847 protein-coding genes, 13 tRNA genes, 1 other RNA gene, 4 pseudogenes and 2 riboswitches (2 of these 867 only partly in view) are annotated in these 906,082 nt (G+C 65.2%); of the genes and pseudogenes, 368 read left to right on the top strand and 497 right to left on the bottom strand.

The window, feature by feature from the left end; all coding sequences use genetic code 11:
• Positions 1 to 1,648: the 5' portion of an electron transfer flavoprotein-ubiquinone oxidoreductase gene (locus WBP06_RS08820; RefSeq protein WP_395333890.1), read on the bottom strand. 2 nt of this gene lie to the left of the window's left edge; only the first 1,648 of its 1,650 coding nucleotides appear in the window; the start codon lies at positions 1,646 to 1,648; its stop codon straddles the left edge of the window (only 1 of its three bases is visible, at position 1).
• A gap of 113 nt (positions 1,649 to 1,761) precedes the next feature.
• Here WBP06_RS08820 and WBP06_RS08825 point away from each other — a divergent pair, with 113 nt between their 5' ends.
• The 3 genes from WBP06_RS08825 (at position 1,762) to moaB (ending at position 4,901) form a co-directional block, all read left to right on the top strand.
• The gene (locus WBP06_RS08825; RefSeq protein WP_395333891.1) at positions 1,762 to 2,535 is read left to right on the top strand and encodes a uracil-DNA glycosylase family protein; all 774 of its coding nucleotides are present in this window, start codon (positions 1,762 to 1,764) and stop codon (positions 2,533 to 2,535) included.
• A gap of 76 nt (positions 2,536 to 2,611) precedes the next feature.
• A complete protein-coding gene (locus WBP06_RS08830; RefSeq protein ID WP_395334104.1) occupies positions 2,612 to 4,384 on the top strand; it encodes a lytic transglycosylase domain-containing protein in 1,773 nt (590 codons plus the stop codon).
• The gene (gene moaB, locus WBP06_RS08835; RefSeq protein ID WP_395333893.1) at positions 4,374 to 4,901 is read left to right on the top strand and encodes a molybdenum cofactor biosynthesis protein B; all 528 of its coding nucleotides are present in this window, start codon (positions 4,374 to 4,376) and stop codon (positions 4,899 to 4,901) included. Before WBP06_RS08830 ends, moaB begins: the two co-directional genes overlap by 11 nt.
• 104 nt (positions 4,902 to 5,005) lie before the next feature.
• Here moaB and WBP06_RS08840 read toward each other — a convergent pair whose 3' ends face one another.
• The 7 genes from WBP06_RS08840 to WBP06_RS08870 form a co-directional block, all read right to left on the bottom strand.
• Positions 5,006 to 5,848, bottom strand: coding sequence for an arylamine N-acetyltransferase (locus WBP06_RS08840; RefSeq protein WP_395333895.1), 843 nt, complete (start codon positions 5,846 to 5,848; stop codon positions 5,006 to 5,008).
• 376 nt (positions 5,849 to 6,224) lie between these two features.
• Positions 6,225 to 7,091, bottom strand: coding sequence for an alpha/beta fold hydrolase (locus tag WBP06_RS08845; protein ID WP_395333897.1), 867 nt, complete (start codon positions 7,089 to 7,091; stop codon positions 6,225 to 6,227).
• 196 nt (positions 7,092 to 7,287) lie between these two features.
• Positions 7,288 to 8,922: an alpha-D-glucose phosphate-specific phosphoglucomutase gene (locus tag WBP06_RS08850; RefSeq protein WP_395333899.1), complete on the bottom strand. Its 1,635-nt coding sequence runs from the start codon at positions 8,920 to 8,922 to the stop codon at positions 7,288 to 7,290.
• Positions 8,923 to 9,145: 223 nt separating this feature from the next.
• Positions 9,146 to 9,697: a JAB domain-containing protein gene (locus tag WBP06_RS08855; RefSeq protein ID WP_395333901.1), complete on the bottom strand. Its 552-nt coding sequence runs from the start codon at positions 9,695 to 9,697 to the stop codon at positions 9,146 to 9,148.
• On the bottom strand, positions 9,682 to 10,191 hold the full coding sequence (locus WBP06_RS08860) for a hypothetical protein (protein WP_395333903.1): 510 nt from the start codon (positions 10,189 to 10,191) through the stop codon (positions 9,682 to 9,684). Before WBP06_RS08860 ends, WBP06_RS08855 begins: the two co-directional genes overlap by 16 nt.
• A gap of 88 nt (positions 10,192 to 10,279) precedes the next feature.
• Positions 10,280 to 10,624, bottom strand: a complete 345-nt coding sequence (locus tag WBP06_RS08865) for a hypothetical protein (RefSeq protein ID WP_395333905.1) — start codon at positions 10,622 to 10,624, stop codon at positions 10,280 to 10,282.
• A gap of 66 nt (positions 10,625 to 10,690) precedes the next feature.
• Positions 10,691 to 11,245, bottom strand: a complete 555-nt coding sequence (locus WBP06_RS08870; protein WP_395333907.1) for a helix-turn-helix transcriptional regulator — start codon at positions 11,243 to 11,245, stop codon at positions 10,691 to 10,693.
• A gap of 339 nt (positions 11,246 to 11,584) precedes the next feature.
• Here WBP06_RS08870 and WBP06_RS08875 point away from each other — a divergent pair, with 339 nt between their 5' ends.
• Entirely contained in the window at positions 11,585 to 14,482 is a 2,898-nt protein-coding gene (locus WBP06_RS08875; protein WP_395333909.1) for a TonB-dependent receptor, read from the top strand.
• 252 nt (positions 14,483 to 14,734) lie between these two features.
• Here the strand turns inward: WBP06_RS08875 and lepA are convergent, their stop codons facing one another.
• Entirely contained in the window at positions 14,735 to 16,537 is a 1,803-nt protein-coding gene (gene lepA, locus WBP06_RS08880; protein ID WP_395333911.1) for a translation elongation factor 4, read from the bottom strand.
• A gap of 65 nt (positions 16,538 to 16,602) precedes the next feature.
• On the bottom strand, positions 16,603 to 19,383 hold the full coding sequence (locus WBP06_RS08885) for an EAL domain-containing protein (RefSeq protein WP_395333913.1): 2,781 nt from the start codon (positions 19,381 to 19,383) through the stop codon (positions 16,603 to 16,605).
• Between the two features lie 215 nt (positions 19,384 to 19,598).
• Between WBP06_RS08885 and WBP06_RS08890 the strand changes: the two genes are divergently transcribed.
• The 4 genes from WBP06_RS08890 to WBP06_RS08905 all read left to right on the top strand — a co-directional run bounded on the left by WBP06_RS08890 (position 19,599) and on the right by WBP06_RS08905 (position 24,825).
• Positions 19,599 to 20,921: an FAD-dependent oxidoreductase gene (locus WBP06_RS08890; protein ID WP_395333915.1), complete on the top strand. Its 1,323-nt coding sequence runs from the start codon at positions 19,599 to 19,601 to the stop codon at positions 20,919 to 20,921.
• A 172-nt stretch (positions 20,922 to 21,093) separates the two neighbouring features.
• Entirely contained in the window at positions 21,094 to 21,621 is a 528-nt protein-coding gene (locus tag WBP06_RS08895; protein ID WP_395333917.1) for a TlpA family protein disulfide reductase, read from the top strand.
• Positions 21,622 to 21,822: 201 nt separating this feature from the next.
• Entirely contained in the window at positions 21,823 to 23,892 is a 2,070-nt protein-coding gene (locus WBP06_RS08900) for a putative bifunctional diguanylate cyclase/phosphodiesterase (protein ID WP_395333919.1), read from the top strand.
• Positions 23,893 to 24,000: 108 nt separating this feature from the next.
• Positions 24,001 to 24,825 carry a hypothetical protein gene (locus tag WBP06_RS08905; protein WP_395333921.1) on the top strand — a complete coding sequence of 275 codons (825 nt, stop codon included), beginning with the start codon at positions 24,001 to 24,003 and terminating at the stop codon, positions 24,823 to 24,825.
• Between the two features lie 63 nt (positions 24,826 to 24,888).
• Here WBP06_RS08905 and dnaN read toward each other — a convergent pair whose 3' ends face one another.
• Complete coding sequence (dnaN, locus tag WBP06_RS08910) at positions 24,889 to 26,007, bottom strand: DNA polymerase III subunit beta (RefSeq protein WP_395333923.1); 1,119 nt, start codon at positions 26,005 to 26,007, stop codon at positions 24,889 to 24,891.
• Positions 26,008 to 26,306: 299 nt separating this feature from the next.
• Here dnaN and WBP06_RS08915 point away from each other — a divergent pair, with 299 nt between their 5' ends.
• The gene (locus tag WBP06_RS08915; protein ID WP_395333925.1) at positions 26,307 to 26,672 is read left to right on the top strand and encodes a hypothetical protein; all 366 of its coding nucleotides are present in this window, start codon (positions 26,307 to 26,309) and stop codon (positions 26,670 to 26,672) included.
• Here the strand turns inward: WBP06_RS08915 and WBP06_RS08920 are convergent.
• The 5 genes from WBP06_RS08920 to WBP06_RS08940 form a co-directional block, all read right to left on the bottom strand.
• Complete coding sequence (locus WBP06_RS08920; RefSeq protein ID WP_395333927.1) at positions 26,669 to 27,136, bottom strand: GNAT family N-acetyltransferase; 468 nt, start codon at positions 27,134 to 27,136, stop codon at positions 26,669 to 26,671. The genes WBP06_RS08915 and WBP06_RS08920 overlap by 4 nt on opposite strands.
• Before the next feature lies 1 nt (position 27,137).
• Positions 27,138 to 27,902 carry a 3-oxoacyl-[acyl-carrier-protein] reductase gene (gene fabG, locus WBP06_RS08925; RefSeq protein WP_395333929.1) on the bottom strand — a complete coding sequence of 255 codons (765 nt, stop codon included), beginning with the start codon at positions 27,900 to 27,902 and terminating at the stop codon, positions 27,138 to 27,140.
• Between the two features lie 50 nt (positions 27,903 to 27,952).
• Positions 27,953 to 28,345, bottom strand: a complete 393-nt coding sequence (locus tag WBP06_RS08930) for a GxxExxY protein (RefSeq protein WP_395333931.1) — start codon at positions 28,343 to 28,345, stop codon at positions 27,953 to 27,955.
• A gap of 40 nt (positions 28,346 to 28,385) precedes the next feature.
• The gene (fabD, locus tag WBP06_RS08935; protein WP_395333933.1) at positions 28,386 to 29,321 is read right to left on the bottom strand and encodes an ACP S-malonyltransferase; all 936 of its coding nucleotides are present in this window, start codon (positions 29,319 to 29,321) and stop codon (positions 28,386 to 28,388) included.
• Positions 29,322 to 29,408: 87 nt separating this feature from the next.
• Entirely contained in the window at positions 29,409 to 30,254 is an 846-nt protein-coding gene (locus WBP06_RS08940; RefSeq protein WP_395333935.1) for an LD-carboxypeptidase, read from the bottom strand.
• Between the two features lie 53 nt (positions 30,255 to 30,307).
• On the opposite strand from WBP06_RS08940, the gene WBP06_RS08945 reads away from it, so the two are divergent.
• On the top strand, positions 30,308 to 31,723 hold the full coding sequence (locus WBP06_RS08945) for a glutamate ligase domain-containing protein (RefSeq protein ID WP_395333937.1): 1,416 nt from the start codon (positions 30,308 to 30,310) through the stop codon (positions 31,721 to 31,723).
• Positions 31,724 to 31,744: 21 nt separating this feature from the next.
• On the opposite strand, the gene WBP06_RS08950 is transcribed toward WBP06_RS08945, so the two are convergent.
• Positions 31,745 to 32,701, bottom strand: coding sequence for a DUF808 domain-containing protein (locus WBP06_RS08950; RefSeq protein WP_395333939.1), 957 nt, complete (start codon positions 32,699 to 32,701; stop codon positions 31,745 to 31,747).
• Positions 32,702 to 32,951: 250 nt separating this feature from the next.
• Between WBP06_RS08950 and WBP06_RS08955 the strand changes: the two genes are divergently transcribed.
• Positions 32,952 to 33,776: a flagellin gene (locus tag WBP06_RS08955; protein WP_395333941.1), complete on the top strand. Its 825-nt coding sequence runs from the start codon at positions 32,952 to 32,954 to the stop codon at positions 33,774 to 33,776.
• 120 nt (positions 33,777 to 33,896) lie between these two features.
• Here WBP06_RS08955 and WBP06_RS08960 read toward each other — a convergent pair whose 3' ends face one another.
• Positions 33,897 to 34,574, bottom strand: a complete 678-nt coding sequence (locus WBP06_RS08960) for a glutathione S-transferase (RefSeq protein ID WP_395333943.1) — start codon at positions 34,572 to 34,574, stop codon at positions 33,897 to 33,899.
• A gap of 123 nt (positions 34,575 to 34,697) precedes the next feature.
• Here WBP06_RS08960 and WBP06_RS08965 point away from each other — a divergent pair, with 123 nt between their 5' ends.
• On the top strand, positions 34,698 to 35,933 hold the full coding sequence (locus tag WBP06_RS08965; RefSeq protein WP_395333945.1) for a polyhydroxyalkanoate depolymerase: 1,236 nt from the start codon (positions 34,698 to 34,700) through the stop codon (positions 35,931 to 35,933).
• Positions 35,934 to 35,938: 5 nt separating this feature from the next.
• Here the strand turns inward: WBP06_RS08965 and WBP06_RS08970 are convergent, their stop codons facing one another.
• Entirely contained in the window at positions 35,939 to 36,883 is a 945-nt protein-coding gene (locus WBP06_RS08970) for a cupin-like domain-containing protein (protein WP_395333947.1), read from the bottom strand.
• 120 nt (positions 36,884 to 37,003) lie between these two features.
• On the opposite strand from WBP06_RS08970, the gene WBP06_RS08975 reads away from it, so the two are divergent.
• The 8 genes and pseudogenes from WBP06_RS08975 to WBP06_RS09010 all read left to right on the top strand — a co-directional run bounded on the left by WBP06_RS08975 (position 37,004) and on the right by WBP06_RS09010 (position 47,182).
• A complete protein-coding gene (locus tag WBP06_RS08975) occupies positions 37,004 to 39,811 on the top strand; it encodes a tetratricopeptide repeat protein (RefSeq protein WP_395333949.1) in 2,808 nt (935 codons plus the stop codon).
• A gap of 202 nt (positions 39,812 to 40,013) precedes the next feature.
• Positions 40,014 to 40,376, top strand: a complete 363-nt coding sequence (rpsF, locus tag WBP06_RS08980; protein WP_395333951.1) for a 30S ribosomal protein S6 — start codon at positions 40,014 to 40,016, stop codon at positions 40,374 to 40,376.
• Between the two features lie 5 nt (positions 40,377 to 40,381).
• The gene (rpsR, locus tag WBP06_RS08985; protein ID WP_021232952.1) at positions 40,382 to 40,606 is read left to right on the top strand and encodes a 30S ribosomal protein S18; all 225 of its coding nucleotides are present in this window, start codon (positions 40,382 to 40,384) and stop codon (positions 40,604 to 40,606) included.
• Between the two features lie 14 nt (positions 40,607 to 40,620).
• Positions 40,621 to 41,217: a 50S ribosomal protein L9 gene (gene rplI, locus WBP06_RS08990; protein ID WP_395333954.1), complete on the top strand. Its 597-nt coding sequence runs from the start codon at positions 40,621 to 40,623 to the stop codon at positions 41,215 to 41,217.
• Between the two features lie 85 nt (positions 41,218 to 41,302).
• The gene (locus WBP06_RS08995) at positions 41,303 to 41,809 is read left to right on the top strand and encodes a GNAT family N-acetyltransferase (RefSeq protein WP_395333956.1); all 507 of its coding nucleotides are present in this window, start codon (positions 41,303 to 41,305) and stop codon (positions 41,807 to 41,809) included.
• A 37-nt stretch (positions 41,810 to 41,846) separates the two neighbouring features.
• Entirely contained in the window at positions 41,847 to 43,277 is a 1,431-nt protein-coding gene (locus WBP06_RS09000; RefSeq protein ID WP_395333958.1) for an AMP nucleosidase, read from the top strand.
• 542 nt (positions 43,278 to 43,819) lie between these two features.
• Positions 43,820 to 46,579, top strand: a pseudogene (locus WBP06_RS09005) (TonB-dependent receptor domain-containing protein).
• A gap of 201 nt (positions 46,580 to 46,780) precedes the next feature.
• Complete coding sequence (locus WBP06_RS09010; protein ID WP_395326851.1) at positions 46,781 to 47,182, top strand: hypothetical protein; 402 nt, start codon at positions 46,781 to 46,783, stop codon at positions 47,180 to 47,182.
• 63 nt (positions 47,183 to 47,245) lie between these two features.
• Here the strand turns inward: WBP06_RS09010 and WBP06_RS09015 are convergent, their stop codons facing one another.
• The 5 genes from WBP06_RS09015 to WBP06_RS09035 all read right to left on the bottom strand — a co-directional run bounded on the left by WBP06_RS09015 (position 47,246) and on the right by WBP06_RS09035 (position 51,775).
• Positions 47,246 to 49,084: a M2 family metallopeptidase gene (locus tag WBP06_RS09015; protein WP_395326852.1), complete on the bottom strand. Its 1,839-nt coding sequence runs from the start codon at positions 49,082 to 49,084 to the stop codon at positions 47,246 to 47,248.
• Positions 49,085 to 49,359: 275 nt separating this feature from the next.
• Entirely contained in the window at positions 49,360 to 50,058 is a 699-nt protein-coding gene (locus WBP06_RS09020; RefSeq protein ID WP_395334106.1) for an alpha/beta fold hydrolase, read from the bottom strand.
• Positions 50,059 to 50,152: 94 nt separating this feature from the next.
• Positions 50,153 to 50,599 (bottom strand): GFA family protein, encoded by a 447-nt coding sequence (locus WBP06_RS09025; protein WP_395326853.1) that lies wholly within the window; start codon positions 50,597 to 50,599, stop codon positions 50,153 to 50,155.
• Positions 50,596 to 51,132 carry a DUF1993 family protein gene (locus WBP06_RS09030; protein WP_395326854.1) on the bottom strand — a complete coding sequence of 179 codons (537 nt, stop codon included), beginning with the start codon at positions 51,130 to 51,132 and terminating at the stop codon, positions 50,596 to 50,598. Before WBP06_RS09030 ends, WBP06_RS09025 begins: the two co-directional genes overlap by 4 nt.
• Positions 51,133 to 51,193: 61 nt before the next feature.
• Entirely contained in the window at positions 51,194 to 51,775 is a 582-nt protein-coding gene (locus tag WBP06_RS09035; RefSeq protein WP_395326855.1) for a DedA family protein, read from the bottom strand.
• Positions 51,776 to 51,897: 122 nt separating this feature from the next.
• Between WBP06_RS09035 and WBP06_RS09040 the strand changes: the two genes are divergently transcribed.
• Positions 51,898 to 53,667: a hypothetical protein gene (locus WBP06_RS09040; RefSeq protein ID WP_395326856.1), complete on the top strand. Its 1,770-nt coding sequence runs from the start codon at positions 51,898 to 51,900 to the stop codon at positions 53,665 to 53,667.
• A gap of 275 nt (positions 53,668 to 53,942) precedes the next feature.
• Here the strand turns inward: WBP06_RS09040 and WBP06_RS09045 are convergent, their stop codons facing one another.
• From WBP06_RS09045 to hrpB, 8 genes are all read right to left on the bottom strand, one after another.
• The gene (locus WBP06_RS09045; RefSeq protein WP_395334108.1) at positions 53,943 to 54,968 is read right to left on the bottom strand and encodes an aspartate-semialdehyde dehydrogenase; all 1,026 of its coding nucleotides are present in this window, start codon (positions 54,966 to 54,968) and stop codon (positions 53,943 to 53,945) included.
• Positions 54,969 to 55,136: 168 nt separating this feature from the next.
• On the bottom strand, positions 55,137 to 56,552 hold the full coding sequence (locus tag WBP06_RS09050; RefSeq protein ID WP_395326857.1) for a DUF418 domain-containing protein: 1,416 nt from the start codon (positions 56,550 to 56,552) through the stop codon (positions 55,137 to 55,139).
• 182 nt (positions 56,553 to 56,734) lie between these two features.
• Positions 56,735 to 59,137: an endopeptidase La gene (gene lon / locus WBP06_RS09055; RefSeq protein ID WP_395326858.1), complete on the bottom strand. Its 2,403-nt coding sequence runs from the start codon at positions 59,135 to 59,137 to the stop codon at positions 56,735 to 56,737.
• A gap of 362 nt (positions 59,138 to 59,499) precedes the next feature.
• A complete protein-coding gene (locus WBP06_RS09060; RefSeq protein ID WP_395326859.1) occupies positions 59,500 to 59,835 on the bottom strand; it encodes a YbaB/EbfC family nucleoid-associated protein in 336 nt (111 codons plus the stop codon).
• 1 nt (position 59,836) lies between these two features.
• A complete protein-coding gene (locus tag WBP06_RS09065; RefSeq protein WP_395326860.1) occupies positions 59,837 to 61,741 on the bottom strand; it encodes a DNA polymerase III subunit gamma/tau in 1,905 nt (634 codons plus the stop codon).
• Between the two features lie 126 nt (positions 61,742 to 61,867).
• Positions 61,868 to 61,962, bottom strand: an RNA gene (ffs, locus tag WBP06_RS09070) — signal recognition particle sRNA small type.
• Positions 61,963 to 62,117: 155 nt separating this feature from the next.
• Positions 62,118 to 62,396, bottom strand: coding sequence for an ETC complex I subunit (locus WBP06_RS09075; RefSeq protein ID WP_395326861.1), 279 nt, complete (start codon positions 62,394 to 62,396; stop codon positions 62,118 to 62,120).
• Positions 62,397 to 62,441: 45 nt separating this feature from the next.
• Positions 62,442 to 64,895: an ATP-dependent helicase HrpB gene (gene hrpB, locus WBP06_RS09080; protein WP_395326862.1), complete on the bottom strand. Its 2,454-nt coding sequence runs from the start codon at positions 64,893 to 64,895 to the stop codon at positions 62,442 to 62,444.
• Between the two features lie 148 nt (positions 64,896 to 65,043).
• Here hrpB and WBP06_RS09085 point away from each other — a divergent pair, with 148 nt between their 5' ends.
• Positions 65,044 to 67,005 (top strand): putative bifunctional diguanylate cyclase/phosphodiesterase, encoded by a 1,962-nt coding sequence (locus tag WBP06_RS09085; protein WP_395326863.1) that lies wholly within the window; start codon positions 65,044 to 65,046, stop codon positions 67,003 to 67,005.
• A 7-nt stretch (positions 67,006 to 67,012) separates the two neighbouring features.
• Here WBP06_RS09085 and WBP06_RS09090 read toward each other — a convergent pair whose 3' ends face one another.
• The 4 genes from WBP06_RS09090 to WBP06_RS09105 form a co-directional block, all read right to left on the bottom strand.
• A complete protein-coding gene (locus WBP06_RS09090) occupies positions 67,013 to 67,774 on the bottom strand; it encodes a hypothetical protein (RefSeq protein ID WP_395326864.1) in 762 nt (253 codons plus the stop codon).
• 103 nt (positions 67,775 to 67,877) lie between these two features.
• Entirely contained in the window at positions 67,878 to 68,978 is a 1,101-nt protein-coding gene (locus WBP06_RS09095) for a linear amide C-N hydrolase (protein WP_395326865.1), read from the bottom strand.
• A 37-nt stretch (positions 68,979 to 69,015) separates the two neighbouring features.
• Complete coding sequence (locus tag WBP06_RS09100; RefSeq protein WP_395326866.1) at positions 69,016 to 69,945, bottom strand: hypothetical protein; 930 nt, start codon at positions 69,943 to 69,945, stop codon at positions 69,016 to 69,018.
• A 168-nt stretch (positions 69,946 to 70,113) separates the two neighbouring features.
• Positions 70,114 to 71,130, bottom strand: a complete 1,017-nt coding sequence (locus WBP06_RS09105; RefSeq protein ID WP_395326867.1) for a polyprenyl synthetase family protein — start codon at positions 71,128 to 71,130, stop codon at positions 70,114 to 70,116.
• Between the two features lie 133 nt (positions 71,131 to 71,263).
• Here WBP06_RS09105 and WBP06_RS09110 point away from each other — a divergent pair, with 133 nt between their 5' ends.
• Complete coding sequence (locus tag WBP06_RS09110) at positions 71,264 to 71,563, top strand: chorismate mutase (protein WP_395326868.1); 300 nt, start codon at positions 71,264 to 71,266, stop codon at positions 71,561 to 71,563.
• Positions 71,564 to 71,647: 84 nt separating this feature from the next.
• Here WBP06_RS09110 and WBP06_RS09115 read toward each other — a convergent pair whose 3' ends face one another.
• The 4 genes from WBP06_RS09115 to WBP06_RS09130 form a co-directional block, all read right to left on the bottom strand.
• A complete protein-coding gene (locus WBP06_RS09115; protein ID WP_395326869.1) occupies positions 71,648 to 71,851 on the bottom strand; it encodes a hypothetical protein in 204 nt (67 codons plus the stop codon).
• 128 nt (positions 71,852 to 71,979) lie between these two features.
• Entirely contained in the window at positions 71,980 to 73,296 is a 1,317-nt protein-coding gene (locus tag WBP06_RS09120) for a sensor histidine kinase (RefSeq protein ID WP_395334110.1), read from the bottom strand.
• Positions 73,297 to 73,402: 106 nt separating this feature from the next.
• The gene (locus tag WBP06_RS09125; protein ID WP_132385684.1) at positions 73,403 to 74,080 is read right to left on the bottom strand and encodes a response regulator transcription factor; all 678 of its coding nucleotides are present in this window, start codon (positions 74,078 to 74,080) and stop codon (positions 73,403 to 73,405) included.
• 137 nt (positions 74,081 to 74,217) lie between these two features.
• Complete coding sequence (locus WBP06_RS09130; protein ID WP_395326870.1) at positions 74,218 to 74,541, bottom strand: hypothetical protein; 324 nt, start codon at positions 74,539 to 74,541, stop codon at positions 74,218 to 74,220.
• A gap of 163 nt (positions 74,542 to 74,704) precedes the next feature.
• Here WBP06_RS09130 and WBP06_RS09135 point away from each other — a divergent pair, with 163 nt between their 5' ends.
• On the top strand, positions 74,705 to 76,486 hold the full coding sequence (locus tag WBP06_RS09135; protein ID WP_395326871.1) for an ABC-F family ATP-binding cassette domain-containing protein: 1,782 nt from the start codon (positions 74,705 to 74,707) through the stop codon (positions 76,484 to 76,486).
• 3 nt (positions 76,487 to 76,489) lie between these two features.
• On the opposite strand, the gene WBP06_RS09140 is transcribed toward WBP06_RS09135, so the two are convergent.
• Together WBP06_RS09140 and WBP06_RS09145 are read right to left on the bottom strand one after the other, a co-directional pair.
• Positions 76,490 to 77,731 carry a glycosyltransferase gene (locus WBP06_RS09140; protein ID WP_395326872.1) on the bottom strand — a complete coding sequence of 414 codons (1,242 nt, stop codon included), beginning with the start codon at positions 77,729 to 77,731 and terminating at the stop codon, positions 76,490 to 76,492.
• Between the two features lie 23 nt (positions 77,732 to 77,754).
• Complete coding sequence (locus WBP06_RS09145) at positions 77,755 to 78,327, bottom strand: helix-turn-helix domain-containing protein (RefSeq protein ID WP_395326873.1); 573 nt, start codon at positions 78,325 to 78,327, stop codon at positions 77,755 to 77,757.
• An 88-nt stretch (positions 78,328 to 78,415) separates the two neighbouring features.
• Here WBP06_RS09145 and WBP06_RS09150 point away from each other — a divergent pair, with 88 nt between their 5' ends.
• Entirely contained in the window at positions 78,416 to 78,934 is a 519-nt protein-coding gene (locus WBP06_RS09150; RefSeq protein WP_395326874.1) for a DUF6456 domain-containing protein, read from the top strand.
• Between the two features lie 92 nt (positions 78,935 to 79,026).
• Here WBP06_RS09150 and secF read toward each other — a convergent pair whose 3' ends face one another.
• The 3 genes from secF to yajC are packed head-to-tail and all read right to left on the bottom strand — an operon-like array spanning position 79,027 to position 82,022.
• A complete protein-coding gene (gene secF / locus WBP06_RS09155) occupies positions 79,027 to 80,013 on the bottom strand; it encodes a protein translocase subunit SecF (protein WP_395326875.1) in 987 nt (328 codons plus the stop codon).
• Positions 80,014 to 80,026: 13 nt separating this feature from the next.
• Complete coding sequence (gene secD / locus WBP06_RS09160; protein ID WP_395326876.1) at positions 80,027 to 81,643, bottom strand: protein translocase subunit SecD; 1,617 nt, start codon at positions 81,641 to 81,643, stop codon at positions 80,027 to 80,029.
• A 40-nt stretch (positions 81,644 to 81,683) separates the two neighbouring features.
• Positions 81,684 to 82,022, bottom strand: a complete 339-nt coding sequence (yajC, locus tag WBP06_RS09165) for a preprotein translocase subunit YajC (protein ID WP_395326877.1) — start codon at positions 82,020 to 82,022, stop codon at positions 81,684 to 81,686.
• A 174-nt stretch (positions 82,023 to 82,196) separates the two neighbouring features.
• On the opposite strand from yajC, the gene WBP06_RS09170 reads away from it, so the two are divergent.
• The 5 genes from WBP06_RS09170 (at position 82,197) to aroQ (ending at position 83,964) form a co-directional block, all read left to right on the top strand.
• Positions 82,197 to 82,355, top strand: coding sequence for a hypothetical protein (locus tag WBP06_RS09170; protein ID WP_395326878.1), 159 nt, complete (start codon positions 82,197 to 82,199; stop codon positions 82,353 to 82,355).
• Positions 82,346 to 82,422, top strand: a tRNA-Pro gene (locus tag WBP06_RS09175). The genes WBP06_RS09170 and WBP06_RS09175 overlap by 10 nt, the downstream gene beginning before the upstream one ends.
• A 128-nt stretch (positions 82,423 to 82,550) precedes the next feature.
• Positions 82,551 to 82,964, top strand: a complete 414-nt coding sequence (locus WBP06_RS09180; protein ID WP_395326879.1) for a holin family protein — start codon at positions 82,551 to 82,553, stop codon at positions 82,962 to 82,964.
• A gap of 72 nt (positions 82,965 to 83,036) precedes the next feature.
• The gene (locus tag WBP06_RS09185; protein WP_395326880.1) at positions 83,037 to 83,426 is read left to right on the top strand and encodes a hypothetical protein; all 390 of its coding nucleotides are present in this window, start codon (positions 83,037 to 83,039) and stop codon (positions 83,424 to 83,426) included.
• A 100-nt stretch (positions 83,427 to 83,526) separates the two neighbouring features.
• Positions 83,527 to 83,964: a type II 3-dehydroquinate dehydratase gene (aroQ, locus tag WBP06_RS09190; RefSeq protein WP_395326881.1), complete on the top strand. Its 438-nt coding sequence runs from the start codon at positions 83,527 to 83,529 to the stop codon at positions 83,962 to 83,964.
• Between the two features lie 43 nt (positions 83,965 to 84,007).
• Here aroQ and WBP06_RS09195 read toward each other — a convergent pair whose 3' ends face one another.
• Entirely contained in the window at positions 84,008 to 84,475 is a 468-nt protein-coding gene (locus WBP06_RS09195; protein WP_132385696.1) for an Lrp/AsnC family transcriptional regulator, read from the bottom strand.
• Positions 84,476 to 84,781: 306 nt separating this feature from the next.
• On the opposite strand from WBP06_RS09195, the gene WBP06_RS09200 reads away from it, so the two are divergent.
• The 3 genes from WBP06_RS09200 to WBP06_RS09210 all read left to right on the top strand — a co-directional run bounded on the left by WBP06_RS09200 (position 84,782) and on the right by WBP06_RS09210 (position 87,835).
• The gene (locus tag WBP06_RS09200; protein WP_395326882.1) at positions 84,782 to 86,644 is read left to right on the top strand and encodes a sensor histidine kinase; all 1,863 of its coding nucleotides are present in this window, start codon (positions 84,782 to 84,784) and stop codon (positions 86,642 to 86,644) included.
• Between the two features lie 47 nt (positions 86,645 to 86,691).
• Positions 86,692 to 87,696, top strand: coding sequence for a polysaccharide deacetylase family protein (locus tag WBP06_RS09205; RefSeq protein ID WP_395326883.1), 1,005 nt, complete (start codon positions 86,692 to 86,694; stop codon positions 87,694 to 87,696).
• 63 nt (positions 87,697 to 87,759) lie between these two features.
• Positions 87,760 to 87,835 (top strand) — tRNA-Ile (locus WBP06_RS09210).
• Here the strand turns inward: WBP06_RS09210 and WBP06_RS09215 are convergent.
• A complete protein-coding gene (locus WBP06_RS09215; protein WP_395326884.1) occupies positions 87,801 to 87,935 on the bottom strand; it encodes a hypothetical protein in 135 nt (44 codons plus the stop codon). The two genes, WBP06_RS09210 and WBP06_RS09215, sit on opposite strands and share 35 nt — an antisense overlap.
• Between WBP06_RS09215 and WBP06_RS09220 the strand changes: the two genes are divergently transcribed.
• Positions 87,890 to 87,990, top strand: a tRNA-Pro gene (locus WBP06_RS09220). The genes WBP06_RS09215 and WBP06_RS09220 overlap by 46 nt on opposite strands.
• A 76-nt stretch (positions 87,991 to 88,066) precedes the next feature.
• Here WBP06_RS09220 and WBP06_RS09225 read toward each other — a convergent pair.
• The 23 genes and pseudogenes from WBP06_RS09225 to WBP06_RS09335 form a co-directional block, all read right to left on the bottom strand.
• Positions 88,067 to 89,098 (bottom strand): annotated as a pseudogene (locus tag WBP06_RS09225) (tyrosine-type recombinase/integrase); the annotation flags it as partial.
• A complete protein-coding gene (locus WBP06_RS09230; protein WP_395326885.1) occupies positions 89,095 to 89,370 on the bottom strand; it encodes a helix-turn-helix domain-containing protein in 276 nt (91 codons plus the stop codon). The pseudogene WBP06_RS09225 and the gene WBP06_RS09230, both read right to left, overlap by 4 nt.
• Positions 89,367 to 89,672: a hypothetical protein gene (locus WBP06_RS09235; RefSeq protein ID WP_395326886.1), complete on the bottom strand. Its 306-nt coding sequence runs from the start codon at positions 89,670 to 89,672 to the stop codon at positions 89,367 to 89,369. The genes WBP06_RS09230 and WBP06_RS09235 overlap by 4 nt, the downstream gene beginning before the upstream one ends.
• A complete protein-coding gene (locus WBP06_RS09240; protein WP_395326887.1) occupies positions 89,669 to 90,289 on the bottom strand; it encodes a hypothetical protein in 621 nt (206 codons plus the stop codon). Before WBP06_RS09240 ends, WBP06_RS09235 begins: the two co-directional genes overlap by 4 nt.
• Positions 90,286 to 90,951, bottom strand: a complete 666-nt coding sequence (locus tag WBP06_RS09245) for an HNH endonuclease (RefSeq protein WP_395326888.1) — start codon at positions 90,949 to 90,951, stop codon at positions 90,286 to 90,288. The genes WBP06_RS09240 and WBP06_RS09245 overlap by 4 nt, the downstream gene beginning before the upstream one ends.
• Entirely contained in the window at positions 90,938 to 91,183 is a 246-nt protein-coding gene (locus tag WBP06_RS09250; protein WP_395326889.1) for a hypothetical protein, read from the bottom strand. The genes WBP06_RS09245 and WBP06_RS09250 overlap by 14 nt, the downstream gene beginning before the upstream one ends.
• Positions 91,180 to 91,551, bottom strand: coding sequence for a hypothetical protein (locus tag WBP06_RS09255; protein ID WP_395326890.1), 372 nt, complete (start codon positions 91,549 to 91,551; stop codon positions 91,180 to 91,182). Before WBP06_RS09255 ends, WBP06_RS09250 begins: the two co-directional genes overlap by 4 nt.
• Positions 91,548 to 91,823: a hypothetical protein gene (locus WBP06_RS09260; RefSeq protein WP_395326891.1), complete on the bottom strand. Its 276-nt coding sequence runs from the start codon at positions 91,821 to 91,823 to the stop codon at positions 91,548 to 91,550. The genes WBP06_RS09255 and WBP06_RS09260 overlap by 4 nt, the downstream gene beginning before the upstream one ends.
• Positions 91,820 to 92,116 (bottom strand): hypothetical protein, encoded by a 297-nt coding sequence (locus tag WBP06_RS09265; protein ID WP_395326892.1) that lies wholly within the window; start codon positions 92,114 to 92,116, stop codon positions 91,820 to 91,822. Before WBP06_RS09265 ends, WBP06_RS09260 begins: the two co-directional genes overlap by 4 nt.
• On the bottom strand, positions 92,113 to 93,129 hold the full coding sequence (locus WBP06_RS09270; RefSeq protein ID WP_395326893.1) for a phage Gp37/Gp68 family protein: 1,017 nt from the start codon (positions 93,127 to 93,129) through the stop codon (positions 92,113 to 92,115). Before WBP06_RS09270 ends, WBP06_RS09265 begins: the two co-directional genes overlap by 4 nt.
• Positions 93,129 to 93,467: a hypothetical protein gene (locus WBP06_RS09275; RefSeq protein WP_395326894.1), complete on the bottom strand. Its 339-nt coding sequence runs from the start codon at positions 93,465 to 93,467 to the stop codon at positions 93,129 to 93,131. The genes WBP06_RS09270 and WBP06_RS09275 overlap by 1 nt, the downstream gene beginning before the upstream one ends.
• Positions 93,464 to 93,865, bottom strand: a complete 402-nt coding sequence (locus WBP06_RS09280) for a recombination protein NinB (protein WP_395326895.1) — start codon at positions 93,863 to 93,865, stop codon at positions 93,464 to 93,466. The genes WBP06_RS09275 and WBP06_RS09280 overlap by 4 nt, the downstream gene beginning before the upstream one ends.
• Positions 93,858 to 94,244 carry a hypothetical protein gene (locus WBP06_RS09285; protein ID WP_395326896.1) on the bottom strand — a complete coding sequence of 129 codons (387 nt, stop codon included), beginning with the start codon at positions 94,242 to 94,244 and terminating at the stop codon, positions 93,858 to 93,860. Before WBP06_RS09285 ends, WBP06_RS09280 begins: the two co-directional genes overlap by 8 nt.
• 11 nt (positions 94,245 to 94,255) lie before the next feature.
• Positions 94,256 to 94,798 carry a single-stranded DNA-binding protein gene (ssb, locus tag WBP06_RS09290; RefSeq protein WP_395326897.1) on the bottom strand — a complete coding sequence of 181 codons (543 nt, stop codon included), beginning with the start codon at positions 94,796 to 94,798 and terminating at the stop codon, positions 94,256 to 94,258.
• A gap of 3 nt (positions 94,799 to 94,801) precedes the next feature.
• Positions 94,802 to 95,809 carry a hypothetical protein gene (locus WBP06_RS09295; protein WP_395326898.1) on the bottom strand — a complete coding sequence of 336 codons (1,008 nt, stop codon included), beginning with the start codon at positions 95,807 to 95,809 and terminating at the stop codon, positions 94,802 to 94,804.
• Positions 95,809 to 97,050 (bottom strand): hypothetical protein, encoded by a 1,242-nt coding sequence (locus WBP06_RS09300; RefSeq protein ID WP_395326899.1) that lies wholly within the window; start codon positions 97,048 to 97,050, stop codon positions 95,809 to 95,811. Before WBP06_RS09300 ends, WBP06_RS09295 begins: the two co-directional genes overlap by 1 nt.
• 11 nt (positions 97,051 to 97,061) lie before the next feature.
• Complete coding sequence (locus tag WBP06_RS09305) at positions 97,062 to 97,853, bottom strand: hypothetical protein (protein ID WP_395326900.1); 792 nt, start codon at positions 97,851 to 97,853, stop codon at positions 97,062 to 97,064.
• Between the two features lie 90 nt (positions 97,854 to 97,943).
• A complete protein-coding gene (locus WBP06_RS09310; RefSeq protein WP_395326901.1) occupies positions 97,944 to 98,237 on the bottom strand; it encodes a hypothetical protein in 294 nt (97 codons plus the stop codon).
• Positions 98,234 to 98,557, bottom strand: coding sequence for a hypothetical protein (locus WBP06_RS09315; RefSeq protein ID WP_395326902.1), 324 nt, complete (start codon positions 98,555 to 98,557; stop codon positions 98,234 to 98,236). Before WBP06_RS09315 ends, WBP06_RS09310 begins: the two co-directional genes overlap by 4 nt.
• On the bottom strand, positions 98,557 to 98,874 hold the full coding sequence (locus WBP06_RS09320) for a hypothetical protein (RefSeq protein WP_395326903.1): 318 nt from the start codon (positions 98,872 to 98,874) through the stop codon (positions 98,557 to 98,559). The genes WBP06_RS09315 and WBP06_RS09320 overlap by 1 nt, the downstream gene beginning before the upstream one ends.
• Entirely contained in the window at positions 98,871 to 99,284 is a 414-nt protein-coding gene (locus WBP06_RS09325) for a hypothetical protein (RefSeq protein ID WP_395326904.1), read from the bottom strand. The genes WBP06_RS09320 and WBP06_RS09325 overlap by 4 nt, the downstream gene beginning before the upstream one ends.
• Positions 99,285 to 99,551: 267 nt before the next feature.
• A complete protein-coding gene (locus tag WBP06_RS09330; RefSeq protein ID WP_395326905.1) occupies positions 99,552 to 100,106 on the bottom strand; it encodes a hypothetical protein in 555 nt (184 codons plus the stop codon).
• 94 nt (positions 100,107 to 100,200) lie between these two features.
• The gene (locus WBP06_RS09335) at positions 100,201 to 100,533 is read right to left on the bottom strand and encodes a helix-turn-helix domain-containing protein (RefSeq protein ID WP_395326906.1); all 333 of its coding nucleotides are present in this window, start codon (positions 100,531 to 100,533) and stop codon (positions 100,201 to 100,203) included.
• A 94-nt stretch (positions 100,534 to 100,627) separates the two neighbouring features.
• On the opposite strand from WBP06_RS09335, the gene WBP06_RS09340 reads away from it, so the two are divergent.
• Positions 100,628 to 100,855, top strand: coding sequence for a hypothetical protein (locus tag WBP06_RS09340; RefSeq protein WP_395326907.1), 228 nt, complete (start codon positions 100,628 to 100,630; stop codon positions 100,853 to 100,855).
• 62 nt (positions 100,856 to 100,917) lie between these two features.
• On the opposite strand, the gene WBP06_RS09345 is transcribed toward WBP06_RS09340, so the two are convergent.
• Positions 100,918 to 101,166, bottom strand: coding sequence for a hypothetical protein (locus WBP06_RS09345; RefSeq protein WP_395326908.1), 249 nt, complete (start codon positions 101,164 to 101,166; stop codon positions 100,918 to 100,920).
• A gap of 315 nt (positions 101,167 to 101,481) precedes the next feature.
• Here WBP06_RS09345 and WBP06_RS09350 point away from each other — a divergent pair, with 315 nt between their 5' ends.
• The 29 genes from WBP06_RS09350 (at position 101,482) to WBP06_RS09490 (ending at position 118,690) form a co-directional block, all read left to right on the top strand.
• Positions 101,482 to 101,949 (top strand): hypothetical protein, encoded by a 468-nt coding sequence (locus WBP06_RS09350; RefSeq protein WP_395326909.1) that lies wholly within the window; start codon positions 101,482 to 101,484, stop codon positions 101,947 to 101,949.
• Positions 101,942 to 102,187, top strand: coding sequence for a DUF2312 domain-containing protein (locus WBP06_RS09355; RefSeq protein ID WP_395326910.1), 246 nt, complete (start codon positions 101,942 to 101,944; stop codon positions 102,185 to 102,187). Before WBP06_RS09350 ends, WBP06_RS09355 begins: the two co-directional genes overlap by 8 nt.
• A 2-nt stretch (positions 102,188 to 102,189) precedes the next feature.
• The gene (locus tag WBP06_RS09360; RefSeq protein ID WP_395326911.1) at positions 102,190 to 102,381 is read left to right on the top strand and encodes a hypothetical protein; all 192 of its coding nucleotides are present in this window, start codon (positions 102,190 to 102,192) and stop codon (positions 102,379 to 102,381) included.
• The gene (locus WBP06_RS09365; protein ID WP_395326912.1) at positions 102,381 to 102,530 is read left to right on the top strand and encodes a hypothetical protein; all 150 of its coding nucleotides are present in this window, start codon (positions 102,381 to 102,383) and stop codon (positions 102,528 to 102,530) included. The genes WBP06_RS09360 and WBP06_RS09365 overlap by 1 nt, the downstream gene beginning before the upstream one ends.
• Positions 102,527 to 102,883, top strand: coding sequence for a hypothetical protein (locus WBP06_RS09370; protein ID WP_395326913.1), 357 nt, complete (start codon positions 102,527 to 102,529; stop codon positions 102,881 to 102,883). The genes WBP06_RS09365 and WBP06_RS09370 overlap by 4 nt, the downstream gene beginning before the upstream one ends.
• Before the next feature lie 357 nt (positions 102,884 to 103,240).
• On the top strand, positions 103,241 to 104,596 hold the full coding sequence (locus WBP06_RS09375) for a replicative DNA helicase (protein ID WP_395326914.1): 1,356 nt from the start codon (positions 103,241 to 103,243) through the stop codon (positions 104,594 to 104,596).
• A gap of 1 nt (position 104,597) precedes the next feature.
• Complete coding sequence (locus WBP06_RS09380; protein ID WP_395326915.1) at positions 104,598 to 105,107, top strand: HNH endonuclease; 510 nt, start codon at positions 104,598 to 104,600, stop codon at positions 105,105 to 105,107.
• Positions 105,098 to 105,934 carry a hypothetical protein gene (locus tag WBP06_RS09385; protein ID WP_395326916.1) on the top strand — a complete coding sequence of 279 codons (837 nt, stop codon included), beginning with the start codon at positions 105,098 to 105,100 and terminating at the stop codon, positions 105,932 to 105,934. Before WBP06_RS09380 ends, WBP06_RS09385 begins: the two co-directional genes overlap by 10 nt.
• Positions 105,931 to 106,188, top strand: a complete 258-nt coding sequence (locus tag WBP06_RS09390; RefSeq protein WP_395326917.1) for a hypothetical protein — start codon at positions 105,931 to 105,933, stop codon at positions 106,186 to 106,188. Before WBP06_RS09385 ends, WBP06_RS09390 begins: the two co-directional genes overlap by 4 nt.
• Positions 106,189 to 106,277: 89 nt before the next feature.
• Positions 106,278 to 106,400 (top strand): hypothetical protein, encoded by a 123-nt coding sequence (locus WBP06_RS09395; protein ID WP_395326918.1) that lies wholly within the window; start codon positions 106,278 to 106,280, stop codon positions 106,398 to 106,400.
• A complete protein-coding gene (locus WBP06_RS09400) occupies positions 106,397 to 106,846 on the top strand; it encodes a terminase small subunit (protein WP_395326919.1) in 450 nt (149 codons plus the stop codon). The genes WBP06_RS09395 and WBP06_RS09400 overlap by 4 nt, the downstream gene beginning before the upstream one ends.
• Positions 106,839 to 107,534, top strand: coding sequence for a Lar family restriction alleviation protein (locus tag WBP06_RS09405; RefSeq protein WP_395326920.1), 696 nt, complete (start codon positions 106,839 to 106,841; stop codon positions 107,532 to 107,534). The genes WBP06_RS09400 and WBP06_RS09405 overlap by 8 nt, the downstream gene beginning before the upstream one ends.
• Positions 107,534 to 107,704, top strand: coding sequence for a hypothetical protein (locus WBP06_RS09410; protein WP_395326921.1), 171 nt, complete (start codon positions 107,534 to 107,536; stop codon positions 107,702 to 107,704). The genes WBP06_RS09405 and WBP06_RS09410 overlap by 1 nt, the downstream gene beginning before the upstream one ends.
• Positions 107,701 to 108,153, top strand: coding sequence for an XF1762 family protein (locus tag WBP06_RS09415; RefSeq protein WP_395326922.1), 453 nt, complete (start codon positions 107,701 to 107,703; stop codon positions 108,151 to 108,153). Before WBP06_RS09410 ends, WBP06_RS09415 begins: the two co-directional genes overlap by 4 nt.
• Positions 108,150 to 108,518 (top strand): hypothetical protein, encoded by a 369-nt coding sequence (locus WBP06_RS09420; protein ID WP_395326923.1) that lies wholly within the window; start codon positions 108,150 to 108,152, stop codon positions 108,516 to 108,518. Before WBP06_RS09415 ends, WBP06_RS09420 begins: the two co-directional genes overlap by 4 nt.
• Before the next feature lie 3 nt (positions 108,519 to 108,521).
• A complete protein-coding gene (locus WBP06_RS09425) occupies positions 108,522 to 110,015 on the top strand; it encodes a PBSX family phage terminase large subunit (protein ID WP_395326924.1) in 1,494 nt (497 codons plus the stop codon).
• Between the two features lie 46 nt (positions 110,016 to 110,061).
• Entirely contained in the window at positions 110,062 to 111,453 is a 1,392-nt protein-coding gene (locus tag WBP06_RS09430; RefSeq protein WP_395326925.1) for a hypothetical protein, read from the top strand.
• Entirely contained in the window at positions 111,450 to 112,799 is a 1,350-nt protein-coding gene (locus tag WBP06_RS09435) for a hypothetical protein (protein WP_395326926.1), read from the top strand. Before WBP06_RS09430 ends, WBP06_RS09435 begins: the two co-directional genes overlap by 4 nt.
• 6 nt (positions 112,800 to 112,805) lie before the next feature.
• Positions 112,806 to 113,255, top strand: a complete 450-nt coding sequence (locus tag WBP06_RS09440) for a hypothetical protein (protein ID WP_008827543.1) — start codon at positions 112,806 to 112,808, stop codon at positions 113,253 to 113,255.
• Positions 113,256 to 113,267: 12 nt separating this feature from the next.
• Positions 113,268 to 114,335 carry a major capsid protein gene (locus tag WBP06_RS09445; RefSeq protein WP_395326927.1) on the top strand — a complete coding sequence of 356 codons (1,068 nt, stop codon included), beginning with the start codon at positions 113,268 to 113,270 and terminating at the stop codon, positions 114,333 to 114,335.
• Positions 114,336 to 114,358: 23 nt separating this feature from the next.
• Complete coding sequence (locus tag WBP06_RS09450) at positions 114,359 to 114,661, top strand: hypothetical protein (protein ID WP_395326928.1); 303 nt, start codon at positions 114,359 to 114,361, stop codon at positions 114,659 to 114,661.
• Between the two features lie 35 nt (positions 114,662 to 114,696).
• A complete protein-coding gene (locus WBP06_RS09455) occupies positions 114,697 to 114,885 on the top strand; it encodes a hypothetical protein (RefSeq protein WP_395326929.1) in 189 nt (62 codons plus the stop codon).
• Between the two features lie 73 nt (positions 114,886 to 114,958).
• On the top strand, positions 114,959 to 115,453 hold the full coding sequence (locus tag WBP06_RS09460; RefSeq protein WP_395326930.1) for a DnaT-like ssDNA-binding protein: 495 nt from the start codon (positions 114,959 to 114,961) through the stop codon (positions 115,451 to 115,453).
• Positions 115,453 to 115,848, top strand: a complete 396-nt coding sequence (locus WBP06_RS09465; protein ID WP_395326931.1) for a hypothetical protein — start codon at positions 115,453 to 115,455, stop codon at positions 115,846 to 115,848. Before WBP06_RS09460 ends, WBP06_RS09465 begins: the two co-directional genes overlap by 1 nt.
• Positions 115,848 to 117,065, top strand: a complete 1,218-nt coding sequence (locus WBP06_RS09470; RefSeq protein WP_395326932.1) for a hypothetical protein — start codon at positions 115,848 to 115,850, stop codon at positions 117,063 to 117,065. The genes WBP06_RS09465 and WBP06_RS09470 overlap by 1 nt, the downstream gene beginning before the upstream one ends.
• An 85-nt stretch (positions 117,066 to 117,150) precedes the next feature.
• Positions 117,151 to 117,378 (top strand): hypothetical protein, encoded by a 228-nt coding sequence (locus WBP06_RS09475; RefSeq protein WP_395326933.1) that lies wholly within the window; start codon positions 117,151 to 117,153, stop codon positions 117,376 to 117,378.
• Entirely contained in the window at positions 117,378 to 117,812 is a 435-nt protein-coding gene (locus tag WBP06_RS09480) for a hypothetical protein (RefSeq protein WP_395326934.1), read from the top strand. Before WBP06_RS09475 ends, WBP06_RS09480 begins: the two co-directional genes overlap by 1 nt.
• The gene (locus tag WBP06_RS09485; RefSeq protein WP_395326935.1) at positions 117,812 to 118,255 is read left to right on the top strand and encodes a phage tail terminator-like protein; all 444 of its coding nucleotides are present in this window, start codon (positions 117,812 to 117,814) and stop codon (positions 118,253 to 118,255) included. Before WBP06_RS09480 ends, WBP06_RS09485 begins: the two co-directional genes overlap by 1 nt.
• Before the next feature lie 39 nt (positions 118,256 to 118,294).
• Entirely contained in the window at positions 118,295 to 118,690 is a 396-nt protein-coding gene (locus tag WBP06_RS09490; RefSeq protein WP_395326936.1) for a hypothetical protein, read from the top strand.
• A gap of 6 nt (positions 118,691 to 118,696) precedes the next feature.
• Here the strand turns inward: WBP06_RS09490 and WBP06_RS09495 are convergent, their stop codons facing one another.
• The gene (locus WBP06_RS09495) at positions 118,697 to 118,984 is read right to left on the bottom strand and encodes a hypothetical protein (RefSeq protein WP_395326937.1); all 288 of its coding nucleotides are present in this window, start codon (positions 118,982 to 118,984) and stop codon (positions 118,697 to 118,699) included.
• Positions 118,985 to 119,161: 177 nt separating this feature from the next.
• On the opposite strand from WBP06_RS09495, the gene WBP06_RS09500 reads away from it, so the two are divergent.
• From WBP06_RS09500 to WBP06_RS09565, 14 genes are all read left to right on the top strand, one after another.
• Positions 119,162 to 119,887, top strand: a complete 726-nt coding sequence (locus WBP06_RS09500; protein WP_395326938.1) for a hypothetical protein — start codon at positions 119,162 to 119,164, stop codon at positions 119,885 to 119,887.
• Between the two features lie 70 nt (positions 119,888 to 119,957).
• Positions 119,958 to 120,371, top strand: a complete 414-nt coding sequence (locus WBP06_RS09505) for a hypothetical protein (RefSeq protein ID WP_395326939.1) — start codon at positions 119,958 to 119,960, stop codon at positions 120,369 to 120,371.
• A gap of 110 nt (positions 120,372 to 120,481) precedes the next feature.
• On the top strand, positions 120,482 to 120,745 hold the full coding sequence (locus tag WBP06_RS09510; RefSeq protein ID WP_395326940.1) for a hypothetical protein: 264 nt from the start codon (positions 120,482 to 120,484) through the stop codon (positions 120,743 to 120,745).
• Positions 120,746 to 120,748: 3 nt separating this feature from the next.
• Positions 120,749 to 123,652: a phage tail length tape measure family protein gene (locus WBP06_RS09515; protein WP_395326941.1), complete on the top strand. Its 2,904-nt coding sequence runs from the start codon at positions 120,749 to 120,751 to the stop codon at positions 123,650 to 123,652.
• Positions 123,649 to 124,308 (top strand): hypothetical protein, encoded by a 660-nt coding sequence (locus tag WBP06_RS09520; RefSeq protein ID WP_395326942.1) that lies wholly within the window; start codon positions 123,649 to 123,651, stop codon positions 124,306 to 124,308. The genes WBP06_RS09515 and WBP06_RS09520 overlap by 4 nt, the downstream gene beginning before the upstream one ends.
• Positions 124,305 to 124,964: a hypothetical protein gene (locus WBP06_RS09525; protein WP_395326943.1), complete on the top strand. Its 660-nt coding sequence runs from the start codon at positions 124,305 to 124,307 to the stop codon at positions 124,962 to 124,964. The genes WBP06_RS09520 and WBP06_RS09525 overlap by 4 nt, the downstream gene beginning before the upstream one ends.
• Positions 124,964 to 125,365 (top strand): DUF6950 family protein, encoded by a 402-nt coding sequence (locus WBP06_RS09530; RefSeq protein WP_395326944.1) that lies wholly within the window; start codon positions 124,964 to 124,966, stop codon positions 125,363 to 125,365. The genes WBP06_RS09525 and WBP06_RS09530 overlap by 1 nt, the downstream gene beginning before the upstream one ends.
• On the top strand, positions 125,352 to 127,244 hold the full coding sequence (locus WBP06_RS09535) for a hypothetical protein (RefSeq protein ID WP_395326945.1): 1,893 nt from the start codon (positions 125,352 to 125,354) through the stop codon (positions 127,242 to 127,244). Before WBP06_RS09530 ends, WBP06_RS09535 begins: the two co-directional genes overlap by 14 nt.
• A 2-nt stretch (positions 127,245 to 127,246) precedes the next feature.
• Positions 127,247 to 128,164 (top strand): hypothetical protein, encoded by a 918-nt coding sequence (locus tag WBP06_RS09540; protein ID WP_395326947.1) that lies wholly within the window; start codon positions 127,247 to 127,249, stop codon positions 128,162 to 128,164.
• Between the two features lie 213 nt (positions 128,165 to 128,377).
• A complete protein-coding gene (locus tag WBP06_RS09545) occupies positions 128,378 to 130,588 on the top strand; it encodes an SGNH/GDSL hydrolase family protein (RefSeq protein ID WP_395326948.1) in 2,211 nt (736 codons plus the stop codon).
• Positions 130,585 to 131,181: a lysozyme gene (locus tag WBP06_RS09550; protein WP_395326950.1), complete on the top strand. Its 597-nt coding sequence runs from the start codon at positions 130,585 to 130,587 to the stop codon at positions 131,179 to 131,181. Before WBP06_RS09545 ends, WBP06_RS09550 begins: the two co-directional genes overlap by 4 nt.
• A gap of 5 nt (positions 131,182 to 131,186) precedes the next feature.
• Positions 131,187 to 131,552: a phage holin family protein gene (locus WBP06_RS09555; protein WP_395326951.1), complete on the top strand. Its 366-nt coding sequence runs from the start codon at positions 131,187 to 131,189 to the stop codon at positions 131,550 to 131,552.
• Positions 131,549 to 131,941 (top strand): hypothetical protein, encoded by a 393-nt coding sequence (locus WBP06_RS09560; RefSeq protein ID WP_395326952.1) that lies wholly within the window; start codon positions 131,549 to 131,551, stop codon positions 131,939 to 131,941. The genes WBP06_RS09555 and WBP06_RS09560 overlap by 4 nt, the downstream gene beginning before the upstream one ends.
• Entirely contained in the window at positions 131,907 to 132,140 is a 234-nt protein-coding gene (locus WBP06_RS09565) for a hypothetical protein (RefSeq protein ID WP_395326954.1), read from the top strand. Before WBP06_RS09560 ends, WBP06_RS09565 begins: the two co-directional genes overlap by 35 nt.
• A gap of 375 nt (positions 132,141 to 132,515) precedes the next feature.
• On the opposite strand, the gene WBP06_RS09570 is transcribed toward WBP06_RS09565, so the two are convergent.
• From WBP06_RS09570 to WBP06_RS09590, 5 genes are all read right to left on the bottom strand, one after another.
• Positions 132,516 to 132,818, bottom strand: coding sequence for a hypothetical protein (locus WBP06_RS09570; RefSeq protein ID WP_395326955.1), 303 nt, complete (start codon positions 132,816 to 132,818; stop codon positions 132,516 to 132,518).
• A gap of 58 nt (positions 132,819 to 132,876) precedes the next feature.
• On the bottom strand, positions 132,877 to 133,041 hold the full coding sequence (locus WBP06_RS09575) for a hypothetical protein (protein WP_395326957.1): 165 nt from the start codon (positions 133,039 to 133,041) through the stop codon (positions 132,877 to 132,879).
• Between the two features lie 55 nt (positions 133,042 to 133,096).
• On the bottom strand, positions 133,097 to 133,390 hold the full coding sequence (locus WBP06_RS09580; protein ID WP_395326958.1) for a hypothetical protein: 294 nt from the start codon (positions 133,388 to 133,390) through the stop codon (positions 133,097 to 133,099).
• The gene (locus tag WBP06_RS09585; RefSeq protein WP_395326959.1) at positions 133,387 to 133,665 is read right to left on the bottom strand and encodes a hypothetical protein; all 279 of its coding nucleotides are present in this window, start codon (positions 133,663 to 133,665) and stop codon (positions 133,387 to 133,389) included. Before WBP06_RS09585 ends, WBP06_RS09580 begins: the two co-directional genes overlap by 4 nt.
• Positions 133,666 to 133,939: 274 nt before the next feature.
• Positions 133,940 to 134,089, bottom strand: a complete 150-nt coding sequence (locus WBP06_RS09590; RefSeq protein ID WP_395326961.1) for a hypothetical protein — start codon at positions 134,087 to 134,089, stop codon at positions 133,940 to 133,942.
• Between the two features lie 133 nt (positions 134,090 to 134,222).
• Between WBP06_RS09590 and WBP06_RS09595 the strand changes: the two genes are divergently transcribed.
• Positions 134,223 to 134,360, top strand: coding sequence for a YlcI/YnfO family protein (locus WBP06_RS09595; RefSeq protein ID WP_395326962.1), 138 nt, complete (start codon positions 134,223 to 134,225; stop codon positions 134,358 to 134,360).
• 10 nt (positions 134,361 to 134,370) lie between these two features.
• On the opposite strand, the gene WBP06_RS09600 is transcribed toward WBP06_RS09595, so the two are convergent.
• Positions 134,371 to 134,661, bottom strand: a complete 291-nt coding sequence (locus WBP06_RS09600) for an ASCH domain-containing protein (RefSeq protein ID WP_395326964.1) — start codon at positions 134,659 to 134,661, stop codon at positions 134,371 to 134,373.
• Between the two features lie 156 nt (positions 134,662 to 134,817).
• Here WBP06_RS09600 and WBP06_RS09605 point away from each other — a divergent pair.
• Positions 134,818 to 134,894, top strand: a tRNA-Pro gene (locus tag WBP06_RS09605).
• Positions 134,895 to 135,075: 181 nt separating this feature from the next.
• Here WBP06_RS09605 and WBP06_RS09610 read toward each other — a convergent pair.
• Entirely contained in the window at positions 135,076 to 135,594 is a 519-nt protein-coding gene (locus WBP06_RS09610) for a hypothetical protein (RefSeq protein ID WP_395326965.1), read from the bottom strand.
• Between the two features lie 351 nt (positions 135,595 to 135,945).
• Between WBP06_RS09610 and WBP06_RS09615 the strand changes: the two genes are divergently transcribed.
• Positions 135,946 to 136,410 (top strand): hypothetical protein, encoded by a 465-nt coding sequence (locus WBP06_RS09615; RefSeq protein WP_395326967.1) that lies wholly within the window; start codon positions 135,946 to 135,948, stop codon positions 136,408 to 136,410.
• 415 nt (positions 136,411 to 136,825) lie between these two features.
• Here WBP06_RS09615 and WBP06_RS09620 read toward each other — a convergent pair whose 3' ends face one another.
• Positions 136,826 to 137,131 carry a hypothetical protein gene (locus WBP06_RS09620; RefSeq protein ID WP_395326968.1) on the bottom strand — a complete coding sequence of 102 codons (306 nt, stop codon included), beginning with the start codon at positions 137,129 to 137,131 and terminating at the stop codon, positions 136,826 to 136,828.
• A gap of 272 nt (positions 137,132 to 137,403) precedes the next feature.
• Here WBP06_RS09620 and WBP06_RS09625 point away from each other — a divergent pair, with 272 nt between their 5' ends.
• Together WBP06_RS09625 and WBP06_RS09630 are read left to right on the top strand one after the other, a co-directional pair.
• Entirely contained in the window at positions 137,404 to 138,036 is a 633-nt protein-coding gene (locus WBP06_RS09625) for an autotransporter outer membrane beta-barrel domain-containing protein (protein WP_395326970.1), read from the top strand.
• A gap of 205 nt (positions 138,037 to 138,241) precedes the next feature.
• Positions 138,242 to 140,536, top strand: a complete 2,295-nt coding sequence (locus WBP06_RS09630) for a membrane-bound PQQ-dependent dehydrogenase, glucose/quinate/shikimate family (protein WP_395326972.1) — start codon at positions 138,242 to 138,244, stop codon at positions 140,534 to 140,536.
• A 63-nt stretch (positions 140,537 to 140,599) separates the two neighbouring features.
• Here the strand turns inward: WBP06_RS09630 and WBP06_RS09635 are convergent, their stop codons facing one another.
• From WBP06_RS09635 to WBP06_RS09680, 10 genes are all read right to left on the bottom strand, one after another.
• Positions 140,600 to 140,968: a DUF488 domain-containing protein gene (locus tag WBP06_RS09635; protein WP_395326974.1), complete on the bottom strand. Its 369-nt coding sequence runs from the start codon at positions 140,966 to 140,968 to the stop codon at positions 140,600 to 140,602.
• Between the two features lie 111 nt (positions 140,969 to 141,079).
• Positions 141,080 to 141,448, bottom strand: coding sequence for a hypothetical protein (locus tag WBP06_RS09640; RefSeq protein ID WP_395326976.1), 369 nt, complete (start codon positions 141,446 to 141,448; stop codon positions 141,080 to 141,082).
• 31 nt (positions 141,449 to 141,479) lie between these two features.
• Entirely contained in the window at positions 141,480 to 141,677 is a 198-nt protein-coding gene (locus tag WBP06_RS09645; RefSeq protein WP_395326977.1) for a hypothetical protein, read from the bottom strand.
• Between the two features lie 24 nt (positions 141,678 to 141,701).
• Positions 141,702 to 141,998 carry a hypothetical protein gene (locus WBP06_RS09650; protein WP_395326979.1) on the bottom strand — a complete coding sequence of 99 codons (297 nt, stop codon included), beginning with the start codon at positions 141,996 to 141,998 and terminating at the stop codon, positions 141,702 to 141,704.
• Positions 141,999 to 142,000: 2 nt separating this feature from the next.
• Entirely contained in the window at positions 142,001 to 142,906 is a 906-nt protein-coding gene (locus tag WBP06_RS09655; RefSeq protein ID WP_395326981.1) for a peptidylprolyl isomerase, read from the bottom strand.
• Positions 142,903 to 143,700: a respiratory nitrate reductase subunit gamma gene (gene narI, locus WBP06_RS09660; protein ID WP_395326983.1), complete on the bottom strand. Its 798-nt coding sequence runs from the start codon at positions 143,698 to 143,700 to the stop codon at positions 142,903 to 142,905. The genes WBP06_RS09655 and narI overlap by 4 nt, the downstream gene beginning before the upstream one ends.
• Positions 143,700 to 144,389 carry a nitrate reductase molybdenum cofactor assembly chaperone gene (narJ, locus tag WBP06_RS09665; RefSeq protein WP_395326984.1) on the bottom strand — a complete coding sequence of 230 codons (690 nt, stop codon included), beginning with the start codon at positions 144,387 to 144,389 and terminating at the stop codon, positions 143,700 to 143,702. The genes narI and narJ overlap by 1 nt, the downstream gene beginning before the upstream one ends.
• A gap of 23 nt (positions 144,390 to 144,412) precedes the next feature.
• Positions 144,413 to 145,939 carry a nitrate reductase subunit beta gene (narH, locus tag WBP06_RS09670; protein WP_395326986.1) on the bottom strand — a complete coding sequence of 509 codons (1,527 nt, stop codon included), beginning with the start codon at positions 145,937 to 145,939 and terminating at the stop codon, positions 144,413 to 144,415.
• Positions 145,936 to 149,712, bottom strand: coding sequence for a nitrate reductase subunit alpha (locus tag WBP06_RS09675; RefSeq protein WP_395326988.1), 3,777 nt, complete (start codon positions 149,710 to 149,712; stop codon positions 145,936 to 145,938). The genes narH and WBP06_RS09675 overlap by 4 nt, the downstream gene beginning before the upstream one ends.
• Positions 149,709 to 152,429: a nitrate/nitrite transporter gene (locus tag WBP06_RS09680; protein WP_395326989.1), complete on the bottom strand. Its 2,721-nt coding sequence runs from the start codon at positions 152,427 to 152,429 to the stop codon at positions 149,709 to 149,711. The genes WBP06_RS09675 and WBP06_RS09680 overlap by 4 nt, the downstream gene beginning before the upstream one ends.
• Positions 152,430 to 152,981: 552 nt before the next feature.
• Between WBP06_RS09680 and WBP06_RS09685 the strand changes: the two genes are divergently transcribed.
• Positions 152,982 to 153,923: a glycosyltransferase family 2 protein gene (locus tag WBP06_RS09685; protein WP_395326990.1), complete on the top strand. Its 942-nt coding sequence runs from the start codon at positions 152,982 to 152,984 to the stop codon at positions 153,921 to 153,923.
• A 100-nt stretch (positions 153,924 to 154,023) separates the two neighbouring features.
• The gene (locus WBP06_RS09690) at positions 154,024 to 155,178 is read left to right on the top strand and encodes an acyltransferase family protein (protein ID WP_395326992.1); all 1,155 of its coding nucleotides are present in this window, start codon (positions 154,024 to 154,026) and stop codon (positions 155,176 to 155,178) included.
• Here the strand turns inward: WBP06_RS09690 and WBP06_RS09695 are convergent.
• The 4 genes from WBP06_RS09695 to WBP06_RS09710 form a co-directional block, all read right to left on the bottom strand.
• Positions 155,175 to 156,656, bottom strand: a complete 1,482-nt coding sequence (locus WBP06_RS09695; protein WP_395326994.1) for a lipopolysaccharide biosynthesis protein — start codon at positions 156,654 to 156,656, stop codon at positions 155,175 to 155,177. The two genes, WBP06_RS09690 and WBP06_RS09695, sit on opposite strands and share 4 nt — an antisense overlap.
• Positions 156,657 to 156,932: 276 nt before the next feature.
• The gene (locus WBP06_RS09700; protein ID WP_395326996.1) at positions 156,933 to 157,877 is read right to left on the bottom strand and encodes a BON domain-containing protein; all 945 of its coding nucleotides are present in this window, start codon (positions 157,875 to 157,877) and stop codon (positions 156,933 to 156,935) included.
• A gap of 195 nt (positions 157,878 to 158,072) precedes the next feature.
• Positions 158,073 to 159,824 (bottom strand): ShlB/FhaC/HecB family hemolysin secretion/activation protein, encoded by a 1,752-nt coding sequence (locus WBP06_RS09705; protein ID WP_395326997.1) that lies wholly within the window; start codon positions 159,822 to 159,824, stop codon positions 158,073 to 158,075.
• Positions 159,824 to 170,950, bottom strand: coding sequence for a YDG domain-containing protein (locus WBP06_RS09710; protein ID WP_395326999.1), 11,127 nt, complete (start codon positions 170,948 to 170,950; stop codon positions 159,824 to 159,826). The genes WBP06_RS09705 and WBP06_RS09710 overlap by 1 nt, the downstream gene beginning before the upstream one ends.
• A gap of 599 nt (positions 170,951 to 171,549) precedes the next feature.
• Between WBP06_RS09710 and WBP06_RS09715 the strand changes: the two genes are divergently transcribed.
• From WBP06_RS09715 to WBP06_RS09730, 4 genes are all read left to right on the top strand, one after another.
• Positions 171,550 to 172,851, top strand: coding sequence for a phytanoyl-CoA dioxygenase family protein (locus WBP06_RS09715; protein WP_395327001.1), 1,302 nt, complete (start codon positions 171,550 to 171,552; stop codon positions 172,849 to 172,851).
• Between the two features lie 10 nt (positions 172,852 to 172,861).
• Entirely contained in the window at positions 172,862 to 173,530 is a 669-nt protein-coding gene (locus WBP06_RS09720; RefSeq protein ID WP_395327003.1) for a TetR/AcrR family transcriptional regulator, read from the top strand.
• A 317-nt stretch (positions 173,531 to 173,847) separates the two neighbouring features.
• The gene (locus WBP06_RS09725; RefSeq protein WP_395327005.1) at positions 173,848 to 174,651 is read left to right on the top strand and encodes a sterol desaturase family protein; all 804 of its coding nucleotides are present in this window, start codon (positions 173,848 to 173,850) and stop codon (positions 174,649 to 174,651) included.
• Between the two features lie 34 nt (positions 174,652 to 174,685).
• Positions 174,686 to 175,012 (top strand): hypothetical protein, encoded by a 327-nt coding sequence (locus WBP06_RS09730; RefSeq protein WP_395327006.1) that lies wholly within the window; start codon positions 174,686 to 174,688, stop codon positions 175,010 to 175,012.
• A 47-nt stretch (positions 175,013 to 175,059) separates the two neighbouring features.
• Here WBP06_RS09730 and WBP06_RS09735 read toward each other — a convergent pair whose 3' ends face one another.
• Positions 175,060 to 176,349 (bottom strand): cystathionine gamma-synthase family protein, encoded by a 1,290-nt coding sequence (locus tag WBP06_RS09735; RefSeq protein ID WP_395327008.1) that lies wholly within the window; start codon positions 176,347 to 176,349, stop codon positions 175,060 to 175,062.
• A 122-nt stretch (positions 176,350 to 176,471) separates the two neighbouring features.
• Here WBP06_RS09735 and WBP06_RS09740 point away from each other — a divergent pair, with 122 nt between their 5' ends.
• Positions 176,472 to 176,918, top strand: coding sequence for an Lrp/AsnC family transcriptional regulator (locus tag WBP06_RS09740; RefSeq protein WP_395327010.1), 447 nt, complete (start codon positions 176,472 to 176,474; stop codon positions 176,916 to 176,918).
• Between the two features lie 58 nt (positions 176,919 to 176,976).
• Here the strand turns inward: WBP06_RS09740 and WBP06_RS09745 are convergent.
• Together WBP06_RS09745 and WBP06_RS09750 are read right to left on the bottom strand one after the other, a co-directional pair.
• A tRNA-Met gene (locus tag WBP06_RS09745) sits at positions 176,977 to 177,053 on the bottom strand.
• Positions 177,054 to 177,162: 109 nt separating this feature from the next.
• Complete coding sequence (locus tag WBP06_RS09750; RefSeq protein WP_395327012.1) at positions 177,163 to 177,705, bottom strand: 2'-5' RNA ligase family protein; 543 nt, start codon at positions 177,703 to 177,705, stop codon at positions 177,163 to 177,165.
• Positions 177,706 to 177,822: 117 nt separating this feature from the next.
• On the opposite strand from WBP06_RS09750, the gene WBP06_RS09755 reads away from it, so the two are divergent.
• Positions 177,823 to 178,233 (top strand): sugar transporter, encoded by a 411-nt coding sequence (locus tag WBP06_RS09755; protein ID WP_395327013.1) that lies wholly within the window; start codon positions 177,823 to 177,825, stop codon positions 178,231 to 178,233.
• Between the two features lie 40 nt (positions 178,234 to 178,273).
• Here WBP06_RS09755 and mltG read toward each other — a convergent pair whose 3' ends face one another.
• The 4 genes from mltG to aspS all read right to left on the bottom strand — a co-directional run bounded on the left by mltG (position 178,274) and on the right by aspS (position 183,053).
• Positions 178,274 to 179,248, bottom strand: coding sequence for an endolytic transglycosylase MltG (gene mltG / locus WBP06_RS09760; protein WP_395327014.1), 975 nt, complete (start codon positions 179,246 to 179,248; stop codon positions 178,274 to 178,276).
• A 20-nt stretch (positions 179,249 to 179,268) separates the two neighbouring features.
• Positions 179,269 to 180,528 (bottom strand): beta-ketoacyl-ACP synthase II, encoded by a 1,260-nt coding sequence (gene fabF, locus WBP06_RS09765; protein WP_395327016.1) that lies wholly within the window; start codon positions 180,526 to 180,528, stop codon positions 179,269 to 179,271.
• 171 nt (positions 180,529 to 180,699) lie between these two features.
• Complete coding sequence (locus WBP06_RS09770) at positions 180,700 to 180,936, bottom strand: acyl carrier protein (protein ID WP_007013838.1); 237 nt, start codon at positions 180,934 to 180,936, stop codon at positions 180,700 to 180,702.
• 284 nt (positions 180,937 to 181,220) lie between these two features.
• Entirely contained in the window at positions 181,221 to 183,053 is a 1,833-nt protein-coding gene (aspS, locus tag WBP06_RS09775; protein ID WP_395327018.1) for an aspartate--tRNA ligase, read from the bottom strand.
• A 249-nt stretch (positions 183,054 to 183,302) separates the two neighbouring features.
• Between aspS and WBP06_RS09780 the strand changes: the two genes are divergently transcribed.
• The 3 genes from WBP06_RS09780 (at position 183,303) to WBP06_RS09790 (ending at position 187,023) form a co-directional block, all read left to right on the top strand.
• Positions 183,303 to 184,682 carry a hypothetical protein gene (locus tag WBP06_RS09780; RefSeq protein ID WP_395327020.1) on the top strand — a complete coding sequence of 460 codons (1,380 nt, stop codon included), beginning with the start codon at positions 183,303 to 183,305 and terminating at the stop codon, positions 184,680 to 184,682.
• Between the two features lie 93 nt (positions 184,683 to 184,775).
• Positions 184,776 to 185,969 (top strand): ribonuclease D, encoded by a 1,194-nt coding sequence (rnd, locus tag WBP06_RS09785; RefSeq protein WP_395327022.1) that lies wholly within the window; start codon positions 184,776 to 184,778, stop codon positions 185,967 to 185,969.
• A 157-nt stretch (positions 185,970 to 186,126) separates the two neighbouring features.
• Complete coding sequence (locus WBP06_RS09790) at positions 186,127 to 187,023, top strand: hydrogen peroxide-inducible genes activator (RefSeq protein ID WP_395327024.1); 897 nt, start codon at positions 186,127 to 186,129, stop codon at positions 187,021 to 187,023.
• A 162-nt stretch (positions 187,024 to 187,185) separates the two neighbouring features.
• Here WBP06_RS09790 and WBP06_RS09795 read toward each other — a convergent pair whose 3' ends face one another.
• Positions 187,186 to 188,415: an MFS transporter gene (locus WBP06_RS09795; protein WP_395327026.1), complete on the bottom strand. Its 1,230-nt coding sequence runs from the start codon at positions 188,413 to 188,415 to the stop codon at positions 187,186 to 187,188.
• Between the two features lie 142 nt (positions 188,416 to 188,557).
• A complete protein-coding gene (gene pgsA, locus WBP06_RS09800; protein WP_395327028.1) occupies positions 188,558 to 189,151 on the bottom strand; it encodes a CDP-diacylglycerol--glycerol-3-phosphate 3-phosphatidyltransferase in 594 nt (197 codons plus the stop codon).
• 182 nt (positions 189,152 to 189,333) lie between these two features.
• On the opposite strand from pgsA, the gene WBP06_RS09805 reads away from it, so the two are divergent.
• Entirely contained in the window at positions 189,334 to 190,647 is a 1,314-nt protein-coding gene (locus WBP06_RS09805) for an MFS transporter (RefSeq protein ID WP_395327030.1), read from the top strand.
• Between the two features lie 42 nt (positions 190,648 to 190,689).
• Here the strand turns inward: WBP06_RS09805 and WBP06_RS09810 are convergent, their stop codons facing one another.
• The 3 genes from WBP06_RS09810 to WBP06_RS09820 all read right to left on the bottom strand — a co-directional run bounded on the left by WBP06_RS09810 (position 190,690) and on the right by WBP06_RS09820 (position 191,839).
• Positions 190,690 to 190,908, bottom strand: a complete 219-nt coding sequence (locus WBP06_RS09810) for a hypothetical protein (protein ID WP_395327032.1) — start codon at positions 190,906 to 190,908, stop codon at positions 190,690 to 190,692.
• Positions 190,909 to 191,121: 213 nt separating this feature from the next.
• Complete coding sequence (locus WBP06_RS09815; protein ID WP_395334112.1) at positions 191,122 to 191,304, bottom strand: CsbD family protein; 183 nt, start codon at positions 191,302 to 191,304, stop codon at positions 191,122 to 191,124.
• A gap of 121 nt (positions 191,305 to 191,425) precedes the next feature.
• Positions 191,426 to 191,839 (bottom strand): EVE domain-containing protein, encoded by a 414-nt coding sequence (locus WBP06_RS09820; RefSeq protein ID WP_395327034.1) that lies wholly within the window; start codon positions 191,837 to 191,839, stop codon positions 191,426 to 191,428.
• Positions 191,840 to 191,999: 160 nt separating this feature from the next.
• On the opposite strand from WBP06_RS09820, the gene WBP06_RS09825 reads away from it, so the two are divergent.
• The 6 genes from WBP06_RS09825 (at position 192,000) to WBP06_RS09850 (ending at position 198,613) form a co-directional block, all read left to right on the top strand.
• Complete coding sequence (locus WBP06_RS09825; protein ID WP_395327036.1) at positions 192,000 to 192,935, top strand: isopenicillin N synthase family dioxygenase; 936 nt, start codon at positions 192,000 to 192,002, stop codon at positions 192,933 to 192,935.
• 149 nt (positions 192,936 to 193,084) lie between these two features.
• Positions 193,085 to 194,755, top strand: coding sequence for a putative bifunctional diguanylate cyclase/phosphodiesterase (locus WBP06_RS09830; protein WP_395327038.1), 1,671 nt, complete (start codon positions 193,085 to 193,087; stop codon positions 194,753 to 194,755).
• Positions 194,756 to 194,986: 231 nt separating this feature from the next.
• Positions 194,987 to 195,832 carry a diaminopimelate epimerase gene (dapF, locus tag WBP06_RS09835; RefSeq protein WP_395327040.1) on the top strand — a complete coding sequence of 282 codons (846 nt, stop codon included), beginning with the start codon at positions 194,987 to 194,989 and terminating at the stop codon, positions 195,830 to 195,832.
• The gene (locus WBP06_RS09840) at positions 195,829 to 197,007 is read left to right on the top strand and encodes a MiaB/RimO family radical SAM methylthiotransferase (RefSeq protein WP_395327042.1); all 1,179 of its coding nucleotides are present in this window, start codon (positions 195,829 to 195,831) and stop codon (positions 197,005 to 197,007) included. The genes dapF and WBP06_RS09840 overlap by 4 nt, the downstream gene beginning before the upstream one ends.
• A complete protein-coding gene (gene ftsY, locus WBP06_RS09845; RefSeq protein WP_395327044.1) occupies positions 197,004 to 197,960 on the top strand; it encodes a signal recognition particle-docking protein FtsY in 957 nt (318 codons plus the stop codon). Before WBP06_RS09840 ends, ftsY begins: the two co-directional genes overlap by 4 nt.
• Positions 197,960 to 198,613 carry an inner membrane-spanning protein YciB gene (locus WBP06_RS09850; protein ID WP_395327045.1) on the top strand — a complete coding sequence of 218 codons (654 nt, stop codon included), beginning with the start codon at positions 197,960 to 197,962 and terminating at the stop codon, positions 198,611 to 198,613. Before ftsY ends, WBP06_RS09850 begins: the two co-directional genes overlap by 1 nt.
• A 19-nt stretch (positions 198,614 to 198,632) precedes the next feature.
• Here WBP06_RS09850 and WBP06_RS09855 read toward each other — a convergent pair whose 3' ends face one another.
• From WBP06_RS09855 to WBP06_RS09900, 10 genes are all read right to left on the bottom strand, one after another.
• Positions 198,633 to 199,463 (bottom strand): hypothetical protein, encoded by an 831-nt coding sequence (locus WBP06_RS09855; protein ID WP_395327047.1) that lies wholly within the window; start codon positions 199,461 to 199,463, stop codon positions 198,633 to 198,635.
• Between the two features lie 115 nt (positions 199,464 to 199,578).
• Positions 199,579 to 201,534: a potassium transporter Kup gene (locus tag WBP06_RS09860; RefSeq protein ID WP_395327049.1), complete on the bottom strand. Its 1,956-nt coding sequence runs from the start codon at positions 201,532 to 201,534 to the stop codon at positions 199,579 to 199,581.
• Positions 201,535 to 201,688: 154 nt separating this feature from the next.
• On the bottom strand, positions 201,689 to 202,378 hold the full coding sequence (locus WBP06_RS09865) for a tetratricopeptide repeat protein (RefSeq protein WP_395327051.1): 690 nt from the start codon (positions 202,376 to 202,378) through the stop codon (positions 201,689 to 201,691).
• Positions 202,375 to 202,767, bottom strand: a complete 393-nt coding sequence (locus tag WBP06_RS09870) for a cytochrome c-type biogenesis protein CcmH (RefSeq protein WP_395334114.1) — start codon at positions 202,765 to 202,767, stop codon at positions 202,375 to 202,377. Before WBP06_RS09870 ends, WBP06_RS09865 begins: the two co-directional genes overlap by 4 nt.
• Positions 202,768 to 202,805: 38 nt before the next feature.
• Positions 202,806 to 203,372, bottom strand: coding sequence for a DsbE family thiol:disulfide interchange protein (locus tag WBP06_RS09875; protein WP_395327053.1), 567 nt, complete (start codon positions 203,370 to 203,372; stop codon positions 202,806 to 202,808).
• A complete protein-coding gene (locus tag WBP06_RS09880; RefSeq protein WP_395327055.1) occupies positions 203,369 to 205,333 on the bottom strand; it encodes a heme lyase CcmF/NrfE family subunit in 1,965 nt (654 codons plus the stop codon). The genes WBP06_RS09875 and WBP06_RS09880 overlap by 4 nt, the downstream gene beginning before the upstream one ends.
• On the bottom strand, positions 205,330 to 205,803 hold the full coding sequence (gene ccmE, locus WBP06_RS09885) for a cytochrome c maturation protein CcmE (RefSeq protein WP_395327056.1): 474 nt from the start codon (positions 205,801 to 205,803) through the stop codon (positions 205,330 to 205,332). Before ccmE ends, WBP06_RS09880 begins: the two co-directional genes overlap by 4 nt.
• Positions 205,804 to 205,805: 2 nt before the next feature.
• Positions 205,806 to 205,946 (bottom strand): hypothetical protein, encoded by a 141-nt coding sequence (locus WBP06_RS09890; RefSeq protein WP_395327058.1) that lies wholly within the window; start codon positions 205,944 to 205,946, stop codon positions 205,806 to 205,808.
• Positions 205,947 to 205,949: 3 nt separating this feature from the next.
• Positions 205,950 to 206,678 carry a heme ABC transporter permease CcmC gene (gene ccmC, locus WBP06_RS09895; protein ID WP_395327060.1) on the bottom strand — a complete coding sequence of 243 codons (729 nt, stop codon included), beginning with the start codon at positions 206,676 to 206,678 and terminating at the stop codon, positions 205,950 to 205,952.
• A gap of 128 nt (positions 206,679 to 206,806) precedes the next feature.
• Positions 206,807 to 206,883: transfer RNA gene (locus WBP06_RS09900), tRNA-His, on the bottom strand.
• 198 nt (positions 206,884 to 207,081) lie between these two features.
• Between WBP06_RS09900 and WBP06_RS09905 the strand changes: the two genes are divergently transcribed.
• Entirely contained in the window at positions 207,082 to 207,714 is a 633-nt protein-coding gene (locus WBP06_RS09905; RefSeq protein WP_395327061.1) for a prolyl hydroxylase family protein, read from the top strand.
• Between the two features lie 36 nt (positions 207,715 to 207,750).
• On the opposite strand, the gene WBP06_RS09910 is transcribed toward WBP06_RS09905, so the two are convergent.
• On the bottom strand, positions 207,751 to 208,326 hold the full coding sequence (locus tag WBP06_RS09910; protein ID WP_395327063.1) for a superoxide dismutase family protein: 576 nt from the start codon (positions 208,324 to 208,326) through the stop codon (positions 207,751 to 207,753).
• Positions 208,327 to 208,576: 250 nt separating this feature from the next.
• Here WBP06_RS09910 and WBP06_RS09915 point away from each other — a divergent pair, with 250 nt between their 5' ends.
• The gene (locus WBP06_RS09915; protein ID WP_395327065.1) at positions 208,577 to 208,930 is read left to right on the top strand and encodes a PilZ domain-containing protein; all 354 of its coding nucleotides are present in this window, start codon (positions 208,577 to 208,579) and stop codon (positions 208,928 to 208,930) included.
• Between the two features lie 108 nt (positions 208,931 to 209,038).
• On the opposite strand, the gene rpmE is transcribed toward WBP06_RS09915, so the two are convergent.
• From rpmE to WBP06_RS09975, 12 genes are all read right to left on the bottom strand, one after another.
• The gene (rpmE, locus tag WBP06_RS09920) at positions 209,039 to 209,266 is read right to left on the bottom strand and encodes a 50S ribosomal protein L31 (protein ID WP_021235635.1); all 228 of its coding nucleotides are present in this window, start codon (positions 209,264 to 209,266) and stop codon (positions 209,039 to 209,041) included.
• Between the two features lie 124 nt (positions 209,267 to 209,390).
• Positions 209,391 to 209,843, bottom strand: coding sequence for a 3-hydroxyacyl-ACP dehydratase FabZ (fabZ, locus tag WBP06_RS09925; RefSeq protein ID WP_395327068.1), 453 nt, complete (start codon positions 209,841 to 209,843; stop codon positions 209,391 to 209,393).
• 19 nt (positions 209,844 to 209,862) lie between these two features.
• Positions 209,863 to 210,471 (bottom strand): OmpH family outer membrane protein, encoded by a 609-nt coding sequence (locus WBP06_RS09930; protein WP_395327070.1) that lies wholly within the window; start codon positions 210,469 to 210,471, stop codon positions 209,863 to 209,865.
• Complete coding sequence (bamA, locus tag WBP06_RS09935; protein ID WP_395327071.1) at positions 210,471 to 213,143, bottom strand: outer membrane protein assembly factor BamA; 2,673 nt, start codon at positions 213,141 to 213,143, stop codon at positions 210,471 to 210,473. Before bamA ends, WBP06_RS09930 begins: the two co-directional genes overlap by 1 nt.
• Before the next feature lie 172 nt (positions 213,144 to 213,315).
• Positions 213,316 to 214,701, bottom strand: a complete 1,386-nt coding sequence (gene rseP / locus WBP06_RS09940; protein WP_395327073.1) for an RIP metalloprotease RseP — start codon at positions 214,699 to 214,701, stop codon at positions 213,316 to 213,318.
• Positions 214,702 to 214,750: 49 nt separating this feature from the next.
• Positions 214,751 to 215,911 (bottom strand): 1-deoxy-D-xylulose-5-phosphate reductoisomerase, encoded by a 1,161-nt coding sequence (locus tag WBP06_RS09945; protein WP_395327074.1) that lies wholly within the window; start codon positions 215,909 to 215,911, stop codon positions 214,751 to 214,753.
• Positions 215,912 to 215,918: 7 nt separating this feature from the next.
• Positions 215,919 to 216,704 carry a phosphatidate cytidylyltransferase gene (locus WBP06_RS09950; RefSeq protein ID WP_395327076.1) on the bottom strand — a complete coding sequence of 262 codons (786 nt, stop codon included), beginning with the start codon at positions 216,702 to 216,704 and terminating at the stop codon, positions 215,919 to 215,921.
• Positions 216,691 to 217,380, bottom strand: a complete 690-nt coding sequence (uppS, locus tag WBP06_RS09955) for a polyprenyl diphosphate synthase (RefSeq protein WP_395327078.1) — start codon at positions 217,378 to 217,380, stop codon at positions 216,691 to 216,693. Before uppS ends, WBP06_RS09950 begins: the two co-directional genes overlap by 14 nt.
• Positions 217,381 to 217,411: 31 nt before the next feature.
• The gene (gene frr / locus WBP06_RS09960; RefSeq protein ID WP_132384938.1) at positions 217,412 to 217,969 is read right to left on the bottom strand and encodes a ribosome recycling factor; all 558 of its coding nucleotides are present in this window, start codon (positions 217,967 to 217,969) and stop codon (positions 217,412 to 217,414) included.
• Positions 217,970 to 217,972: 3 nt separating this feature from the next.
• Positions 217,973 to 218,695 (bottom strand): UMP kinase, encoded by a 723-nt coding sequence (pyrH, locus tag WBP06_RS09965; RefSeq protein WP_395327081.1) that lies wholly within the window; start codon positions 218,693 to 218,695, stop codon positions 217,973 to 217,975.
• 118 nt (positions 218,696 to 218,813) lie between these two features.
• The gene (locus WBP06_RS09970; RefSeq protein WP_395327083.1) at positions 218,814 to 220,001 is read right to left on the bottom strand and encodes a DUF1624 domain-containing protein; all 1,188 of its coding nucleotides are present in this window, start codon (positions 219,999 to 220,001) and stop codon (positions 218,814 to 218,816) included.
• A 57-nt stretch (positions 220,002 to 220,058) separates the two neighbouring features.
• The gene (locus tag WBP06_RS09975) at positions 220,059 to 220,502 is read right to left on the bottom strand and encodes a winged helix-turn-helix transcriptional regulator (RefSeq protein ID WP_395334116.1); all 444 of its coding nucleotides are present in this window, start codon (positions 220,500 to 220,502) and stop codon (positions 220,059 to 220,061) included.
• A gap of 54 nt (positions 220,503 to 220,556) precedes the next feature.
• Between WBP06_RS09975 and WBP06_RS09980 the strand changes: the two genes are divergently transcribed.
• Positions 220,557 to 221,165 (top strand): NAD(P)-dependent oxidoreductase, encoded by a 609-nt coding sequence (locus WBP06_RS09980; RefSeq protein ID WP_395327085.1) that lies wholly within the window; start codon positions 220,557 to 220,559, stop codon positions 221,163 to 221,165.
• Between the two features lie 45 nt (positions 221,166 to 221,210).
• On the opposite strand, the gene WBP06_RS09985 is transcribed toward WBP06_RS09980, so the two are convergent.
• The 3 genes from WBP06_RS09985 to rpsB all read right to left on the bottom strand — a co-directional run bounded on the left by WBP06_RS09985 (position 221,211) and on the right by rpsB (position 223,864).
• Positions 221,211 to 221,900: an esterase/lipase family protein gene (locus WBP06_RS09985; protein ID WP_395327086.1), complete on the bottom strand. Its 690-nt coding sequence runs from the start codon at positions 221,898 to 221,900 to the stop codon at positions 221,211 to 221,213.
• A gap of 142 nt (positions 221,901 to 222,042) precedes the next feature.
• Positions 222,043 to 222,966: a translation elongation factor Ts gene (tsf, locus tag WBP06_RS09990; protein WP_395327088.1), complete on the bottom strand. Its 924-nt coding sequence runs from the start codon at positions 222,964 to 222,966 to the stop codon at positions 222,043 to 222,045.
• Positions 222,967 to 223,111: 145 nt separating this feature from the next.
• The gene (rpsB, locus tag WBP06_RS09995) at positions 223,112 to 223,864 is read right to left on the bottom strand and encodes a 30S ribosomal protein S2 (RefSeq protein WP_142632790.1); all 753 of its coding nucleotides are present in this window, start codon (positions 223,862 to 223,864) and stop codon (positions 223,112 to 223,114) included.
• Between the two features lie 749 nt (positions 223,865 to 224,613).
• Here rpsB and WBP06_RS10000 point away from each other — a divergent pair.
• A complete protein-coding gene (locus WBP06_RS10000; protein ID WP_395327090.1) occupies positions 224,614 to 224,886 on the top strand; it encodes a hypothetical protein in 273 nt (90 codons plus the stop codon).
• Here WBP06_RS10000 and WBP06_RS10005 read toward each other — a convergent pair.
• The 3 genes from WBP06_RS10005 to WBP06_RS10015 form a co-directional block, all read right to left on the bottom strand.
• Entirely contained in the window at positions 224,816 to 225,655 is an 840-nt protein-coding gene (locus WBP06_RS10005) for a CDP-alcohol phosphatidyltransferase family protein (RefSeq protein WP_395327091.1), read from the bottom strand. The two genes, WBP06_RS10000 and WBP06_RS10005, sit on opposite strands and share 71 nt — an antisense overlap.
• Positions 225,652 to 226,401 (bottom strand): phosphatidylserine decarboxylase, encoded by a 750-nt coding sequence (locus WBP06_RS10010; RefSeq protein ID WP_395327093.1) that lies wholly within the window; start codon positions 226,399 to 226,401, stop codon positions 225,652 to 225,654. The genes WBP06_RS10005 and WBP06_RS10010 overlap by 4 nt, the downstream gene beginning before the upstream one ends.
• 169 nt (positions 226,402 to 226,570) lie before the next feature.
• Positions 226,571 to 226,656, bottom strand: a tRNA-Tyr gene (locus WBP06_RS10015).
• Between the two features lie 173 nt (positions 226,657 to 226,829).
• Here WBP06_RS10015 and WBP06_RS10020 point away from each other — a divergent pair.
• Entirely contained in the window at positions 226,830 to 227,645 is an 816-nt protein-coding gene (locus WBP06_RS10020) for a TrmH family RNA methyltransferase (protein WP_395327094.1), read from the top strand.
• A gap of 47 nt (positions 227,646 to 227,692) precedes the next feature.
• Positions 227,693 to 228,529: a hypothetical protein gene (locus tag WBP06_RS10025; RefSeq protein WP_395327095.1), complete on the top strand. Its 837-nt coding sequence runs from the start codon at positions 227,693 to 227,695 to the stop codon at positions 228,527 to 228,529.
• Positions 228,530 to 228,658: 129 nt separating this feature from the next.
• On the opposite strand, the gene WBP06_RS10030 is transcribed toward WBP06_RS10025, so the two are convergent.
• The 4 genes from WBP06_RS10030 to WBP06_RS10045 all read right to left on the bottom strand — a co-directional run bounded on the left by WBP06_RS10030 (position 228,659) and on the right by WBP06_RS10045 (position 231,436).
• The gene (locus tag WBP06_RS10030) at positions 228,659 to 228,931 is read right to left on the bottom strand and encodes an HU family DNA-binding protein (protein ID WP_395327097.1); all 273 of its coding nucleotides are present in this window, start codon (positions 228,929 to 228,931) and stop codon (positions 228,659 to 228,661) included.
• 417 nt (positions 228,932 to 229,348) lie between these two features.
• A complete protein-coding gene (gene rplS / locus WBP06_RS10035; protein WP_395327099.1) occupies positions 229,349 to 229,717 on the bottom strand; it encodes a 50S ribosomal protein L19 in 369 nt (122 codons plus the stop codon).
• Positions 229,714 to 230,460 (bottom strand): tRNA (guanosine(37)-N1)-methyltransferase TrmD, encoded by a 747-nt coding sequence (gene trmD / locus WBP06_RS10040; protein ID WP_395327101.1) that lies wholly within the window; start codon positions 230,458 to 230,460, stop codon positions 229,714 to 229,716. The genes rplS and trmD overlap by 4 nt, the downstream gene beginning before the upstream one ends.
• 61 nt (positions 230,461 to 230,521) lie before the next feature.
• Entirely contained in the window at positions 230,522 to 231,436 is a 915-nt protein-coding gene (locus WBP06_RS10045) for a LysR substrate-binding domain-containing protein (protein WP_395327102.1), read from the bottom strand.
• 101 nt (positions 231,437 to 231,537) lie between these two features.
• On the opposite strand from WBP06_RS10045, the gene WBP06_RS10050 reads away from it, so the two are divergent.
• Positions 231,538 to 231,855, top strand: a complete 318-nt coding sequence (locus tag WBP06_RS10050; protein ID WP_395327104.1) for a hypothetical protein — start codon at positions 231,538 to 231,540, stop codon at positions 231,853 to 231,855.
• Positions 231,856 to 231,913: 58 nt separating this feature from the next.
• Here WBP06_RS10050 and rimM read toward each other — a convergent pair whose 3' ends face one another.
• From rimM to WBP06_RS10075, 5 genes are all read right to left on the bottom strand, one after another.
• Positions 231,914 to 232,423: a ribosome maturation factor RimM gene (rimM, locus tag WBP06_RS10055; protein WP_395327106.1), complete on the bottom strand. Its 510-nt coding sequence runs from the start codon at positions 232,421 to 232,423 to the stop codon at positions 231,914 to 231,916.
• 18 nt (positions 232,424 to 232,441) lie between these two features.
• On the bottom strand, positions 232,442 to 232,870 hold the full coding sequence (gene rpsP / locus WBP06_RS10060) for a 30S ribosomal protein S16 (RefSeq protein ID WP_086493416.1): 429 nt from the start codon (positions 232,868 to 232,870) through the stop codon (positions 232,442 to 232,444).
• A 30-nt stretch (positions 232,871 to 232,900) separates the two neighbouring features.
• Positions 232,901 to 234,340 carry a signal recognition particle protein gene (ffh, locus tag WBP06_RS10065; RefSeq protein WP_395327108.1) on the bottom strand — a complete coding sequence of 480 codons (1,440 nt, stop codon included), beginning with the start codon at positions 234,338 to 234,340 and terminating at the stop codon, positions 232,901 to 232,903.
• Positions 234,341 to 234,540: 200 nt separating this feature from the next.
• A tRNA-Ala gene (locus WBP06_RS10070) sits at positions 234,541 to 234,616 on the bottom strand.
• 376 nt (positions 234,617 to 234,992) lie between these two features.
• The gene (locus tag WBP06_RS10075; protein ID WP_395327110.1) at positions 234,993 to 235,313 is read right to left on the bottom strand and encodes a TIGR02300 family protein; all 321 of its coding nucleotides are present in this window, start codon (positions 235,311 to 235,313) and stop codon (positions 234,993 to 234,995) included.
• Between the two features lie 204 nt (positions 235,314 to 235,517).
• On the opposite strand from WBP06_RS10075, the gene aroA reads away from it, so the two are divergent.
• The 7 genes from aroA to WBP06_RS10110 all read left to right on the top strand — a co-directional run bounded on the left by aroA (position 235,518) and on the right by WBP06_RS10110 (position 241,896).
• Positions 235,518 to 236,840 (top strand): 3-phosphoshikimate 1-carboxyvinyltransferase, encoded by a 1,323-nt coding sequence (gene aroA / locus WBP06_RS10080; RefSeq protein WP_395334118.1) that lies wholly within the window; start codon positions 235,518 to 235,520, stop codon positions 236,838 to 236,840.
• Between the two features lie 61 nt (positions 236,841 to 236,901).
• Entirely contained in the window at positions 236,902 to 237,165 is a 264-nt protein-coding gene (locus tag WBP06_RS10085) for a permease (RefSeq protein ID WP_395327112.1), read from the top strand.
• Between the two features lie 78 nt (positions 237,166 to 237,243).
• Entirely contained in the window at positions 237,244 to 237,522 is a 279-nt protein-coding gene (locus tag WBP06_RS10090) for a hypothetical protein (RefSeq protein ID WP_395327113.1), read from the top strand.
• A gap of 55 nt (positions 237,523 to 237,577) precedes the next feature.
• On the top strand, positions 237,578 to 238,201 hold the full coding sequence (locus WBP06_RS10095; RefSeq protein ID WP_395327114.1) for a (d)CMP kinase: 624 nt from the start codon (positions 237,578 to 237,580) through the stop codon (positions 238,199 to 238,201).
• Positions 238,202 to 238,454: 253 nt separating this feature from the next.
• Positions 238,455 to 240,167 carry a 30S ribosomal protein S1 gene (gene rpsA / locus WBP06_RS10100; protein WP_395327116.1) on the top strand — a complete coding sequence of 571 codons (1,713 nt, stop codon included), beginning with the start codon at positions 238,455 to 238,457 and terminating at the stop codon, positions 240,165 to 240,167.
• A gap of 406 nt (positions 240,168 to 240,573) precedes the next feature.
• On the top strand, positions 240,574 to 241,332 hold the full coding sequence (gene gloB, locus WBP06_RS10105; protein ID WP_395327117.1) for a hydroxyacylglutathione hydrolase: 759 nt from the start codon (positions 240,574 to 240,576) through the stop codon (positions 241,330 to 241,332).
• A 15-nt stretch (positions 241,333 to 241,347) separates the two neighbouring features.
• On the top strand, positions 241,348 to 241,896 hold the full coding sequence (locus WBP06_RS10110) for a nucleoside 2-deoxyribosyltransferase domain-containing protein (RefSeq protein WP_395327119.1): 549 nt from the start codon (positions 241,348 to 241,350) through the stop codon (positions 241,894 to 241,896).
• Positions 241,897 to 242,104: 208 nt separating this feature from the next.
• On the opposite strand, the gene purT is transcribed toward WBP06_RS10110, so the two are convergent.
• From purT to WBP06_RS10165, 11 genes are all read right to left on the bottom strand, one after another.
• A complete protein-coding gene (gene purT / locus WBP06_RS10115; RefSeq protein ID WP_395327121.1) occupies positions 242,105 to 243,271 on the bottom strand; it encodes a formate-dependent phosphoribosylglycinamide formyltransferase in 1,167 nt (388 codons plus the stop codon).
• Between the two features lie 35 nt (positions 243,272 to 243,306).
• On the bottom strand, positions 243,307 to 244,665 hold the full coding sequence (mgtE, locus tag WBP06_RS10120) for a magnesium transporter (protein WP_395327122.1): 1,359 nt from the start codon (positions 244,663 to 244,665) through the stop codon (positions 243,307 to 243,309).
• Between the two features lie 289 nt (positions 244,666 to 244,954).
• Positions 244,955 to 245,785 carry a hypothetical protein gene (locus tag WBP06_RS10125; RefSeq protein WP_395327124.1) on the bottom strand — a complete coding sequence of 277 codons (831 nt, stop codon included), beginning with the start codon at positions 245,783 to 245,785 and terminating at the stop codon, positions 244,955 to 244,957.
• 195 nt (positions 245,786 to 245,980) lie between these two features.
• Positions 245,981 to 246,580 (bottom strand): hypothetical protein, encoded by a 600-nt coding sequence (locus tag WBP06_RS10130; protein WP_395327126.1) that lies wholly within the window; start codon positions 246,578 to 246,580, stop codon positions 245,981 to 245,983.
• The gene (locus WBP06_RS10135) at positions 246,573 to 247,067 is read right to left on the bottom strand and encodes an ATPase (RefSeq protein ID WP_395327128.1); all 495 of its coding nucleotides are present in this window, start codon (positions 247,065 to 247,067) and stop codon (positions 246,573 to 246,575) included. Before WBP06_RS10135 ends, WBP06_RS10130 begins: the two co-directional genes overlap by 8 nt.
• Positions 247,068 to 247,170: 103 nt before the next feature.
• Complete coding sequence (locus tag WBP06_RS10140; protein ID WP_142632765.1) at positions 247,171 to 247,395, bottom strand: F0F1 ATP synthase subunit C; 225 nt, start codon at positions 247,393 to 247,395, stop codon at positions 247,171 to 247,173.
• Between the two features lie 42 nt (positions 247,396 to 247,437).
• Complete coding sequence (locus WBP06_RS10145; protein ID WP_395327130.1) at positions 247,438 to 248,220, bottom strand: F0F1 ATP synthase subunit A; 783 nt, start codon at positions 248,218 to 248,220, stop codon at positions 247,438 to 247,440.
• 54 nt (positions 248,221 to 248,274) lie between these two features.
• Positions 248,275 to 248,595: an AtpZ/AtpI family protein gene (locus tag WBP06_RS10150; protein WP_395327132.1), complete on the bottom strand. Its 321-nt coding sequence runs from the start codon at positions 248,593 to 248,595 to the stop codon at positions 248,275 to 248,277.
• A gap of 429 nt (positions 248,596 to 249,024) precedes the next feature.
• Positions 249,025 to 249,417, bottom strand: a complete 393-nt coding sequence (locus tag WBP06_RS10155; RefSeq protein ID WP_395327134.1) for a YdbL family protein — start codon at positions 249,415 to 249,417, stop codon at positions 249,025 to 249,027.
• Positions 249,417 to 249,704 (bottom strand): YnbE family lipoprotein, encoded by a 288-nt coding sequence (locus WBP06_RS10160; RefSeq protein ID WP_395327135.1) that lies wholly within the window; start codon positions 249,702 to 249,704, stop codon positions 249,417 to 249,419. The genes WBP06_RS10155 and WBP06_RS10160 overlap by 1 nt, the downstream gene beginning before the upstream one ends.
• The gene (locus WBP06_RS10165) at positions 249,701 to 252,922 is read right to left on the bottom strand and encodes a YdbH domain-containing protein (RefSeq protein WP_395327136.1); all 3,222 of its coding nucleotides are present in this window, start codon (positions 252,920 to 252,922) and stop codon (positions 249,701 to 249,703) included. The genes WBP06_RS10160 and WBP06_RS10165 overlap by 4 nt, the downstream gene beginning before the upstream one ends.
• A gap of 54 nt (positions 252,923 to 252,976) precedes the next feature.
• Between WBP06_RS10165 and radC the strand changes: the two genes are divergently transcribed.
• The 9 genes from radC to WBP06_RS10210 all read left to right on the top strand — a co-directional run bounded on the left by radC (position 252,977) and on the right by WBP06_RS10210 (position 261,349).
• A complete protein-coding gene (gene radC / locus WBP06_RS10170) occupies positions 252,977 to 253,738 on the top strand; it encodes a DNA repair protein RadC (RefSeq protein WP_395334120.1) in 762 nt (253 codons plus the stop codon).
• Positions 253,738 to 254,481 carry an NRDE family protein gene (locus WBP06_RS10175; RefSeq protein ID WP_395327138.1) on the top strand — a complete coding sequence of 248 codons (744 nt, stop codon included), beginning with the start codon at positions 253,738 to 253,740 and terminating at the stop codon, positions 254,479 to 254,481. Before radC ends, WBP06_RS10175 begins: the two co-directional genes overlap by 1 nt.
• A 72-nt stretch (positions 254,482 to 254,553) precedes the next feature.
• Positions 254,554 to 255,960: a radical SAM protein gene (locus tag WBP06_RS10180; protein ID WP_395327140.1), complete on the top strand. Its 1,407-nt coding sequence runs from the start codon at positions 254,554 to 254,556 to the stop codon at positions 255,958 to 255,960.
• A 105-nt stretch (positions 255,961 to 256,065) separates the two neighbouring features.
• A complete protein-coding gene (locus WBP06_RS10185; protein ID WP_395327141.1) occupies positions 256,066 to 256,473 on the top strand; it encodes a hypothetical protein in 408 nt (135 codons plus the stop codon).
• A gap of 168 nt (positions 256,474 to 256,641) precedes the next feature.
• On the top strand, positions 256,642 to 257,781 hold the full coding sequence (locus tag WBP06_RS10190) for an endonuclease/exonuclease/phosphatase family protein (RefSeq protein WP_395327143.1): 1,140 nt from the start codon (positions 256,642 to 256,644) through the stop codon (positions 257,779 to 257,781).
• 239 nt (positions 257,782 to 258,020) lie between these two features.
• Entirely contained in the window at positions 258,021 to 259,334 is a 1,314-nt protein-coding gene (purB, locus tag WBP06_RS10195) for an adenylosuccinate lyase (protein ID WP_395327145.1), read from the top strand.
• Between the two features lie 102 nt (positions 259,335 to 259,436).
• Entirely contained in the window at positions 259,437 to 259,769 is a 333-nt protein-coding gene (locus WBP06_RS10200) for a LapA family protein (protein ID WP_395327146.1), read from the top strand.
• A gap of 4 nt (positions 259,770 to 259,773) precedes the next feature.
• Positions 259,774 to 260,451, top strand: coding sequence for an orotidine-5'-phosphate decarboxylase (pyrF, locus tag WBP06_RS10205; RefSeq protein ID WP_395327147.1), 678 nt, complete (start codon positions 259,774 to 259,776; stop codon positions 260,449 to 260,451).
• Positions 260,452 to 260,593: 142 nt separating this feature from the next.
• Positions 260,594 to 261,349 carry an SIMPL domain-containing protein gene (locus WBP06_RS10210; RefSeq protein WP_395327149.1) on the top strand — a complete coding sequence of 252 codons (756 nt, stop codon included), beginning with the start codon at positions 260,594 to 260,596 and terminating at the stop codon, positions 261,347 to 261,349.
• A gap of 134 nt (positions 261,350 to 261,483) precedes the next feature.
• On the opposite strand, the gene WBP06_RS10215 is transcribed toward WBP06_RS10210, so the two are convergent.
• Positions 261,484 to 261,843, bottom strand: a complete 360-nt coding sequence (locus tag WBP06_RS10215) for a DUF4019 domain-containing protein (protein WP_395327150.1) — start codon at positions 261,841 to 261,843, stop codon at positions 261,484 to 261,486.
• A 111-nt stretch (positions 261,844 to 261,954) separates the two neighbouring features.
• Here WBP06_RS10215 and WBP06_RS10220 point away from each other — a divergent pair, with 111 nt between their 5' ends.
• Positions 261,955 to 262,596: a phosphoribosylanthranilate isomerase gene (locus WBP06_RS10220; protein WP_395327151.1), complete on the top strand. Its 642-nt coding sequence runs from the start codon at positions 261,955 to 261,957 to the stop codon at positions 262,594 to 262,596.
• A gap of 142 nt (positions 262,597 to 262,738) precedes the next feature.
• On the opposite strand, the gene WBP06_RS10225 is transcribed toward WBP06_RS10220, so the two are convergent.
• On the bottom strand, positions 262,739 to 263,203 hold the full coding sequence (locus tag WBP06_RS10225; protein WP_395327153.1) for an outer membrane protein: 465 nt from the start codon (positions 263,201 to 263,203) through the stop codon (positions 262,739 to 262,741).
• 255 nt (positions 263,204 to 263,458) lie between these two features.
• Here WBP06_RS10225 and trpB point away from each other — a divergent pair, with 255 nt between their 5' ends.
• The 3 genes from trpB to WBP06_RS10240 all read left to right on the top strand — a co-directional run bounded on the left by trpB (position 263,459) and on the right by WBP06_RS10240 (position 267,111).
• Positions 263,459 to 264,700 (top strand): tryptophan synthase subunit beta, encoded by a 1,242-nt coding sequence (trpB, locus tag WBP06_RS10230; RefSeq protein WP_395327155.1) that lies wholly within the window; start codon positions 263,459 to 263,461, stop codon positions 264,698 to 264,700.
• 234 nt (positions 264,701 to 264,934) lie between these two features.
• Positions 264,935 to 265,711: a tryptophan synthase subunit alpha gene (gene trpA, locus WBP06_RS10235; protein WP_395327156.1), complete on the top strand. Its 777-nt coding sequence runs from the start codon at positions 264,935 to 264,937 to the stop codon at positions 265,709 to 265,711.
• Positions 265,712 to 265,815: 104 nt separating this feature from the next.
• Positions 265,816 to 267,111 carry a bifunctional folylpolyglutamate synthase/dihydrofolate synthase gene (locus WBP06_RS10240; RefSeq protein ID WP_395327158.1) on the top strand — a complete coding sequence of 432 codons (1,296 nt, stop codon included), beginning with the start codon at positions 265,816 to 265,818 and terminating at the stop codon, positions 267,109 to 267,111.
• Positions 267,112 to 267,183: 72 nt separating this feature from the next.
• Here WBP06_RS10240 and WBP06_RS10245 read toward each other — a convergent pair whose 3' ends face one another.
• Together WBP06_RS10245 and WBP06_RS10250 are read right to left on the bottom strand one after the other, a co-directional pair.
• Positions 267,184 to 267,906, bottom strand: coding sequence for a hypothetical protein (locus WBP06_RS10245; protein WP_395327160.1), 723 nt, complete (start codon positions 267,904 to 267,906; stop codon positions 267,184 to 267,186).
• A gap of 85 nt (positions 267,907 to 267,991) precedes the next feature.
• Positions 267,992 to 269,329 carry an MFS transporter gene (locus tag WBP06_RS10250; protein WP_395327162.1) on the bottom strand — a complete coding sequence of 446 codons (1,338 nt, stop codon included), beginning with the start codon at positions 269,327 to 269,329 and terminating at the stop codon, positions 267,992 to 267,994.
• Between the two features lie 111 nt (positions 269,330 to 269,440).
• Between WBP06_RS10250 and WBP06_RS10255 the strand changes: the two genes are divergently transcribed.
• Both WBP06_RS10255 and rsmD read left to right on the top strand, forming a co-directional pair.
• Complete coding sequence (locus WBP06_RS10255) at positions 269,441 to 271,036, top strand: pseudouridine synthase (RefSeq protein ID WP_395327163.1); 1,596 nt, start codon at positions 269,441 to 269,443, stop codon at positions 271,034 to 271,036.
• A complete protein-coding gene (gene rsmD, locus WBP06_RS10260; protein ID WP_395327165.1) occupies positions 271,033 to 271,608 on the top strand; it encodes a 16S rRNA (guanine(966)-N(2))-methyltransferase RsmD in 576 nt (191 codons plus the stop codon). The genes WBP06_RS10255 and rsmD overlap by 4 nt, the downstream gene beginning before the upstream one ends.
• Before the next feature lie 25 nt (positions 271,609 to 271,633).
• Here rsmD and WBP06_RS10265 read toward each other — a convergent pair whose 3' ends face one another.
• On the bottom strand, positions 271,634 to 271,894 hold the full coding sequence (locus tag WBP06_RS10265) for a hypothetical protein (RefSeq protein WP_395327167.1): 261 nt from the start codon (positions 271,892 to 271,894) through the stop codon (positions 271,634 to 271,636).
• 100 nt (positions 271,895 to 271,994) lie between these two features.
• Positions 271,995 to 272,603 (bottom strand): hypothetical protein, encoded by a 609-nt coding sequence (locus WBP06_RS10270; protein WP_395327169.1) that lies wholly within the window; start codon positions 272,601 to 272,603, stop codon positions 271,995 to 271,997.
• 116 nt (positions 272,604 to 272,719) lie between these two features.
• On the opposite strand from WBP06_RS10270, the gene WBP06_RS10275 reads away from it, so the two are divergent.
• Positions 272,720 to 275,026 carry an ATP-dependent helicase gene (locus WBP06_RS10275; protein WP_395327171.1) on the top strand — a complete coding sequence of 769 codons (2,307 nt, stop codon included), beginning with the start codon at positions 272,720 to 272,722 and terminating at the stop codon, positions 275,024 to 275,026.
• 20 nt (positions 275,027 to 275,046) lie between these two features.
• Here WBP06_RS10275 and WBP06_RS10280 read toward each other — a convergent pair whose 3' ends face one another.
• A complete protein-coding gene (locus tag WBP06_RS10280; protein WP_395327172.1) occupies positions 275,047 to 275,646 on the bottom strand; it encodes a methyltransferase family protein in 600 nt (199 codons plus the stop codon).
• Between the two features lie 169 nt (positions 275,647 to 275,815).
• Here WBP06_RS10280 and WBP06_RS10285 point away from each other — a divergent pair, with 169 nt between their 5' ends.
• The gene (locus WBP06_RS10285) at positions 275,816 to 276,616 is read left to right on the top strand and encodes a sterol desaturase family protein (RefSeq protein ID WP_395327174.1); all 801 of its coding nucleotides are present in this window, start codon (positions 275,816 to 275,818) and stop codon (positions 276,614 to 276,616) included.
• A gap of 24 nt (positions 276,617 to 276,640) precedes the next feature.
• Here WBP06_RS10285 and WBP06_RS10290 read toward each other — a convergent pair whose 3' ends face one another.
• The 3 genes from WBP06_RS10290 to WBP06_RS10300 form a co-directional block, all read right to left on the bottom strand.
• Positions 276,641 to 278,086 (bottom strand): carboxylesterase/lipase family protein, encoded by a 1,446-nt coding sequence (locus WBP06_RS10290; protein WP_395327176.1) that lies wholly within the window; start codon positions 278,084 to 278,086, stop codon positions 276,641 to 276,643.
• Between the two features lie 150 nt (positions 278,087 to 278,236).
• Positions 278,237 to 279,697: a DEAD/DEAH box helicase gene (locus WBP06_RS10295; protein ID WP_395327178.1), complete on the bottom strand. Its 1,461-nt coding sequence runs from the start codon at positions 279,695 to 279,697 to the stop codon at positions 278,237 to 278,239.
• Between the two features lie 186 nt (positions 279,698 to 279,883).
• Positions 279,884 to 280,504: a hypothetical protein gene (locus WBP06_RS10300; protein ID WP_395327179.1), complete on the bottom strand. Its 621-nt coding sequence runs from the start codon at positions 280,502 to 280,504 to the stop codon at positions 279,884 to 279,886.
• A 151-nt stretch (positions 280,505 to 280,655) separates the two neighbouring features.
• Here WBP06_RS10300 and WBP06_RS10305 point away from each other — a divergent pair, with 151 nt between their 5' ends.
• Together WBP06_RS10305 and WBP06_RS10310 are read left to right on the top strand one after the other, a co-directional pair.
• Positions 280,656 to 282,122 (top strand): FAD-binding oxidoreductase, encoded by a 1,467-nt coding sequence (locus tag WBP06_RS10305; protein ID WP_395327181.1) that lies wholly within the window; start codon positions 280,656 to 280,658, stop codon positions 282,120 to 282,122.
• A gap of 122 nt (positions 282,123 to 282,244) precedes the next feature.
• A complete protein-coding gene (locus WBP06_RS10310; RefSeq protein WP_395327183.1) occupies positions 282,245 to 283,015 on the top strand; it encodes a SapC family protein in 771 nt (256 codons plus the stop codon).
• 388 nt (positions 283,016 to 283,403) lie between these two features.
• Here the strand turns inward: WBP06_RS10310 and WBP06_RS10315 are convergent, their stop codons facing one another.
• Entirely contained in the window at positions 283,404 to 284,342 is a 939-nt protein-coding gene (locus WBP06_RS10315; protein ID WP_395334122.1) for an N-formylglutamate amidohydrolase, read from the bottom strand.
• 154 nt (positions 284,343 to 284,496) lie between these two features.
• Here WBP06_RS10315 and cpdR point away from each other — a divergent pair, with 154 nt between their 5' ends.
• The 4 genes from cpdR to WBP06_RS10335 all read left to right on the top strand — a co-directional run bounded on the left by cpdR (position 284,497) and on the right by WBP06_RS10335 (position 287,906).
• A complete protein-coding gene (cpdR, locus tag WBP06_RS10320) occupies positions 284,497 to 284,871 on the top strand; it encodes a cell cycle two-component system response regulator CpdR (RefSeq protein WP_395327185.1) in 375 nt (124 codons plus the stop codon).
• A gap of 147 nt (positions 284,872 to 285,018) precedes the next feature.
• Positions 285,019 to 285,093: transfer RNA gene (locus WBP06_RS10325), tRNA-Val, on the top strand.
• A gap of 163 nt (positions 285,094 to 285,256) precedes the next feature.
• Positions 285,257 to 286,531, top strand: coding sequence for a DUF3422 family protein (locus WBP06_RS10330; RefSeq protein ID WP_395327186.1), 1,275 nt, complete (start codon positions 285,257 to 285,259; stop codon positions 286,529 to 286,531).
• Positions 286,532 to 286,682: 151 nt separating this feature from the next.
• On the top strand, positions 286,683 to 287,906 hold the full coding sequence (locus WBP06_RS10335) for an NADP-dependent isocitrate dehydrogenase (protein WP_395327188.1): 1,224 nt from the start codon (positions 286,683 to 286,685) through the stop codon (positions 287,904 to 287,906).
• A 327-nt stretch (positions 287,907 to 288,233) separates the two neighbouring features.
• On the opposite strand, the gene WBP06_RS10340 is transcribed toward WBP06_RS10335, so the two are convergent.
• From WBP06_RS10340 to WBP06_RS10350, 3 genes are all read right to left on the bottom strand, one after another.
• The gene (locus tag WBP06_RS10340; protein ID WP_395327189.1) at positions 288,234 to 289,091 is read right to left on the bottom strand and encodes a TauD/TfdA dioxygenase family protein; all 858 of its coding nucleotides are present in this window, start codon (positions 289,089 to 289,091) and stop codon (positions 288,234 to 288,236) included.
• Positions 289,092 to 289,268: 177 nt separating this feature from the next.
• Positions 289,269 to 290,114 carry a TauD/TfdA dioxygenase family protein gene (locus tag WBP06_RS10345; protein ID WP_395327191.1) on the bottom strand — a complete coding sequence of 282 codons (846 nt, stop codon included), beginning with the start codon at positions 290,112 to 290,114 and terminating at the stop codon, positions 289,269 to 289,271.
• Between the two features lie 140 nt (positions 290,115 to 290,254).
• Complete coding sequence (locus tag WBP06_RS10350) at positions 290,255 to 290,842, bottom strand: TetR/AcrR family transcriptional regulator (RefSeq protein WP_395327193.1); 588 nt, start codon at positions 290,840 to 290,842, stop codon at positions 290,255 to 290,257.
• Between the two features lie 102 nt (positions 290,843 to 290,944).
• On the opposite strand from WBP06_RS10350, the gene WBP06_RS10355 reads away from it, so the two are divergent.
• From WBP06_RS10355 to WBP06_RS10365, 3 genes are all read left to right on the top strand, one after another.
• Positions 290,945 to 292,015 carry a PA0069 family radical SAM protein gene (locus tag WBP06_RS10355; protein WP_395327194.1) on the top strand — a complete coding sequence of 357 codons (1,071 nt, stop codon included), beginning with the start codon at positions 290,945 to 290,947 and terminating at the stop codon, positions 292,013 to 292,015.
• A gap of 79 nt (positions 292,016 to 292,094) precedes the next feature.
• The gene (locus tag WBP06_RS10360) at positions 292,095 to 292,892 is read left to right on the top strand and encodes an enoyl-CoA hydratase/isomerase family protein (RefSeq protein ID WP_395327195.1); all 798 of its coding nucleotides are present in this window, start codon (positions 292,095 to 292,097) and stop codon (positions 292,890 to 292,892) included.
• Between the two features lie 60 nt (positions 292,893 to 292,952).
• The gene (locus WBP06_RS10365; protein WP_395327197.1) at positions 292,953 to 293,231 is read left to right on the top strand and encodes a hypothetical protein; all 279 of its coding nucleotides are present in this window, start codon (positions 292,953 to 292,955) and stop codon (positions 293,229 to 293,231) included.
• A 10-nt stretch (positions 293,232 to 293,241) separates the two neighbouring features.
• Here the strand turns inward: WBP06_RS10365 and WBP06_RS10370 are convergent, their stop codons facing one another.
• Positions 293,242 to 294,840, bottom strand: coding sequence for a long-chain fatty acid--CoA ligase (locus WBP06_RS10370; protein WP_395327199.1), 1,599 nt, complete (start codon positions 294,838 to 294,840; stop codon positions 293,242 to 293,244).
• Between the two features lie 112 nt (positions 294,841 to 294,952).
• Entirely contained in the window at positions 294,953 to 298,555 is a 3,603-nt protein-coding gene (dnaE, locus tag WBP06_RS10375) for a DNA polymerase III subunit alpha (protein WP_395327201.1), read from the bottom strand.
• 836 nt (positions 298,556 to 299,391) lie between these two features.
• Between dnaE and WBP06_RS10380 the strand changes: the two genes are divergently transcribed.
• A complete protein-coding gene (locus WBP06_RS10380) occupies positions 299,392 to 299,652 on the top strand; it encodes an RcnB family protein (RefSeq protein WP_395327202.1) in 261 nt (86 codons plus the stop codon).
• A gap of 64 nt (positions 299,653 to 299,716) precedes the next feature.
• Here the strand turns inward: WBP06_RS10380 and WBP06_RS10385 are convergent, their stop codons facing one another.
• From WBP06_RS10385 to WBP06_RS10400, 4 genes are all read right to left on the bottom strand, one after another.
• Positions 299,717 to 300,208, bottom strand: coding sequence for a glutathione peroxidase (locus WBP06_RS10385; protein WP_395327204.1), 492 nt, complete (start codon positions 300,206 to 300,208; stop codon positions 299,717 to 299,719).
• Between the two features lie 10 nt (positions 300,209 to 300,218).
• Complete coding sequence (locus tag WBP06_RS10390; protein ID WP_395327206.1) at positions 300,219 to 300,503, bottom strand: hypothetical protein; 285 nt, start codon at positions 300,501 to 300,503, stop codon at positions 300,219 to 300,221.
• A 170-nt stretch (positions 300,504 to 300,673) separates the two neighbouring features.
• A complete protein-coding gene (locus tag WBP06_RS10395; RefSeq protein WP_395327208.1) occupies positions 300,674 to 301,348 on the bottom strand; it encodes an ABC transporter ATP-binding protein in 675 nt (224 codons plus the stop codon).
• On the bottom strand, positions 301,341 to 302,582 hold the full coding sequence (locus tag WBP06_RS10400; protein ID WP_395327210.1) for a lipoprotein-releasing ABC transporter permease subunit: 1,242 nt from the start codon (positions 302,580 to 302,582) through the stop codon (positions 301,341 to 301,343). The genes WBP06_RS10395 and WBP06_RS10400 overlap by 8 nt, the downstream gene beginning before the upstream one ends.
• A gap of 371 nt (positions 302,583 to 302,953) precedes the next feature.
• Here WBP06_RS10400 and purF point away from each other — a divergent pair, with 371 nt between their 5' ends.
• The 3 genes from purF to WBP06_RS10415 all read left to right on the top strand — a co-directional run bounded on the left by purF (position 302,954) and on the right by WBP06_RS10415 (position 305,554).
• Entirely contained in the window at positions 302,954 to 304,402 is a 1,449-nt protein-coding gene (gene purF / locus WBP06_RS10405; RefSeq protein WP_395327212.1) for an amidophosphoribosyltransferase, read from the top strand.
• Positions 304,399 to 305,130 carry an SDR family NAD(P)-dependent oxidoreductase gene (locus tag WBP06_RS10410; RefSeq protein WP_395327214.1) on the top strand — a complete coding sequence of 244 codons (732 nt, stop codon included), beginning with the start codon at positions 304,399 to 304,401 and terminating at the stop codon, positions 305,128 to 305,130. Before purF ends, WBP06_RS10410 begins: the two co-directional genes overlap by 4 nt.
• An 85-nt stretch (positions 305,131 to 305,215) precedes the next feature.
• Positions 305,216 to 305,554: a PilZ domain-containing protein gene (locus tag WBP06_RS10415; RefSeq protein ID WP_395327216.1), complete on the top strand. Its 339-nt coding sequence runs from the start codon at positions 305,216 to 305,218 to the stop codon at positions 305,552 to 305,554.
• A 200-nt stretch (positions 305,555 to 305,754) separates the two neighbouring features.
• Here WBP06_RS10415 and WBP06_RS10420 read toward each other — a convergent pair whose 3' ends face one another.
• From WBP06_RS10420 to WBP06_RS10430, 3 genes are all read right to left on the bottom strand, one after another.
• On the bottom strand, positions 305,755 to 306,027 hold the full coding sequence (locus WBP06_RS10420) for a hypothetical protein (RefSeq protein ID WP_395327218.1): 273 nt from the start codon (positions 306,025 to 306,027) through the stop codon (positions 305,755 to 305,757).
• Positions 306,028 to 306,493: 466 nt separating this feature from the next.
• Positions 306,494 to 307,798: a class I SAM-dependent methyltransferase gene (locus tag WBP06_RS10425; RefSeq protein WP_395327220.1), complete on the bottom strand. Its 1,305-nt coding sequence runs from the start codon at positions 307,796 to 307,798 to the stop codon at positions 306,494 to 306,496.
• A 49-nt stretch (positions 307,799 to 307,847) separates the two neighbouring features.
• Complete coding sequence (locus WBP06_RS10430) at positions 307,848 to 309,227, bottom strand: cryptochrome/photolyase family protein (protein ID WP_395334124.1); 1,380 nt, start codon at positions 309,225 to 309,227, stop codon at positions 307,848 to 307,850.
• A gap of 41 nt (positions 309,228 to 309,268) precedes the next feature.
• Between WBP06_RS10430 and WBP06_RS10435 the strand changes: the two genes are divergently transcribed.
• The gene (locus WBP06_RS10435; RefSeq protein WP_395327221.1) at positions 309,269 to 309,985 is read left to right on the top strand and encodes a phosphatase PAP2 family protein; all 717 of its coding nucleotides are present in this window, start codon (positions 309,269 to 309,271) and stop codon (positions 309,983 to 309,985) included.
• Here WBP06_RS10435 and WBP06_RS10440 read toward each other — a convergent pair.
• The 3 genes from WBP06_RS10440 to WBP06_RS10450 all read right to left on the bottom strand — a co-directional run bounded on the left by WBP06_RS10440 (position 309,954) and on the right by WBP06_RS10450 (position 314,284).
• Entirely contained in the window at positions 309,954 to 310,931 is a 978-nt protein-coding gene (locus WBP06_RS10440; protein WP_395327222.1) for a metal-dependent hydrolase, read from the bottom strand. The two genes, WBP06_RS10435 and WBP06_RS10440, sit on opposite strands and share 32 nt — an antisense overlap.
• Positions 310,932 to 311,213: 282 nt before the next feature.
• On the bottom strand, positions 311,214 to 312,242 hold the full coding sequence (locus tag WBP06_RS10445; protein ID WP_395327223.1) for a 2-oxoacid:ferredoxin oxidoreductase subunit beta: 1,029 nt from the start codon (positions 312,240 to 312,242) through the stop codon (positions 311,214 to 311,216).
• Between the two features lie 38 nt (positions 312,243 to 312,280).
• Positions 312,281 to 314,284 (bottom strand): 2-oxoacid:acceptor oxidoreductase subunit alpha, encoded by a 2,004-nt coding sequence (locus WBP06_RS10450; RefSeq protein WP_395327224.1) that lies wholly within the window; start codon positions 314,282 to 314,284, stop codon positions 312,281 to 312,283.
• Between the two features lie 283 nt (positions 314,285 to 314,567).
• On the opposite strand from WBP06_RS10450, the gene WBP06_RS10455 reads away from it, so the two are divergent.
• Positions 314,568 to 315,050, top strand: a complete 483-nt coding sequence (locus WBP06_RS10455) for an RNA pyrophosphohydrolase (protein WP_395327225.1) — start codon at positions 314,568 to 314,570, stop codon at positions 315,048 to 315,050.
• A gap of 53 nt (positions 315,051 to 315,103) precedes the next feature.
• Here WBP06_RS10455 and WBP06_RS10460 read toward each other — a convergent pair whose 3' ends face one another.
• The 4 genes from WBP06_RS10460 to WBP06_RS10475 form a co-directional block, all read right to left on the bottom strand.
• The gene (locus tag WBP06_RS10460; protein WP_395327227.1) at positions 315,104 to 315,646 is read right to left on the bottom strand and encodes a tetratricopeptide repeat protein; all 543 of its coding nucleotides are present in this window, start codon (positions 315,644 to 315,646) and stop codon (positions 315,104 to 315,106) included.
• Between the two features lie 13 nt (positions 315,647 to 315,659).
• Positions 315,660 to 316,832, bottom strand: coding sequence for an RsmB/NOP family class I SAM-dependent RNA methyltransferase (locus WBP06_RS10465; protein ID WP_395327229.1), 1,173 nt, complete (start codon positions 316,830 to 316,832; stop codon positions 315,660 to 315,662).
• 18 nt (positions 316,833 to 316,850) lie between these two features.
• Positions 316,851 to 318,308 carry an IMP dehydrogenase gene (gene guaB, locus WBP06_RS10470; RefSeq protein WP_395327231.1) on the bottom strand — a complete coding sequence of 486 codons (1,458 nt, stop codon included), beginning with the start codon at positions 318,306 to 318,308 and terminating at the stop codon, positions 316,851 to 316,853.
• A 93-nt stretch (positions 318,309 to 318,401) separates the two neighbouring features.
• Positions 318,402 to 319,997, bottom strand: a complete 1,596-nt coding sequence (locus tag WBP06_RS10475) for a M28 family peptidase (protein WP_395327232.1) — start codon at positions 319,995 to 319,997, stop codon at positions 318,402 to 318,404.
• A gap of 185 nt (positions 319,998 to 320,182) precedes the next feature.
• Between WBP06_RS10475 and WBP06_RS10480 the strand changes: the two genes are divergently transcribed.
• Both WBP06_RS10480 and WBP06_RS10485 read left to right on the top strand, forming a co-directional pair.
• Positions 320,183 to 321,049: a neutral zinc metallopeptidase gene (locus tag WBP06_RS10480; protein ID WP_395327234.1), complete on the top strand. Its 867-nt coding sequence runs from the start codon at positions 320,183 to 320,185 to the stop codon at positions 321,047 to 321,049.
• 117 nt (positions 321,050 to 321,166) lie between these two features.
• Positions 321,167 to 321,811, top strand: a complete 645-nt coding sequence (locus tag WBP06_RS10485; RefSeq protein WP_395327236.1) for a hypothetical protein — start codon at positions 321,167 to 321,169, stop codon at positions 321,809 to 321,811.
• A 52-nt stretch (positions 321,812 to 321,863) separates the two neighbouring features.
• On the opposite strand, the gene WBP06_RS10490 is transcribed toward WBP06_RS10485, so the two are convergent.
• The 7 genes from WBP06_RS10490 to sdhC form a co-directional block, all read right to left on the bottom strand.
• Positions 321,864 to 323,591: a M56 family metallopeptidase gene (locus tag WBP06_RS10490; protein ID WP_395327238.1), complete on the bottom strand. Its 1,728-nt coding sequence runs from the start codon at positions 323,589 to 323,591 to the stop codon at positions 321,864 to 321,866.
• Positions 323,588 to 323,986: a BlaI/MecI/CopY family transcriptional regulator gene (locus WBP06_RS10495; RefSeq protein WP_395327240.1), complete on the bottom strand. Its 399-nt coding sequence runs from the start codon at positions 323,984 to 323,986 to the stop codon at positions 323,588 to 323,590. Before WBP06_RS10495 ends, WBP06_RS10490 begins: the two co-directional genes overlap by 4 nt.
• A 54-nt stretch (positions 323,987 to 324,040) precedes the next feature.
• Positions 324,041 to 324,493, bottom strand: coding sequence for a YidH family protein (locus WBP06_RS10500; protein ID WP_395327242.1), 453 nt, complete (start codon positions 324,491 to 324,493; stop codon positions 324,041 to 324,043).
• 24 nt (positions 324,494 to 324,517) lie between these two features.
• Complete coding sequence (locus WBP06_RS10505) at positions 324,518 to 325,108, bottom strand: HdeD family acid-resistance protein (protein WP_395327244.1); 591 nt, start codon at positions 325,106 to 325,108, stop codon at positions 324,518 to 324,520.
• A gap of 181 nt (positions 325,109 to 325,289) precedes the next feature.
• Entirely contained in the window at positions 325,290 to 327,098 is a 1,809-nt protein-coding gene (gene sdhA / locus WBP06_RS10510; protein WP_395327245.1) for a succinate dehydrogenase flavoprotein subunit, read from the bottom strand.
• On the bottom strand, positions 327,098 to 327,484 hold the full coding sequence (sdhD, locus tag WBP06_RS10515; protein ID WP_395327247.1) for a succinate dehydrogenase, hydrophobic membrane anchor protein: 387 nt from the start codon (positions 327,482 to 327,484) through the stop codon (positions 327,098 to 327,100). Before sdhD ends, sdhA begins: the two co-directional genes overlap by 1 nt.
• A gap of 10 nt (positions 327,485 to 327,494) precedes the next feature.
• A complete protein-coding gene (gene sdhC, locus WBP06_RS10520) occupies positions 327,495 to 327,890 on the bottom strand; it encodes a succinate dehydrogenase, cytochrome b556 subunit (RefSeq protein ID WP_395327249.1) in 396 nt (131 codons plus the stop codon).
• 247 nt (positions 327,891 to 328,137) lie between these two features.
• Here sdhC and bla point away from each other — a divergent pair, with 247 nt between their 5' ends.
• Together bla and WBP06_RS10530 are read left to right on the top strand one after the other, a co-directional pair.
• On the top strand, positions 328,138 to 329,079 hold the full coding sequence (gene bla, locus WBP06_RS10525; protein ID WP_395327251.1) for a subclass B3 metallo-beta-lactamase: 942 nt from the start codon (positions 328,138 to 328,140) through the stop codon (positions 329,077 to 329,079).
• Positions 329,076 to 329,978, top strand: a complete 903-nt coding sequence (locus WBP06_RS10530) for a 50S ribosomal protein L11 methyltransferase (protein WP_395327253.1) — start codon at positions 329,076 to 329,078, stop codon at positions 329,976 to 329,978. The genes bla and WBP06_RS10530 overlap by 4 nt, the downstream gene beginning before the upstream one ends.
• Before the next feature lie 79 nt (positions 329,979 to 330,057).
• Here the strand turns inward: WBP06_RS10530 and WBP06_RS10535 are convergent, their stop codons facing one another.
• Entirely contained in the window at positions 330,058 to 330,330 is a 273-nt protein-coding gene (locus WBP06_RS10535; RefSeq protein WP_395327254.1) for a PilZ domain-containing protein, read from the bottom strand.
• 231 nt (positions 330,331 to 330,561) lie between these two features.
• On the opposite strand from WBP06_RS10535, the gene WBP06_RS10540 reads away from it, so the two are divergent.
• Positions 330,562 to 330,864, top strand: a complete 303-nt coding sequence (locus WBP06_RS10540; protein ID WP_395327256.1) for a DUF1153 domain-containing protein — start codon at positions 330,562 to 330,564, stop codon at positions 330,862 to 330,864.
• A gap of 102 nt (positions 330,865 to 330,966) precedes the next feature.
• Here WBP06_RS10540 and ligA (WBP06_RS10545) read toward each other — a convergent pair whose 3' ends face one another.
• Positions 330,967 to 333,135 (bottom strand): NAD-dependent DNA ligase LigA, encoded by a 2,169-nt coding sequence (gene ligA / locus WBP06_RS10545; RefSeq protein ID WP_395327258.1) that lies wholly within the window; start codon positions 333,133 to 333,135, stop codon positions 330,967 to 330,969.
• 316 nt (positions 333,136 to 333,451) lie between these two features.
• On the opposite strand from ligA (WBP06_RS10545), the gene WBP06_RS10550 reads away from it, so the two are divergent.
• Positions 333,452 to 333,748, top strand: a complete 297-nt coding sequence (locus WBP06_RS10550) for an autorepressor SdpR family transcription factor (protein ID WP_395327260.1) — start codon at positions 333,452 to 333,454, stop codon at positions 333,746 to 333,748.
• Positions 333,745 to 334,146: an ammonium transporter gene (locus WBP06_RS10555; protein WP_395327262.1), complete on the top strand. Its 402-nt coding sequence runs from the start codon at positions 333,745 to 333,747 to the stop codon at positions 334,144 to 334,146. The genes WBP06_RS10550 and WBP06_RS10555 overlap by 4 nt, the downstream gene beginning before the upstream one ends.
• A 172-nt stretch (positions 334,147 to 334,318) precedes the next feature.
• Here WBP06_RS10555 and WBP06_RS10560 read toward each other — a convergent pair whose 3' ends face one another.
• The 3 genes from WBP06_RS10560 to WBP06_RS10570 form a co-directional block, all read right to left on the bottom strand.
• Positions 334,319 to 335,410, bottom strand: a complete 1,092-nt coding sequence (locus WBP06_RS10560) for a DUF937 domain-containing protein (RefSeq protein ID WP_395327263.1) — start codon at positions 335,408 to 335,410, stop codon at positions 334,319 to 334,321.
• Positions 335,411 to 335,787: 377 nt separating this feature from the next.
• Positions 335,788 to 337,464, bottom strand: a complete 1,677-nt coding sequence (recN, locus tag WBP06_RS10565; protein ID WP_395327264.1) for a DNA repair protein RecN — start codon at positions 337,462 to 337,464, stop codon at positions 335,788 to 335,790.
• Between the two features lie 122 nt (positions 337,465 to 337,586).
• On the bottom strand, positions 337,587 to 338,384 hold the full coding sequence (locus WBP06_RS10570) for an outer membrane protein assembly factor BamD (RefSeq protein ID WP_395327266.1): 798 nt from the start codon (positions 338,382 to 338,384) through the stop codon (positions 337,587 to 337,589).
• A gap of 298 nt (positions 338,385 to 338,682) precedes the next feature.
• Here WBP06_RS10570 and WBP06_RS10575 point away from each other — a divergent pair, with 298 nt between their 5' ends.
• The 3 genes from WBP06_RS10575 to WBP06_RS10585 all read left to right on the top strand — a co-directional run bounded on the left by WBP06_RS10575 (position 338,683) and on the right by WBP06_RS10585 (position 341,121).
• Positions 338,683 to 340,464, top strand: coding sequence for a cation:proton antiporter (locus WBP06_RS10575; protein ID WP_395327268.1), 1,782 nt, complete (start codon positions 338,683 to 338,685; stop codon positions 340,462 to 340,464).
• Between the two features lie 70 nt (positions 340,465 to 340,534).
• The gene (locus WBP06_RS10580; RefSeq protein ID WP_395327270.1) at positions 340,535 to 340,882 is read left to right on the top strand and encodes a hypothetical protein; all 348 of its coding nucleotides are present in this window, start codon (positions 340,535 to 340,537) and stop codon (positions 340,880 to 340,882) included.
• Positions 340,882 to 341,121, top strand: a complete 240-nt coding sequence (locus tag WBP06_RS10585) for a hypothetical protein (RefSeq protein ID WP_395327271.1) — start codon at positions 340,882 to 340,884, stop codon at positions 341,119 to 341,121. Before WBP06_RS10580 ends, WBP06_RS10585 begins: the two co-directional genes overlap by 1 nt.
• Positions 341,122 to 341,125: 4 nt before the next feature.
• Here WBP06_RS10585 and WBP06_RS10590 read toward each other — a convergent pair whose 3' ends face one another.
• Together WBP06_RS10590 and WBP06_RS10595 are read right to left on the bottom strand one after the other, a co-directional pair.
• The gene (locus WBP06_RS10590; protein ID WP_395327273.1) at positions 341,126 to 341,644 is read right to left on the bottom strand and encodes a DNA-deoxyinosine glycosylase; all 519 of its coding nucleotides are present in this window, start codon (positions 341,642 to 341,644) and stop codon (positions 341,126 to 341,128) included.
• Between the two features lie 2 nt (positions 341,645 to 341,646).
• On the bottom strand, positions 341,647 to 342,585 hold the full coding sequence (locus tag WBP06_RS10595; RefSeq protein ID WP_395327275.1) for a glutaminase: 939 nt from the start codon (positions 342,583 to 342,585) through the stop codon (positions 341,647 to 341,649).
• 278 nt (positions 342,586 to 342,863) lie between these two features.
• Between WBP06_RS10595 and WBP06_RS10600 the strand changes: the two genes are divergently transcribed.
• The 6 genes from WBP06_RS10600 to WBP06_RS10625 all read left to right on the top strand — a co-directional run bounded on the left by WBP06_RS10600 (position 342,864) and on the right by WBP06_RS10625 (position 349,835).
• A complete protein-coding gene (locus WBP06_RS10600) occupies positions 342,864 to 344,261 on the top strand; it encodes an aspartate aminotransferase family protein (RefSeq protein WP_395327277.1) in 1,398 nt (465 codons plus the stop codon).
• Positions 344,261 to 345,883 (top strand): ArnT family glycosyltransferase, encoded by a 1,623-nt coding sequence (locus WBP06_RS10605; RefSeq protein WP_395327279.1) that lies wholly within the window; start codon positions 344,261 to 344,263, stop codon positions 345,881 to 345,883. Before WBP06_RS10600 ends, WBP06_RS10605 begins: the two co-directional genes overlap by 1 nt.
• Positions 345,884 to 345,948: 65 nt before the next feature.
• Positions 345,949 to 346,944 carry a UbiA family prenyltransferase gene (locus tag WBP06_RS10610; RefSeq protein WP_395327280.1) on the top strand — a complete coding sequence of 332 codons (996 nt, stop codon included), beginning with the start codon at positions 345,949 to 345,951 and terminating at the stop codon, positions 346,942 to 346,944.
• A 1-nt stretch (position 346,945) separates the two neighbouring features.
• Positions 346,946 to 347,362 carry a hypothetical protein gene (locus tag WBP06_RS10615; protein WP_395327282.1) on the top strand — a complete coding sequence of 139 codons (417 nt, stop codon included), beginning with the start codon at positions 346,946 to 346,948 and terminating at the stop codon, positions 347,360 to 347,362.
• Entirely contained in the window at positions 347,359 to 348,810 is a 1,452-nt protein-coding gene (locus WBP06_RS10620) for a GMC family oxidoreductase N-terminal domain-containing protein (protein ID WP_395327283.1), read from the top strand. The genes WBP06_RS10615 and WBP06_RS10620 overlap by 4 nt, the downstream gene beginning before the upstream one ends.
• A complete protein-coding gene (locus WBP06_RS10625; RefSeq protein WP_395327285.1) occupies positions 348,810 to 349,835 on the top strand; it encodes an NAD-dependent epimerase/dehydratase family protein in 1,026 nt (341 codons plus the stop codon). Before WBP06_RS10620 ends, WBP06_RS10625 begins: the two co-directional genes overlap by 1 nt.
• Positions 349,836 to 349,896: 61 nt before the next feature.
• Here WBP06_RS10625 and alaS read toward each other — a convergent pair whose 3' ends face one another.
• Entirely contained in the window at positions 349,897 to 352,557 is a 2,661-nt protein-coding gene (alaS, locus tag WBP06_RS10630) for an alanine--tRNA ligase (RefSeq protein WP_395327286.1), read from the bottom strand.
• Positions 352,558 to 352,756: 199 nt separating this feature from the next.
• Between alaS and WBP06_RS10635 the strand changes: the two genes are divergently transcribed.
• The gene (locus WBP06_RS10635) at positions 352,757 to 354,571 is read left to right on the top strand and encodes a DUF885 domain-containing protein (protein WP_395327288.1); all 1,815 of its coding nucleotides are present in this window, start codon (positions 352,757 to 352,759) and stop codon (positions 354,569 to 354,571) included.
• A 201-nt stretch (positions 354,572 to 354,772) separates the two neighbouring features.
• On the opposite strand, the gene recA is transcribed toward WBP06_RS10635, so the two are convergent.
• The 4 genes from recA to smpB all read right to left on the bottom strand — a co-directional run bounded on the left by recA (position 354,773) and on the right by smpB (position 359,503).
• Positions 354,773 to 355,849, bottom strand: coding sequence for a recombinase RecA (gene recA / locus WBP06_RS10640; RefSeq protein WP_395327290.1), 1,077 nt, complete (start codon positions 355,847 to 355,849; stop codon positions 354,773 to 354,775).
• A 110-nt stretch (positions 355,850 to 355,959) separates the two neighbouring features.
• Positions 355,960 to 358,395, bottom strand: coding sequence for an ATP-binding protein (locus tag WBP06_RS10645; RefSeq protein WP_395327292.1), 2,436 nt, complete (start codon positions 358,393 to 358,395; stop codon positions 355,960 to 355,962).
• A complete protein-coding gene (locus WBP06_RS10650; RefSeq protein WP_395327293.1) occupies positions 358,392 to 359,024 on the bottom strand; it encodes a DUF2062 domain-containing protein in 633 nt (210 codons plus the stop codon). Before WBP06_RS10650 ends, WBP06_RS10645 begins: the two co-directional genes overlap by 4 nt.
• Complete coding sequence (gene smpB, locus WBP06_RS10655; RefSeq protein ID WP_395327295.1) at positions 359,021 to 359,503, bottom strand: SsrA-binding protein SmpB; 483 nt, start codon at positions 359,501 to 359,503, stop codon at positions 359,021 to 359,023. Before smpB ends, WBP06_RS10650 begins: the two co-directional genes overlap by 4 nt.
• A 277-nt stretch (positions 359,504 to 359,780) precedes the next feature.
• On the opposite strand from smpB, the gene WBP06_RS10660 reads away from it, so the two are divergent.
• Positions 359,781 to 361,772, top strand: a complete 1,992-nt coding sequence (locus WBP06_RS10660; RefSeq protein WP_395327297.1) for an alpha/beta hydrolase family protein — start codon at positions 359,781 to 359,783, stop codon at positions 361,770 to 361,772.
• Between the two features lie 136 nt (positions 361,773 to 361,908).
• A complete protein-coding gene (locus WBP06_RS10665) occupies positions 361,909 to 362,805 on the top strand; it encodes a hypothetical protein (protein ID WP_395327299.1) in 897 nt (298 codons plus the stop codon).
• Positions 362,806 to 362,911: 106 nt separating this feature from the next.
• Here WBP06_RS10665 and dapA read toward each other — a convergent pair whose 3' ends face one another.
• Positions 362,912 to 363,793: a 4-hydroxy-tetrahydrodipicolinate synthase gene (gene dapA / locus WBP06_RS10670; RefSeq protein ID WP_395327300.1), complete on the bottom strand. Its 882-nt coding sequence runs from the start codon at positions 363,791 to 363,793 to the stop codon at positions 362,912 to 362,914.
• A gap of 79 nt (positions 363,794 to 363,872) precedes the next feature.
• On the opposite strand from dapA, the gene WBP06_RS10675 reads away from it, so the two are divergent.
• The gene (locus WBP06_RS10675) at positions 363,873 to 365,837 is read left to right on the top strand and encodes a lytic transglycosylase domain-containing protein (protein WP_395327302.1); all 1,965 of its coding nucleotides are present in this window, start codon (positions 363,873 to 363,875) and stop codon (positions 365,835 to 365,837) included.
• 179 nt (positions 365,838 to 366,016) lie between these two features.
• On the opposite strand, the gene WBP06_RS10680 is transcribed toward WBP06_RS10675, so the two are convergent.
• Entirely contained in the window at positions 366,017 to 367,381 is a 1,365-nt protein-coding gene (locus WBP06_RS10680; RefSeq protein ID WP_395327304.1) for a glycoside hydrolase family 27 protein, read from the bottom strand.
• Between the two features lie 130 nt (positions 367,382 to 367,511).
• On the opposite strand from WBP06_RS10680, the gene greB reads away from it, so the two are divergent.
• From greB to WBP06_RS10700, 4 genes are read left to right on the top strand one after another with little or no spacing between them, the layout of a single operon-like run.
• A complete protein-coding gene (greB, locus tag WBP06_RS10685; RefSeq protein ID WP_395327306.1) occupies positions 367,512 to 367,997 on the top strand; it encodes a transcription elongation factor GreB in 486 nt (161 codons plus the stop codon).
• A gap of 52 nt (positions 367,998 to 368,049) precedes the next feature.
• Positions 368,050 to 369,090 carry a TauD/TfdA dioxygenase family protein gene (locus WBP06_RS10690; protein ID WP_395327308.1) on the top strand — a complete coding sequence of 347 codons (1,041 nt, stop codon included), beginning with the start codon at positions 368,050 to 368,052 and terminating at the stop codon, positions 369,088 to 369,090.
• A gap of 42 nt (positions 369,091 to 369,132) precedes the next feature.
• Entirely contained in the window at positions 369,133 to 369,672 is a 540-nt protein-coding gene (locus WBP06_RS10695) for a TPM domain-containing protein (RefSeq protein WP_395327309.1), read from the top strand.
• 42 nt (positions 369,673 to 369,714) lie between these two features.
• Complete coding sequence (locus WBP06_RS10700) at positions 369,715 to 370,227, top strand: hypothetical protein (protein WP_395327311.1); 513 nt, start codon at positions 369,715 to 369,717, stop codon at positions 370,225 to 370,227.
• A gap of 76 nt (positions 370,228 to 370,303) precedes the next feature.
• Here the strand turns inward: WBP06_RS10700 and WBP06_RS10705 are convergent, their stop codons facing one another.
• Positions 370,304 to 370,984, bottom strand: coding sequence for an outer membrane protein (locus WBP06_RS10705; RefSeq protein WP_395327313.1), 681 nt, complete (start codon positions 370,982 to 370,984; stop codon positions 370,304 to 370,306).
• A 288-nt stretch (positions 370,985 to 371,272) separates the two neighbouring features.
• On the opposite strand from WBP06_RS10705, the gene rlmN reads away from it, so the two are divergent.
• Both rlmN and WBP06_RS10715 read left to right on the top strand, forming a co-directional pair.
• Positions 371,273 to 372,592 (top strand): 23S rRNA (adenine(2503)-C(2))-methyltransferase RlmN, encoded by a 1,320-nt coding sequence (gene rlmN / locus WBP06_RS10710; RefSeq protein WP_395327314.1) that lies wholly within the window; start codon positions 371,273 to 371,275, stop codon positions 372,590 to 372,592.
• Positions 372,593 to 372,708: 116 nt separating this feature from the next.
• On the top strand, positions 372,709 to 373,671 hold the full coding sequence (locus tag WBP06_RS10715; RefSeq protein WP_395327315.1) for a formylglycine-generating enzyme family protein: 963 nt from the start codon (positions 372,709 to 372,711) through the stop codon (positions 373,669 to 373,671).
• A gap of 111 nt (positions 373,672 to 373,782) precedes the next feature.
• Here the strand turns inward: WBP06_RS10715 and WBP06_RS10720 are convergent, their stop codons facing one another.
• From WBP06_RS10720 to WBP06_RS10735, 4 genes are all read right to left on the bottom strand, one after another.
• Complete coding sequence (locus WBP06_RS10720; RefSeq protein ID WP_395327317.1) at positions 373,783 to 374,523, bottom strand: LuxR C-terminal-related transcriptional regulator; 741 nt, start codon at positions 374,521 to 374,523, stop codon at positions 373,783 to 373,785.
• A gap of 1,011 nt (positions 374,524 to 375,534) precedes the next feature.
• Complete coding sequence (locus tag WBP06_RS10725) at positions 375,535 to 376,236, bottom strand: PIG-L deacetylase family protein (protein WP_395327318.1); 702 nt, start codon at positions 376,234 to 376,236, stop codon at positions 375,535 to 375,537.
• A gap of 2 nt (positions 376,237 to 376,238) precedes the next feature.
• Complete coding sequence (locus WBP06_RS10730) at positions 376,239 to 377,156, bottom strand: methionyl-tRNA formyltransferase (protein WP_395327319.1); 918 nt, start codon at positions 377,154 to 377,156, stop codon at positions 376,239 to 376,241.
• Between the two features lie 9 nt (positions 377,157 to 377,165).
• Positions 377,166 to 378,434 (bottom strand): glycosyltransferase family 4 protein, encoded by a 1,269-nt coding sequence (locus WBP06_RS10735; RefSeq protein ID WP_395327321.1) that lies wholly within the window; start codon positions 378,432 to 378,434, stop codon positions 377,166 to 377,168.
• Positions 378,435 to 378,841: 407 nt separating this feature from the next.
• On the opposite strand from WBP06_RS10735, the gene WBP06_RS10740 reads away from it, so the two are divergent.
• From WBP06_RS10740 to WBP06_RS10760, 5 genes are all read left to right on the top strand, one after another.
• On the top strand, positions 378,842 to 380,941 hold the full coding sequence (locus WBP06_RS10740) for a polysaccharide biosynthesis protein (RefSeq protein ID WP_395327323.1): 2,100 nt from the start codon (positions 378,842 to 378,844) through the stop codon (positions 380,939 to 380,941).
• 18 nt (positions 380,942 to 380,959) lie between these two features.
• On the top strand, positions 380,960 to 382,210 hold the full coding sequence (locus WBP06_RS10745; RefSeq protein ID WP_395327325.1) for a DegT/DnrJ/EryC1/StrS family aminotransferase: 1,251 nt from the start codon (positions 380,960 to 380,962) through the stop codon (positions 382,208 to 382,210).
• The gene (locus WBP06_RS10750) at positions 382,207 to 383,058 is read left to right on the top strand and encodes a sulfotransferase family protein (protein ID WP_395327327.1); all 852 of its coding nucleotides are present in this window, start codon (positions 382,207 to 382,209) and stop codon (positions 383,056 to 383,058) included. The genes WBP06_RS10745 and WBP06_RS10750 overlap by 4 nt, the downstream gene beginning before the upstream one ends.
• Positions 383,059 to 383,225: 167 nt before the next feature.
• The gene (locus WBP06_RS10755) at positions 383,226 to 383,831 is read left to right on the top strand and encodes a polysaccharide biosynthesis/export family protein (RefSeq protein WP_395327328.1); all 606 of its coding nucleotides are present in this window, start codon (positions 383,226 to 383,228) and stop codon (positions 383,829 to 383,831) included.
• A gap of 4 nt (positions 383,832 to 383,835) precedes the next feature.
• Entirely contained in the window at positions 383,836 to 385,071 is a 1,236-nt protein-coding gene (locus WBP06_RS10760; RefSeq protein WP_395327330.1) for an outer membrane beta-barrel protein, read from the top strand.
• 64 nt (positions 385,072 to 385,135) lie between these two features.
• Here WBP06_RS10760 and WBP06_RS10765 read toward each other — a convergent pair whose 3' ends face one another.
• Genes WBP06_RS10765 through WBP06_RS10775 form a run of 3 tightly spaced genes read right to left on the bottom strand, consistent with a single transcriptional unit; the run spans position 385,136 to position 388,862 of the window.
• On the bottom strand, positions 385,136 to 386,341 hold the full coding sequence (locus WBP06_RS10765) for a glycosyltransferase family 4 protein (RefSeq protein WP_395327332.1): 1,206 nt from the start codon (positions 386,339 to 386,341) through the stop codon (positions 385,136 to 385,138).
• A complete protein-coding gene (locus WBP06_RS10770) occupies positions 386,338 to 387,735 on the bottom strand; it encodes a polysaccharide lyase family 1 protein (protein WP_395327333.1) in 1,398 nt (465 codons plus the stop codon). Before WBP06_RS10770 ends, WBP06_RS10765 begins: the two co-directional genes overlap by 4 nt.
• Positions 387,732 to 388,862, bottom strand: a complete 1,131-nt coding sequence (locus WBP06_RS10775; RefSeq protein WP_395327335.1) for a sulfotransferase — start codon at positions 388,860 to 388,862, stop codon at positions 387,732 to 387,734. Before WBP06_RS10775 ends, WBP06_RS10770 begins: the two co-directional genes overlap by 4 nt.
• Positions 388,863 to 389,165: 303 nt before the next feature.
• Between WBP06_RS10775 and WBP06_RS10780 the strand changes: the two genes are divergently transcribed.
• The 5 genes from WBP06_RS10780 (at position 389,166) to WBP06_RS10800 (ending at position 396,240) form a co-directional block, all read left to right on the top strand.
• Complete coding sequence (locus tag WBP06_RS10780; protein ID WP_395327337.1) at positions 389,166 to 390,491, top strand: hypothetical protein; 1,326 nt, start codon at positions 389,166 to 389,168, stop codon at positions 390,489 to 390,491.
• Complete coding sequence (locus WBP06_RS10785) at positions 390,488 to 391,912, top strand: lipopolysaccharide biosynthesis protein (RefSeq protein ID WP_395327338.1); 1,425 nt, start codon at positions 390,488 to 390,490, stop codon at positions 391,910 to 391,912. Before WBP06_RS10780 ends, WBP06_RS10785 begins: the two co-directional genes overlap by 4 nt.
• A complete protein-coding gene (locus tag WBP06_RS10790) occupies positions 391,909 to 393,117 on the top strand; it encodes a glycosyltransferase (protein ID WP_395327339.1) in 1,209 nt (402 codons plus the stop codon). The genes WBP06_RS10785 and WBP06_RS10790 overlap by 4 nt, the downstream gene beginning before the upstream one ends.
• Positions 393,118 to 393,265: 148 nt before the next feature.
• Positions 393,266 to 395,593, top strand: coding sequence for a GumC family protein (locus tag WBP06_RS10795; RefSeq protein WP_395327341.1), 2,328 nt, complete (start codon positions 393,266 to 393,268; stop codon positions 395,591 to 395,593).
• Between the two features lie 59 nt (positions 395,594 to 395,652).
• Positions 395,653 to 396,240, top strand: a complete 588-nt coding sequence (locus WBP06_RS10800; protein WP_395327342.1) for a sugar transferase — start codon at positions 395,653 to 395,655, stop codon at positions 396,238 to 396,240.
• On the opposite strand, the gene WBP06_RS10805 is transcribed toward WBP06_RS10800, so the two are convergent.
• The 3 genes from WBP06_RS10805 to WBP06_RS10815 are packed head-to-tail and all read right to left on the bottom strand — an operon-like array spanning position 396,226 to position 399,051.
• Positions 396,226 to 396,957, bottom strand: coding sequence for an HAD family hydrolase (locus WBP06_RS10805; protein WP_395327344.1), 732 nt, complete (start codon positions 396,955 to 396,957; stop codon positions 396,226 to 396,228). The genes WBP06_RS10800 and WBP06_RS10805 overlap by 15 nt on opposite strands.
• Entirely contained in the window at positions 396,950 to 397,921 is a 972-nt protein-coding gene (locus WBP06_RS10810) for an ATP-grasp domain-containing protein (RefSeq protein ID WP_395327346.1), read from the bottom strand. The genes WBP06_RS10805 and WBP06_RS10810 overlap by 8 nt, the downstream gene beginning before the upstream one ends.
• Entirely contained in the window at positions 397,918 to 399,051 is a 1,134-nt protein-coding gene (locus WBP06_RS10815) for a glycosyltransferase family 4 protein (RefSeq protein WP_395327348.1), read from the bottom strand. Before WBP06_RS10815 ends, WBP06_RS10810 begins: the two co-directional genes overlap by 4 nt.
• A 244-nt stretch (positions 399,052 to 399,295) precedes the next feature.
• On the opposite strand from WBP06_RS10815, the gene WBP06_RS10820 reads away from it, so the two are divergent.
• The 7 genes from WBP06_RS10820 (at position 399,296) to WBP06_RS10850 (ending at position 407,659) form a co-directional block, all read left to right on the top strand.
• Positions 399,296 to 400,924: a hypothetical protein gene (locus WBP06_RS10820; RefSeq protein WP_395327350.1), complete on the top strand. Its 1,629-nt coding sequence runs from the start codon at positions 399,296 to 399,298 to the stop codon at positions 400,922 to 400,924.
• Between the two features lie 270 nt (positions 400,925 to 401,194).
• Positions 401,195 to 402,028, top strand: a complete 834-nt coding sequence (gene rfbF, locus WBP06_RS10825) for a glucose-1-phosphate cytidylyltransferase (protein ID WP_395327352.1) — start codon at positions 401,195 to 401,197, stop codon at positions 402,026 to 402,028.
• Entirely contained in the window at positions 402,021 to 403,184 is a 1,164-nt protein-coding gene (rfbG, locus tag WBP06_RS10830; protein ID WP_395327353.1) for a CDP-glucose 4,6-dehydratase, read from the top strand. Before rfbF ends, rfbG begins: the two co-directional genes overlap by 8 nt.
• The gene (locus WBP06_RS10835) at positions 403,175 to 404,398 is read left to right on the top strand and encodes a DegT/DnrJ/EryC1/StrS family aminotransferase (protein ID WP_395327355.1); all 1,224 of its coding nucleotides are present in this window, start codon (positions 403,175 to 403,177) and stop codon (positions 404,396 to 404,398) included. Before rfbG ends, WBP06_RS10835 begins: the two co-directional genes overlap by 10 nt.
• A complete protein-coding gene (locus tag WBP06_RS10840; RefSeq protein ID WP_395327357.1) occupies positions 404,391 to 405,650 on the top strand; it encodes a class I SAM-dependent methyltransferase in 1,260 nt (419 codons plus the stop codon). Before WBP06_RS10835 ends, WBP06_RS10840 begins: the two co-directional genes overlap by 8 nt.
• A 66-nt stretch (positions 405,651 to 405,716) precedes the next feature.
• Complete coding sequence (locus WBP06_RS10845) at positions 405,717 to 406,682, top strand: NAD-dependent epimerase/dehydratase family protein (protein WP_395327359.1); 966 nt, start codon at positions 405,717 to 405,719, stop codon at positions 406,680 to 406,682.
• Entirely contained in the window at positions 406,679 to 407,659 is a 981-nt protein-coding gene (locus WBP06_RS10850) for a glycosyltransferase family 2 protein (protein WP_395327361.1), read from the top strand. Before WBP06_RS10845 ends, WBP06_RS10850 begins: the two co-directional genes overlap by 4 nt.
• On the opposite strand, the gene WBP06_RS10855 is transcribed toward WBP06_RS10850, so the two are convergent.
• The gene (locus WBP06_RS10855; protein ID WP_395327363.1) at positions 407,631 to 408,080 is read right to left on the bottom strand and encodes a GtrA family protein; all 450 of its coding nucleotides are present in this window, start codon (positions 408,078 to 408,080) and stop codon (positions 407,631 to 407,633) included. The genes WBP06_RS10850 and WBP06_RS10855 overlap by 29 nt on opposite strands.
• The gene (locus tag WBP06_RS10860) at positions 408,077 to 409,141 is read right to left on the bottom strand and encodes an SDR family NAD(P)-dependent oxidoreductase (protein ID WP_395327364.1); all 1,065 of its coding nucleotides are present in this window, start codon (positions 409,139 to 409,141) and stop codon (positions 408,077 to 408,079) included. Before WBP06_RS10860 ends, WBP06_RS10855 begins: the two co-directional genes overlap by 4 nt.
• A 353-nt stretch (positions 409,142 to 409,494) precedes the next feature.
• Here WBP06_RS10860 and WBP06_RS10865 point away from each other — a divergent pair, with 353 nt between their 5' ends.
• Positions 409,495 to 410,529: a hypothetical protein gene (locus WBP06_RS10865; RefSeq protein ID WP_395327366.1), complete on the top strand. Its 1,035-nt coding sequence runs from the start codon at positions 409,495 to 409,497 to the stop codon at positions 410,527 to 410,529.
• A gap of 53 nt (positions 410,530 to 410,582) precedes the next feature.
• Here the strand turns inward: WBP06_RS10865 and WBP06_RS10870 are convergent, their stop codons facing one another.
• Both WBP06_RS10870 and WBP06_RS10875 read right to left on the bottom strand, forming a co-directional pair.
• Positions 410,583 to 410,936: a response regulator gene (locus WBP06_RS10870; protein WP_395334126.1), complete on the bottom strand. Its 354-nt coding sequence runs from the start codon at positions 410,934 to 410,936 to the stop codon at positions 410,583 to 410,585.
• Positions 410,937 to 411,142: 206 nt separating this feature from the next.
• The gene (locus WBP06_RS10875) at positions 411,143 to 411,460 is read right to left on the bottom strand and encodes a hypothetical protein (RefSeq protein ID WP_395327367.1); all 318 of its coding nucleotides are present in this window, start codon (positions 411,458 to 411,460) and stop codon (positions 411,143 to 411,145) included.
• 187 nt (positions 411,461 to 411,647) lie between these two features.
• Here WBP06_RS10875 and WBP06_RS10880 point away from each other — a divergent pair, with 187 nt between their 5' ends.
• The 7 genes from WBP06_RS10880 (at position 411,648) to WBP06_RS10910 (ending at position 420,961) form a co-directional block, all read left to right on the top strand.
• Entirely contained in the window at positions 411,648 to 413,984 is a 2,337-nt protein-coding gene (locus WBP06_RS10880) for a chemotaxis protein CheA (protein WP_395327369.1), read from the top strand.
• A gap of 2 nt (positions 413,985 to 413,986) precedes the next feature.
• Positions 413,987 to 414,442, top strand: a complete 456-nt coding sequence (locus WBP06_RS10885) for a chemotaxis protein CheW (protein ID WP_395327370.1) — start codon at positions 413,987 to 413,989, stop codon at positions 414,440 to 414,442.
• Between the two features lie 55 nt (positions 414,443 to 414,497).
• Positions 414,498 to 414,863 (top strand): response regulator, encoded by a 366-nt coding sequence (locus WBP06_RS10890; protein WP_395327372.1) that lies wholly within the window; start codon positions 414,498 to 414,500, stop codon positions 414,861 to 414,863.
• A gap of 17 nt (positions 414,864 to 414,880) precedes the next feature.
• A complete protein-coding gene (gene cheB, locus WBP06_RS10895; protein WP_395327374.1) occupies positions 414,881 to 415,990 on the top strand; it encodes a chemotaxis-specific protein-glutamate methyltransferase CheB in 1,110 nt (369 codons plus the stop codon).
• The gene (locus tag WBP06_RS10900) at positions 415,981 to 416,838 is read left to right on the top strand and encodes a CheR family methyltransferase (RefSeq protein ID WP_395327375.1); all 858 of its coding nucleotides are present in this window, start codon (positions 415,981 to 415,983) and stop codon (positions 416,836 to 416,838) included. Before cheB ends, WBP06_RS10900 begins: the two co-directional genes overlap by 10 nt.
• A gap of 71 nt (positions 416,839 to 416,909) precedes the next feature.
• Complete coding sequence (locus tag WBP06_RS10905) at positions 416,910 to 418,706, top strand: methyl-accepting chemotaxis protein (protein ID WP_395327377.1); 1,797 nt, start codon at positions 416,910 to 416,912, stop codon at positions 418,704 to 418,706.
• 74 nt (positions 418,707 to 418,780) lie between these two features.
• Positions 418,781 to 420,961 carry a penicillin acylase family protein gene (locus WBP06_RS10910; RefSeq protein ID WP_395327379.1) on the top strand — a complete coding sequence of 727 codons (2,181 nt, stop codon included), beginning with the start codon at positions 418,781 to 418,783 and terminating at the stop codon, positions 420,959 to 420,961.
• Between the two features lie 261 nt (positions 420,962 to 421,222).
• On the opposite strand, the gene WBP06_RS10915 is transcribed toward WBP06_RS10910, so the two are convergent.
• Both WBP06_RS10915 and WBP06_RS10920 read right to left on the bottom strand, forming a co-directional pair.
• Positions 421,223 to 423,370: a methyl-accepting chemotaxis protein gene (locus WBP06_RS10915; RefSeq protein ID WP_395327381.1), complete on the bottom strand. Its 2,148-nt coding sequence runs from the start codon at positions 423,368 to 423,370 to the stop codon at positions 421,223 to 421,225.
• Positions 423,371 to 423,391: 21 nt separating this feature from the next.
• A complete protein-coding gene (locus tag WBP06_RS10920) occupies positions 423,392 to 424,111 on the bottom strand; it encodes a TorF family putative porin (protein ID WP_395327383.1) in 720 nt (239 codons plus the stop codon).
• Positions 424,112 to 424,876: 765 nt separating this feature from the next.
• Here WBP06_RS10920 and WBP06_RS10925 point away from each other — a divergent pair.
• From WBP06_RS10925 to WBP06_RS10955, 7 genes are all read left to right on the top strand, one after another.
• On the top strand, positions 424,877 to 426,010 hold the full coding sequence (locus tag WBP06_RS10925) for a helix-turn-helix transcriptional regulator (protein WP_395327385.1): 1,134 nt from the start codon (positions 424,877 to 424,879) through the stop codon (positions 426,008 to 426,010).
• Between the two features lie 102 nt (positions 426,011 to 426,112).
• Complete coding sequence (locus tag WBP06_RS10930) at positions 426,113 to 427,135, top strand: hypothetical protein (protein WP_395327387.1); 1,023 nt, start codon at positions 426,113 to 426,115, stop codon at positions 427,133 to 427,135.
• 110 nt (positions 427,136 to 427,245) lie between these two features.
• The gene (locus tag WBP06_RS10935; protein ID WP_395327388.1) at positions 427,246 to 427,743 is read left to right on the top strand and encodes a hypothetical protein; all 498 of its coding nucleotides are present in this window, start codon (positions 427,246 to 427,248) and stop codon (positions 427,741 to 427,743) included.
• Between the two features lie 100 nt (positions 427,744 to 427,843).
• Positions 427,844 to 428,464, top strand: a complete 621-nt coding sequence (locus WBP06_RS10940; protein WP_395327390.1) for a C39 family peptidase — start codon at positions 427,844 to 427,846, stop codon at positions 428,462 to 428,464.
• A gap of 9 nt (positions 428,465 to 428,473) precedes the next feature.
• A complete protein-coding gene (locus WBP06_RS10945) occupies positions 428,474 to 429,223 on the top strand; it encodes a hypothetical protein (RefSeq protein WP_395327391.1) in 750 nt (249 codons plus the stop codon).
• Between the two features lie 25 nt (positions 429,224 to 429,248).
• A complete protein-coding gene (locus WBP06_RS10950) occupies positions 429,249 to 430,655 on the top strand; it encodes a transporter (protein ID WP_395327393.1) in 1,407 nt (468 codons plus the stop codon).
• 358 nt (positions 430,656 to 431,013) lie between these two features.
• Positions 431,014 to 431,319 carry a hypothetical protein gene (locus tag WBP06_RS10955; RefSeq protein WP_395327394.1) on the top strand — a complete coding sequence of 102 codons (306 nt, stop codon included), beginning with the start codon at positions 431,014 to 431,016 and terminating at the stop codon, positions 431,317 to 431,319.
• A gap of 134 nt (positions 431,320 to 431,453) precedes the next feature.
• On the opposite strand, the gene WBP06_RS10960 is transcribed toward WBP06_RS10955, so the two are convergent.
• The 4 genes from WBP06_RS10960 to WBP06_RS10975 form a co-directional block, all read right to left on the bottom strand.
• Positions 431,454 to 431,529: transfer RNA gene (locus tag WBP06_RS10960), tRNA-Lys, on the bottom strand.
• Positions 431,530 to 431,567: 38 nt separating this feature from the next.
• Positions 431,568 to 432,077, bottom strand: coding sequence for a 2-amino-4-hydroxy-6-hydroxymethyldihydropteridine diphosphokinase (gene folK / locus WBP06_RS10965; protein WP_395327396.1), 510 nt, complete (start codon positions 432,075 to 432,077; stop codon positions 431,568 to 431,570).
• A 28-nt stretch (positions 432,078 to 432,105) separates the two neighbouring features.
• Positions 432,106 to 432,969 (bottom strand): N-carbamoylputrescine amidase, encoded by an 864-nt coding sequence (aguB, locus tag WBP06_RS10970; protein WP_395327398.1) that lies wholly within the window; start codon positions 432,967 to 432,969, stop codon positions 432,106 to 432,108.
• 13 nt (positions 432,970 to 432,982) lie between these two features.
• Complete coding sequence (locus WBP06_RS10975; protein ID WP_395327400.1) at positions 432,983 to 433,843, bottom strand: class I SAM-dependent methyltransferase; 861 nt, start codon at positions 433,841 to 433,843, stop codon at positions 432,983 to 432,985.
• Positions 433,844 to 433,978: 135 nt separating this feature from the next.
• Here WBP06_RS10975 and msrA (WBP06_RS10980) point away from each other — a divergent pair, with 135 nt between their 5' ends.
• Together msrA (WBP06_RS10980) and WBP06_RS10985 are read left to right on the top strand one after the other, a co-directional pair.
• On the top strand, positions 433,979 to 434,524 hold the full coding sequence (msrA, locus tag WBP06_RS10980; protein ID WP_395327401.1) for a peptide-methionine (S)-S-oxide reductase MsrA: 546 nt from the start codon (positions 433,979 to 433,981) through the stop codon (positions 434,522 to 434,524).
• Positions 434,525 to 434,909: 385 nt separating this feature from the next.
• Positions 434,910 to 435,998 (top strand): choice-of-anchor A family protein, encoded by a 1,089-nt coding sequence (locus WBP06_RS10985; RefSeq protein ID WP_395327403.1) that lies wholly within the window; start codon positions 434,910 to 434,912, stop codon positions 435,996 to 435,998.
• Between the two features lie 7 nt (positions 435,999 to 436,005).
• On the opposite strand, the gene WBP06_RS10990 is transcribed toward WBP06_RS10985, so the two are convergent.
• Positions 436,006 to 436,176, bottom strand: a complete 171-nt coding sequence (locus WBP06_RS10990; protein WP_395327404.1) for a hypothetical protein — start codon at positions 436,174 to 436,176, stop codon at positions 436,006 to 436,008.
• A 183-nt stretch (positions 436,177 to 436,359) separates the two neighbouring features.
• The gene (locus WBP06_RS10995) at positions 436,360 to 437,592 is read right to left on the bottom strand and encodes an RsmB/NOP family class I SAM-dependent RNA methyltransferase (protein WP_395327406.1); all 1,233 of its coding nucleotides are present in this window, start codon (positions 437,590 to 437,592) and stop codon (positions 436,360 to 436,362) included.
• 54 nt (positions 437,593 to 437,646) lie between these two features.
• Here WBP06_RS10995 and WBP06_RS11000 point away from each other — a divergent pair, with 54 nt between their 5' ends.
• On the top strand, positions 437,647 to 437,838 hold the full coding sequence (locus tag WBP06_RS11000; protein WP_395327408.1) for a DUF1674 domain-containing protein: 192 nt from the start codon (positions 437,647 to 437,649) through the stop codon (positions 437,836 to 437,838).
• 47 nt (positions 437,839 to 437,885) lie between these two features.
• On the opposite strand, the gene WBP06_RS11005 is transcribed toward WBP06_RS11000, so the two are convergent.
• Positions 437,886 to 438,791, bottom strand: a complete 906-nt coding sequence (locus WBP06_RS11005; RefSeq protein WP_395327410.1) for a LysR family transcriptional regulator — start codon at positions 438,789 to 438,791, stop codon at positions 437,886 to 437,888.
• 93 nt (positions 438,792 to 438,884) lie between these two features.
• On the opposite strand from WBP06_RS11005, the gene WBP06_RS11010 reads away from it, so the two are divergent.
• Positions 438,885 to 439,304 (top strand): DoxX family protein, encoded by a 420-nt coding sequence (locus WBP06_RS11010; RefSeq protein ID WP_395327411.1) that lies wholly within the window; start codon positions 438,885 to 438,887, stop codon positions 439,302 to 439,304.
• A gap of 11 nt (positions 439,305 to 439,315) precedes the next feature.
• Entirely contained in the window at positions 439,316 to 440,104 is a 789-nt protein-coding gene (locus WBP06_RS11015; RefSeq protein ID WP_395327413.1) for a DODA-type extradiol aromatic ring-opening family dioxygenase, read from the top strand.
• Positions 440,105 to 440,142: 38 nt separating this feature from the next.
• On the opposite strand, the gene WBP06_RS11020 is transcribed toward WBP06_RS11015, so the two are convergent.
• From WBP06_RS11020 to WBP06_RS11030, 3 genes are all read right to left on the bottom strand, one after another.
• Entirely contained in the window at positions 440,143 to 441,123 is a 981-nt protein-coding gene (locus WBP06_RS11020; RefSeq protein WP_395334128.1) for a GGDEF domain-containing protein, read from the bottom strand.
• 147 nt (positions 441,124 to 441,270) lie between these two features.
• Complete coding sequence (locus tag WBP06_RS11025; RefSeq protein ID WP_395327415.1) at positions 441,271 to 441,771, bottom strand: murein L,D-transpeptidase family protein; 501 nt, start codon at positions 441,769 to 441,771, stop codon at positions 441,271 to 441,273.
• A gap of 4 nt (positions 441,772 to 441,775) precedes the next feature.
• Positions 441,776 to 443,065 (bottom strand): adenylosuccinate synthase, encoded by a 1,290-nt coding sequence (locus WBP06_RS11030; RefSeq protein ID WP_395327417.1) that lies wholly within the window; start codon positions 443,063 to 443,065, stop codon positions 441,776 to 441,778.
• A 274-nt stretch (positions 443,066 to 443,339) separates the two neighbouring features.
• On the opposite strand from WBP06_RS11030, the gene WBP06_RS11035 reads away from it, so the two are divergent.
• Positions 443,340 to 444,212: an alpha/beta hydrolase gene (locus tag WBP06_RS11035; RefSeq protein ID WP_395327419.1), complete on the top strand. Its 873-nt coding sequence runs from the start codon at positions 443,340 to 443,342 to the stop codon at positions 444,210 to 444,212.
• A gap of 16 nt (positions 444,213 to 444,228) precedes the next feature.
• On the opposite strand, the gene WBP06_RS11040 is transcribed toward WBP06_RS11035, so the two are convergent.
• On the bottom strand, positions 444,229 to 445,353 hold the full coding sequence (locus WBP06_RS11040) for an ATP phosphoribosyltransferase regulatory subunit (RefSeq protein WP_395327421.1): 1,125 nt from the start codon (positions 445,351 to 445,353) through the stop codon (positions 444,229 to 444,231).
• A gap of 279 nt (positions 445,354 to 445,632) precedes the next feature.
• Here WBP06_RS11040 and WBP06_RS11045 point away from each other — a divergent pair, with 279 nt between their 5' ends.
• On the top strand, positions 445,633 to 446,397 hold the full coding sequence (locus tag WBP06_RS11045; protein WP_395327422.1) for an EF-hand domain-containing protein: 765 nt from the start codon (positions 445,633 to 445,635) through the stop codon (positions 446,395 to 446,397).
• 29 nt (positions 446,398 to 446,426) lie between these two features.
• On the opposite strand, the gene WBP06_RS11050 is transcribed toward WBP06_RS11045, so the two are convergent.
• The 3 genes from WBP06_RS11050 to WBP06_RS11060 all read right to left on the bottom strand — a co-directional run bounded on the left by WBP06_RS11050 (position 446,427) and on the right by WBP06_RS11060 (position 449,737).
• The gene (locus WBP06_RS11050) at positions 446,427 to 446,765 is read right to left on the bottom strand and encodes a hypothetical protein (protein WP_395327423.1); all 339 of its coding nucleotides are present in this window, start codon (positions 446,763 to 446,765) and stop codon (positions 446,427 to 446,429) included.
• Positions 446,766 to 446,878: 113 nt separating this feature from the next.
• Complete coding sequence (serA, locus tag WBP06_RS11055; RefSeq protein ID WP_395327425.1) at positions 446,879 to 448,465, bottom strand: phosphoglycerate dehydrogenase; 1,587 nt, start codon at positions 448,463 to 448,465, stop codon at positions 446,879 to 446,881.
• Between the two features lie 138 nt (positions 448,466 to 448,603).
• Positions 448,604 to 449,737, bottom strand: a complete 1,134-nt coding sequence (locus WBP06_RS11060) for a phosphoserine transaminase (protein ID WP_132263928.1) — start codon at positions 449,735 to 449,737, stop codon at positions 448,604 to 448,606.
• A gap of 255 nt (positions 449,738 to 449,992) precedes the next feature.
• Between WBP06_RS11060 and WBP06_RS11065 the strand changes: the two genes are divergently transcribed.
• Positions 449,993 to 450,667, top strand: a complete 675-nt coding sequence (locus tag WBP06_RS11065; protein WP_395327427.1) for an extensin family protein — start codon at positions 449,993 to 449,995, stop codon at positions 450,665 to 450,667.
• Here the strand turns inward: WBP06_RS11065 and maiA are convergent, their stop codons facing one another.
• From maiA to phhA, 4 genes are all read right to left on the bottom strand, one after another.
• Positions 450,668 to 451,300, bottom strand: coding sequence for a maleylacetoacetate isomerase (gene maiA / locus WBP06_RS11070; RefSeq protein ID WP_395327429.1), 633 nt, complete (start codon positions 451,298 to 451,300; stop codon positions 450,668 to 450,670). It abuts the gene before it with no gap.
• A 4-nt stretch (positions 451,301 to 451,304) separates the two neighbouring features.
• Entirely contained in the window at positions 451,305 to 451,871 is a 567-nt protein-coding gene (locus WBP06_RS11075; protein WP_395327430.1) for a VOC family protein, read from the bottom strand.
• A 62-nt stretch (positions 451,872 to 451,933) separates the two neighbouring features.
• Positions 451,934 to 453,034 (bottom strand): 4-hydroxyphenylpyruvate dioxygenase, encoded by a 1,101-nt coding sequence (hppD, locus tag WBP06_RS11080; protein WP_395327432.1) that lies wholly within the window; start codon positions 453,032 to 453,034, stop codon positions 451,934 to 451,936.
• Positions 453,031 to 453,888, bottom strand: a complete 858-nt coding sequence (gene phhA, locus WBP06_RS11085; protein WP_395334130.1) for a phenylalanine 4-monooxygenase — start codon at positions 453,886 to 453,888, stop codon at positions 453,031 to 453,033. The genes hppD and phhA overlap by 4 nt, the downstream gene beginning before the upstream one ends.
• A gap of 109 nt (positions 453,889 to 453,997) precedes the next feature.
• On the opposite strand from phhA, the gene WBP06_RS11090 reads away from it, so the two are divergent.
• Together WBP06_RS11090 and WBP06_RS11095 are read left to right on the top strand one after the other, a co-directional pair.
• Positions 453,998 to 454,459 carry an Lrp/AsnC family transcriptional regulator gene (locus WBP06_RS11090; RefSeq protein ID WP_395327434.1) on the top strand — a complete coding sequence of 154 codons (462 nt, stop codon included), beginning with the start codon at positions 453,998 to 454,000 and terminating at the stop codon, positions 454,457 to 454,459.
• Between the two features lie 19 nt (positions 454,460 to 454,478).
• A complete protein-coding gene (locus WBP06_RS11095) occupies positions 454,479 to 455,552 on the top strand; it encodes an AbrB family transcriptional regulator (protein WP_395327436.1) in 1,074 nt (357 codons plus the stop codon).
• Between the two features lie 190 nt (positions 455,553 to 455,742).
• On the opposite strand, the gene WBP06_RS11100 is transcribed toward WBP06_RS11095, so the two are convergent.
• Both WBP06_RS11100 and WBP06_RS11105 read right to left on the bottom strand, forming a co-directional pair.
• Entirely contained in the window at positions 455,743 to 460,479 is a 4,737-nt protein-coding gene (locus tag WBP06_RS11100; protein ID WP_395327438.1) for an NAD-glutamate dehydrogenase domain-containing protein, read from the bottom strand.
• Between the two features lie 311 nt (positions 460,480 to 460,790).
• The gene (locus tag WBP06_RS11105) at positions 460,791 to 461,675 is read right to left on the bottom strand and encodes an ROK family protein (RefSeq protein WP_395327440.1); all 885 of its coding nucleotides are present in this window, start codon (positions 461,673 to 461,675) and stop codon (positions 460,791 to 460,793) included.
• A gap of 368 nt (positions 461,676 to 462,043) precedes the next feature.
• Here WBP06_RS11105 and WBP06_RS11110 point away from each other — a divergent pair, with 368 nt between their 5' ends.
• The 5 genes from WBP06_RS11110 (at position 462,044) to msrA (WBP06_RS11130) (ending at position 468,991) form a co-directional block, all read left to right on the top strand.
• A complete protein-coding gene (locus tag WBP06_RS11110; protein WP_395327442.1) occupies positions 462,044 to 463,315 on the top strand; it encodes an MFS transporter in 1,272 nt (423 codons plus the stop codon).
• Between the two features lie 77 nt (positions 463,316 to 463,392).
• Positions 463,393 to 464,451, top strand: coding sequence for a LacI family DNA-binding transcriptional regulator (locus tag WBP06_RS11115; RefSeq protein WP_395327444.1), 1,059 nt, complete (start codon positions 463,393 to 463,395; stop codon positions 464,449 to 464,451).
• A 255-nt stretch (positions 464,452 to 464,706) separates the two neighbouring features.
• Entirely contained in the window at positions 464,707 to 466,413 is a 1,707-nt protein-coding gene (locus WBP06_RS11120) for an Hsp70 family protein (protein ID WP_395327445.1), read from the top strand.
• Positions 466,410 to 468,236, top strand: coding sequence for a hypothetical protein (locus WBP06_RS11125; protein WP_395327447.1), 1,827 nt, complete (start codon positions 466,410 to 466,412; stop codon positions 468,234 to 468,236). Before WBP06_RS11120 ends, WBP06_RS11125 begins: the two co-directional genes overlap by 4 nt.
• Positions 468,237 to 468,316: 80 nt before the next feature.
• On the top strand, positions 468,317 to 468,991 hold the full coding sequence (msrA, locus tag WBP06_RS11130; RefSeq protein ID WP_395327448.1) for a peptide-methionine (S)-S-oxide reductase MsrA: 675 nt from the start codon (positions 468,317 to 468,319) through the stop codon (positions 468,989 to 468,991).
• 12 nt (positions 468,992 to 469,003) lie between these two features.
• On the opposite strand, the gene WBP06_RS11135 is transcribed toward msrA (WBP06_RS11130), so the two are convergent.
• The 6 genes from WBP06_RS11135 to WBP06_RS11160 all read right to left on the bottom strand — a co-directional run bounded on the left by WBP06_RS11135 (position 469,004) and on the right by WBP06_RS11160 (position 478,437).
• Positions 469,004 to 470,179, bottom strand: a complete 1,176-nt coding sequence (locus WBP06_RS11135; RefSeq protein WP_395327450.1) for an NAD(P)/FAD-dependent oxidoreductase — start codon at positions 470,177 to 470,179, stop codon at positions 469,004 to 469,006.
• Positions 470,176 to 471,804, bottom strand: a complete 1,629-nt coding sequence (locus WBP06_RS11140; RefSeq protein ID WP_395327451.1) for an NAD(P)/FAD-dependent oxidoreductase — start codon at positions 471,802 to 471,804, stop codon at positions 470,176 to 470,178. Before WBP06_RS11140 ends, WBP06_RS11135 begins: the two co-directional genes overlap by 4 nt.
• 49 nt (positions 471,805 to 471,853) lie before the next feature.
• The gene (locus WBP06_RS11145) at positions 471,854 to 472,795 is read right to left on the bottom strand and encodes an alpha/beta hydrolase (RefSeq protein WP_395327453.1); all 942 of its coding nucleotides are present in this window, start codon (positions 472,793 to 472,795) and stop codon (positions 471,854 to 471,856) included.
• Positions 472,796 to 472,847: 52 nt separating this feature from the next.
• Positions 472,848 to 475,034, bottom strand: a complete 2,187-nt coding sequence (locus WBP06_RS11150; RefSeq protein ID WP_395327454.1) for a TonB-dependent receptor — start codon at positions 475,032 to 475,034, stop codon at positions 472,848 to 472,850.
• 159 nt (positions 475,035 to 475,193) lie between these two features.
• On the bottom strand, positions 475,194 to 476,870 hold the full coding sequence (locus WBP06_RS11155) for an amidohydrolase (protein WP_395327456.1): 1,677 nt from the start codon (positions 476,868 to 476,870) through the stop codon (positions 475,194 to 475,196).
• Positions 476,871 to 476,976: 106 nt separating this feature from the next.
• Complete coding sequence (locus tag WBP06_RS11160) at positions 476,977 to 478,437, bottom strand: PLP-dependent aminotransferase family protein (protein WP_395327458.1); 1,461 nt, start codon at positions 478,435 to 478,437, stop codon at positions 476,977 to 476,979.
• 233 nt (positions 478,438 to 478,670) lie between these two features.
• Between WBP06_RS11160 and WBP06_RS11165 the strand changes: the two genes are divergently transcribed.
• A complete protein-coding gene (locus WBP06_RS11165) occupies positions 478,671 to 479,276 on the top strand; it encodes an FMN-binding negative transcriptional regulator (protein ID WP_395327460.1) in 606 nt (201 codons plus the stop codon).
• Positions 479,273 to 482,515 (top strand): amidohydrolase family protein, encoded by a 3,243-nt coding sequence (locus WBP06_RS11170; RefSeq protein ID WP_395327461.1) that lies wholly within the window; start codon positions 479,273 to 479,275, stop codon positions 482,513 to 482,515. The genes WBP06_RS11165 and WBP06_RS11170 overlap by 4 nt, the downstream gene beginning before the upstream one ends.
• A 33-nt stretch (positions 482,516 to 482,548) precedes the next feature.
• Here WBP06_RS11170 and WBP06_RS11175 read toward each other — a convergent pair whose 3' ends face one another.
• Positions 482,549 to 483,607 carry a carbohydrate porin gene (locus WBP06_RS11175; protein WP_395327463.1) on the bottom strand — a complete coding sequence of 353 codons (1,059 nt, stop codon included), beginning with the start codon at positions 483,605 to 483,607 and terminating at the stop codon, positions 482,549 to 482,551.
• Positions 483,608 to 483,859: 252 nt separating this feature from the next.
• Entirely contained in the window at positions 483,860 to 484,591 is a 732-nt protein-coding gene (locus tag WBP06_RS11180; protein WP_395327465.1) for a Crp/Fnr family transcriptional regulator, read from the bottom strand.
• Between the two features lie 405 nt (positions 484,592 to 484,996).
• Between WBP06_RS11180 and WBP06_RS11185 the strand changes: the two genes are divergently transcribed.
• The gene (locus WBP06_RS11185) at positions 484,997 to 487,582 is read left to right on the top strand and encodes an HWE histidine kinase domain-containing protein (protein ID WP_395327467.1); all 2,586 of its coding nucleotides are present in this window, start codon (positions 484,997 to 484,999) and stop codon (positions 487,580 to 487,582) included.
• Positions 487,583 to 487,594: 12 nt separating this feature from the next.
• Here the strand turns inward: WBP06_RS11185 and WBP06_RS11190 are convergent, their stop codons facing one another.
• On the bottom strand, positions 487,595 to 488,593 hold the full coding sequence (locus tag WBP06_RS11190) for a DNA topoisomerase IB (RefSeq protein ID WP_395327468.1): 999 nt from the start codon (positions 488,591 to 488,593) through the stop codon (positions 487,595 to 487,597).
• A 135-nt stretch (positions 488,594 to 488,728) separates the two neighbouring features.
• Here WBP06_RS11190 and WBP06_RS11195 point away from each other — a divergent pair, with 135 nt between their 5' ends.
• Entirely contained in the window at positions 488,729 to 489,211 is a 483-nt protein-coding gene (locus tag WBP06_RS11195; RefSeq protein WP_395327470.1) for a hemerythrin domain-containing protein, read from the top strand.
• 153 nt (positions 489,212 to 489,364) lie between these two features.
• On the top strand, positions 489,365 to 489,829 hold the full coding sequence (locus WBP06_RS11200; protein WP_395327471.1) for a pyridoxamine 5'-phosphate oxidase family protein: 465 nt from the start codon (positions 489,365 to 489,367) through the stop codon (positions 489,827 to 489,829).
• A gap of 172 nt (positions 489,830 to 490,001) precedes the next feature.
• Here the strand turns inward: WBP06_RS11200 and WBP06_RS11205 are convergent, their stop codons facing one another.
• The 3 genes from WBP06_RS11205 to WBP06_RS11215 all read right to left on the bottom strand — a co-directional run bounded on the left by WBP06_RS11205 (position 490,002) and on the right by WBP06_RS11215 (position 491,625).
• On the bottom strand, positions 490,002 to 490,394 hold the full coding sequence (locus WBP06_RS11205; RefSeq protein WP_395327472.1) for a DUF2501 domain-containing protein: 393 nt from the start codon (positions 490,392 to 490,394) through the stop codon (positions 490,002 to 490,004).
• 90 nt (positions 490,395 to 490,484) lie between these two features.
• On the bottom strand, positions 490,485 to 490,865 hold the full coding sequence (locus WBP06_RS11210) for a response regulator (protein ID WP_395327474.1): 381 nt from the start codon (positions 490,863 to 490,865) through the stop codon (positions 490,485 to 490,487).
• A 79-nt stretch (positions 490,866 to 490,944) separates the two neighbouring features.
• Positions 490,945 to 491,625, bottom strand: coding sequence for a sigma-70 family RNA polymerase sigma factor (locus tag WBP06_RS11215; RefSeq protein ID WP_395327476.1), 681 nt, complete (start codon positions 491,623 to 491,625; stop codon positions 490,945 to 490,947).
• A gap of 485 nt (positions 491,626 to 492,110) precedes the next feature.
• Between WBP06_RS11215 and WBP06_RS11220 the strand changes: the two genes are divergently transcribed.
• Positions 492,111 to 492,911 carry a response regulator gene (locus WBP06_RS11220; RefSeq protein WP_395327478.1) on the top strand — a complete coding sequence of 267 codons (801 nt, stop codon included), beginning with the start codon at positions 492,111 to 492,113 and terminating at the stop codon, positions 492,909 to 492,911.
• Between the two features lie 41 nt (positions 492,912 to 492,952).
• Here WBP06_RS11220 and WBP06_RS11225 read toward each other — a convergent pair whose 3' ends face one another.
• Positions 492,953 to 493,324 carry a PilZ domain-containing protein gene (locus tag WBP06_RS11225; RefSeq protein WP_395327480.1) on the bottom strand — a complete coding sequence of 124 codons (372 nt, stop codon included), beginning with the start codon at positions 493,322 to 493,324 and terminating at the stop codon, positions 492,953 to 492,955.
• Between the two features lie 137 nt (positions 493,325 to 493,461).
• On the bottom strand, positions 493,462 to 495,123 hold the full coding sequence (locus tag WBP06_RS11230; protein WP_395327481.1) for a CHASE domain-containing protein: 1,662 nt from the start codon (positions 495,121 to 495,123) through the stop codon (positions 493,462 to 493,464).
• 301 nt (positions 495,124 to 495,424) lie between these two features.
• Between WBP06_RS11230 and WBP06_RS11235 the strand changes: the two genes are divergently transcribed.
• Positions 495,425 to 495,793 carry a NepR family anti-sigma factor gene (locus tag WBP06_RS11235; RefSeq protein ID WP_395327483.1) on the top strand — a complete coding sequence of 123 codons (369 nt, stop codon included), beginning with the start codon at positions 495,425 to 495,427 and terminating at the stop codon, positions 495,791 to 495,793.
• Complete coding sequence (locus tag WBP06_RS11240; protein WP_395327484.1) at positions 495,786 to 496,331, top strand: sigma-70 family RNA polymerase sigma factor; 546 nt, start codon at positions 495,786 to 495,788, stop codon at positions 496,329 to 496,331. Before WBP06_RS11235 ends, WBP06_RS11240 begins: the two co-directional genes overlap by 8 nt.
• Before the next feature lie 148 nt (positions 496,332 to 496,479).
• Here WBP06_RS11240 and WBP06_RS11245 read toward each other — a convergent pair whose 3' ends face one another.
• The 4 genes from WBP06_RS11245 to WBP06_RS11260 form a co-directional block, all read right to left on the bottom strand.
• The gene (locus tag WBP06_RS11245; RefSeq protein WP_395327486.1) at positions 496,480 to 497,346 is read right to left on the bottom strand and encodes an NAD(P)-dependent oxidoreductase; all 867 of its coding nucleotides are present in this window, start codon (positions 497,344 to 497,346) and stop codon (positions 496,480 to 496,482) included.
• 91 nt (positions 497,347 to 497,437) lie between these two features.
• Positions 497,438 to 498,040 (bottom strand): superoxide dismutase, encoded by a 603-nt coding sequence (locus tag WBP06_RS11250; protein ID WP_395327489.1) that lies wholly within the window; start codon positions 498,038 to 498,040, stop codon positions 497,438 to 497,440.
• A 285-nt stretch (positions 498,041 to 498,325) separates the two neighbouring features.
• Positions 498,326 to 498,616, bottom strand: a complete 291-nt coding sequence (locus WBP06_RS11255; RefSeq protein WP_395327492.1) for a hypothetical protein — start codon at positions 498,614 to 498,616, stop codon at positions 498,326 to 498,328.
• Positions 498,617 to 498,713: 97 nt separating this feature from the next.
• Entirely contained in the window at positions 498,714 to 498,983 is a 270-nt protein-coding gene (locus tag WBP06_RS11260; protein WP_395327495.1) for a GlsB/YeaQ/YmgE family stress response membrane protein, read from the bottom strand.
• A 368-nt stretch (positions 498,984 to 499,351) separates the two neighbouring features.
• Between WBP06_RS11260 and WBP06_RS11265 the strand changes: the two genes are divergently transcribed.
• Both WBP06_RS11265 and fahA read left to right on the top strand, forming a co-directional pair.
• On the top strand, positions 499,352 to 499,876 hold the full coding sequence (locus WBP06_RS11265; protein WP_395327497.1) for an energy transducer TonB: 525 nt from the start codon (positions 499,352 to 499,354) through the stop codon (positions 499,874 to 499,876).
• Between the two features lie 79 nt (positions 499,877 to 499,955).
• Complete coding sequence (fahA, locus tag WBP06_RS11270; protein ID WP_395327499.1) at positions 499,956 to 501,257, top strand: fumarylacetoacetase; 1,302 nt, start codon at positions 499,956 to 499,958, stop codon at positions 501,255 to 501,257.
• A 75-nt stretch (positions 501,258 to 501,332) separates the two neighbouring features.
• On the opposite strand, the gene WBP06_RS11275 is transcribed toward fahA, so the two are convergent.
• The 3 genes from WBP06_RS11275 to WBP06_RS11285 form a co-directional block, all read right to left on the bottom strand.
• Positions 501,333 to 502,271: an NAD-dependent epimerase/dehydratase family protein gene (locus tag WBP06_RS11275; protein WP_395327501.1), complete on the bottom strand. Its 939-nt coding sequence runs from the start codon at positions 502,269 to 502,271 to the stop codon at positions 501,333 to 501,335.
• Positions 502,268 to 503,416 carry a glutamate 5-kinase gene (proB, locus tag WBP06_RS11280; protein ID WP_395327504.1) on the bottom strand — a complete coding sequence of 383 codons (1,149 nt, stop codon included), beginning with the start codon at positions 503,414 to 503,416 and terminating at the stop codon, positions 502,268 to 502,270. The genes WBP06_RS11275 and proB overlap by 4 nt, the downstream gene beginning before the upstream one ends.
• A 114-nt stretch (positions 503,417 to 503,530) precedes the next feature.
• Positions 503,531 to 504,475 carry a DMT family transporter gene (locus tag WBP06_RS11285; protein WP_395327507.1) on the bottom strand — a complete coding sequence of 315 codons (945 nt, stop codon included), beginning with the start codon at positions 504,473 to 504,475 and terminating at the stop codon, positions 503,531 to 503,533.
• A 155-nt stretch (positions 504,476 to 504,630) separates the two neighbouring features.
• On the opposite strand from WBP06_RS11285, the gene WBP06_RS11290 reads away from it, so the two are divergent.
• Complete coding sequence (locus WBP06_RS11290) at positions 504,631 to 505,626, top strand: phosphatase PAP2 family protein (RefSeq protein WP_395327509.1); 996 nt, start codon at positions 504,631 to 504,633, stop codon at positions 505,624 to 505,626.
• 12 nt (positions 505,627 to 505,638) lie between these two features.
• On the opposite strand, the gene obgE is transcribed toward WBP06_RS11290, so the two are convergent.
• The 28 genes from obgE to WBP06_RS11430 form a co-directional block, all read right to left on the bottom strand.
• The gene (obgE, locus tag WBP06_RS11295; protein WP_395327511.1) at positions 505,639 to 506,694 is read right to left on the bottom strand and encodes a GTPase ObgE; all 1,056 of its coding nucleotides are present in this window, start codon (positions 506,692 to 506,694) and stop codon (positions 505,639 to 505,641) included.
• 156 nt (positions 506,695 to 506,850) lie between these two features.
• A tRNA-Ala gene (locus WBP06_RS11300) sits at positions 506,851 to 506,926 on the bottom strand.
• Between the two features lie 173 nt (positions 506,927 to 507,099).
• Entirely contained in the window at positions 507,100 to 507,879 is a 780-nt protein-coding gene (locus tag WBP06_RS11305) for a hypothetical protein (protein WP_395327514.1), read from the bottom strand.
• Between the two features lie 109 nt (positions 507,880 to 507,988).
• A complete protein-coding gene (locus tag WBP06_RS11310; RefSeq protein ID WP_395327516.1) occupies positions 507,989 to 508,729 on the bottom strand; it encodes a Bax inhibitor-1/YccA family protein in 741 nt (246 codons plus the stop codon).
• A gap of 163 nt (positions 508,730 to 508,892) precedes the next feature.
• Entirely contained in the window at positions 508,893 to 509,702 is an 810-nt protein-coding gene (locus WBP06_RS11315; protein ID WP_395327519.1) for a pyrroline-5-carboxylate reductase family protein, read from the bottom strand.
• A gap of 171 nt (positions 509,703 to 509,873) precedes the next feature.
• Entirely contained in the window at positions 509,874 to 510,383 is a 510-nt protein-coding gene (locus WBP06_RS11320) for a YbjN domain-containing protein (RefSeq protein WP_395327522.1), read from the bottom strand.
• 165 nt (positions 510,384 to 510,548) lie between these two features.
• Complete coding sequence (locus WBP06_RS11325) at positions 510,549 to 512,624, bottom strand: SPOR domain-containing protein (RefSeq protein ID WP_395327525.1); 2,076 nt, start codon at positions 512,622 to 512,624, stop codon at positions 510,549 to 510,551.
• Between the two features lie 195 nt (positions 512,625 to 512,819).
• Entirely contained in the window at positions 512,820 to 514,382 is a 1,563-nt protein-coding gene (gene ftsZ / locus WBP06_RS11330) for a cell division protein FtsZ (protein ID WP_395327528.1), read from the bottom strand.
• A gap of 180 nt (positions 514,383 to 514,562) precedes the next feature.
• On the bottom strand, positions 514,563 to 515,843 hold the full coding sequence (gene ftsA, locus WBP06_RS11335; protein WP_395327531.1) for a cell division protein FtsA: 1,281 nt from the start codon (positions 515,841 to 515,843) through the stop codon (positions 514,563 to 514,565).
• The gene (locus WBP06_RS11340) at positions 515,843 to 516,829 is read right to left on the bottom strand and encodes a cell division protein FtsQ/DivIB (RefSeq protein WP_395327533.1); all 987 of its coding nucleotides are present in this window, start codon (positions 516,827 to 516,829) and stop codon (positions 515,843 to 515,845) included. The genes ftsA and WBP06_RS11340 overlap by 1 nt, the downstream gene beginning before the upstream one ends.
• On the bottom strand, positions 516,826 to 517,788 hold the full coding sequence (locus WBP06_RS11345) for a D-alanine--D-alanine ligase (RefSeq protein WP_395327536.1): 963 nt from the start codon (positions 517,786 to 517,788) through the stop codon (positions 516,826 to 516,828). The genes WBP06_RS11340 and WBP06_RS11345 overlap by 4 nt, the downstream gene beginning before the upstream one ends.
• A gap of 14 nt (positions 517,789 to 517,802) precedes the next feature.
• The gene (locus WBP06_RS11350) at positions 517,803 to 518,306 is read right to left on the bottom strand and encodes a DUF4262 domain-containing protein (RefSeq protein ID WP_395327539.1); all 504 of its coding nucleotides are present in this window, start codon (positions 518,304 to 518,306) and stop codon (positions 517,803 to 517,805) included.
• Positions 518,303 to 519,199 (bottom strand): UDP-N-acetylmuramate dehydrogenase, encoded by an 897-nt coding sequence (gene murB, locus WBP06_RS11355; RefSeq protein WP_395327541.1) that lies wholly within the window; start codon positions 519,197 to 519,199, stop codon positions 518,303 to 518,305. Before murB ends, WBP06_RS11350 begins: the two co-directional genes overlap by 4 nt.
• Positions 519,196 to 520,617: a UDP-N-acetylmuramate--L-alanine ligase gene (gene murC, locus WBP06_RS11360; RefSeq protein ID WP_395327543.1), complete on the bottom strand. Its 1,422-nt coding sequence runs from the start codon at positions 520,615 to 520,617 to the stop codon at positions 519,196 to 519,198. The genes murB and murC overlap by 4 nt, the downstream gene beginning before the upstream one ends.
• Entirely contained in the window at positions 520,614 to 521,798 is a 1,185-nt protein-coding gene (gene murG / locus WBP06_RS11365) for an undecaprenyldiphospho-muramoylpentapeptide beta-N-acetylglucosaminyltransferase (RefSeq protein WP_395327545.1), read from the bottom strand. Before murG ends, murC begins: the two co-directional genes overlap by 4 nt.
• Complete coding sequence (locus WBP06_RS11370) at positions 521,795 to 522,994, bottom strand: FtsW/RodA/SpoVE family cell cycle protein (RefSeq protein ID WP_395327548.1); 1,200 nt, start codon at positions 522,992 to 522,994, stop codon at positions 521,795 to 521,797. Before WBP06_RS11370 ends, murG begins: the two co-directional genes overlap by 4 nt.
• Position 522,995: 1 nt before the next feature.
• Positions 522,996 to 524,345, bottom strand: a complete 1,350-nt coding sequence (gene murD / locus WBP06_RS11375; RefSeq protein WP_395327551.1) for a UDP-N-acetylmuramoyl-L-alanine--D-glutamate ligase — start codon at positions 524,343 to 524,345, stop codon at positions 522,996 to 522,998.
• 4 nt (positions 524,346 to 524,349) lie between these two features.
• Positions 524,350 to 525,420: a phospho-N-acetylmuramoyl-pentapeptide-transferase gene (mraY, locus tag WBP06_RS11380; RefSeq protein WP_395327553.1), complete on the bottom strand. Its 1,071-nt coding sequence runs from the start codon at positions 525,418 to 525,420 to the stop codon at positions 524,350 to 524,352.
• Positions 525,421 to 525,437: 17 nt separating this feature from the next.
• Positions 525,438 to 526,946: a UDP-N-acetylmuramoyl-tripeptide--D-alanyl-D-alanine ligase gene (gene murF, locus WBP06_RS11385; RefSeq protein ID WP_395327556.1), complete on the bottom strand. Its 1,509-nt coding sequence runs from the start codon at positions 526,944 to 526,946 to the stop codon at positions 525,438 to 525,440.
• 7 nt (positions 526,947 to 526,953) lie between these two features.
• The gene (locus WBP06_RS11390; RefSeq protein WP_395327559.1) at positions 526,954 to 528,417 is read right to left on the bottom strand and encodes a UDP-N-acetylmuramoyl-L-alanyl-D-glutamate--2,6-diaminopimelate ligase; all 1,464 of its coding nucleotides are present in this window, start codon (positions 528,415 to 528,417) and stop codon (positions 526,954 to 526,956) included.
• Between the two features lie 10 nt (positions 528,418 to 528,427).
• On the bottom strand, positions 528,428 to 530,182 hold the full coding sequence (locus WBP06_RS11395; protein ID WP_395334132.1) for a peptidoglycan D,D-transpeptidase FtsI family protein: 1,755 nt from the start codon (positions 530,180 to 530,182) through the stop codon (positions 528,428 to 528,430).
• Between the two features lie 17 nt (positions 530,183 to 530,199).
• Positions 530,200 to 530,754, bottom strand: coding sequence for a hypothetical protein (locus tag WBP06_RS11400; protein WP_395327562.1), 555 nt, complete (start codon positions 530,752 to 530,754; stop codon positions 530,200 to 530,202).
• Positions 530,751 to 531,764, bottom strand: coding sequence for a 16S rRNA (cytosine(1402)-N(4))-methyltransferase RsmH (gene rsmH / locus WBP06_RS11405; protein WP_395327565.1), 1,014 nt, complete (start codon positions 531,762 to 531,764; stop codon positions 530,751 to 530,753). The genes WBP06_RS11400 and rsmH overlap by 4 nt, the downstream gene beginning before the upstream one ends.
• On the bottom strand, positions 531,761 to 532,258 hold the full coding sequence (locus tag WBP06_RS11410; RefSeq protein WP_395327568.1) for a division/cell wall cluster transcriptional repressor MraZ: 498 nt from the start codon (positions 532,256 to 532,258) through the stop codon (positions 531,761 to 531,763). The genes rsmH and WBP06_RS11410 overlap by 4 nt, the downstream gene beginning before the upstream one ends.
• A 373-nt stretch (positions 532,259 to 532,631) precedes the next feature.
• A complete protein-coding gene (locus tag WBP06_RS11415) occupies positions 532,632 to 533,372 on the bottom strand; it encodes a Gldg family protein (RefSeq protein ID WP_395327571.1) in 741 nt (246 codons plus the stop codon).
• A 103-nt stretch (positions 533,373 to 533,475) separates the two neighbouring features.
• Complete coding sequence (locus WBP06_RS11420) at positions 533,476 to 533,832, bottom strand: hypothetical protein (protein ID WP_395327573.1); 357 nt, start codon at positions 533,830 to 533,832, stop codon at positions 533,476 to 533,478.
• Between the two features lie 16 nt (positions 533,833 to 533,848).
• A complete protein-coding gene (locus tag WBP06_RS11425; protein WP_395327576.1) occupies positions 533,849 to 534,859 on the bottom strand; it encodes a cysteine synthase A in 1,011 nt (336 codons plus the stop codon).
• A gap of 176 nt (positions 534,860 to 535,035) precedes the next feature.
• Entirely contained in the window at positions 535,036 to 535,353 is a 318-nt protein-coding gene (locus tag WBP06_RS11430) for a 2Fe-2S iron-sulfur cluster-binding protein (protein WP_395327579.1), read from the bottom strand.
• A 106-nt stretch (positions 535,354 to 535,459) separates the two neighbouring features.
• Between WBP06_RS11430 and WBP06_RS11435 the strand changes: the two genes are divergently transcribed.
• Complete coding sequence (locus WBP06_RS11435; RefSeq protein WP_395327582.1) at positions 535,460 to 536,077, top strand: DNA-3-methyladenine glycosylase family protein; 618 nt, start codon at positions 535,460 to 535,462, stop codon at positions 536,075 to 536,077.
• Between the two features lie 34 nt (positions 536,078 to 536,111).
• Here WBP06_RS11435 and WBP06_RS11440 read toward each other — a convergent pair whose 3' ends face one another.
• Both WBP06_RS11440 and WBP06_RS11445 read right to left on the bottom strand, forming a co-directional pair.
• Positions 536,112 to 537,221 carry an acyltransferase family protein gene (locus WBP06_RS11440; protein ID WP_395327585.1) on the bottom strand — a complete coding sequence of 370 codons (1,110 nt, stop codon included), beginning with the start codon at positions 537,219 to 537,221 and terminating at the stop codon, positions 536,112 to 536,114.
• A gap of 2 nt (positions 537,222 to 537,223) precedes the next feature.
• Positions 537,224 to 537,577, bottom strand: coding sequence for a 4a-hydroxytetrahydrobiopterin dehydratase (locus tag WBP06_RS11445; protein WP_395327587.1), 354 nt, complete (start codon positions 537,575 to 537,577; stop codon positions 537,224 to 537,226).
• A 14-nt stretch (positions 537,578 to 537,591) separates the two neighbouring features.
• Between WBP06_RS11445 and ccmA the strand changes: the two genes are divergently transcribed.
• The 5 genes from ccmA to WBP06_RS11470 all read left to right on the top strand — a co-directional run bounded on the left by ccmA (position 537,592) and on the right by WBP06_RS11470 (position 541,600).
• Entirely contained in the window at positions 537,592 to 538,170 is a 579-nt protein-coding gene (ccmA, locus tag WBP06_RS11450) for a heme ABC exporter ATP-binding protein CcmA (RefSeq protein WP_395327590.1), read from the top strand.
• Complete coding sequence (locus tag WBP06_RS11455; protein ID WP_395327593.1) at positions 538,167 to 538,826, top strand: heme exporter protein CcmB; 660 nt, start codon at positions 538,167 to 538,169, stop codon at positions 538,824 to 538,826. Before ccmA ends, WBP06_RS11455 begins: the two co-directional genes overlap by 4 nt.
• Positions 538,827 to 538,922: 96 nt before the next feature.
• On the top strand, positions 538,923 to 540,065 hold the full coding sequence (locus WBP06_RS11460; protein ID WP_395327596.1) for a sulfotransferase family protein: 1,143 nt from the start codon (positions 538,923 to 538,925) through the stop codon (positions 540,063 to 540,065).
• Between the two features lie 29 nt (positions 540,066 to 540,094).
• Positions 540,095 to 540,718 carry a carboxymuconolactone decarboxylase family protein gene (locus WBP06_RS11465; RefSeq protein WP_395327599.1) on the top strand — a complete coding sequence of 208 codons (624 nt, stop codon included), beginning with the start codon at positions 540,095 to 540,097 and terminating at the stop codon, positions 540,716 to 540,718.
• Positions 540,719 to 541,147: 429 nt separating this feature from the next.
• Positions 541,148 to 541,600: a hypothetical protein gene (locus WBP06_RS11470; RefSeq protein ID WP_395327602.1), complete on the top strand. Its 453-nt coding sequence runs from the start codon at positions 541,148 to 541,150 to the stop codon at positions 541,598 to 541,600.
• Between the two features lie 25 nt (positions 541,601 to 541,625).
• Here WBP06_RS11470 and WBP06_RS11475 read toward each other — a convergent pair whose 3' ends face one another.
• From WBP06_RS11475 to WBP06_RS11490, 4 genes are all read right to left on the bottom strand, one after another.
• Complete coding sequence (locus tag WBP06_RS11475) at positions 541,626 to 541,916, bottom strand: DUF1294 domain-containing protein (protein WP_395327605.1); 291 nt, start codon at positions 541,914 to 541,916, stop codon at positions 541,626 to 541,628.
• 210 nt (positions 541,917 to 542,126) lie between these two features.
• A complete protein-coding gene (locus WBP06_RS11480; RefSeq protein ID WP_395327607.1) occupies positions 542,127 to 543,008 on the bottom strand; it encodes a transglutaminase domain-containing protein in 882 nt (293 codons plus the stop codon).
• Positions 543,008 to 545,587, bottom strand: a complete 2,580-nt coding sequence (locus WBP06_RS11485) for a circularly permuted type 2 ATP-grasp protein (protein ID WP_395327610.1) — start codon at positions 545,585 to 545,587, stop codon at positions 543,008 to 543,010. Before WBP06_RS11485 ends, WBP06_RS11480 begins: the two co-directional genes overlap by 1 nt.
• 4 nt (positions 545,588 to 545,591) lie before the next feature.
• Positions 545,592 to 548,969 carry a DUF2126 domain-containing protein gene (locus WBP06_RS11490; RefSeq protein ID WP_395327612.1) on the bottom strand — a complete coding sequence of 1,126 codons (3,378 nt, stop codon included), beginning with the start codon at positions 548,967 to 548,969 and terminating at the stop codon, positions 545,592 to 545,594.
• A gap of 205 nt (positions 548,970 to 549,174) precedes the next feature.
• On the opposite strand from WBP06_RS11490, the gene WBP06_RS11495 reads away from it, so the two are divergent.
• The gene (locus WBP06_RS11495) at positions 549,175 to 551,343 is read left to right on the top strand and encodes an RNA degradosome polyphosphate kinase (protein ID WP_395327614.1); all 2,169 of its coding nucleotides are present in this window, start codon (positions 549,175 to 549,177) and stop codon (positions 551,341 to 551,343) included.
• Between the two features lie 59 nt (positions 551,344 to 551,402).
• Positions 551,403 to 552,884 carry a Ppx/GppA family phosphatase gene (locus WBP06_RS11500; RefSeq protein ID WP_395327617.1) on the top strand — a complete coding sequence of 494 codons (1,482 nt, stop codon included), beginning with the start codon at positions 551,403 to 551,405 and terminating at the stop codon, positions 552,882 to 552,884.
• A 43-nt stretch (positions 552,885 to 552,927) separates the two neighbouring features.
• On the opposite strand, the gene virB11 is transcribed toward WBP06_RS11500, so the two are convergent.
• The 8 genes from virB11 to WBP06_RS11540 form a co-directional block, all read right to left on the bottom strand.
• Positions 552,928 to 553,983 carry a P-type DNA transfer ATPase VirB11 gene (gene virB11 / locus WBP06_RS11505; RefSeq protein ID WP_395327619.1) on the bottom strand — a complete coding sequence of 352 codons (1,056 nt, stop codon included), beginning with the start codon at positions 553,981 to 553,983 and terminating at the stop codon, positions 552,928 to 552,930.
• Positions 553,984 to 553,987: 4 nt separating this feature from the next.
• Positions 553,988 to 555,085, bottom strand: a complete 1,098-nt coding sequence (locus WBP06_RS11510; protein ID WP_395327622.1) for a TrbI/VirB10 family protein — start codon at positions 555,083 to 555,085, stop codon at positions 553,988 to 553,990.
• A gap of 3 nt (positions 555,086 to 555,088) precedes the next feature.
• Positions 555,089 to 555,949 carry a TrbG/VirB9 family P-type conjugative transfer protein gene (locus WBP06_RS11515; protein WP_395327625.1) on the bottom strand — a complete coding sequence of 287 codons (861 nt, stop codon included), beginning with the start codon at positions 555,947 to 555,949 and terminating at the stop codon, positions 555,089 to 555,091.
• Positions 555,949 to 557,256 carry a type IV secretion system protein gene (locus WBP06_RS11520; RefSeq protein WP_395327628.1) on the bottom strand — a complete coding sequence of 436 codons (1,308 nt, stop codon included), beginning with the start codon at positions 557,254 to 557,256 and terminating at the stop codon, positions 555,949 to 555,951. Before WBP06_RS11520 ends, WBP06_RS11515 begins: the two co-directional genes overlap by 1 nt.
• A 5-nt stretch (positions 557,257 to 557,261) precedes the next feature.
• Entirely contained in the window at positions 557,262 to 559,706 is a 2,445-nt protein-coding gene (locus tag WBP06_RS11525; protein WP_395327631.1) for a VirB4 family type IV secretion/conjugal transfer ATPase, read from the bottom strand.
• A gap of 26 nt (positions 559,707 to 559,732) precedes the next feature.
• Entirely contained in the window at positions 559,733 to 560,014 is a 282-nt protein-coding gene (locus tag WBP06_RS11530) for a type IV secretion system protein VirB3 (RefSeq protein WP_395327633.1), read from the bottom strand.
• Between the two features lie 13 nt (positions 560,015 to 560,027).
• Positions 560,028 to 560,336 (bottom strand): TrbC/VirB2 family protein, encoded by a 309-nt coding sequence (locus WBP06_RS11535; protein ID WP_395327636.1) that lies wholly within the window; start codon positions 560,334 to 560,336, stop codon positions 560,028 to 560,030.
• Positions 560,337 to 560,671: 335 nt separating this feature from the next.
• Entirely contained in the window at positions 560,672 to 561,046 is a 375-nt protein-coding gene (locus WBP06_RS11540) for a tetratricopeptide repeat protein (protein WP_395327638.1), read from the bottom strand.
• Between the two features lie 298 nt (positions 561,047 to 561,344).
• On the opposite strand from WBP06_RS11540, the gene WBP06_RS11545 reads away from it, so the two are divergent.
• From WBP06_RS11545 to WBP06_RS11565, 5 genes are all read left to right on the top strand, one after another.
• Positions 561,345 to 562,955 (top strand): hypothetical protein, encoded by a 1,611-nt coding sequence (locus tag WBP06_RS11545; protein WP_395327641.1) that lies wholly within the window; start codon positions 561,345 to 561,347, stop codon positions 562,953 to 562,955.
• 114 nt (positions 562,956 to 563,069) lie between these two features.
• Complete coding sequence (locus WBP06_RS11550) at positions 563,070 to 565,760, top strand: TonB-dependent receptor domain-containing protein (RefSeq protein ID WP_395327644.1); 2,691 nt, start codon at positions 563,070 to 563,072, stop codon at positions 565,758 to 565,760.
• A 111-nt stretch (positions 565,761 to 565,871) separates the two neighbouring features.
• A riboswitch (yybP-ykoY riboswitch) is annotated at positions 565,872 to 566,004 on the top strand.
• A 59-nt stretch (positions 566,005 to 566,063) separates the two neighbouring features.
• Entirely contained in the window at positions 566,064 to 566,639 is a 576-nt protein-coding gene (locus tag WBP06_RS11555; protein ID WP_395327647.1) for a TMEM165/GDT1 family protein, read from the top strand.
• A gap of 272 nt (positions 566,640 to 566,911) precedes the next feature.
• Complete coding sequence (locus tag WBP06_RS11560; protein WP_395327650.1) at positions 566,912 to 567,322, top strand: Rap1a/Tai family immunity protein; 411 nt, start codon at positions 566,912 to 566,914, stop codon at positions 567,320 to 567,322.
• A gap of 79 nt (positions 567,323 to 567,401) precedes the next feature.
• Positions 567,402 to 567,803 carry a hypothetical protein gene (locus WBP06_RS11565; RefSeq protein ID WP_395327653.1) on the top strand — a complete coding sequence of 134 codons (402 nt, stop codon included), beginning with the start codon at positions 567,402 to 567,404 and terminating at the stop codon, positions 567,801 to 567,803.
• A 3-nt stretch (positions 567,804 to 567,806) separates the two neighbouring features.
• Here WBP06_RS11565 and WBP06_RS11570 read toward each other — a convergent pair whose 3' ends face one another.
• Positions 567,807 to 568,205, bottom strand: a complete 399-nt coding sequence (locus WBP06_RS11570) for a nuclear transport factor 2 family protein (RefSeq protein ID WP_395327655.1) — start codon at positions 568,203 to 568,205, stop codon at positions 567,807 to 567,809.
• Between the two features lie 85 nt (positions 568,206 to 568,290).
• A complete protein-coding gene (locus tag WBP06_RS11575; protein ID WP_395327658.1) occupies positions 568,291 to 568,965 on the bottom strand; it encodes a response regulator transcription factor in 675 nt (224 codons plus the stop codon).
• A gap of 257 nt (positions 568,966 to 569,222) precedes the next feature.
• Between WBP06_RS11575 and WBP06_RS11580 the strand changes: the two genes are divergently transcribed.
• A complete protein-coding gene (locus WBP06_RS11580) occupies positions 569,223 to 570,110 on the top strand; it encodes a UDP-2,3-diacylglucosamine diphosphatase (protein ID WP_395327661.1) in 888 nt (295 codons plus the stop codon).
• Positions 570,107 to 571,174: a glycosyltransferase family 4 protein gene (locus WBP06_RS11585; protein WP_395327664.1), complete on the top strand. Its 1,068-nt coding sequence runs from the start codon at positions 570,107 to 570,109 to the stop codon at positions 571,172 to 571,174. Before WBP06_RS11580 ends, WBP06_RS11585 begins: the two co-directional genes overlap by 4 nt.
• Positions 571,175 to 571,209: 35 nt before the next feature.
• Here WBP06_RS11585 and WBP06_RS11590 read toward each other — a convergent pair whose 3' ends face one another.
• The 4 genes from WBP06_RS11590 to WBP06_RS11605 all read right to left on the bottom strand — a co-directional run bounded on the left by WBP06_RS11590 (position 571,210) and on the right by WBP06_RS11605 (position 576,591).
• Positions 571,210 to 572,016 carry an IclR family transcriptional regulator gene (locus tag WBP06_RS11590; protein ID WP_395327667.1) on the bottom strand — a complete coding sequence of 269 codons (807 nt, stop codon included), beginning with the start codon at positions 572,014 to 572,016 and terminating at the stop codon, positions 571,210 to 571,212.
• 18 nt (positions 572,017 to 572,034) lie between these two features.
• Positions 572,035 to 573,045 carry an LLM class flavin-dependent oxidoreductase gene (locus WBP06_RS11595; RefSeq protein WP_395327670.1) on the bottom strand — a complete coding sequence of 337 codons (1,011 nt, stop codon included), beginning with the start codon at positions 573,043 to 573,045 and terminating at the stop codon, positions 572,035 to 572,037.
• Between the two features lie 329 nt (positions 573,046 to 573,374).
• Positions 573,375 to 574,268, bottom strand: coding sequence for a tyrosine-protein phosphatase (locus WBP06_RS11600; RefSeq protein ID WP_395327673.1), 894 nt, complete (start codon positions 574,266 to 574,268; stop codon positions 573,375 to 573,377).
• Between the two features lie 28 nt (positions 574,269 to 574,296).
• Positions 574,297 to 576,591: a TonB-dependent receptor gene (locus WBP06_RS11605; protein ID WP_395327676.1), complete on the bottom strand. Its 2,295-nt coding sequence runs from the start codon at positions 576,589 to 576,591 to the stop codon at positions 574,297 to 574,299.
• 226 nt (positions 576,592 to 576,817) lie between these two features.
• Here WBP06_RS11605 and WBP06_RS11610 point away from each other — a divergent pair, with 226 nt between their 5' ends.
• Entirely contained in the window at positions 576,818 to 578,020 is a 1,203-nt protein-coding gene (locus WBP06_RS11610; RefSeq protein WP_395327678.1) for a TetR family transcriptional regulator, read from the top strand.
• A gap of 68 nt (positions 578,021 to 578,088) precedes the next feature.
• Here the strand turns inward: WBP06_RS11610 and ssb (WBP06_RS11615) are convergent, their stop codons facing one another.
• The 9 genes from ssb (WBP06_RS11615) to WBP06_RS11655 form a co-directional block, all read right to left on the bottom strand.
• Complete coding sequence (gene ssb, locus WBP06_RS11615) at positions 578,089 to 578,694, bottom strand: single-stranded DNA-binding protein (RefSeq protein WP_395327681.1); 606 nt, start codon at positions 578,692 to 578,694, stop codon at positions 578,089 to 578,091.
• Between the two features lie 262 nt (positions 578,695 to 578,956).
• Positions 578,957 to 580,801 (bottom strand): ferrous iron transporter B, encoded by a 1,845-nt coding sequence (locus WBP06_RS11620; RefSeq protein ID WP_395327683.1) that lies wholly within the window; start codon positions 580,799 to 580,801, stop codon positions 578,957 to 578,959.
• Positions 580,798 to 581,124: a ferrous iron transport protein A gene (locus WBP06_RS11625; RefSeq protein WP_395327685.1), complete on the bottom strand. Its 327-nt coding sequence runs from the start codon at positions 581,122 to 581,124 to the stop codon at positions 580,798 to 580,800. Before WBP06_RS11625 ends, WBP06_RS11620 begins: the two co-directional genes overlap by 4 nt.
• 229 nt (positions 581,125 to 581,353) lie before the next feature.
• On the bottom strand, positions 581,354 to 582,343 hold the full coding sequence (locus WBP06_RS11630; RefSeq protein ID WP_395327687.1) for an aldo/keto reductase: 990 nt from the start codon (positions 582,341 to 582,343) through the stop codon (positions 581,354 to 581,356).
• Between the two features lie 2 nt (positions 582,344 to 582,345).
• Positions 582,346 to 583,302, bottom strand: coding sequence for a Gfo/Idh/MocA family oxidoreductase (locus WBP06_RS11635; RefSeq protein WP_395327689.1), 957 nt, complete (start codon positions 583,300 to 583,302; stop codon positions 582,346 to 582,348).
• Between the two features lie 70 nt (positions 583,303 to 583,372).
• Positions 583,373 to 584,272: a class III extradiol dioxygenase subunit beta gene (locus tag WBP06_RS11640; RefSeq protein ID WP_395327691.1), complete on the bottom strand. Its 900-nt coding sequence runs from the start codon at positions 584,270 to 584,272 to the stop codon at positions 583,373 to 583,375.
• 1 nt (position 584,273) lies between these two features.
• Positions 584,274 to 584,711, bottom strand: coding sequence for a protocatechuate 4,5-dioxygenase subunit alpha (gene ligA, locus WBP06_RS11645; protein WP_395327693.1), 438 nt, complete (start codon positions 584,709 to 584,711; stop codon positions 584,274 to 584,276).
• Positions 584,708 to 585,733, bottom strand: a complete 1,026-nt coding sequence (locus tag WBP06_RS11650; RefSeq protein ID WP_395327695.1) for an amidohydrolase family protein — start codon at positions 585,731 to 585,733, stop codon at positions 584,708 to 584,710. Before WBP06_RS11650 ends, ligA (WBP06_RS11645) begins: the two co-directional genes overlap by 4 nt.
• Before the next feature lie 2 nt (positions 585,734 to 585,735).
• The gene (locus tag WBP06_RS11655; RefSeq protein WP_395327697.1) at positions 585,736 to 586,599 is read right to left on the bottom strand and encodes a DUF1932 domain-containing protein; all 864 of its coding nucleotides are present in this window, start codon (positions 586,597 to 586,599) and stop codon (positions 585,736 to 585,738) included.
• A 245-nt stretch (positions 586,600 to 586,844) separates the two neighbouring features.
• On the opposite strand from WBP06_RS11655, the gene WBP06_RS11660 reads away from it, so the two are divergent.
• Positions 586,845 to 587,144 (top strand): GIY-YIG nuclease family protein, encoded by a 300-nt coding sequence (locus tag WBP06_RS11660; RefSeq protein ID WP_395327699.1) that lies wholly within the window; start codon positions 586,845 to 586,847, stop codon positions 587,142 to 587,144.
• A 61-nt stretch (positions 587,145 to 587,205) separates the two neighbouring features.
• Here WBP06_RS11660 and WBP06_RS11665 read toward each other — a convergent pair whose 3' ends face one another.
• The gene (locus tag WBP06_RS11665) at positions 587,206 to 588,360 is read right to left on the bottom strand and encodes a LysR substrate-binding domain-containing protein (RefSeq protein WP_395327701.1); all 1,155 of its coding nucleotides are present in this window, start codon (positions 588,358 to 588,360) and stop codon (positions 587,206 to 587,208) included.
• A gap of 141 nt (positions 588,361 to 588,501) precedes the next feature.
• Between WBP06_RS11665 and ligK the strand changes: the two genes are divergently transcribed.
• Positions 588,502 to 589,176 carry a 4-carboxy-4-hydroxy-2-oxoadipate aldolase/oxaloacetate decarboxylase gene (gene ligK, locus WBP06_RS11670; RefSeq protein ID WP_395327702.1) on the top strand — a complete coding sequence of 225 codons (675 nt, stop codon included), beginning with the start codon at positions 588,502 to 588,504 and terminating at the stop codon, positions 589,174 to 589,176.
• Entirely contained in the window at positions 589,169 to 590,044 is an 876-nt protein-coding gene (locus tag WBP06_RS11675; protein WP_395327704.1) for an amidohydrolase family protein, read from the top strand. Before ligK ends, WBP06_RS11675 begins: the two co-directional genes overlap by 8 nt.
• Here the strand turns inward: WBP06_RS11675 and WBP06_RS11680 are convergent.
• Genes WBP06_RS11680 through WBP06_RS11695 form a run of 4 tightly spaced genes read right to left on the bottom strand, consistent with a single transcriptional unit; the run spans position 590,023 to position 594,723 of the window.
• Positions 590,023 to 591,150, bottom strand: coding sequence for an ABC transporter permease (locus tag WBP06_RS11680; RefSeq protein ID WP_395327706.1), 1,128 nt, complete (start codon positions 591,148 to 591,150; stop codon positions 590,023 to 590,025). The two genes, WBP06_RS11675 and WBP06_RS11680, sit on opposite strands and share 22 nt — an antisense overlap.
• Positions 591,147 to 592,283, bottom strand: a complete 1,137-nt coding sequence (locus WBP06_RS11685; protein ID WP_395327709.1) for an ABC transporter permease — start codon at positions 592,281 to 592,283, stop codon at positions 591,147 to 591,149. Before WBP06_RS11685 ends, WBP06_RS11680 begins: the two co-directional genes overlap by 4 nt.
• Complete coding sequence (locus tag WBP06_RS11690) at positions 592,283 to 593,311, bottom strand: HlyD family secretion protein (protein ID WP_395327711.1); 1,029 nt, start codon at positions 593,309 to 593,311, stop codon at positions 592,283 to 592,285. Before WBP06_RS11690 ends, WBP06_RS11685 begins: the two co-directional genes overlap by 1 nt.
• Positions 593,308 to 594,723: a TolC family protein gene (locus tag WBP06_RS11695; RefSeq protein ID WP_395327714.1), complete on the bottom strand. Its 1,416-nt coding sequence runs from the start codon at positions 594,721 to 594,723 to the stop codon at positions 593,308 to 593,310. The genes WBP06_RS11690 and WBP06_RS11695 overlap by 4 nt, the downstream gene beginning before the upstream one ends.
• Before the next feature lie 518 nt (positions 594,724 to 595,241).
• Here WBP06_RS11695 and WBP06_RS11700 point away from each other — a divergent pair.
• From WBP06_RS11700 to WBP06_RS11715, 4 genes are read left to right on the top strand one after another with little or no spacing between them, the layout of a single operon-like run.
• On the top strand, positions 595,242 to 597,542 hold the full coding sequence (locus WBP06_RS11700; protein WP_395327717.1) for an Orn/Lys/Arg decarboxylase N-terminal domain-containing protein: 2,301 nt from the start codon (positions 595,242 to 595,244) through the stop codon (positions 597,540 to 597,542).
• A 13-nt stretch (positions 597,543 to 597,555) separates the two neighbouring features.
• Entirely contained in the window at positions 597,556 to 599,079 is a 1,524-nt protein-coding gene (adiC, locus tag WBP06_RS11705) for an arginine/agmatine antiporter (protein ID WP_395327719.1), read from the top strand.
• A 15-nt stretch (positions 599,080 to 599,094) separates the two neighbouring features.
• Positions 599,095 to 599,583 carry a GNAT family N-acetyltransferase gene (locus WBP06_RS11710; protein ID WP_395327722.1) on the top strand — a complete coding sequence of 163 codons (489 nt, stop codon included), beginning with the start codon at positions 599,095 to 599,097 and terminating at the stop codon, positions 599,581 to 599,583.
• Between the two features lie 12 nt (positions 599,584 to 599,595).
• Positions 599,596 to 601,113 (top strand): DcaP family trimeric outer membrane transporter, encoded by a 1,518-nt coding sequence (locus WBP06_RS11715; RefSeq protein WP_395327724.1) that lies wholly within the window; start codon positions 599,596 to 599,598, stop codon positions 601,111 to 601,113.
• Positions 601,114 to 601,305: 192 nt separating this feature from the next.
• On the opposite strand, the gene WBP06_RS11720 is transcribed toward WBP06_RS11715, so the two are convergent.
• Genes WBP06_RS11720 through WBP06_RS11730 form a run of 3 tightly spaced genes read right to left on the bottom strand, consistent with a single transcriptional unit; the run spans position 601,306 to position 603,676 of the window.
• Positions 601,306 to 601,734, bottom strand: a complete 429-nt coding sequence (locus WBP06_RS11720; RefSeq protein WP_395327727.1) for a ketosteroid isomerase-related protein — start codon at positions 601,732 to 601,734, stop codon at positions 601,306 to 601,308.
• Positions 601,731 to 602,564: an S-formylglutathione hydrolase gene (gene fghA, locus WBP06_RS11725; protein ID WP_395327730.1), complete on the bottom strand. Its 834-nt coding sequence runs from the start codon at positions 602,562 to 602,564 to the stop codon at positions 601,731 to 601,733. Before fghA ends, WBP06_RS11720 begins: the two co-directional genes overlap by 4 nt.
• A complete protein-coding gene (locus WBP06_RS11730) occupies positions 602,564 to 603,676 on the bottom strand; it encodes an S-(hydroxymethyl)glutathione dehydrogenase/class III alcohol dehydrogenase (protein WP_395327732.1) in 1,113 nt (370 codons plus the stop codon). The genes fghA and WBP06_RS11730 overlap by 1 nt, the downstream gene beginning before the upstream one ends.
• A gap of 100 nt (positions 603,677 to 603,776) precedes the next feature.
• On the opposite strand from WBP06_RS11730, the gene WBP06_RS11735 reads away from it, so the two are divergent.
• Positions 603,777 to 604,661 carry a LysR family transcriptional regulator gene (locus tag WBP06_RS11735; RefSeq protein WP_395327735.1) on the top strand — a complete coding sequence of 295 codons (885 nt, stop codon included), beginning with the start codon at positions 603,777 to 603,779 and terminating at the stop codon, positions 604,659 to 604,661.
• Positions 604,662 to 604,838: 177 nt separating this feature from the next.
• Here WBP06_RS11735 and mdoH read toward each other — a convergent pair whose 3' ends face one another.
• The 4 genes from mdoH to WBP06_RS11755 form a co-directional block, all read right to left on the bottom strand.
• The gene (gene mdoH / locus WBP06_RS11740) at positions 604,839 to 606,659 is read right to left on the bottom strand and encodes a glucans biosynthesis glucosyltransferase MdoH (protein WP_395327736.1); all 1,821 of its coding nucleotides are present in this window, start codon (positions 606,657 to 606,659) and stop codon (positions 604,839 to 604,841) included.
• The gene (locus WBP06_RS11745) at positions 606,656 to 608,215 is read right to left on the bottom strand and encodes a glucan biosynthesis protein (protein ID WP_395327739.1); all 1,560 of its coding nucleotides are present in this window, start codon (positions 608,213 to 608,215) and stop codon (positions 606,656 to 606,658) included. Before WBP06_RS11745 ends, mdoH begins: the two co-directional genes overlap by 4 nt.
• Positions 608,216 to 608,400: 185 nt before the next feature.
• Positions 608,401 to 609,606 (bottom strand): efflux RND transporter periplasmic adaptor subunit, encoded by a 1,206-nt coding sequence (locus WBP06_RS11750; RefSeq protein ID WP_395327741.1) that lies wholly within the window; start codon positions 609,604 to 609,606, stop codon positions 608,401 to 608,403.
• Positions 609,599 to 610,858: a TolC family protein gene (locus tag WBP06_RS11755; RefSeq protein ID WP_395327744.1), complete on the bottom strand. Its 1,260-nt coding sequence runs from the start codon at positions 610,856 to 610,858 to the stop codon at positions 609,599 to 609,601. Before WBP06_RS11755 ends, WBP06_RS11750 begins: the two co-directional genes overlap by 8 nt.
• A 199-nt stretch (positions 610,859 to 611,057) precedes the next feature.
• Here WBP06_RS11755 and WBP06_RS11760 point away from each other — a divergent pair, with 199 nt between their 5' ends.
• Complete coding sequence (locus WBP06_RS11760; protein ID WP_395327747.1) at positions 611,058 to 612,245, top strand: cytochrome P450; 1,188 nt, start codon at positions 611,058 to 611,060, stop codon at positions 612,243 to 612,245.
• A gap of 14 nt (positions 612,246 to 612,259) precedes the next feature.
• Positions 612,260 to 612,571: a 2Fe-2S iron-sulfur cluster-binding protein gene (locus WBP06_RS11765; RefSeq protein ID WP_395327750.1), complete on the top strand. Its 312-nt coding sequence runs from the start codon at positions 612,260 to 612,262 to the stop codon at positions 612,569 to 612,571.
• 222 nt (positions 612,572 to 612,793) lie between these two features.
• Here the strand turns inward: WBP06_RS11765 and pobA are convergent, their stop codons facing one another.
• Positions 612,794 to 613,963 (bottom strand): 4-hydroxybenzoate 3-monooxygenase, encoded by a 1,170-nt coding sequence (pobA, locus tag WBP06_RS11770; protein ID WP_395327753.1) that lies wholly within the window; start codon positions 613,961 to 613,963, stop codon positions 612,794 to 612,796.
• 146 nt (positions 613,964 to 614,109) lie between these two features.
• Here pobA and WBP06_RS11775 point away from each other — a divergent pair, with 146 nt between their 5' ends.
• Both WBP06_RS11775 and WBP06_RS11780 read left to right on the top strand, forming a co-directional pair.
• A complete protein-coding gene (locus tag WBP06_RS11775) occupies positions 614,110 to 614,973 on the top strand; it encodes a helix-turn-helix domain-containing protein (RefSeq protein WP_395327756.1) in 864 nt (287 codons plus the stop codon).
• A gap of 66 nt (positions 614,974 to 615,039) precedes the next feature.
• Positions 615,040 to 616,647 (top strand): SulP family inorganic anion transporter, encoded by a 1,608-nt coding sequence (locus WBP06_RS11780; RefSeq protein ID WP_395327758.1) that lies wholly within the window; start codon positions 615,040 to 615,042, stop codon positions 616,645 to 616,647.
• Between the two features lie 334 nt (positions 616,648 to 616,981).
• Here the strand turns inward: WBP06_RS11780 and WBP06_RS11785 are convergent, their stop codons facing one another.
• From WBP06_RS11785 to WBP06_RS11795, 3 genes are all read right to left on the bottom strand, one after another.
• A complete protein-coding gene (locus tag WBP06_RS11785) occupies positions 616,982 to 620,398 on the bottom strand; it encodes a glycosyl hydrolase (protein ID WP_395327761.1) in 3,417 nt (1,138 codons plus the stop codon).
• Between the two features lie 149 nt (positions 620,399 to 620,547).
• The gene (rhaI, locus tag WBP06_RS11790; protein ID WP_395327763.1) at positions 620,548 to 621,840 is read right to left on the bottom strand and encodes an L-rhamnose catabolism isomerase; all 1,293 of its coding nucleotides are present in this window, start codon (positions 621,838 to 621,840) and stop codon (positions 620,548 to 620,550) included.
• A 171-nt stretch (positions 621,841 to 622,011) separates the two neighbouring features.
• Positions 622,012 to 624,135, bottom strand: a complete 2,124-nt coding sequence (locus tag WBP06_RS11795) for a bifunctional rhamnulose-1-phosphate aldolase/short-chain dehydrogenase (RefSeq protein ID WP_395327765.1) — start codon at positions 624,133 to 624,135, stop codon at positions 622,012 to 622,014.
• Positions 624,136 to 624,255: 120 nt separating this feature from the next.
• On the opposite strand from WBP06_RS11795, the gene WBP06_RS11800 reads away from it, so the two are divergent.
• The 4 genes from WBP06_RS11800 to WBP06_RS11815 all read left to right on the top strand — a co-directional run bounded on the left by WBP06_RS11800 (position 624,256) and on the right by WBP06_RS11815 (position 628,766).
• Entirely contained in the window at positions 624,256 to 625,671 is a 1,416-nt protein-coding gene (locus WBP06_RS11800) for an FGGY-family carbohydrate kinase (protein ID WP_395327767.1), read from the top strand.
• Positions 625,671 to 626,816, top strand: a complete 1,146-nt coding sequence (gene lldD, locus WBP06_RS11805; protein WP_395327770.1) for an FMN-dependent L-lactate dehydrogenase LldD — start codon at positions 625,671 to 625,673, stop codon at positions 626,814 to 626,816. Before WBP06_RS11800 ends, lldD begins: the two co-directional genes overlap by 1 nt.
• A 30-nt stretch (positions 626,817 to 626,846) precedes the next feature.
• Positions 626,847 to 627,923: an L-rhamnose/proton symporter RhaT gene (rhaT, locus tag WBP06_RS11810; RefSeq protein ID WP_395327772.1), complete on the top strand. Its 1,077-nt coding sequence runs from the start codon at positions 626,847 to 626,849 to the stop codon at positions 627,921 to 627,923.
• A gap of 69 nt (positions 627,924 to 627,992) precedes the next feature.
• The gene (locus WBP06_RS11815) at positions 627,993 to 628,766 is read left to right on the top strand and encodes a DeoR/GlpR family DNA-binding transcription regulator (protein WP_395327775.1); all 774 of its coding nucleotides are present in this window, start codon (positions 627,993 to 627,995) and stop codon (positions 628,764 to 628,766) included.
• A gap of 126 nt (positions 628,767 to 628,892) precedes the next feature.
• On the opposite strand, the gene WBP06_RS11820 is transcribed toward WBP06_RS11815, so the two are convergent.
• The 18 genes from WBP06_RS11820 to cyoA all read right to left on the bottom strand — a co-directional run bounded on the left by WBP06_RS11820 (position 628,893) and on the right by cyoA (position 648,026).
• Positions 628,893 to 630,233, bottom strand: a complete 1,341-nt coding sequence (locus WBP06_RS11820; RefSeq protein ID WP_395327778.1) for a family 1 glycosylhydrolase — start codon at positions 630,231 to 630,233, stop codon at positions 628,893 to 628,895.
• An 11-nt stretch (positions 630,234 to 630,244) separates the two neighbouring features.
• On the bottom strand, positions 630,245 to 631,120 hold the full coding sequence (locus WBP06_RS11825) for an alpha/beta hydrolase (protein WP_395327781.1): 876 nt from the start codon (positions 631,118 to 631,120) through the stop codon (positions 630,245 to 630,247).
• A complete protein-coding gene (locus WBP06_RS11830; protein ID WP_395327784.1) occupies positions 631,117 to 631,587 on the bottom strand; it encodes a hypothetical protein in 471 nt (156 codons plus the stop codon). The genes WBP06_RS11825 and WBP06_RS11830 overlap by 4 nt, the downstream gene beginning before the upstream one ends.
• A complete protein-coding gene (locus WBP06_RS11835) occupies positions 631,584 to 632,576 on the bottom strand; it encodes an MBL fold metallo-hydrolase (RefSeq protein ID WP_395327786.1) in 993 nt (330 codons plus the stop codon). Before WBP06_RS11835 ends, WBP06_RS11830 begins: the two co-directional genes overlap by 4 nt.
• A gap of 142 nt (positions 632,577 to 632,718) precedes the next feature.
• Positions 632,719 to 634,989 (bottom strand): TonB-dependent receptor, encoded by a 2,271-nt coding sequence (locus WBP06_RS11840; protein WP_395327788.1) that lies wholly within the window; start codon positions 634,987 to 634,989, stop codon positions 632,719 to 632,721.
• 39 nt (positions 634,990 to 635,028) lie between these two features.
• Positions 635,029 to 635,862, bottom strand: coding sequence for a fumarylacetoacetate hydrolase family protein (locus tag WBP06_RS11845; protein WP_395327791.1), 834 nt, complete (start codon positions 635,860 to 635,862; stop codon positions 635,029 to 635,031).
• Between the two features lie 48 nt (positions 635,863 to 635,910).
• Entirely contained in the window at positions 635,911 to 636,795 is an 885-nt protein-coding gene (locus WBP06_RS11850; RefSeq protein ID WP_395327794.1) for a VOC family protein, read from the bottom strand.
• The gene (locus tag WBP06_RS11855) at positions 636,792 to 637,223 is read right to left on the bottom strand and encodes a heme-binding protein (RefSeq protein WP_395327797.1); all 432 of its coding nucleotides are present in this window, start codon (positions 637,221 to 637,223) and stop codon (positions 636,792 to 636,794) included. The genes WBP06_RS11850 and WBP06_RS11855 overlap by 4 nt, the downstream gene beginning before the upstream one ends.
• A complete protein-coding gene (locus tag WBP06_RS11860) occupies positions 637,220 to 638,743 on the bottom strand; it encodes a bifunctional 3-(3-hydroxy-phenyl)propionate/3-hydroxycinnamic acid hydroxylase (protein ID WP_395327800.1) in 1,524 nt (507 codons plus the stop codon). The genes WBP06_RS11855 and WBP06_RS11860 overlap by 4 nt, the downstream gene beginning before the upstream one ends.
• Positions 638,744 to 638,770: 27 nt before the next feature.
• The gene (locus WBP06_RS11865; RefSeq protein ID WP_395327803.1) at positions 638,771 to 640,000 is read right to left on the bottom strand and encodes an amidohydrolase family protein; all 1,230 of its coding nucleotides are present in this window, start codon (positions 639,998 to 640,000) and stop codon (positions 638,771 to 638,773) included.
• Positions 640,001 to 640,098: 98 nt separating this feature from the next.
• Positions 640,099 to 641,028 (bottom strand): LysR family transcriptional regulator, encoded by a 930-nt coding sequence (locus WBP06_RS11870; protein ID WP_395327806.1) that lies wholly within the window; start codon positions 641,026 to 641,028, stop codon positions 640,099 to 640,101.
• Positions 641,029 to 641,052: 24 nt separating this feature from the next.
• On the bottom strand, positions 641,053 to 641,604 hold the full coding sequence (locus tag WBP06_RS11875; RefSeq protein WP_395327809.1) for a response regulator transcription factor: 552 nt from the start codon (positions 641,602 to 641,604) through the stop codon (positions 641,053 to 641,055).
• A 30-nt stretch (positions 641,605 to 641,634) separates the two neighbouring features.
• The gene (locus tag WBP06_RS11880; RefSeq protein ID WP_395327812.1) at positions 641,635 to 642,945 is read right to left on the bottom strand and encodes an ATP-binding protein; all 1,311 of its coding nucleotides are present in this window, start codon (positions 642,943 to 642,945) and stop codon (positions 641,635 to 641,637) included.
• Positions 642,933 to 643,664 carry an SURF1 family protein gene (locus WBP06_RS11885; protein ID WP_395327815.1) on the bottom strand — a complete coding sequence of 244 codons (732 nt, stop codon included), beginning with the start codon at positions 643,662 to 643,664 and terminating at the stop codon, positions 642,933 to 642,935. Before WBP06_RS11885 ends, WBP06_RS11880 begins: the two co-directional genes overlap by 13 nt.
• Positions 643,665 to 643,695: 31 nt before the next feature.
• Positions 643,696 to 644,076: a cytochrome o ubiquinol oxidase subunit IV gene (gene cyoD, locus WBP06_RS11890; protein WP_395327817.1), complete on the bottom strand. Its 381-nt coding sequence runs from the start codon at positions 644,074 to 644,076 to the stop codon at positions 643,696 to 643,698.
• Positions 644,076 to 644,711 (bottom strand): cytochrome o ubiquinol oxidase subunit III, encoded by a 636-nt coding sequence (gene cyoC, locus WBP06_RS11895; protein ID WP_395327820.1) that lies wholly within the window; start codon positions 644,709 to 644,711, stop codon positions 644,076 to 644,078. The genes cyoD and cyoC overlap by 1 nt, the downstream gene beginning before the upstream one ends.
• A gap of 3 nt (positions 644,712 to 644,714) precedes the next feature.
• On the bottom strand, positions 644,715 to 646,721 hold the full coding sequence (gene cyoB / locus WBP06_RS11900; protein WP_395327823.1) for a cytochrome o ubiquinol oxidase subunit I: 2,007 nt from the start codon (positions 646,719 to 646,721) through the stop codon (positions 644,715 to 644,717).
• A 6-nt stretch (positions 646,722 to 646,727) separates the two neighbouring features.
• Entirely contained in the window at positions 646,728 to 648,026 is a 1,299-nt protein-coding gene (gene cyoA / locus WBP06_RS11905) for a ubiquinol oxidase subunit II (protein ID WP_395327826.1), read from the bottom strand.
• A 196-nt stretch (positions 648,027 to 648,222) separates the two neighbouring features.
• Here cyoA and WBP06_RS11910 point away from each other — a divergent pair, with 196 nt between their 5' ends.
• Complete coding sequence (locus WBP06_RS11910) at positions 648,223 to 649,536, top strand: MFS transporter (protein WP_395327828.1); 1,314 nt, start codon at positions 648,223 to 648,225, stop codon at positions 649,534 to 649,536.
• Positions 649,537 to 649,790: 254 nt separating this feature from the next.
• Positions 649,791 to 652,226, top strand: a complete 2,436-nt coding sequence (locus tag WBP06_RS11915) for a TonB-dependent receptor (RefSeq protein WP_395327831.1) — start codon at positions 649,791 to 649,793, stop codon at positions 652,224 to 652,226.
• An 82-nt stretch (positions 652,227 to 652,308) separates the two neighbouring features.
• On the opposite strand, the gene WBP06_RS11920 is transcribed toward WBP06_RS11915, so the two are convergent.
• From WBP06_RS11920 to WBP06_RS11945, 6 genes are all read right to left on the bottom strand, one after another.
• Positions 652,309 to 653,733, bottom strand: a complete 1,425-nt coding sequence (locus tag WBP06_RS11920) for an efflux transporter outer membrane subunit (RefSeq protein WP_395327834.1) — start codon at positions 653,731 to 653,733, stop codon at positions 652,309 to 652,311.
• Between the two features lie 17 nt (positions 653,734 to 653,750).
• On the bottom strand, positions 653,751 to 656,936 hold the full coding sequence (locus WBP06_RS11925) for an efflux RND transporter permease subunit (protein ID WP_395327836.1): 3,186 nt from the start codon (positions 656,934 to 656,936) through the stop codon (positions 653,751 to 653,753).
• Positions 656,937 to 656,996: 60 nt separating this feature from the next.
• Complete coding sequence (locus WBP06_RS11930; protein ID WP_395327838.1) at positions 656,997 to 658,280, bottom strand: efflux RND transporter periplasmic adaptor subunit; 1,284 nt, start codon at positions 658,278 to 658,280, stop codon at positions 656,997 to 656,999.
• Positions 658,277 to 658,693, bottom strand: a complete 417-nt coding sequence (locus WBP06_RS11935; protein WP_395327841.1) for a hypothetical protein — start codon at positions 658,691 to 658,693, stop codon at positions 658,277 to 658,279. Before WBP06_RS11935 ends, WBP06_RS11930 begins: the two co-directional genes overlap by 4 nt.
• Before the next feature lie 447 nt (positions 658,694 to 659,140).
• Positions 659,141 to 659,761: a TetR/AcrR family transcriptional regulator gene (locus WBP06_RS11940; RefSeq protein ID WP_395327843.1), complete on the bottom strand. Its 621-nt coding sequence runs from the start codon at positions 659,759 to 659,761 to the stop codon at positions 659,141 to 659,143.
• Positions 659,762 to 659,878: 117 nt separating this feature from the next.
• Positions 659,879 to 660,352: an Lrp/AsnC family transcriptional regulator gene (locus WBP06_RS11945; protein ID WP_395327846.1), complete on the bottom strand. Its 474-nt coding sequence runs from the start codon at positions 660,350 to 660,352 to the stop codon at positions 659,879 to 659,881.
• A 132-nt stretch (positions 660,353 to 660,484) separates the two neighbouring features.
• Between WBP06_RS11945 and WBP06_RS11950 the strand changes: the two genes are divergently transcribed.
• Positions 660,485 to 661,534: a Glu/Leu/Phe/Val dehydrogenase gene (locus WBP06_RS11950; protein ID WP_395327849.1), complete on the top strand. Its 1,050-nt coding sequence runs from the start codon at positions 660,485 to 660,487 to the stop codon at positions 661,532 to 661,534.
• A 216-nt stretch (positions 661,535 to 661,750) separates the two neighbouring features.
• Here WBP06_RS11950 and WBP06_RS11955 read toward each other — a convergent pair whose 3' ends face one another.
• The 9 genes from WBP06_RS11955 to WBP06_RS11995 form a co-directional block, all read right to left on the bottom strand.
• Positions 661,751 to 662,470 (bottom strand): siderophore-interacting protein, encoded by a 720-nt coding sequence (locus WBP06_RS11955; RefSeq protein ID WP_395327852.1) that lies wholly within the window; start codon positions 662,468 to 662,470, stop codon positions 661,751 to 661,753.
• A gap of 56 nt (positions 662,471 to 662,526) precedes the next feature.
• A complete protein-coding gene (locus tag WBP06_RS11960; protein ID WP_395327855.1) occupies positions 662,527 to 663,420 on the bottom strand; it encodes a phosphate ABC transporter substrate-binding protein in 894 nt (297 codons plus the stop codon).
• Positions 663,421 to 663,437: 17 nt separating this feature from the next.
• A complete protein-coding gene (locus WBP06_RS11965; RefSeq protein WP_395327857.1) occupies positions 663,438 to 664,991 on the bottom strand; it encodes an acetolactate synthase large subunit in 1,554 nt (517 codons plus the stop codon).
• Between the two features lie 2 nt (positions 664,992 to 664,993).
• Entirely contained in the window at positions 664,994 to 665,851 is an 858-nt protein-coding gene (locus tag WBP06_RS11970; RefSeq protein ID WP_395327860.1) for an HpcH/HpaI aldolase/citrate lyase family protein, read from the bottom strand.
• Positions 665,852 to 666,202: 351 nt separating this feature from the next.
• Positions 666,203 to 667,201, bottom strand: a complete 999-nt coding sequence (locus WBP06_RS11975) for a protocatechuate 3,4-dioxygenase (RefSeq protein ID WP_395327863.1) — start codon at positions 667,199 to 667,201, stop codon at positions 666,203 to 666,205.
• A gap of 132 nt (positions 667,202 to 667,333) precedes the next feature.
• The gene (locus WBP06_RS11980) at positions 667,334 to 668,632 is read right to left on the bottom strand and encodes an MFS transporter (protein WP_395327866.1); all 1,299 of its coding nucleotides are present in this window, start codon (positions 668,630 to 668,632) and stop codon (positions 667,334 to 667,336) included.
• Positions 668,633 to 668,677: 45 nt separating this feature from the next.
• The gene (locus WBP06_RS11985; protein WP_395327869.1) at positions 668,678 to 669,532 is read right to left on the bottom strand and encodes an amidohydrolase family protein; all 855 of its coding nucleotides are present in this window, start codon (positions 669,530 to 669,532) and stop codon (positions 668,678 to 668,680) included.
• A 303-nt stretch (positions 669,533 to 669,835) separates the two neighbouring features.
• Positions 669,836 to 670,861, bottom strand: coding sequence for an amidohydrolase family protein (locus WBP06_RS11990; protein WP_395327871.1), 1,026 nt, complete (start codon positions 670,859 to 670,861; stop codon positions 669,836 to 669,838).
• A gap of 192 nt (positions 670,862 to 671,053) precedes the next feature.
• The gene (locus WBP06_RS11995) at positions 671,054 to 672,043 is read right to left on the bottom strand and encodes an ABC transporter substrate-binding protein (protein WP_395327874.1); all 990 of its coding nucleotides are present in this window, start codon (positions 672,041 to 672,043) and stop codon (positions 671,054 to 671,056) included.
• A gap of 452 nt (positions 672,044 to 672,495) precedes the next feature.
• On the opposite strand from WBP06_RS11995, the gene WBP06_RS12000 reads away from it, so the two are divergent.
• Positions 672,496 to 673,743 carry a LysR substrate-binding domain-containing protein gene (locus tag WBP06_RS12000; protein ID WP_395327876.1) on the top strand — a complete coding sequence of 416 codons (1,248 nt, stop codon included), beginning with the start codon at positions 672,496 to 672,498 and terminating at the stop codon, positions 673,741 to 673,743.
• Positions 673,744 to 674,001: 258 nt separating this feature from the next.
• Here WBP06_RS12000 and WBP06_RS12005 read toward each other — a convergent pair whose 3' ends face one another.
• Complete coding sequence (locus WBP06_RS12005; RefSeq protein WP_395327879.1) at positions 674,002 to 675,873, bottom strand: hypothetical protein; 1,872 nt, start codon at positions 675,871 to 675,873, stop codon at positions 674,002 to 674,004.
• Between the two features lie 317 nt (positions 675,874 to 676,190).
• Here WBP06_RS12005 and WBP06_RS12010 point away from each other — a divergent pair, with 317 nt between their 5' ends.
• Complete coding sequence (locus WBP06_RS12010; RefSeq protein WP_395327882.1) at positions 676,191 to 678,467, top strand: TonB-dependent receptor; 2,277 nt, start codon at positions 676,191 to 676,193, stop codon at positions 678,465 to 678,467.
• 69 nt (positions 678,468 to 678,536) lie between these two features.
• Here the strand turns inward: WBP06_RS12010 and WBP06_RS12015 are convergent, their stop codons facing one another.
• The 4 genes from WBP06_RS12015 to WBP06_RS12030 all read right to left on the bottom strand — a co-directional run bounded on the left by WBP06_RS12015 (position 678,537) and on the right by WBP06_RS12030 (position 685,726).
• A complete protein-coding gene (locus WBP06_RS12015) occupies positions 678,537 to 680,276 on the bottom strand; it encodes a tannase/feruloyl esterase family alpha/beta hydrolase (RefSeq protein ID WP_395327883.1) in 1,740 nt (579 codons plus the stop codon).
• A 146-nt stretch (positions 680,277 to 680,422) separates the two neighbouring features.
• The gene (locus tag WBP06_RS12020) at positions 680,423 to 682,213 is read right to left on the bottom strand and encodes an acyl-CoA dehydrogenase C-terminal domain-containing protein (protein WP_395327886.1); all 1,791 of its coding nucleotides are present in this window, start codon (positions 682,211 to 682,213) and stop codon (positions 680,423 to 680,425) included.
• Between the two features lie 55 nt (positions 682,214 to 682,268).
• The gene (locus tag WBP06_RS12025) at positions 682,269 to 684,593 is read right to left on the bottom strand and encodes a 3-hydroxyacyl-CoA dehydrogenase NAD-binding domain-containing protein (protein ID WP_395327889.1); all 2,325 of its coding nucleotides are present in this window, start codon (positions 684,591 to 684,593) and stop codon (positions 682,269 to 682,271) included.
• On the bottom strand, positions 684,590 to 685,726 hold the full coding sequence (locus WBP06_RS12030) for a thiolase family protein (RefSeq protein ID WP_395327891.1): 1,137 nt from the start codon (positions 685,724 to 685,726) through the stop codon (positions 684,590 to 684,592). The genes WBP06_RS12025 and WBP06_RS12030 overlap by 4 nt, the downstream gene beginning before the upstream one ends.
• 188 nt (positions 685,727 to 685,914) lie before the next feature.
• Between WBP06_RS12030 and WBP06_RS12035 the strand changes: the two genes are divergently transcribed.
• From WBP06_RS12035 to WBP06_RS12055, 5 genes are all read left to right on the top strand, one after another.
• A complete protein-coding gene (locus WBP06_RS12035) occupies positions 685,915 to 686,349 on the top strand; it encodes a DUF2147 domain-containing protein (protein ID WP_395327894.1) in 435 nt (144 codons plus the stop codon).
• 132 nt (positions 686,350 to 686,481) lie between these two features.
• The gene (locus WBP06_RS12040) at positions 686,482 to 687,780 is read left to right on the top strand and encodes an OmpP1/FadL family transporter (RefSeq protein WP_395327897.1); all 1,299 of its coding nucleotides are present in this window, start codon (positions 686,482 to 686,484) and stop codon (positions 687,778 to 687,780) included.
• Positions 687,780 to 689,522: a long-chain fatty acid--CoA ligase gene (locus WBP06_RS12045; RefSeq protein WP_395327900.1), complete on the top strand. Its 1,743-nt coding sequence runs from the start codon at positions 687,780 to 687,782 to the stop codon at positions 689,520 to 689,522. Before WBP06_RS12040 ends, WBP06_RS12045 begins: the two co-directional genes overlap by 1 nt.
• A 53-nt stretch (positions 689,523 to 689,575) precedes the next feature.
• On the top strand, positions 689,576 to 689,989 hold the full coding sequence (locus WBP06_RS12050) for a MerR family DNA-binding transcriptional regulator (protein WP_395327903.1): 414 nt from the start codon (positions 689,576 to 689,578) through the stop codon (positions 689,987 to 689,989).
• Positions 689,982 to 690,830: an acyl-CoA thioesterase gene (locus WBP06_RS12055; protein ID WP_395327906.1), complete on the top strand. Its 849-nt coding sequence runs from the start codon at positions 689,982 to 689,984 to the stop codon at positions 690,828 to 690,830. The genes WBP06_RS12050 and WBP06_RS12055 overlap by 8 nt, the downstream gene beginning before the upstream one ends.
• Positions 690,831 to 691,021: 191 nt before the next feature.
• Here the strand turns inward: WBP06_RS12055 and WBP06_RS12060 are convergent, their stop codons facing one another.
• Positions 691,022 to 692,182, bottom strand: coding sequence for an isovaleryl-CoA dehydrogenase (locus WBP06_RS12060; RefSeq protein WP_395327908.1), 1,161 nt, complete (start codon positions 692,180 to 692,182; stop codon positions 691,022 to 691,024).
• Between the two features lie 112 nt (positions 692,183 to 692,294).
• Here WBP06_RS12060 and WBP06_RS12065 point away from each other — a divergent pair, with 112 nt between their 5' ends.
• From WBP06_RS12065 to WBP06_RS12075, 3 genes are all read left to right on the top strand, one after another.
• Positions 692,295 to 693,182 carry a LysR family transcriptional regulator gene (locus WBP06_RS12065; protein ID WP_395327910.1) on the top strand — a complete coding sequence of 296 codons (888 nt, stop codon included), beginning with the start codon at positions 692,295 to 692,297 and terminating at the stop codon, positions 693,180 to 693,182.
• Between the two features lie 350 nt (positions 693,183 to 693,532).
• Complete coding sequence (locus WBP06_RS12070) at positions 693,533 to 694,462, top strand: LysR family transcriptional regulator (protein WP_395327913.1); 930 nt, start codon at positions 693,533 to 693,535, stop codon at positions 694,460 to 694,462.
• Positions 694,463 to 694,520: 58 nt separating this feature from the next.
• Positions 694,521 to 695,054: a phosphoribosyltransferase gene (locus WBP06_RS12075; protein WP_395327916.1), complete on the top strand. Its 534-nt coding sequence runs from the start codon at positions 694,521 to 694,523 to the stop codon at positions 695,052 to 695,054.
• Positions 695,055 to 695,237: 183 nt separating this feature from the next.
• On the opposite strand, the gene WBP06_RS12080 is transcribed toward WBP06_RS12075, so the two are convergent.
• The 12 genes from WBP06_RS12080 to WBP06_RS12135 form a co-directional block, all read right to left on the bottom strand.
• Positions 695,238 to 696,254 (bottom strand): adenosine deaminase, encoded by a 1,017-nt coding sequence (locus WBP06_RS12080; RefSeq protein WP_395327919.1) that lies wholly within the window; start codon positions 696,252 to 696,254, stop codon positions 695,238 to 695,240.
• Positions 696,251 to 697,537: a guanine deaminase gene (gene guaD / locus WBP06_RS12085; protein WP_395327922.1), complete on the bottom strand. Its 1,287-nt coding sequence runs from the start codon at positions 697,535 to 697,537 to the stop codon at positions 696,251 to 696,253. Before guaD ends, WBP06_RS12080 begins: the two co-directional genes overlap by 4 nt.
• Positions 697,534 to 698,871, bottom strand: coding sequence for an NCS2 family permease (locus WBP06_RS12090; protein ID WP_395334134.1), 1,338 nt, complete (start codon positions 698,869 to 698,871; stop codon positions 697,534 to 697,536). The genes guaD and WBP06_RS12090 overlap by 4 nt, the downstream gene beginning before the upstream one ends.
• A gap of 283 nt (positions 698,872 to 699,154) precedes the next feature.
• Positions 699,155 to 702,631, bottom strand: a complete 3,477-nt coding sequence (locus WBP06_RS12095) for a hypothetical protein (RefSeq protein WP_395327925.1) — start codon at positions 702,629 to 702,631, stop codon at positions 699,155 to 699,157.
• On the bottom strand, positions 702,628 to 703,569 hold the full coding sequence (locus WBP06_RS12100; protein WP_395327928.1) for a hypothetical protein: 942 nt from the start codon (positions 703,567 to 703,569) through the stop codon (positions 702,628 to 702,630). Before WBP06_RS12100 ends, WBP06_RS12095 begins: the two co-directional genes overlap by 4 nt.
• Before the next feature lie 145 nt (positions 703,570 to 703,714).
• Positions 703,715 to 704,248: a DUF4402 domain-containing protein gene (locus tag WBP06_RS12105; protein WP_395327930.1), complete on the bottom strand. Its 534-nt coding sequence runs from the start codon at positions 704,246 to 704,248 to the stop codon at positions 703,715 to 703,717.
• 128 nt (positions 704,249 to 704,376) lie between these two features.
• The gene (locus WBP06_RS12110) at positions 704,377 to 704,874 is read right to left on the bottom strand and encodes a DUF4402 domain-containing protein (protein WP_395327933.1); all 498 of its coding nucleotides are present in this window, start codon (positions 704,872 to 704,874) and stop codon (positions 704,377 to 704,379) included.
• Positions 704,875 to 705,062: 188 nt separating this feature from the next.
• Positions 705,063 to 705,656 (bottom strand): DUF4402 domain-containing protein, encoded by a 594-nt coding sequence (locus WBP06_RS12115; protein ID WP_395327935.1) that lies wholly within the window; start codon positions 705,654 to 705,656, stop codon positions 705,063 to 705,065.
• Between the two features lie 232 nt (positions 705,657 to 705,888).
• Entirely contained in the window at positions 705,889 to 706,410 is a 522-nt protein-coding gene (locus tag WBP06_RS12120; protein WP_395327936.1) for a DUF4402 domain-containing protein, read from the bottom strand.
• Between the two features lie 121 nt (positions 706,411 to 706,531).
• The gene (locus WBP06_RS12125; protein WP_395327939.1) at positions 706,532 to 707,818 is read right to left on the bottom strand and encodes a spinster family MFS transporter; all 1,287 of its coding nucleotides are present in this window, start codon (positions 707,816 to 707,818) and stop codon (positions 706,532 to 706,534) included.
• A 1-nt stretch (position 707,819) separates the two neighbouring features.
• Entirely contained in the window at positions 707,820 to 708,713 is an 894-nt protein-coding gene (locus WBP06_RS12130) for an alpha/beta fold hydrolase (protein ID WP_395327942.1), read from the bottom strand.
• Positions 708,714 to 708,898: 185 nt separating this feature from the next.
• Positions 708,899 to 711,211, bottom strand: coding sequence for a TonB-dependent receptor (locus WBP06_RS12135; protein WP_395334136.1), 2,313 nt, complete (start codon positions 711,209 to 711,211; stop codon positions 708,899 to 708,901).
• 190 nt (positions 711,212 to 711,401) lie between these two features.
• Here WBP06_RS12135 and WBP06_RS12140 point away from each other — a divergent pair, with 190 nt between their 5' ends.
• Both WBP06_RS12140 and WBP06_RS12145 read left to right on the top strand, forming a co-directional pair.
• Complete coding sequence (locus tag WBP06_RS12140) at positions 711,402 to 712,055, top strand: TetR/AcrR family transcriptional regulator (protein WP_395327944.1); 654 nt, start codon at positions 711,402 to 711,404, stop codon at positions 712,053 to 712,055.
• 143 nt (positions 712,056 to 712,198) lie between these two features.
• Positions 712,199 to 712,846: a L,D-transpeptidase family protein gene (locus WBP06_RS12145; RefSeq protein WP_395327947.1), complete on the top strand. Its 648-nt coding sequence runs from the start codon at positions 712,199 to 712,201 to the stop codon at positions 712,844 to 712,846.
• A 229-nt stretch (positions 712,847 to 713,075) separates the two neighbouring features.
• Here WBP06_RS12145 and tilS read toward each other — a convergent pair whose 3' ends face one another.
• The 5 genes from tilS to WBP06_RS12170 all read right to left on the bottom strand — a co-directional run bounded on the left by tilS (position 713,076) and on the right by WBP06_RS12170 (position 719,059).
• Complete coding sequence (gene tilS / locus WBP06_RS12150) at positions 713,076 to 714,077, bottom strand: tRNA lysidine(34) synthetase TilS (RefSeq protein ID WP_395327950.1); 1,002 nt, start codon at positions 714,075 to 714,077, stop codon at positions 713,076 to 713,078.
• Positions 714,058 to 715,056: a hypothetical protein gene (locus tag WBP06_RS12155; RefSeq protein ID WP_395327953.1), complete on the bottom strand. Its 999-nt coding sequence runs from the start codon at positions 715,054 to 715,056 to the stop codon at positions 714,058 to 714,060. The genes tilS and WBP06_RS12155 overlap by 20 nt, the downstream gene beginning before the upstream one ends.
• Before the next feature lie 172 nt (positions 715,057 to 715,228).
• Entirely contained in the window at positions 715,229 to 716,209 is a 981-nt protein-coding gene (locus WBP06_RS12160) for a helix-turn-helix domain-containing protein (protein WP_395327955.1), read from the bottom strand.
• 215 nt (positions 716,210 to 716,424) lie between these two features.
• Positions 716,425 to 718,701, bottom strand: coding sequence for a phosphoenolpyruvate--protein phosphotransferase (gene ptsP, locus WBP06_RS12165; RefSeq protein ID WP_395327958.1), 2,277 nt, complete (start codon positions 718,699 to 718,701; stop codon positions 716,425 to 716,427).
• 202 nt (positions 718,702 to 718,903) lie between these two features.
• Positions 718,904 to 719,059: a DUF465 domain-containing protein gene (locus tag WBP06_RS12170; RefSeq protein ID WP_395327961.1), complete on the bottom strand. Its 156-nt coding sequence runs from the start codon at positions 719,057 to 719,059 to the stop codon at positions 718,904 to 718,906.
• A 311-nt stretch (positions 719,060 to 719,370) separates the two neighbouring features.
• Here WBP06_RS12170 and WBP06_RS12175 point away from each other — a divergent pair, with 311 nt between their 5' ends.
• Together WBP06_RS12175 and WBP06_RS12180 are read left to right on the top strand one after the other, a co-directional pair.
• Positions 719,371 to 719,568, top strand: a complete 198-nt coding sequence (locus WBP06_RS12175; protein WP_395334138.1) for a YdcH family protein — start codon at positions 719,371 to 719,373, stop codon at positions 719,566 to 719,568.
• Between the two features lie 211 nt (positions 719,569 to 719,779).
• Positions 719,780 to 720,259 carry a DUF1465 family protein gene (locus WBP06_RS12180; protein WP_395327963.1) on the top strand — a complete coding sequence of 160 codons (480 nt, stop codon included), beginning with the start codon at positions 719,780 to 719,782 and terminating at the stop codon, positions 720,257 to 720,259.
• 24 nt (positions 720,260 to 720,283) lie between these two features.
• Here WBP06_RS12180 and glpK read toward each other — a convergent pair whose 3' ends face one another.
• On the bottom strand, positions 720,284 to 721,777 hold the full coding sequence (glpK, locus tag WBP06_RS12185; RefSeq protein WP_395327965.1) for a glycerol kinase GlpK: 1,494 nt from the start codon (positions 721,775 to 721,777) through the stop codon (positions 720,284 to 720,286).
• A gap of 55 nt (positions 721,778 to 721,832) precedes the next feature.
• Here glpK and WBP06_RS12190 point away from each other — a divergent pair, with 55 nt between their 5' ends.
• From WBP06_RS12190 to WBP06_RS12205, 4 genes are all read left to right on the top strand, one after another.
• A complete protein-coding gene (locus WBP06_RS12190) occupies positions 721,833 to 722,717 on the top strand; it encodes an MBL fold metallo-hydrolase (RefSeq protein WP_395327968.1) in 885 nt (294 codons plus the stop codon).
• Positions 722,718 to 722,818: 101 nt separating this feature from the next.
• Positions 722,819 to 723,544, top strand: a complete 726-nt coding sequence (locus WBP06_RS12195) for a hypothetical protein (protein ID WP_395327971.1) — start codon at positions 722,819 to 722,821, stop codon at positions 723,542 to 723,544.
• A gap of 86 nt (positions 723,545 to 723,630) precedes the next feature.
• Positions 723,631 to 724,617: a quinolinate synthase NadA gene (gene nadA, locus WBP06_RS12200; RefSeq protein WP_395327973.1), complete on the top strand. Its 987-nt coding sequence runs from the start codon at positions 723,631 to 723,633 to the stop codon at positions 724,615 to 724,617.
• Between the two features lie 490 nt (positions 724,618 to 725,107).
• Positions 725,108 to 725,194: transfer RNA gene (locus WBP06_RS12205), tRNA-Leu, on the top strand.
• Between the two features lie 101 nt (positions 725,195 to 725,295).
• On the opposite strand, the gene WBP06_RS12210 is transcribed toward WBP06_RS12205, so the two are convergent.
• Positions 725,296 to 726,180, bottom strand: coding sequence for an NTP transferase domain-containing protein (locus WBP06_RS12210; protein WP_395327976.1), 885 nt, complete (start codon positions 726,178 to 726,180; stop codon positions 725,296 to 725,298).
• Positions 726,181 to 726,310: 130 nt separating this feature from the next.
• Positions 726,311 to 726,871: a GNAT family N-acetyltransferase gene (locus tag WBP06_RS12215; protein WP_395327980.1), complete on the bottom strand. Its 561-nt coding sequence runs from the start codon at positions 726,869 to 726,871 to the stop codon at positions 726,311 to 726,313.
• A gap of 99 nt (positions 726,872 to 726,970) precedes the next feature.
• Between WBP06_RS12215 and crtY the strand changes: the two genes are divergently transcribed.
• From crtY to WBP06_RS12245, 6 genes are all read left to right on the top strand, one after another.
• Positions 726,971 to 728,188, top strand: a complete 1,218-nt coding sequence (gene crtY / locus WBP06_RS12220) for a lycopene beta-cyclase CrtY (RefSeq protein ID WP_395327983.1) — start codon at positions 726,971 to 726,973, stop codon at positions 728,186 to 728,188.
• Positions 728,185 to 729,678, top strand: coding sequence for a phytoene desaturase (locus WBP06_RS12225; protein WP_395327986.1), 1,494 nt, complete (start codon positions 728,185 to 728,187; stop codon positions 729,676 to 729,678). The genes crtY and WBP06_RS12225 overlap by 4 nt, the downstream gene beginning before the upstream one ends.
• Positions 729,675 to 730,112, top strand: a complete 438-nt coding sequence (locus WBP06_RS12230) for a hypothetical protein (protein ID WP_395327989.1) — start codon at positions 729,675 to 729,677, stop codon at positions 730,110 to 730,112. The genes WBP06_RS12225 and WBP06_RS12230 overlap by 4 nt, the downstream gene beginning before the upstream one ends.
• 1 nt (position 730,113) lies before the next feature.
• The gene (locus WBP06_RS12235; protein WP_395327992.1) at positions 730,114 to 730,710 is read left to right on the top strand and encodes a TIGR00730 family Rossman fold protein; all 597 of its coding nucleotides are present in this window, start codon (positions 730,114 to 730,116) and stop codon (positions 730,708 to 730,710) included.
• A gap of 9 nt (positions 730,711 to 730,719) precedes the next feature.
• Entirely contained in the window at positions 730,720 to 731,709 is a 990-nt protein-coding gene (locus WBP06_RS12240; RefSeq protein WP_395327995.1) for a phytoene/squalene synthase family protein, read from the top strand.
• A 451-nt stretch (positions 731,710 to 732,160) separates the two neighbouring features.
• Positions 732,161 to 732,307, top strand: a complete 147-nt coding sequence (locus WBP06_RS12245; protein WP_395327998.1) for a lmo0937 family membrane protein — start codon at positions 732,161 to 732,163, stop codon at positions 732,305 to 732,307.
• A 50-nt stretch (positions 732,308 to 732,357) separates the two neighbouring features.
• On the opposite strand, the gene WBP06_RS12250 is transcribed toward WBP06_RS12245, so the two are convergent.
• From WBP06_RS12250 to WBP06_RS12260, 3 genes are read right to left on the bottom strand one after another with little or no spacing between them, the layout of a single operon-like run.
• Entirely contained in the window at positions 732,358 to 733,647 is a 1,290-nt protein-coding gene (locus tag WBP06_RS12250; protein ID WP_395328001.1) for a multidrug effflux MFS transporter, read from the bottom strand.
• Positions 733,648 to 733,707: 60 nt separating this feature from the next.
• A complete protein-coding gene (locus tag WBP06_RS12255) occupies positions 733,708 to 734,322 on the bottom strand; it encodes a hypothetical protein (RefSeq protein WP_395328004.1) in 615 nt (204 codons plus the stop codon).
• Positions 734,323 to 734,368: 46 nt separating this feature from the next.
• Complete coding sequence (locus WBP06_RS12260; protein ID WP_395328006.1) at positions 734,369 to 735,133, bottom strand: DUF72 domain-containing protein; 765 nt, start codon at positions 735,131 to 735,133, stop codon at positions 734,369 to 734,371.
• A gap of 72 nt (positions 735,134 to 735,205) precedes the next feature.
• On the opposite strand from WBP06_RS12260, the gene WBP06_RS12265 reads away from it, so the two are divergent.
• A complete protein-coding gene (locus tag WBP06_RS12265; RefSeq protein ID WP_395328009.1) occupies positions 735,206 to 735,514 on the top strand; it encodes an alkylphosphonate utilization protein in 309 nt (102 codons plus the stop codon).
• A gap of 38 nt (positions 735,515 to 735,552) precedes the next feature.
• Here WBP06_RS12265 and WBP06_RS12270 read toward each other — a convergent pair whose 3' ends face one another.
• Positions 735,553 to 735,837 carry a hypothetical protein gene (locus WBP06_RS12270; RefSeq protein ID WP_395328011.1) on the bottom strand — a complete coding sequence of 95 codons (285 nt, stop codon included), beginning with the start codon at positions 735,835 to 735,837 and terminating at the stop codon, positions 735,553 to 735,555.
• 308 nt (positions 735,838 to 736,145) lie between these two features.
• On the bottom strand, positions 736,146 to 738,029 hold the full coding sequence (thiC, locus tag WBP06_RS12275; protein WP_395328014.1) for a phosphomethylpyrimidine synthase ThiC: 1,884 nt from the start codon (positions 738,027 to 738,029) through the stop codon (positions 736,146 to 736,148).
• A gap of 49 nt (positions 738,030 to 738,078) precedes the next feature.
• Positions 738,079 to 738,224, bottom strand: a riboswitch (TPP riboswitch).
• A 46-nt stretch (positions 738,225 to 738,270) separates the two neighbouring features.
• Here thiC and WBP06_RS12280 point away from each other — a divergent pair.
• The gene (locus WBP06_RS12280) at positions 738,271 to 738,921 is read left to right on the top strand and encodes an SOS response-associated peptidase family protein (protein ID WP_395328016.1); all 651 of its coding nucleotides are present in this window, start codon (positions 738,271 to 738,273) and stop codon (positions 738,919 to 738,921) included.
• Here WBP06_RS12280 and WBP06_RS12285 read toward each other — a convergent pair.
• Entirely contained in the window at positions 738,908 to 739,315 is a 408-nt protein-coding gene (locus tag WBP06_RS12285; protein WP_395328018.1) for a hypothetical protein, read from the bottom strand. The genes WBP06_RS12280 and WBP06_RS12285 overlap by 14 nt on opposite strands.
• 36 nt (positions 739,316 to 739,351) lie before the next feature.
• Between WBP06_RS12285 and WBP06_RS12290 the strand changes: the two genes are divergently transcribed.
• The 4 genes from WBP06_RS12290 to WBP06_RS12305 all read left to right on the top strand — a co-directional run bounded on the left by WBP06_RS12290 (position 739,352) and on the right by WBP06_RS12305 (position 742,175).
• Positions 739,352 to 740,014, top strand: coding sequence for a uracil-DNA glycosylase family protein (locus tag WBP06_RS12290; RefSeq protein ID WP_395328021.1), 663 nt, complete (start codon positions 739,352 to 739,354; stop codon positions 740,012 to 740,014).
• 284 nt (positions 740,015 to 740,298) lie between these two features.
• Entirely contained in the window at positions 740,299 to 741,771 is a 1,473-nt protein-coding gene (locus WBP06_RS12295; protein ID WP_395328023.1) for a helicase HerA domain-containing protein, read from the top strand.
• 9 nt (positions 741,772 to 741,780) lie between these two features.
• Entirely contained in the window at positions 741,781 to 741,972 is a 192-nt protein-coding gene (locus WBP06_RS12300) for a DUF4169 family protein (protein WP_395328026.1), read from the top strand.
• On the top strand, positions 741,972 to 742,175 hold the full coding sequence (locus WBP06_RS12305; RefSeq protein ID WP_395328029.1) for a hypothetical protein: 204 nt from the start codon (positions 741,972 to 741,974) through the stop codon (positions 742,173 to 742,175). Before WBP06_RS12300 ends, WBP06_RS12305 begins: the two co-directional genes overlap by 1 nt.
• 142 nt (positions 742,176 to 742,317) lie before the next feature.
• Here the strand turns inward: WBP06_RS12305 and WBP06_RS12310 are convergent, their stop codons facing one another.
• A complete protein-coding gene (locus WBP06_RS12310; RefSeq protein WP_395328031.1) occupies positions 742,318 to 742,809 on the bottom strand; it encodes a hypothetical protein in 492 nt (163 codons plus the stop codon).
• 200 nt (positions 742,810 to 743,009) lie between these two features.
• Between WBP06_RS12310 and WBP06_RS12315 the strand changes: the two genes are divergently transcribed.
• Entirely contained in the window at positions 743,010 to 744,053 is a 1,044-nt protein-coding gene (locus WBP06_RS12315; RefSeq protein WP_395328034.1) for a rhodanese-like domain-containing protein, read from the top strand.
• Between the two features lie 59 nt (positions 744,054 to 744,112).
• On the opposite strand, the gene WBP06_RS12320 is transcribed toward WBP06_RS12315, so the two are convergent.
• The 3 genes from WBP06_RS12320 to WBP06_RS12330 all read right to left on the bottom strand — a co-directional run bounded on the left by WBP06_RS12320 (position 744,113) and on the right by WBP06_RS12330 (position 747,151).
• A complete protein-coding gene (locus tag WBP06_RS12320; RefSeq protein ID WP_395328037.1) occupies positions 744,113 to 744,520 on the bottom strand; it encodes a hypothetical protein in 408 nt (135 codons plus the stop codon).
• 289 nt (positions 744,521 to 744,809) lie between these two features.
• On the bottom strand, positions 744,810 to 745,868 hold the full coding sequence (locus tag WBP06_RS12325; protein ID WP_395328040.1) for a L,D-transpeptidase family protein: 1,059 nt from the start codon (positions 745,866 to 745,868) through the stop codon (positions 744,810 to 744,812).
• A 323-nt stretch (positions 745,869 to 746,191) separates the two neighbouring features.
• On the bottom strand, positions 746,192 to 747,151 hold the full coding sequence (locus tag WBP06_RS12330) for a GAF domain-containing protein (RefSeq protein WP_395328043.1): 960 nt from the start codon (positions 747,149 to 747,151) through the stop codon (positions 746,192 to 746,194).
• A gap of 246 nt (positions 747,152 to 747,397) precedes the next feature.
• On the opposite strand from WBP06_RS12330, the gene bioF reads away from it, so the two are divergent.
• The 6 genes from bioF (at position 747,398) to WBP06_RS12360 (ending at position 752,677) form a co-directional block, all read left to right on the top strand.
• On the top strand, positions 747,398 to 748,561 hold the full coding sequence (bioF, locus tag WBP06_RS12335; protein ID WP_395328046.1) for an 8-amino-7-oxononanoate synthase: 1,164 nt from the start codon (positions 747,398 to 747,400) through the stop codon (positions 748,559 to 748,561).
• On the top strand, positions 748,558 to 749,193 hold the full coding sequence (locus WBP06_RS12340) for an alpha/beta fold hydrolase (protein ID WP_395328048.1): 636 nt from the start codon (positions 748,558 to 748,560) through the stop codon (positions 749,191 to 749,193). Before bioF ends, WBP06_RS12340 begins: the two co-directional genes overlap by 4 nt.
• On the top strand, positions 749,190 to 749,936 hold the full coding sequence (locus WBP06_RS12345) for a methyltransferase domain-containing protein (RefSeq protein ID WP_395328051.1): 747 nt from the start codon (positions 749,190 to 749,192) through the stop codon (positions 749,934 to 749,936). The genes WBP06_RS12340 and WBP06_RS12345 overlap by 4 nt, the downstream gene beginning before the upstream one ends.
• A 7-nt stretch (positions 749,937 to 749,943) precedes the next feature.
• Positions 749,944 to 750,588 (top strand): dethiobiotin synthase, encoded by a 645-nt coding sequence (gene bioD / locus WBP06_RS12350; protein ID WP_395328054.1) that lies wholly within the window; start codon positions 749,944 to 749,946, stop codon positions 750,586 to 750,588.
• Entirely contained in the window at positions 750,585 to 751,838 is a 1,254-nt protein-coding gene (locus WBP06_RS12355; RefSeq protein ID WP_395328057.1) for an adenosylmethionine--8-amino-7-oxononanoate transaminase, read from the top strand. Before bioD ends, WBP06_RS12355 begins: the two co-directional genes overlap by 4 nt.
• Before the next feature lie 179 nt (positions 751,839 to 752,017).
• On the top strand, positions 752,018 to 752,677 hold the full coding sequence (locus WBP06_RS12360) for a peroxiredoxin (protein ID WP_395328060.1): 660 nt from the start codon (positions 752,018 to 752,020) through the stop codon (positions 752,675 to 752,677).
• Between the two features lie 145 nt (positions 752,678 to 752,822).
• Here the strand turns inward: WBP06_RS12360 and WBP06_RS12365 are convergent, their stop codons facing one another.
• Positions 752,823 to 753,614 (bottom strand): class I SAM-dependent methyltransferase, encoded by a 792-nt coding sequence (locus tag WBP06_RS12365; protein ID WP_395328063.1) that lies wholly within the window; start codon positions 753,612 to 753,614, stop codon positions 752,823 to 752,825.
• A gap of 81 nt (positions 753,615 to 753,695) precedes the next feature.
• Here WBP06_RS12365 and WBP06_RS12370 point away from each other — a divergent pair, with 81 nt between their 5' ends.
• Complete coding sequence (locus WBP06_RS12370) at positions 753,696 to 754,475, top strand: helix-turn-helix domain-containing protein (RefSeq protein WP_395328066.1); 780 nt, start codon at positions 753,696 to 753,698, stop codon at positions 754,473 to 754,475.
• Between the two features lie 157 nt (positions 754,476 to 754,632).
• Here the strand turns inward: WBP06_RS12370 and WBP06_RS12375 are convergent, their stop codons facing one another.
• The 3 genes from WBP06_RS12375 to WBP06_RS12385 form a co-directional block, all read right to left on the bottom strand.
• Positions 754,633 to 755,682: a hypothetical protein gene (locus WBP06_RS12375; protein ID WP_395328069.1), complete on the bottom strand. Its 1,050-nt coding sequence runs from the start codon at positions 755,680 to 755,682 to the stop codon at positions 754,633 to 754,635.
• 109 nt (positions 755,683 to 755,791) lie between these two features.
• Entirely contained in the window at positions 755,792 to 756,622 is an 831-nt protein-coding gene (gene map / locus WBP06_RS12380; RefSeq protein ID WP_395328072.1) for a type I methionyl aminopeptidase, read from the bottom strand.
• A 74-nt stretch (positions 756,623 to 756,696) separates the two neighbouring features.
• Positions 756,697 to 757,524: a DUF4163 domain-containing protein gene (locus WBP06_RS12385; protein ID WP_395328074.1), complete on the bottom strand. Its 828-nt coding sequence runs from the start codon at positions 757,522 to 757,524 to the stop codon at positions 756,697 to 756,699.
• A 68-nt stretch (positions 757,525 to 757,592) separates the two neighbouring features.
• On the opposite strand from WBP06_RS12385, the gene WBP06_RS12390 reads away from it, so the two are divergent.
• The 8 genes from WBP06_RS12390 to WBP06_RS12425 all read left to right on the top strand — a co-directional run bounded on the left by WBP06_RS12390 (position 757,593) and on the right by WBP06_RS12425 (position 765,417).
• Positions 757,593 to 758,987: a leucyl aminopeptidase family protein gene (locus WBP06_RS12390; protein ID WP_395328077.1), complete on the top strand. Its 1,395-nt coding sequence runs from the start codon at positions 757,593 to 757,595 to the stop codon at positions 758,985 to 758,987.
• A 129-nt stretch (positions 758,988 to 759,116) separates the two neighbouring features.
• Positions 759,117 to 759,416: an SH3 domain-containing protein gene (locus WBP06_RS12395; protein WP_395334140.1), complete on the top strand. Its 300-nt coding sequence runs from the start codon at positions 759,117 to 759,119 to the stop codon at positions 759,414 to 759,416.
• Positions 759,416 to 760,339 (top strand): N-acetyl-gamma-glutamyl-phosphate reductase, encoded by a 924-nt coding sequence (gene argC, locus WBP06_RS12400; protein ID WP_395328080.1) that lies wholly within the window; start codon positions 759,416 to 759,418, stop codon positions 760,337 to 760,339. Before WBP06_RS12395 ends, argC begins: the two co-directional genes overlap by 1 nt.
• A 393-nt stretch (positions 760,340 to 760,732) precedes the next feature.
• Positions 760,733 to 761,071, top strand: coding sequence for a P-II family nitrogen regulator (locus WBP06_RS12405; RefSeq protein ID WP_021233466.1), 339 nt, complete (start codon positions 760,733 to 760,735; stop codon positions 761,069 to 761,071).
• Positions 761,072 to 761,277: 206 nt separating this feature from the next.
• On the top strand, positions 761,278 to 762,687 hold the full coding sequence (gene glnA / locus WBP06_RS12410) for a type I glutamate--ammonia ligase (RefSeq protein ID WP_395328084.1): 1,410 nt from the start codon (positions 761,278 to 761,280) through the stop codon (positions 762,685 to 762,687).
• A 220-nt stretch (positions 762,688 to 762,907) separates the two neighbouring features.
• Positions 762,908 to 764,122 carry a hypothetical protein gene (locus tag WBP06_RS12415; RefSeq protein ID WP_395328086.1) on the top strand — a complete coding sequence of 405 codons (1,215 nt, stop codon included), beginning with the start codon at positions 762,908 to 762,910 and terminating at the stop codon, positions 764,120 to 764,122.
• Between the two features lie 47 nt (positions 764,123 to 764,169).
• A complete protein-coding gene (locus WBP06_RS12420) occupies positions 764,170 to 764,733 on the top strand; it encodes a fasciclin domain-containing protein (protein ID WP_395328089.1) in 564 nt (187 codons plus the stop codon).
• Between the two features lie 96 nt (positions 764,734 to 764,829).
• Positions 764,830 to 765,417, top strand: coding sequence for a lysozyme (locus tag WBP06_RS12425; protein ID WP_395328091.1), 588 nt, complete (start codon positions 764,830 to 764,832; stop codon positions 765,415 to 765,417).
• Between the two features lie 35 nt (positions 765,418 to 765,452).
• On the opposite strand, the gene WBP06_RS12430 is transcribed toward WBP06_RS12425, so the two are convergent.
• Positions 765,453 to 765,962, bottom strand: a complete 510-nt coding sequence (locus WBP06_RS12430; protein ID WP_395328094.1) for an Lrp/AsnC family transcriptional regulator — start codon at positions 765,960 to 765,962, stop codon at positions 765,453 to 765,455.
• Positions 765,963 to 766,077: 115 nt separating this feature from the next.
• On the opposite strand from WBP06_RS12430, the gene WBP06_RS12435 reads away from it, so the two are divergent.
• Positions 766,078 to 767,055, top strand: a complete 978-nt coding sequence (locus WBP06_RS12435; RefSeq protein ID WP_395328097.1) for a DMT family transporter — start codon at positions 766,078 to 766,080, stop codon at positions 767,053 to 767,055.
• Positions 767,056 to 767,220: 165 nt separating this feature from the next.
• On the opposite strand, the gene WBP06_RS12440 is transcribed toward WBP06_RS12435, so the two are convergent.
• From WBP06_RS12440 to WBP06_RS12450, 3 genes are all read right to left on the bottom strand, one after another.
• Positions 767,221 to 767,577 (bottom strand): VOC family protein, encoded by a 357-nt coding sequence (locus tag WBP06_RS12440; protein ID WP_395328100.1) that lies wholly within the window; start codon positions 767,575 to 767,577, stop codon positions 767,221 to 767,223.
• Positions 767,578 to 767,650: 73 nt separating this feature from the next.
• Positions 767,651 to 768,487 carry an arginyltransferase gene (locus tag WBP06_RS12445; RefSeq protein WP_395328103.1) on the bottom strand — a complete coding sequence of 279 codons (837 nt, stop codon included), beginning with the start codon at positions 768,485 to 768,487 and terminating at the stop codon, positions 767,651 to 767,653.
• A gap of 267 nt (positions 768,488 to 768,754) precedes the next feature.
• Entirely contained in the window at positions 768,755 to 770,008 is a 1,254-nt protein-coding gene (locus WBP06_RS12450; protein WP_395328105.1) for a threonine ammonia-lyase, read from the bottom strand.
• A 48-nt stretch (positions 770,009 to 770,056) separates the two neighbouring features.
• On the opposite strand from WBP06_RS12450, the gene WBP06_RS12455 reads away from it, so the two are divergent.
• From WBP06_RS12455 to WBP06_RS12465, 3 genes are read left to right on the top strand one after another with little or no spacing between them, the layout of a single operon-like run.
• Complete coding sequence (locus WBP06_RS12455; protein WP_395328108.1) at positions 770,057 to 770,224, top strand: hypothetical protein; 168 nt, start codon at positions 770,057 to 770,059, stop codon at positions 770,222 to 770,224.
• The gene (locus WBP06_RS12460) at positions 770,221 to 771,117 is read left to right on the top strand and encodes an NAD(P)-dependent oxidoreductase (RefSeq protein ID WP_395328111.1); all 897 of its coding nucleotides are present in this window, start codon (positions 770,221 to 770,223) and stop codon (positions 771,115 to 771,117) included. The genes WBP06_RS12455 and WBP06_RS12460 overlap by 4 nt, the downstream gene beginning before the upstream one ends.
• Positions 771,114 to 772,826 carry an amidohydrolase gene (locus WBP06_RS12465; RefSeq protein ID WP_395328113.1) on the top strand — a complete coding sequence of 571 codons (1,713 nt, stop codon included), beginning with the start codon at positions 771,114 to 771,116 and terminating at the stop codon, positions 772,824 to 772,826. Before WBP06_RS12460 ends, WBP06_RS12465 begins: the two co-directional genes overlap by 4 nt.
• Before the next feature lie 200 nt (positions 772,827 to 773,026).
• Here WBP06_RS12465 and tatC read toward each other — a convergent pair whose 3' ends face one another.
• From tatC to WBP06_RS12510, 9 genes are all read right to left on the bottom strand, one after another.
• A complete protein-coding gene (tatC, locus tag WBP06_RS12470; protein WP_395328116.1) occupies positions 773,027 to 773,851 on the bottom strand; it encodes a twin-arginine translocase subunit TatC in 825 nt (274 codons plus the stop codon).
• A gap of 60 nt (positions 773,852 to 773,911) precedes the next feature.
• Complete coding sequence (gene tatB / locus WBP06_RS12475) at positions 773,912 to 774,328, bottom strand: Sec-independent protein translocase protein TatB (protein WP_395328119.1); 417 nt, start codon at positions 774,326 to 774,328, stop codon at positions 773,912 to 773,914.
• A 20-nt stretch (positions 774,329 to 774,348) separates the two neighbouring features.
• The gene (locus WBP06_RS12480; RefSeq protein WP_395328122.1) at positions 774,349 to 774,597 is read right to left on the bottom strand and encodes a twin-arginine translocase TatA/TatE family subunit; all 249 of its coding nucleotides are present in this window, start codon (positions 774,595 to 774,597) and stop codon (positions 774,349 to 774,351) included.
• A 135-nt stretch (positions 774,598 to 774,732) separates the two neighbouring features.
• Positions 774,733 to 775,341 (bottom strand): SMC-Scp complex subunit ScpB, encoded by a 609-nt coding sequence (gene scpB / locus WBP06_RS12485; protein WP_395328125.1) that lies wholly within the window; start codon positions 775,339 to 775,341, stop codon positions 774,733 to 774,735.
• The gene (locus WBP06_RS12490) at positions 775,338 to 776,156 is read right to left on the bottom strand and encodes a segregation and condensation protein A (RefSeq protein ID WP_395328127.1); all 819 of its coding nucleotides are present in this window, start codon (positions 776,154 to 776,156) and stop codon (positions 775,338 to 775,340) included. The genes scpB and WBP06_RS12490 overlap by 4 nt, the downstream gene beginning before the upstream one ends.
• A gap of 4 nt (positions 776,157 to 776,160) precedes the next feature.
• The gene (nagZ, locus tag WBP06_RS12495; protein WP_395328129.1) at positions 776,161 to 777,171 is read right to left on the bottom strand and encodes a beta-N-acetylhexosaminidase; all 1,011 of its coding nucleotides are present in this window, start codon (positions 777,169 to 777,171) and stop codon (positions 776,161 to 776,163) included.
• Positions 777,172 to 777,265: 94 nt separating this feature from the next.
• Positions 777,266 to 778,084 (bottom strand): SPOR domain-containing protein, encoded by an 819-nt coding sequence (locus tag WBP06_RS12500; RefSeq protein ID WP_395328132.1) that lies wholly within the window; start codon positions 778,082 to 778,084, stop codon positions 777,266 to 777,268.
• Positions 778,085 to 778,087: 3 nt separating this feature from the next.
• Entirely contained in the window at positions 778,088 to 779,833 is a 1,746-nt protein-coding gene (argS, locus tag WBP06_RS12505; protein ID WP_395328135.1) for an arginine--tRNA ligase, read from the bottom strand.
• A gap of 117 nt (positions 779,834 to 779,950) precedes the next feature.
• Complete coding sequence (locus WBP06_RS12510; RefSeq protein ID WP_395328138.1) at positions 779,951 to 780,190, bottom strand: helix-turn-helix domain-containing protein; 240 nt, start codon at positions 780,188 to 780,190, stop codon at positions 779,951 to 779,953.
• Positions 780,191 to 780,558: 368 nt separating this feature from the next.
• Between WBP06_RS12510 and WBP06_RS12515 the strand changes: the two genes are divergently transcribed.
• Positions 780,559 to 782,133: a DUF1570 domain-containing protein gene (locus tag WBP06_RS12515; protein ID WP_395328141.1), complete on the top strand. Its 1,575-nt coding sequence runs from the start codon at positions 780,559 to 780,561 to the stop codon at positions 782,131 to 782,133.
• A 6-nt stretch (positions 782,134 to 782,139) separates the two neighbouring features.
• Here the strand turns inward: WBP06_RS12515 and WBP06_RS12520 are convergent, their stop codons facing one another.
• Entirely contained in the window at positions 782,140 to 783,357 is a 1,218-nt protein-coding gene (locus tag WBP06_RS12520; protein WP_395328144.1) for an amidohydrolase family protein, read from the bottom strand.
• 119 nt (positions 783,358 to 783,476) lie between these two features.
• On the opposite strand from WBP06_RS12520, the gene miaB reads away from it, so the two are divergent.
• Positions 783,477 to 784,811: a tRNA (N6-isopentenyl adenosine(37)-C2)-methylthiotransferase MiaB gene (gene miaB / locus WBP06_RS12525; protein WP_395328147.1), complete on the top strand. Its 1,335-nt coding sequence runs from the start codon at positions 783,477 to 783,479 to the stop codon at positions 784,809 to 784,811.
• Entirely contained in the window at positions 784,808 to 785,515 is a 708-nt protein-coding gene (locus tag WBP06_RS12530; RefSeq protein WP_395328150.1) for an alpha/beta fold hydrolase, read from the top strand. The genes miaB and WBP06_RS12530 overlap by 4 nt, the downstream gene beginning before the upstream one ends.
• Positions 785,516 to 785,518: 3 nt before the next feature.
• Here WBP06_RS12530 and WBP06_RS12535 read toward each other — a convergent pair whose 3' ends face one another.
• Positions 785,519 to 786,112 carry a hypothetical protein gene (locus WBP06_RS12535; protein WP_395328153.1) on the bottom strand — a complete coding sequence of 198 codons (594 nt, stop codon included), beginning with the start codon at positions 786,110 to 786,112 and terminating at the stop codon, positions 785,519 to 785,521.
• 203 nt (positions 786,113 to 786,315) lie between these two features.
• Positions 786,316 to 786,765, bottom strand: a complete 450-nt coding sequence (locus tag WBP06_RS12540) for an RcnB family protein (protein WP_395328156.1) — start codon at positions 786,763 to 786,765, stop codon at positions 786,316 to 786,318.
• A gap of 280 nt (positions 786,766 to 787,045) precedes the next feature.
• Here WBP06_RS12540 and WBP06_RS12545 point away from each other — a divergent pair, with 280 nt between their 5' ends.
• Positions 787,046 to 788,074 (top strand): PhoH family protein, encoded by a 1,029-nt coding sequence (locus tag WBP06_RS12545; protein WP_395328158.1) that lies wholly within the window; start codon positions 787,046 to 787,048, stop codon positions 788,072 to 788,074.
• 26 nt (positions 788,075 to 788,100) lie between these two features.
• Here the strand turns inward: WBP06_RS12545 and WBP06_RS12550 are convergent, their stop codons facing one another.
• Entirely contained in the window at positions 788,101 to 788,622 is a 522-nt protein-coding gene (locus WBP06_RS12550) for an NMCC_0638 family (lipo)protein (RefSeq protein ID WP_395328161.1), read from the bottom strand.
• A gap of 208 nt (positions 788,623 to 788,830) precedes the next feature.
• On the opposite strand from WBP06_RS12550, the gene ybeY reads away from it, so the two are divergent.
• Genes ybeY through WBP06_RS12565 form a run of 3 tightly spaced genes read left to right on the top strand, consistent with a single transcriptional unit; the run spans position 788,831 to position 791,209 of the window.
• A complete protein-coding gene (ybeY, locus tag WBP06_RS12555; RefSeq protein WP_395328164.1) occupies positions 788,831 to 789,322 on the top strand; it encodes an rRNA maturation RNase YbeY in 492 nt (163 codons plus the stop codon).
• A gap of 22 nt (positions 789,323 to 789,344) precedes the next feature.
• Positions 789,345 to 790,268, top strand: a complete 924-nt coding sequence (locus tag WBP06_RS12560; RefSeq protein ID WP_395328167.1) for a hemolysin family protein — start codon at positions 789,345 to 789,347, stop codon at positions 790,266 to 790,268.
• Positions 790,269 to 790,324: 56 nt separating this feature from the next.
• Entirely contained in the window at positions 790,325 to 791,209 is an 885-nt protein-coding gene (locus WBP06_RS12565) for a LysR substrate-binding domain-containing protein (RefSeq protein WP_395328170.1), read from the top strand.
• On the opposite strand, the gene WBP06_RS12570 is transcribed toward WBP06_RS12565, so the two are convergent.
• A complete protein-coding gene (locus WBP06_RS12570) occupies positions 791,206 to 792,885 on the bottom strand; it encodes a SulP family inorganic anion transporter (protein WP_395328173.1) in 1,680 nt (559 codons plus the stop codon). The genes WBP06_RS12565 and WBP06_RS12570 overlap by 4 nt on opposite strands.
• Before the next feature lie 172 nt (positions 792,886 to 793,057).
• Between WBP06_RS12570 and WBP06_RS12575 the strand changes: the two genes are divergently transcribed.
• Positions 793,058 to 793,480 carry a hypothetical protein gene (locus WBP06_RS12575; RefSeq protein ID WP_395328176.1) on the top strand — a complete coding sequence of 141 codons (423 nt, stop codon included), beginning with the start codon at positions 793,058 to 793,060 and terminating at the stop codon, positions 793,478 to 793,480.
• A 55-nt stretch (positions 793,481 to 793,535) separates the two neighbouring features.
• Here WBP06_RS12575 and WBP06_RS12580 read toward each other — a convergent pair whose 3' ends face one another.
• Positions 793,536 to 794,006 (bottom strand): peptidylprolyl isomerase, encoded by a 471-nt coding sequence (locus WBP06_RS12580; protein WP_395328179.1) that lies wholly within the window; start codon positions 794,004 to 794,006, stop codon positions 793,536 to 793,538.
• 192 nt (positions 794,007 to 794,198) lie between these two features.
• Between WBP06_RS12580 and mgtE (WBP06_RS12585) the strand changes: the two genes are divergently transcribed.
• On the top strand, positions 794,199 to 795,677 hold the full coding sequence (gene mgtE, locus WBP06_RS12585; protein ID WP_395328182.1) for a magnesium transporter: 1,479 nt from the start codon (positions 794,199 to 794,201) through the stop codon (positions 795,675 to 795,677).
• A gap of 37 nt (positions 795,678 to 795,714) precedes the next feature.
• Positions 795,715 to 796,170, top strand: a complete 456-nt coding sequence (locus tag WBP06_RS12590) for a hypothetical protein (protein WP_395328185.1) — start codon at positions 795,715 to 795,717, stop codon at positions 796,168 to 796,170.
• Positions 796,171 to 796,200: 30 nt separating this feature from the next.
• On the opposite strand, the gene ribA is transcribed toward WBP06_RS12590, so the two are convergent.
• The 10 genes and pseudogenes from ribA to WBP06_RS12640 form a co-directional block, all read right to left on the bottom strand.
• Positions 796,201 to 797,235 carry a GTP cyclohydrolase II gene (gene ribA, locus WBP06_RS12595; RefSeq protein ID WP_395328188.1) on the bottom strand — a complete coding sequence of 345 codons (1,035 nt, stop codon included), beginning with the start codon at positions 797,233 to 797,235 and terminating at the stop codon, positions 796,201 to 796,203.
• Between the two features lie 23 nt (positions 797,236 to 797,258).
• Entirely contained in the window at positions 797,259 to 798,047 is a 789-nt protein-coding gene (gene xth, locus WBP06_RS12600) for an exodeoxyribonuclease III (protein WP_395328191.1), read from the bottom strand.
• A gap of 546 nt (positions 798,048 to 798,593) precedes the next feature.
• On the bottom strand, positions 798,594 to 799,265 hold the full coding sequence (locus WBP06_RS12605) for an outer membrane lipoprotein carrier protein LolA (protein ID WP_395328193.1): 672 nt from the start codon (positions 799,263 to 799,265) through the stop codon (positions 798,594 to 798,596).
• Positions 799,266 to 799,339: 74 nt separating this feature from the next.
• Positions 799,340 to 799,507, bottom strand: coding sequence for a 50S ribosomal protein L33 (rpmG, locus tag WBP06_RS12610; RefSeq protein ID WP_086490179.1), 168 nt, complete (start codon positions 799,505 to 799,507; stop codon positions 799,340 to 799,342).
• A 230-nt stretch (positions 799,508 to 799,737) separates the two neighbouring features.
• Positions 799,738 to 800,532 carry a polyphosphate kinase 2 gene (gene ppk2 / locus WBP06_RS12615; protein WP_395328197.1) on the bottom strand — a complete coding sequence of 265 codons (795 nt, stop codon included), beginning with the start codon at positions 800,530 to 800,532 and terminating at the stop codon, positions 799,738 to 799,740.
• A 16-nt stretch (positions 800,533 to 800,548) separates the two neighbouring features.
• Positions 800,549 to 801,361 (bottom strand): undecaprenyl-diphosphate phosphatase, encoded by an 813-nt coding sequence (locus WBP06_RS12620; protein ID WP_395328200.1) that lies wholly within the window; start codon positions 801,359 to 801,361, stop codon positions 800,549 to 800,551.
• A gap of 99 nt (positions 801,362 to 801,460) precedes the next feature.
• Positions 801,461 to 802,159, bottom strand: coding sequence for a glutathione S-transferase (locus tag WBP06_RS12625; protein ID WP_395328202.1), 699 nt, complete (start codon positions 802,157 to 802,159; stop codon positions 801,461 to 801,463).
• Positions 802,160 to 802,221: 62 nt separating this feature from the next.
• The gene (locus tag WBP06_RS12630; protein ID WP_395328205.1) at positions 802,222 to 803,196 is read right to left on the bottom strand and encodes an acyltransferase family protein; all 975 of its coding nucleotides are present in this window, start codon (positions 803,194 to 803,196) and stop codon (positions 802,222 to 802,224) included.
• A gap of 146 nt (positions 803,197 to 803,342) precedes the next feature.
• The gene (locus WBP06_RS12635) at positions 803,343 to 805,499 is read right to left on the bottom strand and encodes a M13 family metallopeptidase (protein WP_395328208.1); all 2,157 of its coding nucleotides are present in this window, start codon (positions 805,497 to 805,499) and stop codon (positions 803,343 to 803,345) included.
• Positions 805,500 to 805,666: 167 nt separating this feature from the next.
• Positions 805,667 to 807,500: pseudogene (locus tag WBP06_RS12640) on the bottom strand (ABC transporter transmembrane domain-containing protein).
• A 290-nt stretch (positions 807,501 to 807,790) separates the two neighbouring features.
• Between WBP06_RS12640 and WBP06_RS12645 the strand changes: the two are divergent.
• The 5 genes from WBP06_RS12645 to WBP06_RS12665 all read left to right on the top strand — a co-directional run bounded on the left by WBP06_RS12645 (position 807,791) and on the right by WBP06_RS12665 (position 812,325).
• Entirely contained in the window at positions 807,791 to 809,035 is a 1,245-nt protein-coding gene (locus WBP06_RS12645) for a polyhydroxyalkanoate depolymerase (RefSeq protein WP_395328211.1), read from the top strand.
• Positions 809,036 to 809,403: 368 nt separating this feature from the next.
• Entirely contained in the window at positions 809,404 to 810,057 is a 654-nt protein-coding gene (locus WBP06_RS12650; protein WP_395328214.1) for a murein L,D-transpeptidase catalytic domain-containing protein, read from the top strand.
• Positions 810,058 to 810,122: 65 nt separating this feature from the next.
• Positions 810,123 to 810,737 carry a TetR/AcrR family transcriptional regulator gene (locus WBP06_RS12655; protein ID WP_395328217.1) on the top strand — a complete coding sequence of 205 codons (615 nt, stop codon included), beginning with the start codon at positions 810,123 to 810,125 and terminating at the stop codon, positions 810,735 to 810,737.
• A gap of 17 nt (positions 810,738 to 810,754) precedes the next feature.
• A complete protein-coding gene (locus WBP06_RS12660; RefSeq protein ID WP_395328220.1) occupies positions 810,755 to 811,759 on the top strand; it encodes an XdhC family protein in 1,005 nt (334 codons plus the stop codon).
• Positions 811,756 to 812,325, top strand: a complete 570-nt coding sequence (locus tag WBP06_RS12665) for an NTP transferase domain-containing protein (protein WP_395328223.1) — start codon at positions 811,756 to 811,758, stop codon at positions 812,323 to 812,325. Before WBP06_RS12660 ends, WBP06_RS12665 begins: the two co-directional genes overlap by 4 nt.
• 203 nt (positions 812,326 to 812,528) lie before the next feature.
• Here WBP06_RS12665 and WBP06_RS12670 read toward each other — a convergent pair whose 3' ends face one another.
• The gene (locus WBP06_RS12670) at positions 812,529 to 813,038 is read right to left on the bottom strand and encodes a YqgE/AlgH family protein (protein WP_395334142.1); all 510 of its coding nucleotides are present in this window, start codon (positions 813,036 to 813,038) and stop codon (positions 812,529 to 812,531) included.
• Positions 813,039 to 813,192: 154 nt separating this feature from the next.
• Between WBP06_RS12670 and WBP06_RS12675 the strand changes: the two genes are divergently transcribed.
• The 6 genes from WBP06_RS12675 to WBP06_RS12700 all read left to right on the top strand — a co-directional run bounded on the left by WBP06_RS12675 (position 813,193) and on the right by WBP06_RS12700 (position 818,432).
• A complete protein-coding gene (locus WBP06_RS12675) occupies positions 813,193 to 813,897 on the top strand; it encodes a fumarylacetoacetate hydrolase family protein (protein WP_395328226.1) in 705 nt (234 codons plus the stop codon).
• 4 nt (positions 813,898 to 813,901) lie between these two features.
• The gene (locus WBP06_RS12680; RefSeq protein ID WP_395328229.1) at positions 813,902 to 815,899 is read left to right on the top strand and encodes a TonB-dependent receptor; all 1,998 of its coding nucleotides are present in this window, start codon (positions 813,902 to 813,904) and stop codon (positions 815,897 to 815,899) included.
• Complete coding sequence (locus WBP06_RS12685; RefSeq protein WP_395328232.1) at positions 815,899 to 816,633, top strand: metallophosphoesterase family protein; 735 nt, start codon at positions 815,899 to 815,901, stop codon at positions 816,631 to 816,633. The genes WBP06_RS12680 and WBP06_RS12685 overlap by 1 nt, the downstream gene beginning before the upstream one ends.
• 79 nt (positions 816,634 to 816,712) lie before the next feature.
• Positions 816,713 to 817,339 (top strand): (2Fe-2S)-binding protein, encoded by a 627-nt coding sequence (locus tag WBP06_RS12690; protein WP_395328235.1) that lies wholly within the window; start codon positions 816,713 to 816,715, stop codon positions 817,337 to 817,339.
• A 13-nt stretch (positions 817,340 to 817,352) separates the two neighbouring features.
• Positions 817,353 to 817,697 carry an arsenate reductase family protein gene (locus tag WBP06_RS12695; protein ID WP_395328237.1) on the top strand — a complete coding sequence of 115 codons (345 nt, stop codon included), beginning with the start codon at positions 817,353 to 817,355 and terminating at the stop codon, positions 817,695 to 817,697.
• Between the two features lie 102 nt (positions 817,698 to 817,799).
• Positions 817,800 to 818,432 (top strand): class I SAM-dependent methyltransferase, encoded by a 633-nt coding sequence (locus WBP06_RS12700; protein ID WP_395328240.1) that lies wholly within the window; start codon positions 817,800 to 817,802, stop codon positions 818,430 to 818,432.
• Between the two features lie 78 nt (positions 818,433 to 818,510).
• Here WBP06_RS12700 and WBP06_RS12705 read toward each other — a convergent pair whose 3' ends face one another.
• Positions 818,511 to 819,323 (bottom strand): hypothetical protein, encoded by an 813-nt coding sequence (locus tag WBP06_RS12705; RefSeq protein ID WP_395328242.1) that lies wholly within the window; start codon positions 819,321 to 819,323, stop codon positions 818,511 to 818,513.
• Positions 819,324 to 819,405: 82 nt separating this feature from the next.
• On the opposite strand from WBP06_RS12705, the gene lipB reads away from it, so the two are divergent.
• Both lipB and WBP06_RS12715 read left to right on the top strand, forming a co-directional pair.
• Positions 819,406 to 820,101 carry a lipoyl(octanoyl) transferase LipB gene (gene lipB / locus WBP06_RS12710; protein WP_395328245.1) on the top strand — a complete coding sequence of 232 codons (696 nt, stop codon included), beginning with the start codon at positions 819,406 to 819,408 and terminating at the stop codon, positions 820,099 to 820,101.
• The gene (locus WBP06_RS12715; RefSeq protein WP_395328247.1) at positions 820,098 to 820,433 is read left to right on the top strand and encodes a hypothetical protein; all 336 of its coding nucleotides are present in this window, start codon (positions 820,098 to 820,100) and stop codon (positions 820,431 to 820,433) included. Before lipB ends, WBP06_RS12715 begins: the two co-directional genes overlap by 4 nt.
• Here WBP06_RS12715 and WBP06_RS12720 read toward each other — a convergent pair.
• Together WBP06_RS12720 and WBP06_RS12725 are read right to left on the bottom strand one after the other, a co-directional pair.
• Entirely contained in the window at positions 820,414 to 821,433 is a 1,020-nt protein-coding gene (locus tag WBP06_RS12720) for an HpcH/HpaI aldolase/citrate lyase family protein (RefSeq protein ID WP_395328250.1), read from the bottom strand. The two genes, WBP06_RS12715 and WBP06_RS12720, sit on opposite strands and share 20 nt — an antisense overlap.
• A 299-nt stretch (positions 821,434 to 821,732) precedes the next feature.
• Positions 821,733 to 822,899, bottom strand: a complete 1,167-nt coding sequence (locus WBP06_RS12725; protein WP_395328253.1) for an N-acetyltransferase — start codon at positions 822,897 to 822,899, stop codon at positions 821,733 to 821,735.
• A 146-nt stretch (positions 822,900 to 823,045) separates the two neighbouring features.
• Between WBP06_RS12725 and WBP06_RS12730 the strand changes: the two genes are divergently transcribed.
• Positions 823,046 to 824,137: a fatty acid desaturase family protein gene (locus WBP06_RS12730; protein WP_395328256.1), complete on the top strand. Its 1,092-nt coding sequence runs from the start codon at positions 823,046 to 823,048 to the stop codon at positions 824,135 to 824,137.
• Positions 824,138 to 824,222: 85 nt separating this feature from the next.
• Here WBP06_RS12730 and lptG read toward each other — a convergent pair whose 3' ends face one another.
• Both lptG and lptF read right to left on the bottom strand, forming a co-directional pair.
• On the bottom strand, positions 824,223 to 825,320 hold the full coding sequence (gene lptG / locus WBP06_RS12735; RefSeq protein WP_395328258.1) for an LPS export ABC transporter permease LptG: 1,098 nt from the start codon (positions 825,318 to 825,320) through the stop codon (positions 824,223 to 824,225).
• A gap of 6 nt (positions 825,321 to 825,326) precedes the next feature.
• Entirely contained in the window at positions 825,327 to 826,559 is a 1,233-nt protein-coding gene (gene lptF, locus WBP06_RS12740) for an LPS export ABC transporter permease LptF (protein WP_395328261.1), read from the bottom strand.
• Positions 826,560 to 826,899: 340 nt separating this feature from the next.
• On the opposite strand from lptF, the gene WBP06_RS12745 reads away from it, so the two are divergent.
• Positions 826,900 to 827,394: a hypothetical protein gene (locus WBP06_RS12745; protein WP_395328263.1), complete on the top strand. Its 495-nt coding sequence runs from the start codon at positions 826,900 to 826,902 to the stop codon at positions 827,392 to 827,394.
• Between the two features lie 55 nt (positions 827,395 to 827,449).
• Here WBP06_RS12745 and clpS read toward each other — a convergent pair whose 3' ends face one another.
• Positions 827,450 to 827,791, bottom strand: a complete 342-nt coding sequence (clpS, locus tag WBP06_RS12750) for an ATP-dependent Clp protease adapter ClpS (RefSeq protein ID WP_395334144.1) — start codon at positions 827,789 to 827,791, stop codon at positions 827,450 to 827,452.
• A 288-nt stretch (positions 827,792 to 828,079) separates the two neighbouring features.
• Entirely contained in the window at positions 828,080 to 828,508 is a 429-nt protein-coding gene (locus WBP06_RS12755; RefSeq protein ID WP_395328265.1) for a phasin family protein, read from the bottom strand.
• On the opposite strand from WBP06_RS12755, the gene WBP06_RS12760 reads away from it, so the two are divergent.
• Positions 828,507 to 829,214 (top strand): hypothetical protein, encoded by a 708-nt coding sequence (locus tag WBP06_RS12760; protein WP_395328267.1) that lies wholly within the window; start codon positions 828,507 to 828,509, stop codon positions 829,212 to 829,214. The two genes, WBP06_RS12755 and WBP06_RS12760, sit on opposite strands and share 2 nt — an antisense overlap.
• Positions 829,215 to 829,812: 598 nt before the next feature.
• Here the strand turns inward: WBP06_RS12760 and WBP06_RS12765 are convergent.
• Positions 829,813 to 831,681 carry a PHA/PHB synthase family protein gene (locus tag WBP06_RS12765; RefSeq protein ID WP_395328269.1) on the bottom strand — a complete coding sequence of 623 codons (1,869 nt, stop codon included), beginning with the start codon at positions 831,679 to 831,681 and terminating at the stop codon, positions 829,813 to 829,815.
• A 264-nt stretch (positions 831,682 to 831,945) separates the two neighbouring features.
• Between WBP06_RS12765 and WBP06_RS12770 the strand changes: the two genes are divergently transcribed.
• Together WBP06_RS12770 and WBP06_RS12775 are read left to right on the top strand one after the other, a co-directional pair.
• Positions 831,946 to 833,145 (top strand): LL-diaminopimelate aminotransferase, encoded by a 1,200-nt coding sequence (locus WBP06_RS12770; RefSeq protein WP_395328271.1) that lies wholly within the window; start codon positions 831,946 to 831,948, stop codon positions 833,143 to 833,145.
• Positions 833,146 to 833,606: 461 nt separating this feature from the next.
• Positions 833,607 to 834,224: a winged helix-turn-helix domain-containing protein gene (locus WBP06_RS12775; RefSeq protein WP_395328273.1), complete on the top strand. Its 618-nt coding sequence runs from the start codon at positions 833,607 to 833,609 to the stop codon at positions 834,222 to 834,224.
• 60 nt (positions 834,225 to 834,284) lie between these two features.
• On the opposite strand, the gene WBP06_RS12780 is transcribed toward WBP06_RS12775, so the two are convergent.
• Positions 834,285 to 834,821, bottom strand: a complete 537-nt coding sequence (locus WBP06_RS12780) for a molybdenum cofactor guanylyltransferase (RefSeq protein WP_395328275.1) — start codon at positions 834,819 to 834,821, stop codon at positions 834,285 to 834,287.
• Between the two features lie 200 nt (positions 834,822 to 835,021).
• Here WBP06_RS12780 and WBP06_RS12785 point away from each other — a divergent pair.
• A tRNA-Cys gene (locus WBP06_RS12785) sits at positions 835,022 to 835,095 on the top strand.
• Between the two features lie 223 nt (positions 835,096 to 835,318).
• Here the strand turns inward: WBP06_RS12785 and WBP06_RS12790 are convergent.
• The 3 genes from WBP06_RS12790 to WBP06_RS12800 all read right to left on the bottom strand — a co-directional run bounded on the left by WBP06_RS12790 (position 835,319) and on the right by WBP06_RS12800 (position 839,616).
• Positions 835,319 to 836,692: a class I SAM-dependent methyltransferase gene (locus tag WBP06_RS12790; RefSeq protein WP_395328278.1), complete on the bottom strand. Its 1,374-nt coding sequence runs from the start codon at positions 836,690 to 836,692 to the stop codon at positions 835,319 to 835,321.
• Between the two features lie 145 nt (positions 836,693 to 836,837).
• Positions 836,838 to 837,833 carry an SIS domain-containing protein gene (locus WBP06_RS12795; protein WP_395328281.1) on the bottom strand — a complete coding sequence of 332 codons (996 nt, stop codon included), beginning with the start codon at positions 837,831 to 837,833 and terminating at the stop codon, positions 836,838 to 836,840.
• 34 nt (positions 837,834 to 837,867) lie between these two features.
• Positions 837,868 to 839,616, bottom strand: a complete 1,749-nt coding sequence (locus WBP06_RS12800) for a hypothetical protein (RefSeq protein WP_395328284.1) — start codon at positions 839,614 to 839,616, stop codon at positions 837,868 to 837,870.
• Between the two features lie 211 nt (positions 839,617 to 839,827).
• Here WBP06_RS12800 and WBP06_RS12805 point away from each other — a divergent pair, with 211 nt between their 5' ends.
• Both WBP06_RS12805 and WBP06_RS12810 read left to right on the top strand, forming a co-directional pair.
• On the top strand, positions 839,828 to 842,221 hold the full coding sequence (locus tag WBP06_RS12805) for an HAD family hydrolase (RefSeq protein WP_395328287.1): 2,394 nt from the start codon (positions 839,828 to 839,830) through the stop codon (positions 842,219 to 842,221).
• Positions 842,222 to 842,879: 658 nt separating this feature from the next.
• Positions 842,880 to 843,179, top strand: coding sequence for a hypothetical protein (locus tag WBP06_RS12810; protein ID WP_395328290.1), 300 nt, complete (start codon positions 842,880 to 842,882; stop codon positions 843,177 to 843,179).
• Between the two features lie 216 nt (positions 843,180 to 843,395).
• Here WBP06_RS12810 and WBP06_RS12815 read toward each other — a convergent pair whose 3' ends face one another.
• The 9 genes from WBP06_RS12815 to WBP06_RS12855 all read right to left on the bottom strand — a co-directional run bounded on the left by WBP06_RS12815 (position 843,396) and on the right by WBP06_RS12855 (position 852,798).
• On the bottom strand, positions 843,396 to 844,070 hold the full coding sequence (locus WBP06_RS12815; protein ID WP_395328293.1) for a flagellar hook assembly protein FlgD: 675 nt from the start codon (positions 844,068 to 844,070) through the stop codon (positions 843,396 to 843,398).
• A 14-nt stretch (positions 844,071 to 844,084) separates the two neighbouring features.
• Positions 844,085 to 845,698, bottom strand: a complete 1,614-nt coding sequence (locus WBP06_RS12820) for a flagellar hook-length control protein FliK (protein ID WP_395328296.1) — start codon at positions 845,696 to 845,698, stop codon at positions 844,085 to 844,087.
• A 115-nt stretch (positions 845,699 to 845,813) separates the two neighbouring features.
• Positions 845,814 to 847,922: a flagellar biosynthesis protein FlhA gene (gene flhA, locus WBP06_RS12825; RefSeq protein ID WP_395328299.1), complete on the bottom strand. Its 2,109-nt coding sequence runs from the start codon at positions 847,920 to 847,922 to the stop codon at positions 845,814 to 845,816.
• 69 nt (positions 847,923 to 847,991) lie between these two features.
• Entirely contained in the window at positions 847,992 to 848,513 is a 522-nt protein-coding gene (locus WBP06_RS12830) for a helix-turn-helix domain-containing protein (RefSeq protein WP_395328302.1), read from the bottom strand.
• The gene (gene fliN / locus WBP06_RS12835) at positions 848,510 to 848,866 is read right to left on the bottom strand and encodes a flagellar motor switch protein FliN (protein ID WP_395328305.1); all 357 of its coding nucleotides are present in this window, start codon (positions 848,864 to 848,866) and stop codon (positions 848,510 to 848,512) included. Before fliN ends, WBP06_RS12830 begins: the two co-directional genes overlap by 4 nt.
• Before the next feature lie 11 nt (positions 848,867 to 848,877).
• Positions 848,878 to 850,497, bottom strand: a complete 1,620-nt coding sequence (fliF, locus tag WBP06_RS12840) for a flagellar basal-body MS-ring/collar protein FliF (protein WP_395328314.1) — start codon at positions 850,495 to 850,497, stop codon at positions 848,878 to 848,880.
• Positions 850,498 to 850,591: 94 nt separating this feature from the next.
• Positions 850,592 to 851,377, bottom strand: coding sequence for a hypothetical protein (locus tag WBP06_RS12845; RefSeq protein ID WP_395328317.1), 786 nt, complete (start codon positions 851,375 to 851,377; stop codon positions 850,592 to 850,594).
• 57 nt (positions 851,378 to 851,434) lie between these two features.
• A complete protein-coding gene (locus WBP06_RS12850; protein ID WP_395334146.1) occupies positions 851,435 to 852,463 on the bottom strand; it encodes a flagellar motor switch protein FliG in 1,029 nt (342 codons plus the stop codon).
• Between the two features lie 167 nt (positions 852,464 to 852,630).
• Entirely contained in the window at positions 852,631 to 852,798 is a 168-nt protein-coding gene (locus WBP06_RS12855) for a hypothetical protein (protein WP_395328320.1), read from the bottom strand.
• Here WBP06_RS12855 and WBP06_RS12860 point away from each other — a divergent pair.
• From WBP06_RS12860 to WBP06_RS12880, 5 genes and pseudogenes are all read left to right on the top strand, one after another.
• Positions 852,785 to 855,295 (top strand): hypothetical protein, encoded by a 2,511-nt coding sequence (locus WBP06_RS12860; protein ID WP_395328323.1) that lies wholly within the window; start codon positions 852,785 to 852,787, stop codon positions 855,293 to 855,295. The two genes, WBP06_RS12855 and WBP06_RS12860, sit on opposite strands and share 14 nt — an antisense overlap.
• Positions 855,296 to 855,325: 30 nt before the next feature.
• A complete protein-coding gene (locus WBP06_RS12865; protein ID WP_395328326.1) occupies positions 855,326 to 855,751 on the top strand; it encodes a flagellar basal body protein in 426 nt (141 codons plus the stop codon).
• 820 nt (positions 855,752 to 856,571) lie between these two features.
• Positions 856,572 to 857,576 (top strand): XRE family transcriptional regulator, encoded by a 1,005-nt coding sequence (locus tag WBP06_RS12870; protein WP_395328329.1) that lies wholly within the window; start codon positions 856,572 to 856,574, stop codon positions 857,574 to 857,576.
• A gap of 78 nt (positions 857,577 to 857,654) precedes the next feature.
• A complete protein-coding gene (locus tag WBP06_RS12875) occupies positions 857,655 to 859,016 on the top strand; it encodes a putative bifunctional diguanylate cyclase/phosphodiesterase (RefSeq protein WP_395328331.1) in 1,362 nt (453 codons plus the stop codon).
• Positions 859,017 to 859,571: 555 nt separating this feature from the next.
• A pseudogene (locus tag WBP06_RS12880) lies at positions 859,572 to 859,710 on the top strand (antibiotic acetyltransferase); the annotation flags it as partial.
• Positions 859,711 to 860,107: 397 nt separating this feature from the next.
• On the opposite strand, the gene WBP06_RS12885 reads toward WBP06_RS12880, so the two are convergent.
• From WBP06_RS12885 to flgC, 8 genes are all read right to left on the bottom strand, one after another.
• Complete coding sequence (locus tag WBP06_RS12885) at positions 860,108 to 860,530, bottom strand: flagellar biosynthesis protein FlgN (protein WP_395328334.1); 423 nt, start codon at positions 860,528 to 860,530, stop codon at positions 860,108 to 860,110.
• Complete coding sequence (locus WBP06_RS12890; protein WP_395328337.1) at positions 860,520 to 861,020, bottom strand: rod-binding protein; 501 nt, start codon at positions 861,018 to 861,020, stop codon at positions 860,520 to 860,522. Before WBP06_RS12890 ends, WBP06_RS12885 begins: the two co-directional genes overlap by 11 nt.
• 12 nt (positions 861,021 to 861,032) lie before the next feature.
• Positions 861,033 to 862,103, bottom strand: a complete 1,071-nt coding sequence (locus tag WBP06_RS12895) for a flagellar basal body P-ring protein FlgI (RefSeq protein WP_395334148.1) — start codon at positions 862,101 to 862,103, stop codon at positions 861,033 to 861,035.
• Between the two features lie 113 nt (positions 862,104 to 862,216).
• Positions 862,217 to 863,287, bottom strand: coding sequence for a flagellar biosynthesis protein FlhB (gene flhB, locus WBP06_RS12900; protein WP_395328340.1), 1,071 nt, complete (start codon positions 863,285 to 863,287; stop codon positions 862,217 to 862,219).
• 4 nt (positions 863,288 to 863,291) lie between these two features.
• The gene (gene fliR / locus WBP06_RS12905) at positions 863,292 to 864,062 is read right to left on the bottom strand and encodes a flagellar biosynthetic protein FliR (protein WP_395328343.1); all 771 of its coding nucleotides are present in this window, start codon (positions 864,060 to 864,062) and stop codon (positions 863,292 to 863,294) included.
• 6 nt (positions 864,063 to 864,068) lie between these two features.
• Complete coding sequence (locus WBP06_RS12910; RefSeq protein ID WP_395328346.1) at positions 864,069 to 864,332, bottom strand: flagellar biosynthetic protein FliQ; 264 nt, start codon at positions 864,330 to 864,332, stop codon at positions 864,069 to 864,071.
• Positions 864,333 to 864,354: 22 nt separating this feature from the next.
• Positions 864,355 to 864,690: a flagellar hook-basal body complex protein FliE gene (locus WBP06_RS12915; protein ID WP_395328349.1), complete on the bottom strand. Its 336-nt coding sequence runs from the start codon at positions 864,688 to 864,690 to the stop codon at positions 864,355 to 864,357.
• Between the two features lie 12 nt (positions 864,691 to 864,702).
• Positions 864,703 to 865,110, bottom strand: a complete 408-nt coding sequence (flgC, locus tag WBP06_RS12920; protein ID WP_395328352.1) for a flagellar basal body rod protein FlgC — start codon at positions 865,108 to 865,110, stop codon at positions 864,703 to 864,705.
• A 128-nt stretch (positions 865,111 to 865,238) separates the two neighbouring features.
• Between flgC and WBP06_RS12925 the strand changes: the two genes are divergently transcribed.
• The 3 genes from WBP06_RS12925 to fliP are packed head-to-tail and all read left to right on the top strand — an operon-like array spanning position 865,239 to position 866,557.
• Positions 865,239 to 865,472, top strand: a complete 234-nt coding sequence (locus WBP06_RS12925; RefSeq protein ID WP_395328355.1) for a FliM/FliN family flagellar motor switch protein — start codon at positions 865,239 to 865,241, stop codon at positions 865,470 to 865,472.
• An 18-nt stretch (positions 865,473 to 865,490) separates the two neighbouring features.
• Entirely contained in the window at positions 865,491 to 865,787 is a 297-nt protein-coding gene (locus WBP06_RS12930; RefSeq protein WP_395328358.1) for a flagellar biosynthetic protein FliO, read from the top strand.
• Positions 865,784 to 866,557, top strand: a complete 774-nt coding sequence (gene fliP, locus WBP06_RS12935) for a flagellar type III secretion system pore protein FliP (RefSeq protein WP_395328361.1) — start codon at positions 865,784 to 865,786, stop codon at positions 866,555 to 866,557. The genes WBP06_RS12930 and fliP overlap by 4 nt, the downstream gene beginning before the upstream one ends.
• A gap of 18 nt (positions 866,558 to 866,575) precedes the next feature.
• Here the strand turns inward: fliP and WBP06_RS12940 are convergent, their stop codons facing one another.
• Genes WBP06_RS12940 through motA form a run of 13 tightly spaced genes read right to left on the bottom strand, consistent with a single transcriptional unit; the run spans position 866,576 to position 876,159 of the window.
• Positions 866,576 to 867,289 (bottom strand): PilZ domain-containing protein, encoded by a 714-nt coding sequence (locus tag WBP06_RS12940; protein WP_395328364.1) that lies wholly within the window; start codon positions 867,287 to 867,289, stop codon positions 866,576 to 866,578.
• A gap of 28 nt (positions 867,290 to 867,317) precedes the next feature.
• On the bottom strand, positions 867,318 to 867,755 hold the full coding sequence (locus tag WBP06_RS12945) for a hypothetical protein (protein WP_395328367.1): 438 nt from the start codon (positions 867,753 to 867,755) through the stop codon (positions 867,318 to 867,320).
• A 40-nt stretch (positions 867,756 to 867,795) separates the two neighbouring features.
• Positions 867,796 to 868,659, bottom strand: coding sequence for a flagellar motor protein MotB (locus WBP06_RS12950; RefSeq protein WP_395328370.1), 864 nt, complete (start codon positions 868,657 to 868,659; stop codon positions 867,796 to 867,798).
• Between the two features lie 10 nt (positions 868,660 to 868,669).
• Positions 868,670 to 868,951: a hypothetical protein gene (locus WBP06_RS12955; RefSeq protein ID WP_395334150.1), complete on the bottom strand. Its 282-nt coding sequence runs from the start codon at positions 868,949 to 868,951 to the stop codon at positions 868,670 to 868,672.
• Between the two features lie 46 nt (positions 868,952 to 868,997).
• On the bottom strand, positions 868,998 to 869,528 hold the full coding sequence (locus WBP06_RS12960) for a chemotaxis protein CheD (protein ID WP_395328373.1): 531 nt from the start codon (positions 869,526 to 869,528) through the stop codon (positions 868,998 to 869,000).
• A gap of 5 nt (positions 869,529 to 869,533) precedes the next feature.
• Positions 869,534 to 869,923, bottom strand: coding sequence for a response regulator (locus WBP06_RS12965; RefSeq protein ID WP_395328376.1), 390 nt, complete (start codon positions 869,921 to 869,923; stop codon positions 869,534 to 869,536).
• 15 nt (positions 869,924 to 869,938) lie between these two features.
• Positions 869,939 to 871,000 (bottom strand): chemotaxis response regulator protein-glutamate methylesterase, encoded by a 1,062-nt coding sequence (locus WBP06_RS12970; RefSeq protein ID WP_395328379.1) that lies wholly within the window; start codon positions 870,998 to 871,000, stop codon positions 869,939 to 869,941.
• Positions 870,997 to 871,875: a CheR family methyltransferase gene (locus tag WBP06_RS12975; RefSeq protein WP_395328382.1), complete on the bottom strand. Its 879-nt coding sequence runs from the start codon at positions 871,873 to 871,875 to the stop codon at positions 870,997 to 870,999. Before WBP06_RS12975 ends, WBP06_RS12970 begins: the two co-directional genes overlap by 4 nt.
• Positions 871,872 to 872,363: a chemotaxis protein CheW gene (locus WBP06_RS12980; protein WP_395328384.1), complete on the bottom strand. Its 492-nt coding sequence runs from the start codon at positions 872,361 to 872,363 to the stop codon at positions 871,872 to 871,874. Before WBP06_RS12980 ends, WBP06_RS12975 begins: the two co-directional genes overlap by 4 nt.
• Positions 872,360 to 874,639 carry a chemotaxis protein CheA gene (locus tag WBP06_RS12985; RefSeq protein ID WP_395328386.1) on the bottom strand — a complete coding sequence of 760 codons (2,280 nt, stop codon included), beginning with the start codon at positions 874,637 to 874,639 and terminating at the stop codon, positions 872,360 to 872,362. The genes WBP06_RS12980 and WBP06_RS12985 overlap by 4 nt, the downstream gene beginning before the upstream one ends.
• Positions 874,636 to 875,001 (bottom strand): response regulator, encoded by a 366-nt coding sequence (locus tag WBP06_RS12990; RefSeq protein ID WP_395328388.1) that lies wholly within the window; start codon positions 874,999 to 875,001, stop codon positions 874,636 to 874,638. Before WBP06_RS12990 ends, WBP06_RS12985 begins: the two co-directional genes overlap by 4 nt.
• Positions 874,998 to 875,291: a lipid asymmetry maintenance protein MlaB gene (locus tag WBP06_RS12995; RefSeq protein ID WP_395328391.1), complete on the bottom strand. Its 294-nt coding sequence runs from the start codon at positions 875,289 to 875,291 to the stop codon at positions 874,998 to 875,000. The genes WBP06_RS12990 and WBP06_RS12995 overlap by 4 nt, the downstream gene beginning before the upstream one ends.
• Positions 875,275 to 876,159 carry a flagellar motor stator protein MotA gene (gene motA, locus WBP06_RS13000; RefSeq protein WP_395328393.1) on the bottom strand — a complete coding sequence of 295 codons (885 nt, stop codon included), beginning with the start codon at positions 876,157 to 876,159 and terminating at the stop codon, positions 875,275 to 875,277. Before motA ends, WBP06_RS12995 begins: the two co-directional genes overlap by 17 nt.
• 247 nt (positions 876,160 to 876,406) lie before the next feature.
• On the opposite strand from motA, the gene flaF reads away from it, so the two are divergent.
• From flaF to WBP06_RS13015, 3 genes are all read left to right on the top strand, one after another.
• On the top strand, positions 876,407 to 876,787 hold the full coding sequence (gene flaF / locus WBP06_RS13005; RefSeq protein WP_395328395.1) for a flagellar biosynthesis regulator FlaF: 381 nt from the start codon (positions 876,407 to 876,409) through the stop codon (positions 876,785 to 876,787).
• A gap of 282 nt (positions 876,788 to 877,069) precedes the next feature.
• Positions 877,070 to 879,763: a PAS domain S-box protein gene (locus WBP06_RS13010; RefSeq protein ID WP_395328398.1), complete on the top strand. Its 2,694-nt coding sequence runs from the start codon at positions 877,070 to 877,072 to the stop codon at positions 879,761 to 879,763.
• On the top strand, positions 879,760 to 880,380 hold the full coding sequence (locus WBP06_RS13015; protein WP_395328401.1) for a response regulator transcription factor: 621 nt from the start codon (positions 879,760 to 879,762) through the stop codon (positions 880,378 to 880,380). Before WBP06_RS13010 ends, WBP06_RS13015 begins: the two co-directional genes overlap by 4 nt.
• 48 nt (positions 880,381 to 880,428) lie before the next feature.
• Here WBP06_RS13015 and WBP06_RS13020 read toward each other — a convergent pair whose 3' ends face one another.
• The 6 genes from WBP06_RS13020 to WBP06_RS13045 form a co-directional block, all read right to left on the bottom strand.
• Positions 880,429 to 881,895 carry an alginate export family protein gene (locus WBP06_RS13020; RefSeq protein WP_395328403.1) on the bottom strand — a complete coding sequence of 489 codons (1,467 nt, stop codon included), beginning with the start codon at positions 881,893 to 881,895 and terminating at the stop codon, positions 880,429 to 880,431.
• 278 nt (positions 881,896 to 882,173) lie between these two features.
• Positions 882,174 to 883,079 carry a sigma-70 family RNA polymerase sigma factor gene (locus WBP06_RS13025; protein WP_395328406.1) on the bottom strand — a complete coding sequence of 302 codons (906 nt, stop codon included), beginning with the start codon at positions 883,077 to 883,079 and terminating at the stop codon, positions 882,174 to 882,176.
• 179 nt (positions 883,080 to 883,258) lie between these two features.
• Positions 883,259 to 884,293 carry a peptidoglycan-binding protein gene (locus WBP06_RS13030; RefSeq protein ID WP_395328409.1) on the bottom strand — a complete coding sequence of 345 codons (1,035 nt, stop codon included), beginning with the start codon at positions 884,291 to 884,293 and terminating at the stop codon, positions 883,259 to 883,261.
• Positions 884,290 to 884,736, bottom strand: a complete 447-nt coding sequence (locus WBP06_RS13035; protein WP_395328412.1) for a hypothetical protein — start codon at positions 884,734 to 884,736, stop codon at positions 884,290 to 884,292. Before WBP06_RS13035 ends, WBP06_RS13030 begins: the two co-directional genes overlap by 4 nt.
• Positions 884,720 to 886,117, bottom strand: a complete 1,398-nt coding sequence (gene fliI / locus WBP06_RS13040; RefSeq protein WP_395328415.1) for a flagellar protein export ATPase FliI — start codon at positions 886,115 to 886,117, stop codon at positions 884,720 to 884,722. Before fliI ends, WBP06_RS13035 begins: the two co-directional genes overlap by 17 nt.
• Positions 886,118 to 886,126: 9 nt before the next feature.
• Positions 886,127 to 886,570, bottom strand: a complete 444-nt coding sequence (locus WBP06_RS13045; protein ID WP_395328418.1) for a flagellar biosynthesis repressor FlbT — start codon at positions 886,568 to 886,570, stop codon at positions 886,127 to 886,129.
• A 174-nt stretch (positions 886,571 to 886,744) separates the two neighbouring features.
• On the opposite strand from WBP06_RS13045, the gene flgE reads away from it, so the two are divergent.
• The 3 genes from flgE (at position 886,745) to WBP06_RS13060 (ending at position 891,264) form a co-directional block, all read left to right on the top strand.
• Complete coding sequence (gene flgE, locus WBP06_RS13050; RefSeq protein WP_395328421.1) at positions 886,745 to 888,058, top strand: flagellar hook protein FlgE; 1,314 nt, start codon at positions 886,745 to 886,747, stop codon at positions 888,056 to 888,058.
• Positions 888,059 to 888,243: 185 nt separating this feature from the next.
• Positions 888,244 to 890,343, top strand: a complete 2,100-nt coding sequence (flgK, locus tag WBP06_RS13055) for a flagellar hook-associated protein FlgK (protein WP_395328424.1) — start codon at positions 888,244 to 888,246, stop codon at positions 890,341 to 890,343.
• 12 nt (positions 890,344 to 890,355) lie between these two features.
• Positions 890,356 to 891,264: a flagellin gene (locus tag WBP06_RS13060; protein ID WP_395328427.1), complete on the top strand. Its 909-nt coding sequence runs from the start codon at positions 890,356 to 890,358 to the stop codon at positions 891,262 to 891,264.
• Between the two features lie 156 nt (positions 891,265 to 891,420).
• On the opposite strand, the gene WBP06_RS13065 is transcribed toward WBP06_RS13060, so the two are convergent.
• Both WBP06_RS13065 and WBP06_RS13070 read right to left on the bottom strand, forming a co-directional pair.
• A complete protein-coding gene (locus tag WBP06_RS13065) occupies positions 891,421 to 893,286 on the bottom strand; it encodes a hypothetical protein (RefSeq protein ID WP_395328430.1) in 1,866 nt (621 codons plus the stop codon).
• An 11-nt stretch (positions 893,287 to 893,297) separates the two neighbouring features.
• Positions 893,298 to 893,573, bottom strand: a complete 276-nt coding sequence (locus WBP06_RS13070) for a hypothetical protein (RefSeq protein WP_395328433.1) — start codon at positions 893,571 to 893,573, stop codon at positions 893,298 to 893,300.
• A gap of 139 nt (positions 893,574 to 893,712) precedes the next feature.
• On the opposite strand from WBP06_RS13070, the gene WBP06_RS13075 reads away from it, so the two are divergent.
• Positions 893,713 to 894,108, top strand: coding sequence for a hypothetical protein (locus tag WBP06_RS13075; RefSeq protein WP_395328436.1), 396 nt, complete (start codon positions 893,713 to 893,715; stop codon positions 894,106 to 894,108).
• Between the two features lie 211 nt (positions 894,109 to 894,319).
• Here the strand turns inward: WBP06_RS13075 and WBP06_RS13080 are convergent, their stop codons facing one another.
• The 4 genes from WBP06_RS13080 to WBP06_RS13095 are packed head-to-tail and all read right to left on the bottom strand — an operon-like array spanning position 894,320 to position 897,169.
• The gene (locus WBP06_RS13080) at positions 894,320 to 894,997 is read right to left on the bottom strand and encodes a MotE family protein (RefSeq protein ID WP_395328438.1); all 678 of its coding nucleotides are present in this window, start codon (positions 894,995 to 894,997) and stop codon (positions 894,320 to 894,322) included.
• The gene (locus WBP06_RS13085; protein WP_395328441.1) at positions 894,994 to 895,602 is read right to left on the bottom strand and encodes a DUF6468 domain-containing protein; all 609 of its coding nucleotides are present in this window, start codon (positions 895,600 to 895,602) and stop codon (positions 894,994 to 894,996) included. The genes WBP06_RS13080 and WBP06_RS13085 overlap by 4 nt, the downstream gene beginning before the upstream one ends.
• Positions 895,599 to 896,621, bottom strand: a complete 1,023-nt coding sequence (fliM, locus tag WBP06_RS13090; RefSeq protein WP_395328444.1) for a flagellar motor switch protein FliM — start codon at positions 896,619 to 896,621, stop codon at positions 895,599 to 895,601. The genes WBP06_RS13085 and fliM overlap by 4 nt, the downstream gene beginning before the upstream one ends.
• The gene (locus WBP06_RS13095) at positions 896,618 to 897,169 is read right to left on the bottom strand and encodes a flagellar basal body-associated FliL family protein (protein WP_395328446.1); all 552 of its coding nucleotides are present in this window, start codon (positions 897,167 to 897,169) and stop codon (positions 896,618 to 896,620) included. Before WBP06_RS13095 ends, fliM begins: the two co-directional genes overlap by 4 nt.
• 151 nt (positions 897,170 to 897,320) lie before the next feature.
• Between WBP06_RS13095 and WBP06_RS13100 the strand changes: the two genes are divergently transcribed.
• From WBP06_RS13100 to WBP06_RS13125, 6 genes are all read left to right on the top strand, one after another.
• Positions 897,321 to 898,064: a flagellar hook-basal body complex protein gene (locus WBP06_RS13100; protein ID WP_395328449.1), complete on the top strand. Its 744-nt coding sequence runs from the start codon at positions 897,321 to 897,323 to the stop codon at positions 898,062 to 898,064.
• 168 nt (positions 898,065 to 898,232) lie between these two features.
• Entirely contained in the window at positions 898,233 to 899,018 is a 786-nt protein-coding gene (flgG, locus tag WBP06_RS13105) for a flagellar basal-body rod protein FlgG (protein WP_395328452.1), read from the top strand.
• A 5-nt stretch (positions 899,019 to 899,023) separates the two neighbouring features.
• A complete protein-coding gene (flgA, locus tag WBP06_RS13110; RefSeq protein ID WP_395328455.1) occupies positions 899,024 to 899,476 on the top strand; it encodes a flagellar basal body P-ring formation chaperone FlgA in 453 nt (150 codons plus the stop codon).
• 30 nt (positions 899,477 to 899,506) lie between these two features.
• Positions 899,507 to 900,274 (top strand): flagellar basal body L-ring protein FlgH, encoded by a 768-nt coding sequence (gene flgH, locus WBP06_RS13115; RefSeq protein WP_395328458.1) that lies wholly within the window; start codon positions 899,507 to 899,509, stop codon positions 900,272 to 900,274.
• 379 nt (positions 900,275 to 900,653) lie between these two features.
• Complete coding sequence (locus WBP06_RS13120; protein WP_395328461.1) at positions 900,654 to 901,493, top strand: flagellin; 840 nt, start codon at positions 900,654 to 900,656, stop codon at positions 901,491 to 901,493.
• A 296-nt stretch (positions 901,494 to 901,789) separates the two neighbouring features.
• On the top strand, positions 901,790 to 903,679 hold the full coding sequence (locus tag WBP06_RS13125) for a methyl-accepting chemotaxis protein (RefSeq protein WP_395328464.1): 1,890 nt from the start codon (positions 901,790 to 901,792) through the stop codon (positions 903,677 to 903,679).
• A 100-nt stretch (positions 903,680 to 903,779) separates the two neighbouring features.
• On the opposite strand, the gene cobU is transcribed toward WBP06_RS13125, so the two are convergent.
• The 3 genes in view from cobU to cbiB are tightly spaced (each overlapping or abutting the next) and all read right to left on the bottom strand, a layout consistent with a single transcriptional unit that may run on beyond the window.
• A complete protein-coding gene (gene cobU / locus WBP06_RS13130) occupies positions 903,780 to 904,286 on the bottom strand; it encodes a bifunctional adenosylcobinamide kinase/adenosylcobinamide-phosphate guanylyltransferase (protein WP_395328467.1) in 507 nt (168 codons plus the stop codon).
• Positions 904,283 to 905,737, bottom strand: a complete 1,455-nt coding sequence (locus WBP06_RS13135) for a cobyric acid synthase (RefSeq protein WP_395328471.1) — start codon at positions 905,735 to 905,737, stop codon at positions 904,283 to 904,285. Before WBP06_RS13135 ends, cobU begins: the two co-directional genes overlap by 4 nt.
• Positions 905,725 to 906,082: the end of an adenosylcobinamide-phosphate synthase CbiB gene (cbiB, locus tag WBP06_RS13140; protein ID WP_395328474.1), read on the bottom strand. 596 nt of this gene lie beyond the right edge of the window; the window shows 358 of its 954 coding nt (coding positions 597-954); its start codon lies off the right edge, out of view; the stop codon is at positions 905,725 to 905,727. Before cbiB ends, WBP06_RS13135 begins: the two co-directional genes overlap by 13 nt.

The following is a 906,082-nucleotide window of genomic DNA, read 5'->3' on the forward strand; positions in this document are numbered from 1 at the left end:
ACATATTCGGGTAGTTCGGCCCGCCGCCGCCTTCGGGCGTCACCCACTCGATGTTCTGCGTCGGATCCTTGATGTCGCAGGTCTTGCAGTGGACGCAGTTCTGCGCGTTGATCTGGAGCTTCATGCCCGAACCGTCGGGATCGACGAATTCGTAGACGCCCGCCGGGCAATAGCGCGCCTCGGGCCCGGCATAGACCGGCAGGTTGATCTCGGTCGGAACCTTGGGGTCCTTCAGCCGCAGATGGCACGGCTGGTCTTCCTCGTGGTTGGTGAACGAGTAGGACACGCTGGTCAGGCGATCGAAGCTGATCACGCCGTCCGGCTTGGGATAGGCGATCGGCTGGTAGAGATCGGCCCGCTGCGTGCACGAGGCATCGGTGTGATGCTTCATCGGCTTGGCTAGACCAAAGCCGAACAGCGTGCGCAGCCACATGTCGGCACCGGCCAGGATCGTGCCCAGCTCACCGCCCCACTTCGCCACCATCGGCTCGGCATTCTGGACGAGCTTCAGTTCCTTGGCGATCCAGCTTTCGCGCACGGCGCTGTCGTATTCGGTCAGCGCATCCTGCTCGCGACCGGCCTTGATCGCGGCGGCAATCGCCTCTGCCGCCAGCATGCCGCTCTTCATCGCGGTATGCGTGCCCTTGATGCGCGGCACGTTGACGAAGCCCGCGGAGCAACCCGCCAGCACGCCGCCCGGGAAGGCCAGTTGCGGCACCGACTGCCAGCCACCCTCGTTGATCGCGCGGGCACCGTAGGCGACGCGCTTGCCGCCTTCCAGGATCGCGCGGATTTCCGGGTGCTGCTTCCAGCGCTGGAATTCCTCGAACGGGTAGACGTAGGGATTCTTGTAATCGAGCGCGGTCACGAAGCCGAGCGCGACCTGGTTATTCGCCTGATGATAAAGGAAGCCACCGCCCCAGGCGTTGTTCTCGCTCAGCGGCCAGCCCTGCGTGTGGATCACGCGGCCGGGAACGTGCTTGGTGGGATCGATGTCCCACAGTTCCTTGATGCCCAGGCCGTAGATCTGCGGCTGGCAATCGGCTTCCAGATTGTACTTCGCCTTCAGGCGCTTGGTCAGGTGACCACGCGCGCCTTCGCAGAATACGGTGTACTTGCCCAGCAGGTTCATGCCCGGCTGGAAGTCGCCCTTGGGATTGCCTTCGCGGTCGACGCCCATGTCACCGGTCTGCACGCCGATCACCGCGCCGGCATCGTCGTAGAGGATCTCGGCCGCCGGGAAGCCCGGGAAGATCTCGATCTCCAGCGCCTCGGCCTGTTCGGCCAGCCAGCGGCAGAGGTTGCCCAGCGAACCGGTGTAGTTGCCGTCGTTGGACATGAAAGGCGGCTGGATGAAGTGCGGCAGCGCGAACTTCTTCTTCTTGGTCAGGTGCCAGTGCAGATTGTCCGTCACCGGCGTTTCGGCCAGCGGGCAGCCGTCCTCGCGCCAGGTGGGCAGCAGTTCGTCGAGCGCCTTGGGATCGATGGTCGCGCCCGAAAGGATGTGCGCGCCGATTTCGGAGCCCTTTTCCAGCACGCAGACCGACAGTTCGGGATCGACCTGCTTGAGCCGGATCGCCGTGGACAGACCCGCAGGTCCACCGCCGACGATCACCACGTCGTAAGGCATCTCTTCACGTTCAATCATGGCAGTCCCGACTCCTGGCCCCGTCATCGACCCTATTGGGCCTTTTTGCCCCAAAAATTGCGATTCACACACTTAAGCGCGCGATTAATTCGTGTTGTGCCTTGATTGGTGGAATGCGACAGGTCAAGACCCACGCGATGGATCAGGCCCTAAATCGGCAATTTCTGGACGATATCACTGCCGCGCTCGACTGGTGGCGCGATGCGGGTGTCGATTGCGACTTTCTGGACGAGCCGCGCGAGTGGATCGTGCCGGAAGAGGAGCAGGACGAGAACGGCGATCGCCTGCCCCCGCGCCGCGTGCCGGTCGTGGTGGAAGCACCGGTGGTGCCGACATGCATCGACCCCGGGCTGCTGCCTGCCGACCTGGAAAGCTTCCACGCATGGTGGTTGACCGAAACGCTGCTGGACGATGGCGGACCAAGCGGGCGCCTCTCTCCCGAGGGCAAGGCGGGCGCCAAGCTGATGGTCGTTGTCGAAACACCCGAAGCGTGTGACCGTGACCGTCTGCTGAGCGGACCGCAAGGCAAACTGCTTGACGCGATGCTCAAGGCCTTCGGCACCGCGCGTGAGGATATCTACCTGGCCAGTGCCCTGCCCCGCCCCGATCCGGTGCCCGATTGGCGCTCCGCAGGCGAGCGCGGCGTGGGCGATGCGCTGGCCCGGCACGTGAAATTGGTGGCTCCGGAACGGCTGATCGTGCTCGGCGGCAACGTTCTGCCGCTGATCGGCCACGAATCACCGCAACGCACTGCCGTTTTAAGACAATTTGATCATGAAGGAGTGAGTATACCTCTGTTGGCCGGATGGGGGCTTGCCGCGCTGCTGCAGAATCCGCGCGCGAAGGCAGGCATCTGGAGGGCTTGGCTGGAGTGGACGAGGCCCTGAAGGGAGCATCCATCCGGCCACCACATGCGGGGTTAGGTCGCAGGATGCGGGGAATTTTGACGTGAAAAACTTTGCCATGGCAGCGCGCGCCGCGGGGGTGGCTGCGCTGGCTGTCGCCACGCTGGCCGCGACGCCGGCATTCGCCAACAGCGCGGCGGTGGAATACTTCCGCACCCGCGCCGACAGTACGGCGGTCCCCTCGCTGCTCAGCCAGGATGACCGGTCCTACTACAAGCAGGCCTTCGCCGCCATCGACGCGAAGGACTGGGCCACCGTCCAGAAGATGCTGTCCGACCGGCCGGACGGGCCGCTGCACCAGCAGCTGCGCGCCGAATACTACCTCGCCTCCGGCTCTCCGAAGATCGAGCTTACCGACCTTCAGACCTGGCTTTCGCAGGGAACGGAGCTTCCCGGTGCCGACCAGATCAGCCGCCTGGCGCTGAAGCGCGGCGCGCTTTCGGTGCCTTCGGTTCCCAGCGAGCAGGCTTTCGCCCGCCTGCCGACGATGGCCAAGCGGGTGCGCCCCGCCTCGATCGACGATGGCACGATGCCCGCCGCGATCGCCTCCGGCATCAACGACCGCATCAAGAACGACGATCCGATGGGCGCGCGCCTGCTGCTGGACGGCATCGACGCCAGCCTCAGCGCATCCTCGCAGGCGGAATGGCGCCAGAAGGTGGCCTGGGCGTTCTATATCGAGAACCAGGACGCCTCTGCCTACCAGATGGCCCAGTTGGGCGCGATGGGCGGTGGACCGTGGGTTGGCGAATCGTGGTGGACCGCCGGGCTTTCCGCATGGCGCCTGGGCGATTGCGACGGCGCCGCCGACGCTTTCGACAAGACCGCGAAGAATTCCGAGAACAGCGAACTGACCAGCGCCGCGCACTACTGGCGCAGCCGCGCGCTGGTGCGTTGCCGCAAGCCGGAAGCGGCCGCCGCCGAACTGCGCCTTGCCGCCGCGCGCGATGAGACGCTTTACGGGATGCTCGCCGCCGAGCAGCTGGGCATGAGGCTGCCAGAACAGCACTCGGCCGCCGACTTCACCCCGTCCGACTGGCAGACGCTGCGCGATACGCCGAACATCCGCGCCGCCGTTGAACTTTCCGAAATCGGCGAGGATGGCCTGGCCGACGAAGTGTTGCGCCATCAGGCGCGCATCGGCAGTGCCGCTCAATACGCATCGATCAGCCGCCTTGCCCGCGATCTGGGCCTGCCCTCCACCCAGCTGTGGATGGCCTACAACGCGCCTGCGGGCGGACGGCCGGAACCGGCCAGCCGCTTCCCCACGCCCAAGTGGACCCCGGCCGGCGGCTGGAAGGTGGACCCGGCGCTGGTCTATGCCCACACGCTGCAGGAATCGATCTTCCAGACCAGCGTCGTCAGCCCCGCCGGCGCGCGTGGCTTGATGCAGATCATGCCGGCCGCCGCGCGCGACCATGCCTCCCTGCTGGGCGTTTCGGGATCGGCCACCGATCTCAACAAGCCCGAAGTAAACCTGGCGTTCGGCCAGCAGCACCTGCAGACGCTGCGCGATTCATCGGGAACGCAGGGCCTGCTGCTGAAGGTGATGGCGGCCTACAACGCCGGGCTGGTGCCGATCTCGCGGTGGAACACCGAAGTGAACTGCGGCGGCGATCCGCTGTTGTGGATGGAATCGCTGCCCTACTGGGAAACGCGCGGCTACGTGAACATAGTGCTGCGCAACTACTGGATGTACGAGCGTCAGGCCGGCGGCCCTTCGGAAAGCCGCATGGCGCTTGCACAGGACATGTGGCCGACCTTCCCGGGCCTGTCCGGCTCGCAAGGCGTGCGCATGGCAGCGAATGGAGCAATAGTGCGTGGCCATTGATCGTGAGCGTCAATTCAAGCCCATCAACATTGCCCTGCTGACAGTTTCCGACACCCGCACGGCCGAGAACGATACCTCGGGCGATATTCTGGAAGGCCGCATCCGCAAGGCCGGACATCACCTTGTGATCCGCGCGATCGAGAAGGATGATGCCGGCCTGCTCGCCACCCGTTTCAACAACTGGATCGACGACCGCGAGATCGACGCCATCGTCGTCACCGGCGGCACCGGCCTGACCGGACGCGACGTCACCCCCGAAGCGATAGACCGGGTGAAGGACAAGGACATTCCGGGCTTCGGCGAACTGTTCCGCTGGATCTCGTACAAGACCATCGGCACCTCCACCGTCCAGTCGCGTGCCTGCGCGGCGGTGGCGCGGGGAACCTATATCTTCGCCCTGCCCGGCTCCAACGGCGCGGTGCAGGACGGGTGGGACGGTATCCTTGCCGAGCAACTCGACAGCCGGAACCGGCCCTGCAATTTCGTGGAACTGATGCCGCGGCTGCGCGAAGTCTGAGGGTCGGGCATCAGTTCGCGCCAGACCTCAGTGCGTCAAGGCTCCGATCCTGAGCCATCAGGAACAGGCGGGGCGCAGGCAGATCGGGCATCTTCTCGGCCCCGTCAGGTGAATAGCGGCAGGCGCGCGGCTTCCGCATCGGTGAGCGCGATGCCCATCACCTCGCGCAGCGTTCGCGCATAGTCGGCCGCATCGGTGACCTCGCGCATTTCGCTTACGCCGTTGCGGTAGATCGAAAGCTGGCGGTCGGTCATTGCCGCGAAGCCGTTTTCCAGCACGACGCTGGCGATGCAGAGCGTGGTAAAGCGCGTATCGGGCCGCGTCGATGTCCAGTGGTTGCCCATCTCCAGATCGTCCTGCGCCACTTCGCCCAGATCGAAGACATATTGCGGCTGCCACTCGCCATGCGGCGCGCTGCGACCATCGGTTGCGCTGGCGGGGCCGGCACGCTCAAGGCGCCATTCGCCGGCCAGCGATCCGCGCTCACCACTGCGCAGCAGGCGATGCCACGCCCCATCCGGAGTCTGCGCCTGCGCCCCGTCCTCCAGCGGCAGCGGCGGCACGAAGCTGCCACCGAAACCGGCATCGGCGATCCAGGCCGCGCCCTCCATGTTGACCAGCACCAGGGTATGCGTGCGCGGCGGCGCGGCGTGTTCGGGAAGGCCCAGCATCACGCGCGCAAGCAGCGGCCGGTTGACGAGCCCGAGCGCGGACAGGGCATCGGACAGCAACCGGTTCTGCTCGAAGCAATAGCCCCCTCGCCCCTGCACCACCAGCTTCTCGAACACGCTGGTGCTGTCGATGCGAATCCCGTCACCCAGCGGAATGGCCAGATTCTCGAAACCGATGGCCCGGCGATGCGCGCTTTGCAGCGTGGCAAGGCCTTCGCGATCCATGGCGGGTGCGGCCGTCAGGCCGATGCGGGCGAAATAGCGCGTGAGGTCCATTCCCGCTCTAGAGCACTCCGGCATGGCAACGGGCAAGCCTGTTGATAACCCCGTCGATAAGATGTGTGCTCTAGGTGGAATAGCTGGTGATCACTGGTGGGAAAGGCGGGATAACCTTCCCCATCTTTGTGGATATTCCCGGCATTTCGCGTGGATTGATTGTGGGAATTATGTGCGCAACCTGTGGATCGGATGGCCGCTATGGCTGTCCGACGGCGCCATGAGAAAGCGGGGTCCCTACCTGCGCGGGGACGACGGATCTTGAGGGTTTCCGGTCAGTGAAAGCTTCGATGACGGCCATTGCACCGCCCCGCGACATTCAGCCATTCCAGGTCTCGTTGCGAAAGCACCGTTAGGTAGCCAAGAGCGACGATCTTCAACCGCGCGCGAGATCGAGGATCAGCGGCACCAGCTTCGGCCATGAGCGGAACAGCGTATGCCCGTTCCCGCCCGAATGGGTTTCGATCGAGCGCTCGTTCCACTCATCGTTGCCCCATGGCGGATCGATGAAGCGCGAATGCGGGATCAGGCGGTGCACCCATTCGGAGGTGGCGCGGGTGTGCGACAGGTCGCTGGTGCCGGACCGGAATACCAGTGTCGGCATCGTCAGCCGCGCGAAGTCGCGCTGGGTCATGCCGGGTACCGGGCTGACCGGCGAAGGCACGTAGGCAGCGGCCCATTTCTGCATCACGGCGATAAAACGTTCCGGATCCTGCGCCAGGATATAGTCGCGCGCCTGCGGGCTCTTGGCCAGATTTTCGGCCCAGCTGGTCGCCTGCAGAACCGCCTCCATGCCACCCCGGCTGGCGAGCGTGCCCGCCTCTCCGCAGTAATAAGTGGCAAGTTGCATGAGGCCGATCGGATCGCCCGAAATCCACCAGAGCGCAAGGTGCGAGCAGATTTCCGGATCGCGCGCGGCCGCCAGCATGGAGACGCGGCTGCCGCCCGATCCGCCGGCGATCACCGTAGGCCCAAGATCCAGCTTGCGGATCAGGCCGGCCAGCGCCTCCGCCTGCATTTCGGATTCACTCTCACCCAGCAGGCAGGCATCCGAGGCACCGCAATTCGGCCGGTCGTAGATCAGCACGCGGCGACCCGCCTTCACGAAACCTTCCGCCATTTCGCGCAGGCCCGGCACGTCCATCGTGAAACGCCCGCCCGGCGTCAGCGCGACTGCCGGGTCGCCTTCCCGCCCGAGCAGTTCATAGGCAATGCCGATTCCACCCACGTCGATCCGAGGCATCCGCGTTCTCCCCAATGCGCCCTTCTGGGCGTCGTGGCGGCGATGCTCGACCGCAATCGGGGTTCGCGCAAGGCAGAGGCGGCGATACCGCCCCCGCGTTGCGCCGGCGTGCCTTGAGGATCAGCCTGTGGATATCCTGTGCAAATGATGCGCAGAACCTGTGCATTTGCAGGGATAACCTCAGACGGCGAACCGGTCAGGTAATGACGTCGGGCGAAGTCCGTCCGGTATGGCGCGCGATCCCTGCGATGGAATCGACGGCGGCGATCTGCGATTCCAGCATCGCATCGTTGTCCGCCAGGATGTGGCCCGAAGGCGGCTCGTATCGTTCGAGGTAGACACGCAGCGTCGCCCCTTGGGTGCCGGTTCCGGAAAGGCGGAAGACCACGCGACTGGCATCATCGAACAGCACGCGCACGCCCTGGTTCTCGCTGACCGAGTGGTCCACCGGGTCGGTATAGGCAAAGCTGTCCGCATGGGCGACGGTGAGCGGGCCGAACACCTTGCCGGCAAGCCCGGGCAGCGATGCCTTGAGTTCGGCCATCAGCGCGTTGGCAGCCCCCTTGTCGATCGCCTCGTAATCGTGCCGCGCGTAATAGTTGCGACCGAACCGGGCCCAGTGCGCCTTGACCAGATCGTCCACGCTGATCTCGCGCACGGCCAGGATGTTGAGCCAGAGCAACACGGCCCAGAGCCCGTCCTTCTCGCGCACATGGTCCGATCCGGTGCCGGCGCTTTCCTCTCCGCAGATCGTCACCTTGCCGGCATCGAGCAGATTGCCGAAGAACTTCCAGCCGGTGGGCGTTTCGTAGCAGGGAATGCCGAAAGCCTCCGCCACACGATCGGCCGCGGCGCTGGTCGGCATCGAACGAGCGATTCCGGCCAATCGGCCGCGATAGGCCGGTGCGATCTCGATATTGGCGGCCAGCATCGCCAGCGAATCCGACGGGGTGATATAGCGTCCCCGTCCGATGATCAGGTTGCGATCGCCATCCCCGTCCGACGCGGCGCCAAGGTCGGGCGCGTTCGGCCCCATCATCAACTCGTAGAGCGCGCGGGCATGGATCAGGTTGGGATCGGGGTGATGGCCGCCGAAATCCTCCAGCGGCACCCCGTTCACCACCGTTCCGGGCGCGAAGCCGAGGCGGCGCTCCAGAATCTCGTGCGCATAGGGGCCCGTCACCGCGCTCATGGCATCGAAGCGCATTGTGAAGCCAGAGGCGACGATCCGGCGAATCTCGTCGAAATCGAACAGCGCTTCCATCAGGTCCGCATAGTCGGCGACCGGATCGATCACCTGGACGGTCATGTCCTCCACGGTGGCCTCGCCCAAAGTGTCCAGATCGACGTCCGGCGTCTCCACGGTAAGCAGCCTGTCGATCTCGGTAGTGCGATGGTGGATCGCGGCGGTCACGCTCTCCGGCGCGGGGCCACCGTTGGCGATATTGTACTTGATGCCGAAATCCTCGTCCGGCCCGCCGGGGTTATGGCTGGCCGAAAGGATCAGTCCGCCGCTGGCACCGTACTTGCGGATCACGTTGCTGGCCGCCGGCGTGGACAGGATACCGCCCTGCCCCACCAGCACCCGCGCATATCCGTTTGCGGCGGCCATGCGGATCGCCAGCTGGATCACCTCCCGATTGTGGAAACGCCCGTCCCCGCCGATCACCAGCACCGCGCCGGGCGCGGGCTTTACGGCATCGAACACGGACTGGATGAAGTTCCCGGCATAATTCGGCTGCTGGAACACCCGGACTTTCTTGCGCAGCCCGGAGGTGCCGGGCGCCTGACCTTCGTAGGGAGTGGTGGGAACGGTCACGATCCGGGTCAAAGTACGTGTCTCCATGTGAGGGCGGGGAGGAAGGTGTGCAATCGTTGAGGCGCCAAGCTGTTCCAGCGGCTATGAAACCTCCAGAACGGCGCCCCCCCTTTAGCCAAGATGTCTGGAAGCGACACGCTGCAATCTGGTGACACCGCACCCAATGTCAAATGCGCGAACGGGTCATTTCGGTGCAACTGTGCAACCTGTGGGACCAGTAACCCGATTTTTCCCGTCAGATCAGCCCTCTATCGCGCATGCTGACCACTTCATGGGTGCCCACGACGATGTGATCATCCAGCGCGAATTCCAGCGCGGAGAGCACCTCGATACAGTGCCGCGTCGCGCGCAGGTCCGCTGCGCTGGGCTCCGGATTGCCGGAGGGGTGGTTGTGCGCGATCACCAGCCGCCGTGCATTGAGGTCGAAACCCCGGCGCACTGTGCTGCGCAGCGGCAGCGTAACCATGCTGCATTGCGCGCCGGGATAGAAATCCTCGGCAATGAACAGCCCTTCCGCCGTAAGGTACAGGATCAGCACGCATTCCTCGCGCAGGGTGCTCAGGCGGCGCACCAGATAGCGGCGCAGGCGTGGATTTCCCGGCTCGGTCGGCTCGCCGTAAAGCGCCTCTCGCATGGCCAGCATGCCGATGTCGCGCGCGACGGCGATCGCGGCGGCCAGCACATCCTGGGCATAGGGCTTGTTGCCGATCGCTTCGGCAAGCGCATCGGCCGGCGCGGAATAGATGCCACGCAGCGATCCGAAGGCGCGGATCAGGCGGAGGGCCATCTCCCGGGCATCCCCGCCGGCATAGGGCTGAAGGACGCGCGCCAGGATCGATAGCTGCCCGGTGTCTTCAGCCGCCGCGTGTGAGCGATCAGGCCACAGGCCATTGCGGTGGCCTGCACGTAAGACGGCATTATGCTCATCGCCAGATAGGCCGGCCCCCGCAGATCCTGGACCAGCATCGGATAGATATGGCTGGAAAAAGCGATCAACTGTGCCGCTCCTATCCACAGCGGATAGCTCCGGTTGGCGCAGAGCGCGACGGTGAGGAACACGGCAAGGCCGATGCAGTCGATCGCAAAGTGGCCAAGGTTCACTCCCATGAACATCACGGCATGCTGATTGGTGATCAGATGATAGATCCGATCGATGACCAGCATGCCAAGCAACGTGGTCGTCAAAATCCGTTCAGGCGCCGCACCGCGGCGCAGCGCCTGAACAAAAAGTACGATCAGCAGGGCATGTAGCAGGTAAGCCCGCGCAACAAGAATCAGCACGGCAAGGCCCGCGTAGCAGGATCAGCAGACCACCCCCCGGTGCCATGCTGTCCCTTCAGCGCATCTGCTACAGCGCCGGTGCCGTGGCTCAGGCGGAGAGCACCACGCCCGCGCCCATGTCCTCTACCAGCACGGCGGAGGCCGGGCAGGCTTCGGGCTCGTCGATAATGGCCTTCACGTCGCGGCCGGCATCCAGCAGCGCGCGGTGAACGCGGATCATGTCGTTCTGGCATTCCAGCAGCGAGCGCTGCGACTTGGCCAGGCGCAACAGCGCGCTCTGCCCGGTGAAGTTGGCAACGCCTTCCACCTGGCGTGCCAGCAGCATCGATTCCATGAGGCGGGCAGAGGCAAGCAGCGCCGAATCCAGCGAGACTTCGGCCTCTGGAAGCTGGCGGCTGATACGCGCGGTGGCTGCGGAAATCGTCATCGACATGTAGACCCTCCTGCGACATCCCCGGCACGAACGGGGAGCCCAAACATGACCAGGATCGAGGCTGGCTCACGAAAACGGGATCAGCGCCGTGGCCAGATCCAGGCCGAACACCGCCACGAGCAGCAACCCGCCGGCGATCAGGACCATGGCTGCCATGCGGTTGAGACCGGCATCGTTACCATCGAGCACCTCGGGGACGAGCCGGTCTACGGGTTCGGCATGCCAGGGCGCTTCGATCTTGAAGGTCACCCCGTCCGACAGCCTCAGCCGATCGGCCTGCTCGTCCTGATCCCACTCTTCGGTCGCATCGGCAGTGGGCGGAACCTGAGGATTCTTGTCTGGTAGAGGATTATAGGCTGTATCCGCCGGGCGCAGATAATGCCTGTAAGCGCGTGCCAGTTCGGCGCGCGGCGGGGCGCCGGTGCGGTTGCGGACACCTTCGATGCGCTGGTTCACGGCGCTTTCGGAAATGCCCAATTCCCAGGCGATTTCCTTGCTGGTGCGATTCTCCGCGACCAGGCGCAGCACTTCGTGCTGCTTTTCCGTCAACGATGGCAGCACTTCCAGAACACGCCGGAACTGTGCCGGTGACTGCTCATGTGCCCAACAATCGAATTCCATCGGACCCGTTTATCCCCGTTCCGACGGGGTATCCGCCACCCCGCCAGTCGTTGTTGCTACATATATGTCGGTAACCAATTCGTGATCAACCCGAGGCTTCGTCATAAACTATCGAGAGCGCGCTTTCCCCGCGCACGAATCGTTCGTTTGCGGCGGCCGCTCTGCCTTAAAGACGGCATTTCCTGCAATGGCTTTAACTATGCCTGAAAACCCAACACTTTAGCCTAGCTAAGGCGCAGGATCGGCAAGCGTGACGACAACTCTGTCACGACCATTACAATTTCTTACTATTCGAGGATTTCCGCCAACGCGCCCACGATCTAGCCGGGAATCATGAGGATGCCCGAACCTGTCGCCACCCGTTTGCCGCCCGGCCCGCTGAAGGGCCGCCACGGCGTGCTGTGCCTGATTCTCGCCTCCACGGCGATTACCGTTCCGATAGAGGTGCGCGCGCAGCAGGCAACGAAGGCGTCCGCAGCGCCGGCACAGCCGGCAACGACCAAGGGCAGCACGGCCACTTCCGGTGAGGACGCCGGCAGCACCGACGAGATCATCGTCACCGGACAGGCCCCGCCGGGCGCGGTGATCGGTGACATTCCGCCCGAAAACCAGATCAACCAGGGCGAGATCGCGTCCTATGGCGTCGATTCGATCAGCGACCTGCTGAACGAGATCGCCGACCAGACCGCCAGCATCTCCGGCCGCGATTCGTCCAGCGGGCCGGTCGTGCTGGTCAACGGCAAGCGCGTGTCCGGCGTCAACGAGGTGGGCGACCTGCCGGTGGAATCGGTGCTGCGCGTCGATATCCTGCCCGAAGAAGTGGCCATCAAATATGGCTACGACGCGCAGCAGAAGGTGGTGAACATCATCCTTAAGCGGCGCTTCCAGTCGCGCGTCGCCAATCTGGAAGGCGGCCTGTCCACCAAGGGCGGCGGCGGCCAGGGCAACGGCGCCTTCACTTACACCAAGATCCATGACAACGACCGGCTGAACCTGACCGGCAAGATCACGTCGCAGGCCGCGATCCTGGAAAGCGATCGCAACATCGTGCCCGATCCAGACAGCGGCGTCACCGCGACGAACGGCCTGGCCGATGACCGTGCCTATCGCACGCTTCAGGCCTCCACCCGCAATTACGCGCTGGCCGCCAGCCTTGCGCACGATCTGGGCGGCTCCGCCAACCTCTCGTTCAACGTCAAGGGCACCTACAAGACCAGCCGTTCGCTGGACGGCCTTGCCACCGGCGATCTGACCGTCCCGGCGGACAATCCCTATTCCACCACCGGGTCGGAGGCAGCCTTTACCCGCTACCTCTCCACCGACCCGCTGAACAAGGCGGTGAACAGCGGCGACGTTGCGGCGGGAACGACGCTGAATGTGGACCTGTCCACCCGCTGGAAGCTCTCCGTCGTCGCCAGCTACGATCACAGCGAATCGGATACCCGCACCGAAACGGGCTACGATACCGACGCGCTGCAGGCGGCGATCACCGGCAACGACCCCTCGGTCGATCCCTATGGCACCCTCTCGCCCAGCCTGCTGGGAAGCATGCTGACCAATCGCGCCAAGTCCAACAGCGATACCGGCAGCGCCAGCGCGCTGATCTTCGGAAAGCTGCTGAAATTGCCGGCGGGCGACATGGGCGTCAGCTTGAAACTGGGCGGCGACTTCACCTCTCAATCGTCCAGCACCACCCGCAACGGATCGGTGACGGACAGCGACGCCAACCGCACCAACGGCAATGCCAAGCTTTCCGTCGATATTCCGCTGACCAGCCGCAGCAAGCATGTGCTGGGCGCCATCGGATCGTTGAGCGTGAACCTCAACGGCGGGATCACCCAGGTCTCCGACTACGGCACGCTGGGCACCTTCGGCTATGGCCTGACCTGGACGCCGGTGGACGGGGTGACCCTGATCGCTGCGGTCAACGAGGATCGCAGCGCCCCCACCGTATCGCAGCTGAGCGGCCCGGTGATCACCACCACCAACCAGCGCGTCTACGACTATGTCACCGGCCAGTCGGTGCTGGTGACGACGGTTACGGGCGGAAATCCCGATCTGAAGGCGGATGACCGCCACAGCTTCAAGCTGGGCCTGACCGCCAAGATCCTGAACGAGCCGAAGCTCAATTTCAGCGCCAACTACGTGAACAGCCGCAATCGCAACGCGGTGATGAGCATCGGCGGCGTGACCGAGGACATGGAAGACGCCTTCCCCGATCGCTTCGTGCGCGACGATACGGGCACGCTGGTCGGCGTCGATGCGCGCCCGGTGAACGTCTATATGCAGCGTACCGAGCAAGTGCGCTGGGGCTTCAATTTCTCCACTCTGCTGCGCAAGCCCAAGCGCCCCGAGCGGCCGCCATGGGCGCGCCCGGGCGAGAACGGCCAGTGGCGCGGTCGCCGTGCCGGTGGCCAGAGCGGCGAACAAGGCGGACAACAGGGCGGCCAGCCGTCTGGCGCCGCCGCAGCACAGAACTCGCCCGGCCAGCCCGGCGCCGATAACGAGATCACCGTCAACGGCCAGCGGGAGCAGGAAGGCCCCGGCGGCTTCGGCCCGCCCCCCGGTGGATTCCCGCCCGATGGCCCTCCGCCAGAAGGTTTCCGCGATGGCCCCCCGCCCGATGGCTTCGGCCCGCCTCCCGGTGGTGGGCCCGGTGGTCCGGGCGGACCGGGTGGCCCCGGTGGAGGACCTGGTGGCGGCCCCGGCGGCTTTGGCGGTGGCCGTGGCGGGCGCGGGTTCTCCGGCGGCAGCGACAACGGCGCGCGCCTGCTGGCATCGGTCTACCACACCTGGGTGCTGCGTTCGGACGTGCAGCTTACCCAGGATGGCGAGACGATCGACCTGCTCCACGGCGGCACCGTCACCGGTAGCACGACACCGCAGCACAAGATCACCGCCAGTCTCGGCGTCGTGGACAACGGCGTGGGGATGCGACTGGAAGGCAACTGGCAGAGCGCGACGAAGGTCACCGGCGACACCATGTCGAGTTCGACCGGGGACCTGCACTTCTCCTCGCTGGCGACGCTGGACCTGCGGCTCTTCGCGAACCTGCAGAACCGATTCCGCGGCAAGGCATGGGCGCGCGGCACGCGCGTCAGCCTCTCGGTCGAAAACCTGTTCGATACGCGGCAGACCGTGACCGATGCCACCGGCGCCACGCCTTATGCCTATCAGAAGGACTATCTGGACCCGATGGGTCGGACGGTGCTGCTCTCGGTCCGGCGGATTTTCTGACGGGTTATGGCCGGGGCGTGGTTTGCGCGCTTCGGCCGTCGCGTCTGGTCAAAGGGAAGCGGGATCCCCGCCTTCGCGGGGATGACGGCATTGAAGGTTGTTGGAGGTAGTGGATCATCCCGCCTCCACCACATCGTCATCCCCGCGAAGGCGGGGATCCCGCTTCCCTTCCCCAACGCCACAGCAAAAAAAAGGGCAGGAGAGCCATGCTCCCCTGCCCTTTTCAATTCGCTGCAAGCGAGGCTGTCGGCCTCACTCCTCGCCCATGCGAAGGGCGGCGATGAAGGCTTCCTGCGGGATCTGCACGTTGCCGTACTCGCGCATGCGCTTCTTGCCTTCCTTCTGCTTTTCCAGAAGCTTCTTCTTACGCGTGATGTCGCCGCCATAGCACTTGGCGGTCACGTCCTTGCGCATGGCCGAAATCGTCTCGCGCGCGATCACCTTGGCGCCGATGGCGGCCTGGATCGGGATCTTGAACATGTGGCGGGGGATCAGTTCCTTCAGACGCTCCACCAGCGCACGCCCGCGCGGTTCGGCCTGACCGCGATGGACGATCATCGACAGCGCATCGACCGGCTCGTTGTTCACGAGGATGTTCATCATCACGAGGTCACCCTCCTGAAGCCCGATCTGCTCATAGTCGAAGCTGGCATAGCCGCGGCTGATCGACTTCAGGCGATCGTAGAAGTCGAACACCACTTCGTTCAGCGGCAGTTCGTAGGTCACCTGCGCGCGGCCGCCGACGTAAGTCAGGTCCTTCTGGATGCCGCGACGGTCCTGACAAAGCTTCAGGATCGAGCCGAGGTATTCGTCCGGCGTGTAGATCACGGCCTTGATCCACGGCTCTTCCATGAAGTCGATCTTCACCGGATCGGGCATGTCGGCCGGGTTGTGCAGTTCCTTCACGGTGCCGTCGGTCATCGTCAGGCGATAGACCACGGACGGCGCGGTGGTGATGAGGTCGAGGTCGTACTCGCGGCTCAGGCGCTCCTGGATGATTTCCAGATGCAGCAGGCCCAGGAAGCCGCAGCGGAAGCCGAAGCCCAGCGCCGCGCTCGATTCCATCTCGAAGCTGAAGGAGGCATCGTTCAGGCGCAGCTTACCGATCGATTCGCGCAGCTTCTCGAAGTCGTTGGCATCGACCGGGAAGAGGCCGCAGAACACCACCGGCTGCACTTCCTTGTAGCCCGGCAGCGCCTGCGTGGCGCCCTGCTTCACGGTGGTGATGGTGTCACCGACCTTGGCCTGTTCCACTTCCTTGATCTGCGCTGTGATGAAGCCGATTTCACCCGGGCCCAGTTCGGGCAGGTCGATGCGCTTGGGCGTGAAGCAGCCGACGCGGTCGATCAGGTGCTCGGTGCCGCCCTGCATGAACTTGACGTTCAGGCCCTTCTTGATGACGCCGTCGATTACGCGCACCAGAATGACGACGCCCAAGTACGGATCGTACCAGGAATCGACCAGCATCGCCTTCAGCGGCGCGGTGCGGTCACCCGAAGGCGCCGGAATTTTGGCGACGACGGCTTCCAGAATCTCGTCGATGCCGATGCCCGACTTGGCGGAGGCCAGCACCGCTTCGGACGCATCGATGCCGATCACTTCCTCGATCTCGTTGCGCACCTTTTCCGGTTCGGCGGCGGGCAGGTCGATCTTGTTGATCACCGGCACGATCTCGTGGTCGTGCTCAATCGACTGATAGACGTTAGCCAAGGTCTGCGCTTCCACACCCTGCGCGGCGTCCACCACCAGCAGCGCGCCTTCGCAGGCAGCCAGACTGCGCGACACTTCGTAGGCGAAGTCGACGTGGCCCGGCGTGTCCATCAGGTTCAGCTCATAGGTGAGCCCGTCGGACGCGGTGTAGTTCAGGCGCACGGTCTGCGCCTTGATGGTGATGCCGCGTTCCTTCTCGATATCCATGTTGTCGAGCACCTGCGCGCTCATCTCGCGGTCGGAGAGGCCCCCGGTGCGCTGGATCAGGCGGTCGGCAAGCGTCGACTTGCCGTGGTCGATATGGGCAATGATCGAGAAATTTCGGATCTGGGCGAGTTCGGTCATGGAAGCGCCGTTAGCAGCGCTTTGATCGTTTGGAAATGCGGCGCGCGCGCATTTTCAAAGCGGGTTCAGCCAACCTTGCGCAGCGGGCCGCTCTCGCTCGGCTCGAACAGGGTGCGCGAAGGGGTGAACAGCACCGCGCCGTGGGCGTCCAGCTCCAGCGGCGTGCCGAATTCCACGCCCATGTGATCGTCCCGACACCAGCGCGCGGTGGCCAGCACCACGTTGTCCTCCGCCAGATGGAGCGAGAAGCAGGTTTCCACCGGCACGTTCCACAGCCCCTCCACCAGCGCGCCGGTCTGCGACACGTTGCGGATCGTGGCATGGTAGATATGGCCGCCATGCTCCAGCATCACCTTGCGCAGCATCGTCTGGCGCGGGGCCCGCGCCGAACGCGGCCCCTGCGCCACCGCACCCAGCCCCAGCGTCAGCCTGGCGGCCGCGCCGACTGCGGTGAGCGGCTTTTCGTAGATATAGCCCTGGATATGGCTGCAGCCCAGCAGGCGCACGAGGTCCAGCTCGTCCAGCGTTTCCACGCCTTCGGCGGTGGTTTCCATGTTCAGCGCTTCGGCCAGGCTGACGATGGAGGAGATGATCGCCCCGTTGCGGCTGCCCTCGATAGTGGCGCCGCGCACGAAGCTCTGGTCGATCTTGATCTTGTCGAACGGCGCTTTCTTCAGATAGCCGAGCGAGGAATAGCCGGTGCCGAAATCGTCCAGCGCCAGACGCACGCCCACCGATTTCAGCGCCGAGAACATCGCCTCCGTCGACTTGTCCTCGCCCAGGAACACGCTTTCCGTGATCTCAAGCTCAAGCCGCGACGCGGAAATGCCCGCGTCGGCAATGGCGCGCGTGACGATCGCCGGCAGTGCCGGATTGGAGAACTGCAGCGGCGAGACGTTCACCGCCACGCGCACATCTTCCGGCCAGGCAGCCAGATCGCGGCATGCGGTGCGCAGGGCCCATTCGCCGATCTGGGCCACCAGCCCGGTTTCCTCGGCCACCGGCACGAACTTCGCGGGCGACAGGTAACCGTGGCGCGGATGGTTCCAGCGCAGCAGCGCCTCGAACCCGGTGATGCGCTCTGTCGTGGTGTGGATCTGCGGCTGGTAGTGCAGTTCCAGCGTCCCCAGCACGATCGCGTCGCGCAAGTCCTGCTCCAGTTGCTGGCGCTCCTTGGCGTCCGAATGCAGGTCATCGTCGTAGAAATAGTGCCGCCCGCGCCCGCTGCCCTTGGCGGCGTAAAGCGCCAGGTCGGCATTGCGGATGATCTCTTCCGCCGTGCTGCCATTCTCCGGGCAGAGCGAAATGCCGATGGAGGCGCCGATGGTGACGCGCACACCGTCGATCTCGTAAGGTTGCGACAGGTTCTCGATGATCCGGCGCGCGATATGGGCAAGGCCCTCGTGCTGGTGATGCCCCGGCAGCAGCACCTTGAACTCGTCCCCGCCCAGTCGGCCGACGCGGCCCATCGCCCCCACCGTGGTGGTCAGACGCTCGGCCACCTGCTTCAACAGGGCGTCCCCGGCGGGATGGCCCATCGTGTCGTTGACCTGCTTGAAACGGTCCAGATCGAGCAGGAACACCGCGCAGGCGCGGCTTTCCAGCCGGGGCGAGGTAAGGATCTTCTCCAGCCATTCCGCCATCTGGAAACGGTTGGCCAGCGCGGTCAGCGAATCGAAGCGCGCCAGCAGCGTTACATGCTGTTGCGACTTGCGGGTTTCGGTCAGATCCGTGCCCGAACCGCGGAAACCCAGGAAATTGTGAAACTGGTCCAGCACCGGCCGGCCGGAGATCGACCACCAGCGCTCATCCGCCTCGGCGGTGGCGGCGCGCACGGTCAGGTCCTGGAAAGAGGATCGCGTGGCCAGGTGGAAGGCCAGCGTGCGCTCGCTTTCCGGCTGCCCGCCTGCTTCGACATGGAACAGGCCGGTGAAGGGCCGGCCCACCAGTTCGTCCTGCGTGCAGCCCATCAACTGGGCGATGCGCGGCGATACATAGGTGATCATGCCGCGCCGGTCGCTTTCCCAGAACCAGCCCTGCCCGGTATCCTCGTACTCGCCCAGAAGCTCTTCCGCGCGGTGCTGGCGCATGTCCTGCTCGGCACGGTGCGCCGATTCGGCCGCCGCCTCGCGCACCTGCCGCATGGCGACCACCAGCCCCAGCCCGCACCCTGCAGCCAGCAGGCCGAACGAATAGACCGATGCAGACGGCAGCGATGCGCCGAACCACAGCGCCACGGTCGCCGCCACGATCGAGGTCATCCGCCCGTTGAGCAGCACCGTCGCCAGCAAGACCAGCAGGACATGGCCCTTGACCGTATAGCCCGCCTCCACCGCCGGCTCCCACAGCGAAGTGGCAAAGCCGAACAGCGCCATCGGCAAGGCGATCGCCAGCAGCATCAGCGGATAGCGCAACGGGCTGTCATGCCGCTGCCGATCCTCGATTCGCGCCAGCAAGGGCGCGGCCAGGCAGCCGGCCGTGGCCAACAGTGCCAGCAGAATGGTGGACTGCCCGGGATGCGTGCCGGACAGGAGACCGGTCATCACCAGCACGCACACCATTGCCGGGGCCATCAGTTCCCAGCGCCGGGCGACAAAGTAGAACAGCGGATCGCTGCTCGGCCCTTTCGGCCGCAAATGCGCGAAATTGCCGGCCATGCCGCGCGGTTCGACTTTCGTGGGAAGATCGACGACGGGACTCACACGGCCAGAATCGGAGCCGGAATCCGAATCGAGATCCGAATCCACCCGCCCCTCGGCTCGTTCCTGCAATAGCCCGGACACGCGCTCGCCCGGCACGCCCTTGCGCACGGTGTGCCGTCTCCTGCGGGAAGCTGTAATCGCCATGTCCCGCTCTTGCGGTCCGGCCCATTTCAAAAGGGTTAAATCCGCGAAGGCTCAAAAGCGTGAAAATCCGATTTTACAGGGTGTCACAGGGGCTAACACCTGGTTCACGACTGGTCGCAAACGGGCGTTTTCGCTTGCCCCGCCCCCTGCCCCATGCTTGCTTGTTTTTTGACGGGGCGCACGCCCGGTGCGCTCTTTCACGGGAGAGCAAGTCCATGCGACATATCGCGATCGTGGGTTCGGGTCCGGCCGGCTACTACACGGCCGAAGCAGCGCTCAGACAATGGGGCGAAGGCGTGCGGGTCGACATATTCGATGCCTTGCCGGTACCCTTCGGACTTATCCGCAGCGGCGTTGCCCCCGATCACCAGTCGATCAAGGGCGTTTCACGCCGCTACGAGGCGACCGCGCTGACCGACAATGTGCGCTTCATCGGCAATGTCTCCATCGGCCGCGACGTCACCGTGGGCGAATTGCGCGATCTCTACGACGCGGTGGTGCTGGCCACCGGCGCGCCCAACGATCGCAAGCTGGGCCTTCCCGGCGAGGATCTGGCCAATGTCTTCGGCTCCGCCGCCTTCGTCGGCTGGTACAACGGCCACCCGCACTTCTCCGGCCTCGATCCGCAGTTGTCGCACGATACGGCGGTGGTGATCGGCAACGGCAACGTCGCGCTGGATGTCGCGCGCATCCTGGCGAAGTCGCAGAAGGAGTTCGAAGGCTCCGACATCGTCACCCATGCCTTGAAGACGCTGACCGGATCGCACGTGCGCCGCATCGTCATCCTCGGCCGGCGCGGGCCGTTCCAGATCGCGATGACGCCCAAGGAACTGGGCGAACTGACCCTGCTCAGCCGCGCCCGCCCGCATGTGGACGCGGCGGACCTTCCGGCGGAAACCGGCGACGCGGCACTCGAACCCGGCCAGCGCAAGGCCGTGGGCCACTTGCGCAGCTTTGCCAAGGCCGCCCCGGCCGAGCCGCAAGTCGATGAAGTCTCCATCGAATTCGATTTCTACGCCGCCCCCCGCGCGATCCTTGGCGACACCCGCGTCGAAGCGGTGGAGGTCGAACGCACCCGGCTGCAGGATGGCAAGGCGGTCGGCACCGGAGAGACCTATCGCATCCCGGCCGGGCTGGTGGTGGCCTGCATCGGCTATCAGACCTCGCCAATTCCGGACGTGCCCTATGACGATCAGCACGGCCGCTTCGCCAACGAGGACGGGCGGATCGCGCCCGGGCTCTACTGCGTCGGCTGGGCCCGGCGCGGCCCCACCGGCACGATCGGCACCAACCGGCCCGACGGATTCGCCATCGTCGAACGCATTGCCGAGGATCTGGGTGGCTTCCGCGCGGACGGCGCCGGCAAGCCCGGCCGCCCCGGTTTCGACGCGCTCGCGGCCGAACGCGGGATCGACTACGTGAAGTTCACCGATTGGCAGAAGATCGACGAGGCGGAAATCGCCAATGCCCGCAACGGCGCACCCCGCGAAAAATTCGTGGCAGTGGAACGGATGATCGAGGCGACCGGCAAGCGGTAGGCTGCTGCCCCATCCCTGGTCATGGCGAGCGACGCGAAGCCGGCTTCGCGTCATCGCCTTGACGAATGGGGTGGGTCTTGCCCGTCCGCCGCGCAACCTTACGGCGATTTCATTGGTTCGCCCCCGACCTCCTGCTATGCCCGTTGGATTAGCGAACAGGGGGTTACGCGACATGAAGATCAAGCAGGTTGGCGCCGCATTGGCGGCGGCGCTGATGCTGGCCGCGCCATCGGGCATGGCGGATTCCAGGGCCGAGGCCAAGGGCAGTTCCACGCCGGTGGTCGGGCAGCCGGCGCCCGATTTCGAAATCACTCTGATGGATGGCAGCAAGGTAACGCTGGCGCAGCTTCGCGGGCAGGTGGTGGTGCTCAACTTCTGGGCAACCTGGTGCGTGCCCTGTCGGACCGAACTGCCCACGCTGGACAGGTATTATGCGATCCAGGCGAAGCACGGCCTGAAAGCCTTCGCCATTACCACGGAGGGTTCGCTGCCGGCGTATCAATTGAAGGCGCTGTTCAAGGCCATGGCGATTCCGGCCGGCCGCAGGATCAAAGGGCCTTACGGGCCGCTGACCGGCGTGCCGACGAATTTCGTGATCGATAGGGCGGGCGTGGTACGTTACGCCAAGGCCGGCGCCTTCGATCTTGACGATCTGAATGCCGTATTGGTGCCGTTGCTGGCCGAAAAGCCGCCAGCCTGATCTTTGCCGAACAAGCCCATTTCGGAAAACACAGACCGATCGGCTTTCATTATTACAATTTGATGACAGATATTCGAAATAAATTATTGTTATTCTTATGATTTCTTAGGCTTTCCCGTCTACTTCACCATCCGCAAATCAAGTCCGGGACCGGAGATCCGTTCCACTGTCTCCGGCCTGACAAGAATTTCGGGTGCGCTGATGTCATCATGGAAACCGGCCGTCGGCCGACTGTTCTCTTCGCTGGAAACGCGCCTGGTCGGCGCGCTGATCCTGATCGTGGCGGCAACCGGCCTGCTGCAGATCGTTACCCAGCGCGAAGCGTTTGGCCTGCGCCACGATGGCGAGGCGCTGGTCCATGCATCGGCCATTGCCGAAAATGCGGACCAGTTCGCCGAAGCGGTCGGCAAGCTGCGCATGGCCACGAACCGCGGCCTTGCCGCCAGCGACGAGGACGGCACCGGTAACGAGCTTACCGATGCCGCCATCGCCATCGGCGACAAGCTGGGCCGGCTGCGCAACAGTGGCATGGCGCTTTACGATCTGCCCGAAGCCTCCGATCCCTTTGCCGATCTTGACCGGCACGTCGCCGCGATCCTCAAGGTGCAGTCGGGCGACATCGCCCGGCGCGGCCTGATCGACCGGATCGAGACGCGCAACAACGCCATGGCCGTGCTGGCCACGCGGATCGTCGAGCGTGCCCACGCCGAACGCGAAGCCGCCCAGCGCCGCCTCGTCGCCTCCATCGCGCGCTGGCAGATGCTGGTGCTCGGCACGGGTCTGGTCACCATCCTGATCGTGTCGCTGGTGCTGTTCGATATTCTGAAGAACATCCTGCCCGCCGTACGCCGGATGCACCGATCGCTGCAGAGCCTGGCCAATGGCGACCTCGATATCGAGATCGGCTCTTTCCGCCTGAAGGAGCTTCAGGATCTGTCGGGCCCCCTGGAAACCTTCCGCCGCAATGCCAAGGCGGTGAAGAATCTGGCCTTCAGCGATGCCGCCACCGGCCTGCCCAATCGCCGCGCCTTCCAGGAAGACGTGACCTGGCTGTTCAGCGCCGCGCCCGAACGCCACTTCGCCTGCATGTTGATCGACATCGACCGCTTCAAGCACATCAACGACGACTACGGCCACGCGGCCGGTGACGATCTGGTGCGGCTGATCGGCGGGCGTCTGAAGACCAATCTGGGCGATGCCAGCATCGTCGCGCGCGTCGGCGGCGATGAATTCGCCGTCTGCATGGAACTTTCCGACAGCGAATCCGTAACCGGGCTGGCCTCGCGCCTCACCGATTCGATGCGCACCCCGTTCAGCCTGGGCGAATATTCGGTGGCCATCACCGTCTCGATCGGCGTTGCCGAGGTCGCCGCATCGCCCGATGTCGACATCGACGAGATCCTGCGCAACGCCGACATGGCGCTCTATGCCTCCAAGAAGAACGGCCGCAACTGCGCGACCGGCTTCGCCCCGCAAATGGCGGAGGAGCGCGCCGTCGACCGGGCACTGGAAAAGGATCTGGAAGCCGCGTTCGAAAAGGGCGAATTGCGCATGGTCTACCAGCCCATCCACCCGGTTTCCGAAACCGCGCGCGAAGTGGAGGCGCTGGTTCGCTGGAAGCACCCGGTGCTGGGCGAAGTGCCGCCCTCCACTTTCATCCCCGCCGCCGAACGCAGCGGGCTGATGGTGCGGTTGGGCGAATGGATCATCCGCCGCGCGCTGCAGGATTTCGCCCACTGGCAGAATGACATGCTGATGAGCATCAACCTTTCGCCGCTCCAGTTGCAGCACGACGGATTCAGCGCCTTCCTGCTGGATGCCTGCAGCCGCCATGGCATCGCGCCGCATCGTCTGTTCCTGGAAGTGACGGAATCGCTCTCCATCGAACGCAACACCCGCGCGCTGCTGACGCTGAACCTGCTGCGCAATCTGGGCTTCCGCATCGCGCTGGACGATTTCGGCACCGGCTATTCCTCGCTCTCGATGGTCAAGAGCTTCAAGTTCGATCGCATGAAGCTGGACCGCAGCCTGGTCATGGACCTGGGCCAGGACCCCGCCTCGGTCGCGGTGCTGGAAGCGGCGGTGACGATGGCCCGCCATGTCGGCGCCGAAGTCGTGGCCGAAGGGATCAGCGAGGAACACCTGATAGACGCCACCAAGGGCGCCGGCTGCACGCACCTGCAAGGCTATTTCTACAGCCGCCCGATCGAAGCGATCGAAGTGCCGCACTATTTCACCGCATCGATGATGCCCCAGGCCGAGGTGGCGTAACGCCGGACGGCACCCCTCCGGCCCAAGGCGCGTGGGCCGGAGCACTTTTCAGGCTTCTTGTCCGGGCCGGCTTCGCATAACTTCGCCCGACTTTTGGAGGGAGGCCTGATGCTCGCTGCCGCAATCGCCCTGATCGCCCAGGCTGCCGCGCCCACACCGGTGCCTCCGCCCCCTCCCCCTTTGCATTCGGGCACGATTGCCATGACATGCCCGGTCGGCGGCGAGAAATTCACTGCCGCCACCGTTCCGGTCTATGCCGTGTTCGGACGGCGCCCGGATGGAAAGCCTTATTCGGAAGTGCCTTTCCCGCATCCGATTCCCCAATGCCCGGGCAACGGCCTTGTCGTTTTCGACAAGTTCACCGCCGCTGAAACCGCCGAACTGGCCAAGTGGATCGAAACGCCGGTCTATCAGGCCATGCGGGGGACAGAATCGCCCTTCTATCGCGCCTATTGGCTGGCCCGGAAGATCGGGCGACCCGATGCCGACGCGCTGGGACTGTTGCTGCCCGCCATCTGGCAGGCCAAGGGCGATGATCGCAATGACAACCGGCGCCCCCGGACAAGGCGCTACCAGCAAGTGCTGATCGACGCGGTGGAGCAACTTCCCGCAAGCGTTCCACTTGAAGACCGGGTCTGGCTGCAGGCGCACGCGGCGAACGCGCTGCGCGAAATGGGTGACTATGCGAAAGCCGAAACGATGCGCCGGCGCGCCGAAACGGCCCTGCCCCAGTCGATCCGCCCCGACCTGGCGACTTACCTTCAGCAGCTGGGCAAAGTCATCGCCCGGCACGATCGCGCGGACGAGCCGCTGGACATGATCCCGGAAGTCCAGGCCGCCATCATCTGCAAGAACGATCCGCCCAGACAGGCGTTCGATCGCTCTTTCTGCGCACAGCCGTCCATCGCCGATATCTACAAGCAGACCGGGTAGGAACTGAACGAAAAAGGCCGGAGCTTTCGCCCCGGCCTTGTCATTTCGGCGATAGGATCGCGATCAGACGCGCATCGGCATCAGCACGTAGAGCGCGGGGCTCTTCTCGTCCTGACGGATCAGCGTCGGCGCGCCGGCGTCGGCAAGGTGCAGTTCCACCGTGTCGCCGTCGATCTGGCCAAGGATGTCCTTGAGATAGTTGGCATTGAAGCCGATCTCGAAACCGTCCGACGAATAGTCCGCCGGCACTTCTTCAGCCGCCGTGCCGTTGTCGGGCGAAGTGACCGACAGCGTCACGCGGTCCTGCTCCAACGCCATCTTCACGGCGCGGGTCTTTTCGGTGGCAATGGTCGCCACGCGGTCCACGCCTTCGAAGAAGCTCTTCGGGTCGACCTTCAGCAGCTTGTCGTTCCCGGTCGGGATGACGCGCGTGTAGTCGGGGAAGGTGCCGTCAATCAGCTTGCTGGTCAGCACCACGCCGTGCTCGCCGCCCAGCGTGAAGCGGATCTTGCTGGCCGAAAGGTCCACCAGGACGTTGGTGTCCAGCGCTTCTTCCAGCAGCTTGCGCAGCTCGCCCACGCATTTGCGCGGCACGATCACGTCCGGCATGCCCTGCGCGCCCTCGGGGCGGGCCAGCGTGAAGCGGGCCAGGCGGTGACCGTCGGTGGCGGCGGCCTTCAGCTCGTCATCGGTGACGTGCAGGAAGATGCCGTTGAGGTAGTAGCGCGTTTCCTCGGTGGAGATCGCGAAGCGCGTGCGGTCGATCAGCTGGCCCAGCGTCGCCGCCGAGATTTCGAAGCTGGTCGGCAGTTCGCCCTCTGCAATCACCGGGAAGTCGTCACGCGGCAGCGTCGGCAGCTGGAAGCGGCTGCGCCCGGCCTTGACCACCATGCGGTTGTCCGAGGCATCCAGGCTGACCTGGCTGCCATCGGGCAGCTTACGCGCGATGTCGAACAGCAGGTGCGCCGAAACGGTGATCGCCCCCGCCTGCTCTACCGAGACCGCGCCCACCGTCTCGACCACTTGCAGGTCAAGGTCGGTCGCCATGATGCGCAGGGAGCCGGTGCCCGAAGCCTCGATCAGCACGTTCGAGAGGATGGGAATGGTGTTGCGCCGCTCGACAACGGACTGCACGTGGCTGAGGCAGCGCAGGAGCGTGGAACGTTCGATGGTGGCCTTCATGTCAGCCTCAGGTCCCCCTTGGTCGGGCTTGGGACGCCCGGTTGACACGGACAATCCCGAATTTCAGGACGAATATCTCTAGCGAACGTAAGGCTTGCGGCAAGCGAGTAATGGCGTGGATCAGGCGAAACTGGGGATAAATCGGGGGTTTCCGATGCGATTTCCGTTCGCCGCGGCCATCCGCCGCAAAGCCGGCGCCCAATAGCGCCCACCGGGCACCTTCCGCTTGCCCTCGCGGACGCAGCGGCGCATGCTGCACTGCACCCCCAATCCCCCCGAAATCGTGGGAGGCTAACGACTTGTCTCTAGGTCTGCGTATCGAACGCAAGGACGAAAGCGGCGAAATCAAGCCCATCACCTTGCCCGAATGGAAGGAAGCCGTGGTGGGCATCGATGGCATCCGCCTGGCGGAAGGCGATGCCAATGCCCTCAACCCCGTCACGCGGGAATGGGTGGTGATGCCCAACCGCGGTGGCGATGTCGAAGTGTGGCGCGACGGCTATGACGGATGGCTGCGCGCGCTCTGGTGGTCACCGAACGGCACCGTCAGCTTCAGCGCCCCCGACCCGGAGCCGGACGGACACTCGATTCTCGCCGTTGCGCGTGACCTTGCCGGCAAGCTGGGCGCCCGGATCGTCAGCCCGGACGGCACCCTTCACGACTAGGGCTTCAGCGCTTTGCCGAGGCAGATCGACTGCGGCCGATCCGCATAGCGTCCATAAGGCGCGACTTCGGCATAGCCCTTGCGCTGGTAGAACGAGACCGCGCGCACGTTCACGCGGCGCGTGGAAAGCCGCGCATCACGATAGCCCTCAGCGGATGCGGCGGCCTCAAGATAGTCCAGGATGGCCGCGCCACAGCCCTGTTCGGCATACATGCGCTTGACCTCGGCCACGTCGCCCTCAAGCGGCCGATAGGCCCCGCAACCGACCACCGAGCCATCGGCGTCCCGCGCGAGCACGAAAAGCGCGCGGGGCACCAGAACGTCGGACGGATCGAAGGAAGACGTGCCGCCATCGCCCGTGATCGCGGCCAGCGCGCCGGAAAGACGCTCCATCACCGCGATCGCATCGGGATCGCGCGGATCGCAGGGCTCCACCCTCACCGTCCGCGCGACGCCCGTAGCCATGTCAGATCATCACCATGCCGCCGTTGACGTGGATCGTCTGGCCGGTGACGTAGCCCGCCTCCTTCGAGGCGAGGAACACGGCGGCGGCGGCGATGTCTTCGCCCTCGCCCATGCGGCCCATCGGGATGCGGCCGTTGAGCGCGTCCTTCTGGGCATCGGGCAGCACGTCGGTCATCGCCGTGCGGATGAAGCCCGGCGCGATGCAGTTCACGGTGACGTTGCGGCTGGCGAGTTCCTGCGCGAGGCTCTTCGACATGGCGGTGATGCCGCCCTTGGCCGCGCAGTAGTTCATCTGGCCGGGGTTGCCGGTAGTGCCGACCACCGAAGTGACGTTGATGATGCGGCCGAAGCGCGCCTTCATCATCGGCTTGGTGACGGCGCGCATCAGGCGGAAGGTCGATTCGAGGTTGATCCTGATGACCTGATCCCACTCCTCGTCCTTCATGCGCATGGCAAGGTTGTCACGCGTGATGCCGGCGTTGTTGATCAGGATATCGATCTTGCCGAGCGATTCGAGCGCGGCGGGAACCAGCTTCTCCACCTGTTCGGGATCGCCCAGATTGCAGGCGATGGCGACGTGATCGACATCCTGGACATGCTGCGGGGTATGCTCGTCCAGCTCGTCGCGGAAGGCGCGCAGCTTGTCGGCATTGGAGCCCGAAATCGCAAGCCGCGCCCCCTGCGCCGCCAATGCGCGGGCGATGGACGAACCGATCCCGCCCGAGGCGCCGGTCACGAGGGCGGTCATTCCGTTGAGGTTGAACATTAGAAACTCCGTAAATTTTGATGCACGCAGAGACGCAGAGACGCAGAGAGTCAATCCTGAGGGCGGTGGTCGTTCACCACCCGGCGGATACCTTCCTTCATCGTCGCGCCAGCAAAATTGAGAAGCAGCCCAACAGGCTGCCCCGTCAAACGCAAGTACGTCAGCAATTGCTTCCCGTGCGCCTTACCCAACTGTTCGACCGATTTGATTTCAACGACCAGCCGATCGTCTACCAAAATATCGATCCGGAATGCCGCCGGGAACTGCATCCCATCAAAATGAATATCGACCGGCTTCTGCCGATCGACCTTGTAGCCCATCCGCTGCAAGCTTCCGGCGAGAACAAGTTCGTAGACACTTTCCAGCAGTCCCGGCCCGAGTTCGCGATGGATGCGGATCGACGCATCGACGACATCAGCGCTGACATGATCGATCGGTTTCACGCCGACATCTCTGCGCCTCTGCGTCTCTGCGTGCAATCCTTCAGAGGCCCTTCGCCAGTTCCTCGATCTCAGCCATGGTTACGGCGGAGATCACCTCCACCTCGCCCGCCGAGCGCTTGATCATCGGGCCGAGCACCTTGCCGCCGAGTTCGACGAACGTCTCGACGCCCGCCTCGCGCATGGCGATCGCGCTTTCGCGCCAGCGGACGCGGCCGGTGACCTGCTCCACCAGCAAGCGCTGGACTTCGGCGGGATCGGTGACGACCGATGCGGTGACGTTGGCGAACAGCGGCACTTGCAGGCTGCCCGGAGGGGTCTTGCCCAGAGCCTCCGCCATGGCATCGGCGGCGGGCTGCATCAGCGGGCAGTGGAACGGCGCCGAAACCGGCAGCAACACGCCGCGCTTGATACCGAAGTCCTTCACCAGCGCAACGGCGCGTTCGATGGCTTCCTTGTGGCCCGAAATCACGACCTGCGTGGGATCGTTGTCGTTGGCGACGGTGCAGACCTGGCCTTCAGCCGCAGCGGCGGCGAGTTCGCTGGCCTTCTCGATATCGGCGCCGAGCAACGCGGCCATCGCGCCGAGGCCGACCGGAACGGCCGCCTGCATCGACTGGCCGCGCAGCTTCAGCAGGCGCGCGGTGTCGGCAAGGCTGAAAGCGCCGGCAGCGCAAAGCGCGGTATATTCGCCCAGCGAGTGACCGGCAACGAAGTCCGCCTTATCGGCCAGCGTTACGCCGCCTTCCTTCTCCAGCACGCGCAGGACGGCGATGGCATTGGCCATGATCGCCGGCTGGGCATTCTCGGTAAGGGTCAGTTCCTCTTCGGGGCCTTGCGTCATCACGCGGAAGAGATTTTGGCCGAGCGCCTCGTCCACTTCCTGGAAGACTTCGCGCGCAACGGCGCTGGCTTCGGCGAGTTCGGCGCCCATGCCGACCTTCTGGCTGCCCTGTCCCGGGAAAACGAATGCACGCATCTTGGCGGCTCCTTCTATCCGACGGGCTTTGCGATTGCGCCCTGCCGATGTGTGAATCTCTTGATGTGGCGCGGCGCGTTATTGACCTTATCGACGCTCCGCAAGCCCGGAGGGCGCACTTTCTTTGATGACTCCGAACGGAACGATCCGATTGGCCGCATCATGCCCGATATCGGCACTGCCGAGGTAAGCGATGGAATGATGCGCACACCAGTGACGGACGATTTCCTCTGCCTCAACGCCGAATGGGCGGTCGTTTTCTGGCACATCGCTGACCCGGCCGAGGCGCAGGCCTGCCACGCCGCCAAGGTGCGCGGTGAGGTGGAAGAACAGCCGATCCACGGCGTAGAGATATTCCGAAACTTCCTCCACCAGCACGACATGGTTGGCCAACCCCGGCATCAGCGGCGTGCCGCAAAGCATCGCCAGCGTCATCAGGTTGAAGGCGACGCGCGGGTGCTCGTCTCCGGTCGGCTCCACGCCTGAGCCATCGCCGGTCAGCCAGCGCAGCGTGCGGCGCACCGCCTCCGCACCACCTTCTCGCCGGATATCAGCCAGCATCGGGCCATGGACGGGCTTGCCGATCCGCGCGCGGTAAAGGCCGCCAAGCAGATAGCCCGCATCCGAATAGCCAAGGAAAGTCTTGCCCTGCGCATCGTGCGTGAACTTCGCGATGGCCGCTTCCGCGACGCGGCAAGCGCCATAGCCGCCGCGCGCGAACCACACCGCATCTACCGAGGGATCGTTGGCGCATTCCACCAGTGCCGCGATCCGACGTGCGTCACTTCCGGCAAAGTGGCCTTCCACTTCGAAGCACTGATCGTGGATCACAAGCTCCACATCGGGGAACTCGGCGGAAGCCAAGGCGACGACGGCCGCCGCATCCTCGCGGGCGATCGGGGTGGACGGTGCACAAACTGCGATACGGGTCATGGCTCCTTCCTATCGAGGTTGTCAGGACGAACAAGGCCGCATACCGAAGCGTCATGACTTCCGCGCATAACGATCTCACTTCACATCCCTGGTTCTTCTGCGGCATCGGCGGATCGGGCATGTTGCCGCTCGCGCTGATCCTGAAGGGCCACGGCGCACAAGTCGCCGGTTCGGACCGCAGCCGCGATCAAGGACGCACGCCGGAGAAGTTCGCATGGCTGGAAAGCCTGGGCTTTGAGCTTCACCCGCAGGACGGCAGCGGCGTGACCGGGCCGGAGCAGACGCTGGTCGCCTCCGCAGCCGTGGAAGACACGGTACCTGAAATGGTGCGCGCAAAGGAATTCGGCTGCCCGCGCATGAGCCGCGCCCAGCTTTTGGCGACGCTGTTCAATGCAGCGCCGTTCGGCGTGGCCATCGGCGGCACTTCGGGCAAGTCTACCGTCACCGGCATGACCGGCTGGATCATGACCCATGCGGGCCGCGATCCCACGATCATGAACGGCGCGGTGATGAAGAACTTCGCCACCCCCGATGCACCTTTCGCCAGCGCCCGCGTCGGTCAGGGCGACGCCTTCGTTTCGGAAGTGGACGAGAGCGATGGCTCCATTGCGCTTTACCGCCCCAAGGTAGCGGTGCTGGGCAACGTCAGCCTAGACCACAAGAGCCTTGAGGAACTGCGCCAGCTTTTCGGCGATTTCCTGGGCCGCGCGGACGTTTCGGCGATCAATCTTGACGATGCGGAAACCGCCGCCCTCGCCCCGCACGGCCAGGCGCTGGTGACCTTCGGCATTGCCTCTCCGGATGCACAGATCGGTGCGGCCGATGTGGTGGAAGGGCCGACTTCGCTGACCGCCAAGGTACTGGATCGCCGCGACGGATCTTCGCACGCGCTCGTGCTCAAGGTGCCGGGCCGTCACAACCTCTACAACGCGCTGGCAGCTATCGCCGCCGCCAATGCCGCCGGGGTTTCAGTGGCGGAGGCGGTCGCGGCGCTGGGCAGCTTCGTGGGCCTTGCACGACGGTTCGATATCGTCGGCACATCGCCCTCCGGCATCACCGTGATCGACGACTTCGGCCACAACCCGGATAAGGTCTCCGCCACGCTGGCGACGCTGAAGGCGCATCCGGGGCGCGTGATCGCGTTCTTCCAGCCGCACGGCTACGGCCCGCTCAAGCAGATGGGCCATGAACTGGCCGAAGTGCTCGCCACCAAGCTGGGGCCGGACGACGTGACGATCCTGTGCGATCCGGTCTATTTCGGCGGCACCGTGGACCGTTCCGAAGGCAGCGAGCGCATTGTGCGCCTGATCGAAGCGGACGGCGGAAAGGCCGAATACGTGCCGTCTCGCGAAGACTGCGCCAGCCATATCGTCGAACTCGCCAAGCCGGGCGACCGCGTGGTCGTGATGGGCGCGCGCGACGATACGCTGACGGTCTTCGCGAAGGATCTGCTTTCGCGCCTGCCCTGATGTGGAAAGTCCGGGGTGCGATCAGTGCGCCCCGGCTTCGTCCTTTCCGCGCATGTGGCCGATCAGATGCACCACAACGGCAATTACCGCGCCCAGCACCAGCCCGACCACCGCCGAAGCCAGCGCATAGCCGATCCAGCCCAGAACGCCGCCAAGCGGGCCGCCAAGCACCGCCAACCAATGTTCCACACCGTGCGCCAGATGCGCGGGCGCGGGAACGCCCAGTTCCTCCAGCCCGTGCAGGATGATCCCGCCACCGACCCAGAGCATCGCCAAGGTGCCGACCGAGGCCAGCACCGTCAGCACCTTGGGCATGCCGTTGACCAGCATCCGGCCGAAAGCCTGCGTGTTCTTGCCCTGCTTCTTGGCGAGGTGCAGGCCGATATCGTCCATCTTCACGATCAGCGCGACGGCGCCGTAGACGCCCGCCGTAATCAGGATGCCCACCAGCGCCAGCGCCACCGCGCGCGTCACCAGCGAACTGTCGGCAACTTCCGAAAGGGCGATCGCCATGATTTCGGCGGAGAGGATCAGGTCGGTACGGATCGCGCCGGAAACGCGCACCTGCTCGAACGTCACCGCGTCGTGCACCGGCTCCTCCAGCGTTTCACCGTGCTTGGCACCGCCGAACTTCTCGATGACCTTCTCCGCCCCCTCGAAAGCGAGGTAGCTGCCGCCCAGCATCAGGATCGGCGTGATCAGCCAGGGCATGAAGGCGCTGAGCAAAAGCGCGATCGGCAGCAGAATGAACAGCTTGTTGCGCAGCGATCCCTTGGTGATCTTCCAGATGATCGGCAGTTCGCGCTCGGGCGTGAAGTCGGTGACGTAGCCCGGCGTCACTGCCGCATCGTCGATCACCACGCCCGCCGCCTTGCTGCCGGCCTTGGCGACCCCCAGCCCCACATCGTCGAGCGAGGCGGCAGCGGCGCGGGCAATCACCGCAACGTCATCGAGCAGGGCAACGAGGCCGGAAGGCATCGGAAAAACAATCCTTGATCATGGAAACGAATTCGTGAGCCATGCGGGGGAATTTTTCAGCGATCAAGCAAATCCCGCAAAATCCTTGATTGCAAAGGGACTTGGGCGCGTTCTTTCGGCCATCACTGCATGACTTTCCGCCTTTCCCATCTCCCCTGCCCTTAACGGCTTCCCCCTGCGACCGTTCTGAGCCCTGTCCGGAGGGAGCCTCCGACGGCACCTTCCAACATCTTGAAACTGGGGAAAAATCATGTCGGTTATCAACACGAACATCAGCGCCATCCGCGCGGCCAACGCCTCGATCGCCGCCAACAAGACGCTGAGCACCGCGATGGAACGCCTCTCCACCGGCAAGCGCATCAATTCCGCCAAGGACGATGCCGCCGGCCTTGCCATCTCCACCTCGATGAGCTCGCAGATCCGCGGCATGGGCCAGGGCATCCGCAACGCCAACGACGGCATCAGTCTGGCGCAGACCGCAGACGGCGCGCTGGACGAAGTGGCCAACATGCTGCAGCGGGTCCGCGAACTGGCGATCCAGTCGGCATCGGGCACCTATCAGGATACCGATCGCGACGCGATGCAGCAGGAAGTGACCGCGCTGACCGACCAGATCGGCGACATCCTGACCACCACCACCTTCAACGGCAACACGCTGTTCTCCACCACTTCGGGATCGGACGTGACGTTCGACATTCAGACCGGATCGAACTCTGGCGAGAAGGTCACGCTCACCTCGGTCGCCATCGACGGCACCAATCTCGATGCGACTGCGCTGGACGTTTCTACCAGCACCGCCGCCTCCGCCACACTGGACCATGTGGACGCCGCGCTGAAGTCCGTGAACGCCAACCGCGCCTCGCTCGGCGCCGGGCAAAACCGGCTGGAATCGGCGATCAACAACCTGACCAGCAACGTGACCAACCTGTCCGACGCCCGATCGCGGATCGAGGATGCCGACTATTCGGTGGAAACCACGTCGCTGGCGAAGTCGCAGATCCTCAGCCAGGCCTCCACCGCGATGATCGCGCAGGCCAATCAGGCCCAGCAGGACGTGCTTTCGCTCTTGCGCTGATCGGTTCCCCAAGCGAAACCTTCGCGGTTTCGACAGCATCCGGCGGGCAGCGATGCCCGCCGGATGTTTTTGTTCGGGAAGGTCGCGTCCTTTCGTCTTTCGGAAAACCCGCGCTGCCGCTCAGAACTCGACGTCGAGTTCCTCGATATCCTCCGGCTCCGCCTTCGCGGCCACCAGCCATTCGGCCATCGGCGCCCAACCCGCCACGGTTTCGCAATAGGCGCGCAGGCGGTCGTCCATCGGCACCGCATAGCTCAGGAAACGGCGCGTTACGGGCGCGTACATCGCATCGGCCACGGTCGGCTTTTCGCCGAAGAGGAACGGGCCGCGATAGGTGTCCAGGCACTCGTTCCAGATCGCCTCCACCCGCTCGATATCCGGCCGCGCGCCGGAGAAGATGGGGAAGCTCTCGTGCTCCACCTTCAGGTTCATCGGCAGGGCCGAGCGCAAGTTGGTGAAGCCCGAGTGGATCTCGCCCGAGACGGATCGGCAATGCGCCCGCGCGATGGGATCAGCCGGCAGCATCCCGGCATCAGGAAACTTCTCGTTGAGGTATTCGGCTATCGCCAGCGTGTCCCACACGCTCGCCCCTTCGTGATCGAGGCGCGGCACCAGCACCGACGGGGTGAGCAGCAGCAGTTCGGCCCGATTGGCCGCATCGTTGATGACGGTCTTCTCCTCAACCTCCAGCCCGGCCAGACGGCACAGCAGCCAGCCGCGCAGCGACCAGGCCGAATAGGTCTTGCTGGAAATCGTCAGCCTCGCCCCGGCGGAACCTTTTACGCCCGACTCGCTCACTGCTGTCTCCGCCTAAGTGTGCTTTTGCTTGCATCAGCTTATGATGCAGCGCAGCATGAATCCAGCGCCGATTGCACGCCAGAGCGAATCGCGCCCCGTACTGCCGCAGGGAACAGACCGCGCATGCTCTATCAGGCCTATCAGACATATTCGGACCTGCTCGAACTGCCGCGCTGGGCCGCCCGCAATGCGGTTTCCGTACGTGACGATTACCTGGGCGGCGCCCATGAAATGCCGTGGTTGCGGCGATTTTTTGCCCTTGCCGAAACGTTCGAGAAGGCGACCATCACCCACCAGCGCCCGTCCTACGGCATAACCTCGGTGATGAGCGGCAATCGCGAAGTCGCGGTGCGTGAGGACGTCGTGGTGGACCTGCCGTTCGGCAACCTGCTGCACTTCGCCAAAGACGATGTTGCAGTGCCGCAACCCAAGATGCTGGTCGTGGCGCCGCTGTCTGGCCACTACTCCACGCTGCTGCGCGATACCGTATTCACGCTGCTGCGCGATCACGACGTCTACATCACCGACTGGAAGAACGCCCGCGACATCCCGGTGAGCAAGGGGGAGTTCGGGTTCGACGATTTCGTCGATTACGTGATCCGCTTCCTGCAGGAACTGGGCGACCCCGTCGAACGGCGCGGCGCGCATGTGCTGGCGGTGTGCCAGCCCTGTGTTCCGGTGCTGGCTGCCGTGGCGCTGATGGCGCAGGATGACGATCCCTGCCAGCCCCGTTCGATGACACTGATGGGCGGCCCGATCGACACGAGAGAGAGCCCCACCAGCGTCAACGAACTCGCCACCGAGCATCCTTTCAGCTGGTTCGAGGACCAGATGATCCACGAGGTGCCCTGGCGGCACAAGGGCGCCGGGCGCAAGGTCTATCCCGGTTTCATCCAGCTCACCGCCTTCATGTCGATGAACATGGGCCGCCACTTCGGCCAGTTCCGCAAGCTCTATCAGGCGCTGGCGGACGACCGGCCGGCCGACGTCGAGAAGATCGAGACGTTCTACGAGGAATATCTCGCCGTGCTGGACCTGACGGCCGAGTTCTATCTGGAAACCATCGACAAGGTGTTCCAGCGCGCGCTGCTGGCCAAGGGCGAACTCGAACATCGCGGTCGCAAGGTGGACTGCGGCGCGATCCGCAAGACCGCGCTGCTCACCGTGGAGGGTGAGCGAGACGATATCTGTGCGGTGGGCCAGACGGCCGCGGCGCACTTCCTGTGCTCCAGCCTGCGCCCGCACCTGAAGCGCCACCACCTGCAGCCCGGCGTCGGCCACTATGGCCTCTTCGCGGGATCGCGCTGGGAAACGCAGGTCTATCCGCAGGTGCGCAATCTGGTGCTGGCGGTCAGCTGACCCGCTTACCCCTCCGGAAACTCCTCATGGCCCAGATTGGGCCATAGGAAGTTGGTGCAGGTCATCATCACGCTGAAATCCAGCGAGCGGACCTGATGCCACCAGCCGATCGGGATATAGAGCATGTCCCCCGGCTCGAGCGTCACATCATAGCTTTCCACCTGCTTCGCCAGCGGGTGGGCGTCCAGACGCGCGGGATCGTCAAGGTCGTGCACCGCGCTGAAGACATGGCGATGGTTGTAGAGCAACCGCGTCTGCGAAGGCGGCACCAGACGCACCTGCTTGCGGCCGGTGATCTGGATCAGCAGGTTGTTGGTCAGATCGAAATGCAGCGGCGTGAAGGTGCCCGCCGGCCCCACCCAGAGCATTCCTGGATCCGGCGTCAGGTATTCGGAAACGGCCATCACATCCGCCATCAGCGGGGCGAAGGCCGCCGCGTTGGTCCCGCTGTTGTAGGCGGTGATATAGGCATCGTTGCCCTGCCCCTGCACAATCATCGCCACGAAGGCATCGAACGCCATGCGCCGCTTGTGGCGGTCCTTGGCGAGTTCGAAATCACCCGCGCCGTCGCGCCCGCCCTGATATTCGATCTCTGCCGATCCGACCGTTCCGGCCAGATAGTCCGGCGTCCACCTCGCCAGCGCGGGCCAGTGCGCGATGGCGCCTTCGATCACCACCGGGCGGCCGGGCGCGTAGAAATGATCGAGGAAAGCGTGCCCCGGCAAGTCGCGGCATCGCATCAGCGCGCTGGCGTTCACGGAAAGTCTCCTCTGCCGTTCCTGTACCTGCATGATCCAGTCCCGCCGCGCAGCCGCGACGGCATCGGGCACTTCGACCGCGGCGTTCACCATGCCGCCTCGCGGCCCGCCGGTGTAAGGCTGCATCGCATCGAGCCCGCCCAGGCCGATGGCCTTCAACGCCGCGTCGAGCCTGTCGTTTCCGCCTGCCATCCGAAGTCTCCTGCCGGTCCATACCGGCCCGATTAAAAGCGCTGTCAACTTGCAGGCCACTATTGCGCGCGAATGGCAATGGCCTACACATTCGCGCTGTCAGAATTGGGGGAAATTCAAGTGCATCTGGGCAAAGTCTCGCGGGCCGTGCTGGCCTGCGCCATCCTGTCTGCCGTTCCGGCGCCGGCTTTCGCGGGCGAGGCGATGCTCTATCAGCCCGCGCCGGCATGGGTGAAGATCGCGGCCCTGCCCGCCGCCACCGCCGATGCGCCGCCCTTCACCGTGTTCGATTCGCAGCAGAAAGTCGAAGGCGGCCAGCTCTGGCGCTATTCGGATACCGCCGTGCGCATCGGTTCGGCAGAGATGCTGGCGCAGTTCTCCACGGTGGGTGCGCAGTGGTCGCCCGACCAGGGCGACCTTATCATCCATGAAATCTCGATCATCCGCGATGGCGAGACGATCGACCTGATCAAGAACGGCATGAAACTGGACGTGCTGCGGCGCGAGGAAATGCTGGAGCAGCGGCAGCTCAACGGCGTGCTCAGCGCCACCGCCGCGATCCAGGGCCTGCGCGTGGGAGACATGTTCCGCCTGCGCTATTCGATCACCCAGCGCGACAAGGTGCTGGGCGACCGCGTGCAGAGCATGATCGGCCTGCCCACGCGCCCCCTGCGCATGGGCACGGGGCGCCTGCGCGCGATCTGGCCGGTGGCGGAAAATGCCAAGTGGCAGATCCTTGCAAAGGACTTCGCCGCAACGCCGGTGCGCCATGGCGACACCATGGAACTGGAAGTCGCGCTGCCGCTGGCCAAGCAGCCGGAGATGCCGAACGACGCGCCCGCCCGCTTCCGCCCCCTGCCGCTGTTCGAACTCACCACGTTCCGCGATTGGGCCGACGTTTCGCGCACGTTCGCACCGCTCTATGCCACCAAGGGCCTGATCGCAGACGGCAGCCCGCTCGCGATCGAGGCGGACAGGATCGCCGCCGGATCCACCGACCCGCTCACCCGCACGCAGACCGCACTGCAGCTGGTGCAGGATAAGGTCCGCTATCTGGCGGTGCAGATGAACGGCGGCAACTACACGCCGCAGACTCCCGGCGAGACCTGGCAGCTGCGCTACGGCGACTGCAAGGCCAAGACCCTGCTGCTGCTCGCCCTGCTGGACCGTCTGGGCATCGAGGCGGAGGCCGTGACCGCCAGCGCCACCGGCGGCGCCTTCGATCTGCCGCGCCGCCTGCCCAGCGCCGCCGTGTTCGACCATGTGCTGGTCCGCGCCAAAGTGAACGGGCAGAGCCTGTGGCTGGACGGCACCGGCATCGGATCACGGATCGAGGACATTCATGACACGCCGGACTTCGGCTATGTCCTGCCCCTGCGCAGCGCCGGGGCCGAGCCCGAACTGATCGAGACCCACGCCAACGCCCGGCCGACCATGGAACTGGACGTCGACTATGACGAGAGCACCAGCCTGGACCTGCCCACCGCGGTTACCGCCAAGGTCACCCTGCGCGGGCCACAGGCGTTGAGCCTTGGCCTTGCGGCCAACGCGCTCGACCCCGAACAGCGGGATGAGATGGTGCGCAGCCAGCTGAGCGGTATTCTGGGCGCGGGGCAGTTCACCGATATCTCGCTGGAAGCCTCGCCCGAAACGGCCACCACCGTGCTCAAGGGGCGCGGCATCATGACCACCGAGTGGAAGCGCCGCGATCGCCAGATGAAGCGCGGCGTGGACGGGGTGTTGGGCAGCTTCACCTTCACGCCCGACCGGGCCCGCGCCGAATGGCGCGAGATTCCGGTGGCGACGCCCCAGCCCATGAGCATGGTCTATCACATGCGGGTCAAGCTGCCCGATGGCGGCACCGGATACACGATGGAGGGCGCGGGCGATATCGATGCCACGGCCGGCGGATCGCACTTCACCAGCCATGCCGCCATCGCCAACGGCGTCTTCACGTATGACGAACGGCAGGAGGGGACCGGGCGGGAGGTTCCGGCCGATCGCATCGGCGCCGACCGGGCCCAGCTTGCCAAGGCACAGGCCCAAGTGCCGCAACTGGTGGCCCCGGCCAATGCCACGCGGCGCTGGGACCTGGGCGCTGCCGAGAAGGGATCGACGCAGCTTGCCGCGATCGAAAGCGTGTTCGGCAAGTCCATGACGGCGAAGGAGCCGACCGCAGAGCCCTGGGTCGCCCGCGCCAGCCTGCGCCGGGGCACCGGCGACTTCAAGGGCGCGCGCGAGGATCTGACGCACGCCATCGGGCTTTCCGCCGAAGCCAGTTCCTACCTCGATCGCGCCTCCGTCAACCGCGCGTTGGGCGATCTTCCCGCCGCCATGGCCGATGCCCGCAAGGCGCAGGAACTCGATCCGTCGGACAATGGCGCGCCCGATCTGGTGGCAACACTGCTGGCGCAAGGCGGCAAGCCGGACGAAGCGCGCGAACTGCTGGACGAGAAGATCGCCCTTGGCGGCGAGCAGAAGCGCGGCTGGGAAATGTCGAAGGTGGAAAAGCTGGGGCTCTATGCCGATGCCACCGAAGCGCTGACGATGCTCGACACGATGATGACGCAGCGCCCGCAAAGCCCCGACCTGCTGAACCTGGCCTGCTGGATCAAGGGCATGCGCGGTATCGACGTGGACGGTGCCGTGCGCCAGTGTTCCAGCGCCGTGGAACTGGCCGCCAGCCCGGTGGGGCCGCTGGACAGCCGGGCGGTGGTCTGGTTCCGTCTTGGCCGGTACGACGATGCGCTGAAGGACCTCGACGCGGTGATCCTTGAGGCGCCGACGCAAGCCGAAAGCCGTTATATGCGCGGCATCGTTCTTGCCCACCTTGGCCGCGCGGCGGAAAGCAAGACGGAGATCGCCGTTGCCCGCAGGCTCGATCCCGGGGTGGACGTGCTGTACACGAAGCTGGGGATCAAGCCGTAAATGGGAGCAGCGCCGGGCGGTGCCGCACCCGTATCCGCACCCACGTCCTCTGGCCGAATCCTCTTGCATTCCCCGCCCGATCCGCATAAGGGCGCGCCTTCCGTCTTCACCCGAGTGGAGGCGGAAAGGACGAAAGCCGGAGGGGCCCCGCAATCCCGCGGACAAGCCAGCGATCGGTTAGATTAGAGAAAAGGAAGCTGCCGTGGCTCTTTATGAGCACGTGTTCCTGGCGCGCCAGGACCTCAGCCAGGCGCAAGTCGATGCGCTTGCCGCCACCGCTACCGAGATCGTCGAGTCGAACCAGGGCAAGGTCACCAAGACCGAAACCTGGGGCCTCAAGAATCTCGCCTACAAGATCAAGCGCAACCGCAAGGCGCACTTCGTGATGCTGAACATCGAAGCTTCGGGCGACGTCGTCGCCGAGCTCGAGCGTCAGACCTCGATCAACGAAGACATCATCCGCTGGATGACCGTCCGCGTTGACGAACACGAAGGTGGCCCTTCGGTCATGATGCGCAAGACCGACCGCGAGCGTACTCGCCGTCGCGAACGTGAAGGGAACTGATTTCCATGGCACGTGCATTCTTCCGTCGCCGCAAGTCGTGCCCCTTCTCGGGCAAGAACGCTCCGGCAATCGACTACAAGGACGTTCGTCTGCTCCAGGGCTTCATGTCCGAGCGTGGCAAGATCGTCCCCAGCCGCATCACCGCGGTTTCCGCAAAGAAGCAGCGTGAGCTGAGCCAGGCGATCAAGCGCGCCCGGCACATCGGCCTCCTGCCCTACATCGTCAAGTAAGGGGGACGAACCTCATGGATATCATCCTCCTCGAGCGCATCGAAAAGCTGGGCGCAATCGGCGACGTCGTTTCCGTCAAGGACGGTTACGCACGTAACTACCTGCTGCCCAACAAGAAGGCGCTGCGCGCCAACGAGAAGAACAAGAAGGTCTTCGAAGCCAACCGCGCGAAGATCGAATCGGACAACGCTGAGCGTCGTTCGGCTGCCGAAGCCCACTCGGGCAACGTCGAAGGCAAGCAGGTCGTCCTGATCCGCGCCTCGTCGAACTCGGGCCAGCTGTACGGTTCGGTTTCGGTGCGCGACATCGTCGACGCCCTGAACGCCGAAGGCGCCGAAGTGACGAAGCAGATGATCGTTCTCGAACGCCCGATCAAGACCATCGGCGTGTTCGACGTTCGCGTCAGCCTGCACCCCGAAGTCGCCGTCACCGTCAAGGTGAACGTGGCTCGCTCGCCCGACGAAGCCGACCTGCAGTCGCAGGGCGTCGACGTCATGGCCGCGATGTTCGAACAGGACGTCTCGGGCTTCACCGAAGCTTACGACCCGAACGCCGAACCCGGCGAAATCGCGGTTGAAGAAGCTGCGGTGGAAGGCGAAGAGGAAGCCTGAGCTTCCCTCTCGCTGGCTTGACCACGGTTTCGAAAGGCCCTCGCTCCCTCGCGGAGCGGGGGCCTTTCTCCTTTCGGCGGACCTGATGATGACCGATACTCCGATCGACCTGCGGGTCGACTACGCGGCCGACGCCAATCTGCGCGCGGCGCTGCTGGCGCTCAACAATGCCCACGCGGTCGAACTCTCGCTGGCGGACGGGGCACGGATGGCCATGCTGGTGGAGCGCGCCTTCCTGGCCGCGCGGATCGGCAAACTGGACGCCGCCCTGATCGCCTTCGACCAGGATGCCGACTATGACAGCGCCAACTTCCACTGGTTCCGCGAACGTTACCCGCGCTTCGTCTATGTCGACCGCATTGTCACTGCGCCGGAAGCACGTGGACGCGGGCTTGCCCGCAAGCTCTATGCCCACCTGTTCGAACAGGCGCGCGCCGCCGGCCACGAACGGGTGGTCTGCGAAGTCAATTCCGACCCGCCCAATCCCGCCAGCGAGGTATTCCACCAGGCGATCGGCTTCGAACCCGTGGGCGAAGCGCTGCTGGAGAACGGCAAGACCGTGACCTACCTCGCCCACACACTTCGCCGGTGACTATTGCACTGCAACACGAATCGCGTAAGTGTGGGAGATGGAAACGATAGAAAGCACAATCGCGGAACTGGTCCGCGTCTATGAAACCGCCGTCACCACCCTGAAGGCCGACATTGCCGCCTTCGTAGAGAACGGCACCCTCCCCCCATCCGATCGCCGCGAAACCCGCAGCTGGTGCTATCCGGAACTGCGCATCACCTATAACGGTGTCGAGCGCGGCTCGTTCTACAGCCGCTCGTTCGGCCGCCTGAATGACGCGGGCACCTACGTCACCACGATCACCCGCCCGCGCCTGTTTGCGGACTACCTCAACGAACAGCTCGGCCTTCTCCACGAAGACTACGAGATCGCGATCGAGGTCAGCCGCTCCACGCAGGAGATCCCCTTCCCTTACGTGCTGGACGGCATCGGCATGGGCAGCGTGACGCCGCAGGAACTCGCCGCGCACTTCCCGACCACCGAACTGGCGATGATCGGGGACGAGATTGCGGACGGCATCTTCATGCAGCCGCATGAAGAGCCGCTGCCGCTGGCGCTGTTCGACGGGCTGCGCACCGACTTCAGCCTTGCGCGCCTTCAGCACTACACCGGCACCAGCGTGGAGCACTGCCAGCGCTTCATCCTCTTCACCAACTACCACCGCTACGTGGACGAGTTCGTGGACTGGGCCGGCAAGCAGATCGGTACGGACGGCTACACCGCGCTTTCGGGCGCCGGCGGGCTCTATCTTGATGCGCCGGTGGACAACGCGCGCGAGCGTCTGTCGGATACCGCCTGGCGCCGCCACCAGATGCCGGCCTACCACCTGATCCGGCCGGACAAGTCCGGCATCACGCTGGTCAATATCGGCGTCGGCCCCTCCAACGCGAAAACCATTACCGATCACCTGGCGGTGATCCGTCCGGAAGTCTGGCTGATGATCGGCCACTGCGGCGGATTGCGGGAAGGCCAGCGCATCGGCGACTACGTGCTCGCCCACGCTTACCTGCGCGACGACCATGTGCTGGACCACGTGCTGCCGCCGGAAATCCCGCTGCCTGCCATTGCCGAAGTGCAGCAAGCCCTTGCCAGCGCGGCGGAAACGGTCAGCGGCGAAGGCGGTGCCAATCTCAAGAAGCGCATGCGCACCGGCACCATCGTCACGACCGACGACCGCAACTGGGAACTGCGCTACACCGAATCCGCGCACCGCTTCAGCCTCAGCCGCGCGATCGGTATCGACATGGAAAGCGCCACGATCAGCGCGCAGGGCTATCGCTTCCGCGTGCCCTACGGCACCCTGCTCTGCGTTTCGGACAAGCCGATCCATGGCGAACTGAAGCTGCCCGGCCAGGCGAACCGGTTCTACGAGGAAGCGATCGCCAGCCACCTGAAGATCGGCCTCCAGGCCTGCGACCTACTCCGCGCCGAGGGCGAGCGCCTGCACAGCCGCAAGCTGCGCGCCTTCAACGAACCGCCGTTCCGCTGATCGAAAGCAGATCGGCATCACCGTCGGCTTAAAGGAAAGCCGCCGCCTTCATCCAGAGGGCGGCGGCTTTTCTTATGATCTTGCCGCCCCCTTCGCGTAAACGACCGCACTTACGGCCATCAACGCCCTACCCCCAATACCCCGCCGCGCAATTAACGCCTCGACGCAAAGCTGCTTCGGGCCATCAAATTACAATGCAACCACCAAAGACGATATTTTCAAGCTTGTTTTCGCTGCGCGCAACGGCTATTTCCTAGAATAGAATTGTTTGAAAAATTCATGAAATCCCATTTCAATTGAATTTCATCACATTTCTTGAAATTTGCATATACTTTTCATCGCAAGAAATAGTTGTGGCGATTCTACAACTAGGTCAAATTCAATCGGACATTACTATTAATCCTGCATGACAACTGCAGAACTCCCCCGCACACCGGCGGCCTGATTTCGACGTGCACACCCTCTCCCACGTCGGAATCCGCAATAGGGAGTAATCAATGACATCCGAGATGAAGCGCCTTCTGCTGGCGTCCACGCTCCTCATGGGTCTGCCGGTCGCAGCACAGGCCCAGGACAACACCGCCGCCACTTCCGGCGCGGCGGCCGAACCCGAAGGCGGCGCGATCGTTGTCACCGGCTCGCGCCTGTCCAACCCCAACCTCGAACAGGCCGCGCCGATCATGGCCGTCTCCGCCCAGGAGATGAAGCTGACGGGTCAGGTCAACGTCGAGAACATCCTGAAGGATCTGCCGCAGATCCTGCCGGGCTCGACCGCCGCGTCGAACAACCCCGGCGGCGGCGTCGCCACGGCCGACCTGCGCGGCCTGGGCGCGGCACGCACCCTGGTGCTGGTGAACGGCCATCGCTACGTCTCGTACGACACCAACCAGATCGTCGACCTCAACACGATCCCCACCGCACTGATCGAGCGCGTGGACGTGATGACCGGCGGCAAGTCCGCCGTTTACGGATCGGACGCGGTTACCGGCGTCGTCAACTTCGTCACCAAGCAAAACTTCGATGGCGTACAGGCCAACGCCAACTATCGCCTGACCGGCGAAGGCGATGGCGCGACGTACAATGGCGGCCTGCTCGTGGGCAAAAATTTCGCCGATGGCCGCGGCAATATCACCGTCTATGGCGACTACACGCGCCGCAAGTCGATCCTGCAGTCGGGCCGCAGCTACACCTCGGTGGCGCAGACGGACGATGGCGCGGGCGGCCTGACCGCCGGCGGTTCCAGCTCGATCCCGGCCGGCCGCATCGCGCTGGGCGGCAACAACTACAAGTTCGGCGAAGACGGCAGCTATTCGCCCTACACTTCGGCCGATGCCTATAACTACGCCTCGGAAAACTACCTGCAGGTTCCGCAAAAGCGCGTCCTGCTCTCGGCCCAGGCCCATTTCGACGTCAGCGATCACCTAACGCTCTACGGCGAAGGCCAGTTCATCCATAACCGGGTAAAGAACCAGCTGGCACCGACGCCGCTGACCGGCACCTACTCGCTCGACACCGATTCCTCGTTCCTGTCGTCCGACACCCAGTCGCTGCTCTCCAGCTACGACACCGATGGTGACGGCTACACTTCGGCCTCGGTCTACCGCCGTCTGTCGGAAGTGGGCGACCGCATCTCGAACATGGACAGCAAGGCCTATCGCGGCCTGATCGGTGCGCGCGGCCAGATCACCGGCAGTTGGAACTACGACGCGTACTTCAGCTATGCCCGCACCAAGCAGGTGGAGCACCAGTACGGCAACGTCTCGGCCAGCCGCGTGCAGCAGGCCCTGATGACGACCTACGATTCCAGCGGCAATCTGGTCTGTTCGGACACCAGCAACGGCTGCGTTCCGCTGAACATCTTCGGCGCCGGCAACATCAGCCAGGAAGCGGCCGACTTCATCTCGATCGACACGGTGAACCGCTCCACCATCACCGAGAAGGTCGCCAGCGGCGCGATCACCAACGACAACCTGTTCGATCTGGGCGCCGGTGCCGCCAGCATCGCCTTCGGCGCGGAATACCGCAACGAACACGGCAGCTTCAATCCGGACGAAGCGCTCTCTTCGGGTGACGTGATCGGCTTCAACGCCTCCGAGCCGACCTCGGGCGGGTACAACGTGAAGGAACTCTTCGCGGAAACCTTCGTGCCGCTGCTGGCCGACAAGCCTTTCGTCGATCGTCTGGAATTCAACGGATCGTACCGCTTCTCGGACTATTCGACGGCGGCCGATCAGGTCAGCACGTTCTCGCTCGGCCTCGTCTGGGCGCCGGTCAAGGACATCAGCTTCCGCGGCCAGTTCTCGCGCGCGGTGCGCGCGCCAACCGTGAACGACCTCTACAGCGGCAGCGCGCAAAACTTCGAGACGGCGACCGACCCCTGCTCGACCGCGACCGCGCTGACCAACGCCAGCCTCAACGCAAGCTGCCTGTCCTCGGGCATCCCGTCGAACCTGATCGGCACCGAATACAACGGTGGCGACGCACAGATCGACAGCTACAACGGCGGCAACCGCAACCTGCGCGAAGAGACCGCCTACACCTGGACCGTCGGCACGATGATCCAGCCGCGCGCGATCCCGGGCCTGTCGCTCACCGTCGACTACTAGCACATCAAGATCGACAACTTCATCACCGCCGCCGGCACGTCCAACATCCTCTCGGCCTGCTACGGCACCGCATCGAACGGCTGGACGCCTTACGACACCAGCTACTGCTCGCTGCTGCCGCGTGACAGCAACAGCTACACGATCACCGGCGCGGTCGATAACCTGTCGAATTCCGGCGGCGTGAAGACCGACGGCATCGACTTCGACCTGCAGTACGCGATCCCGATGGCCTTCGGCGTGCACGATTCCAGCAAGCTGACGCTGCGCATGAGCGGCACCCGCCTGCTGAACTGGACGTTCAAGCCGATCGCCGCCCTGTCCGACCTGACCGTCGACTGCGCCGGCAAGTTCGGCCTGCTGTGCGGCAACGTCTATGCCAAGTGGCGCCTCAACGGCCGCGCGACCTGGTCGACCGACGGCAAGACCCTGTCGCTCGCCTGGCGTCACCTCTCGCCGGTCAAGGACGACAATTCCTCGACGGAATACAGCGTCGAGAAGATCAAGGCCTACGACTACTTCGACCTTTCCGCGAGCATCGACGTGGCCAAGCGCTTCACCTGGAACATCGGCATGAACAACATGTTCAACAAGAAGCCGCCGATTCTGGGCGACAACCAGGAACAGTCGAACACGTATCCGACGACCTATGACGTCTACGGCCGGACCTTCTTCACCGGCATCACCGTCGACTTCTGATTTCGGCCGATTTCTGATTTCGTCACGGGAAAGGGGAGCCGGTTTCATCCGGCTCCCCGATCTCTTTGCCGCCTCACCGCGGAACACCGCAAACGCGCGATTTTCCAAGGCCAGTTGCCAGACGGCAAAAGGCAAGTCATCCTCCCCGAAAAAGAAGGCCGCGAAAGTCGGCCGTAAGTTGGGAAGAGGACAAGACTGCTTATGAAAGCTGCCCGTGCCGGCGTTTCTCTTGCGAGCCTGCTTCTGCTGACAGCCACCGGCTGTTCGGAACTAAAGCCCGCCGCCGATCTTGGTTCCTGCTGGAACGTGAATTCGTCCATATCCGGCCCCGTCCAGGGCCAGGCCGTGCTGGTTTCCGGCGTGGACGGCCTATCGCTTCAGGCCCCCGGCTGCGACGACCACAGCGGCCGCAACCGCTTCGAACTCTCCCGCGATGCCACTGCCGCGCTTTCGGGCGTTCTGGCTGGCCATCCGCGCTTCGTGACGTTCCGCTTCTCCGGCCACATCCTGCCGCGTTCGGGCCACAAGTCTCTTTGGATCGGCAACCTCACCAATGCCGCCGCCAGCAACAGCGGACCGAAGTGGATGCCTGCCCTGCAGTAGAACCGAAAAGGGGCCCTCCACCCATCGGCGGAGAGCCCCCTTCCCGTTCAGGCGATCTGGCCGTTACCAGCCGGCCTTCTCACCCTTGTTCTGCTCGTCCAGCCACTTTTGCAGCGGCGCGAAATAGGCCAGCATCGGCTTCGCGCTCAGCTTGTCGCTGCCGGTGAAGGCCTTCAGCGCTTCCGGCCAGGGCTTGGACATGCCCATCTTCAACATGCGGTCGAGGTTCTCGCCCACCTTCTTGTTGCCGTAGAAGCTGCAACGGTGCAGCGGGCCCTTCCAGCCGGCCTGCTTGCACGCGGCTTCGTAGAACTGGAACTGGAAGATGCGCGCCAGGAAGTAGCGCGTGTAGGGCGTGTTGCCCGGCACGTGGAACTTGGCGCCGGCATCGAAGCCGTCATCCGGACGGGCCGAAGGCGGCACGATGCCCTGATAGTCCTCGCGCATCTTGGTCCAGGCCTTGTTGTAGTCGGCGGGCTGGATCGAACCGTCGAAGATACCCCAGCGATAGCGGTCGATCAGCAGGCCGAACGGCAGGAACGCCACCTTGTCCATCGCCTGACGCAGCAGCAGGCCGATGTCCTTGTCCGCGCTGGGCACCTTGTCCTTGTCGAGCAGGCCGATCTGGACGAGGTACTGCGGGGTGATCGACAGCGCGATGAAATCGCCGATCGCCTCATGGAAACCGTCGTTGGCGCCATTGAGGTAGAGGAACGGCTGCTGGTTGTAGGCGCGCTGGTAGTAGTTGTGGCCCAATTCGTGGTGAATGGTGACGAAGTCTTCCGAATTCACCTTGGTGCACATCTTGATGCGCACATCGTCCTTGTTGTCGATATCCCAGGCCGAGGCGTGGCAGATCACCTCGCGGTCGGCCGGCTTCACGAACATCGAGCGCTTCCAGAACGTCTCCGGCAGCGGTGCGAAGCCGAGCGAGGAATAGAAGCCCTCGCCATACTTCACCATGTCCAGCGGGGTCTTGCCCTTGGCCTTCAGCAGCGCGCCGATGTCATAGCCAAGATCGCCCGCGCCGGCCGGAGCCACCAGCGGGTAGATGTTGCCCCATTCCTGCGACCACATGTTGCCCAGCAGGTCGGCACGGATCGGGCCGGTCTTGGGCTGCACCGCATCGCCGTACTTCTCGTTCAGCTTGTGGCGGACGTAGGTATGCAGCGCCAGGTACAGCGGCTTCACTTCTTCCCAAAGGCGCTGCGTCTCGGCCGAGAACTGCTCGGGCGACATGTCGTAGCCCGAACGCCACATCGCGCCGACGTCGGCATAGCCCAGTTCCTTGGCGCCCTGATTGGCGATGCCGACCATTTTCACATAGTCGTTCTTCATCGGCGCGCCGACGTTGTTGTGCCAGCTGGTCCACATCTCCGCGAATTCGGCGGGCGTGTGCGAGAGGTTGCCCATCTCCGCCTCGATGTCCGAACCGTTGATTTCCTTGCCATCCAGCGTGCCGCGGCCCTTGCCGTAGGTGGAGGCAAGGCGGGTGGAGATCGTGCTCAGCTCATCGGCGGCGCCCGGCGTGGTCGGTGCCGGCAGGACGATGCCCTGGCGCAGGATGCCCAGCTTGCGGGCGACATCGGGATCGAGGTTCGGGATGTTCGCGAACTTCGCTGCTTCCACCGCGTAGGCCACCTGCTTTTCGGTGATCGCCGCGTTCGACTGCGCCGCCAGCGCATCGGTATCGTCGGTGATATAGGTGTAGTTCACCCAGTTGATGCGCGCATTGTCGACCGAGGCGGGGAACAGATCCTTTTCGGCATCGGCAATGAACTGCGCGGCGCCGGCGGCGGTGACGGGATAGTCCGCCTTGGCTTCTTTGGCGAAAGCCGGAACGGCAAGGCCGAAGCAAAGCCCGGCGGCCAGCGCCGCGCGCGCGGTGGATGCGAATTTCATGGGGGTGCCCTCTTGGTATGTTCTGATGGCGCCGGAGACTAGCCGGGCTTCCCGTGAGATCAACCGTGTAGGGTTACGGATGCCGGATAATTTCCCGGCCGGCATACAATCTTACGCGAAATGCTTTGTTGCGGCCGCCCCCTACAAATCGTCGTCGCCCCAGCGCAGGCGGGGGTCCCGCTTCCTTCGCGCTACGTCCGCAAGAACAAGCGGGATCCCCGCCTGCGCGGGGATGACGGGTTTTATGGAGGCAGGGGAGAGTTCCCCCCTCGCCCTCAATCCAGCAGGAACGCCGCCATGGCGCGGCCCATGTCCTTGAACGTCACCGAGGACATGTGATTGCCCGGCGTTTCCACATAGTGCCCATCGGGCAGCGCTGCCGCCAGTTCTGGCGCGGATCCATTGTCGTGATCATCCTTGCCGCAGATGCAGAGCGTGGGCATCGCGATCTGAGCGATGGCATCGGCGGGCGTGTCGTCCACCGATTGCAGCAGCAGGCGCGCGGCCACGCGGTCGATGTTCATGGACTTCATGAAGGCCTGCGCCACGAAAGCCTTGTCGCCCCGCTCGATCGTGCCGAAACGGTCGATGGCATCCACGAAATGCGCCGAGCGGCGCGCCCAGCCGGACAGGCCCGTCAGCCCCATGCCGCCCAGGATCAGCTTGCGCGGCGCCAGCCCCGCCAGCACGCCACGCACCGAAGTCCGCGCGCCCAGCGAAAAGCCGCCAAGGTCGAAGTCGGACAGGCCAAGCTGCTCCACCGTCGCCTTCAGATCGCGCACCAGTACGTCGCCCGGATAGTCCTCCGCATCATGCGGCGCGCCGCTCTGCCCGTGGGCGCGCAGGTCCGGCATGAACACCTCGAACCCGGCATCGGCCAGGATTTTGGCATTGCCATACTTGATCCAGTTCACGTCCGCGCTGGAGAACAGGCCATGCAGCAGCAGCAACGGCCGCGCGCCGTGATCGCCCATGACATGCACCGCCAGCCGCGTGCCGGCATAGCCTTCGAGATATTCGATCTTCGCTTCGCTCACTGAAAATTCGCCTGCTTTATGGGACGATCGATCATTCGGGCGGCGCCATGCCGGCCGCCTTCCAGCGATCGATCACATTGGGATTCTCCGCGCTCGTGTAGCCGGGCAGATGCCTTACGTCAGCCCATGCCGGCAGCAGGGATTCCGTGGCATAGTTGTGCTCAGCCCGGAACGGCGTGGGATCGTCGAAACTGCCCACGGTCAGGTCGATATTCGTCGCGCCCTCCAGGAATTCGAACCCCAGCGGCGTACCACAATGCGAACAGAACGGCCGGCGCGCGATGGGGGAGGATTGATACCAATCCGGCTCATGGTGCCACGTCACGTTCTGTCGCGGTGGATTGATGAAGGCGGTGGAGACGTTTCCGGTGGCGCGGCGGCACATCTTGCAGTGGCACAGATAGGCCTTTTCGGGATCGACCTCCGCCGTGTAGCGAATGCGGCCGCACTGGCAGCCGCCGCTCATGGAAACGGTCATACCGGCTGCGGCTGGATCGGCCGGATATCACCGATGACATGCGCCATGAAGTCCGCCTTGCCGAACTCCAGCCCCTGCATCCTCAGGATCGCGTACATGGTGATGAGGTGGAAATAGAGGTTGGGCAGGATCCAGTCGTCAAGATAGCGCTGCCCGGAAAGATCCAGGCACATGCCGATGGCCTCCAGCCGGATATGCCGCTTTTCCGGCATGACCAGCCCCGCCGTCACGCCCGCTTCCGCATCGGCAAGGCCCTTGGCAAGCATCGCCTTCGCCGCGCTCCAGCTGTCGGGCGCCGTTACCGAGTTCGATCGATCCTCACCCTGGCACCAGCCCAGGAACAGCTCCGCCTGCGTGACCGTGGCGGCAACCTGCCAACTGAGCGGATGCATGTCCGGCGCGACGCGCGCGGCGGCCAGCATGTCGAGATCGCGGCCCACCCAAAGCCCCTCGGCCTTGTCGAGCATGGCGGACAACGTCTTCAGGCGGCTGACGATCAGGGCCAGCGCCTGGCTGGCATCGGTATCGGACATCGTATCCTCCCTTGGTCTGGGTGGGCCCTAGATGGAACCGCGATGCCGCCGGGGCAAGCGCTCAGGCGTCGCCACGCCATTTGTGCAGGACGTGTCCGGCGATGCCGATCAGCACGGCCAGGGCAACCACGCCGCCGATCAACGGCGCCAGCGCATGGATGCGCCCGAACAGGGTCTCCACCGCCTGCCCGCAGAAGTATCCCAACGATACGAAGACCAACCCCCACACCGCCGCCGCAACCACATTGATGCCCAGGAACGTCGTCGTTCGCAAACGCGTGGTGCCAATGGCCATGGGGCTGACGGTGCGCAGTCCATAGAGAAAGCGGAAGGCAAAGGTGAAAATCACCGGGTGCCGCTCGAACGCCGCCAGCGCCTTGGCGAAGGCCGGCTTGGCCTGCGCCTTGCGCACCAGCCCGTGCCCGCGAAAGCGCCGCCCGATCAGGAAGAACAACTGGTCCGCCACGAACGATCCGGCCGACGCGGCGGCCACGGCGGGCCAATAGGCCAGCAGCCCGCGGTGCGCCATCAGCCCGCCGATCACGGTGACCGTCTCCCCTTCAAACCCGGCCCCCAGGAACAGGCCGGCAAGGCCGTACCGCGCGATCAGGTGCTCCACCATCAACGCGCGTACCTCTCGCAATCACTCCAATGGACGATGGGCAACATCACTTAATGGCCTTCCGCTGGGCGCTGCCTCGTATTGAGGCGGGGGATACGCCTTGGTAGAACCGCAAAACGAACCGCAATCCAGAGAGTTTCGCCATGAAACGATCTCTAAAGACAGCGGCCGTGACGAGCATGGGTCTCGCACTTGCGAGCTTCGCGCCAGACAGTGCGATCTCGCCTGCCTTGCTGGACCTGCTCGATCCCGGCCGGATTGCCGAAAATACTTGCGACGGTGGCCGGGACAGTGCGCCGTTGATGCAGCGCCTGCTGATCTCCACCGCCGTGGCGGCACCCGCCAGCACCGGCCGGACGATCCCGCTCTACGACGATCTCACGCGATCCGGCTTTCCGGTTTCCACCGGCGACCCGCAGGCGCAGCGCTATTTCAATCAGGGGCTGACGCTGGCCTACGGCTTCAATCATGCCGGCGCGGTGCGCTCGTTCCGGGAGGCGCAGCGGCTCGATCCCGGCTGCGCGATGTGCTGGTGGGGAGAGGCCGTCGCGCTGGGCCCCAATATCAACGTTCCAATGGACGAGCGCGACCGGCCCGCTGCGCTGGCCGCAATGGACCGGGCGATGGCGCTGCGCGGAACCGTCACCCCCGTCGAACGCGCGCTGATAGAAGCGGTGGCCAAGCGCTATTCGCGCGATCCCGCCGCAGATCGCGCCGCGCTCGACGCGACTTACGCCGATGCCATGATCGAGACAGCCAGACGCTTTCCCGCGCAGGACGACGTGGCCGTGCTGGCCGCCGAGGCCGCCATGGACACGACGCCGTGGAACTATTGGCAGGCGGACAAAAAAACCCCCATCGGCCGCAGTGGAGAAGCCGTGCGGCTGGTGGAAACCGTCATCGGCCGCAATCCTCAGCACGCGCAAGCCGCGCACCTCTACATCCACCTGCTCGAAGCGTCCGACCCCAAACGCGCCGAAGCGGCAGCGGACCGGCTTGACGCGCCACTGGTGCCCAGTGCCGGCCACCTCGTCCACATGCCAGGGCATATCTATCAGGTACTGGGCCGGCAGGCGGATTCGATCCGCACCAATGTCGCCGCCGCCCGCGCGGACGAAACCTATATCCGCGACGCCGGCGACAATGGCCTCGTCCGCTATGGGTACTACCCGCATAACGTCCATTTCATCGTCACTTCGGCGCAGATGGCGGGCGACATGGGCACCGCGATCCGCGAGGCGCAGCGGCTGCGAACGCTCCTCGATACCGAGACTTCGGCGCGGATCGCGTGGTTTCAGGCGGTCGACGCTGCGCCCTACTTCGCCATGGCGCAGTTCGCCGCGCCGGCCGATATCCTTGCCCTGCCCGCCCCCGACGCGCGGCTCGCCTATGCCACGGGAATGCACCACTACGCCCGCGCCGTGGCGCAGGCGCAGCGCAAGGACCGCGCGGGTTTCGACCGCGAACTTGCCGCCATGGCGGCAACCAAGGCATCCCCGGCGATGGCGGAGATGGTGGCGCAAGGAATGCCCGCGCCGGATCTGCTGACGCTGGCCGACCATGTCGCGCGCGGCCGCCTCGCCGTCGCATCCGGCCGCTACGGTGAAGCGGCAGAGCATTACCGTCAGGCCATCGCGATCGAGCAGCGCATTCCCTATCAGGAGCCACCCTACTGGTATTTCCCGGTAAGCCAGTCGCTGGGCGCCGCGCTCTACATGGACCGCCGCTATGCCGAGGCCGGCGCCGCCTTCCGCGCCGCGCTGGTGCAGACCCCGAACAATGCCTGGGCGCTCTACGGGCTGGCCCAGGCCGAGGAAGCGCAAGGGCACGCGGCTGAGGCGGCCGCGGCACGACAGGCGTTCAGCCGCGCATGGCTGGGCGATCCGCAATGGCTGCGGATGGAGCGGCTCTAGGCCCTAGTTACACAAACTCCTGCAAGCGCTTCGTCGCCCCCCCGCAGGTGGGGAGCCCCGCTTCCTTCCGGCGACACTGCAAGAACAAGCGGGATCCCCGCCTGCGCGGGGATGACGAGCTTTGGTTCGGACCGCCGGGCTTTTGATCGGTCCGTCGGCTTCGATCAGAGCATTGGGACTCAATTGTCCCTCTGGGGCCGCCCAAACGAAAAGGGCCCGCGAAGCCAGTGCCTCGCGGACCCTTTCGTGTTCGGTTCAGGCCGAAGCCCGCCGCATCAGCCCTTCTTCAAGTGACGGCGGCCCAGCAGTTCGGCGATCTGCACCGCGTTCAGGGCTGCGCCCTTGCGCAGGTTGTCCGAAACGCACCACAGCGCCAGGCCGTTCTCGACGGTCGGATCCTCACGCACGCGGCTGACGTAGGTCGCGCTGTCGCCCACGGCTTCGATCGGGGTCACGTAACCACCGTCCTCACGCTTGTCGACGAGCATGATGCCCGGCGATTCACGCAGGATGTCCTGTGCTTCCTCGGCCGAGATCTCGTTCTCGAACTCGATGTTCAGCGATTCCGAGTGGCCCACGAAGACCGGCACGCGCACGCAGGTGGCCTGCACCTTGATCTTCGGATCGAGGATCTTCTTGGTCTCGACGATCATCTTCCACTCTTCCTTGGTGGAACCGTCGTCGAGGAAGACGTCGATGTGCGGGATCACGTTGAAGGCGATCTGCTTGGTGAACTTGCGCTTTTCGACCTGGTCGCCCACGAAGATCGCGCGGCTCTGTTCGAACAGTTCATCCAGGCCCGCCTTGCCCGCGCCGGAAACCGACTGGTAGGTGGAAACCACGACGCGCTTGATCGTGGCCTTGTCGTGCAGCGGCTTCAGCGCCACGACCATCTGCGCAGTGGAGCAGTTGGGATTGGCGATGATATTGCGCGCCTTGTAGCCATCGATGGCGTCCGGGTTCACTTCCGGCACGATCAGCGGCACGTCCGGATCCATGCGGTAGAGCGACGAGTTGTCGATCACCACGCAGCCTGCGGCAGCGGCCTTCGGCGCGTAAATCTTGGTCGGCTCGGACCCTGCGGCGAACAGCGCAATATCCCAGCCGGTGAAATCGAAGTGCTCGATGTTCTTTACTTTGAGCATTTTGCCGGTTTCGCCGAATTCAATCTCGGTCCCGGTCGAACGCGACGAAGCCACCGCTGCGATCTCGTCGCAGGGGAACTCACGCTCGGCAAGGATGTTGAGCATTTCGCGGCCGACATTTCCGGTCGCGCCGACGACGGCAACCCGGTAACCCATTTCAAGATCCTTCATGCAAATCCCGCGCGGCAAGGACGCGGCACGGGAAGCGGCCCGTTACAGGCACAGCGCGGCCATGGCAAGAGACTGCGCAAACCGCTTGCGCAAAGAGATTGTATCGCGATCGAAAATTGCCGTTTCAGCGCCACTCAGGCAACGGAATGGCCGTCACGCGGGCAAGACCGCCTCACCGTCCCCTCCCGACGCCAATGGTGCCAGCGGTTGTCCCTTGCGACGCAGGAACGGCTGGCGTTTCCAATAGGACAGTGAGCGCCAGACCCACTCCAGCGGCCCGCTTACGAAGTAGCGCAGCCAAAGATTGGCCAGCACCAGCATCAGCAGATTGAACGCGGTGGCCAGTACCATGAGGTGGAACCAGCCGAACCGCTCCCACCATCCCAGCCCCCAGGGCGCGAAGACGAACCAGATCATCACCGTGCTGGTGGTGATATAGACCGTGAAGGCCATGCGCCCCACCGCCTTGAAGGGCGCAAGCAGCAACCGCCCCGGCCGCGTCAGCAGCAGCAGATTGAACAGCCCCACATGGCCCAGCGTCACGCAGAGCCGCGCGAACTCCTCCGTGATCCAGCCGATCTTCGGCTCCAGCGTGAAGCGGAAGATTTCGTGCAGGCCCAAGGCCCGCAAGCCGCAGCCCACCGCATAGGCGCAGATCGCCATCACCAGATAGAACCGCGCCGATCGCGCACCCTGGATCACGCCCCACTTGAACAGCGCCATGCCGATGAACATCGCGCAGACCGCTTCCAGCACGCCGAAGAAAGTGCCGCTACCCGCACCGAATACCTTGTTCCACACGCCCCAGTTGTACTGCGCCATGTCCAGCGGGGTGCCGTTGAAGGCCTTGCGCTCCGCCGCGATCTTCTCCTGACGCTCCTTCGGAATGGGTTTGGAAAGATCGATCGAGTCCCGCTTCTTGCGGAACTCCTTGATTGTCTCGCTTTCTTGCTCGGTCAGCGTCCCGCCGGCCTGCTCCCTCGCCTCGATCCGGGAGGCTTCCCGCAGCATGTCCACCCGCTCGCCATAGCCCACCATTCCGCCGCCACCGGGCCAGCCGATGGCGCTGGCCAGCGCGAACAGCAGTCCCATCGCCAGCAATGCCCGCGGCGGCAGTTTGCGGAACGGGAACAGGAACAACGCGGAAAGCCCGTAGACCAGCAGGATATCGCCGATCCACAGCACCACGAAAATGTCGACGAGGCCGAACAGGATCAGCCAGAGATTACGGCGATAGAACAAGTCCGCAACCGCCACCGGATCGTCCGGCTTCATCGCCTTGGCCGTGAAGACCAACACGCCCGCGCCGAACAGGAATTCGAACAGGCCGCGCTGGGTGCCGTCCCAGAATATGCGGATCGCGGCCCAAGTCGCCTGATCGGCCGGCTCCCACGACAGCCGTCGCGGGTCCGGCATCCATGCGGAAAGGTTCGTCCCCATGAAAGGGATGTTCATGTAGAAGATGCCGAGGATCGCGATGCCCCGCAGCACATCGAGGCTCTCGATCCGCTGCCGCCCGTGCACGGGTGCAAGTTCTACCGGAACATGCGCGTCCGCCGTCGTCGCCATGGGCCCCTCCGCCAATGTTCGGCGAAGAGTGCGCTCTTGGGGCAGTCGACGTCAATTCATCAGAAATGCGTAGGCTTCGCGGAAATGCCGGGCGGATAGCGACCGCTGCCCGGCTGAGTTCCGGCCAAAGGAAAAGGGCGCCGGATCGACCGGCGCCCTTCCCGTTTTACTTATCCGCCGGCTCAGTGCGCGGTGGCGGAAGGTGCCGGAGTCTGCGGCGGAGCGGCAGCCAGTTCGTCGGCCTCGGTCCACTCGATCGCGGTAAGCGGGTCGACCAGCGCCTTGGCCAGCACTTCGTCAACGTGGCTGACCGGGATGATGTCCAGCCCCTGCTTCACGTTCTCGGGGATCTCGGCCAGATCCTTGCGGTTCTCTTCCGGGATCAGCACGGTGGTGATGCCACCGCGCAGAGCAGCCAGCAGCTTTTCCTTCAGCCCGCCGATCGGCAGCACGCGGCCACGCAGGGTGACTTCGCCGGTCATGGCGACGTCCTTGCGCACCGGCACGCCGGTCAGCGTCGAGACGATCGAGGTGACCATGCCGATACCGGCCGAAGGGCCATCCTTCGGCACCGCACCTTCGGGCAGGTGGATGTGGATGTCCTTCTTGTTGAAGACCGAAGGCTTGATACCATAGGCGGGCGAACGAGCGCGCACGAAGCTGAACGCGGTCTGGATCGACTCGTTCATCACTTCGCCCAGCTTGCCGGTCGCCTTGATCGCGCCCTTGCCGGGCACGGTCACGCTTTCGATCGTCAGCAGTTCGCCGCCCACCTCGGTCCACGCAAGGCCGGTGACGGCACCCACCTGGTGCTCTTCCTCGCCCACGCCATGGCGGAACTTCCGCACGCCGGCGAAATCGGCCAGGTTCTCGGGCGTGATCACCACTTCCTTGGCCTTGCCCTCAAGGATCTGGCGCAGCGACTTGCGCGCCAGCTTGGCGATCTCGCGCTCCAGCGTACGCACGCCGGCTTCACGGGTGTAGTAACGGATCAGGTCGCGCAGACCGTCCTGCGTCAGGGTGAATTCACCCTTCTTCAGTCCGTGCGCCTCCACCTGCTTGCGAACCAGGTGACGCTCGGCAATTTCGACCTTCTCGTCTTCGGTATAACCTTCGAGGCGGATGATCTCCATGCGGTCGAGCAACGGCTGCGGCAGGTTCAGGCTGTTCGCGGTGCAGACGAACATTACGTCCGACAGGTCGATATCCAGTTCCAGATAGTGATCCTGGAACTTGGCGTTCTGTTCGGGGTCGAGCACTTCCAGCAGCGCCGAAGCCGGATCGCCGCGGAAGTCCTGACCCAGCTTGTCGATCTCGTCGAGCAGGAACAGCGGGTTGGACTTGCCCGACTTGCGCAGGTTCGTCACGATCTTGCCCGGCAGCGAGCCGATGTAGGTGCGGCGGTGGCCGCGAATTTCGGCCTCATCACGCACGCCGCCCAGCGACTGGCGGATGAACTCGCGCCCGGTCGCCTTGGCGATCGACTTGCCGAGCGAAGTCTTGCCGACACCCGGAGGGCCGACGAGGCACAGGATCGGCCCCTTCAGCTTGTTGGTGCGCGCCTGAACGGCCAGATACTCGACGATGCGGTCCTTGACCTTGTCGAGCGCGTAGTGATCGGCATCGAGGATCGTCTGCGCTTCGGAAATGTCACGCTTCAGCTTGCTCTTCTTGCCCCAGGGCAGGCCCAGCAGCACGTCGAGGTAATTGCGCACGACGGTCGCCTCGGCGCTCATCGGCTGCATCGACTTCAGCTTCTTCAGTTCTGCGGTCGCCTTTTCGCGCGCTTCCTTGGAGAGCTTGGTCTTCTCGATCTTTTCCTGAAGCTCGGCCAGCTCATTGGCTTCCTCGCCATCGCTGCCGCCCAGCTCCGACTGGATCGCCTTGAGCTGTTCGTTCAGGTAATATTCGCGCTGGGTCTTCTCCATCTGACGCTTCACGCGGCCACGGATCTTGCGCTCCACCTGAAGGACGCCAAGTTCGCCTTCCATGAAGGAGTAGACCATCTCAAGCCGCTTCAGCGGATCGGGTTCGGACAGGACGGCCTGCTTGTCGGCCACCTTGGCCGAAAGCTGCGCGGCAACGGTATCGGCCAGACGCGCGGCATCGTCGATATCGCCAAGCTGTTCGCCGGCATCCTGCGACAGCTTCTTGTTGAGCTTCGCATATTCGCCGAACTGCTCAACCACGGAGCGCATCATCGCCGCGACTTCGGTGCCCTCGGCCGTATCGGTCTCGATCCGCTCGACTTCGGCCACCAGCATCTCGCCCTCGGCGCTCTGTTCGGCCTGAAGGCTGTTCAGGCGCGCACGCTCCTGCCCTTCGACCAGCACTCGAACGGTGCCGTCGGGCAGCTTGAGCAGTTGCAGAACGCTGGCGATCACGCCGGTATCGTAAAGGTCGTCTCGCTCGGGATCGTCACAGCCGGGGTCTAGCTGGGCGAGCAGGAAGATATCCTTCTCCCCCGCCATCGCCGCTTCCAGCGCGGCCACCGATTTCTCGCGACCGACGAAAAGCGGGACGACCATGCCGGGAAACACGACGATATCGCGCAGGGGCAGCAACGGAAGCAGGTTCAAGAGCATATCCAATTCTATACGAGCCGAAGCCCATTCGGACTCCCAGCCATTTGCGATAGATATGGGGTCAATCGCGAAACACGCAATGGAATAGCCGCGAAAGACTGTGGAAGCGCTTGCCTTTCGCCTCCACGGTAATCCCTATTGTCAGGGTAGAAATTCCGCAACGAAGGCATTGTTTCCGACAGCGCGGATGTTCCGGAAATGGGACGTTATGCCACCCTGTATCGCTGCAGCACCATCGAAAGCCGCAAAAAACACCGCCCCGGGAACGGCCCCGCAATAATCGCGGTGCATTCCCGGGGCGGTGCAAATCGCATTCAGGCTGGGAACCGCGGCACGGAATACCGCAAATCTATGGCCTCGAATCAGAACGGCAGCTTGAAGCCCGGCGGCAGGCCCATGCCCTGCTGGGCCTTGGCCAGTTCCTCGTTCGCAACCGAGTCCGCCTTGACGCGCGCGTCGTTGTAGGCAGCGGCGACAAGGTCCTCCAGCATCTGCTTCTCGCCCGGAACCATCAGGCTGTCATCGATCGCAACGCCGATGACGCGGCCCTTGGCCGAGCAGCGGATCTTGACGAGACCACCGCCCGAAAGCCCTTCGACTTCCAGCGAATCCAGCTTGTTCTGGGTCTCGCTCATCTGCTTCTGGATGGTCTCGGCGGCCTGCTGCGCCGCCTGGATCATCTCTTCCATGGACTTCATCTCAACGTCTCCAATTGCGTGCACCGCCGCCAACGGCAAGCGGGCGTTCATCCTCGATCACTTCGGCCTGCGGGAACGCGGCCTTGGTCGCCACCACCAGCGGATGCTGGTTCACCGCATCGCTATCGGCGTTTTTCCGGGCTTCGGCCAGTTCGACGAGCGTGGGCGCGCCCTCTTCGCTGACCTTGAACACTTCCCAGCGTTCGCCCGTGGCCTTGGAAAGGCTGGCGCGCAAGACCGCCGCGATATCCTCGCTGAAGCCCGGCGGCTGCGAATAGCGCAGCAGGCTGCCCCCCAATTCGACGACGCGCACCTGCATCCGCATGGTATTCGCGGTCGACAGTTCACCCGCGTGCTCCACGTCCTCGACCAGTTCTTCCCAACGCTTCGCCGTCATCGCCGGGGACGCGACCGCAGCCGGTGCAGGACCGGCGGCAGCAGCGCCGCCGTCGCTGGCCGGCGCGGCCATTGGCGCACGGGCCGCCAGATCCTCCAGCTTCTTCACCAGCGAGCCGGGATCGGGCATGTCTGCCGCGTGCATGATCCGCAACAGTGCCATCTGCACCGCCACCAGCGGATCGGGCGCCGACTTCACCTCTTCATGCCCCTTCAGCAGAAGCTGCCAGATCCGGTGAACCTGGCCTGCCTTCAGCGCCTTGGCCCAGCCCTCGATCGCGGCGCGTTCCTCGGCGGAATGGACATCGTGCGCAGAGCCGGCAACTTGTGCCACGGCCACGCGGTGCATCAGGTCCATCAGCCCGCGCAGGATCGCGATCGGCTCCACGCCCAGCGCGAACTGATGCGCCACAAGCGCCAGCAGATCCGGCCCCTTGCCGTCGAGAATCGCGGCAATGACGTTGCGCTGCACGCTCTTGTCGGACAGCCCCAGCATGTCCCGCACCGTTTCGGCGCGGACCTTGCCCTCGCCGTCCAGGTCGGCATGTGCGATCGCCTGATCGAGAATCGAAAGCCCGTCACGAACGGACCCTTCGGCGGCGGCGGCAACCATCGCCAGCGCCTCGCCCTCGGCCTCAACGCCTTCCAGCCCGCAGACCTTGGCGAAGTGCTCGGCCAGCATCGGCGCAGGAATACGCCGCAAGTCGAAACGCTGGCAGCGCGACAGCACCGTGACCGGCAGCTTGTCCACCTCGGTCGTCGCGAAGAGAAACTTCACGTGTGCCGGCGGCTCCTCAAGTGTCTTCAGCAAGGCATTGAATGCATTGCGAGAAAGCATGTGGACTTCGTCGATGATGTAGATCTTGTAGCGTGCCGAAACGGCGGCATAGCGCACCGCTTCGATAATCTCGCGCACGTCGTCGACACCGGTGTGCGAGGCGGCGTCCATTTCGATCACGTCGATATGGCGGCCTTCGGCAATCGCCTGGCACGGCTCGCACTGGCCGCAGGGATCGATGGTCGGCCCGCCCTGCCCGTCCGGGCCGATGCAGTTGAGCGCCTTGGCGATCAGGCGCGCGGTCGACGTCTTGCCGACACCGCGCACGCCGGTCATCAGGAAGGCATGGGCCAGCCGGTCACGCTTGATCGCGTTGGCCAGGGTCTGGACCATCGCCTCCTGCCCGATCAGTTCGCCGAAGCTCTGCGGCCGGTACTTGCGCGCCAGCACACGATAAGGCTGCGCGGCGGTTGCTGCAGGCGCCTTGGGAGCGGCCGGAGCAGCGGGCGCGGCAGCAGGCGCCGCAGACTCCACGGCCTTGAGTTCAGGTTCAGGTTCGGGCTCGACTGCGACAGGCTCCGGCTCTGCCACGGGCTCAGGCGCCGGTTCGGGATCACCGAACATCGACACCTGACCGGCAGCCTCCATTTCCGCCGAAGTCGGTGCGGCCTCTTCCTCGTCCCCGTCGTTCCAGGGCGGGCTGTCGCCGAACATGTCGCGTGAATCGTCCATCGCCTGCCAAACTAGGGGCTGGGGGCGGAATTGTCAGGAGGAAAGCGATTTGCTCCACAGCCGCGCACAAAAAATGCCGCGTTCCGGCGGCATGGGCCCCACTGAGGGGGGTGTTTTGCAATGTTAGCTGAAGGAGCCGGGCGACCCGCCGCAATCCGTTGTGGCTGCTTCCTTCCGGACCTGACCAAGTTGGCGAACGCAAACGTCCACCCGACTCCCGGGCGGGCATATGGCGGTGCGTTTCAGGTTTGTCCAGCCCCGGGATGCAGGAAAATCGCGCGCGACCGCCTTCGCCCAAAACGGCATCGGCCCGCGTTTCCATGGGCGGAAACGCGGGCCGATTGCTGCGAAAACGAGCGCCCTCAGGCGCGTGCGATCAACGGAAGTTGTCGGCGTAGGCCTGGATCTTCAGGCGGCGCGGCGGCGTGGCGTGCACTTCCGCTTCGATACCGTAGCGCTCGGCATAGGCCTTGGCCTCTTCCACGGTCGGGAACTTAAGCGTCACCTGCTGCTGGGTGTCGCCGGAACCGGCCCAGCCCATCAGCGGGTCAGGCTTCTTCGCCTCTGCCGGGACGAATTCGAGGATCCACTGATCCAGCATTGCCTTGCCGGACTGCATGGCGTTCTTCGGGCGCTGATAGATGCGTGCACTCATGGGAATGCGCTTTGCCGTCGAATTGGGGAGAGAATCAAGCGCAAATCATTTGCCGCGCGATGCTTCGAATGCATTTCTGGTCTTCAGGCTGGGATCCTCGGTCCACGGCTCGTCCGGCCAGCGGTGTCGGGGGTAGCGGCCCTTCATGTCGCGCTGCACATCCCGCCACGATCCCCGCCAGAATCCCGGTAGATCGCGCGTGGTCTGGATCGGGCGACCAGCCGGCGAGGTCAGCTTCAGCAGAAGCGGCTGCGGCGGTTGGCCGAAGCTTGGGTGTCGATCCAGCCCGAATAACGCCTGCACGCGCACTTCCACGCTAGGGCCGCCCTCATCCTCATAATCGATGGCGTGGCTGCTCCCGGCAGGACTGCGGAATTCCGGCGGGGCCAGCTTTTCCAGCTTCTGCTGATCGTCCCAGGTCATACGGTTGCGCAGCGCATCACCCAGTGCAGCCTTGTCGATCGCATCGAGCCGGCGGCCCAGCAGCGGGCCCAGCCAGTCGTCGAGATCGGCCAGCAGTGATTCTTCGGACAGCGCCTCGATCCCGGCATAGCGTGCCCGCCGCAGCAGGGCCTGGGCGCCCTTGCCGAATGGTACGAGGTCCAGCCCCTTCTCACGCACGCGCTCCAATAGAAACGCCGCGATCGCCGCCGGATCGGGCGCAGGATCGGGGCCGGAAGCCAGCGTGATCGCACCGATCCGCCGTTCCAGGCGCGCTTCCACCCGCCCTTCCGATTCGTTCCACCGCAGGATCGAGCGCCGCTCGATCCGGTCGGACAGCCATTGCTCGACTTCGCTCGATTCGAGCATCGCGCCCGACAGGATGCGCGCGCCGCGCGCCTGCCCTTGCGCATCGCCGATCACCATCCATTCGCGCGTGGCCAGGGGCGATGCCGGATCGAGCACATAGCCCCTGCCCCCCGCAGACAGCCAGTTCTCGCCATTCGCGTCGCGTCGTCGCGCCAGCATGTCCGGGCGCCCCAGTGCCAGCAGCACGCCGGCGGGCACATCTTCGCCTTGGTCCGGCGCCTCTACCAATGCACGTGCGCGCTTCGCCCAGCCCGCCGCCAGCTTGCGCGACGATTCCGCGCGCGGCGCACGGTCGGCATTCCAGCGTGACAGACGTTGCGACAGGTCTTCGCTCCGCCCGCCCAGCCCGCGCTCCTGCAAAAGCAGCGCCAGCTTCGCCGCCGGGCCGGCCGCACCCAATTCCACCGCATGGAGAATCATCGCCGCTTGCGCCGGATCCATCGGCAGACTGGCAACCTTGCGGCCGAAATCGGTGATCCGCCCTTCGCCATCCAGCGCGCCCAGTGCTTCCAACTGACGTTGTGCCGCATCCAGTGCAGGCGCCGCCGGCGAATCGAGCCAGGCCATTGCCGCCGGATCGCCCGCCCCCCACTGCGCCAATGAGAGCGTCAGCGGCGCCAGATCGCTGGTCAGCATCTCCGGCGGATCGAATTCCGGCCGCCCCGGATGCGCGGCCTCTTCCCACAGGCGATAGGCAACGCCCGGCCCCTGACGCGCGGCGCGGCCCGCTCGCTGTGCCGCCGAAGCACGGCTGGCGCGATGGGTAACCAGCCGAGTAACGCCCGCGGCCTTGTCGAACTCCGCCCGGCGCGAAAGGCCGGCGTCGACGACCACCGACACTCCATCCAGCGTCAGCGAGGTTTCGGCAATCGCCGTGGCCAGCACGATGCGCCGGCGCCCCTCTCCGTCACGGCGAATCGCCGCGCGCTGGGCGGCGGGTTCGCACTGACCATGGAGCGGCAGGACAAGCGCCTGCGGAAGCCGTTCCGCCAGCCTTTCCGCCACGCGATCGATTTCGCGCACGCCGGGCAGGAAGGCCAGGATGTCCCCTTCCTGCTCTCGCCATGCGGTGAGCACGGCAGAGGCAACAGACTCTTCGATGCGCAGATCCGGCGATCCACCCAGCCAACGAAACGTGAGCGGCCAGGCCTTGCCCTCGCTCTCGATCACCGGAGTCGCCTCGCCCAAAAGGCGGGCAAAGCGGGTGCCGTCGATCGTTGCCGACATGACGACGATCCGCACATCCTCGCGCAGCACTTCCCCCGCCTCGACGGCAAGGGCCAGGCCCAGATCGCTGTCCAGATGGCGCTCGTGCGCTTCGTCGAACAGCACGGCCGAAACACCCGACAGCTCCGGATCGGCCAGGATCGTGGCGACGAAGATCGCCTCCGTCATCACCACCACCCGCGTGCGGGCAGACCGTTTGATGTCCAGACGGGTGACATAGCCGATGGTCTCGCCCGCCTGTTCGCCCAGTTGCGCGGCCATGCGCTCTGCAGCGGCACGCGCGGCGACGCGGCGGGGTGAAAGCAGGATGACGTTGCCCGTGCACCAGGGTTCCGCCAGCAGCGCCGGGGCCAAAGCGGTTGTCTTGCCCGCGCCGGGCGGCGCGATCAGCACCGCGCGTGGCCCGGCACGCAGTGCGGCCAGCAAGTCGGGAAGCACGGAATGGATCGGAAGCTCGCTCACCCGCGCTTCCTTAGGAGTCATTCGTTCGCTTCGCCACCCCACCGCTGCCCAAGGCAGGCCTCAGGCAGATATCGCCGTTCCGGAGGAAATTATTTCCGCCATCCACTCTTCCTCAACGATTGATAACTAACCGTGGCTGTCGGAGTTCATGACGTTGCAAGAAGCCGAACACGCCCCGACCAAGTCCTATCGCGCCGGCCATTTCCCATTGCCGGTGGCGCAATACTTGCGCCTGCGCGAACGTATTCCGCCGCTTTACGGCCTGCTTTCGGTTAATGCCGGAATCCTGGCCTATACGCATCGCGCCCTGGCGCCGGGATACCTGACGCTCACCATTCCAGCGATTCTGATCGCACTTTCGCTCGTCCGCATGATCGCATGGATACGGCCGACGACCGCCGCCGATTTCGATTGCGATACCGCCCAGTACCGGATGCGGCGCACGACATGGCTGGCCGTGATCATCTCGCTGGCCTTCGTGGCCTGGGCGCTGGCGCTGGACCAGTACGGCGGTCCCTACGAACATGGCCATGTCGCCACGTTCGTTGCGGTGACGGTGCTGGGCTGCGTGTTCTGCCTGACATTCCTGCCGACCGCCGCGCTGCTGATCTGCGTGACGGTACTGAGCATCTTTCTGGTCTACAGCGTCCTGATGGGGCCGCTCGTACGCGTGGCCATCGCGGTGAACATCACGCTGGTCACGCTGGTGATCCTGAAGATCCTGCGCGACACATACGATTCGTTCGTCGCTCTGGAGACCACGCAGCGGGCCCTTGCCAGCGAACGGCGGCAGGCGCAGGCGCTGGGGGCGGAAAATGCCCGTCTGGCCGAAACCGACGCGCTGACGGGCCTGCCCAACCGCCGCCATTTCTTCGGCTGCCTGGAATCGATGCTGACCCAGACACGGGGCGATGAGGTGTTCTACGTCGGCCTGATCGATCTGGACCGCTTCAAGCCGGTCAACGACACGTACGGCCACGCCCAGGGCGATCGCCTGCTGCAAGTGTTGGGCGAACGCATGTTGGCGCAATGCCCGGAAAACGCCGTGATCGCGCGTCTTGGCGGCGACGAGTTCGGCCTGATCGTCAAGGGCGGATGGGAAGAGGCGGAAGCCGCCGCCCAGGCGTTCTGCGCGGAAATCCGCAGGCCGGCACGCATCGGCGACATCGTCGTGGCCGTGGGCTGCTCTGCCGGTCTGGCCGACTATCCCGCCAGCGGCCGCAGCGCCCATGAACTGTTCGACCGGGCCGACTTCGCGCTCTATCACGCCAAGAACGAGAAGCGCGGCCAATGCGTGCGCTTCTCCAGCGAGCTGGAGCGGATGATCCGCACGGAACAGGCGCTGGACGCGGCGCTGCAGACGGCCGATCTCTCGCGCGAACTCTCGATGGTGTATCAGCCGATCGTCGCCACCGAAAACCGCATGCCGATGGGCGTGGAATGCCTTGCCCGCTGGACGTCGCCCACGCTGGGCGCGGTTGCCCCCGAAATGCTGATCGCATCCGCCGAACGCATCGGCCGTGCGCGCGAAGTGACCCTGGCCCTGTTCCTGCAGGCCTTGGCCGCGCTCACCAGCCTGCCCGATTCGATGCACGTCTGCTTCAATTTGTCCGGTCAGGACATTGCCGATGCCGAAACGGTGGCCGCCCTGATCGCCCTGATCGAGCGTTCGGGCGGATCGCCCACGCGCCTGATCTTCGAGATCACTGAAACTTCGCTGATCGCCAAGTTCGACAGCGCGCGTGACGCATTGGAAGGCCTGCGCGAAATCGGCGCCCGCATCGCGCTGGACGATTTCGGCACCGGCTATTCCAGCCTTTCCTCGCTGCACCAGCTTCCGCTGGACATGGTGAAGATCGATCGCAGCTTCGCCCCGCGCCTGGACGAAACGCGCGGACGCCGCCTGATCGCGGCAATCCGCAATCTTGCCCGTTCGCTGTCGCTGGATTGCGTGATCGAAGGGATCGAGACTGAAGAACAGATGCTAAGCGCGCGCATCGCCGGCTTCACGCTGGCGCAGGGCTATCACCTTGGCATGCCGATGCCGCTAGCCGATCTGCTCGACCGTCACGGTGCCCAGCAGCGCGGCAACACCTTCAGCGTCGCCTGAAGCCGGATCAGAGAGAGATGCCGCGCACGCCGTAAGTGATGCGGATCCGCACCCAGCTGCCGATCTGCGGCTTGCCGTTGATCCGCGGCGGCTGCACCTCGAACTGCCAGGCGGCATTGAAGACCGCGCGGCCAAACCCCGATCCGCGCGGCGATTCGCCCAGGATTTGGCAATTGTCCACCTTGTAGTGCGGCAGGGTCTGGCAGGCGATCTCTCCCCACCCGGTCTGCGGGCCATGGCTGGGCAGGTAGCCGGCAAGCTGCGCGTCGGTCGGCTCCTTGAACCATGCGGCATTGTAGAGCACGACGCCGCCCGGCCCTTCACCGGGACCATAGACGCCGCCCGAACCACCGGCCGCCTGATCACCCGAAGCGGAAGAATCGCCCTTCATCTTGCCGATATCGGTGGCGGCAAAATCGTTGCTGGACATGTGCAGGAACGTGAATGCCTGCTTTTGCGCAGCTGCCGGTTTCTCCACCGGCTTGTCCGGCGCGACGACCGGGACAGTGGCCTTGTGCTCGGTATGTTTGGCCTGCTGCTGCTTGGGCTGCTGTGGCGCATCGCCGCCCTGTTCCTTGTCGTGATCGACGACATCGAATGTCGTCAGCGCCGAAGTCTTCTTGATAATCGCCGGGACAAGCCCCGTCTGGGTGATCGCCAGCAATAGCGCGATCACCAGAATGGCTGCTGAAAGCAGCGACGAGATTAGGCGCTGGCGCGGCGACCCGGGCTGATAGCCGGTGGGCGCCAGCTCGGATTCGGTGGGCATCACGCGGTCTGGATAGACGCGGGGAAGGTGCGCGGCAATTGCAGGCTTGTTGCCGTTTTATTGCGCCGCCGATGTGTTGCCGGAATGGCGCAGGCGTGGCGATTCAGCCGCTCAGGCCCAGGAACTTGAAAGGCGCATGTTGCACGAATTCGCCGGACACCTCGCCAGAGAACGTGTGGTCCTGATTAGTGCCGAGATCCAGCGTCTTCACCTTCCCGGTTTCCTTGGAGAAATCGATCTTCTTCAGGTCCACCCAGAACGTGTTCGGGGTCAGCGCCGATTCGAAGAAATAGAGCTGGCGTTTGTGATCGAACACCGTGCGCCACCGGGTTGAGGAGATGTTCGGCTGATCCGGCGTGTTGATGCCATAGGGAACCGAGGCATTGCGGATGACCGAAAACACACTGGCCAGCGCCTTGTTCGGATCCTCATCCTTGGGAATCGCGTTGATGTAGAACAGCGCGCGAGCGAATCGGTCGGACGCGCGATTGGTACCGGGCAGCATCACCGTGCCGCCGATCTGCTGCCAATAGCTGGCCAAGGCCAGTTGATCGTCGAAATGCGGCGAGTTGGTCATGACCTGATATTGCCGGCCATGGTGGATCACCTGCTTGCCGGCGATGTATTCGACGATGGCGCTGTCCCCCGTGGCGTCGGACATCGACAGATGCAGCGTCGTCAGCCGATCCTCTCCGGGCACATTGTCGGTAACGATCGTGAACGGCTCTTTCTCAAGCGCGGCCACCGCCTCGTTCACCGTCGCGAAGTTGTCGAGCATGTATTGCGCCCAGGCGGCAATCGTCAGGCCCGGCTTTCCCTTCCCGTCGAAGTGCGGATATTCGGATTCCGCCAGCCAGAGCACATTGGCCTCCAGCCCTTTCTCGTTGACGCCGTCGGTTGTGGAAACATCGTAACCGCTGACGATCACGCTGCCGTATTTCGACGTCCACTTGATCGAATTGGGCCCCGCCTCTCCGCTGCGGGCAATTCCGCGCGGGAGGACCCAGAGATTGCTCAGGATATCACTCTTCCAGTCCATCGAGCGGGCGGTGATCACGTTGTCGTTCGGGCCGAGGTAGACGGCGCGCGTGCAGGCATCCGCCGTGGCGCCGGCCATGAGCAGCACCGGAAGCGCCAGCGCGCCCACCGCGCGAAGGGACCGTATCGGGTTCGAAAGCGTCTTCAGGCGGGTCTGCAAGAGCATGGGGGAAAGCTCCTTCTCATGAAAAGCGCGGGGAAATTCAGAAGAACATCGACAGCCCCAGCAAGGGACCACGCTGCTGCATGTGCCAGATGAAGCGGCCGCGGCCGGTGAAGTCTTCCTGGTCGTAGTCTTCGTAGATGAAGCGATAGCCGGCGCGCAGGATCGTGCGCTGTCCGAAGAGATGCGTGCGGTAGCCCAGCAGCGCCACTGCGTTCACGCTGATGTCAGCCCCCGCCCCGAACCCGCCGGCATCCCCTTGGACGAAGAGATTCCACCGCCCGGACAAGTCCGCATTGACGCGCAGGCCCACGAAGGGATCGACCCAGTTGGCGCCTTTCGACGTTTGCAAGGCCAGCGGATCCACATTCGCACTGGCTTTCAGGTCGGTCCAGCGCAGGCCGGCAGTGGGCTCGAACGAGACGGTACGCGGCACGCCGAATGCCGTCTGGCCCGAAAGCGGGATGCTCCACGCCTTGTAATAGAAGCCACCCGCCACGCGCGTGGTGTGGATGGATAGGTCGACCGGCAACGAAAGCACCTGCTCGGTCTGCGATGTCTGCACGTGCTGGGCGTCGATATAGCCGCCCCAACGGCCGCTGATGAATTCGACATTGCCCATCGCGGCCAGGTCGAGGTGCTTGAAGATGTCACCGAAGGGCAGATGCGCGTTGCCTTGAAGGCCCGCGAGGCCAAGATCGCCGCCTAGCGAAGCACCCCAGACATAGGGGCTGACGATGATCGTCCAGTGGGTGCCCTTGCGCCCGGGCAGGGACGCGGTCGTGGCCGGATCGGGAGTGACCGAACCGTCATCCTGCCCGATACTCTCGGCAGCAACGCCGACATCGACGGCGGGTAGCGCCGCATCGACAGGCGATGTCAGATCGTCATGGGCCTGTGCCGAAGGTGACAGCGAAACGGTCGCACCCGCGGCAACCGAGGGTAGCAGAACACAACGCAGCCAGCCCATCGACGTCTCCCTCACAGGAATACGTAATGGCGCGAAGGCTAACTATCTTTCCCCCAAGTATCAACCAAATAGACTGGCGAATTTCTTGAAGGAATTGGACAGAAGCGTCGTAAAAGCGTGTGAGAGACAGTCCGGCGCGAGGGCCGAAGCCCCCTGCCCGCTCCCGCCTCAGTAGCGGCGCGCCACCGCGAACTCGACCGCCTCGCACATGGCATCGCGCGCGGCGCCGGCGGGGAAGATCGACAGCGCATCGATGGCACGCTGCGCATAGAGCCGCGCCCGTTCGCGCGTCGCTTCCACGCAACCGTGGCGGTTGATCAGCTCCACCGCGTGAGCCAGATCTTCATCCTCGGTACGGAAACCGGCGATGGCCTCTTCCCAGAACTTGCGCTCTTCGGCGGTGCCACGTGCGTAGGCCAGGATGACAGGCAACGTCATCTTGCCTTCGCGGAAGTCGTCACCCTTGTCCTTGCCGGATTCGGACGCTTCCGAATCGTAGTCGATCGCATCGTCCACCAGCTGGAAGGCGATGCCCAGATTGCGACCGTAGGAATCGAGCGCCAGTTCCTCCGCCTCGGTCTTTTCGGCAACGATGGCCGAAATCCGCGTGGCGGCTGCGAACAGTGCGGCGGTCTTGGACCCGATGATCTGGAGGTAATGTTCCTCGCTCGTCTCGATCCGGCGCTGCGCGGTCAACTGGTCGACCTCACCCTCGGCAATGATCGAGCTGGCCTTGGAGAAGATCTTCAGGACCTTCAGGCTGCCATCCTCGACCATCAGTTCGAAGGCGCGGGTGAACAGGAAATCGCCCACCAACACGGTTGCCGGATTGCCGAACACGATGTTTGCTGCGGCCTTGCCACGGCGCATATCGGAACCATCCACCACATCATCATGCAGCAGCGTGGCCGTGTGCAGGAACTCCACCGCAGCCGCCAGCCGGTGATGGCGCGCGCCCTGATAGCCGCACAGCTCTGCCGCGGCGACCATCAGCATCGGGCGCATACGCTTGCCACCACCAGAAATCAGGTGGCCGGCCAGGGCCGGGATCAGCGGGATCTCGCTTTGCATGCGGTCCAGAATGACCGCATTGACGCTGTTCATGCCCGGCGCGGTCAGCGCCAGCATGGGGGCCAGGGAAGGCTGCGATCCGCGCGTGCGCAGGGGAATGACATCGGCACTCATCGTTCCGGCGCATTGCGCGTTTGCAGGCATTTAGGCAAGAGCGAATGCCACGATGTGGGCAAACGATCGGATTGCCCCCATATCGGCGGGCGGGCTGGAACCTGCCGCCAAGCCGTGCTAGCGGACCGATCCGATGACCGAGACCACGCCCGCAACCGATCCCGTACTGGCTTCCTTCCGCGCCAGCATCGACAATATCGATGCCGCGCTGATCCACATGCTTGCCGAACGATTTCGGATCACGCAGGCCGTCGGCGCCTACAAGGCCGAGAGGGACCTGCCCGCTTCGGACCCGGGGCGTGAGGAACGCCAGATCGTGCGCCTGCGCAAGCTGGCCGAAGAAGCACACCTCGACCCCGATTTCGGCGAGAAGTTCATCCGCTTCATCATCGATGAAGTGATCCGCCATCACGAGCGCGCGAAGGCGGGCTGATCGGTCCGGCGTTTCCGCCGTTCCTTCCATGCATTCTGGTATCGAGCGGGATGGCGCCTTACGCGTCCACCCCGCCCCGATCGCTCAGTCTTCGACGAGGTCCTGAAGGCGCGTCATCAGCGCCTGGATGCGCGTGGCCGCTTCGGCGAAAGTCTCAAGGTCTTCCTTGTTGCCGTCCTCGCGCGCTTCCTTGGCGGCTTCGACGTAGCCTTCCAGATCGGCTTCCAGAGCATCGACGATCATTTCGATCTCATCAGGCGACAGCGTGATCGTAACGGAATCGGTCATTAGGGGGGTCTCCTCGATAAATTACGCCCGGGCCATGGGGGCGAACGGCCGCTTCCGCAACAGCCACCGACGCCGGTTCCACCGGATTTTGCGCCCGGATTATGTCAGGCGAGAGATAGGCAGCCGCTTCAGGCGATGGCGCGGGGCAGGCACAGCCTGACCAGCAAACCGCCCAAGTCCTCGCTCTCGTGCAGTTCCACGGTTCCGCCGTAGATTTCCACAACGTCGCGCACGATGGCCAGGCCCAGCCCGGTGCCCGGCTTGCCGGTATCCAGTCGGGCACCGCGATCGAATATCCGGATGCGCTCCGCCTTGGGAATGCCCATGCCGTCATCCTCGATCCACACTTCGCACAGGCGCGAATCACGAACCGGATCGACCGTCACGAAGACGCTGCCGCCGCCGTACTTTGCCGCATTCTCGATCAGGTTGCCGAGAATTTCCTCAAGGTCCTGCTTTTCCAGCGCCACCACGACATCGTGATTGCCGTCCAGATCGAATCGCGTCTGGTCGTAAAGCCGCTCCACCGCGCGCAGCACGGCTTCAAGACTGGGCCATACATCGGCGCGCGACTGCCCGACGGCGCGGCGCCCCACCGCCCTCGCCCGTGCCAGGTGGTGATCGACCTGCCGACGCATCACCGCCGCCTCGCGAATGACGGTATCGGCAAGATCGGGCGCCTGAGCCGTCGCCGCATTCATCACCACGGTCAGCGGCGTCTTCAGCGCATGGGCCAGATTGCCCGCATGCGTGCGTGCTTCCTCGGCCTGCCGCTCGTTATGGGCCAGCAGCGCGTTCAGTTCTTCCACCAGCGGCTCCACCTCGCGCGGGAGGGGATCGTTGACCCGGGCCGATCCGGTGGTGCGCAGCTTCTGGATGGCGCGCCGCACGTGGCGCAGCGGGAACAGGCCGTACCAGGTCTGCATTCCCGCCATCAGCAGCAGGCCGAACCCCAGCGCCACGAAGCTGTAGACCAGGATGGCGCGGATCATTTTGATCTGCTCGTTCAGGTCGGCACGGCTGGCGGCGACGGTGAACATCCACTTGGTATTGCTGCCCGGCAGGATGATGGACCGCTCCATCACGCGCAGCGGTTCACCTGCGAACTGGTCCGAATCGTAGACATGCGGCTGCGCATCGAAGTGATCGGCTGGCACGTCCAGACTGCGATCCCACAGCGAGCGTGAGGGGAAATCCTCATGCCCCTTGCCGCGAATCTGCCAGTAGAGGCCCGAATTCGGCTCAAGGAAGCGCTGGTCGCCCAGCGGGCGGTTGAAGAACACCTCGCCATCAGGCCCGATCTCCGCCGAACCGATCATGCCGGTGAGCATATAGCCCAGTTGCTCGTCGTAATTGCGGGTGACGAGCCCGGCCAAGGTGTGGTCCAGCGCCAACCCGCCGACCAGCAGGAGGATCGAGATCCAGCCTGCCGCGATCAGCATCATGCGCCGGGCGAGCGAGCCCGTGGAACCATCCTGCGGGAAATGCCCGCGCGAACCTTCGGCCACGGGCTCGGCAGCGGCTTCCACCGCCGCGTCAGCCACGCGAACCTCAGCCGCGGCCGGGTTCTGCGGGATCGTCGAGGCTGTAGCCAAGGCCACGGATCGTCGTGATGACATCGGCACCCAGCTTCTTGCGGATGCGGGTGACGAAGACCTCGATCGTGTTCGAATCGCGGTCGAAATCCTGATCGTAGATGTGCTCGATCAGTTCGGTGCGGCTGACCACCTTGCCCTTGTGGTGCATCAGGTAGGACAGCAGCTTGTATTCCTGCGCGGTCATCTTCACCGGCTCGCCCGCCAGCGTGACGCGGCCCGATCGCGTGTCGAGACGCACATCGCCGGCAGTCAGTTCGCTGGAAGTATTGCCCGAGGCGCGGCGGATCAGCGCGCGCAGGCGGGCGATCAGTTCCTCGGTCTGGAACGGCTTGGCCAGATAGTCGTCGGCGCCGGCATCGAGCCCGGCCACCTTGTCCGACCAGGAATCGCGCGCGGTCAGCACCAGTACCGGGAAATCGCGCCCTTCGCGGCGCCACATGCCCAGCACGGTAAGGCCGTCGATCTCGGGCAGGCCAAGGTCCAGGATCACCGCGTCGTAATCTTCGGTGGAACCAAGGAAATGCCCGTCCTCGCCATCCGTCGAAAGGTCGACGGCGTAGCCGGTCTGTTCGAGCGTGGTCTTGAGCTGGTTGCCGAGCGTGGGTTCATCCTCGACGATCAGGATGCGCAAATCGGTCTCTCCCTCGATGAGGTAACTTAAAATGAACGAAGCAAATGGGATGAAAGCCCGAAAGCGTCAAGCGATCCCGCCGGCCGGCGAAATGTAAAGGGCGAAATGCCCATGCCGGACCGTGCAGGGCCGCTCGTTCAGCGGGATTGCCCGATCACCCGGCCGGTGCGGGCATCGACATCGACGAAATATACCTTTCCGTTCTGGATGAACTTCAGCCGATAGGCCATCGCGGCCGGATCGTAGTCCGGCCCCAGGTACTGCATCCCGCCCATGCGCGGCAGCACCAACTGCTCGATCTGGCGGATCGAGAGGATATTGCCGGCCTTGCGCTCGCGGCGCGCCTCACCCTGATCGCCGCCCGGATCGGCGGCGTGGGCGCAAAGCGTGGGCGCCACCAACGCAAACGCAGCAACGAGGACTGAGCCCGGTATCGCAAGGATGGAGACGAAGCGTTTCATAATGATCTGGGTGCCTAAGCACCGGGGCTTGAACAAGTCCTGAATGTGGCGGGAAGGCGGCACCGGCTGAAATGTGTTGCACGAATCCCACGCTTATCTTGCAACCTCCGGCCCCAGAGGCCGCTTGCCAGCCCCCCGCCCCTGCCTGTAGGGCGCCTGCATCATGGCAATTGCACCGATCCTAAGCTGGGAGGGCCTCGGCCTCATCCAGGGCTCCGGCTGGCTCTTCAAAGACCTCGACATCAACATCGCCCCGCGCGACCGGCTGGCCCTGATCGGCCGCAACGGCGCGGGCAAGACCACGCTGCTGAAGCTGATCGCCGGCACCGTGGATGCGGACAAGGGCACTCGATCCGTCCAGCCCGGCACCCGCGTGGTGACGCTGGAGCAGGATCCGTTCTTCACCGGCTTCGACACCCTGCTGGATTTCGCGATCCACGGCGACGATGCGCCACCGCGCCACGAAGTGGAGGCCATTGCCGACCAACTGGGCGTGGACCTTTCGCGTGAGGCCAAGAGCGCGTCGGGCGGTGAGCGTCGGCGCGCCGCGCTATGCCGCGCCCTCGCCTCGGAACCCGACCTGCTGCTGCTGGACGAGCCGACCAACCACTTGGATCTTGCTGCGATCGATTGGCTGGAATCCTGGCTGCAGCGCTACAACGGCGCCTTCGTGGTGATCAGCCACGACCGTACGTTCCTGACGCGCCTGACCAATGCCACGCTCTGGCTCGATCGTGGCGGCCTGCGCCGCCGCGATATCGGCTTCGGCGGGTACGAGGCCTGGGAAGACGAAGTCTACGCAGAGGAAGCGCGCGCTGCTGCCAAGCTGGACGCCAAGCTGAAGATCGAGGCGCACTGGCTGGAACGCGGCGTCACCGCGCGGCGCAAGCGCAACCAGGGCCGCCTTGCCAAGCTTTGGGAAATGCGCGCCCAGCGCGCCTCGATGATGGGCCCGCAAGGTGCGGCCAAGCTGGCCGTGGTTGCGGATGACAGCAAGACCAAGTCGGTGATCGTTGCCGAGCATGTCACGAAGAAATTCGGGGACCGGACGATCATCAAGGATTTCAACTTGCGCATCCAGCGCGGCGACCGCATCGGCGTGGTCGGCGCCAACGGTTCGGGCAAGACCACGCTCCTGAAGCTCCTGATGGGTGAAATCCAGCCCGATCAGGGCACGGTGACCCGCGCGGCGACGCTGGACGCCACCGTCATCGATCAGCAGCGCAGCCGGATGAACCCGGAAATGCGCATCCGCGACGTGCTGGCAGAGGGCGGCGACTGGATCGACGTGGTCGGCGTGCGCAAGCATATCCAAGGCTATCTCAAGGACTTCCTGTTCGATCCCGGCCTTGTCGAAGCGAAAGTCGGCACGCTTTCGGGCGGGGAACGCTCGCGCCTGCTGTTCGCTCGCGAGTTTGCCCGCACCTCCAACCTGCTGGTGCTGGACGAGCCGACCAACGACCTCGACCTCGAAACGCTGGACCTGCTGCAGGAAGTGATCGCGGACTACGACGGCACCGTGCTGATCGTCAGCCACGATCGTGACTTCCTGGATCGCACCGTCAACGTCACGCTGGGCCTCGACGGTTCGGGCCATATCGACGTGATCGCGGGTGGCTATGCCGACTGGGAAGCCAAGCGCCGTCAGCGCACCAGCGCGGGCAAGAAGGCCAAGGCCGAAGGAGCGGCTCCGCCCCCTCCCCCGCCGCCGAAGAAGGGCAAGCTGTCCTACAAGGACCAGCGCGACTACGAACTGCTGCCCAAGAAGATCGAGGAACTGGAAGCGGCCATCGTGCGCGACGAAGCGACGCTGGCGGATCCGGCGCTCTACACCCGCGATCCCGGCAAGTTCGCCAGCCTCACCGCCGCCATCGACAAGGCGCGGGGCGAGAAGGACGCGGCCGAGGAACGCTGGCTGGAACTGGCCGAACAGGTAGAGGGATAAGCGTCAGGACGCCTTCGCGGCGTCCTGAACATCCCCTTGCGGATCCCCGGTGACGGGATTGCCATCCAGCACCGCGCGCCAGAAACGCACCAGATTCTGTGCGTTCACGCCCCACGAGAAGCGGGAGACATTGGCCGAAACCTGCTCCTGATCGGGCGGCTCGGCCAGAATCTCGCGCACGGCATTGGCAATGGCGTCCGGCGTCCGCTCTGCCAGACGACCTGCACTGGGATTCTGCACCACTTCGCGCGCACCACCGATATCGGGGATGACGATCGGCGTGCCGCAGGCCAGCCCCTCGATCCAGACATTGGCAAGCCCCTCGCTGGCCGAGGGCAGCACCAGCACATCGGCGGCGCAAAGCAGGTGCGGCAACAGATCATGCCCGACCTGCCCCAGAAACTGCACCCGATCCGCTACACCTAGAGAGCGCGCCAAGGCGCGCAGGGCGCGCTCGTCTTCACCCACGCCGGCCAGGGCCAGCCGCACGCCGGGCAATTGGGCCAGCGCCTCGATCACCAGCCGCTGCCCTTTGCGGGGAATCAGCGAGCCGGGGGTTACGAGCAACGGCCCCTCGGACCAGACGCCCAGGTCGGGCAAGGCCGATACCAGCGCGCGCGCCGCCCCGCGTTCGATCGGGTGGAACCGCTCACGATCCAGGCCGGTGTAATGCACGGCAATGCGGTCCGCCGGCATGCCCAGCGCGATCATGTCCGTGCGCAGCGCCTCGCTCACCGCCAGCAATCCGGCCGCCTGATGCGCAGCGGCCAGCATCTGCTTCAACGCCGCAGGGCGCTGCCCCCAGTAGTGAATATCCGCACCGCGCGACTTGATGGTCAGTGGCAGGCCCAGTTCGCGCGCCACGATCCCAGCGGCGGGGCCATCAGGGAAAAAGAACTGCGCATCGACCAGATCGAACGGCTGTTCCGCATGAAGCTGGCGGGCCAGCGGCAGTACCGCCTTGGCAATCCGGTGCGGATTGCTGTCTCCGCCGATTTTCGGGATCAGCGTGAATTTGGGATAGAGCACTTCGATGCCCGATGCATCGCTCGCTTCCGGCAGCGCGCCCAGCGCGTCGTAGGGCTTGCGCCGGGACAACGGCCAGGGCGGAACGCCGACCGGGCTGACCATCACAAGGTCCACCGCGCAATTGGCGACAACCGCACGCATCTGGTTGCCCACGAAGATGCCGAAGGACGGCCTGGCGGGATTGGGAAATAGCGTGGCAATCGAGAGAACGCGCATGACGTGCCTTTACGCGGGAGAAGTTAGAGCTTTCTGACCAGCATCTCCGCAACCGCCAGCCATTGCGGATGTTCCACCGCAACTTGCGCGCGAGCGGCTGCCGGAGGCGACAGCACGACGCCCTCCCCGCCGCAATCGATCAGTCGGCCGAATGCGAAGCGACCGGCCGGGCGCGGCACCAGCACATCGCGATTGAGCAGTCGCGCCGCCTGCGCGGGGGGATATTGCCGCATCCATACCTGGTCCCCTGCGCGATACTCACCCGAAGATGCCTCCACATCCAGCACCAGCCATGGCGCATCGGCAGCAAGTTCGCTGGGCAGCACGGCCTCGCGCCGGGCGTGCGGCGCCTCCGCCCCGGCATCGGTCAGCACCGCCACGATCATCGCCGGCTCGCGCGTTTCGCTGCGCAGCAGAAGCTCCGGATCGACCTCCAGAGCGGCGGCGATCCGGTTCATCCAGCCCAGCGACAGCGTGCGCATTCCTGTCTCCAGCCGCCCGATGGTCTGCGCCGTCGTCGCAGGTCGGCAAGCGGCGGCCACATCGACCAGCGTCAGCCCCTTCTGCTGGCGAATGTCGCGGATGCGATTGATCAAGCGGGCCTCCGGAATAACCAATTAGGTTTCTTCTTTCCTACATGCGATCCGTTTTGGCAAGTTTCGCGCGTACATAAGGGAGGCATCGATGAAGCAACATCTGGTCCAACGCGAACTGACTTGCGAAGGCATCGCCCCCATCGGTGGCGGTACCGGCGCGGGTGGCGGGGCCGCCAATGGGGCCAGCGGCAAGGCGCGCCGTCGTCGCACGGTGACGGTCAACGCCGCCGAGTCCGCCCTCTCCTGGCTGCATGCGCGCGGTCACTTGAGCGATCGCCGCTTCGCCGCCGGCGAACTGCTGCGCGCCGACTGGGAACGCGCCCAACTCGCCCCGCGCGTGACGATGCGGTGGGAGCCGGTGCGAATCGGCGGCGGCTCCGGCGCGGATCTGACTCCGGGCGAACGTCAGATCGCCGCCAAGGCGCGGTTCGACGGTGCCGTCGCGACGGCGGGGCCCGGCCTTGAAGATGTGCTGTGGCGCGTGGTCTGCGCGGGCGAAACGCTTCCCCTCGCCGAAAAGGCGCTGGGCTGGCCGGTTCGCAGTGGAAAGCTGGTCTTGGGTCTCGCACTCGATCGGGTGGCGGACTTCTACCGGCTTGCGAAGTAACGCCCCGCATACAACGGAAAAGGGGCCACTCCCTGCCGGGAATGGCCCCTTTCCTGTTTTAAGCCGGAATCGAAGTCAGGCCGAAACGCGCATCAAGGACGCGCGCTGCGTTCCCGCGCAAGGCGTTCCTGACGGTCGATCTCGCTCTCCGCCTTCACGAAGGAGTCCGACTTCACGCCAAGCCAGATCAAGATCGGCGCGGACATGAAGATCGAGCTGTAGGTACCGATGAAGATGCCCAGCGTGATCGCCGCAGTGAAGCCGAAGATCACCTCCGGACCCAGGAACAGCAGCGAGACGAGCATGATCAGCACCGACAGCGACGTGGCGACCGTGCGCGACAGCGTCTCGTTCACCGAGAGGTCGAGCAGTTCGTTCATCGGCATGCGCCGGTACTTCTTCATGTTCTCACGGATGCGGTCGTAGACGACGATCTTGTCGTTCAGCGAGTAACCCAACAGCGTCAGCAGCGCGGCCACGATGTTGAGGTCAAACTCCATCTGCGTCAGCGAGAACATGCCCACGGTCAGCAGGATGTCCTGCACCAGCGCGAACAGTGCGCCGGCCGCGAACTGCCATTCGAAGCGAATCCAGATGTAGATCGAGATGCAGACCATCGCCAGGCCCAGCGCGAGCATGCCGGTGTGGAACAGTTCGCCCGAAACCTTGCCCGAGACCGAATCGACGCCGTCGACGCGGGCGTCGGCAAAGTCGTGGCGGACCTTCTCGGTGATCTTCCGCGCCATGCCGTCGGCCAGCTTCGGATTGTCCTCAGCCCCCTTCGGCAGCTTCATGCGGATCGAGACTTCGTTCGGCTTGCCGAAGGTCTGGATCGTGGGTTCGCCGAAGCCCAGCGAATCGACGCTCTTGCGCAAGGCGGAAACCGGCGCGGTGGCGCTCTGTTCGAACGTCACGCGGATCATCTGGCCGGCGACGAAGTCGACGCCCAGATTCAACCCATGCGTGAAGAGCAGCACGATCGACGCAGCCATCGCGAGCAGGTTGGTGATGAAGAACGGCCACTGCCAGCGCAGGAAGTGGATGTTCGTGTTATCGGGAATGAGCTTTAGGAGCTTCATGCGCCTGGTACCTTTATACGTTCAGGTCGCTGGGACGGGCGCGACGCAGCCAGCCCGCAACCCACATCCGGCTCATCGTCACGGCGGTGAACACCGAAGTGGCGATGCCGATCATGAGGACGACCGCGAAACCGCGAACCGGGCCCGATCCGAAGGCGAACATCAGCACGGCCGAAATGGCGTTGGTGATGTTGGCATCGAAGATGGCGCGGCTCGCTTCCTTGTAGCCCAGTTCCACCGACTGCACGACGCGACGGCCACGATGGCGTTCCTCGCGGATACGCTCGTTGATCAGCACGTTGGCGTCGACGGCGGCGCCGATGGTCAGCACGAAGCCGGCGATGCCCGGCAGCGTGAGCGTGGTGCCCAGCAATGCCATGATGCCCAGGATCATCAACACGTTGAAGATCAGCGCGAGGTTCGCATAGGCGCCGAAGCGGCCGTAGGTCAGGAAGATGAACAGCATCAGCAGAACGGTGCCGACGCCCATGGCGACGATGCCCTTCTGGATCGAATCGGCGCCAAGATCCGGACCGACAGTGCGCTCCTCGACCACGGTCAGGTCGACCGGCAGCGCGCCCGAACGCAACGCAATGGCAAGCTGGGTTGCCGACTGGACCGTGAAGCTGCCCGAAATCTGCGCGCCGCCGCCCAAGATGGGCTCGCGGATGCTGGGGGCCGAAAGCACCTTGCCGTCAAGGATGATGGCGAAGCGCTTGCCGACGTTCTGGGTGGTCAGCTTGGCGAACTTCTCGCCGCCCTGCTGGTTGAAGGTGATGGAGACGACCGGTGCATTGGTCTTCTGCTCGAAGCCCTGCTTGGCATCGGTCAGCTCATCGCCCTTGATGCCGCCCAGACGCTTCACCGCGATCACGGGAACGCCCTGCGATGCCGGATCCTTGGGATCGGCCCAGGGGACGACTTCCGAACCCGGCGGGACGATGCCCTTTGCCAGGTCGCTGGGGACGGCGGTTTCGTCCACCATCTTGAATTCGAGCTTGGCAGTCTGGCCCAGCAGGTTCTTCAGCGCCTGCGGGTCCTGAAGACCGGGCACCTGCACGTCGATGCGGGTACCACCCAGGCGGCGAATGTCGGGCTCCTTGGTGCCCAGCGCGTCGATACGCTTGCGCACCACCTCGACCGCGGTCTGCATCGCGTTGCTGATCGCAAGATCGATGCCGGCCTGGGTCGGCACGAGGATGAAGCGGTTGCTGTCCTGAACCGTGATGTCCCAGTCACGCTGGCCGGTCAGGCCCGCGCCGGAGGTCAGCGGCAGAATCGCTTCGCGCGCGGCATCCACTTGCGCAGGATCGCGCACGGTGAAGCTGAGCTTGCCGCCGGTGCTGGATACGTCGCCGATGGCGATGACCGGCTGGGCCTGGCCCAGGCGGGTGCGCACGGATTCTTCCATGCCTTCCAGGCGCTGCTGGGCAACCTGGTCGCGATTGGCTTCCAGCAGCAGGCGGCTGCCGCCGGCAAGGTCCAGGCCGAGGTTGATCTTGGGATGCGGCAGCGCGCTGGGCCAGGTCAGATTCGGCGACAGCGATACCAGCGAAGGCAGGGCGCAGGCGCAGAAGAACAGCGTCAGCGCCCAATACCAGGCCTTCTTCCAGGTGGGAAATTCGAGCATAGCCTCAGGCTTCTCTTTTTATGGTTTTAGGGCCGAAGCCTCAATCGTTGGCGGGCTTGGAGCCGGCGGGCGGGATCACGTCGACGATGGTCGACTTCACGGCCTTCACCTTCACACCCTGCGCCAGTTCGATGTCGACATAGTTGTCGTCCACGCGAAGCACCTTGCCGACGAAACCGCCGCCAGTCAGCACTTCGTCACCCTTCTTGAGCTCGGAAAGCTTGTTCCGGTGGTCCTTCTGCTGCTTCATCTGCGGACGCAGGATAAGGAACCAGAAGATCGCGGCCATCGGGATGAAGATCCCGAAGTTCGCGATAAACGAACCAACTCCACTTGGGGCGGCTGTGGCGGCAAGCAGGTTGATGATCGAGCTTTGCATTGAGATGGAAGGCCTTCTTGTCGTTTCGTCCCGGCGCGAATAGCGCGTTGCATCGGATCTGCCGCACGCCCCGCCCCGAAAACCCTCGCCGGATTCATCGGATGGGCGCGGTTAGCAATAAAGCGGAAGTCTGGCAACGCGGGCCCGAAAGCCCTCCCCCCGGATCACCGGCAGATGGCCATCATCCCCGACACTTCAAGACTGCGCCAAGAGTTCTCGGGCCCCGACAAATTCATCCACAGCCTTGGCGTGGCGACCGCAAAGAAAGTGGCGAAAGGACGCTTGCGCTATCTGATCGAGGTGCCTATAGGCCGCGCTCCGGTCGGGACGTAGCGCAGCCTGGTAGCGCATCACACTGGGGGTGTGGGGGTCGGAGGTTCGAATCCTCTCGTCCCGACCAAAATTTTCCGAACATCGTCGATTGAGAAAATTCCCCCTTCGGGGACCTGCCGACGCTCGGCAATTTTCCTACACGAACCGATTTGGTTATCTGGTTGCAGGCAACAATCCGAAACGGAGTGCCTGCTCATGCCCCTGCTCGATTCCCTGATCGCCCCGGTCGCCAAGATCATCGACAAGGTCATCCCCGACCCCGAAGCGCGCGACCGCGCCAAGCTGGAACTGCTGCAACTGCAGAACACGCAGGAACTGGACCTGCTGCAGACCAGCCTTTCAGCCATTGTCGCCGAAGCCAATGCCGCCGATCCCTGGACCAGCCGCGCGCGGCCCAGCTTCCTTTATGTGATATACATCCTGCTGCTGTGGTCGCTGCCGATGGGCCTGATCGGCGCCTGGAGCCCCGCCACCGCGACAGCCATCGCCAGCGCCATGACCGCCTATCTCAATGGCATTCCCGAACCGCTCTACGCCCTCTTCGGCACCGGCTATCTGGGCTATTCGGCGATGCGCCAGTGGGGCAAGACCAGGGGCTCCGATCGCTAACATTCCGCTAACGCTTGATTGATAGAACTCCTCGCAAGCGGCCGAGAAGGCTGTCTTGCGAGGAGCGTCTGCGTGTTTCGGAATGTCCTGCCATCGATACTGCTTGCGCCGGCATTGATGCTGGCCGGATGTGGTCAGAGCCGCGAGGCGGAACTCGAACAGCAACTTGCCGCAGCCAAGGCCGAAGCGCAGGCCGCCAATGAATCCGCCGCGCGTGCCAATTCTGCCGAGAAAAAAGCGCGAGCGTCCGCCGATCTTGCCAAGTTCTATGGTGGCGAGGAAATCACGCCCGACGATCCGCAGGAGAAGCAGAAGGCCGACGATACGCCCGTAGACAACGCAGCAGCGCCAGTCCCCGCTGCTGCGGGCACCGCGCCGGCCGCGGGCTCACCGGTCGTTCCGTTGACACCCATCCAGGAGGGGCCGTTCCGCGTCGGCCAACCGCCCGCCCCCGTCGGCTGAACGCGCCCCGGCCGCTTGGCAGGCCGCGCGCAACTGCGCTAGACGGGCGCCGCCGAGCGCGCCTCCTGCGCGCCGATGACATCTTAGGGATATTCGCGAAATGGCAGCCAGGCTGGTCTATGTACTGAACGGCCCCAACCTCAACCGGCTGGGCCTTCGCGAGCCCGGCATCTACGGTTCGCAGACGCTGGACGATATCGCCGCGATGCTGGTCGAGCGCGGCGAGGCGCTGGATTTCGAAGTCGACGTGCGCCAGTCGAATCACGAAGGGCATCTGGTCGACTGGCTGCACGAAGCGGAGGACAAGGGCGTCCATGCCGTGCTGCTGAACGCCGGCGCCTACACGCACACCTCGATCGCGCTGCATGACGCGATCCGCGCGATCAAGGTGCCGGTGATCGAAGTGCACCTCTCCAACCCGCACACGCGCGAGGAATTCCGGCACAAGTCCTGGGTTGGCATGGCCGCCAAGGGAACCGTGGCCGGATTCGGGGCGCAGAGCTACATCGTTGCGCTGGAAGCGGCGGCGGGGTTGTAAGAGAGGCTTTTGAGGCCGTCATGGAGAGGATGCGCGAATGCGCTTACCCCTCCAGCGGCACGCCCGGCACGTTCTTGGCGGTGCGGATCGTCAGCGAAGTCTTCACGCTGTCCACGTTCGGCGCGGGCGTCAGCTTGCTGGTGAGGAATTCCTGGAAGCTCTGCAGGTCGCGGCTGACGATCTTCAGGATGAAGTCGATCTCGCCATTGAGCATATGGCACTCACGCACTTCGGGCAGGCCCTTCATGTGGTCTTCGAACGCCCGTAGCGATTCTTCGGCCTGGCTCTTCAGGCTGACCAGCGCGAAGACCGTGATCGTGAAGCCCAGTTTAGAGGCATCAAGGTCGGCATGATAACCCTGGATGATCCCCGATTCCTCAAGGCTGCGCACGCGGCGAAGGCACGGCGGCGCCGTCAGGCCGACGCGCTGCGCCAGTTCGACGTTGGTAATTCGGCCTTCGCTTTGCAGCTCCGCCAGAAGGCGGCGGTCGATTTCATCGAGATTGATCATGCGAATCTTTCCTTGCGGGCGCACCGGCGTCGTCCGGCCTGTAACTTCCACTCGAAAACGCTTGCGCCCCTGTAATATTATTATCCCTTAACGTAATCGTCCGGCATTGCAACGCCTAGAATCCGTCGACTTCCCCTGTCTGCACAGTTTGCTAGATGTTATGCTGCCTCGCCGTCATGTGTCGGATGGCCGGTGACCTATCCTTAAGCGATTGGGCTTAGGAAGGAGCCGGAGGGGTAAAGCAGTGTGAGTCTTGAGGTCCGATGCCCATTGGCGGATGGGCGGCCGGACCGGTTTGGAGCATGAATGCATTTCGACGATCGTCTTGCCACGGTATTGCGACTGCCGACCACGGGCGAGGCTCTGGCGCGTATCCAGTATCGGCAACTGGTGGACATTCTCGGCCGGCTTCCGGCCAATGCCCGGTCGTGGGCGGTTGCCGCAGGTTTTGCGCAACTGCGCGAACTGGACAAGGTGATCCCCGCAGCGGACCGAGCGCGCCTGCTCGCGCAGCCGCTGCAACCGCTTGGCAATCCCCGCCTTCTCGCACGACTGGCCGAAGCCGAACCGCAAGTTGCCACGGCTGCGGTGCGTACGGCCAAGCTTCCCGAAGACACCTGGCTGACGCTGATCCCGGCGCTGCCCATCCGGGCGCGCGGCATCCTGCGTCACCGCCAGGATCTGGGCCCCAAGGTGGACGCGCTGCTGGAACGGCTGGGCGTTCAGGACCGCGCGCTGCCACCGGTCGACGCGCTGGAACTCGACAACCTGTTGGAAGTCGAGGGCGAGGTGACGGTCGAAGCACCGCTGCACGTCGCCCCCGAACCGGAGGCAGAACCGGAAGCAACCGTCGCCGCCGCTCCGCCGCCGCAACCCGCGCCGCCGATTCGCACCGCCGAAACCACGCCTTTCGCGGAATTCGAACAGGCAGCTGCCTCATTGGGCGTTGCCCCGCCGCCGACCAATACGGAAGCCGGTATCGGCGCGATCGTCCGCCGCATCGAGGAATTTCGCAAGGCCCGCGAAGCGCTGGGCAACGGACACCACGGCCATGACGGCCCGTTCGACACTCCGCGCCTGTCGCTGGGCGATGCCGCACCGATCCAGCCGCGTGCGCCGGCCGCGATCGATTTCAGCACCGACGCCCACGGCCGCGTCTCCTGGGTGGATGGCGTCCACGCACCGTCGCTGATCGGGCTGGACCTCTCAGGCATGGGAGAGCCCGCCGCTGCGTCGCCCGCCGCCGAACCCCCTGCCGGCATCGCTTCCGCCATGCGCCATCGCCTGCCCCTGCGGGCAGCGCAGATCGAGATCAGCGGCGCCTCCGCCGTGCGCGGCTTGTGGCAGGTGGACGCGGTGCCCCGCTTCGATCCCGCCAACGGCAGCTTCATCGGCTATGTCGGCCGCCTGCGCCGCCCCGCCGTGCTGGCCGCCGTCGGTGCCGCCGTGGAGGGCCATGGCGAGGCCGATCGCCTGCGCCAGATCCTGCATGAACTGCGCACCCCGGCCAATGCGATCCAGGTTGCAGCAGAGATCATCCAGCAGCAGCTCTATGGCCCCGCTCCTCACGAATATCGCGCGCTGGCCGCTGCGATTGCCGGCGATTGCGCGCATATCCTTGCCGGTTTCGAGGAACTGGACCGGCTCGTCCGCCTGGAAACCGGCGTGCTTGGGTTGGAATCGGGCGAATGCGATCTGGCCGCCGTGCTGGCGGAAACGATCAATCGCCTGAAAGCCTGGACGGAACCGCGCCATAGCGGCTTCGCCCTGCCCGCCGCCGGCACCCTGCCGATCCCGCTGGACCGCACGGAGACGGAGCGGCTGGTCTGGCGTCTGTTCGCGGTGCTGGCCGGCTCGACCGCGTTCGAGGAAGTGTTGGCGGTGGAATACCAGACCGATCGCGATGGCGTGGTCCTTGGCATCGCCCTGCCCGCTTCGCTGGCCGCGCGCATGGACGATCACTTCCATGAAACGCCAACCGGCGACCGCGGCAGCGCGCTTTCCACCGGCATGTTCGGGATCGGCTTCACGCTGCGCCTTGCCGCTGCCGAGGCTGCCGCCGCGGGTGGCAGCCTGAAGCGCGCCGGCTCGTTCCTGGAACTACGCCTGCCCGGGTTGACCGCGCGGGATGCGGACCATAGCCATTCATCGCAGAGCCGCGCGCTCTGAACCTTGTCGCCCTGCCGGATGCGACCCGATCGGGGGAATTATCAGTCTTGTCGGGGCCCAATCTCCTTCACCCGCCCGAACCGCAGGCCTTCGCCCGTTTCCGGGACGATTTCGGCCAGCGCTTCATCGTCACCGTCGATACCGAGGAGGAGTTCGACTGGGACGCGCCGCTCGATCGTGACCGGTACAGCACCGTCACGGTTTCCGCGCTGCGCCAGTTCCAGGAGTTCTGCGAGGGGTTCGGGGTAAAGCCCACCTATCTGGTGGACTATCCCGTTGCCGATTCGCCGCGCGCGCCGGAAGCGATCGGTGAGGCGGTCAGCGCCGGCCGCGCCGATATCGGCGTGCAACTGCACCCCTGGGTCAGCCCGCCGTTCGACGAAGACGTGAACGAGTTCAACTCCTACGCCGGCAACCTGCCTTTCGAACTGGAGCGCGAGAAGTTCGGCCGCCTCCACGCCCGCATCGTCGAGGCATTCGGCACGGCGCCGCGCATCTATCGCGCCGGCCGCTACGGACTGGGGCCGCGCACGCACGAGATTCTGGCCGAACACGGCATCGCCATCGACAGTTCGGTACGCGCGCGGTTCGATTACAGCAGCACCGGCGGCGCAAACTATCGTGACCATCCGCTGCGCCCGTACTGGGTCGATGCCGATCGACGGCTCCTCGAACTGCCGCTCACCACGGTCTACTGGGGCCCGCTGCGCCAGATGGGCAACGTGATCTACCCGCACCTGTGGCGCACGCCGCAGATGCGCGGCGTGCTTGCCCGCACCGGCCTGCTGGAACGCATCGCGTTGACGCCGGAGGGAATCAGCGTGGACGAAGCCCTGCGCGGCGTGGACATCGCGATCGACGATGGTTTGCCGGTGCTGGTATTTTCTTTCCACAGTCCTTCGCTGGCCCCCGGCCACACGCCCTATGTACAGAATGTCGGGGATCTTGAGGGTTTGTACGATTGGTGGCGCCAACTTTTCACGCATCTGGCCCGCCGCGGCGTGCGTCCGACCAGCGTTGGTGAAATCATGGACGCCGTAGCGCTTGCCTAGTGCCGCGCGCCAAGCTAACGGGCTTTTCACCCGGCGACGTCGATGGCGCCGGGAACGGTACGGGGGCCTGTAGCTCAGCGGTTAGAGCTGGCCGCTCATAACGGCTAGGTCGCGGGTTCGAATCCTGCCGGGCCCACCATTACCGAGGTTGGGCCGAACACCGGCTCTGCCGGAACATCGACGACCGAAGGGTCGGGGAGTAGCGCAGCCCGGTAGCGCGCCTGCTTTGGGAGCAGCATTACTTGACCCTCCTAAGGTTAGGTTTTCTGCGGGTTTGAGCGGCAATCTCCCCGACCGCTTCGGGACTATTCCGGGACTGCTCGACATCTGCCATCGCGGCGCGAATATCGTCGTCGCCGACGTGAGCGTAACGCGCCGTTGTTTCAATGCGCGTGTGCCCCAGCAGCTTCTGCGTCACCTTCAAATTTGATGCCCGGGTGATTCGGCTCGCTGCAGTGTGCCGTAGGTCATGGAACCTGAAGTCGGTGATTCCCGCTTCGCGCAGAGCCTTGTACCATTTGCGGTTCCAGCCCTCTTCGCTGAACGGATATCGCTCGCCCTTGATTCTGCGCGGCCGATCATCGCGCGGTGGCGCCGGACGTTCGCAAACATAGGTGAATACGAACGGACCGACCTTGGGGCGATTGGCGATGATTTGCTTCATCCGGTCTGACAGCGGGAACTCGTGCCAGACATCGCCCTTGGTGTGAACCGATGCCGTGCCGTTGCGGAGATCTACCTTCGACCACAGCAGCGTGACGACTGCCTTGCGACGCGCGCCGGATAACAACGCAAATTCGACCAGGTCGGCCATATCGGGATAATTCTCGACAAGCACTGCGAACAAACGAGCCTCTTCCTCAGGGCTCGCCTCGCGGACACGCTCCTTCGGCTCCTTCAGCTTGTGGCTGTTCCAGTCGATCGGCTCCTCGGCCACCTTGTACTTCTTCGCCAGGAAGCGGTACGCGCGCCGGAGCAGTTCGGTTTCGCGGTTCACAGTGGCCGCCGATACCGGTGGCCGTATCTCGCCCCTCTTTATGCGCCTGTTCGGGAATGAAGGTTCAATGCGACGGATGGCGACCATCTTCGCAACTTCGATATCGCCGATGTCTTGAAGCAAGGTGCCGCCACCTACCAGGCGAAGAATGTTGCCAAGCTGGAACCACGTGTCTTTTGAATTGCGGTCGAATTTTCCTTTGGCCTGCCAGTAGATGCCAATCCCCTCGTCGAGGCTGATCGACGGCTTCCCCTTCTTGCCGGTCGCGACTTCGGTGCGGTGATCTCGCTCGAACCGCTCAGCATCGCGCTTCGACTTGCAGTTCGTGGAGCCGTGATAGCGGACGCCGCGATATTGATAGTCGAAGTGGTAGTAAGGGCTGGCTTTGGGCTTGTAGACGGTCATGGCCTACTCAACTGGCTGAAGGGGATGATCTGGCCTCCGGCTGTCGGACCTTTGACGATGCGACGCCGACCCTTGGCATTCGGGTCAGTAGCAGGCCGTTCAGTCCGCAGCCGAGTGGCAACATACGCCGCACAGTCTTCCGGCCGATAGGCGATCTTGCGCGCGGTCAGGGCGACATATTGGATCGCGCCCTTCGCCCGAAGTTCCCGCAGCGTGCGGGGCGCGATACGGAGCATGTCCGCAGCCTCCTTCTCGGTCAGCAGTGCCGTCACGCCGATTTCTCCATTTTCTTGATGACCCGATGCTGCCGGGCATACCGAGGCGATACGATCTTCCCGTTCAGCGCCCGGTGGGTCAGACTTCCGTGCTCGATCCAGTCCATCGGCAGCTCAAAGAAGCCGCCATTGATCCAAGGCTCGATGTGCTCGGGATGATCAGCCAGGTACGATATGAGATGGCCGGCGGTTTCCATGGCTCCAACACCGGCTTGGTTCGCGAAGCCTGCAGAGCGCTTTGCCACTAATTCGATGAAGCGGGCCGGTCCCCAGTCCGCTAGGCGTTCTTCCATGCTCATAGGTAGTCCTCCGGCTTCTCCAGCCTCTTCCGGCAAGGTGCGATCCAGCGCAGTTTCGTGTCGGCCGCCCGATCAACCCAGACCAGCCACGCATAAGCGGTGGCGGTCGATCCATCGGGAGAGAGCTTGCCCTTGTGCATCACGACCCGTTCAGTGAACTGGAGCACGTGGCTGGGCGGCCTCTTAGCGAACAGTCGTTCGAAGCGCCCCTTCCCTTCCAGGAACGCGGCGCGGACGATCACCGCCACGCAGTCGCTCGATTCCAGGGCCCGCTCGATGAACTGTTCGGCTAGGCGGAACGGTGGGTTCGTGATCGTCCAATCTACTGGGGTAGGTAGAGGGCCAAAGAGGTAGTCCTCCACTGCGAAGCCAGCGCCATAATCATGAACATCGGCGGCATAAACGGTCGCGAAATACTCGGATAGCGGCTTGACCATGTGCCCGCGGTTGGCCGCAGGTTCACGGCAGCTGTCATAGCGGAGGTCTTCGCGAACGTTCGCCTTAATCCACTCGCACAGCGCGCGCGTCGCCCACGGCGGGGTGGGAAAGTCTTCGAGGCTGTCTCGTGCTTCCCGGCGCTGCTGCATGACCGCGCTGCTGGTGTTCTGGCCGCTCATGCTGCGCGAGCTTTCCGCCGTTCACGCGCGGCGTGCTCCAGCTTCGCCACAGCAAGCACTGCCGGCTTCAACTCATCGGGAGCGTCATCAAACGCCAGCTTACGGCGGTACTGGTTCCCACCCGCGAGGCGCGGCAGGAGGGCGCGTGGAACGGCCTCCCAGTTCGTTGGGTCAGTGTTGGCCTTGTCGCCTAGGCACTTGAGCGCGTAGCCCTCCGGAAGCGGGCCGTGCGCGGCCTCCCACTCGACCAGGTGGATAGCGCGCCAGCGCGACTTCAGTGGCATTCCGTCGTGAATCTTGCGCTCACGGTATCCATCTTTGCTGATGCGCTCCGTACCAACGGGCTTGTAGAGCTTAACGGCCACGCCTGAGCGTTGGCCTCGCTTGAACTGGGTACGCTGCGCGTTGGGGTGCCGCCCGCCAGTACCTGGGGCACATTTCTTGCCCCTGTTGTGCGGTACGGTTCCCTTCTCGAAGTGTCCCGTTCGGCCCGTGCTCCAGCCAAGGCGCTTGCGCCGAGAGTGGAGATTAACGGAGGTCACATCATCACGAGCGAAGGCAGCGACGAACCCAGCGTGATATTCCGAGATCGGCAATAGCCGGTTGGCCTCAAGCCATGCCTGCTCTTCGTGGCTGTAGCTGATCCACTTACCCTTCGGCATCGGTCTTTCCGATCATGGTGAGCATGGGCTTGAAGCGGTCGCCGTGATTGGCGAGGATCGTCACAGCCTTCAGCTGGAGATCCGCGTTACGAATGATCTGGTCGGCCACCTCGACGATTGCGTCGGCGCGCTTCGCCTCCAATTCGATCTTGTCCGCGTCGAGGCTCTCGTCGCCCAGGCGCTCCAGCTGCATGAAAAGGTGGTCGTTGAGGTCGGTAAGCTTGTTTTTCATGCCGCTTCTCCGAAAAGGTCCATCTGCTGCGGACCGTCGATAAGTTCTTGGCACCATTCCCGGATCTTCGGCGCGAGCTTGCAGTCGCTGCTCTCCATCGAGCGCAGCAGTTGCCGAGCCTCGTCTGCGATGCATGCCTGCCGGTCGGTATGGTCGCCGCCCTGGCGGGTGCGGTGACCCTTGGTGAGCGGCCCTGCGCCGCCGCGCTGGTCCGTACCTCCAAGCTGATAGCGCTTGGCTCCGAGCCAGACGCCATCTACTTCCAGCACGAATATCTCGGCGTAGACGTACTGCTTGGCACCCGGCCATGCGATGCACTCAGCGGCATCCTTGGGATAGACGCCATTCTCGTTCGGCTCGACGCTCACGCCATCGCCTCCCGCATGCGATCTCTCGCTTTGATGTTCCCTACGATGTGGTTGTACTTCTCGCGGGTGGTGCGCAGGATATCGCCAACGGACTGCCACCCCCGCGCCGTCTTGTCGCATACCCGGATGCCCAGCTCGTTCTCCAGATCGAGCGCGATCGCATCCCGCTCAACGTCGGTGAGGCGGAGTTCCTCGAAGGTGGATTCCTCGGTGACGGGGTGAAGCGTGTAAGCCTGCACTACCTGGGTCACCTCTACGGTGAAGGTTTTCATGCGACACCTCGGGCTTTGGCAACGAGTGCTATTGCTTCCGCAATCTCCTGCTTTTCATGGCCTTTCGCGAAGATCGGATTGTCCTTCGCGCGGCGTTCCACGAATGCCAGAAGTTCCGGCGCGGCGGCGATCAGGGCAGCGTTGGCCTCCCACTGGTCCTGCGTCGTCCCAACGTTACCGACTTCGCAGATAAGAGACCGATCAGCGCCACAAACGCGCGGCATCCGGTTGATTGGCAATCCACGCTCGGTGGTCCAAGGCCCCGGCGTATGCTCAGTGCGGGTGTCGGTCATGCCGAGGCTCCTTCCGGATATCCGTCGTGCTGGACGCCATCGAGCAGGCGACCGGCGCGCTTCTTGCCGATCTGGACCATCGCCTTGCCGCCGATGAACTGCTGGCGACCACGGATGCGATCAGGAAGGTCGTTCCAATCCATGCCGATGTGGTCGAAGTCCGAGAATTCACCCCACTGCTTGAACAGGAAGGGCACTCCTGTCTCCTCGCACTGGTCGCGCAGGCTGCGAGCCCAGTCCGGGTGCATCGGGCGCGCATGAGGCCCGCTTTCCCCGCCAGCGATGACCCAATCCAGCGTTCGCACGTCGCACGTGACGGATGCCGGTTCGCCGTCGTCGGAATAAGGGCCATGATCCGTCACGATCTGCACAGCGCGATTCCAGGGGCATTGCTCCCCGCGCGGGACGCGATCACTGGCGCAACGGTTGCCGTACCCTTCGCCGTCGTCGCATCCCTGACAGGTCAGGTCCGGGTTCAGCCATGGCTCGATGTTCACCTCGGCAAGCAGAGGTTCCATGGACAGGAACCGGAAACGCGGCCCGTTGGTCTGGAGCAGCTTCGGAATGTCGCGGTCAGCTTCGAGTTGATTGACGATCGTCGCGCCCAGCCAGACATTGCCCGGAAGTCCGCCAGCGACATCGGCCATCTTCGCGACGTTGCCGATGCGCTTCGTCACCAGCAGCCAGTCTAGGTGAGGCGTCTCGCGGATCAGCTGGAACAGCTCGGCGCGCCACTCGGCAGGAACCTCGTTATCGAACACGTCGGCCAGCGAGGCGCAGAACACGCGATACCGGATTCCGGCAGCAGCTGCCTTGCGGTTCCACGCGCGCGGCTGCTTCCACGTCGATGCAGCGGTGTGGCGGCGTTCCTCACCCGGTCCCCACTTCACGCCGAGGCGGACGGTAGCGAGGTCGGCAGCGTAGCAGTTGTCGCAGCCCGGCCCGACCTTCGTGCAGCCGATCCACGGGTTGAAGGTGTGGTGGGTCCACTCGATTGCGCTGTTCTCAGCCATCAGAGCTCGCCTCCGATAGGATCGCCAAGGCTGCCGGGCTGCCCGCTGAGTTCGAAGCGAGCCTTTTCCGCCAGAGCGGTGAGCCGCGCCTTATGGCTGGCAATGGTCGCTTCGATCACCGGGATAGCCAGCTGATACGGGACGTGCAGGATGCGGCGGCTGCTTTCGCCGCTCGGGATGCCCATCTCGAGGGTATGGCGCCGACGGCCGAAAACGTCGCGGATGTCGACGTTCTCGAAATTGTCGATCGCCTTCTTGACGTCGTCGAGCAGCTTTTCAGCGGCATCGATATCGCGATACATCACGGCGATGTCGGTGGCAGTTTCGGGCGAGATCACGCGGCTTTCCTTTCGGCAGGATCGGTCCACTCGATGCCGTGCTCGGCGCCGAAGGCGTACAGGCTCTCGATGAGATCGCTCATCTGGCGAACCGTGAGGTGGGAGGAGCGGAAGCCGGTGTTCACGACGCCATCGCCGGTAAGCGAGGGCTCCCACTTGGCCTGGTGGCCGAGCGCATCCATGAACAAGCTCTTCCAGATCTCAGGCTTGAGGACGCGGCCCATCGGCTTCGCGCGGCTGATGTCCGACAGCATTGCGTGCATCTTGGCGTTCTGGTCCAAGGTGCGGGTGGCCTCGCGGATATTGAGGACCGCCCGTTCGGGGGCGCGGTCGATCAGCTGATGCGCGAGGCGGCGCACGCCCTCGTTCGCCAGGATGAGGGTCTGCCCTTTAGCCATTGCGATGCTCCCGGATTTCCTTGCGGCGCGGCGAGGCGTCGCAGAGACTATCGATCAGCTTCTCGACAGACTGACCGCTGGCAGTCTGGTAGGCGCGCCAGAACGACTGTTCGCCGATCTCGTGCTGCTGGCGGTGGTGGCCGATAAAATCGAGGTCGGCCCCGCAGAGCGGCACCGCGCGGTAGTCGTCCGGCTTCTGACCCATGCCTGCCCCACTTCCGATGCGGACATGTGCCGCCTCGGTCGGAGCACGCTGGCAGCCAGGCCATGCGCAATGGAAGGACCGGACGAACGAAAGGTGCGCCTGCGATTTCCAGCGACCAGAGCGGCGCTCCTTCTTCGGAGCCGGCTCTTTGAACTTGCGGGGAGGAAGTGCCATTTCGCGCCTCCTCACCAAGGAATGTCGTCATCGAGGTCGGCGGAGGCTGCGCCATCCTGCCAGCCACCGCGCTCGGAGTTGTAAACCTCCTTGTCGCCCTGCTGACGGCCCCAGTTGCCGCCGGTGCGCTGGCCGCCGCGATCGTTGCCATCACGCTGGCCGTTGCCGCGCGCCTGGTTGCGCCCGCCCTGCCCGTCGCCGTCCGGCTTGCTGTCGAGCATGGTCAGGGTGCCGCCGAACGACGTCAGCACGATCTCGGTGGAGTACCGGTCGCTGCCATCCTGTGATTGCCATTTCCTAGTGCGCTGCTCGCCGCTGATGGCGATCCGGCTGCCTTTGCGGAGGAAGCGCTCAGCCACTCCGATCAGGCCATCGTTCTGGATGACGACTGATACCCATTCGGTACGCTCACGGCGCTCGCCGGATTCCCGGTCCTTCCACGAGGAACCGACGGCCATCCGCATGGTGCAGATGCGGCCACCTGACTGAAAGGATTTTACCTCAGGATCAGCGCCAAGGCGGCCGGTGAAGGTGCAGATGTTGATATCGCTCATGGCTTAGACCACCTTCTCTTCGCGAATGTTGAAGCCGGGGATGCCACGCACGCGCGTTGCCTCTACGCGGGCGTCACGAGTTGCCCAGCGCTGGATCAGACCGTGGAATTCAGCCATGAACTCGGGGTTGGTCTTGTAGTGGCCGTAGGCGAGTGCCCAGCTGTTCGGGGCATCGATCAGGTCGGCGTGATAGATCGTGCGCAGCGTCATCGCGCGCTGCCCCTCGCCTGCGTCGACGCGAACCTTCTCCTTCGCGACGCCTTCGGCCTGACGCAGCAGCGCCTTGGCATCGGCAAGTGAGTCCTCGGCGCGGTCCATGACGGCAAGGTCCGTGCTGACCTTCGCTTCTTCGCGGGCGACAATGGCCTCCTGCGCGGCTGCAAGAGCAGCATCGGCGGCAGCCTTCTCACGGGCGCGGCGATCATCCTCAAGCTTCTGCAACCAGGCGGCGGAAAGGCGGCCGGTCGCGGCGATGGCCTTCGTCAGCTTGCCGTCCGGCGTGCCCTTCAGGCCGCTGGCTACATAGCCGTTCTGCCATGCCTGGATTTCCGAGATCGCCTCGTTGTGGGGCTTCTTCTCAGTAGTGGCGTTGTCCTTCACCAGCGCGACGGCGGTCTGCAGGTTGCGATGAAGGGTGCCAACGGCTGCTGCCTGCCCATCGTTCTCGATAGCCACGCCATCGGCCCAGTTGCCCGCCTCGGTAAGAAGGTCGGCAACATGCGTGTCGATGGCGTCGCGCCCCGAGGGCTTCTCCGCAGAGACTTCCGGCGTCGGCTCGGGCGGGTGGTTGCCGCCGATCACAGCGCGCGGGTTGGCGTCATCGCCACCGGCCAGCGCCGCTGCGGTGGCTTCGGCCGAAAGGCGATCAACATGCTCCTGGAGCGCGTCGATCTCAGCGGTGCGGCCCGGCTCGGTGCGCTGCAACTTGCCCAAAGCATTGCGAGCATACGAGAGCTGCATGTCGGCGATCACCTTATCGCCGCTGCTCGACTTGTAGATGGTGGTAAGCATCAGGCAGCTTCCTTCTGGAAGAGCGACTTGAAGCGCTCGCCGTAGTGGCCAAAGGCGGAGGAAAGGACGGTCGCGAGCGGGAGTTCGTCGGCCTCGGGATCAAGCCCAGCCTCTGCCATGCCCTGCCGGGTGCCCTCTTCGCAGGCGCCCGTGATCAGGCGGAAGTCTTCGATGTAGACGGTGCCGCGCTCCTTGATCTCGGAGACCAGTTCTTCCTCGTCGAAATCGCGCTCCATCACCTTGAAGCGGAGGTCGCGCAGGGACCTTTCAACTGTCGAACCGTGCGCGAAGTGCTCGCCCTGGTGGGCGACATAGCAGGTCTTCAGATCGGCCAGTTCGCCGCCGCCGAAATAGGCAGCGCCATAGATAGTCACGTCGCCGACCATCCGCTCCGAGCGGATCAGCATGGTGAAGCCATCGACGTACTTCAGGCGGATGCGCTCACCGCGATAGGTCTGATATTCTTCCTTCAGGCCCCTGAGGTCGACGGAGCCGCCGTTCGAGAACGTGGTGCCCTCGGGAAGCGTGGTCAGGCCCCTGAGGTCGACGGAGCCGCCGTTCGAGAACGTGGTGCCCTCGGGAAGCGTGGTCAGGCCCCTGAGGTAGACGTAGCCGCCGTTCGAGAACGTGGTGCCCTCGGGAAGCGTGGTCAGGCCCCTGAGGTCGACGGAGCCGCCGTTCGAGAACGTGGTGCCCTCGGGAAGCGTGGTCAGGCTGCTGAGGTAGACGGAGCCGCCGTTCGAGAACGTGGTGCCCTCGGGAAGCGTGGTCAGGCTGCTGAGGTCGACGGAGCCGCCGTTCGAGAACGTGGTGCCCTCGGGAAGCGTGGTCAGGCTGCTGAGGTAGACGGAGCCGCCGTTCGAGAACGTGGTGCCCTCGGGAAGCGTGGTCAGGCTGCTGAGGTAGACGGAGCCGCCGTTCGAGAACGTGGTGCCCTCGGGAAGCGTGGTCAGGCTGCTGAGGTCGACGTAGCCGCCGTTCGAGAACGTGGTGCCCTCGGGAAGCGTGGTCAGGCCCCTGAGGTCGACGGAGCCGCCGTTCGAGAACGTGGTGCCCTCGGGAAGCGTGGTCAGGCCCCTGAGGTCGACGGAGCCGCCGTTCGAGAACGTGGTGCCCTCGGGAAGCGTGGTCAGGCTGCTGAGGTCGACGTTATGAAAGCTCTTCACTTCCACGCCGGTCTCGGTGGATTGGTAAACATAGCCCTTGCGATCCAGCAGGGCGCAGAATTCTTCGCGGTTCATCGCAAGTCCTCTCAGTAGGGGATTTCGCCGTCGGCAAGGTCGCCGGACTGGGTGCCAGTGCGGTTGCTCTGCTCACGGGCCATCTGGGCCATCGTCTCTTCGAGCTTGGCCACAGCGTCGTCGTACTGGCGCGGCGACAGGTGCTTGAGGTCCTTCACTCCGAAGTTCTTGAGCATCTTGGAGGTGTCCGTGTTGGTGGCCTCGATCAGTTGGATCAGCTTCGCCCACGCATCCGCAGGCATGCCATCATCCTGGGCCTTGAGCGCCTTCGGCTCTTGTTTGCTGGTGTTGGTCTGCGGCTTATCGTCATCGGCCGGTTCGCCGTCGTCACCGTGGAGGTCGCCCTTGTGCCAGAGGTCCAGCGCCGCGCCGAAGCGCATAGCCGCGTTACGGAGCGCGTCGCCGATGGCCTCCTTGATGGCGTTGCCGCCCTGCTTGCCGTCCGCGTCGCCGTAGCCGAGGCGGGTTACGCCCAACACGGTGAGACGGATCCAGAGGCCACCATTGCGGTCGAGCACCGGCAAGCCGTCCTGACCGAATGCCACGGGTTCCCAATACCACTCGGGATCAGTGTCGAGCAGGCGATGCGTCAGCGCGGCGTGGCCCACATAATCGAGGTGGACCGCATCCTTGTGGTGGTGGCCGCCGCATTCCTTGCAGTTCCACACCATCAACCGCTTGTCGGACTTGCGCGCGTCGATCTGGTTCCGCGTCTCCTTCGGCAGCTTCGAGATCTGTCCCGGAGCGAAGGGTTCGCGCAGTTTTGCCAGCGGCGACGGCTCAATCTGGGATACAGCGTTCATTGCTGGAATCCTTGCCCGAGACAGCGCCGATGCCTGGGGACTGTGGCTGCTTCCGGTGGGGGCACCGTCGACGCAGCGGTTGGGAGAGGATCAGCCGAAGACGGCAGAAGCGATCAGGGTCACGGCGGCGATGAACACGCAGCCCAGCGATGCGAACAGGACGCCGACCGGATACGGCGGCTGAGCATCAGCCCAGCCCGTGCGGTTCTCGGGATCGTCGATCAGGTCGACCGGCTCCCGCGCCTCGGCAGCGATTCCGCGCAGCTTCGCGATGACGCTGGTCGGATCCTTTTCGATCTGACTCATGCGAGTGCGGGGTTTGGCGGTGAAGTAGGCTGGAACGCGGTCGCCGTGGTACAGGCGGGTTGCGATGCGCTGGTTCATGCCGTCCGCTCCCGAACAACGATGTCGAAACCGGCCTTGTCGAGCGCGGCAATGACCTGTCGCGCCTTGCTCTCGCTAGAAAAGCTGCTGTAGCCGAAGTAACCCGTGATCGCGTCAACCGCGCCGCTCTCAGGGCCTTCCTCGGCCTCGTAGATTGCGCTGTCGATCTCCGCAGCCAGCTCCTTGAACGTGGCAGCGTGAACCATCCTGGCATCGCCTTCCCCGTCGTAATCGGGGTGAGTGGCTTCCCAGTCGAACCCGGCGTGCGGGATGGGCTTGGGGTCGAAGTAGACGTTCCAGTCGCGATAGGTGCTGGACATTAGAAGCCCTCCATCATCTGGTCGCGGCGGGACTGGGCGCGCAATTCGGCAGCGGCTTCCATCTCGTCAGCGAAGTCCTCGAAGCACTCGGGGTGCAGTTCCTCGTCGCGGCTGCCGTCGGTCCATTCGCCGGGCAGGGTCACGCTGGGATCGACCGGCGCGATCTCGACGATCTCGACCGAAGGGGGTTCAGCCGGATCAGTCATCGTCTGGCGCGAGCCTTTGCAATGCGTGTAGGTCACGGACACGCACGCATCCTGCTCTTCCTCGCCGTCCATCCATGCGATGAAAGTGGTGAAGGTGTAGCGCGCGCTCATGCCGCTTCTCCGATCCCGTGGCGCGCCTGCGCGGCCTTGATCTGAGCATCGCAGCGCATCATCTGCGTGGCGCGGTCGGGATGCTCGTTGCCGAACCGGCGCGGATCACCGAAGCGCTCGGCCAGCACGGCATCGACGCTCGGGTTCTCGTCTTCGAAGTCGAGATATGCATGGGCGCGACCGGAAGCGTTCGCCTCCCGGAAGGTGCAGCCGAACAGCGCATCGATCACCTCGCGGCGCATGTCGTGCAGCTGCTCTACCGGGTCGCCGGTGTAGATCAGCTCGTCCTTGCCCATCACGATCAGCGGACGGCGAAGGGCCAGATCGTCAACGGTGACCGTGGCGAGGTATGCAGCGACGGTAGGCGTTTCGTGCCAGGCCGCGCTCGTGATCTTGGTGATGGCGTTCAATGTTGCCTCCAACAAATTCCAGCATCTGGTCTCTCCGGTCTCGGAGGATCGTTGCCGTTCCTGTTGAAGACATAATTACACCCCGCGTAAGTTTGTCGTCAAGCCAAAATTACATGCGGCGTAAGTTTTCTTGCGCCGGGTGCGTGCACGAGCGAATCGCCCTCGGCATTATGGGGCGGCGGGTCTGTGTAGGAAAATGAAAACCTGATTGCCGAGGACGCAAAAAAGCCCCGCCGAAGCGAGGCATACGCCTGATACGTAAGCCGCTCACTTGGCTTCAGCTTTGGCCTTTTTCTTCTCGATCCTGGCAATGGCATGATCCCAGTCGTCTGCCCATCCGCCAGCCTTGGCCATTTCGCACAATTCTATGGCGCGATCGAAGTTGCCGCGCTTTTCTTCGATGATCCGCAGTTGTCGGAAACATGCATGTGCGGGGATCATTCCGAAGAACTCCTTCGCCGCCATCGCCGCCCGCTCGTGCATCTCTATACTCATCTCACATGCCGCTATTGCACCTTCTAGCGCTCCCGGCACGGAATCTCGCCATCGATAGAAGACCGAACAATGGTTCGCCAATGCAAAGTGCTTGTCGAGCACATCCATATCGTCGGCGTTGATGAACTCTTGGGACTTGTGCAGAAATGCTATTGCGCAATGCTCATGACCCGGCTTGCTGAACCAAGTTGCAAGCATCGAAAGATGCTTAAACGCGGCACTGTCTGGTGTTCGGGCTAAACCATCAACTAGTGACCCGTTGCGCGTATCGACGGCGGCAGCCGTGAGGGTCACAGTTATACCGAGCGGCGTAAACGCACCATCCATCCATTCCCGATCGGTCTGGGAGAATGTGCTGAACCACCACTCGACGAGTCCAGTGCCAGGCGCGCTATAGCTAGATTCAGGCTGAATTACGCCGCTAGGCGGCGCTACCTCCGGCTCGGAGCCCTTCGATATACGCGCGAACACGTTCCTGCTCGCGCTCATCAAGCCGCCGAACCATGTCAATGACCTGCCCCTCCTTTTTGGGATGGCGACCGATCAATTCCCAAGGCTCGCAGCCGTAAATGTCAGAGAGCGCGAGAAGGACGCGTTCACTATACGGTTGCTTCCCGTTTTCCAATCGAGACAGGCTTGCCTCGGTCGTCGGAAGGTTAGGATCTTCCATGCTTTCAAGAGCCGCAACCACTTGGGCCTGCGTCTTGTGGGCGAACTTGCGCCATTCCTTCAGGTAAATGCGCTTGTCGGTCATGCCGGGTATTATCCGGCATCCGGCGTAAGTTGATAATGCCATCAGGCGTAATTCAGGCTTGACCGGAAACTTACGTCCGGTGTAAGTTTCTTGCATGACGCTGGATGCCTATCTGAAAAGCGGCGCGATGACGCCCGCTGAACTCGCACGGAAGACCGGCCTGAGCGCTGTCTCCATCGGGCGCATTCTCTTCGGAGAACAGAACGCCTCGCACGCTGCCATCAAGGCGATCGTCAAAGCGACGAAGGGGAAAGTCACCGCGCACGACCTCGTGTTCGGCAATCCGCGCGACCAGAGCGAAAAGCGGAAGGCTGCAGCATGAAAGCCCCGCTCACAATATCGATAGAGACGCTTGGCAGCGACGCGGCTAGCGCATCGCTCTCGTCACTTCGGTGTGTACTTGAGCCACGGGGATTGCTCGGCGACGCGGCGCAGGCTCTCGTTGAGTTCTTGAGCGGCAGCATCAACGGCGCCGACGATCGCCGCGACCTGTTCAGGCTTGAGTCTCTCGCCAACGCCGCAGGCGGGGCAATTGAACTCGTAAGTATCAAGGTCCTTCCCAGTGAGAGATTCCTTGAACTGGTTTCCGCAGTCGCAGTTGAGCGTGAGGACGTGTCCCTCGGGTTCCTGCATGGCTGGCCTATTCTTTCGCTTGCTGGTGACACTGCGAGCATGACCGAAGCGGCCGAGGCGTCAAGCCTCGGCCGTGGAGGCCGCGCATGATCGGCGGCACTATCCTCATCATCATTGGCGGCCTTGGCGCTCTCTATGGGCTCGCCTGCCGTGCCTATGACCGCTTCCCCGGTCCCGGAGGGCGCTGAGCCATGCCGCGCCCGCTCCTCATTGCCGCGATCTACCGCACCGCAGCGCGCGCTCACTGGCGGCATCACTGCACCCGCGTCTCGGCTCCGGCCAACGATTCCAACCACTTCGAACATGAGTGACCGTATGACGCACCGCAGCAATCATGTCCGAGCAATTCGCCGCAATTCGAAATCGGATGTGCAAGGCAAACTTGCGGCCGGTTGGGCTCGCGTATCTGCCGGAAAAAAGGGCTCTTTCGTCGATGCGATCGACAGCAGCATGGCGACGGTCAACCGCGCGCTGACCGGCGATTCCCTGCCCGAACTTCATACCGCGCTGAACAGCCTCGCCTTCGATTCCACGGCGCTGGACGAGGTCTTTGCGCTCTATGGCCTAAGCGTGAAGCCTCTCCAGAGCGAGCCCGCCAACGACCTCGCCACCATTTCGCGACTGTCGAACCTTGCTGGCCAGTTCGCCGAAGCGCTGGCCGACGGTCACCGCGACCACCGCGAGACCTGCCAGCTCGCCGACACCATCCGCCCCATCATGACGGCCCTCACGGCCATCTGCCTTGAGGCCGACCAGATCAAGGGAACCGCCAACCATGGCTGACGATAGCACCACCGCAAAAATCCTCCGCCAGCACATCGAGGCCGTCGAACGGCTGCTCGAAGAACGCAAGGGGCTGAACGAGGACATCAAGGACCGTTTCAGCGCGGCGAAGGCCGAGGGCTTCGATCCTGTGATCATGAAGGAAATGATCAAGCGCCGCGCAATGGACCGCCAGAAGCTGGCCGAACGCGAGGCTCTGATCGAGACCTATTCGGTCCAGCTTGGTCTGGAGTTCTAGGCGTGCTGCGTCTGTTTCGCCGCGCCCCGGCGCCCGCAGTGGCCGCCGAGCCAGAGAACCCCGGCCGCGCTCTCGCCCAGATCAAGGCGGATAAGGCTCGGGAGCGTCACCGCGCCCTGCATGATCAGCTGCGCGCCGATCTGCTCGCCAAGGGCCACGCCCGCATGACCCCGTACAAATGGGGTGAAAGCTGATGCAGACACCCCGCCAGCGTTCCGCCTACAACCGCCGACGCTATCTGCCGGTCCAGCTCGACGCCACGCGCCGCAAGCTCGTGATGCTGGTAGCCGAGGCCAAACGCAACGGAATGCACGACATCCTCTTACCGGAGGAGCGTCAGTGATCTTACGCCTCCCCTATCCTGACAAGCTGCTCTGGCCCAACGGCCGCACCCGCAGCCCTCATGCCAAGGCCCGCAAGGTCAAGTCGCACAAAACGATGGCATGGGGGCTTGCACTCCACCAGCGCGCGTCATTCACGCCTGGCGAGAGCATAGGCCTGCACATCGTCGTCCACGCCAAGCCCAAAGGGCCGCTGCCCGATCGCGACAACGTCGTTGCTGCCGTGAAATCCTATCAGGACGGCATCGCCCATGCCCTCGGCATCGATGACAAGCACTTCGCGACGCCAACCGTGGAGTTCGCTCCGACGCGCACCGGTGAGTTCGTGATCCACATCGGAGGCGCGCCCCAGTGAGCGTCCCCGCCCCCTTTGAGGTTGTGCCGGTCCCCGGTGGCTTCTCGTGGCGCCTGATCGCCGCCTGTGGCCGTCCCCTGGTCTACCCTCAGGAAACTTATCCGAGCGACTTCGCTGCTGCAGACGCGGCCAAGGCGGCCCGTGCTGACCTGCATGCGCGCGCCCGAATCATAGATGGAGGGTCGCGCCTGTGATTCCCGCAACGCCCCGTGACGACCTTTCCGCCGCTTTCGACAAGCACGCTGCTCTGGCGCGTAAGGAAATGGCAGAGCCCGCCCTGGTCGAGTGCCCATCATTCCAGAAGCGCCGCCGTGCCGCTTACCGGAAGTTCTTCAAGCTGTTCACGCGCGGTGCTGCATGAGCGCGCTGATCAACATCGATGCCGAAGTTGAAGTGCTTGGCGGCATGATGCGGGAAAACGCCACGATCGATCGCGTCGCCGACATTCTGCAGCCCGAGGACTTCTCGGAGCCCCTGCACTCGCGTATTTTCTCCGCGATCCTCGACCAGGCCACCAAAGGTAAGGGTGCGAACCCGGTCACCATCAAGGGCTTTTTCGAGAACGACGAGGCGATTTCTCAGGTAGGCGGCCCCGCATACCTCGCCAAGCTGTTCACCAACGCCATCGGCCTGAACGTCGCCGACAACGCGAAGATGCTGGCCGAATTGGCCCAGCGCCGGCGCATGGCCGATGGGCTGAACATGGCCGCACTCGATTGCGCCGACCTCACAGTCACAACGCAGCACATTGTCGCCGAGGCGGACGCCGCCATTTCCCTGCGCGGTAGCGATGCGATCCACCAGCCAACCGGCGCCGATTGCTTCGATGAGCTGTTCATGACCTACGCGGACCAGAACCGCGGCGTCACCAGTGGCTGCATCGCTTCCCTGGACGAGTTGCTTGGCCCCATGAAGCCGAAGCAGTTGGTGATTGGCGCCGGCCGCCCCGGCATGGGCAAGACCGCGCTTGCGCTCTCGTATGCCCTCGGCGCTGCCAGCAAGGGCCATGGCGTCCTGTATGTCTCGCTGGAAATGTCGAGCCCTGAGCTTGCCGCGCGCATGGCGGCAGACATGTGCTTTGACGGCCCGGTGGATGCAGTGCCTTACCCGGCGATCCGCGACGGCGATCTGAACGCCCGCCAGAAGCAGGCGGTCTGCGCTGCCCGCGATCACATGGCCACCCTGCCGTTCAGCGTGATCGACGCGGGCAACCTGACCGTGGGCCGCCTGAACATGCTGATCCGCCGCCACGCGCGCCGCATGGCCGCCGCTGGCCACAAGCTGGAACTGGTGGTCGTGGACTACCTGCAGTTGCTCTCACCGGACACCAAGGGCCGGTTGAACTACGAGGCTGTCTCGGAAGTCTCTCGCGCCCTGAAGGCAATGGCCAAGGATAACGCGGTCGCCATCTTCGCGCTGGCCCAGCTGTCTCGCTCTGTTGAGCAGCGTCCCGACAAGCGGCCCCAGCTCTCCGATCTGCGCGACAGCGGCCAGATCGAGCAGGACGCCGACGCCGTGCTCTTCCTCCTCCGCATGGAATACTACCTGCGCAAGGAAGAGCCTGACGCCACGGACCCCAAGCGGTTCGATTGGGAACAGAGCCTGGAGCAGATCCAAGGCCAGATCGAATTCATCGTCGCCAAGCGCCGCAACGGCGTTGAGGGCCGCGCCGTGGGCCAGTTCCACGGCTTCTACCAAGCTGTGAGAGGCTAAGATGAGCGCACGCCCCTACCACAAGCGCTACCACAGCGACGCCCTCGCCGGCTGCATGGCGCTGACCCTCGAAGAGCGCGGGGCTTATCAGACCCTGCAAGACCTCATGTACGACCGCCAGGGCCCCATCCTCGACGCCGAGCGGCTGCTTGCCGGGTACATGGGCGTATCGATCCGCAAGTGGCGTTCGCTGCGCGAAACGCTTCTCGCGAAGGGCAAGATTTTCCTCACCGAAGACGGAAGGGTATCGTCCGAATCCTTCGATCCAGTGCTGTATGGCCGCGATGGTGATCGACAGCCGCTGCCCAAATGGCTGCGCGCCTTCATCCTCGAACGTGACGGCTACCGCTGCACCTACTGCGGCCAGGCCGAAGGTCCCTTCGAGGTCGACCACATTGTTCCGGTTTCGCGTGGTGGGGGAGATGACCCCGAAAACCTGACCTGCGCATGCGCGCCCTGCAATCGCAGCAAGTCGTCAACCCCCGTGGAGGAGTGGCTCGCATGCCGGTAAATCCCTGGATGAAGTTCTACCCGCAAGACTGGCGGGCTGACGAGAAGCTGCGCATGTGCAGCCTCGCTGCTCGCGGCCTGTGGGTCGAAATGCTCGCCCTTATGCATAGGTCAGAGCGATACGGCCAACTCCTGATCGGCGGACGCGTCCCGACAGACGCCCAACTCGCCGTGCAAGTAGGATCGTCTCCAAGCGAGGTCACAGCATTGCTGGCTGAACTCGACGGCGCAGGCGTTTTCTCACGCGCGGCCAGCGGGGCCATCTACTCGCGACGAATGACCCGCGATCACAAGAAGGCTGAAAGTGCCCGCAAAAACGGGAAGAAAGGGGGTAACCCAGCCCTCTCATCAAGCGACGGAAAACAAAAGGGAAATTCTGGCTGGGATAACCAACCGGATAACCCATCGGATAAGGGGGGTGATAAGCCCCAGAAGCCAGAAGCCAGAGACCAGAAAGAACCCCCTACCCCCTTGGACGATAAGTCGCAGGGAGGAGGTTCTGGCTACGCCTTTTCGGGGAAGATGATCCGCCTCAATCAGCGCGACTTCGACCAGTGGGCGAAAGCCTTCCATGCGATCCCGGACATCGCCGCCGAGCTGACCACCCTGGACACCTGGCTGCAAACCGCCGCCGAGGCGAAGCAGAAGAACTGGTTCTGCACCGTGTCCGCCCTGCTGAACCGGAAGCATCAGGAGATCCTGGCCAATGGCGGCCTGCCCCAGCGTCCGGGTCAGGCCCCGGCCGGAAGCACGAGCCTGCTGGATCACCTGATCGCCAAGCGCCGCCAGCAGGACGAATGGGCGAAGAACCAGGGAGCGGCGGCATGATCCACATCACCCACCACGCACTTACCCGCGCCATGGAGAGGGTGCCAGGCATCGACAGTGAGGCGAAGGCATTCACGCTCCTATCCGCCGAGGTGATCCAGAACGCAGCGGCGTGGGGCGCGAGATATGTCCGGCTCGGGACTGGCCAGCGCATCGTGATCGACATCGATCGCGCCGTGACCGTCCTTCCCAAGGACTACTGGATCGCAGCGATGGATCCTCGCCGGACTGCTCAATTCGAAACGAGGTACTGACCATGAACACCGCAACCGCAATCCCCGCCGCCCCTATCGCTTGGCGCCCTCTCGCAGCCATGCCTGCTGACCGTATGGACGGAAGGGATATGCTGGTCTGGTCCCGGGGCTTCCCCGCTATCGCCTCATGGCTGGATGGCTGGCGTGATGCCGTCGGCAACCTCGTCCCCGATGTGACGAGTTACGCCGATGTTGAGGGGCCGGGGGCATGACCAAGCCCCTCAAGAATGCCCGGCACGAACGGTTTGCGCAGGAGCTTGCCAAAGGTCAAAGCGCCGACACAGCCTATACCGCAGCGGGATACAGCCCGAGCCGCAAGAACGCCCAGCGCCTGAGGACAAAAGAGGACGTAACGGCGCGCGTGGCAGAATTACAGGCTGGGGCGGCGAAACGCACTGAGATCACGGTGGCAGGCATTACAGCGCGCCTCGTCCGGATTGCCGACAAGGGTGAGGATCTCCGTGACGCGCCAGGCCTTTCTGTCGCCCGTGCCTCCCTGATGGACGCCGCCAAGCTCAATGGCCTGATCGTGGACATCAAGGATCTGCGCTCCTCGGACGGCAGCATGTCCCCCAAGGAGCCGACGTACCGCCTCGTGAAGTCGGAGGCGCCGCTGGCCCTCCCCAGCCCCCTCCCCGGAGACCAAGACCATGACTGAGAAGCTGATGCCGTGTCCGTTCTGTGGATCGAGCGACATCGACGCCAATGGATGGATGAGCGAGACTTCGACTGGCCCTGCCTGCGACGATTGCGGCGCATCTGCTGGACAGGTGTCGAACGACCACGCGGCAAATGTCACCGCCTGGAACACCCGCCAGCCCACCCCCGCCGCCGATGTGGTGGAGACGGTTGCAAGGGCGGCGGACATTCTCGACCAGTACGCGGCTTTCATCCTCACGGTGAAAGCGGATGATCTGGAAGTGCATCCCTATCAGCCAGCGGTCGAGGAAGCTGCCAGCGATCTCCGCGCCGCCATCGCCGCAATGCAAGCCCGGAGCGCCGGACCTGCAAGCGATCCTTGCAAGTTGCCCGTGTCGCGCGAGATTGCCGAGTGGAACGCCGCGCGAGACGCGGGCCTATCCCAAGATGCCGCCATCGCTCGGGTGCGCGATCTCCCCGCCGAACGCGCCGAGGCGTTGGAGGAGAACCGAGCATGGTCCGAGGTTGTCACGACGATCATGGCCCGATGCGAGGCGCTGGAAGATGAGGCTTCTGACGGCTTGGGTCGCTCAGTTAACGAGCACGCCCAAGGGTATTGGCGCGGCCAGAAGACTACCGCAAAATCCCTGCGCCGCGAGTTGCATGACCTCACCCGCGCCCTCCGCAGCGATGAGAGGGAGGGGTGATGACCGATCTGCGCGAGAAGGTTTCACAAGCCATACGCATATCGATGCATTCAGCTACAGGGCGTGAGCGAGATGCGGCGAACCGTGCAGCCGACGCCGCGATCAAGGCCGTGCTGGATGCCCTGAAAGGGTGGAGGGCTGCGCTGGCGGCTATGGGAGAGGGGGAATGAGTGGGCGCCTTGCCGCCGCCCCCATCGATTTCAGCGATGCAGTCGCATTCGTTAGGGAGCACCATCGGCACCACACACCTCCGCAGGGACATAAATTCAGCATCGCGGCCTATGCTGGCACCGAACTGGTCGGCGTCGTCATCGTCGGTCGCCCTGTCTCGCGCCACCGTGACGACGGCAAGACGCTGGAAGTCACCCGCCTCTGCACCATCGGCCACCGCAACGCCTGCTCGTTCCTCTATGGTGCAGCGGCGCGCGCTGCCTTCGCGCTCGGCTATCAGAGGATTGGAACCTACATCCTCAAGCGCGAGCCTGGCACCACACTGGCGGCGGCGGGCTGGAAGATGATCTCCGAGACGCCGGGCCGCTCATGGTCTGTCCCTAGCCGACCGCGCGAGGACAAGCACCCCACCGAACCGAAACTCCTGTTTGAAAGGACGGCCCCATGACCGAGATCGACACGGACAAGCTGCGCGCGCTGGATGAGGCTGCTGTGTCTGAAACCATCGTAGTCCGGCAGCATAGCAAGGCTAACGCGGATGCCAAGAACAAGGCGCTCGACCGCGTGAAGCTGTCGAATCAGATCGGTCCCCTCGGTAGTTTCGAGCGGACTGACGGCGAGTTGCTGGCGCTCCTTTGGAATAACCGCGGCGCCATCCTCGCGATGGCAGAGGAGAATGCGCGGCTGCGGGAGGCATTGGAACGCTGCGCGCAGATAGTCGAGCGCAACAATCACCGGCAGAACGAGAAGGTTGACGACGTGGTGGTCATCGCCCGCCGCGCCCTCTCTCGCAGCGGGGGTGAGTGCGCCTAACCCATGAGCCCCGCCACCGGATTCCTCACCAAGCCTATCGAGCAGACCGCACCCGGCGTGGGCCACAATGGCGGGCCCATCTTCGAATGTCCGCTCCCGGCGATCTTCGAGCCGTTCCTCCAGCCTGCGCGCTTCAAGGTTTCCTACGGCGGGCGCGGCAGTTCCAAGACCCGCACCGTCATCACGATCCTGGTCAACAACGTGCTCTACAGCGGATGGCGCGTGGTGTGCTTCCGCGAGCTGATGGAGGCCATTGCTGAAAGCAGCTATCAGGAGATCGTCGAAGAGATTGATCGCCGCAACCTCGGCGCCTATTTCGACATCACCAAGACCGAGATCACATGCCCGTCGTCGGGAGGCGTGTTCAAGTTCTCGGGCATCCGCGCATCGTCCAAGCGCCTCCAGAACCAGAAGCTCAAGGGGTTCTCCAATTTCGATGCCGCCTTCATCGATGAGGGCGAGAGTATCACGAAGGACAGCTGGAACGCGCTGGTGCCGACGATGCGCAAGAGCGGATCCGAAATCTTCGTCTGCTTCAATCCGGCCAGCCCGCTCGATTTCATCTATCAGGCCTTCGTCACCGATCCAATCTATCCGACGCACCACAACGGCAAGCCCTACTGCGTCACCCTCAAGGTCAACTACACGGACAACCCGTTCTTTCCGCAGGAGCTGGCCGACGATGCCGCGCTAATGCAGAAGACGGACCCCGAACTGTACCGCCACGTCTACCTCGGTGAGCCGGTGGCAGACAGCGCCCTTGCGATCATCAAGCCCAAGTGGATTGAGGCCGCGATCGATGCGCACCTGCAGATCAAGGGCTTCCCCATGGGCGGAGGCAAGATCGGCGGCATGGATATCTCCGGCGGCGTCGAGGGTGATGTTGTGGCGCCGAAGTCGAACGACCCGAACGCGCTGGCGTGGCGCTATGGCTGCGTCCTGTCCGGCCTGGAGGAATGGCAGGACGAGAACCCGAACGCTGCCGCCGCCCATGCATATCCGACCGTCGTCCGCGAGGGGCTGGACACGCTCCACATCGATGACATCGGCGTCGGCGCATCTGTGCCCGGGGAGTTCAAACGCCTGCACGGCCCGAACCCGGCGCGCGAGATCTCGTTCGTGGGCTGGACCGCATCGGAAACCCCATCCGACGAGGACAAGGAATATCAGCCGGGCAAGACGCATGGCGACATGTTCGCCAACAAAAAGGCGCAAGGCTGGGGCCTGCTGGGCGACCGCTTCCGCAATACGTGGCAGGCGCGCAATGGGCTGCCCTACGATCCCGACATGCTGATCTCAATCCCTTCAGGCCTGCCGATGCGTTCGAAGCTGGAGGGCGAACTAGCCCAGCCCCGGCGCGAGAGCGTCAACGGCCGCATGAAGGTCGAGAGCAAGAAGTCGCTGAAGACGCGCGGAATCCCGTCGCACAACCTGGCCGATGCGGTCGTCATGGCTTATGCGCCTGTCGAAGTCGCGGTTGGAAGCTGGTTCCTCTGAAAGCAACATGATTGCGCATTATATCGCGTTAGCGTAACTATGTGCCATGTCAGCGCAACCTTCCATCATCGCCAATGCCGCGACGTTCATGCGGGACAGGCTGCAGCGCGTGTTTCCGTGGGCCTATGGCATGTCGGCCAAGCACGATTACGCCAAGGACTACGGGTGGAAGGATGAACTGACCTTCCACGATTTTCACCGCATGTACTGCCGGTCGGGGATTGCTGCCGCTGCCGTAGACAAGACGATCGCGAAGACGTGGGCCACCATGCCCTCCTTGTGGGAGAGTGAGAAGCCCGCCGCGACGCCCGCAGAGGCCGATATCGCCAAGCACTTCGCCCGCAAGGGCATCTGGCGCGGGCTGATGGACGCAGACCGCCGGTCTATGGTCGGGGCTTATGCTGGCGCGATCATCTACCTGCGCGACGGCCAGCGGCTCGACCAGCCTGTTACCTCTGTGCGCCGCGGCATCGAGAACATCGTCGGTATTGCTCCCGCGTGGGAGGGGCAGCTTACCGTCGTAGAGTGGGACCAGACCGAGGGCAGCGAAACCTACGGCGAGCCGCTCTATTTCCAGTTCGACGAGCAGGCTGTGGGCGAGCCCCAGGCGGTTCCGAAGTCACAAGTGCGCATTCACCGCGACCGCGTGCTGATCTGGTCGGACGACGGCTCAGTGAATGGAAGCTCGGCACTGGAGCCGGGCTACAACGACGTTTCCGACGCCGAGAAGATCAAGGGCGCTGGCGCCGAAGGCTTCTGGAAATCCGCGCGCGGCGCCCCGATCGTAGAGAATTCGCAGGGCGTATCCATGCAGGACATGATGCGCGGCATGGGGGCGGCCACGCCCGAGGAAGCCCGCGATATGCTGAACGACAAGGCCGACGACTTCCAGAACGGATTCGACAAGTTCCTGATGCTCGGCGGCTTCACGGCCAAGCCCCTGACGATAACCCTGCCCCAGCCTAAGGAGTTCTGGGAAACCTGCGTCCAGTCCTTCGCGGCATCGATGCAGATCCCATTCAAGGAACTAGTCGGCAATATTACCGGCGAGCGCGCCAGCACGGAGGACGCCAAGGGCTGGGCCGATACGAACATGTCGCGCCGCGAAAACCGCGTGCTGCCGATCCTGTACGAGTTCGTCGAGCGCCTGGTGAAGTGGGGCGTGCTGGACCGTAAGGATTGGACGGTGGGTTGGACTTCGCTCCTGGAAGCCACCCCAGACGACAAGCTCGACCGCGCCGTCAAGATGTCCAGCATCAACAGCCAGCAGGCCGCTGAGCCTGTGTTCCTGCCTGACGAGATCCGCGAAGAGGCTGGCTATGCCGCCGCCGAGGACGTCGAGGGCTGGGACGAGTTCATGCGCGAGCGCGAGGAGCGTCAACGCCAGCAGGCCGAGGACGGGCCGACCCAGAATATTCCACCTGGAGATAATCCATGAACGTAGCGAAAGCCATTGAGGCGCTGAAAAAGGCCATCGCGCTGCACAAGAAGCACATGGACGGATCTGCACCGACGACCGGCGCGGCTGGTGAGAAGAGCCAGATGCTCATGATGACGCAGATGGAGGATGCGCTTGGCTTCCTCGAATCGGATGCCGCCAAAAAGAAGCCGGCAATGAAAATGCCGGCAATGAACAGTGCGGTCGGAAAGACCGTCCGCATCAACGTCCGCAGCGCCATCAATAGCTCTGGTATCCGCCGCGAGCGCCGCGACGGCCGCGACTACATCATCGTGCCAAGCGCCACCATGCCCGATGGCATCGTGATGAACCGTACGCGCTACCCGGCGAACGAGATCGCAAAGGCGTTCGGCTCGCTGGAGAACACCCCTGCCCCGCTCGGCCATCCCACCATCGAGGGCGCGTTCGTGTCGGCGAAAGATCCCGAAGGCCTCGCGCGTGGCTGGATCGGCGCCTGGAACCGCAACGTGCGCCGTGAGAACGGCCGCGTATTCGTCGACAAGGTGATCGACGTCGCCACTGCCAGCCAGCTGGACGGCGGCAAGACGGTGCTGGAAGCGATCGAGAAGGGCGAGCCCATCCACTCATCCACCGGCCTCTATGCCATTCTCACCGCTGTCGAGAACGAAGAGGGCGTCGACTGGGAGGCGTCCGACATCGTGTTCGACCACGACGCGATCCTCATCGGCGAGGATGGCGCGGCCACCCCAAAGCAGGGCGTGGGACTGATGGTCAACGCCGCCGCTGCCCCCGATGGCGAGAAAGTCGACGTCATGAACTGCACGATCGACGACGATATCGACCGCGACCTCGCGTGGTCTGCTGAAAGTATGTTGCGCGCTGTTGAACGAAAAGAACGTTTGCCGTTGCTTCGGCGCATCATTCAGATTATCACTGGGGAAGTTCAGGGCGGCCCGACGCCCGACAACATCGAGGGCGATGCCCTGAACACGGAGCACGAAGCAATGGACAAGGCTCAGTTCGACGAGCTGACCGGCAAGGTAGCGGCGCTGGCCGATTGCATGACCGGCCTCGACGACAAGATCGCAACCGCCGTGGGCAATGCCCTCAAGCCCTTCACCGATGCGCAGGCCGCTGCTGCCAAGGATGCAGCCGACAAGGCCGAAGCCGATCGTCTGGTGCTGGTGAACAAGGTCGTTGAAGGTGGCCTGCTTGCCGAGGACATCGCCAAAGACGCGACCGCTCCGGTGCTGAACGCGCTGCTCGAAAAGAGCAACGAGAAGCCCGCCGCCTTCCGCGTGAACGGCGTTTACAAGCCGCAGTCTGGCGAAAAGCCTGCTTTCGCCATCCCGGCAGGGGAGTAACCGACCATGGCTCGCTACAACAAGATTTTCGCAGGCCCGACCTCCGAAACGCTTCCGCAGGTTCAGGAGCGCATTTGCGCTGCCGCAGTCACCCCCGGCATCGGCTTGGTGGAAAGCGGGACGAGCTTTGCCATCGCCGGCGCCGCCGCGGCAACCAAGGTGTACATTGCTCAGGACCACTACCTGACCGGTAAGGGTGTCGATACCGCATCTGTTGCCGGTAGCCGCGTCATCGGCATGGAGCCGCTCGACGAGCAGTTCTTCAACGTCCGCGTCCCGACCGGCGTCAATGTCGCGCGGGGGGCAAACCTGACGACCAACGCAACGGGTCGCTTCGTCCTCGCCACCACCGGCCAGCGCGTCATGATGATCGCCGAAGAAGCCTACAACAACCAGTCCGGTTCAGACCAGCTCGTGCGCGCCCGCAAGGCGCAGCCGGGCATCGTCGTGGCATAAGGGGGCCTCGAAATGCGCTACTTTTCCGCAGACCTCATCACCAACAACCCCCGCCAGCATGGCGCATGGTGGGGCGAGCTCAGCCTCGCACGCGAGCACTTCCACCAGACCGAGGACGCCCTCGTTGCTGTGGGTAATACCTCGGGACTGACCGCCAACGCTGCCGCTGTGCTGCCGCGTGATGCGTGGCTGGATCTCGACAACATCACCCGCCGTGTCATGCGCGCGGATGAAGGTCAGGTCTGGATGGCAGATCTCATGCCTTTGGCCAAGCCGGTCAACATCGGGAAACTGGTCCACCTGAACCGCGTGTCGTCGGATGCCGGCGTGGTCGTCCGTTCGATGAGTGGTCAGGTTCCGGTTCCGCTCGACAAGGTGGCCTACGACTACCGCGGCACTCCCGTTCCCATCTTCGCCACCGGATACGGTCGTGAATGGCGCGAATGGAACACGCTGCAGTCGGAGAACTTCGATGCCCTGTCAGACGACCAGGAAGCGCACGTTGCCAAGCTGCGCCGCGACAATGCACTCTACGTGCTCGACGGCGACGCTTCGATCGTTGTCGAAGGCTATACCGCCTATGGCATCCGCACCTCTCCCTACTCCAAGGCCATCAACCTTGGATCGGCTGCTGGCGGCGCAAACATCGACCTCACCACCGCCGGCGCGGACGACATCGACGCATTCCTTGCTGGCCCGTTCGGCGCGATGCTTGACGCCAACTACATCACGGGTGGCGTCAACCTGTACATCTCGCCCGAGATCGCTCGCAACTGGGACCGCCCCTATTCGGGTTCGGCGGGCTACAAGCCGGGCACCATCCTCGATTACGTGCTGGGCAATCGCCGCGTCAACAAGGTGGCGGTGTCTTTCGAGCTTTCGGGCAACTCGTTCTTCGGATTTGTCCCGAACGCCGATTACATTCGTCCGCTGGTGGCGATGGCGACCTCGACCGTCGCCATGCCCCGCCAGCACCCGCGCGCCAACTACCAGTTCGAAGTCTGGAACGCGATGGGTATCGAGATCCGCGCCGACATTAATGGTCGCAGCGGCGTGTTCTACTCGGTCGTCGTCAACTGACGGCGGCCGGAAGGGAGATCGATATGAAGATCCTCATCAAGGGAATCGGTGGCAGCGATACGCACTCGGGCATCTATGGCCTGAAGGGTGAGATCGCGCCCGGCACCGAACTGACGCTTCAGGACGAGCCGCCTGCGGCATGGGCTGGCAAGTACGAGGTGATCGAGAAGAACGCCTCGTCAGGCGCTGTTGCCCTGACCGGGAAGAACAAGGCCGAGTTGCTGGCGATCGCCAAGGCCGAGAACGTCACGGTCGAAGACAACGCGACGAACGCCGACATCGTTTCGGCGATCGAGCTTGCTCGCGAGGAAGCGGCCAAGGCCTGATTGGCAACCAACGCGTTTTACTCAGGAGAAGACCCATGGGACGCATCTTCAGTTTCATTGCACTGGCCGCCATCACCGCCGTCGTGTTCGCATCCAATGCGATTGCGGCAGCGATCAGCCGCACGTTCGACCTCATCCCGACTTTCGCTCGCGCGGATGACTTCCGCTTCGTTAGCGATCACCCGCGATCGATTTTCGAAACGCGCCGGGCTGGCCTCGCGTAATCCGAAGCCTGAGCTCGAATGCTTTGAGGCCGCTGCTCAACCAGGGCGGCGGCCTTTTTCGTAAGGAATGAATATGGCCGCCTACGGCACGGATGATGGGTTCACGACATGGCTTGCCGAGCAGGGTTACACTCTGCCTGACGATGTCCCCGCGCCTGCCGTCCTGCGGGCGCGGGGAAGCGCCTATGTCGATGGATATGAGCCGTACTGGACTGGCGTTCGCACCGATGGCGCGCTCCAGGAGCTTGCTTGGCCGCGTACCGGCGCACGGATGAACTGCACACTCGCCGTTCCCGATGACGTGATCCCGCCCTCGATCGTCACCGCAACGTATCGGGCGGCATGGCTGGAGGGCTCAACACCTGGCGTTCTCGCCGGGCCGGTCGTCACATCGGGAACGCGGGTAAAGCGGCAGCGCGTAGATGTCATTGAGAGGGAATTCTTTGATGACGGAAAAGCCGAAGTCGGATCCGGTCCATCATTTATAGATAGCATTATAGATGGACTGCTCTCTCAGTTCATCTGCGAGGACAAGAACGGTGCCTTCCTCTGGAGCCTCGGCTGCTGATGGGCGAGTTCTATGCAGACATGCGGCAGACCGCCATCGACCTCCTTGCACCGGCCAGTGAAGGCGGACTTGGGCAAGGATCGATCGCGCTTGTTCGTCTCGTCCCTGGGCCGCCGCCGGCCAACGAATGGAACCCACCTGCCGATCCGACGCGCGAAGTCACGCCACTGGATGGCGCCGCGCGCGGTGTTGGCAAGGAACTGATCGGCGCCCCCATCGAAACGGGTGGCCAGATCGTCGCGACAGACCTGATTGCAATCGTGGCTCCGTGGGATGGTGAGTACGATCCCGCTGATGCGGTCGAGCTTGATGGCAAGCCTGTCACGGTGCTCTCGGTCAAGAACATCCCCGCCGTCGGCACAGTCTGCGCCGTGCAATTCGTCCTGAGGCAGTGATGGACGAAACGATCGACAATCTCCTCGCTGCACTCGCTCCGGCCCTAGCCGCGGCGTTTCTGGCGGCCATCAGGAACCTGCGCGGCGGGATCGACTATGACGCGCTGATCGTTGCTCTGCGCGCCGGCGACGTTGACGCCGCGATAGCCGCGCTGAACATCGATCGAGGCGCATTCTCCAAGTACATGCTGGAGAGGCAATCGGCCTTTGAGCAGGCCGGCAGCGAGATCGCCGCCGAGCTGACCAAGCAACGCGCCGCGGCGCTGCCGAAGGTCGACCGGTCTGCACCGTCGATCCGATCTCCCATTCTTACCCCGCCGGAACCGGAGGCCGCGCCAATCGGTCCATCAGGCCCCATCGCGCCCGCTCCACCCTCACCTCCGACGCTTTCGGCGCCAGGCGGCGGGAACGTAGTTTTCCGTTTCGACATGACCAATCCACGAGCCGAAGCGAAGATCCGCACCGAAGCCGCGACACGTGTGGCCGGATACGTGGACGAACAGGTAGAGGCGGCGCGCAAGGTCATTGCCGATGGCTTCCAGCGCGGCGACGGTCCACAGAATATCGCGATCGATATCGCGGGGCGCGTAAATCCGATCAGCGGGCGACGCGAAGGCGGCATAGTCGGCCTGTCTGATCCCCAGGTGGGCTACGTGGACAACATGCGGCAACGCCTGCACTCCGGTGATCCGGACGAGATGATGAAGGTGCTGGGCTCCTTCCGTGACGGCGCTTGGGTCGAAGGCACTGGCCAGACCCTGCGCGATCGCCGCTATGATCGCTCGATCATGAAGGCCATCCGCGATGTAGCGGCCGGTAAGCCCAATCCGCTGACGGCCGATAAGGTCGACGAGATGGCAGCCAAGTATGCCGACCGCTTGCTCTCCCGGCGCGCCGAGGACATCGCTCGAACTGAGACAGCACAGGGCGTCATGGCCGCCCGGGCCGAGGCCACGCGCCAGTCGCTCGACAAGGTCGGGCTGTCCGATAGCGCGGTGACCAAGACGTGGCGGCACAACGGTGGCGTCCGCCATGCTCGCGATTGGCACCTCCACATGAACAACAAGAGCGTCGATGGCATCGATGTGCCGTTCCACCTCCCTGATGGCTCCGTGATGCAGCACAGCCACGACCCTGATGGCGGCGTGAAGAACAACGCAAACTGCCGGTGCTCGACAGATTTCGATATCGACTGGGCATTTGGGTTGCTTGGATGATTGGGCTGACCCGATCGGTTCACCTTAACCGGTGCCGTTGTTGGTCAGCCCATGAAATTGTTACAACGTGGACAGGAGAATAGCAATGGCCTGCGAGAAATGTGAAGAACGACGCCGCAAGCTTCGGGACGCCATCATTCGAGGAAAGCTTGCTGAAGCCGGCGGTCATGTGGTTGCGGGCATTAGCGAGATAGTCACGCCCAAGAGCAAGGCGATTGGGTCTGATGGCAGCAGTGGCGGTGGTATCTCGGAGATGGGTAAGGCTGGCCCCGAAGCGATTATGCCACTCAAGCGCGGCAAAGCGCTGTACTGATGGCCACTAGCTGGTCCGGCGTTGATCCGTCCACATGGGCGGAATCTAAGGACAAACTCCTCACGGCCCTGCTGCGCGGCGCCGTGCAGGATCTCGCCACCGTGGCCAGCACCACCATTCCCAATGGAGGCCGGGTTCCGGTCAAGACCGGCAACTTGGCTCGCTCTGTGGTCGTGGACAATAAGCCACCGCCGATCATCGAGGGCGAGGCGAAGGGCGGCGGGTTCTTGAACGGAATCGCCGGGATCAAACCAGGCGAGATGATCTATATCGGTTGGCAAGCGGCTTATTCGCGCCGGATGAACTACGGTTTCATCGGCGAAGACAGCCTTGGCCGAACCTACAACCAGACCGGATATGGGTTCGCCGAAGCGGCAGCGGCGCAATGGCCCGAGATCGTAAAACGCCAAGCCGCGAAACTGAGGGGCAGGTAATGCCAGCGATTGAAACGACGGACTGGCTTGCTCTCAAGGCGCGCATCGCCACGCTGGTTACCGCACCGGTTGTTCCGGTCTACGATCCAGACGCCATCGTTACGCCGCCAGCGGACGCGGTGGGTCCGGCGCCTTATATCCTCGTCTCAGATGTGACCAATGACCCCGTCCGTGTCGGCATCGCGCGCCGGGGCAACGCCGGTGTCGATCATGTTCGCAGCGGCACGCTCATGCTCTCGCTGCAATGGCCGATTGCGAGGCCTCTGTCGCATACCCAGCTCAAGGAACTAGCGGGCCAGATCGCAGAACATTTTCCCGCCGACGCATGCATGACCTACGGCCCGTCTCGGCTGCGGGTAACGCAGGACAGCGCGGCACTGCAACCTTATGTGGACGGCGCATATCGCGTCGCCGTGGTGCGGGTATTCTGGTCGAGCATGTGAGGCTGGCCAAGCGGGCGTGATGATGACAGGTTCCTCGCCATGAGAACACCCGCCCTTCTGCTCGCTGGATTCGCCGCACTTGCCACGCAAGCCTCAGCTCGCTCCGACACTGACTATCCCCACCGGGACTGGGGCAAGGTCGTCACGCTGGATATGAGTGTTACCGACGCCACGGCGTGCATCACGAGAGAGATGAACCGCAACGGTGACGCCACGGTCATTCCAGTGGACGGCGGCAGCGATATTGACGTTGCACCTCACCTGATGTGGGGGCCGAAGGCAGAGCCTTGGCAGACATTCAAGGTGCGGGACGAGGCGGGATCGACCACCATGCGCATCTTCTACCGACATCCCGTAAAGCAAGGCGCCAATGATAAGGCAGTGGCCAAGATGGCCAAGCAGTGCCTCAAGGTGCGAGAGATCAGTCCAGCATAAGGGCCATCACCGCACAAATTGATGCGTGTATCCGACCGCACCACCCTGCCCGTCCGACACGATAGCATAATGATATCCCGAGCGGCCTGACGTACCGATCCACTGGTATAGCTGGCCGCCATTGGTACTTGCGGAGATGGAGGTCGGCATTCCAACCTTTCGGATAATGTCCTTCATCTGCATGCCGCGAATGTCGCCGAGTTTCTGGAACTTCCTGACCTTGCTGCCTGTCCGCATGACGCCGAAAATGATCGGAACGATAATGAGCACGGCGAGCAAAATAACAAATGGCATGGTGCATTCCCCCTCAAGTCGCGTGCATGCCCCATAATCAGATCGGTGTCGAATCAGGCGCCGACTCGAACAATTGATGCGTCATCACGCACAAATGTTGCGCATTCAATCTCCCCGTTGTAATGTTCAGGCGATTTGAACCGCCCAGCTGTGTCCTGGGTAACGGGAGCGCCGGACATGGGATTGCAGGCTGTAGCAGGATCGAAGATTTTCATCGGTACGCGCGTCGCGCCAAAAGGCGAGGTCGTCCTGGCCGATTTCGCGGCGCAGGAAGCGGCGTGGGTCGAGATCGGCGGGTGGACGCAGAGCGGTTCGCTCGGCGACACCCAGGAGATCATCAGCCAGAACTTCATCAACGAAGGCCGCACCCGCAACATCAAGGGCACCAAGAACGGCGCCTCGATGGAAAACACCTTTGCGCCGCTCCCGAATGATCCGGGTCAGATCGCGTTCAAGGCGGCTATCGACAGCTGCAACCCCTATGCATTCAAGGTCGAATGGGGCGCTGGCTGCGCATCAGAGGGTGAAGTCGAAATCAGCGTCGGCACGCCTGGTGTCGTGACGTGGCCCGGCGGCCACGGCCTGGAGGCCGGCTCGCCTGTCATGTTCGATGCAGCAGGCGGGACCCTGCCCACCGGCCTTACCGCCGACACGGTCTATTACGTCTCCGCGACTGGCCTGACGCCGACGACCTTCTCCGTTTCGGCAACTCCGGGGGGGGCGGCCATCGCTACCACGGCAGCTGGCACGGCGACGTCGATTACCGCCACGGCTCAGCCGGTGGGCTCCACCGACCTCTTCTATGGCCTCGCGATGCCGGGTGCCCGCCAGGGCGGCGAAGCGAACACGGCGCTGCTGCGTACGTGGTCGATAATGCCAGACTCGAACATCTTGGAAGTCTGAACAAGCTAAGGGCGGCGGCGATCGGGTCTGTCGCCGTCCTTAGACCCGAACCGACCCGAGAGAAACGATCATGGACATTGGCAACATCAGCAAGAAGGCTGACCTCAGCGAAGGCGACTGGATCGGCGATATTCCGGACATGGACGGCATCCGCCTGAAGGTCCGCTCCACCAATTTCAAGCCGTTCCGCGTTGCGACCGCCGGTCTTGCCCGCCGCAGCGGCAAGAAGATGGGCACTGACGAAGGGCTCATGAGCTTCAACATCGCGACCGGCAAGCCGCTGGCCGAGCATATCTTGCTCGATTGGGACGGCCTGACCGAGAACGGGAAGCCGCTCAAGTTCGACGCCAAGAAGGCAGTCGCGATCCTGACCGCCGACGACGACCACGGCATCGGTGCAAAGTTCCGTCGCGCAGTGGAATGGGCTGGTGACCAGGTCGCCGAACGTATCGCCGCCAAGGCCGTCGAAGCGGCGGGAAACTGAAGAATGCGCTGCGCTGGTCACTCGATCACTACGACGAGTGGCGCGCAGCGAAAGAACAGGCCGAGGCCGCGGGTGGAGAGATACCCGAAATCCTGCAGCAACCCGAGATCATGGATGGGTTCGGTGGCTGGTACGAGGATTTCTGGAAGCTCTCCACCGAACGGCAGATCGGTTTCGGGGTAGGCCCGATCCCAGGCAGCGCAATTGACCGGCACATCGCCGGATGGAGTTACGAGGACGCCGAGGTGTTCGAGTTCTGCATGAGGGAAATGGACGGGGTCTATCTGATGAAGAACAACAAGTCAGAGCAAGCGCCGCCCACTGCCTCGCCTCGCGATGCCTTCCGTTCTGCCACCTCTGGGCGTCGGCGATAATCCATGGACGTCGCCGCGCTCCAGCTCTCTGTCGATTCAAGCGACGTCGTAAAGGCGGCGAACGATCTCGATAAGTTCACGGCCTCCGCGAAGCGAGCCGGTGCGGCGGCGAGCCTCCAGACAGGATCCATCGCCAAGCTGGTTGCGTCTGTCCAGTCGATGGATTCCAAGCTCAGCACGATAATTGGCAGTTTGGACAAGATTTCTACCGCCATGTCGGCGATGGGGCGTGCGTCTCAGGTCGCGGCGACTGGTCAGGACAATGTGGCTCAGGCGGCGCAGTCGGCGGCCAAGTCCTTCGCCAATGCTGATGCGCATGTGAATTCTTATCGTGACCACCTCCAAGGGCTGGTCGCGCAGCAGAACAACGTTTCAAGGGCGATGGCAGCAGCCGATGCGCATGTTACCGCATACGCGCAGCACCTCCGGCAAGCCTCTAACACACCGTCACTCCCCAGCCCCATCCAACCTTCTTCTGCATCGAGCGGCAGCTTTACGTCTTACGGGGCCGCGGCGATCAAGGAGACTGGGCAAGCTGCACAACTTGCCGCGCATCATGCCCAGAACCTGTTCTATCAGCTGAATGACGTGTTTGTCAGTGTGGCATCGGGACAAAAGCCCCTCACGGTCTTTATCCAGCAGGGTTCCCAGATTGCGCAGATCTATGCGCAAGCAGGCATGGGGCTCAAAGGATTCTCCCTCGGCCTGGCAAACATGCTGGGCCTGCTCTCCACCACAACGGCAGAGACGGAGGCGTTGGCGCTGGCGGAGGCGCAGCAGTCGGCAGCATCCGTGGCGGCAGCGAATGCTCAAGCGACGGCCAACGTGCGCGCCGCAGAGACCAACATCGCGATCGCGGAAGCTCAGGTTGCGCTCGCCGCCACCGCGACCGAGGCCGCCACCGCGCAGGCTCGCCTTACACTGGCAACGGAATCGCTCGCCGTAGCCCAGACCGAAGCCACGATCACCGCTGCGGCGCTGGATGCTGCCATGGTGGCGGAAGGAGAGGCCGCGACAGCCGCAGCGGCAGCGACGACGGTAGCCCTGACGCCTCTTGCCATTATCCTCGCCGGCGTCGTGGCCGTGCTCGCCCTTTTCACCGCAGGCGTCGCCGCGCTCAACAAGCAGGCAAACGACGACAGCGGATTAAAGAAATACACCACCGCAATGGGCTACACCAAGGCCGAGGTGGAAAAGCTCAATGCGGTGACCGTGACATGGGGCGACACCGCCAAGGCTGTGTTCCAGGTAGGCTGGCAGCGCATCGCTGAAGCCTTTGGGCTTACGACAGACGATCTGAGCAAAGCATGGTCCAGTTTCACGGACTGGATGGTGACTGCGACGCGAGCGGCTTTGGGCGGCGTCTATGCCGCGTTCACCGGCGCGCAGAACATCATCCCGCGCATCCTCGACAACATCAAGACGGGCAAGAAGGAAGGCCTGCTTGAGATCATTGGAGGCAGCTTCTCGGACCAGTACAAGGAGGCCCAGAAGTTCATGGATGATGTTGTCGGGCAGTCGCGCAAGAACGCGCGGGCGCGGCAGGATGCCATGGCGACGAAGTTCTACGACGCCCCGACCGAACGGAAGGGCCGACACGAATACGACTTCTCCGACCTGCTCAAGGATGCGGACAAGCAGCGCAACGATCTAACCAAGGCATCGGCGCAGATCGGTGTTTATGGCGAAGCGCTGGCGCAGGTAACCTACGAACAGGATCTGCTTAACAAGGCGTCGGAGCATGGGCTCAAACTGACGCCGCAGCAGACGGCGCAGATCAATGAAATCTCCAAGGCCCTGGCAGCTCTGTCCGAACAGAATCGCCACGACACGTTCATGGAGAATTTCAACGAGCAGACCAACCAGCAGATCGCCTCTCTGGAGCAAGCGCGTGGCGCTATCGGTCTGACGGGTGCCGCCTTGGCAAGCTACACCTACGAGCAGGAGCAGCTGAACAAGGCGCTGGCAGAGCATATAACGCTCACCGATGCCGATCGCCAAAAGATCAGCGATGACGCGGTGAAGGTCGGCGATGCGGCCTATCAGAACATCCGTGAAAAGTCGGCGAGCGATAATGCTCGGTCACATGCTGAGGCGATGCGGCAGCTTGAGGTCGAGCGTGATGCCATCGGCCTGACCGGCCAGGCGCTGATCGCCTACAACTACCAGCAGGACCTGATCAACAAGGCCCTTCAGGAAGGCGTATCCTTCAAGGACATCGACATCGAAAAGACGCGCCGGCAGGCCGAGGCCTACGCTGAAGTCCGTTATTCGATCGATCAGCAGAAACAGTCGATAGCTGACGCGCGGGAGGTCACGAAGGGCTTTTTCGAGGACTGGATCAACGGCGTCCGCGAGGGAGGAAATCTCTTCAAGTCGTTCGCCGATGCCGTGATCAACAGCCTCAACCGCATCATTGACAAGATGCTGGACCGGATGCTGAACACGTTGCTCGACAGTCTATTCACCGGTGGAACAGGGAGCTTGTTCGCTAACGGGGGCTCGTTCGGTTCCGCTCAAAAATACGCTTTGGGCGGCTCGTTTGGTACGCCCACGCGCTTCGCCAACGGCGGTGCCTTCACCAACACTGTGGTGAGCACGCCCACCCTGTTCCGCTTCGCCAACGGTGGCGCTCTGGGCGAGATGGGTGAGGCTGGGCCTGAGGCGATCATGCCCCTATCTCGCGACTCCAGCGGGAAACTAGGGGTACGGGCGTCTGGTGGGGGCTCTAGGAATGCCAGCGTCAAGATCAACACTCCCATCGTGATTCAGCAGTCTGGTTCATTCACGACGGAAGATGCGCGAGCCATGGCTGCACAGGCGGGCGCGGCTGCAGTGCAGGAGGTGCGCCGCAACCTAGATGCCTATCTGCGTGAATGGGAAATCGATGGAGCCGTGTCATCGTGAAGGTCTATCAGTTCCCCACGTTCCGTATTGCCAATCAGCTGTTTCACACGCCAGGAGCCGGCTACGAGGGCGGCCTTACATCTGGTGGTGCGCAATTCATAACTCCGGAGCCGGGCGGCTTTTCGGTCCTGGAAATCCAGCCAGCGATTATCGATACCGAGTGGGACTTTCCACTAGCATCATGGATCATGTCCAAGATCAGCGGACAGATTTTCCGAGTACGCCTCGCTCCCTCGCCGCAAATCGCCTACAGCAAAAGGCGCGGCATGATGGCGGTTCCTTGGAACAACGGGGAGACGTGGTCCAATCAAGAGAATTGGGACGGCGACTTCACCGCCACTTATGCTGCGGCAGGGCTGCAAGGGTCATTGAATATTACCATAGACCTGACAGGCGTCGGGCCGATCGTGTTGCCAGGTCATGTCATCGGCCATGATTTCGACGCGTACCTCGTGGATGAGATCTGCTATACCGGCAACATCGCAACGGTCATCCTGACGACCCCGCTGGTGCGTGATGTCGTGCCCGGCGACAACTGCTATTTGCGCCCATGGTTCACTGGCCGGATCAGCAATGGCGCTGATATTCGCGCGTCATACAACCATCTTGGCCACGTCACGCCGGGCAACATCATTCTGCAGCAGGCGGTCGTATGAGCGCCTTCTACGATCAGATAGACGAAATCCTAGGATCAGCAGACGACACCACCGACATCGTCGCGACGGTGCGGAAATGCTGGCTCTACGACTTCAAGGAAGAACCGGTTCGGCTCTGGGATGGCCAAGGCAACTTCGTCGACAGCGATGGCAATGAGTGGCTCGGTACCATCGATGCAAACGGCGGGAATCTGCACAAAACTCCATCACTTCAGGATGGCCGCGACGGCACCAGCGCCTCCTATTCGTTCTCGCTCGCGATTCCGACGCTCCCCGGCCAGGAAACTCTTGCGCTCTACGATGCGCTGAAGGCCGATCAATCGCAGGTCTTTGGAAGAAGGCTGGTCTGCTATCTCGTGCTCTTTGGTGTTGGAGAGGGGCTCCGGCCAGGCACCCCGCTCTCCTTTTACAAAGAGATGACGATGTTCTCTCCGAAGTTCTCGGAGACGATCGCACGAGGATCATCGGGGACCGTCACGAAGACCTACACCGCGACGATTACCGCCAAAGACAACAACCACGGCCGCAGCGAGACGCCCGACAGGACGTACGCCGACACAATGCAGAAGCGACGCGCAGCTCAGCTCGGCGTCTCGGTTGACCGCGGTTCTGAATATCTCGCCCTTCTCGCCAACCGAACTTACCAGGTTCCCTGATGGATATCGTCGATGAAACTCTCCGCGAGTGGAGGTCTGGCGTTTTCGTCTACGGGCAGAGCGACTGCATGCTCTCGATAGGACGATACCTTGCCCGCACTGGGCATGACGATGTAACCGGACAGTTCCTTGGGCGATATGACACCCACGAAGGCGCGGCGGCAGAAATAAAAGCTCATGGCGGCATTGCGGGGCTAATGGCTCTCGCCGGGGCCGTGGCCAAAGATGCGCACCCCGCGCGCGGGGATGTGGTCGAGGTCGTTTACAGTGGCGAACAGGAGACTTGTGGAATCGGCGGCCTGTGCACCGGCGATGGTGTTGCTCTGCGGCTCGATCGCGGGACGATCGAGGTGGCACTTCGGTTCATCACCTATCGGGGCGTTTGGCATGGCAGTCGTTAAGAAGATCGTCGGCCTTGTCGCGATGGTCGCCCTGATCGCGTATGCCGGACCGCTCGGCGCCGCGATTGCGGGAAACATCGGCGCCAGTGCTTTTGTTGGTACACTAATCGGAGCAGTGATTGTTGCCGGCGGTACGTACCTCATCCAGTCGATCTTGGTCGGCAGTTCTAGGGCGCCGGATATGGAATCCGGCAAGGTCAATGTCAGGATTTCGGACCCTCCGCGTTGGCTGAACGCCGGTCATTCGCGCTCAGGCGGTGGCGCTCTCTTCGGAGAATTCGATAGCAATGGTCGCTTCTGGTACATCATTGTCCACAGCGACGAGATCCTGCACGCCCCTTATTCCTACTTCCTGGATGATGAGGCCGTCACCCTAGATGGTTCCGGGTATGTCTATCAGGCCGATTTCCGGCTGAAGGCCAACAAGGACAAGGACCCTGCCGAGAACGATGGCGAGGGCAAGGGCTACATCCGCATATGGACCACGACCTATAGCGAGACCGACCCCACCCCTCCCCGCATCCCTGCTTTGGACGCTGCATTCCCTACGCTTTGGACATCGAACCACAAGCTTGTCGGCACGACCTTCAGCGTCATCTGCATGGACGCCCTGGAGATCGAGAACCGCTATAAAATCTACCGCTGGCGTGGGCCATTTGGGCTGGGCGAGCCGGCCGTCAGCGTCGTGGGCGACTGGGCGAACATGTACGATCCGCGCGATCCATCACAGGTGCTTGGAAACCGCACGACCTACAAGACGAGCCGCAACGCAGCCCTGATCTGGGCATGGTTCCGCACGCATCCCTTCGGCCGCAATAAGCCGGAAAGCTCGATCAACTGGGATCGCATCGCTGAGCAGGCGAACATCTGCGACCAGAACGTGGAGGGCATCGAAGGTGATCAGCCTCGCTACGAGGCGGCAGTCTCGATCGTGGACAGCAAGCGCCGGGTCGATGCGGAGAAAGAAATCCTGCTGTCGATGGATGGCCAGATCGTGTTCGACGAAGATGGCAAATCGTGGGTGCGCGTCGGATACTGGTACGATCCCATCCTGTCGTTCTCGCGCAACCGCGACATCATGGCGATGTCGAGCATGGAGGCGCAGGACGGCGAGAGCGAAACTCAGGGCGTCATCGTCAACTACATCGAGCCGGATGCGAACTACACCGTCCAGCCATCGGCCGCATGGATCAACCCGCTCTATTACGATCCCGACACGACGCCGAAGTTCCTGACCGTCGATATCCAGGCATGTCAGAACCACAATCAGGCCATGCGCTTGGCGAAAGGCATCGGCATGCGTTCGCAGCCCCGTCACAAGATCGGCCCCACCGTGAACCTTCGCGGCTTGCAAGCCAGGCAGGAACGCATCGTCGTCATCAATTACGACAATACCTTCGCCGGGGACTACGAGATCGCCACCCCGGTGGAGATTGACGGCGCCGGCATCTTCACCGGCTTCGGCGCAGTGCCGATCGATTCAAGCCGCTGGACATTGCTGCCCGGTGAGGAGCAACCCAAGCCGGTTGTCGACGGATCTGACGAGACGGTGTCATTCCCGGCGATCACCGGCGAAACCGTCTACGAAGCGGACGGGCGCATCAGGATCGACTTCCTGGATCCGCCGCGCTCCGACGCCACCTATGTCGCGGAGTACATCCTGACGTCGCAGATAACCGGAGCGACAAACGATCCTTGGATTTCGATGACAGTCAACGTCAACACGGCTGTCAGCGGATCGGTCCAAGGAGGGTCCGAATACACCGTCCGATATCGTTACACCGTCTCGTCGGGGCGCGGGTCGGCATGGGAGTACGCCACGATCACCCTTGATGGTGATGTGATCTATGACGGCGGCAACGCCTCTACGGGGGCGTAGATATGGCAGACGTAATCGACGTCCGTTTTCGACTTCGCCGCGACACTGCTGGCCAGTGGACAGCCATCAACCCGGTGTTGCTGGAAGGCGAGCCAGCGATGGAGACGGACACCCGCAAGATCAAGTATGGCGATGGCGTAACCGCTTGGAGTAGCTTGCCCTACTTCACCGGAGGCGGTGTCACCAGCGTTGGGTTTTCGACGGGAACGACCGGCCTTAGCATCAGCGGCAGCCCGATCACCGGCGCAGGTACGTTCACGCTAAGTGGCACTCTCAATGCAACGAACGGCGGCACCGGATTCTCGTCCTACACAATGGGTGATATCGTCTACGCCCTAAGCGGTACGGCGTTGACGAGGCTTTCGATCGGCGCCGCTGCTTCCGTGCTATCCAGTTCAGGCACTGCGCCGGTTTGGACGCCGACCACAGGCACGGGTGACGTGGTTCGCGCAGCCCGGCCCGGGTTCACGAACGCAATTGGAGTCGGCACGGCCGCCACGACTTCGGGTTCCGGGGTTACGTTCCCCGCGGCGCAATCACCCAGCACCGATCCCAACACGTTGGACGACTACGAGGAAGGCACCTGGACGCCCACTGTCACGTCAGGCTCCGGGACGATCACAACATACGTTGCAGCCGGCTATTATACGAAAATCGGCCGCCAAGTGCATGCTAGCATGGTTATAGACATCACGACGAATGGAACTGGTGCAGGGTCTATCAACATCACCCTCCCATTCACTTCGGCCGGCGGAGCCATGAAATGGGCCGGTTCAGGCCGCGAGAACGCCGTGACAGGGAGCATGCTTCAAGTGAAGATCGATGGGGGGTCTTCGTCCGCGACTGTGTTCACCTACAACAACGCCTATCCGGGCGCCTCGGGCGCGCAACTGGTGCTATCAATCTCATACTTCGTATAACCTTGTAACATCGGTCTCGTGGCGGAAGAGTTCGATCACCTCCGGTGCCTACGGCAGCGACACTTCCTGTCCAACCTGTTTCCAAATATTCCATTCGACTTGTCTAAAAAGTCGCCGGTTGATATGTATGCGCAACATACTTTCAAAAGGTGCGGCGTGAGCGCAATCGACATTCTCAGGGACGCACTATTCGGAAACCCTCCGAGGCCCACCATGCAGCCGTCGCGCGAGGGCGTTTTGGCCGCATTCACATCGCTTCAGTTCGACGTGAACGCAGCGGTGGCGGGCTTTAAGTCCTATGCCACTGTTGGCCTGATGAACGCCGATACCACCCAGAAAATCGGCACGGTTGGTTACGTTTTCGCCAACAACGGCAGCGCTTCCGACGCGGCCAATGGCTTCTACCAGTGGAACGGCTCGGCCTGGGTCGTCGCGGCTTGGCTTGCGTCCCTCATCACCAACGCAGCCGGCGCGGTATACGAAGATAAGTTCGGCATCCTATCCCGGCTCGGCCCGATCTATTCCTACAGCGCCCCGTATATTGATGGAACAGTGTTGCGCTGGCCCGCCTTCTATCAGCGCATGGCGAACAACACGTTCGCGGAGCGGGCGCCGGCCGATGGCCAAAAATGGTTTGAAGTTGGCGTTCCCCTCGGTGAGGAGCAGGGCCGGTTTCTTGTCTATTATGATGCAACCGACAACACTCTGAAGACGCAGACAATTTATGGAAGCATGACCGGACTAGGTAGTGATACCAAGCCGGTCTTGGCTCATGTCGGCGCGGGCGTCCTGACGAGCGGCATCAAGCCCGCTACCATTGTCTCCAACGATTTCGACGCGAACAGCAAGGGGCGCCCCACCGTGATGGGCGTCGACACTACGCTTGTCCGGACCAACACATATTCCGATTTAGCAGGGCTGGGCATCTTTGTCGGGTATGCGTCGACAGATCAGTTTGCCCGCGTCGGAGGCCTGTTCTCAAGCCCAGAGGCTCAGCGTGTGTTCACGCGGGTGTTCGTCTACGATGCCGACGGTACCCCTGGCACGCCGATCGTTCCGGATTTCGAGACGTTCAACGCTCAGTACCTCGTGAACCGGTCTCAAGGCCTCACGTCGCGTGGGGCTATCCTCGAAAAGATCTACTCAACTCGGCTGCGCAGCTACCTCGTTGATAACCGGGCGGCCACGACCGATATGGCGGGCATCCAGGCAGCATTGAACACCGGTGGACGCAACGTGATCTTGGCGGGCCTTCAGATCGCGGCCTCTAACGATCCCAACTTTGTTGTGCCCCTCATCAATCTTGCGGGAAGCCCCAAGGGCGATAAGTTCGGCTCGATGTATTTTCCCAACGAGATCGCGATGTTCTCGGACAGGAAGATCAATCTCTATCCGGCAAACTTCATCGACCGTCGCCCGATGGAGGCCGATCTCGTAACACTCAGCAGGGGAACCGAAGGCGGGGCTTTGGCTCCTGTCGCAGGGCACGGCCAGTCTATCGTCGCGGTTGATCCATCCACCATCGTCGATGGCGAAACGCTGACGATCGCGCATCACTTCAACCATCCGATTCCGGACCAGCGGCAGTTCAAGAACGTGGTTGCCCGCAAGGTTACGCCTGCTCAGATGGCTGGGAAGACTTTCAAGGTTGCCTTTATCGGCGACAGCAAGGTCGAGTTTTCGCAGACCGCAGATGCGGTTGTGGCCATCCTCGCGGGTTATGGCGCAACCGTCCAGCGGGTTGGGACACTCGGGTCCGGCGCCTCCGTTCATGAAGGGCGAGGCGGCAAAACGCTCGCAGAATATGTCGGCAAGGATCGTACAACTCTGCCTCCTGTAGCCACGCCGGCCGACTACATTAATTCCTCGCAGCGCAGCTTCCTGAACCCATTTGTGGTGCCAGGCAGCGGCACGGGAAGCTATGACGGCTACATCTTCGACTACGCGCAATATCGGACAGCGTATGCCTCGATCACCGGCGGTAACGCTGACCTAGCGATTGTCGATCTCGGATCCAACGATCTGGTCCAGTGGTCCAATCAGGACGATTTCACCGCTTTCGTCGACGAAGCGATGACGCGGATCATTACCTCGATCCGCGGCACCGGAACGAAGGTGCTGATCACGCCTCCTGCTGTTGCATGGGACTCCTACTGGTATGAGGTCTACACCCGTATGGGGTATCCACTGCTGCGGGGCCTCATGCGCGCGGTGAAGCGCGTCAATGATCCCCTCAACGTGAGGCTTTCCAGCGCCTTCACGCAGATGTCACCCTTCGCTTTCGGCGGGTACACGGCGAGCCAAGTCGATGCCGACATTGACTTGAGCTACGGCTTGATCACCGATCGCATCCACCTCTTCCAAGAGGTGCGAACCCAGGATGCCGTAGCGATGGCAGCCGATATCGCGGCGATGATGCGATGACTAATCCCCGCAAACCCATTTTCGACGCGCTGCGGATCGCCCTGGGCGGAAAGCTGGGCGCGGACGACGTGACCATCATGGACAACACGCTCGATCGGCTCGGCGTGCCCAAGGAGACGATCTTGCAACTCAGCGCCACCGGCGAAGCCCTCATCAAGAAGTGGGAGGGCTACAAGAAGGACCTGGGCGACGGCAGGGTGCAATCGTACCCGGACCCGGCCACCGGCGGAGCGCCATGGACGATCGGCAATGGCCTGACCGGGCCGGATATCGTGAAGGGCACGATATGGACGCATGCCAAGGCCGCCCAACGCTTCACCCAGCATATCGAGGATGAGGCCGCACCGGCGGTTCGCAAGGGTATCGGCACCGCGGCGACTACTCAGGCCCAGTTCGATGCGATGGTGTCGCTGGCCTACAACATCGGCGTTGGCGCTTTCCTCTCCTCAACGCTGCTGAAGAAGCACGTGGCAGGTGATTATGCCGCAGCGGCATCGCAATTCGCGGTCTGGAACAAAGCCGGCGGCAAGGTGAAGCAGGGGCTTATCGACCGCCGCGCCGATGAGGCGAAGCTCTACCGTGGGCAAGCCTGAGACACATGGAGCACTTCTCCCTCTCCGACTGGCTCACCTCGCTCGGGTACGCGCTGCTTTCGGCCTTCGCTGGCGGCCTTGGCTACGTCATGCGCGAGAACGACAAGGGCAACCCGCTGAATGGCTGGCGCGCCCTCACCGAGATCGCCTCGTCCGGCCTGGTCGGCTTCCTCGTCATGCTGCTTTGCCAGGCCATGAAGATCGACCCGCTCTGGACCGGCTTCATCGTCGGCATCTTCGGGTGGCTGGGGGCGAACGTCTCAATCCGGCTGCTGGAGCGCATCGTCTACGAGCGCCTTGGCATCAAGCTGCGCGCGAACACCGATAAGCGCGTGGAGGCCGCCAAGGCTCAAGAGGAGGAACGGCTGTGAAGTGGCTTCTCACCCTGCTCACCCCGTGGAAATCCGAACTGTTCGCGATGGTCGGCGTGCTGGCCGTCTGCGGCGTCGGCGCAACAATAGCCGGCTACCTGCACATCCAGCGCCAGAACGAGCAGATCGAGGCGAAGGACGCCCGGATCGGTGATCTGGTCACCGCGAACAAGGGATGGGCCGCGCACTCTGCCGAGCAAGATCGCCTGCGCGCCCTGGAGCAACAGAACGTCCTCCTCCTTCAGGACAAGCTTGCCCTGATCGAACAGCAGAACACCGCCGCCGCCGTGCAACTCAAGGAATTGGAAAACAGCAATGCGGAAGTTCGCGAACTCATGGCTCGCCGCCTGCCTGATGACCTGCGCCGCCTGCTCGAACAGCAGAAGTGAAATCGCCTCGGCACCGCCGCCGGCGTATCAGGGCATCCCGGCCGGGCTGATGGAGCCCTGCACCGTGCAGGACGTGCCGCAAGAGACGGTGGCCTCGATCATCGAAAGCCGCAGCATTTACATCAGCGCGTTCAAGAAGTGCGCCGCCAAGGTGGACGCGATTCGCGCCCATGATGCGCAGGCGCGGGCCGGGCAGTAAGTCGCCGGTCTGTTCCCGGCTGTCAGGCCTCCATTTTGGGTCGCAGATCCGTCAGCGCCTGCGGTTCCCTACTCGGAGTTTCGGCTGCCAACAGGCCCACCTGACGAGTGATCCTGAGCCGCCTGCGAGAATCTACCATTGGCCTCGGTCGCAGGACTGTACCTCTGGCGGCCCTTCATACATGGGTGGTGCCGATACCTAACTCTTGAGCCTTGCGATGCACTGGCGGCTCTGACCAGCTGGTACACCCGGTAGGACGGGAGACATCTACTGCGGTCGTTCCGTTATCGCGGGAACACGGTCGATAGGCTGTGTGCACCAGCGCCAACCGATGCTTAACCGGCTTTCGCGCCGCAGCCCGTGCAGAATCCCACATCACGAATCACCGGTCAACCGCTTCTCCATGCTCCATCTCAACGCTTGTTCCGGGGTAAACAGCGGCCGATAGACGCCGGAATGGTAGAAGAACCTATTCCACCCCGTGCAGCCGGGAGTTAGCCGGCAACGGCAGCGGCGATTGAGCAGGCTGTATTCCTCGCCGACCTTGTCGGCCAGGGCGCGGATTTCCTCAGGGGTGAAGCGATGAATGGCTCGGCACGTGTCACACTCGACCTGGATATTTCGGCCAACAGCCATGATCTGGCGCAGGGTCTTGGAGCCATCGCGAGGAAAGTTCATCCACTGTCAAAGCGCTCATTGCCCGAGTCGGGTCAAGTGATATGTTCACTTTCCGTTCTCATTCGTCCGTGCCGACACCCTCTCCAGCCAGCACGTCCAGCATGCGGTTGAAAAACTCCAGCGCCGCCGCCTTATCCGTGATCGGAAGCGAGACGTAAGCCTCCGCCAGCGCGCGCTCTACGTCGTCTTCGGTGGCTTGGCGGAGGGTGGATAGGTCGGTCATAGCAGCCTCGCGAATCGGTAGGTTTACATACTACCAGAGGCGAGCGCCCATTCGATCATTCCGAGGCCACCTTCTTCTCGATCGTGAAGCGCAGCGTCGTGATGTCGAAACCGCGATCCTCCAATTCATCAATAAGCGAAGGCTCGTACTCGTAGCCGGGTCCGGGAAACTTGGAGCGCAATCTCTTCTCGGTCAGAGCGTGCATCATGAGGCTGCCGGTGCACCTCATGTCTGTGCCATCGCCCCAAGCGACACACAGGTCAGGACGGTTATGCCTATCGACTCGGCCCCAGACGATCTTGATCTCGCCGGCCTTTGCGGTCGGGGTCCGCCAGCGCTTGCGGATCATGTGCCCTTCTCCTCGCGATAGGCTTTCAAAGGCGTGCGGACATTTTCAAGCGACCCATCGAGAATCCCATTGTCGCCGGGATAGATGGTCTGGCATGCGGCTGTGATCTGACGCTCTGCGACATCCAGCGCCTTGGCCATAGCCTCGCAGTGGGCGCGCAGGCGGGTGATCTCGGCAGCAGCCTCGTGCATCATGAAGCTCTGGGTCGCGAGTGACGCATGCGGCTTCGTCAGCCGCTCGACAAGATCGCACTGGGTGGTCTCAGGCATGGTCATGGCTAGAACTCCGGATCAATCTTGCAGCGATGAGGCTCGACCCGGATGCCGCAGGAGCAGATATACTCGTGCGTTTGGAAAGCGGCGTCTGGGGTAGTTTCTTGATATGGGAAAGACCCGAGTGCCCTGCGGCAGACTTCCCGCCAGCTCCGCATAAGCCGCTCATTGGCCGGCCATCGCGCTTCCAAGCTGGAGTGCGCCCCAAGGAGGGATGAGAGGTTGCGCTCCGTGATTATGAGCGCCTCCCTCATCCTGTCCTTTTCACTCCGGGCGCTCATGCCTTGGCCCGGAGCTGGTCATAGAGGTCGCTGATCATAGCCTCGACCTTATCGGCGCCACACACCGCCTTCATGGCTTCGATTACGTCCATGCCTTCTGCAACTTTGGTGAGGATCTGTGCGGAAATGATGGCGTCCTTCGGCATGTGCTTGTCTCCGTAATCAATATCGTTTATATAAACGGCATCGTTTATGGCGTCAACAATAAAAGGTACCGTTTTCTTGAAACCGGATCAGAGTCCCGCTACGCCTCGCCGCATGGGTAGACCGCCGCTCAACATGAAGATCGTTCCCGTTCGCCTGCCACCCGAGGTGGTGGACAAGGTTGATGCGCTGGTGGGCACGTATGGCCGGGCCGCGTTCATCCGCGAGGCCGTCGAGCGAGAACTTGAGCGCCGGGAGCAGGCTGAGAAATAAGCCTTCCCGCTCATACCGCCGCCTCCGAAACATCGATCGCGAACACGTCCACCGGATCGGGCCCGAAGTGCTCATGCTGGATGGTGCGCGGTTCGTAGCCGCGCCACACCCGGGTCAGGCGGGTCACGCCCTCCACGCCGCCACCCTTCGGATAGCCCCGCGTCATCACGACATGGCGATAGGTCCGGCGCTCCAGGCGCTTGGCCCAGTGCGGCGTCTGCAAGCGGAACTCGTGCGACTTCGTCCCAGCCTTGATCTGATCGAAGTAGATGCCCTTCACGGGGATGATGAGGTCAGACATGGGCGGCGCCCCGAACGAGAACAGGCCGGGAACAGCTCTCCGGGACTATTCCGGGACTTCTGTGCAGCGTTCCCGAGTCGTTCTCGCCACTATTTGCCAAACAGTGGAAAAGGGGCTTGCGCTTAAAAGCGGCGGAACCTAAGGGATGCCGGGCGTCGGGGAGTGGCGCAGCCCGGTAGCGCGCCTGCTTTGGGAGCAGGATGTCGCAGGTTCGAATCCTGTCTCCCCGACCAATTCGTTTTTCCAGAATATCCCATGCATCTCCGCCATACATCCGGGGGCCTTGCAGTCCGCCGTCGATGATACATGCCGGAAAGCCCCTCCTCAGGAGCGGCGATTGACCACAGCAGAGGGCCCGGCGCATCCATCTCGCAGGACGGATGCGCCAGGCCCTTCGTCACGCCGTCTCGGCGGTCATCGCCGTCCGTAAACGCTCACTGCGGCCGTGCCGTGCAGCCAACCTTTGGTATCGTACCAGAAGTCGATCTTTTTGACCTCGCGCTTCCCGTACTTCATCGGAATCGGCTTGCTCTCCCCATCCTTGGGAATCTTGTAGTTGACGGGAACGTCATCCATGAGGCCGTTGCCATAAGTGACGACCAGCCTTTGCACATGAAGGGATGCGCCCTTCACGCCGATCTTCAACTCCCGGAACACATTGTTCGGGCCGTTCACCACCAGCGTGTCATGGTCGTTGAAATGCTTGGCATGGGTCGTGCCCACGTAGGCCCAGCCATTGGCGGGTGCCGCATTCGTCGCCGCCGAATGCGCCAGCGTCAGACCGGCGACGGTCAGGAAGGCAAATTTTGCAGACATGGCACGCATCGCAATTCCTTTCACTTGATCGGCGTAGCCAAAAGAGCGGTGCCTCTTTTGCCCTGACCCATACAGTTTGCCCGATTTGCTTGATTTCTCGACATTGCCCGCCGCCAACGGGAAACGGGCAATGCCTGCCGCCTTGTGTACAGAAGCGCCACGGCTGACCGCATCGACAGAAGCACTGAAAACCGGAAGTGGTTTCCCTGAGAGCGTTCAGGACGCGGCACCTCAGCGACAGCCCCGGGCATTCGAGCAAGCTGTTCCCGGTTGCTTTGATCTTGCCGGAAAGCCGGACTTTCCGATCGGGAATTGCCCCGCTGAATGAGAGTGAGATTCCCGAGATCTTTCACCAGAACGACGTCGCTATCTTGCGGGCGTTCGCGCGCCATTGCGGCGCTTGCACTGGCCGGATCTGCGGTCTGGCGCGTCACCGATACGTGCCCGGGCAACGAGGAGGCCCACGATATGCGTACAACCCGTCTTGCACTGATCCTGGCACTGACGTTCGCCAGCCGGCCCGCGCTGGCCGACGAAGCCTATATCGAAGGCTCAGGCGGAGTCAGTTGGAACAAGGAATCCACCGATGCGCTCGCAGGCATTGCGATGGGCTACGATGTCGATCTCAATGAAAAGATCTTCGTTGGCGTGGAAGGCACGGCCGAAAAGCTCCTGACGCATGACACCCGCGTTGCCTGGGGCATTGGTGGGCGCCTGGGTGCGGAAGTGTTGCCCAGAAGCAAGATCTTTGCGGGCGTCAACTGGCAATCGAAAGATTGTGGCGAATGTGGCAACGCGATCGGTATCGGCACCGGCTGGGAGCAAAACCTCAGTGAAAAGATCTATGCCAAGCTCGAATTCAAGCACCTGTTCGTCGAAAATCACGAACCTGATGCCAATGTAATTTCCGCCGGCATCGGAATGATATTCTAGGAATATCTGCTGATACCCCCGAATACTTCTGAATCCCGCGAATCATCGCAAGACGATTCGATGAACGTTGCCCCCCTGCCCAACAGAGGCCGTGGCACGCCTCACGCGGCGGCAATTCAAATTCGATCGAACGCGTGGTCGGGTTGCCCTCGGCCCAACTTCCTGTCCGGCTGACGGGGGAATGCCGTCTGACCAAACCACACCAGAGGCACCAACGGGGGTGTTGCGGTGCCTCTCACGCTTCAACAGATTGGGACAGGTTCCCGATAATTTGAAGATGCCGCCACTTGAGTTTCGAATGAAAGCTGTTGATATGATTTAATAATATCCACGCCGAACGATCATTGGTCGCCCCGGATACGTAACCCGCATCAAGCAGCACTCAAGTAAACTTGGCAACGCGCCGGCCTGATCTTCAGGCCGGGACGGCCAGTGATCGGGGCATGGGATCCAGACTGCGCTCCGCCAGATATTCCTTCTGACGCTTCGCATCTCGCGTCGAAAACGTTCGAGCCTTGAAGCTACTCACGGACGAATAGGCTTTGCCCAGATGAAGATGATATTGCCGCAGGAAATCCTCATCAGACTCCGCGGCGATGACGAGCGACAGCTTTGCGTCCTTCCATGTCGCTTCACGCGCAATATCGTTTTCCAGCGAGATTTTTCCCGCGAACTGGTTGCCGGACCGATCCACCCATACTTCAAACAACATACGCGCCATGCAATGACTCCAGAAACATTTCTGAACCCACCCCGCTTTCATCACGGTAATTGATTTCCAACAAAGGTCAATCGCGGCAACTCTACAGTATATTCGGCCCATATTTTCATCGAAATTCGTTCTGACGACGCCCCAGACGTGCGCCCGCCACGCCTCCACCAGTATAGCCCGAGATCAATCCCCCGGCAGCCTGCCAGGGTTACTCCCGATATCCACCAACCTTCGGGGTTCAACCCCCGCACGCTCCATGAGTACGAAACAGGGAGCGGCCAATGGATGCGAAGGGAAACGATCGCTTCGTGGTAATGGGTAGTTACGCCGGCGACGGGGGCCGGCTCGCCATCCAGACGGTACGGGGAAATGATCGGTCACCGTCCGACCAGTTGGTCGTCAACGGCGGCGGAGCGTCAGCCAGCGCAGCCATTCTCGTGAACAACGTGAACGGACCGGGCGCGTTGACGACCGGAAGCGAAGAGAACTGGTTCCTGCGATCGGAGGCGCTAACGCCCACACCGACACCAACGCCGACACCCGTACCGATTCCCACGATCCGTCCGGAAGTGCCCGGCTATTCGATCCTGCCCACTTTGGCCCGGGAAACGGGGTCGATGGAAATCGCGTCTTTCCACGAACGACGGGGAGTCCAGATGCTGCTGCTCAACAACGGCGACCACCTCGCTGCGTGGGGGCGCATCTACGATGAACAACGCCGGCAGGCGGGTCATCAGACGGTAGCAGGCACCGATTTCCGCCTCGCCCCCAGTTTCGATGGCGACATTTGGGGTATCCAGGCGGGTGTCGATCTGGTTGCCAGTACCGGCAACGACGGCAGCCAGTTCCGGAAGCCGGCCGGCACAGCGCGCGTCGTGATCGGTCTCCAGAGGCCTGGATTTCTCGCCCCGTAGTGTTCCAGGCCTCATTCAGTAGTTGCCCCAGTGGACGGGGCGCCCGCCTCCCGTACGCTGACTTTCGAAGCCCGCATTCCCGTGCTGGATCTGCCGCGCGCCGAACGGTCGCGCATCGCGACAGCCGTATCGAGAGGACGAAGGCATGGAACCAGCTTCTCGAAATGAGCCGTCATGGAAGAAGGTCCTGATACGCGTCTTCGCAGTGCCTATCCTCCTGCTCGGCGCCTTGCTGGCTGCGGGTGGCCTCTGGCTCATCATCCTGGGTGGTTCGTCGTATTATCTGATTGCCGGCGTGGGCCTGATGATTGCCGGCTTCTGGACCTATCGGCTGCGGGTCGGCGGGTTGATCGGCTATATCGTGGTGTTTGCAGCCACCGTCATCTGGGCCTTCATCGATGCCGGTTTCCAGTTCTGGCCGCTGTTCGCCCGCACCTTTGCGCCCTTGGTCTTTGCCGTCGCGGCGCTATTCCTCATGCCCATCCTCCTGCCGGCCGATGCCAAGGCTGCCAGACGTGCGTCCGTCATGTCCGGGATCGTTCTGCTGGTCGCTGCCGGCCTGATCGGCTTTGCCGCGACCAAGCCGCACGGAACGATCCGCAACGCGGTGCCCCTGACACCCGGCGATGGCACCGCGGCCACCATTGCCGCCGGCGGCGAATGGCGCGCTTACGGTCGCACGAACCTCGCCACCCGCTATGCCCCGTTCGACCAGATCAATGCCGGCAACGTCAGCCAGTTGAAGGTCGCCTGGACGGCACGCCACGGAGACATCTCACGCCTCGGGAACGAGGACCAGAACACCCCGCTCTATGCCGATGGCCTGCTCTACCACTGTTCCCCAACGAACATCGTGACAGCCATCAACGGCTCGAACGGAAAGATCGTCTGGCGGTTCGACCCCAAGGCCAAGTCGCCCTTCTGGAATCGCTGCCGGACCCTGGCCTATTCCACCGGTACTGCCGACACATGCGGTCCGCGCATCATCCTTGCCACGATCGACGGCCGGTTGATGGCGCTGGGCGCGCGCGACGGAAAGCTGTGCCCGTCCTTCGGCAAGAACGGCACCGTCGACTTGCGCGAAGGCATGGGAGAGGTCGCCCCCGGCTTCTACATGGCGACAACTGGCCCGATCCTGGCCAACGGGAAGATCGTCATCGGCGGCTGGGTTGCCGACAATGTCAGCGTGGGGGAGCCATCCGGGGTAATCCGCGGCTTTGACGAACTCACCGGTGCCCTGTCCTGGGCATGGGATTCAGGCAATCCGGCGATCACCGCCCTTCCCCCACCGGGACAGACCTATACGCGCGGAACGCCCAACAGCTGGACCGCGATGTCCGCCGATGCCGGGTTGGGCCTTGTCTACGTGGCGATGGGCAACGCCACCCCGGATTACTGGGGTGGAGAGCGGCGCCCCTCCGACGATGCGGTCTCTTCGTCCGTCGTCGCTCTCGATCTGGGGAACGGCAAGGTTCGATGGAAATACCAGACGGTCCATCATGACCTGTGGGATTACGATCTTCCCTCGCAACCCGTTCTGGTGGACCTGCCCTCGGCACAAGGCGTCTTACCCGCGCTCGTCCAGTTGACCAAGCGCGGGCAGATATTCCTGCTCGACAGGCGCACAGGGCGCCCGCTCGCCGGGGTCGAGGAACGGCCGGTCCCCGCCGGAAATGCAACCGGCGAACGCTACGCACCATCCCAGCCCTATTCGGTCGGAATGCCGGCGATCGGCGCCGAACCGCTCAGCGAGGCGCGGACCTGGGGCATCACCCCGCTCGACCATCTCTATTGCCGGATCCAGTTCAAGCGGCACGTCTATCAGGGGGATTTCACCCCGCCGCAGGACCGCCTGTATCTCCAGTATCCGAACAATTACGGCGGGTTCAACTGGGGCAGCGCATCGTTCGATGAAGGACGCAATCTGCTGATCGTCAACGACTTGCGAATGGCAGCCTCGGCGCGACTGATGCCTCGCAAGGAGATCGACGCCATGCCCGGCATCGATCCGCACGGCACCTATTCCAAGATGGCGGGCACGCCTTTCGGCTTTTACATCACCAATTTCCTCTCTCCGCTTGGCATCCCCTGCACGCAGCCTCCCTTCGGCACGATCACGGCCATCGACATGGTCACGCGCAAGATCGTCTGGCAGCGCCCGCTCGGCACGCCCCGGGAATCCGGCCCTTTCGGCTTGAGGACAGGTATCCCGCTCAATGTCGGCATGCCCACCTTGGGAGGATCGGTTGCAACCAAGGGAGGGTTGGTCTTCATTTCCGGAACGCAGGATTATTTCCTGCGCGCGATCGACGCCCGCACCGGCAAGGTCGTCTGGAAAGGTGCGCTGCCGACCGGAGGGCAATCGACGCCGATGACGTACCTCGATCCCAACGGGCGGCAGTTCGTCGTGGTCAATGCTGGCGGGGCTCCCCACAATCCGCATGATCGGGGCGATTATATCGTCGCTTTCGCCTTGCCGCCCCACGATCAGCAGCGATAAGGCAATCGGCAGGCAGCCAATCGGGCCTTCAACGCGGCGTCGCACCGCGCCCGAAAGCTCGCGTCAAATGCCGAGCAGGACCATGCGAAGGACCACCGCCTCATTGTGCTCCTGATCCCTGGCGGCATAAAGCAGCGTGATGACGGACCCCGTCGCCATTGTGCGAATGCGATCCAGCGTCGCGTTTGCACCTGCCAGTTCGGCCCGATAGCGCGACTGAAACTCGTTCCACCGATCAGGATCATGACCGAACCACTTGCGCAGTTCCGTGCTCGGCGCGATTTCGCGGACCCACTCCGTGAGTGCCGCCCGCTCCTTGCTGATCCCGCGTGGCCAGAGCCGATCGACGAGAAATCGCAGACCGTCCGATGCTGCGGCTTGCTCGTAGATGCGCTTCAATCGGACATGGGCGGGAGAAACCGCATCGCTCATCCGGTTCACCATCCTGTTTCAAGGCCATGACGCCGGCATCATCGCTGGCGCGTGACAGGTTTGCCCGATCGCAGCGACCGTTACGGCAGCGATCCATCAGGCTGCGGCATATTACGTGGGGGCCAGCAGCTGTCCGGTACGATCGACGGCATCGTCCGCATTCTCGAACAGCAATGTCATGATCAGGTTTGCGCCGCGAACGCTGGCAATACCGTAGCGCGTGTGCGGCTCCAGATAGAGCCATTCGCCACCCTTGATACCGTGTTCCCCGCCGTCGAGGGCAATGGTTGCCTCCCCTTCCAGGCATTGGAAGCAGATCGTAGCTGCAAAACCGTGCTCGCCGATGCTGTCCCCGGCGCGCAGGATCAGCTGGATGGTCTCGAAGAGGGGCGTGCGGACGAGCGCGATCGACCGGGCGGAAGTGTCTGCCAGAGCCTGAAGGGCCATCACTTCGCCAGGCAGGGCGTGGTGCAGTGCCATATCGCTGGGATACCTCGCGTTTGCTGGATCATCAGACGAAGAAATAGATCGTCACGCCGACGCAGATGATCGCCACGACGAACCAGACGATCGGCCACCCCTCCCCCTGCCCTTCGCGCGCGGAAATGGAATCGATCGGCGCGGGCGTGGTTCCGGTGGTGTGCTTCTTTTCTTCCGTCTGCCTGAGCGCCGGGTTGAGCGGCTGTTCGGCCTTGTCGTGTGGGGACATTTCGCTTCCTCTCCCGAATACGCCTCAGACGTGGGCCCCACAATCCGGCGCGGAAAGGCGCCAATGGATCATGGCATGCAGGCAGGTCTGGCCCGGATCGGCACTGTTCCGAAGCGCGGACATCAGCGTGGCCCAATCTTCTTCGGACGCCGCACGGGTAAAATCGGCGACGGCCATGCGGACGAAGCCCGTGGCCGTCAGCCCGGCCGCCGCGGCGGTCGCGCGCACCCGCCCGTGCATTTCCGGGCTCGAGGATTCCAGCCACCTGACCATGCCCGGTGCGGACTGCCGCGCCATCGCCAGAACATCGCCCAGCATCATGGTCATCCCTCGATACCGGCCACGATGATCCCCTCGACCTGTCCTTGCGCCGCAAGGCTCGAAACATAGTGCGCGGCGGACATGGACCAGCTGCGGGCCTCCAGCATGTCCGCGATCTTTTCCCGCACCACGTCGAAGGGCAATATCTGGCCAGCGATCCGGCGGTTCAGGCGGACCACGTGCCAGCCGAACCGCGATCTGACCGGCTCCTGCCCGGTTTCGCCGTCCTTCAGCGCTTCGATCGCCTGCTGCACCTCGCGGACGAGTTCGCCCCGGCGGACTTGCCCCAGCGATCCGTCCTGCTGGGCGGAGGCGCAGGCGGAATCGCGACGGGCGGCCTGGGCGAAGGCCGCGTGATCGTTGCGGACTTCCGCAATCAGGGCCCGGGCGAAAGCCTCGGCCGCGGCCCATTGCGCGGGTTCGTCAGCTTCGGGTTCGATCAGGATGTGCGCGGCGTCGAACAGGTCGGGCGTGCGGAAGCGAGCCGGATTTGCATCGTAGTAACGGCGGCATTCGGGTTCGCCGGCACCTTCGGGCATGACTTCGCGCTCAAGGAGAATCCGTATCACCGCCTCGTCATCCGTTTCGCGGCGGCCGGTTTCATCGCTGTCTCCTGCCGCCGTGATGCCCAACCGCGCCGCTTCCTGCAAAAGCAGTTCGCGCACGGCCAGGGCTCGGGCGGCCTCGGTCCATGCCGTCTCCGCATCCGGCGCGGGATGGTGCTGGATTTCCTCGGCGATGGCTTCGGCGGTGATCTCCACGCCGTTCACGAACACCTCGCCGAACGAGGGCGGCGGCGGCATGGCAGGGTTGGAACATCCGCATCCGCCGCTCTGGCAGGCACTGGGCATCACCGCCAGCCGGGAAGGCGCTGCGGTTACGTCGATAACGTCGGGTGATCTGCTCATGCGCCTTCCTGTCCACTTTCCGCCATCTGGCGCAGCACCGTGGGCCCGCCGTAGCTCGGCGCGCCGCCAGCCTGGCCTTGCGTCTGCGAATAGTCCCGCGCCGCCCGGCGGCCCCGGGTGCGCACGATCTGGAAACCGGGCCGGAAGATATACCAGATCGGTGCGCTGAAGACGTGGACCAGCCGCGTGAACGGCGTGACCACGAACAGCGTCAGCCCCAGGATGATGTGCAGTTTGTAAACGAGCGGTACGTCCACCAGCAGCTTGGCGGCACCGGGGTTGAGCGTTTCCAGCCCCTGCGCCCAGCCCATGAACTTCAGCATCTCGTCCCCTTCCAGGTGCTGGACGGTCCAGAACGTGGTCGAGATGCCGAGCATGAACTGGCACCAGATCATCACCAGCACCAGAATGTCACCCCAGGACGAACTGCGGCGGATGCGCGGATCGAACAGGCGGCGATGCAGCAGCAGCGAACAGCCGATGAAACCCATGACGCCGGCGATGCCGCCGATCGACATCGCCGCGATCTGCTTCAGGCTGTGGCTGATGCCCAGCTTGTCGATCACCGTCACCGGGGTCAGCAGCCCCACGAAATGCCCGCCAAGCAGGATCAGCACGCCCATGTGGAACAGGTTGGAGCCCAGCACCATCTGCTTGCGCCGCAGGAACTGGCTAGATTGCGAGCGCCAGCTGAACTGGTCCGCATCGAAGCGCAGGATGCTGCCCAGGACAAGGACCGTCACGGCGAAGTAGGGATACCAGCCGAAGGCGAGTTGGTGGATGAGCTCTTCCATCACGCTTGCTCCTTGCCGACGGGGCGGTTGGCGGCTCTGATCTTCGCGGTAAACCCGGTCGGCCCGCCCATTTCGTGCGCGCCGCCGAACGTGACCGGCGCCTCTTCCCACTGTTCATCCAGACGGGCCGGGTCGTCGTCCGGCTCGTTGCGTTGGAGTTCTTCCAGCGCGTTCCTGTCCAGCCGCTCCCCGCCGAGTTCGACAAGCGCCGCGAAGATCGCGGCGTAAGGGGAATGGCGTTTCTGCAATCGTTCGGTCAGCGCGGCGAAGACATGACCGGGCTGCGCCAGCCATTCGCGCGCCTCGCGCGGGGGAAGGCAGGAGGCGAATTCCAGAAACACCGGAATGAAGTCCGGCAGTTCGCCACTGTCGAGATAGAACCCTTCGGCAAGGTACTGCCCGCCCAGGTCGATCATCGCCTGCCCGCGCTCGCGATTGTCGCCGTGGACATGTTCGAACAAGTGGAGGGAGAGAGAGCGGGACCGGTCGAAATGTTCGCTGTACTCGGCCTGGAGTTCCAGCAGGTCGCCCCTTGCCATGCGCAGCAGCAGGCGCTCCATGGCGGCGCGGCGCGGGCGGGAAAGTGCGGTCTCGTCCCGCAGCGCAAGGGCCAGGGCATGCGCTTCCTCCTGCAGTTCCTGCGTGGGATAGCCCAGCAGCATCGCCGCGATGCGAAGCGTGTTCTGCATCGTGGCGGTTCCCTTTGCCCCGATCATCTCCGCACATCCGTCAGCGGCCTGCCGGGGCTGCACTTCGCGCCGCCGAACAGGTTGAGCTTGGTGGCGCCATTGGTATCCTCTCGGAAGCCGAAGCCGGCCGATCCGCGCAGGACATAGGCGTCCTCCTCGAACTCGCGGTGCGCGGTGGGGATGACGTAGCGGTCTTCATAGGCGGCCAGCGCCATGATCCGGTACATCTCCTCGATCTGCGCGCGGGACAGGCCGACGCGTGCCGGGATTTCCTCGTCGATCCGCCGTTCAATGCTCTTGGCACGCATGAAGGCGCGCATGGCCAGCATCCGTTCCAGCGCGTTGGCGATCGGCGCCTCATCGCCGGCGGTGAGCAGGTTGGCCAGATAGCGCAAAGGGATGCGCAGCGAGCGCACGTCCGGCATCCCGTCCTTCGACGAAATCTTGCCGGCTTCCGCCGCCGACTGGATCGGCGAAAGCGGCGGCACGTACCAGACCATCGGCAGGGTGCGGTATTCGGGATGGAGCGGAAAGGCGACCTTCCACTCGACCGCCATCTTGTAGACGGGAGAGCGGATGGCGGCTTCCAGCCATTGCTCCGGCACGCCTTCTCGCCGGGCGGCTTCCTGCACCGCGACATCGTGCGGATCGAGGAAAATGCCAAGCTGCGCCGCGTAGAGATCCTGCGGATCTTCCACCGAGGCGGCCTCCTCGATCCGGTCGGCATCGTAAAGCACCACGCCCAGGTAGCGGATGCGCCCGACGCAGGTTTCCGAGCAGACCGTGGGCTGGCCGGTCTCGATCCGGGGATAGCAGAAGATGCACTTCTCCGATTTCCCGGTGGACCAGTTGTAGTAGATCTTCTTGTAGGGACAGCCCGATACGCACATCCGCCAGCCGCGGCACTTTTCCTGATCGATCAGGACGATACCGTCTTCCGCACGCTTGTAGATCGCGCCGGAGGGGCAGGATGCAAGGCACGCCGGGTTCAGGCAGTGCTCGCACAGGCGCGGCAGGTACATCATGAAGGTCTTTTCGAACTGGCCGTAGATTTCCTTCTCGACCCCTTCGAAGTTGTAATCGCGACTGCGCTTCTCGAACTCGCCGCCCAGCATGTCTTCCCAGTTGCCGCTGTTCTCGATCTTGTTCAGCTTCTCACCGGTCAGCAGAGAGCGCGGCCGGGCGGTGGGCTGCGCCTGCAATTCGGGCGCGGACTGCAGCCATTCGTATTCGAAGGTATAAGGCTCGTAGAAGTCGTCGATCTCGGGAAGGTGCGGGTTGGCGAATATCTTGGAGAGGATGCGCCATTTCCCGCCCTGTTTGGGCTGGATCGAGCCGTTCCTGCCGCGCACCCAGCCGCCTTTCCAGCGCTCCTGGTTCTCCCAGTCCTTGGGATAGCCCACGCCGGGCTTCGTCTCCACATTGTTGAACCAGGCGTATTCCACGCCTTCGCGGTTGGTCCAGACGTTCTTGCAGGTGATCGAGCAGGTGTGGCAGCCAATGCACTTGTCCAGATTGAGCACCATGGCGATCTGCGCGCGGACTTTCATCGTGCGGCCTCCTTCGTTTCCGAGCCCCACCCGGCAGCGCCGCCTCCGGGGCTGGCCGCATCGTCGGCGGCCTTGTCGAACCAGTTGACCTCGCTCATCTTGCGCACGATCACGAACTCGTCACGGTTGGCGCCCACGGTGCCGTAGTAGTTGAAGCCGTAGGAAAGCTGCGCATAGCCGCCGATCATGTGGGTCGGCTTCATGTTGATGCGCGTGATCGAATTGTGGACGCCGCCGCGCTGGCCGGTGATCTCCGAACCCACGGTGTTCACCAGCTTTTCCTGCGCATGGTACATCAGCGCCGAGCCCGGCATGATCCGCTGGGAGACGATCGCCCTCGCCGTCACCGCGCCGTTGAGGTTGAACAGTTCGATCCAGTCGTTGTCGACGATGCCGGCGGCCTTCGCGTCATCTTCGCTGATCCACACCGACGGCCCGCCGCGATTGAGGCTGAGCAGCAGCAGGTTCTCGGTATAGGTCGAATGGATGCCCCATTTCTGGTGCGGCGTCAGGATGTTGAGCATGATCTCCGTTTGCCCGTTGGGCAGCTTGCCGGAGACTTCGCGCACGGTGCGCGTATCGATGGGAGGGCGCCAGGTGACGAAGCCCTCGCCAAAGGCGCGCATCCAGTGATGGTCCTGATAGAGCGACTGGCGCCCCGTAAGCGTGCGCCAGGGGATCAGTTCGTGCACATTGGTATAGCCGGCGTTGTAGCAGACATGCTCGCTCTCCAGCCCAGACCAGATCGGTGACGAGATGATCTTGCGCGGCTGGGCCACCACGTCGCGGAAGCGGATCTTCTCCTCCTCCTTGCCCTCGGCCAGATGCGCATGTTCGCGCCCGGTGAAGGTGCTGAGCGATTGCCAGGCCTTGATTGCCACTTCGCCGTTGGTTTCAGGCGCGAGCATCAGGATCGTCTCACACGCGTCGATGTCGCTGTCGATCCGGGGCCGTCCGGCGGTGGGCCCTTCGGCCACGCGGCCGTTGAGATCGCCCAGCATGGAGACTTCGCGCTCGGCGTTCCAGATCATGCCCTTGGCGCCGTTGCCCAGCTTTTCGAGCAGCGGCCCCATCGAGGTGAAGCGGGCAAAGGTCTCCGGATAATTGCGCTCGACGATCGCGACCGAGGGCATGGTCTTGCCCGGGATCGGGTCGCATTCGCCCTTCAGCCAGTCCTTCGGCTCATAGGCCTGCGCCAGTTCGCCGGGCGTATCGTGCTGGATCGGCGTCAGCACCACGTCGTGCTCCACGCCCAGCACTTCGGGGCAGACGTCCGAGAACTTCTTCGCGATCTCGCGGAAGATATTCCAATCGCTCTTGGCTTCCCAGGCCGGGTCCACCGCAGCGGAGAGCGGATGGATGAAGGGATGCATGTCCGAGGTGTTGAGGTCGTGCTTCTCGTACCAGGTGGCGGTGGGCAGCACGATGTCGGAATAGATGCTGGTGGTAGACATGCGGAAGTCGATGTTCACCATCAGGTCCAGCTTGCCGACCGGCGCCTCGTCGCGCCAGACCACGTCCTTCGGGCGCTGGATGTCGGGGTTCTGATCGGTGCCGACCACGCCGTGCATGGAGCCCACCAGGTGCTTCAGGAAATACTCGTGCCCCTTGCCGCTGGCGCCCAGCACGTTGGAGCGCCAGAAGAACATGTTGCGCGGCCAGTTGCGCGGATGGTCCGGGTCCAGCCCGGCGGGGCGAATCTCGCCGCTGCGCATCCCGTCGGCGATCACGCTGCCGGGATCGGCGCCCGTCTCGTGAAGATGGCGGCCAAGTTCGAGGGGGTTCGCTTCGAACTGCGGTGCGGACGGCAGCCAGCCCATCCGTTCCGCCTTCGCGTTGAAATCGATCATCGCGCCCGACCAGTCGCCATCCGGCGCGACCGGGGAGAGCAGTTCGGAGACTTTCAGCGTCTCGTAACGCCACTGATCGGAATGGGCGTAGAAGTAGCTGGTGCCGTTCATCTGGCGCGGCGGGCGCGTCCAGTCCAGGCCGAAGGCCAGCGGCAGCCAGCCGGTCTGCGGGCGCAGTTTTTCCTGCCCGACATAGTGCGACCAGCCGCCGCCGGATTTGCCGATGCAGCCGCACATCACCAGCAGGGCGATGATGCCGCGATAGCTCATGTCCATGTGGTACCAATGGTTCAAACCGGCGCCGAGGATCACCATCGAACGGCCTTCGGTCTGTTCCGCATTGGCGGCGAACTCACGCGCCACCTGGATGATCGCCTGCTGCGGAACGCCGGTGACCTTCTCCGCCCAGGCGGGGGTGAAGGGCAGGTCGGCGTCATAGTCGCGGGCGACGTTCTCTCCGCCGAAGCCACGGTCCACGCCGTAATTCGCGCAGAACAAGTCGAAGACCATGGCCACGGGCCCGGTGGTGCCGTCCGCGAATTCCAGCATCTTCACCGGCACGTTGCGCAGGAGGACCTGCTCATGGTCGGTGGCGACGAAGCCGTTCGCCGCTTCGGAGCCGAAATAGGGGAACGCGACCGGGACCACGGCATCCTCTACCCCGGCCAGAGTGGTGCGCAGCCTGACCGGCTCGCCGGAGGCTTCCTTCTCCTCCAGGTTCCACTTGCCCTCTTCGCCCCAGCGGAAGCCGACCGAGCCGAGCGGTGCCACCAGCCGCCCGCTGACTTCGTCGATGGCCAGGGTCTTCCATTCGGGATTGTTGGTTTCGCCCAGCGCGCCGGTAAGGTCGGCGGCGCGCATCATGTGGCCGAGCACCAGCTTGCCGTCACGTTCCGCCAGCCGCACCAGCAGCGGAAAGTCCGAATACTTGCGCGTGTAATCCTCGAAATAGGGAACCTTGCGATCGACATGGAACTCGCGCAGCACGACATGGCCCAGCGCCAGGGCCAGCGCGGCATCGGTGCCCTGCTTGGGGTGCAGCCAGAGGTCGGAGAACTTCGCCGCCTCGTTATAGTCCGGCGCGATCACCACGCTCTTGGCGCCGCGATAGCGCACTTCGGAATAGAAATGCGCATCCGGCGCGCGAGTCATGGGAATGTTCGAGCCCCAGACCAGCAGGAACCCGGAATTGTACCAGTCCGCACTTTCGGGAACGTCGGTCTGCTCACCCCAGGTCTGCGGGCTGGAAGGCGGCAGGTCGCAGTACCAGTCGTAGAAGCTCAGGAGATTGGCGCCGATCAGCGAAAGATAGCGTGAGCCCGCCGCGTAGGAGATCATCGACATGGCCGGGATGGGCGAGAACCCGGCGATCCGGTCCGGCCCGTATTCCTTGATCGTATAGGCATTGGCGGCAGCGATGATCTCGCTCGCCTCATCCCAGCCGACGCGCACGAAGCCGCCGCGGCCGCGACGGGTTACCCAGTCGCTGCGCTTGGCATCATCCTCCACGATCGCGCGCCACGCCGCGACCGGCGGCAGGCTGCGACGCGCTTCGCGCCAGTGGCGGACCAGCCTTTCGCGCACCAGCGGGTATTTCACGCGGGTGCCGGAATAGAGATACCAGCTGTAGCTCGCCCCGCGCGGGCAGCCGCGCGGCTCATGATTGGGCAGATCGGGGCGCGTGCGCGGATAATCGGTCTGCTGGGTTTCCCAGGTGACGATGCCGCCCTTGACGTAGATCTTCCACGAACAGGAACCGGTGCAGTTCACGCCGTGGGTGGAACGCACGATCTTGTCCGCCGCCCAACGCTTGCGATAGGCGTTTTCCCAGGCCCGCGTCTCGTCGGTGGAGATGCCATAGCCATCCGCGAACTTGTCCTGCTGGCGCCGGAAATAGGTTAGACGGTCGAGGAGATGGCTCATGCGGTTCGCTCCTGCCTGGGGTTGGAGGATCGATCGCGCAGCGCGCGATCACCGAGGATGCCGTACGGGCCGGAATAGGCGTACCAGGTGACGGCGGCGCAACTGACGAAGAACACGAGGAAGGCGATCAGCGCCGGAACGGCGCCGCCGGTGGCGTCTATCGATGAGCCGTAGGCCTTGGGGATGTAGAACGCGCCAAAGGCGGCGATGGCGGAAATGAAGCCGGTGACGGCAGCGGATTCACGCTCGGACTGATGGAGGCGGGTTTCGTCGTCGGCCTGCGGCATCGCGCGGTCCACTTCCCAGCGCATGATCGCCGGCACCATCTGGAAAGTGGAGGAATTGCCCACGCCGCTGATCAGGAACAGCAGCAGCACGGTGGCGAAGAAGCCCCAGAAGTCATGCCCGTTCAGGAACCAGATCATCCCCCCGGTGGTCAGGGCCTGGCAGACGAAGACCCAGAAGGTGACCTTCGCGCCGCCGACCCGGTCCGCGATCCAGCCGCTGCCCGCGCGCGACAAGGCGCCCACCAGCGGGCCAAGGAAGGCCAGCTTCAGCGCGTCCACCTCGGGAAAGACCAGCTTCGCCAGCAGCGGAAAACCGGCGGACATGCCGATGAACGTGCCGAACGTGCCGGTATAGAGCCAACACATCACCCAGGTATGGCGGCGGCCGAAGATCGTGGCCTGATCGGCGAAGGAGGCCTTGGCGCTGGCAATGTCGTTCATGCCGAACCAGGCCGCAGCCATGCCGATCAGGATCGGAGGCACCCAGACGAAGCCAGCATTCTGCATCCAGATTGCCGTGCCGTCGGCGGCCACTTGCGGTCCGCCCCCCAGGACCCCGAACAGGCCCATGGTGACGACAAGCGGCACCAGCGCCTGCATGACGCTGACGCCCAGGTTGCCAAGGCCCGAATTGATCGCAAGCGCATTGCCCTTCTCCGCCTTCGGGAAAAAGTAGCTGATGTTCGCGACGGACGAGGCGAAGTTGCCGCCACCGAAGCCGCACAGCAGAGCCAGCGCCAGGAAGATGAGAAACGGTGTCTGCGGGTTCTGCACGGCATAGCCGATCCCGAAAGCCGGAATCAGCAAGGTTGCGGTGGACAGCGTCGTCCATAGCCGCCCCCCGAAGATCGGGACGAGGAAGGCATAGAAGATGCGAAAGATCGCGCCCGAAATGCCCGGTATCGCCGCCAGCCAGAACAGCTGCGAAGTGGTGAAGGCAAAACCGATCGTGGGCAGGCGGGAAACCACCACGCTCCACACCATCCATACCGCGAAGGACAGCAAGAGGCAGTAGGTCGAGACCCAAAGGTTCCGACGCGCGATGGGTCTGCCCGTGGCCTGCCAGAAGTCCGGATCCTCCGGCCTCCAATCGACAAGCGTGACGGTGCGGGCCGCAGCAGGCGTCAGGCCGGGCTCTCCGAAACCATGCAATTCCGGCAATTCGGGAGCGGTTGCGGCATCCACGCTGCCGCGTTCCATTGCGCGGATCGCGAAGTGCATCCAGACCAGCGCGGTGGTGACCAGCACGAAGAGCAGCGCGAAACAACTCGTCCAGATGCCGGTCAGATCGGCGAGTATGCCGAACGCGAAAGGCAGCACGAAACCGCCCAGCCCGCCGACCATGCCGACGACACCGCTGACCGCGCCGACGTGGTTGGGATAGTAGACGGGAATGTGCTTGAAGACCGCCGCCTTGCCCAGGCTCATCACGAAACCCAGCACGAACATGACCACGACGAACGGGATCAGCGCCATCTCGGTATGGAACCGGATTGCGCCCCGGGTGCCGGTGATCACGTAATCCGTGGGCGGATAGGACAGCAGGAACGTGCAAACGACCGATATCGCGAACGTCGCGTAAAGCACCGCCCGGGCACCGACGCGGTCCGACAGGTAGCCGCCGTAGATGCGAAACAGGCTGGCGGGGATCGAATAGCACGCGGCCAGTATCCCGGCCGTCACGATATCCAGCCCATAGACATCCACCAGATAGTGCGGAAGCCACAGGGTCAGCGCGACGAAGGCGCCGAAAACGAAGAAGTAATACAGCGAGAACCGCCACACTTGCGGGTTCTTCAGGATCGCGATGTCGGTGCCGCGCTCCTGCGATTTTCCCTTTTCGCGGCGTTCACGCGATTTCGGATCTTCGCTGGTCAGCAGCAGGAAAAGCAAGGCGGCAACCAGCAGGGCCGCGGCCCATATCTGCGCCACGCCCTTCCAGCCCAGCGCGATCATGACCATCGGCGCAAGCAGCTTGGTCACCGCCGCGCCCACATTGCCCGCGCCGAAGATACCCAGCGCGGTTCCCTGCCGCTCAGGCGGATAGAATGCCGAGACGAACGAAACCCCGACGGAGAATGCGCCACCGGCCAGCCCCACACCCAGGGCGCCAAGCAAAAGCAGCACATAGCTGTTCGCCAGCGACATCAGGAACGTGGCTAGTGCGGCACAGACCATGACGCCGGCGAAGATCTTCCGCCCGCCGTACCGATCGGCCCAGCTGCCCAGAAATACCCGCGAAATCGAGCCACTGAGGATCGGCGTGCCGGCCAGCAGGCCGAATTGCGCGTCACTCAGCTGTAGCTCTTGCTGAATTTGCAGGCCGATGATCGAGAAGATCGTCCACACCGCAAAGCATATGGTGAAAGCCCCGGTACTGGATGCCAGAGCCTTGTTTGCGTGGGGTTTGGAGATCGGGATGTCATTCACGCAGAATCAGCCCATCGCGCCGATAGTGCCGGCAACGAACTGAATCTGAAGACTCCTGAAAGAGAATCCATACGTCTTCGACCTCGCGAAGGAGCGTACAAAAAATGCTCTGACCGTATATCGATTTTATTGTGATTTTTCGCAGCGCTTTTAGTTTGCGCTGACGGTACGCAAATTTACAGTAAGACAATTATCCGTCAAGAGACACCTCGACCAAACATCTGTTTTGCCTTGCGAAGTGCCGCAGGAATTTATCGAAGCTCCCTGGCATGCACAAAACCCTGCAAGCCCGCTCGATCCCGCTCGAACCGCCGATGATCATGGGCCGGTGATCATGGGCCGATGATCAGGCGCGGCGATCACGAGACACAGCATCTTTCGCAGCCGCAGAGACTAAGAAGAGTAAGCTGATCGCGGCCAATAGCCATTTGGTCGAAGAAACGCGGCCATCCGGGCCACTCCCATTCGCTCGATCTGCACGCTGGGTTACCTTTCGCAGCGCGTCGAACCGACGCGATTCGGTGCGGACAATCTGCGGACAAGGAGCCCGGGATGACTCAGGAACAGGTCACGGTCGTCGTGCCCGCGTTTCGCGCGTCGCACACCATCGAGCGCGCCGTGCGTTCGGTGTTCGGGCAGCCGAAAGTGCAGATGCGCGTCATCGTCGTTGTCGACGATGACGAGGGAACGACCGAAACCGCGCTGGCCGACCTGGCCTCCCGCCCGCTCGACGTGATGACCAATCCCGGCAATCTGGGTGCGCAGAAGTCCCGCAATCGCGGGCTGGCCGCGGTCGAGAGCGAATATGTCATGTTCCTGGACAGCGACGATTTCGTCATGGGAGACCTGCTTCACGGCCTGGCCCTCGCGCTGGAAGAGAAGGACGGCGCGGACATCGCCTTCGGGCCGTGGCTTTTCTATGACGAGAGCCGCAACCAGGCCAGCCGCCGCAAGCCGGGCTATGCCGATGCCGGCGATCTGCTCGATCGCTGGCTGGTGCGCCGGCAATGGACGCCGCCTTGCGCCCTGCTCTGGCGCACCGATTTCCTGCGCGGCATCGGCGGCTGGAATGAGGACGTGCGCCGCAATCAGGACGGCGAAGTGGTCTGCCGCGGCGTGCTGTCCGGCGCGCGCATCGCGCATTCCTCGCTCGGCTGCGGGGTCTATGTGCAGCATGATTCACCGTTCCGCATCTCCGGCAACCGAACCACTTTCGGCGATCTGATGGCGGTGGCGGATTCGCTGCTGCGCCAGCCGACCGAGGCAGTGGGCGAAGAGGAACGCCGCAAGATCATGGGCGATTACTTCTACTGGCTGGCCGACAGCGCCTTTCGCCGGGGCGACCGCGAACAGGGGCGCGAGGCGTTGAGGCGCGGTGCCGAACTGGGCGGCGAACTGCGGCTGGATGCGCGGATACCCCGGCTTGGCGCGGCGGTGCTGGGGCTGGAGACCTATCGCGGCGTCACCTCCTGGGTGCGCGGCGCAAACGACTGACGGCAGGGGAACTGGCTAAAGGGCACCCACCCCTTTCGGATTATTGCGCAGCGCAGCAAAGCATGGTCGGTTCGGCCCTCCTCCGATGCAAGGGCTTGCGATGTCGACGCCTTCCTCTCGGGAACACCATTGGGATGCCGTCCGGGGCGGGTTGATGCTGCTGGGCATCCCCTATCACGTCGCCCTGGCCTACCGCCCCGGCCGGGCCTGGATGGTGCCGGTGATGGAGGGCGATCCGCTGATGACGGATCTGGCCCATGTGATCCACATCTTCCGGATGCCGGCGTTCTTCCTGATCGCGGGATACTTCAGCGCCCTGTTGCTGGCACGGCGCGACGCGCGCGAATGGCTGCGCGGGCGGCTGGTGCGGATCGGCGTGCCGCTGGCGGTTTCGCTGGTCACCATCGTTCCGGTGTTGAACGTGATCGCGGCATCCGTGCGCGCGGCGGATCCCTGGACCATTCACGCGCTTTACCCCTCCACCGGCACCGTGCTGCGGCACTTGTGGTTTCTGGCGGTGCTGCTCTACCTGCAATCGCTGACGGCGCTGGCCTGCATCGCCTGGCCCGGATTGCGCGGCGTTTCGCTGGCGGGGCCGTGGGACGACCTTGCCGCGCGGCGGTTCATGCCGCTGTTCATCGCGCTTGGCATCGCCGTTGCCGCCTATGGCGCGCTGGTGCTGGGCGTGGTGCGTTCGACCACGGACGAGACGGACGTGCTGCAGGGCCTGTTCCGGCTGGCGGACTTCGTGGCGGCGGTGCCGTTCTACGTCATCGGCATGGCGCTCCACCGCGCGCCTGCGGTTCGCGCCGCGTTCGACCGGCCGCGCTGGGGCGTGGCGGTGCTGACGCTGATCGCCACGGGCCTGGCCATCTACGCGGACCATCATCGCATCTGGGTGATGGAGCGCACTTTCGCCGGCTTCGCGGCACTGGGCTGGTCGCAGACGCTGATCGCGCTGGGCAGGACGTTCTTCCATCGCCAGAGTGCGGCGATCCGCACGCTCGTCAATTCCTCGCTGGTGGTCTACCTGTTCCACCTGCCGATCGCGATCGCGCTGACCATTGCCGGATACCGGGTGCAATGGGGCGTCTGGGTGGAATGGTCGTTGATCAGCGCCGCCACCTTCCTGGCCGCGTTCTCCATCTGGCTGGTGGTGCGGCGGGTTCCGCTGCTCAATTTCCTTTACGCCGGCCTGCGACCGCCGCCGCATGTTGCAGAGCCCGCGCGCAAGCCGGCAGAGGATCGCGCCTAACTGCTGCCCAATGGCCTCTGGCGAAACCGCTCGGGCAGCAGGTTCGCCGCTTGCCGCAGCATCTCCGCCATGGCGGCGCGCCCGCCCGGCGTGCAGGCCTGCGCCGCTGCCGCGCCGATGTAGCTGGCAGCCAGCGCTATCGCGATGACCGCCACCGTCGGCAGGTTCTGGCCCGCTGCCGACACCACGCCCCAGGCGAAAGCGCCGCCCGCCAGCGATGGCAGCTGCACCGCGTACATGAAGCGCTGCGGCACCGGCGTGCCCAGCGTGGCGTACCAGTAGAGGAACGGCGATGTGGCGACTTGCCCGATGAAGTAGGCACATGCCACGCCCACCGCCCCCCAGTGGACGCCGATGATGAAGCTGACGATGCTGACCGAACTGGAAAAGATGCCCCAGTACATCATGCGCCGGGTGTTGCCGGTGCTGATGTAGAGCCACGCCGCCGTGTTGGGCACGCATTGGACGATGGCGGTCAGGCTCAGCCAGAAGAAGATCGGGCTGGCCGCCGCCCAGCGCTCGCCCAGCAGGAACGGGATCAGCCGGTCGCTGCAGATCGCGGCGGCGAGGATGCCCGGCATCGATCCCAGCGCCAGTGCGCGCAGCGCCAGTTCGTAGACGCGGCGATACCGCTCCGGCTCATCGCGCACGCGGCTGAGCACCGGCAGCATGATCCGCGCCAGCGGCTGGTTGATGTTCTGGAGCGGGAACAGCATCAGTTTATAACTGCGATCGTAGAGGCCGACCGCATCCGCCCCCTGCACCTTGGCGATGATCACGTTGTCCAGGTTGCGCGCGAAGAAGTTGACCAGGTTGAAACCGGTCAGGTTGGCGCCGAACACCACCAGCTTGCGCACCCCCGTAAAGGACGCGCCCAGACGCGGGCGCCAGCGGCAGGCCCGCCACATCATCGCGGTGCTGACCACGGCGTTCAGGAAGATGCCCAGCCAGATCGCCCAGTAATTGCGCAGGATCAGCGCCGCCACGGTCGTCAGGATCAGCGTCATGATCGAGACGACGATGTCGTTGATGCTCAGCGCGTGGAAGCGCATCTCGCGATTGAGCAGGGCCTGATGCTGCAGCTTCAGGCCGGTGACCAGGATCGTGAGGCCAGTCGCCGCCGTGACGTAACCGGCGCGCACGTCGCCATAGAACGCCGCCGCCAGCGGGGCCACCGCCACCATCGCCAGCGCCGCGACGATGGAGACCACCACGTTCAGCCAGAATAGAGCGTTGGAATGTTCGAAATCCAGCTCCCGCGTCTGCACCACCGCCTGCGTGAACCCCAGGTTCTGGAATGTCAGCACCAGCCCGGTCAGCGGCGCGACCATGGCGGCGACGCCGTAGTCGGAGGGTGACAGGATGCGCGCGACCACGATGGTGGTCGCCATCGTCCCGAACACTTTCACGAATTGCGCGAAGGCGGTGGACGCCAACCCCCGCGTCGCGTGCCGGCCGATGCCGCTTGCCGGTGCCATCGGCCGTCTAGCCCGCAACCATGGCGGAACGGGGCCGGTGCGGAGCGATCGGCAAGAGTGCCTGGGCGTTCAAGATGGCGACTCTCCGAAAGCTGCATCCGCGTGGGCAGAGGCCTGCCCGTCCAACCGCATGATAATCATGCGCTAGTGCACGCGCCATCACTCCAAAGGCCCAGAGCGGGCGGATAGCCATACTTCATTCGAATGATGCGCCGCCCGTCCGCGCGAAAAAGGGGGAGCCGAATGGCTCCCCCCTCGTTCCGTTTCATCTGGAATTCAGATCGATCCGTTGCCGCTATTGCCGTCTTCGGACAGGACCGAACTGCTGGACCCGATGGCGCCCGGCCCCACGCGCAAATTGTTCTGCACGTGGCGCGCGCCGGATACGTCATCGGCCAGATCCTCGGCCCGGCGCTTCTCGGCGCGGCTGTCCACCGTGCCGTCCAACGTCACTTCGCCTTCGGACACCGTCACCCGGATGCGGCCGGCATCGACGCGCCAGTCGTTGGTCAGGCTGTCGTTCACATCCTCGCGAATGCGTTCGTCCGACCGGACATAGTCGCTGGGCCCGCGGCCGCGATGGTCCAGCTCGCGCCGGTGCGCGGCATCCTCGTCCCCGAACCAGCTGGCGATCTCGTCCCCCGCGCGCTTCAGGAAGCCGCGGCGCTCGCCATAGGAACGCCAGTCGCCGTAATCGTCGCGGCTGAAATAGTCGCTGCGCGAAAAGCCGAAGGTCGGCCGGTAGGTATCGCTGGGATGCATCCCGCCGCCGACGCCGCCGCTCTGCGGGGTGCGGTCGCGGCCGCCATAGTCCTCGCTGGTGAAGCTGGAGAACGTATCGCCATAGGCAGCGTCGTAGTTGGGGATGGGATATTCGCCCTCACGCTCCGCATGATCACGCCGAACCCAGCCGGCCCGCAGGCGCGGATCGTTGCGATAGTCCGACCCCTGGCCAGATCCCCGGCCAGATCCCCGGCCCAGTTCCCGGTCATGCCGCTCCGAAAGCGAACCGCCCTCACCGCGCAGATCGGACGCATAACGCCGTTCCCGTTCGGAGCGGCGTGCGCGGATCAGGGATTCTTCATTCGGATCGCGATAGCCGCCGGCCTGCCGCGCCGGGCCATCCTGCCATTGGCCGGCCTGTCGCGGCATATCCCAGCGGCCATCGTCCTGATAGCCGCCCGGCTGCTGGCTGCGGGGGTTCGAATCGCGTCGGTTCATCGCTGCTCTCCTGGATGGTATGTTCTGCAGGACGGCGGTGACCCGGCATCACCCAAGGCCGCACATCCTGCTTCCATCAAGGAAACGAAGCAGACGCCTCCCCTATCCACTGCCCATCGCGAACAGAGGCAATTCCATCGCAAGCTTGCGCGCGGCCCGTATCCATTTCGCCGGCCTCGAAACCGGCCCGCTCGCTCAGAAGCCGACCGTCGCCACCATGGCCAGCCGGGTGTCCTTGTCCTTGGCGAAGGGCGCCTTTTCCAGCTGGCGGCCCAGATCGACCTCCAGATCGAGGTAGCGGCCAAGGGTATAGTGCACTTTGCCGCCGACGCTGGCCAATTCGGCATTCTTCGGCGAATCCGGCAATCGCCGCCGCTGCCAGACCTTGCCGTAATCCACGAAGACGCCGAACTGGATCTGGTCGGCAAAGTCCCCGCTGGATGCGATCAGGTGGAATGCCGGAGAATTGAGTTCGGTCTTCAGCAGCACGCCCTCGCTGCCCAGCGCCGCATTCGGATCGTAGCCGCGCACACTGCCCAGGCCGCCGGCGGAAAGCTGTTCGCTGTACGGCAGGTTGCTGGTGGCGAACTGCGCCATGCCGCGCACCACCCAGTTGATGCCATGCGGGAAATAGGTGGTGCGGGTGATCGATATCCGGTCGTAGGCATAAGTCGCCTTGGCATAAGGCACCAGTTGCTGGAGATCGGCGTCGGTATTGTGGTTGGTCAGCCCGCCGGGGGAGATCACGGTCTGGTTCTCCAGCACGGTCTGCCCATGGCGATCGTCGATGGTGCCGGTGAAGATCACCGGGAACTGGAACACTTCCACGGCGGTATCCAGCAGGCGGAAGCCCAGGAATTCCAGGTTACTGTCAGCCCGCTTGTAATCCATGCCCAGTTGAATGCTGGTCCGCACCGTGCCGGGGCCGCGCATGTTGTGCACGAAGCGGCCGCTGACCTGGCTGGAATGGCCGGTGCTGCTGAACAGTTCGGAAAAATCGGGCTTCTGGGTGGAATAGGCGCCGAAGAAGATCAGCCGGTCATTCGGAGACAGCGGAATGACGTCACTGGCCGAATGGGAGGTATAGGCCCCTTCGAAACTGCGGGTATATTGGTAGGATAGGATCTGGCCGGTCCCCAGCACATTGCCCCAGTTGAAGCCTACGAACCATTCGTCACGCCCCAGCGTGGGCACGCCCTGGTTGTCGTAGCCGCCATAGATGCGCACCGGCAGCCGGTCCTTGGCCTGCAACACCAGGTCGGTGGTGCCGGTGTCCTGCCCCGGCCGCACGACGCCATCCACCGTCAGGAACGGGTTCTGGTTGTAATCGTCCAGCGCCGTCCGCAGGCGCGGCAGGGTCAATACGTCGCCGGTCTTCAGGTCGCTCATGCCCTTGATCAGCGGGGTGGAGAAATGCCGGTTGCCCGTCACCTCGATCGCGCCCACGCGGTATTCGGTGACGACGATCTGCACCACGCCGCTCTGCACGTTCTGCGGCGGCGCGCCGACATCCACGAACGGATGCTCACCCGTGCGATAGGTGTTCTGGACGATGCGGACGATGGCGTTGAGGTCGCCGCGCGTCAGCGGGCGCCCGATATAGGGGCGGACGGCCGCATCGAAGCCCGGATTGGACAGCAGCGGCAGGCCGCGCACTTCCACGCCGTTGCCCACCGCGTCCGCCGCGATCCCGGCGGGCTGCAACCCGCCGGTGCCGTCCACGAAAACCAGCCCCCGCAGCACCGGCAGAATCTGCGTGGCATCGTCGGCCCCGGTGGTTTCCGGCGGCGGCGCCGGCACTTCCGGCGGCGGCTGGTTCGGCGGCTGTTTGGGCAGGCGTCGTTCGAAATCCTGCGCATGGGCCTGTTCCGGGGCAAGCCCCGGCCCCATCGCAAGCACTCCCATCCCGGCCGCGACCAGCGCGGCCTTCAGTTTTTCTGCCGTCATCATTCTCCCCCGACCGGGCCGCCTGCCGGATTGCCTTCCGCCGCGGTCAACGCTCCCGTCACTGGCCCCGTCATTGGCCCCGTCATTGGCCCCGTCATTGGCCCCACCATCGGCCCGATCACCGGAAGCGGCGGGTCATACTGGATCTGGATCTGCATGCTGCCTCCGCCGCGGTTCAGGATCTGCTCGGCCGAATTGAGCACCGCGCTGCGCTTGCGGATCGTCCAGCCGTTTGCCGACTGGTCCACGCCGCCCGCTTCGAGAATGCTCGGCATCGCCGCCATGCCCTGCGTATACCCCTGATAACGGGGGAACACGCTGGGGTAGACTATGTAGAAACGCCCGAAAATTCCGGCAGCCAGCTTGCCCTGAAGGTCCGGCAGATCGGGCAGGCATTCCACGATCGACACGCAGGGATAGGCATACAGGATCGTGCCCGGCCCGGTGGCGACGCTGGCCAGGTTGTAATTGTCCAACAGGGTGCCCTGGTTGGCCTGATAATCGGCAGGCGAAAGCGCCACCGTCACTTCATGCTCGCCGGGATCGGCCGAGGCATACGTGCCGTGCGTCTGTGTGATGGTGGCCCCTTCGCCGGGGACGAAACCGGTGATCGTGTAATCGCCCGGCTTCAGCGTGGCGTCGGTATTGCCGTCCTTCTGCTTGGTGGGATTGCCGGTGATGGAAACGGTGAGATCGGCCTTGGTGATCGTGCCGTCGCCCATGGCGCTGGTGGGCAGGATGTAATTGCTCAGCAGCGTGCCGGCATTGGCCACGAAGTCCGCACTGTCCAGCGTGGCAACCTCGGTATGGGCGCCGGCATTGGGGCCGTCATAGATCGCCGACGTCTCGGTAACGGTGGCGCCTTGCCCGCCGACGAAGCCGGTCAGCGCATAGTTCGCGCTGGTCAGCGTGGCCCGCGTGTTGCCGTCGTAGGTCTTGGTCGGATTGCCGATGATGGTGGCCTGCAGCACCGCGCGGTCGATCGTGCCCGCGCCGCTGGCCGTGGTCGGCAGGATATAGTTGGACAGCAGCGTGCCCGAACCGGCGGTGAAATCGGCGGTACCAAGGCCGGCCGTCACCGTTCGCGATCCGGCATTGGCGCTGTCGTACAGGCCCGCCGTCTGCAGCACCGTGGCGCTTTCGCCCGGCGCGAAGCCGGTCAGCTGGTAATTGCCGCTTGTCAGCGTGGCGGTGGTGGTGGCGTCGTAGGTCTTGGTCGGGTTGCCGATGATGGCGGCGGTCAACACTGCGCGGGTGATGGTTCCCAGCCCCGCCGCGCCGGTCGGCAGGATATAGTTCGCCAGCAGCGTGCCGCTGTTCGCGGCAAAGTCGCCCGCGCCCAGCACGGCGGTGACGGTGCGCACCCCGGCATTGGGATCGCCATAGAGGCCGGACGTCTGGGTAACGGTCGCCCCCTCGCCGGAGACGAAGCCGGTCAGGACGTAGTTGGCGCCGGTCAGCGTGGCATTGGTGTTGCCGTCATAGGCCTTGGAAGGATTGCCGACGATCGCCGCTGTCAGCACGGCTTGCGTGATCGTGCCCAGCCCGGCCGCGCTGGTGGGCAGGACATAATTCGAGAGCACGGTGCTGCCGGTCGCGGTGAAGTCGCCCGCGCCAAGGTTGGCCGTCACGGTGCGGACGCCGGCATTGGGATCGCCATAAGTGCCGACAGTCTGCGTCACGGTGGCGCCGTCACTGCCGATGAAGCCCAGCAGCGTATAGTTGGCGCTGGTCAGCGTGGCGGCCGTGTTGCCGTCATAGACCTTGGTGGGATTGCCGACGATCGCGGCGGTCAGGATCGCCTGCATGATCGTGCCCAGCCCGCTGGCACTGGTGGGCAGGACGTAGTTGCTGAGCAACGTGCCGCTGTTCGCCACGAAGTCCCCGCTGGCAAGGCTGGCCGTCACGGTACGGATGCCGGCATTGGGATCGCCATAGAGGCCGGCGGTCTGCGTTACCGTGGCCCCCTCTCCCGGCGCGAAGCCGACAAGGCCGAAATTGGCGCCGGTCAGCGTGGCGGTGGTGGTGCCGTCATAGGTCTTGGTGGGATTGTTGATGATCGCCGCCGTCAGGACCGCCTGCGTGATCGTGCCGGTGCCTGCAGCGCTGGTGGGCAGGATATAGTTGCTCAGCAGGGTACCGCTGTTGGCGGTGAAGTCTCCGCTGCCCAGCGTCGCCGAAACGTTGCGCGGGCCGGCGTTGGGATTGTCGTAGAGGCCGGCGGTCTGCGTAACGATCGCCCCTTCGCTGCCGATGAAGCCGGTCAGGACGTAGTTGCCGCTGTTCAGCGTGGCCGTGGTGTTGCCGTCATAGACCTTGGTCGGGTTGTTGACGATCGCCGCCGTCAGGCTGGCCTGCGTGATCGTGCCCGCGCCGGTGGCGCTGGCGGGCAGCACGTAGTTGGTCAGCAGCGTGCCCGAATTGGCCACGAAATCGGCACTGCCCAGTTGCGCGGTGACGATGCGCGCGCCGGCGTTGGCGCTGTCGTAAGTGCCGGCCGTCTCGGTAATGGTGGCCCCTTCGCTGCCGACGAAGCCGGTCAGGCTGTAGCTGGCGCTGGTCAGCGTGGCATTGGTGTTGCCGTCATAGACCTTGGTGGGATTGTCGATGATGGTGGCGTTCAGCACCGCGCGCAGGATCAGCCCGAAGCCCTGCGCCTCGGTCGGCAGGATGTAGTTCGACAGCAGCGTGCCGCTGTTCGCCACGAAATCCCCGCTGCCCAGCGTGGAGGTGACCAGCCGGAAGCCGGCGTCGGCCGAGGTGGTGAAGCCGGTCGTCTTGGTGATGGTGGCCCCTTCGCCGGCCACGAACCCGGCGATCGCGTAATTCGCCGATGTCAGCGGCATCAGCAGCGTGCCGTCGTAGGTCTTGGTGGGAACCCCGGTGATCGTCGCAACCAGCGCGGCAGGGTTGATGGTGCCGGTGCCGCTGGCCGTGGTCGGCAGTACGTAGTTCGACAGCAGCGTGCCCGAATTGGCCGTGAAGTCGCCGCTGCCCAGCGTGGCCGAGACGTTGTGGGAACCGGCATTGGGGTCGTCGTACAGCCCTCTGGTCTGCGTAACCGTCGCGCCTTCGCTGCCGATGAAGCCGGAAAGGCTGAAGTTGCCGCTCGTCAGATAGGCGACGGTGGTGCCGTCGTAGGTCTTGGTCGGGTTGTTGACGATCGCCGCCGTCAGCACCGCTTGCGTGATCGTGCCCGCACCGCTGGCCGTGGTCGGCAGGATATAGTTCGACAGCACCGTGCCCGAACCGGCGGTGAAGTCCCCGCCGGCCAGCGCGGCGGTGACCGTGCGTGGCCCGGCGTTGGCACTGTCGTAAAGGCCGGCGGTCTGCGTCACCGTCGCGCTTTCGCTGCCGATGAAGCCGCTCAGCAGGTAATTGCCCGAGTTGAGCGTGGCCGCGGTGGTGCCATCGTACGTCTTGGTGGGATTGTTGATGATCACGGCCGTCAGCATTGCCTGATCGATCGTGCCTGCGCCGCTGGCCGTGGTGGGCAGCACGTAGTTCGACAGCAGCGTGCCCGAATTGGCGGTGAAGTCCCCACCGGCCAGGCTGGCGGTGACCGTGCGCGGCCCGGCGTTGGCACTGTCGTAGAGGCCGGCGGTCTGCGTCACCGTTGCGCCCTCACCCGCGATGAAGCCGGTGAGCTGGTAGTTGCCGGTGCCCAGCGTGGCATTGGCATTGCCGTCATAGGTCTTGGTGGGATTGTTGACGATCGCCGCCGCCAGCACCGCCTGGTCGATCGTGCCCGCGCCACTGGCCGTGGTGGGCAGGACGTAGTTCGACAGCAAGGTGCCCGAACCCGCCGTGAAATCGGTGTCGGCAAGGTTCGCGGTAACCGTGCGAGGGCCGGCGTTGGCACTGTCATAGAGGCCGGCCGTCTGCGTTACGGTGGCGCTTTCGCTGCCGATGAAGCCGGTAAGCTGGAAGTTGCCGCTGGTCAGCGTGGCATTGGCATTGCCATCGTAGGTCTTGGTGGGATCGTTGATGATCGCCGCCGCCAGCACCGCCTGGTCGATCGTGCCAGCGCCACTGGCCGCAGTCGGCAGGATGTAGTTCGACAGCAGCGTGCCCGAATTGGCGGTGAAGTCCCCGCCGCCCAGGCTGGCGGTGACCGTGCGCGGCCCGGCATTGGCGCTGTCATAGGCGCCGACCGTCTGCGTGACAGTGGCACCCTCACCGCCGACGAAGCCGGTCAGTTGGTAATTGCCACTGCCCAGCGCGGCCGCGGTGTTGCCGTCATAGACCTTGGTGGGATCGCCGATGATCACGGCATTCAACGTGGCGGGCGTGATCTCGCCGATGGGCTGGCCGATCACCGTCGCCGAAATGCTGTAGTTCCCGGCATCGGCCCCCGCGATCGCCAGCCCCGTCAGCGTCACATTGATGTTGGCCGCAACATTCTTGTCGGCATAGGATCCGTTGATCCCGGCAGTATTGACGCTGACGTCGTCGCCCGTGACCACGCCGCTCAGCGTATAGGCGGAGGACAGCGTCGGCAGCGAGGTATTGGCGTCGTAGACCTTGGTCACCTTGGCCAGTTGGATCAGCGCCTGCGTGATGTCCGCGGAGAGCCCGGTGGGCTGCTCCAGCACGTAGTTCCCCAAGGAATTGTTGGTCAGCGCATAGCCGTCCGCCGTCACCGGAATATTGGTGCCGACATTCTTCGTGGCGAAGGTGCCGAAGGCCCCGGAGGAATCGAGCGCCACGCCATCGCCGGGGACGACATTGTTCAGCTGCGCTAATATGCTGTTCAGCGTGGCCGCGGTGGTACCGTCATAGGTCTTGTTGTTCGCGGTCACCCCGGTAATCGTCAGCAGACGCGGATCGATGGTGCCCTGACCGCTCGCACTGGTAGGCAGCACGTAGTTCGACAGCAAAGTGCTGCCGGTCGCGGTGAAATCACTGCTGTTCAGACCCACGTCGACGGTAGTCGCGTCGACGTTCAGACTGTTGTAGACGCCAGAGGTCTCGGTAACCGTCGCCCCTTCGCCGGTGACAAAGCCGGTCAGCTGATAGTTCGCGCTGGTCAGGGTGGCCAGGTTGTTGCCGTCATAGGTCTTGGTCGGATTGCCGATGATCGCGGCGGTCAGGACCGCCTGCGTGATCGTGCCGATCGTGGCGCCGTTTACCGGCTGGACGAAGTAATTGCCCCCCTGCGCGCCGGACAGGCCAAGGCTGCTGACCGTCACCGGCTTGCCCGTGCCGACATTCGGATTGCCGCCGTCATATTGACCGACCGCCGCGCCGGCATTGGCCGTGACATCGTCGCCGGAGAGAATGCCGCTGAAGGTATATCCGCTGGAGGCCGTTGGCAGCGCCACGGTGCCATCATAGACCTTCGTCACCGAAGTCAGGGAAATGCCCAGTTGGTTGATCGTCGCCCGCAAGCCCTGCGGCTGGACCAGCGTGTAGTTCGATGCATCGGTGCCGCCGATCGAATAGCCGGTTGTCAGCACGTTCCAAAAGCCCGCGTTGGGCGTGGGATTGTTCGAAGCATCGACGAAGTTGCCGGTAGTGGCGTTGTTCAGCGTGACATTGTCGCCGGAGAATACCCCGCTCAGCGCCGTATTGGTGTTGTTGAGTTGGGCGATCGAGTTCTGATCGTACGTCTTGTCCTGCGCCACCGCACCGATCACGTTCAGCGTCGCCGGGGTGATCGTGCCGATCGCCGCGTTGGTGACGCTGGACGCGATCGTATAGTTGCCCGCGTCCGCCCCGGTGATCCCAAGTCCGGCCAATGTCACCAGTTTGCCGGTGCCGACATTCTTGTTGTCGTAATTGCCGGTAATGGCGGTGGGATCGACGCTGACCGTATCGCCCGCAACCACGCCGGATAGCGTATAGGCGCTGCCCAGCGTGGGCAGGCTGGTGGTGGAATCATAGACCTTGATGACCGAAGCCAGTTGGAGCGTCGCCTCGGTAATGTCCGCCGCAAGGTCGACCGGCTGCAGCACGAGGTAATTGGGCGCATCCGCGCCAGAAATCGTGTAGCCGCTGGCCGTAACCTGAATGTTGGTGCCCACGTTCTTGGTCGCGAACAGGCCGGTCGCGCCGCTGGACACCAACGATACGTCGTCGCCCGTGTAGACGCCGACCAGACCACCCTGGGAACTGTCCAAAGCCGCGTTGCGGTTGCCGTCGTACACCTTGTCCAGCGCGAAGATGTGGTCGACCTGTACTGTCGCCTGCGTGATCGTGCCGGCGCCCGTGGCGCTGGTGGGCAGGATGTAGTTGGCCAGGTTCGTACCCGCGCCCGCCGTGAAATCGCCCGAGCCGAGTGCGGCGGTTACCGTGCGGGATCCCACGTTCTTGCTGTCGTAGGTGCCCACCGTCTGCGTCACGTCCGCGCTTTCGCCGGACACGAAGCCGCTCAGCGAATAGTTGGCGCTGGTCAGCGTGGCGGCGGTGGTGGAATCATAGACCTTGGTGGGATTGCCGACGATGATCGCGCTCAGCAGCGCTTGCGTGATCGTGCCGGGGCCGGAGATCGCGGTGGGCAGCACATAGTTGGACAGCAGCGTGCCCGGGTTCGCCGTGAAGTCGGAAACCGCCAGCGTGGCGGTTACCGTGCGGGCCCCGGCATCGGGGCTGTCGTAAGCGGCGCCGGCCGACTGGGTGACGGCGCCGCCCTCACCCGCCACGAAGCCGGATATCTGATAGTTCGCCGCCGTCAGCGAAACTTGCGTGGTGCCGTCATAGGTCTTGGTGGGATTGCCGATGATGCTGCCGGTCAATTGCAGCGGGTTGATGTCCGCCGTCAGCCCGGAAGGCTGCGACAGCGTGTAATTGCCCGCCTGCGCGCCCGAAATGGCGTAACCACCCACATCGACGCGCAAGTTGGTGCCCACGTTCGACTGGCGGAACGCGGCGGACGATCCGGATCCGCTCAGCGTCACGTCATCGCCCGAAAGCACGCCCGTCAGCGTAGCGGAGCCGGACAGGGTGGCGGCAGTGGTGCCGTCATAGAACTTGTCCAGCGCGGTCAGGTTGGCGATGGTAAGCCCGCGCGGCGTGATGTTCGCGGTTAGCCCGGTCGGCTGGAACAGCTGATAATTGCCGATATCCGTGCCGGTCACGGTATAGCCCGAAACGGTAACCGCGATTCCGTTGCCGACATTGGGCGTCGCGAACGTGCCGGTGGAGGCGCTGGGATCGAGCGTGACGTCGTCGCCGCTGACCAGGCCGAACAGCGATGGCGTTCCGGCCAACTGCGCCAGCGTGGTCTGGTCGTAGACCTTGTTCTGCGCGGTCATGCCCAGGATCACCAGCGGCGCGGGCGTGATCGTGCCCGGGCCTGCCGCGTCCACAGGCAGGATGTAGTTGGTCAGCAGCGTATTGGCGTCGGCAGTGAATACCGACGAACCCGGCAGCGCCGCCGTGACCACGCGGCTGCCGGCGTTGCGGCTGTCGAATTCGCCCGTCCCCACGCCGGTCACGGTGATCGCCTCGCCAGCAACCAGGCCGGAAATCTCGAAATTGGCGGAACTCAGGCCGACACGCGTGGCCCCGTTGTAGACCCGCGTGGGAGTGCCGATGATCGCCGCCGTCAGCGGTGCGCGCAGGATCGTGCCGACGCCCGTCGCTTCGGTGGGCAAGGTGTAGTTGTCCAGATTGGTGCCCGGATCGGGATCGAAATCGGTGGGCGCCAGTTGCGCGGTAACGGTACGCAGGCCGGCGTCCTTGTTGCCGTATACGCCCACGGTCTGCGTGATCGTGGCGCCTTCGCCAGTGATGAAGCCGCTCAGCGTGTAGTCCGACGGGGTCAGCGTGGCGACGGTGTTGCCGTCGTAGACCTTGGTGGGATTGCCGGTGATGTCGACATTGATGACCCCCGGGCCAAGGTTGCGCCGGATGATCGTGCCCAGCCCGGTGACGGGCGACGGAATGATGTAGTTCGACATCAGCGTGTTCGAATTGGGATCGAAGTTGCTGACGGTCAGATTGGCGGAAACCGTCCAGATGCCCGCGTTGGAGGAAGCGTAGGTGCCCTGCGTCTGGTTGATCGTCGCGCCCTCTCCCGTGACGAAACCGTCGACGAGGAAGTTGGACGGCCCCAGCGACGCACTGGCGTTGCCATCGTAGACCTTGGTCGGGTTGCCGACGATCACGATGGTCAGCGGCGCGGGCGTGATCTCACCCTGGATCACACCGGCCGTGGGCAGGATATAGTTCGACAGCAGCGTATTCGGCCCCGCGACATAGTCCGAGGGGTTGAGGGCCACGTTGATGTCCCAGATGCCGACGTTCTTGGACGCGTAACTGATGCCGGACGCCTGGGTGACGCCGATGGATTCGCCCGCCACCAGGTTGCCGAACGCCACCTGGCCGCTGTTGACGATGGCATTGGTGGTGCCGTCATAGACCTTGGTCGGCATCCCGGTGCCGGTCAGCGTCAGCGGCCGGGGCGTGATCGCCGCGGTCAACGATGACGAGAAGCTCAGGTTGTAGTTGCCGGCGTCGGCGCCCGACAGCCCGATGCCGCTGACCGTCACCGGGATGTTCTGGCCGACATCCTTCTGGGCAAAGGCGATCTGGGCGCCGGTCTGGGCAACGGGCGTTACGTCGTCGCCCGCATAGAGACCGCTTACCTGCAGGCCCCCGGTGTTCACACCGGCGGTGTAGGTTCCGTCATAGACCTTGTCGTTCGCGGTGAGCCCGGTCACCACCAGTTGCGCAACGGTAATGTCGGCGGAAAGCCCGCTCGGCTGCGCGACCACGTAGTTTCCGGCAGCCGCCCCGCTCAGGGTGATGCCGGTGGCGGTAACGGGAATGGCGGTGCCGACGTTCTTGGTGGCGAAGACCCCGGTCGCGCCCGTCAGGTTCAGCGTAACGTCGTCACTGCCCACCACGCCGAAGATGGACGCGGTGGAGGTATCCAACTGGGCAACGGTGGTGCTGTCGTAAACCTTGTCTTGCGCGACGATGCCGCTGATCAGGATGGAGGCGGGATCGATGGTGCCCGCGCCGGTCGCGGCGGTGGGCAGGATATAGTTGGAAAGGCTGGTCCCCGACCCCGCGCTGAAGTTGGGCGTGGTGAAGGTCGCATTGACGGTGCGCGCGCCGGCGTTGGGCGAATCGTAGGCCGCCGTGGCCGCATTGCCCACGGTGATGGACTCACCGGCGGCTACGCCCGTCAGTTGGAAATTCGCCGATGTCAGCGAGACGGCGGTGGTGGCGTTGTAGGTCTTGGTGGGATTGCCGATGATCGCCGCCGTCAGCGCCATCCGGTTGATGGTACCGACCGTGTCGGTCACGCTAGGTGTCGTTACGGTATAGTTGTAGACCGGAAGGCCGTTGTGCGTGGCCGCGAAATTGGTGGCTGTCACCACAATGCCGGTGCCGGCGTTCTTGTCGGCATATGCGCCGTCCAGGGTCCAGTCGTCGTTGTTGATGATGCCCGTCATGGTGACGTTGCTGTCGTTCAACGTCGCCGTGGTGGTGCCGTCGTAATCCTTGACCACCGGCCCCAGCGTGAAGCTGACGCTGGGCGCCACCCGATAAAAGCGGCCGTTTCCGGGGGCGGGGAAAGCGCTCAGGCCATTGTAGGCATAGGAATAATAGTCGGGCGTCAGGCCGCCATCGGTATCGTTGGCGGGATCGTTCGAAGCGACGAACCAGTCGGCGGTGGCGGAAGAGAGCGCGCTGGCGCCCGCATTGTTCACGAAAGTGCCCGTCTCCAACGCGACATAGCCATTGCCGCTGATCGAGGCACCCGGCGCGATCGTAAGCGTGCCCGATACCAGAAACAGGGTTTGCGCGACGGAGATCGGCGCATTGACGGCAACGTCGCGCCCGGCGTCGATCTCCAGTTCGCCCGCGCCGGAGATCATCTGGCCGACGATGACGTCGCGATAGGCGTCCAGCGTCAGGGTGCCGCTGCCGGTCCAGACGATCGGCGCAGCGACGGTGATGTCGCCCACCCCGCCCGTGCCGCTGGCGGTGGTCTGCTGGGTCACGTTGGTGTTGGTGTTCAGCGTGGCGACGATCGTCGAGGCGGCCGAAGCGTCGATCAGCAGGTCGTCCGGATCGATCAGCCAGTTGCCGCCGGTGCCCGCCGAAATCGTCGCCACGCCGACATCGAACTTGTGGCCCGACGTCTCGATCAGGCCGCCCCCCTGCGGGCCGCCCGCGGTAATCCTGGCGCCATCGGCAATGACCGTGGACTGGGCGATGTCCGCACCACTGGCATAGCCCGAGGTGCCGACCAGCACCTCGCCGCCCCGGATTCCCGTGGCCGCGATGTTCGCGCTGCCGTCGATCCGGACTTGCGCCCCGTTGACGCCGACGGTGCCGCCGCTGCCATCCGCGCGGGTGGCGGAGAGCGTGCCGCCCACTTCCACCGTTCCGGATGGCGCGGTCAGCCAGAGCTGGCCGTCGACAGTCGCGGTGCCGGTGGCTTTCACCAGACCGTCGCGATTGCCCGCCAGCGCGAAGATGTTGCCGTTGGCGGCCTTCAGGGCCGCCGCTGCCGCCTCGATCCGGCCGGTCTGGGTAATATCGCCGCCACCCGCGCCGTAGGAGACGTAGATGCCGTCGGCCTTGCCGTCGGTGGTCGCCAGCAGCACGTCATCGGCCGCAGCCAGCGTCACGCCGCCGCGCGCGGCGCTGATCAGCCCGCTGTTGGTGACCGACCGCGCGATCATCACCACGCTGCCGTTTTCCGCAGTGATGCTGCCCTGGTTCAGGATATCGCCCGCCGAATGGCCGGTTGCGCGCATCGCCCCGCCGGCCATGAAGGCAGCGGGATCGATCTGGCGCGTCGAGGCGACGAAACTGCCGCCGGTCAGCACTTTCCCTCCCGGTCCCACGATCATCCCGTTGGGATTCATCAGGTAGACCGATCCGGTTGCCGAAAGCGTGCCGTCTATCCGGGAAAGCTGGCCACCCATCACACGGTTGAGCGTCGCCCCGGCGGCATTGTTGATCTGGACGGTGCGATCCGCCCCGATCGAGAAATCCGTCCAGTCGATCACCGCGCGCGACGATCCCTGCGCGATCGTCATCGTGGAGCCGGACGTGGTGATGGTGCCCGATCCGCCTGCGAAAACTCCGCCCGTGGGAAGCGCTGCCGTCTGCGCCAGGCAAGGTGTCGCCAGCGTCAACAGCAGGGGTGCGGCAAGCATCCCGATGGGCCAATGGCCACCTGACAGTTGCCGATACCCGCCGGCCCGATTGCGGGACGGAACATGGCTAAGCGTCGTCGTGCTCAGCATCGCAGGGCGAATACGTGCAGAACGCATAATTAAGACCTCGCTGCCCACCGCCGGACTCGCTGATCTGCGGTAGAAGACATAGAGGTTTCTGCTTATTGTCAATACTTAACACGAACTTCGACATCACTTCGTCGATTCAATCAGTGTGCAATATTCGACATAGCGACTTGCCACACCAACTTGGCAGTCAACTAATTTCCCTGATTTTCACACCTGCAGATGCAGTGCGCGAATCACGCGTTTCGAACAGAACGCGGCGAAAAATGGTGCGGGGGATCGCCTTGCGATCGCCCCTTGGCAGATCGCCCGTCAAAGCCGACTGCGCCGTCAAGCTTACCTGCCCGACTCCCCGTCCTCGCCGTCCCGCACATCGCCCTCGCGTGCATTTTCGCGCCACTGCCGCGGCCCGCTTGCGGGAGCTGCGAAGACCATTTAAGATACGCAATGTATATTTAATGGCGAACTCCTGAAAAACGAGTCGTCACCATCGGAAACGGGGAATGGATGCCATGACGTTCAAACTGGATCGGCGCACGCGGCGGGACGAAGATCGGCGGGAGGACGTGCAGCCGCACGCATTCTTCGCGCACGAACTGCCGGACCGCCTCGCCCAGAATGGCGCGCTCGCCGCCGCGGCGGCCGCCCACTTCAGGACGAGGCCGCTGACGATCGAGGCCTGCGGCGAAACGTGGTCGCTGGTGCCGTCCGGTCAGACGATCGCCGTGGTCGCCGGCGCGGCCGAGGAAGCGCTGGTGGTATCGCTCTCCGCCCGCCAGTTCAGCGACTGGGTGCAGAACCAGCTTACATTCAACGGCATGATGGTCGCCCGCGATCTTGCGTATCGCGGCGGTTCGCTGCGAGACATTTCGACCTGGGATTCGCTGTGGATCGCGATCCTGGAGGGCTGGCCGGTCGTCGACCCCGCGCTGACCTTTCGCGATGCGGCGGGCGAACCGCTGGCCATCGGCCGCACCTTCGGCCCGAGCGACGCGCCGGAGGACATTGCCCATTTCCTGCGCGAGGCGGGCTTCGTGCATTTGCGCGGCTGGATAGCACCCGATCTTGTCGCCGCGATCTCCCGGGAGATGGACGCGGCGCGCGACGGATATGTCGAAGGCGACGGCAAATCATGGTGGGCCGAAGTCGCCGACGGTTCCCGCCTGTGTGTGCGTCTTCAGGAATTCGTCGAGAGATCGCCCACCACCAAGGCCCTGCTGAAAAGCGAGAGCTGGGAACGTCTGACCCGCATTCTGGAAGGAAACGACGAACTGGCCCGCAAGCCGGTGGAAGGGCGGATCATAGAGGCCCTGTTCAAGCCGGTGGGCGTGGTTTCGGGGCCGTCCGACCTGCCGTTCCATCGCGACTGTCATCTGGGGCGCCACAGCTATGCCTGCGCGCGCATGACCATCGGCATCGCCATCACCCCCTCCAACGCGCAAAACGGACAATTGCGCGTGATCGCCGGTTCGCATCGCCTGGCCATGCCGGTGGAGGTCGCCAAGACGGAGCCGTACCTGCCGCTTGTGGCGCTTTCCACCGAACCGGGAGACGTGACGGTGCACCTGTCCTGCACCCTTCATGAAGCGACCGCCCCGATCTCGTGCGAGCGCCGGGTGATGTACACCGAGATCCCGCTTGCCGGCCACCTGATCGAACACGTCGGTGGGCGAGTTGCGCGAGCGCGTGAACGACCTGATCCGCGAATCCCGACCGTAACGACAAGGCGGCAAGCGATGGTCCTGCCCCTCCCATCCGGGGCACAACGACTTGCCGCCATCACTCGGCTCGCTAATCAGGAGCGCCAAGGATAGGAACAAGGGTGTGACACAAGCAGGATCGGGCGCAGACCCTACACGAACCAAGGGCCAGCGGCCGACCGGGCGGGGCCGCCCGTCGCGCGAGCAATCCGCCGCGATTACGGAGGCGATCATCCACATCGCCGCCGAAATGTTCCTGAACGAAGGCTTCGACGGAACCTCGATGGAGGCCATCGCTGCTGCCGTCCACATTCCCAAGACCACGCTCTACAAGCGCTATCCCGACAAGATGGCCCTTCTCAATGCCGTGCTGCACGATCGCGTGGCCTCGTGGTCGCGGGTGACGACACCCCAGAGCGAGGGGCTGGGCCCCGATCTGCGCCTGCGGCTGATACACTACACCGCAACGATGTTCGAATGGACCACCAAGCCGGAGGTCCGCGCCTATACCCGCCTGATGCTCAGCGCTGCCGGTCGCGGCCCTTCGGAAGTCAGCGCCGAGTTCTTCGGCTATACGGAAATGGTCACGTTGATCGCGCGCGAGATCGTCACCCACGGCCCTGCCGCCGGGATCGCCGCCAAGGATCCGGAACGGATCGCGCAGATGATCATGTCGATGATCTCGGGATGGATGGGCATCCGCCGCCTGATCACACCGCTTACCCGCGAAGAAGCCCAAGCCGAAGCAGAATACATCATCGACCTTCTCCTGCAGGGGTCGCAGGCCTGGTAAGGCACATTCGCCACGCGGCAAAGGCACACCGATTCACGCCGTCCACATGACGATCCACGATGCGCGAACTGGAAAACGCACGCTATTCCGGCGTTTTTCCCGCACGACCACAACCGTAACGTAAATCATCTTGCCGGCCATTCGCGCCCTGCCATGCCGCTCTCACCAAGCCGCACCACACGGCCTTTCACGCAGGAGACACGAGATGACCGCCGCCCAGATCCGCCCCGTCGCCCTGGCAAGCCTGCTTGCCGTCACAGCCCACATCGTTGCCTTCGCGGTCGCGCTGTCGTGATCTTCGGACGCAAGGATCGATAATGCTCCAGGCATTCATCAGCGGCGAACACGCCCTCAAGCTATGGCTCTGGTCCTTCGTGGCGGTTGGCATCGCCGCAGGCGTGATTTCCGGTTACTTCAAGGCTCGCAAGATCCAGCCGCGCGGCTTCAAGCTGAAAACCTTCCGCAACGAGGCGATCGTCGCCGTCATCACCTTGGCCGTTTCCGGCAAGATCATGGCGGCGGCAAGCGGCTGGCTTCGGGTCCACGGCTGGATCACGTTCCATCGCGGCCCCGCCGCCTGGTGGATCGTCGCACTGGAATTTGCGGCCTATTTCCTGCTGTTCGACACCTATTTCTACTGGCTCCACCGCGCCATGCACAAGGAGCCGTTCTACAGCTGGGTCCACAAGCTGCACCACAAGTCCACATCGCCCAACCTGCTGACGACGCTTTCGGTCAATCCACTGGAATCGATCATCAACGGCGGTTTCGTTCCGCTGTTCCTCGCCACCTTCACCGTCCACGAACCGACGATGGCGCTGATCCTGCCCACCAACATCATCATGGGCCTCTACGTTCATTCCGGATACGAGTTCCTGCCGCGCTGGTGGAACCGCAGCTGGGCGACGAAGTGGTTCATCACTGCCACTTTCCACGATCAACATCACCGCTACTTCAACGGCAACTACGGCGGCTACACCACGATCTGGGACTATCTGTGCGGCACGGTGCGCAAGAAATACGAAGGCGATTTCGAAGCGGTGAAGGATCGGGCAGCGGCCCGGCGCAACGCCGAAATGCCTGCCCCCGCCGAACGCCTTGCGACGGAAGCGGCGGAATGAGAACCTTTGACGATAACGATCTGGGAGAATTTCGATGCGCGCATCCGCACTGATTGCAGTCGCAATCCTTGCCTCCGGCTCCATGGCCTCCGCACAGGCACCCAGCCCCGCGCCCCAGCAGGCCACCGCTGCCAAGGGGCACTACACGACCGCTGATACCACCATCGGCGTACTGCTGGACGATCCCGCCTCGAAGGCGATCCTCACCAAGTACCTTCCCGATGTGGTCAAGAGCGACCAGATCGACATGGCTCGCGGCATGACGCTGCGGTCCATCCAGCAGTATTCGAGCGAGACGATCACGGACGAGAAGCTCGCCGCGATCGACGCAGAACTCGCCAGGCTGCCCCCGAAGAAGTGACGCCGGCCTGACCGGCCGCATGGGGCGGCCGGTCAGGCCCCTCGGGATCAGACTGCGGCCGCTTCCAGCGCCTGCGACAGATCGGCGACGATGTCGTCCGCATGTTCGATGCCGATGGACAGGCGGATGGTCGCCTCCAGCACGCCGATGCGATCGCGAACGTCCACGGGGACGCCCGAATGCGTCGTGGTGGCGGGATGGCTCGCCAGCGATTCCGTTCCGCCCAGGCTGACCGCCAGCTTGAATATCTGAAGCGCGTTCAGGAAACGGAACGCCGCCGGCTGCCCACCCTCGATATCGAACGAGAACGTGGATCCGGCGCCGCTGCATTGCGCCGCGAAAACCTCCGCCGCGCGGGAGCCTGCGGGGTAATAGGGCGGATAGGCCACCCGCTGCACCTTGGGATGCGATTGCAGGAAGGCCGCTGCCGCCGCCGCATTCGCATTGGCCCGATCCATCCTCAATCCCAGCGTTTCCAGTGAACGGCTGAGCATCCAGCAGCTATGCGGATCGAGCTGGGTGCCGATGGCACTGCGCAGCAGCCGCACTTCGCGCATGAGACTTGCCGAGCCCAGCGCAGCACCGGCAACCAGGTCCGAATGCCCGCCCACATACTTGGTCAGCGAATAGAGCGAAATGTCCGCCCCATGCCTCAGCGGATGCTGATAGACCGGCCCCAGCAGCGTGTTGTCGACCACCAGCAGCGGCCGATGCCCCTGCTCACCCGCCAGCGCATCGCAAGCCCGCTTCAGAAGGGCGATGTCCACCAGGCTGTTGGTCGGATTGGCCGGCGTCTCGATCAGCACCATCGAAACCCGGCCCAGCGTGGCGGCATGGTTCGCCGCAGCGGTTATCGCCGCCTCGTCCAGCCCGTCGGCAAAGCCCACGGCCTTGATACCCAGGTTCGCCAGCGTGCGGGCCAACAGCGTTTCGGTGCCGCCATAGAGCGGCTGGGAATGGAGGATCACATCACCCGGCCGCACGAAGGCCAGAATGGTCGTGGTGATCGCGGCCATGCCGGAGGAAAAGACCACGCCTGCCTCGGCGCCTTCATAGACCGAGAGGCGATCCTCCACGATCTCGCTGTTGGGGTGGTTGAAGCGCGAATAGACAAGGCCCCGGCCCTGCCCCGGCGGCGGATCCTTGCGGCCCGCAACATAGTCGAAGAAATCCCGTCCTTCTTCCGCCGTCGGGAAAACGAATGTCGATGTCAGGAAGACCGGCGGCTTCACGGCCCCTTCCGACAGGAACGGATCGTAACCGTAATTCAGCATCAGGGTTTCGGGATGCAACGTGTGCTGGCCGATCTTGGTCTTGCTTTCACGGGGGGCCGTCATTTCACTCTCCTGGCGGGACAGACTGGACCAGGGCAGGATAACAGCAGTCGCCGGATCGATGTTTGCGAAAATTCGCCCTCAATGCCATCGTTCCGGGCAGAATATAGCTGGAATGGGATATCATGCGGCAGAAACTTGCCGATGCGGCAGATCGCCGCATCCTTCAGGTGCTTCAACGCGAAGGACGCATCTCGAACGCGGAACTGGCTGAACGCGTAGGACTTTCCGCCTCCCCCTGCCTGCGGCGCGTGCGGCGGATGGAAGAGGCCGGGATCATCCAGGGCTATGCCGCCCGCGTCGATCCGGCGGTCGAAGGCTGGGCCATCCGCGCGCTGGTCATAATTCGCCTGTCGCGCCAGCATGAGGATGAGATTCTGATGTTCGAAGACGCCGTGCGAAGCTGGGACGAAGTGGCCGAATGCCACCTTGTCACCGGCACGCCGGACTATGTCCTGAAAGTGCTGGCACGCGGGCTGGAGGATTACGAGCAGTTCGTGAAGCACAAGATCGCCCGCCTCAAATGCGTGGCATCGATCGAGACGAGCTTCATCATGAGCACGGTCAAATGAAAGCACCCGCCAGCCGGGCAAAGAAAAACCCCCGGAAAACCGAGGGCTGGTAAAACAGTGGTAGCGGAGGAGGGACTCGAACCCCCGACACGCGGATTATGATTCCGCTGCTCTAACCAGCTGAGCTACTCCGCCATACCTGCTCCACCGCGTGGGTGGCTCTGGATGGTGCCTGGGGGAGCGCCCCGGGCAGGTGGCGTCCTCTAGGGGGTAGGTTGCCCTCGGTCAACACCGAAAAAGCACTTCAACCACGAAATTTTACCAACCGGATATCGCGCCACAATCCCTCTTCCCACGCATAGAGGCCGAAGCCCCGAAAACGGAAGTTCATGGGCGTGAGGCGCGGGCCCAGTTCCGCCTGTAGGGCCCGCGCTTTCGCAGGTGGAACCTTGTTCTGGATCGTCACATGAAGGCGCAGCGGGCGATTGTCCTGATCCGTCAGCAAGCCATGCATTCGATCGGCGATTCGTCCGCGCAGTTCGGCCATCGCCAGGCTCTCGACCGCCAGCGCAGTGCCATTGCCCAGTTTCATCAGGCCCGCGATTCGCGCAGGCGGCGGTGCCGCGCGGGCCAAATCGGCCAGAACCTCGGTCAATTCCACCTCCACCGATGGAGGTAGGGCATGGAACAAAGTGACATGGGCCCGCAGGCGATTGCGCTCAGGAGGATAGTGTGCACGCCGCAGGGCATCGGCCCAGCCAAGCACATCGGGCGGCAACTCCGCCGTCACCAGCAGCGGCGCGCCGGGCTTGCGCGGGCCCTTCAGCACTTCTCCTTCACGATTCACGGGTTCTCCTGCCTCGTTACGGGACATGCCGCCCATTCACCCTGACGCCCAATTGCGCCGACCACGGGCCTGCGACACCATAGCCCCATTATCGATGGTGCGCCGAGGGAGAAGATCATGCGCACGTTCTGGATCATCGCCACGCTCATCCTGCTGTGGAACCTCATGGGCGATGCCGCCTACCTGATGCAGGCAAGCGCCGACCTCGACGCACTGTCCAAGAGCGATCCGGTCAGCGCCCGCGCGTTCATGCAGATGCCCGCCTGGGCTTGGGGCGCCTATGCCGTGGCAGTGTGGAGCGGCACGTTCGGCGCCATCCTGCTGCTGCTTCGACGCGGCTGGGCATGGGCTTTCTTCGCACTGTCGCTGACGGCGGTGGTGATCCAGTTCGGCTGGACCTTCCTTGATTTCAGGCTGCTGGGCCGGAAGGGGCCCGCTTCCGCAATCTTCCCGCTGATTATCGTGGCCATCGCAATCGCATCACTGGCCTACGCCCGGCGCAAGAAGGCCGACGGCACGCTGCATTGAGGCGGAACAGAGGTTTACCCCCTGCCCCTACCCCAGAGGTTCAGATCTCGCCGCGCGAGCGACGGATCGCGAACCACTTCTTCACGTTCTCGTTATGCTCGGCCAGCGTCGAGGCGAAGGCATGGCCGCCGGTTCCGTCCGCCACCATGTAAAGCGCGCCGGTCTTGGCGGGATGCAGCACCGCCTCGATCGAGGCCTTGCCCGGATTGGTGATCGGATACTTCGGCAGGCCGGCCATCGAGTACGTATTGTAGTCGTTCACCGCGCGGATTTCCGACTGGAGGATACGGCGCCCCAGCGCCTTGCCACGGGTGATCGGGTAGATGATCGTGGGATCGGCCTGCAGCGGCATGCCGATGCGCAGGCGGTTCGAATAGAGCCCCGCCACCATGCGGCGCTCCGAAGGCTTTCCGGTTTCCTTCTCGACGATGGAGGCCAGGATGATCGCCTGTTCAGGCGTCTTCACCACCAGGCCATCGTCGCGCTTGTCCCACAACTCCGCCAGCGTGCGGCTCATGGCGGCCTGCATGCGGCGCAGGACATCCTGGCGGCTCTCACCGTTGCCGTAGGAATAGCTGTCGGGCAGCACGGAGCCTTCGTCCGGCACGGCGATATCGCCGGTAAGCTGCGGCTGCGCCATCAGCCGTTCCTGCACCATGATCGCGGGCATACCCTCCGGCACGGTGACGAAGCGGCGGATCACGTCGTCGCTGGAGATGATCGCCATCACGCGCGAGGCGCTGGCATGGGCGGGAATGGCGAATTCGCCCGCCTTGATCTCGCTGCCGGCGCCGAACACGCGAGCGCGCAGCGTAAAGCCGGTGGCAGAACGGATCATGCCCTGCTTTTCCAGCCGATCCGCCACGGTGGCGAGGCTGGCCCCGTTGGGGACGATGAAGTGAGTGTCCTTCGCGAGCGGGCCGGATCCATACCAGCCGCCCACGAAGGACCATAGGACGATCAGCGCCGTAAGGCCGATGGCCGCGACGAGAAACCAGTTGCGCCGCGACATCATCGCCCCTCAGCCCTTCGCGATCAGTCGATCTTGCGCATCACCAGGCTGGCGTTGGTGCCGCCGAAGCCGAACGAGTTGTTCAGCACCGCGCGCACCTCACGCTTCTTCGCGACATGCGGCACGAGGTCGACGCCTTCGCAACCCTCATCCGGGTTGTCGAGGTTGAGCGTGGGCGGAACGATCTGATCGCGCAGCGCCAGGATGCAGAAGATCGATTCGACCGCGCCCGCGCCGCCCAGAAGGTGGCCGATGGCCGACTTGGTCGAGCTCATCGAGACCGTGCCGATGGCATCGCCGAACAGGCGGCGCACGGCGCCGAGTTCGATGGTGTCGGCCATCGTCGAGGTACCGTGGGCGTTGATGTAGTCGATGTCGGCCGGGGTCATGCCCGCCTTCCTCAGCGCCATCTGCATCGAGCGGTAAGCACCGTCGCCAGTGGGTTCCGGGGCGGTGACGTGATAGGCATCGCCCGAAAGGCCATAGCCGATCACTTCGCAGTAGATCTTCGCACCGCGCGCCTTGGCGTGTTCGTACTCTTCCAGCACGAGAACGCCGGCACCTTCGCCCATGACGAAGCCGTCACGATCCTTGTCGTAAGGGCGGCTCGCCTGTTCGGGGCGGTCGTTGAAGCTGCTGTTGAGCGCGCGGGCCTGTGCGAAGCCGGCAATGCCGATCGGGCAGATGGTCGATTCGGCGCCGCCTGCCAGCATGATGTCGGCATCGCCGTCCTTGATCATGCGCGCGGCATCGCCGATCGAGTGCGCACCGGTCGAACAGGCAGTGACGACTGCGTGGTTCGGACCCTTGAGGCCGTACTTGATCGAGACCTGACCCGAGATCAGGTTGATCAGGCGACCGTGGACGAAGTGCGGCGAGACGCGGCCGGGGCCCTTTTCGGCCAGCACCAGCGATTCGCTTTCGATGCCCGGCAGACCGCCGATGCCCGAACCGATCGAGCAGCCGGCCATCAGCTTGTCTTCCTCGCTCATGTCGGTGAGGCCGGCATCTTCAAGCGCCTGCCCTGCGGCATCGATGCCGAAGACGATGAACGGATCGACCTGGCGCTGGATCTTGTGATCGACGCGCTTGTTGGCATCGAAGCCATATTCGTGATCGGCCGGCTTCACTTCGCAGGCGATCTGGCACTTCTGGTCCGAAGCATCGAACTTGGTGATCGGACCCGCACCGCTCTTGCTAGCAAGGATGTTGGCCCAGGTGGTCTCGACATCAGCCCCAAGCGGGGTGACCAGACCAAGACCGGTTACGACGACGCGACGCATTCACGCTCTCCAAAACTCAAACATGCCGAACTTCGTGCCATCAGGTAATACCATCGGCAGAAACGGCAACAGGCCCGCCCCCTTAGAGGTCGAGCCTGTCGATTTCAATCCGTGAGTGATCGTGCAGCGTTCCGGCCGAAACCGGAAACGCCTGAACGACCGAAGGGCGGATCAGCCCTTGTTCTCTTCGATGTACTTGATCGCATCGGAGACGGTGCTGATCTTTTCAGCTGCATCGTCCGGGATCTCGACGCCGAATTCTTCTTCGAACGCCATGACCAGCTCGACGATGTCGAGCGAGTCAGCACCCAGATCGTCGATGAAGCTTGCTTCTTCGGTGACCTTGTCGGCTTCCACGCCGAGGTGCTCGACGACGATCTTCTTAACCCGATCGGCGGTATCGCTCATGTGAATAGACCCCTTCAAAAATCGGTCAGCATTGTATCTCGCCAGCCGCCCTAAAGACTGGGCGGGGCGCTGGCAAGCCTCGCGCGCAAGTTGGTGCCGTCGCGCAAGGCATCGCAGGCGTCCTTATCGACCCATCGGGCGCAATTCCAGTCCCTATCGCAGGGACTGTGCCGTCAGGGCGGAATTCTCCACGGTCATGGAAACGCCACCTAACCGCAAAACCCGGAAACGAAAAAGGCTCCGGCGAACCGGAGCCCTTTCCTTATCGTGGCAGGGAAACTGCCTCAGCCTTGCGACGGTGCCGCAGCAGCCGACTGAGCGGCCGGCTGAGTGACCGGCTTCTGGGGCTCCACCACGCGCATGTGCAGTTCGCGAAGCTGCTTCGGCTCTGCCGGGGTCGGCGCGCCCATCAGCAGATCTTCGGCGCGCTGGTTCATCGGGAACAGCGCCACTTCGCGCAGGTTCTGCGCACCGCAAAGCAGCATGACGATGCGGTCGACGCCGGCCGCCATGCCGCCGTGCGGCGGGGCGCCGTACTGGAACGCGCGGTAGAGGCCGCCGAAGCGCTCCTCGACGTCGGCCTTGGTCAGGCCCACCATCTCGAACGCCTTGACCATCAGTTCCGGCGACTGGTTACGGATCGAACCCGAGGCGATTTCGAAGCCGTTGCAGACGAGGTCGTATTGGTACGCCTTGATCGTCAGCGGATCCTGGCCTTCCAGTGCTTCCATGCCGCCCTGCGGCATCGAGAACGGGTTGTGCGCGAAGTCGACCTTCTTGTTGTCCTCATCCCATTCGTAGAACGGGAAGTCGACGATCCAGCACAGCTCGAAGCGGTCCTTGTCGATCAGGTCCAGCTGCTCGCCAGTGCGGATGCGGGCAAGGCCGGCCAGCTTGGCGGCCTGCTCTTCCTTGCCGGCGGCGAAGAACACGCCGTCGTTCGGGCCAAGACCCAGCGCCGCGATCAGCGCGGCGGTCTTTTCCTCGCCATGGTTCTTGGCGATCGGGCCGCCGGGGACGCCGTCCTTGATGTTGATATAGCCAAGGCCCGAATAGCCTTCGCCGCGCGCCCAGACGTTCATGTCGTCGAAGAACTTGCGGCTGCCCGCGCCCGCACCCGGAGCCGGGATCGCACGGATCACGCCGCCATTGGCGACGATGCCGGCGAAGATGCCGAAGCCCGATTCGACGAAGTGCTCGGTCACGTCCTTGATGATCAGCGGGTTGCGCAGGTCAGGCTTGTCCGAACCGTAGTCCAGCATCGACTGGGCGTGCGGAATGCGGCGGAACTCACCGGCCGGGGTGACCGGCTTGCCTTCGGCGAAATCGGCGAACACGCTCTGGAGCACCGGCTCCATGGTTTCCCAGATCTCTTCCTGCGTCACGAAGCTCATTTCGAGGTCGAGCTGGTAGAATTCGCCCGGCAGACGGTCTGCGCGCGGATCTTCGTCACGGAAGCAAGGCGCGATCTGGAAGTAGCGGTCGAAACCGGCGACCATCAGCAGCTGCTTGTACTGCTGCGGCGCCTGCGGCAGCGCGTAGAACTTGCCGGCGTGGATGCGGCTGGGCACCAGGAAGTCGCGCGCGCCTTCGGGCGACGAAGCAGTGAGGATCGGCGTCGCGTATTCGGTGAAGCCGATGCCTTCCATCTTGCGGCGCATGTCCGAGATGATCTTGGTTCGCTTCACGATGTTGGCGTGCAGCGTCTCACGGCGCAGGTCCAGGAAGCGATAGCGCAGGCGGATATCCTCGGGATATTCCTGCTCGCCGGCGACCGGCATCGGCAGTTCTTCGGCCTTGGCCTGGACGGTGACGGCGCGGGCATAGACCTCGATCTCACCGGTCGGCAGGTTCGGGTTCACGGTGGATGCGCTGCGGGCCTTCACCTCGCCCTCGATGGTCACCACCGATTCGACGCGCAGCGAATCGAGCACGGCCAGCGCCGGGCTGTCGCTGTCCGTCACGATCTGGGTGATGCCGTAGTGATCGCGCAGATCGACGAAGAGCACGCCGCCGTGATCGCGCTTGCGATGCACCCAGCCCGAGAGGCGGACGGTCTGGCCGACCTCGGCAGCGGTCAGGGCGCCGCAGGTGTGGGAGCGATAGGGATGAGTCATGGCGGGCTCGCGCTTCTCTTCGTCTGAAACAGGTTGCAAGCCGTGCCCCCTAATCGAGTGGCCGGATTATTTCCAGACATGGAATTGCCGGAACAGGCCGCGCCCGCACATTCGCCTCGCTTTTGCGCCCCGGTCACCCGCCTGTCGTCCTTAGATGAGCGCATTAACGAAGGTGAAGGACTGTGTGGTAACCCGCCATCAACCATTGCCGCCTATGCCGGGCTCCAAAGGGTCATACGGAGAATGAGAATGCTGGCGGACGTCACGATCGACGGAAGGACGGAAAGCCAGTTCCGCCTCGCGATCGAGGCCATGTTGCGCGAAGGCGGCGCGGATGAAGCCGCGCGCCTCCTGAAAAGCGAACTGGCATGGCTGGCGGGCGACGAACACCCCCTGCCCGGCGCGTTCCGGACCATTGCCGCCGAACATCTTGAAGTCACCGGATGGGAAAGCCTGATCGCCCGGATCGGCGAACTGGACAGCCCGGGCGACCCCATCACCGCAATCGGCATCGACGTATGCGGGATGCAGGCCGGCCTTGGCGCCACACCCGTCCTAGCCTTCGAGACGACCTATTACACCGATCAGGCCTGGGGCTTTTCCCATGCCGATCGCGACGGCATCTGTTCCGGCTATCACGGCACCACCAATGCCTGGCAAGGCGCGTTCGAGGATATCGACGATGCCCTGCGCGTTGCCGGGCTGGACGATCTGAACGCGGTGATCGCCGCTCTGGAACACCATTGCCGCACCGGTGAGGCGACGATCGAGGAGCGCCGCGCCTTCGTGGTAGGCGCGTGCTACCTTGCCGTGCTGATCCATCAGGCGGTGCGAGACAAGGCGATCACGGAGGGCCTGCCCCGACCCATGGCCGTACTGGTCGGCAGCAATGAGGCCTATCCGTGGTTCGAGGCACCCGCCGTGACCGCGCGGGACGAACATGCCGCACCAGCGACCCACCGCGAGCGCACATCCCATCCCAGCACGATCGAGCAGGCCATGAACCGCACCGTCGCGCCGCCTATCGCATTCGGCCAGCAGCCGGCCCAGCAGCCAGTGCCGCAGCGCCGGCCGCTCGACCTTGGCACCCACCCTTCCGATATGCCCCAGCCGCTATTCGAAAGCGAACGCCCACCGTTCGCCCCGCCCGCAGCGGTCGAACCGGCGCCGCTTGATCCGGTGCCCGCCGCCACGGCATCGCCCTTCGCATCCGCCACCCTTGCCGGATATTCCGATTCGGAAGAGCCCGAGGAGGCCGAACCGGCGCCGACCTACATCCAGTTCCCCGATGGGCCCTACGCGGATTACGGCAAGGATTCCGGCGACTGGGGAGCGGAGCAGAGCCACTTCGACACCACCGGCTTCGACGACCCCGAACCCGAGGAAAGCGAAGAAGCGGAAACCCCGGGCGGGCAGGATTACGCCCCACTCGATGCGCTCCACCTCCACCCGCAAGCCGTGGCCGCCGGCGATGAACCGCCCGCGGACGAGGAAGCGCTTCACCTGCCGCCGCCGGGCATCCACGTTACCGGCACGCAATTGCGCCGCCGCTTCGTGGACCGCGAGACGATCGCCATCGAGGAAGAGCGCCGCCCCGGCTTGCTGGAACGCCTATTCCGCCGAAAATAATCACCCCTGTCGCAATTCTCCGACAAAACTTGAGGCCCGGGCGGGCCGGGGAGATTGATCCCCTGCCCCGTTCGGCGTAACGCCGCTGTCGCAATGATCATTCACCCGCTTATTACAAAGACGGACGAGCTCGCCGCTCTGTGCGAACGCCTCGCGAAATCGGATTTCGTGACGGTCGATACCGAGTTCATGCGTGAGAACACCTATTGGCCCGAACTGTGCCTGGTCCAGATCGCCAATACGGAAGAGGCCGCCGCCGTCGATCCCAAGGCTGAAGGCCTTGATTTGTCGCCGCTCCTGGACCTGCTGACCGACAATGAGGATGTCCTCAAGGTCTTCCACGCAGGCGGGCAGGATGTGGAGATCATCTACAACTTCACCGGCCGTACGCCGCATCCGATCTTCGACACGCAGATCGCGATGATGGCGATCAGCCAGTCCGAACAGATCGGCTATTCCAACCTCGTCGAATCGTGGCAGGGCCTGACGATCGACAAGGGCGCCCGCTTTACCGACTGGTCGCGCCGCCCATTGACCGAACGCCAGATCGAATATGCCATCGGCGACGTTACCCATCTGGCCAAGATCTTCCCGAAGGTCCTGAAGCGCCTGATGAAGACGGGGCGCGGCGCCTGGCTCGATCAGGAAATGGAAAAGCTGGCCGATCCGGCCAACTACCGCAACGATCCCACCGAAGCGTGGAAGCGCATCAAGGCCGCCGGCCGCAATGCCGCCATGCTCGGCCGCCTGAAGGGCATCGCCGAATGGCGCGAGATCGAAGCGCAGGGCAAGAACATCCCGCGCGGCCGCATCGCACGTGATGAAACGCTGGCCGATATTGCCAGCCACCCGCCCAAGCAGCAGGCGGACCTCGCCAAAGTGCGTGGCCTTTCGCAGGGCTGGAAGGACAATGACATCGGCAAGCGCCTGATGAACACCATCGCCAAGTCGCAGCCGCTGACCGAAGACGAAATGCCTCCGCGCGCGCCGCGTGGCGCACCGCTGGGCAAGGAAGGTTCGCTGGTGGCGGACCTCCTCAAGCTGCTGCTGAAGATTCGCGCGCGGGAGATTGACGTGGCCGCCCGCCTGCTGGCGCGCAGCGAGGATCTGGAACTCCTCGCCGCCGGGGTCCGCAAGAACCTGCCGATTCTGGAAGGCTGGCGCTACGAAGTCTTCGGGCACGACGCGCTGGATCTTGTGGAAGGCAAGCTGGCCTTCGCGGTAGAGAACGGCAAGCTGAAGATGACCCGGGTAGAGGATGTGGAAGACGCGCCGGTCGGCGAATAATTCCCCGCTTTGAACGGATTCACGTGAAGAGGCGGAAAGAGGCGGGACAAGCCTTTTTCCGCCTCTTCGCGTTTCTGCACGAATCCCGTTGGCGCCGACATCGCCCCGACAAAGCAAACGGTTGGCGAAACAGGCCTCTTCATGCGATAGCCCGCGCGTGACCGTTTATCAGCCCACGCTCAAGCAGCTCCAGTATCTCGTCGCGCTTCACGAGCATGGCCACTTCGGCCGTGCCGCCGATGCCTGCTTCGTCTCTCAGTCCACGCTTTCGGCGGGCCTGCGCGATCTGGAGGCATTGCTGGGCGTCACGCTGGTCGAACGCACCAAGCGCGCCGTGCGCTTCACCCCGCTGGGCAACGCGGTGGTGGAGAAAGCCCACCGCATCCTGCGCGAGACGGAGGAACTGTCCGACCTCGTGCAATCCAGCGGCAAGCCCCTCTCCGGCGAAGTGCGGATGAGCGTGATCCCGACGATCGCGCCGTTCCTGCTGCCCCGGATGCTGCCTCGCTTGCGCCGCGAACGGCCGAATCTGAAGCTTTTCCTGCGCGAAGAGCCGAGCCAGGCAGCCATCGAATCGCTCCACCACGGTCGCGCGGACTGCGTGCTGCTGGCCCTGCCCTACGCGACCGGCGAAGTGGAAAAGGAAACCATCGAGCTGGACGCGTTCTTCGTCGCCTTCCCCAACGACGATCCGCGCAACCCGCCCGAAGAAGTGGGCCCCGAAATCATCGACGAGCATCGCCTGTTGCTGCTGGAAGACGGTCACTGCCTGAAGGACCACGCGCTGGCGGCCTGCAACCGGCCGGAACTGCGCGCCTCCGCCACGATGATCGGCACCAGCCTGCACACGCTGGTGCAGATGGTCGACAACGGGCTGGGGCTGACGATGCTGCCGGAAATGGCGATCGATGCGGGCATTCTCAACGGCACCAATGTGGTGGCGCGGCCGCTGATCTCCCCCCACGCCAATCGCGAGATCGCGCTGGTCTGGCGCAAGAATTCACCCCGTTCGGAAGAATTCCGACTGCTGGCGGATGAACTGCGCGCGGGCTGACAATCGGGCCACTTCACGCAGTCACACAAAACACTTCGTCATCCCCGCGACGGCGGGGATCCCGCTTGTTCTTGAAAGGTAGCGCGGAGGAAGCGGGGCCCCCGCCTTCGCGGGGGCGACGAGTGTAATGGGCCGGGCCTAACTACAAACCCCATCAGTCACTCAACCTCTGCCCCGGCGACGCAGCCCCTGCAGGGCCATGCCGACCGACGCAATCGCAATCCCCAGCATCGTCACACCAGTCCATGCCCAGTGGTGCCACACCACCGTCGCCGCGCCCGAACTGGCCGCGCCGGCCAGGAACATCGACGACATGTAGACTGTGTTGATGCGCGAACGCGCCTCGGGCCGCAGGGCATAGATGATGCTCTGGTTGGAAATCTGGCTGGCCTGGATCGCGAAATCGAGCAGCAGCACGCCCACCACCAGGCCGACGATCGATGTCCAGAAGGCAAAGACCAGCCAGGACACCAGCGTCAGCGCGCTGGCCGCCACGATCACCATGTGCGGGCCGCGACGGTCGGCGATGCGTCCGGCGATCGGCGCCGCCAGCACACCCGCCGCGCCAAGCACGCCGAACAGCCCCGCCACTTCCGAACCGAGGCCGAAGCGCGGTTCCTGCAAGTGGAGCGCCAGAATCGTCCAGAACACGCTGAACACGCCGAACTGGGTGCACTGCGTCAGCGTCGCCAGCCGCAGCGCGGGAAATTCACGCCACAGCCCCCAGAGCGAGGCCAGCAGCCCGCCATAGCCCATACCCGCCGGCTTGGGGCGGCTACGCGGCAATTGCCAGGCCATCAGCCCCGCCGTGCCCAATGCCAAAGGCACCGCCAGCCAGAACATCGCCCGCCACCCGAACTGCGCGCCGACGAAGCCCGCCAGCGTACGGCTGAGCAGGATGCCGCAAAGCAGCCCCGCCATCACCGTGCCGACGACGGCCCCGCGCTTGTCCTCCGGTGCCAGATTGGCGGAAAGCGGCACGATCTGCTGCGCGACCGAGGCAAGCAGGCCCACCACCAGCGAGGCCATCAGCACCATCCCTCCGGTCGGCGCCAAGGCTACCAATGCCAGGCCCACGGCCAGCGCCAGACACTGAAGGACGATCAGGCGCTTGCGTTCCAGCAGGTCTCCCAGCGGCACCAGCAGCAGCAGGCCCACGGCGTAACCCAGCTGCGTCGCCGTCGGCACATAGGTAATCGCTGCGCCCGGGACCTCGCGCTCCATCAGGCCCAGCATCGGCTGACCGTAGTAGATGTTGGCAACGGTCAGCCCTGCCGACGCGGCCAGCGCGAAAACCAGCGCGCGCCCGAACGCTCGCGACCTTTTCTCGCGCGGCTTCGGATTGCGGAACTGGGCGGCAAGCAGGCAGAGGGAGGCGGTAATGGGATTCATCCTTACGATTGCATCCCCCCGGATTCACGACTGCCCCTGACGCGCAAGCACGCTTGAGCCAAACGCAACAATATCACGATCGATGGAGTATTTTGCAATGTCGCGCGATTTTCGCGGCTTGGCGCCCCGAAATCCCGGCCAATCAGTCCATGTGCTTCAGGCCGACGCGCAGATAGTCCCAGCCGGTAATCAAGGTCAGCACGGCCGCACCCCACAGCGTGGTAAGGCCCACGGTGTGCGGCACGTTGACCTCCAGCGCGCCCAGATCGACATTCCACCACGGCATCGCCGCGCCGAGAATCAGCGCGCCCAGCGAGATCAGCTGGAACGTCGTCTTCCACTTGGCCAGCCGGCTGACCGGCACGGAAACCTGCAATCCACCCAGAAATTCGCGCAGCCCGGACACTGCAATCTCGCGCACCAGAATGATCAGCCCGGCGATGACATGCATGTCGCCCACGTAGGGCCCGGTCAGGATTCCCTGTGCCGTCAGCACCAGAATCACCGCTGCGACCATGATCTTGTCGGCGATCGGATCGAGGAAAACGCCTAGTTTCGACACCGTTCCGCTCGACCGGGCGAGGTACCCGTCGAAATAGTCGGTGATGCCCATCAGGCAATAGAGCCCGAAGGCCAGCGCATAGCCAAATTCCCACTTCGGCCACCACAGCAGAAAGGCCAGCAGCGGCATGGCGAAGATGCGGGAAAGCGTGAGAATATTCGGCAGAGTCAGCATCGCGTTACAGGCCATAGCCGCGATAAGCGCGTTTGAGAATGCAGGAGTGAAACTTCTGGTCCCATTCCCCGATAAGACCCAACAAAACGCCGTTCAGTTTCCGATCAGGGGTTGTGCCTGCGCCTCACAACATTAAGTGTCCCCCGCAAGAGAGAGCCGAGGCCGCCGATTTTTCCTACGACATGACAACGACGTCCCAACTCATCCGCGCGAAGCGCTTCCTGCCGCTGTTCGTGACTCAGCTGTTAGGCGCGTTCAACGACAACCTGTTCAAGAACGCCATGGTTCTTTTCGTGGTCTACGGGGTCTACAACTCCGAAGCTGCGGAAGCCCGTTTCAGTGCGCTGGCCTCCGGTATCTTCGTGATTCCCTTCTTCCTGCTTTCAGCGCTGGCCGGCCAACTTGCCGACATGCGCGACAAGGCGAAGATCATCCGCGTCATCAAGTTCTGCGAAATCCTGATCATGCTTGTGGGCGGCACGGGATTGGCGCTGGCCTGGCAGCATGTCGCGCTGCACACGCTGGCGATCCCGCTGATGCTGGTGGCGCTGTTCGCGATGGGCATCCATTCGACGTTCTTCGGCCCGATCAAGTACGCGATCCTGCCGCAGCACTTGCGCGAAGGCGAAGTGCTGTCCGGCACCGGCCTTGTCGAGGCGGGCACTTATATCGCCGTCTTGGCCGGCACGATCGTGGCGGGCTGGATCAGCGTGGACCATGCCGCGGTGCTGGTGGTGATCGTGGCTGGGATCGGCTATCTCGCCGGCCGCAAGGTTCCGCCTGCGCCGCCGATGTGCACGCCCGAACCGCTCGATTTCCATGTGTTGCGCGCCTCGATCCGCCTCGTCCGCACGACGATGAGCGACCGGCGCGTGTTCCTTGCCGTTTGCTCGATCAGCTTCTTCTGGGCGATCGGCACCGTGCTGTTCATCCAGTTCCCGCCGCTGACCAAGAACATCCTGATGGCCAGCAAGGAAGTGGCCAGCCTGTTCCTGGTGATCTTCTCGGTGGGCGTGGCGATCGGCTCCATGGCGATCAATGCCCTGCTGAAAGGCACGGTTTCGGCGCGATGGTCGCCCTTGTCGGTAATCGGCATGGGCGGCTTCCTGATCGCCTTTCAGGAAGTCTGCTCGATCTGGCCGCGGCACGATGGGCCGGAAACGCTGATGAACGTCGGCACTTTCGTCGTCCAGCCGCTGGCTATCCCGTTGCTGGGCACGCTGCTGGGAATCGCGGTTTGCGGCGGCATGTTCGTGGTGCCGCTCTACGCCTTCCTCACCACTTTCGTCGAAAAGTCCCAGACGGCACGCACGATCGCGGCGAACAACATCGTCAATTCGGGGGCGATGGTGGTGGGCGCACTGTTCACCGGCGCCATGACGTTCCTGGGCCTGCCGGTCGTGCAGCAGATGATGGTGGTGGCACTGGCCTGCGGCGCATCGGCTTGGCTGGGCTACCTGCTGTTCCGCGCGGAACAGGCCGCGCAGGCGGCATAAGGCCGGATCGCACCGCCTCCTAAGGAGGCGGGAACTCCACAATCAGGTAATGAAGACCGCGATCGCCACCAGCGAGGCGCAGTAGGCCGAAAGGAAGCCGCGCCAGTCATTGCCGGTCAGCCGCCATGTTCGGCGTGCCTCGGCATTTTCGGCCGCTTCGACGTCGGCCGGAAACGGCGCCGCGAAGGCATGAGGTGGGAGCGAGCGCCGGAACGGATGTCCGGCGGCCTCGCTGGTGAGGACGAGCGCTCGACGTTTCATGTTCATCATGGACGTGAGATTAAGATTTTGTTTACTTTCGTTCCAGCGCTCGAATTGGCACATCCCAAAACGGGACGCCCAGCCCTTTCAAACCTTTAACAACACAGGAAAACCAATGAAAAGGGCCGCCCCAATGGACGGCCCTTCACGAGGTATCGCCAGCGCTGCGCGAATACCTCACCTCTCTTTAGAGGGATCTCTTCGGAGGAAGGATCAGATCCGGTCGCCCAGGGCGCCCTTGACCTTGCCGATTCCCTGCTGAAGCTCACCCTTCTTTTCCTGCGCCTTGCCTTCGGCCTGCTGCACGGGATCGTTGCGAACCTTGCCAGCGGCCTGCTTCGCATTGCCGGCGATTTCGTTGCCGAGACCCTTGGCGGTGTCCTTGAGCTGACCCATGTCGATTCTCCTTGGTGGTGCGCGGCGGGTTGCCGCTGCGTTCACACCGGAAGAACCGGACAGGATCGCCTTCAGTTGCCGCCCCTGCGCCAAGCCGTGCTGCTGCGGCGATACGACGAGATCAGCCTTCGGCCAGCGACAGGACGTATTTCCATTCGTCTGGCGTCACCTCGGAAACCGAAAGGCGCGAATACTTGACCAGCTCCATGTCGGTCAGTTTGGGATCGGCTTTCGCTTCGGCCAGCGTGAACGGGCGCGCCAGCTTGCGCACGGGCTTCAGCTTCACCGCCGCCCATTTGCCCTCGGGATCGCTGGGATCGGTCAGGCCCGACTGGCTGATCGTGGCGATGCCGACGATCTCCTTTCCGATGTTCGAATGGTAGAAGAACGCCTCGTCCCCCACCTGCATGGCGCGCAGGTTGTTGGCGGCGCGGTGATTGCGCACGCCGTCCCAGGTGCCCTCCCCCTCTTTCACCAGGTCGTTCCAGCCATAGGCATCGGGTTCGGACTTCATCAGCCAATAGCGTTTTGCCATGTCGAGCCTTTCGAATTTCGATTTGGAACGAAAACTTCTATGGGGGCGGCATAGCGATTCAATCGGCCCAGACAACACCGGTGATTCGGCACCCTGCCGGACACTGCCCGCTGGACATTGTCCAACCCGCGTTGCGCCGATTCCTATTTGGAAGATTACGATGAACCTTGCCCAGATTCCCGTCCTCAGCCTTGAATCCGACCGCGCCGAGTTCGCCGCGCGCATCGGGGAAAGCTTCCGCACTTTCGGGTTCGCCATGGTCCGCGACCACGGCATCGACCAGGCCCTGATCGATCGCGCCTGGGCGCTGACCGAGCAGTTCTTCGCCCTGCCCGACGATGTGAAGCGCCAGTATTTCATCCCCGGCCAAGGCGGCGCGCGCGGCTACACGCCGTTCCGTACCGAAGTGGCCAAGGGCGCGAAGGAGAAGGACCTGAAGGAATTCTGGCACGTGGGCCGCGACCTGCCCGCCGGCTCGCCGCTGGCCGGTTCGATGCCGCCCAACGTTTGGCCCACGGAGATCGAAGGCTTCCAGGAAACCTTCACCGAACTCTATGCCCAGTTCGACAAGGCCGGTGCGGAGATTCTCTCCGCGATCGCGGTCGACCTTGGCCTGGACCCGCGCTGGTTCGATCCGGCAATCGACGACGGCAACTCGGTCATGCGCCTGCTGCACTATCCGCCCGTGGGCGAGGGAGCCGGCGGCGCCATCCGTGCCGGCGCGCATGAGGACATCAACCTGATCACCCTGCTGCTCGGCGCGCAGGAAGCCGGCCTGGAACTGCTGGGCAAGAACGGTGAGTGGCTGACGGTCGCCCCGCCCGAAGGCGCCGTGGTCATCAACATCGGCGACATGCTGCAGCGCCTGACCAACCACGTGCTGCCCTCCACCACGCACCGCGTCCGCAACCCCGAAGGCGAGCGCGCGGCACACAGCCGCTATTCGATGCCGTTCTTCCTGCACCTGCGCAGCGATTTCCCGTTCAAGACGCTGGAACAGTGCATCACGGACGAAAATCCGGACCGCTATCCCGACAGCATCACGGCGGACGACTATCTTCAGGAGCGCCTGCGTGAAATCGGCCTTAAGGTCTGATTTTACTTATCTTTCTTGAAATAATCAGCCCGGCGCGGAAGTCCCTACGACTTTAGTCTGATCGCGCCGGGTTGAAAAACTTAACCAAAATTTCAGCCCCGCCCGCTATCTGCCGCCAGATGGGTAGCCGTTCTGGGGGGACATATCCCGTGAAGATTGCAATGGTCGCACAGCCGGAAAACGCCGGCGATGATTTCGATGGCGACCGCCAGATCGATATCATCGCGCTTGGCATCGTTACCGCTGCGATCCTGCTCTTCGTCGCTACCGGCAGCGAAGTCGGCCCAGACGTCGTGAAGTCGCTGCTGGGGCATGGCCCCGGGCCGGACAACTTCATCCTCAACGCCTTCTTGCTGAATGTTGCGATCATCATCTTCGGCTGGAGCCGCTATCGCCAGCTTTGCGAGGAAATCCAGCTGCGCAAGAAGGCCGAGCATCAGGCCCGCCGCCTGGCCGAAACCGATCCGCTGACCGGCTTCCTCAACCGCCGCAGCTTCAACGATGCGGTGAACATGATGGTCCACGATGCCGTCGCCAGCGGCGACCGGGCCGTGACGCTGATCATGATCGACCTCGACAACTTCAAGCAGGTCAACGATTTCAACGGCCACAACACCGGCGATCGGCTGCTGCAGGAATGCGCCAAGCGCATCACCGCCTGCCTGCCGGCGCAAGCCCTCGTCAGCCGCATCGGCGGTGACGAATTCGCCGTGGCCGTGGAATTCGACCGCAATCGCCCCGATCGGATCGACGGGATCGCCGCCTCGCTGGTGGAAGCCATTGCCCAGAGCGCGACGATCAACACCATCAGCATCGAGGTTACCGCCTCGATCGGCCTCGCCCGCAGCGACAGTCATGCCAAGAACGGCACGCCGCCGGATGCCCGCGCGCTGCTGGAGATGGCGGACATCGCCATGTACCATTCCAAGCGTCAGGGCCGGAACAGCTACTTCTGGTTCGAAGCGCCGATGGCGGACGAGATGCGCTTCCGCAACGAGCTGGAATACGGCATCCGCAAGGGCATCGCACGTGGTGAGTTCGTGCCGTTCTATGAACAGCAGATCGACCTCCAGACCGGCGAACTGACCGGCTTCGAAATGCTGGCCCGCTGGGATTCGCCCCAGTTCGGCATCGTCTCGCCCGACATCTTCATCCCCATTGCCGAGGAAATCGGCGTGATCGCCGAACTGTCGGAAAGCGTGATCGGGCAGGCACTCGAAGACGCCAAGGGCTGGGATTCGAAACTGACGCTGGCCGTCAACATCTCGCCCGTGCAGCTTCGCGATCCGTGGTTCGCGCAAAAGCTGCTCAAGCTGCTGCTGGAAGCCAGCTTCCCGCCGCATCGGCTGGAGATCGAGATCACCGAATCGTGCCTGCACCAGAACATGGCGCAAGTCCGATCGCTGATCACCAGCCTGAAGAACCAGGGCATCACCATCAGCCTCGACGATTTCGGCACCGGCTACAGCTCGCTGGCGCAGCTGCGCAGCCTGCCGTTCGACCGCATCAAGATCGACCGCTCGTTCGTTTCCAGCATTGCCGAGAACAAGGACAGCGCAGCCATCGTCCACGCCATCGCCATGCTGGGCAAGGGCATGGATCTGCCGATCACCGCCGAAGGCATCGAGACCGGCGACGTGCTGGAACAGTTGCTGAAGTACGACAAGATCAAGGGCCAGGGCTATCTCTACGGCCGCCCGCGCCCGGCCGGCGAACTGACCGAATGGCTGGGCAAAATCGGCATCGTCGCCAGTGGCGACGTGGCAGAGGAAGTGCTTTCCATCACGCAGCGCGGTGAACCCAAGGCCAGCCACGGCTGATCTGCCATCGTTGACGGCCTGACCTCTGCGGATCACACTAACCAACTTCGCCAAATTTCAACTCGTCGCCCCCGCGAAGGCGGGGGCCCCGCTTTCTTCTGCAAGGTTGGAAGAACACGCGGGATCCATTCGGGAGGATGACGGGACAAGAAGCCAATTACGTCCCGCCCCGAGCAAGCCGAGCCCGCCATCGCTCTGGACCTTGGCCTTGCGAACGCATACATCGCGCCCATGCGGATCGAATTCACCAAGATGCACGGGTTGGGCAACGATTTCGTCGTGCTCGACGGACGCACCGGCGCACTGCCGCCGATGGATGCGGCGCTCGCGGCCGCGCTGGCGGATCGTCACACCGGCATCGGCTGCGATCAGCTGATCGTGCTGGCCCCGTCCGATCTGGGCGATTTCCAGATGCTGATCTTCAATTCCGACGGCAGCCAGGTGGAAGCCTGCGGCAATGCCACGCGCGCCGTAGGCCTGCTGCATGGCCGCCCCGCCACGATCGAGACGCTGGGCGGGCTGCTTTCCACCACGCCGACCGACACCGGCATTTCGGTGGAAATGGGCAAGCCGCGCTTCGGCTGGCAGCAAATCCCGCTCGGCTACGCGATGGACACGCACGCCATGCCCGTCGCCTGGGAGGAACTGGTCAATCCCATCGCGGTCAACGTCGGCAATCCGCACGCCATCTTCTTCGTGGACGATCCTTACCAGATCGACATGGTTCGCCTTGGCCCGCTGGTGGAGAACGATCCGATTTTCCCCGAGCGCGTGAACGTGAACGTTGCCGCCGTTACCGCGCGCGATGCGATCACGCTGCGCGTTTGGGAACGCGGCGCCGGCCTCACCCGGGCCTGCGGCACCGGTGCCTGCGCCACCGCCATCGGCGCCATGAAGCGTGGGCTTGTCGACCGCAAGGTCACCGTCACCCTCCCCGGCGGCCCGCTGGTGATCGAATGGCGCGACGATGACGTGATCGTGATGACCGGCCCTGCCACCGAATCGTTCCGCGGTTCGTTCGACATGGCGGACTATCGCGATCCGGCCAGAGACATGCCTGACAAGGTCGACGCTTGACCGTAGACGTCCATTCGCTCGGCTGCCGCCTCAATATCTCCGAAAGCGAAACCCTGCGCGGCCTGCTGGGCGGCGCGGAAAACCTTGTGGTGGTCAATTCCTGCGCGGTGACGGCAGAGGCCGTGCGCCAGACCCGGCAGGCCATCCGCCGCGCCCGCAAGGAACGGCCCGACGCACGCCTGATCGTCACCGGCTGCGCCGCCGAAGTGGAGCGCGCGATGCTGGCCGCGATGCCTGAAGTGGACGGCATCGTGGCGAACACCGCCAAGCTGGATCCACGCGCCTGGAATGTGCCTGCCGCGCCGAAGCCACCCGAACATCGCGCCTATACGCGCGGTTTCGTGCAAGTGCAGAACGGCTGCGACCATGCCTGCACCTTCTGCGTGATCCCGCAAGGACGCGGCCCCAGTCGATCGCGCACGGTGCCCGAGGTGCTGGCGGACATCGCCATCCATGCGGACAAGGGCGTGCAGGAAGTGGTGCTTACCGGCGTGGACCTCACCTCTTGGGGCGGTGATCTTGATGCCGCCCCGCGACTTGGCACGCTCTGCGAGGCGATCCTCGCGCGCTTCCCGGCCCTGCCCCGCCTGCGCCTCTCCTCCATCGACGGCGCGGAAGTGGATGAGGCATTGTTCGACCTGTTGGCCCGCGAAGCGCGCCTGATGCCTCATGTCCACCTCTCACTCCAACATGGCGACGACCTGATCCTCAAGCGCATGAAGCGCCGCCACAGCCGCGCCGATGCGGTACGACTGGTGAGCGACCTGAAGGCGCGTCGGGCCGAAATCGCCGTGGGTGCAGACCTCATCGCCGGCTTTCCCACCGAAAGCGAAGAGGCCCACGCGGCCAACCTCTCCATCGTGCGCGAACTGGATGTGGTCCACGGCCACGTCTTCCCCTATTCGCCGCGCCTCGGCACGCCCGCCGCGCGGATGCCGGCAGTGGACGGCCCGACGATCCGGCGCCGCGCCGCTGAATTGCGGGATGCGATTGCCGAAACCCGCGCCCGCTGGCTTGCCGGCCTGGTCGGCCAGCCGCTATCGGTGCTTGCCGAAAGGGGCGGCACCGGCCATGCGCAGAACTACGCGAAAGTCCGCGTGCCCGAGTCTGTTCCGGCCGGCACGCTGGTCCGCGTCACGCCCGCAAGGGTAGTCGAAGGAATACTGGAAGCATGAGTACCGACGGCCAGAACCCTGAAACAGTGGGGGCTGAACGCGACTGGTCCGACCGCCTGTTCGGCGGCTTTCGCAAGACCACCGAACGCCTGAGCGAGAACCTGTCCGGCATCGTCGGCAAGTCCACGCTGGAAGAAGCGCAGCTCGACGATATCGAGGATGCGCTGATCATGTCGGACCTTGGCCCCCGTGCCGCTGCCCGCATCCGCGCACGCCTTGCCAACGAACGCTTCGATCGCGACGCCGATGAACGCGCGATCATGGAAGTGGTCGCCCGCGAGATCGCCGAAATCCTGCGCCCGGTGGCCAAGCCGCTCGACGTCGTGGCGTTCCCCCGTCCGCAGGTCATCCTCGTGATCGGCGTCAACGGTTCGGGCAAGACGACGACCATCGCCAAGCTGGCGCACCTGTTCCAGGAGCAGGACTATTCGGTGATGCTGGCAGCCGGTGACACCTTCCGCGCGGCCGCGATCGGCCAGCTCGGCGTCTGGGCGGATCGTCTGGGCATTCCGCTGATCAAGGGGCCCGAGGGCGGCGATCCGGCCTCGATCGTGTTCGATGCGGTCAAGGCCGCCACCGAACAGGGCATCGACGCGCTGATCGTGGACACCGCCGGCCGCCTGCAGAACAAGCGCGAACTGATGGACGAACTGTCCAAGATCCGCCGCGTACTCGGCCGCCTCAATCCCGAAGCGCCGCATGATGTCGTGCTGGTTCTGGACGCCACCAATGGCCAGAACGCGATCTCGCAGATCGAGATCTTCAAGGAAGTGGCAGGCGTCTCGGGCCTGATCATGACCAAGCTGGACGGCACCGCGCGCGGCGGGGTGCTGGTTGCCGCGGCAGAGCAGTACGGCCTGCCCATCCATGCCATCGGCGTGGGTGAGAAGATCGACGACTTGCGCCCCTTCAACCCGGACCTGCTGGCCCGCGTGATCGCGGGGATCGCCTGATGAACACCGAAACCACTTCCGCCGAGAAGCCCAAATCGAGCTGGGTCAACCTGGTCGTCGATTTCGGGCCGCTGCTGGTCTTCTTCCTTGCCTACAGGCACTTCTCGCCGGCGGGCGAAGGCAATCCGCTGGCGACGGTGGCCGCGGTGATCAAGGGCACGATCGCCTTCATGATCGCCACTGTCTTCGCCCTTGGCCTGTCCAAATGGCGGCTGGGCCATATCTCGCCGATGCTGTGGCTGACCACGGTGCTGATCGTCGGCTTCGGCGCGCTCACGGTGATCTTCCACGATGCCTTCTGGATCCAGATCAAGCCCACCGCCGTCTACCTGATGTTCGCGGGCGTGCTGTTCTTCGGACTGATGCGCGGCAAGCCGATGCTGAAATACCTGCTCCAGTCGGCCTTCGAAGGGCTGAGCGACGAAGGCTGGCTGAAGCTGTCGCGCAACTGGGCGTGGTTCTTCCTGTTCCTGGCCGCGCTGAACACGTTGCTGGTCTTCACCGTCAGCTTCGACGCATGGCTTCAGGCCAAGCTCTGGGGCTTCACCATCCTGTCCTTCGTCTTCACCTTCTCGCAGCTGCCCATGGTGCTGAAGCACGGCATGGGAGAGGCCTGGAAGGAAGAAGTGATCGAGAACCCGCCGCACGATTGAGCGGCGGGCCTCCCGATCTTCAGCCCACCGATCGGCAATCCTTCAGCAACAGGATGTGGTCGGTGGCGCTGAACTTGTCGAACTGTCCGCTCATCTTGATGCTCTTGCCGGGCTTCAGCTGAAGCGTGAAAGCAGCCTGCCCCTTGGCCATGACGCAGGCGATATCCGTCTTGAAGGCAGCCTGCCCTGGCAGGCGCAGCGCCTGCTCATAAGGCTGCGGGATCTTGTAGGTGACGATGTAGTCACCCCGATCCTTTGCAATCTCCCCCACCATGCCCTTGATAACGAAGGTCTTGCCCTCGTAGCGTAGCGGGATCGCGGCCGCGTTGCGCTCGGTATCCTTCGATATCTGCTGCGAGAGTGACAATGCATCCATCTCCAGCGGCGGCGCGGTGCTCACCGCCTTCATGCCGCTCGATGCCGCCGCAAGGCCCGCCTTGCCGCCCTTGAGGCTGCCCAGCATCTCGCACATTTCCGCCTTGGCGGCATCGGCCGGAACCGTCTGCCCACCGCGAAGCTTCGCATCCATCAGGACCGTGCCCTGCCCGCCGCTGTTCGTTGCGGTGATGGTAATCGGAAAGGCGCGCGCCTTGCCGGTCTGCGGCTGCTCGATAAGCATGGAGCCATCCTCCGGCTCCGCCACGATAATGTCGTACCCCTTGGCGGCAACGATGCCGCGCATCTGACCTATCGCGCTGGCGGGCGTCAGATCGGGAACGGTAACGCTTGCCGTGAAGCGCATCCCACTGAGGATCGAGCCGGTCTTCGCGAACGTCTCGTCGCAACTTGCCGCATGGGCCATCGACGGAAAAGCAAAGGCCGCACCGGCGACCAGTAAACCAAAGCGCATACACCCCCTCGCACCTGAGAAGTAAAGTTGCGCTTTATCAAACCTATATGCATTAAAAATATGACAATTCCCGTCAGCCGGCCGGTCGCGACCGCCATGCTGACAGGATGCCGAATCAGATTTCCAGCTGGCTGCCCAGTTCCACCACGCGATTGGTCGGCAGGCGGAAGAACTCCATCGCGCTGGCCGCATTGCGCATCATCCACGCGAACAGCTTTTCGCGCCAGATCGCCATGCCGGGCTTGGCCGAAGGAACCAGCGTCTGGCGCGAGAGGAAGAAGCTGGTCTTCATCATCTCGAACGGTCCACCGCAAACCTCGTAATGAGCCAAAGCCGCGGGAACATCGGTCTCTTCCATGAAGCCGTAGCGCAGCGTCATGCGGTAGAAGCCCTGCCCAAGGTCGGTCATCGAATAGCGCTCTGCCGGCTCCACATAGGGCACATCCTGCACTTCGACCGTCAACACCACCACACGCTCATGCAGCACCTTGTTGTGCTTGATGTTGTGCAGCAGCGCCGAAGGCACGCCGGCATTGGTAGAGGCCATGAAGATCGCCGTGCCCGGCACCCGCGCGGCGGACCCGTGTGCGCTCTTGGCGAAGACGTTCAGCGGCAGAGCAGCTTCCGTCATGCGTTCGCGCATGAGGCGGCGGCCCTTGTTCCATGTCGTCAACAAGGTGAAGGCAATGCCGCCGATCATCAGCGGGAACCAGCCGCCATCCTTGATCTTGGTGGCATTGGCCGCGAAGTAGGCGCCGTCCACCACGAAGAAGGTGACGATTACAGGGATCGCCTGCCACGGCTTCCACTTCCACAGCACGAACAGCAGCACCGTCATCAAGCAGGTGTCGATCAACATCGCCCCCGTCACCGCGATGCCGTAGGCCGAGGCGAGGTTGGACGAGTTCTGGAACACCAGAACCAGCACGATCACGCCGGTCATCAGCGCCCAGTTCACGAACGGGATGTAGATCTGGCCGACTTCGTGCTCGCTGGTGTGGCGGGTCGAAAGGCGGGGGATGAAGCCCAGCTGCATCGCCTGGTGGGTGATCGAGAATGCGCCGGAGATCACCGCCTGGCTGGCGATGAAGGTGGCGCAGGTCGCCAGGATCACCAGCGGCAGACGCAGGCTTTCGGGGGCGAGGTGGAAGAACGGGTTCTCCATCGCCTCTGCCGCCGCCGCATCGTCCAGGCCAAGGATCATCGCCGCCTGGCCGAAATAGTTGATCAGCAGGCACGGCATCACGAACCCGAACCACGAAAGGCGCAGCGGACCACGGCCGAAGTGGCCCATGTCCGAATAGAGCGCCTCCGCCCCGGTAACCGCCAGCACCACCGAGCCGAGCGCCAGGAAGCCCAGCATCTTGTCGGTCATGAAGAACTGGATCGCGTACCATGGGTTCAGCGCCACCAGCACGTGCGGCATCTGCACCAGATGATAGATGCCCAGCACCGCCAGCACGGTGAAATAGGTCACCATCACCGGCGCGAACACCGCGCCGACTTTGGCGGTGCCGCTCTTCTGGATCATGAACAGTGCCACCAGCAGCACCAGCGCGATCGGCAGGACCAGCGGCGACAGGCGCGATTCGACGACGGTCAGACCCTCCACCGCCGAAAGCACCGAAACGGCCGGCGTGATCATCGAATCGCCGTAGAACAGCGATGTGGCGAAGACGCCCAGCAGCACGACCAGCGGGCCATAACGCGACTTGCGGATTGCGCCCGAAATCAGCGCGACGAGGGCAAGGCTGCCGCCCTGCCCCTTGTTGTCCGCCCGCATCAGGATGCCGACGTACTGGACCGAGACGACCAGCGTCATCGACCAGAAGATCAGGCTGACCACGCCAAGCACATGCAACTCGTCGATCGCCAGCGGATGCGGGCCGACGAAGGTTTCGCGGAAAGCGTAAAGCGGGCTGGTGCCGATATCGCCGAAAACGACACCGACGGCGCCCAGCGCCAGCTTCGTGATATTACCGGACCCATGCCCCCCGACAGGCGTTTTCCGGCCTGTGGCCGGATCGATCACTGTCGGGACCTCAGCGGTATCCGAACTTGCATCACTCATTCCAGCGCCCCGTAATGGCCTTGTCGGATCATGTTTTCATGCCGCGACAAGCGCCCGCCGTTAGCAGCATGGCTTGGGGCAGGCAACGATACTTAGTGGGTGGATGATCGCGTTGACAGCGCTGTCCCCAAATCTGTCAGGGGCGGGAACAGGGTTATTGCCCCGGGGCGGCAGGTGCACCGCCTTGCGTGGCGATGAAGGCATCCAGCCGGCCGATCTGCTGTTCCAGCACGGGCCGCCAACGGGCGTCCTTCGGTGCTCGGGCCAACAGCTTCGCCCAGATTGCCCGCCCTTCGGAAAGCTGGCCCGACTGCGCCAGCGCCAGGCCCATGAAGAACGGCGGCCCGGCCGCGGTCGGATCGGAACGTTCCGCACGGCGATAGGCATATGCGGCTGCCGGCGTCAGTTGCCCCTCCGCATGGGCCACCAGCGCATTGCCCAGCGAAAGCCATGCGTCCGAGCGATAGGCGCGGATATCGGGATCGTTCGAGGGTTCGGCCGGCTCGTTCTCCACCGTTCCGCGCAGCACCTCAGCGGCATCGGCATATTCGCCGTGCCGGGCCAGCCCATCGGCGATCACCACCCAGCGATCGCTCGGCGGGATGCCGCTCTCGCTGAAAGTGGCGCGCGCCTGTGCGAAGAATTCGCCCATCTCGCCCGAACGGCCCTGCTCCGCATCCTTAGGCGCGCCGGGCTGCGCCGGGCTGCCTTGGGCCGCGTAACCGGCAATGCCCAACACCAGCGCGGCGGCAACCGCCTCTCGCCCGCCTTTCGGCGCCTTGAACACGAAGACCACCAGCGCGAAGGCGATGAGGGCCAGAACGATCACGAAAACCCAGGTCATACCTGCCCTCCCCGCCGGAAACGCTTGCGCAGCAGCAGGAACGCCAGCGCCAGCAGCGCCAGCGGCACCGCGAAGAGCGGCCATGTGAGCGAGGTCACCCGCGGGGCATAGCTGACGTAATCGCCATAGCGTTCGACCAGCCAACCGCGAATCGCCTCGGGCTCCTCTCCCGCGGCGATGCGTTCGCGCACCAGGCTGCGCATCGAACCGGCGATCGGCGCGTCCGAATCGGCGATCGACTGGCCCTGGCACTGCAGACAGCGCAGCGTTTCCATCAACGCCTGCGCCTTCTGCTCCTTGGCCGGATCGTCGAGTTGACGGTAGGCGTAGGGCGCGGTGGATTGCTCCTCCTGCGCCCCTGCAGGACCGATCGCCCACAGCCCGAGCATGGCGAGCAGCGCGACGAGACAGGCTCTCACCGACCCTTTCATTGGGCGGCCTCTGCCAGCTTTTCGAGGATCATCGGCACCTGATCGGCACGGATTTCGCCGATGTGCTGGTAGCGAATCACGCCCTTGCCATCGATCACATAGGTTTCCGGCACGCCCGAGGAGCCAAGCGCGAGCTGGACCTTGCCGTCATCGTCAGCCCCGATCCGGCGATAGGGATCGCCATTGATCTTCAGGAAAGCCTGAAGATCCTCCGTCTTGTCGCGCACCGAAATGCCTTCGATGGGCACGCCGGCCTTGGCCAGCACCCCAAGCTGCGGCGCTTCCACGCCGCAGGGGATGCACCAGGAGGCGAAGATATTCACCAGATGCGGTTTGCCGTCGGCAAAGGCCTTGCTCTCCAGACCGGGGCGGCCGGGCAAGGCCGGCGGCAGGTTGAACGCCGGCATCGGCTTGCCGATCAGGGTGCTGGCCACATTGGTATCGGCGGGGTTGCGAAGCTGCACCGTCACCAGCACCACGAAGGCGGCAAACAGCACCAGCGGCAGCCAGATTGCCCAGCGCGGCGCCCTGACGGCGCTTTCGGGAGACGTATCGGTGCTCACGCGTGCCTTCCTGACCTGCCCTGCCGTTCGCGGCGGTATTCGATCTTGTCCTTGGCGATGATGCGGCGCAGGTCCGTGGCAACGCGGCCGATCAGCGCCAGCAGACCACCCAGCGCAATCATCAGCCCGCCCAGCCAGATCAACGGAACGAAGGGCTTCCACCACAGCCGAAGTTGCCAACGCCCCCCCTCGGCCTCTCCACCCAGCACGGTGTAAAGCTGGCCGTTCCAACGCGTGAGCAGCGCCGATTCGCTGGTCTGTTGCGGCGGCGCCCAGAAGCTGCGCGATTGCGGGGATAGCTGAATGACGTGGCCAGTGTCGCCATAACGGACGAGCAGCCGTGCTTCCAATGCGGTCCAGTTCGGACCGGCGACCGGGACGACAGCGTCCAGCTTGATCTGCCAGGGGCCAACCTCGGTCGCCTCACCGGGGCGGATCGCCACCAGCTTCTCGACCGAAAAAGCGCTCTCACAGCTCATGCCCAGCAGTGAGACGGCAATGCCGCAATGCGCGATCACCATGCCCCAGATCGGCAGCGGCGTACGGCGCAAATTGCGGCCCTTGAGCGGCAGCACGCTCGCCCAGAGCAGACCAAGGCCCAGCGCGAGGCCGATCGTCGGCAGCAGCGCCGTGCCGCCCAGCATGATCATCAGTATCACGCCGACGACCGCCAGCATGGCCGGGATCACCAGTGCCTTGCCCACGCGGCCGAAGCTGTCACGCCTCCAGCGCAGCAACGGGCCAACGGCCAGAACCAGCAGCATCGGCACCGCGAACAGCGCGCTCATCGGGTTGAAGTAGGGCGGGCCCACGGAAACCTTGGCCCCCATCGCCTCCGCCAGCAACGGATAGAGGGTGCCGAACAGCACGATGCCCAGAATGGCGGAGAGCATGACATTGTTGAACACCAACGCGCCTTCGCGGCTGGTGACGGCAAAGCGCTTGCCCTCGCTCACGGTCGCCGCGCGCAGGCCGAACAGGGTGAGCGCGCCGCCGATGTTGATCGCCAGCAGCGCCAAGATGAATGTGCCGCGCTCCGGGTCCACCGCGAAGGCATGGACGCTGGTGAGAATGCCGGAGCGGACGAGGAAGGTGCCGATCATCGACATGGAGAATGCCACCACGCCCAACATCACCGTCCACGTCCGCAGCGCATCGCGCGACGCCAGCACGCTGACCGAATGGAGCAATGCCGTCGCCGCCAACCACGGCATCAGCGAGGCGTTCTCCACCGGATCCCAGAACCACCAACCGCCCCAGCCCAACTCGTAATAGGCCCAGTAGGAACCGGCGGTGATGCCGATCGTCAGGAATATCCAAGCGCCCAACACCCAGGGCCGCATCGCCTTGGCGAAAGCAGGGCCGACTTCACGCGTCACCAACGCGCCGATCGCGAAGCTGAAGGCCACCGACAGGCCGACATAGCCAAGGTAAAGCGTGGGCGGATGAAAGGCGAGGCCAAGGTCCTGCAGCAGCGGGTTGAGGCCATTGCCCTCCTGCGGGACGGGCGAGAGACGCTCGAACGGATTGGAGGCGATCAGCAGGAACGCATAGAAGCCAAGGCTGACGAAAGCCTGCCCCGCCAGCGTCGCCAGCATCGTCGGTTCCGGCAGGCGGCGCTCGATCCGCGCCACAAGCCCGCCGGCCAGCCCCATCACCGTGACCCACAGCAGCATGGAGCCTTCATGATTGCCCCAGGCCCCGGCGATCCGGAAGATCAGCGGCTTCATCGAATGCGAATTCATCGCCACCAGCTTCACCGAAAGATCGGTGACGGCAAAAAGGTAGATCAGCGTCAGGAACGCGAACAGCGCCAGCAGCCCCTGCACCACCGCCACCGGCCGCACGATGCCCGCCAGCGATGCACCGCGGGGCGTCAGCGCCAGTGCGCCCGCCACCAGTTGCAGTGCGGCCAGAGCGGCCGCCAGCCAAAGCGCGGCAAGTCCCAGTTCCGCGATCATTGCGTTTCGCGCATCACTTGCTGGGCCTGTTCCTTGCTCATGTCCTGCATCTCGCGCGGGACGTAATTCTCATCATGCTTGGCAAGCAGATTGTCGGCCACGAAAGTACCGTCGACCCCCATGTGCCCTTCGGCAACCACACCCGACCCCTCCACGAAAAGGGAGGGGACTATGCCCTTGAAGGTCACCGGCACGCGGGCCTTGCCGTCGCCCACGACGAAGGCGATGGTGACGCCATCCGCCTCGGTACGCAGCGATCCGCGCTCCACCATGCCACCAAGGCGCACGCCCCGGTCCGCTTCGGGCGGGTTCGCCACAATCTCGCTCGGCACGTAGAAATAGCTGGCCTGATTGCGCAGAGCCCAGGCCGCCAGCAGCGCGGCTGCGATCAGCACCGCCAGCGCGATGGCCAGCAGCACGAGTCGCTGGTGCTTGGCCTTGATCGCCGTTCCGCCCCCAATGCTCGCCATGATCAGCGCTTCCTCGCCTCATCCCGGCGCGTTTCGGCGCGTTTCATCGTCAGGAGCGACCAGGCGACCATCGCCAACGCTGCCCCCACGCCCACGACATAGGCAGCGACCACGAAGGTCCAGGGGTCCATCGCCTCACGCATGAATCAATATCCTTCCGAGAGCGCCTTGCGCCGCAGCCGCGCCTCGGCCTGATGGTTGGCCAGGATCGCGCGCATGCGGGCCAGCACCACGCCGGCGAACAGCAGCGTGAAGCCCAGCATCGAGAACAGCAGCGGATAGAGGAAGGCGCCGGCCATTGCCGACTTGCCGATCGTGATCGAGGGCGCCTGATGCTGGCTCTGCCACCAGATCACCGAATAGTGGATGATCGGAATGTTCACCGCGCCCACCAGCCCGAAGATCGCCGGCGCCTTATTCTGCCCGCCGTCGGCCGCCTCGCTCGCCTGCGACAGCGCCATCCAGCCGAAATAGAGAAACAACAGTACCAGCATGGAGGTCAGCCGACCGTCCCACACCCACCAGGTGCCCCAGGCCGGTCGGCCCCAGAGCGATCCGGTGATCAGGCACACGGCAGTGAACACGGCGCCCGGCACGGCCGCCGCGCGGGCGGCGATACCGGCCAGCGGATGGCGCCAGACCAGTTCGGTAAAGCTTGCCCCGGCAATCGCCATCCAGCCTGCCATGCCTAGCCAGGCGGCGGGAACGTGGAGATAGACGATGCGCACGGTTTCGCCCTGCAGTCGCTCCGCAGGCCCGAAGAACAGACCCCAGCCCAGCGCGGCCGCGGCGATCAGCGCCCCGGCACCCATGCAGAGCGGCATCAGCCAACGGGCGATACGCAGGAAGCGGGCAGGATTTGCAAAGCCATGCATGACAGTCGCGCTTCTATAGAGCGCGTGAAAAGGAACAAGGGGACTTGATCGTGGGCCAGGGCTTATCACCCACCGGATCATTCGCTCGACCGGACCATCGCCGGGAGGGATTTTCGATCTGGGAGAAATGGGGCGATTGATGGGGTTCGAACCCACGACCTCCGGTACCACAAACCGGCGCTCTAACCAACTGAGCTACAATCGCCACACTGGGAAGCCAGCTTTTCGGCTGCACTTCGAAGTTACCGACCGGAGCGCTGTGCAGCAACCGGTGCGGAGGCGCGCCATTTGCACAAGCTGCGCCTCCTTGCAAAGCAAAAATGCATGAAGGCCGGTAAAAAATCCGAGCACCGCGCAAGTCCTGCAATTTTCCGGAGCGATTGCCGCCGCTAGGGTCCGCCGCATGAAGGCTCCCGGCGAATCATCTCCCGACATCCTGCTGGCCGTCCCCGGCATCCAGCGGTTCCCGTCATCGCGGCTCGACCTGTTCGTGAAGCGCCAATTCCTCTCCGCCGCAGAGTGCGACGAACTGGTCGCCATGATCGAGGCGCAGCACCGCCCCTCGACGATCGCGAACTACAACGGCGACGACGTGTTTCGCACCAGTTCGACCTGCGACCTCGATTCGCAGGCGCCGGCAGTGGCCTCGCTGGCGAACAAGCTGTCCGGACTGTCCGGCATCGCCCTGCCCCATGCCGAACCGCTGCAGGGGCAGCGCTACGAAGTCGGCCAGGAATTCAAGGCGCATACCGACTACTTCGAGCCGAACAACAGCGACTATCAGAAGTACTGCGCGGTATCCGGGCAACGCACCTGGACCTTCATGGTCTACCTCAACGATGTGGAGGCAGGCGGCGCCACGCGCTTCAAGGTGATCGACAAGCTGATCCAGCCCGAACGCGGCAAGCTGGTCGCCTGGAACAACCGCCGCGCGGATGGCAGCCTCAACGCCGCGACGCTCCACCACGCTATGAAGGTGCGCAAGGGCCACAAGTACGTGATCACGCAGTGGTACCGCGAGCGGCCCTGGGGCTAGGAATGCGGGGGAGGTGCGCCCCTCCCCCATCCAGGATCACTTCGGTGCGCTGAGCACCGCGCAAGCGATTCGGCCGCCGGCATTGCCCGCCGGCTGGCTGGTGTAGTCATCGGGATCGGCGTGGATCACCAGCGCCGCGCCATCGGCATCGACGATCGACTTGGCACCGGGCGTGATGGTCACGCCGGTGTTCAACACTTGCGCCTTCAGCACGCCATCGGGTCCGACATGCTGGTTGGGCATGTCACCACCGTGCGGGCCGCCCATCGACATCAGGCCATGCACCGGATCGCCCGCGGTGAAATGACCGCCGGCGGTGGTGAATTTCGCGGCCGGATCGCACAGGCCCTTCTCATGAAAGTGGAAGCCGTGATCACCTTCGGGCAGGCCCTTCAGATCGGTGGTCACCAGAACGCCCGCCGGGGTCTGCTGGACCGTCACCGTGCCCAGCGCCTTGCCGTCAAGGCCAACCACTTGCGCCTGAATCGGGGCCTGAATCGGCGCCGGTGCATCGGCAGCCATCGCCGGGACAGCCATAGCCGGGCCTGCGGCAAGCGCGGCAACACCCAGCGCGATAGAAAGGCGGAGCGATCGATTGGGGGGTCGGTGCATGGCAATTCTCCGTTGCGGCCCGCAAGGGCCCTTCTCCCGGCCGGACGCCAACCACGGCCCGCGCCCCTGTGCCGTTGCCGCGCAGACTAACTCGCGATACGGGAAAGGCAATTGTTTGCGAGGCATTCGCAATTCGCGAAAATTCCAGAACCGTTGCCACACGAAACACACGGGGCAAGGCGGTGATCCGAAGTTAACGATCCTGTGCCACAGTCCAAGGCGATAAGACGGTCGCCAAGGACGAATTTGCATGAACGCTCCGCTCGCCAGACTCTATTCGAGCGCACAGATGCGGCAGGAGATCGCGCCGGACGAACGCCGCCGCGAGCAGCGGCACGCAACCCGCTACGCCGCGTGGATCGAATCCTCACGCGGTGAGCGGACCGATTCCGTGCTCACCGACGTTTCGCTCCACGGCTGCTGCGTTTCCGGTGCCGCCGCCTGGCTGCGCCAAGGCGCATTCGTCAGCATCGGGCTGGGTCAGGGCGCCGCTCTCAGGGCGGTCGTGCGCTGGGTTCGCGGAAACCTGGCCGGCATGGAATTCCTGCACGCGGTGCCACACGGCGCGCGCGAATGGCACGAATTGATGGATATCGTCGGCTGATTGCTACCGATATCCGCCGGGCGACAGAGCCCTCCCCCCTTCCGGACATACAAAAAAAGGCGGCCCTTGCAGGCCGCCTTCTTCGTGTTCGTGAAGCTTGCTTCGCGCTCAGTTCTTCTTGAGCGAGAGGCCGCCGAAACGCTTGTTGAACTGGGCCACGCGGCCGCCGTCCTGAAGCTGGGCCTTGCCACCGGTCCAGGCCGGGTGCGAGGTCGGATCGATGTCCAGAACCAGCGTGTCGCCTTCCGAACCCCAGGTCGAGCGGGTCTGGAAGGTGCTGCCGTCGGTCATCTGGACGGTGATCATGTGATAGTCGGGATGCGTATCGGCCTTCATGTCGTATCTCTCTTCGCATATGGCCGGTTCCGACCGGCCTGCTTGGGAAAGCGGCGCCCTTACACGGCAGACCCCGAAAAAGCAAGGGTCAAGAGGACGGCGCGAGCCCTCCTCCAGCCTGCCATCAGGCGTCGGCGATCATCGCGGTGAAGTTGACCTCGCAGGTCACCTTGTCGCCGATCGCGGCCTTGCCCCAGAACTTGCACACGCGCGAACGCTTCTGGACGAAGCCCGCACGCAGGTCGAGCAGGTTGCCCGGCGTCACCGGATTGCGGAACTTCGCTTCCTCGATCGCCATGAAATAGACGAGCTTGCCGCTACCGGCGAGCCCGAGCGATTCGATGGCCAGGATGCCCGCCGCCTGCGCCAGCGCCTCGATCTGGAGGACGCCGGGCATGATCGGACGGCCAGGGAAATGCCCCTGAAAGAAGTCCTCGTTGAAGCTCACGGCCTTGACCGCGTGGATCTCGTTCTCATCGAACGAGACCACACGGTCGACCAGCAGCATCGGGTAGCGATGCGGCAGTGCCGCCAGGATCTTCGCGGTGTCGTACACGGATTCAGTCGACTCGCTCATCGCCTGCCCAATCCTGCTCTTAGCGGCCCGAAGGAGCCGGTTGCTGCGGAGCCGCCTGCTGCGGCGCCGGAGCCGTGGTGTTGATCGTGGTCAGCGCGCCGTTCAGCGCGGTCAGCACGTCGTTGGTGATGTCCAGCGTCGGGTCATAGGCCAGGGTCTGGCCGACTTCGACGAGCACGTTGGCACCGCGCTTGGTCATGGCCGGCTTGTACAGGCCCTGCAGCTGCTGCTGGATCTGCTGGCCGACATAGGCCTGGTTGCGCTGGATCTGCACCTGCTGGCCCTGCAGTTCCTGACCGGCCTGCTGTTCCTTCTGCTGGTAGGCCTGGATGCGGGTCTGCAGCGCGGCGTCGGGCTGCTTGCCGTTCAGCGCCTTCACAGCGGTCTCAAGGCCCTGCGCTTCAGGCTGAAGCTGCGTGGAAAGCTGGTTGCGACGGGCTTCGAAAGCCTGGATCTGGCCCTGGAGCTGCTGGTTGGCCGTCTTGCAGGCGTTGCATTCCTTGGCGATGCGGTCGAGGTCGACAACGGCGACCTTCGATGCCGGAACGGCCTGCGCGAAAGCCGGCGTGGCAAGAGCGGCAAGAGCCAGGCCCGAGGCCAGTGCGGCGGACTTGAGAATCTTGGTCATCAGAATTGCGTTCCCACGTTGAAAGTGAAGGTCTTGGTATCGTCGCCAGGTTCCTTGACGAGAACCTTGGAAATATCGATGCGGAACGGCCCGAAGGGCGAGTTCCAGTTCACGCCGAAACCGACGGCGACGCGCGGGTGCCACGAGTTGCCGTAGTAGGTTTCGGTGAAATAGTATTGCGAGCCCTGCGCCGTGTTTGCCGCGCCGGTAGTCGGATCCACCGCGTTGGTCGTGTAGTTGCCGCTGGCATCCTTATAAATCTGGTTGCCGCTGGAATCGCGACTGCCCACGAAGCAGCCCGCCGTCGGCTGGCAGTTCGTGATGAGGTCGGGCGCCTTGCCGCCCCACACGGCGCCAGCATCCACGAAGATCGACGGACGCAGCCCCATTTCACGCGCACCCGAGCCCAGCGGAATCTCCAGCTCGGCGCGGGACATGTAATAATACTTGCCGCCAACCGCGTCGTCGTTCTTGCTCGTCTGTTCGGTCGTGCCATCGGCCGCCACCGAATAATAGCGGCGAATGACGCGCGGACCGACGCCGCGAATGCCGAAACCGCGGATTTGCGGCTCACCCAGGTAGAAGCGATCGGTCAGGCGCACGTCGTCACCACCCCAACCGCTGATCGCGCCGCCCTCACCCGAAAGCGAGAAGATGAAGCCCTTGCCCAGCGGCCAGTACTTGGCTGCCTTGGCCACGGCACGCGCATACTTCACATCGCCGCCAAGACCTGCGGCATCGACGCTGATCGACATCGTCGACCCGCGCGACGGACGCACGCGGTTATCGAGAGTGTCGTAGATCAGCGATCCACCGATGATCGAGCTCAAACGCTTTCCGATTGCCTCGCAAAGGTAGCGGCTGGCACGGATCGGGTCGCAAGCGTAGACGCCCTGCGAGTTCACCGAATAGAACTGGCTCTTATCGACCGACACGTCATCGTAATTGAGCGTGTAACGGGCGATTGCAGTCAGGTATTCGGTCAGCGGCACACCCGCACGGACCTGGAAACCGGTGGTCGACTGCGAATAGTTCGTATTGCGATCGTTATTATTGATGTAATTGAAGTTGTTATAGTCGCGGCGGTAGATGTCCACGCCCAGCGACACGTTCTTGTCGAACAGGTATGGCTCGACGAAGTTTGCCTCGACCGACTTGGAATAGGACGAATAGCTGCCCGACAGCCCGACCGTCTGGCCACGGCCGCGGAAGTTCCGCTGCTGGATCGAAGCCTGGAAGATGAAGCGTTCAAGGCTGGAGAAACCGGCCGAAAGCTGCAACTGCCCGGTGGGCTTCTCTTCGACGTTCGCTTCCAGGATGATGCGGTCGTCCGCGCTGCCCGGCTTCTGCTCGACCTCGAACTTCTCCTGGAAGTAGCCGAGCGACTTGATGCGGTTGGTGGAGCGCTTGACCTGCAGCGAGTTGAACGCATCGCCTTCGGCAATACGGAATTCGCGGCGGACCACCTTGTCCTGCGTCAGCGTGTTGCCGTTGATGTCGATCCGCTCGACATAGACGCGCGGCGCTTCCTGGATCACGAAGGTCAGCCCCATGGTGAGGTTGTCCTTGTCGCGATCGTACTGCGGACGCACGTCGGCAAAGGCGTAGCCGAAGGCGCCGGCGGTGTCGTTCAGGCCATCAATGGTGTCTTCGACCGCCTTCGCGTTGTACCAGTCGCCCTTGTGGATCGTCAGGTTGCGCGCCAGCTTGTCGCCATCGAAGTCGCGCAGCTGGCTCTCGACCTTCACGTCGCCGAACTTGTAGCGCTTACCCTCCTCCACCACGTACGTGATGATGAAGTCCTTCTTGTCCGGCGTCAGTTCGGCCACGGCGGAAACCACGCGGAAGTCAGCATAGCCCTGCGTCAGGTAGAACTGGCGCATCTTCTGCTGGTCGAACGCCATGCGATCGGGATCGTACGTGGTGTTCGAGCTGAACAGGCGGCTGAAACGCGCCTGCTTGGTCACCATCTGCGCGCGCAGTTCGCCGTCGGAGAACTTCTCGTTGCCCAGGATGTTGATCTGGCGAACCTTGGACTTGTCACCCTCGGTAATCTCGAAGACGATGTCGACGCGGTTCTGGTCCAGCATGACCATCTTCGGCTCGACCGTCGCGGCGTAGCGGCCCTGACGCTTGTAGAGTTCGATGATGCGGGCCACGTCGGCGCGGATCTTGGAACGCGTGAAGATCTGGCGCGGGGCAACCTTGATTTCCGGCAGGATCTTGTCGTCCTTGATGCGCTTGTTGCCTTCAAGGATGATACGGTTGACGACCGGGTTTTCCTTCACCGTGATGGTGACGACCCCATTGTCGTTGGCGATCTGCGCATCGGCAAAAAGCTCGGTCGCGTAGAGATCCTTCAGCGCGGCGTCGGCATTGGCCTTGGTATAGGACTGGCCGACGCGCAGCTGGATGTACGAAAGCACCGTCTGCGGCTCAAGACGTTCCGCGCCGACCACCTGGATCGTCTGGATCGGCTCCCCTACTTCGGGCGCTGCCGGAGCGGCCACGGGCGTAGCCGGAGCAGCAGCCGCCTTCGGAGCGCTGACCGCCTTGGGCGCGCTGGCGGGCTTCTGCGCCAAAGCGACCGTGGGCACGCCGGCCAGGATCGTGGTTCCCAGCAGCATGGCAGCAATCTGCGGCGCGCGGCGAGCGTCAATGCTGCGACCCATTTCCCATCCCATCATTCAAGCAAGTTCCCGTATGCGCTTACGCGAGGCTCTACAGAGTGATCCGCCAGGCACCTGCCTCCCCGGCAGGCAATCGCGCCCGTCTGCCCGATGGACGGCGTCCGATCAAGCAGTCAATCCCGGCAAAAATGTGATCTTGGAAGATTTCTCCAGGCTATCCCCCGAAAATCGGAAGCGAAGCCAGATCGTTGACCGTGACGAACAGCATCAAGGCCAGCACGAATGCCACCCCGGTGCGGATCGCCCATTCCTGACTGCGCACGTCCAGCGGCTTGCGACGCACCAATTCGGCTGCGTAGAAAGCCAGGTGCCCGCCGTCCAGGCCCGGGATTGGCAGGAGATTGATGAATGCCAAGTTAATCGAGATCATGGCCGCGAAGAACGTGAAAGCGCTCCATCCCAGGCTGAATTGCTCCCCGGAATACTTGGCCATCTTGATCGGTCCGCCCAGTTCCCGAACCGAACGATCGCCCGCGATAATCTGGCGGATTCCGGTGACCATGTTCCCCGCGAACATGATGGTGCGATCGACGCCCAGACCGAGCGCCTCCACCGCACCAACCTTCTCGATCCGCCCCGCGCCGGACTGGACGCCGATCAGGCCGATCGTGGTGCTGCGACCCTGCTTGTCCGCCACGGTGTGCCTTCCCACCACGAGCGGAAGAACATGGGCCTCACCCTGACGCATGACGGTGACCGTGGTCGCCTTGCCCGGAATGGCCGTGACGATGTCCTGCACCTGCCGGAAGCTGGTCACGCCGGTGTTGCCCACGGCGACGATGCGATCGCCCACTTCGGCGCCGGCCGCGCGCGCGGGCGAATCTTCGGAGAACCCACCAACGATGGGGGCCACGAAATCGATGCCAAGGTCGCCAAGCGTGGCCTTGTTGCCGAATTCGTCGCTCACCTCCTCCGAGGCGAGCTTGACCGGCACTGTCGACTGCCGGCCGTCGCGAAGGATCGTGACATTGACCGTCTTGCCGGGGAAGAAATCGGTGTGCTGCGCCACGTCGAACGGGCTGCTGATCCGCGCGCCGTCGATAGAGACGATGCGATCCCCCACTTCGATTCCCGCAGTCTGGGCGGCGGAGTGCGACGCGAAGCCGGCCACGTCGGGATCGGCAACGATCTTGCCGTTGATCCACGCGAATGCGGCCAGAATCAGTACGCAGACCAGAATGTTGGTCAGCGGCCCGGCGAAGACGATCAGCGCGCGCTGCCACAAGGGCTTCACGTGGAAGGTCTGCGCGCGCTCTTCAGGCGTGAGGCCGTCCTCTGCCGCGCTGGGGGCCGAGGCCGGGTTCATATCGCCCGCGAACTGCACATAGCCGCCCAGCGGAAGCGCCGAGAGTTTCCAGCGGGTGCCGCGCTTATCGGTCCATCCGGCAATTTCCTTGCCGAAACCGATCGAGAAGGCATTGGCCTTCACCCCGAACAGCCGGCCTACCAGGTAATGCCCCAGTTCATGGACAAGCACCAATGGGCCAAGGGCAAGCAGGAATGCGAAGATCGTCGTCAGCAGATTGGGCGATCCGGTCAAGTCAGGCAAACTCCATCGGACCCGAGCCAACTGGCCACCGATTACCGGCTCAGGCGGGTCCCGTTACCATGCTTGCCCTTGCGCGGGCCTCCGCGTCAACCGCCAGCACGTCATCCAGGCTGGCGGGCGCGGGCGGCGCATAGGCGCCCAGCACATCCTCGACCTGTGCGGCAATGCGCGTGAACGGGATCTGACCGGCCAGGAATGCGGCCACGGCCACTTCGTTTGCGGCATTCAGCACTGCCGGGATCGCACCGCCTGCTTCGGCCGCGGAACGGGCAAGACGCGTTGCCGGGAAACGATTTTCATCGGGCTGGCGGAACGTCAGTTCGCCGATCGCGGCAAGGTCCAGCGGTGCGCAAGGGGAGTCCATCCGCGCCGGCCAGGCCAGCGCAGAGGCAATTGGCACGCGCATGTCGGACGGCCCCAGTTGCGCCAGAGTCGACCCGTCGCGATATTCGACCATCGAATGCACGACCGATTGCGGATGGACGATAATCCGCAGGCGATCGAGCCCGACCGGGAAAAGATGGTACGCCTCGATCAGTTCGAGGCCCTTGTTGAACATGGTCGCCGAATCGACGCTGATCTTCGCACCCATGTCCCAATTGGGGTGCTTCACCGCCTGCGCGGGGGTCGCGGCCTGAAGCTGTTCCCAGCTCCATTCGCGGAACGGCCCGCCACTCGCGGTCAGCGTGATCGAGCGAACTTGCGCGATATCGTTGCCCTGCAGGCACTGGAAGATCGCGTTGTGTTCCGAATCGATCGGCAACAACGTCGCGCCGTGACGGGCGACGGCGGCCATCATCACTTCGCCGGCCGAGACCAGCGCTTCCTTGTTGGCGAGCGCGATCACCCTGCCCTGTTCGATCGCCGCCATGGTGGGCGCCAGGCCCGCGCAGCCGACAATGGCGGCCACGGTCATGTCGGCGCCGCGCGCGGCAGCCTCCACCAGTGCCTGCGCCCCGCCCGCAGTCTCGATGCCGGTGCCGGCCAGCGCCGCACGCAGCGCGGGCAAACGCGCCTCGTCCGCGACGACGGCCAGGTCGATGCCGAACTCGCGCGCCAGCTTCGCCAGTTCATCGACATTGGAATGCGCCGTGAGCACGCTGACCCGCCAATCGGCCGGGTTACGCCGCACGAGATCGAGCGTGGATGCCCCGACCGAGCCGGTGGCGCCAAGAATGCAGATGGTCCGCTGGATGCTCATCGTGCGCTTACCTTGGCTGCAACAGGATCATGAGCGCAAGCAAGAACAGGACAGCCAGCAATCCGTCCGCACGATCGAAGAAGCCGCCATGGCCGGGAATGAAATTACCCGAATCCTTCACGCCCGCACGGCGCTTCAGCCAGCTTTCGAAGAAGTCGCCCGCTTGCGCGCAGACGGCGACGAAAACCCCGGTCAATAGGCAGGAACCGAACAGCGGAAGCGGGTCGGCCGTCAGATACCAGCACGGATGCGATCCCAGGCACGCCGGGCCATCGGCCGCATTGCCCTGCACCAGGATCGAGATCATGCCCTCCTGCCAGAACCGCGCCGCGCCGAACAGCACCAGCGTCGCGCCCAGAATGCCGCCCAGCAGACCCGACCAGGTCTTCGACGGACTGATCGACGGCGCAATCTTCGGGCCACCCAGCGTGCGGCCGGTGAAATAGGCCCCGACATCGACGCCGATCACCATAGCCAGCACCGTCAGCACCGGGCCCAGGCTGAACGCCGGATTGCGCAGGAACAGCAGCATGGCCGCGCCAACGCCGATATAGAACATGCCCGCAAAGTTCATCAGGCCGCGATGCATCGGATCGCCCATCGCCGCGCGAGACAGGCGAACCCATTCCCAAAGGACGCCCAGCGCAACCGCGCAGACGAACGCGGTCCAGACCGCACCGCCCAGCCAGAGCGCCGCACCGGCCACGGCCAGCATGACCACGGCCGAAACGGTCCTGACGCCCAGGTCGGACTTCTTGCCAGACTTTTCCTTGGCAGGCTCAACGTCCGCCATAGCGACGCTCCCGCTGCGCGAACTCTTCCAGCGCATCGCGCAAGTGGTCGACGTTGAAGTCGGGCCAGAGCACGTCGGTGAACAGCATCTCGGCATAGGCCGCCTGCCACAGCAGGAAATTGGAAAGGCGCACCTCGCCCGATGTGCGGATCAGCAGGTCCAGCGGCGGAAGGTCCGCCGTGTCCAGCTCGACGGCAATGGTTTCCGGCGTGATCGGGCCTTTTTCGGCCGCCTTGGTGGCGGCGCGGGCGATCTCGTCCTGCGAACCGTAGTTCAGCGCCACAGCCAGGGTGGTGCCGGTATTGCCTGCGGTGCGCGCCACCGCGCCTTCGACCAGTTCGACGACGTCCGGCTTGAACGCCTTGTAATCGCCGATGATCTTCAACCGCACCCCCGCCGCCGCGAACTCATCGAGGTCGGAGAGGATGAAGCGCTTCATCAGGCTCATGAGGTCGGAAACCTCTTCCTCCGGCCGGCGCCAGTTCTCGGTGGAGAAGGCATAGAGCGTCAGCGCTTCCAGCCCCAGTTCGCGGGCACCGCGCACGACACGGCGCACCGCCTCCACGCCGCGCTGGTGACCCAGCGCGCGCGGCAGGTGACGCTTCTTCGCCCAGCGGCCGTTGCCATCCATGATGATGGCAACGTGGCGCACGACTGCTGGTTCACTCTTCGCCATCAGACATTCCCCCAAGCGCGGCCGAACAGCCTCACTTGCCGAGGATTTCCTTCTCCTTGCGGCCGAATTCCTCGTCAAGCTGCTTGATGATGTCGTCGGTCAGCTTCTGGACTTCGGTTTCGGAGCGCTTGCGCTCGTCTTCCGAGATTTCCTTCTTCTTCTCGTCCGCCTTCAGGTTCTCGATCCCGTCACGGCGCACGTTGCGCACGGCGACGCGGGCCTTTTCGGCATAGGAGCTGGCAAGCTTGGCCAGTTCCTTGCGGCGTTCCTCGGTCAGATCGGGGATCGGCAGACGCAGCGTGTTGCCGTCATTGATCGGGTTCAGACCCAGACCGGCCGAACGGATCGCCTTTTCGACGGGGCCGATGTTCGACTTGTCCCACACCTGCACCGAAAGCATGCGCGGTTCGGGCGCGGAAATCGTGGCGACCTGCGTGATCGGCGTGTTGGCGCCGTAGACGGTGACCATGATCGGCTCCAGCAGCGCGGTGTTGGCGCGGCCGGTGCGCAGGCCCGAAAGATCGTGCTTCAGCGCATCGATCGCGCCCTTCATGCGGCGTTCGAGGTCCGCCTTGTCGTACTTGGCCATGCTTCAGGCTCCTTTCTGCACGATCGTCTTGGTTCCGCCCCCGGCGAGAACCGTGGCAAGGTTGCCCTTCTCGCGGATCGAGAACACGACGATCGGAATATTGTTGTCGCGACACAGCGCAACGGCGGATGCATCCATAACCTGCAGATTGTCTGCAAGAACAGTGTCGTAATCGACGGTATCGTAACGCTTGGCGTCCGGATTCTTCTTCGGGTCACTGTCGTAGACGCCGTCGACGCTGGTGCCCTTCAGCAGCGCGTCGCACTGCATTTCGGCGGCACGCAGCGCGGCGCCCGAATCGGTGGTGAAGTAGGGCGCGCCCACGCCGGCGGCGAAGATCACCACGCGGCCCTTTTCCAGGTGGCGTTCGGCACGGCGGCGGATCACCGGCTCGCACACCTGGTCCATCTGCACGGCGGACTGCACGCGGGTGTGGACGCCAAGCTGTTCGAGCGCGTTCTGCATCGCCAGCGCGTTCATGACGGTGGCCAGCATGCCCATGTAGTCGGCCTGCGCACGGTCCATGCCGCGCGCCGCGCCGGCCATGCCGCGGAAAATGTTGCCGCCGCCGATGACGAGGCAGATCTCAAGGCCGGTTTCCTTCGCGGCCTTCACTTCCTTGGCGAGTTCGGCAACGAAATCGGAATCGATCCCGAATTGCTGGTTCCCCATCAAGACTTCGCCCGACAGTTTGAGGAGGACGCGCTTGTAGGGGGATGAACTCATGGCCGCACTTCTCCTCGGGGGCTGGATGGCCCCGGCTTTAGGAGCGCCCGGGCGGCTTGCCAAGGGGCCAGCTTGTGGATGAGCGCCACTAACCGAAGCGGCGGCGCGCTCTACCCCTTCATAGGTAGCGCATCCACCAGGCCGAACTGGCGCGCTTCGCCGCACCGAAACGGCGCGTGGCGAACCAGCACGGCACGGCGACGAGCGCGGCCAGTGTCCAGATCCAGCCCACCGAAGGCACGCTCAGCAAACCCGGTGCGCCCAGCGCCGCACCGGCGATGCGGTTCGCGGCATGCAGTACGTAGAGGTGGAGCAGATAGAAGAACAACGGCGCGCCGCCGAGCACCGCCAGCCAGCGGATCGGGCGGCTGCGCCCCTCCGCATCCGTCCGCTCGAACAGATGCAGCAGCAGCGCGCCGATCGCCAGCGTCAGCAGCAGGAAGCAGGCCGAGGCGGGATACTTCGTCAGGTTCACGAAGGCCATCGCATCGCGGGCAGCGTTGCCGGTGGCCTGCCAGCTCTGCGTATCGCCATAGCCGACCGCCGCTCGAAAGACTCCGAACAGCGCCAGACTTCCCGCGGCGGCCAGCAGCAGCGCTCTGCCGCGCGCATGCGGATCGGCATCCCGCCCGAACCACGGCCCGGCGGTATAGCCCAGCGCCATCGTGCCGATCCACGGCAGGACCGGATAGGACGTGCGCGCCGCCGCGCCCCACGGCAACACGATCAGGTCACGCTGGTGTACGATCGCCCAGAGCGCGTGGCCTGGCGCGCCCGGTGCCAGCGCGAAGGGGTCCAGCAGATTGTGCCCAAGTACCAGCGCCCCGCCGATGCCGGCTATCCAGCCACGCGGCAGGTGGATCAGCACCGCGAGTACCAGCATCGACAAACCGATCGCCCAGATCACCTGCAGGAAGTAGGTCTTCGGCGTCGGATCGAAGGTCCAGGCGAAATTCACCAGCGTCACTTCCAGCGCGATCAGGAACAGGCCGCGTTTGGCGAGAAACGCACTCGCCCGCCGCGCATCGCCGCGTGCGTGAAGCCAGGCGGAAACGCCTGTCAGCACCACGAAGACGGGGGCGCAAAGATGAGCGGCAAGCCGCGTCAGGAACAGCGCCGGATCGGTGGCGGTCAGGTCCATCGGATCGGACACCTGCCGGTCGAGATAGAAGAACTCACGCGTATGATCGACAAGCATCAGCAGCATGACGAGGCCGCGCAGGGCATCGATGGCGACGATTCGCGGGCGAGCGACGGCGCGGCTCAATTCCGGCGACGTCAGCGATTGGGCTTCGGGACGGTTCATCCCTTGCGCTTTACCGTAACGTTATATCATTTCAATGGCAGCACTGCGCTCCGGAGATCAGAAGGACATTAGCGCCAGTTCCCGTTCCCGTGCGTCGTATGCCAGCTGCGAGAGCGTGACTTGCGCCATCCGCGCCTCCGCCCAGTCGATCATCGCCTGAAGCGCTTCCAGCAGTTCGCTGCCCAGCGGGCTGATCGCATAGCTCACCGTCACCGGAACGGTGGGCACGACATGGCGCAACACCAGCCCATCCCGCTCCAGCGAGCGCAGCGTCTGGCTGAGCATCTTCTGCGAGATCCCGTCGATCCGTCGTTTCAGCGCGTTGAAGCGCATTTCGCCATTGCCCAGCGTGGTCAGGATCAGCACGCTCCACTTGTCCGCCACGCGATCGAGCAATTGCCGCGTCGGGCAATTGGCGGCGTAGACGTCCGGCGCATGTGTTCCGGATGTGGCGGCAGTTTCCTCGGGGTAACCCGGTGCGATCAAGGTGCCTTCTTGCATGGTCACTTGCGATAGCACACTTGGTCACCATTGGATACCTAGTGGAGAATCGACATGAAGATTGCAGTCCTTGGCGCCAGCGGCCGCGCCGGATCGGAAATCGTGAAGGAAGCCGCTGCGCGCGGCCATCAGGTGCTGGCCATTGCGCGCAATCCGGACAAGATCGCCGCCGCGCCGGGCGTTACCGCCAAGGCAGGCGATGCCGCCGATCCCGAAGCACTCGCCGGCCTGATCGCCGGCAATGACGCGGTGATCAGCGCCCTGCACTTCGACGTTCCCGCCGAAACCCTACTGGCCGCCGTGCGCAAGGCCGGCGTGTCGCGCCTGCTCGTCACCGGCGGCGCCGCCAGCCTGGAAGTGGCACCGGGCGTGCGCGTGATCGACGACCCCGAATTCCCCGAAGCGTGGAAGGCCGCAGCGATGGGCGGCATCGCATTCCTCGACGCCCTCAAGCAGACCACCGATGTGGATTGGACCTTCTTCTCGCCCGCTGCGCTGATCTTCGAAGGCCCGCGCACCGGCAGCTACCGCCCCGGCACCGACCAGCTCGTCACCGACAGCGCGGGCGAGAGCAAGATCAGCTTTGCCGACTACGCCATCGCCATGGTCGACGAACTGGAAGCCCACAAGCACAGCCGCGCGCGGTTCACGGCAGCCTATTGAGACATGGGATTCGGGCGGCAAGGCGCCGCCCGGCCTCGCCGCGAATCAGCGGCTGAACCGACCGGACCTGATGAACGCCACAACCTGGTCGCCAACCGCGCGATTGTTAACCATGAAAGTATGTGAGACAGGCAAGGTGATGTGATCGGCCATCCCGGCCAGCCTGGTCGATGCGACCGATACCTTGCCATCATTCGGCGCGGACACGATCCGGCGCGTCAGAACCGGGTCAAGCGAGCGATTGCCGGCAATGATCCCCAACTCGAAGTCGACGCTTGCCAGCACCGCCTCGTCGACTACGCTGCGGCCGGTCACCAGATGACGGCCCGCCGGGCCCAGCACAATCCGGTTCATCTTCAGACGAGACAGAAGATCGGCCCATTCGCTCCCTCCATGGGGCGGCGCCAGCATGACCACCCGCCCCAACCCGTCCGGTCTCGCCACCTTCACCAGAGCGCGAGCGACCAGACCGCCCAGCGAATGCGTCACGATATGAAGGGGGCCGTCGAATTCCGCGCGAAAGCGGTCGAGGCGTGATTTCAGCCGCTCCGCGATATCCGGCACCGATCTCGTCAGGCTGGAATAGGTCGGCGTGCAGGTCCGGTATCCCAGACGGTCGAATTGCCGGACGAGCGGACGCATCGACAGCCCCGTGCGACTATGCCCATGCAGAAACAGGATACCCGCTTGCCGCGCTTCACCGGCAGGGGTCCGAACGAGACTGGTTTGCTCCATACCCAGCAGGATTTGGCGGAAAGAGCCGGCCTGTCTACCAGTTCCACTGCGGCCGAGGGCTAGAAGACACGAAAAGGGCCGGGAAGCCTAGGCTCCCCGACCCTTTTACTGTTCGGTATCCCGTGAAGGATCAGCCCGAAGATCAGCCAGCGACAGCAGCGGCCACTTCGGCTGCGAAGTCGGTGACTTCCTTCTCGATGCCTTCGCCGAGCTGGAAGCGGACGTAGTCCTTCAGAACGATCTTGGCACCGGCTTCCTTGCCGGCCTGGTCGACGACCTGCTGGATCGGGGTCTTGTTGTCCATGACGAAGACCTGCGAGAGCAGCGCGTTTTCCTTGGCGTACTTGGCGATCGCGCCATCGACCATCTTGGCCTGCACGGCTTCCGGCTTGCCCGATTCGGCGGCCTTTTCCTCGGCGATCTTGCGCTCGCGAGCGATCAGGTCGGCGTCGAGGTCTTCGGCGTTGAGGGCCAGCGGGAAGGCAGCGGCGATGTGCATCGCGATCTGCTTGCCAAGCGCTTCGAGAACGTCAGCCGAAGCTTCCGATTCCAGAGCGACGAGCACGCCGATCTTGCCGAGGTTCGGCGCAGCGGCGTTGTGCATGTAGGGAACGACGAGGCCCTGAGCGACTTCGACGGTCTTCATGCGGCGAACCTGCTGGTTCTCGCCGATGGTCGCAACGTTGTTGGTCAGCGCGTCGCCAACGGTGCCGCCGCCCGGATAGGCAGCAGCCTTGAGGGCTTCCACGTCGTCGCCGGCAACGCCGAGAGCGACTTCGGTGGTCTTGCGGACGAAGTCCTGGAACTGGTCGTTCTTCGCAACGAAGTCCGTTTCCGAGTTCACTTCGACGGCAACGCCCTTGGTGCCGGTAACGGCAACGCCGACCAGACCTTCAGCAGCCGTACGGCTGGACTTCTTGGCGGCAGCGGCCAGGCCGCGAGCGCGCAGCGCGTCGACGGCGGCTTCGAGATCGCCACCGGTTTCGTCCAGGGCCTTCTTGCAGTCCATCATGCCGGCGCCAGTGCGCTCGCGCAGGTTCTTCACGTCAGCGGCGGTGTAAGCCATCGCTCAAATCCTCTTGTTTGGTGGGACCGTGCATCACGGCCTTTAAATTACCAGGGTCGCACAGCGGCCCAAAAATGAACGCGCGCCAGGCCCATTGGACCCGGCGCGCGACAATTCCATGACGAAAAAGTCGTCGCCGGACCTATCAGGCCTCGACTGCTTCCTCGACCGGCACGTCCATGGCGCCGATGTCGGCACCGCTCTGGACGAGCGCGTCACGACCGCCCTTGGTGGCAGCCTGGGCGATCGCGTCGCAGTACAGGCGCACGGCGCGGCTGGCGTCGTCGTTGCCCGGGATCGGGAACGCGATGCCGTTCGGGTCGACGTTGGTGTCGAGCACGGCGATGACGGGGATGCCAAGGACGTTGGCTTCCTTGATCGCCAGCGCTTCCTTGTTGGCGTCGATCACGAACATCACGTCCGGGATGCCGCCCATGTCGCGGATACCGCCGAGCGACAGCTCAAGCTTGTCACGCTCGCGGGTCAGCTGAAGGACTTCCTTCTTGGTGAGACCGGCGGTGTCACCCGAAAGCTGTTCTTCAAGAGCCTTGAAGCGCTTGATCGAACCCGAGATGGTCTTCCAGTTGGTGAGCATGCCGCCCAGCCAGCGGTGGTTGACGTAGTGCTGACCGCAAGCGCGGGCGGCCTGAGCGATCGGCTCCTGAGCCTGGCGCTTGGTGCCGACGAACAGCACCTTGCCACCGGCCTGCACAGTGGCCTGCACGAATTCGAGAGCGCGCGCGAAGAGCGGCACGGTCTGCGAAAGGTCGATGATGTGGATGCCGTTGCGCGCGCCGAAGATGTACGGCTTCATGCGCGGGTTCCAGCGGTGGGTCTGGTGGCCGAAGTGGGCGCCAGCTTCGATCAGCTGCTGCATGGTGACGACAGGTGCCGCCATAAGGTAATTCCTTCCGGTTTGAACCTCTGGGAAGCTGGAACCAGGCGGAGATCCCGCCAGAGCACCGGTATGTGCGCTTCCCATGTGGATTGCCCGAATCGCGAGAGACCGCGAATTCGATCCCTGCTCCGAGCGGGGCCGCCCTTAGTCCCGTTCGTCTGTGAAATCCAGCCCCAATCGCATCGCAGCCCGCACGCAGCGGGCGAACGCAGCCGGCAAACGGACTGCCGCACCGTGGTTATGCCCGCGAAACCACAGGCTGCTCACAGCTTTTCCACAGAGACACCCACATGGCCCCAGCGCGCCGTGAGAAACCCGAAAAGTCCAAAAAGGCGCCAGCCGCCAGAAGTGGCGCCCTGCCCGCGTGCCGCTTCACCGCGGCCACACGCGATTGCGAGGAGAGAACACATTCGAGGAAAGAACACAGGGGATCGGATCATCCAAAGGATGCGAGCGAACCCAGATCCATGTCGCGAAAACGAGGATGCCCCATGTTAGGGCGCCGTGGCGGAATACTGTCCCATTTGGAAACAGTATTGGTCAATTTTTGCCGCCCCTGCCGGATGACGCCCGCTGCCTCCTAAAAAGCAGCGTGCTTCCAGTCGCTTAGCGGCGCGGCATTTTCGTCTTGACATGGATCGAACAAAAAGAGAACAAATGCCCAGACGGAACATTGATAGAACAAGAGTCGGTTTTCCACAAGCCGGGACTCCCGCCACATCGGCGTCGACGGCTCGAAAGGATTGATCATGACTGCATTTGCTGCCTGCCTCTTCGCCCTCACCGCGCTGGCCTCGGCACTGGCGATCATGGCGACGCTTCGCCGCTATGGGCACAGCGCGCTCGCAATTCCGGCCCGGCTCGCCGCATGCCCGGAAACACTGACGATTCATTGGGCCATGGTGGAACGCGTGACGGTGCCGGCGCTCGGCACCCTGCGCCGCGATCGCGTTACGCGTCGCCGTGCGCAGACGGTGCAGCGTCCGGGGCTGGACTGGCCGTGCGGGGAACTCGCCGCCTGACCTTCAGATAGGCCGAGATGCCGATGGGGATCAGTGCCAGATAGACGATGGTGATCACGGCCAGCGTCCACCACGGTTCAAGCCACAGCGCCGCGACAGTCATGCCGATCAGGGCAATGACGACAAGGCGCAAGCTTGCCGGTGGCCGCATCCGCGACCAGCTGAGCGTGGGCAAGTTGGAAATCATCAGGAACGCCATCAGCACCATCCACACGCCAACCAGAACCGGGTTGGCAAAGATGGGCTCGCGACTGGCGATCCACAGATAGAGCGGCAGGAAACCAAGCCCCGCGCCAAGTGGAGCGGGAACGCCGGTCAGGAAGCCGGCCTGCTTGTGCGGCTGGTCCAGCATGTCCATCCGCGAATTAAAGCGGGCAAGCCGCAATACACAGCAGATCGCGAAAGCCAGCGCGGCGATCCAGCCAAGGCTGGGAAGCTGATGCAGCGACCAGAGATAGACGATCAGCGCCGGCGCAACGCCGAACGATATAGAATCGGCCAGACTGTCCAGTTCGGCACCGAACCGCGTCTGCGCCTTCAGCATGCGCGCCGCGCGGCCGTCGATCCCGTCGAGCACGCCCGCCAGGATAACAGCGTAGACCGCCCGCTCATAATCATTGCCGATCGCGAAGCGAATGCCGGTCAGGCCGGAACACAGCGCGGCGGCGGTAATCGCATTGGGTACGAATGCCCGCACCGAAAGCCCGGCGCCAAGGCGGCTGCGGCGTTGCAACCGGGCCATCCTGAGGTCGCCGGACTCGTCGATCACTGCGAAATGCCCTCGATCACCGGAGCCGCGCCGATTTCGGCGAGCACGGTTTCACCGGCGACGATACGCTGGCCCATCAGTACCTTGGGTTCGGTGCCAGCAGGCAGGTAGACATCGACACGGCTGCCGAAGCGGATCAGGCCGATGCGCTGGCCGGCGGCGATGATGTCGCCCGGCTTCACGAACGGCACGATGCGGCGCGCGACAAGGCCGGCAATCTGCGTGAAGCAGATGCGCTGGCCGTCGCCACGCTCGATCAGGATATGCTGGCGCTCGTTCTCTTCGCTCGCCTTGTCGAGGTCGGCGTTCATGAACTTGCCGGGGATGTAGATCACCCGGCGCACGGTGCCACCGATCGGCGCGCGATTGATGTGCACGTCGAACACGCTCATGAAGATCGAGATACGCGTCACCGGCTCGGTCGACATCGGCTGCGAGCCGCTGCCGTCTTCCACCGTCAGTTCGCGCGGCGGCGCCACCTTGCCGATCAGCGTGACAAGACCGTCAGCCGGGGCGACCACGAAACGGTCGTCCTGCGGGGTCACGCGCACGGGATCGCGGAAGAAGGCCAGCACGCAGAGCGTCAGTACCGCAAGCGGCCAACCGACCCACGGGCCGACCAGCAACCATGCGACAAGCGCGACTACGCCGGCGATGGCGCCGAACTTGCGACCCTCGGGATGAATCGAGGGCCAGTTCCAGGACGCTTCACCGCGCCCCTGATTATCAAGAATGTCTCCGGGCATCGCCTTCCTCTAATGACAGAGCACCGCTCCCGCAATGCCGGGAGCCCGCAATCCGTTCCCGGCCTGCGCACAACCCACATGTGGATGATGCCGCACTCTCAAGGAGTTCGACCCGATCATTATCGATTTTGGGGATCCCCGAAGGGAAAGCTCTCATCGAGGAGGCTGGTGGTGGACAGGGCTGGATTCGAACCAGCGTACGCTTGCACGGGCAGATTTACAGTCTGCTGCCTTTAACCACTCGGCCACCTGTCCACACCAGTTGCTGGCGGCGGAAAACCTGACCCGAAGGAGAGGAACCCGCAGTGTTTCGAAGCGCCGTTTCCAGTGCCTCGCTGCCGAGGAGGGCGCCTATGTAGAACCTGGCCTTGCCTGTCAATGGGGGTACTGGCAGGAGCGGCACAGTTTTTTCGAAAAGGATATTTTTCATGAGCAATCGTAGCGACCGGGACGGCGGAAAGCCCGGAAAGGCGCTGCGCGGGCGCGCCGGCCGTATGAAGAACGGGCGCGGCAGCGGTCGTGCAAGCACGGGAATGGTGCGCCTTTGGGGCCGCCACGCGGTGGAAGCAGCCCTGAAAAACCCCGATCGCAAACATAGAAAGCTGTGGGCAACTCGCGAGGGAGTCGAATCTCTCGACGGCGAACTTCCGTCGGATTTCCCGGTGGAATGGGCGCAGCCTGCGGATCTGGCCCAACTCGTTGCGCGGGATGCGCCGCATCAGGGCCTCGTTCTCGAATGCGAACCGCTCGACGATATTTTTATCGACGACGTTCTCGACGGCGATCCTACTCGCCCGGTCGTGGTGCTGGATCAGGTTACCGATCCGCACAATGTCGGCGCCATCATGCGGTCGGCCGTCGCCTTCAATGCCTGCGCCATCGTCACCCAGGACCGGCACGCCCCGCCCGAATCGGGCACGCTGGCAAAAAGCGCCTCGGGCGCGCTTGAAATCCTTCCCTGGATCCGCGTGGTGAACCTGGCCCGCGCGCTAGAGGAGATTGCCGAGGCGGGTTACTGGCGAATCGGCCTCGACGGCGCGGCGACCGCCACGCTGGGCGACGCCCTGCCCGCCGGCCCGGTTGCGCTGGTACTGGGCGCAGAGGGTGACGGCATGCGCCACAACATCGTCCAGCACTGCGACGCGATCGCGAAGCTGCCGATCAGCGAGGCCATGGAAAGCCTGAACGTCTCGAACGCCGCGGCCATCTCGCTCTACGCGGTGGCCACCCGCCCGGCCTCCTGATTGGGAGGCCGGCAACGGCAAGACATCATCTACAACAGGGGGATACCATGACTTCGACCGAACGGCGCCGCCCACAGCAGCGCCTGCTCGCAGGCCTGGCGGTGGCTGCGCTGGCGATGCTGGCGGCGGCCTGCATCTTCGTGCCCGGCAAGTTCACCTCGCGACTCGACCTCCGGAACGATCGCAGCTTCCGCTTCGCCTATACGGGCGAGATCGTGATGATCCCCCTGCAAAAGGCCAAGGAAGCCGCATTCGAGCCCGACGCCTGCCACGACGACAACTATGACGAGCGCCCCTGCACCAAGGACGAACTCGCCGATCAAAAGAAGTCGTGGGAGGCGTCGCGCGCGGAAAAGGCGAAAACCGATGCGGAGACGGCCAAGGCCCTGCTGGGCGGGATCGATCCCAGCGATCCCCGCGCGGGCGAGGAAGTGGCGGCCAAGCTGCGCCGTCAGGTCGGTTGGAACAAGGCGGTCTACAAGGGTGACGGCCGCTTCGACGTGGAATTCGCGCTCCAGGGCAAGCTGGACCACGATTTCGCGTTCCCCACCATCGAAGGCTTCCCAATGGCCAATGCCTTCGTACAGCTCTCCCTGCGGCAGGATGGCAGCGTACGGGTGGATGCCCCCGCATTCGGCCCGTCGAAGGGATCGGGCAACATGATGGGATCGCTGCTGTCCGGGATGGGGAGCGGCAGCGATACTGCCGATGCCGACAATACCGCAGAAGCGGACGGCACTTTCGCCGTCACCACCGATGGCGAGATCCTGGCCAACAATACCGACGAGGGCCCGCAGAACGGCCCCGGCGGCCGGGTGCTGAACTGGGCCGTCAATGCCCGCACTCCGGCAGCGCCGACGGCGCTGATCAGGCTGAAGCGCTGATCCCCGGCCGAGGGGACAGCCATCCAGCGCCCCTTCCTTTTCCAGATGCAAAAACGCCGCGCCAACCTTGTGGTTGGCGCGGCGTAATTACTTCAGCCTGCGAGGCGTGACAGGCTGCCGGAGCGCTGCTTAGTTGACAGCGTCCTTGAGGCCCTTGCCGGCCTTGAACTTCGGCTGAGCCGAAGCCTTGATTTCCATCGGTTCGCCGGTGCGCGGGTTGCGACCGGTCGAAGCCTTGCGCTTGGCAACCGAGAAGGTGCCGAAGCCGACCAGGCGAACTTCGTCGCCCTTCTTCAGCGCGCCCGAGATGGCGTCGAAAACGCTTTCCACTGCCTTGGTGGCGTCGCTGCGGGTCAGGCCGCTCGAGTCTGCGACCGCGCCGATGAGATCGTTCTTGTTCATTATGGGTACCCCCTAACCTTTCAGTGGAAACAGGATGTAATGGGATAAAATAGATTTCGCCTCTGAGCGGCACGGAATTGAGCGGTTTTTCCCGACGCTGTCAAAGCCTAAACAAGGCAGAAATGCGCAGTTTATCGTGTTTTTCCGCCACTCAGATGACGTTTTCGACAATTGCGATGCGAAGAAGGCTCCGGCAGGGCCGGTCCATGGCCCGAACTGCCGCGCCCGCGCGGCCTTCCGCCCGCGATTCCCTGGCACTCCGCCCCCTGCCTTCGCTGATTCGCCTCATGAAATCAGAGGGCTGAATTTTCCGGATGGGTACAGTCAAATTGCGCGCAGGCACAAAAAAGGCGGCTCGAAATATCGAACCGCCTTTCTGGCTGCTCCGCCTTTGCAGGCGGAGCGATCGGCCAAAGCTTACGCCTTGACGTCGTTGACGCGACGCTCGGCGATGCGGGCGCGCTTGCCGGTACGACCACGCAGGTAGTACAGCTTCGCACGACGCACGACGCCGCGGCGGACAACGGTGATCGAATCGATGTTGGGCGAATAGAGCGGGAATACGCGCTCCACGCCTTCACCGAAGCTCATCTTGCGGACGGTGAAGTTCGAACCCATGCCACGGTTCGAGCGCGCGATGCACACGCCCTCGTAAGCCTGGACGCGGGTACGGGTGCCTTCAACCACCTTCACGCCGACGCGGACGCTGTCGCCCGGACGGAAGGTCGGGATATCCTTGGCGGCCTTGGCAATTTCCTCGGCCTCGATCTGCTGAATCAGGTTCATGAACCTAAGTCCTCGTTTTTGCGCCGCGCACCAGAGGCAGACTGGCCCCGAACGTCACTGCGACGTTCCCAAAGGTCCGGCCTGCGTGACCGTGTATCTTCCTCCGCCTTTTGTTTCCGCCAGGCGGCGATCTTCGCATGATCCCCCGATCGCAGCACTTCAGGGATCGTGCGCCCTTCCCACTCGGTAGGTCGGGTAAATTGCGGGTATTCGAGAAGACCGTCCTCGAACGATTCCTCGGTCCCGCTGGAAGCCGCGCCCATTACGCCGGGAAGCAGCCGAATGCAAGCGTCTAACAGCAGGATTGCTGCGGGTTCGCCGCCCGAAAGCACCGCATCGCCGACCGACATCTCCTCCACGTCGCGCCCTTCGAAGATCCGTTCGTCGAAACCTTCGAAGCGGCCGCACAGCACGGTGACGCCCGGGCCGTCCGCCAGTTCGCGCACCCGCGCCTGGGAGATCGGCTTGCCACGGGGGGTCATCGCAATGATCGGCGCGTCGGGATTGATCGATCGCGCATGGTCGATCGCGGCAGCCAGCACGTCCACCTTCAGCACCATGCCGGCGCCGCCGCCGGCGGGCGTATCGTCCACGGTGCGGTGCTTGTCGGTCGTGAAGTCGCGGATGTGGACCGGGTTCATGACCCACTTCCCTTCCGCCAGTGCCCTGCCCGCCAGGCTGATGCCAAGCGTGCCGGGGAACATTTCCGGATAGAGGGTGAGGACGGTGGCGTTGAAAGTCATGCCCCCGCGCAAAGCCCAATTCGGCGGTGGCGGCAAGAGGAAAGCGCCGGATTCGCGCCGTTCAGAGCGGCTGCCATATCCCTGCGGGCAGGAAACCACGGTCGGCGACGATCTCCTCGCGCAGCCATTCGCGCAAGCGTTCGATCTTGCGCACCCCCACCCGGCTTTCCGAATGGATCAGCCATTGCGCCGGGCCGGGGTAGTAGAGCGTATCGAAAGGCTGGACGAGGCGCCCCGCTTCCAGATCGGCACGCCAGAACAATGGGGACATCAGCGCGATACCGAAGCCCTGGCGCATCGCGGTGCCCTCCTGAAGCTGGTTGTCGAACACGATGCCGGTGCGCGGCGGTGGCGGCGTGCCGATCCCGGCCGCGGCAAACCAGCCTGCCCACCAGGGATCGTTCGGCGCGAAGCGCTCCACCGACATCAGATCCTCCGGCTTTTCGATGCGATTGTTTTCGAGGAACGCCGGCGCGCAGATCGGGGAGAAGTGCTGGCGGAACAGGAATTCGGCGCGCAATCCCTCCCACTTGCCGTAGCCGACGCGGATCGCCGCATCGTAGGGCGAGGTCGCCAGATCGACGACTTCGTTGGTCAGCGACATGCGCACCGCCAGATCGGGATGGCGCAACTGGAAGCGGCCGATCCGCTCGCTCAGCCAAGTCGCCCCGATGGAGACCGAGGCATTGAGCGACAGCACGTCCTCGTCCTCGCTCCACACCGCCGCGAAGGCATCGGTCATCGCTGCGAAGGCGCCGGTCAGGGCCGGCAGCAGCCGGCGCCCGACATCGGAAAGGCGCACCCTGCCCTTCTCCCGCACGAACAGCGGCTTGCCCACGCGGTCTTCCAACTGGCGGATCTGGTAGGAAACCGCCGCCTGGGTCATCCCCAGCTCCTCCGCCGCGCGCGAGAAGTTTTCGTGGCGGCCGGCGGCCTCGAAGGCGCGAATGGCGGTCAGGGGTGGCAGGCGATCCATCCCGTGATGATAAGGCAGCCTTATGACCTGTGCCAGAGGCTTTGTTGGCGAAATGGCGTTCGATCAAGCACATTCCAGTCACCCGATAGAGGAACCGGATTATGCAGGATCAACACTTCATGCAGCAGTGGAATGCCGGACATGACCGGTTTTCCGAAGATTTCGACCACCTCGCCCGCAAGCTGCTCAAGGCCATCGGCAGTGGCCTGCGCGGCGGCCGCCACAGCGATCCGGGTGATAAGGACAACCAGGTGGGCCGGCAGGAATGCCCGCTGGCCCGCCGGGCGCGGCTGACGGGGATCGGCATCATCGCCGGCGTTCTGGCAGGATCGACGCTGGCCATGGTGGCGCCGCTCGTCACCGCGCTGGACTGCCCACAGCAAGCCAACGAAATCTGCGTCCGGGCGGCACTTGCCTGAAAACCGGATCAGGAGAACCCCAAAAGCAGAAAGGCCGCCCCGAAGGGCGGCCTTTCCTTTATTCTTCCGCGAAGGCGGCGTTCACGACAATGCGTTCGGCGCCCCACTCGGGAACGGCGGCAGGAGTCATCGGCACCATGAACCGGCGCCGTTTGCCATCCTCGCCCACCGGGCGCTCGATCTCGATCACGTCACCGGCGCCGAAATTCTCGACCCCGATGCAGGTGCCGAGTTCGTCGCCCGCGTCGGACACGACGCGCAGGCCCAGCAGATCGGCGTGATAATACTCGCCCTCCGCCAGTTCCGGCATCGCCGAGCGCGGAACGGTCAGCGCGGTGCCGCGCAGTTTCTCGGCAGCCGTACGATCCGGCACTTCCTCGAAACGCGCAATCGCACCGCCCTTGCCGTCATCGCGCAGCTTGGCGAGCGTCAGCGTGGAATCGTTGAAGGCGCGGTAGCGCTGGAGCGCCGCCACGCCTTCACCGAACAGCTTGAGGCGAACCTCGCCCGTCACGCCGTGCGCGCCGGTAACGGCAGCAAGCGTGACGGGGCGGTCTTGACCAGCCATCTGGATCGAACCTGAAGCTTAGGCTTCGGTCGATTCCTCAGCAGCTGCTTCAGCCGGAGCTTCTTCAGCGGCCGGAGCGGCAGCAGCAGCGGCGGCAGCTTCTTCAGCTTCACGCAGCTTCTCGGCCTTTTCCTCAGCGCGGTCCTTGGCCTTCTGGCCCGGCTCGCCCTTCTTGGCGTTCACGGTAGCGGCGCGCTCCTTGATGCCGGCCTTGTCGAGCAGGCGGGCAACGCGGTCGGTCGGCTGGGCGCCAACGCCGAGCCAGTAACGCACGCGGTCTTCGACCAGACGGACGCGGTTTTCGTCGTCCTTGGCGAGGATCGGGTTGTAGGTGCCGACCTGCTCAAGATACTTGCCGTCGCGCGGAGCGCGCGAGTTGGAGACGACGATCTTGTAGTAAGGACGCTTCTTCGCGCCACCGCGCGACAGACGGATCGAAACGGACATTGCTCTACCTTTCCTTCAAATCTTCAAAAATTACTTCTTCAGAAACTTGCTGAGATCGGGGCCGCCGAGGCCGGGCATACCGCCACCTCCAAGACCGCCGCCCAATCCGGGCATGGCGGCGTCGAGGCCACCCTTGCCGAACATCGAGGCGAGGCCCTTCAGGCCACCCATCTTCTTGATCTGCTTCATGGCCTTGGACATCTCCATGTGCATTTTCAGCAGCTTGTTGACGTCCTGGACATTGGTGCCCGAACCGTTGGCGACGCGGATCTTGCGCTTGGCGTTGAGCAGCGCGGGATTGGCGCGCTCCTTCGGCGTCATCGAACCGATGATCGCATCCATGCGCAGCAGCACGCGGTCATCCATGCCCGACTGCTGCATCGCCGCCTTGGCCTTCTTCATGCCCGGCATCATGCCGGCCAGAGCGCCAAGACCGCCCATCTTCTGCATCTGCTTCAGCTGGGTGCGCAGGTCGTTCATGTCGAACTTGCCCTGCTCCATGCGCTTGGCAAGTTCTTCGGCTTCCTCGACCTTGACCGCTTCGGCCGCCTTTTCGACGATCGAGACGATATCGCCCATGCCAAGGATGCGGTTGGCAACGCGGCTGGGGTGGAAGACCTCAAGGGCCTCCATCTTTTCGCCGGTGCCCGCGAACTTGATCGGCTTGCCGGTGACGGCCCGCATCGACAGAGCCGCACCGCCGCGCGCGTCACCGTCCATACGGGTGAGCACGACGCCGGTAAGATCGACTTCACCGGAGAACGACTGCGCGACGTTGACCGCGTCCTGACCCGTCAGCGAGTCGACCACCAGCAGCGTCTCACGCGGATTCGCGATGGCGGCAACCGCCTTCATCTCGTCCATGAGCTGCTGGTCGACGTGGAGACGCCCGGCGGTATCGAGCAGCAGCACGTCCACGGCCTGAAGGCGGGCGGATTGCATTGCGCGGGTGGCGATCTCGGTCGGCTGCTGGCCGGCGACGATCGGCAGGGTGGCAACGCCCACCTGCTCGCCCAGAACGCGAAGCTGTTCCTGCGCGGCCGGACGGTTGACGTCCAGCGAGGCCATCAGGACCTTCTTGCCCTGCTTCTCCTTCAGGAGGCGGGCAATCTTGGCGGTGCTGGTGGTCTTACCCGAACCCTGCAGACCGACCATCATGATGACGACGGGCGGAACCGCTTCCAGATCGAGTTCGGCGGTCTGTTCACCGCCCAGCATCTCGATCAGCGCGTCATTGACGATCTTGACGACCTGCTGGCCGGGCGTGACCGACTTCAGGACCGACTGGCCGACGGCCTTTTCGGTAACCTGATCGACGAAGCGGCGCACGACGGGGAGCGCGACATCGGCTTCGAGCAGCGCGATGCGCACTTCGCGCATGGCATCGCGGACGTCCTGCTCCTTGAGCGCGCCGCGGCCACGCAGCTTGTCGAATACGCCACCAAGACGATCCGAAAGGCTGTCGAACATGCCAAACTCCTCATCGACGGAATGAACCGCCAGAACGCCAAAAACGCCGGTGGGCGAAACCTCGCTGACCGGCGTGACGGAAACCTTATGCGAAAAACGCCGGCGGACGAAACCTCGTCGGCCAGCGTATCGCGTTTCCGCGAAACTGATATGTCGAAATAACCGTCTTCGAACGAACTTGGAAGGCTATTTCGGTGAAATGGTGGAGCCTAGCGGGATCGAACCGCTGACCTCCTGCATGCCATGCAGGCGCTCTCCCAGCTGAGCTAAGGCCCCAATCATTTCGCCAGATCGATCCTGGGTTCGATCCGCTTCCCGCGTTTCGGCCAGTCGTTGATGACTTGCCTCCGCTTGGGAGGCCGCCCTCTAGATTGGGTTCTCCGGGCTGGCAAGAGGAAATTTTCACGGACCTGTCATTTTTCGGATGGAGGCCGGAGAAGCAATCCAGCGCCCTCTTATATCCAATGGCGACACCCGCCCCACTCATCCTGAGCTTGTCGAAGGATGGAAGCCCGGCGCTACGGCGCAGGGGGGCTTCGACAAGCTCAGCCTGAGCGGGATCGGGAGTAATGCGGCCCTACGCGCCTGCCGCAAAAAGAAAGGGCGCGGTCGCCGAAGCGCCGCGCCCTTTCCAGATAACTCGATCCGAGACTTACTCGTCGCGGTCACCGTCGTCGTCGCCGCCGCCGATGCCGAGATCGTCGTCACCGCCGAGATCGACGTCGTTGTCCGGCGAATCGCCGTCCTCGTCGATATCCAGATCGTCTTCGGCCAGATCCGAATCCTCGGTCTCGACCACTTCCTTCTTCTGGATTTCCTCATAGGGAATCGGCTGCTTGGACTTCAGCACCGGTTCCGGGTGCCACGAATGGCCGCACTCGATGCAGGTGACCGGGTCATCCTTGCCCAGGTCGTAGAAGCGGGTGCCGCATTTCGGGCAGCCGTGCTTGGCGCCCCACTCAGGCTTTGCCATGAAATGTCCTCATATTGCCCGCCCGAAGGGTACGGGCGTGAATTCCGTGTCTTGATGGGAGGCCCAGCGCGCAAAATCAAGCGTACCGGTCGCATCAGGGCGCGCGCCTTGCCATAGGCCGCACCCGCTGTCAAAAGCCCCGCGATTTTGCGCCCCTCCAGTATCGAGAGAAGCACACCCGTGAGCCACGACACCACCACCCCCATGCGCCCCCGCCGTTTCCTGCCCGCCGGGCCGCTGAAGGGCAAGATCCGCGTGCCGGGCGACAAGTCGATCAGCCACCGCTCGATCATGCTGGGCGCGCTGGCAGTGGGCGAAACCCGCGTGACCGGCTTGCTGGAGGGTGAGGACGTGCTGGCCACCGCCGCCGCCATGCGCGCGATGGGTGCCACGGTGGAGCGTGTTGGCGACGGCGAATGGCGGGTGAGCGGCGTGGGCGTAGGCGCCCTGCTCCAGCCCGAAGGCCCGCTCGACATGGGTAATTCCGGCACTTCGACGCGCCTGCTGATGGGCCTCGTATCCAGCCATCCGATCAACGTCAGCTTCACCGGCGACGCCTCGCTCTCCAAGCGCCCGATGGGCCGCGTGATCGATCCGCTCTCGGAAATAGGCGCGACTTTTGAAGCAAGCGAAGGTGGCCGCCTGCCGCTGATCGTGCGCGGCGCTTCGCCCGCTGTGCCGATCACCTACCGCCTGCCCGTCGCCTCCGCCCAGGTGAAGAGCGCGATCCTGCTCGCCGGCCTCAACACCCCCGGCGAGACCACCGTGATCGAACCGGTGCCGACGCGCGACCACTCCGAACGCATGCTCAGGGGCTTCGGGGCCGACCTCAACGTCACCGTGGAGGCAGACGGCACCCGCGTGATCACCATCAAGGGTGAGGCCGAACTGAAGCCGCAAGTCATCGACGTGCCGGGCGACCCCTCCTCGGCCGCGTTCTTCATCGTTGCTGCCCTCGTCACGCCGGGCAGCGAAGTCGTGATCGAGAATGTCGGCCTCAACCCCACGCGCGCAGGCCTTGTCGAAGTGCTGCGCCAGATGGGCGGCCAGATCGAGTTCCTGAACGAGCGCGAAGTCGGCGGTGAGCCGGTGGCCGACCTGCTGGTCAGGCACTCCCAGCTCAAGGGCATCGAAGTCGATCCCGCGATCGCCCCGGCCATGATCGACGAATTCCCTGTACTCTTCGTCGCCGCCTCGCTGGCCGCAGGCGTCACCGTCACCAGCGGGCTGGACGAGTTGCGCGTGAAGGAATCGGACCGCCTCACCGCCATGGCCGTGGCCCTGACGCTGGCCGGCGCGCAGATCGAGGAGTGCGAGGACGGCCTGGTCATCACCGGCACCGGCGGCAAGCCCCTGCCCGGCACCGCCAGCGACGCACAGGTCACCACCCACCTCGATCACCGTATCGCGATGTCGATGGCGATTGCCGGCCTTGTCAGCAGCGGCGGCGTGGAAGTGGACGATACCCGCCCGATCGCCACCAGCTTCCCCAATTTCGAGGACTTGCTGGCCAGCCTCGCCGGATAAGGGCATTCTCCCGGAAGGCTGCGCCCATCCCCCTCGGCGCCGCCTTCTGACGGGAGTGCGCATGATTCTCGACCTGCCGCAATGGCTCAGCAACATCCTCGGCTTCACCGGCACGGCGTGCTGCATCATCGCCTACGCCTACATCACGTATGAAGATGAGCCCAACCGCTACCTGCAGCACGGGCTGAACTTCGTTGGCGCGGTGCTGCTGCTGATTTCGCTGATGGTGAACGTGAACCTGCCCTCGATCGCGATGGAGGGCCTGTGGGCCCTGGTGGCCGCCTGGGGACTGGCGAAGGCCTTCCTGTCGCGCAAACGCGCCTGAATTGGCCGTTTCCCGATTCGCCCGGTTACCATTCGACAAGATTCGCGGGGCTAGCCTCCCTCGGGAAAGGAGGCGGTCATGGAGTCGAATCGGGCGCGTTTCGCCGCGCCGCATGAAAACGGAACCAGCCTGCGCCGATGGCTGGGGGCACTGCCCCTGCCCTTGCTGGCCGCACTGACCCTGATCCTGCCTCTGATCGGCGCCAGCCTTGGCCTCGCGGTCGTCATGGTGGCGTGGCTTGCCCGTGATTCCGGGCGCTTCGAACGCGAACTGATCGATATCTACGGCGCCGACAGCCCCGAACTGGGGCCCGAACTGGCGACCCGCGAAAGCCCCACCTCCAGACCCGAAAGCTGACCACCCGAACCGCCCCGGCCTTGCCTCTCCGGCCCCAAGCGGCCATGAGCCGGGCATGATTATCGCCGTCGACGGACCTACCGCTTCGGGCAAGGGCACGATTGCCAAGGCCCTCGCCCACCATTTCGGACTGCCCCACCTCGATACCGGCCTGCTGTATCGCGCGGTCGGCCGCCAGTGCTTTCTCGACGGGGGCAACCCCGACGATCCCGTGGACGCGCTGGCCGCATGCGCCTTTCCCGAAGGCCTGCTGGAAGACCCCGAGCTGCGCTCCGAAGCGACTGGCGGACTGGCAAGCCGCGTCTCGATCCACCCCACCGTCCGTCAGGCGCTCTACGAACGCCAACACGCCTTCGCCACGCAGCCCGGCGGCGCGGTGCTGGACGGGCGCGACATCGGCACGGTGATCGCCCCGGAGGCAGAGGCAAAGCTGTTCGTCGTCGCCTCGGTGGAGGCACGCGCGCAGCGCCGCTTCCTCGAAATGCAGGCCCACGGCCGCGACGTTTCGCTGGAAGCGATCACCGCAGACCTTGCCGCGCGGGACGAGCGCGATCGCAACCGCAAGGACGCGCCCCTCGTCGCCGCTGCCGACGCGCTGCACATCGACACGTCCGACCTCAAGCGCGAAGAAGCGATCGCCGCCGCCATCGCCGCCGTGGACGCGCTGCGCACCGATTGACCGGTTCGGGAATGCGACGGAACGCCATCGCACCTGAGCCCATCCGGCGCCAAATTCCTTGCATTTCACCCCTCATGCGCGTAGGGGCCGCCGGTCTGGAGGACCGCAAGGTTTGAAGGACGCCGTGGACGGCATTCGGCCCCCACGGCGGTCGGCCCTTTTGGCCCGGGTTTCGCAATGGTGCGAAGCGCGGAGGAAAGACCGGCGGATCAAACCGCCAGGCCGGAAAAAACTAAACAGGAATCAACCTTTAATGGCTACTTCTGCCAATCCCACCCGCGACGATTTCGCGAAGATGCTTGACGACCAGCTCGGCGGCGTTGCCGACGACGGTTTCGAAGGCCGCGTCGTCAAGGGTACCGTCACCGCCATCGAAAACGACAAGGCCGTCATCGACGTGGGCCTGAAGAGCGAGGGCCGCGTTGCCCTGCGCGAATTCGCCCGTGGCGAAGGCGAGCACGGCCTCAAGGTCGGTGACGAAGTCGAAGTTTACGTCGACCGCGTCGAGAACGCCGACGGCGAAGCGATGCTGTCGCGCGACCGCGCACGCCGCGAAGCCGCCTGGGACAAGCTCGAAAACGAATTCGGTGAAGGCAAGCGCGTCGAAGGCGTGATCTTCGGCCGCGTCAAGGGCGGCTTCACCGTCGACCTCGACGGCGCCGTTGCGTTCCTCCCCGGCTCGCAGGTCGACATCCGCCCCGTGCGCGACGTCACCCCGCTGATGGACGTGCCGCAGCCCTTCCAGATCCTGAAGATGGACCGTCGCCGCGGCAACATCGTCGTGTCGCGTCGCGCCGTCCTCGAAGAAACGCGCGCCGAACAGCGCAGCGAGCTGATCGACAAGCTGAGCGAAGGCCAGGTCATCGAAGGCGTCGTCAAGAACATCACCGACTACGGTGCGTTCGTTGACCTCGGCGGCATCGACGGCCTGCTCCATGTCACCGACATGAGCTACAAGCGCGTCAACCACCCGAGCGAAGTGATCGCCATCGGCGACACCGTGAAGGTGCAGATCATCCGCATCAACCAGGACACCCAGCGCATCAGCCTCGGCATGAAGCAGCTGGAAAGCGATCCGTGGGAAGGCGCAGCCGTCAAGTACCCCGTGGGCGCCAAGCTCACCGGCACCGTCACCAACATCACCGAATACGGTGCGTTCGTGGAACTGGAAGCCGGCATCGAGGGCCTTGTCCACGTTTCGGAAATGTCCTGGACCAAGAAGAACGTCCACCCCGGCAAGATCGTCTCGACCTCGCAGGAAGTCGAAGTGGTCGTCCTCGAAGTCGATTCGGACAAGCGCCGCATCTCGCTCGGCCTCAAGCAGGCTCAGCAGAACCCCTGGGAAGCTTTCGCTGAAAAGCACCCCGTTGGTTCGACCGTCGAAGGCGAAGTCAAGAACGCGACCGAATTCGGTCTGTTCATCGGCCTGGACGGCGACGTGGACGGCATGGTTCACATGTCGGACATCGCCTGGGGCATCTCGGGCGAAGACGCGCTGGCTCTGCACCGCAAGGGCGAGCAGGTTTCGGCCGTTGTTCTTGACGTCGACGTCGAGAAGGAACGCATCAGCCTCGGCATGAAGCAGCTTGAGCGCGGCGCTCCGGCCGCTGGCGGCGTTGCCGCGACCGGTGGCAGCTCGCTCCGTCGCAACGAAGTCGTCACCGTCACCGTTCTCGAAGTTCGCGACGGCGGCCTGGAAGTCCAGGCTGGCGACGATGGCGCCACCGGCTTCATCAAGCGTTCGGACCTCGGCCGCGACCGCGACGAACAGCGCCCCGACCGCTTCCAGGTCGGCCAGAAGCTGGACGCCATGGTCACCGGTTTCGACCGTTCGAAGAAGCCGACCTTCTCGGTCAAGGCTCGCCAGCTTCACGAAGAAAAGGAAGCTGTCGAACAGTACGGTTCGTCGGACTCGGGCGCTTCGCTCGGCGACATCCTCGGCGAAGCTCTCAAGAACCGTTCGTAAGCCGAGCCCAGGAATGCAGGCGACATTTGCATCGCAAATGGCAGTCTGCATTCCGCTCGGGGCGAAGGCCGGCCAGCGGGCATAGCCCGTCTGACGTCACGGGATTTACTCCCGTGACGGCCCCGCCACCCGAACAGTCGAGCTTCACCGCGAGGTGAAACAGTAAAGGCCCGTCCGGCCCGCTTTCAGGAGCGATCCGGGCGGGCCTTTGCTTTTTGGGTTCACGCGGAGGCGCGGAGTTCGCGGAGAAGGGAAGAATTGAGGATTCGCGCAAAGGCGCGAAGAGATTATGCGCGAATCTCCCCTTTCTCCGCGAACTCCGCGCCTCCGCGTGAACCATATCGCCGCGCAGCCTTTCACACGGGACGATGAGCGACTACATCGCCACTCGCCAAGGAGAGTTCCGATGCTCGAAGTCCACCAGTTCCCCTGCCTCAGCGACAACTACGGCTATCTGCTGCACGATTCCGCCAGCGGCGAAACCGTGTGCATCGATACGCCCGATGCCGACGAGTACCTGAAGCAGGCCGCCGCCAAGGGCTGGCAGATCACGCAGATCTGGAACACCCACTGGCACCCGGACCACGCTGGCGGCAACGGCGCCATCAAGGCCGCCACCGGCTGCACGATCACCGCGCCCGAAGGCGATGCCGGCAAGATCGCGGGCGTGGACCGCCGCGTCGATCAGGGCGACGTAGTGAAGATCGGCGACTGGACCGCGCAAGTCATCGACGTGGGCGGCCACACCCTTGGTCACTGCGCCTATTACCTGCCCGAAGCGCAGATCGCCTTCGTCGGCGATTCCGTCTTCGCGCTCGGCTGCGGCCGCATGTTCGAAGGCACCGCGCCGCAGTTTTGGGAAAGCCTCCAGCGCATCAAGGCGCTGCCGCCCGAAACCATGCTCTACTGCGCGCACGAGTACACCGCCTCGAACGCCAAGTTCGCGGTTCATGCCGATCCGGACAATGCCGAACTGGCCGCCTATGCCGAAGACATCGCCCGCGCCCGCGCCGCCGGTATCCCCACCGTGCCGACCAAGCTGGGCCGCGAACTGCTGACCAACCCGTTCCTGCGCGCCGACGATCCGGGCCTGCAGGCGCGCTGGGGCGGGCACGATGCGGTAGAGACCTTCGCCGCCCTGCGTGAAGCCAAGAACACGTTCTGAGACGCCCGCCAACCCATGACCTTTCGCAAGTTCGCCCCTCTCCTGGCGCTCGCCACCATTTTGACCGGCGCTGGCCCGGCCATGGCTTCCAGCATGATCGTCACCTCTCCCCAGCCCCTGCCCGTCGCGCATGACGTGCCGCGCGTGTTCCTGGGCGGCAGCATCGACATGGGCAGCGCCACCGACTGGCAGGCCGATCTCATCAAGGCGCTGGCGAACGAGAAGGTGGTGATCCTCAACCCGCGCCGGCCGGACTGGAACCCGGCGTGGAAGCCGGAGGCGAGCGAGCCGGAATTCCGCCGTCAGGTCGAATGGGAACTGGCCGCGCTGGATAGCGCGGACGTGATCGTCATGTACCTCGCGCCCGGCACGCAAAGCCCGGTGAGCCTGCTGGAACTCGGCCTGCACGCCCGCGACGGCAAGCTGGTGGTACTCTGCCCCGACGGCTTCTGGCGCAAGGGCAACGTCGATATCACCGCCGCGCGCTACGGCGTGACGCAAGTGGCGACGATGGAGGAACTGCTGGCGACCGTGCGCCAGCGGATTCACGGTTGGAAGAATTAGCGATCGGGCTCAAACCAGCTCCGATCCGGCCCCCTATTCCCGCCCAAGAAAACCACCGTCATCCCCGCAAAGGCGGGGATCCCGCTTGTTCTTTCCGACGTAGCGCGAAGGAAGCGGGGCCCCCGCCTTCGCGGGGGCGACGAAGTGATATGGGGTTGGGTAGAGTGAGTACACACGGCCTGACGGCCAGGCAGTTTAACGCCCCACCTCACTCGTAAACGATGCTCACCTTGCCCGCAGCCTCAGCCGCAATCCGCCGGGCGGTATCGGTGTCTTCCGCCAGGGCCAGCGCAACGCCCATACGGCGGTAGGGACGCGTTACGGGCTTGGCGAAGACGCGCAGGTCCACTTGAGCCCCCGGCGTCGCCAAGGCATCCGCAAGGCCCTCGTAAGCGAAGGAATCGCTATCCCGATCGGCCAGGATCACCGCCGAGGCACTCGGGCCGTAGAGCGTCACCTCGGGAATCGGCAGACCCAGGATCGCCCGGGCATGAAGATCGAACTCGGACAGGTTCTGCGAGATCAGCGTGACCATGCCGGTATCGTGTGGCCGCGGCGAGAGTTCGGAGAAGATCACCTCTTCCCCCTTCACGAAGAACTCCACGCCGAACAGGCCATAGCCGCCAAGATCGTCGACCACCTTGCGCGCCATGTCCTGCGCGGCGGCGATGGCGGCAGGCGCCATCGGCGTCGGCTGCCACGATTCCTGATAATCGCCGCGCTCCTGCCGGTGGCCGATCGCCGGGCAGAACGAAACGCCCGCGCGGCTACGCACGGTCAGCAGCGTGATCTCGTAGTCGAAGGCGACGAACTCCTCGACGATCACGCGCTTGCGATCGCCGCGCATGTTGGCGACGGCATAGTCCCACGCCTTTTCCAGATCGGCGGCATCGCGCACCGTGCTCTGGCCCTTGCCCGATGAGGACATGACCGGCTTGATCACGCAGGGCAGGCCCGTGTGCTCCGCGCCTGCCAGCACTTCGTCCAGGCTTTCGGCATAGCGATAGCGCGACGTGCGCAGGCCCAGTTCGACGGCCGCAACCTCACGGATGGCGTCGCGGTTCATCGTCATCTGGGTGGCGCGGGCGGAGGGGACGACGCAGAAGCCTTCCGCCTCCACTTCGGCCAGCACTTCGGTGCGGATGGCTTCCACCTCCGGCACGATGAAGTCCGGTCGGTGCTTCTCGATGGCGGCGCGCAGGCGTTCGCCATCGAGCATCGAGAACACCTCGAACCCATCCGCCACCTGCATCGCCGGCGCGCCTTCATAGGCGTCGCAGGCGATGACTTCGCAGCCCAGGCGCTTGGCCGAAATGACGAATTCGCGCCCCAGCTCGCCCGAGCCGAGCAGCAGGATCTTCGCGGTATATGCCATGACGGCCGGTCCTTTCGATGGGGGTAGTGGGAACGCTAGAGCAAGGTTCCCGAGAGAATGGCAAGCGCAATGGTGAAATAGATCACCAGACCCGTAACATCGACCAAGGTCGCCACGAACGGCGCAGAAGCGCTTGCCGGGTCGAACCGCAGTTTTTGCAGCAGGAATGGCAACATCGATCCGGCCAGCGATCCGAACGTGACGATGCCGACCAATCCGGCCGAAACGGTGGCCCCGATCAGCACCCAGTGTGCACCGTAGTCGTAGAAGCCAAGGTATTGCCACAGCGCAATGCGCGCGAAACCGACCACGCCGAGAATGCCGCCCAGCACCATGCCCGCCGGCAGTTCGCGCAGCGCCACGCGCCACCAGTCGCCAAGGCGCACCTGCCCGACGGCCAGCGCGCGAATGATCAGCGAGGTCGCCTGGCTGCCGCTGTTGCCGCCCGAACTCATGATCAGCGGGATGAACAGCGTCAGCACGACGGCGCGCGCCAGTTCGTCCTCGAAGTGCTGCATGGCGCTCGCGGTCAGCATTTCGGACAGGAACAGCACACTCAGCCACCCTGCCCTCTTGCGGATCATCGCAAAGAAGCCGGTTTCGAGGTAGGGCTTGTCGAAAGCCTCGACGCCGCCGAACTTCTGCACGTCTTCGGTATGTTCCTCGACCAGCGCGTCCAGCACGTCGTCCACCGTGACGATGCCGATCGGGCGTCCCTCATCGTCCACCACCGGCAGCGCCAGAAGGTCATGACGGCGGATCAGGTTCGCCACTTCCTCACGATCGGTATCGGGCGCGACGACCACGGGCTCGCGGTCGCGTCCGAGATCGAGCGCGGGATCGTCGGGCTCGGCCGCGATGAGGCGACGCAGCGAGATCGTCGCCTCAAGCCGTCCGCCCTTGTCGACAAGGAACACCGAATAGACCGTCTCGCGGCTGCGCTCCACCGTGCGGATCAGGCGCAGCACATCGCCCACCGTGGCATCGGCAGGGGCGGCGACGAACTCCGTCGTCATCATGCCGCCGGCGCTGTCCTCCGGCCAGGCGAGCAGGCTGGAGAGCGAAGTACGCACATCCGGCGCCAGCGCGGCAAGGAAGCGCGCGGCCACGTCCTCGTCCATCTCCGCCAGCACGTCGGCCGCGCGGTCTTCCGCCATCTGCGAGACGAGCCGCACCGCGCGCGGGAACGGCAGCAGTTCCAGCACCTCGGGCGCGCATGAAAATTCAGGCCGATCGAGTGCCGCCACGGCGCGCACGTCCGCCATGCGGCCCAGCTTGGCCGCAGCTTCAGCGGGAGACAGCGCCTCCAGCATCTCGACGATATCGGCAATATAGAGCCCGCGCTTCACGGGCCGGGGGCCGGCCATCACGCCGGCGAGCAGGTCGTTCACCATCCTTCAAACCTTTCGTCCGCACGACCCGGGCGGACGATGGCCAGCGAGAACTAGCCAGCGCCCTTGGGGCGTGCGGTCCTACTGGAACTGTCGCTTGACATGTCCTCGCTTCCTGAAACTTGCGCGGCACGATAGGCCGTGCGGGCGTCCCTCTGATCCCAAACGGGGCGAAGGTCAACCTCGATTGCGCATGGTTGCGACTGACGCCCGCCCCCACACGAAAATGGCCCCCGCGCGGTTGCGCGGAGGCCCTGCGGATCCGACCCGAATCAACCGGGCCGATCCTTCGTCACTGCACGGTGAAGTCGAAAATGCGCGCCGTCATCGCGCCCGACGAACCACCACCGGCCAGCGAGTAGATGAAACCGTACTCTCCGGGCTCCAGCGGTTGGCTGAGTTCGACCTTGTAGACGCCCGGACGCACCAGTTCATGACGGAACTCGATGCGATCCTTGTCCATCACGCCGGACTTGGCACCGGCGATGTTCATGCTGCCGACGCGCGCTTCACGGCGTCCGTCCTTGCGGGTCAAGCGAACCAGCGTCAATTCCGCCGGCGATGCCACCACGGTGTTGGTGCCGCTGGCCCATGCCCCGGCATCGCTGCCGTTCGATTCGGCCGAGAAGAAGTAGAAGCGCGGCTGGCGCGACACCGGCACGGCCGAGGTTTCCTTCTGGATCGCCGCCTTCACGCTCATCGAAGCGATGCCGCCGGTAAATGCATAGCCCAGAATGCCGCCGGTCTTCGCCTGGTTGGTGACGGTCGGCTCCATCCGCTTCATGTGCGGACCGCCCACGTCCTGAAGGGCATAGAGCCCGGCCGGGTGCGGAATGCGCGGATCGGGCGAATCCAGCGAAAGCTCCGCCTTCGCCTCATAGCGGTTGGCGATCATCGCCGCGATCACGGCGGACGAGACGCCTTGCTTGCGCAGCGAAATCATGTCGTCGGTCGAAAGATCGAAGTCCACCTTGTCGGCATTGATCTTGGCGACGATGGCGTCATCGCCCAGGCCAAGCTGGGTCAGTTGCAACGCATCCTGCTTGGTCAGCGGATGCGTGGCGGCAAGCACCGGCGTTGCGACCAGCATCAAGCCGGCCGCGATAGTCGCAGCAATTTTCATGTTTCCCCCTTGTTGCAAGCCCTTCGGCTTCCCGCCGCTCAATAAGGAGGCACCGTAATTGTCAACTTAACGGGATCCTACGTCTGCCCAGATTTCATGAATTTCATCGGCCTGGCTTACCGGAACAGGCATGAAAAAAGCCCCCGTGCGAACACGGGGGCTTTTTCTTGTCCGGTGACCCGACAGGCGGCGGGATCAGATCCCGGCGATCGCCTTGTCGACCAAGGCCTTGTCGGCATCGGCCGAGTGGTTGGCCTTGATCAGTTCGCCGGCAGCCAGAGCCGCAGCGGCGGCGGCCTTGCGGCGCAGGTCGGTGATCGTGGCCAGTTCCAGTGCCGAGATCTTCTCTTCCACCATCTTGTGACGGCGGGCGATCAGTTCGGTGGTGTCGGCCTCGGCCTTGGCGACGATCGCTTCGGCTTCATGCTGAGCGTGCTCGAGCATGGCGGCCGCGTCCTTTTCGGCGTTCGCGATCTTGTCGGCATATTCCTTGCGCAGGGCTTCCGCCTCTGCGCGCAGGGTCTTTGCCTCTTCGAGGTGCGCCTTGATCTGCGAGATCCGCGAATCCAGGCCGCCCGAGATCAGCTTGGGCACGCCCTTCCAGATCATGATCAAGATAAGCACCAGCATCGAAGTGCTGACGACGGCGACCGGCGGAGCGACGCCCAGCAGCGCGGGTTCCGCGTGCTCGACAGCCGTGTGCGCCTGGTTGCCGGCGGCTTCGTGAGCGCCGGTTGCGGCGCCCTGGTCGACGCCGGTTTCAGCACCCGTTGCGGCGACAGTGTTCTCAGCCATGAGCCAGGCTCTCCTTCACGGCGCTGCGCACGGCGGTCTCGTCCAGCGAGAGGCCGGCAACGCGGCTGACGATATCACGCGTGGCGTCGGCGGCAACGCTCTCGATCTCGGCAGCGGCCGAGCGGCGCGCCTCGTCGATGCGCTTTTCGGCGGCGGCCAGATCGGCGTCGATGCCGACCTGCGCGGCGTTCAGACGCTCTGCGGTGGCGGCACCGGCCTTGGCACGGGCCGAGGCGATGAGGCCCTGGGCCTCGGCGCGGTTCGCGTTTTCACGCGTGCGCCAGGCTTCCTCTTCCGCGTCTGCGCTTTCACGCAGCTTTTCGGCGGTAGCGAGGTCCTCGGCAATCTGCTTGTCGCGCGATGCGACGGTGTCCATCACCTTGGGCACCATGCCGCGTCCAACGACGACGAAGGTGATGGCGAAGAAGATCAGCATCCAGAAGATCTGGCTGGCGTAGTATTCGCCAAGCTGTGCGATCTGAGGCATGGGTCACCCTGTCCCGAGGTAGCGGATAGAAATCTTGCATCCGGTGGCCCGGCCGCGGCACCAAAGGGTTCGCGCGGCCGGATCGGATCAGTGCGCTATGCGATCAGGCGAAGATCAGCAGCGCGGCAACGACGAACGAGAGCAGGCCGAGAAGTTCGGCGCCCGCGAAGCCGATGAACAGACGGCCCTGCTGGGCGTCGGCAGCACCGGGATTGCGCAGCGCGCCTTCGAGGAACTTCGCGAAAACGTTACCCACGCCGATCGAGGCGAGACCACAACCGATAGCGGCGAGACCGGCACCAAGCAGCTTTGCAGCATCTGCTTCCATTACAAAAACTCCCTTTGGAAAAGTCTGATAAGAGACTGAAAATCAGTGAAGGTTCTCGGCGTCGTTCAAATAGACGCAGGTGAGAAGAGCGAAAACGTAGGCCTGGATACCGGCAACCAGCAGCTCAAGCGCGCAGATGCCGATCATCAGGATGAAGCTGGGCAGACCGGCGATGGCGAACAGGCCGAGGCCCGCGTTGCCGGAGCTGATCACGAAGCTCGAAAGCACTTCAAGAAGCACGTGGCCGGCCATCATCGCCACGAAGAGACGAAGGCCAAGGCTGAACGGACGCACGAGGAAGGAGATCAGCTCGACCACGAAGATCAGCGGGATCATCACTACCGGTGTACCGTGCGGCACGAACAGCGAGAAGAAGTGCAGCTTGTGCTTGGCAAAGCCCACGATGAGGACGATCGCGAACGAAAGCACCGCCAGAACACCGGTGGCCGAGAAATGGCTGGTGAACGTGAAGGCGTGCAGGCCCAGGACGCCGAGCGGCAGCAGGCCCAGGAAGTTCGCGAAGAGAATGAACATGAACAGCGAGAAGATGTACGGAACGTACTTCTTGCCGCCGGGGCCGACGTTCGCGGCCAGCATGCCGTCGATGAAGCCGGTGAAGGTTTCCACCGCCATCTGCCAACGGCCGGGCACCAGCTGGCGCTTCATGCCGCCAGCGACGAACACGATCAGCACGGCAGTCGCGATCGCCATCCACAGCGCGCTGTTGGTGAAGGCGATGTTGTATCCGGCAATGTTCCAATTCGCACCGGCCAGCGTTTCCAGCTGGAACTGGTGCATCGGATCGAGCTTAGCTTCGGCAGCCACGCGAATATCCCTGTCGCCAATGAACGACAGCGCCCTTATCCACCCCCCTTTGGGTCAATGCGGGCGCTGGTTCGAATTCCGTATGATATTCCTGAAGGCGACGAAGATTCCAAGGAACAGCATCACCATCAGACCCCAGGGCGATGTCCCGGCGAAGTGATCGATCACCCAGCCGATGAACAGGCCGCCGATGACCCCGCCGAGCAATTCGGCCAGGACGCGGTTACCGGCACGATATGCATCGTCGGTTTCCACGCCTGCGGTCGGCTTGTTGCGCTGCTCTTCACGATCGCGAAGGGCTTTCAGCCTTTCGTCGAGCCGTTCCAGGCGCGCATCCTCGCCAACGGGGTCCCGTGCAGGTGGCTCGTCGTTCATGTCAGGTCCTCCTCCATCAAAGGACGATTGACGCGTTCAACGGCTCCCTGCCGAGGGCGCCGCCCCCTTAGGGTGGGGCTTATCCCGAGTCAACCTTGGCCGGGCGCTGGCGGCGCCTCTTGTTCACACGCATTCCCGCGCAATAAGCCCTTGGCCCAAGTGCCCGCGCCAACACAGCATTCGCCAGGAAAAGGAAAAGCGCAAGGGCGATGCGCAGGCGGGACTTTCCCGGCCGAATGCGAATCACTGCTGTCAGAGGCCGGTCACAACCCTGTCGAACAGGTGAAAGACTGTTTCATCGGCGAGACGGCCGGCGTGATTATCCGCCCACCTCTCCACGGCACCGGCACACTGAACGAAAAGGCCGGCACCGCCTTTCAGCGATACCGGCCCGAAACCTTGCTCAATGTTCAATCCAGTGCCGTTCCCTTACGGGCAGCGCGGATCACGCTGCGGCGGGGCGCCGGTGCGGGTCTGCCACGAACCGTCGGGGGCCTGATACTTCTCCCCCGGGCTGGTCTGCGAGATCAGGCGGCACGCGGTCGCGAAGGCATATTCCTCGATCGTGCCCTTGCCAGCGGCCTTTTCGGTGTAGATCGCGCGGCGCTTGTTGTTGAGGTCGCGCACCATCGCCTGCACCGCGGCGGACTGGCTGCCGACGACGCCCAGGTAACCGTCGCGCTGTTCACCCACCTGCCCGGCGGAACGCGCGGCGGCATAGGCCGGATCGCGGGCTTCCTGCGCGCTGGCGGCACCTGCCCCCAGAACCAGGGCAACCGCGCCGATGAAAGCAACGGAACTGCTGAAACGGATCTTGGTCATCAGAATACGCCTTCGTTGTCCTTGATCGTCTTTTCCGCGTCTGCGGAAAGCTGATAGATCACTTCCTGACGGATGTTGACGTTAAGTTCGATCACGATCGGCTTGTCGGGCGCCGTAACCTGAATGCAGCCCGCCAGCATCGGGACGAAAACCGCCGCCATCGCCACGGCGCGAACGGCGCGCCTGCCGGACCGGGGGGCGAATTGCTGCGAAAACGGTTGGACGATAGAGGTCATCGCCGGGCTTGTCGCAGCCGGAACGCTTCCGGTCAATTGCGGGCCGATCATGGTTTTTTCTCGCTGTCTGAAGGCTGAATGGTGTTTTGCGCGGGACCAGCCGTGGCTTTTGCCGCCGCGGCGGCCTTGGCCTGGGCCGCAGCTTCCGCGCTGATCATCCGTGGATCCTTGAGGTAGGTGGCGTCGTAGAGCGACCGCATGTTGCCGAACAGGCTCATGAACGGCGCCTTGATATTGACGATGAAGTGGATCGGCAGCTTCGCCACCTGCCTGGTAATGAAGTTCTGCGACGCGCCCTCCCCCTGGCTCAGCCCGTCGAAGCTGATCCGCGTGAGGATATCGCCGGAGAGCGAACCGTCGAGGCCGATCTCCATCTGCCGGTAATCGACCGACTTCAGCGCCCCGAACGCGAAGTTGCCCATCGCCGACAGGTCCTTGTAAGTCAGCGCGCCGATATAGCTGACATTCCCGCCCGGCGGGCGGGAGCGCAGGTAGCCTTTGTCGATCCGGCCGCCATTCTCGTCGAACACCAGCGGCAGTTCGCCATCGAACACGCCGGTGGCGTTGATATTGCCCACTTCCAGATGCTGCACGAAAGTAGCGGCGTTCAGGCCCTTCACGGTCAGCTTGTAATACCGCGTTTCGGACGCACCGATGGTCATGGTCGCCGGTTCCAGCGTCAGCACGCCATCCATGAACGGCCACTGCGCCCCGTTGACGCGCAGCAGGTAGTTCGGTTCCATCTGGAACGAGAGCACGCCGTCGGTCACTTCGATGCCCGGGTTCAGCGAAGCGATCTTCAGCTTCTGATCCGGCGCGGTGACCATGCCCAGAAGGTCGGTGAAGACGACATCGCCCGAAAGGCCCTTCACCGGCCCGAACGGCGCGGCAAAGGCCAGCCCATCGGTGGAGAAGCGGCCATGGCTGGTCACCCTGTCCGCATTCCAGTCGATCCGGCCGGTGCCGCGCACGGTGCCTTCCAGATTGGAAACGATGCCCGTGAGCATTTGCGACAGTTCGCTGATCTGCACCTTGTTGTCGAACTGGATACCATCCACGGCCAGGTCGGCATGGCCTTTCGTGGCGTTGAGATCGTGCACGATATCGGCGCGCACCACGGCGCGGTCGCTGGTCGGTTCGCGCAGCGTCGCCTGCGCGGTGATCGCGCCGTTCTGCAATCGCAAGCTGGCATCGCGCGCGATCATCGGCTGGAAGCGCGGCACCTGCTGGCGATCGACCAGCGTGAAGTGCGCATCGTCTATGCCGAACACGCCCCCGGCATAGCGCCAGCGTCCGGCAGTCTGGTGCAGGTCCAGCGGAACGGCGGCCAGCATCACGTCGCCTTCATCGAAGGCGCCGCCAATCTCCTTGCCGATCGTGGCATCCAGGTGGGCGATGCGAAAGCGGGACGGCGCATCGGCCGCGCCCAGTTCCACCGCCACTGCCTTGGCCGTCAGCGCGCCGGACTTTCCGGGGAACTGCGCATAGCCCAGCGGACCGCTGGACACGCGGATGCGCGTGCCGCCCATGCGGCCCGTCAGGTCCAGCGCCGGAAGGCCCGCCGTGATCGAAAGGCCGCGCGCGTCGTTCGCGACGATCGTCCGCCCCTTGGCCGGACAGATCGAGAGTTGCCGCTTGTCGATCGTGACATTGGCCAGCGCCAGCCGATCGAACGCGATCGTGGTGCAGCGCGGCCAGAGCAGAACCCCGCCGTCCGCCGCCCAGCGCCCTTCGATGGGCAGCACCAGTCCATCCGTCCGGCCGCCCGGCAGCGCGCCGGAAAGCCGCGCTTCGCCCGCGAAAGTCATCGCGCCATCGGCCGACTGCGCCAGCGACAGGTGCGGCAGCGCCAGCCGCGAATCGCCGGCGCGGTATTCCGGCATCGTCACGCTCAACGCCAGGCGACCGTTCGCTGCAGTCTCCATCCGGCCGGAGACTTGCGGCAGCCCCTGCCCACCGCTCGCGAAATTGCCGGTAATCACCGGGCGGCCCTTGCCGGCCTTTGGCCCGAACACCGCCTGCACCCGCGACAGCGCGAGCAGCGAAGCGCCGCTGGTGCCGCGCCAGTTGCCGCGCGGCACCACCAGGCTCCAGCGGCCGGCATCGCGGCGCAGGATCACATTGGCGTTCAGCTTCGATCCGCGCGCTTCGCGGGCAAGCGCGGAACGGATGCCGTCGGCCAGCGGAGCGATCAACGTGCCCTCCCCGCTTTTCGCCAGATCGGCCAGTGTGCGATCGGCCACGGCGCCGGGGACGAGGCCGCTGCCGGTGGCGTCGCCATCGATGTCGATATTCACGAAACCGGGATCGGTGCGCACCTGCCCGTCGAAACCCAGCGCCGCCGCTGCGGCCTGCGGCGTCGCGATCCCGCGCGCGGCCAGCTTGTAGGTGGCGGTCAGCGCCCGCTTGCGGAACGTGAAGCGCCCCGATGCGGTGAGCCCGTCCACGCGATTTTCGGCCATCCGCGCCGCGCCGCCCTGAAGGCCCAGCCGGCCCTCCAGTCCGTCCAGCGTGCGGTCAGCCGTCAGATCCAGTTGCATCGCCGACCGGCCCGCACGCAATGCCTGCGACGGACAATCAAGCCCGTCCATCCGCAGCGGGCCGGTGAACATCGGCTTTTCGCCCTGCACCCGCAGCTTGCCGTAGAGCGTGGTGCGTCCCGCCGCGCAGCCCTGATAGGCCAGTTTCGGCGACACGGCCGCCAGCACGCCATCGAACCCGCCGCGCAAGCCGCCAGCCCCGTCGATCTTGGCGGCGATGCGGCCATAATCGCTCTCGATCAGCGCACGACCGTCAACCAGCGCCACGTCATAGTCGGGCAGCGGATGTTCCTTGTCCCCCCCACCCGATTCGAGCACTTTGTCCAGCGCGCCAAGGCTCAGCTTGCCGCCGTGCAGGCTGCCGTAGAGACGCGGCCGCACCAGCGTGATCCGGCCGATGCCGGGAATGCCCCAGGCCAGCCGCGTCGCCACGCGCACTTCCTCGATCGTCAAATCCGGCCGCTTCGGATCGCCGACCACCACGTTGCGGATGATCTCTTCCGAGGGGGAAATCTTCACGATCCTGTAGCGCGCGGGCAGGCCCAGCTTGTTCAGCTGATCGGCGATCAGATTGTCGGCAATGCGCTCCCGCATGAACCATCCCGCCCCCAGCGAGACGGCGAACAGGCCCAGCACGCCCAGCGCACTCGTCGCCGCCACGCGCCGACGGGCGCGCGAGGGACGGTCCGGCTCCGCCGGGGCTTCGGAATGGTCTTGCACCTCAGGCATTCAGATCGTTCACTTGCGCGCCCACGCCGGGAAAGGCAATTGTCCGTGACGCTTATGCCCGATCAGGACAGTCTCTTCGATGAACCGCCCGCGCGCAGCGCCGGAATTTCCGCGCCGGAGGCCGGCGCCGCGCGGCCGGAAACGGGCAACGATCCCAGCGGCCATCGCGCGCGGCTGCGCAAGCGGCTGATCGAAGGCGGGACGGAAGCTCTGGCAGATCATGAAGTGATCGAACTCCTGCTGATGCAGGCCGTTCCCCGGCGAGACATGAAACCGCTGGCCCGCAGCCTGATCCAGCGATTCGGATCGCTGGCGGCGGTATTGCAAACCGACCCGCGCACGCTGGCCGCCCACCCCGGCATGGGCGAGGCCACAGCCGCCGCGTTGCGGATCGTCACCGTCGCCGCCACCCGCCTTGCCCGTCAGCGCCTGCGCGAGATGCCGGTGATCGGTTCTTGGCAGGTGCTGGTGGACTACCTGCGGATAGACATGGCGCACCTGACGCGCGAACGCGTGCGCGTGCTCTATCTCAATGCCAAGAACATGCTCCTGCTGGACGAGATGGTGGGCGAAGGCTCGATAGACGAGGCCGCGATCCACCCGCGCGAGGTGATCCGCCGCGCGCTGGACCTAGGCGCCACCGGGCTGATCCTGGTGCACAACCACCCCTCCGGCTCCCCCGAACCCAGCCGCGCGGATATCGACATGACGCACCGCATCGCCGCCGCCGGGCGCATTCTTGGCGTGGAAGTTCACGATCACGTGGTGATCGGCTGCGAAGGCCATGTCAGCATGCGCGCGCAAGGCCTGATCTGATGTGCGTCGCCGCCGTCGCATGGCGCGCCCATCCCGACTGGCCGCTGGTCGTCGCCGGTAATCGCGACGAATTCCACGCCCGCGCCTCCGCCCCGCTGGCGCGCTGGGATGACGGTTCGGGCGTGATCGCCGGGCGCGACCTGGTCGGCCACGGCACATGGATGGGGCTGACCGAGGCGGGCCGCTTCGTCCTCGTCACCAATTACCGCGTGCCGGAAGGTGCCCAGCCGGGCCGCCCCTCACGCGGGGTACTCGTCACCGATCTGCTGCAAGGCCGCCCGCCGCAACCGGTGGAGGCGATGAACCCGTTCAACCTTGTCGAGATCGCGCACGGCAGCGCGCGCTTCCTCACCAATTACCCGCAGACCGATTCGCGTGGGCTGACGCCCGGAATTCACGGCCTGTCCAACGGCGGCTTCGATCTGCCCTGGCCCAAGACCCGCGCGGTGGAGCGGGCCGTGGCCGATTGGCTGGCGGCGGGAAGCGAAGACCTTTCGCCACTGTTGGACGCCCTGCGCGTGGAAAGGCCGGACCGCCGCACCGCCCGTGTCGAGGACGGCCCCGAACCGCGCTTCGCCCCGGTATTCATCCGCGACTTCGTCTACGGCACCCGGTGCAGCACCGTACTCGCCCTCCACCGGTCCGGCCGGGGCCGCATCGTCGAGCGCAGTTTCGCATCGGACGGCAGCGTGACCGGGGACGTATCGATCGATTTCGAATGGCCGCAGACTGCACTGCCCTGAAGCCCGTCGCCACCGCCCAAACCTGCCGCTTCCCCCTATAATGAAGGCAAATACCTTCCAATGGGGATGACCTTGACCGTTCAGGACGAAACCATCACGGCTGACGCCGCTTCTCTGGTCGATGGCGCCGTCGCGGCCACGCAGGCCTGCGACCTTATGCTGAATATGCTGGACGGCGGGCTGGATCATCCCGAGCTTTGGCCGCTGATCCCCTCGCTGGTTTCCGAAAACCCGCTGATCGCCGACGAACTGCGCGGCAGAGAGGCCCGCGAAACCCACCATACGATCCGCATCCGGCTGCAAGTATTGCTGGCGCTGTGCCTTGAGGATGCGGAAGCCACGCTTGCCGTGCTGCGGCCCTTGACGATCCATCACAGCCAGAACGTGCAGGTGCAAGGCGCCGCATTCCATGCCGAGGCGCGGATCGACCCGGAAAATCCGAAGTTCGCCCTGAACGGCAAAGTCTGCCTCGTGCCGTTCACCCAGCTAGACGTTTTGGAAAATACCACCCACCTTTGCTGCGCCAGCTGGTTGCCGACTTCGGCGGGAAATCTCACCTATGCACCCAGCGAAACGGTGTGGAACGGGCAGAGGGCCCAGGCCATCCGCGAAAGCGTGCTCGACGGGTCATACCGCCACTGCAACAAGCGCGCCTGCCCCGTCATTCAGAGCAACGACCTGAAGAAGACCGAGGACCTGGTTGCGCAACCGAAATGGCACGACATCCTCACGTCGCGCCAGACGGCAATGCCGCGCGGCCCGGAAACGGTGAACCTGGCCTACGACCGCACCTGCAATCTTTCCTGCCCGTCGTGCCGCACCGCCCGCTACGCGGCGGATGACGCCACGCGCGCGCGCTACCAGGACATGCAGGACAACCGGATCCTGCCGCTGCTGAAAAATGCCCGCTATGTCCATATCACCGGATCGGGCGATCCCTTTGCCAGCAAGAATTTTCGCCGGCTGATGGAACAGCTGGATGCGGACGACTATCCCGACCTGAAGTTCATCGTGATGACCAACGGGATGCTTTTCACCCCCCAGCAATGGGCGGCATTCCCCAGCCTGCACGGACGCGTGGCGTCGTTGCGCATCAGTCTGGACGCAGCCACCGGGCCGACCCACGAACTGCTGCGGCGCGGCGCGAAATGGTCGGTCATGCAGGAAAACCTGAAGTTCGCGGGCGAATTGAGAGCGGCCGGCCTCGTCTCCCATTTCACCATCCCCTTCACCGTACAGGCCGAAAACTATCGCGAGATGGGCGATGCGGTAGACCTTGCGCATGAAATCGGGGCGGATCACGTCTTCTTCGCGCGCATGACCAACTGGGGCACGTTCAGCGCCGAGGAATACGCACGCAAGGCCGTGTTCGTGCCAGGCCATCCCGAGTACGACGATTTCGTCCAATCCTGCCGCGACCCGCGCCTTCGCGATCCCATCGTACAGCCCTGCGACCTCAGCGAATTCTTTCACGCCTAGACCGCCGCGAAAGCTGCAGGTTTCGCGAGAAAGCGATCGTTAGTGTTTGGCGAATAACCAGGAACGATGAAAAACGTTCCTGGTCTTGCAAGATTCCTTGCTTCGATGGTGCTGATTGCCGGAATTTCCGGCTGCACTCGATTTCAACAGGAGGCGGGCGTCGGGCAGGTCAGGCTGACGCCCGCCTGTCCGCTGAAACACGCGCCTGCTGTGGCCGATTACGGAAAGGCAGGCGTACCGGGCGCCTATCAATTTGTCACACAGGACGCATCCGACAGCGACATGGCGGCTTTCCTGAAGGCAAGCCGTTCCGCCGGCTTCGATGTCATGCTGATGACCGTGAACATGAACGGCAAGGACACGGTGTTCGCAACCGGCCGCAAAGCTCTGAAAACCCAAGCTGAGGTCGATCATGAATTCGCCGTCGCCTGCGCGCTCGGTCGGGGGAAGATCTACCTTACCAATGCCCGCTACAACGAACCGGACCCTTCCGGGGCCGTGCGTGCCCGCTAAGTCCTGACCCTGAAGTGGTTTGCGAGTCATGGGCCTTAAGCGGTCAACTGGAAAACGCGGTAACCACTCAGCCATTGCCGCGCGGAATTTGTAACGGCTTGGCACAAGGTGACACCTCACGCATAAGGTGACACGTCGCCCCCACCAGCAGGATTTCCTCCCGCCGGCATGATCGGTTTTCCTTCGCCCCGCCTTTTCGTCGGCCTTGCCTTGCTGCTTGCCACTGGCTGCTCCACGCTTCCCCCGCCACGCGCCTATGTGACGTGTGGGGAGACGCTGCCGCCCGCGATCCAGACGTCCGCCAACGGCGCCTTTGCCTCCACGCGGCTGAAAGTGCTTACCTACAATATCGAGGGGCTCGGCTGGCCGGCACGCAGCGGCCGGGCGCGTTATCTGGAACAGATCGGCGAACGGCTTGCCGCCATGCGCGCCGACGGCACCGGGCCGGACATCGTGCTGTTCCAGGAAATGTTCAGCGATGCCGCCAAGCGGGCGGTGAAAAGCACCGGCTATCCGGCGATCTATTCCGGTCCGCGCCGCACCACGCGCGCCAAGGGTGCCACGCGCGACTATCTGCCGGGGCGATCCAGCCTGATGCGGGGGGAACTGGGCATCCATGTCTTCGGCAGCGGCCTTGCCATCGCCTCCCGCTATTCGATCATCGACTATGCCCGCACGCCCTACGGCCGACGGTCCTGCGCGGGTTTCGACTGCCTTTCGAACAAGGGCATCGCGCTGGCCCGCATCGAAATTCCCGGCGTCCCCTCGCTGATCGACGTCTACGACACGCACATGAATTCGCGCGGCGCCTCGGGCGCGCCCGCCCCGCGCAACCTTTCCGCGCACGACCGGCAGGCGCAGGAGGCATCGCGCTTCATCGACGAGACGCATGACGACGAGAACCCGCTGATCTTCGGTGGCGATTTCAACATGCGCCGGTCCGAGCCGCGCTGGGAGAATTTCACCCGCTACCAGGCGCTCGATCTGGTTCACCGGATCTGCATGACGCCGGCTTCCGGCTGCGACGTGAAGATGTCGTGGGACGGGGACGAGCCGTGGATGGACACGCAGGACCTGCAGTTCCTCTGGACCGGCGAAGACGTTCGCGTCCGCCCGGTGCGGGTGGAGGCGATGTTCGATGGCAGCCCGGGCAGCCCGATGCTGTCCGATCACGACGGCTTCATGGTGACGTACGAACTGCGCTGGAAAGCAGGGCTGACCCGCACGCCGGCCTGCGCGAAGATGGCGGGACGCAACCGGAAGCCACGTTTTCCTACGCCGCACGCGCCTGTCATAAGTTCGAAATGAGCCCGGTTTTCGCTTCGCTTTCGCTACCTTTCAGGACGTATCCGGAGTGGGGCATGGGCCCGGGGAGATTTTCGTTTCAGGACCGTGTCAACTGTGTCAACCAGAGTGTCACCTTAGCTGTCACCTTGCACCCCGATGCGGCATTTCGAAGCGGCCACGCCCCCTCGCCCACTGCCTTCCCCCTTGCCATTGGGCCCCTGCCCGCCTAGCGGCACCCGCGTCAGCCATAGGAGTCGAACATGGTCCCCCGCTACGCCCGCCCCGCGATGACCGCGATCTGGGAGCCCGAAGCCCGTTACCGCATCTGGTTCGAGATCGAGGCCCACGCCGCCGTGAAGATGGGCGAGATGGGCACCGTGCCCGCCAGCGCCGGCCAGGCCCTTTGGGACTGGTGGGCCACCAACCCGACGATCGACGTTGCCGCGATCGACGCGATCGAAGCCGTGACCAAGCACGACGTCATCGCCTTCCTCGACTGGGTGGCCCAGCAGGTCGGCCCCGAAGCGCGCTTCATGCACCAGGGCATGACCAGCTCCGACGTGCTGGACACCACGCTGAACGTGCAGCTGGTGAAGGCGGCCGACATCCTGCTGGAAGACCTTGATGCCCTGCTGGCCGCAATCAAGCGCCGCGCCGAAGAGCACAAGTACACCCCCACCATCGGCCGCAGCCACGGCATCCATGCCGAGCCGGTGACCTTCGGCCTGAAGATGGCCGAAGCCTATGCCGAATTCTCGCGCTGCAAGAAGCGCCTGATCGCCGCGCGTGAGGAAGTCGCCACTTGCGCGATCTCCGGCGCCGTGGGCACTTTCGCCAACGTCGATCCGGCGGTGGAACAGTACGTCGCCGACAAGATGGGCCTTGAGGTCGAGCCGGTCTCCACCCAGGTGATCCCGCGCGATCGCCATGCGATGTTCTTCGCGGTGCTGGGCGTGATCGCCAGCTCGATCGAGCGTCTGGCCATCGAAGTACGCCACCTGCAGCGCACCGAAGTTCTGGAGGCCGAGGAATACTTCTCGCCCGGCCAGAAGGGCTCGTCGGCGATGCCGCACAAGCGCAACCCGGTGCTGACCGAGAACCTGACCGGCCTGGCCCGCGTCGTCCGCTCGTCGGTGACGCCGGCGATGGAGAACGTGGCGCTCTGGCATGAGCGTGACATCTCGCACTCCTCGGTCGAACGCTTCATCGGCCCGGACGCGACGATCACGCTCGACTTCGCGCTGGCCCGCCTCACCGGCGTGGTCGACAAGCTGCTCGTCTATCCTGAGCGCATGCAGAAGAACCTCGACCGCATGGGCGGCCTCGTCCACTCGCAGCGCGTGCTGCTGGCGCTGACGCAGGCCGGCCTGACGCGCGACCAGTCGTACCGTCTGGTGCAGCGCAACGCGATGAAGGTGTGGGAATCGGACGGCCAGCTTTCGCTGCTGGAACTTCTCAAGGCCGATCCCGAAGTCACCGCCGCATTGCCCGCCGAAGTGATCGAGGAGAAGTTCAACCTCGATTACCACTTCAAGCAGGTCGACACGATCTTCGCGCGCGTTTTCGGGAACTAAGCTCCCAACCGACACTTCCCATGGCCGCCAATCGCGCTTAGCATCGCGCGCGATTGGCGGGACCTACTTGCAGAGCCACCTGCAGGAATTGCCGGAGGAAGCATGAATATCATCCGCACCGTGCTGTGGATTGCGATCACCGCGATCCTCGTCGCTTTCATCGCCATGAACTGGTCCAAGGTACCGGTGAACTTCTGGCCGCTAGACGACGGCAATTACATTCACTTCGAATGGCCGGTCGGCGTCGTCGCCCTGCTGTTCTTCGGCCTCGGCATGTTGCCCGTGTGGCTCTACCTGCGTGCGGTGCGCTGGCGGCTGAACCGCCGCATCGCCACGCTGGAGAACTCGCTGCGCGCCAGTTCCATGCCGTCGATGGCGGCACCCGCCCACGAAGCCGCCCCCGCCCCTACCCTCGATCCCACGCCGGAAGTCTGATCCCATGAACAACAATCCCGTCTACCTCGCCCTCGACCTGCCCCGCCTCGACGCTGCCGAGGCGCTGGCCCGCAAGGTCGCCGGGCATATCGGCGGGATCAAGCTGGGGCTGGAATTCTTCTGCGCCCACGGCCACCACGGCGTGCACGAACTGCACAAGCTGGGCCTGCCGATCTTCCTCGACCTGAAACTGCATGACATTCCGAACACCGTGGCCGGTGCGATGCAGGCGATCCACGTGCTGCAGCCCTCCATCGTCACCATCCACGCCGCCGGCGGTCGCGCGATGATGGAAGATGCCAAGGCCGCCGCGGGTGAGAACACCAAGGTCGTGGCGGTCACCGTGCTCACCAGCCTGGACGGGGACGATCTTGCCGCGATCGGCGTCCACGACGAGCCCCATGCGCAGGCCATGCGCCTTGCCGATCTGGCGCACTCCGCCGGGCTGGATGGCATCGTCTGCTCGGGCCACGAAGTCGGCGCGATCCACAGCCAGTGGAAGGACGGTTTCTTCGTCGTCCCCGGTCTGCGCCCGGACACCGCTGGAAATGGCGACCAGAAGCGCATCGTCACCCCGCGCCAGGCCCGCGACGACGGCGCCAGCGTGCTGGTGATCGGCCGCCCGATCAGCCGCGCCGAAGACCCGCTTGCCGCTGCCCGCGCGATCGAGGCCACGCTCTGACGCAAAGATGCGTCCAGAGCCAAGGCTGACGCGCCCTGGCTCCGTCTCTCCGTTCATCCCCCGGAAATGCACGGTTCAGCGCCGCGCAACCTCCGGGGAGGCAGACCGTTGTTCGGTCCTGATGAATGGAGAGTGCGACTATATGAAATCCCCCCGACTGCTCGCTGCTGCCGCGTTCACCGCGCTGGCGCTGGCTTCCGCCCCTGCCGCGATGGCGCAGCAGACCGTTCCCGCGATCGAGGCCGGGCATACGCTGCTGACCGTCAGCGCCGAAGGCTCCACCACCCGCACGCCGGACATGGCAAGCTATTCGGCCGGCGTCACCACGCAGGGCAAGACCGCCAGCGAAGCGATGGGCGCCAACTCGCAGGCCATGGCCCGCGTGATCGCCGCGCTGAAGAAGGCCGGCGTGGCGGACAAGGACATCCAGACCACCAACCTCAGCCTCAACCCCGTCTACGCCGAACCGAAGCGCCAGCCCGACGGCAGCTTCTCCGGCGAGCCGCGCGAGATCGTCGGCTATCAGGCCACCAACACCGTCAACGTGCGCCAGCGTAAATTGGCGGACACCGGCAAGGTGATCGACGCGCTGGTGACCGCCGGCGCCAACCAGGTCAACGGTCCGGACTTCACGCTTTCCGAACCCGCCGCCGCGCAGGACGAAGCGCGCACCGATGCGATCAAGACCGCCCGCGCCCGCGCCGACCTCTACGCCCGTGCCGCCGGCCTGCGCGTCGTGCGCATCGTCTCGATCAGCGAGAGCGGCGGCTTTGCCCCGATGCCGGTGATGTACGCACGCAAGGCCTCGATGGACATGGCGGCTGCCGCCCCGCCGGTTGCTGCCGGTGAACTGCAGATGTCGGTGAACGTCACCGTCCAGTTCGAACTGGCTCAGTAAGAACGAAAAATCGAATCACGCGGAGGCGTGGACCAAGGCCAGGGCCGCAACGGGCTTCGCCGAAAGCACGCCTGCTTTGCGCCTCCGCGTCTCCGCGTGATTCTCTAAAATCCGAGGGCGTTCGCCCGCAGGGCTCAATCCAGCATCATGTCCTGAGACTGGATGTTGTAGCCCACCAGCGCCATGTGCCCGCCATCGGCCTTGCGATAGACGAACTGCTCCACGCCCGAACCGTGCTCGAAGACGGTCTGCATCGTCAAAGTGACGAAAGTGCCGCCAGTGGTGGCATTGGCGTTCCAGCCCACTTGCTGGCTTGAGCGCACTTTGCCCAGCTTGCGATGAACCGCGTCTATCAGTTTGGCGAACTGCGGTTGCTGCGTGGCGCTGCGGAACTGCGGATCGGCGTCGTTCCAGATCTCCTGCGTGCGCCCCGCGTCCAGCGCGCGATGGAACTTGGCCACTTCCACGCCCGCATCCGCGAACGACTCCTTCATGCCGCAGCCCGCCAGCATTGCAGCCGCGGCAAATGGCATTAGATAGCGCCCAAATCGCTTCATCATCGGTCCCCTAGGCTTCGGGGGCGCAATCTAGGCCAGAAACACGACATGCCAACAGCGGCGATCAAGATCTGCGGGATAAGCACTCCGGACGCGCTGGAAGCCGCCATTCGCGCGCGCGCCGATCACGCCGGCTTCGTGTTCTTCCCCAAGAGCCCGCGCAACGTCACTCCGGCAGAGGCCGCGCTGCTGGCTGCACGCGCCGAAGGCCGCATCGGCCGCGTCGGCCTGTTCGTCGATGCCGATGACGCGACGATTGCCGAGGCCATGTCCAGCGCCCGGCTGGACGCCTTCCAGCTTCACGGCAGCGAAAGCCCCGAGCGTGCCGCCCAATTGCGCGCGCGTTACGGCGTGGCCGTGTGGAAGGCACTGTCCGTCGCTACGGCGGAAGACGCCGCCAAGGCTGCCCTTTATGCCGGCGCGGTCGATCTGGTGTTGTTCGACGCCAAGACGCCCAAGGGCACGCTGCCGGGCGGCATGGGACTCAGCTTCGACTGGAAGCTGGTGGCCAACTGGAAAGGCCCCGTCGCCTGGGGCCTTGCGGGCGGCCTTACACCCGACAATGTGGCAGAAGCCGTGCGACGGACCGGCACCCCGCTGGTGGACACGTCCTCAGGCGTGGAAAGCGCCCCCGGGGTGAAGGATCTGGACCGGATCGACGCCTTCGTCCGCGCCGTCCGCAGCGCCTGAAAGCAATACCATCGACCCAAACGAGAAAGGGCGACCCCCTCATGGGCCGCCCTTCCCTGGCTTACGCTCGCAAAGGAGCGATTCCGTTCAGTTGCCTCCGGCCCGACGCCTCGGTGGCGAATTCGGGCCGGAAGCAGCCAAATCAGAACTTCACGCCAACGCCAACCAGGCCGACGTCCGCGTCGGGGGTGTTGTCGCCAACGAGAAGGTGCTTGTACTCAGCCTTGGCGTAGAAGCGGTCGTTGAGGCCCTGCTCAACGCCACCGCCGACAGCAACGGCGCTGTTGCCGTACTTGCTGAACTTCGACTGCCAGGTCGAGTTGGCATAGAGCTTGGTGGTCGGGGTGACCTTGTAGCCAACGCGGCCACCGGCGCCCCACGAAACGCGGGTGTCGCTGGTCAGCACCTTGTCGGCCGAACCTTCGACGCCTGCGAAGAACTTGTTGCCCAGGTCGTAGTCGTAACCGACCGCGACGCCTGCAATTGCTTCGCTGTCGCTGCCGTCCCAGATGATGCCGGTGCGGGCTTCGACGCGCGCTTCGTTGGCAAGGGCGGGGGTGGCGACGGCCGCAGCGACTGCGGCGAGCGAAACGAGTGCGATACGCATGTTTTTTCTCCAGTATTTTCCCCGGCCCTCACCGGGGACCCGCCCGCTGCGCCTCCTTTCCTTTCGCTCAGATGAACAAAATAATTCATTATTACCCCAAACCGTCATGAAACTGCCACTTACAGACACTATATTGCCATTAACGTTTGTATGATTGCGTAATTTGCAATTGAAAACCAACCGGTCGTCCCCATGCAGGCCTTTATCGGCAAAGGCGCTGGACTTGGCCGCCCCGCTCTGCCAATCGCCCCGATCATGACCACGCACGCGCCTGTGAACAGCTTCCGCGCCATGCCCGACGAGACCGGCCACTTTGGCCAGTTCGGCGGTCGCTACGTCGCCGAAACGCTGATGCCGCTGATCCTCGATCTGGAAAAGGAATACCGCAAGGCGCAGCAGGACCCCGCGTTCTGGGCGGAATTCGATGCGCTGATGAAGGACTTCGTCGGCCGCCCCAGCCCGCTCTACTACGCGCCGCGCATCACCGACTATTTCCGGGCACAGGCGCCTGCGGGCAAAGGCCCGAAGATCTACTTCAAGCGCGAAGAGCTGAACCACACCGGCGCGCACAAGATCAACAACTGCATCGGCCAGATCCTGCTGGCCATCCGCATGGGCAAGACCAAAATCATCGCCGAGACCGGTGCTGGCCAGCACGGCGTCGCCACCGCCACGGTCGCCGCCCGCTTCGGCCTGCCCTGCAAGATCTTCATGGGCGCCAAGGATATCGAACGGCAGAAGCCCAACGTGTTCCGCATGAAGCTGCTGGGCGCCGAAGTCGTCTCCTGCGACAGCGGATCGCAGTCCCTGAAGGACTCGATGAACGACGCGCTGCGCTATTGGGTCGCGAACGTCCACGATACCTTCTACATCATCGGCACCGCCGCCGGCCCGCACCCCTATCCGGAACTGGTGCGCGACTTCCAGTCGATCATCGGCAAAGAAACGCGCGAACAGATGCTGGAGAAGGAAGGCCGCCTGCCCGACATGCTGGTGGCGGCCGTGGGCGGCGGATCGAACGCGATCGGCCTGTTCCACCCCTTCCTCGACGATCCCGAAGTCCAGATGACCGGCATCGAGGCTGCGGGCCACGGCATCGATACCGACAAGCACGCCGCGTCGCTCACCGGCGGCAAGCCCGGCGTGCTCCACGGCAACAAGACCTACCTGCTGCAGGACGAGGACGGCCAGATTACCGAGGCACACTCGATCTCGGCCGGTCTCGACTACCCGGGCCTCGGGCCGGAGCACTCGTGGTTGCATGAGAGCGGCCGCGTGAACTACGTGCCGATCACCGATACGCAGGCCCTGGAAGCGTTCCAGCTGTGCTGTGAGCTTGAGGGCATCATCCCCGCGCTCGAAAGCTCGCATGCGCTGGCCGCGCTGCCGCAGCTGACGGCCGAGATGGACGAGGACAAGCTGCTCGTCGTCAACGTCTCCGGACGCGGCGACAAGGACATCTTCACCGTCGCCGAAGCACTGGGCGTGGAGCTTTGACGCAGGCCGCACAGGGGTAGTGAACGGACATATGTGGGCAGCAAAGCCAGCCGCGATTATCGCCTGCCTGACCTTGCTGCTGTACATTCCGGTGTGGCTTGCGGTCGGAGCATTGCTTTATCCCCGTACCCATCCCGACTATTGGGCCTGGGCCGTCCCAGGCCACATTCTTCCGATCTCGGCCATAATCGCATCATTGATCGTCGCTTTGACGCACTGGATTAAGAACCACCGATGACCCGCTTCGAAACTGCCTTTTCCAAAGGCCCCGCGCTCGTCTGCTTCATCACCGGGGGTGACGGCGACACTGCCGCCAATCTCGACGCGCTGGTTGCAGGCGGTGCCGACGTGATCGAACTCGGCATGCCCTTCACCGATCCGATGGCCGACGGCCCGGCGATCCAGGAAGCCAACATCCGCAGCCTCGACGCGGGCACCAGAACCGCTGACATCTTCCGGATCGCCAGCGAGTTCCGCGCCCGTCACGCGGACGTGCCGCTGGTGCTGATGGGCTACGCCAACCCGATGATCGCGCGCGGTGCCGACTGGTTCGCGGACGAATGCGCAAAGGCCGGCGTAGACGGCGTGATCTGCGTGGATATCCCGCCGGAGGAAGATGCCGAACTCGGCCCGGCCCTGCGCGAAAAGAGCGTTTCACTGATCCGCCTTGCCACGCCGACGACCGACGCCGCGCGGCTTCCCGCCGTGCTCGAAGGCTCTTCGGGCTTTCTCTATTACGTATCGGTGGCAGGCGTCACCGGCATGCAGCAGGCGGCGCAGGGTTCGATCGAGGATGCCGTGGCGAAGCTCAAGGCCGCCAGTTCGATCCCCGTTGCAGTGGGCTTCGGCGTGCGCACGCCCGAACAGGCCAGCGCGATCGCCAAGGTGGCGGACGGTGTGGTCGTCGGCTCGGCACTCGTCGATCTGGTCAAGCAGCACGGCATCGATGCGCCGGCCCATCTGCGCGAACTGACGGCCGCGCTGGCCGAAGCGGTTCACACCGCGCGCTGATCTCTCCCAAAATTCGTCATTGCGCAACGCGTGACGACGCAGCAATCCCATGCATCGCGGCAGCCGACACGGCTTGCCGCGATGTGCTTTTCCGGACGGATGCCATGAAAGACTTCGCCGTTTCCGAAGACCCGCGCGTCCAGGCGCAGCTTGACCGGCTGGCGGCGCTCTCTATCCCGCAGGGGCGACTTGGGCTGGAGACGATCCTTGCCCTGCTCGACCGTCTGGGCAACCCGCAAAAGCGCCTGCCGCCCACCTTCCACGTCGCCGGCACCAACGGCAAGGGATCGACCTGTACCTACTTGCGCTTCATGCTGGAGGCGCAAGGACTGAAGGTGCATTCGGCCACGAAACCGCATCTGGTGCGCTACAACGAACGCATCCGCCTGGGCGGCAAGCTGATCTCGGACCAGATGCTGGCAGACCTGCTGGGCGAAGTGCTGGACGCGGGCGAGGATCTTGGCCCCAGCTTCTTCGAAGTGACGACGGCAGCCATCTTCCTGGCCTTCGCGCGTGAGCCTGCGGATGCCTGCGTGATCGAAGTGGGCCTGGGCGGCCGCCTCGATGCCACCAACGTGCTCGAACACCCGGCCGCCTGCGGCATCGTCACGCTCGGCATCGATCACGAAGCATTCCTGCTGCGCCCGGAGGAAGGCGCGCCGGAAGAACCGCTGGCCCGCATCGCGTTCGAAAAGGCCGGCATCGTCCGCAGTCCGGCACCAGTCGTCACACTGGCCTATCCGCAAAGCGCCGAACTCGAAATCGAACGTGCTGCCATGGTTGCCGGTGCGTCGCTGCACATGCGCGGGCGCGATTGGGACGCAGCCGTGGGTGACGTGATCGAATATTCGGACCGCCATGGCGAACTGACGCTGCCGCTGCCCACGCTGCCGGGCACGCATCAGGCGGAGAACGCCGCGCTGGCCGTCGCCATCCTGCGCCATCAGGACCGGGTTGCTGTTTCGCCGGAGGCCATGGCCGAAGGCATCGCCGCCGCCCGCTGGCCCGCACGCCTACAGCACTTATCGCAGGGACCGCTGACGCAGCACGCCGGCACGCGCGAGGTGTGGCTGGACGGCGGCCACAATCCCGACGCCGGGCTGGCCATCGCCCGCCATTTCGAAGGACAGCGCCTGCACCTCGTCATCGGTATGCTGGCGAACAAGGATCCCCGCGCACTGACCGCTCCGCTGGCCCAGAGCATCGCCAGCATTCGCGCGGTGCCGGTTCCGGGCCATGACTGCCACGACCCGGAAAGCTTCGGCCCCACTGCCCTTGCAGCGGACAGCGTGGTGGACGCCCTTGCGGCCCTGCCCGACGATGGCCTGCCGGTGCTGATCGCCGGGTCGCTCTACCTTTCCGGCGTCGTGCTCAAGGCCAACGCGGAAATTCCCGACTAGAGCGGCGCATCCGGCCGCGCAAACGGCCGATGATCCTGTTTTACAGGCTTTTTCGAGTAGCGAGTCAGCGTTCTAGCTTGTCAGCCTGCCGAACGGCAGCAGCTTCAGCGCCAGCGCGGCAGCGGCCTTTCCGTCATTGGCGCGTAGCGCGGGCAGAATGGCCAGGGCCGCCCGCTTCAGGATGGCATCCAGCGGAGACGCCGCCTGCGCCGTCGCGGCCGCCTCTGCAAACTTACGGCTCTGCGCGATGGAACCGTGGTCGCTGCGAATTTGCAGCAAGGCCGCAAGACCGGGATAGAACGCCTGATTGCCGCCAAGGTCTACCGCACGCGTCATTGCCGCCAATCCCTGGTCCTTGCGCGCGCCCAGTGCCGTGCGGGCCAGAAAGCCGCCCAGTTCGTCCACCGCGCCAAGGTGCCAGGCCGCGATCGCCATCTGCACTTCGGGATCGCGGGGATTTTGGGCCTGAAGGCGCTGGAACACATCCAGCGAGGCTTTCACATCCGTCCGGCTATGCAGCAGCTTTCCGCGATAGCCGATGGCGACGCCGCGCTGGAGTGCGGCCTCGCGGTCTCCCGGCCGCGCGGCGAGAGCACGGTCCGCATTGGCGATGGCCTGCCCGATCAGTTGCAGGGCCTTGGCCTTGTCATCCGTCTTGAATGCCGCCGTCGTCAGCATGTCGCGCGGTGTTTCCGCAAGGGCAGATAACGGCGCCATGGCGACCAAGCCGCCAGCGGCAATGGCGGCGACGCTGCGGGTGTTCGCCATGGCAAGGAAGACGGTCTTCAACAGCATCGTTCCGGTATCTCCCCAAAGCAAAGTCCGCGTCCCAGCCAACGGCCGAATTCCCGGCAAGTTCCCCTGCCGGCGAACGCATCGATCAGTTCGCGGCCTCCGCCTCAAGCTCCGCAACGTCCTCCCCCGCCGTGCCCATGGCTTGATCGACCAACCCGGTGCGGCACATCCACCAGAACAGCACCATGCCCGGCAGCGAGGCAACGGTAGTGAGCAGGTAGAAGTTCACGTAGCCCATGGCCTCTATCAACGTGCCTGCCGTGGTGCCGGTAAGGGTGCGCCCGATCACACTCGCCGCCGCCGAAATCAGCGCGTACTGCGCGGCGGTGTAGCGAAGGTCGCAAAGCGCGGAGAAGTAGGCGACGATCACCACGCCACCGTAGCCCGAAGCGATGTTCTCGAAAGCGATCGCACCGGCCATCCCCCAGTTGCTGTGGCCCGCCGCTGCCAGCGCAGCAAAGCTCAGGTTGGAAACACCCATCAGGATCAGCGAAAGCATGACCGAGCGCTTGAGCCCCATCTTCGCAAAGGCCACGCCGCCGATGAACACGCCGATGAAATAAGCCCAGAAGCCAAGGCCGACGTCGTAGAAGGCGATCTCGTCATTGGAGAACTTCAGATCGTCGAACAGCAGGCGGAACGTCAGGTTCGCCAGCGTATCGCCGATCTTGTGGACGAAGATGAACGTCAGCACCAGCCACGCGCCGTTGCGACGGAAGAATTCCCCGAAAGGCCCGGCGATGGAGTTCCACACTTCCACCACGCCACGCTTTTCGACCACCACCTTGCGGCGTTCAGGCTCACCCAGGAGAGCCGCCGTCAACATGGCGGGCAGCGCGAAGAAGGCACAGGCCGCGTAACCCACGCTCCACCCGTGGCGGGCGGCAAGCACCAGTGCCAGCGCACCGGCGCCGGCCGAACCGATGCGCCAGCCGTACTGGCTCATGCCCGATCCGGTGCCCAACTGGTATGGCTTCAGCGTTTCGATACGATAAGCATCGATCACGATGTCGAAGCTGGCGCCCGCCGCGCCCACCAGCACGGCGGCAATCACGGTCGCGCCGATGTCGGCGGCGGGATTGACGAAGGCCAGGTTCAGCACCGCCGCGATCACCAACAGGCCGCAGACCATCATCCACGAAACGCGCTGCCCCATCTTGCCGATCACCGGCAGGCGCACGCCATCGATGATCCAGGCCCAGAAGATTTTGAGGTTGTAGACCAGAAAGGCCAGCGTGAAGGCGGTGACGGTCTTCTTGTCGATCCCGTCCTGCGCCAGGCGCGTGGTCAGCGTGGCACCGATCATCGCATAGGGAAATCCGGAGGATAGCCCCAGCGCGAAAGCGGCCAGCGATTCTTTCTCGAAATAGGGTTTTACCGCATCCCAGACGCCGCGACGTTGTTCGATGCTATGGGCGTCCACGCAGTGATCTCCAGTTTCGACACGCGAATAAGCTGATTTGCCGCACCCTAACGCGGCCTTGGCGCAAGGGAAGGCTGGATGAAGCGACGATCAACAGGTATGGGCGGGCAAATGTCCAAACCTCCTTTTAAATCCGGCGGCCCGAAGCGTGGCGGCGGCGGCTCGCGCGATGGCTCCTTCCGGGACGGGCCGCGCAGTGGTGGCTCCCGCGGTAACAACCAGCGCAGCGATGCCCCGCGCGGTCGTGGCGATGGCCGGCGCAGCGAAGATTCCGGCAACGCCCGTCGCGACGACAGGCCCACTTATTCAAGCGGTTCGCGAAAGCCCGATGGCGGCAAGTCCTTCGGCAGCCGGCCCTATGGCGAACGGAAATCCGACGCCTATCGCAACGACGAGCGCCCTCGTGGCGACCGCAATCGTGACGAGCGCAGCGGCGGTCACCGTGACGACCGGCGCGATGATCGGCGCGACGGGCAACGCGGTGACCGGCCCGCATACGGCCGAGGCCCGCGCAAGGCCGATGACGGCAAACCCTTCGGCGGCCGCCCTTATGGCGAGCGGAAATCCGGCGAATATCGCAGCGATGACCGCCCCCGGGGCGACCGCAATCGCGACGAACGCAGCGGCAGCCAACGTGATGGCCACCGTGATGGACAGCGCGACAATCGGCGCGATGATCGGCGCAGCGACGGGCCTACGTACAGCCGTGGCCCGCGCAACAAGGCCGAGGATGGCAGATCCTTCGGCAGCCGGCCCTATGCCGGCCGGTCGGAACGTGATGGCAGCGCCTTCCCCCGCAACGACCGCTTCCGTGACGAGCGCCCTTCCAGCGAACGTCGCCATGAAGAACGTCGCCCTCGGCCCGTCCGCACGGCGCCACGCGCTGCCGCGCCCACGGCCAAGACGGCGGGAATGCCGGTGCGCGAAGGCGAACGCATCGCCAAGCTGCTGGCCCGTGCCGGTGTCGCCAGTCGCCGCGAGGCGGAACGCCTGATCATCGAAGGCCGCGTGCGGCTGGGCGAAGATCTGATCGAAACGCCCTCCACCGTGTTGCCCAACCTGCGCGGTGTGACGGTCGACGGCAATCCGGTGCGGGAGGCGGAGGAAACCCGTCTCTTCATCTTCCACAAGCCGTCGGGCCTGATCACGGCCGAGCGTGACCCGATGGGCCGCCCGACGATCTACACCGCACTCGACAACGCCCTGCCCGATGGCGCCGGCCGGGTGATGCCGATCGGCCGCCTCGACCTCAATACCGAAGGCCTGCTGCTGCTGACCAACGACGGTGAGTTCAAGCGCCAGCTGGAACTGCCCGCCACCGGCGTGCCGCGCACCTACCGCGCGCGCACCTTCGGCGACATCACGCAGAGCCAGCTGGAAGACCTGATCGAGGGAATCGAGATCGATGGCGTGATCTATGGCAAGATCGACGCCAACATGGAGCGCCGCACCGGGCGCAACCAGTGGATCGAAATGACCCTGACCGAAGGCAAGAACCGCGAAGTGCGCCGCGTGCTTGAGCATCTGGGCCTGCAGGTCAGCCGTCTGATCCGCATTTCCTACGGCCCGTTCCGCCTGCTTGACCTGCCCAAGGGGCTGGTCGTCGAAGTCAGCGAGCGTGAGTTGGAGAACTTCCGCCGCACGCTGGCCCAGAACAGCGCGAAAGCCGCGCCGAAGGACGGGCCAAAGGATGGAGGCGAGGCATGAAGCCCGCCAATGTGCGGACCGGCCTGCGCATCGTCGCAGGCGAATGGCGCGGCCGCAAGCTGGCAACGCCGGAGGGCGACACCACGCGCCCAACGGCCGACCGCACGCGTGAGACGCTGTTCTCCATGCTGGCGAGCCGCCTTGGCACGTTCGAAGGGCTGAAAGTGGCCGATCTCTTCGCGGGATCGGGCGCGCTCGGGCTTGAGGCGCTGTCACGCGGCGCCGCGCACTGCCTGTTCGTAGATCAGGATCCCGGCGCGATCCGGGCGATCCGCACCAATATCGCCAACTTGCACGCGCAAGCGCAGAGCGACGTGCGTGCCGGGTCCGTCCTCTCGCTGGGCGCAGCGAAGGACACGCTGGACCTTGTCCTGCTGGATCCGCCTTACGACACCGGCGCGGGGGCGGTTGCGGTGGACAAGCTGAACCGGCTGGGCTGGATCGGTGACCAGACGTGGATCAGCCTCGAAACCGGGCGCGACGAGAATGTGTCGATCCGCGGCTTCGAGGTCGAATCCACGCGTGACGTCGGCAAGGCGCGGCTGCACATACTGCGCCGCACCCCCGACTGACCGCCGTTACTCTTGCGACAGAAGACTACTTCTTCTTGTGGCCGGATGACTTCTTGGTCGCAGCCTTGTGCGTCATCCCGATCTGGCTGGGATTGATGCAGCTGTCCTTCACCGTCGAAGAACAGACCTTGTAGGTCTGGCCATCGATGGAAACCTCGGTCGGTCGGCCACGGCTGTCACGCGCCGTTACGTCAGCCTTCTGCGGCGCGGCGTCCTGGGCGATGGCGATGGCTCCAAGCGGGGCCACGACGGCGGCGGCAGCAAGTATAAGCAAGTAGCGGGACATCCGGATTTCTCCATCTGATGAGACGAACCCCGCCCGGTGAAATACACCGGGCGGGGTTCGGTTCCAACTATACTTTTCCAACCATGCTTTTTGGGGCCAGTCAGACGCCGCCGCGATTGCGGCAATTGTCCGTCACCGTCTTGCTGCATTTCGGATAGGTCTTGTTCATGGCCGTTGCCGGCGGCGGCGTCAGCGCGCCCTTGTAGGGGCCGCCCTGATAGTTTTCGTCCGCGGGCATGGCCGGTGGCACCGACTGTGCCGCCATCTTGGGATCGGGCACGCCGGTGGTGGGCATCCCCTCACCCGGAGGGTTCGCCTGCGCCGCCGGTGTCGTGGGCTTCTGCCCATTAAGCTGCTGGGCCACTGCGTTCCACGCGACCTGCTGCTGTTCCGGGCTCATCTTGTAGATCTGGCCGCGCTGGTCCGGCGTCAGCGCCCAATAGCCGCGCTGCTGCTCTCCCGTAAGGTTCCAGAAGTAAGCCTTGTATTCCGGAGTCCACGAATCGTAGTCGGCCTTCATGTCGGCCGGCCAGGAATCGTAAGTGGCCTTCTGATCGGCCGTCATGGCCCCGGAATCGGACGGCGCGGCCGGCGACGGTGGCGCTTCCGGGGCGGGGTCGGTATCTCCCATAGTGCTCTGGGCAAGGATCGGGCCGGAAAGTGCCGCCAGCGAAAGCGCTGCGACGCCGGCCAGAAGTTTCGTAACCATGGCATCTCTCTCCATGTTTATCGCTATGCGAAATCGACGCCCGGCCCCGGGGATTGTTCCGGCGATGCGACGAAGCGACCTTGCGCCACGACGCCCCGTTCCCTAGATGTTCACGGGTGAACGATCTGCAATCCTCCCAGCCTGACGCCTCTTCCGACCCCTTGATCGAGGGGCTGAACCCGCCCCAGCGGGAGGCGGTGCTGACCACGGAAGGCCCGGTGCTGATGCTGGCAGGCGCAGGCACCGGAAAGACCGCGGCGTTGACGCGCAGGCTGGCGCACCTCGTCCGCAGCCGGCTTGCCTGGCCGAGCGAGATCCTCTGCGTCACCTTCACCAACAAGGCCGCGCGCGAAATGCGCGAACGTGTGGGGCACCTGATCGGCCCTGCCGTTGAAGGGATGCCTTGGCTTGGCACCTTCCATGCGATCGCCGCGAAGATGCTGCGCCGCCATGCCGAACTGGTGGGGCTGCAACCGAACTTCACGATCATCGATACCGACGATCAGCTTCGCGTCCTGAAGCAACTCATCCAGGCCGAGGGGCTGGACGAAAAGCGCTGGCCCGCCCGCCAACTGGCCGGCTGCATCGATCGCTGGAAGAATCGCGGCCTCAACCCCGCCGACCTCGATGCCGGGGAAAGCGAAGCCTATGCCAACGGGCGGGGGCAGAAGTTCTACCAGCTCTATCAGGATCGCCTGAAGACGCTGAACGCCTGCGATTTCGGCGATCTGCTGCTCCACATGCTCAACATCCTGCGCACCAATCGCGATGTGCTGCAGCAGTATCAGCAGCGCTTCAAATACGTGATGGTGGACGAATATCAGGACACCAACCAGGTTCAGTACCTCTGGCTGCGACTGATCGCGCAGGAGCGCAAGAACATCTGCGTGGTGGGCGACGATGACCAGTCGATCTACTCCTGGCGCGGCGCCGAAGTGGCCAATATCCTGAAGTTTGAAAAGGATTTCCCGGGCGCCAAGGTGATCCGGCTGGAGCAGAACTATCGCTCCACCCCGCAGATCCTGGCCGCCGCCTCGGGCCTGATCGGCGAGAATACGCAGCGCCTGGGCAAGACCCTGTGGACCGAGCGCCACCCCGGTGAGAAGGTGCGCGTGATCGGCGTGTGGGACGCGCCCGAGGAAGCACGCCGCGTGGGCGACGAGATCGAGCGACTGGAGCGCGAAGGCGCACCGCTCGACCAGATCGCCATCCTCGTGCGCGCGCAGTACCAGACGCGCGAGTTCGAAGACCGCTTCATCTCCATCGGCATGAAGTACCGCATCGTCGGCGGCTTCCGCTTCTATGAGCGCGCCGAAATCCGCGACGCCCTCGCCTATCTGCGCGTGATCGCACAACCTGCGGACGACCTTGCTTTCGAGCGGATCTACAACGCGCCCAAGCGCGGCCTTGGCGCCAAGGCGCTGGAAGCGCTGCACACGCTCGCGCGGCGCCGGGGCATTCCGCTCGCCATGGCCGCGATCGAGATTGCCGATACCGACGAACTGCCCGCCCGCGCACGCAACACCTTCCTCTCGCTGATGCGCGATTTCGCGCGCTGGCGCGACCTGTCGGGCACCGAAAATCCGGCCGATCTGATGCGCACCGTGCTGGATGAAAGCGGCTATACCGACGCGTTGCAGGCCGAAAAGACGCCCGAAGCTGCCGGTCGCCTCGAAAACCTGGTCGAACTCGCGCGCGCCATGGAGGAATATGAAAGCCTCGGCGATTTCCTCGAACACGTCAGTCTCGTCATGGACAACGATGCTGCTGCGGACGAGGAAAAGGTCACCATCATGACCATGCACGCGGCCAAGGGGCTGGAGTTCGACAACGTGTTCCTGCCGGGTTGGGAGGAAGGCGTGTTCCCCTCTCAGCGGGCGATGGACGAAGGCGGACTTGCCAGCCTGGAGGAAGAGCGCCGCCTCGCTTACGTCGCCATTACCCGCGCGCGGCGCAAGTGCACGATCCTTCATGCCGCCAACCGCCGCATCTATGGCCAATGGACCAGTTCGATACCTTCGCGCTTCATTGCGGAACTGCCGGAAGATCACGTGGATGCGGAAACCACGCTGTCGGGCGGCGCCTCGCTCTGGCGGGCGCAATGGACCGAAATGGCGGATCCCTTTGCCGAAGTCGCCCGCGCGCAGCCGGCGCGGACCTTGACGCGCGGCCCGGGGTGGCAGCGCGCAGCGGCGCAGGAATACGATCCCAAACCGCGCCGCATCGCCGAATCGACACGCAGCGCCGCCAGCTTCGCAGCGAAGCCGCGCACCGATATCGAGATCGGCGCCCGCGTCTTTCATGAAAAATTCGGCTACGGCAAAGTCACCGGGCAGGAAGGCAACAAGCTGGAGATCGAGTTCGAACAGGCCGGCGCCAAGCGCGTGCTGGACAGTTTCGTGAAGCCCGCCAGCGAAGTCTGAGCCGATTCTGGATCAGGCGTTCAGATCAAACCGGGCACCAGTCGCGAACGGACTTTCGCCGCATAGTCGCGATAGTCGGGATCTTTGTTGAGGATTTTCTCCTCCTCTTCCGTGCGCATCCACAGCAGGATCCAGGTCACGGCATAGATCGCGACATTCCAGGGCGAGAGATAGAGCAGCAGGTATCCAACCTGGTTGACGATATAGGCCATGTACATCGGATGGCGGACCACCCGGTAAAGACCGCCGCTCTTCACCCCACGATTGGCCGCGACCAGCCCGAAGCTGCGGCGCAACGAAAGCTTCGCAAAGATCGACAGGGTGACTCCGCCAACGATGAGCGTGGTGGAGACGAAATCCGGCGCAAGCTGCACACCATTCGGAACGATCAGCAGGCCCGCACACGTGCCGACAAAGCCGACGAGCACGGGCTTGACGCCTGTAGCCACATCTCCCGGACGCTGGATCAGGATCAGCGCCACGCCCAGCAGTTCGGCGATCAGGAAGACCACCAACTGGGGATGCTGCGGTACCGCCGGGAGCAGGCGATTGACCACCAGATAGGCCAGCAGAAGCAGAAACGCGCATTCGGCAAGATGGATCAGGCGAGCCAGTGTCATCAATGTCTCCCGCCCCGCCGCACCGGTCGAGGCATGCAATCCATTTAACCGGACACTGGTAAACAGCCATTTAAGCAGCTTCCGCGGTCATCCGAACGGATGTTTAGGTTCGCGAAACCATCACCGGCCTATGGCTGCCCGGTTCCTTCCTTGTCGCAGGGCCAGCCAGATGCATGAAATCGCCGTCATCCTGCGCCCGCTGGTGCTTGTGGCGCTGTTCCTGATCCCGCTGGAGCGGCTGTTGCCGGCAAGGGGCGGCACGCGCCGTACCCGCGCGGGACTGGTTGCCGATCTGCTCCACGCCACGATCGGCGCGCTGGTCATTCGATTCGGCGCCGTGATCCTGCTGACATGGTTTGCTCCGTCCGCGCCGGTAATCAGCCTGGTCGGCTACGCCCCGGTGTGGTTGCAGGTGATCGTGCTGCTGCTGGTGTGCGACCTGATCATCTGGTGCGTGCATCGCAGCTTCCACGCCGTGCCGTTCCTCTGGCGTTTCCATCGCATCCACCATTCCAGCCCGCATCTGGACTGGCTGGCCACGGCGCGCGTCCATCCGGTGGCACAGGTGATCTTCGCCACGGCCACGGCACTGCCGGTGTGTCTTGTGGCTTTCTCTCCGCTGGCGATGGCGATCTATCTCGGCGTGTATACCCTTCACGCCAACCTGTTGCATGCGGACACGCGCCTTTCATTCGGCCCGCTGGAAGCGATCTTCACCCCGCCCCGCATCCATCACTGGCATCACGCCGACGAGGTCGAAGCCTACGATACCAACTTCGGTTCGCAACTGGTGATCTGGGACAAGCTGTTCGGTACCGCCTATCGCCCCGAAACGGAGCGCCCTACCCGCTTCGGCGTGGATCCGGCTCCTGCGGAAGACTTTGCGGACCACCTGATCGCCCCATTCCGCAAGCAGCCAGCCGACGTGGCCGACAGTGGGCAGGCACTGAAAGGCTCACCCTCCGCCTAAGCGCGGCCAACCTTTCCTTCGCAGCTACTGTCCTGCGGAAACCGCCTCGATCTGCGACAGCAAGGGATCCGGCCCGTAGGTCGCGGTGCCGTCGGGGGCAAATTCCATGATTGCCTCACCCTGCCTTGATCGCGACTTCCACGCCGGAAGTCCCGACCCATTGGGATCGCCGGTCTTCGCGAAATTCACGATGTAGCCGCTGGCAATTCGGCCCATCTGGTTGTCGCGCTCGCTCGTCGCTTCGCCATACTTGATCGCCTGCGTGGCAAGGAAGAAGGGAATGTCGCTAGCATGCGCGGCACCCTTGCCGTCGGAAGCGATCGAACTGGCGACATAGCCGAAGCGGTATTCCCAGACCGGAACGCCCTGATCGGCGATCAGCCCGGAAATCTGCCGCGCACCGGTGATCATGCTGCCGCTCACCCCGCCCATATCGTCGCTGGTAGCACCGATGATCATCGGCACCTGACGGAACTCCGCCGAAGCATAAGCCTTGCGCTGATCCACCGCGATGCGTCCGTCCGGGAACGGACTGGCGAACGTGCGCGGCGCATCCGAAGGCGCGAAAAGCGCGACGAGGCTCAGGCCATCCACCACGTCGTCGGCCGATAGCGCCCGCAGCTTGGCCAGCGCGTCGGGATCGTCGGGCGCGATACCCTTCCCTCCGGCGAAGCGCAGACCGTCCGCCTCCACGGTGGCAAGGTCATGATCGAACAGCATCTTTCCATCGCCGCCGGACATGACCACCGCCTTGTCGAACAGCCCGTTGGCCATCGGCGAGGTGACGAGATTGTGCACCGACATGCCGCCCGCGCTCTCACCGATGATCGTCACATTGTCGGGATCGCCGCCGAAAGCCGCGATATTGCGCTGAAGCCATGTCAGCGCCGCGATCTGGTCCAGATAGCCGTAATTGCCCAGCAGGCCGACATCGGCATCCGCCGCCGTCAACGCAGGATGGGCGAAAGTGCCGAAACGGCCGACGCGGTAGTTGAAGCTGAAGAACAGCACACCCTGCTTCGCCAGCTCGGCACCCGAATAAGTGGGCGGCGAGGCACCGCCATTGACGAAGCCGCCGCCGTAGATCCACACCACCACCGGCAGCTTGCCGCCCGCCTTCTCCGGCCGCCAGACATTGGCATAGAGGCAATCCTCGGCGGGAGGGGTACCCAGCGGCGCTGCATCGCCGTCAAACGGCTTCTGCATGCAGTCGTGCCCATATTCGGTCGCCTTGCGGACGCCGTCCCAGTCCGCCGCCGATTGCGGTGCGCGCCAGCGCAAGTCTCCAACTGGCGGAGCGGCGAAGGGAATGCCCTTCCAACTCAGGACGCCATCCGTCTCGCTCCCTTCCAGGCTGCCGTTCTCAACCTGCACGACGGTTTCCGGGTCGGCATGCGCCGCACAGGCCGCACCAAGACAGAGCGATAGCGCCAGAGCCAGTTTCGCCCCCCTGCCTGCCGCCCATCGCATATGCCAACTCCCTGTCTTGAAAGACCTAGCTCTGACACAGGCCGGCGGCGGCCATCAAGCAAGATGCCGGAAAAAAGCGCACCAAAAAAGCAAACGGGGAGCCGTTGGGCTCCCCGAAAGACTTGATCAGGCTGACTTGCGATGCGGGTGTCAGGCCAGGGCCGAAACGCCGAGGAATTCCGGGATCGGGCCGTTCCAGCCCATATCGGCCGGCTCTTCCTCACGACGGCGGTTGCGGCGATTGTCGTTGCGCGGCGCCTTGGCAGGCACCTTAGCCTCGCGTTCCGGAGCGCTTTCGCGAATGGTCGGAACGCTTTCGCGAACGGCCGGAGCGCGTTCGCGGGCAGGACGACGTGCCGACCGCTCTTCGCGATCCTCGCGGGCGCGGGGCTCGGGCCGTTCATCGCGACGCTCGGTACGTTCGCGCTTTTCGCGGCGCGGCTTTTCCTCACGCTCCGCAGAACGCGTCGCCGAGCGCGCAGGCGCGGCATCCTCAAGCGCGACCTCGAACACGGGAATCTTGCCACCGGTCAGCTTCTCCACGCCTTCGATGGCCTCGGCATCTTCCGGGGCGACCAGCGTGAAGGCGCGGCCCGTGGCGCCGCCACGGCCGGTGCGGCCGATGCGGTGGACGTAGTCGTCCGGATGCCAGGGCGTGTCGAAATTGAAGACGTGGCTAACGCCCTTCACGTCGAGCCCGCGGGCGGCAACGTCGGAGGCGACCAGGATGTTGATCACCCCGTCCTTGAAGTTCTGCAGTTCGGCCAGACGCGCGGGCTGGTCCATGTCGCCGTGAATTTCGCCGGCGGCAAAGCCGTGGCTTTTCAGGCTCTTCGCCAGCTCGCGCACCGTGGTCTTGCGGTTGGCGAAGATGATCGCCGTGGTCACATTGTCCGTGCGCAGCAGGTGGCGCAGCACCTCCCGCTTCTTCCGCGACTGCACCGCCACCTTGTGCTGGACGATGTTGGTGTTGGTCGAGGCCGGACGCGCGACTTCGATGTATTTGGGGTTCGACAGGAAGCGGTCCGCCAGCTTCTTGATCGGCGGCGGCATCGTAGCCGAAAACAGCAGCGTCTGCCGGTTGGTCGGCAGCTTCGAACAGATGCTTTCGATGTCGGGGATGAAGCCCATGTCGAGCATGCGGTCCGCCTCGTCGATCACCAGCAGTTCGCAGCCCGTGAGCAGGATCTTGCCGCGTTCGAACAGGTCCATCAGGCGGCCGGGCGTGGCGATCAGCACGTCCACGCCTTCCTGCAGCGCCTTGACCTGATCGCCCATCTGCACGCCGCCGATCAGCAGCGCCATCTTCAGGTCGTGGTTCTTGCCGTACTTCTCGAAATTCTCGGCAACCTGCGCGGCCAGTTCGCGCGTCGGTTCCAGAATCAGAGAGCGCGGCATCAGCGCGCGGCGGCGGCCGTGGGCCAGGATGTCGATCATCGGCAGCACGAAGCTGGCAGTCTTGCCGGTACCCGTCTGCGCGATGCCGATAAGGTCCTTCATCATGAGGACCGGCGGAATGGCCTGCGCCTGAATTGGAGTCGGTTCGCTGTAACCCGCGGTTTCCACCGCGTGCAGCAATTCGTCAGACAGGCCGAGATCGGCAAAGCTCATAGGCAGACTGGTTTATCCGAAGTTCAGGGAAGCAAGGGTATTCGCCGATGTAGCCATCAAAGGCATCGCAACGCGTTCAGGCCGGGGCCTTTCGTGCGTACCGAACGTACACCTACGCGGCCCATTTGCGCGAACTGCCCCGAAAGTCAAGGAAATCCGCGCCGAGGACGATTCTGCCCGATTGTTTCAGTGCCCTGTGGCCACCAGTTGACGCAGTCGCGTGAGTTTGCAGTTCGATCCGCTGCGCGAAAGCAGCGTGTCCCGATCCACGCAAAGCTGCCCGTCTGCAGAGCGGGATAGCAGGAATCCCGAATAGAACGCACCGGCGCGGCAGGCCTTTTCCAGCTCGGCACTGATGATGCGGCGGTCGCGCATGAATAGCAGCAGATTGCGTTGCCCTTCCGGCTGAACCCCCGCGATTCCCGCTATGGGCAGGCATTTGCCGATCTTGCGCTCCGTATAGCGCGGCGAACCGGCGCTTTCGGCCAGCGATTCCGGGCCGTCAGGGTCCGGCAGCGGCGCGCGCGGGGAAATGCGGATGGTCATGCGCTGCTCGATTCGGATCTGCCACGCCTCGTCCGAATCGGGGCGCGGAAACGCGAAGACCGCGGCCGGGTGACCGCCGGCCGAGTCGGACCAGTCCGCCGGCCAGCCACCGGGCCCATCCCCTTCGGGCATGACATAGCCCGACGAATCGGGCTGCACCGCCTCTGCAGGATGCGCCGAATCGCCCTTGCCCCGATCGCTTCCGCCTGCCGCCGGGAACAGCAGCATGAGCGGGTAGAGCAGGACTGACGCAAGATTCATGAAAAGAGCTGATCCCCGAACGGCCCGGAGCGCGACAAGGCCGTGCCACACCCCTTAGCCCGGGAGCTTGAACCACCGCTTAACCCAAACGGCAAGTCGTCCCGGCAGCAAACCACGTGAAACCGATTAGCGGCTGTGCCATATCGCCCCTATGACTACGACCGACAGCCCCGCCGCCGATGCCCGTTCAGCCGATGCCCGCGCCGCCGACGCTTTCCTGAGCGAAGCCGGAGCGCTGCTCGGCCCGCGCGGCCTCACCACAGATGCCGACCTCCTGGCCCCCTGGCTGACCGACTGGCGCGGCCGATTCACCGGCAAGGCCCTCGCCATGGCCTCCCCCGCCACCACCGAAGAGCTTTCGGCGCTGGCCCGTCTCTGCACCCGCCACGGCATCGCCATCGTCCCACAGGGCGGCAACAGCGGCATGTCCGGCGGTGCAACGCCTGACGAAAGCGGGCACGCCCTGCTGCTTTCGTTGCGACGCATGAGCGCGGTTCGCCATTTCGACGTCGAAGCCCGCCAGATCACGTGCGAGGCCGGCGTGGTCCTTCAGAACCTGCATGAACTTGCCGAAGCGCAGGGCCTGCGCTTCCCGCTCTCGCTGGGCGGCAAGGGTTCGGCCACGGTCGGCGGCCTGATCTCCACCAACGCCGGCGGCACCCAGGTGCTGCGTCACGGCTCCATGCGCGCGCTGGTACTGGGGCTGGAAGCGGTGCTGGCGGATGGGCAGGTCTATTCGATGCTGACGCCGCTGAAGAAGGACAATCGCGGTTTCGACCTCAAGCAGCTTTTCATCGGCTCCGAAGGCACGATGGGCATGGTCACCGCCGCCACCCTGAAGCTTTCGCCCGCAGTGGCGGAGCGGGTGGTGATCTGGGCCGGCGTGCCCACGCTGGGCGCCGCGCGCAAGCTGCTGCTCCATTGCGAGGATGCGGCGGGTGACGCGTTGGAAGGGTTCGAGGTGATGCCGCAGGCCTGCCTCGACGCGGTGCTGGAACATCTTCCCGATGCCCGTGCGCCGCTGGAAGGCCGCCATGGCTGGCACGTCCTGATCGAAGTTGTGGCCGACCGCACGAGCGCCGACACGCTGCGCGACCGGTGCGAGACGATGATGGCCGACGCTTTCGAAGCGGAACTGCTGGAAGACGCCACGATGTCCGCCAGCGAGGCGCAGGCGGAAGCGATGTGGCTGCTTCGCGAATCGGTCGCCCCGGCGGAGCGCGCACGCGGTCCGGCCGTTCAGCATGACATTTCCGTGCCCGTTGAGAAGATGCCGGACTTCGTCGAGACCACCGCGCCGATGATCGAGGCGAAGTGGCCCGGCACCGAAGCGGTGGCCTTCGGGCATCTGGGCGACGGCAACGTGCACTATCACGTGATCGCCCCCAGCGTGACCGACGGAGCCGCCTGGCAGATCAAGGAAGGCAAGGAAATCAGCCGTTACGTGCACGATCTCGTCACCGAATGGGGCGGCTCGATCTCGGCAGAGCACGGCATCGGCCAATTGAAGCGTGACGAACTGGCGCGCCTTGGCGATCCCGTGGCGCTGTCCATCCTCCACGCGGTCAAGCAGGCGCTCGATCCGCAAGGGCTGCTGAACCCCGGCAAGCTGATCTAGGCAGCAGGTACACCGACTCGCCGGATATCCCCGTTTCGGCCCGGGAGCGTGCTTGCGTGCGCCCCCTTGGCCTTCTAAAGCCACGCTCTTGGAAATTTCCCAGACTTGCGGAGAGTATCGCAATGGCCACCGCGCCGCAGAATCCTGCCCTGCCCCTGTTCTACAAGGACCTAGTGCCGCTGAATTCCCAGCAGCACGCCAGCTGGAAGACCCGTTCGACCGACAAGGCCACCTGGCTGGTCGGCGTCAACTCGGTGCCGCTGACCGTTGAGGAATTTCCGCAGGCCCAGCGCCACTTCCCGATCATCTTCACCTCGGGCGAGAACCCGGTGCCGCTGATCCTGATGGGCATGAACGAAGGCGTGAACGTTTTCGTGAACGACGAAGGCCTGGTCACCGAGCAGGTCTATGTGCCTGCCTATGCGCGCCGCTATCCCTTCATGCTGGCCCGCCTGCGCCCGGACAGTGAAGAGCTGTCGCTCTGCGTCGACCCGTCGAGCGATCTCGTCGGCGAGATGGAAGAAGGCGAAGCCCTGTTCAACGAAGGCGAGCCGACCGACGCCACCAAGAACATGCTCAAGTTCTGCGAGAACTTCGAGATCGCCGGCACCAAGACCGCCAACTTCATGGCGGAACTGGCCAAGCACAACCTGCTGATGGAAGGCGAGCTGAACATCGACATCGGCACCGGCCAGCCCTTCACCTATCGCGGTTTCCAGATGGTGGACGAAACCAAGCTGCGCGAAGTGCGCGGCGACGTGCTGCGCCAGTGGAACCAGAACGGCATGCTGCCGCTGATCTACGCCCACCTCTTCTCGCTCGACCTGGTTCGCGACATCTTCGGTCGCCAGGTTTCGCAGGGCAAGGGCCCGCAGATCCCGGTCAACGCCTGATCCTTTCGGCCGGGATCCGGCCGAACGAAAGCCAAGTAAAACCGTAAGGGGTGGGAGTTTTTTTGACATTTTTGTCACACTCCCACCCCTTTCTGCATCAGGTTTTCGACGCGAGCTTGCAATCGGTATGCAGCTTGCTTCATTCTAAGGGTTGAATGTCGCCGAAGGCTTGCTATGTTGGCAATGCCTGATCGGCGCTACCCTCATGGCCCGGTCGGGTTGGTGCACATCGTGCACCTCCTCCCTGAACCTTGGCCACCTCGCGCATCGCGCGAGGTGGTTTTTTAATGTCTTCAGTAAATTAGCGGATTTGACGGGAAGTCCGGTTGAGGGATGCCCCCACGCATCGCGGCACCGCCCGACGCGAATCGCTTGCGCTACCGGCCGATCACTCGGCGGCCTGCGCCCACTCCTTGCCACCCAGCTCACCGACACCCGCAGCCAGTCGGCGTACGAGCCCGACCAGAAGCTCGATTGCCGCCGGCAAGCCGGAGCCCGGCTCGGACAAGTGCGAATCGAGATAGCAACTGCGGTCCACCTCCAGTTGCATGGCGTGAATGCCCTCACCCGGCGCGGCATGGCGCTCCAGCACGTAACCGCCAGCGTAGGGGCGATTGTGGGCGGCAACCTGCCCATTGGCGGCAAACCACGAGAAGGCGCCGGCGATCAGGCTGCCGTGGCAGGTGGCACCAAACCGGTCCCCCACCACGAAGCGCGGCGCCTCACCACCCAGCCTGGCCGGCAGCGGAGGCATCGAATGCAGGTCGAGCAGCAGCGCCGCACCCCACCGCTGGCGCAAATCGATCAGATGCTGCCCCAGCGCCTCATGATAGGGCTGGTGGATACCTTCGATGCGCGCCGCAAGGTCGGCACGTTCGTGCCGCCGCCGCCACAGTTCCCCAACGCCGGGCAAGCGACGGGGAATCAGACCCAGCCCGCTGCGCGCGCGTCGGCTTGGCAACCCCGGCGATGCGGGGCGAGCGGAACGACCGAACATCTCCCAATCGATATCGTCCGGCGCGCGGTTGAGATCGATCATCGCGCGCGGTGCCTGCGCCAGCAGCAGCCCGGCACCCGTCGCCCGGGCAACGGCCTGGGCGATCCTGTCGACATAGCGATCCTCCAGCCGCAACGCGACCGAATCGGGATGACGCAGATCGTCCAGCAGAGATCGTGGATAGGCGCGGCCCGCGTGGGGAACCGCGATCAGAACGGGCAGAACCGAGGGCTCCGCCCCCTCGAAAGTGAAGGCCGGAATGCCTGGAGCGCCGGGAATCCAGCCGCCCGCCAGTTTCTGCGAATCACTCTCACCCGAAGCCGATACCATGTTCGAAAGCTGGCGCTTTGGCCCGCGCAAGTCAAAGCGTCCCGTAACCGGTCACCCGCTTTTTCGGGACGAGAATTTTAACCGGTTAAGCGCTATGCCTATAGCCTTAACCAGTGCGACGCGCTGCGCGCGAACGATTCAGGACATAAAGCCGATGATCCGCATCCTGCTTGCCGAAGACGACCAGGCCATGCGCACCTACCTTGCCAGGGCACTGCAGAACGCCGGCTACGACATCACCGCCGTAGATCGCGGCACCGCCGCCCTGCCGCTGCTGGAGAGCCAGCATTTCGACCTCCTGCTTTCCGACATCGTCATGCCCGAGATGGACGGCATCGAACTGGCGCAACGCTGTGCCGACGTTTCGCCGACCACGAAAGTGATGTTCATCACCGGCTTCGCCGCCGTCACGCTGCGCGCCAGCCGCGAGGCGCCGCACGCCAAGGTGCTGTCGAAGCCCTTCCACTTGCGCGACATCGTGATGGAAGTGCAGCGCGTTTTCGGCCTTTCCGAGCACGCGCAGCTTTGATCCCTTTCATCCACAGGTCTTCCACAGGCCGAAAAATCGGGCGGCAAACTTTTTTGAAGAATCGGGTTGCCAACCCCCAAGGTCACCGTTAGAGGGCCACTCCACCGAGCGGCACTACGGCGCCGCAACGGACCAACCGAATGGTGTGGGCGTATAGCTCAGTGGTAGAGCACTATGTTGACATCGTAGGGGTCGCAAGTTCAATCCTTGCTACGCCCACCATTCGAGAAACCCCGGAAATCCTCGGATTTCGCGGGGTTTTTCTTTGCCCGTCGCCCAGCCACCCGGCGTAAGCCGCAACTGCACCGCCGCTTTTCGCGCTTGCTGACCGGCTGCCCAGACGGAACACCGACGGCAACGCCAATCGCACGAGGCAGCAGCAGCCATGTTCGACGAGATTCGGAGCGAGATGGCGCGGCGCAGCCGGCCTGAACGCGCCAGCCTGACGGCAGAGATGCACAGTCGCAAGCTGCCACCCTTCTCCGCCCCCGCCCGCCTGATGCAGTTCGTGCTGCTGGCCAGCGAGGCCGAAATGGAGGCCGCGGCCGTCCACTTCGATGCGGGACGCCTGAATGCGAACGGGGCCCGCCATGCCGTGATCGATCTGGGCGGGGCCACGCTCGTCTGGGAACGCCACAGCGAATTCGCCACCTACAACTTCATCATCGCCGGCGCTTTCGACGCACCGTTCGACGAGGAGGCCTTTGCCCGGTTCGTCGCGCCGTGGCTGGGCCGGATGCCTGGCGCGATCATCCGCGCCAGCTTCCTGGCGATCTGTCGCACCGGCGACCCCGGCCGACTGCCCCAGCAGTGGGCGCAATGGTTCGATGCCGACGATCTCGTCGTCTGCGACGTGCATGACGGCCATGCCCGCATCTGGTCGGATTTCCGCCTGCACGACGGCTTCGGCCGAATGTTCGTGGCGGTGCGCGACGACGATCCCCGCCGCATTCCCGCTCTGGCCCAGTCGCTGCTGGAACTGGGCAACTATCGCAAGCTGGCCCTGCTCGGCCTGCCCGCCGCCCAGGAGCACGGCCCGGAACTGCGCCGGATCGAGAACGACCTTGCCCAGTTGAGCGGCGATATCGATCGGGAGGCCCGCCCGCGCGAGGAACTGCTTCATGCGATCGGCGGGCTTGGCTCGCGGCTGGCCCAGATCACCGCCTCCACACGCTACCGCATGAGCGCCACCGCCGCCTATGCCGCGATCTGCGATGATCGCGTGCAATCGCTGGCCGTCAGTGCAGTGGGCGGCGGGCAGACGCTGGTAGGCTTCACCCAGCGCCGCCTGCACCCGGCCGTGCAGACTTGCGCCAGCTTCGTGCAGCGGCTCGACGATCTGGCCGGACGCGTCACCTGGACCGCCGAACTGCTGCGCACCCGCATCGACACGGAAATCGCCGCCCAGAATCGCGATCTCCTGGCCTCGCTCGATCGACGCAACGCGATGCAGTTGCGGCTTCAGCAGACGGTGGAGGGCCTCTCGGTCGCGGCGATCTCCTACTACACGGTCAGCCTTGTCGGCTATCTGGCGAAAGCATCGCACGCGGCATGGCATTGGCCGGATTACGAACTGGCCACCGGCGTCAGCGTGCCCTTCGTGGTCGCCTTCGTCGCCTGGACCACGCATCGGCTGCGCAAGGCGCACAGCGATCACTAGAGCCCCCAGGGGAGTCGATGCCGCGGGAGGGTGCCTTATGTGCAAGCGCACCGCCGCGCATTGCGCGTCGCCGGGCCGATACCTGCCTTGCTAAGCGCCGCGCCGCTGCCTAAGAGACCCCCAAATCTCATCCCCAGGGGAGTTTTCTGGAATGGCGAAAATCAAGGTCAAGAACCCCATCGTCGAGATGGACGGCGATGAAATGACGCGGATCATCTGGGAATGGATCCGTGAACGACTGATCCTCCCCTACCTCGACGTCGACCTCAAGTACTACGACCTCTCGGTCGAAAAGCGTGACGAGACGGGCGACCAGATCACCGTCGACGCCGCCAACGCCACCAAGGAATATGGCGTTGCCGTGAAGTGCGCGACCATCACGCCCGACGAAGCGCGCGTTACCGAATTCAACCTCAAGAAGATGTGGAAGTCGCCCAACGGCACGATCCGCAACATCCTGGGCGGCGTCGTGTTCCGCGAGCCGATCGTGATCTCGAACGTGCCCCGCCTGGTTCCGGGCTGGACCGACCCGATCGTCGTCGGCCGTCACGCCTTCGGCGACCAGTACAAGGCCACCGACACCCTGATCCCCGGCGCCGGCAAGCTGCGCCTGGTGTGGGACGGCGAGAACGGCGAGAAGATCGACCTCGACGTGTTCGACTTTCCGGCTCCGGGCGTCGCCATGGCGATGTACAACCTGGACGAATCGATCCGCGACTTCGCACGCGCCTCGTTCAACTACGGCCTCAACCTGGGCTGGCCGGTGTACCTGTCGACCAAGAACACCATCCTCAAGGCCTATGACGGCCGCTTCAAGGATCTGTTCCAGGAAGTGTTCGACAGCGAAGGCTTCGCCGAGAAGTTCAAGGCTGCCGGCATCCACTACGAACACCGCCTGATCGACGACATGGTCGCCTCGGCGCTCAAGTGGTCGGGCAAGTTCGTCTGGGCCTGCAAGAACTACGACGGCGACGTGCAGTCGGACACCGTTGCGCAGGGCTTCGGCTCGCTGGGCCTGATGACCTCGGTCCTGCTCTCGCCCGACGGCAAGACCGTTGAAGCGGAAGCCGCGCACGGCACCGTGACCCGTCACTACCGCCAGCACCAGCAGGGCAAGGCAACCTCGACCAACCCGATCGCCTCGATCTTCGCCTGGACGCGCGGCATCGCCTATCGCGGCAAGTTCGACGAGACGCCGGAAGTGGTGAAGTTCGCCGAGACGCTGGAGCAGGTCTGCATCGAAACCGTCGAAAGCGGCAAGATGACCAAGGACCTCGCGCTGCTGATCGGTCCGGACCAGAACTGGATGACCACCGAGCAGTTCTTCGAGGCCATCGTGCAGAACCTCGAAGCCAAGATGGCGGCTTGGGGCTAAGCCCTTCGCCTGACTGGACTTTGGTTCAAGAAAGACCCTCCGCCGAAAGGCGGGGGGTTTTTTCTTTGGCTTCGGGCCAATCCGGCCGGATTGAGAGACCCGGTGCCCAAACCCTCCAAACTCGTCGCCCCCGCGAAGGCGGGGGGCCTGCTTTTTGACTTACGCGCAGGCAGAGAGATCGTGACAATACGACGCCTCCGGCGTCTCCCCGTCATTGCGTGCCTGAATAAGAAGCGGGATCCCCGCCTTCGCGGGGATGACGGGGTTGCCTAGCCAACGGCAGCGGTGGCGCGATCTCTCCTGTCAGATCAGCAGAGCATCAGCCCATCACGCGAAGGCTTCCTCGCCCTCCAGCTTGGTGCGGTGCATCAGGCGGCCGCTATTGGCCGGATACCAGGTGGCGCGATGCATGGTGCCGGTGTTGTCCCAAATCACTGTCTCGCCCAGCGTCCACTTGTGGCGATAGACGAAGCGCGGCTGCGTCGCCCAGTCGCGCAGGCGCACCAGCAGTTCCTCGCTCTTGGCCCAGTCCATGCCCACCACCTGCTGCGCGGTATTGCCCAGCACCAGCGACTTGCGGCCCGACTCGTGGGTCCAGACCAGCGGCAGCGTGTTCTCCCCGCGCGACTTCCAGGCCATCAGCAGTTCGTAGCTGGGCTCTGGCTGGTGATAGAGTTGCGATCGCCAGAGCGAGTGAACCACTTGCAGCCCCTCGATCGCGGCCTTGTCCTCATCGGAAAGCGCATCGTAAGCGGCGTAAGTATTGCAGAACTCGGTATCGCCGCCCTCTTCCGAAAGCTTGCGGCTCGACAGGATCGAGGCACGGATCGGCACTTGCGACATGGTGCCGTCGATATGCCAGAAGAACGCGCCCTTCAGGTAATCGGCATTGGGATTGATCCGCGTGTCCAGCGTGATCGGATAGACGTTGTCACCGTCTTTGCCCGCCTGCTCATGCACTTCATGCGCGAAAGTACCCAGCGTCTTGGTGAAAGCGATCTGCTCTTCATCGGTAAAGTGCGCATCCTGAAAGACCAGCACGCCGCGCGCTTCCAGCAGGTCGCGGATTTCCGCCGCGCGGGTGCCGGACAGCAGCGTCTCCTTGTCGGCCCGGATCACCGCGCCGATCGCGGGCGCGGCATCGGAAACGCTCCAGTGGGTGGATGGAATCGAAGTCGTTGCCATCGAATACTCTCCCAGACGCTCTTCGGCGCTCATTGCTGAACATTCGTACAGCACGCGCGCAAGTAGCGTCAAGAACGACGGCACCCCCTCCCGAACGCAAAAAGAAGCCCGCCGGACCTGAGTCCGGCGGGCTGCAAAGGATGACTGGAGGCGCCCCCCAGCGCCTTGATCCCAGCCTTATTCGAAAGGCTCTTCGCCTTCGAGCTTGGTACGGTGCATCATGCGGCCGCAAGTCGGGTCATAGGCCTCGGCACGGTGCATGGTGCCGGTGTTGTCCCACATGACCAGATCGCCGACTTCCCATTCGTGGCTGTAGGTGAACTCTTCACCCGTCGCCCATTCGCGAAGGCCATGGATGATCATCGCGCTTTCCAGCGCCGACTTGCCGACCACCTGCGCGGACGTGCAACCGATCACCAGACTCTTGCGGCCGGACTTGTGCTTCCACACCAGCGGCAGTTCCTGCTCGCCGATCTGGGCATAGCCCTGCAGCTTGGCCAGGCTGGGTTCCGGTTCGTAGTAGAACAGGCTGGCCCAGGGGCCGTGCACCACGCGGTACTGTTCGTATTCGGCCTGCTTGTCGGCGGGCAGATCCTCGAACGCAGCATAGGTATTGGCGAAACCGGTGTTGCCGGTGCCGCGCGGGCTGGGCACGCGGCACGAAAGCAGCGAGGCTAGGATCGGCACGTCGTTACGGGTGCCGTCGATGTGCCAGTAGAGCGAACCCTTCAGGTACTCGGCGCTCATCGGGTTTTCCTTGGCGTCGAGCGTGATCTTCGAGATCACTTCCTCACCGCCCTTACGCTCCGGCGCGAAAGTGCCCAGCGTCTTGGTGAAGGCGATCTGCTCTTCATCGCTGAAGTTCACTTGCGGGAACACCAGCACGCCGCGCGCTTCCAGCAGATCGCGGATTTCCGCCGCGATCTCGCCCGAAAGCAGTTCTTCCCTGGTATTGAGGACGCGGCTGCCGATCTTCGGCTTGAGCGCCTCTGCCTTCAGCTGGGTCTTGGTGGCGACCGACATCGTGCAAACTCTCCAAACAACATTACGCCGCCGTGCAGCGTTCGGAGAGGGCGATATCATGGACTGAACGCCTGTTCAAACCAGCGCAGAGTGCCGCCGCAATCAATCGCCAGCGCGCATTTGGTCACATGGATCAGGCGTCAGGACTTTGCCCCAAGCCGGTCCAGCCACGATTCCACGATCGCCCGCGCCTGCGCGTGGCCGGCCGTGACGCCAAGACCTTCTTCCATCACGATGCAGCGGCCGATCCCGGCCAGCATCACCGCAAGGCCCGCCGGTTCGAAGCCTTCCACGCTCTTCAGGCGATCGCCGAACAGGTGTTCGATGATCGCCACCTGCCGCGCGCGCATCGCAACGCTATGCTCGGCCATCTTCTCGCGCACGGCGGGACGGTGGTTGGCCAGGGCCATGAACTCCAGCGACATCGCAGTTCGGCTGGTATCGACGAAAAAGCCCCAGAGCGCCCGCACCGGATCCTCGCTGGCCAGCGCCTGCTCGATCATGCCGTCGCTGTCCGCAGCGCCCTGGCGGCAGACTTCCAGCAGCAGATCGTCGGTCGTGGGGAAGTAGTAGTGCACCAGCGAAGGCTTCAGCCCCGCGCGCGCGGCCACCCGGCGCGTGCTGGCGGCGGCATAGCCTTCGTCCCGGATCAGATCGACCGCCGCTTCCACGATGCGTGCCCGCGTGGCTGACGTTTCTGCCCCGATCCTGCGTACTGCCCCTGCCATCTGAACTCCTCTGAAGATCGGCATGCCTAGGGCGAGCCGAACACAAGATCAACCGAGCGTGACTCGCTTGCCTTTTGTTCTTGTTATGTTCACAATGTTGGAATGCGAGTCCACAAGGGCAGAGGTGCCGTCTCCGGACAGGCCAGCACGCGCTTCAACCTTCCCCAGCGGGAGGCCGATGGTGACTGGCTGGACGCATCGGTCGATATCGATGGAGAGCCCCCACCGCTGCGCACGACGGTGGCCGAACTGACGCCGCGCACGATCCTGTCTTTCAACAAATCTCCCGACGTTCCGTTCGACCGCTCCATCAATGCCTACAACGGCTGCGAACATGGCTGCATCTACTGCTTCGCCCGCCCCACCCATGCCTATCACGACCTGTCTCCCGGCCTCGATTTCGAGACGAAGCTCTTCGTGAAGCCACAGGCGGTGAAGCTGCTTCGCGAGACGCTGGCAAAGCCCAGCTACCGCCCTGCCCCCATCGCCATGGGCACCAATACCGATCCCTATCAGCCGATCGAGGCGCGATACCAACTGACGCGCCAGATCCTCGAACTCTGCCTGGAAGTGCGCCATCCGGTGACGATCACCACCAAGTCGGACCGGGTGGTGCGCGATCTGGATATTCTGGCCGAACTGGCGCGCCACAACCTGACCCATGTTGCCGTCTCGGTCACCAGCATGGACCCTGCCCTCTCCCGCCTGCTGGAACCGCGCGCGGTCGCCCCGGCCAAGCGCCTTGCCGCGCTGGGCAAGCTCGCCGACGCCGGCGTGCCCACCCATGTATCGGTGGCACCCGTGATCCCGGCAATCACCGACACCTACATCGAAGACATCCTCCAAGCCGCGGCGGAGCGCGGAATCCGCAGCGCTTCGTGGATCATCGTGCGCCTGCCCCACGAAGTCGCCCCGCTGTTCCGCGAATGGCTGGATACCCATTTCCCGGACCGGGCCGGCAAGGTCATGGCGACGATCCAGTCGATGCGCGAAGGGCGCGACAACGATCCGCAATTCTTCTCTCGCATGCGGCCGGACGGGGTGTGGGCCCAGGTGTTTCGGCAGCGCTTTGCCATTGCGATGCGGCGCCTTGGCTTCGGCAAGCCGCAGGTCTCGCTCGACTGCTCGCAATTCCGGCCACCGAGCAGAGACGGACAACTCGCTCTGTTTTAGACAAAAGCGCTTTCCTCTGCGGTCCTGTCGATGCTTCGCGCGGCCGCCTAGGTCTTGCCGTCATGCAAGGGAGGGTGTGATGTCCGATAACCCGATAGTCATCGAAACCCGTGGCGCGGTGGAGGTGGTCACGCTGAACCGCGCCGACGCACTCAACACGTTCGACGAAGCGATGACTTACGCCCTGCGTGAATACTTCGCCGCCCTGCCCGATCGGCAGGACGTGCGCGTGGTGGTGCTGCGCGCCGATGGCCGCCATTTCAGCGCCGGGCTGGATCTGGCCAGCTGGGATAACGACCGTTCGCGCGGCGCGTTGCAGCATTGCTGGCACCTCCAGCGCTCGATCGCCGGGCTATTGGAACTGATGCGCGCCTGCCCGCAGCCGATCATCGGTCTGGGCCATGGCGCCGCCTGCGGAGCCGGTTTCTCCCTGCTGCTCGCCTGCGACATTCGCTACGGCACGCCGGACCTTCGGATGAACGCGGCCTATATCAAGGTGGGCCTTGGCGGTTGCGACCTGGGGTGCAGCTATTTCCTGCCGCGCATGGTCGGCGCCTCGGTGGCGGCCGAATACATGCTGACGGGCCGCTTCATGGAGGCGGAAACCGCGCTGCGGCACGGCCTGCTGGGGCTGATCACCCCGCGCGAAGACCTGCTGGACAGGGCACTGGCGGTCGCTGACGAGATGCTGGCCAATGCGCCGATGGGCCTTCGGCTGACCAAGGATGCGATCAATCGCAATCTCGACGCGCGCTCGCTGTCGGATGCGATGGCGCTGGAGGACCGCCAGCAGGTGATGATGCTGATGAGCGAGGATTTCGCCGAGGGGGTCTCGGCCTTCCACGCGCGTCGCGTGCCCGAATATCGGGATCGGTGAAACCGGATCCGGCCTTGCGTGTTCTCTCCTCCATCGAAAGGGACAGGATAGGAGCCCCGAATGGAGGAAAGGATCGTCGAGACCGATCGCGCTGCCGAAGCGCCGGTCCATAACACCACCATCATCCGCGAACGCTCGTCGGGCGGCGCCGGCATCGTGATGGCGCTGGTTCTACTGGTCGCCGTGCTGGGTGGCATCTATCTCTTCAGCCGCCAGACCGAGAGCCAGAACGCCCGCGACAACGCCGTGGCCAATGCCGCGCACGATGTCGGCGATGCCGCGAACAAGGTTGGCGATGCGGCGAAAGATGCTGCCGACAACCTTAACCACAAGGATTAAGGAAGCACCCTCAGGCCGGCAGCGAGTAATTGGCATAGAGGCGCCGCAACGCCTTCTTGTCCAGTTTACCGCTGCCGGTATGCGGCAATTCCTCCACGAATTCGATGGCATCGGGCAGCCACCAGCGCGCCACCTTGCCGGCGAGATATTCCTGAAGGTCTGAGGTGGCGAGCGTAACCCCCGGTTTGCGAACCACGGCCAGCAGCGGACGCTCGTCCCACTTCGGATGCGGAATGCCGATGGCGGCTGCTTCCACCACATCGGGATGGCCCACGGCGGCGTTTTCCAGTTCGACCGAACTGATCCATTCCCCGCCCGACTTGATCAGGTCCTTGGTTCGATCAGTCAGGTGCAGGGTTCCGTCAGGCGCAATCGTTGCGACATCACCGGTGCTGAACCACTGATCGTTGTCGACCGCATCGTCATCCGCGCGGAAATAGCGTTGCACGGTCCAGGGGCCACGCACTTGCAGGGCCCCTGACGAGGCGCCGTCATGCGGCAGTTCCCGGGCTGGATCGTCCAGCGCCGTCACGCGCACTTCGGCGCCATAGAGCGGCCGGCCCTGCCCGGATTTCACCGCGACTTGCTGTTCGAAGGTCAGCGCATCCCAGTCGGCCGGTTCGTAAGTGACTGTGGCGATGGGCGACGTCTCCGTCATGCCCCAGGCCTGCACCACCCGCACGCCGGCCCGCATCAGCCGCTCGACCACGCTGGCCGGAACCGCCGCGCCGCCGGACAGCGCCTGCCGGATCGGGGGAATTTCGCCGCCGGTCCGTTCCAGATGCTCGAACATGGAAAACCACACGGTGGGCACGCCCGCCACGTGGGTCACGCCTTCCTCTCGCATCAGCGAGCAAAGGGCATCGGGATCGTTCGTCTGGCTCCAGACCATCTTCGCCCCGCTGGCGGCAGAGGCCCAGGGCAGACCCCAGTTGTTGGCATGGAACATCGGGACGATCGGCAGCACTACCGATCGCGGCGACAGGTCCAGCGCGGACGGCGCGATCATCGCCAGCGTGTGCAGCACTTGCGAACGGTGGGTATAGACCACGCCCTTCGGCTGCCCGGTGGTGCCGCTGGTGTAGCACAACATGCAGGGCGAGCGTTCGCAGCCCGTGGTCCAGTGCGCCTCGCCATCCTCGCAACCGATCCAGCCTTCGAAATCGATGCCCCATTCCACCGAATCGAAGCAGATCGCGTGTTCCAGCTTCGGGCAAAGCGGCAGCAGTCTTTCGACCATGGGCCGAAACGCGGCGTCGTAAAACAGCACGCGATCTTCGGCATGCTCCACGATCCAGGCCAGCTGATCGTCGAACAGCCGCGGGTTGACGGTATGGAGCACGCAGCCCGCGCCCGTTATGCCGTACCACGCGGCCAGATGGCGGCCATGGTTCATCGCAAGGGTGGCCACCCGCTCTCCCGGGTAGATGTCGATCCGGCGCAGCGCCTGCACCAACTTCAGCGCATCACGGCGGATGCCGGCCCAGTTCGTGCGCGTCACGGCACCGTCCGCCCAGCGAGTCACGATTTCGCGATCGCCGTGCTCACGCGCGGCGTGATCGATCAGTCCTGATACGCGCAGGTCCCAGTCCTGCATGTCCCCCGGCATAGCCATCTCCCGCTATGCCGCCAATGTTATGAGGTCTCACGCCGCCTAGGCAAGACAGTCGTTTCACCATCCATCGCAAAGTCCCGACACCGTTGTTTCAATTCGGGATTCACTAGGCTGCCCGGCGCAATCCCTCCGGTCCACGACGCGCGATCAGCGAGATGTTGGACAGGCCCTCCACGCTGGCAAGCTGTTCGGCAAAGTCACCGTCCAGCGCGAAGTCGCGTCCGAGTCGCACTTTCTGCGTCTGACCACCGCCCAGATGCAGCGTCGCCATCACCTCGCCCGAACCGGCCGGACCGGGCCGCATCAGCAGCGCCAATTCCTGCACCGCCTCCACCCGATGGATATCGAGCGTCAGGAACATGCGCGCGTCCGCCTTCACTTCGGCCAGCGGGCGTGCGCCGCGTACGGTCACGCGCGGCGGTTCGTCGGCGTTGGGGCTGTCCAGTTCGACATTGAGCAGCACACAGGCGCCCTCCTTGCCCCATTTCACGAAGCTTTCGACCATGCTCTCTTCGAAACAGCAGGCCGAAAAGTTGCCCGAGGAATCCGAATAGTCGACCATCACGAAGTCCTTGCCGCGCTTGGTCTTTCGCTTCTGCACGTTCTCGACCATCGCCGCCATGACGGCGCCGGCACGCCCGCCGCCGCTGCCACCGGCCATCAGGCTGGAGAAGGTGCGCGCGCCGTTGGCCGAAGCCACCGCGCGGTACTGTTCCACCGGATGCGCGGCGAAGTAGAAGCCGAAATTCTCACGCTCCTTCGCCATCTGGTCGGTACGGCTCCATGGCTCCGCGTCGACAAGGCGCAGGCCCTGTTCGACGTGATCGTCGCCGCCGAACAGGCTGTTCTGGTCCGAATTGCGCTCGCGAGAGGAGCGGTCCGCCTCGGCCAGCAAAGTATCGGCGTTGGCCAGGACTTTGGCGCGGTTGGGCTCCAGCCCATCGAACCCGCCTGCTGCAGCAAGGCTTTCCAGCTGGCGGCGGTTCATCGATCCGGCCGGCGCGCGACGGAACACGTCGTCCAGGCTTTCGAACTTGCCGTTCGTCTCGCGCTCGGCGACCAGGGCTTCCATCGCCTTTTCGCCGACGTTGCGGATGCCCGCCAGCGCATAGCGCACGGCGTGGCTGTCCGGCGTTTCCTCCACGCAGAATTCGGCTTCGGACATGTTGATGTCGGGCGGGGCCAGTTCGATGCCGTTGCGGCGCGCGTCGTCCACGAAGATCGCCAGCTTTTCCGACTGGTGCATGTCGAAGCACATCGACGCGGCGTAGAATTCGTGCGGGTAATGCGCCTTGAACCATGCGGTATGGTAGGCGAGCAGCGCGTAGGCGGCGGCGTGCGACTTGTTGAAGCCATAGCCCGCGAACTTGTCGATCAAGTCGAACAGTTCGTTGGCCTTGGCGGCGTCGATGTTCGACACTTCCTTGCAGCCATCGACGAAGCGCTGGCGCTGCTTGTCCATTTCCGCCTGGACCTTCTTGCCCATCGCGCGGCGCAGAAGGTCAGCGTCGCCCAGCGAGTAGCCCGCCAGGATCTGCGCGGCCTGCATGACCTGTTCCTGGTAGACGAAGATCCCATAGGTCTCACTGAGGATGCCCGAGAGCTTCTCGTGCGGATACTCGATCGATTCCAGCCCGTTCTTGCGCCTGCCGAACAGCGGAATATTGTCCATCGGGCCCGGACGATAGAGTGAGACGAGCGCGATGATGTCGCCGAAATTGGTCGGCTTCACCGCCGCCAGCGTACGGCGCATGCCTTCCGATTCCAGCTGGAACACGCCGACCGTGTCGCCGCGCTTGAGCAGTTCGTAGACCGCCGCATCGTCCCAGGCGAGGGTCGAAAGGTTGATCGAAATCCCTCGCCGTTCCAGCAGGTCGCACGCCTTCTTCAGCACCGACAGCGTCTTCAGGCCGAGGAAGTCGAACTTCACGAGGCCGGTGTCTTCCACCGACTTCATGTCGAACTGCGTCACCGGCATGTCCGAACGCGGATCGCGGTAGAGCGGCACCAGTTGCGCCAGCGGACGGTCGCCGATGACCACACCCGCCGCGTGGGTGGACGAGTTGCGCGGCAGGCCTTCCAGCTGCACGGCAAGGTCGACGAGGCGCTTCACCTCGTGATCCACATCGTATTCGCGACGGAATTCGGCAACCGGCGGATCGGAGGTAACGCCGTGCTTCTTGCGGCCGTGCAGCGCCTCGGTCAGCGTCCAGGGGTCGGTCGGATGGTTGGGCACCATCTTGCAAAGCCCGTCGACGCGGCCGTAACCCATCTGCAGGATGCGCCCGCAATCGCGCAGCACGGCGCGGGCCTTCATCTTACCGAAGGTGATGATCTGGGCCACGTGATCGTGCCCGTACTTGCGCTGAACGTAGCGGATCACCTCACCGCGCCGGGTTTCGCAGAAGTCGATATCGAAGTCCGGCATCGAAACGCGTTCCGGGTTCAGGAAGCGTTCGAACAGCAGGCCCAGCTTCAGCGGGTCAAGGTCGGTGACGGTCAACGCCCAGGCGACCAGCGAACCTGCACCCGAACCACGGCCCGGCCCCACCGGAATGTCGTTGTCCTTCGCCCACTTGATGAAGTCGGCCACGATCAGGAAGTAGCCGGGGAAGCCCATGCCGACGATGATCTGCACTTCGAAATCGAGGCGCTTGGCATAGTCGAGGAAATCCTCGGTCACGCCGCGTTCGGCCAGTTCCTTGTAGGCTGCCTCACGCTCATCGCCCTGCAGGGCCATCGCGGCGTCGAGTTCGTCCTCGGTCACGTCCGGCCAATAGGGCGCCAGGCGGCTGGCAAGGCCGGCGCGCGAATTGTCCGCCAGCATCCGCGCCTCGCCCTCAAGGTCGCCAGCAAGGCTGGGCAGCAGCGGCTTGCGGCGCGGCGGCATATAGGCGCAGCGCTGCGCGACAACGAGCGTGTTGGCGAGCGCTTCGGGCAGGTCCGCGAACAGTTCCTGCATCATCTCGACCGGCTTCACCCAACGTTCGGATGAGGATCGCGGACGCTCCGGCGCATCGACTTGCGTGGAGTTGGCAATACAGAGCATCGCGTCATGCGCAGGGTGGAACTTCGCCTCGGCATATTGTGCAGGGTTGGTGCCGACCAGCGGGATATCGCGTTCGTAGGCGAGCGCGATCAGGTCTTCCTCGCTCTCGTCCTCCACATCCTCGCCGGTGCGGGTGATCTCGATGTAGAGTCGATCGCCGAACAGCGATTGCAGCGTGTCGCAATAGCTTTCCGCCGCTTCCGCTTTGCCCGCCGCGTAGAGCCGGGCGAGCGCGCCCTCCCCGCCGCCGGTCAGGCAGATCAGACCATCGGTGTGGCCGCGCAGGCTTTCCAGCTCGACATGGGCATCGAGTTCCAGCGGCCGATCGAGGTGCGCACGGCTGACAAGATCGCACAAGTTGAGCCAGCCCGCCTCGTTCTGCGCGAAGAGTGCCAGCCAGTCGATCGGGCGATCCTGCCCTTGCGCCACTGGGCCGGGGCGGCCGATGGCCAGGAACGTGCCGACGATAGGCTGCACCCCCGCGCCTTTGCACGCCTGCGCATAAGTGGGCGCGCCATAAAGGCCGTTGCGATCGCAGATCGCGGCGGCGGGGAACTTCCGCTCCTTCGCCAGCTTGGCCGCGGCCTTGGGATCGATCGCCCCGTCCAGCATCGTGAAACTCGAAAAGATGCGCAGGGGAACGAAAGGTGCATGGGCCATCGAAGGAATTTAGGCGTTGCGCCCCCGCGCAATCAAGGCCCCCGCGCGATCAATGCCGGTGCGAGGCCAGGGGCTGGGGATAAGCCGGGGGATACTGCTCTTCCCGGCGTCAATGCCTTCGCGCCAAGCCGCCGCCACGATCGGCCGGAGCGCCTTGAAAACGATGAGAAACAAGAGCATCGTCGGTATCGCAACTTCATCGAGTCCGGCTTGCCCGAATTGCCGCCCCCATCTTTCGGAACATCGGCAACAGTTCCCGCAAGTCCCGTTCATGTTCCGGGTGTGCACAGATCGTGCCACTCCCCTGGCCCATTCTCGCGGTCGTACTGGGAGACCTCTGAATGAAGTACGCCTATCTTGCCCTTGTTCCGCTGCTGCTTGCCCCGGATGGGCTGCTGCCCGACGAATTCGCCGCGTTGGCTCAGCAGAACCGCCCCGGACCATCGCAAGGCGCCCGGCCGCCGAGTGGTGGCGGAAACGCAACGCGACCGCCCAGCGGCGGCGGAGGCGGCCCACCCAACGGTGGTAGCAATGCCACCCGTCCTCCCAGTGGTGGCGGAAATGCGACCCGGCCGCCCAGCGGGGGCGGAAACGCAACGCGGCCGCCCGGCGGCGGCGGAAATGCGACACGCCCGCCAAGCGGGGGCGGAAACGCAACCCGACCGCCCAGCGGGGGCGGAAATGCCACGCGTCCTCCAAACGGCGGTGGTAACGCGACCCGTCCGCCAGGCGGTGGCAACAACCAGCGGCCACCGAACAATGGGCGTCCACCGAATAATGGACGACCGCCGAACAACGGCCGCCCACCCGTGGTAAACCAACCGCATCGCCCCGGGATGGGCCGTCCGCCGACGTTCCGCCCGATGCACGCGCCGCCCTTCCGCTATCCGCACGGCTATTCCTATCGCCGCTGGCGGACGCACATGATCCTTCCCGCAGTCTTCCTATCGGCGACCTACCTGTTCCAGGACTATGCGATGATCGGCGTCGGCCCGCCGCCGGTAGGCTACTACTGGGTGCGCTATGGCCCCGATCTGCTGCTTGTGGACCGCCGCACCCGCATGGTGGTCGATGTGATCTACGGCGCCTTCTACTGACGAAACGAAACGGGGCGCTGCCGGTATGGCAGCGCCCCGTTTTGATGTCCGGAAATCGGGCCGTTCAGAGCAGCGCGACGATGTCCTTTTCCAGCGCTTCGGGCTTGTCGGTAGGGGCGTAGCGACGCACCACCTTGCCGTCGCGGCCGATCAGGAACTTGGTGAAGTTCCACTTGATCGACTTGCTGCCCAGCACGCCCGGTGCCTCTGCCTTCAGCCATTGCCAAAGCGGCGGCGCGTTGTCGCCATTGACCTCCACCTTCCCCATCAACGGGAAGGAAAGGCCGAAGTTCACTTCGCAGAACTCGGCAATTTCCCCGGCGTCACCCGGTTCCTGGCCGCCGAACTGGTTGCAGGGAAAAGCCACAACCTCGAAACCCTGTGCGCCATGCTTGCGCCAGAGTTCCTCCAACCCCTTGTACTGCGGCGTGAACCCGCACTTGCTGGCAGTGTTGACCACCAGCAGCACTTTGCCCGCCCGGTCGGCCAGGCTGACATTCTTGCCATCAGGCAAAGTCGCCGTGAAATCGGCGATCGTGCGCGGATCCTTGCTCAACCGCCTGTACTCAGGCGTCTTTGCTGGGGAAGTCGGCCCGGCGGGACAAGGCGCGGATTTCGCCGATGCGGAACATGCGATCGCCGTCCTTCTGGATGGCATAATCGTCCTGTTCGTTTTCCGGCAGGCTCATAACGAAGTTGATCAGATCGACCACGGTGCCGCGGCGGATCACCTTCAGGTTATGGAACAGGCCGCCGCCGTCCGCGCACTTGTGCAGTTCCGCCGAGTCTTCCCAGTGGAACCGTTCCGGTCCGGAGCTTTCGGCCCGGATGGTGGACGGAATGTCGCTCATGTGCTGCGATCCTTCTGTGTGCTTGTATTCTAACGTATCTGGTATGCGAAATCACGGAATTCAACGAGAGTTCCGCTCGGCCATCCGGGATACCCACAAGGAGCAAGCCCGGCGCGTCTCGATACCATCAGGGCGATAGGTGCGGGGCAATAAGACTGGGGCAATGCCGATCAGGTCAGCACGCCTTCGTGCAGGCGCACGACGCGGTCCATCGCCGCAGCCAGCCGTTCGTTGTGCGTGGCCACCAGCGCGGCGCTGCCCTGCCCGCGCACCAGTTCCAGGAACTGGGCGAAGACCTTGTCCGCCGTCGCCTCGTCCAGATTGCCGGTGGGCTCGTCCGCCAGCACCAGCCGCGGGCGATTGGCGAGTGCGCGGGCGACTGCCACGCGCTGCTGTTCGCCGCCGGAAAGCTTGCTGGGCCGGTGTTCCAGGCGCTGGCCGAGGCCCAGCGCGCCCAGCAGTTCCTTCGCCCGATCCTCGCACTCGCCGCGCGGCTTGCCGGTGATCAGCTGCGGCAGCACCACGTTCTCGATCGCGTTGAAGTCCGGCAGCAGGTGGTGGAACTGGTAGACGAAACCGATGTGATCGCGGCGCACCGCCGCGCGGCGGTCCTTGCCCAGCTTCGATGCGTCGATCCCGGCAATCTCGATCAGACCGCCGAAGCCGCCTTCCAGCAGACCGATGGCCTGAAGCATCGTCGACTTGCCCGAGCCCGAGGGGCCGAGCAGCGCCACGATCTCGCCCGGCTGCACGTCCAGATTCACGCCGCGCAGAACGTCGATGGTGACGCCGCCCTGCTCGAAACTGCGGGTAAGGCCTTTGAGGCGAACGACAGGATCATTCATAGCGCAGCACCTGCACGGGATCGGTGCTCGCCGCCTTGTAGGCCGGGTAGAGCGTGGCAAGGAAACTGAAGACCAGTGACATCACGCAGATCACTGCGACCTCCACCGAATCAGGCTGAGAGGGCAATTCGGTCAGGAAGCGGATCGACGGATCCCACAGGTTCTGGCCGGTGACGATCTCCACCGCATGGACGATCGGCTGGCGAAAATAGAGGAAGATGAAGCCGACGATGACGCCGGCCACGGTGCCGAGCGCACCGATGCAGAAGCCGGTCGTCACGAAGACCTTCAGCAGCGAGCGGCGCGTGGCGCCCATCGTGCGCAGGATCGCGATGTCGCGCGTCTTGGCGCGGACCAGCATGATCAGCGAGGAGAGGATGTTGAACACCGCCACCAGCACGATGATGGACAGCACCACGAACATCGCCACGCGCTCCACCGCCAGCGCTTCGAACAACGAGGCATTGATGGTCTTCCAGTCGGTGACGACCGCCCGGCCCGCCAGCTTGCGCTGGATCGGGGCCAGGATGCGCTCGACATGGTCGGGATCGGTGGTGGTCACCTCGATCATGCCCACCGTGTCGCCAGTCAGCAGCAGGGTCTGCGCATCGCGCATCGGCATGACCACGAAGGCGTTGTCGTAGTCGTAGACGCCGATCTCGAAGATGGCGGCGACGCGATAGGATATCTGGCGCGGGACCGTGCCGAATGGCGTGGCGCGGCCCTGCGGGTTGATCACGGTGATCATGTCGCCCACTTGCGCGCCCAGGTTCTGCGCCAGTTGCGTGCCGATCGCGACATTGCTGCTGTCGGGCCGCAGGTCTGCCAGATTGCCCGACTTCACCTTGTCCTTCAGGCGGCCGATGTCGGTGTCGGTATTGCCGCGCACCAGGATCGCCTCCACCCGGCCGTTGAAGCTGGCCAGCAGCGGCTGCTCGATCAGCGGCGATGCCCGAACGACACCTGGCGTGCCCTGGACGTCCTTCAGAACGCCCTGCCAGTTGTCCAGCCGGCCACCATAGGCCTGGATGATCGCATGGCCGTTCAGCCCCACGATCTTGTCGAAGAGTTCGGCCCGGAAACCGTTCATGACGCTCATGACGATAACCAGCGCGGCGACGCCGAGCATGACGGCGACAAGGCTGATGCCGGCGACCAATGCGATAAAGCGCTCACCCTTTCCGGGCAGCATGTAGCGCTTTGCGATGGTCCATTCGAATGGGGACAGGATCAAGCGACGGGTCCGTCTGAGATCGTAGGATAGGGCGGCATTAAGGGCATGCGGGCGCAGTGGCAAGCAGGACCCTCGACGACCGCCGGGCGGATGGTGTCGGGTGGATTTGCGAGGCTGAACAATGCGTGAAGCGGAACGCGGTTCCCGAGGCGGTGCGATTCGCGCCGCGCCCCGGCCCGGCGGCCGCGTTGCCGTCATCAGGTGGTCATCTTCGGCGCGCAAGTCGCCAGCCTGCCGCCCTTTATGCCCGCACGCATCCGCGCGTTCCCGCGGGAGTCGGCGGTTCCTGCCCTTCTCCCCTTGCAATTGCGGGCGATCCGATCCAAATGCGCGCCAGATATTGACGCGCCAACGGGCCGGAAAAAACACCCATGAACCTGACTCACCCCTTCCTTGACGCCGACGGGGACAAGCTGCGCGAAGAGTGCGGCATCTTCGGCGTAATCGGCGCTCGTGAGGCGGCGAATATCGCCGCCGCCGGGCTTCACTCCCTGCAGCATCGCGGCCAGGAAGCGGTGGGCATCACCAGCTTCAGCGGATCGGAGTTCCACTCCTACCGCGGCCTCGGCCACGTGGCGCAAGTGTTCTCTCAGCGAGAGCTGGACACCCTGCCCGGCACCATGGCATCCGGCCATGTGCGCTATGCCACCACGGGCGGTTCGGGCCTGCGCAACGTGCAGCCGCTGTTCGCCGATCTTGCCGACGGCGGCTTCTCGATCGCCCACAACGGCAACATTTCCAACGCGATGACGCTGAAGCGCGATCTGGTTTCGAAGGGTTCGATCTTCCAGTCGACCTCCGATACCGAGGTGATCATCCACCTCGTCGCCACCAGCCGCTATCCCACCCTGCTCGACCGTTTCGTCGATGCGCTGCGCATGGTGGAAGGCGCGTACTCGCTGATCTGCATGACCGCAGAGGGCATGATCGCCTGCCGCGATCCGCTGGGCATCCGGCCGCTGGTGATGGGCCGCATCGGCGATGCCACCGTGTTCGCCTCCGAAACCGTGGCGTTCGACGTGATCGGCGCCGAATTCGTCCGCTCGATCGAGCCGGGCGAGATGGTTCAGGTGGACCACAAGGGCACGATCTCCAGCCATCGCCCCTTCGGCAACCCGGCACCGCGCCCCTGCATCTTCGAGCACGTCTACTTCAGCCGACCCGATTCGGTGATGGACGGTCGCTCGGTCTATCAGGTGCGCAAGCAGATCGGCATGGAACTGGCCAAGGAAGCGCCCGCCGCTGCCGACGTCGTCATCCCGGTTCCCGACAGCGGCGTGCCTGCCGCCATCGGTTATGCCCAGCAGTCCGGCATTCCCTTCGAACTGGGCATCATCCGTTCGCACTACGTCGGCCGCACCTTCATCCAGCCGGGTGACGCGGCCCGCCATGCGGACGTCAAGCGCAAGCACAACGCCAACCGCGCCGTGGTGGAAGGCAAGAAGATCATCCTGATCGACGATTCGATCGTGCGCGGCACCACCTCGCTCAAGATCGTCGAGATGATGCGCGATGCCGGCGCTGCCGAAGTGCACATGCGCATCGCCAGCCCGCCGACCGAGCATTCGTGCTTCTACGGCGTCGACACGCCGGAGCGTTCGAAGCTGCTGGCCGCCAACATGGACATTCAGGCCATGGCGGACTTCATCAAGGCGGACAGCCTGGCCTTCGTCTCGATCGACGGCCTCTACCGCGCGGTGGGTGAAGAAAAGCGCATCAAGAAGTGCCCGCAGTTCTGCGACGCATGCTTCTCGGGCGAATATCCGACCAAGCTGACCGACTTCACCGATCGCTTCGCCACCGAGCTGACCGCAGCGTGAGCGACCAGAACGGGGGCAAGCCCTTTGCGGGGCAGGTGGCGCTCGTCACCGGTTCGAGCCGCGGCATCGGCGCGGCAACGGCCGTGGCGCTGGCGGAAGCCGGCGCGCATGTGCTGCTGACCGGGCGCGATACCAAGGCGCTGGAAGCGATCGAAGAACGGATCTATCAGTCGGGCGGCGCGGCCACGATCGCGCCGGTCGACCTGGTGGAGCCGGACGGCATCGCCCGTCTGGCCACGGCCGTCTCGCAGCGCTGGGGCAAGCTGGACATCCTGGTGGTCAACGCGGCGATCCTGCCTGAACTGACCAGCGTGGCCGATATCGACCAGCGCGCCTTCAACAAGGCGCTGACCACCAACGTGCTCGCCACGCAGGCGCTGATCGCCAACTTCGATCCGCTGCTGCGCAAGAGCGAGGACGCGCGCGTGATCGGCATGACCAGCACCGTCGCGGAAAAGCCGCGCGCGTTCTGGGGCGCCTATGCCGCCAGCAAGGCCGCCGGCGACGTGCTACTGGAATGCTATGCGGAAGAGACGCGCAACACGTCGAAAGTGCGCGTAGCCATCGTCAATCCCGGCGCCACCCGCACCGCGATGCGCGCCCGCGCCTATCCGGGCGAAGCGCCTGCCTCGGTCAAGCCGCCCGAAGTCGTGGCGGAGCGGATCGTGGCACTGCTGGGTGAACCGTACGAGACCCGCCACCGCGAGACTGTTAACCAACCTTCGTAACGCCCTGGTAACTGCACGCGGCGATCCTTCGTCCGGACGGCGCCATGATCCCCGCGCCGTCCAAAACGGGACAGGTATCGGGCCGATGATCAACACTGAACCGCCGCAGCGCTACGAACTGGCCGCGCAGGAAGACCGCAGCGCGCCGCGCGTGCGCATTTCGATTCCCGCCAGCTTTCGCGCATCGGGCGCCAAGGGTTTCCAGACGGCGGTGCGCGACCTTTCGCTCTCCGGCTTCTCCACCACCGCGATCAGCCGCATCCACCCCGGCACCTATTGCTGGCTGACCCTGCCCGGCATGGAAGCCCTGCCCTCGCGCGTGATCTGGTGGCAGGACGGCCTTGTCGGCTGCGCTTTCGAACAGCTTCTCAGCCCGATCATCCTCGAATCCATCCTCGCCCGCTGGAGCGGCGCTGGCGGCTGACGCGAAGGCACCTCCGGCCGTCCGCCCGCATGTCATTCGTCCGACCGAGTGGCACGTTCGCAGATTAAGCGTCGATCTTTCAGCCTTTTGAAGAAGATACGCCTCCCAACCAAGCCGGAGCAATCCGCGCCGAATGGGAGACAACAGTGGAGCAGCGTGAGGCCGAGGAACTGGCCCGAACCCTCGAAATGTGGGCTTCGCTAGGTCATGACGCCGCAGCCGGCACAACCATGCTCCAGGCCGCCGCCGCCCTTCGCGAACAGGCCGCCCTCATCGCCTCCCTGCGCGCCGAGATAGACGACGAAACGCGTACCACCTGCTGCTGAGCCGCGGCGGTGAGACCTCCCCCGGAAATTGACTGACCGGCATTCCAACGCTCCATCCGAAACCGGGCCGCAAGCATCCGTTTGCAGATTGCCCGTTCCCGATTGCAGACATTCGGTGGCAGTGGCACGTTCCGCGATAATGCTCATCGCCCTTGTCCTCGCTGCCCAATCTGCAACGGCAGTCGCCGCACCTCAGCCTAAAGATTGGCCTGCGGAGTTGAGGGCCATTGCCGATCAGTGCGATGTACCGCGTGCACAGCTCCAATGGATAGACGGCGCAGTTCGCTGGATGCCTCCAGCAGGCAGTCCGTATCAAAAAGTGAAATGTGTATTGGACAATATAAAGGTCCATGAGGTTCCGACCAAGCAAGGCTTCGTCAACGTCCACTAAGGCGGCATACCGCCAGACGATCCGGGCTGACCTCCCGCTACTTTTGCCGTGGTGGAAATCGCAAAAGCCCACCCCCAGCCCCTCCCGCTTGCGGGAGGGGAGGTTCACCGCCGCGATGGAACGACAGCGCGGTTTAACCCTCCCGCCAGCGGGAGGGACGCGAGACTTGCGGAGCGTAGCGGAGTTAGTCGCAGCGGGGTGGGCAAGCGCGATGCCGGCCCACTAGGCCTTCACCAGCGTCACTTGCGCGACGTCGATGCCGCCGCCCAGGAAACCGCCTTCGCAGTACATCAGGTAGAAGCGCCATAGGCGGATGAAGCGCTCGTCGAAGCCCGGGGGCAACCGCCCCTCCTCCACCGCGGCGTCGAAATTCTCGCGCCAGGCGTGCAGTGTGCGGGCGTAGTCCTGCCCGAAGCCCTTGCGGTCTTCCCAGGCAAGCCCGCGTTCCTCGGCCAGTGCGCGAAACTCTGGCTCGTTGATCAACATGCCGCCGGGGAACACGAAAGTCTGGATGAAATCGGCGCTGCGGGCGTAGGATTCGAAGATCCCATCGTCGATGGAGATGTACTGGATCGCGGCGCGGGCACCGGGCTTCAGGTTCTGCGCCACGCAATCGAGGAAGTCTGGCCAGTATTGCCGGCCGACGGCCTCCACCATCTCTACCGACGCGATCCCGTCGTAGAGTGCCGCGCCGTTCCCGGTGGCAACGTCGCGATAGTCCTGCTTGCGGAAATCCACCGTGCCGGTCTGCGGCTTCCAGCGCTGGCGCGCATAGGCCAGCTGTTCGTCCGACAGACTGATCGCATCGACCGAGACTTGCTCGCAATCGGCCAGGAATGCCGCCAGCGTGCCCCAGCCGCAGCCGATTTCCAGCACGCGCCCGCCGGGCTTGAGCTTCAGCCGCCGCGCGATGGACACGATCTTGTTCGATTGCGCCGCATCCAGCGGCGTGACGAACTGCGCCAGCGCATTGGGCCCGCTGCCGGGCTTGGTGTACATCGCGCTGGAATAGAGCATGGTATCGCCCAGCCAGGCTTCGTAGAAATCGTTGCCCAGGTCGTAGTGTGCGTGAATGTTGCGCAGCGATCCGGATCGGCTGTTGCGGCGCAGCCAGTGCATCAGCCGGGTTGCCATTCGCCAGGGCCCATGTGCCCGTGCGGCGCCGCCAAGACTGCCCGCATTGTCCATGAACAGCGCGAACAGCGGCACCGGATCGGGGCTATCCCATTCGCCCACTTCCCACGCCTGATACCAGCCGACCGATCCCGAAGTCGCCAGCCGCAGCAGCGCGCGCCAGCTTTTGAGATGCACCACCGCATCGAAACCGGCCTGTCGCCCGCCCAGCAGCCGCCTCTCGCCCGAAGGCAGCGTCGCCTCGATCGATCCACGCACCAATCCCCGGTCGATACGGTCGAGAATCCTGGCCACGCCGCCCGACCACAGCCGCGCGAACCATTGCGGACCGACGCCGATCGCCCGTCCGCCATCGACCAGTTCCTCGCCTCTCCCGGGTGCATGCGCGTTCATGATTCCGGATATGGACCCGATGCGGTTCGCGGGCAATTGCCTATACTGCCTAGTTGTTTGTCTTAGTCTTCTGCCACGCAGCCAGAGCCCGCTCGCGCCCGTCGCGATGCTCCACGATCCTGGGCGGATAACCCTTGGGTCGGACCATCGGCGAAGGGTCGTGAATCTCCTCGTCGGACAGATCGGCCAGTTCGGGCACCCATTCGCGGATATAGGCGGCAGCGTCGAACTTTTCCGACTGGCTGAGCGGCGCCATGATCCGCACGAACATCTGCGCGTCGACGCCGGAACCGGCGCTCCACTGCCAGTTGACGCTGTTGGAGCCATAGTCCGCATCCACCAGCGTATCCCAGAACCACTGCTCCCCCTCGCGCCAGTCGATCAGCAGATGCTTGATCAGGAAACTGGCGGCGATCATCCGTACACGGTTGTGCATCCAGCCGGTGTGCCAGAGCTGTCGCATCCCGGCATCGACGATGGGATAGCCGGTCTTGCCGCGCTGCCATGCCTTCAGGTCCGCGTCGGCGCCCTTGCCGCTGCGCCAGTGCAGATGCGCGAAGTCTTCCTTGGCGGAATGGCTGCCATAATCGGGCAGCATCAGGATCACGTTCTGCGCATAGTCGCGCCAGCCCAGCTCGCCCAGGAAAGTGCCGACCGGGCCGCCGGCATCGGCCACCGCGTGCCAGACCTGTGCGGGCGAAATCTCCCCGAAATGGAGGTGGGGGGAAAGGAACGATGTGCCGTCGACCGAAGGCAGGTTGCGCTGCTCCTCATACCGCGCAGCTTCGTCGACGAAGGCGTGCAGGCGCTTCTTCGCCCCCTCTTCGCCCGGCTGCCACGTATCGCGCATCCCGCCGGCCCAGTCGGGCTGGGTCGGCAGAAGGTTCCAGCCCTCCAGCCGGTCCGACTTCGGCCAGTGATCCGGCGCGTCGATCTGCTGCGGCCGGCGCAAGGGATCGTGCGGCGGCATCCGCTCGTTCAGCGCGCGCCAGAACGGCGTGTAGATGCGATAGGGATTGCCCGATCCGTTCAGCACCGATCCCGCCGGCGCAAGGTAGTTGCCGTGGTGCAGATGCAGGTCCACCACTTTGCCCACTGCCCGTTCGGCATTGCGCCACCAGGGTTCGTAGTGATGCAGCGCGTGAACCTCCTGCGCGCCGGTTTCCCGGGCGAGATCGGCCAGCACATCCTCGCACTTGCCCCGGCGCAGGATCAGGCGGGATCCCTTCCCGCGCAGGCTCTCGTCCAGGGTGACAAGCGAATGGTGCAGCCACCAGCGGGAGGCCGCACCCATGCGGCGGTGCTTCGGGGTATCGTCGTCCAGTACGTAGACCGGGATAACCGGCCCTTTGCTTGCAGCCTCGACAATGGCAGGCTGGTCGGACAGGCGCAGGTCGCGCCGCAGCCAGACGATAACGGGAGTTTGCATGGTGCCGGAACGCTTCGTAGTCATCACGGTTTCCTAGCGCCATGAACCCTTTGCCCAAAGCCCCCATCCTGCCCCGCCACCGCATCGATCCGCGCAAGGCGGCGATTGCCGCCGCCGTCTGCTGGGCAGGCTTCGCCATGTTCGTATGGGCCGTTCCCACCGGCCGCACGCAGCACATCGATCAGCTGGGCCTGTTGTTCTGGCGCGCGGGGGACTTGCGGCCGCTGGGCCCGGTAAAGCTGCTGGAGTGGGTGCGCGATCTTACCGCGATGGGCGGATCGCTGCTGATCACGCTGTTCACGACCACGGCGGTGATCGCGCTGTACTGGCTGCGCTGCCGCAGGGAGGCAGTGCTGCTGGCGCTGACGGTGCTGACAGGCAGCGTGGTCAACACGCTGCTGAAGGCCCTGTTCGGCCGCCCTCGCCCCGAAATCGTGCCCCACCTGACCGAAGCGGGCGGCGCCAGCTTTCCCAGTGGGCACAGCTTCAATTCGGCATCGACCTATATCGCGCTGGCCCTTGCCTTCGCGGCGCTGAACGCGCGCGCGGGCGTGCGGCACACGCTGATCGCCGCCGCCGTGCTGCTCAGCCTGTGCATCGCGTGGAGCCGGGTCTGGCTGGGCGTCCATTGGCCCAGCGACGTGATGGCCGGCTGGCTGGGCGGCGCGGCCTGGGCCTTCACCGCCAGCGCCACGCTCTATCGCCCGGCGCTGGCGGTGGAACAGATCACCGAGCCGGACAACCCGGAGCGTCCGTAGGCACATCCACGCCCACATTGAAATTGCGCCGCACGGCAGGCCCGGTGAAGCGCGCATCGCCGAACGTCACGGTGGCGGTGCAGCCATGCCGTTCGATCCGCGCCATCGGCATTTGCGACCAGGCCAGGAATTTCTCCGCCGCGGGCGTGGCCCCGGCGGCTTTCTTCACCAGCGGATCGGCCATGTTGTCGGCAATCGGCGCGGTGCCATCAACCAGCATGGTCAGATTGCGAAAGGGATCATAGCGACCGAAAGCGATCCGGCCCTGCTGCTGCCAGATGACGTCACGACGCCAGAACGCCAGCGGCTCTGGCGAGGCGAAGATGCGATCGGGCGCGGCGTGCGGCTCTCCCACCGAAGGTGCGCGCCATGCGAGCATGGAAAGGCCGATGTTCAGCACGATGAAGACGGCCACGCCTGCCAATGCCGCCAGCGCGGGACGGCCTACCCCGGCACGCCCTTGCTTCGCGCGGCGACGGCTCAGCCAGATTCCCACCCCCAGCATCACCAGCAGCCAAGGCGACAGGATGAACAGGCCATCGGTATGGAACCAGTCCCCGCTCATCGGTGAAAGCAACTGGATGGCGTAGACGTTCTGCAAGTCGAGCAGCGGATGCGTGACCGCGCCCAGATAGCAGAGCGCCACCAACCAGCCGAAGTGCATCGGCAATCCGCTGCGAAACACCGCACCTCGACGCGCTTGCCAGCGGTCGAACAGCCACAGCAGCCCTGCCAGCAACGGCGGCATCAGCAGCACGCCGCCGACAAGGCCATGCGTAAACCCGCGATGCATCGCCAGCGGCGCCCATGGTGACCAGCCGAAGAACACATCGATATCGGGCATGTTGGCTGCCAGCACCAAGGCCGCCAGCCCCTTGCGCGTACGACGCTTCAGCCCGGTTTCGCCAAGCGCCCAACCGACCAGACTGTGGGTGAGATTATCCATGAAGGACAGTGTCTTGCATCGATGGCAGGATAGCGGAAGCGATTATCGGCCTGGAGAGTGAACTCCATCCCATGCCCTATGCTCAATGATACCCGATTGCTTGGGCAACAAGCACGACCCAGCACCCCAAACCCTCGTCATCCCCGCGAAGGCGGGCCCCGCTGCCTTTTGCCCCGCCCGCAATGAAAAGCGGGATTCCCGCCTTCGCGGGGATGACGGGCTTGGTGGCGTTGGGCTTGGATCGGCCACGTTTGGATAGGGGGCTGGACGAAGCGCCCCAGATCAGGCTGCCGGCTTGTCCTCCACCACCCAGGTCTGCCCCTTGCCCAGCAGCTTGCCGAGATCCGCCGTCTTGCCCGCGATCAGCTTGGCGCGCTCTTCGATCACGGCGCTTTCGAAGGTCGGCGCGGGATCGTCGTAGATCACGCCCAGCGCCATCGGGAACGGGCCGAACGGCATTTCCACCAGCATATGCGCAAGGCCCCGGTTGCGTACGTTATGAACCGCCACGCCTGCCGCCTGCCAGTCGCCATCCACAACATCGACCACCTTCAGCGACAGCGTGTCCAGATCGAGCACCAACCCCTTGGTATCCTTGGCGAACAGCAACGGCGCGCCGTCGCGAAGCATGATCTGGTTGTCCGCCGCCACCGCCTTCGCCGTGAAGTCGTCGAAGCGGTCCTTGTTGTAGACGATGCAGTTCTGGAAGATCTCGATGAACGCCGCGCCGCGATGTTCGTAAGCGGCCTTCAGCACGTCCGGCAGGTCTTTCGACACATCGTAGCCGCGCGCCACGAAGCGGGCACCCGCGCCCAGCGCGAAGGCACAGGGCAGCGCGGGACGGTCCACCGATCCGACCGGCGACGTGGGCGAAGGCGTGCCGACCCGGCTCGTGGGCGAGTACTGGCCCTTGGTCAGGCCATAGATCTCGTTGTTGAACAGCAGGATCTGGCAATCGAGGTTACGGCGCAGCACGTGCATCGTATGGTTGCCGCCGATCGACATGCCATCGCCGTCGCCGGTTACCAGCCAGACATCCAGATCGGGATTGGCCAGCTTGATGCCGGTGGCAAAGGCCGGCGCGCGGCCGTGGATCGTGTGGAAGCCATAGCTTTCGACGTAGTAGGGAAAGCGGCTGGAGCAGCCGATGCCCGATACGAACACGGTGTTCTTGGGATCGGCGCCGACCATCGGCAGGGTGCGCTGCACCGCCTTCAGGATCGCGTAGTCTCCGCAGCCGGGGCACCAGCGGACTTCCTGATCGGTCTCCCAGTCCTTCAATGTCGTCTGGATCGGGGTCATGTCGTTCATGAACTGCTTCTCCCGTTAAACCTTCATACTGGTTCCGTTCAGGGTTTTTCCACTTCCGGAGCGGGCAGCTGGGTCTCGTTCACCGAAACCTCGCCCCCCTCATTGTCGGCAATGCCGTCGAAGAATGTGCCGATCGCCGCTTCCAGTTCGGCGATGGCGAAAGGCTGGCCGCTGGTCTTGGCCAAGGGCACCGCGTCGATCAGGAACTGGTCGCGCAGCACGGTCTTGAACTGGCCGGTGTTCATTTCCGGCACCAGCACGTTGTCGAAGCCTGCCAGAAGTTCACCCAGGTTGGCCGGCAGCGGCCAGACGTGGCGGACGTGGACGTGGCTGACGTCCAGCCCCTTCTTGCGCGCACGCCGCACCGCCTGATGGATCGGCCCGAAAGTCGAACCCCAGCCGACCACGACCAGTTTTCCGCTCACGTTGCCAAGGCAGACGTCCTGCGGCGGGATGGTCTTTGCCACTCCGTCGATCTTGGCCTTGCGAGCGTCGGTCTGCTGCTGGTGAACATCGGGTGCATAGTCGATGTTGCCGGTATCCAGCGCTTTCTCGATCCCGCCGATGCGGTGCATCAGGCCCGGCGTCCCCGGCCTGATCCACGGGCGCACGCCGCGCTCATCGCGCTTGTAGGGCAGCACCTTGCCTTCGGGATCGTTGCTTTCCTGCAGGAACTGCGCGGGAAACGGCGCGAATGTCGCCGGGTCTGGCACTTTCCACGGCTCCGACGCATTGCCGATATAGCCGTCCGTCAGCAGGATCACCGGCGTCATGTACTGCGTGGCGATCCGGCACGCTTCGATCGCGCATTCGAAGGCATCGGCGGGGGACCGCGCCGCCACCACCGGCAGCGGCGCATCGCCATTGCGGCCATAGACGGCCTGATAGAGATCCGACTGCTCGGTCTTGGTGGGTAGCCCAGTGGATGGACCGCCGCGCTGCGAATTGACGATGACCAGCGGCAGCTCGGTCATGATCGCCAGCCCCATCGCCTCTCCCTTCAGGGCAAGGCCGGGGCCGGAGGAGGAGGTGACGCCCAACTGCCCGGCATAGCTGGCGCCGATGGCGGCACAGATCGCGGCAATCTCATCCTCCGCCTGGAAAGTGGTGACGCCGAACTCCTTCATCTTCACCAGATTGTGCAGCACGGCGGAGGCCGGCGTGATCGGATAGCCGCCGAAAAACATCGACAGCCCGGCCAGTTGCGCCCCCGCCACCAGCCCCAACGAAATCGCCTCCGCCCCGGTGATCGTGCGGTAGAGGCCGGGCTCTGTCGGCACCGGATCGATGTGCAGCTTGCGCAGCGGACCGGCCAGTTCCGCCGTCTCGCCATAGGCGTGCCCGGCATTCAGCGCGGCCACGTTGGCGTCTGCCAGCACCGGGTTCTTGGCGAACTTGGCGTTCAGCCAGTCCACCAGCGGCTGCCGGTCCCGATCGAACATCCAGAGCGCCAGCCCCAGCGTCCACATGTTCTTGCAGCGCAGCGATTCCTTGTTGCCAAGGCCGAAGGGCTTCACCGCCTCCAGCGTCAGCGCGGAGATGTCGAAGGCGAGCACGTCCCACTTGGCAAGGCTGCCATCCTCCACCGGATCGGTTTCGTACTTCGCCTTTTCAAGGTTGCGCTTGTTGAACTCCCCCGTGTCGATGATGACGAGGCCGCCGGGCTTCAGCGCGTGGATATTGGTCTTCAACGCGGCCGGGTTCATCGCCACCAGCACGTCGGGCGCGTCGCCCGCCGTGGTGATCTCGCTGGAGCCGAAGTTGATCTGGAAGGCGGAAACGCCGAACAGCGTGCCCTGCGGGGCGCGGATTTCGGCAGGAAAATCGGGAAACGTGGCAAGGTCGTTTCCCGCCAGCGCGGTGGACAGGGTGAACTGCCCGCCCGTCAGCTGCATGCCGTCGCCCGAATCGCCAGCGAAGCGGACGACGACGGCCTCCACCAGATCACTTGGCGGGTCGTTTGGCGGACCATTCTGCGGAGATGCGCCCTGATCCGACGCCTTCTGATTCGACGGGCCTTGATCCGACAACACTGTCGCCATCATCGTCCTCCTCCGGGAGTACCGTTCTGATGCCGGCCGAATTGTCTCCCGCGTCCCAGACTATGCCTGCTTACTACCGGTGCAAAACAGAAAAACTCTCAAGTGGGAAATCCCGAGCTTGCCCGTTTCGTTCCCGGAAGGGTTACCGGGGATGGAAGGATAAATCGCGCTGGCTTTGCGCGTGGGCTTGGGCCATTGTGCCGGTCATGCGCTTCGAACCAGCGATCCACAGGCAGATCCCGGCGACAGGCCACTCCCTCACAATCTGGATTTCTTTCCGACGATGAATGATTTCGCGTCCCTTCCCTACCGTCCCTGCGTCGGTGTCATGCTGGTCAATTCCGACGGCAAGGTTTTCGTTGGCAAGCGAATCGACACCAAGGAAGGCGACTGGTGGCAAATGCCCCAGGGCGGCGTCGACGATGGCGAAGACCTGAAGGACGCCGCACTGCGCGAGCTTTGGGAAGAAACCGGCGTGACCGAGCGGGACGTCACCGTCCTGTCCCGCACGCGCGAGGAACTGCTGTACGACCTGCCGGACGAGCTGATCGGCAAGCTGTGGAAGGGCAAGTATCGCGGCCAGCGCCAGACCTGGTTCCTGCTGCGCTTCGAAGGCAGCGACGACAACGTCAACCTGGAAGCCCACAAGCCGGCCGAATTCAACGACTGGAAGTGGGTGGAGGCCGAACTGCTGCCCGACCTGATCATCCCGTTCAAGAAGCGCGTCTACCGCGCCGTGCTGGAAGAGTTCCGCGCGCTGATCTGATGCGCGCCATTTGACGGGGGCGGCCTGATCGACAGGCGCTCCCGCACAAACCCTCAGTTTTCCGAAACCACCGGCTTGGGCGCCACCGCGTCGGCGCTGACCATGCGCGGCGCGCCGACCTTGGAGATTTCCGCCGCAAGCTGCTGCGTTTCGGCGCAATCCTTGCCGCAGAGCGTCTGCAGGCGGGCCAGGTTGCGGCCGGCCTTGTCGGTCGCGCCCTTTTCGGCCAGCGCTATGCCTTCGCCGGCGATCGCTTCCAGGTTGCGCGGATCGGAAACCAGCGCCACGCGGTAATAGTGCAGCGCCTTGCCCTGAAGACCCTGGCGGCGCGTGGCGTCTGCCAGCGCAAGAAGAACGGTCACATTGCCGGGCGATACCGTCAACGCCGCTTCATAGGCATCGATGGCGCCGTTGACATTGCCGGAAGCAATGGCGGCGCGGCCTTCGCCCAGCAGATTGGCGGCACGCGGGTCGATCGCGGCAGCGGACTGCGAGAAAATGGCGCTGGATGAAACGGCGACAACAAGAGAAAGGGCAATGGCAACAGGCGTGTAACGCATCAACAGGTCCTTGGCCGAGGGCTTCGTCCTCATCATGACGCCGACGCTATCACAGCCGATGGAAGCGCGCGACGAAAAAGCCGTCAGTCCCGTCGTGCCATGGCGAGAGGCGGAGCCCTTCCCCGCGCGGCGTGCCGGCGGGAAGCGTCGGCATTTCGGCGCGCCAGCCGGCATGGCGGCGCAGGAAGCCCGCCGCCTGATCGGCGCCCTCCTCATCCAGCAGCGAGCAGGTGACGAAGACCAGCCGCCCGCCCGGCCGCACCAGGCCCGCCGCCACGTCCAGCAGGCGCGACTGGATCGCCGCATAGCGGGCAAGCTGCGCCTCGGTCAGCCGCCAGCGCGCTTCCGGATTGCGGCGCCAGGTGCCGGTGCCAGAGCATGGCGCGTCGACCAGCACGGCGTCCGCCGCACCGGCGAAACGCTGCAGCGCCTCCGCCTCCTTGTTGGGATTGAGCAGCACGGTCTCGATGATCGTGGCGCCGGCGCGTTCGGCACGCGGCGCAAGGCGCGACAGACGCGTGCGGTCCGCGTCGGCAGCGATCAATGTGCCGGCGTTCTCCATCGCGGCGGCCAAGGCCAGGGTCTTGCCCCCTGCCCCGGCGCAAAGGTCGATCACCGTGTCGCCTGGCCGTGCAGCCACGACTTCGCAGGTCAGTTGCGATCCGGTGTCCTGCACCTCGATCGCGCCATGAACATAGGCGTCGGACTGTTCGATGCGCGTTTCGGGCGGATAGCGCCAGCCATGCGCAGCCACCGAACGCTCACCACCTTCGGGCAGGTCGAGCCGCCCGGCGCGCAAGGTGTTGACGCGGATATCCAGCGGCGCGCGGTCCAGCAGCGCCGTGGCATCGGTTTCGGAAACATCGCTGGCCACAAAGCGATCGACCAGCCAGCGCGGAGCAAGTCCCGCCTCGGCCACCGGCTCCCCGGCAACGATCGTAGCGGGCGAATGCCCGGCCCCGTCGAACAACGCGGCGATCTGCGGATCTTCGGCAGCGATGCGCAGCATGGCGGCGCGTCCCGTCTCCGGCACTTCGCCGCAGGCCCGGATCGCCCGATAGGTCAGTTCCCGAACCGCCCGCCGGTCCTTGCTGCCGGCAAAGCGACGGGTGCGGAACCAGTCCGCGATCAACCGGTCGGCAGGCGCACCGTTGGCGCGCGCCGCCGCGATCACCAGGTCCAGAACCTCGATCGCTGCCTGAACGCGCGCACCCGGCGTCATGCTCCTGCCCTTACGCGATCAGCGCGTGGGGTAGTTCGGCGCCTCACGCGTGATGGTCACGTCGTGGACGTGGCTCTCGCGCAGGCCGGCATTGGTGATGCGCACGAACTGGGCGTTCTTGCGCAGATCGTCGACCGTGGCCGAGCCGGTGTAGCCCATGGCCGCCTTGATGCCGCCGACGAGCTGGTGGATCACGTCCTTGGCCGGGCCCTTGTAGGCCACCTGGCCTTCGATGCCTTCCGGAACCAGCTTCATCTGGTCCTTGATGTCGCCCTGGAAGTAGCGGTCGGCCGAACCACGGCCCATCGCGCCCACCGAACCCATGCCGCGGTATGACTTGTAGGCACGGCCCTGGTACAGGAACGTCTCGCCCGGCGCTTCCTCGGTGCCGGCCAGCATCGAGCCGACCATGATGGTCGATGCACCGGCTGCCAGCGCCTTGGCAGCATCGCCCGAAGTGCGCAGACCGCCGTCGGCGATCACCGGAACGCCCGACTTGTCGGCCTCTTCGGCGGCGTCCATGATGGCGGTCAACTGCGGCACGCCGACACCGGCGACGATGCGCGTGGTGCAGATCGAGCCCGGCCCGATGCCCACCTTCACGCAGTCCGCACCCGCGTCGATCAGCGCGCGCGCCGCTTCGGCGGTGGCAATGTTGCCGGCGATCACCTGTGCGGAGTTCGACAGCTTCTTCACGCGCTCAACCGCCAGCGCCACGTCCTTGTTATGGCCGTGGGCGGTGTCGATCACGACGACGTCGCATTCGGCAGCCAGCAGTGCCTCGGTGCGGGCGAAGCCCTTGTCGCCCACCGTGGTGGCGGCGGCAACGCGCAGGCGGCCGGCGGCGTCCTTGGTGGCGTCCGGATAGGTGACGGCCTTTTCGATGTCCTTCACGGTGATCAGGCCCACGCAGCGGAAGTCGTTATCGACCACCAGCAGCTTTTCGATGCGGCGGGCGTGCAGCAGGCGGCGCGCCTCGTCCTGATCGACGCCCAGCTTTACCGTGGCAAGGTTCTCATGCGTCATCAGCTCGCGCACCGGCTGGGCCGGGTTGGCGGCGAAACGCACGTCGCGGTTGGTCAGAATGCCGACCAGCTTGCCCGAAGCTTCCACCACCGGAATGCCGCTGATGCGGTTGGCCAGCATGATCGCCTGCGCTTCGCCCAGCGTGGCGTCAGGGCTGATCGTGATCGGGTTGACCACCATGCCGCTCTCGAAACGCTTCACGGCGCGAACCGCCGCGCACTGTTCCTCGATCGTGAGGTTGCGGTGCAGAACGCCGATGCCGCCCAGCTGGGCCATGACGATCGCCATGTCGGCCTCGGTCACGGTGTCCATGGCCGAGGAGATGACCGGGATGTTCAGGGAAATGTCGCGCGTAAGGCGCGTGCGGGTATCGGCCTGGGTGGGGACGATATCGGACTTGGCGGGACGCAGCAGTACGTCGTCGAAAGTAAGTCCGAGGGGAATGTCCATGTGCGCCACCATTATCTTGTCGGGGGAGAATCGTGGCGGCCCATGTAATCAAAGGGGGGCGCCAGTGCTAGCCCCCATTTCGCCCGGCAGTCCTCATTTTTCCGTCGGCGGAACCGGGCTCGACGCCGGGGTCGGAACCGGGGCCGGGGTTCCCTTCGGCATGCTGCTGACGGCGCTGGCGGGAACCTTGCGAAGATCGGCGAACCACCGGCCAAGTGCCGAAAGAAGCTTAACATCATCCACCGCGCCGCCCAGTTCCAGCGGGTGTGCCATGTGCACCAGATCGTCGCTGGGTCGGTGATAGTCGCCATCGAAGAAGGCACGCATCCGCGTCATGTCGCCATAAGCGGTGGAGACGAGCACGGCCGGAATATCGTGTTGTGCCAAGGCCCAACCGTCCTGCCGGCGCACGTAATCGTTCGCCTCGTCGCTGTTGACGACCTTGAACCGTTCGGACTTCGCCACCTTCACGATGGTGGAATCGAGCCCGGTCATCCCGCGCCCAACGATGGCGAACGGCGTGCCGTGCGGGGCGATGGCGTTCGAATCGATGTTGAAGGCCGCCACGATCTGCCGCAGCGGCAGCGGCGGGTTCTCCGCAAAGGCATGGGCGCCAAGCAGGCCCAGTTCCTCGCCCGTGGTGGCCAGGAAATAGACGTCGCGATCCAGTTGCGGCCCGCGTGACAGGCGGCGCGCCACTTCGGTCAGCGAGGCGACGCCGCTGGCATTGTCGATCGCGCCGTTACAGATCACGTCCTCTGCCGGGGGAGCGCCGCATTCGCCGAAATGGTCCCAGTGCGCCAGAAACAGCACCGCGCCGGTATCGGGGCGGCGGCCGGGCAGCTTGCCGATCAGGTTGTGCGTGCGGATGGTGGTTTCGCGCGTGGTCGCCTCCATCGAGGCGGTCAGGTCCAGCGGAACCGGCGTGAAATCGGGCTTCTCGGCCAGCTTCTCCAGCCCCGTCAGCGTCTGCCCGGTGCCCTTCAGCAAGGCGGTCATCGCCTCTCGCGTGATGAAGGCTTCCAGATCACCACCCAGCGAATCGTTGGACAGCGCATAGCCCGAACGCTTCCGCCGCGCCGCCACCTGATCAAGGCTGCGATCGCCATCCAGCACCGTCAGCACGGCGGAGGCGCCGGTTTCCAGCAGGTCGTTCTGGCGCTGGCTGTCGTGCGTGTCGCCGTCCAGCACCACGGCGATGCGGCCGGCCAGTTCGGTGCGCGAATAGTCACGCCCCCTGCCCTTGCCCACGAACAGCAACGGCACGCTGCGCACCAGGCTGCGCTTGCCGGAGGTGAGCACCAGTATGTCCTTGGGCGTCACCAGACGGCCGCCCTTGCGCTGGAACTGGGCCGAAGAGGCCGCCGGCTCACGCGCAACCAGGGTTACCGGCGCGAACCATTCGTGGCCGGGATCGTTGGTGCCGGACGTAAGCCCGATGTCGAACCATTGCTTGCCAAGATAGCGCAGCGTCTTCGCCTCGCCATCGGTGCCGGGTTCGCGGCCGTCGAAATCGTCGCTGGCCAGCACCCCGATCTGGGCGCGCAGGCGGGCAGCGATTTCCTGGTCGGCGCGGGATGTCGATGCCGAATGGGCAATGCCGGCACCCAGCAGGGCGGCAGCCAAAGCCCCACCCAAAGCCAATGCCCCGGCCGTACGGACCATGCTCGCCTTGAAACCCCTGTTCATCGTTCCGCACCCTATACGCGGGAATTGCACCGGCGATTAACGAATCTCAACCAGCCATCGGAACCCATGCGATTTTTCCGGCCAGCGTGCCACAGGAACCACAGCCCGCGTTTTCGATTGAACAGGACCGGGGCGGGCGATTAGGCTCCCGTGCGAGGGATCAGACACGAAGGGACAGCGGACGGATGCGGCTCGACAGGTTCAACCCCGATAACATCCGCGTAACCCAGGGCGGCAGTCGCTTTCCCGGCGGCGGTGGCGGCAAGGTCGGCTGCGGCACGCTGGTCATCGTGCTGATCGGCATGTTCGTGTTCGGCGTGGATCCACAGCAGATGCTGGGCACCATCGAGAACGTGCAGCAGGTGCCGCAGCAAGGCGCCCCCGCCCAGCCCGGAGAATCGCAGGATCCGGCCAAGATCTGCGGCCAGAACGAATATGCGCTGGAGGCCTGCAACGCGCTCAGTTCGCTGAACCAGACGTGGGAGCCGCTGTTCAAGCAGGCCAATATCGCGTTCGACCAGCCCGAACTGCACTTCTACAACGGCACCGATCGTTCCGGCTGCGGCGCGGCGCAGGCGGCGATGGGACCGTTCTATTGCCCCGCCGACCAGGGCATCTACATCGACACCAGCTTCTATGACGAACTGGACCGCAAGCTGGGCGCCAAGGGCGATTTCGCGCGCTATTACGTGGTCGCGCATGAATACGGGCACCATGTCCAGCACTTGCTGGGTCTCGATTCCAAGATCCGGCAGGCGCAGCAGCGCAATCCCGCTCAAGCCAATGCCCTGCAAGTACGGATGGAGCTTCAGGCGGACTGCTATGCGGGCGTCTGGGCAGGCAAGCACAAGGACCGGATCGAGCCGGGCGACATGGAGGAAGGCATGACCGCCGCCAGCGCCATCGGCGACGATACGCTGATGAAGAATGCCGGCCAGCGCGTCAGCCCCGAAAGCTTCACCCATGGCTCCAGCGCCCAGCGCATGAAATGGCTGAAGCGTGGTCTGGACACAGGGAACGAGGACGCATGCGATACGTTCTCGGACGTGTAAGCATCAGAAATTCGGGCGGGTGCGACCGTTCGGGCGTCGGGCTTGCGATGGACTTCGCATGATCCCGTAACGCACGCCGTCACGCTCGCGCACTTCTCCCGCACTCAGGAGACGATCATGCGCCACGTATGGACTGCCGCTGTCTTGACCGCCCTGCTGGCCGCGCCGCTGGCCACTGCGCCCGCTTCAGCCAGGCAGCGTCCGATCACCGATTCGGAACCCGATGCGGTGGACATTGCCAAGACCCCGGCAACCGACCTCAATCTGGACAAGACCAAAATCCCGCCCCTGCTGCAGGCGGCGACGCAAGCCCCCTATACGCTGACGGGCATCAAGACCTGCAGCCAGATTTCCGCCGCCGTGCTGGCACTGGACGATGTGCTGGGGCCCGATGCCGATCTGCCGGCCGATCCCGGCGGTTCGATCAGCGCCGGGCGCGTGGCCAAATGGGCGGTCGGGTCGCTGGTCCCGTTCCGCGGCCTGATTCGCGAGATATCCGGCGCGAACGCGCAGGACCGCGCCGTGCTCGCCGCCATTCGCGCGGGTATCGCCCGCCGCTCTTTCCTGAAGGGCGTGGGCCATGCCAAGGGCTGCAAGTATCCCGCCTCCCCGGCAACGCCCGCGATCATCCAGGCGCATCTGCAAAGCCAGGAAAAGGACCGCAAGCGGGACGGCAAGCAGGAAGCGGATGATGCGAAGCGGGACGGCGGCACCGCCTCCGTCCCCACCACGTCTACCCCGGTCGTCCAGAAAGTGCCTTGAACCGGTTTGCCGCGGCAGGGTTATGCCGCACCGGCAAACCAGTTCATGGCCATCAATCGTTCCAGGCGTTATCCGCTTCGCTACGGGCGTGGTCGGCTTCGGCACGCGCTTCGGCACGGGCGCGATCAACCTCGGCGCGGGCCCTTGCCATCTCTGCATTGAGTTCGGCGGTGATCTCGTTCCGCATCTCCGCCGACATCTGGCGATTGGCGGCCACTTCGGCACGGGCATCGGCAATCGCTTTTGCGGCCTGCATGGATGCCTCGATCGCCTCTCTCGGCATGCCCGTGCAGATCACCTGGGATGAGGCTCCCCGGCTCGAACGCGCCTCGCTATGGGCCCTGTCCGCCGGGCAGCGGCTGTCGATCGTCATTTCCCGATAGACCCGCGATCCGTCCGCATTGCGCGTAACGAAGCGGATGGTCTGCACCTTGCCATCGGCCGAGACGCGCTGCTTTACCTCGGGCACGCCCCGCATGGCTTGCGCCACGCTTGCCTGCACGGAACGGGCAATGGCGCGATTGAGCGAGACCGATGCAGGCGGCTCAGGCGGCTGCGGCGGGGCCGGCGGCACCGGGGCGACAGCGACCTGCGGGCCAGCCGGAGCCTCGGGCGCTTCGGGAACGGGCGGCGCCATCGGCGCCTCGGTCACATCCGTGCCTTCCCCGTTTGTACCCGCCGCATCGGGATCCACCGCGCGGATTGCGGGAGCCAGAGGCGCGGCGGGCACCGCAGGTGCGGTGGGAGCCACCGGCACCTTCGGCACTTCAGGGGCTTCTTCCATCGCCGCATAAGTGACGGTGGCGGTGAACGGCACCGAAACCACGGCCAGCGCGAACAGGCTGCGTGCGGCAACCCGGCGAGCGGGTGAGACTTCGGCGCGGCCCAGCGCCTTCAAGCGCTGGATGATCGGCTTGTCGCCCGCCAGCGTGCCGGCCATGGGCGCGGCCAGCGTCAGCCGGGTGCCTGCCGCGAAACTGGCGATCAGCCGGCCGTAGCGGGCCCGCATCGCTCGCCCGCAACCCGCCATGACGCGCGCGTCACAGGCGGCCTCCTGATCGGCGCGCAGCGCGCGCCATGCCGCCCAGCCCAGCGGGTTGAACCAGTGGAGCGCGAACAGCGGCTGCAGCGCCATGATCGCCAGCAGGTCGTTGCCCCAATGGTGCTCCAGCTCATGGGCGATCGCGAAATCGGACGATTCGGAATCCACGGTCGCCAGAAAGCCCTCGGGCAACGCCACGTACTTCTCGAACACGCCGAAGGCCAGCGGCGCGGCGGCCGCCGGGCTTTCGTAGATACGCACTTCGCCTGAGCGGGCGACCAGGCGCGCATCGGTCAGGATCTCGCGCCGCATCAAGTGATAGTTCCAGGTGCGCCAGGCGAGGAAGACCACCGCGCCGCCCAGCCAAACGGCCAGCAGCAGCGCCATCCACGGGACATGCGCGAAGAGCCCGGGATCGGTGAATGCCGGCACGTTATCCGCAATCGGCGCCGCGATCGCATCATGCGCGGCGAGCGGAACTTCGCCAACCGTCTCCACCGGAACCGATGCCGCCAGCGGCACCGCAGCCGCCGTGATCGGCTCCACGTCGAAGGAAAACTCGGGCACGACCCCGCGCGGCAGCGCCAGCGGAGGAAGGATCAGCCGGATCATCGGCAGCGCCCAAAGCGCATAGGCCGCCGCCGGGCCGAACATGCGGGCCACCGGGCGGCGAACGAAGAGGATCAGCGTCATCAGCACGCCCGTCATCACAAGCGTATCGGCAAGCCACTCGATCATGACCTCAACTCCTTCAGGAGGGCCTCGATTTCGGCAATGTCATCTTCGGTCAACGCATCGGCCTCGGCAAGATGCGCGAAAAGCGGGGCGGCGCGGCCACCGAACAGGCGGTCGACCAGACGACGGCTTTCGGTGCCGACATAAGCTTCGCGGGCGATGCGCGGGGTATAGAGGAAGCGCTTGCCGTCCGGCTCGGTAGCGACCGCCTGCTTGGCGACCAGCCGCGAGAGCAGCGTCTTTACCGTGGCGAGGGTCCAGCCGCGCGGCTCGCAGACCTTTTCGCAGACTTCGGCGGCGGTGAGCGGGCTACGCTCCCACAAGGCCTCCATCACCGCATGTTCGGCTTCCGAGATACGCTCCGGCGTGTCGGGCTCTTCGGCCACGGCTTCCTCCATCGTTTACACACGTAATCGACTACGTTTGTAAACATGAACGCCAGATGAATGCGGCTACACGCCTTCGGTCAGGATACCCACCATCACCGCAGCGCCCAGCAGGACCAGAAAGGCATTGAACGTCACCAGCAATGCGGCGGGCAAACGCGGCGTATCGGTCTCGGGTGGCGGGGCGACCGGCCGCAGCTGCCGCCAGATACCGGCGATGAAGCAGAACTCCGCAAACAGCAGCAGCATCACCGTGGTGGTCATCACCAGCCACTCGCTGACCAGTCCCTGCAGAAGCGCACGCGCACCGATGCCCGACGCCAGCGCGCCAAGGCCGGTGCGCACCCAGGCCGCGTAAGTCCGCTCGGCCGCCAGGATGGTGCGGTCAGCCGCCAGTACCGTCCGCCGATCGGCCGTGTCCGCCTGCTTCTCGACATTCTCGGCAACGCGGTGCGCGTCCTTGGCGATCTCACCGGCAAGGACGCGCCTGGCATCCGGGTTTTCGGGATCTTCGCCCATCGTCGATCTCCCGCGCCGTGCGGATCAGCCGGCGGCCTTGCCCAACTTGCGCAGGCCGAATGCGACGGCAATCATGAAGACGCCGCGCATGAAGAAGCTGATCGCCACCATGATCGCCAGAAAGCCGATCGCGGTCGGCACGCTGGAGATCAGCAGCAGCACGCCCAGCACGACGTCAAGCACACCCAGGAACAGGCGCCAGGCCTTGTCGTGTCGGGCCTTGAGCGCGAAGGCGATCTCGAACCCGCCGGAGATCAGCAGCCATGCCCCGATCGCCCAGACCAGCGTGATCGCGCCAGCCACCGGGTTGAACAGCACGTAGAGGCCGGCAAGCAGGCCGATGGTGCCCAGCAGGATTTCCGTCCAGCGCGCACGCTTCGACATCGAATGGATACCGGCGGCGATTCCCGCAACGCCATAGACGCACAGCATGAATCCGATCAGGACCTCGGTCGCGAAGCTGGCCACCAGCGGATTGGCGATCACGATCACCGCAACCGCGATCAGCAGCAGGCCATAGGCAAGCACCCAGCCCCAGCCTAGCGGTGGCGAGCCGAGGTAGGGAGGCGCCAGAGGATCGGCAAAAGCATTCGGGTCGGTGTGTGAGGTCGTCATGCAATCGACTCCTGTTCCCACGCGATGTTGCCAAAGTAATGCGACGGAGTGGTTTCGGTTGCAATGCAGTTGGTTGGAACACCGATCTCAGGGTTTTCCCGCTGAAGCCCTTCAAAACGAAGAAGGGCGGCGCATCCGCGTGGATGCACCGCCCTTCCCTTTATTCATGCCGAAGCCGGTATCAATACACGCGGGCCTTGGGCTTGATGTACTGTGCGTCGTCGGTGAGCGTGTATTCATGGACCGGACGGTAATCGAGACGGATTTCGCCGCCCTTGCCGCCCCAGCCGTTGAACCAGCCCACGGTGTGCTTCATCCAGTTCGCGTCGTCGCGGTTCGGGAAGTCCTCGTGCGCGTGGGCGCCGCGGCTTTCCTTGCGCGCCTGGGCGCCGTGCAGCGTGACCGAAGCCTGCGAGATCAGGTTGTCCAGCTCCAGCGTTTCCACCAGGTCCGAGTTCCAGATCAGGCCACGGTCGGTAACCTTGATGTCGTTCATGCGCTCATAGGTCTTGGCGAGCTTTTCCTTGCCTTCGACCATGAGTTCATCGGTGCGGAACACGGCGGCGTGGGCCGACATGGTGCGCTGCATCTCGGTGCGGACTTCCGCCGTCGGCGAACCGCCGTTGGCGTTGCGGAAGTGGTCCAGGCGGGTAAGCGCCATGTCTGCCGAATTCGTCGGCAGTTCCTGCTGCGCAGCGCCCGGCTTGACGATTTCCTTGAGGCGATGGCCGGTTGCACGGCCGAACACCACGAGGTCGATCAGCGAGTTCGAACCCAGGCGGTTGGCGCCGTGGACCGAGACGCAGGCCGCCTCGCCCACCGCGAACAGGCCCGGCACCACGGTGTCCGGATTGCCGTCCGGGCCGATGGTGACGACTTCGCCGTGGTAGTTACAGGGAATGCCGCCCATGTTGTAGTGGACGGTCGGCACAACCGGCAGCGGCTGGCGGGTAAGGTCCACGCCTGCGAAGATCTTGCCGCTTTCGGTGATGCCCGGCAGACGCTCGCCCAGCACCTTGGGATCGATGTGATCGAGGTGCAGGTAGATGTGGTCCTTGTGCGGGCCGACGCCGCGGCCTTCGCGGATTTCCAGCGCCATCGAACGCGAAACCACGTCGCGGCTGGCCAGGTCCTTCGCAGAAGGCGCGTAACGCTCCATGAAGCGCTCACCTTCGGAGTTGGTGAGGTAGCCGCCTTCGCCGCGCGCGCCTTCGGTGATCAGCACGCCCGCGCCGTAGATACCGGTGGGGTGGAACTGCACGAATTCCATGTCCTGCAGGGGCAGGCCGGCGCGCAGGACCATGCCGCCGCCGTCGCCGGTGCAGGTGTGGGCCGAAGTGGCGGTGAAGTAGCTGCGGCCGTAACCGCCGGTCGCCAGCACGACGGCCTGCGCACGGAAGCGGTGGATCGAACCGTCGTCAAGGCACAGCGCGATCACGCCGACGCACTTGCCGCCGTCCATGATCAGGTCGATCGCGAAGTATTCGATGAAGAAGTCCGCATCGTACTTCAGCGACTGCTGGTACAGCGCGTGCAGCATGGCGTGGCCGGTACGGTCCGCGGCGGCGCAAGTGCGCTGCACCGGCGGGCCTTCGCCCATGTTCTGCATGTGGCCGCCGAACGGGCGCTGGTAGATCGTGCCGTCGGCGTTGCGGCTGAAGGGCACGCCGGCGTGTTCCAGCTCGTAGACCGCTGCCGGGGCTTCGCGCACCATGTATTCGATGGCGTCCTGGTCACCCAGCCAGTCCGACCCCTTGACGGTGTCGTACATGTGCCAGGTCCAATGGTCCGGCGTGTTGTTGCAGAGCGAGGCGGCGATGCCGCCCTGTGCCGCGACGGTGTGCGAACGGGTGGGGAAGACCTTGGTGATGCACGCGGTCTTCAGGCCGGCTTCGGCCGAACCCATCGTGGCGCGCAGACCCGAGCCACCGGCGCCGACGACGACGGTGTCATAGGTATGGTCGATGATCTTGTAGGCAGGGGCGGACATTATGCGTGAGCTCCCAGCGCGAGGCGGATGACGCAGAAGACGCCGAAGGCGATGCCACCGCAGGCGGCAAGGTTCAGCGCCGCGATGCAGGCGAACTTGTTGGCGTGCTCATGCACATAGTCCTCGACCAGCACCTGCAGGCCGATGCGCGCGTGCCAGAACGTGGTCACCACCAGCAGGACCATCGCCACGGCGGGAACCGGACGGGCCAGCCATTCGGCGACCGAGGCATAGCTCATGTCAGGCAGGAAGAGGATCGAGACGGCAAGGAAGATGCCGGTCAGCAGGTTGCCGATCGCGGTGAAGCGCTGCAGCAGCCAATGATGAACGCCGGTCTTTGCCGAGCCGAGGCCGCGAACGCGGCCGATGGAAGTTCCGTTACCCATGTTCCGTCCCTCAGCGAAGCAGCAGGATCGCCCAGAAGGCGACGGTGAGGACCACACCCATGATCGGTGCAAGGATCGAGAAGGTCTTGTTGGCCTTCAGTTCGAAACCGGCGCCGATATCGAGCACGAAGTGACGCAGGCCGCTCATCATGTGGCTGAAGAAAGCCCAGGAGATGCCCACGAGCACGACATAACCCGGAATCGAGGTCATGCACTTGGTGAGCTGTGCGTAAGCTGCGGGTCCGCTGGCCAGCGCCCCGAGCCACCACAGCAGCAGGCCCAGGCCGGCAAATGCCATGCCATCGCCCGTCACGCGGTGCAGAATCGAGACGAACATGTGAGGGCCCCAACGCCAGATCTGGAGATGGGGCGAAAGCGGACGGTTCCTGGTGCCGTCTTTGGCCATGGCTCTTTCGAATCCCTTTTGCCTTTGCAGCAGCGTCAAGCTGCCCCTGTCGAGAAGTCCCCTTAGACAAATCGCGGCTTGGCGCAAGTTCCGCGAAGCACATCGCGAATGCATCGCACACAAGCCACTTTTCGCTCGGCACATCGGTCAGGCAAGTCAGGCCGCCCCACCCGGCCCGGCCAACGAACGCGCTGCCACTGGTCTTGGCGGTCCCTCCGGCCTAAAGCCCAGCCCCATGAATCGCCGCATGAATCGCCTGCCGAACATCATCGCGCCCGCCCTGCTGCTGGCCGCCTGCACGCCCGCGCCCGACGCCGCCGCGCGATCGGAAGCTGCGGCCTCGGACGATACCGGCGCCACGCAGGCCCGACTCGCCGCCGCCTGCAAGGGGCGCGACGGCTGGGCCGATGCCGCACCGCCCGCGCATCTTTTCGGCAATACCTGGTACGTCGGCACCTGCGGCATCACCGCAATCCTGATCACCGGAAAACAGGGCCACGTGCTGATCGACGGCGGTGTGCCCGAAGCGGCGCCGCTGGTTCTCGCCAATATCAAGGCGGCAGGCTTCAAGCCGAAGGATGTGCGCTGGATCCTGTCCACCCACGAACATTTCGACCATGCCGGCGCCCTAGCCGCGCTGCAACGCGCGACCGGTGCCCGCGTCGCCGCTATGCCCGCCTCGGCCGAAGTCTTGGAAAGCGGCAAGGCCAATCCCGCCGATCCGCAGTTCGGCCAGTTGGATGCGTTCCCGGCAGTCCATGTCGACAAGCGGCTGACCGATGGCGAACGCGTGACATTGGGCACCATCGCACTCACCGCCCACGCCACCCCCTCCCACGCCGCCGGATCGACCAGCTGGACCTGGCGATCCTGCAACGATGCAGGCAAATGCCTGAACATGGCCTATGCCGACAGCGTCAGCGCGATCTCCGTCAAGAGCTACCGCTTTACCGACCATCCCGATCGCGTGGCCGCCGTCCGCCAGGGCTATGCGCGAATCGCGGCCCTTCCCTGCGACCTGCTGATCACCCCGCATCCCGGCGCCAGCGATCTTTTCGCGCGCCTGGCGGGCACATCGCCGCTGGTCGATCCCACCGCGTGCCGCACGTATGCGGCCGCCGCCACTGTCCGCTTCGACCAGCGCCTTTCCGACGAGGCGCATCCCGAAGCGAAGGAGACCCGTTCGTGAGCTGGAAAATTACTGCCTTCGCCCCCCGTTCCGTGATCGAGAGCGCCCTTGTCGCCCACGAGGACGCTTTCGACTGGGATCCGGAAATCGTCATTTCCGGCAGCGAGATTGCCGAGGACAAGCCCGACGACTGGCAACTGGAAGCCTGGATGGAGCAGAAGCCGGGCAAGGCGGAAACGGACGCCCTCACCGCGCTGTTCGCTGGCGACGTGCCCGAATTCGTCATCGAGGAACTGCCCGAAACCGACTGGCTCGTCACCAGCCAGGAGGGCCTGGAGCCGATCCGCGCCGGCCGTTTCTACGTCCACACGCCCGAGTATCCGCCGCTCAACGAGGCAGGCGTCACCGATTTCGTGATTCCCGCCAGCCAGGCTTTCGGCACCGGCCAGCACGCCACCACGGCGGGCTGCCTGGAAATGCTGACATACATGAAGTCGCGCGGGATGATCATCCGCAACCATGCCGACATCGGCACCGGCACCGGCCTGCTCGCCTTCGCGGCGATGACGCTCTGGCCCCGCGCCCGCGCCACGGCGAGCGATATCGACGCGGTCTGCGCCACCGTGGTGGCCGACAATGCCGATGCGAACGGCGTGCCGCTGGGAGGCCGGCCGGGCGAACTGGTCATGACCATCGCCGACGGCATGGATGCGCCCTTGCTCGACGTACGCGGCCCTTACGACCTGATCATGGCAAACATCCTGGCCGGTCCGCTGGTCAGCCTGGCGCCGGACTTTGCCAAGTCGCTGACGCCGGGCGGGCACTTGCTGCTGGCCGGTCTGCTGGAAACGCAGGAGGCATCGGTGCGTCGCGCCTGTCGCCGTGCCGGGTTGCGACTGGTCGCGCGACTGGTCAAGGGCGACTGGTCGATCCTCTGGATGCGCGCGCGCCGGTTCTGAACGCGTTCGACCTGCCGGGCCGCTGAAGGCTGGCCCGGCAGGACAACGGACCTGAAGTCGGAAACTCGATTATAGGTTGTCAGGCGCGGCGCAGTTCCAGCCCCGGGCCTTGCGGGCCAAGGCGCATGATGCCCATCAGGTCCGCCGCGATCGGCGCGTCGAACGCGAAGCCGGCGCGATCCTCCACCACCCAGCGCACCGTCCCGGTCACCTGCGGGCAACCGGCCAGCCACAACACCAGCCGCACGCCCTTTTCCAGCATGTTGCGCTCGACGACGAGCTGGCACCCCTCTGGCGAGACGTGCCTGGCAAGCGCTGGCGCATAAGGGGAAAGCCCGAGGGCCACGTTCACTTCTCCATGCCGAACGGTTCGAACCGCTTGATAGGGAAGTGTAATTAAGAGAGGTAAACGGCTCGTTAATATCTGTGCAACTTTTCTGACGTAAAAATACTCAATTCTTACAGTAACTTACCTAGAAACACCGAATTGAAAATTAACCATGTCCGGTAAGTCCGAATTAGGGATTACAAACAAGAATTAGACCTCAAGGGGGGCTGGTAACAACAGCTCATGAGGCCAAACATGCTTCGTACCGAACTCGACCGGCCTGCGGTCGTCGTGGGACCCCTGGGTGAAGCTCTCGACCGCAAGAGCCTGCCGCCGCGCGATACCCTACGCTGGGTTGCGCGCCGGAAGGCCGAGGTCGTGGCTGCCGTCAATGGGGGCCTGTTGACGATCGCCGAGGCCTGCGAACGCTACGATCTCACGCTCGAGGAACTTGCCTCGTGGCAACGCGCGATTGAGCGCGAAGGAATGGCAGGGCTGCGCGCCACCCGCGTGCAGCACTACCGACAGGTGCACGAACGCCAGTCCCGTTTCTCCTGAGCGGGCTGGTGCTGCGGCACCCTCGCCGGGAGGATAGGTGTGTCCCCTCCGGCGTTGACCAATGGGCCCGGTCCGAGAACTCCGGCTGATACTTGCGACCCGTCAGCCGGCCGCTTCGACGATCCGGGCCCATTCAGCTTCATCGATGACCTTGATCCCAAGGTCCGCCGCCTTCTTCAGTTTCGAACCCGCGCCCGGCCCGGCAACCAGAATGTCCGTCTTGGCCGAGATCGAGCCCGCCGCCTTGGCGCCCAGCCGTTCGGCCTGTGCCTTGGCCTCGTCGCGGCTCATCGTCTCCAGCTTGCCGGTGAAGACCACGGTCTTGCCCGCGACCTCGCTCTCCACCGTTTCCACCACGTAGGGCGGCGGAGCGACTTCAGAGAGGATATCGTCCCACACCGCGCGGTTGTGCTCTTCGTGGAAGAAGTCGCCCAACGCCTCCACCACGGCCGGGCCGATCCCGTCGATCGAAACGAGTTCGGAATAGGCATCGCTGGCGGCCTGCGCGGCTTCCTCGCCCACCTGCTCACCCACAGCTTCATGCGACTTCTCGGCAATCTCGCGCAGTGCAGGCAGCGTTTCGAAACGCTTGAGCAGATCGCGCGCCGTCACCGCACCGACATGGCGGATACCCAGGCCGAACAGCAGCCGCGCGGCATCGGGCTGGCGCTTGTTTTCCACCGCCGCCAACAGGTTGTCCACAGACTTGTCCTTCCACCCATCGAGCGCAAGGATCTCCTCCCGGCGCTTGCGCAGGCGGAAGATGTCGGCCGGGCTTTCCAGCCAGCCCTTGGCGAAGAACTCGTCGATCGTCTTCTCGCCCAACCCCTCGATATCGAGCGCGCCCCGGCTGACGAAGTGCTTCAGGCGCTCGGTCCGCTGCGCCGGGCAGATGAGGCCGCCGGTGCAGCGCACATCCACCTCGCCCTCCTCGGCCACCGCTTCGGAGTGGCATTCGGGGCAGTGATCCGGGAATGCGAAGGCCGACCGCTCCACCTCGCGCGTCAGGTTGTCGACGATCTGCGGGATCACGTCGCCGGCACGCTGGAGCACCACGGTATCGCCCGGGCGCACGCCCAGACGGCCGATCTCGTCACGGTTGTGCAGCGTGACATTGGTGACGGTGACACCGCCCACCAGCACCGGCTTCAGGCGTCCCACCGGCGTCAGCTTGCCGGTGCGGCCCACCTGGATGTCGATCGATTCCAGCGTCGTTTCCGCCCGCTCGGCCGGGAACTTGTGCGCCAGCCCCCAGCGCGGCGCCTTGGCGACGAAGCCGAGGCGCTGCTGCCAGTCGAGCCGGTCGATCTTGTAGACCACGCCGTCGATCTCGAACGGCAGGTCCGGCCGCCCGTCGCGGATCGCGCGGTAGGCGGCAAGCATTTCCTCGACCGAGTGGCACAGCCGGAACTGCGGCGAGACCGGCAGGCCCCAGCTTTCGATGCGGCGGATCACTTCATGCTGGCTTGCACCCGGCACGTGACTGGCCGCGCCCCAGCCATGCGCCCAGAAGCGCAGCGGACGCTTGGCCGTGACCGCGGCATCCTTCTGCCGCAGCGAGCCGGCAGCAGCATTGCGCGGGTTGGCGAACTGGCGAACCTTGCTCTCGTCAAACGGCCCATCTTCCCCTTGGCCCTTCTCTTCCGCCAGCGCGCGTGCCTCAGCCATCAGCGTCTCATTGAGCGAATGGAAGGCGGCCTTCTCCATATAGACTTCGCCGCGCACCTCGAAGACGTCCGGGATGTCTTCGCCCTTCAGTTCCTGCACGATGTCGGCGATGTGGGCGACGTTGGGCGTCACGTCCTCCCCCACCTGCCCGTCGCCGCGCGTGGCTGCGCGCACCAACTTGCCGTTTTCGTAGCGCAGCGAGCAGGAGAGGCCGTCGATCTTGTCCTCCGCCGTCACCATCACCGGCTCGTCTGCAGAGAGGGACAGGAAGCGGCGCACGCGGCCGACGAAGTCTTCCACTTCCTCGTCGCTGAACGCATTGTCCAGGCTCATCATCCGAACCTCGTGCCGCACTTTGCCCAGTGGCGAGGCGGCGACATCGTGGCCGACCTTGTTGGTGGGCGAATCGGGGCGGATCAGATGCGGGAAAGCCGCTTCCAGTTCGGCATTGCGACGGACCAGCGCATCGTATTCGGCATCCGCGATCTCCGGCGCATCTTCGGCATGGTAGAGCCGGTTGGCGCGGTTGATCTGCCGCGCCAGACGCATGAGTTCGTTGGCGGCTTCGGCTTCATTCGGAAACAGATCGGGAGTGTCGGTCATGGGTTCAGCCTATGCCGCATGCGCCCGCCGGACGGCAAGGCGGGGCGGTTGACACAGTTTACACGGTTCAGGGGAAAAACCTGTCACCTTGCGGACCAAAACCGTCACCTTACGGGCGAGAACCGTCACCTTGTGCGCGCAAGGTGACACTTTTCGCGCCGACCTGTCACCTTGTAAGGCGGCGCCAGCGCGCGGAGCAACGGGGAACGGAAACGGCATCATGCCCGAGACGCTACGCCCTCTCACCGGAGTAGGAAAATGCCCGGCTTGACTCATTTCGATGTTTAGCTAATCATCACATCATGAGTCAGGTGCGATGAATCAGATTTTCAGGGCCCTTTCCGATCCCACCCGCCGCCGCGTGCTGCAATTGCTGCGCAAGGGGCCGATGAGCGCGGGCGAGATCAGCGAACGCTTCGACGTGTCCAAGCCCACCATGTCCGCCCACTTCGCCGTGCTGAAGGAAGCCGATCTGGTCCATGCCGAGAAGTCCGGCAAATCGGTGATCTATCACCTCAAGCTCTCGGTGCTGGAAGAGGCGCTGCTGGGCTTCGTCCATTCGTTCGGCGGCAGCGCGGAAGCGCCCGAATCCCGAAAGGAAGCCACACGATGACACGCGACGGGAAAACGGACTTGTACGGCAACCTTGCCTGGGGCGGCCTGATCGTTGCGCTGGCCCTTGGCGCCAGCCTTGCCCGCAAGCTGGGCTATATCGATACGGACACCGTCACCCGGCTGGTGATCGGCGCCAATGGGCTGATGATCGCGTGGAACGGCAACCGCATGCCCAAGACTTTCGTGCCCCACGCCCAGGCGCGGCAGGCCCGGCGCGTGGCGGGCTGGTCTCTCACCCTGAGCGGGTTGATCTATGCCGGGCTGTTCGTGTTCGCACCGCTGCGGGTGGCGGCATGGGGCGGCGCCGCTGCCGTGGTGACCGGGATCATGGTGACGCTGGGCTATTGCCTGTCACTGCGCAGCAAGGCGAAGCCGGCCGACCGCACGCACGGTTAGAGTGGCTTCCAATCGGGTGGAATCATCTGATGGGAAAACGCTCTGGAGATCGCCTGCAAATCCCACCCACGGTCGCAGACACATCGCTGCCCCGTCGATCGCTTGCGGATCGAAGGGGCAGCGATGATCGCCTATCGCTCCACCCCATTGGCGAGCCAACGGGGTGAAACCGTCATTCGCTCACGGTCACATCCACGCGGCGGGCTTCCGCATTGGTATCGCCGTTGCCGGTGGTGTCGGCCGGCTTGATCATCTTGATGGACGCCGTCGGAATCCCGATCGCCACCAGCGCCTTGCTGACTTCTTCCGCGCGCCGCTTCGAAAGCGCGGCATTGGCGGCGGCATCGCCGGTCGGATCGTTGTACCCCGATACCGCCACGAAGGAGCCGGGGTGCGTGTCGACGTAATCCTTCACGCTGCCGGCGGCAGTGGAGAGATCCTTGGTCACGTCCGACTTGCCGACCGCGAAGAACACGCGCAGCACGGGCCGCCCGTTCGCCGTTTCACTGACCATGCCGGAACCGGTCGGGATTTCGGCAGTCGGCGTGGGCTCCACCAGCGGGGCCGTCTCGACCGCGGCGGTGGTCGGTTCGGTCACGGTGGTTGTGGTTTCCCTGTTCGCGCAAGAACGCAGCGCCCAGATCAGGGCCAGTATGGCAAGCAACAGCAGGAGCAACGGCCACCACTTGGCCATGCCGCCCGAAGCGGCGCGAACCGGCTCCTCATAGTGCGGCGCAGTCGTGGGTGGGGTCAGAAGTCCGGACAGGCCCGGCGGCAAGGCGGCATTGATCGATGACCGTTCGCCGTTGAGCAGCGTGGTGACTTCCGGCAGCGAAGGCGTCGAGCCCAGTTGCTTGCCGATGCCGCCGGCCGCGAACAGTCCGCCGACACCGAGGAGGGAGCGCACGCTTTGCGGCGCGATGCCGAAACGATCGGCCAGCGCGTTCACCACGCCGCCGAAGTTGGAACCGAACAGGTCCACGAAACCGCCGGCATGTTGGGCAAGCGAGGTATCCGCGCTCAGCCGGTCGGTCACGGCGGCCTGATTGTCCAGCGGGTTGCCGCCGACAAGCGCGGTCTTGATCATGCTGAGCACCCCGCCACCGCTGCCGGCAGCGATGCGGCCTGACATTGCCGCGAGGATCACGGGAACGATCCCGCCCAGAGCGCTGCTGGTGGCCTGCGGGCTTTCGCCCAGTTTCGCCGCAAGATTATCGACAGTACCGGGCGCAATGGCCCCGCGAATGGTGTCGAGTAGAGCCATTTCCTTCTCCTCTTTCGGCACCCCCCATTTCAATATCCGCAACCGCCATCGGGACAATACGGCCCGTGGCACTAAGTGGAATTATCTATCGACGCCAATTGAGCAATCGGTAGTTATACCGATCAGCCGTGTTTGTTATGTGCAAAATAGCACACTTTCAGGTCGTTGATTGACCGTCGTTTTGCAATTCACTTGGAAACACACCACGATCACTGATGATCTTGGGCATTTCTTCCGAAAGGAATGGCGTAAATCTTGTCGACTATTTTCGACTGGAGCGCTTTCCAATCAGGTCATCTGATGACTCGAAAAACGCGGCAAACCAAAATCCTGGAACAGTTGATCCGATAAACGGATCGGAAACGGCTCCAGGCGCGCTATGCCCGTTCCAGCAGTCTGCTGGCCTGTGCCCGCGCCTCGGCGGTCACTTCCGCGCCCGAGAGCATACGGGCGATCTCTTCCTGCCGTTCCGCATTGCTGAGCGGCGTCACCGAAGTGCGCGTGACCGTCCCCTGCGAGGATTTGGCGATCATGAAGTGCCGATCGCCGCGCGCCGCGACTTGCGGGCTGTGGGTGACGGCCAGCAACTGCCCGCCCGCGCCGCTGCCATTGGCCAGCCGGGCAAGGCGTTCGCCGATGGCGTCTGCCACCGCGCCGCCGACGCCGCGATCGATCTCGTCGAAAATTACCGTCGCCGCGCCGCCCTCTTCCGCCAGCGCCACCTTGAGCGCGAGGATGAAGCGCGACAATTCGCCGCCCGAGGCAATCTTGGCGAGCGGGGCGAAATCGGCGCCCGGATTGGTGCTGATCAGGAATTCCACCTGATCCATGCCCTGCGCGCCCCAGCGATCCTCCGGCAGTTTCAACACCGAGGTCTGGAACCGAGCGGCATCGAGCTTGAGCGGGGCCAGTTCGGCGGCAACCGCCTTGTCCAGCCGCTTGGCGGCGGCGCGGCGCAAGTCGTGCAGTGCCTCCGCCTGCTGGCGATAGGCCAATGCCGCCTTCTGCGCGGTAGCCTCCAGCGCGGCGACATGCCCTTCCCCACCCTCGATCGCGTCCAGCGCCTCCCGCATCCCGCGCATCTTTTCGGGAAGGTCGTCCACCGCGCACATGTGCTTGCGGGCGGCGGCGCGCAAATCGAACAGGCGGGTTTCGATACGGTCCAGTTCGTTGGGATCGAACGCCAGCGCCTCTGCCGCGCGCTCCAGCTTTTCCTCGGCCTCGCCCGCCTCGATCAGCGCGCGGTCCAGCGCACCGAGGGCGTCGGCCAGCAGCGGGTGCTCGCCTGCGATGCGGTCCAGCCGGCGCGCGGCGCCACGCAGGTTCGCCAGTGCCGAATCGGATCCGGTCCAAAGGTGCTGCAGGGCCGAAAGATCATCGGCCAGCTTCTCACCCTTCTGCATATCGGCGCGGGCGTGGGCGAGTTCCTCCTCCTCCCCCTCTACCGGCGAAAGCGCGTTGAGTTCGGTCAGGTGGGCCAGCAGCAGGTCCTGATCCTCGGCCGCCTTGGCCACTTGCGCACGGGCGGCATCGAGCGCGCCCTGCGCGGTGCGCCAGGTCTTCCACGCGGCCTCCACGCCGGCCACATCGCCGCCGGCGAAACGGTCGAGCAGCGCGCGGTGGCCCTTGGAATTGACCAGGCCGCGATCGTCGTGCTGGCCGTGGATTTCGACGAGGACCGGCGCAATCTCGCGCAGCAGGGAGACGCTGACCGGCTGGTCGTTCAGGAACGCACGGCTGCCGCCATCGGCGCGCAACTGGCGCTTCAGGATCAGCGGTTCGCCCGGCTCGATCTCCAGATCCGCTTCGTCAAGGACGCCACGCACCACGGCGGGCAGCGCGGCGAATTCGAAGCTGGCGGTGACGCTGGCGCGGTCTTCCCCCGCGCGGACGAGGCCGCTGTCGGCCCGGTTGCCGATGACCAGGCCCAGCGCGTCCAGCAGAATCGATTTGCCCGCGCCCGTCTCACCCGTGAGGACGCCCAGCCCCCGCGCGAAATCGAGATCGAGCGCTTCGATCAGCACGATGTTGCGAATGGCGAGGCGTGTCAGCATGTTCGCGTTGCGTTCTAGCGAAAAGATTTTCGCCCGTCACGCCCTATCGCGCTTTCCGATAACGAAAACGCCGGCCGGCCATGTGGCCGACCGGCGTTGAATTTCGTCGGAAGCCGTGCCTGTCAGGCGGCGACGTTCTTCGGCGCGTAGCGGTTCATCAGCTTGTAGGCGCGCTGATACCACTTCGAATTGGGATAGTTGGTTTCCAGCACGGCAGCGGCCTTCTGCGCTTCCAGTGGGATGCCGAGCGAGAGATAGCCTTCCACTAGGCGGAACAGCGCTTCGGGCGCGTGGCTGGTGGTCTGGAAATTGTCCACCACGTTGCGGAAACGCAGCGTGGCGGCCAGCCACTTGCCGCTGCGCTCGTACGAGCGGCCGATGGTCATTTCCTTGCCGGCCAGGTGATCGTTCACCAGGTCGATCTTCAGCTTGGCATCGGCCGCGTAGGGCGAATTGGGATAGCGGCGCATCACGTCGGTCAGCGCCTGCTTGGCCTGTTCGGTGGTCTTCTGGTCGCGCGTAACGTCGCTGATCTGCTCGTAGTACGAGATCGCGATCAGGTAGTAGGCGTAAGGCGCGTCCTTGTTGCCCGGGTGGATCGAGAGGAAGCGCTGCGCCGACTGGATCGCCTTGTTGTAATCGCGCGCGGCGTAATAGCTGAAGGCGCTCATCAACTGGGCGCGGCGGGCCCAGGGCGAATAGGGGTGCTGGCGCTCCACTTCGTCGAACAGCGCGGCGGCGGCCTTGGTCTGGCCCTTGTTCAGGCGATCCTGGGCAGCCGCGTAAAGCGTATCGACGTCACGCGCGACATAGGCGGTATCCTTGTTCTTGTTGCCCCGCCCGGCACAGCCGGCGGTGAGAACGAGGGCCCCGGTAGCGGCGGCAAGGAGAGCGATCTTGAAGCGCGAGCGTTCGAACATGGGGCCGGTCTATAGACAGCGCTTTGCTGAACGCCAAGTGAAGTTACACACGCTTACACAGCGAACTGCGATCGGTTCGGAAATCGAGCGTGTGGCCGGATTTTGCGGCCCCTCTCTCCTCCTCGCCCCGCCCCCGGCCAGAGCCGGCCCGAAGTTTGCCGCAATTGGGCCGTTTGGCGCAGGAATCGGCCGGCGCCGTCCTAGAATAGACCTATCATGCATGTTCAAACAAAGACTTGGCGGATCCAGGGGCAGTTCGTCATTGTCTGGCCCGCCCGCCCTGCCATAGTGGCCTGACATGGCCGGCACCAACGCACTTTCATCCCCCGTCATGTCCGATGCCCTCGTGATCCTGGGCGCTGCGGGCATCGTCATTCCGGTGTTCAACCGATACCGCATCACCCCGGTGATCGGTTTCATTCTGGTGGGCCTGCTGGTCGGCCCGTTCGGCCTGGGCAGGCTGGTGTTCGACCATCCGTGGCTGTCCTGGGTGACGATCACCGATCCGGACGGGCTGGAGATATTCGCCGAATTCGGCATCATCCTGCTGCTGTTCTCGATCGGGCTTGAACTGTCGTTCGCACGCCTATGGGCGATGCGGCGCTTCGTGTTCGGGTTGGGATCGCTGGAACTGCTGCTGATCGGCGGGTCGATGACGTTCATCTTCGCCACGCTGGGCCAGGGAATCTCCGGCGCGATGGCATTGGGGCTGGCGCTGGCGCTGTCCTCCACCGCGCTGGTGCTGAAGATCACCGATACCTCCAGCCCGGTCGGCCGCGCGGCGCTGGCGATGCTGCTGTTCGAGGATATCGCCCTGGTCCCCATCGTCTTCCTGCTGGGCGCGCTGGCCCCGCATGCCAAGGGCGCGGGGATGGACGGGCTGATCCACACGCTGGTCTGGGGCACCGGCGTCGTCATCCTGCTGCTGATCGCCGGGCGCTATCTGCTGCCGCCCCTTTTCGCGCAGGCGGCACGGACCAAGAGCCCGGAACTGTTCCTCAGCGCCAGCCTGCTGGTCGTCATCCTCGCCTCTCTGGCGACTGCCGCCACCGGGCTTTCGCCCATCGTCGGCGCGCTGGTGGCGGGCCTTCTCATCGCCGAGACGGAGTATCACACCGAGGTCGAACAGATGACGGAGCCGTTCAAGGGCCTGGCCCTCGGCGTGTTCCTGATCACCATCGGCATGCGGATCGACTTGCGCGTGGTGTGGGAGAACCTTGGCCCGATTCTGGTCGCCACGGTGGCGGTGATGGTGCTGAAGGCCATCGTCACCAGCCTGCTGCTGCGCCTGATGGGCGCGCGGCGCGGCACTGCCACGGAAACCGGCATCCTGATGGCCAGCCCTTCCGAAACGACATTGATCGTGCTGAGCGCGGCGGGCGCGGCGCAGTTGATCCAGCCGGGCACCGCGATGTTCTGGCAGATCGTCACCGCGCTGGGCCTGACCATCACGCCGGCGCTGGCCAAGATGGGCAAGATCATGGCCCGCCGCGTGGAAGGCGTGGAAGCGCCCCACCAACCCGCCGAAGCGAACGACAAACCGCCGACGCTGATCGTCGGCTTCGGCCGCGTCGGCCATCTGGTGGCGGACATGCTGACGCGCCACGGCCGCCCCTATCTGGCGGTGGACAGCAATTCGGACCTCGTCACCGAAGGCCGTCGGCTGGGCTACACCGTCGCCTTCGCCGATGCCGCGCGCGGCGATGCGCTGTTGCGACTGGGCGTTTCGAACGCGGCGGCGGTGATCCTGACGATGGACGAACCGGTCTCCGCCCAGCGCATCGTGCGCAAGCTGCGCGCGGACTTTCCCGACATGCCGATCATCGCCCGCGCGCGCGACACCGTGCACGCCGGCGTGCTCTACCGCGCCGGAGCGACCCATGCCGTGCCGGAAACGCTGGAAAGCTCGCTGCAACTGTCCGAAGCGGCGCTGGTGGAAATCGGCGTGGCCATGGGCCCGGTCATCGCCTCCATCCACGAAAAGCGCGACGAATTCCGCGAACAGATCATGGAACAGGGCGGCCTTTCGCAGAAACCGGCACTCAAATCCGGCCAGCTTCGTCAGGCGGAGAAGACCTGATCGGCGATCTACGCTGCGGGCATAGCGCCGTCGCTCGCCCATGCCGGACGGGAAATCCACGAGCGACGTCATGAAAATCAGCGATTACGAAATCTCGGAAACGCACCGCCTTCCTAACGGCAGATCACTGATTTTATTCGCATCTCACCCCAAGGACGGAGTGGTTTGCGAAGATATCCTGGGCAAGGAAATTTGCCTGTTTGACGACAACCGATGCCTGCTATGGAAAATAGATCCGGAACCGGGATCCACGGTCGGTCATGATCGAACTTTCGACCGGTCCAGCACCGTCGTTTTCGATTTTGTACACATCTCCCACGAAGGTGGATTGTATTTCGCCGAAAAATACAACGGCGACGTATTCGAGATGGACATCGACAACGGCTCTGCAAAATTTGCTTTTTGGAAAAAGACTTGATGGAAGACGACGATCAATCGGGCCAATCGCCCGAACAATCTTTGGGCAGAACCCAAAGACGCCTGCTGCGCCGGGTCTTCAACGGGCGAACCGTGCCCGTCGTGGTCGATGACAAGCCTTTCCTCACTTACAAGGAGGCCGCGCGCTATCTGCTGTCGCTGCCGGTGGAGGAACGCGATGCCGCCTACGATGCGATGAAGGTCTTCGCCGATCGGAAGGGCGAAAGTCAGGCGGATTGAACGCCTATTGCAGATAGGCCGCGATCTGCCGCCACCGTGCCAGCTTGTCGGCCCGTGCCATTGCGGCATGGGCGCCGCTGGAGGATGGCAGGTCGATCAGGGCCCAGCGCCCCTCCTGCCCTGCCAGTTGTCGGCGCCCGTCCCGCGCCGCCTTGCCGCCGTTGAAGGCGATGGCGCGCAAGTCTGGCAGCGTGCTGGCGAACGCGGCAAGGTCACGGTGGGTCGCTTCGCGAATCGCCGTGTCCAGGCTGCCCTGCCGCCGGGCACTCTCGATCACGTCCCACAATCCCAGGCGATGGCTCTGCAGGGTGTTCAGGCGCAGGTCGTAAGGCCTTGATCGCAGATCGCTTTCGCCCAGGACTTCGCCGATCAGCCACCAGAAGGCATTGCCGGGATTGGCGTAGTATTCGCCCGCCGCCAGCGACTTTTCACCCGGCAATGTGCCCAGCAGCAGAACCCGCGTGCGTGCGTCCACGATCGGCGCGAAGCTGGTCTTGAGGGGCGCGTCCGGTGGCCCGGCCATGGTCACAGATCGCCGTAGCGCGGCTCGAACACCGACCATCCGGTGCGCTGGACAAGCCGCTCCAGCGCGATCTGGCCCAACTGCGAATTGCCGCTGGGGTTGAGCCCGGGGGACCATACCGCGATGCTGGCGACGCCCGGCGCCACTGCCAGAATGCCGCCGCCCACGCCGGACTTGCCGGGCAGGCCGATGCGATAGGCGAAATCGCCCGAATTGTCGTAATGCCCGCAGGACATCATCACGGCATTGATGCGCCGCGCGCGCTTGGCAGTGATCACGCGGTGACCGCCGGATCGGCCGCCATCCATCAGGTAGCGCCCGGCCAGCGCCAACTGATGGCAGCTCATGCTGAGCGCGCAATAGTGGAAGTAGGTGCCCAGCACGAGGTCCACGTCGCCCTGGATATTGCCGAAGGCGCGCATGTAGTTGGCCAGCGCCTTGTTGCGAAAGCCCGTCTCCTGCTCCGCCCGCGCCACCTCCTCATCCACGCTGATGGTGTCGTCGCCCGTCAGTTCGCGCACGAAGCGCAGCATCTGGCCGATCGCCTCGCGCGGCTGGTGGTGGCCCAGCAGCATGTCCGCCACCACGATGGCCCCGGCGTTGATGAACGGATTGCGCGGGATGCCGTGTTCGTTTTCCAGCTGGACGATCGAATTGAAGGCGCTGCCCGAAGGTTCGCGCCCCACGCGATTCCACAGCTGGTCGCCCACCGTGCCCAGCGCCAGCGTCAGCGCGAAAACCTTGGAGATGGACTGGACCGAGAAGGCCTCTTCCGCATCGCCCGCCAGATGGACCGCGCCCTTCGCGGTGACCACGGCGATGCCGAACTTGTCGATCGGCACTTGCGCCAGGGGGCGAATATAGTCCGCCACTTTGCCGCGATGCGTCATTTCCCGCATCTCTTCGGCAATGTCAGCCAGGATGCGGTCAAGGCTGTCCATGATCGATTTTCCCCGCATCGAAAGGATGGCCGGCGGCGGCCATTCGGATCCCTCTGCCGCAAGCGGGTGCCGCGGGCAAGCGCCAGGGGGCAAAGGAGCTACCTCTAATTGCAGCCGAAATTGCCATGCCGATCCCGTTCGGGAATGCGCCCGGCCCGTTCGGGAATCCGCCCGGATCGCCGCCATGACCTTCGGGATTATAAGGTCCTGTAGATACTGCCGGCCCCCGAATAACCGTAGACTTGGCGCCTGAATGGGAATGTGGGGAGCCGTCCCGCGTGGCGACACAGTTTTCGACGACCGACAGGACGACATCGGATAGCGTATCTGCAGCGACCCGAAGGGACCGCAAGGCCCGGCGCGATCTGCTGACGCTGGCGCAAAGCCTGGCGCTGGACGAAGCCACCGCGCTGGACCTCCACGCCGCCCATCTCGACCGCTATGCCCAGCAATTGGGCGATGTATTGGGCCTGCGCATGATGGACATCGCCAGCGCCCAAGGCTGCGAGATCACGCTGCGCGACGGGCGGCGGGTGCTGGATTTTTCAGGCGGGTTCGGCGCGCTGGGGCTGGGCCACAACCATCCGCGCATCGTCGCGGCAGAACGGCGCTGCCACGACGATCTGGTGCTGGATTGCATCAAGATCGCCCCGCACAAGCTGCAGGGGGTGCTGGCCTACAACATCGCCCGCTTCCTGCCCGAACCGCTGGACGTCACGTTCCTGGCCGTCTCCGGCAACGAGGCGAACGAAGCCGCCATGAAGCTATGCGAACGGGTTCAGACGCCCAAGGGCAAGAGCAAGTTCGTGTTCTTGCAGGGCGATGCCGGACAGGACGGCCAGCCCGGCTTCCTGATGGGGGTGCCCGGCGAAAACGTGATCCATGCGCGCCACGGCGACATCGCCGCGCTGCACGAGGCGATCGAGCGGGAGGGCGGCGCGGAAAACGCGATCATCGCGGTGATCGTGGAGCCGCTGCGCAGCGCCACCTGCGAATCGCCGCCGCTGGGCTACCTGTCCGATCTGGTGGAGGCCTGCCGCGCGGCGGATATCCTGACGGTTTTCGATGAGACGCGGGTGGGCTTGGGCCGCACCGGCCTGTTCTGCGCGTTCCAGCACGAGGATGCGGTGCCCGATGTGGTAACGCTGGCCCGCACGCTGGCAGGCGGCAAGCGAGAGATGGGGGCGATGGTCACCTCTCAGGCGCTGTTCGACAAGGCCTATGGCAACACGCAGGACTGCAACCTGCACAGTTCCAGCTTTTCCGGCATGGGCGAAACCTGCGCCGTCGCCATAGAGGCGCTGAACGTGCTGGCCGAGGAACGGCTGATAGAGCGCGCCGGCGCCATGGGCGCCCACTTGCGCACCGGGCTGGAACGGCTTCGTGCGAAGTATCCCCGCTACATCGCCGCGCTGCGCGGCAAGGGCTGCTTCCAGGCGGTGGAGCTTGCGTTCGGCCAGCAATCCGCCGCCAGCAGCCCGCCGATCGCGGCAGTGGCCGGCGAGCTTTACGAACGCCACGGCATTCTGGCCCACTACCTGCCGGAAGCCCCCGGCGTACTGCATTTCATGCCGCCCCTGATCGTGACCGAGGCGCAGATCGACCGGCTTGTGGCCGCGCTCGACGCGGTGCTGGCGGGCATCGACGGCGCCACGGCGGAAAGGTTGCTGCACTGATGGACATGACGACTTCCGCCGCCACGATGGAGGGCGCGGCGCCGTTCCGCCGCGTTGGAGCGGCCGGCCGCTCCCCGCTTCCTGCCTGGCTCGCCTGCGCGGTGCTGCTGGCCGTGGCGCTGGTGACGTTCGCGTTCAACGTCCATCACGGCATCGGCGTCTATCCGGATTCCACCCGCTACATGGGGATCAGCCCGGTACCCTACGACGCGCCGGTCTATCACTGGATGCTGGTGGGCGGCCACGCGCTGGGCCCATCCCTGCTGGCGACCGCGATGGCGCTGGCGGTGGTGTTCCTGTGCACCAATGTCGTGCTGGTCTTCGCGCTGGTGCAGCGCGCCGGCGGCGACTGGCGCCTGTCCGCCGTCGCCACCGCGCTGCTGATCCTTTCGCCACAGTTCGTCACGCTCCATTCCGGCGCGATGTCCGAAGCGCCGTTCATGACCTTCATGATGGCAACGATGTGGTTCGCGCTGAACTACTTCGAACATGGCCGCCGGGGGGACCTGCTGCTGGCGTCCGTGCTGCTGGGCGTGGCGACGCTGACGCGCTTCACCGGCCCGCCGCTGGGCGCGGCCATCGCGCTGGTGATCCTGGCCCGGCCGGCCACTTCGTTCGGCCGCCGCATCGTCGACTGCGTGCTGCTGGCACTGCCGGGCGCGGCGCTGTTCTTCGGCTGGGTGGTCTGGAGCACCGAGACCGTGGGCCACTCCATCGGCCGCGATCTGGTGTTCTACGGCAACATGGGGCCCAAGCAGTGGCACAACAATCTGGAGACGCTGGCTGCCTGGCTGTTCCCCGACCAGGTGCCGCTGCCGCTGCGCGTGGCGGTGCTGCTGGGGGTGCTGGGTTTCGCGGCGTGGCAGACCGCGCGCCAATGGCGGCGCTGGCGTTCCGCACCTGCGGTGCCGAACCTCTCGCCCGCTGCCGACACGCCCTCGATCGACCTTCGCGCCGCATTCTCGCTGATGCTGGCGATCTTCGTGGTTGCCTACCTCGCCTTCGTCTGGCTTTCCACCTCGCTAGAGGCCAACCTTTCGCTGAACGGGCGCTATGCCCTGCCCGCCTATTTCGGCTTCGTGATGCTGCTGGGCGTGGAAGCCAGCGCCCTGGACCGCAACCGCAAGGGCGAACGCGCGGTGCTGGCCCTGCTGGCGGTAGTGGCACTGGCGGTGATCGGGTCGCACGCGATGCGCTCTGCCGTGCGTACGCACCAGGTCTATGCCAAGGGCTTTGGCTACAACGCACGGATCTGGCGCGAATCGCCCACCATCGCCGCCGTGCGCGCGCTGCCGGCCAATGCGGTGATCGTCTCGAACGGGCCGGAAGTGATCGCCCTGCTGGACGAGCGTCCTGCCCTGCTTTCGCCGCGGGAGCGTGAATTGCGCACCGACCGGCCGGATCCGGGCAACCCGGTGGATCGCCAGATCGCCGCCATCGGCGCGCGCGCCGCCGTGGGCGATGTGCCGGTCTACGTGGTGTTCTTCGACAATGTGGACTGGCGCTTCTACCTCGCGCCCGAAGCCACGCTGGTGCGCGACCTGTCCCTGCGCGCCACCACGCGCCTGACCGATGGGCGCATCTACATCGTGCCGCCCGCACGCCCGGTTCCGCACCCGTGACGCGCGGCCATGATCCCAGCCTTTCGCCATCCCCACCTAGGCCTACGCCCCAGGAGAACCCGCAGATGCCCGCTTCCGTGAGCATGGACAGCCGCACCGCCCGCCTGCGCGATTACCTCAGCCTTGCGCGGTTCGACCATATCTCCAAGCACGTGTTCATCATCCCGGGGCTGATCCTGGCCTATGCCCTGCGCGAACCGTCGCTGCTGGATGCGCCGCAGCGGGTGGTGGTGGGCTTTGCCGTCGCCATCGCCATCGCATCGGCCAACTACGTGATCAACGAGTGGCTGGACCGCGAATTCGACGCGCACCACCCGTCCAAGCACCACCGCAAGGCGGTATCCCTGCAACTCTCGCCCGCGCTGGTCTATCTGGAATATGCCGCCTTCGCCGCGCTGGGCCTGCTGCTGGCCTACTGGATCGGCGGCGCGTTCTTCATCTGCGCGCTGGTGTTCCTGCTTTCCGGCCTGATCTACAACGTGCGGCCGATCCGTTCGAAGGACCGCCCGTTCCTGGACGTGATCTCCGAATCGGTGAACAACCCGATCCGGCTGACGCTGGGCTGGCTGATGCTTGACCCCACCAGCATGCCCCCTGCCAGCCTGTTGCTGGCCTATTGGACCGGCGGCGCATTCCTGATGGGATCCAAGCGCCTGTCGGAATATCGCGACATTACCGCCAGCGTCGGGATCGAGACGCTGAAGCGCTATCGCAAGTCGTTCGGTGGCTACACCGCCGAAAGCCTGATCGTCAGTTGCCTGACGTACGCGATGCTATCCTCGTTCTTCCTGGGCGTGTTCCTGATCAAGTACCGCATCGAATACATGGTGGCCTTCCCGTTCATCACCGGGCTGTTCGGCTGCTACCTCTGGCTGTCGATGCTGCCCGATTCCATCGCCCAGCGGCCCGAACGCATGTTCCGTTCGCGCCGGCTGATGACGATGCTGGCGGTGAACATCTGCGTGCTGCTGCTGGTGACGTTCCTGGACATGCCCAGCCTGGCGTCGCTGACGGATCGCAGCTTCACCCCGGTGGACATGCTGCACGGATCGGGCAAGTGACATGAGCCAGCCCGCCGCCGCCTTCGCGCCCGCCCCCGCTTCACCCACGGCCTTCTCCCGCGTGATCGTGCCGCTGGTGGACAGGCTGGTGGATGACCAGTGCCCCGCCATGCACCCTGCGGAGCGCGCGCAAGTCCAGGACTATGTGCTGGCCACCGTCGCCGGGATGCCGGACTTTTTCCGGCTGGGCTTTCACATGCTGGCCTATCTGTTCGAATATACGCCGGTGCTGCGCGGGGAACGCCGCTTTTCCCGCCTCGCCACCCCGCGCCAGAACCGGCACGTGCTGCGCTGGCGCCGTTCCGCGATCGGTCCGCTGCGATCGATGATCGCGTTCTATGCCAGCTTTTCCGCCTATGGCCTCTACTCGGTGGCCTATCCCGGCGGTGAGGGCGAAAGGGGCAGGATCGCCGCATGACTGCACCGGGGGGTGAAACGATCGACGTTCTGGTAATCGGCTCCGGCCCGGGCGGCGCCGTCAGCGCCACCGAACTGGCCCGCGCCGGCCATGCGGTGCTGATGGTGGAGGAAGGCGGCCACGTGCCCCTTTCCCAAGTTCCGCATTTCTCGCGCGAAGAGATGCTGGCGAAGTACCGCAACGCCGGCGTCAGCGTGGCGATGGGCGGCAGCAAGCTGGCCTGGGTGGAAGGCCGCTGCGTGGGCGGCGGCAGCGAGGTCAATCGCGGGCTTTATCACCGCACGCCGGACTATATCCTGGACGACTGGCGCCGCCGCTTCGGCGTGGACGATCTGGACCTTGCCGGGATGACCCCGCATTTCGAGGCGTGCGAACAGGTCGCACTGGTCGAATACGTGGCCGGGCGGCCGTCCGAAATGTCGCAGATGCTGCACCGGGGGGCGACCGCGAATGGCTGGCATGCGATCGAGACGCCGCGCCTGATCCACTATCGCGGCGACGGCGGGGGGGAGCGTCAGTCGATGTCCGCCACTTTCGTGCCGCGCTTTCTGGCGGCGGGCGGCCAACTCTCGCCCGCAACGCGGATCGACCGGCTGCGGCGCGAAAACGGGATGTGGGTTGCGGAGGGAAGCCGCGTCGATGCCGCCGGCATCCGCCGTGCCGTCTCGTTCCGCGCGCCGGTGGTGATCGCCGCCTGCGGAGCGGTGCAGACCCCTGCCCTGCTGCGCCGATCCGGGCTGACGCGCAATATCGGCAATTCGCTGCGCTTTCACCCGATGGTGAAGGTCGTCGCCGAATTCGACCACGAAGTGAACCGGCCGGACGACTGCGATCCCGTTCACCAGATCAAGGAGTTCGAACCGCGCTTCGGCATGGGCTGTTCGATCAGCAATCCCGCCATGCTGGGCATGGCGCTGACCGGCACGCTTCCGGGCGGCGAGGATGCGTGGGATCTGATTGCAGAGCGGTGGCGCAACATGGGCATCTATTACGTGCAGAGCGGGGTCGGCACGGCATCGGTCCGCAACATGCCGGGCTTTCGCGACCCCTTCGTGCGGATCCGTTTCGCGCAGGAGGAACTGCGAACGCTGGCCGAAGGATTGGCACGACTGGCGCAGGCGCTGTTCGCGGCCGGCGCACAACGCGTGCATCCCTGCATCGCCGGCTATCCCACGCTGAACTCGCCGGCAGACATTGCCCTGCTGCCCGAGACGCTGGCCGCTGCGGATGGTGCCCTCACCTCGGTCCACGTCTTCTCCTCCTGCCCGATGGGGGAGGAGGAAAGCCGCTGCGCCGCCGATTCCCACGGCCGCGTGCATGGTGCCGAGGGGCTCTACATCAACGATGCCTCGCTGCTCTGCACGCCCACCATGGTCAATCCGCAAGGCACCGTCATGGCCGTGGCGCATCGCAATGTGCAGGCGATGATGGCGCGGCGGTTTCACTGATGCTGCATCTGATCACCGGCGGATCGGGCTTCATCGGCGCCCGCCTCGCCGCCCGCCTGCACGCGCGCGGGGAACGCGTGCGCGTGCTGGACATGGTGGACGATCCCGCGCGCGCGGCCGACGTCGAATTCGTGCCGGGCAGCGTCACCGACCCGGCTGTCGTGGCGGCAGCGATGCAGGGCGTGGACGTGGTGCACCACAATGCCGCCCTGGTCGCCCAGTCGGCCGCTGGGCGCGACTATTACCGCGTGAACGAAGGCGGATCGCGCCTCGTGGCCGAAGCGGCCGTGCAGGCCCGGGTGCGCATGGTCATGCATCTCAGCACCACGGCGGTGTATGGATTGCCGCCCCAGGGCCCGATCACCGCCGCCACCGAACCGCGCCCGATCGAGGACTATGGCCGGTCCAAGCTGGCGGGCGAGCGGGCGATGCAGCAGATTTGCGAGGCGGCAGGAATTCCCGTCGTCACCATCCGCCCACGCGTCACGCTGGGTGCGGGGCGGCTGGGCATCTTCGCCATCCTGTTCGACTGGATCCGCGCCGGTCGCCGGGTCTACGTGATCGGAAACGGCAACCAGCGGCAGCAGTTCGTCCATGTCGATGATCTGGTGGACTTTCACATCCACGTGCTCGATCGGGGGCAGCCCGGCACCTGGAACGTGGGTACCGATCGTTTCGGCACCCTGCGACAGGATCTGACCGCGCTGATCACCCACGCCAGTTCACGCTCCCGCGTGACCGGCCTGCCCGTGCGCCCGGCGATGGCCCTGCTCCACGCGCTGCACAGCGTCGGCCTGTCGCCACTGACCGCGTGGCACTACCGCACCTACCACCGCGACTGCCATTTCGATGTCGCCCCGCTGCTGGCGACCGGCTGGTGCCCGCGCTATTCGAACTTCGACATGTTGGAAGAGAGCTACGACTGGTTCCTTGCGCAAAGCGCGACGCAAGGCGACCGCTTCGCCGCCCCCCATCGCCGGATGCTGGAACAGCGCGCGTTGCGCGTGCTGAAGGCCTTTTCCTGAAACGGAAAAGGGCGCCGACACGGTGTGCCGACGCCCTTTCGAATAGCGTGTCCTGAACGGATCAGCCCGCCAGCACGGCCTTCACCGCGGCGATGGCATCGACCGCCTTGTCGCCGTCAGGGCCGCCGCCCTGCGCCATGTCGGCGCGGCCGCCGCCGCCCTTGCCGCCCAGCGTTTCCACGCCCTTGCGGACCAGATCGACAGCGCTGATCGTGCCGGTCAGGTCTTCGGTGACGGCAGCGGCGATGCTTGCCTTGCCCTCGTTCACCGCCACGATCGCGGCAACGCCCGAGCCCATGCGCTGCTTCGCCTGGTCAAGCAGGCCACGCAGTTCCTTGGGATCGAGGCCCTCAAGCACCTGGCCCGAGAACTTGACGCCATTGACCTCTTCGTCGGCCGCTTCGGCCTTGCCCGAACCGCCGCCCAGCGCCAGCGCCTTCTTGGCTTCGGCCAGTTCACGCTCCAGCTTCTTGCGTTCTTCGAGCAGAGCGGTCACGCGGGCCTCGACGTCTTCGGGCGTCGTGCGCAGCACACTGGCGGCACTCTTCAGGGCTTCCTCGCGGCCAACCAGCCACTGGCGCGCGCCTTCGCCGGTCAGCGCCTCGACACGGCGCACGCCGGACGAAACCGCGCTTTCCGAAACGATGCGGAACACGCCGATGTCACCAGTGGCGCGCACGTGGGTGCCGCCGCAGAGTTCGACCGAGTAGGTGTGCTCGCCCGAGGCATCCTTCGACGAGGTGCCCATCGACAGCACGCGCACTTCATCGCCGTACTTCTCGCCGAACAGCGCCATGGCGCCGGCCTCGATGGCGTCTTCCGGCGTCATCAGGCGGGTGAGGACGGGATCGTTGGCGCGGATCTCGGCGTTCACTTCGGCTTCGATCGCGGCAATGTCCTCGGCCGAAAGCGCGGTGGGGTGCGAGAAGTCGAAGCGCAGGCGCTCTGCGGCGACCAGCGAGCCCTTCTGGGTGACGTGGCCGCCCAGACGGTTGCGCAGCGCCGCGTGCAGCAGGTGCGTGGCAGAGTGGTTGGCGCGCACGGCATCGCGGCGCGCCACGTCCACGGTCAGGTTGACGGCATCGCCCACCTTGATCGTGCCCGCTTCCACCTTGCCGACCATCGCATGCAGGCGGCCAAGCGGCTTGGCGGTATCGAGCACGGCGATCTGCAGGCCCGCATTGGTCGCGATCGTGCCGGCATCGCCGACCTGACCGCCCGATTCGCCGTAGAACGGCGTCTGGTTGGTCAGCACGGTCACTTCCTCACCGGCGAAGGCGGACGTGACTTCCTTGCCATCGCGCACCAGCGCCACCACCTGGCCTTCGCCGACGGTGGAGGTGTAGCCGGTGAACTCGGTCGCGCCTTCGCGCTCGGCAATGTCGAACCAGACTTCGCTGTCGGCCGCGGCGCCCGAACCCTTCCACGCGGCGCGCGCGGCAGCCTTCTGCTGCGCCATCGCGGCCTGGAAGCCATCGTCGTTCACGGTGATGCCGCGCGGACGCAGAGCATCGACGGTGAGGTCGTAAGGGAAGCCATACGTGTCGTAGAGCTTGAACGCGGTCTCGCCCGGAAGTTCGCCGCCCTCGCCCATGTCGGCGGTGGCTTCGTCCAGCAGCTTGAGGCCGTTGGCCAGCGTGCGGCGGAACTGCACTTCCTCGCGCTGCAGCGTTTCCTCGATCAGCGGCTGCGCGCGGCCCAGTTCCGGGTAGGCCTGGCCCATTTCCGCCACCAGCGAGGGCACCAGACGGTGCATCAACGGCTCCTTGGCGCCCAGCAGATGCGCGTGGCGCATGGCGCGGCGCATGATGCGGCGCAGGACATAGCCGCGGCCCTCGTTCGACGGCAGCACGCCATCGGCCAACAGGAAGCTGGTCGAACGCAGATGGTCCGCGATCACGCGGTGGCTGGCGCGCTGCTCACCCTGGGCGGCAACGCCGGTCAGGCTTTCGGAGGCGGCGATCAGCGCCTTGAAGGTGTCGATATCGTAGTTGTCATGCACGCCCTGCATGACTGCCGAGATGCGCTCAAGGCCCATGCCGGTGTCGATCGAGGGCTTGGGCAGGTTGCCGACGATTTCGCCGGCCGACTGCTCGAACTGCATGAACACGAGGTTCCAGATCTCGATGAAGCGGTCGCCGTCTTCCTCCGGCGATCCCGGAGGGCCGCCCCAGATGTGGTCGCCATGGTCGAAGAAGATTTCCGAGCACGGGCCGCACGGGCCTTCGTCGCCCATCGCCCAGAAGTTGTCCTTCGTGGGGATGCGGATGATCTTCGATTCCGGCAGGCCGGCGATCTTCTTCCACAGGTCGAACGCTTCGTCGTCCGTGTGGTAGACGGTGACCAGCAGCTTTTCGACCGGAAGCCCCCATTCCTTGGTCAGCAGGGTCCAGGCGTGGGTGATCGCCTGTTCCTTGAAATAGTCGCCGAACGAGAAATTGCCCAGCATCTCGAAGAAAGTGTGGTGGCGCGCGGTGTAGCCGACGTTGTCGAGATCGTTGTGCTTGCCGCCGGCGCGGACGCACTTCTGCGACGAGGTGGCGCGCGGCGCGAAGGGCGTTTCAAGACCCGTGAACACGTTCTTGAACGGCACCATGCCGGCGTTCACGAACATCAGCGTCGGGTCGTTGTACGGCACGAGCGGCGCTGACGGAACGGCCTCATGGCCGTTCTTGGCGAAGTAGTCGAGGAAGGACCGGCGGATCTCGTTGGTCGTGTGCATGACGCGCCGATAATGCAGCCGCGCGGCGGCGGCAAGCGGGTTGCAACAGTCAGACTGTTCGGGAATTGCGATATCTCGTCCGGCGTGGCGGGAACGCCACCGCGCCGGCGCAGGATTGCCTTTCGCCCGGCACCGCGCCTAGGCTGGGCGCGACAAGGGTCGCACCACAGTCAAGACACGCCTTTAAAGGGGAAATTTCATGGATCGCCGCTCGTTCCTGGGTCAGGCCAGCGTGGCCGCGCTGGCCGCCGGGCTTCCGTCTGCCGCCTTCGCCGCTGCCACGGGCAAACCCGCCGACCAGAAGCTGCGCACGCTGCTGGACACGATCTTCACCGATCGCCTGGCCGAAAACCCCGAAGGGGCAACGCGTCTGGGGCTCGACACCGGCAAGAATGCCGCGCTGAAATCGCAGCTTTCCGGCCGCAGCGCCGCCGATGCAGCGAAGGACCTGGCCCGTTCGCGCCACGAACTGGCATCGATCAAGGCGATCGGGCGCGGCGCGTTGGGAGAGGATGCGGCGCTGGATTACGACGTCGTCACCTACCAGCTGGAACGCTCCATCGCCGGGCAGGAAGCCTTCACTTACGGATCCAGCGGCGGCCGTTTCACGCCCTACCTGATCAGCCAGCTGACCGGCGCCTATCAGGATGTTCCGGACTTCCTCGACACCCAGCACCGCGTGAATGACGCTGCGGACGCCGATGCCTACGTGGCGCGCCTTGGCGCTTTCGCCACCGTCGTGGATCAGGAAACCGAACGCCAGCGCGCCGATGCCGCGCGCGGGGTCTTCTCGCCGGACTATATCCTCGACACCACGCTCAAGCAGTTTGCCGCGCTGCGCGACAAGCCGGCGGACCAGACCGGCATGGTTACCGGCTTCGCCGCCAAGCTGGCCAAGGCCGGGCTGCCCGCCGATCGCGCGAATGCGGCAGCGAAGGTCGTGGCCGACAAGGTGTTCCCGGCGCTGGATCGCCAGCGCGCGCTCGTCACCGAACTGCGCGGCAAGGCCACGCATGAGGCTGGCGTGTGGCGCCTGCCCGATGGCGATGCCTACTATGCTTCCGCTGCCGAAGCGGCGACGACGGTACGGCTGAGCGGTGACGAGATCCACCGGATGGGCCTTGATCAAGTGGCGCAGATCAGCGGACGGATCGACGGTATCCTGAAGGCGCAAGGCATGAGCCAGGGCACCGTGGGCGAGCGCCTGGTCGCGCTGAACGAACGGCCGGACCAGCTCTTTCCCAATACCGACGAAGGACGTGCGGCGCTGCTGGCCGAACTCAACGCGCAGATCGTCAAGATGCAGGCACGGCTGCCCGAACAGTTCGCGACGCTGCCCAAGGCGCCGGTGGAAGTACGCCGCGTGCCACCGGCGATCCAGGCCGGCGCGCCGGGTGGGTATTACCAGAACGCCTCGCTCGATGGTTCTCGCCCGGCGATCTACTACATCAACCTGCGCGACACTTTCGATCGTCCGAAGTTCGGCCTGGCCACGCTGACGCATCATGAGGCGGTGCCGGGGCATCACCTTCAGGTCATGCTCGCACTCGAATCGCAGGACATTCCGATGATCCGCCGGCGCGGTGGTTTCAGCGGCTACAGCGAAGGCTGGGCGCTCTATTCGGAGCAGCTGGCCGACGAGATGGGCATGTACGAAGGCGATCCGCTGGGCCAGGTCGGCTACCTACAATCGCTGCTGTTCCGCGCGACGCGCCTCGTCGTCGATTCGGGGATGCACGCCAAGCGCTGGAGCCGCGAGAAGGCGACCGACTACCTGATCGCCACCACCGGCATCGCACGCGGCCGCAGCCAGGGCGAGATCGACCGCTACACCGTCTGGCCGGGGCAGGCCTGCAGCTACAAGATCGGCCACACCATGTGGGTGAAGCTGCGTGACGAAGCGAAAGCCAGGGCCGGCGCGAAATGGGATCCGAAGACGTTCCACTCGGTGCTGCTGAAAGGCGCCCTGCCCTTGGCGGTGCTGGAGACGCTGGTGCAGTCGCGTTACGTGTGAGGTCTGGCCCCGCTTTCTGGCGCGATCTTGCGCGAAGGAAGCGGGGCCCCCGCCTGCGCGGCGGCGGCGAGGGGTTTTACGCTCAGGCGGTTGGCGGTTGGCGGTTGGCGGCTGAATTTTGATCGGATGCGCTGGGTACAAAGAAAAACCCCGGGCCTTGCGGCACCGGGGTTTTCTCATGTCCGTCGAAGATCGCCGGGATTATTCGACGTCGTCGTCCTCCGAGGGGCCGACCATCATCTCTTCGGCCAGACCGTCGGTCTTGGCGCGAATGGCCTTTTCCAGACGGTCGCAGACTTCGGGGTTCTGCTTCAGATAGGTCTTCGCGTTCTCACGCCCCTGGCCGATGCGGATCGAGTCGTAGGAGAACCATGCACCCGATTTCTCGACGATGCCGGCCTTGACGCCAAGGTCGAGGATTTCGCCGATCTTCGAGACGCCTTCGCCATACATGATGTCGAATTCGACCTGCTTGAACGGCGGGGCGACCTTGTTCTTCACGATCTTGACGCGCGTGGCGTTGCCGACGACTTCGTCGCGGTCCTTGATCGCGCCGGTGCGGCGGATGTCGAGGCGAACCGAGGCGTAGAACTTCAGCGCGTTACCACCGGTGGTGGTTTCCGGGTTGCCGTACATCACGCCGATCTTCATGCGCAGCTGGTTGATGAAGATCACCATGCAACGCGAACGACTGATCGAACCGGTCAGCTTGCGCAGCGACTGGCTCATCAGACGAGCCTGAAGGCCAACGTGGCTGTCACCCATCTCGCCTTCGATTTCGGCCCGGGGAACGAGTGCGGCAACCGAGTCGACCACCAGCACGTCGATCGCGTTCGAACGGACCAGCGTATCGGTGATTTCCAGCGCCTGTTCGCCTGTATCGGGCTGCGAGACGATCAGTTCGTCGATATTGACGCCCAGCTTCTTCGCATAGACGGGATCGAGCGCGTGTTCGGCGTCGATGAACGCGGCGGTGCCGCCGGTCTTCTGCGCTTCGGCAATGCAGTGCAGCGCCAGCGTGGTCTTGCCCGAGCTTTCCGGCCCGTAGATCTCGATCACGCGGCCGCGCGGCAGACCGCCGACGCCCAGTGCAATATCGAGGCCGAGCGAACCGGTGGAGATCGCTTCGACCTGCATGGTCTCCTTGGAGCCCAGCTTCATCGCGCTGCCCTTGCCGAACGCGCGGTCGATCTGCGCGAGGGCGGCTTCCAGCGCCTTCTGACGGTCCATCGCTTCCTTTTCCTTGCCTTCCTGGATCAGCTTGAGCTGAGCAGCCATTTCACTTCCCCTTTGCTACCGGCCTGACCGGAAAGGTCAACGTCACGGGGAACGATGTATCCTCTTTGTTCTAGTAGAACAAGAGGGGAACTTTGGCTGTTTTCCGATTTTTAATGCGGCGCGGTCCGCGCCAGAACATCCCCGACTTTTTCGGAAAGCTGCTGCACCGAGAACGGCTTCGGCATGAACCATGCGTTGGCGATGCCGATTTCCTTGCGCAGTTGCTCTTCCGCGTAGCCCGACATGAACAGCACCGGCAGGCCGGGCGCGATGCGGCGAATCTCGCGCGCCATCGCCGGGCCATCCATCGTCGGCATCACCACGTCGGACACCACGAGGTCGAATCGGCCGCCCTGCTGCACCAGCTCAAGGCCTTCCTCGCCATCGCGCGCGCAGGTCACCTGATAGCCCTGCCGGGTAAGCGCGCGTTCGGCGACCACGCGCACCGGATCCTCATCCTCCACCAGCAGGATAGAGCCGCCGCCGGCCCATTGGCTGGGCGGCGCCTCATCCTTGATCGCTGGCACGGCAGTCTCACCCGGCGCCATGTGATGGACCGGCAGATAGACCACGAAACGGGTGCCGAGGCCCATTTCGCTTTCCGCGAAAATGAACCCGCCGGACTGCTTGACGATGCCGTAGACGGTCGAGAGGCCGAGGCCGGTGCCCTTGCCCTGTTCCTTGGTGGTGAAGAACGGCTCGAAGATCTTGCCCAGATGTTCCGGCGGAATGCCGCTGCCGGTGTCCTGCACGATCAGGGCGGTATAGTCGCCGGCCGGAATGATCTCGCTGCGCATGGCCCGCACGTCGGTGGTGGTGACGCGGTGGGTGGCGAGCGTCAGTGTGCCCGAACCGTCCGCCCCCTTCTTCATCTGCATGGCGTCGCGCGCATTGACCGCAAGGTTGACGATCACCTGCTCCAACTGCGTCGGGTCCGCACGTACCGGGCCAAGGTCGCGGTCATGCGTGACGACCAACTGGATCTTCTCACCGATCAGGCGGCGCAGCATCTGCGATACGTCCGCCACCACATCGGGCAGCTGGAGCACTTCGGGCCGCAGCGTCTGCTGGCGCGAGAAGGCCAGAAGCTGGCGCGTCAGCGAGGCCGCGCGGTTCGAGTTGGCGCGGATCTGCTGAATGTCGTCATAGTCGGAATCGCCCGGCGTGTGACGCATCAGCATCAGGTCGCACGTGCCCAGGATCGCGGTCAGCACGTTGTTGAAATCGTGCGCAACGCCGCCGGCAAGCTGGCCCACGGCCTGCATCTTGGTGGCCTGTGCCACCTGCCGTTTGAGGCGCGTCTCCTCCGAGGTGTCGGTCAAGCCCAGCAGCACCGCCGCCTCTCCCAGTCCGCGCACGCCGGCCAGGCTGAGCGAGACCGGATCGTCGGGCAATTCCGCCAGTCGCACGGCGATGTCGCCCGCCGCCGAAGGGCCTTGCGCGAAGCGACGGATCGCTTCGGACAGTGCGCGCTTGTCTTCGCGGGTGACGAGGTCGGTCGGATAAGTCGGCGGAAGATGCCCTTCCCGGCCGGCCGCGCGCATGAACGCGGGATTGGCGAAAAGCAGGCGGCCGTCGCGATCGGCCATGGCAAGGCCGAGCGGAAGCTGGCTGAGCAGTGCCTCCAGATGCGGTGCCGCGGTGCCGCCGCTACTGCCCGAACCGATGCCCTGCCCGGCCTCCACCGCCAGCATCAGCGACGGGGTGATATTGGGGTCCGGGTCGCCGGGAAGGTCAGGATCGGCCACCGGCACGTGATAGAGCACCAGCGGTCCGCCGCGCCCGCCCTCACGCGCCCAGCCAATCCGCTCCCCCTCTTCCTGGCTGAGCAGGGACACGAAATCGAGGCCGGTCATATCCGCCAGCGCATCGCCGGTCGCGCGCTGGGCAAAGCCGGCGCTGGCGGCGCGGATGGTGCCATCCGGATCGACCAGGGCAGCGGAAATGCCGGCGCGGGCCAGCCCCTTGCCCAGCTTGCCGTCCACCTGCTTCACCAGATCGCCCACCAGATCGACCGCGCTGACCGGCTGGATGCGCCAGACCAGAAAGTCCTCTCCCCGGCCGGACCGGCGCACTTCGATGCGCCAGTCGGTATCGACACCGCCGCCTATCGCACCGCGCACCTGTGCAACGCCCTGCCCGTCGCGCCAGACGGAGCGGACGAGTTCGGCGATCTGTTCGTGCGCGGCGTCGCCCAGGGGCAGACGCGCAGGGTCATGGCCGACCCCGAACCAATTCTCGTAACTGGCATTGGCGCAAGTGAGACGGCCCGCGCGATCGGTCAGCGCGATGGCCATATCGTCACGGTCGATCGCGGCGACCGTCACGGACCAGTCCGGCAGCGCGAACTCGGCTTCGGCAACGTCCACGCGCCGGTTGGAAATCATCCAGGCAAGGCCGGCAAAGACCAGCAATGCACCGGCCAGGATCGCTGCGAGCAACCCGTCGCCGCTTACCAGCCAGACCAGCGCGACACTTCCCGCCAGGGCCAGCCCGATCACTCCCGCTTCGGACAACCTGCCGGTGTGCTGCTGGCCTGCGTTCATGCGATCCCTTCCCTGTCGCCAGTCCTGTCAGCAGCCCTATCGGCGGCCGTTTCCTCAACCTCCGGGCTGACGGCCCGGAATGGCGCGCGGTTGCGGCGCGCGCGATGCTTGCGGCCGATCCAGTAGCGCCAGAACCACACCGTCAGGAAATAGCTGACGACGGCAGCGATCACCGACTGGATGAACAGCCCGATCAGCACGGCCGGCGCCGTGTCCGACAGCATCCAGCCGCGCCATTGCGCCAGGCTTGCGCCTTCCCGCACCATCGCCTCCACCGTCGCGATGTCGGCGTGGTATCCGAAGCTGTTGCCGATCGCCACGGCCACCGGCAGGATGATCAGCAGGGTCGTCACCGGATTGGAGATGAAGGTGATGGCGGCGGCCAGCGGGATATTGCCGCGCACCGGCACGCACATCAGCGCGGCGCCCACGATCTGGACGCCGGGGATCAGCGCGAAGATGCCGATGAACATGCCCACCGCCACGCCGCGCGGCACCGAGCGGCGGGTGAAGCGGAACAGTTCCGGCCGGCGCGTGAACGGCGCGGTGAAGCGGTTCGCCTCAAGCTGCGCGTGCGTGGGCATCTGGCCATGCAGCCACGCGCCCAGGCGGTGGAGCAGCGCGCTCATCCGTGTTCGCGCAGGATGCGGCCCTGTTCCCGCTTCCAGTCGCGCTCCTTGACCGTATTGCGCTTGTCCGCCGCGTTCTTGCCCTTGGCCAGCGCCAGTTCCACCTTGGCCCGGCCGCGCCCGTTGAAATAGACCGACAGCGGCACCAGCGTCATGCCCTTGCGCTCTACCGAGCCTTGCAGGCGCGAAATCTCACGCTCCTTCAGCAGCAGCTTGCGCGGGCGCTTGGGCGTATGATTGAAGCGGTTGCCGTGGCTGAATTCGGGCACGTTGGAATTGACCAGCCAGCATTCGCCGCCCCTGATCTCGGCATAAGCCTCGGCAATCGAGCCCTCGCCAAAGCGCAACGATTTCACTTCGGTGCCGGTCAGGACGATGCCGGCCTCGAAGGTCTCGTCGATGTGATATTCGAAGCGCGCCCTACGATTTTCGGCGACGGTCTTCTTCTTGTCGAATGTAGTGTGCTGCGGGCGTGCCATATCGAACCGGCATTTAGGGATTCGCGCGCGAAAAGGAAACGCCCGTTTAAGCGATTTGCGACCGTATGGCCGCGCCGCCCCACGGATCGCGAGGACAATCGGGCGGGAAACGCGCGACAATCGGCCGGAATCGGCGAAGAAAACCGCCATCGCCCCCGCGCAACTTGGCAAAAGACCGAGGATAACAAGTATTTAATCATGCCGGCACGGCAACGCCCCCTTGCCGTTTCATGGCGGCATGGAAATAGCGGAGATATCGAAGGGGGAATTTTCGAAAATGAAGTCACGGAGTGCATGGGCGCTGGCGGCGCTCACGTCGGCCGCATGGCCGGTTCTCGCAGCGTCGGGGCAAGCAGCGCTGGCGGCCACGGTGGAACAGCCTGCGGCCGCGCCGGCCGTGGCAGGCCCGCCGCCGCTCGATGCCTATGGCGAGTTGCCGCGCGTGGAAGACGCGGCGATTTCGCCCGATGGCCACAATATCGCCAGCATCTCCCGCGTGGATGGTGACCGCCGCCTTGTCGTCATCGACGAAGAGGGCAAATTCCTTCGCAATGCCTCGACCGGCGCAGGCAAGGTCCGCGCCATCGAATGGGCCGACAGCGACACCATGTTGCTGACCACCAGCGCCACCGTGTCGCTATTCGGATTCGCGGCATCCAAGTACGAGATGAGCGGCACCTTCATCATCCCGACCAAGGGCGGCACCGCCGAACTCGTCTTCAGCAAGACCAAGTCGGTGGCGGATACCACGCGCGGCCGATACGGCATCCGTTCGATCGACGGCAAGACGGTCGGCTTCTTCGGCGGCATCGCGCTCGACACGTCCGGGCCGGAGGCGCAGTTCATCCATGGCCGCACCACGCTCTACGCCGTGGACATCAAGACCAATCGCCCGCGCACCGTCGCCGCCGCCCCGGCGGAGGATCACTGGCGCGACTGGCTGATCGACGGCAACGGGCAGGTGACCGTGGTGCTGGACATCGATGAGAACAAGGGCACCTGGAAGATCACCGTGCCCAGAGGCGCCGAACTGGCGCGCGGCGTCGCCCCCACCGGCCAGGTCAGCCTGATCTGCTTCGGCAAGGACGGCACCACCGCGATCTACGCGATCGACGACAGCGAAGGCACCTCGCGCTGGTACGAAGTGCCGCTGACCGGTGGCGAAGCGCATGAACTCCTTCCTGACGACAAGATCCAGCGGATCTTCGTCGACCGTGCCTCCGGCAACCTGCTCGGCTACCGGATCGATGCCGAACAGCCGAAGACGGTGATGTTCGATCCCGCCAAGCAGACCGCGCTGGACAAGATCTTCAAGGCCTTCGCCGGTCGCGATCCGCATCTGGTCGACTGGACGCCGGACTTTTCGAAAGTGCTGCTGAGCACCAGCGGCAACAAGGACAGCGGCACCTGGTATCTCGTCGACGTGCGCGGGCGGCGGGCAGACCCCATCGGCGAGGAACGGCCCGACATCGCCCCGGAGCAAGTCGGCGCGATCTCGGTCGTCAACTACAAGGCGGCGGACGGGCTGGAGATGGATGGCGTGCTCACGTTGCCGCCGGGCCGGGAAGCGAAGAACCTGCCCATCGTCGTACTGCCCCACGGCGGCCCGGCTGCCGAGGACAAGCCCGAATTCGACTGGTGGGCGCAGGCCTTCGCCTCACGCGGCTATGCGGTGTTCCAGCCCAACTTCCGTGGCTCCACCGGCCGCACCGACACGTTCAAGAATGCCGGCGATGGCCAATGGGGCCGCAAGATGCAGACCGACATCTCGGACGGTCTGGCTGAACTGGTGAAGCGCGGTGTGGCCGATCCCAAGCGCGCCTGCATCGTCGGCGCCAGCTATGGCGGCTATGCCGCGCTGGCCGGCGTGACGCTGCAACAGGGCCTCTACAAGTGCGCCGTTTCGGTGGCGGGCATCGGCGACGTGAAGCTGATGTACGATACCGACATCCGGGAAGACGGCGATTCGCAGATGACGCGCAAGGTCCTGCGCAAGCAGTTGGGCGATCCTTCCGGTTACGACGCGATCTCTCCCCGCCGCTTCGCCGCCAAGGCCGATGCGCCGATCATGCTGATCCACGGCAAGGACGATACCGTGGTCGCCTATCGCCAGAGCACGATCATGGCCGATGCCTTGAAGGACGCGGGCAAGCCTTACGAGATGGTAACGCTGGCCAGCGAGGATCACTGGCTCTCCCGCGAGGAGACGAGGAAGCGCATGCTCTCGGAAACGATGCGCTTCGTGCAGAAGTACAACCCGGCGGATTGAGGAGGCACGAACGGAAAGTCGGCTTTCGGCAATTGCCGACTGAAAGCCGACTTTCCGGCCCCTGAAACATTGGCTGCCTAACCAAAATTGGCCACGCGCAGAACCTGGCGCTGAGCAGAGATGGGAATGTATCGCGGTGTCGAATCTGGCGGGCAATTCCTGGGGTTTCGTCTTATCGTTCTTATGGATTGCGGCCGTCATCATCGGGTCCGCACTGTTTCGCCGTTCCCGAGGTAAACCGTTATTCCCGAAAGCTCCTGAAAACGCTCAATTTGCGGAGAAAGGTCGCTCGGGAAGATCACTTGGCGGGCTAATCTCGAGGGTCGGTGGCGCTCGCAATTGCCTGCTGGTCTTTGTTTGTGACGATCGTCTCATCGTGACGCCCCAGTTTCCTTTCAATCTCATGTTTCTGCCTGAGATTTACCGCCTCGATGTTGACGTTCCGATCGATACGGTCACCAGCATTACGCCGATAGGAGGTCTCTTCCGCAAGGCCCTCAGGATTGAGTTCGGGCAGAATGGTGTGCCGCCTGTCGAGCTTTTCGTGCACAATGAAGATCGCTTCATAAGCGCCTTGGGCAGGAAAACCCTGAACGATGGCAGCCGGAACGTTGAAGCCCCTCTTCGAGCAAAAAAGCCCAGAAAACTCACTACCATGAGGTGCTTCTTCGCGATTTGGAGTACGGGTGCATTGTTCGCCTCCGCAACTGGACTGCGAGAAGACCTGCGCTTTCGCCGGGAAGGTGCCATCGCAATCGCCACATTTGCCAATCCAGATGAACAGATCGACGGGCAAACGAAGATGGGCGTCCTAACCTATGAAGTGGCAGGTGCCAGTTACCGTATCGACTCCATCTGGGGAGTAGGTCTGTTCAAGATCGGCGATCGCGAGAATGTATACTTCACACCCTCTGATCCGCAGAATGCCCGAGAAAGCGACAACTTTCATTTCGATCTGTTGTGGCTGGGCCTTGGGACAGCGACCTTGGCCATTGCGCTATTTGCCGGGGTCATCGCCAAGCGGATTTGGTGAGATGCGCGGTCATTCCTGACGACGCTTGGCGGTAATTCTAGCAGAGGAACAAGAAAAGGGCGCCGGTTCGCACCGACGCCCTTTCCCATTCCGTAGAACAATCCGCTCAGACCAGACCGGCGTGCACCAGCGCATCATCCACGGCCTTGCGGGCCTTGTCGCCGCAGGGGACCAACGGCAGGCGCAGTTCGTTTTCGATCCAGTCGTGCACTTGCGCCAGCGCGTACTTGCACGGGCCGGGCGAGCTGTCCTCGAACATGGCGTAGTGCAGCGGGTAGAGCAGATCGTTGAGGCGGCGCGCTTCCTCAAGGTCGTTGGCCGCGCAGGCTGCCTGGAATTCGGCGCAGAGCTTCGGTGCGACATTCGCGGTCACCGAAATGCAGCCGACGCCGCCGGCCGCGTTGAACGGCAGCGCCAGTTCATCGTCGCCCGAAAGCTGGCAGAAGTCCTTGCCGATGCCCATGCGGTGGTCGGTCACGCGCGAAAGATCGCCGCTGGCGTCCTTGATCGCGACGAAGCGGTCCGGGTAGCGGCGCGCCAGTTCGATCACGGTTTCGGGCAGCAGATCGGTCACCGTACGGCCGGGCACATTGTAGAGTACGATCGGCAGGTCGTTATGCTCGGCCAGGTAGCTGAAGTGGGCCAGCAGACCCTCCTGGCTGGGACGGTTGTAATAGGGCGCCACCAGCAGCGCGGCCGATGCGCCGCACTTCTTGGAGAAGTTCATGTGCAGCAGCGCATTCATCGTATCGTTGCTGCCGCAGCCGGCGATCACGGGCACGCGGCCGGCCGCCTGCTCCACGCAGAGTTCGATCACGCGATGATGTTCGGCGTTCGACAGTGTGGAGTTTTCACCGGTGGTGCCGCAGGGCACAAGGGCAGACGAACCCGAATCAATCTGCCAGTCCACCAGCCGCCGAAAGGCCTGCTCATCGAACGCTCCATCGCGAAACGGTGTAACAAGAGCAGGAATAGAGCCGGAGAACATGGACTTTACCTCAGCTGGCGTTCATTCATCGGACGATCGGTCCCGACGTTCAGCGCCTGATAAGGAGCCTTTTCCCCAAATGTCCAGCATGCAGCGTGCCGCCCCCCTCATCCTGCTTGCTTCGACGTTCCTTTCCACGACCCCTGCCTTGGCGCAGGATGGCCGGGAATGGGATGTCGCCAAGGCGCAGCAGATGCAATCGCACGACATGAGCGTGCACCAGTCCATCGACCGCTGGAGGCAGCTTACCTCTACCGACGCGCTCGATTTCGGAACTTATTCCAACTTCCTGATGACCTATCCGGGTTATCCGCTGGAAGACCGCCTGCGCAGTTATGCCGAAAGGGCGCTGACCCGCTATCCGGCAGACGCCAATTCCACCGTCGCCTTCTTCACGCGCTTCCCCCCGCTTTCCAGCGAGGCGGCCGGGCGCTACGCCGTGGCGCTATCGACGTTGCAGCGGTCGGATGCCGCGCAGAAGGCGGTTGCCGCCTGGCGCGGCGGCAGCCTGGCGCCCGATGACGAGGCGCGGCTGATGTCGATGTACGGTTCGCGCTTCACCCAGGCCGATCACGACGCCCGCATGGACGAACTGCTGTGGCAGGCCCAAACGTCGCAGGCAGAGCGGCAGATTTCCTTCGTTTCCACGGCCAATCGTCCGCTGTTCATGGAACGGCTGTCGATGCTGCAGGGCTCTGCCCCCGGCACCATGGGTCTGACGCTGACGCCGCAGATGAATGCCGACCCCGGCTATGTCTATGCCCGCGCGGTGCAGGCGCGAAAGTCGGGCAATCTGCCGGGCGAGATCGCGCTGCTGTCCAACCGGCCGCCGCTGTCCAAGCCGGTGCCGGAACCCGAAAAGTGGGTGCGTGAGCTGCTGAACGCCGCGCGTAGCGCCGGCTCCGATTCCGCAGTGCGGATCGCCAGTTCGATCGACGATGCCTTCCCGCCGGGCACCGACATCTCCAAGCTGTCCTACCGCCTGCGTGACGATTACACCACGCTGGTCTGGCTGGGCGGCACCAAGGCGCTGTGGTCCCTGGGCGATGCGCACCGTGCCGCGCCGCTGTTCTACCGCTATGGCGCGGCAGCGCAGACCCCCGGCACCCGGTCCAAGGGCTTCTACTGGGCCGGCCGCGCGCTTTCGCAGGCGGGCGATGCATCCGGCGCCAACCGCTATTTCGAGATGGCGGCCGCTTACCCGCAATACTTCTACGGCCAGTTGGCACTCGAACGGCTGGGCCGCCCCCTGCCGGACCTGGATACAAAGCCGCGCGGGATGCCTACGTCCGCAGAGCGCAGCGCGTTCATGGCCAAGCCGATCACCAAGGCCGTGCGCGACGTTGCCCGCGATGCCGACTGGAAGACCGGCGTGCAGTTCTTCAAGGAAATCTCCGACCAGGCGCAGAGCGAGGCAGACCATGTCCTCGTCGCCGATCTGGCGCGTGAGATCGGCCGCCGCGACCTTGCGGTGATCCTGGGCCAGAGCGCCCATGCAGATGGCTACGGCGATTTCGGGCAGATCGCCTATCCGATGATCCCGACGCCGCCGGGCGCGGACTGGACGATGGTGCACGCCCTCACCCGTCAGGAAAGCCAGTTCGCGCAGAACGCCTTGAGCCATGCCGGCGCGCGCGGGCTGATGCAGCTGATGCCGACCACCGCGCGTGAGCAGGCCGGTAAGCTGGGTCTATCCTATGACGACAGCCGGCTGGTCAGCGATCCCACGTACAACATTCAGTTGGGCGACGCCTATTTCGCGCGGATGCGCAATTACTTCGGCGGATCCTACCCGCTGGCCATCGGCGCCTACAATGCCGGTGCGGGCAACGTGAACAAGTGGCTGGCCGCCAACGGCGATCCGCGCATGGGTTCGGTGGATTGGGTGACCTGGATCGAGCAGATCCCGATCTACGAGACCAAGAACTACATCCAGCGGGTGCTGGAAAACGCCGTGGTCTATCAGGCGATCTATCCGGAAAAGGCCGGCGGTCGCAGCAGCATGCCGTTGAGCCGGCTGATGGGCAAGAACACGCCGGGTTGAGAGGGCGTCGCCTTCAGGGCGCCCTCATCCGGCATACGCACATCATCCTGATCCAACCACCTCGTCGCCCCCGCGAAGGCGGGGGCCCCGCTTCCTTTTTCCTGCCACCGCAAGAACAAGCGGGATCCCCGCCTTCGCGGGGATGACGGTATTGGGGAGCGAAGGTTCTGGCGTTCAGGTCAGGCCGGCTTGAGGCGATACAGTGCAGAGGCGTGCGAGCGCAGCTTGGCGGTCACGCGGCCCTCGCTCACGCCAAGGTCCTCGCCCTTCCACAGATCGCGCACGGTTGCGCGCTGCAGGCCAAGCTCACGCAAGGGCACGCTTACATCCAGCGGCATATCGCCGGTGTTGAACAGCGCGAGGTAGCGATCCTCGCTCCCCTCGGCCCGTGCCGACCAGACGCGGGTGTTGTCGGCCAGGAAATGCGGGCGGTTGCCGGTGCTGTGCTGGTTCACCGCCAGAACTTCCCGATTGGTGAGCAGCGCCATGGTCGCATCGTCGATGCCGCGCAAATCGCCGCCCATGATCAGCGGCGAGCGAGCGATGGACCACAATGTAATCAGCGTCTGCTGTTCGTCCGGCGTGAAGCGGCTGCTGCGCTCACCCAGCGCGATTCGGCCCAGCGGCAGCATGTCCGCATCGGGCCAGGAGCCCGGGTCCGCGAAGGGAGACCAGTTCTCCAGCCGCGTGAACTGCGCGTAGAGTTGCGGCCACTCGTCCCAGAAATCGTCCGAAATGCGCCACATCTGCGCGTGCTTGCGCACCTCTGCCCCGCGCGGCACCGGGGTTTCGCCGGGGGAGAGGCTGAGCACGATCGGACGGCCGCAACGGGCGATCGCCTTCGCGGCCGCCTCGATCTCCGGCGCGTGGGCGTCGTAGGGACGGCTCATGTCATCCATCTTCACGAAATCCACGCCCCACGAGGCATAGAGGCGGAAGATGCTGTCATAGTATTCCTGCGCGCCGGGCTTGGTCATGTCGACGCCGTACATGTCCGGGTTCCACGGGCAGATGCTGCTGGTGTCGGCAATGTCCTGCGCGCGATAGGGCGTGCCCAGGATCGGCAGGTTCTTCTCGACGGCCAACCGCGCGATGCCGCGCATGACGTGGATGCCGAACTTCATGCCCATCGCATGGACCTTGGCCGCCAGCGGCGCGAAGCCTTTTCCTCCCTTGGACGAAGGAAAGCGATTGGGCGCGGGCACCAGCCGTCCGTTCGCGTCCAGCGCCGGCACCGGATGGGCGTTGTAGGTGTAGCTGTTCGCCTCCGGCTCATACCACTGGATATCGACGGTGAAGACGTCGTAGCCGAAGGGCAGCAGTCGATCGCGCATGATCGCGGCGGTTTCCAGCGCCTGCGCCTCGGTAATGGTGCCGGCGAAGCTGTTCCACGAATTCCAGCCCATCGGCGGACGCGGCGCCAGCGTGGCGCCGGGCGCGGTCGGCAACATGCCGACGCCTTCGGCCGCAACGGCGCGCGCGGCAAGGCCGGCGAACGGCGTGGCGGCAGCGGCGATCAGCGCGGAACGGCGTGAGATGTCCATGATATCCTCGATCCCGAATGGTTTGCGCTCTTTTGTCGGACTAATTAACCCGATGCAAGGCCGTGGAGAAGCGCGCCTGCCCCTTTGCCACCCCTTGGCCCCGCCCGCGGCCCCGGATAAGGCTTTGGCGATGAAACCCGCAGGTCCCCCGATCACGCCGGCCGGCATGGCAAAATTGCGCGCCCGCTATGACCATCTGCTCGGCAAGGAACGGCCGGAGATCGTCGAGATCGTCTCCTGGGCAGCGGGCAATGGCGATCGGTCGGAAAACGGCGACTATCTCTATGGCCGCAAGCGCATGCGCGAGATCGACCGGGAACTGGCCTTCCTCGCCCGCCGCATGAAGGCACTGCGCGTGGTCGACCCGCGCGAGCAGACCGAGCGCGCCAAGGTCTTCTTCGGCGCCACCGTCACCATCGCGGACGAGGACGACAACCACAAGACCGTCACCATCGTCGGCGATGACGAGCAGGACGCCTCGAAGGGCCTGATCGGCTGGAGCGCCCCGATGACCCGCGCCCTGCGCGGCGCGGCGGTGGGCGACCTTCGCATGGTCCGCCTGCCTTCCGGCGAGAAGGAATGGGAAGTGATGGAAATCGCCTACCCGTCTGCCTGAGGCGGCAAGAGGACTAAAATCCCGTTGGCCTCTGCGCCAAGGCCATGTCACCATGCTCAGCAAGCTTAGGATCGCCCCGACACGCATCGGCGCGGCCAGAGAGGAGCAGGACATGGCTGGCATCGGCATTGAAAATCTTCGCGAAGATCTGAACTTCGGCGCGCGCGTCACGGGCGTGACGTTCGACGCGCTGAAGGACGAATCGATTCGCCGGCAATTGCGCGATCTGTTCGTGGAGCGCGGCGTCATCGTCTTCACCGACATGGAGCCCAGTTCGAAGATGCAGGTGGCGCTGAGCCGCGTGTTCGGCCCGCTGAAGGACCACCCCACCAAGACCACCAAGCGCGATGACGAGACCGGCGACGATGCCGAAGGCGTGATCGACATGCATTACAAGCCCAGCGACGAAGTGGCGCGCGGCGAAGGACTGGTGGAAATCGACGGCCAGATCCTCGCCCGATTTTCGCCCTGGCACTTCGACCACTGCTACAACGACGAGCTGAACTACGCGGGCGTACTGCGCGCGCCGGTCAATGCACCCGAAGGCGGCCGCACCGGCTTCATGGACGGCGTGGAACTCTACCGCCAGTTTCCCGAAGGCCTGCGCCGCCGGCTGGAGGGGCACAACGTGGTCTACACGCTCGACACCCGCCTCTCGACGATGAAGTACGGCGTAGATTTCACGCCGCTGACCGAACACAGCTCCACCCCGCAACTGCTGGCGGAGGCGGCACGCTTTCCGCGCGCCATGCACCCGGCGGTGTGGAAGCGGCAGACGGGGGAGAAAGTGCTGCACTTCGGCCCATGGATGGCCGTGGCACTGGAACATCACGAGGATGCCGAGGGCGACGCCCTGCTGGATGAGGCGGCGCAGGCGATCAACCGTCTGGGAACCGGCACCAGCGCCTATTGGCATGACTGGAAGCCTACCGACATGGTGATCTGGGACAACCATCGGATGCTCCACGCGGTGGAAGGCTGCGACGCCCGCTACGAACGCCGCACCCTGCGCACCACGATCAAAGGCGACTATGGCCTCGGCTATTTCGAGGACGGCAAGAAGATCGGCGAAGTCCTGCGCGAGATCGCCTGAACCGCTTGACGCAAACCAAGCCGCGCGGCCAGAACCCCGAACATGGGGGTTCGTCCGCTACTGATCGCGCTTTGCGGCGCCTCGTTCTTGTTCGCCGGCTGCAAGCAGCAGTCGGCCGCCACGCCTCTGGCCGAGGCGAGCGGTGCTGCCGAGTCTTCCACTCAGCCGGCAGGCGAGGCGCTGCGCCTTCAGGGCTATGTCAACGACGCCGCTGGCGTGCTTTCGCAAGAGGAAGAGAAGCGGCTTTCCGCCAGCCTCCGGCAACTTGAACGGGACACCGGCCATCAGATGGTCGTGGCCACCACGCCATCGCTCGGCGGCAAGGACATCTCAGCTTATTCGCTTGCCCTTGCCAGGCGCTGGGGGATCGGCCGCAAGGGGATCAATGACGGAGTGGTCATCCTGCTGGCTCCGGGCGAGCACAAAGCCCGCATCGAGGTGGGCTATGGGCTGGAGCGCACCCTGCCCGACCCACTTTGCCAGACCATCATGGAGCAGAACATGATCCCCGATTTCCGCACCGGCAAGTTCGGCGCGGGACTGGAGAAAGGCGTTGCGGCGCTTTCGAAGCATCTTCACTGACCGCTTCGCATCCGCCCGAAACCCTGCCATGAGCGCACCTCGATGAAACGCATATCCGGTCGCACATTCCGCCTCGTCGCCCTGCTCGCTATCGGCGTGGCCGGTGCCGTGCCGGCGCTCGCCCGCGAAAGTCTGGGGCTCTATGCCACCTGGGGCGCATTTCGCGATCCGGTGGTGCCGCGTTGCTATGCCATCGCCATGGCCGAACCCAACCAGTCCGCGCGCGAGTACCAGCCTTTTGCGGCCGTGGGCTCCTGGCCGCGCCGGGGTGCGCGTGGGCAGTTGCATTTCCGCCTCTCACGCCGGATGGCGCCGCAGTCCACGATAACTCTGAATGTTGGCGGCCAGCACTGGCAACTGACCGGCGGCGGCGGCGATGCCTGGGCGCGGAACGAGGGCGATAATGTCGCCATCGTCGCCGCCATGCGCTCCGCCCCGCGGATGACCGTCACTGCCACGGACCTCAAGGGCAACCGCTTCGTCAATGCGTGGCCACTGGCGGGTGCGGCCTCGGCGATGGATGCCGCGCTGATCGGCTGCGCGAAAGCCCAGTAGCCAGTCCATCCCGTGCCGGGGCGGACAAAAAGGGCGGGAGCCTCAGCCCCCGCCCTTCCCTTGCTTCAGGCGTTTATCAGAACCGTACGCCCACGCCCGCCATCACCTGATGGCGATCGAGGTCGAGGTCGAAGCGCTGGCCGTCCGGAATATCGTCCCGGTAATCGAGTTCGCCCTTCTCGTAGTTCGAATAGCGGTATTCCAGCTTCACGAAGGCATTGTTGCTGATCGCCTGCTCCACGCCGGCGCCGATCCGCCAGCCGTCGGCATCGAGGTCGGTCTTGGTATCGACCGTGCCCACCGCGTTGCGCACGTCGAACTTGGCGTTGGTGTAGCCGCCCTTCAGGTAGACCATCGTGGTCGGCGCGACGACATAGCCGACGCGCGCGCCGATATAGAGGTCACGGTTGGTCTTGACGTTGCCGATGCCGAAACCTTCGAAATCGCCATTGTCGAACTTGGTCTTGGCGGTGGACCACGTCACTTCCGCTTCCGGGCCGATGACGAAGTTGTTCATCCGCACATCGTAGCCCGCGCCCACGCCGAAGGCGAAGCCGTCGATCGACTGATCGTTGTCGATATTGGAATCGTCGTCGACGCTGCTGCCGGCCTTGGTCACGTCATAACCGGCCAGTGCTTCGACGTGGAAACCGTCGAACGGCTGCGCGGGCGCCGAATCCTGCGCGAAGGCCGGGGCCGAAACGAGTGCCGAAACCATTGCGACGCCGGTACCGAGGCAGAGAAGAGCCTTCTTCATGTGTTCACTCCAAACCTTGTTCTTGAGCAGGTCTCGCCTGCCGGGACTGGTCAAATGCCTGTCGCAAAGGCTCGGTTTCCCTGAACCTAACATAACGAAATCATTGATGTTTTTCGGCAACACTGTTGCGATGGCCGGAGCCTGTGACAGGCTGGTCGGGAGGAACCTGAGGCCGCTCGCGAGTGTTCGCGTACGCACGGGCCCAGGCGGGCACGCACCCGCGTCGCGCGGATCATGATGCAGCCATCTTCCGCTTTTGCCCCGAATGCACTATATGGCGCGCCAATCATGACAGACACCATTACCAGCTCTGCCGGGGCCGGCCCGATGCCGATCCCCGGGCACATCGATCCCGTTCCGGTGCCACGCCCCGGCATCGTCGAAGGCGTGACCCCGCGCGAAGACGGCCGCGTGGACCTGATCGGCCTGCCCAAGAAGCGCATCGCCGAACTGTTCGAAGGCGCCGGGCTTGACGCCAAGGCCGCCAAGCTGCGCGCCAAGCAGGTCTATCACTGGCTTTACCATCGCGGCGTCACCGAGTTCGAGGCGATGACCGATATCGCCAAGACCATGCGCCCCTGGCTGACCGAACGCTTCGTGATCGGTCGCCCGGAAATCGTGGAGGCCCAGCACTCCAGCGACGGCACCCGCAAGTGGCTGCTGCGCACCGCCGACGCGCACGATTTCGAGATGGTGTTCATCCCGGACGCCGATCGCGGCACGCTTTGCGTATCCTCGCAAGTCGGTTGCACGCTCAACTGCCGCTTCTGCCACACCGGCACGATGCGCCTCGTCCGCAACCTGACGGTGGGCGAGATCGTCGGCCAGGTCATGCTGGCGCGCGACGCGCTGGGCGAATGGCCCAAGGGCCGCATGGACTTCGCGTTCTCCAGCGGCGTGGACGGTGCCGAGAACGGTGCCGACGCCGATGAGGACGAAGGTGGTTACTCCGCCGACGGACGCCTGCTGACCAACATCGTGATGATGGGCATGGGCGAACCGCTCTACAATTTCGACGCCGTGCGCGATGCGCTGAAGCTGGTCATGGACGGTGACGGTCTGGCCCTTTCGAAGCGCCGCATCACGCTCTCCACCTCGGGCGTGATCCCGCAGATGGCCCGCTGTGGCGAGGAAATCGGCGTGAACCTGGCCGTCTCGCTCCACGCGGTGACCAAGGACGTGCGTGACGAAATCGTACCGATCAACAAGAAGTACGGGATCGAGGATCTGCTCCAGGCCTGTGCCGACTATCCGGGTGCTTCCAACGCACGCCGCATCACCTTCGAGTACGTGATGCTGAAGGACAAGAACGACAGCGACGACGATGCGCGCGAACTGGTTCGGCTGCTGAAGCAGTTCAACCTACCCGCCAAGGTCAACCTGATCCCGTTCAACCCTTGGCCGGGCGCGCAATACGAATGCTCGACGCCGGAACGGATCCGCTCGTTCTCGGACATCGTGTTCAAGGGCGGCATTTCCGCCCCGGTGCGCACGCCGCGCGGGCGCGACATCGATGCGGCTTGCGGACAGTTGAAGACTGCTGCGGAGAAGAAGAGCCGCGCCGAACTGGAGCGGCTCTACGCCGAGAAGGAAGTGGCGCTCGGCTAAGTTCGGCCCGGGTAAAAGCCTGACCTCGTCCTTCGTTTAGGGCCGCAAAGAAAATACGCATTTGGCGTAGGTTCGCTGCGGCCCTAAGCATTACGGGATCTGAGGAAAGGACCGTGATGACCGAGACCTTGAGTGGCCACAGCGACAATCTGATCGGCATGGTCCATGTGCCCGGCGGCACTTTCACGATGGGGTCCGAGCGTTTCTACCCTGAGGAAGCGCCGCTTCGCCGGGTTTCGGTCGATGCCTTCTGGATCGACGAAACCCCGGTCACCAACCGCCAGTTCGCCCGCTTCGTGGAGGAAACCGGCTACGTCACCGTGGCCGAAATCGCGCCCGATCCGAAGGACTATCCCGGGATGCCGCCAGAGATGGCGCAGCCCGGATCACTGGTGTTCCACAAGACCTCGACACCGGTGGACACTTCCAATCCCGGCAACTGGTGGCGCTTCGATTTCGGCAGTTCATGGCGCCATCCCCACGGCCCCGGCAGCGATCTGGACGAGCTGGAGCTTTGGGATCATCCGGTGGTGCAGATCAGCCATGCCGATGCCGAAGCCTATGCCACGTGGGCGGGCAAGGACCTGCCGACCGAGGCCGAGTGGGAATTCGCCGCGCGCGGGGGACTGGAAGGCGCGGAATTCGCCTGGGGCGACGAACTGGCGCCCGGTGGACAGATGCTCGCCAATTACTGGCAGGGCCTGTTTCCTTTCGCCAACCTGTGCCTTGACGGATGGGAACGCACATCGCCCGTGCGCAGCTTCCCCGCCAACGGCTATGGCCTTTACGACATGATCGGCAATACCTGGGAATGGACGCGCGACTGGTGGTCCGAAAAGCCCGAGGTGAAGAAGGGTGGCGGATCGTGCTGCGCGCTGAGCAATCCGAAGGGCGGCAGACTGAAGGACAGCTTCGATCCCGCGCAGCCGCAAGTGCGCATTGGCCGCAAGGTCATCAAGGGCGGATCGCACCTCTGCGCGGAAAACTACTGCCAGCGCTATCGCCCCGCCGCGCGCCATCCCGAAATGATCGATACCGCCACGAGCCACATCGGCTTTCGCTGCGTGGTCCGGCGCTGAAGGCGGTGCCGGCGATTTCGGCTTCGGCGGATTGAACCTCTTCTGAAATATGTCGGCGCGGCAGGTACGTCCTACCGCGCCGATAAGCCCCGATAGAGCCCCCTGCTGCGTTTAGCGTGCGAAAGCCAGAGTGGCCGGCCGCGCGATTTCCTCGACAGCGGGAACGTAGTCGGCCGCTTCCCGGAACTCGCCGCCCTGGGTGACGAGGCCCTGGTTCACCGCCCAGATCGCCGCTTGAGTACGGTTCTGGACCATGAGCTTGCGCAGGATTGCCTTGACGTGGACCTTCACGGTGGCCTCGCTGATATCCAGCCGATAGGCGATCACCTTGTTCGGATACCCCATTACCAGGCAACGCAGCGTATCGATCTCACGATCGGAGAGCAGTTCGCTGAGTTGGACCTGCACGTCGGCCTGACCCTCGGCAATTGCCTGCTTCTGCGGAAGGTGCTGCAGCAGTGCGCTGGGCAGGACCTTTTCGCCCTGATTGACCAGTCGCAGCGATTCGATCAGCGGTTCGGCGCCGATTTCCTTCAGCAGATAGGCGTGAGCGCCCAACTGGAAGGCATCGACCATCTGACCGAATTCGAACTCGTCGGCCAAAAGGACCGCACGCATGTAGGGGTGGCGATCCTTCAGCGTGGACAGGCAGCCCAGCAGATCGTCGCAATGACCCATGTCGAAAATGGTCAGTCCCAGATTCGCGCCGGCACTTTCGGCCAGCAGTTCGTCACAATCCCTGTAGAAGCGGCTGCAACGAAACTCGCACTTGTCGAGGATCTTGCAGATCCCCTCACGAACCAGCGAATTGAATCCCACAATGGAGACACATACTTCATCAAACTGCGCCATCGTCTTTCTCTCCTGAATCCTGGAAATACGGACGACCCAATGTATGCTTGTTTATTGCGACGGCTTTCAGCCGCCAACACTCGTGCAGGGGGGAGACACGAACGGGCAGAACGCCCGGCGTAGCCGGAAGAAGACGTAATAGACATTCGGTGGATAGCCAGACGGAACTGGCGCCCCCCTCCAATGCCCCTTCATACCCCACAGCATTAGGTGCATTCCCTTAGAACATATCCGGGAGTTCAAGTCGAGAGGTGACGAAGCCCCAGAAATCGACAATGCCGGATTGGGACACAACATAAAAACTGGGCTCGATCAGCGGTTTAGTTAGTCATTTCGAGATTTTCACGGTCACTAACGCTTGAAATCGTGCAGTTTTCGGGGCACCTCTACCTCGAAATAGGTATATGGACGCAAAAACAGTTTTGCATCATAGGTTTACGCTTGTTTGTGCAATTGCGCACACAAGCCAAGCGGGTTAGATTGCTGCCCAATTGTGGCTTTTCGGCAACCATTCGCGCCACTCCGTGCATCGGACGCCTTGAATTTCCGAAAGCGAATCGATCTTTCGGACGGTGCCTGCGTGCCCATATGAACGCCGCTGCGGGCCGCGATTCGAATAAAATTGCTATGATTTCGTGGGTTACGCCTGCTTCTCGGAATCGCCGCGATCGGATCCACGGGTACACTCGCTGCGGAGGCATTCGAGCCATCGGGGTCTTGCGGGGCGTTGCTGCCCCCGGCGAGAGGAGCGAACATGGGGCATTGCCCCCAGGAACCGGCACCCGCCCTATCAGCTAACCGACTGAAATTTTTGCTGCAATGCACCATCTCGAGTGTGCGTCGCAACATCCACGGGCCTGCCCCCAAATCGACATGACCACCCGCCGATCGGCCCGCGACTGGACCCAGCCGACAAGTATTCGCCGATTTTTTTAAATGAAGATTTGAGTAATGGCACGTTCTTCATAAACGCGCCCTACCCCGCCCGGACGATGCCCTGCGGGCGCGTGGTCAGCGCTCGATCATGCGCACCAGCATGAACGCTTCCGCCGCTTCGGCAAACACACTTGAACCGCGCAACAGGGCCAGTGCCTCGATCGTGGTGATCGAACGTTCGTCCGGGAATGCCTTCACCTGACTTTCGAACATGGCGAAAGCTTCCAGCTTGCGCGCCAGCGTACCGGCTATGTCGATATGGACGTTGGGCACGAAGGCCGGCGTCATCGGCGCGGCATACCAGTTGGTTTCCGACAGCGTCTCGTAACAGAGGATGCGCGAAGGCACCCGCCGGTCGCGCGGCCGTGCGGCCACCATGGCGGCCAGGAAGGCCAATTGGTGATCGGCATGGATGTCGCCCAGAAACGGCAGGAACAGCGTATCGGGTCGCACTTCCCGCACCAGCTGGCCGACCGCGCCATTCAGGTCCGCTGCTGCCAGCGTGTCCAGCGCGGCTGCCGGCAAGCCCAGCATGTGCACCTGGCTGACGCCCAAGTGCGCATGGGCCCGCCGCATCTCCGCCTGGACTTGCGCCACGGACTCCTCGCTGAACTGGGGCGGGCGACCGCTGGTGACAACGGCCACCTGCACGTCCAGCCCCTCCTCCGCCATGCGCGCCATGGTGCCCCCGCAGCCGAGCACTTCGTCGTCCGGGTGCGGCGCGATGACCAGCACTTTGCCGTAATGCTGCAGGCCCGTGCCCGCGCGCGTGGCCATCGCTATCCCTCCAGAATCGCGTGCAGCGCCGGACTGGTGCCCTCGATCTCCCAATCGACGAGATCCAGCAGCCCATCGCCCGTCTGCACGGTCAGCACGCGGCCCTGCCGCGCGACGATCTGGCCCGGCAGCGCATGGTGCCGCTCGGCCCCGGCCACCGGCCGGGTGGCCCAGACGGTGATGCGGCGATCACCCTGCCGGGTGAAGGCGCCGGGATAGGGCCGGCCCACCGCACGCACCAGACGATCGATCTCGACGGCAGGCCGGCGCCAGTCGATCGCGCCATCGGCAGGCGTGCGCCGGGTGGCCCAGGTGGCGTAGCGTTCGTCCTGCACGGTGCGCGGCTGCTCTCCCGCTGCCAGCTTCGGCAGCACGTCGCGCAGCATCAGGCGCAACGCGTCCATATGCTTGTCGTAAAGCCCCTGCGCCGTCTCATCCCGCGCGACATGGAAATAGCGCTGGGCCAGGATGTCGCCATCATCGGTACCCGCGCCGATCCAGAACAGGCTGGAGGCGGAGATCGGCTCATCCAGCAGGATCGTCCAGGGAATCGCCGCTCGCCCGCGCAGGCGCGGCAGCGGTGCCGGATGATATCCGATGGATCCCTTTGCACCGATGCCCAGAAAGTCCGGCCCGCACAGCTGCGACCAGCCGACCACGAAGACGTAGTCCGGCTTGGCCGCGCGAATGAGCAGCAAGGTTTCGGGATCGTTGGTGCGTGCCACCGCCGCCATCCGCGCCCCGGCCCGCGCCGCATGGGGCCGCAGGTCGACAAGGTCCGAATGCCGCTTGAACAGTTCTTCGGGCAGAGACACCACCAGCGGCAGTTCCCAGCCCGCGGCGGCGGCAAGTTCCTCCACCAGCACGGCGGTACTGCCCACCGCGCCGACAACGACTGCCCGCAAGGCGCCTGTGGTCATGCCCACTCCTCAGCCCGCGGCCACGTGCGTGCCGCCGGGCGCCTTGGTGGCAGGCCCGGAGGTCGACGATGGGGTGGCGCGTGCACCCGATCCGATTTCGGCCTCGATATCCCCGGCGGACCGGCCGGGCACTGCATCGGACCGGATCCACGGCTCCCTCAGCAGATCCATCTCGTCCAGAAGCTGCTGGTTCACCTTGCGCACGTCATAGACTTTCTCCGCCAGATCGCGGGAGCGCGTGCCCATGCGGGCGACGAGTTCGGGATTGTCGATGAAGCGCTGCATCGCCGCGCGCAGGCTGCCGGCATCGCGCGGCGCGACAAGGAAGCCGTTCTCCCCCTCGATAATGGGATCGCGACAGCCGGGCATGTCGGTGGTGATCACCGGGCGACCCGTGGCCATCGCCTCCAGGATCGTGCGCGGCAACCCCTCGCGATAGTAGGAGGGCAGCACGAAGACCGAGCAACTGGCCAGATAGGGCCGCACGTCCGACGTGCCCGGAATGAACTGCACCGGATACTGGCGCGAGAGGCGCGCGCATTCGACTTCGTCGATACCCGTAGGATTGGCGTGTTCGTAGTGGCCCAGGATGCAGAATTCGATGTCCGGATGATCCCGGCGGATCACGGCGGCGGCCTCCAGAAATTCGTGGATGCCCTTGTCGCGCATCAGCCGCCCGACCAGCAGAAACCGCATCCGCCCGCGCGGCAACGGTGCCAGCGTGAAACGATCCAGATCGACGCCGGACCCCGGCACCCGCACCACGTTGTGCCGGTCGTTGACGATGCCAAGGTCGATCATGTCCTGCCGGTCGTCGGCATTGAACACGAAGACCCCGCGCGAACGGCGCACCGCCTCTCGATAGAGCCGCGCCACCGAACCGCGCAGCAGGCGGCGATGGGCGCTTGCCTCGCTGAACACGTATCCCAGGCCGGACATCATCGCGAAAAAGCGCGGCACGCACATCAGCCGTGCGGCGATGCCGCCGTAGATGATCGGCTTTTGGGTGTAGGCCAGCACCAGATCCGGCTTTTCCGCGACCATCAGCCGCGTGTAGGCCGCCAGCAGCGCCACGTCCTTGAACAGGCTGGTGCCGGTGCGATCCATCGGGACGATGCGGAAGCCGACCCCCCAATTCGCAAGGTCCGCCTCCACCGCCGCATTGCCATCCGGCGCGACGGCCACGACGTGGTGCCCGTTGGCCTTCAGATCGCGCAGCAACGCCCCCCGGAAATTGGTGAGCGAATAGGCGAGACTGGACAGGACAAGAACTTTCATGACGTCTTCAAGCCCCCCTGAGGTGACTGATCAGTATGAAACGCAAGGCCATTTTGCCGGCCATTCCGAATGCCCCGATCGATCCCCACGATCGCCCCAATGATGGGCGCGACCGGGCCGGCCGCAAAGCGCCTAATCGGCTTATAGCCCTTAGAGATGAGTTCCGGCGATTTAGGGGGGAGATACACCCAGCCCGGCAGAACCATTTGGAACCTGCTGGATGCCCGCAAGTCGAACTCACCCCCTATTCCTGAGATTTACGGCAATTCCGGCTGATGACTTCATGAATACATGCGCAGCCCCGGGTTCACCGGTAGACAATCGGAACCTGCGAGCCGGTCCGGCATGGCCTTTCCCGTCGACGCCGCTTCGCCACGAGAAACACGAGACACTCGAGAGCCGATGCCATGAATCAAACCGTCGCAGGAAGTACTGCCTCGAAACTGACCGGTGGATCGGCGAACACGTTCCTGCGCGTGCGCAAGCTGGGATCCAGCAACCCGCGCTCGCGTTCGTCCATCGCCCAGTTCAGCCTGCGCCGCACGTTCCGCAACATGGTGCTGATGCTGTTGGACTTCACGATTCTGGTATCGACCCTGGCACTGGCCTTCACCTTCATCGGCCGCACCGGATTTCCCAAGTCCGACGGGCATCTGGCCGCCGTGCTGGCCTTTGCGGCGCTAGTGATCGGCTGCTTCTACACGACCGGCCTTTATCGGCGCAGCTGGCGCTATTTCAGCTTCTCGCACGCGATGCAGTTGGCGCTGCTGACGATTCCCGCTTTCGGCCTTGGCTGGGCAGCGATCCTGCTGGTGCCCGGCGTGCAGGCGGAGCGGCCGCAACTGGCCGCAATCGCGCTGGCGCAGTGGCTGTTCGCGATCACCGCGCTGCTGGCGGCGCGCGGATCGCGGCGTGCCCTGCGCGAAAAGCTGTCCCAGACCGCCAAGTCCATGCCCGCCACCGCGCAGGGCCGCGACTTGCGCCGGGCCATTCTGGTCGGCTCCCCCGATTGGGCACTGTCGATCATCGATGTGCTGAAGCGCGAATCGACGCCCACGCTTTCCGTCGTCGGCATCCTGCTGCCCGCCGCGAACGACACCCTGCTGCAGATCGCCAAGGTGCCCGTGCTGGGCACGCACGAGGATCTGGCCCATGCGGTGGACGAACTGGAGCTGCAGGGCCGCCGCCCCTCCCTGGTGATCGCCTGCGACGACGGCACGGACCTTTCCAACCGAGAGATGGCACGGCTGACCTCCCGCTCCCGCCAGATGGGGCTGGAACTGTCGCGCATCCGCGACGGCTGGAGCCACATCCTGCAGCGCGGCCACGGCGCCGCGCCGGACGAGCTATCGGTCAAGGACCTGCTGGGCCGCAGCGAATTCACGCTGGAGGGGGAGCAGATCACCAGCCAGATCAGCGGCAAGTGCGTGCTGGTGACGGGTGCCGGTGGCACCATCGGCGGCGAACTGTGCTGGCAGCTGGCCAGCTTCCGCCCGTCGCGCCTGGTCCTGCTGGAACATAGTGAATTTCACCTTTACGCCATCGAGATGAAACTGCGCGAGCAGTTCCCCGATCTCGACGTACAGCCGGAGCTTTGCAACATCCGCGAGCGTGACGACGTGCGCCGCGTGTTCGAAAAGCACCGGCCGACGATCGTCTACCACGCCGCCGCGCTGAAGCATGTGCCGATCGTGGAAACCAACCCCTGCGCCGGGGTGCACACCAATATCATCGGCACCCGCATCGTGGCCGACGCGGTATGCGAATTCTCCGTGAAAGCGATGGTCCAGGTCTCCACCGACAAAGCGGTGAACCCGGTGGGCATGATGGGCGCGACCAAGCGCGTGGGCGAACTCTATGCGCAGGCGCTGGACATGTGCGGCGTGGACGACAGCGAGGCACCGCGTTTCATGACCGTGCGCTTCGGCAACGTGCTGGGATCCAGCGGATCGATCGTGCCGCTGTTCCACCGCCAGCTGCGCGAAGGCCGCCCGCTCACCGTAACCCATCCGGATATCGAACGCTTCTTCATGACCGTGCGTGAGGCAGTGCAGCTGATCCTGCAAAGCAGTTCGGCCGCGCTCGCCCAGAACACCCGGCGCGGCACGATCTTCGTGCTCGACATGGGCAAGCCGGTGCGCATCGTCGACCTCGCCTACCGGATGATCCGCCTCTACGGCCTCCAGCCCGAGATCGACGTGCCGGTGGAATTCGTGGGCCTGCGCCCGGGCGAGAAGCTGTTCGAGGAACTGTTCGACATCTGCGAGGAGCAGCTGGCTTCGGGCATCAAGGGCATCTTCGAGGCGCAGTCGAAGCCGATCCCCCTGCCCTTCATCTCCCGCTCGATCGACCGGCTCGCCCGCGCGGTGGAGCTGGGCGACCACGTGGAGGCGCGCCGCATCACCCACACGCTGGTCAAGGTACCCAGCGGCAGCGCCGGTTTCGAACTGATCCAGAACGAGGCGATGACCGGCCCGCGCGGCTCCGGCGAACCCGTAAAAGCCTGATATTCCGAGGGAGGCATCATGAGTTTGGCCGATACCGGCGCCGCAACCGGCGTCTTTGCGGCGACGCACATCGACGTTCACGAACGCGATCAGGCCGCCCCGCTGCGCAGCCTCTGGCCCTGTCATGAGCCGGACGAGATCGAGGCGGTGGCCGCGGTGCTGCGTTCGGGCAAGGTCAACGCGCTGGTCCATGGCGAACACAACCGCGCCTTCGCTGCCGAGTTCGCCCACTATGTCGACGAAGCCGCACCGCCGGAAGCGCTCTGCATCGCCAACGGCACGCTGACGCTGGAAGTGGCCCTGCGTGCGCTGGGCGTGGGGCCCGGCGACGAGGTGATCGTGCCGGCCCGCAGCTTCTTCGCCACCGCCAGTTGCGTGCTGGCGGTAGGTGCTCTGCCGGTCTTCGCCGATATCGATCCGGTCACCCAGAACATCGATCCCGCTTCGGTCGAACGCATGATCGGCCCGGCCACGCGGGCGGTGATCTGCGTCCATCTGGCCGGCTGGCCCTGTGACATGGACGCGCTGGGGGCGCTCTGCACCCGTCACGACCTGAAGCTGATCGAGGATTGCGCACAGGCCCACGGCGCGGCGTGGCGCGGGCAGCGGGTGGGATCGTTCGGCGATGCCGCCTCCTTCTCGTTCTGCACGGACAAGATCATGTCCACCGGTGGCGAAGGCGGACTTCTGCTGTTTCGCAACCATCGGGCCTGGGAACGCGGCTGGGCGATCAAGGATCACGGCAAGGACTATCGCAAGGTGACCGAAGGCGGTGGCACACCCGGCGCGTTCCGCCATATCCACGATCACCTCGGCTCCAACTATCGCATGACCGAGATGCAGGCCGCCTTGGGTCGCCGGCAGCTTGGGAAACTGCCGCTCTGGCTGGCCGCCCGTGCCCGCAATGCCCGGTTCCTGTGCGATGCGCTGGCCGGCGTGCCGGGCCTGCTGCTGCCGGAACTACCCGAACATGGCCGTCATGCGTGGTACAAGTTCTACGTGCAATTCACCGATGACGTGGCGAACCGGCGAGACCGGGTGCTGCAGCGAATGCTCGCGATGGGCCTTCCCGCCGCCACCGGATCCTGCCCGGACATGAGCCGCGAAGCCGCACTGGAAGGTCTGCCAATCCGCCGCGACGGCACGCTGGAACACGCCGTGCGATTGGGCCGGCGCACGCTGATGTTCCCGGTGGACCATACGCTGGACGAAGAGGCGATGGCCCGTATCGCCAATGGCCTGCGCACCGCAATCGCGGAGGAATCATGATCGACCGCACCTGGCGCCCGCAATTCATCGTCATCGGCGCGGTCAAGGCGGCCACCACCTGGATCCAGGCCCGCCTTGTCGAGAACCCGGCGATCTTCATGCCCCCGCCCGAACCGCACTATTTCAGCAGCGAGTTCGAACGGGGCGAGGAATGGTATCGTGCCTTCTTCCAGGATCGCCCCGGCGCGGCCCATTTGATCGGCGAAAAATCGGCGGACTACCTGGCCCATCCGCTCGCCGCGCGCCGCATTGCCGCCACCTTGCCCGACGTGAAGCTGGTGCTGCAGCTGCGCAATCCGGTGGAACGCGCCTATTCCGACTACAAGATGCTCTACCGCCGCGGCACCGTGAAAGGCCCGCCGGAGGACTACCTGACCACGCCGGACAATCCCTTTGCGCGATTCCTGGAAGATGGCCTCTATGCCCGGCATCTGGCACGCTGGTTCGATCTGTTTCCGCGCGAACAGATGCTGATCTACCTCTACGACGACGTGATCACCCATCCGCACGCCATCATCGAGGCGGTCTCCCGCCATATCGGGGCCGAACCGGTCTTCGAGGCAGACCGTACCGCGCGCGAGAACAACAGCCGATCGGCGCTTCTGCCGCTGCCGCTGCGCAAGGCGCTGGCCCCGCTGAAAAGCAGCGTGCGGCCGCTGCGTGGCAATCCGGTGTTCGAAAGCATGCGATCGCTGCTGGCGCGCGAAGTCGCCTATCCTCCGCTTCCCCCGGCCCTGCGCGAAAGGATGCGCGACTTCTATTCGCGCGACATCGAAAGTCTGGAGGCCATGTCCGGGCTGGATCTGGCGCGCTGGAAATCGCCCACCCGCGCCGTACCCGCCGCCTGAGCCATGGATGCCAGCCATCCGGGCAGCTACCGGCATCCTCCTAGTGGCCTTTGCCTAGCCCTTAATAACCAAGGAAATTCGGCGTATCTTCCGTAATCTTGAGGCGATGATTCCTGGATCGGGCCTGAGGGAGGACCGATCGTTCCAAGGTTGTCGGGGAGCGTATCATGGCAACACTTCGCAGTCGTCCGCGTTCGTGGCAGGCCCTCGTGGCGGTTCCGTTGGTCTGCTGTCTGGTTCCGGTATCGATGCTGGGCGGCTGTTCGTCGCCCACGGCGTCGATGCCCACGCTCGCATCCACTCCGGCAGGTCCCTACCGGGTGGGTGCGGGCGACAAGCTGCACATCGTGGTGCAGGATCTTGACGCCGCCAATGGCGACTACACGGTGGAGGACACCGGCGCGATCTCGCTACCTTACGTCAAGCAGATCAATGTCGCCGGGATGACCTACCGCGAGATCGAACAGGGCATCACCGCCGCGCTGCTGCAGCAAGGCATCATGAGCGGCAGCCCGGTGGTCAACGTCGGCGCCGTGGAACTGCGGCCCTTCTACGTCACCGGCGAAGTCAACAAGCCCGGCCAGTTCGCCTATCGCCAGGGGATGACGGTGCTTTCCGCGCTGTCGGCCGCCGGCGGCTACACCTACCGCGCCAAGACCGGCGAAGTGGCGATCACCCGCACGGTCGACGGCAAGGAAATGACCGCCAAGGCGGTGGAGACCACGCCGGTACTGCCGGGCGATACCATCCGCGTCTACGAACGCTGGTTCTAGGCGCGTGAACCACCGCACGCTTGCGCTCGCCGTCCCGGTGCCACTGCTGCTGGCCGCGCCGCAGCACGCCTGGGCCCAGTCCAACCAGATCGGCTCCACCGCGCCGGCGGTCTATCCGAACGACAAGGACTATCGCGCGCTGCCGCTTCACCTCGGCTCGCTGGATGTCACGCTGGGCGGTGAGGCCAGCACGCTTTACGACAGCAACATCTATGCCGCGCCCAGCAATGCGCGGGACGATGTGCGTTTCGACATTTCGCCCAGGCTGGGCATCAAGACGGCCCCGGCCCCGGTGACCTTCGAACTCAACGCCAGCGGCACGATCCGCCGCTTCGTCACCCATACCACCGAAAATGCCGAAGCCTGGCTGGTGGATGGCGATGTGAACTGGCAGACCGGGCAGAATTCCAGCCTTTCCGCCAGCGTCTTTTCGCGGCGCGCGATCGAGGATCGTTCCGATCCGGAAGCCCGGCGCAATCCCGATGCCGGACCGCGCCTGATCAACAGCCTGGGCGGCGTGATTGCGTACCACCGCGTCGCCACGCGAACGCTGCTGGACGTGCAGGCGGACGTAACGAAGTTCAACGCGCTTTCCAGCATCGATGCGGACCGCGATTTCAGCGCCTATGCCGGGCAGGCCACCTTCGGCCTGCGAGTGACCGGCCGCGCCTATGCCACGGCAACCGCCTTCGTCGCCCGCCGCGAGTTCCGTCTGGAATACACGCTGAGCGGAGACAAGCGCAACACCACGACCTTCGGCGGGCGCCTGGGCATCAATGTCCAGCCGGGCGGCGTGTTGGAAGGCGGCCTTTCGGTGGGCGTGTTCCGCCACGATCCGGACGAGCCGACAACGCCCGGCCACACCGGCCTGTCGGTGGCGGGAAACCTTACCTATCACCCGTCCCGCCGCACGGCGATCCTGCTGGATGCCTTCAATGGCGACGTCGCGACCTTCCGCGTGGGCGCCACGCAGCGCACCGACACGATCACTAAGCTGAGCGTCCAGCAGGAAATCCGCCACAACCTCTATGCCACCGTCTCGGCCGGATATCGCAAGACCAAATACACCGGCTCCGGCATTCGAGAGGAGACATGGACGGGCGGGGGCGAGGTGGAATACCTGTTCAACCGCAACATGTCGGTCGCGGCCACGGCCAGCTACGGCTCGCGCAGCAGCGACAGTTCCATATTGAAGTTCGACCGTTTCCGCGGCGGCGTTGCCCTGCGACTGCGGTTCTGACCGCCTGACCTTCCATTTGCGGTGATTTCCGGCGCCCCGTCCTGCTGACGACGGCGCCGGAATTTCAGGTCAACTCTTCATAAATCGTGCGGATCGCATCGACGTGGTGCGCCTGTGAAAACCGGCCGCGCGCCGCCACCATGGCATCCTGGCGCATCCTCCGCGCCCATGCCGGGTCCGCCAGCAGACCTGCCGCCGCAAGGGCCATCGCGGACGGATCATCCGGCGCGCAGAGGACGCCGCAGCCCTGCCGCAATGCCTCTGGATTGCCGCCGGAATCGGTCGCCACCACCAGCGTGCCCACCAGCATGGCCTCCACCAATGTGCGCCCCAACGGCTCATCCACCGCAGGCACCAGCAGCAGATCGCATCCGGCCAACCAGGCGTAGCCCGGTGAGCGATACCCCATGCGGGTAACACGGGCCGGCGCTTTCACGGCAGCGATACGATCGTCCAGTTGCCGGTCCAGCGCGGTCTCGCGCGATTCTCCGAACATCACGCCCAGCACCGGCCCATCGACCAGCCGCCCCAGCGCCTCCACCGCCTCCACAAAGGCCAGCGGTCGCTTGCGGTCGACGAAGCTGCCGAAATAGCCGCAGACCACGGTATCGGGCGGGCTGGCCGTCTCCTCCAGGATCCGCGCGTGCATGGCATCGCGATCGGCGGTGATCGAAACGTCGAAGGGGCTGTGGATCACCCGCGCCGTGCGCGCCGCGCCGTGGCGCCCACGTGGCAGGGCAAAGGCGGACACCGCCACGATGCGGTCCGCGAGCATAGGCGCGACATAGCGCAAGCCCCGCGCGCCGGGATCGCCGCGATGGTGCCAGACCAGCCGCGCGCCCGCCAGCCGTGCCGCCAGCGCCCAGCTGGCGTGGCTGCGCCCGTCGTTGGTGTGCACGATGTCCACCCCGCGCTCCTTCAGGAACCGCACCCGGCGCGGCAGCCCCGCCAGCGTGCCCAGCACCTTGGCGATGCCGATGCTGCGCCCGGGCACGAAGGGCCGTGTCGGACGCGCCGGATCGGGACACTGTGCGATGCCGGAGAAGAACGCCGCCAGCCGTCCGTCGGGCACTTCTGGCACCACGATCACCTCGACCTGCGCAGGATCGAGGCCATCGAGCAGCCCGCGCAGGGAAACATGGCTGCCCCCCAGCGCATCGCCCGCCAGCGGATAGCAGACCGTGGGCCGCCGCTGCCGTTTGGCGACCGGAGGGACGGCGCCGGAAACCGGGCCGTCATGCAGCGCGGGTGCCGCGTCCAGCGCCTTCACAGGCCCAGCACCTTGTTGCGATAGGCCAGGAATTCCTCGAAATTGGGCACGCCGTTCTTGTTCGCATCCGCCCAGGCATCGGGCACTTTGGGATTGGCTCCCACGCTCACCTCCCAGTTGTCGTCCATACCGTCCTTGTCGGCGTCGGGATAAGGTTGGCCGGCGGTCTGCGCCGGCATCACCGGGGCTGGCTGACCGATCCGGCCGGAGCCGTGCTCGACATCGTAGACGGCCTGGTTGTCGATCGCATCGCGCGGGAAGGCCCCGGACTTCTGCAGCACCAGAGTATAGGCATTGGCGGCCGACAGCGGATTGATCGTCAGCGCGCAGGGCGGCTTGTTGACCAGCGCCTGCTCCGCCTCCTGGTTCATGTCCTGAAACGCGCCGGCGAAGCGGTTGTCCCAAGCATAGATGATCGCCGCGCCGCCCTTGGACGTGCTGGTGTCGCGTGCGATCCCCACGGTCAGGTTGGTCGTGTTCGGGCCACCGATGAAGCTGTTGCCCACGAACGAGACCGGGGTGCCGCCGAACAGTTCCCACACTTCGGCAAAGCGCGACTGGGCATTGTAGAAAACGTTGTCGACCACTTCGAGGCAGGATTTCGGCGGGAAATTCACGTCCGGCATGCGATCGCCGTTATGGGCGCAGAGGTTGTTGATGAAGCTGAAGTGCTGCGCGTCGACCGGGTCGCTGGCCAGCAGTGCGCACTTGTCGTGCGGGGGCGTGCCCCAGGCGAAGATCGAATTGCTGACGGTGATGTAGTCGTTGTCGGCATAGCCGTTGATCAGTTCGTCCCGCGCCCAGGATGCGCTGACATGGTCGACCAGCACGCGCGTCGCGTGTTCGATGGTGATGCTGTCTTCCGAACCGCGACTGCCGCCGGGCAGGTCCGCCCGGATCCGGATGTTGCGCACGACCACGTCGTGGGTGTTCTTGATCACCAGCGGCGTGCGCCCGGCCGGGGCGCCGGCATGGGCCAGTACGATGCCGCTGCCCGGTGCGGTCTGCCCGGCGATGGTGAGATAGGGCTCCTCGATGATCGGCGGCGTCGTGGTGAAGCGGATCACGCCGGCCACGCGGAACACGCAGATACGCGGGCCGGTGGCGGTCACGCAGGCGCGGTAGGAACCGGTGCCGGAATCGGCCAGCGTCGTGACGTAGATGATCCGCCCGCCACGCCCGCCGACGCTGGACGCGCCCCAGCCGACCGCGCCGGGGAAGGACTTGGTACCGGATGGCGTGGCGACCGTGGGCGGCTGCGCAGCTTCGAGTCGCGCACCGTTGGTGGGCACCAACGCATAGGCCACCAGCAGCAGAATACCGAGTATGACGATCGGCAAGACCAGTTTGCGGCGCGGGCTAGCCGCGGCCCTTCCCTTGCGACCTGCGGTCATCTGCCTGCTCCTATGCCGTTGGTTTCGACCAGTCCCTTGTTTTCGACGAGCCGCCCCTGCTTTTCAACGAGAGGGGGGCGAGAGGCGGATACCGGGCGGCCTTCATGATCGGCCCGCGCGCCCGGCATGTATCCATAGCGCCGCAGCAGCGGCCCGGTGATCCACGAAACCAGCCGACGTGCCCAGTCCGGCATCTGGCGTTCCCACATGTGATCCTCCCGGATCACCAGGTGTTCTTGCATACGATGCCGGCTGCCGGCGACCTGATGGCCGGGGCGCAGCACCTCCGGCGGAGGGGCGCCATCGTCGGCGAGACCCGGAAGATCGGGCGCGCACTGCGTGCGGATCGCCTCCAGCACGGCCGGCGGATCGGCCACGAAGTCTTCATAGCGCACGCGAATGGTCCGCCCCGGACCGACCCGGCGGCACAGCCATTCGCAGACCAGGTTGACCATGGACCAGCGCAGGGCGACGTAGAAGGCAGGCTTGGGCCGCAATTCGCGCTGGACGCCGGCCTCTATCTGCTTGCGATGCGGACGCGACATCGACCAGGCGACCGCACGTGGATCGCGCACCAGATGGATGACGCGAAGGTCGATCCCCGGCATCGACGACAGCGCCAGGGCACGGCCCGGCAACTTGCTGGAATCGAGCACATAGACCGCGCGTTCGGTTCCATTTCCGCCCCCGCGTCCACCCTCCGCCGTCACTGCCAGAAACAGGCCGCGGTTGGCACCGTGATAGTGGTTCAGCGTATCGGGCAGGAACCGCCCCAGCACACGCCGCCAGGCCGCCAGCGATTCCACGCGTCTCTGCAAATCCGCCAGGTTGTCCAGCACGGCCTGCGCATCGTGCGCGGCATCGACGTCCGACGCCGCCGCTTCATCGGCTTCTCCATCTGCCCTGGCCATCACCGCGCCCCAGAACGGGCAGCTGTGCACCGTGACCCCGCAGGCGCAATATTCGCCGTTCTTCCAGGCGTGACGTGCCAGCGCGGTCAGTTCGCCGGCGCCGAACACGTCCGGCCTCATGCCCAGCGCGATGTCGAGCAGGGTCGAACCGCTGCGGCCGTAACCGGCTAGATAGATGACCCTAAGCTTGGTCTGGTCGGACGGGTGCTCTGACAAGCCGGCCTCTCGACAATGATGCAAACGGAACGGAGCAGAAGGGTAAAGTATCGCGGCGGGTCCGACGGTTGCCCGCATTCCGGGAAAAGCCGGCTGCCTGCCCGCCCCCCTTCCGCGCCGAACGAATACCGCACCGCGTCGCGCGCTGCTCTGGGCCAGATTACTGATCTGCAACGCAAGCAGGCAAGTTACCAATTCGGGATGCCCCGCTCGCCGGATGTCCTGTTGGGGGTACCAACTTTGCGCAGGTCGCTGACCATACTTGTCTTTGCCTCTGCCGCGCCCGCCTACCATCATCGTGGCATGGCTATACCGGTCCCGAACCAACTGCCTTCCCTGCCGGCCCGCACGGTGCTGGACGGGTCCGGCGCGCGCCGTATCCAGCAGATCGCCGTCTGGTGGCTGCCGAACCTCCTCACGCTTGGCATCACGCTGGCCGCGCTGACCCTGCCATGGCGCGTGCTGCGCCCGCCGATCGCCAACGTCACCCTTTCGGACGTGCTGCTGGCCGGCTGCACGGTGCTGCTGCTGTTCAAGGGACGGCTGCGCCTGATGATGCTGGGCCCCTATACCGCCATGTGGCTGCTGGGGCTGACGACGATGCTGGCGGCGCTGTTGTTCTGCTCGCTCTACCACAGCGAATTCGTTCGCTGGCCGATCGTCGGCTTCCAATACATCTTCGCGCTGGTGGTCGTGCCGATGACGTTCGCCAGCTTCAACAGCCGCGTGCTGCACCGCTGCATCATCGCCTTCATCGTGGGCGTGGCGATCTCCCAGGTGATCGGCTTCTACACGATGGCGAATTTTGCGCGCACCAGCCTCGATTCGGTGATGGGCGTCGGTTACGTCACCGGCAACGGCCGGCTTGGCGCCATGTCGGGCGAACCCAATCCCAACGGCGCGCAGTGCGCCTATGCCCTGGTGATGATGGTCCACGCGGTGATCTCCCGGCGGCTGCACTGGGGCTGGGCGCTGGTCATGCTGGGGCCGATCGGCTGGGGTCTGCTGGCCAGCGCCAGCTTCACGGCCTTCACGGCGGCGGCGATGGGCGTGATGTGCTTCCTGGCCCTGTCGCGCCTGTCCAACCTGATCCGCTTCGGCCTGCCGGTTGTGCTGGTGTTCGCGGCCTATTTCAGCCTGGGCGGCCCGGTTCCCGCCATCTTCGAGAAGCGCGTGGGCGACGCGCTGGTCACCGGCGACGCCGACAAGGCCGGCACCTTCGTCGGCCGCGCCGCGCTGATCAAGGAGGCCTGGGGCCTGGCCAACAACAACATGCTGATCGGCCTCGGCACCGATCGCTATCGCAAGGCCAGCGCCTTTTCCGCGCCGGTGCACCAGCTGCACCTGCTGGTGCTGAACGAGGGCGGCATCGTCGCCCTGCTGGGCTTGTGGACGCTGCTGGGCGCGCTGGTGATGACCGCGATCATGATCCTGCGCGAAGACCCGCTGGATGGCGGCGCGGCATTGGCGCAAGTGGCGATCCTGCTGCTCTACACCACCGCGCTGCCGCACATGTACACGCGCGTCTGGTTCACGCCGATGCTGATCTTCCTGGCCTACGCCCTCGCCCACCGATCGGAATCGCGTGAGCGGCGGCGCTTCTTCCACGGAACGCTGGCACGGACATGAGCGAACATCGTGAAGCCGCGGAGGTCGCGCTGAAGCTGCCCCTTGCCGCGCGTCTCTGGCAGACCTGGTGCGCATCCACGCTGATCCGGCCGCGCGTCATCAGTCTGTTCCACCTGCTCTCCGGCAATTTCGGGTCCGGCATGCTGATGGTGGCGGCCCTGTCGCTTGCCACTCATGCGCTGGGCAAGGCGGACTTCGGCGTGATGGTGGTGGTGCTGTCCATCGGCCGTGTCTGCGAACGACTGGTCCGCTTCGAATCCTGGCAACCCCTGGTCCGCTTCGTCGCGGCGGAGGAGGACAAGGGATCGGCGGAGCGCCTGGCGCAGCTCTATGCCTATGGCCTGAAGCTGGACCTGGCGAGCGCACTGATCGCCGGATTGATGGCGATCGTGCTGGCGAAGCTGGCGGGCGCCGCCTTCGGGCTGGGCGAAGGCCATGTCGGGCTGGTGGCGATCTACGCCGTCGCCATCGTCTGCAATCCGCGCGGCATGGCCAGCGCGGCCTTGCGGCTGGGCGGCCGTTTCCGCACGCTGGCCTATGTCCAGCTGGCGTCCAGCCTGTTCCGCCTGGGGTTCTCGGTCGTGCTGATGCACATGCACGCCGGGCTGACCGCTTTCGTGACGCTGTGGACGCTGGCGCAGGTGATGGACTCGCTGCTGTTCAACACGCTGGGCTTTCAGGCCTTGCGCAAATCCGGCATTCCCAGCCCGCTGGCCGTCAGCTGGCGCGGCCTCGGCCATGAGTTCCCCGGTTTCCTGCGTTTCGCGATCTCCACCAATGTCTCGTCCACGCTGCGCACCCTGACGCATGAAGTGGACACCCTGATGGTGGGCTATTTCGCGGGTGCCAGTGCTGCCGGCCTCTATTACCTCTCCCGCCGCATCGCGAAGTTCGCGCAGACCGCGGGGGACATGATCCAGACGGTGATCTATCCGGACCTCGCCCGGATCTGGGCCCGGCTGGACCGCAAGGCGCTGGAACGGCTGGTGCGCATCCTGCAGACCGCGCTGGCCGGCATGGCGCTGTGCTTCATTCTGGTCTGCATGGCGATCGGCCGGCCGGCGCTGGTGCTGTTCTTCGGCGACGACTTTACCGACGTCTACCCGATGCTGTTCACCCAGCTTTTCGCCGTGGCGCTGACCTTGCACGCCGCGCCGTCCCGTTCGGGGCTGCTGGCGATGAACCGGCCCACCTACGTGCTGACGGTGGCGATGTTCTCCACCGTGCTGTTCTTCGCCATCGCCCTTACGCTGATGCCCAGCCAGGGCGCGATCGCCGCGAACTATGCCCATGTCGCCTTCGGCCTTTCGACCGCGCTGTTCCTCGATTTCGGGCTTTGGCGCGGGTTGGGACGGCAGCGCCGGCTGGAGGAAGCCGGCCACGCTGCACCGGTCAATGTGGACGACGGGAGCCGCGCATGACGTCGCTGGCCTGCCTCCCGGATGATCCGCCGGGCGATGCGGGCGAAGACATGGCGACCGCCCCTTCCGGCGATCGTCCCGCTCCGGCACCGCGGCTGAAGGTCTGGTCGATCGTCAACAGCCTGACCACGGGCGGGGCAGAGATGCTGGTGGCCAGCCTCCACGCCAATTTCCCGGCACAAGGCGCCACCTCCACGATCGTGGCCCTGTGCGATGCGCCGACATTGGGCAATTCTGCGCAGACCGAGGCGCGGCTGGCGCAGGAAATCGCCACGAACGGCCGTTTCGTCTCGCTCGGGCTGGACCATCGGCGGCGCATCCTGGCCGGTGCACGCGCGCTGCGGCGGCTGCTTCGGCACGACCGACCCGACGTCATCCATGCCCATACCGCCCGCGCCCTGCCGATGATTGCGCTGGCCGGCTATCGCGGCGCGGTCGTGCTGACCCATCACAACAGCCGCCTGTCGTTTTCGCCGCGCCTGTTCCGTCTGTTCGACCGGGTGGTGACCCACTACGTGGCGATCAGCCCGGAAGTGGCGGACATCTACCGCCGCCATTCGCGCCGCCCGTTCACGCTGATCGCCAATGCGCCCGCCGCCGCCTTCGCCGTTTCCGCCCCGCGCCAGACCGTATCCAGCCCGCTGCGCATCCTCAGCGTCGGTGCGATTTCGGACCAGAAGAACTACCCCCTTCTCGTCGAAACCGCGCGCACGTTGCGCGAACAGATGCGCCAACGCCGACCCGGCCAGCAGCAGCCCGATCCCGCGATGCCGCGCTTCCGCATCGCCGGCGGCGGCGCCGAACTGGCGGAGATGCGCGCGCTGGTCCAGCGCGAAGGGTTGCAGGATGTGGTCGATTTTCTGGGCGAGCGCGACGATGTACGCGCGCTGCTGGCCGACAGCGACGTGTTCCTAAACACTTCGCGATACGAAGGAATGTCCGTCGCGATCCTGGAGGCTTTTGCCTCCGCCCTGCCGGTGATCGCCACCGACGTGCCGGGCAACCGGGATCTGGTGGAATCCCACCGCAACGGCCTTGTCGCGCCCGAACGCGCCCATCACCTTGCCGCCGCTGTCCTGCGCGTGATGGACACGCCCGGCCTGCACGAACGCCTGTCCCAAGGCGCTTTGGCGACTGGCCGGGATTACACGATAGAGGCGGCGACGGGTCGCCACATCGGTCTGTACACGGCACTTCTGCCGTAAGACCGGGGCGTGGACGCTCCAAAGGTATTAGCCTGATTGCCCCCTGCCCCCGTCCGATGCGCTTTTTGTTTCACCAGCACTGCGGGTCATAATCAAATTAATCAGCTTGGGGGGCATTCCCCGGGCATTGCCTATTCGGAGGGCCATGATGACTTCCGCACTCGTTCCCGACGTGCCGCAATACGCCCGCGTAAGGCGTCCCCTGCCTTACGGCCGATCGAGGAACGATCAGGCCACGCCCGCGGAAGGGCAGATTTCATTGCGCGATCTGCTGCGCATCGTCCTGCGCTACCGCACGATGATCCTGCTGATCGTCGGCGTCACGACGCTGGCGGTGGTGGTCCAGCAAATGCTGTCGCCCACGCTCTACCGCTCCACCACCAATGTGCAGGTCGAACTGATCGACCAGGTGGGCACCAACCAGGCGGACGTCAATTCGCGCAACGCCGAACGCGTGGCCAACGCGGTGCGCCTGCACCGCTCCGCATCGGCGGCGGAACAGGTGATCAAGGATCTGAACCTGCTGCACAATCCCGATTTCCTGAAGGAACTGGGCAATCCGCAGCTGACCGGAAAGCCGCTGCTGCAGGCCGGCATCAACAAGCTGACGTCGATGATCGCCATCGATTCGGAAGCCGGGTCCGACCTGATCGAGATCGCCGTGGTCGCCCGCTCTCCCGAACTGGCGGCGGACATCGCCAACGAGATTCCGCCCGCCGTCCGCGCACTGCGCGGGGCCAAGTCGAACGAGCGGCGCGGCGAACTGCTGGCCTCGCTGGAACAGGAACAGCAGGCGCGCGGCCGCACCGCCCAGGCATCCGCCCAGCTGGTGGCCGATTTCCGCACGCGTAATCACATGCTGGCAGGCGCGGGCACCGATGAGGACCTGAACCAGATCAATCGAATCGCCGTGCAGAGCGCGGCCGCCACCGCTGCGCGCGATGGTGCCGCCGCGCGCAGTGCCGGCATTGCCCGCGCATCGCTGATGCAAAGCACCGCCACCGCGACTTCGGCCGCGCTCAACGCGCTTGAACAGCGCCGCGGCGACCTGGTGGCCGAGGCGTCGAAGCTCAGCACCAGCCTTGGCCCCAACCATCCCGACGTGAAGCGCGTCAATTCGCAGCTGGCCGCCGTGGACCAGAGCATCGCGCAGGAACGGTCCACCGTTCAGGCCGCCGCGCAGGCGGATGCAGATGCCAAGGGCGCGCAGATGGCGCAGATCGCCCGTAGCGAGGCCGATGGCGATTCCGCACAGGCATCCCGCCTGGAAGGCATCGTCGCCGGGCTCAGCTCGATGGCGTACAAGAACACCACCAACCGCGTGGAACTGGACAAGCTGCTGCGCCAGGCCGAACTGGACGACGATGCCTACAAGTCGATCTCCGCCCGCATCGAACAGGTGCGCGCGCAGATGCAGATGGAAGGCGTTTCCTCCTCGGTCGTCTCCCCGGCGGTGCCCGATTACGATCCGATCGCGCCCACCCCGCTGAAGCTGGGCCTGACCGCCTTCGTCGGTTCGGGCATCCTGGCGCTGATGATCGCCTACCTGCGTGACTTCCTGGACGATCGCCTGCGCACCACCGCGCAGATCCGCCGCCAGTTCGGCCTGCCCACGCTGGGCATGCTGCCGCTGCTGGGCCGGAACCTGTCGGTCGATCCCAAGGAAAGCCCCGTCATCACCGAACCGCAGTCGCTGTTCGCCGAAGTGGCCCGCTCCACATATACGGAAGTGCGCGGGCTGCAGCGAAGGGCGGGCGTACAGGTGGTGCTTGTCACCTCCCCCCTGCCGGGTGATGGCAAGTCCACCGTCTCGCTCACGCTTGCAGCGGCCGGCATTGCCCTTGGCGAACGGACCGTGGTGCTCGACCTCGACCTGCGCAAGCGCGGTGCCCTGCAGCAGCTGCAGAACGAGACCGCCGCGCCTGACCTTGTCGATATCGTCTGCGGCAGGGCGGAGTTGGACAGTCTGGCGATCCCCCAGAAGGGCAATCCCTACGATACGCCCGAAGCCAGCATGACCGGCGAAAGCGTCGCCAACCAGATCGTGCTGCTCAGCGCCAAGGAGCCGGTGGCCGAACCCGCCGTGCTGCTGTCCTCCAACCGCCTGCGCACCCTGCTTTCGCAACTGCGCGAACGGTTCGACCTGGTGATCATCAACGCCCCGGCCACGCTGGCGGTGCGCGATGCCCGCGCCATGTGCAACTTCGCCGATCAGACGGTGATGGTGGCCCGCTGGGGCGTGACCACGGGTGACCAGATGCGCGCTGCGCTGGAATCGCTGGATGACAGCGTGGGCGGCGTGATCTTCGATCAGGTCGACTATGCCGAACATGCCCGCCGCCGTTACGGTGACTCGGTGCAGTACTATGCAGACTCGGCGACCTACTACTCCACGCCGGTTCCCGCGCACGAAGCCTGGGCCGCCCGCGTCCGCCGCTTCTTCCGCGGCCACTCCTGGCGTCCGTCGGAAGTTTGAATATCGGCATCGACGACCTTCACGAAAGACTGTGGCCCGGAACAAGGAACTCGATCGACATGCGACGCCTCGCGATCCGGGCGCTGGGCGCCGCTCTCCTGATCCCCACGCTGCCGCTGCTGGCCGGACTGGCACTGGGCGTCCGCCTCTCCATGGGCGCGCCGGTGCTGTTCCGCCAGCAGCGCGCGGGTCTGGACGGGAAATCCTTCACCCTGTTCAAGCTGCGTTCCATGCGGGACGAGAACGGGCCCGACGGCCGGCCGCTGCCCGATGAGGCACGCGTGACCGGCTTCGGCCGTTTCCTGCGCCGCAGCCGGCTGGATGAATTGCCGGGCCTGTGGAACGTGGCGCGGGGAGACATGACGTTCGTCGGCCCCCGGCCGCTGCTGCCCGAAACCATCGCCGGCCTCGGCCGCCGGGGCGTCGCGCGGGGACGGGTCCGCCCGGGATTGACCGGATGGGCGCAAGTGAACGGCAATACCCTGCTTTCGCTGGACGAGAAGATCGCGCTCGACCTCTGGTACGTCGATCATGCCTCTGCGCTCCTGGACATGCGCATCCTTGCCCGCACGGCATGGGTGATGATCGGCGGCGAGCGGCGGCGGCCTGCCATCGCGGCGGCTGCGGGTGCTTCAGGAGGCGACTGAACCGGCGGCCGACCTTGCAGCGGGGCTCTCCCGGGCAATCTCCAACTGCACGGCGTCCAGCGTATCGACCACGGCATCGGCGGCATGGGCCGCCGTGGGCGGATCGCCGCGATGGATGCGGCCTTCGCGCAGGATCTGCACGGTCCGCCAGCCGCGTGCGCGCGGGCCGACAAAATCCTTCGCGCCATTATCGGCGATATAGACATGGTCGTGCGGCGGACGGCCCGACCAGCGCTCCACCAACTGAAACGGCATCGGATGCGGCTTGCCGCAGCCCGGCGGCAACATGCCGGTCAGCACCAGTCGCCCCAGTTGCGTGGCGATCCCCAGCGCCCCCACCTTGCCCGCCTGCATCCGTGCCGGCCCATCGGTAATCAAAGCGCCGGTTCGTCCGTCGATCCGATCGAGCAGCCGGGCGGCATCGGGTGCAAGCGTGATTTTCGGCCGATGGCGCCGATAGAGCGCGACAAGATCGGCAATCGCGATGCCTGCACTCAGCGCGCCCAACGCGGCCAGCGCGCGGTCGAAGATCGATCCGCGCACGCCTTCGTCCAGCAATCGCGCGCATTCCTCCGAAAAGCCGGTGATCCCGTGCCGCATCTCCAGCCTGCGGCCCACGGCGGCAAAGCCGCTCAGCGCAAAATCCCGTTCCAGGTAGAGCGTATCGTCCAGGTCGAAGACCACCACGCAATCGGCGGGAAGGATGATTTCAGCCACGAAACACGGCCGCGTCGTAGCGCACCATGGTCACGTCTTCGCGCCAGTCCTGCGTCGCGCATTCGGGCAGCCCGGCCCAGCTGGCCAGCAGGCTTTCGGCATAGCGTCCGCCGGCATGATCGGCCAGCGGATAGCCGCCACCGAAACGGGCATTGATCTCGAACACGCAAGGGCCGCGCTGGGGATCGTCGATCAGTTGGAAGCACAGCACGCCCCGCGCACCGGGCAGCGCGGCGGCCACGCCCTCGGCAATCGCGGTGAACCGCGCGTCGCGGGTGGTAACGCCCTTCTCCACCTCTCCCCCGCGCACCGAGAGACGGCGGTGGGGGATCGCCGAAAGCATCCGCCCTTCCGCGTCCAGGTACATGTTCACCGTGTATTCGGGGCCGCGCAGCAGTTCCTGCACCAGCATCGGTTCGGGATAAGTGGCGGCGATGTCCTGCGGCCCTTCCAATACGCCGATGCCCCGGCTGGCGCTGCCACCTACCGGCTTGACGAAGGCCGGCCAGCGCCATTCGTGCGGCGCGGCGCGCACTTCCTCGATCGGCGCGGTGCGCGGCACCGGCACGCCCGCCGCCGCCAGCACTTCGATGGTCCGCTGCTTGTCACGCACCACCGCCACCGTTTCCGGATCGCTGATGTGGACGCGCGTGCCCAGTTCCGCGAAAAGCGCCTGCGCGCCTGCAAGTGCTTCCAGTTCGGTGTCGATCGTCGGCACCAGCAGGTCGATGCCCTCCCGCGCGCAATAGCCCAGCAGGTGATCGACGTAAGTGGGATCGGTGCAGCGCGGCACCGCGAAAGCCGTGTCCGCATCCATGCAGGCCGCGCTGAGTTCGGGCACGAAATCGCAGGCGTGGACTTGCGCGCGCATGCCCAGGGACTCCGCGGCGCGGCGAAAGCAGCGGGTCAGCTCGACGCGTCTTCCCGCCGAGGTGAAGAGGATGCGCAGATGCCTGTCCGTCATCGGCGGGCCTCCATCGTCCTGCCAGCCAGCGGCGTGCGCGCCTGCTCACCGAAGCGGGTCTTGCCCGATGCCGTCACGGCCGCCAGCAACTGGTCCCACCGCCCCAGCACGTGCTGCGGCGCAAAGCGTGCCATGGCCTGCGCCGCCGCCGCGCCGATCCGCTCTCGCGCGGCGCGATTCTCGATCATTTCCTCCAGCGCATCGGCCAGCGCCTGCGGGTCGTCCGGAGCGACAAGCAGGCCGGTGCGGCCATGTTCCACCATGTCCGCCGGCCCGAAATCGCAGCGCGCGGAAATCACCGGAAGGCCGGCGGCCATCGCCTCTGCCAGCGCATTGGGGAACCCTTCGTAGCGGGACGAGAGCACGAACAGATCGCATTCGGCCACCCAGCCACGCGGAACCGCGCTAAGACCCGGCAGGCGCACCCGCTCCTCCAGCGAATGTGCGGCAATCCCGGTTTCCAGGGCCGCACGGTCAGGCCCCTCCCCCCGGATCGTCAGCGTCCATCCGGGATAGCGCGGCGCAATCAGCGCGAAGGCGCGCAGCAGCACGTCGAAGCCCTTCTGATGATTCAGCCGGCCCACCGCGCAGATGCGCCGTGCATCGTTATGAGAGGGGAACACGTCGGGCGCGGCGACGGGATTCGGAATGGTTACCAGCCGCCGCCGGACCGCCACCGGAAAACAGCGCCGTACCGCGTCCGTCTGGCAGACGATGGCATCCGCCCGCCGATAGAGCAGGCCCAGCCCGCGATTCCACAGCGGATGCACGTCCTGCCGTTCGGGATTGTTGCGCTCCGCACAGATCAGGCGGGTGTCCGTGCCGATCGTCGCCAGGGCGGCGATCAGGTTGTTCTTGGTAAGGAAGGAACACAGGATCGCCGGTCGCAATTCCGCAAGCTCACGCCGCAACGCCAGCACGCGGTCTGCCACACCCCGGGCCCCCGCATGGTTGCCCAACCGGCGCAGGGCCGCTTCGGCCGGAAGCCGGTGATAGACCGGATCGCCGGGTTCATCGAATGCGATCACCGTAACGCGGTGCCCCGCCGCGCACCAATGCCGCGCGAGCTGGGCGATGACCTGTTCCGCCCCTCCCGCCCCCAGTCCGGAGGCAAGGATCGCTATGTGCAATGGTTCGGTTTCTTGCACCAAGGAAGGCCTGCGCGCTTTGCTTCTGACCGGCCGAAATTAGCGCAAGGGCGGGACGGCGGAATCAGGTCATGCGGTCTAACTCTTTATTGGCGAAGGGATCTCGGCCCTGTCGCGGCATCGGCGGGGATCGTCATCCAGAGTGATTACGCCCTAATCGCGCTCGCCGCGAGGACGGGGGGGAGACAGAATTGCGTGGGATCGAATGGCCGCGGGGAAACCTATGATGCTGGACGAAACGCGCGAAACGCTCGGCGATGGCGAACGGCTCATGGGCCGCGGCCGTGATGCGCGGGACAATTTTCCGTCAATTGCCGGCTTCGCCTTGCTGGCGCTGCTGCTGGCCTGCCTGCTGGGCCGCATGATGTCCATGCCGCTGGGCCGGGACGAGAACCTGTTCGTCACCGTATCGGCACTGTCCAGCGGCGCCGATATCTATCGTGACCTGGGCTACAATCACCTGCCGCTGATGCCCTGGCTGCTGGGCGCGCTTTACTGGATTACCGGCGCCGTGCGGTTCCTGCTGATGGGGCGGCTACTGGTCTTCGCCGGGTGGATCGCCGCGCTGTTCGCCCTCTGGTTCATTGCCCGGGTAACGCGCGCCGGGGCATGGGGCTTTCTGGCGTCCGCCGTCCTGCTGCTGTGCAACGTGCTGCTGCTGGGCCCGCCGGGGATGCTGGCGACCAACAATTTCCTACCCGTGCCGCTGACCCTGTTCGCCATCGGATTTCTGATCTGGGGGCTGGACCGGGACCAGCCCTCTGCCCTCTACTGCCTGATTGCGGGCATTTTTGCGACCGGCGCGATCGCGCTGAAAGTGAACTACATCTTCCTGGCGCCCTTTCTGGCGCTGGCCACGGTGCTGGCCCCCACCGCGCGCCCGCTGGGCCGGCGACTGATGCAGGGCACGCTGCCGCTGGCGCTGGGCGGGCTGTTCGCCGGGCTGCCGGTGCTGCTGGCAATGGCCAGCGATCCACAGGCCTTCTTTGCCCATACTCTGCGCTATTTCACCCAGGTGCAGCCCGCCTACTGGACCGTGTCCACCGAGCCCAAGGTGATGAGCGTGGCGCAGAAGGTGCTGCTGGGCGAAGATGTCTGGACCGCCAATGCCACCTTGCTGACGCTGGCGGGCATCACCGTGCTGGCCGCCCTGCCTTTCGTGCGGAGCGGCGCGCAGGCCGGGATCGCCACTCTGCTTTCCTGGCCAGTGGTGATCACGGCGGCACTGGCGGCGATGGGCTTCGTCATGGCCTTCGTCCCCTCTCCCTCGTTTCCCCAGTACTTCGTGCCGCCGATCCCGTTCCTGCTGGTCCTGCTGCTGTTGCTGCGGGCACGGACGGCGCCGATCGACCGGCCGGCCGCCGATGCGGTGCTGATCGCGCTGATGCTGGTCGCCCTGCTCTGTGCGATGTCCCGCCTGGGCCCCGGCCTCGTCTCGTTGGCGCGCCCGGCGCGGTGGGAGCCCGTCTCGCTGCACCGGGATGCGCGCGCGCTGGCGCGGGAAGCGGGATTTTCCGGCGGCGAAACCGCTGTTGCGCTTACCCCGGCCATCGCGCTGGAAGGCGGCTTCACGGTTCCGCACGAATTCGCCGCAGGCCAGTTCGTCTACCGCGTGGGTGACCTGATCGCACCGGAAGACCGGCAATACTACACCACCACCTCCCCCACGCGGCTGGTGGCGTTCCTCAATTCCGCACCGCCGCCGGCAATCCTGGTGAACGGCGACGAACCCTTGGAACGGGCCTTTGCGGACTATGCCCGCGCGCGCGGCTACACGGAATTCGTCAGCCGCGGAAAGCATCGCCAGCTGCACCTGTTCCGACGGCCCGGCCTTACCGCCCCCGCTGCGCGCTAGGGCTTTCCAAGCCATCGGATAATGCCACCTGTCCGGAAAGCCCTGCGGCCTTCCGAAGCGACGCATATCCCGGCCCAAGCGGGTGCCGCCGGCGCCGCCCGAAAGTGCCCAGGTGGTCATTCTCCGCCTGACTCTTAGCCCTTTGGTGCCCCTGCTGGCTAAAGCTGCCTACCCCCGATGACCATTTCATCGGACACGCGCTCTGCCCTTACCCTCGGCATCATCCAGCGGACAATTTCGACTGAAATTTCCGTGTCCGGAGAGACCGTTATGAAAGTCGTCCTGCTAGCCGGCGGCCTTGGCTCACGCCTCGCCGAAGAAACGGTTCGGATCCCCAAGCCCATGGTCGAAGTGGCCGGGCGGCCGATCATGCTGCACGTCATGGATATCTATGACCATTGGGGCCACAACGATTTCATCGTCGCCTGCGGCTACAAGGCCATGGCAATCAAGAGTTTCTTCCAGGCCCTGCACCTGATGTCGAACGACTTCACGGTGGGCATCGGCAATGGCGAAATGGCGCTGCGTCCCACCTCCAAGGTCGATTGGCGCGTCTCCGTGGTCGACACCGGCCTGGCGACGATGACCGGTGGGCGCATCCGCCGGCTGAAGTCCTGGCTGGATGATGAGACTTTCATGGTCACCTACTCGGACGGGGTGGGCAACATCGATATCTCCGCGCTGCTGGAATACCACCGCGCGCACGGCAAGCTGGCCACCGTCACCGCGGTGCAGCCGCCTGCCCGGTTCGGCAATCTGGAACTGGGCGAATGCGCCGGCAAGGGCGGCCCAGTGGTGGAATTCACCGAGAAGGTGGTGAAGTACGAAACCTGGATCAACGGCGGCTTCTTCGTCTTCGAACCGGGCGTGCTGGATTACCTGAGCGGGGACGAGGAACCGCTGGAGCAGGCCCCCCTCACCCGCCTTGCCCATGACGGCCAGCTGATGGCCTTCAAGCACAAGGGCTTCTGGCACCCGATGGACACCGTGCGCGATCGCGACACGCTGGAAAAGCTGGGCACCCAGACGCTGCCGCCGTGGATGGATTTCGAGAACGGCCAGCCGGTGCTCTCCACCGATGGTCCCAAACTGCAACATGCCTGACGAAGGCTCTCCGGATCAGGCGCTTGCAGCGGTATACCGTGGCAAGCGGATTCTGGTGACCGGCCATACCGGCTTCAAGGGTGGCTGGCTGTGCCTCCTGCTCAGGCGACTGGGTGCTGAGGTTTCCGGGATCGCCTTGCAACGCCCCCCGCAAGGCCCTGACTTTTTCCATGCGGTAGACCTTCCGGGGCTGGTCGACCATCGCGTTGCGGACATTCGCGATGCAACCGCCTATCGCGCCGCGTGCGACGGGCTGGCGCCGGACCTTGTGTTCCACCTGGCCGCACAGGCGCTGGTGCGCCCGTCCTATGCCGATCCGGTGGAAACCTTCGCCACCAACGTCACCGGCACCGCAGTGGTGCTGGATGCGGTGCGGCGGATGGAGTCAGTTCGCGGCGTCGTCGTCGTCACCAGCGACAAGTGCTATGACAACCGCGAGTGGGAATGGCCCTATCGCGAGACCGACGCGCTGGGCGGGGCCGACCCCTACAGCGCGTCGAAAGGCTGTACCGAACTGGTGGCGGCCGCGTTCCGCCAATCATACTTCGCCGATCCCTATCGCTGCCAGATTGCCACCGTGCGCGCCGGCAACGTGATCGGCGGTGGCGACATGTCGGTGGACCGGCTCCTGCCCGATATCGTGCGCGCGACCATGGACGGCACCAGTGTGACCATCCGCAACCCGGCCAGCGTGCGGCCCTGGCAGCACGTGCTGGAACCGCTGACCGGCTATCTGATGCTGGGCGCCCGATTGCTGGGCGGCGATGCCGTCCGCTTTGCCGAGGCGTTCAATTTCGGCCCCAGCCCCGACGGGTTCATCGACGTGGAGGCCCTGGCCCGCCGTTTCCAGCATGCCTGGGGCCCCGGCGTCGCCCAGATCGTCTTCGGCCACCGGCCCGACGATCCGCATGAGGCCGGGATGCTCACGCTCGATTCCAGCAAGGCGCACGCACGGCTGGGCTGGCGCCCGCGGCTGACCACCGAACAGGCGGTGGCGATGACGGCCGAATGGTATCGCGCCGCCACCCGCAGCGGCCCCGACATGCGCGCCTTCACCGAGGCGCAGATCGCCCGATACTTCGGTGCTTTCGCCCAGAATCCGCAGCAACAATCACCGCACCAGTCTCAGGGAGGAACCGCATCAGCATGCGCGTGAACTATGGCCAAACCGTCCATGGCGAGGAAGAGATCGCCGCTGTCGTCGAAGTGTTGCGGACGTCGACCCAGATGGGTCCGAAAGTGCGCGCCATGCAGGAACAGGTCGCCGCGCTGTTCGCCAAGAACCACGGGATCATGGTCAATTCCGGCTCTTCCGCGAATTACCTTGCAATCGAACTGCTGAACCTGCCCGAAGGCAGCGAGGTGATCACCCCGGCCCTGACTTTCGCAACCACGGTGGCTCCGATCGTGCGTTCGCGGCTGGTGCCCGCTTTCGTGGATTCGGCGGTGGGCACCTACAACATCGACGTAGATCGGATAGAGGCGATGATCGGCCCGAATACCCGGGCGATGATGATCCCCTCGCTGATCGGCAACCTGCCCGACTGGGACCGTATCCGCGCGATCGCCGATGCCCATGGCCTGATCGTGGTGGAAGACAGCGCCGATACGCTGGGCGCCACCCTGCGCGGCACCAGCACCGGCACGCGTTCGCACATCTCCACCACCAGCTTCTACGGTTCGCACGTCATCAACGCGGCGGGCAACGGCGGCATGATCTGCGTTTCGGACGAGGATCTGGCCCGCCGCGCGCTGCTGCTGCGGTCATGGGGGCGGACGAGTTCGCTGCATGTCGATTCCGAAAGCATCGACAAGCGCTTCAACGTCGCGCTGGACGGCATCGACTATGACGCGAAGTTCCTGTTCGACGAACTGGGTTTCAACGTGGAACCTTCGGAGATGGGCGCCGCCTTCGGGCTGGTCCAGCTGACCAAGCTGGAAACCAACATCACCGCGCGCGAACACAACTTCCGCCGCCAGTTCGACTTCTTCAAGACGTATGAGGACTGGTTCGAACTGCCCCGGCAACTGCCGGAATCGCGCACCGGCTGGCTGGCCTTCCCGCTGACCATCCGCCCGAACGCGCCGTTCACCCGCACGCAGCTGCAGATCTGGCTGGAACAGCGCGACATCCAGACGCGCCCGGTCTTCACCGGCAATATCCTGCGCCAGCCAGCCATGCAGGGCGTTGCCGTCAAGGCCGCGTCCGAAGGCTATCCGGTGGCCGACGCGGTGATGAAGGGCGGCATCCTGCTGGCCTGCCACCACGGGCTGACGGAAGCGCATATCGATTACATGCACGAATGTTTCGAAGGCTTCGTCGCGTCTCTTTCCGCATCCCCCCGTTTCGAGGAGGCAGCCGATGCTTGAACAGCTCCACCGTGCGAATGTCGATGGCAGCGTGCTGCACACCTGCCGCGCGTGCCTGGCGCCCGATCCCTACCTGTTCCTGCCGCTGGGCGATCATGCGCCGGGGCAGATGCTGATCGCGCCGGAGGATCTGGACAAGCCGCAGCCGGCCTTTCCGCTGAACACCCAGGTCTGCCTGCAATGCGGGCTGATCGAGATTGCCGACCAGGTGCCGGGGGACTTCTTCCGCCACTACCTCTACGTTCCTTCCGGCGCCACGCGGATGCACAGCCATTTCGCGGACCTTGCCGCCGTGCTGGCCGAACGCGCCGGTGGCGGCTTGATCGTCGATATCGGCAGCAATGACGGTCTGCTGCTGTCCGCCTGCAATGCGCTGGGCTGCCGCACGCTGGGGTTCGACCCGGCGGAGAACATCGCCGCCATGGCCGCCGAGCGCGGGGTGGAAACCTTCATCGACTACTTCCACCCGCAGTCCGCCGCGCATGTCCTGGGCGAACGCGGGCCGGCGCAAGTGATCGTCACCACCAACACCTTCAACCACATCGGCGACCTGCATCGGTTCATGGAATCGATCTGCGTGCTGCTGGCGCAGGACGGCACCCTGGTGATCGAAGTGCCCCGCGCCATGGAATACATCGACCATACCGAGTTCGATAATATCTATCACGAGCATGTATCGGAATTCAGCCTGCTCTCCATCGCGAAGCTGGCCGGGTTCTTCGACCTGGAGGTGACCGACGCGCTGTCGCTGCCCGATATCCACGGCGGCTCCATGCGCGTGTTCATCAATCGCAAGGCCATGGGCCTTGGCGCCAGCGACGCGGCGGAAGCGATGCTGGCGGACGAGGTCGCCGGCGGAATGCTGCTGCGCGAGACTTACGACGAACTGGCAGAGCGCGTGGCGGCGATGGGTGTCGACGTGATCGCGATGCTGGACGAGATGAAGGCGCAAGGCCTGAAGATCGCCGGCTATGGCGCCAGCGCGCGCGGCAACACGCTGATCACGCATTTCGGGATCGACACGCGCTACCTGGATTTCCTGGTCGACAGGAACCCGCTGAAGCACGGGCTCTATTCACCGAACACGCGCATCCCGATCCGTCCCGTCGAAGCGATCGAGGAGGAACAGCCCGACGTGCTCTTCGTGCTCGCCTGGAATTTCTTCGACGAAATCTTTGAACAGCAGGCCGCTTTCCGCGCCCGTGGCGGACGGTTCCTGGTGCCGCTGCCGGTGCCGAGGATCGTTGCCTGACAGGGAAAGAACGGGCTGCCCGGCAGGTTGCCGGGCACGAATGGGCTGGACGGAAAGGGTACCGAGGTGAGCAAATCAGTCTCGCTGGTGACGGGTGCAGCCGGCTTCATCGGCTCGCACCTTTCCGCGCGCCTGCTGGCCGAGGGGGACGAGGTGCATGTATTCCTGCGCCCCACCTCCTCGCTGGCGCGGCTTTCCACGGTTGCCGACAATCTTGTGATTCACCGGCTGGACCTTTCGGACAAGGCCGCCGTGCAAGAGCATGTGGCCGCGATTCTGCCCGATCGGGTATTCCACCTCGCCGCCGAGACCCGGCTTTCCACCGAACTGAGCTGCACCAACGCGCGTGAGGCGATCGGTCTCTACGTCGATCCCGCGGTCAACCTTGTCGAGGCGCTGGCCCATGTGCCCGATCCGCCTTCGGTGGTGATCCGCGCCGGCACCATCGCCGAATATGGCCGCGTGGCGCTGCCCTACAGCGAAGCGGGCCGGGCCAGCCCGCTCACCCCCTATGGCATGGGCATGTTGGCGGCCACCAACTGCCTGGGAATGCTGGCACCCGCCCTGCCCTTTCCGGTGATCACCGCAAGGCTGGCGCTATGCTACGGCCCCCGGCAATCGTGTCAGTTCCTGGTCCCCGCCCTGATCGACGCGGTGCTTTCGCAGCATCCCATCACCGTGGAACGACCGGACGACCGGCGCGACCTGCTGTACGTTTCCGACGCCGTCACCGCGCTGATGCGGATCGCCGAATCCGCCCCCAACGACTGCACGATCGTCAACGTCAGTTCCGGCATGGCGCCGACCATGCGCGAAGTGGCCCGGCGCATCGTCGATCTGGCAGACTGCGATCCCGCGCTTGTCTCCATGCGCCGCCCGCTGCCTGGCGAACGCCCGGTGGAACTGCGCTGCGCGGCCGAACTGGCGCGCGTGCGGTTCGGCTGGGAACGGCAGGTCGGGCTTGAGGAAGGGCTGCGGCAAACCATCGCGGCCGAACAGCGAATGCGCAGCATGGCGGGGTCGGCACGGTGAACGGAGAACCCAAGACCCTGATATCGATCCTGGTGCCCGCGCTGAACGAGGAACAGAACGTCGTGCGCTGCTACGAGACGATCGTACGCGTCTTCGAAAAACTGCCCGAATACAGTTACGAGATCATCGTCACCGACAACCATTCGACCGACCGGACCTTCGAACTGCTGGAGGAACTTGCCGCCAAGGACCGCGCGCTGAAGGTCATCCGCTTTTCGCGCAACTACGGCTACCAGCGTTCGCTGCTCTGCGCCTACAAGGCGGCGACCGGCGCCTGCTCCATCCAGCTCGACTGCGATCTTCAGGATCCGCCGGAACTGATCCCGGAAATGCTGCAACTCTGGCGGCTGGGCCATCAAGTCGTCTACGGCATCCGCCGCAGCCTGCAGGACAACTTCTTCGTCGCCACCGCGCGGCGTGCCTTCTATCGCTTCATCACCTGGATCAGCGATGACGAACTGCCAGTGAACGCGGGTGAATTCCGCTTGGTGGACCGCCGGATTCTGGTGGAACTGCACAAGGTGGACGATGCCTCCCCCTATCTGCGCGGATTGATCAGCGCGATGGGCTTTTCGCAGATCGGCCTTGAGTACGACCGCGCCGATCGTGCGGCGGGCGAAAGCAAGTTCCCGCTGAAATCGATGATCTCGCTGGCAGTGGACGGGGTACTGAACCACTCCTTGCTGCCGCTGCGCTTCGCCTCGATCTCGGGCATCATGATCGGTGCGCTGACGCTGTTGCTGACGTTCGTCTACCTGATCGGGCGGGTGTTCCTGGGCCAGCACTGGCCCGCCGGTTTCGCCACCACCACGATCCTGCTGCTGATGTCGATCTCCATCAACTCGATCTTCATGGGCATTCTGGGCGAGTACGTCGGCCGCCTGTTCCTTCAGGCCAAGAGCGCCTCGAACCCGATCGTGGAAAGCCGGCTGAACTTTCCCGAAGTGGTCACACTGGTCGCCCGCGAAACACGATAAGTCGCGTCAGCACGAACAACACCGCTGCATACGTGCACACCGCCAGCCCCTGCAGCAGGGCGCTGCCGCTGACGCCAGTTGCCCCCGCCCCGCCAGCCCCCAGGCCAGCCGCCCGCCCCAGCACGATCACGGCCAGGTTGGCGCCATAGGCGGTGAGGAACGCCAACACATACCGCACCAGTTCCCCCCCGTCCGGCCGATGCCGCGCGCGGAAGGTCAGCTTGCGGTGCAGCGCCCAGGAGATCGGCAAGCCCATCGCGAAGCCCGCGACATTGGCGGCATAGTCGCCCAACCCGGCATAGAGCCAGCACAGGATCAGGGCGTAGCCGATCGCGGTATTGGCCGCCCCCACCAGCACGAAACGGATCAGCGTGGCCAGTTCGCCCCGCCATGTGGTGGCTGGTGGCAGTACCTGCTTCATTCCGCCGCCAGCGACGATGGCTCGATCTCGCTGCGTTCAACGCCGCTACCGTAAAACACGCGATACCAGTCGGCAAAGCGCTGGAGCCCTTCCTCCAGCATGACCTGCGGGTGATAGCCGGTCAACGCGTTGAGGCGGCTGACATCGGCATAAGTGGCGGTAACGTCGCCCGGCTGCATCGGCCGCATGATCTTGATCGCCTCCCGCCCCAGCGCGGCTTCCAACGCGGCGATCATGTCCATCAGGCCCACCGGCCGACTGTCGCCGATGTTGAGCACGCGATGCAGCGGATCGTAGTCCCCGCCGCCCGGCGGATTGTCGAGCGCGCCGACCACCCCGTCGACGATGTCGTCGATATAGGTAAAATCGCGCGCCATCTTGCCCTCTCCGTAAACCTCGATCGGCTCGCCCGCCATGATCTTCCCGGTGAAGCTGAAATAGGCCATGTCCGGCCGCCCCCACGGGCCATAGACCGTGAAGAACCGCAGCCCGGTCTGCGCAAAGTGATAGAGCCCGGCATAGGCGTGGCTCATCAACTCGCACGAACGCTTGGTGGCGGCATAGAGCGAGACGGGGGAGACGGTGGCATCGTCCTCCGAAAAGCCGTGCCCGTTCAGCGGCCGATCGCCGTAGACCGAACTGGAAGAGGCATAGACCAGATGTTCGAACCCCGGCGCGTGGCGGCAGGCTTCCAGCACCGCCAGGTGGCCCGCCAGGTTCGAATGCTGATAGGCGAACGGGTGGCTCAGGCTGTAGCGCACGCCCGCCTGCGCGGCCAGGTGGACGACCCGCCGCACGCCCGCATCGCGCACCAGCGCCGCCAGTGCATCGGCATCGGCCACGTCCATGCGGTGGAAGGTGAAGCCGGGATGCCCGTCGAACGTGACCAACCGCGCTTCCTTCAGCGCGGGGTCGTAGTAATCGTTGACGATGTCGATCCCGATCACCCGCTCGCCCCGCGCCAGCAGACGGTGGGCGACGGCGTGGCCGATGAAGCCGGCGGCACCGGTGACGAGGATGGGGGCCGGACCGTGGGCGAAATTGTCGAGGCTGGCGTTCACTGGACTGGCTCCCTTCGGCGCTGCAGGGGCGCAACTGTGGCGCAGGCGCTTGGCGCCATGCGGAAAGGTGCGGGGCGACGGGCACCCGGGCAATCCCTCCTAAGGCGATGGCCGCATGTCATTGGGGAGGCCGGGCCATCTCCTTCGGCGTAAGCGTTCCGGCGAAGCCACCCTGCGGCAGGTTCCGGTGCAATCGGCTAGACTTAAGAGGTGGCTGGGGCGATTCATCGCAATTGACCCTGCATGACCGAACGGGAACAGTCCTGCAGGCGTTCGGGAAAGCGACCGGGCCCCCGTCGAGCGCATCGTCCTTCCCAAACGGGGACATCCCGGAAAGGCATGGAGTTCTGGCGTTGTCCCAGCAGGCGATCCGACCGCTCGTCCACATCGGCTTTCACAAGACCGCCTCGACGCTGCTCCAACGCACGCTGTTCGCCCGTTCCGATCTCGGCTTCGAACGTCCCGGGCGCGATCGCTCCCACATCCAGGCCGACTTCATCCGCTATGGTCCGTTCGATGAAATGGACCCGAAAGTGATCGAGGCCTATCACCGGCTCGCCTATGAGGCGCGCACGCGCGGCCGCACGCTGGTCCTCTCGCACGAGCGGCTGTCCGGCTATCCCGGATCCGGCGCGTTCGATGCGCGGATGATCGCCGATCGCATCAAGACCTGCCTGCCTGATGCGCGCATCCTGGTCTTCGTGCGCGAACAGCGCTCGATGCTCTATTCCTACTATCTGCAATACATCACCGACGGGGGATCGCTGTCGTTCCGGCGGCTGACCAGCCAGATCCAGCCCAAGCTGTTCCGCAAGCCGGAGTTCGACCTGCGCAGCTTCGCCTATGCACCGCAGATCGAATACTACCGCACGCTGTTCGGGCCGGAAAACGTGCTGATGATCCCCTACGAGACGCTGCACGACGAAACCTGGCGCGTGGCGGTGGAGATCGCGCGGTTCTGCGGCCAGTCGACCAGCCGCATCAACACCGACATCTTCGGCAACATGGCCAATTCCAGTATGCCGATCATGATGCAGTTGCTGCGTCGGCGGTTGAACGGCCTGGTCTATCGCAACCAGTTGTCTCCCCACGCGCCGATCGCGTTCAACCCGTTCGACCGCTGGTATCGCCGCACCCGCGTCCTGTTCGAACCCACCCGCCTGATCGACGCGCCGCTCAAACGCCACCTGAAGCGTCAGATCGAAGAACTGACCGGCGATCGCTATGCGGGGAGCAACCTGCAACTGCAGCGCATGACCGCCCACGACCTTTCCCGCTATGGCTATCGCCTGCCGGAGCCGGCATCGGCACCGCAAACGCGCGTGGTACCGCAGAACGGCGGCACGGTGCGGGTGCGGTCCGGCGCGTTCATGCAGGCGACGGGCTAGGGCCGTTTTCGATCCGGCCGGATCTTGCGACCCCGCGCGCTGCGAAAACGCCCTTAAGCCGCGCCGATGCCTTGCAGCTTCATGTGCAGGGTGTGGTGGTCGAACGGCTTGATGACGTATTCGTCGGCCCCGGCCTCGATACCCTTGCGGATATCGCCATTTTCGGAGTTGGTGGTGCAGAACACCACCTTGGGCCGATGTGTGCCCTGCATTCCGCGCAGCGCGGTCACGAATTCCAGGCCGCCCATCAGCGGCATGTTCCAGTCCAGCAGGATCAGGTCGGGCATTGCCGCCATGCACTTGCTCAGTGCTTCCTCGCCATTCTCGGCCTCGAACACGGTGTAGCCCAGCGCTTCGAGGATCCGGCGCGAAACCTTGCGGATCACGCGCGAATCGTCGACGATCAGGCCACGACGGCCACGCGGCGCCTCCGGATCGGCGGCGGCCTGCACGACCTGCACCGGCGCTTCGGCGGGAACCTCGCCATCGCGGCGTGCGGGCGCCGGGGAGCGCTTGATCAGACCTTCAAGAATGACACTTACTCCCAAGAGCGTTTTCTGATCGGGTGGCATCACCTGACGGCTTGGAAAACGCGAAAAACCAGAAACTCAGCTCACGCGTTCTCGTTGGCCTGAAGGATCTTGGCGACCTTCTTGGCCGTCTCGATCACTTCTTCCTTGTCCTCTGCCACCGGCTCCGGCCGGGGCAGCGATTCGACATTGATTTCGGAAGGCGTCATGCGGACGTGGATGTAGGGCATCCAGATCTCGCCGAATTCGGCCTTCTGGTACCACAAGTCCACGACATCGTAAGAAACCCAGAATCCGCTGGGATCCTGCAGCCTCACGCCCTCGCCGATGCGGGGGACGGCGGCGAACCGCACGGTCTCCTGCGTCTGGCGCGTCTCGTTCTGGACTTCGATCTCGATCAACGCACGGTCTCCTCGCTTGCGTGACAGGCTAGGGGGAAATCCTTGCTGAAAAGGAAATTTTACCAAACCGAAGCGCACGAATTGCCGCATCGCGCCGATGGACGGGTTTCCGCACCCTTGAATGGCCGCCTCCTATACTCTTGGTTAATTTATTACGCCGCATAAGCCCCGGGCACTGGGGGCCTATATGGACGAATTGCTCGAAGACTTCGTCGCCGAAACCCGCGAAATGCTGGAAGCGCTGGGGGGCGAACTGATTTCCTGGGAGGAAGACCCGGGCGATCGCGCGCGCCTCGATTCGATCTTCCGCTTCCTCCACACCGTGAAGGGCAATTGCGGCTTCGTTGACCTGCCGCGCCTGGAAGCGCTGAGCCATGCGGCGGAAGACGCGCTGGCAGACGTGCGCGCCGGGCGCCGCATTGCCGACGCCGCATTGGTCAGCGGTGTGCTCGCCGTGATCGACCGCGTGGGCGACATGGTGGACGCCATCGAGGCGGGCGAGACTTTCCCCGAAGGCGGGGACGAGGCTCTGACTGCCGCGCTGCAACCCGCTGCCTCCCCGGTGATCGCGCTGGCAGCGCCCGCAGTTCCGGCCGGGTCCGCCGGATCGCGCACCGCCCAGCCCCAACGCACGATTCGCATCCCGGTCGAACTGCTGGACAAGGTGATGAGCGGCGTTTCCGACATGGTGCTGGCGCGCAACGAACTGGCCCGCCACTTGCGCGACGGCCAGATGGAACCGCAAGTCCACGAACCGTTCGATCGCCTTTCCGCCATCATCGCCGACGTGCGCGACGCCATGACGCGCACGCGCATGCAGCGGGTGGAAAGCCTGTTTTCCGGCCTGCCCCGCATGGTGCGCGATCTTGCCGCCGAACTGGGCAAGCAGGTGCATGTGGAGATCGCCGGCAACGAAGTGGAGCTGGACCGCGAGATGGTGGAGATCATCCGCGATCCGCTGACCCACATCGTCCGCAACGCCATCGACCACGGCATCGAAGTCGTGCCCCTGCGCCGCGCGGCCGGCAAGGCGGAGATCGGCCGCCTCACCGTCTCCGCCCGCCAGTCCGGCAACAAAATCCTGATCGACATCGTCGACGACGGACGCGGCATCAACGAGAAGCGCCTGATCGAAAAGGCCGTGGCCGCCGGCATCGTCGATGCGGCAGAGGCAGCACACCTATCCCGCGCCGAAGTGTTCGACCTGATGTTCGAGGCCGGCCTTTCCACGGCGGAGACGGTCACCGCCATTTCCGGGCGCGGCGTCGGCATGGACGTGGTGCGCGCCAATATCGAGCGGATCGGCGGCTCTATCGAGATCGATTCGACGCCCGGCATGGGCACCCGCGTCACCCTGCGCGTGCCGCTGACCTTGACGATCATTCCCGCCGTTACCGTAGGGATCGGCCAGCAGCGCTTCGCGATCCCGCGCAGTTCGGTAGAAGAGATCGTCCACCTCACCGAAGGCACGCTGGAGATCGACGAAGTGGGCGGCGCCATGCTCGCGCGCATTCGCGACCGCCGCCTGCCCTGCCTGATGGCCTCGCACGTGTTGCGGCTTTCGGACGATGGACCGGACGCCACCCGCCCGGTGATCGTGCTGCGCCACGCCGGCGGCGGCTATTTCGCGCTGATGGTGGACGAAGTATTCGGGCACGAGGAACTGGTGATCAAGCCGGCCGCGCCCGCGATCATCGCCACCGGGCTCTACGCCGGAACCACGCTCACCGATGACGGGCATCCGATCCTGCTGCTGGAAGTGAGCGGGCTTGCCCGCGCTGGCGGCCTTGCCATCGATGCCCTCGAACGCCGCGCACGGCTGCCGGACACTGGTCCCGCCCTGCCGCGCCGCACGATGCAGGTGCTGCTGTTCGACGCGCTGGACGGTACCCGCCGCGCCATGCCGGTTGGCGTGCTGGACCGGCTGGAGGAAGTCTCCCCCGACGCCATCACTATCGAGGGGGATCGCAAGCTGGTGGTGATCCGCGAAAGCATCCTGCCGCTGGACGGGCTGGAAACCGCCAGCGAAGTCGGTGCCACGCTGCGCTTGCTGCGCCTGACCGACGGGCACGGGGAAATCGCCTATGCCGTGAACGAAGCGCTGGAAATCCGTGATGTGGACGCGGCGGTGATCGCCGGCGGCGGTGCGGAGGGAGAGGATCCGATCGTGCTGATCGACGGCGTTGCCACCCGCATCGTCGCGCCGTACCAGTTGTTCGCGCGCCATTCGCGCAATCCGTCACGCGTCGTGAAGCCGGTCTGCCGACTGCCGGCGGACGATACCTGGATCCAGAACTTCGTGCGCCCGATGGTGGAAGCCGCCGGTTACCGCGTGGTCGCCGCCGATACGCCGGACGATGCGGACCTCGCGATTCTGGCACATGATGTGGAACCCGCCGCCGCAACTGCCCGCGAAGTCATCCGCCTGCGCGCCGATCCGGGTGCGACGGACGATGCCAGCATCTACCGCTACGACCAGGCCGCGCTGATGGGTGCGCTGCGCCGCCACGCCGGAAGGGCCTGAGCATGAGAGAGCTTCTCGTCGTCGTAACCCTTGCCGGCCGCCGGATCGCGCTGCGTTCGCGCGATGTGCAATCGGTGATCGCGTTGGACGTCATGACCCCGGTGCCCTGCGCGCCGCCCCACGTCGCCGGGCTTTCCGGCCTGCGCAGCCGCGTGCTGACGGTGATCGACGGCCGCCGCGCGCTCGACCTCGGTGACACGGAACAGCGCGGCGCAGGTGCCCCGGCCGCCGTCATTATCCACGAGAGCCACTCCTATGCGCTGCTGCTGGACGAGGTGGAGGACGTGACCGAGGCCTGGAGTGAACCGGAGCCGGTTCGCGCAAGGATGGACGGTAATTGGGCGGCGATGTCGCACGGTCTGGTCGAAACCGCACTCGGCCCGCTTCTCGTTGCAAATGTCGCGGCGCTGATTGTCGGTCCAGACCATGAAATTCCTGTCGTGACCGACGCTGCTTAAGTTCTTGGTTACGTAAAACGACTAGTATCGGGCTCTGGGGATAAGGAAGCGAAACATGAAAACCTGCCTGATCGTCGATGACTCGCGGTTGATCCGCAAGTTCTCGCGCCAGTCGATGGAAGCCCTTGGCTTCACGGTCAGCGAAGCCTGCGACGGGCAGCAGGCGATGCTGAGCTGCGAAGTGGCCATGCCCGACGTGATCCTGCTGGACTGGAACATGCCGGTGATGAGCGGCATCGAATTCCTGCGCCTGCTGCGCCAGACCGGCCATTCCAACCAGCCCAAGGTCGTGTTCTGCACCACCGAAAGCGATTCCGCGCACATCGAAGCGGCCATCGCCGCCGGTGCGGACGAATATGTGATGAAGCCGTTCGATCACGATACGCTGCACATGAAACTCCAACTGGTCGGCGTGGCCTGAACTCAGAGCTTTCGCCGATGCCCCTGCCCTCGCTGCGCCGGCGCAACGCCCGCGTGACGCTGTTGCCGCCGGTGCGGCTGATGATCATCGATGATTCGCTGGTGGCCCGCACCGCCCTGAAGCGCATGGTGGAAGGGGCAGAGGGCCTTGAAGTCACCGCCATCGCCAGCAACGCCGAAGCGGCGCTGGACGTGCTGCGCGAAAGCCGCGTCGATGTGATCCTGCTCGATCTGGACATGCCCGGCATGGGCGGGCTGGAGGCACTGCCCCGCCTGATCGAACGCGCCCGCGGCGCCCGCGTGCTGGTCGTCTCCTCGCTCACCGTCGATGGCGCGGCGGACACGCTTTCCGCGCTGGCGCTGGGCGCGGCGGATACCTTGCCCAAGCCCGTCGCGCGCGGCTTTCACGGCGATTATCGCGATCTGCTGCTCGGCAAGATCCGCGAACTGGGCCTGGCCGCCGCGCCCGCGCCGCAGACCCTCCGCCGGGAACCACCGCCGCCCGCAAAACTGCGCAAGCCCGTCAGCAGCGCCGCACACAAACCCGCCGAAGTGCTCGCCATCGGCGCCTCCACCGGCGGCGTCCACGCGCTTGCCAGCCTGTTTGCCGCGCTCCCCCGACAACTGGGCGTGCCGGTGGTCATCACCCAGCACCTGCCGCCGGCGATCATTCCCTATTTCGCGCGCCAGATTCGCGCCGCGTCCGGTTGCGAGACACTGCTGGCGGAAGACGACATGCCACTGGTGTCCGATTGCGTGCTGATCGCCCCGGGCGACGCGCATATGGCGTTCCGTCGCAAGGGTGATGGCCTGGTTGTGCGACTGAATCATGAGCCCGCGCCCAGCGGCTGCCTGCCCTCGCTCGACGTGATGTTCGCCTCTCTTGCGGAGGAAATGGGCGATCGCACGCTAGGCGTCGTGCTTTCCGGCATGGGCCGCGACGGCGCGCTGGGCGCCGCGCGCATCGTTGCCGCCCGCGGCGCGATCCTGGCGCAGGATGAGGCCAGCTCCGCCGTCTGGGGAATGCCGCGCGCGGTGGCCGAAGCCGGACTCGCCAGCGCGGTGCTGCCGCCCGAGCAACTGGCCCAGCGCGTGATCGCCGGGATCGGAGCGCCGTCATGCAAGTGAGCCTCGCTTCCGAACGCCTGCTGGCCGATCTGCTGAAGGCGCGCACCGGGCAGGAATTGCCGGACAATCGCCGCTGGCGCATCGGCTCCGCCCTGTCCGGCCTCTGCCGCGAATATGGCATCACCAGCATAGACCAGTTGATCGCCACCTTCTCGCCCACGCGCCAGACCACGCTGGCCCGGCAGATGGTGGAAGCACTGCTGAACAACGAGACCTATTTCTACCGCGATCGCGCCTTCTTCGATCATCTGGTCGGCCAAGTGCTGCCAGGGCTGGCCGAAGCGCGCGCCGAAACGCGCACCCTGACGATCTGGTCGGTCGGCTGCTCCACCGGGCAGGAAGCGCTGACGCTGGCGATGATCTTCGCCAGCCAGGAAGCGCGATGGGCCGGTTGGACGATCTCGATCCTGGGCACCGATGTGTCCGGATCGGTGATCGAGGTGGCGCGCAAGGGCTGCTACACCCCGTTCCAGATCCAGCGCGGCCTTGCCATGGGCGAGATGATCAAGTGGTTCGAGGAAACGCCCCAAGGCTGGCGCGTGCGCGAACGCCTGCGCCGCATGACGCGGTTCGAAGAGCACAACCTGCTCGATCCGCTGCCCACCCTGCCCGGTGGCCAGTCCCCCACATTCGACGTGGTGCTGTGCCGCAACGTGCTGCTCTACTTCGATGCGGAGACGCGCGAACGGGCCTTCACCCGCGTGGCCAATGCGCTGGCCGCCGACGGCTGGTTGATGCTGGGCGCGGGGGAGACCACGCACGGGCTGACCGATCGGCTCGCCCCCGAACGCGGTGCCCCGGGCTTCTTCCGCCACACGAAAGTTGCCCGCCGCACGCGCGCCGCTTAAGTCTTATTTAAGCGTAATTCCCTAGGCACTTGCTCCATAGTTTGCCGCTGTCTTCTAGGGGGAAGAGTGCAATGACCGAAATGGCTGCCGCGCAAAAGCGCGACTGGTTCTGGCGCCGGTCCATCGTCACCAAGATTCGCATCATCATCGGCATTTTCCTCGTCATGTCGGTGACGATCGCCGGGGTCGCGTCGATCGCGTTGACCAAGGTGAAGGACGATGCCGCGCTGACCGCCAAACTGCACGGCTCCGCGCTGAGCGCCGCCGACGCCTGGGGCGACATCGCGCAGGCCATGCAGCAACTGGATGCAGCCCGCGCCAAGGACACCGGCATCGATGCCGCACAAGTCACCGCCACCCGCGCACTGGTCAAGTCCGCCTCCGAAAAGCTGGGCCATGCGCGCATCGCGCTGGACAATGCCGACCCCGGCATCGATCTGCTGTTCGATCGCCTGAGCCCCACCCTTACCGCCTTCGACGGGCAGCTTGCAGCCCAGCAGAACGGGGCCGCCGGCGATCCGTCCATGGCGATGACCGACATTTCCGGTCAGGTCGCGCAGATCAAGGACGTGCTGGCGCAGCGCACGACCGCGATCGAAGGCAGCCGGGACAGCTTCATCGGCTGGACCGAGCTGACGATGTTCCTCTTCGCGGTCATCGCCGCGCTGAATGGCATTTTCGCGCTGATCATCACCCGCCGCAACATCACCGGCCCGCTGGCCGACATGGCCGACGCCATGGTGAAACTGGCAGAGGGCGACCGCGAGATCGACGTGCCCGGCACCGATCAGGTGAACGAGATCGGCGACATGGCCCGTTCGCTGGAAACCTTCCGCCGTGGCTACCTGCGCCTCGACAAGATGCGCAAGGAAGCCGCCGCCGCCGCCGAAGCCGAGATTGCCCGCCAGGAAGACCTGCGGCTTGAGCGGGAGATGGCGCGCGACCAGCGCAAGAAGATCGTGCTCGATCTGGCCGAGAAGTTCGAACAGAGCGTGGGGGAGATCGTCAGCGGCGTCGCCTCCGCGTCCAGCCAGTTGCAGTCCACCGCAACCTCGATGGCGAAGTCGGCCGAACATGCCGCATCGACCACCAGCGAAGTGTCGACGGCGATGGGGGAGGCTTCGGCCGGCGTCACCGCCGCAGCCGCAGCCAGCGACGAATTCGCGATGTCGATCCACGAAATCAGCCGTCAGGCCGCGACCTCGGCCGAACTGGCGCGCCAGGCCAGCGAAACCACCGCCAATGCCGATGCCACGATCGCCAAGCTGGCCGTCTCGGCCGAACAGGTGGGCCAGATCGTCAAGCTGATCCACTCGATCGCGCAGCGCACCAATCTGCTGGCGCTCAACGCCTCGATCGAGGCAGCGCGCGGGGGTGAGGCCGGGCGCGGCTTCGCGGTCGTCGCCGCAGAGGTGAAGGAACTGGCCGCGCAGACCAGCAAGGCCACCGACGAAGTGGCCGCGCAGATCGGCGAGATTCAGGCATCGACAACCGGCAGCGTCGCCGCCCTGCGCGCGATTGCCGAGGACGTGGCACAGCTGGAGGCCACCTCGGTGTCGATCGCCGCCGCTGTCGATCAGCAGTCAGTGGCCGGGCAGGATCTGGCCCGCAGCATCGACCTTGCCGCGCGCAGCACCGACGATGTGACCGGGCGCGTGGAAGACGTGCGCGAAACCTCATTGGCGACCGGCGCAGCGGCATCGCAAGTGCTGTCGTCCTCCACCGAATTGCAGCTTCAGGCCGCAATCCTCAAGAACCAGGTGGAACGCTTCCTCGGCTCGATCCGCAGCCCGGAAATGCCGGACGATCGCATCCCAACCTACCCCACTCAGCACGATTGGGAACGTGAGGTAGAAGCGGCGGAATAAGCGCCGGAAACGGACAGACGCCGGGCGGGACCAATGGCCTTGCCCGGCCGGCTTTCGGGCGATAGCTGAAAGCCATGCAGTTCACCTTCCGCGCCGCCCTTCTCCTAACCGCCATCGCGGCGCCCGCCGCCGCCCATGCCGCCTCCGACGACATGGCCCGCTGGAAGGCCGAGGCCGCGCGCGTCACCGTCACGCGCGACGACTGGGGCATTGCCCACGTCCACGGCAAGACCGACGCCGATGCCGTGTTCGGCGCAATCTATACGCAGGCGGAAGACGATTTTCCGCGCGTGGAGGCGAACTACCTCACCGCGCTTGGCCGCACGGCCGAAGCCGAAGGCGAAAGCGCGATCTGGCAGGACCTTCGCCAACGCCTCTTCGTCGATCCGGAGCAACTGAAGGCGCAATACAGGCAGAGCCCGCCATGGCTGCGCGCGCTGATGGACAGCTGGGCGGACGGGCTGAACTTCTATCTGGCCACCCACCCCACCACGAAGCCCAAGGTGCTCACCCGGTTCGAGCCTTGGATGGCGCTTTCCTTCACCGAAGGCAGCATCGGCGGCGATATCGAGCAGATTTCGCTGACCAAGCTTCAGGGCTTTTACGAGCACCGCAAAATTCCGCCCACCGCGCTGGAAACCGGCGCGCTGATGCGGGAACCCAGCGGCTCGAACGGCATCGCCATCGCGCCCGCCAACACCGCGAACGGCCATGCGCTGCTGCTGATCAACCCGCACACCAGCTTCTACTTCCGCGCCGAGCTGCAGATGACCAGCGACGCCGGGCTCAATGCCTATGGTGCGTCCACCTGGGGCCAGTTCTTCATCTATCAGGGCTTCAACCCGAAGATCGGCTGGATGCACACCTCCTCCACCGTCGACAACATCGACCAGTTCGCGGAGAGCATCGAGAGCAAGCAGGGCCGCACCCTCTATCGCTACGGCAACGAATTGCGCCCCGTGGAATCGCGTGAGATCGCCCTCTCTTTCCGTCAGCCGGACGGCACGATGGGATCGCGCAGCTTCACCACCTATCGCAGCCACCACGGCCCGATCGTCGCCGAGGATGGCGGCAAGTGGATTGCCGAGGCGCTGATGTGGAAGCCGATCCCGGCGCTGCAGCAAAGCTGGCTGCGGACCAAGACCAGCGACCTTGCCTCGTACATGAAAGTCGCCGAAGCGCAGGCCAATTCGTCCAACGATACACTGCTGGCCGATGCCAACGGCGAGATCGCCTATCTCCACCCGCAGTTCGTGCCGCTGCGCGACAACCGCTTCGACTATCGCGATCCGGTGGACGGTGCCGATCCCGCCACCGACTGGAAGGGCTTGCACGCCGTCGATACCCTGCCCAACGTGCTCAACCCCAAGGTCGGCTGGGTGCACAACACCAACGATTGGCCGTGGGACGCCGCCGGACCGGACAGCCCCAAGGCGGCGGATTTCCCGCGCTACATGGATCAGGTCGGACCCAACTATCGCGGCGTCCATGCCGACGAAGTGCTGACCGGAAAGCACGATTTCACGCCGGAGCGCCTGATCGCCGCTGCCTATGACAGCCACCTTCCCGCCTTCGCGGTGCTACTGCCGCAGCTTGCCGCCGATTACGACGCCCTGCCCGCCGCCGATCCGCTGAAGGCCAAGCTCTCTGCGCCGATCGCCATGCTGCGCGGCTGGGATTGCCGTTGGGGCTATCAGTCGAAGGAGACCACGCTGGCGGTGTTCTGGGGGGATACGCTGGGCGGCAAGTTCAACGCCGATGCCAAGAAGGCGCGGCTGAACCTGCCGGACTTCATCGCCCAGCGCACCACCGCCCCGCAGCGCCTTGCCGCGCTGTCCGAAGCAGTGGACCGGCTGACGCACGACTTCGGCGGCTGGCAGGTCGCCTGGGGAGAGGTCAACCGCTTCCAGCGTCTGGATGCTGCGATCACACCGCATTTCGACGATGCGCAAGCCTCTCTGCCGGTGCCGTTCACGTCAGCCATCTGGGGCTCGCTTGCCTCGTTCGGGGCCAAGCCTTATCCGAATACGACCAAGTACTACGGCACCAGCGGCAACAGTTTCGTCGCCGTGGTCGAATTCGGCCCCAAAGTGCGCGCCTGGGCGGTGAGCGCCGGCGGGCAGAGCGGAGATCCGGCCTCTCCCCACTTCCGCGATCAGGCGCAGCGCTATGCCGATGGCGCTTTGCGGCCGGTCTACTTCTATCCCGAAGATCTCGCCGGGCATACGACGCGGACGTACAATCCGGGGGAGTGATGCATCCGGCCCTTTGACCAGCCGCACGCACCCACCCCTTTCACAAAACACTCCGTCGCCCCCGCGAAGGCGGGGCCCCGCTTTTCTTGCGTCACGCACGACGCCCGAAGAACAAGCGGGATCCCCGCCTTCGCGGGGATGACGAAGTTGGGGTGGCAATGAACTGTCTGGACGGAACGCCGACCCGACCAACACGAAAAGGCCCGCGGATCACACCGATCCGCGGGCCTTTGCTTTACCCGAAGGCTATGCCAGCGCCGGTCAGGCCACCGAAGCCAATCGCGTCGAACCGCGATACTCGCCCGTATCGAACCGCGCCGCCTGATCGTTCAGCGAGGTCGCCTCGGTCGTCAGGTTGCGTGCGGCAGCGGAGGTTTCCTCCACCATCGCGGCGTTCTGCTGGGTGGAGTGGTCCATGGTCGAAACCGCCACGCTGATCTGGCTGATCGCGGTGGACTGCGCCTGGTTGTCCTCCGCCATCTGGCCCAGCAGCTTGTGCACTTCGCCGACGCCGCCCGAGATATGCTCGAATGCGCCATCCACGCGCTGCACCGCGTCCACGGCGGTGACGATGTCCGTCTGCGTGACGGTCAGCTGATCACGCGCGCGCTTGGCTTCTTCTTCGGCCCGCATGGCGAGTGCCGAGACGAGATCGGCCACCACCGCGAAGCCGCGACCGGCATCGCCCGCACGCCCGGCCTCTACCGCCGCGTTCATGGCAAGCACGCGGGTCTGGAAGGCGATCTTGTCGACGCCTTCGATCACCTGGTCGATGCCCTTGGCGCTCTGGCTGACGCGGTCCATCGCGGCGACGGCTTCCCCTGCAACCGCGCGGCCACCCGAAACGGTGGTGAGCGCTTCATCGGCGCGGGTGACGGTCTGTGCCGACGCCGTGGCCGATGCCTTCAGGCGCTGGTCGATCTGCACCAGCGCGGCCGAGGTTTCTTCCAGGCTGGCGGCATTGGCTTCGGTACGGCGGGCAAGGTCTTCCGATGCCTGCGCGATTTCCATCGAGCCGGAGCGGATGCCCCCGGCGCTGAGCGCCACGGCACCGATCATGCGGCGCAGTTCGCCAAGGGCGGCGTTGAAGTTGTCCTTCAGCGCAGCATAGCCGGCCGGGAACGGCACCCTGATCTCGGCCGTCAGGTCGCCGCGCGTCAGCGCGTCGAGCCCGGCACCGATGGCGCTGGTGACGGTCTTCTGCTCTTCGGCGGCACGATGGTCGGCCTCGGCACGATCGGCCGCAGCCTGACGGAACACGTCGGCGGCGCGGGCCATGGTGCCGATCTCATCCTCACGGTCGAGTTCGGGGATCGCGCAGTTCTCGCCCTTGGCCAGACGGTCCACGGCGTCGCTCAGCTTGGCCATCGGACGGCCGATGATGCCGCCGGCGGCGAAGAACAGGCTGGCCAGCACGGCGCCGACGATCACCAGACCGCCCACCACCAGCTGCCAGCCGATCGAGCGCGCAGGCGCGGAAACGGCGGCTTCCGGAACGTCGAGCACCAGCGCCCAGGTGGCGTTGAGGTTGTCGAGCGCGATGGGCAGGATCACGCGGCGCGTCGCCACGCCGCCGATTTCCAGATTGGGCAGAACCTTCGTCTCACCCGTGGAAAGCGCCGCCTTCACATCGTCAAGGCCGGGTTCGGCATATGCCTTGCCCAGTACCGCGGCATCGGGGTTCGCCACCCAGGTCGCCGCCGAGGACAGCAGCATGACATGCCCGGTGCCGAATGGCTTCAGCGCACCCAGACGCTGGGAAATCGTGCCCAGTTCCATGTCCACGCCGACCACGCCGATCACCTTGTCGCCCGAGCGGACGGGCTGGGTGATGGAGGTCATCAGCACCTGCTTGCCATCAAGGTCATAGGCATAGGGATCGACCAGAGCGCCCTTACCGCTGTCGAACGCCTGGCGGAAGTACGGCTTGTCGAAAGCGCCCGCCTCGTTGTTCGGCTGCATGGTCAGCGCGCCGTTGCTCTTCACCCAATAAGGGGAAAAGTTGCCGTTCGACGCAGAGCCCGGCAGGTTGCCCTTGCCCGCCTCGGCACCGTCCCACTGGCCCGGGGTGATCATCACCCAGCTGCCCAGCGCGGCCTTCGATTCCAGCAGATCGGTCTTCAGCACCGTTACCGCCACGCCGCGATCGCGCATGCCGGTGGCGTGCATCTTGCCCAGGGCCGAACTCATGGCGCGGGCGGTGGCTTCGAAGGTGGCGAAATCAGCCTTCACCTGATTGCCCTCGGCCGTGGCCTGGGCCACGGCGGCATCGTCGGACAGCTTGCCGACGGCGTTGCCGGTCTCGAAGACGACGGCGGAGAAACCCAGCAGCAGCAGCAGCGCGATCGCCAATCCGGCGACCGTCATCAGCTTGCCCGCTATGTGCATGCGGCGAAACAGGTCTGTCATTGTCTTGCTCCAGCGGGAGAATCAGAAACCGGCACTGAGGGAAACCAGCGCGGCGCCGTCGGCCTGGTTGCCGTGGCTGAGGTTGGTATCGATGTAGGAAAGGCCCAGAGTGAGCTTGTCGAACGTGACGTCCGCCCCCAGCGACCAGTCGTAGTAGCCGCCGGGCTTGGGGCTGATCGCCCCCTTGCTGCGGCCGCCGTGGGCCTTCAGCGTGATCGGGGTGCCGGGAACGGGCGCCGCCGCTTCACCGAACAGATAAAGGTGATCGCCGCCCAGCGCCGCCTGATCCCAGCTGTACCCGCTGCCCACGGTCGTGCGGACCGGACCGAAGTCGTAGGACAGGCGGGCCGTGGTTTCGAAATACTCGATCTTCGCGGCGCCCTGCCCGCCGCGCTTGCCGCCGGGATAGCTGTAATAGGCCATGGTCACGTCAAGGCTGGTGCGCTTGGCGATGGTACCCGCCCAGCCGCCATAGAGGTCGACCTCGGTCGGGCCATAGCGATCGCCCAGCCCCAGCGACGATCCCCAGGTGCCGACATAGAGGCCGCTCTTGTGCGCGAAATTGATGGTGCCCTGGATGGCCGGGTCCTTGCCCGTCAGCGAGATGCCGCGAAAACGGTAATCACTGATCAGCGTGACGCCGCCGGAGACGGTGATGGCGGGTGTTTCTTCCTGTGCATGAACGGGGGGCGAAATCAGAAATACGATCGGGGCGAGCCCCGAAAGAATGGCAAAACGCATGAAGTCCTCTTCTCGGGACGTTGGCAGACTTCGCCATTATAGGATGACATCGTGGGTCATCGGGACGCTTGGCTCTGGAATCCCGAGGGTCAGCCGAAAGCTCCCATGTTTACAGAAATATAGGAACGCCATGTGAGAGGCCGTTTGAAATTCGCTGAAGACGAATTTCGCGGCTCCGGCCACTGCCCCGCCGGTTTGCTACAGCCCTGATGAAAGTTTGCCGCGCCAGCGACTCCCGTCGAGTCGAACGGGCCGTTCCCGCAGTCTGGCAGCCGGCCGCGGATAGCGCCACGCCCCTCGCGACGGACTGCGCCGCCGATGATCGGAGCCGATGCCGCCGCGTACGGTTTTCGGCTAATTTCCCAATGAACTCTTGGGAGTAAATCGAAAGGATAACCCCCTCAAAATGAAATCACGCAAACCATTGAATATATTAAAAATCACAAGTTGAGCACCCTACCGCTCACCAGAATACAAGAATGGTTCTTTTTCGCCTCTTATTTTCCACCATAACCAATTTGAGCCACCCAAAGTCCGAAAGGATAAAAATTCAACAATTACTTCAACTCATCGAAACCTCTATTGTATTTTTCTGAGAAATACCGATAGAAACCTCATGGTGAATGCACCGAAATTCGACAGAATTTTGGGATGATCTGGGTGGAGATGGGATGGCTGATCGCGTGATTTCGATTGTCGCCACCGACAGTCGATGAAGGCCATCGCCTGCGCCCCTCCCCCGAAAGAGTCGAAAGGAAACACACCGTGGTGCGATCCTCGGCGGCGCAGTGGGACCAGTTGGCGATCGACAGCCTGTTCGACCTGGTAACCCGGCATCTGGATTGCCCCATGGCGGTGTTGACGCAGCACAGGGCCGAAAGCGAACATCCCGAAATCATGGCCATTTCGCAAATGGCGGACAGTCTGGCCCACGGCATCGCCCATTCGATCCAGCAGGCGGCCGCCTATGACGAGTGGCGATCCGAAACCACCACGCTGCGCTGCGGGCATTTCGATATCGAGAATGTGCTCCTGCCCGACCGCGTCCGCAGCGCGCGGCGGATCACGTTCTCCTGCCCGGTGGACCCGGCTTCCTTCCTGGCCCTGTCGGTCTGCCGCTTCGATACCGACGAATGGGCGATGCGCGCACTCGCCGCGCAAGGGATCCACGGCTGGGTTGAGGCCTATCTCCGGCTGTTCTGGGAGGCGAAGCTGCACCGAGGCCGCGCCGGCGCCCTGGCGGAGGGGCTGGACCTGTTCGATTTCGGAACTTTCCTGCTGGATGTGGCCGGCAACATCATCTTCGCCAATGTCCGCGCGCTGCAACTGCTGGAACTGGGCAACGGCCTGCGCCGGGCGGGTCAATCGGTCACCGCCACCGATTTCGACAATGCGGTACGATTGCAGACCGCCATCCACCACCTTGCCCATGACCGGCACAGCCGCCCGGCGGAGATCGACGAGACTTCGCTGATCCTGATAAAGCGGGTGAACGCCCGGCCGCTTGTCGCCGTGGTCGCCCGGCTGCCAGAGGCGCCCCCCGGCCACGGCGGCGCGGCCATGGCGCTCTACGTCCTGGATCCCGATATCGACGCCCGCCCGCTGGCCACGGCACTGTGCCGCGCCCATGGCCTGACGGTATCGGAAACCGAACTGGTCATGCGCCTTGTCAAAGGCCTGACCATCGATGCCGCCGCGCGCGACATGCATATCCAGCCGCAGACGGCGCGCGCCTATCTGAAACAGATCTTCGCCAAGACCGACACCCACCGGCAGACCGACCTGGTGCGGATGATCCTGCGCGGGGTGGTGCACATCCGGCCGTTTGCCGCGCCCCCCTCAAACGGGGGTACGGATTCTACTCATTTGAGGGCGGGGCAAGCACCTGTCTGGGGCTAAGCCGCCCAAACGCTTCGGGTTATATCGCCGATCCACGGCGTCTTGCGGAAAAGGTGTCGTCTCGATGGCTGGGAGCAGCCGTTCAACGCGAAAGGAATAGCCATGAGATATGCCCTGTTATTGACGGCATCGGCCGGTGTATTCGCCTTGGCCGCAAGCCCGACATTTGCCCAAACAGCCGGTAGCGGCGGCAACTATGCGGATGCTACCCGCGGTTCTACGGCAACGTCTTCCGACAGTTCGACGAACACGAACACCAACACGACGACGACGACGAGCACCCCCACCACTACAACGACGACCACCAACACCTCCACCCCCACGGACAATTCGAATTCCAGCGATTCGTCCGGATTGGGCTCTGCCAATAACGGCGGCACTTCGGCCATCGACGCGCACGACGCCAGCAACAGGAGCGATTCCAGCGGCGCGAACTCCGCCAACAACGGCAGTTCGTCCAGCCTGGCGGTCGCCGCGGCGGGCGCCGGCAGCGACTCCAGTGGCGCGAATTCGGCCAACAATGGCGGCACGTCCAACCTGGCGGTCGACGCCCATGACGCAAGCAACAACAGCGACTCCAGCGGTGCGAACTCCGCCAACAACGGCGGCACGTCCAACCTGGCGGTCGATGCCCATGATGCGAGCAACAACAGCGACTCCAGTGGCCTTGGTTCCGCCAACAATGGTGGCACTGCCAATCTGGCAGTGAATGCCTCCGGCGCGGGCAGCGACTCCAGCGGCGTCGGCTCTGCCAACAATGGCGGCACTTCGACCAGCACCTACACCACCCAGACCACCTATTCGGCACTGGCCGGCACGGTGACGGGCGGCGAAGTCACCTTCTGGCAGCCTTCCGAAGGCGGCTCCGGCGGCACGGGCGGCAACGGCGGCAACGCCAACGCCGGTCGCAACGGTGACGGCGGCACCGGCGGCAGCGGCGGTGGTGGCGGCACCAGCGGCAATGGCGGATCCCCGGTCATGACCTGGAACGCCACATTCGACAACGGCTCGTTCTCGAACTTTGCCGGCCTGAATGCGATGAACGTGAACACCGGCGTGTTCGCATCGCAGAACGCCAGCATCAATGTCGGCGCGACCATCGGCACCCTCAGCCTGGGTCAATAGGCAATGCATGAACGACCGGCCGCCCTTGCGGCGGCCGGCCTTTCTCCGGTGCGCATTTCCCCGGTGCACCATTCTTCTTCGGCGCAGTTCCATGCAAAGGAGGCTTTCCCTTGGTCCGCGATCACATTGTCCATCATGGGGCCCTTGCCGGGATCGCCCTCGTCGGCATCGCCGTAGCCGGCCTTCTTCATGCTGCACCTGCATTCGCCGCCGACGAAGCCGCTCCGATGCCGCCCGACGCGCCGTTGGCAGCCCAATCCTTGGCCCAGTCGCCTGCCACCCAGCCAGACGCGGTCTCTCCCAACACACCGCTGCCGCAACCGCAGTTCGGAAACGACGCGCCGTTCACCCAACGAACGGTCGTCGACGATAGCGGGCTTGCAGGCATTACCGGCATGGCCGACGTGAAAGTCATCGAACAGGCTGCCAACGTCGCCAATACCAGCACCATTTCGGGCAACATCATCAACGGCGACCCGACGACCGGGACGATATCGTTCGATGGTGGCGCGTTCGGCGCCTTCAACGGCCTGGCGCTGATCAACACGAACACAGGCAATAACGTATCCATCAATTCCGCGATGAACGTTAATGTCGCGATCCAGTAACGGGACCAGCAAGGGGGCCGGCAAACGCGCAGCCGGCCTCCTTCTGGCCGTTTCTGCGCTTCTGACGGGCTGCGCCAGCCCGGTGCCGCCAACCGGATCCATGCTCAGCCTTTCCGCCGGGGACTATGCCCTGCCGGTCAAGAGCATGGCCGAACGGCGCTTTCTCACCGTGGTCCGCCAGCGGTACGATTTCAGCTGCGGCTCGGCCGCGCTGGCAACCCTGCTGCGCTACCACTACGGCGATCTTCAGAGCGAACAGAGCATCTTCGTCGGCATGTGGGACGAAGGAGACCGCGAACAGATCAAGCGGCTGGGCTTTTCCCTGCTGGACATGAAGCGCTACCTTAGCGCGCGCGGGATCAAGGCGAACGGCTATATCGTGACGCTGGACGACATACAGCGCACCGGTGTCCCCGGCATCGCCCTGATCAACCTGAAGGGGTACAAGCATTTCGTCGTGGTCAAAGGCGTTGAGGACGGCAAAGTGCTGGTCGGCGACCCCTCTTTGGGCATTCGCCTGATCGATACCAAGCAGTTCACCGCGATGTGGAACGGCATCCTTTTCGCGCTGGCGGATGGGCTGGATCGCGGCAAGAGCAGCTTTGGCCGCAGGGAGGAATGGGCGCTGGCCCCGCGAAGCCGGGCGACGCTGATGATGGAGCCCGCAAGCCTCCAGGCCCTCGAACTCACCCGCGCCCAGCCCTATCCGTTCGTGATGTAGGAGGGGGCGATGGCATCATGGCGCGTTGACGGTTGGTGGATTGCAGGGGGGCTGCTGATGGCGGTCACCGCCAGCCCCAGCCTGGCGGCGACCGAGAGCGGCGCTTCGCCCCTGGCCACCCCGGCCCCCACCCGCGATGGCGGAGGCCTAACACCCGCCACCAATGAAGTAAGCCCCCTGTTCGGCACGGCGACGACGCTCGACGACCAGCAGTTGGACGCGATGCGCGGCGGCTTCGAACTGCCGAACGGCATGGACGTGGTGGTGGGCGTGGACATTCAGACGCTGGTCAACGGCACGCTGGCCCTGCGCAGCGTGCTCAATACCGAAACCGGCACGCCGGTCGTGTTCGTCGGCGATGGCAGCGGAACTGCCGGTTCGGCAGGCACGGGCACCGCCACCCCCGGCGGCGTGGTCGTCCACGTCGGAGACGCGACGACGACGATCCAGGCGGGTGCCGGGCAGCAGCAGGTCGCGCTGACCCCGAACGGCCCGGCGGTGTCGACGCCATCGGGAACGGTGCAACTGGTCAAGGACAGCAGCGGATCGCAAGTGATCCTGAACGGGAATTCACTTGAATTGCATCAAATGATAGGTAGCCTCACCGGAAGTATTGTAGCAAATACAGCCAACGACAGAACCATTGACACCGTAGTAACCGTCAATGTCGACGTGCAGAATTCGGGACTGCTCGCCGGCAACGCGGTACTTCGCGCAAATTCGATTGCTCTTGATACAGCGGGTCGCGGCATCCGTTAGAGACATGCGATTGTGGGGAGGATGGATGAGAGGCTTCCTGGCAAGCACAGTAGTGCTGTTTGCAATAGTACCTCGGCCGGCCTGGGCTCAGGCTGATCCGGAAGGCGCCACGGCCGATGCAGCCAAACGCACCGCGCCCGATCTCGCAAAGCTACAGGCCCAGATAGACGCCCAGCGCCGCGCCATAGAGGAACAGCGCCATGTTCTGGACGCACAGGAACTGCAGCTTCGCCAGCTTCAGGACTCGCTGCTGGAGGCCATGCGCGGAACCGGCATTCCCGGCCCGCAGTACGGCCAATTCCCGCTTTCCTCCCCGGCTTCCGCGCCGGGCACTGCGCCCGGCGCTGCGGTTGCATCGCTGGCCGGCACTCCGCAATCAGGCGCGACTCCAACTCAGCCCGGCACGCAGCCAGCCGATGGCCTGACCAGCGTGGGCGAAAAGCCGGCCGAACGCCCGCGCCCGCAGGAAGTCGCCGTGCTGGCCGCGCAGGGCAGCGTCCTGACCAGAGCAGGCCGCCTGACGCTGGAGCCGACATTCCAGTACGCCCGCGATGACCGCAACCGCTTCGTATTCCGCGGCATCGAGGTTCCGCAATCCGTGCTCGTGGGCGTGTTCGACATCAACGAGAGCCGGCAGGACGTGCTCACCGCCGCCGCCACGGTGCGTTATGGCCTGACCAACCGGATCGAGCTGGGCGTTCAGGTGCCCTGGATCTATCGGGACGACACCGCCGTCCTCGTCCCGCTGGTGCAGAACCCGCCGCAATCGGGCACCGGCACCGTGAACACCTCCGCCCATGCGACGGGGCTTGGCGATATCCAGTTGCTGGGCCGCTACCAGATCAACAACGGCACCGGCGGCTGGCCGTTCCTGACGGCCAATGTCCAGGTCGTCGTCCCCACCGGCACCGACCCTTACGGGGTTCCCCGCGATGTGCTGGGCAATGCCACCAAGGCAGCCACCGGCTTCGGCTTCTGGGGCGTGCAGCCCAGCGTCACGGTCATCATGCCTTCCGACCCGGCCACGATCTTCGGCGTGCTGGGATACACCCAGAACTTCGGTAAGGACGTGAACACCCGGATCAGCGACGCGCAGATCGATCATGTGAAGCCGGGATCCGGCCCCAACATGACCGTGGGCGTGGGGCTGGCGCTCAACGAACGGGCCTCGATCAGCTTCGCCTATGCACATAACTGGCTGTTCGGTACCAAGAGCAGGATCCGCCCGATCGAGACCCAGAACGGGATCGAGACTTACGGCGACCCGCTCGTCACCTCCACCCGCGATCTGCAGATCGGGCGCTTCCTGTTCGGCATCAGCTATCGCGTCAACCAGCGCACGACGATCAACTGGTCGGTGGAAATGGGCGTGACGGACGATGCGACCGACATGCTGACCAGCCTGCGCATCCCGATTACCTTTTTCCGCTAAAGACTGCCGCCCCCCCGGTAGCTGGCTGCAGGCGGGCTTGCGCATACTCCCCGCAAGAGCGGGTGTTTGCGGCCCGCCTGCCCCTCCATTCCACGCCAACCAAGAACACGCCCGGCCCTTTCGGGACAAATCTCGACGCCTGTTGTGCGTTTAGCGCTGGCCCCATGGGCTTTCGCGTGTCGTCAATTTTGACTCTGCATCCGACCCGCCACCCTCCGACAACTATCTACAATATCGAAACGCAGAAGGCATTTGGTCTGGATGGGTCCTTGATCCGAATAGAGGCCGCAATCGCGCGCGGCTAATCTGACGGTAACGACATCCTCAACCGCCCTCTCGTCGAATAAGGAGAATGATAGTGGTGTGGCTACTCGCTTCGATGGCCGGCGGTTTACTCGGAATATATCTGATGCAGGGGATTTGGGAGTTCGTGCTGTTCAAGCGCGTCCTTGACGACCCCGTCAAAGGCAAGATCGGATCGTCGATCGCGGGCTATCTGTCGACCTGCATTTCCTACGGCTTCACCGATCCCGACGGCAGCTCGTTCGCGGCGAGCGGCTTCCTCATCTACCTTTTGCCCGGAATTCTGGTTGGCCTGTACGAATACAGACGGGGCCTGCGGCTTCGCGACCGCATGACCAATGTAGAGGAAACCTTCGGCTAGATCAGGTGCAAAACGGCGGGGAAGGCCGATCCGTTTTCCTCGCCAACGCCTTCCCGAAAAGGCCGCCGCCGCGTCAGGGCAAATCGCCAGACGTCGTCCTGCAAAAAACCATCCGGAACATCGATTTACGTGGATGGTGAGCCCTGCTGGGTTCGAACCAGCGACCTACTGATTAAAAGTCAGTTGCTCTACCGACTGAGCTAAGGGCCCCCGTTGCCGGGCGCTGTCGTGAACGGCAGCGGAAGGGGTCACCTAGGGGCAGGCCGGGCCTTGGTCAAGCGGGCATGAAGGTGGTTTATCGTCAGACCTGTCAATGGATCACGCCAGGTGCCCGCAATCCGGCGCGCGGGGCCGAGTACGAAGTCGCGCGCGCGGAATGCAGGATGGGGGATAACCAGGCTTTCCATGCCCTCTCCCGCCGCCCACGGGCCGCCATTCCACAGCACGATGTCAAGATCCAGCACGCGCGAGCCCCAGGCCGCGCCCATGCGGCGGCGGCCGAACTTGCGTTCGATCTTGTGCAGCTTGCGCAGCAATTCGTCCGGCTCGCGCTTGCTGCGCACCAGCGCCACGGCATTGGCATAGCGCCGGCGCGAAGGGCCGATCGGGGCGCTTTCGATCACTGGAGAGGCGGCCAGAACCTCGTACTTGCCCTTGTCCAGAGCATCCAGCGCCGCGGCTAGCACCTTGCGCGGGCCCCCGTGGCGCGGATGGCGCATGTTGGAGCCAAGCGCGACAAGATACCTGTGCTTTGCCAAGATGCCCGGCTCCCCCAAATGCGTTTGTTCAGATGTCCTGCGCGATGCGCGTGTAGAGCTGCGGCCGGCGATCGCGGAAGAAGCCCATGCCGGCGCGGTGCTTGGCAGCGCGCGCAAGGTCCAGCGTGGAGACCAGCACGCCGGTCTCCTCCTTGCCGAACTCCGCGACGTAATCGCCCCATTCGTCGGTGATGAACGAGTGGCCGTAGAAGGTCTGCTCCGTCCCGCATTCCGATTCGATGCCGATGCGGTTGGCGGCGATCACCGGCATGCAGTTCGATACCGAGTGGCCCACCATCGCCCGGCGCCACATGCGGCTGGTGTCCAGCGTGGCGTCGTAGGGTTCGGAACCGATCGCGGTGGGGTAGAACAGCAGTTCCGCGCCCATCAGCGCCATCACGCGCGCGCATTCGGGGTACCACTGATCCCAGCACACGCCAATGCCAACCTTGGTGCCGAGAACGTCCCACACCTTGAACCCGTCGTTGCCGGGGCGGAAGTAGTACTTTTCTTCGTAGCCGGGGCCATCGGGGATGTGGCTCTTGCGATAGGTGCCGATGATCTCTCCATCGGTGCCGATCATCGCCAGCGTGTTGTAGTAGTGATGGCCGTCGCGTTCGAAGAAGCTGGTGGGGATTACCACCTTCAGCTTCGCCGCCAGCGCCTTCATCGCGATGACCGAGGGATGCTCGTTCGTCGGGCGGGCGATCGCGAAGAGTTCTTCTTCCTCGGTCTTGCAGAAGTAGGGGCCGGAGAACAATTCGGGCGGCAGCACGATCTGCGCGCCCTTGGCGGCGGCTTCCTCCACCAGCGTGGAGACGGCGGCGATGTTCTCGCCCTCGTCGGCGGAATTGAGCGCGAGCTGGAGCGCGGCAACGGTAATTTCGGTCATGAGGCGGCCCCTATCAGCCTCGCTTGCGGAACAGAAGCGTCATCCGGTCGCTCTCGCCGATGGCAAGGTACTTGGCACGGTCCTGATCCTTCAGCGCCAGCGTGGGCGGCAGGGTCCAGACGCCATCGGGCCAATCGGCACTGTCCTTGGGATTGGCGCTGATTTCCGACTGGCCGACCAGATCGAAGCCCTGCGCCTGCATGAACTTGATGACGTCCGCCTGCTTCAGATAGCCCTTGGAGCCATCGGCATAGGCGTCCGGCGCGTCGGCCTTGGCGCGGTGCTGTTCGATGCCGATCAGCCCACCGGGCTTCAGCAGATCGCGCATCGCGGCGAATTCGCTGGTGGCGATGTTCCAGCGCAGCAGGTTATGCAGCATGCGCGGCACGATGATGACGTCGAACGTGCCCTTCTCACCCGCCGGGATCGATCCGGTGGTATAGGCAGCAAAACGATCCGCCGGCAGGCCGGTGAACTTCGCCACATCCGCCGGGTATTCGCCCGCATCCTTGCGGATATTGGCCTGCGTCTCCGGCTTGAAGGCCGGACTGTCGGGATTGTAGTAGAGCCCCACCAGATGGCCCTGCTTGCCCAGGTAGAGCCCCAGCAGGCGCGAATACCACTCACCGCCCGGTGCATATTCGCCCACCTTCATGGTCGGCCCCACGCGGAAGAAGCTGAGCGTTTCCACCGGATGGCGATACTTGTCGCGCGCCCGATCCGCTTCACGCAACGGGTTGGCGGCAGCGAGTTCCAGCAGCGCCTCGCACCCCTTGCAGGCCTGCGCCTCCGTCTTTTCATCCGCCGCAGTGGCGGAAATCGGCGCGGCGAGCACGCCGAGGAACGTCGAAAGGGCGATCAGGGCGCGGCGCATGGCGAGTCTCCGAATGTGAGGGACGAATGTCAGGCGTATCGTTGCGGTGAAGGTAGTTGCCTCTCGCCCAATGACAAGCCGCCAAAGTGTACCTATCTAGCGACCAAATTCCCCCTCATGAGGATCAAGGTACCAATGGAAACGGCAATCGTTGCAGGCGGATGCTTCTGGTGCACCGAAGCGGTGTTCCGCGATGTCATCGGCGTGGACTCGGTCGAAAGCGGCTATATCGGCGGCACCGTCGCCAACCCCACCTACAAGCAGGTGTGCGAAGGCACCACCGGCCATGCAGAGGCGATCAAGGTCAACTACGATCCCTCCGTCCTGTCTTACGGCGATCTGCTGGACGTCTTCATGGGCACGCATGATCCGACACAGCTGAACCGCCAGGGCAACGACGTGGGCACGCAGTACCGCTCCGCCATTTTCCCGCTGGACGATGCGCAGGCCGCCGAGGCCGAAGCCGCCCTCGCCCGTTCGAACGAGGACAACGGCGGCAAGGTCGTCACCACGATCGAGGGCTTTGCCGAGGGCAAGCAGAACGACGCATGGTATCCGGCCGAGGACTATCACCAGGAATACTGGGACGGTGAAGGCCAGCGTAACCCCTACTGCCTGGCGGTGATCCCGCCCAAGCTGATGAAGCTGCGCAAGAGCTTCCAGAACAAGGTCAAGGGCTGAGACAGTATCGGCGCCGGTCCACGGGATCGGCGCCGATTTTTGTGGGACGGGATGGAACCGAGTTCCCGAATCCCGTCCGAAATTCTCAATCACTCACCCCGTCGCCCCCGTGAAGGCGGGGGCCCCGCTTTCCTTGCGCCATGCACGACACCGGAAGAACAAGCGGGATCCCCGCGTTCGCGGGGATGACGGGAATTTGAGGGGCAGGACTACCGGATGATCCCCAGCGCAGCTTCTTGACGCCCTCGACCACGGTTAACCCCGCCTTTACCCTCAGCCTCCATCCCTGTCCCACCGCGAGACATGGCAAAACGGAAGGTTTCCAAACCCTCCGGCGCAAGTACTTAGTCTCTCCTGATTCCTTCTATCTTGGCGAACCCCATCGATGCCCCGTTTCAGCAAGCTCTCCCTGTCCGTCGCCGCCGTGGCCGTCGTGTTTGCAGCCAGCCCCGTGCTGGCATCGTCCGACATCGCCGGGATGGACGTGCTGAAGACCTGGAACCTGGTGGTGCTGGGCGACCTCACTTCCTCTTCGGAGGTTGAGGGCCGCACGTTCGTTGGCGGCAATCTCGACGGCAATGCCTCGAACTACCAGATCACTGCCCTGCCCGCCTCCAGCACCGGCACGCCGGGACTGACCGTGGTGGGCGATGTCAACGGCGGCTACAAGAACCTGAACAACGGTTCGGGCGCGGTGGTGGGCGGCAACGTCAACAGCGGGCTGAACCTCAACGGCGCGGCGCAGACGGTGCAGGTGGGCGGCACGATCAGCAACACCAACGTCAACAACAACACCGTCACCTCCGGCCTTGCCGCCAGCAACCCGCAGTTCACGCAGGACCTGGCGCAGCAGAAGAGCCTGATCTCCACCTCCATGGAGAGCCTGAGCCATTCGATGAGCACGCAGGCGGCCAACAGCCAGCTTTCGATTAACGGCAATACCGGCACTTTCAGCGCCCAGCCCGATTCCACCGGCGTGGCCGTGTTCAACATCTCCGCCGCCGACCTCGACAAGATCGGCGAGATCAAGTTCAACCTGAACGGCGCGGACACCGCGATCGTCAATGTTTCGGGCAGCTCGATCAAGCTGAACGACAATTTCCTGGGCGGCACCAATAACCTTGGCGAACATGTCATCTGGAACTTCTACGAAGCGGACGACCTGTCGCTGACCACCGCCTGGGGCGGATCGGTACTGGCACCGAGCGCGGCGGCCACCACGTCGAACTACATCCAGGGCTCGGCGGTGTTCGGCAGCCTTGTGCAGAACGGCGAGATGCACGTGGGCACCTACACCGGCAGCTATACCCCGCCCAGCGATCCGAACCCGCCTTCGACTTCGGGTGGCAGTACTGCCGTGCCGGAGCCGGGCGAGCTTTCGATCTTCGCGCTGGGTCTGGGCGCGCTGCTGTTCCGCCGCCAGCTGGGGCGTAACCTGGGCGGCCTGTTCGGCCGCCGCCGCAAGGTGGGCTGAGCGGGGCTTACAGCTGCAACCAGTCCCGCCGCCAGACGCCCTGGCCTTCGCGGCGCACGCCACTGCCGCAGCGGTGGCAACTGCCGATGTAATGGGCGCCATCCCACGTCACATGATCGTGCACGGGCTCATGGCGGTTGAACAGGCAACGGAAACTTGCAGACAACCACTGCACCATCGCGACTACTCCCCAAGGGAAATCACGTACTACCGCGTGGCAAAATGCAGCGCGGCGCGAGCCACCCCTTAAGCCCACAACCGCGCACTACATGACAGAACAAGGCGAGTCGCCGCAATGCTGTTTCTAGGGAAGCGTACTGAGTAGGGGCGACGCGCCTGTCCGCCGCCCCGATCCAGTGGTTCAGTCCCGCCGCCAACGGGCCACGAAGAAGCCGTCCAGCCCGCCATCGTCCGCCAGCATGGCCGGATCGGTGCGCAGCCAGCCGTCGCCCGTGGGGACCAGACCGGCGGGCATTTCGTCGGCGCCGATCGGCACCGGCGTCAACGCCACCTTGGCTGCCTGCACCTCGCCCTCCTCCGGCTCCATCGAACAGACGGCGTAGACCAGCCGGCCGCCCGGCTTCAACCATTCGGCCGCGCGTTCCAGCATGGCGGTCTGGATTTCGGTCATCTCCGCGATCTGCCGCTCGCCGATGCGGTGCAGCACGTCCGGATGGCGGCGCGCGGTGCCGGTGGCGGTGCACGGCGCGTCCAGCAGGATCGCGTCGAACTTTTCCTCCGGCTCCCACTTCAGCGCATCGCCCTGCACCACCTCGGCCGAGAGGCCGGTACGGTCCAGATTGTCGCGCAGGCGTTCCAGCCGGCGCTTGGAAAGGTCCAGCGCCGTCACGTCCCAACCGGCCGCGGCCAATTGCAGCGTCTTGCCGCCGGGCGCGGCGCAAAGGTCCAGCGCTTTACGACCCTCTCCCGCACCCAACAGGCGCGCAGGCAGACTGGCCGCAAGGTCCTGCACCCACCAGGCGCCGTCCTTGAACCCTTCCAGATGCTCGATCGCGGTGCCGCGCGAGAGGCGGACGTGGCCCGGCATCAGCGACTTGCCGCCCAGCCTTTCGGCCCATTCCTGCGTCTCCGCCGGATCGCGCAGGGCAAGGTCCAGCGGCGGCGGTTCGGCCAGGCCGGCGGCCACGGCGATGCCATGCTCGCCCCAGCGCTCCATCACCGCCTCGGGCAGCGTCGGCACCTCGGGCAGCGACACCTCGCGCTTGGTCAGGGTGGAGAATACCCCGTGGGCAAGGCGGCGTGGGCCACCCATCAGCAGCGGCAGGCCCGTCGCGATCACCGCGTGGGCGGGCGTTTCCAGACGCAGCACCTGCACCAGCATGATTTCCAGCACCGCGCGCGCCTTGGCATCGTCGGCCAGCGGCAGACGCGTGGCGGAATCGATCAGTTCGTCCAGATCGGTCCGCCAGCGCAGCACTTCGCCGGCAATGGCGCGGGCCAGTGCCCGGTCGGCATCGCCACGCACCCGCGCCAGCGCCGAACCGGCAGCCTGATCGAGCGTTTCGCCCCGCCGCAGCACGGCATCGATAAGATTCAGCGCGGCACGGCGCGCGGGAAGGCCGGGAATGTCCATCGACGGCCCCTATAACGGATTGCGTTTTTACGCCACCCACACCACATGGGCGGCATGACCGAACGCGCCACAAAACGTCCCGAAGGCTTCAAGAAGCCCGCCCACTGGACGAACGACCCCGCGCCCCAGCCCTCTGGCCAGCCCTCCCCGCAAGCGGCGGCCAACGCGGATGAGGAGGATTCCGACGGGATCTCCCCCACCCGTTATGGCGATTGGGTGCGCAACGGGATCGCCGTCGACTTCTGAGGCTGGTTGAAGTTGTGGGCTTGAATTCCGGAGCCTGAGCTTCCGGATTACCATTGGCGCGCCATCGGCGGCAGGCGCTCCACCAGAAAGTCGATCCACGCGCGCGTCTTCGCGGCAGGCCGCCGGGTGCGATGGGTCACGGCGTGAACCGCGCCCAGATCGATCAGTTCCGTGCCAAGGTCCAACTCGATCAGCCGCCCGTCGGCAATCGCGCAATCGACGAAAAAGCGCGGGCCATAGACAAGGCCCATCCCCGCAATCGCCGCCTTCGCCAGCACTTGCCCGTTGTTGGCATGGAGCGACCCACGCACCGCCACCGGCCGGCTACCATCGGCACCAAAGCCCCAGCGGGTGGTGCCGGTCTCCCCGCTCAGCGTGTAGCCAAGGCAATCGTGCGCGGCCAGGTCGTCGACCGAAACCGGCGTCCCCCGCCGCGCCAGATAGTCGGGCGAAGCGCAGATGGACATGCGCACCGGCGCCAGCTTGCGCGCGACAAGGTTGCTGTCCGCCAACTTGCCGATGCGCACGGCAACATCCCAGCGCTCCTCCAGCAAGTCCACCACGCGGTCGTTGAGGCCCAGTTCGATCGTCACTTGCGGATGAAGCGCATGGAACGCGGTAACGAGGTCGACCAGATAGGCATTGCCGAACGCCGCCGGGCCAGAGACGCGCAACAGCCCCTCTACAGAGGCGGACTGCGCCATGGCTTCGGCATCGGCTTCCTCCAGTTCGGCCAGAACGCGCTCGGCCTTGTCGAGATAGGCGGCGCCCGCCTCCGTCAGCGCAAGACGGCGGGTGGTACGGTTCACCAATGTCGCGCCAAGGCGCTGTTCAAGGGCGTTCAGGTGCTTTGCCGCCATGGCCGGAGACATCGAAAGCTCTCGCGCGGCGGCGGAAAGCCCGCCCAGCCGAATGGCGCGCACGAAAACCTCGATCCCTTTCAGACGGTCCATTCAACACTCTTGGTTTAAAGTCATTCAATAGATCACGATATTATCATCATGAGGATGAAGGTCTAGATGGAGCGTCGAAAGGATCATCCCCTTATGACCAACACCTCCCCCAGCACCGCCCCTTACGGTGCCCTCGTCCTCCGCGTCACCCTCGGCGCGGCATTTCTGGCGCACTTCGCGCTGAAGCTGTTCATATTCACCCCCGCCGGAACCGCTGCGTTCTTCGGCAGCATCGGCCTGCCGCCGGCGCTGGCCTATGTGACGATGGCGGCGGAACTCGCCGGCGGCCTTGCGCTGATCGTGGGCTTCAAGCCGCGCATCGTGGCGCTGGCCTTGATCCCGCTGCTGCTGGGCACGATCTTCACCGTGCACGGAGCCAACGGCTTCTTCTTCGATTCCAAGGGTGGCGGCTGGGAATATCCCGCATTCTGGTCGATCGCCCTCTTCGTCCAGGCCCTGATCGGTGACGGCGCTTTCGCGCTGTCCCCCACTCGCACGGCCCGGACTGCCTGAAAGGATTTGCCATGACCCGCCAACCCAGCTTTTTCATCCCGCACGGCGGCGGCCCCTGCTTTTTCATGCCCGATCCGCAGGGCAACTGGACGACGATGGCCGAATTCCTGCAATCGCTGCCAACCCGCCTGCCTGAGCCGCCCAAGGCGATCCTGGTCGTCTCCGGCCATTGGGAAACCGACGGCTTCGCCTTCACCGGGGCCCAGAATCCACCGCTTCTGTTCGACTACTACGGCTTCCCGCAGCACACCTATGAGCTGCGCTTCGATGCCCCCGGCGCGCCGGGATTGGCCGCCCACGCCACCGAGTTACTGCAAGGTGCAGGCTTCACCGCCGCCATCGACACACAGCGCGGCTTTGACCACGGCGTGTTCATTCCGATGAAGGTGGCATGGCCGCAGGCGGACGTGCCGGTGGTGGAAATGTCGCTCGACCGCTCGCTCGATCCGGCCATGCATATCGCCGCCGGCAAGGCGCTGGCGCCGCTGCGCGACGAAGGCGTGCTGATCGTCGGTTCCGGCATGAGCTTCCACAACATGCGCGGCTACGGCAATCCGCAGTCCACCGCGTTGTCACAGGCCTTCGACGAATGGCTGACTACCGCCGCCACCGCCGATGCCAACACCCGCGCCGAAGCCCTCTCCCACTGGGCCGCAGCTCCGGGCGGACGTTTCTCTCACCCGCGTGAGGAACATCTGCTGCCCCTGATGGTCGCAGCAGGCACCTCGGAAGCGGCGGGAGAGAAGGTCTGGTCCGACCTCGTGCTCAAGACCGCGATTTCCGCGTTCCGGTTCGATTGATGTCCATGGAGGGCGGGCCTCGGCCTGCCCTCTTCTGCTCAGTGCAGCATCTCGCAGCGGTTCCGCCCGCCGCGCTTGGCGGCATAGAGCGGACCGTCGGCAGCCGCGATCCACTGCTCCACCGTATCTATCTCGTCCGACAGCGGGGCAATGCCGAAGCTGGCGGTGATGTGGATCACCCGCCCGTCCGGCAGGGTGATCGCCAAGCCTGCCAGCGTTTCGCGGAACCGCTCGACCGCCAGCAACGCCTCCGAAGCCTCGGTTTCCGGCAGGAGGACGGCAAACTCCTCTCCGCCAAGGCGGCCCAGCAGATCGACCGGCCGCGAAGCCCCGACCACGCTCGCCACCATCTCGCGCAGCACGGCATCGCCGGCCGGATGGCCATAGGTATCGTTCACCGCCTTGAAGTGATCGATATCCACCAGGGCAAGGCAGCAAGGCCGGTGATAGCGGCGGAAGCGGGCAATCTCCTGCTCCGCCTTCTCGATGAAGCCCCGCCGGGTCAGCGCGCCGGTCAACTGGTCACGCTCGGCAATATGGCGCAACTGCAGCTCATTCATGACGATGCGTGCGAAGTTGGAGAGAATATCCACTTCGGACGATGAAAAGGTGCGTACCTTGTCGTCGATCGCGCAGAGCACGCCGACGTTGTAGCCGTCAGGCGTCAGCAACGGGATGCCGGCATAGCTGCGGACATTGGGATCGCCGGTAACGAAAGGATTTTCGGCAAAGCGCGCATCGAGCCGCGCGTCGTCGATCAGGAACGGTTCCGACTGGCGGATCGCATGGGTGCAGAACGACACGTTGCGCGGCGTTTCGCTTACGCCAAGGCCACTGCGCGCCTTGAACCACTGCCGGTCTTCATCAATCAGCGTCACCGCCGCCATCGGCACGCCCAAGACCGTGCGGACGAGCGAGACGACATTCTCGAACGGCTCTTCGGGCGCGGTATCCAGTACCTCAAGACGCCGCAGCGCCGCCAGCCTTCCGGGCTCATCGTTCAGTTTCGCATCCTGCAGCATCGCAGTCCCGATCGCCTCCTCGACCCGACTCCATGGGGAAATTGCCATCCCCGCAAATTCCCCTACCCCATCCTTAAAAATCTGAAAACACCCGGCGCGCCACCTCGCAATAAGATTTTGCTACACCTGTATTTTCCGAAATATTCAGGCCAGAATTTCGATGGCGGTGCCGTCGGCCACCGATTCCCACAACATGTCCATTTCGGCGTCGGAAACGGCGATGCAGCCATCGGTCCAATCGCCTTTAGCCCGGCCCGCAAGGCCATTGGGCTGGCCGTGGATCATGATCATGCCACCCGGCGAACGGTCATATCGGGCAGCGTATGCGCTGTCGGATTCGTTCGGATAGGAGATGTGGAGCGAGAGGTGATAGGCGCTCTGCGCATTGCCCCAGTCGATCCGGTAAAGCCCTTCGGGCGTGCGCTCGTCTCCTTCGAAGCGCTTGGGGCCGATTGGCTGGTCGCCCAGCTGGATATGCTCGATCACGCGCACCCGTTGCCCGCCGGACCAAAGCTCCATGCGTCGGTCGGCCTTGTGGACGCGGACCAGGTCTATAGGCGGGAGCGGTTCGGCACTGGCGCTGCCCCCGAAGCTGCCAATGCCGAACAAAAGCAAAAGCGGCGCGAGAATGATCCCGCGCCGCATTCGATCAATCCTGGAAGGGATCGCGGACGAGGATGGTATCCTCGCGCTCGGGGCTGGTCGAAACCAGCGCCACCGGGGTTTCGATCAGTTCCTGCACGCGCTGGATGTACTTGATCGCCTGCGCGGGCAGATCGGCCCAGGAACGGGCGCCGGCGGTGGTGCCCTGCCAGCCGTCCATTTCCTCGTAGATCGGCTCGACATTGGCCTGATCGGCGGCGTGGCTGGGGAAGTAGTCCAGCACCTTGCCGTTGAGGCGATAGCCAGTGCAGATCTTCACCTTCTCGAACCCGTCCAGCACGTCCAGCTTGGTCAGAGCGATGCCGGTCACGCCGGAAATCGCGCAGGACTGGCGGGTGAGCACTGCGTCGAACCAGCCACAGCGGCGCTTGCGGCCGGTGACGGTGCCGAATTCGTGGCCACGCTCGCCCAGGCGCTGGCCGGTCTCATCCTCCAGCTCGGTCGGGAACGGGCCCGAGCCGACGCGGGTGGTATAGGCCTTGACGATACCCAACACGAAGCCGGTGGCCGAGGGGCCAAGGCCCGAACCCGAAGCCGCCGTGCCCGAAACCGTGTTCGAGCTGGTGACGAAGGGATAAGTGCCGTGATCGACGTCGAGCAGCACGCCCTGCGCGCCTTCGAACAGGATGCGCGCACCGGCCTTGCGCACCTTGTTCAGGCGACGCCACACCGGCTGCGCGAACTGGAGCACGAAGGGTGCGATCTCGCGCAGTTCGTTGATCAGCGCCTCGCGATCGACGGCAGGCTGGCCGAAGCCGGCGCGCAGCGCGTCGTGGTGGGCGCAGAGACGGTCCAGTTGCGAATCCAGCGCATCCAGGTGGGCCAGATCGCAGACGCGGATGGCGCGGCGGCCCACCTTGTCTTCGTAGGCCGGGCCGATGCCACGGCCGGTGGTGCCGATCTTGCCCGAACCGGCAGCCGTCTCGCGCAGACCGTCAAGGTCGCGGTGGAGCGGCAGGATCAGCGGGCAATTATCCGCGATCGCGAAGTTCTCGGGATTGATCTCCACGCCCTGGCCGCGCAGCTTTTCGACCTCGGACTTCAGGTGCCAGGGATCGAGCACCACGCCATTGCCGATGATCGACAGCGTGCCGGTGACGATGCCCGAGGGCAGCAGCGAAAGCTTGTAGACCTGGTCACCCACGACCAGCGTATGGCCGGCATTGTGGCCGCCCTGGAAACGGACGACGGCGTCGGCACGGCTTGCCAGCCAGTCGACGATCTTGCCCTTGCCCTCATCGCCCCACTGGGCGCCGATCACGGTTACGTTGGCCATGGATATACTCCTCCACCCTGCCACGGTGGATCCAATAACGCCCTTCGACAGGACTCGGCGATATGGATTTGTGGTGGGGCAATGGCGCCCCGGCTTTTCGTGGGCGCCCTAAGAGAAAGGCGGTCCGATAGTCAAGGCTTCCGTCGCACACGGCCTGCGCCCATCGCAGTTGCACACCGATGTGACGCAGCGATTACCGTTCATTACACTTGATTGCTTGCCTCCCGGCATCGTGACGGAAACCATGCAGGCAAGACGATGGGAACGTGCGATCATGCTGAAGCCTCGGATACCTGCCCTTTCGCTGATCGGCGCGCTGCTGATGGTGACCGCGACCGCCCTTCCCGCGCAGGACCAGACGACGTCGCTCAGCTATGGCGCCAATGCCCTGCAAACGCTGGATTTCTGGCCCGCTGCCAAATCGCCTGCCCGAAAAGGCCCGACACCGCTGATAGTCTTCGTTCACGGCGGCGGGTGGAAGCGTGGCGACAAGGACAACGCGACTGGCCCGTACAAGGTCGCCCACTACACCGGCGAAGGATATGCCTTTGCCAGCGTCAACTATCGGCTGGTGCCCGATGCAAGCGTGGAGCAGCAGGCGCAGGACATTGCCGATGCGCTCGCCGCGCTGCTCAAGCGGGCCGATGCCTTGGGAATTGCGCGCGGGAAAGTCGTGCTGATGGGCCACAGCGCCGGCGCGCAACTTGTCGCGCTGGTCGGCACCGATCCGCGATATTTGCGCAAGGCCGGGCTTTCCTATGTCGATATTGCCGGGGTAATCCCGATCGACGGCGCCGCTTACGACGTGCCCGCGCAGATGGCGGACGGTCCGCGAATCATGCAGCAGACTTACGCGCAGGCCTTCGGCACCGACCCCGCCCGGCAGCGCGCGCTCTCCCCCACTCTGCAGGCTGCCGCGCCGAACGCGCCGGCCTTCCTGCTGCTCCATGTCCAGCGGCCGGACGGCGTGCGACAGGCCGAAGCGCTGGCGGCCGCGCTGCGTGCCGCCAACACCAAGGTCGAGCGCCAAGGGTTCCCCGGAGAGGGCCTGCGCGGGCATATGGAAATCAACCGCCGGCTGGGCGATCCGGACTACCCGGCCACCCCCGCCGTCGATGCCTGGCTGGCGCGCGTGTTCGGGAAATAGACCTAAAGGCCGCGCGTCAGAGCGCGACGGCCTCTCCGCCCTGCAGCACGTGCGAACAGCCCAGCGCCACCGGATCGTCGCTTTCCGCAAGCGCCGCCACCGTCACCCAGCCCACCGCACGTTGGCGCGCAGCCAGCGCGACATCGTGGCCCAGCGGCAGGAACAGCCGCTGCGGCGCTTCCGCCTTCGCCGCCAGCAGGTCCACCAGCGGATCGGGATAGAGCGAGAAGCCCGTGGCCGATTCCGGATGGTGGCCGGTCTGGCCAAGGATGCGATAGGTACCGCCACGGCCAAGGCTTCCGGCGATGCCCTCAGCATAGATCATGAAGCCGAACCACGACTGGTATTCGAAGCCATGACGTTCCGACGGGTCCAGCGTCAGCCGTGCCTTGCCGGCGACACGCGCGGCAATCTCGCGCAGGCCGGCGATGCGGCTGGCAAGCGCGCCCGAGCCGTCGAACGCAGCCAGGCGCTCGATCGCGGTGTCGAACGGACCAACGGCGTAGAGCAGCGGGAGGTAGGCCTCTCCACCCACGTCCACCAGACCGCCCGCGTCCTTGGCGTCGAGCATCTGGCGCACCGCCTCGATATTCGCGGCGGGCAGCGGCAGCGCTTCGGCACAGAGCGTATCGACCAGATCGGGCATCGTGAAATCGACCGAGATGCCCGTGGCACCGGCGGCAGTCAGCGTCTCGATCGCCAGTTCCACGATCTCGGCCGCGGCAGCGACCGAATCGGTGCCGATCAGTTCGGCGCCCAACTGCAGTCGCTCGCGGCGCGGATCGAGCCCGTCCCCCTTGATGGTGCAGACCTGCCCCGAATAGGACAGGCGCAGCGGACGCGGCGTTTCCGCCAGGCCGGTAGCCGCAATGCGCGCCACTTGCGCGGTCATGTCCGAACGCAGCGCCAGCATCCGCATGGAAACGGGATCGACGAAGCGGAACATGCGCCGCACCTGCACGCCGGCCATGCGATGGGCCAGCGCTTTCTCGAATTCGATCAGCGGCGTCTCCACACGCTCGTAGCCGTGGCTGGCCAGCACGTCGTGCGCGGCACGGCGCACGGTTTGCGAGGCCCAGGCCTGCTGCTGAAGACGGTCGCCCAGTCCTTCGGGCAAGAGATCGCGATCATTGTCCTGCATAGCGAGGGCGCCCTTAGCCCGGCGGGCACCGAATGTCGAATGCGCGGTGCGGTTTCGGTGCGATTGTCGCACCGAAACGAATAGCTGCGACAATTTGCGTGAAATTTCCTGTCAACATTGCCGGTCCATCGGGCTATTCCACCGCCATCGTCTGGCGGGACGAACATTCGAATTCACAGCCCCATCCATTGCCGGGGCCGGACCGTCAGGCGTGCCTGCGGCTCCTTTGCGAGCCTGCCCGCCCTGCGCCCTGCCCCCGGCCAACATCGGTAGAGCTCGATGCGCAAGATTGCCCTGATAGTGCTTCCACTCCTGCTGTTGCAGACCCCCGCCCATGCCCAGATGGGCGGCGACATGGGAGGAATGGGCGGAATGGGCGGCATGGGAGGCGGCGATGAAGGCGGCCCCGGCGGCGGTGGTGGACATCACGGCGGCATGGGCCCGGGCGGCCCCGGTGGTAGCGGCGGCGGGCCGCGCATGCCCAAGCCGATCTCGCGCGAGCGTTACGACAAGGTCGTCGCCGCGATGTTCAAGGAAGCCGATACCGATCGCAACGGCCTGGTGACGCTAGACGAATTCCACGCCTACATCGACGCACGCCGTGACGCCGCGATCAAGGCGCGCTTCACCAAGATCGATGCCAATGGCGATGGCACCATCTCCATGGCGGAATTCACCAACTGGCAGAAGCAGATGGGCTCCGCAGCCTCTGACGAACGGAGCGCGTTCGGAGACAGCGGCGATCAGATTGCGGACGCCATCACGCCCCGGTTCGGCAAGGACGACGACGACCGGATGCTGGCGGCGGTGATCGAGCCGATCACGGGAACGGTGATCGCCAAGGCCAATACCAACTACGATGCCGGCGTCTCGCTGGAAGAACTGCTGGCCTACGAAGGCGCGAAGTTCGACGCGGCGGATACGGACAAAGACGGCTACCTTTCCATGCAGGAACTGCGTCCCAAAGGTGGTTTGCGCGGCGGGCCGGGCAGAATACCTCCGCGCGGGGACATGCCCCCTATGCCCCCGCCGACACAGCCATAACCTGTGTGATCCGGCGCCCACCTCGTCCGTCAGTTGCGGGCGGGGCTACGCACAGTCAGCAAGATCGTGAAGTCAGGATTTTCGACAGCTTCGTCTGCGTCGGAAAGCTGGTAGATGCCCGCTTCGGCAGGGTGGATCGCGTTCAGGATCGGGGCGAGCACTACCGATTCATTGCTGGAAAAACAGCGCAGAACGATACCATCATCCCGGTCGACCGTTTCAACCTTGCCGAAAACCTGCCGTCGCCGGATCAGTGCATCGTCGTAATCGACGTAGGTCAGGCCCGCAAGAAGAGTGCAACCAACAAGGTCTTCGGCAAAGCCCTCGTCCCAATCGTCCTCGTTGTCGAGGCTTTCAAATTCCGCCATCCCGTCGACATGCCTTGGCGCCAGCAGGACGACAAGCGGTTTTGCTCCCAATGAAAAAGGGCCGGCACCCGAAGATGCCGGCCCCTTCCGTTGAGAGCTTTGAATGCGCCGGATCAGACGAACTTGAGCGCCTTGACCGTCTTCACGCCCGGAAGCGCGGTGGCCGCCTTCAGGACTTCCTCCGGCACGGCGCTGTCGACCGAGAGCAGCAGCACTGCCTCGCCGCCGGCCTCGCGGCGGCCGAGGTTGAAGGTGCCGATGTTGATCGCGTTCTCGCCCAGCAGGGTGCCGATGCGGCCGATGAAGCCCGGTGCGTCCTCGTTCACGATGTACATCATGTGGCCGTCCAGTTCGGCTTCGACCTTGATGCCGAACAGTTCGACCAGACGCGGCTCGACATTGTTGAACAGCGTGCCGGCAACCGAACGCTCGCCCGCTTCGGTCTTCACCGAGACGCGGATCAGCGTGTGGTAATCACCCTCACGCTCGGTCTTCACTTCGCGCACTTCAAGGCCGCGCTCCTTGGCGAGGAACGGCGCATTGACCATGTTCACCGTGTCCGACTGGACGCGCATGAAACCGGCCAGCACGGCAGCAGTGATCGGCTTCTGGTTCAGTTCGGCAGCAGCGCCTTCGACGTGGATCGAGATCCGGGGAACCGAATCGCGGGTCAGCTGGCCGACCATCGAACCCAGCATTTCGGCCAGCTTCATGTAGGGCTTCAGCTTCGGCGCTTCCTCGGCCGAGAGCGACGGCATGTTCAGCGCGTTGGTGACGCCGCCGTTGACCAGGAAGTCGGCCAGCTGCTCGGCAACCTGAAGCGCCACGTTGACCTGCGCTTCGGTGGTCGAGGCGCCGAGGTGCGGGGTGCAGATGAAGTTCGGCGTGCCGAACAGCGGCGAGTCCTTGGCGGGCTCGGTCTGGAACACGTCGAGCGCGGCACCGGCGACGTGGCCGCTGTCGAGCATGGTCTTCAGCGCGGCTTCGTCGATCAGGCCGCCGCGCGCGCAATTGACGATACGCACGCCCTTCTTGGTCTTGGCCAGGTTCTCGGCCGAGAGGATGTTGCGGGTCTGGTCGGTCAGCGGGGTGTGCAGCGTGATGAAGTCCGCCTTCTCGAGCAGGGTGTCGAGATCGGCCTTCTCCACGCCCATTTCGACGGCGCGTTCCGGGGTGAGGAACGGATCGAACGCGACGACCTTCATCTTCAGGCCCAGCGCGCGGCTGGCGACGATCGAGCCGATGTTGCCGGCACCGATCAGGCCGAGGGTCTTGCCGGTGACTTCAACGCCCATGAAGCCGTTCTTCGGCCACAGGCCCTGCTGGGTCTGCGCGTTGGCTTCGGGAATCTGGCGGGCCAGCGCGAAAATCATGGCGATGGCGTGTTCGGCGGTGGTGATCGAGTTGCCGAACGGCGTGTTCATCACGACGACGCCCTGGGCCGAAGCGGCCGGGATATCGACGTTGTCGACGCCGATGCCGGCGCGGCCGATCACCTTCAGGTTCTTCGCGGCAGCGAGGATTTCCTTGGTGACCTTGGTCGACGAGCGGATGGCAAGGCCATCATAATCGCCGATGCGGGCGATCAGCTGTTCGGGCGTTTCGCCGGTGATGACGTCTACGTCGCAGCCGCGGATCTCAAAGATACGGGCGGCGTTGGGGTCCATCTTGTCCGAAATGAGGACGCGGGGCTTGGTCATGGTCTTGTTCCCTTATCGTCATCCCCGCGTCTTGCGGGGGTCCGCTCGTCGAACGCAGCTCGGGCGTCGGGCGGAAGGAAGGAAAGCGGGGCCCCCGCCTGCGCGGGGGCGACGCCATTTATGGTATTGCGGGCTGGCTCAGCCGGCCTTGACGGTCGCGTAAGCCCAGTCGAGCCACGGTCCCAACGCTTCTACGTCGGCCGTGTCCACGGTCGCGCCGCACCAGATGCGCAGGCCCGGAGGGGCATCGCGGTATCCGGCGACGTCGTAGGCCGCGCCTTCCTTTTCGAGGAGCGCTGCGAACTTCTTGATGAAGTCGGCATCGGCGCCTTCGACGGAGAGGCAGACCGAGGTCTTGGAGCGGGTGCCACTGTCGACCGCAAGGTGCGAAAGCCAGTCACGCTCGGCCACGATCTTGTCCAGCGCATGGGCATTGGCGTTCGAACGGGCCTTCAGCCCTTCGAGACCGCCCAGACCCTTGGCCCATTCCAGAGCAAAGATCGCGTCCTCGACAGCGAGCATCGAGGGGGTATTGATGGTTTCGCCCTTGAACACGCCCTCTGCCAGCTTGCCCTTCGAGACAAGGCGGAACACCTTGGGAAGCGGCCAGGCCGGGGTGTAGTTTTCAAGGCGTTCGACGGCGCGGGGGCCGAGGATCAGCACGCCGTGGCCGCCTTCGCCGCCCAGCACCTTCTGCCAGGAGAAGGTGGCAACGTCGATCTTGGACCAGTCGATATCGTAGGCGAAGACCGCCGAGGTGGCGTCTGCGAAAGACAGGCCCTCACGGTCAGCCGGGATCCAGTTGGCGTCCGGAACGCGCACGCCCGAAGTGGTGCCGTTCCAGGTGAAGAGCACGTCGTCGGACCAGTCGATCTTGTCGAGGTCGGGCAGCTGGCCGTAATCGGCGCGGAACACGGTGGGTTCCAGCTTCAGCTGCTTGACGGCGTCGGTAACCCAGCCCTCACCGAAGCTTTCCCAGGCCAGCGCAGTCACGCCGCGGGCGCCAAGCATGGTCCACATGGCCATCTCGAAGGCGCCGGTGTCCGAACCGGGAACGATACCGATGCGATGCGTGTCGGGCAGCTGCAGAACTTCGCGCATCAGATCGATGCAGTACGCAAGGCGCGTCTTGCCGATCTTGGCGCGGTGCGAGCGGCCGAGGGCTTCGGTATTCAGTTTTTCGGGGGCATATCCGGGCGGCTTGGCGCAAGGACCGGAAGAGAAATGCGGACGCGCAGGTTTGCGCGCGGGTACGCTAATAATATCAGTCATTTCTGACTCTCCTTACAGAGAGCACGCGCGGCGTTGGGACCGCGTGGCCCGGAGCCGCGTCTAAAGAGGCAGGGAAATTTGTCAAACGATTCTCCGGCGACTTGCGCCAGATCGTTACGCCGCAGCGATCTTCCACGAATTTCCGCCATCGGATGCCGGCAATCGCCAGTGGAAAACTCAACTCGGCCGATTCCAGAGGCACATGCCGGGAAGCTAATCTGAGGTTCACGAAAGGATCGGATGCTAGGCGGGACCATGAAAGCCCTCCCCCGACTGATAGTTACGCTGCCCCTGATCGCGGTGCTTGGCGCCTGCGTGGGTGGCGAGCGCGAAAAGCCGCAACGGCAACCATCGCAAACCTCGCGCCCGGCCGCTCCGCCCGTTTCCCCGGAAACGCGGCAATGCATGGCCATGCTGGGCGCGCAACATGCCGTGTTCTCGCCCGTGGCGGACAGGTATTACGGCAGCGGCTGCTCGACCGTGGGCACCGTGAAGCTCTCAGGCCTCAACACCGACAGCGCGACCGTCAGCGTCACCAACCTCGGTCCGGTCACTTGCACGACGGCAACGCCGTTCGCGGCATGGGCACGGTTCGGCGTGGACCGCGCGGCGCAGCAGATCCTGGGAAGCCGGATCATCAGCATCGAGACCTATGGCAGCTACAACTGCCGCAACGTCGCCGGAACCGCGCGGCGGTCGGGCCATGCCATAGCGAACGCCATCGACGTGTCCGGCTTCGTGCTGGCCGATGGCCGCCGCGTCACCGTGCTGGAGGACTGGAACGGCGGCACCCCTGCCGAGCGCCGCTTCCTGCGCGTGGTCCACGACAGCGCCTGCAAGCGCTTCGGCACGACCTTGGGTCCGGACTACAATTCTGCCCATGCCAACCACTTCCATCTGGAAGGCGATGGCGCCAAGTTCTGCCGTTGATCAGTTGCTATCGGGCTGGTTGTTCGGATGCGCGGCCATGAACGCCGGCACATCGGAGCAGGCATTGTCGATCCGCACGAGGCCGGGATAGGCTGACAGATCCAATTCGAAACGCCGCGCATTGTAGAATTGCGGCACCAGCACGCATTCGAACAATCCCGGTGCATCGAACAGGAAATCACCCGCGCCGCGCTCGGCCAAGCGCGCTTCCAGCCCCTCGAACGTGCGGGCCAGCCAATGGCGATACCAGGCGTCCACCTGATCCTGCGAATGGCCGAGATCGTGCTTGAGATATTGCAGCACCGGCAGGTTCAGCGGGGCGTGAAGCTCGGTCGCGATCGCCATCGCAAGTTCGCGGGAGACGAAGCGATCCTCGGTATCGCGCGGAAGCAGCGGGCGATCCGGAAAGCGCTCGTCGAGCCACTCCAGTATCGCCATCGACTGCGCATAAGTGCGCCCGTCGAACTCCAGCAGGGGAACACCACCGAAGGGGTTGAGGCGGCGATATTCCCCGGAGCGCTGCTCCGCGCTCAGCAGGTTCACGGGAACCTGCTCGTATTCCAGCCCCTTCAGGTTCAGGGCTATCCGCAGGCGATAGCTGGTGGAGCTACGCCAGTAGCCGTGGAGGCGCACGGCCTTACGACTCCGCCGCGATCTTCTCGTGCAGCCAGGCCGCATGACGGGGCGCGCGCTTGGTGCGCGACCATTCCTCCAGCATGTCGTCCGCCACGGCCTTCAACTGCGCCATCTGGCTGGACGTGCCGAATTGCCAGGCGAGTTCGAGACGGTGACCGTTGGGATCGAAGAAGTAGATCGACTTGAACACGCCATGATGGATCGGCCCGATCACCTGAAGACCGCGCGCCTCGGCCCGGTCCTTGGCCGCCAGCAACCCCTCCTCGCTCTCCACCTTGAAGGCGATGTGCTGCACCCAGGCCGGCGTCGCCTCGTCCCGGCCCATATCGGGCGAGTTCGGCAGTTCGAAGAACGCCAGCACGTTGCCGCCACCGCAGTCCATGAAGACATGCATGTAGGGATCGGGCGCGCCGGTGGAGGGCACGTTGTCCTCGGCAATGGCGAGCATGAAATCCATGCCCATCACATCGCGGTAGAAATCGACGGTCTCCTTGGCGTCGCGGCAGCGGTAGGCGACATGATGGATGCCGCCCAGTTGTGGGACTGCCTTGGGGCTCTGATCAGTCATCTTCAATCTCCCGGGAATTGCGGGCGAGCCTGCGAGGGCCTGCCCGTCTCTCCCAACCTCGTTTATTCGGCGGGCTCTTCCACCTTCAGCACGCCGCGGCGGATCTGGTCGCGCTCCATGCTTTCGAACAGCGCCTTGAAGTTTCCGTTCCCGAAACCGTCGTCACCCTTGCGCTGGATGAATTCGAAGAACACCGGCCCGACGCGCGCTTCGGCGAAAATCTGGAGCAGCAAGCGGGGCTGGCCTTCATCCGTCGTGCCGTCGAGCAGGATGCCGCGCATCTTCAATTCATCAGCCGGTTCACCGTGGCCGGGCAGACGCTCGTCAAGCATCTCGTAATAGGTTTCCGGCGGCGCGGTCATGAACGGCACGCCCAGCGCCTTGAGCTTGTCCCATGCACCCACGAGATCGTCGCAGATCAGCGCGATGTGCTGGATGCCCTCGCCATTGAAGGCGCGGAGGAATTCGTCGATCTGGCCCTTTCCGCCTTCGGCTTCCTCGTTGAGCGGAATGCGAATCTTGCCGTCCGGCGCGGTCAGCGCCTTGGAGGTGAGGCCGGTATATTCGCCCTTGATGTCAAAGTAGCGGATCTCGCGGAAGTTGAAGAGCTTCTCGTAGTAATCCGCCCAATAGGCCATGCGGCCGCCATAGACGTTGTGGGTCAGGTGATCGATCAGGTCGAAGCCCGCGCCCACCGGATGACGGTCCACGCCCGACAGGTATTCGAAGTCGATATCGTAGATCGACAACGCGCCATCTCCGTTCCGCTCGTAGCGATCGATCAGATAGATGATCGAATTGCCGATGCCGCGAATGCCGGGAAGATGCAGTTCCATCGGGCCGGTCGCGACCTGGATCGGCTCGGCCGAACGCGCGAGCAGTTCGGCATAGGCCGCGCGGGCGTCCCGCACGCGAAAGCCCATGCCGCAGGCCGAGGGGCCATGCTCGCGGCTGAAGAACCATGCCGGGCTGTGCGGCTCGTAATTGGTGATGAAGTTGATGCCGCCCTGGCGCCAAAGCTCCACGTCCTTCGAACGGTGACGGGCGATCTTCGTGAAGCCCATCGCTTCGAACACCGGTTCCAGCACGCCCTTTTCCGGCGCGGAGAATTCGACGAATTCGAAGCCATCGAGGCCGATGGGATTGTCGAAGATATCGGTCATGGGGTCAGTTCTCCGAAGGGGGCTTCGCCGGACAGCAGTGCGCCGGCGGGGATCGGCGTCTCAGCGCGCCAGTTTTCGTAGACCGGGCCGAAATCCAGCCCGACGAGGTCCTCGATCAACTGGGGCAGGCTTTCGAGGACGAAATAGGTCTTCTGGAAGGAATCGATCATGTAACCGGTGCGCATCACGCGGACCGCCTCGAACGGCAGGCGCAGCACATCGCGATCTTCCAGCGAATAGCGGGTCTCTCCGGAGGATGAGATGATACCGGCGCCGAACACCCGCAGGCCGCCATTTTCCCGGACGAGCCCGAACTCGATCGTGTACCAGTAGATCCGCGCCAGCATCGGCAGCGCGTCCATCGCCATCGCCCGTTCGCCGGCCTTGCCGTAAAGCTCCAGGAAATCGGCGATCGTGGGGTCGAGCAGCATCGGCACATGGCCGAAGAAATCATGAAAGATGTCCGGCTCGACCAGATAGTCCAGCTCATGCTCCTCACGCAGCCAGCGCGTTACCGGGAAGCGGCGATGGGCCAGGTGGTCGAAAAACACGGCATCGGGAATGAAGCCGGGCACGCCCACCAGCGTCCAACCCGTCGCCGGCTGGAGAATGGCGTTGGCATCCTCGAACCGGGGAATGCCATCGGCGCAGTCCAGACGCGCAAGCCCTTCGCGGAACGCGGCGCAAGCATGCGTTTCGACCAGCGCCGACTGGCGCGCATAGAGGCGGCGCCAACGGTCGTGCATCTCCGGGGTATAGGCATGCCAGTGCTGGCCGACGGTATAGTCGTCAGCCGCGCCTTCGTACTCTCCCCGAAGGCCGCTTGTGGATGTTTCGGTGCACGGCGTCTTCATGTGTTGGGAAGAATAGCACGGCGCCGGCGTCAGTTCCGTGCGATTGCGCGCTGGATTTGCCATGCTATTGGTGACTTTCACCAAAAACATAAGGCCAGAAAGGTGATTCATGCAGATCGACGAATTTGACCGCAGGATCGTCGCCGCCTTGCTGGAAGATGCGCGCATGCCGGTCGCCCAGGTCGCAGAGCGTGCCGCCCTGTCCGCCACGCCCGTCAGCCGCCGCATCAAGCGGTTGGAGGATGAAGGCGTGATCCGCGGTTACGTGCCGGTGCTGGACCCGCGCAAGCTGGGGTTCGAACTGGAAGCCTACGTGCTGATCAACCTCAACGCCCATGTGGACGAGATCATCCAGAGCTTCGAACAGGCGATCCGCGAGCATCCCTATGTGATCGCCTGCAATGCGGTGACCGGGGACATGGACTATCTGGTCCATGTCATCGCCCGCAACGTCGATCACCTGTCACAGATTACGCTCAAGACGCTGCTGCGCATTCCCGGCGTGCGCGACGTTAAGTCGATCATCGTGCTGGAAGCGGTCAAGGAATCGCACGCCCTTCCTCTGGAATAGCGCCACTGGAGTAATGCCCTTGAACCTCGCCACCCGCCCTGCCCCGTTGCGCCGGCTGCTGCTGATGGTGCTTTCAGTTGTGCTGGCCGGCGGGCTGGAGTGGCTGGGGCTGCCGGCCGGGCAATTGCTGGGGCCGATGCTGGCGGCAATCCTCTTCGCCACCAGGGGTGCACCGCTCGCAACGCCTCCGGTGATGTTCGCGGCCTCGCAATCGCTGATCGGCTGCCTGATCGCCTCTTCCTTCGGCCCGGACCTGCTGCCGCGGTTCATGGCGGAATGGCCGATCTTCGTCTTCGTTTCGGTCGCCACGCTGTTCGTTGCCTATGGCGCAGGGTTTCTGTTGGCGCGGCTGAAAGTGCTGCCCGGCGCGGTGGCAGTCTGGGGTTCCGCGCCGGGGCTGGCCACCGCCATGGTCATCATGGCGCGGGACTATGGCGAGGATCATCGCCTTGTCGCCTTCATGACCTATCTGCGCGTGCTGATGGTGGCGGTGGGTGCTTCGGCATTGGCCATGCTGCTCGGGTCCGGCAGCGGCGGCCATGCGATCCGACCGGGGATGGACTGGCTCGGGCCGGTCGATCTGCATGGCCTGGCCACCACGCTGGCGGTCGCCGGCGCCGGCGCGGTGGGCGGGCGACTGGTGCGTTTGCCCGCGCCGAACATCCTTGGGCCGATGGTGATCGGTTGCATCCTGCAAGCCTTCGGCTTTGTCGGCGGTTTCGAGTTTCCGCCGCTGCTGATGGCAATGGCCTACATGATCGTCGGCTGGGGCATCGGCATGCGTTTCACGCGGGAGACGGTGGAGCGCGCCCGCCGGGCGCTGCCGGCCGTGGTCGCCTCGATCGCGGCGATGATGACGGCCTGCTTCCTGCTGGCCCTGCTGTTGACGCGGATCGCGCATGTCAGTCTGGCCACCGCCTATCTGGCGACGAGCCCGGGCGGCATGGACTCCATCGCAATCATCGCCGCGAATTCGCCGGTGGACATGGGCTTCGTGATGACGATGCAGACGATGCGGATGTTCGCGATCCTGCTGCTCGGCCCGACGATCGCGCGCACCGTGGCCCGTAGAGTGGCGCCGCCAGTCGGCTAGAGCAGTTTCCGATCCGATTGCATCGGATCAACTGCTCTAAGATTTTGGTTTATCGCGTTTTCCGAGTCATCAGGTGATTCCACCTGATTGGAAAACGCTCAAGGCCCAGGCCAGACTCTCCACCCAAAACAAAAGAGGGAGCCCAAAGGCCCCCTCTCCATGCATCAGTGTCTCAATTTATCGGCCCGACTTATCGACCAAGCAGGTTCCGCGCCTGGCTGGCGATCTGCGCCAGCATGGCCGGGGTCAGCGGCACGGTCTTTTCCGCACGCTGCACCATGCTGCGGAACGTGCGGATCGCGGCAGTGTGCGTGCGCCCCCATTCCTCGGCAGCGGCGGCAGGGTCGGCCTTGCCGGTTTCCGTGCGCGCCAGCGTCTTGAGGAAGTCCAGACGCATCTGCTGGAAATCGCGCGCAAGGCCGGCAACCAGCAGGCGCTCCCACGGATCCGACGGGTTCATCGTGGCCGCATTGGCCTGCGCCCAGTCGAGCCCCAGCCCTGCGCCGATGCGCGAGAAAGCCCCGACCAGACGGCGTGCGTCGATCCCGGTTTCGGCAGCGAGGTCGGCAATGCCGACAGCGCCATCAAGATCGTAGAGACCCGCGACCATGACCGCCTCAGCCTCCGGCGCGCCCAGTTCCAGCAGGCCATCGCGCAGGCGGTGCGAATGCTGCGCCACGCGTTCGCCCAGCAGTTCCTCGGTATCCACCGAAAGCGCGGCCACCTGCTGGCCGATCCGCGCGATCAGTTCGGTCGGCGCGATGCGGCCCGCACCGGCACGCAGCAGATCCGCCATGTGACTGCGCACGGCGACGGCCACCTTGGCGAACAGCGCAATGCGGGCGCCTTCGCTCATCGGCGCGGTTTCAAGGCGCGTCCACAGCGTGTCGAGGTCGAACAGTTGCACGGCCAGCGCGAAGGCTGCCGCCACTTGCGCCAGTTCCGCGCCCTCTTCCTCCGCCAGTTCGAAGGGATGGACGATGCCCAGACGATTGACGATGCGGTTCGCCAGCTTGGTGGCGATGATTTCGCCAGCAAGACGGTGCCCTTCGATGAAGGAGGCAAAACGATCCTGCATCGGCTTCGGGAAGGAGGCGAGCAGCAGCGCCTGCAGGCTCTGGTCTGCCGCAAGGTCGCTCCTCTCGATCGCGTCCTGCAGCACCAGCTTGCCGCTGGAGAGCAGCACCGCCAGTTCCGGCCGGGTCAGCCCGCGGCCGTCCTGCGCCCGACGGGCCAGCACTTCGTTATCGGCCAAGCCCTCGGTCCGGCGGTCCAGATTGCCGCCTTCCTCCAGCGTTTCGATCAAACGCACCTGCGCCGGCATGGCGGAAGCACCGCCACGTTCCGCGATGGAGAGCGCCAGAGCCTGAAGGCGGTTATCCTCCAGCACCAGATGCGCAACCTCGTCCGTCATCTGCGCCAGCAGTTCCACGCGCTGCGGTTCGGTCAGCGCCCCGGCCCGCTTGGCAGCGGCAAGGGCGATCTTGATGTTCACCTCGTTATCCGAGCAGTCGACGCCCGCCGAATTGTCGATGAAGTCGGCATTGATGCGCCCGCCGCGCGCGGCGAACTCGATGCGGCCGGCCTGGGTGACGCCAAGGTTGGCGCCCTCGCCGATCACCCGCGCGCCAACCTCGTTGGCGCTGACGCGCAAGGTATCGTTGGCGGGATCGCCCACAACGGCATTGTTCTCGCTGGAGGCCTTCACATAAGTGCCGATGCCGCCGAACCACAGCAGGTCCACCTTGGCCCAGAGGATCGCGGAGATCAGCGAATCCGGATCGAGTTCGGTGGCGGAAATGCCCAGCGCCTCGCGCACTTCCGGTGTCAGCGGGATCGACTTCGACTTGCGCGAGAACACGCCGCCGCCCTGCGAGATCAGCGTCTTGTCATAGTCGTCCCAGCTCGAATGCGGCAGGTCGAACAGGCGCTTGCGCTCTGCCCAGCTGGCCGCTGGATCGGGATTGGGATCAAGGAAGATGTGGCGATGGTCGAACGCCGCCACGATCTTGAGCGCCTTCGACAGCAGCATACCGTTGCCGAACACGTCGCCCGACATGTCACCGCAACCGACGACACGCACGGGATCGACCTGCACGTCCACGCCCTGCTCCAGGAAGTGGCGCTGGACGGAGAGCCACGCACCCTTGGCGGTGATACCCATCGCCTTGTGGTCGTATCCGTTGGAACCGCCGCTGGCGAAGGCGTCGTCCAGCCAGAAGCCGTGCGATTCCGCGATGCCGTTGGCCACGTCGGAGAACTTGGCCGTGCCCTTGTCCGCCGCGACGACGAAGTAGGGGTCCTCGCCATCAAGGATCACCACGCCTTCGGGATGGATGACGGTGGTGTCATGGATATTGTCGGTGATCGACAGCAGCGTGGAGATGAAGATCTCGTAGCTCGCCTGCCCTTCGGCGGCCCAGCCGGCGCGGTCCAGCGCGGCGTCGGGAAGCTGCTTGGGATAGAAACCGCCCTTGGCGCCGGTCGGCACGATCACGGCGTTCTTCACGCGCTGCGCCTTCATAAGGCCCAGGATTTCGGTGCGATAATCGTCGCGACGGTCGGACCAGCGCAGGCCACCGCGCGCCACCGGCCCGGCACGCAAGTGGATGCCTTCCACCCGGCGCGAATAGACGAAGATCTCGCGCCACGGCAGCGGCTTCGGCAGGCCCGGCACCAGTGCGGAATCGAGCTTGAACGCCAGCGCCAACTGGCCCGCGGGGACGAAGGCATTGGTGCGCAGCATCGCGCCGACCAGATCGCGATAGGCGCGCAGCAGGCGGTCGTCGTTGATCGCGCTGACGCCGGCCAGCCCTTCACGGATCGCCTCTTGCGCAGCCGCCTTGGCGACGTTGCGGTCCCCGGCGAATTCCGGATCGTGGATCGCGCGGAACAGGTCGATCAGGCCCAGCGTCACGCGTGGCGCGCCCTGCAGCGCGTCGACCACGGTGCCGATGCCGAAGTTGCTGCCGGCTTGGCGCAGATAGCGATACCAGGCGCGCAGCCAGTTCGCCTCGCGCTTGGAAAGGCCCAGGCCGGGGACGAGGCGGTTGAACGGATCGTCTTCGCCCAAGCCGTTGAGCACGCCGCCCAGCGCATCCTCGATCATCGCCGAAAGTTTCAGCACGTCCGACGCGTCACGCCCGGCGGGAAGCGCCAGGGTGAAATCGTGAATCGTGCCGATGCGGCCCTTTTCCAGCGGCGTCGGCATTTCAGAGAGCACACGGAATCCGAAGTTCTCCAGCGCCGGCACCGCGTCGGACAGCGGCAGACTGCCTTCCGCCTGATAGATCTTCAGGCGCAACTGGCCGTCGGCATCGCTGTCATGCGCATAGAGGCGCACGTCGCGATGGCCCTGGAAGCGCTCACCCTCGGCCGCTTCGCCGATCACGATCTTGCGCATGTGGGCGATGTCGATCGCGGCTTCGGCCGGACCGTAATCACTGCGATAGGCCATCGGGAAGGCATCGGCATAGCGCGCGGCGATTGCGGCGGCGCGTGCCGGCTCCAGCGCCTGACCCAGCGCGGCTTCCACCGCCTCTCCCCAGCCACGCAGCATCACCTGCAGGCGGTTGTCCAGCGCGCCTTCGTCCAGCGCCTGCGCACCGTCGCGAATGTCCAACGTGTAGCGCATCATGACCAGGTTGCCCGCCTCGACCGTCAGCGCCCAGTCGAGCGTCGGTGCCTGCGCGGCTTCCTCGATCAGCGTCTGGATACGCTTGCGCATCTGCGTCGAAAGCGTGTCGCGCGTGATCCACACGAAAGCGAAAAGGTGGCGCGACAGCGGCGAACTGGTGACGATCAGGCGCGGACGCGGACGATCGACCAGGCTGCTCATCGTCGTGGCCAGACGTTCCACGTCGGCTTCGTCCAGACCAAGGACAAGGTCATGCGGCAGGCTGGTCAGTGCATGGGCCAGCGCCTTGCCGGTGTGGCCGGTGGGGTCGAGGCCCAGCTTGGCGCCCATACCTGCCAGCAGCGTGCGCAGACGCGGCACGCGATCCGGCGTGGCAGCCAGCGCGGCGCTGGTCCAGATGCCGGCGTGGACCGAAAGCGCGGCAACCTTGCCGTCCTCCAGCACCGGCACCAGGAACAGGTCCATCGGCACGCGGCGGTGGACGGTGGCCATGCGGTTGGCCTTGATGACCATCGGCGCGCGAATGTCGTTGGCGGCCAGTTGCCCGTCGAATGCATCGAACGCGCGCTGGTAGCTGGCTTCGGACAGCAGATCGGGCTCGCCCCGGCGGCAGACGCCCAGCAGGTCGGAATGGCTGCCATCGCGGCGACGGGTGACGTGGCCCAGCTGGGTCAGCATGCCGCTGGCGAACCAGCGCAGCAGCTCCGCGCCTTCCACATCGCTGACTTGCGCGGAATCGGCAGTCATGGCGGCAACCATCTGCGGCCAATCGGCCACGGCGGCACGCACGTCCTTCAGCGTTTCCTCAAGCCGGCGATGCAGTTCGCCGCGCTGGCGGGCATCGACGCGCTCGGTTTCGATATAGATCATCGATTCGCGCATCACGCCTTCGGTGCCGGCATCGGGCAGCGCGATCAGGCTGCCCTCATCGTCGCGCTCCACCGAGATCACCGGGTGGACAAGGCGATCGATCACCATCCCCACGTCGGCGATCGCGGAAGCGACCGAATCGACCAGGAAGGGCATGTCGTCGTTGATCAGGGCGATGCGCAAATAGCGGCGTTCATCGCTGGTGGATGCCATCTCGATCACCGCGGTGCCGGGCTTGCGGCGCGCGGCAGCGGTCAGCAGGACACGGGCGGCACCTTCCACCCAGCCGAAATCGCCATCGGCCTCTGCCGGCAACAGCGAGTCGCGGATGCGCGAGACGATCGCTGCTTGAAGCGCCGCTCCCCCCGGTCCTTCGTCCGACCGGGCTTGTGCTGCGACCTTCACTTCGTCTGCGCTCATGACATACTCCCGCAATCCAAAAGGCTTGCGGCGCGTGCGCCCGATGAGGCGCGCAGCGCCTGCCTCGTCAATATAGGACCGGTCGTGAATTCAGGCATCCACCTTGCTCCGGATTTTCACGCGGAGAGAAGTGCAGCCTTTTCAACGATGCCGAAAGCATCGCCCGCCCCCGAGCGACCGGCTCGAGCCCGTGGGCGTGACGCAGCTTTGTAACGAGGTTTCTCAGTCGCGCAACATTCGATTAGTGTGACGAAATTGCATAATTTACACCCCGACAAATGGTGCAGCCCACCGGCCAGCCGCGCGGCGTTTCAGAGAGCGCTCGCGCCCACTACCAGCGCCCCCATCGGACCTGCATCATCCCCCAGCGCCGGCGGCACGCAGATTCCTGTCAGCGTCTCCGGCGTGCAATCGCGCAAGTAGCCGCCCAGCAGCCCGGGCAATCGCTCCAGCGCCGAAGGCAGCAGATGCGGCTGCCGATTGGCGACACCGCCGCCGACGACGATCCGCTGCGCCGACAGCGTCAGCAACAGCATCGCCAGCAGTTCCGCCAGATCCTGCGAAACCGCGTGCCAAACCGGGTCGTCCACCGCGATGGTGGAAGGATGCCGGCCGAAACGCGCGGCGAGCGCAGGGCCGCTCAGCAGGCCTTCGATGCAGTCCCCATGAAACGGGCAGGCCCCGGCAAAGCCGTCCCCCGCCGCACGGCGCAGGCGCACATGGCCCACTTCCGGATGCATAAGGCCATGCACCGGGGCGCCGTTGGCCACGACGCCTACGCCCACACCGGTTCCGATCGTGATATAGGCCATCGTCGGGCAACCACGAGCCGCGCCGAAACGGTGCTCCGCCAGCGCCGCCGCGTTGACATCGGTATCGAGCGCCAGCGGGCAGCCCAGTTCCATCGCCAGCCTGCCGGCAACATCCGCACCGGCCCAGCCGGGCTTTGGCGTATCGAGCATCACTCCGAAGTCTGCCGCCGTGCGGTCCACGCGGATCGGGCCGAAGCTGGCCACGCCCACCGCATCGGGCGCGCCGGACTCCCCCCGCCATCCGCGGATCGTGGCGATCGCGCGTGAAAGGGTTTCGTCCGGCGTGGTGGTAGGAAATTCCTCGCGCAGATCGATCGCGCCCGGATGCCCCAGTACGACGACGGTCTTGGTGCCGCCCAGTTCGATACCCGCAATACCTGCCATGCGCCTGTCCCTGCCACTCGCCGGCCCGCGCCGCAAGCGCCGAACCGCATGCCGCAGATACCCCTAGGGTTGCCGCAGGAACGCAATGACGAATTTGCGCCAGAATTGCGGGATGACCGCATTCCGACCTCGGAAATCTTGAGACAGGAACGGGCGCCGGCCTCGCCACGAAACCAATCGCCCCTACGCGCAATCGATTTCACCGCAACCGTTCGCAAGATCAATGCGTTGATGCTTGTCGCCCAGCACGATGGGGCATCGGTGTCGCGCCCATGAAGCCAAGACCCACAAAACCACGGCCAAAAAGGCCACGGCCGGAAAAGCCACGACCGGGAAAGCCACGACTGGCCTTCCTCGGGATTCTGGAAATGAACCTGGGGTTCTTCGGCCTGCAGTTCAGCTTCGGGCTGCAACAGGCCAATATGGGGCCGATCTATGCGTACCTTGGCGCGAGCGAGGCGATCATGCCCCTGCTCTGGCTGGCGGGTCCGGTAACCGGCCTGCTGGTCCAGCCGCTGGTCGGCGTGCTGAGCGATCGCACCCGCTCCCGGCTCGGTCGCCGCAGCCCGTGGTTCCTGGCGGGCGCGCTGGTCTGCTCCGCCTGCCTGCTGGCAATGCCGCTCAGCCCCACCCTATGGATGGCCGCGGGCCTGCTCTGGGTGCTGGACGCGGCCAACAACGCCACGATGGAGCCGTACCGCGCCTATGTCGCCGATCGGCTGCCGCGCGACCAGCATGCCTTGGGCTTCCTGACGCAGAGTGCGTTTACGGGGCTGGCCCAGACCCTGTCCTATCTGGCCCCATCCCTGCTGACGGCGGCCATCGCGCGGGATCTGCTGGATGCCAATGGCATCCCGGTGGTGGTGCGCGTGGCCTTCGCCATCGGCGCGATCCTCTCGCTCTCGACCGTGGTCTGGTCGGTCGTCCGCGTGCCGGAGCTTCCCTTCGCCGATGGCGAAAGCCCACCATCACGCGGGATGCTCCTGCGCGAGGTGATGCGGGCCATTGTCGAGATGCCCCGGCCGATGCGGCAGCTGGCCCCGGCGATGCTGTGCCAATGGTACGCGATGTTCGTCTATTGGCAGTACGTCGCCTTCGCGCTGGCCCGGTCGCTCCACGAAACGACCGACGCCACCACACCGGCCTTTCGGGCGGCGGTACTGACCGCGCAGAAGCTGGGTGCACTATACAACCTGGCAGCCTTCTTCGCGGCCCTCGCGCTGGTCCCGGCGGTGCGCCGGATCGGGGCACCGCGCGCCCACGCAATCTGCCTCACGGCCGCCGGGATCGGCATGCTCGCGCTGCCGCAAATCACGCCGCAATTCGCCTCCCCCTGGCTGCTGGCATTGCCGATGCTGGGAATCGGGCTCGGCTGGGCGGGAATGATGGGCAATCCCTACGTCATGCTCGCCGGAGCGATCTCGCCCGAACGGACCGGACTCTACATGGGACTTTTCAATATTTTAATCGTGGTCCCCATGCTGCTCGAAACCCTGACCATGCCCCTTATCTACACCCCCTTGCTGGGTGGCGATCCACGCTGCGCACTGGCTCTGGCCGGGCTTCTGCTGTTGTTTGGCGCCCTGATGACGCTGCTGGTCGAAGGCGGTCCCGCATCGGTCGAATACCCCGTTTCCTGACACCCCCGCCCCCGCCGACAATGCGCTTCCGCCCGGCTATTCATACTGTTAATGCCGGCACGACGAATGGGGGGGCCATGGTCGGAAAACGCGAACAGGAAAAGCAATCGCTGCAGGCCGGCGCCGCTACGGGCGAGGTGCGCACGCTTGCGGATATTGCCAGGATAGCCGGCGTCTCTGCGGGCACGGTATCGCGTGCACTTGCGGGCAAGTCTCTGGTCAATGCCGAGACCCGCGAACGCATCCGCGCCATCGCCCGACAGCACGGCTTCCGCCCCAACCAGATGGCCAGCCGCCTGCGATCCCGCCGTACCGGTGTCGTCGGCGTGGTGATCCCGCTGGGGCACGAGAAGCGCCAGCACATCTCCGATCCATTCTTCCTCACCCTGCTGGGCCATCTGGCGGACGAACTGACGGAGAGCGGGTACGACCTGATGCTCAGCCGCGCGATCCCGGACGGGACAAGCGACTGGCTGGAACGCATGACCGGATCGGGCATGGTCGACGGCGTGATCGTGATCGGCCAGTCCAACCAGTTCGACGTGATCGAGCAAGTGGCCGCCACATATCGCCCGATGGTCGTCTGGGGCCACTACCGCCCCGGGCAGACGCACTGCGCCGTTGGCACCGACAACGAGGCCGGCGGCCGGATGGCGGCGCGACACCTGATCGACGCCGGCGCACGCCGCCTGGTGTTCCTGGGCGATACGTCCGGACTGGAAATCGCCATGCGCTTTCGCGGCGCGGCGGAGGAGGCGCAGGCCGCGCGTATTCCTCTCTCGCACCTTTCCGCCGGGCTTGCCGGGGAAGACATGGGCCCCGGCATCCGCAGCGTTCTTTCGGAAATGGACATGGGGGTGGACGGCATCGTCGCCGCCACCGACCTGATCGCCATGACCGCCCTGCGCACTTTGCACGAGATCGGCCGGGGCGTGCCCGATATCGTGCAAATCGTGGGCTTCGACGATCTGCCGCTGGCGGCGCAGACGATGCCGCCGCTGACGACGATCCGCCAGGAAATCGCCGCCGGTGCCAAGGCCATGGTGGAACGCCTTCGCACGCGGATCGAAGGCGAAGGCACTAGTGGCCTGGTCATGGCCCCGCAACTCATCCGCAGGGGCAGCACGCGACGCTGAACCGCAACCGGCGCGATGATGCCCCATTCGCGAATGCGCGCGCCTGAATGTGCTCTTCCCGGTACTTCGCCCTTTCGATCCCCCCCGCTTGTCGCTAAGCACGGTCGCCTGGGGCGGCCGATGGCGGGCTGCGCCGGGTGCGGCTGAACAGGTGCGACCGGAAGGATGCACCGGGTAGTCGCGGTCACAAAGAATTTCAGGCGAAGAATCTCAGGGAAGGGCCAGCGTGACTCGGGACCTTGGCGGCAGGGCGCAATGCTGATCGGCATCGATCTCGGGACGACCAACAGTGCGGTGGCTATCTGGTGGGACGGCGCGGCCGAACTCGTCCCCAATGCCCTGGGCGAACTGCTTACGCCTTCCGCCATCAGCATCGCCCGCGACGGGCAGGTGTGGATCGGGCGCGCGGCGCTGGACCGGCTGGCCACGCATCCCCAGGACACCGCGACCAGCTTCAAACGCCGAATGGGCACCGCGGCGACCACCAGGCTGGCCGGCAAGGAATACAAGGCCGAAGACCTCTCGGCGCTGGTGCTGCAGGCGCTGGTCAAGGACGTGGAGGCGCTGACCGGCGAAACGCCGACGGAGGCGGTGATCACCGTTCCCGCCTATTTCAACGACCGCCAGCGCAAGGCCACCCGCCGCGCGGGCGAACTGGCGGGCCTGACAGTGCGCCGCCTGATCAATGAGCCCACCGCCGCCGCGCTGGCCTTCGGCCTGCAGGACCGGGGCGACCGCGAGGCGTTCCTTGTCTTCGACCTTGGCGGCGGCACGTTCGACGTTTCGGTCGTGGAAATGTTTGAGGGCATCGTGGAAGTGCGCGCTTCCGCCGGCGACAACCGGCTCGGCGGCGATGATTTCGATGATGCGCTGGCCGCGCTGATGGCGCCCCGCATCGATCCCGAAAACCGCCTTGCCGCCCTGCCCGCCGAGCGTCGCGATGCCTTGCTGAAGCGCGCCGCCGAAAGCTGCCGCCGCGCGCTGTCCAACGCATCGGAAGCCGAATTCGCGGTGGTCGTGGAAGAAACGCGCCTGGCCGCCAGGGTTACCGATGCCGAGTTCGAGAACGCGTGCGACACCCTGCTGCGCCGCCTGCGCGAACCGGTGGTGCGTGCGCTGCGCGATTGCGCGATCGATGCCGCCGAACTGTCGGACGTGGTGCTGGTGGGCGGCGCGACGCGGATGCCGGTCGTGCGCCGGGCGATCACGCGCCTGTTCGGCCGCTTTCCCAATTCCGCCGTCCATCCCGACCACGCCGTGGCGCTGGGCGCGGCGATCCAGGCCGGACTCGCCGGACGCGATGCCGCGCTGGAAGAGATCCGCATCACCGATGTCTGCCCCTTCACGCTGGGCATCGAAGTGGCCGAACGGGATGGTTACGGCGGGCTTCAGCGCGGGCTGTTCTCCCCGATCATCGATCGCAACACCCCCGTCCCGGTCAGCCGCGTGAACACTTATTCGACGCTGGCGGACAACCAGAAGAAGCTCGAATTCGGCATCTATCAGGGTGAGGCCCGGGAGGTGCGCGGGAACGTGAAGCTGGGCAACATGACCATCCCCGTCCCGCCGCGCGGCGCGGGCGAGATCTCGGTCGAAGTCCGCTTCTCCTACGACAGTTCCGGCCTGCTGGAGATCGACGTCCACGTTCCCGAGAACGGCGCGACCCGTAATCTGGTGATCGTGGACGAGGAGGATCGGCCCGATCGCAAGCAGATCGAACAGCGCCGCGCCGCCCTTGCCAAGCTGAAGCACCACCCGCGTGAGGATGCCGGCAACGTCGCGCTGATGGCCCGGGCAGAACGGTGCTACGAAGACCACATCGGTGAGCTTCGCCAGATGATCGGCCACTGGATCACCCAGTTCGCCGGCGCGCTGGACAGCCAGGAGCCGCGCCGCATCGCCGATGCCCGCGCCATGCTGTCTGCAAGGCTGGACGAAGTGGAAAGCGTCAGCCCGCTATGAGCAGCCACCCCTGGTCGCTGCTGGGCATCGAACCCACGGCGGAAACCTCCGCGATCCGCAAGGCCTATGCGGAACGGCTGAAGGCGATGAACGTCGACGAGGATGTCGCCGCCTATGCCCGCCTGCGTCAGGCGCGGGATCTTGCCTTGCGGCTGGCGCGGACGATGGACGAAGGCGATTTCGAAACGGCCGGTGCGGAGGATGCGGACGAAACCGCCCCCACGCCGGACGCGGTCGAACCCGAAGCCGTCCAGGTCACGGCCACGCCCATTCCGACACCGCCCGCTACGCCGCGCTGGACATTCGCCGCGCCGGAACTGCCCGGCGAATGGCAGGATTTCGAGGATCCGGCAGCCCGTCCACTGGCAACGCGCCCAGGTGAGCCCGATGCATCCACCATGCTGGAACGCATGGCCTGGGCCGCCGCCGCGGCGCGAGAGGCCGGTCACGGCGGCGTCAGCGGGGCCGGCATTCCACTCACCACCATCGATCCCTTCACCGCGCCGCTGCTTTCGGGCAGCCTTGTCGGCGACGATGCGCTGGGGCTGCGCCCCGGAGAAACTCCGGCCGAGCGCCTGACGATCCTGCTCGATCCCGAACGCGAGAATGCCGGCGAGCCATTGACCGAGGCGGAAACCCGGCAAGCGACGCGCGCGCTGCGCACGATTCTGGACGAAGTGGCGCAATCGCACATATCGCGTCAGCAACAGATCGAGGATTGGCTGGCCGAGATTCTTGCGCGCGGATGGCCCCGCTCCGCCCCGCTGCTGGAAGATTCGAGCCATGCCTTCGGGTGGGAACGCGAATGGAGCGCGCACGATGCCCGCCCCGCCGTACAGTTCCTGGGCGCGCGCCTGCGCGGCTATCGCTTTCAGCAGAACGTGCTGCAGCCCGACCATCGCTTCCACAAGGCGTGGAACGAACTGGCGAAACCCGGGAAGGCAGGCCCGCTGCGGATGCTGGGTGGCCCGGCGCAAAGCGATGTCGATGCGCTGCTGCGTGGGGTGCGCAAGCATTTCCCGGAACTGGAATCGCACTTCGCGACTGAACGCGTGGCATCGTGGGAAGGCGGCAATCCCGTCCTGACCGGACTGCTGGTGGTGCTGGGCATCGTGGCCTTTGCCATCGTCGTCGCCATTGCCGGCTCGTCCTCGCCATCACCGCAGCAGCCCCCCGCCGTAAACCCTTCCGAAGCCGCCCGCACCGCCGAGGTTTCGTCCGTGATGGACGGGGCGGCGCGGGAGGCCTTCGGCGAAGGCCACGATTCCGCCTGGCTGTGGAAGACGCAGCCCGATCTGGCACGATCGATCAACGCCGTTATTTCCGGCGGCTTGCGCGCGGGGGACGACCGCGATGCCATGATCGACAAGGCGGTGGCGATCGTGCGCCTGCGCAGCTACCTGAAGGGACGCGAACTCTCGGGCGATCTGTTCGAGACGGCGATGCAGTTGCGCCTTGCCCAGCTTCGCGCAGCACGCAAGGACAGCATTGCCGCCTGCGAGCAACTCGGCAATTCCGGCTGGTTCGAAGGCCCGCTGCCGCTGACCGCCGATGAGCGCGCCAGCGAGCGTGCCTTCGCGCTCCAACTGGCCCGGCAGAATGCGTTGGGCCAGCCCAAGGGCGTGGGCCAGCACAGCGCGATGATCCCCGGCGAACTGATCGGCAAGGTGATCAAGACCACGAAGCTGAGCCAGGCCGACGTAGTCGCCGCAATGCAGGGCAAGAGCAGCGATGCCAACCGTTGCGCCGTCAGCATCGCACTGCTGGAACAGGCACTGGGCTGGCATGGCGACAACCGCCGCGAAATCCTGATGACGCTTTAGGCGGATCGGCTGGCCCGGATTGTAACCGGCCAGCCCGCTACCGCGAATTCCCGTTCACAAGTGACACGGGAGTTGCCGCGATGCCGATCCGCCCTGTTTCCTTCGCCATGCTGGCCACTGCCGGCATTGCCATTGCCCTGTCGGCCCTGCCCCTACCGCAGGGAGAACCCGCGCAAGCCGCGTCATTGCCGCCCCCGCCGGCGGAAACGGTGCGACCATCCGGCCAGCAGGTGGCCGTTCTGGCCGGCGGATGCTTCTGGGGCATGGAAGGTGTGTTCGAACATCTGCGCGGCGTCGGATCGGTAACCTCAGGCTATGCCGGCGGCACGCGCACGAATGCAAACTACGGCGCCGTCTCCTCGGAGACGACCGGCCATGCCGAAGCGGTACGGATCGTCTATGATCCCGCCAAGGTTTCCTACGGGCAGATCCTGCAGGTCTTCTTCGCGGCGGCCCACGACCCTACCCAGGTAGACGGGCAATACCCCGATCGTGGCCCCAGCTATCGTTCGGCCATCTTCCCGCAGACCCCCGCGCAGCGGCAACTGGCCGCCACCTACATCACGCAATTGAACAAGGCCCACGCCTTTCCTAAGCCGATCGCGACGAAGATCGAAACGGGCGCGTTCTTCCCCGCCGAAGCCTACCATCAGGACTTCATGCGCAGGAACCCGAACAACGGCTATATCCAGCGCTGGGACAAGCCCCGGCTGGCCCGGTTCAAGGCCGAGTTCCCGCAGCTTTACGTCGGCTAGAAAAACGTCCGGCTAGATGGCCAGCCCCGCTGCACGGGCACTGGCCCAGGCCCACTGGAAGTTGTAGCCGCCCAGCCAGCCGGTGACGTCCACCGCTTCACCGATGGCGTAGAGCCCGGGCGCCTTGCGCGCTTCCATGGTCTTGGAAGACAGGCCGCCCGTATCGATGCCGCCTGCCGTCACTTCCGCCTTGGCGAAGCCTTCGGAGCCATCGGGCACGAACGGCCAACGGGCCAGCTTCGCCTCGGCGGCAACCAGCGCCTTGTCCGACATTGCGCCGAGTTCGCCGTTCAGGCCCAGCCGTTCGCACAGCACGTCCACCAGACGTTCCGGCAGGCCTTCACCCAAGACCTTGCGCAAGCTGGTTCGCGGGCGTTCGCGCTTGGCGTCCTTCAGCCAGCCCTCGGCCCGATCGGGCAGGAACTGCGTCGTCACCGTCTGGCCGCGCTGCCAATAGCTGGAAATCTGCAGGATCGCCGGGCCAGAAAGGCCGCGATGGGTGAACAGCGCCGCCTCGCGGAACGCTGCCTTGCCACAGCGCGCAATCACTTCGGTGGAAACACCGGACAGCTCCCGGAACAGCGCCTCGTCCTCCGAAAGTGTCAGCGGCACCAGCGCCGGGCGCGGTTGCACGACTTTCAGGCCGAACTTGCGCGCCAGGTCATAGGCAAAGCCGGTGGCGCCCATCTTGGGGATCGACGGCCCGCCAGTGGCGATGACCAGCGCCGGCGCCGTGGCCACGCGGTTGCCGAAGGCCACGCGATAGAGCCCGTCCGCATGGTCGATCTCGCCCAGCGCATCGCCGCAGTTCAGTTCGACGCCGCCCTTGGTGCATTCTTCCAGCAGCATGGCGACGATCTGCCTGGCAGAGCCATCGCAGAACAGCTGCCCCAAGGTCTTCTCGTGCCAGGCAATGCCATAGGCTTCGACCATTTCCAGAAAATCGGCGGCCGTGTAGCGGCTCAGCGCCGATTTCGCGAAGTGCGGGTTGCTGGAAAGATAGCGATCCGGCGCAGTGTCCACATTGGTGAAGTTGCAGCGGCCGCCGCCGGAAATCAGGATCTTCTTGCCCGGCTGGTCGGCATGGTCGAGCAGCAGCACGCGCTTGCCGCGCTGTCCGGCCGTGGCGGCGCAGAACAACCCGGCCGCGCCCGCGCCGAGCACGATGGCATCGTAGGTGTCGCTCACGATTGGACCGGAGCCAGTTCCAGGCCCAGTGCCTCTGCCACGCGGATACCGTCGACCGCGGCCGAGAGAATGCCGCCGGCGTAGCCCGCACCTTCACCCGCCGGATAGAGCCCACGTGTGTTCAGGCTCTGGAAATCCCTTCCGCGCGTGATGCGCACGGGCGAGGATGTGCGCGTTTCCACGCCGGTCATCACCACATCGGGGTGATCATAGCCCGGCACCTGACGGCCGAATACCGGCAAAGCCTCCCGGATCGCGTCCACCACGAAATCGGGCAGGCATTCCTTCAACTCGGTCAGATGCACGCCCGGCTGATAGCTGGGGATCACTTCGCCGAACTCGGTCGAAGGTCGGTCCGCCAGGAAATCGCCCAGCTTCTGCCCCGGCGCCTTGTAATTGGAGCCACCGGCCTTGAAGGCCAGTTCCTCGAACTTGCGCTGGAATGCCACGCCCGCCAGCGGATCGCCGGGATAGTCCACATCGGGATTGATATCGACGACGAGACCCGAATTGGCATTGAACTCGGCGCGCGAATACTGGCTCATGCCGTTGGTGACGACGCGCCCCTCTTCGCTAGCCGCCGCCACCACGCGCCCGCCCGGGCACATGCAGAAACTGTAGACGGTGCGCCCGTTCGATGCCTTGTGCGCGATGGAGTAGGCCGCCGCGCCCAGGATCTTGTTGCCCGCATTGGGGCCATAGCGCGCCGTGTCGATCCAGCTTTGCGGATGTTCGATGCGCACGCCGATGGCGAAGGGCTTGGCCTCCATGAACACGCCCCGGTCGTGCAGCACCTGAAAAGTATCGCGCGCAGAATGACCGACGGCCATGATCACATGGCTCGCGGGCAGAAACTCGCCAGTGGAGAGGTGCAGGCCGGTAAGGCGGCGAGTGCCGTCCGCATCCTCCTCCACCTCGAAATCGTCGACGCGGGTGCTGAAGCGGTATTCGCCGCCAAGCTGCTCGATCGTCTCGCGCATGGAAATGACCATGGTGACGAGGCGGAAGGTGCCGATGTGCGGATGCGCTTCGGTCAGGATATCATCCGGTGCGCCGGCCTTCACGAACTCGGTCAGAACCTTGCGGCCCAGGTGGCGCGGATCCTTGATGCGGCTGTAGAGCTTGCCGTCGGAAAACGTGCCCGCGCCCCCTTCGCCGTACTGCACATTGCTTTCCGGATCGAGAACGGAGCGGCGCCAAAGGCCCCAGGTGTCCTTGGTACGTTCGCGCACGGCCTTGCCGCGTTCGACGATGATCGGCCTGAAGCCCATCTGCGCAAGCACCAGCGCCGCCAGAAGACCGCAGGGGCCGGTACCGATCACCACCGGGCGCGGCCCTTCATAGTTTGTCGGCGCATGGGTGACGAACTTGTAGCTGGTATCCGGGGTTGGTCGCACGTGCTGGTCGTCATGGAACCGTGCCAGCAGTTCCGCCTCGTCCTTCACCTCAAGATCGAGCGTGTAGACCAGCTTGATCGCGGTCTTGCGGCGCGCGTCGTTGCCACGGCGCACCACGGTCAGGCGTTCGATCTGGTCGGGCGCGATGCCAAGGCGTTCGCAGACGGCGGCCTCAAGGTCGGCCGGAGCGTGGTCGAGCGGCAGGGCAAGGTCGGAAAGGCGGATCATCCGCGCGCCCTTATACCCGATCGCCCCGTAAAGCCACGACCTATGGCGATCAGCCGTTCAGCATGGCCGCAAGCCACTGTGAAGCCTCGGCAATCGCGCGATCGGCCAGTTCCGACGCCGCCACGGCTTCCAGGAAACTATGCGTCGCGCCCGGATAGACGCGCAGTTCGGCCTGCGGCAGACGTGCCGCCATCGCCCGGTTCTCGTCCAGCAGCACGTCGCATTCGGCCACGCAGAGCCATGCCTGCGGCAGGCCGGTCAGATCGGCGTGGAGCGGGCGGGCCAGCGGATCATCGACCGTTCGCCCGGCAAGGTAGGTCGCCCAGAACTCGTCCATTTCCGGGCCGGTGAGCATGTAACGATCGCCATCTCCGTAACGATCGTAGCTCTCGGTCCAAGCTCCGTCCCAGGCACCGTAGTTGAGCAGCAAGCCAGCCGGCATGACGCGATCCAGCCGGCGCCGTTCAAGCGTGGCGGCAACGGCCAGATTGGCACCGGCGCTGTCCCCGCCGATGACATAGCGCCCCGGATTGAGACCATGCGCGGCACCCTGCTCCGCCAACCAGTCCAATACGTCGCCGATGGAATGGATTGCCGCCGGAAACGGATGCTCCGGCGCGAGCGGATAGTCGATGCCCAGCACTGCGCAGCCGGATCGCCCCGCATATTCGCGCATCAGCCGGTCGTGCGTGTCGATGCTGAACAGCGTCCAGCCGCCACCGTGCAGGTAGATCAGCACCGGCAGATCCGGCACGTCAGAGGGACGGTGGATACGGATGCGCGTCTGCCCGGGGCCGACGCGAAGCTCTTCGGTCACCGCCATGACCGGCCCGCCCCGCGTCCACGGCGCACGTTGGCGTTCGGCAATCGCTCGCCGCTCCGGCGCGGAAAGCCCGGGCCGCGAGCCAAGCGCGGCGGAAGCAGCGAACATCTGCTGCAGCCACGCGCGGATTTCGGGGTCTACGTCGTCGTTTTCGAAAGCCTGGGTCATATCGTAAATCGAAGGATCGCGGCCCGGCGTGGAAGCCGGGCCGCGATACGGATCAGAAGTCGGCCGAGATCGAGGCCTTGAACGTGCGCGGCTGGCCCTGGAGAAGAGCCGTACCGAAGCTGTCGTAGGCAGATGACCAATAGGCTTTGTTGGCCACGTTATCGACGCTCAAACGCAGCGTAACCGGCACGTCGCCCGCAGCGGTGACGAAGCGCGCACCCAGGTTGAACACAGCCCAATCGGGCAGGCGCATGGTGTTGGCGTTGTCTACCCACTGCTTGCCGGTGTAAGTTACGCGACCCGTCAGCGTCAGCCCGGTAATGAAGGGCGTATCCCATTCAAGGTTGGCATTCGCAGTCCAGTCCGGCACGCCCTTGGCAATATTGCCATCGGTGCCGTCGCTGGTCTTCGTGAGCTTGGCATCGGTAACGGCAACGCCCGAAATCAGGCGCAGACCGTGAACGATCTCACCGTTCAGGGTAAATTCCACACCGCGATTGCGCTGCTGTCCATGCAGACCGTAGATAAGCGTGACCGGATCGGTGAAGGCATTCGGCTTCTTGATCTGGTAGAACGACAGCCCCGCGAACATCGGCCCTACCTGAACCTTGCCGCCGAATTCGTACTGCGTGGACACGTAAGGCGCCAGCACCTCTCCGAAGTTGACCGCATCCGAGCCCGCCGTTGAGCCCTGCTGCAATGCTTCGATGCGGTTGGCGTAGAGCGAAATCTTTTCCGCGGGTTTGACCACGATGCCGACAACGGGGGTGATCGCGTCGCGCTTGTACTCGCTCGTCAGATCGCCCGCCGCATAGCTGCCATCGAAGGCATCGGTGTAGGCATAGCTCTTCACGTCAAGGGACTGCAGGCGAAGACCGCCGGTCACCATCACGCGATCGTCCCAGAAGCCGATCGTATCGGCCGCGAACACGCTCCACAACTTGTTGCGGGTGATCGGGAACGGATCGTCGAGATCGCCACCCGAGAATGACGAAGCCGGAAGCGTCGTCTGCGGCGTGTTGTAGATATTGGTCGGCTTGCCGGCGAAGTCCGGCCCCCAGAAGAAGTCGTAGGCAGTGCGAAATTCCTGCCAGTTGATATTCGCACCCCACGAAATTTCGTTGGTCACCACGGAACCGAGTTTCACACGCGCACCGATCTCGGCCGCTTCATTGTTCTGATTGAGCGGCGTCGATGCTGCTGTGCCATAGCCGTCGCCGGTCAGAGCGTCGGTCACGTTCACCGTACCGTAGATGCCGCGTTCCTTGCCGTCACGCGCCCCGGCCTTCGCCCAAAGCGTCGCATTCGGTGCGAAATCATATTCGAAATTGAACACGCCGAAGAAATCGCGCATCCGAGTGTAGGTGTAGTCTTGCGCGTAGTTAGCGGAAGCCTTGGGCACCTTCGGAATTTCGGCGGTGTAAAGGTTCAACTTCGGACGCAGCGAATCCACGCCGACCTTCTGGTAGCCAAGATCGAGCGACACACGCACCGGCCCGTGCGACCAGTCGAGCCCGACACCCAGAACCTGAGTCATGCGATCCTCACGATTGATCGCTACATCACCGTCCTGGTAGTTGCCGTTGATGCGCACACCGAAATCGCCATACCGACGCCCGACGTCGAAGCTGCCGCCAAAATGCGAATCCGAAGTATAACCCACTGTAACGCGGTTCAGCGGTTCCGAACCCGCGCGCTTCAGCAGCAGATTGACACTGCCGCCTAGGCCCGATCCGCCCGGCGACGCGCCGTTCACGAAAGCACTGGCGCCGTTGAGTACCTGCACGCTCTCGAACAGTTCGGGGGCAGTCAACTGGCGCGGCGCAATACCGTATAGCCCGTTGAGACCAACGTCATCGCCATAGAGTGGGAAACCGCGGATAATGAAGTTTTCCGAAGCATTGCCATAGCCATAGCTGGTGCGGATCGTCGGATCGTTTTCCAGCACCTCACCCAGAGATTTGGGTTGCTGGTTGAGGATGAGCGTTTCGTCATAGCTGCGCAAATTGAACGGCAGATCGAGTGCGGACTTATTGCCCAGCACGCCCGCACCACCGCCATTTTCCACATGCGTGGCATTCACGCGCTGGGCGGTGACGATGATGTCATCGGACTTCGGGCTGGCGGAAGGCGCTTCCTGCGCCATGGCCTGGCCTGAAAATCCGCAGAGCGCGGCAGCGATGACGATCCCGCTGGCGTGCAGGCGGACGATATTGGCGATCCTGGCAGTGTTCGACATTCTTGCCCTCATGTTGATTCGCTTGTTCGCTGCGCTTTGGCGCTATTGCGAATTGGTTGCATCTATACGACCTTCCCTATGGCCGTCATCCAGAAACTTATGTTTCGATTAGCCCCCTACGAACATCCAACAAATATCGCCCCAGGGGTCCAATGCGCATCATCCGTACACCTTGCGACCGCCAAGGTGGGTGGAAACGACCTTAGCCTTGTCGATCGTTTCCGGATCGATGGTCGTAAGGTCGCGATCCCACACGACGAAGTCCGCAAGGCGCCCGGGCGACAGCGTTCCGGTGTCGGCCTCCGACCGTCCTGCAAAGGCAGCGCCGCGCGTGTAGCAAAGCATCGCATCATGGATTTCCACGCGTTGTTCGGGATACCAGCCCTTCGGATTGGCCCCGTCCAGCGTCTCGCGCAGGACCGCCGCCTTCAGGCCGGTCAGCGGATCGATGGGGGCCACCGGCCAGTCCGACCCGAAGCTGACGTGGGCACCGCTTCGGATCAGCGATTCAAAGGCATACGTCGTCTTCAGACGCTCCGGCCCGATCCGGCGCACAGCCCAGCGACCATCGTCCACCGCGTGGAAGGGCTGGACCGAGGCGATCACGCCCTGTTCGGCAAAACGGCCGATGCTGGCGGGATTGAGGTGCTGGGCGTGTTCGATGCGTCCCCGCCGGTCGCGCACGCCGTTGAGCCGGGCAACCTCCGCCCACATGTCCAGCACCATGTCGTTGGCCCGGTCCCCGATCGAGTGCGTGGCGATCTGGTAGCCGGCGGCGTCCGCCTCCCGCATCAGCCCGCGCATTTCATCGGGATCGGTAACGGTGATGCCGCGCGTCTTGGGATCGTCCAGATAGGGTTCGTAGAACAGCGCGGTGCGCGATCCCAGCGAGCCGTCAAACACCACCTTGCATCCGCCCCAGCGGACGAATTCGTCCCCGCGCCCCTCGGCCTTGACGATGGCGTCCAGCTTCTTCCAGTCGCGCAGCGGGATCATCGCATAAAAGCGGAACGGCAAGTCGCCCGAGGCGCGCATCCGGCGCGCGGATTCGAACGTATTCCAGTCGATCCCGGTTTCGTGGACCTGCGTGACGCCTTTAGACAGGGCCAGCTGGATCCCGCGCCGGTTGGTGGCGTCGCGCTGGGCCATGGTCGGTTCCGGAATGCGGGCGAGCACCATGTCCTTCGCCGCGTCCTTGAATACCCCGGTCAGGTGCCCCTTGCCGTCACGCACGATCACGCCCCCGGCGACGTCGGGCGTATCGTCGCCCAGGCCCAGCATCTTCAGGCCTAGCGAGTTCACCACCACCATGTGCAAGTCGTAGCGGACGACCGCGACCGGCGTCTGCGGGGTTACCGCGTCGATCCAGTCGCGACTGGGCAGTTCGCCGCCCCAGGAATCGTTGTCCCAATTGCCGCCCAGCAGCCATTCGCCCGCCGGCATGGCCTTGGCGGCATCGGCCACGACCTTGACGAAAGCGTCCCGGCTACTGGCCTGCCGCAGGGATGGCTGGCCGATCGTTGCCGATCCCATGGTGAAATGGACGTGGCAATCGGTGAAGCCGGGCGTGACGAAGGCACCGCCCAGGTCGATCACCCGCGTCGCCTTGTTCGCCAGGCTGCGCGCCGCCTCGTTGCCCAAGGCCACCACGCGCGAACCGACCAGGCCGATGGCATCGGTGAAGACGTCGCGCCCCTCGCCCGTCCAGATCCGGCCATTGGTGTAGATGGTATCGACCGGCGTCGCCGCAGCCCAGGCGGCATGGCTGTAAAGGAAAGTCCCGGCCGCCGCACCGCCGGCGCGGGATAGGAAGGAGCGGCGATCGAAACGTGTCATGATGCGGTCCCGTCAGGCGTTTTCTGTCGGACGGAAGATTGCGGGCACCGATTGGAACCCGAAACGGCCAACATGCAAATTTATGACGGGTCCAGTCAGGACCAATTCAGCGCGCCGCCTCCGCCAGAGCGGAAACGGCACGGGCGGCCTCCGCCTCGTCAAGGCTGGCAAAGCCCAGCCGCAGTCCCTTGTCCGCCGTGTCCCGCGCCATGAACGAGCGATGGCTGGCGAAGCGCAGGCCCTGTGCGCGGGCGCGCTCCTCGATCGCGTCGATATCGCCCCGGAATTTCACCCAGAACGCCAACCCGCCATCGGGCACCGCGAACTGGACCCGGTCGCCAAGGTGCGCATCCAGCAATGCAGCAAAGGCCTGTCGCCGGTCCGCATAGACGCGCCAGGCCTTGCGCGTGTGGCGCCGCAATTCGCCGTTCGCGATCAGTTCGGCAGCGGTCTCCTCGGTCACCGTGTTGCCCATGCCGTCGGTCAGCGAAACGCGATGGGCCACCGCGTCGATTACCGCTTCGGGCGCGGCGAGATAGCCGATGCGCAAGGCCGGCAGCAGCAGCTTCGACATCGAGCCGAGGTACAGCACCTGCCCCGGCGCATAACCCGCCATCGGCAAAAGCGGCTGAGACTGGAAATGGAACTCGTGGTCGTAATCGTCCTCGATCACGGCGACGCCGAACTGGCGTGCCACTTCAAGAAGTTGCAGCCGCCGTTCCGGCCGCATCGCGATCGTGGTGGGGAACTGGTGATGTGGCGTAACGAAGATCGCCCGCACCGAATGGCGGCGGCACATCGCCTCCACTTCGGCAACGTCGATCCCCTCCTCGTCCAGCCCCACCGGGATCACCTTGCCCCCCAAGGCGCGGATCGCCGCCACGGCGGGCTCGTAAGTCAGTTCCTCCACGATCACCGCATCGCCCGGCTCAATCAGCACCTGCAGCGCCAGGAACAGGCCGTTCTGGCTGCCGCGCGTGATGCAGATATTGGCTGAGGTGACCGCCAGGCCGCGCTGGCTGCGCAGCATTTCCGCGACCTGTTCCCGCAACGCCTCCGACCCGCGCGGATCGCGATATTGCAGACGGTTCGCGCGTGAGGCCCGGCTGATCGCAGAGCGATAGGCGCGGGCCAGTTGGTCGGCCGGAAACAGCCGCCCGTCCGGCGCGCCCTCGTCCAGCTTGATGCCCCGCCCACCGGGCAGCGCCAGCGCGCGTTCGGGCGGTTCGGCAAAGCGGTAATGCGTCTGTTCGAAGCGCCGTTCCGGCTCCTGCACGCCGACTTGCGAGGACGATCCCGTCGGCAGCGAGCGCGAGACCATCGTGCCGCGCGTGCCCTCGGTCGAAAGCCATCCCTGCGCGATCAGATCCTCGTAAGCGAGCACGACGGTCTTGCGATTGACGCCAAGGGCATTGGCCAGTTCGCGACTGCTGGGCAGATACGTGCCGGAGGCAAGCCGCCCGGTTTCTATATCCCGGATCAGCGCATGGATGATCTGCATGTAGATCGGCGTCCCCCGTTCGGGATCGATCCGTTCGCTCAGGGTAACCTGCCAGGGACGCAACATGCCTAGACTCCGCTCGGGGTTCGTATTGTCGGGCGACCGGGCATGGCTGCTAGCACTCTGTCACAATCTGGACCATGAAAATATTCGGTATTGGACATTGCCGTGGGGCCAGATCGGAAAGATCAACAGGCTTGGCACGCTTGAGGCATGTTCGCACCGCACCGGTTGCGGACCTGTCTTTGTGACAATTTTTTTCCTTTCCTTGCAAGATCGTGCAGTACCGGAGCCTGACAATGGATCCCCGCTTTCACCAGTACGGTGCCGAAGACGTTAGCCGGCTGATCGCCCAGTTCCCGCTGGCCTGGGTGCTTTCGCCCGGCGCTCCGGCGGCGACGGCCAGCCTGCTGCCGATGCTGGGCACTTACGATGATGACGGCATGCTGACCGGCCTTGTCGGGCACATGGCGCGCAGCAATCCGCTCTGCACGTTGTTCGCTGCGGCCCCTACCGCGCATTTCCTGTTCACCGGCCCGCAGGGCTACGTCTCGCCGGAACATGCGGGGAAGCGCAATTGGGGGCCGACCTGGAACTATGCCGCGCTGCGGATCGAAGCCGAAGTCCGCATTGACGAAAGCCTGACCGCGCAAGCCCTCGATCGCCTTGTTACGGCTTGCGAGCAGGGCCGCGTCCAGCCATGGACCAGCAGTGAATTGCAGGAGCGATATACCGGAATGTTGGGGGCAATCATCGGTTTCGAAGCGCGCGTCACTGCGCTGGACGGCACTTTCAAGCTGGCGCAGGATGAAAATGCCGAAGTGCTGGACCATCTGCTCGAAACCTACCCCGACGCCGCCCTGCGGGCCTGGATGGAACGCATGAACGGGAGCCGCCTCGCGTGATCCGCAAGCTGGCACCGGCCCTGCTGCCCGCGCTTCTGCTGTCCAGCGCGATCGTTGTTCCGGCCGCTGCGCAATCGGGCCTGCCGCTGAAGCCCGAACGCGTGCTGACGCTCCATCCCCAGCGGACGACATGGACCTCTGCCTCCGTCTCTCCGGACGGCAAGACGCTGGTCTTCGATGTATTGGGGGATCTGTTCACGATGCCCGCCGCCGGCGGCAAGGCGCGCCAGATCAGCGAGGGGCTGGCCTTCGATTCCCAGCCGGTATTCTCTCCCGATGGGCAATGGATCGCCTTCGTCACCGACCGCAGCGGCGCCGAGAATATCTGGATCGCGCGGCCGGACGGCAAGCAGGCCCGGCAAATCACCAGCTTCAACGACGATACCGCCCTGGCCTCCCCGGTGTGGAGCGCGGACGGGCGATCGGTGTTCGCCAGCCGGTTCCGGCCCGACCTCAACAACTACGAATTCTGGCAATTCCCGCTTTCCGGGCCTGCAAGCCTGCTGGTTCCGGTAAAGCCCAAGGATGGCGCTCCGCGCCCGGCATGGCGCTCCACGCTGGGCGCCGCGGCCACGCCGGACGGCAAGGCCCTCTACTACGCGCGCCGCACCGATGGCCTGGAATTCGACATGCCGACGCGCTGGACCATCCTGCGCCGCGATCTCGCCACCGGCGCGGAAACCGACGCGATCGCCGGCACCGGCGCGCGTGGAACCAAGGAAGAGACGTTCTTCGCCCCGCTGGTCTCGCCCGATGGCCGCTGGCTCGCCTACGTCACCCGGCGCGAGGGCGGCAGCCGCCTGCGCCTGCGCGACCTGACCACCGGCGCGGACAAGGCATTGGGCGATACCGAGTTGGACGCCATGCAGGCATCGTCGTGGATGGGCATGGTGCCCTCGATGACATTCACGCCGGACAGCAAGGCCGTGATCCTCAGCCATGGCGGCCGCTTCGAACGGCGCGATATCGCCACGGGCCAGAGCACGCCGATCGACCGCGCAATAACGGCAAAAGTCGCTGTCGGCGCGTCCACCCGCTTCTCGATGCGGGAGGAGACCGGCAAGGTGGAGGCCAAGCTGGCGATGGGCCCCGCCCCCTCGCCCGACGGCAAGCAGGTGGCCTTCGCCGCACTCGACGGCCTGTGGGTGCAGGATCTGGGCGCGGCGGCGGCCCATCGCCTGCCGCTTGGAACCGGGGTGGAAGCCCCCGCCCAGCCGAACTGGTCACCGGATGGCAAGACGATCGTCTTCGTCACCTGGACCGAAAAGTCCGGCTCCGCGATCTGGACGGCGCCGGCCGACGGCAGCGGCCCCGCAACCCGCGTGGCGGCGATGCCCGCCTATTACCGCTTCCCCGCCTTCACGCCGGATGGCCAGACGATCCTTGTCCTGCGCTCCGCGCTTGAGGAGCGGCGGCAGACGAACTTCGAGTTCGGCCCGCTGCGCAAGGGCGAACTGGTCTCTCTGAACCGTGACGGCAGCAACTTGCGCGTGCTGGCTCAGGGCCGGCTCGGCGGCAAGCCGCACTTTGCGGCAAATGCGCCCGGCAGCGCATTCCTGCTGGACGACAGCGGCCTTGTCCGCGTCGATCTGGCCACGGGCAAGCTCGTCCCCGTGGCGCATGTCAGCGGCCCCGGCTGGTACTTTGCCGAGGGCAATGCCGATGCCGACGACCTGCGGATCAGCCCGGACGGCACGCAAGTCGCCGCCGCCATCGCCGATCGCGTCTACCTGATGCCAACGCCCACCGATCCCGCCAAGGAGATCGACGTGCTGGCCCCCGGCACCCCGGCGAAAGTGCTACCGGGACTGGGCGCGGACTGGTTCGAATGGAGCGGATCGGGCACGCTCGACACGGTGAACGGCACGCTGTTCTCTCGCCGCGCTGCCAACGATGGGCGCGAACTGGCAGCGATGCGGCTTGAGGCCACGGCCCCGCGCGCCATTCCGCAAGGCGCGCTGCTGCTACGCGGCGGCCGCGTGCTGACCATGGCGGACGGCGCCAAGGTGATCGAGGATGGCGATGTTCTCGTCATCGCCGACCGGATCGCCGCCGTCGGCCCGCGCGGCTCGTTCACAGTGCCCGAAGGCGCGCAAGTGCGCGACGTTTCCGGCAAGACGATCCTGCCCGGCTTCATCGACGATCACGATCATGTCGGCGAGATCCGCCGCAACAACCCCGCGGACGAGTTGTGGGGCCTGCGCGTGCGTCTGGCCTACGGCGTCACCACCAGCTTCGACCCCTCCACCCTGTCGCCCGACCATCTGGCCTATCAGGGGCTGGTCGACGCCGGCTATGTCCTTGGCCCGCGCCTGCGCTCCACGGGAACGGCGGTGTTCTCCAAGCAGCGGATCGCCTCCCTCGACGATGCACGGCGAGTGCTTTCGCGCTATTCGGACGGCTATCACACCCACAACCTGAAGGAATACCGCACCGGTAGCCGCGCCGTGCGCCAATGGGTGGCCATGGCCGCACGCGAACAACACCTGCTGCCAACGACCGAGGGCGCACTGTCGCTGAAGCTGGATCTGACCCAGATTCTGGACGGCTATGCCGGTAACGAACACGCCCTGCCCGCCCCGGTGCTGGGGGATGACGTGATCGCGCTGATGAAGGCGATGCGCACCAGCTATGTCACCACGCTGAGCATCACCAATTCAGGCTCACCGGCCACCGACTGGTTCGTGGCGCACGATGACCCCGTGGTGGACGCCAAGCTGCGCCACTTCTGGCCCGCACCGGCGATCCGCCAGAAAATCGCCATCGGGCGGGATTTCCACCCGCTGGAAGAAACGCGCTTCCCGCAGATCGCGCGCGATGCCGGCACGTATGCGCAGGCCGGTGGCCTGCTGGGCATGGGATCGCACGGCGAAGTGCCGGGCATCGGCTATCACTGGGAAATGGAAGCGCATCAGGTCGGCGGGATGAAGCCGATGGCGGTACTCCACGCGGCCACGGCAGGCGCGGCCGAGACGATCGGCCGGCTTGCCGATCTGGGCACGATCGAGCCTGGCAAGCTGGCCGACCTGGTGATCCTGGATGCAGACCCGCGCGACGATGTGCGCAAGGCGCGCGAGATCGCCTCCGTCATGCGGGGCGGCTTCCTCTACGACGGCGGCTCCCTGCAGGAACTGTGGCCAGTCGCGGGAGATGCGCCCAAGGCCTGGTTTGACGGCATGACCGACGAACAGTGGCTGCCGCTGACCGATCCCGCGCGTCCCGACGAGCCTGAGCATTGATCAATACCCGCGTTCCGGCGGTTCCATTGCGCGTTACAGGCTGACGGTAACGCGCAACCCTGCCACCAGGGCATCGTCCACGCCTGGCACCGCGCCCGGATCGATCACGTACTGAAGGTCCGGCTGCACGCTGAGCCATGACGTGATGGCACGGGCGGCGGTCAGTTCGATGGAGGTTTCGGCGCGAAGGGCTCCATTCGCGCGGCGGTAGTCGGCCGAGGTACGGGCATGGGCGACAGCCGCGCCGAACTGCCAGCCGTCGTCGAGCGTTAAAGTGGCGCCGGCGGACGCGAACTGCGAAAACATGTTCACCGCGCCGCTCGCCACGCCCAGTCGGCCGAACAGGTCCACCTTGCGCGTGTCGGTGGACAGCAGTTCCATCTCGCCGCGCAGATAAGCGCCGCGACTGGGCGCGGTACCGGCATGGTCGTGCCGCTCGAACTCTTCGGTGTAGCCCCAGGCGCCGCCGATCACCCGCAACTTGCCGTGCCGCCAATCCGCCTCGCCGATCGTGAAAGCGCCATCCCCGCCGCCGAGCTTGATCGCGGTGCGACGCGGATGATCGGGATCGCCCGGCACCCCGTCCAGCACCGCGAAACGCGCGGTCACTTCGTCCGACACTTTCGCCTGAACGCGCAGCGCAAGGCTGGTGACCGGAAAGATCGAAGGACCGTTCCGGCCGGACTGGCTGATGTCGGTGCCGATGCCATGGGCGCTGGAAATGAACAGCGCGCTGGTATCCAACGCATCGAATTCGGAATTGAGGTCGTAAAACCCCAGCTTCACCGATGCATCCGCGCCGAAGTCCTGCTCGATCCAGGCTTCGTAGAGCCGCAAGGCCTTCACGCCGGTCTCGATATTGCTGGCGACTTGCGCATCCCCGGTGAGCATGCTGAGCGAATGGCCGTTGTTGTACAGCCCATAGGCAAACAGGCGCGCACCGTGCCAGCCCATCGCTGCATCGAGATCGGCGCCTACCGTCACATCCAGATTATCGAGATAGCGCCAGCCGTCCTTGGCCCCGCCGGAATTGTGCCAGACGTCCGCCGTATAGGCCAAGCCAAAGTCGAGAATCTCCGCGCTCTGTTCCATGCGCCCCGCCTCGTTCTGGCGGCGCCCGACCTCACTGGTTGCGGGAGGGTCGGCGGCATTCGATTCGGCCGCGTATGCCGACGGCGCAAAGGCCATCAGCGCCGCCAAGGCTGAAACTCGGGGAATGGCCGCAGCTTTGCCACGCCTGCACACGCACATCATGCATGGGCGTTAGGGCAATCGGTGGACCTGAAAATCATCCAAGTAGATACTAATGCATGGTCCAATCATAAGAACCATGGCAGCACCCCATCAGCCCCCTTCGCGCGGATAGACGCCTTCCAGCACGCGATCGAAATGGTTGCGCACTTGCGCGTTGCACGAGCAGGCCTTGTCGCTCAGCCCGGCACGATCGAGCACGGTAATGCCCCCCCGCCTGGTGCGCAGCAGGCCGTCGCGCTTGAAGCGCTGGAGCACGCGGCTGGCATAGCTGCGGCCGATACCCATCATCGAGGCGAGTTGTTCCTGCGTCATCGTCACATCGTCGCACCCGATGCGATCGACCGCCGCACCCAGCCAGCGCGCGGCACGCTGTTCGATGGTATGTACCGCATTGCACGCGATCGACTGGAAAACCTGGGCCATCACGCAATCGGCATAGCGGGCGAACAGGTTGGCGATGGCGGGCGACCGGTCCTTGATCTCTTCCAGTTGCCGGGTCGGAATGCGCCAGAAGCGCCCGGCGTGGAGCACCCCGGACCGGGCGTAGGCCGGCAGGTGGCCCATGCTCACCACGCCGCCCAGTGCACCTTCGCGGCCGACCAGGATGGTTTCCACCTCGATCCCGCTATCCAGTTCCACGAAATAGGAGCAGACCGCCGCTCCGCGTGGGAGGTAGCAATATTCCACCTGATCACCGGGTCGGTAGATCACTTCTCCCGCCGCCAACCTGATGTCGACCAGATGCGGATCCAGCAGTCCCCGGTCGGCAGGTCGAAGCGCCCGAAGTAGATCGCTGTCTTCCTGAACGATCTGTACGTCCATTCGTGAAAATCCCGAAAACTCGCGTGCTTACCGCTCGCTTTTGCCACAGTCGCCGGCCGGACCGCCGGCCCTCCTTGACCTGACAACCCGGCAAATCGGATGCGGTTCCGTTCACATGTGAACAGACGGGTCCACTTCGGATCGCTAAGACCCTATTTCGCCGCAACAGGCGATCCGTTGCATCGATCGATGTGTTCCCCGGGAACACTGCGGCGTGGGGAGAGTTGACAGGCGCTGGAGGGGCGGTGTCTGGGAATGGCCGAAACGCTCCGATATCGTTTTGAGAATTCGAGCTTTCCGCCCAGAACGAGTTGCCGATGCGAACCGAGGACAAGATGACCCGACACGCCATTTTCACGATGCCGGCGCGCGACGACGCCCGGCCGCACGGCAGAACCCGCGTTGATGGCTGACGCCGGTGACATGGCCACCAGCCTGGTCAGCCTGGATACCTGCGCGATGGAGCCGATCCATGTGATCGGCCGCATCCAGAGTTTTGGCTGGCTCGTGTCGTTTTCCAGCGACTGGATCGTCAATCACGTCTCGCTCAACTGTGCCGACCTGTTCGGGCAGGAACCCCATGCGATGATCGGGATGCCCGCCATCCAATTCCTGTCGCCCAGCGCGATGCATGACGTGCGCTCCCGCGTGCAGGTCCTGGGTGGTGGCGGCGGTGTCGAACGCGTGTTCGAGGTCGATCTTGTCGGTGACGGTCGGCTGTTCGACCTGGCGCTCCACGCTTCCGGGCGGTCCTACGTGCTGGAGATCGAACCGCGCGAGGCGGGACGGCGGCGCGATTTCGTCAGCTATGTGCGGCCGATGATAGAGCGGCTGCGCGAAGCCCCCTCGCTGGAAAAGCTCTGCGCCAGCGCGGCGCGGCACTTGCGCGCGCTGACCGGGTTCGACCGGGTGATGATCTACCGTTTCGAGGCCGATGGCGCGGGCGAAGTGATCGCCGAAAGCCTGAACGGCATGGTGGACAGCTTCAAGGGCCTGCACTTTCCCGCGTCGGACATTCCCGCCCAGGCGCGCCGGCTCTATTCGCGCAACCTGCTGCGCATCATTTCGGATATCGACGATCCCACCGTGCCGATCTATCCGGCCACCGGGCCCAGCGGCGATCCGCTGGACCTGTCGATGTCCGGCCTGCGCGCGGTTTCGCCGATCCATGTCGAATACTTGCGCAACATGGGCGTGAAGGCCTCCATGTCGGTGTCGATCATGCGCCGGGGCAAGCTGTGGGGGCTGATGGCCTGCCACCACTATGCCCCGCTCACGCTGTCCTACTCCGCACGGACCGCCAGCGAGTTGTTCGGCGAATTCTTCGCCTACCTGCTGGAACAGAAGGAAACCGACTTCACGCTGGCCCGCCGCTCCGCCTCCGTGCGCCTGCATGACGAGATCATGGCCCGCGTGGCCGGCGGCGGATCGCTGCTGGAAGCGTTCGAGGATTTTGGCGAGGCGATCGGCCGGGTCATCCCGTTCGATGGCGTGATCGGCTGGGTGGACGGGCGCTTCGTTTCGCGCGGCGCCACTCCGGACGAGGAACAGTTCCGGCAACTGGCGCGGTTTCTCAACACCGCAGGGGCCAGCACCGTCTGGTCAACCGACACGATCACCCGCGTGTTCGAACCCGCCGAGGAATGGGCGGACAAGGCCGCCGGCCTGCTGGCCCTGCCGGTCAGCCGCTCGCCGCGCGACTACATCGTGCTGTTCCGACGGGAGCAGCTGCGCGAGGTGAACTGGGCAGGCAACCCTGAAAAGTCCATCGAACTCGGCCCCAACGGCCCGCGCCTGACGCCGCGCAAGAGTTTCGAAATCTGGAAGGAAGAGCGCCGCGGCCAGTCCCGCCAATGGAGCGAGGACGAGATTCAGGCCGCCGAATCGCTGCGCGTCACTTTGCTGGAAGTGGTTCTGCGCCTGGCCGATGCCGCCCATGCGGAGCGCGAACAGGCCAATCGCCAGCAGGACATGCTGATCGCCGAGCTAAACCATCGCGTGCGCAACATCCTCAACCTCATTCGCGGGTTGGTGACGCAGAGTCGCGAAGGCGCGCACTCCATCGACGAATTTGCCGACATCGTCGGCAGCCGCATCCACGCCCTTGCCCGCGCGCACGATCAGGTTACGCAAAAGGACTGGACGCCGTCCTCGCTCTACGAACTGATCCGGACCGAGGCGGCGGCCTATGCCGGGCCCGATACCGGCAGCAGCGTGGACCGGGTGGTGATCGACGGCCCCGATGCGCTGATCGCGCCGGGCGCATTCACCACGCTGGCCTTGGTATTTCACGAACTGACCACCAATTCGGTGAAATACGGCGCGCTTTCCGTGCCGCGCGGCACGGTGGCGGTAACGCTTGGTCGGGATGAGAGCGGCGCGCTGGAAATCGACTGGTGCGAAGTGGACGGCCCACTCGTATCCCCGCCAACGCGGCGAGGATTCGGATCGACGATCATCGAGCGCACGATCCCGCACGAACTATCCGGATCCGCCACGGTGGAATTTCCGGAAACGGGGCTGCGCGCACGGTTCCAGCTTCCCGCCGAACATATCGCCGCCTTCGGAGCCCCAACCGCTGCGACCGGGCGCCCACGCCCGGAAACCGCGCAAACAATCGAATTCGACACCGCCGTACACAACGGCGCCGCGCTGGTGGTGGAAGACAATGTGATCATCGCCATGGAGGCGGAAGACGCCCTGCGCGAACTGGGCTTCGACGATTGCCGCATCGCCGGCACCGTGGCCGACGCGCTGGCCATGGTGGAGACCGGAGAGATTTCCTTCGCGATGCTTGACGTCAATCTGGGCAAGCATACCAGCGAAGACGTCGCCCATGCCCTCCGCGACCGAAAGACGCCCTTCATCTTCGCCAGCGGCTATGGCGAACGATCGGTGCTGGCGGAAGCCTTTGCCGATGTGCCCGTCGTGACCAAGCCTTACGGCCTGCGCGATATCAAGACGGCGCTTGCCCAACTGGCAGAAAGATAGCCGCTTTCAGGACTATCCCCAAGTTGCCGCTGGCGGCGACGCTTCAAGAAAGGCGATCAGCCCGCGCTCCTCACGCGTGAGCCATTGGGTGCGGCGGGGCAACCGCGCCGGCAGTTCGGGCACCGGATCGGCCTTGCGAACGAAGGCGATCAAGGCCGGGTGGACGTAGGACTTGCGCGCGATGGCGGGCGTGTTGCCCAGCCGCTCGGCCACCTCCTCCAGCATCGTCTTCAGGCTCGATCCCGGTTGCTCCCATAGGCGCGCGAAACCGATTGTGCTGGCTGCGAACGTGCGGAAATCCTTGGCGGAGAATTCCTCCCCCATCGTTTCGTGCAGGTAGGCGTTCACGTCCTGCGATCCCACCGGGGCCGCGCAGCCTTCATCGTCCAGATACTGGAACAAGTGCTGCCCCGGCAGATCCTGCATCCGCCGCACGCAGGAAACCAGCGCGCGGTCCGAACTGATCACTTCACGCAGCTTGCCGTGCTTGCCACGAAAGCGCAGGTGCAGCTTGCGCCCCTGGAGCTTGGCGTGGCGGTTCCGCAACGTGGTCGCGCCAAAACTCTTGTTGGCGGCGGCGTAGCGCTCGTTGCCGATACGGATCGCCTCGGCATCCAGCAGCGCCACGATCGAGGCGACGGCGCGGTCACGACAAAGCCCACTCCCCGCCAGATCTCGGGCAACGCGTTCGCGCAGCGCCGGCAGAGCATGGCCGAAGGGCGCGCAGCGATCGAACTTGCGCGCGTCACGCCCAGCGCGCCACTCCGGGTGATAGCGATACTGCTTGCGCCCGCGTGCGTCGAACCCGGTCGCAAGCAGATGAACCTCTGCCAATGGGGAAAACCAGCAATCGACATAAGCAGGCGGCAGGGCGATCCGGTTCAGGCGGTCGATCTCATCCCGATCGGTGATCCGCGTGCCATCGGGGCCGTGATAGGCCCACTTGCCCGCACGCGTGCGACTGCGAGTAATTCCGGGCCCATCGGGGTCGGCAAAGCGGAGGCGCGGCATCGGCGTGATCGTGCTTTCTCATCGGCTGCCCGATGCAAACGCACCAATCGTCGCGAGGTTGTCGGCACCCGGAAACCTTGCGTCCGGCCCACCCGTTTCTCCGCGACAAGGAACATGATCGAAAGGACAGGACAGATGGCCGATGCCCGCATCTTCAAGGTTCTGAAGCAGGATCACGATCGCCAGCGCGAGATGCTGGAACAGTTGGGCGAAACCCATGGCGACAGCCCGGAACGGCGCGCCCTGTTCGAAGCGTTGCGGCGTGAATTGCAGGCCCACGCGGCGGCCGAGGAAGAGACGCTCTATGCAACGATGCTGGCCAAGCCGGACTTGCGCGACGATGCGCGCCACTCGGTTTCCGAGCATAAGGAAATCGACGATTTCCTGGGCGAACTGTTCCAAACCGAAATGAGTTCGCCCGCATGGCTGGCGAAGTTCAAGGAGATGCGCCACCGCTACCTCCATCACATCGATGAGGAGGAGGACGAGATGTTCCCCACCGCAGCCAAGGCGCTTTCGGCGGAGGATGAGCGTAGGATGGCCACCCGGTTCGAAACGCGAAAGCCACGCGAACTGGAAGCCACCATTACCGAACTTCCTGGCGACGCACGCGAATAAGGAAAGAACGAAGGCATGAACCGCAGTATTTTGTGCTGACTTTCCGCACTGGAATCGCAGGCTGTTTACATGACCTTTTCTTCGCGGGCCGCCAATCTCCGGGAACGCCCCTAGTCTTCGCGACGTTTGATTGATGACCGAGAGGAGACTGTCATGGACCCCAATGTGCGCGAGACATTCTGGAAAGCTTTTGCGATCAGTCCGGTGGCGATGATCCGGCTGGAAAATTCGCCGGGACATGCCGAACCGATGACGGCGCTGCTGGACCAGGAGGCCCATCACGCCGTCTGGTTCGTGTGTCGGCGCGACAACCGCATCGGCAAGGGCGGGCGGGCCATGGCGCAGGTCGTTACCCTGGGTCACGAAGTCTTCGCCTGCGTGGCAGGCACACTGGTCCCGGAAACCGACCCTGCCGCACGCGACAAGCACTGGAACAAGGCCGTGGAAAGCTGGTTTCCGGGCGGCAGGGATGATCCCACCGTGATCATGCTGCGATTCGAGGTGGACGATGCCGAAGTCTGGACCATGGATGTGGGCCTGAAGGGCCTGTTCCGACTGGCAACTGGCGGCACGATCGACCCGGCCCGCGTGGGCGAGCACGAGACCGGCGTGGTCTGACCGGCCTTCACCGCCGCGGCTTCCATTTCAGATAGCTGAAACGGCCCGTTGCCTGATACTGTCCCGCTGGCGGGAACGATGGATCGGGCGGCGGGCCGTTTCGCTTATTTCTAGAGCGTCTTCCAATCAGGTGGAATCACCTGATGACTCGGAAACGCAGCAAACCAAAATCTTAGAGTAACGATTTCGACTGCTTCAGCACCATGTCGCACGCCTTCTGGCGAACCTGCTTGGGCGCCTTGTCGAGCGAGAAGGTCTTGCCGTCACCGCCGATGATATTGCCCGCGGCACCGGACGTATAACTGGGGCTGGTCTGTTCCACGTCCGGCTTCTTTGTCAGCGCGGAATAAACCGAATTTCCCTGCACCTGATCCACCAGCTTGTTCTTGGCGCAATAGGACAGGACGCCGGCGGCATTGCTGCCCCCGATCGACGAAACATCTGGCAAGGCAGAAGACATTCCAGGAATTTGAGCGGAAATCTGGGTTGCGGTCCCTATGGCCATCAAGGCGGCAAAGGAAACCGGGATAAGCGCGATGGCGCGATGGGTCTTGAACGGCTTCATGGGCAACTCCCTGTCACGGAAGTGGAAACGCCCCCCACAATCTTCTGATAGCATGGCGCCTACGGGCCAAGGCAACCGTTTTCGCTGCGCTCAGGCCCGCTGCTGCAACGGTTCCAGTTCGCGGGGCCGGTCACTTTCAGGACACCCTGCCAGCGCATAGGCGACCGCATTCAGGATCGCCTCGCGCGAGAATGGTTTCTGCACCACGCCCACCGCAGTGGGCGCTGGGCTGTCGATCTGGCCGGGGTTGGCAGTGACGTAGATCACCCGGGAGCCGAACTTTACCGCAATCTCCCGCGCGATCGCCGGGCCGGTAAGCCCGTCGCGCAAGTTGAGATCGACCAGCGCGACATCCGGGGCCTCCCCCAGCGATGCGACCGAAGCCGCATCGGGATAAGTCCCCAGAACATCGTGCCCGCCATCGGCAAGGATGTCTTCCAATTGCAGCGCAACCAGGAATTCATCCTCCACGATGAGAACTTTTGCTGCCCTTGCGGCCTCCAACGGAGTTCCCCCTGCAATCATCTGGCCCAAGACACGGTAATCCTTGTCAGGCGGCGAGTTCGGCATCCTCGTCGGCGTTGGCGATCCTGACCAGCTCTTCGAAGAAGGCATCGATGGCCTCTCCGGTCAAGACGAAATTGTGGCGGAAATCCGGGAGCTGTCCAGATTCGAGAACTTTTGCCAGCATCGCGCGGGCGCGGCAGATGCGGCTCTTCACGGTACCCAGCGCAATGCCGCAGATCCGCGCAATTTCCTCATAGGAAAGATTGCCGGCGGCGACGAGGATCAGCGCCTCGCGATAGGTTTCGGGAATGGTGGTCAGCGCGCGCAGCACATCGGCCAGTTCGACACTGCTTTCCTGGCTGGCTTCGGCGCAGAGAATGCGCTCGGCCGCCACTTCGTCGTAATCGCCGTGGAAGCGTGCGCGGCGTGCCTCGCTATAGAAATGGTTGCGCAGGATCGTGAACGTCCACGCCTTGAAATTGGTGCCGGCGGCATAGCGATCGCGCGCCGCCCAGGCGCGCAGCATCGTTTCCTGTGCCAGATCGTCCGCACGATCGCGGCAACCACACAGCCCGCGCGCAAAGGCGCGCAGATGCGGCGCCACTTCCGCCAGTGCCCGCTTGAAATCGCGGTCGTCGAGACGCGCCACGGGGGCCTGTGCGGCGCCGTGCGCCTGCGATTCCTTCGTTGCCCCTGCTGCCTCTGCCTCGATCGTTCCAGCCATCGCGATACCCTCCATATTATTCGCCCGCTTTGGGATCAGTGACGGGGTAACGCAGCCAACTTGCGGAAAGTTCCCGAAAAGCTGCAACTACAAGCCACCCTGTCGCACAAGAAGCCCGGCCCGGCGCAACGGCCCGCCGCCCTTGACTGAGGCAACCGAACGAAGCCGCTACGCGAAAAATACACATAGGCCGGGAACAAGCATGGCGCTGAACGATTGAGGCCTCCGTTCACTTCTTTCGGTGAACGGAGGCCTTCGGGATCGGATCACCACCGGTTTGCGGGGGGTGGGGGAGCCAGTGGTGATGTCGATGGAACGCGCGAGTACTTCGTTGGTTCCCGGCGTGGCGTGGCTGCGCGAAAAAATTTTGCTGTTGCCCTACCCTCCCGCCATTGCCAGACACTGGCACGTGGTCGGGGTGGGAAAACCGGTTTCGCCGGGAAGAATACAACGGGAACTCTTGTTCCAGGAGCCGAGGAATTTCGATGTCCGTCTCTGACCAGATCGCAGCCCAACTGCCTTACCTGCGGCGCTACGCCCGCGCGTTGACCGGTTCGCAGCATTCCGGCGACACCTATGTCCGCGCCACGCTGGAAGCCGCGCTGGCCGATCGCGCGTTGCGTGAGGAGATCGCCCAAAGCCGCGCCGCGCTCTACGCCGGCTTTACCCGCATCTGGGCGACCGGCCATGTCGAGGATCCCGCCCCGCTGCTTTCCGCCGATGCGGATGGCCCCGAACAGGTGGCGCAGACGCGGCTCGCCCGCGTTGCCCCCACGCATCGGCAAGCCTTGCTGCTGACCACCGTGGAAGAATTCTCACGCGAAGAGACCGCCGCGATCCTGGGCGTCACGCCGGAGGATGTGGACGCGCTGGTCATGCAAGCCGTGATCGAGATCGAAAGCGAAAGCGCGACCGACGTGCTGATCATCGAGGATGAGCCGCTGATCTCCATGCAGTTGGAAGGCCTGGTGACCGAACTGGGCCACAACGTCGTCGGCACCGCCGCCACGCATTCCCAGGCGCTGCAGATTTTCGAGCGCAGCCCGGCCGGGCTGGTGCTGGCCGACATCCAACTGGCCGACGGCAGTTCGGGCATCGATGCCGTGGAAGACCTGCTGCGCTTCGGCGATGTACCGGTGATCTTCATCACCGCCTATCCGGAACGCCTGCTGACCGGCGAGCGGCCGGAGCCGACCTACCTGGTCACCAAGCCGTTCCAGGAAGCGACCGTGCGCGCGGCGATCAGCCAGGCACTGTTCTTCGCCCCGGGCCGCACGCTCGACTGAGCCCGGCCCGGAAAGCGCAATCGTTCAATAACGGGTAGCGTTCAGTAAAGGGCGGGCCGTTCGCCCGCGTCGATCGGCGGCAGTACCCTGCCGAACCGGTCACGCGGGGCCTGCGCCTCGAAATCGAGTTCGGGTGGATTGAAACCAAGGTGGCGGACCACAGCTTCGTGCAGCGGCGTGTCGAAACGCACGCCGGCACAGCCGTCATGCGCCCAGACTACCAGCCCGGCAGAACGCTGGATGCCGCCGAACGACACCTCCACAGCGTCCCCCACCACCATCGGCAACTGCGCGACATCCAGCATGCCGCCACCGACCGAGAGGTTGTAGAGAAACACGCTGCCGATCCGCTCCCCCACGCGGCATTCGACCTTCTTTTCCACGATATGCCGGTTCCAGGCACGCGAATCCATGACTTACCCCCCGAAGAACTCGTTCGGGCAGGATTACAGGGCATTCACTTAAATAAGGGTGAAATAATACGAAAGAACGACCCCCGCATAAGCGCATAGCATTGCGCACAAGGGCGCAGCGGGTCTGCTGCGGATCGCTATCTACGCTCGCTCCGCAATGCGAATTCGCGGCTGGATCGTACCGGCACTTTCAAGCGGCATTCCACGCCGGTGGGCAGGAATGCCAATTCCACTTCCGCCTTCAACTCGTGCGCCACGATCTTCTCGATCAGGTCGCGCCCGAAACCACGCTTGGCCGGCGCACGGACCACCGGCCCACCCTCCTCGCGCCAATGGACGACGGCCAGTTCGGGCGACACGATCGACCAGCGCACGTGAATGCGCCCCTCGGCCCGGGTGAGCGCGCCGTACTTGGCGGCATTGGTGGCCAATTCGTGGATCGCCAGCCCCAGCGACATCGCATCGTTGGGCGCCAGCTTGATGTCCGGCCCGGACATTTCGACATGCCGTTCGCTGCCTTCCATGTAGGGAGCCAGTTCGGAGCGCACGACATCGCCTAGCGCCGCGTGGCGCCAGTCCGATTGCGAAAGCAGGTCGTGCGTGGCCGACAGGGCGCGAATGCGGGCCGTCAGGCTGTCGGTGAAATCGTCGATATCGGTCGCACGGCGGCGCGTCAGCGCCGCGATCGACAGCACGTTCGCCAGCGTGTTCTTGACGCGGTGGTTCAGTTCGCGCGTCAACGAATTGCGGATCGCCGCCTGCCCCTGCAGCCATTCCAGCACCCGCCGATCTTCGGCCGCACGGCGCGTGATGAAGCGCCCGATCGCCATGACCATCAGCGAGGTGAGTGCGCCGAAGAACAATGTGATGCGCGATGCCGTGGACAGCAGCCCCACCTTGCGATCGCTGATCGCCACGACCCAGACGTGGCTGCCCACGTCGATGCGGCGTTCCATGGTCGGCCCGGTCAGCCCATCGGCCTGCCGTTCCGCCAGCAGGTTTTCCGGGGCGACCGAACCGTCGTAAACCGCAACGTCGATCTGGTCGTTGCGATAGAGTTCGGATGCCGATGCCAGGAACTGCTCGGCGCGAAACGGGCTGAATACGAAGCCCTTGACCTGCCGATGGCCGCTGCCGCCGACGACGATCGGCATGTAGATCAAAAAGCCCGCCGTGCCCGGCTTCTGGATGTCCTGCACCAGTTGGACCTTGCCGGATGCGACCGGCTTGCCCAGCGCCATTGCCCGTTCCATCGCCGCCCGGCGGGTGGGATCGGAAAACATGTCATAGGCCGTGGCCATCCGGTTGACGGGATCCTGCGGCTCAAGATAGACGATCGGCGTCGCATATTCCTGCCGCACGCCGGGGCGCGGGTGGACCAGCCAATCGGGGTCGCGGCTTCCCTGTATGGCCACTTCCAGTTCCGAAAGATGATCCACCGGAACCAGCGGCGCCCAGCCCATGCCCAGCGAGCCATAGAGATTGCCCTTCCCCTGCAGATCCTCTGCAAAGGCGCGGAACTGATCCTCGCTGACGTCCTGCTGGCTGGCGAACAGTGCGCCACCCGCCCGCAATAGGGCGATGTTCTCGGTCACGCGCCGTTCCAGCGCGGAGGCGATCTCGGTAAGGTTGCGGTCCAGTTCCACGCGGCGGGTCTGACGGTCGGCCCGTTCGATCGCCATGACGGACACCGCCGTCGTGATCGAGGCGATCACGAAAAGCAGGAAGGGCCAGCCACGCGGGTACTTGTGGAACCACGCCTGCTTCTGGACCCTGTCCAGCAGAGCCTGGTCAATCACCCGGAAATCCCCGCAGCTTCAAAATCCGGTTCCCCGATAGGCAAGCGCCGCCGAAACGACAATGTGAAACAAGCCTGCGGGACAAAAGGCGGCTGTCCGGGGCACATCTGGCAAGTCATCGCATGTCAGGGAACCATGAGCGAGGCGGTTTGTTCCAGCCAAAACGATGCTTGGCCTTCATGATCCTTCACGGCGTCCGGATTTTCGGAATGCGATCGCTCCGCCCCGGTCGGTTGCGGCCGTTGGGATGCCGTCCCGGTCCCGGCCTGCATCCTCCAGTCGCCGTGCGTGACCCAACGTCATGGCCGGCAACTTCTATCCCGGCAGGCGGGAAAGCGGTCTTGACCGCATGGCCGCTCTGCACGCAAGTGCGCAGTTCGAAAGGGAGTTCGCATTGAATCAGCCTCCAGACCAAGGCGAGCCGGACAAGCCCGGAATGCCCCCGGAAACCAACGCTGGCGCGCACCGCGTCGTCGGCCTGGACGCGGGCATCGAGGGCAATGTCCGGGGCATTGCCGGGCAGGCCGGCACCGGGCAAGGCGCGCCCGGGCCGGGTGAGCCGGGCTGGGCCAAAGGGCTGAGGAAGCTGTACAACTCCGTGGTCGACGAACCGCTTCCGGACAGCTTCAGGGACCTTCTCAAGAAGCTGGACGGAAGCGACGATGACTGATCGTCTCCGCGTTTCCCCGGCGGAAGCAGCCTTCCGCGCCGAATTGCTGGGCGTGCTGCCGCACTTGCGCGCGTTTGCCCGCGGCCTTTCCGGCCGGCCGGACTTTGCCGACGATCTGGTGCAGGAAGCGCTGATCAAGGCCTGGACCGCGCGCGAACGTTATACCCCCGGCACCAACATGCGCGCGTGGACTTTCGCCATCCTACGCAATCATTACCTGTCCGAACTGCGCAAGAGCCGCCGTCAGACCGATCTGGACGAGGGCACGGCCGAACGCCTGCTGGTGATGGAGGCCGATCAGGAAAGCCCCCTGCACCTTGGCGACATGGAAACCGCACTGCAGAAGCTGGCGCCGGAACGGCGCGAAGCGGTGCTGCTGGTGGGTGCGTCCGGCTTCAGTTACGAGGAGGCGGCGGAGATCGCCGGCTGCCCGATCGGCACGATGAAAAGCCGCGTCGCCCGCGCCCGCGGCGATCTTGCGCGCCTGCTGGACGGCGACCCCGAACAGGCCGGCACGAAAACCCGCCGGCCGGGGTAACGCACGCCCGTCGGGCACTCGGCCGACCGAACTGCCGCACCAGGGCATTTGAGGCCACCCGCAACGCTTGCCCGCCCACCCCAACCCACACCTTGGATGATAGGGTCGGGAGCGGGCCGGTGCCTTCACAAGAACGGTGCCTAAGCGATCAGCCCTTGGCTTGCTGGATGGTGAAGTCCGCCATCGAGGCCCAGTCGCGCGCCGCATAGCCGCCTTCGACCGTCGCGCCCATCTGCATATGCACGGCATCGAGCATCGGCAGATGGCCCTGCGTGCCCGGCGCCGTCTCGGCGGCGAGTTCCTTGGCGAGGCGCAAGTCCTTGAGGCCCAGGGTCGCCTTGAAGCCAGGCTCGTACTTGCCCTCTGCAATGATGCCCGAATAGTTCTGGTAGACGCGGCCGCCGAACAGCGTGCCGGTCAGAAGCTCGAACAGCGCCTCACGCTCCACACCCAGCCCTTCGGTCAGCACGACGGCCTCAGCCAAGCCTTCGATGGCCATGGTCATCAGCATGTTGCAGGCGATCTTGGCGGCATTGGCGCGCGGTGCTTCCTCGCCCATGTCCCACACTTTGCCGGCAATCGCCGCGAAGACGGGGTCGAGCCCGGCGCGAAGGGCGGAAGGTCCCGCCAGGATCACATTGAGCTGCCCTGCCGCTGCCACGTCCGGCCGGCCGAGAACCGGGGCCGACAGGTAGCCCACGCCCGCCGCCTGGTGCCGGTCCACCAGTTCGCGCGCGAACGCGACCGAAATGGTGGAGCAGACGAGGTGGACCACACCCTTCGGCGCCCCGTCCAGCACCGCGCTGTCGAGCAGCACGTCGCGGATCACGCCGTCTTCCGACAGCATCGTCAACACCACGTCGCTGGCGAAAGCTTCCGCCGGAGTGGCGACCATGTCCACCCCTTCTACCGTGCCGCCCGAACGGTTCCACGCCCGCACGCGATGCCCGGCCTTCGCCAGATTGCGCGCCATCGCGCTGCCCATCGCGCCCAGCCCGATGAATCCGATATCCATGAGAATTGTCCTCTTGAGGGGAAATAGAAAAGGGGCCGGACCACCTGTGGTGGCCCGACCCCTTCAAAAACCTGCGACGAGGCTTTCCGGCTTACGCCGGGTAGGTCCAGGCCGTGCCACGGTCGAAGTTTTCGCCCGCGAAGTCCCAGTTGATCAGGTTCTCGAGCACTGCCTTCACATAGGCCGGGCGCTTGTTCATCTGGTCGATGTAGTAGGCGTGCTCCCACACGTCGATGGTGAGCAGCGGGTTCACGTCGGTGGTGATCGGGCAGCCAGCGTCATGGGTCGAGATGACCTTGAGCGTGCCACCATCGACGACCAGCCAGGCCCAGCCCGAAGCGAAGTGGTTCACCGCTTCGTTCGACAGCGCTTCCAGCAGTGCGTCGAGCGAGCCGAAGTCCTTTTCGATGGCGGCAGCCAGCGCGCCGCTCGGCGCGGTCTTGCTGGGGCTCATCGAGTGCCAGTAGAAACCGTGATTCCAGGTCTGCGCGGCGTTGTTGAACAGCGGGCCCGAAGCCGACTTGGTGATTTCGTCAACCGACTTGTCGGCGTTGGGCGTGCCTTCGATGGCGGCGTTCAGCTTGTCGACATAGGCTTTGTGGTGGGCGCCGTGGTGGATTTCCAGCGTCTTGGCCGAGACGTGCGGTTCGAGTGCGTCCTGCGCATAGGGCAGCGGCATCAGGGAAATGGTCATGGCTATCTTCCTGTTTCGGTTATCGAGAACGTGGTTTCAGATCATCTGGCCGTCCCCCGTGCTCCGAAGAACCGGCGGTGGACGCATCGAACGGGTCGCGGGCTATGTCTGTCTTATTGCCCGACAATTCAAGCACGGATTGCCGACAAAACGCAGGCACCCCGTAACGGACCTGCCGCAGTGCGAATGCAACAAAGGATGGCGGCATGGCCGCCATCCTTTCCGTTGTCCAGTAGGCCCGCCGTTTCCTTGGGAAACCCGGTGCCCTGCGCGATCGCAACCGGCTTATTGCGGATGCTGCGCAACCTCGTTGTCCGCCTTCTTTTCCAGCGCATCGGACTTGGCCTCGCCCGCCTTTTTCACGGCATCGGCCTTCGCGTCCATGGCATCGGCGGCGGAACCGGTCATCTGATCGGCCTCGTCATGCATGGCGTCGGCCGCATTGTCGGAAGACTGTTCGACCGCATCGGCCTGCTTTTCCGTCGCGTCGTCCGCCTTGTTGTTGCAGGCGGCAAGGCCCAGCGATGCGGCGGCAAGCACCGTGATGGCGGCGGTGGTCTTATGGATCGGTTTCATAGGCTTGGCATCCTTTCCCTGCTTTTCATTTGGCTCAGCTACTGCTCCGGAGAGGATTCGCTCCAGGGAGCCGGATCCTCTCCGGTCACCGTTGGGCTCAGCGGATTGAGCCGCGGCGGAAGAGGTTGACGATCGCCAGCAGGATTACCGCACCCAGGAACGAGGCGAACAGCGACATGATGTCGAACGCGCCGCTGGTAATCGGTGCACCACCGATCAGCGGAGTAACCAGTACGCCCGCGATCAGTGCTCCCACGACACCGACAACGATGTTGAGAAAAAGCCCTTGCTGCGCATCGGTGCGCATCACGATCGAAGCGAGCCAGCCGATAACGCCGCCGACCACCAGAATGAGAAGAAGAGTCATTGTTGCATCCTCCGTAATGGGTCGTAGTGATCAGCATAACGGGCTGGCAGGGCGGCGGTTCCTGCTTCACAGCAACAATTCGTCGTGATCGAACCGACTTGAACCAGTGGCAAACCCGGCGAAACCAATTGGGCGCGCAACTTGTTCCATGGGGCATGAGGCAACCCGTAGACAGATCGCACAATGCTCCCGCGGCCCTGGCATCGGCGATCGTGGTCGCCGCCGGGTTCCTGGGCCTGTTGCACGGCTTGGACCTTCGCTTGCCCGTCGCCGGGCCACGATCGGCGCTGGTGGCAGTGGTGACCGAGCCTGAACCGCCACCCCCACCGCCACCGCTGCCTCCTCCAGCCCGCGAGGCTCCACAAACGGTGCACCAGGCAGCGTCGGCCGCTCCGGCGCCACAAGGCAGCAGGGGCGCGCCGATCGTCGCGCCACCGGTTACGCTGGCGCTAGCCCCACCGCCGCCGATCACGACCGCTCCGGCAGCCGGGAATGGCGGCGCCGCATCAAGCGGGGCCGGAACCGGAGCCGGCGGCAGCGGAACGGGTAGCGGGGGCGGCGGCTCAGGCGGAAGCGGCGCTGGCGGCAATCCCAATGCGTCCGTTGCCGCCCTGCCGCGACAGGTCGCCGGCAGGATGCTCTATTCGGACTTGCCGGAAGACTTGCGAAAGGCGCGCGCCGGTGGAGAAGTCACCGTGCGTTACCGCATCGGCACCGACGGGCTGGTCAGCGGCTGCACCGTGATCGCCTCCAGCGGCAGGCCCGATCTGGACGCGGCCACTTGCGACCACATTTCCCGCCGTTTCCGCTTTCGCCCCGCGCGCGATGCGGCAGGAAATCCCGTCCCCTTCATCATGACAGAGACGCAAGGATGGAATAACTTCGCGCAATAATCTGATTGAATGATCGTGACCTTGGCCGACCCAGACGCTAATGACCCCTGCACGAATAATCGCGAAGGAGAGGAATTCCATGCCGACTGTCGACCACACCCATGCGCCCGCATTGCGCTCCTGGGTCGAAAGCGCCAACGGCCATCGCGATTTTCCCATCCAGAACCTGCCTTTGGGCGTGTTCTCACGCCCGGGCGAAAGCGCGCGTGGCGGCATTGCCATCGGCGATCGGATCCTCGACCTGGCCGCGCTGGCGCAATCGAGTCTGCTTCAGGGCGAGGCGCTTGCCGCCGCCCATGCGGCATCGGATGACAGCCTCAACACCCTGATGGCGATGGGGTCCGGCCCGCGCACGGCGCTGCGCCATCGGGTTTCGGCGCTGCTGTCGGACGGCGCGGGCGAGCGTGACGCGGTCGAACCGCTGCTCGTGCCCATGGCCGAAGCCGTGCTGCATCTGCCCGCCCGGATCGGCGATTACACGGATTTCTACGTGGGCATCCATCACGCCACCAACATCGGCACGCTGTTCCGGCCCGACAATCCGCTGCTACCCAACTACAAGCACGTGCCCATCGGCTATCACGGCCGCGCCTCCACCGTGCGTCCCAGCGGCGCGCCAGTGATCCGCCCACAGGGCCAGACCAAGGCCCCCGATGCCGACTCCCCCTCGTTCGGCCCGATCAAACGGCTGGACTATGAGTTGGAAGTGGGAGTGTGGATGGGCACCGGCAACGAGCTAGGCCAGCCGATCCCCATCGCGCAGGCGCTGGACCACGTGGCCGGCCTCACCCTGCTCAACGACTGGTCCGCCCGCGATGTGCAGGCATGGGAATACCAGCCGCTCGGCCCGTTCCTGTCCAAGAGCTTCCTCACCACCGTGTCGCCCTGGCTGGTGACGATGGAAGCGCTCGCCCCGTTCCGCGCCGCGCAACCATCGCGCCCTGACGGCGATCCCAAACCCCTGCCCTATCTTTGGGACGATGACGACCAGGCCCACGGCGCTTTCGCACTGGAACTGGAAGTCTTCCTCTCCACCGCCAAAATGCGCGATGCCGGCATGGCCCCGGTGCGCCTCAGCCACGGCCCCGCCGCCAACATGTACTGGACCGTCGCCCAGATGGTGGCGCACCACGCCTCCAACGGCTGCGCGATGAATACGGGTGACCTGCTGGGCACCGGCACGATCTCCGGCCCCGAGGACGGCACGCAGGGCAGTCTGATGGAAATCACCCGCGCCGGCCGCGAGCCTATCGCCCTGCCCACGGGCGAGACGCGCACATTCCTGGAAGATGGCGACGAACTGGCGCTGGCCGGGCGCTTCGCGGCCGATGGCGCGGTGCCGATCGGGTTCGGCCCCTGCACCGGCATGATCCGGGGATAGCTATCGGTCAGTCATCATCGACCGGCGCAAGCGTGACTTGGGCCGGCCGATGAAGAAGGCAGGATCAGGTGTGGGTCAAAGCCAGCCTTCGCCGCGATACCACTCGGCCGTGGCGCGAAGCCCGTCCTCGGTGGCGATGCGTGGCTGCCACAGCGTGTCGGGAACGCGCGCCTCGGTGCTCACCACCCAATCCGGATGGCTGAAATAGGACGCACGATCCGGCGTCATCTTGGCATTGGCCCCGCGCAGAAAATTGTCCGCCTTGGCCACCATCATCAGCACCCCGCGCGACAGGCCCACCACGCGCACCCGCTTGCCCACGGCGATGCCGATGGCGCGCGCGGTTTCACCATGACCCCAGCCGTTCGGGCGGCCATCGTCAGGCTCCAGAATGCGCCCGGTAACCGGTTCGCCGGCTGGCACCAGCGCGACCAGCAGGCGCGCCAGATCCTCGACATGGATCATCGAGGCACGGCCCTGCCCGGGCACCGGCACCACCCCCCAGCGGGCGGCGCGGAACAGTTCGAACATTTCCTTGTCGCGCGGGCCGTAGATCGCCGGCGGACGCACGATCGTCCATTCCAGCGGGCTGGCCATGACCAGCTTCTCCGCCCGCGCCTTCGATGCGCCATAGGCCGAAAGCTGCGGCTCCCGCGCGGAGAGCGAGGAAACGTAGATGAACCGGGCAATGCCCTTCACCACGGCCGTTTCGATCAGGTTCAGCGTGCCGGCGACATTGCCCACCTCAAACCCGGCAGCATCGGGCGCGTTGACCACGCCGGCGACATGGACGATCGCCTCCGCCCCCCGCGTCAACAGCGAAAGCGATGCGGTATCGCGCAGTTCCCCGCGCACCCAGGTGACATGCGGATCGAGCAGTGGGTTCGGCCCCTGCTCTCGCCGGGTCAGCGCGCGTACGTGATAGCCGGCGCGCACCGCCTCCTCGATCACGGACTGGCCGACGAAGCCAGTGGCGCCGGTAAGCGCGATTACGGGACGGTCGCTCTGGTTCATGCTCTTTCCGGTCGGGCCTTCAGTACCATCTGGTCGCGGTGGACCACGGACGAGCGCGGGGCATAGCCGAGGACGGCCGCCTGTTCGCTCGAATGAAGCCCCTTGATCGCCGCACATTCCGCGGCCGCATATTCGGACAGGCCGTGCGCGATCACATGTCCATGTGCATCGGCCACGGCAATGGCGTCGCCGCGCTCGAACGCGCCATCCACGCCGATGACGCCCTTGGCCAGCAGGCTGGATCCGCGCAGCAGGGCCGCTGCCGCGCCGTCGTCGACCCGGATCGTGCCGGTCAGCCGCAGGCGGCCGCCCAGCCAGGCCTTGCGGGCGCCGGCCTTCCCGCGCGGCAGGAACAGCGTGCCGATGCCATCGGCGACGATCCGTTCGATCGGCCGGTCTACCTGGCCGTTGCCGATAACCATGGCGATCCCGGCCAGTTCCGCAATCTCGGCTGCCTGAAGCTTGGAAATCATCCCGCCGGACCCCATGCCCGAATTCGATTCGGCGCTGGCCATCGCGCGCACTTCAGGGGTGATGCCCTCCACCACCGCGATCATCGCCGCGCCGGGCAATTTGGGATGGCGATCGTACAAGCCGTCGATGTCCGACAGCAGCACTACCGCGTTCGCCTGCGCCGCCTGGGCAACGCGCGCGGCGAGGCGATCGTTGTCGCCGAAGCGGATTTCCTCGGTCGCCACCGAATCGTTCTCGTTGATCACCGGCACCGCACCAGCATCGAGCAAGCGGCCCAGCGTGGCGGTGACGTTCAGGTAGCGGCGCCGCTCTTCAAGGTCTTCCAGCGTCAGCAGCATCTGAGCGGCGGTCAGCCCATGCGTGCCCAGCAGTTCCGCCCAGAGGCCCGACAGCGCGATCTGCCCCACGGCGGCGCTGGCCTGCGCATCGGCCAGCGATCCGCGCCCGCCTTTCTCCAGCCCCAGCGTCGCCGCGCCCAGCGCGATTGCGCCGGAAGAGACGACGATCACCTGCTGCCCGCGCCCGCGCGCGGCGGCAATCTCTTGCACCAGCGCCGTCAGCCAGGCCCGGCGAACGCCCTCCGTGCCGACCAGCAGCGCAGAGCCCACCTTGATGACAAGGCGGGGGCACAGGCTGGGATCGGAAAGGTCTGTCAGGCGTGCAATGGGCATTTGCGGCTAGCCTCTAGGAGAAATGCCGCGCGCTGAAAAGCGCTCGCTTGCGAAACAATCCACGCCCTGTCCCGCCACGGGAACAATGGATCGAATGGGGGATCGATTGGCAGGTCAGCCGGCAACCGCGCGTCGCGCCTGCCGCGCGCGGAACATCTCGTGCCCGCTGACCAGCAGGATCCCCGCGATCACCATCACCGCACCGGCGATGAAGGCTGGCTCCAGCCGCTCGCCCAGCAGGGCCACGCCGAACGCCACACCGAACAGCGGCGTCATGAACGAAAGCACGCCCAGACGCGACGCCAGATAGACGCGCAACATGCCGAACCAGACCAGCAGGCTCACCAGCGAGACGCCGATGGTCTGGAACGCGAAGCTGAGGCCCAGCAGCGGCGTCGGCCGGATCGCCGTCTGCCCCGTCGCCAGCGCCAGAAGCGCCAGCAGCACGAAAGCGCCCAACAACTGATAAAGCGTGGTAACCGTGCTGGGGGCGCTAGAAAGCTTCGAAAAGCGCAGCGTCAGCGTCGTCGCGCCCCAGGATGCACCAGCGCCAATGCCCATGAGATCGCCGATCCAGGCCGAATCGCCCTTGGCCCCGCCACTCGCGCCGCCCAGGAACGAGACGGCCACGCCGGCAAAGGCAGTGACGATGCCCAGCCATTGCAGCGGACTCAGCCGCTCTTCCGGCAGGCCCACATGCAGACCCAGCGCCGTAAAGATCGGCGCGGTATAAAGGAATATCCCCATGTGCGAGGCGCTGGTGAAGCGCAGCCCCTCCCCCATGAACAGGTATTCCAGCGCGAACAGCACGCCGATGGCAAGGCCCGGCTTCCACGTGCCGCCACGCAGCGCATGCCCTTCCCCCCGGAGGAAGACCAGCGCAGCGATGACAATGGCGGCCAGCCCCGAACGCAACGAAATCTGAAGCACCGGGGCCATGTCCGGCGCCGCTGCCTTCAACGCGGTCTGCTGCATCCCCCAGATCGCGCAAAGCCCCACCATCAGCAGGGCGGCCCGGCCATCCACCGGCTTGCGCTCGTTCATGTGCGAATCCGTCATCGTTGCGTCCCTTAGCGGCATCGCTGCCGCGGTGGCAGACCCAAATCGCACGTCGCCGTTGGACCATCACGCCTGTCGAAACTTAAGATTACCCGCCGTAATGTTACTTAGTGCACATAACGGAGTCTGCGGGTCGCGAAATCTCGGAGACTAACGTGATCGAACGTGAATGGATTTATCCCGGCGCGGGGCTGACCGCCGCCGGGGCCGCAACCGCGCTCGCGCTGATGCCGGATGCCCGCCAACTTTTACCGGCGCTGGCGATCCTGCCGGCCTGGATGGCGGCCGTGACGATCATCGCATCCGCCTTCGCACTGGCGCGATTGAGCATACGCGGAGAGGAGCATCCGATCGCGGCATTCCGCGATTTCGTGACCTATGACTGGCATCGCATCGGCGCGCTGATGCTGGCGATGGGGTTGGCAGGCCTGAACCTGATCACGTTTATGTGGCTGAAGCCGCTGCTGAACGCCTATGTGCCGTTTCGCGCCGATTCTCTGCTGGCGTCGATGGATAAAGTGATGTTCCTGGGCAACGATCCCTGGACGCTGCTGACCTGGGCCAACATTGCCGGCGCCGGGCTGTTCTACCACCCGGCCTGGTTCATCGCGATCATCATCGCTCTGCTGACGGTAAAGAGCGCAGTGCCCTCTCCCGAAAAATCGGCGCTGATCCTTACCTATTTCATGCTCTGGACCGTCGTGGCGCCAATGGTCCATTGCCTGCTGCCGGCAGCCGGGCCGCTATTTTACGAAAGGTTGGGCTATGGCCATCGCTTCAGCGGGCTGGTGCCGGGCCCTGAAACCCGCGCCGTATTCGACTGGCTCTGGCAATGCTATTCGCAAGGCCCGCAATACGAAGGCAACGGAATTTCGGCCATGCCATCCATGCATGTGGCGATGAGTTCGTGGGTGCTGCTGGTCGCATGGGTGCAAGCCCGGCGCTGGTTCCTGCCGACGCTGGCGTTCCATGTCACGATCTGCACGCTTTCGATCGCGCTGGGCTGGCACTATGCGATGGACGGGCTGATCGGCGGCATCGCAACGGCATTGGTCTATACCGCCTGCCATGACATCTATCGCCTTCGCGCCGCCCTTGCCGTTCGTGGCAAGCCGGCAAGCGCGTCTTTCCGTGACCCGTCCCGGCAGTAGGCCGCCGTCAGATCAGATCGGCGACCAGGGCTTTTCGTCGGCCTCTTCCTGCTCGCCTTCGGGACGTTCGGTCACCGTGGCGGCAGGCAGGTAGTCGATCACCGCGTCGAGCAGCTTCGACATGCCCTTGCCGGTCGCGCCCGAAATCGGGAACACTTCGTGCGCACCGGCCTTCAGCAGTTCCTTGGCATATTCGGCGGCCAGTTCGTCGTCGACAAGGTCGATCTTGTTGAGCGCCACCAGGCGCGGCTTGCCTTCCAGGCCGCCGCCATAGGCTTCCAGCTCTTCCTCAACGATGTGCATCGCCTCCACCGGATCGGTGTTGGAAATGTCGATCAGGTGAACCAGCACGCGGCAACGCTCGATATGCCCAAGGAAACGGTCACCGATGCCCGCACCGTCAGCTGCACCGGCGATCAGGCCGGGAATGTCCGCCAGCACGAACTCGCGGTTCTTGTGCGTGACCACGCCCAGCTGCGGGCGCAGCGTGGTGAAGGCATAGTCGCCCACCTTGGCCTTGGCATTCGACAGCTTGTTGATGAAGGTGGACTTGCCGGCGTTGGGCATGCCGACCAGACCGACGTCGGCCAGCAGTTTCAGGCGCAACCAGACCCACATCTCCTGCGCCGGAATGCCGGGCTGGTGCTGGCGCGGCGCGCGGTTGGTGCTGGTCTTGTAGCTGGCGTTGCCGCGGCCACCCATGCCACCTTCCATCAACGTCACGCGCTGGCCGGCCTCGGTCAGGTCGGCCAGGATCGTCTCGCGATCCTCGTCATCGACGATCTGGGTGCCGACGGGAACCTTGATGACAAGGTCCTTGCCCTGCGCACCATTGCGGTTCTTGCCCATGCCATGGCCGCCGCGCGGCGCCTTGAAGTGCTGGGTGTAGCGAAAGTCGATCAGCGTGTTCAGGCCGGCCACGGCTTCGAACACGATATCGGCGCCCTTGCCGCCATTGCCGCCGTCGGGGCCGCCGTACTCCACGTACTTCTCGCGACGGAACGAGACCGCACCCGGGCCACCGGCGCCGGAACGGATATAGATTTTCGCCTGATCAAGAAAGTGCATGGGTTCGGTCCAGCGGATTCAAAGACGGCCACGAGCGGTGCTGCGACAAACGCGGCACCTCTGGCCAGATAAACAAAAAACCCGACCTTGTCGCGCATCCACGCCTCGGGCCGGGGTAGAACCGGGTCGTCCGGCTCAGGTCAGACATGTAAGGATTGGTGGAGCCGAGGGGGATCGAACCCCTGACCTCGTCATTGCGAACGACGCGCTCTCCCATCTGAGCTACGGCCCCGTTCCATTCCTTTCCCAAAGCGAGTTACCACTTCGGGAGCGCCCCCTTAGCGAGAACAAAGGCGTGTTGAAAGAGCAAAAATGGCGGCAGCGGAAATTTCCCCTACCCCGGAAACGGCAGAGCCGACGCCCCGCGATGCGGGACGCCGGCTCATGCGAACGCGGCTTCGCAGATTACTGCGCGTAAGCCTGCTGCTGCGGCTTGGTCGCCGGAGCCGTCGCCACCGGGGCGACACCTGCCGGACTGCCCGCCTGCGGCGCCGCCAGCATCGGAGTCTGCTGGCCGGCGCCGTAACGCGCATTCCAGGCCGCCAGATCGGCGCGATACTGGTCGTAGCTGTTGAAGAACTCCATGTACGGAGCCTCCGCCTTGGCCAGACCGCCCACCGCATAGGCGTTGAGCTGGCTGGCCGGAACCGCCTGCATTTCGGCGGCAAGGCCGATCATGGCATTGCACAGCGCCGGAACCACCGGCGGCAGCGCGAAGAAGTTATAGACCTGCGTCTGGTACGTTTCGCGCGCCTTGGTGCCGCCCTTTCCGTACTTCGAGGCAAACTCCTTATCGACCGCCTTGTTGGTCGCCGTCAGTTCCTTCGAATGGCGAACCAGGAAGTCCTTGTAGCCGGCCAGGATCGAGCCGTGATCCGGCCCCATGCAGTTCAGCGCCGCCACGTTGTAGGCCGAACGCAGGTTCCACAGCATCTGAGCCTGCGAGATACCCGAATTCACCGTGGTGCGCGCACCGTTTGCGCCCAGCACCGGGATCACCATGTTCACCTGCGCCCCCATCGGCGGCATCGGCCGCGGCGGGATCACGATCGGCGCCGGCGGCGGCGGGGGAGCCACGGCCACCTTCTGCGGACCGCAGCCGGCCAAAGTCACGGCGAGCGAACCTGCTGCCAGCGAAAGGCCCCATGCCAGGCCGCGTTTCTTCAGGTTTACCACCCCGTACACTCCAAATTTCCTCGATCTTTACTAACTACAGCGAGCGGGCGGCAAAGAAAATGCCCGGTGCGACGAATCGAACCGGGCATGGCAACTGCCAGATGTGGAAAACAGTGGATTACCTGCGATCGCCCAGGAAGCTCAGCAGGAACTGGAACATGTTGATGAAGTCCAGATAGAGCCGCAGGGCACCCATGACCACCGCCTTGCCCACGAACTCGGTACCGCGAACGCTGTAATACTGGTTCTTCAGCGCCTGGGTATCGTAGGCGGTAAGGCCTGCGAAGATCAGCACGCCGAGGATCGAGATCGCCAGCTGCAGCGCCGTCGACTGGACGAACATGCCGATCAGCATGGCGATGATGATGCCGAACAGGCCCATCGTTAGGAACGTACCGAAGCCCGACAGGTCCTTCTTGGTGGTGTAACCCACCAGGCTCAGGCCGGCGAAGGCGGCGGCGGTCGCAAAGAAGGTCGTCGCGATCGAGGCCCCGGTAAAGACCAGGAAGATCGAAGCCATCGACAGGCCCATGATCACGCAGAAGCCCCAGTAGAGCATCTGCAGCGTCGACGTCTTCATGCGCTGGAAGCCGAAGCTCATCGCCATCACGAAGCCGAGCGGCGCCAGCATGATCAGCCAGCGCAGCGGCGAGTTCAGCGCCTGCGCGGCAAAGCCGGAACTCGCGAAGACCAGCGCGACGATGCCCGAAAGCAGCACGCCCGAGGCCATGTAGTTGTAGATGGACAGCATGTAGCGACGCAGGCCCGTATCATACGCGACCTTGCCGCCGGCTCTGCCATCAAGGCTCGGAGACGCTCCGAAGCCCGTACCGGGCTGGGGGTCGTTCCAATTCGCCATGTCACACTCCCTTAGACGGGCCCGCCACCAAATGCGGGGGCCCGGACCACACGAATATCGCCTTCACCGCGCCGCTTTTCAAGGAAAACCGGCCATGGCTTTTTGTGTCAAAGTGTAAACGGAACCACAGCGACCCGCGCGGCCGCCCCGCCGGCGGCCGCGATCAGGCGCGGCGGGCCTCTGCCGCCATCTCGGCATTGCGGTCGTTGGACGCCTGCATGGTGGCCGCGATCAGCGTCGCCAGCGCGTCATCGGCGTCGAGCACGTTCATGCCCGCGCGCGTCGATCCGCCAGGGCTGGCCACCTTGTCCGCCAGTTCACCCGGCGAAAACGGGGAGGCCGCTGCCAGTTGCGAGGCACCCTCGACCATCGCAACTGCGAGGCGCTGGGCCTGCGCAGGCTCGATCCCAAGCTTCACCCCGCCCGCCGCCAGCGCATCGATGAAACGATAGACGAAGGCCGGGCCACAGCCGGTCAGCGCGGTCACGGCATCGAACTGCCCTTCGTGATCCAGCCATTCGGGGCTGCCGAGATGATCCATCAGCGCCGTCACTTCGGCGCGGCCGGCGTCGTCCAGCCCCCGCGAATCGAGGGCCACGGGCGACTTGCCGATCGCAACGGCCAGGTTCGGCATGATGCGCAGGATCGCGCCAACATCGGGGAAGCGCGCAGCCAGACTGTCGAACTCCACGCCCGCCAAGATAGAGAACAGGACGGTGTGCTTGCCCACCAGCGACGCAATGGCCGGTGCCGCGCCGTCCAAGCCTTGCGGCTTGATGCCCAGCATGACGGCATCGAAACGCCCTTCGGCCGGCAGGTCCTGCAGCAGCGTCACGCCTTCGGGAACGGATTCGCGCTTGGGATCGACCACGGTGAAGCGCGAGGCGGGAACGCCGCCCTTCAGCCAACCTTCCAGCATGGACCCGGCCATGTTGCCGCAGCCGACGAGCAGGATGTTCTGAAAGCGGTCCATGTCATTTCCCCAAGGCTTCACGCGCCGTTATGCAGCGAACGCGGGGCGACTTAGGCCAGCGACCGGTGCATGCCAAGACCCAAGCAGCCCAAGGCGGACGGGGCCAGATCGCACCGGCCCTGCCTGCCATTGTCCGGCGCCGCTACCCCACACCGCCAGTGCCGACGCGAGTCAGGCCTCTCCGGCAGCGTCGATCAGCGCGGCGGCCAGCGCCTCGGTCGGCGTCTTGTCGCCCCAGAGGATGAACTGGAACACCGGGTAGAAGCGATCGCACTCCTCGATCGCGGCTTCCACCACGGTCTGTGCTTGCCCGGGGCCAAGCAGCCCGTCCTCGCCCAGCATCAGGCCGTGGCGATAGAGCACCACGCCGCCATTCGACCAGACATCGAAATGGCCGACCCACAGCTGTTCGTTGATCAGCGCCAGCGCCTCATACATGGCGGAACGCTTGGCATCGGTGATGCGCACGTCCGGCAGGCAGAGCAACTGTAGCACCCTGTCCTCCGGACGCCAGATCGCCTGGAACTGGTACGTGGCCCAGGCACCCTTCACCTCACCCGAAAGCTCGTCCTCGCTGGCAAGTTCAAAGGGCCAGTCGCGCGCCTCGAAAAGTGCGGCCAGCATCTCCACGGGGGCGCTGTCCTCCTCGTCACGGCCGATATCGTCCTGAACCGTTCTCATGATCTCCGACATTCGACCTCCGCAACGCTTGGCCGCATGGATGCTTTGCCTTGCCCCTCCTGCACAATCCAGGCGACGCGATCGCCTGCGCAAAACTGCACAAGGCTGTTAACAGCGTGTGGATAAGATCAGGCGTGCCGGCAGGGCACCCGCAACTTCGGACGGTTACTTGGCCGAAAGCGGATCGACTACCTGGCCTGCCGGACTTGTCCAGGGCAGTGCATCGTCAAAACCTTGCTTCTTGGCGTCGGCAATAAACGCATTGGCCGCCTTTTGGGTTTCGAACGGGCCGACAAGCACGCGATTGGTGCGCCCCATGTCGCTCACATAAGGCTCACGCCCCTTCAGCAAGGCAGGCGACTGCTTGAGATAGCGCCGCCAATCGAAGGCGATCGCATCCTTGTTCCGGCCAACGCCGATCTGCACCCAGATACGGCTGGGATGCGTGGGGACAGCAGGCTTCTTGCCCTTGGCTGGAGTATCGCCCTTGGCCGAAACGTCACCCTTGGCACCCGGCTTGGCAGCGGCCTTAGGGTCCACCTTAGGCTCTCCCTTGCCGGCGCCTTTCGCATCAGGCTTGGTTCCGGCCTTGGCATCGGGCTTGCCGGGCTTGGCATCGGGTTTGGCGTCCGGCTTGCCTTCGTCCTTGTCGTCGGGCTTGGGCTCAGGCTTTACCTCGGGCTTCACAGGCACCTTGGGCGGCGGTGGCGGTGCGGGACGCGCCGGCTCGATCTGGCGAATATCCACCGCGCCGGCTGCGGGCACGATCTGCATCCCCGGCTTGCCAAGGTCCGCGAAGATCTCGGCCAGCGACGGCTGGTGTGCACTCGGCTCTGGCGGCGCTTCCGTAACGGGACGGGCCGGCGCTGCAGCGAGCGGAGCGGCAGCTGGCTGCGTCGCGACCGGACGCGCGGGTGCGGTCGCCGCCGGAGGCGTCTGGGTGCGCGAAAGGTCTAGGCCCTGCCCACCAGTAGCCGACATCGCAGGAGCCGAAGAAGGTGTCGACGGCGGCGTGGCCCGGGCGACCGGAGGCGTCGACGCAATCGGCTTCGCCGCCGGCGCCTTGCCCCCTACGGCCGGAAGCTCGCCCGAAGCATCGCGCTCGATGGTCGGCATCGGCTCAGGCGGCGCGACGCGTGCAGGCTCAGCCGACGTCGACGAATGTGAGCCGCCGGCGGTCGATGCCAGATGCGACGAAGACGTGCCGGACAGCGGCAATGTCTGCGCACCCGCGGCCGGAGCGGTGCGCGAAGGCGTTGCGGCTGTCGACGTCTTGCGTCCGCCGCGCGTGGTCGTCCGACCGGTGGCCGGCTGGTTCGATGCAAGGTTGGCACGCTGCGCCATTGCCGCCTCGCTCGCGGCCAACTGCGTCGCGTACGTCGAGATCCGCGTATCGTCGTGGCCGATTTCGGAAGCGCGCGGGAACTTGCCGAGGTTGGCGGCGGCCGCCTGCTGCGCCCGCGTCAGACGGGGCATGTAGCGCAAGTAGGGGGCGATGTTCTGCGCCAGTTGCGGCGGCAGGATCGAATTGGAGACTTCGACCGCCTGCTGCGTATCGCCGCCGATCGCCAACGCGAAGGCGCGGGTGCGCCAGCCCGGCTTGTCCTGCTTTTGCAGCAGCGGCATCAGCGTCGTTTGCGCTGCCTTGCCGTCGCCGGCAATCGCCTGGCTGATGGCAAGACGCATGCGCGCCTCCTCATCGCCCGCACCGCCCAGTGCAGCCGCATAGTAATGCTGCGCCGTGGCATTCGCGCCGACCAGATCATAGGCCAGCCCGCGATCGGCCGCGATCTGGGCGGGCGTGGCCCCGGCCTTCTCTGCCTCTGCAAACAGCGGAATCGCCGATACCGGATCGCCGCTCATCGCCAGCGCACCAGCCAGCCCCGCCTTGATATGCGCATTGCCGGGCGTGATCTCGTCCGCGCGCCGATAGAAGCCGATGGCGGCGTCATAGTCTGCCAGCGCCTTTGCAGCGTCCGCCGCGTCGACCAGGGCCGTTGCATCGCGTGGATTGCGCCCCAATCGTGCCAGTGCGGCGCTGAGCCGCTGCGAATCCGCCCCCGGCAAGGCCTGAACCACTGGCCGGGCAACGACAGGCGCGCTCTGAGCGAACGATGCCTGCGGCAGGACCAACGCGGGTAGAACCAACGTAATCGGCGCCAACATGGGAAAAGCAAGCGCGGCGCGAATGCCACGGTCCGACCGCGGCTTGATGCCCGATTGCTTCTGCCTCAGCGCCACGTCTGCGATATCCTTGCTATCCGGCGCGTCCGATCCGGCCCATTGGCCGCACGGGTCCATCCGCGCCGCTGATCTCATCCGGCGGGCCTATGACGCCCGCTACCTGAACCTCCGGCTAACATGATGCGCCGCGATCGGTCCGGAAATAGCGACGGGGCGGGCGGCCCGAAAGCCGCCCGCCCCGCGCAACAGCGATTACTGGTTGTTCTGACGGCCGAGGAAACGCGGGATCGAGATCGATGCCGAGTCCTCATCATCCCCCGCCGGCTCGGGAGCCGCCGCCTTCGGACGCGAAAGGCTGGTCATGCGTTCGAACAGCGTGCTGCCACCACCAACCGGACGGGCCGGTGCGGCAGCGGGCGCAGGCTCTGCCGGACGGCGCTGGCGCAGCGGCGAGTTCGGCACGGTCTCACCGCCATCGAGCAGCAGTTCATCCTGCGGCGCAATCGGCGCTTCAAGGCCGCCCGACAGGTCGAGCGGTGCGCGCTGGCCTTGCAGGCCGGTCAGGCTGGCGTAAGCGTCGGTCGTCGCTTCGTCGCCGTGCTCTTCCAGTTCCTCACCCGCGCCCAGTTCCAGTTCGAACGGTTCGGGTTCCGGGGCAGCCACCTGAATCGGCGCCGGGGGCGTCAGATCGAGCGGGGCCGGAGCCGGCATGAAGGCCGAAGGCGTCTGGATCGCAGGGCGCGTGGGCGCATGATGCTCGACCGGAGCCGGCCGCGACACCATCGGGCGCACCGGGCCACGGCCCGAGCTGAGCGTCACCGGACGCGCGGCGATCTCGGCCTGTTCAGCGCTCTGCTCGATACCGGTGGCGACCACCGATACGCGAATCTTGCCCTGCAGGTCCGGATTGAAGGCCGAACCCCAGATGATGTTCGCATCGGGATCGACCAGTTCGCGGATGTGGTTCGCGGCTTCGTCGACTTCCAGCAGCTTCATGTCGTCGCCGCCGATGATCGAGATGATCACGCCCTTGGCGCCCTGCATCGACACGCCGTCGAGCAGCGGGTTCGCTATGGCGCGTTCGGCCGCTTCGAGAGCGCGGTTCGGGCCTTCGCCCTCACCCGTGCCCATCATCGCCTTGCCCATTTCACCCATGACCGAACGGACGTCCGCAAAGTCGAGGTTGATGAGGCCCGGCATGATCATCAGGTCGGTGATCGAGCGCACGCCCTGCTGCAACACTTCGTCGGCCAGCGAGAACGCTTCCTTGAAAGTGGTGTCCGCCTTGGCGACCAGGAACAGGTTCTGGTTCGGGATGACGATCAGCGTATCGACGTGTTTCTGCAGCTCTTCGATGCCCGCGTCGGCAGAGCGCATGCGGCGCGTGCCTTCGAACATGAACGGCTTGGAAACCACACCCACCGTCAGCACGCCCTTGGCGCGCGCAGCCTGCGCGATGATCGGCGCGGCGCCGGTGCCGGTGCCGCCACCCATGCCGGCGGCGATGAAGACCATGTGCACGCCATCGAGCAGACGCTCGATATCAGGCAGGGTTTCCTCGGCAGCCGCGCGACCCACTTCGGGGCGAGCGCCGGCACCAAGGCCCTGCGTGATGTCGGGCCCCAGCTGGATGCGCGTTTCCGCGATCGAATTGTTCAACGCCTGCGCGTCGGTATTGGCGACAACGAAGTCGACGCCCTCGATCTGCGCCTGGATCATGTTGGCGATGGCGTTGCCGCCTGCGCCGCCAACGCCGATGACGACGATGCGCGGACGAAGCTCTTCGATTGCCGGCGGTCCGATGTTGATGCTCATTTCGTTCTCCTGGCAGGCCCGTGCGCGAAGAAATTTACCTTGACCAATTTGATTGCACGCTTCGTTTCATCGAAGCAAAGCGTGACGGCCCGTTGTCCACAGCAGAAACCGCCGTTTGCGGCCAATCGTGCCGGTTTTGCCGTGGCCCTTGCGGCCCCGGCACCCTGACCGGCGAACTGTTCAGAAGTATTCCCTCAGTGCTCTATAGACGCGATTGATCACCCCCAGCCCCGAATAACTTATTGTCTGCTGGCGGTTCTTGCCGAAAGTGCGAATGTCCACCGGGTCCGCGCCGGCATAGAGAACCAGCCCGGCAAGCGTGGAAAAGCCCGGCTTCACGTGCGCCTCCGCCAATCCCGTCAAGTGCGGCACGCTGCCGACGCGCACGGGCTTGCCCAGCGCGGCCTGCGCATAATCGGCGAGTCCCACCAATTCGGCGCCGCCGCCAGTAAAGACCACCTGTTTGCCGCGCTGCGCATTGAAACGCATCGCCTTCAGCGCCTTGTTTATTTCTTCCATCAACACGCCCAACTGGCCGGTGATGACGCCGATCAGTTCCGCGCGCGGAATGCGGTTCTTGTCGTCGGCGTGGCGCGCGATCGGGCCGGCGTGCTCCTCACCCGGGGCGTTGACCGGGATCATCTCGCGATGGTCGTGCGGGCTGGCGATGGCCGATCCGTTCACGCATTTCAGGCGCTCCGCCTGGAAGCGGCGGATGCCGAAAGCCGAAGCGATCGCATCGGTGATATCTGCCGAACCCATCGGGATCGAGATCATGTCGATCAGCAGTCCGTGCGAATAGACGGCCACGTTCGTCACTTCCGCACCGAATTCGACCAGCGCCACGCCCAGATCGCGTTCCTCCGGCGAGAGGCATGCCTGCCCCGCCGCGATTGGCGATCCGACGATGGCCTCCACCTCCAGATGCGCGCTCTGCACCGCCTCGGTCAGATTGCGGATCGGGGCGCCGTCGGCGAGCATGATGTGGATGTCCACGCCCAGACGCTCGGCATGGAGTCCCTTGGGGTTACCTACGCCATGCGCGCCGTCGAGCCGGTATTGCGCGGGCTGCGCGTGCAGCACCATGCGTCCGTCCGGCTGGATCACCTCCCGCGCGGAAACGAGAAGCTGGTCGATATCTTCCTGCTCGATGCGGCGTCCGCCAATCTCGGCATCGAACTGGTCGATGCGGCTGGCAAGCCCCGCGCCCGAGCAGCCGATCCAGACCCTGGAGACGCTGGTATCGGCCATCTTTTCGGCACGATCGATTGCATCGCGCACGGCATAAGTCGCGGCGGCCATATCGGTGACGTAGCCGCGCTTGATGCCCTGGCTGGCGCGGTGGCCGGAGCCGAGCACGATCATGTCGCCCATCTCGGACATGCCGGCAACGATGGCGGAAATGCGGAAGGATCCGATGTTGACCGCGCCGAACACGCGGGTGATCCGGGGGCCTGCCATCACTGCTCCTCCGCGTCGGCGGGAATTAAAGTTTTGGGCGCCTTGTCGGCGGAGTCGGCAGCGGTCTGTCCGTGCGGCACGGCGCCGGCGCTGGAGGCGATTTCCTGCCCCTCTCCTTCCGGCACGCGCATATAGATACGATCCGGCGCGCGCATGTCGAACGCCATGACTTTGCCGCCCAGCAGGCGGTTGGTGCCGTCAAGCCGCGCGAACGTGACCAGCGCGCCAGCCGCTTCCTTGTCACCTTCGGGCAGCGCGAGCACTTGCCCGGTGCGGAAGGTCAGGTTCCAGCGGCGATTGCCGATCCACTCGGCCTCCTGCACGCCGGGCTGGAGCGCCGGTGCAGCCTGCAGCAGATTGGCCAGTTCGGTCACCTGCTGGCCCGCGCCGGGGCCGGAAACGATCAGCTTGCCCCCGGTATCCTTGCGCGAAACCTGTTCGAGTTCGTGGCCCGTCTCATCGATCAGCACGAATTGATCGTCCTTGCGCAGCACCGCGTGGGCCTCACGCTCGACGATGTCGATCACCAATGTATCCGGCAACTGGCGGGAAACGCGCGCGTCTTTCACCCACGACAGCCCCAGCAGTTCGGCACGCAGGGCATCCAGGTCGACTTCGGTCATCGCCCGGTCGCGCTCGGCCAACGCCTTTTCGTAGACCTTCAATTCATTGAGGTGCTTCACGCCGCGCACTTCCACGCGCTTCACTTCGAAGCCCGCATCGGCCGAAACCCGCGCGAACTGCGCATTCGCCAGCATCGGCACGCCGGCGGCATTGGCCACCACGCAGGCAAGCCCCACCGCGCCGCCAAGGATGGCGACGAGGAAGATCTTGTGCAGTTGCTCTTCGGTGAAGGGCAGCCACGACATCGCCGCGTCCAGCGTCGATCCCGTAGTCGCCTTCGCCTTGCGGACCTTGGCCTTGGTGCCTTGCCGGGCGGCGACTTTCCTTGCGCTCTTCGGCTTGCGCCGGATCGTCTGGCTCATCCGTCCCCCTTCGCAGCCTTGGAGGTGCGTGCGTCTTCAAGCGCTTCGGCAATAATGGCCTCGACGAGATCGGGGTATTCCATGCCGCAGGCGCGGGCCTGTTCGGGCACGAGGCTGAGCGGGGTCATGCCCGGCTGAGTGTTCACTTCCAGCAGGAACAGTCCTTCGACGCCCTGCGTATCGTCCCAGCGGAAGTCCGAGCGGCTGGTGCCCTTGCAGCCCAGCAACTGGTGCGCCCGCAGCGCCAGATCCTTGCACGCCGCCGTAATCTCGTCGGGGATTTCGGCCGGGCAGATGTGCTGGGTCATGCCGTCGGTGTACTTGGAATCGAAGTCGTAGAAGCCCGACTTGGGCTTGAGTTCGGTGACCAGCAAAGCGCGATCTCCGATAACGGCCGTGGTCAGCTCCAAGCCGCGAATATAGGGCTCTGCCAGCAGGCGGTCGAAGTGCTGCCAAGGGCCCTCGGTCTCGCGGCCGATGGGATTGCCGTAATTGCCCTCTGCCGTGACGATGGCGACGCCAACCGATGAGCCTTCGTTCACCGGCTTCAGCACGTAAGGACGCGGCAGCGGATCGCGCTCGAAAATCTCGGCGCTTTCGACGATGCGGCCGCCGGGCATCGGAATGCCATGCGGGACCAGCGCCTGCTTGGTCAGTTCCTTGTCGATGGCAATCACCGAAGTGGCGAGGCCGGAGTGTGTATAGGTGAGGCCCATCAGGTCCATCATGCCCTGCACCGTGCCATCCTCGCCCGGCGCGCCATGGAGCGCGTTGAACACGACGTCCGGCTTGGTTTCCGCCAGGCGCAGCGCAACATCGCGGTCCATGTCGATGCACGTGACCTTGTGGCCCTTGGACTCAAGCGCCTTGGCCACGCCCTCGCCGCTCATCAGCGAGACCGGCCGTTCGTTCGACCAACCGCCCATCAGGACTGCGACGTGGAGTTTGGGGAGGGACATCAATGAATACTCTTTTAGTAGAGGGCAGGTTGTTGGGAAATCACGTAATCGTCGCACCCATTGTCCCACGGGAAAAGGCCTTGCTGCGCGCCGGGCCAAACGATCTGATATGCTTCCTTAACAGCATTCCCATGCTGGCTGCGGTGATACCAGATGGCCCAACCGAGATGCTCCTTGATCGCCACGGGATCAGTCACATGACGCAGGACGCAATCGAAATCTTCCAGAAGCCCGCTGACCACGACCCCCTCGCCAAGGACAAGACCGCCCGCACATTGCCGACGCATCTCGTTGACCATAAAGTGCATCAGATCGCGTCTTAGGCCATATACGATGACCTCCGGTTGACCGACCGACACCGGGAAGCCGATCGAATAGGCAAAATCGGGCTCTTTACCATCAGGATCGAACACGAATTGCGACTGGCAACCATGGTCTCGCACGTTGTCGAGAACCGCTTGTTCCTGCTCGTCAAGTTCGCGCTTTCCGCCCGCAAATTTTCCGAAAACCCCTTTCACGGCCGCCCCACCCGCTGGATTTCCCATTCGAGCGTGACGCCCGACTTTTCCTTGACCCGACGGCGGACTTCCTCGCCCAGCGCTTCGATATCACTGCTCGTGGCGTCGGCCACGTTGAGCAGAAAGTTGGTGTGCTTCTCACTCACTTGCGCGCCGCCGATAGAAAGGCCGCGGCAGCCGGCTTCGTCCACCAGTTGCCATGCCTTGTGGCCTTCGGGGTTCTTGAAGGTCGATCCGCCGGTCTTGCTGCGCAACGGCTGACTGGCCTCTCGGCTGGCGGAGATGCGGTCCATCTCGGTCTGGATCGCCTCGGGCTCGCCGGGCTGGCCCTTGAAGCGGGCGGAGACGACCACCGCGCCTACGGGCAATTCCGAATGGCGATAGGTGTAGCCGAGATCGGCATTGTTCAGCGTCACCAGCGTGCCATCGCGCAGGACGACGTCGCAATCGACCAGCACGTCCTTGACCTCACCACCGTAGGCGCCGCCGTTCATGCGCACGAAGCCGCCGACCGTGCCGGGGATCGAGCGCAAGAATTCCACGCCGGCAATGCCGCTGTCACGCGCGGTCGAAGAGACGAGGATGCCGCTTGCACCGCCCCCGCAATCCAGCGTCACGTCGTCCACCTTCGCAACCTTGGCAAAAGGCTTGCCCAGGCGGATCACCACGCCGGAAACGCCACCGTCGCGCACGATCATGTTGGAGCCGAGGCCCAGCGCCATGACCGGAACGGCGGGATCCAGATCGCGCAGGAACGCCTGCAAGTCTGCCAAGTCCTTGGGCTCGAACAGCCACTGCGCCGCGCCGCCGGATTTGAACCAGACGAGCGGGGCCAACGGCGCATCGGCCGTCAGCTTACCGCGCACTTCAGGAAGATGGGCAACCTGGCTCAAGCGGCCCTCCGCTTGACCACGGCATCGGCTAAACCGGCGGCCCACTTGGTGATGTCGCCCGCGCCAAGGCAGACGACCATGTCGCCCGGCTGGATCGAAGTAGCGAGTACGTCAGCCAGCGCGTCCGGCCCGGCGATGACTTGCGCCGAACGATGCCCGCGCGCCTTCATGCCCGAGACCATGTGATCGGAATCGACACCCTCGATCGGCTGCTCTCCGGCGGCGTAAACCGGGGCGGCGTAGACCACGTCGGCATCGTTGAAGGCGCCTTCGAAGTCATCCATGTGATCGCGCAAGCGGGTGAAGCGGTGTGGTTGGACCACGGCGATGACGCGGCCCTTCACGCCTTCACGCGCGGCGGCGAGCACGGCGCGGATTTCCACTGGATGGTGGCCGTAATCGTCGATCACGGTGACGACACCGCCTTCGACTTCGATCTCGCCCACCTTGGTGAAGCGGCGCTTCACACCGCCGAACTTGGAGAAACCGGTCTGTATGCAGGCATCCGAGCAGCCCATCTCCACCGCAACGCCGATGGCGGCGAGCGCATTCTGGACGTTGTGGCGGCCCGGCATCGGCAGTTCGATGCCCTCAATCCGGCGGAACGAGCCGTCACGCTGACGCAGTGCCACGTCGAAGCGATTGCCGCCCGGAACCGGCGTCACGTTCTCGCCGCGAATGTCGGCCTGCGCGGAGAAACCGTAGGTCACCACGCGGCGGTCGCGCACCTTGGGGATCACCGCCTGCACTTCGGGGTGATCGATGCAGAGCAGCGCGCAGCCGTAGAACGGCACGTTCTCGATGAACTCGACGAAGGAATCCTTCACCTTGTCGAACGAGCCGTAGTGATCGAGATGCTCGGGATCGATGTTGGTGACGACGGCGATGGTACCGTCGAGGCGCAGGAACGAACCGTCGCTCTCGTCCGCTTCCACGACCATCCAGTCACTCTCGCCCAGGCGCGCGTTGGAGCCGTAGGCGTTGATGATGCCCCCGTTGATGACCGTCGGGTCTACGCCGCCCGCATCGAGCAGCGCCGCCACCATCGAGGTGGTGGTGGTCTTGCCGTGGGTACCGGCCACCGCAACGGTGTTCTTCAGGCGCATCAGTTCGGCCAGCATTTCCGCGCGGCGCACCACGGGGATACGGTGTTCGAGCGCGTAGACCACTTCGGGATTCTCACGCTTCACGGCGGTGGAGGTGACGACCACGGCCGCGCCTTCCACGTTCTCCGCCGCGTGGCCGATCGAGACCTTGATACCGCGCTTGCGCAGGCCTTCCACCACGTAGCCTTCGGCAATGTCGGAGCCCTGCACCACATAGCCCAGGTTGTGCATCACCTCGGCAATGCCGGACATGCCGATGCCGCCAATGCCGACGAAGTGGATCGTGCCGATATCGGTGCCGACGCCCTTCATGCGACGCCTCCCTTGCGGGCCAGGGCTTCGCTGCCCCTGGCGGGCACGGTCTTGTCCATTCGAATTACGTCCATGATCGGGCTCGCACCGAAGCTCTCTACGAGATCGGCAAGGTCACTCGCGGCATTGGGATAACCACAGTTCCACGAGGCGTGGGCGGCATTGGCCAGCGTTTCGGGATGCAGCGCCATCGCCTGGATCTGCTTGGCGAGCGTGGTGGCGGTGAAGTTTTCCTGACGGATCGCGCGGGCGCCGCCGGCCGCCACGATTTCACGCGTGTTGGCTGCCTGGTGATCGTCAGTGGCGATGGGCAACGGGATCAGGATCGCCGGGCGCCCCACATCGGTCAGTTCGGCAATGGTCGATGCGCCGGAGCGGCCAATGAACAGGTGCGCGCCGGCAAGGCGCTCTGCCATATCTTCGAAATAGGTCGCCAGTTCGGCCGGGATGCCATGGCTGGCATAGCGAGCGCGCACCGCCTCGATGTCTTCGGGCCGGCACTGCTGGATCACCTGAAGGCGCGAACGCAGCGCCGGGGGCAGCATGGCCAGACCGTCGGGCACGACTTCGGAAAGGACACGCGCGCCCTGGCTGCCGCCGGTGACGAGGATGCGCAGCAGGCTATCCTCGGTGAATTCGGGGAACGGCGCATCACGCAGGGCCAGCACTTCGTCACGCACCGGGTTGCCGACCAGCGTGACCTTACCGGAAAGCTTCGGATCAAGCCGGTCCACCTGTTCGAAAGCGGTGGCGATGGCATCGACCTTGCCCGCGAAATAGCGGTTCACGCGGCCGAGGACCGAGTTCTGCTCATGCAGGATCGTCGGGATCCGGGCAGAGCGCGCGGCCAGCATCGTCGGCAGCGCCGGATAGCCGCCAAACCCGATCACGGCGGTGGGCTGGAAGCTTTCGAACAGCCGCAACGCCATGCGCTTGCCTTCCAGGATGCCGCGCAGGCCCTTCAGCCAGTTCAGCGGATTCTTGCCCGCAATGCGGCCCTGCGGCAGCACGTGCGCGGGCAGGTAATCGGGCTTGCCCGGAATCGCGGCGCCGCGCTCATCGGTGATGAGCGCAACGTGGTGTCCGCGGCGATCCAGTTCGGCGGCAAGCGCGAAGGCGGGAATGAGGTGTCCGCCCGTCCCGCCCGCGGCGAGAACGTAGTGGCGGCTGACCAGACTCATGAAGAAGCGTCTCCGATGGCGCGCAGCGAGAATGCCTCGCGCTTGATAAAGGGGTTGCGGCGCGTGATTGCCAGCAACAGGCCCACCGTCAAGCACATGGCGACAGTCGACGATCCACCGTAGCTGATCAGCGGCAGGGTCATGCCCTTCGAGGGGAAGAGCTGGAGGTTGACGAGGATGTTGATGAACGCCTGCCCGCCGAACTGAGAAGCGATGCCCGCGGCGGCCAGCACCGTGAACAGGTCTTCCTCATCCACCAGACGCAGCATCACCCGCACCAGCAGCGCGAGGTAGAGGCACACGATCACCATGCAGGCGATCAGTCCGAACTCCTCACCGATGACGGAGAAGATGTAGTCCGTATGCGCTTCGGGCAGCGCCATCTTGCGGATGCCCATCCAGAAGCCTTGCCCGAACCAGCCACCGTTCAGCAGCGTGCGCTGGGCAAGGTCCACCTGGTCGAATGCGTTGCCGCCCGAAAGGAACGAATCGATGCGATTTCGGCCGTTGGCGTACGTGAAATACATGACGACGACACCGGCCACGCCCGCGCCCGCGAACATGCCGATGCGCTTCAGCGGGATGCCCGCCAGCAGGATCATCACGAAGAAGGTGCCGGAAAACAGCATGGTCGAGCCGAAGTCCGGCTGCGCCATCAAGAGCGCGCCGATAAGGCCCATCAGGCAGAAGCACAGCGCCACCACCGGAATGTTGGGATCGCGCGCGCGCCACGAAAGGATCCACGCCAGCAGGATCGGAAAGCCCGTGCCCAGGAACTGCGAAGGCTGGAGCGAGATGCCGAAGTGCAGCCAGCGCTTGGCGCCGTTCACTTCCGAACCCACCACCGGCACCAGCAGCAGGCCGAAGATCATCATGCCCGCAATCAGGATGCCCAGCCGCCGCGCGCTGTCCTTCGACAGGCTGGAAGCCCAGAACATCGCGCAGAGCCCCACGAACTGCCAGCGCACGTGCAACCAGAAGAAGTAGAGCGAGGGCAGATGTTCCTGCGAGGTCGAAAGGCGACGCGCGCTCGCCGGGGAACCGGCCGCAACGGCGATCGCACCGATCCCCATCAGGATCAGCACGAGGGCCAGAAACGTACGGTCGATCTCCTGCCACCAGATCGCCAGCTGGCCGCGACGGTTGCGGTTGTAGCGGACGTTGGCGGGCACTGCCCCCGGCGCGGTCGTGGCCATCCTAGTGCTTCTCCCCTGCGGCCGCCGCTGCGCCCTGCGTTTCCAGCAGCGCCTCGACGATCTGGCGGAAAGCCAGCCCGCGCGCCTCGTAGTCACGGAACTGGTCGAAGCTGGCGCACGCGGGCGAGAGCATGACGATGTCGCCGGGAACGGCTTCGGCCATGGCTTCGCGGATGGCTTCGGCCATCATCTCGCTGCGGTGGACGCGCGTATAGGGCGCAAGGATTTCGGCAAAACGCGGGCCGGCATCGCCGATCGTGTAAGCGGCGGCGATATTGCCGAAGTACGGCGCGCATTCGTCAAGGTCGTCACCCTTGGGCAAGCCGCCCAGGATCCAGTGGATGCGCGGCTTGGGGTCGGGCGGGAACGCGGCGATGGCCGGCGCGGCCGAGGCCGGGTTGGTGGCCTTGGAATCGTTGATGTAAATGACGCCATTCGCCTCCGCCACGCGCTCCATGCGGTGCGGCAACCCGCGGAACTTGCGCAGCGCCGGCTTCCACTTGGCCGCCGGAATGCCCAGCGCCTCTACAATGGCGACGGCAACGGCGGCGTTCTGAAGGTTGTGCGGGCCCTGCAGCGAAGGCCAGTTCTTCTGAAGCGCAGCGATTTCGTGCCCATCCACCTCGCGCACGAGGCCGGGTTCGCGCCGGGCCGTCTCTACGGCGGCGATATCGGCGGTCTCTACATCGCCCTTCCCGAACACGGCCGGGCGGTGGGGGCCCTGCATCTCGAACAGGCGCGCCTTGGACGCGGCATAGGCAGCGAAGTTCTCGTAACGATCGAGGTGATCGGGCGTGATGTTCAGCAGCGCCGCCACGTCGCAATCGAGGCTGCGGGTCAGGTCTATCTGATAGCTGGAAAGTTCCAGCACATAGACGCCACCCTCGGGCAGCGGCTGGGCCGACAGCACCGGCACGCCGATATTGCCACCGACACGCGCCTCCACCCCGGCCGACTTCAGCAGATGCTGGACCAGCGAGGTGGTGGTGGACTTGCCGTTTGTGCCGGTGATGCCCACCACGCGATGCGTGGGCAGGCTGTCGCGGGCAAGTGCGAACAACTCGATATCGCCGATCACCGGCACGCCGTAGCGGCGCGCGGCTTCGGCGATGGGATGGGTGTTCAGCGGAACGCCGGGCGAGACGATCACGCCGTCATAGCCGGTGAGATCGGCGGTGACCGGATCGGCCAGTTCGACGCGCCCTGCCATCTGCTGGCGCGGCTCGTCACGCGAATCCCAGGCCATCACGTGCGCGCCGCTGGCCAGCAGCGTTTCCACGGCAGCAAGACCCGAACGCGCGAGGCCGAGGACCGCGTAACGCTTTCCGGCGAAGGCGGGAGAAACGATCACGCGCTTATCGCAGCTTGAGCGTGGAGAGGCCGATCACCGCAAGGACGATCGAAATGATCCAGAAGCGGATGACGACGGTCGATTCCTTCCAGCCCTTCTGTTCGAAGTGGTGGTGGATGGGCGCCATGCGGAACACGCGGCGACCGGTACGTTTGAACCAGAAGACCTGGATGATCACCGAGACGGCTTCCAGCACGAAAAGGCCACCAACCACGGCCAGCACGATTTCGTGATGCGCGGCAACGGCGATCGCGCCAAGGGCGCCGCCAAGGGCAAGGCTGCCGGTATCGCCCATGAAAACGGCGGCCGGCGGCGCGTTGAACCACAGGAAGGCCAGGCAGGCGCCGATGATGCCCGCACAGAACACGGCAAGCTCACCCGCACGCGGCACGTGGGGAATGCCCAGATAGTTCGCATAGTCGACGCGGCCTGCAAGGTAGCAGATGATCGCGAACGTGCCCGCCGCGATGATCACCGGCATCGTTGCCAGACCATCCAGACCGTCGGTCAGGTTCACCGCATTACCCGCGCCCACGATCACGAAGGCGGCGAAGACGTAGTAGAACGGCCCCAGCGGAATGTAGCGCCCCGAAAGGAACGGCACGTAGAGATTGGTGTTGAGCTGGCTGACGATGATGTAGGCGGCAATGCCCGCCACCACGAATTCAAGGCCAAGGCGCAGCTTGCTGGAAAGCCCGGCAGTGCTGCGCTTGGAAACCTTGTCGTAATCGTCAAGGAAACCGATGATCCCGAAGCCCACGGTAACGGCGATGCAGGCCCAGACGAAGGGATTGGTCACATCCATGAACAGGATCATGGAACTGACCAGCGCGGTCAGGATCATCAGGCCGCCCATGGTCGGCGTGCCACGCTTGGCCAGATGGCTCTGCGGCCCATCCTCGCGGATCGGCTGACCCTTGCCCTGACGCACGCGCAGCATGTTGATGAAGCGCGGACCGATCAGCAGGCCAAGGCCCAGCGCCGTCATCAGCGCCGCGCCGGAACGGAAGGATTGATAGCGGAAGAGGTTGGACAGTCCCTCGAAATGGAACCATTCTGCGATCAGATACAGCATCTTGCGGGGGAGCCCCCCTACCCTTCCTGTTTACCGAGATCCGTTACCAGAGAAGCCAGCCCAACCGAGTTCGAGCCCTTGACCAGGATCACATCGCCCTGCTCCAGCCCGAACGCGCGCAGCGCATCGACAGCTTCCCGCACACTCAGGCAATGCGCGAAGGGCACGCGCTTGCCAAGCGGAACGCTGCCCGTTTTCCCCGATTCCGGGGATTCCGAAGCATTCGCAAGCACATCTGCCAGCGCGCCCATCTCATCCCCGACCAGAACCGCGTAATCGACGCCAGCGGCGGCGAGCGGAGCCGCCAGTTCGGCATGGAAGGCCGGGCCGTGCGCGCCCAGTTCCTTCATCGAACCCAGCACCGCGATCCGGCGCGTGGCCGTCGTGCGGCCAAGCTGTTCCAGCGTCGCACGCATGGACGCGGGATTGGCGTTGTAGCTTTCGTCGATAAGCAAGGCGCGGCGCCGGCCCTCGGCGTCGGGCTCCCCACCCGGAACGTCGATCTGGAGCCGCGCGCCGCGTCCCGGCAACCCGCCCATTTCGGCGAGCGCCACGCCTGCGGCGCCGAGGTCTCCTTTGACCGCACGCACCGCGGCCATGACCGCAAGGGAATTGATCACGTGATGCTCGCCCGGCGCCGCCACCGTGTAGCAGACGCGCCGGTCGCGCATGTCCACCGTCACCAGCGATCCGCCGCCGATGGCCGGCACGGTATCGAGCAGGCGCACGCCGGCATCGGCCGCCTTGCCGAACGAGACAATGTCGAAGCCCAGCGCTTCGGCCGCTTCCTTCAGGCGGTGGAAATAGGGGCTGTCTGCCGGAATCACGGCAACGCCGCCGGGCTCCAGGCCCTGGAATATCTCCGCCTTGGCGTCGGCGATGGCCTCCATCGACCCCAGCATCTCGATATGCGCGGGGGCGATGGTGGTGATGACGGCCACGTTCGGACGCACCTGACGGGTCAGCGCGGCGATCTCTCCCGCGTGGTTCATGCCCATCTCGAAGATGCCGAACCGCGCCCGCGCCGGCATCCGCGCCAGGCTGAGCGGCACGCCAACGTGGTTGTTGTAGCTCTTGACCGAACGGTGCGCATCGCCCCGGCTTGCCCGATCCAGCGCTTCGAAGATCGCTTCCTTCACGCCGGTCTTGCCCACCGATCCGGTGACGCCGATGATCGGCCCGCGCGCCCGCGCGCGCGACGCGGCGCCAAGGCGCTCCAGCGCCTCAGTCGTATTCTCGACCAGGATATGCGGCCCATCGACCGGGCGATCCACCACGACCGCAGCGGCGCCCTTGGCGACCGCGCCTTCCACGAAACGATGGCCGTCCATCGCCTCACCCTTCAGCGCAAAGAACAGGTCGCCAGGCTGAACGTCCCGGCTGTCGATCTCGACGCCGGAGACGGTGAAATCGCCGCTCGCTTCCCCTTTCATCACCCGCGCGAGTGTGGCGGCATCCCACAGCGCTTGGGTCAAGTCCTCGGCGGCTTCAACCGGCCATTCGAGAATCCGGGCGTGAGCGTTCATGGCATTCCTACCTTCCAACCGTACCGGCCATTTCTCTGGCAACGGTAACGTCGTCGAATGGCAGCACGCGCACGCTGTCGCCGCTGCCGATGATTTGCCCCTGTTCGTGCCCCTTACCGGCGACGAGGACGATGTCCCCATGCCGGGCTTCGGCCACCGCCGCGCGGATCGCCTCGCGCCGGTCGCCGATTTCGCGTCCCTTTCCGTCCATGCCAGCAAGCACCATGGCGCGGATCGCGGCGGGGTCTTCGCCGCGCGGGTTGTCGTCGGTGACGATGGCCAGGTCTGCCCCCTCTGCCGCCACCTTGCCCATTTCAGGCCGCTTGCCCTGGTCACGGTCGCCACCGGCGCCGAACACCACGATCAGGCGCCCTTCTACATGCGGCCGAAGCGCGGCGATCGCCGCCTCCAGCGCATCGGGGGTGTGCGCATAGTCGACATAGACCGGCGCGCCAACCGGAGAAATCGCGGCGCGTTCAAGACGGCCACGCACGGTGACAAGGCGCTTCATCGCATCGAAAGTCGTGTGGGCATCGCCGCCCGTCGCCAGCACCAGGCCCGCTGCGACCAGCGCATTGGCCGCCTGATAGGCGCCAATGAGCGGCAGCTCGAGCACGCGGGATTTCCCGTCGTGCTCGAGCTCCAGCTTCTGGCCGAGTCCGCCCGGCGTGCGACCCGAGAGGCGGATGCTGGTGCCATTGGCACCCACGGTGAATACCTTCAGCCCACGCTTTTCGGCCTGGGCAATCGCCTTGGCCGACCATTCGTCGTCAGCCCAGATCACGGCCGTGCCGCCATCGACGACCACATCGTCGAACAGGCGCATCTTGGCCGCGAAATAATCGTCCATGTCGGCATGGTAATCGAGGTGATCGCGCGACAGGTTGGTGAAGGCACCGGCCGCCACGCGCGGACCTTCGATGCGAAACTGCGAAAGCCCGTGGCTCGACGCTTCGTAGGCGACGTGAGTCACCCCCTCGCGCGCCAGTCCGGTCAGATTCGCCAGGAACGTGACTATATCGGGCGTGGTGAGTCCCGTCGAAACCGTCTCGTCGCTGGTGGTGACGCCCAGCGTGCCGATCGAGGCCGCGCGCTGCCCGGCCATGCGCCAAAGCTGGCGGGTCAGTTCGACCGTGGAAGTCTTGCCGTTGGTGCCGGTGACGGCCACCAGCGTTTCCGGCACGGGCTGGAAGAACGGCGCGGCAAGGCGTGCGAACAGGTGGCGCGGTTCATCGGCGGAGAAGTGGATCGCGCCTTCGACCTTCGCCTCGGGGCTGGCGACGATGGCGACGGCGCCGGCCTTGATGGCATCGGCGATATAATCCTCGCCATTGAATTTCGCGCCCTTGAATGCACCGAACACGGTTCCAGGCGCGACCTTGCGGTGATCGATGGCAAAGCCCGTCACGTTCACATCCGCGCCTGCCGGGACGGCCATGTCAGCAGCAGTGCAGAGGGCATTCAACTTCATTCTTCGGGGCTCACTCTTCAGCACCGCCAGCCGGGATCAGCGGCTTGAGGTCGGAGACATCGATATCGCGGGTCTCGTCCGGCATGATGCCGAGCAAGGGCCCGATGCGGGGAACCACGCGCGCCACCACCGGCGCCGCGTTCCATGCCGCGGTGCGCTGGAACGAGGTGGCCTCGGTGCCCTGCGGCTCGTCCATCATGGCGATGACGACGTAGCGCGGGCGGTCCATCGGGAAAGCAGCGGCGAAGGTGGCGATCAGCGAGTGATGGCGATAACCGCCCGCACCTGGCTTTTCGGCCGATCCGGTCTTGCCGCCCACACGGAAGCCCGGCGCATCGGCCTTGCGGCCGGTGCCGTAGGACACGATCATGCGCAGCAGCTGGCGAATGCGCGCACTGGTGGCTGCCGTGAACACGCGGCGGCCCTCTGGCACCTGACCAGCATCCAGCTTCTTCAGCGTAGCCGGGCGCCAGATGCCGCCATTGACCAGTGCCGCATAGGCAGAGGCCAGGTGGAGCGGCGTCACCGCGATGCCGTGGCCGTAAGCGACGGTCATCGTGCGCAGGCGCGGCCATTCGCCACGCGGCCAGAGCGGGAAGCCGCGTGCGGGCAGTTCAACATAAGGCCGCTGGTTCATGCCCAGCGATTCCATCGTCTGCTTCAGTCGCACGCCGCCCAGCTCGTCGGCGATCTGCGCGGTGACCACGTTCGACGAATGGATCAGCGTTTCCAGCACGTTGAGCGAGCTGCCATAGTTGTGCAGATCGTGAATCGTGAAGCCTGCCACATGCAGTGGCGAAGCCGGCCAGCGGCGGCGCAGATCGGTGATCGTGCCGGCATCAAGCGCGGCAGCGACGGTGATCGGCTTGAAGGTCGAACCCAGTTCGTAGACCTGGTTGGTCACGCGGTTGAAGCCGTGCGGCACATCGCCCTGCGCAGCCTGTTCCGGCGTGATCATCAGGTCCGAAGGCTGGACATGGTTAGGATCGAACGAGGGCAGCGAAGCAAGGCCGAGAATTTCGCCGGAATCGACATCGAGGATGATGCCCGCCGCGCCCTTCGCCTTGCTCAGCGCCATGCCGCGCGCCAGTTCGTCTTCCAGCGCGCTCTGCACGCGGAAATCGATCGACAGGACCGATGGGTGGGTGCGGCCGTCCGCGCTGGTCAGCTGCTTGTCGAACGCCTCTTCCATGCCGACCTGGCCCTTGCCGTAAGTATCGACATAGCCAAGCACCGACGCTGCCATCGACCCTTGCGGGTAATAGCGGGTGGCCTCCATCGGATATTCCAGCGCGGGCTCACCCAGCGCATGAACCTTGTTGGCGTCTTCGGGAAGGATCGACTTGCGCAGATAGCCCGGCTTGCCTGAGCGCAGCTTGGCGATCAGTTCGGCGCGGTTCAGATCGGGGAAGATGCGGACCAGACCATCCGCCACCTGTTCCGGCGTGTGGATCAGGGACGAGCCTTCGCTCATCGCCTTGGGATTGAACCACAGCGAATAGGTATTGAACTCACGCGCCAGCGGCACGCCGTTGCGGTCCACGATCTCGCCACGATTGGGCACGAGAAGGCCGGACAGATCGCCATCGCGACCGCCCGGTCCGGTAACGCCCAGCCAGCAGATACGCGTCAGCGCCAGCACCCCCACCAGCGCGAAAACCCCCAGGATCCACAGCGTGCGCAGTTTGGCGACCAGCAGCGAGCGCTGCCGAACGTTCACCAGCTTGCGCCGCCCGGTGGATACCGTGGTGGGGATCGCGCCCATGGGGAAGGCGGGAGCGTTCACTGCTGGGCAGCCTCCGCCACTTCGATGCGCGCCAGCCGCTTGCCGAGGCCGGCAGCATCACGCAGCATTTCCTCACGCTCCGGATCGCGGTTCTTCGCACCCGCGCCAGAGGTCTGCGACGGCGTTGCCGCGTGGGCCGGATCGACCGGCGAGACCATTGCCAGCAGGCCAGTGCCCTGCTTTTCCTCAGCCCCATCGCTGCCGGTCTGTTCGGCATTGGCATAGCGGATCGGCTGCGGCGCACCTGGCCCCATCGGCTTGCCCAGCGCGGCAAGCTGGCGCTCACCCTCGATATACTGGGCAGCGGACGGCGCCTTGTAGCCGAACTCCAGTTCGTTGAGCTGGTTCAGCGCCTGCTGGTTGGAGCGGGTCTGGAACTCGGTCTCAAGGAAGTTGATCGACTGCTGCACGCGGACGATGCGGTTCTCGGTCGAGTGGACCTCGCTTTTCACCGCGTTGACCCGGAGCGTGAGCGCAAGCGTGGCCGCACCGCAGACCAGCAGCACGGAAATCCATCCGATCGAATGGACGCGATCGCGCGTGAGGTTCATGCCGGACTCCTGTCTTTGTGCCGCTTCTGCGTTCTGGGGGGGGCTTGGGTACGCACGGCGCTGCGAAGCGTGGCAGAGCGCGAACGGGGGTTGGCTTCCAACTCGGCCTCGCCGGGGCGGATGGCCTTGGAGAGCTTTTCGAATGTGGGTTGCGCACCGCCGACTTGCGGCAGGTGGCGCGAGGTCGTGCCCCCCTGCCCCGCCGCATCGCGCAGGAAGCGCTTGGCCATCCGGTCTTCCAGACTGTGGAAGGTGACGATGGCAAGCCGGCCGCCCTCGCGCAGCACGGTTTCCGAACCGGACATGCACTCTTCCAGTTCGTCCAGTTCGCCATTCACATGGATGCGGATCGCCTGGAACGTGCGGATCGCAGGGTCCTTCGGGGCATTGCTGCCCTTGTAGGCCGGATTGTAGCCGATGGCCTTGCGCACCACGCGGGCAAGGTCCGCCGTGGTTTCCAGCGGACGCGCAGCCACGATGGCGCGGGCAACGCGGCGCGACTGGCGCTCCTCGCCATACTGGAACAGCACGTCGGCGATCTCCGCCTCATCCGCCTCGTTCACGAAGTCCGCGGCCGAGCGGCCGTCCTGGCTCATGCGCATGTCGAGCGGACCGTCGGCGCCGAACGAGAAGCCCCGCTCCGCCTGGTCAAGCTGCATAGAGGATACGCCGATATCCATGACGACGCCGTCCACAGTGGTGACTCCGGCTTCTTCAAGCCCGGCGACGATTTCGGAGAAGCGGCGCGCATGCAACACGAGGCGCGGCGGGCTGAGGTCCAGCTCCGGCCATTTTCCACGGTTTTCCTCGATCGCGGCAATCGCGTCGGGATCGCGGTCGAAAGCATGAACGGTGGCGCCGGCATCGAGCAGGCGGCGGGTGTAGCCGCCCGCGCCCAGCGTGCAGTCGACGATGACGTCGCCGCCCCGGGGGTTCAGGGCGGCGACGACCTCCTCAAGGAGCACGGGCACGTGAGGGACACCCTCTGGAATGGTGCGCGATCCGGTCATTTGCGGCCTGCTTTCGCCAAGTCCTTGGCGGCAAGGCTCTTGCAGGCGGTCTGCGCCGCCTTCCAGCTATCGTCCATTTCGTAGAGGCTTTCGGGCGACCACACGGTGAAGAAACGACCGTTGCCGCGGAAGTAGAGTTGGTCGGTCACGCCGGCGAGCGCGGCCAGATCCTCGGGCAGGACGAAACGGCCGGAACCGTCGAACGGAACTTCGTAGGACGCATAAATGTCGCTGGCGCGCTTGTCGGCATCGAATTCCTTGCCGGCGCGGATGGCGAGGTCCTGCTGTTCCTTCAGTTCGTCCTCGAACTCCTCAATGCGCGAGGAGCCAAAGCCCACGAGGCAGGGCCAACGGTCATGCGTGGTGAGGCAGAGCATGTCCTTGCCGCTCGATTCGCGCACGGTGGGGCGGAAGGCGTTGGGCAGCACGAACCGGTTCTTGTCGCGCAAAAGCGAGAAGCCCTGTCCGTTGTATATGTATGGCCGCCCCGCCATGACGATGCCGCCTGCCCCTTCTTGCCCTGTTGCAGCCAATCCCTGGCTGCGCGTCCCGGTACGGCCGGGCCCGTTTCAGCATGACCGACGCCACCCCCGCCGCAGCAAATGCCGCAGGGTCCGGCCCCCTCCTGCGAGAGCACGGCAAGACTCAGCCATTCCGATTGCTTGTCTTTGTATAGCGGGAAGATGGGGGATTAAAGGGAAATTTGGGGATTGAAGGGAAGATTTCGCGAAATTCTCTCCGATTTGGGGCACGGTTCACCCACCGGGATCCGGGGATTAACCTGGTATTAACTCAATAAGTGATTGATTTTAAAGAGTTGATACTCAGGAAAATTACGTATCCCGGATTGTCCCTAAAACGCCCCGCTCAATCCCCACGTCTCAGGCGGGAAAGTAGCGCCGTCAGCGCCCCGCGACGCAGGAGGCGGTCGGCGCGGCCGCTCGGCTCCTCAAACAGCGCAGCATCGGCCAATGCCAGCACCCGGCCCGCACCGATGCCGCAGTTGGCAAGGATTCCCTCCGATTCCAGTTTGCAGGATGCGGCAGCGTCACCGGATTTCCCCAAAGATCCCGAATGGGGTTCCGTCCCGCCATTTCCCCGATCGAAGGTTCCGTCCCCGGAAATCCCCAATAAGTGAAAACGGCCCGGCAGGTTCACCGGCAAGGATGCTTCCCCAAGCACGACCAGGCGCTCTCCGGACTTTTCGCGGGGGTCGAACTGCAGTTCCAGCCCCCAATGGGCAAGGATCGGGGACAGCATGGCCATGTCCTGTGGCCGTCGCGGATCGCCCAGCGAATAGCGCGAAGGCTGCGTGAGCATCGGATCCACGAACAGCAGCAGGCGGCCACCCCCGCGCACCCAGGCGTCGAGCGCCAGATTTTCCTGCGGCGTCAGCGGGCGTGGCTGCGCCATGACGAGCATGGCGTCGGCCGGCAACGGCAGGCGCCCTTGCACATCGACAAGGCTGTCCAGCGGCTGGATCTCGCCCCACCCCGCAAGCAGGTCACCCGCCCACGAACGCGGCGCCCCACTCGCCAACCATTCGCGCGGATCGTCCCCCTCTCCCCAGAGGATGGGGAGGCTGGTGGCGAGGCCAATCTTTTGCATGTGCGGTGATGGATCGTCCCGGCGATGACACGCAGCCAGAACGGCGAGAACAAGAAATGCCCCGGCCAAGCAGGCGCCAGCGCGCCTCACGCCTGCAGTCCGCTTACTGCGCGAGCGGCGCGGTTCCGGCGCTTTCCGTGGCGTCGCCGGTGGCGCTGGGGGTCGGCGAAGGATCGGCGGCCGGCACCACGCCGATATCGGCCAACGGATCGGCCACCTGCCGCTTCGGCTTGGCATCGGCGGCGACGACCTGCTGGATCGGGTCTTCGGCGTCGACAAGCCGGGCACGGTCCATGATGATGTTCGCCAATCCGACGATCAGCAGCATCGCGCAGAGCCCGAACAGGCCCACTTGCAGCCGGTGCACCGCCTGCGCGCGCAATTCGCGCGTGGAAGGCGGCACGAAATGCTGGGGAGCAGCGGCCGGCTCGATCAGATTGGGCGGAATGTTCCCTGCCATCGGCAGATCGTTTACCTCAGCTTGCCAGCCAAGGGAAGACGGGCAGGCCCTTCGACTCCAGCCATTCGCGATTGTAGAGCGACGAGAGGTAGCGGAAACCGGTGTCGCACAGGATCGTCGCCACGCGAACGTCGCGCTTTCCTTCGGCAACCAGCTTGCGGCCCAGTTCCACCGCGCCGGCCACGTTGATGCCGGACGACAGGCCAAGGCACAGCCCCTCTTCCGCCAGCAAGCGGCGGACCCATTCAAGGCCCTTCTCATCGGAAATGCGGAACTGGGTATCGATCGGGGCACCGTCCAGATTGGCGGTGATGCGGCCCTGGCCGATGCCTTCGGCCACCGAATTGCCTTCGGCCTTCAACTCGCCATGGGCGTAGTAGTTGTAGAGCGCCGCGCCATAGGGGTCGGTCAGCGCGATGGTGATGCCCTCGTCAAAGGCCTTGAGGCCCATGCCGGTGCCCGCGATCGTGCCGCCGGTGCCCGCCGCGCACGTAAACCCATCGATCCGGCCGTCCATCTGCTGCCAGATTTCCGGCGCGGTGCTTTCGATGTGCGACTTGCGGTTGGCGATATTGTCGAACTGATTGGCCCAGATCGCCCCTTCCGTCTCGGCCGCAAGCCGGCGCGAGGTGTGGACGAAGTGGTTGGGGTCGGAAAACTTGGTGGGCGGAACCGTTACCAGTTGCGCACCAAGGGCGCGCAGCGTGTCCATCTTTTCCTTGGACTGGTTGTCCGGCATGACGATCACGGCCTTGTAGCCCAGCGCGTTGCAGACCAGCGCGATGCCGATGCCGGTGTTGCCGGCCGTGCCCTCGATCACCGTGCCGCCGGGCTTCAGTTCGCCGCGCGCTTCCGCGTCGCGCACGATCCACAGTGCCGCACGGTCCTTCACCGAGGCGCCGGGGTTGGCAAATTCGCACTTGCCCCAGATCTCGCAACCCGCGGCTTCGCTGGGCCCCTTGAGCAGGACGAGCGGAGTGTTGCCGATAAGGTCGAGGGTGGAACGCTGAGGTGCAGGAGCAGTCATGACCGCACAACTAGGAACGCGAAGGCGCGGGCGCAAACGATTTGCGCTTTGGACCACTAAAGTTGACGTGAATTTTCACGTCGAACGCATGGTCCGGACGCGAGAACGGCAGGTTTGCGTCGATCCGCAAACCTGCCGTTCACAATCCGCCCGAGAGCGGAAAATCGCGGGACTTCTCAGTCTTCCTGCGCGATCGTGACCTTGCAGCCTTCCAGCGCATCGGTGATCGGCACCTGGCACGACAGGCGCGAATATTCGTTGCGATGATCCGAACTGTCGAGCAGGTCGTTCTCGTCCTCGCTCATCGTCGGAAGCTTGTCCGCGAAAGCCGGATCGATGTGGACGTGGCAGGTCGCGCACGAGCAGCAGCCGCCGCACAGTGCCAGAAGTTCATCGAAGCCGCTGTCACGAATCGTTTCCATCAGCGTGCGGCCAACGGTCGCCTCGACGGTCGATTCTTCACCCGACTGGTTGACGACAATAATCTGCGGCATTCCCGTCCATCCTTTTTCTGATCCAGCATGTATCATAACATGCCCATTCCGGCCTTTGCCTGCGGCTGCTAAAGGCTGCAACCCCCTTTGGCAAGAAAGACGCAAGATGGGCTTGAACGCCGACGCACTGAAACTTGGACTGGACGAAATCGCCGCGCGCGAACCGGCCATGGCGCGCGCGCTGGAACGGGCCGGCTATCCCGAACCGCGAATCCGGGCAACCGGCTATGCCACGCTGTTGCGCACGATCGTCGGCCAGCAGGTCTCAGTGGCAGCGGCGGCATCGGTATGGGGCCGAATGGAAGCCCTGCTGGGCAAGGGCATTGCACCGGAAGCCCTGCTGGCCGCGGAATTCGATGCACTGCGCGCCTGTGGCCTTTCCCGCCAGAAGCAGGGCTATGCCCGTTCGCTGTGCGAACTGGTGGTGGCCGGCACGCTGGACCTGGAAAACCTGCCCGCCGATGACGAGGAGGCGATCGCCCAACTCGTGCAGATCAAGGGCATCGGCCGCTGGTCGGCGGAAATCTACCTGCTGTTCGCAGAGGGGCGGCCGGACATCTGGCCCGCCGGCGATCTGGCCGTGCAGGCGGGGATCCACAAGATCCTGGGGCTGGATGCACGCCCCAGCGAGCAGGAGGCCCGCGCGCTGGCCGAACAATGGCGTCCGCATCGGGGCGCAGCGGCCATCTTCACCTGGCACTGCTATAACAACCCGGCCCTTTAGCAGACCGTGGCAGGTTAGCAGACCGTGGCGGGCATCAGGCGCCCCGCCCTTGCGCCCTGCCACCCTTGGGCGCGAACATCCGCGCCTCCATCCAGCGGCGCAGCCGGGGCGACTGGCGCTCGGTCAGCAGCGAGATCAACGCACAGACCGCCACCACCAGCCCCAGCAGCGCGACGAAGGCCAACGGGCTGCGCCCTGCCACCAGCCCGTGCGAGCGGGCCAGTTGCAGCAGCGGCCAGTGAAACAGGTACAGTGTGAAGGAAAACCCGGCGAGTAGCCCGGCCATGTCCTTCAGCCGCATCACCGGCTGTGCAAAGCGCTCCGCCATCGGCCGCAGCGCAATCAGCGCCAGGACCATGATCAGCCCCATCGCGAAATCCGCGAAGGCCCATTGCGACCATTGCGTCTTCCCCGGCCACCATGCCTTCAGCAGCGGATTGAGCACCGCGCGGTCCACCTCGAACAGCGCCAACGCCAAGGCCAGACAGAACGCCAGGACCACCGGCGCGGCGACTGGCGGGAGGCGGCGGGCCACCGGGACATGGGTCAGCGCCACGCCCATCAGCCAGACCGGCATCAATAGCAGGATTGCCCCGCCGGCCGTGAAACAGGCCACCGCGACCGTCGCCACCCGCGCCCAGCCACGCAGGAAAATCGCCAGCGCGAAGATCGCATAGAACCAAACTTCGTAGCAGAGCGACCAGTACGGCGGGTTCCACACCGGCGCCGGCATCCCCGGCCACGCGCTGACGAAGGCCATCGGCGGCAACAGCCGCGTGGCCACTTCCAGCGGATCGTCGGGGCTGTTGTCGATATAGACGCGCATCGGCCCCGCCAGCACATAGGCCGCCAGCACCGCGAACAGCAGCGCCGGGATCGCCACCGGCACGATCCGGGACACCCGCGCCACGAAATAGCGGGGCAGACTGGACCGGCCGCCCAGCACCGACGTGCTGATGACAAGGCCGGACAGCACGAAGAACACGATCACGCAATAATGCTGCATCCTGAGGCCGAACGGGAACGGCCCGCGATAGATGCCCAGTTGCACCGCATGCCCCACCGCCACCAGCAGCGCGGCGCCAAACCGCGCGAAATCGAGCACGACCGAAAGCGGCCGCGTGAGGAACCGGTCCTCACCCACCGTCAGGCCGCCGGGGCGACGCCGTCGATAAAGCGGGCCAATGCGACGTCGCGCTGGCTCAGCCCTCCGGCATCGTGCGTGGTCAGGGTGATTTCAACGCGGTTGTAGACGTTGAACCATTCGGGATGGTGATCGCGCTTTTCCGCTTCGATGGCGACACGCGTCATGAAGCCGAACGCTTCATTGAAATCGGCGAATTTCACTGTTCGCACAATGGCAAGGCCATCTTCGCGCAAGGCCCAGCCGGGCAGCGTGCCCAGCACCGCAACGCGCTCCGCATCGGTGAGTTGAGCGATAGACATGGTGTCCTCCTCTGCCCTGTTTTGCCTTCGCTTGGCAGCCCCGCGCCTTTCCACTATCGCAGGGCCGCATGCAAGGGGCATCCATCGCTATCGAAGATCTCGCGTGTCGACGTGGGGACAGGGTGCTGTTCCGCGGCCTCTCGCTGCGGCTCAGTTCCGGTGAGGCGCTGCATGTCACCGGCAGCAACGGCATCGGCAAGTCCAGCCTGCTGCGCATCATCGCCGGGCTTGCCCCTGCCTTTGCCGGACACGTGGAGACCAGCGGTACGATCGGCCTTGTCGATGAACGCCACGCACTGGACCATGCCCTGCCGCTGGGCCGGGCCCTCGGGTTCTGGAGCGCCATCGATCACGCCACCGAAAGCGGGCTGGAGCGGCTTGGCCTGACCGCCCTGCTGGATGTGCCGGTGCGCTATCTCTCCACCGGCCAGAAAAAGCGCGCCGCGCTCGCCCGGCTGATCGGGCAGAAGGCCGCGATCTGGCTGCTGGACGAACCGCTCAACGGCCTGGACGGCGATGCCGCGGCACTGACCGAGGCGCTGGTGGCAGACCATTGCGCGGGCGGCGGCCTTGCCCTGATCGCCTCTCATCAGCCCTTCGCACTCGCGCACAAGCGCACGCTGGCGCTTGGCGAGCACGCGGCATGAGTGGACGTTTCCTCTCCCTTCTGAAGCGCGATCTGGCCCGCCTGCTGCTGGGCGGTCGCGGCGGCGGTGCAGCGATGCCGGTGCTGTTCTTCCTCTCGGTCGCGATGCTCTATCCTTTCGCCGTCGGTCCCGACGCACGGCTGCTGGCGCGAACCGGCGGCGGCGTGATCTGGGTCGCGGCGCTGCTGGCGGCGATCCTGCCGCTCGACCGGCTTGTCGAGCCGGACATCGAGGGTGGACTGTTCGACCAGTGGGCGCTGCGCGGCATTTCCGAGGAAATGGTGCTGGCCGTGCGCGTTCTGGCGCATTGGCTGAGCTTCGGCCCGCCGCTGATGCTGGCGGCCGTGCCCGCGGCAGGGCTGTTGGGGATCGACGGGGCGACGCTGGGCACTGTGGAGCTTGGCCTGCTGGCCGGCACGCCGGGGCTTGCCGCGCTGGGCGTGATCGTGGCCGCACTCACCGCCGGCCTGCGGGGCGGCGCCGCGCTGGGCGGGCTGCTGGTGATCCCGCTCGCCGTGCCGGTGCTGATCTTCGGCGCGGGCAGCCTCGGCGCCGGCGGATCGAGCGGCCTTGCCCTGGCGGCGGCGTCCAGCCTTGTCCTGCTGGCCATCGCCCCCTTCGCCGGCGCCGCCGCCGTGCGCGCGGCACGCGGATAACGCGCCCATCATCGCCCCAGCGGTTGGCGCCCAACCGCCTGCCCCGCATAGTCGCCTCGCAACGATCCGGCCCAAGCCGGACGCCGGGAGAGAGCGATGCAGGGCCACAAGGAACTGATCGAAGACGCGAAACGCCAGACTGGCCTGACGGACTTCGGACCGGACAGCTTCCGCGAGGGGCTGGAAATTCTGGTGGACTCGCTCGCACGCGAAGCCCGGCTCAACGCCGTGGGCGAACGCGCACTGACCGAGCGGATCGTCCTGCACTTGAAGCAGCGCCTGCTGGTGGAAGACTGGTATCGCCGCCATCCCGAGATCGACGACGAGCAGATCACTGCCCCTCTCTTCGGCGTCAGCCTGCCGCGCACGGGATCCTCGGCCCTGTCCTTCCTGCTCGCGAGCGATCCGGCGATCCGTTACCTGCGCGTCTGGGAAAGCTCCCAACCCTGCCCGCCGCCCTCCACCGTCACCGGCCCCGATCCACGCCGGGGTGTTGCGGTGACGAGCGGCGACGCGCTGCTCAAGAACGGCAAGCGCACGCCTTCGGGCATCGATGGCGCAATGGAATGCCAGGACCTGATGGCGCTCGATTTCAAGAGCCAGATCTTCCAGGCCTTCGCGCAGGTCCCGCGTTATTCGGACTGGCTGCTGAATGCGGATCTTTCAACCACGTATGCCTATGAAAAGCGCGTGCTGAAGCTGCTGCAATGGGGCGCCCCGGCGCGGCCATGGCGGCTGAAGGCGCCCACCCACATGCTCTATCTCGACGCGCTGACATCGGCCTTTCCCGATGCGCGCTTCGTGATGACGCACCGCGATCCGGCGGACGTGATCCTTTCCGTCGCCACCGTCTATGCCGACATCATCGGCAAGTTCAGCGACCACATCGACATGGCCTATCTGGGCGCGCTCAACTTGCGCTGCTGGTCCGAAGCGATGAACCGCGCCATCGCCTTTCGCGAGAAGGGCAACGACCACCGCTTTTTCGACATCCACTTCCGCGCCATGCACAAGGACCCGCTGGGCGAAGTGCGCGCGCTCTACGCCTGGCTCGGCGAAGAGGTCTCGCAGGACTTCGCGCGGGCGATGGCGGACTGGTGGGAAAGCAACAGCAGCGCAGAGCGCATGACCAAGCCCGATCCGGCCCATTTCGGCCTCGACCCGGCAGCGGTGCGTCAGCGCTTCACCCCCTATCTTGAGCGCATGGAGCGCTGGGCCCCGTTCGACGCGGCGGCATGAACCTTTCCCTAGACACAGGTGATTCGACAATGAGCAAGGCGATCAGCGGCCGGGTGGAATTCGATGAGGCGGCGCGCATGGCGCAGACGGTGGAGAGCGGCCCGCGCTACGCCCCGCTGCGACTGGATGAGGTCAGCCCCGAAGGGCAGGAGCAGGTCGATGCGATTCGCGCCGCCTTCCACATTCCCGAAAGCCGCCCCTTCCCCGACGTCAGCCTGATCACCTTGCGCCATCCCGGCATGTTCAAGGGCCAGATGGTGCTGGGCATCGAACTGGCCGCGCGCGGCACGATTCCGGGGCGGGAGCGCGAACTGATGATCCTGCGCCTGGCCCGCCTGGCCGGGGCGCCGTTCGAATGGTGCGAGCATGTCGATATCGGCAAGGCCTTCGGCATCACGACCGAGGAGATCGAGCGCGTGCTGGAAGGGTCGTCCGCCACCGGGTGGTCTGAACACGAATCGGCCATGCTGCGCGCGGTGGAGGAATTGGTGGCCGATCACTGCATGGCCAATTCGACCTGGGACACGCTGGCGAAGACTTGGGACGAAAAGCAAATGCTGGAAGTGCCGATGCTGGTGGGGTCCTACCTGATGACGGCGCTTCAGCAGAACACCTTGAAAATTCAGCCGAAGGGCGGTTTCGACTACCGCTGAACGGCCCGGCACTACGCCGGGCTTCCCTGCGAATCGCGAAAATCCAGCGCGCGTCTCCCCCCGGGTGGCGCGCGTTGACATGTCTGTGGACAAGTCCTGCATAAATGCGGGGAAGCTTGGGGATGAACGGTGCGTCATCTGTGCATGACCACGACACATCCCTGTGGATGAACCTGCGGGAATCTGCCGGATAACTGCGGGAAAGGCCGGGAAAAAATGGGCCGGACCGATATCTGCTGAAAGCGGAATTCGGTCCGGCCCAGTGGGACAGGAAGGGCAGTCTCGGCGCCCCATGACAAGCGCCGGGCCTGGGTCCTCGGGTGCAGGCTTGACGGCCAGGACAAGCTGCGTATCAATGGCTAATGATAATCATTCGCAAGTTCAAGCCCCTTTTCGCATAGCCTGTTTTCGCCACCTGGAGACCCTGCCATGTACCAGTATGTCGACCGCCCCCTCAGCAGCCTGGATGAGGGCTGCCGCTTCCTCGTCTGGTCGATGCGCGCCTGGGTCACCACGCTGGCCCAACGCCGCTGCCCGGCCGAGGCTTTGGCCCCCGCCTTCGCCCGTTGGCGGATGATCGGCGGCCTCCAGCCCTTTCATCGCGCCATGCTGATCTTCAACCGCGATGCGCTGGAAACCTTCGCATTCTGCCCGATGGCCTGCGATCACGTTTCGGAGCACGAGGCGGTGATTCTCGAACTCGTCACCTCGCTGCGCGATCGCGGCGCGCAGGAAACCCGCGGCACGCTGGAACTGGTGGTTCAGGAAGACGCTGTGGGTGACGTGCTGGAAACGCTGTCCAAGCTGGGCGCGGCGCTGGCGATCGCCGGAATCTTCCCGGGCCAGCCGGTGGCCGCGCGAGGGGATCAGGATCGCGGCTGATCCGACACGAATCGCGATGGGCGTTTCAGGGGGCGCCCATCGTCCAGACGGCTGCGCAGCCCGCCAGCACCAGGCACTGAAGGCACAGAATCGCCCGCAGGTAATTCACGAAAGGCTGCTTGCGGGTCTTGTGCCGGAACAGGCGGCGCGCCAGCAGCGCGGCGGGCGAGCCGCCGATCGCGGCCAGCGTCAGCAGGCGACGCTCAGGCACGCGACCGCCGCCACGGCGCGATTGCGCCTTGTCATAGCCATAGACCGCGAAAGTCCAGAGATTGAGGACGGCAAAGGCAACGGCGGCAAGCAGAAGGGCGTTCATGGGCCGCCCCTAAAGCCCGCACGCATCGGTTTGAACCCGAATTTGCCGCAGATTTTCTCTGACGCTCCTGCTCAGACCACACACTTCCCAACACTCCCCGTCATCCCCGCGCAGGCGGGGATCCCGCTTCTACTGGCGAGCGTGGCAGAAAGGTAGCGGGGCCCCCGCCTGCGCGGGGGCGACGAAATTCTCTTCGGAACGCCCGCGCGCTCAATCCAGCGGGGCCACATCCACCGAGAAGAACATCGTCTGCTCCGACGAACCACGAAACGTTCCGTCCAGCGGCGCGACGTCCGAATAGTCGCGCCCCATACCGATGAAGATGTGGTCGGTATCGGCCAGCATGTCGTTGGTGGGATCGAAGCCGATCCACCCCAGATCGTCTCCGCACCACAGGTTCACCCAGGCATGCATGGCATCCGCACCTACCAGCCGCGCCTGCCCAGGCGGCGGCAGGGTGCGCAGATAGCCGCTGACATAGGCGGCCGGAATGCCGTGCGCACGCGCAGCGATGATCATGATGTGGCTGAAATCCTGACACACCCCATGCCGCGCACGAAATGCCTCGATCGGCGGCGTGTCGGCAACGGTCGCACCCGATTCATAGGCGAACTGCTCGTGAATCGCGCCCATCAGCCGCCGTCCCGCCTCCACCACCGGCATCGATTCGCTAAGGAATCCGCTGGCCCACATGGCAATGTCGCGCTCCGGCACGGCGATCGGCGAGGCAAAGCTGTAGGAGGCGGGCCCCAGCGCTGAAACGTCCGGCTTCTGCATCGCCCGCTCACGCAAGTCGGCAAGGCCGGGGCCGGTAGAGCCGGTGATGAAGAACGGCAGCGGCTCCTTCTCCACCGTGAACCGGCTTTCGATCTGGAGCTGGCTGATCGGCTCCCGCAACGAAAAGCGTGCCTCGTTGACGTAGTAGCCGCCTTCGCGTTCCGCCACTTCGGCAGGCTGCGGATCGACGCCGAGCGCATAGCCGGTCATCGACTGCCCCGGCCAGGCGGCCGGACGCAACCGCGCGTTGAACTGCGCCAGCCGCACGGGTTGGGCATATTCCAGCGTGGTGATGTGGCTGACCGCATAGCGCATCACAGCAGCGCCGTCCGGCGTTCGGCCTGTTCGGGATCGAACTGGAGGAAATAACGCGCCGACAGCGCGTTGGACAGGTCGTAGAGCTGTTGCTCGATCTCTTCGAGAACCGCGCTGGTCATGTCTCGCGCCGTTGCCGCCTGCAATTGCCCCAACAGCGCGCGGGCGGCGCGCATCGGCGGTTCGGGCAAGTTATCGTCCCGCCCGCTGGGCAGTGCGGAGAGGTGTTCGACGATTCCGGCGATCTGGAACACCAGCGCGCGCGGATTGTCCGGGTCCAACAGCAACAGATCGCGCACCGGGCCGGCCATCGGCCCGGTCAGGTAACGGGTGCGATAGATGATCTGGCTGTCGCACAAGTCCAGCAGCACGCCCAGCCCTCCGCCATCTATCCCTTTGGCATCTATCCCTTTGGTTTCCGTTCCTTCGGCATCCAGCCCCTCACCGGTCTGCGCGTCATCCAACCGGCGAACCATGCGGCAAATGCCCTGCGCGCGCTCTATCCGCTGGCCGATCTCCAGGAACCGCCACGCCGCCGAGCGCACCATGTTTTCGGAGATAAGCCCGGCCAGCGCGCTGAAATGCTCGGTGAGGCGCCGCACCGCGCCCAGCAGGGTGGCCGGTCGGTGCTGGTCCACCTGCGGCACGCCCTGGCTCACCAGTCGCCAGAAATCGCGGGCGAAGCGCTCGCGCAGGGCAAGGCCCACCGCCTGCCGCCGCCGCATCAGCGCGGTCACGCCGCCCGGCAAGCTGGCCTCCGCCAAAGCGGCAGCGCAGATCGCCTGCACATCCGGCGTTTCCTGCGGAGCCTCGACGCTGCCCGCCTCCACCAGCAGGTCCACCAGCGCGCCGACCACCCCGCCCTGCTCCGCCGGGCCGCCGTCGATCTCCACCGATCCGTCCAGCAGGGCCCGCAGCACACGCGTGACGATCTGCGCGCGCTCGTTATACCGGCCGAACCAGTAGAGATTGTCCGCCGCCTGACTGGCGAGGATGCCGCCCCCGCGCGAAATCGGCGGTTCCGGAATCGTGCGCGCGACCAGTTGTGCCGGGTTTGCCACTTCGTCCACCACCCAGACGTCGGCGGAAATCTCCCCCTCGCCCATCAGCGAGGTCGGCAACGCCTGACTGGCCGCCAGACGGGCGAAGCCGCCCTGCATGACCGTCCACACGCCATCGGCATCGCGTGCCACGAAGGCACGCACGGTAAACGGGCGCGGAACCACTTCGCCGTCGACGATCGCCGGAGCGGTGGAGAGGTGGACGATCTCCTGCCCGCAATAGTCCATCGGGCGGCGGCGCAGCGCATCCAGCAGCGCGGCGCGCTGGGGGCCGTCCAGTTCGGCACCGGCCACGGGTTCGCGCCGCTGCAACCCTTCCACCGCTTGCCCGAAGGCGGGCAAAACGGCCAGTTCACCCAGCCTTGCGGCCACCGTCGCGCTTTCCGCCGCCTGCCCGCACCACCAGGTGGCGATATTGGGCAGGATCGGGGCCTCCCCCAACAGAACCTGACACAATCGCGGCATAAAGGCGGCGAAGGCGGGGCTTTCCAGCACTTCTGTGCCCGGCCAGTTGATCATGCCCACACCGCCCCGCGCCCATGCTTCATAGAGATTGGCGACGCCCAGTTGGGATCGCGCATCGAAGGCCAGTGGGTCGAGCGAGGTGGTGTTGACCCAGCGCCAGATCGAATCGACCCGCTTCGGGCCGGCTATGGTGCCCACCCAAAGCCGGTCGTCCACCACCGAAAGATCGCGCCCTTCCACCAGCGGAAAGCCCAGATAGCGCGCCAGATGCGCCTGTTCTGCATAAGTCTGATTGAACCGGCCGGGAGTCAGCAAGGCGATGCGCGGAGCTTCCCGTCCGCAGGAAGCGATCATGCCTTCGCGCATGACCGAGAAGAAATCGACGATGCGCCGCACCTGCTGGTCGGCCAGAAGATGGCCGGCCAGCCGCGTCATCGCCAGGCGGTTTTCCAGCGCATAGCCGATGCCGGCGGCGATCCGCACGCGGTCCTGCAGCACCCGCCACTGCCCGCGCGGCCCACGGGCAAGATCTGCCGAATAGACCTGGATGAAATGAGGCGCCGCCTGTCCCGCGCCCAGCCGCCGCGCGGGATCGAGCATCTTGCGCGCGAAGAAGGGGCTGCCGGCGATAGCGGCGGCCGGCAGATAGCCCTCGCGCACCATCCGCTGCGGGCCGTAGATATCGGCCGCAAGGTGCTCGAACAGCTCGGCCCGCTGGATCAGGCCGCGCTCAACGGTCTCCCACTCGCCCGCGCCGATCACCACCGGCATGGCATTGAGCGGCCACGCACGTTCCTCCTCCTCTCCCGTCACGCGGAAGGTCAGGCCAAGGTCGGCGGCATTGCGCGTGGCGGTTTCCTGAAGGGCTAGCGGGTCGCCTTCCGACAAGGCAGCAAGACCCGAGGCGACCGCCTTCCAGCGCGCCGCAACCGGCTCTGCCGCGTCGCCGAACAGGTCTCCGCCGGATACCGCGACCGGATAGGCATCAAGCCACCCGCCCAAGGTTTCCGAGGGGGCGGTTTCGGTCAGTCCAGGGGGCGGAGCGGCTGCCATGGCATCAGCTTGTGCGGGTCGGGCGGCGCAAGTCCAGCGAATAAGGGAATTCGCCCGGCACTTCCTCCGGCGGGCTCTGCATCGGGCCCGGCGAATGGCCGTGAGGCTGGAACCGCGCCTTGCGCCGCGCTTCGGCCTCATAGCCGTTGATCGGCACATCGTCGTAATGGCGCCCGCCCGGATGCGCCACGTGATAGACGCAGCCACCCAGCGATCGGCCGTTCCACAAGTCGAGGATGTCAAAAGTGAGCGGCGCATTGGGTGGCAGCATCGGATGCAGGCACTCGGCCGGCGCCCACGCCTTGTAGCGCACCCCGCCGACGCCTTCGGCCGGGCCGGTCATCGTCAGCGGCACACGGCGGCCGTTGCACGAGATGACATGGCGGCCGGAAACGAGGCCGCTGGCCCTGACCTGCAGGCGCTCGGTCGAACTGTCGACATAGCGCACGGTGCCGCCGATCGCGCCGGTTTCGCCCAGCACGTTCCACGGCTCCAGCGCGTGGCTGATCTCCAGCGTCACGCCGCCGCCCTCGACTTCGCCATGAACGGGGAAGCGGAACATGCGCTGCGCCTCGAACCAGGCGGGATCGAAGTGGTATCCCGCGCGACCGAGATCGCTGAGCACGTCGAGGAAATCGGCCCAGACGAAGTGGCCGAGCATGAACCTGTCGTGCAGTTGCGTGCCCCAGCGCACCAGCGAACCGCTTTGCGGTTCCTTCCAAAACCACGCCGTGAGCGCGCGCAGCAGCAATTGCTGGGCAAGGCTCATCTTCGCGTCCGGCGGCATCTCGAAGCCCCGGAATTCTACCAGGCCAAGCCGGCCGGTCGGGCCATCCGGGCTGAACAGCTTGTCGATGCAGATTTCGGTGCGGTGGGTGTTGCCCGTCACATCCACCAGCAGGTTGCGGAACAGCCGGTCCACCACCCAGGGCGCGGGCTGGTCATGCTCCGGACCCGGAACTTGCGAGAGCGCAATCTCCAGCTCGTAAAGCGCGTCGTGCCGCGCCTCGTCGATGCGCGGCGCCTGGCTGGTCGGGCCGATGAACAGACCGGAGAACAGGTAGCTGAGCGAGGGGTGCCGCTGCCAGTAGGTGACGAAGCTCTTCAGCAGGTCCGCCCGGCGGATGAACGGGCTTTCCAGCAGGCTGGGCCCGCCCAGCACGATGTGATTGCCGCCGCCGGTGCCGATCGAGCGGCCATCGACCATGAACTTGTCGGCCGTCAGCCCGATCTCGCGCGCGGCGTCATAGAGCGTTTCAGTGATCTCCACCGTCTCTCGCCAGGAGGCGGAGGGATGGATGTTCACTTCGATCACGCCGGGATCGGGAGTGACCTTCAGCACTTGCAGGCGCGGATCGGGCGGGGGCGGATAACCTTCGATCCGCACAGGCACGCGCTGCTTTTCCGCCACCGCCTCGATCGCGGATACGAGTTCGAGATAGTCCTCCAGCCGCTCGGTCGGCGGGATGAACACGGCAAGGTAATCGCCGCGCGGCTCCACGGTGATCGCGGTACGCACCGCGCCTTCGATCAGGTGCTGCTCCACCCTCTCGCCCGCCGATCCGGTTTGAGGCTGGGCCACGCGTTCCACGCGCTGCGCTTCGTTCCCCGCCGCGATCCGCGTCTCGGCCGCCGGCGCAGGCGCCTGTTCGCGATAATCGGCCAGCGGTTCGCGCGGTTCGGCGGTGTCGCGCGGGTGGATATAGGGATAGGCCGATGGCGGCACGTAAGGCAGCGAGCCCAGCGGCAATCGATAACCCAGCGCGGAATCGCCGGAAACGGCCGTAAGAATCCCGCGCCGCACCTGCCAGACCTCACTCTTCCAGCGCAGCACCGGTTGAACGGACGCGTTCCAGCGCTGCACCGGCAGCACGAACCCGGTCGCCTTCTCCAGCCCGCGCCGATAGGTGCGGCGGAAACGGCGGGCCAGTTCCTCGTCGTCGAGGTGCGATTCCTCAGGCGTCGTGTTGACGGGAAGCTGCGCCTCCCGAAACGCCCACCAGTCCTTGTCTTCGAACACCGGCTGCACGAAGTCATCGCCCAGCCCCAGCATGACCGCCGCATCGCGCAGCAGATGCTCGGCGGCAGCGGGATCGACGCTGGGCACCGGATCGGGGTCGCCACCCTTTTCCAGCGGCTTCTCGCCTGCGATCAGGCTGTCGTCACGCCAGATCGGCACGCCGTCCTTGCGCCAGTAGATCGAATAGCCCCAGCGCGGCAGCGTCTCGCCCGGATACCATTTGCCCTGCCCGTGGTGCAGCAGCGACCCCGGTGCGAATTTCTGCCGCAGCAGGCGGATCAGCTTGTCCGCATAGGCCGCCTTGGTGGGCCCCACCGCCGCGCCGTTCCATTCGGCCGCCTCGAAATCGCCATCGGCGATGAAGGTCGGCTCGCCCCCCATGGTGAGGTTGGCGCCCGCCGCGTCGAGATCGGCGTCGACCCGATCCCCCAGATCGAGCAGTGCCTGCCAGCGATCCTCGGTAAACGGCTTGGTGATCCGCACCGCCTCGGCGATGCGGGATACGTCCATCTTGAAATCGAAATCGACTTCGGCCGGCTCCGCCATCCCCTCGATCGGGGTGGCGGATCGATAGTGCGGTGCAGCACAAAGCGGAATGTGCCCCTCCCCCGCGAACATGCCCGATGTCGCATCCAGTGCGATCCAGCCGGCACCGGGCACGTAGGCCTCGGCCCAGGCGTGCAGGTCCGTCACATCCTCCAGCACGCCCTTGGGGCCTTCCTTGGGCGTAACGTCGGCAACGAGCTGGATCGAATATCCGGAAACGAACCGCGCCGCGAAGCCCAGCCGGCGCAGCAGTTGCACCAGCAGCCAGGCCGAATCGCGGCACGATCCGATGCCCGCCGCCAGCGTCTCTTCCGGGGTCATCACCCCGGTTTCCATGCGGATTACATAGCCGATGCGCTGCTGCAGCCGGCTGTTGATATCGACCAGGAAATCGACCGTACGCCCTGCATATCCGGCATGTTCGGCCACCAGCGCATCGAACAGCGGGCCCTGGTCCTCCAACTCGAAATAGGCGGCCAGATCGGCCTTCATCGCGTCCGAATAGGCGAAGGGATAGTGCTCCGCCTCCGGCTCCACGAAGAAGTCGAACGGGTTGATCACCGCCAGTTCGGCCAGCAGATCCACCTCGATCGCGAAGTGATCGACCGGATCGGGAAACACCACCCGCGCCTGCCAGTTGCCGTGCGGATCCTGCTGCCAGTTCAGGAAATGCTCCGGCGGGCTGATCTTCAGCGAATAGTTGGGCACCGCCGTGCGGCTATGCGGCGCGGGGCGCAGCCTTATGACTTGTGGACCAAGACGCACCCGCCGAGAGTAGCGGTAGCGGGTGAGATGGTGGAGGGCCGCCTTGATCATCGGCCATGAGTGTGCGTCAAACTATGCTGCACTGCAATGATCTTCCATTGGTGCGGCGCGCAGAACTTGTTAGATTGCGTGAAGGGCCTTCAATTGCGGCATCAGGCACGATTGCAGCATTAGGTTCATCGTGGCATGCAAGGGGGTCCAAAGCGGGCGTTCATGCACGGACGGCCCGCCACTCGCTCGGATGAAGACGAAGGACATGCTGGACATTAACGAAGCGCAAGCCGCCGGAGAGAGCAGCCCGGTGACGGAAGTCGCCACGCTGCCAGCCCGCTATTTCAACCGCGAGCAGAGCTGGCTGGCCTTCAACGAGCGCGTCCTCGCCGAAGCGACCAACCCCAATTACCCGTTGCTGGAACGGCTGCGGTTCCTGTCAATCTCCGGCAGCAACATCGACGAGTTCCTGATGGTTCGCGTCGCCGGCCTGGCCGGGCAGGTGCGCCGCCAGATCGAGGAAATCTCGATCGACGGTCTCACCCCGTCGCAGGCACTGGCCACCACGCACGAAAAGGTGCTGGAACTGGAAGCGATCCAGCAGGAAACCTGGGCGGACCTGAAAGTCCGTCTGGCCGACGAAGGCGTGCGCGTGGTGGGCGAAGAGCCTCTCGATGCGGAGCGTCAGGCCTGGCTGCGCAGCTATTTCCTCGAACACGTGATGCCGGTGATCACCCCGCAGGCGATCGATCCGGCGCACCCGTTCCCCTTCGTGGCCAATCAGGGCATCGGCATCCTGTTCTCGCTGACCCGCGTGGCAGACGACGCCCCGGTCATGGAAATGGTGCTGATCCCGTCGCCCCTGCCGCGTTTCGTGCGCATTCCGGGGGAGGACGGCAACTGGATCTCGATCGAGGATCTGATCTGCCGCAATGTGGACGAGCTGTTTCCCGGCTTCGTGCTGCACGGCCACGGCGTGTTCCGCATCCTGCGCGACAGCGACATCGAGATCGAAGAAGATGCCGAGGATCTGGTGCGCTATTACCGCACCGCGATCCAGCGCCGCCGCCGCGGGCTGGTGATCGTGCTCCAGCTTCAGGGAGCCTTCGATCCTTCCGCCGAGGAATTGCTGCGCAACCAGCTGGGCCTGGACAAGGCGCTGATCATGAAGACCGACGGGCTGATCGGCTTTTCCGGCCTTTCCGCGATCTGCGACGAGGATCGGCCCGAACTGAAGTTCGAACCCTATTCCCCCCGCTATCCCGAGCGCATTCTGGAGCATGACGGCGATATCTTCGCGGCAATCCGCGAAAAGGACATCGTCATCCAGCACCCCTATGAAAGCTTCGAGGTGGTGATCGATTTCCTGCGCCAAGCGGCGCGCGATCCGGACGTGATCGCGATCAAGCAGACGCTCTATCGCGCGGGCAAGCAGTCCGCGATCATCTCCGCCCTCATCGGTGCAGCCGAACAGGGCAAGTCGGTAACGGCGGTGGTCGAACTGAAGGCCCGCTTCGATGAGGAGCAGAACCTGCTCTGGGCCAGCCAGCTGGAACGCGCGGGCGTGCAGGTGATCTACGGCTTCGTGGACTGGAAGACCCACGCCAAGACATCGATGATCGTCCGGCGTGAGTGCGAGGGTTACCGCACCTACTGCCACTTCGGCACAGGCAACTATCACCCGATCACCGCGCGCATCTATACCGACCTGTCGTACTTCACCGCCGATCCGGCGATGGGCCGCGACGTCGGGCGCCTGTTCAACTTCATCACCGGCTATGTGGAGCCCAAGGGCACCGAGTGCCTGTCGATCTCGCCCATCTCGCTGCGCTCCACGCTCTATGCGAATATCGAGGGCGAGATCGCCAATGCCCGCGCCGGAAAGCCCGCGCAGATCTGGGCGAAGATGAATTCGCTGACCGACCCGGACCTGATCGACAAGCTCTATGCCGCCAGCGAGGCGGGCGTGGACATCGAACTGGTCGTACGCGGCATCTGCTGCCTGCGCCCCGGCATCACCGGCCTTTCAGAGAACATCACCGTGAAGTCGGTGATCGGCCGCTTCCTGGAGCATTGCCGCATCTGGGCTTTCGCCAACGGCGCCGAACTGCCCAACCGCAAGGCCAAGGTCTACATCACCTCTGCCGACGCGATGAGCCGCAATCTGGACCGCCGGGTGGAGGTCCTGATCCCGATCACCAACAAGACCGTGCACGATCAGGTGCTGGATCAGGTGATGCTGGCCAACCTGCTGGATACCGAACAGTCTTGGGTACTGCATCCAGACGGCAGCTACGATCGGGTGGGCGAAGTGGACAACCCCTTCAATATCCACCGCTATTTCATGACCAACCCGTCGCTTTCCGGGCGCGGTGCATCGCTTGCCAGTGGACGGAAGGTGCCAAAGCTCTCGCTAAGACGCGGCAACATCTGACATAAGGGGGCATCCCGCCCGAGTCTCGGGCAAAGAGGCATAACGACCAAAGACCCCCTATGATCGGCATCAGCCTCAAGAGTGAAAAGCGCGCGATCATCGACATCGGTTCGAACACCGTGCGTCTGGTGATCTACAACGGGCCGCCCCGTGCGCCCGTTGTCGTGCTCAACGAAAAAGTCAGCGCGCGCCTGGGGCGTGATCTCGGCAAGACCGGGGCGATCGCCGAAAAGGCGATGCGCAGCGCGCTCGTCACGCTGGCGCGCTTTGCCGGGCTGCTGCGGCTGTTCGAGGTGAAGAACGTCGAATGCGTGGCTACCGCCGCCGCGCGCGATGCCAGCAACGGGCCGGAGTTCCTCGACGCCGTTCGCGCGCTGGGCCTTCACCCCCGCCTGCTGACCGGCGAAGAAGAGGCCCGCGCCAGCGCCACCGGCGTGATCGCGGCGTTCCCCGGCGCGCGCGGCGTCGCGGCCGACCTCGGTGGTGGCAGCCTTGAACTGGTCGAGATCGCCGATGGCGAAAGCTGGCACGGCATCACCCTGCCCTTCGGCACCCTGCGCCTGCCCGACTTGCGCGCCGAGGGCGTGACCGAATTTTCCGAAACCGTGCGCGACGGCCTGACGCATGCGGGGTGGGAACAGGGCCGTGGCCTGCCGCTCTACATCGTCGGCGGTTCGTGGCGTGCCTTGGCGCTTCAGGCGATGCGCGTGCTCGACTGGCCGGTGGACGATCCGCACGGCTTCGAACTGCCTGCCTCCGAAGCGCTGCACCTCGCGCGCGACTTTGCCAAAGGCAAGCTGGGCGAGATCGACCCGCGCATCTCCGGCTCCCGCCTCGCCTCCCTGCCCGATGCGGCGGCGCTGATGGTGGAGGTGATCACCCGCATCAAGCCGTCCAAGCTGGTGTTCTCTTCCTGGGGCTTGCGCGAAGGCCTGCTGCACGCCCAGCTCGACGTCGAGGTGCAGGCGGAAGACCCGATGCTCGCCAGCGTCGCCGGATTCTCCGCCAGCGCGCGGGTCACGGCCGACGACGCCGTAGAACTGGCCAAGTGGACCACGCCGGTCTGCCGCGAGGAACCGCAGGACCGGCAGTTGCGCCAGGCTTCCGGCCTACTCGCCCTTGCCGCCATGCGCACGGAACCGAACCTGCGGACCGAGGAAGCGATGACCTGGGCGCTGCGCAAGCGCTGGATCGGCCTGGACATGCATGGCCGCGCGATGATGGCGATGACCGTCTTCGCCAATTCCGGCCAGACTGCCGTGCCCGATGCCTTCGCCCGCCTCGCTTCCAAGGAAGACCTGGACCGCGCGATCGGTTGGGGTCTTGCCGTGCGCCTGTGCCGTCGCCTGACCGGCTGTTCCGAAAGCGGCCTGTCGCAGACCTCGATCCGGATCGAGAACGGCACGCTGATGCTGACCCTGTCCGAAGCGATGCGCCCGCTCTACAGCCCCGGCGTCGCCAAGGACCACAAGGCGCTGGCCGATTGGCTGGGATTGGAATGCCAGGTGCGCGATCCGGCCGGACTGGCGATCGTCGATTAAGCAATGCCACTCCTCCCCCTTAAGAAGGGGGAGGAGCTTTGCGTCAGCCTACCAGCGTTGCACTCTCGGCGATCTGGCTGATGCCGCGCTTGCCGTCGCGACGGTCGAGCTGGACGACAATGTCGATCACCGAAGCCGCATATTCCAGCGTTTCCGAACGTGTAAGCCCCAGCCCCGTCTGCATCGACATCAGCGCGATCTGCTCCAGCGCGCCGCGCGGGGTGTTGGCGTGGACGGTCGAGAACGATCCTGGGTGCCCGGTATTGATTGCACGCAGGAACGAAACCGTCTCGCTGCCGCGCAATTCGCCCAGAACGATACGATCCGGACGCAGACGCAGCGCTGCCTGAAGCAGGTCGTTGGCGGAAACCTTGGCCTCGCCCAGTTCGCCCTTCACCGCGATCAGGCCGACGCCGTTGGCCCCCGGCAAGTGCAGTTCGGCGGTGTCTTCCACCAGCACGACGCGCTCATGCTCGGGAATCTCGCTGAGCATGGCGTTGAGGAAGGTGGTCTTGCCGGTCGAGGTGCCGCCCGAAATCAGGATCGTGCGGCGGCGACGGATCGCATCGCGCAGGAAGGCGATCGGTTCCGCCATGGGATCGGGCGTCGGCTCTTCCACCGGTGGCGAGATCGGCCCTCGGTCATAGGCATCCAGCGGCAGTTCGAGCAGGCGGTGCCGGCGGATCGCCATCGCCCAGTCCGAACGCGTGGCCGGCGGGCCGACGAGCTGGATGCGTGCGCCGCCACCGTGTCCGCCGCCATAGCCGGACAGCGTGGCCGAAAGTATCGGATGTTCGCGGTTGATACCCTGATGGCTGATCCGCGCCACCTGCTCGGCCAGTCGCTGCAACAGGCGATTGTCCAGCGCCGGCAGCAACACGCGCTGCATGCCCGATAGCGCGGCATCCTCGATCCACACCTCGCCCGGCCGATTGACCAGAATTTCGGTCACCGTCTCGCGATCCAGCCACGGGCGCAGCGGCGCGAGATAGGCGTCGAGATAGACGCTGCGCGAAGGCGTGCCCTGCGGCGGGCCTTCGGACGACGCGCCCTGGGTCACGGCAGGGCCCGTTCCCTGCAAGGAAAGAACATCCGCCATCGTCTCACTGCGCCTGGCTGAAATCGAGGTCCTTGGCGGTGAACACGCGGATCGGCTCGCCCTGCCGCACGCGGATCGTCGGACCGACGCTGCCGCTCTGCTGGATCGCCGCTGCCGCTGCCGACTGGCCGCCGCCGACCACGACGTTCGCCCCGCTCGACGCGATGGTCGAAAGACCGCCGACCACCGAAAGCAGCATGGCCGATCCGAAGCGTTCGAAGAAATGCGTGTTGACCTTGCCCGGCAGACCCGTCTCGCCGCCGAAGGCGATGGCGGGCGAGCCGAGGTTCACCGATACGCCATCCGGGCGGATCAGCCGGCTCCAGATCACATAGGCGCGCTTCTGCCCGGCGGTCAGGCCGCTCTTGTACTGGCCGATCAGGCGCGAGGAACGCGGGATCAGCACGCGCTTGCCGTCGAAGCTGCGCACGTCGGTGGAAACGATGGCGCGCACGTAGCCGGGCACGTCGGTATCGATCGCGGTTTCCAACACGGCCGGAATCAGGGTGCCCTGCGTGACCGTGGTGGCCGGATCGAAATTGCGCGTGGCCGACGCCGTGGAGCCGGTGCCACCGATCCGGGCCGCGAAATCGTCGTTGCCATTGCCGTTCGACTTGCCCTCGCCCGCCGGGCCCGCCAGCGGAGCCGGTCCGGCAGCGCCGCCGACATCGAAGACCACGGTGGGGCTGGCATAGGGATTGGCCGCAGGCGCCGCTGCCGTGCCGGGGGCGGCCGCCAGAACCGGCGCCGGTGCGGGCGCGGGAAGCGGCGCGGGGCTCGCTTCGGGCTGCGGGGCCGGCTGCGGCACGGTGATCGCGGCATCCGGAACCGCCGGCGGGGCGACGGCCGGCTGCGACGCGGGCTGGATGCCGGCGACCGGCTCCTTGCGCGACGTATTCATCGTCCACAGCGTCAGCCCGCCCAGCGCCATCACGAAGACGATGCCGGCGGCAAGGCCCAGCCCATCCGCCTTCTTGCGCTGGGTAACCTGCGGCAGGACATTGCGGGTGGTCAGGTCGATAACCTCAGCGCCCTGCCCGTCGCGCGGGTCGGTGGCGGCTGCAGGTGCGATCCGTTCACGCAGCGATGAATTGGGCGCCATGCGTCAGTTCCCCTGTGAAGTGGCAGCGGCGGGAGCGGTGCCCACCGTGTTGGCCGCAACAGCAGCCGGCTGCGCCTTGGCAGCCGCTGGTGGCGTCGCGGCGGCTGCGCTGGCCGAGCGGTTGTTCTCCAGCGTGGCGCTGGCCTTGCCCGAACGCAGGATGATCAGCCGGGGCACTTCGGCCACGACGATCGTCTGGCCGCGCACGGCATAGTTCACCGGGCCTTCCTCTCCCTTCTCGTTCTGGACGAGGATGGCGGGCACGGCCGTATTTTCGGGCCACAGCAAGTATGTCGACAGGCCATCGTCATAGACGCGCGCGGGCAGCAGCTTGGGGGCGCCCGCCGTCTTCCACGAAAAGTTCAGCGCTGCCGCGTCGGACGGCATGGCCAGCGGATCGCCCTCTGCAATCGCCCGCTCCGACGCGTCCAGCGAAGCCAGCGCCGGCCCTGCGGGAACTGCATTCGGCGCCGTTACCGGCTCATCCTTGTAAGTGAAGCGCAGCATGTAGAGCGGCCGCGCCTTGGACGAGGCGACCAGATCGAAGAAATAGGTGTGGCGGTTGGTGACCACCGTCATGTTGGTGCGCGCGGACGGTTCCAACGGCTTCACGAACAGCAGGTCCGCCCGCTTGTTCGGGGTGATCTGCCAGGTCTGGGAATCGCCCACCGCCACATTTTCGATCGACTCGCCCTTGCCGAAGGCGATCGTCGCCTGCACGCCGGCATGGCCGTCGATCCGCACGACCTCATTCTCGGAAAAGGCGTGGCTGACAAGGCGCTCATCCGCCTGCGCGGGAGCGGCAAGCGCCACCAGCACCGGGGTAACGGTCGCTGCCAGGGCATGAACCTTGCGGCGGATCATCACGAATTCTCCTTCGCCGGCCGTGCGCCGGTATGTCCGGACGCAGAGCGCCCGCTATCGTTGGAAGCACTGCGGAAACGGCTGCCGATGCCGCGCGCGCGCGATGCCGCGCTCTGCCCGATCGGCTCCAGACCACCGCCCGAAACCTGGGTCACCACGGTACGACGCTCAGTGGAATGGTTTGCCGAAGCGCCGTCGCCCGAGGGCGCGGCCGCCATGGCCGCTGCACTGGCAACCGAAACCGCCGGCGCGCGCGAGGCGGCCTGTGTCGGCACGAACGGCTGCACCTGCACCGAAGCCGGTGGCGGCGAGGCAGCTTGCGAGGCACCGTCGCCCCGGCCTTGCGCACGATCCGTATCGGCCAGTCCGAAGATCCGCCAACCCGACACCAGCGTACCGGCAACCTTCAGCACCATGGCCATCAGCGCCAGATGCACGGCGGCAACCACGAACAGCGCCATCGCCGCGCGCCCGTCGATCTCGCCCATCTGCGCGCCCTGCACCAGCGAAGAGACGATCGGCACCAGCAGTTCCAGCGTGATCCCGCCGCCCAGCACGACGAACAGCGGGGTGATCGCGGTCAAAACCACGCCGCGCAGCCAGCCCGCTGTCAGGCCGCGCGTGCCGCCGAACAGGCCCAGAACCACGAAGATCGGCCCCAGCGCCACCAGCACGCCCAGCGCGATCCGCGCAGTGAGCAGCACGCCCACCGTGCCGAGCAGCAGCATCAGCGCGCCCATCCACATGACGCTATCGGGAGAAAACAGCCCCTTGCCGCCCGCCGCGGCGGCGGCCTTGATTCCCGTTCCCGCAGCAGCGCCGGCCTGCGCGGCCCCGTCGGCTGCACCCTGTGCGGCGTCAGCGGCCTGTCCGCTGGCCGCCTGCGATGCCTCCGCAATGGCGTTGAAGACGATATCGATGCGGTCGCCGAAGATCTGCGTGGCCGATCCCTTCGCACCCATCAGCACGCCGGCGATCCAGTCCGGCCCACCGATCGCAAGGTTCCAGACCACGCTCTGGTAGGCGATCCAGCTGGTCGCGAACGTGAGCACGAAGCCGATCGTCAGCATCCGCGGCGTCAGCGCCGAGACACTGAGGCTCGACCGGCCCGACAGCAGCGAGAAGCCCAGAAAAGCGATGTAGAGCGTCAGGACAAGGATCAGCACCGGGGCCATCGCCCCGTTGGCGCCGAACAGCCGGCCGAATGCCGCCGCTGCCATCTCGTTCGACACGCAGTCGACCGCACGCAGCGCCGGTGCGACGCCCGAGGAGGCCAGTTCGGTAAGCTGTTCGCAGGCCGCGCTCATCCGCCCTACTCCGCCGCCTGGCCCCAGGCGGCATCCTCGTCATGCTCGCCGTCGTCGAATTCTCCGGGCCACTGGAAGCCGGTCAACACCGGATACCAGGCCGAAGGTTCGTCACCATAGCGTTCGCGCAACTGATCGAGCTTGCGCACGGTGCTTTCGCGGCCCGACAGCACGGTCAGCACTTCCGGCATTCCCGAAAGGTCCAGCCGCACCACCACCGAAGCGTCGGACTGGCGGATCAGGAAGCAGCGCGAATGCGCCGGCAGCGTCTTGATCACGTCCAGCTCATGCTGCGACAGGCCGAAACCCTCGCAATAATCCTCATAACGCGCGCGGGCGTTGGGCATGAACACCATCGTCGCGGTCTGTTCGACGAGCGCGGTGGCAATCTTGCTGTCCAGCGCATCGCGTGCCGACTGCGTGGCAAAACCGACCAGCGCGTTGCGCTTGCGCAGCGTCTTCAGCCAGTCGCGAATGCGTGCGGCGAAGACTTCGTCGTCCAGCGCCTTCCAGCCCTCGTCGATCAGGATCATCGTCGGCTCACCATCCAACCGCTCGTCGATGCGGTGGAACAGGTACATCATGACCGGCGTGCGCAGACGCGGGCTTTCCAGCAGCGCGGTCATGTCAAAGCCCAGCACGCGGGCCGAAAGGTCCAGCCGATCGTGCTGATTGTCGAACAGCCAGCCATGCTCGCCGCCCTGAATCCACGCGTCGAGGCGCGAAGCGAGGTCGCCCGGCTCCGGACGGCGCGCGCCCGCCAGCAGTTCGCGGAAGTGCGAGAGGCGGCGCAGCGAGGGATCGTTATGATAGGCCGCGTCCACCGCGCCAGCCAATGTCGCCAGTTCCTCCGGCCCCTTGGCTTCGAGCAAAACGCCCAGCCAGTCGCGCAGGAACGCGCGGTTGGCAGCGGTATCGGGCAGCGAGAGCGGGTTGAACCCGGTCGGGTGCCCGGCGGCGACGCGGCTGTACATGCCGCCGATGCCGCGCAGGAACACTTCGGCGCCGCGATCCTTGTCGAACAGCACGGTGCGCGGGCTGAATTTCTGCGCCTGCGCGGCCAGGAAGTTCATGACCACCGTCTTGCCGGAACCCGACGGACCGATGACGGTGAAATTACCAAGATCGCCCTGGTGGAAATTGAAGAAGAACGGCGTCGAGCTGGTGGTCGCCAGCAGCGTGACCGCGTCGCCCCAATGATTGCCGCCCGCCTGCCCCATCGCGAAGCCGTGAAGCGAGCCGAAGCAGGCCATGTTGGCGCTGGAAATCAGCGCGCGGCGGACGATGTAGGCCTCGTTCCCGGGGAACTGGCCCCAGAAACCCGGCTCCATGTTCACATCCTCACGCACGGCGACGGCACCGGCATCGGCCAGCGCAGCGGCGCAGGAGGCCGTCACCTCGTCCAGCCCTTCCAGCGATGGCGCACGAACGAGAACGGAGAGGTGATGATCGCCGAAACCGACCGCGCCGGTGCCCAGGGCATCGCGCGCAGCGCTCATTTCGCGGCGCTCGGCCATCGCTTCTTCATCGGCAGAGCGCAGGCGGCGGATGGCAAGGTCGATACGCTCACGGGCGATCTGGCGATCACACGGGGCATAAGTCTCGGTCAGGACCAGTTCGGTCGGCAGGCGCAGCAGCGCATCGGTCAGGCCGGGCGAGGTCGAATCTGGATAGTCCTTCAGGCTCACCAGCGAGGCGAAGCTGGATCCCTCGGCGCCGCGCAGTTCCAGCGCGTCCATGCCGAAGCTCACGCGGCGATAGGGCAGCATGTGGCCCAGGTCGGTGCCCTCCACCGGGCGGCGCACCGGGCGCATCTCGCCATTGTAGAGCGCCGAGATCAGTTCCAGCACTTCGGAACAGTTTCCCGCCCCACCCTCGTAATCGCCAAGGATGCGCGCGCCGTAGGAACCGAGCGAGGCGACCATCGCCGTCGCCGCAGAGCGCAGGGCGCGTACGTCGGCCACGTCCGCTTCGGCAGGCGCCTTGCCCCCAGTTGCCATACCCTTCTTCATGAAGCGGGAGAGGCGGTCGGCCCAGCCGGCCTTGCCGCGCGCGGGGCGGCGGACCAGGGTGATGAACTGGTCGTTGACGAACAGCGCGCCCGATCCGGTGCGCGCCTTCCAGCGGGCATCGATATGCGCGGCCAGCGGATCGTCGAACTGCCCGTCCATCGCGATCTCGACACGGCGGCGGATCACATGATGGTAGAGCACGAAGCGCGCATCGAGAGACGAGCGCAGCAGCACTTCGCGCGTGGCGACGTGGGCGTTCAGTTCTTCGCTATCGGCGGTCTCGAACGCAAGGCCGGGCACCACCAGCGACAGCATGACCGAACCGTCGCGCAGCAGCACGACGTTCTCGTCGACGAAGGACTGGTAGGGCAGCCGGTCGCCGACCAGCGTTTCCTTGCCTCCCCAACCCTTCAGCACCGATTTCCTGTTCGCCGACATCGTACCCATTCCCCCGGGTGGCCCACTCAGGGCGAGTAGCTGTTGCAGCCCCAGCGCTGCCAGTTCGGCACGCGCGGACACTTGCTGACCTTGGCGAGCCAGAGGTCGAAAATCCTCGGCTCGCGCAGGCAGGCGACGTAGCCGATGCCATGGATCGCCAACGCCGCCGGCAGAGCCCAGAAGCTCTTGGTGATCAGGAAAATCTCCGTGGTCACCAGTCCATTGATGATGAAGAACGTGAACGTCACCCCCGCGAACATTTGCGGGCGGGTGAGCGCGCGATGGACCGGGAAGCGCGCCAAGCTCATCGGCCAGTCCTCATCAGCCGGCGGCCGACTGGATGCCGGTCACGATCGCGCCGGCACCGAACAGCACGAAGCAGCCGATGATGACGGTCGCGCCGAAGCGCCAGTTCATGCGGCCGGTCAGCATCATGAAGCCCACGGCGGCCACGGCCATCACCGCAACGGCGGTGGCGACATTGCCCAGCAGCGTGCCCTGCAGCCATCCAAGAGCTGCCACAATCGGGCCAGAACCGGCCGGATCGGCGCGCGTCACCTGCTGCGCCTGCGCCACGGAGGCGAAGGAACTGCCGAAAACACCAGCAAAAACCGAAAGAAGACCCCGCATCGCGCGGGTTCGAATCTGAGTGTGTCGAATCACCATGCCCTCCGTATGACGGCCCAGTGCGCCACCCAGATGACAGAAGTGTGACGAAGAGACGACCTGTCCCGGAATCAACCGAGGTGCAGCTTTCCCTTCCTGCCTCGTTCCAGAGGCGCCTGTCCTTCCGGCACGCAGGCCGCAGCCCCTCCGCGAATGGAGAGGCTGTCCGACAGTCATAAGACTAGTATTTGCGCCACTAGTCAAACGATCCACGGGCCCGATCTACCGCAGGGGTGGCGCCTTATACGCCGCTATGCTCCCTTATGGCCACAAATGATCTTATGACGCCGTCAACTCGGTCAGCGCGATGCCTGGGCATTGGCCCGCAGCATCTTCTGCATGGCCATCCGGGCGGTATCGCGCGAATCGGCCCAGGTGCCGTCGGCAAGCTGCAGATCGTAACGATCCTGACTGTTTATGGCGGCCCGGTAGGCCAGCAGCGCCTTGTCGGTACGGCCCGTGGCGGCATAGGCGGCACCCAGATTGATCAGCGTTGCCGGATCGTCCGGACGGGCGGCGGCACTAGCCTCCAGCTTGCGCAGCGCCTCTTCCGCGCGGCCGCTGGAAAGATCCTGATAGGCAACGTCAACGCTGTCACGCACGGGCACGTCCACGGCCAGCGCGGCGGGGGTCTGAGCCAGCAGGACCGAGGCGAATATGGCGGTGAGCGACATGGTTCTTCTCCCAGACTTGTGGTTGTTGATTACCTGCAACATCCGCCGGAATTCCACGTCCCGCAAGAAAATGACGCAACTGTCATAAAACTGCAATTAACCCATGAATGCCCAGCGTACGACGCGAGTCGCGGCAGGCAATCCCGGCCTCACAGCCCCGATCGTCATGTTGCAGTCATATTACTGCATATTTCTGTCACGCTATCGCCAACAAACTGTCACCCCCTCTCCCTAGACGCCCCTGACAGCGAAGGCGGACTCGCCGTCTCGTACCGACCTGTCCAACGGGGGAAATCACGTGAAGACTATCCATGGCATGATGCTGCTCGGCTGCAGCGCTCTTGCACTTGCCGGTTGCGGCGCCGACGACATCTCCTCGCCTGGCGCGGGCAGCATCGTGATCAACAATCCGACGCCGACCCCCACGCCGACTCCGACCCCGACTTCGGGCACCGTCGTCGCGGCGGCCAGCTGCCCCAGCTTCAACGCCACCGGCGGCCTGACCAACAGCGGCACGATCAGCGGCCCCGAAGGCACCTGGCGCGTCTGCACGCTGCCCGCACTGGTTGACGTCAGCTCCAGCCTGCCCAAGGTTGCCGGCGTGCTCTACCGCCTGAACGGCCGCGTCGACGTGGGCTGCGACGGTGGCTTCGCGGCACCGACCGCAACCTCGACCTTCACCACCACCACCGCCAGCTGCAACAGCAAGGTCCTGTCGGCCGACACCAACGTGACGCTGACCATCGATCCGGGCGTGATCGTCTACGGTGAAAACGGCGCCGAGCCGGCCTGGCTCGCCGTGAACCGCGGCAACAAGATCAACGCTACCGGCACCGCCGCGCTGCCGATCATCTTCACCAGCCGCGACAACGTCGTCGGCACCAACAACGACAGCTCGCAGGGCCAGTGGGGCGGCGTCGTACTGCTCGGCCGCGGCCAGGTGACGGACTGCAACTACGGCGCGGCACCGACCGTTGCCGGCGGCAGCACCACCTGCGAACGCGACACCGAAGGCGCGGTCAACAAGGCCGTCTTCGGCGGTAGCGACAACACCTACAACGCCGGCACGATGAAGTACGTGCAGATCCGTTATTCGGGTTACGTGCTCAGCAACGGCAAGGAACTGCAGTCGCTGACCACCGAAGGCACCGGCACCGGCACCACGCTGGAATACTTCCAGTCGGTCAACAGCTCGGACGACGGCGCGGAATTCTTCGGCGGCGCCGTGAACTTCAAGCACTACATCGCCGTCAACGCCGACGACGACAGCCTTGACGTCGACACCGGCCTGCAGGGCAACTTCCAGTACGTCCTCCTGCTGCAGCGCAGCGGCGGCGGCGACGCCATGGTCGAAGCCGACTCGAACGGCGCCGAAGACCAGTTCCCCCGCCAGAAGACCAACATCGCGAACTTCACGATGGTGCAGCCGGCCGTCAGCTCCAACAACGAAGCCAACGACCTTGCTTCGCTGCTGATCCGCGGCAACTCGGACATCACCCTCGTCAACGGCATCATCAACACGCCGAACAACGAATGCCTTCGCCTGAACGGCAGCGGCACGGTGCCGGCAACGCTCAAGGCGTTCTCGGTGGTGATGAGCTGCAACTCGACCAAGTACATGGGCTCGGGCAGCTACACCGCCGCCAACACCCAGTCGCAGTTCGCCGCAGGCACCAACAACAACGACGCCTTCACCTCGACGCTGACGAACACCTTCGTCAACGGCGCGAACGAAGCCGGCGTTGTCGCCTACGCCAGCATCACCTCGCTTTCGAGCTACTTCGACAACGTCGCCTACATCGGCGCCGTGAAGGACGCTTCGGACACCTGGTACAAGGGCTGGACCTGCAACAACGCGACCGCAGCCTTCGGTTCGAGCACCAGCTGCACCGCGCTGCCGACGACCTGAACGGGCCGCCCGTGACTTCGGGGGGGCGGCCCATCGCGGCCGCTCCCCCTTTGTCACGCTTCGGGCCTGAACCGAGGGTCAACAAATGAAATTCGTGTTCCAGGGGGACCAATCATGACCAAGCCGCGGCTCGCCTCGCTGCTGCTGCTTTCCACGTCGATCCTTACGCCGGCCATGGCGTGGGCGCAGGACAGCACCACTCCTACTGCTTCTGACGACAGCGCCACGCCGGCCGATGCCGCGCAGGAAAGCCCGGCTCCCGAGATTTCGGTACCCGGCGGCGCCATCGTCGTGACCGGCCAGCGCAGCCGCAACGCCATGCGCACGGCACCCGAAGTGATCTCGGTCCTCTCCAGCGAGGAAATCGCGCGTACCGGCGAAGGCGATATCGCCGGCGCACTGGGCCGCGTGACCGGCCTTTCGGTGGTGGGCAACGGTTACGTCTACGTGCGCGGCCTGGGCGATCGCTATTCGCTGGCCCTGCTCAACGGCTCCCCCCTGCCCAGCCCGGAACCGCTCAAGCGCGTGGTTCCGCTGGACCTGTTCCCCACCAGCATCGTCGCTTCCTCGCTGGTGCAGAAGAGCTATTCGGCGAACTTCCCCGGTGAATTCGGCGGCGGCGTGATCAATCTGACGACCAAGGCGATCCCGGCGGAAAGCTTCATCGAATTCGGCGGCGGCATCGGTTGGGACACCGAATCCACCAACAAGCTGAGCTACACCTACTACGGTTCGAAGACCGACTGGACGGGCTGGGACAACGGCAACCGTTCGATCCCATCGGACCTGCAGGCCTATTTCAACAGCGATCAGGTGATCAACCCGACCAGCGAGCTGGCCAAGCAGCTGGGCGGCCTGCTGGTGAACGGCCGCAACGCGGTGGTCCAGAAGGACAATCACACCCAGCCGAACTGGTCTGCCGACTTCTCCGCCGGCACCAAGTTCGACCTTGGCGGCGCCACGCTGGGCCTGATCGCGGCGGCCGGTTATTCGAACAAGACCCAGACCAAGCAGATCACGCAGCAGCGGGCCCAGGGCCTTACCGCCGATCCGGACCAGCTGTTCGAGAACTTCACCGCGGTGAACACCGACAACCGCGTGATCGGCAACGCACTTCTGGGCCTGGGCCTGGAATGGGGCGAGAACTCGATCCGCTGGACCAACGTCTACATTCACGACACCGACAAGCACACTGGCCTGCGCGTCGGCAAGCGGGAGAACAACCCGAATGCCGATTACATGGAGCAGACTACCGCGTGGTACGAACGCCAGCTGATCGACACCCAGTTCGTGGGTGAGTTCAAGCCGGCCGACGACACCACGATCGACCTGCGCGCCGGCTACGCGAACTCCAAGCGCCTCGCCCCGTTCGAGATCAACGCCGAGTACCTGCGTACCAACACCGCGTCCGATCCCTATGGCGATGACTACGTCAACCGCCTCGGCAACGGCAACCAGGACCCGACCACGATCACCTTCTCGCGCCTGAACGAGGATGTGTGGTCGGCCGGTGCCGACGTCAGCCACATGTTCGCGCCGGGCTGGACGGGTACGGTGGGCTATGCCTACCAGATCAACTCGCGCACCAACTCGCGCCGTTCCTTCGCGATCTACGCCAATGGCGACCAGACCCAGATCTCGAACTTCGGCCTGCTGCGCCTGGACGTGCTGCTGCAGCCGGGCACGTGGTACCTGTCGGACAACGGCGTCAACTACGGCCTCGAACTGCGTGAGCCGGACGCTTCCACGGCGATCTTCGACTCCCGCCTGCTCAACCACGCCTTCTACGGCAAGTTCGACGGCCAGCTGACCGATGCGCTGTCGTTCGACCTGGGCGTGCGCTGGGAATATGCCAAGGAATCGACGATCCTGCGCCCGATCGGCCAGCCGGCGACCAAGGCGACCGACCTGAAGAACGAATACTTCCTGCCGGCGCTGACGCTCACTTACGAGATCCAGCCCGGCATGCAGGTTCGCGCTTCGGCATCGAAGACGATCGCCCGTCCGCAGTTCCGCGAATTGCTGTACCAACCGTACTTCGATCCGGACACCAACCGCACCTACCAGGGCAACCCGTTCCTGGTGGACAGCCAGCTCTACAACGCCGAAGCGCGCTGGGAATGGTACTTCGCGCCCGAACAGCGCATCTCGATCGGCGGCTTCTTCAAGCGGCTGAACAACCCGATCGAATCCTACCTGACCGGCACTGAAACCTTCGTCACGTCCTATGCGAATGCGCCGAAGGCCAACCTCTACGGCGTCGAACTGGAAGCGCAGAAGTACGTGCCGCTGGAAAGCATGGGCAAGTTCTTCGAAACGCGCCGCCTGCTGTTGATCGGCAACTACACCTTCACCAAGTCCGAACTGAAGGTGACGGACACCGATACCGTGCGCATCTATGGCGCCGGCACCGGCACTTCGCTTGCTACCGACTACTTCAAGAACGGCGCGCCGCTGACCGGCCAGTCGAAGCACATCGGCAACGTGCAGATCGGGCTTGAGGATACCGACAGCCTCTCGCAGCAGACGATCCTGTTCAACTATGCCAGCAAGCGCGCGGTCAGCCGCGGTCTTGCCAACTCCGGTCAGCCGGACGTGCTGGAGAACCCCGGCCTGACGATCGACCTGGTGATCCGCCAGGGCATCAAGCTGTCCGACAACAAGGAAATCGAGCTGAAGTTCGAAGGCCGCAACCTTACCGGTCGCAGCCATCAGGAATACCAGCAGATGGAAGACGGCCGGGTGAACTACAACACCTACGACCTTGGCCGCGTCTTCACGCTTTCCGGCTCGGTGAAGTTCTAACCTTCCTCACCCCGGGGGCCCTGACCCCCGGCTCATCCTTGAAGAGCCCGGCCGCGACCACGCAGCCGGGCTCTCTTTTTGTTTGCCGGGCCGGAGGGCCTGCGGTATGGGCCGCGCGTCATCTGGGGAGTAGCCGCCCGCAACCCCTGCGGGATCCGTCGTCAACACACTTGGCCGAGAGGCCGTGGCGCACGGGAGGACGGAGCACCGTTCGGGCGAGACCAATGGCGTTGCAGCTCCGTCCGGCCGGGCGGGTTCTGCCGCGCTATTGTCTTGTCTGTCGCCCGGCCCGGAGAATTCGCCTTGGAAGCCCTGCTTACCTCCACCGCCGTGGTCGCCCTCGCCGAGATCGGCGACAAGACCCAGCTCCTCGCCATCGTCCTGGCCACCCGGTTCAAGCGCCCCTGGCCGATCGTCGGCGGCATCTTCGTGGCGACGCTGGCCAACCACTTCCTGGCCGCGCTGGTGGGCGAGCAGGCCTCCGCGTTCCTCAACGGCCAGTGGTTCCGCTACCTGATCGCCTTCAGCTTCATCGCCATGGCCGCCTGGACGCTGATCCCCGACAAGTTCGACGATGACGATGCGCCCAAGCCCAGCCGCTTCGGCCCCTTCGTCGCCACCGCCATCGCCTTCTTCCTGGTGGAGATGGGCGACAAGACGCAGCTTGCCACCATCGCGCTGGGCGCCCGTTTCCAGAGCGTGCTGCCGGTCATGGCCGGCACCACCATCGGCATGATGATCGCCAACGTCCCCGCCGTGTTCCTGGGCGATGCCCTGATCAAGCGCGTGCCACTGGCCGTGGTGCGCACCGTCGCGGCGCTGCTGTTCCTGGTGATCGGCCTCTGGCTGCTGGCCCAGACCGCCGGCTGGCTGGGCTGACGTCCTGAAACCACCACAAGGTGACACTTCGGTTGACACAGTTGACACGGTGCAGGGGAAAAACCGTCACCTTGCGCCGGATGTGTCACCTTGCGGCCCGTTTGATCGATCGGGATGGAACGTCCGGTCATCCCGATCGATCTATCTCATCGGGGCCGGGTAGGAAAACGCGCGGCAGTTCACTGGCGATCCGCGCGGTTGTTGACGCATCGCCCATTTGCCCCAAGTATTTACGGCGCGCGTTTGCGCCCGGGCTGTAGAGAGAGTCGCGCATGAATTCCGCAAAGCTGGCCTGCATCGCCGTCGCCGCCCCGCTGGTGCTGCTTCCCGTCGCCGCCGACGCGGGGTTCTACACCGGCAACGACCTCTACGAGATCTGCACGGTGCAGAAGGGCGAGAAGGAGTATCTTGAGCGCTCCTACGAATGCATCGCCTACATCACCGGCGCGGTCGATGCGCTGAACACCACGCGCGAGGCGGCGAAGCTGAAGAGCTGCATCCCCGCGGGCGTAACGATCAGCCAGTTGAAGGACGTGACGGTCGGCTATTTGCGCGACAATCCGGAAACCCGCAACGACGCCGCCTCCTCCCTCGTCTTCGCCGCCACCCGCAAGGCCTGGTCGTGCCCGCCGGCATCGGCGCCGAAGCCGCCCGCGAAGCCAACGGTGAAGAAGAAGCGCTGAAAGACTGTCCGGAATACGGGCGGAGCGGCAGTTTCGAACACGGCTTGATTTCCAACGCCGGCGAGTGTCATGTGGGGCCATGCTTCCCCACACCCGCGCGATGATCGCCGCCGCCGCCTACGCCTTCATCACCGGCAGGAAAGTTGCCGGCGTGTTCGATCACGCCGCCATGCGCGAACGGCTGATCGCGGCCGAATCCCGCGAGAACCGGCTGAAGGGCTTCGACGGCAACCGTCAGGCCGAATTCGGCGGCACCCTTCCCGACCTTTACGACGCTGGCGACAAGGCCGCCTTCTCGCTGGAGATCGCGGGCAGCGAAGCGCGCGGCTATGACCGTGGCTCCGCCCACCACTACACCGCCAAAGTCACCGACCAGCTGGTGCAGGTCTACGACCATGGGCAGGAGGCATGGTTCGCGTTCGACATTCGCGACGAGCAGACCGCCTTCGATTCGCGGGCCGGCGCGGACGCCAGCCAGTGAAACTCAGCCCGCGACCTGGCTGACCAGCGCGGTATCGGCAAACTGGACGAAGGACTGGATCTTGCCCTGATCGTTCAGGGTGATCAGGTCGAACAGCTGCGTGTTCACGGGGTTCTTGCCGTCGGTGGCAACCGTCACTTTCCAGCGCGCGGCAATCCTGTCGCCTTCGACCACCGCGTCCAGAAGTTCCAGATCGCTGAATTGAAAGCGATCCATCAGCTGGCCGATGCCTTCGATGGAAGACGGCGCGGTCAATCCAACCGAATGCAATACGGACGATTCGCCCACGAATTCGAAGCGGGCATCGTCCGCCCAATACTGGGCCACGTCTTCCTTGTTACCCGCCACGCGGGCAGCGTAGACTTCCCGAACCGTTTGCAATGCAGCGTCACGGTCAAGCATGTTCACCTCCGAAGGACAGTGAAGAGAGCCTGACCATACTGCAAAACCGCGCCGCGCGCGACGGACATCGGCGGCGCTGCCGCGCTTATGCGGTGTCGAAGACGTATCCCAGCGATCGCACGGTGCGCAGCGGATTGCCCGCGCCCACGCCCTTCAGTGCACGGCGCAGGCGGCCGATCCACACGTCCACCGTGCGTTCGTCCACCGCCGGTTCCTGCTTGCCCAGTGCGGCGATCAGCTGCGTGCGCGTGAAGACGCGGCCGGGATGTTCGATGAAATAGCGCAGCAGGCGCAATTCGTTGGGCATCAGCGAGATCGGCTTGCCCTGCCAGCGTGCCTGGAAGGCAGCCACGTCCACCGTCAGTTCGCCTTGTGCCAGCACGCGCAGGCCGGTGCTTTCCTGATCACCGATATTTGCGCCCAGCACGCGGTCCAGCAGCGTGGCGCGGGTCAGCGGGCCGACGATGTAGTCGTCCGCCCCCATGCGCAGCGCGCGCTTGCGGTCTTCCTGGTTGTCTTCCTCCAGCACCATCGTCACGTGCGCGTTCTGCGTCAGCGGATCGGCGCGCAGACGGCGGCAGAGTTCCAGCCCCGACATTTCCGGCAGGACCCAGTCGATGAATACCCAGAGCGCGCCTTCGATCAGCGGAAGCTCGGCAACGTCGCTCCAGCGGTGCAGCACGACGTCGAAATCGTCATGCCGGAAGGCCGCGAGCCCCCCGGAAAGCTCGCTGGTCAGGAAGATGTCGATCCGCTGCATGGCCCCCTAGCCTCAATACCTTGGGCGGCTACTTGCCCGGCGACTGTGACGATCACGTGACAAATCGCGGCGATACTGTGTGCAAAATACATTGAAGGGTGAAAGCGCCCGCCTCATCGAATTCGCCCCGCCGAAAATGCGGCGACGCTTCCTTTCATGCGCGGCGCAAACTCCTGTCATCGAAGTGACCCGCAACCGTCACGCGCACGCAACGCGAAAATGCGAAATATGACACAGCGAAACGGGGGTTTTGAGCGATGCGGAACGACGTGCAAGCACTTCTCGAACGCACCGGCGGCTTGACCGGTGGCAATATTCCGGCCTGGCTGGACCTGCCGGATCCCAAGGGCTTCCGCCCCAAGCGGAAGTACGAAACCGTGTGGATCTCGGACGTTCACCTGGGCACGCGCGGCTGCAATGCCGAAATGCTGGTGGACTTCCTGCGCTCCATCGAATGCAAGACGCTCTACCTCGTCGGTGACATCGTTGACGGATGGCGGCTGTCCAAGGGCTGGTACTGGCCGGACGCGCACAACGAAGTGATCCGCCGCATCCTGAAGATGGCGCATCGCGGCACCCGCGTGGTCTTCGTGGCCGGCAACCATGACGAAATGCTGCGCGATTACGCCGGCCTGACCTTCGGCGGCGTGGAACTGGTGCTGGAAGCGGTCCACGAAACCAAGGACGGCCGCCGCCTGCTGGTCACCCATGGGGACGCTTTCGACGGGGTGGTGCTTTATGCCAGGTGGCTCGCCTTCCTGGGCGATAAGGCCTACGGCCTGCTGCTGCGCGCCAACATCATCTTCAACGCGGTGCGCCGCAAGCTGAAGCTGCCTTACTGGTCCCTCTCGGCCTACATGAAGAAGAAGGTCAAGAACGCGGTCCAATACGTGTGCAGCTACGAGGAAGCCGTGGCGAACGAGGCAATCTCGCGCGGGTTCGACGGGGTGGTCTGCGGGCACATCCACTGCGCGGAAATCCGCCAGTTCGGCGGCATCACCTACTACAACGACGGTGACTGGGTGGAAAGCTGCACCGCGTTGGTGGAAGACGCGGCGGGCGATATCACCATCATCGACTGGATCGCCGAAACCGGCGGCCACACCGTGGGCGCGGACGCCGCCCTGGCCGAGGCCGCCGAGTGAAGCTTACCCTGGCGACCGACGCCTGGCTTCCCCAAGTCAACGGCGTCGTCCGATCGCTCTCGGCCACGTTGGAGGAACTGATCCGACGCGGCCATGAAGTGGAAACGCTGACCCCGGACCTGTTCCTGACCGTGCCGATGCCCGGTTATGCCTCGATCCGCCTGGCCATGGCGCCCCGCTTCGGGGTGCGCCGGATGCTGGACCGCACGCGGCCGGACATCGTCCACATCGCCACCGAAGGCCCGATCGGCTGGGCCGCGCGCGGCTGGTGCCTGGCCCGCGGGGTGCCGTTCACGTCCGCGTTCCACACGCGCTTTCCCGAATATGCGGCGGTGCGCACCGGGATCAGCGCCGAACGCTTCTGGCCGATCATGCAGCGCTTCCACGCGCCCAGCCAGGCCGTGCTGGTTTCCACCGCCAGCCTTGCCGCCGAACTTGCCGGCCGCGGCATCGGCCATACCCGGCCGTGGAGCCGGGGCATCGACCATACCCAGTTCCGCCCCGCGGGCCCGCGCCATCCGGTGATGGCGGCACTGCCCGGCCCGGTGCTGCTGAACGTCGGCCGCGTCGCGCCCGAAAAGAACCTGGAAGCCTTTCTCGATGCCGATGTGCCCGGCAGCAAGGTGGTGGTGGGCGATGGCCCCGCGCTGGAAACGCTGAAGCGCCGCTACCCGCAAGTGCTGTTCCTGGGCGCGCTGAGCGGGGAAGAACTGGCCAGCGCCTATCGCGCGGCGGATTGCTTCGTGTTCCCCAGCCTTACCGATACTTTCGGCCTCGTCGTGATCGAGGCGCTGGCCTGCGGAACGCCGGTTGCCGCCTATCCGGTGACCGGCCCGGTCGACATCCTCGGCCGTGACGGTTGCGGCGTGGACGATCCGATGGAGCATCCGGCCGGCGCGGTGGACGAAGACCTTGCCACCGCGATCCGCGCCGCTTTACGGATCGAGCGCGCCGATGCGGCCGCCCTTGGCGCGCTGTTCTCGTGGGAGCGCGCCACCGATCAGTTCCTCATGGCACTGACGGCAGCATTGGAAGGCGATCGAGGACTGCTCAGCGCGGCGTGAGGGCCGTCCTCCCCTTGCAGGGGACGATTTGACGGTTACCGAAATCCCAAACTGCGCGAGATCAGCGCCGCTTCCGCCACCACCAGCCGCGCCAGTTCCTCCAGCCGATCCGTCGCCCGCGCGGTGGGAGCGGCGATCACCAGTGCGCCCACGATCTGCCCCGCCGCGTCGCGGATCACCGCCGCCGTGCCGGTGACGCCTTCCGCCGCCTGATCGATGGTCTGCGCGAAGCCCTGTTCGCGCGCCGCTTCGATCGCGGCTTTCAACCCCGCGCGATCCACCAGCGTGGCCGGCGCCAGACGTTCGGCGGTCAGGCGCTTCAGATAGCTGTCCACCGCCTCTGGCGAACACGTCGCCAGCAAGGCGCGGCCGCCGGCCGTGGCGTAGAACGGCCGCCGGTCACCGATCGAGACGAGATAGCGCACCACATGCGCGCTCTCCACCAGATCGACATAAGTCATGCTCTCGCCCTGCGGCCCGCTCTGCGCGTCGCCCACCCCCAGCAGCACGGTTTCGCCGCTGGCGGCGCTGAGGCGGCGCATGCCGTCGCGGATCAGGTCCGAACTCTGCAGCCGCCGCCGCGCCTCGGTCAGCGCGCTGCCCAGCCCGAAAGCGCCGGGGCCAAGCCGCCATGCGCCCTCCGTACCGATCACGAAGCCCTCGTCCGCCAGCCCGCGCAGCAGCGCCGCCAGGCTGCTCTTGGGCGTGGCAAGGCGGCGGCTGAGATCGGCCAGCGATACCGGATCGCTGCTGGCGCAGAGCACCTCCAGCAGGCGGATCACCCGCGTTACCGACTGTGGCGAGGCGGCCCGCCGCTCACTCGCTTGAATGCTTTCCGGCACCCCGACTTCCATCCTGCCTCACCGAAACGCGGGAACGACTTCGTCCGCGAAGACCTTGGCATAGGCAAGGAAACGCTCCGCCGGAAGCCCGGGCGGCTTCATCATCGTCACATGTTCGATCGGCGCCTTGTCGCGCAGCCGCCGAAAATGGGCGATCGCCTCGTCCGGCGTCAGGATGCGCAGGGCGCCGCTGGCCTTGAAGGCATCGAGGTCCATCGCCTTCATCGCCGGATCGTCGATGCCGATCGCGCTGTCCTCCGCCATCCACGCCGCATAGGAATTGCTGACGTGCAGGAAATGCGGCGCCAGTTCCTCCATCGCCGCCGCCTTGTCATGCGCGACCACCAACATCAGTTCCTGGATCCAGACTTTCGCCGCCGCAGGATCCTTGCCCTGCTCCTCCAGCTTCTGGCGGTAGAGCGGCCAGACATCGGCATTGCCGAAGTACCCATCGCCATACCGGGCCACGCGTTCCATCGCCTTGGGCGCGAAACCGCCGATATAGAGCGGCACCTGCCCCCGGCTCGACAATGCCGAAACCCGCGCACCGTCCAGCCGGAAATGATCGCCCGCGAAATCCACCGTCTCCCCCGCCCAGAGCCGCCGTACCACCGCCAGGAATTCATCGAACCGCGCCCCGCGCTTGCGGAAATCCAGCCCCTGCGCCGCATATTCCCGCGCGCGATAGCCGATGGCGAGGCCCATCCGCAGCCGCCCGCCGGACAGCGAATCGAGCACCGCGCAATCCTCCGCAAAGCGCAGCGGCTCATAAAGCGGCGCCAGCGCGATGCCCGATCCGATCGCCATGCGCCTGGTGCGCGCGGCGATCGCCGCAAGCATGACCATGGGGGAAGTCATGTAGCCATCCTCGGCCAGATGATGCTCGGGCACCCAGGCCCCGTCGAAACCCAGCGCCTCGGTCTCGGCAATCACGTCCAGCGTTTCGGCGTGCAGCGCTTCCGGCGACTGCCGCCACGGCGCCGGATTGCGCATGTCATAGAGATAGCCGAAGCCCAACTCGCCCATCATGTCCGTCCTCTCCATCAGGGCGTGAAGCCTAGCGAGGGGCGGCCGGGCGGCAAGGCGCCGGGGCGATGATGTTGCCTTGGGCCCGATGCGAAAAGGCAGGAGGGTATTACCCCCCTGCCCCCATCGCCAACTGTCCTCTGCCCCCGCTTCGGACAGGGAGCCCGCCGCGCAAGGCGTTCGGTTGCCCCGTTCGGCATGTTCGGATCGAAAGGGAGCGCGCCGGTTCCAGGGGCCGGTTCCAGGGTTGGCGTGCTCCCTTTCGATTGTTCGGACGGCTTGCCGCGGCGTCTATGCGTCCCCGCCCCCGTAGCCCCGCCCGGATGCGAGCCTCAGTCGAGGTACATCGCGCGCAGCTTTTCGATCTGCGCCTTGTCCATGCCCATCTCGGTCTTGAAGTACCCCATCGCGCCGCCCGGATAGGCGTCCAGCTTGTTCAGCGCGGCTTCGATGTAGCTGCGGTCGGCACGCATGAAGGCACTCTGCACCGCCGGCGGCAGCGACAGGAAGGCCTGGCCGGTGGCGGCGTTCGGGCTGGTCTTCGCCTTCTTCATCGCCTCAGGCAGGTAGGTGTTGGTCAGCAGGTAGTCCTGGATCACCGTGTCGCGCGGCACGCCCAGCGCAGTGAGCAGCAGGGCAGAGGAAACGCCGGTGCGGTCCTTGCCGGCAGAGCAGTTGAAGGCCAGCGGCGCATTGCCGGCCAGCAGCTGTGCGAACATGCGCTTGAACTGCGGCGCAAACGTCTTGAGCATCATCGGATAGCTGCTGGCCATCATCGTCGTCGCGCCCTCGGGCGTGATCTTGCTCAGGTCCTTCGGCATCAGGCCGATCGCCATGCCGTCGTAATCGTCGGCGAACACGGTCGGGCCGGTGCCGGCCGCCCAAGGCATCGGCTCCGCCTTGCGCTCGTTCTTGTCGCGATAGTCGCAGACGGTCTTCAGGCCCAGCTTGTTCAGATAGGCAAGGTCACCCGTGGTCAGGTCCACCATCGAGCCGGAACGGAACAGCAGGCCCCACTTCACGGTGTGGCCATCGGCGGTGCGATAGCCGCCCAGGTCACGGAAGTTGCGGCCGCCTTCCAGCGGCAGCAGGCGCTGATGCGCAGAAGCATGAGCCGGCGCGGCAACGGCGGCGGGCGCCTCGTTCGCGGCTTGCGCCGCGAAGAAGGCCGGGGTGGAGAGTGCGACCACGGCGGCGCCGAGGATGGCGATCTGACGGATCTTCATCGTTGTTCTTCCTTGTTTTCTTTATCGATCAGAACTGCACGGTGCCGGTGATCCCGAAGGTGCGCGGATCATTGAAGATGCCGTAGTACCCCAGCGAGGAACCGCCGTTGGCCTTCACGAAGGCATAGCTTTCGTTGAACAGGTTGCGCGCCCAGACGGAGAGTTCCAGCTTGGCGCCGGTGCCCGGCATCTCGATACCGCCCAGCGCGACGCGGCCGTTGACCACGAACGAGGAGTCGGTCTTCGTCGGGTCGCTCGCCATCGAGTACTGGCCCGAGGAATAGTTGCCGTCGAGGTGGAAGCGCAGCGTGGCGTCCGCCACCGGCAGTTCGTAATCGATCGCGCCGCTGGCGGCATGGGTCGGCGTGTAGACGACGTAGACCGCGGTCAGCGCATTGTTCTGGAACGGGTTTTCCGCAGGCGGCAGGCTGGTGTGGGTATAGGCGTAGGATCCGGTCAGCGTCAGGCCCTGTACCGGGGTGACGGTCAGATCGGCTTCGATACCCTTGATGCGGCCGTTGCCTTGGGCATTGGTGGTTTCCAGCGTGGTACGCGTGGTGTTCAGGACCGGGGCGATGAAGTCGACCTGCATGTCCTTGTACGCGGCGGTATAGGCCGCCAGGTTGAAGCGGGCATGACGATCGAAGAATTCGGTCTTGGCGCCGATTTCGAAGGTCGAGACCGATTCCGGATCGAACTTGCGATAGGTGAGCGAGCGGCTGTTGGCACCGCCGGCCTTATAGCCGGTGCTCCACTTGCCGTAGAGGTGGATGTCCTGCGTCGCATCGACGGCAAGGTTCACCATCGGATCGAAGCGGTTCCACGATGCGTCCAGCGTGTACGGCGTGGCAGCACCGTTCACTTCGTCCAGCGCGCCGGTCTTCACGTCATGCGTGTAGCGGCCGCCGGCGGTGAGGTGGACGATCTCGTTCAACATTTCCGGCGTGAAGGTCGCCTGGCCGAACACGCCGATGCTTTCCGTCTTGGCGTGGCTGGCGCGATCCGGGAACGGGATCGACGACGTGGGCGTAGCAAGGATGGTGTAGCTGGTGCCGTCCGCGTTCCACTTGTTGGTGTAGGGCGTCCAGGCGTTGTCGTTCACCTTCTCGTGGTAATAGAAGCCACCGGCCACGAAGGTCAGCTGCTTCATCGTGCCGATCAGCTGGACTTCCTGGCTGTACTGCTTCTGCCACACGTCGGCCAGGCTGAAGCGGCTGAAATTGGTGTTGTTGCTGTAGCCCGGAATGAACACGCCCAGATTGCTGGAGCCGTTGTCGTTCTGCGTCTGGCTCAGTTCGCGGTACGAGGTGATCGACTTTAGTTCGAGTTCGGGAGAGACGGTCCAGTCCAGCGTCAGCAGGTGGCCGTGCGTCTTGCCCACGGCCCAGGGCTGCGGCACGCCGATGTTCGCGGTCTTGGCGCGATCCGGCTGCATCTGCAGCAGCGGCCCGGTGGTCTTGGTCAGCAGCTGGAGGTAGTAAGGCGTGCTCTCGTCACGCGAAATGTCGAACGAATAGAGCGCGTTGAAGTTGCTGCTCGGCTGCCACAGCACGCCGGCGTGGAAGCCCTTCTTGTTGTAGGCGTTGAAATCGTGCTCACCCGCCAGCGGGTTGTCCACGGTGCCGTCGCGCGTGGTGATCAACCCGTCCAGCTTGATCGAGATGTTGGCGAAGCTGGGCAGGTCGAGGTGGAGGCTGGCTTCGCGCGACCCGTAGTTGCCCAGACCCACGCTGGCGCGGCCGTCGAATTCGCCGCTGGGCTTCTTGGTGACGATGCTGATCGCGCCGCCTTCGGTGTTGCGGCCGAACAGCGTGCCCTGCGGGCCCTTCAGCACTTCGATGCGCTCCACGTCATAAAGCGCCGAGCCAAGGCCCTGCGCGCGGCCCATGAACACGCCGTCGATATAGACGCCCACGCCCTGGTCGCGGGCGGGCTGGTTGGCATCGCCCAAGGTGCCGATGCCGCGCATGCCCACGGTCAGCGCCGAACTGCGCGAGAACATCGGCGCGATCCGCAGCGAGGGGATCGATCCATCGCCCAGCGATTCCAGGCTGACGACGTGGCGATTGGCCAGGTCTTCGGCACCGACGACCGAGATCGAGATCGGCGTGCTCTGAAGGTTGGTCTCACGCTTCTGCGCGGTCACGACGATGTCGGTCAGCCCCGAGCCGCCATCGGCAGCCGGATCGGCGGCGGGTTCGGCGGCGGCGGGTTCAGGAGCGGCGGGCTCGGCCGCATGGGCGACGCCGGCAACGGTCAGCGCCACAAGCGCGGTGCCGGCAAGCGCGGCGGTACGAATGGAATCGGCGATACGAACGAACATGGGCAACCCCTGTGATGTCTTCGGGGCGCCGACTAGAACGCTTGTATGGCAAGCTTGTTACGTTTGTATGGAAGTTCAGAGACAGTTGCAAAGCCATGATTGTCATAACTTCGTCGCACATGGCATGATATTGCGCAGTATGCCGATGGCGGCATGGCGGGGATGCAGTAACGGGTCGTTTCGCGTGATGGATGCAGATTTTCAGGAATTTCCTACTCAAAAACGCTTGATAGCAACCGTACTTGAGCTGTGGGCGACAGAGGGCCATGCGGCGATTTCCGCCCGCCTGCTAAGCCGGATGACCGGCCTGCCGACATCGAGCATCTATCATCACTTCGGATCGATGGAACACTTGTTCCACTCCGCACAGGGCCATGCGCACGAAGCCGCCCAGGCATGGTGCGCCGATCGGCTGGACGATCTGGCGCGCTGGCCGGACGGCGGCGGCGCCGAATCGCTGGGCACCGTGCTGTCCGTGCTGATCGACGACTGGGCGACCGACGCACGCACGCTGGCTTTCGCGTGGGCGCAGTGCCACCTGCTGGCCCTGCGCGATCCCACCTACGTTCCGGCGCTGGATGCGTGGCGCGACCTTTGGGCCGGGTTCTGGCGGGACGTCTGCACGGGCGCCGGCCTTGGCGGCTTCGCACGATCGACCGGGCATTTCTTCGAAGGCGCCGCGCATCTGCACCTGATCCGCTGGCATCGCACGGTGGACCGCGCCGCGCTGGAAGAACTCTGCCGTGGCTGGGGCCGCTGGCTGGATGGCGCCCTGTCGGGCGAAGGCGCCTGGCGCGGGCTTGCCCGCCAGGCCGCGCAGGAGGCCGAACCGCCGCGCCAGAGCCGCAACAACGTGGCGGATGCGATCGCCCAGGCCTCCGCCAGCGTGGTGGAGGAAGGTGGCGTCGCCGCCCTCACCCACCGCGCCGTCGCCACGCGCGCCGAAGTGACGCTGGGCGTCGTTTCCTACAACTTCCGCACCAGCGCCGATCTGGCGGCAGTGGCGTTCGAGACGATCTACCGCAACATCACCGATCACGTCCGCGATACGGTGAAGCCCACGCTGGATCGAGAGGAGTCGATCCTCGCCTGGAAAGACTTCCCCTCCCAACCCAGCACGCTGGTCGCCATCGAGGAACTGATGCTGGCCGTCGCCCGCGATCCCGCGCTGGCCGAGTTCGGCCCGCAGCTGCGCTATCTGCGCGGACGCACCAGCGGCCTGCAGCTTGCCGCGCTGCTGGGGGACAATGCGCCGGTCTCGCCGCTGGACATGGCGATCTATTCCAGCTTCGTCAGCGGCCAGCGCCGCGCGCTGATCGGGCGCGACATCGCCGAAATCCACGCCAGCCTGGATGAGACCGACCGCCTGCTGGCGGGCCTGCGATCCAGCCGAACATCGGCCCTACCTCTGGCCCGACCTCTGGCCTGAACGCCGGACAGCAAAAAGGCAGCGTTTCCGCTGCCTCCATGCCTTCTGTACGGTGCCGGAGCGACCGATCAGAACGGGATATCGTCGTCCAGATCGTCGCCGAAGCCGCCGCCGGAGGACGAGGGCGTGCGGCCCCAATCGTCGCCACCCGAAGACGAACCGCCCGAGGAAGAACCGCCCGAACGGCCCCAGTCACCGCCGCCGCCGCCCGAGGAAGCGCCGCCCGAACGACCACCGCCGCTGAAGCCGCCGCCCGAGGAACCACCCTCGTTCCAGCCGCCGCCGGAGCCGCCACGGGCACCGCCGCCACCGGCACCGCCCTGCGCACCGTCGAGCATGGTCAGCACGCCGCCGACGCCGCCCACCGAGACTTCGGTGGTGTAGCGGTCGTTACCGTTCTGGTCCTGCCACTTGCGCGTGCGCAGCTGGCCTTCGATGTAGATCTTCGAACCCTTGCGCAGGAACCGCTCGACCACGCCGACCAGACCTTCGCTCTGGATCACGACCGAGTGCCACTCGGTACGTTCCTTGCGCTCGCCCGTGGCGCGGTCCTTCCACGATTCCGAGGTGGCGATGCGCAGATTGGCAATGCGCCCGCCGTTCTGGAACGACTTCACTTCGGGATCGGCTCCGAGGTTGCCGATCAGAATGACCTTGTTGACACTGCCTGCCATGATGGAATCGCTTTCTTCTGAATCTTGGCGCTTGGGGTAGCGAAAGGGGGTCTGCGATGCGAGTCCGCTGACACCCGTTTTTCACAGTGGGATTAGCCAAGAGATTGGCACGCAGAGACGCGGAGCCGCAGAGAGGGCGCGCCTTCAGCACAACCGCGCGCCATACCTGCCAAGAGCGATGGGAAGGCTTCCGCAGAAAAACGGCTGTACCGCAAACCCAAAACTCTTTGCGTCTCCGCGTCTCTGCGTGAATCCAAAGGAGCTACAGCCCCGCGCTCACCGCGATCCAATAGGTCGCACCGGCCGCGATGTAGGCAAGGCCGAACAGGTAGGCGAGCATGAAGGCCGGCCATTTCCAGCCATTGGTCTCACGCCGGGTCACCGCGATGGTGGACATGCACTGCGGCGCGAAGACGAACCATGCCAGGAATGCTAGCGCCATCGGCAGGGTCCAGCGGCCCTTCAGCCGGTCCCCCAGTTCGACGGCCTGCTGATCCTCGTTATCGCCCGCGTCCACCGCATAAGTCGTCGCCAGCGAGGAGACGGCCACTTCGCGCGCGGCCATCGCCGGGATCAGCGCCAGCGCCATGTCGCGGTTGAAGCCGATCGGCTCCACCACCACGGCCAGGCCATTGGCGATCTTGCCGGCGATCGAGGCATCGACCTGGCTCTCGCCCGGTTTGGCCTGCGGGAAATTGAGCAATACCCAGAGCACCACCGTCACCGTGAAGATGATCGTGCCGGCGCGGCGCAGGAAGATCCAGGCGCGCTGCCACAGGCCGATCGCCATGTCCTTCAGGCGGGGCATCTGGTACTTCGGCAGCTCCATGATGAAGCCGGAGGCCGCGCCCTTGGTCACCGAATGGCGCAGCACCAGCGCCACGATCATGGCGCCGACGATGCCCGCGACATAGAGCGCGAACAGCACGAGGCCCTGCAGATGCACGCCCCAGCCGATGTCGTTGTTCGGAATGAAGGCCCCGATGATCACCGCATAGACCGGCAGGCGGGCCGAGCAGGTCATCATCGGCGCGATCAGGATCGTGGTCAGCCGGTCCTTGGGATCGGTGATCGATCGCGTGGCCATGATGCCCGGAATGGCGCAGGCGAAGCTGGAGAGCAGCGGGATGAAGCTGCGGCCCGAAAGGCCGACGAACGACATCAACCGGTCCATCAGGAAGGCCGCGCGGGCCATGTAGCCCGAGGCTTCCAGCGCCAGGATGAAAGCGAAGAGGATGACGATCTGCGGCAGGAACACGATCACCGCACCGACGCCGGAAATCACGCCGTCCGTCAGCAGACCGCGCAGCAAGCTGGGCGGCATCGCCGCCTTCACCGTATCGTGCACCCAGCCGGCGCTGGCGTCCAGCGCATCAGCAAAGGGCGTGGCCCAGGCGAACACCGCCTGGAACATCACGAAGAACACGCCCATCATGATCAGGAAGCCCAGCCAGGGGTGCAGCAGCACCTTGTCCAGCCGCGCGTGCAGGCGATGGCGCTTCGATTCGGACAGGATTGCCGCATCGGCCATGGCATGGGCGGCCACGCGGCGCTCGGTCGGCCCCAGTGCAGTAAGGCCCGGCCCCGGATGGCGGGTTTCGGCCGAAGCGATCGCCTCTGCCAGTTCGACCAGACCACGGCGGCGGACGGCGACGGTGGAGACCACGCGCACGCCCAGCTCTTCCTCCAGCACGGCAGGATCGAGCACCAGCCCGTCCCGTTCGGCAAGATCCACCATGTTGAGCGCGACGACGGTGGGCTTGCCCAGCGCCAGCACTTCCTGCGCGAAGACCAGGTGCTGTTCGAGGTTGGATGCATCCAGCACCACCACCAGCACATCGGGCATCGCCTCACCCGCGAAGTGGCCGGCGATGACCTTGGCGGTCACTTCCTCGTCCGGGCTGGTGGCGTCCAGGCTGTAGGCGCCCGGCAGGTCGGTCATTTCCACCGGCTCACCCGTCGGCAGCACCATGCGGCCCGACTTGCGCTCCACGGTGACGCCCGGATAATTCGCGATCTTCTGGCGCGCGCCCGTCAGCGCGTTGAACAGCGCGCTCTTGCCCGCGTTGGGATTGCCGACGAGGGCGACCTTGCGCTGGCGGCTCATGCGGCGATCCCCGGATTGGCTGGCTTTTCAGCCCCGCGATCGGCCGATTTTTCCTTCGCGCCACCATTCGCGATCGCCTCGACCGTCATCGCGGCAGCATGGGCGCGGCGCACGGCCACGGTCATGCGGCCGATGGTAATGGCGATGGGATCGCGGCCCACGAAAACGCCGCGATGCGCCACGGAAACCCGCGCGCCCTCTTCCAGCCCCAGCGCGCGCAGACGGCGCGCCTCTTCTTCAACGAGAACGCTCCAGTCCACCGCAACGATGCGGGCGAGCTGGCCGATGGGAAGCTTGTCGAGAGTAAGCGGATAAAGACTCATCTGGTTGCGCTGCCAGATATGCACATCGATTGCAACTGGTTCGCAATAGCCCGCACTTTACCGCCAGATAGCGGCACCGGCCCCCTTCCCACCCGGCCCCGGGTCAGGGGGGACTCGGGAATGGTCGCCCGCTTGGCGAAAGCCCCCTCAGGATCCTTTCGCGTTGTTCGGAACGGGCGTGGGGCCGGTGTCACCAAAATCCGCCTTCAACGGACTTTCGGACGGAATGTCAGGCGTAATCCTCGGTATCGATGGTGGGTTTGATCATGTCCGGATAGCGATGGCCGGCGATGGTCTGCTGGTTCATCAGATCGCCCGCCTTCTCCAGAATGCCCGCGTCGATTTCCAGCGCGGCAGCCGCGTGATTGTCGTCGAAATGGGCGATGGAGCGGGTGCCCGGGATCGCATGGACATGCCCGGCCTGCGCCAGGACCCAGGCCAGCGCCAGTTGGGCCGGGGTGACGCGGATGGACGAGGCCAGCGCGTTGAACTCCTCGATCAGCGCCAGGTTGTGCGCCCAGTTCTCACCGATGAAGCGCGGGAAACTGCGGCGCAGGTCCTTCTCGGTCAGCGTGTTCACATCGGTCAGCTCACCACCCAGCGCCCCGCGCGCGACCGGCGAGAAGGCGACGAGCGCGATCCCGAGGTCTCGCGTGGTATCCAGCACGCCCAGTTCGACGTTGCGGGTCCAGAGCGAATATTCGGTCTGCACCGCTGCCACCGGATGCACGGCATGGGCTTCGCGGATATGCGCGGTGGACCATTCGGACACGCCGTAGGCGCCGATCTTGCCCGCCTCGATCGCGCGCACCATGGCGCCCACCGAGTCGGCAATCGGCACCTTCGGGTCGAAGCGGTGCATGTAGAACAGGTCGATATGATCGGTGCCCAGCCGCTTCAGGCTGGCGTCGAGCGAGGCGGTGATGCTCTCCGGCGCGCAGTCGATACCGCGGCGGGCGCCATCGATTAGGATGCCGGTCTTGGAGGCGAGCAGAAACTCGCCGCGCCGGTCCATGATCGCTTCGCGAAGGATCTCTTCGCTCAGCCCCATGCCGTAGATGTTGGCGGTGTCGAAGTGATCGCAGCCGGCATCCAGGGCATGGCGGAACAACGCGACCGCCTCCTCGCGAGACGGCGGATTGCCGTAGGCCCAGGCCACATTCATGCAGCCGAGACCGACGGAGTGGACCGGACGGCCCGCGAGGAGGCGTTTTTCCATGATTAGGACCAGCCGTCCTGTGCTTCGAGGCTCTGGGCCAGTTCGCCGATCACGCGGTAGCAATCGAGCACCTTGCCGACCGACGAGTTGGGCTCACGCCCTTCGCGGATGGCGGCCACGAATTCGCGGTCCTGCAGCTCGATGCCGTTGTTCGACACGGTGACGCCGGTCAGGTCGATCGGCTCTTCACGGCCGTTCACCAGATCGTCGTAACGCGCGATGTAGGTTTCGCTGTCGCCGATGTAGCGGAAGAACGTGCCAAGCGGGCCGTTGTTATTGAACGAGAGCGAAAGCGTGCAGATCGCGCCCGTCTCTGCCTTCAGCTGGATCGACATGTCCATGGCGATGCCCAGTTCGGGATGCTTCGGGCCCTGCAGCACATTGGCGGCGACGATCTTGCCCGACTGATAGGCGAACAGGTCGATCGTGTGTGCGGCATGGTGCCACAGCAGGTGATCCGTCCACGAGCGCGGCTGGCCCTTGGCGTTCATGTTCTTGCGGCGGAAGAAGTAGGTCTGCACGTCCATCTGCTGGACGTTGAATTCACCCGCCGTGATCTTGTTGTGCACGTACTGGTGCGAAGGATTGAAGCGGCGGGTGTGGCCGACCATGCAGACCAGCCCGGTTTCCTGCTGCTTGGCGACAACCGCCTCGGCATCGGCCCAGGTGTCCGACAGCGGAATTTCGACCTGCACGTGCTTGCCGGCGTTCATGCAGGCGATCGCCTGTTCGGCATGCATCTGCGTGGGGGTGCAGAGGATCACGGCATCGACGTCCGGCATGGCCAGCACTTCGGCCAGATCGGTGCCGGAGTGCGGCGCGCCGTACTTGGCGGCCACTTCGGCAGCCTGCTCGGCCGAGCGGCTGATGACCGAGGCGATCTCTACGCCATCGATGTTCTTCAGGCCGTCGAGGTGCTTTTCACCGAAAGCGCCGGCGCCTACGAGGGCAATACGCATGGGAATCTCCTTGGGGTGTCTGTCAAAGACAAAGGGCGTGCCGGCGTCAACCACCGGCACGCGGAATCGATCAGTCGATTAGTTCTTGAGAGGCCGCGCCTTCGACGGTGGTCGAGGGCGGAACCTCGCCGTTCACCGGCTCCAGCACGATGTGGCCCACGGCCGTATTGCTGGCGGGCACGTGGTAGAAGCGACGCAATTCGCGCGTTTCCTTGCCCAGCGCACCGCGCATGATCAGCCACATGACCATCTCGATGCCCTCGCTGCCGGTTTCGCGCAGGTATTCGATATGCGGAATGCATCGCAGCTCCTGCGTGTCGCCCGACAGCTTGTCGAGGAACATCTGGTCCCACTCGGCATTGATCAGGCCGGCGCGGGGGCCCTGAAGCTGGTGGCTCATGCCGCCGGTGCCCCAGACCTGCACGTTCAGGTCCTCGGGGAAGCTTTCCACGGCACGCGCGATCGCCTCGCCCAGCGCCCAGCAGCGGTTGCCCGACGGCGGCGGATAAGTGACGACGTTGACCGCCAGCGGGATCACCTTCACCGGCCACTTGGCAGGCTTGCCGAACACCATCGAGAGCGGAACGGTAAGGCCGTGATCGACATCCATCTCGTTGATGATGGTCATGTCGAACTCGTCCAGGATCAGGCTCTGCGCGATGTGCCAGGCAAGGTCCGGATGGCCTTCCACCACCGGCACTTCGCGCGGGCCCCAGCCCTCGTCCGCCGGCTTGTAGCTTTCGCCGCAGCCGATCGCGAACGTGGGGATGATCTTCATGTCGAAGGCCGAAGCGTGGTCGTTGTAGACCAGGATCACGACGTCCGGCAGGTTCTCCGCTTCCCACTTCTGGGTAGGCGCGAAGCCTTCCTGGATCGGCTTCCAGTAGGGATCTTCCCACTTGTCGAAGTCGCTGGCGACGCCAAGCGCCGGGATATGGCTACAGGCGATGCCGTGCGTAATGCGGGCCATCTCAACGCTTCTCCTTGATCGACCGCACGCCCTCGGGCGAACGACCGCCGGCGATCATCATCGCCTGATAATCCTCGACCGACATGCCGGTCATCGTCGACACGGCCTGAAGGAAGCTCAGCCCGTCGGTCGAGAAGACCTTGGCGAGAAAGTAGATGTTGCCGCCCAGGTCCAACAGGCGATTGTAGTCGCGCGCGAGCACGGCCAGCTTCTGGTCCTCGGTCATCGGCCATTCGTCGAGATAGGCGCGCTCGTCCGCCTTCCAGCGCTCACGGTTTTCCGCCTTCATCAGGCTCATCGCGAACTGGTTCAGGTGATAGCCCTGCCGCGCGCGCTTCGCCGTGTAGACGCGCGTGCCCGGAATATCGTCGAACTCACCGAGATAGGCGTGGATGTCGATGGGGCCGCCCGCGTTCTCGCAAGGGTTCTTATCGGTCACAGGCCACGTTCCTTGAGCTTGGCGTCAAGGCGCGGGAAGACCTTGCGCACATTGCCTTCGAAGATCGCGTGGCGCTCCTCATCCGAGATGTCGAGCGCGTCGACATAGCGCTTGGTGTCATCGAAGTAGAAGCCGGTCTGCGGGTCGATCCCGCGCACCGCGCCGACCATTTCGGAGCCGAACAGGATGTTCTTGTTGTCGATCACGTCGGCCAGCAGGTTGATGCCCGGCTGGTGGTAGACGCAGGTATCGAAGAACACGTTGTTCATGATGTATTCGTCGAGCGAAGGCTTCTTCAGCATGTCCGCCAACCCGCGATAGCGGCCCCAGTGGTACGGCACCGCGCCGCCGCCGTGCGGGATGATGAAGCGCAGCTTGGGGAACTTCGCGAAGAGGTCACCCTGCATCAACTGCATGAAGGCCACGGTATCGGCCGCGATGTAGAAGCCGCCGGTGGCGTGCATCGCCGGGTTGCACGAACCCGAGACGTGGATCATCGCCGGAACGTCCAGCTCGCACATCGCCTCGTAGATCGGGAACCAGTATTCGTCGGTCAGCGGCGGATGCTCGAAGTGGCCGCCGCCCGGATCGGGGTTGAGGTTGCAGCCGATGAAGCCCAGTTCCTCAACGCAGCGGCGCAGTTCCTTCACCGAGGCGGAAAGGTCCGCCTTGGGGCTCTGCGGCAGCATGCACACGCCCACGAAGGTCTCGGGGAACATGTTCACCACGCGGGCGATAAGATTGTTGCAGTGGACCGCCCAGGCCTCGGAAACCGCCTGATCGCCGACATGGTGCGCCATCGCGCTGGCGCGCGGGCTGAATACGGTAAGATCGGCGCCACGCTCCTTGATGAGGCGAAGCTGGTTGTCCTCAATGGTCTGGCGGATCTCGGCATCCGAGATTTCCGGGTACGGCGGCGCAGGTTCACCGGCCTTGAAAGCGGCGATCTGCGCCTCGCGCCAGGCGTCGTGCGCCTTGGGCAGGACGGTATAGTGTCCGTGACAGTCGATGATGAGCGACATGCTCAATTCTCTCCCTTGAGTACGCCCGCCGCGACAGCTGCCGCAAGCTTGGCTTCGAATCCTTCGGGCGGCGGCACCAGGCCCAACGCGCCCAGCGCCTGCTGCCAGGCGACGGTATTTTCGGTCATCAGCGGCGGAATGCCCAGCGAACGCAGCATTTCCGCGGCCTCGTCCATCTCGGCGGCGCGGCGGCGGCCATGGACCAGCATACGATCGAGATTGTAGTCCGCCCGTTCGGTCCAGGAAATGGCCTTCTCGCTGGCGTCGAGCGAGGCAAGCACTTCGTCCGCCACGCCCTCTGCATGGGCGGCCATCATCATCTCGGCGGTCAGCGCCTCAAGCCCCTTGACCATGACGGAGCGCACCAGCTTGATCGCCGAAGCGCGGCCGACATCGGCGCCCACGGTGCGGACATTGGTGAAGCCCACCGCTTCCAGAGCGGCCTGCGCCTCGGCGGCATCGGGGCCGGAAACCAATAGCGGCACCTTCATCCGCGCAGGGTTCACCGGCGCGAGCACCGCCACGTCGACATAGCGACCCTTGCCGGTCGCAATAGCCTTGGCGGCGGCCCGCTTGGTGCCCGGCGCGACCGAGTTCATGTCGCAGAACAGCGCCCCCTCGCCCAGCAAGGACGCGACGGCCTCCGCCACGTGCGGCGCGGCATCTGCGGTGACGAGCGAAAGCACCAGCGAAGCACCCTCAAGCGCTTCGGCGACGCTGTCGCAGGCGGTGACGCCAAGGTCGGCCATGGCGGCGCGACATGCGGGAAGCACATCGAAGGCCCGAGCCTGACCAGCCCAGTCTCCTGCTCCCGCAAACGTCGATCCGGCTTCTCCGAACCCGATAAGGGCGATGGATCTGTACATGCCACTACCCTGCGCGCGCGGCACGGATTTCGCCAATCGGAAGCGGCTTTCAGCTATAAGGTCGGCGTAATTTTTCTGATGGAGCGATGTTCGGTCAGCAGACAGATTACGCCGCATTCGGGCAATCCAGTTTGCAAATGATCACAAGGCGACTGTGAAGCCTTTGCAGCAACACGCAAACGCCCGACCACCGTCATTAAAATCCTGTCGTCATCCCAGCGAAAGCTGGGATCGCCATCCGCATCATGTACCGTCTCGGCATGGGCGGCTGGACCTACATCATGACAAACAAGCCTCGCGGCGTTCTCTATGTGGGTGTGACGAGCAACATTGCCGCCCGGATGATGCAACATCGCGCCGGAACCGGATCGGCGTTCTGTCGGCAATACGGCCTGACAAGGGTGGTCCTGATTGAGGAACACGGCGAGATCACCGCAGCCATCTCACGCGAAAAGGCGCTGAAGGCCTGGAAGCGCGACTGGAAGATCGAACTGATCGAAAAGCAGAATCCCTTGTGGGACGATCTCTTCAAGCATCTCGTTTAATTCTTCGACCGTCGCGTTTTGCCGACGGCAATCCCAGCTTTCGCTGGGATGACGAAGGTGCCTAATCCCCCACTCGCTTCGCCGCCCATTCAAGGTCCGCGATAAACTCCGCCTGCACTTCGGTCGGGCGGAGCGACGAACGGGTGGTCATGCCGATCAGTCGAGTGAAGTTTTCCGGCAGGCGCGCCAGTTCGCAGAGCCAGCCGGCCTCCACCTCCACCGTCACCTGGTCGGGCGACAGGACGGTGAGGAAATCGCCGCCCATCATCACTTGCCGGATCATCATCACCGAACCGGACTCCACCGGCACCTTGGGGTGCGGCAGGCCGTGCGCCTCGAAATAGCGCTCGAAGGAATCGCGCAGGGGCGTGCCCAGCGGCGGCAGCGTGAAGGGATAGCGGGCAAGGTCCGCCGGCGTCGGGTTCGTGCCTTCCAGCGGGTGACCCTTGCGGCCGTAGACGGCGGGGCGATCCTCGAACAGCGGGCGCTGGACGAGGTCGGGCTCCACCAGCGGATCGCGCAGGGCGCCCACCATCAGGTCCAGCACGCCGCCGCGTAGGGGATCGACCAGTTCGGCGCGGGAGCCCTCCACGATGGTCAGCTTCACATGCGGACGGCGGGCGAGGAAGCGCGCCACGGCGGCCGGCAGGATGCGCGCGCGGGAGAGCGGCATGGCGCCGACGCCGATGCGCCGCGTTTCCACGCCGCGCAGCGCGGCGACTTCGGATAGGCCCGCCTCCAGCTCCACTTTGGCAAGGCGGAACTCGCGGGCGAGCTGGGTTCCCGCCTCGGTCGTGATGACGAACTTGCCCCGGCGCACCACCAGCGGGCGGCGAAGCGCCAAGGACAAGTCGTTGACCGCGCGGTGGATCGAGGGGAGCGACAGCCCGGTCTCCTGCCCGGCCCCGGCGTAGCTGCCCGTCTCCACCAGCGCCAGCAGCGCGCGCAGGCGCGACATGGTGACGTGGGGGCTGTTCACATGCCCCAGCGCGGCGTCGATGCGGGGGGCCAGGATCTCTCCCGCGCGCGTCGGCACCATGCCGTCATGACGGCGTTCGAACAGCGGCAGGCCGATCTGCGACTCGAGTCGGGCCAACGCCTGTGTTATGGCCGGCTGGCTGAGGTTCACCGCCAAGGCAGCGGCGTTGACCGTGCCCAATTCCGCGATTTTTGCGACAGCCCGCAAGTGCCGAAGGTTGAGACTCCAGATATCCATGGCATCGTTATTAGCCAAATCCTATCACGTGTCCAAAGTTTCTCTTTCCCCTTGAACCGGCACAGGCCCAAGAGAACCTCGCCCCATCCGGCCCAGACGATCCCCGCGCGCCGGAACCCAAAGATCGAAGGAGAGCAGATCATGAGTGGCATCGTCGTCCAGAACATCGAACGCGCCGATCCCGCAGTGATCGACGGCCTCGCCAAGTGCGGCGTCGCCACCGTCCACGAAGCACAGGGCCGCACCGGCCTGCTGGCCAGCTACATGCGCCCGATCTACGCCGGCGCCCGCATCGCCGGTTCGGCAGTGACGATCAGTGCCCCTCCGGGTGACAACTGGATGGTCCACGTCGCCATTGAACAGTTGAAGGAAGGCGACGTGCTGCTGCTCGCCCCCACCAGCCCGTGCGAGGATGGCTACTTCGGTGACCTGCTGGCCACCAGCGCGATCGCCCGTGGTTGCCGCGGCCTGATCATCGATGCCGGCGTGCGCGATGTGCGCGACCTGACGGAAATGCAGTTCCCCGTGTGGTCCAAGGCGGTCTTCGCGCAAGGTACCGTCAAGAACACGCTCGGTTCCGTCAACGTGCCGGTTGTCTGCGCCAATGCCGCCGTGCGCCCGGGCGACGTGATCGTGGCCGACGATGACGGCGTGGTGGTGGTGCCGCGCGAAAAGGCCGCCGAAGTGCTCGCCGCAGCCCAGGCCCGCGAAGCCAACGAAGGCGAAAAGCGCGAAAAGCTGGCCGCCGGCGTGCTGGGGCTCGACATGTACAAGATGCGCGAGCGTCTGGAGAAGGAAGGTCTGAAGTATGTCTGACCGGATCACCTCCTGGCACGCGGCGCCTAGCAAGCCGCTCTACACGCCCCCCGCCGGCGCGGTGGACGCGCATTGCCACGTGTTCGGCCCGATGGCGCAGTTCCCCTTCAGCGCCAAGGCCAAGTACCTTCCGGAAGACGCCGGCCCGGACAAGCTCTTCGCCTTACGCGATCACCTGGGCTTTGCCCGCAATGTGATCGTGCAGGCCAGCTGCCACGGCACCGACAATGCCGCGACTCTGGACGCCATTGCCAAGTCGAACGGCAAGGCACGCGGCGTGGCCGTGGTCGATCCGGCGATCAGCGAGGTCGATCTGGCAGCGCTGCATCAGGGCGGCATTCGCGGCATCCGCTTCAACTTCCTGAAGCGCCTTGTGGACGATGCGCCGAAGGACAAGTTCCTGGAAGTCGCCAGCCGCCTGCCCGAAGGCTGGCACGTGGTGATCTATTTCGAGGCCGACATCCTTGAGGAAATGCGCCCCTTCATCGCCGCGATCCCCGTGCCGGTCGTCATCGACCACATGGGCCGCCCGGACGTGACACAGGGCCCGGACGGCGTGGACATGAAGGCGTTCCGCGCGCTGCTCGACAGCCGGGACGACATCTGGTTCAAGGCCACGTGCCCGGACCGCCTCGACCCCACGAATGACCCGTGGGACAAGTTCGCCGAAGCGGTGGCCCCGCTGGTGGCGGACTATCCGGACCGCGTGATCTGGGGCACCGACTGGCCGCACCCGAACATGCAGGACAACATCCCCGACGACGGCCATCTGGTCGACATGATCCCCCGCATCGCACCCACGGCGGAGCTTCAGCAGAAGCTGCTCGTGACCAACCCGATGCGGCTTTACTGGCCGGAAGAACTCTGAATTGATCCGCCGCGCGGCGCGCTACACAGGCGCCGCGCGGCGATCGCGCCGTAGATCGCAGCAAGCACTGCCAATCCGGCGAGATACCCAGCGACATCGCGCAAGGGCGCGCCCATCTCGTTGAGCCGCACGAAGGTCTGCGCCCCGCATGTCGCCGGCGACAGGTGCGCCAAGGCCGAGACCCAGCCCGGCATCGACGATAGCGGCCACGCCGCCCCCGCCAGAAAGAACAGCACGATCGACGTGGGGATCAGCACCTGAAGCGCCCGCTCCGCGCTGTCGAACATGCTGCCGAGCATCAGCCCCAGTCCGGTCACCGCGAAGGCGAACAGCGGCACGGCCAGCACAAGCCCGGCAAGGTTGCCCGCCCTCGGCACGTCCTGAAACCAGAAAACCCAGCCGAAATAGAACGCCGCGCCAAAGCAGCCGATGGTCGCCAGCGCGGTCCAGGTGCCGAGGAAGCCAGGCAGCGACCACGCCCCTTCCCCCCGCTTGCGCCGATCGGCGGCGAGCATGGCGGTGCCGAACAGCAGCGTCTGCTGCAGGATGATCGCGGCCACGGCCGGGAACACGTAATCGGCATAGCCCTCCCGCGTGTTGAACAGCGGGCGTTCGACGATCTCCACCGGCGCGCGCAGATGCAGCCCTTGCGCCACCGGGCCCAGCCGCTCCAGCGCCACCGCCATGACCGCCGCCTGCACCGCGCCGCCGATGTCGCGCGCGCGGATCAGGTAGGTGCCGTTGACGAAGATGCCGATGCCGCCGGCCGCCGCGCCGGTCAGCAGGCTGCGACTGAACCCGTGCGAGATAAGCAGGATGCCGTCCGCCTGCCGGTGGCGCACCATCCGCTCGGCCTCGTCGGTGGACTGCGCCTGCGCGACGATGCGGGCTTCGCGCGTGTCGGAGAGTTTGCGGGCCAGTGCGCGCGTGAGCGTGGAGTTCTCCTCGTCCACCAGCACCACCGGCAATTGCGTGGCGGTCTGGTGGGCATAGGGCGCGGGGTAGTAGAACCCGTATAGCACCACCGCGAGCAGGATGATCGAGGCGAGCGCAAAGGTGGAAAGCACTTCGCGGAAAACGCCGAGGTAGGCGCGCGAGAAGGTCATGCCTCCGGCCGCCGGAGCAGCAGCATGACGAGCGCCATCGGCACCACGACATAGAGCGAAAGCACGCCGATCTGCGGCAACGCCACCGCAACCGGCGCGCCCAGGAACTGGTCCATCTGCAACCGCAGATAATGCGTGAAGGGCAGCGCCGCGCTCCAGTTGCGGGCAAAGCCGGAGCCGCCGTCCAGCGGCAGCGTGCCGCCCGAATAGGCGAGCGCCGATCCGGCATAGAGCGCGCTGGCGGAGAATGCGAAGCTGGCCTTGCGCACGCCGATCACCAGCAGCAGCGAGATCGCCGCCGTGCCCGCGAACAGCAGGCCTTGCGCGAACAGGGTCAGCGGCAGGCTGCCGTTCATCGCCCAGCCCCGCACGCCGCAGAGCCAGATCAGCCAGACCGCACCCCAGCATGTCAGCGCCACGAGATAGGGCGTGAGCTTGCCCAACAGTGCGGCCAGCCCGCCCCCCGTCTCCCGCTGCCATTCCGTGAGCGACTTGCCGCGCAACTCCCGCCCCATCGCCATCACCACCACGCAGGCGGTCAGCAGGTGCAGCACGGCGGGCTGGATCAGCGCCTGCAAGTACCATTCGAAGCTGGTCTGCGGGTTGAACAGCACCGTCGCCTGCACTTTGGGCGGGCTGATCCGCACCGCCGGAAGCCCGCGGGCGCGCAAGGCGTCCAACCCCTTTTCAGCCAGAACCGCGCTCACCGCCGATTGGAGCGCGGACTCCGCACTGCCGCCGATGGTGAGGAACGAGGCATTGTAGAAGATCTGGATCGCGGGCGTGTCCGTGCGGGTAAGCCCCCTATCGACGCCCTCGGGGATCGACAGGATCGCCCAGACCTGCCCGGCGCGCGCCAGCCGTTCGGCCTCCACCATCGACGTGGGGCGCGCGGCGATGGTGACGGCGGGCGACGCGGAAACGGCGCGGACGATGGCCCGGCTGACGGTGCCGTTGCTCTGGTCCAGCACCGCCACCGGCAACCCGCGCGGGACGGCGGCGATCAGCATGGCTGCGACAACCGTGATCGCGCAGGCCGGGAACAGCGTGAGCATGCCAAGGTCCCAGCGGTCGCGGCCGAGATGCGCAAGTTCGCGCCGCAAGGTACCGATGAAGCGCCCGCCAAAATCCATTATTGGGGCCAGTCGAACAGCACGCTCATACCCGGCCGCAGCCCCTGCACCGGCGCCGTCGGGCGCAGGCGAATTTCGAAGCTGCGCACATCGAAGCCGGAAGACTGGCGCGTCGCCCGCCACGTTGCGAAATCGCCCTGCGGGCTGATGTAGCTGACGCGGAACACCGCCACCTTGCCACCCAGCGCCGGTATCTTGCCGTTCAGCACTTTGCCCTTGGCCAGCCCGTGAAACTGGTCCTCCCGCAAGTTCAGCGAGACCCAGGGATGGGCCAGGTCGATGATCTGGAACACCGGCACGGCGGGGCCGACGATCTCGCCCGGTTCGGCCAGTTTGCGCGTCACTTCGCCATCGATGGGCGCGACCAGCCGCTTTTCGCTGCCGAGCGCATCGGCGATCGACACGCCGCCCTGCGCCACTTGCACTTGCGCGGCGGCGGCGGCCTTTTCCTCCACCCGCGCGCCGGACTGGGCCTTCAGGTATTGCAGCTTCGCCGCTTCCGCCTGTTTTGCGCTGGCATCGCGCGCGGCGTGCGCCTCGTCCCGTCGCTGTGCCGCGATCACCCCTTCGGCATAGAGATTGTCCGCCCGGCGCGCGGACACGGCGGCAAGGTCCGCGCCTGCCTGCGCCGCCTTCCACATCGATTTCAGCGACTCCACGTCCTCTCGCCGCGCCCCGGCATCGGCCAGATCGCGCATCGCCTCCGCCCCTTTCAGCGCGCCTTCGGCCTGCTGCTTGCCGCCGTCGATCTCCGGGCTGGAGAGCGTGGCCATCAGCGTGCCCTTGCGGATCGGATCGCCTTCTTCCGCCAGCAGCGTATCCACCCGCGCCAGCGCCTTGGTGGCGACGTTCACCTCGTCCGCATCGACCATGCCCTGCAACTGCTGCGGGCCGGGGCGGGACGCGACCCAAAGCCCGATCGCCAACAGCACGCCCACCAGCACCAGCCCGCCCACCAGCAGGCGGGACTTCACGGGCGAGCCGCGCGCCGGCCCATCGGTCACGGAAGCGCCGGTCTCTTCTGTCATGGAGCGGTTATCCTGTCGGGGCGGAGGACATAGGCGGGAAAGTCGGATCCGCGATTGCTGGCGACCAGCAAGGCACTGAGCGCGATCACATATTCATATGCCGTCGCGATCCGCTGGGTCTGCGCCACCGATAGCGCAGTGCGCGCGTCGATCAACTGGCTGGCGGTATCTTCGCCTTCGCGAAAGCCCACTTCGTGGACGCGCAGGTTCTCCTCCGCCGCCTTGATATTGCTGTCCAGCAGCAGGAACGATCGCCGCGCCGTCTCGACCAGGTTGTAGGCGCGGCTGGTCTCGATCTCGATCGTCTTCCTGGTATCGTCCGCCGATTGCGCGGCGGAACGCTGGCGAGCACGTGCGGCGTCCAGCGTGTCCTTGCGGTCGATATTGGAAAGCAGAGTGAAGCGCAGGCCCACGCCCGCGATCCAGTCCGGATCGATCGGAATCGCATCGCTGCGGTTGAAGTTGTAGGAACCGAAAGCATAGGCCTGCGGCCGCATTCGCGACTTGGCCAGGTCCACGCCGGAATCGGCCAGATGCTCCGCCGCTGCCGCCACCCGCATCTGCGGCTGGCCTTCGGAGGTGGCGCTGGCCAGGAAGTCCGCCAGCGGCTCCAGCCCGCCCGAATTGACGAACAGCGGCGTCGTCGGCCGCACGCCGCCCCCCACACTGACATCCACATCGAGCAGGCGCGCCAACGAATCCGCTGCGTTGGCCTGCTCCATCGTCGCGCGCTCCACCGAACGCTGCGCCGCATCGCGCGCCACCTGCACTTCCAGTACGCGGGAGCGCGGGATCACTCCTTCGCGGAACAGGGCCTGCGCATTGGCCAAGTGCTTATCGAACGCATCGCGCGTCTGTGTGGCGGAAGTCAGCAGCGCGGCGGCCAGTTGCTGGCCGAAATAGGCTTGCACCAGCTTCACCTGAGACAGATCCTGCGCGCCCGCCTGCTTGGCGCGGGCAAGTTCGGCCCCGGCTTCCGCCCCGTGCTGGATCGCCGGGATCGCGCCGCCCGAATAGAGCGGCATCACGGCGGTGACGTTGGGCCGGATCACCGTCTGCCGCGCGGTATAATCCAGCTCGTCCGGGATGACGGAAAGCAGGCCGGGCAGTGCCTGGCTCACCCGGCCGGTCACCTGTTCGACGATGGAGGAGAATTCGGCCGGAAACTGGCCCGGCAAGCCGCTGAGGAATTCGTTCGCCGAATTGCTGAAGCTGTCCTTCTGCCCGGTCAGGTCCACCGAAAGCGTCTTCTGATAGGTGATGACCGAGACGGAGGTGGAGACCAGCGGCCGGTTCAACGCCTTCAGCGAATGGGCCATCGCCTCCGCCGCGGTTACATCGTCCGACGCGGCGCCGAGGGCGGACGAAACCTTGTCCAGCCGCCGCCGCGCCGCATCGAAACTGAGTGGCACCGCCACCCCGGAATTGAGGTCTGAATCAGGATCTGAACTAACGCCAGAATTGATCGGCCCGTCTTGTTTAACAGCGGGGGAAGCATTCGCGTCCTGCGCATGAAGTTCAGAAGGGTTCGCGGCCAGAAACGAAAGTAGTCCCGCCCCGAATATGACCATTCGATTACCAATTCCCGAGGCGACCATCCTGCTCCACCGGAGAATGTGCTCAACAATGGTTTGCACATTTCCCCTTGAACCGAAAGACATTTCGTTCAATGTTCCCCCCGTGGTTGGGGGAACCGAATCGCGAAGTATCGCGAATGCATGGAGGTGCCCGATCTTGCCACGTCTCCGAACAGAAGAGCTTCAATAGGCGGTCGCTACTTGGCGATCGCGCGCTGATGTTTTCAAACAATACTGTTTAAATTCTTCGATCCGGAGGGTGTCGAGCACGTCTTTTCGTGTCCGACCGGCGTAGTCCCGCGCGCTTTTCAAGCCTGACAGACCCGGATCGCAAGATTGAGGAGCCCAATCCAATGGTATCACGTTCGAGCCTGAGGCTGGCCATGCGCGCGCTGCTGGTGCGCGAGGATTTCGAGGATGTTTCCGCCCCCGGCCGCGCCTTGACCGCGCTGGTGGAGGAACTGGACCGGCGCGAGATCGAGGTGATCGTCTCCGACCATGTGGAGGATGCCGTCGCCGTCGTCTCCACCGATCCCTCGATCCAATGCCTGCTGCTCGACTGGGACCTGGGCACGGACGAGAACCATGCAGAGGCGCACCGCGTGCTGGACGCCATGCGCGAATTCAATGCCGACGTGCCGATCTTCCTGCTGGCCGACCGTTCGGCCGCATCGGTGATCCCGGTGGATGCGATGACCAAGGCGGACGACTTCGTCTGGCTGCTGGAAGACACCACCGATTTCATCGGCGGGCGCATTCGCGCCGCGATCGAGCGCTATCGCTCCACCGTGCTGCCGCCGATGTTCGGCGCGCTGGTGAAGTTCGCGCAGACCTACGAATATTCCTGGCACACCCCCGGCCACACCGGCGGCACCGCCTTCCTCACCTCCCCCGCGGGGCGCGCGTTCTTCGAATTTTTCGGGGAAAGCCTGTTCCGCTCGGACCTGTCGATCTCGGTCGGCGATCTGGGATCGCTGCTCGATCACTCGGGCCCCATCGGCGCGGGTGAGCGCTATGCCGCCGGCGTGTTCGGGGCGGACCGCACTTATTACGTCACCAACGGTTCCTCCACATCGAACCGCGTGATCCTGATGGCCTCGGTCACGCGCGACCAGGTGGCGCTGTGCGACCGCAACTGCCACAAATCGGTAGAGCACGCGATGACGCTTTCGGGCGCGATCCCGTGCTACCTGATGCCCAAGCGCAATGCGCTGGGCATCATCGGCCCGATCCCGCCCGAACATCTGACGCCCGCCCACTTGCGCCTGCTGGTGGCGGACAATCCGCTGGCACCCGAAGGAGCCAAGCCGGTCCACGCCGTCATCACCAACTCCACTTACGACGGCCTCTGCTACAACGTCGCCCGTGTCGAGGAACTGCTGGGTGACACCGTGGACCGCCTGCACTTCGACGAGGCGTGGTACGGCTATGCCCGCTTCAACCCGATCTACCGCGAACGCTTCGGCATGCATGGCGATCCGGAAACGCGCGACAAGTCCAAGCCCTCCGTCTTCGCCACGCAATCGACGCACAAGTTGCTGGCCGCGCTGTCGCAAGCCTCGATGATCCACGTGCGCGACGGGCGCAATCCGATCGACCATGCCCGCTTCAACGAGGCGTTCATGATGCATGCCTCCACCTCGCCCTGCTATCCGATCATCGCGTCCAACGACGTGTCAGCCGCGATGATGGACTCCTCGGGCGAGCATCTGACCGATGTCTCGATCCGGGAGGCGGTGGCCTTCCGCCAGATGATCGCCCGCCTCAATGCCGAAAGCGCGGACGACAACGCCTGGTTCTTCGACATCTGGCAGCCGGACGAAGTGCATGACGCGCGTGGCCGCACGGTGCCGTTCCACGAGTGCGATCCCGAGCATCTGGCCACCGACCCCACCTGCTGGCAACTGGTGCCCAAGGCCGAATGGCACGGATTCGGCGATATCGAGCCGGGCTACTGCATGCTCGACCCGATCAAGGTATCGGTGCTCACCCCCGGCATGGACCCGGACGGGTCGCTGCGGGCAGTGGGCATTCCGGCCAGCATCCTCACCGCCTACCTTGGCGCGCGCGGGATCGTGGTGGAGAAGACCACCGACTTCACCGTCCTCTTCCTGTTCTCGCTGGGCGTGACCAAGGGCAAGTGGGGCACGCTGGTCAACGCCCTGCTGGACTTCCGCAAGGACTATGACGCCAACGCGTCGCTGGAACGGACGATCCCCTCGCTCGTCGCCGACTATCCCGATCGCTATTCCGGCATGGGCCTGCGCGAACTGGCGGACCTGATGTTCGCGGCGATGGGCGACCTGAAGACCACGGCGACGATGTCCGAAGCCTTCGGCATCCTGCCCACGCCCGACATGAGCCCGGTCTCCGCCTATGAGGAACTGGTGCGTGGCAATATCGAGAAGGTGACGCTGGACGGCCTGGCCGGACGCACCCTCGCCACCGGCATCGTTCCCTATCCGCCGGGCATCCCGCTGCTGATGCCGGGCGAGAATGCCGGCCCCGCCAAGGGCGCGCTGATCGGCTACCTGCGGGCGCTGGAACACTTCGACCTGCGCTTCCCCGGCTTCGGCCACGATACCCACGGGGTCGAGGCGGAGGACGGGGTCTACAACGTTCTCGTCGTCAAGAACCCGGCCAAGAAGTCGTAAGGGGAGAACGGCGATGGCAACATCAGGGGCAACAACGGCAGCCGACGACAGCGGCAAGATCGGACTCGTTCCCGCCACTCTGATGGTGGCGGGCAACATGATGGGATCGGGCGTGTTCATGCTGCCCGCCAACCTTTCGGCCATCGGTTCGATCGCGCTGATCGGCTGGCTGCTGACGGTGGTGGGCGCGGTGGCGCTGGCGCTGGTCTTCGCCAAGCTTTCCGCCATCGATCCGGCAGCGGGCGGGCCCTACGCCTATGCCCGCAAGGCCTATGGCGACTACATGGGATACCAGACCAACCTGATCTACTGGCTGGCCAACGTGGTGGGCAATGTGGCGCTGGCCGTCGCGGGCCTTGGCTATCTCTCCCACTTCTTCCCGGCGCTGAAAGTGCCGATCGTGATGGCCTTCGGCTCCATCGCGATCATCTGGTTCTTCGCCTATGCCAATATCCTCGGCCCCAAAGTTGTGGGGCGGCTGCAGAGCTTCACCACGGTGTTCGCACTGGTGCCGATCTTCGGCATGGCGCTGTTCGGCTGGTTCTGGTTCAACCCGCAAACGTTCTCCTCCGCCTGGAACGTCTCCGGCCAGTCGAGCCCGAACGCGGTGATGGCCACGCTGACCTTCACGCTCTGGGCCTTCATCGGGGTGGAGAGCGCTTCGGTCTCCGCAGGCGTCGTCGCCAACCCTTCGCGCAACGTGCCGATCGCCACGGTGGGCGGGGTGGTGCTGGCCTCGGTGGCCTATGTGCTCAGTTCCTCGGTGATCATGGGCATGATCCCGAACAAGGAACTGGTCGCCTCCTCCGCGCCTTTTGCCGACGCCGCAAGGCTGGCGCTGGGTGATTTCGCGGGCAGCACCGTGGCGCTCTGCGCGGCGGTGGGTTGCCTCGGCTCGCTGGCAGGGTGGACCCTGCTGGTCGGCCAATCGGCCAAGGCGGCGGCGGACGACGGGCTGTTCCCCGGCATTTTCGCCAAAGTGAACAAGCGCGGCGTGCCCTCGCTCGGCCTCGTGATCGTGGCCGTCATCATGAGCGTGCAGGTGCTCGCCACGATGTCACCCACGGCCAGCCAGCAGTTCGGCAAGATCGCCTCCATCGCCGTCATCATGACGCTGCTACCCTACATCTATTCCTGCATCGCGATAAAGGTGCTGGGCTACGGCAAGATGCCGCACGGTCAGTACACCTTCTTCGTGGCGGCCGGCCTTGCCGGGGCGGTGTACTGCATGATCGCGCTGGTCGGTTCGGACGGGGAGCAGACGCGCTGGTCGCTGATCTTCGTGATCGCCACCATCGTGTTCTACTCCGCCTCGATCACCCGCAAGCGCGACCTTGAGGAGAAGCACATCCACCCCGGCGGTAAGGCCCCGGTCTGGGTGCGGTATCTGGCGCTGGGGGTCACGATCGTTGCCCTGGTCGTGATGTTCTGGCTATCGGTCGGCCGGCACAACGATCTCGACCTCCGCTCGCGCGAACAGGCGCCGGCGGAGGCGGGAGAGGCCGCGCAGCAAATGGCGCCCTCAGGCGCCCAATAGGGGAACGGCAAGACGATGCACTGGCGGGAAATGCGCGAAGACGACGTGGCCCACGTGGCAGACGTGGCGGACATGGTTCACCTCGACTACCCGGAGAACCCGCAAGTCTTCGCCGCCTGTTTCCGGCATTACCCTTCCGGCTGCCACGTGCTGGAGGGCGATGACGGCAAGGTCGCCGGCTATCTCGTCTCGCATCCCGGCCGGCAGGATCGGCCGCCGGTCATCGACAAGCCGATGTCCGGTCTGGCCGAACCGTTCGACTGCTATTTCCTCCACGACCTTGCCCTTGGCGCCTCCACGCGCGGGCGGGGTTTTGCGGGCGAGGCAGTGCGGATCGCGCTGGACGAAGCCAAGGCACGCGGGCTCAGCCGCGTGGTGCTGATCGCCGTGGGGGATGCCCACGGCTTCTGGGAAAAGCAGGGCTTCGAACTGCTCGGCGACGGGTTGCTCGATCCGGCCAAGGGCTACGGCCCCGAAGCAAGGATGCTCGTGCGCCCGATCTGAAGGGGGTTATGCATGATCCACTCTTCCGGCCGGAGCCTTGCTCTGGCCTGCGCGGCGGTCTCGGCGGCCGTCGCCCTGCCCGCCAAGGCGCAGGATAACGACGTCGCCGCGCTGCGCGGCGAAGTGGCCGACCTCAAGGCCACGGTCGATGCGCTGAAGGCCGAAATCGCGGCGATGAAGCAGGATCGCGCGGCTCCGGCACAGGCCACAACAGCCCCGGCCGCCGCCGCCACGCCCGGAACGGTCACCGCGTCCGGCCGCACGCCCGCCGCACCGCTGGAAACTCCGCCCGCCCCGCCTGCCCATCTCGACAGCGTGCAAGTCGCCAGCGCCGCCAGCAGTCTGGGTGTCACCGCCTCCCCGCTGCCCGGCCGCGACACCATCGGTGACCGTATCACCGGCGCCTCCCGCCCCAACAACCAGAGCCCGCCGAACGACCCCGACCTCAAGGGCTTCATCCCCATACCCGGCACCGAAACTGCCGTGCGCATCGGTGGCTTCGCCAAGGTGGACCTGATCTACGACCCCAAGACCGCCGGCGGCGACCGGGACGAGTTCGCCGTGCCGGAAATCCCCTTCGGCACCCACAACCGCAACCGTGCCGACGTCAGCGCCCGCGCCACCCGCTTCAGCCTGGAAGTCCGCCGCCCCTCCACGCTGGGCAACCTGCGTTTCTATGTCGAGAACGACTTCTACGGAGACGGCACCAGCTACAACTTCCACCTCAACCACGCCTATGGGCAGGTGGGCAACACTTACGGCGGCTATGGCTATTCGGCGCTGGTCGACGCCGATGCCCTGCCCGACACGCTGGACAACTGGGGCCCCGGCGGCGCGGTGTTCCTGCGCACCGCCTCGGTCCGACAGTCTTTCAAGGTGGCCACCAACACGCACCTGACGCTCTCGCTGGAGCAGCCCGATTCCGACCTGACGCTGGCCGACAACCAGACCACGGCGGAAACCATGCCCGACGTGGTACTGGTTGCCCGGTACGAGGATGCCCGAGGCCACTTGCAACTGGGCGGCGTGGTGCGCCGCATCGGCTATCGCGTATCGGATCCGGTCGAAGGCGAGCGCAGCGGCGCGGACGCCACCGGCTTCGCGCTCTCCGCATCCGGCTCGCTGTCGGTCTTTCCGCAGGATTCGATCGCGCTGGGCGGCACCTGGGGCAAGGGCGCGACGCACTACGTCAACGACATCAATGGCTATGGGCTGGACGCCGCGCTGCGTTCCGACGGTTCGTTGCGGCTGATCGAACACGTGGGCGGGTTCGGCGCCTATACGCACTACTGGACGAACAAGGTCCGCTCCAACTTCGTCTACAGCGCGCTGTCGATCCGCGATGGCGGACTGCTGCCGGCAGACGATTTCTCCAGCAGCCAGTACGGCGCCGTGAACGTGATCTGGGCGCCGGCCACCTCGTTCTCGGTGGGGCTGGAGGGCCTGTGGGGCCGGCTGGAGCGGCAGGACGGATCCTCCCGCGATGCCAGCCGGATTCAGGCCTCTATCAAGTACGATTTCGTGCGGTGAAACTCCTCCCCTGCAAGGGGAGGAACGGCGACCATCGCAACACTAAACTCCGTCATCCCCGCGAAGGCGGGGATCCCGCTTGTTCTTGCGCGCGGGGAAGAAGGAAGCGGGGCCCCCGCCTTCGCGGGGGCGACGATGTTCTGTGATGGTATCCGCCGCCCAGACTAAGCCTTGGGCGAAGTCCGATCGAAGTCAGCCCCGCTCCACTTGCGCGATCCAGTCGGCAAGATTGTAGTGGTTGGAAACCCGCGCGATCAGGCCCTGCTCCACCTCGAAGAACGCCCCCACCCGCAATGCATAGGACTGACCCGAAGCCACCGGCAATCCCTCATCGGTTTCGATGTACTCGCCCGTCAGCCGGAACTCGGCCGAGGCGTGCGAGCCGTCCGGCGTCGCCAGCACCACCGGCTCATGCACATGCTCGCGATAACAGCGGTTCATGTGCACCAGGAAATCGGCAAAGGCGGCCTTGCCATGGCGCGGCTGACCCTGGCTGGGTTCATGCACCACGTTCTCGGCCAGCAGCGCCAGCATCGCCTCCACATCGTGGCGATTGAACGCATCGTAGTAGTTCGCGATCAGCGCGATGGTCGAACGCTCGGACGAGTGGGGTGCGCTCATGCCTTCAGCCTTTCCGCATGCCAGCCCACGTGATCGGCCATGAAGCTGGAGATGAAGTAGTAGGAATGGTCATAGCCCTCCTGCATCCGGATCGTCGCCGGCTGGCCCGCCTTGGCGCAAGCCTCTTCCAACAGGTGCGTTTTCAGCTGCCCTTCCAGAAAGCCGTCCGCCGTGCCCTGATCGACCAGCAGGTCCGGCAGGCGGGCGCCATCCTCGATCAGCGCGCAGGCGTCGTATTCGCGCCATGCCGCCTTGTCGGCACCGATATAGCCCGTCAGCGCCTTCTCGCCCCAAGGGCAATTCAGAGGCGAGACGATCGGCGCGAAGGCGCTGACCGAGCGGAACCGCGAGGGATCGCGCAAGGCAATCGTCAGCGCGCCATGGCCGCCCATCGAGTGGCCGGTGATCCCCTGCCGCGCCATGTCGGCGGGAAAGTGCTCGGCGATCACGGCGGGAAGCTCGGTCTCGATGTAGGAACGCATGCGGAAATTGGCGCTCCACGGCGCCTCCGTCGCATCGACGTAGAAGCCCGCGCCCTTGCCGAAGTCGTAGCCTTCATCGTCCGGCACGTCATCGCCGCGCGGGGAGGTATCCGGCGCGACGAAGATCACACCATGCTCTGCGCAGGCGCGGCGGAATTCACCCTTCTCGGTGACGTTGGCGTGGGTGCAGGTGAGCCCCGAGAGATACCACAGCACCGGCAGCTTCGCGTCCGCCTCATGCTCGGGCACGAAGACCGAAAACGTCATCGGCGTGCCCGTCTCGGCGGAGGCGTGGGTGTAGACACCCTGCACGCCCCCGAACGCCTTGTTGGTCGAAACCGTCTCCATCAGTAGACGACGACCGAGCGGATCGACTTGCCTTCATGCATCAGGTCGAACGCGGTGTTGATCTCTTCCAGGCCCATGACGTGGGTGATCATCGGGTCGATCTCGATCTTGCCGGTCATGTACATGTCGACGATCTTCGGCACGTCGGTACGGCCCTTGGCGCCGCCGAACGCGGTGCCGCGCCAGTTGCGGCCCGTCACCAGCTGGAACGGGCGCGTCTCGATGGTCTTGCCCGCCTCGGCCACGCCGATGATGATGGAGGTGCCCCAGCCACGGTGGCAGGCTTCCAGCGCCGTGCGCATCACTTCGGTGTTGCCGGTGGCGTCGAAGGTATAGTCCGCGCCCCCATCGGTCATCAGTACGATCTTGGCGACCACGTCCTCGCGGCTCATGCCCTTGGTGTTGAGGAAGTCGGTCATGCCGAAGCGGCGGCCCCATTCCTCACGATCCGGGTTGATGTCGACGCCGATGATCTTGTTGGCGCCGGCCAGACGCGCCCCCTGGATCACGTTCAGGCCGATGCCGCCAAGGCCGAAGACCACGACGTTGTCACCCACCTGCACCTTGGCGGTGTTGATGACCGCGCCGACGCCGGTGGTGACGCCGCAACCGATGTAGCACGACGACTGGAACGGCGCGTCCTCACGGATCTTGGCGACGGCGATCTCGGGCAACACGGTGAAGTTCGAGAAGGTCGAGCAGCCCATGTAGTGGTAGATCGGCTGGCCCTTGTAGGAAAAGCGCGTGGTGCCGTCCGGCATCAGGCCCTTGCCCTGTGTGGCGCGGATCGCGGTGCAGAGGTTGGTCTTGCCCGACAGGCACGACTTACACTGGCGGCATTCCGGGGTGTAGAGCGGGATCACGTGATCGCCCGGTACCACCGAAGTCACGCCCGCGCCCACTTCGCGCACGATGCCGGCGCCTTCGTGGCCCAGCACGCTGGGGAAGATCCCCTCGCTGTCGAGACCGTCCAGCGTATAGGCATCGGTGTGGCAGATGCCGGTCGCCATGATTTCCACCAGAACCTCGCCCGCCTTGGGGCCTTCAAGGTCCAGTTCGACGATTTCGAGCGGCTTCTTGGCCTCGAAGGCGACGGCGGCGCGGGTCTTCATTGGGGTATGCTCCTTGAACTTCGTGCGCGCTTTGTAGGACCGGGCCTTGCTGTGATAAAGCGCCCGTTCTGAAAAGTATTATCACCGTATGGGGAAAATCATGCTCGGCCAGTGGGACGGGATCGAAGAGTTCGTGATGGTGGCCCGCCACGGCAGCTTCACCTTGGCGGCGGAGGCCTATGGCGCCAGCGTCACGCACATGAGCCGCGCGCTGGCCCGGCTGGAGGCGCGCTTGCAGGCGCAACTGATGCTGCGCACCACGCGGTCGCTGCGGTTGACCGAGACGGGGCGCATCTTTCTGGAAACCTGCCGCCGCCTGATCGACGAGCGGGATGAGGCGATTGCCGCCATCACCTCCCAAGGGGAGCCGAGCGGCCACTTGCGCGTGTCCTGCTCCTACGCGCTGGGCGAGAAATTCGTAGCGCCGCTGGTGCGCGAACTGTCGCAGGCGTTCCCGGCGATCTCGGTCACGCTGGACCTCGACAACGCGCTCGTTGACCTGATTGCGGAGGGGTACGACCTTGCGATCCGCACCGGCCATCTCGACGATTCCCGGCTGGTGGCGACGCGCGTCGCCAGCCGGGCGCTGGTGACGCTGGCCTCCCCCGCCTACCTCGATACGCATGGCCGGCCGGAGGGTCTGGCCGATCTGCGCCGCCACGAATGCCTGGTGGGATCGGCCGCGCAGTGGCATTTCCGGGGTGGCGAGACATTCCGCCCGCAAGGCCGCTGGCGCTGCAACAGCGGCAATGCCCTGCTGGAAGCGGCGCTGGCGGGCATGGGGCTATGCCAGTTGCCGGCCTTCTATCTCGGCGATCATGTCTCCGCCGGACGGCTGGAGCCGGTGCTGGCCGAGCTTGCGCCAGAGGAGGAGCCGATCTGGGCGGTCTATCCGCAGCGGCGACACCTTTCGCCGAAGGTCGGAGCGCTGGTGGCGCATTTGCGGGCGAACCTGCCGGCCAGACTGGCGGAGGCGAGTGCCTGACCGCGCTCTAAACAACGCCTTACCATTGCGATGCCCACCAGACCGACGCCGACCCAAACCATCCCGTCGTCCCCGCGAAGGCGGGGATCCCGCTTGTTCTTCGCGGCAAGGCAAAAGGAAGCGGGGCCCCCGCCTTCGCGGGGACGACGAGGTTTGATTAAAGCTAGGTAAGCCGGCTCACCCGATCGCCAGCGGAGCATCTCCAGCATCATCGTCATTGAGCATACGCTGCTCCTCCGCGGCGATGATGGTCGGCGCGGGCACGGCAAAGAAGCCTTCCGCCTCCGCCTTCTCGCCCGTGGTCGCGCGTGAGGTCAGGCTGATCAGCCAGGGTGAGGCGAGCAGGCCCAGCGTCAGCGGCGAAAGCCACAGCGCCGTCATCGGATCGATGAACACCGTGGCCGCGAAGGCCAGGCCCAGCGCGATGTGCTCCTTCAGATCCGGCAGCACTTCGCGCACGCCGATGCGGCGGGCGTCGCGGTCCTGCGTGTTCCAGTGCACAGGAATGCCCAGCGCCAGGCCGAACAGCGCCTTGATCTGCATGACCATCGTCACCGGCGCCAGCAAGATCGCCAGCGGCACTTCCAGCGCGGCCGAGCGCAACACGCCGCCAAGACCGCCGAACGCGCGGCGACGTGCGCCATCGGCCAGCACCCACAGCGTACCCATCGCCTTCGGCCCGAACAGCAGCAGCACCGTCAGCCACAGCACGCTGGGCGGCGTTGCGCCCACGAAGCCCTGCCCGCCCCGCGCCATCGCGGCCTGGGCGATCGCGGTGATCAGCAGCAGCAGCCAGCCCGGCGACGTCAGATAGGCAGAGGCGCCGATCAGCAGGTGCAGGCGGCTGGCCCAATGCAGGCCCGATGCGTCCAGCAGGCGCAAGTGCTGCAGGTTGCCCTGCATCCACCGCCGGTCGCGGATCGCGTGATCGACGATGGTGGGCGGAAATTCCTCATAGCTGCCGTCGATCATCACCATGTGCACGGCCCAGCCGCGACGGCGCAGCAGCGCGGATTCGAACATGTCGTGGCTGAGGATGTGCCCACCGAAAGGCGGCTTGCCCGGAAGTTCCGGCAAACCGCAGGATTCGGCAAAGGCGCGCGTGCGCACGATGGCGTTGTGGCCCCAGAAGTTCGCTTCCGCGCCCGACCACCAGAGGAGCCCGGCCGAAGCGATCGGCCCGTAAGCCTCGCTGGCGAAGCGCATCCAGCGCTGGAACAGCGTCTGCGCATTGATGATCATCGGCACCGTCTGGAGCAGGCCGATCGACGGGCGCTCCTCCATGATCGCGGCCATGCCGATGATGGCATCGCCGCTCATCAACGAGTCCGCGTCCAGGATCAGCATGTTCTCGTAGGCCGCGCCGAAACGCTGCACCCACTCGGCAATGTTGCCGGGCTTGCGGGCGATGTTCTTCTCGCGCCGGCGGTAATAGACGTTGATCGGCGCTTCGGCGGCCACTTCGCGCCACGCCGCTTCCTCGCGCTTGCCGTGGAAGGCGTTGGAATCGCTCAGCACGAAGAAATCGATCCACTCGGCCCCGCCGGCAGCGGCGATCGAAGCGGTCATCGCGCGCACGCGGCCGAAAGTGGCCTCCACGCTTTCGTTGTAGACCGGCATCAGCACGGCGGTGCGATGGCGCAGTGAAGACGCCGGGCTGGGCACGGCGGTAAACCCGGGGTGCTTGCCGGTGATAAGCTGCAGGAAACCGATCGCCGAAGTGACGAAACCGAACGAGATCCACGCGAACAGCGGCATGAAGAACAGCAGCAGCACGATGTCCAGCACGCTCAGTCCATCGCGGGACAATGCGAAGCGCACCTCGCTAGACGCGGCCAGCGCGATCACGGCGGTGACCACCAGCAGCAGCAGGCGCTTCACCTGCATGCCGTGCGGGCTGGTGCGAACGGCGATGGAGCCGGGCGCGATGCCGTAAAGGTCCTGCACCGGCATCGCCAGCGGCGCTTCCGGCGGAAGCGGGGAAAGCTTCCGGTTCATGCCTGCACTCCCTGAATTACGGTTTCACTCAGCGCCTGACCACCGCGAGACAGGAAGACCCTGACTTCCGGAGACGGCATGGCGGAAGGGCGCAAGTCCAGCGTCACGCGCCAGCGGTTTTCCGCACCCACCACCGGATAGGCGGCGGCAGCAATCACGGCGGCGGCAGGCAGTCCGGTCGCAGCGGTAACGCCGCTGTCGCGCGTAAGGCCCTTCAGTGCGGGCCCTTCGAAATCGAACACGAACTTGCGCGCGTCCTTGGGAACATTGCTGTCGCCCGGCTTGCCCGGCGCGCCCTGCCACGTATCGACGCAGCGCGCCGACGCGGTCTGGCTGGGATCCTCGGACGTCCAGGTCAACTTATAGGCCAGATCGCGCCGCTGTCCCGCCTTGGCCGCCTCGTCCGAAAGCCAGAAGGCGGCAATGTTGTCGGACGTCTCCGAATTCGTGGTCATCTGGTAGAGCATGACCGCGCCCTTGCCCCAGTCCCCCTGCGGCTCCACCCAGAGCGAGGGGCGGCGATCATAGAACGCACCGTCGTCCTGATAGTGGTCGAAACGCTGGTCGCGCTGGAGCAGGCCGAAACCCTTCACCCCGTCCGCGCGCATGGCGTTGGTGCGGGTAAGGTGCGGATTGCTCAGCGGCACCCACATGCGCTCGCCATTGCCGGCGTGAATGGCCAGTCCATCGGAATCGTGGATTTCCGGGCGCCAATCGCCCCGCTTGGCCGGGTCCGACTGGTCGTACCAGAACATGCTGGTGATCGGCGCCAGGCCCAGCCGCTCCACATCGCGGCGCAGGAACAGGCTGGCGCGCACGTCCTGCGTGACGCCCTGCTTCCCGTGCGTGCAATCGAAGGCATAGGCGCCGGTGACGCTCGGCCCGTCCAGCGCGGCGTGGATACGCACGCGGTCCGGGCCCAGGTTCTCGATCCAGAATTCGGTGAAGGCGGGAAATTCCTCGGCCTTGGGCATGGCGGTGTCGATGGAGACGCCGCGCGCCGAAAGCCCGTACTGATCGCGCGAGCCCGAAGCGCGGAAATAGGATGCACCCAGAAAGGCCAGCCAGTCCGAATGCTGGTCCGCTGTCATCACCCGGAAGCCCGCCGGATCGGCGCGACTGTTGCCCACGAAGAAGCCGTGGGTATCCACCAACTGGCGCGACGTGCCATTTTCGACGAGGTGGATCTTCACCGCCTGCGGCGCAACGCCCCGGCTGGTGGGGAACAGGCGCACGTCGCCCGCCAGCGACTGCGCGCTGCCGTAAGTCAGCTTCACCGCCGTATCGAAATCGGCCACGGCATGGGCGGACGCCACCGGTGCCGTCCACGGACGAGCCGCCGCGCTCTGCGCGTTGCTGACCAGATTGTCCCAGGAGAACGGCTGCGAAGGGCCGAAATTCGCCGCCGATCCGGCCTGCACCGCCGCCTCCGCCAGACGCGGAAGCGCGAAGAGGCCCGCCATCGAGGCGATCATCGCGGAAAATTCGCGCCGTGCCATTGCAGGGGCGCGTTCGGGAGCGACCGGGTTGCCCGTCTGCGGGCCTGTTTCCCTCATGTTGCTTCGTGTCATGGGCTCTATACGCACCGGCGATCACAAAGTTTCGCTGCAGTGCGTCGTAAGGGTCCTTCTTCCAGCTCAGTCCGATTCCGGCCGCAAGGACCGAATTTCGGAAAGGCATTATTCAAAAAGCAAATGAATGGACCATGACCGATCGACCTCGATCCCGATCCATACTTGCACTACGGCTTCTGGGGCTGGTTGCGCCATCCCACGATGACTTCGGCACCGGGCCTGAGATCGTTGGCGAAGACTTCCGTGCGTTTGCCGTCGCCAGCGCCGGCCGAAACATAGACGCGACGCGGCTCTCCGTCGCCCGAGACGAGATAGATGCGCGGCTGATTGCGACCAGTCGAGTGAGCGCCAGCGTTGCCGGCGCCCGGGCTGCCCGGTTCAAAGGTAAGCGCCGCATCGGGTACCAGCAGCACGTTTTTCCGTTCCGGCAGAGCCACTTCCACCGTCGCACCCATGCCCGGGCGGATCGCATCGGTCGGCTTTTCCAGCGTGAAGACGGCGCGGCGCGATCCCGGTGCGTCGGCACGATCGGTCAGGATGCGGGCCAGCGTGGCCTGCTGCACTTCGTCCGGCATGGCATCCAGCCGCACTTGCGCCACGGTGCCCGCCTCCAGCCCGGCATTGCCCGCGCGGGCCAGCGGAATCTCGATTTCCAGCGTCTCGTCACTCGCGGCCAAAGTAAACAGCTTCATGCCCACGCGCACGCGCTGGCCGGTGCGGATATTGCGCTCCACCACATAGCCCGCGAACGGCGCGGTCACCACAGCGGCGGCCAGCTTCTCACTGTCGGCCTTCAGGCTGCTGCGCGCGGCGGCCACGCGCGCCTCGGCAGCGGTGACTTCGCGCGCGGTTCGCTCCGCAGCGGCGCGGGCGGCTTCCAACTCGTTGATCGCCGGCACGCGATGGCCGGATCGGCGCCAGACATCCTCGAACCGGGCCAGCTTCGCCGTTGCCTCATCCCGCGCGCCGCGCGCACCGGCAAGATCCGCTTCCGCCGCAGCCACCAGCGCGCGATCGGCGGTAAGCGTGCTGCGCAGCGGCTCGGCATCGATGGTGGCCAGGACCTGGCCCTTCTCCACCTTGCCGCCCGCCGGAACGCCTTCCGCCGTCACCGTGCCATCCAGCGCGGCAGCCAGCGCCACTTCGCCGCTGCCGTGCACGGTACCGCGTTCGGAGAGCAGCGGCGTGATGCCGCCCTGCTCCACCAGCGCGGTGTAATAGGGCGAATCGGTGCCACCCAGAAAGCGCACCAGCAACAGGATCAGCGCCACCACCGCCGCGGCCAACAGCAGGATGCGCAGCAGGTGCGTGCGGCCGCGCCGCGCACCGAACCCCAGAAAACTGTCGAGGGCGACCTCATCGCTCTCAGTCACAGCTGACGTCTCCCGCCGGCGGCGAAAGGTCGGCGGCCGACCAGCCATCGCCGCGCTGCAGGTGCAGGCGAATCATGCCCGAGGCCCGCTCCGCCCGCAGCCCCAGCCGCGCTTCCTCGACAGAGAGCGCCGACGCTTCCGCCACGTAGAGCGTCGCGAAATCGCCCATGCCGGCGCGGTAGGCGGAGCGCGCATCCTGCACCGCGCGGCGCGAACGCTCCCCGCTCTGCTCCAGCGGACCTTCACGGGTATCCAGCGCGACCAGCGACTGACGCGTGCGACCGATTTCGGCGCGGGCGTCCATTTCCGCCTTATCCAGCTCGGTCAGCCCCGCACGCAGCAGCGGTGGGGTGGAAGGGTCGGCGGGTTTGGCCTCGGCCGCATCGATATCGGCCTGCGTCATCTTCTCATGCTCGATCCGCGCCAGCAGGCGATAGCGCAGCGCCAGCAGGTCGGCCCGGTGGAGCGGGCCCTGGTCCGCCACGCCCGGTGGATCGCGCCCCAGATCGGGCACATCGCCCGTTTCGCCCAGCAGGGCGAGCAGCGCTGCATCGTCCATACCCGTCAGCCGCGCCAGTTCCGCCCGTGCCCGGTCGAAACGCCCGCGCGTGGCCGCCAGATCGGCATCGGCAACGCCCGCCATGCTGCTGCCGATGCCGCCGTCGATGGCGGTTACCAGTCCGGCCTGGCGGCGGAACTCGGCAATCGCGGCATTGTCGCGGAACTGATCCAGCCGCTCGGTACGTAGCACCAGAACCTTCTGCAGCCGCCGCACTTCCACATAGGCCAGCGCCACGGTGGCCGCGCGTTCGGCGCGGGCCTGGGCATAGGCATATGTGTCCGCCCGCAGCGACGCCGCGCGGGACAGGCCCTGGTCGGCGCCCACCAGCTTGCGCATCTTGCCGGTGATCCGGCGGTCTGCCGAGGCATCTTCCTGCATCTGCGCATTCAGCCGCGCGGCGCGGCAGGCCAGATCGTGATCGGCGGCAATCCCGCGCGCGATCAGGTCCGCCAGCAGCGGATCGCCGGCGTTTTTCCACCAATCGCCGTCAGCGGGCGCTTCCACCGCCGGCTCGGGCGGCTGCGGCAATTGCTCCGCCGGGCGCGCCTGTTCCGTGCACGCCGAAAGCGCACAGGCCATCGCCAATGCCAAAGGCAGGCCCATCACTCGCGAGGCCCGGTTCAATGCTCCAACGTTTCGCACGCGGGCAGCGATAGCAGCAAAGTCCGCAGAGGCAATCATACTGCGCATGCGAATACCCCAAGTTCTTGCGCGCAAGGACAAAAACGGATCGCCCACGCAGGCAAGCGAATGGCCCTCGCCCCGCCAGCATTCCGCCGATTGCTGCTGGCCAACTTCTGATCCATTGCGTATCATATCATCGAAACATCCGGTCGCACGAAAGCCGGAACGCACGGGGAGACGCAGGGTTGTCGGAAGGAGAACGGCCATGAACGCCGAAATCGCACAAACCGCCTGCCCGCATGCCGGGCGGGACGACCGCAAGAGCGCCCGCATCGCCGCCGCGAACCTTGCCCCGCAGGCGGGATCGCGCGTGGTCGGCTCCTTCGCGCTGGGGCGCGACGTGCTGCGATCGCCCAAGGTGCGGCAGGCCGGCGCCCATGCGGACGACACCAACATCACCAACCCGGACGAGGTTTCGTTCTTCTTCCTGGACGGGGACTTGCACCGCAAGCGTCGCGCCGCCGTGGCCGGGCTGTTCACGCCCAAGACCATCGTCACCCGCCACCATGTCGTGATGCATCGCACCATGGACCAGCTCGTCGCCCGGCTGCGCGAAGGCAAGCCGCTGCCGCTGGATGAATTGAGCTTCCAGATGGCGGTGGACGTGACGGCGGAAATCGTCGGCCTGACGGACAGCGACAGCAATGCGAACCTCGCTCGCCGGGTGAAGGCGGTGCTGGACAGTTCGCTGGATCGCCGCCCCGGCTGGCTGGGCAACCTGATCTTCAATGCCAAGATGCTGCTGCGCGTCGGCCGGTTCTACCGCAACGACATGGCCCCCGCGATCGCTGCCCGGCGCAAGCAGCCGCGCGACGATGTGATCTCGTTCATGGTGAGCGAGAATTACTCGCGCAAGGCGATGATCATGGAGTGCCTCAGCTACGGCGGCGCCGGGATGATGACCACGCGGGAATTCATCGTCATGGCCGCCTGGCACCTGTTCGACAAACCCGACCTCCGCGACCGCTACCTGACCGGGGGCGAGGCGGACCAGTCGGCCATTCTGGAGGAAATCCTGCGGCTGGAGCCCGTCGCCTCCATGCTCCATCGCCGCGCGGTGGAGCCGCAGCCGGGGGTGATGGAAGATGGCGAAGTGCTCTGCGTCTCGATCCGGGAAGCCAATGTGGACGAGGCGATCACCGGCCCCTGCCCCTTCGAACTCGATCCCGACCGGGCGAAGCGGATGAAAGTGGTCGGCCCCTACATGAGCTTCGGCGACGGCCCGCACCGCTGCCCCGGCGCACAAGTGGCGCTGCACGAGACGCGGATTTTCCTGGACCGCATGTTTCGCCTGCCCGGCATCCGGCTGGTTTCGGAGCCGAAGATCATCTGGAACAGCTTCATCCAGGGCTACGAACTGCGCGGGGCGCTTGTCGCCTGCGATCCGGCCTGACGCCGATGGTACGTGTGACGTTCATCGACGCCGGAGGCACCGTGCGCGAGATCGAGGCGAGCGAGGGCTTGTCCCTGATGGAAAACGCCGTCGCCAACGGAATCGACGCGATCGAGGCGGTCTGCGGCGGGAACTGCTATTGCGGCACCTGCCGCGTGCATCTGACGCCCGAGTGGTTCGATCGGCTGGGGCCGCCGGGGGAGTACGAGGGGCCGGTGATCGAGACGTCCGGCGACGAGCATCCTAGGGTGCGGCTTTCGTGCCAACTTGCGGTGACGGGGGAATTTGAGGGGTTGGTGGTGGAGACGCCTGCGTCGCAAAGCTGATGCGTGGATAGAGCAGGTGCGACCCGGTCCGCTCCCGCCCCACTTAACCCCTACCCGTCATCCCCGCGAAGGCGGGGATCCCGCTTGCTTCTTCCTTCACGCTGCAGTCGCAAAGAAAAGGCGGGGCCCCCGCCTGCGCGGGGGCGACGAGTGTTATTGTGCGGCATTTGGGATCGGGCCTTCAGGCACTCGGCCTTCAGCCCGATGGCATAGGCCGCGAAGTCAGACCGGCAGCCCCACGTAGTTCTCGGCAATCACCCGCCGCGCGTGCTCGCTCGATGCGATGTAGTCCAGTTCGGCTAGCTGCATGCGACGCTCGAACGGGCCGTCCTCGGGGAAGCGGTGCATCAGCTTGGTCAGCGACCAGCTGAACCGTTCTGATGCCCAGACGCGGCGGAGGGCCTTGGCGGAATAGCCGACGATGGCGTCGTTATCCGCCCGCTTGAAGAACCCGGTCAGCGCCTCGCATGCATAATAGACGTCGCTGGCGGCTAGGTTCAGGCCCTTGGCGCCGGTGGGCGGCACGATATGCGCAGCGTCACCGCAAAGTATCAGGCTGCCGTGGCGCATCGGCTCGAACACGAAGGAGCGCAGCGGCGCGATGGACTTTTCGATCGAGGGCCCCCGCGTGATGTGCGCGGCGGCATCGGGGCCGAGGCGGATCGACAGCTCATCCCAGATGCGGTCGTCACTCCAGTCTTCCAGCTTCTCGGTCAGCGGCACGTCCACATAATAGCGGCTGCGCGTGTGGCTGCGCTGCGAAGCGAGCGCGAAGCCGCGTTCATGGTGGGCGTAGATCAGTTCGTGGTTGCACGGCGGCACGTCGGCCAGGATGCCCAGCCAGCCGAACGGATAGACACGCTCGAACGTCTGGCCGACGCTGGCCGGGATCGCCTGGCGCGAGGGGCCGTGGAAGCCGTCGCAGCCGACGATGAAGCGCGCGTCGATGCGGTGCTCGGCGCCATCCTTGGTATAGGTGACGTAGGGCGCGTCGCTCTCGATATCGTACAGCGCGACGTCGGCGGCCTGGTAGATCACTTCGAGCCCGCGTTCCTCGGTGGCTTCCATCAGGTCGCGCGTCAGTTCGGTCTGGCCGTAGACCATGACCTGCTTGCCGGTCAGCGCCTTGATGTCGATGCGGATCAGGCGCTCGCCATCGGCAAGGTTGAAGCCATCGTGCGGCAGGCCTTCTTCCTTCATGCGGGCATCGAGGCCGAGGCGCTCCATCAACGCGACGGTGCCCTGTTCCAACACGCCGGCACGAATGCGCGAGAGCACGTAATCACCGGTCTGACGTTCGAGGACGACGCAGTCGATGCCATCGGCCCGCAGCAGGTGGCCGAGAAGCAGGCCGGCAGGGCCTGCGCCGATGATGGCGACTTGGGTACGCATAGATCCTTCTCCCGATCGGGCGCGCCGCTTGGGGCACCGCGACACTTACCTTTGGACTTGCCCTTGGATTGACACCGCAGCGGCTTTGGCGGAATGCACCGGACGGCCATTGTTCCGGTACTTTCAGGACATATCCGAGTCTCACCATGTCAGTTCCACGTCCCGTTCCCAGCTATGTGCTCTATGGTGAGGAGATCGCCGAAAGCCCTGCGGAATTCGGACATATCGAGACGATTGCGGCGCGAAGTTCCTTGCACGATTGGGAAATCGCCCCGCATCGCCATGTCCGCGGCGTGCAGGTCATGCTGGTATCGAAGGGACAGGTAACTCTCACCGTCGACGATACGACCGAGACTCTGGAGGCGCCCTGCCACATCGTGATCCCCAGCGGCAGCATCCACGGCTTCCGCTTCCGGCCGGAGACGGTGGGCTATGTCCTGATGCTCAGCAGCGCTTTCGCGGAACGGCGCAGCGGCCCCGGCGATCCGCTGCTTCACGCCGCCACGCATGGCTGCTTCGCGCCGACCCCGCCGGAAGTGCTGGAACGGGTGGAGTTTCTCTGCTCCGAAATGCTGGGCATCCCGCAGGACTGGCGGCGGCCGAACGCGCTGTTTCTATCGATGGCAGAGGCGCTGCTGCGCTCGCTGCTGCCGGAAGAGGAAGCGGCCGACGATGGCGGCGGCGACCAGCGCATTTCGCATCTGCGCCATCTGGTGGAATTGCACTTTCGCGACCAATTGCCAGTGGGCTGGTATGCGGAGCGGCTGGGTATGACCACGCGCACGCTCACCCGCCTTACCCGCGCGCGACTGGACTGCACGCCGCAGGACCTGCTCCACGCCCGCCTTGCGCTGGAGGCGCAGCGGCTGCTGTGCTTCGCCAATGCCAGCGTGGTGCAGGTGTCCAACGAACTGGGCTTTTCGGACCCTTCGTACTTCTCGCGCTTCTACTTGCGGATGACCGGGCATCGCCCACACCTCGACAAGTCCACCCATGCGCACGAAGCATGATGTATTCGGCCGCCGCAACGCGGTAGGATAAAGGTTTGGAAGAGCGATGAAAGGCCCGGCTCCGCGATGACCAAACCCGTCTGGCGCGATGGATTGACCGGCCTTGCCATGGCCGGGCTGATCCTGCCGGAAAGCGTCGCCTATGCGGAGATCGCCGGCCTTGCGCCCGGCCGCGCGCTGGCGGCGGCGATCGCGGGCGGGCTGGCCTATGTATTGATCGGGCGCAGCCGGTTCGCAGTGGTTTCCCCCACCTCCTCCGCCGCCGCGATTCTGGCAGCGACGCTGGCCAGCCTGTCCGCTACCGGACCCGCGCGAGAGGGGCTGGCGACGGTGCTGGTGGGGATGACCGGGCTGATCTTCCTGCTGCTCTCTCTACTGCGGCTGGGCAGTCTGGCGGGGTTCGTCTCGCGCCCGGTGCTGCGCGGTTTCGCCTTTGGGCTGGCGATCACCATCATCGTGCGGCAGCTGCCGGCGATCGCGGGCATCGCGGCCCCTTCGGGCACGATCTTCACGGTGCTGGGCTCACTGGGCATGCGCGCGGCCGAGTGGCACCCGGCCAGTTGCCTGCTCGGCGTGGCGACCTTGGCCCTCTTGCTGGCGCTGCGCCGCGCGCCGCAAGTACCCGGCGCGCTGATCGTGCTCGCCTTGGCCATCGCGCTGGGCGCGGCGGTGGACCTGCCCGCCCACGGCATCGCCATTGCCGGGCCGGTCGGCCTCGGCTGGCCGGACAGCACATGGCCATCCTCCACCACCGCCCTTGCCCGGCTGGTGCAACTGGCGGCGCCGATCGCGCTGATCCTGTTCGCCGAAAGCTGGGGCACCATGCGCACGCTGGCGCTGCGCCATGGCGACACCCTCTCGGCCGATCGCGAACTGGCCGCGCTGGGCGCCGCCAACCTCGCCTCCGCGCTGGTGCAGGGCATGCCGGTGGGCGCGGGCTTCTCGGCTGGATCGGCCAACGAGGCGGCGGGCGCGTCCAGTCGCTGGGCGGCGACGGCGGCCAGTCTGGCGCTGCTGGCGATGGCGCTGTTCGCCTCCGGCTGGATCGCGCGCATTCCGCAGCCGATGCTGGCCGCCATCGTCATCGCCGCGCTGACCCACGCGCTGACGCCGGGGCCATTGCTGCACTTGTTCCGCATTCGCCGCGATCACTGGGTGGCGGTGGCGGCCGTGGCCGGGGTGCTGGCCTTCGGCGTGCTCAACGGCATGTTGCTGGCGGTGCTGCTGTCGATCATGCACTTGCTCTACGAACTGGCGAACCCCTCGATCAGCGAGCTGGGCCAGCTGGGCGACGGGCACGAATTCGTCGATCTGGCGCGCCATGCCGATGCGCATCCATTGCCAGGCGTGGCGATCTACCGGCCCAACGGCCAGCTTGTCTTCGCCAATGCCGAAACGGTGCTGGGCGCCATCGCCCGACGTGCACGGGCGAGCACGGCGCGGGTCATCGTGCTGAGCCTGGAGGAAAGCAACGACCTGGACAGCACGGCGATCGAGGTCGTCTCCGAATTCGCGCAGAGCATGGACAAGGCGGGCAAGCACGTAATCCTCGCCCGCGCACATGACCGGGTGCGGGACGTGCTGGCGGCAGCGGGATGCGATGTGCTGGCGGGGGGATCGACTTTCAGCGTGGCGCAAGCGGCGAGGCGCGCAGTGGAGCAGGCCGGGGAATAGACTGGTGCCGGTCGTGACCGGCAAACTCACGCTCTCAAAACAAACCTCGTCGCCCTCGCGAATGCGGGGGCCCCGCTCTCTTCTTCAACCTCTCACCGTGGCGCAAGACAAGCGGGATCCCCGCCTTCGCGGGGATGACGGGGTTATGTATTGAGATGTTGGTCTTTCGACGGCTGCGGTAGTGCCGACGGATATGTCCTCCCCGGCACGGGGAGGTGGCAGTCCGCAGGACTGACGGAGGGGATTCGCATCCTCACGCGACATTCGCGCGAGCCGCTAGTCCCCTCCACCACCCTGCGGGCGGTCCCCCTCCCCGTGCCGGGGAGGACCTAAGTTACTTCCCGCCTTGCAGCACCACCGGCCCGATCAGGCCAGAGGCGCGCAACGGCGCGTCCGGCTTGTAGGTCGGCATCGCCGTCCAGGTGATCTTCTGCGCCCCCGGCTGGGCATCGCCGATCAGGCGATTGACCCAGAGGTTCGCCACTTTCACCTCGATCGTGTTGGCGCCGCTCTTCACCGCCTTGCCGATGTCCAGGCGATAGGGCGCATGCCATACCGCGCCGACCGACTGGCCGTTCACGCGCACTTCGGCCAGATCGCCCACTTGCCCAAGGTCCAGCCACAGCGGCTGCCCGGCCTTCGCCCCCTTCGGCAGCGTGAAGCTGCGCGAATAAGTCGCCTCGCCCGAGAAGTACTTCACGCCCGGCGCGGCATTCTCGTTCAGCGGAGCCAGCTTCGCCATCTGGATCGAAGCGGGCGCGCCGCGATCCGCCTGGAAGCGCACCGTCCAGCCGTCATCCAGCGAGGCCAGCGCCTGCGGTTTCGGCGCCGTCACCGTCAGGCTCTGGGCACTGGCAGGCTTGCGGAACACCACGAAGACGGCGTCATCGGTCACCAGATTGAGCGGCACCACCGTCTCGCCATTCTCGATGCGGTAGCTGACCGGCTCGTGCGATCCGGTTTCGGGGTGCCAAAGTTCGGGCACTTTGCCGGTGACGCGGAAATGCGCCTCTATGCTCTGCGCGCTCGCCTGCGGATTGGAGAGGTAGTAGATCTCGCCCGCATCGTCGCGACGATGGACGAACGGAATCTTCGCCCCCGCCGTGCCGCCGGTGAAAGCGAAGTCCGGCGCGACGCCAAGCGTCTTCAGCGCGCCTTCCGCATCCTTGCTGGCGATCACGCGGCCTTTGCCGACCTTGGCGTCACCGCTACCCGGCCAGAGCTTTGCGACCAGCGCCGACCATTCGCCGCTCTCGCCGCTCTGACTTGCCATCATGCTGGGGGTCGAGGTCGGCGCTTCGCCGATTACGGTCGCCCCGCCATCGACCAGCGCGGCCAGCTTCTTCAGCGCGCCCAAGGTCATGCGTTGCGACGATCCGCCAAGGTAGATCGCGCGGTAGCGGGCCCCGCTCGGCGCGACGACTTCGTCGCCATCGTTGCTGAGCAACCCGGTCAGCGCATCGGCGCTGAGGAAGTCATAAGCGTGGGTCACCGGGGCATCGGCCACCGGCTTGTCGCCATAGAGCCCGGTCAGCGGCGCTTCCTCGCCATAGAAATAGGCGACATCGGCGACGTTGCGGCCTTCCTGCAGCAGCAGCGACGAGCGCGAGATGTAGTCCACCCAGGGCTTCGCCATCTCGCCCCAGCTTTCCATCCGGTTGAAATACTGGCCGAAGATGAAGAGCGAGAGGCCGGGCTTCTTGTCATCCACCGGCACGTGGACGGAGGTGTGCACGACCGGACGGTTGACGCCGGTGATGAACTCCAGATCGATGATCCGCTTCAGATCTTTCGGCGCGAAGTTCCACGGGTTGAGCGCGGCGGTCATCGATTCCGCCGCGACAAGGTTCTGCCCATAGAGGTGCGCCACCGAAGCCGCGCCCTTGATATCGGCCAGATAGCTGGGGTTCGGCCCCTGTTCGCGCGAATGAGTCCACATCGCGGCCATCGGCACATCGGTGTGGCTGCGCATGGTCATGTCGTCACCCAGCGAAGGCCGGTGATCTTCCAGCGCCTCGCCATAGACTTTCAACCCGTTCTCGTGCGCCACCTTGGCAACGGTGCCGTAGTGCTCGCTGGCCATCAGGTCCGCCAGAGTGCGGCGATAGTCGTAAAGGAAGCGGTCGCTATCCTCACGACTGCCGATCAGGGTGCCAGTGATCGCGGGCAGCCACGGCGTCGGGTCGTAGCCGCGCAGGCGCTTGAACTGCTCCACCATCTTCGGCGTCCAGTTGGCGGCGCCAACCTCGATCGAGTCCGTCAGCAGCGCCCGCACGCCGCGCTGGCCGACCATGTCCGCGCCGGCGGCATCCTTGTACATGCCGATGTAGTGATCGAGGTAGCGGCGCACCGCGTCACCATCGAACTTGTCCACCTCAAGCCCGGTCGCCTCCGGCGGCGCGGGGTGGTTGGTGGTGCCCAGCAGCGAATAGCCGAAGCGGATCACGCGCCAGTTTCCAGCGGGCGGCGTCCAGTCGAGCGTGCCGTCGGCGCGCAGCTTGCCGGTCAGGTCGATCACCTTGGCAACGTCCGCGCCCTTGGCGCCGTCGCCCGGCGTGCCCAGTGCATAGTAATCGTGCGGGATCGCGTAGCCGGCCTTGAGCTGCGACTGATCGATCACCGCTTCCGGCGAAAGGCGCAGGTCGACAAGGCGGAACGGCATTTTCGCCGCGCCGCCCATCATCGCGCCGAAATCCATCGCGATGCCCGGCGCCGGAGCGCCCATGTTCGACATGGCGGGCATCAGCGGCGTCAGCACCACGCGGAACTGGCGCGCCGTCACCGGCGCGAAGGCGATCGTGGTGGGCACCTGCTCGACATGGAAATCGGCAATCTTGCGCCAGGTCTTCCCGTCGTCGCTGGCTTCCAGACTGGGGGCAACCGAAGGCCCGCCGAACATCAGCCGCGCACCGGGCAGGAAGATCGAGGCCGAGCGGATCGTCTGCGGCTTGTCATAGCTCAGCAGCACCGCATTGGGCTGTTCCGGTGTGCCGTGGGGCACGTCGATGCCGGTGTTGAGGTCGCTGTCGCCGATGGCCTTACCGTCGATCGCGGTGCCGTCACCCAGCGACGCGCGCGGGATCGCCAGCGCGGCAGTGGCCATCGGCACCGCCAGCACGGCAACGTCCTGATAGTGCTGCGGCGGCTGCTCCCCCTTCTGGCCCGAAATCATCTCTTCGATGCTCTTACCCATCGGCAGGTCCTGATAGGGCCCGGTAACACCCGGGGGCGAAGCCAACTTGCCGGCAAAGCGCTTGCCGCCGGTAACCTGCGTTTCGCTCCAGACCAGCTTCTTCAAGCCGTCTTGCGGCTGCACCCAGGGGCCACCGGTTTCGGACCAGCCGGGCGAGGCGGCAATGGCCAGTTCCAGCCCCTGCCGGTCCGCCTCATGCGCGGCGAAGCGGAAGGCGTCCTTCCACTCCGGCGTCATGTAGACCAGGCGGTGATCGACCACTTGCGGAGTCTGGAGATTGGCGTCGAAGTTCTGGAGGCCGCCGATGCCGACGCGCTTCATCCACGCCATGTCCTTGGCGATGCCGTCCTTGGAGATATTGCCGTTCATCCAGTGCCACCAGACGCGCGGGCGGGCGGAATTGGGCGGATCGCGGAACTGTTCTTCCAGCGGCGCGGATGAGGCAGCGGGCGCAGCAGCAGGTGCGGCCTGCTGCTGCGCCAGAGACGGCACGGCGACAAGCGCCGTAGCCAAAGAGGTTGCGGCGCAAAGCACGGTACGAAGCGAATGGATCGGCATAGTCCCTCCCGGATCCAGATGGTTGTGTGGATTTTTATTGTCGTGATTGTTCTGTTCTTGCCCTGCCGCCGGGACGGTTGCGTCCCGGCGAAAAGGGTTTTTCGGCGGGGCCTGGGAAGCCCCTTAGCGCCGAAGAGTTTGGCGCGGGATCAGACGATCCCGGCGCCCAGGCCCACAGCCGCGCGTTCCTGCGCCTTGCGGTCGCGCCAGCGGCTTTCGCGATAGACGCCCAGCACATCCGCCGCGCCGCCCGCCTCTACGCGCGCCATGGCGAGAATGGGCGACACATCGACGTTGTAGGCCCGGCGCAGCGCCTGGAAGGCCATCATCGTGTCGTTGGCTTCCTGCGCCAGATGCAGCGCCTCGCGGTCGACCAGCAGCGCCTTGGCATAGCAGGAGCCGATGGCTTCGGCGGAGGACAGCATCGATTCGATCGGGTCGGTCACGTTATGCGACTGGTCGATCATGTAGGCGGGGCGGAACCCGTCACGCGGGGCCAATTCGGCCTCGACCAGTTCGTTGAACACCAGGAACAGCTGGTGCGGGTTGATCGATCCGGAATCGAGATCGTCGTCGCCGTACTTGCTGTCGTTGAAGTGGAAGCCGCCCAGCTTGCCGAAGCGGTGGAGGCGGGCCACGATCTGTTCGATGTTCACGTTGGGCGCATGATGGCCCAGGTCGACCAGGCACTTGGCCTTGGGGCCCAGTTCCTGCGCGGCGAGGATCGACGAACCCCAGTCGCTGATGACGGTGGAGTAGAACGCCGGTTCGAACATCTTGTGTTCCAGCAGCATCCGCCAGTCGTCCGGCAGCGCGGCGTAGACCTGTGCGGCAGCGTCCAGATAACGATCGAGGCTGCGGCCAAGGTCCTGCTGGCCGGGGAAGTTGGTGCCGTCACCCACCCACACGGTCAGGTCGGTGGAGCCGAGCTGCTGGCCGATCTCGATGCATTCGATGTTGTGTTCGATCGCCTGCTGGCGCGTCGCCTCGATCGTCGAGGAGAGCGAACCGGTGGCGTAAGTGTGCGCCTGATCCTTCTGATCCTGGAAGGTGTTGGAGTTCACCGCATCGAAGCCGAGGCCAAGGCTGGCGGCCTCTTCGCGCAGCGCCTTGTAATCGCTCACCTTGTCCCACGGGAAGTGGGGCGAAACGCGCGGCGTCAGGCGCGAAAGCTGGTTGATGACGGCACAGTCTTCCAGCTTCTCGTGAATGTTGGTGGGCTCGCCGGCGAGCGGGAACTTGGCGAAGCGCGTGCCGCCACGGCCCGCACCCCACGACGGGACGGCGACCGAGAAACCGGCGACCTTGTCCTTGATCGCGTCGATGGCGATGCCCGAACGCTCCAGCTTGCGGCCGAGCGAGGCGTATTCGTCCTCCAGCGCATCCGCAGCGCGGGCATTGGCTTCGGCGATCAGTTCATCCGAAATCGGCAGTTTGCTCATTCTCGTATCCTCTAGCCCGGTTTTGTCTGAAATCCGCCGTGGGCGGATTTTGCGGCGCCGGCCCGCTCCCCCACCCGACCACCCGACGATAGTACCCTATGGGTGGTCGGGTGGGTGAGCGGGCCGGCGCCGCATGGGAAATGCGCTATTGCGCATTTCCCACTAAAAGCATCAACGCGTGAACGCCTGCGCGTTACCCGCATCGACATTGATCATGTTGCCGGTCGATTTCGCCGACTGGTCGCCCGCGAGGAAATAGACCGCTTCGGCAATATCGGAAGGCAGCACGTCGCGCTTCAGCATGGAGCGGTTGCGGTAGTGCTCTTCCAGTTCCTTGCCGGTGTCGATGCCGTGGGCGCCCGCGCGTTCCTTGCGCCAGTCGCCGTCCCAGATCTTGCTGCCCTTGATGACCGCATCGGGGTTAACGACATTAACGCGAATGCCGTGGGCTGCGCCTTCCAGAGCGAGGCAACGTGCAAGGTGGTTCGCGGCGGCCTTAGCCGAAGCATAGGCAGAGGCATTGGTGGCCGCGGCCACGCCGTTCTTCGATCCGATGAACACCACCGAAGTACCGCCCTGCTCCTTCATGCCCTTCAACAGCGGCCATGCGGCGCGGCTGGTGAGGAAGTAGCCTTGGGCCAGCACGTCGTAGTTGCGGTTCCACAGCTCGATCGTGGTCTCCTCGATCGGGGCCGAGGAGGCGATACCGGCATTGGCGACCAGGATGTCGAGCCCGCCGAATTCCCGCGCGGCCGTGGCGAAGGCTTCGGAGACTTGTGCCTCGTCGGTCACGTCGCAGACGGCGGCGCGGACAACGTCCTTGCCGAACTGCTTGGCGAAGCCGGCGCGCACTTCCTCCACGGCGTTGGCATCGCGGTCCGCCAGCAACACGCAGGCGCCGTCCGCCATCAGGCGCGCGGCCGTGGCGGCACCGATGCCGCCGGCACCGCCGGTGACGAGGGCAACGCGGCCGACCAGTGGCTTGGGCGCGGGCATGCGCTGCAGCTTGGCTTCCTCAAGCAGCCAGTATTCGATGTCGAACGCTTCCTGCTCGTCCAGCGCGATGTAGTCGCCGATGGCTTCGGCGCCGCGCATCACGTTGATGGCGTTGCCATAGAACTCACCGGCAAGGCGCGCGGTGGTCTTGTCGGTGGCGAAAGTGATGCGGCCCACGCCGGGCACCAGTACGACCACCGGATTGGCATCGCGCATCGCGGGCGAGTTGGGACGCTTGCAGCGCTCGTAATAGGCTGCGTACATATCGCGATAATCGGCAATCTTCTGCGCCAGGTACACATCGTCCTGAAGACGCGAAGGATCGAGAGTGAGGGGAGCGATCTTGGTGCGCAGGAAGTGATCGGGGCAGGACGTGCCCAGCGCGGCAAGCCGCTCGAACTCGGCCGAATTCACGAATTCCAGCGCTTCCGCGTCATCCGAAAAATGGCCGACCTTACGCCGTGCCCCGGTCATCAGACCGCGCAGGCGAGGCATAAGGTCGGCAGCAATGGCCGCGCGGTCCGAGGAGGAGGAGTGGACCGCACCGCCGAAAGCAGGCTTTTCGGAAAGCTTCGTGTTGAGGTAGTTCGCGGCATCCGCGATCAGGTCTACCGTGTGTTCGTAACAGGCCTTCGCGCTGTCCGCCCAGCAGATCACGCCGTGGCCGGCGAGCATGACGCCCTCCACGCCGGGATTGGCCGCAACGTAATCGCGCAGCATCACGCCCAGCGTGTAGCCGGGGCGCTTCCAGCCCAGCCAGCCGATCTTGCCGCCCCAGATTTCCTTGGTGGCCGCTTCGCCACCCGAACTGGCAGCCAGCGCGATGATCGCATCGGGGTGGACGTGATCGACATGCGCGAAAGGCAGCAGCGAGTGCAGCGGCGTATCGATGGAGGCGGCCCGGCCGTTCAGGTTGAACGTGCAGTGCGGCAGGAAGCCGACCATCTTGTCGTCGTCATCCGCCCCGCCATAGTGCTTTTCAAGGCCGAGCAGCTTTTCCTGATAGAGCGTGGCGAAGCCATCCAGCTTCATCGAACCGATGTCGCCGCCCGACCCCTTCACCCAGAGAACTTCGACCGTTTCGCCGGTCAGCGGGTCGACCTCTTCCAGCTTGGCAGAGGTGTTGCCGCCGCCGAAATTGGTCACCGTCAAGTCCGAGCCCAGCAGGTTCGAACGATAAAGAAGCAGTTCGGGGGGAGAAAGCGTGGCGGCGACCGAGTCGTCCCAACGGCTGGAGGGGACCGAGAAGGGAAGCGCGGCGCTTTGAGCCGCCGGTTTGGCCGGTGCGATAGTGTCCATGGGCATCCTCTAACGAAACCTCTTTTCAGGTTCAATCTGATTCGATACTAAACGATCAAATCCAATCAAACAACACCATGTTCAAGCATGGTGATACGTTCGAGAAAATGGGCAGAGAGAATGGCAGGGAACGGCACTTTCATCGTCGTCGACATCGGCAAAACGCTCAGCAAGCTGACGTTGTGGACGCAGGGCGGGCGCATGATCGACCGTCAGGTGCGGCCCAACATGGTGCGCGAATCGGACGGGATCCGCCGGCTGGATGCGGACGGCATCGGCCAATGGCTGCGCGCGACGCTGCGCGGCTGGGCCGGGCATCCGGTGGAAGCGCTGATCCCGGTGGCCCATGGCGCGGGCTTTGCCGCGCTTGATGAAAACGGCTTGTTGTTCGACCCCATCGATTACGAACAGACGCCGCCCGCCGATGTCATGGGCGCCTATCGCAAGGAGCGTGACCGCTTCGCCCTCACCGGCTCGCCCGCCTTGCCCGATGGCCTGAATCTGGGCGCGCAGGTCTACTGGATGGCGCAGCACTATCCGCAGGAAATGGCCCGCGCGACGCTGGTGCCCTGGGCCCAGTACTGGGCGTGGTTCCTGTCCGGCGCGATGGCCAGCGAAGTGACCAGCCTGGGTTGCCATACCGACTTGTGGTGCCCGGCAGACGCCCGCTTCTCCCCCATGGCGCAGCGCCTTGGCTGGGCGGACCGCTTCGCCCCGGTGGTGAAGGCCAGCGAGGCGGTGGGCACGCTGCGGCCCGAACTCGCCGCCGAAACCGGGCTTCCCGCGACGACCAAGGTGCTGGCCGGCCTGCACGATTCCAATGCCGCCCTGCTCGCCGCGCGCGGCTTTGCGGAGATCGCCCGGCAGGAGGCGACGATCCTGTCCACCGGCACCTGGTTCATCGCCATGCGCCTGGCCGCCGAACCTGTCGCCATGTCCTCCCTGCCCGAGGCGCGCGACACGCTGGTCAATGTCGATGCCTATGGCTGGCCGGTGCCCTCCGCCCGGTTCATGGGCGGGCGCGAGATCGAATCGATCATCGAGATCGACACCCGCCGCGTCGATATCCGACCGGATCAGCCCAAGCTGATGGAAGCCGTGCCCGCACTGCTGGAACGCGGCACGATGATGCTGCCCACGCTCGCGCCCGGCTTCGGCCCCTTCCCCGATGGCAAGGCCGAGTGGGTGAACCGGCCCGCCGAATGGGCAGGCACCTGGTACGCCCGCCGCGCCGCGATCTGCCTCTATGCGGCGATGGTGGCCGATACCGCGCTGGACCTGATCGGATCGAAGGATCGCCTGCTGATCGAAGGGCGCTTCGCCGATGCCGAAGTCTTCGTGCGCGCCCTCGCCGCGCTGCGGCCGGAAACGCAGGTCTTCGTCGCCAATGCCCATAACGACGTCTCATTCGGGGCGCTGCGCCTGATCAACCCGCTGCTGCAGGCACAGGGCGGCCTGCGCCGCGTCGCCCCCTTGGAGGGCGACCTGGAAGCCTACCGCGCGAAATGGCGCGAGCATGTGCGGGAGCCTGCCTGATGATCACCGCCTCGATCCCCGATTTCCGCGAGGCCGCGCGCCGCCGCCTGCCGCGCTTCCTGTTCGAATATATCGACGGTGGCTCCTATGCCGAAGAGACACTGCGTCGCAACGTCTCCGACCTTGCCGGCCTCGCCCTGCGCCAGCGCGTGCTGCGCGATGTCTCAGCGCTGGACCTCTCGACAGAGCTGTTCGGCCAGAAGCTGGCCCTGCCCGTCGCCCTCGCCCCGATCGGCCTTGCCGGGCTCAATGCGCGGCGGGGCGAATGCCAAGCCGTGCGCGCGGCGGACAAGGCGGGCGTGCCCTTCACGCTTTCCACCGTGGGCGCCTGCACTATCGGCGAAGTCGCGGCGGCAGCCAGCAAACCGTTCTGGTTCCAGCTCTACATGATCCGCGACCGTGCCTTCATGAAGGACCTGCTGGCCAAGGCGGTAGAGGCCGGCTGCTCCACGCTGGTCTTCACCGTGGACATGCCCGTGCCCGGCAGCCGCTATCGCGACTATCACACCGGACTTGCCGGCACCGGCGGCCTGAAAGGCGCGGCATGGCGCTTCGCACAGGCGGCCGTGAAGCCGGACTGGGCGTGGGACGTGGGCATCAACGGCCGCCCGCATACCTTGGGCAATGTCGCTCCGGTGCTTCAGGGCAAGACCGGGATCGAGGACTTCTTCGCCTGGATGCGCAACAATTTCGACCCCTCGATCAATTGGCGCGATCTCGATTTCATCCGCTCCGAATGGAAGGGGCCGCTGGTGATCAAGGGCATCCTCGATCCGGAGGATGCCAAGGAAGCCGCGCAGCTCGGCGCGGACGGGCTGGTCGTTTCCAACCACGGCGGCCGCCAGCTTGACGGCGTACTCTCCAGCGCCCGCGCGCTGCCGCCGATCGTCGATGCCGTGGGGGACCGGATGACCGTGCTGGCAGACGGCGGCATCCGTTCCGGCCTGGACGTGGTGCGGATGCTGGCGCTGGGCGCCAAGGGCGTGCTGCTGGGCCGCGCATGGGCCTGGGCGCTGGGTGCCGGGGGCGAGGCCGGCGTCACCAAGATGCTGAAACTGATCGAAGCGGAAATGCGGGTCGCCATGGCGCTGACGGGCACGACGAAAATCTCCGAGATCAACCGCAGCTGTCTCGCCGAAACATAACGACAATCAGAACGAGAGGATACTACACCGATGGGAGGCAATCCGGCGCTCGGCGTCGTGTTTCACTGGCTGGGCGGCTTTGCCTCGGCAAGCTTCTACGTGCCCTACAAGCGTATCAAGCTGTGGTCGTGGGAGATTTTCTGGCTGGCCGGGGGCATCTTCTCCTGGCTGATCGCGCCGTGGGTCTTCGCCTCGCTGCGGACCGAGAACCTGCTGGGCGTGCTGGCGTCCACGCCAACCTCCACCCTGCTGTGGTGCTGGTTCTGGGGCGTGATGTGGGGTTTCGGCGGGCTGACTTTCGGCCTGACCATGCGCTACCTCGGCCTCTCGCTGGGCATGGCGGTTGCCTTGGGTCTGACCACGGTGATCGGCACGATGGGTCCGCCGATCTTCCACGGCACCATCGGTGAAATCGCCAGCCGCACCAGCGGCCAGCTGACCCTGCTGGGCATCCTGATCACGCTGTTCGCCATCGTCGTCGTCGCGCGCGCCGGACATTCGAAGGACAAGGATCTGGGCGGCAAGGCCAGCGAAGGCGTGGCAGAGTTCAACTTGCGCAAGGGCCTGCTGATCGCGGTGTTTTCGGGCGTGATGTCGGGCTGCTTCGCTTGGGGGCTCGACGCCGGCCAGCCGATCCGTGACCTGACGCTGGCGGCGGGTACCGATCCGCTGAGCCAGGGCCTGCCGGTGCTCTGCGTGGTGCTGTCGGGCGGCCTGACCACCAATTTCATCTGGTGCGCGCTGCTGATCCGCCGCAACCGCAGCTTCGGCCAGTTCTTCGGCGCCAGTAACGGAGACGGCGGGAACAAGAAAGCCCCGCTGCTCGCCAACTACCTGCTTGCCGCGCTGGGCGGCACGCTGTGGTACTTCCAGTTCTTCTTCTACACGATGGGCGAGAGCCAGATGGGCCGCTACGGCTTCTCGTCATGGACGCTGCATATGGCGTCGATCATCCTGTTCTCCACGCTCTGGGGTTTCGCGCTGAAGGAATGGCGCGGCGCCAGCTCCCGCACGCGGACCATGGTGCTGACCGGCATCGGCATGCTGCTGGGGGCGACCATCGTGATCGGTGCGGGCAACATGCTGGATGCCGGTGGATCGATTTGATGGATTTTGAGCGAAATTGGCGGCATGGGGGAGCGCATAGCGTTCCCCCATTCAGGCGGACAGGAACCCATGCATTCGACTGAGCGTGAAAGACTGATCCTCGAAGCCCTGCGCCCCAGTGGCTTCGTGACTTATCGCGATCTGGAAGCGCAGCTTGCCGCCTCTCCCGCGACGATCCGGCGCGATCTCTCCCGACTGGAGGAAGAGGGTCATCTGCTGCGCGTCCACGGCGGCGCCAAGCTGCCGGAGGATCGCGCCGAACGTCAGCCCGGACTTGCCGGCACACCGTTCGAACAGTCGATCACCCAGCACCTTCCCGCCAAGCAGGCCATCGGCAAGGCTGCCGCTGCGCTCTGTCAGCCGGGCGAGGCGATCATGCTCGACGGTGGCACCACAACCCTGCAGATGTGCGCGCATCTGGACGGGCTGGACTGTCAGGTGCTGACCAATTCGCTTCACATCGTGCAGGCCCTGCTGCCGCAGCCGGGCACGCGTGTGCTGCTGCCTTCGGGCATCGTCTTCCGCGAACAGAACATCGTGCTGGCCCCGGCGGGCGAGGATTCGATGCCGCGCTTCCACGCGCCCAAGCTGTTCATGGGCGCCGCCGCCGTCGGCCCGCAGGGGGTGATGCAGCAGGACGTGATCCTCGTCGCCGCCGAACGCCGCTTCATGGACCGGGCAGAGGAAGTGATCCTGCTGGTGGACAGTTCCAAGTTCCGCTCCTCCTCCGGCGCGATCGTCTGCGGGCTGGACGAGGTGGACGTGGTGGTCACCGATGCGGGCATCCCGCAGGAAATGGCCGATCAGTTGCGCGATGCCGGCGTGCGGGTGGTCGTGGCCTGATCCTTCGATCCTCCCCTGCACGGGGAAGTGGCAGCGCGCAGTGCTGACGGAGGGGTGTCGCCGCTGGCGCCAACACCCCTCACCATGCTTCGATGGTCCCCCTCCCCTTCAAAGGGAGGAAACCGCCTAGAGTGAATTGCGTTTCGCGATCCCACCCAGCACCGAAGCACTCGGCTTGGGCGTGCGGGCAAAAGTGGTGCGATCCACGCTGCACAGGCCGAAGCGCGGCTTGTAGCCAAAGATCCACTCGTAATTGTCGAGCAGCGACCAGTGGACATAGCCCAGCACCGGCACGCCATCGTCGATCGCCTGCTTCAGCCCTTCCAGTGCCGCCGCAATGAAGCGCGCACGCAGCGTGTCATCCTCGGTGCCGACGCCGTGTTCGGAAACCAGCACCGGAACCTTGGTTGCGCCGTGGACATAGCGCACCGCACCGGCGAGCGAACCGGCCCAGACCTCGGTGCCCGACCAGTTGCGGTCTCCGCCGTCCGGCGCCGGCAGGCGGCCCTTGTCGTTCCACACCGCGCGTTCGTAATTCTGCACGCCGATGAAGTCGTCGGTCTTGGCCACTTCCAGCCACGCGCCATAGAGTTCGCCGCGCACCTTGTCGCGCATCGAGTTCTTGCCGGCTGCCTGATCGTCGATCACCGAAAGCGTGAAGCCCACCGGCAGATCGCCGCGCACCGCCTTGATCGCCGCGCGCCCCGCCTTGTGGCCGGCCATCAGCCCCTGTTCGATCGCGTCGATATCCTCCCGCCCGGCGACATTGGCGCAGACGAACTTGGCAACGCCCAGCTGCTTGGCGGCGGCGGCCATCGCCTGGCTCTGCATGTCCCAGACCGGCGGCGGCAGAATGTTCCGCAGGAGCAGCAGGATGTTCGGCTCGTTCAGCGTCATGGCCATGCCGATGCCGTCCCCGAACGCGCGGGTAACCTTGTCGCAGTAGCGGGCGAACAGTTGCGCCGCCTCGGGTTTGTTCCAGCCGCCCTGCGCGCTGAACCAGCGCGGCGCGGTGAAGTGGCTGTAGGTCACCAGCGGCGTCAGGCCGCGCGCGTGGCAGCCTTCGACGATCCGCTTGTAGTGATCGAGCATCGCCTGCGAGAACAGGCCTTTCTCCGGCTCGATCCGCGCCCACTCGACGCTGAAGCGGTAGGAGGTGAGGCCCAGCGACTTGACGATATCCAGATCGATGGCCCAGAGTTCCAGACTGTTGCAGGCATCGCCCGAAGGTTCCGAGAAGATCGTCGGCTTCAGATGCTCCACGAACCACAGGTCGGAGGCGACATTGTTGCCCTCCACCTGATGCCCGGCCGTGGCCGCGCCCCACAGGAAGCCTTGCGGAAAGGCCGGGTTCGCGCGCTTGGCGGCAGCGCGGGCGGCCACCGGCGCCGCGGCGATCATGGCGCCGGCGGCAAGCACGCCGCGTCGGTTCATCGTGGCCCGGTCAAGGTTGGGAAAGTCGGTCATCGGAAGCCCCCTCAGGAATGTTCGGCAAAGAAGGAAAGCAGCTCGTTCGACAGGCGGCAGTCCGCTGTGCCGAGGTGCATCGCCATCGAATAATGATTGTGCCCACTGGCATAGTGCGCGCGCGGAAGGCGGCCGTGGCGGCCAAGGCGCCCTTGCAGCATGCTGGCCCATTCGGTCTGGAAACGCGGCGGATCGAACTCCGCACAGGCCATGAACAGCGGCAGGCGCGTTTCCATCACCGCCGTCAGCGGCATACGCAGGGCGTAACAATCCTGCGGGCCGTAATAGCGCATGTCCCGCTCATCGAGCGGCGTCACGCCGTAAAGGCCGGACAGCAGCGCCGCCCCGCGCACCAGATCGGCATGATCGTCGCGCGCCTTCAGGAAGGCCGAAACGTGGACCGCCCCGGCCGAAGTACCGAGCAGGAAGATACGGTCCGGATCGCCGCCGTGCCCTGCCACATTGGCGCGCAGCCACTCGACTGCCAGGGTCACGTCCTCCGCGCCCGAAGGCCACATGTGCTGGGGGGCAAGGCGATAGTTCATCACCGCGCCCACCATGCCGTTCGCCGCCGCCCAGCGGCCGACATGGGCATTGGCCCAGTTCTCGGGCCCGCTGCCCCCTTGTCCACCCTTGTCGCCGACAAGGAAGCCGCCGCCATGAACGAACAGCACCACCGGGCGCAGGTCTTCCGCCTCGCCTTCGCGATAGAGATCCAGGCGGTTGCGGGCATCCGGGCCATAGGCGCAGTCCGTCGCGATCGGGGGAATGCGGGCGGCCAGCGTCCGCTGTTCCGCGTCGAACAGGTCGCGGCACACCGCCACCACATCGGGGCCGAGCACGGTGCCCATCGCCGCAATGGCGTTCCCTGTTTCAGCCGCGCTCATGCCGGTTCACTCCCTTGATGTGCAAACAGTCGGGTAAGCGCAAAAGTGGTGCCCGCCACGCCCAGCCCGGTTCCATAGAGCAGCTTGGCCACCAGTGCGACGGACCAGCCGATCTCGCGCCAGGGCCCGAACAGGCAGATCGCGCCAAGCACGGCAGCGCTTGCCAGCCCGGCCACCACGACGCGCAGAACCGTCCCCGCAATGAACCCGCGCCCGCCGACACGGCTGACGCCACCCATGCCAGACTTGCGCAAGCTGCCGGAGACGACCAGCAACGGCACCAGCGAGGACATCAGCGCGATCGCGGCGGCCTGCGGCAGGAAATCCAGCGCGAAGTTGTCCGGCGCGGCAAAGCGCAGCGGCCGCTCCGCAAAGCCGAACACGCCCAGAAAGAACGCCGCGCTCAGCACAAGGTTGATCGCGCCGCTGACGCGCTGCTCCCGCCGCAGCCGGGCTGCCACGTTCATGACCGGCATCCCACGTCGAAGCTCTGGAGATCGCGGGCCAGATCGACAGCGCCGGAATAGCGCGTGGCGATGCCCGCACGGATCGCCGGTTCAAACTGCGGCAGCGGGCCCGGTGGAACCGCGAAATGGGTCAGCACCACCCGGCCGACACCCGCCTCCGCCGCGATCCCGCCGATCGCTTCGGGCTTCAGGTGGTGGGTCGAAAGGTGACGCTCCATGCCGGCCAGCATGTCCGCGGATGCATCCTTGCGGCGGCTGCGGATCTCCCCCAGCAGCGCATCGAGCGCGATCACTTCGCTGACGAACATGTCGCTGCCCCTGGCAAGCGCAGTGACGGCGGCGCTGGGGCCGGTATCGCCGGTATAAGTCACGCTGCGCGCGCCCAGCGCGAAGCGATAGCTGAGCGAGACGTTGCGGGCATCGGGCTTGCCATCATGGTCGAAGTGGCTGTTGGCGGCGGCCCTGACGGTCACGTCCTGCCCCAGATCGAGCGCCTGCCCGTCGGCGATTTCCACCACGCGCACCGAATCCGCCGGGCGTGGCGGCGGCGTGCCCAGTCCGAAGCCGATGCTCCCCGGCGTTGCCATGGAGGCGACGATGCCGTCGACCACGGCGCGCGTGCCGGCCGGGCCGTAGACGGTCAGCACGCCGGGATACTGGTTCATCCAGCGCAGGCCGATCACCGCGGCGAGCCCGCCGGTATGGTCCAGGTGGTTGTGGCTGATGAACACCGTGTCGACGGCGCCAAGGTCCAGCCCGATCCGGGCCAGTTGGTCCACCGTGCCGTCGCCGGTATCGACGAGTATCCGCCGATCACCGATGGTGAGCAGATTGGCGGGTTCCGAACGCTCCGCCGTGGGAACCGGCCCCCCGGCCGTGCCGAGCGTCGTCCAGCGCAGGGCCGGGCACGCTGGCGCCGCGACTGCCGGGGCGGAAGCGACCGCTGCCGCCACCAACGCCAGTCCGCTTCCCAAGGTCCACTTCATCATAGTGCATTTCACCTGCATCTTCGTCCCTGATTGCGCGGCCTGATTGCGCGACCTGTTTGCGCGGCCCCGTTTCGGCAATCCAGTTCGGTGGCCATTCGGCGGACCGGCCGGAACCTCCCACGGAGGCCCCGGCCGGATGTCATCAGAACTTGGCGTCCAGACTGATGCCGACATTGCGGTACGACTGCGGGCCATAGATCGCGCCGATGTTCGACGCGCCGTTGTACGGGAAGTCGCTCTGCATCAGGCTGGGCTCGTGCACGTTGAAGGCGTTGCGCACGAAGACCGCAACGCTGTAGCGGTCATCCGCCGTCTTCACGCCGATACGCCCGCCAACCATCCAGTGCGGCCTGTAGGTGGTGTCCTCCACCGAGTTCGCCTCATAGCGGATGCGCGATTTCCAGACGGTATCCACCGAGACGAAGCCGCCGAAACGCTCACCCAGCGGAATGTCGTACTGGCCCGAAAGGGTGAACTTGTAGCGCGGCGAATAGGCCAACTGGCCCCCGCCGATATCGGTGCCATCCGTGCCGATGAAGCCGTTCGGATAGGTCGCCTTGGCAAAGATGAAGCCGGTGTTGAGCGAGAAGTTGCGCGTCACGTTGCCGAAGAAGTTGATTTCCGCACCGCGCGTCTTCACGCCGTCGATGTTCTTCTGATCGCAAGAGATGATGGCGTTGGCGTCCACCGTGCACTGCTGCGCCTGGAAGTTGTCGATCTTCATGTAGAACACGCTGAGATCGGCCACCCAGCTGCCGAACAACGTGGCCTTGACGCCTGCTTCGTACGAAGTCGGGATTTCGGGCAGAACGACATAGGGCGTGGCGCCAGTCGGCACCGCGATCTGCCCGCCCTTGAACCCGCGCGACACGGTGGCATAGGCCATGGCCCGCGCGGTGAGATCGTACTGCGCGCCAAGGCGCCAGGACCACTTTTCGGTGTTCAGCACGGTCTTGTCCGTAACGACGCCGGTGGTGTCGAACGTATCGAGCGAGAGCCGGTCGGTGGTGTAGCGCACGCCGCCGATCAGGCGGAACTGGTCGGTGACATGGCCGGTCAGCTGCCCGAAGAAGGCCAGCGATTCGTCGCGGATCGTCAATTGCGGCGTGGTATTGGAAACGATGGGGATGGTAACGCCCGGCGCCGGGATCAGCGTGACGTCCACCGTCTCTGGATCGCGGGTCTGCTTCTGGTTCGAATAGAAGGCGCCCACGGTATATTCGATGGGCTGGCCCGCTGCCGAACTGATGCGGAATTCCTGCGTGAACAGGCTCAGGTCACGATTGACCGCGGCATTGTGGACCTGCAGTTCCAGCGGATCGGCACGGAACACGTTGGACGAGGCGCCAAGGCCCGTCTCGGTCGACTTGCGGTAGGCGGTGATCGAGGTCAGCGTGAAGGGATCGGCCGCGTAATCGACCTGCAGCGATCCGCCGTAGTTCTCCGCCTTTCCGGTGTAGCTTTCATCGGTGCAGTAGTTGCGGTTGCCGACGCCCGGCGTCACGCCGCAGGACGCAAGGCGATCGGTGATGCCCACGGGATCGTATCCCGCACCGCCGAGGAACGGTCCCGGGCCGCCGGTCTTCACGAAGGTGAAGAAGTCGCCGCCGTTCTCGATGCTGCTGTGCGCATAGTCGCCGTTCAGATTGACGGTGACGCGGTCGGTCGGCTCCCACAGGAAGCGGCCGCGCACACTGTAACGGTCGGTGTCGTTAAGGTCGCCCGTGGTGGCGTTACGGTTCACGCCCTGGCGCAAGTTGGCGACGCCGGAGACGCGCAGGCCCGCATTGGCAGCGATCGGTACGTTGACCAGGCCCTGGATCACCTGGTTGCCATACTTCGAACCGGCGGTGCCTGCGTCCGAAAGCTCGGTGCGCAGGCGTGCGGAGAACTGGGTAAAATCGGGCTTGTTGGTGGTGATGTTGATGACGCCGGCCGAAGTCGTCAGGCCGAACAGCGTGCCCTGCGGGCCCTTCAGCACTTCGACACGGGCAATGTCGAACAAGTCGGAGATATTGGCATTACCCTGGCTGACCTGATCGACGACGACGCCGACCGAGGCCACCGCGCCGGGCGAGAAGGTCTGCGTGCCGATGCCGCGGATCGAGCCGCCGCCGCCGGTGTTCTGTCCGGGCGCGGCCTGGATTTCCAGGCTGGGTGCAATGCGGGCAAGGTCGTTGACGGTGTTGATCTGCTGGCGTTCCAGCTGCGCGGCACTGGCGACGGTGATCGAGATCGGAACCTCGGTCACCTTCTCTGCCCGGCGCTGGGCGGTCACGATGATTTCGCCGGTATCGGTGGCCGCGGGGGCAGCCTGCGGCGGGGCAGGCGCGACGTCCTGCGCCAGCGCCGGCGTGCCCAGCGCGCCGAGGGCGATGCCCGAGAGCAGCGCGACCTTGCGAATGGTGTTCATGATGTCTCTCCCTTTTATTCTGGTTGTCGTTGGATGCGGTCAGGCTTCGTCGATGACGGGATTTGTGAGCGTGCCGATCACGCCGATGGAGACTTCCACCGTGTCACCGGCCTTGAGGTAGAGCGGCGGCTTGCGCTTATCGCCGACGCCGCCGGGGGTGCCGCTGGCAATCACGTCGCCGGGCTTGAGGTCGGTGAAGGTGGAGCAGTAGGCGATGACCGTGGGGATATCCCAGATCATGTCGGACACCGGCTGATCCTGCACCAGTTCGCCATTCACGCGGGTCTGCACGCGCTGCGCGGCGAGGTCTTCCACGTCGGAAGCCACGACCATCGACGGGCCGAAGCCGCCGGTGCCGGGCCAGGTCTTGCCGGGGGTGAACTGGATGTTGTGGCGCTGCCAGTCACGGATCGAGCCATCGTTGAACGGCGCGAAACCGGCGACGTGTTCCCAGGCGTTCTCGGGCGCGATGCGGCGGCCGCCCTTGCCGATCACGACGGCCAGTTCGCCTTCGTAATCGAAGCGTTCGCTTTCGGGTGGGCGGACCATGGCATCGCCGTCGGCGATCAGACTATCGGCCCAGCGGGTGAAGATCGCCGGGTGTTCCTTCTGCTCGCGGCCGGTCTCGGCCACGTGGGTGGCGTAGTTGAGGCCGACGCAGAGGATCTTTTCCGGGTTCGGCACCACCGGCAGCAGCTTCACCGCATCCGCAGCAAACTCGCCGGTGGCGGGCAGCGTGGCAAGATCACCGGCCAGCACGTCCTTCAGCCATGCGTCTGCGCCGGTGGCGCCGAGATCGATCACCTTGTCCCCTTCGAGGCGGCCGAAGCTCTTGGTGCCGTCGGGACGTTCGAAGCTGATGTAACGGTTCATGCGTAGTCTCCCCTGCCCCCCGCGTGTCGCGCGGCGGCGGTCAAATGGTCAGAGCGGTGCGGCATCCCAGTCGCGGCGGAAGCGGAAGCGCTCCTCGGCGCGGCGCAGGCCGTCGAAATCCTTGTCGGAGATGCCCCACTGATCGATGCGGTTCGGCGGCCAGGTCCAGTCTTCCGGGGCGCCGACCTGATAGTCCTCCGGCACCTTTTCGACGGCGGTCGAGAATTCGATCACCGGGCCGAACGGGGCGATGAAGTAGGCATAGACATTGGCGCCGGGGCCGTGGCGGCCGGGGCCCCAAGCGGGCACCATGGCATGGTCGCGCAGCCGGCCGATACCGCGCATCACCGCGTCCATGTCCTCCATCTCGAAGGCGACGTGGTTGAGCGAGGAAAAGCCGGCGCGTGCGAAGGCGGTGGAGTGGTGGCTGTCGTTGCAGCGTACGAAGACCATGCCCTTGGTGCGGTCCGACACGCGGAAGCCCAGCACGTCCTCCACTGCATCGCCGCAAGCTTCGGCATCGGCGGCGTTGAAGACGACGTGGGTGAGCTTCACCGGCAGATCGCGCCCGGCGATCGGGGCGACTTCGGCGGCATCGACGAGGAAGCGCAGGATCGTGCCTTCGGGCAGTTCCACCAAAAGGCCGTGTCCACCGCCAAGGTCGTCGCTCTCGGTCAGGCTCGCGGTCCATCCGGCAGCGGTGACGCGGGCCTTCAGCGCTTCCAGTTCCTCGGCCGTGCAGACGAAAGTAGTGGAGCGGACGAATTCCTCTTCCGACTTCTCGAACGCAACGAGATAGGGGAACGGCCCGGAGCCGCGCAGATACTGGGTGTCGCCTTCAGCCTCTGCGGCGGCCATGCCCCAGATTTCGGTCATGAACGCGGCAGCGGCGGCCGGATCGGGCAGCCCCAGTTCGATGCTGCGCAGTTTCATGCGTCTTGCTCCTGAAGAAGGCCCGCGGCGCGGATGCCGGCGCGGGCGCAGTCGGCGTCGCACTCGCCGGTGTCACCGCTGACGCCGACGGCGCCGATCAGCGTGCCGGCGGCATCGCGGATCACTACCCCCCCGGGAGAGAACGCGATGCGGCCGCCGACGGCAGCGGTGACACTTTGAAAGAAGACCGGATTGCCCTTGGCCCGCTCGGCCAGGACGGCGGTGTCCGCGTCCATGCCCACGGCGCCCTCGGCCTTGGCCTTGGCGATGTCGAAACGGTAGAGGCTGGCGCCGTCCTCGCGCGCGAAAGCGACCGGGTGCGCGCCTGCGTCGAGCACGATCACCGCAAGCTGCTTGGCATTGCGGGCGCGTGCTTCGGCCAGCGTTGCGGTGACGATGGTCTGTGCTGCGGCAAGCGTGAGAGTCATGCGGCAAGCTCCTGATGGCTGAAAAGCTGGGCCGCGCGGGCGGCAAGCAGGTCTTCGGCGCCATGGCTGGCACTGCCGAAGACGTAGTGGTCGGGGCGGATCAGCACGGCGTCGGCACCGTGATCGTCCAGCCATGCAGTCACCGCACCATTGTCCGGCAGAGTGCTGGCGGATACGCGGGTGACGCCCTCTGCGCTGCCTGGAACGGCATCGTCGCGGACGAAAAGGCGCCAATCGCCGCCGGTCAGGTCGTCGAGCTTGCGGCCATCGGTCAGCACCGGCTGCACGAAGCGAGCGCCCGCGCCTGACGTGCCGGGAAGGACCACGCCCTCCGCAATCGCGGGGATCAGGTCATGCGCAGTCTCGCCGGACTTCTGCCGCGCTTCCTCACGGATGCGAGCGTCACGGGCGGCGGCCTCGGCGGGATCGAGTTCGCAGATATAGCGACCGGCAGCCACAGCCGCGCCGATCACCGCGCGGACATGCGGGTCGCGCTCGGGCTGATAGCTATCGAGCACGGAAAGCTCGGCGCCGTGGTTGGCCACCGCGTCCATCTTCCACGCCAGATTGGCGACATCGCGCAACCCATGGCACATGCCCTGCCCGAAGAACGGCGGGGTCTGGTGCGCGGCATCGCCGGCCAGGAACACGTTGCCCACCTGCCACTGATGCGCGACGAGGCCGTGAAAGCGATAAGTCGCGGCGCGCACGATCCTGTGCGGCACATCGGCCATCCAAGCGCCGACCAATTCGGAGACCTTTTCCGGCGCCGACATCGCGACATCGTCCTCGCCGGGCAGCAGCATGAACTCCCACCGGCGATGGTCGCGGCGGCCGGGGACCACGGTGGCGGGGCGCGAGGGATCGCACATCATCACCGACAGGCGCTGGAGATCCGCCCCATCGGGCACGCCGGAGAGCGGTGGGAATGCAACCGGGCCTTCCACTTCGGCGTCGACGACCAGCCAGGGCTCCTCGAAGTCGAGATCGTCCAGCACGACGCCCAGCGCCTTGCGCACGGCACTGCGCGCGCCGTCACAGGCGATTACCCAGCGGGCCTGCGCGGTGCGGGGCAGGTTGCCGTCGAGATAGTCGACCGTCACGCCCCCATCGTCCTGCGTCACCCCGGTGAAGCTGGCACCCAGCTTCAACTCAACGTTTGGCATCCCGGCAAAGCCTTCACGCAAGTGCGCTTCCAGCTCGGGTTGGTAGAAGAAGTAATCGTTGGCCCATCCGAACGGACGCGGCTTGCCCACGGTGCCCATGTAGCGGATCACGCCATGGTCGGCGCCGACATGGAGGTGGCCGTCGGTGGCGATCATGTCGCCCGACACCCGATCGATCACCCCGGCCGACTGGAACAGACGCATCATCTCGTGATCGAGATGGACCGCGCGCGGCAGCGGGTAGTGTTCCAGTTCCCGTTCGAGAACCAGCACCTTGAGCCCTTTCAGGCCGAGAAGGTTCGCGGCCAGCGCGCCCACAGGGCCGCAGCCTACGACAACCACGTCGTACGACATCTTGTAAGTCCCTAATAAATCTTGGTTTTAGCTCGGTTCGATCTCGGCCGGCGTCTTGTAGAGCGCCCCGCCCTTCATGATCATCTTCAGCCGGTCCTTGTCCTGCAGCACCGCGACGTCCGCCGTGGGATCGCCGTCGACCAGCAGCAGGTCGGCCAGCCAGCCTTCCTTCACCAGTCCGACCTCAAGCCCCATCAGCTCACCGCCGTACTGAGTCGCGGAACGCAGGGCCTCGGCCGGGGTGAAGCCGAAGTACTGGACGAAATGCTCCAGATCGCGGGCATTGCGGCCGTGCGGGTTGAACGGGAAGCCATAGTCGCCGCCGGTCAGGATGCGCACGCCGCGCGCCTTCAATGCGGGCACCAGCTTGCCTTCAAGCCCCATGCGCTCTTTCGCGCTGGCCTTCATGTGCGTCATGTCGACATGCGGCGGGGGATTGGCCTCCAGCGCGGCGACCGAAACGCCCGGGCCGGGCGCGTAGAAGAACCTGTCCTTGTCCGCCGCCATGCGATCGACCGTGGCATCGTCGGCGAAGGAGCAGTGGTAGAGCACGCGCGCACCGGCATCGAGCGCAAGGCCGATGGCTTCCGGCGAGTAAGTATGCGCGGCGATCCACAGGCCGGCGTCGCGCGCGGCTTCCCCGGCGGCTTCCAGTTCCTCGCGGGTGTAGAGCACCTGCATGGCCGAGCCGGGCTTCAGCGCGTCCTCGCCGGAGACGACCAGCTTGATCGACTTGACGCCCTCATCCTTGCAGTAGGCCACGAAGTTGCGCATCGCATCGGGCCCGCGCCCGTTGAACACGTCGCCGGTATCGACGCCTTCGTCGCCTTCCGGGCTGCGCTCGAGGGTGGACGGCACCATGCGCGGCCCCGGCGTCTCGCCCGCCGCGATGGCAGCAGCGAGTTCCGGCTCGATCATGTCGCCCAGCGCGCCGGCCGAGTAGATCGAAGTAAAACCGTGGTCCAGCAGCACCCGCGCGTTGCGCCAGGCGGCGACCTTCAACTCATCCGGCGGCAGGATGAACTGATGGTAGATCTTCTCGACCGACGAACCCCAGGTCAGGTGCGTGTGGGAATCGACCAGGCCGGGCATCAGCGTCATGCCGTGGCCTTCGATGACCACATCCGCGCTTTCGCCGGCCAGTTCGTCGCCATGGGCGACACGGGCGATCCGGTCGCCGTCCACCAGCACCGAGCCGGTCTGGAGAGCGCTGCCGCTGCCGTCGAAGATGGATACATCGCGGATCAGGGTCCGCATCGCTCTCTCCCGTGTGTTCTCTGTCGAATTGAGAACGGTTTAACGGGTCAGCGCATGCAAAGTAAAATAATGATATTTCGATATGCCATAGTCAAAAACTATGGAACGGCGGGAAGCGTCCCCAGCATGGCCTCCGCCAGTGGGGAAAGCGTGCGGCCTTCCATGCGCAGCACGCCAACGCTGCGCTCGAACACGGCTTCGGCAATGGCGATGGCGCGGATCGAACCGTCGGAAGCGCCGTCCAGCGCGACGGTGCGCGGCAGCACGGTCACGCGATCGGTATCGCGCACGATGGCGCGCGTGGTCAGCAGCGAATCGCAGCGGATCGTGGTACGTGGCACCGAGACGCCCGCCGCGATGAACAGCGCATCGACCTGACGGCGGAACGCGCCGCGCGCCTCGGGCAGAACCCAGGGCAGCGCCTCCACCTCGCGCAGCGATACGCGGTCGCCCAATGCCGCATGATGCGGACCGACGATCAGCGCGAAGGGATCGCGCGCGGCAGTCACTTCCACCATGCCTTCCGGGATGGATTCGATCCGGGTAGTGGCCATGGCGAGTTCGATCTCGCCCTGCCGCAGCATCTCGTGCAGTTCCGCATCGGGCCGCTCGACCACGCTGAGCGCGAAATCGCCCATCGCCGCTTCCATGCGCATGATCGCGCCGGGCAGCAGCGTCAGCAGCGCGCCGGGGGTGCCGCCGATGCGCAGCGGGCCGGAGATGCGATGGCGGGCGTGCTCCACATCGCTCACCGCATCGGCCAGCAGCGTGGCCAGCGCTTCGGATCGGCGTTGCAGCACCAGTCCCTCGCGCGTCAGCACAATGCCGCCCCGCCCGCGCTCGAACAGCACGGTGCCAAGCCGACTTTCCAGCAGGGCAATGGTATTGGAGACCGAGGGCTGCGACAGGTTCAGCACCCGCGCCGCCGCGCTGATCGACCCGGTTTCGCAGACCGCGCGGAACGTCAGCAGCGCGCGCGGATCGACCGCCGGCAGGCGCGCCTTTCGCGGCGTGGAATGGTCGGCCATGACTGCCCCCTCCCCGCTTCCGGTCTAGACCTGCCGCTTTTCGAGCTTGCGCGCGAGGGTGCGGCGGTGAAGGCCGAGACGGCGCGCCGCTTCGGAAATGTTGAATTCGCATTCGACCAGGGTGCGGTGGATATATTCCCACTCCAGCGTCTTGATCGAACTCTTGCGGCCATCGACCGGCACGCTGGCATCGCCCTCCCCGCTGGTGAAAGCCGCCTCGATATCGTCGGTGTTGGACGGCTTGGCGAGGTAGTGCGAGGCGCCCAGCTTGATCGCCTCCACCGCCGTCGCGATCGAGGCGTAGCCGGTCAGCACCACGATCCGCGTCTCGGGCGAACGGGCGTGGAGTGCCTGCACCACCGACAGGCCGGAAGACGCGCCCAGCTTCAGGTCGACCACCGCGTAATCGAAATCCTCGGCCGAGCAGAGGCTCTCCGCCTCGTCCGGGCTGGCGGCGGAACTGACGCGATAACCGCGCCGCTCGAACGAACGGCGCAAGGTGCGCGCGAAAGTGGGATCATCCTCGACGATCAGCAGTGTGGCGCTTTCCGCGTCGGTCGCGGCACTTTCGGTCATGGCTGGCTCGGTCAAAAGGGGGCCCCGGCGTTAATCGTCGCCCTTTCTGGGCTCATAGGCCAGTGTAGCAAGGGGAATCGCAAGTTGCACCCTTGCGCCGCGATCGGGCAGATTGTCGACCGCGACTTTGCCACCCAGCTTGCGGATCACGTTGACGACGAGGAACAGCCCCAGCCCGCCGCCGTCGCGCCCCTTGGTAGAAGCGTAAGGCTGACCGACGCGCGGCAGGATCTCCGGATCGAAGCCCGGGCCACGGTCGCTGACGGTGAGGACGAGGCGTCCGGATTCGACCCAAGCCTCTATCACCACCAGGTCGGGCGAGACTTCCACGGCATTGTCGATGACGTTGCCGATCACCTGCCGCAGCCCCGGATCGGAGACGATCGAGCGGTCCTCATCGATGGAATCGAGGAAGCGCAGCTCCCCCGCCATGCGCGGGCGCCATTCCTGCAGGATCTCGCCGATGAAACCGCGCAATGTGGTGACGGACGGCGCCACGCCGCGCATCTCGCCCGCGGACATCAGGATGCCGCTGACGATCGTCTTGCAACGCTCCAACTCGCGCCGCACGTCGACGAGGTCGGCCGACAGGTCCGGGTCTTCGGCGATCGCGGGCTCGTGCGTCCAGTCGCCCAGGATCACCGAGATCGACGACAGCGGCGTGCCCAGCTCGTGCGCCGCGCCGGAGGCGAGCAGGCCCATTCGGATGATATGGTCTTCCTCCGCCGCTTGCTGCCGCAGCGCGGCCAGCTTGGCATCACTCTCGCGCCGGGTCAGGTCCAGGCGGGCGACGAAGACGATCAGCAGGACGGCGGCCAGCACGAAGCACAGGAGACTGCCGTAGATGTAAAGCTGGAACGGGTCGCGGGTCTGCACCGGCAGGCGCAGCGGCTCGTAATAGAACGTCAGCAGCAGGACGCAGAGGCAGGCGTTCACCGCCACCAGCGAACTCCACCTGAGGTCCAGGATGACGGCGGCGATAACGATCTGGAGAAGGAACAGGAAGGTGAACGGGTTGGTCGCCCCGCCCGAGTGGTAGAGCTGCCAGCACAGCGCGACGACATCGATCATCAACGCCGAAAACAGCTCTCCCTGCGTGAACGACTGCCTGCGCAGCACCACGCTGGCGGAGACGAGGTTGACCACGATCAGCAGCAGCGGCGCCAGCAGCAGCGGCGCCAACGAGAGCTTCACGCCCAGCACCTGCTGGACGGTGACGATGGTGACCAACTGGCCGATCACCGCCGTCCAGCGCAATTGGGTGAGCAGGACGATGTTCGCGCGGCTGGCGGAACTTCCCGGAAGCCCCCGCGGCGCGAAAAGGTCGATCAGCCGTTCCATCGGCGGCGGCGCCAGACGAAGACCAGCGCCATGGCCGACATCGCCGCCATCGCAAACCACGTCAGCGCGTAGCTGAGGTGGTTGTCGGGAAAGTGGATCTGCGTAAGGCCGGGTACGGGGGTCAGGCCCTTGGGGCGGTTGGCCTGTTCCACTTGCGCATCGACGAAGGCCGGCACGACGGCGCCGATGCCCCGCGCCTGCGCCATCGCGTTCACGTCGCGCGAATACCAGCGATCGACCTGCGGCTGGTTGGACTGAAGCAGACTGCCCTTCGGCTCGTCCGAACGCAGCAGGCCGGTGATGGAAACCGGGCCGGCAGGCGTCGTCGCGCCGGCGACTTTGGCCGTGGTACCCGCCGGCACGAAGCCGCGGTTCACCCAGATCTGCCGTCCATCCTCCAACCGCAAGGGCGTCATCGTCCAGTACCCGGTGCCGAGATCGGTGGCGGCCCGCACCAGCGCGGTCGCCTTCCCCTCGTACTGTCCTTGCAGCGAAACGCGCAGATAGTCGAGGTCGGAACCCTTCACCCGCGCCAGCCGGTCATCGGCGGGCAGCGGGATCGGCGCGGCATGGACGCGCGCGTCGACGCGAGCGATCAGCGCATGTTTCCATTGCAGGCGCTGCACCTGCCAGACGCCCAGCGCCAGGAACGCGGCGATAGCCAGCAAAAGAAACGCGGCGAGCCCCCAGGGCCGCCGCGCTTCATTGGTTTCGATCATCGTGTGCATGATACGCTTGGAACCGTGACGATCAGGGCAGCTGCCCCATGTCATGCGCGTTCATCGGCATCATGTTGTGGTTCAGGTGGTACATGACCCACAGCGAACCCGAGAGCGTGATGACCAGCAGCACGATCGTGAAGATCAACGCCATGACCGTCCAGCCGTTCTCGGCCTTCGTGTTCATGTGCAGGAAGTAGATCATGTGGACGACGATCTGCACCATCGCAAAGGCCATGATGACAAGGGCCGTGGTGGACTTGTCGGCGATGGCGCCGGTCATCACCAGCCAGAACGGAATGGCGGTGAGGACGACCGAGAGCAGGAAGCCGATCACATAATCGCGCATCGTGCCATGGCCGCTGGCGTGCACGTCGTCGACGTGCTCGTTGGGGTGGACGTGGTCGCTCATCACAGCATTCCCATGAGATAGACGAAGGTGAAGACGCCGATCCAGATGACGTCGAGGAAGTGCCAGAACAGCGAAAGGCACATGAGGCGGCGCTTGTTCGCCGGGATCAGGCCCTTGGTGCCGACCTGGACGACCAGCGTGAACAGCCAGATCAGGCCGAAGGTGACGTGAAGGCCGTGGGTACCCACCAGCGAGAAGAACGCGGTGAGGAAGCCCGAACGCATCGGCGTCGCGCCTTCGGCGATCATGTGATGGAACTCATAGAGTTCGATCGACAGGAACGCCGCGCCGAACACGGCGGTGACCAGCAGCCAGATCTGCGTCGCGCCCTTCAGGTTCTTTTCCATGGCAAGCATGGCGAAGCCGTAGGTGATCGACGAGAACAGCAGCATCGCGGTGTTCACGGCGACGAGCTTGAGGTCGAAGAGATCCTTCGGCCCCGGGCCCGCCGCGAAGTTGCCGCCCAGCACGCCGAAGGCGGCGAACAGCATGGCGAAGATGAGGCAGTCGCTCATCAGGTACATCCAGAAGCCCAGCATGGTGCTGCCGCCTTCGGGATGGTCATGCTCGTTCAGGTCGTAGAACGCGGCCTGAAGTTGCGGTTGAGTCAGGTTGACTTCAGCAGTGGCAGTCATCGATCAGGCTCCTGCCGCTGCAAGCTGGCGCGTCCGCTCGGCCTCGGTCGCTTCGACCGTTTCGACCGGGATGTGGAAATCGCGCTTGTAGTTGAAGGTGTGGAAGATGGCGTAGCCGATGATCCCGACGAACGAGACCGCCGCAAGCCACCAGATGTACCAGATCATCGCGAAGCCCAGCGCCGTGGACAGGCCGGCCAGGATGATCCCGGTGCCGGTGCCCATGGGCATGTGGATCGGACGGAAGCCGGCGGTCGGACGTTCCACGCCGCAGCGCTTCATGTCGTCCCAGGCGTCGATGTCGTGCACGATCGGCGTGAAGGCGAAGTTGTATTCCGGCGGCGGCGAGCTGGTCGACCACTCAAGGGTGCGGCCGCCCCACGGATCGCCCGTTTCGTCCTTCAGTTCCTCGCGCTTCCAGATCGACACGGCGAACTGGAGCAGCATGGCGCCGATGCCACCCGCGATCATCAGCGCACCGAAGGCGGCAACGATGAAGAACGGCTGGAGCGACGGATCGTCGAACACGCGCATACGGCGGGTAACGCCCATCAGGCCCAGGATATAGAGCGGCATGAAGGCGAACCAGAAGCCCGGAACCCACAGCCAGAAGCTGACCTTGCCCCAGAACTGGTTGAGCTTGAAGCCGAAGGCCTTGGGCCACCAGAAGTTGATCGCCGCGAAGATGCCGAACAGCACGCCGCCGATGATGACGTTGTGGAAGTGGGCGATCAGGAACAGCGAGTTGTGCAGGACGAAGTCGGCCGGCGGCACCGCGAGCAGAACGCCGGTCATGCCGCCGATGGTGAAGGTCATCATGAAGGCGACCGTCCACATCATCGGCAGTTCGAACCGGATGCGGCCACGGTACATCGTGAACAGCCAGTTGAACAGCTTCGCGCCGGTCGGGATCGAGATCACCATCGTGGTGATGCCGAAGAACGAGTTGACGCTCGCGCCCGAACCCATCGTGAAGAAGTGGTGCAGCCAGACGAGGTACGAGAGGATGGTGATGACCAGCGTCGCGTAGACCATCGACGAATAGCCGAACAGGCGCTTGCCGCAGAACGTGGCGGTGACTTCGGAGAAGACGCCGAACAGCGGCAGGATGAGGATGTAGACCTCTGGGTGGCCCCAGATCCAGATCAGGTTGACGTACATCATCGGCGAACCGCCGAAGTCGTTCGAGAAGAAGTTGAAGCCCAGGTAACGGTCGACCGAGAGCATCGCCATCACTGCCGTCAGCACCGGGAAGGCGGCAACGATCAGGATGTTGGTGCAGAGCGCGGTCCAGGTGAAGATCGGCATGCGCATCATGGTCATGCCCGGCGCACGCATCTTGACGATGGTGGCGATCAGGTTGACGCCCGAAAGCAGCGTGCCGACACCGGCGATCTGCAGTGCCCAGATATAGTAGTCGACGCCGACCCACGGGCTGTACGCCAGGTTGGACAGCGGCGGATAGGCCAGCCAGCCGGTCTGCGCGAACTCACCGATGAACAGCGAGGCCATGACCAGCACCGCGCCCGCCGTCGTCATCCAGAAGCTGAAGTTGTTCAGGAACGGGAAGCTGACGTCGCGCGCGCCGATCTGCAGCGGCACGATGTAGTTCATGAGGCCCGTGACGAAAGGCATCGCCACGAAGAAGATCATGATCACGCCGTGGGCGGTGAAGACCTGGTCGTAGTGGTGGGCGGTAAGGTAACCCTCACTGCCGTTGAAGGCGATCGACTGCTGGATGCGCATCATGACCGCGTCGGCAAAGCCGCGCAGGAACATGATGAGACCCAGGATCATGTACATGATGCCGATCTTCTTGTGGTCCACGCTGGTGAACCATTCCTTCCAGAGATAACCCCAGAGCTTGAAGTAGGTGAGGCCGGCCACCAGCGCCGCGCCGCCAAGGGCGACGACGACGAAAGTGGCGAGCACGATCGGTTCCTGTGGCAGGGCGTCCCACCACAGGCGGCCCAATAATGGGCTCCAGTGCGAATGGTCTACGGCTTCCATGTTCTGTCAGTTCCGGGAAATCTGGGTGGAATGCGCGGGCGTGGAGATGGGAGCGGCAAGCGCTTCCCCATCATGTGAAGCGTCCCGCGAAAGGAAAGGCACGGCTTCCTGCGGCTCCGAGATGCCGGCGCCCGAAAGCGTCTGCATCGAAGCCGGTGCCTTCACCGAGTGATCGGGCGCGGAACCGGGGTTCTGGCGGCACAGCGCACGGACCCAGGCGAGTTCGCGCTGGACGGCGGCCGAGGGGTTGACGGCGGCAACGGCTTCGCGGCCGCCACGATCGTACGACAGCATCTCGACATTGCGGATGCCCGCCTTGCCCAGGCCGCCGCGCGCGTCGATGGCCATCATTTCGCTGGCGCACATCTTGCCGGGCTGAACGCACATGTTGAGGATGGCGTTATAAAGGTCGGGCGAGACGGCGGCGTAACGGGTTACCGGCACCTTCTCGCTCGGCTTTTCGAGCTGGAGGTAGGCGGTGCGGTCCAGCGTGCCTGCATTGGCATCGTCCGAACCCGCGGCGCCGGCCTGCGGCGTGGCGGTCTGCACGTTCTTCACCCAGTTTGTGAAGTCCGCATCCGAAACCGCATGAGTGGCGAAGCGCATGTGCGAGAAGCCGGCGCCCGAATAGTTGGCCGAGAAGCCGACCGAATCGCCGGCCTTGTTCATCACCGCGTGCAGGCGCGTTTCCATGCCGGGCATCGCGTAGATCTGGCCGGCCATCTCCGGCACGTAGAACGAGTTCATCACGTTCGCGGAGGTGATCTTGAACTGCAGCGGGCGGCCGGTGGGCACGACCAGTTCGTTCACCGTGGCGATACCCTGTTCGGGGTAGATGAACAGCCACTTCCAGTCGAGCGCGACGACTTCGACTTCCAGCGGCTTCACGTCGGTTGCGACCGGGGTCTTGGCGTCGATGCGGCCGATGGTGCGGTAGGGATCGAGAAGGTGGGTGCTGACCCAGGTAAGTGCACCGAGGCAGATGATGATGAGCAGCGGCGCCGCCCAGATCAGCAGTTCGAGCTGGGTCGAGTGATCCCAGTGCGGGTCGTACTTCGCGGTCTTGTTAGCGGCACGGTAGTGCCAGGCGAACCAGCCGGTGAGCGCCAGCACGGGAACGATGATCAGCAGCATCAGCAGGGTAGAGGCGACGACGAGGTCACCCTGCTGCTGCGCGACATCCCCGGACGGGTGCAGCACGACGGCATTGCAGGCGGACAGCGCACCCGTCAGGGACAGGGCGGCAGCGATCTTGGCGAGCGCGGGCATGTGCCGCGGCTTCGGTCTGGACTCGGGTGGGCGCATGGCTGGTGCGCCTAAGCCGATGCCGCGAGTGCGAACATAGGACATTTTGTCCAATCCCCTTGACGCCAATCAATGACGATAGGGCCCCACCATGTACACGGGCGTTTTCGCGCGTCCGCTTTGATTCGTCCGCGACCGGCCTTGCGCGTTCCGCGTGGGTCGCGACCGGACCCGAGACGAAGGCCGCAGAATCGAAATGACCAGCACACCCCAGTCCAGAGACGCCCTGGGCCTGCCGACGTTCAAGGAGCATCACCAGCCCTCCCCCGGTGAGATCGCCATCGGCGTCATCATCGGCCGAACCTCGGAATTCTTCGACTTCTTCGTCTACGCCATCGCCTCGGTGCTGGTCTTCCCGAAGCTGTTCTTCCCCTTCGTCGACGCACTGACCGGCACGATCTACTCGTTCGCGGTCTTCGCGCTGGCTTTCGTGGCGCGTCCGTTCGGTTCGCTGATCTTCATGGTGATCGACCGGGCTTATGGCCGCGGCACCAAGCTGACCATCGCGTTGTTCATGCTGGGTGGCTCCACCGCGGCGATCGCATTCCTGCCTTCGTACGCATCGGCCGGCGCCACCTCGATCTGGCTGCTGATGCTGTTCCGCCTGGGCCAGGGCTTCGCGCTCGGCGGCACCTGGGACGGCCTGGCCTCGCTGCTCGCGCTCAACGCGCCCGAGAACAAGCGCGGCTGGTACGCCATGATCCCACAGCTCGGCGCGCCGTTCGGCCTGATCGTCGCCAGCCTGCTGTTCGCCTACATGATCCGCGAACTGCCGGCGGCCGACTTCCTTGACTGGGGCTGGCGCTATCCGTTCTTCGTGGCTTTCGCGATCAACGTCGTGGCGCTCTTCGCCCGTCTGCGCATCGTCGTCACCGATGAGTTCGAGACGCTGTTCTCCACCCGCGACCTTCAGGCAGTCAGCGTTTCGGCCACGATCCGCAGCGAATGGCGCACGATCCTGATCGGCGCCCTCGCCCCGCTGGCCAGCTTCGCGCTGTTCCACATGGACACCGTGTTCCCGCTTTCGTGGGTGTTCCTGTTCACCAACGATTCCCCCACCGGCTTCCTGCTGATCGAAGCCATGGCCGCCGCGTTCGGCGTTGCCGCGATCGTCGCTTCGGGCGTGATCGCGGACCGTTACGGCCGCCGCAACCTGCTGGGCACCTGCGCCGTCGGCATTGCCGTGTTCTCGGGCTTTGCGCCGCAGCTGCTGGATGCCGGCCCAGTCGGTGAGATCACCTTCATGGTCCTGGGCTTCATCCTGCTCGGCCTCTCGTTCGGCCAGTCGTCGGGCGTGGTCGCCTCCGGCTTCGCGACCGAGCACCGCTATGTCGGCTCGGCCCTCACCAGCGACCTTGCCTGGCTGTTCGGCGCGGGCTTCGCGCCGCTGGCCGCGCTGCTGCTCTCGGCCAACTTCGGCCTGATCGCCTCGGGCGGCTACCTGCTCTCGGGCGCGCTCGCCACGCTGGCAGCGCTCTGGCTCAACAAGGGTCTGGCCAGCCGCAACTGACGGCAAGACCTTCCCTGCAGATTCGGAAAAAGGGGCGCTCCGGCGCCCCTTTTTTTGCCCCCGATCCGTTTGATCCACGCTATTTCATAAACCGGAAAAGGCCGGATTTCCGACGCTTGGCGCAGTTTGACCACCTGTTCAAATAACGCCCTCCCGTAGTTTGGGAAAAATGAAGGCATTTCATTTGACAATGCAAGGCCCCGCCTAGCACCCATACGCGCAAGAAAAATTTATATAAAATGGAGGGAGAGTTCATGCGCGCTTACAAGCAGCTTCTGCTGGCTTCGGTGGGGCTACTGGGAATCAGTTCCCCGGCCCTGGCCCAGGAACAGCAGCAGCCGGAGGCCACTACCGCGAACGAAGCGGCCAATGTCATCATCGTCACCGCGCGTCGCCGCGACGAAGACGTGCAGGACGTGCCGGCGGTGATCGATACCGTGACGTCGGAAGACCTTGCCAAGCTCAACATGCGCGACTTCAAGGAAGTGCAGACGCTGGCTCCGGGTCTTTCGCTCACCACCAATGCCAACGGCATCGGCGGCAACGCCACGATGCGCGGCATCAACTTCGATGTGAACGCCAGCGGCAACAACCCGACCGTCGAATTCTACATGAACGACGCGCCGACCACGGCCGGCGTCGTGCTGCAGCAGATGTACGACATCGGCCAGGTCGAAGTGCTGCGTGGTCCGCAGGGAACCCTGCGCGGCCGTGCATCGCCCTCTGGCTCGATCACCGTCACCACCAAGAAGCCCGATCTCTATTCGTTGGGCGGGGTCATGGACATGACCGCCAACAACATCGGCACGCTGAACTTCAAGGGCGCGCTGAACATCCCCGTGATCGAAGGCATTGCCGCGATCCGCGCCGCCGGCGTGTGGGATGAGAACGAAGGCGACCGCGTCCGTTCGATCTACAACAACCCCGATCCGTTCTGGCGCACCAAGAGCGGCCGCATCTCGGCCCTCGTCACGCCGACCGACTGGCTGCGCTTCGAAGGCATGTACCAGCGGATCGACGTTCAGGGCCGCACTTACGACCAGGTCGCCTCGTTCAGCGAAGCCAATCCCGACGCTGCCGCAAGCCCGGTCTACATCTCGACCAAGGATCGCCGGTCGATCCAGGAAGACCCGCGCATCATCCGCCAGGGCTTCGACATCTACAACTGGCGCGCCGAAGCCACGCAGTGGGGCCAGCGCCTGATCTACCAGGGCCAGCACTATACCCAGAAGATCCATTCGACCGACAACGTCGACGACGGCAACTTCTTCGCGGGCGACGTCAACCAGGTTACCGACACCTATTCGACCTCGACCTCGCATGAAGTCCGGTTGCAGAACGACGAGCGACTGTTCGGGATGCTCGACTACGTCGTCGGCTTCTTCGACAACCGCAACCATCCGGATACGTCGCTCAACAACCCGACGATCATTCGTCTGCCCTACGTTCCGGGCGTGCCGCAGCTCAACGGCGGCATCGCCAGCATCGTTCAGACCCCGGTCCGCAGCGAAGGCAAGTCGCACGAGCAGTCGTTCTTCGGCAACCTGACCGCGCACTTCGGCGGCTTCGAACTGGCCGGTGGCGTCCGCCACATCGACTACAAGAACAACAACGTCCTGACGGTGGGCGGCAACGTCATCTCCGATCGCCCGCAGGAAGAGAAGAAGTGGATCTACAGCGGATCGCTGAAGTACAACTTCTCGCACGACTTCATGGTCTATGCCTCGACCGGCAGTTCGTGGCGCCCGGGCATCGACGTGGTGGGCGATTTCAACATCCGGCCTTCGGCTCTCGAAAATTCGTTCCTGCACCTGCCGGCCGAAACCTCGAAGTCGTATGAAATCGGCATGAAGTCCACGCTGCTCGACGGGCAGCTGCGCTTCAACCTCACCGGCTACCACCAGAAGTTCAAGAACTACCCGTATCGTGCACCGGGCAACGGCGTGTTCTACATCAACACCGTGGCCGTTCGCGATGCTGCCGGCAATGTTACCAGCCTTGCCCAGCAGGTGAACAACTTCAACTTCGTGGGCGCTGTCCCGGTCGAAGTGAACGGTATCGAGGGCGATGTGTCCTACACCGTTCTGAAGGGTTGGGATCTCAGCGCCCAGGCCAGCTATTCGATGGGCAAGATCAAGGGCGGGACCATCCCGTGCAACGATCTCAACGGCGACGGCGTTCCCGATGCCGTCACCAGCGCGCCCACGCTGCAGCAGTTGCAGCAGGCCGTCGGCGCGAACAACATCGCATCGTGCCAGGTCAACCAGCGTTCCGGCTTCCAGCCGCCGTTCAGCGCCACGGTGCAGAGCGAATACAGCTTCCCGGTCATCAAGGGCGGCAACGCCTATGTCCGCGGCCTGCTGACCTACTACGGCAAGTCGAAGGTCGATCCGACCAACATCTATGACGATGTTCCGGATTACGCCCTGGTGAACCTGTTCGCCGGCCTGCGTGCCGACGATGGTGCGTGGGAAATCGGCTTCTATGCGAAGAACCTCTTCAACACGACCGAAACGCTGACCCGTACCACGCCGCTCTACACGGCTTACCAGCAGCTCAACCTCACCCCGACGGGCGGCATCAGCCCGACCCCGACGGCGTCGAGCCAGACCAGCACCTACACGGGCGTGACCACCACGATCCCGCGCGAATTCGGCATCAACGTGCGCTACGCTTTCGGCTCGCGCTGATCGCGGCAAACGCACACGAAAAGGGGCGGCAAGGCACAAGCCTTGCCGCCCCTTTCTCTTTTGGGTCGACGATGGGAGAGTATCAGGTTTCCTGCCAGTTCCCGCCCAGCGCGCGGAACAGGTCCACTTGCGCGAAGGCCACCGCCCGCGTGGCCGAGGCATAGTCCGCCTCCGCCCCTGCCAGCGTGCGCTGCGCGTCCAGCACGTCCAGCGAATCGATCTGCCCCCTGCTCTGCCGCGCCATGCTGACATCCGCCGCACGCTTGGCCGCATCGCGGGCCGAAGCGAGCCGGTCCTTGCGCAGCAGCGCGTTGCGATAGGCGGACAGCGCCGTCTCGGTCTCTTCCAGCGCCGTCAGAACGGTGCCGTCGAAAGTCGCGAGATCGGCCTTGGCATCGGCCCGCGCCCCGCCGATCCGCGAACGGATCGCCTCCTGATTGGGGAACGCCCAGGAGATCATCGGCCCGATCAGCCAGCGCAGCGGGCCGCCGCCCAGGATGTCGGTCGCGCCAACGGCCGTGGTGCCGACCGACCCGCCCAGCGTGATCCGGGGATAGAGATCCGCCGTCGCCACGCCGATCCGCGCGGTATCGCCCGCCAGACGCCGCTCGGCCGCCTTCACGTCCGGGCGGCGCGCCAGCAAGGTGGCGCCGTCACCCACCGGGATCGGCTGACCGACATCCGGCGTGGTCGTGCGATCGCGCACCGTTGCCGGAAGGTCTTGTGGCGTCCGCCCGGTCAGCGTCGCCAGCCGGAACAGCGCCGCATCGCGCGTGGCCTGAAGGCTGGGGATCGCCGCCGCCTGCTGCTCGCGCAGCTGGGTCACGCGGATCACGTCCAGCTTCTGGTTCAGGCCGCGTTCGAAGCGGGCATTGGTGATCCGCTCCGACTTGTCGAGCAGCGCCACGGTATCCTGCGCCACCGCGATCTGTTCGGCCGCGCTGGTGGCATCGACATAGGCGCGCACGGTATCGGCGACGACGGTCACCCGCACCGCATCCGCATCCTCCTGCGCGGCGGCGAGATCGGCGCGCGAAGCCTCGATCCCGCGCTTCACCCGGCCGAACAGGTCCAGCTCGTAATTGACCGAAAGCTCGCCGTCGACGCGGCGCCCTTCCCGGTCGTAGCCCGGCAGCACCTGGCTTTCCGAAACGCGCCCATATGTCGCGCTGGCATCCACGCCGGTCTGCGGCAGCGCGTCGGACTTCGAACCGCGCAAGTTCGCCCGCGCCTTCTCGATCCGCGCCACTGCCACGCGCACGTCGGTATTGGCCGCCAACGCATCGGCGACCAGACCGTCCAGCACCGGATCCTTGTAGAGCCGCCACCAGTTGTCGTCCGGCCAGCCGTTAGTCACTTCGGCGGACTGGACACCCGCGAAGGGCGCGTTCGCCCCCGCCTCCCCTACCGACCCCGGCGGCGTCGGCGCGACATAGTCGGGTCCGACGGCGCAGGCCGTGAGGCTGGATGCGGCCAGAAGAACCGCAACCATCTTACTGATATTCATGGACATCATCCGTCCTTTCATTCCGCCGGAACCACCGCGTGGCTCTCGTGATGCGGTGCTGCGGGTTTCCGGCGCAGCGCCGCCGCGAGCTTGCGGCAGACGACGTAGAAGGTGGGCGTGAACAGCAGACCAAAGGCGGTCACGCCGGCCATACCGAAGAACACCGCCGTGCCCAGCGCCTGCCGAAGCTCGGCACCCGCGCCGCTCGCGATCACCAGCGGCACCGCGCCGAGGATGAAGGCGAAAGAGGTCATCAGGATCGGACGCAGGCGGGTGCGGGCCGCATAGACGGCAGCCTCCGCCGGCGAGTAACCCCGCTCCTCTTCGGCCTGCTTGGCGAACTCGACCACGAGGATCGCGTTCTTGGCGGCAAGCGCAATCAGCACGACCAGGCCGATCTGCGTGAGGATGTTGTTGTCCATCCCGCGCAAGTTCACGCCCAGCATGGCCGCGAACAGGCACATCGGCACGATCAGGATGATCGCCAGCGGCAGGGTCAGGCTTTCATACTGGGCGGCCAGCACCAGGAAGACAAACAGCACCGCCATGCCGAAGACGATTCCGGCCGTGTTGCCCGCAGTCGCCTGCTGGTAGGCGATGCCCGTCCACTCATGGCCGTAGCCCGAGGGGAGCGTTTCGTTCGCCACCTTCTCCATCGTCGCCAGCGACTGGCCCGAGGAGTAGCCCTTGCCATAGCTGCCGTCGATTTCCACCGCCGGGTGCAGGTTGTAGCGCACCACGCGGTAGGGTCCGGTCTCATCCTTGAAGGTCGCGACCGAACCGACCGGCACCATCGCACCCGAGTCCGAACGGGCCTTGAGGTTGGCGATATCCGCCGTCGATCCGCGATAGGGCGCATCGGCCTGCGCGGTCACGCGATAGGTGCGGCCCAAGAGGTTGAAGTCGTTGATGTAGGACGAACCGAGGTAGACCTGCATCGCTTCGAAGATCTTGGACGGAGAGACGCCCAGCATGTCTGCCTTGCGGCGGTCCACGTCGGCATAGACACGCGGGGTATTCATGCTGAACAGGGTGTAGACCTGCTGGAGTTCGGGCTGCTGGTTGGCCTGCGCGATCAATGCGCCGGCAGCCTTCTGGAGTTCACCCAGACCACGGCCTTCCTTGTCCTCCACGATCATGCGGTAACCGCCCGGGGGGACGATGCCGTTGATGGTCGGCGGCGGGATCAGCAGCACTTGCGCCTTGTCGTAGCCCTTCATGGCCGCCTGCGCCTGCGCCATGATGCCTTCGTAGCTGACGCCGAGTTGCTTGCGCTCCTCGAAGCTCTTGAAGGGGAAGTAGACGGCGGCGGCATCGGGCGCCGCAGTCTGCGACGGACCGTGGAAGCCGGCGAACATCACCGCACCGCGCAGACCCTTGATCGGCAGGATGCGCTTGGCGACTTCCTGCGTCACTTCGTCCGTGCGGCTGAGCGAGGAGCCCGGCGGCAGGAAGATCGCGGCCAGGAAGTAGCCCTGGTCCTGCTGCGGGATGAAGCCGGTCGGCGTTGCCCAGAACATGCCCACGGTGGCGGCGATCAGGGCGGCATAAGTCGCCATCATCTTGACCGGAGCCTTCACCAGCTTGAGCGTCAATTGCGCATAGCGGTCGCTCATCCGGTCGAAGCCGTGGTTGAACTTGTCCGCCGCGCCTTGCAGCACCTGCTTCCAGCGCGGGGCATTGGCGGGAAGGCCATGCTTGTCCTTCAGCAGCAGCGCGGCAAGCGCGGGCGAGAGCGTGAGCGAGAGCAGCAGCGAGATCGCGGTCGCCGTAGTGATGGTGACGGCGAACTGCTTGTAGAACTGCCCCGACATGCCGTTGATGAACAGCGTCGGCACGAAGACCGCGCAGAGCACCAGGACGATGGCGATCAGCGCGCCGGTCACTTCGTCCATCGAACGCCGGGCGGCCTCGATCGGTTTCATGCCTTCTTCGATATAGCGTTCGACGTTCTCGACCACGACGATCGCGTCGTCGACGACGATGCCGATAGCGAGGACAAGGCCGAACAGCGAAAGGTTGTTCAGCGAATAGCCGACCGCCGCCAGCATGATCGCGGTGCCGACGAGCGACACGGGGATCGCGATGATCGGGATCACCGCCGCGCGCCAGTTCTGGAGGAAGACGAGGATCACGAGGACGACGAGCACCACCGCCTCGAACAGCGTGTGATAGACCGCGTCGATCGACTGGCCGATGAATTCGGTGGGGTTGTAGATCACCGAATATTCCAGGCCCTTGGGGAAGGACTTGGCGACATCGTCCATCTCGGCACGCACCGCCTTGGCGGCATCCAGCGCATTCGAGCCCGGGCGCTGCAGCACCGCGATCACGACGGTGGGCTTGCCCGAAAGGTAGGTGTTGGTGGTGTAGTCCTGCGCACCCAGCTCGACACGCGCAACGTCACGCACGCGGACCTGACGGCCATCGGCATCGGTACGCACGACGATATCGCCGAACTGTTCGGGCGTGTTCAGGCGGCCCTGCATCTCGACGCCGACCTGATAGGCATTGCCCTTGTCGAACGGCGGCGCGCCGATCGAGCCGGACGAAACCTGCACGTTCTGCGCCTTCAGCGCGTCCACGATCTCACCCGCCGTCAGGTTCATGGCGGCGGCCTTGTTGGGATCGATCCAGATGCGCATGCCATAGTCGCGCGAGCCGAACAGCTGCACGTCACCCACGCCGTCCAGACGCGCAAGGCGGTCCTTCACCTGCGTAAGGGCATAGTTCGACAGGTAATCGCGGTTGAACGTGCCATCCGGGGATTGCAGGTTCACCACCATCAGGAAGTCGGGCGAAGTCTTGCGGGTAACGACGCCCATGGCGCGCACCGCTTCGGGAAGGCGCGGTTCGGCCACGGCAACGCGGTTCTGCACCAGAACCTGCGCGGCATCGAGGTCGGTACCGATCTTGAAAGTGACGGTGATCGTCACCTTGCCGTCGCCGGTCGACTGCGAGGACATGTAGAGCATGTTGTCGACACCGTTGATCTCCTGCTCGATGGGAGCAGCCACGGTATCGGCAACGGTTTCGGCAGATGCGCCAGGATATTGGGCGGTCACCGTCACCGTCGGGGGGACGATGTCGGGATACTGGCTGACCGGCAGGCCAAAGAACGCAAGCGCACCCACCACGGTGATAAGCACCGCGATGACGCCTGCGAAGATCGGCCGGTCGATGAAGAACCGGGAAAATCGCATGGGAATGTGCCCCTCTCACGGGGAGCGGTCACGCAATGGACCGCCCCCCTGATGGGTGGATCAATGGGCGATGGTGGCCTGTGCCGCGGCGGGCGAGCTGGGGCCGGAAGCGGCGGCGGCGGCCGCTGCCTTCATGTCGGGCGCGATCTGGCCGCGACGGGTATTGACCTTGGCGCCGGCAACGGCGGCCTGATAGTTGGAGATGATGACGCGATCGCTGGGCGCGAGCCCCGTGCGGATCACGCGCAAGCCATCGACCAACGGGCCGAGTTCCACCGGCTTGGCGGCAACGGTGCCATCCTTGCCGACTGTCAGCACCACCTTGCGTGCCTGGTCGGACTGGATCGCATCGTCGGGCACCAGCAGCGCCTTCACGGTGCCGCCTTCGGCCAGACGCATGTTGCCGAACATGCCCGGCGTCAGGAACCCGTCCTGGTTGTCCAGCACGGCGCGCACGCGGATCGTGCCTGAACGCGGGTCCAGCCCGTTGTCGGTAAAGTCCAGCTTGCCGTTCCAGCGGTACTGCGTCTCGTCCTGCAGGCGCACCTGCACGTTGGCGGCGTCCTTGTGCTCCGCCTTTTCGCGCTGGGTCTTGAGGAACAGCGCTTCGGACGCGTCGAACGTGAAGTAGATCGGGCTGACGGCGTTGATCGTGGTCAGCAGGCTGGCGCCGGTGCCGTTCTCTCCAGAGACGAGGTTGCCCACGTCCACCCGGCGGTCCGAAATGCGGCCCGCGATGGGTGCGCGCACGGTGGAGAATTCGACATCGAGCGCGCGCTGCGTGACGCGGGCCTGCGCGGCGGCAAGCTGCGCGCTGGCGGCGCGCACCTTGGCGGCGAGCTGGTCCACCTCACTGGCAGCCATGGCCTCGTCGCCCTTCAGGCCGGCGACGCGGGCATAGTCGGAACGGGCCAGAGCCAGAGCGCTCTGGGCCGATGCGACGTCGGCCTTCGCCTCGGCCAGAGACGCGCGATAGGGACGCGGATCGACCACGAACAACGCCTGCCCGGCCTGCACGTAATCGCCATCGCGGAACAGGATCTGGGTGACCGCGCCCGAGACGCGCGGACGCACTTCCACCGTCTTGCTGGGGGCGAAGCGACCGACGTAGTCATCCCACTCGGTCACGTTCTTCACCAGCGGATTGGCGGCCTGCACGATGGCGGGCGGCATCGGGGCGGCATCGGCGGGGGCTTCATGGAATACCTTCCACCCCAGCCCCGCCACCGCGACGAGGGCGATGGCACCGATCGCCATATGGCGACCGCTCCCTCGCTTGCGGCCGGTATCGCCGATCGGCGACGACACCTCGGCCAGTTCTTCCAGTTTTACGGGAGCATTCACGCAGCAAGCCTCCGGACCGGGGCGCGCAGGCGCCCGATAAAATCGATGACGGCGCCGACCTTGGCTTCGCTGTGACCCGCAGCCTGCGCGTCACGGATCGCCGAGATTGGCAAGGTGTACCCATGGTGCCAGGCCTGCACGGCCAACTGGCGCAGCGCTTCAAGCTGCTCGTTGGCGAGCATCTTGGAGGGCGGCGTCGGACCGAAAACGAAGCGGGCGAGCCAGCGGCGCGGACGCTGCGGGATCAGGCTCTTCAGCCCATCCTCGCGCGCCAGTTCGACGACGCGGCGTTCGAGGCGGTTCAGCAGGCCACCATCCGCGTCGGATGCGCGGGCGGCCGGGATCGGAACCACGTTTGAATTTGCGACGGGCAGCGCCGGGTGCGCTGCATCGGAGAAATCGATGAAGGCCATGTTGTGCTCCCTGGAAAGAAACCGGCGCGCGCCCCCGGGACAGGAGGGGGAGGTAAGGGCGCGCGCCGGCGGGCTCCGGCGCAAGGGGCACCGGAAAGTCATTGGGATGCAGCCCGACACCGCACGGAAACAGGGTTCCGCCGCGCCGGCCGCTTTGTCGTTTTTCAGTGGAGCCGCCCGCGGGGGGTCGGGCGGCGCCGGGGAGGAACTCCGGCCCCGTGCTCCCGTCTAAACGGCGAGTCGGCTATGCCCTCGTTCTGTACCGATTGGTATATATAGCGGTACAGAAATCGTCAAGCAGTTTTCTGTACCGCTCGGTAAAATTTGGTGCAACGCAGCAATTTCAAGGGCGTGAATGCCGGGTGAATGAAAAAAATACTCACCCTCTCCCGCGCCTTGGCGGTTGCTGCCTTCCGCTGATGTCTGGCTGATGTCTGATTGAGTCGCTTACTTACCCGGCCACATGGCGAGGAAGGTATCGACCACGCTTTTGGCTTCCTGCGTGCAGGCACCGCCCTGGGCCTTTACCGACATGCCTTGAAGCACAGTGGTCAAGCAGTGGGCCAACGCGCGCGGATCAACGGTTCCCGGCAGATCGCCCTCATCCTTGGCACGCGCGAAACGGTCGATCAGCGCTTCTTCGGTGGCGACGCGGCGGGCGACCACGAAGTCGCGGATGGAGGCATCCTCCATGGTGCAGGCCACGGTGGAAATCACGCTGAGGCAGCCGTTCGGATCATTGCCGCTGCCGCCGCAGTGAGTCGTGATGGCGCCGTTCAGCAGCCGCTCCGCCACGCCGCGTGCGGTCGGCGCTTCCAGCGCCTTGCCCACATAGGCCAGCTTGTCGCGCTCGTAGAGGTCCAGCGCCTTCTTGAAAAGCGCCTCCTTGTTACCGAAACAGGCATAGAGGCTGGGCTTGGTAATGCCCATCGCCTCGGTCAGTTCGGCCATCGACGCGCCTTCGTAGCCGCGCTGCCAGAACACGCGCAGAGCCGAAGTAAGGGCCTGTTCGGGATCGAATTCACGCGGGCGACCACGGGGGGCTGCAATGGAGTCGGAACATTTCATACCGGTCGGTATATAGTTATCCACACCCCCGCCGTCCAGAGGCGTTACGCGCTATGATATGTCATAGCCCCCGATAATCCCCGCAATCCCCGGCGGAAACGGTCCTGTAATTTTTCGTCACAAATGATCGAGCGGCAGCGCGGTGGTGAACTTGATTTCCGACAGCGCGACCATCGAGTTGACTTCCTGCACGCCCGGCACTTGCGACAGTTTCTCGAAGAAAAACCGTTCGTACGCCTCGATGTCCTCGGTGACGATGCGCAACATGAAATCCACTGCGCCCATCAGCACGAAGCAATCGAGCACTTCGGGAAAGGCGTTCATCGCATCGGCGAACTGCGACAAGTTGGCGCGACCATGGGCGGTCAGCTTCACTTGCGCGAAGACTTGCGCGCGCAGGCCGATCTTGCGCCGGTCCAGCACGCAGACTTCGCTGCGGATATAGCCTTCGTCCTTCAGCCGCTGGATGCGGCGCCAGCACGGCGCCTGCGACAGCCCGATCTCCTGCGCGATGTCGGCGGAGGAGCGCGAGGCGTCCACCTGCAGGATCGCGAGAATCTTCTTTTCGTACTCGTCCAGCCCGGATGACATATTCAATTCCAAAATTATCGCATCGAAGAATGAATCATTCCATTGATAGCCCAATCTCCGTGAAATTCGCAATTTTTATCAGGCCAATCACTGCTATTTGAAAGCCTCCCCCAAAGTGAGGACGAAGACGAGATGGTGAACACGGTGGATTGCGAACTGGGTGAGCAGTTCGTGGTAATCGACGACCCCGAAAGCGGCGCGAAGGGCGTGATTGCCATTCATTCCACTTCGCTTGGCCCCGCAGCCGGCGGTTGCCGCTTCTGGCACTATGCCGATCAGGACGCGCTGGCGACCGACGCGCTGCGCCTTGCCCGCGGCATGACCTACAAGAACGCCATTGCCGGCCTGCCCTTCGGCGGCGGCAAAGCCGTGCTCCAGCGTCCCGAAGGTCCGTTCGATCGCGCCGCGATGTTCCGCGCGTTCGGCCGTGCGGTCGAAAAGCTGGGCGGCCAGTACGTGACGGCGGAAGACGTGGGCACCACCATCGCCGACATGCGCGCCATTGCCGAGGAAACCCGCCACGTGGCCGGCCTCGACAAGAAGCCGGGCTTTGCCGGTGGCGACCCCTCGCCCTGGACGGCGCTGGGCATCTTCAAGTCGATGCAGGCCGCCGCGCACGTGACGCTCGGCTCGGACGTGCGCGGGCTGACCGTGGCGCTGCAGGGCACCGGCAATGTCGGTTCGCACCTGGCCGAACTGCTGCATGAGGCAGGCGCCAAGCTGGTGCTGGCCGATGCCGACCCGGCCCGTGCCGAAGCGCTGGCCGCCAAGTTCGGCGGCCGCGTCGTCGCTGCCGACGAGATCCTGGCTGCCGAGGCCGAGATCTTCGCGCCTTGCGCACTGGGCGCGGTGCTGAACGAAGTCAGCATCCCTGTCCTGCGTGCCCGCCTGATCTGCGGCGGCGCCAACAACCAGCTCGCCACCGAACTGGACGGCGCCCGTCTGGCCGAGCGCGGCATTGCCTATGCGCCCGACTATGTCGTGAACGCCGGCGGCATCATCAACGTGGTGGCCGAATATCTGGGCGAGACCGAAGACCAGGTTGGCGGCCGCATCGACTTGATCGCCGAGCGTCTGGGCGAGATCCTGGCGACGGCGGAACGCGAAGGCCGTCCGAGCCATGTCGTCGCTGACGAGATGGCGCAGCAGCTGGTCGCGCGCGGCCGACTGGTGGAAGCGTAATCTGGTCGAGTGGGGCAGGGTCGGTGCCCTGCCCCCTCACCTGTCGCTTTAAAGCCAACATACCCACACACATGTCGTCGCCCCCGCGAAGGCGGGGGCCCCGCTTCCTTCTGCCTTGCCGCCAAGAACAAGCGGGATCCCCGCCTTCGCGGGGATGACGGGTGCGATTGGGATGAGGTAGTGGGTGGGAATTGGCGTTAAGGCCGGCTGAGCCTCTCAGCCTTGCGCCTCACCCACAGTCCAATAACCCGAAGACCGCAGCCAACCCAGCGGATGGCCCATCTCGTCGGTCAGCTTGGCACGGATAGCCTGCGCCACCGCAGCCTCCGCCGCAATCCACGCATAGCCCTCGCCCTCCGGCAACCCAACCTCGCCCAGCGCGGCGAGCAGCGGCGCGGCGTCTTCGCCGTGCCCGTCATGCTCCACCCAGACCCAGTTCAGCCCTTCCCGCTCGGGAACCGGCGCACGCTCGATACCGGGTGCGACCGAGACCAGCGCGGTCACGGGAATACCGGGGCGCAATTCCTCGATCCGGCGCGAGAACTGCGGGATCGCGGTTTCGTCACCAATCAGCAGATACCAGTCGAAATCATCGGTCACCACGGCCGAACCGCGCGGGCCGCCGATGTTCAATACGTCGCCGGGCATGGCCGCCTTGGCCCATGCCGTGGCCGGGCCCGCCGGATCATGCAGCGCGAAATCGATCGCGAGCGTGCGCGCAGCGGTGTCGAACAGGCGCGGCGTATAATCGCGCATGGCCGGTTTTTCATCCGGCCCGGCATTTTCGGAAGCGAAGAACAGCTTGATGTGATCGTCGGGCGAAGCGCTCTCGAAATCGGCGAGATCGTCGCCCTCCAGCCAGATCCGCAGCATGGCCGAGCCCAGGGGCTCGACCCGGCTGACGGTCAGGCTGCGCCGCCGAATCTCCCGGCGCACGCGCTGCACGGAATGAGGGGGGACCGAATGGCGGGCTGGCTGTTCTTCGCTCAGGGTCAGGCTCCGAGGCTTGCGGTCACGTCGTCGAAAAGCTCGTCGACGGTGATCTTGTGGGGGATGATCTTCTGCTCGAACGCCCAGTCGATGGCAAGTTCGATCCCCTTGCGATTGGCCTCAAGACCCACCGGCGGGAACGGATCGGGCAGGCCGCCTTCAGTGAGATCGCGGCTCTCCACCACCATGCGGTAGAGTTCGCGCACCACGTCGGGCCGGTTCTTCGTAAGGTCCTGATGCACCACGAACATGTGGTTGATCGGCACCACGCCCTCACGCGCGAACCAGTCCTTCGCGGCGTTGAAGGGATCGGGTATCAGCCGCTCCACGCGCGGGTCCTTGGGCAGGTCGACGCCCTGAAGCGTGGCCGCCAGTTCGCCGTCGAGCATCATCTGGCCGATGTCCGAACCCTTGGGCAGGCGCACGCAGTTGGCGGGATCGGTGTATTCCAGCAAGTGGCCGTCCCCCACGGTCATCCACGTCACCTTGTCGAGATCGACGCCGTATTCGTGCTGGAGCACACCGCGCACCCAGAGGCCGGTGGTCTGCGCGTAAGTGCGCACGCCGACCTGCTTGCCCTCGATATCCTTGGGATCGAGATGCCCCAGTTCGCGGTTGAAGCCCGCGCAGTGGTGCTGGAAACGGCCCGAGACCGGCACCGGCAGCAGCACGAAAGGCTTGCCGTAGATCTTCGCCTGCAGGCAGGTGACGATCGCCAGTTCGCCACAATCGAAGGCATTCTCGCGCAGCATGGCCTTGAAGCCGTTGTGCGCCTTTTCCGGCCCGCAGAAATCGAGGCTGACGATATCGGACGAAACCCGCCCGTCCTTCAGCGCCTTGGTCTGCGGATAGTCCTGTACGTTGGCCCTCAGGGTCAAGACATCGGTCTTGGTCATGGTGTTCCTTCTCCCGATCAGTAGAGCTTGACTTCGATCAGGCAGGGGCCGTCCATCTCGGTGGAGCGTGCCATCGCCTTGTGGAAGTCTTCGGCATTGTCGACCTGCACGCCGGGCACGCCCATGGACTTTGCCATGGCCACCCAGTCGATGGTCGGACGGTCGATATCGATCATCGCCATGGCCTGCGGGCCGGGTTGCTGACCCGCTCCCATGTTCGTGTATTCGGCCTTGAGGATCGCGTACTGGTTGTTCGCGAAGATGATCGTGGTGATCGGCAGCCCCTCGCGCGCCTGCGTCCAGAGCGACTGGATCGTGTACATGGCGCTGCCATCGCCCACCATGCAGAAGGTCCGCCGGTCCGGGCAGGCCATCGACGCGCCGGTGGCGACGGGGGTGCCGTAGCCGATCGAGCCACCCATGTTGTTGATGAGGTCGTGCGGACGCGCACCCATCGTCAGGCCCATGGTCTGGCGGCCGGTGGTGAGCGATTCGTCGACGAGGATCGCGTTCTCCGGCAGCGCTACCGAAAGGGCCTGAGCGATGCTTTCGGGGTTGAGCACGCCACTGGGCACGCCCGCCTCGATCCGTTCCTGCACCAGCGGCGCAGCGCCCTTCAGGCCCAGCGCGTCGATCAGCATTTCCAGCCCGAACGCGCTGTCTTCGTCATCCGCGACCAGCGAGTGGACCACGGTGCCCGGCGCCTTCAGCAGGCTGGGTTTGTCCGGATAGGCGAAGAACGCCACCGGTTCCTTCGTCTCCAAAGTGACGATGTGCTTGAAGTCCTTTAGGAAAGCCTGACCAAGCGGCACCGCGTAGGGAATGCGCTCCAAGGGCGTACGGCCTGCGCCACGCTCGATACGCGCGGTGAAGAACTGCGAGCCGAGGCGGCAGCCGGTGCCCGCCGCGACCACGCCGGCCAATTCCAGCGCGCGGCCGCGCGTGGCCTTGTTGCCAAGGATCAGCAGCGTCGGCTCGCCCGAACGGAGCACCTTCGCCACGTCGTCCACGCGCGCCTGATCGGGCGCGGGGCGAGCGCGGGCCAGGCCCTGCGGCACGACCGGCGTACCGGCGTCCTTCCAAGCCGTGTCGCCCGGCAGGATCAACGTGGCGATCTGGCCGGGATGCTCGCTGGCCTTGGCGCAGGCGGTGGCGGTGTCCCATGCGATGGTCGTCGCGGAATCGGCGCGGCGCACCCAATGGCTGAGCGGGCGGGCCAGCCCTTCGATGTCGGACGTCAGCGGCGGATCGTACTTCAGGTGCGATGCCGAATGCTCGCCGACGATGTTGACCATGCCGGACGAGGCGCGCTTGGCGTTGTGAATGTTGGACAGGCCGTTGGCGAGGCCCGGGCCCAAGTGCAGCAGGGTCGATGCCGGCACGTCCTTCATGCGGTACCAGCCATCCGCCGCGCCGGTGCAGACGCCTTCGTAAAGGCACAGCACCGACTTCATGCGCGGATTGTCCAGCGCCGCTAGGAAGTGCATTTCCGAAGTGCCGGGGTTCGCGAAGCAAACCTCCACACCGTTGTCGACCAGCGTCTCGACGAGGGTTTCTGCACCGTTGGCCATGATCAGTACCCCGCCAGTTCGCGGCCCTGCCCGACGACGCCGTAGCTGCGCGTCGGTGCGGACATCAGGAAGCGGTAGCCTTCGCCGATCAGGCGCTCGACGTTCTTGGCATTGGTGTGCGGGTTGCCGACGACGACGTTGTGCTTCTTGCAGACCTCGACGATCTTGTTCATCGCGCTGACCACTTCGGGATGGTCGTACTGGCGCGGATAGCCCAGCGCCTGCGAAAGATCGCCCTCGCCGATCAGCACCAGACCGATGCCAGGTACATTGGCGAGAATGTCGTCCAGGTTCTCGATCGCTTCGGGGCTCTCGCACATCATGCCGACCAGCAGTTCGCCATGCGGGGCCAGCGGCCAGACGTCGGCCTTGGCGTAGTAGTCCGCCTGCGACAGGCCCCAGTAGCGCGCGGCGGTGGCCGGGCCATCGCCGCGAACGCCCTTGGGCTCATAGAGCGCGGCGCCGGTCGGCTTCGCATAGCGGGCGGAGGCGACCATGTTGTAGGCCTGCTCCACGGTCGAAACGTGCGGAGTTATCACGCCGTAGACGCCGCGATCCAGCACCTGCTTGGCCTGAAACTGGTTCATCTCGCCGCCATTGGCCGGAATGCGCGCGATGGGCGTGACCGAGGGCGCGACCGAGCCGCTTTCAGCGATCTTCTTACGATTCAGCATGTACTGCAGCGCGTCGCCCAGCGCGGCGACGTCGTAAGGGTTGTGCTCCATCTCGAAGACAATGCCGTCGTAGGGGGCGTCGGTCAGTTCCTGCGCGGTCAGCTTGTCGACCTTCGAGAAGCAGGTGAAAGCGGGCTTGCCGGCTTCGAGAGCGCGGATGATGCCGTTGAGGCGCGTCTGGGTCATTGCTTGGATCTTTCCTTTCGGGCTTGCTCTGCCCGTACCTCTTCCCGGACGGTCGCACCCGATTGATCCGGCGACCGCCGTCATCGAAAAACTGGCGAGTTCGGTTCGGAACCCGCCGAGGGGGAGAATTCTGACAGACTTGTTGCCGTCAGCCAGCGGGGGAAACCTCCCGCGCCGCGATAAAATGATCCGTCATCCCCGCGCAGGCGGGGATCCCGCTTATCTTGGAACTGGACGAGAGGGTGCAGAAGAAAGCGGGGCCCCCGCCTGCGCGGGGGCGACGATGGAGCATGCGGAGCGCCTGCGCGGGGACGACGGCGGAGAGTGTGGACGGGGGCGCCCGCCGAAGCCTTACTCCTCCGGCTGCCAGTACATGAAGCCCATGCCCTCACCCGTTCCGGCCTCGGTGCGCCAACAAGGCACGTAGTCCACCAGCGTCATCTTCGCGCCGGTGTGCTGGAGCGCCATCATCACGATCGAGTAGATCTTCACCTCGCTCGTGCCCGACTGGTAATAACCGTCCGGGATCGCGGCGAGGCCTTCGTAATCGTAGCTCGCCAGCTTCTCCATCACGTCGCGGTCGAATTCCTCGTCGTTGACGAAGTGCGACAGGCCGCCCGAAGCGATCACCGCCACGCGCACGTCTTCCGGCCAGGCCTTGATCGCCTCTCGCAACACGCGGCCGAATTCGATGCAGCGCGCCATAGAGGGCTGCGTCGGCGGGTAGAACAAGTTGAACAGCACCGGCACGTGGCGCGGCACGTCGTCGCCCATGATCTGGTGGTAGACGAAGCTATAGGCATGCGGGACCACGGGATAGTCCGGCGCATAGCCCTGCCGCGACTCCATCCAACTGTTCTGCGGCCACTTCTGCAGATCGTTGAGATCGAAGTTGTGCTCCTGGAACGTCTTGATCAGGTAGGTCGCGAAGTCCGGATAGGCCTGATGCACGACATGATGGTCGGGCGCATAGACCGGGCGCTGCGGCGGGCCGTTGTGCACGTCCTCGCCGGTGTAGATGGTGATCGAGGGGGACTGGTCGGGCCAGATTTCCTTCTGATCCTTGCCCAGCACGATGGCGACATCGACCTTGGCGCGCTTGTAGGCCTCCGCCATCTCGTCCAGCGCGGCGCGGCAGCGGGTGGCGCGCGTGGTGCGTTCCTCAAGCGTCAGGAACGGCGCGAAGGCCGCGCCGCGTTCGGCTTCCAGTTCCGGGTAGGTCCAGGTGCGATTGCGGTACCAGAGTTCCGGATTTTTGCGGTCGCGATCGCCGTTGTTCAGCCAGTCCTCCGGGGCCTGACCCAGCATCCCGCTGTGCGGAACGGCCATGCCGAATACGATCTGCGCCATTACATCCTCTTTCAATCAAATCTACTGCGAGCGTCTCGCAGAACTAGGGGGCGGCCGTGGCGGCAGCCAATCCAATCTACGCTCCGGGTGATGCAACCCGCCCCCACGGGTGACATCGCCCGGAGCGCAGCGTCACTCGCCTGCTGCGAGCGAAATCTTCGGCGCCCATTCGGGGCGCAGCACCAGCCAGGTGGTCAGTGCACCGATCACCAGGAAGACGAAGATCACCATCATCGGCAGGTCGTAACTGCCGGAGACATGGAGCAGCCAGCCGGACAGGCTCGCCGCGACGCCGCCGGCAAGGCTGGTCGCCACCTGCTGCACGCCGGTGACGAGGCCCACGGCCGGTGCCGGGATCAGGGTCAGGCGGCAGAGCGCCAGGTTGTTGGCGGTGGCAAGGCCCAGGAACGAGAGCGAGAACACGTTCCAGAACAGCGCCGCATTCAGCGATTCCGCCTTGGCGCCCAGCAGCACCGTGCAGGCGCCGATAAAGCCGGCGATGACGAAGGCCTTGCGCACGAACACGGGATCGCCGCCGCGCGCAATCAACTTGTCCGCGATCCACCCGGCAATCAGCGCGACGATGGCGATGCCGGCAAAGCTGAAGAAGGTGAACAGGCCGGACTTCTCAAGGCTCAGCCCGCGCTCCTCAACCAGATAGCTGGGCATCCAGGTCATGCAGAAGAACGTGAAGTAGCCGTAGCAGAAGTTCACCACCAAGGTGCCCCAGACCAGCGGGCTGGAAAGGATGCTGGCGAAGGTGACGGAGGACGCCTTGCGCCTGATCGCAGCCATGTCTTCCCGGCGCGGCAGGTCGTTCTTGACCAGGAACATCCACGGCAGCAGCCAGACCAGCCCGACCGCTCCGGTGGCGATGAACATCACCCGCCAGTCATAGGCCGTGATCAGCCATGCCGCGATCGGCGCGCCGATGGCGGGGCCGAACTTGTTGCCCATCGCGAACAGGCCGACGGCGGTGCCGCTCTGCCCTTCCTTGAAGTTGTTGCGGATCCAGCGATAGCTGGCGGGCATCACCACCGCCTCTGCCGCGCCGACGATGAAGCGCATCAGCACCAGCGCGAACATGGTGGAGATCAGGCCGGTCACCGCCGTCGCCAGACACCAGAGCACGAAGCACACCGTGTAGGGCGTCTTCACGCCGTAGCGGTCGACCAGCCAGCCCGCCGGCACCTGGATCAGGCCGTAGGACCAGAAGAACGCTGCGTTCACCCAGCCCCGGTCGATGTCGGTCATGCCGAAGTGCTGGATGAACGGCCCATCGGCGAGAGCCGACGAGATGCTGGTGCGGTCGACGAAGGCGATCATCACGCCCAACGCCAGCAGCAACAGCACCGCCCAGGCGGCCGCGCTTGCGGGTGCGGCGGTACTCGCCGACCTGCCTGCCCCGCCCTGCTCCAGTGCCTTGTCCATCTCGTCTCTCTCCACGTTTATGTCACCTATTGTCGCGTCCGGCGCTTAGTCGTCCAGAGCGGGGTAGAGGTTCTGCGCCGTCTTCGCGAAGATCCATTCGCGATCCGCATCCGTCAGGCAGGCAAGGCGGTCCTCCGCGGTCGCCTTGATCTCCGCCAGCGTGCCGGGCGAAGTCGGATAGTTAGATCCCCAGGCCATGCGCTGCGCGCCGAACACGTCCACCAGCTTGGGGAACAGCGTCTCCGGCGTGGCCTCGCCCTTCTTCGAATCGCCCATGATGCGCGGGGTGAGCTTCAGATAGATGCTCTCGATCGGCGCAAGGTCGAACAGGCTCTGCGCGTTTGCGTAAGGCGCGCCGTCGGTCACGTCCGGGCGGCCGAGGTGATCGAGGATGATCGGCACATTCGGAAAACGCTTGGCCAGCGCGGTCACGGCAGCAAGGCCGACCGGGCCGGTCTGGATGCACATGGTCAGGCCCAGCTCACCCAGCAGTTCCCACGCCGCATAGGCGCGCGGATCGTCGAGTTCGCTGGCGTCGAATTCCTTGGTCGAACCGCCGGTGAACACGCGCAGGCCCTTGAGGCCCCGCTCCACCCACGAACGGATCGTATCGACCGCGTCGGGCGCCAGCACGTCCACCGAACCCACCGCGATCAGGCGGTCGGCATGGCGGTTGCAGGCATCGACCACGTAACTGTTGTCGAAGCCATAGGTGGTGGAGGAATGGACGACGGCGGCCTTGGCCACGCCGGCCTCATCCATGGAGGCGATCAGCGTTTCCACAGTGCTGGGCCGCTCCTGCGACCAGTCGGACCGCTTTCCGAACAGCGGCGCGGGCGGATAGGCACCTTCGTCGTCGGAAATGACGTGGGGATGGATATCGACAAACTTGGACGTCATACACCTGTCTCCGCTGCCGGAAGCGTGCATCGCGCTGCCGGGGCTCTGTTCTGGTTGCTGTCAATTTGCGGGGTGGGCGGCGGCGGCGGGAGTTGATTGTCAGCCGCGAGGCATAACTTCCGCCGCTGTCGCGGGGGTTTTGGCCGGCTTCCTCACCCCTCGCCCACACTCCCGTCATCCCCGCGCAGGCGGGGATCCCGCTTGTTCTTCTGACTGAGCGCTATGCCGTAGAAAGAAAGCGGGGCCCCCGCCTGCGCGGGGGCGACTGAGTGTGTTGTGTAGAGGCCGGAGGGGCGGCTAGCGTTAAAGCCCCTTGGCCTTCAGCCGCGCGTCGAGGCGCGGATAGACCTTGCGGGCATTGCCTTCGTAGATCGCGAAACGGTCGTCGTCCGACAGCGCCGCGCAAGCATCGACATAGCGCTTGGTGTCGTCGAAGTAATGGCCGGTGTTCGGATCGGTACCACGCACCGCGCCGATCATTTCCGAACCGAACAGCACGTTCGACGTCGGCACCACCTTGGTCAACAGCTCGACGCCGGGATGGTGATAGACGCAAGTGTCGAAGTAGATGTTGTCCAGCAGCCCTTCCAGCGGGCGGTCCATCATCTCCAGCGACATGCCGCGATACCGGCCCCAGTGGTACGGCACCGCGCCGCCGCCATGCGGGATGACCAGCCGCAGCGTCGGGAAGTCCTTGAACAGATCGCTCTGCAGGATCTGCATGAACACCGAGGTATCGGCGTTCAGATAGTGCGCACCGGTGCCGTGGAAGTTCGGATTGCACGATGCGGCCACGTGGACCATGCCTGGCACGTCCAGATCGCACATCGCCTCGAACAGCGGATACCATTCCTTGTCGGTGAAAGGCTTGCCGGTCCAGTAGCCGCCGGTGGGATCGGGGTTCACGTTCACGCCCACGAAGCCCAGTTCCTCCACCACGCGGCGAAGCTCGGGGATCGAGTTCTTCGGCGGCGCGCCGGGGCTCTGCGGCAGCATGGCGACCGGCACGAAGTTGTCCGGGTACATCTCGGTAACGCGGTAGACGAGGTCGTTGGAGACGCTCGCCCACTCAAGGCTGGTGCGCTCGTTGCCCAAGTGGTGGCTCATCAGGCCGGCGATCGGCGAGAACAGGGTAAGGTCGCTGCCACGCTCCTGCTGGAGCTTAAGCTGGCCGCCCTCGATCCCTTCGCGGATCTGGTCGTCGCTGACGTGGGCATCGGCCACCAGCGGCGCATTCGCCACATCGTCCGCCGCCGCGACTTGCACGCTACGCCATTCGCGGAAGTGCTTGGGGACCGTCGTGAAGTGACCGTGACAGTCGATAATCATGGGATTCTCCGTGGAATTTTTTGCCCGAGCAACACGGGTTCGAAACTCAAAATTGTATTGCCAATCTCACCCCGTCGTCCCCGCGAAGGCGGGGACCCCGCTTGTTCTTCCGGCCTTGCACTGTGGGGCAGAAAGGAAGCGGGGCCCCCGCCTTCGCGGGGGCGACGGGTTTATGGTTGCAACGCTAAGCTATCAAACGCGCACTGGCGCCTTGGCGGGATCGACGAACAGTTCTTCCATCGTCATGCGGCGCGGGGTCAGGCCCTGCTTGAACGCGGTCTGCTCCAGCGCCTCGATGGTCGCGCGGTTTTCCTCGATGCCGTAGGGCAGCGGGTCGGCACCGACGATCTCCTGCAGCGCGCGGTACTTGTCCGCACCATTTCCGGTCGCCTCGCCCGAATTGAGCTTGGCCAGCCATTCGTCCTTGGCGCGGGTGAAGGCATCGTTCAGCGAACGCGCGATCCACGGGTGCTGCTCAAGAATCTCGTCCTTGACGACGATGGTGCCGTGCATCGGATAGACGCCGGTGCGGGCATAGTATTCCGCCTCGGCCTCCGCTGCATTCGGGATCAGATCGACATACATGCTGGTGTCGACTTCCTGCCAGCCGCCCGTGGGCGCCCCGGTGCGGCCGATGCCGGCAGCGGCTTCGACGCCGGCCTGGATCTGGTCGCTGGCCATCATGTCCGCCAGCGACACGCCCTCGGGGGTGTGCTGCACATTGGCGGGGAGCTGAAGCTGCGTCACGTGCTCCTCGTCATCGACGATCCAGGTGACCTTGTCGTTGTCCATGCCGTATTCGTCGATGAAGACCTGGCGGATCCACACGCCGGTGGTCACCGAATAGGCGCGCACGCCGACTTTCTTGCCTTCCAGATCCTTCGGGTGGCGGATGCCCGAATCCGGCTTCACCAGCATGCCGCCGTGGTGGAAGCGGCGCACCACGAAGATCGGCAGCGCCTTGAACGGGCGGCCATAGGCGCGGGCAATGATGTACGTGGTGGGCGCCAGTTCGCAGACGTCGAATTCCAGATCGCGCACCATGCGGCGGAAGGCGCCGATCTGCGGCTTCACGGTGACGAATTCGGCATCGACGCCTTCGATCTCGATGCTGCCATCGCGGATCGCGGCAGTGTGCGGATGGTCGGCAATCGCCAACTTCAGGCGGACTTTCTGGCTCAAGGTCGCTCTCCTCGGGGATGAGTTAAGACGGCTATCGGCGTTTGCTGCAACGTCCGATGCCGGTTGACCCGCGAAAAGCGCCCAGCCCGGTTCCAAGTCAACGCGGCCCCATCCCGAACCGGTCGGCGCGAGCACACAATTTATAGAGGTTGCCCCCTCGGCACAGGGGTCGTGCGATAGAATTCGCGCTGTGCGGGATATAAATGCAGCGCCGCGTGCAATAGGTTCACTGACAGGACTGTCGCAGGATGATGCGGTGCAGACCGCGCCATCGCCGAAAAGATTCGCAGCACAAGTGGCTGACTTTCGCGGTTTATTGCACAACAATTGCCCATTCAGGATCGAGCGGCCGCTCCGCTTCTGTCGCAACCGCGAAGGCCGAAGTGATAGCTACACCCGTTGCAGGCCTGATAAATTTCGCGCTAGGTCCGATGGGGAGAGAGGATCACAACATGACCGATACCGCGAGTCCGAAGACCCCGGGCCATGAGCGCGCCCAGAGCCTGAGCTTCCGCCAGCTTCGCCTGTTCGAAGCGATCGGCGATCTCAAATCGGTGCGCCGCGCATCGGAGGCATGCAGCCTGTCGCAGCCCGCCGTCACCCAAGCCCTTGCCAAGATGGAAGCACAGCTTGGCGCCACGCTGGTCGACCGGCGCGCCAGCGGCAGTTACCTCAACGAATTCGGCATGGTGTTCCATGCTCGCGTGAAGCGCTTCTTCGAACAGGCCGAGCGCGCGGTGATCGAGATCGGCGCCGCTGTGAATGCCGACGGCGCCCGCGCGATCGTCAACCGCCTTACCCGCTCGCAACTGCGCACGCTGGTCGGCGTGATGGAATACGGCTCTTTCGAGCAGGCGAGCGAGTGCTTCGACATTTCCGCCGCCTCGCTCCAGCGTGCCGCGCGCGATTTGCAGGGGAACCTGCGCGTCTCGCTGTTCTACCGCACCGCCGCCGGCATGCTGGTCAGCCCGCAAGGGATCAAGCTGGGCCAGATGATCAAGCTGGCGCTGCAGGAAATCGAATGGGGCGTGGCGGAAATCGACGCTGCGCTGGACGGCACCAGCACCCCCATCGTGATCGGCGCGATGCCCTTCGGCGGCAGCGTCCTGCTCGCGTCGGTGCTCGACCAGTTCCTGGAAAAGTACCCCAGCGCCGACATCCGGATCATGAACGAAAGCGCGGTCGAAATGACCAAGTGCCTGCGCGCGGGCGAGGTCGATTTCGTGGTCGGCCTGCTGCCAGAGGAAGTGGCGCCGGGCCTCGTCTGCGAACCGCTGATCGAAACGCCCTATGCCGTGGTGGCCCGCGCCGGCCATCCGCTGACCCGCGCCGGCAAGGTCTCGGTAGACGAACTCAAGGCCTACGACTGGATCACCGGCACCCCCGGATCCAGCCGCCGTGCCTGCTTCGACCGGATCTTCGAGGGCACTTCGGGCCCGCAAACGCACGTTGCCACGTGCGCGCTGCCGATCATCCGTCACCTGCTCAAGCGGTCCGACCGGCTGACGCTGATGACCACCTATGAATTGACGCACGAGGAAGGCCTGCGCACCCTGCACTGCACGCAGATCGAAGCCGTGCCGGCGATCGGCGTGACCACGCGTGAGGACTGGATGCCCACCCCGGTGCAATCCGCCTTCATCGACGCGATCCGCGCCCATGTCTGCGCCCCGCCGACGCCGTTGCGGCAGGTGGGGTGACGTTTGGGGCTGCGAGCGATTCCCACTTTCGGCCAGTTCCGAACGTAGCACCACCAAACCTCGTCGTCCCCGCCCTTCGGCCGGCCTGCCGGCCAGCCGAAGGGCGGGGGCGACGGGGTGGTTTGGGACAGGCCAATTCGGCAAACGCTGGTGCCGTTCCTCGACAGCGCGTTGAAACCCGCCTGAATCCACGAAAAAAGGGAGGACCGCCAAGGCGAGTCCTCCCTCAAAGTTTACCCCGTCAAGGGAGAGAGCTTTTCAGATCAAAGACTTGTCGATGTAAAGAGGCATTGAGTCCTCCCACTTGCTGTCGGTCAGCAGGCGCTTGTTCGCGCCATCGGCGTCCATGACGTAAATCTGGCCATATTGCTGGAACGTATTGTCGTAGAGCGCGGCCTCATCGCGGAAGCCATGTTCGGAGCCGGACCACATGATGCGGCCGTCCGGCGACCATACGGCGTGGCCGTCGCTGGCCTTGCTGGTGGTCAGCTCGCGATAGTCCGAACCGTCCGGCTTGATGGTGCAGACCTGATAGTCCTTGTCGTCCACCTTGCGGGTGAAGACGAGGCGCTGGCCGTCGGGCGACCAGCCCGGCAGGTTGTCCAGCTTGTCCGTCAGTACGCGCACCTGCTTCGTTTCCAGATTCATCACGCGCAGGCCGCGTTCCTCGCTCTGGCCCCAGACGCGGAACACCAGTTCCTTGCCGTCGTGCGAGAAGCTGGGGAAGCCGGAATGCAAGGTGCCGTCGGTCAGCACCTCAAGATCGCTGCCGTCCTTGCGCACGCGCACGACCACCGCCTTGGCATAGCTGCGTTCGGCGAACCAGGTGCCGACGCCGAAAGCCAGCCACTCGCCATCGGGCGACCAGCAGGGTTGGAAGGCGCCGGCCAGCCCCTTCTGGACCATCTGGGGATTGAGGCCGGACTTGGTATTGTCGAACACCACGCGACGTTGCGACCCGTCGGGCTTGCAGGTGACGATGGAGGACGTGCCGGTCTGCTTCTCCGTAAAGGCCAGCATCCCCTGGTTGGAGAGGATCGGGAACACGTCCATGAAGCGATAGTCGTAGTCCGCGTCCCAGCTGTAGAGCGGCTTGTCCAGCGGGCGGACGGGGCGGAATTCCTGCACTTCGTAGATCACCGACTGACCATCGGCGGTCCACTGGGGCGAGCGCAGGCCCTTGCGCTTGAAGCCGGGGCGGCCGGACGTATAGGCGATCCCCTCATCCGGGCCGCCCTTGATGACGTAGCCGATCTCGTCCTGCGTCACGTACTGGGGCGAGACTTTCAGATTGCCGCCGCGCGTATGTTCGATGCGCGCGCCGGTCTCCACCTCGACCGAGACGATCTGCGAATCCACGCGGCCGATCCATTCGGGACGGCGGGCGCCCCAGGTGGCCTCCGTGGTCAGTTCGTAGAAGACGATGCGCTTGCCGTCGGGCGACCATGAAGGCGAACCCTGGCACCAGTTCTTGCGCGAGGATACCTTGGCAAAACCCGTGCCGTCAGGACGGATCTTGTAGATCGACAGTTCCTGCGTGTGCTCCCAACCCCGGTTCTCGTCATGGCCGCGCCAACTGGTGTTGGTGTCGCTGGAAAAGGCGATCCACTTGCCGTCGGGCGACCAGGCTGGGCGGAAATAGCAGTCCGGGCTGTCCGGATCGCCCTTCACCTCGCCAATGCCGGTCAGCTGCCGGATTTTGCCGCTGGCGATGTCCATCACCCAGACATTGGCCTTGTAGCCGTTGCGGGTGGACACGAAGGCCAAGGTCTTGCCATCGGGCGAGATTGCGGCGGCATCGTCCACGCTGGAGCCGCCGGCCACCGTCCTGATCCCGGTGCCATCGCCCTTGGCCACGAACAGGCTGGAATTGCCGTCGCCCAACCGTTCGGAGGTGAACACCATGCGCGCGCCATCGCGCGACAGGCGCACGTTGTAGTCATAGGCGCTTTCCGCCAGCACCTTGCGCTCGCCCGTGCCGTCCAGCCCGGCCACGTACAGTTCGGACACCGAAGGGGCGATGCGGTTCATCATCATCACGCCCTTCTTCGTCGGCACCGGCTTGGCGATGCCGACCTGGCTGAGCAGCACGGATGCCGGAACCACGGCCAGAAAATCTCTGCGTTTCACTTTCGAACTCTCCCTGCAAATCCCAGGTTGCCGTTTTGGGGGCTTCGCAATTCCTGGCCGGGCTGGATGGCCCGTTTCCTGTGCAGGCATTTGCATTAGGGCAGCGCCCGGGGCTTTGCATCATGGCGGTCGTTGAAGTTATCGGCGCGGCGCGAGTGCCTATAGCCGCACGCCGTTCTTCCCGGATTACATCGGCCCCACACCGCTGCTGCCGCGCAGGCAATCCCTGCACGCGCCGAGATAAAACGACGGCCCGGCAACGGCGGAGGGGACAGAATCGCACCGGCACGGATGAGGCCGGGAACTGGGAGGAAACGATGACACACCACAAGACATCCATGAACCGCCTGCTGCGCCATGCTCTGCTGGGGGGAGCGGCAACCATGGCACTGCTTCCGCAGGTCTCTTTCGCGCAGGCAACCGGCGATCAGGCCAATAGTGGCGGGGTCGAGGAGATCATCGTCACCGCCCAGAAGCGTGACCAGTCCGCGCAGGACGTGCCGATCGCGATCACCGCGCTGAACAACGAACAGTTGCAGAGCGCAGGCGTGCAGAGCACGCTGGACCTGAAGGCCACCGTGCCCGCGCTGAACATCACCACCGGCACCGGCGGCATCGGCCTGCCCCGCATCCGCGGCATCGGCGCGACGGGCCAGGGCCCCAGCATCGAGAACCCGGTCGCGGTCTATGTCGACGGCGTCTATTACGGCGCGTCGTTCGGCATTCTCCAGTCGATGTACGATACCGATCAGGTGGCCGTGCTGAAGGGCCCGCAAGGCACGCTGTTCGGCCGCAACGCCACCGGCGGCCTGATCCAGACCACCACCTTGGGCCCCAGCTTCGACTGGAAGGGCAAGGCGGAAATCGGCTACGGCAATTACGACACGATCCATGCCGCCGGCTACGTTTCGGGCGGCCTGACCAAGACCGTGGCGATCAGCCTGTCCGGCCAGTACGACAACCAGCAGGACGGCTTCGGCAAGAACCTCTACACCGGCAACGACATCCAGACATCGAAGTCCTGGGGCGGTCGCGGCAAGCTGCTGTGGCAGCCGAGCGACGCCACCAAGGTGCTGCTGTCGGGCGATTTCAACGGGCGCGATGCCGCTGCGCCGGCCTTCCGCAACTTCACGCTGAACGCGCTGGGCGTGAACGTGCCCGCCGCGATCACCGCGCTGGGCGGCGATCCGCACCGCGACATCCTAGCCGACGTCGATCCCAAGATGTCTACCCGCGCCTGGGGCACCAGCCTGACGGTGGAGCAGGACGTCGGCTTCGCCACGCTGAAGAGCATCACCGCCTATCGCCATTCGACGTTCAGCTACAACTTCGATCCGGACGGCACGACGATGCCGCGCATCATCGTGGACAACCACCAGTTCGACAAGCAGTTCACTCAGGAAGTGAACCTGATTTCGAAGGAAGGCGGCCCATTCAAGTGGGTGCTGGGCGGCTTCTACATGCACGATAATGCCGGCAACGACGGTTCGCGCACGACGGGCATCTTCACCTTCGGCAACAACGGCTATTCGCAGGACGACAACTCGGTCAAGCTGGACTCCTACGCCGGCTTTGCGGAAGGCACCTATACCTTCGGCTCCTCCACGAACCTGACTGCCGGCCTGCGCTTCACCAGCGACCATCGCTCGCTGGACGCCACCGTCACCCAGTTCAACGGCAACGTGCCGCCCGCCGGGCTGACCACGGTGACGACGATCCCTTCGGAAAGCCACACCTTCAACAAGCTGACCTGGCGTCTCTCGCTGGACCATCGCTTCTCGCCCGAGCTGTTGGCCTATGCCAGCTACAACCGGGGCTTCCGCGGCGGCACCTACATCACCCAGTCGACGCCGATCGTGCTGCTGAAGCCGGAGCAGGTCGATGCCTTCGAAGTGGGCATCAAGTCCGACCTGTTCGACCGCAAGGTGCGCCTGAACGTCGCCGGCTATTACTATGACGAGAAGAACATCCAGGTGATGCAGGTCATCTCCGGCGCGCAGACCGTCTACAACGCCAATGCGGCGGAAATCTATGGTCTGGACGCCGACGTGACCTGGCGCGTGACCCATGCCTTGCGCCTGTTCGGCGGCCTGAACTGGACCCACGCCCGCTATACCGACTTCGATACGGCGGTGATCTCCACCCCCTATCCGCTGCCGGCCGGCTTCGTGATCCCCACCGGGCAGACCTGCCTTGGCACGCTGGGCAATCCCTACACCCAGCTGGGCGGCAACTGCCTGCTGATCGGCGATGCCACCGGCAACAAGCTGCAGAACACCCCGACGTTCACGGCCAGCCTGGGCGGTTCCTACGATCTGGAAACCGGCATCGGCCGGTTCACGCTGGCGGGCAACTATTACTACAACTCAGGCTATGTCGGTTCGCCGGACGAGCGCGTGAAGCAGAAGGCGTACAACACCGCCGATGCCTCGCTCACCTGGCATTCCACCAACGACAACCTGTTCGTGCGCCTCTGGGGCAAGAACCTGACCAACGCCTTCTACTGGGGCCAGATCGGCGCCACCAACAGCGGCGACAATGGCACTTATGCCGCGCCGCGCACTTACGGCGTCACCGCAGGGTTCGACTTCTGAAGCCCAGCCTGCCGCTGAAATGATCCACCCTCATGGCCGGAGTCCCCACGGACTCCGGCCATTTTTTCATTACTGATCGACGAAGACGTAGGGGGCGAACAAGTCCGTGCCCTGCCAGTCGCGCGCGGCCACCACGTGGGTGGAGGCGCTGCGCGTCCAGCTGGCCGCGTCGGTATAGCTGCCCGATCCGGTGTGGCTGGCAATGGCGGGCCAGGGATAGACGGGGCGCGTCATCTCCGGCCGATCGGAGGCAGGTTCGGCGGCGGCGGGCGGCGGGCTGCCGGCGATGCCCTGCGGCTGGCCGAAATTGCTGCGGTGGCGGGTGGTGCCGGTCATCAGTGCCTCCGGCGCGTGGCCGCTTTCCACCCAGACCATCATCGCGGTCAGCAGGTCGATGCTCGCCAGCCCTTCCCCCCCGCCGCAATGGCCGACGCCGGGCAACAGGTAGAGCCGTTCGAAGCCGTTGACCTTGCGGCCGCCCATCGTCGACAGCATGGCCTTCTGGTACGAAACCGTCACGGCCGGCGCGATATGCTGATCGGCAAGGCCGTGCCAAAGGATCAGCTTGTGCCCCTTGGCGGCAAAGGCGCTCAGGTCGGGATTGGTGGCATCGAACAGGTGATGGCGCGGCCGCAGCGCGTCCAGCGTCTCCCGCGTGAACGCAAGATCCGCCAGCGTCGCATCGGGGCGCGGCTCGGCAAAGGCGAGGTAGCGCATCACCGGCGGCACCACCATCTGGCTCATCATCCGGCCTTCGCGGTTGGGCACGAAGACGCCGGGCCATTCCAGTTCGGACCCGTAGAGCGGCTGCCCGGCCGTCAGGAACGCCCGCGTCTGCGGATCGCGCGGCCCTTCGTAGAACTTGCGCGCCACGTCGGCCTCGGGCTGGGTCAGGCAGTTGGACGTATCCGTCGCGCCCGTTTCGCAAGTGACGCTGTCCACATCGAAACGGCAGGCGGCGGGCAGCGAGATCAGCCCGTCAACCACGCCATCGTTACGGTCGCAGGCGGCGATCACCGCCTTGTGCAGGATCGGCAGGCGGTCTGCCAGAAGGATGGGCTGCCCCGCCGCGTCCAGGTTCGAACGCGCCATCCAGCCGTGGTAGAGCGTGTTCTGCACGGTGAAGAGCATGGCCGGGGCACCGGCAATCACCCCGTCGAAATCGTCGGGGAAGCGCTGCGCCTCCATCAGCGCCTCTCGCCCACCGTCGGAGCAGCCGTTGAAATAGGAATAGCGCACTTCCTGCCCGTAGAACGCGCGGATCAACGCCTTCGCCGCCTGGGAGGTGATATGCTGCCCGCGCCATGCAAAGTCCGCCCGGCGTTGCGGGTCCAGGCCCCATGCCCCGTCGCTCTCCGCCATGGTATGGCCCATGTCCGTCGCGGCCATGACGAAGCCACCATCGTTCAGCACCTTGCACCCGTCCGAAGCGCCGGACCGCAAGGTGATCGCACCGCAGAGGCCGCCGCAGCCCACTTGCAGATAGCGCTGGGTCCACGTCTTCAGCGGCATCAGCACATGGAAATTGACCGCGGGGGCCAGCGTGCCTTTCACCGAGCAGACGTCGATCCCGTCACTGGTGGTTTCCGTGGCCGAAGTGATCTTGCTGCCCGCGCCGCCGATCGCGGTCATGTCCGTGCCGGTCAGCGATCCGCAGGTGACCACGGGCGCAATGGCGGCCAGATCGGCCGGGCCGCGATTGCGGGTGGTCGCAGCCGGCGCATCGCCCAGGCCAGAGCAGCTTGCCAGCACCAGAATGGCAAACAGGCCGGCCACAAGGCCAACAATCCGATCCCACGCGCGCGCCATGTCGTCTCCCGCATAACGACGAAGGGGACGGAACGCCTGGGCATCCCGTCCCCCCGTTGGGAGCACTTAAATGAAATTCGCCGGCCGGCGGCAACTGAAAAACGGGTAATGTTGTTTCAGCCTGCCTCCGGTCGTCGCGTCCGCGATCAGAACATGTCCACATCCAGCGCCATCATCGAGGCCTTGCCCGACTTGATGGCCAGGAACGCGGCGGTCGCCTGCGGCAGCAGACGGTCGAAGAAGAACCGCGCGGTGCCGATCTTGGCGGTGTAGAACGCGGCGTCCTCGGTGCCCTGATCCAGCTTGGCCTTGGCGATCAGCGCCGCCTTGGCGAAGGTGTAGCCCATGGCGACGAAGCCCAGCAGGCGCAGGTAATCGGTGGCCGCGGCACCGGCTTCCTCGGGGTCCTTCATGCCCTTCTGGGCAATCGTGCCGGTGGAAAGCTGGAGCGCGCCGAAAGCCTTCTCCAGACCCTCGATCATCTTGCCGAAGGTCTCGTCCGCCTTGTTCGCCTCGATGAAGTCAGAGACGGGGTGGAAGAACGAGCGCAGATAACGCCCGGCGTGGGCGGGCATCTTGCGGCCGACAAGGTCGAGCGCCTGGATGCCGTTGGTGCCTTCGTAGATCATGGCGATGCGGGCATCGCGCACGAACTGCTCCACGCCGCTTTCGGCGATGTAGCCATGGCCACCGTAGACCTGCACGGCCAGATTGGCGCTTTCATAACCGCAGTCGGTGAAGAGCGCCTTCACCACCGGGGTCATCAGCGCGATGAAGTCTTCCGCGCGGGCCTTCACGGCTGGATCGGTGGCGTGCTTTTCGGCATCGAGCGCGCGGCTGACCCAGGCGCCGACAGCGCGGCTGCCTTCGTTATAGGCGCGCGCGGTCATCAACATGCGGCGCACGTCGGGGTGGACGATGATCGGATCGGCCGGCCCCTTGGGATTCTTCACGCCCGACAGCGAACGGCCCTGCACGCGCTCCTTGGCGTACCACACGGCCGACTGATAGGCGGCTTCGCCCACGCCAAGGCCCTGAATGCCCACCGAAACGCGTTCGGTGTTCATCATCTTGAACATGGCTTCCATGCCCTTGTTCGCGGTGCCGACCAGCCAGCCGATCGAATCGTCGAAGTTGAGCTGGCAGGTGGCGGAGGCCTTGAGGCCCATCTTGTGCTCGATCGCCGCGACCGAAACGCCGTTGGACGGGCCGGGCGTGCCGTCTTCCTTCGGCAGGTACTTCGGCACCAGGAACAGGCTGATGCCCTTCACACCTTCCGGCGCATCGGGAAGCCGGGCGAGGACGAGGTGGATGATGTTCTCGGTCAGGTCGTGTTCGCCCGCCGAAATGAAGATCTTCGCGCCGGAGATCTTGTAGTTGTCATCACCCTGAGGAACGGCCTTGGTGCGCAACATGCCAAGGTCGGTGCCGCAGTGCGGCTCGGTAAGGCACATCGTGCCCGACCAGGTGCCTTCGACCATCTTGGGCAGGTAGGCCTGCTTCAGCGCGTCGCTGGCATAGCCCTCGATCGCGGTGGTCGCGCCGTGGGTGAGGCCGGGATAGAGGCTGAACGACAGGTTGGAGGAGCAGATCATCTCCTCGGTCAGCTTGTTCAGCGCTTCGGGAAGGCCCTGCCCGCCCCATTCGGGATCGGACGCCAGCGCGCACCAGCCGCCTTCGCGGAACATGTCGTAGGCTTCCTTGAAGCCCTTGGGCGTGCGGACCACGCCGTTTTCCAGCGTGCAGCCCTCGATATCACCGCTGCGGTTCAGCGGCAGCAGGACTTCCTGCGCCACCTTCGCGGCTTCTTCCAGCACCGCGTCGACAAGGTCGGGGGTGAATTCGGCCAGCGCTTCGAGATTGCCGAAACCGTCATCGGTGTGGAGTTCGTGGAGCACGAACTTCATGTCGCGCAGGGGCGCTTCGTAGACTTGCATGTCACTCTCCTCGCGCGCGCCGCCGGATCACCGACGGGCGCGCATTCATACCTTATCAGTTACGCAGCGGCTTGCCGGTTTCGAGCATGTGCTCGACGCGGGCGACCGAGCGGGCATCGCGCAGGCGCCCCATGAAGGCGTCGCGCTCCAGCTTGAGCAATTCGCCCTCGCTCACCGTGTCGACGAGGTCGAACTCGCCGCCGGTCAGCACATCGGCCAGAATGCCGGAGACGACCACGTCGTAGTCGGTCGCCATGCCGCGCTTGTGGAAGCCTTCGACCGCAAGGCCGAGCGCCGTGCGGCCACCGGCGCCGGGCAGCTTGAACTCGGGCGCTTCGGGCGGGGTATAGCCCTCGACGAGGCTGAGCGCCTTCTGCTTGGCGTCATGCAGCAGGCGATCGCGGTTCATCGAAATGCCGTCATCCTTGCGCAGGATCATCATCTCGCGCGCCTGCTGGGCAGACTTCGAGACTTGCGCGGTCGAGACCATCTCGAACACCTTGGCCACCGCCGGCATCGGGCCCTTGGGCATACCGGGCGCCTTGCGCCAGCGGTCGATCATCTCGCCATTACCGCCCCAGCCCGGAACGAGGCCGACGCCGCATTCCACAAGGCCGCAGTAGAGTTCGGCATGGGCCTGGATCGCGTCGCAGTGGAGCAGAATCTCGCACCCGCCGCCGAGCGCGAGGCCGGCCGGTGCACCGACCACCGGGAACGGCGCGTACTTCAGGCCCTTGTAGGCCAGCTGTCCGCCCGCCACGAGCTTCTCGATCTCACCCCAGGCGGCGATATTCACCGCGAAGAGTGCGAGGCCAAGGTTGGCGCCTGCCGAGAAGGTGTCGGCATCGTTATAGACGACCAGCGCCTTGTACTGCGCGGCGATCAGCGGGATGGCCTGCCCGATCAGCTTCATCACTTCGCCGTCGAGCGCGTTCATCTTGCCGGTGAATTCAAGGCAGACGACGCCGTCGCCAATGTCCCACAGCGCGGCGGAGGCATTGCGGATGATCGGCTTGGACGAAAGCTTTACGTCGGCCAGACGCATCACGCCTTCGGGGCGGACGATGTCGCGATATTCGCCGTCGAGGCCCAGGAACTGGCGCTTGCCGTTCTCGATCCGGTAGAACGTGCGGTCGCCCGCCACGGTCAGGATCGCGGGCACGGCCTTGCCTTCGGCGGCAAGGCGTTCGGCGAGGTATTTGGCGCCGAGCGTGTCGATCATCTCGAACGGGCCGGCCTTCCAGTTGTAGCCCAGCTTCATCGCATCATCGACGGCAACCACGTCCGAAGCGGCATCGGGCACCAGGCTGGCGGCATAGGCCAGCGTATCGCCCAGCACGGCCCATGCGTAGGCGCCGATGTCGCCCTTGCTTTCGACCAGTGCCTTAAGGTCGCCCTTGGCGGCGGCGCCGCGCGGGCCCGGCACCTTGATCGACGGACGGTATTCGCCGCTCTGAAGGTCGATGGTTTCCTTGCGGCGACCGGCCTCCTTGTTGATGCGGTAGAAGCCGCCCTTGCCCTTGCGGCCGGTATAGCCCTCGCCGATCATCTTGTTGATCAGCGGGATGTCGCGGGCGATCCCGTGGTAGAGGTCACCAGCGGGTAGCGTCGAGGTGAGGCTGGCCTGAAGGTGCGGCATCAGGTCGATGCCGACCAGGTCGACAAGGCCGAAGATGCCGGTCTTGGGCACGCCCATCGGCTTTCCGGCAATGGCGTCGGCCAGTTCGACGGTGATGTCCATGTCGAACGCGGCGTTGAGGCCCAGCTGGATCCAGTAGGTGCCGATGCGGTTGGCGATGAAGCCCGGGGTGTCCTTGGCCTTCACCACCGTCTTGCCAAGCGAGACGTCGGCGAACTGCTCCACCTTCGCGGCAACGCCGGCGTCGGTCGCCGGGCCGGTGACGATCTCCAGCAGCCGCATGTAGCGCGGCGGGTTGAAGAAGTGGGTGATCAGGAAATCGCGCTTGAACGCGTCCGAACGCCCTTCAACCAGATGGGCGAGCGGGATCGTCGAGGTGTTGGACGAGACGGCAGTGCCGTCACGCTTCACCGCTTCCAGCTTGGCGTAAAGGCCCTGCTTGATGTCGAGACGCTCGATCACCGCCTCGATCACCCAGTCGCACTCGGCAACCTTGTCGAGGTGGTCTTCGATATTGCCGGTTTCGACCAGCTTGGCGGCGGACTTGCTCATGAACGGCGCAGGCTCGGTCTTGAGCATCTTCGCCACGGCGCCTTCGGCCACGACGTTCCTATTGGTCGCGTCCTTGGGAACGATGTCGAGCAGCAGCACCGGCACGCCGGCATTGGCGACCTGAGCGGCGATCCCGGCACCCATGGTGCCGGCGCCGATCACGCAGACTTTTTTGATGGTGTCGCTCATTCCACCGACTCCAGGATCGTGGCGATGCCCTGACCGCCGCCGATGCACTGGCTGGCGAGCGCGTACTTGCCGCCTTCGCGCTTCAGCAGCGATGCCGCCTTGCCGACGATGCGTGCGCCGGTGGCGCCCAGCGGGTGGCCGATGGCGATGGCGCCGCCGTCGATGTTCACCTTGGCAACGTCGAGGCCCAGGTCCTTGATGCAGGCCAGCGCTTGGCTGGCGAAGGCTTCGTTCAGTTCCACCACGTCCAGATCGCCGGCTGCGATGCCCGCACGCTCAAGCGCCTTCTGGCTGGAAAGGATCGGGCCAAGGCCCATGGTTTCCGGCGCGCAGCCCGATACCGCGACCGACTTGATGCGGGCCAGGATCGGCAAGCCGTGGGCGCGGGCATATTCCTCGGTGGTGACGAGCACGGCGCTGGCGCCGTCAGTCAGCGGCGAGGAGGTGCCGGCAGTCACTGACCCTGCCGCATCGAACGCGGGCTTCAGGCCGGCAAGGCCTTCGGCGGTGGTTTCGCCGCGAATGGTGCCGTCTTCGCTGACGATCCCGCCCTTGGTCTGGATCGGCACGATCTCGTCCGTCAGCTTGCCGGCGTCACGCGCGGCGGCGGCCTTGTGCTGGCTGGAGACGGCCAGCGCTTCCTGATCGGCGCGCGAAATCTGGTACTTGGTGGCGACGTTCTCGGCCGTCTCACCCATCGACATGTAGGCGGCGCTCTTCGCCGCCAGCGCCGGGTTGGGCAGCGGGTTGAAGCCCATCATCGGCACGCGGCTCATCGATTCGACACCCGCGCAGACGAAGACTTCGCCCGCGCCGATGGCGATCTGGCCCATGGCGTAGTGGATCGAGCTCATCGAAGAGCCGCAGAAACGGTTCACGGTCATGCCGCCGACCGAGATCGGCAGGTCCGCCAGCAGCGCCACCAGACGCGCGATGTTGAAGCCCTGCTCGCCTTCCGGGAACGCGCAGCCGACGACGACGTCTTCGATATCAGCAGCTTCGACGCCGGTCTTGGAGATCAGGCCGCGAATCACCTGCGCGGCAAGGTCGTCGGGACGAACACGGGCCAGCGCGCCCTTGTTGGCCAGATGGAAGGGCGAGCGGGCGTAACCCGCGATCACGACACTTTTCATGCATTCTCTCCGTCGGAGCCTCACACCCCACCACCCATCGGGGGGCGTCACCGTTCTTCCCTAAGGGTGCAATTCTTTCCCTATACGTCAAGCAAATTTTCGGTTACGACTTCGGGATACCTCACCCTAAGGGCGCAGTCCCCAGGGTACAGAAGGTGCCCGATGGAGAGTTGATGGAGAGGTCGCTCATGAAACTTTGGAAACCCGTGGGGACGGCACTGGTTGCCGCACTCCTCCTCACGAATCCGGCCTTTGCGGCCAGTGCCGACCAGATCGTCGGCAAGTGGCGCACGCCTTCCAAGCACGGCGTTATCGAACTCAGCCGGTGCGGCGAATCGGTGTGCGGACACATCGTCGATTCGGACGGCATCAAGGCCAATCCCGACTTGCGCGACGTGAACAACAAGGACGCCAGCCAGCGCAGCCGCAAGCTCAAGGGCATGCAGATGGTGGGCGGGTTCAAGCGCCAGGGCAACGAGTGGGTCGAAGGCCAGATCTACAATCCCGAAGACGGCGGCACCTACAAGGCGACGATCACGCCGGTGGACGCCAACACGCTCAAGCTGAAGGGCTGCATCGTCTGGCCGCTGTGCAAGACGCAGACCTGGACGCGCATTCCCTGACATCGACACGGCCCGGTGCAACCGAAATCGCGGTGCCCGGTTCTGACGCAGGGAAATAGAGGCTGCCCGCACGTCCCCTGATGCGTGGCCGCCGGATCGAAGGTTCAGGGAAGGAATACAAGGGAGATGAAAATGAAAAAGATCACGGGCCGTATCCTGCTGGCGAGCACTGCTTCGGCCATGGCATTCGGCGCCGCCGGCGCTGCCCATGCGCAGGCCTTCTATCTGCAGGAACAGTCGGTGCGCGCACAGGGCCGCGCGTTTTCGGGCGAAGCTGCCGACACCGGCGTCGATTCACTCTGGTGGAACCCTGCAGCGATCGGCGGCCTTGAAGGCGGCCAGGCATCGGTGCACGCCAGCGTGATCATCCCCAAGGGCAAGGTCGTCGATGACGGCACGCTGATCGTGCGTCCCGGCCAGGCCCCCGCTTCGGTGGGCGGCAACCCCGTCGCCAAGAACCCGATCAACAACGGCGTGCTGCCCTCCGGCGCGATCGCCTATGGCTTCGGCAAGGTCGCCTTCGGCCTGACCGTCACCTCGCCCTATTCGTTCACCACCAACTACGATGCCGACAGCTGGGCCCGCTATTCGGCGGACAAGACCAAGCTGCGCACCATCGACATCCAGCCCAGCGTCGCGTTCCAGCCGATCGAAGGCCTCTATCTGGGTGCCGCCGTGAACGTCGAACATGTCGATGCCACGCTGGGCAACTACCTGCCCAACCTCTCGCCGCTGCTGGCCGACGGTCATCAGCAGCTGAAGGGCAGCGGCTGGGATGTGGGCTGGTCGGTCGGCGCCCAGTACCATAACGGCCCCGCCTCGATCGGCGTCGCCTACAAGTCGGCGATCAAGCACAAGCTGGACGGTTCGCTGACCATCGACGGCCTGCTTGGCCCGCTTGCCGCGCAGAACATGACGCTGAACACCTCGGCCGAATTCACCACCCCGTGGCAGGCGATCATGTCGGCCCGCGTGAAGGCCACCAAGCAGCTGACCGTGAACGCGCAGGTCGTGGCCTTCGGCTGGAGCAAGTTCGACACCATCGACCTTGGCGCCCCGGTCAACACCTCGATCCCCGAGAACTACAAGGACGGCTTCTCCTACGCAGTCGGCCTGGACTACGACGTCAGCCCGAAGTGGACGGTGCGCGGCGGCGTCCAGTACGGCGAAACGCCGACCAGCAGCGGCGATCGTGATGCCCGCGTGCCGGACAGCAACCGCTGGAACTTCTCGGCCGGTACCACCTACAACATGAGCAGCAAGATCGCGATCGACGCGGCCGCCTCGTACATTTCGTTCAAGGATGCCCCGATCAATCGCCTGACCGCCGCCTATGCCGGCACCGTGGTCCAGACCCCGGTCCTGACCAACGGTTCGCTGCAGGACGCCTATGCGATGGTCTTCTCGCTCGGCGCACGGGTGGCGTTCTAATGAGCACTGCGGCGACGATTGACGACAACGCTCCCGTGAATGGAGGTATTTTGGAAACGCCCCTCTCCTCCAATGCGGATGAAATGCCGCCGATCTCGCCGCGCCTGCTTACCGATCTGCTGGACCATGCCGTGGAAGCCCACGGCGCCTGGCCGGCGATCGACTTCATGGGCCGCAAATGGTCCTATGCCGAAGTCGGCGACCTCGCGCGGCGCGCCGCGCGGGGTCTCCAGGACCTGGGCGTCGTCAAGGGCACGCGCGTCGGCCTGTGCCTGCCGAACACGCCCTATTACGTGGTCTGCTACTTCGCGATCCTGCGCATCGGCGGGATCGTGGTGAACTTCAACCCGCTCTATACGGAGCGGGAGATGGCGCATCTGGTGAAGGATTCGGGCGCCGAAATCATCATCGCCTCCGACCTGGCGCTGTCGCTGCCGAAGATCGAGCCGCTGGTCGGCTCCACCAGCTGCGGCGGCGCGCTGAAGCGCGTGGTGGTCTGCCCGATCGCCGATGCCCTGCCCAAGATGAAGGGCCGCGCCTATCGCCTGCTGAAGCGCAAGGACATCGCGCACGAGCCGCACGACCTGCGCTTCATCCGCTTTGCCGACCTGATCGCCCGCAATGCCGATCCCGATCCGGTGGAGCGTTCGCCGATGGATCTGGCCGTGCTGCAATACACCGGCGGCACCACCGGCGTGCCCAAGGGCGCCATGCTCAGCCATGCCAATCTTGCCGCGAACTCCGCGCAGATGATCGCCCATGTCGGCCACATGCCGGAAACGCAGGAGCGCACGCTGGGCGTGCTGCCGCTGTTCCACGTCTTCGCGCTGACCACGGTGCTGAACTACTCGGTCGACACCGCCGCCGAGATGATCCTGCTGCCGCGCTTCGAGATGAAGTCGTTCCTGGCCACCGCCAAGCGTACCAAACCCACGCAGTTCTTCGGCGTGCCGACGCTCTATACCGCGCTGAACAAGCAGGAACTCCATGGCGAGTTCGATCAGGTGCGCGTCTGCATCTCCGGCGGCGCGCCGCTGCCGCTGGAAGTGCGCCAGCGCTTCGAACAGCGCACCGGCGTGCGCGTGGTGGAAGGTTACGGCCTGTCCGAAGCCTCTCCCATCATCGCCTGCAACCCGCTGGAAGGCCTGGTGAAGGACAACTCCTGCGGGCCCGCCTTCCCCGGCACCGTGCTGGAAATCCGCGATCCCGACAACACGCACAAGGTGCTCGGCACCGGCGAGCGCGGCGAGGTCTGCGCGCGCGGCCCGCAGATCATGGCCGGCTACTGGAACCGGCCGGAGGAATCGGAAAAGACCTTCATCTTCGGCGCCCTGCGCACCGGCGACATCGGCTATCTGGACGATGACGGCTATCTGTTCCTGGTCGACCGTATCAAGGACATGATCCTGTGCGGCGGCTACAACGTCTATCCGCGCGTGATCGAGGATGCGCTCTACGAGCATCCGATGGTGCACGAAGCCATCGTGATCGGCGTTCCCGATGCCTATCGCGGGCAGAGCCCCAAGGCCTTCGTCGCGCTGCATCCGGGCGATGTGCTGGACGAGGCGACGCTGATGGCGTTCCTGCGCGATCGGCTGAACAAGATCGAAATGCCCAGCGCCATCGAATTCCGTGAAACCCTGCCCAAGACGCTGGTCGGCAAGCTTTCCAAGAAGGAACTGGTCGAGGAAGAGGCCGCCAAACGCGCCGCGTCGGAATCGGCCCCGGAACAGGCATCATGAACGGCATGGGGGCAGCGTTGAACGGGGACGGGCCACAGGGTGAAAGCGGGGGCATGCCCTCAGCCGACATGCTGGGCATTCAGGAAGCCGCCACGCAACTGGGCGTGACGATGCGCACCTTGCGCTTCTATGAGGACAAGGGCCTGATCGCCCCGCACCGCGCCGGCACCACGCGCATCTATTCGAAGCGCGAGATGGGCCGGATGCAGCTGATCCTGCGCGGCAAACGGCTGGGTTTCTCGATCCGCGAGATCAAGGAATTCCTCGACCTCTACGACGTCGATCCCGAACATCAGGAACAGGTTCGCCAACTGCTGGCCCGTATCCGCGACCGTATCGAGGAACTGCGCCAGCAGCGCACCGCGATCGAGCAGACGCTGGAGGAAATGCTCTCCATCGAACGCCAGTCGCTGGCATGGCTGGACGGGTCGCCGGTGAAGCCGGTGAAGAATGCCTCCGATGAGTGAGGCTGCGGTGACCGATCTCGTCGGCCTGCTCACTGTCGAGGAGATCGACACCGGCATCTTCCGGGGCGCAGCCTCCGCCGAACAGCCGGGCCGCGTCTATGGCGGGCAGGTCGTGGCGCAGGCCCTGGCCGCCGCGGCGCGCGGGATCGAGACGGACCGGCAGGCCCATTCGCTCCACGCCTATTTCCTGCGCGCGGGCGATGCCGGGCGCCCGATCATCCATCGCGTGCTGCCCGATTTCGACGGCAACAGCTTCTCCAACCGCCGCGTCGTCGCCATGCAGGGCGGCAAGCCGATCCTGAACCTGGCCGCCTCGTTCCATCGCCCCGAAGAGGGCCTTGCCCACGCGGTGCCGATGCCGGACGTGCCCGCGCCCGAACGCTGCCCAGACTTCAAGACCGCCCTGGCCGCTGCCGGGCAGACGCTTCCCGCCTTCCTGCTGGACCGGCTGGCCGCCTTCGACATCCGCCCCTGCCCGCCACTGCCTCAGGGCGACCTGCCGCTGCGCTGCCAGTGGTTCCGCATGGCCGCGCCGATGGGTGACGATGCGGTAATGCAGCGCGTCGTGCTGGCCTATGCCAGCGACTTCGCGCTGATCTCCACCGCGCTGATGCCGCATGGCATGGGCTTCTTTTCGCCGGGCGTTTCGGGCGCCAGCCTGGACCATGCGATCTGGTTCCACCAGACCCCGCCGATCGACGACTGGCTGCTCTATGCGATGGACAGCCCCTGGTCCGGCCACGCGCGCGGCTTCGCACGCGGCGCGATCTATTCGCGCGACGGGACGCTGGTGGCGAGTGTGGCGCAGGAAGGCCTGCTGCGGGTGAAGCCGCAGGGTTGAGGCGCGGGAGGCAGATCATCCCACCGCCCGCCCCGCACCACTGCGCTTCAAAATCTCACTCGTCGCCCCCGCGAAGGCGGGGGCCCCGCTTTCTTCTTGCCACGCACGCAACGAGAAGCGGGATCCCCGCCTTCGCGGGGATGACGGAGATTTATGTGATAGCGCGTTGAGCGATCGGATCGGGAGCGAACCTAGGCCCCGATCAGTTCCCGCCCGATCAGCATCCGGCGGATCTCGTTCGTACCCGCGCCGATATCCAGCAGCTTGGCATCGCGCAGATAGCGTTCGACCGGCCAGTCCTTGGTATAGCCCGCGCCGCCCAGCGCCTGCACCGCCTCGCCCGAAACGCGGAAGGCATTCTCGCTGGCCAGCAGGATCGCGCCCGCCGCGTCGAAGCGGGTGGTCTGCCCGGCATCGCAGGCCCGCGCCACGGCATAGACATAGGCCCGCGCCGATTGCAGGGCGACGTACATGTCCGCGACTTTGGCCTGCATCAGCTGGAACGTGCCGATAGCGGTGCCGAACTGGCGCCGTTCCCGCACATAGGGGATCACGGTGTCGAGGCAGGCCTGCATGATGCCGATCTGAAGGCCGGCCAGCACCACGCGCTCGTAGTCGAGGCCGCTCATCAGCACTTTCACGCCGCCGTTCAGCGGGCCCATCACGTTCTCGGCAGGGACGAAGCAATCGTCGAACACCAGCTCACACGTGGGCGAGCCGCGCATGCCCATCTTGTCGATCTTCTGGCCGATCGAGAAACCGGGCATGTCCTTCTCGATCAGGAAGGCGGTGATGCCCTTCGATCCGGCCGCGGCATCGGTCTTGGCATAGACCACCAGCACATCGGCATAAGTGCCGTTGGTGATCCAGAACTTGGTGCCGTTCAGGCGAAACCCGCCCTCTACCGCATCCGCACGCAGCTTCATGCTGACGACGTCGGACCCCGCGCCCACTTCGGACATGGCCAGACTGCCGACGTGCTCGCCGGAGACCAGCCCCGGCAGGTACTTCGCCTTCTGCGCGTCGTTGCCCCAGCGGCGGATCTGGTTGACGCAAAGGTTCGAATGCGCGCCGTAGGACAGGCCGACCGAGGCAGAGGCGCGGCTGACTTCCTCCACCGCGATCACATGTTCCAGATAGCCGAGCCCGGTGCCGCCCCACTCTTCCTCCACCGTCAGGCCATGGAGGCCAAGCTCACCCATCGCCGGCCAGAGTTCGCGCGGGAACCAGTCCTCGGCATCGATCTTCGCGGCCAGCGGCGCGATCTGTTCGTCGGCGAAGCGGGCGACGCTTTCGCGGATCATCTCGGCGCTTTCGCCCAGTGCGAAATCGAAATCGGGGGTGGCTTTCATCGTATCTTCCCAAAATTCCACGGCGCGTCGGTGCGGCCTTTGCGCGCAAATTACCGGAGGCGCCCGACGCAAACAAATTGAAACTTTCATGGCCATTGAATAGATTTTGCCAATGATAAAGCGCGCCCACATCCGGCATTTCCTGGCCGTGGCCGATTCCGGCAGCTTCAAGCAGGCCGCGGCGCGCCTGCACGTGACCCAGCCCACCGTCTCCACCAGCATCGCCGAACTGGAACGTCTGGTCGGTTCGCCGCTGTTCGTGCGCGACCGGCGCCATGTGCGCCTGACCGAGCCGGGCGGCGCCTTCCTGCCGATCGCCCGCGACCTTGAGGCCGGCTTCCGCCGCGCCGACCAGTTCGCCAAATCCTCTCAATACCCCGAGCAACGGCAGTGGCCGGACCTGAAGCTGGGGGTGATCCCCACTGTCTCCGGCCCGATGCTGCAAGCGATCTGCGCGCAGTTGGCGGGGCATTACGGCGTGGAGCTGGTGGAGGGGGACGACCACGATCTGCGCAGCCAATTGGCCAGCGGCAAGATCCAGCTTGCCCTCACCCTGCTCGGCAAGACGGAGAGCGAGCCGGACATCGTGCCGCTGCTGGACGAACCCTATGTCGTGGTCATGGCGGGCCATCATCGCCTGGCCGGAACCGCCGAAGTCGCCGCCGGGGAACTGGCGAGCGAGATCATGATCGCCCGCCGATCGTGCGAGGCACTGCAGCGCACCAGCCGCTTCTTCACCGATGCCGGGGTCCGCCCGCGCTTTGCGCTGCGCAGCGAGAACGAGGATCGCTGCCTGCGCATGGTGGCAGCAGGACTGGGCATAACGGTGGCGCCGCGCTCGCTGGCCCCGGAAGGGACGGCGACGGCCGAAGTAAGGGATTTCGGCCTGACGCGGCGCCTGGGTTTCATCCGCGCCCCGGTCCATCTCGGCAGCGCGGACGAAGCGGAAAAGTTGGCGACGATACTGGAGACGATCGCCGCCAACCTCCCCCCTGACTGATCGTTCCGGAGCCGCCCGCCATACCCCCAGCGGAACGCAACCGATTGAATCCCTGAACCCCTGGCCTGAACCGCGTGGCCTGAACGCCTGTCGCCCCGAAACTCCGTGCCCCGAACCCCTTGCGGGGGCGCGACCCCGGCCAGGGTGTTGGGAAACCCTTTTTGGAAATTGCGCCCCCGTGCCGCCGGCACGCTTTCCAGTCGCCGCCCGGAACTCGGAAAACCGCACCATGCAGAGCGCTACCGTGTCGCGCCTTTCGACCTTTCCCAATGCGTAAGGACTTGACTTGGTGCGATCAAACGCAATGATTTTCACGCAGCGTTGCAAAAATTAGAGCGGGTACGGGCCCCATGCCGGCGTTTTCGCGTTTTCTCCGTTATTTCATGGCCGTCGGCCGGCTGGGTTCGATCCGCAAGGCGGCGGACGAATTGAACGTCTCCGCCTCGGCAATCGACCGGCAGATTTTGAATGTGGAGGCGGAACTGGGCCTGCCCCTGTTCGAACGCCTGCCCACCGGCCTGCGGCTGACGGCGGCGGGCGAGATGATGATGGCATCGGGCAGCCAGTGGCAGCAGGGCATGACCGGCCTGCGCGCGCGCATCGAAGACTTGCGCGGGCTGAAGCGCGGCCATGTCGACATCGCGGTGATCGACTCGTTGGCCCAGGGTTACGTGCCCGACATGATCCACGCGATCCAGCAGTGCTATCCGGGCATTTCGATCGGCGTGAAAGTGATCGGCAACGAACACGTGCGCCGCGCCATTGCCGAGGGAGAGGTGGACTTCGGCATCCTGTTCGAACCGCATTCCTATCGCGACCTGACCGTGCGCGCTTTCGTGGAAGTGGTGCTGGGCTTCCTGACCCCGCCCGGCCATCCGCTGGGCGATCGGCGCGAGGCGCGCTTTTCCGCCTGCGCGGGCGAGCCGCTGGTTGCGCCGGCCGAACCGCTGGCCGTGTGCCAACAGATCGCCGTGCTGGAAGGCGCAACCGGCGTCGTGCCCGAACGCAAGGTGACCAGCGACAACATCCAGATGATCACTTCTCTGGTAACGCGCGGCGTGGGGGTGGGCGTGCTCACATCGCTGGACGTCGCTACCGAAGTGCAGCGCGGCCTGCTGAACTTCACCCGCATATCCGATCCGTTGCTGCGGCCGATGACACTGGCGCTCTGCACCGCATCCGCCCGCACGCCTTCCCATGCCGCGGCGATGGCGCTGGGCGAGATCGAGAACAGCTTCGCGCAGCTCGGCTACGCAGCCTCCGTCAGCCAGCGCGATTGATACGCGCGCCCGAACCCGATAATTTCCGCACCAACTCCCTCTTCCAGGAATTCGTTACATGTCCGATCACGCTGAGCCTCAGCTCCACTTCCTCGAATATTACGAGGATTTCCTCGCCAAGGTCCGCCAGCTTTCGCGCAAGGTGCAGGAACGCGAATGGCAGCCGGACTTCGTGATCGGCATCGGCCGTGGCGGCCTGGTGCCGGCGGTCTACATCTCGCAGCAGCTTGACCTGCCGATGCTGTCGATCGACCATTCGGCCAAAGTCCCCGGCTTTGCCGACGAACTGCTGGCCAAGGTCGCGGCGATGAGCGCGCAAGGCACGCGGCTGCTGTTCGTCGACGACATCAACGATTCCGGCGGCACCATCGAATACATCCGTGGCCTGCTGGCCAGCAACGGCGGCGCGCAGGAAAACCTGCACTTCGCCGTGCTGATCAACAACAAGAGCTCCAAGGTGGAAGTGGACCTGTGGGTCGACATGATCGACCGGGCCGAGGACAAGCGCTGGTTCGTGTTCCCGTGGGAATCGGTGGGCACGCGCGACGCCATCATCGACGAAGCCCGCTCGGTTCCCGAACGGCTGGCCTGAGCGGCGAGCCGCCTACCCCACCCACCCAAACCTCCCAAATCAAAACCCGTCATCCCCGCGAAGGCGGGAATCCCGCTTTTCTTGCGGCTGGACGAGAGCGTGCAGAAGAAAGCGGGGCCCCCGCCTACGCGGGGGCGACGAGGTTGCTGGTTCAGCGTTCGGCGAAACAGCCGACGTGCCGGGTCACCCCTGCGCTGCCATGTAGGCGTCGATCCGATCGAGATGCGTCGCCACCGCCTCTGCCGGAAGGAACGACCCGGTGAAGCTGTTGCGCGCCAGCAGTGCCAAGGCTTCCCGATCCAGCCCGCGCGCCGTGGCCACGGCGCGGTAATTGTCCGCCACATAGCCGCCGAAATAGGCCGGATCGTCCGAATTGACCGTGGCCTTCAACCCATGCGCCAGCATCGCGTCGATCGGGTGATCGGCCAGATCGTCCACCACGCAAAGCTTGTGGTTGGACAGCGGGCAGACCGTCAGCGTCATTTCTTCGCGGACCAGCCGTTCGATCAGCGCCGGATCCTCCAGCGCGCGGTTGCCATGGTCGATACGATGGACGCCCAGCAGGTCGAGCGCCTGATGCACATATTCGGGCGGGCCTTCCTCGCCGGCGTGGGCGGTGATCATCAACCCCTTGGCGCGCGCGGCGGCGAAGACGCGCGCGAACTTCTCCGGCGGATGGCCTAGTTCGGAAGAATCCAGCCCCACCGCCGCGATCCGGTCCAGCCAGGGTTCCGCCTCGGCCAGCGTGGCGAAGGCGGCCTCTTCGGACAAGTGGCGCAGGAACGAGAGGATCAGGCTGCTGGTCAGGCCGTACTCCGCCTCTGCCGCCGCCATCGCGGAGAGCAGCCCCTCGATCACTTCCGAAAACGCCACGCCGCGATCGGTGTGGGTCTGCGGGTCGAACATGATTTCGGCATGGACCACGCCGTCGGCTGCGGCGCGGACGAAGTAGGCCATGGCAAGATCGTGGAAGTCCTGCCGCGTCAGCAGCACGTTGGCCCCGGCGTAGTAGATGTCCAGAAAGTCCTGAAGGTTCGAGAAATCGTAGGCCGCCCGCACTTCCTCCACCGTGGCGAAGGGGATCGCCACGCCATTGCGTTCGGCCAGCGCGAACATCAGTTCGGGCTCCAGGCTACCTTCGATATGGAGATGAAGCTCCGCCTTGGGCAGGCCGGCGATGAAGTTGTCGAGGTCGGTCATGTCTTGTCCCTGTTCCAGGCGCAGCGGCCCAGCAGATAGGTGCGCGCCACGGCGCGGTCGTCCCCCAGCACCTGCAACGCAAACAGCCGTTCGGCAAGGGTTGCGCCGCGCGTGCGCCGGGCCAGCAGCGGCGTCGCCTGCGGATCGAGCACCACGAAATCAGCCTCCTGCCCCACTTCCAGGCTGCCGACGCGGTCTTCGATATGCAGCAGCGCGGCGCTGCCCGCCGTCGCCAGCCAGAGCGCGCGGAACGGGTCCAGCCGCTCGTCCTTCATCTGTGCCGCCTGATAGGCGATCCCCTGCGTGTGCAGCAGCGAGAACGTAGTCCCCGCGCCGACATCGGTGCCCAGGCCCAGCCGCAGGTCATGGCGATCCGCCTGCCCGAAATCGAAGAAACCGGAGCCCAGAAACAGGTTGGAACTGGGGCAGACGGCGATGCCCGCACCGCTTTCATGCAGCCGCGCGCAGGACCGGTCGGACAAGTGGACGCCATGCGCGAAGACCGATCGATCGGTGACGAGGCCGAAACGGTCATAAACGTCGAGGTAGTCCGCCGCCCCGGCAAAGCGCGCCTCCACTTCGGCGCATTCGCGCAAGTTCTCGGCAAGGTGGGTGTGCATCAGCACGTCGGGGTGATCGGCCAGCAGCGCCCCGGCATCGGCCAGTTGCGCATCGGTGGAAGCCAGCGCGAAACGCGGGGTGACGGCATAGCCCAGCCGCCCGCGCCCGTGCCAACGGCAGATCAGCGCCTCGCTCTCCGCACGGCCGGACGCGAGCGTGTCCCGCAGGCCCTCCGGCCCCAGGTCCATCAGCACTTTGCCGGAGATTATCCGCATCTCCCGCGCCAGCGCCGCTTCGAACAGGGCATCGACGGACTGCGCGTGCGCGGTGGGGAAGACCAGCGCGCTGGTGGTGCCGTTCTTCAGCAGTTCGTCGAGGAAGAAGGCGGCCACCGCATCGGCATGCGCCTTGTCTACGAAGGCCTTTTCGGCCGGGAAGATGTGCCGTTCCAGCCAGTCCAGCAGCTGTTCGCCGTGCGAGGCGATGCGGTCGGTCTGCGGATAGTGGATGTGGGCATCGACGAAACCGGGCACGATCAGGCCGGGCAAGGTCTCCACCGGCACTTGCGCATGGCGCCCGGCCAGATCGGCATGGGCGCCGCGCGCGATGACGATCCCGTCCTCCACCACCAGCAGTCCGTCCTCCTCATGCCGGACGGCTTCGGGATCGGTGCGCGGGTCCCGGGAAACGGACAGGAATTCGCCGCGAAAGGCGCGGATCATGCGCCCCCCATCCAGACGAAGCGGGCGACGAACAGCAATGCCAGCACCAGCAGGAACCAGTCCTTCCGCTCCACCGTGCCGCGCACGATCTTCAGCGCGGCATGGGCGGTGATGCCGAAGGCCAGGCCATTGGCGATGGAAAACGTGAACGGGATCATCGCCACGGTCAGGAACGCGGGGATCGCCGCCAGCGGGTCTTCCCACTTCACCTCGGTCAGCGGCAGCAGCATCAGCCCGCCGACGATGATCAGCGCCGGAGCGGTCGCCGCCAGCGGGATCAGCTGCGCATAAGGGGCGACGAACATGGTCGCCAGAAACAGCAGCCCGGTGACCACGGCGGTAAGCCCGGTGCGCCCGCCCGCCTGCACGCCCGCCGCGCTTTCGACATAGCTGGTGACGGTGCTGGTGCCCGCCATCGAACCGACGATGGTGGCGGTGGCATCGGTGATGAGGATGCGGTTCAGGCGCGGAATGCGCCCTGCGCTGTCCATCAACCCCGCCCGTTTGGTCACGGCGACGAGGGTGCCGATATTGTCGAACAGATCGACGAACAGGAACACGAACAGGATTTCCAGCAGGCCCAGCCCGTGGCTGCCGGAAAGCCCGAACACGCCGGCAAGGTCCAGCTTGAAGGCAGTGCCGGTCAGCGCTTCCAGCGAATAGGGCTCCGGCGTCATCGTCACCATGCCGAACAGCCACGCGACTGCGGTGGTGGCCAGGATGCCGATCAGCATCGCCCCGCGCACGTTCCACACGCTGAGCGCGCCGATCAGCACCAGCCCGAACAGCGCCAGCGCCGCGCCGGGGGCCTTCAGGTCCCCCAGCGCCACGAAGGTCGCCGGATTGGCGACGATGATCCCGGCATCCTTGAAGCCGATGAAGCCGATGAACAGGCCGATGCCGCCCGCAACCGCCGCGAACAGGTATTGCGGGATCGAGGCGACGATCAGTTGCCGCACCCCGGTCACGGTCAGGAACAGGAACGCCACGCCCGAAACGAACACGCAGCCCAGCGCCACCGGCCAGGGCACGCCCATCTGCTGAACCACGGTAAAACTGAAGTAGGCATTGAGCCCCATGCCCGGCGCCAGTGCCAACGGCGTGTTGGCGACGAAACCCATCATGATCGAAGCGAAGGCGGCGGCAAAGCACGTGGCCGCCGCGACCGAGGCCACCGGCATTCCCGCCGTCCCCAGGATCGCCGGATTGACCAGCACGATATAGGCCATGGTCAGGAACGTGGTGACGCCCGCCAGCACTTCGGTGCGCGCATCGGTGCCACGTGCGCTCAAGGTGAACCAGCGCTCCAGCCTGCCGCGGGGCGGTGGCTCCATGCTGCTTGTCGATTCCGTCACGCTTCTGCCCCTTGTTGCGGCCCGGCGGTGTTTCCGGGTGGTATTGTCGCGCCCATCACGCCCTGTCCCTTCAGCCACAGCGTCTCCGCATGGCACGCCAGTTCCTCAACGGTGCGAGCCGCCTATCCGGCCCCGGCTCCGACTCTGCCGGCGATCCTGCCGATGGGTGGCAAGCCAGGCAAGCCGGACGCGAAGGGGAAATCGGATGAACGCGACACATGGGCCCTGCTCTGCCCCGAACGGATCGTTGCAAAATAGCGCGCTATTGCTGCACCACGAACAGATCGCGCGAAAGCGTGCTGCCGCTGGGGCCGACATCCACCGCCACGGCATCGCGCAGCACGATCTTCAGCCGCGCCGCCTGATCGGGATCGATCGCCAGCGTGTAGCGGCCGGGGCGCACCTGTTCGAACAGATAGAACCCGTCCGCCTCCGTCCGCGCGCTGGAGGCGACTTTGCCCGCGGCATCGATCAGCCGCAGCTGCAACCCGGAAACCCCGCGCGAACGGGCCTTTCCACCGGAACGGGCGGCCGCTTCGAAATAGGCCGTCCCCTCGATCTCGCTCATCGCCACCACCGCGAAATCTGCCCGGTGGATGCGGCCGGGGCGTGGCACCACTTCGATGCCGCGCGTCACCGGGGCCAGCGCGATATCGGGCAGCGACGTGGGATCGACCTGCACGCTGACGCGCGTTCCGGCAGGCAGGCCGGTAAGCAACACCACGCCCTGCCCGTCGGTCTCCCCCGTGCCGATGCCGGAACCGAAGGCGACTTCGGGCAGGACCTTGTCGCCGGTGTCGTACTGGCCGTCGCCATTGCGGTCCTCATAGGCGCGCAAGGCCACCGCGCCGGACAATGCCTGCCCCGGCGGCGCGACATAGACGCGGTCGGTCAGCGGGTCGCGCCCGAAGCCGAAGCCCAGCCGCAGCGCCACCGAATGAACCTTGTTGCGCAGGCCATAAGTACCGTCGAACGCCAGTGTAAAGCGGCGGAACCGACGCTCCGCGGACAGGCCCAACTGGGTATCGCGGCGATGGAACGTCTGCGCTGCCGAGGCGCGCACCAGCGTGCGATCGTCCAGAGAGCGGTCCACTTCCAGCGACACCGCCTCAAGCCGGGGATCGGGCACCAGGGTATAGCTGGCGGCGGCGCGGACTTGCGTGCGTGAACCATTCAGCGTGGAGAGGTCGAACGTGCCGATCACCTGGTTGACGATGCCGCCGCCCGCGACGTTCGCAGGCTCGTACCGCGAATATTCCAGCGTGTTCGAGGCCAGCACCCCCGCCACCCGCGCCGATCCGCGCAGCGATGCCGTGGTCTGCACTTCGCCCGAGGCATATTCGATCCGCCGCGCCCGCGCATAGAGCGGGATCGACAGGCCGCCCTCGCCCCACGGACGCAGCGTGGCATTGGCATCCAGTTCGGTCACCCGGCGCAGCGGCTGCCCATCGAACACGCGCACTTCGTCCAGGAAATCGCCGCGATATTCGGCATGGGTCAGCGTGAAGGACGCGCCCAGCAACCGCCCGCCCAGCCCCGCCTCGATCGCGCGCCCGGTCTTGCCGGTTCCGTCCAGCGGCGTCGCCCCGTCTTGCATCGCGAAGTCCAGCTTGGCGGCCAGCCCGCCCAGCCCCGTGCGCAGCCCGGTACTGGCCAGCCAGCGGTCGCCGAAGTCGCTGTCGAACCAGCCGCCGCTCACCACCGCCGTCACGCCCGCCGTCACGCCATAGGCAAGCTGCGCACTCGCCCGCCAGCGGCCGTAATCGAGCCCCGGAATGAAGCGCGGCGCGGTGACGCCTAGCAGGTTCTCGTCCTTCTGCACCGCGCCAAGGGTGTAGACGACCTGCCCTTTCGACAGCCGCCCATCCCCCACCGAAATCCGTCGCACTTCCTCGCTACGCTGGCCCTGCGGCCCGTAGAAGACCAGGCGGAACAGGTTCAGCCCGTAATCGACCGGCACCTGCAGGAACTGGTACTGCCCGTTGATCGCCAGCCGCGTCGATCCCACCAGCACGCCGTTGCGGTAAAGCTCCACCTCATAGCCATCGGGAAGCTGGCCGCGCAGGTCGATCCTGTCGAACACCGAAGCCGCTTCCACCGGGGCATTGGTCACCGTGCCGCCGCGCCCCGCCACGCCGCGCAGGCCGATGGGGAGCGAGGTGGTCGCCACATCGCCCATCGCGAACACAGTCGCATGAAGCGGCCCCAGCAGATCGGCATCGGGATCGATACGGCCCAGTTCGATATGCGCCGCCGTCAGCCCATCGCGCGTGGAATGGGTGAGGAAGACCTGCGCGCTCATCCAGGCAAGGTCGCCCGCCAGCCGCAGGTCGGTCTCCACCCGCTCGCCCAGCGTCGTGTCGGAAACCGCGCGCGCCTCCACATCGACCATCGGCACCGAGATCGGCAGCCACGGCGTATCCTGACGCGGGAACCGCCGTTCGGCATTGGCGGCGGAGGCCTGCTCGTTGCCCAGCCGCTCGCGCTCCGCCTCGCGCGCAAGGCGCTGTTCGACGGGGAACGGTTCCAGCGTCCTGATGGTGATCGACTGGTCGCGCAGGTTCGGCGTGATCGCCAGCGGCAGCAGATCGCCGATGCGCTCGGCGCGGACATAAAGCTCGCCGTCGAACGCCACGGCATCGCCTTTCGCCAGCGCCACGGCCTTGCCGCCCGCCTCCGCCGTGCCTTCGCGCAAGTTGACCGTCAGGCGCCGATTTTCGGAGAGGAACCAGCCGCTGGCGTAATGGCCCTCATCCCCCACGGAGATCGCCAGATCGAGCGTCCGCGCCAGCGCCCCCAGCGGCAGGTAGAGCCCGCCGCGCGTGCCATAGGCGATCACGGTATCCTCGCCCCCGGCGGTGCCGGTGGCCGCGGCGACCTTCACTGCCAGGATCACCTCGTCATCGTAAGTGATGACGGGGGTGACATTGGCGGGAAAAGTCTGCGTGGCATTGGCCGGAGTGAGATTGGCCGTGCTGGCAGGTACCATCTCCTTGCCGGTTTGCGGACCGGCGAGGCCGAAGCTGGGCGCCGGCAGCGCGCGCGAAGCCGCAAGGGCTGGCTGCGGGGGATCGGGCGGAGCCGTGTCCACCGCCGGATGCTGCGTAACCGCGAGCAGCAATGCCGGGCGCTGCTCGGCGATCGGCGGCGTTGCAGGGGGGATCGCGGCGATCAACGGGGCCGGTGTTGGCAAGTCCAGCTGCGGAGCCGCCGCCGAGAGAACCGGCACCTCGGACACTGCGGGCAGCACCAGCGCGATCGGCGCAGGCGACCGATCGCGCGCCGCCGTTGGCAGACGGTCGGCGGTTCCTCCCGGAATGAACGCAGGTTCGCCCATCGCAAGCCGGGAATGCGCCATCGTTGCCCCGGCATCGGTTGCAGGCGCCGGCGGCAAAGCCCACCGCGAAGGCTCCGCGCGAAGTTCGGCGGCAGCGAGGGCAACGGGCGCTGCCGAAGCCTGCAGGGCCGCGCGGATCGGCAATGCTCGCAGCGGCGGCGCGATGGCCGGTTCAGCGGTCAGTCCCGGCAGCGGAAGCTGGGCGAAACGGGGCCGGGGAACGGATCGTTGGGCCAGCGCATGATGCGGCGCGGGCGGCGCCTCCTCTCCGACCGGCGAAGCGGTGGGCGCGGCGCGATCGCCGCGCGCCAGCAGCGAGGCACCGGCCAGAAACGGCACCAGCCCGGCCGCCTTCGGAAAGCCGATCCGCCTTTCGTCCCGGCCGTCCCGGCCCCGGCTCACGGCACGGTGATATCCCGGCTGGCCAGCACTTTGCCGGGCTCCACATCGTCATCGGTATAGGTGACGGTCAACTTCGCGCCGCTGGCCGTAAGGCGCGGATCGGCGGCGGGGTCCAGCGGCACGGTCACTTGCCGCGCGTCGATCTCGGTATAGACGCCCAGCCCCCTCAGCACTGCCAGCGGCGCCTTCGCGCCCGGCGCGGTGACGGCGATGTCGCCGAAGGCGGAGCGGGTGCCGGACCGGGTTATGGTCAGTTGCAGCCCCTTGCCCCCACCCGGCAGCGGCACCAGATGCGCGTTCTCGATCCCCGCCGTCAGCGTGGTCTGGCCGACGCGGACGATCACCGGGATCGAGATGCCGAAACGCGGAACGATGCGCACGCCGATGGAATTGGGCTTCTGCGCGCCTGCCGCCTGCTCGATCGAGTAGGAGGCATCCTCCGGCGGCACGGCCACGGCGGAGAAGTGCGCGCGGTATTCGCCCGGCGGGGTATCGGGCGCGACGCGGGCCATGATGCGGATCGTCTGCGCCTCGCTGCCGCCCAGTTCCACGCGGCGCGGCGACCAGCGCAGCATCGCGGCGGCGCCGTGGACTTTCGCACGATCGGCAGGATCGACGGTTTCGATATCGAGCAGGCGACCGTCGCCGGTCATCATCTTGTCGGCAATGGTGATGTCGTACGCGCCGCGCTCGATACTGCGGTTGTAGAGCCCGACCGAGGCGATGCGCGCGCGATCGTCGATCACCACGCGCTTGGGGTAGAGGTTGATATCGCCCATGCCGCCCACGGCGCCTTCGGGCACGGGTGCTGCGGCTTGTGGCGGCGGGGCCTTGAGCGGATCGTCCTGTGCGATGGCGGCAGTCGCAACGCAAAGAGTCGCCAACCCGCCGGCACGCAGCAGACGCGCGCCGTTCCCCAGTACCGATGCGACGCGCAAAACTGCGACCCCCGAATGCCCCTAGTAATTCCACCCATGCAACTGCCTAGAATCAGGCGCAATCATACTTAAGTATTTATGCGTTTGTTTGGAAAATGCGCATGCGCATTTTCGGGTGGGGCAGAGGGCCGGTGCCGCATATGCATTAAAGATAGTAGACCGTCAGCGTGAACGTGCCCGAATAATTGCCCGGCGCCTGATTGGCCGAGACGTTCAGCGTGCCGCCGACATTCAGCGTATCCTGCCCGGATGCCCCCAGCACGCCGATGCCGAAAATCCCCGCGTCCGAAGTGAAGTCGCTCACCTGCATCGTCGCCGCGCCGGAGGAGATCGTGGTCGTGCCCGGCAAGGACACGATGTAGAGGCGGTTCGCCGATCCGTTCAGCTGGAACATCGCCTGCCCGCGCCCGCCATTCCCTTGCGGCAGGGACAGGGCGTTCGCCATGCCGCCGGTGCCGCTGACGGTGCCGGTGGTGCTGACGGTCTCGGTCCCGGCCGTAGTCGGCCGCGTGAAGCTGCCGAAGCGCAGATAGGCCAGCGGCACGATCTGCGCGGGCGCCACCACTTCGGCGGTGGCGGAACCTTTCGCCCCGGCCGCCAGCGCCGCCCCCGGCAGCAGCGCCAAAAGCGCTGCCCCGAGAAGAGCAAGACTGGCCCGGTACTGTCTCCTGCGGGTCATCCCGATCCCTTGCGGCGGCTGACGAAAAGGTATGTCGGCCCCGAGCCCCCCTCGGGGCCGACACGGACGGACCTTCGGATGGCGCCCCCCAGCGCCCCCGGAGGGCCCACCCCCCAAGCTGATCGCTCTCAGTTGTAGGTGACGGTGGCGTCGTAGCTGCCGGTATAGCTGCCGGCGGCCTGGTTCGCGGCCACGGTCAGCGTTCCGCCCACGGTGAAGCTGGCCGCGCCCGAGCTGCTGAGCGAGCCGGTGGTGGACGAGGCGGCCGTGGTGAAGCTCATCGAATTCGAACCGCTGGTAACGGTGCTGCCGGTGGTGGCGATGGTGAAGGCGCGGCTGGCATCGCCGCCCACCGTGAAGGCATCCGCCGTGTTGGTCGAACCGGCGACCAGTACGACGCCGCCGGTCTTCGAACCGACGCCGGCCGAATTCACTGCCACGGTGCCGCCGGTGCCGGCGGTGAACGAACCGAAGGCCAGCGCGGCGCCCGACGTGTGCGTCAGCGTGATCGGCGCGATGACGGTGGCGGTGGCGGTGCCCTGCGCGGTGGCGGCAAGCGCCGAACCGGCGAAGAGCGGCGAAGCGGCGGCAACCGCCAGTGCGGAAACAAGTGCAAGCTTCTTCATGAAAAGTACCTCCTGAATAGTCCGGACGTCCCGACCGACCGAACTGCCACGAGGCGACCCCGTCTCGTGTTGACTAGGGGGTTATGCGGAGGCTTCTTACCGAAAAATAATCAATACTGGAATTTCATACTAAAGTACCGCCCATTTCATTCCCTTGTATGAGTAAACGGGCTGAAAATCCCACCGAATCAACCGTAAACGACTATGACGGGAACTTGCGCACGATAGTGCGATGCTTCGGTGCCGGGCGGAATGCGCAATTCGCCGCCGATTTCGAAACCATCCCCACCGGCATGATTCAGCACCCCCTGCGCACCGGCCTGCGGGCGGCTGTCGGTACGCACGGTCAGACCGGTGACGGGCAGAGCGGCCATCGCCTCTCCCTCCGCCGAATGGGCCTGCACCGATTCCGGCACGACCACGCGATAGGCGCGGCCCGGTTCGCCCTCCACCCGCAGGCGGGCGGCATGGGGGCCGGCGCAATTGGCATTGCCGACAATGCAGGCCGGATGCGCCGCCCCGGCGTAGCGCGCGGCGGGATCGCCCGGCGCGATCACCAGAGTGCCACCCTGCGCCCCGACATCGCCCACCGATCCGAAATCGAGATCGGACAATGACCGCACCGACAGCGGCTGCACCACCGTTGCGCTGGCCACGCCTGTGGCATGACCGGCCGCAGCGCCCACGCCGAGCCCGTCGGCCGCCAGCGCGGGCGCCGCCCCGGTGACAACACCGATCGCCGCGAAACCGGCAGCAACGGGACGGACGGGTGATTGGGACACTGGCATGCACTCGCTGCGGGGCGCACGGGCGCCGGTTCCGGTTCGTCCGGCCCGCCCCTTGACCGGGCACGGAGACGCACCCGCCTCCGCCGCAAGGAAACGGGCGGAGAGGCATAGGGGTTCCGCACCGGCCGAATGCCGGGCCATCCCCTTCATTCTAGGAAGAAATCGGCAAGGCCGGTGCTTACGCGCCGCTAAGCAGATACCCGTGCCAGATCGGGCCGGTGCGAGATCAGTCCCCGCTGACCACGGTGGCGTCGATCGGCAGCGGCATCGCCAGCGTGCCACCGCCATAGCGGCGCGTCAGGTCCATCCGCGCGCCGACGCGGAAGCTGCGCGAACAAACCCGCTGCGCGCAGCTTTCGAACGTCACCCGCACCACTTGCCCGGGCGTGACGGTGCCATAGCCGGGAAGGTCGGTTTCGAAGGCGGAAAGCTTGCCCGAAACCCCGCCACTGGTGACGATGCCCGGCGCCGAGAGGACGACCTCCACGGTAATGTCCAGCGGCCGCCTGCTCTCGTTCCCGCGATCGTAGGCCACGGTGAACTGCGCCGGCCGCGTGCTGTTTCCGGGGGCGGAGAGCACGCCGCTGTCGGTCACCATGCCGCTGGCCGATATGCGGCGGCTGCCATTGTCCACCACCACCATCTTGCCGAAATCGAGCCGGACGTCGGCGGTGACGGTCGTGCGTGCCGGATCGGCGGCGGCGGGCACCGCAAGGAAGGCAAGCGCCAGCGGCGCCCAGCGGCGCACGCGCAAGTTCCCCGTCCGACTGACTGACCCGTAGCTGAGCATCCCGCGCCCAGACTATACGGCACGCGATGTGCAGGCCAGTGCCCGTACACGCGCGAATCCCGTTTTGGGATCAGCCGGATCAGGCCTCCCGCACCCATTCGCGGCGCAGCGCCGGCCCGGCCAGCGCCATCAGCAGCGCCGCCAGCAGGTAGAGCGCCAGGCCGATCAACATCGAATAGCGCAGCGCCTCTGCCCCCCACACCGGGGTCAGCGCCTTGGACAGCGCGCCCAGCGCATAGATGCCGCCGCCCAGCCCGATCAGGTTGTTGATCAGCAGGAACAGCGCCGATGCGGTCGCCCGCGCCGGCGGTTCGACAAGGTGCTGCACCGCGCTGGTCACCGGCCCCAGCCAGACATAGGCCAAGGCCTGCGGCAGCAGGAACAGCAGGAAGGCGGTGGGCACGCTGTGCGTCCAGATCCCGCCCGCATAGAGCGGCACCGCCAGCACATAGGCCATGGCCGGCACCCAGCCGTAAAACGCACGGTCGGCCGATCCCAGCCGGTCCGCCAGCCGCCCGCCGCCCAGCACGCCCACGGTGCCACCCAGCAGCAGCACCGCGCCCAGGAACCAAGAAGTCTGCACCAGATCGAGGCCGAAGCTGCGCTGCAGCAGGCTGGGCATCCAGAACATCACGCCATAGCCCAGCATCGAACTGGACGCGGCGCCGAACGAGAGCAGCCAGAACGCCTTCTTGCGCAACAGCGTGGCAGCCACATCGGCAAAACGCACGGTCGGCCCGCTTTGCACGGCAACCCGTGGCCGGTCCCGCACCACCATGCGGAACGGCACCGCCGCCAGCAGCCCGGCCAGCCCGACGACCACGAAAGCCGCGCGCCAGTCCACCCGCGCGGCAACATAGCCGCCTGCCAGCACGCCCGCCGCCGCGCCGATGGGAATGCCCAGCGAATAGATGGAAAGCGCGAAGGCCCGCTTCTCGCTGGGGAAATGATCGCCGATCACCGCGTAGGACGGGGCGACGCCGCCCGCCTCCCCCACGCCGACGCCCAGCCGGGCGACGAACAAGTGCCAGAACCCCTGCGCCGCGCCGCACAGCGCGGTGAACAGGCTCCACACCAGCAGCGATCCGGTGATTACCCAGGACCGGCTGGTGCGATCCGCCAGCCACGCCAGCGGCACGCCCAAGGTGGAATAGAGGATCGCGAAGGCCAGCCCGCCCAGCATCCCCATCTGCGCATCGTCCAGCCCCAGGTCCTTCTGGATCGGCGCCGCCAGGATCGCCAGAATCTGCCGGTCCACGAAGTTGAAGATGTAGACCAGCAGCAGCATCGCCAGCACCAGTTTCGGCGAGGCATCGCGGCGGGCGGGCTTTTGCAGCCCCAGCGTATCCGTTCCGGCGGCGCTCATGTCAGTCCAGATGTTCCTTGCAGAAGGAGAGGATCGCCGCGAGCGCGGGCACCTCGTCCAGAATCGGGGCATGGCCGACGCGCGGCACATCGACGTGGCTGTACGGCCCCGAATGGCGTGCGGCCATCTCCCGCGCGGTATCGATGCTCAGCAGGTCGGACAAGGCGCCGCGCACCACCAGCACCGGTGCGGCGTCCAGCGCATCCCACAAGGGCCAGAGATCGGGCGGCACCGTGTCCGGCTCGTCCCCCGCCATGCCCTGGGCGATGGCGGGATCGTAATCGAAGGAGACGGTGCCGTCCGCATTCTCGCGGCAGGTGCGGCGGGCGAAGGCCAGCCACTCCGCCGTGCCATAATCCGGAAAGGCCACGGCGTTGACCGCACGGCAGCGGGCCGCCGCCGCCGTCCACGAAGCCATCGGCCCCGACGGCCCGACATAGCTCTGGATACGGGCCAGCCCGGCGGGATCAAGCACCGGGCCGATGTCGTTGAACACGAAGCCGGTGGCCAGCCCGGGCCGCACCGCGTTCATCACCATCGCCATCAGCCCGCCCATCGACGTGCCGACCAGGCAGGCCCGTTCGATACCCAGACCATCCAGCAGCGCGAACATGTCCTGCGCATAGACATCGGGCCGGTAATTGGCCGGATCGGGATCCCACTGCGAAAGGCCGCGCCCGCGCTGGTCCGGCACGATCAGCCGGTAAGTGCCGGAAAGGTGCGCCGCAAGCGGCTCGAAATCGGCACTGTTGCGTGTAAGCCCGTGCATCATCAGCAGCACGGGCGCGGGCCCCTCCCCCGCAACGTCACGCGTGAAATCGCGCGCCGGATAATCGCGGGCGACAAGGTCCAGCCGCCCGCAGGCGCTGCGATAGCGGTGGAGGCTATAGTCCATCCTGATGGAATCCCCTTGAACCGTTTGCGCGTCAAAAGACTTCAGGGTGGTTCCACATTCAGTTCAGGCGGAGCCGAGAAGCGTGATTTTCGAGCACCGGAGCGCAGCGGACTTAAAGTCCGTGAGCACCGGAGCGCAGAAAATCGCGCTTCGCAGGCCCGCATGGGCTGAATGTAGATCCGCCCTTAGAACTTCACGGTGCCGGTCACGAAAACCTGACGCGGATTGCCGTAGAACCCGGTCAGCGTGCCCTGCGTGCCCAGTGTCGGGATCGGATTGCCGTTGGCATCGGGGATCACCGCGCCGGTCACCGCATCCTGCCGGATATAGCTGTAGCCGGAGGTGATGTACTCCTTGTCCAGGATGTTCTTGCCATAGACGCCCAGCGTCCAGCGTCCGCCCGGCGCCGAATAGACCAGATTGGCATCCCACAGCGCATAGCCCTTCTGGTCCAGATAGGGGTTCGGGTATTCGAACTGGTGGACCTTGGACCGGTAGGACACCGTGGTGCCGAACATCAGGTCGCCCTCACCCACCGGCAGATCATAGCTCAGCGTGCCGCTGGCGGTCCACTTGGGCGTATTCTGGATATGGCGGTAATCGGCCACGTCCACCGTCTTGCCGGCGATGAACGTCTCGTACTTCAGGAACTTGGCATCGATATAACCCATCGAGGCGGACAGGCTCAGCTTGTCGCCCGAGGTTGCCAGATCGCGGCCCAGCTGCGCGGTGGTTTCCAGTTCCAGGCCCTGCAGGCGCGCCTTGCCGGCGTTGGAGACGACGCCGCAGAACGTGGGCACGCCGCTGACGGTGCAGGCGACGGAGCCGGGGATCTGGATATCCTTGTAATCCATCCGGAACGCCGCTGCCGCCACATAGAGCGCACCGTTGAACAGGTTGCCCTTGTAGCCGATTTCGTAGCTGTTCACCGTCTCCGGCTTGAAGCTCAGGTAATCGGCCACTTCGGCGTCGCTGGGAATGCCGCTGGGATTGGTGGTGGGCGCATTCTTGCCGACGCCGCGCGGGTCGAAGCCGCCGCCCTTGAAGCCCTGGCTATAGCTTGCGTAGATGTTGTGATCGCGGTTCGGCTTGAACGAGAGCGAGGCACGCGGGGTGAACTTCTTGTAGACCGCGCTGCCGCTGAAATTGGTATCGGTGGAGAACAGGATCCCGGGATTGCCGAAGCGCTCGCCGCCGCCACGGAAATAGGTCTGCTTGATGATGTCCGCCTCACGCTTGTCCCAGGTGTAGCGGCCGCCGACCGAGAGGCTGAGCTGGTCGGTGAAGTTGTAGGTCATATCGCCGAAGACCGCCCAGGTCTTGGTGTCCACATCGGCCTCGGTATGGCCGGTCAGCATCGGCAGCAGCGCCGGCAGCGTGGTGTAGGTGCGCGAATCGAAGTAAGTGTCCGCGCTGGCGTTCAGCCAGTAGAAGCCGACCATCGCCTGCAGCGGCCCCTTGTCGTAGGCCAGCTGGAATTCCTGGCTCAGCTGCTCGTTGTCATAGAACGCGGGCACGTCCAGATCGACGGTAGGGCTGGCGTCGAAGTCGATCGGCGTGGCCGAATGGTCCTTGCGCCAGGCGCTGATCGACTTGAACATCAGGGCATCGGTCAGATCGACCTTGATGTTCATGGCCAGGCCCCATGCCTCGATATCCTGCTTCGGATCGTCGATGGCGCCGGCGCTGTCGAACACGTCCGGCAGGATCTCGCTGCCCGGCGCGGAACCGGCGATCAGGCGGTGGCCGCCGCGCGGGTTGCTGCGATCGCGCGTATAGTCGCCGGTGATGCGGACCAGCACCGGTTGCCCGCTGCCGCCCATCTCCAAGGTGCCGCGCGCGGCCCAGATGTCCTTGTCGTAATTGTCCTTGCCGGTGGTGATGTTCTCGCCAAAGCCATCACGGGTCAGCCGCGCCACCGATCCGCCGACGCGGACGATGTCGTTGATCGGCGCCGATGCGGTGATCACGCCGTCAAGCTGGTTGTAGGTGCCGTAGGTGGCGCGCGCCTTGAAGGCGAACTCGTCCGGCAGCGACTTGGTCACGTACTTCACCGCGCCGCCGATGGTGTTGCGCCCGTAAAGCGTGCCCTGCGGACCGCGCAGCACTTCGATGCGCTCCACATCGTAGATATCGAGCACGGCGGCCTGGGGACGGTTGAGATAGACGTCGTCGAGATAGATGCCGACGCCCTGCTCGAAGCCCGAAACCGGGTCCTGCTGGCCAACGCCGCGAATGAACGCGGACAGGGTGGAGTTGGTGCCTCTCGACGGCTCCAATGTCACGTTAGGTACCGTCTGGGCCAGATCGGTGATGTCCGCCGCGCCGGAGCGTTCCAGCTGCGCGCCGCTGAAGCTGGTGACGGCGATCGGCACGTCCACCAGACGCTCTTCACGACGGCGGGCAGTGACGATGATCTCACCCTCCCCCACATTGGCCGGCGCCGTCGCATCCGCTGCGGGTGCCGCTTCCTGCGCCAGCGCGGGCACGGCCGCCATGCCTGCCAGAACCGTCGTCAAAGTGAGGAAATTCTTCGTCGCACGGCCGCGCACGCCGCCCCTCTGCGCCTTTTGCATCGCTCGTCGCTCCCAATGAATCTTATCGTTGAAGGCAGTCATATTGATACTTGAACCAAGTTTCAACATTGAACATTTGCCATGGATCACATCAAGGTTTAGCTGTGTCCCCGTGACCACAGACGCCCCCTCGCCGCCGGTCGAAACCGATCCCGCAGATCGGCTGACTTCGGCCAAGACCCCGCGCACCGAACGCGGCCGGCGAACGCTGCGCAAGTTGCTGGACGCGGCGGCGGTGGAATTTGGCGAGCGCGGATTTCACGAAGCCTCGATCACCGGCATCACCCAGCGCGCGGGCACGGCGCTGGGCAGTTTCTACACATACTTCGATTCGAAGGACGAGATCTTCCGCGCGCTGGTGGACGACCTTTCCGGCAAAGTGCGCGAAGCCGCGCGCGATGCGCTGCGCGAACCGCTGCCCGCGCTGGAGACCGAGCAGGCGGCGCTAACCGCGTTCCTGCAGTTCGCCCGCGATCACAAGGAAATCTACCGCATCATAGACGAGTGCGAATTCGTCGATCCCGCCAGCTTCCGCATCCACTACGAATCGACCGCAAGGCGCATCACCGAACGTCTGGGCGAAGGCGTCCGCAAGGGCGAACTCCGCGCCGGACTGGGAGAGGCACATGCCTGGGCGATCATGGGCATGAACGTGTTCCTGGGCCTGCGCTACGCCGTGTGGTCTGACGACCTGCAGCCGGAAGATGTTGCCGATCTCGCCAATTCGATCCTGCGCGAAGGCATTGCGGCACCAAAAGGCAGCTAACGGACTAACGCACCACGTTAACGATTCACCGGTAAAACGGTCCTGATTTGAGACGCGATTAGTTAACGCTCTGGCAAGTTTTGCGAGATCGCGCGATAAGCGTCCTCGTGGAAAACAACGCCGATCTTCGCAAGCGCGCCCCGATGGGGGCCAGGCTCCTCCTCGCTTCGGCAGCGCCCGCTCTTGCGGTGATCGCGGGCGTACTGGTCATGGCCACGCAGCCTTCCACCCCGGCCAGCGCAGCGGCGACGTTCCACGCCGCCGTCCCTGCCCCCTCCCTCGCCCCCGCCCCCGCCAAGGCTCCTGTTGCCCCGGCGGCCGACAGCGCTTTCGTCATCAAGCGCATCCTGCCGATCGAAGGCGCGATCAAGTACGGCGAATGGCACTGGGACGAAACCGGCGCGCCCGCCGGCCCGATCGTCATCACTGTGGACCTCGACGCGCGCGTGCTCTCGGTATTCCGCGACGGGTATGAAATCGGCGCGACGGCCGTGCTGCTCGGCACGGAAGACACCCCTACCCCGCTCGGCGTTTTCCCGATCACCGAGAAGGACAAGGATCACGTCTCCAATATCTACACCGGCGCACCGATGCCCTACATGCAGCGCCTGACCAACGACGGCATCACGCTGCACGGGTCGGAAGTTGCCAAGGGCTATGCCAGCCACGGCTGCGTCGGCATGCCGGACGACTTCGCCGCCAAGCTGTTCGCGGTGACCAAGCTGGGCGACAAGGTCTACATCACCCGCGGCAAGCAGGCCGCGATGGGCGACGATCTGGTCGGGGCGTGATCGCGGCGAACTAGGGATTCCGAGCCGAACAACGGCTGGCACGTCCATACCCGAAACACCCCAACACTCCGTCGCCCCCGCGAAGGCGGGGGCCCCGCTTTCTTCTGCAATCTCTCGCAAGCCGCAAGATAAGTGGGATCCCCGCCTTCGCGGGGATGGCGCGATTTGGTAGCGAAACTCCGGAATGGCGCAGCGGTCCTTGGCTGACGAAGAACCGCCACCCTGCCCCTCAACTCTTGATCTTCTTCGCCGCGCGCACCGGCGCCTTGGCGAAACTCCACCCGCCGGCATTGGGTCGCACGACCAGTTCGCCGATCGATGCCGGCTTGCCCTCGCACAATGTGTCGAACAGGCGCGCGATCGCGCTGCCACGCGCCTCCTCGCCCCCCAGTTCGGCCACGCAGCGCGCCAGGACCCGCAACGCCACCGCCCGCGGTGCCTGGGGGCGATAACGCAGCCCCATCGGCTCCTTCTTCACGCAGGAGCGCCACTCCAACGCCGCCATCCATTCCAGCGCAGCATCGGCATCTGCCAGATTCTCGGCGCTGCGGGCAATCGCTGCCACATCCAGCCACTCCGCACCGACCAGTGCCTTGCGGATACGCACGCGATCGAAACGGTCGTTCGCGTTGCTGGGGTCCTGCGCCGCCTCCATGCCCGCCGCCGCGACCAGTTCGCCCAATTCGGAGCGACGCCAATCCAGCACCGGCCGCAGCAAGGGGATCGCCGTTTCGGGCACACGGCCACGCCCGCGCGTTCCGGCGAGCCCCGCGACGCCGCTGCCCCGGTTCAGCCGCATCAGCAGCGTTTCGGCCTGATCGTCAGCATGATGCGCCGTGGCCAGCCCGGAAAGACCGCGCTCCGCGATCCACTCCGCCATCGCCGCATAACGCGCCGTGCGCGCCTCCGCCTGGACGTTGCCGGTAGCAACGGTGACGCAAAGCGTCGCATGGGGAATGCCCAACCGTTCGCACAGCAACGCCACATCGGCCGCCTCCGCGGCGCTTTCGGGGCGCAGTCCATGGTCGACGGTGGCCGCTTCCACGCGGCCAGGCAGCGCCGCCACTGCAAGCAGAAGCAGCGCCGTACTGTCCGGCCCACCCGACACCGCCACGCCCAATCGCGCGGTTTCGTCGGTCCGTTCCGGCCAGATCGCCTCGATCCCGGCACGAAAGCGTTCAACCGCTTCCGGCGCCGGAATCAGGCCATGGTCAGGCGCAGGTGAGCCCATTGCGCGTGGAATCGTAAACGCCCTTCAGGCGCCCCGCCGCCTCTGCGGCGTAAGTGTCGCTGAATTCGGCCAGCGCGATGCAGGCACGCTTGGTGTCCTTCATCTGCTTCATCGAGATCGCCAGATACAGCAGGCTGTCCGGCGCACGATCGCCGCGCTTGTCGGCCTGATAGTTCTGGACGAACCACTTGGCCGCTTCCAAAGGCTTGCCATCGTCAAGATAGGCGCGGCCCAGCAGGTTCCGGCCCCAGCTGACGCGCGCGTGCTTGGGATACTTTTCGAGGTAGAGCTTCAGCTGCTGCTCCGCCTCGGGATAGAACTTGGCTTCCCACAGCCGGAAACCGTAGGAATATTCGTCATCGGCCGCGTCGGCGGTCTGCGGCTTGACGATCGCCTTCACCGCATCGATGCGCGAGTTGGACGGGCCGACCGGCTTCGTTTCCACCGCCGGCTTCAGTTCCGCCGGCTTGGAAGAAGTCTTCACAACTGCCGGCTGGGCACCGCCCATGGTCGAAAAGTTGGACTGAGAAGCGGTGGGCTGAAGACCTGCGGGCTGCGAGCCGACGGGATCGACCGGAACCGGCGCGGGGGCCGGCACGCCGGCAGCCAGCTTGGCTTCAAGCTGTTCGATACGGTTGGTGTTCTGCTCGACCTGGCCGGTCAGGCGCGCCATCTGCGCCTCTACCGCGTCCAGACGCACCAGCATGTCGCTGACCGGGGTGGTCGCGGGCTGGCCAGGCGCCGGGGTGGGCGTGGCGGCGGGGCCGGTGATTTCCGGCGAGAAATACTTGCCGTCTCCGCCCGGGAAGACCTTGCGCTGCAGCGCGCTCACTTCCTTTTCCACCTTCTTGAGGCGGGCATCGGTCGAAGCGTCCTGCGCCTGCACGGGCGCGACGAAGCTCACGCCGGCAAGCACCAGCGCGACGACGCCGGTCGCGGCAAGCCGCATCCGGCGCACGCTGTTCAGTGAAGAAGTCATTGCAAAATCATCTCCGTCTCGGGCGATGCCCGCTGACATGCCCCCTTTGCACCGCACCCCCTGCCGTGCGGCAGGTCGGTCGGCTCAAGGTTGCCCCGGTCGTTTCGAACGGGGCATTAACCAAGCCTGCCGACAGGGGGTGCCGCAAGATGCGCCCCCTGTCGAGGCAGGCTCAGTTGGAAGTGGTGGAAAGCGGTGCGACGGCAGGCGCCGCAGCGTCATTGCCGGGAACCGGCGCCGGGGTGGCGGCGGTAACCGGCACGGTGGCCTGGGCGGTCGGGCGGGCGGGTGCCCGCTGACCGGCCGGCGCAGCGGCCGCGGGAGCCGCAGCACCCGGCGAGGCGGCAGCCTGCGGGTTCGCCCGCGCGGCAAGGTCCGCCGGGGTGAGCGACACGCCGGACATCACCATCGGCTTGGTGGCCAGCGGCGGGATCGCGGTGCCGCCGACCGTCACGGTCAGCGCATCGGGGCGGCCGGTGCGGAGCTGCGGGGCCTGCGCAGTCTGCGGCACCGTCCAGCTTTCGCCCTTCTTCAGCGTGGTTTCGACAAGGCGATTGGCGCCGTCGGTCACGCGCACCCACACGCCTTCTTCGGTCGCGGTCAGCACGACCGGGCCATTGGCCGCCGCCGGCGTGGGCGTCGCAGCCGGAACCGGCACCGCCACGTGGGTGGGCGCGGGTGCGGGCTTGGGCGAAAGCAGATCGGGCAGCTTGCCCTCGGGCGAAAGATAGCTGCCCCAGAACACCAGCAGCAGCACGATCACCAGCAGCGCACCGGCACCCGCGATCCAGGCCAGCCTGGCCGAAGGAACGCGCGCGGGATCGCCCGGCTGGAAATCGTGTACCACCACCGGCTCACGCCCGCCTTCCGCTTCAAGCTGGCGGCGGACGATCTCGGCGATCTCCTTCTCGTCCAGCCCCAGCGTGCGGGCATAGGCGCGCGAAAAGCCCACCGCATAAGTGCGCGCGGCAAGATCGCCCAGCCGGTCTTCCTCGATCGCGGCCAGATGGCGTTCGGCGATCTTGGTCTGCATGGCGATATCGGCGCGCGACAGGCCCGCCGCTTCACGCGCGCGTGTCAGCACGGTGCCTACGGTGATGTCCGCATTCCGGAGCGTCTGTTCGCCCGCATCTTGATTTTCGACGTGTTCCATTCCGCTCCCGAAGGGAATTCAGTGAGTTTGACAGTTCCAAACCGGGATCGACACCAAGCCGGGCAGCCTCCCAAAGTCAATCGGGGCGCCGACTATTCTCTCAGAAATCTGCGGCGGATGCGACCCCGTGCACGGCGAGTAACATCCCCGCAAGTCAGACTTGTGTCAATCGACCTCTGCCGGAGCGTTTCGGCCCTCCACAGCGGCACCTGCATTCAGTCCACCGCGATGTCGCGTTCGGCCGCCCAGGCGGTCAACGCGGCGCGCAGATCGCGCGGCGGTTCGGCCAGCCAGCCTTCCATGGCGCCCCGGATTTCCGCCAGATCCACCTTGGCGACCAGATCCTTGATCGGACCGACCGACGCCGGTGTGATGGACAAGCGGTGGATCCCCAGCCCCAGCAACGCCAGCGCTTCCAGACGGCGGCCACCCATTTCGCCGCAGACCGCGATTTCCACATCATGCCCTTCGCAGCTGCGCACCACGCGGCGCAGGAACCGCAGGATCGCCGGGCTCAGCCAGTCATAGCGCTCCGCCAGCTTGGGATTGGCGCGATCGGCCGCGAACAGGAACTGCGTCAGGTCGTTGGTGCCGATCGACAGGAACGAGATTTTCGGCGCCAGCACGTCCAGCTGCTCGGCCAGCGCCGGCACTTCCAGCATGACCCCGTAGTGGATCGCTTCGGGCAGGACCTTCTTCTGCTTGCGCAGATAGGCCAGCTGGCCCTCGAACACTGCCTTTGCCTGATCGAATTCCCAGGGTTCGGCCACCAGCGGGAACATGACATGCAGCGTACGCCCCGCTGCGGCCTCCAACAGCGCGCGCGCCTGCACTTTCAGCAGCCCTTCGCGTTCCAGCGCGACGCGCAGCGCGCGCCAGCCCATCGCCGGGTTCTCCTCACCCTCGCCATCGTCATGCCGCAAGTAGGGCAGCGTCTTGTCGCCGCCGATGTCCACCGTGCGGAACTTGACCGGCTTGTCGCCCGCCGCCTCCATCACGTCGCGATAGAGCCGGGTCTGCCGTTCGCGCGAAGGCAAGGTGGCGGAAACCAGGAACTGGAACTCGGTGCGAAACAGGCCGATGCCGTCGGCGCCGGTCATCGTCAGGTTGGCGATATCGTCGCGCAGGCCGGCGTTGATCATCACCTGCACGCGCGTGCCGTCACGGGTAGTGGGATGCACATCGCGCAGCGCGGCATAGGCGGCCTGACGCTGGCGGCTCTTGGCGAAGCGCGCCTCGAACGCCTCGATCACGCCGGCGGGCGGGCGCACCATCGTCGTCGCCTGATCGGCATCGAGCAGCAGCTGATCGCCCTCGCGCACGACGCCGCGCAGGCCCCGCACGCGGCCGAGCACCGGAATGCCCATCGCCCGCGCCACGATCACGACATGGCTGGTGAGCGAGCCTTCTTCCAGGATCACGCCCTTCAACCGCCGCTTGTCGTATTCGAGAAGTTCGGCCGGGCCGAGGTTGCGCGCGATCAGGATCGCATCGTTGCGCAGCCCCATCGAGGCTGCGGTGCCAAGCTGACCGGAAACGATGCGCAGCAGGCGGTTCGCCAGATCCTCCAGATCGTGCATCCGATCCGCCAGCAGCGGATCGTCGATCTGGCGCATACGCATGCGGGTGCGCTGCTGCACGCGCTCGATCGCGGCTTCGGCGGTAAGGCCGGAATCGATCGCCTCGTTGATCCGGCGCGTCCAGCCTTCGTCGTAGGCGAACATGCGATAGGTTTCGAGCACCTCCTCATGCTCGCCACCCATGCCGAATTCCGCCTGGCTGGCCATGCGGTCGATCTGTTCGCGCATCTTGTCGAAGGCCAGGATCACGCGCTGGCGCTCCGCCTCGGTATCCTCGGCCACGATATGTTCGATGGTGACGCGCGGCTGGTGGTAGACGGCAACGCCCGAGGCAAGGCCCTTCACCAGCGCCAGCCCGCGAAGCTGCTGCGGGCCGGACTGGAGCGAGCCCGGCGCGTTGATGTCCTCTTCATCGACAAGGTCGGCATTGGTGATCAGTTCGGACAGCACCATGGCCACCGTCTGCAACGCCTCGATCTCCACTTCCTCGTACCGACGCGGCTCCACGTGCTGGACGCAGAGGACGCCCACTGCACGTTCGCGCCGCACGATCGGCACGCCGGCGAAGGAGTGGAAGCGGTCTTCGCCCGTCTCGGGGCGATAGGAAAAGTCCGGATGGGCGGCAGCTTCGGCCAGGTTCAGCGTCTCGATCCGATCGGCGATCGAGCCGACCAGACCTTCGCCCACCGCCATGCGGGTGACGTGCACGGCCTCTTGCGCAAGGCCGCGCGTGGCGAAGAGTTCAAGCATCCCCTCACGCAGCAGATAGATCGAGCACACCTCGCTATTGAGGCACTCCCCGATCGTTTCCACCACGTTGTTGAGCTTGGACTGCGCATGGTTGCGCGAGGCCATGACCTCATGGAGGCGGGTGAGGATATTCCGGGCTGCTTCGACGGCTCCGCTGGTCATGGCTACCCGAGTAACCGAAAGCGAGCGCTTTGGAAACGCGCCGAAGCCGTGAAATCAGCTGTTATCCTGAGAACGTCGCGCATTCGCGCAGGCGATCCGGTTACAAAACCGAAATCCCGGCGTGGGCGGCGCCTTCCCGGGGCCCGCGAAGAGGCCCGTTCCTTGGGAAAAAGGCGCCGCCGGCGTCACCGTGCGGCCACGCTCAGTTGCGGGCCAATTCCTCCTTGAGCTTCAGCTTTCTCTTCTTGAGGGCCTGGATCATCACGACATCGGGCATGGGGCGGCACATTTCGTCATGAATTTGACGCTCCAGGCCGGCATGCTTGCTTTGCAGGGCGTTGACGTGACGACTATCCATGGACAGTTCTCCTCTTCTCCGGGGGGCTGAGCCGCACCCGAACCAGCTTTTTCCGCGAAGCTGACCGGGCCGAAACCCGACGACCGAATGTTCTGTCTGCCGCGGTACCCACGGCATCTTGGCGACTCGGCATCGTGCGGATGCGGCGCGAAAGAGATCGAACCACATTCGCGCTATCTTGCGAAGAGTGTGATTGCTTCATATCGGTGAACTGCGTGCCGCCTGCGTCGAGCGGGCCCACGCGAAAATTGCTGCAGATGGCCATTTGGCGGCCGAATCAGGGCCGCCGATCGAGACTAGGGAATCCCGGCGTGACCGAAGAGGAAATGCGCAAGCGCCTCGAATTGCTCAAGATCGAACACCGCGATCTTGATGCGGCGATCGATGCGCTCAATGCGGCCGGCGCCGGCGACCAGTTGCAGATCGCCCGCCTGAAAAAACGCAAGCTGCGGCTGAAAGATCAGATTTCCCTGATCGAGGATTACCTGATCCCGGATATCATCGCGTAATCGTTCGACCTCGCCGTCGGGCAAACGGCCATCCGGCCGCTTTCGACCGTCAGGCCGGGCAAAACCGACTCGCCCTCAAAATTTCCCAATGAATTCAGTTAACCGCCGTTAGCGATGAAGCGTGCCGAACGGGGACAATCGCGAAATAGGCTTGGAAATTTACCTTTAGGCAGTTGTGCGCGAGTCGTTGTTAAGAAATATCGGGCGCCGCATGTCCGAAACCGCGACCATAAATCCGCGTATCGTCGACGCCCTCTATGCGGAGGCGTTGCTGCTGTCCGACGAAGTTCGCCACGCGTTCGCGCCGGCGGGCAGGCTTTCGGGCGAACGCGCTGGCAGGCCGGTCGGCGATGACGATTTCGCACGCGTCGCCCTTTCCAGCGAGGGGCTGCGCACCACCACGCGGATGATGCACGCGATCGCCTGGCTGCTGAATCACCGCGCCTATTTCATGGGTGAAATCAGCGAGTTGCAGCTGCGCCGTCATGGTCGCCTCTCGCCGGTAATGCGCCAGTCGGATGCCCGGCAACTCGCCATGCTGGCGCCGGAGGTAGCCACGCTGGTCGAAACCACGCGCCGCTTCTACGACCGGCTCCTGCGGCTGGAAGGCAGCTGGAAACTGGCGGACGAGAAGATGCCCAGCGCGCTGGAACAGCTTCGCGAGCGGATCGAACGCCGCCTCGCCAGCTAGTACCTTGAAGGCACCTAAAGCGACCTAGACGGCACCAAGCGCCTTGTTCCAGGCCGCGATCCGGCGGTCGCGCTCGCCTTCCGTCATCTGCGGCGCAAAACCGCTGCGCCGACCGGCCATCGCGCCCGCCGCCGCCTCCAGATTCGCGAACAGCCCCGCGCCGCTCGCCGCCAGCATCGCCGCGCCAAGCGCCGTCGTCTCGACAAAGCCGGGCCGCTCCACCGGGATGCCAAGCACGTCGGCGATGTCCTGCGCCATCCAGTCGTTCGCGCTCATGCCGCCATCGATCCGCAAGTGCGTCCAGCGCGCGCCGTCGGCCGCGAAAGCCTCCGCCAGATCGCGCGTCTGCATCGCCATCGCCTCCAGCGCCGCGCGGGCGAGGTGGGCGCGGCTGGCCGCGAAGGTCAGCCCGGTGATCGCCGCGCGCGCGTCCGGCCGCCAGTGTGGCGCGCCGAGGCCCGATAACGCCGGGACGATGACCACGCCGGCATTGTCCGGCACCGATCGCGCCAGCACTTCGGTCTCGCCCGCCGCGTCGATCAGGCCGAGCCCGTCGCGCAACCACTGGACCAGGCTGCCCGCCACGAAGACCGATCCTTCCAGCGCATAGGTCCGCTTGCCATCCAACTGGCACAGCACCGTCGCCAGCAGCCGGTGCTGCGATGCCGGCACCGCGTCGCCCATGTTCGCCAGCACGAAGGCCCCGGTGCCATAGGTCGCCTTGGTCGCGCCGGGCGTGAGGCAGCCCTGCCCGATCGTCGCCGCCTGCTGGTCGCCCGCCACGCCCGTTACCGGGATCGCCGTGCCCAGCCATTCGGAGCGCGCGATGCCAAGCGCGCCCGCGCTGTCGCAGACCTGCGGCAAGGCCGCCTGCGGCACGCCGAAGAGGTCGCACAGCCCCTGATCCCACCCTGCACCCGCCAGCGCCATCAAGGCGGTGCGGCTGGCATTGCCGGCATCGGTCACATGCGCGCCGGTCAGCTTGTAGAGCAGCCAGGAATCGACCGTGCCCAGCGCCAGCCTTCCGGCGTCGGCCGCCGCGCGCACTTCGGGCACGTTGTCGATCAGCCAGCGCATCTTGCTGGCGGAAAAGTACGGATCCAGCACCAGCCCGGTCGCCGCCTGCACCGCGCCTTCATGTCCGGCATCGCGCAAGGCGGCGCAGATGCTTTCCGTCCGCCGGTCCTGCCAGACCAGCGCCCGGGCGAGCGGTTCGCCGCTCACCTTGTCCCACGCCACCACGGTTTCGCGCTGGTTGGCAAGGCCGATCGCCGCGATCCGCGCCGCCCCACCCACTTGCGAGGCCGCGTGGCGCGCGCAGGCCAGCACGCTCTGCCAGATTTCGGCGGCGTCGTGCTCCACCCAGCCCGGCTGCGGATAGTGCTGGGTCAGCGGACGCTGCGCGGTGGCGCGCAGGCTGCCATCGGGCGCGAAGACCATCGCCCGGTTGGAGGTCGTCCCGGCATCGATCACCAGGATCAGTTCGGCCTCACTCAACGCGCCATGGCCCATCCGCATCTCTCCAACCGCCGCAAGGCTCGACACTAGCCGAGCAAATCACCATATCGGCGCCATGAACGCACCGGACCTGATCGACAAGCCCTATGCCCTGGCCGAGCGGATCGCCCCGCTCGTCCGGCGCGTGCTCGCGCGCAATCCATCGCCGTTCACTTATACCGGCACGCAGACTTACGTGGTGGGCGACGGCAGCGAGGTTGCCGTGATCGATCCCGGCCCGGCGGACGAGGAGCATATCGAGGCGATCCTGCATGCCGTGGGCGACGCGCGCCTTGTCGCCATCGCCTGCACCCATACCCACCGCGATCACTCGCCCGCCGCTGCGCCGCTGAAGGCGCGCACCGGCGCCCCGATCGTCGGCTGCGCACCACTGACGCTGGACGATGACGGCCCCCGTGCCGATGCCGCCTTCGATCCCGACTACGCGCCGGACCGCGTGTTGACCGATGGTGAGGCGATTTCCGGCGAAGGCTGGACGCTGGAAGCCGTGGCCACCCCCGGCCATACCTCCAACCACCTCTGCTTTGCCCTCCCGGAAACCGGCGCGCTGTTCACCGGCGACCATGTGATGGGCTGGTCCACCAGCGTCGTCTCCCCGCCCGATGGCGACATGACCGCCTATCTGGAAAGCCTGGCGAAGCTCTATGAGCGCCAGCAGGACGCGATCTATTTCCCCGCCCACGGCCCCGCCGTGGAAAAGCCGCGCCAGCTGGTGCGCGGCATGATCGGCCACCGCCGCCAGCGCGAACGCCAGATCCTGAAGCAGATCGAGGCGGGCCACCGCACGATTGGTGAAATGGTGCCACGCATGTACAAGGGCGTGGATGAAAGACTATGGCCCGCGGCAGGACGCTCTGTTCTTGCCCATCTTCTTGATCTGGAAAGAAGAAGCCTTGTAAATCGCGAAAATGACACTTGGACGCTCGTCGCGGGCGAATAGTAATTCGTCGAAATCGCGTGTAATCCGAACCCACCTTCAAGTATTCTCCCGCCATCACAAATAATGGGGCCCGTGGATACGGGTACGTGGGGAGAATTTTCATGGCAACTTTGCCTCAGGCGCGACTGCGCGCCCTTTCCTTCTGGCAGAAGATGGCGATCGGGCTTTCGGCCTTCATCCTCTTCGCCTTCGCGCAATTCGGCCTGCGCGGCTTCGTCGATTATGCCCATGCGCCGCTGGTCATGCATCTACACGGCATGGCGATGGTGGCCTGGCTGGGGCTGCTGACCACGCAATCGCTGCTGGCAGGCCGAAGTGGGCCAAGTTCGGGCGGGCTCGCGCTGCATCGCCGGCTCGGCTGGGCCAGTGCGGTGATGGTGCCGACGATGGTGGTGCTGGCCAGTGCGCTGTGCCTGACGGCGCTGAAACTGCACATGTTCCCGCCGTTCTTCACGCCCGCCTACTTCCTGGCGCTCGTCCATGTGGAAGCGGCATTCTTCGCGCTGCTGGTGTGCATGGCGGTTTCGCGGCGCGGGCAGAGCGATTGGCACAAGCGGCTGATGATCGGCTCCACGATAATCCTGATGGAGCCCGCGCTCGGCCGCCTGCTGCCGATGCCGTTGATCGTGCCCTGGGGCGAATGGGTGTCGATGGTGATCCAGCTTGGCGTCGTGCTGCTGATCGTCCGCCGCGACCGGCGCGAATTCGGCCATACCCATCCGGCGACCATGGCGGTGGCGATGGTGGTGATGCTCTCGCACGTCATCGTCGAACTGCTGGCCGTCACCCCCTGGTGGATCGCCTTGGCGACCCGAATGGCGGCGTGATGTTTTTACTTGGGCATCGCGGCAAGCGTCCCTAGATAGGCCGCAAATTCCGGGCATCGAACCGGACTGGCCAGACGAGGGACACCATGACCGCAATTCCCGCCAACCTTTCCGAGCTCGACCTGCGTGCCGAGATCGAACGGCTGCGCAAGGAGCGCAATGCGGTGATCCTGGCGCACTATTACCAGCGCCCTGAGCTTCAGGATCTGGCGGACTTCGTGGGCGACAGTCTGGAACTCAGCCGCAAGGCGGCGGAAACCGATGCCGACGTGATCGCCTTCTGCGGCGTGAAGTTCATGGCCGAAACCGCCAAGATCCTCAGCCCGGAAAAGATCGTGGTGCTGCCCGACATGGAAGCGGGTTGCAGCCTTGAGGATTCGTGCCCGCCGGAAAAGTTCGCCGCCTTCCGCGCCGCGCATCCGGACCATATCGCGCTGACCTACATCAACTGCTCGACCGAGGTGAAGGCGCTGTCCGACATCATCGTCACCAGTTCCAGCGCCGAGACGATCCTGCAGCAGATCCCGGCCGACCAGAAGATCATCTTCGGCCCGGACCGTCACCTTGGCGGCTATCTTTCGCGCAAGTTCGGGCGCGAGATGCTGCTGTGGCCGGGCGTCTGCATCGTGCACGAGGCGTTCAGCGAAACCGAACTGCTGAAGCTGAAGGCGCAGCACCCCAATGCGCCGATCGCCGCGCACCCGGAATGCCCGCCGCACATCGTCGACCATGCGGACTACGTCGGTTCCACCAGCGGCATTCTTCAGTATGCGAAGACCACCGATGCCGACACGCTGATCGTCGCCACCGAGCCGCACATCATCCATCAGATGCAATTGGCGATCCCGGACAAGACCTTCATCGGCGCGCCCGGTGCGGACGGCAACTGCAACTGCAACATCTGCCCCTACATGGCGCTGAACACGATGGAGAAGCTCTACATCGCCCTGCGCGATCTGGAGCCGCGCATCGAGATCGACGAGCAGCTTCGCCTCGACGCCAAGAAGAGCCTGGACCGCATGCTCGACATGGCCAGCGGCACCGTGGGCAAGGGCGATCTGGGCAACCGCTGAGGTTGTGTTTTGGGGGCGTGGGCGGGCAATGCGGCCGCCGCCCCGCTCTATTGCTTCAGTTGCTCCAACTTGTCCCATAATCCATCGTCGCCCCCGCGAAGGCGGGGGCCCCGCTTCCTTGAGCCGGTGCGCTGTGCATCGAAGAACAAGCGGGATCCCCGCCTTCGCGGGGATGACGGGATTTTTGAGCGATAGATTGAGTTTGGGCCCGGAGCCTGGGGCCGGATGTCCCGTCAAAGTCGCGCCCAGCGGCGACCTCTTCCCGCCGGATTTCCGCCCCAAAGCCCATCCCACCCGCAGAACCGAACACCGACGGGAAATTTTCTTTCGCAGTTAAAACGGCGAAATTCCGCCATTGCATGCGCAAAAATCGGAAAAAAATCGTCCTGTGTATAAATAATCGAACCCGAATCGCTTGCAGGGTCGGGGTCTCCTTGATAGAGGCGCCCTCCTACCACGGAGCGGTTGAAAAACGGCTTCGGATGATTGAGCGGTCGTGGCGGAATTGGTAGACGCGCAACGTTGAGGTCGTTGTGGGCGAAAGCCCGTGGAAGTTCGAGTCTTCTCGACCGCACCATCATCCAGATCGGGATCGATAAAAGCCTTCGGGCATCTCCCGATTTTCTTCTATGGTACTTTCCCCGATACTTTGAATTACCCTTCGGGGCCCTGCTTCGTTCAGGCGTAGGCGGCTTTCGAGCTGCCGTTATTCTCTCGCTTCAGGCTGGCGACTTCGCCGTAATCACCCAGCAGCCCTTCGACGATCGCGTAAGTCCGCTCGTCATCCACGTCGATCGCCTGGGTGCCATCGGCCAGCACCACCGCGCGCACGCGCATGCCCAACCGGCGCGAGGCGCGCACGACGGCGCCCGCCAGCGTTTCCATGCCCAGCCGCACCATTACGAAGCCCAGCAGCCCGATCGCCCGCCAGATCCGCAGCCCTTCCCGGTCCGACGCGCGCACGCCGCGAAATACGTTCACCGCGTCGACGAAGCGCGCCGATGCCATGCCGTAAAGATCGCAGGCGACATATTCGCCATCGTGCAGCGGGATGAAGCTGCGCCCGGCATCCGGATGCGCTGCTTCCACCGCCGCGCGGCTGGTCAGCGCGAAGGCGACATCGGCGGTGTCCAGCGCCTCTATCATCGCATCGATCGAGGCGGCGGACAGCAAGGCGTGATCGGCGGTGGTGACCAGCAGCGGCCCCTCCCAGTCTTTCGCCGCCGCGCGCACGCTGGCGGCGATGTCCGCCTGCGCCTCCACCAGTGCCACCGTTCCGCGCCCGGGTATCTGCGTCAACACATCCCACACCGGCTCGAACGCCTGCCGCTCGACGCAGATGGCAAGGCTGGTGACACGCGGATGCTGCGCCGCGGTCTGCAGGATATGCGCGATCAGCGGGCGGCCGGCCAGTGGCACCAGACAGCGATGACTTTGCCCGAAATGCTGGGCCAGCGCGTCCGCCCCGCGCATGGCGGAGCGCGGGCCATGCCCGGCAAGCACGACAAGCCGCAGAGGCTGCGGTTCGTCTTCCAGGCTGTCAGGGAGGTCCGTAGAAGCCATTACCTTCGCGCCTATGCCGCGCGCGTGTGACAAGGCCGTGACCTTTTGCATGCCCCTTTCGGGGAATTGCTCCAGACCCGATCATGCGGCGCAAGCCGGCATCCCCGCCGGTTCGCGCGAACGACAAGGATCAGCGGCCGTCGTTCGTTCCGGTTCGAACCACTTCCGGTTCGGGCAGCGTTTGGTCCCCTTCACCCAGTTGGCGCTGCATGACGAAGACATCCAGCCATTTGCCATGCTTCCAGCCCGCCGCCGCCAGCGTGCCCACCGGGCGGAAGCCGGCGCGGGCATGGAGGACCACCGATGCCGGTTCGCTTTCCGCGATCACCGCGAAGGCCTGACGGAACCCGCGCGCCTCGCACCGATCGAGCAAGGCGCCCAGCAACTGGCTGCCGATGCCGCGCCCCACGCAGCCCGGCTCCACGTAGATCGTCGTCTCCACGCTATAGCGATAGCCCGCGCGCGGGCCATAGCGCTGGGCGAAGCCGAAGCCGATCACGCGTCCATCCGCCTGGCTGTCCCGCACCAGCAGGAACGGGTATCCCCCGTCCAGCGTCGCGCCGATGCGACGGCGCGTTTCCAGCTCCGCCGGCGGTTCGGTTTCGAAAGTCGCAGTGCTTTCCAGCACGTAATGCGCATAGATCGCCGCGATGGCCCCGGCATCGTCCGGCCGGGCGTCGCAGATGGTCAAATCCCCGTTCATCGTCACAAATATGCAGCATACAACGAAGCCTGCCAAGTTGTCCTGCCACGTTGCGGCAGCGGCAACCCTTCCCTAAACGTCAGGACGATGGAGCTTCGCACTTGCAACCTGGCGATCCTTGGCGGCGGCCTTGCCGGATCGCTGATCGCGCTCGCCATGGCGCGCCACCGGCCCGAATTGCGCGTGCTGCTGATAGAGCGCGGCGCGGCGCTGGGCGGCGATCATGTGTGGTCGTTCTTCGAAAGCGATCTTGCCCCGGCCGAGCGCGAACTGGTCACGCCGCTGGTGGCCAGGCGCTGGCCGGGATACGATGTGCACTTTCCCGGCTTCTCCCGCCGGCTCTCCACCACTTACGCCAGCGTGACCAGCCGCAACCTGGACGCGGTGACGCGCGCCGCCCTGCCGGAAGCGGCGGTGCTGACCGGCGCGGAAGTGCGCCACGCCACGCCCAATTCGGTTACCCTGGCGGATGGCGGGCAGATCGCCGCCGATGCGGTGATCGACGCGCGGGGCGCGCACGGGCTGCCGCACATGGCGGGCGGCTGGCAGAAATTCGCGGGACAAATGCTGCGCACCGCCCGGCCGCATGGGCTGGAGCGCCCGGTGGTGATGGATGCCCGCGTGGAACAGGCGGACGGTTACCGCTTTGTCTATGCCTTGCCGTTTTCCGCCAACGAGATCTTCCTTGAGGATACCTACTATTCCGATACCCCCACGCTGGACCTGCCCCTGCTGCGCGATCGCATCGGCGCCTATGCACGACAGGCCGGCTGGCAGGTCGCGGCGGTGGACTATGAGGAGACCGGCGTGCTTCCGGTGATTGCCGAGGGCGATTTCGAGGCGTTCTGGTCCGCCACGGATTCGCCCGAAATGGCACGCGCGGGCGTGCGCGCGGCGCTGGTTCACCCGCTGACGTCCTATTCGCTTCCCGATGCCGCGCGTTTCGCGCATCATCTGACCACTCTCGACAAGCTCTCCGGCAACAGCCTAGGAAGGGTCAGCCATGCATGGGCCGCAAACCATTGGCGCGGGGGGCGCTATTACCGGATGTTGACTCGCATGCTGTTCGCCGCCGCACCGCCGGGTGCGCGATGGCGCGTGCTCGAACGGTTCTACCGCCTGCCGGAGCCGCTGGTGGAACGCTTCTACGCAGGCCGCTCCACCCTGGCGGACCGGGCACGGCTGCTGATCGGCCGCCCGCCGGTGCCGCTGGGCGCGGCGCTGGCCAGCCTGTCCGGCGGGGGACGCCCGCTGGCTGATCTGGGAACGGCCGACCTGGGGCTTGAACGGGGACCGGCGCGATGACCACGGTCGCCTATAGCAAGGCCTGCGTGATCGGCGGCGGTTTCGGCGGCCTGGCCCTGGCCATCCGCCTGCAGAACGCAGGCGTCGAAACCACCCTGATCGAAGCGCGCGAACAAGTGGGTGGCCGCGCCTGGGTGCGCGAGGTCGATGGCTTCACGTTCGACGGCGGCCCCACCGTCATCACCGATCCCGCCGCCCTGCGCGAATTGTGGGCGCTGTCCGGCCACGAGATGGCCGACGATGTGGACCTGATGCCGGTCATGCCGTTCTACCGGCTGAACTGGACCGACGGCGTGACGTTCGACTATTCGAACGACGACAATGTCCTGCGGCGCGAGATCGCCCGCGTCGCGCCCAACGACATCGGCGGGTATGAGGAATTCCTCCACTATGCGGAGGGGGTGTACCAAGAAGGCTACGTCAAGCTGGGGCATCAGGCGTTCCTGGACTTCACCAGCATGGTGAAGGCGGCGCCGGCACTGGCGCGCTATCAGGCGTGGCGATCGGTCTATTCGATGGTGTCGCACTATGTGAAGGACGAGCATCTGCGCCAGGCGCTGTCGTTCCACACCTTGCTGGTGGGCGGCAATCCGATGACCACCAGCGCGATCTACGCGCTGATCCACAAGCTGGAAAAGGACGGCGGCGTCTGGTGGGCGCGGGGTGGCACCAACAAGCTGGCGCAGGCGATGGCCCGCCAGTTCGAACGGATCGGCGGCACCATCCGCCTGGGCGACAAGGTTTCGCAGATCCACACCTTGGGCGACCATGTGACCGAAGTGGAGTGCGAGAGCGGCTGGAAAGCCCGGTTCGACGCGATCGCCAGCAATGGCGACATCATGCACAGCTATCGCGACCTGCTGGCGGGCAGCCTGCGCGGGCAGGAAATGGCCAAGAAGCTGGCGCACAAGCGCTTTTCGCCCAGCGTCTTCGTGGTCCATTTCGGGCTGGAGGGCACCTGGCCGGGCATCCCGCACCATTCGGTGCTGTTCGGCCCCCGCTACAAGGGCCTGCTGGACGATATCTACGAACACGGCGTGCTGCCGCGCGATTTCTCGATCTATCTCCACCATCCCAGCGTCACCGATCCGTCGATGGCACCGCCGGGCAAGAGCACGTTCTATGCCCTTGTCCCGGTGGCGAACATGGGCAAGCTGCCGGTGGACTGGAACGAGGTGGGCCCGGTGCTGGAACGCCGCGTGCTGGCCGAAGTCAGCCGCCGCCTGATCCCCGATCTGGACGACCGCATCGTCACCAAGTTCCACTATGCCCCGCCCGATCTGGAGCGCGACATGGGCGCCTACCGTGGCAATGCCTTCAGCCTGGAGCCGCTGCTGACGCAGAGCGCCTGGTTCCGCGGGCATAACCGGGATGACAAGCTGAAGAACTTCTACCTCGTCGGTGCGGGCACCCATCCGGGGGCGGGCATTCCCGGCGTGGTCGGCAGCGCCAAGGCCACCGCCAAACTGATGGTGGAGCAATTGCGATGAGCCGGGAGGTCAAGGCCCTTAACACCGCGTGGAGCTGGACCGGCGTGGATTTCGCCGAGATCGTGGCCCACAGCCTGATGGGGCACATGCTGGTCACCGACACGGCCGGCGCGTTCCACTACGTCGATCCCGAAATGGGCACCGTCACCCTGCTGGGCGACGAAGCGGCGGCGCGCGATCACATGGCGCTGGACGAAACGCAGGCGATCTGGCGCGCCGATGCGCTGATCGATGCGGGAACCAAGCGGCTGGGCTTCAATGCGCTGGGGGAAGTCTACAGCTTGACGCTTCCGGCGCTGATCGCGGGCGACTATGCGCCCGAGAACCTGATCAGGATCGACTTCGTGAAACTGATCTATCTTACCGGCGACCTGGCCCGGCAGACGCGCGATCTGCCCGATGGTGCGGCGGTGCAACTGAAGGTTATCGACTGAAATGAAGCGTATCGCCGTCTACTGCGGTTCGGCCACCCCCGCCGACCCGCGCTACATCGAACTGGCCCGCGAAGTGGGCGCGACGCTGGCGCGCAAGGGCATCGGCGTGGTCTACGGCGGCGGTCGGCTGGGCCTGATGGGCGCAGTGGCAGCCGGTGCGCTGTCGGAAGGCGGCGAAGTGATCGGCGTGATCCCGGAAGCGCTGGTGGGTGGCAATGGTCGCGGCGGCGAAGTGGCCAACAACGACTGCACCGAATTGCACATCGTGAAGACCATGCATGAGCGCAAGGCGGAATTCACCCGCCTGTCGGACGGCTTCATCGTCATCCCCGGCGGCGTGGGCACCATGGACGAGCTGTGGGAAGCGGTCAGCTGGGCGCAGCTGGGCTATCACGACAAGCCGGTGGGCGTGCTCAATTCCTTCGGCTTCTACGACCTGCTGCTGGCGTTCAACCGCCACATGGCCGAAGTGGGCTTCGTCCGCCCGGCGCATCAGGGCATCATCATCGACGATACCGAACTGGAAGCCCTTCTGGACCGCATGGCCGCGCATGAGCCGATCGTGCCGATCGTCCGGATGGACCCGAAGACCCTCTAGAATTGGCGAATGACATCCGATCGCGCCCAACTGGTTGAAACCGCCCGCAAGTCGATCCGCAAGGGTTCGAAAAGCTTTGCGGCGGCCAGCCGGCTGTTCGATCGGACCACGCGCGAACGCGTCTGGCTGCTCTATGCCTGGTGCCGCGCCTGCGACGATATCGCCGACGAGCAGGACCACGGACGCGCCGCCCGGCGCGTTCCACTGGGCACCCGGCTGGCGCCGCAGGACCGGCTGGCCACCATCCGCACGCTGACCGAACTCGCCATGGCGGGCGAGACCACCGGCACCCCGGCTTTCGACGCGCTGGGCCAATTGCGCCGCGAAGTGCCGATCGCCGGCAGCGCGGTGGACGATGTGCTGGCCGGTTTCGCGCTGGACGCCGCCGAATGGCGCCCCCGCAGCGAGGCGGACATGCTGCGCTACTGCTATCACGTCGCCGGCGCCGTCGGCGTGATCATGGCGCTGGTCATGGGTGTCGATGCCGATGACGAGGACACGCTGGACCGCGCCTGCGATCTGGGCATTGCCTTCCAGCTCGCCAATATCGTTCGCGACGTCTGGGAGGATGATGCGAACGGCCGCTGCTACTTGCCCCAGGAGTGGCTGGCCGAAGCCGACATTCCCCCGGGTGAGGTTACCAAGCCGCACTATCGCCGCGCCTTGGTGCCGCTGGTCGCCCGCGCCTGCGCCCTCGCGCGGGAGTATGAGGCTTCTGCCCGGATCGGCGCCGCGCGGCTTGCCTTCCGCCAACGCTGGGCGGTGCTCTCCGCCGCCGGCATCTACGGCGACATCGCGCGCGAGGTGGAAAAGCTGGGCAGCCACGCCTGGGACCATCGCGTGCGCACCTCCCGCGTCCGCAAGCTGGCCTGCGTGTGGCAGGCCTGGAAGGAAGCCCGCACGCCGCCGCGCCTTGCCGAAACGCCGCCCCGCCCCATGCCGTCCCGGCGCGAACTGGTGGAACTGGCGCACAGCCATCCGGTCATCCGGCCGAGCTGATCCTCCGCCGTCGGCTGAAAGCGCCGAAAATTATCCTCTCCGTTGGGTCGCCTGAATTGGCCTCAATCCAGCCCGGATTCGCGCGCTGCGCTTTCAACCCCACTTTCGTCGTCCCCGCGCAGGCGGGGACGAAAAGAGATTTCGGAAAGTCAGCGCGTAAGCTCCGCGGCAGCACACAACAACAGACAAGCCGCCGGGGTTTATCCCGGCCGGCCTGTTTCGCCTGTGATCGTCTTGAACGGTGGACCCAAAGGGCGGCAGCGAGATGCGCGCAAGGGGCGATTCGCGGTCGCATCCGGACCATGCCCGGCACGTCACCCACCGGCAACCGCTGCAAACGTTGCAATCTGTCGCCTGCCCCCAGTCTGAGACGAGTTGCATTCACCGCACGCTTTTGCAGCCAAGTGACGGCTTGCGCGTTCTTCCCGTATCCCACCAAGGAGAAGATGCCATGCTTTTCACCATAGCCGCCATCCTCATCATTCTGTGGCTGCTCGGCTTCGTTGTATTCCACGTTACGGGCGCGCTGATTCACGTGCTGCTGGTGGTCGCGATCGTCGTCGGCCTGGTCCAGCTGTTCCGTGGCCGAAGGGTCTAGTTCGATAGCGGATAAAAATTCGGGGGCCGCAAGCCCCCGAAATTCCCTTTTCAAAACTCATGCCCCGCCGTCGGCGGGTGCGCCTTGTAGAAGCCCGGCGGGTTGACCCTGCGGAACAGCCGCCCCTTCTCCGAATAGAGCACCAGCGCCAGCGAGGTCAGCCCGCAGACCACCATGGCCCCCAGGATCGGCCGCGCTGTCCCGTCATAGGCCTGCCCGATCAGCGATCCCAGCGCCGCGCCCAGCACCGTCCGCACGAACGACATGACCGAAGCCGCCGCCCCCGCGATCCGCGCGAAGGGCTGGAGCGAGATCGCCTGGAAGTTCGCGCCGATGAAGCTCATCATGCACATCGTCAGCGTCATCAGCGGGATGAAGGTCCACAGGCTCTCCCCCCGCATCGCCAGCACCAGATGGATCGCGGCGAACAGGATGTAGCAGCACAGCGCCGCGTGCGAGACACGGCGGGCGCCGAACCGCTCGACAATGCGCGAATTGGCGAAGTTGCTGCAGGCCATCACCAGCGCCATGCAACCGAACACCACCGGGAACAGCGTGCCCGCGCCGAAATGCTCCCCCACCAGCTGCTGGGCCGAATTGATGTAGCCGAACAGCGCCCCCTGCACGAAGGCCGCGCCCAGGAAATAGCCGAGCGAGGCCCGCTCCTTCATCGCCAGCACCATGTTGCCGGCGATCACGCGCGGCTGGATCGGCTGGCGGAATTCGGGGTGCAGCGTTTCCGGCAGCCGCATCCAGCTCCAGCCGAACACCAGCACGCCCATCGTGCACATGATCCCGAAGATCCAGCGCCAGCCGGCGAACAGCAGCACCGTCTGGCCGATCATCGGCGCCACCATCGGCACGATCATGAAGGTCATCGCCACCAGCGACTGCGTGCGCGCCATGCGATCGCCATCGAAACGGTCGCGCAGGATGGTCATCGGCATGACCATCATCGCCGAACAGAACGCCCCCATGAACCCGCGCGCGATCAGCAGCAGCGTGAAGCTGCCCGAAATCGCGCAAAGGAAGGCGGTGATCACGTAAGCGCCGATCGCGGTCAGCACCACCGGCCGCCGCCCGAACCGGTCCGCCAGTGCGCCGGGAAACAGCGATCCCAGGCCGGAGCAGATCAGGAAGACGCCGACGATCAGCTGGCGCTGATTGGGATCGGCCAGATGCAGATCGCGCGAGATCGCGCCCAGCGCCGGCAGCATGACGTCGATCGAAAGCGCCATCAGCGCCTGGAGCGAGGCCATCAGGATTACGAACTCGACTTCCCCCATCGGGAAGCGGTCGGACCTTGCATCGGAGGCGCCGGGGGCATCAGGGGAACGCATGACTCGCCCATGCCGCATGTGCGAAAGAAGCGCCAGCCCTAAGGCCGGTCCGACCTGACCTCAGGCGCAGCCTTCGACATAGGCAAGCGCCGGCATCGTGCCGACATGGATTGCGCTGACCTTGCCGTCATGCCCGATCTCGAACCGCAGGGCGGGATCGCCGCTCTTCGCATTGGGCGCGGTAAGGTACTTGGCAGGCGCTGCCTCGTACTTGTGCGGTTCCGCGCGGAAGCCGGCGAACCACTTCTTCACGTCGGCCTCGCTCGCCCCGACGCCAATGCCTTCGACCAGCTTGACCTCAGACCGCTGACCCACGGTGATCCGCCGCACCTTGCCCTGTTCGACAATGGCATAGACACCCGGATAGTCCGGCGACGTGACCGTGCGGCAGGCATCGGAGGCCTGCGCCCCGCGCTCCGCCCAGGACGATCCCGCAGGCACCGGCTCACCGATGCGCAGATCGGCCAGACCTTCCAGCGCCAGTATATTGGCATCGGCGCCGGGGGTGGCGGTTGGTGCGCTCGTCGGCGCTTCGGTCACGGCCGCGTCCGGCACGGCGCTGGCGGTCGCCATCTCGGTGGCCTGTTCCGAGGCTTGTCCGGGCGCCGGGGCAGGCTCGGACGAACAGGCCGCCAGTGCAACGGCCAGCGCGGACACGGTGAGAAGGTTTTTCATGGCGGCTACAACGTAAGGGAGCGGCAACTGTTCCTCCGACATGGCCTCAACCGCCGTTCAGGCGCGCGATCAAGGCCATAGCCGCTGCCGGGGCGCGCTCCTTCGCGCCATTGATGAAGAAGACGAAGACTTCCTTGCCGTCCTTCGACCACGCACCGATCTTCTTCGTCCATGCGTCGAGTTCGGCGTCAGGATAGCCCTGCTCGATCTCCGCGCGGGCGTTCTGGAGGCGGGCGTAGACGAAGGGCGCGGCGTCCGCCGCCTTGTCGAAGGCCGGATACTTGGCGCTGTCGGCCAGGATCACCGCGACGCCGGCCTTGCGGGCCAGATCGAAGAAGGCGGGATCGTCGAAGCTTTCGTGCCGGGCCTCGATGGCGTGGCGCAGATGCAGCCCTTCGTGCTTCTTCGGCAGCAAGGCGAAGAAGGCCGCGATCTCGTCCGCGTCGAACTTCTTGGTGGCGGCCAGTTGCCAGTTGATCGGGCCCAGCTTGTCGCCCAGTTCGACGATGCCCTGTTCGACGAAGTTGGTGACGCTCTCGCCCGCTTCGGCCAGGTTCTTGCGATTGGTGCAGTAGCGCGAGCCTTTCAGGGCGAAGCGAAAGCCGTCCGGCACCGTATCGCGCCACTTGATGTAGCTGGCTGGCTTCTGGCGGCCGTAGAACGTGGCGTTGATCTCGGTTCCGGTCAGGTGCTGGCCGACATATTCCAGCTCGCGCGCCTTGGGGACGGTCTTGGGATAGAACGTCTCCCGCCAAGGATCGTAGCTCCAGCCGCCGATGCCGACATGGACCTTGCCGATGTGTTTGTTCATGCCGGACTTCTCCTTGGTGCTCGCCAAACCGAGCCTGCCCTGTCATGGGCGCGACGAACAGGAGAATTCGACATGCCGGGCGACGACGAAGACTATATCTACGACGAAGACAGCGGCGAGTGGCTGCCCGCATCCGAACTGGCCGCCAAGCGCGCGGCGGCGGACACCGTCGAGGTGCGCGATGCCGTGGGCAACCTGCTGGCGGACGGCGATGGGGTGACGCTGATCAAGGACCTGGACGTGAAGGGCGCAGGCCAGACGCTGAAGCGCGGCACGCTGATCCCCTCCATCCGCCTGACCGGCGACGCGCAGGAGATCGATTGCAAGTACCCCGGCATCAAGGGGCTGGTGCTACGTGCGGAATTCGTGCGCAAGCGGTGACGTGCTTCACTTCCCCCCTACTTGGGGGGAATGGGGCGCTACCCCTTCGAAAGCCGCCTGCGATTGGCCCTTACGCGCTTGCTGTAGTGGCGCACCGCCTTGCGGGCGGCGCGTTCCGGGGTGGTTGGTCCGCCCCAGAACAGCTTGGCCGCCAGTTCCGCGTTCGCCTGCACCTTTTCGGTGACCATGCGCACGTTCTCGTGGCTGCTGCCGCGCCCGGTCATCATGTCCGACGCGCGCATCCCGATCACCATCATGGAATCGGCCCAGAGCAAATAGCTGTCGGTCGCCAGCTTCATCCAGTCGGCGGTGGGGTTGCGCATGGAATCGGGCCTCCTTGGAAGATGAGACCCTAGCACTCCTTGCTGCACCTGCGAAGGCAGGGACTCGCTGTTCTTTTGGCGAGGATCGAGAAGGTGAGGAAGAAAGCGGGGTCCCCGCCTGCGCGGGGACGACGGAGGCGGTTGCTTGGCTTGTCAGGCCACGCGCCGGGCGGGATTGCAGCCATCCTGCATTGGCACCTGCCCCGTACTGCACCACCGATCCGTCGCCCCCGCAAAGGCGGGGGCCCCGCTGTTCTTGCGGTGAGGCGGAAGGGATGGGACCGGCTGATAGGGACCGGCCCCATGGCTCAATCGTGTTCGCGACCGCCAGCGCCCATGTAGAGTTCGCTGCCGGTGTCCTTGAACACCTTGCTCATCTCCGCCATGCCCGCCTCGGCTTCGGAGATGGCGAGCTTGCCGCCTTCCCCCGCGGCGAGGAAGCCGGTGCTGGGCTGGTTTTGCCGCGCTGCAAAATCGCGCACTTCCTGGCTGATCTTCATCGAACAGAACTTCGGCCCGCACATCGAACAGAAATGCGCGGACTTCGCGCCCTCTGCTGGCAGCGTCTGGTCGTGGTACTGTTCGGCCGTATCCGGATCGAGGCTGAGGTTGAACTGGTCGCGCCAGCGGAACTCGAACCGGGCGCGGCTGAGCGCATCGTCGCGGACTTTGGCAGCGGGGTGCCCTTTGGCCAGATCGGCGGCGTGGGCGGCCAGCTTGTAGGTGACGACGCCCACTTTCACGTCGTCGCGATCGGGCAGGCCAAGGTGCTCCTTGGGCGTGACGTAGCAGAGCATCGCCGTACCGTACCAGCCGATCATGGCGGCGCCGATACCGCTGGTGATGTGGTCGTAGCCCGGCGCGATGTCGGTGACGAGCGGCCCGAGGGTGTAGAACGGCGCTTCGCCGCAAGCCTCAAGCTGCTTGTCCATGTTCTCCTTCACCTTGTGCATCGGCACATGGCCCGGCCCCTCGATCATCACCTGCACGTCCTGCGCCCAGGCGCGCTTGGTCAGTTCGCCCAGGGTGTAGAGTTCGGCAAACTGCGCCTCGTCATTGGCGTCGGCGATCGAGCCGGGGCGCAAGCCGTCGCCCAGCGAGTAGGCGACGTCGTAGGCCTTCATGATCTCGGTAATCTCGTCGAAGCGTTCGTAGAGGAACGATTCCTTGTGATGGGCCAGGCACCACTTGGCCATGATCGAACCGCCCCGGCTGACGATGCCGGTCACGCGCTTGGCGGCGAGCGGCACGAAAGGCAGGCGCACGCCCGCGTGGATCGTGAAGTAGTCCACGCCCTGCTCGGCCTGTTCGATCAGGGTGTCGCGGAACACGTCCCAGGTCAGATCCTCGGCAATGCCGCCGACCTTTTCCAGCGCCTGATAGATCGGCACGGTGCCGATCGGCACGGGGCTGTTGCGGATGATCCATTCGCGGGTGTCGTGGATGTTGCGGCCGGTGGAGAGGTCCATCACCGTGTCCGCGCCCCAGCGGATCGACCAGACCATCTTGTCCACCTCGCTCGCCACGTCGGAGGCGACGGCGGAGTTGCCGATATTGGCGTTGATCTTGACCAGGAAATTGCGGCCGATCGCCATCGGCTCGCTTTCCGGGTGGTTGATGTTGGAGGGGATGATCGCCCGGCCGCGCGCCACTTCCTCGCGCACGAATTCGGGCGTGACGTAATCGGGGATCGCCGCACCCCAGTTCTGACCATCGCGCGCATATTCCTTCAGCATCGCGCGGCCGAGGTTCTCGCGCTCGGCAACGTATTCCATCTCCGGCGTGATGATCCCGCGACGGGCATAGTGCATCTGGCTGACGTTCATGCCCGCCTTCGCGCGCAGCGGGCGTTTGACCACGTTGGGGAACGCCGGGACGCCGCCCGAACGGTCCGGACCAAGCTGGCCGTTGTCCTCCGGCTTCACCGCGCGGGCGGCGTAGTCCTCCACATCGCCGCGGGCGAGGATCCATTCGCGGCGCTTGGCGGCAAGCCCGGTCGCGATGTCGATGTTGACGTTAGAGTCGGTGTAGGGGCCGGAGGTGTCGTAGACGCGCACCGGCGCCTCCCCCGATCCCGGATCAAGGTGAATTTCCCGCATGGCAACGCCAAGCGGCCCGACGTGAATCTTCTTCGACCCGCGAATGGGCCCGGTGGTAACGCCGATCTCCAGTGTGGAATTGATGTCGGCCATAAGCGATTTTCCTTCGACTTATGGACGAAAGAAAGGTCGCGACAGAATAGTCCTGTGGCCCGCCCTTCCCTCCGCCCGTGTTAACGGGTTCAGGTTCAACGGGTCGGGCAGCGTGACCTGCCCCTCTCAGCCATTTGTTTCCGTCCGGCTTTCCTGATTCGAAAGCCTTGGGCACAAGCTCCCCGGGGATGGGCGGGACGATAGACGCGGCTTTTCCAGCCGTCTAGGGCCCGCAAGAGACATGCCGATCATCTATCGCCTCGACGCCCCTGCCCGCGAAGTCGCCCGCACGTTCGGCGCCAATGCGGGCGACGATCCCTGGCCCGGCGGCTCGGTTTCGGCGGGCGGTTTCGCCCCCGTGATCACCATGGGGCGCGAGTTCGTGGCGGGTCCGCGCCCGGAAAAGCGGCTGCCGCGCCGGATGATCCCGCGCCTTTGGGGCGTTCCCCCACCGCCGCAGGGGTGGGACGAGCGGCGCCATGGCATCCTGACCGTGCGCAATCTCGAAAGCCCGTTCTGGATCGGCAACTTGCGCAACAGCGAATTCCGCTGCCTGGTCCCCGCCAGCGCCTTCATGGAATGGGGCAAGGTGGACCCGCGCGACGGCAAACGCCGCCAGTGCTGGTTCGGCGCGACCGATCAGCCGATCTTCGCCATGGCCGGCGTGTGGAAGGACAGCGAGGTGCCCAGCTTCGCCCTGCTCACCACCCCCGCCAATGCCGCGCTGCGGGCCGAAGGGCGCGATACGATGCCGGTGATCCTGCCTGCCGACCCGGCCGCGCACGACCTTTGGCTGAAGGGGGACTGGAAGGCGGCGGCGGCACTGATCGCCCCCTATTCCTCCTCGCTCACCTCGCTGCGGGTCACCGGGCAGGACGTCAGGCGTTCATGAACCCAGGCAGCGCCAGCACGATCAGGATCAGCCCGAAGGCCACCGAGACAATCGCCCACACCCGCGCCATCACCCCCAGCCGCCGGGCCAGGATCGGCAGGTAGCGGTCCGAAAAGGCCAGGATCAGCAGCGCCTCGATACACATCAGCGCGCCCAGCACGCTCATCACATGGGCCAGCCAGCCGGGCGAGGACCAGGGGTTGACGATATAGACGATCGCGCCGACGAACAGCTCGATCAGCGCCGTGATCACCTGCAGCGCCGGGGAGCGGGTGATCTCGTCCATCATGCGCTGCCAATGGCCGGGCTTTCGCAATTCGCCGATGCCGGCAAAGAGCGCGAAGAGGCCAAGGAACAGCCCGGACCAGTCCGGCATCAGCACAAGATCGTTCACGCGAAACCTCCGTGCGGGAGCCAAGTGGCGGAAATTATGTCGGTCGCCAAAGTACCCGTCAATCGCGCAAAGCTTGCGGCCGGGCCACCGCAACGCCATCTGGATGGCCACGTGACCGACGATCTGGACGCCCTGCTCCCCGCGATCCGCGCCTGCCGGGTCTGCGCCGATGCCCTGCCGCACGGTCCGCACCCGGTGGTGCAGGCCGGCATCGGCGCGCGCATACTGGTGATCGGTCAGGCGCCGGGCAGCAAGGTCCACGCCAGTGGCATCGCCTGGGACGACGACAGCGGAGACCGCCTGCGCGACTGGACCGGCCTTTCGCCGGAAACCTTCTACGATCCGCACCGCGTCGCCCATATGCCCAGCGGATTCTGCTATCCAGGCAAGGGCAATGGCGGCGATCTGCCTCCGCGACCGGAATGCGCGCCCCTATGGCACTCCCGCCTGCGCGCTGCACTGCCCGAAGTGCGCCTGACGCTGCTGGTCGGCCAATATGCGCAGAAACGCTACTTGCCGCGCGGCTTCGCCCCCAACCTGACCGAAACCGTCCGCCTTTGGCGCGATGCCCCGGCGGGGCTGATGCCGCTGCCCCATCCCGCATGGCGCAGCCGCCTGTGGATGGCGAAGCACCCATGGTTCGAGGCGGAAGTGCTGCCCGATCTGCGTGCCCGCATCAGGCAGGCGCTGGAGGATTGAAACCATCGGCCCGGCCGTTCGATCGCGAATCGGTGGGGCGGTTCCGGGCTGATCGGCGGCCTGAAACGCACCGACCGGCGCCGACCGGCACGACCAGCGTCGATCCATCGCATCGGCCGAATCCGGCGGGTCACCTCCTGCAACTGACTGCAATTCCCGGACAATCGACCGGCCAATACGTTCAGACGCAGCACCCCGCCGCACGCGCCGGTCAGCCCGCTATCTATGGATAAAGGCCGCGCGCCCCCTTGCGCCCGCCCGCCCGGTTTTGCCAATAGGCACCCGTGAGCGCCAACATCGTGATCGGGCAGACGCCGCAGGGCGAACCGATCGATATCGACATCAAGGAACTTCTCGCGACCCGCCTGCTGGTGCAGGGCAATTCCGGGTCCGGCAAGTCGCACCTGCTGCGCCGCCTGCTGGAAGAGAGCGCGCCGATCGTACAGCAGGTGGTGATCGATCCGGAAGGCGACTTCGTCAGCCTGGCCGAAGAATTCGGCCATGTGGTGATCGACGGCGCGGCCTATGCCGAGGCGGAGATCGTCCGACTGGGCGCCCGCATCCGCCAGCATCGCGCCTCGGTCGTCCTTGCGCTGGACGAGCTGGAAATCGACCAGCAGATGAAGTGCGCCGCGCAGTTCCTGAACGCCATGTTCGATGCCCCGCGTGAGCAGTGGTATCCCGCGCTGGTGGTGGTGGACGAGGCGCAGATGTTCGCCCCCGCCGCCGCCGGCGAAGTGTCCGAAGAAGCGCGCCGCGTCAGCCTGGCGGCGATGACCAACCTGATGTGCCGTGGCCGCAAGCGCGGCCTTGCCGGCGTGATCGCCACCCAGCGCCTGGCCAAGCTGGCCAAGAACGTGGCGGCGGAAGCCAGCAACTTCCTGATGGGCCGCACCTTCCTGGACATCGACATGATCCGCGCGGCGGACCTGCTGGGCATGGAGCGGCGGCAGGCGGAATCGATCCGCGACCTTGCCCGCGGCCAGTTCCTGGGCCTGGGCCCGGCGATCAGCCGCCGTCCGGTGGCGGTCAACATCGGTGCCGTTCGCACCGGTGCCAAGTCGATCACCCCCGGCCTGATGCCGCTGCCCACCGCCTCCACCGACGAGCTGCGCGAACTGCTGCACGACAATCTGCACGTGGAGCCCGAACGGCAGGAATTCCACCGTCCGCCACCGCGCCCGGTGATCGATGTCGACGACCTGTCGGCCTCCATCGAACAATCGCCCACCCTTGCCGCCGCGCCGGCCCCGCGCCCCGAACGTCCGGAGCCGGAGCCCGAGGAAAACCGCGCGGCGATGGTGGAGATCCTGAACCTGATGGCGAAGGACGACGATTGCTCGTTCCAGCCGGCCACCACGCTGTTCCAGGACTTCACGATCCGCTGCCGCATGAAGGGCATTTCCGTGCGCGGGCTGGATGCCACGACCTTCCGCCGCGGCTTCGCCGCCGCGCTGGCCGGGATCGAGGATCCGGACGACGAAAAGTGGTTCGACCTGTTCAATCTGGCCAAGCACGTGCCCGACGATGCGCTGGCGCCGTTCTACCTGATCGCGCTGGCCGCGATGAACGATCAGCCCTGCCCGGATGACATGGTGCTGGCCAGAACCTACGGCACCAGCAGCCCGCGCCGCGTGCAGCGCCTGCTCGATTTCCTGGAAAAGGACGGGTTGATCGTGGTGCGTACCGACTTTTCGGGCAAGCGCTCGGTCGGGCTGCCCGATCTGGGGGTTACCACCGCGCCTGTCGAGGCGTAGAAGGGCCTTATGGCCGAAATCATCAACCTGCGCATGGCCCGCAAGGCCAAGGCTCGCAACGAAAGCAAGGCGCAAGCGGACGCCAACCGCGCGCAGCACGGCCGCAGCAAGAACGAGCGCAAGGCTACCGAGGCCGAAATCGCCCGGATCGACCGCGTGGTCGATGGCGCGAAGCGCGAACGACCGGAGGACAAGGCCTGATGCGCACTACCTCCGGCGAAGCTTCGGTGCGGCTCTATCACCTTGACGGCGGCCCGGAAGGCGGCGGGGTGACCACGCTGTTCTACGGATCGCTGTGGGAAGCGATGGAAGTGGCCGCGCAGCAGACCGAGGACGTGCAGGACGGCCTGTTCATCGCCACCGATAACGATGTGATCGCCTATCTGGATTTGTTGGAAGGCTGAGAGCCCTGTCCTCCCCGGTACGGGGAGGGGGACCACCCGAAGGGTGGTGGAGGGGACTCTCGAACAGTCCCGTGAGGACGCGCCTCCCCTCCGTCAGCGCCTTGCGCTGCCACCTCCCCCACGGGGGAGGACTTGCATCACCTCAAAACCGCGCCTGCAGCCCCGCCGCGAGGTAGTGGTCGCCCACATTCCCCTTCACATCGATATGCGGGAACACCGGCATCGACACCGTGCCGTAGGGCCGCAGGTTGTCGCCCGTCAGCCGCGCGCCCACGCCTACCGCCAGCGCCATCGGCAACCGATAGGTCGCCTCCACCTTGGCGAAGACCTTGGTGCCGGAATCGTCGCACTTGCCGCCGGAAACCTGATTGCCGCTCTGCTTGCTGAAGCAATCGCCATTGTCGTGGTAGTAGTTCGGGTGATCGCGATCGTGGAAGAACAGGCCGACGCCCGGCGTGATCGCGAAGCCGCCGTCCTGGATCACCGGCACGCCCACCGCCAGTTCGCCGCCCCAATCGCCCTCGGAACGGGCGACATTGGCCTCTGCAGTGACGACGCTGGCCATGGCGGGAGAGGAAGCGAGGACCGCGACGGACCCGGTGACAGCCGCGAGCGCGGCGAATGCGATTTTCATGACATGTCCTTGATCTGGAATAAGTGACCCGGACGCCGAGGGTTAGGATTCCCGCCCCTGCGAAGGCAAGACGCGCGGATTCGGTCCAGCCCGGCCAAGGCTCGACCCATCCGAAAGATATGCGCCCGAAACGGAGACGCAGCCTTGTTGGGCCCGATGGAGACGGGCAGAAAGAGCCTCCATTGCCGGGAGAAGGGCCTATGCTTTTCGAGCAGATCGCGACCGGGGGCTGCCAGTCCTATCTCCTTGCCTGCCCCGATACGCGCGCGGCAGTGCTGATCGATCCCGAACAGTCGCAGGTCGATCGGTACATGGGGCTGGCCGGGCAGATGGGCGTCCATGTCCGCTATGTGCTGGACACGCATACCCATGCCGATCACTTCTCCGCCAGCCGCGAACTGGCCCACCTGCTCCATGCCCCGGTGGTGATGAACCGACTGAGCCCCGCCCCCTATGCGGACATGCGGCTGGATGACGGCGACATGCTGATCGTCGGCAACTTGCGCCTGCGGGCACTGCACACGCCCGGCCATACGCGCGATTCCATGTGCATCGTCGCGCAGGACCGGGTGTTCACCGGCGACACGCTGCTGATCGGCGGCACTGGCCGCACCGATCTGCCCAGCGGCGATCCGCAGGCGCTGTTCGACAGTCTGTTCGGCAGGCTGCTGACGCTGCCGGCAGACACGCGGGTCTACCCCGCGCACGACTACAAGGGCCGCACCCATTCGACCATCGGCGCGGAGATCGCCGGAAATCCGCGCCTGCAGAAGACCGACCGGGGCGAGTTCGTGGCGATGATGCAGCAGTTGGACCTCGCCGCGCCGACCCATCTGACCGAAGCGCTGCGCACCAACATGAACGGCGGCAAGACGGTGGCGCAGCTGCTGTCCGAAGCCGCCGCCAGGGTTCCCTTCCTCGCGCTGGAGGAACTGGCCGCGCGGATCGGCGGCAACGACAGTGCCTTCGTGGTGCTGGACGTGCGCGAGAAGGACGCGTTCGAGGCGGGCCATGTCCCCGGCGCGATCCACCTGCCGCGCGGACAACTGGAACTGCGCGTCAATGCGATGCTCTGCGACCCCACGGTAAAGATCGTGACCTGCTGCGAGTTCGGCAAAATCTCGACCCTGGCGGCGGCAACCCTACGCGACCTCGGCTTCCCGCGCGCCAGTGCGCTGGACGGCGGGATGCAGGCGTGGCGCGAGGCGGGGTATGTAATCGAGGGTCAGGTTGGCGGCGACTGAAATGCTGGCTTTCGGGAACGCATCTAAGCTGCCGTTCCGGTCACGCCCCAAAGCTGACCCTAAAATTCACACTCTGAGACAGACCTACGGTAATAATTGAGAACGGTGTTGTCGGGGGCAAATGCTATTGTAATCACCGGCCCCTCCTCAGTGTGCGAGATCGGGTAAAAATATCGGTTGCGTGCTGGCGACAGATGGAAATGGCCATTCAACTGCGTTGCCTCGATCTGGGCGTTCAAAACCGCGCTGCTGCTCCGAAATTCGTATCGGAAGGGGATTTTGACTGAACTTCCCTCAATTTGCACTCCCTTGGGACCAACGGAAAGCGAAGGGGCACCGGAGGCTTCATAACAGCCGAGTATTGGCAAGGGATCTTGAGCATCAGGCTCGTCAAATTGGGCGCAGCCCGCAAGAGCGCCCGTGACGGTCATTGTTAAAACACAAACGAGATGAATGGCCTTCGACATGCTTCATTCGTTAGCCCTCTGAGACCAACCGTCAACGACCGCTATCCACCCAAAGTCGTCGTCCCCGCGCAGGCGGGGACCCCGCTTTTTCCTTCAGGCGTGAAGTCGTGGCACCAGGTAGCGGGGCCCCCGCCTTCGCGGGGGCGACGAGACATGGGAGAGACGTTGGACTGGCAACTTCCTACCCAAGATGACCTCCCAACTCGCTCAGGATGAGCGGGGCGGGTGAGGCGGCGTCCGCCTCGCTGCAATTTTGGCTCTCTAAGCCGCTATCAAAACCGGCCTTCCCTCAAGCCTGAAACACCACCTTCGTCCCCGCCGAAACCATCTGCGCAAGCCTTGCCGCGTCCCAATTGGTCAGGCGCACGCAGCCGTGGCTTTCGGTCTTGCCGATGTTCTGCGGCTCCGGCGTGCCGTGGATGCCATAGTGTTCCTTGGACAAGTCCAGCCAGACGACGCCGACCGGGCCGTTCGGGCCGGGCGGCAGCAGCTTGTCCTTGGCGTTCTTCTTCGCATCCCAGAACAGGTCCGGATTGAAGTGATAGTCGGGGTTGCGCGCCTCTCCCACGATCTTCCAGGTGCCGAGGGGCAACGGATCGTGACCGCTGCCGGTGGTGACGGGGAACTGCGCGATCAGGCGGTTCTGCGCATCGTAGGCACGCAGTGCGCCGTCGGACTTGTCGACCACCACGTGATCGGCGCGCGGCTGGTCGGCGGCGATGCCCAGGCGGACGAGCGTGTCGGACCAGCCGGTCTTGTCCTCCGGGATCGATGCCGGCGCGGCATTGGCAATGTCCGGCACGCGGATCGCGCGCCCTGCCCCCAGCACCGTGCCGGGGCCATTGAGCGCCAGCAGCGTTTCAGGGGTGGTGTGAAATCGTTCGGCCAGGGCCTCGCTCATGCTGCGGTAGCCGAGATGGTCGAACCTGGCCTGCCCGGCCATGTCCTTGGGCAGGTCGGAATAGAACGGCCCGCGCGCGAAGGCGGCGGGGATCACCACCATCCGCGTGCCGGCGCCACCCTGCCCCGCGAACAGCGCCTGCTGCGTCGCCGCATCCAGCTTGCCGCTTTCGGGCAGTCCGCGTGCCAGCTGGAAACCGCGCAGCGCTAGCGCATAGGCCGCGCTCTGCTTGCCGTCGATCACGCCCGGCGAGAAACCGCGCCGGTCCAGCGCGACTTGCGCGTGCAGCACCGGATTGTCCGGCGCGCCCTGACCATTCGGCGCATCGGCGAAGGCCAGCGACGTGTCGGGCGTGGGAGACGGCTTGGCATCAGGCTCGCGCTGTTGTTGCCCGCAGGCGGCCAGTAGCGTCAAGATGGTGAGCGAAACGGGAAGGAAAGGCTTCAAGCGACACCGTGGTTTTGCTGGTTCGGATGAAGGGTCAACGCCCGAACTGCCTTCCGGCTGCAAAACGCGCCTTACGGCCCCCGTTTCCGGGCCATGAAACCTTTTCGGATGGGAAAGCGCCGGCGAGGCCCGCTGCGGGGGGATGGGAGAGAGGTACAGGCCTCGCCAGCGCCTGAGCTTCACCGAGACGGCGGAGGGAGGAGTCCCCGGGGAAGCTGCGAATCCAACCTATGATTCCGCCGGCAGACGGGCAAGGGGAGCATCGCGGCCGAACTGCGGACCTGTCTCGCCAGCGGGACAGGTCCGGTCGATTTCGGAGCTATTCAGGCGGTAAGCCCCACGCGGTCCATCCGGCGATAGAACGTCGCGCGCCCGATTCCCAGCAATCGCGCCGCCGCCGAGACATTGCCCCCCGCCCGCGCCAGCGCCTGACGCAGCACGGTGCGGTCGCCATCGTCGAATCCGCCAGCCGCCGGCTGTCCCAGGATATCGCCCAGCGGGCGTGGATCCAGCGCGCCCCCGATCTCAAGCCCCAACCGCCGCCGCGCCGCGCGGGTCGCCCCGATCACCAGATCGTCGCGATCCACGGCCAACAGCGCGGGCCCGCTGCCCGCCCGCTCTCCGGGGGCAAGCACGATCCGCGCACTGGCAAAGCGATGGCAGAACACGTCCCGCTCGATCGACCGGGCGGCATCCTGCACCAACGCCGCCACCAGCAGGGCCATCGGCTCATCCAGATCGCGCCGCGCGCTGGAAACGTTCAGCGCCGCCATGACGTGTCCGTCCGGATCGAAGACCGGCGCCGCCATGCACGAAACCCCGGTATTGCGGCTGGCGAAGTGCTCGTCCCGCCGGATCGTGACCGCGCGCTGTTCCACCAGGCACGTGCCGATGCCGTTGGTACCCTGCCGCGCCTCGCTCCACCCTGCGCCCAAGGCCAGCCCGTGGGCCACGAAGACTTCGTGTTCGGCGTCGCTCGCCCGCATGTCCAGCACCACGCCGTCGCCATTGGCCAGCAACAGACATGCGCCGCTGCGCCCCACGCTGCCGAACAACGCATCGATCACGGGTTGGGCGATCAGCGGAAGTTCTCCGCTGGCCTCGCGGATCATCGCGATGGACGCGGCGCCCAGCGGCTCCGTCTTGCGCAAGTCATCGGGATCCAGCCCATGATGCAGTGCCGAACGGCACCACGATGCCGCCACAGGCGACAGCGCGGCGGCGGTTTCAGACCGCACCGTGCGAAGGACGATATCACCGTGACGGAATCCCTCTGCCGCCATCGCATTCCCCTGTTCCGTTCCGGGAATTTACCTGCATTTCAACGCCCCGTCGACCATCCAATCGATCGGGAAAAACACCGAGACATTACATGATCGGCGCATGATCAGGCCCCGATCAAGCCCCGATCAAGCATGGCCGCGCACTGTCCAAGTACGGCGGGCTGCCTTCCCCGCACGGCGCGCGACACCGTCCGCGATGCGATCCGCCATTGTCTCGGCCCGCCGCTTGCCATACCGGCGAGCGCGATGAAGAGGCTCGATTCCTTCCTCGCAGCGTCTCTGGCGCGGATCGATGGTGCTGGGCAGCGGCGCGTGCTGCGCCCTGCCGCGCTGGCCGCCGGCGGGCGCATCCGGCGTGATGGGCGCAAACTGGTCGATTTTTCCAGCAACGACTATCTCGGCCTCGCCACCCATCCGCTGCTGGCGGAGCGCGCCGCCGAATGGACGCGCGCGCATGGCACCGGATCGGGCGCATCGCGGCTGGTGACGGGCACCAGCCCGGCGCATCTCGCCCTCGAAGCGCGGATCGCGAAATTCAAACATGCCGAGGCGGCGCTGGTCTTCGCCAGCGGCTGGCAGGCCAATGCGGCGACCATTCCCGCGCTGATCGCCGCGATGCCCGGCGTGGCGGTGTTCGCGGACCGGCTGATCCACGCCAGCATGCATGCCGGCATGGCGATGTCCGGCGCGCGGCAGCACCGCTTTCGTCACAACGACCTAGACCATCTCGAACAGCTTCTCGCCACCAAGGGCGCGGAAGCACCCGCGCGGCTGATCCTGACCGAGAGCGTGTTCTCGATGGACGGCGACCGTGCCGACGTGCTGCGGCTGGCCGAGATTGCCGAGAAGTACGACGCCATTCTCTACATCGACGAAGCCCACGCGACCGGCGCGCTCGGCCCACACGGCGCAGGCCTCTCAGCGCTCGCGCCGGGACGCGTCGATGTCATCATGGGCACATTCAGCAAGGCGCTGGGCGGGTTCGGCGCCTATATCGCCGGCTCTCAGGTGCTCATCGACTATCTGATCAACGCAGCCAGCGGCATGATCTTCACCACCGCGCCGCCGCCCGCCGTGCTGGGCGCGGTCGACGCCGCGCTGGACCTTGTCCCGACGATGGAGGCGGAGCGTACGCACCTTGCCGCGCTGGGGGACCACCTGCGCGCGGGCCTTGCGCGGCTGGGGCTGGACCATGGCGAATCCTCCACCCAGATCGTGCCCGCCGTGATCGGCGCGGAGGCCGATGCCATGGCACTGTCCCGCAAGCTGGAAGAGGCAGGCTTCCTTGCCTCCGCGATCCGTCCGCCAACGGTACCGCCCGGCACCAGCCGCTTGCGCATCGCCCTGCGCGCGACCCATTCGCACGCAGATATCGACGCGCTGCTCGCCGCCATCGAGGCGCAGCGGTGAAACTGCTCTATGTCCATGGTTGGGGTTTCGACCGGAACTTCTGGCAACCGCTGGCCGCGCTGCTGGCCGATTTCGACGGGGTGATCGACGATCGCGGCTACTTCGGCGCACCCTTCGCACCCGAAGTGGATGGGCCATGCATCGCGGTGACGCACAGCTTCGGCACGATCCGCGTACTGGCCGATCCGCCGCCGGGGCTGGTCGGCGTGGTCGCCATCAACGGCTTTGCCCGCTTCACGGCCCCGCTGGGCCAGCCGGGCGTGCCGGTACGCGTGGTGGAGCACATGATCCGCCGTTTCGGACAGATGCCGGCGGGGGTGCTCGCCAGTTTCCACCAGCAGATCGGCGGAACCGTTCCGGAGGGCAAGATCGACACCGAACTGCTGCGCCGCGATCTGCTGCGCCTGCGCGATGCGCGTGCGCCGCTGCCGAAAGTGCCGGTGATATCGCTGCAAGGCGGGCAGGATCCGCTGCTGCCCGGCCCGATGCGCGCCACCACGTTCGACGGTGCGCCAGTGCGCCGGATCGAGAGCGAGGCGGGCGGGCACCTGCTGCCCGTCGAAGATCCCGAACTCTGCGCCGAAGCGGTGCGCGGACTGGCGGCGATGTTAACACCGACGGGGCTGGCATGAACGTCCCGCGCGAGAAAGTCCGCCGCTCCTTCGCCACCGCACCCGACTATGACGGGCACGCCCGCGTGCAGCGCGACGTGGCTGAGGCGCTCGCCGCGCGGATCGCCATGCTCGACCTGCCGCCAAGTCCGCGCGTGCTGGAAATCGGCTGCGGCACCGGCTTTCTCACCGAAGCGCTCGGCCATGTCGGGATCGGCGGCGACTGGCTGATTACCGACCTTGCCCCCGAAATGGTCGAACGTTGCCGCGCACGGTTGGGCGAAAGCGCGCATCGCCGTTTCGCCGTGCTGGACGGCGAATATGGCACGCCCGAACGGGCGCCTTTCGACCTGATCTGCTCCAGTCTTGCCGTGCAGTGGTTCGACGATGCCCCCGCCGCGCTTTCCCGCATGGCTGGGTGGCTGGCGCCCGGCGGCCACCTGATGGTCACCACGCTTGGCCCCGGTAGCTTCACCGAATGGCGCGCCGCCCACGCAGCCGAGGGCCTGAGCGCCGGAACGCCCGCTTTCGCGCCCGTTTCCACCTTCCGCGAATGCACCGTCACGATCGAAAACCATGTGGAGCGCCACGAAGACCCGATGGCCTTCCTCCGCGGCCTCAAGGCCATCGGCGCACAATCCGCCGAAGCCGACCACCGCCCGCTGACACCGGGGCAATTGCGCCGCACGCTGGGTCGATTTGCCCAAAGCGGATGCGAAGTGACTTACGAGGTCGTGACCTGTCACGTATGCCGCGCTAGTTGAGCGGCTTATGAGCACCATCATCGTAACCGGCACCGATACCGAGATCGGCAAGACCGTCTTCGCCGCCGCGCTCGCGGGCGCCCTTGGCGCGCATTACTGGAAGCCGGTTCAGGCCGGGCTGGAAGAGGACGGCGGCGATGCCGACCGCGTCGCGCGCCTGTCCGGCCTGCCGCGCGCGAAAGTGCTGGCCGAAGCCTATCGCCTTACCACCCCCTGCTCTCCCCACCGCGCGGCGGAGATCGACGGGGTGGAGATCGATCCCGCGCGCCTCGCCCTGCCGCAAGTCGATGGCCCGCTGGTCGTCGAAGGCGCGGGCGGCGCGCTGGTGCCGCTGTCACGCAGCATGACGTATGCCGACCAGTTCGCGCGCTGGCAGGCGCCGGTGATCGTGGTGGCCCGCACAGTGCTGGGCACGATCAACCATTCACTGCTCACCATCGAGGCGCTGCGCGCGCGCGGCGTGGAAGTGTTGGGCGTCGCCTTCGTGGGTGAGGCGCAGGAAGACAGCGAGGCAACGATCTGCGCGATGGGCAAAGTCCGTCGCCTGGGCCGCCTGCCGCATGTCTCGCCGCTGACACCGGAGACGCTGCGCGAGGCCTTCGCCGCGAATTTCGATCTCAAGGATTTCGTCGTGGAAACGGGGGCGGCATGAGTTCTTCGATCTGGCATCCCTTCACCCAGCACGGCCTGAACGAGCCGGTGCCGCTGGTCACCCATGCCAAGGGCGCGCTGCTGCACACAGCAGACGGGCGCGCGGTGATCGACGCAATCTCATCGTGGTGGGTAACCACGCATGGCCACTGCCACCCGCGCATCATGGCCGCGATTGCCGAACAGACGCAGAAGCTGGACCAGTTGATCTTCGCCGGCTGGACGCATGAACCGGCCGAGGAAGTCGCCGCCGGGCTGCGCGCGATCATGCCCGAAAGCCTGACGCGGGTGTTCTTCTCCGATTCCGGCTCCACCAGCGTCGAAGTGGCGCTAAAGATGGCGCTCGGCTTCTGGCACTGGCGCGGTGAAAACCGCCACCGCATCGTGGTGATGGACCATTCCTACCACGGCGACACCATCGGCGCGATGTCGGTGGGCGCGCGCGGCGTGTTCAACCGGCCTTACGACCCATTGCTGTTCGATGTGGGCCGCATCCCCTTCCCTGCCGCCGGTGCGGAACAGGCAACGCTCGACGCGCTGGAAGCGCTTTGCCGCCAACCGGATACGGCGGCGCTGATCGTCGAGCCGCTGGTGCTCGGCTCCGGCGGGATGCTGATCTACGGGCCCGAAACGCTGAAGGCGATGCGCGAGATCTGCGCGAAGCACGGCGTGCTGTTCATTGCCGACGAAGTGATGACCGGATGGGGCCGCACCGGCACGCTCACCGCCTGCGAACAGGCGGGCGTGGTGCCCGATATCCTCTGCCTGTCGAAGGGCCTGACCGGCGGCTCGGTGCCGCTGGCGGTCACCATGGCCAGCGAGCCGATCTTCGAGGCGCACCACTCCACCGACCGGGCGCGGATGTTCTTCCACTCATCCAGCTACACCGCCAACCCGATCGCCTGCGCGGCGGCGGCCGCCAACCTGGCGATCTGGCGCGAGGAGCCGGTGCTGGAACGCGTGGCGGCGCTGGCCGAAAGGCAGGTCGCATGGATCGAGAAGCTCGACCGGTTCTGCCATTTCAACAATCCGCGCACCCTCGGCACCATTGCCGCGCTGGACCTGAAGACCAGCGGCGAGACCGGCTACATGAGCGACCTTGCCCCGCGCCTGATGGCCTTCTTCCGAGAGCGCGACGTGCTGCTGCGCCCGCTGGGCAACACCGTCTACGTCATGCCGCCTTATTGCATCGCCGACGATGAACTGGCCCGCGTGTGGGATGCCATCGGTGAGGCTGTGATCTCTTTCTAGGCCCGCCTCGCCGTGGATTATGGCGGACGCGGTGAAGAACTGTTCACCCGTGCACAAAAGCTTCTGTCCAGCTGTGGGCGAATCGGATAATCACTCGCGCGAATTTCCGCTTCTCGAATTCGACGTTTCATTGTTCGGGAAGCATCAAGGTCTTCCCAAAACCGAGGGGAAAGACCGCGATGACGCTCCGCATCAATTCCGAAGCTCCCAACTTCAGGGCAGAGACCACCGAAGGCCCGATCAATTTCCACGAATGGATCGGCGATAGCTGGGCGATTCTGTTTTCCCACCCCAAGGACTTCACCCCGGTCTGCACCACTGAGCTGGGCTACATGGCCAGCCTCAAGCCCGAATTCGACAAGCGCAATACCAAGATCATCGGCCTCAGCGTCGATCCGGTCGGCAATCATGCGCGCTGGGCCGAAGACATCGCCGAAACGCAGGGCACCAAGCCGAACTTCCCGATGATCGGCGATACCGAACTGACCGTCGCCAAGCTCTACAACATGCTGCCCGAAGCGATCGAGGGCGGCGCCGACGGCCGCACCGCAGCCGATAACGCCACCGTGCGTACCGTCTTCGTGATCGGGCCGGACAAGCGCATCAAGCTGATGATCAGCTATCCGATGACTACCGGCCGCAATTTCGACGAGATCCTGCGCGTGCTCGATTCGATGCAACTCACCGCCCGCCACCGCGTGGCAACGCCGGTGAACTGGCAGGATGGCGAGAAGGTGATCATCGTCCCCGCCGTATCGGACGAGGAAGCGGCGAATATCTATCCGAACGGTTGGGAGACGTTGAAGCCCTACCTGCGATTGGTAGCGCAACCGGAGTAACAGTCCTCCCCGCCACGGGGAGGGGGACCACCCGAAGGGTGGTGGAGGGGATTGGCGATTTACGCGAACTTCGCGCTAGGACGCCAATCCCCTCCGTCAGCGCTACGCGCCGCCACCTCCCCGTACAGGGGAGGACAAGCAAGACTCAAACCGCCTCGATCGTGACCGTATCGATGGTGAACGAGCCATCCGCCTCGATCCCGAACCACGCCGCCACTTCGGCCGGCGCAACCGCCTGAAGCGTACGAATCGCCGCGACACGTTCGGGCGGGGTGCGCATCCGGGCGGTCCAGGTGGCAAAGTCCATGCGGAGCCGCGCGGTGCGCACCTCTCGCACGGCGAACCCGGCGCGATCGAGCATCGCGATCCACTGCGCCACCGTGTAGTCGCGCACATGGCTGACATCGCGCAGCAGTTCCACGGCCTGCAAGTGCGTGTCCGCAGAGGCATCGCCCGGCGCGACCACATCCACGAAAATCGCCGGCGATCCGGGCTGCAACACCCGCCGCGCTTCGCGCAGGCCCGCCTCCGCATCGCGCCAGTGGTGCGTGGAAAAACGGCAGGCAAGGAAATCGAACGCGTCGTCAGCAAAGGGCAGAGCCTCGGCCGGCGCGGGTTCCACGGCGACGTTCGCCAGCCCGCGCCGCGCGGCCTCGGCAGCGACCTGCTCCAGCATTTCCGGCGACAAGTCGCTGGCCGTCACCTTCGCGGCATGGGGCGCCATCGCATAGGCGACATGGCCGCCCCCCGTTCCCAGATCGAGGGCATGGCGCGGCGCGGCAACGAGCGCGCGGGCGGCGATGGTTTCGAGGTCCGCGCCGGAGGAATGGACGGCGCTGGTCACGTAGGCGGCCGACATTTCGCCGAACTGGCTTTGCGCCAAGCTATGTTGGGAGGGGGCATGCTGGGAGGGGGCTTCTTGAGTCTGATCGGTCATGGTCGATCTCCTTTCGGCGCTCTCAATGCCGTCAATTTAGCCTGTTACAATGTAGATAATTATCCTGTTATAAACACACCCATGTCCACCGAAGATCAACGCCGCCTGCTGGGTGCCTTCGTCCGCGCCCGCCGCGAAGGGCTTGCACCAGAGGGCCATTCTCGCCGCCGCCGCACGCCCGGCCTGCGGCGGGAGGAACTGGCCGCGCGTGCCGCTATCGGCACCACCTGGGTCGCCTGGATCGAGCAGGGCCGCGATGTGCGCGCTTCTGCCGAAACGCTCGGCCGGCTGGCCGGTGCCCTCAGCCTGTCACCGGCCGAGCGCGACTACCTGTTCTCGCTCGCCGAGCGGCGCGATCCCAGCGATCCCTTCGCCACCGCGCGCGAAGCCGCACCGCCCGCGATCACCGCCGCCATCGCCGCCCTGCCCTGCCCGGCCTATGCGCTCGATCCCGCGTGGTCGGTCTGCGCAGCCAATGCCGGGGCGCGGCGCCTGTTCGCCGGGCTGTTCGACACGGAAGCCGCGCCCAATCTGCTGCGCTACGTCTTCACCCACCCCGCCGCGCGCACGCTGCTGCCCGACTGGCACACCCGCGCCATGCGCCTGCTCGCCGAATTCCGCCGCGACTATGGCCGCGTGATGACCGACCCGCGCGTGGCGGCCGTGGTGGAATGGTTGCAGGCAGAAAGCCCGGAGTTCCGCGCGGTGTGGGAGAGTCAGTCGGTGCTCGCGCGCGAAGGCGGCGCGCGGGCCTTCCTCCATCCGGAGCAAGGGCTGCTGCATTTCACGCAGCACACGCTGGCCGATGTGGAGCGGGAAGATTTCCGGTTGGTGTTTCTGGAGCCGGTTGAGGGTGACTGACGACTGCCCGCCAGCCCTCCCCGATCAACACTCCGTCGCCCCCGCAAAGGCGGGGGCCCCGCTTTCTTTTGCCCCGCCCACGAAGAACAAGCGGGATCCCCGCCTTCGCGGGGATGACGGGAAAGGAGAGCGAGGCGTGCTGCGGAAGCCGACCGCCCTAAAGCTCCATCACGCTGGGCTTGCTCGAACGTTCGATCATGCCAGTCGTCCGTTCGCCGTCCCATTCATAGAAAGCGTGGCTTTGCTGGACGAGCGGGAAGTCCTTCGGCCAGTCGGGCGGCAGGACATGGCCACCGCGTGAGCGGGTGTTGGTAAAGGTCTTGCCCGCGATCTTGACCCGCCGACCGTCGATGGTTTCCAGCACGAAAGATACATCCTCCCCACCGGTGACGAAGCGGCGCAGCCACGGCACTTGCACCGGGCGCGCCGGGGTGCGAGTGCCGTCAGCGTCGATGATCCAGCCCTCGGCATAGTTGAGGCCGCCGTCCTCACGCGGGGGATAGATGTTGAACCCGAATGCCCGGCCGCTGGGGAACACCGCGGATTGCCAGCAATGGCCCCAGAACCCGGCGAATGCGCGGAAACCGGTGCGACGGATGCGCAGGCCATTGGCCTTGAACGGGCGGCTCTCTCCATTCACCATCAGCGTGCCGGTGCAGCGGAACAACTGTTCGTAGCGCGGGCTCATGAAATTGCCCTGCTCCCCGCCCAGCGCCTCGGCCGCTTCGGGCAGCAGCGATCCCGGCACCCACGGCGGTGCGGCCATTTCCATGTCGACGGCGATTTCGAGATCGGCCCAGGCGGTTTCCTCGAAGCCCGGATTGTCGATGATTTCCTGCGCCGTGGTCTCGGCCACCTGCCCCTTGTAAGCCACCGTCCAGCGGCGGAACGGCTCAATGCATTCGAAGCGGACCGGGCCGGTGCCGCGCACGGTGGGGCGACCTTCGCCATCGTAAGGCGAATGCGTGTCGCCATCGCCGCGCTTGGAGAGCAGGCGGCCATCGGCGAAGGCAACGTCCAGCCAGAATTCGTGCCGATCCCAGTGAGAACCCACCGCCTCCACGCCGATGCGCATGGCGAAGAGGCCGTTTTCCTCCTCGATCCAGACATTCACGGCATCGCGCAGGCCGTCATCGGGCTTTTCGGCCACGACGAATTCGCGATCCTCGGGAACGCCGCCGGTCAGGTCCATCGCTGCGGTCGCCATAGCTCTCCCCTTCCATATTGTCGGGCGGGAGGCTGTCATGGCGCGCGCGTCAGGTCACGCCCCGGCTCATGCGCCGGGGCGATATCCTATCTGCCTCTATCAGCAGAAATCAGGCGTAAGGCGGCTTGTGGAGGCCTTTGGGGCTGGTCGTGAAGATCTCGCAACCCGTCTCGGTGATGCCGATCGAATGTTCGAACTGGGCCGAGAGCGACTTGTCGCGCGTCACTGCCGTCCAGCCGTCCGAAAGCAGCTTCACCGGCGGCTTGCCCAGATTGATCATCGGTTCGATGGTCATGAACATGCCGGGCTTCAGCAGCGGACCGGTGCCGGGGCGACCGGCATGCACCACTTCCGGCGCATCGTGGAACAGGCGGCCAAGGCCGTGGCCGCAGAACTCGCGCACGACACCGTAGCGGAACAATTCGGCATAGGCCTGGATGGCCGCGCCGATGTCACCCACGCGGTTGCCGGGCTTGGCCTGCTCGATGCCGATCATCAGGCACTCGTACGTCACGTCGACCAGGCGGCGCGCTTTCAGCGCGACGTCACCGGCCAGATACATGCGACTGGTATCGCCGTGCCAACCATCGAGCAGCGGGGTCACGTCGATATTGACGATATCGCCGTCCTTGATGGTCTTTTCGGACGGAATGCCGTGGCAGACGACGTGGTTGATCGAGATGCAGCACGAATGCGCATAGCCGCGATAGCCCAGAGTCGCGGGCACGGCACCGCCGTCCAGCGTCAGTTCGCGCACCTTGTCGTCGATCTCGGCCGTGGACACGCCCGGCTGCACCATCGGCGCGATCTCATCGAGAATCGAGGCGGCAAGGCGGCCGGCCTTGCGCATGCCCTCGAAGCCCTCGGGGCCGTGCAGCTTGATGGTGCCGTCGCGCAGGACGGTTTCACTTCCGGGTTCGACGGTCTGGTATTCGGTCATGGCGCCAAGATAGCGAGCATGGATTGAAAATGCGAATCAGGACTGCGCAGTTGTGGTTGCGTTTCGTCGATGCTTCATTTCCCGAGCGAGAAACTGCCCCGATATTGCGGCTTCAGCGCCGCCATCACCGCACCGGTCACCGGCAAGGTGATCTCGTAGCTGCCCTCCGCATAAGGCCCGGCATTGTAGGGCGGCACCAGCACGCCGACGCGGTCGAACGTCTGCCCGTTGGTGGAGCCCAGGATCACCACCTGATCGAGCGGGTCGATGCATTCGGAGAACATCTCGTCGCTCTTGTCGATCGGGCCGCCCCGGCGCTTGACCCGCTCCTTGTCCAGCGCCGCGCAGAATGGCGTGCGCAGCGCCTTAGACAACGCGGCCTTGCTGACGAACAGGTCCACGGGCTTGCGCACCGCCTCCGCATGGCGGTCCCACAGCAAGGTATCGGCCCCGCTCATGCCGTGCGCGCCGCCGGAATAGGTGTAGAACTGGGACGAGATCGACAGCCAGCCCGGCAGGCTGGCCACGACCTTCCAGTCCTCCTGATAGCTGTGCGCGTGATAGGGGAAATCGTTCTTCTTCGCTTCGGCGCGGTCGTCCTTGGCAGAGCCGATCAGTTCCGCGCGCTGCTGGTCCAGCTGCTTGTCCAGTTCGGCCTTCAGGCCCGGGATCGCGCCCGCCGCGTCGGGATAGGAATAGTCGAACTCATAGAGATCGTTCGCCACCTTTTCCTTGCGGGCGCCCCCCACGGGCACGGCGCTGGCGTCGTCGGTCGGCGTGCCGGCATCTTCCGTGGCGACAGCCTGAGCGGCCGGCGCTTCGGACGCGCTGGCACTGGGCGAAGGCGCGGGTTCGCCCTTGCATCCCGCCACCAGAAGCATTGCCGTTGCAACCGACGCCATCAACCAACCACGATTTCGCATCATTTTCCTCTCGGCTACCGCTCGCGGGGAGGCTAGAGAATCCTTCCATGAGCGACAAGAACGCAGTGATTCAGCCCGACCGTGGCCAGAAGGCCGTGACCATCCACCTTGTGAACAAGGATGGACTGGACCAATTCCTCAAGGGCCTGTCGGTTCCGCAGCGCGCCGCGCTGGATGCCCAGAAATTCGCAGGCGACGCGGGCAGCCATGCGATTTTCACCGATGGCGATGGCTGGGCGGTCGTTGCCGGCGTCGCCGATCCCGCCGCGCTGACCAGCTGGTGCCTCGGCAAGCTGGCGGACGTGCTGCCCGCCGGCACCTATCGCTGCTCGGGCGGAGAGCCGGGGAAGGCCATGCTGGGCTGGGTGACCGGCCAATACCGGTTCGACCGCTATCGCTCCGACCCCGCCGACGAGGGCTCGCGCGTGCTGCTGACCGGCGAGGTCAAGGCGATCGACGCCGTGATCGCCGCGGCCGAGGCGACCGAACTGGTCCGCGATCTGGTCAATACCCCAGCCGAAGACATGGGCCCCGGCCAGCTTGAGGCGGAGGCCGAAGGGCTGGCCAAGGCGTTTCGCGCGGAAATCCATGTGACGCGCAGCGAACTGCTGGAACGCGAATATCCGATGGTCCACGCCGTCGGCCGCGCGGCGGGCCGCGCCCATGCGCCGCGCCTGATCGAACTGGAATGGGGCGATCCCAAGCACCCCCGGATCGCCGTGGTCGGCAAGGGCGTCTGCTTCGATTCGGGCGGACTGGACATCAAGCCCGGCGCCGGAATGCTGCTGATGAAGAAGGACATGGGCGGCGCGGCCCATGCCCTTGCCCTCGCCCGCCTGATCATGGGCGCCAAGCTGCCGGTGCGCCTGCACCTGCTGATCCCGGCGGTGGAGAATGCCATTGCCGGCAATTCCTTCCGCCCCGGCGACGTGTTGAAAAGCCGCGCCGGAATCTCGGTGGAAATCGGCAATACCGACGCCGAAGGCCGTCTGGTGCTGGGCGATGCCCTTGCCCGCGCGGGCGAGAAGGAACCGGAACTGGTGATCGACTTCGCCACGCTGACCGGCGCCGCGCGCGTGGCCGTGGGCCCCGACCTTCCCGCCCTGTTCACGCGCGAGGACGGCACCGCGCAGGAAATTCTCGACGCCGGGCTGGCGGTGGACGATCCCTGCTGGCGCCTGCCGCTCTACGACGGCTACCGCGAATATCTGAAGTCCGACATTGCCGACATCAACAACGCCGGGTCCAGCGGCTTTGCCGGATCCAGCACCGCGGCGCTGTTCCTGGACCGTTTCGTGCCCGCCGGAACCGACTGGATTCACTTCGACACTTTCGCATGGCGCCCCGCCACCAAGCCGGGTCGTCCCAAGGGTGGCGACGCGCTGGGGCTGCGTGCCGCGTGGCACGTGTTGCAGCAGCGCTACACCCCGAAAGGCGGCTGATGTTGCGAAATGGGCGAAGCACCGCTAAGCGCGCGCATCTTTGCTTTTGGAGATTTCCCCGCGTTGGCCACTGAGGATTCCTATACCCGCTCCCCGAATGACGGCACGCTTGCCTGGAAGCAGCTTGCCATGACGGGGCCGAGCGTGACCGCGGATCCCGGCTGCCTGCCCGTTCGCGGCGATCTTGCGCACATCAAGCTCGCCGGTCGCTACTTCGTGCCGCACTATGCGGTGCCGATGCCGCACACGGTTCTGGACGGCGCCGTGCTCCGCACCTTCGGGCGTGCCGAGGCCGAGGCGATTCGCGACCTGCCCGTGGGCGAGACCTTCAACGTGCTGGACATCGCCGGCCAGTGGGCCTGGGGCCAGCTGGGCGAAGACGGCCAGGTCGGCTATGTTGCCCTCGCGCATATCAAGGCGGCGAACTGATGGCGAAGAGCGTCTTCATCGACGGTGCCGCCGGCACCACCGGGCTCGAAATCGCGGAGCGGCTTGCCGGTCGTGACGAATTCGAACTGATCGTTCTCGACGAAGCCCGTCGCAAGGACGATACCGCCCGCGCCGAAGCGCTCAATGCCGCAGACTTCGTGATCCTCTGCCTTCCGGACGATGCCGCCAAGGCCGCCGTCGGCATGATCCGCAACGACACGACCCGCGTGATCGACGCTTCGTCGGCACACCGCGTCGCACCAGGCTGGACTTACGGCTTCCCCGAAGTGATCGGCCACGACACCGTGGCCGCCGCGCGCTTCGTCAGCAATCCCGGCTGCTATCCCACCGGCTTCATCGCGCTGGTCGCGCCGCTGGTGCGCGCCGGACTGCTGCCGGCCGACTGGCCTTACGTGTGCCACGCCGTTTCCGGTTACTCGGGCGGCGGCAAGGCATTGATCGCGCACTTCGAGGAAGACCGCGACATCGCCTTCCGCGCCTATGGTCTGGCGCTGGGCCACAAGCACGTGCCGGAAATGACCGCGCATGTCGGCCTGACCCACGCGCCGATCTTCGCGCCCGCCGTGGTGCCGGCGCATCGCGGGATGCTGGTCGAAGTGCCGCTGCATCTTTCGATGATGCCCAAGGCAGGCACGGCTGCCGATCTGCGCGCCGCACTGGCCGAGTTCTATGCCGGCAGCGAAATCGTCACCGTGGTCGACGACCAGCCCGCCGAACTTCTGCTGCGCGCCTCGATGGAGCCGGTCGATACGCTGACGTTGCGGGTGCTGGGCGCCAAGGACGGCACGCAGGCCCGAATGGTCGCCATGCTGGACAATCTGGGCAAGGGTGCCAGCGGCGCGGCGGTGCAGAACCTCAATCTGATGGCCGGCCTTCCCGAAACGGCGGGGCTCAGGCTCTAGACAAAAGCCGCTTCCTGAATCACCATGAGCGCCGTGGGTCCCAAACCGGACCTGCGGCGCTTTTCGCATGAGCGGGATGACGGCGTTAACCACGCTGCGGGCGGCTGTGCCCAAGCGCCTCGTGCTTAGGCAGCGCTTGCACAATTTTCAGGCACACCCTGCCCATTTCTTGAACAGATGTTGTGCCCATCCATGGGTTTACCCGCATAAGGCTGCTAAACAGGCCCGCAAAAGGTGAAAATCCGGGCTTTTCGCGCCTGCACACTTCGCCTAGGACTTCCCCATCCGCATTGGCACGATTCTTGATGGGAGTCGCGCGCGAGGAAGCTGGTTCCCGGGACCGGACACCTCATCGGAAAGAAGCCGGGAACAAGCGCAGGGGTCTAGACAGGCGTGAAGAAAATCGAAGCCATCATCAAGCCGTTCAAACTCGACGAAGTGAAGGAAGCGCTGCACGAAGTGGGCGTCTCGGGCATCACCGTTACCGAGGCGAAGGGTTTCGGCCGACAGAAGGGCCACACCGAACTCTATCGCGGCGCCGAATACGTGGTCGACTTCCTGCCCAAGGTGAAGCTTGAGGTGGTCGTTCCCGATGCCCTGGCCGAACGCGTCGTCGAAGCGATTGCCGACGCCGCGCAGACCGGCCGCATCGGCGACGGCAAGATTTTCGTCGTTCCGATCGAAACCGCCGTCCGCATCCGCACCGGCGAACGCGACGACGACGCGCTGTAAGCGCCACGCGATTTTCATGGGAGGGGCCGTCCGTCGCCTGACGGGCACGCCTTCCCGCACAGAGATTTTCCGGCCCCGTCTCCTCGCGGAGACTGGTCCGGATCGGGAATGGACGGTCGGGGGGCCGGCCATTCCCGAAAGACACGAAATGCCCAAACTCAAAGTCTCTTTCGGGATCGGAAGAGCATCACTGGAGAACCAAGATAATGGCTAGTGCAAAGGACGTCCTCAAGAAGATCAAGGACGAAGAGATCGAGTGGGTTGATCTGCGTTTCACCGACCCGAAGGGCAAGTGGCAGCACCTCACCATGGTCTCGACGATCCTCGGTGAGGACGAGCTGGAAGACGGCCTGATGTTCGACGGTTCGTCGATCGAAGGCTGGAAGGCCATCAACGAGTCGGACATGATCCTCAAGCCCGACCTCGATGCCGTCTACACCGATCCGTTCTCGGCCACCCCGATGCTGATCCTGTTCTGCGACATCGTGGAACCCTCGACCGGCGAACTCTATGCCCGCGACCCGCGCTCGACCGCGAAGCGCGCGGAATCGTTCGTCCGTTCGGCCGGCTTCGGCGATACCGTCTACGTCGGCCCCGAAGCCGAATTCTTCATGTTCGACGACGTGAAGTTCTATGACGGTTACGAAGGCAACGGCTTCAAGATCGACGACATCGAACTGCCCGGCAACTCGGACAAGTCGTACGATCAGGGCAACCTGGGTCACCGTCCGCGCGCCAAGGGCGGCTACTTCCCGGTCGCTCCGGTCGACTCGGCCGTCGACATCCGCGCCGAGATGGTCACCACCATGCTCGAAATGGGCCTGCCCTGCGACAAGCACCACCACGAAGTGGCCGCTGCCCAGCACGAACTCGGCCTGACCTTCGGCACGCTGGTCCAGACCGCGGACCGCATGCAGATCTACAAGTACGTCGTGCACATGGTCGCGCAGGCCTACGGCAAGACCGCCACGTTCATGCCGAAGCCGATCATGAAGGACAACGGCTCGGGCATGCACACCCACATCTCGATCTGGGACAAGGGCAACCCGCTGTTCGCCGGTAACGGCTATGCCGGCCTGTCCGACATGTGCCTGTACTTCATCGGCGGCGTCATCAAGCACGCCAAGGCCCTGAACGCCTTCACCAACCCGACCACCAACAGCTACAAGCGCCTGGTGCCGGGCTACGAAGCCCCCGTGCTGCTCGCCTACTCGGCGCGCAACCGTTCGGCTTCGTGCCGCATCCCCTACGGTGCGGGCGACAAGGCAAAGCGCGTGGAATTCCGCTTCCCCGACGCGATGGCCAACCCGTACCTGTGCTATGCCTCGCTGCTGATGGCTGGCCTGGACGGCATCAAGAACAAGATCCACCCTGGCGACGCCATGGACAAGAACCTCTACGATCTGCCGCCGGCCGAACTCGCCGAAGTGCCGACCGTTTGCGGTTCGCTCCGTGAAGCGCTCGACTCGCTGGCCGCCGACCACGACTTCCTTCTCGAAGGTGGCGTGTTCACCAAGGACCAGATCGAAGCCTACCTCGAACTCAAGTGGCCGGAAGTGCTGCGCTGGGAAACCACGCCGTCGGCCGTCGAGTTCGACATGTACTACAGCGCCTGATCGCGCTGCGTCCCGCCGCCTTCCAGCGGCAGGACGGGGAAATCGGTTCACCGAGCGGGGCGTCCGGACTTTGTCCGGGCGCCCTTTTCCTTTACCTTCACACCTTGGCCGCTCTCCCCCCGGCCTGACCAACCCGGCCGCTGCTGCGACCATTGGCGACGTGACGGCGGGAACAGCGGCCGGTATGCAACCGTTGCCTTTCCCCCGAAGGAGACCCTGCATGGCCCGCACGCGCAGCACATTGACGATGACAACCGCCGCTCTTGCCTTGCTGGCACTGTCGGCGTCGGTCAGCGCCCAGCAACCCGGCCACGATCAGCCGCCGCCGCAGGGCGGGGACCACCCTGCGCAATCCGGTCGTCCCAATGACATGCCCCCGCGCGACAGCGGCCGGCCGAACCCGTCCGGCGACCGTCCACAAGTCCATCCCGAAGCATCGCAACCGCGCCGCAGTGCGCCGCAGCGCGATACCCAGCGCGCCGATGCCCCCCGCGATCAAGGACCGCACGAACAGGGCGATCGCAATCCGGGAGCCCGTGATTCCGGTCCACGTGATTCCGGTCCACGCGTTTCTGGCCCACACGATTCTGGTCGCGATCCCCGCCCGGATGGCGATCACCCCGTGCCGAAGGAGTCACGGCCTGATACACCCCCCGATCAGCCACGCCAGCAGGAGGCGGAGCGGCGCCGCGAACAGGAACAGCACTGGCAGCAGCAACGCGGCCAGCAGCAGCGGCCGATCCGAGAGGATGTGCGCGAAATCACCCACCGCGATCCGCATGGCCGATCCTTCGATGTGCCCACCAACGACCGGGTCAACGTGGTCACCGATCCCGGCCGGTTCGACTGGGCGGCGCAGGCCCCGCGCCACAGCTTCAACGGCTGCCCTCCCGGCATCGCCAAGCGCTATGCCAACTGCGCCCCACCCGCGATCAGCGAGGCCGCGCCCAATCGCTGGAAACTGCCGGGCTGGTACGGTGATTTCACCCGCGATGCCGGATATCGTTATACCGACGGCTACCTGTTGCGCCTTGGCGCGGACAGCGCCGTCAGCAGCTACATTCCCCTGCTCGGCGGTGCACTGGCGGTCGGGCAGCCATGGTCGGCGACATATGGCGCCGCCCCCCTGCCCGACTACTATTCGCGCTATTACGACCTCGGCCCGGCCAGCGGCTATCGCTATTACGACGATGTGATCTACCGCGTCGATCCCGATGATGCCGCGATCACTGCAGTGGCCGCGCTACTGACCGGCAACGCGATCGAGGTCGGCCAACCGATGCCTTCCGGCTATGACGTCTACAACGTGCCCTACCGCTATCGGGACCAATATTTCGATGGGCCCAAGGCGTTATACCGCTATTCAGACGGCACGATCTACCAGATCGATCCCGCCACGCGCCTGGTGCAGGCGGCCATCGAATTGCTTGCCTGATCCGCCCCGCCGCCAGCCCCTTACTCAGCCCACGGAAAACCGCCACCATGCGCAAAGCCATCCTAGCCGCACCGCTGCTTGCCACCGCGCTGATCCTTGCTGGCTGCTCGGGCAAGTCCCCCTCGGCGGATGCCTCCAGCGAAATCGCCGCCGTCACGCCCGCCAGCGAGACGCTGCCCGAAATGCTGGACGATGCGGACGGGATGCAGACGATGGCCGAAGCGCTGAAGACCACCGGGATAGAGGGCGCCTTCAACGACCGGGGCAGCTACACCCTGCTGGCCCCCGAAGACGATGCCTTCGACGCGCTGGGCGACAAGGCCAAGGCGCTCATCACCGCGAACGATCACGCCGCACTGGCCGCGCTGGTGCGCAACCACATGCTGACCGGCTATATGACGCCCGACGACATCGCCTCGGCCATCGCCGCCAGCAAGACCGGCAAGGTGGCGATGCCCACGCTGGGCGGCGGATCGGTGACGTTCACCAAGGCGGGCGATGCGATCACGGTGACTGCCGACGATGGCTCGCAGGCGACGGTGGAGGACAATCCCGTGGCCGGCGGCGCCAGCATCGCCATCCCGGTCAGCGGCGTACTCCGCAAGCTTTGAGGTTTGCCGTCCGGCAGCAGCTTCGCATAAACCGTTTTCCTACCGCCCCGCATCCGGCTTACTTGATCGGCCTTCCCGCCATTACGGAGAGGCCCCATGCTGGATTGCAAGCCGATTTTCGATGAAGTCCGCCACCTGATCGGGCGCAGTTTCACTCCGCAGGACGTTACCCGGCTGGACAGCGCGATAGACCTCGCGCTCGGCATCGCGCCTATTGTCGCGCACACGCTGGGCAATGGCGGCAAGACGCTGATCAAGACCTGGGAAGGTTGCGCAAAGCGGCGCCCCGATGGCCGCTTCGATGCCTATCCCGATCCCGGCAGCCGCAACGGCCATCCCTGGACCATCGGTTGGGGATCGACCGGCGCGGACATCGGGCCCGGCACGGTCTGGACCCAGTCGGAATGTGATACCCGCTTCGATCGCGACGTGCAGCGTTATGTCGACGCCGTCGCGCAATTCCTGGGTTCGGCCGCGACCACGCCCAACCAGTTCGATGCGCTGGTCTCGTTCCACTACAACACCGGGGCCATCGCCAGTTCCACGCTGGGCAAACTGCACCTGCAGGGTCGCTTCGTCGAAGCGCAGCAGGAATTCGGCAAATGGATCCGCAACGACGGCAAGGTGCTGGAAGGCCTGAAGAAACGCCGCGCGGAGGAAGCGAAGCTTTACGCGACGCCGTGAGGCCGCCCGACCTGAACGGCCCGACCTGAATGGCCTCAACCGGGTGGCGGAATGACGACGCCGGTGTCCACCTTCACCCGGTCCAGCGCAATCAGCGAGCCATAGCTGGCAATGCAGTCGTTCTCTGCAAACAGTTCACGGGTCAGCGCTTCGTAGGCGCGCATGTCGCTGGCGACGATGACCAGCACGAAACTGACGCCGCCGGTCACATAGTAGCACTGTTGCACTTCCGGCCGCGCACGGAACAGCGCTTTCGCGGCATCGACCGTGGTCGCGCGCTCGTCACGCAGATTCACCTGCACGATCGAGGTAATGTCCTGCCCCAGGGCCGCAGGATCGACCAGCGCCACGCTGCGGGTGATCACCCCCGCCGCCTCCATCGCCGCGATGCGCCGCTGCACCGCCGCCGCCGAAAGGTTCACCGCCTCGGCAATCCGGCGCTGCGGCGTGCGGGCATCCTGCTGGACGATGCGCAGGATCGCGCGATCGAACGAATCGAGTCGGGGAGAGGAGCGGGGCGAAGATTTGCTGCTGGATCGGGTCACCGTGCGAGCTTTTGTTGCGTTCGGAAGGCAAATCAAGAGCGCATGCCTCATTCACATGATGATATGTCCCGCCTGACTGGCACGATGGAGCGCGAAGATGGAATTGGCGGGAAGCATGACGGCAAGCAACGCGGCAACGCGCTCGACGCTGCTGGGCGTGCTTTGCGGCGCTGGCGCGGGTGCGCTCTGGGGCCTCGTCTTCCTGGCGCCGGAACTGGTGCGCGCCTTCGGCCCACTGGAAATGACCATCGGACGCTATGTCAGCTATGGCCTCATTTCCGCGCTGCTGCTGGCACCGCGCTGGAAATCCATCACCGCCCATCTGTCGCGAGACGCATGGATCGCGCTCTGCTGGCTCGCGCTGACGGGCAACACGCTCTACTTCGTGCTGCTGGTGAACGCCGTGCACATCGGCGGGATCGCCATGACCTCGATCATCGTCGGCTTCCTGCCGGTGACCGTCACGCTGGTCGGCAGCCGCGATCACGGCGCCGTGCCGCTGGCCAAACTGGCACCGTCGCTGCTGCTCTGCGCGGCGGGCGTGCTGTGCATCGGCTGGCAGGCGATCGCCGCACCCGGCACCGCGCCGATGACGTCCCGCCTGATCGGCCTGGCCTGTGCGGTGGGTGCGCTCGCCTCCTGGAGCGCCTTCGCCGTGGGTAACAGCCGCTGGCTGGCCCGGCTCGATGCGGTTTCGGCCCACGACTGGAACCTGCTGCTGGGCGTCGTGACCGGACTGCAGGGCGCGGCGCTGATCCCGTTGGCGATCTGGCAGGCCGATGCCGTGCGCACGACCAGCCAATGGACCGGCTTCCTGACCGTCTCGGTCGGTATAGCCCTCCTCGCCTCCATCGCCGGCAATGCCCTGTGGAACCGGGCCAGCCGCCTGCTGCCGCTGACGCTGGTGGGCCAGATGATCCTGTTCGAAACGCTGTTCGCGCTGGTCTATGCGCTGATCTGGGAACACCGCCTGCCCACCGTGTTCGAGGTGGCCGCCTTCGGGCTGCTGGTGGCGGCGGTGCTGACCTGCCTGGCCGCCCATCGCAAGCCGGCGGAGGACCTGGCTCCGCTTGGCGAAGGCGCAGCGCACTGAGGCGCACTGCCGCTGCCGATCTATAGTACAATGTTATCCCTACGGCGGCGGTGATCCCGCTGCTTACTGCCTGGCGCATGACGCCGCGAAAGCGGGGCCACGCCTTCGCGGGGGCGATGGAGCATTTTTCGGGACAAGGCGGTGGTGGCGTTAACCGCTGCCCACCTACTCCGCCGGCGGCTCCCACAGTTCCACCGGGTTGCCTTCGGGATCGTGGATGCGGGCGAACCTGCCGGTTTCCGGCGTGTCCCATTCCGGATTGGTGATCACCTCGATCCCGGCCTCCCGCAATCTGCCGAGCAATGTGTCCAGCCCGGTCACGCGAAAATTGATCATCCATTGCCGGTCTGCGGGAAAGTAGTCGGTATCGCGCGCAAAGGGCATGAACACGGTCGGCCCGGCCTGCTGCGCCCACTGGTAGGGATTGTCCGCCGCGATGCCTAGGTGGGTGCGATACCAGTCAAGCAGGGCTTGCGGCTCCCGGGCCCGGAAGAACACGCCACCGATCCCGACTGCCGCCATCACGCTCTCCCGCGCTGCCTGTGATTACCCGCTGCCTGTGATTACCCGGTACCCGTGATAACCCGCCGTCGGATTACCCCGTAATCGAGGGGACGCCGTCCTTGCCGCCCGTGCCACCAAGATCGCCGGCAGCCCGCGGACTGGCCACGGCCGAGGCGATCAGGCGCTCCTGCTCTTCGGTGCTGAAGCGTTCCCACCCGGTACGGCCCAGCTTTTCCATCGGGCGGAAGCGCACCTTGTACTGCATGCGGGGCGAGCCTTCGACCCAATAGCCGAGGTAGACGTAGGACAGGTCCATCTCACGCGCGCGGCTGATGTGGTCGAGGATGATGTAAGTGCCCAGCCCCTGCCGCTCATGATGCGGGTCATAGAAGCTGTAGATCATCGACAGGCCGTCGCACTGGCGGTCCGTCAGGCAGGCGCCGACGAGACGGCCGGGGGTAACACCGTCTTCCGAAGGCTCGCGGTATTCGACCACGTAGCTGGTGACCGGCGTGTGTTCGACCATGTCGGCGAAATCCACCTCGTCCATCGAGGTCATGCCGCCTTCGGGATGGCGCACCGCCAGATAGCGCTGCAGCAGTTCGAACTGCTCGCTGGTCGACCACGGCCGGCAGACGGTGGCGACAAGGTCGCTGTTGCGCTTGATCAGGCGCTTCTGCGTGCCCGAGGGGACGAACTCATCGGCCACCACGCGCACGGAGATGCAGGCGCTGCAGTCAAGGCAGGAGGGACGATAGGCCACGGTCTGGCTGCGGCGAAAGCCGATGCGGCCCAGCGCGTCGTTCAGCGAATCGGCGTGCGGGCCCTTCAGTTCGGTGAAGACCTTCCGTTCGCTGCGGCCCGGCAGATAGGGGCACGGCGCCGGGCTCGTCACGAAAAACCGGGGAAAGCGAACGGGTGCCGTCACGGGCGCAATCTATCCTCTGGCTGGCGGAAGACGGCCCTTTATTAAGCCGACTATCCGTGTCTGCCCTGAATATGCATACGGCTTGGCCACGTTGAAAGTGTTTTAACCACAAATCTGGACCTGTCGGCAACGGAATCGGACAAAGAACGCCCGGTTAACCGTTTATTGTCCCGGAACGGGCCGGGTCCGCCGCCGATGATTTTTTTGAAAGGTCAGGCGTTTTAAAGCGGGTGCCGGCCGAAGTTCCCTCCGGCCGGCGTGATTCCCTCAGTCGGTTTCGACCTGACGCACTTCGTAGCCTTCGCGGCGCAGCGCAGAGACCAACGCGTCCAACTGCTCCTTGTCGCGCGCCTCGCACTCGATTTCGGTGACGAGGCCCTTGGCTGGCAGGTGCGTGAAGATGCGCTGATGGAACACCTCGATGATGTTCACATTGTGCTCCTGGAACACCTTGGCCACCTTGAACAGCGCGCCGGCGCGGTCCTGCAGGCCGATCTTCAGGCGCGCGAGGCGGCCCGAACGGGCCAGATCGCGCAGCAGCACGTTGGCCAGCAGGCGCGTATCGATATTGCCGCCCGACAGCACGATGCCGATCTTGCGGCCCGTAAACAGCTCGCGATTGGCCATGACGGCGGCCAGCCCGGTGGCCCCGGCACCTTCCACCAGCGTCTTCTCGATCTGGAGAAGCAGCGCCAGCGCGCTTTCGATGCCCGATTCGCTGACCAGCAGGAACTCGTCCAGCAGGCCGCGCAGCACGGTGGAGGTCATCTGCCCCGGCGCGAAGACGGCGATGCCTTCGGCCAGCGTGTCCCCGCCGATCGGCAGGCTGGTGCCCTTCAGCAGGTTATACATCGATGGGTAGAGCTGCGCCTCCACGCCGACCAGACGGATATCCGGATTGATGGCGCGCGCCACCGTGCCCATGCCGGTGGCAAGCCCGCCGCCACCGATCGGCAGCACCAGCGTATCGAGGTCCGGCACGTCCTCCAGCATTTCCAGCGCGACCGTGCCCTGCCCGGCGGCGACATGCGGATCGTCGAACGGGTGGATGAAGGTCAGCCCCAGTTCGCCTTCCAGCTTGCGTGCGTGGGCATAGGCTTCGTCGAAGCTTTCGCCTTCCAGCACGACCTTGCCGCCCACGCTTTCCGTCTGCATCACCTTCACGGTGGGCGTGGTGCGCGGCATCACGATGGTCACGGGCACGCCAAGACGGGTGCCGTGGTAGGACAGGCCCTGGGCATGGTTGCCGGCCGAAGCGGCGATCACGCCGCGCGACTTGCGTTCTTCATCCAGCAGCAGAAGGGCATTGAGCGCGCCGCGTTCCTTGTAGGCGGCGGTGAATTGAAGGTTTTCGAACTTGAGCCAGACGTCGGCCCCGGTGATCGCACTCAGGGTGGTCGAATAGAGAGTGGGAGTGCGGACGACCTTGCCCATAATTCGCCCAGCCGCCGCACGAACGTCTTCGGCGGTGAGGAGTGCCTGAACGAGCTCCTCGGCGATATTGAGCATTGGCTGTTCCATAGAGGGCCGCGCCTAACGGAATGCGGCGCAATTGGGAAGGCTCGTGTCATGAAAAAGCGCAACAAGCCGTGTCATGGCAATTTTATTGCAGGAAAGCAGTTGCAGGCGGTGCACGCCGTGCCGCACCCGGCGACATGGCGGCGCGGTGCAATGCGCGGGATAAGCGCGCCTGTGTGGTTTGCTTTCGTACAAAAAGCGCTAGAAAGAACGGCATGAGCGAGCGACGCAAGGTTACCTTCATCGGCCTCGGCGTAATGGGCGGCGCAATCGCGCGGCACATCGCGTTGGCGGGCCACGAACTCACCATCTACAACCGTTCGCCGGAACGGGCGCGGAAATGGGCGGATGACAATCCGGGCCTGGCCCACCGCATCGCCGCCAATCCGGCGCATGCGGCACAGGATGCCGAAGTGGTGATCACTTGCGTCGGCAACGATGATGACCTGTCCGAAGTCGTGCTGGGCCCCAACGGCGTGTTCCGCATGCTGAAGAAGGGCGCCACCTTCATCGATCACACCACCGTCTCCGCCCGCATCGCCCGGCAGATCTCGGTAGAGGCGCGGGACTTGCGCATCCACTGCGTGGACGCACCGATGACCGGATCGCAGATCGGTGCCGAACAGGGCACGCTCACGCTGATGTGCGGCGGGCGTGACGAAGCGATCGAGGCCGCGCGGCCGGTGATGGAGGCATACTCCGCCCGCATCGTCCACGTCGGCAAGGCAGGCTCCGGCCAGATCGCCAAGATGGCCAACCAGATCTGCATCGCCGGCAATGTCGCCGCGCTGGCGGAAGCGGTGCGCTTCGCACAGGCATCGCATCTGGACATGGACAAAGTTTACGAGGCGATTTCCGGCGGTGCCGCGCAGTCTTGGCAGATGGACAACCGCTGGCACTCGATGAACGCGGACGATTTCGATTTCGGTTTCGCGATCGACTGGATGCGCAAGGACCTTGGCCTCAGCCTGGACGAAGGGCGCGGCCTTGGCGTGTCGCTGCCGGTGGCCGCCCTGATCGACCAGTTCTTTGCCGACATCCAGGCTCAGGGCGGCGGCCGCCTCGATACGAGTGCGATCATCAAGCGCCTGCCGAAAAAGGGTAATCCGTGAACTTCAGGAAAGGCGCAGGCATCGCCCTGCTGCTCGCCTCGACCGTCATCGCCCAACCGGCGCTGGCCGACGTTCTGGTCGACAACGTCAATGGCGTCACCGGCGATGGCAAGGGCGGCGTGGAGCACTTCGAAGGCTTCCTGATCGACGATCAGGGCCGCGTCGCGCAAGTATTCCACCATGGCGAGAAGCGACCGAAGAAGGTCGCCTATCAGGTGGATGGCAAGGGCCGCAACGTGGTGCCGGGCATGATCGATGCGCACGGCCACGTCATGGCGACGGGCTTTGCGAAGATGACGCTGGACCTGTCGATGGCGAAGACGCTGGACGAGGCGCTTTCGCGCGTGACCGCGTGGTCCGCCGCGCATCCGGACCTGCCGTGGATTCTCGGTTCGGGTTGGAACCAGATGCAGTGGGGGCTGGACCGCATGCCCACCGCCGCCGAACTGGATCGGGCGACCGGCGGCAAGCCTGCATGGCTCAGCCGCGTGGACGGCCATGCCGGTTGGGCCAATTCCGCCGCCATCGCCGCCGCCGGGGTGACGGCCGCCACCGCCGACCCCAGGGGCGGAGAGATCGTGCGCGCTGCGGGCTCCAAGGCTCCAGCGGGCGTCTTCGTGGATCGCGCGATGGCGCTGATCGAAGCGCGCGTGCCCAAGCCTCGCCCCGAGGATCGCGACACCGCCTTTGGCGAAGCGCAGCTGGCGCTGTTGGCGCAGGGCGTCACCGCGATTGCCGACATGGGTACCTCAATCGAGGACTGGCAGGCCTTCCGCCGCGCCGCCGACCTTGGCAACTTGCGCATCCGCGTGGTGTCCTATGCCGATGGCATCGACAACATGGTGCTGATCGGCGGCCCGCATCCAACGCCTTGGCTCTATGCCGATCGGCTGAAGATGAACGGCGTGAAGCTCTACCTCGACGGCGCGCTGGGATCGCGCGGAGCCTGGCTGAAGGCGCCCTATGCCGATGCGCCCGGCACCAAGGGCCTGCCGCGCATGGACCAGACGCAGCTGGGCAACCTGATGAGCCGCGCCGCGATCGACAACTTCCAGATCGCCGTCCACGCCATCGGCGACGAGGCGAACGCCACGGTGCTTCATTCGATTGCAGAGCTTTCCGCCACCTACAAGGGCGACCGGCGCTGGCGCATCGAGCATGCGCAGATCGTCGATCCGGCCGACATCCCCCGCTTCGGGCAGTTCGGCACGATCGCCTCGATGCAGCCGCAGCACGAAGCATCCGATCGCACGATGACCGAGGCGCGGCTTGGCCCGCAGCGGCTTGCCGGGGCCTATGCCTGGAAGTCCATCGCGGCGACCGGCGCCAAGCTGGCCTTCGGGTCGGATACCCCGGTGGAGCCTTCGGAGCCCTTCGTGGGCATGGCGGTCGCCATCTCCCGCCAAGGGGCGGACGGCCAGCCTTTCAATGGCTGGCAGCCGCAGGAAATCCTCTCGCGCGAAGCGGCGCTCAACGCCTACACCACCGGCGCCGCCTACGCGATGTTCGCTGAGGACCGCCTGGGCCGCATCGCCAAGGGCTACCGCGCGGACTTCCTGTTCGTGGACGTTGACCCCATGCTGGCAACGCCGACGCAGTTGCGCGGAGCCAAGGTGATGGAAACCTGGATCGGCGGGCAGATGGCATGGTCGGCCGCGAAGGATCGGATCATTCCGGAGAAGAAGGTCGAGAGCGAAGCCGGCCGCTGAGCAACTGCGGTCAGCAATCCCAGGACGTCGTCAACATCACTTCGTCGCCCCCGCGAAGGCGGGGGCTCCGCTTCCGTTCTTCATGCCGGAGAGGAAAAGCGGGATCCCCGCCTTCGCGGGGATGACGGGGATGGGTTGCCGGAAGCCGGCTTTATATCCCCACAGCGGCCAGAAATCGCCGCTGACGGAATTTTGCCCCCTTACTCGGCGGCGGAACCGCCCTCGACCACGGCCGGCACGTCCACCTCGGCCTTGCTTTTCTCGCGCGCGGCGGAGCGTTCGGTGAACCACATCACCACCAGCGTACCCTCGTAGAGCGCCAGCAACGGCACCGCGAGCAGCAGCTGCGAAACCACGTCCGGCGGGGTTGCCACGGCAGCGATGATGAAGATGCCGACAATGGCATAGCGGCGCGCGCCAACGCACTGCTTGCGGGTGATGATCCCCGCGCGGTTGAGCAGCATCAGCAGCACCGGCAGCAGGAAGCTGATGCCGAAGGCCAGGATGAACTGCATCACCAGCGCCAGATAGTCGCCCGTGCCCGGCAGCGCTTCCAGCTTCAGGCCGCCCTTTTCGCCCTCGAACTGGAGGAAGAAGTGGAACGCGGTGGGCATCACCACGAAATAGGCCAGCGCCGCGCCCATCGTGAACAGGATCGGCGTTGCGACCAGGAACGGCAGGAACGCCTTCTTTTCCTTGGCGTAGAGGCCCGGCGCCACGAAGGCCCAGATCTGGTTGGCGATCACCGGGAACGAGACGAAGAACGCCGCGAACAGCGCGATCTTCACTTCCACGAAGAACGCTTCGTAGAGCTTGGTGTAGATCAGCTTGCCCTGCCCCGGCGGGAACGCTTCGGTCAGCGGCCGCACCAGGAAGGCGAAGATGTCGCCCGAGAAATAGAAGCACACACCGAACGCCACCGCGAAGGCCAGGAAGGCCCGCAGCAGGCGGGCGCGCAGTTCGATCAGGTGATCGAGCAGCGGCGCCTGGGTGTCGTCGATATCGGAGATGCGAAAAGGCTGCATGCAGGCGGCTTTACAACAGAGTGCCGGGGATGAGAGCGGCGGAAATCATGGCGCCGGAAATCAGGGCGGCGGCGGCGGCAGGTGGAATTCCGCCTGCTCCGCCTTGGCCGCTGCCGCCGGCTTTTCGGCGCCAGCCTCACCCGCATGTCCCGACGCATCCACGGCCTGCTTCTCCTCGGAGAGGATATCGGCCGGGGTTACGCGTGCGGGCGGGGGCAGCATTTCCTCTGCCGTGGGCAGAACGGGATTGGCCTTCATGATGGCCTCGTTCTGCTCACGCCACTTGCGCTCCATTTCCTCCAGCTCGGCCTCGCGCACCATGGCGTCGATGCCGGCGCGGAAGTGCCCGGAGATCTTGCGCATCTTGCCGATCCACCGGCCGGCCGTGCGCATCGCCAAGGGCATGTCCTTGGGGCCGATGACCACGACCGCCACGATGACGATCAGCAAAAGTTCGGATGCACCGACGTCGAACATGGCGGCGCCCTACCTTGCGCTCAAACCTGTTCGGACTTGTTTTCAGTAGCCGCCGGGGTGACCGGGGCGTCCTGCGAAGCGGTGATCTGCGGGGCGGGAGCCGGCGCCGGGGTCGATGCCTTCTTGGCCTCGTCCTCGTTCATGCCTTCCTTGAAGCTCTTGATGCCCTTGCCGAAGTCACCCATGATTTCGGACACGCGGCCGCGACCGAACAGCACGAGCACGATGACCAGCACGATCATCCAGTGCCAGATCGAGAAGCTACCCATAACCTCAACTCCAAAAACCCTGGACTGAACCTTCTGCCCGACCGGCATGCTTAGCGATTCAGCCCCTACCGAACCCATCTAGGGACTTTCATCCCAAGTTGCCAGCCTGTCATCGTCCTGACCCGCACCAGTCGTCTATTCGTCGCACTCCGGCTCCGGCGGTTCGTCCGAAGTATCCACCGGCTGGGGGCGCAGCGCGGTTTCGATCATCTCGTCATCGACGGGATCGAGCAGGCCTGCGGCCCGCAATTCGTCTATCCCCGGCAGCTCCTTCAAGGAGCCCAACCCGAAGTGCGCGAGGAATTCGGGCGTGGTGGCGTAGATCACCGGGCGCCCCGGCACCTCTCGCCGTCCGACCGCGCGCACCCAGCCCGCCTCCATCAACACGTCCAGCGTGCCCTTGGCGGTCTGCACGCCGCGGATCGCCTCGATCTCGTTACGGCTGACCGGCTCGTGATAGGCGATGATCGCCAGAACTTCGGTGGCCGCGCGGGTAAGCCGGCGTGCCTCCTCCTTCTCGCGGCGCAACAGGTGCGCCAGATCGGGCGCGGTTTCGAAATGCCAGCGCTTGCCCCGTTCGACCAGGCGGATGCCGCGCCCGTCGTAATGCGCTTTCAGCTCGGCCAGCGCCGACCGCACTTCCGCCTTGCCGAGATGGTTCGAAATCTGGTCGACGGTCAGCGGTTCCTCCGCCGCGAACAGCGTCGCCTCCACGGCGCGGACAAGGTCGTCGGGAACCGTCACGCGCGCAGGGCCTTCAGGCGCAGCGGGCCGAAGGTCTCTTCCTGTGCGATCTCCGCCTTGCCGGTGCGCGCCAGTTCCAGCGCGGCGACGAAGCTGGATGCCAGTGCCGAGCGGCGCAGTTGCGGATTGGCCCAGGCCTCATGCGCGGGCGGCAGGAAATCGCGCAGTTCCATCCAGTCCAGCGAGACGCCCAACATCGAGGCGACGCGGGCGATCGCGCTGTCCAGCGTCATCACCATGCGTTCGCGCACCATATGCACCACCGGCTGGCTGCGCACTTTCACGTCGCCATAAGCGCGCACCAGATCGTACCACGAACATTGCCAGAGCGCCTTGCGCTCCACCCGCAGCCCTTCCGGAGCGCCGCGCAGGAACACGTCGCGGCCGAGGCGATCGCGCCCCATCAGCCGCGCCGCCGCCTCCCGCATCGCGCCCAGCCGCTGCAGGCGCAGTTGCAGGCGCAACGCCAGCTCCTCGGGACTGGGATCGGGCTGCTCTTCCTTCGGCAGCAGCAGCGCGGACTTCAGGTAGGCCAGCCAGGCCGCCATCACCAGATAGTCGGCCGCCAGTTCCAGCCGCAGCGCCTCCGCCTCCTCCACATAAGTCAGGTAGGCGTCGACCAGTTCGAGGATGGAAATGCGGCGCAAGTCGATCTTCTGGCGGCGCGCAAGGTCCAGCAGCAGGTCGAGCGGGCCTTCCCAGCCATCGATCTCCAGATGCAGCGTTTCCTTGCGAGCCTCGGCCCGTTCCTCGCCATCCCACGCGGCGTCACTATCGCCGGTGTCCGCTGCCGGATGATCGGCAGGCAGGTCCATCGGCTCAGGCCGCCAGCGCCAGCAGCGCGTCGCGCCGGGAGACGAGTTCGCCGTGGGTGCCGGTGCCGGTGATGCCATCGATGGACGCCAGGGCCCGTTCCAGCCGCGCCGCCGCCTCGCCGTCCAGTGCGGGCAGGACATTCGCAATGCCCACCATGTCGTCCATCTTCGCCCAGCAATTCAGCGCAATGTCGCAGCCCGCCGCAATGGCGCGCGCCGCAAGGTCCGGCACAGAGCCGGACAGCGCCTGCATATCCAGATCGTCGCTGAGCAGCAGGCCGGTGAAGCCGATGCGCTTGCGGATCACTTCGCCGATCACGAAGGGGGAGAGCGTGCCCGGGTTCTCGGCATCCCACGCGGTGTAGCGCACGTGCGCCGTCATGCCGATCGGCGTGTCGTTCAGCGTGCGGAACGGCTCGATATCGAGTTCCAGCTCCTCCTCGCTGGCGGTGACGGTGGGCAGTTCCTTGTGACTGTCCGCCATCGCGCGGCCGTGGCCGGGGATGTGCTTGATGCAGCCGACCACGCCGGCGCGGGCAAGCCCCTGCAAGGTGGCGCGGCCCAACGCGGCGACGCGCATCGGCTCGAACCCGAAGGCGCGATCGCCGATCACGTCGTGCGCGCCCTTCTGCCGCACGTCGAGCGTGGGGTGGCAATCGACCGAGATGCCCACTTCGGCCAGGTCCTGCCCCAGTGCCTCGGCATTATCGCGCGCAGCCTCGATCGCGCTGGCGGGGGCAAGGTCATAAAGCCGGTCGAACGCCTGCCCCGGCGGATAGGCCTGCCAGACGGGTGGCTTCATCCGGGCGACGCGGCCGCCTTCCTGATCGATGCTGATCAGCAGTCGGTCGCGACCGTGGATCGCGCGCAGATCGTCGGTCAGCGCGCGAATCTGATCGCGGCTTTCGACATTGCGGCCGAACAGAATGTAGCCGGCGGGATCGGCCTCCTTGAAGAAGGCGCGCTCGTCGTCGCTGAGGGTCAGCCCGGAAAGGCCGAAGATCGCGGGTGTCATGCCGGTTTGCTCGCAAAGTTCGCGCCCGTTCGCAAGGAAAGGCTGCTCGGAAATGTGGAAAGGGCGGCCTCTTGAGCCGCCCTTTCCGGTATTGTCACTGCTTCACCTGGCACCCCAGCCCGGCCGATTTCATGCCGGAGCACAAGGCTCGCGCCGCGGCGAGATCGCCCGGCACCGCCTGCAGGCGGAAGACCTTGCCGATATCGGCCTGCCCTTCGACCACGCGGTGATTGACGCCGGAAAGCGCCGGATACTGCACCTTCAGCGTCGCCCAGCCCGCTTCGGCAGCGGCCTTGTTGGCATAAGCGCCAACCTGCACGCCGACGCCGGAAACCACGGGCTCGGGCTTGGCGGCCGGAGTGGCGGTGGGCTTGGCAGTCGTCGGGGCGGCAGGCTTGTCTGCCGCAGCCGGTGCCTTCGTATTCGAATCGAAGCCCGGCGCCGGCGCATCGGACCTATCCTGACCACCTTGGCCCTGCCCGATCTGCGGCGCGCGGCTCTGCCCCTCTGCAACGGCAAAGCTGGTGTCTCCGGTGCCGGCGACGACATCGCCGCCCGGATTCTCGGGACGGACCTTGTACGGCTCCTTGGGTGCCTCGATCACGCCGCCGCTGGCGACCAGCGGCTGGTCGTTCTTGTGGCGCGTGGCCCAGAAGATCCCGCCGACGATGGCGCCGATGGCGACCAGCGCCAGCACCACCAGCAGCGCCGTCTGGCTGCCGCCACCGGCACGCTGCGGTTCGAACTCCTCATCCTCGCCTTCCAGCCAGGGCAGGCGCACGTCCTCGTCGCCCAGGTCGAGCTGTTGCGGCCGCTCGAAGGCGGCGCGGCCCGCATCGCGCCCCGCATCACGGTCACCTTCTCCGAAGGCGCCCGCGCGCGGCTCGTCCCGATCGTCACCCCAGCTCATCATCGATTACATTTCCTCCACGGCCTCGACGCCGAGCAGCGCCAGACCGTTGCGCACAATTTGCCCGATCTGCGCGGCCAGGAAAAGCCGCGCGGAGGTCAGGTTACCATCTTCGGCGTTAATAAAGCGCTTTTCCACGCGGTCATTGCCCAGGTTCCAGTAACCATGGAACGCAGCCGCCATGTCGCCCAGGAAGAAGGCGATGCGGTGCGGTTCGCGCGCGGCGGCGGCAGCTTCGACGATGCGCGGGAACTGCGCAGCCAGCTTGACCAGCTCCAGCTCTTCCTCGCCCAGCGTTTCCAGATGGTCCGAACCGGGTGCGAAACCTTCGCCGGCGCCCTTGCGCAGCGTCGAGTGGACGCGGGCATTGGCGTACTGCACGTAGAATACCGGGTTGTCCTTCGACGCTTCCACCACCTTGGCGAAGTCGAAGTCCATCTGCGCTTCCGGCTTGCGGGTGAGCATGGTGAAGCGCACCACGTTCTTGCCCACTTCGGTGACGACTTCGGCCAAGGTGACGAAGTTGCCCGAACGCTTGGACATCTTCACCGGCTCACCATCACGCAGCAGCTGGACCATCTGCACCAGCTTGATCTCGAACGGCGTCGGCGCTCCATCGGCGCCGGTCATGGCGGCGACGGCGGCCTTGATGCGCTTGACGGTGCCGGCGTGGTCCGCGCCCCAGATGTCGACGAGCGCGTCTGCGGTCTGCGCCTTCTGGAAGTGGTAGGCGAGGTCAGCGCCGAAGTAGGTCCAGGTGCCGTCCGACTTCTTGATCGGGCGGTCCTGATCGTCGCCGAACTGGGTGGACTTGAACAGCGGCAGTTCCACCGGCTCCCAATCCTCGGGCGTCTTGCCCTTGGGTGCTTCCAGCACGCCGTCATAGACCAGGCCCTTCGAACGCAGCCACGCTTCGGCCTCGTCCGGCTTGCCGGAGGCCTGAAGCTCGGCCTCCGAAGAGAACAGGTCGTGGTGGATGCCCAGCAGCGCCAAGTCCTGCTTGATCATCACCAGCATCGCGGCAACGGCCTTCTCGCGGAACAGCGTCAGCCATTCCGATTCGGGCGCCCTGGCGTACGTGTCGCCGAATTCGGCGGCGAGCTGCTGGCCCACCGGCACCAGATAGTCGCCCGGATAGAGCCCCTCGGGGATCGCGCCCACGTCTTCGCCCAGCGCTTCACGGTAGCGCACGTGGGCCGAACGGGCCAGCACCTGCACCTGCGCGCCGGCGTCGTTGACGTAGTATTCCTTGATGACCTTGTGGCCCGCGTACTCCAGCAGCGTCGCCAGCGCGTCACCGACTACAGCGCCCCGGCAGTGGCCCATGTGCATGGGACCGGTCGGGTTGGCCGAGACGTATTCGATGTTCACGGTGGTGCCGCCACCCACCGTCGAGCGGCCATAGTCCGCGCCCAGCACGGCGATGGCGCGCAGTTCGGCCAGCCATGCGGCGGCCGAGAGGCGCAAGTTGATGAAACCGGGCCCGGCGATCTCCGCCGAAGTCACCGAATCGAGCTTCGACAGTTCCGCCACCAGCGCTTCGGCCAGATCGCGCGGCTTCAGGCCGGCGGGCTTGGAGAGGACCATCGCCGCATTGGTCGACAGGTCGCCGTGCGAGGCATCGCGCGGCGGTTCGACCGTGATCGCGCTTCGCTTCAACCCGCCGGGCAGCGTGCCCGCTGCTTCAAGCGCATCGAGCGCGGCGTTGAGGTGGCCTGCGAAGGCGGCGTAAAGGGTCTGGTTCTCACTCATCCGCGCGCGGATAGCGCAAGTGCAGCGAAAGGGGAACAGGCTGCAAGGTGACAGAGTGGTTGACACGGTTGACACGGTCCAGGGGAAAAACCGTCACCTTGCGATGAAACTGTCACCTTATAGACCTTCCAGTGTCACCTTGCAGATCGCACCCCTGCGCTGCATTTCATCCCAGGCTGCGGCAAATCCCTCCCCCAGCCGTGCGCGCAGGCGATAGGCCGATTGCCGGCTCATCCCCACCTCCCGCGCCGCCGCCGCGACCGAACGGCCAAGGCCAAGCGCGCGCAGGAAGGCGAGCGCCTTGGCCTTGGTCCAGCGGTATTCGGAATGCGGGCGGCGGGTGCGGGTCTTGGTCATGCCGCACAGCGTATCGCGACCGGGCAGGTGTAGGAAAACTGGCCGGCAGCGGAAGTGGACCTTCCGGCCGCGCTGCTATTGCGGCGGTTGTGAATGCCCACCCCCGCCTCCCTGCCGCTTGCGGGAGGGCCGCGAGACTTACGGAGCGCAGCGAAGTCAGTCGCAGCGGGGCAACGTCCGCTGCCCCCGAACCCCGCTTTCAGAGTTTTAATCCCGCCGCGATTCATCGGGATCGGCGCCATTGCGGCCGCTGCGAAAGCCCGCCCAGGACCGGCTCCGCAATCCCCCGCAGCCGGTCATCACAATTCCTTGGTCAATCCCGCCCAGTTGCCATAATCGGGCAGCGAATGGGGGAATGGGGCACTTACATGCATCGGAAACTGTGGAAGCGGCTTGCGTCGATCATGGCGCTGTCTTCGGCCGGGCTGCTTGGCGCGGGCAGCGCCGATGCCGCCCCGTGGATGGAGGCGTCGAGCGACCACTTCGTGATATACGCGCAGGAAAGCGAAAGCGACATCACGCGCTTTGCCGCACAGCTGGAACGCTATCAGGCGGCCATGGCGCTGGCCCTGCACGCGACCGCGCCGGTGCCCAGCTCGTCCAATCGCGTAACGATATTCGTCCTGCGTGACGAGAATACGTTGCGCGCATTGTATCGCGGCGACCGAGACCTGAAGACCAGCAACTATATCGGTGGCTTCTATGCCGCGAGCGCAGGCGGATCGGTGGCATTCGTGTCCGATCTTCAGACCAGCGGCGGCGATCCCGACCGTTCGATGGCCGCGCTGCTGCACGAATATGCGCACCACTTCATGGCCATTTCGAATTCGCCGTCGCGCCCGCGCTGGTTCAACGAAGGCATCGCCGAATTCTTCGCCGCCAGCAAATTCGATCAGGATGGCAGCGTACGGCTGGGCCAGCCGGCGTGGATGCGCTTCAACGAACTGTTCGCGGAAAAGCACATGACCGCGGTCGAAGTGCTGGACCCGATGGAATACGAAAAGCGCAAGACCTACGGATACGATGCCTTCTACGGCAAAAGCTGGCTCCTCTACCATTACCTGACTTTCGAACCGACCCGCAAAGGCCAGCTGGATACCTATCTGACGCTGCTGGATGCCGGCACGGACCAGCGCCAGGCGGCAGAGCGGGCCTTCGGCAGCCTGGACACGCTGGAATACAACCTTGACCGCTATATGCTGAAGCGAACGATGGAGAGCCTGACAATCCCGGCTTCCCTGCTGCAGGTCGGCACGGTGAAGGTGCGGCCGCTAGCGGACGGGGAAAGCGCGATCATGCCGGCACTGATCCGGTCCAAGCGCGGGGTCGGCTCGTCCGAAAATGCGGAGGCTGTGCTTGCACTGGCCCGCCCGGTCGCGGCGCAATATCCGCACGACGCTGCCGTTCTTTCGGAACTGGCGGAGGCCGAATACGACGCCGGGCACGACAAGGAAGCCATCGCCGCCGCCGATGCCGCGCTGGCCATCGATCCGGCCCGGGTGAACGCCTATGTGCAGAAGGGCTATGCGCTGTTCCGGTTGGCCAAGGACGCGAACAATCCGCAGGAGGCCTATACCCAGGCGGTGGCGCCGTTCCTGAAGCTCAACCGTGTCGAGAACGACAACCCGATCCCGCTGATCTATTTCTTCCGCAGCTTTGCCGAACAGGGAAAGAGGCCTACCGATCTGGCACTTTCCGGCCTGATCCGGGCGATGGAAGTGGCGCCGTTCGACAATGATCTGCGCATCATGCTGGGGCAGGCGTTCCTGGCTCGCGGTCAGCTGAAGGACGCCAAGATCGTTCTTCTCCCCGTGGCGAATTCTCCGCATGAAAGCGAGAACGCCAGGGCCGCCCGCGCCCTTGTCACACGGATAGACACCGATCCGAACTGGAAGGGCGATGGAGCGGCAGGGGTGGCCGCAAGCGCGGCTGGCGCGAACTGAGCCTTCTCACTTCGCGCCGGAAAGCACGTCTCCAGCGCGGATCGTTATGGCCACTTTCGCGAAGGCCGTGGCGTCCGCTGCCGGATCGCCGTCCAGCAGCACCATGTCGGCCGCGAGCCCACGCGCGATCCGGCCGCGCTGGGCCGACTGGCCGAAGCGGCGCGCCGGGGTGGTGGTGAGCGCGGCCAGCACGTGCCGCCAGTCCATCGCCTGCGCCATCAGGCGATATTCGGCGCTGGGATCGAACACGTCCATGAACCCGGCATCGGTGCCGAACAGCACCTCGCCGCCGCCCTCGCTCAGCGCACGGACCTGCTGGACCACGGTGGAGACCGGGGTGGCGTCCGCCGGATAGACCTCGAACAGCATCATCGTCGGCACCAGCGCGACATGTCTGGCCACCAGCTTGCGGACTTGCGCCGCATCCCAGGGCCCGGCGATCGGCGCGCTGTGGGCGAGCACGTCGACGCCGTTGTCCACCGCCGCCGCCATGCCTTCCCGATTGGTCGGGTGGGCGAAGACCGGCAGGTGGTGGCGATGTGCCTCCGCCGTCAGCGCGCGGATCTGGTCGGCGGGCATCACCATGACCTCCTCCGCGCCCAGGATCGCGCCGGTGAACAGCTTCACCCCGTCCACACCCGCCGCTGCCTGCCGGTCCAGCCGCGCCACGGCTTCGGGGGTGGAGCGGATTTCGGGGATGGCGATATGCTCCGCCTCGTAGAGCGGCCGCGCGTAGACCGGGGTGCCGTCCTTCGGGAAGAACGGATCGCCCACCGTCAGGATCTGCGGCCCGGCGATCTTGCCCGCCCCGATCATCCGCCGCAGCGTGGTGGCGCTGGCGGTGCTGGAGGCGAGATCGAACACGGTGGTGAAACCCCAGCGCGTGAACATGTCGCGGAGCTGCCCTTCCAGCTTGGCCGGATCGGCCGCCTCCGGATGGAGCAGATCATGCGTCAGCAGATGGACATGGCTGTTCCAGAATCCGGCCACCAGCGTGCGCCCGGTGCCTGAAACCTGCCGCATCCCCTGCGGCACCACGACTTTCGTGCGCGGCCCGACGGCAGCGATGCGGCCATCGCGAACGATCACGACGCCGTCGTCCAGCGCCTTCGCCTGCGGATCGGCGTAGACCCGCGCGCCGACGATGGCGAAATCGTCTGCGAAAGCCGGTTTGCCCAAACCCATCGCGGCCAGACACACCGCTACCATTGCCAGTCTTTTCATGCACACCCTCGTCCGTCGCCGCACCGCGACCGGCCGCAATGGAGCGCAATGCTCCGCCCGGCGCAAGGCCTGCGCCCTCCCCCTTCAAAACCGCCTGAAACGCGTGTATCGGGCCGGTCATGCGTCCCACCCAGATTCCCAAGACCTATCGGGTCAAGAGCTTCGGCTGCCAGATGAACGTCTATGATGGCGAGCGCATGGCCGAATTGCTGGCCGAACAGGGCATCACCGCCGCGCCGGAAGGCGAAGAGGCCGACCTGGTCGTGCTCAACACCTGCCACATCCGCGAAAAGGCGGCGGAAAAGGTCTATTCCGACATCGGCCGCCTGCGGCGCGACGATGGCTCCTCGCCGCTGATCGCCGTCGCCGGTTGCGTCGCGCAGGCGGAAGGGGACGAGATCATGGCGCGTGCGCCGGCAGTGAAGATGGTGGTCGGCCCGCAGGCCTACCACCGCCTGCCCGAGATGATCCGCGAGGCCACGGAAGGCAAGCGCGTCACCGATACGGACATGCCGGCGGAAACCAAGTTCGACGCGCTGCCGCGTCGCAGGCGCTCCGGCCCGGCGGCCTTCCTCACCGTGCAGGAAGGGTGCGACAAGTTCTGCACTTATTGCGTGGTGCCCTATACGCGCGGTGCCGAGGTTTCGCGCCCCCACGCCGACCTGATCGACGAGGCGAAGCGGCTGGTCGATGCCGGCGCGCGCGAGATCACGCTGCTGGGCCAGAACGTCAACGCCTGGTATGGCGAGGATGCGAAGGGCCGGAAGGTCGGCCTGGACGGGCTGATCCGCGAACTGGCGGAAATCCCCGATCTCGCCCGCATCCGCTACACCACCAGCCACCCCAACGACATGACCGAGGGGCTGATCACCGCACATGGCGAAGTGGCGAAGCTGATGCCGTTCCTCCACCTGCCGGTACAGGCGGGCAACGACCGCGTGCTGAAGGCGATGAACCGCAGCCACACGGCGGAAAGCTATCTGAAGATTCTGGACCGCGTGCGCGCAGTGCGCCCCGATATCGCGCTTTCGGGCGACTTCATCGTCGGCTTCCCCGGTGAGACCGATGCCGAGTTCGAGGATACGCTCGCGCTGGTCGATACGGTTCGCTACGCGCAGTGCTTCAGCTTCAAGTATTCGCCGCGCGCCGGCACGCCCGCCGCGACGATGGAAGACCAGATCCCCCTCGCGGTGATGGACGAGCGCCTCCAGCGCCTTCAGGCCGCGCTGCTGCGCGATCAGTTTGCCTTCAACACGGCTTCGGTGGGCAAGACCTGCGACGTGCTGGTGGAACGCAAGGGCAAGCATCCGGGGCAATGGGTGGGCAAGTCGCCCTGGCTGCAATCGGTACACTTCACCGGCGACGTGGCGATCGGCGATATCGTCACCGTCGAACTGAGCGAGGCCATCGCGAATTCGATCTCCGCACGGTTGCTGAGCCCGGTCACCGCGTGAGCGACCGGGAAGCGCTGGTCCTCGTCCCCGGCCTGTCCTGCGACCGCCATGTCTGGCAGGCGCAGGTCGCCGGGCTGGCGGACATCGCGGAGATTTCCATCGGCGATACGCTGAAGGGCGATTCGATCGCGCTGATGGCCAGCCGCGTGCTGGACGCCGCGCCGGAGCGGTTCGCGATCGCCGGCTTCTCGATGGGTGGCTATGTGGCGATGGAAATCTGGCGCCGCGCGCCGGAACGCGTCATCCGCCTCGCCCTCGTCGACACCAATGCCCGCGCCGATACCGAGGAGCAGGCTGCGCTGCGCCGCGCCGCCATCGCCACGGCCCGGTCGCGCGGGTTCGAACATGTGCTGCGCGGATCGCTGCGCCAGCTGGTCGCGCCCGACTGCCCGGAACCGCTGTTCGAGGACGTGGTGCAGATGGCCCTGCGCGTCGGTTTCGGCACGTACATGGACCAGCAGGCCGCGATCATCGACCGCGAGGATTCGCTGGAGACACTGAGCACGGTGACGGTTCCGACGATGGTCATGGTGGGCGACATGGACGCCCTCACCCCGCCCCGCCTTGCCGAGGAAATGGTGCAAGCGCTGACCCAACCTCTGGCGGAAACCGTTTACGAGGTCATCGCCGATGCCGGGCACATGGCGCCGATGGAGCAGCCGGAGGCGGTCAACGCCGCCTTCCGGCGCTGGCTTACACGGTAACGGTCATTCGAACGGCTTGAGGTCGTCGGCGGAGATCAGCGTCTTGCCGATCGTGTCCGAATCGCTGGCCGGCTGCACGGTGGCATTCTCGGGGTAGCCCTTGCCATCGAACGGCAGCCGCTTCATGCCTTCGGGCATCCCGCCACCCGATACGGTAACCGCCAGATCGCGCCAGCCGTGGCTCTTGCTGTCCAGCACGCCGACCGGCAGCTGCACCACGCTGACTTCGCCAACCTTCTTGAAGCTGCCGTTATCGCGCTTCAGCACCAGCAGGTTGCAGCCCCCGGTGCCGCACATCATCGGCCCGCCGAGATAGGCCAGAACTTCGGGCGTGCCGTCCCCGTCCAGATCGACTTCGGCGGTGGCATATTGCAGCGTGCCCAGATCGCTGGAGACCGCATCCTTGTAGTTCGCGCGGATCCAGTCCTCCACGCTCATCTCGGCGACTTCGGTGGCTTCCGACGTCTCGCTGGCGGTGGCGACCACTTCGGGCGGCGCTTCCTCCTTCTTGCAGGCGGCCAGCGAAAGCGCGAGGGCGGCGACGGCAAGCGCGGCCGGAGCGGCGCGCATGATGCTGGTGGAATTGGGCCTTGTCATAGGGATAGGCTAACCGCACTGCCGCCATGACCGCAAGATCGGCCTGTCGCATAGGTGCCTGTACCCATCATGCGCCCGAGTGATCCGAATGGACGAACGGAAAGTGGAGCACGCATAAAAGAGGGGTTCCGGCGCCTCACGCTCCGGAACCCCTCCCGCGACCCGCCGGGCGGCGGGGGCTATCTCCTGTACGGCGTGGCGCCTTACCAGAAGAAGCCGTTGAAGACGGTGGCGACGCGGCCGCTCCGCATGTTCACCATGACCACGTCGTTGCCATAACGGACCCAGCGATGGCCGGCCTGCGGTGCGGGCAGGCGATAGCGGGCATAGTCGTTCACCCAGTAGCGGTTGTTGTAATAGGCCGGCTGGAAGCGATAGCCGACGGCGACCGGGCGATAGGCGTAGCCGCGCGGGCCCTGATAGGCCGGACGGCGATAGTCGTTGCGGTGGCTGCGGCGATAGTCGCGCCAATCCTCGTGCAGTTCGCGGCGATCCTCGCGCGCTTCGCGGTAGTCGCCGCGGCGCACGTCGCGATTCACTTCGCGCTGGTCATGCCGAACTTCGCGCATCGACTGGGCGGACGCCAGGGTGGGAATGGCCATGCTGGGAACCGCAATGCTGGCAGCCAGTGCAGCCATGATGATCTTGCGCATTATATTTCTCCTTGATTCGGCTCACCTTCTTTCGGGCGACCCTAGGTGTCCTTGGGGTGAGTTCAGCTTTTAACCTCCGTGCCTGAACGCGGTTGCAACAAGCCGTGCAGGAATCGGTCAGAAGTGTCGCCGACTTGCGACAAACCGTTCAAACCGCGCCGAAATTGGGGATTATCCACCAGGAACCGGGCAACTTTCGTATAGCCCCGCCTTGCGCAGTGCGGCATGCGGAGCCATCTTCAGGGCAGGACGAAAAAGCATCCTCACCTGAAAGGAGCGCATGGCCCGCAAAGCAGCCCGTGCCGGAGATCCGGCGCAGTTACGCCCTGAAACCCATCGCAGGGCGCGCACCGAAGTCGAGTTCGACGAACAGACGCTGCTGGGAGCCGTGTTCGGCCAGTTCGATTCAAACCTCGTACAGGTCGAAAACCGGCTCGGCGTCTATATCTCGGCACGCGGTAACCGCATCCAGATCGAAGGCCCGGAAGACGCCGTGGCCCGCGCGCGGGATACGCTGAAAGGCATGTATCACCGGCTTGAGATGGGCCAGGATCTCGATTCCGGCGCGATCGAATCGCTGATCGCGATGTCTTCCGAGCCGACGCTGGAAGGCATCATCAGCGGCGACGCCGGTGCCCCGCCGATCATGATCCGCACGCGCCGCAAGACGATCGTGCCGCGTTCCGCCACGCAGATCGAATATATGCGCGCGCTGGCCCGGTCGGACGTGATCTTCGCACTGGGCCCGGCCGGCACCGGCAAGACCTATCTTGCGGTGGCGCAGGCGGTTTCGCAGCTGATGACCGGATCGGTCCAGCGCCTGATCCTCTCGCGCCCTGCCGTGGAAGCGGGTGAGAAGCTGGGCTTCCTGCCCGGCGACATGAAGGACAAGGTCGATCCCTATCTGCGTCCGCTCTACGACGCGCTTTACGACTGCATGCCGCCGGAGCAGGTGGAACGCCGCCTTGCCGCGGGTGAGATCGAGATCGCGCCGATCGCCTTCATGCGCGGCCGCACGCTGGCGGATGCCTTCGTCATCCTCGACGAAGCGCAGAACACCACGCGCGAACAGATGAAGATGTTCCTCACCCGCTTCGGCCAGAACAGCCGCATGGTCGTCTGCGGTGACCCCCGGCAGATCGACATTCCGGGCGGCGAGCGCATGAGCGGGTTGGCCGACGCGGTCGGCCGGCTGGAAGGCGTGGAGGGCATCGACGTCACCCGCTTCACCGTGGCGGACGTGGTGCGCCACCCGATCGTCGGGCGGATCGTCGAGGCTTACGAAGGGCCTTTGTCGCAGTACGAGTAAGGAGCCGATGCGGCGACCATGGCGTATCAGTCGCCCGTGGTCGCCGCCGGCGAATAGCGCTGGTGAACCATGCGCACGACGTACCCCGTCTCTCCGATTGCCCGGCGCCCCGGATTGTTGATGCTTTGTGTGATCAGCAACAGGCTCTCTGCCTGTGCGCCGTCGCCACCTTCATCCGACTTGGGCTGGAAAGCCGTGACCGAAGCCTTGATGTGAAGCTGCTGCAGGTCCTTTTCGAAGGTCTGTTCGGTGATCGATCCACTGCGTGCATGGCCTTTGGCGAATGCATCGCGAAGCGCCACGTAAGCCTGAGTGTTCGGCATCTGCGACGAGTTCCAGCGCACCGAACAGGCGTGGTAGGGCGGAAATTCCAGCCACACTGTGGTGAATTCGCCCGGCAGCGTCCAGCCGCGTGCGGGATCGTCATTCATCGTCACCTTGACGTCTTCCGCCGACATCTCGCGTGCGCCCCGCGCTTTCAGGAGCGAAACGACCGCATCGTCATCCGGAAATGCGCGCAGACAGACTTCGTCATACAACGATGCCATCCGCGCCAGATTTTCATCACTGACATCGGCGCTAGCTGCTGCCGCAAGAGCCAATAGTAACGCCACTGCCAATATCCCCGCTCACTTCTCCGTTTGACCGCCCCGTTCTGATGCGCAATTCCAGCTTCGGCAATAGCTTGCACCGTCGATCGCGCGAACGAGGCGTTCACCGCTCGACCTGCAGTGCGGCAGGCAGTAAACGCCCCCCATGGACCTAGAAATCGACATCGAAGCACCCTGGCCCACCGAGACCGACTGGGCCGACCTTGCCGAACGCGCGCTGGAAGCGCTGGTCCAGGTGGCGCCGGAACTGGACAACCAGCGGCTGATCACCAGCGTGCTGTTCACGTCCGACGAGGAAGTCCACGCGCTCAACCGCGAATGGCGGGCCAAGGACAAGCCCACCAACGTGCTGTCCTTCCCGATGATGGAGCGCGCCGACCTGCTCGATCTGGCCGCGGACGGACCGCCGGAAATGCTGGGCGATCTGGCGCTGGCGGCGGAAACCTGCACGCGCGAGGCGGCCGACAAGGGTATCTCGGTGGAGAACCACGCCACCCACCTGATCGTCCACGGCCTGCTCCATCTGGCCGGGCTGGACCACGAGATTTCCGACGCCGATGCAGAGGCGATGGAAGCGCTGGAAACAAAGGCTCTTGCCCTGATCGGCATTCCCGACCCATATGGGGACCGCACTTAAACCTCAGGGGTAAACAAGCACGATGGCCGACAATGGCCGCCACACCGAGTCCGGCTCGGGAGATGGGGACAGTACCGGCACGCTCTGGCGTGTCATCCGGCGACTTTTCCAGAACGACGTCGATCAGTCGCTGCGCGCGCAGATCGAAGGCGTCATCAACGAACACGAAGGCGATGCGGAGCAATCCAGCGCCGCCAACGGCGATCTTTCGCCGCTGGAACGGCAGATGCTGCGCAATCTGCTGCATTTCAGCGAGCACGACGCCGATGACGTGGCCGTGCCGCGCAGCGAGATCGTGGCGATCCCCGCATCGGCCAAATGGGCCGACGTGATCGAGGCCTTTGCCGAGCATGGCCATAGCCGGATGCCAGTCTATGGAGACTCGCTGGACGCCATCAAGGGCATGATCCACATCAAGGACGTGTTCCCGATCCTGGCGCGCGGCGAACAGCCGCCGGAGGATTGGACCACCCTGCTGCGCCAGCCGCTCTACGTGCCGCAAGCGCGCGGCGCGCTGGACGTGCTGGTGGACATGCGGGCGCAGCGCACGCACCTGGCCGTGGTGATCGACGAATATTCCGGCACCGACGGAATCATCACGATCGAGGACCTGGTCGAGGAAATCGTGGGCAACATCGAGGATGAGCACGACGATGCCCCCGAAGAGTTGCTAATTTCGCAAGAGGGCGGTATCTGGGACGCCGACGCCCGTGTCGAGCTTGAGGATGTGGCGGAACGGATCGACCCGCGCCTCGCCGAAGTCGAGGAAGCGGTGGATACGCTGGGTGGGCTTGCCTTCGTGCTGGCCGGCGGCGTTCCCGAAGTTGGCACCATCCTTGAGCATGACAGCGGCTGGCGGATCGAGGTCACCGACGGCGACGAACGGCGCGTGACGCGGCTTCGGCTCCACCCGCCATCCGAACAGGCGGAAGACCAACCCGAGTAGCTTCCGGCGCCGCCATTCCGGCCACGTCGTACTCAAAAAAAGAAAAGACTTGGACATTGCCAGTACGCCGTCTCCCCCCGCTGCGCGCACTTGAAGCCTTCGTCCGCGTCGTCCGCCTTGGTTCTGCCAAGGCGGCGGCCAACGAACTGGCGCTTTCCCCCTCCGCCCTCTCGCGCCGCGTCGCCGCGCTGGAGGACTTCACCGGCAAGCGCCTGTTCACGCGCCAGCACCAGTCGATGAAGCTGACCGACGAAGGCATGGCCTTCTACAACGTGGTCGGCCCGAAGCTGGAAGAACTGGCGGAAGCGGTGGAATCGCAGATCGACCGTGGCCAGGTCCTGCGTCTTCACCTGGGCGTGCCGTCGCTGTTCGGCGGCCAGCGCCTGTTCCCGCGCCTGCCGGAACTGCGCAAGCTGCACCCGCGCCTGCATATCGACATCGACACCGGCACCCATCTGGAAGACCGTGTGGGCGACACGCTGGACGCGGCGATCATCCTGGCGAAGGAGCCGGACCCGGCCTATTACCGCATCCAGCTGGACCACAACAAGGTCTACGCCATCACTTCCAAGGAGATGGCGGCAGAGATCGGCAATGTCCCGGATGAGGCGATCCTGTCCAAGCAGACCTTCCTGATCCATCAGGACCTGCCCGAAAGCCTGGACGCCTGGAAGCAGGCGATGGGCATGAACAAGCTGGAGCCCGCCTCGGTAGACCGTTTCGATTCCGGCCAGCTGGTGCTGGAAGCGGCGGCGCAGGGCCTGGGCATCGCCATCATGCACGACGATCACTTCCGCCGCAGCCATGACAACCGTCTGGCCCGGCTGTTCGACGTCGATGTCGAAAGCCCCTATCGCTACTGGTTCGTGTGCAAGCCCAAGGCGCTGGAAAACCGCCCGGTGCGCATCTTCCACGAGTGGCTATTGCAGGCCGGGCTTTAATCTTCCGGATGCGCCGCCAGCCACTCCAGCGCTTCGGCAGCGGCGCCCCGGGTCGATGCCCCCAATAAGGGCGTTTCCCCGATAATGTGAACCGAGCCGCCCAGGTCAAGCTTGCCGGCTCGGTTCAACTGGTCCGCCAGCGCCGGGCCCACGCCGCTCAGATAGAGCGCCCCGCCGACCTGCGCGATCTCGTCCGCATAGCGATCCAGCACTTCGATGAAGGTCGCCCCCGCCGGGCTGTAGCCGCGCAGCCGCAGAATCGCGACGGGCGCGACCGATTGCGAGGGATCGGGCAGTTTTTCGCCCAGCGTGCGGGCGCCGGCGAAGAACAGGCTTCCCCGCACTTCCAGAATGGTGACAGCGTGCGAAGGCAGCCGCGCCGGTGGCGCATCCTCGCGAATGCCGCCGCCGCTCTGGCGGATCAGCGCGAAGACCCTGATGTCGGCCGCGGAAGACAGCAGGAAGGTCACCACCGTCACGATCACGCCAACCGCCACGGCGTTGGGGATCGATGTCAGCAGCGTGGCGGCGAAGGTCACCACGATCGCCCAGCGCGCGCCACCGCCAACGCGCCAGACGCTCAACGCCTCGCGCCAGTTCAGCGCGCCGATCCCCGCCACCACCATCATCGCGGCCAGCACCGGCATCGGCACTTTCGCCACCAGATGCGGAATCAGCACCACGAAGACCAGCATCCAGAGGCCCGAGAATATCGCCGCCCATCGGGTCCGCGCGCCAAGGCTGATGTTGAGCGCGGTCTGCCCCACCGAGCCGCCTGCCGGGATCGTGCCGAACAGGCTGCCGGCCAGATTGGCCGCACCCTGCGCGATCATGTCCCGCGAGACGTTCACTTTCGATCCGTCCAGATTGAACGCCCCCTGGCTGACCCCCGCCGCCTGCACCGCGATCACCAGCGCGATCGCCAGCGCCGTGCCGGCCAGCTGCGGGGTCACGATGGCCAGGAGGGGAATTTGCGGCAGCGGCAGCCCGCTCTCCCCCTGTCGCCCCACCGTCGCCACGTCGGTCCATCCCAGCCACGCCATCAGTACCGTGGGCAGCAGCAGCGCGATCAGCGGCGCCCAGTTGCCCAGCCGCGTGGGGCGCAGCACCAACAGGACCGCCAGCGCCAGCCCACCGATGGCCGCCGCCTTCGGCACGACCGCATCGAGATGCGCGAACAGCCCCACCGTCTGGATCACCAGATTGCCCGGCGGCGGGTGATAGCCCAGCAGTTGCGGCAACTGGTCAAGCACCAGCGCCGCCGCCACGCCCAGGAGAAAGCCGGTCATCACCGCGTGCGAGACGAAGCGCACCAACCGCCCCGCCCGCAGCAGCCCCAGCAAGACCAGGAACCCGCCGATCAGCAGCACCAGTGCCGTCAATGCCTGCGCCCGCAAGGCGGCGGGATAGGCGGACAGCGCCTCTGCCGCCGCGATGGCCGATGCGCTGGTGGCACTGATCAGCAGGCGCTGGGTGCTGACCAGCACACCGCCCACGGCGGGCGCGATCGCTCCGGTATAGAGCCCCAGCACGGGATTGACCCCGACCATCGCCGCCGCCGCAAGGCCATCGGGGATCGCCACCACCGCCGCGATCAGCCCCGCGATCGGTTCACGGCCCAGCCGCCGCCACTTCCCGCGCGGTCCGCTGTCGTCTGGAGAAGTCCCCGCGCTCATGCCCGATCAATGCGCGGTCCCGGCCTCGGTGGATATACAGACTATCCCCGGTTCGGCCGGGTGACTGTCATGACCGCAAGCAGCCCCTGCCCGGGCCCGCGTGCAATATTGCCGGAATTGCCTTTTCCGCCAGAGCCTTGAACAAAGACTTGGGCGTGATAGTTTGAAACCGATGAGGCATCCGTTTCTCGTCGCGATCCTGCTGCTGGCCGCCCTGCCCGGCTGTTCCCGGAAACAGCCAATCGCGTGCACCGCGCCCCGCAGCTATTGGTCTATGCCCGACGCGACGGGCCCCGAAGCAATCTACAATCAATTGACCCTTGACCGGCACGGCAAGGCTTACTGGAACGGCGTGCCTGTATCCGACGCCGTTCTGAACCGGATGCTCAAGACCGCGCGCAGCTACAATCCTAAGCCGCAATTGGTGCTGGAAACGGAGATGGGGCTACCCTGCGCACGGCTTGAAGCGGTTCGGGACAAGATCGACACCCTATTGGATTGCCGACACAACCGAACCGTCTGCAGTGAGGGTTTCAGGTTCCTCACCCCCCTTCCCGGCCATGTGGCCAATCCCGTCGCGGCACCGGACAAATGAAAAAGGCGGCCCCTTGCGGAGCCGCCCCTTCGTATTTCAGGCCTTTCGGAAAGGATCAGCCTTCCGAAATGGTCGCCTTCACGATCTTGCCCGGCTCACGCGGCGGCTCGCCCTTGGGAAGCGCGTCGACATTCTCCATGCCTTCGACCACCTGGCCCCACACGGTGTACTGCTTGTCCAGGAAGCGTGCATCGTCGAAGCAGATGAAGAACTGGCTGTTGGCCGAGTGCGGATAGCTGGTCCGCGCCATCGAGCAGACGCCGCGCACGTGCGGTTCGGCGTTGAATTCGGCCTGCAGGTCGGGCTTGTCCGAACCGCCCATGCCGGTGCCGTTGGGGCAGCCGCCCTGCGCCATGAAGCCCGGGATCACGCGGTGGAACTTGATGCCGTCGTAGAAGCCCTCGCCCACCAGTTCCTTGATGCGCTCAACGTGGCCGGGGGCCAGGTCGGGGCGCAGCTTGATCTTGACGTCGCTGGCTTCGCCGTTGCCGGTGTCCAGAGTGAGGGTCAGATATTCGTCGGCCATCGATAATCTCCTGTTGTCCGCCACCACTGGTTGCATCCGGCGGAACTGGCTTGGCCCCCGATATAAGGCAGATCATGACAAAGTCACGCGCCGGGCGTGGCACCAGGCTGTGAACATCATTTTTCGCACCGACCTTTACCGCGGTGGCCTGCCCCTGTTGCAATTGCGAAATTGGCGCGTAGACCCACCATCATGACGGAACCGGATATCGACGAAGAGCTGAAGGATCGCGCGTTCGACGCGCAGGACGGCGCTTCCGATTCCGAGCCCGAAAGCCATAAGGACTCAGGCAAGGATTCCGGCAAGGAATCCGAAAGCCTGGACGAGGACAACCACCTGAAATCCGAATTCGTGCGCAGCGTGAAGGACGCGCTGCACGACGAGGATTTCGAGCGGGTCTACGACCTGGTAGAGCCGCTCCACCCGGCCGACATCGCCGACCTTTTCGAGCTGTTCGACGAACGCGAACGTCTGGACCTGGCCCGCGCCATCCGCGACCTGATGAGCGTCGAGGTGATCGCGGAACTCAACGACTGGGTGCGCGAAGCGCTGATGGAGGCGCTGCCCGCCGAAGTCGTCGCCGAGATTGCCGAACAGCTGGATACCGACGACGCCGTCGCCATGCTGGAAGACCTCGACAAGGAGGACCAGCAGGCCGTCCTGGCCGAGATGGAGCCGGAAGACCGCGCCGCCATCGAATCGGCGCTGTCCTACCCCGAGGAATCCGCCGGCCGCCTGATGAGCCGCGATTTCGTCGCGGTGCCCGAATCCATGACGGTGGGCGACCTCATCGATTTCCTGCGCGAACATCGCGAACTGCCCACCGAGTTCTGGGAAGTGTTCATCGTCGATCCGATGCACCGCCCGATCGGCACTTGCGCGCTTTCGTGGATTCTGCGCACGCCGCGCAACATCCCGCTCTACGACGTGATGTCGCGCGACCAGACGCTGATCCCGGTGGACATGGATCAGGAAGAAGTCGCGCTGCGCTTCCAGAAATACGCGCTGATCTCCGCCGCCGTGGTGGACGAGGCCGGGCGGCTGATCGGCCAGATCACCGTCGACGATATCGTCCACATCATTCAGGAAGAGGCGAGCGAGGATATCCTGCGCCTGTCCGGTGCCGGCGATGGAGACATCAACGAACCGATCCTGGTCACCGTGCGCACGCGTCTGGCTTGGCTGGTGGTCAATCTGGGCACGGCGATGATCGCTTCCTCCGTGGTGGGGCTGTTCCAGGGGGCGATCGCCAAGTTCGCGATCCTGGCGGTGCTGATGCCGATCGTATCGGGCATGGGCGGCAATGCCGGTACCCAGACGCTGGCCGTGGTGGTGCGCGCCATCGCCACCAACCAGCTGACCGATTCGAACACCGTGCGCATGATCTTCCGCGAATTGCGGATCGCGCTGACCAACGGCTTTGCCCTGGGCGCGCTGATCGGCACCGGCACATGGCTGCTGTTCCACAACCCGCTGCTGGGCGCGGTGATCGCGACGGCCATGGTGGTGAACAACCTGACTGCCGGGCTTGCCGGCATCCTGGTCCCCGTCGCGCTCGATCGCTTCCGCATCGACCCGGCCGTCTCCTCGGCCGTGTTCGTGACGACGGCGACCGATACGATGGGCTTCTTCTCGTTCCTTGGCCTCGCGGTGCTCACGGGGCTGGCCTGAGGCTGGTTTTGACAGCGCACCGACCATGAAGGGGCGTGTGAAGAAATCAGCGCTGTTCGCCATGGCAGCGCTTGTGCTGATAGCCGGATGCAATCCCACGGCGCAAAATTCACCGGTTGCAACATATAGCAAGGGCAAGTGCTCGCCTGGGCAGGCTAACTGGATGCCAAAGGGCAGTCAGTCAGGCGAGCTGATGTGGTCGAATGCCATCAACATAGAACCGGGCCAACTGGAGTGGAACGGAAACCCGGTTACCAATGGGCAATTGAAGCACCTGCTTGCCGAGGCCGCACACAATCCCTTTGGCGGCATGGTTCTCGTCGTTGGCCCATCCGTACCATGCGATCAGGTCGATGAGTTTCGGCGGACCATTACCGCGAGCATGAAATGCGGCAAGGGCCGAATCTGCGTCGAATACTCGACGGACGAATGGCAAGCGACGCAGCCTCCCCCGCTGCCTTCCAAAGAGAGCACGACGGCACCGCGGCCTTGAGCGAACACTCGGTCGAACGACCTTCCAAGGCTAGAGAATATGCCCCGTGCGATCGCGCTTGGTGTCGAGATACCGCGCGTTGTGCGGGTTGGGCGGCAGCTTGTGCGGCACGCGCTCCGCCACGGCAACACCCACGCCTTCCAGCGCGGCGACCTTGGCCGGATTGTTGGTCATCAGCCGGATCGCGTGCACGCCCAGCAGTTGCAGCATCCGTGCCGCCACCGGGAAATCCCGCGCCTCGGTCGGCAGGCCCAGCCGGTTGTTGGCATCGACGGTATCGAAGCCCTGATCCTGCAACTGATAGGCGCGCAGCTTGTTGACGAGGCCGATGCCGCGCCCTTCCTGGCGCAGGTAGAGCAGCACGCCCCAGCCGCCGTTCGCCGCCTCTTCCGCCATCGCCCGCAGCGCCGCATCGAGTTGCGGGCCGCAATCGCACTTCAGGCTGCCGAGGATGTCCCCGGTCAGGCATTCGGAATGGAGCCGCACCAGAGGGGCGCGGTCACCATCCTGCGTGCCGATCACCAGCGCGACATGTTCGCGCAAGTCATCCAGCGCGCGGAAGGCAACGATCTCTGCATCCTCGGCCGCCGCCACCGGCAGCCGGGCGCGGGAGGCGATGACGAGGTTGCCCACTTCCTTCCACGCGGCGAGATCGGCGGGGGTGACCTGCTGCACCTCGCCCATCGGCTCCGGAGCGACGAGGAAGGCAGGCAGGATACCGGCAAGGCGCGCCAGTTCCATCGCCGTGCGCGCCGCCTCGCCATCGTCGATATGTTCGGCCGCGAACGGGCCCTTCATCGGATGGACCAGATCGAGCGCGGGATCGGCAATGGCGCGCGCGGCGGCCAGATCGAAGGGCTCCGCCGCGCGGATCAGCACCGGTGCCTCCGGCACGGCGGCCTCACGCTGGTTGGCCAGCTTCAGCGTCACGGCGCGCGCGGCCGAGATCAGCATGCGCGGCGCGGTTACGCCGGGTGCGAAGCCGGTCTCGGCGGGCAGCAACGCAGCACGATCGCCGATGCGGATCGGCCAGCCGTGGCGCAGCGCATCCAGCGCCAGCGCCACGCGGCGGGAGGAGCCCTGCTCGCTCAGAGTTCGAACTCGGTGATCAGCGGCACGTGGTCGCTGGGCTGTTCCCAGCGGCGCGTCTCTTCCACGAAGCTGTGCGCGCGCGCCTGCCTGGCAAGGTCGGGAGAAGCCCACATGTGGTCCAGACGGCGGCCCTGATCCTTCTGCCGCCAATAACTGCGGTAGGACCACCAGGAGTAATTGCGCTCCGGCGCGGGGATGAACTGGCGCCCAAGGTCGACCCAGCCGTGCGCGTCGCGGAAGCGGCCCAGCGTCTCCACCTCGATCGGCGTGTGGCTGACGACCTTCAGCAGCGCCTTGTGGTCGTAGACGTCCGATTCGAGCGGGGCGATGTTGAAGTCGCCGACGATCAGCGTGGGCCGGTCCACCTTGTCCGCCCAGCGCGTCATGCGCTCCAGGAAGTCCAGCTTCTGGCCGAACTTGGGATTGACCGTGCGATCGGCGACGTCGCCGCCAGCGGGGATGTAGACGTTTTCGAGGATCAGGCCCTGCCCTGCCCCCTGAAGCTCCACGCCGACATGGCGGGCCTCGCCATTGTCCTGCCAGTCATGGCGGCTGAATTCGGTGAAGGGCACTTTCGAGACGGTGGCGACACCGTGATAGCCCTTCTGCCCGTGGATCGCGCGGTGGGTGTAGCCGAGGCGTTCGAACATCTCATGCGGGAAGAGATGCTCGGCGACCTTGATCTCCTGAAGGCAGAGCACGTCGGGGGTCTGCTCGGTAAGGAAACGCTCTACCTGATCGAGGCGCAGGCGGACCGAATTGATGTTCCAGGTGGCAATCTTCATGGCCAAGGCTTTAGGGATGCCACCCGCGAATTGCCAGAGGTGCGCATGATGCGCGGGCTGTTCGGAAAAGAAAAAGAAAGCGGGGCCCCCGCCTACGCGGGGGCGACGGTGGTTTTTGACCAATGGTGATTTGGCAAACGGCGGAACAGCGCCACGCTTGTGTGGCTGTGGTTCGGTTCAGGCCGGAGCGAGAATGGTGCCGTTCGAGAACCGGAGCGGAGCGGCCTTTCTGGCCGTGAGCACCGGAAGCGCAGAACGGTGCCGTTCGCAGCCCGGCATGGGCCGAACCACAGCCGCACAAACAAAAACCCTCGGTCCGGGGGCAGAGGACCGAGGGTTCCTGTAAGCGTTCGTCACGCTAGTATCAGAGCGGTTCACTCAGGAGGCGTGGGCAACAGGGGGGAAACCCGCCTCGAACCGTTCTGACCATTCCTATCTAGGTGCTCTTGGCTTTCTGCCAAGTGAACGGGCTGAAAGAAACTGTCACAGTTTGTCGCTAGCCTCGGTCAAATCACGGCCAAGCGTTTTCCCGTATCGACGAATTACTCAGCGCCGATTGCGCGGGCGCGGGTCGTTGAAGCGGAAATCGTTGTCCGTCACCGGAACGCCGTAGCGGTGGTTCGACAGCGCGATGGTGGTGCGCTGATTCTGCGAATCGAGCGCCACCCAGTACGACAGTTCCAGCCCGCCGGGGGCAGAGGCCTTGCGCGTGAAGATCAGGGTGATGATGCCGTATTCGGGGTGCGAACGGACGCGCACTTCCACCGAAATCACGTTGGGATTGCCGCTGGGGCGAACGGTGCCGTACTGCGCCACGTCGCGCTTGGGATCGAGCAGCGCGCCCAGCGGGCTGTTGCCGATCGGCCAGCGCTGCACCTGGTTCACGGCATAGTCGATCATCGTCAGCGCCTTGCCGTCGCCAACGATCAGCATCCGCGCGCTTTTCTCGTACTGGAAGCGGATCCGCCCCGGACGGGCGAGCGTCAGCTGGCCGGAGACAGACTGGCCGTTGCGGTCGGTCTGCACGAAATCGGCCTTCAGCGTGGTGATCGCGCGCAGCGCGGCCACGGCCTGGTCCAGCTGCTGCTGCTCTGCGGGCGATGCCGCAAGCGCAGGAGACGCCGGAAGGAGGGCAGGAACGGAAAGCGCGGCAGTCCCGAGTAAAATCGGGCCGGCCGCGCCTACGCAAGAGCGAAAGATCTTGAAGGTGCGGGTCATAAGCCTCCCATTGGGTTCACAGCCTTGAACCGCACCTGAAGCGCTTGGTTCCGATTCGCATCGGAACCAGCGAATTACTTGATCTTGGCTTCCTTGAACTCGACGTGCTTGCGCACGACGGGATCGTACTTGCGGAAGGTCATCTTCTCGGTCGTGTTGCGCGGGTTCTTCTTGGTGACGTAGAAGAAGCCGGTGTCGGCGGTCGAGACAAGACGGATCTTGACGGTTGCGGGCTTCGCCATGGCGGTTTCCTAATTCTCTCGTTTCAGCCGCCCTGGCAGGCCGGCATCGTTGAAAAAGCATAGAGGCGGTACGAGACCGCCCCTCAAGGCTGGGCCCCATGCTTTAGATGTCGGCCAGAGTCAAGGGCGGCGAGTGATTCGAGGGGAGTAAACGCGGCCCCCTATCGTCATCCGCGAAGTCATTTGCCGGGTGCGCCTGCCGGCCCGGCAAATGCTTCAAACAGCTTGCCTCACCCCAAGTCAAAATCCTTGATCGGCTTCAGAACGCTGTACTTCTCGTTGTACGGCGCGTGCTCCAGCCGCTCCATGCGAATCGTCGGCGGGTCCACCTTGGTATCGGGCAGTCGATCCAGCAGATCGCGCACCAGGGTCAGCCGGCCCAGGCGCTGATCGTTGAAATCCACCACGGTCCACGGCGCATGCTTCTTGTGCGTGGCCTTCAGCATGTCCTCGCGCGCCTTGGTGTAATCCTCGTACTTCTCGCGTGCGGCAACATCGATGGGGGAGAGCTTCCAGCGCTTCAGCGGATCGATCAGCCGCTCGTTCAGCCGCTCCTCCTGCTTGTCCTGGTCGCAGGAGAGCCAATACTTGAACAGCAGGATGCCGTCGTCGATCAGCAGGCGCTCGAACACCGGCACCTGCTGGAGGAAACGCTTCACCTCGCCGGCGGTGGCGAAGCCCATGACTTTCTCCACACCGGCGCGGTTGTACCAGCTGCGATCGAACAGGACGATCTCACCCCGGCTGGGCAGATGTTCGATATAGCGCTGGAAGTACCACTGCCCACGCTCCCGCTCGCTGGGGGCGCCCAAGGCGACGGTGCGGCACTGGCGGGGGTTCAGCTGGCCGGAAACGGCCTTGATCGCCCCGCCCTTGCCCGCAGTGTCGCGCCCTTCGAACAGCACGACGATCCGCGCGCCGGTGGTCGCGGCCCAGCGGGCCATGCCCACCAGCTCCTCCAGCATCGGCTCCAGCAGGTTTTCGTAGTGCTTGCGGCCGAGTTTCTTGTGCTTGTTCTCGGCCATGGTCGTTCAGCCTTTCTCAGACCCGCGAAAGCAGGAACAGCGCCAGCGCGCCGGCCACGATACGATACCACGCGAAAGGCGCAAAGCCCGAACGGCTTACGTAAGCCATGAAGGCCTTGATGACGACCAGCGCCACCACGAAGGCGACGACGAAGCCGATGCCGATCTGCCCCCAGCCGACCGGGCCGGTGCCCGCCATCAGTTCATGCCGCGCGCCCAGCAGTTCCAGCGTGGTGGCGCCGATCATCGTCGGCACCGCCAGGAAGAAGCTGAATTCGGCGGCGGTGCGGCGCTCCACGCGCATCGCCAGCGCGCCCATGATCGTCGCGCCCGAACGGCTGACGCCGGGCACCATCGCCAGACACTGCGCCAAGCCGACGCCAAGGCAGGTCAGGACCGGAAGCTGCGCCACACCGCTGGGCGCGCCGGGCCTGGCCACTTTCTCGATGCCCAGGATCGCGATGCCGCCGATGATCAACGCCCAGGCGACGACCGTGGGTTGGCCCAGCAATCCCTCGATATAGTGCTTCAGCAGCAGGCCGAGCACGGCGGAGGGCAGGAACGCCAGCAGGACATTGCGCACGAACCGGATCGACACCGGATCCAGCCGCAGCAGGCCGGCGCCCACCGCCCAGAAGGTGCGCCAGAACTGCACGATCACCGCCAGGATCGCGCCCAGCTGGATGACGATGTTGAACGTCGCCCATTGCGCCGCGTCGTATCCGAACAGCTCGGTGGCAAGGATGAGATGCCCGGTCGAGGAGACCGGAAGAAACTCGGTGAGGCCCTCGACGATGCCGAGGAGGATTGCGGTAAGGGTCAGGTCCATCGGCGCAAGGTCATGCCGCACGCGCGAGCCAAGTCAACCCGGCGCGCCGGGTGGGAGCATCTATAATCGCTGGAAAAATGCGGCTGGGCGCAAATTCCCTTATGAGAGGACCTTGCGCAGCGATTTCTCGATCTGCCCGCCGCAATAGGCGTCGCCATAATCCCGCCGGGAATTGCGGGCAAGCGTGGCCAGCGGCGGCATGTCCTGCATCCGGCCCACCAGCGCGGCAACATGCGGCGCTGAATCTTCCAGCAGCGTTGCGATGGGGGCGAAGCGGTCGGCCATCGTCGACCAGAGAACGGCCGTGACGATATCGGCCAGGCCTGGCGCATCGGTGCCCAATAGGGTGCCACCCTCCCCCGTCAGGCCATGCGCGCTGCCGGTCGCCTCCCAGATCTCCATCCAGCGGCGCAGGCGCGGCACGAATTCACGCCATGTCTGCGCCGTCCACATCTCACGCCCGCCGTCGAGGGTGATCTCGTCGATCACGTCGTTCGCGTCGTTGACCACCTTGATCGAGAGGGCGCGCCCTTCCGGCGATCGGGGCAACAGATCCAGCCGCTCCCCCAGGTAGAGCGCGATCGCCGGCATTTCCGCCACCGCAAAGCCGCTGCCCCTGTCGATCAGCACCGGCGGCGCCATGAACGGCACCGGCTGCCCGGCCGGCGCCTTGGCCATCAGCGCGCCGATCTCATCCTCGTCATGCTCGGCCCAGCTCTTGCCGGCGAAGGCCAGGATGCCGCGGATGAACTGCCCGCGAAAGGGCACGGGCCAGTAGTAGAGATCGAAATCGGCCATGCCGCTGCTCCCCGAAAACGAGTCCGAAGGTCAAAGCCCGACGCGCACGGTCGTTCCCGAATTCAGCTTAGGCTTGTGGGGGTGGCCACCAATGATTGCGGCGCGTTGCCATGCGCCGGACGAGCAGCAAGGCGCCGCCCCAGAGCAATGAACGGCACTTCGACAAGGCGATGGACCACTGCGGCGATCGCGATTGTAATGACGAGAACGCCAACGAAGTAGGCGGCTGGTAATACCGGCAGCAGAGATGCAAGACCGATCAGCCCCACGTCCTGGAAAAGATACATGGAATAGCTGATTGCACCCATGTGAATGAGCCAGCGGGGAGTTGTCCGCGAGGTTCGGATGCAGGTCAGGAATGCGATCAGCGGAAACAACGTTCCTGTGGCCCGGGCCATCGGCGGGAAATCGGGATCCCAGTTCAGCCCAATCGCTATGCGCAACCCCGCTGCGACCAATACGGCGAGCAGGATGCCCGCCCACCACAAAGCACGTGCGTCCCCGTCATGCGCGCGTCGCACAAGCAAGCCTAGCAACAGATAGGCCGGAAAGCTGAGCAATTCGGTTCCCGTCACGAGCGCGCATAACCCCAGCGACAGACCGAAGATTGCACTGACATGTGGCCGATGCAGCAGCCCGGCAAAAGTCAGCGCTGCGCAATAGAGGTAGAGCAGCAATTCTATCGTCAGCGTCCAGTACACGCCCGATAGTGCTTGAAGCCCTAATGGGCCGGCGATCATCAGCATGTTGGCAAGCACCGTTGCCGGGTTTTGCCAGCCCTTCAACAGGAGTTCCAACGCAATCGCCAACCAGAGTGCGGGCAGCAGACGGAACACGCGACTGATGCCAAAGCGCTTGAGAGGACGTTCGCCGCGCAACGAATAGGGCAACACATAGCCGCTGATCAGGAAGAACAGCAAAACGCCCACTCGCCCAAGATTGCAGGAATGCAATAGCCAAGCGCCGGGCCAAGCCTTTTCAAGCGCATGCTGGATGACGACCAGCAACGCCGCGACGCCGCGTAAGCCGTCCAACACCGTGAGTCGCCGTGATTCCATGAACCCGTACTGGGCCCGATCCAGCTAAATCCATCTTAACGACGAAATCATGCAGCCCAAACGAGCGCGGCCCGATCCGGATGGTTCCGGATCGGGCCGCGCCCTGTCGTTCAGGCCAGTTCGGCTTACCAGATGCGCACGCGGTCGGCGGGGGCCTGGTAGAGCTTGTCGCCCGGCTTCACGTCGAAGGCCTTGTACCATTCGTCGAAGTTACGGACGAGGCCGTTGATGCGGTAGTGCGCGGGCGAGTGCGGGTCGGTCTTCAGCTGCTGGCGCACCGCTTCCTCGCGGTACTTGCTGCGCCACACCTGTGCCCAGGCCATGAAGAAGCGCTGGTCGCCGGTCAGGCCGTCGATCACCGGGGCTTCCTTGCCATTCAGCGAGAGCTTGTAGGCGCGGTAGGCGAGGCTGAGGCCGCCAAGGTCGCCGATATTCTCACCCATGGTCAGCTTGCCGTTCACGCAGGTCTTGCCGTCGTCGAACGGGCAGAAGCTGTCGTACTGGGCCTCCAGACGGTCCTGCAGCTTCTGGAAGTTGGCCTTGTCGGCCGCGGTCCACCAGTCGCGCAGGTTGCCCTGGCCGTCGAACTTGGCGCCCTGATCGTCGAAGCCGTGGCCCATTTCGTGGCCGATCACCGCGCCGATACCGCCGTAGTTGACCGCCGGATCGGCCGAGACGTTGAAGAACGGCGGCTGCAGGATCGCGGCCGGGAAGACGATCTCGTTGAACGAGGGGTTGTAGTAGGCGTTGATCGTCTCGGGCAGCATGAACCATTCGGCACGATCGACCGGCTGGCCGATGCGGCGCACCTGGTCCCCGTTTTCCCACACTTCCGCGCCCATCATGTTGCCCAGCGGATCGGTGGCCGAGAACGTCAGCCCTTCGTATTCCTTGAACTTGGCAGGCATGCCGATCTTCGGCGTGAAGGCGTCCAGCTTGGCCACGGCGGCCTTGCGGGTGTCGGCGCTCATCCACGAGAGGTCTTCAAGATTGGCCGCCATCGCCTTGCGCAAGTTGCCGACCAGCGCTTCCATCGCCGCCTTGGCTTCGGGCGGATAGTACTTTTCGGCGTAGATCTTACCGACCAATTCGCCCGACATGCTTTCCACCGCCGCGATGCCGCGCTTCCAGCGGGCGCGCTGTTCAGGCTGGCCGCTCATCACCTTGCCGTAGAAGGCGAAGTTGGCATCGTCGATGTCGCTGGGCAGGACGGAGGCGTGGGTGCGCAGGAACTGCGCCGCCAGCCAGGCCTGCCAGGTGGCGACCGGCACGCTTTCGATCAGCTTCGCCGCTTCCGGCACGCCGCCGCCGAACCAGGCTGCGGCCTGCGCCGCATCGATGCGGGCGTCCTTCAGCTCTTCGGCCGTCGGCGGCATCTGGTCGACCAGCACATAGCCGGCCTTGCCGGCGCCCATGGTGTCGACGAAGGTCTTCATCAAGCCGGGCGAGGCCAGCCCTTCGAACTCGGCAAGCGAGAGCTTGTTATAGGTCAAGTCGGGGTTGCGGCTGGCGGCGCGGTCCCAGTCGGCCTGCGCCAGACGGGTTTCCAGCGACAGCACGGCCTTGGCCGAGGCGGCCGGATCGGTGTAACCCGCCTTGCCCAGCAGGAAGGTCAGGTAATCCAGATACTTGCCGCGGATTTCCTGCGAGCGTGCATCGCTCTTCAGGTAATAGTCGCGGTCCGGCAGGCCCAGTCCGCCCATGCCGACCTGGAAGGCGTTGACGTCACTGGCCTTCGCGTCGGGCGCGATATAGGCGCCCAGCGGCGAGGAATAGCCCGGCGAGGCGAACAGCTTCATCAGGTCCGTCGGCGTCTGCGCCGCGTAGATGCGCTGAAGATAGGGCTGCGCGGGGGCAAGGCCGGCCTTGTTGATCGCATCCACGTCCATGAAGGCGCGATAGGCATCGGCCACGCGCGCGGCATCGGTGCCCGGCGCCGGGTTCGAGGCCAGCAGATCGGTCATGATGCCGTGCAGGCGCTGTTCGGAAAGATCGCGCAGCGCGGTGAAGGAGCCCCAGTTGGTGCGATCGCTGGGCAGCACGACGGAGTCGGACCACTTGCCGCTGACATAGCGGTCGAAGTCGTCACCCGGCTTCACGCTCTTGTCTTCCCACTGCGTCTGGATGCCTGCGCCGCCCCACGAAACCTTGGCGGGATCGACTTCCATCGGATTCGACGTCGCGGCGGCGGGCGCCGCCTGCTGTGCGAAAGCCGGGGCCGAGAGAACGGTTGCAGAGACGAGCGCCGTGGTGGCGAGCGCCCTCAAAAGGGTGCGAGGCATGAGCGAGCCTTTCCGAATTTTGTAACACGCATGGAATACGGAACGGGCCAGGACGACCCGCATGTGGCGCAACATAATTGCCAACGCGGGCAACGCCAGCCCCTCGTTGCAGTTCGTCGGCAGCTGTCAGCCGTTCGTCGATTGCGACGGAACGTTTAGCGTTCGAATCAGACGCCGAGGCTGCTCACCATGTCGAACTGCAAGGCGGCAAGCCTGGCGTAGAGGCCACCGGCACGCGTCAGGCTTTCGTGATTGCCTTCCTCGACGATGCGGCCGCCGTCCATCACGATGATGCGATCGGCCTGCCGCACGGTGGCGAGGCGGTGGGCGATCACCAGCGTGGTGCGGCTGGCCATCAGCTTGTTCGAGCGCGTCCTGCACCAGCCGCTCGCTCTCGGCGTCGAGCGCGCTGGTCGCCTCGTCCAGCAGCAGGATCGGCGCATCGCGCAGCAACGCGCGGGCGATCGCCAGGCGCTGACGCTGGCCGCCCGAAAGCCGCGCGCCGTCCTCGCCCAGAAACGTGTCGAGCCCCTGTGGCAAGGCGCGCAGGAAACCCTCGGCATTGGCCGCACGGGTTGCCTCCCAGATCGCCGCGTCGTCGGCGTTCGGATTGCCATAGCGGAGGTTGTCGCGCGCAGAGGCGGCGAACAGCACGCCTTCCTGCGGCACCAGCGCGATGCGGCGGCGGATTTCCGAGGGATCGGCGGAAGTCAGCTGCACCCCGTCGATCTTCACCACGCCGCTCTGCGGATCGTAGAAACGCTCGGCCAGTTGGAACAGGGTGGACTTGCCCGCGCCGGAAGGGCCGACGATGGCGACGGTCTCGCCCGGCTCCACCGTCAGGCTGAAATCGTGGAGCGCCGCCGTGTCCGGCCGGGCGGGATAGCGGAAGGTCACGCGTTCGAAGGCGATCTTGCCGCGCGCCGGCTGCGGCAGCACTTGCGGGCGTGCCGGGGGCGAGATCGCGGGACGTTCGCCCAACAATTCGGCCAGACGGCTGGCTGCCCCTGCCCCGCGCACCAGATCGCCATAGACCTCGGTCAACGAGCCGAACGCGCCGGCAACGATGCCTGCGGTGACCACGAAAGCGGCGATGGTGCCGCCGCTGATCGTCCCTTCGGCCACGGCGATGGCACCGCGCCAAAGGATCACGGTGATCGCCCCGAACACCAGGAACATGATCACCGCCGTCATTGCGGCGCGCAGGATGATGCGGTGCTTGCCGGTTTCGAACGTCCGCTCCACCGTGGCGGCGAAGCGGTTCATTTCGTGCGTTTCCTGGTTGAACGCCTGCACCACGCGCAGCGCGCCGAACACCTCGCTGGTCATCGCGCCGATATCCGCCACGCGGTCCTGGCTGGACCGGGCAACCGCGCGGAGGCGGCGGCCGAAGGCAGCGATCGGCAGGATCACCACGGGAATCGCGATGACAAGGCCCAGCGTCAGGTGCGGGGCCAACATGAACAGGTAGATCACCCCGCCCACCGCCATGATCGCATTGCGCAGCGCGACCGAGACGGTGGTGCCCACCACCGTCTCGATGATGGCGGTATCCGCCGTCATGCGCGAGGCGATCTCCTTCGGGCTGTTTTCCTCGAAGAAGCTGGGCGACAGGGTGACGAGGTGGCGCTGCACGCGCAGGCGGATATCGGCGACGACACGCTCACCCAGCCACGACACCGAGTAGAACCGGATCGCCGTGGCGATGGAAAGCACGGTGACGACGCCCATCAGCATCGCGAACCACCAGCGGATCGCCGAGGGATCGGCCCCTTGCGCAAAGCCCTGGTCGACGATCTGGCGGAAACCATAGGGAATCGCCAGGGTGGAGGTGGCCGTGGTCACCAGCGCCGCGCCGGCAATCGCCATGCGCCCGGGATAGTGGAACAGTTCACGCCAGACCATGCCGAGCGCGCTCAGGCTCTTGCGCCGGGCGGTTCGGTTTTCGGGTATCGCGGCGCCGATTTCCTGCGCCTCGTTCTGTTCCACATCGGCTTGCATGGCGTTGCGCATTATCGCGTTGCAGGCTCCACGAAAAGTCCCGCTGCGTCGGCCTGCCGATGGATGTTCCGGATAGAGTTCGTGTAAAAATCCATTGAGGCGGATTTTGCGACACCGCACGAGAATGCCCGGACGGGCATTCCCGATTTAGGCAAATTACGCGGCGCAAAACGGGACGACCCACGAATGCCGCATTGCACAAGTAGGTATTGAGGCCCAAATGGGATCCGTAAACCCACGAAGAACGGCCCGAAAAGAGGCCGTCGGGTACGTCGCGCAGGAGAATCCGCTTGCTTTACAACGCTTATGAACTGCAGCGCACCATGCTGAGCGGCGCCGCCGCCTGGGCATCGGTCGGCGCGGAGATGCTGACGAATCCGGCCATGCCCTTCGGCTATTTCGGATTCGGCCCGGTCATGGCCTCTGCGCTGGACGTTTTCGCCCATGCGACGATGGCGCGCGGCAAGCCGGAATTCGATATCGAGGAAGTGACCGTGGGCGGCAAGACCCACCCCGTCACCGAAGCGATCGTCATGCATCGACCCTATGGCAACCTGCTGCGCTTCGACCATCCGGGCCTGCCCAAGAATGCGCCCAAGCTGCTGATCGTGGCGCCGATGAGCGGGCACTTCGCCACGCTGCTGCGCGGCACCGTGGCGCGCATGGTGGAAAGCTGCGAGGTCTACATCACCGACTGGGCCGACGCGAAGCTGGTGCCGCAGAGCGCGGGTCGTTTCGACCTTGACGACTATATCGACTACCTGATCGCGTTCCTGGAACACATCGGCCCCGGCACGCACATGCTGGCGGTATGCCAGCCCTCTGTCCCGGCTTTCGCCGCGGCGGCGATCATGGGCAAGCAGGGCAACCCCTGCCGCCCCGCCACGCTGACCATGATGGGCGGCCCGATCGACACGCGCGAAGCGCCCACCAGCGTCAACGACGTGGCGATGAACCAGCCGCTTTCGTGGTTCGAACACAATGTGATCGCCACCGTGCCGCTCACCTATCCCGGCGGCGGCCGCAAGGTCTATCCCGGTTTCCTGCAGCTTGCCGGCTTCATGGCGATGAACCTCGGCAACCACGTGATGAGCCACTACGGCATGTTCAAGCATCTGGTCGAAGGCGACGACGAGAGCGCGGCGGCCACCAAGGCGTTCTATGACGAGTATCGCGCGGTCTGCGACATGACCGCCGAATACTACCTCCAGACCGTGGAGCACGTGTTCCAGAAGCATTCGCTGCCCCGGAACGAGTTCGTCCATCGCGGCGAGCGTATCGACCTTGGCGCGATCCGCGACACCGCGCTGCTGTCTGTAGAGGGCGAGCGTGACGATATCTCGGGCATCGGCCAGACCAAGGCGGCGCTGGACCTGGCCACCAACCTGCAGGAAGACCGCAAGCGCTACCTGCTGGCCGAAGGTGTCGGCCACTACGGCATCTTCAATGGCAGCAAGTGGCGCAAGCGCATCGCGCCGGTGGTAGAGGACTGGATTCGCCAGCACCAGCACAAGCCGCTGAAGGTGGTGGCCTGATTGCAGCTTCGGCGGCGAAATGCCGCCGCCGAAGGCCACTGCCAATTCGCACGGAGAGGCGAGGAAGAACCAGGGGAATCGCGCAAAGACGCAACGGCGCCAAGGCCTTGCGCCTTTACACGCCCCATTTCCCTGTTCTTCTCCGCGCCTCCGCGTGAACCCCGTTCCGCGTTAGCCACGTGCTCTCAGCCGATGAGTTTTCCACCGACGTTCTGGCTGATTTTTCAGTCTGTTAACCTCACCGACTCACGCCAGCACGACAAAACGTTCATCACGTGCGATAACCTGACTTTCCTCCGTAAACCGACGAAGTGCTGCATATGGCGCCGTTAACCGAAATCGGTTAATCTGCGGGCATGGAACACACGTTGGGTCGGCGTGCTGTCCTCATGGGCGGACTGGCGGCGGGAGCAACTCTCGCGCTTCCGGCCCGCGTGCTGGCAGCAGGGAACACTTCAGTTAACGCAACGGCCGGATACGGCGTGACGCCTTTCGTGCGCACGCCCTATGAACGCCGAATTCTGGATGTCGCCGCGCGGCAGGTGGAGCGCGTGCGGTCCTCGCTCTGGCGCACCGATCTGGTCGGCATCGCCGATTTCGCGCAGCCTTCGTGGAAGCCGCGCCTGCATTTCGCCAATCTGGAAAACGGCACGGTCCGCTCGTTCCTGCTCGCCCACGGACGCGGGTCCGACCCGATGCACAGCGGCTGGCTGCAAAGCTTTTCCAACCTGCCCGGATCCGAAGCCACCTCACGCGGGGCGTTCCTGACGTGCGAGTGGTATCAGGGCAAGTACGGCGTCTCGATCCGGCTGAAGGGCATGGACGCGGACAATTCCGCCGCGCTGGAACGCGCCATCGTCATGCACCCGGCGTGGTACGTCGATGCCGCGATGATTTCCAAATGGGGCAAGATCGGCCGCAGCGAAGGCTGCTTCGCGATGGCGCCTGAGGATTTCAACGAGGCGCTGATCCACCTTTCCGGCGGCCGCCTGCTGTTTTCCGATCGCATCGGCGAAGGTTGATGGGGTGGCCCGCCCAGCGCGGGCGATAATTAGACACCGCCGCACTGGGGTGTTACGGGTCTGTCATGGATGGTCATCTCGCGGGGTTCAGGAAGGACGCGCCCACCGATGCGCGGCAAGTGCGTTCGCGCAAGGCGCTGAACGCAACCATGCTTGCGCTGCTGGAAGAACGCCCGTTCGACCAGATCACCATCCGCGAAATCGCCGCCCATGCCGGGATCGGCTACGCCACGTTCTTCCGCCACTACCCCACCAAGGAAGCGTTGCTGGGCGACGTCGCTTCGGAGGAAATCGCCGAACTGCTGGCGATGACCCTGCCGGTGCTGCACGATACCAACAGCTTCGAATCCACGCTGGCCCTGTGCCGCTATGTCGATGGGCACCGGGGCCTGTGGTCCGCCCTGCTGGCCGGCGGCGCCGCCGCGATCGTGCGGGACGAGTTCATTCGCCAGGCCCGCGGCCTTGTCGAGCAGGTCGATGAGCCGGTGCAATGGCTGCCGGCGGACCTGGGCGTAGTGCACGGCACTGGCGCCACGTTCGATATCCTGGCCTGGTGGCTGGGCCACGGGCCGGACATGCCGCCGGAAGAGATCGCGCCAATCCTGCACCGGCTGGTGATCGCGCCGGTATTGGGGGACCGGGGCGTTCACCTGACCGAGGCCCGCGTCACGGCGGGCTGACATGGCCACCTGCTAAAATGATGGCGGCGGATATCCTGGGCGAAATCGCGAATGCGGATTGGCCGCTGTTCGGCTGGATCGACGATATCCGCGCTCCCCTGGCCGCCGCCCGCGCCGCCGGCCTGCCCGGCGCCCTCGCCACGCTCCACCGCGTCGAAGGCAGCGCCCCGCGCGGGCCCGGCGCGCAGATGCTGTTCACGGTGCTGGCTGACGGGACGATCGAGGCAAGCGGCTATTTCTCGGGCGACTGCATCGAGGGGGACGTGGCCCACCACGCCGCGCAAGTGCTTGCAGACGGTCGCCCGTGCCAGCTCCATTACGGCCAGGGCAGTCCGTGGATCGATATCCGCCTGCGCTGCGGCGGCGCGCTCTACGTGATGGTGGAACGCGTGCCCGCCGATTGCCCGGCCGTGGCCAACCTCCTCCGCTTCAGCGCCGAACGCCGCCCCTGCCGCTGGCACAGCGACGGCATCACTCGCCGCGTGACGGTGGACGAGGGACCGCTGCTGGACACCACCGCCGAACCCTTTTCCCTCACCCGCCGCTTCGATCCGCCGCGCCGGCTGATCGTTTCCGGCGGTGACCCCGGCGCGCTGGCTGCCGCGCAACTCGGCACACTGGCGCGGTTCGAGACGGTGCTGGTGCGGCCGGACGGGCCTGCCACTCCCCCGCCCTTCCCGGTCGCCCGCTATATCCGGGCGCGACCGGCGGAGGCCGTGGCCGAACTGGGCATAGACCGCTGGACCGCCTACCTCGGCGCCACGCATGAGGATCACCATGACCTTGGCGGCTGTCTGGCCGCCCTGCGCGGCGGCGCGGCATGGGTGGGCATGATCGGCGCGAAATCGCGGACCGAAGGTCGGATGGCCGCATTGCGATCCCTGGGCGCGCGCGAGGACGAACTGGCACGCCTCCACCTGTCGCCCGGCGTGATCGGCCTTGGCAAATCGCCATTCGAAGTGGCGACCGGCATTATTGCGCAGATCATGCAGGCCATGAACCCGGCGGCGGAGCGGGCGTGAGCTACGTCTCGCTGGTGCTGGCGGCCGGACGCGCCAGCCGGTTCGGCAGCGACAAGCTTTCCGCCCTGCTCGATGGCGATCCGCTGCTGTTCCACGCCATCCGCGCTGCCCGCGCTGCGCCGGTCTCCCGCCTGATCGTGGTCGCGCGGCCGGGGCTCGATCTTGGCCAATGGCCGGACGGCCCGCCCGTCGAAGTGCTGCGGATCGAGAGCGATGCGCTGTCGCAATCGCTGAAGGCCGGGATCGCGGCGGCAGCCGGTGCCGATGGCGCGTTCGTTTTCCTCGGCGACATGCCGCGCGTGCCGCATGGTGTGGCGGCGGCTCTGGCCGGGCGGATCGGGGACTCGGTTGCCGCGCTGCCTCGTCATCACGGACGGCCGGGGCACCCGGCGCTACTCTCGGCCCGGCTCTTTCCCGAGATCGCCACTTTGACCGGGGACGAAGGCGCCGGGCGGCTGCTGCGCTCTCGCAGCGATGTGGCGTTCGTCGAGGTGGATGATCCGGCGATCCTGCTGGACGTGGATCGGCCGGAGGACTTGCGCGCGATTCAGGACGGCACTTCCTAATCCGTCAGGCCGGCACGCCTCGCGATCCCCGCATCCCCGTCATCCCCGCGAAGGCGGGGATCCCGCTTTCTTGAGGGGTGGCGCTGTGTATCGAAGAACAAGCGGGATCCCCGCCTTCGCGGGGATGACGGGGGGGTTGGGTTGGCTGAGGTAGTGGATTGAGGTGATGGGCCAAGGTGTGGAGGCCGATAAGAGGCCGGGCCCTAAGCCCGCCCCGTCTCGCTCGCCAGCAGAGAAGGATCGATCCCCTCGGCCCGCCAGGTTGCGCTCCAGCGGGCATCGACGGGGGTGTCGAACAGGATTTCCGGATGCGGATCGGCGGCGTACCAACCGTGGTGGCGCATTTCGCCTTCCAACTGGCCCGCGCCCCAGCCGGCATAGCCCAGCGCCATCAGCCAGCGCTTCGGCCCGCGCCCTTCGGCAATCGCGCGCAGCACATCCATGGAGGCGGACAGCGCGCAAAGCGGGTGGACCTGCAAGGTATCGGTGCCGCCCCAATCGGTGGAATGGAGGATGAAGCCGCGCCCCGGCTCCACCGGGCCGCCTTCGTGAATCTCGCAATTCGGGGCCTTGCCGGGATCGATATCGAGTTCTTCGAGAATATCGTGGAAGCGAACGCCTTCGCGCAGCCGGCCGATGCCGATGCCCAGCGCGCCATTCTCATCATGCACGCACATCACGCTTACGCTACGTTCGAAGCGGGGGTCGAACATGCCGGGCATCGCCAGCAGCAGTCGTCCCGCAAGGTATTGTCTCTCGGTCACCCCGCGATTGTAGGCGCTTGGCCGGTAACGGCAATACGCTTGCGCCTTTTCGCGCCGGTCCGAGCGCTCTATGCGGTGGCGAAACCAAAGGAGACATCCGGTCGTGAGCCTGCTTTTCGAACTGCCCGCAACGCCATCCGTCCCCGTGGTCGGTGAAGCGGCGCGCTATCCGGTGCGGCGCATCTTCTGCGTGGGCCGCAACTACGCCGCCCATGCCCGCGAACTGGGCAATGCGGTCGATCGCGAAGCACCGATCTGGTTCAACAAGGCCCCTGCCGCGCTCTGCAACACCAGCGCGGAAGCGCCGGCGACGATCCCCTATCCGCCGGGTACGAAGGATTGCCATTACGAGATGGAACTCGTCGTGGCCCTTGGCGGCGAAGGCTTCGAAATCTCCACCGATGCGGCGATGGGCCTTGTCTACGGCTATGCCTGCGGCATCGACCTGACCCGGCGCGACCTGCAGAACGCATCCAAGGCCAAGGGCTATCCGTGGGACACCGGCAAGGATTTCGAGAACGGCGCGATCATCGCCCCGATCACCCGCGCCGGCGACTTCGGCGTTCCGGCCGCGCAGCGCATCGCGCTCTCGCAAAACGGCACCGTGAAGCAGGACGCCCCGCTGGACGAGATGATCTGGTCGATCCCCGAACTGATCGCCGACCTTTCGCGCATGTACCATCTGGCGCCGGGCGACCTGATCTACACCGGCACGCCCGCCGGCGTCGGCCCGATCGCGCCGGGCGATCGGCTGGAAGGCCGCGTGGAGGGGCTGGAACCGCTTGTCCTGACCATCGCGGCGGCCTGAACGGATGCACCGTCCGCTTCGCTTCGCCCTGCTCGCCACCGCCGCCTGCGCCACGCCCGCGCTGGCCGACGAACCCGCAAATCCCATCATCGTCACCGGCCACGGGCTGGACGACGGCCCGGCCACGCCCGCCTATGACGTGCAGATCATCGACCGCGATGCGGTAATCGCCAGCGCATCGGGACGGATCGAGGATGTGCTGTCCTCCGTCGCCGGCTTCTCGCAATTCCGCCGGTCGGACAGCCGATCGGCCAACCCTTCGGCGCAGGGGGCAAACTTGCGCGCACTGGGTGGCAATGCCGCCAGCCGTACTTTGGTGCTGCTGGACGGCGTGCCGGTGGCAAACCCGTTCTTCGGCTACATCCCTTACAGTGCCATCGCGCCGGAGCGGATCGGATCGGTGCGCGTGACGCGCGGCGGCGGTTCGGGGGCGTTCGGATCGGGCGCGGTGGCCGGCACCATCGAGATGGTGAGCGCCGGGCCGGACCAGATCGGCATGCTGCAAGGCACCGCGCTGGTCGATGATCGGGGTGAGACGCAGGCCTCGCTCACCGCCGCGCCGAAGCTGGGCAGCGGCTTCCTGGTTGCCAGCCTGCAGTGGGATCGGGGCGACGGTTTCTGGACCACGCCGAAGGATCAGCGCGTCGCCGCCTCCGCCCGCGCCGCGTTCGAGACGCTGTCGGGATCTTTGCGCGCCGTCGCGCCGATCTCGGGCGATGTCGAGGTGCAGGCCGCCGTACTGGCTTACGACGATTCGCGCACCTTGCGCTTCAAGGGCGCCGATTCGACATCCGAAGGGCAGCAGGCCTCGCTGCGTTTCGTCGGGCACGGCGCGTGGCAGTTCGACGTGCTGGGTTATGTGCAGGCGCAGGACTTCTCGAACATCGTCGTCAGCTCCACGAACTACAAGAAGACGCTGGACCAGCACCGCACGCCCACCACGGCCATCGGCGGCAAGGCCGAACTGCGCCCGCCGGTGGGCAGCGACCATGTGCTGCGGATCGGCACCGACGTGAAGCTGTCTTCCGGCCACTTGCTGGAAATGCCCTATTCCACCGTCACCGGCCTGGCCACCGCCACGCGGCGCGCGGGCGGCGACCAGTCCGACCTTGGCTTCTATCTCCAGGACGACTGGACGCTGGGCAACGTGGTGCTGACGGCGGGCGGCCGGGCAGACCGCTGGACGATCCGCAACGGCTTCTACACTTCCGTCTCGGCCGCCGGCGTGACGACGCAGGACGATGCCTATGCGAACCGCTCCGGCTGGGAAGGCAATGCACGCGGCGGCATCGTGTGGAAGGCCACGCAGGCGATCAGCCTGCGCGCCGCCGCCTATACCGGGATGCGGCTGCCCACGCTGAACGAGTTGTACCGGCCCTATGTGGTGTTCCCGGTGACCACCAACGCCAACCCGGACCTCAAGCCCGAACGTCTGCGCGGCTATGAGGCCGGGATCGACGTGACACCGATTGTGCCGCTGACGCTGTCGCTCACCGCTTTCGACAACCGGCTGAAGGACGCCATCGCCAACGTCACCGTCGCCACCAACGTGCAGCAGCGCCAGAACGTGGATGCCATCCGCGCCAAGGGCATCGAGGCCAGCGCCGCGCTGAATCTGGGCACCGTGCGGCTGGACGGATCGCTGGCGTGGACCGATTCCAAGGTGGAAGCCAAGGGCAAGACGCTGGACGGGATGCGCCCCGCGCAAGTGCCCAAGCTGGTCGCCAGCGGCACCGTGGCCTGGCTGCCGCGCGAGGGCTGGCGCTTTGCCGCTACGGTCAGCCACACCGGTGCGCAGTATGAGGACGATCTGGAGCAATACGTGCTGCCCGCCGCCACGACGCTGGACGCCTATGTGCAGGTGCCCGTCGCCGGCCCCGTCTCGCTGGTGCTGCGCGGCGAGAACCTGACCGACGCGACCATCGTGACGCGCAATCAGGCCGGATCGATGGACCTTGGGGTGCCGCGCACCGTCTGGGCGGGCGTGAAGGTCATGCTCTGATGCAGATCGCCGTCCTTTCCGACATTCACGGCAACTTGCGCGCACTGGACGCGGTGCTGGCGGATGCGGAGCGGCGCGGGATCGGGCGGATCGTCAATCTGGGCGATATTCTCAGCGGTCCGCTCGACCCGGCAGGCACGGCGGACCGGCTGATGGCGCTGGGCCTCGAAACCATTCGCGGCAATCACGAACGGCAATTGCTGGACCTGCCGCCCGAGCGGATGGGGATTTCCGATGCCGCGGCGATCGGTCGGCTTGAGCCGCGGCACCTGGAATGGCTGGCAGCCCTGCCCGAAACGCTATGGCTGGAACACGACCTCTACGCCTGCCACGGCTCACCGGCGTCGGACCTTGAATACCTGCTGGAGACGGTCGAGCCCGAGGGGTGCCGGATGGCGCATGAAGAGGAAGTCGTCACGCGCCTCTCCGGCATCGACGCGCCGATGATCCTCTGCGGCCATACCCATCTGCCGCGCCACTTGCGGCTGCAAGACGGGCGGCAGGTGGTCAATCCCGGCTCGGTCGGCCTGCCCGCCTATGCCGACGACCATCCCTATCCCCACGTGATGGAAACCCGCACGCCCCACGCGCGCTACGCCGTGATCGCGCGCGGCGCGGAAGGCTGGAGCGCCGAACGGATCGCCGTCCCCTACGATTGGCAGGCCGCCGCCGCCGATGCCTCCGCCGCCGGGCGTGAGGATTGGGCCCGCGCGCTAACCAACGGCATCGCATGAGCCACCGCCTTCGCGTGATCGTGGACAGAGCGATGTGCCAAGGCTGGAATCCCGCCCGCGCCATGATTAAGGAAAGCCGATGGCGCGCCTGACCCTCAACGACCATCCGGTCGAAATCCGCATGGATTCGCAGACTCCGCTGCTCTGGGCCCTGCGCGAAGGCGCCAACCTCACCGGCACCAAGTACGGCTGCGGCACCGGCGATTGCGGCGCCTGCACGGTGATCGTGGACGGTGCCGCGCTGCGTTCCTGCCTTGTCACCCTGGGTGAGTGCGAGGGGCGCTTCGTCACCACGATCGAGGGGCTGTCGCAAGACCGCTCGCAACCGGTGCAACAGGCGATGGTGGCCGAACAGGCGATCCAATGCGGCTTCTGCACCCCCGGCATCGTCATTTCCGCCGCCGCGCTGCTGGCGCGCAACGCCAACCCCAGCGAGGCCGAGATCGGCGCCGCCATTCCCAACCTCTGCCGCTGCGGCGTGCAGCCGCGCCTGCTGGCCGCCGTTCAGCGCGCCGGACGGGTGATGCGGCGTAAAGAAACCATCAGCGCCGCGCCCGCTCCCGGCATTGCCCCGCAGGACGCGGCCCGCGCGGTTCCGGCGCTGAACCCGAATCCAACAGGCCCTAATTCCATAGGCCCGAATTCCGTAGGCCCGAATTCCATAGGGCGGGAACCCACGGCCGGTCTCACCGCTTCACCCGAATAAGAGGACAAGAGCCATGAAGGCGACCATCTGGCACAATCCCAAGTGCGGCACTTCGCGCAACACGCTTGCCGCGCTGGAAGAAGCCCCCGGCGTGGAGGTTACCGTGATCGAATACCTCAAGACCCCGCCCAGTGCGGAAAAGCTGGCCCAGCTTTACAAGGACGCCGGCCTCACCCCGCAGCAGGGCCTGCGCATCCGCGGCACCGATGCCGTGGAACGCGGCCTGCCCGATGCGGACGATGCCACGGTTCTGGCGGCGATGGCGGCCGATCCGATCCTGATCGAACGCCCTCTGGTAGAGACGGACAAGGGCGTCCGCCTGTGCCGCCCGATGGAAAAGGTCCACGAGATTTTGTAATCGCTCTGCAACATTGCCCAGCGGCTTGCTTGCAATGTGCACCCTGATCTGCCACGCCTTCGCCCTTCGCAGGACGACAACAACGCGAGAGTCTTCGCCAGCATGACCAGTACCGAGCTTGCCCGAGAGGCGCTCCCCCAGCGAATCAAGCGAAAGATCAAGCACAGCCTCGGACCGTGGGGCGTGTTCATCGAGGGGTTCTTGCGCAACCCGGTGATGGTCGGTTCGATCGTCCCGTCCTCGCGCTTCACGATCAATCGCATGCTTGCGCCCGTCGACTGGGCGAACACCAAGCTGTTCGTCGAATACGGCCCCGGCGTCGGCACGTTCTGCCGCCCGGTGCTGGATCGCCTGAGCCGTGACGCGCAGCTGATCGTGATCGACACGAACCCGCTGTTCATCGACTATCTGCGCCGCACCATCACCGACAGCCGCTTCATCCCGGTGCTCGGCTCGGCGGCGGACGTGGAAGAGATCGTGCGCGCGCACGGCCATGAAAAGGCGGACTACGTTCTTTCGGGCCTGCCGTTCTCCACCCTGCCCGACGGCGTGGGTCCGGCCATCGCCGCCGCCACTTACCGCGTGATCCGCAAAGGCGGCGCGTTCCTGGTCTACCAGTTCACGCCCAAGGCCAAGAGCTTCATGGCCCGCCACTTCAAGCGGATCGACGACGCGATCGAACCGATCAATGTCCCCCCCTGCTTCATGTGGTGGGGCTGGAAGGACGAAGACTGATACGTCCCGCCTTCGACAAAACAAAAAGGCCGGCGTTGCGAACGCCGGCCTTTTTGTTTGTAGGCTAAAGAAAGCCCGTCACTCGAACGGGCTGGTCAGCGTTTCCGCCGAAGCGCCGGAAAGCTGGCGGTGCACCTGCCCGATCACCGCCACGAAGTAGAGCGCCATAATCGAGGCCAGTACCGATTCGATCACCGCGCCGGCCAGCACCGCGATATGCTTGGGCGCCAGCAGGCTGATCGGCAGCGTCACCACATTGGCCAGGATCATCAGCACCATCATCGCCAGGAACAGCAGCGCATAGAAGCCGAAGATCCGCGCCGTATTGCCCTGCGTCAAACGCCAGGAACGGACCAGCGCGCCGATCGGATTGCGCCACTTGTCCACCGCGATCACCGGCCCCACCAGCGAGAGCCGCACCCCGACGGGGATCACCAGGAACAGGCCGATGGCAACGCCGATCACTGCCCCCACCGCGCCGCCGGCGGCCATGAACAGGGTCGCCACCGCAAGGCCGATGGTCATCAGGCCGAAGCCCATCAGGATTTGCGCCAGAAGGTAGGCCAGCAGACCTTTCAGGCCGTTGCCGATCGCCTCTCCCACGGTGGGGCGGCGGTCGGTATCCAGCACGCTCAGCAGCGACAGCGTGCCCAGCGCCTGGCACAGCGCCACGGGAATCATCACCGGCAGAATCGAGGCGTAATAGGCGCTCACCGCCTCCATCACCTGCTTCTCCGTAACGCCCGCGGCCATTTCCGGCGCCGGGAAGAAGAACGTGAAGATCAACTGCGGCAACAGGAAAAAGACCCCCGCGATGGCGAGAACCACTTCCTTGTTGGCGGAAACCGCGCGGCTTGCCTCGTTCCAGGCCCGGTTGCTGTCGAACGTCATTGCTGCTCCTGGCACCGCCGCGATGGGGCGGTCATCTCAAAGTGGCTTGATAACCGCAGGGAATGACGCCACGCAACGCAACATGACTTTCCCTACGACTTTGGCCGGTGATATCGAGCTGCGCATCAGCACCGAACCGGTTCCCTACCGCGCCGCCCTTGAGGAAATGACCGCCCGCAACGCCGCCATCGCCGCGGGCGAGGCGCGCGAGCTGATCTGGCTGCTGGAACATCCCCCCGTCTACACCGCCGGCACCAGCGCCGATCTGACCGAACTGCTCGATCCGCGCTTCGAAGTGGTCGAGGCGGGGCGCGGCGGCCGCTATACCTATCACGGCCCCGGCCAGCGCATCGGCTACGTCCTGCTGGACTTGCGCAAGCGCGCCCGCGACGCGCGCGGCTTCGTGCACGGGCTGGAAGGCTGGGTGATGGATACGCTGAAGGACTTCGGCGTCGACAGCTTCCGCAGCGAAGGCCGCATCGGCATCTGGACCAAGGACGTGGATGGGCGCGAGGCGAAGATCGGCGCGATCGGCGTGCGCATCCGCAAGTGGGTGACGATGCACGGCTTTTCGGTGAACATTCATCCCGATCTTGGCCACTTCACCGGCATCGTGCCCTGCGGGATCGACGAATTCGGCGTCACCAGCCTGAAGCGGCTGGGCCACGATACCGACTATGCCCGCTGGGACGCGGCGATGCTGGCCCATGCCGACGCCTTCCTGTCCGCACTGGACCGTCCCTGCCCGCCCGTTACGCCCCCGGAGACTTCTGCATGAGCCTGCCGTTCCGTGCCGCCGCCGCGCTGCTGCCTGCTCTGGCAATGCTGGCCCTTGCGGGCTGCAACAAGCAGGAGCCGACGAACAACAAGGCCGCCGCGGGCGCCGCGCTGCTGCCGCGTTCGGTGAGCGACGACATGCCGCCTTACGATACCGTGCGTTCCCAGAACGACCACGCCGCGCCGGAGGCCGACCTGCCTTCGCGGCGTGACAGCGCGCGCGGTGCCGCCAGCCAGGCCGCAGTCGATGCCGATGCGGACGCTGCTGCGGCCGCCGCCGCCGATGTCGAGGACGCCGTGAGAACCAGCGCGGTCAAGCCGGCCGGAGAATAACGCTCCGCCGCGTATCCTCGCCCAGCGGGCCCGAATTGATGCCGCTGCCGGCGATTCGTTCGACAGGCACGTGACTCTGAAGCGCCGAAGTCTGGGGCCCTGCGTTCTGGGCTAAAGCGTGCCGCGCCAAGGTGTTCTGCGCCAAGGCCAGATCGGCGCGATCCACCATCCGGCCGGCAACCGCCAGCGAACCGAGATGCGGGCTGGCGGCAAAGGCGGCAACCACCTCGCGCGCTTCGTCCATGTCGCCGGCTCCCAAAGCGAAAGCCCGGTTGATCACGGCGACTTGCGCCGGGTGGACGGCGAACATGCCGGTGAAGCCTTCGCCCCGCGCCCGTAGCGCGGCGCGCTCCAGCCCGGCCTCATCCTCGAAATGATCGAACGGCGCCTCCACCACGCGAATCCCGCCGGCGTGGGCGGTCAGCAGGACTTGCGCACGCACGAAGCTGCAGGCGTCGCCCCAGGCGCCCTGCCCGTCCCGGCGGAGCCGCACGCCCAGTGCCGCGCCCAGTCCACCCGCGCTCCAGGCCAGTCCGTCCAGCCGCTGGTGCGCCGATTCGAGATAGCGGGGAATCTGCAGGGCAGCGGCGGCAGTCTCTCCCGCCACCGGCATGATCCGGGTTGCGCCGGCGACGATGCCGTTGCGTTCCTCGTACCCGTAGATTTCACTGGCGAGTTCGCGCACCGCGTCCGGCCCGGTCGCTTTCGGCAGGATCACCCCTTCCGGCGCGGAGGGCATGACGGCGGCCAGATCCTCGCGCCAGAGGCCCGATTCGAAACTGTTGATCCGCACCCAGCGCGCCATCGGCCGCGCGTGCGAATTGGTGGCAGAGCGGCTGGCAGCCAGCCATTGCGCGGCCAACCGGCATCCAATCTCCCGCCCCTCCCGCGGGATGGTGTCCGACAGGTCCACCACCACCACGTCGGCACCGACGCCTTGCGTCATACCGAGCCGTTTTTCGTTGTTACCCGGTACGATCAGCCAGGATCGATACTTCATCGCACGCCCCCATTCCTTCATCGGCGCGAAGCCTAGAGGGCGAGCGATTAAGAAATGGAGTCTGCGTGCGGACCTGCGGCGGCTTAAATACTGGCAGCCGCGACACTTATCTCGTCATCCCCGCGTAGGCGGGGATCCCGCTTCCTTCGCACAACGGCCGCGCTGTGGCGCAAGTAAGCGGGGCCCCCGCCTACGCGGGGGCGACGAGTGTTTAGCGATCGGTGGCGCGCAGAAGCACAAGTGAGGCGAAGCGGAGTGAGGCGGGGCGGGGTGAGGCGGGGCCAACGCCCCTCCCCCGCTCAAAGCGCCTTTTCGTAGATCGCGTATTCGCGGTTGACCTTGCTGTCGATGGCGTCGGCGATGGCGACCATTCCCTGGTTGTCGTCCAGGATCCAGCCGATCTCCGCGCGCTTGGCACCGAACTTGGCGGTGGCGGACCGGCGGATATACTCGATCATCATGAAGGCCAGCTGGCTTGCCAGGCGCGAGGATTGCAGCTTCTTGCGCACGCCCATCAGCGGCACGCGCATGTCCGCCGGATTCGGCTTGCGCAGCCACAGCAGCAGCTTGATCAGGCCGAAGATACCCGGCTTGCCCTTGGGCCCGTTGAACCGCTTCTGCGCCTGGTTGAGATCGGGCCAGGTCATCATGAAGGCCACCGGCTCGCCCTCGTACTCGGCGATGCGGATCAGGCTGGGGTGCACCAACGGCTTCAGCGCCTTGCCGGTATATTCGATTTCCTTTTCGGTGAAGGGCACGAAGCCCCAGTTGTCCGACCAGGCATCGTTCAGGATGTCGCAGATCAGCGCCGCTTCCTCATCGAACCGCTTGGGATCGACTTCGCGGATGCGGATCTTGGCATTCTTCTCGCCCGAGGAAACGATGCGCTGGACCAGCGGCGGGAACTGCTTCGTAACGTCCAGATCGTAGGTGTAGAGCGTCTTCACGCGATCATACCCGGCGCCTTCGATCCACGGCTGGTAGGCCGCATCGTGGTGGGCCATCATCACCATCGGCGCATGGTCGAAACCGCGCACCTGCAGGCCCGGCTCTTCCCAGACGGACAGGTTCATCGGCGCCAGAACGCGGGTCATGCCCTGCCCGCGCAGCCAGTCTTCAGCCGTGGCGATCAGCGCCTTGGCGACGTCCTCATCCTCCGCCTCGATCGCGCCCCAGTTGCCGGTGCCCGGGCCCATGCCCTGCTCCAGCGGCTGTTTCAGCGCCAGTTCATCGATGTGCGCGGATATGCGGCCGACAACCTCACCCCCGCGCTTTGCCAGGAAAAGCTGGCCGCGCGCGTGATCCCAGAACGGGTTCTTGCCGGGGGTGAACTTGGAGACTTCCTCCGAGCGGAGGTTCGCGACCCAGTTTTGATCTGACGCATAGTGCCGATAAGCGTAATCGACAAAGGCAGCGCGGTCGGCCTTGCTGGAAACGGGTGTGATGACTAGTTCGGCTTTGGCCACGATCCTGCCTTTGTTCCGCATTATGGGGAAAATCAGGATCGCGACCTGCGGCCGCACCCGCCACCTTGTCAAGCGGATGCAAGCGCAGGCACTCGCAAAACCCGTACCCGGCCGGATTTATGCCCGGAGACTATGGAACCAGACGTATGATTGCCCAGGATGCCACCACCTTGTCCCCCGCTGCACCACGTGAAGTGGCCGGACACGTGCGCTCGTCGGAAATCCCCGACGACAAGGAGATGCTGCGCGCCGCCGTTGAGCTGACGCGCGACATTTCCACCGCGCGCCCTGAGATCTACTGGCCCGACATGCTGGCCTCCACCGTCGTCGGCTATGCCGCGTTGGCCGGTGCCATTCTGGCAAGCAATCCCTGGATTGCAGTGGCTTGCGGCCTGCTTTCGGCCCTCGCGCTCTACCGCGCGCTGCTGTTCATTCACGAATTGACGCACATCCACCGCGATGCGCTGCCCGGCTTCCGCTTCGCGTGGAACCTGATCGTCGGCATCCCGATGCTGATCCCCTCGCTGATGTATGAGGGCGTGCACACGATCCACCACACCCGCACCCGTTATGGCACCGTGGAAGATCCGGAATACCTGCCGCTGGCGCTGATGAAGCCGTGGAGCCTGCCGGTCTTCGCGCTGACCGCGATCCTGCTGCCGGTGGCGCTGCTGATTCGCTCCGCCGTGCTGGTGCCGCTGGGCGTGGTGATCCCGCCGGTCCGCAAGCTGGTGTGGGCACGCGCCTCGGCCCTCGCCATCAATCCGCAGTTCGGCCGCCGCCCGCCCGAAGGCGCGTTCGCGCGCATGGTGTTCTGGCAGGAACTGGGCTGCTCGGTCTGGGCGATCGCCGTGCTGGCGGCCAGCTATGCCTATGGCTGGCGCCCGCTGATCATCGCGCTCTGCGTGATGTCGCTCACCGCGTTCCTCAACCAGGTCCGCACGCTGGTGGCGCACCTGTGGGAGAACGACGGCGATCCGATGACCGTCACCGCGCAGTACCTCGATTCGGTGAACGTGCCGCCGCCGGCGAAGTTCTCCGAACTCTGGGCGCCGGTGGGCCTGCGCTACCACGCGCTGCACCATCTGCTGCCCTCAATGCCCTACCACTCGCTGGCGGAAGCGCATCGCCGTCTGGCCAAGCAGTTCGGTTCGGGATCGACCTATTCGAAGGCCAACTATCCCGGCCTGATGCCGCTGCTGGAACGTCTCGCCAAGAGCACGATGCAGGCCCATTGAGGACGGCCATCACAGGCAAACAAAAAGGGCCCCGCGTCGCAAACGCGGGGCCCTTTTTCGTAGCGCAGCGCTAGAATGGCGCCCGCTATTCCTCGGTTCGGATCAGCACCGTCTCGCCGATCAGCGCGAACAGCATGAAGGGCGCCCAGGCCGCGATCAGCGGCGGGTATCCGCCGAAGTTGCCCATGGCCAGCGCGGCGTTGTCCAGCACGAAATAGGCGAAGCCCAGCGCCATGCCGATCACCGCGCGGATCAGCAACTGGCCCGAACGGGCAAGGCCGAATGCGGTCACCGCCCCCAGCAGCGGCATCAGCACCGAGGCGAAAGGCCCGGAAATCTTGTGCCACCACGCCGCCTCAAGCTCGCTGGTGCGGCGGCCGGCCACTTTCATCGCCTCGATCGAGCGGCTGAGTTCGAAGATGTTCTGCGAATCGGCATCGACCTTGGAGATCGTGATCTTCGCCGGCGTGATTCCCGGCGCCACCACGACAGAGGCAAGGCGGCTCGTCGTCGTCTTCGCCACGTCGAACAGCACCGGATTTTCGAAGCGCCAGCCGGGGTTGGCGAAAGGCGCATTCTCCGCCCGGAGCATTTCGGTGATGATGCCGTTGTCGTCGCGCCGATAGAACGTGACATTGTGCAGCACGATTTCGTTGCCGCTGCCGTCCAGGCTGCCCGCCATCATCAGATCGCGCCCGTCGGCCAGGTAGAGGTTGGCCCTTGCCGCCGAATCCTTTGGAATCGGGCCGTACTTAACCCCCTGCCAGGCATCGAGCATTGCAGAGGCACGCGTCACCACGCGTTCGTTGAACGCGAAGCTTCCCACGGAGATCACCAGCGCGGCCAGGATCAGCGGCGCCAGCACCTGATGCGCGGAAAGCCCTGCCGCCTTCATCGAGATGACTTCGCTGTTCTGGTTCAGCGTGGCCAGCGTGATGATCGTCGCCAGCAGCACCGAATAGGGCAGAAAGCGAGCGATCAGCTGCGGAATGCGCAAGGTGACGTAATAGAACAACTGCGCCTGGCCATTGCCGGGATAGGCAAGGATGTCCCCGCTCTCACCCAGCAAGTCCAGCACCTGCAGCACCAGCACCAGCATCAGCAACACCGCGAAGATGCGGGTGACGAACAGGCGCGCGAGGTACCAGGTCAGTGTGCGCGAAGGGAAGAATTCCATCTGCATCCCAGGTCAGGCCCCGCTTTCCGAGGCGGGTTCGGGCAGGATCGGGCCCTGCCGATGGCGCTTGAGCAGCGACTTGAGCCGCTTGACGACGATGTCCGACCCCTTTTCGAGCCAGCCCAGCGGTTGTCCGCCCGGCACATAGGCCACGCGCCAGTACATCCACACGATCAGTGCGGCGAACAGCGCGAACGGGCCCCAGAGGCCGATGATCGGGTTCATCTTGCCCAGCGACGCGACATCGGCGGCGTATTGATTGACCTTGTGATAGGCCACCACCATCACGATGGAGACGAACAGACCCAGCGCCGATGTCGAACGCTTGGGCGGGATCGCCAGCGCCACCGCCAGAAGCGGCAGCAGCAGCATCATGATGACCTCGACCATGCGGTAGTTGAAGTTGGCCTGGCTGGAAACGCGCTCTTCCTTGGGAAGGCTCTTGTTCCAGCCCAGATTCATCAGTTCGGGCAGCAGGTATTCACGGTCCTGCCCGCCACGCTGGCGGAACTTTTCCACCTGCGGAAGCTCGATCGGCAGATCGTGCCGCGTGAAGGTCAGCACGCGCGGGTCCTTGCCCGGCATGTCCTGAATGATCTGGCCGTTATCCAGCCGCAGGATGATCGTGTCCGGCGATCCCTTCAGCGCCAGGAACTGCCCCTCGCGCGCGGAGATCGAAAGGACCTGCCCCTTGTCGTTGGCCACGCGCGCGAAGATGCCGATCAGGCGGCGACCATCGTCGCGGCTTTCATCGATACGCAGGGCGATGCGGTCCTTCAGCGCGGTGAACTCTCCCACCTTGATCGAGGCGCCCAGCGCACCCGACTTCAGTTCGTAGTTGAGTTCCTCGTAATAATAGCGCGCCAGCGGCTGGAGGTAGCCGACGATGGCGAAGTTCACCCCCGCCAGCAGCAGTGCCAGAATATACGGCACCCGCAGCAGGCGCGTATAGCTGAGCCCCACGGCGCGCATCACGTCCAGTTCGCTGGATGTCGCCAGTTTGCGGAAAGCCAGCAGGATGCCCAGCATCAGCCCCAGCGGAATGGCAAGGCTGGCATATTCGGGCAGCAGGTTCGCCAGCATCTTGAAGACGACGCCGATCGGGCCGCCTTCGGTCGCGACGAAGTCGAACAGCCGTAGCATCTTGTCGAGCACGAGCAGAGAGGCCGCCAGCAGGAAGATGCCAAGCATGGGCATCACCACCAGGCGGAGGATGTATCGATCGATGGCGCTGAGGAATTTCACGCTGAAGGGTTCACCGGAATGTCGTCACAAAACCGTGCATCTGTGGCCCTTAAACGCTTGCCGCAGGTGGGCAAAGCGAATTGTCCACGATGCTGTGAAGAACGCGCCGGCGTGAGGCCTCCGCGCGGTGGAAGACGCCGGCCTGCGGCGGCCGAAAATGGCCCACGGCGGCCGCTTTTCCGACCCGGCAAGTTCCCATGATCGCGTGATTTCACTGTTAAACGGCGCCGTTTCACGATTGCGCGGACAGGCCAAGTTTCGAAGAGCAGCGGGCTGATCGGCCGGTTTCGCGAATGGCGAACCGTGCCCCCTCCCCTCTCCCGAACATGGATCCCCCGCCATGCAGCTTGCGCAATTCGACACCCGTGCCTTCTTCATGGCCGCCCCCGAAGTCCTGGGAGTACCCGGATCCGGCTTCACCCACGATCTTGAGCGGTTCGCCCAGCGCGCGGAAGCCGCCGAAAAGGCGCAAGCCGGCATTCTGGCGCTGGAAGCGCTGGTGGTCTTCGGTGAAGCCGGACGGCGCATCGACACGGCAGGCTGGAACCTGCTGTCCGCCGAAATCGCCGCATGCGTGCGCAAGGGAGAGGATGAGCGCGCGGCGCGGCTGCTGGTCCCGCACGGCGCGATGGCGATCGTGGACACGCTGTCGCCGACGGCGGAAAGCGTCCGCATCGTGATGGACGATATCGCGATCGATTCGGAAGCCGTCGCGCATTCGCGCTGTGCGGCATTCGTGGCGGCGCTGTTCCGCGCGCTTTCGCGGCATTTCGCCAATGATCCGGCCGGCGAGGACAACCTTCAGCACGAACCGGCGCCCGAAGCAGATGCCTGATCTATTGCCGGAAAATTCGAAACCAAACGCTCGCTAAGCCTGGAAGAAGCCCGAATCAGGCCTTTTCCAGCGTGCACTGCAGCGGGTGCTGGTTCTGCCGGGCGAAGTCCATCACCTGGTTCACCTTCGTTTCGGCGATCTCGTAAGGGAAGATGCCGCAGACGCCGACGCCCTTCTGGTGGACGTGGAGCATCACGCGCGTCGCCTGTTCCAGGTCCATATGGAAGAAGCGCTTGAGGACCATCACCACGAATTCCATCGGGGTGTAGTCATCGTTGAGCATCAGCACCTTGAACTGGCTGGGCTTCTTCGGCTTGGCGCGGGTCTTGGTGGCAATGCCGACCTGCTCGCCGCCGTCGGTATCCTGCCCGTCGGAATCAGGGCCGCCGACGGTCAGGCCGGCTTTCGGGCGGCTGACAGCGTCCGCGCAGTCCGACACGGCGCGCAGGGACGCGGAAAGGCTCTGAAAGGAATCGAAATCGGGGGAGTTCATGGGGGGAGAATATCGTATCGCCCCCCCGGGAAACAAGGTCTGCGTCGAACATTGTCGCGTCGGCGCCTGCTGAGGGCCGCGCTTCGGCCGGATGGAGGTGCCATCCGGCCGATGGATCGACGTCGACAAGGACCGCCCGGGGAGCCTGCCGGTGCCCGTCTCCAGGCACCGGAAAGACCTGAGGGCGATGGATCAGACGGCCGCGTGGCGCGCCTTTTCCATCGCGATGCTGACGCGGCCCGAGATCGGGGCGGCCACATCGCTGAACAGCTTCAGCATGGTTTCGCTGTTCTTCGAACCGTAAGCGACGGCGGTGTCGAAGTTCTTGCGCAGGATATCGCCCTGCAGCTTGAAGAAATCGGTCGGCGACTTGACGGCGGCCAGTTCCTTGATGTCGCCGGTCATCGTCGCGAACGAGGTGCGACCTTCGGCAACCAGTTCCGAACCGATGCCCTGAAGGCCTTCGGCCAGAATCTTGCCCGATTCCACCACGGCTTCAACGTTGCCCTTGGTGAAATCACCCAGTTCGCCGAACAGGCCCGAGCTCTTTTCGAAAGCGGCCTTGGCCTTGGCCTGGGCATCGGTCACGGCATCCTGGAAAGCAGAAAAATTAGCGCTCATGTCCATCGTCGTATCCTCGAGCATGAAGTTGGATATCAGTCCTGCGAAACTTGTATTTGCGGCACCCGTCTTCGATGCGGGGCCTGACTTTGCAGCGCTGGCGGGAGCGGCTTTCGCCGAGCCCGGGGTTCCGGCCACGGGGGCCGGCTTGGTGGCGGCAGGCGCGCGCGCAGCGACTGCCGGTTGGGAAATTGCCGGTTTGGTTACGGCCGGTTTGGTTATGGCCGGCTTGGTAATGGTCTTGACCTTCGCCGTCGCTTTCGGCGCGACCGGCTTGGCAATCTTCGCCGGTCCCTTTGCGACCGCGGCCTTGGCAGGCGCCTTGGCTTTCGCGGCCACCTTGGGCTTCGGCTTCACGGGAAGTTTAGGCGCCGGCTTGGCAGTCACCGTCGGAGTTGCCACTTTCGGTGGTTCCACCTTCGCCGCTGCCGGCTTGGCCGGAACCACCGTCGGGGCCGGCGAAACCGGAGCTGCCGCCACCGGCTGGGGCTTTACCTCAGCCTCGGCTTTGGCGACCGGCTCTTTCACCGGCTCAGCCTTGACCGGCTCGGGCGCCGTCTTCGCGTCCGCGGCAGACGGTGCCGCGATCGTGGTGGCTGGAGCGACCTTACCGTTCCCGGCTTTCGCCGCCGCGCCCTTCGCAGGCGCAACTTTGTTTGATTCCGTCTTGCTTACCACGGGTGTGTTTTCCGCTGCCGCCGCATAAGCCTTTTCGGCGAGCGCGTCGTCCTTGTCTTCGTTGCCGGCCATCTGAGCTGTTCCTGCGTTCCTGGCGAGAAATCGTAGCGATAGACGATGTTCGAGCCATTCGCGCCGCGGGATCGCAATGGCGATCCGCCGACCCTTCAGGCTCTCCGTAACTGCAACTCTGGAAATTCCTGCGATTCGTTAAAATCTTTTGCTGCGTTGCACAATATGGGTTCGCGCCATGGAAGTCAATCTGGCTTTGCTGCATTGCGCCACGAAAATGTTGCACTGCAACATAGGCGGGCATGGGTAGCGTCGGCGGGATCGCCGGTCATCGCTTCATGGAAGGCAAGCTACCTCGCCCATGCAGCCGTAAGGTGCTGAAAGTCCGGTGCATACCGGGACTGCACCCAAAACGGATCAACATGGCAAAGGCTCCCGAACGGCACCCGAACCGGGCCGCCAACCGCCGCCGGACGGCTCTCGCACCGCAGTCACTTGCGCTTCAACCGCCAGATCTCGAAAGAGATTGCGCCGGAAACTTTGGGCAAGTTCGGTGTACCGGTAATGACGCAGGGCGAAGCGTTGGCTGGATGCCCGCCGTCAGCTCTGCCCCGTCATCGCGTCATGACGTAGCGGCCCGGCGCGTCCTCGATCACCTTGTCGCCCCGCCCACCCGGGCGCCGCTTGCCGCGCGCAGGCACTTCGGTGCCGTCCAGGCCACGCAGCCAGCCGATCCAGTGCGGCCACCAGCTCCCCTGATGCACTTCGGCCCCATCCACGAAGTCTTCCAGCGTGTCGGCCGACGCCGGGTTGGTCCAGTACTGATACTTGTTTGCCGAGGGCGGATTGACGACGCCGGCGATATGGCCGGAGCCGGCCAGCACGAACGTCCACGGCCCTGCCAGATAATGCGTCAGTTTCCACACGCTCTCTGCCGGGGCGATATGATCCTCCCGCCCGGCCTGGATATAGGCGGGCGTGGCGATCCGGTGCAGGTCGATCGGCACGCCGCAGGCCTGCAGCGAATCCGCCACCACCAGCCGATTGTCACGATAGAGATCGCGCAGATAGCTGCGGTGCCACTTGGCCGGCAGGTTGGTAACGTCCCCGTTCCAGTGCAGCAGGTCGAAGGCGGGATATTGCTCGCCCATCAGATAGTTCTTCTCGACCGTGCTCCAGATCAGATCGTTCCCGCGCAGGATATTGAACGTCGCAGCCAAATAGCGCCCATCGAGATAGCCTTCGGGCGAAAGCTTGCCGATCGTCTCGATCTGCTGGTCGTCAACGAACGTCTTGAGGTCGCCCGCATCCTCGAAATCGACTTGCGCGGTGAAGAAGGTGGCGCTGGCAACCTTGTCGCCCTCTCCCTTGCGCGCCAGCACCGCCAGCGTCGCCGCCAAGGTGGTGCCCGCCACGCAATAACCGATGGTATGGACCGAGGGCACGCCCAGCCGGCCACGCACCACGTCCACCGCCTCTACCTGCGCGGCGATATAATCGTCCCAGGTCATCTCGGCCATCGAGGCATCGGCCGACTTCCACGAGACCATGAACACGCTGACGCCCTGCTCCGCCGCCCAGCGCACGAAGCTCTTCTTGGCGTTGAGGTCGAGGATGTAGAAACGGTTGATCCACGGCGGGAACACCAGCAGCGGCGTCTTCAGCACCTTGTCGGTGGTCGGGGTGTACTGGATCAGCTGGTAGAGCGGCGTTTCGAACACCACCTTGCCCGGCGTCACCGCGATGTTCTCGCCCAGCACGAAGGCGCCGGGGCGCACATGGGTGAGCTGGCCCTTGCGCATGTCGTCCAGCAGGTTCTCGAACCCGCGGATCAGGGTTTCACCCTGCGACCGGCGCGCCGCCTCCAGCGCGACCGGGTTGGTCATCGGGAAATTGGCGGGGCTCAGCCCGTCGACGATGGCGCGGGTGGCGAACACCAGCTGCGCCTTGCGTGCAGGCTCCAGCCCTTCCACCTGTTCCGCCATGCCGACAACCTGCTCGGCCAGCATCAGGTAGAGTTGGTGGAGCACCGCGAAGAACGGCTGGCGGCGCCATTCGGCATCGGCAAAGCGCCCGTCCGAACGCGGCAACGCCGGATCGGCCTCTGCCACGCCTTCCTCACGCGCATCGGGGCCAAGGCCATACTGCGCCAGCACGCCATTGATCAGCCCGGCCGCGTCGTTCCACAGCCGCTGCTGCACTTCGGGGTCGGACAGTGGAAGCTGGCGCGCCACGGATTCGGCAGTGGCGATCCACTTGAGCGGGTCCGACCAATGTCCCTGCCCGTCCTTCGCCTTGCCGATCTGCTCGACCTGAAAGTCGGTCCAGATCGAATGCATGCGGCTGGCGATTTCCGCCCAGTGCACGGCGCCCTCGGCTTCGGGCGTGCCTTCCTTGGGGACTAGGCCGCCGAACAGGCCGGTCACCTGGCTGGCGTGATCCTGGAAAAGCTTGGCCATCAGGTCGGTGGCGTCGGTCGCCATGTGCGGTCGAACTCCGAATGCGCGGACGGATCCGTTGCGAATCCCCTCGATCACATTCCTATCGACTGCCCCGCCGGCCGCCAACCGGCAAAGCCACTGGCAAAGGTGGCCGGTGAGAGCGACCGGCCGGATGGACAAAACTTGCGCATGTCCCCCGCTTTCCCATCACACGATTGCGCATCGGCCATTTGCGCTGGGGCTTTATTCCCCTACAGGGACCGGCGCGGCACTTTTCGCCGCGTGTTTTATGGATTCACAGAGGTCATGGAAGACGAGTTCTACCGCATCAAGCGACTGCCGCCCTACGTTATCGCCGAAGTCAACGCGATGCGTCATGCGGCACGCCAGGCGGGCAAGGACATCATCGACCTCGGCATGGGCAACCCGGACCTGCCGCCGCCCGCCCACGTGATCGACAAGCTGTGCGAAGTGGCCCGCAAGGAAGACGCCCACGGCTATTCGGCGTCCTCGGGCATCCCCGGCATCCGCAAGGCCCAGGCCAACTACTACGGCCGCCGCTTCAACGTCGATCTCGATCCCGAGACCGAAGTGGTGATGACGATGGGTTCGAAGGAAGGCCTTGCCAGCCTCGCCACCGCGATCACCGCGCCGGGCGACGTGGTGCTGGCGCCCAACCCCAGCTACCCGATCCACACGTTCGGCTTCATCATCGCCGGCGCGACGATCCGATCGGTGCCGACCACGCCGGACGAGCGCTATTGGGAATCGCTGAACCGCGCGATGGCCTTCACGGTGCCGCGCCCGTCGATCCTGATCGTCAACTACCCGTCGAACCCCACGGCAGAGACGGTGGACCTGGCCTTCTATGAACGCCTGGTCGCCTGGGCGAAGGAGAACAAGGTCTGGATCCTGTCCGACCTGGCCTATTCGGAACTCTATTTCGACGGCAATCCCACGCGCTCGATCCTCGAAGTGCCGGGCGCCAAGGATGTGGCGGTGGAATTCACCTCGATGTCGAAGACGTTCTCGATGGCGGGCTGGCGCGTCGGCTTCGCGGTAGGCAACCCCAAGCTGATCGCGGCGCTGAAGCGCGTGAAGTCCTACCTCGACTACGGCGCCTTCACGCCGATCCAGGCGGCCGCCTGCGCCGCGCTGAACGGCCCGCAGGACATCGTCGAGAAGAACCGCAACCTCTACCAGAAGCGCCGCGACGTGATGGTGGAAGCCTTCGGCCGCGCCGGTTGGGATATTCCCAGCCCCAAGGCATCGATGTTCGCCTGGGCCCCCCTGCCCCCCGCACTGAAGGAAATGGGCAGCCTGGAATTCTCCAAGCAGTTGCTCACCCACGCCGAAGTCGCCGTGGCGCCGGGCGTCGGCTATGGCGAGGACGGCGAAGGTTTCGTCCGCATCGCCATGGTGGAGAACGAACAGCGCCTTCGCCAGGCCGCGCGCAACATCAAGCGCTTCCTGGCGTCGAAGGGCGTCAACACGCCGGCGGCCTGAGCCTCCGCACGCGAATCCGGCTTCGGCCGGATTCGCGGCACGGACCTCGCGAAGAGAACGCAGGATAGCCCGAACGGCCTGGATAGGGCCGGGTCTGGAATGACCAATCGCTGGGGCGAGGCGCCGGGGCGCCAAACACGGGAACCAGGCACCTGGGGGAAAACCCCATAGGGATTTTTCCAAGGGTCTGATACCAATCGAAAATCGCCCTCTATAGTAGTCAGAGCACGGAAAACTGGGCAATTTTACCCTGGAATTATATCGTACTGTAAAAATATAGGTATTGTCCCGATGCCAACATCCACTCAAGGATACCGGTTACCGGACCACCGTTTGGCCTTGCAAAATAGGGGGGGGGAATGACCTATCTAGGCAAGAGCGAATGTCACGCACCGCGATTTCGCTGGTTAACGCAACACACGATACCGACGCGGCTCGATTTGCGCCGCTGCGGATGGATATTGGAACCCAACGAAGACGGCTCGACCGACTGCGTGGGGATGATCGACGCGCTGGGCCTCGATGCCGGGCAATGGCTTTCGATGCTCGAAGCGCTTCCGCAGGAGCAGCGGCGCACGGTGCTGGTCACCGGCGTGGGCACGGCCTGTGAGCGCGCCTCGCTGCTGCATGTCGGCTTTGGCGACGTCGTTACCGACACGATCGAACTGGAAGAGCTGGACGCACGTGCCAGCCGCCTGTCTCAATTGGCCCAATGCCTGCCGCGCCGCCGCCGCCTTGGTCGGTTGACGCTGGACCTGCTCGCACGGGAAGCTTTCGGCGACGGCGAACCGCTCAACCTCAATCCGCGCGAATTCGCGCTGATCTGGCGGCTTGCGGATTCGGTCAACAGCACCGTGAGCAAGGAAACGCTGATCTATGACGTCTGGAGGATGGGATTCGTCCCCGAAACCAACAGCGTCGCCGTCCATATGTCGCGCCTGCGCCGCAAGCTGGCCTTCGTGGGACTGGCCGGCGTGATCGAAACGTCATCCAATGGCGGCTATCGCCTGGTCCTGCCCGCAGAGGTCGCACCGGTGGAACGCGCGCTTCGCGCCAGCGTCGAAACCCTGTCGCATTGAACGCATGACACCAGGGCAGTTTCCGAGGCGTCAGGTGATTTCACCTGATTGGAAAACGCCCTAACCCGCCAGACCTCGCCTCCCCACCAGGGCGGCGAGGTCCGCTGGCGTGTTGATGTTGGCGATCGGGGCCGGCAGTTCGATCCCCCGCGCACCGACCAGTTCGGCAAAGCGCCGCATCGAATGACTCTCTTCGCTGTGGAGCAGGGTTTCCAGCGTTGCCGTCGCGGTTACCGGCCAGATGCCGATGATCGGCTGTGACGCCACGCATGCCGGCGCCTCGCCAAGCCGCTCCAGCAGATCATCGGGCAAGAGCCCGCCATCGACACCGCAGGACAGTACCTGGGTATAGCCCTCATCCTGCGCCAGCCGCATCGCGGCGGCCAGCCCGCCCAGCGGGCCCATATCGGCATGCGGCCAATCCGGCAGCGTCGAAGCCGGGGCGGTTTCCCGCCCGGTGACCACGACCTGTTCGCACCAGCCGGATAGCGCATCCACCGCAAGCGACAGCAGGGTATGCCCGCCAATTTCCGCCAGTGCCTTGTCGCTGCCGAACCGGGTAGACCGCCCGCCTGCAAGAACCGCTCCGAGAATCATGGTCAGGCTCCATCGCAGGGGAGTGGGATTTGCCGGGAATCCTAGCGCAACCCGGCGCGGATACAACGCCCGGATACCAACGGATCATGCCAAACGCGGTTCCGCCATGTGCGAAGCTGTCGATGAAATTCACCCGAAACGTGAATCCCGGTTGCGCCCGAGCGAATCCGTTGATAGTGGCCCACTCCACCACACCGGATGGCCCGATGGCGGAGTGGTTACGCACCGGACTGCAAATCCGTTTACGCCGGTTCGATTCCGGCTCGGGCCTCCACCTTCCCTACATTGTCAAGCACTGCAATCGCCTTTCCGGGCGGCAGATTGGCGCCCGCCACGCCTGCGTGCAGGGTGATGGCAGGACGACGCTGCGCCCGCCTTGAAGCGACAATGGCGCAGGATCGCACTCGGACAGCCGATCTCGAACCGGTTTCCAGCCGCTTCGAGGAAGCCACCGATGACGGTGGCTTCCAAGCGAATTCACATGGCGCCGCTGCGCCTCATGCCCGCTTCTCGAATGCAAGGAAGGTGATGCGGCTGTCGCGCCCCGTATTCCAGGGGGCGCAATTATAATGCTCGTACTCGTGCCTGGCATAGTCGACGAGGTTGAAGCCCAGTTGCTGCATCAGGTGGATGTAGATTTCCGGGTCGCGGTTGAAGACCGGCGGATTGCCTTCGCGGCGCCACCGCTGGTCCATGAGTTCAGCGATGACCACCCGTTCGCGGCCCTTGGTCGCCTCCACCATCATCGGTACCAGCGCATTGTCGGCAACGTGCAGCAGCACGGTGTAGATCAGCACCGTCGGCGCGGCCGGGTAGGCGTAACCGTGATCGTGGATGCGGAAATTGTGGCCGGGCAGCGCCGCGCGGGCCTGCCGCAGCGAGTTCGGGTTCACATCGACGCCGATATAGCCCTCCGGCGTGAACAGCGAGGCGATGCGACCGACGCCGCAACCGATCTCCAGAACCGGAAAGCGCGTGCCCAGCACCTTGCCGAGTGCGGCGCCGACGTCGAAGCCTTCGGGGAACTGATAACCGTTGCTGGGGATGATGTGGTCGACGCCTTCCTTGATCCAGAACGCCTCTTCAGGCGTTCTCCAAAGCCGGTTTTCCGCCCGGTCGCGCGCGCCCTCCGCGGTCACTTGCCGGGGTTCCGCATCGGCCTTGCGCCCATCCGCCTTGGCCTGGCGCGATGCCTGCCAGTGGCGGATCACTGCGGTTTCCGCGCCGGGGGCACCGTCGATATGCAGATAGGCGCGGGGCAGCCACGTGGTCTTCAGCGGCCGGATGCTGGCGATATCGCACCATGCCGATGAAAGATGGACCTGATCCCAGGTCAGCGGATCCGCCTGGCAACGCAGCACCCATTGCCGCAGCAGTTCGCCGGCCAGTTCGGTCTTGCCGAAATAGAGCGTGCCCGAACAGAACTCCCAGCCGCGATCCTGCTCGGCATGGTTCCAGGTCCACTTGTGCAGGGCGACATCCGCGTCCAGTGCCGAGAACAGGTCCGGCATCGCTTCCACCGTGGCATCGGCATCGAGCCAGACGATCGGGCGATCGGACATCAGCCATTGTTCGTAGATGAACTGCGCCTTGTAGGCACAGTTCATTTCCCAGCCGCCGATGCTGCCGATCGGCTGCAGGACATGATCGACCCCGAACCCATCCAGCGTCGCGCGCAGGCGGGCGGCATATTCGGCATATTCGTTGTCGGCAGTGAAGAACGACACCACGCGGAACGGATGCGCCCCGGCCGCAAGGACTTCGGCGGTGTCGTACGGCTCCGTGCCCCTGTCGAGATCACGGCCAATGAAGCTCTTCACGGCAAGGTCGGCGGCGCTGGCGGCGCGCGGTACGGCGGTCTGGAGATTCATCGCAGGCGATCCATCGAAGAGGCCGCCGCCGGACCGGAACCGACGCGCGGGCGAGGCGAATGTGGCAGAGCGTCGGCACGCTCGGCGGTGATAGCATTATAGAATGGCCGGGCGGGCCGGCGTGGCAGCGGGGCGATTGCCCGTTTCAGGGCCGCAGCAGGCCGTAGCTCTGGATCATCCCGACAAGCCGGCCCTCGCGGTCCACCACCGGCACGACCGAAAGCGGGCGCCCGGCGTCCTGCAGCAGCAACAGCACATCGGCGACTACGGCGCTGTCCGGCGCGACGATCGGCCCGGTTTTCATCACGTCCCCCGTGCGGATCGCGTAGATATCGTGCCGGGATTCGATCAACCGGCGCACGTCACCGTCCACCACCAGGCCCAGCAGGCGCCCGGCGCTGTCGATCACGCAGGCCGCGCCCATGCGGCCGGCCGAAATCACCGCAATCATCTCTGCCACGCTGGCATCGGCACCCACCGTGGGCAGGTCCGCCCCCTTGTGCATCAGATGGCGGATCGGGATCATGTGCCGGCCCAGCAGGCCCGCCGGATGGTGGCGCAGGAAATCCTCACGCGTGAAGCCCCGCGCGCGGCTGACGGCAACGGCAAGGGCATCGCCGATCGCCATCTGCAGCGTGGTGCTGGACGTGGGCGCCATGCCGATGTGATCGGCCTCCCCCGCGATATCCATCAGGATGCAATGTTCGACCACATGCGCCAGCGGCGATTCCGCGCGGCCGATCACGCCGATCAGGCGACACTTGCGCGCCTTCAGGATCGGCAGGATGCGCATGATCTCCTCGGTCGATCCGCTGTTGGAGAACAGCAGCACCACATTCTCGGTCTGCACCGCGCCCAGATCGCCATGCGCGGCCTCCGCCGCGTTGAGAAAGAAGGCGGAGGTGCCCAGGCTGGAGAAGGTCGCCGCCACTTTCGCTGCGACCAGCCCGGACTTGCCGATGCCCAAGCACACGATCGGCCGCTCCTGCGCGGCGATCAGCGATACGGCAGCGGGAATTGCGCCGTGATCGGCCTGCAGGAACCCGTCCAGCGCGTCCCGCTCCGCCGCCAGGACATCGCGAAACCAGCGGATTTCCCGCTCGCCCCGCTCCTGGATCCGCGCGACCTTGTAGTTCAGCATTCGATGACTCCGCCTATTCCGGTCATGCGGGATTTCAGCCCTGCGCCGCGCGCAGCTGGCGGTTTTCCCGCTCCAGATCGATGTTCCACGCCGCCAGGCCGAAGCGGCGCACGTCCACCTGCTGCCAGAACAGCCCCGGATCGCGTTCGAGCAGATGGAACCTGGCCAGCGCACTGGCGCACTGCGATCCCATGTCGATCACTTCGGCCAGTTCGGTGAGGTAGAAGGGAATGGGCCGGTCCGGATCGCCCATGTGGTCACCATGGGCGCTGCCCGCCGCGCGCAGGGCGATGTCCATGCCCTGCTGGAATGCGCGCCGTGCGGCCCCGTGATCGCCGCCGGCGATGTGAAGCCGCGCCGCGTAGAATGCGGCGGCAACCGACTTGGTGGCCAGGATCGGCGCAAAAGCCTGCCAGTCCGCTGCTGCCGTGGCGTCATACCAGCGCAGCGCGCCCGCATGGTCTCCGGCCATTTCGCATAGCCGGCCGGCCAGAAACGAAAGCGATATCTTCCAACGGGCGACATGCGCGGGCGGATTTTCGCCCGCCGCGATGGCATAGCCCTGGATCGCCTCCAGCAGACCCGGCACCGCGCCACGCTCCCGCGCCTCCAGCGCGCGATAGCCATAGACGGTAAGCGCCGCGCCCTGATCGGCCGATCCCAATCGCGCGTTGCCGATCACATATTCGGCAAGGCGGCACAGCGTATCCTCGTTACCCAGCCGCTCCCCCATCTGGACCATCGTGCGATAGAGCCAGGGATTGTCGTAGGCCCCGAAATCGGCCAGCGCGGGAAGGCTTGCCGCTCCGCCCGCGAAGGCGGGATGGACATAGGCCGCGGTGTCCGAAGCCCCGGCCAGCGGGTTGGCGGAAACCACCGCCAGCAGCCACGGCCCGTCCGCTTCCCCGTCGAGCGGGGCGGGAATGATGTGGCGCGCGCCCATCGGATCGCGCGTGAGGGGCAGTTGTTCGTACCGGCATTCCACCAGAAAGCGGCTGGAAAGCGCCTCGTTCAGCACCGCCCAGCTGCCTGGCAAGGAAGCATCATCCGCATCGGCACGGCGAATGGCCAGGATCAGGCGGCCATCGCACTTCAGCACGCGCAGGTAATCGTCCAGCCGCGCCTGCCAGCCGCCCGGCGTCGCGGGCTGAAACGCCACGACGCTATCGAGCGAACGCGCCGCAATCGCGTCCAGCGGCAGCCCGGCACGGACAGACCCAGCCTGCGACAGCGTTCCGACGATGCGCGCCCCATCGGCGGCATAGGCGCCATCGACCAGCACCGCGTCACCTGGGCGAACGTGGCTGGCCGCCAGTGCATAGCGGGCAATCGCGGCATCCGCATCGGCACCGCCGCTGGCCAGCAAGCCTTCGGGCGATCCCGCTTCGGCGCGGCAATAGAACGTGAGCGACGGCATCGCACGGCCGCTCCATTGCGGATAGTCGTAGTGCGTCATGCCGCCGGGATGACGAATCCAGCCTTGCGCAAACAGGTCGGGCTCGATCGCATCGCGGCTTCTGCCTACGGATTGCAGCGCCAGCACACTGGCCCCGGCGTAAGGCCGGATCGCTTCCGCCAGCGTTTCGGCGGCACCCGCACCGGCGCGGGGCCACTGGACGTAGGCCGCCCCATTGCCGGGGTTGATGGCTCCCGCCGTATGGCCTTGCGGCTGGCAGCCCAGCAGCGCCAGTTCCTGCGCCAGCCGGGCATGGGCGACGAGGTCCAGCGCGATCCGGCAGGGGCCAAGGCGCCTGACGATGGCGGCAGCGTCGTGAATGCTCATGAAAGGCCGTTTCCCGCTTCGAATTGGTGTCCGCGGCTGTCGCCGTGCCGGATAATTATAGGATAAAAGCCCCTCAACCGGGCCCCGACCGGGAAAATTTTGCCGGGGGCGCGCCCCGCCGCCGAATGCCTTCGCTTCCCTCTATATTGGGCACATGGCCGTAGCCCGGCCGCCCGAAAACGTGCCTTTCGCCAATTTTCCGAGGGATGCCATGTCCAAGACCTCCATCCGTACCGCAGCCCTTCCCGATTTCCTGGGCGCGCTGCCTGCGGAGCTGAAGATCGACTATCTCTCGCTGGACTGTTTCGACACGCTGATCTGGCGCAACACGCACGCCCCTTACGATCTGTTCGCCGACCTTCCGGTAGCCGGCGGCGCCCTGTTCCCGCGCCGTCACGCCGAAAGCAACGCGCGCCTCAACGCCCCGCACCGCCAGCGCCGGTTCGAAGTGACGCTGGACGAAATCCATGCCGAACTGCTGCCCCACCAGGGCGAGGCGGAACGCGCCGCCATGGTCCAGGCCGAGCTGGATGCCGAAGCGCGCCACTGCTTCGCCTTCGCGCCCACGCGCGACCTGATCGTGGATGCCAAGCGGCGCGGCCTGAAGGTCGTGATCGTTTCGGACACCTATCTGTCCGAACCGCGCCTGCGCAATCTGATCGCCGAAGTGGCTGGCGAAGAGCTGGCCGGCATGATCGACCGCATCTTCTGCTCGTGCGAATACGGCATCGGCAAGGCCGGCGGCCTGTTCAAGCTGGTGCTGAAGGAACTGGGCATCAAGCCGCAGCAGATGGTGCACCTGGGCGACAACCTTGTCGCCGACATGCAGGCGCCGCGCACGCTGGGCATTCCCAGCATGCACATCACGCAGTTCGACACGTCTGCCACGCAGCGCCTGCGCATGGAGGCGGCCGCCGTCAGCATGATCGATCCCGCCACGCGCATTTCCGTGCCGGTCTACCAGCCGCACCGCGCGCAGGTTTCGCTGCGCACCATTGACGATCCGACTTTCGCCTTCGGGCACGACGTCCTTGGCCCGTTGATGCACGGCTTCGCCTCGTGGATCCGCGAAGAGGCGGAAGCGCTTGAACAGGCCACCGGCCGCCGCGCGAAGCTGCTGTTCCTGCAGCGCGACGGACACCTGCCCGCCCGCGCCTTCACCACGCTCTATCCCAAATGGGCGGATCGCGTCGCCGAACCGGCGATCAGCCGCGTGATCGCGGTGGCTGCCAGCTTTGTGGACAAGGATGCCATCCGCAAGCACATGGCGCCGTGGCTCTCGCCCAACATCGAAAAGACCCTGACCAAGGCGCGCATCTGCGCACGCCAGTTGCTGTTCGACGAGCGCGAGACCGAAAAGCTGCTGGAAGGCGGCGAACTGGAAGGCTTCGGCGCGCGAGTGATGAAGCCTGCCAACATCGAGAAGATCCTGCGGCGTTCGGCGAAGATGGGCGAGCGCCTGTTCAGCCATCTGCGCAATCTGGGCGTCGAGCAGGGCGACGCGGTCATGCTGGTGGACCTTGGCTACAACGGATCGGTGCAGAATGCAGTGGAGGCACGCCTGCGCACCGGCATGGACCTGGACGTGGCCGGACGTTACCTGCTGCTGCGCGAAGTTCTGCCCTCCGGCCTCGACAAGCGCGGCTATTTCGACACGCGCAATTATGACTACAACGTGCTGTCGGCCATTTTCAGCTCCATCGCCGTGGTGGAGCAGTTCTGCACCATGGCGATCGGCTCCGCCGTCGACATTGCCGAGGATGGCACGCCGATCCGCGAGGCAGCCGGCGTCGAAAACGCCCAGAGCGAGGTTCGCGAAGTGGCGCAGTCCGCCTGCGTCGCATTCCTGAGCGGCGTCGGCACTGCCTTCGTTCGCGCGCCGCGTTCGGACGATAGCGAAACCCGCCGCCGTTCGGCCATGGGCGTGCTTGCCCGCCTGCTGATGATGCCGATCGACCAGGAAGTGCAGATGCTGCAGCACTTCAACCACGATGCGAACTTCGGCGTGGCCGACATGATCCAGATGTCCGACCTGGAATCCGCCCAGCACAGCATCAAGCGCCGCGGCTTCTTCTACGTCCGCAATGCGGAACGCATGTACCTGCCTGGCGAGCTTCAGCAGTTCGGCCTGCCGCTGAACCTGTCGATCTTCAGCATGCGCCGCTTCAATCTGGATTTCGCGAAGGGCGACGTCGATATCGAGACGCTGCAACTGCCGATCCAGGTCTATGGCGGTGGCCAATCCACCGCCCGAACGGTGGGCGCGCATCGCACTGCGGACGGCTATTACCGGGCGATCGTGCCGATCGGCACGGGCCAGTTCTCGATCGGCCTGTTCCTTGGCCGGCTGTTCGAATACGTGCAGGTTGAGGAAATCAGCGTGCAACCCCTCACCTCCGTGACGGGCGAGGACACGACGCCCGCGCAAGTGGTGACCGACGGCATGGAGGAAGTGGCGCCGGGCCTCTATCGGATCGACGGGCCGCAGGGTTTCATGGTCGTGCCCGCGGTTCCGGCCGAGGAGCAGATGCTGCTCAGCGTCGTGCTGCGTCCCATCGTGTCCCGCCAACAGGGCGCGGCAGAGGCGAACCGCAAGGCCGCCTGATCCCGCCGCCACGCGCGGAGTGAACCTTTCGGCGAAGGGCGCGTGCCGTGGGCGCGCCCTTCCGCCTTCTCGACTGCCGCCTCCCCTGTTTCAACGCGCTGCGGAGCCTCGGCGAAGGCCCAGCCAAGAACGCGTGTCAGCCGGGCGCTGAGCAACACGCCAGCAACCGGCAAGATGTCGCCTTGCGTGTTATTCCGACACTACCGTCGATGATTGCCATGCTTGATGGCGACGCTGCGCAGCCAACTTGATCGCGTGCCCTAGCGTTTCAATGTGGCACGTCTTTTACGTGCATACATCTGTTTCACTGCCATGCCGCGGTCCTGCCCCGCCCCACCCCCACCCCACTGGCGGCGACATCGGCGCACCCATTGCAGAAACCGGTTTCCAGGTCCCGATTCGGGACTAGGAAAAACCCCCATATGGCCCCGGTAATTGGCTGAAATCAGGTATTTTTTTCCAACACCCATTCCCGCGAAAAACCCATACGGGAAATCCCTTAGTTGGTTGCTTAGTATACGAAAGCCATTGGTCTTCAGGTGAGCACTCTCAGCGTCCGACGGTCGCGGACACATCAAGCAATGCGGGCAGTATTCTTGAGAGTTCAATGACGAAAAATTTACCTTTGGGTCGCGCGGAAACGATTGACAGACATCCAATGTCGCAAACCGAATACAGCTTCTCTCTCAAGCTAAGGGTGGATTCACCCGGCAAGCTCTGGCAGGCCGCAGCCATCCGCTGCATGGCCCAGCCGGGGATCTGTGAGGACGACGTGGCCGAGATGATCGGCCCGTTCGACGATCCTTCGATCGTCGATTGCCTGATGGTGCTGGCCCTGCCCGATCACATGCCCGGTTGCACCCGGCTGGATGTGTCGCTGGGAAACCATGGGCCGGACTATCCGGCGGACCTTGCCGCGGTGATGCTGGCCGGGTGCCATAGCACCAGCCGCAATTGAAGCCTCCGGCGCCGCCGTGCGCCGGACTCCACTTCCCACGGTCCGAAATGCCGCCTGCACAGCTTCGGCACGCCGGCAATGGACCTGGCGACGGCCTGTCGCAGCCTCCTCCATGCCTGTTCCGACAAGGCAGCTACCGCCGGGCTGCCCCCAAACGAAAAGCGGCGGCGGGGCCCGCCAACCCCACCGCCGCCGCCGCTCTCACGGGAAGTGCGTTCAGATTTCGCTGTCGGTCGCAGCCAGCGCCACCAGCCCGTCGACCGACATGCGGATGCCATTGACGCCCAGCATGATCGTCGAACCGTCGGTGACGACGTCCGAAACCTTCGCCACCGAATTGATCGTGGTGTCCAGCGTGTTGCCGGCCGCGTCGGTCGCGGTGATCGCCATGGTATAGGCGCCGCTGGCGGCCGTGGTGCCGTCTGCCTTGGTGCCATCCCACTTGTATTCGCCCTGCGAGGTGGGATCGAGCTCCACCGTCTGCACGACCTTGCCATTGGCGTCCGAGATCGTCGCGGTGACAGCGGCGGGCGTACCGTCCACATAGTAGGTCCAGTGCGCCGGATCGCTGCCGAGGCCGGCCACCGGGGAATCGAAGCGCGCTTCCTTGCCGATGAAGCTGGAATACTGCGACATCTGCGAGGAGGTGAGCTGCGACAGGATGTCGCTGAGCGTGCCGTTCTGCTTGATCTGCTGTTCCACCTGCGAATACTGCACCAGCTGCTGGGTGTATTCCGAGGTATCGGTGGGGTTGAGCGGATCCTGGTTCGTCATCTGCGTGGTCAGCAGCTTGAGGAACAGGTTGTAGTCCGACAGCAGGCTGGTGGTGGCCGCCGAAGTGCCGTCGCTCGACGAGGACGACGAGGACGAAGTACCGGAAACTGTAGTCATGTGCTGCTCGAGTCCTATGCCATGAGATCGACGTGGCCGCTGCTTCCAAGCGACCGGTAGATCGGGTCGTCGCCCCCGCTGAAATCGTCCATGCCGGCCTGTTGGCCCTGCCAGCGCTGGTTGCCCTGGCCGTTATGGCCCTGCCCGCCATGACCACCGCCGTGCCCGCCGGCGCGGGTGTCGAAGCGCAGCGACTGGCTGTCCGCGCGGATGCCGGCATCGGCCAGCGCGCGGTTGAGATCGGTGCTTTCGCGGCGCAGCAGGTCGGTCGCGGTGGAACTGTCCGCCGACATCACCGCGCGCAGGACGCCGTCGTGATCGAACGACAGGCGCACATCGATGCGGCCCATGTGTTGGGGATCGAGCTTGATCAGCAGATCGTTGCCGCCCTTGTCGAGCGCGCGCGCGATCTGGACGCCGATATCGTTGCCGAACTGCCCTTCCTGCACCGAAACCATCGCGGTCTGCGTGGTGGAGGCGGCAGTGGCGTAAGGCAGCGCCGCCGGGCGCATGGCCGTGGTGGCGAACGTCTGCGTCAGCACCGGGCTGGACAGGGTGGAGCCGTCCGCGCCTGACGATGCCGTGTCGGATGTGGCCAAGGCCGCCTCGCGCGTGCCGGTACCGGTGCCAGCGGCTGCGGTGTGGCCCGTGCCGCCGCTCGACGCCGCGCTCTCGGCGCTTGGCGCGAACGCGACGTGCTTGCCGGTCGCTCCGTGCGAGGGGGCTGCAGCGAAGGTTGCGGTGCCAGTGCCTGCCGCCTGCCCCTTGCTGTCGATACCAGGCGCTGCATCCGCCTTGGCATTTTCACCGGTGGCATTCTCGGCCACGACTTGCGCGCCGGCCAGGGCGACTTGCGCCGTGGCTGCGGGCGTGGCCGTCGGCGTAACGGTCGTGACGGCTTGCTGGACCGGCAACGGCACGGCCTGATCGTCCGCATCGGCAGTGCGCGCATGGTCGTTCGCCTTTGCGGGCTCACCCGTTGCGGCGGAGTCGGCAGCGGTCGTCGCGGTCGCATCGCCCGGTGCGGCATTCGCAGGGTTGGTCGCCGCGACCGGCAGGCCGGCCTTGCCCGCGCCATCCGTCTTGCCGTCGACCTTGGCGGCGAGGTGCGATGCGACGTTCATCGGCTTGGTCGGCCCCGGCGCCGGCTGCGCTTCAGCCGTCGAAGCCGTCACCACCGGCGTGGCGGTCGCGATAGTCGGAAGCGCGTCGGCAGGAAGCGCCTCGGCCAGTGTGTCGGCGGCAGTCTCGGCCGTCGCCTGGGCATCGACCGCCACTTCGGCAGCATCGCCCCCACCGCTGGCGGCATCGGCAGCCGGCGTGTCGGCAGCGCCGGCCTCATCGGCCTGTCGCTTGTCAGTCGGTGCCTTATCTGCCTTGTCGGCCCTATCGGCTTTACCGGATTGAGCCTTGTCGGCTTTGCTTCTGTCGGCCTTGCTTCCGCTGGCCCTGTCCAACGTGCTTTTGGCGGACTGGCTCTGGGGCCGGTCCGCGCCCGTGCTGGCGGCATCGTCGACCATCGATCCGAAGGACGAGGCCTTGCCGTCACCGCTGCCCAGCGCGCTCGCCGCCGGAGAGCTGGCGGCGGGTGCGGTCATCGGAAGCACGGCATTGATGGAAACTGTCATGTATCGCTAACCCTCTCCGGGTTTCGACCCGGCCACATCCTATCATAGAGCGATTTGCGCCTTCGCGGTCCCGCCCCGCCTCAAGCCATCCTCAGCCCCCCCCAGGCCGGCCCGCTCATCCAATCGTGCCAAGGCTGCGCAGGCGCGCGCGGGGATGAATCTCGTTCTGCGAAAGCACCACCGTCGCCGGGCGCACGCGCTCGATGATCGAGCGTACGAAAGGTCGCAGCGGCGGGCTGGTCAGCAGGCACGGAATCTCTCCCTGCACGGCAAACCGGTCATACGTCTCGCGGACCGAAGCGATGAACGACTGCAGGTTGGACGGCGCCATGGCCAGATGCCGCTCGTCCCCCTGCCCCACGATCGCCTCGGCAAAGGCCTCGTCCCAGTCGCCGCTAAGGGTGACGATCGGGATCGTGCCGTCGAACGTCTGCTGGGCGGAAATCTGGCGGGCCAGACGGGCGCGCACGTGTTCGGTCACCAGCGTCAGGTTATTGGTCATCGCGGTGGCTTCGGCGATGCCTTCGAGGATCGTTGGCACGTCGCGGATCGAGACACCTTCGGACAACAGGTTCTGCAGGATGCGCTGCACGCCGGAGATGGAAATCTTCGCCGGGATCAGGTCGCCAATCAGCTTTTCGGTGTCCTTGTGGACTTCGCTCAGCAGCTTCTGCGTCTCGGTGTAGGAGAGCAGGTCGGCGATGTTGTCCTTGACGATCTCGGTCAGGTGGGTGGTGACGACGGTGCCGCAGTCCACCACGGTCAATCCCCGGAAGCCCGCCTCCTCGCGCATTTCACGGTCGATCCAGAGGGCCGGCAGCTGGAACACCGGCTCCTTGGTGGGCTCACCCCGCAACCCGGTCTCGCCCCCGGCGGCATTGATCAGCAGCAGCTTGCCGATGCGCAGTTCCCCGCGCGCGATCTCCGTCTCCTTGACGAAGACGATATATTCGTTGGGCTGCAGCGCCATGTTGTCGAGGATGCGGACCGCCGGCAGCACGAAGCCGAAGTCGATCGCCATCTGGCGGCGCAGCGCCTTCACCTGATCGTCCAGACGCGGCTCGGCGGTGGCATCGTTGATCAGCGGCAGCAGGCCATAGCCCAGTTCGATGCGCAGCGCGTCGATCGCCAGGGTGCGGGCGATCGGCTCTTCCGCCGTCGCTGCCTCGCGCTGCTTGGCCTGCGCGGCCTCGGTGCGTTCGCGGATGACTTCCGCCTCGGCCTTCTTGGTCATCGTCCACGCCGCCCAGCCGCACAGGCCGCCCAGCGAGGCAAAGGGAATGAACGGCAGGCCGGGCACCAGCGAGAGCAGGCCCATCAGCACCGCAACGATGCCGAACGCCTTCGGGTAGCGACCCAGCTGTTCGCCCAGCGCCGCGCCGGTCTTGCCGGAAATGCCGCCCTTGGAGACCAGCAGGCCCGCTGCGGTCGAAACGATCAGTGCGGGGATCTGGCTGACCAGGCCGTCACCGACGGTCAGGATCGTGTAGGTCTTGAACGCTTCGGCGAACGGCACGCCGTGGATGGCGACGCCGATGATCAGGCCGACCACCACGTTGATCCCGGTGATCAGCAGGCCGGCGACGGCATCGCCCTTCACGAACTTCGATGCACCGTCCATCGCGCCGTAGAAGCCGCTTTCGGCCTCGATCTCGGCACGGCGTTCGCGCGCCTCCGTTTCGGTGATGGTGCCGGCGTTGAGATCGGCGTCGATCGCCATCTGCTTACCGGGCATGGCATCCAGGCTGAAGCGCGCCGCCACTTCGGCGATGCGCCCCGCGCCCTTGGTGATGACCACGAAGTTGATGACGATCAGGATCGCGAAGATGGTGAGGCCGATGACGGTCTCACCGCCCATCAGGAACTCGCCAAAGGCCGCGATCACGCCGCCCGCCGCGTGATGCCCCTCATGCCCGTGGCCGAGGATCAGGCGGGTGGAGGCCAGGTTCAGGCCCAGACGCAGCATCGTGACGATCAGCAGGATCGTCGGGAAGCTCGACAGTTGCAGCGGCTTTTCGATGAACAGCGCCGTCATCAGGATCAGGACCGAAGCCGTGATCGAGAGCGCCAGGCCCATGTCCAGCATCCAGGCGGGCATCGGCAGGATGAGCATCGCGATGATCGCGGTGACACCCAGCGCCAGCGCAAGGTCGCGGCTGGGCCCAAGCCGGGTCAGGAACTGGTTGAGCCTGGGAACGGCCCCGGCAAGGGTTGGAGCATTCATCGCTTCATCCGAAATCTGTAACGGCGTTCGAAGGCGTCTTCGGCGTTTCGCGCCGAAGGCCCGGCAGCGTTAGTGGCGCAGCAGGCCCGGCGGCAGCACTTGCCCGTCGGACAGGAACGTGCGCAGCTTGTTGCGCATGGTGCGGACCGAAATCCCCAGCATCGATGCCGCACTGGTGCGATTGCCCGAACAGCGTTCGAGCGTCTGCAGGATCAGTTCGCGCTCCACGTGGTCCAGACTGTGGCCGACCAGACCGCTGACCGCGCGGCGGAAGGTAAGCTTGCCGCTCCGCTCCCCGCGCAGGCGCGCGATCACATCGGGCATGTCCACCGCGATCTCCACCACCGCAACTTCGCCGCCGCAGCGCCAGGTCTCGCGGATGGCGCCGCCGGCAGTGCCGACCGCGATGCTGGCGGCGGATCCGCGCACCATCTCCACGGCCAGCCCCATCGCCGGACCCAGTTCGCCCACCAGCATCAGCCGCGTGGCATCGGGCTGCACCAGTTCGGCCGCAGCGGCCTCTACCTCGGGATCGCGTCCGGGCTCAGGTCCGGCATCGGGCCCAATTCCTGATTTTTCGACGGGGATCATCCGTCCTGCCTCACAATTTCGGTCAGGGTCACGCCCAGCGTGCTGTCGATCAGGACGACCTCGCCGCGCGCGATCAGGCGGTTGTTGACGAAGATGTCCACCGGCTCACCCACGCGGCGGTCCAGTTCGACCACCATGCCCGGCTTCAGGCGCAGCAGGTCGCCGATGTCCATGCGGGATCGGCCCAGCACGGCCTGCACTTTCACCGGCACGTCGAACACGGCCTGAAGATCGTCAGGCGTGGGCGGCGTGGTGGGACGGGGCGACCAGGGCCGCGCCTCGGTATCGTCCATCGGCTCGTCGTCGTTCAGGAACGCCGGGGCAAGCTGGCGGGGCTCGAGTTCGTCGCTCATGAGGGGGCCTTTCAACTGTTCATCCATTGACGGATCACCGAGGCGGACTCGGCAGGACTTGCGGAGATGGCATCACCGATGCGCCGCAGGGCGGAGAGCTTGATGCGGCCGTCGACCTGGGCCAGCGCGATTTCCTGATCGAGCAGCGGCTCGCCGTTCTCGCCGCGCAATTGCTCCAGGCGGCGCATGGCCTCCTCGTCGCCGTCGGCGGCGCGCTCGCCCAGCGCCAGCATCTCGCTGTCGATGGCGGACTTCTCCACCACGCCTTCGAGCAACTGGGGCGCCGGGGCCGGCAGTGCCAGCTTGGGCTTCAGCATACGCAGGCCGATCAGGGCGATGCCGCCCACCAGCAGGATCTTCAGCACATCGAACAGGCGGTCCCACGTCAGGCCGAAGGGCAGACCGGCAGAGGCGCCATCGATATCGGCGGGGGTGTTGAACGACATGTTCTCCACCACCACGCTGTCGCCGCGCGCGGCATCGAAGCCGACGGCATTCTCGACCAGGCGCTGCAGGCGCTGGACTTGCGGCGCGGGCAGGCCCTGCGGGCCGCCGTCGACCATCACGGCCACGGTCAGGCGCTTGACCTGGCCCGGCGTGCGGACGGCCACCTTGTTGGTGCGGCTGTTCTGGTAGGTGGTGTCTTCGGAGGTTTCGTTGCGGGCGGAGCGGCGGCTGTCACCACCGGTGCCATTCACGTTGCCCTGATTGTCGGGAAGCTGCGTGGCGACCGAGGCGCCGCGCGCACCGGCGGCGTTTTCGTCGTTCTGGTCGTTCGATTCCACCGTCACCTGATGGGCGACGACCTGGGTATTGGGATCGTAGACTTCCGATTCCTCGCGCACCTGATCGCGTTCCAGCACGGCGGCCACTTCGGCGCGCACCTTGCCCTGGCCGACGATCGGCTCGATCATCGCCTCGATCTCGTCGCGCAGGCGGCCTTCCATGGCCGACTGGCGTTCCTCGATATCGCCGGAACCGCCTGCCCCGCCGTCACCCGCACGCGCCAGCAGCGCGCCGGTCTGGTCGACGATCGAGACCGCTTCCGGCGCCAGATCGGGCACCGAGGAGGAGACAAGATAGCGGATCGCCTGCACCGTTTCGTTCGGCAGGCGGCCGGCGGTCTTCACGGTGACGGCGGCGCTGGCCTTGCGCGGTTCGGTTTCGAACATCGCGCGTTCGGGCATGACGATGTGGACGCGGGCCTTGCTGACCTTTTCCAGCGTCTCGATCGAACGGGCCAGTTCGCCCTCGATCGCGCGGGTCTCGTTCAGCTTGGCGCGGGAAGAGGAGACGCCGAACGGCTCCTCCGCATCCAGCACTTCGTAGCCGATCTTGCCGCCAAGCTGTTCGCCGGCCAGCGTCATGCGCAGTTCGGCCAGCTTGTCGACCGGGGCCATCACTGCGGTGCCGTCTGCCGAGAGTTGGAACGGCACGTTCTGCGCCTTCAGCTTCTCGGTGATCGACTGCGCGCCGGCAGGGTCGAGATCGGTGTAGAGGTAGCCCATCTCGCTGGTGGGCGTGCGGAACGCCACCCAGGCGAGGGCCCCGAGCATGGCGAGGGCCACGCCCCCCATCAGCAGCGCGCGGCGTGCACCGATCTGCTCGATAAAGTTGCGCAACGCGTTCAATATCGCCTCTTATTCCCGACGAGACCCCCCTGGCCTCGTTCAGGTCCATTATAGGATAAGAGACTAGGCAACTCTTGCCGGTCGCCGGAAAAGTTTACGCGGCGGCGTTGAGCCCGGTTTCCGGCCGCATTTCAGCACCCTCGGCAACGTCTTCCGGTGTGCTGGAAGGCATTTCGCGGGCGGCATCGACAGCTTCCAATACAGGAGTAGTCACCGCCGCTTCAGCTTCGCGCGGGCCGCCCAGAAGGCCCGCCAGTTCGGCCAGAACCGCCGCGCGGCGCGCTTCGGCACTCACGCCCAGACCGCCCTCGGCCCAACCGATGCGGGCGTCGTTCGCGGGCACGTTCTGATCTTCCATCACGACGATCGACAGCGACCGGCGCTCACTGGCCTGACGCGCGGCGACGACACCTTCCAGCCCTTCGCGCATGGTCGGATGGACACGCACGGTAATGCGGGTGCCGCGGGCAACCTGATCGAGCGCGCGTGACAGCGCTTCCTCGATGGCGCGTGCCGGCTCCAGCGCGACCGCATGGCCGGCCAGCATTTCCGCCGCCAGCAGCGCTACCGATCCGGCTTCGCAGGCCACCTGGTCGGCCATGTCGTCGAAACGACGACCAATATCGTCCAGCCCCGCGTGCAGTGCGTCGGTCGCCGCCAGCAGCGCGGCGTCCCGTTCATGCCGCGCCTGTTCCAGGCCGGCCTCGAAACCATCCGAGCGCACGCGGACCAGTTCGGCGGCGTGTTCCTCGCGCAGGCGCTCGATGCGCGCCTCCAGTGCGGCAAGCTGTTCATGCACGGCGTCACCGCCGGCCTTCTCCTCCGCCTCTGCCGAGGCAAAGCGGAAGACCCGATCGAAACCGAAAGGCTCAATGGCCATGGTTGTCTCCATTCGCGCGCACCCTGGGTTCATCTATCGCCGTTAAATGTCCAAGTCTCAGTAAATCATCGCATCGTCGCTCTTGGGATCGACCAGCATGATCTCGCCCCGATCGCCCAGCGACTTGGCCAGGCGCACCAGCGCGGTCTGCGCTTCCTCGCACTCGCGCGCGCGGACCGGGCCCATCGCGGACATGTCGTCGCGCATCAGCTTGGCGGCGCGTTCGGTCATGGCGTTGAAGAACACCTTCTTCATCTCGTCCGGGGCGCCCTTCAGCGCCAGCGCCAGTTCGCGCTTGTTGCAATTGCGCACGATCGTCTGGATCGCGCCCGGCAGCAGGTTGGCCAGATCCTCGAACGTGAACATCAGCGCGCGGATACGCTCTGCCGATTCCGGCGCCTTGTCGTCCAGCGCGTCCAGCATCGCTTCCTCGGTCGAGCGGTCCAGCGCGTTGAACAGCTCTGCCATCGTCTCGTGGGGATCGCGACGCTGCGCGCGCGAGAGATTGGTCATGAACTCGCTCTTCAGCGTCTGTTCCACCTGGACCAGCACGTCCTTCTGCACGGTATCCATCCGCAGCATGCGCATCACGACGTCGGTCGCGAAATCGCGCGGCAGTTCGGACAGCACGCGCGCGGCATGATCCGGGCGCAGCTTGTGCAGGATCACCGCCACCGTCTGCGGATATTCGTTCTTGAGGTACCCCGCGAGCACCGCCTCGCTGACGTTGGACAGCTTGTCCCACATCGTGCGGCCGGAAGGACCGCGGATGTCCTCCATGATTTCCTTGACCTTGTCGGACGGCATGATGCCTTCCAGCAGTCGCTCGGTCGTCTCGTAGGAGCCGTGGAGCGTCGCCATGCTGGAGACTTCGCCCGAGAACTGCACCAGCAGGTACTCCACCACCACCGACGGCACCCGGCCGAGCTGGGCGATCGTGGAGGACAGTTCCTTTATTTCCTCGGTCGTGAGCTGATCCCAGATCGGGCCGCCCTGCTCGTGGCCGAGCGAGAGCATCAACGCGGCAGCGCGTTGCATTCCCGAAAATTTCTTGAGCTCGGGGGGTTCGCCCACCGCGGCCATCATCGTCACGTCTTTCATCCCCAAAAAAGTCCGCGATGCCGACCTGTCGGCGCCTGCGACCGTCTATCTTATAGGATGATAGCGGGCAGGTGCGAAGTCCGGGAGGTAGATTTGACGATAAACTACAGCAGCGGGCTCATCGGCCTGTCAATTCTTGGTGGAAGCAGCGCTTACTCGTCGGCCCTGGCGACCAGCACGTCCACCGACAGCGCTGCGGTCACCGCGGCGAAGAAGGCGTTCAAGATGCCGGCCACCACGCCGCCGTGGAAGCTGGCGGATACCGACACCTCGTCGACCAGTTCGCAGGTGACGGCCATCAAGAAGATGCTGTCGGTCATCGACAATTCCTACAATCGCGACAGTTCGCTGGACGACCTGCCCGACGTGAAGGCCACCTTCACGATCTACAAGGCGCTGACCCGGCTGCAGACCCTGGCCGAAAGCGCGGCGAAGTCCGGCACCTCTGCCACCGAACGCGCGGCGCTGGAAAAGGCCTTTGCCAAGGGGCTGTCCGATATCCAGTCCTACATCAGCACGGCCGACACCGATCTGCTGACGCTGAACTTCGGCAAATCCGCCAGCAAGGTGCAGACGGTCGCGGTCAACAAGCCGGACGTTACCGGCGCCGTCACCGGCGAAACCGTCTCCACCAAGGAAGGCGATGCGATTGCCGGCCTGACCGGGAACGAAGTCTTCCAGATCACGCTGGCCAAGGGCACGACGTCGCAGACGGTCAACGTCGACCTGTCGCAATCGACCCAGCCACCCACGCTCGATTCCGTCGCCGCCGCGCTGAATGCCGCGATCGCCGCGCAGCCGCAGCTCGATGCGAACGGCGACCCGGTACTGGATGCCGATGGCAATCCGGTCAGCCAGTGGAAGTCCAAGTTCACGGTCGCCTACGACAGCGATGCCGAGAAGTGGGGCCTGGTGTTCAAGCCTTCGGGCATCGAGAAGGTCTCGCTGGAGCAGGTCGACGCCGGCGATGCCATCATGGTCGCCAGCGGCGAGACTCGCAAGGATTCCACCACCGATGCGGAAATCTACAAGTTCGGCGACATCGCCGGATCGCTGACGTGGGAACGCCTGAATTCGATCAACGCGGTGGACGCCACCGCCACCGCGCAGGCCCAAGCCGCCGCCAGCCCGGATGACGACGAGGATACCGACTACACCGTCGACGCCAGCACCAGCGCCCGCGCGATGGTGACCGATGCCGACGGGTTCAGCTACGTCGTCGGCACCACCGCTGGCGATCTGGGCAGCCAGGTTTCGGACGGAGCGAACGACCTCTTCCTCACCAAGGTCGATTCCGAAGGCAACATCGTCTGGCAGCGCAATCTGGGCGCGGCCGGATCGGCATCGGGTTCGGCGATCAGCCTTGCGCCCAATGGCGACATCGTCGTTGCCGGCTCCGTCAGCGGCGAATTCAACAACAGCGACGCAAGTCAGACCGACCTGCTGGTGGCTCGCTTCAGCACGTCGGGCGAAGAACTTTCGACCACCGCGATCCGCCAGGTGGGCAACGAAACCGCCAATGCGGTGACCGTGGGCAACGACGGCAGCATCTATGTCGCCGGCCGCGCCTCTACCGGCGGCGGCGACGCGGTGATCGTCAAGCTCGATTCCACCGGCAAGTTCGTCGAACGCCGCACGATCGACAGCGGCAGCAACGATCTGGTCACCTCGCTCGCCATCGACGGATCGGGCAACCTGCTGGCGCTGACCAACGAGGGCGGCGTCGCCAAGCTGCGCCAGATCGACGCCAATTCGCTGTCCAACGACCTTGGCTCGATCACCCTCGGCACCAATGTCGAGGCGCGCGCCATCGCGGTTTCAGGCTCGGGCGAGATCGCCGTGGTCGGCGCCGCCAGCAGCGCGGTGAACGGCGATCAGGTCAATTCCATCACCGGCGCGCGCGACGCCTTCGTCACCCGGATCGACGCCGGCCTGACCTCCGCCAGCACCACCTACATCGGCACCTCCGACGACGATCAGGGCGACAGCGTCACCTGGCTGGGCAACACGCTCTACGTCGGCGGCCGCACCGCCGGCACGCTGGAAGGCACCAAGGCGGGCACCGTGGACGGCTTCATCGCCCGCCTTGATGGCGATACCGGCGAAGTGCAGACGGTCTCGCAATGGGGTCTGGTCGCCACCACGGTAGAGCCGGTACGCATCACCACGCTGGCCGGCGGCGACAACGCGCTGGACGCGCTGGGCCTGCACAGCGGCCTGCTGAACCCGACGACATCGGCGACGCTGGTTTCGCAGACCAGCCTGCGCACAGGTGACGAGTTCTCGATCTCGGTCGATGGCGAGGATGCGCGCAAGATCACGATCGACAAGAACGAGACGATGACCACGCTGGCGGCCAAGATCAAGAAGATCACCGGCACCGACGCCACCGTCACCACATCGCTGGTGGACGGGCAGACCACGCTGAAGATCACCGTCGCTGCCGGGCACACGCTGGTGCTGGCCGCGGGCGGAGACGGCAAGGATGCGCTGGCCAAGCTGGGGCTTACCCCGGTGAAGCTGAGCACGCCCAAGGTGAAGGGCAAGAACGACCCCAAGGTCACCCCCGGCGGATCCTACAGCCTTTCGCTGAGCGATGCGTTGAGCCTGGGCAGCAAGGCGGCGGCCACGGAAGCGCTGACGAAGGTCAAATCGGCAGTGTCGATGATCCAGACGGCCTATCGCTCGCTCTACTGGGATTCGACGAAGACCGCGCTGGTGGATGGCGTCACGTCCACCAACGGCGGATCGGCCTACCAGAAGGCCCAGCTTGCCAACTATCAGGCCGCCCTGTCGCGCCTGACCGGTTCTTCCTGATCCTTCGGCCCTTCGCGAAAGGAACTTTCGATGTCTTCGCTTCCTCCGCTGCTGGATGGCATGACCGCCTCTATGAAGGCGATGGCCGAACACCAGCGCATCATTTCCGAGAACATCGCCAACAGCGAGACGCCCGGATACAAGGCCCGCACCGTCTCCGCGCCCGACTTCTCGTCGCTGGTGTCCCAATATGGAGAGGCGACCGGCGCGCCGCATGTTTCCCGCCCGCAAGTGGAACTGTCCGCCTCCATGACCGCGCTGGGCGCACGGCCGCCCCAGGCGGGTGGCCGAATCGTGCTGGACAGCGACACCAGCGAGACCAAGCCCGACGGCAACAACGTCACGCTGGAAGACCAACTGATGTCGCTGGGGCAAGTCCAGGCCGACTACACGGCGATGACCAATATCTACAAGAAGCAGATCGGCCTGCTCAAGCTGGCGCTCGGACGCAACTGAGCGTGTCATGTGCGCGGAAACGACGGCTTCCGCCACCGAATACCCCTGTCCAAGCATCCCCAGATAGAATCGGACGGGAATAGACTGGGCGTGCGCCTTCGGGCGCGCGCCCGCCTTTTGCCGAATCGCCGGACTTTTATCGCCTTCTCGTCGCAATACAGGAACTATGCGCCTATTCAGGCGTTTATCCGGAAATATACCGCGATTTCCAGAAATCGCGTCCACTTTCGGCGTCGCTGCCTCATCGATTTGGCCTGTTGCCCCGGATCGCGGCAACGCCACCCGGCATTATCCAATATGCGATTATCCTGAAATTTTATGATTAATTTCAAAATTTTACAAAATCGTCGCGATTTCCGGAAAACCGCAGCGCCACGACGTTACATGGTCCGCGTAACGGTTAAAAACCTGCAATCGACGAGATACAATGATCATTCATGTTTAAGTGGTCATAATAGAAAGAACACCCGGGTTCCCGGATAGCCATCCAGTTCTGACCCGTTTTGGACCATCATCCCAAGTGCGATATTGACCACCTTGGTGCTTCATGAAACATCTTGGGCATTGCAATGAAATTCGAGCTTCGATGACAGAAAAACCAGTTCGATCCGGCAGGCGGGCAAGGAAGGCGACTGCCTCCGGCTCTGCAGCCCTTGAGATCGACGCCTGCCGCAGCCTGGTATTTCCAAACGGGATAAGGAAGTTTCGCAAGCAACGAAATATAGGTTCACTTCTCGAACTGGCCGAACAGGTCCCCGACATCACCTATATTCGTCTTTCCAAGATCGAACGGGGTGAGGTATTCGCTCGCGCCGCAGAGATGCGCGCGATCGCCGCCGCGCTCCACGTCGATCCGCTGGACCTGCTGGTCGACATCGATGATCCCGCTTTCGATATAGAGGCTTGGGCAGACCCGATCCTGGGCACCGACCGCACCGATCCCGAGGCGGATCGTCTGGCCGTTGTGATCGCGGCTGCCGTGCGCGCACGCCGCGCCGCCGACGATACGCTGACGATCGCCGTGCTGGAGGATGAATACGCCATCGCCCCGGTCATCCTTTCGCGCATCGAAAACGCCCACAAGCCTTACGACCGCTGGAACGAAGAAGTGCGCGCATCGCTGCGCCGTCTGTTCGGCGCGGCCGACGATCCCGCGCTGGCGGCGCTGGCCGACGATGCCTGCGCACGCGGGGAACTGGATGCGTTCCTGCCGATGATCGCCAACCCGCAGCTGCGCATCGCCAAGACGCGTGCACGCACCGCCGCCTTGCGCGCCGAACTGAGCGGGGAGGCCCGGCCTGCCGCATCGGCTCCGGCAAATGCCCGTACAGTGCGCGAAAAGGCCGCGCGCCCTTCGCTGGAGACATCTGTGCTCGAACGCCCGGTGCCCGTGCTGGACGCCCCCACCCCGCGCAAATTCGCGGCCGAGGAAATCGCCGCAGATGCCTGCGCCACGGCCACCGTGCGGCTCGTGCCGGTCTACGGATCGCCGCTGCCTGGCGGGCTGCTGGCGCGCACGCCAACCGATACCCATGTCGAAGCGCCGCGCAACGCCGGCCCGCGCGCCTATGGCCTGCGGATCGGCCGCTCCACGCTGGGCGCGGGGCTGCCCGGCCGGGCGGTGCTGGTGGTCGATCCCGATCGCTACCCCTCCGCCGGCGGCCTTGCCGTGGTGGAACTGGACGAAGGGCTGCGCGTGATCGCCATCACCTTCGACCGGCAGGGCCATACGCTGGGCTTCAGCCTCAATCCCGATTTCGAAGTGGCGATCGACACGATCGACCCCGCACGTATTGCCACGGTGCTGTCGGCCGTCTTCGAATAATCAACGATTTGCGGGACTTTCCGTCCGCTCCCCGCTCCGATCCGATATAATTGGGTATAGGAGAAGAGCGGACGGAAGATGCGCAACGCTGGCCAGCCACATTCGATTGCAGGGCAAGCATTGCGACCGGCGAGCGGCGACGAATCCGGCGATCCGTTCTTCGAAGGGCATGAGCCGCCTCTGCGCGGGGTGGAACGCGCCATAGCATCGCTGAGAGAAAGCGATGCCGTCGCCCAGCCACTTTCCCTGCTGATCCTCGATCTCGATCGTTTCAAGCTGATCAATGACTTGTGCGGCCATGCCGCCGGCGACGAAGTGATCGCCATTGCCGCACGACGCTGTTCGCGCATCGCCGAACGCTTTTCGGGCCGCGTGGTCCATGTCGGCGGCGACGAGTTCGCCTGCGTACTGCCATTCGTGGATGCGGCCGACGTATCGGACGGCGTGGCCTCCAACCTGCTCGACGTGCTGGCCTCCCCCATCGTGCTGGGCCGGCACATGATCCACCTCACCGCCTCGATCGGCATCGCCAGCGACCCGTCGGGCACCGAAACATCCGAACGGCTGCTGCGCGCCGCCTCGATCGCGATGTCGCGCGCCAAGGCCTCCGGCGGGGCGGCCGTGCGCCGCTTCACGTCCGAGATGCTGGAGAGCCTGACCGACCGCGCAGCCCTGGAAGAGGCGCTGCGCTCCGGCCTGCTGCGCGGTGAGCTTGTGCCCTATTACCAGCCCATCGTCGCGCTGCCCTCACGCCGGATCGCGCGGTTCGAAGTGCTGGCACGGTGGGAACATCCCCATCGCGGCCTGCTGGGCCCCGATCTGTTCCTGCAGCTGAGCGAAGACTTGCGCCTGATCGACGAGATGCTGTTCACGCTGCTGCGCCAGGCCTGCCGCGCCGCGCGCGACTGGCCGTACGACGTGGGCCTGGCCGTCAACATCTCGCCCCGGCAGGTCTGCGATCCGGGTCTAGCCGGAAGATTGCTGCAGATCGTGTTCGCCTGCGGACTGCCGCCCGAACGGCTGACGGTGGAAATCACCGAGAACGCGATGGTCAACGACCTGGCCGACGCGCGCGCGACCATCGATGCGCTGCGCCGCGCTGGCGCGCGGATCGCGCTGGACGATTTCGGCACCGGCTACGCCAGCCTGGCCCGCCTCTGCCACTTGCCCATGGACGTCATCAAGATCGACCGCACGCTGATCCAGGCGCTGGATCGGGATGCCGGGCGCAAGCTGGTGAACACCGTGCTGGACCTTGGCCGCAGCCTGGCCATGCCGGTGACGGCGGAGGGCATCGAGACCGAGGAGCAGGCCCGCTTCCTGATCGAACGCGGCTGCGCGTTCGGCCAGGGCTTCCTGTTCGGCCGCCCGGCCCCATCCTCCGTGGCGACCGAGCTTGTCAGGCGCGACGCCGCCGGCCGCACCGACGGCACCACCTGAGGGTCCACCCCGAATTCACCAAATGCGATGCGGAGGCGCCGGTCCCGGCTGCCGCGATCGGCCGCGCGCCGCCCCTGGGGATCGCCGGTCTATAATACCGACAACACGAACGAATTGCTGGAGAGCCTTGTGGGAAATCATCTATCCGATGATGAAATTGCCAAATGCCGACATCATAACGTCGCGATCGACCCACTGACGCAGATTGGCTTCGGCCCCAAAAGGTCGATGCTGATCGAGCACAATGTGGAACTTCGAAAAGGTGTCTACGACATCGATTTCATCGGCGCCTACACGTTCCTGGGCGGACGGGACACGTTCATGCGGCACATTGCATCAATTGGCCGGTTCTGCTCCATCGCCAGTAATATCGTCGCGGGCGAAATTGAACATTCGACCGATTTTATCTCGGCGGCTCCAATGTTTACCGGATCCTCCCTGCCTGCGGCAACGCCCGGGGCGCGATACGAATTCGGGGACGCGAACCGGCCCATGCTGGAGAAATCGGCACGAACGCTGGAAGCCTCGATGGCCGGGCGCGTATCCAAGATCATGATCGGAAACGATGTCTGGATCGGCGAAGGCGTGTTTATCCGCCGAGGAGTCACGATCGGGGATGGCGCCGTGGTGGCGGCTCGATCCGTAGTGACCCGAGATGTCCCGCCTTACGCCATCGTTGGTGGAGCGCCCGCCAAAATCATTCGCTATCGGTTCGATCCCGCCATCGTCGGCGATTTGCTGGCCCTGCAATGGTGGAAGTACGGGTTGAGCGCCGTGAACGGTGCCGATTTCACCGACATCGCCTCGTGCATCGACACCATCGGAAGCAATATCGCATCGGGCCGGGCGCAGATTCACAATGGTACGCTGATGGCCATCGACGAGGATCTGGTCGCAACGCCGGTTCGGTATGACGCTTCGACCAACATGTTTGAGCTTGTCCAGGAAACCGTTTGAAATTCGCTGAGGGCGAGTTCGCGGAATCTGCCCTCAGAACCCGCCCCCAAACGCAACAGGGCCGGTGCCATGCCGGAAACGCCGTAAAGGCATTTCCGGCATGGCACCGGCCCTGTTCTTCGTTCTCGATCCGCTCAGTATTCGCCGTTGAACGAGATCGGCGTCGCCGCGTCCACGCGCGCGAGATCGCCGGTGGCGACGTAAGTATAGGACCGATTGCCACTGAGGCGCTTGGCCTCGTCGGCGATGGCGGTCATCATTTCCATCGAAAGTTCGATCTGGCGTTCCAGCAACGCAGCATTCGCGATCGAGGCGGCGCGCAGTTCGGCAAGACATTCGGTCAGCCGCTCGCGCGTCTCGTCGTTCATCGCCGCCTGCCATTCGGGCTCGCGACGATTGCGGCGGGCCAGCACTTCCTCAAGCTGGGCAACCAGCCGCGCCTTGGCGGCGGCCAGCGCGGCAAGGTCCAGCACGCGTTCGCGCCGCTGCAGCCGCTCGGTCTCTTCCCGCATGACCAGCGAGAGCGAGGTCATGATCTCGATCATTTCATTCGGCATCGCCGCTATCCCCTTGGTCGTAACCGGCCTGCGCGGCGATCGCTTCCGCCGCCGCCTGCCTGGCTGCTGTCTGTGTCGCACCACTTTGAACGTTGCCGGCCTGCGCCCCGCTGCGGGCCGCATAGGCCTGGGCGCCGGCTATCTGGGCATTGGCCACTGGAGCATTGGCCACCGGCGCGCTCGCCGTCTGGGGGTTGCCCCCCTGCATCCGGATGATCTGCGCCTCCACGGCAGAGGCGATGCCCAGGCCCTTGCCCTTGGCGATCTGGTTGCCGATCTGCTCGGCCATCATGCCGCGGAACATCTCCTCGCCATGGCCGCCGCCGAAATTCTCATCCACGTCGACCGTTTCCAGCATGATCTTGGCGATCTGCCCGGCGAACACGCCCTCGAACTGGCGCGCGATGCCGGCGGGCGACTTGTCCTGCGCCGTCACCGTCTGCCGCGCGGGCTGCGAGGTGATGCTGGAGGTGACAGTGGTATCGCTCATCGCCACGCCCCCTTACTGAACGGTGATCTCGGCCTGGAGCGCGCCGGCGCTCTGCAAGGCCTGGAGAATGGTGATCAGGTCACGCGGGCTGACGCCCAGCGAGTTGAGGCCCGAAACCAGCGTGCGCAGCGACGTGCCCTCGGTCAGCATCGCCAAAGAGGCGCCGTTGCCGTCGTTCGCTTCCACCCGGGTGCGCGGCACCGTGGTGGTCTGGCCGTTGGAGAACGGCGCCGGCTGCGAGACGATCGGGCTTTCGGTGACGCTGATGGTCAACCCGCCCTGGGCGATGGCCACCGGGCTGACGCGCACGTCCGCGCCCATGACCACGGTGCCCGCCGCCTCGTTGATGACGATCCGCGCCGGCTGGTCCACCGGCACCGTCAGATTCTCGATCCGCGTGACCATCTCGATCACGTTGCCGCCGCGCGGGGTGATCTGCACGGTCGCCGGGTCCAGCACTTCGGCGGAGCCCGAACCTTCGCCGTTGATGCGCGCGGCGATCCGCTGCGCGGTGGTGAAATCGGGATTCTTCAGTGCCAGCTTCAGGTTCTGGGCGGTGCGCAGGTCATAAGGCACCTCCCGCTCGACGATGCCGCCGCCGGCGATCCGGGCAGTGGTCATCACGCCGCGGCTCAGCTTGGCCGCCGCGCCCTGCGCCTTGAAGCCCGATACCGCGACCGGGCCCTGCGCCACCGCATAGATCTCTCCATCCAGCGCGCGGAGCGAGGAGACCAGCAGAATGCCGCCCTGCAGGCTGGTGGCATCGCCCAGCGCCGAAACCTGCACGTCGATGGTGGAGCCCGAACGCGCGAAGGGCGGCATCGTCGCCGTCACCGTCACCGCCGCCACGTTCTGGGTCAGCATCTGGTCGCCACGAATGTTGACGCCCATGCGTTCCAGCATCGCCTGCAGCGTTTCCTCGGTGAAAGGCACGTTGCGGATGCGGTCGCCCGTGCCCTGAAGGCCGACGACGAGGCCATAGCCGACCAGCTGGTTGGGGCGCACGTTCTCGACATCGACGATGTCCTTGATACGCGGCTGCGCGTCCGCGAAGGCGGTGCCGGGCACGGCCAGCGCCAGCATCGCCGCCAGGGCGACCAGCGGCGCGCGCTTCCTCGATTTCGGGGGCATCTTCATCACTGTCCTTATAGGAAAATGGAACAGGGCCTCGGGGCGGGCCATCGGCCTTTTTGCCGTCATCGTGCGCCCTTTCGCGCCAGGCGCATGACGTAACCGATGATCTCGGCCACGGCGGCGTAGTGTTCGATCGGGATCGGCCGATCGATATCGACCGAGGCGAAGAGCGCGCGGGCCAGCGGCGGGCTTTCGACGATGGGCACGTTCGCCTCCTTCGCGATCTCGCGGATCTTCAGGGCGATGGCGTCCACGCCCTTGGCGACGACCAGCGGCGCGGCCATCTGCCCGTGATCGTACTTCAGCGCCACGGCATAGTGCGTGGGGTTGGTGACGATCACGCTGGCCGTGGGCACCGCCGCCATCATGCGCTGGCGCGAACGCTGCATCTGGATCTGGCGGATCTTCGCCTTGATCTTGGGATCGCCGTCGTTCTGCTTGTGCTCATCCTTCACTTCCTGAAGCGTCATGCGCATCCGCTGGAAGAAGGAGCGGCGCTGGTAGAAGAAGTCGGCCATGGCCAGCACCGCCACGGAAAGAGCGGCGGCGCGCACCGCCTCGAACACCAGGGTGCCGGCGGCATGGGCCAACGCGCCGGGGGTATAGCCGACCAGCTGGTCCAGCCCGACCATGCGCGGGCGCAGCACCGTCATCACCACGAAGGCGATGCCGGCGAACTTCGCCAGCGTCTTGCTGAATTCCACCAGCGATCGCTTTCCGAAGATGCGGCCCAGGCCGGTCATCGGATTGAACTTGGACCACTTGGGCGCCAGGCGATGCCAGCTGATCGTGAAGGGCCCCTGCAGGAAACCGATACCCAGCGCGCAGGCCACCAGCACGGCCAGCACCGGCAGCAGCGACCAGAAGAAATGCAGCGCCAGCCCGGTCATCAGGTTCTGCGCGCCGTCGGGGTCCATGCGGAAATCGTCGGCATTGCCCCAAAGACGCACCAGCATCGTGCTCAGCGCCGCGAAGGCGCTGGCGCCCAGCCCGCCGGTGACGATCAGCCCGCCCAGCAGCATCGCCGCGTGGCGCATTTCGGGTGAGGTAGGCACTTCGCCGCGCTTGCGCGCATCGCCAAGCCGCTTGGGCGTAGCCTCGTGTGTGCGCTGGTCCTTGTCGGTATCGGCCATGGCGTCAGAACTTCCAACCGTCCTGCATGAACGAGGTCATGGCAGTGGCGAATGCGGTGAGCATGCTGCCCAGCACCACGCTGAAGACCGAGATGCCCAGCATCAGGTTCAGGGGCTGGGTGATGAAGAAAACCTGGATCTGCGGTGCCACGCGCGCCGAAAGGCCCAGCGCCAGATTGAACAGCGCGCCATAGAGGATCAGCGGTGCGGCCAGGCTGATGCCCAGCGCCATGGCCTGGCCCGTCACATGAACCGCCAGTTGCGCGAAGTCCGCCGCCGGCGGCAACCCGCCGACCGGAAAGGTGGTGTAGGACTGCACCATGCCGCCGATCCACAAGTGGTGGACGCCCAGCGACATGCACACGATCAGCGCCGCCAGCCCGAACAGACGCGCCAGCAACGGCGACTGTCCGCCCAAGGACGGATCGTTCACCAGTGCCGATGACAGGCCCACCTGCTGCGTCACCATCGAACCGGCGATGGCGGCGGCGCTGAACATGATCTTGATGATGGTGCCGAAGGCCAGCCCCACCAGCATTTCGGAAATGACCAGGATCGGCAGGTCCGCGCCGCCCTTCACTGCCGGCGCCACATGCGGCGCCAGCAGACCGTAAAGGCCCAGCGTCATGCCCAGCGCCATGACCAGGCGGATCTGCATCGGCACCGAATCCTCCGAAAAGGCCGGCAGCAGCATGATTACCGCCCCCACGCGCGTGAACACGATCAGGAAGGTCGCCACATCGATCGGCAATGCGGCAAGAACGGCGGCGTCCATCGTCGGTTATCCGGTCACGATGATGTCGGCGATGCGCTCCATGAACGCGCCGAGCGCATGGCCGATCATCGGCAACGACAGCAGCAGGACCGTGCCCAGCACCAGCAGCTTGGGCACGAAAGTCAGCGTCATTTCCTGCACTTGCGTCAGGGCCTGAAGCAGGCCGACCGTGACGCCCACGATCAGCCCGGCGATCAGCATGGGCCCGGCGATGGTCAGCACCAGCACCATCGCGGCGCGGGTCAGCTCGATGGCGGAAGCCGCATCCATGACGCCCCCTCCCCTTTCCGGACTAGATCTGCATCCGCATGATTTCGGAATAGGCGTTGACCACCTTGTCACGCACCGAAACCACGGTATCCAGCGCCGTCTCGGCCGCGCCGATGGCGGTGACGACGTCGATCAGGTCACCCTTGCCGGCCACTTGCTTGGCGCTTTCGCTCTCCGCCGTGCGCAGCGCACCGGCGGCGTTGCCGACCATCGATTCCACCATCGAACCGAAGCTGCTGCCGCCGCCGGCAGCGCCGGTGATCGACGTGAAGGAATCGTCCGAAGCGCCCGATGAGGGCGCAGTGGTCTTGATCGCGCGGCCATAGGCGGCCGCGGCGTCGAGGGCTCCGATTGCCATGGGAACTTTTCCTTACTTGAGCAGGTCGATCGTGCGCATGGTCATGCCGCGCGCGGATTCGATGGCGTTGAGGTTGGCTTCGTAGGACCGCTGCGCCGCCTTCATGTCGGCCGCCTCGATCAGCGGATTGACGTTGGGCTGTTCGACATAGCCGGCCGCATCGGCCGCCGGGCTGTTCGGCTGGTAGACGCGGGTGAACTGGCTCTGATCGCCCTCGATCGACTTGACGCCCACCTTGGTGGCGCCGCTGGCGCGATCGACTTCGGCAGCGAAAGTGGCGACGCGGCGGCGATAGGGATCGCCGCCCGGCGTGGTTGCCACCGAGTCCGAGTTGGCGAGGTTTTCCGCGATCACGCGCATACGCAGCGACTGGGCGCGCAACCCAGAGGCCGAAACGTCGATCGAGTCTTGCAATTCCATCGTGTTAGCTCCCCTGTCCGCAGGTCGACCTGCGGTGCAGACAGCTTCCTTATAGGCATTTTTTGCCTAGTTCGGATCACTCCTATATTTTTCTTTCCTATAACGAGGGCGAAAGGAGACGCACTGCGATGTCCGTCCTCGAAGGAATTCCCATCGACCTGCAGATCGTGCTGGGTTCAACCAGCATTCCCATCCGCCAGGTGCTGAAAATGAGCCGTGGCGCGATGATCCCGCTGGACTGCGGGCACAGCGATCCCACCCGCGTCTACGTGAACGACGAACTGGTGGCCGAAGGCAAGATCCTGGTGAATGGAGAGCACATGTCGCTCGAAATCACCAAGGTCGTCCAGCGCGAGCGCTGAGCGGTGGAGATACTTGCCGTGCTGCGCACGCTGGGTGCGCTGGGCGTTGTGCTGGGCATCCTGGTCGGCGCGCTCTGGGTGGTGCGCCGCTATGATCTGCGCCTGCCGCAGAAGTGGCTGGCCAATCTGGGCGACAAGGACACCCCGCGCCGGCTGGAACTGGTGGAGCGCCTCTCGCTCGATCCGCGCCGCCAGATCGTGATGATCCGCCGCGACTACAAGGAAATCAGCCTGCTGATCGCGCCCGAAGGCGTGATCATGCTGGATTCGGCGCCGTGCAGCGGTGCCACGCGAATGAAGGATACGGCCGAATGAACCGGCGTTTCGCTCTTGCCGCGGCGCTGGGCTGCGCCGCGATCGTTGCCATGGTGCCCGAACTGGCGATGGCCAAGGCCGCCGCCGCTGGCGCGTCCGATGCACTGGGCGGCCTTGGCGGGGCCGGTGGCGGCGCCGTGTCGGGCCGCGTGATCCAGCTGGTCCTGCTGATGACGGTGCTAAGCCTTGCGCCCGGCATCCTGATGACGATCACCTCGTTCACCCGCATCGTCGTTGCGCTTTCGCTGCTGCGTTCGGGCCTTGGCGCGCAGGGCGTGCCGCCGAACCCGGTGATCATCAGCCTAGCGTTGTTCCTCAGCTTCTTCGTCATGGCGCCGACCTTCGACGCCGCCTGGAAGGATGCTATGGTCCCGTACAACCAGGGCCGCATCAACGAGACGCAGGCGCTGGAGGCAGGCTCCAAGCCGTTCCACACCTTCATGCTGAAGCAGGTGCGGGACGAGGATGTGAAGCTGTTCGTCTCGCTCTCCGGCAAAGTCCCCACCTCTCGTGAGGCGCTGCCGATGTCGACGCTGATGCCGGCGTTCATGATCTCCGAACTGCGTCGCGCGTTCGAGATCGGCTTCCTGCTGCTGCTGCCGTTCCTGGTGATCGACCTTGCCGTGGCGGCGGTCCTCATGGCCATGGGCATGATGATGTTGCCGCCTGCGACCATATCCCTGCCGATGAAGATCATCTTCTTCGTGCTGGTGGATGGCTGGGCACTGGTGGCGGGTTCCCTCGTCAAAAGCTTCGGTGGGCCGGGCTGAAACCCCGGCCCCATTCCCTTACGCCGTTTCCTGCTTTCCGAACCGCGCACGCAGGTCCAGCAGCCACGGCCCAAGGTCGGCGAAGGAAAGCGGTTCCAGGAACACCAGCCCGCAGGCTTCCGCGCCAACCCAGCGCACGGCCGCCTCACGCTCGCCCAGGCCGGGGATGGAGACGCCCAGCAACTGGTCGCGCGGCATGGCGCTGGCAACGGTGACGCGGGCGCCGCCCTGCGAAATGTCGACCAGGCGGGCCGGGTGACGATAGCCGACCACCAGCAGCGCCACCGGGCAATCGGCGGTAAAGCGCGGGCCGCGCGCGATGCCTTCGATACCGGTGCGCATCGCTGCGTGGGCCAGCAGTTCGGGCACGTCGACACGGCCGTCGAACGCCACGCCGATCCGTCCGGCGCGGTTCCAGCGCACGGTGCCGGTCAGCGTATCGCCCGCCTTCAGCGTCACTTCCACCGGCTCATCGACGATGAAGCTGCCGTGGACTTCGGCCATCATGCCGGTTTCGGAGATATTGCGCACGCGGCACAGCGTTTCGCGGCTGCCGGCGGCCAGTTTGCCGATCAGCAGGATGGTGGTGACGCGCGCGGCGCGGGCGACCAGTTCACGGGGGGAATGGTCGGAACGGACACGATCGTACGGCGAAGATGCGTCGGACGATGCCTCGAAAGCGCCGGACAATTCGTCGGCGGCACCAAGGCGGTAGGAAGGCGGCAACGACATGGGGGCTCGTTTCCTTGGTGCTTGCAGGTCAGATCGGCGCGGCCTGGGTGATCACGGCGCGGCGCACGATGTCGGGTCCGTAGACTTCGCGTGCGGCGTCCATCATCAACCGGCGGAACAGTTCCAGATTGGGAATCATCCCATCCGGCCCGCTGGCCAAAGGCTGGCGATAGCTGCGCATGTTGACCGCGTTCAGCAGCACGGGCAGCTGCTGCGTCACTTCCGCGCCCTTGCCCTGCGGCACTTCCAACTGGCATTCGAACGAAACATAGCCCGAAAGGCGGCCGTCCGCGAACGTAACTGGCGCCAGAATGGTTCCGGTTGCCACGAACTCGCTGGCCTCGCGCTGCTTGGGAATGCCGGGCAGCATGTGCGGTGCGAAATGCACGACGGCAAAGGCCGCGCCGCCGCCGATGGCGGTTCCGCCAACCAGCGCCGCGACCGCGATCATGATCTTCCTGATCACCTGATGCTCCAAATCTGCATATGTCTGGTCCGGCCCATCGTCAGAACCGGAAGCTTGCGTCGTGGGGCAGCGCCGAAGGCTCCGCCATGACGACGATGGTGATGCGCCGGTTCTCGGGTCGCTCCGGATGGTCCGGGTAGACCGGCTCGGTCCCCGCCTTGGCCACCACTTCGGCGAAGCGGTCGGCCGGCAGTCCCGCGCTGACCATCGCCGCGCGCGCAGCCAGCGCGCGCTGGGCGGAAAGCGACCAGTTGGCCTCGCTCTGTCCGCCGGTGGAATCGGTATGCCCTTCGATCGCGACTTGCGCGCCGGTGCCGGCCAGCTTGCCGGCGATCCGCACCAGCATGTCGCGCGCATAGGCGTTGAGCTGGGCCGTGGCGCCCTTGAACATCGAACGATCGGCAGTGTCGACCAGGTGAATCCGCATGCCGTCGCGCGAGGGTTCGACATCGACGTTGCGCTTGCCCTGCGTGGGATCGACCGGCTGTTCGAGCGAAAGCTGCATTTCCTGCGCCATCACCCGCAGCGCCGCCTCGGGCACCTCTGCCGTGCCGCCGCGCGCCGCCCCCTTCACGCCGGATTCGGCAGAGGGTTCGCCAACCGCTTTCTGGTCTTCCGCCTGGGCCCTGCGGCTATGGCCGCCGAGGCCGGGCTGCGGGCCGGGATTCTGCGTCAGCGCCGAAGGCACGGCATCGCGGTCAGCGGCGGGCGAGAAGTATTCGGCCAGCCCCTTCAGCTGCTGCTTGTCCGGATTGGCCAGCAGCCAGAGCAGCATGAAGAAGGCCATCATCGCGGTCACGAAGTCGGCATAGGCGACCTTCCACGCGCCACCGTGGTGCGCGTGCTTCGCATGTTTCTTGACCTTGCGGATGACGATCGTCGCATCGCCGTGCCCCTGCGCCACCGGCCGCTCCTCAGTCGAAAGCGGCGCGAAGCCGCTCTTGCATCACGTTGAGCCGCACTTGTCCCAGCGCCTCGTTCAGTGCCGAGCCGCCCGCCATCCGGTCGAGCAGCGCCGCGCTCTCGTCGACGTGCTGGACGATAAGATCGAAGGCCTGAAGCTGGTCGAGATAGTCGGTGATGAACCGCTCGTCGGACACCAGCACACCGGCCAGCTCCTCCAGCAGTTCGCGCGCCACGCGCATCTCCTGCGCGATCGCCTGGCACAGCGAGGCGCCGTGGCCTTCCAACATCATCGTCACTTGGTCGCTTCCCCTGTATGCGTTTCTTGCCCCGACATGGTCAGAACAGTTCGAGTTCGCCGGTGCGCTGCGGTGCCGCGACGGGCACCGGCCTAACGACCACGGGCAGCGGCTGGTCCTTGACCATGGTTGCCCGCACGCGCCCTTCGAACGGCATGAATTCCACCTTGCGCGCCTGCGTGCCGCCAAGATCGCAGTGATCGAGAGGGATGCTCTCGGTCCGCAGGAAATTACGCGCGAATTCGCCGTTCTTGGTGCCGATGCCGCCCAGCCCGGCGACGATGTTCGCACCGCCGTAAAGGTGGCAGCGCAGCCGCGAGCGCTGGGCCCCGCGCTGCATCAGCGCATTGATCAAAAGCTCCATCGCGTGGATGCCGTAGCGCTGCATTTCCGTGGGCGAGACCGGGCTATCCGCGCCCGGCTCCCCCAGCAGGAAATGGTTCATGCCGCCCACGCGCGCCACCGGATCCTGCAGGCAGGCGGCGACGCACGATCCCAGCAGCGTGGAGATGACCACGCCCTGCTGGTTGGCGACATGATATTCGCCCTGAACGATGGCGACCCGGCGCATCGAGATCAGACGAGCTCGCCGAAGACACGCTCGATCTTCTCCTTCAGCGCGGCCGGCGCGAAGGGCTTGACCACGTAGTTGTTGACGCCCAGCGCGGCCGCCTTCTGGACCACTTCCTTGTCGGCCGATCCCGTGAGCATGATGAACACGGTCTTGCCGATCACATCGTCCTTGCGCACCGCCTCGAGGAATTCGAGACCGTCCATCTCGGGCATGTTGTAGTCCGAGATGATCAGGTGCACCCGATCCGCCTTGACCGCGGCCAGGGCTTCGGTTGCCGAGCCCTTGTCGCGAATGTCCTTGAAACCCAGATCCTGCAGGGCGCGACGGATCATCGCGCGCATGCTCGTCTGGTCGTCGACCACCATTACCTTGATTGCAGCCGCTGCCGGCATTTGACCCGCTCCAATTTACCGTCTGCAGGCCCCGAGGATCGCCTCGGGGAGTGCAGACAAATTCACTTCCTTCTCGACCGCGCCCGCTTCGAAAGCGGCGCGCGGCATTCCGTAGACCACGCAGGTCTCGCGGCTCTGGCCCAGCGTTCGCGCACCGGCGGTGCGCATCTCCGCCAGACCCGCCGCACCGTCCGAACCCATGCCGGTAAGGATGACCCCCACCGCGCGGGTGCCCATGCGGGCGACGGAGCGGAACAACACGTCCACCGAGGGTCGATGACCACCCACGGGATCGCCATCGATCAGCCGCACGTGGCCGCTGGTACCGCCCACCAGTTCCATGTGGTGGCTGCCGCCGGGCGCGATGTAGACCGTGCCCCGCTTCAGCGGCATGCCGTCCTTGGCCTCCACCACGGTGACGCGCGCCTCACGGTCGAGCCGCGCGGCGAAACCGCCAGTGAAGATCGCCGGCATGTGCTGGACCACCAGCACCGGCGGGCAATCCGCCGGCAGTGCGCCGATTATCGAGAACAGCGCTTCCACGCCGCCGGTCGATGCACCGATGGCGATGACGACATCGCGCATCGGCCCTGCCGACGGAGCGGCCGCAGGGGCCGCCTGTCCGGGACGCGGTACTGCCGGTCGGGCCACCGCCGCACGCACCGAGGAGCGTGCCGCCGTGCGGACCATCTTGCGCAGCAGCGCACCGTCCTGCGCGATTTCCAGCGGATTGCCGGAGGGCTTGGCGATGCAGTCCACCGCGCCCAGGCGCAGCGCCTCGATCGTCGCCTCGGTGCCCCGCGCGGTCAGCGTGGAGCACATGACCACCGGCATCGGCCGCAGGCGCATGATGCGTTCCAGGAACGACAAGCCGTCCATCCCCGGCATCTCCACGTCCAGCGTGACGACATCGGGGTTGAGCGCCTTGATCATTTCCCGCGCGGCGTGCGGTTCGGGGGCCTGGCCGACGACCTCGATCATCGGATCGTGGTTCAGCAGCTTGGTCAGCAGCGCGCGCATCGCCGCGCTGTCGTCGACGACGACGACGCGGACTTTCTCGTTCGCAGCGTCCGTCATGCCGCACCTGCCCCGTCGATGCGCGCATAGGCGGTCTGGGCGACCGGCTTCATGCGCTCGGCGGCCGGGCCGATCAGGCGTTCGGAATGGCCGATGTAGAGCGTGCCGCCGGGGTGGAGCATGTCGACAAGACGCGCCTCCAGCTCGGCCTTGGCGGTATCGTCGAAATAGATCATCACGTTACGGCAGAAAATCACATCGTACTTCTGGCGCATCGGCCATTTGTCGAAGAGATTGAGCACGCGCGCAGCCACCAGCTTGCGCAGCGGTTCGGCCACCACGTGGTAACCGGTGCCCGCAGGCTTCAGCCAACGCTGGCGATAGGCGGCCGGGATCGGCTCCACCGTGCTGTCCGGATAGGTCGCCAGCGAGACCGCTTCCACCACCGGGGGGGAGATGTCGGTCGCCAGCAGACGCACATCGCCCTGCTCCAGCCACGCCGCGCTGGCCTGGCTTTCGCCGGCAAGGCACATGGCGATGGTGTAGACTTCCTCGCCGCTGGAGCAGCCGGCGGACCAGATGCGTACCTTTTCGCCCCGGCGCGCGCGTTCCTGCAATTGCGGCAGGACGGCAGTGCGCAGATGGTCGAAGTGATGCGCCTCGCGGAAGAAATGCGTGTGGTTGGTGGTCAGCGCCACCACCATCGCATGGCGTTCCTGCGCGTCGCGCTGCACCAGCGAGACATAGTCGGCAAAGCTGCTCAGCCCGTGTTCGCGCAGACGGCGGCTGAGGCGCGAATGCACCAGCGTCGTCTTCGCTTCCACAAGGTGAATGCGCGCCTCTCGCTGCATGATCGCGGCGATCTCGCGGAACTGCGCCGGGCGCAGCTCCGCGTTCGCGGCGAGCGTGCCGGCAGAGGCGGTTTCGGTGCTCACGCAGCCAGTTCCGGGATGTGGCGCGTCAGGCTCAGCGCTTCGAGGTCGAGCAGCAGGCACATCGCTTCCGGATTGGTCGCGTCGGAGGTGCGACGCTCGATCTTCACAAGGCCGGCGATCGCGCTCTGGTCGTTGACTTCGGTATCCGGCGCGGGCTGGATCTCGCTGCCCTTGATCGAAACGATGTCCTGCACTTCATCGACCAGGAAGCCGGCATTGCGGCCGCCGATGGTGACGACAAGGACGCAGGAACGGGCATGGAGCACGCTCGGCTCCCAGCCCAGACGTTCGGACAGGCCGACGATCGGGATCACCGAACCGCGCAAGTTGGCAACGCCCAGCACATAGGACGGCACGCTGGGCAGCGGCGTGGGCGCTTCCCACTCGCGGATTTCGATCAGCGAGGCCATCTCGATGCCGAAAAGCTGGTTGCCCAGCGTGAAGGTCACGATCTTGCGTTCGTCGTTAGCAATCGCGTCGGTGCTCATGCCGCCAGTCCTTTCAGTGCAAATTTGGAAGCGCCGCCGGTCGCGACCAGCGCGTCGATGTCGAGGATCAGCGCGATGGCGCCGTCGCCCAGAATGGTCGCGCCGCCCAGGCCCCGGATCGGGTGGAGGTTGTCCTCCAGGCTCTTGATCACCACCTCACGGCGGTTATCGATGGTGTCGACCATCAGGCCGACATGGCCGGCGGTCTCGCTCTCGACGATGATGACCAGCGATTCCTCGGCCGGGCGCTCGGACCGGGCGCCGAACATCTCGCCCACGCGGCGCACCGGCAGGTACTGGCCGCGCAGTTCGATCACTTCGGAAGTCGGCGACGTGGCCTGGACCTGGCCCGGCTCGGGCTGAACGGTCTCGATCACGTTGGCCAGCGGCAGCACGAAGCGCTGGTCGCCCAGTCGCACGATCATGCCGTCCAGAATGGCCAAGGTCAGCGGCAATGCCATCGAGAAGGTCGTCCCCTCGCCCGGCACCGAGGTGATTTCCAGTCGGCCGCCCAGCGCTTCGACATTGGAACGCACCACGTCCATACCGACGCCGCGGCCGGAGATGTTCGAAATGGTTTCCGCCGTGGAGAAGCCCGGCGCGCAGATCAGGCTGTCGATCTCTTCGTCCGAAAGCTGCGCATCGGCGGCGATGATACCGCGCTGCACGGCGATGGAGCGCACGCGCTCGCGGTTGATGCCGCGCCCGTCGTCACGCACCTTCACCAGGATGCGACCGCCCTTCTGCTCGGCAGAGAGGTGGATCGTGCCTTCGGCGGACTTGCCGGCGGCAAGGCGCTCTTCCGGCTTTTCGATGCCGTGATCCACCGCGTTGCGGATCATGTGCGTCAACGGATCGCCGATCTTCTCGATCACGCCCTTGTCGACTTCGGTCATCTCGCCGATCGTCTCCAGCACGACCTTCTTGCCGGTTTCGGCGGCCAGATCGCGCAACATCCGGGGCACGCGCGAGAACGCCTGCTTGATCGGCTGCGCGCGCAGCGACATCACGTTGTCCTGGATCTGGCGCGTCAGGCGCGAGAGCTCGGGCAGTTCGACACGTTCCTGATCGGCGGGCGAGAGGCGGTCCGACAGGATCGACCCCCGGATCACCAGTTCGCCGACAAGGTTGAGCAACTGGTCCAGCTTGCCCAGATCGACGCGGATCGTCTGCGCGACTTCGACCGCCTGCTTGGTTTCGGGCTTGGGAACTTCAGGCTTGGGAACCGCCGCCTTCTTCGGCGTTTCGACCGGCGCCACGACGGCTACGGGAGCCGTTGCCGGCGCTGCTTCGACAGGCGCCATCTCGACGAGCGCCGGCTCAACCAGCAACTCCGCCGCCATATCGTCCAGCACGACCGCAACGGGTTCGAAGCCGAAGGGATCGGCCTCGACAGGAATTTCAATCGCCACCGGCGCGGGCGCGGGCGCTTCGGCCTGCGTGACCTCGATCAGCGAATCCGGCGCCACGAAATCGAAGCAGTCGCGGATGTCGCGCTCGTCCACGCTGGCGGGAACCGACAGGGTCCAGACGAAGTAGCTTTCCTCGGGATCGAGTTCGGCCAGCGGCGGCAATGCCTCGGCATCGATGCCGACGACTTCGCCGCCCATCGATTCCAGTTCGCGGATCACCAGCAGCGGTTCGCCGCCATTGGCCATGGCCGCACGCGAGGGGCCGAAGCGCACCGTCCAGCCTGCCGGCTCGGCGGCCTGAGCGGGCGCATCGAAATCGTCCAGCGCAACCGCGACCGGCTCGAAGCCGAAGGGATCGAAATCGGCATCCAGATCGATGATCGGCGCGGCCACCGGCACGAAGCCGAAATCGTCGTCCGCTGCGGCCACGGGTTCGGGCTCAGGCGCGGCAGGCGCCGCAGCCGGAGCGGCACCCGCGCCGCCATTGGCCAGAATCGCGTCCAGCTGTTCCAGCATATGCCCGTCGGCCGGCGTATCGCCGCCGGTCTGCGCGGCGGAAACGTGGTCGGACAGGATATCGAACGCGCCCAGCAGGCACTGGGTGACTTCGGGCGTTGGCGCGATGCGACCGGCGCGCACTTCGTCCAGCACGTTCTCGAACCGGTGCGAGAAGCCTAGCAACGCGGTGTGGCCGAACGCACCCGAGCCACCCTTGATCGAGTGGACGGCGCGGAACACGCCAGCGATCACCCCCGCGGAAGTATCGCCCGCGGCCATGGCGGACAGGCCTTCCTCGGCCATCGCCAGACCTTCGGCGCACTCCTCGAAGAAGATCGCCTGGATTTCGTCGAGTTCGTCGCTCACGGGCAGACGCGGCGGATTGCCGCCCCCAGACGGTCGGCGTCGAAGGGCTTGGTGATCCAGCCGGTGGCACCGGCTTCACGGGCACGGGTCTTCTTCTCGTCCGAGAATTCGGTGGAGAGCACCAGGATCGGCGTGCCCTTGAACTCGCTGGTCTTGCGCACCGCCTCGATCAGTTCGAAGCCGTCCATCTTGGGCATGTTGATGTCGGTGATCAGCAGGTCGGGCTTCACCTCGTGCATGCGCTCCAGCCCGTGCTCACCGTCATTGGCGCTTTCGATGCGGAAGCCCTGCGCGCTCAGCGATGCCTTCAGCAGCATGCGGATCGTGGCGGAATCGTCGACAGTCAGGATGAGTTTGCTCACGCGGGAAATTCCTCTTCAACAAGCCCCAGCGGTGCCGCCAGTCCGCAGGCGCGGACGCGATCGACGAAGGGCTGGCTGGGATTGACGATGGCGAACGGATGGCCGCTGGCCTCCGCTTCGTTCCGGGCGGCGAGAAGCAGCTGGAGCACGGCCTGCCCCACCGATTCCACTTGCCCGGCATCGATCTCGATGGCGCCGACGGCGGCGACCAGACGGTCGCGCAGATCCTCGGCAGTGACGGTGGAAGCGTGCGTGGGCAGCGCCAACGCGGCTTCAGGCTGGCTTGGCATTAAGCTGATCCTTCACTTCGTCGAGTGCGGTCTCGAGCTGGGTAAACGTGGGTGCATAGGGAGACGGCGTCATGCGGCGGGCCAGTTCGATCGCCACTTCGGTGGGCTGGCCCTGGGCGTGGCCGATGATCGCGGTCTTCACGATCAGGTAGGGCTTGAAGTCCTCATCGATCACCTGGTGCAGCTTCTGCGCGATCGGGCCGACCAGACAGTAGGCCAGCAGAACGCCCAGGAACGTGCCGACCAGCGCGCCGCCGATCATCGCGCCCAGAATTTCCGTGGGCTGGTCGATCGAGCTCATGGTCTTGATCACGCCCAGAACGGCGGCGACGATGCCCAGCGCGGGCAGGCCGTCGGCCATCATCTGCAGCGCGGTCTGCGGGGCCAGCTCCTCGGCATGGTGGCGTTCGATATCGCCTTCCATGGCTTCGGCCAGCTGATGCGGATCCTCGAAGTTCACGGTCATCATGCGCAAGTAGTCGCAGATGAATTCGACCAGCCCCTTGTCCGCCAGCAGGTTCGGATAGCGCTTGAACAGCTCGCTCTCTTCCGGCTGGTCCAGGTGCGGCTCGATGGCGTTGGCGCCGCTCTTGCGGAAGGTCGCCAGCAGGGTGAACAGCAGCGCCAGCAGGTCGCGGAAGTCGGTTTCCTTCCAGTGCGATCCCTTGAACACGCGGATCACGCCCTTCCAGGCCTTCTTGCACGTCTCTACCGAGTTGCCGAGGATGAAGGCGCCGATGGCGGCGCCGGCGATCGCCATCATTTCATGCGGCAGCGCATGGAAGATGACCATGATGTTGCCGCCCGACATCAGGAAGCTGCCGAAGACGCACAGCAGGATGACGACAAGGCCGATGGCGTTGAGCATGAATGGATCCGCGAATGGTGAATGGCATAAGGCCGTATGCGGTGATTATAGGAAGAAGATCGCACCCCCCGGATGCGGCGCGCGGCTTTTTGCAGGAGATGCCTCCCCGAGGTGTGTCCTCACGACCTCCGCATGGCCCGGAATGACATCGGAACGGCATGAGGACGGCAGGGTGCGACCGCGCACGGCAATTCCGTCCTATATTTGAGGGGCGCCCATCGGCGCGGACGATTTCGTTGGAGCCACCATGTCGATCAATGCCTATCGCCGTGTGCAGGAGGTCGCCGCCTCGCCGCGGAGCACCGAGTACCGGTTGATGACCCAGGTCACCGCGGAGATGATCGCGGCGCGCGATGCCGGGCTGAAAGGCTCGCAGCTGATGCCCGCCCTGCACCGCAACCGCGTGGTCTGGAGCACTTTCGCAAACCTTTGTGCAATACCGGGAAATCGCCTTCCCGACGAACTGCGCGCGACGATCATCTCGATCGGCATGTGGGTCGGCAAGCATACTTCGGGCGTGATGAGCGGGCGGTCCGCCATCGACGATCTGATCGAGGTGAACCGCGCCATTCTCGACGGCCTGTCCAACGAGAACGGCCGGGTCGGCCAGGCCGCCGTCCTACGCTGAAATACGGATTCACGATCCCGCCTGAGGAATGGGGGCCGGCAAGGCCGCGCCCGAAAATTCAAGGCTGATCGCAGCGGTTTTTTTAGAAACCGATTTTCAACCGGTTATCCGCAATGCGGGAGGGATGGCATACCTCCCGCACACCCTGTCTATTTACAATCACGCGCGAAGCGATAATGCGACCCTCGCCTTCGAGCCTGAGTTTCTAGGCACAGACAGCGGACCCGGATGCAGGAATTGAATCCACCGCCACCGCACCCGGGCGGGTCGCCTCCAGCCAGCATGGCATCGACCATTCCAGCCCTTGCCGCGGTGGCGCAAGTCATCGGCGCGATTGTCCTTTTGGGCTGGTTCTCGGGGAACCTGGGCCTGACCGGACAACCCGCCACCGGCTATCTCATGCAGCCGCTGACGGCGGTTTCCTGCATGGCGATCGGCGTGGCCGTGTGGGCAACCGCGCGCGGCCACCGTTCGGCTGCCCGCGCCATTCTGACGATTCCGGCACTTATAGGACTGGTCGCGCTGACAGAGGAAATCTGCGGCCGCAACCTGGGCCTGGACCTGCTGCTGTTTCCCCAGGCGGTCAGCCCACAGATGCGCCACGCGCCCGGCCGGCCCGGCGTGCTGCCGGCACTGGCGACCCTGCTGCTCTGCATGGGCACTTACGCGGTGGCATCGCCCTATCGCGCCGTGCGCCGCGTCACCGTGACTTTCGCCTGCGTCGCCATTGCCGTGGCGGCGATCGCGGGCACCCTGCTGCCCGCCGGTGTCAGCCATCCCGACATGGAAACGCGCCACGCGCTGATGTCGGTGCCGACGATGCTGTCGGTCGGCGTGCTGGCACTGGCGATCATCCTGCTGCGCCGCGAATATGCCTGGCCGCTGAAGCCGCTTTGCGGTTTCGGCGCCTCTACCCTGCAATGGACGCTGGGGCTTTCGGTCGCGCTGCCGGTGTCTTCGGCGATCATCCAGTTCTGGGCGCGCCAGCACACCGGATTGGCGCCCGAGACGGTGGTGATCTTCCTGGCCGCGCTGCAGGTGACGGCATCCTGTGCACTGATCGCCTGGGCGTGGCTGCGCATCGGCCGCGAAAGCAGCGCGCGCTGGGCGATCAACGTCGCACTCGATTCCGCGCCGATCGCCATCACCGATCTCGACGGGCGGATCCTGCGCTGGTCGGACGGTGCCGCCCGGCTCTATGGCTGGACGGCCGAGCAGGCGATGGGGCTGGACAAGCACGCCCTGACCGGCGCCACCAAAGTGACTGGGCGCGCGTACGAGCGGACGCACCCGCTGGCACCGCAAGAGACCGAACTGGACGAGATGCGCAGCGACGGCACCCGGCTGCGCGTGTTCGAGACGCGACAGGTGGTGCAGCCGCGCAGCGATCTGCCGCCGATGGTCGTGCTGTCGATGACCGACGTCACCGCGCGCCAGCGGGCCGAGCAGGCGATGCTGGCCAGCGAGGCCCGACTGGCGCTGGCGGTGGACCTGCACGGCCTGGGCATCTTCGAATGGTCCAGCGAAACCGATCGCTTCTGCTTCCATGGCCAGGCGGAAATGCTGTTCGGGCTTGCATCCGGCAGCTTCCATGGCGGCGTGGAGGACTGGCGGCGGCATCTTGAAGACGCCTTCGATCGCAGGGTCGGCCCGATCTCCGAATGGATGCCGGGGCGCTATGCCTTCCGCCTGCAATCGCGCCGTGTCGACCAGCCCCACATCGTCGAGGGCACGGTGCTGATCCACAGCGATCCGCTGACCGGCGGGCTGGGCATGATCGGCATCGTCATGGATGCCACCGAGCGCGAGCAGCGCGCCGAAATGCTGGAATCGCGCGAATCCGAACTGCGTTCGATCCTGGAAACCGTGCCCGAAGCGATGATCACCATCGACGAGCACGGCCACGTCCGCAGCTTTTCCGCCACGGCGGAAGCGCTGTTCGGCTATACCGCGCATGAAGTGCTGGGCGAGGATGTGCGGCTGGTGCTGCCGCAGTATTTCCATCAGGCGGCGGAGCCCGATCCGGATGCGGAGCCCAACAAGGCCGAACGCTGGCAGAACAGCCCCACGCGCACCCGCATCACCGCCGGGATCGATCGCGCGGGCAACCAGGTGCCGGTCGAACTGGCGGTGGGGGCCGCCAACATCGGCAACGAGCAGATCTCGATCGCCTTCGTGCGCAACTTGCGCGAACAGCTGGATACCGAGGCGCGCATCCATGAACTGCGCGAACAGTTCCTCCATGCCTCGCGCGTCAGCGCCATGGGCGAAATGAGCGCCGGTCTTGCGCACGAATTGAACCAGCCGCTGACCGCGACGTCCAATTTCCTTGGCGCCATCGAACTGCAATTGCAGCGGGAATGGCGGCAGGACCAGCTGCGCCGGCTGCTGCGCCTGGCCAGCCAGGAAGTACTGCGCGCGGGCGACATCATCCGCCGCATGCGCGCCTTCGTCTCCAAGGGCGAGATGGACATTCGCGCCGAGCCGCTGGACGACCTGGTCGCCGATACGCTGCAACTCACCCGCGCACGCAGCCGCGCGCCGGGGATCAGGCTGGACTACCGCCCCTGCGGCGTCTCGCCGCTGGTGCTGGCGGACCGCATCCATATCCAGCAGGTGCTGGTCAACCTGATCAACAATGCGTTCGACGCGCTGGAAGCGCACGAAGTGCCCACCCCGGCGGTGACCATCACCACCCATCAGTCCGGCGGGCAGACGGGCGCGCAGACGGGCGAAGGGCTGATCACCATCCGCGTCGTCGACAACGGGCCGGGTTTCCCCGATCAGGTCATCAATCGTCCGTTCGAGGCATTCAGTTCGACTAAAGCCAACGGGATGGGCTTGGGCCTGTCGATCTGCCGTCGTATCGTGGAAACGCACGGCGGCACCCTGTCGCTGCGCAACATCGAAGGCGGCGGCGCGGCGATCGAGTTCACCTTGCCGACCTATTGCGAGCAGGAGCTGAAGGCGGGATGACCACGCGGCGGATCTATATCGTCGATGACGATTACGCAGTGCGCACTTCGCTGGAGTACCTGCTGTCGCTGATCGTCGACAGCCGCATCACCTGCTTTGAATCCGGCGACGCCTTTCTGGAAGCCGCGCCTTCCCTCGATCCCGGCTGCCTGCTGCTGGACCTGCACATGCCCGGCACCCCCGGCCTGCAGGTGCTGGCGACGATCGGCGATGCGCCTTCCCGCTTCGTGCCGATCGTGCTGACCGGCGAGGGCGACGTCTCGGTGGCAGTGCAGGCGATGAAGCTGGGCGCGGCGGACTTCATCGAAAAGCCGTGCGATCACCTGAAGCTGATTGCCGCGCTGGAAGCCGCCTTCTCGCACCAGGCCGCCTCGCGCGCGGCGGCGCAGCGCAAGGAACAGGCGATCACCATGCTGGAACAGCTGTCCCCGCGTGAACGGGACGTGCTGATGGGGCTGATCGAAGGTCAGTCGAACAAGGTGATCGCGCACGATCTGGATATCAGCCCGCGCACGGTGGAAATCTATCGCGCCAAGCTGATGGAAAAGCTGGGCGTGCGCAGCCTGTCCGAAGCGCTGCGCATCGCCTTTGCCGCCGGCCTGGTACCGGTGGACTGACGGCGAGAACCGGCGCCGTTGAACGGCGCCGGATCCCGTCATTGTTCCTCAAAAATCGAAGTACATGTCGAAGTAGCCGTACTTCGTGTCGCCGGTCTGCGGCGCGTTGGGCGCGTCCTTCAGGAAATGTCCCTTGGCCAGATAGGCCACGCCGGTGTCGAAGTGCAGCACGTTGGGCACCAGCGTGCGGCGATAGCGCGCCTCGAACTGGTTGCCGGCAAAGTTGCCGCTCTGCCCGCTGGCATCCTTCACGCTGGTCGACGAAAAGCTGTCCGTGCGCGAGGCGAGCCAGAGCGCGCGGTACATGAACATCACGTCCGACTTCTTGTCGGGCTTGGCCTCGATCCGCGCGCCGCCCGAAAGCAGGTTCGAACGCCCCACCGGACCGTAGAGCCCGGTCGGGCCATATTCGAAGCGACGCGCACCATAGAGCGTGTCGAAGCGGTTGTAGGTCTTCGATCCGGCCTTGTCGCCGCTGGCCAGATCGAACTCCAGCGCCAGACGCGGCTGCCAGCCCCCGGTGAAGGTCGTGCCGGCTTCCGCATGGATCAGATAGGCGGAAACCTGCACGTCCTTCAGGTCGGTGGCCGCCGTGGTCAGGCGGGTCGAACCGAACTGGTAGGCGCCCTCCACATCGTAATCGAGCTTCCCCGCCTTGGGCTTGCGATAGAACCGCATGCCCGGGGTAAACAGGTGGCGGTTCTTGGTCAGCACTTCGGCGCTGTCCCGCTCATCCAGTCCGAAGCCGTAGAATTCCATCACGCCGCCCATGACGCCGGCCTTGGTGAAGTGTGCGCCCCAGAGCTGGAGATCGGTGTTTTCGCGGTCCCACACCACCTTGTTGTCGTGGATGCCGTCCGGATCGTCCGGCAGGCGCTGCTGCGGCATCGACCAGAGCGCGATCAGCTGATCGCCATTGCCGCCCTTCCACACGAAGTTCACGCCGGTGTAGGCATTGGTGGAGTTGCGGAACTGCTGGCGCGCGATCAGGCGGCGCGAACCGATGTTCATCGTGAAGCGGCCCGCGGTCAGCCTGGCCTCGCCCTTGGCGCCGGTCTTGAAATCCAGCCCGACGTAAGCCTGCACCAACTCCATCGCGTTGACTTCGGTGGTCCCGGCCGAGGAATTGTCATGCTCGCCATAGGCGCGCGCATCCCACAACTCGCCGCCGATGCGGAAGGGGCCGCCATCGTAATCGACCGCCAGCGTGGTCTTCAGCGAGAACATCACATCGTCCTCCGCCGTCTTGGGGCGGAACTGGCCGTCGATCCCCTCGACACGGGCGCGCACGCCGCCGGTGATGGTCAGGCCGTCGGGTCCGCCGATCGCCTGCTTCAGCAGGCCTTCGTCCGCATCCGCCGCATGGGCCGTGCCGGCGGTTCCCGCCAGCAGCGCGGCAGCGCCGATCAGGGCGCCCGCTCCGCCCGCAGCGCGGCGTAGAAGCCGGCTCGCAGTCGGAACGATCGCCGGGGTTGTCCCGTAGGCGATGGCCGGATGGCCCGATTGACGGATCATGTCCTTGAAAAACTCCCTCACGTGCGCCGGCCTATGCTGTTCGATCGTTTCGTCCGGCGTATCGGCAATCTAGCATCGATTGGGTCGCTTTGGACGGTGCTCCGCGAAATATCGGACAAGCGGAAGGCGCCGAATGCAATGCGGGAGGAAGCGCGTCAGCGCTCCCTCCCGTTGTTCTCGTGCAATGCCAGTGACTTAATGCCTGACATGCCGAGAGTGCGACCCGATGCCCCGGCGCAGCGCGGCGGCCGGCGGGGCAGGCGAGTTTCAGTGCGGCGTCAGTGCGCGGAAAGCAGCTGCCCGTATTCCGCCATCATCGCGAAGCGCGGATCCAGCCCGGCCAGTTCGCACATCGTGCGCGCCGCACGCTTGGCAATCTGGCGCGCGCGTTCGCGCAGCAGGCCGGTTTCATCGTCGAACAGGTCACCCGGCACCAGGTCGAACAGGCGGTTTTCAACCACCTGGCGGTTGTGGCGCAGGCGTTCTTCCAGTTCGGCAAGATCGGCCGGATCGATCGGTGCGCTTTCCGCGCGCCACAGGCGGCGGGTCTGGCGGTCACCCGGCTGCGTCACCTCGGCAACGTCCCCGCCTTCGACCACGGCTTTGCGGCCCTTCTTCGGGCGGGCCTGACGGCGCAGCCGGTCCATCCCGATCTTGCGCAGATGCTCGATATAGGTGTCGGTCAGCGAGAGCATGGCTTCGCGCGCCAGATAGTCCGACGCGGCGGATTCGGTGCGGTGCAACGCTTCCTCATCCTCGATCGAGGCGACGATGGAAATCTCCTCGCCATCGTCGCCGGTGCCGACCGCGTCGAGCGAGACGGTCACCGCCTCCACCTTCTTGGCCGAAGGGCGCTGATCGGTCATCAGGCGAAAGCGCAGGCTCTGCAGTTCGCCGCGGATCTGCCAGTTCACGAACGTGGTGAACTGCGCCTTTTCCGGATCGTAAGCCTGGATGGCGCGATGAACCGCGATGGCGCAGGCCTGTTCGGCATCATCCCAGTGGGCGGCAAGGCCGTACTGGCGGATGAAGTGCCGGATGCGCGGCGCGATCAGGCGCAGGATATGGGCGAAAGCACGATCCACCTCGGCACGCTGCCGTGCCGTGGCGGACTGCCCTTCGATAGGCGTATTGGCCTTTACGCCGGCCACGGCGGATTCCAGAGCAATAGTGATCTTCGACATGTTGAGCCCCCAAGCACGGGACGGACCGCACCCCTGCAGCCACCGTCCTTCAACCAGTCCAATCTGTGCTCGGCATTCTTAACGCGTCATCAATCCTATAACAAGAAATCTTTTATCCTATATTTTTTGAAAGTTCGGCGACAGTCCGGAAAGCCTCGGCCAGTCGCGCGTAGAGCCCGCTAGGCCGCGAAAACTGCGGGTTTTATCGTCCGGCCGACATAGTCCATCAGCCAGGAACGATGCGCGGCCACGGCACTTCCGGCCGCTTCGATGCGACGATTCGCCTGCGCCGAACCGATCTGCGCATCCAGCAGGCGGCGCGCGCGCGCCGGGTCCAGACTGCCGGTCAGGAACTTCACCGCATCGCCGCGGCCAAGGTGGTGGCCGATGTAGGCGGTCTTCGCCAGATCCTCGACACCCTCGCCGATGCGCACGCCGGCGCGGCGCAGGCCGTCCAGATTGGCGCGGGCATAGTCCGCCGTCGTCTCGATCGCCGCCTGCGGGTCGTAGCGCAGCGACAGCAGTTCTGCACGGGCGTCACCACGCACATGGCCGCGATCGTCCAGCCAGCCGTTCGCGCGCGCCGTGGCGTTCAGCCAGGTGCCCTCGCGCTCGGCCTCACCCTCCCAGGTGCCGGACAGGAACTGCCCCAGGCCGGCCGCGCTGGAACGCGGGTTGCGCGAATAAGGCATCCAGCGCCCCTCGCCATCCTTGGCCGCTTCGGCATGGACGATCGTTGCCAGGACCGGCGCGGGAAGCCCCGTGCGCGATGCGGCGGCGCCCAGCATCGGCGCATAGCGGGCATTGGGCCCATTGCCGAGCGAGAGAGTGCCGGTGCTTTCCGCAGCCCCGTCGTCGCCCGACCCTGAGCCCCATCCCGAACCGTCACGCCGCTTGCCGTCACCGCCATCGCTGGTCATGTCGCCCTGCCCATGCGGGTGCGCCATGCCGGCGAGCGGAGAGGCCGCACTCTTGTCGCCTTCCAGCATGCCGATCAGCGCTTCAAGGCTGAAGGGAAGCCCATGCCGGTCAGTGCCGCGCGCATTGCCTGTTTCGGGGTCCGCATCGGAACTGCCGTCGCCCAGCGCCGCCCGCCACAGCCGGTCGGACATCTCGCTGCGCGCCTGCGTATAGATCACGCGCGCCTTCTGCGCCGCGTCCAGGCCGCGCATCTGCGTGGCCTGCGAAGAGGTATGCGCGACAGGATCGCTCATGCCCGCTCCTCGCCCGCGTTCGTACGCTTGGCGCGCTGGGCCTTGATGAAGGCCAGTGCGGCCAGATCGTCGATCCCCGCCTGCTCGGCATTGGCCTGCGCGCGTTCGGCCTCCTGCCGGAAGGCATCGGCGGCGCTTTCGATGGTGCGAAAGGTCCCGAAGGCTTCCACCGCCTCAGCACGCAGCGTTTCCAGCCGCGCGCTCAATTCGGCCTGCAAGCCGGTTAGCTGGCGCCGTTCCGCGCGCAACCGCGCGAAATAGCCGTGGGCGGAATAGCCCAGATCGGCCCCTGCCAGATCCGCCTCGCGCCGCAGGGCCGCGCCGGCATCGGCCTGCGCCTGCTCCACGGCGGCAAGCACGCCCGCCTCGCGATTGATGGCGACGCTCATCTCATCAATCTCGCGCTGCTGCACGCGCAGCGCGGCGTCATACGGTGTCTGCACTGGAAGCCTCCATTTCTGGATCTGCCTGAACCGGCCCGGTCGGCGCCGGTTCGCCCATGATATCCGCAAGCGCCGCGAAGCTTTCGTCCGCATGCCCGCGCTCGTTCTTGCCCTGCTTCAGCAGGTCCTCGATCCGCGGCGCCAGCGCGACCGCGCGGTCGACCTGCTCGCTCGATCCGGCGCGATAGGCGCCCAGGCGGACCATTTCTTCCATGTCGCCGAACGTCGAAAGCTCTCGCCGCGCGGCAAGGCGCAGGCGGTTCTCGTCCTCGCCCAGCGCATGGGGCAGCGTGCGCGACACCGACTTGAGCACGTCGATCGCCGGATAGCGGCCGCGCTCGGCAATCTTGCGGGTGATCACCACGTGGCCGTCCAGAATGCCGCGCACCGCGTCGGCCACCGGCTCGTTGTGATCGTCGCCATCGACCAGCACGGTGAACAGACCGGTGATCGTCCCCTGCCCCGGCAACCCCGGCCCCGCCCGCTCCAGCAGGCGCGGCAGTTCGGCGAAAACGGTGGGGGTATAGCCCTTGGTGGCCGGCGGCTCGCCGCTGGCAAGGCCGATCTCGCGCTGCGCCATGGCGAAACGGGTGACCGAGTCCATCAGACACAACACGTTCAGGCCCTGGTCGCGGAAATGCTCGGCCACGCTCAGCGTGGTCCAGGCGGCCTGGCGCCGCATCAGCGCCGGCTCGTCCGACGTGGCGACGACCACGACGCTGCGGGCAAGGCCCTCCACGCCCAGATCGTCCTGCACGAATTCCTGCACTTCGCGCCCGCGCTCGCCGATCAGGCCGATCACCGCGACGTCGCACTCGGTCCAGCGCGCCAGCATCGACAGCAACACCGATTTGCCGACGCCCGATCCGGCGAACAGGCCCAGACGCTGCCCCTTGCAGAGCGGCGCAAAGATATCGAGCGCGCGCACCCCGGTGGAAACGCACGTGCCCACGCGCGCCCGCGCCGATGCCGAAGGGGGAGAGGCCTTGATCTTGCGCAGGATCGCGCCTTGCGGCAGCGGCCCCTTGCCGTCGACCGGCCGGCCGAGGCCATCGACCATGCGGCCCAGCCATCCCTCGGAGGGGCGGAGGCCAAACTGGCTGGCGGAAAGATACGCGCGCGATCCGGTGGCGATGCCCTGCGGGTCACTGAACGGCAGGCAATGGGCAATCCCGCGATCGAGGCCGGTCACTTCGGCCTCCACGGTTTCCGCAGCCATCCCTGCACCTTGCGCCTGAAGGCTGACGCGCGATCCGATCTGGGCGGCGCCCGCCAGCCCTTCCACTTCGATCAACGCACCGCGCACCGCGACCACGCGGCCATGCCGCTGATCGGGGGTGAGCAGGCGCAAGCCTGCGGCGGCGGCGGCAAGACTGGCCATCGCAGCGGCTCAGGTGGCGGAAACGGTTTCGATCGCGCTTGCGTCCTGCGCCTGATCGGCGGGCGCAAACCGGGCCAGCGCATCGCTTTCATAAGCGATTAGCCAGCGGCAATCGACCAGCGCGGCATAGAACTGGCCCACCGCGATCTTCTGCGCGAAGCGGATGCACACGGCCTTGGCCTCGTGCGATTCCAGCGCCACCATCAACGTTTCCAGCCGTTCCAGAACGGCCTGCTTGTGGCGGTCGATCTCGGCCTCGTCGATATAGGCCATCATGCAGGCGAAATAGAGCGCACGCGCCGGGGTCACAGCCTCTTCCGGCTTCATCACTTCGCGCCCGCGCAGGATCGTGGCGGTGTTCTCCACCACCAGGTCGGTGCGCGACTGCGCGCGCAAAACCGCGCCGTTGACGATCACCGGCTCGCCCTTCTTGAGCGAAATGCGAAGAGTCATGTGTGCAGCCCCCGAGACACTTTCCGAAATTATAGGATGAACGGTGGCATCCCGGTGACGGTCTTGCGGGTTTTTTCGTGGCCATCCGAACGGTTGAGGACGGATTTCATCCTACAATGGCGTGTCCACATGCCGGAACCGCCATTTTCCGGCCCGGACGCACAGGAGAATGACATGAGCCTCTATTCAGCTCTATACGCGGGCGTGTCCGGCCTCGGCGCTCAGGCGAGCGCGATGGCGACCGTCGCGGACAACATCACCAACGTCAACACCGTCGGCTACAAGGGCGTCTCAGCGCAGTTCCAGACCCTGGTCACCGACGGCAAGGTCAAGAGCAGCTACTCGGCCGGCGGCGTCACTGCCGCACCCAAGGCGCTGATTTCCAAGCAGGGCCTGCTTCAGGCTTCCAGCAGCCTGACCGATATCGGCATCGACGGCGCGGGCTTCTTCGTGGTCCGTTCCAGCTCGGACACCAGCGGCTCCATCGCCTATACGCGCGCCGGTTCGTTCACCACCGACCCCGAGGGTTACCTCGTCAACACCGCCGGCTACTACCTGACCGGCTGGCCGCTGGATGCCGATGGCAACTACGTCAACAACGGCAACCTCAATTCGCTTGAGGCGATCAAGCCGAATGCGCTGACCGGTGCGGCCACGCCGACCACCAAGATCTCGATGCGCGCCAACCTCGATTCCACCGCCACCGCGGTGACCGGCTACACCGCCGGCGACATGGCTTCGGGCACGACCACGCCGCAGTTCTCGCGCTCGGTCACGGTCTATGACGCGCAGGGCACGTCGCACGATGTGACCTTCAACTTCATCAAGACCGGCACCAACTCCTGGGCCGCGGAAATCACCGCCGACCCGGCCGACGTCTCCACCGTGGGCGGCGTGGCGAACACCACCGGCCTGCTGGCCAGCGGCAACGTCAGCTTCAACGCCGACGGCAGCCTGGACCTGGCCGGTTCGTCGTCCTCGCTGTTCTCCAACCTCGACATCGGCTGGTCCAACGGCGCCGGTTCGACGCCGATCAGCCTGGCCCTGGGCAGCGACGACGGGCTTGACGGCCTGACCCAGTTCGGCAGCGATTCCGCGCTGCTTTCGTCCAGCGCCAACGGCGGCATGCTGGGCACGGTCTCCTCGGTCGAGATTTCGAAGGACGGCGTGGTCAGCGCGGTGTTCGACGATGGCACCTCGCGCGCGATCTACCAGCTTCCGCTGGCGACCTTCGCCAACCCGGACGGCCTCACGCGCATCAGCGGCAACGCCTATGTCGCGTCGCAGGATTCGGGCGGCCCCTCGATCAACGAGCCGGGCTCGCTGGGCGGCGGCTCGCTTTCGGCCGGCACGCTGGAAGCCTCGAACGTCGACCTCGCGTCGGAATTCTCGAACATGATCATCTACCAGCGCGCCTACAGCGCCTCGTCGAAGATCATCACGACCGTCGACGACATGCTTCAGGAAGTCAGCAACCTGAAGCGGTGATGGCTTGCGGGAATGCCCCTCGGGGCATTCCCGCAGGGTATCCGCCTGGAGCACCCGCCCTCTTTCCCACTCGACCGTCCGTCAGCGTACCCTGACATGCGGGCCGGGTGGGAAAGAGGGCCGATGCCGCAAAATCGCCCCCAACTCCTCCCTTCCCTTCCACGAGAATCGCAGGAAACCGCAAAGTGTCCCTCAACCAGATCCTCAGTTCCGCCATTTCGGGCCTTTCGGCGTCGCAGGCGGGGATGCAAACGGTCTCCAACAACGTCGCCAACGTCAACACCGCCGGCTACGCCCGCCAGAAGGTGTCGCTGGCGACCTCGGTTTCAGGGGGGCAGGTAACCGGCGTCGTCGTCGGCGAACCATCGCGCGTGGCCGACAAGTTCCTGGAGAACGCGGTCTACCAGCGCGCCGGCACTTCGGGCCGCGCCGACGCGGTGAACACTTATCTCGATCGACTGCAGTCGCTGCTGGGATCCACCACATCGACTTCCAGCCTGACCTCGCGCCTGACCTCCATCTCCACCTCGGTTGCGCAGATCAGCGGGCTTAACGGTTCCGCGCAGTCGATCGCCAACTTCACCGGCAGCATCGGCGACACGCTGGATACGCTGAACGGCCTGACCAAGGACGTTTCCAGCCTCCAGGCCGACGTCGAAAGCGAAGTCAGCGACACCGTCAGCCGCACCAATGTGCTGCTGCAGAAGATCAACGACCTCAATGACGAGGTCGCCCGCCTCCAGGGCCTTGGCCAGAGCACGTCCGGCCCGGCCGACCAGCGCATGTCCGCCCTGCAGGAACTGAGCGGCCTGATGAACGTGACCGTCCGCGAACAGAGCGACGGCCGCGTGTTCATCGACACCGCATCGGGCCAGACCCTGCTCGACAAACGCCTGCGCCAGCTTTCGTACAATTCGGGTGCCGGCGCCTCGCAGGCGACCTACCCCGCGATCGACATCAAGTTCGCCTCGGACGACGGCACGATGGGTGCCTCCACCGGCGAGAAGATCAATTCCACCTCGGTCGGCGGCAAGCTGGGCGGACTGCTGGACATGCGCGACCGCGTGCTGCCGCAGTTCAACGAGCAACTGGGCCAGCTGTTCACCGGCCTTGCCCAGACGCTGAACAAGGTTTCCAACGAAGGCACCACCCTGCCCCCGCCGAACACGCTGGCGGGTGAGGCCAATGGCCTGACCGGCAGCGACCGCCTGGGCTTCACCGGCAAGGCGACTTTCGCCGTGCTGGGCAAGGACGGCACCCTGGTCAACAAGGTGACGATCGACTTCGACGCGCTGGGCGCCGGTGCCACCGTCGACGACGCGGTGGCCGCAATCAACGCCGGCCTGTCGCCCGATGCGACCGCCAGCATCGATGCCAAGGGCGTGCTCTCGATCAGCGCCGCCAACAGCACGAACGGCATCGCCATCGCGCAGGATCCGGACACCCCCAGCGACCGCGCCGGCGTGGGCTTCTCGCAGTTCTTCGGGCTGAACAACATCATCCGCTCGGACAGCAGCGCGCTGGCGCCCTCGGGCTTCACCAGCACCGATCCGGCCGGCTTCGGCGCGGGTGAGACCGCACAGGTCGTGCTGCGCGACGCCAGCGGCAAAGTGCTGACTCAGTACACCTACACCAGCACCGGCAGCGAAAGCTGGGGCGATCTGGTCAATACCCTGAACGCCAGCCCGCTGTCCGCCTATGGCAGCTTCGCGCTGGACGACAGCGGCCGCGTGGCGTTCAATGCCAATGCCGCCAGCGCCGGCTCGACGATCCAGATTCCTTCGGATTCGACCAACCGTTCGGGCACCGGCCTGTCGTTCTCCGCGCTGTCGGGGCTTACCGGCACCGCCAGCGGCCTGGCCAATGCGGAAGTCGATGCCGGGATGCTGGCGGATACCTCCAAGGTGCCGCTCGCCCAGCTCCAGCTGGACGCCGCGATCGGCGAAAAGGCCGTGGGCGCGGGCGACATGCGCAATTCCACCGCCTTCATCGATGCCCTCGCCTCCACCACGGACTTCGGCAAGGACGGCAACAAGACCGTCGGCAACTTCGCCAACGCCCTGCTCGGCGGCATTGCTTCCGCCGCGTCGCTGGCGTCCAGCTCCTATGACGATGCCTCCGCCCGCATGTCCGACGCGGTGGATCGCCGTGACAGCTATGCCGGCGTCAATATCGACGAAGAACTGGCGCAGATGGTGGTGCTGCAGAACAGCTACAGCGCCGCCGCCCGCGTGATGACCACCGCCTCGGAAATGTACGACACCCTGATCGGCATGCTCGGATAAGGAACCCAGCAGATGACCCGCGTAGCCACCATTCCCATGCAGACCACGCTCGCGAACGCGATCCAGCGTTCGCAGCAGGCGCTCAACACCAGCCAGCTCCAGCTTTCCACCGGCAAGAAGGTCAACGACTATGCCGGCCTCGGCCTCGACGCCGTGCGCACGCTGTCGGCCCGTTCGATGCTGGCCCAGCAGGACGCGTACCAGTCGGTCTCCGGCCGGGTGTCGACCACGCTGTCGCTCTACGACGCCAACCTCAACCAGATCGACGACACCCTGTCCGACTTGCGCACGCAGCTGATGTCGGCGCTGGGCACCGGCGATTCGCCCGGCCTTCAGGGCACGGTCGAAAGCGCCTTCACCGACGTGCGCAACTCGCTCAACGCCACCGAGGGCGGCGTGCCGCTGTTCGCCGGTTCGCAGACGTCCGACACGCCGTTCCTTCCGCAGACGCTGCAGGACACCGTCGGCCTCAATTCCGCCGATGCCTTCGCCAACGACAATGTGCGCCAGTCGGCCCGCATGGGTGACGGCGTGGACGTGGAATACGGCATCACCGCCAGCGACGTGGGCACCAACCTGATCCCGGCGTTCCGCACGCTGGCCGAGGCCGGCCCCTTCGGCGAGACGCTGACCGACGACCAGAAGGCCGCGATCAAGACCGCGCTCGACCAGCTCGACACCGGGCTGACCGACGTGCGCAACGTCAATGCCGCCAACGGCCGCCGCCAGAACCAGGTGGACACGCTGACCACGCGCGCATCGGAACGGTCGGACCTGCTGACCGAAGTGATCGGCGGGGTGGAAGATGCCGATCTGGGCCAGGTCGCCATCGACATCACCCAGCGCCAGTCCGTCCTGGAAGCCAGCTATTCGGTCTTCGCCCAGCTTTCGAGCATGTCGCTGGCGAATTACCTGAAGTGATTTGGGCCTGATGTGATTTGGGAGAGGCTCTCGGGCCTCTTCCAAAGACGGAAAAAAGGGGCAGGAGGTTCGACCTCCTGCCCCTTTTTCTTTGCCTAGTTCGGAGACGGTTTGGAAAATGCCCTTCAGCGAATTTCCAAACCGTTTCTTACGCCCTCAGCCCTTCTTGGCAGCCTTGGTCGGCACCGGCGCCACATCGGGCGCGCGGTCGATCAGGTCGGCCATGTCGCCCGCCGGACTGGCCGAGGGCAATGCCGCCATGGCACGGCCCAATGCACCGGCGTCGGCGGTCATCGGCGTGGCGGTCAGCATCTCGAACGCGGCGGCGGTCGGCAGGCCGGCGAAGGCGCCTTCATACCGCGCGTGGAGCGATGCCAGCGCATCCTCGTGCCCCAGCATGGCCAGCGAGATCGCATGGCGCAGCACCACCGCCTGCCCGACCTGATCGAGCGCTCGCGCGCTCGGCAGGCTGGCTGCGGAAGCGACGGCATAGCGCTGCCAGTCGCGGTGCTTCCACAGGATCTCGGCCTGCAGCGGCGCGCTGCCGGGAATGGTTTCCAGCACCGCCAGCGCCTCATCCACGCGGCCGATCTGGCTGAGCGCAACGGCCTCCACCCGATCGCGCGCGGCGATCATCTCGTTGGGGAAGCTGGGGTCTTCCGACTTGCGCAGCACGTCCAGCGCGCGGTCCGGCCGGCCCGAGAGGATGTAGAGGCTGGCCACCCGTGCCGAGAGCGGGCCGCGCGCCAGATCGCCTGCACGCACGAACAGCTGATAGCCCAGCAGGTCGGCCGCACGCTCATAGAGCCCGGCCGCCTGCAGGCGCCCGGCCAGCTGGCTGGACATCAGATCGCCCTCCGCACCGCCCGGCGCAAGATCGCGATAGTCCCAGTAGAGCCCCGCCGCCTGATCCAGCGGCAGGTTGCGTGCCGGATCGAGCGCGGTGACCAGCTTGGCGCGCAGCGCCGGCAGCATCGGGGCATCGGCACCCTCCAGCCCGAAGTTGCGCAGCAGCGTCGCACCGCTGCGCAGCGCGCCGGGAAGATCGCCGCTGGCGTCCTGCAGGCGATAGGTCAGGCGCAGCGCGCGCTGTTCGATCACGTCGCCGCGCCAGCCATAACGCAGCGCGTCCAACTGGCGCAGCGCCGCGTTCATGCCGATCGTGTGCGCGGCCACGCGCGCCTCGATCTCGCTGAGCCGCGCATCGGTGCGCTGCTCCATCGTGCCTGATTGCTCCACCCGGGCGAAGCGCAGGCGCGCCTGGTCGCCATGGCCCTGCAGCAGTTCGGCGCGGCCGCGCAGCAGGTTGGCGGCGGGATCGCGGTCCGGCATCGGTTGCAGCCATTCGATCGCCTTGTCCGGCTGGCCGGCATCGACGGCGGCCTGCGCCGCCGAAAGCACGAAAGGCTTCGGCCGCGCGGCCCGCAGCGCCGGGCGGGCGCAAGCGATCTGTTCCAGCGCCTGTTCGGCCAGATGACTGCTCGCCAGCGCGCGCAGGCGCCAGGCGCAAGCCTCGGGATTGATGGCAAGGGTGGGCGAAGACAGCGCCGAAACCGCTTCCGGATAGCGGCCCAGCAGCGTCAGCGCGGCACCGCGCGCCAGACGGTAGCTGTCGACCATCGCCAGATCCGGGTCGTCCTGCACCATGACTTCCAGCACGCCGAACGCCTCACCCCCGCGCTCGGCACCGACCAGGCTGCGGGCGTAGTCCCAGCGGGCCTGCTGAAGTTCCGGCTGCGGCACGCGGGCGATCCGCTCCCACGCGGAGGCCTGCGACATGGCGCCCCAGGCACCGGGACCGGCGATCGCGGATTGCTGGGCCAGCACCGCGGCGAAGCCCGGCAGCCGTGGCGGCTGGGGCAGCACCTGCGCCAAAGACGGTGCGGGCCGCGTAGCGGGCGACGTTGCCGGTGATGGGGCGGCGGTCGGTGCGCCGGAAGGCGTCGAGACCGGCGTCGCGCCCAGCAGCGCGGTGGCGCTGGCGGCCAGCAGCAGCCCCTTGGCGGCCTTCCGTGCCGGCATGATCGCCCGCATCAGATCAGCCCCGGATAGAGCAGCGAAAGCGTCACCAGCACGCCGCCGGCGGCGCAGCCCAGCACGAACAGTACCACGGCGCCCGCGATCCACAGCAGGCTCCGGCTGGCATCGGCGCCCTGCGCCTTGGCCGGCTCTGCAACGACGGCCAGCTGCGGCGCCGCCTCCTCCTCGCTCTGGCGGCCGATATCTCCGCGCCGACGCGCGGGTACGCCGTGCGGTCGATCACCGGACGACAGAACCCGGACTTTTGCCGGGCCCGTATTGCCACTCATGCTGCTTGTCCCCTGCGGCGTAAGCCAAAAAGTAACGAATTACTCCTATTATAGAGGAGCAGCTCGCATCCCGGGCCGCGCTGAAATTCCCATATCCGCCGCTTTTGCCCGCGGAACAGTACAGATGCCGGAGTACCGAATGCCGCGTAGCGCCCTCTTTGCCATCATGGCCCTCGCCACCGCCGGAATGGCGCCCGAGGCGACGCAGGCGGTGCCGTTCAGCCCGGCGAATCTGGTCAAGCTGGACCAGATTGACACGCCGATCGTCGATGCCGGCCGAATCGACGGGGTGATGCACGTGCAACTGGTGGTGGAAACCAATTCCGCCGCCACGGCCAACGACCTGTCCAAGCGGATGCCCGAACTGCGCGCCGCTTCGCTGGCGGCCTCGATCGAATTCGCCCGGCTGCGCGCCTCGCCGTTCACGGCGCTGGACGTGTCCAAGCTGTCGCAATCGCTCACGCCCGCGCTCCAACGCGTCGATCCCGGCATTTCGCGTGTGCTCATCGTGCAAGCCACCGCCTTTCGCAGCTGACCGGCAGACCGCCCCGATCGGGGCGGCGCTTTAGCCGCGACGCGCAGCCGCGCAACGGAAAACGCGGCCATGTCCCGCCATGGGGCACAAACAACTGATATAACAACAGGAATCGCACACGCCGATGTTTCGGACGGAAGTTGCGATGGCCTGACATGCAAATGGATCCGAAGCACGGTGGCTCCGGATCCATTGCTTCATTCAGGACAGATCACTTGGCGGCGGGTGCCGTCTGGCCGGATGCCTTGCCGCCGCGCGCCAGCGCTGCCGGGCCCGGGGCCGGTGCAGGCGGACGCCCGCGCACGACCTTGCGGCCGGCCAGCGACATTGAAAGTTCCACCGCCGCGCTGGGCGTCATGTAGGACATGATCTGCGCGGTGACGGAATCGCGCATCCGCCGCGCGACTTGCGCCTGCACTTCCAGGTCCAGCTTTTCGAAGATCGGCGCGGCACGCTGCGGCTTCATGCGCTGGTAGATCTGCGCCAGGGTGTCATAGGGCACGTCCGGCTGGTCCGCACCGGGCTGGCCGGGACGGGCCTGTGCGGCCGGATCGGCCTGGCCCTGCTGCCCCTGCTGGCCCTGAAGCTGGCCGGCCAGCCGGGTTTCCCCGGCGCGCACGGCCTGCTCGCGCATTTCCAGCTTGCGCCGTTCGGCAGCGGCATCGCGATCGCGCTTGCCCAGCGCGTCCTGCAGCGACGCGCCGAGCCGGCCCGACGATGCATTGCCGGCGCCCGGATTGGGAGCCGCCAGCGCCATGGCATTGGCCACCGCCGCCACCCCGGCGACGCCCAGCATCAGCCGGGAGGGCTGGGCCAGGCTTCGCAGCGCGTTGACCGCCCTGACCTTGCCGGTGACGCGGACAGGCAAATTGGCCGAAGCGGTTGTCATGCGGCGGCGCGCTTACGGCGGGCCGACGGGTGCATCACGATCTCGGCCGAGATTTCCTTGGCCTCTGCCACGGCGGCAGCGATGGCGGCTTCCACGCCGTCATCGGCCGCGGCAACGGCAGCGATCTTCGGCGCGGCGACCTTCGGCTTCACGACCTTCGGCTTTGCCGTGCGCGTGCGCGTCTTGCGAACACCGCCGCTGGCGGTGCGCTTCGCCGCGACCTTTTCCTCGCCCGCTTCACCGGCGACCACATCGGTCTTGGCAGCAGGCTTGCGCGTGGTCTTCTTCGGCGCCGACATTTCAGTGGCCGCAACGATGCGATCGGCCACGGCATTGCCGATCCCGACCATGTCGGCCAGTTCATCGCGCATGGCTTCGGCATCGGCGATCGTGCGGGCCTGGGCCATGCCGTCGGTTGCCAGCACGCGCTTCAGTTCGCCCAGCACGGCGCGCGCCTGCGCGGTCGCGCGTTCAAGGCTGGCCACGCCCTCGGTCAGCGGCGCATTGCGGAATGCGCGCATGCGGCGGTCGATCCGCCAGCCCTGCACCATCACGGCGGAGCAGAGCGGGATCAGCGTGAAGTTGATCATGGTGGCAGTGTTCACTTCGGATACCCCCTTGAGATGTCGTTCGCCATGCGGACGGCAATGTTTCTGGAACGCTGCCCGATATGCGCGATGCCCAGCGGGACACCGCCGCACTGGACCTGAAGCGCATCGTTCGGGCTTTGACTGAAAGCTATGGTCTGGCCGACCTTGAGGTTCATGACGTCGCGCAGCGACATCTGCTTTTCGCCCAGAACCACGTCGACCGTCACTTCGGTCTGGGAAAGTTCGCTGGCCATGTGCGCGGCCCACATGCGGTCACGCCCCAGCTTTTCGCCCATGAAGCGCTGCAGCAGCTTGTTGCGCACCGGTTCGATGGTGGCATAGGGCAGCAGCACGCTGAACTTGCCGCCGCGCCCTTCCATGTCGACGCGGAAGGTCGCCACGGCGGCGATGTTGCTGGGGCCGGCAATGGCGGCGAAGCGCGGGCTGGCCTCCATCCGCTCCACCTGCATCGTCACCGGCTCGATCGCCTCGAACGCCTGCGACAGGTCATCCAGCGCCAGCTGCACCATGCGCGAAACCAGCATGGTCTCGATCGTGGTGAAGGCGCGGCCTTCCACGCGCATCGGCTTGCTGCCCTTGCGCCCGCCCAGCAGGGCATCGACCACGGCGTAGATCAGGCTCGATTCCACGGTGACGACGCCGTAGTTTTCCCACTCGGTCACCTGGAACACGCCGAACATCGCCGGCAGCGCCACACGGTTCATGAACTCGCCGAAGCGGGTGGAGGTGATCTCCTCCAGGCTGACGTCGATCGCGTCGGACGTCAGGTTGCGCATGCTGGTGGCGAAAGTGCGCACCATGCGTTCGCACACCACTTCCAGCATCGGCAGCCGTTCGTGGCTGATGACGTTGGATTCGATGACCGCCTTCAGGCCGCTCTTGGTCTGCGCGGGCGCATCGCCGTCGAAGCCGAACAGCGCGTCGATCCCCGCCTGGTCGAAAGTATCGCCGACCATGTCCTCCATCTTGGGCGGATCAGGCAGCAGGAAGTCGTCGAAATCGTCGTCGTTCATTGCTGGATCAGATCCTGAATGAGCACATCGGTGACCATGCCGGGGCCAAGCGCCTGATTGGCGCGGCGCAGCATCTCTTCCTTGATGCGGAACACCGCCGCCGAACCGTCCAGATCCTCCGGCCGCAGTTCGCGCAGGAAGGGCTGAAGCGAGTCCAGCACCACCGGAAGCTTTTCCTTGACGGTGTCGGCCTTGCTCTCGTCCGCCGCGACGATGATCACGCGCAGCTTCAGAAAGCGCGCCGATGCGTCGCTGCCGCGCAGGTTCACCACCATCGACGGCACTTCGACATAGGAGGACTTGCCGGCCTTGGCGCTGGCGGAACCGCCCTCGCCCGATCCACCCTCGCCCGAACCGCCTTCCGACGATGCGCTTTCATGCCCGCCGCCGGCGAACTTGGTATAGCCGTAATAGCCCGCCCCGCCGCCGACCAGCAGCACGGCCACCGCCGCACCGATCAGGATCATCCGCTTGCGCGGCGGCTTGCTCGACAGATCGCTTTCTGCCGCATCGACAGGCGCAACGTCGATGATCTCTTCGTCCGACACTTTCGAACCCCCTTGGCTCCTCGCGAAACGGTGCGGAGATCGAAATCCTCGCTACCGACCGCATTCGCGTTTTCGCCTCTATTATAGGAGGACCAAGCGGCAAATTCTGCCTGGTGCCGAAAACCGCTAACTTTTTCTCGGGATGCCGGAAATGGACGTTTCCTCCTTCGTTCTGCTGAGCCACGAGCAGGCCTTGCGACGCCAGCTCGACATCGTCGCCAACAACATGGCGAACACCAGCACGGTGGGTTACAAGCGCGAACAGGCGCTGTTTCACGAATATGTCGAAACCGCGCAGCAGGCGCCGGTGGACGATGCGCGCAAGACTTCGTTCGTGCTGGACTTCGGCACCGTGCACGACACCCAACAGGGCGCGTTCCAGGCCACCGGCAACCCGCTGGACGTGATGATCGACGGCGCCGGTTACCTGAACGTCGAAAGCCCGGACGGCGGCGTGGTCTATACGCGCGCGGGATTCATCAAGGTTCTGCAGAACGGCGACCTTGCCACCTCGGGCGGGCAGCGCCTGCTGGATGAGAACGGGCGCCCGATCAACGTGCCCACCGACGAACAGAGCCGCCTTTCGATCGCCGAGGACGGCACCGTGATGGGCGCCAACGGCCCGCTCGGCCGCCTGGCCGTGACCACTTTCGGCAACGAGAGCACGGTCGACCCGCGCGGCGACGGCCTGCTGACCGGCACCGGCGGCACGATGCTGACACAGGCGCAGACCAAGCTGAAAAGCGGCGGTGTCGAAGGTTCGAACGTCGAGCCGATCACCGAGACCACGCACATGGTGGAGATCCTGCGCTCGTACCAGACCAGCCAGCGCCTCTCCGCCGACCTTGCCGACATGCGCAAGAAGGCGATCGACCGCCTCAGCAAGGTGGGTTGATTAGAATTCCGGTTCGGCACCGGCCCACTCCCCCACCCGACCTCCCCTACGGGGTAGAATCTGGGAGGTCGGGTGGGGGAGTGGGCCGGTGCCGAACGATCCGAAACGTCAGTTTCGGATCACAAAACGAAGACTCCATTCCCCGGCCCATTTCATCAAGGAGCCATCATGCGTTCGCTCTCCATCGCCTCTACCGGCATGCTTGCCCAGCAGACCAACGTCGATGTCATCTCGAACAACATCGCCAACATGAACACCACCGCGTTCAAGCGCCAGCGCGCGGAATTCCAGGACCTGCTCTACCAGCAGGTCTCGCGTCCCGGCGCCACCACCAGCTCGGACGGCACGCAGGTTCCCACCGGCATCCAGCTGGGCGCGGGTGTGAAGACCGGCGGCATCTACCGCATCACCGAACAGGGTGCGCTGACCAACACCGGCAACACTTATGACATGGCCGTCGACGGTCAGGGTTACTTCCAGATCATGCTGCCCTCGGGCGATCTGGCTTATACCCGCGCCGGTTCGTTCCAGCTTTCGGATCAGGGCGAACTCGTCACCACCGATGGCTATCGCGTGCAGCCCGACATCACGATCCCGCAGGGCGCCACCAGCGTTTCGGTTTCGAAGACCGGCGAAGTGCAGGTGAAGCTGGACGGCCAGACCCAGATGCAGACCGTCGGCCAGCTGGAACTGGCCACGTTCGTGAACGAAGCCGGCCTCGAAGCCATCGGCTCGAACATGTACCTCGAAACCGGCGCTTCGGGTCAGCCGACCGTCGCCAATCCCGGTGAGCCGGGCTTCGGTTCGCTGAGCCAGGGCTTCGTGGAAGCATCGAACGTCAACCCGGTCTCCGAAATCACCTCGCTGATCACCGCGCAGCGCGCCTACGAGATGAACAGCCGCGTGCTGAAGACCGCCGACGAAATGCTCCAGACCTCCACGCAGACGGGTTGAGCGCCATGGCCGCCGCGATCCTGCTCATGCTCGCGGCGGCGGCTCCGGCCGCCGCTGTGGCCCCCGCCGCCCCTGCCTCGATCCAGGCGCCCGTTCTGGCGCGCACGGTCGAGCGGGGCGAGAAGCTGGCCGCCGGGGACTTCACCCGCGGCCCCATCTCCCCCAGCGCCGCGCGCGGCATGCTGGCCCCGGCCGAGGCGGCCGGGCAGGAAGCGACGCACCGCATCATGGCCGGCGCGCCGGTCCGCGCTGCGGACGTGGCCCAGCCGCGCGTGGTGCGGCGGGGCGAGGCGGTGACGATCTCTTTCATCACCGGCGCGCTGACGATCACCTCTGCCGGCCGCGCGATGAGCGATGCCGCCCGTGGTGAGCCGGTTCGCGTGTTCAACACCGCCACCGGCCGCACGCTGGACGGCGTGGCCGATGCCCCCGGGCAAGTCAGCATTCCCGCGCGCTAAGCCCACAGGTTCAATAAGGATTTTCCGATCATGAAGACGATCCGTGCCGGTCTGGTCCCGCTGCTGATGGCGGCCACGCTGCTGTCGGGCTGCGGCGCCGTCGGCCGCCTCAAGAACGTGGGCAAGGCGCCGAAGATGAGCGAGTCCGAAGCGCCGGTCGCACCGCGCGTCGAACCGTCGATCGGCAATCAGGGCGTGGCCGAGCGCGGCGCCGTGGACGATCCCGCGCTGGCTGAGGGCGCGCGCGGCGCGTCGCTGTTCCGCACCGGGGCAGGCGCCTTCTTCCACGATCAGCGCGCCTCGCGCGTGGGCGACATCGTGACGATCCGCATCAACATCGCGGACAATGCGCAAGTCGACAACAGCACCACCCGCACGCGCGACGGCAAGGAAACCGCCGGCGTGGCCGCGCTGCTGGGCTTGCAGAGCCATATCCAGAAGGCCACCGGCTCCGACCCCTCCGCCCTGACCGACGCCAATTCGTCGTCCAGCGCGGTGGGCGTGGGCAAGACCCAGCGCAGCGAGCAGATCAACATGACGATCGCCGCATCGGTGGTAGGCGTGCTGCCCAACGGCAACCTGCAGATCCGCGGCCGCCAGGAAGTGCGCGTGAACTACGAGTTGCGCGAACTGGTCGTCACCGGCGTGATCCGCCCCGAAGACATCGCGCGCGACAATTCGATCAAGCATTCGCAGATCGCCGACGCCCGCATCAGCTACGGCGGGCGCGGCCAGCTGACCGACGCGCAGCAGGCGCGCTGGGGCCAGCAGATCTACGACGCACTGTTCCCGTTCTGATGGATCGTACCTCCGCTATAGCGAGCGCATAAGAACCACACCGTCATCCCCGCAAAGGCGCGGGCGACGAAGAGTTAAGCCGATCGGATACCGGTCAAACCCGGCACAAAACTTCCGAGAGCAGTCCCTCTCGTACCCGAAAGGGCGTCGCCGGAAGGCGGCGCCCTTTCTCCGTTTCAGGCCACCATTGCAGGACTCTGGCGGCATCAACCCGGCAAATTTTTCCTACCGCACAAATAATTAGCGCGGATTGCAACGTTCGCGCCACGGGCCTTCCTAGAAGACTCGTGCAGGCCTGAAGAAACAGGACCGCACGCGGATCGGCGTACCCCGGTCCAGGCCGCAGAACCGGCCTGAATATTCTAGAAGGAATGAAACAATGGCGTTTTCCGTCAACACCAATGCCGGTGCAATGGCTGCTCTGCAGTCGCTGAATGCCACCAACAAGTCCATGGAAACCACCCAGAGCCGCATCAACACCGGTCTGAACGTTGCTTCGACCAAGGATGACTCGGCCAAGTACACCGTCGCGCAGACCCTGCGTGGCGACCAGGGTGGTCTCACCGCAGTTACCTCGTCGCTCAACAACGCCAAGTCGGTTGTTGACGTCGCGGTTTCGGGCACTGAGCAGATCTCGGACCTCATCAACGACATGAAGTCCAAGGCCTACGAAGCTGCTTCGGCCACGGACTCGGGCACGCTCAGCGCGCTCCAGAAGGACTACGACGGCCTCAAGGCTCAGATCGACTCGATCATCTCGTCGTCGGACTTCAACGGCGTCAACCTGCTCGACAGCAGCGGCGGTTCGGTCAGCTCGCTGCAGACGCTCGACACCAGCAACCTGCTGAGCGTCGGCACTGTGAACCTGGCCTCGGTGAAGGGCTCGTCCACGGTTGAACTCGGTGACCTCTCCGGCAGCACCGACCTTGCGTCGGCCACGTCGGCTGCGAAGACCGTCGACAACCTCGACGCACTGTCGGACTCTCTGAACGACAAGCTCAGCACCCTGGGTGCCGCTTCGCGTCAGATCGACGGCCAGCTTTCGTTCACCAGCAACCTCAGCGACGTGATCGAAACCGGCATCGGCAACCTTGTCGACGCCGACCTCGCCAAGGAATCGGCGAAGCTTCAGGCCCTGCAGGTCCAGCAGCAGCTGGGCGTTCAGGCTCTGTCGATCGCCAACCAGGCACCGCAGACGATCCTGTCGCTCTTCCGTTAAGAGAGACTGGCGGCCTTCCAGCCCCCAAGCAGAAGGCCGAAACGTCATGGAGGCCAGGGTGGTTCACCACCCTGGCCTCTTTTTCGTTTGGGAGATCCCGTTTGGCCCAGGCGGCGCATGAAAGGGCCGCGAAGGCATTTCCGAACGGAATCCAAAGGGGCGGCGCCCGTGGCGCTCGCCAGCGCCGAACACGCACACAAATGCGCACTAACGGCGGCCGTGAGTACGGCCATCCTATAATAATTGTGGCGCGCCGATGGCAGACCGCCCCCTTTCAAGCCGGAATTGGACCTAAGATGCTTGATTCACTCAATAATTGGCAGTTGCCTAAAAAGCTGCTGGCCGCCTTTGCCCTGCTCGGCATCATGCTGGGCGCTGTCGGGCTCAATGGATTTCTTTCGACCCGCGAACTGAACGCGATCGCGCAGACCCACGTTCAGCGCGGCGTCGCCGGCATGTCGGCGCTGGCCGACGTGATCAGCAACGTCAAGGAACTGCGCATCATCGTCTACAGCTACTACAACGCTGCCGATGCCGAAGATGCGGGCAAGCTGCGCGACCGCCTGAAGGCCGGGAACGAGACGCTGCTCAAGTCGATCGACGATTTCGACGCGGTGGCCGACGATTCGCTGAATCCGGAAATTTCCGAGATGCGCCGGCAGGCGCAGGACCTGGCCCGCGTCAACGATCACGTCTTCGACTTGCGCACCAAGGGCGATTTCCCCGGAGCGATGGCCGCGATCAAGAAGGAGGGCAAGGCCGCCTCGCACGACACGATCGCGCAGGCCCAGAAGCTGATCGACCTGATGCGCCAGCGCACCGCGCAGAAGGCCGCCGAAGGCGAAGCCACCGCCGATACCGCGATCACGCTGGCCGTCGGCCTTGCCAGCCTGGGCATCATCACCATCGTGCTGGTGTGGCTGGCGATCAACCGCTCGGTCGCGGTGCCGATGGGCCGCATCGCCGAAGTGACCACCGTTCTGGCCGAAGGCGGCAGGGCCGAAGTGCCCTATCGCGAACGCGGCGATGAAATCGGCGAGATCGCCGAAGCCGTCGAACAGTTCCGCGTCGCTGCCGAAGCCCGCGCCCAGATCGACGCCCAGCACGCCAAGGAGCAGGAAGTGGTCACCACCACGCTGCGCTCCAGCCTGCAGGCGATCAGCGAAGGCGATCTGACCCAGTCGATCACCACCGAGTTCCCGCCCGCCTATGCCGAGCTGAAGAACAACTTCAACCTGGCCGTCGGCGCGCTGCGCGATCTGATCGGCGCGGTCACCGAAAGCGCCCATGCCATCCGCACGGGTTCGAGCGAAATCGCCCAGGCTTCGGAAGACCTTGCCCGCCGCACCGAAAGCAATGCGGCCAGCCTTGAGGAAACCTCCGCCGCGATCACCCAGATGGACGAACGCCTGCGCGTTACCGCCACTGCCGCCGGCCGCACCGTGCAGCGCGCGGACGGCGCGATGGGCGTGGTGGAATCCGGCCGCTCGATCGCCGACGAGGCCGTCCAGGCGATGGGCCGCGTCAGCGAAAGCGCCAAGGGCATCGACTCGGTGATCGAAGGGCTCGACAAGATCGCCTTCCAGACCCGCGTTCTGGCCATGAACGCCGCCGTCGAAGCCGGTCGCGCCGGCGATGCCGGTCGCGGCTTCGCGGTCGTGGCCGATCTCGTCTCGGCGCTGGCCATGCGCTCGGAAGAGGAAGCCAAGCGTGCCCGCGAACAGCTGACCGCAACGCAGGCCGATATCGGCACTGCCGTGCAGGCCGTGCAGCGCGTCGACGGCGCCCTGCAGAACATCTCGGGCGACGTGACCGAAGTGCACACGCTGCTGAGCGACATCGCCACCGACAACCAGGCGCAGTCCTCCACGATCACGCAGATCAGCGCGGCGATCGGCACGATGGATCAGGCGACGCAGCAGAACGCGGCGATGGTGGAGGAAACCTCCGCCGCCGCGCGCAATCTCAACAGCGAAGTGACCGCCCTGTCGGACCGCGCCGCGATGTTCCGCGTGGGCAACGAAGTGCGTTCCTACTCGGCACGTCCGGCGCCCTCTCCGGCACCCGCACCGGCGCCGCGCACGGTGCCCGCCGCGATCACCACCAGTCAGCTTGCGCCCAAGCCGGCACCGGCGCGCACCATCGCGCTGGCAACCGGCCAGGACGACGACTGGATGGATTTCTGACGAACTAACCCGGAACCCGATTCGCCCTCGCGCAAGCGGGGCCGGGCCGGGTTCGGACCTGAAGGGGTCGCCTATCCGCAGGCGGCCCCTTTTTTTTGCGCTACTTCAGGCGCAGCGGCAGCCCGGCGGCCACGAAGACCACGCTTTCCGCCACCGCCGCAACCTGCTGGTTCAGCCGCCCCGCCTCATCGCGAAAGGCGCGGCCCAGCCGGGTTTCGGGAACGAGCCCCAGGCCCACTTCGTTGGCCACCAGCGCCAGCGGCACCGGACAATCGGCAATCGCATGACACAGTGCCTCGAACTGCGGAGGCAGCGGCACATCGGCCAGCATCAGGTTGGACAGCCAGAGCGTCAGGCAATCGACCAGCACGGCATCGGCCTCCGCCGCCGCGCGGGCAATGGCGCCGACCAGATCGTACGGCGCCTCGATGGTGGACCAGCGCGGGCCGCGCTCCTCCCGATGGCGGGCGATCCGCGCCTCCATCTCGTCATCCAGCGCCTCGCCGGTGGCGATATAGGCCAGACGGCCCGGCTGCGCCTCGATCAAGGCTTGCCCATGGCGGCTCTTGCCCGAACGGGCACCGCCCAGAATGAAAGTGCTGCTCATCGGCGATACTCCGTCAGGGCAATGAGGCCGTCGATGTCAAGATGCTCCTCCATCGCGGCGGCAAGTTCATCCAGCGCGGCATCGACTTCGGCATGATGGTCGCGCCGATCGCTGGCGACGCCAAGGCGGGCGAGCAGTTCGGCACGCAGATCGGTGGAGGCGAGCAGGCCGTGGCAATAGGTTCCGATCACGCGTCCGGTCGGATCGATCGCGCCGTCCGGCCGATCGCCCCCCAACATGGCGAATGGGACGCTCGTGTCCCGTTCAGTGACGCCTAGGTGCATCTCGTAACCCGTCAGGTTCACGCCGAAAGCCGTGCCCGAAACCTCACGCAGTGCCTTGGTGGGGCCCAGCACGGTCGTCACGTCCAGCAGGCCCAGCCCCGCCATTTCGCCCGGCGCGCCTTCGATCCCCAGGGGGTCGGCGATCGACTTGCCCAGCATCTGATAGCCCCCGCAGATCCCCAGGATCATGCCGCCGCGCCGGTGATGCGCCTGCACGTCGATGTCCCACCCCTCGGCCCGCATGAAAGCCAGATCGGCCATGGTTGCCTTGGAACCGGGCAGCACGATCAGCGCGGCTTCTGCCGGGATCGGCGTGCCCGGCGGGATCATCGCCACCTCCACGCCGGACTCCCGCCGCAGCGGGTCGAGATCGTCGAAATTGGCGATGCGCGGCAGGATCGGGCAGGCGATCAGCAGCTTGCCCGACGTGCCGCCCAGCCCGCGTTCCAGCACGACCGCGTCCTCACTGGGCAGGCGGCCGACCGCGCTTTGCCACGGCAGCACGCCATAACCGCGCCAGCCCGAACGCTGTTCGATCGCGGCATAGCCATCGGCGAACAGCGCCGGATCGCCGCGAAACTTGTTGATCAGGAACCCCCGGATCTGCGCGGCATCCTCCGCATCGATCACCGCGCGGGTGCCGACGAGCGAGGCGATCACCCCGCCCCGGTCGATATCGCCGATCAGCACCACGGGCACGTCCGCCGTGCGCGCGAAGCCCATGTTGGCGATGTCGCCGGCGCGCAAGTTGATCTCCGCCGGGGAGCCCGCGCCTTCCACCACCACAAGGTCGCAGCGCGCCTCCAGCCGGCGATAGCTGGCCATGACTTCGGACAACAGAGTGCGGCGCGCCTCGCGGAAATTGGCGCTTCCCAAAGTGCCGCGCACCTGCCCGTGGACCACGAGTTGCGAGGTGCGATCGGCCTGCGGCTTCAGCAGCACCGGGTTCATGTCGACATGCAGGGCAGCACGCGCCGCCAACGCCTGAAGCGCCTGCGCGCGGCCGATCTCGCCGCCTTCCGGCGTCACCGCCGCGTTGTTGGACATGTTCTGCGGCTTGAACGGCAGCACCCGCAGCCCCCGGTTGGCCAGCGCCCGGCACAGCCCCGCCACCACCACGGACTTGCCCACGTCCGAGCCGGTTCCCTGCAACATCAAGCCAGCCATGATACTCCCAACAATGCCATTCCGGCCGCAAAAAGGCCCAGCAAGGCCCAGGCGCGCCGATAGATCGTCAAAGCCCGCCGTAGGTCCGCCGCGCCGGCCTGGCGGCCCTCCTCCCCGATCCACGGCTTGTCCGCAAGTTCGCCGTCGTAGACCACCGGACCCGCCAGTCGCACGCCCAGCCCGCCTGCCATGGCCGCTTCGGGCCAGCCGGCATTGGGCGAGGCGTGACGGCCGTGATCGCGCGCCATCACCCGCCAGCCGCGCCCAGCGGCCAGGCACAGCACCACGCCCGAAAGGCGCGCCGGGATCAGGTTCGCCAGATCGTCGATCCGCGCCGCCGCCCAG

This window comes from Novosphingobium mississippiense (genome assembly GCF_044029535.1).
Lineage (GTDB): Bacteria > Pseudomonadota > Alphaproteobacteria > Sphingomonadales > Sphingomonadaceae > Novosphingobium.

Excerpts from the sequence above, each read along its gene's own strand:
- WBP06_RS08825 (WP_395333891.1), top strand. The coding sequence starts at position 1,762 with ATGCGACAGGTCAAGACCCACGCGATGGATCAGGCCCTAAATCGGCAA.
- WBP06_RS08830 (WP_395334104.1), top strand. The coding sequence starts at position 2,612 with ATGGCAGCGCGCGCCGCGGGGGTGGCTGCGCTGGCTGTCGCCACGCTG.
- WBP06_RS08840 (WP_395333895.1), bottom strand. The coding sequence starts at position 5,848 with ATGGACCTCACGCGCTATTTCGCCCGCATCGGCCTGACGGCCGCACCC.
- WBP06_RS08845 (WP_395333897.1), bottom strand. The coding sequence starts at position 7,091 with ATGCCTCGGATCGACGTGGGTGGAATCGGCATTGCCTATGAACTGCTC.
- WBP06_RS08855 (WP_395333901.1), bottom strand. The coding sequence starts at position 9,697 with ATGGCCCTCCGCCTGATCCGCGCCTTCGGATCGCTGCGTGGCATCTAT.
- WBP06_RS08865 (WP_395333905.1), bottom strand. The coding sequence starts at position 10,624 with ATGTCGATGACGATTTCCGCAGCCACCGCGCGTATCAGCCGCCAGCTT.
- WBP06_RS08870 (WP_395333907.1), bottom strand. The coding sequence starts at position 11,245 with ATGGAATTCGATTGTTGGGCACATGAGCAGTCACCGGCACAGTTCCGG.
- WBP06_RS08875 (WP_395333909.1), top strand. The coding sequence starts at position 11,585 with ATGCCCGAACCTGTCGCCACCCGTTTGCCGCCCGGCCCGCTGAAGGGC.
- lepA (WP_395333911.1), bottom strand. The coding sequence starts at position 16,537 with ATGACCGAACTCGCCCAGATCCGAAATTTCTCGATCATTGCCCATATC.
- WBP06_RS08885 (WP_395333913.1), bottom strand. The coding sequence starts at position 19,383 with ATGGCGATTACAGCTTCCCGCAGGAGACGGCACACCGTGCGCAAGGGC.
- WBP06_RS08890 (WP_395333915.1), top strand. The coding sequence starts at position 19,599 with ATGCGACATATCGCGATCGTGGGTTCGGGTCCGGCCGGCTACTACACG.
- WBP06_RS08895 (WP_395333917.1), top strand. The coding sequence starts at position 21,094 with ATGAAGATCAAGCAGGTTGGCGCCGCATTGGCGGCGGCGCTGATGCTG.
- WBP06_RS08900 (WP_395333919.1), top strand. The coding sequence starts at position 21,823 with ATGTCATCATGGAAACCGGCCGTCGGCCGACTGTTCTCTTCGCTGGAA.
- WBP06_RS08905 (WP_395333921.1), top strand. The coding sequence starts at position 24,001 with ATGCTCGCTGCCGCAATCGCCCTGATCGCCCAGGCTGCCGCGCCCACA.
- dnaN (WP_395333923.1), bottom strand. The coding sequence starts at position 26,007 with ATGAAGGCCACCATCGAACGTTCCACGCTCCTGCGCTGCCTCAGCCAC.
- WBP06_RS08920 (WP_395333927.1), bottom strand. The coding sequence starts at position 27,136 with ATGGCTACGGGCGTCGCGCGGACGGTGAGGGTGGAGCCCTGCGATCCG.
- fabG (WP_395333929.1), bottom strand. The coding sequence starts at position 27,902 with ATGTTCAACCTCAACGGAATGACCGCCCTCGTGACCGGCGCCTCGGGC.
- fabD (WP_395333933.1), bottom strand. The coding sequence starts at position 29,321 with ATGCGTGCATTCGTTTTCCCGGGACAGGGCAGCCAGAAGGTCGGCATG.
- WBP06_RS08940 (WP_395333935.1), bottom strand. The coding sequence starts at position 30,254 with ATGACCCGTATCGCAGTTTGTGCACCGTCCACCCCGATCGCCCGCGAG.
- WBP06_RS08945 (WP_395333937.1), top strand. The coding sequence starts at position 30,308 with ATGACTTCCGCGCATAACGATCTCACTTCACATCCCTGGTTCTTCTGC.
- WBP06_RS08950 (WP_395333939.1), bottom strand. The coding sequence starts at position 32,701 with ATGCCTTCCGGCCTCGTTGCCCTGCTCGATGACGTTGCGGTGATTGCC.
- WBP06_RS08955 (WP_395333941.1), top strand. The coding sequence starts at position 32,952 with ATGTCGGTTATCAACACGAACATCAGCGCCATCCGCGCGGCCAACGCC.
- WBP06_RS08965 (WP_395333945.1), top strand. The coding sequence starts at position 34,698 with ATGCTCTATCAGGCCTATCAGACATATTCGGACCTGCTCGAACTGCCG.
- WBP06_RS08970 (WP_395333947.1), bottom strand. The coding sequence starts at position 36,883 with ATGGCAGGCGGAAACGACAGGCTCGACGCGGCGTTGAAGGCCATCGGC.
- rpsR (WP_021232952.1), top strand. The coding sequence starts at position 40,382 with ATGGCACGTGCATTCTTCCGTCGCCGCAAGTCGTGCCCCTTCTCGGGC.
- rplI (WP_395333954.1), top strand. The coding sequence starts at position 40,621 with ATGGATATCATCCTCCTCGAGCGCATCGAAAAGCTGGGCGCAATCGGC.
- WBP06_RS08995 (WP_395333956.1), top strand. The coding sequence starts at position 41,303 with ATGATGACCGATACTCCGATCGACCTGCGGGTCGACTACGCGGCCGAC.
- WBP06_RS09000 (WP_395333958.1), top strand. The coding sequence starts at position 41,847 with ATGGAAACGATAGAAAGCACAATCGCGGAACTGGTCCGCGTCTATGAA.
- WBP06_RS09010 (WP_395326851.1), top strand. The coding sequence starts at position 46,781 with ATGAAAGCTGCCCGTGCCGGCGTTTCTCTTGCGAGCCTGCTTCTGCTG.
- WBP06_RS09015 (WP_395326852.1), bottom strand. The coding sequence starts at position 49,084 with ATGAAATTCGCATCCACCGCGCGCGCGGCGCTGGCCGCCGGGCTTTGC.
- WBP06_RS09020 (WP_395334106.1), bottom strand. The coding sequence starts at position 50,058 with ATGGGCGATCACGGCGCGCGGCCGTTGCTGCTGCTGCATGGCCTGTTC.
- WBP06_RS09025 (WP_395326853.1), bottom strand. The coding sequence starts at position 50,599 with ATGACCGTTTCCATGAGCGGCGGCTGCCAGTGCGGCCGCATTCGCTAC.
- WBP06_RS09030 (WP_395326854.1), bottom strand. The coding sequence starts at position 51,132 with ATGTCCGATACCGATGCCAGCCAGGCGCTGGCCCTGATCGTCAGCCGC.
- WBP06_RS09040 (WP_395326856.1), top strand. The coding sequence starts at position 51,898 with ATGAAACGATCTCTAAAGACAGCGGCCGTGACGAGCATGGGTCTCGCA.
- WBP06_RS09045 (WP_395334108.1), bottom strand. The coding sequence starts at position 54,968 with ATGGGTTACCGGGTTGCCGTCGTCGGCGCGACCGGAAATGTCGGCCGC.
- WBP06_RS09050 (WP_395326857.1), bottom strand. The coding sequence starts at position 56,552 with ATGGCGACGACGGCGGACGCGCATGTTCCGGTAGAACTTGCACCCGTG.
- lon (WP_395326858.1), bottom strand. The coding sequence starts at position 59,137 with ATGCTCTTGAACCTGCTTCCGTTGCTGCCCCTGCGCGATATCGTCGTG.
- WBP06_RS09060 (WP_395326859.1), bottom strand. The coding sequence starts at position 59,835 with ATGAAGTCCATGGAAGAGATGATCCAGGCGGCGCAGCAGGCCGCCGAG.
- WBP06_RS09065 (WP_395326860.1), bottom strand. The coding sequence starts at position 61,741 with ATGGACGATTCACGCGACATGTTCGGCGACAGCCCGCCCTGGAACGAC.
- WBP06_RS09075 (WP_395326861.1), bottom strand. The coding sequence starts at position 62,396 with ATGAGTGCACGCATCTATCAGCGCCCGAAGAACGCCATGCAGTCCGGC.
- WBP06_RS09085 (WP_395326863.1), top strand. The coding sequence starts at position 65,044 with ATGACGTTGCAAGAAGCCGAACACGCCCCGACCAAGTCCTATCGCGCC.
- WBP06_RS09090 (WP_395326864.1), bottom strand. The coding sequence starts at position 67,774 with ATGCCCACCGAATCCGAGCTGGCGCCCACCGGCTATCAGCCCGGGTCG.
- WBP06_RS09095 (WP_395326865.1), bottom strand. The coding sequence starts at position 68,978 with ATGCTCTTGCAGACCCGCCTGAAGACGCTTTCGAACCCGATACGGTCC.
- WBP06_RS09100 (WP_395326866.1), bottom strand. The coding sequence starts at position 69,945 with ATGGGCTGGCTGCGTTGTGTTCTGCTACCCTCGGTTGCCGCGGGTGCG.
- WBP06_RS09105 (WP_395326867.1), bottom strand. The coding sequence starts at position 71,130 with ATGAGTGCCGATGTCATTCCCCTGCGCACGCGCGGATCGCAGCCTTCC.
- WBP06_RS09110 (WP_395326868.1), top strand. The coding sequence starts at position 71,264 with ATGACCGAGACCACGCCCGCAACCGATCCCGTACTGGCTTCCTTCCGC.
- WBP06_RS09115 (WP_395326869.1), bottom strand. The coding sequence starts at position 71,851 with ATGACCGATTCCGTTACGATCACGCTGTCGCCTGATGAGATCGAAATG.
- WBP06_RS09120 (WP_395334110.1), bottom strand. The coding sequence starts at position 73,296 with ATGATGCTGATCGCGGCAGGCTGGATCTCGATCCTCCTGCTGGTCGGC.
- WBP06_RS09130 (WP_395326870.1), bottom strand. The coding sequence starts at position 74,541 with ATGAAACGCTTCGTCTCCATCCTTGCGATACCGGGCTCAGTCCTCGTT.
- WBP06_RS09135 (WP_395326871.1), top strand. The coding sequence starts at position 74,705 with ATGGCAATTGCACCGATCCTAAGCTGGGAGGGCCTCGGCCTCATCCAG.
- WBP06_RS09140 (WP_395326872.1), bottom strand. The coding sequence starts at position 77,731 with ATGCGCGTTCTCTCGATTGCCACGCTATTTCCCAATCCCGCCAGGCCG.
- WBP06_RS09150 (WP_395326874.1), top strand. The coding sequence starts at position 78,416 with ATGAAGCAACATCTGGTCCAACGCGAACTGACTTGCGAAGGCATCGCC.
- secF (WP_395326875.1), bottom strand. The coding sequence starts at position 80,013 with ATGAAGCTCCTAAAGCTCATTCCCGATAACACGAACATCCACTTCCTG.
- secD (WP_395326876.1), bottom strand. The coding sequence starts at position 81,643 with ATGCTCGAATTTCCCACCTGGAAGAAGGCCTGGTATTGGGCGCTGACG.
- yajC (WP_395326877.1), bottom strand. The coding sequence starts at position 82,022 with ATGCAAAGCTCGATCATCAACCTGCTTGCCGCCACAGCCGCCCCAAGT.
- WBP06_RS09170 (WP_395326878.1), top strand. The coding sequence starts at position 82,197 with ATGGCCATCATCCCCGACACTTCAAGACTGCGCCAAGAGTTCTCGGGC.
- WBP06_RS09180 (WP_395326879.1), top strand. The coding sequence starts at position 82,551 with ATGCCCCTGCTCGATTCCCTGATCGCCCCGGTCGCCAAGATCATCGAC.
- aroQ (WP_395326881.1), top strand. The coding sequence starts at position 83,527 with ATGGCAGCCAGGCTGGTCTATGTACTGAACGGCCCCAACCTCAACCGG.
- WBP06_RS09195 (WP_132385696.1), bottom strand. The coding sequence starts at position 84,475 with ATGATCAATCTCGATGAAATCGACCGCCGCCTTCTGGCGGAGCTGCAA.
- WBP06_RS09200 (WP_395326882.1), top strand. The coding sequence starts at position 84,782 with ATGCATTTCGACGATCGTCTTGCCACGGTATTGCGACTGCCGACCACG.
- WBP06_RS09215 (WP_395326884.1), bottom strand. The coding sequence starts at position 87,935 with ATGCTGCTCCCAAAGCAGGCGCGCTACCGGGCTGCGCTACTCCCCGAC.
- WBP06_RS09235 (WP_395326886.1), bottom strand. The coding sequence starts at position 89,672 with ATGAGCATGGAAGAACGCCTAGCGGACTGGGGACCGGCCCGCTTCATC.
- WBP06_RS09240 (WP_395326887.1), bottom strand. The coding sequence starts at position 90,289 with ATGAGCGGCCAGAACACCAGCAGCGCGGTCATGCAGCAGCGCCGGGAA.
- WBP06_RS09245 (WP_395326888.1), bottom strand. The coding sequence starts at position 90,951 with ATGCCGAAGGGTAAGTGGATCAGCTACAGCCACGAAGAGCAGGCATGG.
- WBP06_RS09250 (WP_395326889.1), bottom strand. The coding sequence starts at position 91,183 with ATGAAAAACAAGCTTACCGACCTCAACGACCACCTTTTCATGCAGCTG.
- WBP06_RS09260 (WP_395326891.1), bottom strand. The coding sequence starts at position 91,823 with ATGAAAACCTTCACCGTAGAGGTGACCCAGGTAGTGCAGGCTTACACG.
- WBP06_RS09265 (WP_395326892.1), bottom strand. The coding sequence starts at position 92,116 with ATGACCGACACCCGCACTGAGCATACGCCGGGGCCTTGGACCACCGAG.
- WBP06_RS09270 (WP_395326893.1), bottom strand. The coding sequence starts at position 93,129 with ATGGCTGAGAACAGCGCAATCGAGTGGACCCACCACACCTTCAACCCG.
- WBP06_RS09280 (WP_395326895.1), bottom strand. The coding sequence starts at position 93,865 with ATGGCTAAAGGGCAGACCCTCATCCTGGCGAACGAGGGCGTGCGCCGC.
- WBP06_RS09285 (WP_395326896.1), bottom strand. The coding sequence starts at position 94,244 with ATGGCACTTCCTCCCCGCAAGTTCAAAGAGCCGGCTCCGAAGAAGGAG.
- ssb (WP_395326897.1), bottom strand. The coding sequence starts at position 94,798 with ATGAGCGATATCAACATCTGCACCTTCACCGGCCGCCTTGGCGCTGAT.
- WBP06_RS09295 (WP_395326898.1), bottom strand. The coding sequence starts at position 95,809 with ATGCTTACCACCATCTACAAGTCGAGCAGCGGCGATAAGGTGATCGCC.
- WBP06_RS09300 (WP_395326899.1), bottom strand. The coding sequence starts at position 97,050 with ATGAACCGCGAAGAATTCTGCGCCCTGCTGGATCGCAAGGGCTATGTT.
- WBP06_RS09305 (WP_395326900.1), bottom strand. The coding sequence starts at position 97,853 with ATGAACGCTGTATCCCAGATTGAGCCGTCGCCGCTGGCAAAACTGCGC.
- WBP06_RS09310 (WP_395326901.1), bottom strand. The coding sequence starts at position 98,237 with ATGAACCAGCGCATCGCAACCCGCCTGTACCACGGCGACCGCGTTCCA.
- WBP06_RS09315 (WP_395326902.1), bottom strand. The coding sequence starts at position 98,557 with ATGTCCAGCACCTATCGCGACTGGAACGTCTACTTCGACCCCAAGCCC.
- WBP06_RS09320 (WP_395326903.1), bottom strand. The coding sequence starts at position 98,874 with ATGAGCGCGCGCTACACCTTCACCACTTTCATCGCATGGATGGACGGC.
- WBP06_RS09330 (WP_395326905.1), bottom strand. The coding sequence starts at position 100,106 with ATGGATGGTGCGTTTACGCCGCTCGGTATAACTGTGACCCTCACGGCT.
- WBP06_RS09335 (WP_395326906.1), bottom strand. The coding sequence starts at position 100,533 with ATGACCGACAAGCGCATTTACCTGAAGGAATGGCGCAAGTTCGCCCAC.
- WBP06_RS09340 (WP_395326907.1), top strand. The coding sequence starts at position 100,628 with ATGACGCTGGATGCCTATCTGAAAAGCGGCGCGATGACGCCCGCTGAA.
- WBP06_RS09345 (WP_395326908.1), bottom strand. The coding sequence starts at position 101,166 with ATGCAGGAACCCGAGGGACACGTCCTCACGCTCAACTGCGACTGCGGA.
- WBP06_RS09350 (WP_395326909.1), top strand. The coding sequence starts at position 101,482 with ATGACGCACCGCAGCAATCATGTCCGAGCAATTCGCCGCAATTCGAAA.
- WBP06_RS09355 (WP_395326910.1), top strand. The coding sequence starts at position 101,942 with ATGGCTGACGATAGCACCACCGCAAAAATCCTCCGCCAGCACATCGAG.
- WBP06_RS09365 (WP_395326912.1), top strand. The coding sequence starts at position 102,381 with ATGCAGACACCCCGCCAGCGTTCCGCCTACAACCGCCGACGCTATCTG.
- WBP06_RS09375 (WP_395326914.1), top strand. The coding sequence starts at position 103,241 with ATGAGCGCGCTGATCAACATCGATGCCGAAGTTGAAGTGCTTGGCGGC.
- WBP06_RS09380 (WP_395326915.1), top strand. The coding sequence starts at position 104,598 with ATGAGCGCACGCCCCTACCACAAGCGCTACCACAGCGACGCCCTCGCC.
- WBP06_RS09385 (WP_395326916.1), top strand. The coding sequence starts at position 105,098 with ATGCCGGTAAATCCCTGGATGAAGTTCTACCCGCAAGACTGGCGGGCT.
- WBP06_RS09390 (WP_395326917.1), top strand. The coding sequence starts at position 105,931 with ATGATCCACATCACCCACCACGCACTTACCCGCGCCATGGAGAGGGTG.
- WBP06_RS09395 (WP_395326918.1), top strand. The coding sequence starts at position 106,278 with ATGCTGGTCTGGTCCCGGGGCTTCCCCGCTATCGCCTCATGGCTGGAT.
- WBP06_RS09400 (WP_395326919.1), top strand. The coding sequence starts at position 106,397 with ATGACCAAGCCCCTCAAGAATGCCCGGCACGAACGGTTTGCGCAGGAG.
- WBP06_RS09405 (WP_395326920.1), top strand. The coding sequence starts at position 106,839 with ATGACTGAGAAGCTGATGCCGTGTCCGTTCTGTGGATCGAGCGACATC.
- WBP06_RS09410 (WP_395326921.1), top strand. The coding sequence starts at position 107,534 with ATGACCGATCTGCGCGAGAAGGTTTCACAAGCCATACGCATATCGATG.
- WBP06_RS09415 (WP_395326922.1), top strand. The coding sequence starts at position 107,701 with ATGAGTGGGCGCCTTGCCGCCGCCCCCATCGATTTCAGCGATGCAGTC.
- WBP06_RS09420 (WP_395326923.1), top strand. The coding sequence starts at position 108,150 with ATGACCGAGATCGACACGGACAAGCTGCGCGCGCTGGATGAGGCTGCT.
- WBP06_RS09425 (WP_395326924.1), top strand. The coding sequence starts at position 108,522 with ATGAGCCCCGCCACCGGATTCCTCACCAAGCCTATCGAGCAGACCGCA.
- WBP06_RS09430 (WP_395326925.1), top strand. The coding sequence starts at position 110,062 with ATGTCAGCGCAACCTTCCATCATCGCCAATGCCGCGACGTTCATGCGG.
- WBP06_RS09435 (WP_395326926.1), top strand. The coding sequence starts at position 111,450 with ATGAACGTAGCGAAAGCCATTGAGGCGCTGAAAAAGGCCATCGCGCTG.
- WBP06_RS09440 (WP_008827543.1), top strand. The coding sequence starts at position 112,806 with ATGGCTCGCTACAACAAGATTTTCGCAGGCCCGACCTCCGAAACGCTT.
- WBP06_RS09445 (WP_395326927.1), top strand. The coding sequence starts at position 113,268 with ATGCGCTACTTTTCCGCAGACCTCATCACCAACAACCCCCGCCAGCAT.
- WBP06_RS09450 (WP_395326928.1), top strand. The coding sequence starts at position 114,359 with ATGAAGATCCTCATCAAGGGAATCGGTGGCAGCGATACGCACTCGGGC.
- WBP06_RS09455 (WP_395326929.1), top strand. The coding sequence starts at position 114,697 with ATGGGACGCATCTTCAGTTTCATTGCACTGGCCGCCATCACCGCCGTC.
- WBP06_RS09460 (WP_395326930.1), top strand. The coding sequence starts at position 114,959 with ATGGCCGCCTACGGCACGGATGATGGGTTCACGACATGGCTTGCCGAG.
- WBP06_RS09465 (WP_395326931.1), top strand. The coding sequence starts at position 115,453 with ATGGGCGAGTTCTATGCAGACATGCGGCAGACCGCCATCGACCTCCTT.
- WBP06_RS09470 (WP_395326932.1), top strand. The coding sequence starts at position 115,848 with ATGGACGAAACGATCGACAATCTCCTCGCTGCACTCGCTCCGGCCCTA.
- WBP06_RS09475 (WP_395326933.1), top strand. The coding sequence starts at position 117,151 with ATGGCCTGCGAGAAATGTGAAGAACGACGCCGCAAGCTTCGGGACGCC.
- WBP06_RS09480 (WP_395326934.1), top strand. The coding sequence starts at position 117,378 with ATGGCCACTAGCTGGTCCGGCGTTGATCCGTCCACATGGGCGGAATCT.
- WBP06_RS09485 (WP_395326935.1), top strand. The coding sequence starts at position 117,812 with ATGCCAGCGATTGAAACGACGGACTGGCTTGCTCTCAAGGCGCGCATC.
- WBP06_RS09490 (WP_395326936.1), top strand. The coding sequence starts at position 118,295 with ATGAGAACACCCGCCCTTCTGCTCGCTGGATTCGCCGCACTTGCCACG.
- WBP06_RS09495 (WP_395326937.1), bottom strand. The coding sequence starts at position 118,984 with ATGCCATTTGTTATTTTGCTCGCCGTGCTCATTATCGTTCCGATCATT.
- WBP06_RS09500 (WP_395326938.1), top strand. The coding sequence starts at position 119,162 with ATGGGATTGCAGGCTGTAGCAGGATCGAAGATTTTCATCGGTACGCGC.
- WBP06_RS09505 (WP_395326939.1), top strand. The coding sequence starts at position 119,958 with ATGGACATTGGCAACATCAGCAAGAAGGCTGACCTCAGCGAAGGCGAC.
- WBP06_RS09510 (WP_395326940.1), top strand. The coding sequence starts at position 120,482 with ATGGATGGGTTCGGTGGCTGGTACGAGGATTTCTGGAAGCTCTCCACC.
- WBP06_RS09515 (WP_395326941.1), top strand. The coding sequence starts at position 120,749 with ATGGACGTCGCCGCGCTCCAGCTCTCTGTCGATTCAAGCGACGTCGTA.
- WBP06_RS09525 (WP_395326943.1), top strand. The coding sequence starts at position 124,305 with ATGAGCGCCTTCTACGATCAGATAGACGAAATCCTAGGATCAGCAGAC.
- WBP06_RS09530 (WP_395326944.1), top strand. The coding sequence starts at position 124,964 with ATGGATATCGTCGATGAAACTCTCCGCGAGTGGAGGTCTGGCGTTTTC.
- WBP06_RS09535 (WP_395326945.1), top strand. The coding sequence starts at position 125,352 with ATGGCAGTCGTTAAGAAGATCGTCGGCCTTGTCGCGATGGTCGCCCTG.
- WBP06_RS09540 (WP_395326947.1), top strand. The coding sequence starts at position 127,247 with ATGGCAGACGTAATCGACGTCCGTTTTCGACTTCGCCGCGACACTGCT.
- WBP06_RS09545 (WP_395326948.1), top strand. The coding sequence starts at position 128,378 with ATGCAGCCGTCGCGCGAGGGCGTTTTGGCCGCATTCACATCGCTTCAG.
- WBP06_RS09550 (WP_395326950.1), top strand. The coding sequence starts at position 130,585 with ATGACTAATCCCCGCAAACCCATTTTCGACGCGCTGCGGATCGCCCTG.
- WBP06_RS09555 (WP_395326951.1), top strand. The coding sequence starts at position 131,187 with ATGGAGCACTTCTCCCTCTCCGACTGGCTCACCTCGCTCGGGTACGCG.
- WBP06_RS09565 (WP_395326954.1), top strand. The coding sequence starts at position 131,907 with ATGACCTGCGCCGCCTGCTCGAACAGCAGAAGTGAAATCGCCTCGGCA.
- WBP06_RS09570 (WP_395326955.1), bottom strand. The coding sequence starts at position 132,818 with ATGAACTTTCCTCGCGATGGCTCCAAGACCCTGCGCCAGATCATGGCT.
- WBP06_RS09575 (WP_395326957.1), bottom strand. The coding sequence starts at position 133,041 with ATGACCGACCTATCCACCCTCCGCCAAGCCACCGAAGACGACGTAGAG.
- WBP06_RS09580 (WP_395326958.1), bottom strand. The coding sequence starts at position 133,390 with ATGATCCGCAAGCGCTGGCGGACCCCGACCGCAAAGGCCGGCGAGATC.
- WBP06_RS09585 (WP_395326959.1), bottom strand. The coding sequence starts at position 133,665 with ATGACCATGCCTGAGACCACCCAGTGCGATCTTGTCGAGCGGCTGACG.
- WBP06_RS09590 (WP_395326961.1), bottom strand. The coding sequence starts at position 134,089 with ATGCCGAAGGACGCCATCATTTCCGCACAGATCCTCACCAAAGTTGCA.
- WBP06_RS09595 (WP_395326962.1), top strand. The coding sequence starts at position 134,223 with ATGAAGATCGTTCCCGTTCGCCTGCCACCCGAGGTGGTGGACAAGGTT.
- WBP06_RS09600 (WP_395326964.1), bottom strand. The coding sequence starts at position 134,661 with ATGTCTGACCTCATCATCCCCGTGAAGGGCATCTACTTCGATCAGATC.
- WBP06_RS09615 (WP_395326967.1), top strand. The coding sequence starts at position 135,946 with ATGCGTACAACCCGTCTTGCACTGATCCTGGCACTGACGTTCGCCAGC.
- WBP06_RS09620 (WP_395326968.1), bottom strand. The coding sequence starts at position 137,131 with ATGGCGCGTATGTTGTTTGAAGTATGGGTGGATCGGTCCGGCAACCAG.
- WBP06_RS09625 (WP_395326970.1), top strand. The coding sequence starts at position 137,404 with ATGGATGCGAAGGGAAACGATCGCTTCGTGGTAATGGGTAGTTACGCC.
- WBP06_RS09635 (WP_395326974.1), bottom strand. The coding sequence starts at position 140,968 with ATGAGCGATGCGGTTTCTCCCGCCCATGTCCGATTGAAGCGCATCTAC.
- WBP06_RS09640 (WP_395326976.1), bottom strand. The coding sequence starts at position 141,448 with ATGGCACTGCACCACGCCCTGCCTGGCGAAGTGATGGCCCTTCAGGCT.
- WBP06_RS09645 (WP_395326977.1), bottom strand. The coding sequence starts at position 141,677 with ATGTCCCCACACGACAAGGCCGAACAGCCGCTCAACCCGGCGCTCAGG.
- WBP06_RS09650 (WP_395326979.1), bottom strand. The coding sequence starts at position 141,998 with ATGATGCTGGGCGATGTTCTGGCGATGGCGCGGCAGTCCGCACCGGGC.
- WBP06_RS09655 (WP_395326981.1), bottom strand. The coding sequence starts at position 142,906 with ATGAGCAGATCACCCGACGTTATCGACGTAACCGCAGCGCCTTCCCGG.
- narI (WP_395326983.1), bottom strand. The coding sequence starts at position 143,700 with ATGGAAGAGCTCATCCACCAACTCGCCTTCGGCTGGTATCCCTACTTC.
- narJ (WP_395326984.1), bottom strand. The coding sequence starts at position 144,389 with ATGCAGAACACGCTTCGCATCGCGGCGATGCTGCTGGGCTATCCCACG.
- narH (WP_395326986.1), bottom strand. The coding sequence starts at position 145,939 with ATGAAAGTCCGCGCGCAGATCGCCATGGTGCTCAATCTGGACAAGTGC.
- WBP06_RS09675 (WP_395326988.1), bottom strand. The coding sequence starts at position 149,712 with ATGAGCCATCTCCTCGACCGTCTAACCTATTTCCGGCGCCAGCAGGAC.
- WBP06_RS09685 (WP_395326990.1), top strand. The coding sequence starts at position 152,982 with ATGACTCAGGAACAGGTCACGGTCGTCGTGCCCGCGTTTCGCGCGTCG.
- WBP06_RS09690 (WP_395326992.1), top strand. The coding sequence starts at position 154,024 with ATGTCGACGCCTTCCTCTCGGGAACACCATTGGGATGCCGTCCGGGGC.
- WBP06_RS09695 (WP_395326994.1), bottom strand. The coding sequence starts at position 156,656 with ATGGCACCGGCAAGCGGCATCGGCCGGCACGCGACGCGGGGGTTGGCG.
- WBP06_RS09700 (WP_395326996.1), bottom strand. The coding sequence starts at position 157,877 with ATGAACCGACGCGATTCGAACCCCCGCAGCCAGCAGCCGGGCGGCTAT.
- WBP06_RS09705 (WP_395326997.1), bottom strand. The coding sequence starts at position 159,824 with ATGACGGCAGAAAAACTGAAGGCCGCGCTGGTCGCGGCCGGGATGGGA.
- WBP06_RS09710 (WP_395326999.1), bottom strand. The coding sequence starts at position 170,950 with ATGCTTGCCGCACCCCTGCTGTTGACGCTGGCGACACCTTGCCTGGCG.
- WBP06_RS09715 (WP_395327001.1), top strand. The coding sequence starts at position 171,550 with ATGACGTTCAAACTGGATCGGCGCACGCGGCGGGACGAAGATCGGCGG.
- WBP06_RS09725 (WP_395327005.1), top strand. The coding sequence starts at position 173,848 with ATGCTCCAGGCATTCATCAGCGGCGAACACGCCCTCAAGCTATGGCTC.
- WBP06_RS09730 (WP_395327006.1), top strand. The coding sequence starts at position 174,686 with ATGCGCGCATCCGCACTGATTGCAGTCGCAATCCTTGCCTCCGGCTCC.
- WBP06_RS09735 (WP_395327008.1), bottom strand. The coding sequence starts at position 176,349 with ATGACGGCCCCCCGTGAAAGCAAGACCAAGATCGGCCAGCACACGTTG.
- WBP06_RS09740 (WP_395327010.1), top strand. The coding sequence starts at position 176,472 with ATGCGGCAGAAACTTGCCGATGCGGCAGATCGCCGCATCCTTCAGGTG.
- WBP06_RS09755 (WP_395327013.1), top strand. The coding sequence starts at position 177,823 with ATGCGCACGTTCTGGATCATCGCCACGCTCATCCTGCTGTGGAACCTC.
- mltG (WP_395327014.1), bottom strand. The coding sequence starts at position 179,248 with ATGATGTCGCGGCGCAACTGGTTTCTCGTCGCGGCCATCGGCCTTACG.
- fabF (WP_395327016.1), bottom strand. The coding sequence starts at position 180,528 with ATGCGTCGCGTCGTCGTAACCGGTCTTGGTCTGGTCACCCCGCTTGGG.
- WBP06_RS09770 (WP_007013838.1), bottom strand. The coding sequence starts at position 180,936 with ATGAGCGATACCGCCGATCGGGTTAAGAAGATCGTCGTCGAGCACCTC.
- aspS (WP_395327018.1), bottom strand. The coding sequence starts at position 183,053 with ATGACTCATCCCTATCGCTCCCACACCTGCGGCGCCCTGACCGCTGCC.
- WBP06_RS09780 (WP_395327020.1), top strand. The coding sequence starts at position 183,303 with ATGCTGGCGGACGTCACGATCGACGGAAGGACGGAAAGCCAGTTCCGC.
- rnd (WP_395327022.1), top strand. The coding sequence starts at position 184,776 with ATGATCATTCACCCGCTTATTACAAAGACGGACGAGCTCGCCGCTCTG.
- WBP06_RS09795 (WP_395327026.1), bottom strand. The coding sequence starts at position 188,415 with ATGAATCCCATTACCGCCTCCCTCTGCCTGCTTGCCGCCCAGTTCCGC.
- pgsA (WP_395327028.1), bottom strand. The coding sequence starts at position 189,151 with ATGCTGACTCTGCCGAATATTCTCACGCTTTCCCGCATCTTCGCCATG.
- WBP06_RS09805 (WP_395327030.1), top strand. The coding sequence starts at position 189,334 with ATGACAACGACGTCCCAACTCATCCGCGCGAAGCGCTTCCTGCCGCTG.
- WBP06_RS09810 (WP_395327032.1), bottom strand. The coding sequence starts at position 190,908 with ATGAAACGTCGAGCGCTCGTCCTCACCAGCGAGGCCGCCGGACATCCG.
- WBP06_RS09815 (WP_395334112.1), bottom strand. The coding sequence starts at position 191,304 with ATGGGTCAGCTCAAGGACACCGCCAAGGGTCTCGGCAACGAAATCGCC.
- WBP06_RS09820 (WP_395327034.1), bottom strand. The coding sequence starts at position 191,839 with ATGGCAAAACGCTATTGGCTGATGAAGTCCGAACCCGATGCCTATGGC.
- WBP06_RS09825 (WP_395327036.1), top strand. The coding sequence starts at position 192,000 with ATGAACCTTGCCCAGATTCCCGTCCTCAGCCTTGAATCCGACCGCGCC.
- dapF (WP_395327040.1), top strand. The coding sequence starts at position 194,987 with ATGCGGATCGAATTCACCAAGATGCACGGGTTGGGCAACGATTTCGTC.
- ftsY (WP_395327044.1), top strand. The coding sequence starts at position 197,004 with ATGAGTACCGACGGCCAGAACCCTGAAACAGTGGGGGCTGAACGCGAC.
- WBP06_RS09850 (WP_395327045.1), top strand. The coding sequence starts at position 197,960 with ATGAACACCGAAACCACTTCCGCCGAGAAGCCCAAATCGAGCTGGGTC.
- WBP06_RS09855 (WP_395327047.1), bottom strand. The coding sequence starts at position 199,463 with ATGCGCTTTGGTTTACTGGTCGCCGGTGCGGCCTTTGCTTTTCCGTCG.
- WBP06_RS09860 (WP_395327049.1), bottom strand. The coding sequence starts at position 201,534 with ATGAGTGATGCAAGTTCGGATACCGCTGAGGTCCCGACAGTGATCGAT.
- WBP06_RS09865 (WP_395327051.1), bottom strand. The coding sequence starts at position 202,378 with ATGACCTGGGTTTTCGTGATCGTTCTGGCCCTCATCGCCTTCGCGCTG.
- WBP06_RS09870 (WP_395334114.1), bottom strand. The coding sequence starts at position 202,767 with ATGCTCGGGCTGTGGGCGATCGGTCCTGCAGGGGCGCAGGAGGAGCAA.
- WBP06_RS09880 (WP_395327055.1), bottom strand. The coding sequence starts at position 205,333 with ATGATCGCGGAACTGGGACTTGCCGCGCTTTGGCTGGCGGCCGCTCTG.
- ccmE (WP_395327056.1), bottom strand. The coding sequence starts at position 205,803 with ATGGCGAGCATTGGGGGCGGAACGGCGATCAAGGCCAAGCACCAGCGA.
- WBP06_RS09890 (WP_395327058.1), bottom strand. The coding sequence starts at position 205,946 with ATGCGTGAGGCGATGGACCCCTGGACCTTCGTGGTCGCTGCCTATGTC.
- ccmC (WP_395327060.1), bottom strand. The coding sequence starts at position 206,678 with ATGCATGGCTTTGCAAATCCTGCCCGCTTCCTGCGTATCGCCCGTTGG.
- WBP06_RS09905 (WP_395327061.1), top strand. The coding sequence starts at position 207,082 with ATGAAGGCTCCCGGCGAATCATCTCCCGACATCCTGCTGGCCGTCCCC.
- WBP06_RS09910 (WP_395327063.1), bottom strand. The coding sequence starts at position 208,326 with ATGCACCGACCCCCCAATCGATCGCTCCGCCTTTCTATCGCGCTGGGT.
- WBP06_RS09915 (WP_395327065.1), top strand. The coding sequence starts at position 208,577 with ATGAACGCTCCGCTCGCCAGACTCTATTCGAGCGCACAGATGCGGCAG.
- rpmE (WP_021235635.1), bottom strand. The coding sequence starts at position 209,266 with ATGAAGGCCGATACGCATCCCGACTATCACATGATCACCGTCCAGATG.
- fabZ (WP_395327068.1), bottom strand. The coding sequence starts at position 209,843 with ATGAGCGAGTCGACTGAATCCGTGTACGACACCGCGAAGATCCTGGCG.
- WBP06_RS09930 (WP_395327070.1), bottom strand. The coding sequence starts at position 210,471 with ATGACCAAGATTCTCAAGTCCGCCGCACTGGCCTCGGGCCTGGCTCTT.
- bamA (WP_395327071.1), bottom strand. The coding sequence starts at position 213,143 with ATGGGTCGCAGCATTGACGCTCGCCGCGCGCCGCAGATTGCTGCCATG.
- WBP06_RS09945 (WP_395327074.1), bottom strand. The coding sequence starts at position 215,911 with ATGAGCATCCAGCGGACCATCTGCATTCTTGGCGCCACCGGCTCGGTC.
- WBP06_RS09950 (WP_395327076.1), bottom strand. The coding sequence starts at position 216,704 with ATGGCGGACGTTGAGCCTGCCAAGGAAAAGTCTGGCAAGAAGTCCGAC.
- uppS (WP_395327078.1), bottom strand. The coding sequence starts at position 217,380 with ATGGCGAAGAGTGAACCAGCAGTCGTGCGCCACGTTGCCATCATCATG.
- frr (WP_132384938.1), bottom strand. The coding sequence starts at position 217,969 with ATGGCCAAGTACGACAAGGCGGACCTCGAACGCCGCATGAAGGGCGCG.
- pyrH (WP_395327081.1), bottom strand. The coding sequence starts at position 218,695 with ATGAGTTCATCCCCCTACAAGCGCGTCCTCCTCAAACTGTCGGGCGAA.
- WBP06_RS09970 (WP_395327083.1), bottom strand. The coding sequence starts at position 220,001 with ATGAACCGTCCCGAAGCCCAATCGCTGACGTCGCCGGAATTGAGCCGC.
- WBP06_RS09975 (WP_395334116.1), bottom strand. The coding sequence starts at position 220,502 with ATGCAAGAAGGCACCTTGATCGCACCGGGTTACCCCGAGGAAACTGCC.
- WBP06_RS09980 (WP_395327085.1), top strand. The coding sequence starts at position 220,557 with ATGAAGATTGCAGTCCTTGGCGCCAGCGGCCGCGCCGGATCGGAAATC.
- WBP06_RS09985 (WP_395327086.1), bottom strand. The coding sequence starts at position 221,900 with ATGGAGCAAACCAGTCTCGTTCGGACCCCTGCCGGTGAAGCGCGGCAA.
- tsf (WP_395327088.1), bottom strand. The coding sequence starts at position 222,966 with ATGGCTTACACCGCCGCTGACGTGAAGAACCTGCGCGAGCGCACTGGC.
- rpsB (WP_142632790.1), bottom strand. The coding sequence starts at position 223,864 with ATGGCGGCACCTGTCGTCACCATGCAGCAGCTGATCGAAGCTGGCGCC.
- WBP06_RS10000 (WP_395327090.1), top strand. The coding sequence starts at position 224,614 with ATGACTGCATTTGCTGCCTGCCTCTTCGCCCTCACCGCGCTGGCCTCG.
- WBP06_RS10010 (WP_395327093.1), bottom strand. The coding sequence starts at position 226,401 with ATGCCCGGAGACATTCTTGATAATCAGGGGCGCGGTGAAGCGTCCTGG.
- WBP06_RS10020 (WP_395327094.1), top strand. The coding sequence starts at position 226,830 with ATGAGCAATCGTAGCGACCGGGACGGCGGAAAGCCCGGAAAGGCGCTG.
- WBP06_RS10025 (WP_395327095.1), top strand. The coding sequence starts at position 227,693 with ATGACTTCGACCGAACGGCGCCGCCCACAGCAGCGCCTGCTCGCAGGC.
- WBP06_RS10030 (WP_395327097.1), bottom strand. The coding sequence starts at position 228,931 with ATGAACAAGAACGATCTCATCGGCGCGGTCGCAGACTCGAGCGGCCTG.
- rplS (WP_395327099.1), bottom strand. The coding sequence starts at position 229,717 with ATGAACCTGATTCAGCAGATCGAGGCCGAGGAAATTGCCAAGGCCGCC.
- trmD (WP_395327101.1), bottom strand. The coding sequence starts at position 230,460 with ATGACTTTCAACGCCACCGTCCTCACCCTCTATCCGGAAATGTTCCCC.
- WBP06_RS10045 (WP_395327102.1), bottom strand. The coding sequence starts at position 231,436 with ATGGATCGCCTGCCACCCCTGACCGCCATTCGCGCCTTCGAGGCCGCC.
- WBP06_RS10050 (WP_395327104.1), top strand. The coding sequence starts at position 231,538 with ATGCAGGATCAACACTTCATGCAGCAGTGGAATGCCGGACATGACCGG.
- rimM (WP_395327106.1), bottom strand. The coding sequence starts at position 232,423 with ATGGCTGGTCAAGACCGCCCCGTCACGCTTGCTGCCGTTACCGGCGCG.
- rpsP (WP_086493416.1), bottom strand. The coding sequence starts at position 232,870 with ATGTCCGTTTCGATCCGTCTGTCGCGCGGTGGCGCGAAGAAGCGTCCT.
- ffh (WP_395327108.1), bottom strand. The coding sequence starts at position 234,340 with ATGTTCGACAGCCTTTCGGATCGTCTTGGTGGCGTATTCGACAAGCTG.
- WBP06_RS10075 (WP_395327110.1), bottom strand. The coding sequence starts at position 235,313 with ATGGCAAAGCCTGAGTGGGGCGCCAAGCACGGCTGCCCGAAATGCGGC.
- aroA (WP_395334118.1), top strand. The coding sequence starts at position 235,518 with ATGCGCCCCCGCCGTTTCCTGCCCGCCGGGCCGCTGAAGGGCAAGATC.
- WBP06_RS10085 (WP_395327112.1), top strand. The coding sequence starts at position 236,902 with ATGATTCTCGACCTGCCGCAATGGCTCAGCAACATCCTCGGCTTCACC.
- WBP06_RS10090 (WP_395327113.1), top strand. The coding sequence starts at position 237,244 with ATGGAGTCGAATCGGGCGCGTTTCGCCGCGCCGCATGAAAACGGAACC.
- WBP06_RS10095 (WP_395327114.1), top strand. The coding sequence starts at position 237,578 with ATGATTATCGCCGTCGACGGACCTACCGCTTCGGGCAAGGGCACGATT.
- rpsA (WP_395327116.1), top strand. The coding sequence starts at position 238,455 with ATGGCTACTTCTGCCAATCCCACCCGCGACGATTTCGCGAAGATGCTT.
- gloB (WP_395327117.1), top strand. The coding sequence starts at position 240,574 with ATGCTCGAAGTCCACCAGTTCCCCTGCCTCAGCGACAACTACGGCTAT.
- WBP06_RS10110 (WP_395327119.1), top strand. The coding sequence starts at position 241,348 with ATGACCTTTCGCAAGTTCGCCCCTCTCCTGGCGCTCGCCACCATTTTG.
- purT (WP_395327121.1), bottom strand. The coding sequence starts at position 243,271 with ATGGCATATACCGCGAAGATCCTGCTGCTCGGCTCGGGCGAGCTGGGG.
- mgtE (WP_395327122.1), bottom strand. The coding sequence starts at position 244,665 with ATGGTGAACGACCTGCTCGCCGGCGTGATGGCCGGCCCCCGGCCCGTG.
- WBP06_RS10125 (WP_395327124.1), bottom strand. The coding sequence starts at position 245,785 with ATGAAAATTGCTGCGACTATCGCGGCCGGCTTGATGCTGGTCGCAACG.
- WBP06_RS10130 (WP_395327126.1), bottom strand. The coding sequence starts at position 246,580 with ATGGCTGAGAACACTGTCGCCGCAACGGGTGCTGAAACCGGCGTCGAC.
- WBP06_RS10135 (WP_395327128.1), bottom strand. The coding sequence starts at position 247,067 with ATGCCTCAGATCGCACAGCTTGGCGAATACTACGCCAGCCAGATCTTC.
- WBP06_RS10140 (WP_142632765.1), bottom strand. The coding sequence starts at position 247,395 with ATGGAAGCAGATGCTGCAAAGCTGCTTGGTGCCGGTCTCGCCGCTATC.
- WBP06_RS10150 (WP_395327132.1), bottom strand. The coding sequence starts at position 248,595 with ATGAACGACGAGCCACCTGCACGGGACCCCGTTGGCGAGGATGCGCGC.
- WBP06_RS10155 (WP_395327134.1), bottom strand. The coding sequence starts at position 249,417 with ATGACCAAGATCCGTTTCAGCAGTTCCGTTGCTTTCATCGGCGCGGTT.
- WBP06_RS10160 (WP_395327135.1), bottom strand. The coding sequence starts at position 249,704 with ATGATCGGCCCGCAATTGACCGGAAGCGTTCCGGCTGCGACAAGCCCG.
- WBP06_RS10165 (WP_395327136.1), bottom strand. The coding sequence starts at position 252,922 with ATGCCTGAGGTGCAAGACCATTCCGAAGCCCCGGCGGAGCCGGACCGT.
- radC (WP_395334120.1), top strand. The coding sequence starts at position 252,977 with ATGCCCGATCAGGACAGTCTCTTCGATGAACCGCCCGCGCGCAGCGCC.
- WBP06_RS10175 (WP_395327138.1), top strand. The coding sequence starts at position 253,738 with ATGTGCGTCGCCGCCGTCGCATGGCGCGCCCATCCCGACTGGCCGCTG.
- WBP06_RS10185 (WP_395327141.1), top strand. The coding sequence starts at position 256,066 with ATGGTGCTGATTGCCGGAATTTCCGGCTGCACTCGATTTCAACAGGAG.
- WBP06_RS10190 (WP_395327143.1), top strand. The coding sequence starts at position 256,642 with ATGATCGGTTTTCCTTCGCCCCGCCTTTTCGTCGGCCTTGCCTTGCTG.
- purB (WP_395327145.1), top strand. The coding sequence starts at position 258,021 with ATGGTCCCCCGCTACGCCCGCCCCGCGATGACCGCGATCTGGGAGCCC.
- WBP06_RS10200 (WP_395327146.1), top strand. The coding sequence starts at position 259,437 with ATGAATATCATCCGCACCGTGCTGTGGATTGCGATCACCGCGATCCTC.
- pyrF (WP_395327147.1), top strand. The coding sequence starts at position 259,774 with ATGAACAACAATCCCGTCTACCTCGCCCTCGACCTGCCCCGCCTCGAC.
- WBP06_RS10210 (WP_395327149.1), top strand. The coding sequence starts at position 260,594 with ATGAAATCCCCCCGACTGCTCGCTGCTGCCGCGTTCACCGCGCTGGCG.
- WBP06_RS10215 (WP_395327150.1), bottom strand. The coding sequence starts at position 261,843 with ATGAAGGAGTCGTTCGCGGATGCGGGCGTGGAAGTGGCCAAGTTCCAT.
- WBP06_RS10220 (WP_395327151.1), top strand. The coding sequence starts at position 261,955 with ATGCCAACAGCGGCGATCAAGATCTGCGGGATAAGCACTCCGGACGCG.
- WBP06_RS10225 (WP_395327153.1), bottom strand. The coding sequence starts at position 263,203 with ATGCGTATCGCACTCGTTTCGCTCGCCGCAGTCGCTGCGGCCGTCGCC.
- trpB (WP_395327155.1), top strand. The coding sequence starts at position 263,459 with ATGACCACGCACGCGCCTGTGAACAGCTTCCGCGCCATGCCCGACGAG.
- trpA (WP_395327156.1), top strand. The coding sequence starts at position 264,935 with ATGACCCGCTTCGAAACTGCCTTTTCCAAAGGCCCCGCGCTCGTCTGC.
- WBP06_RS10240 (WP_395327158.1), top strand. The coding sequence starts at position 265,816 with ATGAAAGACTTCGCCGTTTCCGAAGACCCGCGCGTCCAGGCGCAGCTT.
- WBP06_RS10245 (WP_395327160.1), bottom strand. The coding sequence starts at position 267,906 with ATGCTGTTGAAGACCGTCTTCCTTGCCATGGCGAACACCCGCAGCGTC.
- WBP06_RS10255 (WP_395327163.1), top strand. The coding sequence starts at position 269,441 with ATGTCCAAACCTCCTTTTAAATCCGGCGGCCCGAAGCGTGGCGGCGGC.
- rsmD (WP_395327165.1), top strand. The coding sequence starts at position 271,033 with ATGAAGCCCGCCAATGTGCGGACCGGCCTGCGCATCGTCGCAGGCGAA.
- WBP06_RS10265 (WP_395327167.1), bottom strand. The coding sequence starts at position 271,894 with ATGTCCCGCTACTTGCTTATACTTGCTGCCGCCGCCGTCGTGGCCCCG.
- WBP06_RS10270 (WP_395327169.1), bottom strand. The coding sequence starts at position 272,603 with ATGGTTACGAAACTTCTGGCCGGCGTCGCAGCGCTTTCGCTGGCGGCA.
- WBP06_RS10280 (WP_395327172.1), bottom strand. The coding sequence starts at position 275,646 with ATGACACTGGCTCGCCTGATCCATCTTGCCGAATGCGCGTTTCTGCTT.
- WBP06_RS10285 (WP_395327174.1), top strand. The coding sequence starts at position 275,816 with ATGCATGAAATCGCCGTCATCCTGCGCCCGCTGGTGCTTGTGGCGCTG.
- WBP06_RS10290 (WP_395327176.1), bottom strand. The coding sequence starts at position 278,086 with ATGCGATGGGCGGCAGGCAGGGGGGCGAAACTGGCTCTGGCGCTATCG.
- WBP06_RS10295 (WP_395327178.1), bottom strand. The coding sequence starts at position 279,697 with ATGAGCTTTGCCGATCTCGGCCTGTCTGACGAATTGCTGCACGCGGTG.
- WBP06_RS10300 (WP_395327179.1), bottom strand. The coding sequence starts at position 280,504 with ATGAATCTTGCGTCAGTCCTGCTCTACCCGCTCATGCTGCTGTTCCCG.
- WBP06_RS10305 (WP_395327181.1), top strand. The coding sequence starts at position 280,656 with ATGACTACGACCGACAGCCCCGCCGCCGATGCCCGTTCAGCCGATGCC.
- WBP06_RS10310 (WP_395327183.1), top strand. The coding sequence starts at position 282,245 with ATGGCCACCGCGCCGCAGAATCCTGCCCTGCCCCTGTTCTACAAGGAC.
- WBP06_RS10315 (WP_395334122.1), bottom strand. The coding sequence starts at position 284,342 with ATGGTATCGGCTTCGGGTGAGAGTGATTCGCAGAAACTGGCGGGCGGC.
- cpdR (WP_395327185.1), top strand. The coding sequence starts at position 284,497 with ATGATCCGCATCCTGCTTGCCGAAGACGACCAGGCCATGCGCACCTAC.
- WBP06_RS10330 (WP_395327186.1), top strand. The coding sequence starts at position 285,257 with ATGTTCGACGAGATTCGGAGCGAGATGGCGCGGCGCAGCCGGCCTGAA.
- WBP06_RS10335 (WP_395327188.1), top strand. The coding sequence starts at position 286,683 with ATGGCGAAAATCAAGGTCAAGAACCCCATCGTCGAGATGGACGGCGAT.
- WBP06_RS10340 (WP_395327189.1), bottom strand. The coding sequence starts at position 289,091 with ATGGCAACGACTTCGATTCCATCCACCCACTGGAGCGTTTCCGATGCC.
- WBP06_RS10345 (WP_395327191.1), bottom strand. The coding sequence starts at position 290,114 with ATGTCGGTCGCCACCAAGACCCAGCTGAAGGCAGAGGCGCTCAAGCCG.
- WBP06_RS10350 (WP_395327193.1), bottom strand. The coding sequence starts at position 290,842 with ATGGCAGGGGCAGTACGCAGGATCGGGGCAGAAACGTCAGCCACGCGG.
- WBP06_RS10355 (WP_395327194.1), top strand. The coding sequence starts at position 290,945 with ATGCGAGTCCACAAGGGCAGAGGTGCCGTCTCCGGACAGGCCAGCACG.
- WBP06_RS10360 (WP_395327195.1), top strand. The coding sequence starts at position 292,095 with ATGTCCGATAACCCGATAGTCATCGAAACCCGTGGCGCGGTGGAGGTG.
- WBP06_RS10365 (WP_395327197.1), top strand. The coding sequence starts at position 292,953 with ATGGAGGAAAGGATCGTCGAGACCGATCGCGCTGCCGAAGCGCCGGTC.
- WBP06_RS10370 (WP_395327199.1), bottom strand. The coding sequence starts at position 294,840 with ATGCCGGGGGACATGCAGGACTGGGACCTGCGCGTATCAGGACTGATC.
- dnaE (WP_395327201.1), bottom strand. The coding sequence starts at position 298,555 with ATGGCCCATGCACCTTTCGTTCCCCTGCGCATCTTTTCGAGTTTCACG.
- WBP06_RS10380 (WP_395327202.1), top strand. The coding sequence starts at position 299,392 with ATGGGCCGTCCGCCGACGTTCCGCCCGATGCACGCGCCGCCCTTCCGC.
- WBP06_RS10390 (WP_395327206.1), bottom strand. The coding sequence starts at position 300,503 with ATGAGCGACATTCCGTCCACCATCCGGGCCGAAAGCTCCGGACCGGAA.
- WBP06_RS10395 (WP_395327208.1), bottom strand. The coding sequence starts at position 301,348 with ATGAATGATCCTGTCGTTCGCCTCAAAGGCCTTACCCGCAGTTTCGAG.
- purF (WP_395327212.1), top strand. The coding sequence starts at position 302,954 with ATGAACCTGACTCACCCCTTCCTTGACGCCGACGGGGACAAGCTGCGC.
- WBP06_RS10415 (WP_395327216.1), top strand. The coding sequence starts at position 305,216 with ATGATCAACACTGAACCGCCGCAGCGCTACGAACTGGCCGCGCAGGAA.
- WBP06_RS10420 (WP_395327218.1), bottom strand. The coding sequence starts at position 306,027 with ATGAGCATTATCGCGGAACGTGCCACTGCCACCGAATGTCTGCAATCG.
- WBP06_RS10425 (WP_395327220.1), bottom strand. The coding sequence starts at position 307,798 with ATGAACGCGCATGCACCCGGGAGAGGCGAGGAACTGGTCGATGGCGGA.
- WBP06_RS10430 (WP_395334124.1), bottom strand. The coding sequence starts at position 309,227 with ATGCAAACTCCCGTTATCGTCTGGCTGCGGCGCGACCTGCGCCTGTCC.
- WBP06_RS10435 (WP_395327221.1), top strand. The coding sequence starts at position 309,269 with ATGAACCCTTTGCCCAAAGCCCCCATCCTGCCCCGCCACCGCATCGAT.
- WBP06_RS10440 (WP_395327222.1), bottom strand. The coding sequence starts at position 310,931 with ATGGATAATCTCACCCACAGTCTGGTCGGTTGGGCGCTTGGCGAAACC.
- WBP06_RS10445 (WP_395327223.1), bottom strand. The coding sequence starts at position 312,242 with ATGAACGACATGACCCCGATCCAGACGACATTGAAGGACTGGGAGACC.
- WBP06_RS10450 (WP_395327224.1), bottom strand. The coding sequence starts at position 314,284 with ATGGCGACAGTGTTGTCGGATCAAGGCCCGTCGAATCAGAAGGCGTCG.
- WBP06_RS10455 (WP_395327225.1), top strand. The coding sequence starts at position 314,568 with ATGAATGATTTCGCGTCCCTTCCCTACCGTCCCTGCGTCGGTGTCATG.
- WBP06_RS10460 (WP_395327227.1), bottom strand. The coding sequence starts at position 315,646 with ATGATGAGGACGAAGCCCTCGGCCAAGGACCTGTTGATGCGTTACACG.
- WBP06_RS10465 (WP_395327229.1), bottom strand. The coding sequence starts at position 316,832 with ATGACGCCGGGTGCGCGCGTTCAGGCAGCGATCGAGGTTCTGGACCTG.
- guaB (WP_395327231.1), bottom strand. The coding sequence starts at position 318,308 with ATGGACATTCCCCTCGGACTTACTTTCGACGACGTACTGCTGCGTCCC.
- WBP06_RS10475 (WP_395327232.1), bottom strand. The coding sequence starts at position 319,997 with ATGAACAGGGGTTTCAAGGCGAGCATGGTCCGTACGGCCGGGGCATTG.
- WBP06_RS10480 (WP_395327234.1), top strand. The coding sequence starts at position 320,183 with ATGCGGCTCGACAGGTTCAACCCCGATAACATCCGCGTAACCCAGGGC.
- WBP06_RS10485 (WP_395327236.1), top strand. The coding sequence starts at position 321,167 with ATGCGCCACGTATGGACTGCCGCTGTCTTGACCGCCCTGCTGGCCGCG.
- WBP06_RS10490 (WP_395327238.1), bottom strand. The coding sequence starts at position 323,591 with ATGATCGAGTGGCTTGCCGATACGCTTGTGATGACGGGCGTGCTGATG.
- WBP06_RS10495 (WP_395327240.1), bottom strand. The coding sequence starts at position 323,986 with ATGGAGGAAGCCGTGGCCGAAGAGCCCGACACGCCGGAGCGTATCTCG.
- WBP06_RS10500 (WP_395327242.1), bottom strand. The coding sequence starts at position 324,493 with ATGGGCGAAGATCCCGAAAACCCGGATGCCAGGCGCGTCCTTGCCGGT.
- WBP06_RS10505 (WP_395327244.1), bottom strand. The coding sequence starts at position 325,108 with ATGACGACCTCACACACCGACCCGAATGCTTTTGCCGATCCTCTGGCG.
- sdhA (WP_395327245.1), bottom strand. The coding sequence starts at position 327,098 with ATGTCCGCCCCTGCCTACAAGATCATCGACCATACCTATGACACCGTC.
- sdhD (WP_395327247.1), bottom strand. The coding sequence starts at position 327,484 with ATGGGTAACGGAACTTCCATCGGCCGCGTTCGCGGCCTCGGCTCGGCA.
- sdhC (WP_395327249.1), bottom strand. The coding sequence starts at position 327,890 with ATGGCCAAAGACGGCACCAGGAACCGTCCGCTTTCGCCCCATCTCCAG.
- bla (WP_395327251.1), top strand. The coding sequence starts at position 328,138 with ATGAATCGCCTGCCGAACATCATCGCGCCCGCCCTGCTGCTGGCCGCC.
- WBP06_RS10540 (WP_395327256.1), top strand. The coding sequence starts at position 330,562 with ATGCTTCGTACCGAACTCGACCGGCCTGCGGTCGTCGTGGGACCCCTG.
- ligA (WP_395327258.1), bottom strand. The coding sequence starts at position 333,135 with ATGACCGACACTCCCGATCTGTTTCCGAATGAAGCCGAAGCCGCCAAC.
- WBP06_RS10550 (WP_395327260.1), top strand. The coding sequence starts at position 333,452 with ATGAATCAGATTTTCAGGGCCCTTTCCGATCCCACCCGCCGCCGCGTG.
- WBP06_RS10555 (WP_395327262.1), top strand. The coding sequence starts at position 333,745 with ATGACACGCGACGGGAAAACGGACTTGTACGGCAACCTTGCCTGGGGC.
- WBP06_RS10560 (WP_395327263.1), bottom strand. The coding sequence starts at position 335,410 with ATGGCTCTACTCGACACCATTCGCGGGGCCATTGCGCCCGGTACTGTC.
- recN (WP_395327264.1), bottom strand. The coding sequence starts at position 337,464 with ATGCTGACACGCCTCGCCATTCGCAACATCGTGCTGATCGAAGCGCTC.
- WBP06_RS10570 (WP_395327266.1), bottom strand. The coding sequence starts at position 338,384 with ATGTTCGAACGCTCGCGCTTCAAGATCGCTCTCCTTGCCGCCGCTACC.
- WBP06_RS10575 (WP_395327268.1), top strand. The coding sequence starts at position 338,683 with ATGGCCGGCACCAACGCACTTTCATCCCCCGTCATGTCCGATGCCCTC.
- WBP06_RS10580 (WP_395327270.1), top strand. The coding sequence starts at position 340,535 with ATGAAAATCAGCGATTACGAAATCTCGGAAACGCACCGCCTTCCTAAC.
- WBP06_RS10585 (WP_395327271.1), top strand. The coding sequence starts at position 340,882 with ATGGAAGACGACGATCAATCGGGCCAATCGCCCGAACAATCTTTGGGC.
- WBP06_RS10590 (WP_395327273.1), bottom strand. The coding sequence starts at position 341,644 with ATGGCCGGGCCACCGGACGCGCCCCTCAAGACCAGCTTCGCGCCGATC.
- WBP06_RS10595 (WP_395327275.1), bottom strand. The coding sequence starts at position 342,585 with ATGGACAGCCTTGACCGCATCCTGGCTGACATTGCCGAAGAGATGCGG.
- WBP06_RS10605 (WP_395327279.1), top strand. The coding sequence starts at position 344,261 with ATGGACATGACGACTTCCGCCGCCACGATGGAGGGCGCGGCGCCGTTC.
- WBP06_RS10610 (WP_395327280.1), top strand. The coding sequence starts at position 345,949 with ATGCCCGCTTCCGTGAGCATGGACAGCCGCACCGCCCGCCTGCGCGAT.
- WBP06_RS10615 (WP_395327282.1), top strand. The coding sequence starts at position 346,946 with ATGAGCCAGCCCGCCGCCGCCTTCGCGCCCGCCCCCGCTTCACCCACG.
- WBP06_RS10620 (WP_395327283.1), top strand. The coding sequence starts at position 347,359 with ATGACTGCACCGGGGGGTGAAACGATCGACGTTCTGGTAATCGGCTCC.
- WBP06_RS10625 (WP_395327285.1), top strand. The coding sequence starts at position 348,810 with ATGCTGCATCTGATCACCGGCGGATCGGGCTTCATCGGCGCCCGCCTC.
- alaS (WP_395327286.1), bottom strand. The coding sequence starts at position 352,557 with ATGCACACGACCAACGAGATCCGCCGGTCCTTCCTCGACTACTTCGCC.
- WBP06_RS10635 (WP_395327288.1), top strand. The coding sequence starts at position 352,757 with ATGGATCGCCGCTCGTTCCTGGGTCAGGCCAGCGTGGCCGCGCTGGCC.
- recA (WP_395327290.1), bottom strand. The coding sequence starts at position 355,849 with ATGGCTGCTCAGCTCAAGCTGATCCAGGAAGGCAAGGAAAAGGAAGCG.
- WBP06_RS10645 (WP_395327292.1), bottom strand. The coding sequence starts at position 358,395 with ATGAACGCAGGCCAGCAGCACACCGGCAGGTTGTCCGAAGCGGGAGTG.
- WBP06_RS10650 (WP_395327293.1), bottom strand. The coding sequence starts at position 359,024 with ATGAGCGCGCTGCTCCACCGCCTGGGCGCGTGGCTGCATGGCCAGATG.
- smpB (WP_395327295.1), bottom strand. The coding sequence starts at position 359,503 with ATGGCACGCCCGCAGCACACTACATTCGACAAGAAGAAGACCGTCGCC.
- WBP06_RS10660 (WP_395327297.1), top strand. The coding sequence starts at position 359,781 with ATGAAGTCACGGAGTGCATGGGCGCTGGCGGCGCTCACGTCGGCCGCA.
- dapA (WP_395327300.1), bottom strand. The coding sequence starts at position 363,793 with ATGTTCTCCGGCTCTATTCCTGCTCTTGTTACACCGTTTCGCGATGGA.
- WBP06_RS10675 (WP_395327302.1), top strand. The coding sequence starts at position 363,873 with ATGTCCAGCATGCAGCGTGCCGCCCCCCTCATCCTGCTTGCTTCGACG.
- WBP06_RS10680 (WP_395327304.1), bottom strand. The coding sequence starts at position 367,381 with ATGGACATCTCACGCCGTTCCGCGCTGATCGCCGCTGCCGCCACGCCG.
- greB (WP_395327306.1), top strand. The coding sequence starts at position 367,512 with ATGAAACCCGCAGGTCCCCCGATCACGCCGGCCGGCATGGCAAAATTG.
- WBP06_RS10690 (WP_395327308.1), top strand. The coding sequence starts at position 368,050 with ATGCTCAGCAAGCTTAGGATCGCCCCGACACGCATCGGCGCGGCCAGA.
- WBP06_RS10695 (WP_395327309.1), top strand. The coding sequence starts at position 369,133 with ATGGGGGTTCGTCCGCTACTGATCGCGCTTTGCGGCGCCTCGTTCTTG.
- WBP06_RS10700 (WP_395327311.1), top strand. The coding sequence starts at position 369,715 with ATGAAACGCATATCCGGTCGCACATTCCGCCTCGTCGCCCTGCTCGCT.
- WBP06_RS10705 (WP_395327313.1), bottom strand. The coding sequence starts at position 370,984 with ATGAAGAAGGCTCTTCTCTGCCTCGGTACCGGCGTCGCAATGGTTTCG.
- rlmN (WP_395327314.1), top strand. The coding sequence starts at position 371,273 with ATGACAGACACCATTACCAGCTCTGCCGGGGCCGGCCCGATGCCGATC.
- WBP06_RS10715 (WP_395327315.1), top strand. The coding sequence starts at position 372,709 with ATGACCGAGACCTTGAGTGGCCACAGCGACAATCTGATCGGCATGGTC.
- WBP06_RS10720 (WP_395327317.1), bottom strand. The coding sequence starts at position 374,523 with ATGGCGCAGTTTGATGAAGTATGTGTCTCCATTGTGGGATTCAATTCG.
- WBP06_RS10725 (WP_395327318.1), bottom strand. The coding sequence starts at position 376,236 with ATGGCCACGCGCGCGGGCACGGGCCTGCAGCATTACGGCAAAGTGCTG.
- WBP06_RS10730 (WP_395327319.1), bottom strand. The coding sequence starts at position 377,156 with ATGACCACAGGCGCCTTGCGGGCAGTCGTTGTCGGCGCGGTGGGCAGT.
- WBP06_RS10735 (WP_395327321.1), bottom strand. The coding sequence starts at position 378,434 with ATGAAAGTTCTTGTCCTGTCCAGTCTCGCCTATTCGCTCACCAATTTC.
- WBP06_RS10740 (WP_395327323.1), top strand. The coding sequence starts at position 378,842 with ATGAATCAAACCGTCGCAGGAAGTACTGCCTCGAAACTGACCGGTGGA.
- WBP06_RS10745 (WP_395327325.1), top strand. The coding sequence starts at position 380,960 with ATGAGTTTGGCCGATACCGGCGCCGCAACCGGCGTCTTTGCGGCGACG.
- WBP06_RS10750 (WP_395327327.1), top strand. The coding sequence starts at position 382,207 with ATGATCGACCGCACCTGGCGCCCGCAATTCATCGTCATCGGCGCGGTC.
- WBP06_RS10755 (WP_395327328.1), top strand. The coding sequence starts at position 383,226 with ATGGCAACACTTCGCAGTCGTCCGCGTTCGTGGCAGGCCCTCGTGGCG.
- WBP06_RS10770 (WP_395327333.1), bottom strand. The coding sequence starts at position 387,735 with ATGACCGCAGGTCGCAAGGGAAGGGCCGCGGCTAGCCCGCGCCGCAAA.
- WBP06_RS10780 (WP_395327337.1), top strand. The coding sequence starts at position 389,166 with ATGGCTATACCGGTCCCGAACCAACTGCCTTCCCTGCCGGCCCGCACG.
- WBP06_RS10785 (WP_395327338.1), top strand. The coding sequence starts at position 390,488 with ATGAGCGAACATCGTGAAGCCGCGGAGGTCGCGCTGAAGCTGCCCCTT.
- WBP06_RS10790 (WP_395327339.1), top strand. The coding sequence starts at position 391,909 with ATGACGTCGCTGGCCTGCCTCCCGGATGATCCGCCGGGCGATGCGGGC.
- WBP06_RS10795 (WP_395327341.1), top strand. The coding sequence starts at position 393,266 with ATGACTTCCGCACTCGTTCCCGACGTGCCGCAATACGCCCGCGTAAGG.
- WBP06_RS10800 (WP_395327342.1), top strand. The coding sequence starts at position 395,653 with ATGCGACGCCTCGCGATCCGGGCGCTGGGCGCCGCTCTCCTGATCCCC.
- WBP06_RS10810 (WP_395327346.1), bottom strand. The coding sequence starts at position 397,921 with ATGACGGACAGGCATCTGCGCATCCTCTTCACCTCGGCGGGAAGACGC.
- WBP06_RS10820 (WP_395327350.1), top strand. The coding sequence starts at position 399,296 with ATGCTGGACGAAACGCGCGAAACGCTCGGCGATGGCGAACGGCTCATG.
- rfbF (WP_395327352.1), top strand. The coding sequence starts at position 401,195 with ATGAAAGTCGTCCTGCTAGCCGGCGGCCTTGGCTCACGCCTCGCCGAA.
- rfbG (WP_395327353.1), top strand. The coding sequence starts at position 402,021 with ATGCCTGACGAAGGCTCTCCGGATCAGGCGCTTGCAGCGGTATACCGT.
- WBP06_RS10835 (WP_395327355.1), top strand. The coding sequence starts at position 403,175 with ATGCGCGTGAACTATGGCCAAACCGTCCATGGCGAGGAAGAGATCGCC.
- WBP06_RS10840 (WP_395327357.1), top strand. The coding sequence starts at position 404,391 with ATGCTTGAACAGCTCCACCGTGCGAATGTCGATGGCAGCGTGCTGCAC.
- WBP06_RS10855 (WP_395327363.1), bottom strand. The coding sequence starts at position 408,080 with ATGAAGCAGGTACTGCCACCAGCCACCACATGGCGGGGCGAACTGGCC.
- WBP06_RS10880 (WP_395327369.1), top strand. The coding sequence starts at position 411,648 with ATGGACGAATTGCTCGAAGACTTCGTCGCCGAAACCCGCGAAATGCTG.
- WBP06_RS10885 (WP_395327370.1), top strand. The coding sequence starts at position 413,987 with ATGAGAGAGCTTCTCGTCGTCGTAACCCTTGCCGGCCGCCGGATCGCG.
- WBP06_RS10890 (WP_395327372.1), top strand. The coding sequence starts at position 414,498 with ATGAAAACCTGCCTGATCGTCGATGACTCGCGGTTGATCCGCAAGTTC.
- cheB (WP_395327374.1), top strand. The coding sequence starts at position 414,881 with ATGCCCCTGCCCTCGCTGCGCCGGCGCAACGCCCGCGTGACGCTGTTG.
- WBP06_RS10900 (WP_395327375.1), top strand. The coding sequence starts at position 415,981 with ATGCAAGTGAGCCTCGCTTCCGAACGCCTGCTGGCCGATCTGCTGAAG.
- WBP06_RS10905 (WP_395327377.1), top strand. The coding sequence starts at position 416,910 with ATGACCGAAATGGCTGCCGCGCAAAAGCGCGACTGGTTCTGGCGCCGG.
- WBP06_RS10910 (WP_395327379.1), top strand. The coding sequence starts at position 418,781 with ATGCAGTTCACCTTCCGCGCCGCCCTTCTCCTAACCGCCATCGCGGCG.
- WBP06_RS10915 (WP_395327381.1), bottom strand. The coding sequence starts at position 423,370 with ATGACAGACCTGTTTCGCCGCATGCACATAGCGGGCAAGCTGATGACG.
- WBP06_RS10920 (WP_395327383.1), bottom strand. The coding sequence starts at position 424,111 with ATGCGTTTTGCCATTCTTTCGGGGCTCGCCCCGATCGTATTTCTGATT.
- WBP06_RS10930 (WP_395327387.1), top strand. The coding sequence starts at position 426,113 with ATGAGATATGCCCTGTTATTGACGGCATCGGCCGGTGTATTCGCCTTG.
- WBP06_RS10940 (WP_395327390.1), top strand. The coding sequence starts at position 427,844 with ATGCTCAGCCTTTCCGCCGGGGACTATGCCCTGCCGGTCAAGAGCATG.
- WBP06_RS10945 (WP_395327391.1), top strand. The coding sequence starts at position 428,474 with ATGGCATCATGGCGCGTTGACGGTTGGTGGATTGCAGGGGGGCTGCTG.
- WBP06_RS10950 (WP_395327393.1), top strand. The coding sequence starts at position 429,249 with ATGAGAGGCTTCCTGGCAAGCACAGTAGTGCTGTTTGCAATAGTACCT.
- aguB (WP_395327398.1), bottom strand. The coding sequence starts at position 432,969 with ATGACCGAAATTACCGTTGCCGCGCTCCAGCTCGCGCTCAATTCCGCC.
- WBP06_RS10975 (WP_395327400.1), bottom strand. The coding sequence starts at position 433,843 with ATGCGCCGCGCCCTGATCGCCCTTTCGACGTTCCTCGGCGTGCTCGCC.
- msrA (WP_395327401.1), top strand. The coding sequence starts at position 433,979 with ATGGAAACGGCAATCGTTGCAGGCGGATGCTTCTGGTGCACCGAAGCG.
- WBP06_RS10985 (WP_395327403.1), top strand. The coding sequence starts at position 434,910 with ATGCCCCGTTTCAGCAAGCTCTCCCTGTCCGTCGCCGCCGTGGCCGTC.
- WBP06_RS10990 (WP_395327404.1), bottom strand. The coding sequence starts at position 436,176 with ATGGTGCAGTGGTTGTCTGCAAGTTTCCGTTGCCTGTTCAACCGCCAT.
- WBP06_RS10995 (WP_395327406.1), bottom strand. The coding sequence starts at position 437,592 with ATGGACATTCCCGGCCTTCCCGCGCGCCGTGCCGCGCTGAATCTTATC.
- WBP06_RS11000 (WP_395327408.1), top strand. The coding sequence starts at position 437,647 with ATGACCGAACGCGCCACAAAACGTCCCGAAGGCTTCAAGAAGCCCGCC.
- WBP06_RS11005 (WP_395327410.1), bottom strand. The coding sequence starts at position 438,791 with ATGGACCGTCTGAAAGGGATCGAGGTTTTCGTGCGCGCCATTCGGCTG.
- WBP06_RS11010 (WP_395327411.1), top strand. The coding sequence starts at position 438,885 with ATGACCAACACCTCCCCCAGCACCGCCCCTTACGGTGCCCTCGTCCTC.
- WBP06_RS11015 (WP_395327413.1), top strand. The coding sequence starts at position 439,316 with ATGACCCGCCAACCCAGCTTTTTCATCCCGCACGGCGGCGGCCCCTGC.
- WBP06_RS11025 (WP_395327415.1), bottom strand. The coding sequence starts at position 441,771 with ATGCGGCGCGGGATCATTCTCGCGCCGCTTTTGCTTTTGTTCGGCATT.
- WBP06_RS11030 (WP_395327417.1), bottom strand. The coding sequence starts at position 443,065 with ATGGCCAACGTAACCGTGATCGGCGCCCAGTGGGGCGATGAGGGCAAG.
- WBP06_RS11035 (WP_395327419.1), top strand. The coding sequence starts at position 443,340 with ATGCTGAAGCCTCGGATACCTGCCCTTTCGCTGATCGGCGCGCTGCTG.
- WBP06_RS11040 (WP_395327421.1), bottom strand. The coding sequence starts at position 445,353 with ATGCAGGACAATGATCGCGATCTCTTGCCCGAAGGACTGGGCGACCGT.
- WBP06_RS11045 (WP_395327422.1), top strand. The coding sequence starts at position 445,633 with ATGCGCAAGATTGCCCTGATAGTGCTTCCACTCCTGCTGTTGCAGACC.
- WBP06_RS11050 (WP_395327423.1), bottom strand. The coding sequence starts at position 446,765 with ATGGCGGAATTTGAAAGCCTCGACAACGAGGACGATTGGGACGAGGGC.
- serA (WP_395327425.1), bottom strand. The coding sequence starts at position 448,465 with ATGACCAAGCCCCGCGTCCTCATTTCGGACAAGATGGACCCCAACGCC.
- WBP06_RS11060 (WP_132263928.1), bottom strand. The coding sequence starts at position 449,737 with ATGACTGATATTATTAGCGTACCCGCGCGCAAACCTGCGCGTCCGCAT.
- WBP06_RS11065 (WP_395327427.1), top strand. The coding sequence starts at position 449,993 with ATGAAAGCCCTCCCCCGACTGATAGTTACGCTGCCCCTGATCGCGGTG.
- WBP06_RS11075 (WP_395327430.1), bottom strand. The coding sequence starts at position 451,871 with ATGACTGATCAGAGCCCCAAGGCAGTCCCACAACTGGGCGGCATCCAT.
- hppD (WP_395327432.1), bottom strand. The coding sequence starts at position 453,034 with ATGACCGATATCTTCGACAATCCCATCGGCCTCGATGGCTTCGAATTC.
- phhA (WP_395334130.1), bottom strand. The coding sequence starts at position 453,888 with ATGAAGACGCCGTGCACCGAAACATCCACAAGCGGCCTTCGGGGAGAG.
- WBP06_RS11090 (WP_395327434.1), top strand. The coding sequence starts at position 453,998 with ATGCAGATCGACGAATTTGACCGCAGGATCGTCGCCGCCTTGCTGGAA.
- WBP06_RS11100 (WP_395327438.1), bottom strand. The coding sequence starts at position 460,479 with ATGAGCGCAGACGAAGTGAAGGTCGCAGCACAAGCCCGGTCGGACGAA.
- WBP06_RS11105 (WP_395327440.1), bottom strand. The coding sequence starts at position 461,675 with ATGGCAGGTATTGCGGGTATCGAACTGGGCGGCACCAAGACCGTCGTC.
- WBP06_RS11110 (WP_395327442.1), top strand. The coding sequence starts at position 462,044 with ATGAACCTGGGGTTCTTCGGCCTGCAGTTCAGCTTCGGGCTGCAACAG.
- WBP06_RS11115 (WP_395327444.1), top strand. The coding sequence starts at position 463,393 with ATGGTCGGAAAACGCGAACAGGAAAAGCAATCGCTGCAGGCCGGCGCC.
- WBP06_RS11120 (WP_395327445.1), top strand. The coding sequence starts at position 464,707 with ATGCTGATCGGCATCGATCTCGGGACGACCAACAGTGCGGTGGCTATC.
- WBP06_RS11125 (WP_395327447.1), top strand. The coding sequence starts at position 466,410 with ATGAGCAGCCACCCCTGGTCGCTGCTGGGCATCGAACCCACGGCGGAA.
- msrA (WP_395327448.1), top strand. The coding sequence starts at position 468,317 with ATGCCGATCCGCCCTGTTTCCTTCGCCATGCTGGCCACTGCCGGCATT.
- WBP06_RS11140 (WP_395327451.1), bottom strand. The coding sequence starts at position 471,804 with ATGATCCGCCTTTCCGACCTTGCCCTGCCGCTCGACCACGCTCCGGCC.
- WBP06_RS11145 (WP_395327453.1), bottom strand. The coding sequence starts at position 472,795 with ATGACCCAGGCTTTCGAAAACGACGACGTAGACCCCGAAATCCGCGCG.
- WBP06_RS11150 (WP_395327454.1), bottom strand. The coding sequence starts at position 475,034 with ATGTCGAACACTGCCAGGATCGCCAATATCGTCCGCCTGCACGCCAGC.
- WBP06_RS11155 (WP_395327456.1), bottom strand. The coding sequence starts at position 476,870 with ATGACACGTTTCGATCGCCGCTCCTTCCTATCCCGCGCCGGCGGTGCG.
- WBP06_RS11160 (WP_395327458.1), bottom strand. The coding sequence starts at position 478,437 with ATGTTGCGTCCCTGGCAGGTTACCCTGAGCGAACGGATCGATCCCGAA.
- WBP06_RS11165 (WP_395327460.1), top strand. The coding sequence starts at position 478,671 with ATGGATCCCCGCTTTCACCAGTACGGTGCCGAAGACGTTAGCCGGCTG.
- WBP06_RS11175 (WP_395327463.1), bottom strand. The coding sequence starts at position 483,607 with ATGGAACAGAGCGCGGAGATTCTCGACTTTGGCTTGGCCTATACGGCG.
- WBP06_RS11180 (WP_395327465.1), bottom strand. The coding sequence starts at position 484,591 with ATGGACGTACAGATCGTTCAGGAAGACAGCGATCTACTTCGGGCGCTT.
- WBP06_RS11185 (WP_395327467.1), top strand. The coding sequence starts at position 484,997 with ATGGCTGACGCCGGTGACATGGCCACCAGCCTGGTCAGCCTGGATACC.
- WBP06_RS11190 (WP_395327468.1), bottom strand. The coding sequence starts at position 488,593 with ATGCCGCGCCTCCGCTTTGCCGACCCCGATGGGCCCGGAATTACTCGC.
- WBP06_RS11195 (WP_395327470.1), top strand. The coding sequence starts at position 488,729 with ATGGCCGATGCCCGCATCTTCAAGGTTCTGAAGCAGGATCACGATCGC.
- WBP06_RS11200 (WP_395327471.1), top strand. The coding sequence starts at position 489,365 with ATGGACCCCAATGTGCGCGAGACATTCTGGAAAGCTTTTGCGATCAGT.
- WBP06_RS11205 (WP_395327472.1), bottom strand. The coding sequence starts at position 490,394 with ATGAAGCCGTTCAAGACCCATCGCGCCATCGCGCTTATCCCGGTTTCC.
- WBP06_RS11215 (WP_395327476.1), bottom strand. The coding sequence starts at position 491,625 with ATGGCTGGAACGATCGAGGCAGAGGCAGCAGGGGCAACGAAGGAATCG.
- WBP06_RS11220 (WP_395327478.1), top strand. The coding sequence starts at position 492,111 with ATGTCCGTCTCTGACCAGATCGCAGCCCAACTGCCTTACCTGCGGCGC.
- WBP06_RS11225 (WP_395327480.1), bottom strand. The coding sequence starts at position 493,324 with ATGGATTCGCGTGCCTGGAACCGGCATATCGTGGAAAAGAAGGTCGAA.
- WBP06_RS11235 (WP_395327483.1), top strand. The coding sequence starts at position 495,425 with ATGGCCGGCAACTTCTATCCCGGCAGGCGGGAAAGCGGTCTTGACCGC.
- WBP06_RS11240 (WP_395327484.1), top strand. The coding sequence starts at position 495,786 with ATGACTGATCGTCTCCGCGTTTCCCCGGCGGAAGCAGCCTTCCGCGCC.
- WBP06_RS11245 (WP_395327486.1), bottom strand. The coding sequence starts at position 497,346 with ATGGATATCGGATTCATCGGGCTGGGCGCGATGGGCAGCGCGATGGCG.
- WBP06_RS11250 (WP_395327489.1), bottom strand. The coding sequence starts at position 498,040 with ATGACCATTTCCCTGATGCCGCTGCCCTATGCGCAGGACGCACTCGAA.
- WBP06_RS11255 (WP_395327492.1), bottom strand. The coding sequence starts at position 498,616 with ATGAAACCGATCCATAAGACCACCGCCGCCATCACGGTGCTTGCCGCC.
- WBP06_RS11260 (WP_395327495.1), bottom strand. The coding sequence starts at position 498,983 with ATGACTCTTCTTCTCATTCTGGTGGTCGGCGGCGTTATCGGCTGGCTC.
- fahA (WP_395327499.1), top strand. The coding sequence starts at position 499,956 with ATGCCGACTGTCGACCACACCCATGCGCCCGCATTGCGCTCCTGGGTC.
- WBP06_RS11275 (WP_395327501.1), bottom strand. The coding sequence starts at position 502,271 with ATGAACCAGAGCGACCGTCCCGTAATCGCGCTTACCGGCGCCACTGGC.
- proB (WP_395327504.1), bottom strand. The coding sequence starts at position 503,416 with ATGCCCATTGCACGCCTGACAGACCTTTCCGATCCCAGCCTGTGCCCC.
- WBP06_RS11285 (WP_395327507.1), bottom strand. The coding sequence starts at position 504,475 with ATGACGGATTCGCACATGAACGAGCGCAAGCCGGTGGATGGCCGGGCC.
- obgE (WP_395327511.1), bottom strand. The coding sequence starts at position 506,694 with ATGCACTTTCTTGATCAGGCGAAAATCTATATCCGTTCCGGCGCCGGT.
- WBP06_RS11310 (WP_395327516.1), bottom strand. The coding sequence starts at position 508,729 with ATGGCGAATTGGAACGACCCCCAGCCCGGTACGGGCTTCGGAGCGTCT.
- WBP06_RS11315 (WP_395327519.1), bottom strand. The coding sequence starts at position 509,702 with ATGGACCGCTTTCAGAACATCCTGCTCGTCGGCTGCGGCAACATGGCC.
- WBP06_RS11320 (WP_395327522.1), bottom strand. The coding sequence starts at position 510,383 with ATGAGAACGGTTCAGGACGATATCGGCCGTGACGAGGAGGACAGCGCC.
- ftsZ (WP_395327528.1), bottom strand. The coding sequence starts at position 514,382 with ATGAGCATCAACATCGGACCGCCGGCAATCGAAGAGCTTCGTCCGCGC.
- ftsA (WP_395327531.1), bottom strand. The coding sequence starts at position 515,843 with ATGGCAGGCCCCCGGATCACCCGCGTGTTCGGCGCGGTCAACATCGGA.
- WBP06_RS11340 (WP_395327533.1), bottom strand. The coding sequence starts at position 516,829 with ATGAGCCAGACGATCCGGCGCAAGCCGAAGAGCGCAAGGAAAGTCGCC.
- WBP06_RS11345 (WP_395327536.1), bottom strand. The coding sequence starts at position 517,788 with ATGTCCCTCCCCAAACTCCACGTCGCAGTCCTGATGGGCGGTTGGTCG.
- murC (WP_395327543.1), bottom strand. The coding sequence starts at position 520,617 with ATGAAGGGCGTCGGCACCGATATCGGCACGATCCACTTCGTCGGCATT.
- murG (WP_395327545.1), bottom strand. The coding sequence starts at position 521,798 with ATGAGTCTGGTCAGCCGCCACTACGTTCTCGCCGCGGGCGGGACGGGC.
- WBP06_RS11370 (WP_395327548.1), bottom strand. The coding sequence starts at position 522,994 with ATGGCCACGACCGCGCCGGGGGCAGTGCCCGCCAACGTCCGCTACAAC.
- mraY (WP_395327553.1), bottom strand. The coding sequence starts at position 525,420 with ATGCTGTATCTGATCGCAGAATGGTTCCATTTCGAGGGACTGTCCAAC.
- murF (WP_395327556.1), bottom strand. The coding sequence starts at position 526,946 with ATGAACGCTCACGCCCGGATTCTCGAATGGCCGGTTGAAGCCGCCGAG.
- WBP06_RS11390 (WP_395327559.1), bottom strand. The coding sequence starts at position 528,417 with ATGAAGTTGAATGCCCTCTGCACTGCTGCTGACATGGCCGTCCCGGCA.
- WBP06_RS11395 (WP_395334132.1), bottom strand. The coding sequence starts at position 530,182 with ATGGGCGCGATCCCCACCACGGTATCCACCGGGCGGCGCAAGCTGGTG.
- WBP06_RS11400 (WP_395327562.1), bottom strand. The coding sequence starts at position 530,754 with ATGAACCTCACGCGCGATCGCGTCCATTCGATCGGATGGATTTCCGTG.
- rsmH (WP_395327565.1), bottom strand. The coding sequence starts at position 531,764 with ATGACCGGATCGCGCACCATTCCAGAGGGTGTCCCTCACGTGCCCGTG.
- WBP06_RS11410 (WP_395327568.1), bottom strand. The coding sequence starts at position 532,258 with ATGGCGGGGCGGCCATACATATACAACGGACAGGGCTTCTCGCTTTTG.
- WBP06_RS11415 (WP_395327571.1), bottom strand. The coding sequence starts at position 533,372 with ATGCAAAAGATTGGCCTCGCCACCAGCCTCCCCATCCTCTGGGGAGAG.
- WBP06_RS11420 (WP_395327573.1), bottom strand. The coding sequence starts at position 533,832 with ATGGCAGGGAACATTCCGCCCAATCTGATCGAGCCGGCCGCTGCTCCC.
- WBP06_RS11425 (WP_395327576.1), bottom strand. The coding sequence starts at position 534,859 with ATGACTGCTCCTGCACCTCAGCGTTCCACCCTCGACCTTATCGGCAAC.
- WBP06_RS11430 (WP_395327579.1), bottom strand. The coding sequence starts at position 535,353 with ATGCCGCAGATTATTGTCGTCAACCAGTCGGGTGAAGAATCGACCGTC.
- WBP06_RS11435 (WP_395327582.1), top strand. The coding sequence starts at position 535,460 with ATGGGCTTGAACGCCGACGCACTGAAACTTGGACTGGACGAAATCGCC.
- ccmA (WP_395327590.1), top strand. The coding sequence starts at position 537,592 with ATGCAAGGGGCATCCATCGCTATCGAAGATCTCGCGTGTCGACGTGGG.
- WBP06_RS11455 (WP_395327593.1), top strand. The coding sequence starts at position 538,167 with ATGAGTGGACGTTTCCTCTCCCTTCTGAAGCGCGATCTGGCCCGCCTG.
- WBP06_RS11460 (WP_395327596.1), top strand. The coding sequence starts at position 538,923 with ATGCAGGGCCACAAGGAACTGATCGAAGACGCGAAACGCCAGACTGGC.
- WBP06_RS11465 (WP_395327599.1), top strand. The coding sequence starts at position 540,095 with ATGAGCAAGGCGATCAGCGGCCGGGTGGAATTCGATGAGGCGGCGCGC.
- WBP06_RS11470 (WP_395327602.1), top strand. The coding sequence starts at position 541,148 with ATGTACCAGTATGTCGACCGCCCCCTCAGCAGCCTGGATGAGGGCTGC.
- WBP06_RS11475 (WP_395327605.1), bottom strand. The coding sequence starts at position 541,916 with ATGAACGCCCTTCTGCTTGCCGCCGTTGCCTTTGCCGTCCTCAATCTC.
- WBP06_RS11480 (WP_395327607.1), bottom strand. The coding sequence starts at position 543,008 with ATGCGCTATGCGGTCAGCCACATCACCACGCTGGAATATGCCCAACCC.
- WBP06_RS11485 (WP_395327610.1), bottom strand. The coding sequence starts at position 545,587 with ATGGCAGCCGCTCCGCCCCCTGGACTGACCGAAACCGCCCCCTCGGAA.
- WBP06_RS11490 (WP_395327612.1), bottom strand. The coding sequence starts at position 548,969 with ATGATCAAGGCGGCCCTCCACCATCTCACCCGCTACCGCTACTCTCGG.
- WBP06_RS11495 (WP_395327614.1), top strand. The coding sequence starts at position 549,175 with ATGCTGGACATTAACGAAGCGCAAGCCGCCGGAGAGAGCAGCCCGGTG.
- WBP06_RS11500 (WP_395327617.1), top strand. The coding sequence starts at position 551,403 with ATGATCGGCATCAGCCTCAAGAGTGAAAAGCGCGCGATCATCGACATC.
- virB11 (WP_395327619.1), bottom strand. The coding sequence starts at position 553,983 with ATGGCGGATGTTCTTTCCTTGCAGGGAACGGGCCCTGCCGTGACCCAG.
- WBP06_RS11510 (WP_395327622.1), bottom strand. The coding sequence starts at position 555,085 with ATGGCGCCCAATTCATCGCTGCGTGAACGGATCGCACCTGCAGCCGCC.
- WBP06_RS11515 (WP_395327625.1), bottom strand. The coding sequence starts at position 555,949 with ATGATCCGCCGCAAGGTTCATGCCCTGGCAGCGACCGTTACCCCGGTG.
- WBP06_RS11520 (WP_395327628.1), bottom strand. The coding sequence starts at position 557,256 with ATGAGCGCGGCCTGCGAACAGCTTACCGAACTGGCCTCCTCGGGCGTC.
- WBP06_RS11525 (WP_395327631.1), bottom strand. The coding sequence starts at position 559,706 with ATGTCGGCGAACAGGAAATCGGTGCTGAAGGGTTGGGGAGGCAAGGAA.
- WBP06_RS11530 (WP_395327633.1), bottom strand. The coding sequence starts at position 560,014 with ATGAGCTTGGCGCGCTTCCCGGTCCATCGCGCGCTCACCCGCCCGCAA.
- WBP06_RS11535 (WP_395327636.1), bottom strand. The coding sequence starts at position 560,336 with ATGCGGGGTCTTCTTTCGGTTTTTGCTGGTGTTTTCGGCAGTTCCTTC.
- WBP06_RS11540 (WP_395327638.1), bottom strand. The coding sequence starts at position 561,046 with ATGTCGCTCACCGCCATATTCGCCTCGGTCCTGCTGGCTCAGACCCCC.
- WBP06_RS11550 (WP_395327644.1), top strand. The coding sequence starts at position 563,070 with ATGACCAAGCCGCGGCTCGCCTCGCTGCTGCTGCTTTCCACGTCGATC.
- WBP06_RS11560 (WP_395327650.1), top strand. The coding sequence starts at position 566,912 with ATGAATTCCGCAAAGCTGGCCTGCATCGCCGTCGCCGCCCCGCTGGTG.
- WBP06_RS11565 (WP_395327653.1), top strand. The coding sequence starts at position 567,402 with ATGCTTCCCCACACCCGCGCGATGATCGCCGCCGCCGCCTACGCCTTC.
- WBP06_RS11570 (WP_395327655.1), bottom strand. The coding sequence starts at position 568,205 with ATGCTTGACCGTGACGCTGCATTGCAAACGGTTCGGGAAGTCTACGCT.
- WBP06_RS11575 (WP_395327658.1), bottom strand. The coding sequence starts at position 568,965 with ATGCAGCGGATCGACATCTTCCTGACCAGCGAGCTTTCCGGGGGGCTC.
- WBP06_RS11580 (WP_395327661.1), top strand. The coding sequence starts at position 569,223 with ATGCGGAACGACGTGCAAGCACTTCTCGAACGCACCGGCGGCTTGACC.
- WBP06_RS11595 (WP_395327670.1), bottom strand. The coding sequence starts at position 573,045 with ATGATGGGCGAGTTGGGCTTCGGCTATCTCTATGACATGCGCAATCCG.
- WBP06_RS11600 (WP_395327673.1), bottom strand. The coding sequence starts at position 574,268 with ATGAAGATCCGTCAGATCGCCATCCTCGGCGCCGCCGTGGTCGCACTC.
- WBP06_RS11605 (WP_395327676.1), bottom strand. The coding sequence starts at position 576,591 with ATGTTCGTTCGTATCGCCGATTCCATTCGTACCGCCGCGCTTGCCGGC.
- ssb (WP_395327681.1), bottom strand. The coding sequence starts at position 578,694 with ATGGCAGGCAGTGTCAACAAGGTCATTCTGATCGGCAACCTCGGAGCC.
- WBP06_RS11620 (WP_395327683.1), bottom strand. The coding sequence starts at position 580,801 with ATGAGCCGCCAGCGCAAGGTCGCCCTCGTCGGCAATCCCAACGCGGGC.
- WBP06_RS11625 (WP_395327685.1), bottom strand. The coding sequence starts at position 581,124 with ATGAGTCTTTATCCGCTTACTCTCGACAAGCTTCCCATCGGCCAGCTC.
- WBP06_RS11630 (WP_395327687.1), bottom strand. The coding sequence starts at position 582,343 with ATGGAAAAACGCCTCCTCGCGGGCCGTCCGGTCCACTCCGTCGGTCTC.
- WBP06_RS11635 (WP_395327689.1), bottom strand. The coding sequence starts at position 583,302 with ATGCGTATTGCCCTCGTAGGCGCCGGCGCTTTCGGTGAAAAGCACCTC.
- WBP06_RS11640 (WP_395327691.1), bottom strand. The coding sequence starts at position 584,272 with ATGGCCCGCATTACGCACGGCATCGCCTGTAGCCATATCCCGGCGCTT.
- WBP06_RS11650 (WP_395327695.1), bottom strand. The coding sequence starts at position 585,733 with ATGTCGCTCATCATCGACTGTCACGGACACTATACCGTCCTGCCCAAG.
- WBP06_RS11655 (WP_395327697.1), bottom strand. The coding sequence starts at position 586,599 with ATGTACAGATCCATCGCCCTTATCGGGTTCGGAGAAGCCGGATCGACG.
- WBP06_RS11660 (WP_395327699.1), top strand. The coding sequence starts at position 586,845 with ATGTACCGTCTCGGCATGGGCGGCTGGACCTACATCATGACAAACAAG.
- WBP06_RS11665 (WP_395327701.1), bottom strand. The coding sequence starts at position 588,360 with ATGGATATCTGGAGTCTCAACCTTCGGCACTTGCGGGCTGTCGCAAAA.
- ligK (WP_395327702.1), top strand. The coding sequence starts at position 588,502 with ATGAGTGGCATCGTCGTCCAGAACATCGAACGCGCCGATCCCGCAGTG.
- WBP06_RS11675 (WP_395327704.1), top strand. The coding sequence starts at position 589,169 with ATGTCTGACCGGATCACCTCCTGGCACGCGGCGCCTAGCAAGCCGCTC.
- WBP06_RS11680 (WP_395327706.1), bottom strand. The coding sequence starts at position 591,150 with ATGACCTTCTCGCGCGCCTACCTCGGCGTTTTCCGCGAAGTGCTTTCC.
- WBP06_RS11685 (WP_395327709.1), bottom strand. The coding sequence starts at position 592,283 with ATGGATTTTGGCGGGCGCTTCATCGGTACCTTGCGGCGCGAACTTGCG.
- WBP06_RS11690 (WP_395327711.1), bottom strand. The coding sequence starts at position 593,311 with ATGACAGAAGAGACCGGCGCTTCCGTGACCGATGGGCCGGCGCGCGGC.
- WBP06_RS11700 (WP_395327717.1), top strand. The coding sequence starts at position 595,242 with ATGGTATCACGTTCGAGCCTGAGGCTGGCCATGCGCGCGCTGCTGGTG.
- adiC (WP_395327719.1), top strand. The coding sequence starts at position 597,556 with ATGGCAACATCAGGGGCAACAACGGCAGCCGACGACAGCGGCAAGATC.
- WBP06_RS11710 (WP_395327722.1), top strand. The coding sequence starts at position 599,095 with ATGCACTGGCGGGAAATGCGCGAAGACGACGTGGCCCACGTGGCAGAC.
- WBP06_RS11715 (WP_395327724.1), top strand. The coding sequence starts at position 599,596 with ATGATCCACTCTTCCGGCCGGAGCCTTGCTCTGGCCTGCGCGGCGGTC.
- WBP06_RS11720 (WP_395327727.1), bottom strand. The coding sequence starts at position 601,734 with ATGAGCGCACCCCACTCGTCCGAGCGTTCGACCATCGCGCTGATCGCG.
- fghA (WP_395327730.1), bottom strand. The coding sequence starts at position 602,564 with ATGGAGACGGTTTCGACCAACAAGGCGTTCGGGGGCGTGCAGGGTGTC.
- WBP06_RS11730 (WP_395327732.1), bottom strand. The coding sequence starts at position 603,676 with ATGAAGACCCGCGCCGCCGTCGCCTTCGAGGCCAAGAAGCCGCTCGAA.
- WBP06_RS11735 (WP_395327735.1), top strand. The coding sequence starts at position 603,777 with ATGCTCGGCCAGTGGGACGGGATCGAAGAGTTCGTGATGGTGGCCCGC.
- mdoH (WP_395327736.1), bottom strand. The coding sequence starts at position 606,659 with ATGAACCGGAAGCTTTCCCCGCTTCCGCCGGAAGCGCCGCTGGCGATG.
- WBP06_RS11745 (WP_395327739.1), bottom strand. The coding sequence starts at position 608,215 with ATGAGGGAAACAGGCCCGCAGACGGGCAACCCGGTCGCTCCCGAACGC.
- WBP06_RS11755 (WP_395327744.1), bottom strand. The coding sequence starts at position 610,858 with ATGCGCAGTATGATTGCCTCTGCGGACTTTGCTGCTATCGCTGCCCGC.
- WBP06_RS11760 (WP_395327747.1), top strand. The coding sequence starts at position 611,058 with ATGAACGCCGAAATCGCACAAACCGCCTGCCCGCATGCCGGGCGGGAC.
- pobA (WP_395327753.1), bottom strand. The coding sequence starts at position 613,963 with ATGCGTACCCAAGTCGCCATCATCGGCGCAGGCCCTGCCGGCCTGCTT.
- WBP06_RS11775 (WP_395327756.1), top strand. The coding sequence starts at position 614,110 with ATGTCAGTTCCACGTCCCGTTCCCAGCTATGTGCTCTATGGTGAGGAG.
- WBP06_RS11780 (WP_395327758.1), top strand. The coding sequence starts at position 615,040 with ATGACCAAACCCGTCTGGCGCGATGGATTGACCGGCCTTGCCATGGCC.
- WBP06_RS11785 (WP_395327761.1), bottom strand. The coding sequence starts at position 620,398 with ATGCCGATCCATTCGCTTCGTACCGTGCTTTGCGCCGCAACCTCTTTG.
- rhaI (WP_395327763.1), bottom strand. The coding sequence starts at position 621,840 with ATGAGCAAACTGCCGATTTCGGATGAACTGATCGCCGAAGCCAATGCC.
- WBP06_RS11795 (WP_395327765.1), bottom strand. The coding sequence starts at position 624,135 with ATGGACACTATCGCACCGGCCAAACCGGCGGCTCAAAGCGCCGCGCTT.
- WBP06_RS11800 (WP_395327767.1), top strand. The coding sequence starts at position 624,256 with ATGGCAGGGAACGGCACTTTCATCGTCGTCGACATCGGCAAAACGCTC.
- lldD (WP_395327770.1), top strand. The coding sequence starts at position 625,671 with ATGATCACCGCCTCGATCCCCGATTTCCGCGAGGCCGCGCGCCGCCGC.
- rhaT (WP_395327772.1), top strand. The coding sequence starts at position 626,847 with ATGGGAGGCAATCCGGCGCTCGGCGTCGTGTTTCACTGGCTGGGCGGC.
- WBP06_RS11815 (WP_395327775.1), top strand. The coding sequence starts at position 627,993 with ATGCATTCGACTGAGCGTGAAAGACTGATCCTCGAAGCCCTGCGCCCC.
- WBP06_RS11820 (WP_395327778.1), bottom strand. The coding sequence starts at position 630,233 with ATGACCGACTTTCCCAACCTTGACCGGGCCACGATGAACCGACGCGGC.
- WBP06_RS11825 (WP_395327781.1), bottom strand. The coding sequence starts at position 631,120 with ATGAGCGCGGCTGAAACAGGGAACGCCATTGCGGCGATGGGCACCGTG.
- WBP06_RS11830 (WP_395327784.1), bottom strand. The coding sequence starts at position 631,587 with ATGAACGTGGCAGCCCGGCTGCGGCGGGAGCAGCGCGTCAGCGGCGCG.
- WBP06_RS11835 (WP_395327786.1), bottom strand. The coding sequence starts at position 632,576 with ATGATGAAGTGGACCTTGGGAAGCGGACTGGCGTTGGTGGCGGCAGCG.
- WBP06_RS11840 (WP_395327788.1), bottom strand. The coding sequence starts at position 634,989 with ATGAACACCATTCGCAAGGTCGCGCTGCTCTCGGGCATCGCCCTCGGC.
- WBP06_RS11845 (WP_395327791.1), bottom strand. The coding sequence starts at position 635,862 with ATGAACCGTTACATCAGCTTCGAACGTCCCGACGGCACCAAGAGCTTC.
- WBP06_RS11850 (WP_395327794.1), bottom strand. The coding sequence starts at position 636,795 with ATGAAACTGCGCAGCATCGAACTGGGGCTGCCCGATCCGGCCGCCGCT.
- WBP06_RS11855 (WP_395327797.1), bottom strand. The coding sequence starts at position 637,223 with ATGACTCTCACGCTTGCCGCAGCACAGACCATCGTCACCGCAACGCTG.
- WBP06_RS11860 (WP_395327800.1), bottom strand. The coding sequence starts at position 638,743 with ATGTCGTACGACGTGGTTGTCGTAGGCTGCGGCCCTGTGGGCGCGCTG.
- WBP06_RS11865 (WP_395327803.1), bottom strand. The coding sequence starts at position 640,000 with ATGCGGACCCTGATCCGCGATGTATCCATCTTCGACGGCAGCGGCAGC.
- WBP06_RS11870 (WP_395327806.1), bottom strand. The coding sequence starts at position 641,028 with ATGGCCGACCATTCCACGCCGCGAAAGGCGCGCCTGCCGGCGGTCGAT.
- WBP06_RS11875 (WP_395327809.1), bottom strand. The coding sequence starts at position 641,604 with ATGACCGAAAGTGCCGCGACCGACGCGGAAAGCGCCACACTGCTGATC.
- WBP06_RS11880 (WP_395327812.1), bottom strand. The coding sequence starts at position 642,945 with ATGGAACGGCTGATCGACCTTTTCGCGCCGCGGGGGCTTCCGGGAAGT.
- WBP06_RS11885 (WP_395327815.1), bottom strand. The coding sequence starts at position 643,664 with ATGATCGAAACCAATGAAGCGCGGCGGCCCTGGGGGCTCGCCGCGTTT.
- cyoD (WP_395327817.1), bottom strand. The coding sequence starts at position 644,076 with ATGAGCGACCACGTCCACCCCAACGAGCACGTCGACGACGTGCACGCC.
- cyoC (WP_395327820.1), bottom strand. The coding sequence starts at position 644,711 with ATGACTGCCACTGCTGAAGTCAACCTGACTCAACCGCAACTTCAGGCC.
- cyoB (WP_395327823.1), bottom strand. The coding sequence starts at position 646,721 with ATGGAAGCCGTAGACCATTCGCACTGGAGCCCATTATTGGGCCGCCTG.
- cyoA (WP_395327826.1), bottom strand. The coding sequence starts at position 648,026 with ATGCGCCCACCCGAGTCCAGACCGAAGCCGCGGCACATGCCCGCGCTC.
- WBP06_RS11910 (WP_395327828.1), top strand. The coding sequence starts at position 648,223 with ATGACCAGCACACCCCAGTCCAGAGACGCCCTGGGCCTGCCGACGTTC.
- WBP06_RS11915 (WP_395327831.1), top strand. The coding sequence starts at position 649,791 with ATGCGCGCTTACAAGCAGCTTCTGCTGGCTTCGGTGGGGCTACTGGGA.
- WBP06_RS11920 (WP_395327834.1), bottom strand. The coding sequence starts at position 653,733 with ATGAATATCAGTAAGATGGTTGCGGTTCTTCTGGCCGCATCCAGCCTC.
- WBP06_RS11925 (WP_395327836.1), bottom strand. The coding sequence starts at position 656,936 with ATGCGATTTTCCCGGTTCTTCATCGACCGGCCGATCTTCGCAGGCGTC.
- WBP06_RS11935 (WP_395327841.1), bottom strand. The coding sequence starts at position 658,693 with ATGGCCTTCATCGATTTCTCCGATGCAGCGCACCCGGCGCTGCCCGTC.
- WBP06_RS11940 (WP_395327843.1), bottom strand. The coding sequence starts at position 659,761 with ATGAAATGTTCCGACTCCATTGCAGCCCCCCGTGGTCGCCCGCGTGAA.
- WBP06_RS11945 (WP_395327846.1), bottom strand. The coding sequence starts at position 660,352 with ATGTCATCCGGGCTGGACGAGTACGAAAAGAAGATTCTCGCGATCCTG.
- WBP06_RS11950 (WP_395327849.1), top strand. The coding sequence starts at position 660,485 with ATGGTGAACACGGTGGATTGCGAACTGGGTGAGCAGTTCGTGGTAATC.
- WBP06_RS11960 (WP_395327855.1), bottom strand. The coding sequence starts at position 663,420 with ATGACCAAGACCGATGTCTTGACCCTGAGGGCCAACGTACAGGACTAT.
- WBP06_RS11965 (WP_395327857.1), bottom strand. The coding sequence starts at position 664,991 with ATGGCCAACGGTGCAGAAACCCTCGTCGAGACGCTGGTCGACAACGGT.
- WBP06_RS11970 (WP_395327860.1), bottom strand. The coding sequence starts at position 665,851 with ATGACCCAGACGCGCCTCAACGGCATCATCCGCGCTCTCGAAGCCGGC.
- WBP06_RS11975 (WP_395327863.1), bottom strand. The coding sequence starts at position 667,201 with ATGGCGCAGATCGTATTCGGCATGGCCGTTCCGCACAGCGGGATGCTG.
- WBP06_RS11980 (WP_395327866.1), bottom strand. The coding sequence starts at position 668,632 with ATGGACAAGGCACTGGAGCAGGGCGGGGCAGGCAGGTCGGCGAGTACC.
- WBP06_RS11985 (WP_395327869.1), bottom strand. The coding sequence starts at position 669,532 with ATGACGTCCAAGTTTGTCGATATCCATCCCCACGTCATTTCCGACGAC.
- WBP06_RS11990 (WP_395327871.1), bottom strand. The coding sequence starts at position 670,861 with ATGATTATCGACTGTCACGGTCACTTCACGACGGTCCCCAAGCACTTC.
- WBP06_RS12000 (WP_395327876.1), top strand. The coding sequence starts at position 672,496 with ATGACCGATACCGCGAGTCCGAAGACCCCGGGCCATGAGCGCGCCCAG.
- WBP06_RS12010 (WP_395327882.1), top strand. The coding sequence starts at position 676,191 with ATGACACACCACAAGACATCCATGAACCGCCTGCTGCGCCATGCTCTG.
- WBP06_RS12015 (WP_395327883.1), bottom strand. The coding sequence starts at position 680,276 with ATGGCGCGCGCGTGGGATCGGATTGTTGGCCTTGTGGCCGGCCTGTTT.
- WBP06_RS12020 (WP_395327886.1), bottom strand. The coding sequence starts at position 682,213 with ATGCAAGTCTACGAAGCGCCCCTGCGCGACATGAAGTTCGTGCTCCAC.
- WBP06_RS12025 (WP_395327889.1), bottom strand. The coding sequence starts at position 684,593 with ATGAGCGACACCATCAAAAAAGTCTGCGTGATCGGCGCCGGCACCATG.
- WBP06_RS12030 (WP_395327891.1), bottom strand. The coding sequence starts at position 685,726 with ATGAAAAGTGTCGTGATCGCGGGTTACGCCCGCTCGCCCTTCCATCTG.
- WBP06_RS12035 (WP_395327894.1), top strand. The coding sequence starts at position 685,915 with ATGAAACTTTGGAAACCCGTGGGGACGGCACTGGTTGCCGCACTCCTC.
- WBP06_RS12040 (WP_395327897.1), top strand. The coding sequence starts at position 686,482 with ATGAAAAAGATCACGGGCCGTATCCTGCTGGCGAGCACTGCTTCGGCC.
- WBP06_RS12045 (WP_395327900.1), top strand. The coding sequence starts at position 687,780 with ATGAGCACTGCGGCGACGATTGACGACAACGCTCCCGTGAATGGAGGT.
- WBP06_RS12050 (WP_395327903.1), top strand. The coding sequence starts at position 689,576 with ATGCCCTCAGCCGACATGCTGGGCATTCAGGAAGCCGCCACGCAACTG.
- WBP06_RS12055 (WP_395327906.1), top strand. The coding sequence starts at position 689,982 with ATGAGTGAGGCTGCGGTGACCGATCTCGTCGGCCTGCTCACTGTCGAG.
- WBP06_RS12060 (WP_395327908.1), bottom strand. The coding sequence starts at position 692,182 with ATGAAAGCCACCCCCGATTTCGATTTCGCACTGGGCGAAAGCGCCGAG.
- WBP06_RS12065 (WP_395327910.1), top strand. The coding sequence starts at position 692,295 with ATGATAAAGCGCGCCCACATCCGGCATTTCCTGGCCGTGGCCGATTCC.
- WBP06_RS12070 (WP_395327913.1), top strand. The coding sequence starts at position 693,533 with ATGCCGGCGTTTTCGCGTTTTCTCCGTTATTTCATGGCCGTCGGCCGG.
- WBP06_RS12075 (WP_395327916.1), top strand. The coding sequence starts at position 694,521 with ATGTCCGATCACGCTGAGCCTCAGCTCCACTTCCTCGAATATTACGAG.
- WBP06_RS12080 (WP_395327919.1), bottom strand. The coding sequence starts at position 696,254 with ATGACCGACCTCGACAACTTCATCGCCGGCCTGCCCAAGGCGGAGCTT.
- guaD (WP_395327922.1), bottom strand. The coding sequence starts at position 697,537 with ATGATCCGCGCCTTTCGCGGCGAATTCCTGTCCGTTTCCCGGGACCCG.
- WBP06_RS12090 (WP_395334134.1), bottom strand. The coding sequence starts at position 698,871 with ATGGAGCCACCGCCCCGCGGCAGGCTGGAGCGCTGGTTCACCTTGAGC.
- WBP06_RS12105 (WP_395327930.1), bottom strand. The coding sequence starts at position 704,248 with ATGACCCGCAGGAGACAGTACCGGGCCAGTCTTGCTCTTCTCGGGGCA.
- WBP06_RS12110 (WP_395327933.1), bottom strand. The coding sequence starts at position 704,874 with ATGAAGAAGCTTGCACTTGTTTCCGCACTGGCGGTTGCCGCCGCTTCG.
- WBP06_RS12125 (WP_395327939.1), bottom strand. The coding sequence starts at position 707,818 with ATGAGCGCCGCCGGAACGGATACGCTGGGGCTGCAAAAGCCCGCCCGC.
- WBP06_RS12130 (WP_395327942.1), bottom strand. The coding sequence starts at position 708,713 with ATGGACTATAGCCTCCACCGCTATCGCAGCGCCTGCGGGCGGCTGGAC.
- WBP06_RS12135 (WP_395334136.1), bottom strand. The coding sequence starts at position 711,211 with ATGGCGGCCGTGCCCGCGCTGGCGCAGGAAGCGGCACCCGCAGCGGAT.
- WBP06_RS12145 (WP_395327947.1), top strand. The coding sequence starts at position 712,199 with ATGGGGGCCAGGCTCCTCCTCGCTTCGGCAGCGCCCGCTCTTGCGGTG.
- tilS (WP_395327950.1), bottom strand. The coding sequence starts at position 714,077 with ATGGGCTCACCTGCGCCTGACCATGGCCTGATTCCGGCGCCGGAAGCG.
- WBP06_RS12155 (WP_395327953.1), bottom strand. The coding sequence starts at position 715,056 with ATGACTTCTTCACTGAACAGCGTGCGCCGGATGCGGCTTGCCGCGACC.
- WBP06_RS12160 (WP_395327955.1), bottom strand. The coding sequence starts at position 716,209 with ATGGAACACGTCGAAAATCAAGATGCGGGCGAACAGACGCTCCGGAAT.
- ptsP (WP_395327958.1), bottom strand. The coding sequence starts at position 718,701 with ATGACCAGCGGAGCCGTCGAAGCAGCCCGGAATATCCTCACCCGCCTC.
- WBP06_RS12170 (WP_395327961.1), bottom strand. The coding sequence starts at position 719,059 with ATGGATAGTCGTCACGTCAACGCCCTGCAAAGCAAGCATGCCGGCCTG.
- WBP06_RS12180 (WP_395327963.1), top strand. The coding sequence starts at position 719,780 with ATGTCCGAAACCGCGACCATAAATCCGCGTATCGTCGACGCCCTCTAT.
- glpK (WP_395327965.1), bottom strand. The coding sequence starts at position 721,777 with ATGCGGATGGGCCATGGCGCGTTGAGTGAGGCCGAACTGATCCTGGTG.
- WBP06_RS12190 (WP_395327968.1), top strand. The coding sequence starts at position 721,833 with ATGAACGCACCGGACCTGATCGACAAGCCCTATGCCCTGGCCGAGCGG.
- WBP06_RS12195 (WP_395327971.1), top strand. The coding sequence starts at position 722,819 with ATGGCAACTTTGCCTCAGGCGCGACTGCGCGCCCTTTCCTTCTGGCAG.
- nadA (WP_395327973.1), top strand. The coding sequence starts at position 723,631 with ATGACCGCAATTCCCGCCAACCTTTCCGAGCTCGACCTGCGTGCCGAG.
- WBP06_RS12210 (WP_395327976.1), bottom strand. The coding sequence starts at position 726,180 with ATGGCTTCTACGGACCTCCCTGACAGCCTGGAAGACGAACCGCAGCCT.
- crtY (WP_395327983.1), top strand. The coding sequence starts at position 726,971 with ATGGAGCTTCGCACTTGCAACCTGGCGATCCTTGGCGGCGGCCTTGCC.
- WBP06_RS12225 (WP_395327986.1), top strand. The coding sequence starts at position 728,185 with ATGACCACGGTCGCCTATAGCAAGGCCTGCGTGATCGGCGGCGGTTTC.
- WBP06_RS12230 (WP_395327989.1), top strand. The coding sequence starts at position 729,675 with ATGAGCCGGGAGGTCAAGGCCCTTAACACCGCGTGGAGCTGGACCGGC.
- WBP06_RS12235 (WP_395327992.1), top strand. The coding sequence starts at position 730,114 with ATGAAGCGTATCGCCGTCTACTGCGGTTCGGCCACCCCCGCCGACCCG.
- WBP06_RS12240 (WP_395327995.1), top strand. The coding sequence starts at position 730,720 with ATGACATCCGATCGCGCCCAACTGGTTGAAACCGCCCGCAAGTCGATC.
- WBP06_RS12245 (WP_395327998.1), top strand. The coding sequence starts at position 732,161 with ATGCTTTTCACCATAGCCGCCATCCTCATCATTCTGTGGCTGCTCGGC.
- WBP06_RS12250 (WP_395328001.1), bottom strand. The coding sequence starts at position 733,647 with ATGCGTTCCCCTGATGCCCCCGGCGCCTCCGATGCAAGGTCCGACCGC.
- WBP06_RS12255 (WP_395328004.1), bottom strand. The coding sequence starts at position 734,322 with ATGAAAAACCTTCTCACCGTGTCCGCGCTGGCCGTTGCACTGGCGGCC.
- WBP06_RS12260 (WP_395328006.1), bottom strand. The coding sequence starts at position 735,133 with ATGAACAAACACATCGGCAAGGTCCATGTCGGCATCGGCGGCTGGAGC.
- WBP06_RS12265 (WP_395328009.1), top strand. The coding sequence starts at position 735,206 with ATGCCGGGCGACGACGAAGACTATATCTACGACGAAGACAGCGGCGAG.
- WBP06_RS12270 (WP_395328011.1), bottom strand. The coding sequence starts at position 735,837 with ATGCGCAACCCCACCGCCGACTGGATGAAGCTGGCGACCGACAGCTAT.
- thiC (WP_395328014.1), bottom strand. The coding sequence starts at position 738,029 with ATGGCCGACATCAATTCCACACTGGAGATCGGCGTTACCACCGGGCCC.
- WBP06_RS12280 (WP_395328016.1), top strand. The coding sequence starts at position 738,271 with ATGCCGATCATCTATCGCCTCGACGCCCCTGCCCGCGAAGTCGCCCGC.
- WBP06_RS12290 (WP_395328021.1), top strand. The coding sequence starts at position 739,352 with ATGTCGGTCGCCAAAGTACCCGTCAATCGCGCAAAGCTTGCGGCCGGG.
- WBP06_RS12300 (WP_395328026.1), top strand. The coding sequence starts at position 741,781 with ATGGCCGAAATCATCAACCTGCGCATGGCCCGCAAGGCCAAGGCTCGC.
- WBP06_RS12305 (WP_395328029.1), top strand. The coding sequence starts at position 741,972 with ATGCGCACTACCTCCGGCGAAGCTTCGGTGCGGCTCTATCACCTTGAC.
- WBP06_RS12310 (WP_395328031.1), bottom strand. The coding sequence starts at position 742,809 with ATGAAAATCGCATTCGCCGCGCTCGCGGCTGTCACCGGGTCCGTCGCG.
- WBP06_RS12315 (WP_395328034.1), top strand. The coding sequence starts at position 743,010 with ATGCTTTTCGAGCAGATCGCGACCGGGGGCTGCCAGTCCTATCTCCTT.
- WBP06_RS12320 (WP_395328037.1), bottom strand. The coding sequence starts at position 744,520 with ATGTCGAAGGCCATTCATCTCGTTTGTGTTTTAACAATGACCGTCACG.
- WBP06_RS12330 (WP_395328043.1), bottom strand. The coding sequence starts at position 747,151 with ATGGCGGCAGAGGGATTCCGTCACGGTGATATCGTCCTTCGCACGGTG.
- bioF (WP_395328046.1), top strand. The coding sequence starts at position 747,398 with ATGAAGAGGCTCGATTCCTTCCTCGCAGCGTCTCTGGCGCGGATCGAT.
- WBP06_RS12345 (WP_395328051.1), top strand. The coding sequence starts at position 749,190 with ATGAACGTCCCGCGCGAGAAAGTCCGCCGCTCCTTCGCCACCGCACCC.
- bioD (WP_395328054.1), top strand. The coding sequence starts at position 749,944 with ATGAGCACCATCATCGTAACCGGCACCGATACCGAGATCGGCAAGACC.
- WBP06_RS12355 (WP_395328057.1), top strand. The coding sequence starts at position 750,585 with ATGAGTTCTTCGATCTGGCATCCCTTCACCCAGCACGGCCTGAACGAG.
- WBP06_RS12360 (WP_395328060.1), top strand. The coding sequence starts at position 752,018 with ATGACGCTCCGCATCAATTCCGAAGCTCCCAACTTCAGGGCAGAGACC.
- WBP06_RS12365 (WP_395328063.1), bottom strand. The coding sequence starts at position 753,614 with ATGACCGATCAGACTCAAGAAGCCCCCTCCCAGCATGCCCCCTCCCAA.
- WBP06_RS12370 (WP_395328066.1), top strand. The coding sequence starts at position 753,696 with ATGTCCACCGAAGATCAACGCCGCCTGCTGGGTGCCTTCGTCCGCGCC.
- WBP06_RS12375 (WP_395328069.1), bottom strand. The coding sequence starts at position 755,682 with ATGGCGACCGCAGCGATGGACCTGACCGGCGGCGTTCCCGAGGATCGC.
- map (WP_395328072.1), bottom strand. The coding sequence starts at position 756,622 with ATGACCGAATACCAGACCGTCGAACCCGGAAGTGAAACCGTCCTGCGC.
- WBP06_RS12385 (WP_395328074.1), bottom strand. The coding sequence starts at position 757,524 with ATGGCGTCGGTTGCAACGGCAATGCTTCTGGTGGCGGGATGCAAGGGC.
- WBP06_RS12390 (WP_395328077.1), top strand. The coding sequence starts at position 757,593 with ATGAGCGACAAGAACGCAGTGATTCAGCCCGACCGTGGCCAGAAGGCC.
- WBP06_RS12395 (WP_395334140.1), top strand. The coding sequence starts at position 759,117 with ATGACGGGGCCGAGCGTGACCGCGGATCCCGGCTGCCTGCCCGTTCGC.
- argC (WP_395328080.1), top strand. The coding sequence starts at position 759,416 with ATGGCGAAGAGCGTCTTCATCGACGGTGCCGCCGGCACCACCGGGCTC.
- glnA (WP_395328084.1), top strand. The coding sequence starts at position 761,278 with ATGGCTAGTGCAAAGGACGTCCTCAAGAAGATCAAGGACGAAGAGATC.
- WBP06_RS12415 (WP_395328086.1), top strand. The coding sequence starts at position 762,908 with ATGGCCCGCACGCGCAGCACATTGACGATGACAACCGCCGCTCTTGCC.
- WBP06_RS12420 (WP_395328089.1), top strand. The coding sequence starts at position 764,170 with ATGCGCAAAGCCATCCTAGCCGCACCGCTGCTTGCCACCGCGCTGATC.
- WBP06_RS12425 (WP_395328091.1), top strand. The coding sequence starts at position 764,830 with ATGCTGGATTGCAAGCCGATTTTCGATGAAGTCCGCCACCTGATCGGG.
- WBP06_RS12435 (WP_395328097.1), top strand. The coding sequence starts at position 766,078 with ATGACGGCAAGCAACGCGGCAACGCGCTCGACGCTGCTGGGCGTGCTT.
- WBP06_RS12440 (WP_395328100.1), bottom strand. The coding sequence starts at position 767,577 with ATGGCGGCAGTCGGGATCGGTGGCGTGTTCTTCCGGGCCCGGGAGCCG.
- WBP06_RS12450 (WP_395328105.1), bottom strand. The coding sequence starts at position 770,008 with ATGGAACAGCCAATGCTCAATATCGCCGAGGAGCTCGTTCAGGCACTC.
- WBP06_RS12455 (WP_395328108.1), top strand. The coding sequence starts at position 770,057 with ATGAAAAAGCGCAACAAGCCGTGTCATGGCAATTTTATTGCAGGAAAG.
- WBP06_RS12460 (WP_395328111.1), top strand. The coding sequence starts at position 770,221 with ATGAGCGAGCGACGCAAGGTTACCTTCATCGGCCTCGGCGTAATGGGC.
- tatC (WP_395328116.1), bottom strand. The coding sequence starts at position 773,851 with ATGCAGCCTTTTCGCATCTCCGATATCGACGACACCCAGGCGCCGCTG.
- tatB (WP_395328119.1), bottom strand. The coding sequence starts at position 774,328 with ATGTTCGACGTCGGTGCATCCGAACTTTTGCTGATCGTCATCGTGGCG.
- WBP06_RS12480 (WP_395328122.1), bottom strand. The coding sequence starts at position 774,597 with ATGGGTAGCTTCTCGATCTGGCACTGGATGATCGTGCTGGTCATCGTG.
- WBP06_RS12490 (WP_395328127.1), bottom strand. The coding sequence starts at position 776,156 with ATGGACCTGCCTGCCGATCATCCGGCAGCGGACACCGGCGATAGTGAC.
- nagZ (WP_395328129.1), bottom strand. The coding sequence starts at position 777,171 with ATGACACCCGCGATCTTCGGCCTTTCCGGGCTGACCCTCAGCGACGAC.
- WBP06_RS12500 (WP_395328132.1), bottom strand. The coding sequence starts at position 778,084 with ATGATGAGCTGGGGTGACGATCGGGACGAGCCGCGCGCGGGCGCCTTC.
- argS (WP_395328135.1), bottom strand. The coding sequence starts at position 779,833 with ATGAGTGAGAACCAGACCCTTTACGCCGCCTTCGCAGGCCACCTCAAC.
- WBP06_RS12510 (WP_395328138.1), bottom strand. The coding sequence starts at position 780,190 with ATGACCAAGACCCGCACCCGCCGCCCGCATTCCGAATACCGCTGGACC.
- WBP06_RS12515 (WP_395328141.1), top strand. The coding sequence starts at position 780,559 with ATGCATCGGAAACTGTGGAAGCGGCTTGCGTCGATCATGGCGCTGTCT.
- WBP06_RS12520 (WP_395328144.1), bottom strand. The coding sequence starts at position 783,357 with ATGAAAAGACTGGCAATGGTAGCGGTGTGTCTGGCCGCGATGGGTTTG.
- miaB (WP_395328147.1), top strand. The coding sequence starts at position 783,477 with ATGCGTCCCACCCAGATTCCCAAGACCTATCGGGTCAAGAGCTTCGGC.
- WBP06_RS12535 (WP_395328153.1), bottom strand. The coding sequence starts at position 786,112 with ATGACAAGGCCCAATTCCACCAGCATCATGCGCGCCGCTCCGGCCGCG.
- WBP06_RS12540 (WP_395328156.1), bottom strand. The coding sequence starts at position 786,765 with ATGCGCAAGATCATCATGGCTGCACTGGCTGCCAGCATTGCGGTTCCC.
- WBP06_RS12545 (WP_395328158.1), top strand. The coding sequence starts at position 787,046 with ATGGCCCGCAAAGCAGCCCGTGCCGGAGATCCGGCGCAGTTACGCCCT.
- WBP06_RS12550 (WP_395328161.1), bottom strand. The coding sequence starts at position 788,622 with ATGGCATCGTTGTATGACGAAGTCTGTCTGCGCGCATTTCCGGATGAC.
- ybeY (WP_395328164.1), top strand. The coding sequence starts at position 788,831 with ATGGACCTAGAAATCGACATCGAAGCACCCTGGCCCACCGAGACCGAC.
- WBP06_RS12560 (WP_395328167.1), top strand. The coding sequence starts at position 789,345 with ATGGCCGACAATGGCCGCCACACCGAGTCCGGCTCGGGAGATGGGGAC.
- WBP06_RS12570 (WP_395328173.1), bottom strand. The coding sequence starts at position 792,885 with ATGAGCGCGGGGACTTCTCCAGACGACAGCGGACCGCGCGGGAAGTGG.
- WBP06_RS12575 (WP_395328176.1), top strand. The coding sequence starts at position 793,058 with ATGAGGCATCCGTTTCTCGTCGCGATCCTGCTGCTGGCCGCCCTGCCC.
- WBP06_RS12580 (WP_395328179.1), bottom strand. The coding sequence starts at position 794,006 with ATGGCCGACGAATATCTGACCCTCACTCTGGACACCGGCAACGGCGAA.
- mgtE (WP_395328182.1), top strand. The coding sequence starts at position 794,199 with ATGACGGAACCGGATATCGACGAAGAGCTGAAGGATCGCGCGTTCGAC.
- xth (WP_395328191.1), bottom strand. The coding sequence starts at position 798,047 with ATGAAGATTGCCACCTGGAACATCAATTCGGTCCGCCTGCGCCTCGAT.
- WBP06_RS12605 (WP_395328193.1), bottom strand. The coding sequence starts at position 799,265 with ATGACCCGCACCTTCAAGATCTTTCGCTCTTGCGTAGGCGCGGCCGGC.
- rpmG (WP_086490179.1), bottom strand. The coding sequence starts at position 799,507 with ATGGCGAAGCCCGCAACCGTCAAGATCCGTCTTGTCTCGACCGCCGAC.
- ppk2 (WP_395328197.1), bottom strand. The coding sequence starts at position 800,532 with ATGGCCGAGAACAAGCACAAGAAACTCGGCCGCAAGCACTACGAAAAC.
- WBP06_RS12620 (WP_395328200.1), bottom strand. The coding sequence starts at position 801,361 with ATGGACCTGACCCTTACCGCAATCCTCCTCGGCATCGTCGAGGGCCTC.
- WBP06_RS12625 (WP_395328202.1), bottom strand. The coding sequence starts at position 802,159 with ATGGCCGATTTCGATCTCTACTACTGGCCCGTGCCCTTTCGCGGGCAG.
- WBP06_RS12635 (WP_395328208.1), bottom strand. The coding sequence starts at position 805,499 with ATGCCTCGCACCCTTTTGAGGGCGCTCGCCACCACGGCGCTCGTCTCT.
- WBP06_RS12655 (WP_395328217.1), top strand. The coding sequence starts at position 810,123 with ATGGATGGTCATCTCGCGGGGTTCAGGAAGGACGCGCCCACCGATGCG.
- WBP06_RS12660 (WP_395328220.1), top strand. The coding sequence starts at position 810,755 with ATGATGGCGGCGGATATCCTGGGCGAAATCGCGAATGCGGATTGGCCG.
- WBP06_RS12670 (WP_395334142.1), bottom strand. The coding sequence starts at position 813,038 with ATGTTCGACCCCCGCTTCGAACGTAGCGTAAGCGTGATGTGCGTGCAT.
- WBP06_RS12680 (WP_395328229.1), top strand. The coding sequence starts at position 813,902 with ATGCACCGTCCGCTTCGCTTCGCCCTGCTCGCCACCGCCGCCTGCGCC.
- WBP06_RS12685 (WP_395328232.1), top strand. The coding sequence starts at position 815,899 with ATGCAGATCGCCGTCCTTTCCGACATTCACGGCAACTTGCGCGCACTG.
- WBP06_RS12690 (WP_395328235.1), top strand. The coding sequence starts at position 816,713 with ATGGCGCGCCTGACCCTCAACGACCATCCGGTCGAAATCCGCATGGAT.
- WBP06_RS12695 (WP_395328237.1), top strand. The coding sequence starts at position 817,353 with ATGAAGGCGACCATCTGGCACAATCCCAAGTGCGGCACTTCGCGCAAC.
- WBP06_RS12700 (WP_395328240.1), top strand. The coding sequence starts at position 817,800 with ATGACCAGTACCGAGCTTGCCCGAGAGGCGCTCCCCCAGCGAATCAAG.
- WBP06_RS12705 (WP_395328242.1), bottom strand. The coding sequence starts at position 819,323 with ATGACGTTCGACAGCAACCGGGCCTGGAACGAGGCAAGCCGCGCGGTT.
- lipB (WP_395328245.1), top strand. The coding sequence starts at position 819,406 with ATGACTTTCCCTACGACTTTGGCCGGTGATATCGAGCTGCGCATCAGC.
- WBP06_RS12715 (WP_395328247.1), top strand. The coding sequence starts at position 820,098 with ATGAGCCTGCCGTTCCGTGCCGCCGCCGCGCTGCTGCCTGCTCTGGCA.
- WBP06_RS12720 (WP_395328250.1), bottom strand. The coding sequence starts at position 821,433 with ATGAAGTATCGATCCTGGCTGATCGTACCGGGTAACAACGAAAAACGG.
- WBP06_RS12730 (WP_395328256.1), top strand. The coding sequence starts at position 823,046 with ATGATTGCCCAGGATGCCACCACCTTGTCCCCCGCTGCACCACGTGAA.
- lptG (WP_395328258.1), bottom strand. The coding sequence starts at position 825,320 with ATGCAGATGGAATTCTTCCCTTCGCGCACACTGACCTGGTACCTCGCG.
- WBP06_RS12745 (WP_395328263.1), top strand. The coding sequence starts at position 826,900 with ATGCAGCTTGCGCAATTCGACACCCGTGCCTTCTTCATGGCCGCCCCC.
- WBP06_RS12760 (WP_395328267.1), top strand. The coding sequence starts at position 828,507 with ATGTCCATCGTCGTATCCTCGAGCATGAAGTTGGATATCAGTCCTGCG.
- WBP06_RS12755 (WP_395328265.1), bottom strand. The coding sequence starts at position 828,508 with ATGAGCGCTAATTTTTCTGCTTTCCAGGATGCCGTGACCGATGCCCAG.
- WBP06_RS12765 (WP_395328269.1), bottom strand. The coding sequence starts at position 831,681 with ATGGCGACCGACGCCACCGACCTGATGGCCAAGCTTTTCCAGGATCAC.
- WBP06_RS12770 (WP_395328271.1), top strand. The coding sequence starts at position 831,946 with ATGGAAGACGAGTTCTACCGCATCAAGCGACTGCCGCCCTACGTTATC.
- WBP06_RS12780 (WP_395328275.1), bottom strand. The coding sequence starts at position 834,821 with ATGATTCTCGGAGCGGTTCTTGCAGGCGGGCGGTCTACCCGGTTCGGC.
- WBP06_RS12790 (WP_395328278.1), bottom strand. The coding sequence starts at position 836,692 with ATGAATCTCCAGACCGCCGTACCGCGCGCCGCCAGCGCCGCCGACCTT.
- WBP06_RS12795 (WP_395328281.1), bottom strand. The coding sequence starts at position 837,833 with ATGCTGAACTACAAGGTCGCGCGGATCCAGGAGCGGGGCGAGCGGGAA.
- WBP06_RS12800 (WP_395328284.1), bottom strand. The coding sequence starts at position 839,616 with ATGAGCATTCACGACGCTGCCGCCATCGTCAGGCGCCTTGGCCCCTGC.
- WBP06_RS12805 (WP_395328287.1), top strand. The coding sequence starts at position 839,828 with ATGTCCAAGACCTCCATCCGTACCGCAGCCCTTCCCGATTTCCTGGGC.
- WBP06_RS12810 (WP_395328290.1), top strand. The coding sequence starts at position 842,880 with ATGTCGCAAACCGAATACAGCTTCTCTCTCAAGCTAAGGGTGGATTCA.
- WBP06_RS12815 (WP_395328293.1), bottom strand. The coding sequence starts at position 844,070 with ATGACTACAGTTTCCGGTACTTCGTCCTCGTCGTCCTCGTCGAGCGAC.
- WBP06_RS12820 (WP_395328296.1), bottom strand. The coding sequence starts at position 845,698 with ATGACAGTTTCCATCAATGCCGTGCTTCCGATGACCGCACCCGCCGCC.
- flhA (WP_395328299.1), bottom strand. The coding sequence starts at position 847,922 with ATGAATGCTCCAACCCTTGCCGGGGCCGTTCCCAGGCTCAACCAGTTC.
- WBP06_RS12830 (WP_395328302.1), bottom strand. The coding sequence starts at position 848,513 with ATGATCCCCGTCGAAAAATCAGGAATTGGGCCCGATGCCGGACCTGAG.
- fliN (WP_395328305.1), bottom strand. The coding sequence starts at position 848,866 with ATGAGCGACGAACTCGAGCCCCGCCAGCTTGCCCCGGCGTTCCTGAAC.
- WBP06_RS12845 (WP_395328317.1), bottom strand. The coding sequence starts at position 851,377 with ATGGCCATTGAGCCTTTCGGTTTCGATCGGGTCTTCCGCTTTGCCTCG.
- WBP06_RS12850 (WP_395334146.1), bottom strand. The coding sequence starts at position 852,463 with ATGATGGCCGCGGTGGGCGAACCCCCCGAGCTCAAGAAATTTTCGGGA.
- WBP06_RS12860 (WP_395328323.1), top strand. The coding sequence starts at position 852,785 with ATGCTGTCGGTCATCGACAATTCCTACAATCGCGACAGTTCGCTGGAC.
- WBP06_RS12855 (WP_395328320.1), bottom strand. The coding sequence starts at position 852,798 with ATGACCGACAGCATCTTCTTGATGGCCGTCACCTGCGAACTGGTCGAC.
- WBP06_RS12865 (WP_395328326.1), top strand. The coding sequence starts at position 855,326 with ATGTCTTCGCTTCCTCCGCTGCTGGATGGCATGACCGCCTCTATGAAG.
- WBP06_RS12870 (WP_395328329.1), top strand. The coding sequence starts at position 856,572 with ATGCGCGCGATCGCCGCCGCGCTCCACGTCGATCCGCTGGACCTGCTG.
- WBP06_RS12875 (WP_395328331.1), top strand. The coding sequence starts at position 857,655 with ATGCGCAACGCTGGCCAGCCACATTCGATTGCAGGGCAAGCATTGCGA.
- WBP06_RS12885 (WP_395328334.1), bottom strand. The coding sequence starts at position 860,530 with ATGCCGAATGAAATGATCGAGATCATGACCTCGCTCTCGCTGGTCATG.
- WBP06_RS12890 (WP_395328337.1), bottom strand. The coding sequence starts at position 861,020 with ATGAGCGATACCACTGTCACCTCCAGCATCACCTCGCAGCCCGCGCGG.
- WBP06_RS12895 (WP_395334148.1), bottom strand. The coding sequence starts at position 862,103 with ATGCTGGCGCTGGCCGTGCCCGGCACCGCCTTCGCGGACGCGCAGCCG.
- flhB (WP_395328340.1), bottom strand. The coding sequence starts at position 863,287 with ATGGCCGATACCGACAAGGACCAGCGCACACACGAGGCTACGCCCAAG.
- fliR (WP_395328343.1), bottom strand. The coding sequence starts at position 864,062 with ATGGACGCCGCCGTTCTTGCCGCATTGCCGATCGATGTGGCGACCTTC.
- WBP06_RS12910 (WP_395328346.1), bottom strand. The coding sequence starts at position 864,332 with ATGGATGCGGCTTCCGCCATCGAGCTGACCCGCGCCGCGATGGTGCTG.
- WBP06_RS12915 (WP_395328349.1), bottom strand. The coding sequence starts at position 864,690 with ATGGCAATCGGAGCCCTCGACGCCGCGGCCGCCTATGGCCGCGCGATC.
- flgC (WP_395328352.1), bottom strand. The coding sequence starts at position 865,110 with ATGGAATTGCAAGACTCGATCGACGTTTCGGCCTCTGGGTTGCGCGCC.
- WBP06_RS12925 (WP_395328355.1), top strand. The coding sequence starts at position 865,239 with ATGTCCGTCCTCGAAGGAATTCCCATCGACCTGCAGATCGTGCTGGGT.
- fliP (WP_395328361.1), top strand. The coding sequence starts at position 865,784 with ATGAACCGGCGTTTCGCTCTTGCCGCGGCGCTGGGCTGCGCCGCGATC.
- WBP06_RS12940 (WP_395328364.1), bottom strand. The coding sequence starts at position 867,289 with ATGTCGTTGCCGCCTTCCTACCGCCTTGGTGCCGCCGACGAATTGTCC.
- WBP06_RS12955 (WP_395334150.1), bottom strand. The coding sequence starts at position 868,951 with ATGATGTTGGAAGGCCACGGCGCCTCGCTGTGCCAGGCGATCGCGCAG.
- WBP06_RS12960 (WP_395328373.1), bottom strand. The coding sequence starts at position 869,528 with ATGCGCCGGGTCGCCATCGTTCAGGGCGAATATCATGTCGCCAACCAG.
- WBP06_RS12965 (WP_395328376.1), bottom strand. The coding sequence starts at position 869,923 with ATGCCGGCAGCGGCTGCAATCAAGGTAATGGTGGTCGACGACCAGACG.
- WBP06_RS12970 (WP_395328379.1), bottom strand. The coding sequence starts at position 871,000 with ATGACGGACGCTGCGAACGAGAAAGTCCGCGTCGTCGTCGTCGACGAC.
- WBP06_RS12980 (WP_395328384.1), bottom strand. The coding sequence starts at position 872,363 with ATGAGCACCGACGCGATTGCTAACGACGAACGCAAGATCGTGACCTTC.
- WBP06_RS12995 (WP_395328391.1), bottom strand. The coding sequence starts at position 875,291 with ATGCCAAGCCAGCCTGAAGCCGCGTTGGCGCTGCCCACGCACGCTTCC.
- motA (WP_395328393.1), bottom strand. The coding sequence starts at position 876,159 with ATGCTCAACGCCATCGGCCTTGTCGTCATCCTGCTGTGCGTCTTCGGC.
- flaF (WP_395328395.1), top strand. The coding sequence starts at position 876,407 with ATGTCGATCAATGCCTATCGCCGTGTGCAGGAGGTCGCCGCCTCGCCG.
- WBP06_RS13010 (WP_395328398.1), top strand. The coding sequence starts at position 877,070 with ATGGCATCGACCATTCCAGCCCTTGCCGCGGTGGCGCAAGTCATCGGC.
- WBP06_RS13015 (WP_395328401.1), top strand. The coding sequence starts at position 879,760 with ATGACCACGCGGCGGATCTATATCGTCGATGACGATTACGCAGTGCGC.
- WBP06_RS13020 (WP_395328403.1), bottom strand. The coding sequence starts at position 881,895 with ATGATCCGTCAATCGGGCCATCCGGCCATCGCCTACGGGACAACCCCG.
- WBP06_RS13025 (WP_395328406.1), bottom strand. The coding sequence starts at position 883,079 with ATGTCGAAGATCACTATTGCTCTGGAATCCGCCGTGGCCGGCGTAAAG.
- WBP06_RS13030 (WP_395328409.1), bottom strand. The coding sequence starts at position 884,293 with ATGAGCGATCCTGTCGCGCATACCTCTTCGCAGGCCACGCAGATGCGC.
- fliI (WP_395328415.1), bottom strand. The coding sequence starts at position 886,117 with ATGGCCAGTCTTGCCGCCGCCGCCGCAGGCTTGCGCCTGCTCACCCCC.
- WBP06_RS13045 (WP_395328418.1), bottom strand. The coding sequence starts at position 886,570 with ATGACTCTTCGCATTTCGCTCAAGAAGGGCGAGCCGGTGATCGTCAAC.
- flgE (WP_395328421.1), top strand. The coding sequence starts at position 886,745 with ATGAGCCTCTATTCAGCTCTATACGCGGGCGTGTCCGGCCTCGGCGCT.
- WBP06_RS13060 (WP_395328427.1), top strand. The coding sequence starts at position 890,356 with ATGACCCGCGTAGCCACCATTCCCATGCAGACCACGCTCGCGAACGCG.
- WBP06_RS13065 (WP_395328430.1), bottom strand. The coding sequence starts at position 893,286 with ATGCCGGCACGGAAGGCCGCCAAGGGGCTGCTGCTGGCCGCCAGCGCC.
- WBP06_RS13070 (WP_395328433.1), bottom strand. The coding sequence starts at position 893,573 with ATGAGTGGCAATACGGGCCCGGCAAAAGTCCGGGTTCTGTCGTCCGGT.
- WBP06_RS13075 (WP_395328436.1), top strand. The coding sequence starts at position 893,713 with ATGCCGCGTAGCGCCCTCTTTGCCATCATGGCCCTCGCCACCGCCGGA.
- WBP06_RS13080 (WP_395328438.1), bottom strand. The coding sequence starts at position 894,997 with ATGACAACCGCTTCGGCCAATTTGCCTGTCCGCGTCACCGGCAAGGTC.
- fliM (WP_395328444.1), bottom strand. The coding sequence starts at position 896,621 with ATGAACGACGACGATTTCGACGACTTCCTGCTGCCTGATCCGCCCAAG.
- WBP06_RS13100 (WP_395328449.1), top strand. The coding sequence starts at position 897,321 with ATGGACGTTTCCTCCTTCGTTCTGCTGAGCCACGAGCAGGCCTTGCGA.
- flgG (WP_395328452.1), top strand. The coding sequence starts at position 898,233 with ATGCGTTCGCTCTCCATCGCCTCTACCGGCATGCTTGCCCAGCAGACC.
- flgA (WP_395328455.1), top strand. The coding sequence starts at position 899,024 with ATGGCCGCCGCGATCCTGCTCATGCTCGCGGCGGCGGCTCCGGCCGCC.
- flgH (WP_395328458.1), top strand. The coding sequence starts at position 899,507 with ATGAAGACGATCCGTGCCGGTCTGGTCCCGCTGCTGATGGCGGCCACG.
- WBP06_RS13120 (WP_395328461.1), top strand. The coding sequence starts at position 900,654 with ATGGCGTTTTCCGTCAACACCAATGCCGGTGCAATGGCTGCTCTGCAG.
- WBP06_RS13125 (WP_395328464.1), top strand. The coding sequence starts at position 901,790 with ATGCTTGATTCACTCAATAATTGGCAGTTGCCTAAAAAGCTGCTGGCC.
- cobU (WP_395328467.1), bottom strand. The coding sequence starts at position 904,286 with ATGAGCAGCACTTTCATTCTGGGCGGTGCCCGTTCGGGCAAGAGCCGC.
- WBP06_RS13135 (WP_395328471.1), bottom strand. The coding sequence starts at position 905,737 with ATGGCTGGCTTGATGTTGCAGGGAACCGGCTCGGACGTGGGCAAGTCC.